Below are 907,247 nucleotides of genomic sequence, written 5' to 3'. Positions count from 1 at the left end.
GTGACGTGTCTTTTTGAAAGGTTTTAATGACCAACGTTAATCACAGGACAGTGGGCTTTCCCAGCTTCTTCAGGGCTGTCACGGCGATGTGCCACTCATACGCAACGGCAGCCCCTGATCACCAATAAGGTTCTTGAACATTCGGTGATGCTGCCTTCCTAGCGACCAGGTGATGCCGGCTCCGATCAGATTCAAAAACCTGTTTGGTTCAGGTCCCTTGAGATCGTTGACGTGTCAGATCAAGGGGTCTGGAACTCCAACGTTCTCCCGGGGATGGATGCTGATCCTTGCGGCTGGATCTCTGCTCGGAGTGATGTCGATCATTCAGATCATCCACTCAGAGCGAACGATTCACAGCAGACGCGATGCGGAGCTCGCAACCTGCAAGCAACGGGTGCGCCAGTTGATGGCAGGTGGTCGCACGGAGGAATCAATCCAGCGGTTGACCCGTTGTTTGCAGATTCATGGTGAGAAGAGGCCGAACGATTCGGAACCATGACCGGTCTCAAGAGCCGTGCCAAGGGAATGTCCGGAGCCTCTGCACAACCAGCGCCAGACAAGCAGCTGCAGGCCGCATTCGAAAAATGTCACTGTTGGTACGTCAGGTCGAAAAGATGTTGTGCCAAACCAGAATCAGTGACGCACCAGGATCCATGTCGTTCAAAGTGCAATGTCAAGGTCCAACCGATTCAATCTGGTGTACCGAAGCTGAGATCGAGAACGAATTCCCTGCTTATGCCATGGCTCGCAGCAAATCAATGGGTCGCGGTGTGACGTGCCGACTCGTCACCGATGATGGACAAGTGGTCAGCCAGGTCAGTCCGGCCATTTATGCGCGCAGGCTTCAGTGAAACAAATACTCTTCTGGGCTGCCTGCAGTTGTTAATGACTTCTGCAATGTTGTTGAGTTCAGAATCGTGTGCACTTTGTTGCCGAGAAATCATCGGTCTCTGAGAATGAAAAACTCGAAATGATCTCAGGTATTAATGATCAGATACTGCAGCATGGCGGCAGATCTGATGACGGTTTTGCGGACTTTTGATGACGCTTTAATGTGGATGACTTGATCGTTAATCGATCGACCAAGTCCGATCGAATGACTAATCCATTAGTGCTGAGAGGGCTGGATGGAGATACGGATCAGCTCTTCCGTGAAGAGCTCCAAATTTGCTTCGAATAGGGAATCACCCTTTGCAAGCGTTGATGTTTATCACGTTTAAGAGGCCTTTTGTTGTTGTCGCCTTCAAGTCAGGCTGGGTTAATGAATCAACTTCTGATTTGTCATTGCTTGTTGACATCGCAGAGATTTCGCTTCACTTTCGTCGAACGACAAGCAAAACGCCTGCACATCGCTGATCCCGAGGCCGATGGTTGTCAGATACTCAGCTGCAATGCTTTGTCTGAAATAGATGAGCTGTACAAGTCTTGAGAAGACGGCAGCCTCCGTTTGACGTCTTGCGAGTAGTTGCTTGGACTCGACGCGTCTTCCCATAGCAGATTCTCATATGACTGCCACTTCAACAGATGAGGAGCCGTTATAGGTTGTGTAGCAGGAAAGCCTCACAAAACTTCTCAAACGCTGAGAAGGTGTCTCTCATCACCCAGCGCCGTGAGATCTCAGCTGGAAAATTTATTCCTGAGTGTTTTCAATCTCGAAAATTTCAACTAGAAATTCAATGGTTGAGTCGTAATAGAAGGAGTGCTCTGCTGACAGTTCGCAATTGAATAATGCGCTGTTCATCGTTGTTATCAGCGTTAATTCGAGAACTTTGGCTAAGTAACTTAAGCCGCCCTCATCGATTGCGTGAAAAAAATCTTTGAGTTTGCTTAAATCTTTCCGGTGATTTTCAATAAAATTGTTGGATTCAGTGCTGAAACGGGAGGAGAACTTTTCCAATGCACAGTTCACGAATGTAGTGATAATTGCTTCTGAACCCCTTGCAAAATTCTGAGCATCTTTTTTGCCCTCTTTGTCTAGTGGCTTGAACGTTTCGAGAATCGCAGCCTCTACAGGGGGTGACTGCATCACCCAAAGCATCTGCTGTTTCAAGTTTTCCTTTTTATACTTTCCAACTCTGTATTGACTCTGGGACCATAAGTTTGCAACTGTTAATGCTATGAAACCTGATGTTCTTGCGCCCATGATTCCATATTGACACAAGTGGTCTATCGCAGGAGAAAGTAATTTTTCTTTGCTGTTTATTTCATCAATTCTAGCGGACTCTTCAGATCCAAGACAGTGTTGATTGACCCACTCGATGATTGATGCCGCCATCATCACGACTGCTTTTTCAAAATTTTCTCGGGATGGCTCAGAATCTCTCCCTGGCGCTTCGAGCATCGAATGACTGGCGACTCTTGGAACTTAGCACTTGTCGATTGTTCTTCAACCGTTTCACCTGATTGAAATATTGTTTTGCAGAAGGTATTTTTTCGTGCTCCATGACCCCTAATGCTGGCTGCCGGAGAAGGTATTGGTTCATGCCTTAAACACTATCCTTGTCACTAAAATAGAGAAACAACTCCATAAATGGCCAGTTAATACGACGATGGATACCAAGGGACTTCATTCGGACATTCCAGGTTCAAACTGGTTCGCGGTAGGACTGTTGGATGGGACGTGGTCGGGCGGAAAAGTTACAGTCGCTGTAAGCATCACATTGCCCCTGCCCAGTATTCACCTTGTTCATATTTTGGCGGAACGGATTTCTAAAGAAAACGACTATAGAGTGGTTGATGCATGTTTTGCATATAGCCCTGATCTTGACCTGTTTCTCCCTTTCGCAAGTTCAGCGGCAGCTGCTAATTATGTTCAGGATTTATTCGACAGGAACAAAAAAGTGATTATCCAAGAGGCAATTGAGTTGATTAATAATACTGATTCTTAGCCTTCATTTTTGAGTAGTATGGTTTCGTGGATGGACCTGTCTGGGTTTTCATTGATCTAATGTCTTCCCTGATCAGAACATCTTCTTCTGGCAGTACCCTCATTGAGATTAGAGACTCAAGGCATTGATCTTATGGGAGAAATATTGCGGCATCAGTCTTGGCTTGTTGAAGCGTCTACCGTTGGTTGCTGACTTTCTCGTCGAGCTTTGAAATCAGGGATTCAAGTTTCAGTAAGTGCTGCTCGATCGAGTCGATCTTGTCAATTATTTTAAGCAATTGTTGTGAATCATCATTTGTCTCATAGTCAGATTGTCCATGGGTCATTTCGATAAATTGATCTTTCGATATCACGCCATTATCCAGAAAAGCTTTGGCTTGCATCAGTCTATCCGGAGTCAGTTTTTTCTTGTCAGTCATGCTGGATGGTGGTTGATGTTGCGTGGTGACAAACAGCGTCTCTGAAGCGGACCGTTTGAGGTCATCAACAACTTAAGACTAGCGGCAGCAACCATGACAGTCTTTGCTCCGCAGATCTTGGCCACTCAAGAGTACCGCTGAATTGCCTTGAAGGCATCGGCGCGGGAATCAAGTCGATTGCGTGAGAGTTGAGCTTTTTGCGCTTTTTCTCTGAGCCAGCCTTGGCTTAGATTGCAGCCTTATGTCCAGTCGCCTGTCACAACCTTTACCTGGATTGGAATCTTTGACTGCACCTCAATCGGCGATTTGAGCAGCTGTTGTGTTGACGAATCGTTCAGTGCGTTATCAATCAACTGATGTGCCCTATCCAGCTGATGCTGTTCAGCCTCGTCGTTTGTCGCTTTCCGAGCAGCCTGAAGAGCCCGAAGCACCGTATCCCAGTTTTCTTTGGGTAGCTCGAGTTTCAACTCGATGTGGTTGTTCACGTTCATGAGCAAAGACGTTGAATGGGTTGCTTCTTCACCAAGAAGGGATGCTGCTCAGTGATGCCCTCGGCGAAGTGCTGATGAATCCAGCTGTCTGGGCAAGCCTCGTCTAGCAGTTGTGGAGGGAGCCCACAGTTGGCTGACTCATCACATGCCTACGAAGCAGTTGTCTGGGTTGTAACCAAGTAGCAGCATCGTTGCGACGCCAAAGATCCATCCCATCAGCAATGCTCCCCAGATCAACTGGTCTGTCGTGATGGAGCTGTTTTTCATGGTTAGCTCTTGAAACGGGTCTTGATGGGTTACGTAATCAGATCGATTATTGTGCTTGTTGACTTGAATTTTCTGTATACAACGCCGCGCTTTCGGGATTGTGAGGTAAGCCGTTTTATGCAAAATTTTCAGTTCTACTGGAGAAGTCTTAATTCAAGTATTGATACTGTGAACGTTTCCGGCATGCCTTTCGCTGAAAGGTTTTTCCTCAGGCAACCTCGGTGAAACAACACGCCTCAATGGCGCTGAGCAGTGCTCGTGCCCCGCTCGAAGCGTTGTTGTCACCCGTTGATCGCGAGGGTCCTGAGCATCCGGCATCTGTCTGGCTGAATTGGGTTGTCCTGAGATCGCCAATGAGACAACTGCAAAGGGTCTCGCGTTGCATGGGAAGTCGCTTGTTCTGGTTGGATCAAGCTCATCTGCCGTAGATGAGAGCCCACCCAACACCACTGCATCGTTTGTTCAAACCCGTCTCCAAGACAGATCTTGCGTCGGGGTGACAGCAAGAGCACCTGTCTTTTCAGCTGTTGATGTCCGGTCAACACATTGGTCTTTGCCGTGCAAGGCGTCTCTCTCTTGAATTGTCTGCAATCCGACGATCAGGCGCTCAGGGTGGCTCCCCGATCTCTGGAGTCGTGCCAGTGGAGCGCATCAGACGTTCCAGTTCAGCGTCCAGTTCCGACATGAGTGTCTGAACAGCCCGGCGACGATCGCGCCGGTAGTCATCGCGGCGTTGATCGACGGGGATCGCTTCGCCGACACTGAGCTCCACCCGTTGGGGACCGAAGCAGGGTGATCCGCTCCAGGGCCTGTCTTCGATCCAGCCGATGGCCTCCTCCACGAGCTGCACCATCTCGGCGAAGCGATCGAACTCCGGCTGATCGGTGATGTAGTGACCGCTCACGCTGGTGAAATGCTCCACCAGCCGCATGCGAGTGAGCTGAAGATCGGCCTCGCGAGCTTCCCAGTCCACCAGGCTGCGTTCGAGGGGCGGCAACTGCTCGAGATTCTCGCGATAGATCCGATCCCAGGCCGCCTGCTCGATCCGGCGGCAGCGTTCCTGAAGTGTGCCACTGGCACGAAGGCCGAAGTGACTTTCTGCCTTCTGCAAGCCATGCAGGCGGTAGTTCTCAATTCGATCGGCCAGAGGTTGTTCGGGATTGGCCTTGAGGCGTTCAAGCTGTTCAAGCGCCGTGATCAACGCTGCGCCGATGCAGAGGAGCCGTTCGCGGCGATCCTCCGGGACGACGGCCTGAACCCCGAGGTGCTGCTCGAGCGCTTGGAGCCGGGCATCGAGAACCGTCCAATTCGGACGTCGCCAGCTGTAACGAATCCCCACGGGGATGACATGCAGCGATCGCGGGTCCTGGTTCCTGGCCATGTCCTCAGCGGCCCAGAAGGCGAGCTGGGCCACACCCGGTTCCAGGGGCGCCATCTCCCCAGAGAGGTTGTTGGTGGCTCCTTCCGGTGCAACCACCAGGGCCTGGCGTCCCTGCGCCAGGGCTTCCCGTGCCTGGTTCAGGGCCGGTCGGTCCAATCGACCTCGGTGGATGGCGATGCCGCCGCTGCGCTGCAGTAACCAGCCGATCACCGGTCCTGCCCACAGGGGGATTCCACGGTCGTAAAGAAACCGAAGCGACACCCTGCGTGGCAAGGGATGACCAAGCCGTCCGGCCATCCGGGGAACGCAACTCCAGAACAGATCGGCGAGCACCAGTGGATCGCGAGGACTGGGATGGCGAAAGGCAATCAGCAGATTGCGTTCGCCGTTCTGCTGTGCAAGAAACTCCGCTACCAGCCGTTGCGCTGCTGTGCTGTTCTGCAGCTGCAGCCGCTGACCAAGGAACACCAGCGGTAAGAGCTGCTGCAGCACTGCCTGTACCACGCGACTGGGGCGGGTGGGCAGCCGCCGCAAGGCGGGACGGGCGGTCTGGATCGAGGCGCGCGGCATGGTCGCTGATCCTGTTCCAATCGATGATTGAGCCCTTAAGGATGCACGGAGTCCCCTGGCTTAACCACGGATTGTTTGTCCAGGGTATGGTCTGCGGTTCCGGGAGATTCGGCCGCGACATGTATCTGAAAACCGTTGCGATTGTTGCCTTGGGACTGGTCTCTGGCGGCGTTTTGGCGACAGGTTCTTATTGGTATGCAAGCCCCTATCTGGCAGTGAATTCCATCCGGGAGGCCATCGCACAGAAGGATGGTTCTCGATTCAATCAATACGTCGACTATCCACAGGTTCGTGAGGACCTGAAGGCCTATGTCATTACCAGACTGACCGAGGCGGCCACTGAAGAATCGCTGGACGATCCAGACGGGGGTCTGGCGGCTCTGGGCACGGCTCTGGTGATACCGATTGCCAACACCCTGATCGATTCCTATCTCACCGCTGAGGTTGTGAAAGGCCTGATCGAGTCTTCGTCAAGCGGTGCACCAAAGCCACAGAAAACATCAGCCAATCCCTTCTCAGTTCCAGATATTCAGGCTGAAATCGCCAAAGGAATGGAGCAGTTTGAGAGGCAGATCAAACAGATGTCAGGTGTTGAGATGGCCTATGTGGGCATGAATCAGTTTCTGGTTTCAGGCCGTCTTGAGCCCGGCGTGAAGCTCGGATTTGAGATGACTCGCCAGGGGCTTGGCAACTGGACAATCGCAGGTTTGATCCTGCCGGACGTTCAACAGCTGCAAGCCCTTGCCCTTGAGGATGATGCTCTTGCGGAGGAGGAGCTGGCGATTCAACCCAGCCCGGAATCTCTTGATGGTGATCGCGATGAACCCCAGGATTCCCCTTTCGACACGTCCGAAACTGATGAGATCGAGTCCGATGGCCTTGCGCTCGCGAATGCCGACGATCAACGCAGGACGGGGCAATCACGCGGTGTGAATGCCACGTCTCCGGATTCGTCCACGTGCTGGTTCCAGATGCGACGCGGTGGCGAGGAGTTCACAGGCTTTCAGTGCACCGTTTCATCGAGAGTGAATGCCAACGGGAACCTGGTGTACGACGTGATTGAGCCCAGTGGGGTGAAGCGCGCGATTGTTCTCTGGGACGACTCGTCTGTGGAGGTTTTCCTTCGCGGTCAGCGTTACGAGGGTTTCTGGGAAGTGAATGCTGAACGGGATGTCCAGATTCAGCTGCCTCAGGGGGCCATGGCGTTCCGCAGGCCTGGGTGATGCGACCGCTCAACTGTCAGCATTGACTCCGGCTTCACCGTTCTGCTGATGTCCTGGATGTTGGAACCCCTCAGTCAACCATGGATGCTCAGGGCTTTCCTCGTCAGTGCGGTTGTTGGCGGCGTCTGTGGGTTGTTGTCCTGCTACATGACCCTCAAGGGTTGGGCCCTGATGGGGGACGCCGTCTCCCACGCGGTCCTGCCCGGAGTGGTGCTGGCCTACGCCCTTGGTTTTCCTCTCTCCGTGGGTGCTTTGGTGTTCGGCATCGGTTCAGTCGCGGCGATTGGATTCGTCGAGCAGAAATCACGGGTCAGGGAAGACACGGTGATCGGGCTTGTGTTCACAGGCTTCTTTGCCCTCGGATTGGTTTTGCGATCAAAAACAGTCAGCCACATTCATCTCGACCACATCCTGTTTGGACATGTGCTCGGAATTCCTCTGGATGATCTTTGGCAAACCCTGGGGATCTGCCTGTTCGTGTTGGTCGTGCTGTTGCTGCGGCGGCGGGATCTGATGCTGTTCTGTTTTGATCCCACCCATGCGCGATCGATTGGGATCAACACCGGCCAGTTGCACTACACCCTGCTCGGTCTGCTGTCTCTGGCGGCTGTGGCCTGCCTGCAAACCGTTGGAATCATTCTGGTGGTCGCCATGTTGGTGACCCCTGGTGCCACGGCCTATCTGCTGACGGATCGTTTTGACCGGATGACGCTGCTGGCCGTCTCCAGTGGTGTGTTGTCGAGTGTGTTGGGCTTGTTCATCTGTTATTGGACAGACAGTGATCCCGCCGGTTGCATCGTTCTGGTCCAGACCGCCCAGTTTCTGCTCGCGTTCCTGCTGGCCCCTCGCCACGGGGTGCTGCGGCGTCACGGCAATCTGAGCTCTTAAGCAGGTCTTGCCAACGCTGCGCAGGCTTTCTGCCATGACCATCCTGTCGGCAGGAGTGTGTTCTCTGCTTGGTCAGCTTCACTGACCTGATGCCTGGCTTGACGGCCCTGCATCGCTATCGCTTTCGAACCGATGTCAGTCATGACCTTTTCGCCGGCCTGTCCGTGGCAGCGGTCGCCCTACCGGTTTCGATTGCCTACGCCGAATTGGCGGGACTGAGTCCTGCGGTGGGACTGGACGCCAAAGTGAGTTTCTCAACCGCTTGCAGCGGATGGGTGAAACCATCACATCCGTGAGCGACCTGACCTATCCGACCCTGCGTCAGGCGGTGAAGGCCTACAAAGCCCAGTGAGTGAGATTCAATGGATGCACTCGCCGCCAGTCGATGACTGAAACAAACATGACTGAAACCACCGTTCTTGATTTCCGGCTCAGCAGGTCTTTCGAGGCCTACCGCGAGCACATGAACGCACCGGAGCAGCAGGCGATGTTCGCCGAGATGGGCGTTCGCACGTTTTACATCGGCGTCTGTCAGAACGATCCCGAACGAGCAACCGTGATGTTTCAGGGGCCGGAGAACGTTCTCTATGAGGTGTTCACCAACCCTCAGACCAAGCCGATTGTCGAAGCTTCCGGCCACGTCTATGACGGCACCGTGATCACCCGTTGGCTGGCCTGACAGCCGTTCCACCTCCAAAATCAGCGCGGCAGAACCTGCCGGTAGCCGTTGGCCTCAACCACCTGGAGGTCGGTGTCGAACAGCTTGCTCAACCGCTCGGTTGTCAACATCTCCTCCGGCGCGCCGTCTCCGACGACGGCTCCAGCGTTCAGACAGAGCACCCGCTGCATCTCCGGAACGATGGTGTCGATGCGATGGGTCACCTGCACCAGCGAACTGGCTTCGCAGTGTTTTCATTCGCCCTGAACCTTTGCGGTGAGCTTATTCTTGGGGATTGCTTCGGGTGGCTGAATCCAGTGCGTTGACAAAGCGTTGACAACTATCTGGGAATTCGGCCCGCGTTGACAACGTTTCGGCGTCCATCCGATCCAGCACCATTGCCCCCAGCAGTCGCTTGCTGTTCCAGGTCATGTGCGCCAGCAGCAGGCGCATCGTGGTTGCCGTCACCTCGGGGTCACCGGTGACCATGCCATCAAGCCATGGACCCTCCAACTGTTCAAGATCCGCCAGACCCTGAAGACACGTCAGCTCAACGTGAGTCATGTTGGCCTCTGGCATGGGCCCTTGGTCGCAAAGGTTCAGTTTGACCAAGACCACAGCATCCAGACAGGTCTGAGATCCAGGTCATTGTTGAGCTGAGATCGATAAGCCGGAGTGAATCGCTAAGCCCACAGTCGTGCTGGTCTTCGTCATCTCACAAGCGGAGAACAGCGTTCCCACCATGTTTTCAGCATCGCCTCCCAGGCCTCGATGGCGTTATGGCTCAACATCCGTCTGACCACCGACTAAAAATTATCATTACCCAATAGCGGTCTCGTTTCTACGACGACTCGTGTCCAGAGATGTTATGTCGTCATTGAAGACAAGGCACTATCTGAGAAGTTTTTTGCCGTATTGAACACGCTATCAGCTCGGTCATTCAGGGCCCCAGATTCTCTGAAGTACGGCAATATCGTAAGCAGTGAAAAAACGAGGCGGTCTACCTGGCCTAGGTTTATACGCCATCACCGTCATCCCTGCGTGTGCAGAAGCATTTGAAAAGGGCTGATTGTCATAAAGACAATCCCCATCTTCATCTGAAAAGGGATGTTCAAGGCCAAGGGCATGGCCAAACTCATGCAGAAATAACCATACGGGATCTTCTTGCCCTGTAGCTATTCCTCGACACCCATTCAAGATCATGAAGTATTGGGTCCCTTGAGCGTTCTGAGCAACAGCTCCCTCTTTTTGGTCGTTCTTATCGCAGTATCCAATAATGACTAAGTCTGCATCTTCGGCACGCTGAACTTCCCTGAAATCAAGACTGATCAACCGATCAGTGGCTCTGATCAGCTTGATGCCTAAGTTTTTTTCTTTTTTATAGAAGGGATCCGACTTGATGATTTGCCATTGGGAGCCGGGGATGATTTCTCCTTTTGCATTTCCGAACACCACTTGATAGGGACGTCGTCCCATTTCAAAGTAGTAGCGAATCGTTGTGCGTCCTCCAAGGAACTCCTGGTCGGCAGCATTCCATGGGGCAATAAGAGCCCGAGCTGTGGGTTGGTTGTCGCAGTACTTAGCGCGAGCTGGCAGTAGGGCGATAGAAACCGCAGTCCCCAGCAGTCCGACGAAGAGGCGGCGGAGCATGGATCAGGAGTCAATCCTTACATCATGCTGAGCTTTGCCTGGATGCGCTTGCTGGCGCTACTGACCGTCTCTATTTGGGTTGGCCACGCTTCCACTCGCCTGATTTCAGCTTCATCTCCAATTCCCCGATGGCGTTATGTCGCAGCATCCGTCGCCGGGTCTGCGGGATTGGGTAATCAGGAGGTCGCCAGTGAAACGTCCTCAGGATCACCCATTCCGCATGAGCCGTTGGCGTATCGGGTTTGAACTGAACAACTTTGTTCTGATCGGAATTCACAAGCCAACCCTTACCCCCTGCACTCACAGGTTGATCGTTGGGATTGGGTCGGTACCGGGGCATCGGTGAAGTCTGGACAGCCATCTCGGATGGCATCGGTAGGGGTTCCCCGCACAGGAATGAATCGATCTGTCGGTTGGCGCCGCTATGGGGACGCTCAGCTAGTTCTCACCTTGATTCCCCCGAATGGGGGATTTGTTTTGAGCTAATCCTGAGGATTGTGAATGTGTCCGTGGCGAGAGTCCAACAAAATAAAAAAAGAAAATGACTGGAGCAATTACTCACGGCGTCAAGCCTGCGAAACAAAAAGAAGTTGCCGTTCTTTGCTGGGCAGCTATTTTCTTTGGGGCAGCAGGTATTCAGCGGCTATATGTAGGAAAGGTTGGATCTGGATTGCTGTACCTGTTCACATTTGGGGTATTTGGGATTGGTCAACTCGTAGATCTATTTCTGATTTCAGAGATGGTCGACGAATACAACAGAAACCGTGGGTACAACCTGCCAGGTGCCTACTCTTCTCCATTGGCCCAGCAACAAGTTGTAGTCAATGTAGGCGAGAGTATCAAGTCAGCCATTTCAGAAATAAAAGGCCCCCAAGCTGACGATGCGGCTTCAAAAAGTGATGAACAAGCAATTCTCAAGGCTTGTGTTGACAAGCCTATTACAGTTGCATTGATCTCAGTAAAAACAAGCATCGATCCGAAGCGCGTTAAAAGCTTGGTAGAACACCTGGAGGCCGAGGGAATGTTGAGCACAACTATTACTGAATCTGGTCAAATCAAGTATTGGATTAATTGATTTGATATTGATTTGTCGGGAAGCCTGATGCCTACAGGCTGAAAGCAATACAAGACCCTTTGGGGAAAAGCAGGGAGCGCTGATGTTGTCGCTATCCATCTCCCGACAAAACCTCACACACACCACCCCGTCAGCAATGGCGGGGTTTTTCTGTTCGCAGATCAGATACAGACAGGGATCGTCAATAAGGGCTAGAGATGGACTAGCCATGCAGCCCTCAGGATGCCTCGCGTTACAACTGCCTTTGCTGCGGCCTTGGCCTTGTTCTTGCCGATAGGACACCCCTTGCTGGTAGGGCTGACTCCTGTTGCTGGAATTGGAGCAGGGTTGCTCTCGACGCAGGCAGCCTATGCACAAAGTGCTCAAGACTGGTTTGATTCAGGGATCGAAAAAGCAATGAGTGGAGATTATCAAGGAGCAATTGCTGATTACACGAAGGCAATTGAAATTAATCCTCAGTATGCGGATGCCTATATAAATCGAGGGATTGCCAAGCACCACTTAAAGGATTACAAAGGAGCAATTGCTGATTACACGAAGGCAATTGAAATTAACCCTCAGTATGCGGATGCCTATCACGGTCGTGGGTTGAGGAGATATGAATTAGGCGATTTAAGTGGGGCCATTTCTGATTACACAAAAGCAATTAAGTACAACCCTGATTCTGCTCATGCCTACATCAGTCGTGGCATTGCTAAGAGTAAATTAAAGGATTACCAAGGAGCTATTGTTGATTACGCTAAGGCAATAGAAATCGACCCTAATGATCCAGTCACCCACTTCAATAGTGGTATTGACTAGGGCAATTAAGGGATTATCAAGGAGCTATTGCTGATTACACAAAAGCAACTGAAGTAAACCCCAGATTTTATATGGCTTACACTAACCGCGGCATTATTTTAGAAATAAAAGGTGATCTTAAAGGTGCCTGTAGAGACTGGAAAAAAGCAGTCGACCTTGGGGATACAAAGCCGATTGAATGGGTAAGAAATCAGTGCTGAAATCTGACGCTATCTGATTGAAACGTTTTCAACGCTTTTCCCGTCAGTAATGGCGGGGTTTTTCATTCCGAGGTACTCTGTGCCACATGGAACATCACCTGTCCACTGATACTGCTATCAACAGCACATACAACCTCCATCACCGATGTCAGAAGAGCAACTGAAAGCCTTCCTGGAGAAGCTCAAAGCAGACACCAGTCTTCAGGAGAAGCTCAATACAACAGCCTCAGCTGAAGCTGCTATTGAAATTGCCAAAGAAGCTGGGTTTTCAATTAACGCAGAAGATATTCAATCAATGCAATCTGGAACGGTAGAATTGTCAGATCATGAACTTGAACAAGTGGCGGGAGGATGCCAAGTAAATTCAGCGAAACTCAGCTTTCCTCCCTATTGCGAGTTCCCTCATGTCGAATAATTTGAATCAACATCTACCTAAACCCATATGGGTATCAGATGGATTGGACTTGATTAAGTATCAATCACCCCAAAAAGCCCATAAATCAGCCTTCAATACCTGGCAAGATTCACACTTATCCCCGTCAGCAATGGCGGGGTTTTCTGTATTTGCAGATCAGATACAGACAAAGATCGTCAATAAGGGCTAGAGATGGGCTAGTCATGCAGCTCTCAGGATGCCTCGCGTTACAACTGCCTATGCTGCGGCCTTGGCCTTGTTCTTGCCGATAGGACGCCCGTTGCTGGTAGGGCTGACTCCTGTTGCTGGAATTGGAGCAGGGTTGCTGTCAACGCAGACAGCCTATGCACAAAGTGCTCAGGACTGGTTCAATTCAGGGATCGCAAAAACGAATCGTGGAGATTATCAAGGGGCAATTGCTGATTTCACAAAAGCGATCGAGATGTATCCTCGATCTGCAGCTGCCTATTACAATCGCGGGGTTGCAAAAGACAATTTAAAAGATTATCGAGGCGCAATTGCTGATTACACAAAAGCGATAGAGTACAACCCTAACTATGCGTACGCCTATAGCAATCGTGGCACTATCAAGAGCGAATTGAAAGATCATCTAGGAGCTATTAATGACTTTACAAAGGCAATAGAAATCGATCCTGATGATGCAGAGTATTACATCAACCGCGGCATTTCTTTGGAAAATGCAGGTAATCTAAAAGGCGCCTGCCGAGATTGGAAAAAGGCAGTCGACCTTGGGGATACCAGGCCGATTGAATGGGTAAGAAATCAGTGCTGACGTCTGATGCTATCTGATTGAAATGTTTTCAACGCTTTTCCCGTCAGTAATGGCGGCGTTTTTATTGCGAGGTGATCTGTGCCACATGGAACATCACCTGTCCACTGATCCTGCCATCAACAGCACATACGCCGTCCATCACTAATGTCAGAAGAGCAACTCAAAACCTTTCTAGAAAAGGTCAAAAGCGACACCAGCCTTCAGGAGAAGCTCAAGGCAGCAACGTCCCCTGAAGCTGCTGTTGAAATCGCCAAAGATGCAGGGTTTTCAATTACCGCAGAAGATATTCAATCAATGCAATTGGAATCGGTAGAATTGTCAGACGAGGAGCTGGAAAGCGCAGCTGGCGGTGGCCGAAATCCAGGTACAAACACCATTATTTGCACACAGTACGGTCAAAGAGGCTGTGGGTTTTGATATGTCAGTGTTTTGGTGGTTGATCTGGACAAACAGCAATATAAGACCTCAAAGCCCCTGCACTGACAGGGGATTTTTATTGCTTCAATAGTCTGACTACAACCCCATAAATCAGCCTTCAAGCCCTGGTGAGGTTCGGATTGATGAGCGGAAGCCTTGTTCCCAAACGGCTCCAGCAGAGGTCCTAGGCATGGGTCACTTCTAACAGTCTCGTTGACAACACCTTGACAAAAGTGCCTCTGATGTCAATGCAGGTCTATGCAGATCCAGGTAAGGCTTGACGGAAGCCGTTCTTTTCAACTACTTCTAACGGCGTTTTGAACAGCTCGCTCAGTTCTTTAGATCTCAATAATTCAGTTGTGGAGCCGCTTTTCGCGATTGTGCCGCCATCCATGAACACAACCCGCTGCATCTCCGGAACGATGGTGTCGATGCGATGGGTCACCTGCACCAGCGTGGTGCCGCCTCGGCACAGCTCCCGCAGCGTTCTCAGCAGTTGGTGGCACGCCTTCAGATCAAGGGCTCGACTGGGTTCATCAAGCACCAACACCTCGGGAGTGTGGACGAGGGCGCGAGCAATCATCAGCCGGCGTCGCTGGCCATCGGAGAGCTTTCCGAAGGGTTGATCCGCGATCGCGCTGAGATCCAGTCGTGCCAGCAGCGCCTGGGTTGCGGCGATCTGCCCGGCCTCAGGTGATTGATCACGACCCAGTCGCATTGATCCGAACAGGCCACTGAGCACCACCTCCAGGGAACTGATTCCAGGCGGAAAGCGGGTTTCCAGTTCACTGTTCACCACGCCGAGCCTGCGGCGCAGGTGCCAGAGGTTCACCGTGCTGCTGCCGAACAACCGGAGGTGGGATTGCGGCGTCACGATCGGATACAGGCTGCGCTCGATCAGCTTCACCAGAGTGCTTTTGCCCGCCCCGTTCGGCCCCAGGACGGTTGTCGACTCACCCAGCCGGAGCTGCAGGCTGAGGTCGCTGATCACAGGACGTCCGCTCAGCCTGGCCTCGACCCGTTGGGCATCGAACCAGATCTCAGCCATCGCCGTCCGAGATCAAGCGCTCGATCACGATCTGCAGCCCGGGAGCAATCGGTCGGTGTTCTCCGCAGTGATCACTCCACACCTGCCCGCGCTGCATTTGCTCGAGGCTGACGAGTTTGAGGTCCTGACCTTCGAGCAGTTGCAACTGAACCAGGGGGACATCAAGGCATCCACGGAAAACATGGGTGATCCGGATGCCGTTGTCGTGACTGAACCAAAGCTCCAGTGGCATCCGCGGCGTCCAATCGATCTCCTCCCGGAGCTCCCGCATCACGGCGTCGGTGGCTGTTTCGCCGGGATCAAGGTGTCCTCCGAACAATCCCCAATGGCCTGGGTAGATGATGGTGTCGATGTCGTCGCGCAGCTGCAGCAACCACTGGCCATCACGCTCAAGCATGGCCAGGGCCACGGCGTAGGTCATTGCGAAGGCAACGCTGATTTCATCCATAGCGCCAGCCCGCCGCCTCGACCGCGTGCCGTGAGCCATTGCCCGTCAGCTGTTGTGGCGATCAAGGCGAAAAAGGGCTGGCGTTGGCGTGGTGGTTCCGGAATCGAGCGGTTGAGCAGGGTGATGCCGCCGAGCATCAGCTTCACCGTGTGGAAATGGAAGACCAGCAGGGGGCGCGAACCGCTGAGTCTTGCTGGCCCTTCGAATCGCAATTGCAGGGCTCCCAGCACCACCTGGTTGACGATCTCCCAGCCATCGTCGCTGCTTGAAAGGCTGAACTGGGCCCCGAGGCTGCGTAACAGGGGATCGGTACCGGGTGATGGTCGATTCCCGTCCCGTGTCCAGGTCTGTTTCAGCCGCCAAACGCCAACGAGAGAGGTCGGTTGGATCTCACTGCCCTGGCTGCGGGCGCTCTGCTCGAGCGCGAGGATGGTCTCGGCATTGAACATGGCCCGGCGTTTTAGTCATCCTCGTTGTTTGAGCGATCAGGCGTCCTGTTTTTCAACGTAGAAATAGGTCAGGCTGAGGTTGGCTCGCAGGTTGCGCTCCTCGCGTTCGCTGATGACGGCACCTTCTTCGATGTCGTGTTCGCCGCAGACGTAGCCAGCCGTGCTCGTGAACAGCGGTCGGCAATCCCGCCGGAAACGTTCCTCCTTGATGATCACATTCACCTTCTCAACATTGGTGGTGGGGATGGAATCCGTGGACTTGGTTGAGAAGAATTTGTCCAGGCAGGCCTTGTGCTCATCTGCGCTTTCGATCGTTTCCAGCATCTTCAGGCATTTCTCCCGTTCACCAGCTTCGATTTCAAGCATGGCGTTGGTGTCATCGTCCACCTCAGATGGGTCCCTTGGCACGTCCAGGAGTTGTGATCGACGCAACCGAACCGTGTAGATCCCGCCATCCTTGATCCAGTTTTTGGCTGCCTGACTCGCTTCTTCCTGGCTCTCAAAGGTTTGATTACGCCCGCTGCCTTCGGCGTAGTGGTGCAGGCCGCAACCTCCCGTCAGGGACAGGAGGGCAACTCCGAGAAGCATGCAATTTTGTGCTTTCCTCGGAGCCATTACTCCCCTTTTTCTCCATTTTGACTAGCAGAATTAGCCCAGGAGGTATCAAAACGATCAATTTTCTTTCTTTCGAAGAATTTTTCGTTGCCACGTTGAGACTCCTCGGCGTTGAGAGCCTGAGAGACTGTTCAGCTCGCACCATTCGGTTGTTCTGTCGATGGAGTCTGAACCGCGACGCACGCCACCGCTGACTGATCTGCTGCTCAGAGGACTTCGGATCGGAGCCAGCACCATTGCGATCGTGGAGCTGTTGCGCAGTGACTGGTTTGGTGGCAGTCTGGCCAGCCTGGCCTGGTTGATCTTCGTGCAGGTGGAGAGGCGCCGGGCGTCGCTCGATCAAAGTGACACCTGATCGGGTTGATCAGGCTGAATGAGTCCTGTGATCAGCGTTGATCCCAGATGTTTTCGCAGCGTGCTTTTTTGTACTGGCGTTTGGCCAGCCTGTAGTCCTTGGTCTGTTGCGACAGGAGCTCGCTGGCTTTGGTCTCCATGTCTTCATCCAATCCGGAGGCGATCAACGCCCGGTTGATGCTCATTTCACGCCCCAGTTTGTTCATGGTGCGTTTGATGAATTCGCACTCCGTCATGGACAAGGACGGGGTTGAGAGTCCCATTCCTGCTCCGATCAACAACAGGATTGCGACGAGTGGTCTTGCGTTCATTCAGAGGTAAGCATCCAGGAAGCTCAAGGGTCGGCCCATCGTTTCTGAGAATCCGAGAATGCCCTTATCGCGGTGAACATAGAGAAGTGTGTTGTCGCTCTCAAGCAGGAAGGTGCCACCTCTTTGGGCCATGTAGCGGTCGTCCGGCACGTACTGCTTCCAGTGTCCCAGCGCTTCCACCATGTTGTTGAGTCGCACGGTGGCGAGCTCGAACGGCCGCTGAAAGCCATCTCCTCCGGCAAAGCGAAACAGAGAGTTGTCAAAGCGCTGTGGTGCATTTCGATCGCCCCGGTACCCCCGAAACACTTCTGCCAGGGTTCCTGGAGATCCGATTCCCGTACACATCAGCAGCAGGTCTGGCCAGGCTCCCGCACCACTGTTCAGTCCTTCGTACAGCCCGCAGGCACGATGCAGGTCCGCATTTCCCTCCGTCTGTAATTGCTCTCGTGGAAAACCTGTGAACTCGCAGAAACGATCGCCCCCTTGCTCGTCGCCAATGGCAAAAGCCTGAACGGTGATGCCGGCGCGGTGAATGGCCGGCAGTGCCGGCACAAGGGCCTGGGCGTACTCCGTGGAATCGAAATCGCCGAGTTGTGTGAACAGCAGAACCAGCCGTCTTTTGCCCTGCTCCATCCCGGTGATGCCAGTGATCCGTTGCAGCAGGGCGCTTGGTGTTTCCACAGTGTTCGATCTTGGCGCTGAGGGAGTTGGGGCATCCTGGCCGACATTCTTCGGCAGGGCTCAGAGCGGGGGCAACAGCACGGCGACAGCCAAGTCGTTACCGGATTGGACGGCCGTTGCCCATTGGTGTGCATGCATAGCAAGGCGTCTAGGCGCCGTCTTCATGGGCGCAGACCCCCAGATAGTCCGGGCAAGGTCCTTCCCCTTTGGCAACGTTGATTCCGTTGTCCAGGGAGCAAATGAGTCCCTGGCCCGTGTCGGTCACGTTGTTGGCAGGGCCTGGGGCTTTGAGCTGCGCCATGGCAGGGGTGGCCGTGAACAGCAGCAAACCAATGGAAATGTTGACCATTGTTCTCTTGTGAAGAGCGAAACGTGGCATTTCAGTGTTGTTGCTTTGCTTGCAATCTCGGGCCGTTGAGACGATTCTTGTTGCGCCCGCAGGGGTCGCGATTTAAGTGAAGGCCCTGAAAAACTGACTGAATCATTGCCATGCACGGAAGACCTACGCCATCAAAGCCATGACATTGGCATCGACAGTTCAGAGACAATTGGGTTTTCCAATCGCCATCTCGACGTTGTTTGCGATTGTCAATCCGGATGCAAGTGTGGCAGATGCGTCATTTCGCTACTGCGTACCGGGCACACGCTGCGTTGAGTATTCAGTTTGCTTTATCAATAACGCGCAATAACCTTGCGCCTATGGGAGTGGTGGTGCCATTTATGGCGGAATTAACTTCGACCATGGTTACTTTTCTGTTGAGTGGTTGAGCGATCAGTCGGCAGCATTTACCTATGGAAAGAACCAAGAATTCAAAGCCGATGCTGTGATTTCTGTTGAGGACGGTTTCCGAGTGTTTCTGTTGAATGATGGAACGACGGTCCGCTATCCGGCCAGCGGTGGACGGCGCAATGCTCTCAATGGCACTGCACCCACCCATCGTCCAGTGGTTCATTAGGAACGCACATCTTCTGAGAACGTGATGGGCGCTGGCTGCGGCCGGATCATCTCATCCAGCAGTCCTATTGAATGGCTCAAAAGGTTGTAAAAATTCAATTTTTTGAGGGCTATCGTTCAACGTCTGTTCAGTGGTTTTGCGCCGTGAAAACATTGGTTTTGCTGTTTGGTTTTTTGTTGTCTGCACCAATCCATCCTGTCCAGGCGCAACAGGTCCCACCAAGTGACGAGGAGATCACTGAATTCAACAAAACCTGGCTTGAGGCCGTTGATCGGTACTCGAACAACAGGGAACTCAGCGAGGTGATTGGCACCTTGCAGAGTGTTGAGATGACCAATCACCATTGCTCCTTGATTGAGGAGGGGATTGTCGGACCCGACAAAATAGATGCGCTCCTGGAGACGTATTACCTGAAGGTTTTTGATCACCCGAAGCGCGACATGGTGATTCATATGACATCGGCACTCCTGCAGGATTTCATTCTTTTTCCTGAAGAGGTGGTGAGGCTTTGCGACCCGATTCGTAATCTGCCCAGATTCTCGGGGCTTCCGACGAGCCCACCTCGGTAACGCGTCCTGCGGGTGGAATGTTGCTTTAAACGCTATCGCGTCTCAGGGCAATAGGTCCTGGGGCCTTCACGCGTCTGCTTGTGCCACCCTGCTGTCGAAGAATTCCTCGAGATTGAGGTCGTCGCGTCGCAGCAACGCGAAGGTGGTGCCGGCATTGCCGCGGCAGATGCGCAGTTGCCGGTCCAGCACGGTGATGTCCAGCCAGGCCGGGAAGCTTTGCTGCACCTCACGAAGCAGTTGAAGGCGGTTCCCACCCGGTAGCTGGGGCCCCACCCAGCCGCCGCGACGGAAGAGCACCTCCACCCGTTGCTTGTCCAGCTGGCGGATGTCGGCCTGCACGCTGATGCCGGCCATGGCTGCCAGGGGCCCGCGCAGCCTCAACAGGTTGCAACCACGCCCCCGCTCCGGATCGAGCACCTGGAGATTGTCCAGCCAGGGTGCCTGCTTCAGCCAGGGCTGCGTTGAGCTGCTCCAGCGCAACTCCCAGACCCCTGCAAGCAGAGCGATGTCCTGATTGAGATCCGCTGCCTGTTCCGCTTCAATGGCCCCAACGAGGCCGGGGATGTCCGCATCCTTCGGTTGGTGTTGCAGCTTGTCGATCAGCTGATCACGGGTCTGTGGCACGGTCATCCCTGTTCCCTTACATCCATGCTCATGGGTTTGATGGCCATCCGGCGTTGTTTGTCTGTTGTTGCCGTTGTTCCCTGGCTGGTTGTGGGACCAGCTCTGGCCAAATGGTCCCCCTCTGCGGAGCCTGCGGCCTGGCGCTCTATTCGTCAGGACCTTGAGGCGTCAGAACGTCTGGAACCGAATGGCTGGATCTTCATCGATGCCATGACCAATCCCAAAGCAGAGGCAGCGGAATATCTGCGCGACCTCGAGCGGCGCGACAACACAGTGCTTTTTCTCGCTGCCCTGTTGCTTCGGCGTCAGGATGAGCCGACCTGGACCGTGCGTCTGATCCGGATGCGGGCCCTCTGTGACCAAGGCGCTCTGGAACGCCGTGATGCCTCTGATGCCTGGACGACTTATCCCGGTCGCGCCGGAACTGCCGGTAGGGTTCGCTGGATCTGTTCTCAGGCATGACTCAGCCCCAGTTCAAATACGAGGCACCGGAGCGCTTTGGTGAGTCGCTCACCACGGCACGTCCCTGGAACAGCACGGCCCTGGAAGCGGTGGAACGGCTCAACGGCAGAGCCGCGATGGTGGGGTTTATCGCTGCGCTGATCGGCGAGCTGATCAGCGGACGGGGAATTGCCGGTCAGCTTGCTGGCATGGTGCGCTGGTATCTCGATCTCGGCTGAGCAATGGCGGTCGTCCGGGTTCTTGAAGACTCCCAGCGTTACAAGCTGGATGGCAGCGACGATGCGCTGTTCTACAGCGAACCGCGCTTTGTGCATCATCTCGATGCCGGTTTCCGCGAGCGGCTCACGGATCTGTATCGCCAGCGGATTCCTCCTTGCGCAGTGGTTCTTGATCTGATGAGCAGCTGGGTGAGCCATCTACCTGAAGATGTCGACTATCAGAGCGTCGTTGGCCATGGACTCAATCAGGAGGAACTGGCTGCCAATCCACGCCTCGATCGTCATTGGGTGCAGAACCTCAACAAAGATCAGCGTCTGCCGCTCGACGATGCCAGTGTCGATGCCACCTTGATCGTGGCTGGCTGGCAGTACCTTCAGCAGCCGGAAACCGTTGCATCGGAGCTGCTTCGCATCACACGTGCGAACGGCACCCTGATCGTGGCGTTCAGCAATCGGATGTTTTTCACCAAAGCGCCCCAGGTGTGGACTGATGGGGACGACCGCGAACACCTCACCTATGTGGCCCAGGTGCTGATGGCCCAGGGTTGGCCGAAACCTGAGATCGTGGCCGAGCAGACCCGTTCTGCAGGCGTTATGGGCCTGCTGGGTGGCAATGGCGATCCCTTCTTTGCGGTTGTGGCGCGCAAGCCTCTCGGTTGACCTGGCCTGCCCTGAACTGAACTGATTGGATCAGATGAGTTCAGGGTGATCGGGATCGCCTTTGAACGGTCCTTCCACTCTGCTGGTGATCCAGCCTCCGTAGAAACCGCCTTGCTGGGGCGTCACCAGCTCGTCATTCACCCAGCAGCCATCCATTCTCTGTGGATAGAGCGCAAACCATCCGGCCATATCCCGGAAGCGTTCCGACGGGCTGAGGTAGGTCCACACCGCCCGCTCGAGCGTCCTGTCCCCGACAACAACATTGAAATAGCTCGCCACACCTTTCCACTCACAGAAGGAGGGGCGTCCACCCACCGCTTTCAACATCTCTCGGCACATCGCGTCCGGTGGCAGGTAATAGGTGGGCGGATGAAAGGTTTCCAGAACACGCAGACTTCTGTTTGTTTCCACAAGGGTCTTTCCAAGAGCAACGACGCGAATGTGCTCGTCACTGGGCTCGAGGCGGGGCGGACGCGGGTAGTCGCAGACGCGTTCTGGTGCCATCAAAATCCTTTCGCTGACCTGCCGAAGATGCTGGCAGAAAGCAATGCATTGATGTGCTGATTTTCATCCTGAAGGGATGCTGAACAATCAGCGCAGCACTTAACTCAATTCACCCTTTTGGGGGATGGACGTGGGATGTGTTTAAGGCATGGTTGAGGCATTCGCATCCCTGTATGACGTTTACATTGCCCGGTGTTTTGCCCTGGACGTTTCGTATTGTCCTGATCGGTCAGCAGATCGTGCTGGAGGCCACCTCTGATGGTCAGAGACTCAGCAAGATTCTTGATCCAGCCTCCAGTCGCATCCGAAGCGGCTACGACCTGATCGAAACGCCACAGTGCGCTCTGATCAATGCTCCGTCCGTGATTTGACGGCTTGCAGCGCCAGACCTCCTGGCCCGGGGCATGCGATCAGGCATTCTGGGCCACTCCCGAGGATCGATCTGTGGCAGACAAAGTAGGGTTTGGAGGCTCCGGCAGAGGTTTTGCAGGTGCTGCCTCAGGTGGTGCAAAACGCGGCAGCAAAGGCAGGCGCAAGCCTGGAACATCCAACCATCGCCGTGAAAAGTGCCCGATGGGCCGTGATCCTGATCTCAAGGCGATCAAGGCTCGCCAGGCCCTTGATCTGCCGCTGACCGGACGTTTGAGTGAACAGCAGGTGAAGCGGGCCCATAAGCAGCTGGCCGTGCAACACCATCCGGACAAGGGCGGTGATCCAGAGACGATGACGCGATTCAACAACGCCCGTGATGTTCTGCTGCAGCCAAAGATGGAGGCCATCGCGGGTTGAATCAGCGGGATTGGCTTCGACCCAGAACCAGCCAGCAGATCAAGGCCAGGCCGCTCAGGCTCACCACGGTGTAAATCCAGTCGGCATAAGGGGTCCAGAACATCACGTTGTGGCTTGGCAGCTCAGATCACCCAGTACCCATACCAATCCGGTGTGTCTGGGCTGGAACTTGATGCATTGTCGGGCGTGAGCACCACCTGCCAGGCCCCGTTGCCGTCGATTGGCAATAGATCGTCGATCCCTGTGTTCGGATCGAGCGGGTGGAGATCATCCTTGTGAATCTGCTCCATCCCATCAAGCCACTGCTTTTTGGCCCTGGCTTTGGCGGCCTGGGATGAGCGTGCTGCCACAACCCCGAAGCGGTGTTGCTCCGCCATCTCTGCAGGGCTGTAAGCACCGAGATTGACGAACCACAACTTCATGGCCTGTTCCGTGGGAGCAGCATTGTTCCTGCTGATCGAGACCTGATAACCGTCGACTGCTCGGATCCTGCGATAGCTGTCGATATGCAGGCCGCGGCGTGTACCAAACCACTGGCGTTTGAGCTCTGGGATGGTGTCTTCAATGCTGTCGCCGACCACCCAGCGAACGTCGTGCAACTCCACATGGCAGCCTTTGATGCGCCCCCCCAGAACGACGAGAAACAGGTCCACCTACCTCAACCATCCATACAGAACGCCAATCAGCAGTGTGATGCCGATGAGCGGTAGCGATTTCATTCTGTCGCTGATGCTCAGACCCAAGGCCGCGACGAAGAGCGGAAGCTGCACCAGAGGTGCTCCTGTCTGCAGCGCGGTCAGCGTCAATGGCAAGGCAGCGCCGCCTACGGCCCCGGGAACACCGGCCGTTAACCCGGCGAGGAAGGTCTGGACCGGGGGCTGCTGTCGCAATCGTCGAAGAATCGGTGTGCCCACAAGGATGAACAGAAAGCTCGGTAAGAAGATGCCAAGCGTTGCGGCGGTTGCACCGAGCAACGCTGATGGGAGATCTCCTTCAGCCCAGCCGGCTTGGTAACCCACAAAGCTGCACGTGAGAACGACCGGTCCAGGTGAGATCTGACCGATGGCCACCCCATCAAGAAAGCCCGAGGCATTGAGCCAGCCCCGCTCCACCACCTGCCGTTCCAGGAGCGGGATGATCACCAGGCCGCCTCCGAACACCAGCAGCCCGGCTTTGAAAAACACGCTGAACAGACTGGCCATCAGGCCGGTTGCTTGGGCACTGGCCTTATTCGTCAGCCCGGATAGCCATGGCAGCTGCAGCGCCAGGAGAAGTGGCGGCAGGATCATCCTGGCTTCATGGTTTTCATCCGATCGAGTGCGCTGGGTTGTGACCAAACGGCTCAGGCCAGCAAGCAGCAGCAGCTGGCCGACCGGCAACGGTACGGCTGCGAACAGACTCAGGAGCATGCCTGCCATCACCAGAACCGCTGTCGCGATCTGCCAGGGAGCGTTGCGTTGGCTGACCAGCTTCCAGGCAAACGACCAGATGATGGCGGCGATGACCGGTTGCAGGATCTGCAGGGTCGAGGTGAAGCTCGGCATGGTTTGACCTTTGCGCCAAAGCTCACTCAGCACCAGCACGGACAGAAGCCCTGGCAGCAGAAAGCAGGTACCACCGACGATGCCGCCGACCCAGCCGCGATGCAGCCAGCCCAGGTAAATCGCCATCTGGCTGGATATCGGGCCAGGCAGGGCTTCACAGAGCCCAAGCCCTTCATCGAATTGCTCTGGATCCAGCCATTGTTTGTTCTCCACGATTTCGTCGCGCAACAGCGCAACATGGGCCTGGGGGCCTCCGAAACCGAGGGCCCCGATGCGCAGGAAAAGGCCGGCAAATGCCGGCCAAGAGCTGACCGCTGAAGAGCTCATGCAGCGTGCTCAGAGATCAGGATGGTGGCATCAAGCGCCTGTTGACTAAAAAGTATCAACAACCGAAAGGAATGAGAGCGGGTCGCTCTGCTATTCGCTGCTTAATTCTTCCGAGAGTCGAGGAGTTGGAAAAACAACATTTTTCTTGCCTTGATTAACAACGTCACCTTTGCTTAGTGAGACATCTTTGACGACCGCCATCTCTTTCCCTTTGTATTTGGGGATTGTGTCACCGTTAACAGTTGACACCTTAAGGTTTTTGTAGATTTTCTCCTTGACGACAATTTTGTCGCCATTTTCATAATCAGTGATCACGCTGTGACCGGGGTTTCCGTCTTCGAGCTGGAAAAAGAATTTATCCTTTCCAGTACCACCTGTGAGAGTGTTTTTGCCATGATCTCCGGCCAAGTGGTCATTACCGGATCCTCCAATGAGGGTGTCGTTACCGTCATCCCCAGCAATGGCATCATTGGCGCCAAGGCCATCGATTTTGTTTGCTTTGCTGTTGCCAACGATGAATTCACCCTTGTCTGTCCCTTTGCAAGATTTTGATTTGCAAACTTGATCCGGAATAAATTTCAGAGCTTCGTCTGGCACATGTTGCTGCCAGTCGTAACTCATGGTGATAGGTGTTTTTGTGAACAACTAAGCTATAGCTACCCCAACACCATTTGGCAGGTCGTTTGAATCACATCCAGGCAATCGCGAACGATCCGAATCATCGTGCCGGCTGCTCCACCACCTTCTTCTGAGCACTCTTGTATTTTTCCAGCACGCGGTTGGGAATGGCAGGCTCTTCCGGGTGGTCGACTAGCAGGTAGTTGAGTAGAGCCGCGGCACCACCGGGGTTGGTGGCCATCGGCACCTGATACACATCGCAGAGACGACCTAATGCTTCAATATCCGCATGGTGGGGATGGGCAGAAAGAGGATCGCGAAAAAAGATCAGCCCTTTGATGTTGTTTTCCGAGATCATTTTCCCAATCGCTTGGTCACCGCCAAGCGGGCCCGATGCCAATTTCTTGGAGATCATCAGTCCTACTTCTTTATACAATTTGATTCCAGTGGTGCCAGTCGCTACCAGATGAAAGCGTTTGAGTTTCTCTGCATGGGCCTTGGCAAACTCCATCAGGCTTTCCTTCATCTCGTTGTGCGCCACGAGGCCGAGGTAGCTGCGGTGATCCACAAAGCCCAGCCCCTGCTTTTCGTGCATTTCCTGGATGTAGATGTCTGAGAAATATTGCTTGAATTTCCGCGAGGCCACCGGCGCCGCTACCACCAGTAATCCGTAATGTTCGATCGACAGACGCCCGATCACCACTGGTTCTGTGGCCACGGCATTGGCATAGTGGCTGCCTTCATCGGTGAGCATGCTTTTGCCGAGGAATTCACCGGCATGGAGCAGATCGAGTTCCACATCGCCAAGCATGCGACGCACCTCCCCTGAAATCAGCAGCATCAGGCTGCAGGCAGGTGTGCCCTCCCGCATCAATGTCTCACCAGCCGGGTGCTCTTCAATTTGGAGCTGACCGGCCAAGGAGGAAATTTCTTCCCTTGAAAAGCTTTTGGGAAGCTCGCTCTTGGCCATCATGAAGTCGGTGAGTTCGTCGATCCCCATGGCCAATGTGCTGCGTTGGTCTCAATTCCAACGTAGTCATGCCTGCAGGGGTTGGCCGAACAGGTGGTGCTCTCTGGCTGGAGACACGATGTCGAGCGAGCGCATCAACAGTGCTTGTGTATCAAGAGTAACGGCAGACTGTGTCTTACTCAATGCAGGCCATTCCTCAGCACAGCTTCAATCAATTGCATTCAAATCCATGAATCAATGCTTAAGAAAGCTGTATGCATTGCTGCTCTTGCGCTGATGGCGGCATGTTCGTCTGAATCGGTGAGTGATCCATCTGGAATGGAGTCAACGGACTCGGCAATGCAGGACCAGCCTGTTGCTCAAGCATCCGGTGTTGAAGACTATGAGGTCAACGAAACTACCATGACCGGCGAACAGAGAAATGCTGATTTCGTCAACAAACTCGAAGATGAGCAGCTGGCGGGCAATTTGCGTGATGGTGGGTATGTGATTTATGTAAGACATGCCAAAACAGATAAAGACTGGGGCGATCAGGTCAGCTCTGATCTTGATCTTTCGGACTGCAGTACTCAGCGACGATTGAGTGTCGTTGGTAAGGCAGATGCAAAGCTGATTGGCGAAGGAATTAAAACCGCAGGTATTCCGGTTGGAGACGTGATCTCAAGTGAGTATTGCCGTGCATATAATACGGCCGAATTGGCATTCGGAAGGCACACAAAAAATCCAGATCTGAACTTCCTTCCCTGCGTTGAATGCACGCCCGAGGATTATCAAAAATACTCTGACCGGCTCTCACCTTTACTCTCGCAAATTCCGGAGGATGGTACCAACACGTTTCTCGTTGGTCACGACGATCCCTTTCAAGGCGTGACGATGGCCGTTGAGCCTCCCAACGGGATCTATCCTGCACCGATGGGGGTTGCCTATGTCGTGCAACCAATGGGTGATGGACAATTTGAATTGATAGCCAAGATCCTGCCTACAGAGTGGCAACAATTGGCCGAACGTTGATCTTCGCTCCGAATGCTGAACAAGCTGGTCATCACAGGGCCAGCTTGTTGGTGTGATGCATGGCTTCTGTTCAATCAAATTCAGCTGTACGACAGCTCTTCCGTTCAAAAGTGGCAGTCTCTCCGTTCTCCAATGGAACGATATCTGGCATTCTGGAGTGAGTTCAATCTGATTGACCGATGAACGAAGACCAACTGGCAGAGTTGAAACGCCTGCGCAGCGTGCTTGATGTGGCAAAGCGAAACGGTAATCAGCTGTTTATTGAAAATATAGAGCGTGAAATCGCTGCTGTTGTGCGTGGGGAATGTTCTCCTTTGATTGAGGAGTATCTCACTGAAGAAGACCGATCCTTTAAGGATTCTTTGTGAATTCTTGTTCATTCGTCTGGCCATTATCTGGCGATCTGTTTGCTAGCTTTTGCGCTAATAGTGTATCACGTTGATGTCTCCATAAAGATGAGTAGAGTGCATTTTTGATCGACGTGTGATGGCCAATATGGACGTATTGGCCTTGAGGCTTGGTTGTTCTTTTTGCCTCATCTGCGCAGGCTGCCACTTACCCTTGCCTTTGGAACGTCTCGTCTTTCATGCGCTGAACCCGCTCAAGCACCGATTCTTTGCTCATCCGATTGTTGAGCCGATCCATCCCAAATGCCACGTAATAAGACTGTCCTTCTCGTCTTAAGTCAGAAACAGTGAAAAGCGGGTTTAAAGGTCATGGGTCAGAGGTGACTGCCTGAAGTATTCCTCGCTCTGCTCAGGTCATAAAAACCCGCCATTGCTAACGGGGGTATGCCTTGAAAGCGTTAAAATCAGAAAGCGTCATAAATCAGCACTGACTTCTTACCCATTCAATCGGCTTTGTATCCCCAAGGTCGACTGCTTTTTTCCAGTCCTTACAGGCGCCTCTCAGATTACCTGCTTTTTCTAAAGTAATGCCGCGGTTGGTGTAAGCCTTATAATAAGTAGGATTGAGTTCAATCGCCTTTGTGTAATCATCAATAGCTCCTTGATAATCATTTAATTCATCCTTGGAAGTTCCACGATTGAAATACGCTCTTGCATACATAGGCTTGATTTCAATTGCCTTTGTGTAATCAGAAATTGCTCCCTGATGATCCTTTAATCTCTCCTTGGCAGTTCCACGGTTGTTATAGGCCGAAGCATAGTTCGGGTCGTACTCAATTGCTTTTGTGTAATCAGCAATGGCACCCCTTAAATCGCCTAATTCATGTTTCGCAACCCCACGATTGAAATAGGCAATTCCATATCGAGGATACATCTCGATTGCCTTCGTCCAATCAGCAATAGCCCCTTTTAGATTTCCACTTTTTGCTTTATCAAGCCCTGAATTCAACAGATCAGTAGCACTCTGTGCATAAGCTGTCTGCATTGACAGCAACCCTGCACCAATTCCAACGGCAGGTGTCAGACCAACCAGCAACGGGCGTCCTGTTGGCAAGAACAGTGCTAAGGCAGCAGCAAAGGCACTTGTAACGCGAGTCATTCTGAGGGCTGCGTGGCTACTCCATTTCTACCCTTCATCAACGATCTCAGTCCATGTCTGATCTGCAAATAGAAAAACACCACCATTGCTCCAGGAGGGAGTTTGTCCGTGTTAAGATGAATTTTTAAACAAAATGTCTAAAAAGCTTTATAAGAATCTGCGCAAAAATAACAAAATTATAGAAAAAGATTTATTTGCCAGTAGTTCAGACATTGTGTTTGAGAACTCTGCCGATGAAAATACAAGCTATTTCAATTCTTACGATGATATAACTGGGGCAATTACGACAGGTTCTTACGAATACGACAAGAAGGGCCGTGTAGATAGTTATAGCCTACGTATAACCCTTGACGATTCATCGATCTTTCATGGATTTGAGATTAAAAATAGCAAAAGCTTTAAAAAACATGCGTCACATTTGAGCTATATATTAAATTATGACACCACCTATGGTTCGCTTCTAAGCGATGCAGTTGCCAGTGGGGATTGCCAGATTCTTACTAATTACTTAGATCAACTCGACGGTATCGGTAAAGGTGTTTCTTCAACATCTTCAAGCATCAATGGAGGGATAATGTGCTTTGCCTAATCGTTCCCAGCATTGAATCTTGGGCGTCTGTCGGATGAAGGCATTGATTTGAATTCGCTATCCCATTCTGGCAAAAAACAAAAACCCGCCGTTGCTGACGCGGGGGCTGAGAACAAATATTAATAGGTTAATGTTAAGGGGTATTTTTGAAATTGATTGGCGGAGTTGGAAATTGTTGATTTCTATTTTTAAAGGTGCATGAAATCAGGAGGTAAACAACTCCAACGGAAGCGATGGTAGTGATGAAGAGGTAAAAAGCCATAATGAACTATAGACGATAGAGTCAAGCAAGGAGCAGTATCTGCAAAGGATCACGCCAAATAAGCACGCTATGTGTGGCTTTGCTAACAAAATGCAACGCTACATATCGCATTGCTTACTATGTTTAGTTAGTTAGTCTAAGGTTTATCCCTCCGGACACTTTCACCACTGCTGTTCTGCCTTCAGGTCACATTACCTAAGGAAGGATATTTCTTTTTTCCCTATCCCCATAAGAACTGAGGGGCATGTTGATGGATCCGGATTGATTCGACGATAACTTGCATGGAGCCATGGAGTTTTTCTTACATCAGAAGCACCCAAGGCAGTCTTGCCATATTGGAAAGCTTGGTTGTACGAAGCCAAGCTTTGCAACCATGTCGCCATCACTATTCGTGAAATCCATACAAGGGGTCACACCAAAACCTACAGAATCAAACTCCGTTATTTTGCGTTTCAGCCCCAACTTGACTTTGCCAACTTCAAATGCATCCAGGGGATTATCTGATCCCCTAAAACCCTTCATAACTCTACCCCTTGCAATAAGCTGATCATTTTTATCAAACCTGCCATCACCATTGGTGTCTTCAAAGACTTTCATCTTTCCCTTAGGCCCGTGCTTGGTGAAACCTCTAATGATCTCGTCGCCCAATTTGGCCTTGAATTCGCCTAGATCACTCGTAACAGGTTCGTGGTCCTCTAACAGGGCGCGCCATTGTTTCCTCTTCATGGGTTTAAAAGCGACTTTCATGATTTTGGATATTTGAGTGGAATCGACCTGATTAATTGTCGATGATTGAATCATATTTTGTTCGTCTTGAAGACCCTGTGACTGCAAACATTGGGTTATGTGATTCTGATCACGTCATCCGTTCGGGTTGGTCTTACGTGTTTTTGACATCCCCAACCCAAAGCTCGATTCATTCAGGTGAGGGGAACCCCTGCCGATACCGCCCCAAAGCCAACGATCACCCTGTGAGTTCAGGTGCTGAAGGTTGGCTGGTAAATCATGAGCAGCAGCAGAAGCTTTGTTACGACAAGCCGGATGCTGCGGGGTGGCGAAAGTCACCATTGTTGACGTTGAAATACTTCTCCTTATTCTGATGGTGTGAATGATCTTTCTGGAGCCCTATGAAGCAAGTCGCATTGACTTTTCTTATGCTCTTGGCGTTGCCTTTAAGTCCGCTAGAAGTCAATGCTGATGACGGTCATGGGGCTGAGAATCTTGGTGTCACGATTAAAGAGTTAGTGAATTCAACGCAAGAATGGGACGGACAATCTCTTCCTCCTTATCCAGCTGGCCCACCGGAAATCAAAGTATTGCGGATCAAGATTCCTGCTGGTGTGACACTGCCATGGCACTTTCACCCTGTGATAAACGCGGCAGTCATCCTCAAAGGCCGGTTAGAGCTTTACTCAAAGGATGGGATGACGAAGGCTTTCGGGCCGGGTGAGGCTCTGATCGAAGTTGTTAATACAGTCCACGCAGGGAAGGCTTTGGGATCTGAAGATGTTGTGCTCATTGTGTTTTATGCAGGTAGCCAAGGGCAGCCGACATCCGTTTTGTCCAAATGACATTCATGCTTTGAGCGCTCCTCCGCGCCCCTAGGTCCGCACATCCACAGGCGAATACTGCGGCAAATGTCATGAGGCATGGGAGACGATTCTGAAAACAGGTTGGGAACGTTCTTCACCGCCTCAGAGGTGACAAAAGACCAGCACGATTGAGGTTGTTGAGGTTCAGGACGACAGATCGATCTCAGCAATTCAACTGGACAGGCTTGATGAAGGGTGCAAGCTGCAGCAGCAGGCTCGTCCCGGCCATTGCAACAGCAACAACGCTCAGGGGTTCGCTGGGGATGCTCCATGCCCGGTTCAGTTCCTTGCCTGCGGCCTGCAGGTTGCGGACGGTGCCGCTGGGCAGCTCATGCTCAGGGAACTGCTCAACGGTCTGGATGACGGTTTTGATGTCTGCCCCGAGGTGATCTCGGAGGTTGCGGGAAGGTCTCCGGCAAATGGTTTTCTTGATGGTCTGGATGTGAGTTGGAATCAACTCACCCTTCCCTGCGGAAGGCCTCATCTTTCATGCGCTGAACTCTCTCGAGAACAGATTCATTGCTCATCCGGTTGTTGAGCCGTTCCACCAGCAAAGGGAATGCCAACGGGCCAGGTCTTGGGGTTTCAACATGGAGAAACTCCTGGGCCTTTGCACGCTCGAGGGCCGCCTGCAGCCTTGAAATCTCAAGTTGCTCGTCGAGGACTTCGCGGCGTGCCTGTTCCAACAGCAGATTGCCCGATTCATGACGCTCGAAGACGTCAAACAGCAGTGAGGCACTGATCTGGAGTTGTCCGGTGCTTTTGCTGGAGCCAGGAAAGCCGCGGTTCATCAGCCCAGCAATCTGAGCAATGGCTCTGAACCGCCGACGTCGCAGTTCCGAGAGGTTGAGGGCATGTTCCAGGTCCCGTTCAAGATTGTCGGCATTCAGGAGGTCGTCGTGGTGATCCTCGAGCAGTTCGGCCATTGGGTAGCCCTTGGGAGCCAACAGCTCAAACCCGTAGTCGTTCACCGAGACGGTGATCGTGCCACGTTCCAGCTGGGTGAGCCTTGCGGCCCAGAGGAAGCCAATGCCCTCGTGAACGAAACGGCCTTCGAAGGGGTAGGCGTAGAGATGGCTCCCCTCCTTCGTGGTGCAGGTTTCCACCAGAAGTTGATCAGCCCTTGGCACCACAGACAGATCCTGTTGTCGAACCAGCAGAGGTTCGAGGGCCTTCAGCTCCGGCGTGTCGAGTTCTCCGCGACCGGCTCGGTCCACTTCGGCTCGTAGATGGTGCGTCAGCAGGTCTGAGAGGGCCATCTGGCCGCCGGCCCAGGCCGGCACGGTGCGGCTTTTTTTGGTGCTTACCTTCACGAAGGCCGTCATGTCCCGTAGCCGTACGAATTCGAGTTGTCGGCCGGAGAAGAAGAACACATCCTTCGGCTTCAGCTGTCCGATGAAGGTTTCCTCCACATGGCCCAGGACGGCCCCGCGCACGAAGCGCACCGTGATCGCCGGTGCTGCCGTGATTGTGCCGATGTTGAGCCGATGCAGCCTGGCAATGGCGGCCTCGCGGATGCAGAAGCGCCTCTTCTCCCCATCCCATTCCAGCTTCCTGTAGCGGGGGTAGGCCGCCAGACATTCACCACCGTCTTTCAGGAAGCGCAGACACCATTGCCACTGTTCATCGCTCAGCCCTTCGAAAGCGGCGGCACTGCGGATGGTCTGGAGGGTGTCATCAGGGTTGAAGCCTGATCCGCAGGCCAGTCCGGTGAGGTGCTGCAGCAGCACGTCCAACGGTGCGATTGGTGGCTTGCGTTGTTCCACCAGACCCTGTTCGAGTCCACGCCGGACGGCACTCAGTTCCAGGAGCTCCAGGGCATTGGTGGGCATGAACAACACCTGGGAGGTACCACCGGGAAGATGGGCCGAGCGACCCGCCCGCTGCAGCAGGCGCGCCAGATTCTTTGGGCTGCCGATCTGCACCACCTGCTCCACGGGCTGGAAGTCCACACCCAGATCCAGCGAGCTGGTGCACACCACCCAGCGGATGTCCCCCGCTTTCACCGAGGCTTCGATCGCTTCCCGTTCGCTGCGGTCGATGGCGCTGTGGTGCAGTGCCAGGGCGCCGTCCATCTCAGGACAGGCAAAGCGCAGGCACTGAAACCATCGTTCCGACTGGTTGCGTGTGTTGGTGAACAGCAGCGTGCTGATGCCAGGGTTCATCGCGCCCACGAGCTGTTCATACATGCGCAGCCCCAGGTGTCCTGCCCAGGGAAATCCATCGATGGAATCCGGAAGCAGGCTGCGGATTTCAGTGACGCGAGCTGGTGCGCCGGTGATGATCACCGGCTCGCCGTGAACGCCGAGGGCATGGCGCGCCGCCTGTTCGAGGTTGCCGATCGTGGCGCTGATCGCCCAGGTCTGCAGTTGCGGGCGTCGTTGCCGCAGCCAGCTGAGACAAAGCTCTGTCTGACTGCCGCGCTTGCTTCCCATCAACTCATGCCATTCATCGAGCACCACGGTGTCGAGGGACTCAAACAAAGCCTCCCCCTTTGGATTGCTCAGCAGCAGGGTCAGGGATTCCGGTGTCGTCACCAGGATCTGCGGTGGCGAACGGAGCTGTTTGCTGCGTTCACTGCTGGAGCTGTCGCCATTGCGGGTACCGACCCGTAATGGCCATTGCATCGCCTGGATCGGCTCCTGGATTGCCAGGGTCAAATCACGACTGAGGGCCCGCAGGGGGGTGATGTACAACAGCCGAATCCCTTTGCGTTCGGGTTCATCAGCGAGCATTCGGGCGATCGGCCCCATCACGGCAGCGAGCGTTTTGCCTGAGCCTGTGGGCACCTGGATCAGTCCGCTGGACCCCTCGAGGTAGGCATGCCACGTGTCTCGCTGAAACGGTAGTGGTGTCCAGCCCTGTCGATCGAACCAGGCGTGGATCGGCTCAAGAGAGATCGACTCGATCGTTGTTGCTGACCTTGATTGCTGATCCAGCGCTTGAACCATTGTTGATGTCTTCAGGACAACAGTCTGGAAGCCAGCGCCGTTCAGGACGGTCTTTGCGGCTCGCCGTTGCCAGTATGCGAGAAGTACAGACGTGGTTGACGTGCCGACTCTCTCTTCCAATCTCGTATCAGATCTGAAGCATCACCTGTTTGATTCACCGGTCGACTTTCGATCAGAAGTGATCTACTTCCTGATTGTTGATCGTTTTCATGATGGTCATGATGCCGCTGGAGATGTCGAGGGGTCAGAACAAGAGGATGACAAGGGATTGTTTGATCGATCACGACAGGACTGGGGTAAGTACTGGGGCGGCAACCTGCAGGGGGTCATCAACAAAATTGATTATCTGAAAGAGCTGGGAGTCACGGCTCTTTGGTTGTCACCCTTGTTTGAACAAGTGAGTGATCTTCAGTTCAGTCGTGCGCCCATGCATGGTTACTGGACGCGGGATTTCAAACGGATCAATCCACGATTCGTCAAGGTCGGTGAATCAAACAGTATTTCTGAATCGCCAACGCTGAAGCGCCTCGTGGATGCCTGTCATGCTTCGGGTATCAAAGTGGTTTTGGATATTGTCTGTAACCACAGTTCCCCTGAGATCAACGGAAGCAAGGGAGTTGTTCTCGATGATGGGCAGCCACTGGCCGATTTTAACAATGATCAAAATGGCTTCTACTATCATGAAGGTGAGATCACAGACTGGGAAGATGAGTATCAATTGATCCATCTGGAAATGATGGGATTGGCAACGTTCAATGAGAAAAATGTTCATTACCGTAATTACATCAAATCTGCGATTCAGATGTGGCTGGATGCGGGAATTGATGCCTTAAGGGTGGATACGCTCAAGCATATGCCGATTTGGTTCTGGCAGGAATTCACCACGGCGATGAAGGCCCATAAGCCTGGCCTGTTTATGTTTGGCGAGTATGGATTCAGTAAGCCCTGGGAGCAGCGTTCGGTCGACTATGTCAACAATATCGGGATGTCGATTCTCGATTTTGGTTTGTGCGATGGCATTCGCTTCTGCTTCTCAGGACAGGAGCCTGGAGGTTTTCATCAAGTTGAGCGCGTGCTGTTTTACGACCGTGTTTATCACCGTGCCAATGAGTTGGTGACGTTCATCGATAACCACGACATGCCGCGGTTCCTGTCGATTGTTCCCGACTCACGCAAACTTGATCTTGCCCTTGTGATGTTGATGACGCTCCGAGGCGTCCCATGCCTGTTCTATGGCACTGAGCAATATCTCAACAACGGCACAAATGGAGGCCAGGATCCCTATAACCGCCCCATGATGGAGTCCTGGGATACCAACAGTCATTCCTACAAGTTGGTGCAAACCCTGCTCAAGCTTCGCAATCAAAACCAGGCGTTGGCCATGGGGGCTCATCACACCGCCTGGATCAATGATGACTTCTTTTTATACACGCGAAACTTCCGTGATTCTGCCGTCATGGTGATGGTGAACAAAAGTGATCAAGAGCACGTTGTTAATGCCGAAAACATTCAAATGCCGAATGGCACGTACAACTGTCTGATCACCGGTTATCCGGTCACAATCACCGATGGCCGCTTGCAGGGTTACAGCGTTCATGGCAATTCAGCCATGGTGATCAGTGCTGAAGGGGTGCCCGTCAAGGCTCCGCTTGTCGCTGTCTTCCAGATCAATGGGTTTGAAACGCAACCTGGCCAATCTCTCGCCATCATCGGCGACTGTGATGAATTGGGCGATTGGGACCATGCCAGGGCCTACGGCATGGAGTACGTCAACGACAACACCTGGACCGCCACCGTCGGCTTTGATCGGCCTGAGGCATCGATTCTCAACTTCAAGTTCATTGTTCGCCAGGCCAATGGTGAACCGATCGTGGAATATCTGATCAATCGCAAGACGGTGCTTCCCCAGAACGGCCGGATCGCAATCAATTGTTTCTGGAACACACCCAACTGATTGGCTTTTTTGTTGATCTGTCCTGGCCATCGGCCATTGGGCCAATCGCTGATGGTCTGCCTACCCGTGGACCATGGCAAGCGGTGTTTGGTTCGACGTGGTGGCGATCGATCTTCGAAGATGATGATCGGTAGTGGTGACGGGTTGTCAGTGATGGATCGTCAGTGATGGATCGTCAGTGGTGGATTGTTCAGAGACGGATTTTCTGAGATGAGTTATCGGTGATCAATCAGGTTCTGCGCTGTAATGAGACGGTCGGCTTCTGCTGCTGGTTTATCGCGTCTCCAGCGCAGAATCCTCGGGAAACGAACAGCCAACCCCGATTTGTGGCGTTTCGAGGGATGAATGCCTTCGAATCCGATCTCAAAGACCAGTTCTGTTTTCACAGATCTCGCTGGTCCGAAGCGCTGCAGGGTGTTGCGCCGAATCCAGCGATCCAGCTCCAGGATCTCTGCGTCATTGAGGCCTGAATAGGCCTTGGCGAACGTCACCAGTTGCGGTTCCTCGCTTTCACTCCACAGTCCGAAGGTGTAGTCGGTGAAGAGATTGGCGCGACGTCCACTGCCTGCCTGGGCGTACAGCAGCACCGCATCCAGGGTCATCGGCTCAAGCTTGTGCTTCCACCAGTGACCCCGTTTGCGGCCGGCGAGGTAAGGGGAGTCGATCTGTTTGAGCATCAGACCTTCGGCTCGCCGCAGGCGCGCGCACTCACGCTCCTGATCGAGGCCCTGCCAGCTGGCTAGTGGCCAGCAGGGACTGGCCGCCAGCCGCCACTGCTCTGGGTGATCGATTTGTTTGAGCAGAATGTCGAGCCGTTGACGACGTTGCTGCAATGGTTCCGATCGAAGGTCCCTGCCCTGATGCTCCAGCAGGTCGTAGGCGATGAAGCGCATCGGGCATTCACGGCGCAACGTCGCTCCCACCTGCTTGCGACCGAGACGTCGTTGCAGCACATCAAATCCCAGCGGTGCATCGTCCTGTTCAGCCCAGCAGATGATCTCACCGTCGAGCACGGAACCGTCGGGCAGGGCCGCTCCAACCTCGACCAGTTCCGGAAAGCTGTCGTTGACCAGCTCTTCCCCGCGACTCCACAGATAGACCCCAGTTCCGCGGTGGATCAGCTGACCACGGATGCCATCCCATTTCCATTCCAGTTGCCAGTGTTCGGGCGGCTCTTCACGCAGCCGATCCGGCTCCAGCGGACTGGCCAGATAGAAGGGATAGGGCGCGCCACTGTTGCGTTGTTCCTGCGCATCGGCGAGGGCGGTGAGACGACGAAACGCCTCGCCCGTCGGGTCAAAGCCGCCCATCAGGCGCTGGACAATCAGGCTTTCCTCCAGCTCGAAGGCCTGGGCCACGCTTCGGCTGATCAATCCTGTGGAGACGCCGACGCGGAAGCCACCGGTGAGCAGCTTGTTGACGATGAAGTGCTGGCCCTCCGGCAGGCGTTGCCACAGAGCCAGCACCGCGTCGGCCTGGTCGTCTCCCTGAAGGTTGCTGATGTGGGGCAGCAATGTGGTCATCCACCAATGCAGCGGCTGGTCGGTTATCGCGCTCGGTAGATCGCTCTCGATCGGCGTCAGGCGGTCCCGGACCTCCGGCCAGAGCAGACAGAGTGTTTCGGCGGAATCGCCAACCTGCCCGTGACAGTCGGCGATCAACCACTCGGGCAGGCCGGTGCGTTCCCGCAGCACCTCTCGCAGGCGGCGCCCCGTGATCAACCGTCGCCGACGTTTGCCGAGCAGCAGGGTCAGGGCCCAGGCGGCATCGTCCGCCGGGACCGAGCGGAAATGCTCTGCGAGCGCGGTCACCTTGGCGTTGGTGCCCGTCAGCTGGTCCAGCCGGTCGAACAGGGCCTGAAACGCTTGCATGCACCGTCACAGAACAACGTCATCCTGACGAGGCGTGCCGTTTTTCGTTGCCATGGGATATCTGCTCTCGAAGCTGTTGCCGCTTCTGGTGCTTCCCCTGGGTCTCAGCCTGATCTGCCTGGTGCTGGCCTTGCTGTTCCGTTGGCGATGGCCGCTGATGGCTGCCATCGGGCTGCTCTGGGTGTTCGGCACCGGTGTCGTGTCCCAGGCGTTGTGGCGTGGGGTTGAAGGGGCTCAGATCAGACGGAGCGCGGCGTCAGCCCCCCGTGCCGATGCCATCGTTGTTCTCAGTGGCGGACGCCATGCAGCGCCCGGTGATGCGCGGATCATCGAATGGCACGATCCCGATCGCTTTCTCGCCGGCGTCGATCTTTTTATGGTGGGCCGTGCCCCCCGTTTGTTGTTCACCGGCGGCCAGAGCCCGTTTCATCCTGGCCTTCCCCCCGAGGGACGTCTGTATCTGAACGAAGCCGAGTGTCTGGGTATTCCGGCGTCCGCGATGGCATCAACAGGTCCTGTGGTGAACACCGCTGAAGAAGCGGTTGCCATTCGAGGGTTGTTGCCTCGACCACAGAACCGGGTGTTGCTGGTGACCAGCGCATATCACATGCAGCGTGCCAGGCGGTTGTTTGAGCGCCAGGGCTTTGAGGTTCTGGCCTTCCCAGTGGATTTCAAGACCCGCGGCTCCTGGTCTGGTGGCATCTGGCGAGACCCCATGCAGTGGTTCCCGAGTGCTGCCAATCTTCAGGACAGCTCGGTGGCGTTGCGGGAATGTCTCGGTCGCCTCGTCTACCGCGCCTGGTGAGTTGGAACCTGGAGTCTGGAGCTGGAGCCTGGAGCCTGAAACTCTGAACCCGATCATCCGCAGAGGCGAATCGGGATCAATCACTTTCTCCTTCGAACAGGGTGTCCAGTGGCTCAGCGTCGATCCCCTCCGTCTCGCGGAGATATCTCGCCAGAACGTCGCTCTGGCCGTGGGTGACGTACACCTTGCGAGCTCCGCTCTGTTTCACCGTGCGAATCAGGCCTGGCCAGTCGGCATGATCGCTCAACACAAATCCACGTTCGTATCCCCGCCGTCTGCGAGCCCCACGCACGGCCATCCAGCCGGAGGCGAAGGCGGTTTGGGGACGTTTGAAACGGCGCATCCAACTTGATCGATGCGCCGATGGCGGTGCCAGCACCAGCCGTCCAGCCAGGGACTCGTTGCGTGGAATGTCACTGACGGGACGACTCGGCGTCATCGCCACGTCGGCATTGCGGTAGTGACGGGTGATCGTCTCGACGGCGCCATGGAGCAAAACTTCGTCGTCGACGCCGATCGCCCTGAGTTCGGCCAGCAGGCGTTGGGCCTTGCCGAACGCGTAGCAGAACAGCAGTGATGGTCGGCTCTGATCTCCCTGCCACCAGTCGCGTATCTGGCGAGCCACCTCAGCGCCGCTCTGCCATCGGTAGATCGGCATGCCGAACGTGGCCTCTGTGATCAGCACATCGCACGCCACGGGTTCGAAGGGCGTACAGCTGGGATCGTCATCGCGTTTGTAGTCGCCGCTCACCACCCAGATCTCCCCCTCAGCTTCAAGGCGGATCTGCGCGGAGCCGAGCACGTGGCCGGCACTGTGGAACGACACCCTGCACTGATTCAGCCAGACCGTTTCGCCGTAGGACACCGGATGCAGCGTGATCTCCTGACCGAGCCGCTGTCGCAGGACGCCTTCGCTTGTGGCAACAGCCCAATACTCTCCACAGCCAGAACGGGCATGGTCGGCGTGGGCATGGGTGATCAGTGCCCGCGGCACCGGACGCCACGGGTCGACCCAGGCGTCGGCGGCACGGCAATACAACCCTTCAGCTGTGCGCTCGATCAAGCGGAAACCTGGAGACGGCCATCAGTCTGTTGGTTTCAACGTTCTTTCGTTCAGAGCTTGAAGCGACAGGGATTGCTGGGGAAGGCCTGATTGAACTGGAGGACTTCCAGATTGAATCCTTGCTTGAAATAACTCATCTTGACGGTCTTCTGTTGTGCGATCCACTTTTTGTAGTTGGACAGAATTTGATTCCCTGCCGATTGGCTGAGATTTTGTTTCAGCGATTCGAAGCACATGTAATTAGCGACGCCAGCTCCATAGCCCAGTGAAAAAACCTCAACGTTTTTTGAGGGAGAATTGATCAGGGTTTTTGGGATCGGCTGCACAATCTGGGCTGAGGCGATGCCACAGAAGGGAAGGCACGCAACCGCAACGACTAAAAAACTTCTTTTTGTATTGTTTGCCAGGCGATTTGATGCCATGAAGGTTGTTTCATTTCGGGCAAACTAGCTCGATTTCGCAAGCTTTTCCAGCTGACGTATCCATCTCTGCTTTTCCTACAGATCATCACTCATGGAGTGCTCGAACGCTCTCCTCAGCACCACATGGTATTGCTTCTGTCGGGGCTCATTGACCCGCTGGTGATGACGATTGATTCAGATCGAGCGATCTCCGTTGTTGATTCTGGGTTTTTATGATTGTTGAGCAGCCTGTTTTGTGAGCAATGTTTTTGACGTTTCGAGGTCGTCGCTTTCATCGCCCATTTCGATACTGTGAACTTCCTTGAGGGTTGTCAGATAGGTGAGCACGTGTTGTCTGATCTCCATCAGCTCTGCATAGACACCCTTGTCTGCAGCGTCAATCCTGAGATCGTGATCGGGCTTGATCACTGATTCTGTGAACAGATCGAGTGCTAATTGATACCGAACGGCTGGCTGTGCCATGGCTCATTTGAGTTTGCCCTAAGTTGCGTCATCTGTGATCTGCAGTTGGTTCCATCCACTACATTTTGATTGGATTGAATTAATGTGCTTTCAAAGGAATAATCTACCCCTGGTTGTTGATTCATTTTTTTAGACTGCTCTTGTGTTAGTGCAAGCGGCTTACTGAGAATGTTGCTAGTGATGAGTGCGATGCTCTCGGAGGCCATCTCTGCGCATGCAACTGCAACATTGTTGGCCTCGCCTGTGCGCCCGATCAGCGGACGATGCGTCCATCAGGAGTTAAAGCTCCCTGAATGCAATCCCGCGTTAAGGATGCCATCACAAAACTCTGACCTGACGATCCTCGTTGAACAATCGAAGCCCAAGATCTCCCTTGTGGATCGTTGCGGTAACCCACAACTTCAACTTGTGTTCCATTCAATAAGGTGCCCTGATATTGTCCGTTGGGCGTGGTTCGAACGTTGACGGATGTATCAGATGGATCCCAGATGACGCAGACTTTTGCCTGTGCTGCGGCCGACAATAATGACAGACAGGATAGCGCCAAAATTATTTTTTGAATTTGTTGAACGTACATTGGCTTGAACATCTTTCTGTGACTGTACAGCTCAATTGGCTGTTGATCGTTTGTCTTGAATCTGTCTGATTATCGGCTTGGTGCGATGACGATGTTTGTTCCAGCCAGCTGTTTTTTCAGCCCTGGCTTCAGACGTTATCGAGCGTGGACGGTTGGGATCTGATCGAGTCGTGTTGTGCTGTTTGTCCCAAGCCGCTCGCGTTTCATCAGCCAGGGCTGTGACAGGCCACAAGCGGCGTACTGCAGCGCATGTCGACCGTATTTGTGATTGATGTGGTCGATGGTTTGCATCAGTCGTTCGCGCTTGATCTGCTCTGCCTCGCTCATGGGAACAAGCAGATGGGATTGCAAGGTGTTGTCGCCCTGCAGGTGTTGCATCAGGACGCCGGCTTTGGCCAATTGTCGATGCGGCCGGAAAATATGGTTCACCAGTGGCAGGGCTGCCTGGAGCAGTGCAGCGGTGTCATTGCTGGGTAAATCCAGTCTGGTGCTGGCGGCCTGGCTGTAAAAGGCTGGAATGAACGGACTGGTGCGTGTGTACACCGTGAGGGCCGCCGCTCGTTGGCGTTGCTTCCGCAGTTTCTCAGCAGCTCGCACCACGTAGGTCGCCACAGCCTCGCGAAGTTCCTCCAGGCTGGTGATCGGTCGGCTGAAACTTCGACTCACGCAGGTCTCCTGCTTGGGGGACGGCGCCAGCTCGAGCGGCAGACAGGCATGACCGCGCAGTTCCCGTTGCAGACGAAGTCCCACCACGCCGCACTTGGCACGCAGTTCACCGCTTGGCATGTCCCGCAGAAGTCGGGCATTGGTGATCCCGCGCAGTCGACACCAGCGGGCGAGCTTGCGACCGATGCCCCACACATCTTCGATGTCGACCGTTTCCAGCCAGCCGTCCGCGTTGTCACAACGGATCAGATCGAAAATTCCGGCATGCCCCGGGACTCGTTTGGCCAGTCGGTTCGCCAGTTTTGCCTGCCCTTTGCTCGCCCCCAGGCCAATCGCAATCGGTAATCCCAGATCGCGTCGCACGTGTGCACGCAGGCTGCGTGCCCATCTCTGCAGATCGCCATCGCGCGGCCGACTCAAACGCCCGAACGCTTCATCGATCGAATAGATCTCCAGCTCTTCACAGTGGGCTTCGAGCACGGCCATCATCCGTTGGCTCATGTCGGCATAGAGGGCGTAGTTGGAGCTGCGCACCACGACGTTTTGCCTCTGCAGCTCACGGCGCGCCTTGAAGTACGGCGTGCCCATGGCGATGCCCAGGGCGCGTGCCTCGGCGCTGCGGGCCACGATGCAGCCATCGTTGTTGGAGAGCACCACGACGGGCCGGCCGATCAGGCTTGGGTCCAGGCTCTGTTCACAGGCGGCATAGAAATTGTTGCCGTCGATCAGGGCTGTGGCCTGGGGCATGGGTCGGCGTGTCCGAAGCGGAGGGTCAGAGCGGGTGGATCACATGAATGGCCACACCCCAGATCTGCACCTCCCCGCAGCGATGCAGTTCCAGGGCTGGGTAGTCGGGATTGGCTGCTTCCAACCGCAGCCGACCGCGGTGGCGGGCAAGACGCTTGAGGGTGAAGGCTCCGTCGAGGACGGCCACCACCACACGCCCCGGCCGTGGTTCGAGGCTGCGATCCACCACCAGCAGATCGCCGTCATGAATGCCGGCACCGATCATCGAATCACCGCTAACGCGCAGAAAGAACGTGCTGGTGGGGTGGCGGATGAGCTGGTCATTCAGGTCAATCCCCACCTCCACGTAGTCATCGGCGGGGGAAGGAAAACCTGCTGCAACCCGCTCACCAGCCAGGGGCAGGAACCGTTGAGCTCGCCTCGGCTGCAACGGCAGCAGTGGATTGCGCTGCCTGTCCTCCACACCCCATCACTGAATAGTACATATGAACTATAAGCTGTCTTTGGCGTTCCTGCCTGGTGGCTGTTGTCTCACTGGCTGTTGTCTCACTGGCTGTTGTCGCGGGTCTGGCAGCACATCTGATTGTTTGTTGCTAGCAAGGCATTGATTACAAAGATTCGACAAGCGCTATGGCAGAAAGTCAAACATTCCCGTCCACTGGCGAGTTGAACAATGATCCGGACATTTATCACATTCTCAGCAGTTCAACAGCTGGTGCTAACGGCCACGGATATAAGCAGGTTTGGTTGACATCCGGCGGCAACAACCCTTCCTATCCCTATGCGGGAGGAGACAATCCTGTCCCTGAAAACGATTGGGAAAGTTTTGTTCCGGATCCTGGCTTTGAAAAAATCGATCTCAAAAATGCTTTTTTTGATACATCAATCAAAACCTTTGGTGCGAGTCCGAATCAACCTGAGGGGACTGATGATTCCTTTATGTTCATGAAAGACAACCAGGGTTATACCTGGTTTTACGGAACAATTTTTCAGCAAGCCATGATTCCCGATGGCCTGTTCCCAGGCGAGGATCCGTTTGTTGCTGCGACGAATGAATCATTGCAGGAAGGCCAGATGAGCATGCTGGTGAATGATAAAAATCAGTACGAGGCGTTTCCTGCTGAGAATGAACAAGGTGAGAAAATCACTTACTACTTTATTGAGGATCCCTGGGGAAATGAATACATCGCTCAGGGTACCAATACCAGTGATGTGAATTCAGCTGAGCCCGGCTCTGCAGAAGCTCTTGCGGCTTTGTTTAGTGCATCGGTTTTGCCAGAGGGGTGGTCGAAGTCTTCACGCGAGCTAGAGGAAGATTTTGTTCTCCAGCCAGCAACGGGGGATGAAAACTCAATACCGGAACTCAAATATAATTCTGTTTCGGATCATCAGAGCATCCTCTATTACCAAACGGATTGGTCGTCCTCAGGCAAGCTGCCAGCAATGTTGATTGAAGGCATGCCGGCCTGGAACAACGACGAGGATGGAACGCTGATTGGCAGCAAAATCAGTGACGACTTGCATGGCGCAGAAGGCAAAGACCTCCTCAAGGGCAAAAAGGGCAAGGACTTTCTTTACGGCAATAAGGGTGCCGATACGCTGATCGGTGGACATGGTGACGATGTTTTGACCGGTGGTTCCGGGGCTGATGTTCTTAATGGAGGGAGTGGTCAGAATTCTTTTGGTGATGAGCAGGATGGCAAGAAAGACGTTCTTAAGGTGAAGCAGGACAAAAGTCCCGATCGAATTATTGGCCTTGATCAAAAAGATGTCATCGAAATCAAGGCAAATGGAAGCGACAGCGATGGTGTTTCTGTCACGGTAACCAGCGAAAACCTCGCTGCAGTGGGAGAATCATTGTTGATTTCCTTGGATGGAGATGCCATTGCCTATTACACAGGCAACAACCTTTCAGCGAATGATTTGGTTGCGATGGTTCAGATCACATAAACAAGACAACCGATCGCTTCAGGCTTCAAGCCTTTAATCGATCAAGCACGGGGTGATTCTCCCCATGCATTGGGTTCTTTGCTGCCCATTTTGTGAGAGACGATCGGAAGCATGTAACAGCTCTTCAGGCCCATGCCGAGGTCGTGAAGACGGCGAACACACAACGAGGCATAGGCGAATGGAAGGCCCACGTAATAAACAACTAAGGGAAGTGAAAGGATGATCAGAATGATATTCTTGACATTTGGTGGCAAGAGATTGAGGATTGGAGAAGTAAGTGTGATTAAAATAAGGTTGAAGATAACGAATACAATTTGGAAGTAGATAAAAAGAAAGTATTCCTCTCTTGAAGCTCGTCCTTCGTAGACAAATGATTTCTTCAGGCTTTTGTTATTGCTAATCAGGGAGTCTTTCAGGCGGAGCATCGATAATGTGCAATCTTTCGGCAAGATACTCGGTTGTGTTGAAAGTGGAGTATTTATGTAGACGTAGTTATTTCAACCATGGCCGACAGCCCCTATCTCGTTGCGTTGGCACTGATGGAGCAGGGGGGGAAGCGGGCACTCCCCCTGGCCGGTCGATCTCAAAAGCAGGTGGCTGAGCCAGGAGACGTACCCAGGGACCTGGGTCATGCTCTGGCGTTGGAGTTGTTGCTTCGCGTTTGGCAGCGCAGTGATGACGGTGCGCTTTGTCGCGCTGCAGCTGCTGAGAGTTTGTTGTTGGTGGAACTGGCCATGGAGCGGCTGCCCGAGGACCTGCCGGTTCTGAAGGCCGCCTGGTTGACATCCGGGGATCTCGGGGCGTTCAAGGCTGGATTACGCAAGATCAGCGAGCGGGCCTGGACCATCTCCGTGGCGAAGTTTCAACCGATTTCGTTGATGCCGCTTTGGTAAGCCCGAGGCGCTCATTCGCCCAGTTGGCGACCAAAGCGGACAGAAGGGCGTCGCGATGCCCGAAGACGCGAATCAAAGTCTCTTGTTGCGAACTCCTCGCAAGTCAACAGGAGTTGATGGAGAAATGCAAGTGATTCTCAATTGCGTTCATGAATGGGTTGCTGGCTCCTCCGCTTTGAGGTGGACCTCCATGCAGCGCGTCATGCAGCTGCCGTCATTCAGGTCGCATTCGGAGATGCAGACCAGGTAGCTGTCGACGGAGGCCCAGCGACCATCGGCGTTGGACTGGCGTTGATCGGCCTTGTGTTCTGGCATGGCTGTGAGGTATCGGGTGATTGCTATTTATCACCGGCAATGAGAAATCCAAACTGAAACGTAAAGGCATAAAAAGTACCTAGGATGAATTACTTATTCGCCGTCAATCAATTTGTTATTGATCGTTGTCTGCCCTTGCTGCTCGTCATACTTATTTGCGAAATAATAAGTTCACAGGGCTTTTTCGTTCCTGTGTATTAATTTGCTCCCATTCACTTCTGGAGATGGGAATGAGTGTCCAAAAACAAGCTTCAGCCTGCCATCTGAGCTGGACTGTTACCCGCGTTTCTTCGCGCCTTTACGCGGTTGCTGCTACGTCAAATGGGGCTGACTACGACTTTGTTGGCAACTATCGTTCCTTGTCTGATGCGCATCGGGCTGGGCGGATGTATGCGCACCAAACCATGCACCAGACCCATGCAGCAAGCCGCGCAGTGGTTTCTGCGGCCTGAGGCGGATGGCGTGGTTCAGGGGCTGTCTTGTCTGAGGGCTTGTCCCCACACATTCACGGCCAAGGAATAACGCTCGCCTTCAAATGGGTTGATGCGGTGCAACACGCCTGCTGAAAAAATCACCAGTCGATTCACGATCGGTGGGACTGAAATCACCGATCGGAATGGGGGGAGTCCGACTGGGCTGCCCGCTTGGGCGGGTTGGCTGTCGGCGATCAGCAGCTCTCCGCCAGCGCAGCGGCTGTGGGGATAGAACACCGTGGACAGCATCGGGAGCTGGTAGCTGCCGGACTCGACCGCCAATGCCTCATCTTTGTCGATATGCCAGTCGAGGTCGTTGTTGGTGTTGCACCACCACTCCACGCCAACGGCATTTGGGGCAAACCGTTGCATCAGCGGCCCAAGAGCGCGGTCCAGATACGTCGCCATCAGGGCCTGATGTTCAGCGCTGTGGGGGGACCGTGCTGGCGGACTGCCCTGCGCCATCGGGATCCAGCTGAACAGGTTGTCGCTATCCAGCCGTTGTCTCAGCTCTCCGTGGACCTCGCAGAGTTCCTTCAGGGCTTGCATGTCCTGCTCTGGAAGGAACTGGTCGACGATGTGCAGCATTGGCTCAGGCGCGGTGGTATGGGCTTCCCTGCAGGATGGACTGGGCCCGGAACAGCTGTTCGATCAGGATCAGTCTGGCCAGTTCGTGGGGGAAGGTCATCGGGGACAAACTCAGTGTCCAGCGCGCTTCAGCCTTGAAGGCATCGGTGAGGCCGTTAGCGCCTCCGATCACGAAGGCGATGCGGTCATGACTCGCTTGCTCAAGCCATTCGGCGAAAGGCACCGATCCAAACGTCTCTCCTTCCTCCGTCAGCACCACCAGTTGTTCATCGGGGCGCTGGGCGGCACGAAGGGCATCGGCTTCCTTCTCGCGCGTGCTGTCGCGCAGTTCCTGGATCTGGAGGCCAGGCAGGCGCTTCCGGTAGAGATCAATCCCTTCCTGGATCCAACGACGGCGCACCTTGCCCACCGCCAGGATTCGGAGGCGGGAGGAATTCAATCGCTCTCCTCGTCGTCCTCGAGGAGTAGCTGTCCAAACGCCACATAGAGACGTTCTTCCTCACTCCCTGGAGCCACGTTCGGACGACTGGGAGGGGTGTTTTTACCGCGGCCTTGATTGCTGACAGGGGGAGGAGCAGGGAGGTTGGACGCGCTGATCGAGTCCTGGTTCGCCGGTCGGCCGGTCGTCTGGCGTTGCGCTTCCAGTTGCTTCAGGCGGGACATCAGGTGATCAGGGACGGTGCCGTCGTCGCTGGCGCTCATCAGCTCCCTGAACAGGGCCTCCGGATCCTGCTCCGTTTCAACTTTGTGGAGTTGCGGCCCTCGATGGTTTCCGCTGTTCTGGCGTCCTTTGCTGCCGCTCGACTTGCTCGAAGCTGGCTCTGGATCCGGCAGCTTCTGGGGGAGCTGTCGTCCCAGCTCTCGAAGTCGATCAAGACTGCGTTGATCAAAACTCATGGCTCTGCGTTCAGCTGCAGCCGAGGCTGGTGCGGGTGTCGCGGCCGGTGGTTGGATTTGTTCCGCTGGCCACGGCGCAAAGACTTTTCAGTTGATCGCCCCTCATCGGCACGTCGGTGAAATCGGCGCCGCTGATGTTGACGTCCTTGAAGCGGGTGTTGAAGGCGAAGGCGCCTTCCAGCACTACATCGCTCAGGTCAGTTCCGGTGAGCACAGCCGAATCCAAGGTGGCCTCGCGCAGATCGGAACCGCTGAGATCGGCATCCTGAAGCTTGGCTCCATAGAGGCTCGCACCCCTCAGATCGGAGCCGGAGAAGTTCGCCTCGCGCAAGTTGCTGAGATTGAAGGTGGCCCCGCGTAAATCCCGGTTCGAGTAGTCCGCTCCGATCAACACCTGTTTGGCCACGTCCATGGCGGCGCTGGCAGGTGTCCCGGCACCAAGGATCACGGGGATCATCAACGCCACAGCGGTGAAAAGAGACAGAACGAGGCGGCCCATTGGTGTAACCGGGGTGACTCGACCCTAGGCGGCCTAGATCGTTGCTTTCGGCAGACCGCAGGCCATGCGGGCCCCACCGCCACCCAGGGGAGGCTCATCGCTGTAAGTGTCGCCACCGCTGTGGAGGATCAAGGCATGCCCCTGCAGATCGGCGAGCTTGAGGCGTGGCGCCACAACCGGTTCCGTGGTTCCCCCATCGGCGGAGACGATCAGGCGGCTGAGATCGCCGCGATGGCCATCGCCGAAGGGCCCGAGATGGCGGCCGGTGTTGTCGGGATCCCAGTGGCCTCCAGCGGCCAGACCTGCAACGGACACCCCGTTCTGCACGGCGGGCTGGCAGCTGCCGTTTTCATGCAGATGGAATCCGTATTCACCGGGTTGGAGTCCTGTCAGGTTCGCTTCGATCACCAGGCCGTCATCGCTGTCGAGGGCTGTCATTGTGCCGATGCTCTGGCCAACTCCTTCGGAACTGATGCGGTGGAGGCTGATCTCCTCGGCCAGTACGGGAGCGGCGTATCCCGTGATCGTGAGAGCCAGGGCGAAAAGAATGGCCAGTAATCCCTTCATGACTCTCGATCGAATGAGAGATTCATTTTGGAGCAGATCGACAGCTCTCTGTGTTCAGTGACGAACGTCAGCAGACACCTCGGCAGAGCTTTTTAATCAGTGTCAGGTTTCTCCTGAACGGGCCAGATCCGCACCACAGCCAGAGCGACCAGGATGCCAAGGGCCACATCCACAAAGCGCGTGGCAGCTGTCATCCAGACCGCACTTTTGTCCGGTGATGTGACCACCACTGTCAGTGCGATGGCTCCAAAGCGGAAGGCGCTGGGATGCAGGCGCACCAGTTTGCAGACCAGGCCAAAAATGGCGATGGCCAGGGCGTAACTGATCAGCCCGTGGGGTGTCAGGGAAATCTGTAGCGCGGCGAGCGTGACCCCGAAGAAGGTGCCCAGCAAGCGGCGTCGGGCGACGACAGCAGCGCCGTCAAAAGCGTCCAGGGAACAGACGATGGCTGAGATCGGTGCCCAGAAGGCTTCCGGCAGCTGCAAAAGCCTGGCTAAGGTGAGCGAAAGCACGGCCGCCACGGCGGTCTGCAGTGGTGCGTTGATCCAGGTGGGCAGTGTTCGTCGAGCCATCCAACAGATATGGCTAACAACACGATGGCGAGCTTCCACAACACAGGGGAACGCTGTCGTCCAGTTGCCCTTGCTTTGTGCGATGACCCACACCGATCAGCGTGGCCAGCAGGCGGAACGGCATGCAGCTGCGCTGCTGCATCAGCGGGGCTGGATGGTTCTGAATCACAACTGGCGCTGGCGCTAATCCGCTTATAAATTCAACTTGTTCACAAGGGCAGCCCCTCCACCCAAGAAAGGCCTGACAGCAATGAAAGTTGGCTATCTGAGGATCTCGGATAAGGGGCAAACCGACAACGTCACCGTCGACGTCCAGCGCGCTGCATTGCTGAAAGCAGGTGCTGAGAAAGTTTTCGAGGACCTCGGCGTCAGCGCTTACAAGGAAAATGTCGAGCGACCAGGGTTTGAAGAGCTCATCGAATGGGTTGAGCGGGGCCAGGTCTCTGTCCTCATCGTCAACAGCCTTGACCGCCTGAGCCGCAGCGAGTGGAACACCGCACGGATCAACCGTTCACTAAGGCAGGTCGGAGCCAAGATCCTCAATCTCCAGGTGGGATGTGAGGAGGAGCCTGGAGAACTCGGGCAGGATCTCTTCGCAGCAGTCGCGAGAGACGAGAGTCGTAGGAAGTCAAGGCGAATCAAGCAGACATACCAGTCGTTCAAGGACGCTGGCCTGTCGCATTCGGCCCGTGCTCCATGGGCCATCCGGATTCCGACAAGAGCCAGCATCCGCCGTGGTGATGACCCGGCTGATTCGGAAGAGCGGGTGCCGATCCGTGACGAGACGCATTACCCAAAGGCCCGTGCCCTGGTGGAGCACTACCTCAGCAATGGTTGCACCCATGCTGAGCTGTTTCGCTTCTGCCAGGCCGAGGAAATACCACTTCACAGCGCCTCGAGCTGTCGCAAATGGCTGACTCATCCGATGGTCGTTCGCCTGATACTCCACGCAGGGGAGCCAGCCCAGATCGCGAAGGTCGCGGCTCGTCATGCCCATGGGTGGAAGCGACCCACAGCGGCACCAGTTGAGAGCCACCCATTGAGGGGTCTTGTTTTCTGTGACCGGTGTGGCCGGCAAATGGCGTCTGCAAATCAGAGGTCCGCGCTTAAGTGCGCGAGGCAGACCTGCCCGAACACGAAGCAGGTACGAGGTGAGCTGATCAGCTGGGCCATCTCAGCAGCGCTGGCTAAGGCGACGGAGACGGCTACCAGAAGACTCCTAGATGCAACGCAAGGCAGACAAGCAACGTCCAAGGAGATCGAGCTGCAAAGCCAACAGCAGGCCCTTGAAAAAGCCATCAAGAGCGCCCCGGCGTTGGAGGCAACCCTGAGACCACAGATCGACGGCTTAGCCCGTCAGCTAGCGGCGCTACAGAGCACAGACCTGACTCAGTGGCAGACCTTGGCTCAGGACTGGCTCAAAGGTCATGGGACGTGGAGCTGGTACCAAATTCCTGGGAAGCTGAAGCCACGTATTTACAGGGCTTTAGTCCGATCAGTTCACTGCGACGAGGGCCGGCCTCTGCGTGTCGTCTTAGCGGATGGGACTGTCGGCGAAACACCCAACGACTGGCCCGAGATCACCAACGCCGGCGTCACCTACGGGATTGAAGTTTTTCCCAACGGCAAGACAAGACGCGCCCCACTACGGGACGAAGGACCAGACCTCCTCGGCTGGCATCGCCTGCTGCTCACGGGGCAGGCCCTAGAAGACTTCGCCGAAGTGAACCATGACAAGTGGCAAGAGCATCACGACGCTGAACGCAGAAGAAGGGCGGCGCAGGAATTGTCTGAAGAGGAGATGGCTCGGATCATTGAAAGAGGGCCGCCAGAAGGCGGCTTTGTCACAGCCGAGTTGGAGCTCTAAGGCAGTCGATAGCAACTTCAGCACCTAGCTGACGTTCCTGAGAGCAGACTCTGCTTCTTCAGTAAAAAACCCCGCCATTGCTGACGGGGTCCGATCAGAGGGTTGATTTAGTTAACAACCTTGCCGACTTCTACCCTCCTGCTCACCACCTTGGGAGAACAGTGCTTCCATGGCTGCTGCATCTAATTCAATATCAGTAAAAGCTCCGCCTTTATCCATCTCTTCCAGCTCTTCTGCTAGTTCATCGCGATCAAACACATACCCTTCTTTCTTGCCATCCTTGATCACACGCTTGAGTGCTTTCTTGGGCTCCAGGTTGAAGTCAACTAACAGATCAGCTTCTTCTGAATCCGTCAGTGTTTCTCGGTAAGAGGCAATCTGCTCTTTGGTGTCACCACCGTGCTCGTGGCCATGGTCGTGCTCATGATCATGGTCGCCCGTAACAGCATCAAATGCCTCCATCCCCTCAAACTGCTCAGCACTCAACTCAGGCTTGCCTTTGAACTTGGCGATCAATCCACCAACCTTCTTGGCACCCCAGCCTTTAGCAGTGCCGTTCTCGTTGAGGTACAGCTTTCCTTTCTTCTCGTCATAGACCACAGCAGCATCAGACTTCATCAGCTGCTTCAGCTCTTTCTTGCTGGATGCGATGGCAAAGCTGCCGCCCGCGGTGCCCTCAACGCTGTAGCTGGCATCAGGATCAACGGCTTTGACCTTGCTGACCTTCTTGGCGTTGAAGTCAGGCATGGGGTGCAGCAACTAAAAGAGTGCTGCTCTTTTTAGCCCGATATCAGGGTTTGAATGCCTCGACTGGGCAGCTGTGAGTCCTGTACAGGCAAATAAAAAACCCCGCCAAGCGAGCGTGGGCAGTGCATTTCATTTAAGATCCACCTCTACCGTTACCCTCCTGTTGGCCACCCATCCCCATCAGTGTTGTAAGGGCTGAAGCATCTATTTCCACGTTGCTGAATGCACCTGCATCATTCATTTCATCAAGGGCTTCTCCAAGTTCAGCCTTATCGAACTTGTAACCCTCTTTCTTGCCTGCCTTCACGATGCTCTTGAGACCCTTTTTGGGGTCAATCAACGTCTCGCCATAAAGCTCAGACACCTCGGATTCACTTAAGCCTCCGCGGAGAGAAGTGATCTGTTCCTTGATGTCACCACCATTGCTTCCAACACCACCGGTGATGGCATCACCCTTATGAGCTGAAAGACCTTCGAAGTGATCAGCGGTGAGGTCAGGCTTGCCTTTGAAGGTGGCAAGCAAACCACCCACCTTCTTCTTTCCCCAACCTTTGGCAGTGCCGTTGTCGTTGAGGTAGAGCTTGCCTTTCTTCTCGTCGTAGACCACATCGGCATCAGACTTCATCAGTGCCTTGAGTTCCTTCTTGCTGGAGGCAACTGCAAAGGATCCATCCTCGATGCCATCAACATGGATCAGGGCATCAGGATCAAGGGATTTGAGCTTGCTGGGTTTCTTGGCTGAGAACTCCAGCACCTCCTCGCCATGGTCGTGGTCATGACCGTGATGGTCGTGGTATGCCATGACGATCAATGCGGAGTGTGCCTTTCTAGCTGAGTTCCAGTGATCAAGCCTGAAGACAGTGACGCTTTAGCTGTTGCTCGTTGATCAGCGCATCAAAAACCCCGCCATTGCTGACGGGGTGGTGTGTGTGAGGTCTGTCGGGAGATCGATCAACATACTCAAGCTTCTCTATGAGTTTGATTATGTAATCAGCGAAAAGACTCATAACTTGCGTAAATTCATTCCGGGAAATGATTTGGCATCCATTATTCAGAATTATGCCGGCATTGGTTAAGATTAATATTTGGGAGAAATGTAGAACGGCTGTGATTGCAGTTCATTTCTTAAGTCTTGAAGGCTGTCGCCCTGATCATAGATTTCAATCGCCGAATAGATTGGCAATAGCTTGCGGCCTGATTCATCCTGTTTAAAGTCCTTTGAAAAACTAGACTTGCTGTCGGGCATTGATCTGTATTTAACTGCCTGAGTATTCCGACTCCTCTATTTGTGGCATCAGTCTTCGTTCCCCGTGCCTAAATCATTCATGCCTGGCACGGCCTGAACAATGAGTCGACGGACGCCGTCCTAATCGGTCTGGTGCTCCTCCTCGGAATCGGTGCGACGTTCGCCCTGGGCGAGCGGCTCTCCACCACCCAGAAGACCCAGCTCAGCGCAGGTGCCGTCGGTGCTGCGGTTGGTCTCGCTGTTGGTTATGGCATTGGCAGGTTTCGGCCGTAGTCATCTGGTGGGAATAGCTCCTTGAAGAGGGGGCCTTTCGACGGGTGTTGATCATTCGAAGGGCGACCTTTAAGCAAATCGCTCTTAGGAAAGTTCTGCTTAAACGTCACCCCTATCCCGAAGGCAGCTCACCTTTCACCTTTGATCGGCCTTTGCCGCATCCATACCAGACACCTCCGAGCTGTCTCACGACAGTCCCGACTGCTTTTACGGCGTTAGAGGCCTTGTCGGTTGCCTTGGATTGGCTGGCCCGAATTTCCAAGGCATTCGACTGCTTCAGCAGCGTTACCGCTTCGGGTGATTGCAACAACAAGCCGCAGTTGATGATGTCTGGGTCGTCCTTAGCTCTCGGTGTCCCGTCGCAGAGCAGTTGAAGTCCAGAGCGCCGTAATAGCTCCACCACCTTGACTGCATTGGCACCGACGAGATCAACCAAACCACCAGCATTGGCCCGCCGTTCGATGACAGCTACCTCTTCAATGCTCAGGGTCCCCATCAGCCCCTTCAGGATGAGCTGTACGGGCTGTGATTGGTCCTCCATTAGCAGTGGAACCACGCAGTCCTTAGCAGCCTTGCGGGCCTGTTTCTGTTGCTTCTGAGCGTGCTCCGGATCAGGCATTGCCTCGAGGGTCCAGCCGTCTTGATGTAGGTAAGCCAGGGCGTAATCGGTGAACAGCGCAAGCTCAGTTATTGACCGCTTGAAATAAGTCAACGTCGTAGCGATCATGAGTTCCTCGACGGGGTCAAGGTTGTCGATATCGCGCCCATGTTCGAACATTGATTCGAGGACGATCCGAGCGTTCTCCTCACGGTCTGAGGTGAAGAACGGGCAGCTCCTGTCGATCTCGGTCCTCGGCAAGTAGCCGTAGCAGGTCTTGAGTGTCCTTTCGCGGCGTGCTCCCTGGCTTACGCAGTTCGGCGGCAGTGTCAGGCCACCGGCAGCCCAAATATCAACTTCGATGCATCTTCATCTTGAAGAATGGCTATACATCGTTGTCTCTCATTTTTGTAGAGGCTCGAATGATTGCTTGTGCCTTTCTCAAACTAATTGGTTTGCCCCAGACAAATTCAACGAGTGCTTTCCTGCCTGCTTCACGCCTGTGCGGACTTCCAAGCACGCGTTCATTAGGATCAGGGCTAGTACGGATTCCATATTCACCAACCATCCATAAAAGTGCACATAGCTGGTCTGGAGAGAGATCGGCAGCCCAAGAAGTGTATTTACCTATTCGAAGCTGTTCACGGTCAAGAATAAGTTGGTTTTCCATAACAAAAATGAAATAGCGGGCTAAGGGAGTTCTGTCGATCTAAGTATATATTATTTTTTCTAAGGTGGCGACTCACAAAATCCTGCAAATTTAATACCTGATGTTAAGCGCATGATGGAGTTAATATTTATGTTCCATCGTCGCACCTAAAACTGGAGATTTACTCCCTCATCTGATGTATTCGTTTGACAGTTTTATCCCTCAGCTGAGGGATGAGCATTACTACGACGTCCTTAGCCGCTCCAATTTCAGCAGGCATTTTCTTACGGGCCAAGACCAACTGGCCCTACGTTCGATCCCAGTGGCAGGTTCGGTGTAGTGGTGATGGACTCAATTGAACCTCCTGTAACCCTCCGCCAGCTTCTCCTTGTAAAAGTCACGAGCAGCATCGACGTCCGTCTCAGTCATGTGTTCGCCGTTGTGGGTGATTACCACCAATCTGGGAGCAAACGGATCAGGAGTGAACACAAATCGATCTTCACCTTTAACAAGGGCAAACCGATTGATCACCCGAGGCGCATCTGGGTCGAAGCGTTCATGCCGCACGACTTTCCGCCGAATGCCATCAGGCCCGTCCTCATACCGATCAACAAAGCTTCTTCTGTATTCCATAGTCAAATGATCCACGCCGTGACTGGTGAACGCATCCCCCATCTGGGGGATTTTTTGGTCAATATCAGTTCCTCGTCATTACTGGATTAAAGCAATACAAGACCCTACGGAGTAAGACAGGGGCGTAAGCGAAGTCGAAGTGTCACCATTTTTGTTGTGGTCTGTATTGGTCTTTAGACCCCACTACATTTTTGGTGACACCTCCATGGCGTCCAGGTTGTAGAGGTAGGACCGCGTCCCCTTAGAGCGAACTAGTTTCCTCTCAACGGTGAACCCAGCCACCTTGAGCAGCGCCTTAGCGAAAGTCGCTTTCACCTCGTCATCTGGCCCTGGAACCTCAGTGCGACCACCGAGGACATCACGCAGTTCCCGGGCTTCGTGCTTGTTGAGACTCTGTACTTCCGCCGCCATGGCGAGGAATTCAGGACTGTTAGTGGTGAAAGAACCGGCAGAAATCAGGTCATGCATCCTGACCCGCTGCAGCCACTGATAGGCATGACTGGGGTCAACTGATGCCAGGTCCACCCAGGTGCCGTTCTTGGTCTCCCTGTTCGCCTCTGAGCTGGCCTGACCAATGGTCTTCTGACCAGTCATGACCTCATGGAGAAGCTGTGTTCTACGGTTCAGCTCGGCCTGCTTGGTCTGCTTGTCCCGCTGGGCCTTCGGGATGACAACGGCGTTGTCGCTGACTAGCTCATCGAACGACCGGAGCGTGTAGCCCTGATCGATTAGACGGCAACGCAGGACGTGTTCGTTGTTTATTGCCTCGTAATTGGTCCGAGCTTCCAGGGCCACTGAGTAAAAAACAGTTGTTCGATTTACACCTTTTAGGTGCTCCCGGTACAGCTCCTGCATCTCAGGGTCTATCAGGACAAACCTGGCGCGGCTGACATCTTTTGTTGACGTCCGACCGGTGCCGGTCTTTGCCATCGGTGTTGAAACAGGCGACAGCATGATCCGACACTCTGCTTTGCGTGCCCTGGCGACGGCCTGCATGGCGTCTTGTGGGCCCATTGCGAACTGCTGAACACAGGCTGCGATGCCAACGGTTGAGGCCTCATAAGAGATGCCTGAGACGACGGACGGGCTGTAGCCAACTAAGGGGTACTGAGCCGCGACGGCGTTGGTGTCGGCCATCAATGCAGCGACCTCTTCAGTTTTGGAGTTCTCGCCGTGGATCAAGAAGCTGCCAGGAAAAGGAGCGCTGAACGATTCAAGGGCCGTTTTCTTTCCCATCGAGATCCAGACCTGCCGGCCTTGATCACTGGTCTGCCCGCAAAGCTGTTGGAGCTTGTCGATGTTGTCTGCGGAGGCTGCGCCATAGAAAAGGTCAGACCTCCTGCGAAAGGTCGTGTTGATGACCTGTGGCTGGACGCCAGACAGGGCCTGCAGCCATTCCAGTTCGATGTCGCCAATACCAGCTTCAGCAGCGATAACGGTGACTTCGGGATTCCGGATCAACCGTTCGAGCGCCTTAATGGCTTCTCGTCTGATCTTGGGCATGGCATCCGTGCCATCCAAAAGAAGATGCAGTGCTGCCTGGGTGACTTCATCGAGGAACAGGACTGCCGGCCTGGGGTTCTCTTCCAGCTCGTGACTCCACCTCCATAGGTCCCATTCGCCGCTCTCCTTTTTGATCGATTCGCAGCAGCAGAAAAGACCGTCCCGGAGCCCCCCCTCTTCGCGCTCAAACGTGCCGAGAGGTGAACTGAGATCCCTGACGCCGTACTCGGCTGCGCCTTTATGAACAAGCGAGGCCCGGTGATAGAGACCAAGCACGATGACCTTGTGTCTGAAGGCCTCCTCCATTAGGTCGATAGCACCAACTGAGGCTTTCGTCTTGCCAGTGCCTGTGGGCCCCTCCAGGGCGATCACTCGGCTTTGCTTTTGGGCTTGGATAATGTCCATCGGTTCGAATTCCCGGTCGATGGTGGTTGTCCTCCAGTCGCCTTTGATCCGTGAGTAATGCCCCTTCTCGACCTCGTTCAGATTGAAGCTGTCGGTTTGATCAGCTGAGCGGTCGAACGTCTCAGCGACCAGCGCCTTTCCTTTCGCAGCGAAATAGTCGTCTGTTTTGCCAATGATTGGATCTGTCCAGGTGAACCAGTTGGCATAAGCTCCGGCTCGATTCAGTTGCCCTGTCAGACGTTGTGCCGTGCGTTCTGAGCGACTGCCGTTGTCGAATCGGACCACCATCCGACGGCCGCTCTTGGCGAGCATCCTTAGGGGCACACGGAGGCGATCTGAGCGGGTCTTCTGTCCACCTGAGTTGATGCCGTTAATGCCAACAGCGAGCTGACCGTGAGAGGTCGAAGACAACGCCTTTAGAGCTGACTCCTCGACCCAAATGGGGACTGCAGGGTTGCTGAAAATGAACTTCCAAGCCTTCTCAGGCGTGTAGTCCTCCCGGGTGCAAATGAATCCGTGATGGTCCAGTCGATGCATGGCGTACTCCCAGTTCAGTGGCGGCAGATAGACCTTCACTTGGGTGCCCGTGCAGTCGAATCGCACCTCTCCCTTTTCTCCGGTCCGAATGCTGGGGTGTTTCCGCTGGCCTGCTAGTTGCAGCCCTGACTTGAGCACGCCTTTGTCGGTCACCCAAACGCTGTAGAGATTCCAGTTCTGTGGAGGAGTTGACCGGAATTTGTAATCCGTCTTCCGGGTGATAGATCTCTCTCGGTTGGCAACCTCGTTGTTTTTCAGATCAGGGTTGTCCCTAGCTGCATTGATCTTTTCCCGTGCTTTGCGGTCGAGAGCATCACGCCAGCCGTCGTCGGCCCCAAGGGTGAACGTTCCGCTGACGTAATCGTCTGGATCGATTAAGTGATTTAAGACCAACTCGTTTCTGAGTTGCTCAATCTCGCTGGGCTTGTTGCCCTCAAATGTTTTCTTCATTGCACTGGTGGAAAGTGGAAAGTCCGGACCCACCAACCGCGCTCCACCAGGGGCAATGAAACCCTCTGACGCAGTTGGCTATCCGGTTCGGGAGATCAAGCCCGAAGTTGTTTGGCGAAAGCGTCTTAACTGCTCTCGCCGGCAGTTTTCCGAAGGCTTTAAGCTTTATCTCGAAAAAAGGCGACCCATCAAGCTACCCATCGTTTCACTTGTTCTCCAGCGCAGAGACTCCTGGAGCTATCACCCACTGTTAAGTGGCTAGAGAAACGCTTTCCTCGATAAGGCACTCCATCACAATCCGGTTAACATCTTTTCGCGTAAATAGACTTGGAAACAGAGGATGCTTGCTACGTTGTGAATCTTTCCAGGGTAGCTAGTTAGCGCGAACCCAAGATCCCAATTATCAGGAAGACATAGACCTCATAAATGAATCTCAATGAAGCTGAATGGAGCCCATCGGAAACCTTAGGGAAAGCATATTTATCGATGGCCTCCTTTTCCCAGCTTCCCGGCGAGCCCGCAGATGCCTTCGAGCAGCTCTTATTACACCGAGACTTTGGTCCTAGTCGTCAGTTCAGTCAGACAGCGGATGTCGTGGGCTGCTCTGAATCGACGCTGCGCCGACGAGCTGAACAGTGGAACTGGGTCGAGCGTCTGGCTGACTACGACTCGGGGATGCTTCAGCAAGCATCAGAGGCACGAACCAACGAGGATCTTGAGCGCTACAAACACCAGCTTGAGACCTTCCGTCAGAAACAACTCTCTAGAGCGCAACGAGTTGGGTGTCTTGCTGAGGAGCTATCAGCCTTAGTCGGGCGCAGTCTCAGGCACCATCTCGAAGCCGGCACCGTCCTCCAAGGGCGAGAGCTTCCTTCAGTGATGGCCGCGGCCTGCAAAGCCTTGGAGGGTGCCATGAACATTGAGGCGACGGCTCTTGGGGTGGCTCAGCTCTTGGATGAGTTTCGGTGCTGATGTAGTGGCTAATGAGCAAAGAAATTGATTTTGCTTTTATTTATTTCAGAAATTTTGGTGTTTGTGTATCCGCTGATCTCGTGATTTTGCCAGGGTTAATGATCGATCTAAGACAAGATTCCTTCCCCGGTGATCCTGGTTAAGAACGAGGCAAGCTGCGCTGCATCTTTAAGCTTTCGAGTCTGGCCGCAGCCAATGTGCGGACACCTTAGATAGTAATAGTCGAGGACATTCCCCTCCTCTGCAGTTTGCTTCTCCTGCAATACAAGGGGAAGGCCGTGAATAGGGCAATTCACGTCAATATCCTGAGCTCCTATGGCCTGGCTCATTCGCCTTTCGATGACTTTGAGAGCCGGCTTCTGGGATGTGATGAGCGTGAAGTGATCGCGATTAATCTCCAGCTCGGGAATGCCTGCCTTGTGCAGAAGGCCAAAATCTTGGTCGCTGAAGGGGAGGGTTCCTTTACAGCGGCCAGGGGTGCCCTCGGGGATGTAGAAGTTTGTGCACGCCCAGAAATAGTCCTTAATTGTAAATATGGCGTTTTGCGGCTGATTGCGCCTGTTGAGATGCATGGGAGCTCTGCACTTCGGGCAGGGCTTCATGCGGACTGCTGGTCCGCGTGACCAGTCAAGAATGTGGAGGTAATCCTGTGATAACGAGGTCGCGGATGCTTCGGTTTTTTCCTGAAGAATCTCAGACGTGGTCTCTTCTGAGCGGGCTTGTTGATGTTCTTCGGCCAGATCCATGGCCTGTCGCCTGAGCTCCTCAAGCTCCTCCTTGTTGCTTCTGTTGAGTTGGCCGTCTCGCCTGAGCTTTTTTTCGAGATCGGTGATTTCTCCGTCGATCTCTTCGATGTCATGCCGAATTTCTTCGGAAGGGCGAGATGTGCCTCTCTGCGATGACGTCGCCTTTGCCCAGTCGTCTCGCAGCGACTGAACAAGGGATGCGACGCCTCGCTGTACGGCCCGCACGGCGGTTTTGATGATGGCTCCCGAGCCTGGGAGGATCGAGTCCAGAAATTTCAAAAACATTCTTTAGTCAGGAGTGTGAGGGCTCAGGGCTGTGCCAGGTGTTGCCTTCGCGTAGCTGCAGATGAAGCCATAAGCGAAGCGGTAGCCAATGATCCCGGCTGCAATCGCTGGATTGGCCATGCAGAGCGTCACCGTTGCCATCGTTCCGAGGGTTCTGGGCGTGACATCGCGAAACGCTTCTTCCGGTGTTTGCTGTCCATTGAGGATTGCGCCGAAGCAGCGCACCATGTCAACTCCAACTACTCCGGCACCGGCTGCAACGGGATTAGCTCCCAGCAGTGCCTGCGTTGCGGCAATCACGCCAGCACGTCCAAAGCTCCTCAGGGCGCCGTCCTTGGTGCGTTCCGGAATAGATCTAAGGATTGTTTCGGAGCGAGTGCTATCCCCGCGTGCAATGGCTCCTAGGCATTCGGCAAATCCCCCTGCGGCGCTCATTCCTACACCTGCTATCGCGCCTGTCGTCAGGGTCTGAGCTGCAGCAGCGATTTTCTCGCCAACCACTTGTTGTTGAACATATGCTCGATGGTCGTCGACATACCCCTGAGGGTCCCGCGCGATCTGGTGAGCTTCCTGTTGAGAGAAACTCACTTGAACGCGCTGATCCGGTGATGTGTAAGCGCTGCTTCCCCCGTCCACCGAGCCTGCTTCTAGGTTGTGCAGCTTGTGCATGTCGCCGTAGCGGCCGTTGCTGATCGAGCTGCTGAGGTATTGATGGCTGCCTGATTTCACCTGTATCTCGTCGACAACATCACCTGTCCGTAGGTCGACGATCTGGATATCAGGCGAGTTCTGCGACGTGCTCCCACCAAAGGATTCTGTGCTGACAGCGCGATAGGGGCTTTCCGCGGCCGCGGCCTGGGCATTGAAGGTGTTTATCACCTTGTGCTCGGCAGCAAAGCCCTGGGAGTTGGGGTTGCTACTGAGTGCACCCTGATTGGTGATTAAGCCATTGCCGGGTGATGCAGTGGCTTGAAGCGACTGGTTCCAGCTTGGGTCTTTTTGAGTACGTTCAGCTGCGATCGACCGCTCGGCTGCAGCTGCGCCGGCTTGGTAAGACAATCCCGCAGCTACGCCTCGTTCCAAACTCTGCAGTTGATCATCGAGCACTTCCAGTTCATCTTCATCCACTTCCTTAACGCTGTAGACACGTTCTTTAATGCAGGCTTTCTGAAAGTGCAGCGCTATTTCAATGCTGCTCTTACAGATCTGACGGAGTTCTTCTGTCAAAGATGGAGGGACTGAAACATCGCTGCGAACCAGCGCCGAGGTCATGCAGGTGTTCTCTGGCGAAAAACGAACGCAGAATCCTTGGTTCGTTCTGACCCAGAGCTTCTTTTTGTCCAGGAAGGCATGTCCGCTGAATTGATCCAGGTCGGCGTGGGTACTGGCCAGCTGCAGGATTCCAGTGGCGACTGCGTTTTCAAAACAGTCCTGAGTTGCTTCCAGAAAGTCTTTGCCTACCAGGTAGGCCATTTTTATGGCAAGGGCATACCTAATCGAATTTTAAGCCAGCTCTGACTGGGTGCCCCCTCAGCCCTATCGAGCGCCCCTCACCATCCACGAGTCACTTGCGTAAAAATTTGCGTGCAATCAACCTCGAGGCGCTGCGCCAGGCCCCTATGGTCCAGTTCTCTGACAAATAAAACTGGCCCTTCCAGGCCCCATGAGTCACTTGGGAGAAACAGCTGTTCTTAAGCGCCTCACTAAAGAAGTCTCTGTCGCAGTAGTTGATTCGTTGCGCACGAAGGTTTGATCCTCGCGTCGCTTGAGGCAAAGCATTCAGGATTTGGACGGCGTTGTTACAGGTTCAACCACCGTAGACTCGTGGAACAAGAGGTTGGATTCTTGTTCTCTTTGTCTGATCGCCCTCTGAGTCCTGTTCGTTGGCTCGCTTACTACCGGGTCAGTACAGATCGCCAGGGAAGCTCTGGGCTGGGTCTCGATGCGCAGCGGGCCAAGGTTGAAGCCATGGCCTCCGAGAGGGGGGCTGTGATCGCGGCTGAATTTGTTGAGGTCGAAAGCGGTCGCAAGAACGATCGACCTCAATTGGCCGCGGCCCTGGCGCAGGCCCGTGCGGAGAAGGCCGTCATTGCTGTAGCCAAGATCGATCGTTTGGCTCGTGATGCCGGCTTCGTCTTGAAGCTCGCCAACGAGGCAGAGAAGAACGTGATGGGGGGCTTTGTTTTTTGTGACCTGCCGGATATTGATGCCACCACCAGTGCTGGTCGGATGGTGCTCACGATGATGGCCAGCGTTGCTGAGTTCGAAGCGCGCCGGATCAGTGAACGCACAAAGGAAGCGTTGGCTGAGGCCAAGGCCCGAGGCGTTCGTCTTGGGGGATATAGGGAAGGCGCGGCTGAGAGGGCGTCGGAGCGTAAGCAGAAGGCCATTGCTGATGCAGAGGGGTTGCGTGGAGTTCTTGAACCAATGGTTCGTGCTGGCTTGAGTTACAGGGCCATGGCTGATGCGCTTGCAGGGGTTGGCAAGCTCAGCAGTACGGGAAGGCCACTAGCGCCGGCGCAGATTGGTCGGATCCTCCAGCGCTTGGGCTTGTCAGGAAAGCTCCTTAGCAGTGACCAGGCTTGGGTTGCTGCCTGAAAGATCAAAAGAGCTGCGCTGAACAAAGAGATCTCAGCCCATACAAAACGAATTTCCTCAGATCCAATTAATAAGACGCCCTGCGCTGCCGTTGGGGCGAGTTGGATCTGGTGCTCCTCAAAGGCTCCAGGCTGTTGGTGGTGGAGGTGAAGGGCCGTTCCGCCAGTGATCGAGACAGGGGGGGACTGGACGCTTTTGGCGCGTGCAAACGTCGCAAACTGGCTCGCGCCATCAGTTGCTGGCGTGCCGATCATCCCGAGCACGCGCATCGGATGCTGCAGGTGGCGCTTGCCCTCGTCCCCCTTGATCGGCCCATGGTTCCGGTCCGTTGGCTTGCGGTGGATCACCTCGGCTGAACAGCATCGCTGGGGCTGGGGCTGGTGATTCGGAATTCTTTGCCAAAGTCACAACACCGGAGCCGTGGACGGATCGTTGCTTCGGAGAGTTGACGCTCTTTTACCGTTCATGTTTCGACTGACGGTGAATCAATACCAAGGCTGGTTTTTCTCTGAGGTGCATTGATGAAGCTGAAAGACGTTCAGTTTTACGGGCGCATGGCTGACGATGTTGTTCAGATGTTTGGTCTGAGTGCTGATCTTCAGGACTTTCAGGGTCGCAGGGTGCTGGACTGTCCTGGTGGCCCCAGTTCGTTCACTGCGACGCTGGCTGCCGCAGGGATTGATGCGGTCGCCTGTGATCCGCTTTATGCCCTGTCTAATGCGCAGCTTCGCGACAAGCATGCAAGTTCTCAGACTCTTATAAGGCGTCTCCGTAAGACTTCAGAGCCTGAGGATTGGCTTGATCAGAACCATCTGGATCAACAATCTGCGTTTGAAATTTTTTTGGCAGATCGTGATGCTTTCCCGCAGCGTTACCTGGCTGCAGCCCTTCCCTTTTTACCGTTCCCGACTAATCACTTCGACATGGTTCTCAGTGGGCATCTGTTGTTCAGCTATGCCCCTGTTGAGGCAGGCGGACTGATGGCAAGCGGCGGATTCAATTTGGATTGGCATCATGCTTCCCTCCTGGAGCTCTGCAGAGTGAGCAAAACGGAGGTGCGGATCTACCCTGCACATACCTATTCATTGATCGCTGAGCGCCACGGCTATGCCCAGTGGCTGCTCAAGCATCTTCCGCCCGGTTGGTGTGGTGAATTCACCACACCTCGTTACTTTCAGGGCTTGATCGGCTGCACCGATGGCTTGCATCTCTGGAGTGATCGTTAATCCACACCCAAGAGGTGGATGCAATCCCAGGTCAGCCAACACACAATGATTGCAAATGGTCTTGGTGAAGGATGCATCAGCTCACCAAGTTGACCCTGTGGGGTTGTGCTGACTGCAGCGAACCAAGGTCGGCACAATGGTTGGTCAAGCGTTATGTCTGGTTCTTCTCGATTGATGTAGAGGCGTGACAAGGTTGGCTGGGTTGATTCGAATGGCGTGAGTGCTGCAGATGCAAGGCGGATGACGTGGTGATTCTCGAGACGTCGACGATATGAGCAACGTGTATTTGTAAGGTTGATCGAGACCATTGAGGCTCGCTCACAAGGCGGTGTGTGCCTCGCCGAACATCAGCTGACGGGGGGCATCGCTAACAAGAGTGCAGACATCCTTCATCCATGTCAGACGAGCAACTCAAAGCGTTCTGGGACGCCATTCAGTCAGATTCAGCGCTTCAGCAAAAGCTGCAAGGGGTCACCGATCCTGGTGCCATTGTGGACATTGGCAAGGAGGCAGGCTTTGTGGTTTCTATCGATGAGGTGCAAAAAGCTCAGGCCGAGCTTTCGAACGTCGAGCTCTCGGATGAGGATCTGGATAACGTTGCTGGTGGATTCCATGCTTGTGCATGCATTTAGCTGTCTAGCTCAGGTCCTTCCAACGCATTAAAAAGCTCCTGCAGCCACAGGGGTTTCTTTTTTCAATCACACCTAAAAAATCCTTCAAATACAAGAAGCATCTGCAGAGCAAGATGAGAAAACTTGCTACAGAAACTTAGTAGGGCATTGCAAATAACCTCCTAAGTATTAAAAATTTCAGGCACAGCCTGGGGTTTTTTAGAGATCTCCAAGGGATCTCAAACTCTGATGCTCCGAGATGGTATTTCTCTCTGAAAACTGTACCTGAGATGAATTGTCCAAGTACGGCTACCTTGCGCAGACGATGTTGAAGGGTTGGCGACACTGATGAGTGCCAAGCAGTCATGGCCTTCCTTGCATCAACTGCTGCAAGCGGAGAGCGGTCCAGCGAACGACTCAGCTGTCAGCTGCAGTGACCTCAATGATGTTCAGCAAGGGCTTGGTCAAGCTTGGCTCGATGCAATCGCGCCTCAAGAAGATGGCAAGTTCTCCCGTCGCTTTGCTTGGTCAGGACTTGATGCGGGCACGTTGCGACGCGTCCTGGCGCGTGCATCAGAGCCGGAAGAAGCAGCAGTGTCTGGACCCTGGTGGGATGAACTGAAGGCGTTGCAGAACGCATTGAGATCCGACCCTGATCGTGCCCTGCATCCCTACGTCGCTGAGGCTTCGGAAGCGAAGCAGCTTCCGTTTCAAGACCTTTGGCTGCCTGTTGTCGACGATGCTGTGGCAAGGCTGCGCGCCAGCCTCTTCGATTTGCAGACGCGATCCTTCAACGACGGCGTCTTCCAGGCTCTGGGTCAATCGCTCTTGAGCCGACTCTGCAGCGTCTCTGAGCAGGTGCTGTTTGAGCAGTTCAATCTGTTGCGACCTCCTGGTGTGATGCTGCTGGCCCACCTCGGTGCGGGAGGCGATGGTCAGGGGCCACCGGTGCGTGAGTGCTACCAGCGCTTCGTTCGCCAGCATCGCGCTGATGGACTGGAGGGCTTGCTGGAGAACTTCCCAGTGCTGGGCAGGTATCTCGGTCTGGTGTGCCTGTACTGGCGCCAGTCCAACGAAGGGATGCTGCGCAGGATTGATGCGGATGTCGACGCCTTGCAGCAGACCTTTGGCATTCCCCCATCTGCTGCGCTGATCGATATCAAGCAGGGCTTGAGTGACCCCCATAACGGAGGGCAGGCGGTTAGTGTTCTGACCTTGGCCACCCCGGATGGCGACGACACATCACGTTTGGTCTACAAACCCAAGGACATGGGGGTTGACCTGGCGTATCAACAGGCCCTTGACCATCTCAATGGCAACAGTGCCTTGACTCCTCTGAGGAGCCTGAGCATTCACTGCGGTGACGGCTACGGCTACATGGAGTTTGTCGAGCATCGTCTCTGTACTGGAGACGATGAGCTCAAGCTCTTCTATCGCAATGCGGGTCGTCTGACGGCCGTCTTGAATCTCTTCGGTTGTACCGATTGTCACCACGAGAACCTGATCGCCTGTGGGGATCAGCTGTTGTTGATTGACACGGAGACTCTCCTGGAGGCCGATCTACCGGATCACATCGGTGATGCATCCGATCATCAGACCGCTCTGAATCAGTCGGATCTTCAGAAACGCTTTGAGAATTCCGTTCTCCGCTCCGGTCTGCTGCCTACATGGTTGTTTGTTGGTCAGGCTCGGGCTGCGGTGGACGTCAGTGCACTTGGCATCGCCCCGCCTGCCTCCACCACCATGAAGAGCTCCGGTTGGTTGGGTCTCAACAGCGATGGAATGATGGCCGCTCGCATCACGATCCCTGCTGAGGTGCCCACAAGTCTTCCAGTGGGGTGTGGTGAAACCAACGGGCTCAACAGGCATCTCGAGGTGTTCTGTGAAGGTTTTCGTGACCAGTGCCTTGTCTTTGAACAAACCCGCGATCACTGGATCGGTGCCGATGGTGTGCTGGAACGCTTTCGTGGTCTTCCGCGGCGCATCGTGCTGAGGGCAACCCGCGTTTATTTCGCACTGCAGCGTCAACAACTGCAACCAGCAGCACTGCGTTCGCCGTTGAGCCAGGGATTGGTGCTGGAGAAGCTCAGTCGCAGTTTTCTGATGGCGACTGATCAGCCCAAGCATTGGCCGGTGTTCGATGAGGAAGTCCGCCAGATGGAACGGCTTGATATCCCGTTCTTCGTTCACAGTATCGATGGTCATGACCTGCCGCTCGGTGATGGATTCGCTGCTGTTGAGAACTTCATCGAAACCAGTGGCCTTGACTCCAGCCGCCAGCGGATTGAGACGTTGGATGCCGCAGCGGTGCAGTTTCAGGAGCAGCTGATTCGTGGCACCAGTCGTGCGCGTGTCACCAGCGAGGACGGTTGGCAGGACGTGTCACCCGCTGTCGAGGAGCTGGACATTTCCGCCTTGACGCCTGAGCAGTTGCGGTTGGAAGCAGGTCGCCTGGTTGATGTTTTGGCAGAGATCGCTATTCGAGATGCCGACGGCTTGGTCGATTGGTTGGGGATGGATCTCGGCAGTGATGGCGAAAAATTCTCCTTTGGCCCCGTCGGCAATTCGCTCTATGGCGGGACGGCCGGAGTGGCCCTGCTGGCGGCCCATTTCCCTGAAGACGCGGCCCGGTCTGACCTGTTGAAGGCCTTAATGCCTCCCCTTCTGCAGATGGGGGAGCCCAATCGTGATGGCATGCGATTGCGTTGGTGGCGCGATCAGGCCCTGGGGTTGAGCGGCTGTGGAGGCACGTTGCTTTCTCTTCAGCAGCTGGCAGCCTCCAGCGAAAACGACCTTCGCGAGTCGCTTCAAGAGCTGGAGTCGTCGTTGATTTCAGCTCTGCTGCCGGACCACATCCGGGCTGATCTCGCCCTTGATGTGATCGGAGGCGTCGCCGGTTTGATCGGTCCACTTCTGCAGAACGGTTCGGCGCGAGCCTTGGAGTGTGCGGTGCTCTGTGGTGATCAGCTGCTGCAGCATCAGACGGAGGAAGGGGGATGGTCGACGGGTGAGGTTGTTCGTCATCCTTTGCTCGGGTTCTCCCATGGCACCGCCGGATATGCCGCTGCGCTGGTCAAGCTTGGACAGTGTGTGGATGAACCCCGTTTCATCGAGGCGGCGTCGCGTGCCTTGGCCTACGAGCGTGAGCGTTTTGATGCCGACCAAGGCAATTGGCCCGACTATCGCAACTACAACCCTGACCAACCCTCCCAGTTCATGACCTTTTGGTGCCACGGCGCACCCGGCATTGCTCTGGGTCGTGCCTGTCTGTTTGGAACGCCTCTCTGGGATGCGTTCTGTTTGGACGAGATGGCCACGGCTCTGAAAACCTTGATCGCTTTTCCCTTGCCCACGACGGACCACATCTGTTGCGGATCGATGGGCAATGCCTCTGTTCTGCGGATTGTGGCCGACGGGCCGTGGTCTGATGCGTTACCCGCGACATTGCGCTCCGCGGCCAGCGAGCGCTCGTCGCAGCTGGTGAATCAGTCCATTGCCAGGGCAAGACTTTCAGGTGGATCGTTCCGATGCTTCGGCACCACCGACAGCAACCTGTTGCTTCCGGGGTGCTTCAGCGGTCTCTCCGGAATCGGCCTGGCACTGTTGGATCAGGTGAACCGTGATGATCGTTTGCAGTCCGTGTTGTCGATAGGACTGCTCTCACCATCTGGGGCGGTGGTGAACGCCTGATTGGTTAGCCATACCAACAAGGACCAAGCCACCAAACCCCCGCTGGAGAAGCCGGGTGGTGAGGGTTGGCTGTTGAGTCCTGAACAGCCACTGCTTTGTCAGTTCAAAGTCGACTCAGCAACGGTCCATGCGCAGGCGGATGGTCCAGCACAACGCCATCGAGGCGGGGACAAGATGCTTTAAACAGGACGGTGACGATGCTCACCGTCGGCGAGTTGATAACAACTTACGGGTCATTCGCAACACCAGTTTCGACATCGTTCGCGGAATCTCTGCTGCCCGATGGTGCCGACGTTCGCTTGGGTTCATCGGGGAGAGCCAGCACCTCTGCTGGGCGGCAGAAGAAGGCTTGAGGCAGGGCCTGCAAATGCTTGGTGTTACTCGGTGGCTATGAGAGTGGCTCAACAACAGAACTTGCTGATAGGTGTGCCTTGACGAACATCACCTGAAGACTGATATTGCTATCAACAGTACGGACACCTTCCATCATCAATGTCAGAAGAACAACTCAAAGCGTTTATAGAAAAGGTCAAAGCTGACACCAGCCTTCAGGAAAAGCTAAAAGCAGCGGCCTCCCCAGAAGCTGCTCTGGACATTGCTAAAGCAGCAGGCTTTTCAATTACCCCAGAAGATATTCAATCAATGAAATCATCAACGGTACAATTGTCAGACGAGGAGCTGGAAGGTGCAGCTGGCGGTTTTTGTGGTAGGGCCTCGTGTTCGCGAGATACGATCTATGAGTGTATGTAGTTGGGCATCTAGTGTTAGTCTACGTCCTAAGAGCCCCTGAATTGACAGGGGCTTTTTATTGCGTCAATAGTCTGACTAACCCCGCAAATCAGCTTTCAATACCCGCCACGATTTACACATAGCTCTTTCATCAAACGTCAGATTTTTGTTGCCAGATGTTCTATGCATAATGCATAATCACCAAATGCCGATGTTGCTACCATTAGATCAAATGTCTTTTACTAATCTCATTGAACAAATGCATATATCAAAAAATTAAATCGATAGCGTAGAGCAAACCACGTTGTGGGCTGCAGGGGCACCTCCGTTCAACTGTTGAAATCGGTAAGCAGCAGGCTTATCAATTGCCGCTGAGGGCATCCAATCAATGTAATCAGTATCCGTAGAATTATCAGAGCACCATCAGCCTGATATCAACAGGGGGCATTGTTGGATAAGTAGCCTAAGGTTGCTTATCCTTAAGAGCTGGATTAGTTCCTCTGCTTCGATAATCCGAGATTAAAGTTTGCTGTCAATTCATTGTCCGTGGGCCCCAAACTATCAATGCAGAAATTTGGAAACTAGCTGTAAAAGCTTATCGCAGAAACCTCCAACTCCACATCGCTTTTTCCTGAAAAAGTGTCAAAATTAAACTAGAATACAAACCACGATGAACAAGTCTGGTCTGACTTTTTTTATAATATTGATTGTTCTTGTGTTCACTCTTTTCGGGAGAAGTCGGGTCATATGGCAATACTACTTATGCTGTGCTATTGGGTAATGGTCAGATATTAATTAAGATTTAGACGCGCTTATTTATTTGCTTAAGCCGCTAAGCGTGAAACTCTTGAGTAATGTATGCATATGATTTGATTTTGCATGCTTTCTCCGGTTCTATACAAATTTTGTAGTGACTTAGTGTAGCCCTCTTGTCAATCCTGTTATTATCTCTCTTTTGCGGCTGAGTGGACATTTTTTGAATTAACATTGCAGCAAGAGGATCAGTTTTCTTTCCAATCGGCAAGTGTTGATGCGTTGTACGCACATGAACGATATCTTGCGGATTGAGGTCGCAAATCAAAGCAATTTTTTCTAATACTTTCCAGTTTCTGGTTTCGGCAAATCGCTTGACTGGAAACACTTCAAAGCAAACTCTGGGATTGATTGTATTTGTTAGTAAATCTATGTCTAAACAAGGTCTTATGTTTGCATCTTTTATTTTCACGAGATCACTAACAACAGCATTCAGTTGACTTAAATATTTAAAGTCTCCCTGAAACATGCACTCAGACTCTAATATTTTTTTCGTGTTAGCAGCGGACTCGATGTTGCCAAATATAAGCTTGAGATTGTGCGATCGCCCTACCATGATGCCGATGTAGACCGGATCATTTAAGCCGTCAACGAGGCGATTAATCATTGCTTGTGCTTTGGCTTTGTTCTCAAACAATACATTGTCAGCAATTTTTTGTATTACCAAGATTACATCAAAAGTAGAAGAAAAAAAAGGTTTTTCTTTGTCTAAAATCTTTTTAGTTGTTTTGACAAATATTCCTGCCGTGCGTGGGTGATCATCTCTAATCTCGCACTCAACGAATTGATCATCTATTAATTGAAGTACGCTTTTGTTTGTACTAGCTTGATCACCACTTGAATCTTTTTTAGACGCAATGCTCATAAAGGGGTTACCGACGGGATCGTTGTCTAATTCCGGATAGCTAATGCAGAGATCTTCAATCTCGCCCCACCAAGAAGGAAAAATATCTTTTTTGAAAACTTCACTCCAATTCTTGCCAAAAAAAGAAATATCTATCATGTCAGACCCGTCGTGATGAAACTCAAGAAGGGTGACAATTTTATCAGATCGACCAAACTCTCTGCCAATAAGAATTTGATCAATAATAGGCAAACACTGAGCCTCAATTAATTCTAAAATTTCCGGATATGCAAAACTTGCTACATCACATAAAGAGTTTGAGATAATCGAATTCTTATATGGGTTCATGCCAGCAAATTCGCCAATTGCTCTAGTGGCCAAATCATATAGGCTTCTCTAGATCTAGATACTAAAATGACTTGATTAGTGTTAACATCGAGATATTATCGATTTCCATCCAGTTTCATCCGAGCACAATATATATCCTGCCAGATCGATGAAATCGTTGCTAAGCCAAACCCAAATATCACTATCAAAATCATCGAATAGTCCTCAAAAGTTATGCCTAGAGCAATGAACTGAATCTTACGTGTTCTGGATAGCATCGTTCGATCGAAGCTGTCGACATTTTTTGCTCGAAGAATCGAAATGCTGATCACACCTTGAGGACTTTCCTAGATCTTTCTTCACCACTCGCAGCGAAACCCATATCCGCAGGTTTACGAGCGTGGCTGCAAGCGTCTCAGGAATTGGTCTAAGACAAGCACATTTGCTGAACCTAAAACGAACCTAAAGGATTCTCTCACCAGATTCCTCTTCAAAGCAACGATTTGGAATGAAAATAGACAAGTCTGTCGTATCGATCTCCTGATTGATGACAAAGCGAGACGGATGCGTATGGCACTGGCCAGCACCGCTGGGTTTTTGTTGCGACCTGACTTTGAACAAGTTGATTGCACCAGGAGTGCTGATGTTCCAATACCCAGTTGGACATACGGTTGGCAGCCTGTCTCTCACAGTTAATTAAACACTCATCAAGATGCATGCCCCGTTGCTTGGCGGGCTTTTGCGTTGCCGCGTTCTCTGTGCCTCATAAAACATCACCTGACCACTGATACTGCTATCAAGAGCACGAACACCGTCCATCACCAATGTCAGAAGAACAACTCAAAGCCTTTGTAGAGAAGGTCAAAGCTGACACCAGCCTTCAGGAAAAGCTCAAAGCAGCAGGCTCGAATGAAGCCGCGATTGAAATTGCTAAAGCAGCTGGGTTTGCAATTACCGCAGAAGATATTCAATCAACGCTAGCCGCAAATGTTGAATTGTTAGATGAGGAGCTGGAAGGTGCAGCTGGAGGGTGTAGGGGCTGTCAACCTTGGGAGCAGGTAGGCTCCATGTGATTGTGGCTGAGCAGGCCTCGTGCTGTGGGGGGCAGCCTTTTCTATGTAACCCTCCGACTCTAGCTGGCCGCCTCGGAAATCAGTTCGATCGGTAAAAGCCTAAATATCCTCTCATCAAAGCCCCTGCATTGACAGGGGCTTTTTATTGCTTCAATAGTCTGACTAACCCCATTAATCAGCCGTCAATACCTGGCACTAAATATTGTTCAAATCTGCTCATCAAGCTAATTGTGCTCTCTGGAACATCACCTGACCACTGATACTGCTACCAACAGCAAGTACAACGTTCATCCACAATGTCAGAAGAGCAGCTCAAGGCGTTCTGGGACGCCATACAGGCAGATGCAGCGCTTCAACAAAAATTGCAAGGTGTCACCGACCCTGGTGCCATTGTGGACATTGCTAAAGAGGCGGGATTTACGATTTCTGCGGAGGAGCTGAAGACAGCTCAAGAAGAGCTTTCGGACGAACAGCTGGATGGTGCCGCTGGCGGCGGAGGTTTCGTGAGCTCTGTGTTGAGTGTTTGATGCGGGTTTAGGTGGATGATTACTCGATATTTTGTTAATACCTCTGCAGTCAAAGAAGCATTTTATTCAAATTAATAAGCTCATCATCTGGTTGCGGTGAGATTTTTGAATTGGAATTTTTCTCAAATTAGATTTCTAGGTTTCATTCCTTTCAGTTAGTGGGTCCTGAAATCCTCAATGTTTCAGCTCACGTGTTTCATCACGCCTAAGTTGCAAATTCAATAGCAATGGCCTTAATGGCTGTGCTTCGTTATCCACGCCTCCAGCCGCACTTCGTCCCTTTAATCAGCCCTGGAGAGGGCGTCTTGCTGCTGAATGAAAAGGTGGCGCGTGTACTGCGTGGCGATCTCTATGAGCGTTTGATCCCCTTGCTCGATGGGACCCGCTCCGCCGATCAGCTGGTCCAGGCGCTGACCCCGGAGTTTTCCGCGGCGCAGGTGTACTTCACGCTCATATCGCTTCAATCTCGGAACTATCTCTGTCAAGCCCTCACGACCCTGTCTCCGGCGGCGGCGGCGTACTGGGCTGATCTTGGTCTTGATCCAGAGCAGGCTGTTGGTCTGATCCAGGCGTCGCGCGTGGCACTGCAGTCCGTAGGTTTGCCGAACGATCATTCCTCCCTGGAGCAGATGGGCCAGGCCTTGGTCAGCCTGGGACTGGCCGTGGTGGATGTTGATGCGGAGGCTGATCTCACCGTGGTGGTGTGTGAGAACTACCTGCATCCGGATCTGGATGCTCTGAATCAGAGCTATCGCCGGCAGGGGCGACGCTGGCTGCTGGTCAAACCCCACGGACGTGAGCTCTGGTTGGGCCCGTTCTTCGACCCCAAGCAACCGGGGTGTTGGGCTTGCCTGCAGCGCTTGCTCGTGCGCCAACGCCAAGTGGAGCGGTTTGCTGCTGCTGTCAAGAAGACGTCATTGGATCAGATCTCTAGGCCTATGCAGGCCCCCGGTGGTGCTGTGGTGGCTTGTCACTGGTCGGCGCTCGAGGTGGCTCGGATCCTGGCGGGTGTTTCGCCGCAAACCACCAACCATGTCGTCAGCTTCAATCTGGTCGACTACAGCAGTGGGCGGCATGCCCTGGTGGTGGATCCCCATTGCCCAGCCTGTGGATGCCCTGTTGAGCCTCGCAGTGAACCGATCGCGTTGCAGCCTTGCAAGGTTCGCTTCGACCACGACGGAGGTCATCGCCATGTCTCGGCCGCAGAGACATTGGAACGTTTTGGCGGCTTGATCAGTCCCATCACTGGGATCGTGAAGGAGTTGCGGTCTGTTCCCAGCTCCTTGACGTCCGCACACGTGGTCGTGGCCGGCCAAAACCCGGCGCAGATGCTGGAGAGCTTGAACGATCTACGCCGCAACCTCCGCAGTTCCGCGTCGGGGAAAGGGGCGTCCCTGGAGCAGGCCAGGGCCAGTGCGTTGGGAGAAGCGCTTGAGCGCTTCTGCGCTGAGGATCACCCTGGTGTTCCGCGTGAGCGGGGCAGTGTGCGCGAGATGCAGCGGCGTTACGGCGGTGCCGTGATTGTCCCCAATGACGTGATGCACTTCAGTGAACAGCAGTTCGCTGAACGTGATCACTGGAATGCCAAAGGCAGTCGGTTCAACCGTGTGCCCATGCCGCTGGATCATGACCAGGAGATCGACTGGACACCGATCTGGTCGATCAGTCGACAACGCCGCTGCTTCCTGCCCACGCAGTTGTTGATGATGGTTCGGGGACGGAATCGTGACGTCAAAGGCGAGAACGCCGACCCCTGGATCGCGATGGGCTGTTCCAATGGCAATGCTGCCGGTAACACCCTGGAAGAAGCGGTGTTGCAGGGGTTCCTGGAGTTGGTTGAACGCGACTCGGTGGCGATCTGGTGGTACAACCGCCTGAAGCGTCCTGGGATTGATCTCGCCAGCTGCGGAGATGCATGGATCACGCGCCTGATTCACGACTACATCACCATCGGCCGCGACGTGTGGGCCCTGGATCTCACCACTGACCTAGGCATCACCAGCGTGGTGGCCCTCTCCCGTGATCGTGATGGGGATGATGAGCGCATCCTGATGGGGTTGGGCTGTCATCTCGACCCCCGCATCGCCGTGCAGCGGGCCTTGGCTGAAATGAATCAGATGCTCGGTGTTGCTGACGCCGATCTCGAGGGTCCTGCAGACGCTCTCGATGACTGGGAGACGCTCGAATGGCTCAAGACGGCCACCGTGCTGAATCAGCCCTATCTGCTGCCGGATTCGGATGCTCCACTGCGCCGTGTCGACGCGCTTGCCGATCACCACAGTGGTGATTTGCTGCACGACATCCAGCACTGTTGCGCCTGTGTGGAAGCCCAGGGTCTGGAGGTGCTGGTGCTGGATCAAACCCGTGAGCTGGTGGGGTTGCCGGTGGTGAAGGTGGTGGTCCCGGGCCTGCGCCATTTCTGGGCCCGATACGGCTCTGGTCGTCTCTACGACGTGCCTGTGCGGATGGGACAGCTACCCCAACCCCTCACGGAAGAGCAACTCAATCCGATTCCGATCTTTTTCTGACGTGGCGCTGCAGTTTCGTTTTAAGCACGGCCTGGAGCGGCGCCAGGAGGGTGAGGATCTGCTGCTGGCTGATCAGCGGGGACGCGTCCTTCGGCTCACAGCCCCTTCGCAGTCCTTACTCACCATCCTGCGGCGCTTGGATGAGGGGGGCGGCACGCTTCCGTCTTTGATGCAGGGGGCGTCCTCACTCGCTCCATTCATCACGCTGCAGCAGTTGGAACAGCGAGGTTGGCTCGCACTGGAACTGGTAAGCGGGGAGCAATCGCTCGTCACGTTGGAGCCGCAGTCGACGGCGCTCAAGCGCTTGCATCCCCCTGCTGGAGACGTGTGTGTCCGCTTGTCGCGCTTGATTCAGATCACGCCCGAGGCCGATGGCGTGCTGTTGGAGGGGCCGCTTCAAGGGTCCCGGCTGTTGGTGCAGAACGCCGGTCTGTTGCCTTTGATCTGGGAGCTGGCCAATCCAAGCGACTGGACCACCGCACTGCGGGCCTTGCCGCAGGCCGTTCAAGAGCAAGGGGATGAACTGTTGATGCTGTTGCTCACCGCCGGCGTGGCGGGGATGGTGGAGGCTGATGCCACGCCAGGCTGCGATCGTCAGGCGAATCTGCAGCGTTGGTCACGGGAGGATCTGAGCCTCCACCATCGTTCCCGAGCCGGGTGGACTGGGCGGAATCTGGGGGCCACGTTTCCAGGTGCTGTGCGCGGCGGCCCCGCTCCTCCTCTTCTCCATCAGGACACAGGTCTGGATGCTGTTCGCCTGCCTCGACCGGAACCGGATGCTCCCGAACCCGGTTTCTTCAGCGTTCTCGAACAACGCCGTTCGCATCGTCGTCCTGGCCGGCAGCCGCTGACCCTGCAGCAGCTCGGCCGACTGCTTTGGGCATCCCTGCGCATTCGAGAGGTCGTTCCTGCCAATCCAGGGGCGGCCCACTCCTATGAACTGGCCTCACGACCGGTGGCCTGCGGTGGTGGCATGCAGGAAATTGATACGTATCTGGTGATTCAACGCTGCGATGGAGTGGCGTCCGGGGTGTATCGCTATGACCCTCAGGAGCATCAATTGCTGCGCCTCGATGCGCTGAATGGTGCTTGTGAGCAGCTTCTCCAGAATGCTCGTCACTTCTCAGGTGCTGAGCAGCAACCCGATGTTCTGTTTCAGTTCGCTGCTCGTTACGGACGTTTGAGCTGGAAATATGAGGGGGTCGTTTATGCCCTGATCCTCAAGCATGTGGGGGTGATCATGCAGCAGCTTTACCTGGTTGCCACGGCACTGAATCTTGCTCCTTGCAGCCTTGGGTCTGGTGATTCGGAACTGTTTGCCCGTGCCACATCTCTGGATCCGTGGACGGATGTTTGCGTCGGCGAATTGATGCTCTCGTCTCGTTCAGAAGGTGATTGAGAAGAAGGCAACACCAGGATTGGCTTTTGACGGTGAAGGGGAGCTGATCCACTGTTGGATGACCGTGGCGGGTTTGCTCATTCAGGGGCTGAAGAGGGCTGACATCCAATCCAAAGAAACCAGAGGCCACCAATCAATGGAACCAACAAAATAAAGATCCATTGCCATTGGCGACCGGTGTCGCGAATGCGCCTGACGTTCATTGCAAGGCCAGGGCAAATGGATGCAACCGCGAAAATATAATAAAGAGCATCAGGGAATAGCTTGAGAAGAATTGCTCCTAACACAAGATTGACAAGAAAAATCTTCCAATAATCAATCCGCTTTGTGCGCCCCTTAAAGTCAAAAGCTTTTGTCCAAAATTGAGGATAAAAGTCGAGCATCAAAGCTTGGGGGAAACACTTTAACTCTGTCTCACTTTTTGCTTTTGGCAATCATCAATCGCATAATTCAACAATCAACCCCTGAGCACGCGCGGCGATGGTTCTGGTTCCAGTCCGTTGGCTTGCGGTGGATCACCTCGGCTGAGCAGCACGGTTGAGGTCTGAAACGGTTGGAGCCTGAGGCTGATGCACAGTTGAGGCATGAGCTTCTCAGGCCACACCGCCCGCAAGCGTTTCGGTCAGCATTGGCTGCGGGATACAGCGGTGCTCGATCGCATCCTCGATGCGGCGGACCTGCAGCCCCTGGATCGGGTGCTGGAGGTGGGCCCCGGGCGCGGAGCGCTGACCGCGCGGCTGCTGCGCTCGCAGGCGGCAGCGGTGCATGCCGTTGAGCTTGATCGAGATCTCGTGGCCGGCCTGCGAGAGCAGTTCGCAGACGATCCTCGGTTCTCCCTGACCCAGGGGGATGTGCTCAAGCAGTCTCTGGATCTGCCGGATCAGCGCCCTGCCGACAAGGTTGTCGCCAACATCCCGTACAACATCACAGGCCCACTGCTGGAGCGCTTGGTCGGGCGTCTCGACCGGCCAGCGGTTCAGACCTATCAGCGCCTGGTGCTGTTGCTGCAGAAAGAGGTGGCGGAACGCATTCGCGCCCGGCCCGGACAGAGTTGCTTCAGCGCTTTATCGGTTCGCATGCAGCTGCTGGCGACCTGTCGCAGCATCTGCCCCGTTCCCCCCCGTTGCTTTCAGCCGCCTCCACAGGTGCAGTCTGAGGTGATCGCTATCGATCCACTGACGGCGGACCAGCGGCTTGCACCCCCTCTGGCGCAGCGGGTGGAGTCCTTGCTGAAGATGGCCTTTCTCAGCCGTCGCAAGATGTTGCGCAACAGCCTGGCGTCGCTGGCGGAGCCGCTGAAACTGGAGACCTTGGCCGCCGAAGCGGGGATTGCTCTGCAACAGCGGCCCCAGGAGGTGGCTCCCCAGGCCTGGGTGGCGTTGGCGAAGGGTTTGAATCACAGCGATGCAGCGGCGGCACCGGGAGCATGAGCACGATCACGGTGACGGCTCCAGCCAAGGTGAATCTGCATCTGGAGGTTCTGGGCCTGCGCTCCGATGGCTTTCACGAGCTGGCCATGGTGATGCAGAGCATCGACCTGGCCGACCGTCTTCGGTTTCAGAACACGGCCGATGCCCGGATCAGCCTGCGTTGCGACGAACCCAGCCTCAGCATCGGCGACGACAACCTGGTGCTGCGAGCCGCTCTCCTGCTCCGTGAGCGCTCCGGTTTCAATGAACTCGGGGCCTCGATCCATCTGGAGAAAAACGTCCCCATCGGCGCGGGCCTGGCCGGGGGCTCGAGCGACGGTGCTGCCGCACTCGTCGGGCTCAATCAGCTCTGGGGACTGGGGCGCAGCCATGCCGAACTGGAGGGGCTGGCGGCGGAGCTCGGTTCCGACATGCCCTTCTGCATCCGCGGTGGCAGTCAGCTCTGCTTCGGCCGTGGGGAGGTGCTGGAGGCCTTGCCTGCCCTGAGGGATCCGCTGGCGGTGCTGTTGTTGAAGGACCCTCAGGTGAGCGTCTCGACCCCCTGGGCTTATCAGCGCTGCCGCGACCTTCATGGCGAGAGCTACCTGCAGGGGGAGAGCGCCTTTGAAGAGCGACGCATGGCGCTGAGAGAAGCGGCCTGGACCAAGCCGATCCGGACGGAACTGCCTCCTCCCCTGCGCAACGATCTGCAAACGGTGGTGGAGCCGCAGACGCCGGCGGTGCAGAAGGCGTTGCAGCTGTTGCGCTCCCTGCCCGGGACCCTGGCGGTGGCGATGAGCGGTTCGGGCCCAAGCTGTTTTGCCCTGTTCCCCGACCTGGCTGCCAGTGAGCAGGCCAGGGATTTGTTGCAGACAGATCTGGAGAGTGCCGGACTCAGCGCCTGGTGCTGCCCGCTGCGGCTGTCCGGGGTGAGGATCGAACCATGACCCCAGACGACGCCAAGATCACCCCTGAACCTGAGGATCCACGCAAAGGTCCCCTCAGCTATCTGTCAGGAGCGCTCACCGCCGGACTGATCTCCTGGCTGGTCTTCGGTTTCAGCAAGCGCATGGTGGTGTACTTCGCGCAGCATCAGCCTCACTTCAGCTCACCGATCGCGCAGAACATCGCCGTCACCCTGAAGACCCTGCTGGTGGGCCTGACGTTCCTTGCCACCTTCAGCAGTGGCTTCGTCGCTCTTGGTTTGACGTTGCTGTTTCTTCGCAGTCTCTTCACAAGGCGAGCTGAAGATCCTGCCTAGCGTCAGCTCGTGGACGGACGCCCTCTCTATGACTCCCCACGACCTCGGACAGCTGGCCCTGCTTCTTTCCCCGGCAATGCTGCTGTCGGTTCTGCTGCTGTTCACCTTTGCGGCTGGCGGTTGAGTTTGCAGCGACTGAGATAGCTTGGCCGCTCACCCCGGGCTGGCCGGGATCGCAGCGACGCCGTGGCAGGAACACTTCTCTTCAACGCCCTGCGGGAAGCCATCGATGAGGAGATGGCCCGCGACCCCCATGTCTGTGTGATGGGGGAGGACGTCGGTCAGTACGGCGGCAGCTACAAGGTGACCAAGGATCTGTACGACAAGTACGGCGAACTCAGGGTGCTGGATACGCCGATCGCTGAGAACGCCTTTACGGGAATGGCTGTTGGTGCGGCGATGACCGGTCTGAGACCGATCGTTGAGGGCATGAACATGGGCTTTCTGCTGCTCGCCTTCAATCAGATCTCCAACAACATGGGGATGCTTCGCTACACGAGCGGCGGCAACTTCACGATTCCCACCGTGGTGCGTGGCCCCGGTGGTGTCGGCCGTCAGCTCGGGGCTGAGCACAGCCAGAGGCTTGAGGCTTACTTCCATGCCGTGCCAGGTATCAAGATCGTGGCCTGCAGCACACCCACCAACGCCAAGGGTCTGATGAAGGCCGCCATCCGGGATAACAACCCGGTGCTGTTCTTTGAGCACGTGCTGCTCTACAACCTTAGTGAGGAGCTGCCAGGCGGGGACTACACCTGCGCCCTCGATCAAGCGGATCTCGTCCAGGAGGGCCGTGACGTGACGATCCTCACCTACTCCCGCATGCGCCATCACTGCCTCAAGGCCGTTGAGCAGCTGGAGAGTGAGGGCATCAGCGTGGAGCTGATCGATCTGATCAGCCTCAAACCCTTCGACATGGAGACCATCGCCCGCTCGATTCGCAAGACCCACCGGGTGATCGTGGTGGAGGAGTGCATGAAGACCGGCGGCATCGGCGCCGAACTCATCGCCCTGATCACTGAGCAGTGTTTCGACGATCTCGATGCCAGGCCCGTTCGCCTGTCCAGCCAGGACATCCCGACGCCCTACAACGGCAAACTCGAAAACCTGACGATCATTCAGCCCCATCAGATCGTTGAGGCGGCTCAGCAGATCGTGACCAAGGGGCTCTGAAGCAATGGCTCGTCAGCAGGGCTGGTTTGCCCTTGTCCTTGCGCTCGCCATCGCGGCGGCAGCGCTGCTGTTCACCTCGCCCCTCCAGCTCGGTCTGGATCTGCGAGGCGGAAGCCAGATCACGGTGGAAGTCCAACCAGCGGGGGAGATCAAGCGGGTCGGCCCCGAGCAGATGGAAGCGGTGAAGCTGGTTCTGGACAGGCGTGTGAATGGTCTCGGCGTGGCGGAATCGACGCTGCAGACGGTTGGCGAGAACCAACTGGTGCTGCAGCTCCCTGGGGAACAGGATCCAAGTCGCGCCGCTCGCATTCTCGGAAGCACGGCGTTGCTGGAATTCCGTGCCCTGAAGCCCGGCGCTGAACAGGATTTCCAGAGTCTTCGCGAACTGCGGTCCCAGACACAGGCGATCCTGCGGCTACGTGAAGATCAAGCCAAACGGGGCGAGCTCTCCGATCAGTCAGGTCTGGATCTCGAGGAGCTTGCGGAAGCGCAGAAGCTGTTTGGCCTGGAGGGAGCGTCCGGCACGGAAACTGAGCAGCTGGAGCAGTTGCTCGCGAAAGTCAACGATTCGATCGTCGAGCTCTATGAACCAGCGGCACTCACCGGGAAGGATCTGGTGACGGCGGGTCGTCAGCCCCTGCAGAGCAATCCCAACAGCTGGGAGGTGACGTTGGGCTTCAACAACGCTGGTGCGGAGGCTTTCGCCGAGCTCACGAAATCGATCGCCGGCACTGGAAGGCTCCTGGGGATCGTTCTCGATGGTCGCTCGATCAGCGAGGCCACTGTTGGGCCTCAGTTCAAAACCGCTGGTATTTCGGGTGGCTCCGCCAGCATCAGCGGCAATTTCACGGCTGAGGAGGCTCGGGAGCTGGAGGTGCAGCTCCGGGGTGGATCCTTGCCCCTGCCGGTGAAGGTGCTCGAGGTTCGCACCATCGGACCCACCCTCGGTGCTGAAAACATTCGCCGCAGCCTGGTGGCCGCCCTGTCCGGCCTGGCTCTGGTTGCGGTGTTCATGGTGGTGGCCTATCGGCTCCCAGGGGTTGTAGCTGTGCTGGCTCTGAGCCTATATGCCCTGTTCAATCTCGCTGTTTATGCCCTGATTCCGGTGACGCTGACCCTGCCGGGCATTGCTGGGTTCATCCTCAGCATCGGCATGGCCGTGGACGCCAATGTGTTGATCTTTGAGCGCATCAAGGATGAGCTGAGGAGTGGCAACACCCTGATTCGATCCATTGATACGGGCTTCTCGGAAGCCTTTTCCTCGATCGTTGACGGTCATCTCACCACTTTGATCAGTTGTTCCGCCCTCTTTTTTCTCGGAACCGGTCTGGTGAAGGGTTTTGCAGCCACCCTCGGCATCGGCGTTCTGCTCAGCCTGTTCACGGCGCTGACCTGCACCCGCACCCTGTTGCGCTTCCTGATGAGCTACGCCGCTCTGCGCAAACCGCTCAATTTCCTGCCATTGCGGCAGCTCCCATCCCCATCCGTCTGAATTGATGGTCGCTTCTTCGTCCGCCAGCGCAACGCCATCGGGTCTGATTCCCGCCTGGCCTTTGAGCAGCATGCGCGTGCGGGTCTGGATCGTGTCTGGTGTTGTTGTCCTCCTCAGCCTGATCGGGCTTGGGTTGAGCTGGGCTGATGCCTCGATCGGTGCGCCCCTGCGTCCCGGTCTCGATTTCACCGGTGGTACCCAGATTCAGTTGGAGCGCCAGTGCGGTGAGACCTGCGGCGAGCTGCGAGCGCTCGAGGTGTCGGAGCAGTTGCGCGGTCTGGAGCTGCCGGAAGAGCCTGGCGAGCTGCTGCCCAATCTCAGTTCACCGCGGGTGCAATTGCTCGATGGCGGCACCTCGCTGCTGCTGCGTCTGCCGACGCTGTCGGCGGCCCAGGGGCAGGCGGTGATTGAAGGTGTGACGTCGGTTGCAGGGCCTTTCATCGCTGGGGGACAGTCGGTTGAAACCATCGGCCCCAGCCTCGGTGGGCAGCTCCTGCGCAGCAGCCTGATCTCCCTGCTGGTGGCCTTCGGTGGAATCGCCACTTACATCACGATCCGCTACGACCGCCGTTACGCCTTTCTGGCGCTGGTTGCTCTTGCCCATGACGTGCTGATCGTCTGCGGCGTGTTCGCCTGGCTGGGGCTCCTGGTCCAGCTTGAGGTGGACAGCCTGTTCGCTGTTGCCTTGCTCACCATCGCCGGGTACTCGGTGAACGACACGGTGGTGGTGTTTGACCGGATCCGAGAGCGCAGTCGTCAGAACGCTGAGCTGTCCCTCAGCCAACAGGTTGACCTGGCTGTGTCCGCCACTCTCACCCGCACGCTCTACACCAGTGGAACAACCTTGATGCCGCTGTTGGCCTTGATCTTCTTCGGTGGATCCACGCTGTACTGGTTCGCGATTGCCCTGGCCCTCGGTGTGATCGTCGGCAGCTGGTCCAGCATTGCCCTGGCGCCATCGCTGCTCACGCTTTGGGAGCCCAGCCGTGACTGAGTCTTCATCGTCTTCGTCGTCACGACGATCGGCACGTTGGTTTCCGCTTCTGCTGGTGCTTCTGGCCCTCTGGGACCTCAGAACCGACCTGGCTCTGCTGATCGATCACTTCACCTTCACCAGCCTCAGCTTTGCCATGCGCTACCACCTCCTGGCGGTGATGGTGCTGCTGGGTTCGGCTTCGTTGTGGCGCCGCTACCGCTGATCATCAGGGTTTTGATCATCAGGGCCTTAGGCCGTCTGACTGTTGCCTGAACGATTCATGTCGATGAACGTTTCAATAACTTCATCAGTCTTGCCTGCATTCTGTTGCGTTGGGCCCGTTCCTTTTCGATCTGGTCCGTCCTCCTGAAGCTGTACCAGAACACGGTGAATGTTGCTGCGAATCCTGTTGAAAGGAGCAGGATATTGAGTGATCCGGGCGTCTCCATCTGCAGTCTCACCAACCTGTCTGTGATTGTCCTGTGAGGTTATCCCGGCCAGTCGAAGGCCAACGTCGTTGGACAGTGCCTTTGAGCGCTTTTCTTGATGGATTGATTGAGAATGTCACTGTGATTGTTGGAATTCCACGGACGATGGTGATCTGCTGAATGATGCCCTTGATCGTCATATATGTCCATTCATGTCCATGTTTGTTGGCAGTCAAGATTGCTATTGCGTGTCCAAGAGTGTCGACGTTGACGGGTCAGAGACTTGGTGTGAATCGACCTTTCAGGTCTGAGATTGCAGTGCCTTTTTGATGCATGCACCCTTGAATCGGATGTTGAGATCGTCCTGCGTGGAGATCGGCATGTTCACATTTAATTTTATCTGAAAGGTTTGTTGTAATTGGAACGTGAGAGTTGTTGTGTTCACTTCAAGATCGCCGCTGACGGCAATGTGCGCCAGCTTGCTGAGGCCTTCCAGGGTTGCATCGCCGTTGGATGGAATCAACGGCTGCATGTATCCAATGCGATAGGTGATGCGTCCACCATCCCGCTGCGGTTTCTCGTTGATCTGATGAATGATCTGATCGGACTCCTCAGCAAGATTGGTGGGGAGGATCGCGACAGGTTCATCGTTGGCATCCAGCTGCAGGCTGAATTGCGCATCCTTCTGGGATATCTCAGCCTCAGCCTTGCCGTTCACGATCGTTTGCGTGTGATCCGGCCTGCACACCAGTTCATAGGCCGGTGTCAGGGCGATGTCAGCGAACAGCAGCATGGTGTCGGCAGGGATGGGCGGGTTTCAGGAACAGGAACGCAGCAGTCCTCGTTTCAATTGCGCAAGCGCTCCAACGGTCGTTTTTCCCCATGCCGCGTGGACCAGAAGTGGACCAGAATTTGAGATCGAGAACCCGTTTCCTCCTCGTGGCTTTGGCTGGGAGGCATGGCATCCATGGGTCAAAACACTATCGGGCCAGTGACCCGAATTCACTCGTCAGGGCCTGCCAAGCGCGTTGTTTGCTTTCTTCTGTGAGTGCCGTTGAGGGAGGTTGAGACTCCCACCAGGAATCAAATAAATCTATGGCTTCGTCGTAAAGGAGTTCAGCATCAATATTTTCCTGAAGCAGCTGGATCACAGCCTGTCGAAGCTCCTCGTAGCGCGAGAAGTTGAAGATCACTTCCATGGGTGAATCGTCCTGCCCTCAACCAGCACCACCGTATTGGAGCACCGGCTCATGCCTCTGGCTTCGCGCTTCGGCGTCAGCGGCTGGTTGTCAGCTCCATTGATCCATCAATTGCTGAACAACCACTTTCTGCATCAGAACCTGAAGCACCACCACCAGTGGCAGAGCCAGAAGGACCCCCGGCAGTCCCAGCAGGGCGCCAAGACTCAACTGGGACATGAGCGCCACCGTCGGCAACAGGTTCACCGTTTTTCTCAGCAGCAGGGGGGTGAGCAGGAAGGCTTCCAGGTTCTGCAGCACAAGACGGAAGATCAGCACGCTGACCATCAATTGCGGTGATTGCAACAGGGCGAGTCCTGTTGGAAGCAGGGTCGCAGCGGTCGGCCCGATGGTTGGGACAAAGGTGAGCAGACCGCACACCAGGGCACTGAGCAGAGCCAGTGGAGCCTTGAGCAGTGCCAATCCTGCCCAGGTGAGCAGAAACACACTGAGGGCTGAAAGGGTCATCCCGCTCAACCAGCCGCCCAGCGCCTCGCGGCAGTCATCCAGAAGACTGGCCACCCGCTCCCTGGCAGGGCGAGGTGAGACTGCAATCAACATGTCTCTGTGGGCCTGAGGATCAAGCGCCAGCAGCACGGCGAGAAGGGCCATCAGAAACGCCTGCACCAGCGAATTCGCCGCACCGCCAGCGACGCCCAGCAGCTGGGCTCCGATCGGCTGAAGCTTGCTGAAATTGACGTCGCCGCTGAGGTTGTCTTCCAGCTGGGATAAACGAGGATCGGCACTCAGCAGGGAGGTCAGTTTCTCAACCAGTTGAGGCAGGTCCTTGCCAAGCTGCTGAATCTGCACCACCAGCTCCGGCAGAAGCAGCGTGGCCACCACGGTTCCCGCTAAGGCCAAGCCCAGCAACACCAGGATCAGGGCCTGAGGTCGATTCAACCGGCTGCGCTTCTGCAGTTGATGGATGAGCACATCCATCGCCACAGCGAGAACCACCGCACCGAACAGCACCAGCAGAACCCAGCGCAGATGCCAGATCAAAAGACCCAGAACCACACAGCTCAGTGCAGCCAGCAGCATCCGTCCGTTCATGTGGTCAGTCTCTTGCTCTTCCAGCGGTCCAGCACGTCGTGGACCAGCACTTCACGAATCAGAACCTGGAACACCACCGCCAGCGGCAGCGCCATCAGCAATCCGATCGGTCCGAACACCACGGTGAAAACGAACTGGGCGGCCAGGGTCAGACCAGGGAGCAATTTCACCTGGTGGTGCATCACGGAAGGGGTGATCAGGTAGCTCTCCAGGTTCTGGATCAGGATGTAGGAACCGAGGACGGCAGCCGATTTCCAGGGAGCGTCAAGGATGGCGACTGCCATGGGAAACACCGTGCTGATCGTTGGTCCGACATTCGGGATCACGTTCAACAGCCCTGCCAGCAGAGCATTGGCCAGGACAAGCTTGACCCCCAGCAGGGACAGGGCCAGACCGCAGAGAACGGAGACGGCCAGGGAGCTGATCAGCACACCCACCATCCAGCTGCTCAGCGCTTCGCCGCACTGAAGCAGGATCTGATGGGCCCGGCGTCTGTAGAACGACGGCACCAGTTGGATGCAGGCATCCTTGTAGGCATGAGGTTGCACGCTCACCATCAGGGCGACCGCCACGGTGAACAGCAGTCGCAGGGCGGCATTGCCCACATTGCCGGCCAATCCCAGCAATCCGATCAGCCCAGTGCTGACGCCATTGGCAAGGGTTGAGCCATCAGGGATCAGCGACTGATTGTCGGGAATCAGCTGCTGCAGATCCGGCAGGGCGTCGTCGCCGTAAATGGAATCACTGATCCAGTCGAGGCTGCCAAGGGCCATGGACACCAGGGTGCGTGCTGCTTCAGGCAACTTCCGAAGCAACACGCTGAATTCCTCGATGAACGGAGGCACCACAACAGCCGAGCCGAGGGAGATCAGCGCAATCAGGCCAAGCAGACAGATCAGCAGTGCCGTCGGCCTCGGCATCGCACGCCGTTCACGCAGGATGCCGACGAGTGTGCAGATGGCCATCGCCAGAACGACTCCGGCGAACATCAGCAGAACGACCTGGCGAAGGCTCCAGAGCAGAGCTGTGGCAGCAACCAGTGCTGCCAGCGAGAGCCAGTTCGGCAGGGTCAAGCGTCTGCTTCAGAAGCCTCGCCAGTCTGATCCTGATTTTGATTCTGGGAATAGCCAAGACCGTTGGCGGCGGCATAGCGCTGGGCGAAGCGCATGAATCGCTCGAAGTCGTCTTCGCTCTTCCATGTGTAGGTGGCCTCGAGGGCGCTGGGCTTGCCGTTCACGAACTTGCCGTTCACCTCACGGGTCACCATCTCCCCCTCCTCGTCCACCATCCACATGCCACCGATGTCTCCGAGGGTTTCCGGAGCCAGGGCCTGAGGCTGTTGGAACACGAACGTGGCCTGACCGGTCCGTCCGTCACGGCTTCGGGTGAGTCGGATGTCGGGAACAACGGGCTCATCGATGCCCCGGAAGAACTGGATGGAGGCAACGCCGGATGAGTCGCTCATCAGCCTCGAGCAGGAAGCGGGATCTTAAGCACAGAGTTCTGCAAGTCGGCTACTGATCATCCGGTCTGCCGCCTGTTCGGCGCTGAGCCCGCTGATGTCCAGGGACCGGCGCTCCGGCGAGCGCTCCAGTTCACGGTCGTAACAACGGTCGTAGTACTCGAGGGTCGCTCGGCAGGCAGTGGCCCAGTCCTCTTCGGCGATCGCCCTGAGGGCTTGATCGGTTCGCTGGGGACCAAGCCGTCGGCTGATTCTCCGGGTAGCTTCGGCCAGGGCTTCCCCGCCCTGTGTTCCGTAGACCGCGACCAGTTGCTCAACCCGCTCCTCCAGCGACCGACGGATTTCAAGGACGGGAGCCAGTTTCATCTGGCGGAACAGGCTCGGTGGGATGCGGCAGCAACCCACCTGCACGCTTTCGGCTTCAAGCCAGATCGCTTGTGCACCTTGCAGCTGCATGTTGTGGAGAGCTTCCGCCAACAGATTTTCGTAGTGCTCCGTGCTCGGCTGGGGCGGTTGTCCCAGCCCGCCGAAACTGCTGCCGCGGTGATTGGCGAGCCCTTCGAGGTCCACGACGCCGATGCCTCGGTCCCGAAGCGCCAGGAGCAGATCGGTTTTGCCGGTCCCGGTTCGGCCGCCCAGCAGTCTGATCGGCCAGTTCAGGTCGAACTGTGCGAGGGCCCAGCGGCGATAGGCCTTGTATCCACCCTCAAGAATCACCGGCTCGAGATCCAGAAGCTGGGCCAGCCAGGCGATGCTGGCCGAGCGCATGCCGCCGCGCCAGCAGTAGATCCTTGCCGGCCCGCTGTTGCGGTGCACTTCCAGCGCTGACGCCAGGCTGCTCAGCTTCGGTCCTGTCAGGGCCAGTCCAAGGTGGATGGCGCGTTCCCGTCCCTTCTGTTTGAAAGTTGTGCCGACCTCGGCACGCTCTGCATCACTGAACAGAGGAAGGTTGATCGAGCCAGGCCAGTGCCCTCTCGCGTATTCCGATGGGCTTCTGACATCGAGGACCACCCCAGGCTGGTCCCGCAGCTGCTCGATCGGTCGGCGGATCACGTCTCCCATGCCTGACATAGTGGGCGAACGCCGTGCCAGCCAGGGCCGGTTGCGATTCATGCTTTCCGGTTCCTCACCCTCCTCCGTTCTCAGTACCGAGCAGCTCCTTGACCGGTTCGCCAGCGGCACTGCCCGTCAGCGTCGCGGTTTGATCTCCACGGTGGAAAAGCGTGCAGCGGAGTTGGCAGCCCTCGGGGGGGCTCTGCTGGAACGGTTCGACCGCCAGGGGGATGACTGGGCTGTCGGTTGGATTCTTCAGGTGTTGCAGCGGCACCAGCCAGGGGAGCTGTCGGATCTGCTGGCGGCCTGGCCCGATGGCTGGTTCCAGACCGAATCCGCCGTAGGCGTTGATTACGCCCCTCTGCAGAGGGATCTTCTCCAGGAGAACTTCGAAGCCGCCGACCGTTTCACAAGTGCCGTGCTGAGGCAGCTTGCAGGCCCTCAGGCTGAGCAGCGCGGCTACGTGTATTTCAGCGAGGTTCCGGCCATGGCAGGGCTCGATCTCACCAGCCTTGACCGGCTTTGGTGCGCCTACTCGCAGGGTCGATTCGGGTTCACGACCCAGGCCCGAATGCTGGAGGCTCTGGATGGCCGTTACGAGCAGCTCTGGCCTCGTATCGGCTGGAAGCAGGATGGGGTCTGGACCCGCTACCCAGGGGCCTTCACCTGGTCCATCAAAGCCCCGGAAGGACACATGCCCCTCGTCAATCAACTGCGTGGTGTGCGCTTGATGGATGCTTTGCTCCAGCATCCGGCGCTGCTGGCACGCCGGAGGCAACCTTGATATCAACGCTGTCTGTGCAGATCCGACAGACCCGTTAAGTTCGGAAAAGGTCCCGGTTGCACCGGATGGTTTCTGTCCCCCAGATCGCCAGATTCCGTTGGGCAGATTTCATCCTTCCCTCCACCCTGCAGCTGTCGCCCCTACTCGAGATCCTGATCGAGCCTGTGGGTTGCCTGACCACCTGCCAGAGGGTTCAGCTCGGCCTGCACGAAGCCCTGGTGAATGCGGTACGCCACGGCAACAGTGAAAACCCTGAGAAGCGGTTGCGCGTGCGGCGCATCCTCACACCGAACTGGTTGATCTGGCAGGTTCAGGACGAGGGCTCGGGTCTTCCTCACGAGGCGCGTCAACCGGCACTACCGGAGCAGATGGATGCGCTCAGTGGTCGCGGTCTTTTTCTGATTCATCAATGCTTCGATGATGTGCGATGGAGCCGTCGCGGCAATCGCCTGCAGCTGGCCTGTCGCCGTCCGATCAGTGACGTGGACAGCCAGGGTCTTTGAGTTCTCCATCGATCCAGCCGAGCGCCTGACGGGTCAGCTGCTCCACATCCGCCCCAACGCCGTTGCTGATCAGTTGGGTCAGGGCGGCGGCCAGGAGCTCCGCAGCTCGGCGATCACGGTTGCTTTTCAACTGATGCCATTGCCGGTCCCCGATGCAGAGGCTCTGATGCAACTCTCTTGAAAGCCTTTGAGACTCTTCAGGCCACTGCGTTGGGCGCACAGTCATTCCATGGGCTCGATTCACTTCTAGTTTCGGTTCAACCGTCCGATGCAGGAATGAACCGCCATGGAAACCGGGTTCGCCGACCGCTGAAGTGGCTGCATGGCGTGTCCCATCTGGTTCAACAGGGCCAATGTCAGAAACAGGGTCTGAAGAGTGATTCCGGCGTTGCTTCAAGACGTTGGGCTCAACGTCGAAAAACAGGAAGCAGGTTGATGGAGATGGAGCCAGAAGGCTGGGATCGTCCCGATGTGAAAGGAGCTCGGTTCTGGCGGATGCTGCGTTGGGGTGGAGCTGGGTTCGTTTTGGCCTGGTGGTTGTTCAGGCTTTGAATCCAAGCCGATCAGACAGGCTTGGATTACTCAACAACGACAAGGGAAACGGGCCGCTCTGAGCTGGCTTCACTCAGCGGTGGATAGGAGCGCTCGGCAGCCCGGGGAAGCTTCTGGCCGCGAAGCCAGGCGTGGTGAAGTGCACGTCGACGTCGGTCTTCGGCCAGTACAAGTCGGTCGGCTGCAGCTCGCGGGCTTTCGCCGGGAAGAACAGCGGTTCTCAGGCAGATGCCGAAACCATGGGCTTCGACCTGGACGTGACCTTCCATGAAAACAATCTGGAAGAGCCAACCTTGCAGCCACCGAACCCGGAAGGGATTGGTCATGAAGCCCTTCTTGGAACGCGCTCACCCTATGGCGCCAAGGGAAGGGTGCAAGCCGTGCTGTCAGGGAATCCCGTTCAGAGCTCCTGAGGAAGTGGTTTCCTGGCCGTCCAGATCCGGGTCATGAAGTGCGATTCAGCCTGGACCCCGTCAAAACCGGCCTCGCGCAGTCTGGCGTTGATGTCATCGCCGATGTAATCGCGGTAGTAGGGCTCATGGAAGACACGGCGGAAATTGTCCAGTGCCGTATCGAACTGAGGGGAATCGGCCAACTGTACCGAATCGGCAAGAACCATCACACCGCCAGGCTCCAACACCCGACAGCACTCATTCAGAACGTTCTGTCGCGCGTCGGCAGGCAACTCATGCAGCAGGAACACGCAGGTCACACCCTGTAAGCCGCCGTCGGCGAAAGGCAGGGATTCAGCGTTGCCCCGCAACAGCTGGATCAGGGTCTCGTTGCCGTTGTTGAGCCAGCGATTCGCCTGGCGCAGATAGGCCGTGGACAGATCGAGACCGATCAGCTCGGCATGGGGCAAGGCACGGTGGATCTGCTGCAGCGTGCGGCCCGTTCCCGTTGCTACATCAAGGATGCGAAGGGAGGAGGGGGATCGATCTGAGAAATGACGCAGGCCCCGCTTCAGCGGTGCCAGCACGCGCCTGCGCATGGCATCGGCCGACCCGTTGAACAGGATCTCCACCTGAAGGTCATACAGAGCCGCTGAGTGGTCGCTCAAGTAGCCGTCGGTCTGGTGGTGAAAGTTCTGTAGGTAGTAGTCCGGGTAGAGCGATGGATCGGTCGTGTCAGGAAGGTCTCGAACATTCCGCTCCCGCCGTCGATCCCAGGTCGATGGCAGATCAAGCCAGACCAGCGGGTATCGACTGGCCCAGTCCACCCAGGGGGCTTCAAACAACAGCTCTGTGGGGTAAACGCCTTGCTGGGCGTCCTCCCAGTCCCGCTCCTGGAGCGATGCCATTGACTGCCTCAGAGCGTTCAGCATCGCGGCGGAGACCTTCTCAGTCTTGGGGACGGTTTCAGGAGCCATCAGCTCCATCACCTTGGTGCTGAGCTCCTTGTGAGCGAGTCCTGCAATGCTCTTTCCCTGCTGAAGGGTCTGATAAGCGAGCTTGCCCAGGGAATTCGCCATGGCCGAGAAAAACCAAGGTCTATTTCATCAAAAAAGCCCGCTCTCCGGAGGGAAAGCGGGCCGGTTCAATCATAAACGGTTCGATTTCGACGCGATCAGGCGTCGTAATACATCGTGAATTCGTGGGGGTGGGGACGCTGACGCAGCTGCTGAACCTCTTCGTATTTGAGATCGATCCAGTTGTCGATGAAGTCATCGCTGAACACACCGCCTTCGGTGAGGAACTGACGGTCCTGATCGAGGGCTTCCAGGGCTCCGTTGAGGGATGGAGGCACGGTGGCGATGGATTTCAGCTCTTCCGCCGGCAGTTCGAACAGGTCCTTGTCAAATCCGTCGCCGGGGTCGATCTGGTTCTTGATGCCGTCGATGCCGGCCATCATCATCGCGCTGAAGGCCAGGTATGGGTTGGCGAGGGCATCGCCGGAGCGGAACTCGAGACGCTTGGCTTTCGGACTGGGGCCTGTCAGTGGAATCCGCACTGCGGCTGAGCGGTTGCCCTCGGAATACACCAGGTTCACAGGTGCTTCGAATCCAGGCACCAGACGCTTGTAGCTGTTGGTGGTCGGATTGGTGAAGGCAAGGAAGGCAGGGGCGTGGCGCAGGATGCCGCCGATGTACCAGCGAGCGGTCTGCGAAAGATTGGCGTAGGTGCCTTCCCCGAAGAACAGCGGTTGACCACCCTTCCAGAGGGACTGGTGGACGTGCATGCCGGTGCCGTTGTCGTTGAAGACAGGCTTCGGCATGAAGGTTGCCGTCTTGCCGTACTTCTTGGCGACGTTGCGCACGACGTATTTGTAAGTCATGACGTTGTCGGCGGCCTGGATCAGCTGAGCGAACTTCATGCCGAGTTCGTGCTGTCCGGCGCCGGCCACCTCGTGGTGGTGCTTCTCGATGGGAACCCCAAGGGCGCCCATGGTGCTCAGCATTTCCGAGCGGATGTCCTGGGCGGTGTCGTTCGGGGCAACGGGGAAATAGCCCTCTTTCAGCTGGATTTTGTAAGCGAGGTTGCCGCCTTCTTCGATGCGGCCGGTGTTCCAGGAGGCTTCGATCGTGTCGACGCTGTAAAAAGCACCGCCCTCGCTGGAGTTATAACGGACGTCATCAAACAGAAAGAACTCAGGCTCTGGTCCGAAGAAGGCGGAGTCCGCCAGGCCGGTTGCGTTCAGATAGTCGAGGGCGCGCTGTGCCAGGGAGCGGGGGCAGCGGTCGTAGGGCTCGCCGCTTCGGGGTTCCCCGATTGAGCAGATCATGCTCAGGGTCTTGTGGCGATAGAAGGGATCAACCCAGGCCGAATCCGGATCGGGGATCATCGCCATGTCTGAGGCGTTGATGGCCTTCCAGCCCCGGATCGAGGATCCGTCAAAAGCCAGTCCCTCGGTGAAGGACTCCTCCTCGATCATGTCCGTGCACACGGTCAGGTGTTGCCATTTGCCGTGCAGGTCGGCGAATTTCAGATCAACGAACTCGATGCCATCGTCCTTGATCTGACGAAGGACGTCCTGAGGTGTTTTTGACATGGAGAAGCTTGCGCCGAGGGGGCGTGTTTATCGGGACGGTAAAGATCCCAATGCCCCCATTTTGTATCACTAGGCACCCTTCCAGTCCGTCACTCACCTGGTTTGATTCGTTCCCGTTTCATCCGTAACCGTTTCTGTCAAATTCGCTGAATCTCAGCCGCACTGTGGCTTTTCGCTGGTTCTGCGGTGTTACCTTCCGCGGAGGGAGTGTCTGGAGACCCCAGCGAATGCGTGATGCCATCACCGGGCTGATCGGTCGTTATGACCAGCTCGGTCGCTATCTCGACCGGCAGGCGCTCGACAGCATCGAGACCTATCTCGATGAGTCCACCGTTCGCATCGCTGCGGTCGAGCTGATCAACCGCGAGGCTGCGGAGATCGTGCGAGAGGCCAGTCAACGTCTTTTTCAGGACGAACCAGAGCTCCTGCTGCCTGGCGGCAATGCCTACACAACCCGACGACTGGCGGCCTGTCTGCGGGATATGGACTACTTCCTGCGCTACGCGAGCTATGCCCTGATTGCGGGGGACAGCACGATCCTCAATGAGCGCGTTCTGAACGGTCTCGATGACACCTACAAGAGTCTCGGTGTCCCGACTGGTCCGACCGTTCGCAGCATCGCGCTCCTGGGTGAAGTGCTGATCGAGCGCCTGCTGTCCGGTGGCATCAGCTCCGATCGTCTTGGTGCCGTTCGTCAGCCGTTTGATCACATGGTTCGTGGTCTGGCTGAGACCAACGTGCGGAAGCGTTGATGCAGATTCGCTGGATCGGAGCGTTTCAAAGGCGCCTTGATCTCCTCCCAACGGCGATGCGACTGCGTAGGCTCATCGCCCAGATGTCTCGTTCCTGGTCTTGGTGACGAACGCTTCCTTCTCTGTCGACAACCGTCACCGGGAGGCCCTTGCGCCGATCGCCACGCCCGACCGGCTGCTCCTGGGTCCCGGCCCGTCCAATGCCCACCCCACGGTGCTGGATGCCCTGGCCCGCACGCCGATCGGCCACCTGGATCCCCTTTACGTCGAGCTGATGAGTGAGGTGCAGGAGCTCCTGCGCTACGCCTGGCAGACCGATCACCGCCTCACGCTTCCCATGAGCGGCACCGGCAGTGCTGCGATGGAAGCCACGATCGCCAACACCGTCGAACCGGGCGACACGGTTCTGGTGGCGATCAAGGGATACTTCGGCCTGCGCCTCGCTGACATGGCCGGTCGCTATCGCGCCGATGTCAGAACCATCGAGAAGCCATGGGGCGAATGGTTCACTCTCGAGGATCTGGAGGCGGCCCTGATTGAGCACCGGCCAACCATCCTGGCGATGGTGCATGCCGAAACATCAACGGGTGTCTGCCAGCCGATGGAGGGAGTCGGGGATCTCTGTCGTCAACACGGCTGCCTGCTTCTGCTCGACACGGTCACGTCACTGGGCGGCGTTCCCCTCTACATCGATGAGTGGAAGGTGGATCTGGCCTACAGCTGCAGTCAGAAGGGCCTCAGCTGCCCACCAGGACTTGGGCCCTTCACCATGGGACCTCGGGCCGAGGAGAAGATGAGTGCCCGCAAGGACAAGGTTCCAAACTGGTATCTGGACGTCTCGCTGCTCAACAAGTACTGGGGAAGTGACCGCGTCTATCACCACACGGCCCCGGTGAACATGAACTTCGGCATGCGCGAGGCACTGCGTCTCCTGGCGGAAGAAGGTCTGGACAATTCCTGGGCGAGGCATCGGCGCAATGCCGAGAGACTCTGGTCTGGACTGGAGGAGCTTGGCTTATCGATGCTTGTTCCGACAGACCGCCGTCTTCCCACGCTCACGACGGTGCGGATCCCAGACGGAGTGGATGGCAAGGCCTTCAGCCTGCATCTGCTGAATCAGCACGGCATAGAAGTTGGCGGTGGACTCGGTGTGCTGGCCGGCAAGATCTGGAGGATTGGTCTGATGGGATACAACTCAACCCCGGAGAATGTTGATCGCCTTCTGAACCTGTTCGAAACGGAACTGCCGCGCTTCAGCGGCTCCCTCGCCGCCGCCGCCTGAACCAATCCTCAAGGAGCAGCCGGGCCTCTCGTTCCAGGACGCCCCCGATCACCGTCATCCGATGGTGAGCACTTTGATGCGCCGCCAGGTTGATTGTTCCGCCCAGGGCTCCTCTCTTGGGGTCATGGGCAGCGAAAATCACTGTGCCCATGCGGGCCTGGATCAGGGCGCCGGCGCACATCGGACAAGGTTCCAGCGTGACCAGCAAGGTGCAGCTGTTGAACCGCCAGTCCCCCTGCAGCACAGATGCCTGACGCAGGGCGACCAGTTCGGCATGTCCCAGAGGGTCGTTGTGGTGTTCGCGGCGATTGCGACCATGGCCGATGCATCGCCCATCAGCATCGAGGATCACGGCGCTGATCGGGATTTCACCGGACTGACCGACCTCCCTGGCCCTCTCCAGCAGGATCTGCATCCAGCGTTGTCGCTCAGAACCGTTCATTGCCAGATGGCTTCACCTCCCGTTCCATTTCACACGTGAGCACGGTTCCAGACAGCGGCACGACCCCTTTCAACCGTTCGGTCCCACGGGACGCAAGGATTGGTTCAGTCCGGCCCAGGTTGTTGCACACCGGTTCGCCGCTGCTGCCCTTGTCTCACGAGCTGGATTCGTTTGCCTCCCCGGAGGCGTTCGATCCTGGGCTCCAGGATTTTCTGCATCAGGCCAGTGACCTGCTTTGTCACTGGCTCGCAGGTGCGTCCGGGCGCCCGCCTCTGCCATCGGTGCGCCGACAGCCCGACATTGCGCCTGGTCCGATCGGTGCCGACAGTCGTCAGCTGCTGACCGATCTGCAACAGGTGATGGAGGGGGCCTTTCAGCCGTCGCACCCAGGTGCCCTGGCCCATCTCGATCCACCGCCGCTCACCGCATCGATTGCAGCGGAGCTGATCTGTGCCGGCATGAACAACAATCTGCTGGCCGAGGAACTGTCGCCGGGCCTCAGTGATCTCGAGCGGCAGCTGTGCCGCTGGTTCGCGCTGCGGCTTGGACTTCCTGATTCAGGCGGCGGTGTCCTGGCGTCCGGAGGCACTCTCAGCAACCTGATGGGCCTGTTGGTGGCCCGTGATCGCTTGCCTGAGCAGCAGCGTCAGGAGGGTGTGGTGATCTGCAGCGCTGATGCCCACGTGTCCCTGCTGAAAGCCACGCGGGTGATGGGGCTTCGCGGCGATGGACTGCAGCGACTGCCCGTTGACGACGACGGTTGCATGGCGCCCGAGGCGCTGGAGCAGGCCCTGCGGGATCTGCAGGAGCAGGGCCGATCCTGCATCGCTGTTGTGGCCACGGCAGGAACCACGGTGCGTGGGGCTGTGGATCCGCTCACTGCCATGGCGGCGATCTGCAGGGGTCACAACGTCTGGTTGCATGTCGATGCCGCCATCGGTGGCGTCTTTGCCCTTGCAGGGACCACAACCGCCCTGATGGATGGAATCGCCCTGGCCGACTCCATCACGCTGAATCCTCAGAAGTTGCTTGGCATCACCAAGGCATCGTCCCTGTTGCTGCTGCGTGATCCGTCCCTGCTGCGAGCCACCTTCTCCACGGGACTGCCCTACATGGACACGGCCGTTGGCGATCACCACGGCGGCGAGGCGGGTCTTCAGGGCACTCGGCCGGCTGAAATTCTCAAGCTCTGGCTTGGCCTGCGTCAGCTTGGTGAGGCAGGGATTGAGCAGCTGCTGCAGGCTGCCCTCGATCGTCGCAACAGCGTCTGCCGGCGTCTTGATGCCGAGAGGTTGGATGTGCTGAGCGGGACCCTGCATCTCCTGGCCTTCCGTCCCCGCGGGATCCACGGATCGGAGGCTGATCTCTGGTGCGAGACAACGCGCCGAGCCTTGTTGCAGCAAGGCTTCATGCTCTCGCGACCGCATCACGGCCAGGGCCGCTGTCTCAAGGCGGTGTTCGGCAACCCCCATACCAGTGAGGAGCATCTCGCCAGGCTCTCCACCCTGATCAACGCCTTGGTGGATCGATGAGCGAGTCGCAGCGCCCCAGATTGATCGCCATCGTCACAGGGGTGATTTCGATCCTGATCGGTGTGGTCTACCTCCTGCTGATCACGATCCTCGATGCTCGCGGCCCCATGCGTCCTCCGCCTCCCGAGGCCCTGGCCGAGGTGGGAGCTGTCGCTCCTTCGGTCGCTGAAGCGGCTCCACCACCTGACGCATCGCCATCTCCAGAAAACGTTTGAGGGAGGCGTCCCGGCGGTTCAGATCGAACTGCTGCTGAACCACGTCACGCATGCCGCCATCGCCCCAGTCCTGGTCCTGCTCGAAAAACTGGATGAAACTCCGCCCAGCCACGCGGGTGAGCCAGGCGGCGGTCACCGCCTGAATCGCCCGGCCCACGAGAAGGGTCGGAACACTGAGGCTGAGGGCTGTGCCGACGACACTCATGGCACCCTTCAGCAGTCCCAGGCCCGCCAGGGTCCGTCCGAGGGACACGGCCAGTTCCCGTGCCCGTTGCTTCGACAGCTCGATGCTGTAGACACCGGCCAACTCCAGCACCATCTGGGCATTGACGGCCGCCGTGCCGAGCAGGTCGACACCCGGTAAGGGATTGGCGGCCACAACACCCGCGCCGATCCAGGAATAACGGTCGATGCAGGCCTCAGCCTGGAGGCGACGTTGCTGATTGAGCAGCTGTCTGCCTCGCTCATCGAGATGGCGGCACTGCAACAGGATGTTGTCCGCAATCAGCTCTTCGCCTTCCGAATGCAGAACGATCGCCATCCGCTGCAGCAGATCGCCCACATCCGGTTCCGGTTGAAAGGGCTTCATTCCAGGTCTTGGGACCGATTGGGGTGCGGCGCTGCAGGCCACCACGTCATCCGCTGTGATCAGTCCCTGACACCGTGAACGCAACAGCTTGAGCAGACGACGTTCCTCCTCCACGCCGCGGAGATCGCGTTTGTTGAGGACCAGCAGAAGCCGTTTGCCGAGATCGGCGATCGATCGGATCACGCTGAGTTCCGAGGCGCGCAGATCGCCATCCACCAACACCACCAGCAGATCCGCCCGGATAGCACGCCGACGAGCGGCCTCCTCGCGGCTCAGCCCTTCGCGGCCTGCCTCCAGGATCCCTGGGGTGTCCACCAGCTGGAGGCTGCGGTTGAGACCCTGCAGCCGGAGTCGATAGCTCTGACTGCTCCGGGTGGTTCCCATGGCAGCCCCCGTCTCACCCACCATCTCCTTGAGCAGGGCGCGGATGAGTGAGGTTTTGCCGCTGGATCCTGTGCCGAAGACCACCACCACCAGGTCCCCTCGGTTGAGTTCCTCCTCGACTTTTTCCCGCTCCTGGCGGAGTCCCTCGCGGCTCACCTCATCGGAGAGTCGCTGCAGGAGCTGATCGATGTTCTCAAGACTGCGACTGGCCGCCTGGCGACGGTCTTTGGGTTGCTCCACCTCATTGCCGACGGAGAACCGTTTCTGCTCGCGTTGCCGTCTCAAGGCGCGCCACCAGGGCCAGCCCACCTGATACGCGAAGACTGCAATCAGGGCGAGGCCGAGGAGCAGCACCGGCGTCAGCAGCCAGGTCGGCAGGAAGTAGCTGAGATCCCAGAGCAGGGTTCGAATGGCCTGCATCACACCGCCGATCACCACCAACGCCAGGAGAGCTCCTGCGAGGCCGATCAGCAGCCGGGTGCGAGGCTTCAAGAGGCTTCGACGCTGCCGCGACCAGCTGCGCGGATGATGTCGCCCCACAGAGCAGCCGCCAAAGCACTCGAGCTGGCGGTGGCGCTGTTGTCGTCATTGCCGAGCCAGATTCCCATTACCCAGTGACGGGATGGCTCATAGCCGATGAACAGCAGGTCACGTCCGTCGTTGGTGGTTCCGGTCTTGCCGCCTTCCTGGCCGCCGAGGAAGGCTCCCCGTCCCGTGCCGCTGCGCACCACCGTGCGCATCAGCGACTGCATCGCTTTGGCGGTTTCCGGCTTGACCGCACGCCGGGCTGCATTGAAGCTGTTGCTCCCTTTCGCCGTCAGGCTGCGGCAGTTGCTGGCCTGGTCCCGGTTGCAGGTTTCCGCGTCCACCAGCCGCCGGATCGTGGTGGGAGGGTGCCAGAGCCCGTCGTTGGCCACCGCTGCGTAGGCGCTGGTGAGTTCAATCAGTCGCACTTCACTCTGGCCGAGTGCCAGCCCAGGCACGGGGTCCAGTGGCGTGGTGATGCCCAGGGCTCTGGCCTGTCGGACCACCTGTTCCAAACCGACGCGCTGGGCCAGGCGCAGGGCGGCCGTGTTGTTGCTGAAGGCGAAGGCACTGAGGAGACTCAGTTGCCCTTGGCAATCGCTCTCAAAGCGTTGACCACCCCATTCCAGCCGTTCGCAGTTCAGCATGGCCGCTGGGCTGATGCCCCGCTCGAGGGCTGCCAGGTAAACCATCAGCTTGAAGGTGCTGCCCGGTTGGCGCAGGGCCATGGTTGCCCGGTTGAATTGACTGAAGCGGTAGTCCCGTCCACCGCTGATGGCCAGAACGCCACCATTGCGGCTGTCGAGCACCACAGCGGCGCCTTCGGTGACCCCCAGGCCTGCACTTGATTTGATCAGATCCCGGAGCTGGCGTTCCACAATCGCCTGCAGCATTGGATCGAGATAGGTCTCAATCAGGAAGTTCCCTTCCTTGGCCACCTCTGGTCCTACCAGCTCATTGAGATCCCGTCTCACCTGATCGCTGTAATAGGGAGCGCTTCCACGGCTCATCCGGCTGCAGGCCTTGGCTTCGAGCTGGATCGGACGTCTGCGGGCCTGGCGGGCTTCATCAAGGCTGAGCCGTCCTTTATCAGCAATCTTGTTGAGCACAAGATTGCGAGCTTCCAGGGCGCGCTGCGGGAATCGGCAGGGGTCGTGGCCGTTGGGCGACGGCAGCAGGCCGACGAGGAGAGCCGACTGTTCCACAGTCAGCTCGGCGGCCGAGGTGTTGAAGTAAAAACGAGCAGCATCCTCAAACCCGAATCCCACGCCGAGGTAAACCCGGTTGAGGTAGCTCAGCAGCAACTCCGATTTGCTGAAGCGGCTTTCGAGCTGCAGGGCCACCAGGAGTTCGCGCCACTTGCGATCGAGCGTGTCGCCCTGACCCACCAGCTCGGGGTACAGGCTTCTGGCCAGCTGCTGGGTCAGGCTGCTGCCTCCTTCCAGAACCTCTCCACCGGAGATGTTGGTGAACAGGGCACGCAGGGTGCCGATGGCGTCGATTCCGGGATGCCACCAGAAACGGTTGTCCTCGCTGGCCAGCAGGGCGTTGATCAGGGTCGGTGAAAAATCCTTGAGCGTCGCCAGTTCCCGGTGGCGTTGGGAGTCGACGGATTTGATCGGTTGATTCTTCCTGTCGTAAATGGCAATCGGTCCCTGCACCGTGGCCAGACGTCCACGGACCGGCACGCTCACATTCGCCAGCACCAGCAGGATTCCGCCTGCGGTGAGCGCTGTCGCCAGCAGGCTGCCCGCAGCGATCGCCAGACGCCTGGATCGGCGCAGCCTTGGGTCAAGGAATTCCAGGGTTGGGGCGCCAGGCTCGGAAGCGGGCGCCAGCGCGATCCGATCACCGTCCTGCAGCTCAAGTTCCCGGATCCGTCGACCACGCCACCAGAGCCCGTTGGTCGATCCCTGATCGATCAGCATCCACCTCCGGCCGCGCCGCTGCAGGACGGCGTGCAAGCGACTGATCGCTCGATGCACCAGTGGTATCTCAAGCTGCTCATCGCGCCCCAGCCGGTAGCCCTCTCCATGGAGTGACAAGGACCGGTCGTCATGATCCAGCTGGTGGATGACCAGCCGCGGCACCCTGGCTTCGGATCGACGGGCAGCAGCAGTGTCAACCACGACGGGTGCTCTCCCTGGCAGTCAGGAGGTCGAAGGCGAAACAGATCACGGCCAGGTTGATGGCGACGTCGGCCGCGTTGAAAACCGGAAAGTCAATTGGAACAAGGGCCAGAAAGTCGACGACATAGCCCAGACGCCAGCGGTCCAAGCCGTTACCGATGGTGCCGCCGAGCAGAAAGGCCACGGCCAGTCCCTGCCACAGGGTCAGGCGCCGCTGTTTCCACAACCAGGCCACGACAACAACCGCCACCGTGAGGCTCAGCAGGCCGAGCAGCAGGGTTGATCCAGTCAGCACGCTGAAGGCGGCTCCGGTGTTGAACACCAGCTTGAAATCGAGAAGCCCAGGGACAGCCTGGATCGTGCGTCCATCGGCCAGTGCTGAGGACATCCAGTGTTTGCTGATCTGATCCACAAGAACAACAATCGCTGCCAGGGCAAGCACCCCGGGACGTCCCAACGATCGATCGCTCATCCTTCGATCAGGAGCAGACGTCGGATCAGAACGGCCAGCAGTCCGATCGTGATGCAAAGCAGCACCTGGGCTGGCAGCGGTCCCAGCGAGTACTCCATCACGAGCTGGTGAAGAGGCATGCTCCATCGGCCAAGCAGCTGCCCAACCCCAAGATTCAACAGTCCACAGACCTGCAGGATCAGCAGACCGGCGAGGGCTGCGCCGGTCTGTGCCGGGAGATCGCCCATGCCGGGTTGTTGACTGAGGCGACCCGTCAGCCAGGCCGCAGGAACGAATCCAGCGAGATACCCGAAGCCTGGGTCAGTCAGGTAGTGAAGGCCTCCGCCGTCATGGAAGACCTGCAGGTCCGTCAGACCAAGGCTGAGGTAAGCCACCGAGGCGATGACTCCCGCCCTCGGGCCACATACCAGAGCGCAGAGCAGGAGCGCGGGAACCTGCCAGGTGGCTGGCAGCGAAATGAGATGGGGAGGGAGGGGGACGACGATGGCGGCAGGCAGCAGGCCTCCCAGCAGGATCAGCAATAACCCAGCCAGTGCACCGCTCCAGGTGGCGAGAGCCCGCACCGATCCTGATCAACTGGGACCATCCTGCTCGAGAATGCAATCTCTGCAAAGGCTCCATGGCGGCAATTGGTGACAAGCTGCGACTGACCCAGCCGCAGGCCTACCTGAAAACGGCGGATCCGATGCCGATGCTGCGTCCGCCGGACCTGATCGGCCCTGGTGAGATCGGCGAGGTTGTGGCCTTGCATCCCCTGGATGTGGTGGCGATTCGGTTTCGGCGCGGCACCTTTCTGATCGCTGCCGATCGTCTTGAGCCTGCGGTTCAGGCGGACTCCCCCTGATGGCTTTGCCATTGGCGTTCGAGATCCGCAAGCGTTGAAGCGGGTCCGCAGAGGCTGAGGCGGGGTTGGTTGAGCCGGGTTGCAGCCACGCGCTGGAGCTCTGCCCCATCAAGCTCCCCCAGCCTCTCCAGGCATCGCTGATCATGGTCGTCCGGCAAGCCAAGACCGCGCAGCACGACCCGTCGTTCGGCCAGTTGTGCACTGGTTTGTCGAGCGTGGGCCATCTGTCCCCTGAACTTGGCGCGCGCCAGATTGAGATCCTCCTGGCTCAAAGGGGATGAAGCCAGTTCCCACCAGCTCTCCGCCAGCAGTTCGAGCGTGAGTGCTGCCCGGTCGGCCCCCGTCGAGGCATGCATCACAAAAGGACTGTTGCCACGACGGTCCGGGTGGTGGAGGCCAACGTCGTAGGCCACGCCATGCTCTTCCCTCAGGCGTCGGAACAACAGGCTGGACATGCCCATCCCCAGATGGCATCTCAAAAGCCTCAGTGCCAGATCGTCGGGATGACCATGGGGCAGGGTGGCTTGGCCGAGCATCAGCACAACCTGCTCGGTTTCCGTCGGCTGGCTGTAGGCCGTGACCCCGTGATGCGCAACCGACTGGGATGCCGCTGATGGCTGTTCATCTGAAGGCTGTTCGTCTGATGGCGGCTCGTGATGGTGAGACCAGTCGCGAAAACCTGGCCAGCTGGCGATGCCCTGCTCCAACCCGGCCGGCCAGACACCAGCGATGGCGAGGGTCGCCGGCATGCGTCGGGTCAACTGGCTGAGAGGCCTCAGTTGTGTTGCATCAAGGCGGACAAGGTCATCCGCCAGGCCGAGGGGGTCATGGCCATAGCCGTGGTCGCCGTACACCAGCTGTCGCCAACCATCGAAGGCGACTTGGGAGGGATCCTCACGCTGGCGCTGAAGTGCCTGCACGCTGAGGTTTCGCTCCAACATCACCTGATCTGGCTTGAGGTGAGGATCCATCACCATCCAGGCCAGCAGCGGCATCAGATCAGCAGCATCGCCGCTGGCGCAGCGGAGGCTGATCAGGAGTCCGTCCTCGTGGGCCTCACAGCGCAGTCCGGCGCCGCGACCCTCAACCAGATCCGCCAGGGCGAGATGGTCGAGGGGACCACAGCCCCGGCTCATCACCGATGCCAGCAGCTGGTGTGCCCCTCGCTGACCCAGCGGGTCCAGGCTGCTTCCCCCTGGCAGCCAGAGCTTGGCTGCCAGCACATCGGGGCTGCGCCTTGGTTCCAGCAGCAGAGTTAGTGCCGTCATCCCTGCGATGTCCCGGGTCGGGCGATCAGGGTGCAGGCCTCCTCAGGCTGAAGCCTGGGGAACAGTTCAGCTCGCAGCTCGTCCGTCGTCCAGCGTTCGAGTTGCTGCAGCGGCTCCAGCAACGACTGCTGGCGTCCCCAGAGGGTCTGGCTGGCGGCCATCGCGGCCACCTGCCCAGTGGACTCCAAGGCAAATCGCAGACCATTTCCCACCAGGTTCAGTGCTCTCTCGAGCTCCCAGGCCTCCACGGGATCGGTGTCCAGCCTGTGCAGCTGCTCGTGCACAGCGCTCTCCACGGCATGCAACTGCTGCTCCGCACAACACACTTCCAGGGTCACCAGGCTTCCCTGCTCCAGAACCGTCAGATCCATGTCCACGGTTTCAGCAATCTTCAGCTGCTCACGCAGTCGTTCCACCATGCGGCTGCGCCGGCCCTCCCCCAGCAGGCTGGTGAGCAGGTCAGCCCCCATCACCAGAGAAAGCTGATCCGCTGCAGCCATGGGCCAGAGCATCAGAAACCGGGCGGATTCCAGCCGCGGAACGCTGATCTCATGTCGTCCGTTCCGATGGCTGAGAGCCGCTTGGGACTGGATCTCGCTGGTGGATGGCAGGTCCGCGAGTGCTGATTCAGCAATGCTCCTCCGCAGTGTGGCCTCGATCGGCCCTGCGATGGCCAGACAACAGTGATTGCCGCGATAACGACGGCGGTGGAAGCGTCTCATCGCATCGGGTGTCATCGCCAGAAGCTGCTCCGCTGCCCCCAGGATCGGGCGTCCATAGGGATGGTCCGGACAGCCTTGAGAGAGCAATGCCTGAATCACCCGTTCGTCGGGTTGATCCGCGTACTGGGCGATCTCTTCGAGCACCACCTCCCGTTCCGTCCCGAAATCCTCCGTTGCAAGAGCGGGATGCAGCACCAGCTCCAGAAGCAACTGAAGGGCACGTGGCGCCTGTTCAGACGGGATCATCACGTGAAAGTGCACGTCGTCGAATCCCGTGGCGGCATTGCTGCTTCCCCCCAGTGCTTCGATCTGGCGGTCAAAGGCGCCAGCTGGCAGCTCCTGACTCCCCTTGAACACCATGTGTTCGAGGAAGTGGGCCATCCCTTCCTCCCGGGGCTGTTCCGAACTGCTTCCTGCCTGACACCAGAGATCAAGACACGTCAGCGGAGCATCCGGCATCGCCGCTTCAACGATGCGGACCCCGTTGGGCAGGGTCCAGTGATCCAGCTGAGGACTGGTGAGCAGGGAGTTCAGAACTGCGTGTCAAAGTTCCATTCTGTGTCTGCCAGCGTGCATGCAGCCCTCGATCACGGACGGTTCCGAGGGATTGCACCCATTGGTGCATGCTCTGGCGGACTGCATCCGTGCCAGCTGGGCAGATCTGCCGGACTTGCAGACCTTTGCGGTGGCGGCGGATCTGGAGTCCATCAGTGGACTCCTGGATGGAGAGACGCTGTTCATTCGCAATGAGCTGCGCAGCTGTCGAGGCTTGCGGAAACTCCATCTCGAGATTGCGCGTCTTGGGATGGGTCTGCAGATCCTTCACTGCGTCTGGTTTCCAGATCCTCGCTTTGATCTGCCGATCTTCGGGGCTGATGTCGTCGCCGGACCGGCAGGGATCTCCGCCGCCATTGTCGATCTCTCTCCCGTTGGCCCTGCATTGCCGCAGCGCGTCAGCTCAGGTCTGCTGGCTCTGGAGCGGCCCCGTTTCCGGCAGGAACGGGCCTTGCCCGGCTGGGGAACCATCTTTTCCCCCCACGTCTGCTTCATCCGTCCCGATGGGGAGGAGGAGGAGAGCATGTTTCTTGATCTGGTCGGCGCCTATCTGAAGGTGCTGCGTTCAGCTGTCCAAACAGCAGAGCCTGACCCTGCGGACGGAATCCCTACGATCGCGAGGTTTGAAGGTCAGCGTCAGTACTGCCTTCAGCAACGACGCAACGACAAAACCCGGCGCGTCCTTGAAAAGGCCTTCACCACCACCTGGGCGGATCGCTACATCAGTGAACTGCTGTTCGATGACCCACTGAGACCATCCTGATGCGTTCCCGACAGATCCTAGCCCTCGTCGTCGTCAGCCTTGCAGCGGGTGGGTCTCTCTGGTGGATCTCCCAGAAATCGTCGCTGCCGGAGCCATCAGCGATGGCTGAGACACCCCAACGCCAACCTGAAGAAGCAGTGGCGGCGCTTGGTCAGCTTGAGCCTGCGGGCGAGGTCCGGCGGCTGGCCGCCCCCAGAGCAGGCGTGGCAGGGGCACCGCGCCTGGCCAAGGTGTTGGTGGAGGAGGGTGATCCGATCAGCATCGGCCAGGTGTTGGCGGAATTCGAAAACCGGGCCGACCTGCTGGCGGACCTTGAAGAGATCGATGCCCAGCTGGCGAGTCTGCGTGACCAGATCGTGCTGCAGGAGCGCGAGCTGGCTCGCTACAGAAACCCAGCGGCATCCGGAGCTGTGTCGGTCGTCAAGGTGGAGGAGGAGCAGGAGACCCTGATCCGGCTCCAGGGTCAGCAACGGCAGGCGATGGCTCAACGCAAGGGCCTGCTGGTGGATCTGGACAAAACCCAGCTCCGTTCTCCGATCGATGGCCTCGTGCTCAAGCTTCACGCCAGGGTCGGTGAACGTCCCGGAACGGACGGCGTGATGGAGGTGGGGGACAGCCAGAACATGCAGGCGCGCATCGAGGTGTACGAATCCGACATCGCCCGGATCCGTCTGCAGCAGCCCGTCGTTCTCACCAGCGAGAACGGCGGTTTTCAGGGGCAACTCAAGGGGGAAGTGTTTCGCATCAGTCCGCAGGTTGAACAGCGCAGCGTGCTGTCCACCGATCCGACCGGCGATGCCGATGCCCGGATTGTTGAGGTCCAGGTGCGTTTGGACCCAGCCGATGCCGGTCGGGTGAGCCGCCTCTCGGGGCTCAAGTTGATCGCCCGCTTCGAGCCATGAGGTGTCCCTGGCAGGGACGGCGCATACCTCTGTCCTGGTTGCTGCTGTCGCGCCAGCCCGTGCGTTTGCTGGTGGCCCTGGCCGGCATCAGTTTCGCTGGAATCCTGATGTTCATGCAGCTGGGATTCCGTGATGGATTGTTTGACGCCAGCGTCACGGTGCACCGCAAATTTGATGCCGATCTGGTCCTGATCAGTCCGCGTTCGGCCAGTTCGGTACGGATGGCCGGGTTCCCTCGTCGTCGACTGGTCCAGACCCTGGCTGACCCCGCCGTGAGCGGCATCAGTCCGGTGCACTGGGGACTGATGCTCTGGAGGAACCCGGAATCCCGTCGCAACCGAGCCATTCTTGTGCTGGGTTTCGAGCCGGAGGATCCCTTTTTCGTGGATCCGGAGCTCTCGGCCAAAACCGATGTGCTGAAGCAGAAGGGCCGAATCCTGTTTGATCAGCTCTCACGCCCGGAGTTCGGTCCGATTGCCGAGTGGTACCGCGACGGGCGAACGGTGGAAACAGAGATCGCCGGCAATCGCGTGCGGGTGGAAGGCCTGGTGAGCCTTGGGACCAGCTTCGGTGCGGACGGCAACCTGCTCACCAGCACGGAAACCTTTCTGGATCTGATGCCTCAGAAGGCTCCCGGATCCATTGAAGTCGGTTTGATTCGCCTGCAGCCGGAGGCTGATCCTGAAACCGTTCTCAAGCGTTTGCAGGACAGGTTGCCTGACGACGTGATGGTTCTCACGAAACAGGGGTTCATCGACTTTGAACAGAACTACTGGAAGAGCAGCACGGCCATCGGCTTCATCTTCACCCTCGGAGCAGCGATGGGTTTCGTGGTCGGTTGCGTGATCGTCTATCAGGTGCTGTACACCGATGTCAGCGACCACCTGCCCGAATACGCCACCTTGATGGCGATGGGCTACCGACTCAGTCATCTTCTCGGTGTGGTGCTGCGCGAGGGTCTGTACCTGGCAGCTCTGGGCTATCTCCCCGCCTACCTGGCCGGAGAGGGTCTGTACTGGTTTGTGCGCGACGCGACGCGCCTGCCGGTTGGGATGGATGTCACCCGTGCCCTCACGGTGCTGGCCATGATTCTGGTGATGTGCCTGATGTCAGCCCTGCTGGCCATGCGCCGGCTTGTGGATGCGGATCCTGCCGAGATCTTCTGATGGCTGCCGTTCAGATCGATCAGCTCCACCATGCCTACGGCCGCGGCTCGATGCGTCGTGAGGTTCTGCAGGGGATCAGCCTCGAGATCCAAGCCGGAGAGGTGGTGCTGCTGACAGGTCCATCCGGGTGCGGCAAAACAACGCTGCTCACCCTCATCGGTGCTCTTCGAACGGTGCAGTCAGGTCGCGTCAGCGTTCTTGGCCAGCAACTGGATGGGGCTGGGCGCCGCAGGCGTCAGCAGATTCGCCGCCGCATCGGGATGATCTTTCAGGGGCACAACCTGCTTCGCTGCCTCACCGCCGAACAGAACGTTCAGATGGGTTCGGATCTCCTCAGCGGTCTGAGCTACCGGTCCCGACGCGACGAAGCCCGACGCTGGCTGCGCTGTGTGGGCCTCGAGGACCAGATGGGCAAGCTTCCCCAAGACCTCTCCGGAGGCCAGAAGCAGCGTGTGGCGATCGCCAGGGCGCTGGCTGCCCATCCCCAACTGCTTCTGGCGGATGAACCAACCGCCGCCCTCGATGGCGCCACGGGTCGGGAGGTGGTGGAGCTGCTGCGCCAGCTGGCACGGGACCAGTCCTGTGCTGTGTTGATGGTGACCCATGACCCACGCATCCTCGATGTGGCGGATCGTCTGCTGCGCATGGAGGACGGCTGCCTTCTGCCGCCGGTTGAGTAATCTTGATTCAGGTACACCGGTTGCATGGCCAAACGCAGAAATCTCAAGAAGGAGAAACAGGAGCGGAATCGCGCCTACGCCCGCAAATTCAAGAAGCGCAAGCTGCGCAATGACGGCCGCGGCGAGGGAGCCGGCAATGGCGTCACCGGCACGGCCAACAACGGCGGAGCCGCCGACTGATCAGGGCCTGGTCAACGCACGGTTAAGGGCGGGGGGCATCAGGCCCCCTTTCTGCTGTCCGTAGGCTTGCACTGAAGGATTGAAAGGAGGTCAGCGGGATGTTCGTCAGTGTCGTGATACCGACCTACAACCGCAGGCCGATTCTTGAAAAGTGTCTCGATGCCCTCGAGCAGCAGCAACTCAACGGCGCTCTCGACCGGTACGAGGTTGTGGTGGTGGATGACGGCTCCACCGACGGCACCCCGGAATGGCTGCGGCGGGAACAGGCCCGCTTCTCCCATGTGCGGCTGATCCAACAGGAGCATGGGGGACCAGCGGCCGGCCGCAATCGCGGAGTGAGCCATGCCAGAGGAAATGTGATTGTTTTCATCGACAGCGATCTGGTGGTGACAGCGTCCTTTCTCGCCTGTCATGCCAAAGCGCTCCAGCGGTATTGGACGTCATCAGGGAACCGTCTGGCCTTCACCTATGGGGCGGTCGTCAACACGGCGAATTTCGACAACCCCACCGAGGAGCGTCACAAGCTGCGGGATCTGTCCTGGGCCTATTTCGCCACCGGCAATGTGGCGATTGATCGCAACGTCCTTGAGACCTCAGGTCTGTTCGATCAGGGCTTCCGGCTGTATGGCTGGGAGGACCTGGAACTTGGCGAGAGGCTGCGTCGGATGAACGTGAAGCTGATTCAGTGTCCTGAAGCTGTCGGTTATCACTGGCATCCCGCCCTCAGCCTGGAGCAGATTCCGCGTTTGATCGAAGTGGAGGGGGAACGTGCCCGGATGGGGCTTGTGTTCTACCGCAAGCACCCGACACGACGGGTGCGATTCATCATTCAGTACACCTGGCTCCACCGCATTCTCTGGGAGCTCCTGACCCTCGGCGGTTTGCTCAATGAACGCACCCTTCGCCCGCTGCTCCGCTGGTTGATTCGTCGGGGCTATCCAGGCACCGCCATGGAGCTGCTGCGACTGCCTCTGAACCGCATCGGCGTGCGCGCTCTCTTCCGCGAAGCCAGTGCTGCTGGGGTGCCGTGCCCCTTGCTTTGATAACGTCGACAGGTCCTTTAAACCCCGCACACCTGCCCGTTTCGGGTGAATGTGATCTCGGAGAACGCCCCCAGGCGCTGCCCTGATCCGTCCCTGGCAGGTGGAGGCGAACCCGAAACCTCGAACCATGGCTGTTGTCACTCTCGCCGAAATGATGGAGGCGGGTGCCCACTTTGGGCACCAGACCCGTCGTTGGAATCCCAAGATGTCGCGCTACATCTACTGCGCGCGCAATGGGGTCCACATCATCGACCTCGTCCAGACTGCGGTCTGCATGAACAACGCGTACAAGTGGACGCGCTCCGCAGCTCGAAGCGGCAAGCGTTTTCTGTTTGTGGGCACCAAGAAACAGGCCTCCGAGGTGGTTGCCCTTGAGGCGGCCCGCTGCGGTGCCGCCTATGTGAATCAACGATGGCTGGGCGGCATGCTCACCAACTGGACCACGATGAAGGCCCGGATCGACCGTCTGAAGGATCTCGAGCGGATGGAATCCAGTGGAGCCATCGCCATGCGCCCCAAGAAGGAGGGTGCAGTGCTGCGTCGGGAGCTGGAACGGCTTCAGAAATATCTGGGCGGACTGAAAACGATGCGTCGTCTGCCCGACGTTGTGGTTCTGGTGGACCAGCGCCGCGAATCCAATGCGGTGCTGGAAGCACGCAAACTCGATATTCCCCTGGTGTCGATGCTCGACACCAATTGCGATCCGGATCTCTGCGAGGTTCCCATCCCCTGCAACGACGACGCCGTGCGCTCCGTTCAGCTGGTGCTGGGACGCTTGGCAGATGCGATCAACGAAGGCCGTCACGGACATCACGACCAGCGCGGCGGCGACGACGCTGACGGCTGAGTCCCACTGAACCGCTAAGTTCACGCCGCCGTTCTGCCTCTGCGGGCCGGCGGCTCTTCATCTTTCACCTTTCTCTACGACGTTCGATGGCTGCCGTATCCGCCAAGCTTGTCAAAGACCTGCGCGACAAGACCGGCGCGGGAATGATGGATTGCAAGAAGGCCCTCGCGGCAACCGATGGGGATTCCACCAAGGCCATAGAGTGGCTTCGCCAGAAAGGCATCGCCAGCGCAGAGAAGAAATCGGGCCGAACGGCGGCTGAAGGAGCAGTTGGTAGTTACATCCACACCGGTGCGCGGGTTGGCGTGCTGCTCGAGGTGAACTGTGAAACCGATTTCGTCGCCCGTGGCCAGATGTTCCAGGAGTTGGTTCGTGATGTGGCGATGCAGGTGGCGGCCTGCCCCAACGTGGAATACGTCTCCACCGATCAGATCCCTCAGGAGATCGTCGATCGTGAAAAGACGATCGAAATGGGTCGGGACGATCTTGAGGGCAAGCCGGACAAGATGAAGGAGAAGATCGTCGAGGGTCGCATCGGCAAACGTCTTAAGGAACTCGCGCTGCTCGAGCAGCCCTTCATCAAGGACACCGCGATCACCGTGGCTGAATTGGTGAAGCAAACCGCCGGCAAGATCGGCGAAAACGTTCAGGTGCGGCGCTTCACCCGGTACACCCTTGGTGAAGGCATTGAGGTGGAGGAAGCCGACTTTGCCGCCGAAGTGGCCTCGATGCAGAAGGCCGGCTGATTTCGGTGCCCGAAGCAGAGGGCCGATCCGGCCGTGACCCTTCCGAACAGCTCGCGCGGCTCCAACGCGTGTGTCGCCAGCGTTCGGTTGAGGTGTATCGGGATCAGGCCCTTTACCTGCAGATTCTTCGGGAGGAGCTCCGGGACAGCACCCGACAGGCGCTGTTTCGTCTGATCAGCGATGTGGATCCAGGTCGTTTTTCGGCATTGCCGGAGTCATCCCGGCGTCGTTTCCATGCGGCCGTGGATGGCCTGATCCAACGCTGTTCGGTTCTTCTCACGGTTGAACAGCTGATGCATCTGATGGTGCAGATAGACGAGGAGTTCCGTCGTCGTCAGGCGCGGTTGAGTCGCGACATGTTGCGTGGTCTGGCTGAGCAGCAGCAGCAACAGCAGCAATCAAGCGCCACGCCTCCGCCCGCCCGCGAGGGGCTGCCCCAGGAACCCTCCGGATCCGTTCATCTGAGTTTTGATCTTCCGGTGAACGATCCACAGGTCTATTCCGCTCTGCAGCCACCATCGGGCCAGACACCGTCAGCCCCGACACCGCCTGCCCAGAAACCCCCCGGCCAGCCACCAACCAGCCAGCCGCCTGTCAGTCAGCCAGTCCCCCAGCCTGAGAGCGCGGAAGCCGGAACTGACATGGATGTTCTGCGCTCTCTGTTCCAGCTCGCCGGCGATGCCCTGGAGCACTCCACATCCAGTCTCGAAGAGGAAATCGCCGAGTTCAGCGGAGCGAGCTACGAGGTCGGCGATCAAGGCTTGCTGCCGGATATGCCGGATGCGCTGCTTCAGTGGATGGATGGTCTGGATCAGGCCCTGTCCAGACGCCTGCGCAATCTCTCCCATGCGGTGAACGTGCAGATGCTGCGCTGTGGACTGGCGGGGACTCTGCTGCCGGTGAATCTGCTGGAAGCTGTTCTGCGGGGGCAGGTGGAAACCCAGTCCACGGCCACCAATCTGCTGCGACTGCGGTTGCCGATGGCCATGGGTGACGTGGAGCAGGGGGTCGATGTTCTCTGCCTTCTCCTGAGAACAAGTGAACTTGAATTTGACAGTCATCGCTTGAGGCGCATTCGCAGACGCCTTCACGCCCATCAGCGCGATCTGCTCACAATGGTTCGTCAACAACGGCATTGGCAGCGCCGACGTCTTGATCTTGAGGCCCGTTCCCATTGGCAGAGCCCAACCGGTCCGAAATCACATCCGCTGACCGGGGACTGACCGGTGTCCAACTCCAGGCCCTTCTGGCCTGGATGAGGCCGTTGCAGCAGGCTCTGCGGGTCGAGATGGAGCGTGACTGTCCTGATGTGCAGGGACGTCAGCAGCGTTTTCATCAGTTTCTTCAGCAGCAGCTCAGTGAGGCTCCGGCGGTGCCTCTGCCGGTTGGCAGTCGCGAACGACTTCAGAGGCTGTGTGATCAGTTTGCGGACTACTCCTCTCTGACGGCTCCGGCCCGTCGTCGCCTGGTGACGGACACGCGCCAGTGGCTGCATGAGCTGCGCTGTCGGCTCGAGCCCTCGGCTCCGATGGCCCCGCCCCGGCTGCGTCTCCAGTCCAGAGACTCAGCATCAACAGCCTCATCTCCAACATCGGCGCAGGCGTCTCTGTCCCTGGACAGTCCGCTGACTGCCGTGCGTGGCGTCGGACCGAAGTTCGCCGCCCGTCTGGCCTCCATGGGCCTTTTCGTGATTCAGGATCTGCTGCGTCACTACCCGCGGGACCACGTCGACTATTCCGCCCGTCGCCGCATTGAGGCGCTCGTCGCTGGAGAAACCGCAACGATCGTGGCGACGGTCCGCCGCTGCGGCGGGTTCGTCAGCCCCCGCAATCCCAACCTGGCGATTTTGGAGCTGCATCTTCAGGATCCCACCGGGCGACTTCGGGTCAGTCGCTTTCTCGCTGGTAAACGCTTCAGCTCTCAGGCCTATCTCAAGGGGCAGCAGCGGCTCTATCCGACAGGGTGTACCGTGGCGGTGAGTGGTCTGGTGAAGGACGCTGGCTATGGGCTCACCTTTCAGGATCCGTTGATCGAGGTGCTTGAGAGCTCCAATGCGCCGGTGAAGTCCCGCAGCATCGGACGACTCCTGGCCGTTTATCCCCTGACGGAGGGCGTTGGTGCCGATCGTTTCCGTGCCTTGATCGAGCAGGTCCTGCCCCTGGCCACGACATCTCCAGACCCGCTTTCGGATCAGGAGCGGTCCGCTCATCAACTCCTGCCGCTTGGAGAGGCTCTGCGGGCTCTGCATTGCCCCAAGGATCGTGAGGAACTCGACCAGGCGCGCCGCCGGCTTGTGTTCGATGAATTTCTGCTGTTGCAACTCGGTCTGCTGCGGCGCCGCGGAGAACTCCGTTCCAGGCCGGCACCACAGCTTGATCTCTCCGTGATGACAGAGGGTCTTGTGGGGCGCTTTCTCGCGCTGCTGCCGTTCGATTTCACGGACGCTCAGCGACGGGTTTCGACGGAGATCGCGGCTGATCTGCAGCGGTCTGAGCCGATGGCACGCCTGGTTCAGGGGGATGTGGGATCCGGCAAGACGGTTGTTGCGATTGCAGCCCTGCTCAGCACGATCGAGGCTGGCTGGCAGGGTGCCCTGATGGCTCCGACCGAGGTTCTCGCGGAGCAGCACTACCGCAATCTCTGCCATTGGCTGCCCCAGCTGAATGTGACCGTCGAGCTGTTGACCGGTTCAACCCCGCGGCCGCGGCGACGACAGCTCCTCGATGATCTCGCCAACGGATCCCTCAACGTTCTCGTCGGCACCCATGCCCTGCTTGAGGATCCCGTGGTGTTTTCGCGACTGGGGCTTGTGGTGGTCGATGAACAGCACCGCTTCGGGGTGCATCAACGGGACCGGCTGCTGAACAAAGGGCTTCAGCCCCATCTGCTAACGATGACGGCGACACCGATCCCCCGGACGCTGGCGTTGTCCGTGCATGGCGATCTGGATGTCAGTCAGATCGATGAGCTTCCGCCAGGTCGGACCCCGATCCGAACCACCATGCTCGGGTCGGCTCGCCGCGAGAAAGCCTTTGAGCTGATCCGATCGGAAGTGGAGAAAGGGCAGCGCGCCTATGTCGTTCTGCCGTTGGTGGAGGAATCCGAAAAGCTTGAGTTGCGATCCGCCGTTGATGTCCATGCCGAACTGGCCTCCGAGGTGTTCCCCGACCTGACGGTCGGACTGCTGCATGGTCGGCTCAGCAGTGCTGACAAGCAGTCGGTGCTGCGGGATTTTGCGAGCGGCAACAGCCAGGTTCTCGTCTCCACCACAGTGGTTGAAGTGGGTGTGGATGTCCCGGAAGCAAGCGTGATGGTGATTGATCATGCAGACCGCTTCGGGTTGGCGCAGCTCCATCAGTTGCGGGGTAGGGTTGGCCGTGGAGCGGCGGCGTCCCACTGCGTTCTGATCAACGGCAGTTCCAACGCGCAGGCCCGCCAACGCCTCGATGTGCTGGTGCGATCCACCGATGGCTTCGAAATCGCTGAAATGGATCTGCGGCTGCGCGGTCCCGGTCAGGTTCTGGGAACCCGTCAGTCGGGACTGCCTGATCTGGCCCTGGCCAGCCTCGCGGACGATGCCGCTGTGCTGGAGGATGCTCGGGCCGGGGCCAAGTCGATCCTGAAACAGGATCCTGCACTGGAGGCTCATCCGTTGCTGGCTCGCCTGCTCGATCGTCAGCAGCAGCAGCTCAGTGGTGCCGCGCCGCTGAACTGAACAGGCTGCGACCGCGCGGGTATGGAAAGATCAGATCGTTGCCTCCTGCCAGTGCGACCCTGGAATGACCGGCCGATCGTGGACTGTCGGGAGCCGCTCCAACCACTGCCGCCGTCCTTGCTGAGGCTGCAGCCCCACCCCTATGTCCAGGCTGGTGCTCCCTATGGACCGGGGTCGGATCCCTTTCGGCTGCGCAGCGGCGTCATCAAGCGGCTTCTGATGGTGCAACAGCGGCTTCAGCAACAACACCCCGACCTGCAGCTGGCGATTTTCGATGCCTGGCGGCCGATCGCCGTTCAGCGCTACATGGTCGCCTACGCCATCAGCGAGGAGTGTGAGCGTCGTGGTCTGAACCGGGCGGATCCGGCTCAGGCGACAGCGGTGCAGGCCGTGGTGGACGACGTGGGGCGCTTCTGGGCTCCCCCCAATTCAGATCCAACCATGCCCCCGCCGCACAGCACTGGTGCTGCAGTGGATCTGACCCTGGCCAACCGCACTCCCGGCCAGCCCCTCGAGATGGGTGGGGCGATCGACGCGATTGGTGAGATTTCCCATCCCGATCACTACGGTGAAGCAGCAAAGCAACACCCCGACTCCGAGCAGGCTGTCTGGCATGAACGCAGGGAGTTGCTCCGACAGGTGATGCATGCAGCTGGATTTGAACAACACCCCAACGAGTGGTGGCACTTCAGCCATGGTGATCAGCTGTGGGCCTGGCGGTGCGGAGCTGAACGGGCGATTTACGCCGGTGCTCCCAGCAGCGCGGAGACCGCCTGATCCCCAAGCTTGTGCACATGGTCGCCGAGGCTGCGGCGGCCGCCGGCTTGCTTCCAGCTGAGCAGAAGCGGCTCAAGCGTTGTCTCGAGATCGTCGAGGGGCATCCGCTGGATGAACGGCTGCGCCAGGCGCTGAAGGTTGGGGGTGCCACCCAGCCACAGCTGGTATTGATTCACGCCGCTGCCCACCAGGCCGATTTCGGCCATGTAGGGCCTGGCACAACCGTTGGGGCAGCCCGTCATCCTGATCAGCACGGGCTTTTCGATGTCCAGCCGTTCCAGCTGTTGCTCGAGACGGTTCAGCACAGAGGGGAGTGCACGTTCCGCTTCCGTGATCGCCAATCCACAGGTTGGTAACGCTGGACAGGCGATGGCGTGCCTAGCCAGGGGAGCCGGTGCATCGGGGACCTCGAAGCCGATGGCAGCGAGGTCCTCACGGATGCCGGCGCGCTGGGCTGTACCGATGTTGCAGAGCAGCAGGTCCTGATTGGCTGTCAGACGAATTTCGAGTTGATAGGTCTCGACGATGCGACGGAGTCCCGCCTTCATCTCCCCCTCGAGCCGTCCGCAGGTCAGATGAAGACCAACGAACCAGTGGCCGGCTTTTTGGCGATGCCATCCGAGGTAGTCCATCAACTTGGCCTTGGGCTCGTTGCGCAGACCCTTGAGCTTTCCCTTGAAGTAGTGCTCCTTGAGCGTCTGCTTGAACCAGGCCATGCCCCGGTTGTGCATCAGATATTTGAGCCTGGCGTGCTTACGCACCTCCCGATCGCCGAAGTCGCGTTGCACCGCCATGATCGACTGGAGAAGATCGAACAGCTCTGAAGCCTCGACGTATCCCAGTGGTTCGGCGAGGCGCGCGAAGGTGTCGTCCTGGTTGTGGGTACGACCCATGCCCCCGCCGACGTAGACGTTGCAGCCGCGCAGTTCGCCGGAAGGATCCGTGAACACCACAAGGCCGATGTCCTGGGTCAGCAGGTCAACGGAGTTGTCCCCCGGCACCGTCACGGCCACCTTGAATTTGCGCGGGAGGTAGGTGTCTCCGTAAAGCGGTTCGGCTGTGCTGTTGGAGAACACACCCTTGTCGCTTTGCCGTAGACGAGCTTTGCGGACGGGGCGTGTCGGTTTGAAGCGGTAGCTGAGATCGCCATCCACCCAGAGATCGAGGTAGGACCCTTCCGCAGCTTCGGGACTCAGCAGGTCGGCGATCTCGTCGGCCAGCTGGCGTGCGACGGGGTAGCCACCCTTTTCGAACGGTGCGGGTGGGGCCATCACATTGCGGTTGATGTCACCGCAGGCGGCCAGGGTCGATCCCAGATTTTCAACAATCGTCCCGATCACCTGCTTGAGGTTGGCCTTCGGGATGCCATGCATCTGAAACGCCTGGCGCGTTGTAGTTCTCAGCGTTCCGTCGCCGATCTCGTTGGAGAGATCATCGAGTGCCATGAACAGCTGGGCAGGAACGCGTCCACCCGGGTTGCGCAGTCGCAGCATCATCTGCCAGCAGCGCACCTTGTCGGTCTTGCGCAGCTCGCGGTGGTTCTGCTGGTAGCTGCCATGGAACTTCAGCAGCTGAACAGCATCCTCGCTGAAACGGATTTCGTTGTTGTGGAGCTCTGTCAGGAGGGGTTCCCTGAGGTGCCCGCTCAACAGCTTGCGCCGTTCCGCTTTCGAGAGCGCGGTATCGATGGATTCGGTCGCCGGCGATGGACCGTCAAGGTCTGCCACAGAGGAAGCCTTGCCGATAGCCGTGACTTCAATCTGACCGGTGCTCACTGAATCGATCGTTGTGTCATTTGAAACTAGCTAAGCGGCTTCCAATACAGTCGCCAACGGCTCTGTTGATGGTGTGACTTCAACCTTTCTTCTGGAGATTGGAACCGAGGAACTGCCGGCAGATTTCGCCCGTCTGGCTCTGTCGCAACTGGAGGATCTTGTTCTCCGGGATCTGAGGGAGAACCGTCTTGACCACAGCAGCCTTGTGGTGACGGGAACACCAAGACGTCTGGTCGTACAGGTCGAGTCGCTGCAGGAACGCCAGGCGGATCTCACGGAGGAGCGCAAGGGGCCACCGCTGGCACAGGCCTTCAAGGACGGACAGCCCGGCCCGGCTGCCGTTGGTTTCGCCAGGCGCTGTGGCGTTGATCCAGCCAAACTGGAGGTTCGCGAGACACCGAAGGGCCCCTGCGTGTTCGCCACGGTGATGACGCCCGGGCAGACCAGTCGTTCCCTGCTTCAGGAGCTGATCCCGCGTTGGATCAGTGCCTTGCAGGGCAGGCGCTTCATGCGTTGGGGCGCGGGAACGCAACGGTTCAGCCGGCCGATCCGTTGGCTGCTGGCCTTGCAGGGCAGCGAACTGATTCCGGTGGAGCTGCCGGATGGAGATCCTGCGATTCGCAGCGATCGGTTCACCCGGGGGCATCGCCTGCGGAGCGGGACCCCTCTCGAGGTTTCGGATGCTGACCTGTACACCAGCGTCCTGAATGCTGCCGGTGTTGTAGTTGATCGCCATCAGCGCTCCGTGGCGATTCGTACGGCCATTGAGACCGAAGCCGCTGCGATCCAGGGCATTCCCAACTGCCCGGAGTCCTTGTTTGAGGAGCTTGTCGACCTTGTTGAGGATCCACAGGTCCTGCGCGGTCGCATTGCGGATCGTTTTCTTCAGCTCCCGCCGGAAGTGATCAGCACCGTGATGCAGGCCCATCAGCGCTACGTGCCTCTCGATGTGCCCTCCGTGGCGCCGGATCCGCTGCGCCTGAAGGCTGATGAGGTGCTGCGCCCGGAGTTTCTGCTGGTCGGTAACGGATTATCGACATCCGCTGAGTCGATCACCCGCGGAAACGAACGCGTGCTGGGCGCGCGGTTGGCGGATGCTGAATTCTTCCTGGCGGTGGATCGTCGACAGCCCAGTCAGGAGCGTCGTGAAGCCCTGGCGCGGGTCACATTCGCTGAAGGACTGGGAAGCCTGCTGGACCGAAGTGTTCGGATTGAGACGCTCGCCGAGCAACTTCTGGCAACGCTGGAGCTTCCCGAGGAAACCGCTGCGGCCGCCTTGCGGGCCGCCCATCTCTGCAAGCACGATCTGGTCAGTCAGATGGTGGGCGAGTTCCCCGAGCTGCAGGGGCTGATGGGCGGTAAATATCTCCTTGAGGAGGGGGAATCCCGTGCGGTGTCCCTCGCTGTTGTGGAGCACTATCTGCCCAAGGGGGCGGGTGATGCCCTGCCCAGCACCGATGCCGGCGCCGTGGTCGCTCTCGCCGAGCGTCTCGAATTGCTGCTCAGTATCTATGCCAAGGGAGAGCGCCCCAGTGGCTCCTCCGATCCCTATGCCCTGCGTCGCGCCGGTAATGGTGTCCTGCTGATTCTCTGGGAGAGAGGCTGGCGACTGGATCTACGGGCGTTGTTGCAGCAGGCTGCCAGCCGCTGGGCTGAGCTTTTCCCGGCCTTTGAGGTCAACCCCGATGCGTTGCGAGACGATCTGTCCCTGCTGCTGCGGCAGCGGATCGTCTCCCAGCTCGAAGAGGACGGTCAGTCTCCGGATCTGGTTCAGGCTGTTGCGGGGCCGGCCGTGGCCGATCAACGCCTGCTCGCAGACCCGATTGATGTACAGGACCGGATCAAACGTCTCCAGGCCCTGCGTGATGACGGTCGTCTGGCGGCTGTCCAGGCCGTGGTGCAGCGGGCATCGCGGCTGGCAGAGAAAGGGGATATGGGGAACGGTCAACTCACAGCTGAGGGTGTGGTTGATCCAGCCTTGTTCGAATCTCCCAGTGAACAGGGCATGGCTGAAGTGCTTCAGCGCCTGCAACCCCTGGCGGTGTCTCGCTCCTATGCGGCACTGGCCGATGCCCTTGTTGAGGCCACACCGGCGCTCGAGGCTTTTTTCGATGGAGAGCAGAGCGTCATGGTGATGGCCGAGGACGCGGCGTTACGTCAGAACCGGCTGAATCTCCTGGCTGTGCTGCGCAACCAGGCCTCGGTTCTGGCTCAGTTTGAACTGATCCAGGCCTGAGCCCTCCGTCGGATCCGTTGGCAAAAGCGCGGCCTCCAGCTAACGAAAGAATGCATCAACCAACACCGTTATGGCCGACGACTCGAAGCAACAACTGCAACCGGTCGTGATCCGCCAGGGCGGCAACGGCATTGGATTGGTCCTGGCTGCCTTGATCGTCGCGGGGGCTGCGATCTATGCCATCAACGTCTGGTCGACAACCAAAAAGGAAACGGCCCCAGGCAAAACCCTGCAGGAAGGTGTCGAACGGATCAAGGAAGGCGTTGGCAAAGCGATCGAGCAACGCCAGTAGTGATCTGCTTTTAGCGAACGTCCGCTGTTTCTTTCCCTTTGGCCTGGGCCTTCACGGCCTGGGCCGCTTCATCAGCCAGGAAATCGCCGTCGGAACGACCAACCGCTGATGGCACTGGGCTGTAGTTCGACGGAGCCAGAGCTTCACCCCTGAGCAGGCTTCCCAGGGTTCGCAGGGTCAGCTTGATCTGCTGCCATGGGTTCATCATCACCACCCGTTTGTACAAATAGCTGTCGAAGGTCAGTTTCTGGACGTCCTTGTCGTCGCACATTTCGACGAAGGCTTCCCTGGCCGCGTCATTGCGGTAGAAGATTCTCTGCAGGATGTCGAGCACCGCGTAGGTCGCTCCGTACTTGCGATCCCAACGCTTGAGGTAAGTGGATTTGATCTGCCTCTCGGTGGGGATCAGGGAGCCGTTCTTTGAAACTTCCACAATGGCTTCAGCGCACATGCGGCCGCTCTTCGCAGCGAAGTAGATCCCTTCGCCTGAACTCTTGGTGACGTAGCCGGCAGCATCTCCAACGAGGGCCATCCGACCCACGACCCGGCGTGGGCGGGGATGTTCAGGAATGGGGTGTGCTTCGACCTTGATCACTTCGCCTTTGAAGAGGCGTTTGTTGGCCCGTTCCCGAATTCCCTTCTGCAGACCTTTGATCAGGCTCTGGTTCTGTTGCATCGTGCCGGTGCCGACGGCGACATGGTCGTACTTGGGAAAGACCCAGGCATAGAAGTCTGGAGAGACGTCGGTGCCGACGTACATCTCAGCCAGATCCTCGTAGTGGGTCATCTCCTCGGCGGGAAGCTTGATCCTTTCCTGGAACGCGATGGCGACGTTGTAATCGCCGGCATCCATTGCCTTGGCGACACGGGAGTTGGCACCATCGGCTCCGATGATCAGATCCACATCCAGAGTTTTCTGCTCTCCGGTGGGGCCACCACCGCTGTAGTCGGCGTAATGAAGGGTGTAAGGCCCCTGACGGTTCACGCCGGTGTCAATCTTCTGGACAAGACCGTTCACAAGGGTGGTACCGAGATCGGCGGCCCTGTTGCGGAGAAAGGCGTCGAACACCTCACGTCGACACATGCCGATGAAGGCGTTGTCGTCGTACCCGAGGGGATCCAGACGGATGTCCACCTCGCGATTGGAGGGTGAAATCATCTTCATGTTGCGGACCTTGCGGTCGATGATTTCGTCTGGAAGGTCGAATTCCTCAACCATGCAGAGCGGAATGGCACCTCCGCATGGCTTGGCGTTATCCAGCTTGCGTTCAAACAGCCAGGTCTGAATGCCAGCTTTGGCGAGCACTTCAGCGGCACAGGATCCACTGGGACCGCCGCCAATCACCGCAACACGCAACATCTCAGCCATTCTCCGCTGGATTGTTTTTTGAAACTACCACTGCGGTCCTGAATTTCGTTGGTCCCACTGGCACCCGCCCTTACGATCGAAACAACACGCATCAGCCCCCTTGGTCCGGGCCGCCTCTGCACGCCGCCCCGTCAGGGACGACATTCCTGTGGCCCGTCGGTCCACCCCGGTACCGCGTCGTTCCGGCGGCGGGCTCGGATTGTTTCTGGCCTGCGTCGTTGTCTGCGGTGGAAGTGTGGGTGCGGTGTTGTTCGGCCCTCAGCTGATGGCACGTCTCAATCCCCCTGAGCCGGAAGAGATCGAGGTATTTCGGGAGCGACCGGATGCCGATGGCCGATTACTGGGTCACTTTCCCTATCTCGAAGCCACGGGATCCTCACTGATCGCCGTTGAACCCGGCATCGAACTCCATGCCGATGCTGCCGATGCGTTTGAGGCCATGCGTCAGGCGGCCGCTTCCGATGGGGTCGATCTGAGGCTGCTCAGCGGTTACCGCTCCATCAATCTCCAGGAAGAGATCTTCTTTGATGTGGCGTCGGAACGTAATCAAACGGCTGAAGAACGGGCGAGGGTGTCAGCGCCCCCTGGCTACTCGGAACACAGCACGGGCTATGCCGTTGACCTTGGCGATGGAGAGGCCCCTGAAACCCACCTGTCACCGGATTTCGAGCAGACCCTGGCCTTTCGCTGGCTGCAGGATCACGCGCCCAGGTACCACTTCATTCTCTCGTTCCCAGTCGGTAACCCCCAGGGAGTGAATTACGAACCCTGGCACTGGCGATACGAGGGCACGGCCGATGCCCTGCGTCTGTTTGAACCGGCGCGTCGTCTCGCCCAGCGGACCTCCTGATGCGGCCGGAGCTGCTGGCTCCCGCCGGAGATTGGCAGGCGTTGCGTTCGGCTGTCGCGGCCGGTGCGGATGCGGTCTACTTCGGTGTTCAGGCCTTCAACGCACGTCAGCGGGCTGAAAACTTCCGCATCGAGGAACTGCCTGAGCTGATGGACTGGCTCCACAGCCGACAGGTTCGCGGTTTCCTCACCTTCAACGTGCTGGTGTTCAGCGATGAGCTGAAGCGGGCCGCGGATCTGTTGATCGCCGCCGAACGGTCGGGGGTGGATGCCGTGATCGTTCAGGACGTCGGTCTGTGCAGCCTGGCCAGGAGGCTTGTGCCCTCCCTTGCACTGCACGGGTCCACCCAGATGTCGATCACCAGTGCCGCCGGTGTGGCCCAGGCCGCCGCCCTGGGATGTCAGCGCGTCGTGCTCGCACGTGAACTGGCGTTGCGGGACCTTGAGCGCTTGCAGCGGCAGTTGCGTGACCGTCATCTGGACATTCCGCTGGAAGTGTTCGTGCATGGCGCCCTGTGTGTGGCCTATTCCGGGCAGTGCCTCACGAGTGAATCGCTGGGGCAACGCAGTGCCAACCGGGGGGAGTGCGCTCAGGCCTGTCGGCTTCCCTATGAACTGATCGTCGATGGGGTTGCCCATCCCCTTGCTGATCAGCGCTATTTGCTCTCACCACAGGATCTGGCGGCCTGGGAGCTGCTGCCGGAACTGCAACGCCTCGGGATTGCCAGTCTCAAGATCGAGGGCCGGCTCAAGGATGCCCGTTACGTCGCCGCGGTGACCGACGCCTACCGCCAGCGGATGGAGTCCAGGCCGGACCTCAGCCCAGACGACACCCGTCGTCAGCTGGAGCTGGCCTTCTCCCGCGGGTTGTCGACCGGCTGGATGGAGGGCATCAACCATCGATCGCTCGTGCATGGTCGCTGGAGCAAGAAGCGAGGCCCCCTGGTGGGACAGCTTCTGCAGACCGATCGCGCCGGCTGGCTGCAGATCCGCTGCCGCGAGCTGCTTCGTCCCGGTCAGGGACTTGTGCTGGAGCGCCTCTCTGACGATCCGCTCCAGCCTCCCGAGGAGGTCGGCGGCAGGGTCATGGTGGTGGAGCGGCTCGGCAGCGAGCGCCTGCGACTGCGGCTTGGCCCTGGCCGGGTCGATACCAGGGGGATTGCTGCTGGGGCCTCCGTCTGGTTGACCAATGACCCGGACTGGGACCGCCAGTGGCAGCGGGCCGCCGTTCGCCCGACGCCCGCGGTCGAGCAGCCGCTCAATCTCGTTGTGAGCGGACGGCTTGGGCAGCCGCTGCAGCTTGCCTGCCCGGACGTCGCGATTCAGGTTCACAGCGGGATCCCATTGCAGGCTGCATCGCAGCGGCCTCTCGATCGCAGCTGTCTGGCATCCCAGCTCGGGCGCCTTGGAGGCAGTGGTTGGAGTCTTGGCTCTCTGGAGGTGGATCTGGAGGATCAGCTCTTCCTGCCTGTGGCGGAACTGAACAGGATGCGGCGGGATCTGCTGCAGAGGCTCGAGCTTGCCCGCTCTCTCTCCGATCCCATCCCTCCGGAATCGTCTGCGTCCTCACCGGATCTGAACGAGGTGCTCCAGGACCTGCTGCCCCGGCCAGCCGAGCCCCGGCAGATCTCTGCAGGGCTGGTTGTTCTGGCCAGAAGCCTGGATCAGTTGAAGGCCCTGATCGCGTTGCCACGACACTCCGTGCCGATCGGATCGGTCGTGATGGATCTCGATCAGCCCCGTGACCTACGGGACGCTGTGGCGCTCGGTCGTGATCAGTGGCCTGGAGGGATCTGGCTGGCCGGTGCCCGGATCACGCGGCCCAATGAACGCTGGACACTGGAGCCATTGATCCGGGCGCGGCCCGACGGCTACCTCGTACGGAATGCCGATCAGCTCGAGGCTCTCACCCCCCTGGCTCCCTGCATTGGAGACTTCTCCTTAAATACAGCAAACCCCCTCACCTTGAAGTGGTACCAGGACCACTGGGGGTTGTTGCGACTGACCGCGAGTTACGACCTCAATCTGCAACAGCTGCTTGACCTGGCTGCGGCCGTGGATCCAGCGCTGTTGGAGGTGACGCTTCACCAGCACATGCCTCTGTTTCATATGGAGCACTGCCTGTTCTGCGCGTTTCTTTCGGATGGCCACGACCACACCGACTGCGGCAGGCCTTGTGAACACCATTCCGTTTCCCTGCGGGACCGCAGTGGTGTGGACCATCCGCTGCGGGCCGATCTCGGCTGCCGCAACACGTTGTTCAACGGCACCGCTCAAACCGGCGTGGAGGGGCTGCCAGCTCTGCTGCGGGCCGGGGTCCGCAATCTGAGGGTTGAACTGCTCGATGAGACGGGTGCTGAGACGCAACGCCGGTTGCATCTTTACGCCGATGCCTTGGCTGGACGCCTGCGCTCACAGGAGGTCTGGAGACAGGAACGGGTGCATCACCAGCTCGGGGTGACGCGCGGCAGCCTGGGTGTGAAGGGTCCGGAGCGGACCAGCCAAATCTCATGTTGAGATATCCTGTCGCCCTGCGCCTTTGGGCGTTCTTCACAATTCCTAACGGTCTGCCCGTATGAGCGCCCAGCAAAAGGCGATTCGCAATATCGCGATCATCGCCCACGTCGACCACGGCAAGACGACCCTGGTCGACGCGTTGCTGACGCAATCCGGGATCTTCCGCGACAACGAAGCTGTGCCCACCTGCGTCATGGACTCCAATGATCTGGAGCGTGAGCGGGGCATCACCATCCTCTCCAAGAACACCGCGGTCACGTACAACGACACGCGGATCAACATCGTCGACACCCCCGGTCACGCTGATTTCGGGGGTGAGGTGGAGCGGGTGCTGGGCATGGTGGATGGCTGCCTGCTGATCGTGGACGCCAATGAGGGTCCGATGCCCCAGACCCGCTTCGTGCTCAAAAAGGCCCTTGAGCAGGGCCTGCGTCCGATCGTGTTCGTCAACAAGATCGATCGAGCCCGCGTTGATCCGGAAACAGCGGTCGACAAGGTGCTGGATCTGTTCATCGAGCTGGGAGCTGACGATGATCAGTGCGATTTCCCCTATCTCTTCGGAAGCGGCCTGGGTGGATTCGCCAAGCCGGACATGGCCACGGACAGCGACAACATGCGGCCGCTGTTTGACGCGATCCTGCGCCACGTACCGCCCCCGGTCGGCGACGCGGACAAACCGCTGCAGCTTCAGATCACGACCCTCGACTATTCCGACTTCCTTGGCCGAATCATCATCGGCCGCGTGCACAACGGCGTGATCAAGCAGGGGCAGAGCGCCTCCCTGATCAAGGATGACGGCACGATCAAGAAGGGCCGGATCAGCAAACTGCTCGGTTTTGAAGGTCTCCAGCGCATCGAGATCAGCGAGGCCTTCGCCGGCGACCTTGTGGCTGTGGCTGGCTTTGACGACGTGAACATCGGGGAAACGATCGCCTGCCCGGATGAACCCACGGCGCTCCCCCTGATCAAGGTGGATGAACCCACCCTGCAGATGACCTTCGTGGTCAATGACTCTCCCTTCGCCGGCAAGGAGGGCAAGTTCGTCACCAGCCGCCAGGTTCGCGATCGCTTGCAGCGTGAGTTGCTGACCAACGTGGCCCTGCGCGTGGAAGACACGGATTCACCGGACCGCTTTGCCGTGAGTGGCCGCGGTGAACTTCACCTGGGCATCCTGATCGAAACGATGCGCCGCGAAGGCTATGAGTTCCAGGTGTCTCAGCCTCAGGTGATCTTCCGCACCATCGATGGCACCCCCTGTGAGCCGGTGGAAACCCTGGTGATGGATGTTCCCGAGGCAGCGGTCGGAAGCTGCATCGAGAAGCTGGGCACCCGCAAGGGCGAGATGCAGAACATGGAAACCAGTGCCGATGGACGCACCCAGCTGGAGTTCATCGTTCCATCCCGCGGCCTGATCGGTTTCCGGGGCGAATTCATCAGGGCCACCCGCGGCGAAGGAATCATGAGCCACTCGTTTTATGAATACCGGCCGATGCTGGGTGATTTCGATACCCGTCGGAATGGTGTCCTGATCGCCTTCGAAGAGGGTACCGCCACCTTCTATGCCCTCAAGAACGCCGAGGATCGTGGTCAGTTCTTCATCAGCCCTGGCACCAAGGTTTACAAGGGAATGATCATCGGTGAGTACAACCGGCCCCAGGACCTGGAGATCAACGTCTGCAAGACCAAGCAGCTCACCAACATGCGTTCCGCCGGAGCTGACGAACTGGACACGCTGCAGGCCCCGATCCAGATGACCCTGGAGCGGGCTCTTGAATACATCGGACCCGATGAGATGCTCGAAGTCACCCCGGAGTCGATCCGCCTGCGCAAGCTTCCCGGTAAGAAGCCGGCCAAGGCCAAGCGCTGATGCCTGAGGAGGATCCGCGCTTTGGCCAGGCGGTTGCTCTCTTCAACACGCAGGAGTGGTATGCAGCTCATGATTTGTTCGAGGAGATCTGGCATGAGACAGCTGAGCCGGATCGCCGTTCTCTTCAGGGCATTCTTCAGGTGGCTGTGGCGCAACTGCATCTGCAGCGCGGCAACCGTCGTGGGGCCACGATTCTCTACGGAGAGGCCCTGGGTCGTCTGAGACGGCCGGGGACCCCTGATCTCGGTCTCGATCTGGAGGCCCTCTGCTGCGTTGTCGAACAACGTCTGCATCAGCTTCAACATGATGCAGACCCCGAGTCATGCACTGTCCCTCAACTGCAACCTCTGCCATGAGGGAGGGGTAGGGTCCCGAAATCTGGCGCCCTTCGCCTTCGTGGTTAAGACCATGCTGAGCAGAATTCGAGCACTCTCCTGTCTGTTCTCCGTCAGCGCCGCACTGCTGGTTGGACCGAACGTCGCCGCTGCCCAGGAATCAGCGGATCAGGGTTTGATCACCATCGAATCCGATCAGCAGGCCGCCGACAGCGTCACGGGCGTCATCACTGCCAGCGGCAACGTGCGGCTGGTCCATGATCAGCGCGGTGTGGTGGCAACCAGTCGTCAGGCGCAGTACTTCACCAAGGAATCAAGGATCGTGCTGAGTGGCGACGTGGATGTGGTTCAGACCGACGGCAATCTGTTGCGGGCTGAACGTGTCACCTATCTGCTGGATGAGGAACGGGCCATCGCGACACCGTCGGAGGGGGCACAGGTGTTCAGTCGCTGGACCCTGAAATCATCGGAACGGAAGACGGAACCGCTTCGTCCATGAGTCTTTCTCTGGAGCAGGTCTCCATCAGCCTTGGTGGTAGGCAATTGGTGAAAAGTGTGTCCCTCACGCTTTCGCCAGGGGAGGTAGTCGGTCTGCTCGGACCAAACGGGGCTGGCAAGACAACAACGTTCAATCTCGTCATCGGACTGTTACGACCGGATCATGGCCAGGTGAATCTCGATGGGCGGGAGGTGGCGACGTTGTCCATGCCCCATCGAGCCCGCCTGGGGATCGGCTACCTCCCACAGGAACCGAGTGTGTTTCGCCAGCTCACGGTTCGCCAGAACCTGGCCGTTGCGCTGGAGCAAACGGATCTGACGCCAGCCCAGCGGCGGGATCGTCGTGATCAGTTGATTGAGGATTTTCACCTCACAGCGTTCATTGATCGCCGTGGATTTCAACTCTCCGGTGGCGAACGCCGTCGCTGCGAGGTGGCCCGTGCTCTTGCCGTTGGTGTGGACGGGCCGAGTTATCTCCTGCTGGATGAACCCTTCGCCGGAGTCGACCCCCTCGCCGTGGCTGATCTGCAGTCGCTGATTCAATCCCTCCGCAGTCGCGGCATGGGGATTCTGATCACGGATCACAACGTGCGTGAAACGCTGGCCATCACCGACCGCTCCTACATCGTCAACGACGGAGCGATCCTGGCGTCGGGTCGATCAGATCAGGTTGCCGCCGATCCACAGGTGCGCCGCTACTACCTGGGGGAGGACTTTCAGCTTTGAGGCCGTTGTTCCTTCGTGGTCCATGGCAGCGACTCAGCTTGCTTGACCGCTGGTTGCTGATCGAGCTGCTTGGCCCGCTGTTGTTCTTTGTGGCGCTGTTCACCCTGCTGCTGCTGACAGGCGGTGTGATGTTCGAGCTGGTTCGCCAGATGGTGGACAAGAACCTGCCGATCACGATTGCCACTCAGGTGCTTCTGTTCAGCACGCCGCGCTGGCTGGCATTTTCCGTTCCGATGGGAACGCTGATGGCGTCGCTGTTCGTATACACGCGCCTGTCCACCAACAGTGAACTCACCGCTCTGCGAAGTCTTGGGGTGACCACGGCACGGATGATCGCTCCCGCCATGGTGGTGGCTGTGCTGATGACAGGGCTCACCTTCGTTCTCAACGATGTGGTGGTGCCTGGCAGTAACAGGTATGCGGAGGTCACCCTGCAACGGGCGCTCGGACGCTCTCTGGCAACGGAGAAGGGTCAGGACATCATTTATCCACGCTTCGGTCCGCGGACAAGGGCAGTGGATGACGCCTCTTCAGAACGCGGTCTGACCCAGCTGTTCTTCGCCCGACGCTTCAGAGACGGGGAAATGCAGGACGTCACGGTGCTGGATTTTTCACGGGTTGGTTTCACCCAGATGCTGGTGGCGAAGAAGGCCGTCTGGAATCAGCAGAAGGCGTCCTGGGATTTTCTTGATGGCCAGATCCTGACGCTGAACAGCAGTGGCAGTTCCTCCCAGGCTGACTTTGATCGCTACGTGTACCCACTTGGATCTGGCCCCTTGCGCCTGGCCAAAATTCAGAAGGACGCGGTCAACATGACTGTGGCGGAGGCCATGCAGGCTGAGCGGTTGTATGTGGAGTCAGGCAACAACAAGGACGCTCGCAAGATTCGTGTGCGGATCCAGGAGAAATTCACGTTCCCGATGGCCTGCATCGTCTTCGGTCTGTTTGGTGCCACGCTCGGCGCACAACCCAGTTACCGCACCAGTCGCAGCTTCGCGTTTGTTCTGACGCTGGGCATCATCGTTGTGTACTACGTGATCAGTTTCAGTTTCAGTTCCCTTGGGGTGAAAGGAACGCTTTCTCCTCTGGCAGCTGCCTGGCTGCCGGTTTTGATCTCTCTTGGAGCTGGTGGACTGTTACTGCGTCAGGCCAGTCGTTGATCTAGCCCGGCAGAATCGGATCAGCAGGTTTCCATCGTTTGTTCGCTGCTTCATTCGACGCGGTTACAACCCTGGGCTTCGCGGCCTTCGTGCTGTTGCTTCTGGCACTGCCGGTGTCCTTCTGGGCCGCTTCAAGCCAGACTTCGTCCACGAGCGTGCGCATGCTGGTCGCGATTTCAAATCTCCTGCTGACGGCCCAGCTTGTGTTGCGCTGGTGGCAGTCCGGCCATTTCCCGATCAGCAATCTCTACGAGTCGCTCTGTTTCCTGGCCTGGGCCTGCACACTGACCCAGCTGCTTGTTGAGCGCAGTTGGCCATCGCCGATCGTTCCGGCGGCTGCAACGCCGATGGGACTTGGGTGTATTGCGTTTGCAAGCTTCGCCCTGCCGGATCAGCTTCAGACATCAGCACCTCTGGTGCCGGCCCTGCGCTCGAGCTGGCTGGTGATGCACGTCAGCGTGATCATGGTGAGTTACGCCGCACTGCTGGTGGGATCTTTGCTGTCATTTGCGGTGTTGATCACTGACCGCGGTGAGGCCCTGGAACTGCGCAGCAGCTCGATCGGCAGTGGTGGATTTCGTCAGGCCGCTGCCGTGGGGGACAACGGCGTTCTCCAGTTGCGTTCAGTTCAGCTCACCACCAATGAACAACTCGACAGCCTCAGCTATCGCACAATCACTGTTGGGTTTTTACTGCTGACCGTCGGCATCATCAGCGGTGCTGTCTGGGCCAATGAAGCCTGGGGCAGTTACTGGAGCTGGGATCCGAAGGAAACCTGGGCATTGATTTGCTGGCTTGTTTATGCCGCCTATCTCCACACGCGACTGAGTCGCGGTTGGCAGGGTCGTCGTCCGGCCTTGGTGGCTGTTGTTGGCTTGGCTGTGATCGGAATCTGTTACATCGGTGTGAACTTGTTAGGCATTGGTTTGCACAGCTATGGCTGGTTTCTTGGAACTTAGTGTTGGCGATGGTTTTTCATCTGTTAACCCCCTGGGAACAACTGGACTCGACCTCCAAACCCGACTAAATGCATTTGGTTTCGGGGAGGGTTGAACGACGGGAGCCGATGGGTGAGTGGCTGGTATGGATGCCCAGCTCGACTTGGTGGAGTGAGTATCGAGAACTTTGACTATGTTCCCTGCCGTGTGCCTGAGTGGCGAGTGGCTTGGAAAGAACCTGAGGATATGAAGGTAGGTCCAGAGATTCCAGAGGATGCTCAATGGAAGCTGTTCCCGGTTGATTGAGATGCGACACTTTGCTCCTGCAGGCTGTTTCTTATGAAACTCTTTCCATTCATCGGAGCACTCCTTGTTTCAACAGCACCTGCCGATTCTGTTGCTACACCTGACAAATCAGCAGATGATGAAAGAAACAAAGGCTTCTACTACGGCTATGTCTATGGAATAGGGAATACCTTGTGCGGATTGGCAGCCGACAAACTAATCACAAAAGAATATGCCCAAAAGCTATTTATAGAAATACCTGATATGGTTAAGAAAGATCCTGATGCCAAAGACTATGCTTCCAATATAGACATCGCCTATAGAGACATAATCCAAGATGTAGCTTGTAAAGAGGTTTTTCAATGAAACTCTTCCCACTCATCGGTGCACTCTTTCTTTCAACAGCACCAGTCCATGCAGGCAGTCCTTTCGATGACGGAGATCCTTACGACAACTACACGCCTTATGAAATTTGTAAGGCCTACATGAATGGTGATCCTGATAACAAAGATGATCTGCCGACTGAAGACTTCAGCCAATGCTCTGCGTATCGTTGGTGAGTGTCGTTCGATGGCAATCACTGCTGATTTGGAGGATATGAAAGTGGGTCCAGAGATTCCAGAGGATGCTCAATGGAAGCTGTTCCCGGTTGATTGAGATGCGACACTTTGCTCCTGCAGATTGTCTCTTATGAAACTCCTTCCACTCATCGGTGCACTGCTTCTTTTAACAGCACCAGTTCAGGCAAATGAGGAGTTCGATGAGGTCTGCATAACGTCAGATGTAGCACTTAAATTATGCGTAGGAATGCTTTGTAAATTAAACGAAAAAGGCTTAATAACACCAGAGGAATTTGACGCTGAATATCATGAAATAAAGCTTCGAATTAAGTATGCCGAGCCCGGTTGGAAAGTTTATTTACTGGGCTTATGGAATAACGGGATAGAATTAGCATTAGGATACTATCCGAATTGCCCAATAATACCTTGAAATTATTCTACCCATCATGAAACGCCTTCCACTCATTGGTGCACTGCTTCTTTTGGCAGGTCCAGTTCAGGCTTTTGAGACAATTGAGGAGTTTGATAAAGCTTGTTCGGCTTCAGAAGAAACCATCATTCTATGCCAGGCAGCAATTCAATATTCTGCTTTTACATACATACCTGGAATACTTTGCAGATTAGAGGACGATGGTCTGCTTACAGCAGAGCAATTGACTGAGTGGTGGAAACAGAATGGTTTCAATTATCAACAATTGAATGCTTTCTTGAAAGACGGAATAAATCTAGGATTAGTACCTTATCCAAGCTGCTCCATTAAACCTGTTCCCTAGTCCCTTGTTGTATCCAATACCAATAAGACGTTGAACGATGCTCTCGTCTAATGCTACGGCAATAATCCAAAGATTCATCTAGTTGACTCACTATCTTCTCAGTGGGTAAACCCACGAAATCAGCATCACGATACTCTTTCTCTTCCAGCAATCAGTCTTCATCCCCAGGGCTGTCTTCCTGTAATGCGCCTGTGTCGTTGAGCAGCCCATCAGAGAAGCGATGTCTTTCACGCTCCGTTTACCATCGAACAAGTCATTACCAATAGTCTTTTTATCGAAAATATCACGTCGACTTAGACGAGGACTCATAGGGACTCCAGCCCTTCTAACGATTCCGTATATCGCCATATCGCTATTTCGCTTTTATACCCATATTTGCGACGGAAGTTCTCAAACCTGATACTAGCCATGTTATCAAGGACGACCTTGTCCCGGCATGCCTCGTTCTCGATGAAGTCCTCGCCACGCATGTCACGGTGAAAGATTTGCTCCAATACAGCAGTCCTCGCTACGACTGATGCAATCAACTTGAATTGTGAAGTTACGAAGGTCATAATCACAATCGAAGAAAACGATTTCCCAATATGCCACGACTACTCGGACAGGGCTTTTTGGATATCAATCCATATAAACGATGGCACCTTTGAGTTGGTTCATTCGAGCACGAGCAGGAATGCGATTTTTGACAGCATCATTGGTGGGCAAGTTGAGTACGATGCCAAGGATTACGATGACACTTGTATCTGCCATTTTTTGCAAAGGTGACAATAGAAGAAAAGTCAACTAAAATATTGTCGTTCAAAAATAAGTATTTGGTCTCTCTCTGCCGAGGTTGAGTTCTAGTGGGAAATATCATCCAAGGCTGTTCATTACGGTTTCGATGCAACACATACAGGAGTATGTCTTGATAGGGAGTCAATGCGAGGGTTCTCACTCCTTCTAATGGAGTGAGGCATTTCATCTCCAGCGACTGCGTACCGCATCGTTCCATCAGGTCGGCTTTACTCGCTAGGGTCTTCGAGTTGATACGCGACTCAATGACTCCAGAGCCATACGAACTGTTCGACATCAATAAAGGGGCAGACAAGCTTTTCCTGATCGGGACCTCGTGGGTCGTGCTCTTCTTGTTCTTGCTGTGAGGCTGCCCTGATTTGCCTCGCCGTGCGACGAATGAGTGAGTCCTCTGAAGTTGTCAGTCGACCTGGGTTTCCGTGTTCGGCGAAAAACGCTGCAGCTGGCTTTCAGGCGGTGCTGTTGCAACGATACGTGTCGTCTGGATTGTTGTCTGTTCCGTCACCGGTCCATTGCAGGTCCCATGAACGATCGATGGATCTGTTGATGACAATCTGACATCCATTGGGATATTGCCTGTCTTGATCGGTTGAGTCTTTAATCTTTGAAATCCCATCAACAATGCCCCCACCTCGTAGCAGGGCATTGTTGTGATTGTCTTTCCGATTCAACAGGAAAGCTCTTGTTGGACCAAAACAGCCTTTGTCGGACCAGGACGTCCTTTGTCAGACCAGAACAGCCTGTTTGCTGCTGCTGGCGCGGATTCCCTTGATGGCTTCGGCGTAGTCGGGCTGATTGAACACCCCGGAGCCGGAGACGATGGCGTTTGCTCCCGCCTCAATCACCTTCCAGGCGTTCCCGGCCTTGATGCCGCCGTCCACTTCGATCCAGGGATCGAGACCGCGCTCATCGCACATTCGGCGCAGGTCGCGAATTTTCTGAACCTGATTCTCAATGAAGCTCTGGCCGCCGAAACCGGGGTTCACGCTCATGATCAGAACCAGATCGCACAGCTCCAGGCAGTACTCAAGGGTGTCGAGGGGAGTGCCAGGGTTCAACACCGCTCCCGCCTTCTTGCCGAGATCCTTGATCTGAGCCAGGTTGCGATGCAGGTGTGGGCACGCTTCGACCTGGACCGAAATGATGTCGGCGCCGGCCTTGGCGAAATCCGGAACGTATTTCTCCGGTTCCACGATCATCAGGTGAACGTCCAGCGGTTTCTGGGTCACCGGACGCAGGGCCTCAACGATCAGGGGCCCGATGGTGATGTTCGGGACGAAGCGACCGTCCATCACATCAACGTGGATCCAGTCAGCGCCTGCCTCATCCACGGCTTTCACCTCGGCGCCCAGACGTGAAAAGTCTGCTGAAAGGATGGATGGCGAGATCACCAGGGGCTTGGTGCTCATGGCAGGGACTGCAAAACTGCGGGGCGATTTTAGAGACCTTTGAGGCCACTGATACAGTGAGCCGCGCTTCGTCGCCGAGATCCCTTGCGGCAAGGGGAAACTGACCTTCCTGAAGGCTGTCCTTACCCGCATTCTCGATCCGCACCCCCATCACCCCATCACCGGAGTCCCGTGGACCAGACCCTGATTCAGGAAATTCTCGAGGTCGTCGAGCAGGCCGCCATCGCCTCCGCAAAGCTTTCCGGCAAGGGCCTCAAGAACGAGGCTGACGCTGCTGCCGTCGAAGCCATGCGCAAGCGCATGGGCCAGATCCAGATGCAGGGCCGCATCGTGATCGGCGAAGGCGAGCGGGATGAAGCCCCGATGCTTTACATCGGCGAAGAGGTTGGCAGCGGGACCGGTCCAGGTGTTGATTTCGCTGTCGACCCCTGCGAGGGAACCAACCTCTGCGCCTTCAGTCAGCGCGGCTCCATGGCGGTGCTCGCGGCCTCTGATCGTGGCGGTCTGTTCAATGCCCCCGACTTCTACATGAAGAAGCTGGCTGCTCCGCCGGCCGCCAAGGGCAAGGTGGACATCGGCAAGTCCGCCACCGAGAACATCAAGATCCTCAGTGATTGTCTGGGACTGGCAGCCGATGAACTCACGATCGTCGTGATGGATCGTGCGCGTCACAAGGATCTGATGGCCGAGATTCGCGCCACCGGTGCTCGCATCCAGCCGATTTCCGATGGTGATGTTCAGGCTGCCATCGCCTGTGGTTTTGCAGGGACAGGGACCCACTGCCTGATGGGCATCGGCGCCGCTCCTGAAGGTGTCATCTCCGCAGCGGCCATGCGCGCTCTCGGAGGACATTTCCAGGGCCAACTCGTGTATGACCCCGCAGTGGCTCAGACCAAGGAATGGGCTGACCTCACGAAGGAAGGCAATCTGGCTCGCCTGGCGGAGATGGGCATCGCCGATCCCGACAAGGTCTACGAAGCCGAGGAACTGGCCTGCGGTGAGCATGTGGTCTTCGCCGGCAGTGGCATCACCGATGGACTGCTCTTCCATGGCGTTAAGTTCGAATGTGACTGCACACGCACCAGCAGCCTGGTGATCAGCAACCTGGACAACACCTGTCGCTTCACCAACACCGTTCACATCAAGGACGGCGCTCAAAGCATCGCTCTGAGCTGAACGTTGATCACCGGTTGAGAGGAACGTCTCCATGCACATTGCCGTCGTCGGCCTCAGTCATCGAACGGCACCGGTGGAGATCCGGGAACGGCTCAGCATTCCTGAGCAGACCATGGAGACGTCTCTTCAGTCCCTGAAAGGCAATGAGCAGGTGATCGAGGCCTCGATCCTGAGCACCTGCAACCGTCTCGAGATCTACACCCTGGTTCGCAATCCCGAGCTTGGGGTGTCGGCGGTGAGCGAATTCCTCAGCGGACATTCAGGTCTTGCGACGGGAGATCTTTCACCACACTTATTCAGCTACCACCATGAAGATGCCGTCGATCACCTGATGCGCGTCGCGTCCGGTCTCGATAGCCTTGTCCTGGGAGAGGGGCAGATCCTGTCTCAGGTGAAGAAAATGATGCGGTTGGGGCAGGAGCACAAGTCCCTCGGCCCCATCCTGAACCGCCTGCTCACCCAGGCCGTTAGCACTGGCAAGCGAGTACGCAGTGAAACCAACCTTGGAACGGGCGCGGTGTCGATCAGCTCGGCGGCCGTCGAGCTGGCTCAGCTCAAGCTCGGACAATCGCGCGGACTCGATCAGCTCGTCCCCCTGGAATCCGAGCAAATCGCCGTGGTTGGCGCTGGCCGGATGAGTCGGCTGCTGCTGCAGCACCTGCAGGCCAAAGGTGCTGCCGGGGTCGTTCTTCTCAACAGGACTGTCGAGCGCGCCGAGCAGCTCTCAAAGGATTTTCCGGATCTTCCGGTGCGGTGCCGTCCGATCACGGACCTTGATCAGTACCTCAGCACCTGCTCACTGGTGTTCACCAGCACGGCAGCTGAGGATCCGATCATCGATGCGGCTCGTCTGCAACCGCTCAACCGTCGCAGCCGCCTGCGCTTGATTGATATCGGTGTTCCCCGCAACATTGCCGCGGATGCCGCCGACGTCGCCGGCGTGGAATCCCATGACGTGGATGATCTCCAGGAGGTGGTGGCCCGCAATCAGGAGGCCAGGCAGGCGATCGCCCGCGAGGCGGAGCAGCTGCTTCAGAAGGAGGCTCAGCAGTTCCTGGAGTGGTGGGACAGCCTGGAGGCCGTTCCCACCATCAACCGCCTGCGGGGATCGATGGAAACGATTCGAAGCGAGGAGCTGCAGAAAGCCCTGAGTCGGATGGGGCCGGATTTCTCCGCCCGCGAGCGCAAGGTTGTGGAGGCTCTGAGCAAAGGCATCATCAACAAGATCCTGCATACTCCGGTTACCCAGTTGCGCGCTCCCCAGAGCCGTCAGGAGCGTCAGCAATCCCTGCGCACGGTGGAGCGACTGTTTGATCTGGAGCCTCAGGTTGAGAGCTGAAGAAAGGCTCCTCTGGCCTCAGTCCCGAACTGATTCCCAGCAATCTCGTCGGATCTTGGCGGATTCCGCTGGTGAGAGGGAAAAGTCCGGTAAGTTCTTGCGGCAACGGCGACACCGATAGCGGCATGAAGCGGGTCCTGGCCATCATTCTCGGCGGCGGAGCCGGCACGAGGCTCTACCCGCTTACCAAGATGCGAGCCAAGCCAGCCGTTCCTGTGGCAGGCAAATACCGTTTGATTGATATTCCGATCAGCAATTGCATCAACTCAAACATCAACAAGATGTATGTGATGACGCAATTCAACAGTGCGTCCCTGAATCGTCACCTCAGTCAGACCTTCAACCTCAGCGCATCGTTCGGACAAGGCTTTGTTGAGGTCCTTGCCGCTCAGCAGACGCCAGACAGCCCCTCATGGTTTGAAGGCACGGCAGATGCTGTTCGTAAATATCAATGGCTGTTTCAGGAATGGGATGTTGATGAATATCTGATCCTCTCCGGCGATCAGCTGTATCGGATGGATTACAGCCAGTTCATTGAGCATCACCGAAGCACGGGTGCTGACTTGACGGTTGCAGCCCTGCCGGTTGACCCCAAGCAGGCCGAGGCCTTCGGACTGATGCGCACTGATGGAAACGGCAAGATTCTCGAGTTCCGTGAGAAGCCCAAGGGTGATTCCCTGCTTGAAATGGCCGTCGATACGTTACGGTTCGGGCTGAGTGTTGACTCCGCCAAAGAACGGCCCTACCTGGCCTCCATGGGAATTTATGTGTTCAGCAGGGAAACACTGTTTGACCTGCTCGACACCAAGCCTTCCCACAAGGATTTTGGAAAGGAGGTGATTCCTGAATCCCTCGCTCGTGGTGACAAACTTCAGAGTTATGTGTTTGATGATTACTGGGAAGATATCGGCACGATTGGTGCTTTCTATGAGGCCAATCTGGCGTTGACCATGCAACCCAAACCGCCGTTCAGTTTCTACGACGAGAAATTCCCCATTTACACACGTCCTCGCTACCTGCCACCCAGCAAGCTGGTGGATGCTCAGATCACCAACTCCATCATTGGTGAGGGTTCCATCCTGAAGTCATGCAGTATTCATCACTGTGTTCTTGGTGTTCGCAGTCGTGTTGAAAGCGATGTGGTGTTGCAGGACACCCTCGTGATGGGTGCTGACTTCTTCGAGTCGAGTGATGAACGTGCCTTGCTGCGTGAGCGCGGCGGCATCGCTGTCGGCGTCGGTCAGGGCACGACGGTGAAGGGAGCCATTCTTGATAAGAACACCCGAATCGGTAACAACGTCACGATCGTCAACAAGGATCATGTTGAAGAGGCCGACAGGGCAGATCAAGGTTTTTATATCCGTAATGGCATCGTTGTTGTCGTTAAGAATGCAACGATTCCTGATGGAATGGTGATCTGACCGAAAGATATCCAATCGGATATCAATGCAAGGGATGAGACGTCCCTGATCAAACAAACGACGTCTCGATGCATCATTCCTGACACATGTCGTTTGATTTGCGGCCGGATCCGGATGGCGTGCTCACACTGACGTCAGTTGTCAGTGGTCCCTCCGACCATGTCCAAGTCTCACTTCGGTCTGATCGGTCTCGGTGTCATGGGCGAGAACCTCGTCCTCAACGCCGAACGTAATGGTTTTTCAAGCGTTGTCTACAACCGTACCTATGCCAAAACCGAAGAGTTCCTGAATGGTCGTGGCCAGGGCAAAAACATTCAGGGTGCCTCAGATCTGCAGGATTTCGTCGGCAAGCTTGAGCGTCCACGCCGCATCCTGATGATGGTCAAGGCTGGTCCTGCCGTGGATGCAGTGGTTGATCAGATCTCTCCTTATCTCGAGGAAGGTGATCTGTTGATTGATGGCGGCAACTCCGACTATCACGACACTGAGCGCCGCGTGAAGCAGCTCGAAAGCAAGAGCTTCGGCTTCATCGGAATGGGTGTATCCGGTGGGGCCAAAGGAGCCCTCGAGGGCCCGAGCATGATGCCGGGGGGAACCAAATCCTCCTACGACGCAATTGAAAGCCTGGTGAACAAAATGGCCGCCCAGGTTGAGGATGGCCCCTGCGTCACGTACATCGGTCCGGGTGGATCCGGTCATCTTGTGAAGACCGTCCACAACGGCATCGAGTACGGCATCGAGCAGATCCTCGCTGAGGGTTACGACCTGATGAAGCGGGTCAAGGGAATGAATGGCGATCAGATGGCCGACGTTCTGGCCCAGTGGAATGCCACGGAGGAACTGTCCTCCTATCTGGTGGAGATCACCGAGGTTTGTCTTCGCACCAAGGATCCAGAGGACGGCCAGGATCTTGTTGAGAAAATCATGGATCAGGCTGGGCAGAAAGGAACAGGTCTCTGGACCGTGGTGACTGCCCTCCAGATGGGCGCATCGGTTCCCACCATTTATGCCTCCCTGAATGGACGGGTGATGAGCTCCATGAAGGAGCAGCGTGTCAAGGCCGAGGACGTCCTGAAGGGACCGGCCATCAAGGATTTCGACCTTGGGACTCCCGCCGATGCCATGTCCCCGTTGATGGACGCCACGGTGCTCAGCTGCATTGCTAGCTATGCCCAGGGCATGGAGCTGTTGCGGATCGCCTCGAACGATCTGGACTACGACCTCCACATGCCCTCCATCGCTCAGATCTGGAAGGGGGGCTGCATCATCCGTGCCCGACTCCTCAAGCGGATTCAGGATGCCTACAACGCCAATCCCCAGCTGCCCAATCTGATGCTGGATCCATGGTTCGCCGAGCAGGTAAACCGTCGTCTTCCCGGTCTGGCGAAGGTGGTGGCCGGCGCTGCTGAGTCCGGCATTCCGGTCCCCTGCTTCAGCAGCACGCTGGATTACATCAACAGCTACCGCACCGGACGTCTCCCTCAGAACCTTGTGCAGGCGATGCGTGATTGCTTCGGCTCCCACACCTACAAGCGCATCGACAAGGAAGGCACCTTCCACACCGAATGGCTGGCCTGAGCTGATCAGACATGGCCGTTTATCGCATCGAGCGGGCGAGCGATCCTCAGGACCTCGCTCGCCGGGCGTCCGAGCTGATCGCTGCCCAGATCAGCCTGGCCCTCGATCAGCGTGATCGCTGTCAAATCGCTCTTTCCGGCGGAACGACTCCCGCCCGGGCCTACAGCCTGCTCGGACAGGAACGGCTCCCCTGGGATCGCGTGGATGTGTTCCTCGGAGATGAGCGCTGGGTTGCTGCCGATGATGAATCCAGCAATGCCCGCATGCTTCGCAACACCCTTCTGGCGGAAGGACCAGGCTCGAAGGCCACGTTCCATGCCGTTCCGACTGTGGAGCTGGCCAATGCGGATGCCAGTGCCGAGGCCTTCGGAGCTCTGGTCTCTCGCCAGTGTTCCGGAGATCCACCCGTCTTTGATGTCATGCTTCTCGGCCTGGGTGATGACGGACACACCGCGTCATTGTTCCCCGGCACCGAGGCCCCAACGGTCACCACCAGCTGGTCCACCGTTGGCCGTGGCAAGGGTCTGGATCGCATCACATTGACCGCCCCTGTGCTCAGTGCGTCGCGCCAGGTGATCTTTCTGGTGAGTGGGGCGGGCAAACAGGAGGCGCTGAAGCGCCTGATCGACCCTGATGAATCACCAGAGCGCACTCCCGCCAAGTTGGTGCAACCGGAATCGGAGGTTGTGATCCTGGCGGATCAGGACGCCGCTGCAGCTCTTTGAAAGCTGCGCACCACCCCTGCGACGGTGTAGGGGTGGAGTCAGGAAGCCCATCGCTTCCGCTGCTTCTGCACTTGATTCCATGACTGCGTCCTCAGACGACACGGCTGGTTTTCAGCGTCAACATCCCAGCGAGGGGATGCAGGCACTTGAAAAGGAACGTCAGCTGCCGCTGACCGGTTGGCAAACGGAGGTGGACCGGGCCCGCGAATTCGGGCTTGATGCTGCGGCAAGCATCGTGGACCGGCGGATTTCCACCTTCTCGCGCGGTGAACTGCCTCACTATGCCGGCATCAACACCTTCATGAAGGCTCCCTACCTGGAGGATGTGAATCAGGTCGGCAACTATGACGTTGCCGTGCTGGGCGTTCCCCACGACAGCGGCACCACCTATCGACCTGGCACGCGGTTCGGTCCTCAGGGCATCCGCCGCATCTCGGCGCTGTACACCCCGTACAACTACGAGATGGGCGTCGATCTCCGCGAGCAGATTCGCCTGTGCGATGTCGGAGACATCTTCACGATTCCCGCCAACAACGAGAAGAGTTTCGATCAGATCTCCAAAGGGGTGGCCCACGTGTTTGCCAGCGGCGCCTTCCCGATCATCCTGGGCGGCGACCATTCGATCGGCTTCCCAACGGTGCGAGGGGTCTGCAGGCATCTCGGCGATCGCAAGGTCGGCATCATCCATTTCGACCGGCATGTCGATACCCAGGAGACCGATCTGGATGAACGGATGCATACCTGCCCCTGGTTCCATGCCACGAACATGGCCAATGCCCCTGCGGCGAATCTCGTGCAGTTGGGCATCGGCGGCTGGCAGGTTCCCCGGGAGGGCGTGAAGGTCTGCCGCGAGCGCGGCACCAATGTGCTCACGGTCACGGACATCACCGAAATGGGGCTGGAGGCGGCGGCCCAGTTCGCGATTGAACGGGCCACCGATGGCACCGACTGCGTCTACATCTCCTTCGACATCGACTGCATTGATGCCGGCTTCGTTCCTGGCACCGGCTGGCCGGAGCCAGGTGGTCTGTTGCCCAGGGAAGCGCTCAAGCTGCTCGAACTGATCGTCCGCCAGGTGCCTGTCTGTGGCCTTGAACTCGTGGAGGTCTCTCCTCCCTACGACATCAGCGACATGACCTCGCTGATGGCGACCCGGGTGATCTGCGACACCATGGCCCACCTCGTGGTGAGCGGTCAACTCCCCCGACGCGAAACGCCGAGCTGGCTTGATCCCAACTGCAACATGCAGGTCGATCAGGCCTGGCGCTGACGGTCATGCATGAAGTCGACATGACCCGTTGCCTGCTCCTCTCGCTTGCGGAATGGCGGGATTCCCAGCCATCCGCTCCAATGGAGGTCAGGACCGTGCATCTGGATGTTGGTGAATTCACCTGCGTCGAACCCGACGCGCTGGTCACCACCTATGCGGCCGCCGTGGGTGGAACCTGGCTCGAGCGATCCAGCCTCCAGATCAACAGCATTCCCCTGGTTGGTCGTTGTCCCCGCTGTGAATCGACCTACACCCCAACGGTGACGGAGCAATACCGCTCTCCATGCTGTTCTGCACCGCTTGAGGACATCCTCAGCGGCCGTGAACTCAGGATCCGCCGGATCGAATCGGCACCCACCTGACGCTATCCAAGAGCCATGCACATGCCCATCGGCGACAACCTGGAGATCAATCTTCTGGCCGCCAACCAGCACCAGGCTGATCACAACCGAGAGGCCTTCGATGCCTGGCGGTTGCTGTCGTTGAACGTGATGAGCAGTCCGGGGGCAGGCAAGACGGCCCTGCTCGAGAGGTCCCTGCCGCAGCTGTGCCGCACATTCCGGATGGCGGTGCTTGAGGGGGACATGACCACCCAGCTGGATGCTCAGCGGTTGGAGGCTGTGGGCGTTCCCGTGGTTCCGATCACCACAGGGAGGGCCTGCCATCTCGATGCCTCCATGGTGCAGGGCGGTCTGCGCCTGCTGCAGCAGAGGCTCGACCCATCCACGTTGGATCTGCTCTGGATCGAGAACGTCGGCAACCTGGTCTGCCCAGCGGAGTTCGCTGTGGGGGAGCATCTCGGGGTCGCCCTGCTGAGCGTCACCGAAGGAGATGACAAGCCTCTGAAATACCCGGTGATGTTCCGTCGAGCCGATGTGGTGATCATCACCAAGACAGACCTGCTGCCCCATCTGCCTGTGGATGTGCAGACCATCCGCGACAACATCCGCAGCATCAATCCGAATGCTGTGATTTTTGAACTGTCAGCAACCTCGGGAGAGGGCTTCAGTGCCTGGCATCACTGGCTTGGGGAGTCCCTGGACCAGCATCGGGTCGCGGCGGAGTCTCAAATAAGATCCCTTTGCTGAATTGGGGTTGCGGTCAATGGCAGGAGTTGCGTGGGCCATCTCCCCTGGTCCGATCGACCCCAGCGACCAGCCGGATCCGTTCGTTGAGTTCCTTGAAAACTGGATCCCCTGAATCGGTGAGTGCACGGAGCTGCACGACCATCTCCATGATCATTTTCAGCTCGACTTCAGCGTCAACAGTGAGGCAAGGCTTCTGGGCTTTCAGCTCGGCCACCATCTCGGAACAAACTTCCTGCACGTCGTCATCTTTTCGGTGTTGACCACCACGATCTACCCCAGCCACTACCGGAATTCCTGGCGGGATGTCGGGGATTTCTACCGTTCGTACCTCCTGGGTCGCGACTGGCAATTGGTGTCGTACTGGTTCATCCCACCGGCGATTCTCCGACAGCTGAGCTGAGGCACTGAAGGGGATGCTCTCGATCTCCTGGTAAAGCCTGCTAGGGATGGCATGTTTCATGCTGTTCAGAATGCAGTCGCCCGCCGCAGACCAGGTGCTTGTACAGGGTCAGCAGTTCGCTGACTGGGCCAGTCTCAACGACACGATCATGGGCGGCAGCTCCCGTGCCGGATGCCGCGTGGTGGAGGACGGTCTCCTCTTGGAAGGCGAGCTGGTCGAGCGCGGCGGTGGCTTCGTCAGCTGCCGTTCACCACGTCTGCAGCCGCCACTGGATCTGACGCCCTTCTCGGCGCTGCAGATCGATGTGGATGGTGAGGGCCGCACCCTCAAGATCGCCCTTGGCTGCCGGGATGGAGCGTTGGGGCTGACTGAACTGATTCCCGGTGGTTTGCGTTGGGTGATCGACGTCCCCACCAACTCCAGCGGGACAACCCGTGTGGTGGTGCCGTTTGCGGATCTGCGCCCCACCGTGCGCGCCAAACCCGTGGGCCTGCCGTTGCGCTTTGATCGCGGCGGTGTCACCCGCATCCAGGTGCTGCATTCCAAGTTCGGCGATGCCGGCGACCTCAACCCTGGCTTTCGACCCGGTTCGATTCGGTTGTTGATCCGTTCGATCAGCGCGCTGCCTTGATTCCATGGATTTGCTGGTGCTGATCGCCAAGGCCGCCGATGTCTGCCTAAAGCCCTGGAGTCACGCCGTTGTGCCGATCGATCCTTCCGCTGCAGTTGAGCTGGACGACCTGAATGTGCGAATCGAATGCCGCGATGCTGATGGACAACGTCATCCCGACCGTGATCTCGAACTGGAGATCTATCGCAGTGGCGATGAGGTCAACCTGATGCTCAGCTGGTTGGATCAGCCCGATCTCCCGATGCTGTGGCATGGCCGCCATCCGGTGTGGATGGATGCTGAATCAGGCCAGCGTTGCAGTGCTCCTCAGGATGCTGCACCACTGGAAGCGCTGGGCCGGAGGCTGCGTTCGCTGGTGCAACCGGCGGCTGATCAATTGGCGTGATCCGTCGTTGCGCCTCGGCTGGATGTTGAAACCAGCCGGGCGTACTTGCCCAGGATTCCGGTGCGGTAGCGGGGGGTCGGCTTGCTCCAGCTGGCCCGCCTCTGTTCCAGTTCGGCGTCATCAACGTTCAGCTGGAGCAGCAGCTGATCGGCATCAACGGTGATGCTGTCGCCCTCCTGCACCAGACCGATCGTGCCGCCAACAGCGGCTTCCGGGGCCACATGCCCCACCACCAGGCCGTAGGTGCCGCCGCTGAAGCGACCATCGGTGATCAGCGCCACCTTGTCGCCCAGCCCCTGACCAACAATCGCGGAGGTGGGAGCCAGCATCTCGCGCATGCCGGGGCCACCGACCGGTCCCTCGTTGCGGACGACCACCACATCCCCGGCCTTGATCTGCTTGTCGAGGATCGCGGCAAGGCAGTCCTCTTCGCTTTCGAACACCCGAGCCGGGCCGGTTAGCACAGGCGTCTTGACGCCACTGATCTTGGCCACGCTGCCCTCGCTGGCCAGGTTTCCCTTGAGGATGGCCAGATGGCCCTTAGCATAGAGCGGGTTGCTGAGCGGACGAATCACGTCCTGCCCCGCCGGTGGCTGAGAGGGCACAGCCGCAATCACGTCCCTGAGCGTTTTCCCTTCAACCGTGCGGCAATCCCCGTGCAGCAGGCCCGCATCCAGCAGCAGCTTCATCACCTGGGGAATGCCGCCGGCATTGTGTAGATCCACCGTCACGTAACGGCCGCTGGGCTTGAGATCGCAGATCACCGGCACGCGCTGGCGAATGCGTTCGAAATCATCAATGTTGAGATCCACCCCTGCGGTGCGGGCGATCGCCAGCAGATGCAGCACAGCATTGGTGGAGCCGCCCACCGCCATGATCACGCTGATGGCGTTCTCAAAAGCTGCTTTCGTCAGCAGGTCGAGGGGACGGATGTTGGCGTTCACCGCCTCCACAAGCACTTCGGCAGAGCGGGCAGCGCTCTCGGCTTTCTCCTCATCCTCCGCCGCCATCGTGGAGCTGTAGGGAAGGCTCAATCCCATCGTCTCGATGGCGGCACTCATCGTGTTGGCGGTGAACATGCCGCCACAGCTGCCAGCGCCGGGGCAGGCGTTTTTCTCAACCGCTGTCAGCTGCGCTTCATCAATTTTTCCGCTGGTGAGCTGGCCGACGGCCTCGAAGGCGCTCACCACCGTGAGATCACAGCCTCCGAGTTTGCCGGGTTTGATCGTGCCGCCGTACACGAAGACGGAGGGAATGTTCATCCGTGCAATGGCGAGCATGGCGCCTGGCATGTTCTTGTCACATCCGCCGACTGCCAGCACACCATCCATGCTCTGGCCGTTGCAGGCGGTTTCGATGGCGTCAGCGATCACCTCACGACTGACGAGGGAGTACTTCATCCCTTCGGTGCCCATCGAAATGCCATCGCTGACGGTGATGGTTCCGAACATCTGCGGCATGCCACCGGCCTGACGTGCCGACTCCTCGGCGCGGCGTGCCAGATCATCGAGCCCGACATTGCACGGGGTGATGGTGCTGAAACCGTTGGCGATGCCGATGATCGGCTTGCCGAAATCCTCGTCTCCGAAGCCGACGGCCCGCAGCATGGCCCTGTTGGGAGACCGCTGGATGCCCTGAGTGACAGCGTCGGAGCGAAGCATGGTGTAACTGGCCTCGGACGGATCAGGACAACCTACCGATCGCTCAGTCGCCCTTCCCCAGGCCCTCGAGCTGTCGGCGAACATCGGCAATGGCTGCGTTCAGGCGTTCAACGCGCTCCTCCAAGGCCTGGTTGCGTTTGTGGCCGTTGCTGACGGGATCAAGCACCTCTGATCCGTCCTGCATCCGCGGGGCGTAGAGCATCGCCTGCTGATGTCCGAGGCGTCGACGTCGATCGGCCTCATTCAGCAACCACCAGGCAAGACTCCCCGCTCCGATGACGGCTCCTGTGATCAGGGTGACCAGGGTGGCTGGAGCGGCTTCGTGATGCTGACCCATGGCTGTCGTCGGCTCGACTGACCTAGGACAATGTTAGGCACGGGCCGCTGCTCTAAGATTCAGCCGTTGCACCGGGTCACCAATACCTGGACTGATCAGCCCGTTCTCGCGGAGATCGGGATCAATGCAGGCGGTGTGGATGGTGAGTTCCGGAACGGCTTCACCCAGAAGCTTCAAGCCGGCATTGGCTGAGAGGGCTGTGATCACCCGAATCCGAGGGCCTGTCACGCCTTGCTCCTGCAACTGGACCAGGACGTCCAGAAGCGTCCTGCCATCGGTGATCTGGTCGACGAACAAAATCAAACCCGCATTCGCTTCGATGCCGTCGGGAACACCGTTGAGACAGAGGGCCGCATTGGGCAGCACGTTGCGGGCGCCATGCCAGAGCTCCAGTCCTGCGGGCAGCAGTGGCATGGCCAGAAGCGGGACGTTCGCTTCGCAGACGGTTCCTTCCGTTGTCCCGGTTTCGGTTGGCACGGTGTCCCGTCGATGCGGCAGCCAGTCGCGCAGCGCTTCATAGGTGAGCCAGCGACCCAGCTCCTGCATGGCTGTTCCGTAGACCGGTGCCGGGGTCTCGCGATGTCTGAGCATCGTGAGCCAGTGCCCGATCAAGGGATGGGGTGGCACGACCACCCGCAGGGTCATCGCCATGGGCCTCGCTTCACTGGCTCCTGCCATAACGTGAGCGCACAAATTACCGGCTGGAGTGATTGGACCTGATGCCTGCCCTTTCACGCTTGGGATCGTTGGCACTGGCCATGGTTTGTGCCTTTCTGATCCAGTGCCTTGCGCCAACGACGGCTGCAGCGATCACGGCGCCTGAGCTGCGGGGGCAACGGGCTGTTCAGGAGATCACTCCTGACATGCACGGACTCGATCTGAAGGAGAAGGAGTTTCTCAAGGCCGATCTCAGGGATGTTGATCTCAGTGGCAGCGACCTGCGGGGCGCTGTGATCAACACGTCTCAGCTCCAGGGAGCTGACCTGCGCGATGCCGATCTTTCCGATGTGGTGGGGTTTGCCAGCCGTTTCGATGGCGCTGACCTGAGGGGGGCGTTGTTCACCAACGCCATGCTGATGCAGAGCCGCTTTGCGGACTCCCGCATCGAAGGAGCCGACTTCACAGACGCCGTGCTGGATCTGCCCCAGCAGCGATCTCTGTGTTCCCGCGCGAACGGCGTCAATCCTCGGACTGGGATTGCAACCCGTGAGAGCCTGAACTGCCGCCCCTGACGCAAAGGATGCCAAAACGCTTGCCGGTGACTGTGATCACCGGATTTCTGGGGGCAGGCAAAACGACCGTGTTGCGACATCTGCTCGTCAACAGCGGTCAGAGACTGGCCGTCATGGTCAATGAATTCGGAAGTGTCGGCCTCGATGGCGATCTGATTCGCAGCTGCGGCTTCTGTCCTGAAGAGGAGCTGGATGGTCGTCTTGTTGAGCTCAACAACGGTTGTCTCTGCTGCACGGTTCAGGACGATTTCCTGCCGACCATCGAGCGTCTGCTGGAACGCGCTGACCAGTTGGACGGCATTGTTGTGGAAACAAGCGGTCTGGCACTGCCGGACCCGTTGCTGCAGGCCCTCAACTGGCCAGCGATTCGCAGCCGGGTTCACGTCAATGGCGTGGTGACTCTCACCGATGGTGCGGCCCTGGCCGCGGGCAGTCCCGTCGGTGATCCGGAAGCCCTCGAGCAGCAGCGCCGTGACGATCCCAGCCTGGATCACCTCACAGCGATCGAGGATTTGTTCAAGGATCAACTGGATGCTGCCGATCTTGTGTTGATCAGCCGTGCCGATCGCCTCTCAGAGGCTGGAATGCAACGCGTTCTTGATGGTCTTCGTTCTCAGGTTCGTCAGGGAACTCCCCTGCTTCCGATTCAGGGCGGCCGCATCGATCCCGCAGTCGTGCTGGGTCTCGACCACCATCCCGATCCCAGCCATGGCAACGGGCACAGCCATGACCATGAGCAGAGCCATGACCATGAGCACAGCCATGACCATGAGCACAGCCATGGCCAAGGGCACAGCCATGGCCATGGGCACAGCCATGGCCATGATCATTCCCACGTTGAGATCGTGGGTGGCTCAGTCCGTCTGGAGGGGAGCTGGGATCGATCTATTCTGGAATCTACTCTTCCGGAACTCGCTCAAAAGCTTCAGATCGTCCGGCTGAAAGGCCGGGTCTGGCTGCCGGGCAAGGCGTTGCCGCTGCAGATTCAGATGGTGGGTCCCCGGCTGGACAGCTGGTTTGAAGCCGCACCGGAACAGGTCTGGTCTCCTGCTGTCGGTTGTGGTGTTGATCTGGTGGTGTTGTCCTTCCAGGCCAACGCTGCTGAAGCGGTCCGTCTTCAGCTTCAAAGAGTGGTGAAGGCCACGCCGGCCACGGCCAGCAGCGCAGCCCCGATCCCACGGGGCTGAAGCGAATCGCCTTCGAAACGTGCGGCCACGAGGGCCATCACAGGGGCCGTGCTCATCAGAGTGACACCAGGGCCAACCGGCAGCTGTTGGAACACCACCTGCTGCAGGCCGATGCCGAGATTGGTTCCCAGGACGGTTGCGATCACGAGCCGTGCGTTGATGGCGGCCGGTTGGCTTGGCAGTTTGCTCCACGCCCCAGCAGAGAAGGGCAGCAGCACCAAAGCACCACCGAGCAGTCGGATGGCCGCACTCTGCAGGGCTGACAGATCACCTCCCACCAGCACCTGGCGTGCCAGAAAGGCGCCGCTCAGTCCACAGATCACCGCCATCAAGGAGCAAAGCAGTCCGGCGCCATTGAACGAATTTTGGCTCTCTGAACCGTCTGGCCAGGCGATCAGCAACACCGCTGTGGTGACCAATGCCGCCCCTATCCAGGCTTGTGATGTCAGGGACTCTCTCGCCAGGGTGACCGTGCCGAGACTGGCGAGAACCGGGCCGATGGCTTCCACGGTCAGGGTTCGCCTGGTGCCGAGCCGTCGCAGGGCCGCCAGGTAAAAACTGTCGCCGAGCGCAATGCCGATGATGCCGCTGGCCAGCAGCAGGAGGCTGTCGATCGGAAACCTGCTCCAGGGCAGGAGGAGCAGGATCGGCAGAAACAGGACCGTCGCGAGACTGTTTTTGAGGCAGTTCAGCTGCACTGCTGGCCCGACCCGGGTCAAGGAGCGCCAGAGGGCACTGGCTGATGTCCAGGCCAAAGCGGCTCCCAGCGCTGCGACCACCCCTGTCATGGCCGGCAGGTCTGCATGATCAGCCGTTCACTCAACTGCCAGAGCTGCTCCGCTTTGGCAGCGTCGTTTCCTTCTGGGCTCGTGTCCATTGGCTCGAATTGATGCCGTCCTGGGCCGACCAGGTGATTGCTGAAGTAGGCGAAGCCCGGCTGAGCGAATCGTCCCTGCGTTGCCAGGGCCGACAGCAGCTCTCCAGCTGTGGCTGACGATTCCGTGAGGCGAAGCAGGTCCCGCGCCACGACGCTGAACAGTGCCAGGCCCAATGGGTTTGCCTGGCGGCTTGTGCGGAAAAATCCCTCAGCTGTCCTCGGGATCACCAACCCTGGACTCCAGGAGATCACCGGCATCACCCGACCCTGCCCTTGCAACTGTCGGGCCAGTTCACGACCCATCAACACATTGCAGAGTTTGCTGTCCTTGTAGGCCTTGTCGGCATCAAACCGACCGCTGCCATCGACCATTGCAAATCCGGCTCCCTGTTTCAGTCCCTCCATGTCGCCGAGGCCTGCCGGTTTGCCGACGCGTCCCCCGCCGGTTCCGGGGTTGTGCACATCGGAGGCGGTGATCACGATCCTTGATGGGGTGTTGTTCCGCAGTAAGGGCAGCAGGCGCATCGCCATCCATTGATGGGAGAGATGGTTAACGGCGAAGGTCAACTCAATGCCCTGGTTGCTGAACGCCGGTTGTTTGGTTCCAGCCCGTTGCAATCCAGCATTGAGAACGAGTGCATCGATCGGGTCCCCCTTGGAGAGCCAGGTCTGGCAACCCTGTTCAACGCTGTCCAGATCCGCCAGATCAACCACAGGGAGATCAAGTTGTTCGGGATCTGCTCCGGCCTGCAACAACTTCCTGCGGGTCTGCTCGCAGCGTTTGTTTGATCGGCATGGGAGCGTGAGCCGATGGCCCTCACGCGCGAGCGCTTTCGCAGCCTCATAACCAATCCCCGAGCTGGCGCCGGTGATCAGTAGGTGCAATGGATCGAGTCTCTTCATCGAAGCAGCGAATGGTGCAGCTGTTTGTGATCGGTGTTGAGATCAGCTTCGGTTTGGGAGCGCATTCCTTTTTGGAGCGGCATCAGCGATCGACGGGATAGAGGAGATGGATCAGGGATTCGATGACAGCCAATTGGTTCAGCATGGCATCGAGATTGTCGTTGAATGTCCTGGGGCTTGATTTACAGGTTGCCGATATCCACCCCGCCAATTGTTTTGCAGTTGGTTCTTAAATCCTGCCAGGCTCTGTTAACGATTGCTTCTGGCAGAACTGCTTTGATCTCCTTAAAGACTTTTTTGGAATCTTTATGGAATTTTACCTTGTCGATTCCCACCTTCTCTCAGCAGGCGAGTTCGGTTGCATCGACGTCTCGGCCCAGTAAAAACATGTTGTATTCCCGCTTGTTAATCAGATTTGCATGCGCCTGCATTTGAATCAGGAGTAGAAGCGCACTCAGCGAGAAAGGTTTCATTTGCGGATGGCGATCTTAACGTAATTTTTAATTGTGGTTTTTTTCTGATCGGAAAGCGACGCCAAAGCAGTTGTTTTCGATGTTTCAAGCCGATGGCATGGCTTAAGATCGATTGTCCCAAGAGGTTTGTCAGGACTGATCCCCGTGAAAATTTTCGTTCTGCTTGTTTCTCTTTGCCTTGTTGCCCCTGCAGCGTCCGCGCAAGATGTTTACCAGGAATTCATGGATACTTTGAAAGAGCAGAATCAAAAGGGCTGTGATACGTCCTACGACGGCGGCTACGTGTCCCTGTATCAAGCTTTAACCTTGCTGTGCGATTTGAGAAAGGACATTGCAATTACTTCGGATCATTTCAACCAATACGCGAGTGACGTCATTAAAGTATTGGCTTCGAGTGATGCATCAAACATTCAGGCAGCCCTGAAGTATGCAGAAGAGACTTGCGGAAAAAAGAATGTCAATTTGCCCTTGGCTGATCGGTAACAGCCCGTGCGACGGCAGTCAAGCTGCGCGACTCAGCGCAGAATGGTTGATGCAGACAGTCCCCTCTGTTGAGTGGTGAGCGTACGACCGACGTCGATCAACGATGGCCTGTATCAAACATCGCTAAAGGCGTCTACCAGTGATTGATTCCAAGGGGTAATGAATTGTTCATTGACCACTGTGTTTTTGCTTTGACGACACTGTCATGATTCCGCTTGGTCTGACTTTTTTAGTCAGGTTCTCAAGTCCACGGATTATTTCTTTTCTTGAATTTCGTAGGTGTAAAGGTGTCCGTCTCGTTCACCCACCACGTACAAACGTTTCCTTTCTGGATCGATCGCCACCCCTTCTGATTTGCGAACGCGTTTCTGCTTTCCATCGTTGTTGATGGTTAACTCCAGCCTCTGCAGGACGCGATCATTGTTCCAGTCGTAATGGAACAGACACTGACCTTTGTCGCTGGTGATCCAGATCGTGTCCCGGCTGCTGTCATAGCTGAGGCCCGAGAAATCAAGCTTCTCAGGCTCAACTTTGGGATGTTTGAAACCATTCTCTGTCGATAGCAGGCGTGAGTTCAGGATTTTGTCCTGGTCTGCTGAAACCTCGATCAGGACTCCGGGTTTGCCTTCCTTCACCACAAACACATGATTGTTGCGTGTATTCACCGTGATGCCTTCCAGTCCCTTGTTGTCTGGTAATTCGGGAAAGTAATGGCGAATACTGTCGTAGTTCTGCATGCCTGCCAGTGGCCGTCTGCTCAGCTCACGGCGGCTGTCCAGATCCACGGTGACGATGGAATTGGTTTCCTCCTGAACCATCAGCACCTTGTTGCCGTCTGCGGATAGGGCGATGCCTTCGAGATCATCAACACCAACGAAGAAGGAACCGCTGATGCTCAAGCGACCCTTCAGATCAAGTTTGAAGACCGCTTTGGTGTCGTCGCTGACGGTGTAAAGGGCTGAGCCGTCGGCATTGAGCGTGAGTCCTGAGGGCTCATTGAGGCCGGCTGCTTCGTCCAGAATCCTGTGCTCATCGATCAGCTTCAGAATGAGTTCTGCGCTGTCAGTCATGCCGTGGTTCAGGTTGGAGCTCCACTGCAGTCCTACCGAGGGATCGTTGAGCGCGGAGCCTCAACGATCCTGAAGGAGGATCGTCACTCACGGGTTTGAGTTGTGCGTCATCTCTGCATCTATTGCGGCTCGCGGAGTGGCAATGACACTTGTTTTCAACGTGCGGCTGAAGCGATGGCGGTGGCGATGCTCCGCCTCGACGTTGGCTTGATCTACGGCGGCGCAAAGATCGGCTTGATGGGTGTTGTTGCCGATGCAGTGCTTGCAGGCGGCGGGGAAGTGATCGGCGTGATTCCAGAGTCTCTGAGACAGGATGAGGTAGCCCATCAGGGCCTGACATCACTGGAGGTCGTGCCATCGATGCATCAGCGCAAAGCACGGATGATTGAGCTTGCGGACGCCATGGTTGCCCTGCCCGGTGGATTGGGAACTCTGGAGGAAATGTTTGAAGCGCTCAGTTGGGCGCAGCTTCGTTTGCACAGCAAAGCCTGTGGTCTGCTGAATGTGCAGGGTTACTTCGATTCCCTGGTGAGCTTTCTCGACAATGCCGTGGAGCACGGGTTCATGACCAGCGAGCATCGAGATCTGGCCGTGGTCGATGAGGATCCCGATCGCTTGCTTTCCGCGCTGCTGAGGTTGCCTTGATCAAACGCACCGTGATGATCAGCGGCGCCAGCCGCGGCATCGGCTGCGCGATTGCCGAACGACTGCTGAACGATGGCCACAACATCAGCCTCGGTGTACGGGATCCGGACCGATTGCGGCATGACCGCCCGGATCTTGTTGATGTCGGGGAAGACAGGGTGCTTGTGCATCCCTACCACGCCTGCGATCCAGCGTCAGCTGAGGATTGGGTGGCCGCCACAACGCACTGGCGTGATGAGCTCACGGCCCTGGTTCATTGCGCGGGCATTCTGCGTCGCACGGGCTTGCTGTTTTCAGATGGCGAGGAGGCCGATCTCGATGATCTTTGGCGGGTGAATGTGATGGGACCCTGGTGGTTGACGCGGGCGGCCTGGTCATCGCTGAGTGCCAGTGGTGAGGGGAGGATTCAGGTGCTGGTTTCGATGAGCGGCAAGCGCTCCAAGGGGCGGATGGCCGGCTACCCAGTCAGCAAGTTCGCCTTGATGGCGCTGTGCCAAACGATGCGCAACGAAGGCTGGGATGCAGGGATTCGGGTGACAGCGTTTTGCCCCAGTTGGGTCAACACGGAGATGGCCACCTCCATCAGCCGGGTGGCCCCTGAGGCGATGACGCAGCCTCAGGACCTTGCTTCTCTTTCCAGCACGCTTTTGCAGTTACCAAATGCTGCAGTTCCCTTCGAGTTGATGATCAACTGCAGCCTGGAAACCTGATTCCAGGGTTCATCGAGTTACATCGTTAAAGGATTCAGGGATGTTGCTCATCGTTTCGAACATAAGTAACCACGACACATCGTCGATCAAGGTCTCTGATTGACAGATGCAAGACAGGGTCTTTGATTGTTGGAATTGGCAATCATTATGTTCTAGTTTTGAATGTTGAGCCGCAGATCAGATTGAAAATCCTTGTCATTCTGTTGTCTCCAAGGCGCCCGAATTCTTCCCAATCGGCCTCTGGATGCTGCCATTCCTCGGATCCGAACATCTCCTTCTGGAGCCATTTCCCTGAGCGTGAGTAGTAATACTGATTTGAATAATCCTGACCATGCCTCTCAACAACATACATCCCCTTGTTGCAATCGACCCAGTTGCCTTTTCCCAGGTCGTTTCTGGTCAGTGCGTAATGATTTGGGTCGGCGTACGTGTCCCACTGCAGGAAAGCCAGATCAAAATCCCATCTGGATCCAGTTGTGTTCCTGATGCTGTCTTTGTTGATCAGAGTCATTTCATATTGTTTGGTTTGAATTGGACTTTGATATTTGTTGACGATGATCCAGTTCTCTGAGTTGTATTGATCGGGCAGGGGCGTATGGCTGCCTGTGGGTTGCGCCTTGCTGGGGGTGCTGTTCACGTAAATAAGGCTCATCAGTATTAGAAATAGCCCTTTGATTGTAATGAGCCGATGATTCGTTCCTTCCATCATGCTTTGGCTGATGTTGGCTGTTGCATGCTGATTGCTTCCTGTCTTGGGATCGCGTTCTGCCCAGCCAGTGGCATTTTGTATTGAACGCTGTGATTCAAAGCTCGTCCTGATCGAAGGGTCCGTCCAGGCCCGGATCATCGTCATTGCGCGTCTGTGATGCCAGAGAGGATCTCCAGGACGCCCCTCCCGTGCGCTGACTCCGGAGATGGCGTGCACGGCGCAGCCAGGCCGCCACTGTTTGATCGCGATCGGCGCAGATCTGCAGGTTGATGATCTCCGGCAAACTCACGCCATAACCAGCAGCAAGCCGACGCAGGGCGGCTTTCAGTCGCAGTCGGGTCTGGGTGCTGAGCAACGGGCTGATGACCTCTGAATCTCTGGTAGTGCTTTCAGCGTCACCTCGCCACCGGCTGGCGGACTTTTTTGCAGGTTGCATTCCCAGCGCCGTGTCGGCACGGTTTCGCATCTTTCGCTACCAAAAGGGGAATGTCAGGATCGTGTCCATGTGTTTTTTGGCTGCCCTCGGACTGCTGGCACCGCGCTTGATTCTGGTGCTGATGTGGTTGTTCAACAGCAGTTTTGTTCTGCAGCCCTTTGCGGGGATGGCTGTTCCTAACCCTGTGATCCCCGTTCTGGGTTTGATCCTGCTTCCGACAACAACGCTTGGTTATTGCTGGGCGTCCTCATCGTTTGGGGGGGTCTCCAATTTCAGCGGAATCCTGGTTGTGGCGATCGGCGTGATCATCGATCTGGGATTGATCGGAAACGGGCGCGGTCTTGCCAAACGCTGATCGTCATGGCCATTCGTCACTTTCGATCGCGGTGATCTCCATACCCTTTCGAGGAGGGTGAGCATCAGCGCAATCCAGAGCACAAGGGCCACGGCGAAGCTGCCGTGCACGATCCAGTCCGGCAGGAGGAGGCGTAAGCCCCAGCTGAGTTGCCGGACAATCCCCGACATCAGCACCGGAATCACGGTGCCAAACCAGCCGATGCAGACACTGATCAGGAAGCGCCACATGATGCAGGAAATTGTCGGCGAGCCAATCGTTGTGTCCTGTTCATGATGCCTGGGATCAGAGATACTGCCTCGCCATCAGAGGCTGGGGGCGCTCAATGTCCCATCTGTCGAATTCATTCCGATGACGGCCTGATCGAGCGCTATGAGATTCAGCGCGACGCTCTCTGGGTCCTGCGTCACCATGCCGATCCAGCGCCGTTGCCCGGCTGGTTGCTCCTCGACAGTGTTCGGCGCGTTTCGGGCCCGATTGATTTCAACGACGAGGAGTCCGCTGACTGGGGGCGAGCTGTTCGCCACGCCAGTGCGCTTGTGACGACGCTCACCGGATGTGATCGGGTCTATGCGATGGCCTTCGGTGAAGGTGCCCAGCACTTGCACCTGCATCTGATTCCCCGATTCATCCAGGATGCGAGAACATCCGCATGGTCCGTTGCCGATCACTATCGGGCTGTTGAACAGGGTGTATGTGCTGCTGCCTCGCCTGAATCTGTCCAGCTTCTGGTGAAGCAGGCCCGGCAGATCCAGGCTCAGTGGTCGTCCGGTTGATGGCTGAAACGTTGGTTGTGCCTTTTTTTTCGGAACGTCAGTGATTTGAGATCACCAATCGGCCAGCCCAGATGATTCAGATGCCGAATCAGGCTGGAATCAGCTGCAAAACAGTGACTGTTGTATGTGGGTTTGAGGCCGATCTCCTGCAGGGTCATCAGCAGAAGTCGTTCCTCGCGGCGAGTTCCCCTGCGCGCTTCGACCAGAACAAAGTCGCGTTGCTGAATGTCCTTGCGTGTTGACGAAAACGCTTCTGAGTAGCCGATCAGGATGGTCTCGTCGATCCTGCGCAGGAAGGTGAAGACCATCGCCTCCGGCTTGATTTCAAGATCCTGAAACCGCTCCGTCAACGCGATCACCGCGTCCATCGTCGGTGCTTGCAGCGCTTTCTCGATCTGATCAAACAGCATGGTCACAGGCCTCCGATCGCAAGACGGTCATCACAAGCCGCTTCGTAGTTGCGAACCGCAGCTGCTGGGATGGAGCCGTTGCTTTTCATTTGTCGAACGGACAGTTCCACGCACTGCAGAACAACGCTGGTGAGCTCACGCCCCTCGCAAACCGCCCAGCTGCGCAGCAAGACATGCAGGCTTGGTGGCACGGAGACCGTGAGCTTCACCTGGTTTTCACGGGTGGTGGCCTTGATCACGGGTGTGATCGTACGAGTTACTTCAGAGTATCTTGCAAGTTGCTTGTGAGCAACCTTGGGGTTACTTCACGGTGATTCCAGCTGGTTGGCGATCGTTGATGGAGTTTGCATGGGCGACCAGGAGATGCATCCGCTCTCTCGTTCGGCGTCTGTTTTGGCATCCCTGGTTCGTTCTCTTCACAATGGGGTTTTGGAATCGGTGGGCATGCGCTGCCTGGCTGTCGCTGCACTGTGCATCCCTCTCACCAGTGGACCTGTTCGTGCCGTCGTCGATGACGCCTGGGATTGGTACTCGGCCATGAGTCCTTATGAGCAGTGCATCGACTACCTGGCCGGTGATCCGGACATCGAGCAGGTCCTCGCTAAGGATCTGTCGTATTGCCATGGTCTCTGGGGATCTCCCGAATCAAAATGAGCGTCCCGTGTCGACAGACGATGGTCCGGCTGATCCCTTCATGGGCCGGGGTTGCTCTGATGGCGTTCATCAGCCTGACGCCCTGCTCGGTTCTGGCTCAGACGATTGAATACAACCAGCACGGCACGTTGATCACCTACCCCAACGGCGATGTCATCTCCGTGGGTCGATCAGGCGATGCCCGCATGGATTTTCCGCGTGGGCGGTCCGAATACGGCACCTGGAAATGGGTGAATGGGGTGCTCACCGTGTTCCTTTCCAACCGCACCATCAGCCTTCCGATGCTGACCCGACGCTCCGCTGAGAAGGTTTCGGGCTACTGCATTCTTCGGGGCAAGGTCGTCCCGGATCGATACTGCTACTGAGGCTCCAAACCCCAACCATCACAGAAGATCCAGGGCCTTCATCACCGCGACACGGATTCCCCCCAGCTTCGACCAGGCCTCAACGGCTTCTTGCTGGGATCGGTACGGACGCCAGTCATTCTCAGCGATTCGGCGTTGAAACTGTGCTGCCACGCGTTGAGCAACGGCCCGATCGCTCGGGGCAGACAAAGGCACCACACGTCCATTGAGCTGAAAGTTCTGCGTCATGGCTTGGCCTTGTCGTTGTTGTTCTGTTGTTGCTTCCACCGTTCGAACAGGACAGCGACGCCGATGGAGATGGAGATCGCCATGCTGGCTCCGATGGCCACAATCCCGAGTTCGAGTGGAATAGCTCCCAGCAGCGGGGTGGCTCCCATGGCCGGTCTTGATGACATCCCTTCCATGATGGTGTGCTGCAGCTGATCTGGAGTTCCAATCGCTTGCCGACTGAGCTGCTGGCTCTTAAACCAGAGAAGTACTTGAGGAGCCGTGATGATTGGTTTGGTCAGGTTCTACTGCTATCGCTCCGAGGAGTTTCTGCTGGTTGATGCTGTTGAAGATGAAGCTGAGGATCAATCGAACGAGCTGACCCAGGAAGGTTGGGATATTGAAGCAACCATTCCGATCTGAGCTGGTCGATGCTCACGGCTGGTCATGCTGCAATCAACCTGGCGTTGATGGTGGCTTCGTTGTTCGCGATCAGTCTGCTCAGATATCGCCTTTTGAACACTGACTAGAGCTTGTGGTGAAATCTCTATTTGCGGCTTAGATCGTGTCGATTGCCACGGCATCCCCGGCGGTTGCCCAGAGTGCCTGGGTTGAGGTCGGTCGTTATCAAAATGTTCGAGACACGCGATACAGCACCACGTTCTTGGCGCGTTTGATGAGCTCGGAATGGGATCCTTTGCGTGAAAGCAAAGTGGTGATTTTCCAGATCAATCTTCAAGGGAAAGATGTTGGTGTGATGGAGTTTGATGCGCTGTGCCGTACTGGATATTTCACATGGGAGCGCCAGATTATGGTGCCAACGTCTGGTGCTCGTTACCTCTCAACTGGAGCAGAATCATTTTTTAAAAAGACAAAAAAGGGTGCTCGCGATATATTCTGCGCCCGTTAACTGCTTGTTCTGAAGACTTCTTTGTCATCGTTCGGTTGATCTGTTCTGGTTCTGCCAGCACCGCAACCATCAAGACCAACGTCTGTTGTTCTGGTGCCTGAGCTAATTGGAAGGCATCCGTTCATTGCTTCGGAAGGTGTGATTGAACAGACGAGATAAGTCATCCATCGACGCGATCAATGGTGCTGGTCCGGTCTGCGATGGCTGTCATCACTCGATGGTTCGATCCTCGATGAGTTCAAGGGAAAAACCCTCCTGGCTAACCCTTGTCAATTCCTTCCAAAACCATCACGTGATGTGTGTCACACAAAGAGCAATCCTTGTGGTGGTCTTAGGGCGTCCTTATTCGGACGGCAGTGTGGGGTCCATCAGCTGGATGGCAGTGCCGAGCACAGACAATCACCGAAGAATTTTAGATCTGATCAGTCGAATGAATGACAAAAACCATTGCTTGCAGCCGTTAAAAATCGTTGGAGAAAGCTGACGCTGGCAAGTCGTGTCTGTAATCAGTTTAATATAAATCATCGTCGACCAGCGCAATCAGACTGCCCTCCCTATCCCTCGCGAATTTTGTATAACTTGCAGCTGGCTCCTCATTCAGCATTGGGCTTCCCGACATATCGGTTTTACCACGTCGTCTCAAACAGCTTCGAGTAGAGTTGAAATGTGAAATCGTTGTCGAGTCCGGCGATTGCCAAAGAAGTTACTCCTAGTTTCTGATTGCATTCAATTTGGATTGTTGTGTATTCATTTTTGTGAGCTCCATAAATGAAAGCAATGCGATTATCTTGTTTGTATTCGATTTGAATATCTTCGATCTCATTATTCTTGAGAACTGCCTCTGCTCCTTTCAGGCATTGTTCGTTAGTGCCGCTATACGCAAAAGTATTAGAGTAGATAAATGGCTTTGCGTTTGCTGATGTAATATGTAACAACGGACTGCCGGCAATAACAGCTATTGCAGCGATTGAAGTAAAGAATTTCATTTATAGGTTGTGAGTGTGAGGGTTATCCCCTTGGGTATAACAACTTTAGTCGTTCTGCCTTCAGATCACATCACCCGTTCGGGTGGTCTTGTTCGCTGCTCGTTCCCCCGCAGGAACGAACAGCTCACCGCCAGGTACCAAGCAATCTGCCTGTCTTTCTCCTCTTCATTCAAAAAAGGGGCAAGCCAGTTCAGGAACAGCTACTACACAGCTGGCTTACAAATCCTCTACTCCGACACGTAGCCAACGCTTAAAGGTGTCATGGATCAGCTGTGAATACCTGAAGTGTTCCCCGCTGTTCCAAAGTAATAAAAAACCCAAGCGAGGAGTCCAGGGCGCTTGGGTTCAGTTGTATGTGCCCTTTGCAGCGCCAGTTAAGAGCCCTTCGTCAGTTTTGTTCTGAGGCTTGGCTGAGAGTTTCGCTGCCCCTGAGCCCAGCAGCCTCTGCCGCAATGTCGGCCTGATCGATCCAGCGGTGGTAGGTCCGATGGTGAACGGCAGTCGTGGCCCATGCACTTGGCCGCTAGCGATGCGTCGATGCGTCCTGCTGCAACGGCTTCGGCGAAAGGACCGCGAAGGAAGAGACGACCCATGGTCACCTCGATCGGATCATTGATTCGACGTCTCTTCAGCCCTTCATCAACGGCACCTCATCAACGGCATTGAGCGCTTTACGGTTTGCAGAATCGTTGCCGATTGTCTTGCGGGAACGTCGCTGAAATTTCGCGAATTCCGCGAGAGGCGCAACAGCGGGCAGGGTGGCCATGCACTAAAAAAGCCCAGTCAGGGACTGAGCTTCTCTGTGATTAGAGCGGAGAGGGTCGGATTCGAACCGACGGTGGGCTTGCACCCACGCTGGTTTTCAAGACCAGAGCCATAAACCACTCGACCACCTCTCCAGGGAGGTCAGCACGAGCCGTGCAGGTGCTGACGGGAGTTTAGGTCAACCGGATGTCTCAGCCCTTGGGCTGGGACAGAGGTAACAGGCACTTGTCGGAATCACAGCCAGCAGGGCCGGCTTCCTTGAGTTCGCCCTGGTCGTACCGCTGCAGCGCTTCAAAGAAATCACTGCTGACGCGCCTCTGGATGACCTGCGATTGCAGCTGTTCATAGGTCTCCGCATCGATGGGCTCGAACGGCAGGCGAGGGAACGTGGCATTGGCGTCGAAGCGAGCCAGCAGCGCCGCCGAGATGTATCCCTCGCCCTGCTCCATCGCCTGATGAAGGGCATCGGCGAGGGGCTCGATCTCGAGCTCGCGGAATTCGATCGTGGCAGAGGTGTTGTGCGCCGTGTAATGGCGCTGAACCTGCATGTAGAAATCGAACTGGGCCATTGCTGAAAAGCCGTTGATGTCCACGGCGTCAGCACCCGGCAGGTTGGCCCAGCTCACTTCAGTGGGGATTTCCACCAGCCATTCGGTGCAACGGGGATCAAAGGGATCGTCGAGCAGTCGACCCTGTTCGTCCTTGTCCGATTGCGATGGAACGATCGTGTAGCCGTAGTCCATGCAGGCCATGGCGACCGGATCGTTCTTGCGGAACGTGATGCGGCGGATGAATCGCTGGGCCTTGGGGGGATGCCAGCCAGGCGCAGCTCCTGTGAGCAGACTCTTGGTTCCGGCGGGTTGCACGGTGGTGCAACGGTTGGGACGACGCAGACCATGGCGATCGCAGTAGTCCCACACCGTGTCGTTCACCACCTGTTTCCAGCGGCTGAGATACCTGGCTTCTTCAGCTTTGAAGGCGCGTCCAGCTTCGGTGTCGGGGCGTCCGGCCTCCCACCAGCGCAGCCAGTCACTGCCGAAGGCATGCACAAAGAAGTCGAACAGGCCGGTGAAGCTGACGCCCACGATCGGGTCCCAGGCACGGCTTTGGCGGTAGCGCTCCACTTCAAAGCGGTGGTTGAGCAGGCAGGCCACTGACAGAGCTGCCGCCCGGAAGGCATCGGCCTGACCCTCTTCATCACTGGGGTCGATCTGATTGAGATGGATCTCCGCCAGGTTGCAGTGGAAATCCGCTCCCAGAATCTCTCCACAGGGGTTGAGGCCGTAGCGACTCAGCCTGTGATCCAGCTCGGGATCAGAGATCGGGCCGTGGTTCAGCCGCAACCACCTGCCCGCTTCCTCGCGACCCTGATCGCAGTAGATCTCAATGAATTCCGCACGCAGTTCCGGTGTGCTGAGCAGGTCGGCATTCGATCGCGCAATCGCCTCGGGTGCGAACTGAATGGCTCCCTCACCGGAGTGGAACTGCTTGGTGACCGCTGCCAGCACCACCTCTTTGCTGGGGCGCGTGTGATACACCCTGGTGTGATTGGCCATGCGCAGGGCATCACGCTCGGGATCGATGCGCCAGTTGCCCTGATCGTCCTGCTGCCAGAGGTTGTCCTTGGATGAAGCCGCTGCTGCGTCGTCGGCAGCGAACTGGCGCATGCCTGCACTGCGGCGGATGTTGCCGGCCACGATGGTGACGGCTGCCTCATCGATCAGCAGGCAGCATTCCACCGATGTGAGTCGGCGGCCAACCGCTTTGTTCAACAGGCGAGCAATGCGGTGATAGAGGTCCTTGAGCTTCACCGGATTGGCCATGCCGCCGAAGCCCTTGAGGGTTTCGCCGACCGGACGCACATCGGACAAGTCCACGTTGATGTCGACCTGGCCTGACTCGAAGCGTGGATCACTGCTGAGCTCCAGCAGCAGCTGATAGCTGTCCACCCAACCGCGACGGGTGTCTCCCACCTTGATGCTGACCTTGTTGCCCTCGATCCTGTGGGTGCAGGCGTCCTGACGTTCGCCGGCTGGGGTGATGCCGATGTCGCTGACGGACAGCACGGTGAGGGTGTTGCGCACCTCCGGTAGCCGTTCGATCAGGTGCGGCTCGATGATCGCGCCGGTGCCGCAACCCATCATCGCCAGGTCCATCATCAGACCGAAGGCATCCCAATCCACAAGATTGGTTGAGGTGCAGTTGTAGGCACCTGAAAAATTCTGTTGTTCCTCGATCCAGGGTGTTCCGCCGATCCAGAGCCAACGTCCGGAGGGCAGCGCTTTCTTTTCGGCCTGCATCCGGGCAAGCAGCGCCACTTCGTCGTCGTTGAGGTCGCCCAGCTTGCGCAGACCGCTAAGGTTGCGATCTCCCACCTGGGACCAGCTTTCGCGACCGCCGGGTGTGCGACGGCTGTAGGTGCGATAGAAGACAGGGTTGGCGGCGGGGGCGGTGGCTGGAAAGTCGCTGAAGCAGGCGCTTTCGCCTGCGGCGACCTCGGCGCGGCTCGGTGTCAGGGTCACGTGCAGCGTTGCACAGGGAGTCCCCGAACCCTAACGCCACTGATGGGGGCAGCAAGGGTTCTTCACCACCATCTGCAGTGGACCGATCATGCTGGAGTGCCAAACGGCAGTATTCGATGCAGCGCCAGCCAGAGCCGGAGCTGATGGAGGGGGCGCAGCAGGTTCAGGTGTACGCCGATGCCGACTTCGGCGCTGGCGATGCCCACACCCTGAGCCTGCTCAACGGCTTGCTCGAGCGAACAGGTGCACTGCCGCCGACGCCAAGCCTGGTGGACCTTGGCTGTGGTCCAGGCAACATCACCCTGCGGCTGGCACAGGCGTTTCCGGAGGCTCGAGTGATTGGGGTGGATGGTTCCGCAGCCATGCTGGCCATCGCCAGACGTCGGGCCAGCGAGCTTGATCTGAACGTTGAATTCCGATGCTGTGACCTGCGCTGCCTCAACGATCTGGGCGCTGATCTGGTGACGAGCAACAGCCTTCTGCACCATCTGCATCAACCGGATCTGCTGTGGCGGACAACCATTGCGATTGCAGCTCCGGGGTGTCGGGTCTTGCATCGGGATCTGCGCCGACCAGCCAGCATCGAAGCCCTCGATCAGCTCCAGCAACGCCATCTAGGCGAGGCTCCAGCCCTGCTTGTTCGTGATTTCAGGGCCTCGTTAGTGGCAGCATTTGAAATCCAGGAGGTGAACGATCAGCTGCTTGAGGCCGGACTGGGAAGCTGGAGCGTTGAACCGGAGGATGACCGTTATCTGGTGGTGTCAGGCTTGGTGAACTGAGAGCGAGCGATGAGCGGAACGACTGCAGCGACGGATCATGAACTCGCCGAAGAACTGGCCTCGGCCGTGGACCGGCGTCGCAATTTTGCAATCATCTCCCACCCGGATGCGGGAAAAACAACGCTCACTGAAAAGCTTCTGCTCTACGGCGGTGCGATTCAGCAGGCGGGGGCTGTGAAGGCGAGGGGTGAGCAGCGCAAGGTGACCTCCGACTGGATGGAACTGGAGAAACAGAGGGGGATCTCGATCACCTCCACCGTGCTGCAGTTCGATTACGACACCACAACCATCAATCTTCTCGACACTCCTGGCCACCAGGATTTCTCTGAAGACACCTACAGGACCCTGGCGGCCGCGGACAACGCCGTGATGTTGGAAGACGCCGCCAAGGGGCTTGAGCCTCAGACCCGCAAGCTCTTCGAGGTCTGTCGCATGCGAAAGATCCCGATCTTCACCTTCATCAACAAGATGGACCGGCCAGGCCGGGAACCCCTCACGCTGCTCGATGAAATCGAGGCCGAGCTCGGGCTCACCCCCTGGGCGGTGAACTGGCCGATCGGCAGTGGCGAGCAGTTCCGCGGTGTGATCGATCGGCGCAGCCGTGAGGTGGTCCTGTTCAGTCGGGCGGAACGGGGCAAGCAGGCCAGTGAGCAGCGGTTGTCCATCGATGATCCCCTGTTGCGACAGCAGGTGGAGGAGGAGCTGCTCGATCTCGCCGTTGAAGAGATGGAGCTCCTCGACGTTGCCGGTGCAGAGCTGGATATCGAGGCGGTTCACGCCGGAGAGCTGACGCCGGTGTTCTTCGGCTCGGCCATGACCAACTTCGGCGTGCGCCCGTTCCTGGATGCCTTTCTGGAGATGGCGCAACGACCGATTGCCCGCTCCAGCAGTGATGGGATGGTGGATCCCCTGCGAGCCGGCTTCAGCGGTTTCGTCTTCAAGCTGCAGGCCAACATGGACCCCCGACATCGCGATCGCGTTGCCTTCGTGCGGGTCTGCAGTGGGCGGTTTGAAAAAGACATGACCGTCAAACACGCGCGCACGGGTAAAGCCATCCGCCTTTCACGTCCTCAGAAGTTGTTCGGACAGGATCGGGCCGTTGTGGACGATGCCTACCCGGGTGATGTGATCGGCCTGAACAACCCTGGAATGTTTGCCATCGGCGACACTTTGTATGTAGGCGCGAAAGTTGAATTCGAGGGAATCCCCTGTTTCAGTCCGGAGATCTTCAGCTGGTTGAGAAATCCCAATCCCTCCGCGTTCAAGAATTTCCGCAAGGGGGTCAATGAACTCCGGGAAGAGGGGGCAGTGCAGATCCTTTACGACACCGACGAAAGCAAACGCGATCCAATCCTTGCCGCTGTTGGACAACTGCAACTGGAGGTGGTTCAGCATCGACTCGAGAATGAATATGGCGTCGAGTCGCGGCTTGAACCGCTTGGGTTCCAGGTTGCTCGTTGGGTGACCGGTGGCTGGTCAGCGCTGGAGCAGGTCGGCAGAATTTTCAACTGCAAAACCGTTCGTGATGCCTGGAACCGGCCGGTACTTCTGTTCAAGAACGAATGGAATCTCAATCAGCTCAGAAACGATCATCCCGATCTTGAGCTCAGCAATGTGGCTCCGGTGGTGAGTGGGGTGGAGCCCATCAACCTCTGACTGCCCGTCGTCTCAGACAGCCCGTCGTCTCAGACACCCCGAAGTCACTGATGGGACGTGGTGAAGTGAATGGCCTGAGGACTTCCCCACAGCTGTTGGCGGACTTCCTCGGCGCGCTTGATGCAGCGCTGCGCCTCCGAGCGTGAAACGCAAAGACGCGCCTGGTCTTCGATCTCGATCAGCTCAAGCAGCTGTTGGAGAGTCTTCATTGTTTGTCGACCGATAACCCAGCCTTAACCCTGGCTTAAACCTCGTCAAGTTTGTGTTTGCGCTGTATTGCGCTGTTTCAGCCACGCCGGCGCTGTGAACTCGTCAAACTGGAATGAAGAAATGATTCGACTGTTGGACACGCTCTGGCTACTTCGCACGGGTGCGGATGGCGGCACGGAGTACGTCTGTTTCCGCGGCAATGCCGACCCGATTGAAATGATCGAGGCCTACCACCTGCCTCCTCAGATGCCTCTATTGAAAAAACGACGCTGGCTGAACCAGTCCGAGGCGCTCAATTGCCGTCGTCGCCTTGAGGCGTCTGAGGGCTTCCGTCACGGAACTCCCCTCTTCTGAGCAAGGGTCGATACGCTCTAGTGATGTTTGTGGATGAGCCGCGATGGCTGCGGTGAGCGACCCTGGCTCAAATCCGAATGCAGGCGACCCCTACGGACGCCTGGGATTATCCGCTGGAGCCAGTTTCGAGGCTGTTCAGAGCGCCCGCCAGCGTTGTCTAAATGAGGCGGGAGATGATCCTCAGGAGAGGGCCCGTGTCGAGGCTGCTTACGACGCAGTACTCATGGCAAGGCTCCGTGACCGACAGGATGGTCAGGTCAGTCAGGCAGCCGTCAACGCTTCGGCAAGGGAACAGGTGAAAGGTGTGGAATCTCCTGCGGCTTCATTGCCGGGCGTCGGTGTGTTGCAACGGTTCCGTTCCAACCTCCCGGATCCGTCCCAGTCCCTGAGCGGATTGGCGCCCCAGTGGAGTCTCGTTGAGGGACAGGGCCTCATCGTTCGCCTGGTTGCCGGCTCGCTGGCGCTCCTGTTTCTGTTGTTCAGTCCCAGCAGCAGCCAGTTGGTCCTCTCCCTTGCTGTGATTGGAAGCTTCCTCAGTCACGTTCGTCGAGGTCGTCGAGCGTTGCCGGCCCTGGGCTGGGCGTTGATGACACTCCTGGCCGGTCTGTTACTTGGAACGTTGCTCACGGCATTGTTGCCAGCCGACGTGGGCCTTCCGTTGGCCGTTCAGCAGGATCAGCTCCAGGCCCTACCGGCTGTCCTACTGCTCTGGTTGGGCGCCCTCTTCCTCGCCTAGTGCATCGGGGAGGGTTGCCGGTCAAGCCGCGGAAGGTAGCTCTTCGATCAGGGCTTCAAGTTCCTGAGCCGTGATCTGATATTTGGTGTTGCAGAAATGGCAGGTGAGCTCTGCGCCACCGTCCTCCTCCAGCATCTCAACCAATTCCTGGCGGCCCAGAAGAATCAGGGCCTTGATGCTTCGCGTTCTTGAGCACGGGCAGTGGAACCGCACGGGTTGGCTGGCATCAGCATCCTCAAGAGGTTGAGGATCCAGGTCCGGGAAGACATCAGTGAGCAACTGTTCGAGGTTGTCGCCGCAATGCGCCAGACGATTGCTGAAATCATCAATCTCCCGACAGCGCTGGTCAATCAGCTCCACTAGAGCCGGTTCCTCCGCCGCCTTCGGCAGGATCTGAACCAGAAGCCCACCGCAGCACTGCAGGGCCTGACTGCTGATCCTTTCGCCGACGAACACCCCTGATGGGGTCTGTTCCGAATGCATCAGGTAGGAGGCGATGTCATCCCCGATCCCACCACTGACCAGTTCAACGGTGCTGCTGAACGGTTCTCCGCGGCCGTCATCCCGCATCACATGCAGATAACCCGTGCCCGCCGCCGCTGTGAAATCAAAGCTGTAGTGGCCACTGGGATCAGCGATCGGATCAAGTTCAAGGTCCGCTCGCCCGACATAACCGCGAACAGTTCCGTCCCTGCCGGCGTCCACCATCAGGCCGCGGATCGGCCCATCGGAGCCCAGCCGCAGATTCACCCGCCCATGCCGCACCTTCATGGAGCTGGCGAGCATCAGGCCAGCACTGATGGAACGGCCGAGCATCACCGTGGTGATGTACGACAGGCCGTGGCGCTCCCTCGCCTCAATCACCGTGTCCGTGGTGGATACAGCCACGAGCCGAATTCCTCCTCCGGCCGCCGTTGCCCGCACCAGACGGTCGGCCATCGTCAACTCTCCGCTCGAGGCAATGTAGTCAGCGGACTGAGCTGTCCGTTCCGCAACCGATGGCGGTCGCATTGCCAGTTCCGGAACAACTCTGGCTCGTGGGTCACAACGATCAGCACCCGTTCCTTGGACAGATCCGCCAGCAGATCCAGCACGTCGTCCCGGACCGACCAGTCCAGGCCGGCCGTCGGTTCATCAAGCAGCAGAACCTGGGCACCCCGCAGCAACTGGACGGCGAGGGAGAGACGTCGTTGCTGCCCTCCACTCAATCGTTCCGGCGCCATCGAACGATCGATCGATCCCAACCCCACCTGCTGCAGGACCTGCTCGAGCCGCTCTCCAGGCAGACGTCGATGCCCCAGTTTCAGCTCCTGCTGGACGGTGAGACCGAGAAAGTGGCGTTCCGGGAATTGAAAAACAATGCCGCACAGCGATCGTCGTTGCCGTTGCGTCAGCGCATCGCTCTGCCAGCGGATGGTTCCGGTTCGGCATGCGGCAAGACCGCTGATGACCTCTAGAAGACTCGTTTTCCCGGATCCGCTGGCACCTGCGATCAACACCGGTCGACCGGCGGACGCCCTCAGCTGGATGCCGTTCAGGATCGGGTCGACGGATGTCGCCGGTGCGTAGTGGAGCTGCTCCAGTTCAAGCATGGTTCACAGCTTGACCCATGATGCGAAAAGCTCGTTGGACCCATGGACGTCCGTTTTCGCGAGGTTGATCCTTTTAATTGCTGGCTGTGGCTTCGATTTGCCGAAGTCCCCAGCCAGGGAGAGCGCAATTACGTCGACGGAATCTTCGACAGCTGGTACGTGATCGGACGCCTGGGTGGGTTCAATGCGGAGAACCTCCAGGTGCATGAAGAGGGTGCTGATCTCAGTTGGATGGGCTACGACAACGACGATGCTGAGTCGGCGATGCCGGCCCTGATGCACAACATGGGCCAGCTGGAGTACCAGCAGGAATGGGCGCGTTGCTGGGTTGATATGGGTACAAGCGATGGCGTGGCGATTGATGTTCTGATCAATGCGTTGCGCCAGCTAGACACTGATGTCGTCCAGATCGAGGAGCTGGTGATCGGCGGTGTCAACGAAGACTGGCCGGTGGAAGACCATCCGGACAGTGTTTTTCCTGCCGGTGGCTGAACTTCGTCGCCTGCTAGTTGATCCGGCTCGTCTGGATCGGCTGGCTGATGGGGACCGGCAACTTCCACTTCTGCCGGATGAAACGCATTACCTGCGGCGTGTGCTGCGACTTCGCTCCGGGGATCCTGTGGCTGTTGTCGATGGCGTCGGCGGACTCTGGACGGCGTCGCTGCTGGGTGCAGACCATCTTGAGATTCCCGCCGAACAGGATCTGAACCATCGCCAGGCGCCGCCGCGGCCCGCTCTAGGACTTGCCGTTGTGTTGATGCGCCGCGGTACGGAGGAATGGCTGAGGATGGGTTGTGAACTGGGCCTTGATCGATTTCAGCCCCTGACCAGTGAGCGTCGCGTCGCCCAGGCCGACCATCGCCCACAGCGTTGGGCGGTGATTCTGCGTGAGGCCGTTGAACAGTCTGAGCGGCTCTGGTCTCCGGAGCTGGCCGATCTGAAATCCCTGGACGACTGGTGTCCCGATCCTGAGGCGCGTGTGGCCTTTGCTGTGACCCGTGAACCCAGTGCTCCGCACGCTGAGGAGTGGTTGGAGCGTGCTGCTGATCACTCCCGACCCATCTGGATCGTGATCGGTCCTGAGGGTGGATGGACCGATCGCGAGCGCCAGCTGGCTGATCAGCGCGGCTGGCAACTGGTGAGTTTCGGAGCGTCGATTCTGCGCTCCTCAACAGCTGCGGTTCATGCCGCGGTCACGCTGTCAAGCTGGCGCTCACGTCGAATCAGCTTTTCCTGAAAGGCTGATTCGATAACGGTTGATCAGGCCTTGAACAGGTCGCCGGCGAGGACGCGGAATCCCTTCATGGCGGCTCCGGGACGGCGCCGGCTCTGCCGCAGTGCGCTGCCTGGCATCAGGTTGTCTGGAGCAAACGTTGTAAGGGGAACGGGAGGACGGGCAGCCTCGGCCGCTGCCAGTTCGGCGGCGATCGCTTCGGCTGTCGTTTGAACCTGTTTTGTCTGAGCCCCTGTTGTTGGAGCGACCTTTGTTTGGGAGGCTGTTTTGGCGGTTAAAGCTGTTTTGGCGGTTAAAGCTGTTGTGGCGGGTGCGGTTGTTGCAGCAACTGTGGCAACGGCTTCGGCAGCAGAATTCTCAGCAGCTGGAGCAACGGGGCCCGGCTCCGACGCCGCTGGCGAGCCTGGCTTCAGAACCACACCGGCGCTTGGGCTGTCGTTGTCCTCGAGAGTGAGAAAGAAGCCGGCGTTACCGGATCTGTTGAACACCATGCCGATGGACTCCGAACAGGCGCCCATCTTCCCCTCAGCCCCTGCGGAACAGGGTCTTTCGCGAAAGAGGTGACACATTATTTACCGCTTCGATCACAACGACCGCCAACAGGGACCGACGCAATCGCCGTAATCTCCAGAGCGTCTTGATCGCTGTGATGGCCTGGTTGACGGCACTGCTGATCAATGCGGTGTTGATCTCCTTCGCGCAGACAACATCTCTGCTCACCAGAGCCGGCTGGGTCCATGCCGGCATCCTCGGCACGGTTCTCTGGGGAGGAATCGGCTGGACCGCTTGGCTGTCGGTGGTGGCCTATCTCGGGCTGGGAAGTCTGGTGACGAAGCTGGGTTGGCAGAACAAACAGCAACGCGGTCTGGAGGAAGCCAGAGGAGGCCGACGGGGACCTGAAAATGTCTGGGGTTCCGCGGCCACCGGTGCTGCTCTGGCTCTGCTGATCGGAGCTGGTGCTGAGCCGCGCTCACTTCTCCTGATTGGCTTCGCCGCCAGTTTCGCGGCCAAGCTGGCGGACACCTTCGGCAGTGAGATCGGCAAGCGCTGGGGCCGCACCACCGTGCTGATCACCACCTTTCAGCCTGTTGCGCCTGGAACTGAAGGGGCGATCAGTCTTGAGGGAACCCTGGCCAGTGCCGTTGGCAGCGTCTTGATGACTGCAGTGATGGCTGGTCTGGGTCTTCTCCCCGACTGGTCCTGCTGGATATTGGTAGCTGGTGTGGGGCTCAAGGCCACCCTCGCGGAGAGTGTCCTGGGCGCTGTCGCCCAGGACCGGTTCAGCTGGCTCAGCAATGAGCTCGTCAATGCCCTGCAAACCCTGTTGGCCGCAGCACTTGCCATGGTTCTGGCAGCAGTTCTCCATCTCGCCTAGCCCAGCGCTGCAGCTGTTGAACGGCGTCCTGGATCCCGGATTTGATCCTGGCTCGACTGACGCCGAAGCAGCGGCTCATGCTCACCAGGCTCATGCGCTCGATGTAGTAGCCACGCAGCCATTGCTGGTGGTTCGGCTCAAGATCGCCGAACACCGTCAGCAGCCAGTCCCTTTGATGATCCTGATCAGCTTCAGGTTGTTCGAGCTGTTCAAGCTGGCAGCATGCCTTCGGGCCCTCAGGGTCATCGCTTCCCTGGTCGAGACGCCCCAGGCGCGCCATCCGAACAGCCTCAAGGGCCTGTTGCAGGCGTCCCAGGCTGACGCCGAGCCTGTTGGCCAGCTCCTGGTCAGTGAGCCGCGGTTTGCCGATCGTCTCGTTCTGCTGCTGGATCCGTGCGGCGTTCACGGCCAGATCGCGCAGGCGCCAGGGAATCCGAAAGCATTGCGCACGATCGCGGCGGTAATGCAGGATCTGGCCTGTGGCGCGGCTGATCAAGTAGCTGCTCGGCTGAAAGCCGCGGCTGGGATCAAAGCGTTCGATGGCGCTCAGAACGCCGATGCTGGATTCCTGAAAAAGATCGTCGTAGTCCTCGCTTCCTTTGCTGGCCTGACGCCGTGCGGCGAGATGGGCGAGCCCCAGATGCTCAAGCAGCGACTGGTTGCGTTGGCTGATGGCCGGATCGAGGCCGCGATGGGCTTCGCGGCGTTGACAAATGCGTTTGCGGATGGATCGGTTCATGGGAGAACGTCAGTCCCCCACAGCCTTTCCAAGGCAGGCACCGCAGGCTGCCCACCCAGGTGTATGGATTCAGCACTCAGGTGCGAGTCGGTACGCGCCCCAGCTCAACGTCGCTGCGTTCCTCTCCGGAGACGGATTCAATCGCTAGCGGACAGACACGTTGCTGACGGTTTCCAGCTGGGCCCAGGCCAGCAGCGCCCTCCAGCCCTGAACCTGATCATGGATCCAGGCATGGCCATCGGCATTGAGGTGGATCCCATCAGGTTCGATCCAGCGCAGCCAGGACGGATCTGATCGCATCGATTGATGCAATGGCAGAAATGGCACGTCAGCGTCATGGCAGACCTCGCCGAGAGCCGCCTCGTAGCGTTCGATGTCGCGATTGCTGTACCAGAGGCAATCAGCAAAAGGCATCACGTGCTCATCAACCGGCGTCAGTCCGAGCACCAGAACGCTGCAGTTCTGACGCATCTCCTTCAGCAGCCGAGCCATGCCAAAACCGAAGCCTTCCAGGCTGAGTTGGGGGCGGCCGTCAACTCGCCCCACCCGTGCCGTGTCGTTCAAACCGACACTCAGCAAAACGCCATCGGGGACATGGCGACGCAGCTCACCCCGACAGGACCACTCCGATCGCCAGCGAGCCGCCACACGCTCCAACCCGTCGCCGCGCACTCCCAGGCCATAGACCACCGGCGTCTTAGGCAGGGCCATCCACTGCAGCCGGAGCCTTTGGCACCAGCCACCGCCCTCGCGGTCCCCCCAGCCGTGCACGCCACTGTCACCCAGCACCACGAGTTGTCGCGGGGCAAGCGCCATCACCTGATCAGGTGTTCACAGCCCGCCAGCTTCGCAGGCCCAGTGATTTTGCACTCGCTCACTCACCATCTCTCCGGCAGCAGTGAGCAGGGCGTAGGCCAGAACAAGCCAGATCACCAGGGCCCAGTGAAAGGACGCCAGGGATTCCCGCAGCTGCCAGCCCAGTCCAGCGCCACCGACCAGGGCCACCACGGCTGTGTCGCGCAAAATCACATCCGCGCGGTACGCGGCATAGGCGAGGTAGCTGCGACTGGCGCCCGCGAGGTCTCCGTACAGCCAGGAGAGCCGCTTGGAAGCACCGCTGCACTGCATGGCCGTTCTGATGGCGTGACTGCGGCCGTCGAGTTCATCCTGCAACACGCGTCCCATCACCCCGAGGTGATGCAGCCCAAGGGCGATGGCAGCCAGACCCACGCTTGGTTTGGCAAGCAGCAGGAGAAGCAGTGCTGTGAGGGGAGGGGGAAAGAGGCGCATCAATCCCCAACTGACACGTTGCACAAGAACCCCGGTTCGTCCTGGCCAGAGCAACAGGCCTAGCGGAGGTCCACCAATGGCGACAGCAGCCGCCAGCGCCGTGAGCCAGATCGTTGATCCAATCAGGGCGAGCCAGGGTGCTGTGGGCAGGGCTTCGAAGGCGGCGTTCAGAGCTCCCCTGGCGGAGACATTCGTCAGGGGAAGCATCAGCTGTGGCATCGAGAAATCCAGATCAAGCAGCCGCCCCCAGCCGATGCCGATTCCCGGCGCCAACAGGATCAGGGTTGCGACGAGCTTCACGCCCAGGCGCTGGCTGAGGACTTCAAGCAACCCCATCGCCAAGGCCAGGAGCCAGAGACCGCTCCACAGCTCGTTGAACTGCAGCGACTGCATGCTGAGGGCCAGGTCGGTGCCCAGCCCTCCGAGTCCGAACACGCCGAGCAGGAGTGCGGATCGCAGAGCGCACTCCAGCCTGTGGGCCATGTGCTGGCTGAGACTTTCAGCAAAGGACGGCAGCAGTGCGGTGATCAGCGTGGAGACCGTTCCAGCTCCATTGCAGTGCAATGCCTTTATGGCTGGAATCTCACGACTGTCGATCTGTTCAGCCACCACCCGTGCCATCAAGGCGGCATAGGGCAACGCGATGGCCATGACGGCCACCCAGCTGCTCAGTCCAAAGACCTGCAGCAGCAGCAGGCCCCAGATCAGTTCATGCAGGGAGCGCAGGGGGGAGAGCAGGCGGCTGATCCAGCGGGATGCTGCCGCGCTGCCGCACACCAGATTCCAGATGCTGCGTGAGCTGATCAGTCCAAGAACGATGCCCAGGATGCAGCTGAGACTCCAGGAGAGCAAAGCCGTGATCACCGTGATCTGGAGCCCTGTCAGCTGGGCGGAGATCACGGTCGGATCCAGAGATGGCTGGCAGGCGGCAACCATGAACTGGATCAGGAGGGTCATGCCGCCGCCGTGCAGATCCCGCACCAGCTGTACAAGGAGTGGCAGAAACACCACGGCCGGCAGCAGCGGTAGCAACGGCAGCGCTGGCTTCAGACGTCCTGATACAGCCATTGCAGGTCCTCGGGATACAGATCGTCGCTGGCCTGATCCATCACCAGATGGCCGTCGCGCAAGCCAAGTACACGGTCGAAATGACGAACCAGGTCGGGACGGTGCAGGCTCACCACACAACCAGGCATCGTCAGCAGCTGCCCGAGAACCTGCTCAGAGAGTCGCGGGTCCAGCGCTGAGAGAGGTTCATCCGCAAGCACCAGAGATGGCTGCTGACGCAGCAGCCTGGCCAGGGCAACGCGTTGACGCTGCCCACCGGAGAGCTGGGCCACGGGCGTCTCAAGCCATTCAGGTTCCAGTCCCACCTGCTGCATCACGGCGAGACAGTCCCCATGGGCCAGTGGGGTCAGCAGGTTGCGCAGCGCCCACAGCAGGGAATGGCGTCCGAGAGCCCCTGCGTTGATGTTGCGAGCCACGTTCAACTCGTCCACCAGCAGAAGGTCCTGCCAGAGCGTGCCGATCGCACGTCGCTGCTGCCGGGACAACCGATGGATGGCTGTCCCGTCCCAGTGAACGGCTCCCTGATCAGGTCGAAGGCTGCCGTTGGCGAGGCTCAGCAGGGTGCTCTTGCCGGCGCCGCTACGACCAAGCAGGCAGACCCGTTCTCCGAGGTTGATCCGAAGACTGAACGGTTTCAGGCGTCCATGGACGCCGACTCGCGTCAGCTCCAACACAGCGTTCAGCGGATTTTGCCGAGCTGCCGTCCGACCTTTTCGATCGCCACATAGTCGGACGCCTTGGCGGGGATGAAGCGCTTGGCTCCGAACAGTTCAAGCACCTTACGGCGACGGGACGTATCCGGTTTCAGGCCGATCAGGGTGGTGCGGATGCGTTCGGTGAACCCGCTGCCGAACCGCTGATCGAGACCTGGACGTGCGACCCAGTGGTAATCCGGGTACGTCGGCGTCCTCCAGATCACGCGGACTTTGTTTGGGTCAACCTTGCCGGCGTTCACATTGCTGAACCAGACCTGCTCGTTCAGGGCTCCAGCCTGGTAAGCACCGCTTTGCACCATGGCGATGGTGGCGTCATGGCTTCCACTGAAACCGGCTCGCCCTCCAGCGAAGTCAGCAGGGGTGACCCCCGCCTGCTTCATGAAGTACTGCGGCATCAAACGACCGGACGTGGAGCTTTCCGATCCGAATGTGAACCGTTTGCCCTTCAGCTGCTTCAGCTGGTCCTGACTGCTGATCGGTCGCAGGCCGCTGCTGCCGTTGGCGATGAACACGCTGGTGAAACGGGCATCGATGTCCCGTTGCGCCAGAACCTTGGCACCGGGGGTCTGGAGGCGAGCCTGAACGCCAGTCAGGCCCCCGAACCAGACCAGGTCGAGGCTGCCGGTGCGGAAGGCACTCACGGCGGCGGCGTAGTTGCTGACCGGCACGTAGCGGACCGGAACATTCAGCCTGTCGCTGAGTTCCTTCGCCAGAGATCCGTACAGACGATTCAATTTCTCCGGATTCTGATCTGGAATGGCGCCGACTTTGAGGGGTTGGCCAGCGGACGTCCTCGAGGCCGTGATCCCGAAGCTGAGGACCAGTCCGGTGAGAACCACGGCCCGACGTTCTCGAGAGGGCATTGTGTTGGTGGCTTGGTTGGGTCGGTTCAGGCGCTGTTGAGCAAGGTTCGAAGTCGCCTCAGACCGTCCTCGATCGTCTCATGCGATACAGCGCAGGACATGCGGATGCAGGAGTCATCTCCGAAGGCGGCACCTGGAACCATGGCGAGCCCCTGGTCCTCCAGCGCCCGGCGACAGAAGTCAACCGAATTCCCGCTTCCGTGCGGCAGCTGGGGAAAGGCGTAAAAGGCTCCCTGGGGATCAGACAGGGTGATGCCATTGATGGTCTGCAGTCCTTCGCTCAGCAGCCGCCGCCGGCGGTTGTAGCTGGCGGCCATGGTTTCAACGCATTGCCTTGACCCCTGCAAGGCCGCCAGGGCGCCGCGTTGGGCGAAGCTGCAGACATTGCTTGTGCTCTGGCTCTGGAGGGCGGTCGCCGCTCGAATCACCGATTCAGCGCCTGCCAGGTAGCCCAACCGCCAGCCTGTCATCGCCCAGCCTTTGGCGAACCCATTCACGGTGAAACAGCGATCGGCCAGGCTTTCGTCGAGGGAGCCGAAGCTGCAGTGCGTCTGGCCTTCGGCCAGGAGATATTCGTAGATCTCATCGCTCATCACACACAGCTGGGGATGGCGATGCATCAGGTTCACGATGGCCTCCAGCTCGGAACGATCCATCACACGCCCTGTTGGATTCCCTGGGCTGTTGAGCACCAGCACCTTGCTTCTGGGTGTGATGGCCTGCTCGAGTTGATCGAGATCAAGCCGGAATCCCTCCTTGGCCTGAGATGGAATCAACCGTGATTCAGCACCGGCCAGAGATGCGATTGCGGGGTAGCTCAGCCAGAACGGAGCGGGAATCAGAACCTCATCTCCTGGATCCAGCAAGACCTGGAAAAGGTTGTAGATGGCTTGTTTGCCGCCATTGGTGATCAGCACCTGCGCCGATGTCGTGGGAATGCCGTTCTCGTTGGTCAGCTTCTCTGCGACGGCGGCCCTCAGATCCGGATCCCCGGCTGCAGGGCCGTAACGCGTGATGCCATCGCGCAGTGCTTTCTGGGTTGCTTCCAGGATGAAATCAGGGGTGTCGAAATCCGGTTCGCCTGCACTGAGGCTGCAGATGTCCTGTCCCTCACTCCGCAGCGCCTTCGCCCGTGCCGAGATCTCCAGGGTGAGGGAGGGTCTGAGGGACTTGGCTCGATCGGAGAGAGCTAGCGGACTGGGCATCGGCAACGCACCACCCCCGGTGCGCTTCAAAATCTCATCCTGCCTCACCTGGTGTCGCAGATCACCCTCGCCACGGTCTCAGCCATGAATCCAAAGCAGATCAGCTGGGTGCTGGCCTCCCACGATCCCGGTCGTCTTCGCCTGTTCTATGAATCTCTGCTGAATCGTCAGGCCAGTCAGGGCTTGTCGCCGCAGCACTGGACGCTTCCGCTGGCTGAGGGGCTGGATCTGGAGCTCTACCGTCCCTCGCGCTCGCGTCCATTCCCGGAGCGAGGCCGCTGCCTTTCGCTCTGTCTCCGGTTGGAGGCCAGCCAGGATCCGCTTGTCACACTCACCAGCCTCCTGCCAGATCTTCAGGGAGCTGGAGCAGCCATCCTGGAGCCCCCGCGTCGGGAAAGCTTCGGTGCGGAATGCTGGTTACGGGATCCTGAAGGCAACAGCTGCTTGATTGTGGTGCCCTTTGACCGTGGTGCCAGTGATCCTGATGCACCTGATCCTGGTGCCCCTGATGTCAGCCGTGATGGCCGATGACGGCTGAGCTGCTCCAGGGCTGCTCGACCTGCACGGCCTGCGCGCTGGCTTACACGCGCCAGATGGTGGTGATTGCCCGCGGAAACCCAAACGCCGAGCTGATGTTGATCGGTGAAGCGCCAGGCGCCCGTGAAGACGCCACCGGTCTGCCGTTCGTGGGCCGGTCTGGTCAGGCCCTGGACCGACTGCTCAGCGACGTGGGATTTGATCTCGAGCGTGACCTTTACGTCTGCAACGCGGTGAAATGCCGGCCGCCCAACAATCGACGGCCGAAGCGCGCTGAGCTGGCGGCCTGTCGACCCTGGCTCGATCGTCAGCTGGAGCTGGTCGATCCCGACGTGATCGTTCTTGCCGGTGCAACAGCTGTTGAGGCGATTCTTGGGATCAAAGGCGGCATGAGCCAGCTGCGGGGGCGCTGGCAACACTGGAATCAGCGAGCCGTGATGCCGGTCTTCCATCCCTCCTATCTGCTTCGCAACCCCTCCGACGCGCCTGGTGCCCCGCTCGACCTCACCCGGGGTGATCTCAGCGCGGTCCGGCGTCGCCTGTGCGAACGTTGACCTGCATGCGGCAACATCCGCCATGACTGCCACCTTGCCGACCACAGCGGCCGTTGTGGATCGTCGCTACGACACGCAGATCCACCGCCGGGTCACCCGTACCGTGATGGTCGGTGATGTGCCCATCGGCAGCGAGCACCCCGTTGTGGTGCAGTCGATGATCAACGAGGACACCCTTGATATCGAGGCGGCCGTGGCCGGCATCCTGCGGCTGGCGGAGGCTGGTAGTGAGATCGTTCGTGTGACCACCCCCTCCATGGCCCACGCCAAGGCCATGGGTGAGATCCGCGCTTCCCTGCGTGCCCAAGGCTGCACGGTGCCCCTGGTTGCCGATGTGCATCACAACGGCTTGAAGATCGCCCTCGAGGTTGCTCAGCATGTCGACAAAGTCCGGATCAATCCGGGTCTGTTCGTCTTCGACAAGCCAGATCCCAACCGTCAGGATTTTTCAGACGAAGAGTTCGCTGCCATCGGAGCCAGGATCCGCGAGACCTTCGAACCCCTGGTCACCCTGCTGCGAGATCAGAACAAGGCCTTGCGCATCGGTGTGAATCACGGATCGCTGGCAGAGCGGATGCTGTTCACCTACGGAGACACCCCCAAGGGAATGGTGGAGTCGGCGATGGAGTTCGTCAGGATCTGCGATGACCTCGACTTTCACAACATCGTCATTTCGATGAAGGCATCGCGTGCCCCGGTGATGCTGGCGGCTTACCGTCTGATGGCGGACACGCTGGATCAGGCGGGGTTCAACTACCCCCTTCATCTCGGTGTCACGGAAGCTGGAGATGGGGACTACGGCCGGATCAAGAGCACGGCGGGCATTGCCACCCTGCTGGCTGATGGTCTGGGCGACACGGTCCGCGTTTCGCTGACTGAGGCACCTGAGCGCGAGATTCCCGTCTGCTACTCGATTCTTCAGGCTCTTGGACTGCGCAAGACGATGGTGGAATACGTGGCTTGCCCGAGCTGCGGCCGCACCTTGTTCAACCTCGAGGACGTTTTGAAGCAGGTCCGTGAGGCCACCGATCACCTCACAGGCCTGGACATTGCCGTGATGGGTTGCATCGTCAACGGTCCAGGAGAGATGGCCGATGCCGACTACGGCTATGTCGGAAAGACGCCTGGTGTGATTTCGCTCTACCGGGGCCGCGATGAGATCCGCAAAGTTCCGGAGGCCGATGGTGTGAAAGCCCTGATCCAGTTGATCAAGGAGGATGGCCGTTGGGTGGATCCAGGCTGAAGTCGTTAACGTAAAGAATCGATTACGAGGGCGCATGCCCAGTCCGGTCCGTCTGGGTTCGCTTCTTCGGTCAGGTCCACTGCTTGTGGCCCTCGGTCTTGCTGGTGTGGCAACGGCAGTGACGGTGGCGCAGCCGAGCCTCAGCCTGCCGAGCGCCTCGGGTGGATCGATCACCGACAGCCCCAAAGAGGTGATCGACCAGGTGTGGCAGATCGTGTATCGCGATTTCCTCGATTCGAGTGGTTCCTATTCACCGGATCGCTGGAAACAACTGCGTCGTGATCTCCTGGCCCAGTCCTATTCGGGCACGGGCGAGTCCTATGAAGCGATCCGAGGCATGCTCGCCAGCCTCAAGGATCCTTACACGCGCTTCCTGGATCCGAAGGAATTCAAGGAGATGCAGATCGACACGTCCGGGGAACTCCTGGGCGTTGGCATTCAGCTCTCTCTGGACAAGGACACCAAGGAGCTCACAGTGGTGTCTCCGATCGAGGGCACCCCCGCCGCCAAGGCTGGCGTTCAGCCAAAGGATGTGATCGTCACCATTGATGGCAAATCCACCAATGGCATGAGCACGGCTGACGCCGTGAAGCTGATTCGTGGACCGGAAGGATCGAAGGTTGTGCTCGGGCTTCGCCGCAAGGGCCAGGTCCTGAACGTGCCTCTGGTGAGGGCCCGGATTGAAATCAATTCCGTTGACAGCTCCCTCAACACAGCCCCGAACGGCAGCAAGGTCGGCTACATCCGGCTGAAACAGTTCAACGCCAATGCCTCGCGCGAGATGCGAGACGCGATCCGTGAACTGGAATCACAAGGTGCTCAGGGCTACGTGCTGGATCTCAGGAGCAATCCCGGCGGCCTTCTCGAGGCCAGCGTCGACATTGCCCGTCAGTGGCTCAATGAGGGGACCATCGTGAGCACGCGGACCCGGGAGGGAATCCGTGATGTCCGTCGTGCGACGGGTTCAGCCATCACCGATAAACCGATGGTGGTCCTCGTCAACGAGGGGTCGGCCAGTGCCAGCGAGATTCTCTCGGGAGCACTGCAGGACAACGACCGCGCTCAGCTGGTGGGGATGAAGACCTTCGGCAAGGGTCTGGTGCAGTCGGTGCGTGGTTTGGCTGATGGCTCGGGGATGACCGTGACCATCGCGAAGTACCTCACACCCAGTGGCCGAGACATCCACAAAAACGGCATCGAGCCAGATGTCCAGGCCACGATGACGGAGGAGGAGATCCGTTCGATCACCGCCGAGGATCTCGGCACAGGACGTGACAGTCAGTACATAGTCGCTGAAACGACTCTGATCAGAGTTCTTGGACAAGCCAGCGCCGGACAGACCTACAACCCGTCCAGCGCCAACCTTCAATCAGCGCTTCAGCGATAGGGATACAACCCGAAACCCTCCTGCTGGCTGCGGCTCCCCAGTCCGCCGCCGGCCACCTGGGTTGCCCCAGATCGTTGCCCGTTTCTGATGCCGGCCAGCAGGGCCCGACACCCTCCGGCACCGGCAATGGTTCGATCAACGACGTTGACCGGAATCGAACGTCCCCAACCTGGAGCCCATCCCATCCTCTGGCCCTGTTGATCCAGCATGGTCATGGCCTGCTGGCGGCTCAGCTCTCCGTTTCTGAGCAGACAGGTGGTTGCGGCCAAGGTGCTGGCCTGCATGGCCGGACCCTGGGTTTGGATTGGAGCCGGAGCGGGCCTCATCACAGGGCCCTGGGGGTAGGCGATCGGCCGGGGACGCGCTGGCATTCCGTAACCGCCGCTGAAGGGAACTCCCATGCCACCTCCGCCAAATCCACCACCCCCGAAGCCGCCACCACCAAATCCCCCGCCCCCAAACTGGGACAAGGCGGCCATGGCCAATTGCATTAACAGTGATTCCATTGCGTAAAGATACGTGTCCGCTTGATATGACAGTTCCAGAGTGGCACTCCTGGATGGCCTGGATGCTCGCCAGATGCAACAGAGCTGTGACCAGATCCAACTGCCCTCGAATGCGTCGACGACGTCGGATCCCAACCGATTGAATGCATGCATTGATCCATCTGATCAGCTTGGTTGTCCCTGCGATCGGCAACCGATGTTGCCGAGACGATTGTCCGTGCCTTGACGTTGAGAGCATCAACAACCACCGAGCGCGTTTCGGCAGCGAATGAACTGTTGTCACACACAAATCAGCCAGGCTCTTGATGAAGAGTCTTCAGCCTTTCGTTGATGGTCCACGAGCCCTGTTGCGCTGTCGCTGGATGTGAGATGCATAACGATTCCTGATTGCGGATCAAGGCGAAAGGTTGAGTTGAACCCAGCAGCGGTGGTGCAACTCAACGTCAGGATTTGCTTTGCAAGTAATCCCCTGAAAGAGCAGGGTATTTACAGCGACTATCGGTAGCCTTGTGAGGAGTTTCGTGCGGCAGTCGAGGTTTGCAAAGGTTTAGCATGCATCAATGATTTGGTATTAATCATCTTTTTGCAGCGATTATATTGACTCATCTCATGGCAATTTTCCGACTTGAATGTTCGGTGTAGTTCGATTGGTTGAAAGCAATTGTGTGGGTTACAGCATACTGCTCACTTCCGGCAACTGTTTGCTCCAAAATGGTTTTTATTGAATATTCATTTTGTCTCCCTCGAAAAGGACCTGAGTTGTATCTGGAGGGGACACAATGGTTCAATGGGAAGACACCCTTCGAAGTTTCCTTGGACCTTATCCAGGTGCCCTGATTTCCTTGAATCTGCTGGCGGCGCTGTTTAGTCATGCCCATTCCGATGCATCGATGCGAATTCTCCACGGATATACCTCGATCGGATTGATGACTGGTGTTGTGGCCTGCGTCGCTGCAGTCCGCATACAGGTGTCAGCTCTCCATCGGTGGCGTGCTGTCGCCATTGGTCTCTGGACACTCCTGAATGCGTCGTTCCTTGTTGTGAATACTTGGATAGCTTTTCAGGGGATGGGTATTTCCAATGGCAATTTATTTCATCTGGCAATCGCCGGTGTTTTAACCGCGAATTTACAATTGGCTCAAGCTATCTATCGAGAAAAGATTGACGTTTCCTCTTTAAGTGGAGACGCGATCTGGCAATCCAAGTAATGAGTCAAGTGAACACAGTCGTCATTTTCGAGAAGATGTTTGATATCCAATTTTTAAACGGAGTGAGATGGAGAATTGAGTTGTCTTGATTGGTGATGGACTGACCGACTCCACCGCTGCCGTGCACTCGTTTTGAAAACCCAACTGTTCTGTATCCCTGGCCTTGAGGACTTGAACAATACCGGTCAAACAGTTGCATCACCTGCTGGGGTGGCAACTTTGCTGTATATCTTGCTTCGATTTCAATGCGATGTTGAGAGCGAGGGTATGCTCGCAGCGATGCAATGTCCTGGGGTGAATAGCGAGACAATGTATTGACCATGGCTTGCAGATGCTCGGGACGCGAGATCAGTCCTCCCGCGCAATCCTGCATCCGATGGGCCGCTTCGTGGGCCAGAGTGTTCCAAACCTGAGCTGGCGTTCGATGCGCCCGGCAGACAATTAAAAAATTTCGTCTTGAGTCGTAGGCACCTTGGAGACCGCGTTTGCAGTCGCGCTGTGTCACCCGAACTCCATTGTTTTCGAGGCGCAGCCGCAGAGCATCCACATCAGACCAGCGTGTGGCAGAGGCTTCAGAGGTTGTCAGCCCGACCCCTGCAGAAGCGACAGCAACGGAAAGAACCAATGAATTGACTCGCTTCATCGCCTGATCCCAGTGATGACATCAGCTTGTTGCCATCACTCTGAAGAGTGGTCACTGAAGTGTTGAGTAAATGCGATCAAACATGACTCGATCGCAACCGCTGACCTGTTCAGATCGAATCCTGAGTTGAAAAGATCCTGCTCAGGAAATTGGCTGCATCAATCCGCCACCACCGCCGCCGTTGGAATCGTCGTCGTCGCTCGGACCCGTCTGGAAGATGGCAAAAAGACCCAGAGCACTCAGGCAGAACAGTCCACTGATGAGCCCGATGGGACCGGAGGTTGTACCTAATTCAATGAACTCGCCCATCTCACCACCGCTGGTTTTGACCAATGTAACGAAGATTTGCGAGCTTGTGGAGTTTTTCTCAGAAATCGGACTACGCCGTCACACCCTCAACACCTGGTCGTTCCGGCGTTTCTGTTCGGCCTCCATCTCGCTGGCAGTTCGTCCATTGACGTCGGGGATCTGAGCCGCCATCTGTTTCAGCCATTCCATCAATTGCTCCAACTGCTTCTCCATCGGCAGCACCCCAAGACCACGGGCCAGGACCTTGTGCTGGATGCCGCTGCCGGACTGGTAGATCAGACGACCGTGGAGATGCTGCGGAAGCCCTTGTCGCAGCATCCGGAATGCTGGCTCCTCCATGGGTGTTTCCAGAGCGATGTTTGGTTTTTCCGGTCGAATTCTTGAGAAACCACAGCGCTTGGCCAGCAGTTTGAGGTCCATGAGCTGCAGGAGGGACTGCACAGCTCCTGGCAAAGCGCCATAGCGATCAGCCCAGCCAGCAGCCAGTTCCACCAGGGCTTCTGAGCTGGTGCAGTCGGCTGCTGCTCGATAGGCCGAAATCTTCTCGTCGGGATCGGTGATCCAGTCCGCTGGCACGAAGGCGGTGACCTGGAGGTCCACCTGGGTGTCTTCGACACTCGGTATGTCCTGCCCCTGGATCTCGGCCAGGGATTCCTGAAGCATTTCCATGTAGAGGTCGAATCCGATTGTTTCCATCTGGCCGCTCTGCTCCACCCCCAGCAGATTGCCGACACCACGGATCTCCATATCCCGCATCGCCAACTGGTAACCGCTGCCCAGCTGGGCAAATTCCTGGATCGCACGCAGTCGTTGACGAGCGTTGTCGCTCAGCGATGCATTGCCTGGATAAAACAGCCAGGCATGGGCCTGGATTCCGCTGCGACCGACACGACCACGCAACTGGTAAAGCTGGGCTAGACCGAATCGATGGGCATCCTCAATCAGGATCGTGTTCACCCGGGGGATATCAAGACCGCTCTCCACGATCGTGGTGCAGAGCATCACGTCGGCCTCGCCGGCGTTGAACGCCACCATGGCGCTCTCCAGCTCACCTTCTGCCATCTGGCCGTGAGCCACCAGGAGCTTCAGGCCGGGAAGCATCCCGCGCAGCCCCGCAGCGACATCCTCAATCCCCTCCACCCGAGGGACCACGTAAAACACCTGGCCGCCTCGATCCAGTTCCTGACGAATGGCACTGCGGACCGCTTCCGGGTCTAGGGCCGCAAGGTGGGTTTTGATCGGGCGTCGTAATGGCGGTGGGGTGGTGATCAGGCTCATCTCCCGCACGCCTGAAAGACTCATGTACAGCGTTCGAGGAATCGGAGTCGCCGAGAGCGTCAGGACGTCGACGTCCTTGCGCAGCACCTTGATCTTCTCTTTCTGATTCACACCGAAGCGCTGTTCCTCATCCACCACAAGCAGTCCCAGCTGGTTGAACGCGGCGCCTTTGCCAAGCAGCTGGTGCGTTCCCACAACGGCATCCACCGTGCCGGCTTTGAGGCCATCAAGGATGCCTTTTCGTTCCGAGGCCGTCCGAAAACGGTTCAACAGGGCCACTTTGATTGGATAAGGCGCGAAGCGTTCGCTCAGGGTGCGCCAGTGCTGCTGCGCCAGAACGGTTGTTGGAGCCAGCATGGCCACCTGCTTCCCGGCCGTGATCGCCTTGAAGATGGCGCGGATTGCGACCTCTGTTTTTCCGAAACCGACATCGCCACAGACAAGACGGTCCATCGGTTCCGGTTTCTCCATGTCGCGTTTCACATCGGCGGTGGCTTTGAGTTGATCGGGAGTCGGTTCAAACGGAAACGACTCCTCGAGCTCGATCTGCCATGGCCCATCGACGGGAAAGGCGTAGCCATTGGCCTGATGACGCTCTGCGTAGAGCTTCACCAGGTCCATCGCGACCTTGCGAACGGCTTTCTTGGCGCGTTCCTTGGCCTTGTTCCAGGCCGATCCACCCATGCGGCTGAGCTGGGGAGGTGTCTCGCTCGTAGCCCTGTATCGACCGAGGCTTCCCAGCTGATCAGCAGCGACCCGGAGTGTGCCGTCCGCGTACTGGACGACCAGATAATCGCGAATGTCGCCCGAGACAGCGAGTTTTTCCATCGTTTTGAAGCGTCCGATGCCGTGGTTGCGATGCACAACGAAGTCGCCGGGACGCATCTTGTTGGGGTCGACCGTTCGACTGGCTGCCTTGCGTCGGCGACGGACATATCCGCTGGAGGTCAGGGTCTGCTGGCCGAAGAATTCCCGATCGGTCACAAGGGCAACCCGCCAGGGCGGTAATTGCACGCCTTCCAGCTCGGCACTGCCGCGAGTCTTGAGGGCAACAGGTGTGTTCTGTTGAATCAGCCGTTCGATCGCCGGTGCATCACCGCTGTTCGGAACGAAACGACTGATGCAATCGTGTTCCTCGAGCAACGCCACGGCTCGGCTCGGCTGTGCCGACACCAGCCAGACGGCGGTTTTGTCCTTCTGATAGCCCTTGATCAGTTCGCCGAGTTTGCCGAACTGATTGGGGTAGGCCGGCACCGGTCGGCTGGCCAGGTCGAAGCTGTTGGGATGGGCGTCCTCCTCGAGCAGTTCCGCCAGATCAAACCCATCAAAGGCTTCCGCTGTCTGATAGGCCTCGGAGATGTCCCGATGCAACACGCCAGGCCAGAGGCGGTCGCGTTCGTCCTCGCTGAACCCCAGCTCAGCGGCCATCTCCTGATGATGATCCGCCGCATGATCCAACCACTGCTGTCCATGGGCGAGTCCGTGGCGTCGCTCATCGATGAGGACGCAGCATCGCTCCGGCAAGTAGTCGAGTAGCGAGGCTGGCTGATTCCATGCCAGTCCCATTAGGCGCCGCATTCCCTCAGGGGTGCCTCCTTCCAGCAGGGCCTCAGTCGCCTCGTCTCCCAGAAGCCGTTCAATCCCTTCGGGCATCTCATCCCGGAGACGGTCTGCGATGAGCGGGCTGAAGCCGGTCGGCGTCAGGCGCAATTGCTCGATGGCATCCAGGGAACGCTGGCTGGCGGGGTCGAACTCACGCAGTTTGTCGAGTTCCTCTCCAAAGAACTCCAGACGCACGGGCAGTTCGCTGCTCACCGGGAAGATGTCGACGATGTCCCCCCGTCGGCTCCAGGTCCCTTCCTGGTCAATGGAGGAGACCCGTTCGTATCCGAGATGGGCCAGATGCTCGCCAAGTTGCTCGAGGTCGAGTTCGTCCCCCCGTTTCAAACTGCGGCATTGATCCGCGAGCGCTTGTGGCGGTGGCAGATGGGGCTGCAGACATCGTTCGGTGGCCACCATCGCTTTGTTGGTGCCATCGGGATCGCCAAGCAGGTCGCTGAGCACCTGCAGTTGTCCCCAGATGATTTCGCTGGTGGGATCGAACGGTTCGTAAGGAGAACCTTCACTCGTTGGATACAAGCTCACACTGTCCCAACCCATCAGGTCGAGCAGAGCCGTCCAACGTCCCGCCTCCTCCAATGTCGGCACGACGATCAGCAGGGGGCGTTGATCTCTTCGGGCTAGAGCACTGGCAACCAGGGCTCGGCTGCATCGCCCGGCTCCACGCATCAGCAGGCGGTCCGTCCGTCTGGAACGGTCCAGCAGTTCTCCACTGAGAGCGGAGTCCTGCAGCTGTCTGACCAGAGATCTCAGCGGCATGCATGCAGTGATTCCAGCTTCCGATCTTTGCAGCGCGGGGACGGCGGTGTGGGGGAATGGGCCGGCTTGAGTCCGCTCGTTCCACGATCTGAATAGGTTGGAAGCGAGACAAGTCATCGCCACCGAAACCACCGACGTGATCCCTGCTCGTTTAAGAACTGCTCTGCTGGTGCTGCTGCTTTCGGTCGTGATTGTCAGCCCGGCGTGGGCTGCCGACCTGAAACTCTCCGGCGTGAGTCTGGATCCCTGCGGCCTCGACGATCCAGGCAATCAACCGGATTTCGCCCGGCCGATGGGTGCCAGTTGCTTTGTGCTGAGTGGCATGGTCGACAACCCCGCCCGCCGTGCTGTGGTGGACACCGACGTGTTTGCCCGAATCCTCGATGCCAGCGGTGAGCCCGTTCTGCAGAACCGGACAAGGGTGGGATCAATCGGTGATGTGGAGCCCGGAATCCACCCCTTTGCTCTGCGACTCGCCGTTCCTGCCGGCACACCTGGACCGTTTGATGTGCGCAATGCCAGGGCCAGGGGATTCACCGCTCCTGTGCGCAGTCGAGCAGGTGTTGAGGATGAACTCCTGCCGCTCGAGCAATCGATTCAATAGGCCCCTTTTCAGGCCTGAACATTGGGCCTTGTGACTCAGGAGGCTCATCACAGAACCCTTGTGGCTGATCAGAGCTCTGCGCAAATTTCCTGTTTCCAGATCCTGAAGGTCGAACAGCCCAAAATCTCGAGCAGCCTGAAACGTTGAACAGCCTGATCGCTCAAACTGCTGATCCTCCCAACAGCTTGCGTCAGTACGGCAAAGCACCCCTGAAGAAGTCTGAACTGGCTCCCAACAGCAGCTGCTGCATCAGATTCAGGGCGACGAAGGCCAGGATCGCCGAAAGATCAATGCCCCCCAACGGCGGGATCAGCCCTCTGAAGGCATTGAGATAGGGATCGGTGATCGAACTCACCGTGGAGAGAACAGGGTTTCCCCAATCCAGATTCGGGAACCAGCTGAGCAACACCCGCACAATCAGGATCAGCGAATAGATCTGCAGGGTCTGGGCAAGCACCTGAAACAGGCCCGCTAGAAGCTCCATGGAATCGTTGGGGATTTACCTGACTTTATGCAGCTTCGGAGATGGCGGCGGTGGAAAGGTCTGGCAACACAGAAAAGGTTCGATGAAACTTCTCGGACAGCGTCAGCCAGTAGGAACGCCCTTCGCTCTGGCGACGGCGCTCAATGAAATCCTGCGCCAACAGTTCCTTGATGTGGTCGTAGGCACCCGAGCCACGGAGATCCACGAGTTCTGACTGAAGGATTCTTTTCTTCAACGCAATGGTGGCCAGGGTCCGCAACGTGGCGGTTGAAAGGTTCACTGGCAGCAGGTTCTGCACCAGATCTCCCAGACCAGGACGCAACTGAAGGCAATAACGCCCCTTCAGTTCCACAATTTCCAGGGCTGTGTCCCGCTGGGCGTAACCGGTTGTCAGCACCAGCAGGGCCTGCTCCACCTCACTGCGTTCGGACTGCGACAGTTCACTGAGCTCGGCAACGCTGATCGGACGTCCCTTCAGATAAAGGATGGCTTCCAGCCGCGCAGCCAAGGACGGGACACCAGGCATCACAACCCTCGTGATGCATCAAGGTACCGCCTCAATCCCTAGAGGAACAGGTGGTACGCGGGATTGGCCGTTTCGTCCCAACTCGGATATCCCAGGTCATCGAGGAAGCGGGTCCATTCCGGTCGCCCTGCCTCCGGAACCAGAACTCCCACCACGATTCGGCCCGTATCGGAGCCGTGATTGCGGTAGTGAAAGATGCTGATGCTCCAGTCGGGATGCAGAGCACTGACGAAGGTCATCAGAGCTCCAGGTCGTTCTGGGAATTCGAAGCGATACAGCAGTTCGCGGCAATCGGCTGATCGGGTTTCGCGTGCTGATGCCGGCAGGCGGCCGCCGACCATGTGGCGCAGATGCACAACGGCAAATTCGTTGTCGCTGAGGTCCTGGCAGGGAAATCCCCGACGGGTGAGGGTCTGCACGAGTTCAACTCTGTCCTGCTCGTCACGGATCTGCACGCCGATGAAGATCTGGGCTGTTGCGGCCTCGGTCATCCGGTAGCTGAATTCCGTGAGGCTGCGTTCTCGCAGCTCCTCGCACAGATCTCTGAGACTTCCCGGCCGCTCCGGAATCTCAACCGCGAGCATCGCTTCCCGTTCCTCGCCGAGTTCAGCCCGTTCGGAAATGAACCGCAGACGGTCGAAGTTCATGTTGGCGCCACAGGCCACGGCCACGAGGTGCTGATCAAGGAGGCTGCGTTCCGCCACATCGCTCTTCAGGCCAGCAACGGCCAGGGCACCGGCTGGTTCAAGGATGGATCGCGTGTCTTCAAACACGTCCTTGATCGCAGCGCAGATGGCGTCGGTGTCGACGGTGATCATCCGATCGACGTAACGCTGAGCCAGGGCAAAGGTTTCAACACCAACTTTTCGCACCGCCACCCCATCGGCGAACAACCCCACCTTGTTGAGTTCAATGCGCTCCCCTGCTTCCAACGAGCGCGTCATTGCCGCGGCATCCTCCGGTTCCACGCCGATCAGTTCCACATCGGGCCAGAGGCTCTTCACATAGGAGGCCACACCACTGATCAGGCCTCCGCCCCCCACCGCCAGGTAGATCGCACGGGGTGGTTGATCACACTGCCGCATGATTTCCAGGCCGATGGTCCCCTGGCCGGCAATCACCTCGGGATCATCAAAGGGATGGATGTAGGTGAGTCCTTCCTCGCGGCAGCGCCGCTCCGCTTCTGCGGACGACTCGTCATAGGTCTCGCCGTGCAGGACGACGTCTCCATCGAGGGCGCGCACGGCCCTCACCTTGACCTCAGGCGTTGTCGCAGGCATCACAATCACGGCACGACAGCCAAGGCGCTTGGCACTGAGGGCCACTCCCTGGGCGTGATTACCTGCGCTTGAGGCGATCACACCCCGAGCCAGCTCGTCCGCCGAGAGTTTGCTCATGCGGTTGTAGGCACCGCGGAGCTTGAAGGAAAAGACCGGCTGCAGATCCTCTCGCTTCAACCAGATGCTGTTGTTCAGCCTCCGACTCAAGTTGGGGGCGAAGTCGAGTGGCGTCTCCCGGGCCACGTCGTAGACACGGGCACGCAGGACTCTCTGCAGATAATCGGTCATCCCTCCATTCTCTTCATGGCAATGCGCCATCTGGTGTAGGGATGGACCCCGTAGATTGCATGGATTGGAGCGGGTTGTTCATGCATCTCGGAGATCTGACCCATCCGAATCAATTGCATGGTCTCAGCACCGCGGAACTGGAGGACATTGCACGTCAGATCAGGGAGCGTCACCTAGAGGTTGTCTCCACCAGCGGCGGCCATCTCGGGCCTGGTCTCGGTGTGGTGGAACTCACCCTGGCGCTGTATCAAACCCTTGACCTGGACAAGGATCGTGTGGTTTGGGACGTGGGTCACCAGGCCTACCCGCACAAATTGATCACCGGTCGTTTCGGCAGGTTCAACACCCTCCGGCAACAAAACGGCGTGGCGGGCTACCTCAAGCGCAGCGAAAGCCCTTTTGATCATTTCGGTGCCGGCCATGCCAGCACCTCGATCTCGGCGGCTCTTGGGATGGCAATGGCCAGGGACCAGCGTGGAGAGGATTTCCGCTGCGTTGCGGTGATCGGCGACGGCGCTCTCACCGGCGGCATGGCGCTTGAAGCGATCAATCACGCCGGACATCTGCCGCAGACACCGCTGGTGGTGGTGTTGAACGACAACGACATGTCGATCTCCCCCCCTGTCGGCGCCTTGTCGAACCATCTCAATCGGATGCGGCTCAGCCCCCCGATGCAGTTTCTGTCCGGCAGCGTTGAGGAGAGTGTGCGTCATCTGCCCTTCATGGGCGGAGAGTTGCCGGCTGAGCTGAACCGCCTCAAAGACAGCATGCGTCGTCTGGCTGTTCCCAAAGTCGGTGCGGTGTTTGAAGAGCTCGGCTTCACCTACATGGGGCCGATCGATGGTCACGACATCGCCGAGATGAAGCGCACGTTTGAAGCGGCCCATCGCGATGGTGGCCCGGTGCTGGTGCACGTGGTCACGACCAAGGGAAAGGGGTATCCCTACGCCGAGGCTGATCAGGTTGGATACCACGCCCAGTCGGCCTTCGACCTGAACACGGGTAAGGCGATTCCCTCCAAAACCCCCAAACCACCCAGTTACAGCAAAGTCTTCGGCCAGACCCTGGTGAAGCTCTGCGAGCAGGACAACCGTGTTGTTGGGATCACAGCGGCGATGGCCACCGGGACCGGTTTGGATCTGCTGCAGAAAGCCATCCCTGATCAATATGTAGATGTGGGGATCGCCGAGCAGCATGCGGTGACGCTGGCGGCTGGCATGGCCTGTGAGGGACTGCGTCCCGTTGTGGCGATTTACAGCACGTTCCTGCAGCGGGCCTACGACCAGCTGATTCACGATGTGGGAATTCAAAAGCTGCCGGTGACCTTCGTTCTGGACCGGGCAGGAATCGTCGGGGCTGATGGTCCAACCCATCAAGGTCAGTACGACATCAGCTACATGCGTGCCATTCCCAACTTCACCGTGATGGCTCCCAAGGACGAGGCAGAACTGCAGCGCATGTTGGTGACCTGTCTGAACCATGACGGCCCGGCTGCCCTTCGGATCCCACGTGGATCCGGAATCGGTGCGCCGTTGATGGAAGAGGGCTGGGAATCGCTGCCGATTGGACGCGGTGAGTTGCTGCGGGAAGGGGATGACCTGGTGCTGATCGCCTATGGCGCCATGGTTCATCCGGCCCTGGCAACGGCCACCCTGCTGGAGGAGGCCGGACTGTCAGCCACAGTCATCAATGCTCGATTCCTGCGTCCACTGGATCAGGCTCTGATTCATCCTCTGGCCCGACGCATCGGCAGGGTCGTGACCATGGAGGAGGGTGCTCTGCCAGGCGGATTTGGTTCTGCTGTTCTTGAATCTCTTTCGGACGAGGCGATCCCTGTGCAGATGCAGCGGATCGGAATCCCAGATCAGCTGGTCGACCATGCCACACCTCAGCAGAGCAAGGACGACCTTGGACTGACTCCACCTCAGATGGCGGATCGCATCCTGGAGCACTTTGATCTGCGTTCGCCTCTGGAGCTCGGTCAGAAACAGGTCGGTTTGGTCTGAATCCAAGTTGACCTGACGTTTCGGTTCAGGCACGGGATGGCCGAAGGCAGATGTCTGCGGAGCTGCACAGGTGAGTAGCCAACCGGCGGATGCCACACGGAAATTTTTCCGTTTAAAAAACAACGGCCATCAGGTTGTTGGTACTTGTGGAGAAAAAATTATCTGGAGGCGATCATTTCTGCTGCAATGTTGCGAGCAGCGGTGAATCCACGACGTTTTTTCTAAACGTCATGGTGTCAGTGGCATGGTGTCAATCCAAACGTCACTCACATCCGTCGTTGAAGAGCGGCGATATTCTCAATCACTTGGATTCGTGCCGAAACGATGAAGCTGCAGCTTGCTTGTTCAAGAGAACGACTCAAAAGGAGAGCGCTGCATCGATCGGTGATTGACCGGCCAAGTGTTTGATCGGGAGGCCGCAAGGACTAACGCCAGGACCTCCCTTTTCGAGATTGTTCTCAGAGAATTCCGCGTGCAGCCAGGCCCTGGATGGCGCCGATGCCGATGATGTGGCCAAGGCTCGTGGTGCCGAGCAGGGCAGCGTGGCCCATGCCACCAAAGAAAGCGGGATTGGGCAGTTGCGCGCCTTCGCTGGGATGCTTAATCGTTGCCTTGCCGATGCCGATGGCGATCACGTTGCACACGATCATCACCAGGGCGACTTTGGGAGACCAGGAGAGCGTTGCGGGAGCAATGGCAAAGAGAGGGGTCAGCATGCAGGCCATGGAGCGACGCCTCATCATCCGGGGTCAGCGTGGCTCTGCCCGCCTCTCTTAAGAGTTGTTCACCTCTTCGGGTGTTTGTCGCAGCAGGCCCCACACCAGAACCGCATTGCCGAGGGTCAGAAATGCTTCCGCTCCTCCATGCAGAGCATCGATGTCCACGAGTTCTGCATCGCAGCATCGCAGAGCGATCACAGCGGCGGCGATGGTCACCACCACAAACAGCAGCGTCAGTTGAAACCCCAGCAGAGCTGTCTTTGAGATGCTCCTGCACTGACCAGCCCAGTGAAGAAAGAACAGATAAGGAACCAGCGACAGCGCAAACAATGGCGCCGGATCGATTGCGGCCAGATCAAATTCCATCTCAACCCGCCTCCTGACGTTTCAACTGCAGGGCTGCTATAGCCAGGGTTGTGTTGCCGACCAGGGTGAAGCCGGCTTGAAGCACCACAAGCCCGCGCAAGGCCTCGCTGTTGTCGAACAGATGCCAGGTGCAGGCCGCCATCGCGCTGACAAGGGCCGGAAGCATGGCAAGCGCCATTCCCCTCAGCCCCCGTTGTTCCAGCAGCACGATCGCCAGGCACCACTCGATCACGGAGGCGATGTGGATCCACCAGGTGCCCAGCGACAGGACGTGCATGCAGACCTTGACTGCAAGGATCAGCCTAGGAACGCGGGACGACTGATCATGACGTCAGCGCAATGAGGGCTATGGGCGTCGGCACAACGAGAGCGCCCGATGTGTTGCTCTGCGGTTACTACGGAGAGGACAACCTTGGTGATGACGCCCTGCTGCAGGTGCTGCTGCGGGAGCTGCCGGAAGGCGTCAAACCGCTGATCACGGCCCGTGATGCCTCGGCGGTTCGACGCCTGGCCCCCACGGCGTCGATCGTGAACCGTCGCTCCCTCCGGTCCGTGCTGGGGAGCATCGGAACCGTGCGTGCCCTCGTTCTGGGCGGGGGAAGTTTGCTGCAGGACAGCACCAGTGTCCGCAGCCTCGTGTACTACCTGGTGCTGATCGTGGTGGCGCGTCTTCGGGGCCGCGTTGTGATCCTCTGGGGACAGGGTCTTGGGCCGTTGCGGCGGCCCCTCAGTCGCCTGATGGTGAGGCTGGTCCTGCCCTTCTGCAGCGGGGCGTCGTGGCGGGATGCCCGCTCGCTGGAGCAGGCACGGCACTGGGCTCCCACGCTGCCGATGCAGATGGCTCCTGATCCTGTCTGGCAGCTGCCGCGTCATCCCTGGATTGGTGGCCGGGCTCTGGTCCTGAGCTGGCGCCCCACGTCTCTTTTGAACGACGACGATTGGCGGGAGCTGCTCCAGGCCCTGGCGATCCTGGCCCGTGAGCTGGATGCACCCGTCCGCTGGCTTGCCTTCCACCAGCATCAAGATGCGTCCCTGCTGGATTCCCTGGTGCAGCACGGGGTGGTTCCCGCCGATCTTCTGGCCCGAAGCTGCACCGTTGTTCCCGATGGCGTGCAGGCCGTGGTGGATACCGTTCAGGACGCTCGTCTGGTGCTGCCGATGCGGCTGCATGCCCTCATCCTGGCCAGGCTGGTGTGCTGTCCCATGGCTGCCCTGAGTTACGACCCCAAGGTTGAGGCGGCCGCTGACATGGCCGCTGTGCCCTGCATCTCCCTGCGTAACCGTCCCGATCAGGACACCTTGCTGCAGCAGTGGAGGCAGGCGGTGGATCAGCCGGCCGATCCTCAGGCGATCGAGCGGATCCGCAGCCGTGCTTCAGCCCATGCCGAACTGCTACGGCGGCTGCTCTGACCGTCAGAGGCGGCGTCCGTCGATGGCACTGAAGTGGTGCTCGCGCTGCTTCGGCCAGCTGACACGCAGGGAGTCTCCGAGCATCTCCGTTCCGTCGCAGACCATCCGCAGGGTGCCGTGCTGGCTCTCCAGCAACAGTTGCTGGCTGGCTCCATGCCACTCGCGATTCAGCACTCGGCACTGCATTCCACGGTCGTCGATCTGGAGGTGTTCCGGCCTCACACCCACGGTTCTGTTGCTCTCTTCGGCGATCAGATTCATCGGCGGTCGTCCAATGAACTGAGCGACGTAGGTCGTGAACGGCGTGTCGTAGAGCTCTTGGGGAGTTCCGATCTGCTCGATCCGGCCGTGTCGCATCACGGCGACCCGATCGGCCAGCGCCATGGCCTCGACCTGGTCATGGGTCACGTAGAGGACCGGTTGTGGGCCGTCCAGAATCAACCGTTTCAATTCAGGCCTGAGTTCGTCGCGAAGCTGGGCATCAAGGTTGCTCATCGGTTCATCGAGCAGAAACACCCGCGGGTCCCTAAGCAACGCTCTCGCCAGAGCCACACGCTGTCGCTGGCCGCCGGACAGCTGGGCCGGACGTTGGTCCGCCAGCTCACGCAGCTGCACCACATCCAACATGGCTTCGATCCGTTGCTGCCTGTCCTGAGCCGCTCCGCCGCGCAGCCGAAGCCCGAGATCAAGGTTTCCCCGAACCGTGAGATGGGGGAACAGGGCATAGCTCTGAAACACCATGCCGATGCGTCTCTGTCGTGCCGGAACGCGATCCATCGGTTCCCCTTCGATCAGCAGATCCCCGCAGTCGGGTTGATCCAGACCCGCAATCAGGCGCAGCGCCGTGCTTTTGCCGCAGCCACTCGCCCCGAGCAAGGCAACGCATTCCCCCTTCTCAACCTTCAGGTCGAGTTGCTGCAGGATCCAGCGCTCGCCAAACCGTCGCCCTATGCCTCGCAGCTCAACGGTCATCCCTTGATCGCTCCATTGGTCAGACCGGAGACGATCTGTTTCTGGAAGATCAGAACAAGCATCAGCAGTGGAATGGACCCCAGCACTGTGGCAGCGGCGTAGGCCCCGTAAGGAATGGAGTAGATCGATGAGCCGGCAATCCTGGCGACAGCGACCGGCAGGGTGAGCAGGTTCGCGTCGCTGATCCAGGTAAGAGCGATTGGATATTCGTTCCAGGCGAACAGGAACACCAGGATGGCGGTGCTCGCGGACGCCGGAGCGATCAGGGGAATCAGAACCCAGCGCAGACGCTGCATCAGCGTCAGGCCCTCCAGTTGTGCCGCATCCTCCAGATCCTTGGGCAACCCTTCAAAGGCCGCGCTCAGCAACAACAGGGCCAGAGGCATCGACAGGGCTGCATAGGGCAGAGCAAGGGCCAGGAGATTGTTGCCGAGCTGAAAGGCCCTGGCGATTTCCAGCAGAGCCAGGAAGAGAAGCACGTAGGGAAACAGAGCAGCGGCCGTGATCAGCAACCGGCTGGCGCGCCGCCATCCGGCCGGCAAACGGGCGAGGGTGTAGGCGGCCGGCAACGCCAGCAACAGGGTGAGCAACGTTGTTTCCGTCGCCACGACCGTGCTGTTGAGCAGGTACGTCCAGAACGGAGGGTCGCTCAGAAACAGTTCCCGGTAGTGCTGCAATGTCCAGCGCTGTTGAACTGAGACGCCAGCTGAGATCAGAGCTTCATCACTGCTGAAGGAGCTGATCAGCTGCCAGAGCATGGGGGACAGGGACCATGCCAGCAGGAGCACGATCCAGATGCGACGTTGCGTCATGGTTCAGCCGGGTTGATCACGCGCGTGGCCCTGAGGATCAGACCGGCCAGCACGATGAACAGCGTGAGCAGCAGGAAGCCTCCAAGCATCACGGTGGCGGCGTACCCGAAATCGAGAAAACGCATGGCATTCAGATAGGCATAGAGGGCCAGGCTTTCGGTGCTGCCTGCCGGCCCGCCGCCGGTGAGCACCTGGATCAGATCGAATACTCCGAAGGCCTGGGCCAGCCGAAACAGCAGGCTGAGCAGGATGTAGGGCACCAGCAATGGAAGGGTGATGGTCCGGAGAGCCTGCAAGGGTCGTCCCCCCTCCAGGCGGAAGGCCTCGAAGAGATCAGCGGGGATCGTTTGCAGTCCGGCCAGCAGGATCAGCGTGATGAACGGGGTTGTTTTCCACACATCGGCCATGACGGTCGCCAGCCAGGCCCAGCCAGGGTCTGCGAGCAGATTGAGGGCCGGCAGCCCAAGAGCCTTGGCGAGCTGTTCAAGCGGTCCGTAGGGGGTATTGAAAATCCAGCGCCAGCCCAGCGCCATCATCGTTGTGGGCAGGGCCCATGGCAGCAGGGTGAGGGCACGGACGGCGGCTCGCCCTCGCCAGCGTTGATCGAGCAGCAGAGCGATGGCCAGAGCCAGAAGCAATTCGAGGCCAACGGAGATCAGCGCAAAGCGCCCCGTCTGCAGCGTGTCCTGCCAGAACCGTGCGTCCGCAAGGAGTCGCTGCCAGTTGGCGCCTCCGTTCGGCACAGGGATCAGGCCGGTGAGGACGGAATCGGCATGAAAGCTCAACCATCCGTAACGGAGCATCGGATAGCCGAAGACGATGGCAATGAGCAGCAGTGCCGGAACGATCAGCAGTGCGTTCATGCCTTCCCTCCAGCGGATTGCAAGATCACTCGACTGTTGCGCTGGGCCGCCTCCATGGCCTGCTCAGCGGATTGTTCCCCGGTCAGCACAGCACTGAGGGATCTCTGCACCACATCGCTGAGCTGGGCGTAAAGCGGAGACGGAGGTCGAGGGACGGCCACTGAGAGGGCGCGAGCGATGTCCGGCAGCACCGGCGAGACAGCCACCAGTTCAGGGTCGTTGAACAACACGGCTGACGTTGGCGTGTAGCCCTGGTTGAGGAAGCGCTCCCGCTGGGCGGCGTCGGAGGTGAGATAGCGGATCGCCTCCACGGCGGATGTCTTGTGGGAGGAGTCACTGAGCACCGACAGGCCCCAACTGCCGAGGGTTGCAGTCGGCTGTTCGCCGTTCTCTGCCACCATCGTCGTCACTGCCACATGACCTCGAACCGCACTGTCGGACTTCTGGAGTTCGGCATAGGCGTAGGGCCAGTTGCGCATGAAGGCGGCATCACCAGCCTTGAAGGCCTGGAGGCTTTCCGGTTCAGCGAAATTCGTCACCGCCTTTGGGCTGATTCCACTGTTGATCAACGATTCGAGCCATGTTGCTGCGGCGATCGACTCGTTGCTGTCGAGCCTTGGTTCACCGCTGGAAGGATCCAGCCACTCTCCTCCGAAACCCTCCAGCACTTCCAGGAAATCGCAGCTGAGCCCTTCGTATTGGCGCCCCTGCCAGACAAAGCCGTACTTGGTCTGATCGACAGCCTGGAGAGCACGACCGATACGAACCAGGTCCTCCGGGGTTTGCGGCGGTGACGTCATCAGATCGGTCCGCCAGTAGAGCATCCCCACATCGGCGACAAGCGGCCAGCGGTAGAGCGTTCCCTCGTAGCTGTTGCCGAGACGTGCACCGTCCTGGAGGGCATTGAGTTCCGTGTCACCAAACCAGGGATCCAGTGGTTCCAGCCAGCCTGCTTCGGCATATTTCGGCAGCCAGGTGACGTCCATCAACAGGGCGTCGTAAAGCGGCTTGCCAAGCAGCAGGCTGCTGATCGCCAGATCGGAGATCGATTCGGTGTCCCTCGGGCCCCGCGTGATGGAAAGCCGGATCCTGCCGCGATTCTCCTGATTGAATCGCTCCACCAGCGGTGCTGTGGCATCGGCGAACGGGGCGGCCATCAGGATTGAAACCACCTCCGGGGCCCGGAACTGGGACCAGGCAAAACCTGCTGAGATCAGGAACAGAGCCAGAAGGCCGCCGAGCAGACGTCGGCCCAGGGTCATGGAGCCACTGGCTGAGGGAAGCCGGCGAGCTGCTCATCCGCCCAGTCCTTCACCGTGTAGCGCTCGACAGCGTCGGTCATCCATCCCATCCGTTCCCTCTGTTCCTCCTCGGACATCGAAAGCGCTGACTCGATGGCGTCATCCATACGCCGATTGGAATAGGGATTGGTCAAGACGGCACCTTCAAGGACAACCGAGGCGCCCGTGAATTCCGACAGCACCAGCACCCCACCTCGGTGCTTGCGAGCCGCTGCGTATTCCTTGGCGACAAGGTTGAGACCATCCCGAAGGGGGGTGATCCAGCAGACGTCCGCGTGGCTGAACCAGGCGATCATCTCCTCATAGGGGATGCGTCGGGTCGAGAAGCGGATGGGCACCCAGTCGATCTGACTGAAACGACCATTGATTCGGCCGGCGATTTCTTCAATCGACCTCTGGGTGTCCTCATAGATTTTCATGCCGCTCGCGGCGGCAACACAGGCGAGCATCAGCACCACCTCCCCATGCAGGTCACTGCGCCGCTCGAGGAGCCGTTCGAACGCCAGCAGCAGTTCTTCGTTGCCTTTGGTGTAGTCCACCCGGCTTGCGGACAGGATCAGCTTGCGCCCCTTTTTTGTGTCCTGAACAATCAATTCACCGTAGTTTTCGACAGATGCGCTCCAGCTGAGCTGCTGAATCACATCGGGTGACGTCCCCACCGGTGAGCTGAGCAGCTGGATCCGACGACCGTTGTGCTGCAACCAGTCCGTGACCGTGGCTTCCGAGAGAGCCGTGCCAACAGTGATGAACTTGCTGTCGACGGGGCGTTTCGGTCCGCGCTCACAACCGATCAGTGTGCTGGCCGCACGTGCAAAGTTTTCGGTGTATCTCGGGATGTGAAAACCAACGATGTCGCAACAGAGAAGACTCTCAAGGATCTGTTCACGCCAGGGAAGGATGGCGAAAACATCGTTGCTTGGAAATGGTGTGTGGTGGAAGAAAGCGATTTTGAGATCCGGGCGTTGGGCACGGATGAAACCTGGAGCCAGCCAGAGGTTGTAGTCATGAACCCAAACGATGGCGCCGTGGGAGGCTTCGCGGCAGGCGGCATCAGCGAAGCGTTGATTGACTTCCTCAAAAATCGCCCAATCAGCGTTGTTAACGTTGAAATGGGTTGGAAATGTATGAAGAATTGGCCAGAAAGATTCTTTCGATGTGACGTGATAAAAGCTTGATATCTGTTTGTCGTGAAGAGGAATCCGCCTCAGTGTGAAGTGGGACGGATTGTCCATTGTGATGCGTTCGTCCTCAACTTGTTCCGGGTGATCAACACGTCGCCAAGCAATCCAGGTGCCATCTGTACTTCCCCGAAATAAGTTTCTGAGGGTTGGGATAATCCCATTAGGACTTTTTTGATCGATCCAAATACGTTCGCCTGATTCGTTCTTACCCTCGTCAAACGGTGTGCGGTGATAAAGAATGATGAATGAACTGCCACCTTCAATTTCCGCCATCTCTACCACTCCTTTTCGTTGGTCCACCCTTCTTCAATAGGGCGCATTTGTCAAACAGCCGTCTTGTTCTGGAGATTCACCAGCGAATCCAGAACTTCCCTGGCGTGACCGGTCGGTCGAACCGCGACCCAGCGCTCTCTTAAAACACCGTCGGGGTCGATCAGAAACGTGTGGCGAAGCGAATAGGGAGCCATCCAGGATCCATACGCTTTGCTGACGGTTCCATCGGGATCGGAGAGCAGCGGGAAGCTGAGGTCTTCACTGGCACAGAAGGACTCGTGATCATCCACGCTGTCGGCACTGATGCCGACGATCTCAGCATTGGCAGCCTGGTACTCATCATGCAGGGCCTCGAAGCCGCGAGCTTCCAGGGTGCAACCGCCTGTGAAATCTCTGGGATAGAAGTACAACGCGAGCCAGCGTCCCTTGAAACCGGTCAGGGACCACTCGTTTCGGTCCGGCTCAGACTGACTTGAGCCTGGAAGGACAAAATCAGGAACGGCTTCTCCACTGTTCAGAACCACGCCACCCAGAGCCCGAGTTTTCCCGGGCTGGATGGTGAGCGCGGCCAGCAACAATGCAGCGCGGTTCAACAGGTCGCGTCTGCGCATGCTGCTTGGATCAGAGTTTGGCCAGGTTGATTCCGAGGGACTTGGCATAGGCGCCCAGCCCCTTCTTCTGAATTGTTTTCAGGGCTCGGGTGGTCACGCGGAGGTTCACCCATCGCTTGGCTTCAGCCCACCACAGGCGTCGCTGCTGCAGGTTGGCCTGCTGCAGCTTTTTGGTCCGTATGTGGGAATGGCTCACAGCCATGCCGTTGTTGGCTCGTGTACCTGTGAGCTGACACACCCGCGACATGGCGCTGACCCTTGAACTGTGGTTAATCAGGCTTTAAAAAGCCCCTATTTAACACTTTACCAAAGCAAATCCCTAGACAGACCGCTGCATCAGGGCTCCCATCAGCTCAGCGCTGCGGGTCTGGAATCCAGCCAGCTCATTGGGTTCAAGTCCGCCAACCCCAAGTCGTGCCATGTCGTAAAGATGACGGCCGAGATCTCTGGCAAGCTGTTCGCTCGGCGATGTCTCGCCGCTGCCCACGAGCACTGAACCGGACTTCAGTTTCAGCAGTCCTTCCACCAGGGGGTGGCGGCGATTCACCAGCAGCACGTGATGGTCAGGCAGGCCAGGCAACCGTTGCTCCATCAGCGCACCCATGTCGTTGAGCCGACGCATCTGCTCCGGCAGCAGAATCATCGTGGGCGGGGCGTTGTCGGCTTTGAGGGACTGAACCTGGATGGTCACCTTGTCATTGGCGAGAGCGTCCTTCAGCAGCGTGCGCAGGGTTTCCGACTGGGTGGTGCCGTCCTGATCAGACAACTCGGTCTGATCGTCCTGGAAACTGTCGTCCAGCTCGGCATCAACCCTCTGGAACTTGAGATCGTCGTGACGACTCTCGAGCCAGGGAATGAACTGGGTGTCGATCACCGTTTCAAGCTTCAGCACCTCTGCCCCCTGTGATGTCCAGAGATTCAACGCACTGGCCTGAGCCAGATCGTCTGTGCTGTACAGGATGCGATTGCTGTGGTCGGACGAGAGCCTTGCCCGGTAGCCAGCCAGGGTTGTGAAGGACTTCTCGCCGGCGCCGATCGGATCGGGATCATCGCCCTCCCCGGCGGTGGCGGTGGTGCCGAACAGAATCAATTCGGCGATCTGATCAGCGAACTTTTCATCCTCCATCGCTCCGATCTTCACGAATGGCGCCAGAGCTTCCCAGGCATCGGCGTAGGCCGCAGGGTCGTCCTGTTTGAGGTTGCGCAGGCGGTCGGCCACTTTTTTGGCGACGAAGTTGCCGATTGACCTCACCCGCCGATCGGTCTGCAGAGCACTGCGGCTGACATTCAGGGGGATGTCGGGGGAATCGATGACACCACGCAGGGGCAGCAGGTAGCGCGGAACCACCTCCTTGATCGAGTCGCTGACAAACACCTGGTTGCAATACAGCTTGATTTCACCTTTTTCCCAGTCGGCGCGACCGCTTTGCCTGGGGAAAAAGAGGATGCCCTGAAGGTTGTAGGGGTAATCGGTATTCAGGTGAACCCAGAGCAAAGGGTCTCCCTGGAAGGGGTAGAGGTAGCGATAGAGATCGATGTAATCCTGATCCTTCAGATCTCGGGAACTTTTCCGCCAGGGAGCATCGCGTTTGTTGACTGTTTCCCCTTCCAGTTGCACCGGAACTGCCATGAAGTCGCAGTAGGTATTGATCAACGTGCGCAGTCGAGTCGGCTCGAGATATTCGAGTTCGTCCTCCATCAGATGCAATACAACATCCGTTCCGGCGTCGTCGCGTTCAGCGGCGGTCAGGCTGAAATTGGGGGAACCATCGCAGCTCCAACGCACGGCTTCACTGTCTGGCCGGGCTGATCGCGTCAGCAGTTCGACGCGATCAGCGACCATGAAACTGGAATAGAAACCAAGGCCAAAGTGACCAATGATGGCGTCGCTTTCCTGTTTGTATTTTTCGAGAAAATCTTCGGCGCTTGAGAAGGCCACCTGATTGATGTAGCGCTTCACCTCATCGGCGGTCATGCCGATGCCGTTGTCAGAAATCGTGACCGTCTTCGCTTCCCGATCGATGCGGATCTGGATGGCTCCCTCATCGCCTTCACTGCAGTCGCCGCCCATGGCAGCCATCCGGCGCTTGTTGATGGCGTCAACACCGTTGCTGACGAGTTCCCGCAGGAACACCTCATGACCGGAATAGACGGCCTTCTTGATGATCGGGAAGATGTTCTCGGTGTGGATCTGAATCTGACCCTGCTCGTCCATCACCGGCATGGCTACAGCGCGAAAATCCGACCTTAGGAATCAGTGCTGCAGCCCCTCAAGCGTCCCCGGGGGTGAGGTCTCCGTACCTTCCGTTCAGCCCGCCTTCTGAAGGTCGGGTCGTTCCTCCGCCAGGATCGCCCCATCCACCGGGCAGACCTGCAGGCAGATTCCACAGTCGATGCAGGTATTAAAGTTGATCCAGTAGAAGTCCGTCCCCTTGCTGTTCTTGCCGTTGCCTTGATCGATACAGGCCACGGGACAGGCATCAACGCAATCAGCCACTCCTTCGCACACATCCGTGACAATGGTGTGGGGCATGACGGATCGGTGAAAAAGGCGACTTTAGGAATCGATCCAGTCCAGCTGATCGGCCCGGCGCACCGTGGCCATCTCCTCTGCCGCCTGGCGATTGGCGACGGGGGCGAGTTCAACGAAGGCGCGACACCCCTTCTGGTGCCATTGACTCTGATGCCGGAGAGCCGATTCCAGTGAGCTTTCGGGCGAAAAAGCCACCAAAACGATGGCGTCGCGCTGCGCATGTCTGGGGGTCTCGCCGAGAAGCTCCCGAATGGGGTCGATGGCAAAGCTGAAGCCGACCCCGGCCGCGTGTTCGCCTCTGGCACCGCAGCGATAAACCAGGTCGTCATACCGCCCACCACGGGCGATCACGACCGGGGATGCTTTGCCCTGACAGACCAGCTGAAACACCAAACCTGTGTAGAGCTGGAACGCAGGTTGAAAGGTGGTGTCCAGCTGCAACCCCAATCCCAGAGCGCCCGCCGCTGGTTCCAGCAACTGGCTGAGCCTCATCAACTCCTGAAACACGGGCTGATGTCCGAACAGGTTGCTCAGATGCTGCAGCTGCTGCTGAGGTTCACCGCGGCTGTCGAGCAGGAGCAGCAGCATCTCGCGTTGGTCTAGCTGGAGATCCATGGCCTCGATGGCGAGACGGTCGAAACGCACCAGTGCTGATCGGATGGCGTTTCGCCTGTCACCCTCGTAGGGCTTCAGGACCAGATCCATCAGGGCGGTGTGCCCGAACAGCAGCTGCGGCCGTTGAACGTCCGGCAGATCCAGGGTCTTCACTGCGGCGATGAGCAGCGAGAGCAGTTCCATCTCGGCTTCAATGCCTTTCACGCCGAAGAGCTCCACGCCGCTGTGGAGGTTTTCTTCAATGAACTGACCACCTTCATCAGCGGCGCGACTCTGGAACACGGTTCCGGAGGCCCACAAACGCAGGGGGCGCGAGCGTGAGGCCAGGCGCGTGCAAGCTGCCCTTGCGATTGAGGCGGTCATCTCCGGCCGCAGGCCCAGCGGATCATCCGCAACGAGTCTGACGACATCGTTGATGGCAATGGCATCACCAGCCATCAGCGTGTCGAGGCGTTCAACCCGAGGCGGGGAGACTTCGTCGTACCCCCAGAGGCGATACACCGCCGCAAGCCTCTCGCTGAGCACGCGATTGCCTTCGACCTGAAGAGGATTGAGATCCCGTGCGCCGGCGGCGGGTTGCAGCGCCATGGGTCAACTGTTCAGTCTGAACCTCTGCGAACAGTAACACTTCAGTTCTGACAAGGGTTTTCAGCCTCTCGCCCGGCGCAGCGTCATCACAACAAGGGCCTCCGCAACGGGCCTGAAGATGGATCAGGAATGCTGCCCCGAACTGTCAATTTCTGGCGTTATTTCGGCCGGTTTCGATCGGACAATTCGACATCATTATAACCGCAAGAGTTAGTCCTGATTCGATATCTTTTTTCGACAATCCTTGCTCTTTTGACTGAGACATCAGGATATCGACTTTCGCTTCCTCAAATGTTTAAGCTGTGATTTGCCTGGGTCATCGCATTCAACAGCGCATGGCGAGAGTCGAGATCGTTGAACAGAACCTTGTTGCATCATCGAACGTCGTCGTCCATGCTTTCCAGTTCTATTATTGGCTTCTCAGATCCTGGTGATCTCAACTGGATACTCGAAAACCTGAACTGGAGATGCTGTAGCGAATAGAACGCCGATGAGTGTCAAAGACTTCACGGCATGCACATTCTCGGATTGTGAACTCCAGGGATGCTCCTGAACGGTTCAGGCTCAGGGTGTCACGACAGTGACATCGTGGCTTGATCCATGTTGAGACCTGAAAAACTGAACTTTATACGGCAGAATTACCGCCCTGGCAGGCCTGCTTGAGCACTTGAGCTTGTAGCGCTTGGTTGATTGCAGGTTTGATTCCGTTGCCTGTAGTATTGGTGTTATTGATCTCAGGCAATACTTTACTTTAGCAACATTTAGACACCATCTAATGTTGCAGGCCTGATGTTGGTGATGGTTTCGATTGCACCAATGATTGTCTAATCAAGTGTTTTCTCCTCCGGGTGCAGCGTTGCTCTGCCCCCTGACGTCTGACGGAGACGGAGAGCTTGGCCTGACTGTTGAGGGGTCACGGTCCCAGGCCCAGGATCAAGCTCCCATGGTCTGAATCTCAGGGGCTCCGTAACTGGTTCCGTCCAGAGGCGTCACCTCGGCGAGGCCCTCAACCATCTGTTGATGAAGGTCGGGACCACAGGCCAGGATCCGACCTGTGTTGATATCAAACGGCTCGCCTTTGTATCCACTCACGATGCCGCCGGCCAGCTCAACCAAGGCGACGCCAGCCGCCAGATCCCATGGAGCGAGTCCTCGTTCCCAGTAACCGTCCTGCCGCCCGGTGGCGACAAACGCGAGATCAACCGCCGCCGCTCCCCCTCGACGGACTCCGTGGGTGCGATGGGTGAACCAGCAGAACTCGGCGTAGTTGTTGTCCAGGCGGGTATGCCGGTCGTAGGCGAAACCGGTCACAAGCAAGGCATCGTCCAGTTGACGGCAGGCACTGACTCGAATGCTCTGGTCGTTGCAGAAGGCCCCGATCCCGGGGGCTGCCCAGTAGGTCTCGTTGAGAAAAGGAACGGCGATGGCCCCGAGAATCGGCTGCTGTTTCCAGGTGAGCCCGATGGACGTGGCAAAGAAGGGATAACCGTGGGCGAAGTTGGTGGTGCCATCGAGAGGATCCACACACCAACGAAGACCATCCTGTTCGCCTTGCGCGCCACTTTCCTCGGCCAGCACAGCGATCTCAGGTGTTGTGGCTTCGAGTGCCTGAAGCACGATGCGTTCGGCAGCAAGATCGGCGTTGGTCACCAGGTCGCCCAGGCGTCCCTTGTTTTCAACGCTGGAGAGCTTCCCGTAATGGCGCATCAATTCCTGGCCGCCTCGATCGGCCGTGGTGCGGGCCACCTCAGCCAGTCGTTTCAGTTGGATGTCATCTAGCCCAGCAGCAACGGCTGAATCCCTGCAGATCGAACGGGACATCGACTCAATCCTTCCAGGTTTCCAGTTCCTCAAGGGGGATCTCCCGCTGAACCGTCCCCCTGCCGAAATGACGGCCGAACTGCAGGTCGTAGACCTCATCTTCGTCCTGGGTTTCTGCTTCTAGGGGGCCCGTTGCCCTGGCAACACAGAGCAAGCCGTAACCCTGGGCCCGCAACTCCTTTGATAAGCCCATCGCTTCGCGTTGATCAAGGGAGCCCGACAGGACCCGAACGGCGCAGCTGGTGCAGCAACCGTTGCGACAGGAGAAGGGCAAGGGATCGCCTTGAAGTTCGAAACTGCGCAGGATGTAGTCCCCTTCAGGAACCTCATGGGTGATGGAGCGATTTTCCTGGCGCCAGTGAACAGTGATCCTGTGCCTGGGTCGCATGCCAATCTGCTGGGAGTGTCCTGCTACATTCGCATCTGCCCCACATAAGCCGGTGGAGAGCTGGCCGAGTGGTCGAAGGCGCAGCACTGGAAATGCTGTATAGGGGCAACTCTATCGAGGGTTCGAATCCCTCGCTCTCCGCTTTACCGGTCCCAAGGGGCCGGTTTTTTATTGCCACGAATTGCTCAGAATCAATGCAATCGTGCGTTAAGGATTAACCAAAACGCCCCGACACGTAGTCCTGGGTGGCTTGCTGTTGAGGCGAATTGAAGATTTTTTCTGTGTCATTGAATTCAACCAAGTAGCCCACCTTGCCACTGCCACCTTCAACAGCTTCTGCATTGAAAAAGGCCGTCATATCACTCACGCGAACGGCTTGCTGCATGTTGTGGGTGACGATCACGATGGTGAAGCTTTTCTTGAGCTCATGCATCGTTTCCTCGATTTTCAATGTTGAAATTGGATCCAGTGCTGAACAGGGTTCATCCATCAGGATCACCTCAGGTTGGATGGCAATTGTGCGCGCGATGCACAATCGTTGTTGTTGACCACCGGAGAGTGAACAGCCACTTTCGTCCAGAATGTCTTTGCATTCATCCCAAACAGCTGCCTGTCGAAGTGACCGTTCAACCAATTCATCCATATTGCCCGTGAATCCATTGATCCGGGCACCGAATGCAATGTTTTCATAAATGCTTTTAGGGAAGGGATTGGGTTGCTGGAACACCATGCCAATCCGGCGTCTCACTTCCACTGGATCAATGTTGCTTCCATATAAATCAACACCATCAAACAAGACGCGTCCCTTCAATGAACAGCCCTCAATCAAGTCGTTCATGCGATTGAGCGAACGCAGAACAGTTGATTTACCGCAGCCTGAAGGCCCGATGAAGGCTGTGACCTTGCCGCGTGGAATCTCGCAAAAAACGTTTCGAACAGCTTCGTACTGGCCGTAGCTGATGGTGACGTTCTGGAGGGATATCGCAGTCTCACTCGCCTGTTGGTGCTGCTCGGTCTGTTGGGTTGTTGCGGTCATGACGCAGAACGGGGGCTCAGGAGGACAGGAGCAGCATTGGATTGTCGATCACCTTGAGGCGAATCGAGCCAGCCAGCGGGAGAAAAGATTGAGGATCAGGACCAGTGCCACCAGAACAAAGGAAGCGGCCCAGGCCAGTTCAATCTGCGCGTCGTAGGGCATGTTTGCAAAGTTGTAGATCAGTACGGAGAGCGTGGCGATTGGGTTGAACAGACTGTCTGGCCAGAACTGTGAGAACAGGGCCGTGAAGATCAGCGGTGCTGTTTCTCCAGCGGCCCTGGCAATCGCGAGCACGATGCCAGTGGCAATGGGTGTAAAGGCTGAGGGGAGCGTGACACGAATGATGGTCATGAAGCGTGATGCTCCAACACCAAGTGAGGCTCGCCGCAAATCATTGGGAACGAGTTTCAGTCCCTCGTCGGTTGTTTTGATCACTGTCGGTAACATCAAAATCGCCAGTGCCATGCCTCCGGCAAGTGCGCTGTAGGCATTGCCAAAGACAATCCGGCTGGTCACGATCGTCCCGTAGATGAATACACCGGCGATGATTGATGGGATGCCGGAGAGAACATTGGTCCCAAATCTTATGAATTGAGCGAAGGGTCCACTGCGGGAGTATTCGGCCAGATAAATGCCACCACCAACCCCGATTGGAATGGCAACCAATGCAGCAACTGCCGTAACGACAAACGTTCCAACCAAGGCGTTTCCGATGCCGCCGCCATCCAGGCCGGGTGGAGGGGGCAGTTCGGTTAACAGTGTGAGGCTGATCTTGGATGCGCCTTTGAGAAGAACATAACCAAGCACCAGGATCAGTGGTAAAACGGAAACCGTTGAAAAAAGTCCGGCCAGGATGGTGAGAATGCGACTGATAATATTACGCTTGATATCTGGCTTGTAAGTCAGATCTGTGCGCTTGTTGATCGATTGAGTCTGGGAGATAGTAACCATTGGATCAATATTTAAGACTGAGTCTTCTCACCATCCATTGCGCAATGATATTGACGGCCAACGTCATAACGATCAACACGAAAGCTGCATACATCAGTGATGACACCTGAGAACCGTCAGCTTCACCAAACTGATTGGCAAGCATGGATGCAATCGTGTTCCCAGGTGCCAACAACGAGAGATTGAAATTGTTGGAGTTTCCAATAATCATTGTGACTGCCATGGTTTCTCCCATCGCTCGTCCCAGCGCCAGCATCACACCACCAACAATTCCAGATATCGCGGCCGGAAGAATCACATTCAAGATGGCCCCCCATCGCGTCGTTCCGATGCCATAGGCAGCCTGCCTCAGCTTTGTCGGGACCTGATTCAGGGAGTCCCTTGAGATCGCTGTGATGATCGGCAGAATCATCACAACCAGAATCAGAACGGCCGGCATTGTTCCAGGACCCATGGGCGGTGTGCTGAAGAAGGGCAGCCACCACAGCAGGGTGTGAAGCAAGTCAAGGGCGGGGCGAATAAACGGTTCCATCACGAAGATCGCCCAGAGGCCCAGAACCACCGAAGGAATCGCAGCGAGGAGTTCCACCATCACTCCAATGACCTGTCTGATTGCACGCGGGATAATATTTTCTGTGATGAAAATTGCAGTGCCTACGCCGAGAGGAACGGCAATTAATAGAGACAAAAAGGATGTAACAAGGGTTCCGTAAATCGCTGCGGCTGCTCCGTATTCATCATCAACCGGATTCCAGTTTGAAGTTGTTAAGAATGACCATCCGTAGCGACCCATCGATTCAAGGCCACCAAGGAAGACAACAAGCAGGATTGCAAAAAGAATCAAGGCCACCATTGAGGCCAGAATCACAACGACATTTTTGAAGCCAATATCCACCAGTCTCTCTGATGGCGGACGGTGTCGAAGTCGGTAGAGCTGGTCTGCACCGCTGGACATCCGTTTGCATCAAGCACCCGGCCAAACTATCTGCCAACGTGCTTTGGGTCACTAAGAACGCTTTAACAGAGCGGTTTTTCAAGCTTGCAGACTGGATGATGTCGGTAGCGTGGGGGTTCCAAGCGCGCAGTCATGGGGCGGATCGTCGGGATTGACCTGGGGACGACAAACTCTGTCGTTGCAGTGCTGGAAGCCGGCCGTCCCCAGGTGATCGCTAATGCCGAGGGCGGTCGAACCACACCGTCTGTCGTCGGATACAGCAAGGATCAGGAGCTGCTGGTCGGTCAGCTGGCCCGACGTCAGCTGGTGTTGAGCCCCCGCAACACCTTTTCGAATCTCAAGCGTTTTGTCGGGCGTGAATGGGATGAACTTGACGACAGCAGCCTCACCGTTCCCTACACGGTTCGAGCCAATGACAGAGGTCAGGTCCGTATCCCCTGTCCCCTCACTGAGCGGGAGTACGCCCCTGAAGAACTCGTTGCGAGCATCATTCGGAAGCTTGTGGATGATGCTTCCACCTACCTGGGGGAAACGGTCGAAGCCGCTGTGATCACGGTGCCGGCCTATTTCAACGATGCGCAGCGTCAGGCGACCCGTGATGCCGGTCGACTCGCTGGGATTTCAGTCGAGCGAATCCTGAACGAGCCCACCTCGGCAGCCCTGGCCTACGGCTTTGACCGCAGTGCGGTGCGTCGGGTCCTGGTTTTCGATCTTGGCGGCGGAACGTTTGATGTGTCCCTGCTGCGGATCGCAAACGGGGTCTTCGACGTCAAGTCCACCAACGGGGATACCCAACTGGGAGGCAACGACTTTGATCAACGGATCGTGAACTGGATGGCGGATGCCTTCCTGAAGGAGCATGAGATCGATCTGCGGCGTGATCGTCAGGCCTTGCAGCGGCTGACCGAGGCGGCAGAAAAGGCCAAGCAGGAACTGTCCGGCGTTCTCAGCACTCCCATCTCGCTGCCGTTCATCGCCACCGGACCCGAGGGACCGCTGCACATCGAGACCTCCCTCGATCGCTCCACCTTCGAATCCCTCTGTCCAGACCTGCTCGATCGCCTCCTGAGTCCGGTTCAGGCGGCCTTGCGGGATTCCGGCTGGGCTGCTGACGATGTGGATGATGTGGTTCTGGTTGGTGGCGCGACGCGGATGCCCATGGTTCAACAGCTGGTCCGAACCTTGGTGCCACTCGATCCCTGTCAGTCCGTCAATCCCGATGAGGTGGTGGCCATCGGTGCAGCGGTTCAGGCCGGCATCCTCACGGGTGAACTGAGGGATCTGCTGCTCAACGATGTGACACCGCTGTCCCTCGGCCTCGAGACCGTCGGTGGACTGATGAAGGTTCTGATTCCCCGGAACACACCCATCCCCGTCCGTCAGTCCGATGTCTTCAGCACCTCGGAAGCCAATCAGTCCTCCGTTGAAATCCATGTCTGGCAGGGGGAACGTCAGATGGCTTCCGACAACAAATCCCTTGGTCGCTTCCGCTTGTCCGGGATTCCTCCAGCTCCGAGGGGCGTGCCGCAGGTGCAGGTTGCCTTCGACATCGACGCCAACGGCCTGCTGCAGGTGAGCGCAACCGATCGAACCACCGGACGCAAGCAGTCGGTTTCGATTCAAGGTGGCTCGAATCTCAATGAGGATGAGGTTCAGGCCCTGCTGGCGGAGGCTGAAGCCCGTGCAGATGAGGATCGCCGAGTCCGCAAGCAGGTCGAACGGCGCAACCGATCGCAGACCCTGGTGGCCCAGGCTGAACGCCGTTTACGGGATGCAGCACTGGAATTCGGGCCGTACGGAGCCGAGCGTCAGCAGCGAGCGGTGGAGATGGCGATGCGCGATGTTCAGGACTGTCTGGATCAGGAGAATCTGCAGGATCTCGATCTCGCCACCAGTGGCCTGGAAGAGGCTCTGTTCGGCCTCAACCGTCGCTTGTCGGCGGAACGACAGGTCGACAGCAATCCCCTGCAAGGCATCCGCAACACCCTTGGTTCCCTGAAAGATGAGTTGTTTTCGGATGACGACTGGGAGGATGACCCGTGGGCGAATTCCGGGCGTCCTCCCGCACGCAGTCGCGGCATGAGCCGGCGAGATCTTGATCCCTGGGACGATGACTTCCGTCGCTGAACCGGATTACTGGTCCTTACTGGGACTGCCGCCAGACAGTGATGCCAAGCAGCTGAAGCGGGCGTTCCGTCGTGAGGCCAGGCGTTGGCATCCGGATCTCAACGGCAATGACCCCGTTGCTGAAGAGCGCTTCAAACTCGTCAACGAGGCCTATGCGGTTCTCAGTGATCCACGGCGGCGCCAGGCCTGGGAGACCGGCGCTGTTCCGGGTGGCGCCAGCGACGACCCGTTCGCCAGTGGATTTCCCGATTTCGAGGATTATCTCGACGTGGTTCTGGGTCGAGCCAGCACCTCTGTCGAGCCTGAACCGGTCGCGACCCCCCGCCCCGAGGGCGCGCCATCGGCTCGGACGGAGCCCCCGGTCACGAGTCCCCCCAGTCCACCGCCGGTCAGGGCGAGCGAAGATCTTGAATCCCTTGTGGAGCTCACTCCCGAACAGGCGTTGTACGGCACCACCGTCGAGCTGACCTTGGACGGTGGCATGGTCGTGGAGCTGGACACTCCGCCGTTGGCCGGCGATGGCTGGCGTTTGCGTCTGGAGGGTGTCGCGGCCGGTGGCTGTGACCACTTTCTTCAACTGAGGGTTGTGACGCCAGAGGGCCTGAGAATTGATGGCCTGAGAGTCCACTACAGACTCGAGCTGTTCCCTCCGGACGCTGCCCTCGGCTGCGCCGTTGATGTTCCCACCCTGGATGGTCCTGTGACCCTCCAGGTCCCACCTGGCTCCTCCAGCGGCCGCTTGCTGCGTCTGCGGGATCGAGGTCTGGAAATGGACGATCGTCGTGGTGATCAGCTCGTTGAAATTGTGATCGTGATCCCAGCCGATCTTGGCGATGCAGAGCGCGCTCTCTACCGCCGACTGCAGGAACTGGCCCTCGAGGCTGATGGTCTCTGAGATCTGCATCAGCCTCGAGGAGCAGCCGATTCATGAGCAGCCACAAATGATCAGTGACAGACTCCCGGTCTGCTCAGCGATGCCATGAGAGTGCACGTTCTCCTGTTCGACGCCGGCAGTGACAGCGAAGGCATTCATTCCCTCGAGGTCGGCGGACGGACCGTGGTGCTTCTGTTCGAGAACCTTGATGACGCTGAGCGTTACGCGGGACTTCTCGAGGCTCAGGACTTCCCTGTACCGACCGTTGAGGGTCTGGATCGAGAGGAGGTTGAGCTGTTCTGCAGCGATGCCGGCTACGAGGCGCGCTTCATCGAAGCCGGCTTTGTTCCCAGCACTGACGAGGAGCGGCTGTTCATGGCCCCTCCGGAAGCCAACAAGGATGTCAGCAACTGGCAGGACCAGGACGGGTCAGCACCGGTGACAGTCCAGGACGATGAGTCCCAGGTCGATTCAAACCCTGAGCTGGATGCCTTGCGTCAACGTCTGGAGGGGTTGCTCTGAACCATGGCCAACGTCCATAAGGATCTGAAGCCTTCCGAAGATCGAGGTCACCTGCTCACGGAGCAGGCCAATCCCCTGAGCATCAACCTCGATCAGCTGGAGACGCCCTCTCTGGTGAACCTGTTCATCGAGGAGGATCTGCGTCCTCAACAGGCCGTGGCGGGGGCTGCTCCAGCACTCTCAGAGGCTGTTGATGCCATCGCTGAACGGCTCCGTTGCGGTGGTCGCCTCTACTACCTCGGGGCTGGCACCTCAGGTCGTCTGGGTGTCCTGGATGCGGCGGAGTGCCCGCCGACCTTCTGCAGTGATCCCGAGATGGTGCAGGGCGTGCTGGCCGGTGGATCGGAGGCGCTGCTGCGCAGTTCCGAGGGCCTCGAAGACCAGGAGATGGCAGGCCGCGCGGATCTTGATGCGCGGTCGTTCTGTGCCGAGGACTGCCTGGTGGGTATCGCCGCAGGTGGCACCACGCCCTACGTGCGGGGAGGGCTCGCCTACGCCAAAGCGATCGGTGCGCTGGCGATTGCCATGGCCTGCGTTCCCACGGAACAGGCACCACTTCCCTGCGACATCGACATCCGTCTTCTGACGGGGCCGGAACTGCTGACGGGGTCCACCCGTCTGAAAGCCGGAACGGCAACGAAGATGGCCCTCAACATCCTCTCCACGGCGGTGATGGTCCGCCTTGGAAAGGTGTACGGCAACCGCATGGTTGACGTTGCTGCCAGCAACAGCAAGCTTGTCGACCGTTCCCTGCGCATTCTGCGGGATCTCGCGGGTGTGGATCGTGAGCGAGGTCTGCGATTGCTGGATCAGACCGACGGCTCCGTGAAGCTTGCCCTGTTGATGGCAGCCGCTGATCTGGATCGCCATGAGGCTGAACTGCGTCTGGTCGATCACAACCAGCAGTTGCGTTCCGCGCTGACTGCCCTCGGCGGGTCGCTTCAGATCTGATCGCAGCTCCCCCAGTAGGGAGATGTCAGCAGGTCGAGTCGACGTCGTGTCTCGATCGGAACGACATCCCTGGGCGTCACCAGGGCATGGGCGAGAGCGGTATGGGCTGACGATGCCGGTCGTCTCTCTCCGATCCGCTGCATCAGGCCATCCAGAATCGGACCGGTGGCCGCTGCGTTGGCCTGCAGGTTGTCAATCACCAGTTCAACGCTCACGGCATCGTGCTCGTGATGCCAGCAGTCGAAGTCGGTCACCATGCTCAGGGAGGCATACGCGATCTCCGCCTCCCTGGCCAGGCGCGCTTCGGTGTGATTGGTCATGCCGATCACCGAACAACCCCAGCTGCGGTAGAGCTTGCTTTCAGCCCTTGTGGAAAAGGCCGGCCCTTCCATGCACAGATAGGTTCCGCCACGGTGCAGCTGATGGCCTTGAGGCATGGCGGCATCGGCTGCCTTCGCCAGCAGCTCGCTCAGGATCGGACAGCAGGGATCGGCGAGGCTCACGTGGGCGACGCAACCATCCCCGAAAAATGTCTGCGGTCGTTGATAGCTGCGATCAATGAACTGGTCGGGCACCACCATGTCGCGCGGGCGCAGATGCTCCTGCAACGAGCCGACGGCTGAGACGGAGATCAGCCAGCGCACACCGAGCTTGCGCATCGCCCAGAGATTGGCGGGATAGGGAACCTCCCGGGGAAGCCGTTGGTGATGGCGTCCGTGCCGCGCCAGAAAGACGACCTCCATTCCCTTCAGACGCCCAAGTCGAAACGCATCCGATGGCTCGCCGAACGGGGTTTGCACCGTCAGCTCACGCACGTCTTCAAGCCCTGGCATCGCGTAAAGGCCGCTGCCGCCGATCACCCCAACGCGAGCCTGGCTGAGATCGGGTGACACTGTCATCAGGGGATCCATCCCTACACTCCAGTTTTGCTCGCGCCACCATGACCAAGGCCCTGATGGACACCGACGCAGGCCTGATCGAGCTCGAGCTTTTCGATACCGACGCCCCGAACACCGTTGCCAATTTTGTGAAGCTGGTGAACGAAGGCTTCTACGACGGTCTGGCGTTTCACCGCGTGATCCCAGGCTTCATGGCCCAGGGTGGCTGTCCCAACACCCGCGCGGGCGCCAAGGGGATGCCTGGAACCGGAGGCCCCGGTTATCAGATCAACTGTGAAATCAATGGCCAGAAGCATCAGGCGGGCACGTTGGCCATGGCCCATGCCGGCAAGAACACCGGTGGATCGCAGTTCTACATCTGCTACGAAGCCCAGCCCCACCTCGATGGTGTTCACACCGTTTTCGGGTTGACCGGATCGATGGATGTGGTGATGAAGCTGAGCAACGGTTCCAGGATCAACAAGGTGACCATTCAGGGCTGAATCAGCGGCTGATCCGCCAGTGAATCAGGCAGGGCTCGTTGAACGTTCCGATCCGGGCGTTCTCGAGCCTGAGATCGTCGAGTGAACAATCCAGCCGTTCGAGGGTCTGGGGTGGATGCAGGGCCGTCTGTTCGCTGGCGACGCGCATCAGACCGAGCCTGCTGGTTTCAGGCCAGAGGGCCATCGCCTTGAGCAACGGCCCTGGATCGTCGGTTCCAGGCAGCAATTTCCAGACGAACTGAGGCCGTTCCCAAAGAGCCAGAAGACGCGAGGCATGCAGGGGCTCAAGGGTCAGGCCCTGCGCTCTGGCCAGTGCTTCAGCGCGCAAGCGAAGATCGGGCCAGAGGCTGCTGTCACCGCTGACGGCGAGGGCCAGAACCGTGCATGGACTGCCATCGATGAAGAGATGGCCAAGTTTGTCTCGCTTGGTGGCCAGGTAATCGGCGTTGTGCCGGCCGGCATCCATCACCAGTGGGACGCGCTCCTCGACTTGCAACCCGTAACCACCGAGCCCGGCGATTTTGCGTGGGTTGTTGGTGAGCAGGCGTAAACGGTGTATGCCGAGATCCGAGAGAATCTGCGCCCCCACCCCGTAATTGCGCAGATCAGCTGGAAAGCCGAGGCGCTCATTCGCTTCCACGGTGTCGAGACCACCGTCCTGAAGGCTGTAAGCCTTCAGTTTGTTGATCAGGCCGATTCCACGTCCCTCCTGCCGCAGATACACCACGACGCCCGCCCCTTCCTGTTCGATTCGTTGCAGGGCGGCTTCGAGCTGTGGGCGGCAATCGCAACGAAGCGACCCGAACGCATCACCGGTGAGACATTCGGAGTGCATGCGCACGAGCACCGGTTCCTGCAGCGATGCCGGGTCCCCTTTGACCAGTGCGACGTGTTCTGAGTTATCCAGAACATTGCGGTAACCGATGGCCTGAAACGATCCGAACTGACTCGGCAGCACCGCATGGGCCTGTCGCTGGACGAAGCGTTCGTTGGCCAGCCGGTAACTGATCAGGTCGGCGATGCTGATCAGCTTCAAACCCCACTGACGCGCGTACTGGCGCAGCTCCGCGAGGCGTGCCATGGATCCATCGGGGTTCTGGATCTCACAGATCACGCCGGCTGCGGTGAGACCTGCCATCTGGGCCAGATCAACAGCGGCCTCCGTGTGTCCAGCGCGCTTCAGAACACCTCCCTTGCGCGCTCTCAACGGAAAAATGTGGCCGGGGCGCCTCAGATCCTGAGGTCGGGTGTCCGGTTGCAGAGCGACCTGAATCGTGCGGGCGCGATCCTCAGCTGAAATGCCTGTGCTGACGCCATGTTCCCGGCCAGCGTCAATGCTCACCGTGAAGGCGGTTTCATTGGCATCGGTGTTGCGGTCCACCATCAGGGGGAGGTCCAGCTCATCGAGCCTCGTCCCCTCCATGGCAAGGCAGATCAGTCCGCGTGCCTCCGTGGCCATGAAATTGATCGCCTCCGGCGTCGCGAACTGCGCCGCGCAGATCAGATCACCTTCATTTTCCCGCTGTTCGTCATCGACCACCACCACGCAGGCACCGTTGCGGATGGCGGCAAGGGCATCGGGAATCGAATCGAGAGCCAGGAGCCTGATGTGGAGGATTCAATTGTCATTATCGATACCTGTACGATCAGGCGCGGTTATGGCCGCCCATGGACAGCAGCAATCCATCTGTGCTGACTGGCATGGCGTCGTCGCGGACGGCTCGCGTCGCTGTCATCGGTGCCTCTGGCTACGGAGGGCTCCAGACCGTGCGTTTGCTGCAGGGCCACCCTGGTTTGGTCGTCAGCTACCTCGGGGGAGAACGCAGCGCTGGACAGCACTGGAGTGCGATTTGCCCCTTTCTCCCCTTACCCGATGATCCGACGGTTCAGACGGTCGATCCGGAGCGGATTGCCGAAGCCGCTGATTTCGCAGTTCTCAGCCTCCCCAATGGTCTGTCGAGTCAGCTGACCCCTCAGTTGTTGCAACGGGGTGTGCGCGTTGTCGATCTCTCGGCTGACTTTCGTTACCGATCACTGGATCGTTGGAGTCAGGTGTATGTCCAGGAAGCACAGGATCTGAACCGCCAGGACGTTGACCTGTGCAGTCAGGCTATCTACGGCCTGCCGGAGTGGCATGGACCGGCCATTGCCGAGGCTGCGCTGGTGGCGGCCCCTGGCTGCTTTCCAACCGCCAGCCTGCTGCCGTTGCTCCCCTTCCTGAAGCAGGGACTGATCGAAACCGGCGGAATCATCGTCGACGCCAAGACAGGAACCTCTGGCGGCGGAAGGGTTCCCAAGCAATCGATGCTGCTCGCTGAGGCATCGGAGGCCATTGCTCCCTACGGAGTAGTGGGTCACCGCCACACCTCTGAAATCGAACAGATGGCGGAAGAGGTTGCGGGGCAAACCGTGCAGCTTCAATTCACGCCGCATCTCGTGCCGATGGTGCGTGGTTTGTTGTCCACCGTCTATGCGCGTCTCCGCGATCCAGGCCTGACCGCCGAGGATTGCACCACCGTGCTTCAGGCGGTCTATCGCCATCACCCCTGCATCGAGGTGCTCCCGGTGGGCACCTATCCCGCCACGAAATGGGTGCGCCACACCAACAAGGCCATGCTGTCGGTGCAGGTGGACACCCGTACAGGCCAGCTGGTGCTGATGAGTGTGATCGACAATCTGGTGAAAGGTCAGGCCGGCCAGGGGGTGCAGTGCCTGAACCTGATGGCGGGATTGAATGCTGAGACAGGTCTTCCGCTTCAGGCGTTCTATCCCTGACGCCAGCGCTGACCGAGCTGCATCAGCGCCGCTGGCAGCAGACGATGTTCCTGTTGGCGAATACGTGTGGCAAGCGATGCATGGTCGTCGGTTGGAAGAACACGAACGGCGGCCTGGGCCACGATCGGCCCGGCGTCGAGGTCTTTCGTGACCAGATGGACCGTGCAACCACTGATGCGAACGCCGGCGTTCAGGGCCTGGCCGATGCCGTCCATCCCGCGAAAACTGGGTAGCAGTGAGGGATGCAGATTGACAAGGCGATCGGGGAAGGCATCTATCAGTTCGCTGGTCACGATTCGCATCCAGCCGGCCATCACGACCGCTTCAACATCGGCTTCCCGGAACTGTCGAATCAGTTCACGATCGAGTTCCTGGCGGTCACGAATCACGCGGTGATCCACAACGGCACATGGGATCCCAAGGCGTTCAGCCCGATGGCGAGCTCCACAGTCGGGATTGTTGACAAGCAGCAGCCGAATGCAGGCCGAGAGGAAACCTTGATCAATCGCCTGCACCAGTGCTTCGAAGTTGCTGCCATTCCCGGATGCCATCACGCCGAGCTGGAGTGGCGGTACCAACACCTCGTTGTTACGGCTTGGCTCAGGATGCAGAAGAGCCTGTTCGTTGCTGAAGTGATGGCTAGTGTCTGTCAAAGCGGGCATTCAGCTCATGTCCCATCTCTCCATCCTGCCGACCGTCTTCACTCGGTTGGACCGGCTAGAGCAATCCCTTGTTGATGAGGGTTTCACGGTGGGCAGGGATGCATCCCTGCCCGTTTTCGGCAGGGATCCGCAGGTTGTTGATCTGCTCGCAAGCATCGATTCTTCTCATCCGCTGGCCTGGGTTCGGCGTCATGACGGGTCCATCACGATGGTTGGGGATCTGCAACGGATCAGCCTCCACACCGGATTGAGTGGTCGACTGCAACGGGTGACCCGTCGTTACGCCCTGCTTGAAGCGATGGACCAGATTCAGCGTCTCGATCCGGCCACCGCACAGGTCAGCCTCTCCTCGCCCTGAGGTGTCCAGTCCTGTCGTCAGGCTTGATCTCGACCTTCGTCAACCGTCCGCTCAGACCATTCAGGTTCGTCAGACGTGCTGGCCGGAATCTTTACGGGTTGTTGTTCAGTTACCGGTCTGGACGCCAGGCTCCTACACCGTCCGGGATCACGCTCAGCACCTCCACGGTCTTGTGGCCCATTGCGGGGATGAAGCCATCACCGCCAGGCGGATTGGCCCATCGCGCTGGCAGATTCAGATGCCGACGCGAGATGAACTGAGGCTCGACTACGCCATCGAGGCTCGCGATCTGACGGTCCGCACCTGTCACCTTGATCCCGATTTCGCATCCCTGAGCCTGGCTGCCGTTGCCATGGACGTCGAAGGTTGTCGTTGGCATGAGCATCGCCTCACGGCGAAGGTTCCTGAGTCCTGGAGGGTTCACGTTCCTCTGCCTACTGTTGATGACGCATGGATCGCCGAGGATTTCGATGCCCTGGTCGACAGCCCGGTGCATGCCGGTCCCTTCGACGTCGAACGATTTGACGTCGATGGCCATGACCATGAGCTTCTTCTGATCGGCTCTCCTCCAGACGGCTGGCCCCCCTCCCTGACGCAGGACATCACATCGGTGTGTCGCGCCACATGCCGGTTGATGGACACGCCGCCGCCGGCAGGGGACCGTTATCAACTTGTGATTCAAATGCTGGAGAACGGCTACGGCGGTTTGGAGCATGACCACAGCGCCGTTCTCCAGTTCAACTGGCCGGCTCTGGCACGCCCCGGGGGAATGCGGCAGTTGCTTCAACTGGTCGGTCATGAATACCTGCACCAATGGAACGTTCGGCGTCTGCGACCCGCCGACTACCGGCCCTATGACTACGGCCGGTCGGTGGTCAGTGAGGGATTGTGGTTCGCCGAGGGAATCACCAGTTACTTCGATCTCTCCACGACTTTGCTGGCCGGTTTCAGCGCTCGCACACACTTTCTCCAGGACCTGGGAGATGAGCTGTCCCGTGTGCTGATGACCCCGGGAAGAACCGTGCAAAGCCTTGCGGACAGCGCACGCGAAGCCTGGGTCAAGCTGTACAAGGCAACGCCATCCTCGAGGGATACCCAGGTCAGCTACTACCGCTACGGGGCCGCTGCGGCCTTCTGTCTGGACGTGAGACTGAGGCAGGTTGGCAGCTCACTCTCTGCCGTTCTGCGGAGACTGTGGGCGAGCCATGGCATCTGCGGACGGGGATATTGCCGGCAGGACATTCTTTCGGCCATCGCTGAACGGGATGGGTCGCTGGCCGAACAACTCGATGGCTGGCTGGATCAACCGGATTCCCTGCCGCTTGAGCCGCTGATCGCTGCCTTGGGCTTGCGGCTGGATCCGATTCAATCCTCTGAACCGAATCACGGTATGAGCCTTGAGGATCAGGCGTCTGGTGTTGTTGTCAAACGTGTCGATCCCCAGGGTCCGGCGGCGGAAGCCGGCCTGGTGGTGGGCGATGAACTCATCGCCATCGCCGGTCGCCGCCTGCGTCGCATGGCAGATCTGCCAACGCTGCTGAAGGGCCAGAGCTCCGTCTCGGTCGTTTGGTCGCGTCGAGGGTTGATGAAGGAGAGTCTCTTGATTCCTGACGAATGTGTGGACCGTTGGTCACTCCACTGGGACCCTGGAGCTACAGCTGAACAACTGGCGCTGCGCGATCGATGGTTCCAGATCCTGTGAAGCAGCGACTGACATCGGCCTGGTCGACATTGATTCGACAACCACTGGTCCTGGTGGCGGTGTTCAGCGGCAGTTCCCTGATGCTGTTGTTTATCGGCTGGCAGGCTGCGGATCAGCGTGATCTCTCCCACGCCGGTTCACGGCCTTCTCTGCTTGAACTGCTCGATCAGGTGAGCAATGAAAAAGGGAGATACATCGAGGAGGATCCATCCAGCACTCCGCCGGGTCCACCGCGGGCCCGCTCGTGGACCTCGCCGCTCGCACGTCAGTGCTCAGGAATTGATCCCAATGTTCGCAGTCGGCTGGAGGCGCTGGAACGCAATCGATCGGCATGGCGCAAGGACCTGCCGATCGATCCGACGAATTATGGGGAGCGCCACAAGCGGGATGCGTTTGGACAGGCCCTTGATGTCACGCCGCGTCTGGTGGTGATGCATGAGACGGTGTATTCGATAACCTCGGCGATCAATACGTTCCTCACCCCCCATCCACGCGATGAAGATCAGGTGAGTTACCACACCCTGATCGGCCTTGATGGCAAGGTTGTTGATCTGGTTGATCCGATCAATCGGGCCTATGGCGCAGGCTATTCGTCGTTCCTGGGCGAATGGGCGATCACCAACAAGCGTTTCAAGGGAAGCGTCAACAACTTCGCGTTGCACGTCAGCCTGGAAACCCCCGAGAACGGCGCCAACAATGCGTCTCGCCACAGCGGTTACACCGACGCTCAATACGACGCCCTTGCCCTGGTGCTTTCGGGATGGATCAACAGTTTCAACCTGGCGCCGGCTGCTATCACCACCCATCGCCATGTGGATATCGGTGGAGAACGCAGTGACCCGCGCAGTTTCGACTGGTCTGCTCTGCAGGTTCGACTGGCCTCGCTCGGTGATCTCTGTGTGTCCTGATCCAGCGTGACAGCTTCACCCACCTCGCCATCCTGGTTTATGCGCAGCGATGTGGACGGATTTCTGGGACTCGCCCTGGACAATCTGATCCAGATCCTGTTGATCGTCGGTCTTTGTCGTTCCGTTCTCGGCTACCCCGACAGTCTGCTGTTCGGAACAATTCTTCCGGCCACCGGCCTGAGTGTGTTGTTCGGCAATCTTTTTTACGCCTGGCAGGCCATGAGTCTGGCCAGGGCTGAGGGTCGCGACGATCGAACAGCCCTTCCCTACGGCATCAACACCGTCAGCCTTTTCGCCTACGTGTTTCTGGTGATGTTGCCGGTGAAGCTCGTCGCTCTCGGCAACGGCATGAGTGAAGAGCAGGCGATCTCCATGTCCTGGCATGCCGGCATGGTGGCGTGTCTCGGCTCCGGTCTGATCGAGGCGGTCGGAGCCTGGGTGACTGAATGGCTACGGCGCTGGTTACCACGGGCTGCTCTCCTATCAACGCTTGCAGGCATTGCGCTTGGCTACATCGCACTGGGCTTTCTGTTGAGAACCTATGCCCAGCCGGTTGTCGGTCTCACGGTGCTGGCCCTGATCCTGACGACGTACTACGGCAAGCTTCGGTTGCCGATTCCAGGGGGACTGCTCGCCGTTGTCGTTGGCATTGTCCTGGCTGCGATGACGGGCCTCCTGGATACGGATGTGTCGGTCTGGAATCGTCAGCTTGATCTTGTGGGTTGGCATCCGCCGACGGTTCAACTCGCCGAGTTATGGCAAGCCCGCCAACAACTTCTGCCCTGGCTGGGAGTCATCATTCCGATGGGTCTGTTCAATGTTCTGGGCTCGCTTCAGAACATTGACAGTGCCGAAGCGGCAGGTGATCGCTACCCCGTGAGGAGTTCTTTGCTGTGCAATGGCGTCGGCACGGTGGTGGCAGCCGTTTTCGGGTCCTGCTTTCCAACCACGATCTACATCGGCCATCCCGCCTGGAAGGCCATGGGCGCCAGGATCGGCTATTCATGGTTGGACGGCATCGTCGTTGCCGTTTGCTGCTTTCTCGGGCTGTTCGGGCTGATCGGTCAGCTGATTCCGATCGAAGCCGGCATGGCGATTGTTCTGTACATCGGCCTTGTGATGGCGGCTCAGTCCTTCCAGGCCACTCCAAGATCACATGCTCCTGCGGTTGCTCTCGGTCTGATGCCGGGATTGGCTGGCTGGGGTTCTCAATTGATCAAAGCCGGATTGCGCAGTGGGGGTGCCGGCCAGGAGGGCCAGCCGTTTGGACCGGAACTGCTGCTGAATCTTCAACAGACTGATGTCTGGGCTGCAGGTGCTTTTGCCCTGGAGCAGGGTCAGATCATCACGGCGATGTTGCTGTCAGCGATGTTGGTTTATGTCATCGAACAGCGATTCCTGGCGGCATGTTTGATGACCTTTGTCGCCTCTATCGGCTCCTGGTTCGGTGTGATTCATGCCTGGCGGTTCACCCAGGCTGACGCAGTTCTCGAGCTCGGCTGGGGAGTGGGTTCCCAGTGGGCTCTTGGCTATTTGCTGATGAGTGTTGTGTTTCTGTTTGCCTGGTTGTTGTCGCGACGGTCAACGCTTCAGTCCGAACCTCAGCAATGAAAGCAAGAGACCTAGAAATCCAAAAAATTTTCAAAGTAAAATTATCGTCGACAGGTCGGTATGGACTTGAACGTTACTAGCTGTTACAACAAAAAAAGTTAATATACGAAGAGTACTGTTGAAAGAGTTGACTAAGAATATTGCTGCGATCAAAATATCTTAATGAAAATCTATGCCGCTTTCTGCTGATATTGACTGGATTCGCGACAGAAAAGCGATAACGGCTGATTGGACTGGGATGAGTCCTCATTCAGAAGCTTTTGGGCTTGATCAACGAAGTATTGATACGTTTCACGGTCATGGGCCTGATTGGCAAGGTTCATCAGCCTTAAATAGTGCTCACTGAGAGACATAAAAACTCCATTGTCTAATTTATTTTAGGTTGTTGATCTGAGTATTCTGTAGCGACGATGGCGATATGAATGATTGGTTGGCCGCGGTCATTCACGAATCGAGGGTGAATTCATCGAACAAAGCCTTGCACTCCTGCTCGAGCCCCTCTCCAGAGAGAAAGACAAGCTGCTGACGGAGCCAGATCAAACAATCCGTATCAATCGGCTTGCGTGGAGGGGATGTCCATCCATCGTTGCGGTGATAGGACTTGTCCACGACAGCGCTTGGAAGGACTTCATTAAATTAACGATGCCATCGAAGACGTCAATCAATCTTTTGTGACGGATGTTGCATTTACGTTTTTGTCCCTGATTCTCCGTGAACGATCCATTGGTTGTCTTGATCGTCCGGCCCCTGATCAGCGACTTGATTCATCTCCGAGTTGATCATTGGCTTCAAGCAGGCTGTGGTTGTCCTGTTCTCGCAGGTAGTCGGTCAGATGCTGAAAAATGTCCCATTCATCGATGTCGTCTCTTGTTCGAAGCACTTCGATGGCCAGAGACATCAGATGAGCCTTTTTTGCAGCCGTTTCTCTTGGGGGTAAATGTGCCATCGTTCGGTATATTCTCGCACAAAATAAAATATTGATATCGAGCCGTCGTTCAGAAGATTACAGAACACCTCAATGCAAAACCTTTCTTTACCTAATGTTTTTTTGCTTCACACAGGAGGCACTTGTTCGAGACGTCTGAGTTCATCAGAACCTTTCAATCCAGGTGAACCTCAGTCACAAGGGTCCTGGTCTCGGAAAGGCATGTCCTGTTGGTTGATCTTGAACTCATTGAACACCGCTTCAGCTTCCGCATACTCCTTGCGTTCCCGCAGGTAAAACACCTGGGCCTTCCACCAGTCCCAGGTTTCGATTTGGATCAACTCATCCAGAATTTTTTCGCGCACGGGGACAGTCACATTTTTCAGAAAATAGATTCATGTCTGCCATTGTCAATTGGTTGTCACAATTCGAGGGGGCTTTTTGTAACAGGCACAACAAGAGTTTGTGGCTGGTGAGAGATGACAACGGCCTCAGTCGCCTGAACATCAAAGAATCGATGGGATCGTCGCGCGACCGATCTGTTCAACTGAATCCCATGAGCAATTTAGAAAGCAGAAGGTAGGAGGGGGGCAAATGAAGCACCGGGATCACTTGAATGAACCAGCCGATCTCGCCATGGATGAGTCGGAGCCGCTGCCGGAGGAACCCATACCCCTTCTTGAAGAATGGGAGGGGCAGACCATCACGATGGCTTCAGGGGACTACGAAGTCGATTGGACATTGGCATCTGTACGAAAAGGAAAGTACAAGGGCTGCCGGATCCGAACCTATCGATTGGACTTCGCCAGTGATAATCCCGAACCGTTCGACGGCATCACTGAGGAAATGACGGTTCATAGCCGTCGCTCTAAAAGCAGTCTACGTTCGACAATTGATTTGAAGGTTGATGCAAATGGCGATGGAAAGTATTCAAAAAAAGAAAACATGCTGTCATCAAGCCTGGAAGGTTACAAGGTAAAAGATCAAATCACTGATTATGTCTCCTATGACTTTGAAGTTGCCTTGTCTTTAAGGAAGCTGGAACCAACAGGAAAAATTAGATTTGAATGGGGTGAATATCAGTATGGTGCTCCGAAGATTGAGTTTGACAGTCAAGGAGATGGCAAACAAAATAGTTTCAATGCATACTTCTCTGATCCGCATGCAGAGGAATTGATTGTTTGCTGACATTTGTCAGCATGTTTGGCCGAACAAGCAGTGATGTCTGCTTTAAAAGAATATGATGCGCATTCCTGGGTTGGTTGTCTTCATTTGGTGCATTTAAAGTGGAATTTGGTTGGGCTGCGGTGAGTCGTGCATCTGTGATCTGCATGCATGCTTGCTCGCGACCTCATAGAACAACATGATTGGGCGAGTCTGATGAAACGGCGACCGAATCCCTGCAGGGGATCCAGGAAACGTCCCTTACCAAAGCTTGATCCCAGGCCCTCACGATCGCAGTGCTTAGCGGTCTTGCCTGCTTGATGGTCGCTGCTTTGGTAGCGCTCGCCTCGCTTTAGAACAACATTGCGCCAACCCCATGAATCCACACCATTAACGATGATGCCTTCTTTTGTTCCTGCCGTGTGGTAGGCCAGCGGCTCAGTTCAAATCGTCTGATTCAACAAATGTACGGAGTTAAACCGTGATATCAGGATGGCTGATCTGGCTGCCGTATATCAAGGCATGCAGTGCTGGATCCTGCATATATCTCAGGATTCGGGCTGGATAATCAAGTTTGCCGTTGTGTAAATAAGCGAGTGTGGCGATCGCCTTCGCATCAAAATTGGATCTGTTGGCTTCGAGAATCGACTCTTTTGGTAACCCCAAATCCCGCTTGAGCCGATTCATTTTTCCAGCCAATAGACGAACGTTGGCCGCGGGATCCAGCAGCAGTTCACGTGCCCAGACGATGTCGTCCTGGCTTGGGTTGGCGGGCAGCAGGTTCTGGTGAATCAGCTCGGAAATTCCAAGCTGGCCAGGGCCATGGGTTTTCACCAATCCGGAATGCGCAATGAAAGGCAGGTCTTCACCCGGTTTGGAGTGTTGGATCTCATCAAACAGAACGGCCGCCACGAGCATCGGATTGACGCTCAGCCGGGAGCATTCTCGCAGGATCACAGGTTTGAGGTTGTTCAACCTGTCCAGGGTCTGCGCACGTAGCGGTTGCAGTTGATCAACCCCGCTGGTGAACAGTTGCGCCAGAGGCGGTTGAGGCCCATGAACGCCAAATCGGCGCTGCAGCAGCTGCAACTCGTCTGCTGTGAAATCGGTCGGATCCGATTGCGTCGTGTCACGTTTCGCCCACATGTCTGAGGCGCCGAGAACCATGGCAATGGTCACTCCGGTCAGAGCGATGGCTTTCCAGCTTTGACGCAGCATCCGGACAGCTGAAACAGAAGCTGGCTCAGAATGTAGCCGGGGTGTCGCAGACAATGGGCAACCCTTAAGAACGTGGATAGTTTCGGCGTTAGAGCCCCTTCGATCAACGATGAGCTTCCCGGATTTCAACGGCAGCGATGCTCAGGTTCAATGGCAGCGCTTCTGCGATCTCCTCTGGTACCACGACGATCTTGGGATCTGGCTGGACATCAGCCGAATGCATGTCAACACAACGCATCTGGATGCGATGCAATCCAGTTTTGAGAAAGCGTTTGCTGCGATGCAGGAGCTTGAGTCCGGCGCCATCGCCAACGCCGATGAACAGCGTCAGGTGGGTCATTACTGGTTGCGAAACCCGCAGATGGCCCCCAGCGATGAGGTGCGGACGCATATCGCCCGTGATATCGATCTGATTGAACAGTTCGGTCGGGATGTCATTGCTGGAGTCGTTAAAGCTCCCAATGGCGAGCCTTTCACAGATGTCCTCTGGATTGGAATCGGTGGCAGTGGTTTAGGGCCACTGTTGATGATCAAGGCTCTGCAAACCAACGGTCAGGGGCTTCCGTTCCACTTTTTCGACAATGTCGATCCGAACGGCATGAGCGCTGTGCTGGCGGCGCTGGGAGACAAACTCAAGACCACGTTGGTCGTTACGGTGAGCAAATCCGGTGGCACGCCGGAACCCCATCTCGGGATGGAACAGGCTCGTCATCGACTTGAGGCCCATGGTGGAACCTGGGCGGGACAGGCTGTTGCGGTCACGATGCTGGACAGCAAACTTGACCAACAGGCCAGGGAAGAAAGCTGGTTGCAGCGGTTCGACATGTTCGACTGGGTGGGGGGACGCACCAGCATCACCAGCGCGGTTGGACTCCTGCCTGGCGCGTTGATCGGTTGCGATATCCGGGAGTTTCTCGCTGGTGCTGCTCAGATGGACGAAGCAACACGCGTTGCTGACCTTCGCCGCAACCCGGCAGCACTGATGGCGGCATCCTGGTACGTGGCTGGCGATGGCAAGGGCAGGCGCGACATGGTTGTGCTTCCCTATCGCGACCGCCTCGAGGTGTTCAGCCGTTATCTCCAGCAGTTGGTGATGGAATCGCTCGGCAAACGATTGGATCGTGATGGCAATGAGGTTCACCAGGGCATTGCCGTTTATGGGAACAAGGGATCGACCGATCAGCATGCCTATGTGCAACAGCTCAGAGACGGGGTCGACAACTTTTTCGCCACCTTTATTGAATGTCTGCAGGATGTTGACGACATCCCTGTGATCAAGGACGAACGACCTGGAGACTTCTTGGATGGTTTCCTGCAAGGGACGCGTTCGGCCTTAACCGAGGGCGGGCGCCAAACCATCAGCATCACCATGCGTCGCTTCGATGCCTACCGACTCGGTGCATTGATCGGCCTTTTCGAAAGAGCCGTCGGTTTTTATGGAGAGTTGGTGAACATCAACGCGTATCACCAGCCCGGTGTGGAAGCCGGCAAAAAGGCCGCAGCCGCTGTCCTCAATCTTCAAAGCCGCGTCGAAGCGGTGTTGAACGATGGTGCGTCTCGATCTGTTTCAGAGATCTGTCAGGCACTTGGGGACGGAACTGATGAGTCTGTGTTCTGGATCATGCGTCATCTCACGGGGAATCAACGCGGCTACATGGCAGAGGGGGACTGGGCCAGCCCGGCCACGATGCGATTCAGCAAGAGTTGATATTCAACTGAGGGCCTATGTTTGCTGAACGTTTTCAGATCGAGATAGTCTTTTAGCCATCAGTGATTGATGCATCGCCTGCGGGATTGTCAGTGAATGCAGCACATGGCACTCAGTGCTTGTGTTTTGGATGCCGATCGATGCTGCGATACCTCGGAGCCTTGGTTTTGATCAGGTGAATCATTGGCTTGAACAACCCACGTTGATCGAAGAACGTTGATCAACCTGTTTTGTTCAAACAGCTGTGTTCAGACGGCTGTTGTCAAACCAAGGCTCAACGTGGTTGGCGAGCCCTCTCAGGGAACAAGATTGACCAACTTTCCTGGTACAACAATCACCCTTCGGGGCGGAGCGCCGTCCAGCCACTTCTGGGCAATCTCGCTGGCAAGGGCCAATTGTTCGAGAGTCGCTTTGTCGGCGTTCGCTGGGACATCGATGCTGCCGCGAACTTTTCCCTTCACCTGGATCACCAGCTCCACCGTGTCGCGCACCAGCGCTGATGGATCCAGGTTGGGCCACTGCTGCTGATGCACGCTCGACTGGCCTCCGATCTGGAGCCAGAACTCCTCGGCTAAGTGGGGGGCAAAAGGTGCAAGAAGACGAACCAACACGGAGATCGCTTCATCAAGCACTGAACTCCTCACGGCATCAAGATCCAGGCCGTTGATTGCATTGGTGAGTTTCATGAGTTCAGCAATGGCCGTATTCAGCTGAATGTCATTGCTGAGGTCGTCGCTGATGTCCTGAATCGCTGTGTGAACTGCACGTCGTAACACCATCTCCTCTTTGGAGAGATCCGCAGGCAGTGGTTGGTCGTCGCTCTGATCACTGAGTCGTGGCGCTGTTGATTCCAGCAATCGCCAGAGTCGCTGCAGAAATCGGTATTGACCTTCCACATCGGCATCGTCCCATTCGAGGTCTTTTTCAGGAGGTGCTTTGAAGAGAATGAACATCCGAGCGGTGTCAGCCCCATAGCGATCGATCACCGATGCGGGATCAACACCGTTGTATTTGGACTTCGACATTTTTTCGAACAACACATCCAATGGTTCCCCAGTGGATGGGTCTGTGGGTTTGTCAGGATCAGAAACATCGGAGGGTGCGATGTACTTCCCGCTGACTGGATTTCGGTAAGTGATTCCTTGCACCATGCCTTGCGTCAGCAAGCGATCGAATGGCTCGGCGACATCAATCAAACCGCGATCCTTGAGGGCTTTGGTGAAAAAGCGCGAATAGAGCAGATGGAGAATGGCGTGCTCAATGCCACCCACGTATTGCTGCACTGGAAGCCAGCGGTTGATGGCGTCTTTGCTGAAAGGCCGTTCTGTGTTGTGTGGATCGGCAAAACGCAAGTAGTACCAGGAGGAGCACATGAAGGTGTCCATCGTGTCCGTTTCCCGTTTGGAAGGTTTGCCGCAGGAGGGACAAGGCACGTTCACCCAGTCCTCGTGTTGCGCCAGTGGCGAACCTCCCCTGCCGGAGAGATCGATGTCGCGAGGTAACTCCACGGGAAGCTCGTCGCGGGGAACGGCAACGGCACCGCAATCCGGACAATGGACGATCGGGATTGGACATCCCCAGTAGCGCTGACGGGAAATCAACCAGTCCCGCAGTCGATAGGTCACCTTGGCCTGCGCCCAACCTGATGCACTGCCGTGTTGGGTGATCGCTTGTTTGGCTTCTCTGGAGTCGAGTCCGTCGAATTGGCCTGAATGGATCAACCGGCCTGCCTGTGTCCAGGCCAGGCCGGAGGCAATGGCTGCGGCTGCACCGTCAGCCTCGATCACCTGCTGGATCGGCAGGCCACTGCTTTTTGCGAAGGCGATATCGCGTTGATCATGGGCTGGAACACCCATCACCGCCCCGGTTCCGTACTCAGCCAGCACATAGTCGGCAATCCAGACGGGCAGCTCCTTGCTGGTGAGCGGGTTGGTGACCGAAGCACCAATGGGTACACCTCGTTTCGGTCTGTCATCACTGGTGCGTTCCAGGGTGCTCAGTCGCGCGACGTCCTTCTGAAACGTTCGAACAGCCTCCTCGTGCTCCGGATTCATCAGCTCATCGACCAGGGGGTGCTCTGGTGCAAGAACCAGATAACTCGCTCCAGCCAGGGTGTCCGGTCTTGTGGTGAACACCGTGATCGATGTGGTCTCGTGTCCAGAAACCGCAAAGCTGATTTCGGCCCCCTCTGATCGTCCGATCCAGTTGGCCTGCATGGTGCGAACCCGATCGGGCCAACCTCCGAGCTGATCAAGATCCTTGAGAAGTGCTTCGGCGTAGTCGGTGATGCGCAGGAACCACTGATTCAGCTTGCGTTGCTCCACCAGGGCACCTGAGCGCCACGATTTGCCGTCGGCGTCCACCTGTTCATTGGCCAGTACGGTCTGATCAATGGGATCCCAGTTGACCGTGGCGTCCTTGCGGTAGGCCAGGCCACCATCAAACAGCTCCAGAAACAACCACTGGGTCCAGCGGTAGTAGTCGCTGTGGCAGGTGGCCTGTTCACGATCCCAGTCGATTGACAGCCCCAGACGATCGAGCTGAGCACGCATCTGCGCGATGTTCTGATCCGTCCATTCGCCAGGGTCCACCTGGCGTTCAATCGCAGCATTTTCGGCAGGTAGCCCGAAGGCATCCCAGCCCATGGGATGGAGAACTGCAAAACCCTGCATTCGCCGCACCCGGGCGATGACATCGGTGATCACGTAGTTGCGCACATGACCCATGTGCAGGCTTCCCGATGGATACGGGAACATCGAGAGGGCATAAAAGCGTTGATCGGCAGCACCGTGGGGAGTGCGATCGATCTGCTTCTCGTTCCAGAGGGTCTGCCAGCGCTTCTCCAATGCGGAGGGGTCGTAGCGACTGTTCACGTGTGACCGACGGGTGGTGAGAGAGCGATCGTGCCACAGCACATCCTCATCCCAATGGACGGATCACCGCAATCTGGTGACGACTGACAAGAAACAACTGTCCGCCGCGGGCTGGCTCAACGGCCAGAAATTCAGGGTCTTGCCAGACCAGGCGGCCTTCGATGCGATCGAGCCCCACCACATCCAAACTCAATGTGACCTGATCACGAATCCAGCTCTGCAGCAAACGGATGCCAGGCAGACTTGGATCAAGAGGTTGTTGGCTCATGGAGCACTGCAACTATTGCGCATAACTAAACACTAGTTCGATCATTCTTAAAGAGCTCGCTGGAATCTCTGATGGCATGAGTTGAAATCATGACTCTCTATAACGTTGGATTGTACTGAAACTTAAAAGCTATTAATTGATGTTGTCGTTAATGATGGATTAAATTTCGGATCGATTGGTTGTACTTGCTCAATGCCTAGCCTTGTGACAGAGAATGTAAGATTTAAAACAATAAAAGCCAATAGAAGTATAAAATATTGCGTAAATTAGGTTAATGTGTAGCATTTAATACCCTTTGGGGGAAAGTCAGGTCTAACTTTAGATGTCTTTATAATCGAGTGAATGACCGTTTTTATAAGGTATGAGACTGGCCATGCTTATCGTTTTGTCAACACAAGTGTTAGAAGAAAAGACGCTAGAAATTCTGCTCGTAATGAGGGAGATAAACCGAGAACGGGATACCTAGCTGCCATTAACGATAGAGCTGAAAACAATTACTTGGCAGACCGTAATGATCGACTCAGATGGCTCGGTGGATGGGAGCGAGAAAATACGCGTTATGACCCTAATTCACGATGGTACTGGGAGTATAATGGCCTCAACGGAAGAAAAGATGGACCTCTCTTTAGAGAAAATGGCAGAAATATACTCTTTAACAACTGGAAAAGAGGAGAACCGAATAATTGGCCAAATGGTGAACGCGCGGAACAAGCTCTGGTCATGGATAGTCGTGGGCGTTGGCTTGATAACCGTCACACTGATAGAAGGGGTTATATTGTTGAATATGGACGGCCGGGTGCGGAAGTACACTTAAATTCACTTGATAGTGACCAAACTGATTGGTATACTGCCAAATTTAGTTTCAAATTAGATCAAGCAGTCCCAAACTCACTACGTGACCAGACTGAGATCGCAGGAATCAATCCGGGATTAAGTTCGCCAACATTAAAAAACGTTGGTGTACCCGTACCCACACAAAATCTAGTCATACCAAACACAAACTCTCTTAAAAGTAAAAGAATCCGTTTGAATGGAGCTGATAAGTCAGCAAACTTCACAATCAGAACCGAAGGAGACGCAACATATAAAACGGACACAACACAGCCTTTTCATGCTGTCAGTTTAAACATCGAATACCTGTCTTCTGACGATGAAATTCCTTTTTCAACATCTAATATTGCCAATCGTAGCAAACTCGTATATTTAGCAGACCAAAGACCTCAGCTATCAACCGGTCAAGGCGCAAAGCAAACCATTACCCAATTTGCAGGTAAGAGAATTACTCAAGATGTAGATAAGAAACAGAAAGATAAAGAGAAAGTGTCCGAAGTGGTTTATTTTGATACCGATGGAATCCATGAAAGTAGTACAAACGGCTTGCGGTCCATGTTGGGCCTCGAATCTTTCAACGGCCTACATAGCAAATGGAAGACATATGTTCGCATTCCATCAGATGGTGTGTATGAATTCAGTGTCAATTCTAAAGACGCAACTCTCATAACAGAATATGAACAATCAAGTACAATAAAAGATGATGCCATAAATGACAATAATAGCCCTGCGATAAGCACTAAAAATCAACACATTTTCCATCTGAAACAAGGTGATGTTGTTAAAGTGAAGTTGAACTATAAGACAAATGAAGTCCCGAATGTTGCACTTAAATGGAAGAAAATTGAAACAGACGACTCAGTTCTCAATGACCAAGACATTCTGACCAAGCTAAATGCTGTTAGCTCATCAATTGTTCCAGGAGCTGATCTATTTCTATCGGAGAGGGCGGCACGAAATCCAATTATTCGTGAAGACGATTCAGTGGGAACTCCAATCGAAATATATTCAACACAACCAGTAAGCAATGATATCGAGATCCGATCGAAAACCTCTCATAACGTAAAGAGGCAGGCACATACACCATTTGCTACACGCCAATTAAGAGACAACTCAATTAATGGCGATGATTTTCGCCTTCAAACCACTGATCAGTCAGAAGATAATACAATAGGGGTCAGCTCTGCTCCGCCAAGCGTTGGTATCCCATCAAACAATAGCGAGGCAAGAAGGGATCTGAAATTCAAACAAAAAAATGGCTTGTGGACTGATTCGAGTCTGTATATCTATCCGTTGAAGGATAAATTTGCCGAAGACACAGAAAAAATTGGATACACTATTATCAAGGATAAAGAGCAATATCGTGTTGACAACGCATCAGGGACGTTTAATTACGAACTAGCAGATTCTGGTACCTTAGAGCTGTCCCTAAAGGATGTGATTCACACCGTTGAGGGGCAAGGAAATACACCGGGTTGCTTTATTGTTCAGCCACAAGCACAGACAAATAATACTTCAGATGAAAATTCTAACAATTCCACCTTGCGTTTCAAATATAGTATTGATGGAAGTCGTGCTAGTTCGGCAAAATTAAATCGTGATTATCTAGCCCCTCTAATGATAGAAACATTGGGTGAAGGCTCATCAAGCCCCAGTCCAATCGTTGATGCATCCAATCAGAATCAGAATACTTGCATTTTTATCACACCATTGAAGGAATCGATTGATGACGATACAGCGTATAAAACTGTGGATGTAAAAATTGAGCAGAACGTTATAACTGATAATACGGGTTTTAAGTTTCGATGGTTCAACATAAAAGCTAGTCAAGATACGGCCCAGATGAAAATCTACAACGATCAACAGGATGGCAAACAGCTTCTACTTTTAAATCCACTGACGGGGTTGCTGCAAAATCATCAAGCTATTAACGCCATCATTGATGATCAAACCGGGAATGCCAAATTAGATTTTGTTCTGATGTTAGCAAGGAAGCCTAAAAAGAACCAAACTGTGAATGTCAATCTAACGTTAGATGGCAAATCCAAAGACCTTGTCTTCAACAGTCAAAACTGGGATCAATTTCAACCTGTTGTCTTTGGAAATGTTAACTCTGAGGAGATCAGCAAACTCAACATATTAACAAGCACCTCCAGGTCAACAAATACTGGCCGTACAGGTGCGTTGTTAAGGCCCATGGATGACGAAACTACGGCAGGCACGTCCGAGACAGATCAGTCATCAGTTCTCGACGCGTCGGATCAAGCAAGCACAAGTACTGCAGACGATGGAGGAGATGACGATCGTCCAACAACAAGTCTCACCGTTAAAAACGGATTCAACGGATTAGGACTCAGCATTGATGTGATTCCTGTGCATGAGGTCCCGCCGATTGTTATCACACAAAACAGAAGCGGTAAACGCCATCTCGATGTAGTTCGTGGAACACTCGATGCTCGTGGTAATCAATCTGCGAGTTTTGATGTACGTCTTGGCGAAAAACCCATTAACGATGTCAATATTGAGGTCTTCAAAATCACCGCTGATGACAACCCGGAGACTGCTACTCTTGTAAAAACAATCACTGTACCCAAGCAAGATTGGAATAAAAATAAACGGATCACCATTGAAAGCATTGAGTCCGGCCATTTAAACGATTTCCAACTGGTGATCGAAGGAAGTGATGAACAACAATTGTTGTCAGTAGCGCCCTACGACTTTGAAGGTTATATCGACATCAATATTAAAGAGGGCGCAGATGCTCAAGAAAAACTTCCTACGCTCAGATTGTCTTCACAGGATGGTAAGCCAGGTAGTAATTCTCGAGCTGGATTTGAGTTTAAATTAAGCAAATTAGCAACAAAGGATATTGTTGTTCCGGTCAGTCTCACAGACGTCAACAATAGCGGATCTAACAACTTTCCATCTGAAGTAACTGTCTTTGCAGGCACATCGTCCGCATTTCTACCCGTTGAAGTCGATACTGATGATCAGATTTCTGGTGTACGAAGATTTGATCTGGAAGTCCATCGTAACGAAACGAGTGACTTCTCAATTCGGCGTTCACGCCGCAAATCGTCTTTGAGAATTGAGCAGAACCTTGAGCCATCAATTTTAATCGCAGTCGACAATCAATCCGGCGGTGTTAAGCAACAACCAATTGGCAATTTCAATATAGCGGTCGAAGACGTACTTGTGCGGGAGGGTAGTACAACTGAATTTGAAATCACGCTCAATTCAAGGCCAAGTGATGATGTCACAGTCCAACTTAATGTTGATCAAATCGCATCCGACGGTCGACTACGCTTTGATCGCAAAAACGTTGTTATTACACCGGATAATTATGATCAGTGGAAAAAAATCTCCGTTGCTGGAGAAGTCGATGGAATATTCAGAGAAGATCGTACAATCAATGCTGATCTTATCGCTACAAGCAATGATCAAAAATATAATAATTTAACTCGCCAATTAAATTTTAAGCATATCAACGTCGATCCTAGTGTTGATGAGCCTGTCAATGATGGTGCTGTTGTCGAAGAATCTCGGAATGACGATACGCCATTAGTTTTTATTCAGGGCGGACGCTCAACCATTGTTGAAGGTGGACAACCTCGCCAATATAAAGTCCGACTGACCGAAAAGGCCCATGACGATGTGTTGGTAAGAATTGATATTGTTGCTGATGATCAATCAACATTTCGTCAGGACGATTTCATATTTAGTTCCGCTACCCAACAACTTGGCCTAACGCGAAGTATTAGGAAGCAGAATGGTATAGAGCAGAAGGACACCATCAATGATTTTTCAGAGCTTTTTAGGGATATTGACAAAAACGATTCAATTGAAGTTGATGGTTTTGTAGAGATACCAACGAGTGGATCTTACACATTTAAGCTAGAAAATTTTGGCAATAATTTTAACTTACAGATTGATGGACAGTCTGTAGAGATGCTGGGAAGTGGGGCAGCCAATTCAAGCTTGGGGCATTTTTCAGCACCAATTCAATTAAGACAGGGACTCCTTCCGATTGCTTTTACAAGTACTCAACAACGAGGCGTTAAGCAAGCAACAACAAAACTATCTTGGAATAACGAAGACCAACAAGTGGTTGGCAGCACACCGACGTTTGGAGAGTTTACGCCTGAGCAGATTCTTCAGTATCCCTTTAATCACGTTGTGATTCCAAAGGGAGATGATAAGGCAACGTTTTCGCTTGCTCCACGCACTGATGATGAGACAGTCCAAGCAGATCAACGTTTTTCTCTCTTCCCGACGGTTACCGATAGTAATATCGAGGAAATTTTCTTTAAGTTTGTAGAAGTTAATGCTGACGATAATTTATTTGATGTGTCTGTTGTAGGACGTAGAAATCAAAATATCTCAAGACTTTTCAATGAGGGTGATCAAATGACCCTTTTTGATGACGACAATCCTGTTTATAGTTTTGAATTTTTAGATGACGTCAATATCAGCAATTCTTCAGGTGTTGCAAGGGCAAGAGGTGAGTTATCTCGTTTTGATGACGACGATCGTTCTGAGATCTCAGCCTCAGAATTCAATCGTTTACCTGAACTGTTGGGTCAAGAGACCAGTACTGAGATACAGGCGGAAGATCGAGAGGTAGGACTTACCTTAAATACGTTAACGCCAGACCGTTCCAGTTCAGTTCGATTGGCGCGAGAAAAGAACGATGACGAATTTTTCAGGACTGAAATTACGCTGAATCGGACAAATATTCGGCGCGGCGTTTTCCTTGAAAAAGGAACCCGGTTGGATTTTCAACTTGATGAAGACGGTCAACCCTTTCAGCTGGCCCTCGATGAGGATATACGTCTTCGCTCTGGCCAAACGCGCACCGTCCGGACAAGGCTCGTTCGTGGACTACAGGATATTGATTTAGAAGATATTCAATGTGCCAATAATTTAGTATATAATTTTGAACCAAGACCTGCGAATCGAATTACAATTAAAGACAATCAGAAAGCCCAGATTAACTACAACAATAGTACGGAGAACAATCGCCAATCGAAGGCTTTATCCGATCAGGGAGATCGCAAAGCTGCTAAAGATCTTAAGGGGCAGACAGCAATTAATGTAGTTGAAGGAGACTCAACCAATGGTTTTGATATCACTTTAGATACCAAGCCGTCGGCGAACGTTTATATGAGTTTTGAGGCCGCTTGCTCAGACCTGACCATCAGCAGTGTTACCGATGATGATATCGATGAATTTACAACACTTGTTTTCACACCAGATAATTGGGATCAACCACAGAGCCTTTTAATCGAAGCCTTAGACGATGACATTGTGAATGGAGATCGGGTTTGCAATGTGTTTAGCCGAATTGTTAGCAATGACCCCGTTTATGACGAACGTGGAGAGAATACATCAACAGCCCGAAACATACCCTATCAATCATACAAAATAATAGACAACGACAATCCTGTTATCAATATAGAATTATCTCAAATAAGTCTTGGACTTAACGCTAATGAATTTATTGATATCAGTCTTGATGCTCAACCGGAAAATGATGTTGACATTACATTCAATTCCAGCGACCAATTGTATTTAAATGGAAATCCAGTTGGTGTCGGCCAAACATTAACATTTACGCCTGAGAATTACGATGTTTCTCAAATTCTTGAAGTCAAAGCCTTTGACGATGCACTCTATGAAGGAGACTCCACAGAATTTATTGATATACAAACAAGTTCAGATGATGCAGATTTTGATGGCTTAAATGTGGAGTCGATTGAGGTCAATTTAATTGATGACGACGAGCCTACAGCCTCTATAGAGGCTGTGCTCGATGCCACCGAGCACCAGGAACCAGGTGTCTTCGCCATCACTCTTGATGCTCCTCTACCGAATAAGCCTGGGGACCAGGATCTTGCGGTGAACTATCAAGTTTCAAGTGTCAGGATTGATCCGTCCACTCAGGAATTGCTGGGACCAAATCTCACTGATGCAGATTTACGGCAACTCATTGCACAATCACCGACAACAACTACCCAGAGCCTGAAGATTGGACGTGGCGATTCAAAATCTACAAGTTTTGCTGTACCCATCGACAATCTGATTGATCAGGAACAAGATAATTTAATTGTGATTCAGCTTCTTGATGGTGATGGATATCAAGTTGATCAAAACCATCAACAAGCAACTGTCAAATTTATTGATAACGATGAGGCCGGAATCGTTGTCATGACATCCGGCACCCCCAGGGTTCAGGAAAATGGAGGTCAGTCGGAGTTTCTTCTTGCCCTTGCGACCCAGCCAACGTCAGACGTTACTGTTGATTTGCTTGAGGCGCCAATAGCCAATCGATTCCAATTAGGACGTGGACGTGGTGATGTACTTCATTCGGTAACGTTTACACCTTCAGATTGGAATACTGCACAAGTACTTAAGTTTAGTGCCCGTAACGATAAACTCATAGAGGATAATTTAAATTCAAATTCAAAACGGAATGACCCCACTGAATTTGTCATTCTTGATGATGATGGTAATCCTCGAAGTTCAACTGATCCAAGTCGCACGCTTGATCGTTCGGATCTGGCTTTTACAGGCATCCACCCAGCCAATCTGAAATTCAACTTTAGAAGTGACGATTCAAATTACAATTCTGGTAGCCAAAATCAGCTTGATGATTCAAATCATTTTGTATTTACTGAACAAGCTGTCGAAGTTGTTGATTTTATGCTGCCACGTGAAACAGCAGATGTGTTTCATTCCTCATTTGATACGCTTCAAGAATCCCTTGATAACCTTTCGTTCCCAATCTTCGGCAGTCTTGCTGGTCGTATCAATAATCCGATGCAACAGTTTGGTGAAAGACTGCTGCGATCAATTAAAGATGAATTGATTTTAACTCCTTTGAGGGTTGAAAAAATCGTTCAAGATGAAATCAGATCTCTAATCGTATCTGGGATGGGAGATGCTCAATCATTGCTTGGCGATGTAGATATCCCGATTACTGTCGTACAAGAAAATGATGATATTCGCATTGACGTAGGTTTTGGTGATGATTACTCGCTACTGAGTGTTCCATTACCTCTCGACTTCGGCATTCCTGGTTTCAATTTTCAAAGTCGAGGCTCTGTTGACGCGAGCTTTGATTACGAGAGCCAGTTGTCGATTGTTTTCCCCAGTTCAGCCGGACCATACATTGATACCACTCCAGACAAGACCAGTGTCAATGCAACGCTAACAACACAGTTGAGTCAGGAATCAGATTCGTCAGAGGCATTCAAGTTAACTGGAGGCCTTGGATTTATGCAGTTGGACGCAGTGAATCAGCCCACTGTGAATCCCAATGTGACGATCGGCGATTCGATGGTTGATGGTACTCAACTTACGGCCAGTTTTGATTTGGATCTTAACCATCAGAATGGAATGGGAAATGATGGTCAACTGTCGTTAAATGAGATGATTCGAGGTGATCAGCCTCTTGTTGATGCTTTTCAATATCAGTTTTCAGGTGATGCTGCCATGTCCTTTGGCGTCACAACAAGTGTCAATGGTTCAGCTGCTATTCCATCTTTAAAATTTGATCTGAGTTCTGGTTTTGAGATCTTTAACTATAACAACTTAGATGACAGCAGCGATTCGGACGATGATGAGAGTAAGGAGACAGATATCTACTTTGACAATATTCGGCTTGATCTTGGAACGTTTATCACCAATATGGCACGCCCAATCGTTAACCAGGTTGATGAACTATTAAAACCAATCTATCCCGTAAATGACGCTTTAAATGGTGATACTTTCATTTTCGGGCGTATGGGTCTGACTGACCAATTTGATAGGAATAGTGATGGGCAGGTATCGCCAATCGAGCTTGCAGTTGTCTTCGCCGATTTCATGAGTCAATCGTCTCCCAATAATCGGAGGGCGCGAAATCTTCTACGTGGCCTTGAAGCCACTGAACTATTCCTCAATACGATGAATTCGGTGATAGGTTTGGTTCGTGATCTTCGTAGCGTGAGTGAATCAGAGAATTTTTATGTAGATTTTGGAGATTATAAACTTAGCGATTTTCGTGCGGACGACGCAGATGCTGTCATACCAGATGCGAAAGATAGTCCGTCAGATGACATCAATTTAAACACTGACACGCAAGAGCAGGCGCAACGTGGCGGTACTCCAGACGATCAGAATGATTCGTCGGACTCAGAACCGGATTCAGGTAGTTCGACGTTCGGCAATATCATGAATCGATTGGATCAACTTGGCTTCAATATTCCCTTGCTGGACGACCCATTTACTGCGGTCAATCTTTTACTCGATCGACCTGTTGATTTATTCACCTGGACGATGCCCGATATGGCGATGGAGGCAGGAGTTGAACAGAGCTTTCCGATCTGGGGCCCTCTTCAGGGGCTGATCCGTGGCGGGCTCACTGCTGATGCAGCCTTTGGATTTGGATATGACACCCACGGACTGCGTGAATGGGCGAATTCATCATTTGATCTGAATCAGGCGCACCGAGCATTTGACGGCTTCTATGTTTCCGATCGCAACAGTGACGATCAGGATATTGATGAATTTGGTTTGACAGCCAATATGAACATAGGACCGATGTTAAGTACGTTCGTTGCTGATGTCGCTGTCACTGGTGGGTTAGAAGCAGGCGCATCTCTTGACTTGTTGGATGTCGGTGAAATTGCTGGCACTGATGATGGACGAATAAGGACTCATGAAATTCAGGAACGTATTCATAACCCTTTGGAGTTGTTTGAGTTCACCGGCGGTTTGTCTGCCACTGTGGATTTCCTGGTCAGGGTCTTCACGGCAACAGTGTATGAATCACGATTAGCAACTGTTCCATTGTTCGAATTTGCAATCGGTGGCTCCAGTGGCGTTAGTGCCCAAGTTCTCAATGGTCCACCTACAGATAGTTCCAATGGCATTACATATTTGGATCAAGATGGTGATTATCAGTATGAAGATGATGTGGACAAGAAATTTAATGATTTATACCTTTCAACAAGTGATGGTGCGGATTTTCGCGACGTTTACAGTAACGAAAATGCAGAACTTACAGCTGTCGCTCTCGGTTACAAATTTGCCGATGGACGCCAGAAATTCCCCTTCATTGCTGAGTTTAAACCTGATCATTTAGACGAGCCTCTAACCATTTCGCCTCTATCAACGTTTTCTGCGTTTTTCCATGCCATGCCAGCAATCTTTGGCATTGATAAAAAGATTGACATTACTCAGCGTAATTATATTGACCAATTAAAGCTCAAACCGTCAAGTCTTGATGATCAACGTCTTGTTGCCAGCAATGCATTCCTGACACAGCTCGGCGGTGAAATGATCAATCTTTTGGATCGTCGTGTCGATGGATTCTTTGGAGATAATTTTAACAAGCAGCGCATTGAGGTTATCGAACTACTCGGACGTGCTCTAAAAGCTCATTATCAATCCAATCCTGGCACGTTTTCCTCATCTGATTTCCGTAAAGCCATCGCAGCGATGTCTGTTGAGGATCTTGAATCCATCACCGACGCCGAGATTAAATTCACTGTCGGCGAAGAGACGATTGATCAATTGTCAGACTTTGCAGCTGATCAGCACGCTGCATATCGTTCATTCCTTGAGAACACAGGCAAATCTTCCTCCTTCAAGGATTTAAAAACTGAATACTTCAAAGCGTTTAACAAGGAGATGATCTCAAAATTGTCTACTGCCGCATCGAAACAGTCTGACAACAACGTGTCAGACGCTCAGATGCGGGCCCTCGAACAGTTCGGTGTTGACGAGGATTCTCTCGCCGCATTCAGTGACTATGTCAATGATTTGGGGCAGGACGCCAAGACATCACGTTCCAAACAAGGCCCTGCTGATGAGGGTCGCCCTACTCATTCACAGCGTCCATCCTCTCAAACGGTGGATCGCGATCTTTTCAATTCCCGAGCCAACACGGCAGCAACTGCTTCGTTCCCAGAGTCGATCACATTAAGCGCGTCTGGTCCTGGTCGTTCTCAAACGACAACCAATGCCAAGAGAATTTTGAATGATTTTGATGTCACTGACAGTCGAGAGCATTATCCGACGATACGCCGCTTCTTTAATTCTCTTGATCCCGATTCGAACGTTTATGTGCAGTCTCTGAATTTCTCAGGCGTCAAAGATGATGATGCTTTGATCAATATCGATCTGTCCAGCGATGACCCGGAGACCACTGTCTCCGCACTGTTGATCGACACAGGTTCTGTGGATAACGAACGTCCTCGCTTGGTCGGAGACCATATTGATCTTCTCCTCATTGACGGCACAACTCGTTTCCGTGCCTCAGACCAGAACAATCGAATCTCCGGCGATGGCTTTGAGCAGCGGATTGTTGCCGGCAAAGGTGACGATCACGTTCTTGCTGGCTCCGGTGCCGATCGTGTTCGTGGAAACCAGGGTAATGACATCCTTCATGGCAATGGCGGCTCTGATCGTTTGATGGGTGGCCGTCAAGCCGATTTCCTTCGCGGCGGTCGTGCCTCCGACCGGCTCCATGGAGGTCGGCAAAATGATCAACTCCAGGGCGACGGGGGTTCCGACAGGCTTTTCGGGAACAGTGGTGACGACCGTCTCACAGGTGGTCGTCAGGAGGACCGGTTGTTTGGAGGTGGAGGCGTTGACCGTTTGTTTGGCGGCCCCGACAATGATTATCTGGACGGTGGCCGTCGGCATGATCAACTGTCGGGGGGGACCGGGAGCGATGTGTTTGCTTTGTCGAGAGGGCGGGATGTGATCACCGACTTCGACCTGTCTCAAGGAGACACGTTGGTTTTGGATCCAATTCGCTTCAAGGAATCCCTTGAACTGGAGCAAATCTGTCAAGACCTATTGCTGCGCACTGACGATGGGTTGAACACGTTGATTGCCGATATGAATCTCAACACATTCAAGGAGTTCTATCCTGTTTATCAGACTGATTGATATTTATATTGTTTTTGTTGACAATTGATCGATTATTTTATGAGTTGACCTTTGGATTGCATTGCAACCATTGAGCAAAGGTTTATTGTAGATGTATATTCAGACTGTCATGTTGATAGATTTATAAAACTGTCAATGGAATGGCATTTTTGTTGTCACAAACTTGAGTGAACTGATGATCACTCCTCCAACACTGAGCTCGGCGGTTTCATTGGGTCAATGTGCATTTGAAGTATTATTTAGTAATGCATACTTGATGTATCTATGGGTATTGTCCATGCTTATTCTTTCAGTAACAGATTTTTGGTTGTCCAGTTTTATCAGTTGATACAATTTGCCGGCCAGATGGACATCACCAAATTCCAACTGGACCATTCAATGACGTCTCTCTCTCATTTGATCGTCTTCATCATCTCTTGAACTGATTGAAGCGTTATCTTTGAGATATCTTTTACACATTGATCATGCGATTTGTTCAATTATTGTCTGCACTGACCAGACAGCACAGTCATCAACATGGGTTCTTGCTGTTGTAGCTGTTCGGCCGACGTTGAGTTTGATCACTGAACATCGAGAGAATGTTCTTTGGAGTTGCTTGTCTCACTAATGGGCCGTCAAAAGTCTTGCATCAGCCTTGTCCGCTTGTGTGCCCGCTGTCCATTGATGCTAAGTTCAGTTGATTAAAAATTCCTCATGGCTTTTACCCCAAAAAAATTGTCGCAAAAGTGACTGGCGGTGATCCTGGTGGCTTTAATCCGATGAACTCTCAGTTTGTGATGAGTTCTTTCAAGTTAAAAGGGAAGAAATTTAAATCATTTCCAAAAGGATTTTTAGCGATTCAACCGGAAGAAAATATGATCTATGCCGGTTTCGACTACAACCTTGATGGAGTGATCAATGCAATCAATGAATCCTTCACTCAATTCCAGGTTCAGCTCAATCCATTCGACGCAATATCAGTCACGGAAAAACTTGCCGATAAATATTCAAATTCTAAAGCCAAAGGTAAGCTTATCTTCAAGCCTTTCAATTTCAAGACTGTAGATAGAGAGAACACTTTTGAAGCCTTCCTTGATAAGAATACTTTGAATCCGAGGTATCAGATGTCGGAAGGCTTTTCATTGACGAACTATTTACATATAAAGAGTTAATTGATACTTTAATAGACGCATAGACCTTTAAACGTAAATCGTAAATCATTAGTCATCACTGTCTAAAGATCTGGATATTTATTTGGCGCGCTCTCTTGCTGCTCGTTTGCAATTTGATAGCTGAAGCAGTTAGTCTTTTGTCTGCGAAAAATAAATCTGTACCAACTTGGTGTCGAGATGACTGTTGCTTCAATGAGTTGTTACCAATTTAAATGTTTTCCGTCGTGAGCAGTCAACCCGGGGTATTGATTGACGCGTAGTGAGTGATTGAGACAGGCGATCAACCACTTTACATTTGCCATTATTCAATAACCTATGGGGGGCTGATAGTACCGATGCTCTCAATCTCTCGAATCTTGAGTTTCGAAATTGATTGAAGTGTATGGCCATGCTTCATGGCTACGCAAAGCCGATCGTCGACTGTTTTGTTGATTCCCGTCGGCAATGTCTCACAGGATCAATCCACGATATCGCTGGTTGTATTTTGGCTTCGATGCTTCCTCAACTATCATTTCCTCAACTATCATTGTCATAACGAAGTTTTTTAAAATTGTTGCAGTTCAGCAAATATCAGGGCCTGGGTAATGACTTTCTGATCCTGGAGGGTCGATCTGGTCAACTTTCGCCGTTGATCACTGATCCAGACCCTGCTTGGGTTCGCCTGCTCTGCGACCGTCGCTTCGGGGTTGGTGCGGATGGTCTGATTCTGGCCTTACCAGCTGATGGCGACGCCGATCTGCGGATGCGGATTCTGAATGCCGATGGAACAGAGGCTGAGATGTGCGGCAACGGCGTTCGTTGCCTGGCTCGTTTCCTTGCTGACAGTGATGGCAATTCCCCTGGAACCATCTGGTCGATCGACACGTTGGCGGGTGTGATCAGACCTCAGCTGCAAAGCGACGGTCAGCTCTGTGTGGACATGGGCCCACCCTTCCTCAGGTCCGAGGACATTCCCACAACACTGGAGACCGGTCCCTGCGGATGTCCCCAGGGTGTTGCTGTCGTCGGCGACGACGAACTCGAAGTTGTTGCCGTCGGCATGGGCAATCCCCACGTGGTTGTCCCCGTGAGTGATCTGCAGGCCATCCCCTTTGATCGCTGGGGTCACGCTCTTGAGCGGCACCCATTGTTTCCGGCCAAAACCAACGTTCACTTCCTCCAGGTGCACGGTCCGCGTTCGTTGGAAATTCGTGTGTGGGAACGTGGGGCGGGGCCAACGCTGGCGTGTGGAACAGGCGCCTGCGCAACGCTGGTTGCAGCCTCGTTGCTTGGTCTTTGCGAGGACAGCGCCGAGGTGATTCTTCCCGGAGGACCGCTGCAGATCAGCTGGCGCGATCAACAGGGCCCTGTGTTGATGACTGGGCCTGCAAAGGCTGTGTTTGATGGTGTTCTCAGCCCTGATCTGATGTCGGCTGATGCCGCCATCACCTCCCCTGCCACTGTTGAACCGATCCATCCTCAATCGTCCGAGGCGAGCTTCGACTGCGCCAGCGACTGTGTTGACACCTGCCGGCAGCCGGATAATTGCCTGCGGGATGAGGCGCAGCAGAAGGTGATGGACTTTCTCCAGAACACCTCACTGGATTCGATGTTGAACCTGGCGAGTGAATCGCTTGAGCAACGAACACGGGCCCGCTTTGAACGTGACAGCCGCTGACATCTACCTGGATGCGGCAGCGACCACTCCACCGCTTCCAGGTGTCATCGAGGCGATTCAGAGGGTTCAGCAGACGGCTTGGGGGAACCCAAGCAGCCTGCATCACAGCGGGCTCCTCGCCGCTGAAGCACTGGAGCGCTCCCGATTGTCCATTGCCCAACATCTCGGGGCGACGCCAACCGATCTGATCTGCACGTCTGGGGCGACGGAATCGGTGCACCTTGCGCTGCTTGGTTGCCTGAACAAACAACCTCCTGGAAGGCTGGTGATCTCAGCTGTCGAGCACACAGCTGTGACCGCTGCGGCTGGACAGCTGAATGCCCTGGGATGGCAGGTGGAGTGTTGGCCTGTTGACCATCAGGGAATGGTTCGCCTGGATCAGCTTGAACGTCTGCTTGCCCCACCAACGCAGATGGTTTCGGTGATCTGGGGGCAGAGCGAGGTTGGGGCGATCCAACCGGTGATGGCGATTGGGAGGGCTTGCCGCGACAGCGGAATCCTGTTTCACACCGATGCCACACAGCTTCTGCCCCATGGCCGGATCAGTTGGAATCAACTGCCGATTGATCTGCTCAGCATGTCGGCCCACAAGCTGCAGGGTCCGCGAGGCATCGGTCTGCTGCTGAAAAAGAAGCATGTGGAGATCACCCCTCTTCAGGGTGGAGGAGGCCAGGAACAGGGGCTACGCGCTGGAACCGAGCCCGTCGCCTTGATGACGGGGCTTGCTGCGGCACTCCAGACGTTGCCAAGCTTCGAACCATGCTCGAAGTCGGTTCCTCCAGGGGCATGCCCGCGCATTCGCGGACAAAGGGATCGACTGCTCAGCCAATTGCTTGGGCTTCCGGGGGTGGACCTGTGTGGTCCCAGTGCTGACCATCGCCTCCCGAATCACATCTCCTTGCTGCTGACAGGCAGGCAAGGGCAACCCCTTTCAGGACGACAAATGGTGCGCGAGCTTGCCAGGCGCGGCGTTGCCGTGAGCAGCGGAAGTGCCTGCAGTTCCGGGCGACGGACCGACAGTCCTGTCCTGGCAGCGATGGACGTCGCACCGGATCGGCGTCAGTCGGGACTCCGTCTGAGCCTGGGTGGATGGATCGACGATGATCAACTGGCAGTTGTCCCGCAGCGCTTTGCTGAAGCGATGGTGGCTGCCGAAACCTCCGTCTGAGACGTGTCCATGACATCAGCATCGGCTCCCTTGCTGCCCCTTCCCCACGATCTGGCGGCTGCTGAATCACTGATGCGCGACTCCGTGGTGGAAGCCCTGGCGTCGAGGCTCGGCAAGCGTTGGGGGGCCTCGCTTCGCTTTGAAAACCTGCGGCTGCTGCCGGTGGCGTTTCGATTGGCCCAGTCACTTATCGATGCAGGACAGACCGTGACGATGCTGTGGCCTGATGCCGGAGCGGCAGCTCTGGCGAGACGTGATGGGCCGGAGATGGCGGAGAACATCCTCGATTTCCGCCAATGGACGACTCGCAGTGCCGACGGCGCCCAGGACAGTCTGCTGCTTGCGGTGATGCCTCAACCCGCAGACTACGACGACTTCCTGAAGGTCTGCGAATCTCACAGCGGTTCGATCGTCATGCTCAACGGTCGTCTCGAGGACGCCGCCGTGGGCATCGGCAGCGTCGCGCGTGAACGTCGTCGTGGTTTCGTCGCGTCATGGCGACAGGCGTTCTGGTTGCAACCGCTTGAGGGTGGTGCGTTGATGCGCTGCTTCCCTGGCGACTGGCACATCTACCGATCCGATCCAGATGGCTACCGACAGGTGAGCATCCAGGAGAGTCGGCCGGACCCTGAGACCATCGCTGCCACGCTGGCGGGAGATGAATCCGATGGTCTCAAGCAACAGCTCGACACTGTTGATCGCTTTCTCGATGGCTTGCGCAACTGACGATGGCGTCTTGATCCGAGATCGAACACTCCGTAAGGTTCGTGTCCCCGGTTTTGATTCATGCAGCGTCCGCCCTGGCTGCAGCAACCCACAGTTGTTGACGCTGTCGCTGGCTTGATCGCCTTGACGGCGCTGGCTGGGGTGATCTGGTCGCCAAAACTCACCAATGCCGTCGCCCGGGCGACGGGATCCATCGAGCCTGTTCAGATCAGCGTTGATGTCCGAAACCTGTCGGTCGCTGATCCGGAGGGCTTTCTGCAATCAATCCGTGACGATGGCCGCCTCAGTTTCGTGATCCGCAATCAACCAGCTGGAAGTGTCCGCGTACTCAATGCGACGAACATCAGTCCGAAAGTTGTGTCGGTGATGCCCGACGGCAGTGTGATTCAGGCCGACAATCCCAACGTTTCGTCGCCCCTTTATGCCCGCTTTGATCTTGAAGCTGACGCTGAAAAAGTGGGGTCCGGGGTGGTGATCGCAGGGACCAAGCTCAAAATCGGTGTGCCCATTGAACTCGAGGGAACCCTCTATCGCGTCAATGGCGTCGTCAGCGGAGTTGGTCAATCATGAGTCTCCGCAACGCTCTTTTGGCCTGTGGCCTGTGCCTCTCAACACCGTCGTTGGCTGCGGAACAACCATTGCTCAGCCCTCCTCCTCCGCTGCAACAGCAGGGTCTGCCCACACTGAAACTTGGACGGACCTGCCCTGAGCTTCAAACAGCGATCCGTTCAGCCGTTGGCGGACAGGCGTCCGCCTGGAGCATCAGTGTTCTCGATCCAGGCGGTCAGCTTCTTGCGGATGTGAACGGGTCGATACCCCGAATTCCGGCGTCGAATCAGAAGCTGATCAGCAGCGCTTTTGCTCTCGATCAGCTCGGGCCTGATTTTCGTTTGAAGACTCAGCTGCTCCGTCATGCGGACGGCTCTCTCGAGATTGTCGGAGAAGGGGACCCTGATCTCAGCATCGCCGAGATGCAGAAATTCGCCATGGTCGCTCTTGGCCAGGGAGGTTCGCGCAGCGGCCAGCCCAGCACGGGGCCGATTCGCCTGATGGTTCGTGAAGAGCCCCCTCAGCGCTGGTGGCCGAGCGATTGGCATCCTGCAGACCGCAGCTACGCCTACGGCGCACCGATCACTCGGCTGGCCCTTACCAGCAACGCTCTGCACATGGCGGTGCAGAACCCCGCTGCCAGGTTGCAACGGGTGCTCGACACCAGTGCGCGCAACCAGGGGGGCTCCCTTCAGATGGTGGTGGTGAATCCCGAGCAACGGGAACAGGCAACGTCACGGGCACCCGAGGACCCCGTTGTGCTGCACAGCGAGGACTCAGCCCCGATGCATGCGCTGCTGAGTTTGGCGAACACCGAAAGCCACAATTTCACCGCTGAAGTGCTGTTGCGCGAAGCGGCGGACGACTGGGATGTGGGCCGGGCGTCCCTGGCCAACATCCAGTGGATGCAGAAGCAGGCGTTGCCGATTCAAGGGATGCGGATCCGTGATGGCAGTGGTCTTTCACGCGGCAACCGCGTCACCAGCCGCACCATTGCAGCGTTGTTGCTGCGCATGGGCCGCCACCCGCTGGCCCCGTACTACCAGGCCTCCATGGCGATTGCCGGCCAGAGAGGGACTCTCAGATACCTCTACAGCGGCACACCGTTGCAAGGTCGATTCTGGGGAAAAACCGGGACGCTCAGCGGCGTTCGAGCAATCTCTGGAATTCTGGACACCCCGACTGGGACCCGCTACGTCAGCATGATCAGCAACGGAGGATCAGCCCCGAACAGCGTGATGGGACGCGTGCTCAGGGCCACGCAGAGCCTCAGCCGGTGCCCTTCATGGAACGCAGACGTGTCGCAGCCCGCCGTGCCCGGCTGATCGGCACGGTCTTGCCCTCAGTTTCGGTCTGGGCGTCATTCATCGGACGGATGGTCTGGATCTTCACCAGTTCCTGACGTCCTGCCATGACGACCTGGGCCATCTCCTTCAGACGGACTTCGAGTTCACCGAGGGTCTGCTCGGCGTAACGGTTGGCACCGTCCTGGACCAAGGCAGCCTCCTGGCGGCTTCGCTGGATCAGGGATTCGCACTGCTGCTGGGTCTGCTGACGGAACTGCAGTGCGTCGTTGTGAAGACGCTCCGCTTCATCACGGGCCTCTTTCTGAAGACGCAGCCCCTCCCTGCGAATGGCTTCCACCTCCTGGAGGCCCTGCTGTCGGTTGGCTTCGTGCTTTTCCAGGTGCTGTCGCTTGAGTTCGACGGCCTCCTGTTCCAGCTGTTGACGGCGCTGCAGAGCTTCCTGCTCAAGCTGGGAGCGCCGCGCCGCAAACTGCTGTTCCTGCTTGACGATCTTGGCCTGAATCTCCTGTTCCAGGGCAGCGTTCTGCTGGCGCGTGGTCTGCAAGAGCTTTTCGCATTGCTGGCGGGTCTGTTCACGCAGTTCGTTCACCTGGCGCTCCGCTTCCTGTCGGATCGCTGCATTGTTCACAAGTTGCTCACGCTGGCGTTGAGCCTGCTGAACGATCTCCTCAGCCTGCTGCCGGGCCGAGTTGATGAATTCATCACGCTTCAGCAGCAGCTGCTCCGCACGCTCCAGCTCTTTGGGAAGCACCTCACGGACGGCATCAAGAACATCAACGGCCTCCCCTTCATTCACCAGACGTCCACCCGTAAACGGAACTCGGCTGCCTTCCAGGACTATCTCTTCCAGCTGGTCCAGTTGATCGAGCACGGTGAGCCGAGCGTCGCTCATGACTGCTAGGGCGATAAAGCCGAATTGAAGAGCCTGTTGAGGTCCTTCGCAACCTCTGAGGGGACCATGTGGTCGACCGGCCCACCGAAACGTGCGACTTCCTTGACAACCGAACTGCTCAGAAAACTGTGTCGTGCCGACGTGGCCAGAAAAACGGTTTCGAGACGGTCCGCCAGGGAGCGATTGGTGTGGGCGATCTGCAGCTCGTATTCAAAATCGCTCATCGCCCGCAGTCCCCGCAGGATGAGGTCGGCGCGATGGGTTTCAGCGCAATGGACGGTCAGGCCATCGAAACTGATCACCTCGATGCCGCTGAGATGAGCGGTGGCTGTGCGGATCTGGCTGAGGCGATCATCGATGCTGAAGGCCGGGCGCTTGCTCGGGTTGCTGAGCACGGCCACCACCACCTCACCGAACAGGGAGGAGGCCCTCTCAATCAGATCCATGTGTCCGTTCGTGAGTGGATCGAAGCTTCCGGGATAAAGCGCCCGCATGGCCGATGAGGCAGTGGCGAAATCCTATGCAGCGAGGCTCTGCCTAGATTTCATGCAGCTGTTTTCCACTCTGATGAGCCTGGATCTGGACGCCAAGAAAACCCTGCTGCGCAAGATCCCCCATGGTCTGTTCATCTGTGGAGTCCGCGACGGCGATGAGGTGAATGGATTCACCGCCTCCTGGGTCACCCAGGGATCCTTCGAGCCGCCACTGGTTGTGATGGGTGTGCGGGCAGACAGCACCAGCCACGGGATCATCGAACGCACAGGCTGTTTCTCACTGAATGTTCTCCGGGCTGATCAGAAGGATCTCGCCGCCGTGTTCTTCAAGCCTCAGAAGGCGATGGGAGGACGTTTCGAGGCAGCGCCCTTTCAGGAGGGCGAACTGGGCCTCCCCCTGCTTGAGGACGCCATCGGTGGGGTCGAATGCAGCGTGATCGGCCAGCTGAAGCACGGTGATCACACCGTGTTTGTCGGCGAGGTGAAATCCGCCCGCCTGCTGGCGGACGGAGAGGCTCTGAACCTGGCCAGCACCGGCTGGAACTACGGCGGCTGAACGAGCATTGGCACCCCCTGGATCGACGACGGCGCTGCTGATGCGGCCGGATCGTCTCGAGCAGCGATTGAAGGAGATCCCTGCTGAGCCGGGTTGCTATCTCATGCGCGATGGAGAGGATCGGATTCTCTACGTCGGCAAGTCCAAAAGTCTGCGCAGTCGCGTTCGCAGCTATTTCCGCAGCCGACATGATCTCTCCCCCCGCATCCGCCTGATGACCCGGCAGGTGTGTGAGATCGAATTCATCGTCACCGACAGCGAAGCGGAGGCCCTGGCTCTTGAGTCGAACCTGATCAAGAACCATCAGCCTCACTTCAACGTTCTGCTCAAGGACGACAAGAAATACCCCTATCTCTGCATCACCTGGAGCGAGGCCTACCCGCGCATTTTCATCACTCGCCGCCGCCGCTTCCGCAGTCCCCTGGACCGTTTCTACGGGCCCTATGTCGATGTTGGCCTGCTGCGACGGACCCTGTTTCTGGTCAAACGGGTGTTTCCACTCCGGCAACGCCCTCGTCCGATGTATCCCGATCGGACCTGCCTCAACTACAGCATTGGACGTTGCCCTGGGGTGTGTCAGCAGAAGATCAGTTCCGAGGAGTACCACCGCACGCTCCGCAAGGTGGCGATGGTGTTTCAAGGCCGCAGCGACGAGTTGCAGACCCTTCTCGAGGAGCAGATGGGCCGCTATGCCGAGCGGCTGGATTTTGAATCGGCTGCCCGCATCCGTGATCAGCTGCAGGGCCTGGATCAGCTGACAGCTGATCAGAAGATGAGTCTTCCCGATTCCTCGGTGAGTCGGGATGTCCTGGCCCTGGCCTGCAATGAGCGGCTCGCCGCTGTGCAGTTGTTTCAGATGCGTGCTGGAAAGCTCGTTGGCCGGCTTGGCTATGCCGCCGATGCCTGCGACATGGAGCCGGGGTTGATCCTGCAGCGTGTGATCGAAGAGCACTACAGCCAGGTGGATGCCGTGGAGATTCCACCGGAACTGCTGGTGCAACATGCGCTGCCACAGCAGGAGCTTCTTGAGGACTGGCTGTCGGAGCAGCGGGAACGCAAGGTGCACATCCACTGCCCCAAGCAGCGGCAGAAGGCCGATCTGATCGAACTGGTGCAACGAAACGCTGAATTCGAACTGCTGCGCGCCAAGCAGGGACAGGAGCAACAGGCCCTGGCCACGGAGGATTTGGCGCAGTTGCTGGACTTGCCCACGCCGCCGAGACGGATCGAGGGGTACGACATCAGTCACATCCAGGGCAGTGACGCTGTTGCCTCCCAGGTGGTGTTCATCGATGGCCTGCCCGCCAAGCAGCATTACCGCAAATACAAAATCCGCAGCAGCAGCATTCAGGCCGGCCACAGCGACGACTTCATGGCCATGGCGGAGATCATGCGACGTCGTTTCCGGCGTTGGGCGAGGGTCAAGGCGGAAGGAGCCGATCTCGCCTCCCTGCGGCAGCGCGGTGGCAGTGCCCTGCAGACCGATGGTCTGAACGACTGGCCTGATGTGGTGATGATTGACGGTGGCAAGGGGCAGTTGTCGGCGGTGATGGAGGCCCTTCGTGAACTCGATCTTCACGAGGAACTGAATGTCTGCTCACTGGCCAAGCAGCGGGAGGAGGTGTTCCTGCCAGGGGAGCGCCAACCCCTCGACAGCGAACCCGATCAACTCGGCGTTGCGCTGCTGCGCCGTCTGCGGGACGAAGCCCATCGTTTCGCCGTGAGTTTCCATCGCCAGCAACGCGGGGAGCGGATGAAACGGTCTCGTCTGTCCGATATTCCAGGCCTCGGGCCCAAGCGGGTGCGTGATCTGCTCGCCCATTTTCATGCCATCGATGCGATTCAACTGGCCACCGTCGAACAACTGGCTGCGGCACCGGGGGTGGGTCCCTCCTTGGCCGAACAGATCCATGCCTTTTTTCATCCTGAGGACGACAGTCCGGAGGACAGGCCCGACAGCAGCTCACTCGATCAGAGCCCAACCACCCTGTCCACGGATCAGCGTTGATCTGACCAGAGTGGTGTGACCGATTGATTCGCGGTGTGTTCCGCCTACTGCTGGCCATAGTGATGCTGTGCTCGATCGTCCTGAGCCAACCGGCACTTGCTGCCCCCGGTCTCTGTACTGGTCCTGTGTGCGCCGACGGCATCACCCGCAGCGCCAAGAATCACTGGCAGCTGGTGTTGCGCCTCAACGATCAACAGGGGCATCGAGAAAAGGTTGTGATGGATTGCAGGGCTGGGGTGCTCAGTCCCCGCGCCGGCCTGATTGATCGGGGGTACGCCACGGCTCTCGGGCAACGGGCCTGTCGCCTGGCCGGAGAAAACACCTGAACGTATGGAGATCACCCTCGTTTATCCGCACCAGCTGTTTGCGGAGCATCCCTCCATCCAGTCGGGACGACCTGTGGCCCTGATTGAAGATCCGCTGTTTTTTGGAACGGATCACGAGTGGCCACAACTGGTGCATCGCCAGAAGTTATTGCTGCACAGGGCCTCAATGCAGGCCTATGCGGAAACCCTGCGATCGAAGGGGTTTGACGTCGTCCTGCAGCACCACCACCTGGCCCGGGATACAGCAACCCATCTGCAGCTGTTGCTTGAGCAGGGATACCGAATCTTCCACCTCGCCAACCCGGTGGATGATCTGTTGGAACGGCGACTGCATGCGGCGCTCAAGCCATTTGGTGGCAGCGCGGTGATCGCTCCCACCCCGATGCTGCTGACGCCCCAGGCGGTGATCGATGAGCACTTCAGCAGTGGCAAGAAGCCTTTCATGGCTCGCTTCTATGAGATGCAGCGGCGGCGACTCAACCTGTTGCTTGAGCCCGACGGTGGACCCCTCGGCGGGCGCTGGAGTTTTGATGCCGAGAACCGTAAAAAGCTGCCGAAGGGGATTGTTGTGCCGCCGGAACCTGAAGATTCCCTCCCGGCAACACTTCAGACCCAGGCCGAGCAGATCGGCGCCGAATCGCTTCCGGGCATCGGATCCTGCGATGGTTTTGCCTACCCCGTCACCCACGCCGCTGCCGAAGCCTGGCTGGATCAGTTTCTTGAGCAGCGCCTGAGCCAGTTCGGGGCCTATGAGGATGCCATCAGCAGCCAGCACCGTGTGATGTGGCACGGCGTGCTGACACCAATGCTGAACTGCGGACTGCTGACGCCACAGCAGATCCTCGACCGCACCCTTGCACGGGCCGAATCGGGTGATGTTCCCCTCAACTCACTGGAGGGATTCGTGCGTCAGATCGTGGGATGGCGTGAGTTCATGGCCGCGATGTACAGACGCCATGGCGTGGAGATGCGCAACGGCAATTTCTGGGATTTCGAAGACCGTCCGATTCCGCAGGCCTTCTACACCGCATCAACGGGGCTGCCCCCCATCGATGACGCCATCCGCCATGCCCTCGAGACCGGCTACTGCCACCACATCGAACGGTTGATGCTCCTTGGCAACCTGATGCTCCTCTGCGGATTCCATCCGACACGCATCTACACCTGGTTCATGGAGCTGTTTGTTGATGCCTACGACTGGGTGATGGTGCCCAATGTCTACGGCATGAGTCAGTTCGCCGATGGTGGGATCTTCACCACCAAGCCCTACCTGTCAGGGTCGAACTACGTTCGAAAAATGTCGGACTACCGCAAGGGCGATTGGTGCGACATCTGGGACGGCCTGTTCTGGAGCTTCATCAAGCAGCACGAATCGTTCTTTCGAGGTCAGTACCGGCTGGCGATGATGGCCAGAAATCTCGATCGGATGGCTCCGGACATCCTGCTCAGCCATCAACGCCGCGCGCAGCAGTTTCTTGACGTGATGGGTTGAACGCTTCGTAGGGTCAAAGCATCAGGCTTTACTCCATGACCCTGCCCCCTGAGGCTTACCTCTGGTTCAAGACGCTTCACATCGTTGGTGTGGTGGTCTGGTTCGCCGGTTTGTTCTATCTGGTGCGCCTGTTCATCTATCACGTTGAAACCGCAGAACTGGATCCGGCGTTGCAGGGGCCATTCAAGGAGCAGTACGCCCTGATGGAGAGGCGTCTGGCCAACATCATCACCACTCCAGGCATGCTGGTGGCCGTGAGCATGGCCGTCGGGCTCCTGGTCTGCCAGCCGGGCTGGCTTCAGCAAAGCTGGATGCACGTCAAACTCGCCGTGGTGGTTGCCTTGCTGGGATACCACTGGCTCTGCTATCGACTGATGGGACAGCTGCAATCGGGGGAGTGCAACTGGAGCGGCCGACAGCTGCGCGCCCTCAACGAACTTCCCACCCTGATGCTGGTGCTTGTGGTGATGCTGGTGGTGTTCAAGAATCAGTTCCCAACCAGCGCCGCCACCTGGTTCCTGGTCGCACTGGTGATCTTCATGGCTGCCTCGATTCAGCTTTATGCCCGCTGGAGACGTCTTCGCAAGGAAGCCACTGCCGGAGCCTGAGATGCCCACCGTTGATCACCCCCTGCGAGAGGTCCTCGACCGTGTCGGCCCGGACAGCTGTCCCGGACAGCTGAATTTCCACTGCCACACCGTCTGCAGTGACGGCAGCCTTGAACCGGAGGCCCTGATCGAACAGGCCACGCGTCTCGGCCTGCAGCATCTCGCCGTGACGGATCACCACAGCAGTCGCGCCCATCCACCGATGCAGGCCTGGCTGCGGCAGCGACGCGAAGCTGGGGAGCAGGTGCCCACACTCTGGAGTGGCATGGAGATCAGCTGCCTGTTGCGGGGATGCCTTGTGCATGTCCTCGCTCTTGGCTTCGAGCTCGATCACCCAGCCCTGCAGCCCTACAACCGCGGTGATGCTGTCGTCGGTGAACCGCTGCGAGCTGAAGCCGTGGTGAAGGCGATTCATGCTGCCGGAGGGCTTGCGGTTCTGGCCCATCCCGCCCGCTACCGGCTCGGGCATGCCGAACTGATTGATACGGCCGCCAGCATTGGCATGGATGGTGGTGAAGCCTGGTACGACTACGACATGCAGCCCCGTTGGCAACCCAGCCCGTTGGTCTGTGAAGCGATCGATCGTCAGCTGTCGAATCTTGGCCTTTTGCGTACGTGTGGGACCGACAGCCATGGAATAGACCTGAGTGGCCGCTAAGTTCGTCTCACTTCAGGTCCGGTCGGCATGGGCTTCTTTGATCGTCTGCTGAGCAACGTCACGAAGGGGTCCGACGAGGCCAAACCGATCCAGCCCCGCGCCCCGAAGAAGGAGCAACCCGAGGCCTACTTCCTGGATGCGGACTCCTCGTCCTCGCTCGGAAATGTTGATTACATGCGCGAATCCAAGACGATTCGCCGCACCTTCCCGGGCACCGCTGATTCGCCGGGCAGCAAAGAGCGTGTGATTGAAGTGGCTGCCGAAACCGAGCAGCTCACCAAGCGCACCGAAGGCCTTGGCGGCGCGGTGAAGCAGGAGGAGAGCACCACTCTCACCACGGGGATTCCGAAGCTGGTGAAGAAGACCTTCGCGGAGCAGGTGAGCAGCGCGGAAATGAAACAGAGGCTTCGGGGGACAGCCGTCACCGGAGTCAATGCACCGATGCCAGCCAATGCGGCACCGGTGGCTCGAAAGGAGGACCTCAAACCCAAGGAGGTTGAGGAGTCGACCACCAGCGTCGCCCCGTCCGCAAAACCGGGATCCATCGACCCGTTTCGTCAGATGGTGCGTGATCTCAACAAGTGAGGTCTCCCCTTTCGATGCGGGCTTCACTGCTGATGACCAGGTCTCTTAACCGATCCAGTTGATCCCGTCGTGGCTGTTCCCAGAGCCCACGATTCGACGCCTCCAAAAGCCGTTCCGCCATGTCCCTCAGGACCCAGGGATTGCGTTGGCTGAGAAAGGAGAGTGTGTCGTCGTCGGCCAGCCACTGATCGCAGAGAGCGCCATAACACCAGTCGGGAACACGGTCGGTTGCGGCGTCGTAGGCGAACAGATAATCCAGGCTCGCCCCCATTTCAAAAGCGCCTTTGTAACCGTGCTGCTTCATGCCATTGATCCAGCGTGGATTGAGCAGTCGGCTGCGCACGACCTTGTCCAGTTCCTTTTCAAGTCGGTGAAGCCGCGGACGTTCGTGTCGGGAGTGATCACCAAACCACAGCTGTGGACGCTGGCCTGACGACGTTTCCACCGCTGCGGACAGACCACCATGGAACTGGTAGTAGTCATCCGAGTCGAGCAGATCGTGTTCGCGGTTGTCCTGGTTGTGCAGCACCACCTGGACCCGCTGAAGTGCCTGCTCAAGTCCACTGCGGTCGGCCACAACAACGTCGCTGCCGTCGTAACGCCAACGACTCCACTGGAGGAAGGCCTCTCCAAGGTCTGATCGGTTCTCCCAGCTGCCGTGATCGATCAATGCCTGCAGGCCAGCTCCATAGGCCCCAGGTGCCGAACCGAAAATCCTGCTCTGGGGCCCCTCATGTCTCACCAGTGCTGCCAGGGGATTGATGCTGTCGTCCTCCGTCAGGGACGCAATGCGCTGGTGGGCCCGGTCGACCCAGCCCACAAGGTGCGGAAACGCATCTCGAAACAGACCGGAGATTCTCAGCACCACGTCCACCCTTGATCGCCCCAGCAGTGAGGCGGGGATCACCTCAAGATCCACCATTCGTCGCGTGGGGCCGTCCCAGACGGGACGAACGCCCATCAAGGCCAGCAGCTGAGCGATGTCCTCACCCCCGTTTCGCATCGTTGCGGTGCCCCAGACCGAGAGCGCGAGGTGCCGCAGCGGTTCCCCCTGCTCGAGCAGATGCAGATCCAGCAGTCGCTCGGCCGAGCGTCTGCCCAGATCCCAGGCGGCTTCCGTCGGCAGACCGCGAAGGTCCACGGAATAGAAATTACGCCCTGTCGGGAGCACATCCGGCCGACCGCGGCTGGGCGCACCGGACGGTCCGGCCGCGATCCGTTGTCCGGATGCTCCTCTGAGGAACCCGTCCCGTTCCGAGGGCGCGCACTGAACGAGACGGGGCCAGAGCGTGTCCCGAACCCTCGAAAGAACGCCATCGCCTGGGATCTGATCAAGCCACCGAGCCAGCAAGGGATGCAAGGTCCCAACTTCGGCGTTGCCTTCGGTCAGGGTTTCAAGCAGCAGCAATCCCTGCGTCTCCAACCAGGCGGTTCCATCGCCAACGCGCTGGGCCCTGGGACTGCCGAGTTCCGCCAGCCGTTGTTGATCTGATGGCGACAACAGATCGCCATCCTCCTGTTGCCAGGGGTCGAAGCCGAGTCCGAGCTCGATGGCCATCGCCTGCGTCAACCCCGGTTGACCTGACGATGGAGCCCGAGCAATGGCCATCAGCAACTCACGTTCGATCGAGGCGGCAGGTCGCTCACCCAGTCGATGCAGACCGATGCGGATCTGGGACTCCTTGAGCTCGCACAGGTAGGTCTCCACCGCATCGAGATGGCGTTCCAGATCCGCATCTGGTTGACCAGCTCCAGGCGGCGCGCTGATCCCTGGCCAGTCCATCGCCTTCAGGGTCTCCAGAATCGACCTCTGCAGCAGCGCAACGCGCTCCGAGCCGAGCTCACGAGCCTCGACCAGTTCATCCAGCAGGTTCTCCAGTGTCTGGAGCGGCCCATACAGTCCTGCACGGCCAAGGGGTGGCGTGAGGTGATCCAGGATCACGGCGTGACCACGACGTTTCGCCTGTGAACCCTCGCCGGGGTCGTTGACGATGAAGGGGTAGAGATGGGGAATGGCACCAAGAGCGAGATGAGGCCCGCAGCGGTCGCTGAGACCGACGGCTTTACCGGGGAGCCATTCAGCGCTGCCGTGCTTGCCCACATGCACCATCAGCTGACTGCGATGGATCTGTTTCAGCCAGAGGTACTGCGCCAGGTAGCGATGGGGCGGTGGCAGGTCAGGTGAATGCAGATCAGCGATCTGATCCGGGTCGTAGCCACGATCGGGTTGGATCAGCACAACGATCCGACCGAATCGCAGCCCATGGATGGGAAAGCCGGCAGGTTCCTGATCACAGGCACTCAAGGGATGGCCCCAGCGCCTGGCGATCGGCTGACTCGCGTCCGCAGGTAGCTGGTTCCACCAAGCAAGGTAGATGTCGTGCGGAAGGTGAGCGAGCGGCGGTCGCACCCTGCTCTCGGGAGCATTGGTGCGTCCGCTGAGCAGCAAGCGCATCAATGCATCGCCATCCTCAGGCAGAGGACCGTCGCCGAGGTCGTAGCCAGCCTCTGCCAGCCAACGAAGAATCGAGACGCAGCTGCTGGGCGTGTCCAGCCCGACACCATTCGCCAGACGACCATCGCGCACGGGATAGTTGGCGAGTACAAGGGCGACCTGGCGCTTCTGCGCTGGGGTCCGTCTCAGCTCGATCCAGCGGACCGTGTGCTCAACCAGCCACTGGATGCCGATAGCATCCGGGATCAGGCTTGGCAGTGCCGTCGCCAAACCACCCTGATCCATGGTCAGCTGGCGAAACCCACAGGGCCGTGTGGTCACCCGTCCATCCAGCTCAGGCATGACCACCTGCAGCGAGAGATCGAGGGGATCCAGCCCCCGGCTGCTGGCGTTCCAGGCCTCTCGGGGGCGGGAGCCCGTGAGCAGCTGCAGCACGGGACAATCCAGTTGATCCCAGATCGGACTGCCCAGGCCAGCGTCCTCCGAGCGCACAGATGCGAAGGCGGTTCCCGTGATCACAAGTTCAACCCCCTCGGAGGAGAGAAGGTCCACAACGCCGGCCTGAACGGCCGCATCCCTGAGACTGCTCACCCACAGCAGTCGGGGACAGAGTCCGGCTTCACGCAGCGTCCGGTTGAGCTGTCTGGCGAGGTCAAGATCGTCCGCCTGCAGCAGCGAGCGATAGAGAACAACGCCGACCCTGGCTCCGCTCTCCGTTCCCCACTCCCAGGGCAAGGGATCAGGCAACGGCAGAATGGTGACGGAGTCCGGCTTGGGCTCCAGACCACTCAGGACCCGATCGAGAACCTTTAGGAGCTCGCCCATGTTGCGACTCCCGCCCTCGCGCAGAAGCGTCGCCAGACGATCGGCAAGACCGGTTGCGATCGAGCCGAGAGGATGCAGAACCGCCTGTTGATCCTGGGTGCCTGAGAGCACCACAAGCTGCCGTCCCTGTACGGACTGCTGCCAAAGCTGCAGTTGTTCCAGCCCGTAGCTCCAGTGCCCGCGACCGCCGAGAAGACGCAGCACCACAACCCTGGCGTTGTCCGCCGTGCTGCGCAGGTAGTGATCCACCTGGGCGGGATGCTGCAGCTGACTCAGATCGAGGGCCCGGATCCGCTCCCGCCAGCAGGCCAGGTCTGACTCTTCAAGGCAGCTGGCCAGGGTGCTGAGGTCGGTACCAGCGCTGCTGAGCAGCAGAACATCGGCCGGCGGCTGCTCCACCAGCACCACGTCCTCTGGAGGGTCGAGCCCAGGACAACTGGCCAGGCGATGCATCTCGCCATTCTCCAGCCCGGTTGGTCATGAACGGGTGAGAAGATTCTGCGATCGGGCTTCGTCTGCGATGCATCAGTTCCTGCCCTATGCCTGGTTCCAGGGCAAATGTGTGCCCTTCGAGGAGGCCAGGATCTCGATCGCCACCCATGCCCTTCACTACGGCACCGGTGCGTTCGGGGGCATGCGGGCCATTCCAGCCCCCGACAGCGCCAACACAATGCTGCTGTTCCGCGCCGACCGGCATGCCCGCCGACTCAGCCAGAGTGCGCGCCTGCTGCTGACAGACCTTCCGGAGGACGAGATCCTGGCGGCCCTGACAGCGATGCTGCAAGCCAACAAACCCGACCAGCCGATCTATCTGAGACCGTTCGTCTACACGAGCGATCTCGGGATTGCCCCCCGCCTCCATGAGATTGAAACCGACTTCTTGATCTACGGCCTGCCGCTGGGTGACTACCTGTCACCGGAGGGTGTCAGTTGTCGCATCAGCAGCTGGACGCGTCAGGAGGATCGCTCACTTCCCCTGAGAGGAAAGATCAGCGGCGCCTACATCACAAGCTCCCTGGCCAAGACAGAGGCGGTGAAGAGCGGCTTCGATGAGGCATTGCTGCTGAACAGCCGCGGCAAGATCAGTGAAGCCAGCGGCATGAATCTGTTCCTGGTTCGGGACGGTGCCCTGGTCACCCCAGGCGTCGACCAGGACATCCTTGAGGGGATCACCCGCGCCAGCGTGATTGAGCTGGCAACAAGCATGGGAATGCGGGTGATTGAACGGCCTGTGGACAAGACGGAGCTGTTCATCGCTGACGAAGTCTTCCTGACGGGAACGGCCGCCAAGATCACACCGATTCGTCAGATCGAGTCCACCCCCCTGAACACCCACAGACCCGTGATGGATGAACTGAAGCTGCGGCTCGTGGCGATCACAGAAGGCAGGGACCCTGAATTCGAGCACTGGGTCACCCGTGTGACGGTCTGACGCAGGGGAGAAGAGCTGCAGACAGTTTTCTTAGGATCCAACGATCAAGATCAGGTTCATGGCTGCCAGCACGACAACCAAAGCTGCCGTGACATCCCGTTTTCTCCGTCGTCTGCACAGCCCTGAACGGCCGGTGCTGGTTTTTGACGGAGCCACGGGCACCAGCCTTCAGCAGATGGATCTCACCCTGGAGGATTTTGGTGGGGCCGATCTGGAAGGCTGCAACGAGAACCTTGTTGTGACAAGGCCTGATGCGGTTCAGGCCGTTCATCAGCAGTTTCTGGAAGCTGGCTGCGATGTGATCGAAACAGACACATTCGGTGCTGCCTCAATCGTGCTCGCTGAATACGGATTGGAGGATCAGGCCTTCGCGCTGAACAAAAAAGCAGCTGAACTGGCCCGTGAAATGGCTGATCGTTACAGCACTGACGAGAAGCCTCGTTTCGTGGCCGGCTCGATGGGACCCACCACGAAGCTGCCCACGCTCGGACACATCGACTTCGATTCGATGTCCGCGTCCTTTCGAGAACAGGCGGAAGGTCTTCTGGCAGGAGACGTTGATCTGTTCATCGTCGAAACCTGTCAGGACGTTCTTCAGATCAAGGCAGCCCTGCAGGGCATCGAGGAGGCCTTCGAGCGCACGGGACAACGACGTCCATTGATGGTGTCCGTGACCATGGAGACGACGGGAACGATGTTGGTGGGATCCGATATCGCTGCTGTCGTGTCCATCCTGGAACCCTTCCCCATCGACATTCTTGGCCTGAATTGCGCCACCGGCCCGGAACAGATGAAGGAGCACATCCGCTACCTCTCCGAGCATTCGCCATTTGCGGTGAGCTGCATTCCCAATGCCGGACTACCGGAGAACATCGGCGGTGTTGCCCATTACCGACTGACGCCGACGGAACTGAAGATGCAGCTGATGCATTTCGTCGAGGATCTCGGGGTCCAGGTCATCGGCGGTTGTTGTGGCACCACGCCAGCGCACATCGGAGCCCTGTCGGAACTGTCGGCCCAGCTGAAGCCCGCCGAGCGGAGCCTCGCCAGGGTGGAACCGGCAGCGTCGTCGATCTACGGCATCACGCCGTACCACCAGGACAATTCCTTCCTGATCATCGGAGAACGTCTCAACGCCAGTGGCAGCCGCAAGGTCCGCGAACTTCTGGCTGACGAGGACTGGGATGGCCTCGTCTCCGTCGCCCGCGGCCAGGTGAAGGAGAACGCCCATGTTCTCGACGTCAATGTCGACTATGTGGGGCGCGATGGCGAACGCGATATGCACGAGCTGGTGAGTCGGCTTGTCACGAACGTCAATTTGCCCCTGATGCTCGACTCCACCGAGTGGCAGAAGATGGAAGCCGGCCTCAAGGTGGCAGGCGGCAAATGCATCCTCAATTCCACCAACTACGAGGATGGTGATGAGCGCTTCTTCAAGGTGCTCGAGCTGGCCAGGCGTTACGGAGCTGGAGTTGTCGTTGGCACCATCGACGAGGATGGAATGGCGCGGACAGCTGAGAAAAAATTCAGCATCGCCCAGCGGGCCTACCGGGATGCCCTCGAATTCGGTCTGCCGGCCCATGAAATCTTCTATGACCCCCTCGCCCTGCCGATTTCAACCGGCATCGAAGAAGATCGTCTGAATGGCAAGGCAACGGTTGATGCCATCCGACTGATCCGCGACAACCTTCCCGGCGTTCATGTTGTCCTCGGGGTGAGCAATGTCAGTTTCGGTTTGTCTCCTGCGGCGCGCATCACCCTCAACTCCGTCTTCCTGCACGATTGCTGCGAAGCCGGTATGGATGCGGCCATTGTCAGCCCGGCGAAGATCCTGCCGCTGATCAAGATCAACGGCGACCATCAGACGATCTGCCGCGATCTGATCAATGACAACCGGACATTCGACAACGGAATCTGCACCTACGACCCGCTGACCGAACTCACGAAACTGTTCGAGGGCGTCAGCACCAAGGAGGCCCGGGCCTCCGGTCCCTCCCTCGCGGACTTGCCTGTTGAGGAACGCCTCAAACAGCACATCATCGACGGTGAACGGATCGGTCTCGAGCCGGCACTTGATGAAGGTCTCAAGACCTACAAACCACTGGAAATCGTCAACACCTACCTGCTGGATGGCATGAAGGTGGTGGGTGAATTGTTCGGCAGCGGGCAGATGCAGCTGCCTTTCGTGCTCCAGAGCGCTGAAACGATGAAGTCAGCCGTGGCTTACCTGGAACCCCACATGGAGAAAACCGAGGGGGAAAGCAGCAGCAAAGGGAAGTTCCTGATCGCCACCGTGAAGGGAGACGTTCATGACATCGGTAAAAATCTGGTCGACATCATCCTCACCAACAATGGCTACGAGGTGGTCAACCTCGGGATCAAGCAGAGCTGTGAAGCCATTATCGAGGCCCAGCTGGAACATAAGGCGGATTGCATCGCCATGAGCGGGCTGCTTGTGAAGTCGACGGCCTTCATGAAAGACAACCTCAGTGCTTTCAACGAAGCAGGGATTGATGTTCCGGTGATCCTCGGTGGTGCCGCACTCACCCCCCGTTTCGTTCAGAAGGATTGCCGGGATGTCTACAACGGCAAGGTGATTTACGGCCGCGACGCCTTCGCTGATCTGCGCTTCATGGATGCGCTGATGGATGCCAAGGTCAAGGACACCTGGAGCAACAGCCAGGGATTTCTCGATGGCGCACCACAGGGTGTCGGCCTTGATGACAACGATGAGGTCGAGGCCCCCGCCGTCGCCAAGAACAACGACAGCACCGAAGACGTGCCCTCAACGCCTGCGGTGGTCAGCAGGGAACGCTCTGAGACCGTACCCGCCGAAGCCGCGGTGACACCACCCTTTCACGGTGCAGCGATCCTCACGGAGCAGGACATTCCCCTGGATGACGTCTTCCGGTATCTGGACCGCAATGCCCTGTTCGCCGGCCAGTGGCAGATCCGTAAAACCCAGCAGCAGAGCCGCGAGGACTACGACGCGATGCTGGCCGAAAAAGCGGAACCTGTGTTGCTGCAGTGGATTGATCGCTGCCTGGATGAACGGCTGCTGACGCCTCGTGTGGCCTACGGCTACTTCCCAGTCGGCAGGGACGGAAATTCCCTGCGGGTGTTCGATGCCAGTGGAGATCAGGAACTCGGACGTTTTGACCTGCCTCGTCAACGGTCAGGCAATCGCTACTGCATTGCAGATTTCTTCCGGGACCTTCAAACCGATGGCCGCCCCAGCGATGTCTTGCCGATGCAGGCGGTCACCATGGGCGACAAGGCCAGTGAGGTGGCCAAGGAGCTGTTCCAGGGCGATCACTACAGCGATTATCTGTACTTCCACGGCCTTGCCGTCCAGATGGCTGAGGCCCTGGCGGAGTGGGTGCACGCACGCATCCGCGACGAGCTCGGTTTCCCCGATCCCGACAGCATGCCGCTGCGGGATGTTCTTGCTCAGCGCTATCGAGGCAGCCGCTATTCCTTCGGCTACCCGGCCTGTCCGAACGTGGCCGATTCGAGGCAACAGCTCGACTGGCTCGACGCCAACCGTATCGGCTTGAGCATGGATGCCAGTGATCAGCTGGAACCAGAACAGAGCACCACGGCTCTGGTGGCGATTCACAGCAAGGCCCGTTACTTCAGTGCGTAATCTGAGCCGCTTCTGCATGCAGATCAACCATGGCGATAGCTGGACCGGATGGCGTTGATACAGCGATTCAGGCGGGTGTTGACCTCGATGGGACGCCGATCCCTGAATCCATGCTCTCCCTCTATCGGGAGGTGATGGATCTCGAAAGCAGACGGGCGCGCAGTGGAGTCCTCAAGTCGATGCGCAACCGCGTGGTGAAGACCGGTGCCAAACACTTCGATCAAGAGTCCCTGAACTCACGCCTGATCGCAGCAGGATGGGATGGTCTCAAAGACAAGGAGATTGCCTTCTTTTTCAGCTGAGCTGACGACGCAGGCTGATGTCGGCAACCCGCGCGGTCAATTCAGTCCTGGCAGAGCTTTTCCATCGTGTCGATCACATCCTGCTGGAACGCGTCGAGGGCATTCGACTCACTCAGATCAAGCCCCTCGCCAGCCGCGTTCTGCGCCAGATCCTGGAAATGAAAGGCCCCTTCACCATTGGCCAGAAATTCCATGGCCGAACTTTCACCGCTTTCGCGGAAGGCATCGCAGAGTGCGAGAAAGGCAGCGTCTTCGGTGAACTCCCAATCCATCGAGGGGACATGACTGTCTGACCTTTAACGCGTTCCCCTAGGGGTCCGTCAACCATCTGTCGTCAAAATGTGCCACTCCTTCGTCAGACTCCTCGCATCGAAAGCCTCAGGATGACCGCCAGCACTCCGGCCAGATCCAACTCCCGAAACGTGCTCGGGGCACCTCTGAAAGTCTGTGGCTGTCAGCCGATGACGGGTTGGTACCGGAACGGCTTCTGTGAAACCGACCCGTCCGACCAAGGTCAGCACAGCATCTGCTGCGTGATGACGGAATCCTTTCTTCGCTACAGCAAGGCTCAGGGGAATGATCTCTCCACACCGGTGCCGGCCTTTCAGTTCCCCGGTCTGAAGCCTGGCGATCACTGGTGTGTCTGTGCGCCCCGTTGGAAGCAGGCCTACGAGGATGGAATGGCTCCGAAGGTCTGTCTGGAATCCACCGAAGACACGGCTCTGCAAGTGGTTTCACTGGAGCAGCTCAAGGAGCATGCTCACCAGACGATTTCCTGACCATCCCAGGCCAGGAAGCGACCTGTCGTTTCAGGGGTCTGCCGGACCAGAACATCAATCAGATGTCCGGCCGCACGCTGGGGTGAAAAAAGCTTTTCAGCGGGCACGAACGACTGAAACGGTTTTGACAACTCCGTGTCCGTCGTCCCCGGATGCAGCAACGTGACAGTGGTCTGAGGCCAACGGCGGGACCACTCCAGACTGAGGCAGCGGAGCAACTGGTTCTGGGCTGCTTTGGCCGCTCGATAGCCGTACCAGCCTCCGCTCCTGTTGTCCCCGATGCTTCCGACCCGCGCACTGAGGCTGGCGAAATGGAAGGGTTGATCGCGTTTCAGCAGCGGTTCCACGGCCCGCGCCAGCAGAACAGGAGCGATGGCGTTGATCGCGAACTGTTGCTCCAGTTGCCGCCGATTCACCTGCTTGAGGCGTTTTTCCGGTTGAAGCTCGGGTCCATGCAATCGACCGCTGCAGTTGAACAGAAGCCGCAGACGATCTCCACGGGCCTGGAGCGCACCGGTGAAGTGATCCAGAGATGCATCGTCTTCGAGATCAATCTTAAGGTCCTGGTCGGGGGGACCCTGGCGTCCACAGGTCAGCACTGTCAGCTCCGGGAAGCGTTGGCTGAGCTCCAGGGCGACAGCGGAGCCGATGCCGCCTGCGCCTACCACCAGGGCTGTGCCCGTCCAGGATTGATCAGAAACGCCTGCGGAACTCACGACAGCTGGGCGTCATGGTCACCATCTCTCCGCTGAAGTCGGCCATGATTCCGCCTGTTCTGAGCGGAATCGTGCGTGGCCCCACTCTCTCGTGTGGCTCTGGTGGTGCTTCTAACGCTGGTCGTGGCGGCCATCGGTTTTGTTGGATCGAGTCGATCGATCAGCGAACAGTTTCAGCCAAATCAGTCTGGCGCTGATCAAGGGGAAGCGTCGTTGCTGGAGCTTCTCGAAGACCCCCGGGCTGCAGATCGCGCCAGCTCGAGCACAGCCTTGTCACGAGCCAGCTCGCCAAGCTCCTCACCAGCAGCGGGACCAGCCGGCGGTGTGGCTCCCCTGGTGCCTGATGTCCCCCCTCTGGGCGAGTCGGTCAGCCTGCCGATTCGTGTAGCCCTGACGAGTCGCTCGCCGATCAGAAGCCTCCAGACAAGTCAGGGGATGGTCTGCCGCGTCCAAGGCTCCGGACCACGTCTCAAGGACCGTGATCTTCTTTCGATCCTCCGCAGCGATCGTGCTGGTTCTGTTCGCTGCAGCGGAGGCACGATCCTAATCAATCAGGTTCCCTATCGACACAACCTTGAATTCCTTCGCCGCGATCAGGGCTGGATCGCGGTGAACGAGCTTGATCTCGAGCAGTACGTGGCGTCCGTGGTCGGTGCTGAAATGCCGAGTGGCTGGAATCTTGAAGCACTCAAGGCCCAGGCCGTTGCCGCTCGCTCCTACGCCCTGGCCCATCTGGCCAGACCGGCGTCCCGGGATTTCAACCTCGGAGACACAACCCGTTGGCAGGTTTACGGGGGCGAAGCAACGAGAAGCCAGCGAAGCCGGGACGCCACAGCCAGTACCCGTGGCATCGTCCTCAGCTACAAGGGTGGGATTGTTGAGAGTCTCTATGCGGCGACCAGCTCGATCAGTGCTGAGGCCCACGGCCATCTGGGTGCCAGCATGAGCCAGCAGGGGGCGCAGCAACTGGCTCTGGACGGTCTTCAGTTCAACGAGATCCTCGGTCACTACTACCGAGGCGCATCACTGGCTCGTCTGCAGCGCGATGGCGGCTGATACCTACTGGCACAAAGCTCTGCGGTGCAGTGATGCAGCCCTGTCCAGCAAGGCGCTTGTTCCCCTGTCGACCGAGCTTGGGCACATCAGCGGTGAGGCCGGCATCACCTATGAGATTCGCCATCTCACAGGCCTGCCTCCCCGTCATCTGCGTGCATCGGGGCCGAAACCGAATCCATTCCGCCCCTGGAATGAACAGCTTCAGGTGTCGCTGGTGCTCAACCGGCATGTGCTGATCCTGAACAAATATCCAGTTCAGAACGGCCACATGCTCCTGATCACTCGCGATTGGGCTGCACAGGATGGCTGGCTGAGCCTGGAGGATTGGCAATCCGTTGTGCATGTCGATCGCGACACGACTGGATTGTGGTTTTTCAACAGTGGGCCGTCGGCTGGTGCCAGCCAACCGCATCGTCATCTGCAGTTGCTTCCACGCCACCAGGGCGAACGGCTCTGTCCTCGCGAAGCATGGTTTGACGCGCATGATCTGAACTCACAACCTGGGACAGCTGACGCTGGGGACAGGCTGCTGGCTCTTCATTGTTTTATCCGGCATTTCCCTGATCAACTTCCCGAGCCGGTCGAGCTCTGTGATCACTACGAACAACTCTGCGATCGTGCCGGCCTGGGTTCACCCTCCGACCGTGAAAAGCCGAGCCAGCCTTACAACCTTCTGCTGAGCCGACGATGGCTGGCTTTGATTCGACGGCACTGCGAGGGCGTGAGGGGCTTCAGTGTGAATGCGCTCGGATTTGCCGGCTATCTGCTGAGCACGGAGGCCTCCGATCGACGCTGGCTGCGGAGCGCTGGCCCTGAATCTCTGCTGAGAGACGTTCTGCCACCAGGTCCGTGATCACACGGATGACGTGAGGGATCCAGCCGTGCATCGCTTGGAACAGACCGATCTCAAGGAACGAACCGATCTGCTCCATGACCCAACGACCCATCAACGGCCGCAACGTGATCGTTGAACAGCATCTACAGCTGGTGACACCCATCGCCCGTCATTACGCCAGTCGCACCAGCGAGGACCTCGATGACCTCGTCCAGGTCGGCAGGCTTGGTCTGATCCGGGCGTCGCACCAATTCAGCGAACAGCGATCAACACACTTCAACGCCTTCGCACGACCCCACATTCGGGGAGCGATCCTGCATTACCTCAGGGACAGCAGCGGCATCGTCAGGTTGCCGCGGAGCGTTGAGGAGAGGGCTCAACGGTTGATGCGATGCCGAGACGACAGCCTGTCGGCACAGGATCATCAGACCCTGATGCTGTATCTCAGCAAAGGTCGATGGTCGACACTTCGGGACGACCAGTGGGTCGCAGACGCTCAAGACCTCGAGGCAACAGAGCAAAGCGAACGGCAACGCGAGCTGATGAAGGCTCTGAACAAACTCCCGAAGGTTGAAATCATGGCCATCAAAGCTGTGGTTCTTGATGGGATGAGCCTGCGACAGGCGGGTCGCAAGCTCAGTCTTTCAGCGATGACGGTGCATCGCAGGGTCAAACGGGGACTGTCAAGGCTGGCAGGAGCCGTGAAGACACCTCAGCCGTTGCTTTGAGCATCCCGCTCGATCTGTTGCTCCAGGGTGCCGATCGCCGCATTGATGGCCGACAGCTGTCGCTCAAGACCATCACGCCAGAAGGTCAGCATCGCCATTTTTCGTTGCTGGTGATGGCGACGACGGGAGTCGTAATCGGAGGTGTCGCTACAGCAGAAGGGAGGAAGCATGTTGAACTCCAGCATTAGTCAGATCCTGGCGAAATCAAACGTCCAATGGCGGATTTGTGCTTGGCGCAGAACGATCCTCGGATTAGGTTGTGGCCTCGCCGAGGCACCCCGTTCTGGTCGCCTGGCAACGGATCAACAATCCCTCATGATGCTCAGACGAGTCCCAATTCTGGTCGTGAGCGTTGTCTCCATTGCGACCCTTGAGATTGGGCTTCCGTCGATGGCTTCGGCCTATGTGGCGCTCATGGCAGGCCAACGGGCTCGCGGCCTCAATGGCACGTTCAACAACGTGCCTGTTCTCCACTCGAATCAGCCGGAGATCGTGACGGGGCCTGGAATTCTTGTGAACACGGCGAAAGGGTCCGCCATTGCTGCAGAGACCAATCGGCCCCTACGCAATCCGGCATACACCTTCAACGGTGAGTTCGGTGTTCACATGCACCACAAGTACTACCCGGACGACAAGAGAAAGATGGGCGGCCGCCGTGACCGTGGTCTTCTCACCCTGGCCTTGATCGCAAGCAATCCAGGCAGGCAACCCGTCACGCTCCGTTTCGACAAGGGATCGGTCAAAAACAGCTTCGAAGCTCCCTACCTGCCCAACAACCTGATGGGTGTCAAACCCCTCGGTAAGCGTCCCTGGAACACCGGCCCGGGCGATGCGACGGCCGTTCAGATGCTCCGTCAGGAACTGGATCGCAAACTGAAGCCTTCGATCACCATTCCTGCCGGTGGCAAGGCCATCGTCGTCAGCACGGTGCTGCCTGCCCGTGGCATCGCCAACGGCCTGCTGCATGGCCGCAGTGACGGACCATTCACCATGGCGGTCGTTGCCGCGGAGGAAACCAACGACCCTAGACGGTTGATCTCTGTTCTCAACTCCGGGAGACTCGCTCCCGGTCGGATTTACCTGAATCGCATTCGCGACATCCAGCTGGGGCGTGTCTTTTCCCGCGTGGCTGGTGTGGCCCTTGGGGACACCTACAACGCCAGCATCCAGCACGACCTTCGCCAGGGTCCCCTGCATGTTCCGCTCACCAGCACCGCCCGACACAATTTCGGCACGCGGGACGTGCAGGTGAATCCTCTTTCAACCCGGATGGCTGATTCAGCCCTGAACAATGTCGGGACCTACGGCGTTCGTTACGACGTCACCCTCAACCTCAGTGGATCGGGGGCGCATCAGCTGGTGATGAGTCATCCAGTGGTCTCCGGAAAAAAACAGTTCACGGCCTTCCGTGGCTCACTCAGAATCGAAACGATGGAGGGTTACCGGGAAATTCACGTCGGTCTTCGCTCCGGAGAAAGCCTGGCCCTGGCTGATCTGAATCTGATTCCTGGCCAGACCAATCCCGTCAAGTTGAGTCTTGTCTATCCCGCAGATGCCACTCCTGGGCATTTGCTCAGCGTCGTCCCCGTCCAGCAGCTGGCGATGCTCCGACGCCGGGAGATTCAACTGGAGGAGGCCCGCAAACGCCTGGACAGCAAGAAAGACCGCACTGTCTCTCCGAATGCCCTTCCCCCGGTCATTCAGGCCCAGCCGCAAACGTTCAATCCACCAACCCTGCCCAGGATCGAGCCAACCGTGCAGATGGCACCACTGAGGAGTCCCATCATGTCTCCCGTCACGACTCCGCGATATCAGGAAGCGATCCAGAACCAGCAGGAGTGGTTGCTTGAGATGCAAGGTCGATAACCTTCGCCAAGGGAGGTCGAACCTGTGTCAGAGGAGGGAGCCAGAAAGCGTTCAACATCATTCGTGCTGTCGGATGCGCTGATCAACGCTCTCGACAATCTGAAACCTGTCTACGGAGTGAGGTCTCGGGGAGCCGTCGTTGAACAGCTGCTGGAGTACCTCCTGCATCAGGACGAAGAGGAGATCAACGACGCTGAAACGTCTCAGCCTTCTCAGCCGATCCAGGAAGCCAGCAGTCTGGTCCTGATCCGACGCCAGGATCAGAACGAGGTTGAGACTCCTCAGGAGGCCTTGGCTCCCCCATCCGACACTCCTGAGTCAGCCGCTTCTGAGTCAGCAGGTCCTGAATCGGGTGGCATCGACTTGCCCGGCTTTGTCCGAAAACGTGGTCGTCAGCTCAAGCAGACCCTGCGTGCCCCATCGATCAAGGCTCAGACCACCGAAGCAGATCCTGTCGTGGCGGCTGTTTGCCACGGCGATCTTCTGGCTGCCATGGGTGCTGCCGATGATCACTGGACGTCTCTGTACGGACAGCCACCGGGTGCAACCGTTGTGGAAGCGGCCATCACTTGGCTCTCCAGAGATCTCTGGAACAGTGTGGATGCCAGTGACGGCAGGCCGTTCACCTGGACCGGAGCCAATGCTGCGGTTCAGGAGTTGTGCCAGCAGTGGACGACGGAATCACCGACGCTCGGACGGGTGATGGTGGTGGCTGGGACCCTGGAAGATCCCTTCGCAACAGCCAATCTTGCGGAGCGGATGCCGACGATGATTCGTCGCTTTGTCAATCGCTTCAGGCGCAGTCACAGGGCGACGTCGTTCGAGACCCTGGAATCGACCATGACCGTGCATGGGGCGCTGAAGCTGTTGGGCCTTTCAACCCAGCCGGGAGCCGAAGTGACGCTGTCATCGATCAAGGAGGCCTATCGCACCAGCGCCAGGAACGCTCATCCGGATACGGGAGGCTCTCCTGAATCGATGCGTCGCGTGTCCGAGGCTTACCAGCTGCTCAGCGGCGTCTACCGACGCTGACTTGACCGTCCCAACTGACTCCAGAATCAAGACTCAGGATGAGACACAATTGGCTTCACTGGGACGCCATGGGTCCTTGTCGCCGCCGGAGGCATTCAGGCGCCGACATGTTTTCACTCCTCCTGGGCAGCCAGAATTGTTCGACACGTCGGCAGGCACTGGTCCGCCAATCAAAGGCGCATTGTTCTCAGGTGCATCGCAGACCAAGACTCATAAAGGTTCTTGCATGAGACGATTGCTAAATATCAACAACTTATTTTCTGACAATCTTATTTGCAGCACCTTTATGCTTTGCCTATGCCATTTAGGGCTGACAATTGGCTTTGAGTGCGTCTTGTCATAGGCCTGACTTTGTTGATGGCTCTGTGATTGCTGTTGGGTCAATCAATGCATCGCTTTGCGTGTATCTGCTGTCTGTCCGCCCCATGGCCTCAACGCAAACCCAAGCCCATCAGACCTGCCGGAGGCCTGAGGAAGCGGCCAGGCCCTTGTCGGCCGGGACACTCATTCCGGACACTCGTTCCCTGCGTCCATGTCCAGTCCAGGGCCGATTCAAGTTTCTTGAACCTCAGTTATGCACTTGCATCTGACTCATGCGTACCTGTGTTAAAGACAGGTACGCAAGCTGAATTGGCTTGGAAGCTTGCCGCGGACGCTGCAGAAAGCAGGACGAACAACCTCTGATTTGATTCTCATAATGTCCATCCTTGACGCATAACAAGAGTTGCAATGAGCCCAAAATGAGACCAGTGATCCATATTGATTAGTGATGCCGACCCGTTGATACTTCGGCGACCAGACGAAACGAACTGTTTCAGATGTAAGCGAACTGTTTCAGGCACAGATGATGTGATGAAAGGAATGTGACCGAAAGGTGGCCACTCAATCATTCGCTCGGTAAGGGTTGATCGTCCGCTCAAAAAGCGAACTTGATTGATCGCATTGCCAATCGCGATTAAGACTCATCATGCGTCTCATTCAGCAACACTTAAGAGACGGGTAAGAACAACTGCTGATCACCGGTCTCGTTCAAGAATCTGATCCGTACCTGGTGATAGTCCCGGATGAGACCTGTGAGCCTGAGTTCGGTCAGGTCGACGTCTGCATTCCCTGAATCAGGAAGTCGAAGTAGGGAGCAGCAATCTTGACCTGCTGATCGGACAGCAAGGCGATGGAAGCGTCTTTCATGGTTTTCATCGCTTCCACCATCCCCGGCATGGGGACACCAAGGCTGTTGTACATCTCACGGGCACCGATCAGGCCGATGTCCTGAATCATCTCGGTGCTGCCGGCAAGAACGCCATAGGTCACCAGGCGGAGATACCAGCTGTAGTCGCGCAGGCACTGGGCACGTTGCCGCTGGCCATAGGCATTGCCGCCTGGAGCGACGTAATCCGGTTTGCGGGCGAACAGTTGTCTGGCCGACTCGTCCACGATCTTTTTCTCGTTGTCCGTGAGCACACGGACGACACTCACCCTGATAGCCCCCTGGTCGAGGAAATCGACCATCGTGCGCAGTTCACCACTGGTGGGATACCGCAGATCATCATCGGCCTGGAGGATGAGATCCCGGACGACACTCATAGAACTGAACAGGCTTGCTGGATTTTAGTGGTCACAAGCCCTTGAGCCGTCGGCGACCAGCTCGCGTGTTACGCCTTTGCAATGCCGAGAGACGATGCACCACGCCCCGGTCTGACCCTTGAGGTTGAGGCGACCGACCTTGATCGCGACGGATGTGGTCTGGCGCGGTGGCAAGGATGGGTCATCGTCGTGCCCGATCTTCTGCCTGGCGAAGTGGCCAGGATCCAGCTGCTCCAGCGCCAGCGATCACGTTGGAGAAGCCGCCGACTCGAACTGATCCACGCCTCGTCTGAACGACGACGCCCACCCTGCATCCTTGCTTCCGACTGCGGCGGCTGCACGCTTCAACACCTCGGGGCCACCGGTCAGCAGCAGTGGAAGGAACATCAGCTCACCGAGACCCTGAGTCGACTGGGAGGCATCAATCAGCCGGTCAGCTCATCCCGGTTCAACCACCAGCGGTCACTCGGTTACCGCAATCGCGCCCTGATCCCGCTCAAACGCGCGCCGAATGGATCTCTGCGTCTCGGCTACTACAAGCGGGGCAGCCACCGGATCATCAATCTCAACCACTGTCCGGTTCTGGATCCACGCCTTGATGCGCTGATCGAGCCTCTCAAACAGGATCTTGATCAGACCGGCTGGCCTGCTGATCACGATCTCAGCGAAGCCAAGGGGTTGCGCCACCTCGGGCTCCGCATCGGCCACCATTCGGGTGATCTCCTGATCACGCTCGTCTCCAGTCATGACCGGCTGGATGGTGTTCATGAGCTGGCAAGGCGATGGATGGATCGCTGGCCCAGCCTTCGTGGCGTCACCCTCAATCTCCAACCAGTTCGCAGCAATCTGATCCTCGGGAGAGAAACGCGTGTCATCGCCGGACAGGACAGTCTTCAGGAGAGCATCTGCGGCCTTGCACTCGTCCTCGATACGAGCACCTTCTTTCAGGTCAACACTCCACAGGCTGAATCTATCATCACGGTGATCTGCGATTGGATGATTTCCGTCCTCGGCCGTGGGCGCATCCTTGATGCTTACTGCGGGATCGGCACCATCAGCCTGCCGCTGGCAGCGCGGGGTTTTGAGGTGATCGGCATAGAACGTCATCCCTCCTCGATCACCCAGGCGATCGAAAACGCTGAACGCAACGGGCTGGCCAGCCGTTGTCATTTTCTTCAGGGTGATGTCGATGGCCTCATGTCAACGGAACTCTCCGGTTGTGACGCAATCGTTGTGGATCCACCACGCCGTGGACTCGATCAATCCGTTCTGAACACCCTGCTTGCCTGTCCTCCGGCTTACCTCGCCTATCTCAGCTGTGACCCCGCCACCCAGGCCAGGGATCTCAAACAACTCGCGCATCCGCAGGGTCCGTACGCGATTGATGGCCTGCATCCTGTGGATTTCTTTCCGCAGACCAGCCACCTGGAATCCCTGGTGCTGCTCCGTCGAGTCAGCTGCGAAGTTCAGCGCTGAAGCGTTGTTCCAGTGCCTGACGGACCTTGTCATGCACGGGTTGGACGTCGTTCTCCTTGAGAGTGGTTTTGCCGCGATAGCGCAAACGAAAGGCCTGACTGGCCTTGTTGTCCCCCAGTTGATCGGCTTCGAAGCGATCGATCAGTTCAACGGTCTCCAGGAGGGGTTTTCCTGCCTTGCGGATGGTCTGAATCAACTCAGCGGCAGGACAGTCGCGATCCACCACAACGGCAAGATCCCGTTCGCTGAATGGAACCGTGGGAAAACCCTTGAATCCAGGGACCCAACGGTTGCTGCGGGTTGCGGCATCCAACAGGCGATCCAGATCCAGTTCAAACAGGTAGGTGGCATCCGGTAGTCCGTGCCGCTCCGTCAGAACTGGATGGAGCTGTCCAAAGCAGCCGAGGGGCCGGCCCTCCAGCACCAGCGTGGCCGCCCGGCCGGGGTGCAGTCGTTCATCAGACGTGAGGCGCTGATCCAGGAGTTCAAGATGCAGGGCCTGCATCACTTCAGTCAGCCTTCCCCGCGCGTCGTGATACGTCGGCATCACCGGTTTTCCACTGCTGGTCCAGCGTTCCAGCCGACGTTCCCCGCAGATCATTCCGGCAAGCAGACCTCGCTGTTCGACAGCCTCAGCTGATCCGCCGAAGACGTTGCCGATCTCGAACACCCAGCATCCAGGCTGAGGTGTCTTGAGATTGCGCACGCAGACCTGCAGCAGTTCCTCCCAGAGATTGGTGCGCAGAAAACTCGTTTCCGTCAACAATGGATTGCTGATGGCGATGCGGTCTGGTTCCTGCTCGGATGCACCGACCAGGGAAAGGGTTGTGATCTCCTGCAGGCCTGCAGCTGAGATCAGTTGACGGATGCGTCGCTCAGCCTGCTGTCTTGCACTCAGGGCTCCGGGAACAAGTGGGTCCGGCAGGTGAGCTTCGAAACGATCAAATCCCGTGAGTCTTGCGACCTCTTCGATGAGATCCACCTCACGATGCAGATCCTGACGGCGTGACGGTGGAGCCACCACCTGCCAGCCTGCATCAGTCGCGGTCAGGGAACAGCCGAGAGCCGTGAGGCAACGCTCGATTGAAGCGTCATCGAGCTCAGCAGACCCCTCCTGCGTCTGCAGTGGACCAAGCAATTTCTGCAACGCCTCACGACGCAGCAGGACGGATTGTCCAACCGCTGGCAGGTCACCACTGACCCAACGCCCGCGCTCCACCAGATCGAACAGCTGGGACAGCATCTCGACCGCTCTGACCGAACAGGCGAGTGTGAGATCAACCGGAAGACCCTTCTCAAAACGACTGCTCGCATCGGTGCGCAGTCCCACGGATCGCGCCGTTGCGCGCACCGCGGCAGGAGAGAACATGGCCGATTCAAGCCAGATTCGCTTTGTCGAAGCGCTCACGCCGCTGTCCCTGCTTCCCATCACACCGGCGAGGGCAATCGGCAGGTCGTGACAGGTGACCACCTGAGCCTTCGCATCCAGGATCAGATCCCGATCATCAAGACCCGTGAAAGGTTCTCCCGGGCGTGCCTGGCGCAGTCCAAAGCTGCCTGCAACGACGGGTTTTCCCGTCAGCTCCTCGAGGGCATCGGCATCGAAGGCATGCAGGGGTTGCCCCTGCTCCACCATCACGTGGTTGGTCACATCGACGATGGCGTTGACACTGTTGATGCCAGCCCGCTCAAGGCGCTGTTTGAGCCAGCTCGCCGATGGGCGGGAGCCATCCATACCCTCGATCAAGGTGAGGCTGTAAAGGCCACCCTTCTGAAACGCCACAGCACTCTCCTGATCACAGTCGAGAACCTGATGCGAGGGCTGAAGCTCCAGTGAGGGCAACGAGAGCTGGGCTCCCGTGAGCGCAGCCACCTCCCGTGCAATCCCCACCATGGACAGCCCATCAGGGCGGTTGGCCGTGATCGCCAGATCCAGAACGGTGTCATCCAGTCCCAGCAGGGCCGCCACGGGCGTTCCCGTTGTCGGAACTGCAACCGTGAGGCGATCCAGCTCGGCAATCCCATCAAGATCGCTGTCGAGACCGAGTTCTGCCAGCGAACAGATCATGCCTTCACTGGTCACACCCCGCAGCTCCCCGGCCTTGATCGTGAGTCCTACGGCCGGAAGAACAGCCCCCACCATGGCGACAGGGACGGGCAGTTCGGCACGTACATTCGGCGCTCCGCAGACGATCTGCAGGGGTTGGTCGGTGCCGACATCGACCTGGCAGACGCTGAGCTTGTCTGCATTGGGATGCTTTTCACAACGCTGCACATAGCCCACCACCACGCCCTGGGCCCTGGCCCTGAGATCGTCGATGTCCTCGACCTCGAAGCCGGCCATCGAGAGACGTTCAGCCAGGTCCTCGACCCCTTCATCGACCTGAACCAACTGGTTCAGCCAGGAGAGGGACACCCGCATGGATCGAGCTGAATCAGGCGCGTGATCTTAGGAACCGCCCCCCATCTGGGGTTGGCAGCCTGAGCGGGTAGGATCTTTGTTTGTCAGTTCGCTTAGCACCTGCGGCGCTACGTCCTTTATGGCTAAGAACAAGGGCGTCCGGATCGTTGTCACCCTCGAGTGCACCGAATGCCGGTCCGTTCCCGCTTCCGAAAAGCGCTCCCCCGGCGTGTCCCGTTACACGACCGAGAAGAACCGCCGGAACACAACTGAAAGGCTTGAGCTGATGAAGTTCTGCCCTCAGCTCAACAAGATGACGCTCCACAAGGAGATCAAGTGAGCCCGCTGCTCACACCGCCTTTCAACTGTTCCTGATTCATGTCCAGCTCCTTCTTCAAGAAGCGTCTTTCTCCGATCAAGCCAGGCGATCCCATCGATTACAAGGATGTGGATCTGCTCAAGAAGTTCATCACTGAGCGCGGCAAGATTCTTCCCCGTCGTCTGACCGGGTTGACAGCGAAGCAGCAACGCGATCTCACCAATGCTGTGAAACGCGCCCGCATCGTGGCCCTGCTTCCCTTTGTGAACCCCGAAGGCTGATCGCCGGACAACGTAAACCTGAGATCAAGCCCGAGTCCATCGTTGGCGTGCTCCACAAAGGGCAACCTTTGATCGGACGGGTGAAAGCCGTGAAGGGAACGCGTGCGGTAGTCGCCCTCGCACCTCCACGCCAGGATCTTGACCTTCCGAATCGGGAGATCACCTGCCTTCAAGGGCTAACCGAATCGCAGACCCGGGCTCCCTTGCCAGACCGGGACACGACGACGTCGGTCGTGCCGACAGCTCGGGACAGTGCAGCGGCCTGGTGGCTGCTGATGTCTGACGAGCCTGATTGCACGGACTCCGACCGCCTCCCTCGCCTTTCCGTCGCGGAGCTTGCTGAACTGCTTTTCGCCGACGTTGGGCTGATCGAACTCGGCTCTGTCTGGCACTGGCTGCATGGACCGCAGCCCTGGTTCAGGCTTCGGCGGGACCGCGATCTGCAGACCCGCAGTCGCGATGAGATCCGTCGTCAACGACAAGCCAGACATCGCGACCGACAGCAGGCCAGGATTGAGCAACAGGGCCTTGAACGGCTGCTTCGCGCCTCACCACTGTCAGATCAGGAGCGATCAGCCCTGTCCAAACGCTGGACCGAACGGCTGGACCAACTGCTTGATTTTGCCTGTGACAACACGATGTCGCTGGCATCAGTGCCCGGGCTGGAGGACACCCTCCGGCTGCTGAAGATCGCTTCAGAGCGATCGGACATCCGCAGCTGGCTTTACACGCGCCAGCTGCTGGATCCTGATCGACCCCTTGGCCTGCGAGGCAGTGCCTGGTCCGGCGGCTTCTCACAGGATCAGATCGAGGCGGCAGAACAACTGATCGCGAAAGCCGAAGAACCCTGTCCCGGTGACGAACACCGTGCAGACCTCACAGCTCTGACGACATACACCGTTGATGACATCACCACCCGTGAAATTGATGACGCAGTGTCACTTGAGCCAGGGGCGGACGGTGACTGGATCTGGATTCACATCGCGGATCCGGCGCGACTGATCGCTCCGGGGTCTCCCCTGGATCAGGAGGCTCGCCGCCGGGCGACCAGTCTCTACCTGGCAGATGGCTGCCAGCCGATGCTGCCACTGCCATTGGCGGCCGATGTGTTGAGTCTGCGCTCGGGCAAGCGTTGTGCAGCGTTGAGCGTTGGCGTCTTGCTCAACCCTGATGGGTCGATCGCACAACACCGGCTCACCCGAAGCTGGGTTCAGCCCCGCTATCGCCTGAATTATGAGGATGCCGACGAACTGATCGAACTGGCTCCTCCTGGAGATGAGGGTTTGGCGCGGATGGCGACCCTGCTCCAGCAACGTTCACATTGGCGTCATGGGCAAGGTGCCGTGGGTTTCGATCGGCCGGAAGGACGCTTCCGGCGTCATGACGGTCAGCTGGAGCTGCAGGTGATCGACTCCTCCGCTTCACGGCGGATGGTGAGTGAGGCCATGCTGCTGATGGGAGCTGTGGTCGCCAGCATCGGCAAGGCTGAGCAGGTTCCGCTGCCATTCCGCAGTCAGGCCAGGGCAGAGCTGCCCGTCAAGACGGAGCTTGAGCGGATCCCCGATGGACCGGCCCGTGATGCGGCCGTGCAGCGCTGCCTCAGCCGTGGCGTGCAAGGCACGACTCCCCTGCCCCACTTCAGCCTTGGGCTTGAGGCCTACGTCCAGGCCACATCACCGATCCGTCGCTATTCAGATCTGTTGGTCCACCGACAGCTGATCGCCAGTCTTGAAGATCAGACACCGCTTACCAACGACCAACTCGCTGATGCCATCAATGAGCTCGAGCAGCCGATGCGCCAGGCCGTTCAGATCAGCCGTGAGGATCAGCGACACTGGCAGCGGATTTGGTTCGCCTCCCATGCCGGTCAGAGATGGGGCCTGCAATTCCTCCGCTGGTTGAGGCAACAGGACCATCTGGCGTTGGTGCATGTCAACGATCTGGCCATGGGCATCGTCGGGCGCCTTGAGGTTGAGGACCCGGTGCCGGGTCAATCGATGTCCCTTGAAATCATCGTTCCTGAAGACAGCGAAAGCGCGATGCTGATCAGATGATCGTGGCCCTGAGAACTCTCAACCAGGGGCCCCAGGGGTTCTCAGCAGCAACGACGGAAACCTGAGTGCCGTTGTTGCACTGGGTGAGGAGGTTCCGGACACCCGGCTCGAGAGTCATCAGCTGTCGAGGCCTCTGCGAGGTCTGCAGCTGCCAGTCGGATTCCGAGTTCGCCAGAAAGGTCCCCTGGACCTGAATGGCTGATTCCTGCAGCGGTGCTGCGTCGGAGGCTGGAACCGCCTGCATGGAAGCCGTTTCCATGCTGGTGGGATCGTGCAGGGCCTCGTGTTGTGAACTCCTCCACGCGTCGTGCCAGACGGGGATGGTCCAGATCGGCATCACAGCAGCCGGTGCGATGGGGTCGTTCAGAAGGGCGCTCTGCAGGTCCTGGACCGGCAGTTCAAGGGGAGAGCACTGGTGCTGGAGCGACAGTGCCGCCGCCATACCGGCGGCTTGCCCGATGTTGAGGATCAAAGGCTGCAGCCTGGTGGCGCCATTGGCCATGTGGCTGACGCTGAACGCTTTATCAGCCATCAGCAGGTTGGACACGGATTCCCCCAGCAGAGCGCCGTAGGGAATGCAGAAGGGTGTTCCGGTCCAGCGGCCTCCCCAGGGGATGCTCTTCGGAGCCAGTGGCCAGTCCTCTCCAGGGTAGTGATGGTCGTTGGCATAGGTCCCCACAGCGATGCTGGTGCAACGACCATGGACATCCATCGGTAGAGGGCCATGGGACTGGTTGGGCCCCACCGGAAGGAGATCGTTTTCCGTGACGACGTTGCGGCCGACCAGTCGACGCCCTTCACGCCAGTAGGGCATCAGCGCCAGGCAGGGATCCCGGCCCGGGAAGGCGTGCCCCGCCTGAAGCCATCCGTCGCTGCTGACACAAAGGGTCTGAAGGAAGCGAAGACTGTGAGCCTGCATCTCAGCGGCCAGATCCTGCCGTTCACGTCGATCGCTGCTGATGCAGCGATCGAGACCCTGATGCCAGTCGTTCCCATGGAGAGGCCAGTTCAGCATCACCAGTCCCCCTGGAAGTCGTCCGTAGGTGAGCGTGCGCCGCAGACCACAGGACTCCAGGCAGCGTTGAAAGGGGGGCTCGGGAGGCACAAGCGGCGTGTCTGGCCCAGGGCCCGCCGCGAGTTGGCCCATCACCACCCAGGTTGGGGATTGAATCGGCTGCTCTCGGAAGAACGGCTCCCGCGCGAGACGTTCCGAACTTGGAGCACTCGGTTCCGACCAGAGCGTGTCCGGTTCCCAGCCGAAACGGAAGGGGGCGTCGGCAGCCGCCATCAAATCGCCGAGATCGCTCCCGTCGATCACAATCCTGGGCACCAGTCGGGTGGATTCATCCCGATGCGGAACAGTCCGACGCGCGACAGTGAGCGAAACAATGCGATCGGCACGGCGCTCCAGCTCCAGCAGGTCAACATCAGACCACCAATGGAGACGCGACTCCTCCGACACCCATCGCTGCAGAATCGCCTCCGCCTGTGATGGGCGGAACCCGAAGCAGCTCACCCAGTTGTGGTCCAGCCCCTCTGCAAGGCTGCCTTCGAGATCTCTCAAGAGAGCTCCCCAGAAGCCTGTCTGCCAGCAGGACAATTCATGGCCATCCGGAGCACTGACGCCAGCGGCACTCAGCATCCCTCCAAGCCAGCCGGCTGGTGTCAACAACAGAGTCCTGACGCCAGCGCGGGCGGCCTGGACGGCGGCAGCCACACCACCGGTTCCACCACCCCAGACCACAACATCCCAGTCCTTGCAGCTCTTCGGCCTCATTGGTGTCTCTCCGCCTGTTCAGGATCGCCATCAACGATCGGGTGTCGAACCTCCACACGCGACAAAGCGCTCACCCCGGGCCCATCGCCATCGTTGGACCGACGCAAGACCTCGAAACGGGGGGTTGCCGTGCAGGCACCAAGACAGCTGCCAGGGTCCATCGATCGGGCTGAAAGGTGGTCGTTAGGATCCAGCGTCGCAGCGAAGCCGCGGAGTTCCTGCCCTTCAAGATGAACTACACCCTCACAACTCCGCTCTATTACGTCAACGATCGTCCTCACCTCGGCAGCACGTACACCACGATTGCCTGTGACGCGCTGGCACGGTTCCAGAGGCATCAGGACAATGGCGTTCTGTTCGTCACAGGGGTGGATGAGCATGGTCAGAAAATTCAACGGACGGCCGAAGCACGGGGGGTCAGTCCCCAGCTGCACTGCGACGAAATCAGTGCTCGTTACCGGGACCTCTGGCAACGCTGGGACATCTCCCAGGATCGTTTCATCCGCACGACAGCTCCGCGGCATCTGCAGCTGGTGGAGCAGTTCTACGGGCGTGTCAAAGCCTCTGGAGATGTGATCACCGGCAGGCAGACCGGCTGGTACTGCGTTGGCTGTGAGGAATACAAAGACGATCCCGCCGACGCGATGGAACCCCACTGCCCCATTCATCAGCGCCCGCTGGAATGGAGAGATGAGGAGAACCTGTTCTTCCGTCTTTCCCGTTATCAGGAGCAGATCGAAGAACTCGTCGCCAGAGACGATTTCATTGCCCCCGCCAGCCGTCGCCAGGAGGTCAGGAATTTTGTTCAGCAGGGTCTGCGGGATTTTTCGATCTCGCGTTCAAACGTCTCGTGGGGTCTTCCGGTTCCAGGCCAGCCCGGCCATACCTTCTACGTGTGGTTCGACGCCCTGCTCGGTTACCTGAGCGCTCTGCTGGATGACGGCCACAGCATTGACCTCAACCGGCTGAATCAAGCGGGCTGGCCGGCGTCCGTCCATGTGATCGGCAAGGACATTCTTCGTTTTCATGCCGTTTACTGGCCCGCGATGCTCATGTCAGCCGGGCTTCCTTTGCCGGATCGTGTTTTCGGCCATGGCTTTCTGACCCGGGAGGGTCAGAAAATGGGGAAGTCTCTCGGCAATGTTCTGGATCCTGAAGTGCTGCTGGAACGATGCGGGACGGACGCCGTTCGTTGGTATCTGCTGCGCGATATTCAGTTCGGCGATGACGGTGATTTTCAGCAGCAACGGTTCGTTGATCTGGTCAATAATGACCTGGCCAACACCATCGGCAACCTGCTGAACCGAACCTCGTCGATGGCTCGAAAGTGGTTTGACGATGCTGTCCCACCGGCAGGGTCAGATGCAGGCCCGGAGCATCCCCTCGCCCAGCAGGCCAGCCGTACGGTCAGCATTGTGCTCAGCAGAATGCCGGAACTGTCGTTCAAAGCCGGCGCCGAAGCCATCCTCCAGCTCGCGATCGCGGCCAATGGCCATCTCAACGACACGGCGCCCTGGAGCCGGATGAAACAACCCGGACAGGACGATGTCGTCGCCAACGATCTTTATGTGGTTCTCGAAGCTGCCCGCGTTGTTGGTGTCCTTCTCAGTCCGCTTCTGCCGGAACTCAGCGCCAGGATCCTTGCCCAGCTGGGCATCGATGCCGTGAACGGCCCATGGAAGGATCAGCTGCGCTGGGGTGGTCTCACATCAGGCAGCGTGCTTCCCAAACCGAATCCGGTGATGCAACGCCTCGAACTGGAGGAACCGCTCTGAGCCATCTACCGCCTCCAATGCGCTGCGTCCTGGCATGGACCACATCAGCCATCGCGGCGATATCCCTGCTCGGTTGTCGACAACCGCTTGCGATTGTGACGGAGGAATCGCGACCCTTCGTCTTCCGTTCACTGAATCTCAATCAGCGCCGCCCGGATGGAACGAAAGACTGGGATCTGACCAGCCCGGAGGCCCGGTACGACCTCAGCAGTCGCACGGTTCGCGCCCTCGGTCCAAGCGGCATTCTTTACAGAAACAACAAACCCTCATACCGCATCAGCGCTGAACTTGCGACTGTTCTCAACGATGGCGATCTGGTGGTTCTGGAAGGTCAGGTCCGTCTTCAGCAGCTCGATCAACGCAAGCTGTTGATCAGCGGAGATCGGTTGAAGTGGAGGCCATCTCAGTCGAGAATGGTGATCGACCAGCGTCCCAGAGCGGAGGATGCTGAATCACGGCTGACAGTGCGTCAGATCGTGTTCCAACAGGATCGCGACACCCTGCGGTTCCAGGGACCAACAACCCTGCAGCGTTGGGATCGACAGCGCAGCGAGTACGAACAGCCACAGACCGTTGTGACCACAGCCGAGGGAACCTGGAACCTCAGTGATGGAACCTTGGTGGCAGCAGGTCCCGTCCGTGCGGAACAGACCGAGGGACGGACACTCACGGCTGCCCGCCTGGTAGGAAACACGCAGGATCAATACATCGACCTGATCGCTCCGGTCACGCTCAAGATTCCGAACGGCAAGGGTGAGGTGAACGCTGGAGCCACACGCTGGAACTACCAGTCCAAGCAACTCAAAAGCAGTGAACCCTTCCAGGCTGTTTTCGAGAAAGGGTCAGCGACCGGCTCCGGTTTTGTCGTGGATGAACGCAGCAACACAGTGATCATTCCTGCCAACTGTCGTCTTCAGCAGCCTGAACAAGGGTTATCCGCGCGACGCTGCAGTTGGAACTGGCGGACCGATGTGGTCATTGCGGATGGAGCCGTGGAATTGAAACGAGACAAGCTCGAACAGACCACAACAGCTGAACGCCTTGAAGGCCAACTTGGTGACGGTGGATCGGTGCGTTTTGGTCGAGATGGTGAACGGGTGAAGTCCACAATCAAGTTGGATCAGGATTCGAATTCAGGCTCGGACGATCAGAAACGTTCGTCTGATTCATCGTCTCCAGCAGTGAGCTTTTGAGTCGTTGCGCCCATCCCTGTAACCAACGTTCATCGGACTGACTGAAACAACGCACGGACCATCCACCCAAAATGACGACACCATTGCCTCCCAGCGGGCAAACGATGACAGCGGGTAACTTCTCCAGGACAGGATCAAACTCCGTGCGACCAGGAAACAGTGTTGTGTTCACAAGTGAGACGACAGTCTCCCGTTCCATCGCCCTGCGACTGATGGTCCCGGGTTGAAAATCACCCGAACCCAGAAGGCCTCGCCTCAGAATCACAGACCCATTCCAATGCACAAGCAGCGTTGAAGCAGGAGTTGCCGTCAGCAGCATCTGACTCCCCCAGGCCAGTTCCTGACGTTGTGGCTCAGTCAGGTCGTCAGACAGCACCAGACCCTGTTCGCCTGGAAGAACCACTCGTTCGGCAGTTTTTGGATCCGCTCGAGTCCACAGGGCTGCCACGAGCATCAGTGCAACAGCCGCAAATCCGTTGAGAACTTCAGCCCGTTGCAGTTCGGGGGAAACGGTTGTTGCCAGGGCAGCATTCAGCAACCCAAGCAAAAGAAAGATCAGGCCAAGAGCAAGAACTGAACGGGCTGGTCCGGGCATCCGAAGCTGGTTGGATCAGAACGTCACGATCAAGAATAATGTTGTCATGCACCTCGAGGTTCGCACGAGAAAAGAAATCCAGTTATGGCCTTCCAGACCATCTCCTGATCCAATCGCGATCAAGTGTTCACATCAGTGGATCATTCAACGATGATGTGCCCTACGTATTGACGATGTGTTTTTTTGAATGCATCATTAGATAGTTGTTTTTAAGCAAAAATCATGCTGACCGGTTCAGACCTGCTGGACAAAGTGAAGGAGCTTGGTGATGTCTCCAAATCAGACCTTGTGAAGGCTTGCGGCTACGTCTCCAGCAAGAAAGACGGTGGCGAGCGCTTAAACTTCACTGCCTTTTACGAAGCTCTCCTTGAAGCCAAGGGTGTGAGTCTCGCCACCGGTGGTACAGCAGGTGTTGGCAAAGGCGGACGCAAGCTGAGCTATGTGGCAACTGTCCAGGGAAATGGAAACCTGCTGATCGGCAAGGCTTACACCGCCATGCTGGACCTCAAGCCTGGCGACAATTTCCAGATCAAGCTGGGTAAAAAAGCCATCCGCTTGATCCCTGAAGGAGCTTCCGAAGACGCAGACGATTGATTGTCGTTGTCTTAACAGACTTGCGCGGCTGATGTCTCATCAGTCGCTTTTTTATGTCTCGTCTTGGAACACGGCACGGCACGCTGACCCCCTGCTGCAGAAGACGAACTCGATGGCTTGTCGAGTTCCCCGGAACTTGAATCAAGAGAGGGTCTCAAGCAAACACTCTGGTCAGCGTCATGTCCGAACATCACAGCGACTGTCAGATGCAAGGTTGCAGCCGGATTCTCATTCCCACCTGATGCCGTCCTGCCTGCAGCTCCCGTCACCCAGGCAATGGTCTCCACCGCAAGCGCGGCCCCGATTGAGCAGACCTACTGATGCCATCATCCGCTTAGCGGACTAGAACAGCTGTACTGCCGCACGAAGCGAAATGGCCAGGTGCTTGCCGTTTTTGAGTTTCAAACCTGGTGATCTGGTGCTCGTTCAACCTGATTCAGAGAAGCCAGGCGTCTCGGAACCGGAGTGGTGGATGGGTTGGGTTGTGTTCTGTGAAGGCAATGCGAGAGACCCCATAGCACTATCTCTGTTTCAGGTGGCCGATTGTGATGACGGCTGCATCCGCTGGGTGAATGCCGATGAGGCCACGCGACTGGTGCTCAGTGGACTTCAGACGAGCAAGGTGTTGCCGCTTTGAATGAGAGCTCTTCAGTGCATCAACGACTGAGGAAACAATGACCAACGTTCCTCAAAACAGGGATCTGACAAGTAATCCCATGCCTGCTCAAATAACGACAGGGACGCTGAGACCATGACTGACCGAGAAGCTTTTGCAGCTGTTGCGCTGGCTGCTGTGGCCTGTGATGGAACCCTGGGTCGTGATGAGGCCCATGCCCTGCGCCGTCAACTCGAATATCGATCCCTCTACTGCAACAGCAGCGAGGCGGAGATGGGCAAGCTGTTTGACCAGCTGCTGACAATCATGCGGGAGCACGGCGTTGATGGCCTGATCGATCGGGCCTTGCCATTGCTCAACGTCGTGCAGAAGGAGTCAGCTCTTGCGGTTGCCGCCCATCTCGTCCATGCCGACAGAACCGTCACGGAAGACGAAAAGACGTTTTTGCAGCGTTTGGCGGCATCTCTCGACCTACCCAACGGTGAAGCCAGCATGATCGTGCGAGCGATCGAGGCACTCAACCGCGACAGTCTTGGCGACTAGCGGCAGACTGGAGCCATAGATCGTTCCGAACCGGATGAAGCGGAGAACCCTCGAAGCAATTCTGACCTGCTTTGCGGTCGTTGTTCTTGTGTTTGGTGTCCCCTCCCTTCCGGCCTTTGCCATTTCGCCTGCAGACTTTCCACTCGATCGACCTGTTGACCACGTTCTCGATGATGCCGATGTGCTGAGCCGTGCAAGTCGTTCCGAACTTGAGAAACGCCTGGAGGAATTCGGCAGTGATCGTGTTGATGCCCGTCTGATCACGTTGAGACGACTGGATTACGGCATCACACTGGATGGCTTGGGGCGGGATCTGATCTCTCGTTGGACCAGTGATACCAAACCGTCAAACCCCCTTCTGCTGCTCATGATCGAGACCCAGAACAAGAGGGCAGCGGTGCTTGCTGATGAAACCTTGCAGCCTCAGTTACCGGAGACCCTGCTCACCAGCACAGGACGAACCACCATGGCGATTCCGCTGCGAGAAGGCGATCGATACCGCCAGGCGTCAATCGATGGATTGACGAGACTGTCCGTCGTGCTCAATGGCGGAGAGGATCCAGGTCCGCCAGAAGAGATCGTTCGGACCACGCTGCCTACCAATATTCCAACCCAGGAGGAAACGGAAAGCAGCAACGCCACAACCTGGATTGTTGTGTTGCTCGTTTTGGGCACCATCATCCCCATGGCCACCTGGTGGGTCTTCTCTCGCTGACCCATTCACCACGATGAGCCGTCGTAACTGGATCGGATTCTTCGCACGCAGTCAGGCATTTGACCTCACCAACGACCTAGAGCGTGGTTACGAGTCGGCGCTGCTGATCCAGAGTCTCGAGCTCGAGTACTACGGCGATCGCCCGATCCGACCGGAACTTGAACTTTCGGTTCCCCGCTCGGTGCAAGCCACGGTGTTGCGACGCTTTCGAACGGCGTTGTCCATCTGTCGCTCGTCACGCGAGACCCTCAGCGGCAATCGCGGACAGCTTGATACCCAGGAATTGCGCCAACTGCAACTGATCGAAGCGGTGGTCGATCGCTACGCCAATGGTCGAAGTTCCAGCCGCACCAGCATCAGTCGCAGCCCTGATCCGCTCCCCCGATCGCTTCTCGGAGTCTTTGATTCTGTTCGCCGTCAGCTGGATCCAACCTCTGAAGAAACGCTTGTTGCTGGTTTTCGTCGGCGACGTGATTCAACGCTGATCTCTCTGAGAGTTCTGCTGCTGCTGATCCTGGTTCCACTGCTAGTTCAGCAGGTTTCAAGGACGTATCTGATTTCGCCGGCAGTGGACCACTTCTCTCCAAAGTTAGGCGTGATCAGTTACTCAAAAGATGCTCTTCAGGATGAGGCTGTTAAACAACTAACTATCTACAAGCAGGAACTGGAATTCCAAGCATTATTGCGTGGCAATGACCCACCTACGACCCAGGAGCTGCGTGATGAATTAAGTCAAAAAGCTGATGATCTCAATCGACAAGCTGAAGAAGAGAGCTTGCATGCGATGAAGAATGTCCTTGCAGACTTATCGGCTCTACTGGCCTTCATTATTGTCTGTATTTTCAGTCGGGATGAGTTACGCGTTCTGCGCGGATTTCTCGATGAAGCGATTTATGGGCTGAGCGACTCAGCCAAAGCCTTTGCCATCATTTTATTCACTGACATTTTTGTTGGGTATCACAGCCCTGAAGGTTGGACGGTGTTGTTAGACGGAATTGCCCATCATTTCGGTGTGCCAGCGCAGGAGAATTTCATCCTCTTGTTCATCGCCACCTTCCCAGTGATTTTGGCGACGATTTTCAAATACTGGATTTTCCGTTATCTCAACCGCGTTTCTCCGTCGTCCGTTGCCACGCTGAAGGGGATGAATGGGGGAGGTTGAAACGTCCAATCCCAGTTCTCCTCTGATCCTGGTCTGTGGTCCAAGTCGTGGGGGCAAGAGTCGCTGGGCGGAATCTCTTCTCTGCAACGACGCTCACGTGACCTATGTGGCCACGTCTGCACAACGACCCGACGACAACGCCTGGCAACAACGATTGGCCCTGCATCGGCAACGTCGACCGAAGCACTGGCAGCTGATCGAATCCGGCGCTGATCTCTGTGGAGCCCTGGCAACAATCGGTCCGGAACAATCGGTTCTGATTGATGCCTTGGGTGGCTTCGTCGCCTGGCATCTCGATCAAACCGACCAGCAGTGGCATGGACAGGCACATGCTTTTCTCAAACAGTTGCTGTCGATGCCGCAGCGCCGTGTCCTGGTCGCGGAGGAAACCGGCTGGGGTGTTGTACCGCCCACCAAAGTCGGCGGCATGTTTCGCGATCGTCTTGGTCAACTTTCCGAGAGAATCCAGCGCCATTCCGACAAGAGCTGGCTGGTGATCCAGGGCCGGGCCATCGATCTTCAAGCCCTTGGATGCCCTGTTCCATGAACCAAACCCTGGCAGCTGCGGCTCTGCGCGTCGCCTTGTTTGAGCCGAGGATTCCACCGAACACCGGCAATGTGGCGAGAACCTGTGCTGCCTTCAGGACACCACTGTCCCTGATCGAACCACTCGGTTTCAGCCTTGATGATCGTCAACTCAAGCGGGCCGGCCTCGATTACTGGCCCCATGTTGACGTGACTGTGCATCGGAATTTTGATCAACTGAACCTTCAGCTTCCCGAGCAACGACGACTGATCGGCTGCAGTCGTTATGGAGGTCTGTCGCTTCAGGAGTTCCAGTTCGAGGAGGGAGACGTGCTGCTGTTCGGTCGGGAGGATACGGGTCTTCCAGATCCGATCCGATCGCGTTGCGACGCGATTGTGACCATTCCCATGCCTGGATCGGCCAACGCAGAAGGCCAGGGGGGCGTCCGCAGCCTCAATCTTTCCGTGGCCTGCGCGCTTGTTCTCTACACGGCAGGTGTGCGGTTGTCGTTGTGGTAATCGCCTGACTGCAACAAGAAAGCTTGCGGAGGGATGTTCCGCTCGTTACCTTCTGTACGATTGAGTCCTTTGACAGAACGTAATCGCAATATTCGTCTTTTATGAAGTCTCTCCCGACCCTGGTTTTTGCAACGACTCCGCTGCTTGCAGCAGCTCTGTGGTCGGCGCTTCCCGGTCAAGCAGACAGTCGCTCATTCGAGATTTCTGAACTTCCTCCACTCCCCGAGGCAACCACCAAGGAAGAATCAACAGCATCCGAATGGTTCTGGTTGAAAGCGACTCAACCCACAAAACTCGCCACCCTCGCCGAACAGCTCGAGATTTCAATCCGCACGCTTGCTGAAGCCAATCATACCCTCACCAACCATACGTTCAAGACAGGTGAATGGATCCGTCTTCCGGTGGCTGTTACAGACGCTGTCCTGAACATTGCAGGTCTCGATGCCGACACGCTGACCTCGTCTGCCCCTCTCACGCCGCCACCACCGGTCTCCGATACGGCAGCGTTCAAACGCGGAGACTCACTTGCGTCATTTCTCAAACGGCATGGTCTGACCTCTGATCAGCTGAAGCTGTACAACCCTGGCCTCGATTTCACGCGATTGAGTGTGGGTCGTGAAGTTCGTGTCGCCAAAGCTGTTGGCGGTCAGAAGCTGCTGGCCATCCGTCCTTCCGTCAGTGGTGGAGCCAGTTGGCCGGAGCTGCCCTCGTTCCCTGTGAAGGAGCCACACAAGGTCATAGGCCCTTCCTACATCTGGCCCACCAAGGGGGTGTTTACTTCAGGCTTTGGATGGCGATGGGGGCGTATGCACAAAGGAATCGACATCGCCAACAACACGGGGACCTCAATCCATGCCTCACGGGCAGGGATTGTGACCTACGCCGGTTGGAGCAGTGGTTACGGCTATCTCGTTGAAATCATCCATGAGGACGGCGAATCAACCCGTTATGCCCACAACAGTCAGCTGCTGGTCAAGAAAGGACAGATGGTTCATCAGGGCGCGCGCATCTCCAATATGGGCAGCACTGGCCGCAGTACAGGACCTCACCTTCATTTCGAAATCCGTCGTGCCGGCGGTGGTGCCGTCAATCCCTTGGGCAAGCTTCCTGCGCGTGCCTGACGATTCGACCATCGTCTAGGATCACCTCCACGGCTCGGTAGCTCAGCTGGTTAGAGCGTGGGATTCATAACCCCAAGGTCGGGAGTTCAAGTCTCCCCCGAGCCATTGATGTGCCTTCACTCCGATGTCATCACGTCGTTGTCGAGTGTGTTCATTCAGCGCATATCGATGGCATTGAGACGTTCGCGAAAAGTGCTGGGTGCATGTTGCTGTGCTGTCGAAGAGTCTTCACGTTGTGCCGGTCTGAGAGGGGTGGTCTCCGCGACGGTGGGGAGGCTACGGGTGGTGGATTGGCGCGAATAGCGTGCAGAGCCAGGCATCTTCAACGTGCCACTGGCGGCATCGCGATCGAGCGGACGTTTGCGCAGATCGCTCCGCAGCTGATTGAGAAGTCTGAAATGACCAGTGGAACTGAACTTGCGTAACAGAGCTGGGGCCCAGTCCATAAGCGATCACATCTGCATTGAGTGTATGAGCAGGCGGGAGGCCAATCGTGATAAATTGACAGACGGAACTGGAAGTCGGTACGACTACGTATAAGTCGTTCACCGGTTCCGGTGACTTACCACCGCATTCAGAACATGCCCGAAAACGGTTGCCTTCGCGTGGGCCAGATGGCCCCGGATTTCACTGCCACCGGCGTGGTGGATCAGGAATTCAAGGAGATCAGCCTGTCCCAGTACAGGGGCAAATATGTTGTCCTCTTCTTCTATCCGTTGGATTTCACATTTGTCTGTCCGACGGAGATTACGGCGTTCAGCGATCGATACGCCGATTTCAGTTCAAAAAACACAGAAGTCCTCGCTGTTTCGGTGGACAGCAAGTACAGCCACCTTGCCTGGATCCAGACTCCTCGCAACCAGGGCGGAATTGGAGACATCGCCTATCCCCTCATCGCCGATCTGAAGAAAGAGATCTGTGCGGCCTACAACGTTCTCAACGACGACGGAGAAGCAGATCGCGGCCTTTTCATCATCAACCCCAAGGGGATGGTCATGCACATGACGGTCAACAAGGCTCCTGTTGGACGCAACGTTGATGAGACGCTTCGTGTTCTTCAGGCCTACCAGTACGTTGAAGCCAATCCTGATGAAGTGTGTCCTGCCAACTGGACACCTGGTGATAAAACAATGTTGGAAGATCCCAAGGGAAGCAAGGAGTATTTCTCCGCGATCGGCTGATTCTGAACGCTCAACAAAATCCACCTACTCCGCCGATGAAACCATCGGCGGAGTTTTTTGTTGAAGTTCAGCAATGGCTACATCAAGTGTTTTGGCCATGGCAATCTCTTTGCCATCGCTGACAACAATGCGAGCCAATGACGGTAAACCACCTTGACTCGCTTTCAGATAAACCGGTTCAACGTAGAGCAGTGCATCTCCAACAGGCACAACCAGCAGATTTCCCTGAAGCACCTCAGATCCGCCACGATCCCATAATCCGAATTGCTTACTGATTTCAGGCTCCTGGTTGATCAAAGCCTGCACTTGTTCAGGACCAAGGATGGGTGAGGTGCGAGGAAAATCAATCAGCAGGAGTTGACCGTAATGCTCATTGTCGTTCCGGGCAGCAAGCCAGGCGTTGAGATTTGGACGGGCGAGAGGTGTCAGTGGCTGAAGAAGCAAAAACTCTGAGGCACTGTTTGTCCCAACCTGGGCCGTGATGTGGTATGGCCTCACGGGAACCTGATCACGTCCATAGGTTTCAAGCGGAACCTGCCAAACATCGTCACTGCTGTAGAACTTCCGAGGGTCTGTGACGTGATATCGCTGCAACTGTTGAACCTGCACGCTGAACAGGTCTTCCGGCACTCGTAGATGATCTTTCAACTGCTGAGGCATCGCCTCAAGAGGTTCCAACAAGCCAGGAAAAACGCGCGACCAACCTTGGATCAGGGGGTCATCAGGTTCACTCACATACAGATGCACTGTTCCGTTGTAAGCATCTACAACGGCTTTGACTGAATTCCGCAGATAGCGATCGGGATCCTTCGTACTGACCGCGGAGCTGTAGGGATATGTGACGGAATCGGTGTAACCCTCCACAATCCAAAACTGATGCTGTTTTGGAGAAAAGGCTTGATTGGATTCCTCCAAAGGAACCGAAACAAGATAAGGAGCACCGCGAAGCTGCAGAAATGGTGCCAGTGCCCGGACCCGTTCACGAACATCGCGACGCATCATCAAACGGGTGTCCGGATTGATCGATGGCGAAAACATCAGCCGCGGCTCGGCGAGATAGAGGGAAGCAGCCAATCGTTGAGGCAGCGTCCCAATCGGGATCCCTCCGGATCCCACGTAGCTTGTGTAAACGTTGACGTCGCCTTCGGGATAGTCGATTTCATCAACCTCGGTCGGAGCAACGGCATAGGTGGCAGGAACGGTGCCGAAGTACAGACCTCCCTGGTCAACAGGCACTTCCTGACGAACAACCTCCCGGCTGATGCCCAGATCTTCGTTGCCCTTGATCTGTGTGGAAGCGCCTAGATCACTGATGAAGTAATCCGGCAACCCGTCGTTACTGAAGGTGTTCACGGGACTGAGCGTGAAGCCGTAGCCATGGGTGAACACGAAATGTTTATTGAGCCAGGATCTTGAGCGCGGCGGGAGTTCCGACTGGTCCAGTTCCCTCGGAGAAAGGATCACCTGCTGAGAGGTGTCCTGATCGGTGAGCAGCGGATAACGATCAACAGCGGCACCGGAAAAGCGGTAGTAAACCCGCAATTCCTGGAGTTGGCTGTTGGTTTGCAGCAGAGGCTGAGTATCCCAGAGCCGGACGTTATCGAGGGTGCTTCGCCCTTCAGCGATATCGTCTGCGGTCAGCTTGGGAGAGGGAATCTTGATGCTTCGAACAATCTGGTCAAGCTGAAAAGCATGTCGCGTTGATCGGATCGCCTCCTCGATGTACGGGGTCTGAAGAACCAATTCCCGGGGGCGAAGCCAGAGCCAGCCCACAAGTGGGGTGATCAGAAGTTCAGTGAACAAAAGAACAGCCACCAGAACGATTGACAGCTGTTGGATCCTTCGAAAACGGACATCAACATATCCAGCCAGCAAGGCCAGGGAGGCCAGAAGCAGCAGTCCAGCGATGCCGGTGCGAAGAGGCAACAGCCAATGGTCCTGAAGCCAGCCAGCTCCTGCTACAACGCCGGTGCGTGTCCAGAGCAACTGATATCTCGACAGCCAAACAAGGGCGGACAACACCGCGAACAGCGCTGCTGTCCAGCTCTGCAGTCCACGCCGGAAGCTCGGCTCAAAGCGAGCAACCGCCCAGTCAGACAGTGAGGGTGCACGGGTAAGGCGCAGCCAGAGAGCTGCCGAAAGATGAAAGATCAGCAGCAGCAAGACCAGTTCCAGGCCGAAGCGCCACGCCCCAAAGCGACCCAGTGCAAAACTTGAATCGGTGTTCAGCAGGGCATCACGGAATCCGGAATCGGGAATCCGAAACGCCAGAATCCACAGCCCCCAGGCTCGTCCGACGACGAAGATGAGGCACCCGGAGACACCTAAGGTCATCCATCCGAGCCAACGTCGTCGCAACGCCGCCGCAAGAGCGAGCATCAGAATCACGGTGATCAGTACGGTCGAGGGAGGGCTCAGCTGAGCCAACGCCTCGGGCCAGTGGGAGAGCGCGAAGGGTTGCGTGAACGCCAGGACTGCAAGTCCCCCTGCCAGCGTTGTGCTGGCGATGAGGGTCAGAAGACACAACAACAGGGCCGCGCTGTATCCGAAGCCGCTCAACCAGGACGGTTCGGTGGGATTGGGGTCCTGACAGTGATCGAGGGATCGACGCCAGCGCGACAGGCAAACCACGACAAGGGCCGCTGCAGCTGCAGACACCAGGGCATACACCCAGCGTTGCTGCAGAACGCTCTCGAGGTTGAATTGCGCGAACCAGAGCCACTCCATCGACATCCGCGCCGCCAGAACAACGAGCAGCGCAGGAAGCAGGAGCAGCAGGATCATGTGAGTCCGGCCAGAACCATGAAACGATCACCCTGAAGGGTCTCTTCCTCAATCAGAGCGTCAACCAGGCGATCCATTTCAATTCGACGTGGCTCCAGCAACTCAACCGCACGCTGGAGCGAGCGACGTGCAAGCTCCTGAACCTGCTGATCGATCTCTCGACCGGTGGTCTCGGCATAACCGGGGCGCTGACTGAACCAGTCCCGCCCGAGAAAAACCTCCGTGCCAGCTCCCTCAAGCGCCACTGGGCCCAGGGATGAAAAGCCGAAACGGGTCACCATCTCACGGGCCAGCTGGGCCACCATCTGCAGATCTCCGCTGGCGCCCTGGGTCACCTCCTCGCGACCGAAAACGACCAGTTCCGCGGCCCGGCCTCCCAACGCCACAACCAGCCGTGCCATCAGACTTGAGCGTGTCATCAGGCCGGAATCAAGGACCTCCTCGTCTGGCCAGAGGCGGGTAAACCCCCCGACCCCACCACTGCGGGGAAGAAGCGTGACCTTGTCCACCCGGTCCGCCTCCGGCAGCAGTGCCGCCACCAGTGCATGGCCAATTTCGTGGTAAGCGATCAGTCGCTTCTTGGCACTGTCCTGAAGTGGCGCTGCCGCAAGGCCCATCGTGATGCGTTCCAGAGCGGCCTCGAGATCGGAGTCAGCGATGGCCGCCGCCCGACGGCGGGCCGTGAGGATCGCCGCTTCATTCAGAAGATTGGCCAGGTCCGCCCCTGAAAACCCTGGGGTGCGTCTGGCCCAGTTCTCAAGGCAGACGCTCGGATCCAGGGGACGGGTCCTGGCATGAACGGAAAGGATCTCCCCACGACCGAGTCGATCGGGGAGCCCCACATCGATTCGCCGGTCAAAACGGCCCGGCCTTGTCAGCGCGGCATCCAGAACATCGACACGGTTCGTGGCGGCCAGAAGAATCACACCGGCGTTGTCCGCGAAGCCGTCCATCTCGGTGAGCAGCTGATTCAGCGTCTGTTCACGCTCGTCATTTCCTCCCCCGATGCCGGCACCACGCTGACGGCCAACAGCATCAATTTCATCGATGAACACGATGCAGGGAGCTTTCTCCTTGGCTTTTTTGAACAGATCTCGAACCCGGCTCGCGCCAACCCCGACGAACAGCTCGACGAATTCCGACGCTGCCATCGAAAAAAACGGAACCTCGGCCTCGCCGGCAATGGCTCGGGCCAGCAGGGTTTTGCCGGTTCCGGGTGGCCCGACCAGGAGAACGCCCCTTGGAATCTTGGCGCCGAGACGAATGAAGCTTTCCGGTTGCTTCAGGAACGTGACGACCTCCTGAAGCTCCTGCTTGGCCTGGTTGATTCCGGCGACATCCTCAAAGCGAACCTGGAGATCGTCCTGCGGTTTGATCCGCGGTTGGCTGCGCCCGAAACCGAGCGCACGATTGGCGACCTGGGCAGAGCGTCGCAACAGAAAGGAAAGACCGACGATGATCAGAAGAATCAGCGCGAGATTGCCGACCAATCCCGCCATGGCCTGTTCCTGACGGGTGTCGAGGACCTCCAGGGGGACTCCGGAGTCCTCCGCGGTTCGCAGGATCTGTTGATCATTGGCGAACACCGGAACGCTGACCTCGCGTCCATCGGAGTAGACCGCCTTCACCTCGCGTCGTGATGGCACAAGCTCAAGAGACTTGACCTTGCCCTGCTGAATCTCCTTCAGCAGATCCGAGTAGCTGGGCGGCTCCGGCCGGCCCTTTCCGAACAGCGTCAGTGACGTCGGATCCGTGGTTCCTGCGGACTCCTTTGAGCCGTTCGAATCTGAACTCACGGCAGATCAGCACTGCGCAGACATTAGCGATTTGACGCGAAGCCTCATCAAACGGGACAATCAGCGTTTGGCGATGTCTGAGCCGCAATGGCTGTACCGAAGAAGAAAACCTCCAAGGCCAAGCGCAACCAGCGCCACGCCATCTGGAAAGCCAAAGCAGCCGTGGCTGCGGAGAAGGCCATGTCGATCGGCAAATCGGTGCTGAGCGGCCGGGCTCAGGGATTTGTGTATCCCATCAGCGAAACGGACGAGAGCGAGTCCTGAATCAGTCTCGGAGCTGCAGGGATCGAAGATTCCGCTGCGCATCCGCTGAGAAAACCACATCGGCATCAGCGAGATCGAAGCTGATCGATGGGATGGCTGAGCTGACCATCCGAATGAAGTTCCTCAGTTCATCATCCGGAAGTCCCGCTCCCCGCAGGCGCTGCTGGGAGTCGTTCTGCTGGCGTTTCCACAGAGACGGAGCGTTCAGATCCGGTGCCTTGATCTGCCAGAGGTGGTCCAGTTGCTGCCAGATCGGTCGATACGCCTTCAGCGAAGCCTGGACGGCTGACCGATAGCGGAGCTCTGCCTCCTGAAGGGGAGGGTCGAGATGATCCGACCCGATGTCAATCGCGTCGGTCTCAGCCAGCGGTTCACAACCAACGAACCACCCTTCAAGAAGCACCACCGAGGCATCACAGATTCGCCAACCGCTGCGATCTCCGCGCCCCTCGCGAAGGGCCTTGTCGAAACAGGGGAACTGCACCTGCCCTCCAGACTTCCACGCATCCAGTGCGAGTGCCATCAGCTGCAGCTCATGGCTCCCGGGTATCGCCCTTGGAACACCCCAGGGGTTGCCCTGCATGGATTGGTCCAGCGCCGGACTGGACAGGTAGAAGTCGTCGATGGACACCACCTGAAAGGACAGGCCGATCGCTGCAGCGGCAACCTCCAGCCAGGCGCCGAGCGTGGTCTTCCCGCATCCAGGCAGAGCACTGAGTCCGATCAGGCTCCGATGCATCCCGGCCCTTCGCTCAGCCAGCGTCAACAGCGGGAGGGCCAGGCACCAGAGCCAGTCAGCTGAGGTACCGGGCGCCCACAGGTCTCGGCCAACCGTTTGGATATCGCGATCCAGCCAGCTCTGTTTCCAGTCCTGCCGATTCATCACCCCAATCGAGGCCAGCAGCCGATCGAGATCGCGGGCCGGGATCTTAAGGGGGCGATCAGGATCCAACCTTGAAGGCCTCCAGAGCCAGGGCGTACGTGAAACCGATCCTGAGGTTATCGATCACCTGCCAGGTCAGGGAGATTGGAGAACCGGCAAATCTGAATCGCAGACGGATCAGGATCTCCACCATCACCATGAAGATGAAGGCCGCGACCGATCGCAGCGCAAGCGCAATGCTTTCTCCGATGTACTCCGTGACGTTGCTTCCCAGAAAAAACCCGACGAGGACGGCAAGCAGCACAAGACTGACGCGCAACCAAGGCCCCCTGAAGCCGAGCAACAGGCGATCGCCAACACGACCCTGAACCCGTGACAAGCGTGTGTCCTGCACTGTGCTCATCGGGGCGTGCCGAAGATCAGATCCTGCAGGTACTCCAGCGTCACCAACCCCTCCGAGCAAGGGGGGCCATGCAGATGGGTGGCTGGATTTGAAGGATCACCGAGATGATTCACCGCTGCGACTGCCCGGGAGAGGAGAGAAACCAGACCCGTGTCCCAGGGCGAGGGAGTGAGCAGACAGGCCAGCCCTGCAGCACGCGCTGCTTCCAGGCCAACGGCGGAATCCTCCACAGCAAGGCCCTCTGCAGCAGGGCAACCGCTCCGCTGCAAGGCAAGCCTGTATCCCGCCGGTGAGGGTTTGCCTTCGCTCACATCATCGGATGTGATGATTCCCGCAAATCGAGGCAGGTCCTCGCCACCAGCCTCAAGCAGGGCCATGACCGAGGGGTAACCACTCGAGGTGACGATCCATTGGGGAACATCGGCCTTGTCGAGGGCATGCAGAAGACGACGCACACCGGGTCGCCAGCCGACATGCCCTTGCTGGATGCGGCCCAGGTAGTGGCGTCGTTTGATCTCTCTCAGATCCAGAAGCGTCTCATCGCTCACCGACAGATCCCGCTCTGAGAGATAGATCCGGACCCGGCGCAGACCTCCCGGAATCGCCAGCAGCCTGGAGTAGAGCTCGGGGTCCCAGTGGATCGGCAGACCGAGTTCGTCGAAAGCCGCATTGAAGGCCGGACGATGGCCGTCCATCTCCGTATCCGCCAGGGTGCCATCGACATCCCAGAAGACAGCGCGAAGCTGGGTCATGCAGGCCAGACCGTTGATTGCAGAGCACAATGCTGTCCGACAGGGCCGCTCCTTGCCCCAAACGTTGTCTGAAACCAAGCATTCCTGGATCTGGTCCCTTCCCGCAGTCATCGAGCCGGATCCCCTGTCGGGATGCGACTTGTCGTTACCTCTGCGTTGTCTCTTGATGCGGCGAGGCATCAAGACCGTACAGGAGGCCTTCGATCTGCTCGATCCACCGGCACTTCCGGATCCGAGCACGCAGTTCCCTGATCTCAGAGCAGCGGTCGAGCGCATCAGCCGTGCTTGCAGAGAACAGGAGGCTCTGGCGATCTGTGGTGATTACGACGCCGATGGCATGACGAGCAGTGCCCTTCTGCTGCAGGCACTGACCCCGTTGGGGGCCAGACCGACCGTGGCGATTCCATCGCGGAGTGATGACGGCTACGGGCTGAATCCACGCATGGTTCAGGAGCTGCATGACTCCGGCATCAGGGTTCTGATCACCGTCGACAACGGCGTTTCAGCGCGGAAGGCACTCGAACTGGCCAGCGAGCTCGCCATGGAGGTGATCGTCACGGACCACCACACCATCCCTGAGGAACGCCCGCCGATGGCGGCGCTGATTCATCCGGCCACGACACCCCAAACCTCGCCCTATCGGGGTCTGGCCGGCGTGGGACTTGCCTATGTGCTGGCATTGGCGGTCGCAGAGGATCTGCAACGACCAGAAGCGATCCGCTCAGCAAGGGATCTGTTCTGCATCGGCACAGTGGCCGACATGGCCCCGTTGCAGGGGGCGAATCGACGCTGGCTGCATGAGGGACTGAGACATCTGCACCGCACGGACTGTGCTGGGCTCAAAGCCCTTCAGCGACTGGCTGGACTGGACGATCGGCCCTTGCGCAGCGACGACATCGGTTTTCAGATCGCCCCTCGGATCAATGCGGTCGGGCGTCTCGGGGAGCCCAGTCTGGTGGTGGATCTTCTGACATCCGTGGATGCGGATGTCGCCATGGGGCTGGCACGACGCTGCGATGACTACAACCGTCAGCGACGGGACCTTTGCGATGCGATCGAAGCCGAGGCCGTTGCTCTCATCGAAGCGGACACGGGGGGGCTGCCTCCCTTTCTGCTGCTTGCCCAGTCCCACTGGCATCACGGCGTCATCGGCATTGTCGCGGCACGTCTTGTTGAGCGGTACCACCGGCCTGCGGCCCTACTCGCCGGTGAAGGGAACGGCATGTTGAGGGCATCGGTGCGAGCACCGAAGGGCTTTGCCGTTGATGCTGCTCTCAAGGCTTGCCACACGCTCCTGGACCGCTACGGAGGGCATCCCGCTGCCGGTGGTTTCACCGTGGTCGCTGCCCATGTCAGTGCACTGCATGCGCAGCTGAATGACCTGGCGCAGCACTGGTTGTCCGGCGCCGGAGAGGGGCTCCCAGTTCAGCCGGAAGCCCTCCTACGTCTCTCACAGATCGACTGGGAACTCTGGAGCGAGCTGCAGAAGCTTGAACCCTTTGGTGTCGGCAACGAAGCGCCCCTGTTCTGGGCGAGAGATTGCGCAGTTTTGAACTCGCGCCTTCTCAGTGGTGGCCATCTCTCTCTCACACTCAGTCAGGACGATGTTCAACGACGCGCCATCGCCTGGCGCTGGCGCAGCGAGGAGGCGTTGCCGGAACGCTGTGATGTTGCGTTCACCATCGGAATGAACCGCTGGAAGGGTGAAACCCGTGTGCAACTTGAGCTGAAAGCGCTCAGGCAGCACAGTGAATGCATTGATCTGGTGCGCGGCGATCACCGCTACAACGCCCGTCGCGTCTCAGAAACAGGGCTTGCTGTTCGTAATGATGAAGGTCAGGAGATCTGCGCGGAGATCAAACCGGGATCAACCCTGATTAGCAACGACCCTCTCGCTCGCCACCCGATGGTGCTTCAACTTCTTGAGGAGGCCTCTCTCGGTCTTGGACTGAGACCTTGAATCAGGCCTTCAGAGCGCACCGCGGCGGTAGAAGAGAATGAAGATCACGGCTGGGCCAGCCAGGGTGATCAAGGCAAGGGCGCCGAAATTGGCAATCAGGTGGAAATCGATGCCCATGAAAAAATGGCGCTGTCACTCAGTGGATTCCAGCACAGTCTGCCGAGTCTTGTCACAACGACAGCAATGAACAGTCGCGGAGAACGATGGCAGTGCATTCGACACTGTGGCGCCTGCTGTTATCTGTCTCCGGATGAACGGCAGGAGGCGTTGGCTGCCCTGTCTGACGAGCAGCGCAATCGATATCTGGCGATGGTGGGAAACGACGGTTGGTGCATTCACTACGACAGCGGCGGACGACGTTGCCGCATCTACTCCGAAAGGCCTGATTTCTGCAGGGTCAGTCAGCTTGGCGAACTCTTCGAGGTTGAGTCGGATTCGCTGGACGCCTTTGCAATGCAATGCTGCCGTCAGCAGATTCGCTCACGGTATGGAGGAAGAAGCGCTGTGATGCGTAGGTTCAACCGTGCCCAGCGAGCTCCCAACTGATGCAATCCGGCTCGAATGAACGACCGGCTTTTCTGACAGTGCTCGTCAGCACCTTCACAACGGTGTTCGTTGCGGAGCTGGGTGACAAGACACAGCTCGCCACCCTGCTTCTGTCCGCTCAGTCCGGAGCTCCCTGGTTGGTCTTTCTCGGCGCAGCAACAGCGTTGATCGCCTCCAGCCTTGTCGGCGTGCTCGTGGGTCGCTGGTTGGCGCAGGTTCTGCCACCGGAACGGCTGCAATTGATGGCCGGCGTTCTGATGATCGGACTTGGCCTCTGGCTGGGAGCCCAGGCAGGCCGCTCTCTTTTTCTTGCTTCATCCGCAGCTTGAACAATGGATCTCACCTTGCTTCTGTCCACGTTCGTCGCTGTTTTCCTGGCGGAACTGGGCGACAAGACCCAGCTGGCCACGGTGGCGCTCAGTGGCACCTCCGATCGTCCGCTGGCGGTGTTTCTGGGTTCGTCATCGGCTCTGGTGGTGGCCAGCCTGATTGGTGCCCTGGCAGGCGGATCGATTGCCTCCGTGATTCCAACGGATCTGCTGCAACTGGCTGCAGGAATCGGATTTTTGGTGATCGGCATCCGGCTGCTCTGGCCCGATCGCGAACAACCCGACTCTTAGGATCACGTGTGGGAATGGAGTTCTCTGCACGCTTCGCATCGCTTGATGCGATTCCCTCCATCGGCCACCCGTCTCCCGGTCTTGACGATCGGTTCCGCCATCAGCCTCGATGAAATTCACGGTCGCCGACGTCCTGGATCAGCTGTCTGTTGAGACACCGACGTCACCAGCTGTTCTGGCGAAAAGCCTCAAACTCACCAACAAAAACGACAAGCTCTCGCTGGAGACGGCTCTCTCGGCTCTGGGTCGTTTGGGGGTGATCGAGTCCCGCGACAGTGACGGGTTGCTGCGTGGGGATAACCCAGACCTGATCGAAGCCCGACTGCGATGCAGCAGCAAAGGCTTCTGCTTCGCGATCCGTGACGATGGCGGCGAAGACATCTATATCCGTGATCATCAGCTGAATCACGCCTGGAACGGAGACAGGGTTCTGGTGCGAATTCTCCGGGAGGGGGGTCGCCGTCGCTCGCCTGAAGGAGGTGTCCAGTGCATTCTCGAGCGGGCGACCACAACGCTGCTCGGCCAGGTGGAGCAGCAGGACGACCAGCTGGTTGCTGTACCCCTCGATGATCGGCTGCTGACCAGCATTCAGCTGCCCGGAGAGGACGCTGAGCACCTACAACAAGATCCTCCAACCTCGGTGGTCGAGATCCATGTGGATCGCTACCCCGTGGCCCAGTGCCCGGCCGAGGGCCATGTGGCACGCTCTCTCCCCCTCAGCGGCGGGGCAGCCTCAGACCGTGATCTTCTGCTCACGAAAGCAGGACTACAGGCCCGTCCCGCGGCTCCGAGAGTGTCGCCTAAATCACCAGCCACCAAGGGGAGAACCGACCTCACTGATCAACCCGCTCTGTTGCTGCGCAGCTGGAACCACGATGAGGCACCGTTCCTGCCTGCCGTCCATGTCGAGCCCCATTCCGGTGGATCGCGGTTGTGGGTCCACGTGCCGTCCGTGGCCGAGCGGGTCGGCTGCGGGAACAGTCTCGATCTCTGGTTGAGGGAGCGCTCAGAGGCGATCTGTCTCGGGGAGGTCTGGCAGCCTCTGCTCAACGAACCGCTCAGCAAAGCCAGCCAGTTCAACGTCGATGAAACCGCTGAGGCCATCAGCGTTCGCCTTGATGTCACCGCGAATGGAGAGCTCAGCGACTGGTCCTTCACGCTCAGTTCAATCCGTCCGATCGCAACCATCGGACCGGCGCAGTTGAAGGCCTTAGCCGCTCGCAAACCGAAGGCACGCACCATTCCTGCGGCCCTGAAGTCCATCAAGGATCAACTCGGGCAACTTGAAACGCTGCTCTTCTGCGCCCGCTGTTTGCTTGAGAGCGAGCAGCGCCGGGGTGCGATTCAGCTGGAGCTTCACACTCCGGAGATCGATGCGCTGGGTGATTTGATCTGGGTCGACCCCACCGGACTGCGTCATCGCTGGTTTGATGCCCTTGATGCAACGGATCCCCAGTCGTTACTCCAACCGCTGCTGAGAGCGGCCAACCGAGCCTGGGGTCGTCACGCCACCGCATTGCGGCTGCCTGGTATTCAGTTGCACAGCGGTCAAGCCGACGACACTGCGCTCACGGATGTTGCCAAAACGGCCCTCGCCCTGGACCTGCCCCTGGAACTGAATGACGAGGGCAGCCCTTCGGCCTCTGAATTGATGGCTTTGATCGAAAAGGCTCCGCAACGCAGGGTGCTCGAGCAACAGCTCAGTCACGCCTTGCAGGACGGATTTTTCGGATCACTCAATGGCAGGACGGAACCTCAGGACGGGGGAGAGACGACCGTGACCCTGCCCGACACGGAGCCAGCTGTCGAACCATCCAGCTCAGAGCCCTTGGTGCCCTGGTGCTGCCCAGGTCAGATGTATGTGGATCTGGCGAACCAGCAGGTCATCGTGACCCTTCTCAGTGACGGCAAGGACCGGCCAACCGTCAGGCATAAGCAACGTCTCACCCTGGGCAACCGCGACTGCGCCGGTCAGGTGTCCTGGCCGTTGTTCGCCGGATCGATCGAGGACAAGCTTCAGCAGCTCTGCACGGATCGTCTGATCCAGAAACTGAACGGGAGACGCCGCCAGATTCTCGAGTTGGAAAGGGACCTGGTCGCCATGGTCCTGGCCAGGACGGCAGAACCGATGTTGAACAAGGATCTTGATGGCCGGATCAGCGGTGTTCAGAGCTATGGATTTTTTGTTGAGGTTGGACCCACTGCCGTTGAAGGTCTGGTTCATGTCAGCTCCCTGAATGACGACTGGTACGAATACCGATCCAGACAGAGCCGATTGGTCGGACGAAAGAACAGACGCACCTATCAGCTGGGAGATCCCGTTCGCGTGAAGGTGATCAAGGTGGATGTTCTCAGAAACCAGATCGACCTCGAAGTGGCATCAGAGCCGGTTGTTGATCCCTCCGCCGAGCAAGAACCGGCTGCCGTTCCTGTCACCCTCAGCGACGGCTGACGATGCTGCCCTACGTCCTCGGGGTGACGGGTGCCTCCGCTCAGCCTCTCGCTGAGCGTGCCTTGCAGTTGTTGCTGCAGCGTGAACGCACCATCCATCTCGTGCTGAGTCGCGGCGCCCACGAGGTGTTCCGCGCAGAGCAGGGCCTGTCGATTCCTGTGGAGCCGCAGAGGCAGGAGGCCTTCTGGAGAGAGCACCTCAAGGTTTCAACCGGCGAGCTGATCTGCCATCGATGGAACGACCAGAGCGCCGCTATCGCCAGCGGCAGTTTCCGCTCAAAAGCGATGGTGATTCTTCCCTGCAGCATGGGAACAGTGGGGCGCATCAGTGCCGGGGTGGCCTCTGATCTGATCGAACGGTGCGCCGATGTTCATCTCAAGGAATCACGCCCTCTGCTGATCGTCCCTCGGGAGATGCCGTTCAATCTCATTCATCTTCGCAACCTCACGGCACTGGCTGAAGCAGGAGCCCGCATCGCTGCGCCGATTCCGGCCTGGTACACAAGGCCCACCAGCCTCGCTGAGATGGTCGATTTTCTGGTGATCCGCATCTTTGATGGGATCGATGAGGATCTTGCCCCACTGGATCGCTGGAAAGGACCACGCCAATGACGCTGATCCGGCGGGTTCTGCTGCTTCCCTGCCTGCTGCCGGTTGTTGCCGTCCTTGTGCTGTCGGCCATGAACCGGAGCGGCACAACTCAGCTTCAGGTGCTGATCTGGCGATCGCCACCGTTGCCCCTCGGCGCCTGGACCGCCATTGCCGCCGCGACGGGTGCATCCCTCAGTGGAGTGGCAGCTCTGCTTCTCATTCCAGGGCGCGCGCCGCTCCGTCGCACGCTCCACCAGCCGATGGGTCGACCTGCAGCTCCCGATCCTGTGATCTTTGAACCCACTGCTTCAGCACCCGTGGCACCGCCACCCCCGGTGATGCCAGAACGCGATGTCCGCGATCCGGCACCAACCGTGGCTGTGCCCTATCGGGTGATTCAACGCCCGCAGACATCCCCTGCAGAAGACCGGTCTCAGGAATCCCGTTCAGGCGGCACTTCCACAGGGCAAGAGGCTCGGAACAGCCATCGGGAGACGGACGACTGGGACCAGGATCCGGATCGCGATTGGTGAGCGAGCATCCGGTCTGCTTACAGTTCCAGCAGTGAGGATCGAACGGTGAGCGAAACCCCTGCCGAGGCCCCCAAGCAGGCGAAACCAGAGGGTGAGGCCAAGCCCAAACCCAAGCCGAAGGCAAAGCCCCCGAAGCCTGAGGACAAACCCTTTGAGATCTTCATGGCTGAGGAATTTCTGCCCGAGATCTCTTCACAGCTGAAGCGTTACGACCTTGTTCCAGAAAGGCTCGAGCTGGTGGACGGAGAGCGACCGGTCGTCGGAGGGGCCTGTCCGATGGTGGTCGGTGAACTGCCTGGAGGACGACGCTTCTGGCTGTGTTTTGGAAGCAGTGACATCACCAGCAGCAAAACCATCACACTCGCGGACCCCGGCAGCGAGCCGACCTTGCTGGAATCCTTCCTGATCGATGAGAAACGCATGTCCCTGGCGCTGCTGGTCTCCCGCCTGATGCAACGCCTCAATGGACAGAAGTGGCTCGGAGGTAACTGATCCACCAGGATCTGGCGAGTCCCCTCTACATTGGGTTGCACCGCGAGATCGGAGCTGATGGTCCCCCCCACCGCCGTTGCGCAGCAGGCCGAAGCCAACGCAGTTGCAACCAAGGATCCGGTCAAGGACACAATCCTCACCCCCCGTTTCTACACAACGGATTTCGAGGCGATGGCCTCCATGGATCTTCGACCCAACGAGGCAGAACTCGAAGCGATCTGCGAAGAATTCCGTAAGGACTACAACCGGCATCACTTTGTCCGCAACGAGGAATTTGAAGGTGCCGCTGACAAGCTCGACCCGGAAACCCGCAAGGTCTTCATCGAGTTTCTGGAGCAAAGCTGCACGTCTGAATTCTCAGGCTTTCTCCTTTACAAGGAGCTCAGCCGTCGCATCAAGCAGAAAAATCCCTTGCTCGCTGAATGTTTTGCTCACATGGCACGGGATGAAGCCCGTCATGCCGGATTTCTGAACAAATCCATGAGTGATTTCGGAGTCCAGCTTGATCTCGGCTTCCTAACAGCGAACAAGAAGTACACGTTCTTCAAGCCAAAGTTTATTTTTTACGCCACGTACCTCTCCGAAAAAATCGGCTACTGGCGCTATATCGCCATTTATCGCCACCTGGAAAAGAATCCCGATAGCAAGATCTTCCCAATTTTCAATTTCTTCGAAAACTGGTGTCAAGACGAAAACCGTCATGGGGATTTCTTTGATGCCCTGATGAAGGCTCAGCCAGACACCGTGCGCGGGCCGATTGCCAAACTCTGGTGTCGATTCTTCCTGCTGGCCGTGTTCGCAACCATGTACGTGCGGGATGTCGCCAGGAAGGAGTTTTATGAATCACTCGGCCTTGACGCCCGCGATTACGACCGCATGGTGATCGACAAGACCAACGAAACCTCGGCACGGGTGTTTCCTGTTGTCCTCGATGTTCGAAATCAGAAGTTCTGGGATCGACTTGAAGGTCTAGTCAGCCATAACGCCGCTCTCAGCGCAGCCGACGCGAGCGATGCTCCCGCTCCTCTCCGGCTGGCCAAAAAGCTCCCCCACTGGCTTGCAAACGTGTCATTGATGGCGAAGCTGTTCCTGATGGCCCCGATCCCGAGCGAGCGCTTCCAGCCAGCTGTGCGCTGAATTCATTACTCCCCCAAGGTTTCTTGACTGCTTCGTTTTCGTCTGGCTGGAAGGATCTTCTCCAGGATCTTCTCCATCGCGGGACTTCATCCGGTGCTGACCTGGTTGAGGTTTTTATGGAGAGAACCGATCATCTCGGTCTCCTCGCCGAACAAGACACGATCACAAGTGTGAATCCGTCCTTCTCGCGAGGGGCCGGATTGCGCGTCTTTCTGAATGGACGTGATGGATTTGTCAGCACGAATGATCTCAGCCGCGAGGGTCTGACCCGTTCCCTCGATCAGGCACTGGCGATGCTTGGTCTCGTGGCAGGTTCCCCGGCTGCGGTTCCATCGTTTCAGGGTCTGAACGATCTCACCGATCACGGCACGACGAAGCAGGACTGGCTGGCCCGCTGTCCGGACCTGACCATGGCCAGCGGCCGACTCCTTCAGGGGACGGTCCACCTCCAGCGCTTCGGTCAACATCTCCAGGTGCGTCGAGGCAGCTACTCCCGCGACTGGCAGGAGGTTCTGGTCGCAGCCTCTGACGGCACCTTCGCCCGCGACATTCGTCTCCATCAATCCACCGGACTCTCGGTTCTTGCCGCCGATGGTGAACACCGTTCCAGTGTTGGTCGTCGCTACGGCAGCACGGACAGACCTGACGATCTCAAGAACTGGGATTGCGAGTCGAGCGCTGCTGAAGTGTGTGAAAGCGCCGGCAAGATGCTGCGAGCGGAGTATGTGGATGCAGGGCAGATGCCGGCGGTTCTGGCCAATCGATTCGGCGGCGTCATCTTCCATGAAGCCTGTGGGCACCTTCTGGAAACGACGCAGATCGAACGGGGTACGACTCCCTTCGCCGAGAGCGTCGGGACTCAGATCGCCCATCCCGCCGTCACGGCAATCGACGAAGGACTGAGCGGCGGTGCCTTCGGCTCCATGTCCATGGACGATGAAGGGATGGCCCCCCAGCGGACCGTTCTGATCAAGGACGGCATCCTGCAACGCTTCATCAGTGATCGAGCCGGTGAACTGCGCACGGGTCACCGGCGCACCGGTAGTGGCCGCCGCCAAAGCCACGCCTTCGCGGCAGCCAGTCGGATGCGCAACACCTTCATCGATGCCGGGCCGCACTCACCCGATGAACTGATCGCGTCGGTGGATAGTGGGCTTTACTGCAAGGCGATGGGCGGCGGAAGTGTCGGCCCGACAGGCCAGTTCAACTTCGCTGTCGAAGAGGGCTACCTGATTGAGAACGGCAACCTCACCAAACCTGTCAAAGGGGCCACCTTGATCGGTGATGCCAAGGAGGTCATGCCACGCATTTCCATGTGTGCCAACGACCTCGAGCTGGCGGCAGGTTTCTGCGGCTCCGTGAGTGGGAGCATTTTCGTCACCGTCGGTCAGCCCCACATCAAGGTTGATTCGATCACGGTGGGGGGCCGCTGACCATGACCTCCACCGATCAGTCCTCCGACAACCGTTTGAACGCGGGGGCCCTTCAGGACCAGCTCCATCGCCTGGCCAGTCAGTCCGGAATCCGTCAGTGGGATCTGGGGGCTGCCTGCAGCGATGACTGCTCTGTCCAGGTCGACCGCGGTGAAGCCAAGCAGCTGAAGGCCGCTCAGCGCAGCTCCATCACGGTGCGCGTCTGGAACTCCGATGGACTCATCGGAATCACCAGCACCACAGATCTCAGCCCCGAAGGCCTTGAACAGGCTCTCCTCGGTGCTCATCAAGCCAGCCGCCTCGGCAACCCGGACGACGTCCCTGCCTTTTCGCCCCTGGCGACAGCACCGTTGCCGGAACTGGACCGTCCCCTGAAGGAGCGACAGGGGATCCTGCCGCTTCTCGATACCCTGCGCCAGGCAGAGGCCGATCTTCTGGGTCGCCATCCAGCCATTCAGACCGTTCCCTACAACGGCCTGGCGGAATCCCTCTCACAAAGCCTGTATCTCAACAGTGACGGTGCCCTGCGTCAGATGGAGAGGACGCAAGCCAGCCTGTATCTGTACGCAAGAGCTGAGGAATCAGGTCGCAAACCGCGCAGTTCCGGAGCGGTTCGCCTGGCACTCGGCAGCGACGATCTGGACATCTCGGGATGCATTCAAGAGGCGGCGGATCGCACGGTCAGTCATCTCGCCTACCAACCGATCGAAACCGGGAGCTACCGGATCTGCTTCACACCCGAGGCCTTTCTGTCGTTGATCGGTGCCTTCAGCAGCATGCTGAATGCTCGCGCCGTCCTGGACGGCGTCAGCCTCAGTCAACGGGACGATCTCGGCAGCCGCATCGCTGTTCCGTTTCTTTCTCTGCATGATGACGGTCTTCACCCGGAGAACATCGGGGCGGCTCCGTTTGATGGCGAAGGAACTCCGACGCAACGCCTCAGCCTGATTGAAGGTGGCGTTTTGAAAAGCTTTCTGCATTCAGAAGCCACGGCACGGGCGTTCGGTGTCCAGCCGACCGGCCATGCCGGTCTCGGCGCCAAGGTCTCCGTTGGACCTGACTGGTTCGTTGTGAGTTCCTCAGATGGCTGCGACAGCGGACGCTCCTTGGATCACCGCAGTGAGTCCAATCCCTTTGTGCTGATTGAAGATCTCAGTGCTCTCCATGCCGGCGTCAAAGCCAGCCAGGGATCATTTTCACTTCCTTTCGATGGCTGGCTTGTGAAGGGTGGTGAACGCATCTCCGTGGAAGCGGCCACCGTTGCCGGTGACATTCGTCAGTTGCTGAACAACATCATTCATCTCGAGCCTGAATCCGAGGTCACAACCCGAGGCGTCTCTCCCCACGTCTGGGTCGACGGTCTATCCATCACCGGCGAAGCCTGAATTGATGTCCGGACGGGATCTGCTGGGACTGCCGCTGGCGGCCCTGGCTGTGTTCACTAGTGCGAAATCCTTTCGAGACAATCCAGTTCTGGGCAATCGCTGGCTCAACCAGCGTGGGCTGCATGTCTTGCGGCTGAAACTCGCCGCAGGGCTGGCGGCACGACGGCGGCGGCGCATCAGCAGACGCATCCCCGCGTCCCTGCTCCATCAGTTCGAGCAGAACGGTTTCATCTGCATCGAAAACTTTCTGCCGCAGGCTGAGTTCAGATCACTCCAGAAGGAAGTCCTGAACCAGCCCTGGGATCGTTATGACATGACGCAGGGCACAACCACGACCCGACGCGTTTTTCTCGACGGTGTCGAACTCAAGCGCCTGTCACCTGCCCTGCACAACCTGATCAGCCGACGGGACCTGAAGGATCTGATCCGATACGTCGCCGGAACTCTCGCCGAACCGGTGTTTTCACTGCAGGCAATCTTCTCGGGAGGGACAGGAAAGCACCCGGATCCACAGGCCAGCGTCCATTCCGACACGTTTCACTCCACGGCCAAGGCCTGGCTCTTTCTCGAGGATGTTCAGGACGAAGCCGGGCCTCTCTCCTATGTTCCAGGGTCCCACCGCCTGACCAGCCAACGCCTGGCCTGGGAGAAAATCCAGAGCCTCACAGCCGCAGAATCAGCGATCACTTACCACGCGAGGGGCTCCTTCCGCGCCGCCATGAAGGATCTGAACGCGATGAATCTGCCTTGCCCACATCGCTTCGCTGTTCCCGGCAACACACTGGTGATCGCCGATACCCATGGATTTCACTGCCGATCCGCGACCAGGATCCAGACAACTCGGGTGGAGGTTTATGCCTCCCTGCGTCGCAACCCATTCGTACCGTTCGGCGGCCTGGACATTCTGAGTTGGCCCTGGTGTCGCGAACGAAGCGGCAGCCTTTACCTGAAGGCGATGGAGTTCGGACGGCGCTTCGGATCAATCCGGATGCCCTGGAAACAGGTGGGGCATGGTCTTCTCAAACAGTCTTGAGCGAATGAAAGCGGAACCTGTGCAATGAACATTCTGTTCTGGGGCACGCCGAACTACGCCGTTCCGACCCTGGAGGCCTTGATCAATGCAGGCCACACCATTGTTGGCGTGGTGACGCAGCCGGATCGTCGCCGTGGACGTGGGAAGCAGCTGATTCCATCACCCGTGAAAGCAAGAGCTCTGGATCTTGATTGTGCTGTGTTCACGCCTCAGCGGATTCGCAAGGACACTGAGGTTCAGCAACAACTGGCGCAACTGAACGCAGATGTTTCCGTGGTGGTGGCCTTTGGCCAGATCCTTCCAAAGACCGTGCTGGACCTCCCGCCGCTGGGATGCTGGAACGGCCATGGTTCACTGCTGCCGCGATGGCGAGGTGCAGGACCGATTCAATGGAGCCTGCTGGAAGGAGATCCCGAAACCGGCGTCGGCATCATGGCCATGGAGGAAGGTCTTGACACCGGTCCGGTTCTGATTGAACAGCCTCTGCCGATTGGACTGCTGGATAACGCCGAGCAGCTCGCCCAAAAACTGAGCCAACTCACCGCAGAACTGATGGTTGCTGCGATGACTCGCATCGAAGCTGCAGGACCGGGAACGGAAACGGACCGTCTCATGCGACTTGGCGTCACAGCCCAGGACGCGAAGAACGGAACAGTGAGCTACGCCCGCATGTTGAACAAGGAGGATTTCATGATCGACTGGAAGCGTTCTGCCCTGTCTCTTCACCGACAGGTGATGGCGCTCTATCCGAATGCCTACACCTGTTGGCAGGGAAAACGGCTGAAGTTGCTCAGCACCGAACCGCTGATTGAACGGCTTCGCGATCAGCTGTCAGAGGAAGCGCAGGCGTTGATCGGGCGTTGGCCAACGACCAGCGACCCGACAAGCGACCAGCCGTCGGGAACCGTGCTGTGTTGTGCTGCGCATCTCGGCCTTGTGGTGAGTACGCAAGGCTGCCCACTGCTCATCCGTTCTGCACAACTGGAGGGCAAAGGACGCAGTGAAGGATCAACCCTGTTGCAACAACTCAAAGCCTCAGAAGGGATGACACTGGGTTGATCCCATCGATCTCCCCGTTGGATCCTGCATGCGATTGGCTGGATTGAATCGGCGTCCATCCCATCATTCAGACAGGGAGAACGTGCGGAACAAACATCCTCACCAACCGGAGATGGCATGACAAGCGAAATCCTTGATAGAGAATGGCAGACAAGCAGTAAATCTCGAGCAAATTAACTATAAAAGACTGCACATTGATCTTTGTATTTAATACATTCAGGAAGACATTAATGGCCCCTGCTTGAAACCAACCTGATCATGCGACCAATTTGTTACTTTCAACCGGGAAATGTCTCAATCCTCAGTGTACAGAGATTTCGCCTGTGACCAGATCTGATCCAGGTCCTGATCTCCAAGATCAAGGGCTTCTGGATAACAAGCGCCCAACCATTCACGGCGATGGTTGCCCTCGGTGTTTTGGAAAAACAGGCCTTGTGAAGCAAGGACACGGAATTTCAGAAACTCCAGCAGTCGCGCTCTCAATCGCGCCGTGTTGATCACCCGGATCCGATCCGCAGGATCGCGGATCGATAAGGATCCACCTGTGACAACCCCTGGCAATGAAGGTGCAAGCAACTCCAGCATGGAATCTGGCTGCCAGTGGCGTTGTTTGGTTTCCGGATGGGGCCGATAGATCCAACCGTCAATGGCTGGCCCGTCATCAAGACAAATCTCGATCCGCCAGAAAGAAAAGGTCTCAGGCGAATGAAGTTCTGTCCAGAAAAGATCAGGAAAGCAATGATCAGCGCTGTGCAGCCTCACCTCGAGCGGAGCAAAACTGAGATTGATCGTTCCGGGCCAGCAATTATGCAGATCAAAGCCCCGCAAAGCGAAGTGGGGGGTCTGCAGGGCGATTGTCCCAGCTGGATAGGGGGAGTCGTCCGATCGTCCTGAAGCAACCCCATGGCCGGATACCACCGTGCCGCCGTACCAGATGCCTTTCGAGGTCATCGCGGTTCGCGATGGGTACAGCGATCGCAAGGGCCTTCAGGCCAGACAGCACACCTCAGCAGAGGACTGCGGGCATTGAAACGGCACTCCGCATCACCGATGACCCATCCATGTCGCCAGGCCACAGCATCCTTGGGCCGCTGCTGCGGCTTCACCATCAACGCGATGCAGCCGATTTCATAACGACCGTTGTGGAGCCGATAGCGATGCCGCCGCTGCAGAACGAGATAGGACGTCTGATCCAGAGAGAACCAGCGACCCGGCTGCGGTGGATCATCCATCTCGACGAGATGGAGCAACACATCGCTGTCCGCCTGACGCAGCTCAACCAGCATGATCAGATCCAGGGGCAGAGATGAGCTGTCGGCGGGAGAGCCCCCAGCTGAACAGAGCCGTCACCACCACCAAGGTGAACCAATCCGGCTGATGCAATTCCGGGCGAAGCACATGAATGAACAATCTCAGGGACACGAAGCCAACGGCAAGAAACCCTGCGGTTTCAAGCCTTGGATACATCGCGATCCAGCGAATGAACAGGGCAGACGTGAAGCGAAGCGCCACAATCCCGATCACGGCGCCTGTGATCACCAGGAGAAATTGATCACTGATGGCAACAGCTGCTGCAACACTGTCGATTGAAAAGGCCAGGTCTGTGAAGGCCAGCAGGAAAATCACCCGAGCCAGGGATGCAGGAGCGGAATCCTCCGCAGAAGCGTCATCAGACGTTTCCTGGTCCGGGGATTGCGACCGGAGATGGTCGATGAACAGCCAGAGAAGGTAGGTCGCTGCCAGCAGCTGCACCACAGGGTTCTGCAGAACCCACTGAGCCACCAGAATCAATCCGATGCGAAGCGCCAGGGCCAGGGCAATACCGGTGTTGAGGGCCACCCGTTCTCGTTCCTGTCCGCGACAACGTCGTGCGATTGCCGCAAGTGCGACAGCGTTGTCGGCGGAGAGGACGAGCTCCAGAACGACGAGGACGGGGAGCAGCGCGAGAACCTCCCGCCATTGGTCAACTCCGTCAAACCAGTCACTGATTGACGGCAGAGTCGTGACATCCATGACGGCAGCCTAGAAAGTGCAGAGCTTCGACAAGGCCATGCAGATCCGCGCTGAGCTTTGTCATGTGGACACGCTCCGCTGCATCGTGCGGATCGAGGCCTGGCAGGGCAATCAGCTCCTGGGGAGCGCCCTCGGCGAGGCCCAGACCTCGGAGGAAGCGGAAACGCGGGGACTGGAACGACTGATGCGCCGCATCGCACCATCCCAACCCGAGGCTGTTCCTGCAAAGGCTGTTCCTGCAGAGGCTGTTTCCCAAGAAGCTGTTTCCCAAGAAGCTTCAGCAGATTCAACGGAACAGCCGACGACATCCCCGGAGCGAGCGGCAGCATCCGAAAAACCTCACAAGCCATCCAAGCCAGAACCGCTCGCAGCGACAGGAGAGGTGCAACAACCACCAACAGCAGATCCACCATCCGAAGCCCCCACCGATCCAGAGGACTGGAGCGAAGAATTGGCAGCGATTGATCTGGAGGTCCAGCGAATTGGTTGGGACCGTGATCGGGAAAGGATCTATCTGGAGCGGGCCTTTGGGCATGCCAGTCGCCATCGGCTGACGCGGTACAGCGATCTGGTGGGTTTCCTCAGGCAGTTGCGCGCAATGCAACCAGGCGAGAGCCCGGAAACGGCGGCTGTGCCGCTTCGCCGCAGCGACTTGCTCAGCCAGGGGGACGAGATGATTCGAACGATGGGGTGGTCGTCTGCTCAGGCCAGAGATTGCCTTCAAAAGGAACTGGGGGCGACAAGCCGACAACAACTCAGTGATCAACAGCTCATGCAGTTCAACATGATTTTGGAGAACCTCATGACGAGGACTGATGAACAACAAATAACAGCTGAATAGGGGGTCGTTTGCAAAAATCCAATTGCATGCAGGCAGGTCTTGGTTCAACGTGGTGGTTCAAAATGGCTTGATGTCCTCTTCTTTCAGCAGTGAAAGCCGCTGCTGACCGATCAGCAATGGGACGAGATGGTTGATCGACGAAAGAAGGCGTCGTTTTCTCTCACGGCAGGCTCACACTGATTGTCGTGGAGCGATGAGACCTGTTTGACGTGGTCCCGCCATCCGCCATCCGTGCACAACGAAAACACCGATGCGAAAAGACGTCATCTGAAAAGAAAACTGACTGCGTCGACCGAGTCGTACAGCAATTGAATCAAGTGTCAGGCTATTGGCAACATCACTTGATACACATTTGGCAAGGCCCTGCCCTCCTTGCCATTAAATCAAAAGTCTGTTGCCTGAAAAATGTATTGGCACTTTCATCAATACGACGTTGATTCGTTGACCGCCGAAGGCATATGATGTATGATAAATTAATAATAATCATTATTTTACTGCAAATGGGATCTCACAATTCTACTATTAAAGGAAAAATAGGTACAGGAGCCAAGACCCGTACAATCAAGGCCGACGATGTAGCAAACAATTCTGACTTTGAATTCAACAAATCCATTAATCCTCATGGGAGCCCAGATGCGAGCATGGTCGTATCAAAAACAAGGAAGGGCCATGCACGCGTTGAGCTCTATCAGGATCTGAACAACGATGGCATCATCAAGGGGAACGAAAGGATCTACAAAGGCAAGTGTCTGGATCGTCAGTCAGGGGACAAACTGCTGAACTTCTATGGTGACATAAAGTTGAGCAAAACGATGCATCAATGCGATTGGTTGGCACAAAAGAATCCCGACAAACTTGCCGGTTGTACAATGGAATTGATTCCAACATCCTTTACTCTCACTCTCACAGACGAGAGTGGCGATGTTTTTGATTTTCAAGCACTTGGACCTTACAAAACTGATGGAATTGTCGTAATCGAGAAGTTGAATACTCCCGTTTGATTCCCTGGCATTCTTCGGGGAACCCTTCAACGTCTTGATCAAACGATCGATTTGACCTTGTTTTGATGAAATTCATATCACCCGGCTGAAATCATGCGATCGTGATTCGCTTGAAAGCGAGATCCATTTTTTTTGGAACATGGATTCAGGCGTGACTGGTCAAGGCATTCATTGTTCGTCCTGTCCATGTAATAAAAAAACCTGCCATTGCTGACGGGATCGATCGGCCGAGAATTCTGTCGGGGGTTACATCAGGAACACACATCCTGCCCTGCCTTTCACAAAACTGAGTCTTGTATGGCTTTCAGTTCAATTTTGAACCTCAGGCTCCCCAACATGATTGCGTCATTCAATCATCAGCATCGGCGCATGAATCTTGCTCAGATCGCAAAGTTGTCCCGTATCCATTGCCTCTCTCCAGTCAGCTGCTCCGTATGCACGAATTTAGCTCCATCCCAATGTCCATTATTATCGATCACCTCCATCCCACCAGCATTCCATCCAATGGTCACACCATTTTCAGTAGGCCCTTCAATAAAAAATAGGGTTTCACCACGATCATTTTTAACTTCCGTTGATTGATAGTAATCACCAAACGTTCTGGCATCACGATGCGGTCTTTGAGCATTACCATTCCAGAGTGTTGTCTCAACCCTGCTGATGCCCCCAGCCTGGCCCATAAACTGCTCAGTTAGGAATACTCGATCGCCAAAATCTACAAAGTCCCAGACTTCATCTGGATTTTGAGTGTCGTAATCGAAAAGTGCAATTGCATCAACACCGCGACCTCCATCGTGGACATTTTTTCCCAATCCATTGGCGATTAAAATATCGTTGTCACCGCCACCATTTAAATAGTCGTTTCCATGTCCTGAGAGAAGACGGTCACGACCCGATTGTCCATACATGGTGTCATGGCCATTGCCACCATTCAACGTATCGTTATCCAACGATCGTCCCCGATGTCGAGATGCATGTTGTCCATCTCTTCCATCAGCTTCAGACCCGCCATAAATAGTGTTGTTGCGATCATCACGACAAGGTGATCACTGCCTTTCAAGCCCCAGAGGTTTCCATCAAATGTTTCCTCAGCGCTCATATAATCAGCTTCGTTAGTGCCGATACTCTTCAAAGCTATTGCACTGGCGGTTTCGATGAATTCTTGGTTTCTGACTTTGACATCTTGATACTCAAATTCTTTTTTCTGTTTGAACGTTGAAAACACATTGGGTTTTTGAAATGCTTTGAAAGCCATCGATTTGCCTGGTGTGTGGTTTGTGTCTTTGGGGTGTCCCCCTCCGATGCACACACCATCTCCAACTTCACGGCTCAACATGATGAGCTGAGTCAGAGCAACCTGTGATGTTGATCACTGGTGCAAAGCACAGGTTGCCGGAGACAAGCGTGAGTGGAAACGAACGAGATAAACACTGGCCTGATCGTTAATCCGCACGGGAAACGTTTTGTCTGCCACAGAAGACGACGTCGACGCTCTAGCGGTTGACCTTCTCGTATCCAGTGACGTCTGGGACTGCGTCGATCCTGCCGTCAACGTCATCAGGAGCGTGATTGCCACGCAATGTGGGACTACGTCGAAGCGGAGATGAGGTTGTGTGGTTCATGCACCCTTGATCGCGTTGTTCACGCTGAAGCACGATTCTTCCCAGGCAACGCAATAGCGTTCATCGCCTGCCCTCGTGATTCCTGTTCATGGATGGTTCAGGAGGGATTCTTGACCCATAACGTCTTCGTCACTGACGACCACATGATCAATCGTTTGGCCTGACATGATTCGTCCCCATCATTGTCAGACAGTCTCGTCCTGTCGTCGATCGGGACCTGGATCAGGAATCAATGGGGGAGATGGTGATGGGTTGAACAGCATCGGGAATGATGAAAGCACCAGCACCGTGCCCACCGACACCAGCACAAGCAGCGGCAGTGGTTTGACGAGGGGCTGCTTTTCAAGCGGTGTTCGGCAACGCGAACAGATCGGAATCGCACCCTTGGGTGGGTGAAGAACGATTGCCGGGCCGCAGCAACAGGAGGGACAGCGATAACGGGGCATCGGACTCAGCGCTGATCGCCGCTGCCGGCAATCCGACCTCTTGAAGCGCGGCTGGCAAGTTTGTCGAGGTTGGCCGTTGCAATCTCATCAAGATCAAATCCCAGCTCACTGCCCAGCAGAGCGACGTACCAGAGCACATCACCGAGTTCGAGCTTGATCGCTTCACACACCTCACGATCGAAATCACCGCCACGATCACGCAGGACCTTCTTGACCTTGTCGGCCACCTCGCCTGCTTCTCCACTGAGGCCGAGGGTGGGGTAGATGGGATTGGACCCCACATCGGGATAGGCCGCTGTGCTGCGCGCTGCGTGCTGATACGCGTTGAGGTCCATGCACCAACCCCTTGATAAGAGGGCCTCTGAGATGCATGGATGGTAGTTTCCGCACGGCTTTACGGTCCGGACATGGCTCAGTTCGATCAGGCCCGAAGAACCAAGATCGTCGCCACCATCGGGCCTGCCACCGAGAGCGCCGAGAGGATCCGGGAGCTTGTTCTGGCTGGAGCCACAACCTTTCGACTCAACTTCTCCCACGGCGACCACAGCGAGCACGCGAAAAGAATCGCCACCATTCGTCAGGTCTCCACAGAACTCGGCCAGCACATCGGGATCCTTCAGGACCTGCAGGGGCCCAAGATCCGTTTGGGTCGCTTCGCCGATGGTCCCATCACCCTGAGTAAAGGAGATCCTTTTGCGCTCACCTCACGGCCTGTGAGCTGCAACAAGACCATCGCCACGGTCACCTACGACAAGCTGGCGGAGGAAGTGACCGCCGGAAGTCGCATCCTTCTCGATGACGGGCGCGTTGAGATGAAGGTTGAGGAGGTTGACCAGATTGATCAGACCCTGCACTGCAGCGTCACCGTAGGAGGGGTTCTGTCTAACAACAAGGGGGTCAACTTCCCTGACGTCCAGCTCTCGGTTCGCGCTCTCACCGACAAGGACCGGGAGGATCTGGTGTTCGGTCTCCAGCAGGGTGTCGATTGGGTTGCCCTCAGCTTCGTGCGCAATCCCTCCGACATGCAGGAGATCCGTGAGCTGATCCGCCATCACGGACACAGCACACCGGTGGTGGCCAAGATCGAGAAGTTCGAGGCCATCGACCAGATCGACGCGATTATGCCGCTCTGCGATGGCGTGATGGTTGCCCGGGGGGATCTAGGCGTCGAGATGCCAGCAGAGGAAGTCCCTCTGCTTCAGAAGGAATTGATCCGCCGGGCCAACAGCCTGGGGATTCCGATCATCACAGCCACCCAGATGCTGGATTCAATGGCCTCCAGTCCGCGTCCCACGCGCGCTGAGGTCAGTGATGTGGCCAATGCCATCCTCGACGGCACCGACGCTGTGATGCTCTCCAACGAGACAGCGGTGGGGGATTTCCCCGTGGAAGCGGTTCAGACCATGGCCACCATTGCCCGCAGGATCGAAAAGGACTATCCGCGCCGCACGATGGATAGCCACCTGCAATCCACCATTCCGAATGCGATCAGCGGAGCTGTCAGCACGATCGCCAGCCAGCTCAACGCCTCAGCGATCCTCCCGCTCACCAAAAGTGGAGCAACGGCCCACAACGTCAGCAAGTTCAGGCCTGCGGCGCCGATCCTGGCGATCACCAGCGAGGTTCAGGTCGCTCGCAAGCTTCAGCTGGTCTGGGGAGTCACGCCACTGGTGGTTCCTCAGCAGAAGAGCACCTCCGGAACCTTCACGGTGGCGATGGGCGCTGCCCAGGACATGGGACTGCTCAAGGAGGGGGATCTTGTGATCCAAACCGCTGGAACCCTCACCGGCATCTCCGGATCCACCGATCTCGTCAAGGTTGGGATCGTCAGTGCCGTTCTGGCGAAGGGCAGCGGAATCGGAAATGGAACCGTCAGCGGCAAGGTGAGACTCGCTCTCACCCCCGGGGACTCCAGCAAGATCGAATCCGGAGAAATCCTAGTGATGCAGGACACGACGGCCGACGATCTGGATGCGATCCGCCACGCCGCCGGAATCGTGACGGAAGCCCCGGCCGAAACATCTCACGCGGCCGTGATCGCGCAGCGCCTGGGAATCCCCACCATTTCAGGAGTCGCCAACGCCACACGCGACCTTCGACATGGTGAGGTGGTCACGCTGCAGGTCCGTGATGGTCTGGTCCATCGAGGCACCGGCCTCGATGCAGGCGGCAAGCTGGACACAATGCTCTGAGAAGCGCACGAGGGCCTGACATGAGCAGACGGATGCCTCCGATGGAGACGGTGAGGATGGCTCTGACCACCCTCAGGAGCAACCGGCTGCGCAGTCTTCTCACGATGGTGGGAATTGTGATCGGCAATGCGTCGGTGATCACCCTGGTGGGTGTCGGTCGGGGTGCTCAGGGACTGGCCGAAGAGCAGTTGAGCAACCTTGGAGCGAACGTTCTGTTTGTCGTTCCCGGTAACAACGACACGCGACGACGCGGGGTCGCCTTCCCGAGAACGCTTGTGCTGGAAGACGCTGAGGCCATCGCTGAGCAGGTTCCCAGCGTCAAACGCGTGGCTCCTCAGATCTCAAGCAGTCAGGTGGTCCAGCTGGGAGCCCGAAGTTCAACCAGCTCGATTTCCGGCATCACGCCTGAGTTTCTGCCGGTGCGCAGTTTCGAGGTGTCCCAGGGACGGTTCATCACGGACGAGGACGTCAAAGCGGCAAGAAATGTGGCCGTGATCGGTCCGGATCTGGAGTCGAAACTCGTTCCGACGGGATCAGCGGTCGGACAACAGCTGCGCATCGGCAACCAGTCCTTTCAGGTTGTCGGTGTGATGGCTCCAAAGGGAGCCGTGTTCGGAAGCAATCAGGACGGCAACACCTACATCCCGCTCAGCACCATGGTCACCCGTCTCACAGGTCGGGATCCCACCTACGGCGTAAGCCTCAGCTTCATTAGTGTCGAAGCCAAGGACGAGAGCAGCACAGGTGCAGCCAAATTCCAGATCACCAATCTGCTGCGGCAGCGTCACAAGATTCTTCGCGACGACGATTTCGCGGTGCGATCTCAGAAAGACGCCCTAAGCATCGTCGGAACGATCACGGGGGGACTCACCCTCATGCTGGGAGCGATCGGCGGGATTTCCCTGCTTGTCGGCGGTATAGGAATCATGAACATCATGCTGGTGTCGGTCAGCGAGCGCACCCAGGAGATCGGACTGAGAAAAGCTCTCGGAGCCCGCAGTAGCGATGTGCTGCAGCAGTTTCTCGTTGAGTCACTGGTCCTGGCGAGCCTGGGTGGAGCCATCGGAACGGCAGCCGGGCTTGGAACCATCGCTCTTGTTGCCGCAGTGACGCCGCTTCCAGCGAGCATTGGAACCAGCACGGTCCTGATGACGGTGGGACTGTCGGGCTCCATCGGTTTGTTTTTCGGCGTTGTGCCGGCAAGGCGTGCCGCGAAACTGGACCCGATCGTGGCTCTCAGAAGCCTTTGACGAACAACACGGCAGTCGCTGCAACTGCTTTACACTCTTTAATTATTTCCTCAGCTTCATGAATCAGCGCTGGCGTCTTCTTGCTCTCTGGCTGCTTCCGATCGGAGTTGTTCTGTTGATCGGCTGGCAGGTCCTGAACAGCGGAGGCCTCAGTGGCCTGGGTTCCAACGGACCGACGGTGGCACCGAGGAATGCTGCTGTTGCCCGGATGAGCTACGGCCGTTTCCTGGACTACGTCGAAGCCGGACGGGTCACCGCCGTCGACATCTACGACGGTGGTCGTAATGCGGTCGTCGAAGCCGTTGATCCGGATCTCGACAACCGCGTCCAGCGTCTGCGTGTCGATCTTCCAGGTCTGGCCCCCGAATTGATCAACACGTTGAAGAACGAGGGGATCAGTTTTGACATTCATCCGCCCCGTTCCGCCCCTCCGGCCCTTGGTCTGCTGGGCAATCTGTTGTTCCCGCTGCTGCTGATCGGATCCCTAATCTTCCTGGCCCGTCGCAACAGCGGCATGCCTGGAGGTCCCGGCCAGGCCATGCAGTTCGGGAAAAGCAAGGCCCGTTTCATGATGGAAGCTGAAACCGGTGTCAAATTCGATGATGTCGCCGGCGTCACCGAGGCGAAGCAGGAACTAGAAGAAGTCGTCACGTTCCTGAAACAGCCGGAACGTTTCACATCTGTCGGCGCCCAGATTCCCCGTGGAATGCTGCTGGTTGGACCACCGGGAACCGGTAAAACCCTGCTTGCCAAGGCGATCGCGGGCGAAGCAGGTGTTCCGTTCTTCTCCCTTTCAGGATCTGAATTCGTGGAGATGTTCGTCGGAGTTGGCGCGAGCCGGGTTCGTGATCTCTTCAAAAAGGCCAAGGAAAACAGCCCATGCCTGATCTTCATTGACGAAATCGATGCCGTCGGACGTCAACGTGGTGCAGGAATCGGAGGTGGCAACGATGAACGTGAGCAGACACTCAACCAGTTGCTCACAGAAATGGATGGTTTTGAAGGCAACAGCGGCATCATCATCATCGCCGCCACCAACCGTCCCGATGTCCTTGATTCAGCATTGATGCGTCCAGGTCGATTCGACCGTCAGGTCACGGTTGATGCCCCCGACATCAAGGGCCGTCTCTCCATCCTTGAAGTTCACTGCAGAAACAAAACTCTCGAGGCTGAGTTGTCTCTGGAAAGCATTGCCCGGCGCACCCCAGGATTCACAGGCGCTGATCTGGCAAACCTGATGAATGAGGCTGCCATCCTCACGGCACGGCGTCGCAAAGAAGCGATTGGTTTGAGCGAGATCGACGATGCCGTCGATCGGATCATCGCCGGCATGGAAGGTCGTCCACTGACGGATGGTCGCAGCAAGCGATTGATCGCTTATCACGAAGTCGGCCACGCCCTGATCGGCACTTTGGTGAAGGACCATGATCCCGTGCAGAAGGTGACTCTGATCCCAAGAGGCCAGGCTCAGGGATTGACATGGTTCTCCCCCGATGAAGAGCAGACCCTTGTCACCAGATCACAGCTGAAGGCGCGCATCATGGGTGCCCTGGGTGGTCGTGCGGCTGAGGATGTTGTCTTTGGCCATCAGGAAGTGACCACGGGAGCCGGTGGCGACATTCAACAAGTCGCTTCGATGGCACGGCAGATGGTGACACGTTTTGGAATGAGCGATCTGGGGCCTGTCTCTCTTGAGGGTGGCAGTCAGGAAGTGTTTCTAGGGCGCGATCTGATGACCCGTAGTGATGTTTCAGATTCGATTGCCCGTCAGATTGACGAGCAAGTCCGCACCATGGTGAAACACTGCTACAAGGAGACGGTCGCCATCGTTTCTGATCACCGTGAAGTGATGGATCGCCTGGTTGAGCTTTTGATCGAAAGGGAAACCATGGATGGCGATGAATTCCGTGCCGTTGTTTCTGAATTCACCGATGTTCCTGAAAAGGAGCGTTCCATTCCATCCCTCAGTTGAATTCAGCTCAATTCAATCCAGTTCAATTCTGCAGAGTTTTTGAACCACACTTACCAAGTAAGTGTGGTTTTTTATTGATTCTCGTTTACGTTCAATACGCATTCGCACGGGTCCCTACCGGGAGCACATACATGCCAGAGACATGGCTCTGACATTATCTGCAGCACTGTTAAAGGCAGGACATCATTCGATGTCAGCAAGTAAGACTGACGAACAAGCGTTGACGGGCAACGGCCTGACATTGAATCAGATTAAATATTCGAGTTCTTTGTGCTGTTTTTTCGCCGACGGCAGCGTTCCGAGCAATAAACAACATCATCCCAGCAATTTTTCCAGGCCTTTCTCCACTGGAAAGGCCTTTCGCAGACGGGACAGATTTTGCTGGGGAGACCTGATTTCAATCGACAGAATGGACCGGGCGCTTGTCGATCACCTGGTCGATCAGGCCGTAACTGGCAGCTTCCGTTGGTGACATGAAGAAGTCACGGTCGGTGTCCTGTTGGATTCTGTCGAGAGGTTGGCCTGTCCTGTCCGCCAGCTCCTGATTCAGTCGATCCTTGAGGAAAAGAATTTCATCGGCCTGAATTCTGATGTCACTGGCCTGGCCCCTGGCACCGCCGAGAGGCTGATGGATCATGATCCGTGAATGCTGAAGGCTGCTGCGCTTTCCTTTCGCGCCGGCACAAAGTAAAAATGCGCCCATACTCGCTGCCAGTCCAACGCAGACAGTCTGCACATCAGGGCGAATATGTTGCATCGTATCGAAAATCCCCAGGCCGTCATACACAGAGCCTCCAGGGGAATTGATGTACAGATAGATATCCTTTTCGGGATCCTCTGCCTCAAGAAACAGCATCTGGGCAACGATTCTGTTCGCCGAATCACTGGTAACAGCTTCGCCGAGAAAAATGATGCGCTCTCGAAGCAGCCTCGAGTAGATATCAAATGCCCTCTCGCCCCGTCCGGACTCCTCAATCACGATCGGGATCATCTGGCCTCTGCACGAATGGTTTGATCCTAACGGCGACATCTTCGGCGCTATGGTCATCACCATTGATTCGGGATCAAGAGTTGGGCGACCGTCAGACCATCGCTGACAGCAAGCGCGATTTTCATCAGCAGTTCCCTTACGTCATTGCTCCCCTGTACCGCAGGCTTGCTGACGAGCTCCTTGTTGAGCTGCACCTGTTGAGCCATCAGAAACAGTTCGAGAGCAATGCCTTGTTTGCGGTTGGCCTGGACACTGTCTTTCGCTCCTTCACTCAGGGGTACCGGCCTGAAGAGCACCCTCCACTGTTGTTCAAAGCTCTCTGCAGCAGCAACGGCTTTGAGGCCGAACAACTCAGAAAGGAGGCTGGAACCACACTCGAGCAAGCCGGCAACCAGTCAGAAGCTGTTTTCGATGACTGGATCAAACAATTTCGGCGTCCGGAAGACACCCATTACTCCAGGCTGATGGCGATTGGACTATTCAGCCTCCTGGAGGTCTCCAAGGGCATGGCAGACAAGGCGACCGATGTTGGACAAGTAAAGACGAAAGCCTCTGAGCTCTCGGAGTCCCTGAATCTTGTCCCTGCAAGGGTGGACAAGGACATCAACCTGTTTCTGACGAGTCGTGAACGGATGGCTCAAGCCGTTGAGCTGATGGAGGAAACCCTCGCCAGCGAGCGCAAAAAGCGCGAGCAACGCCTGGCGGAATCAACTCAAGGCACTGCCAGCTGACCGCGCATCCAGTTCCAGTCTTCGTGGCTGGTGGCAGATCCGGCCAGAGGTTGCAGAACCAGATTCAGCTGGCTGGCCAGTTTCACGGGCCTGGGCCAATTTGAACCGAGCAGGCCAAGCTTCTCAATGTCCCTTGGCTGCATCGCGGCGCTGAGACGAACGGGCGGCTTCGGAAGTGATTCAAAGCCAGCCACTTGCGCCCCCTCCAGATTCGGGGATGTGGCCAGCGTGAGCCGCAGGCTTGGAGGACCTTTCTTGACCGCATCAGCTCTTTTCAAGGTCCAACCGCCCAGCAATCGCTCTTCCTGGTCATCCGTTTCGAACCAAAGAACGGAATGACCAGCAGGACGTCCAGCTGAACCGTTCAAAGCCTGTTCACGACGCTCCAGTCCACCCTGCTTCAACCGCTCACCAGCACGCTTGAGTGCAGAAACCACCCCTTTGGTCTTCGCTGGCAACTGCAGATCCAGCTGAACACCAGCAAGGAAGGGGCCCTGATCGACAGGAATCACCCTCAGAACAATCGGAGCATCAAGCAGCTCAAGCTGCAGGGTTGGCGGAAGGCCATAGTCCTCCTCAAGGCCATCACGAATCAGAGGACGACTCAACATGGCACCAAGCAGCGATCGGGACGACCAGCTGGACAGTTCCAGCAACGGTGCCGCGGAAGGTTGGTTGGTCGACGACTGGATTGTCGAGGACTGAGTTGTTGAAGACGGTGTTTTGGAAGATGGTGTTGTGGAAGATGATGCTTTGGAAGCGGAGTCCTTGTCGGACTTGGGAGACCTTGAAGCCAACGAAGGGAGATCAGCAGGCTGATCGGGAGGAGCAAGACGTTTCGTGGCCTGTCGCAGCGGTCGTGATCCGACGACACCACTCCAGGAGAGCACCTTGCCCTTCAGCTCCAGAGAGAAGCAACCATGGGATGCGTTCTGAAGAAGAGGCAGCAACGGTCCAGCGATCGAGGCAAGGGCAGCTGGCGTCCAGAGAACAGCGGGGCCGCTGTTGAGGGATTGGAAGCACCGCGCTTCCAGAGGCGAGGGAAGAATGCGGGCCGACGGCGTCTGCTGATCAAATGTGACGGCATTCAGCAGGTCTGCGAAAACGAGAACGAATCCATTCTTTTGACGCCTCAATGGTGCTGTTGCACTTGGTAGAACAACATTCGTCTCAGGAAGAATGAGAAGAGGGTCTCCGTCCTGGGGCCAGGCTTGGTACCAGATCCGCTCATCAAGCTGCTGCCAAAGCTCTGAAGCGGTTTTTGAATCAAGGAGCTTGATCCATATCGCCGGGACTGGCTTTGCTGCATCCGCTCGGAAACTCTGCAACATCCGCATGCCCTCGCTCACCTGAAGCAAAGGGTCTGGAGCGATGGCTGAATCCTGTTTGGGGCCGTCTTGTTGGTCGCTCAGCCAGAGATTGCCGATGGGCAGCAGCACCAGAACAGCGATGACCAAGCTGCTGAAGGGATGGGCTTTCAGCCTCTTGAGGACGTCAACAACGTGCAGGTTCAACGATCCCGTCGGCGTCGATCCCGCCATTCAACGGTGGAAAGGTAGATGACACTGACGCTCACGAAAACAAGCAGAATCGCTGCCAGCACAGCCAGAGACTGGCTCAGCAAGGGCACTTCAGGGTTCGACAAGGAAGCCTGACGACGTCAGAAATTCAAGGTTCCGTCGCCGTTGCGACCCCAGACCACCATCGCGATCGAGAAGCTGAAGGTTGCTGCCAGTGCCGCCCAGGCGAGGGTGAACAGCATGTACTTGACCACTAGGTTCTTGAGATCCTACCTAGGGTCCTGGAACTGAAAAACAAAATCACGACAATTGTCATGACCATCTCCAGCCCGGGATCAACGTCGCTGCTGGAGCGGGAGAGAACGACTCAGCGTTATCCACAGGCACGGGTGATTGTGCTGGACGATGACGTCAACACCTTCCAGCACGTCGTGGATTGCCTACGCAGGATCATTCCTGGCATGAGCGAAGACAAAGCCTGGGATCTGGCCAATCGAGTCGACAGTCAGGGGGCCGCTGAAGTGTGGTCTGGTCCCCTAGAGCAGGCTGAGCTTTATCACCAGCAGCTCTCCGGGGAGGGTCTCACCATGGCGCCTCTGGAACGCTGCTGACTCAGGCAGCAGGCTTTCGTGTTGCTTTGGTCAGCTTGAGGACGTCAACGGTTCGAAAGCGTTTGCGACGACTGTCAAAGACGTAGCGGAACACGCGTCCGGGACAGATCGCCAGGCCACGGACCTCAGCACCATGCAGCTCCACCGTCAATGTACGGGCGCTGGGACCGCATCGATCCTCGAGAGGACCGGAAACGGCCTGTCGCAATGCATCGATGGATCGGAGCATCACCAGGGCCCGGTGCTCTCTTCGGCATAGCCATGGCCGCTAGCTTCGACCAGATCTCGGGATTTGATACCGATTTGGGCCGCGTTGTCATCACACACAGCACCTATGTGGAAGGGTTGATTCCCTGGCTCAAGGCCATCGCTCGCCTTCCCAGCATCCAGACGATCACCCCTGCGGTGATTTCAAAGGTCAGGGGAAGGTGCCAGACCCTGCAACTGAGGGTTTCTGTCCCGATCCGCGGTGGCTTCAAGCTTGTGGCGCGGAAGGGCAGCAGCGCCCAGGAGGTTTTCGTGGTCACCAACCTCGACCGTGAAACTCTCCAGACGACCGTGGACCAGCTGCGGCCTTGATCAGGGTTGAGCCGCCTCAATGGCCTGATCACAGGCTTCTGGGTGACCACTCCGGATGTCGGGCTCCTTCAGACAGAGATCAGCCCAATCCCGTTGTTTGAAACAGGCTGGGAGAATGGCCCGACAGGCCACCTGGGCGTCATCCGGGAGAAACCTGATGGTCCCCTGGGCTGAGGAATCTGTATAGGCAAGAAGAATCGACAACGCCAACGGAATCACCAGGGGATCTCCTTCGTTCAATCGTGGAGAACCACTTTGCCCGCGCCGTGCGTGCAGCAGTGATCGATCGGATTGTCCTTGAGCGGCTCAGAGGTGGATGCGGCCGGCCTGACGTTTCAGTGGACGTTGATGGGTGAGTCCCCCACCGCCACTCACCACAAGGAACAACGTCTGATCTGGTCTGCCCGATCCCGGACAGAAAGGAGCGGGACCGGCCGTTGGCGGACAACTGGACCGATCTGAAACCTCTGGAAACGATTCGTCTGTCCAAAAATCCCCCATTTGGGGGAAGCGATATCAGCAAAGTTCGCTCAGAGTTGAGGTGTCAGTTGGGTTTGATTCATTTCCCAATTGACTACCCGGATTTAGTGTGCCGGGTATGTATTGGTTGAGAGAGGATCGGCGTACACCGATCCTCTTTTTTTATGGGGACGTCAGTCTGACCTGTCCCGGCGCGCGACAAAATCCCCCATTTAGGGGATGCGGAAATTCCCGAATCAGATGACACTTGCTATGTCAGAGAGGTTCATGATTTGTCCTGACTGACAACCGGGAATGAACGCCCGGACACTATGGTGCAGAACGAGGATCAGCGTATACTGGTCCTCATTTTTTTGGCTGATCACGTCTAAGCGCTGTCGTCATTGGACATCAGCAAGGTTTTCAACGAACTGGCGTCATTCAAACCAGATGTTCATTCGATGCAGGCACCTCCACGATCATCGCCACACCCTCAAGCGGGCTGATCATTTCAGGCACATCCGTTTCAGTCAACATCGGATCACGGTTGAATCCCGGTGCCTTGTCAGATGAAAACATTGGTTAGAACGCGTCACTCCATACGCCCAGGACGACGCATCACTGAATGTCAATATCGCTGGTGCTCCCGAATGACGACAACCAGGATCAAGCAGCGCTTTTAATCAGCTTCATCTGACCAGATCTGCCCAAAGACTCCCAAGCCTCAAAAGCAAGATCAAACACATCAGCCTATTTTTTCCAATTGTTATATCGACGACACAGGTTCTGCTTGTCCGCACGGCACATGTTGGCGTAAGCCAGTGGATCAATCCCCATCTCGCCAGCCATTCGAATCACATCGATCCGGATCGAGGAATCACAACGAAGCAAGGAAGCATCACGAATTCCGGCCTGGTAACGCATGAAATAAGCCGCACGCATTCCTGCATCGCCAATCGCCATCCACTCATCTGGGGTCAGGTCGCAGGCAGCTGCTTTGCGTTGTGCTCTGCCAAGACTGATTGATGAGCGGGTGGACTTGGAAACGATACGACCTGTATTTGAATCAGCTGCCTTTGCTTGAGAGGCAGGGCTTTTGATCGACGTCGTCAATGACCTTCTCCTCCATTGGATCGGCACTATCCAATATCGCTGTAATCAGCTCAGCGTTCATCCCCCAAATGAGGGATTTATTCGTCAGGCCAAATCCCCCTAAACAGAAGACGCCTAAACGTTCATACATAAATACTGCCATGGCCATCCAGATATGTGGTGGATGTGAACTCTACTTTCAATTCAATGAGGCAATCCTCTCATCAACCATGACTCGTAGACAAAGAACAAAAGAAAAAAGGCGACGATGCCAACGACCAAAATTTTTCCGTTCATTTTCAGCCCTTCAACGATTTCCAGCATTGATACCACTCTATCGAGTCCATTCACCAATGCCATGACGTTCCCGGCTGGGTCTCCACTTGCCTATCCCATGAAGGTCTGAACTGTGGGTGTCACGGAATTTTCAACAGCCCAGTCATCATCATCTTCATCCAATGAATGGTCCGTGCCTAGATGATGTCCCAGCTCAAGAACAAAGATCTGTTTCCATTGTCGTCAGTGATCCATTGGCATCAAGCATCGTTGTCTTTGTCGGAGACGATTCAGTGGGTAGAACACAACTCTGGTCGATCTCTCAGCACCATGGCCAACTTTCCGAATGGTGAATCCCGGACAGGCTGAAGAGCACCTTCTGAAACCGGCCTTCTGGATCTGCCACGGTCGCCGGCCAGCCCAACACGTTCTCAACCAGCATGAAGCTCAGTCATCAGCGGCTCGACGGTGCGTTCCGTTGGTCAGTTCAGCAACGTGTATCAACAAACGGTCCGGCCATCAGAAACCCAGACAAGGGTCAACTCCCAGGAATGCCAGTTCGGAACAGTTTTTTAAATGGGTGAACCACCATGCCGTGCGAGCCCCAGTGTTCGACCTGGAAGAACCAGAAGGGGTGACAAAGTGGGGCTTCGTTTCCGGCTGCATGGCCGGTCTACGGCACCGTCACGACAGTCTCCCCAAGTCGAAAGAGAGTCAGATCAGAGCACTAGAAAAAGGCCGTCACCAACACAGCAGTTCGTTTGAACTTTAATCGGCTTCTGAATCCTGCAACGGCCAGATTCGACGAATCTCATGCAGCGCTGCCAAGGCTTCGTCCCGTCGCTTCGCCGCTGTCTGCTCCTTCAGCAAAACCGTGACATGGCCAAGCTTTCGTCCCGGCGTTTCGCTCGGTTTTTGATACCAGTGCAGATGGCTGTCCGGGAGACTCCGCAAGCAGCTGAGACGTTCCTCAAGAGGAGCTGCATGATCAGGATCCAACCCGAGAAGATTCACCATCAGAGCACCATGGCTGACGAGCTGGGGCGATGGCACCGGCAGCCCGGCCACGATGCAGAGCTGCTGATCAAATTGACTGCTGCTGCAGGCATCGATTGAGAAGTGCCCTGAATTGTGGGTGCGAGGAGCGATTTCATTGACCTGCAGCCCCAGGGGTCCATGGAAGAACTCAAGCGCCATCACACCGACGTAGTTCAGCTTCGTGAGCAATGAGGCCGCCACGTTGTAGGCGAGCGCTTCGATGGATTGCTCAACCGCTGCTGGGGCAAGAACCCAGTCGCAGACCTGACTGGATTGATGGGTCTCGACGAGAGGGAAACTTCTCACGCGTCCCTGACCATCACGACTCACCACCAGAGCCAGTTCCCGCTTGTAGTGCACCCAGACTTCAAGAAGCCACTCACTCGCCGTGACGCGGCGCAACAACTGGGCCAGCTCATCCACGGACTTGATGATCAGCGTTCCCTTGCCGTCGTACCCGCCGCGCGCTGCCTTGGCCATCACAGGAAAGCTCCATCCGGTGGGCAAAGCCGGCTGCGACGGGGAGATGCGACTGAGCGGAATCCAGGGGGGACAGGCAATCGAAAGATCCGTCAGCAGTTGACGCTGCAGCAGCTTGTCCACCAGGGGGGAGAGGGCCGCCAGGGCAGGACGGAAACGAACTCCCTGCTGCTCCAGCGGAATCAACGCATCGATGTTCACCCACTCGTTTTCGAAGGTGATGCCGTTGCACCCCTCAACGAGCCGCCGCGTTCCAGCCACATCACGGGGGTCCGCGCTGATCAGACGTGATGCACCATCAACGGCGGGATCATCAGCGGCCCCTGTCTGAACAGACACGTCAATCTGTCGCTTCGCAGCAGCCTGAACAAGCATCCGTGCCAGTTGGCCACCTCCGACAACTCCGATCATGGCGGCCGAGCTGGTCATGACCGAAAGGGCAGCGACAGACCCTCGCAGCTTGCCATCGCCGTGGCTTTTCAGCCGCTTAGATCAGCGAGCGATCGCTGCTGAACGCCAGCCGAAGAGCCGTGAACAACATCACCAGCAGAAACAGGGCGAGGCCGAGTGTGCAGGCATAGCTGATCTCCAGTTCAGCGAAAGCCTGGTCGTAGACGTAATACACAATGGTTCGGGTGGCATCTGCAGGTCCTCCCTGGGTCATCAGAAACACCTCTTCGAACACCTTGGTGGCAGCGATCGAGGACACCACCGCCACCAGCGTGATGTAGGGACGCAGGAGGGGAAGGGTGATGTCCAGATGCTGACGCCAGCCCTCGCTGCCATCGAGCTCTGCAGCCTCATAGAGCTCGCCGGGAATTCCCTGAAGCCCTGCGAGGAAGATCACCATGTAGTAACCGAGGCCCTTCCACAGGGTGACGAACATGACCGCAGGCAGTGCCAGCTGGGGGGATGTGAGAAAACCGATCGGCGTGAACGAATCACCCAGGGCAGCCGACAGCCAGCCATTGATCAACCCGTTTTCGGAATACAGCCAGCGGAAGGCAATCGCGGCCACGACGATCGACACGAGCACCGGGGTGTAAAAAGCGCCCCTCAGAAGATGCATGCCCGGCAGGCTGCGATTCACCAGCACGGCCAGGGCCAGGGATCCGAGCACGATCGGAGGCACCACTCCGAACAGATACAGAAAGGTGGTGATCAGAACCTGGCGCGCCATGGGGTCCGAGATCAGGCGGCGGAAATTGGCCAGTCCGATGAATCGGAGGGGCTCACTGACATCTAGGCCCGTGGAACTGAAACTCATCACCAGTGCCATCACAGCCGGAATCAGCACGGACAGACTGATCAGAACCAACGCCGGCAACAGAAATCCCCAGGCGGTGAGGGAACTGCGCCAGTGTCCCGATGCCGCCATGGGAACGAAACAGGTGGTGGAGAGACCCTACGGCCCCTGAGGATGGTTTGCCCGGCAGAGTAGGACCGAAGCCGCTTCACTCCGATGACCGCTGCTCCGCCCCTGCCGCATCGCCGGATCGCTGTCGCCCTCGATCGAGATCCCTACGAGGTGGTGATCGGAGAAGGCTCTCTCAAGGACATCGGTGAAGCACTGCTTCAGGCTGGTGTCCTGGAGGGGCGTCAGGTTCTGGTGGTCAGTAACCCGGACGTGGCGGACCGGTACGGAGAGGTCTGCATCAAATCCCTGAAACGACATGGCTTCAAGGCGGAGCTGGTGCTGATCGCAGCCGGTGAACAGTACAAAACACCCTCGACGGTCGCGCTGATTCATGACGCCGCCTTTGAACACAGGCTTGAACGCAGCTCCTTGATGCTCGCCCTAGGTGGTGGTGTTGTGGGAGACATGACCGGTTTTGCAGCGGCAACCTGGCTTCGGGGCATTGGTGTTATCCAGGTTCCGACCACGCTTCTGGCGATGGTCGATGCATCCATCGGCGGCAAGACCGGTGTGAATCACCCGGGCGGCAAGAATCTGATCGGGGCGTTCCATCAGCCCCGCCTTGTGCTGATCGACCCAGCCACCCTGGCCAGCCTGCCGGTTCGTGAATTCCGAGCCGGAATGGCGGAAGTCATCAAGTACGGAGTTCTCGGAGATCCGACGCTGTTTGAACTGCTGGAACGTTGCGCCGAGCCCAGCCACCCCGCAGGCCTCGGCAACGAGCTGCTGGAAACGCTGCTCGAACGCTCCTGCTCGGAAAAAGCCCGGATTGTGGCCGCTGATGAACGGGAAGGGGGCTTGCGGGCCATCCTCAATTACGGGCACACTTTCGGCCATGTCGTCGAAGCCCTCTGTGGTTACGGCACCTGGCTTCATGGGGAGGCTGTCGCGATCGGAATGGTCGCTGTGGGGGAACTGGCCGTGCAACGGGGCAGCTGGAGCAGGGAACTCGCCGAACGACAGCGCCAGCTGATCGAACGCTCGGGGCTGCCGACCCGATGGCCCTCACTCGACGATGAAGCGGTTCTGACAACCCTTCAAGGAGACAAGAAGGTCCGTGATGGCAGGCTCCGTTTTGTTCTGCCTAGGAGGATCGGTGATGTGGAGATCAGGGACGACATCAGCCGGGACGAGATTCTGCGTTGTCTTGAGGCACTGAGAAGCTGAAACGGCTTGGCTCCAGCCCTGCGCCGTAAAGCAACCATCGGAACTCACCCAGCCCAGCTGGATCGACAAGACGCAACATCGCCTCCCGGCGACTGAGAGCTTCAGGCAAGCGAGCCGGGGGAAGCGACTGAAGTGCATGCAACCGTTGGGCCATACCGAGTCCCAGCAGGATCTCGCCCTGACGCCCCTCCGCCAGCAACTGCCAATCGGCCAGCTCTGCAGCGGCATGCAGGGTTTCAAGGCAGAGATGGGCCGTCAGGTCCTGTTGCCCGACCATCGACAGGGGATCGCCATGGGCCTGCTGATGACGGAAGCCGAGCAGGGTGCCATCGATCCGACGACTGCTGTAGTAACGCCTGGCCTCCATGGCGTAGTCGATCACGAGCAGCAGTCCCTGCCGCAGCCCCGCGCGCATGGACTGAAGCCAGGAGAACTGGTCGGAGTGCCACTCGCTGGTCCAGCCCTCTGGTGAACCAGATGGTGGAAGATCAACGCCGGCACGGGAGCTGATCTCTGCAATCTGCTGCAACAGGGCAGGTTGGAGCGGCAGCAGAACCGACTCGAGAGTGCCACGGGTGCTCAAGGCAACGCCCTGGAGCTGAAGGCTGCCCTCCTGCCAGGTGAGGCGATCGACGGGGAGTGCATCCAGCAACTCATGCGCCAGGACGACGCCACTGACCGGCGCAGCCTGGAGCTCCTGGAGTGAGCACCAGCGAATCGGGAGATCTCGGACCCCTGCCAATCGTTGGCGCTGGCGCTCCCGCATGCCCTGGTTGCGTTCGACCAGGACCAGCTCCATCCGACCCAGTTGATCCGGAATCAACGTTGCCAGCGAGGCAATCAGATCAGCGGCCATGTCACCTTCCCCGGGACCCACCTCCACGAGGGACAGCTGGCCATCAGCAGGGACCTCCTGCAACCAGAGGGAGAGCTGATGCGCCAGCAGAACAGCGAAGTCGGATCCCAGCGACGGGGAGGTCACATAGTCGCCCCTTACACCGATTCGCCCCTGACCACAGCCGTAGTAGCCGTTCTCAGGGTCATTGAGAGCAAGATCCATGAAGTGGCGGAACGTTACGACGCCACCGGCTTGTTGAAGATGAGAGGCAAGCCAGGCCGGACAGGACGCAGGAGCGGGTTCCATTGGTGAGAATGCCGTTCGCTGCTGCAGGTCCATGGCAACACATCGCGTCGGAGGACTGTGGACTGCAATGTGGGCCGGACTGTTGGTTCTGCTGAGCGTGTTCAGTCCTGCAAGCCCCTGCCTGGCATACGACAACCCTGATCTGCTGCCGGACCATCCCACACCAGTGATCGACCTGGCGCGCGCCTTCAGCGACAACCAGCGCGCCGGACTCGAGCAATCCCTTGATCAGTTCGAAGCGAACACCGGCTGGAAACTTCGGGTTCTGACCCAGTACGAGCGGACACCTGGCCTTGCCATTCGTGAGTTCTGGGGGCTGGATGAGCGAAGCCTGCTGTTGGTTGCAGACCCCCGTGGCGGAAATCTGCTCAACTTCAACGTCGGAGATGCCTTCTTCGCCCTGATGCCTCGCACCTACTGGGTGGAGCTGCAAACACGATTCGGCAACCAGTACTACGTCAAGGATCACGGCGAGGATGGTGCGATCCTCGATGCACTGAACGCCGTTGAAATCTGCCTCGAACGCGGTGGCTGCCAGGTTGTGCCGGGACTCCCCCTCGAACAGTGGCTCTGGACCCTGACGACCTCCGTCCTCGGCGGCGTGATCGCGGGCTTCGCGGCCTATCCCCGCAAGGAGGGTGACGTCGTGGCCTGGTCGTGGCTGCTGCTTCTCTCACCACTCTGGGTGATGTTGTTCGGGGTCTTCGGCATTGCTCCTGTGATCACCAGAACCTCAGATGTTCTGCCATTGCTGCGCAACAGCCTGGGATTCATCGGTGGAGCCGTGCTGGCCTACCTGATCGCGCAATCCACGGTTGGACGGAAGCTCAGCTCTGATCCCGATCAGAGCTGAGTGGCACAGGCGATTCGGGACCCAGTGCAGACCTTGGACTTGCTGAGATCGAGGCGCCTCTGATCACGCAAACGACGCAGTTCTACGAGATTGACATTGTAAAAGGATTTCAGTCGGGAGTATTTCATCACCGGCTGACCGTAAAAGCTGCGGCCGGCCAGAGTGGGGAACGAGGCCCATTCCGGCGCAAGCAGAGCCGTCAGGTTCGGGGTGAGGTTGCCGGCATCCGTGAGCGGCAGTGCCTTTCGCCGCTCAATCAGAAAGAGAGCGCCCTGATCCTGAGCTGCCGGTCCAAACCCCCTCACGCCAATGCTGCGCTGCACCAGGTTCCAGGTGAACGGCATGAACTGGTAGGCCCCTGCCGCAGCGCTGGCGTAACGGGAGCTGTAGATCACGCGGTCAGGGTGGCGATCCATGTTCGGCATCAGACCACCACCGAACATCACCCGATAACCCACATCAAGGCCACCACGCCAGGTGCCTTCCGCAAAACGAATGGTGTTGAGCATGGCCCGACGTTCGGGCGTGATGATGTAAGGGATCGCCATCGTTGGAACAGCGTCCGGAGCGCTCAGAAGCTGAGAGCGTGAGGCAGGAGGCAGAAGACTTGCTGATGCAGGAGCAGCGGCAAACGAACAGGGGAGTACACCGGCGAAGACTGTCGTACAGATCACAGCACGACCAATCGATGCAGGGGTAGCCATAAAAAGCATTCGGGGGACTAGACCTCAGGACGAGGCAAAGGGAATCGTCAGAAGCGGATGACGAAAATTGTTTGCAAAGCAAACAACATTCCTTGCCAGAGACTTTGTCGAACAGAACAACCAAATCAATCGGTAAATATGCCAGTCAACTAATCGGCCACGACATCAACAAATCGCGCAAAATCTGTGAGTCTCATTCATTTATGCAGTCAAGTTACGACTTGAAACGATTAACAAATCAAGTCTGAGCCTGGATCGACCTCCCAACGGCGTTCGGCGCAGAGCACGATCTGCTCAGCAGCCTGCAGTGCACCGTTGGCGGGAAGGGGGGATCCGGTCGCTGCCTGCAACGGCTGGTCGAGTAGCCAGTCACCCGCAGCAAACGCCTGCTTCGAGAGCATGCGGTGATCAGCATGTCGGCGAAGGCCGCTCAGGAGCGCGGACACTTCAGCGAAATCGCTTCTTTCGACGACATGAAGCCCCACACGCTGGGACATCGCTTCACAGAAGGTGCTGAAGCCAGGCTTGCCGAGGTGTCGTTGGCAATACGGGAAGACATCCAGAGGCCTGATTCCTGCCGGGAGCACGGTGACGTTGGAACACGGCGGATCAGAACCTGACGGCGCCAAAAGGAAGTGATGCCGTGGCCAACGCAGGAACAACCCGTGATCGATTGACAAGCCGAGTCCCCCGAATCCCACCATCACAAGGGGCTGCTCGATCGCGGTGATTCGATCCTGCAACCCTTGAGGAAGCGCTCGAGGTGACGCACACACCAGGCCGAGGGACACCTCGGGCAGTCCCCAGCTCATGGACAGATCAAACGGACAGCGCAACAGGAGATCCCCTCGTTGATAGGCCTGTTTCGCTTGTTCACCCTTCCGCTTCAACACACCCCCGAACGGGGCATAGATCTCATCCCAGCCAAAATTGCTCAGCCAGACCAGCGGAGCATCCAGCCGCATGGCAAGCTCGGCCGCCGCCGGAGGGATATCAGCCAGAACGAGGACAGGTTCACCCTGATCCTTGATCCAGCTCGCCTCCTGATCCAGCTGCGATGGAAGCTGCTTCTCCAGCGCTTCGATCGCTTCAACCGTGCCGAGGGGATCACTGGCCAGTGCATCCCGCTGAACCATGCCCACATCCCAGCGACACCGGCGCATCGCCACACCATCCATGGCGAGCAGACATCTGAGCACAGAGTCCTGAACCACGGAACTGAAGGCCAGACGCCAGTGGGGACGTAGGTTGCGGATCCACTGCAGGACCGCCGCATCGCGGGCGGCATGTCCAAAACCATGGCTGCTGCTGCAGAGGTAGATCAGCACGCCACAGCATCCTGCAGGGGCAGCGATTCCTGATGCACCAACACAGCCTCCGGCGTGTACCAGCGATGACTCACGTGGGTGAGTCGCCGGCCGTCAAATTCAGCCCAGGACAGGTGCAGAACAGGCTGATCCTTGCCATCCAGACCGCAGCGAGGAACACAGGCCGCATTCACGAATGCCGTGCCACCACGATCCTGGAGAAGGCTGCGCCGCAGACCATGGCCGCGTTTGAGCTGATGATGCATATGTCCAAAAACGACCAGATCCGGTCTGCGCTGGCTGGCCATCGAATCAAGGGCGAGGGCCAGATCACGGTCTCCCCAGTCGATGGCTGGACGTTTCCAGTCCCGTCCGCAGGGACTGGACGCGTCCGATCCAAGCCCCGTCGGACCGCTGTGCGCCAGAACGATCAAAGGCTGATCCTCTGGGACCTGTTGCGCGGCGGCGACGATGCGTGAAGCCGATTCCTCAAGAGTGATCGGACCGAACACCGCTTCCACGGCTTTGGAGAGATGAAATCCGCCGCCGGCGCTGCAGGGGCGTGCCCCCACAATCGAAAGCGCCGGATGGGTCCAGGACAGCCGCGTCCAGCCGCAGTTGCAGCCTCCGAGCAGGGCAAGCTGCTGTCTTAGAAGGTCTCCACTGCAATCCCCTCCCCGATCATGGTTCCCGAGAATCACCGCCAGTGGGAAGGGCAAGGCGGTGATCCGACGTGTCAGCCGGAGGTCGCCATCACTGAGATCTCCCACGAACAACACCGCATCGGGCTGCAGAGCATTCAGGAGCTGCTCATCGGCATCACTCCATGAACCATGAAGATCTCCGGCAATCGCGAGGCGAAGAACCGTCAGAGCAGATACCTAGGCTGATTCCATCCTGCCCCGCTCCAGCACCCGATGACCGCTGACCACGCTCTTGCAGGGTCGATCGAGCAGCTGAAACGGGAACGCAATGCCGTGATCCTGGCGCACTACTACCAGGAACCGGAGATCCAGGACATCGCTGATTTCATTGGCGACTCCCTGGAGCTGTCACGCAAGGCCGCCAGCACATCCGCCGATGTGATCGTGTTCTGTGGCGTCCATTTCATGGCTGAGACAGCCAAGATCCTGAGTCCCCAGAAAACTGTGCTGCTGCCGGATCTCGATGCCGGCTGCTCCCTGGCGGATGATTGCCCAGCCGACGAGTTCGCCGCTTTCCGCTCCAAACATCCCGACCATTTCGTCGTCAGTTACATCAACTGCACGGCAGCCGTGAAAGCGCAGAGCGACCTGATCTGCACCAGCAGCAATGCCGTTGATCTGGTGAAACAACTTCCGGAGGACCGTCCGGTGCTGTTTGCACCGGACCAGAACCTGGGCCGCTGGGTTCAACGGCAGAGCGGCCGTGAACTCACCCTCTGGCCGGGACGCTGCATTGTTCATGAAACCTTCAACGAGGAGGCCGTGCTCCGGCTGCAGCTGGAGCATCCCGATGCTGAGGTGATCGCCCATCCGGAGTGTCAGCAACACCTCTTGGATCTCGCCGATTTCATCGGGTCGACCAGCAAGCTGCTGCGGTACACCGAAACCAGCAGTTCCAACACATTCATCGTTCTCACGGAACCTGGGATTCTTCACCAGATGAAGCAACGGGTCCCCCAAAAGACCCTGATCGATGTTCCCGGTGTGGACGGATGCAGCTGCAATGCCTGTCCCTACATGCGTCTAAACACCCTTGAGAAGCTGCATCACTGCCTGAAGACGATGCACCCCGCCATTGAGATGGAGGAAAGCCTGAGGCGACGGGCCCTGGAACCGATCCAAAAAATGCTGGAACTCAGTCTTTAGTGAGCTCGACATCAAAACATTCAGAAGCTTCAGGCTCCCGGAAGCAGGAACCGAGGGTTGCATGACCAATCGTCGATCAATGCACTTTCTTCACACATGACGTGAAGAATGACTGACTGAAGACAACAGCATGAATCACAAGCCAAGTGGACGTAACGACCGTTTCAAGAACTTTTTCCTAAACCCGATCCCATGGACCGTCGCCAAGACCAGATAGAGGCGTCCGAGACGTGAGCACAGATCCATGTCCAGGAGATGTTTGAACTCAGCCAGAACTCAGACACGTTTAAACAGATGCCAAGACAGGCTTAGAGACAAGCCCCAACCATGAGTGCACAGCTCGTGATGCAACTGCCACCACAATGAAAAAAGGACTATCGAGAACAGCTCTAGCCGCGACGAGCCTGGCAGGAGTGCTCTCTTGGACCTCTGATTCTCCATTGATGGCCAGAGAACTTTGCACCACAAGCTCCAACGAAAGTTCCATTAACCGAATAGAAAATGTGCAGATCGATATCTGCTGCCTGAATGGCATCTGCACTGTCAGGCCACCGAAATCTTTCCAAACCAGCAAGATCATCAAGACGAATTGATTGAAACAGACGTCATTTCACGTCATCAACCCGGATGCATGCATCCATGCACCGTTCGTTCACTGCGCATCAGAACATCCAGTTCGATCGTGTCCTCTGAAGCCAAGGGGCATCTGAGCGATTGCTTCTGAGTCGTCACAGCTCCTGCAATAACTGCACTTCCTGACTGCGCGAGCTCAGGATCAGGACCATGCGTTCTCCGTGGCTGTTCAGGCCTGTCTGTTCTCTGACGAGATCCGTGCTCGCCAAAGCCAGACCACAGGTCTCCGTGAACAATACGGGCAGGGTGCCCTCGTGACCACGCATCCTCTGCAAATCCAATGCCTGGCGGATCGCCTGCTGTGAGCGTTCACGACCCAAGCGCTCCACGAGAGCGGGCCAGAGATGATTCACAGGTGTGAACGGGGTGAGATCGAAGTCGCTCGCACGCATCAACTTGGCAGCAGGGCGATTGCTTCAATGATCATCTGGGGCGTCACCGCAATCGTTTCCCTGGGGTCGGCATTGTCGAGGTAGGCCTCGAAGGAGGCAAAGCGCTCGATCACCGGATCCGCACCATCGGCGGCACAGGCCTCAAGCCAGTCTCCGTCCTCCGGCTTCACGGCAGCAAAAGCCTGCAGAGCCTCCTCAAGATCGCTGCCATCGCCTACGCCTTCACCGTGCCAGATCGCCTCGAAAAATTCCGACATCTAAAACAGAACAACGTTGATGGTGGCGATTCCCGGTCAAGACAAGCGTCCACATCACTGGAACCTCCACCGGTACACCCACCACCGTGGCCAGTGCAGCTCCGGAATTCAAGCCGTCAGAGCTCATGGCAACCATCACAAGAGTTATTCGGAGGCACAGCTGGCACGTGAACAATCCGACCGTCGGGATGGAAGGCGCAGGTCCCTCGCCATGGTCAGGCCGAAAGGACGTTTGGATCGCCGAATCCGCGACAACGCTGTTGGTCGAGGTAGCTGATGTGCTTTCGCTCGGAGTAGTAAAGCTCCTGATAACGAAGGGCATCGCGATTGAGCTCATCGAACAGACTCTGGATGCGCTGTTCCATATCCATCGGGGCATCACCGGGAGGCTGATCGATCAGGGCGGCGATACAGGTTTCCAGGGTCTGCAGGCGTTGCCCACCCCAGGCTTCAAGAAGATGGCGGCACCGTTTCAGACTTTTCTGACGTTCGAGCACGGCTGTGGTGCCTCGCAGTTGCTCAAGCGGTTCCGAAAGGGAGAGTTTTTCAAGCTCGCCAGGCGCCAACAAGGGCGTCAGCCTCGACATCAGAGCGCTGTTCTCCAGTAGCAACTGGTCGGTGAGCAGGTTCGGGAGATCGAGATCAGCAAGCTCCGCTCCGGCATCCTCACCCCGGGTGATCGCCTCAAGCCGTCCACTGCCGAGGTTGGACTCCTCCAGTTCCGTGATCGATGCCCAGAGCAGACGATGGGGCTGCAGGGCGAAATCCTCCAATTCCCGCTGCCTGAGCTGTTGACGAATGGTGCTGCGATGGCGGGGGCAGTGGAGGTAAAGCCGCAGCAGATCGGCTTCGCAGCGTTCCCTCTGACTGGCTTCGGCCGGCTGTTCGTGACGACTGGAGCGCCCATGCCAGCGTTGACCTTTCACCTGCTGACGTAAATCCTCCTCCAGCTGCAGGGCCAGCCTTGCCTGCCCTCCGCTGAGTCGTTCCGCCACACGCTGGAGATAGTGTGTTCTGACGGCGCTCTGGGGCAATTTGCCCAGCAGGCCCACCAGTTCGCTCACGGCTTGCTGAAACTGATCGGAGCGACTGAGATCGCGATCCTCGAGAACCTGCTCGATCTGCCAGTCAAGCCAGAGCGGTGCTTGATCGAGAAGCGCCCTGTACTCACCGGAGCCATGCTCCTTCAGAAACTCGTCGGGGTCCTTGCCGGAGGGGAGATGCAGAACCCTCAGGTCCAGCTGTCCCTGCATTGCCAGCTGTTCCACCTCGCCAATCGCACGATTGGCCGCCCGAACGCCAGCACCGTCGGCATCAAAATTGAGCACGATCCGCTTGCCGTCGCTGACGCGGGAGAGCTGCGTGATCTGTTGATGACTGAGGGCTGTCCCGAGGGCGGCGACGGCGTTGGTGATGCCAGCCGCGTGAAGAGCGATGACATCGAAATAGCCCTCAACCACCACAGCACGGTCGTCTTTGCGGATCGCTCCCGCTGCTTTGTCCAGGCCGAAGAGATGTTTGCCCTTTTCAAAGAGCTCCGTCTCCGGTGAATTCAGGTATTTGGGTTCGGCACCATCCAGGCTGCGACCTCCAAACCCGATCACCCGTCCCTGCCGATCATGAATCGGCACCATCAGGCGATGGCGAAAGCGGTCGTAGAAGCCACGTCCACCTTTGCGCGGCACCACGAGCCCTGCCGCCTCCAACAGCTCCGGAGACAGTCCCTCCACCTGCTGAAGATGGGTCAGAAGACCATCCCACCGATCCGGTGCGTAGCCGAGTTGAAACGTGTCCTGGGTCGCAGGACTGAGCCCCCGTTTCTCACTGAGATAGGAGCGAGCCTGCTCGCCGCCCTCACCCAGAAGCTGGCTGCGGAACCAGCCAGCCGCCAGAGCCGTGGCACGTTGAAGTTTTTCCCGACGTGACAGCTGCTGGCGGAGTCGCTCCTGCTGAGGACCATCAACGGTCTCGACAGGTAACTGGTATTTCCGTGCCAGCTCCAGAACCACATCGCTGAAGCTCTGTCTCTGGAACTCCATCAGAAACTTGATGGAATTGCCCCCGGCGCCACAGGAGAAGCAGTAATAGAACTGCTTGGCCGGGGACACCGTCATGGACGGCTTGCTGTCGTCATGGAACGGACAGATGCCGACGAACTCTCGGCCCTTTTTCTTAAGGACAACGTGATCTCCGACGACATCAACGATGTCGGCCCGTTCCTTGACGGCCTCGATCGTGCGGGGATGGAGGCGGGCATTCAGCATGCGGTCATTCTGCGAACTCACGCCCCTCCGTCCAGTGACTGATGCGTCCGGACAAGAAACAGCTCATGGGGTTCGATCCCTGATTCTCAGTTCCCTGGCGTTCAGCCTGATGACTGTTTGCGTCAAGCAGCTGGACGGTCGCCTGCCAGTGCCGGAAATCGTGATGAGCCGAGCGCTCATCAGCATTGGCCTGACCGCCCTTGGCCTGGTTCGAGCCGGTATCTCTCCCTGGGGAACCCATCTGGGCTGGTTGCTGGCCAGAGGCATCTGCGGAAGTCTCGCGCTGCTCTTCTTTTTCGAGGCCATCACAACCCTGCCACTGGCATCGGCAACGGTTCTTCAGTACACCTACCCAACGTTTACGGCTATCGCAGCCGCCCTTGTGCTGGGAGAACAGCTGCGACGGAGCATTGCCGTTGCCGTTCTGCTCGGTTGGATCGGAATCACGCTTGTGGCCCAGCCTGAGTGGTTGAGCGGTGGCATCGAAGAGCTTCCCGCAACGGCTGTTCTGATCGCTCTGGGGGGAGCCCTGTTCACAGCCTTGGCTTACGTCTGCGTCCGTCACCTTTCCAGCCGCGAACATCCCCTGGTGATCATTTTGTATTTCCCGATCCTGTCGCTCCCGCTCACCTTGCCGATGGTGATTCGCGATGGTGTGATGCCGCAGGGAGTGGAGTGGCTCTGGCTGCTGTGCGTCGGTGTGCTGACTCAGCTCGGACAGATCTGGGTCACCCACGGACTGAGCTTGATGCCTGCGGCACAGGCCACATCGATCAATTACATCCAGGTGGTGTTTGCCGCTCTCTGGGGATATCTCTGGTTTTCAGAGGGACTCACGTCATGGGTCGTGATCGGCGGAGTCATGGTGTTGGCCTCCACGCTGGTCAGTCTTCAGGCGCGCAATCCAAGCTGACGTCGTAAATGGTGGCGCAATTCAGCAAGCTCTTAACCGACCAACTCCCAACGACTGGCAGGGAATGGCTCATCAGGCAAACCACTCTACTCGCTTCAAGATCAGGTGAATCGTGGAGGCCGTCATCGGTCCTGAAGTCATCGGGCAGGAACGGCCAATTAGTGGCCTAAAAAAGGGCGTTGCAAAGGTTCGAATCAGAGAACACTGCTGGGCAAGGCGAGAGAGATGGCCAATGGGTCATGAAAAAATCAGCCGCGATGATCGTCATCCTGGCCTCGCGGTCAGGATTGCACCGCAGGATTCAGTCAGTCCAAGCCATCACATTCAAGGCAAGCTGAACAGCATCCGTCGACATCAGACCAGATCAAAAAGGTCAAACAGGCTGGTCCTGGGCGAAGCCACTCATCACGATCTGCTTGATCAACCGATCAACACAGACGATTCAGAGCGATTTCAATCAGCTCAGCGGCAGAGGGAACGTCAGCCAATCCTGGCTGATGCCATCCTCGCTCCCGCCAGGACGGGCCAGGCGCCAGCTTTCACCTCGTTCGCCACGCTCCATATAAATCTCGAACGGACTATCCACTTGCATACGATCACCCGAAAGTTGCCAGTCAAATCGACCAGACACTTTCACACCGTGGTGTTCTCCGATATGAATCACGTTCTGATCTTCGATGCGAACACGGCTGACCGTCGGCGTACTCCCCACATCTGGTAGCTCCAGAGAACGAGAGATGGCGGCCTGCGTGAGCTGGATCTGCAGGCTGAGGGCCTGAAGCAGCTGCTGGCGAGGTGGTTCGTTGGCTGTCCCACAGGCGCTGAGAGTCAGCAGAAGAACCACGACACAGACGCTGCTGAACAGGAACCTCCTGAGACGTGAGCGCACGTCAGGCAGCATGGTGAAGACGCTGGAAAACTCCATGATCGGATGGATGCGAGGACGTCCCATGGAGAGCTGGACCCAGGGGAACCGCAGCGGGATTCTGCTCGCCTGTGGCGACGTTGGCTATGAGGTGCAGGTCATCACACGTCATCTGCAACACCTGGGAGCTGGCTCCAGTGTGGAACTCTGGATCCATCAGGTGCAACGCGAAGATGCAACAAATCTGTATGGATTCGTCAATCGAATTGAACGAGATTTGTTTCGCCAATTGATTGGTGTCAACGGAGTGGGGCCCCAGGCGGGCATGGCCCTCCTGCAGGAGTGCACAAGCCATGAACTGATTGAAGCGATTCGTGGTGGTGATCTCCGCAGACTTTGTCGTGCTCAGGGAATCGGCAAACGGACCGCAGAGCGGCTGGCGGTGGAATTGCGAACAAGCGTTGAAGGGATGGAAGAGGTTGACGTGAAGCCTTCACTGGTGGATGGCGGAGACAACCGAATGACGTCAACGGTGATGAAGGAACTCGAAGAAACGCTGCTCACCCTCGGCTACGAGGATCTAGAAATCCGACGGGCGGTGAAAGCATTGAGCGAAGGGCTCAACCCACCGGACGACCAAGACAATGAAGGTTGGATCAAAGCCTGCCTGCAGTGGCTCAACAAGCCGTGAATGAACAGTCAAAGGTCAATGACCATTGAGAGTTCCTGCAATCAGACCTCAACCAGCGATTCATAGGACTGTTGATTGCAGGTATGTTCCGGGTCGCGGTCAGATGAGATCACCGTCACGGCCATGGCAAGAACGCCAGTCGTTGCAGCTCGAGGAAGTGTCAAAATCGGATCAACGGCAAGCAAGAGAACGAGAATGGGCGGAATGGGCAACTGAAAACTTGTCAGGGCCAAACCGATGGTTGGGACAACAGCCACCCCGTTCAAACCAGCAGCGGAAATACCAGTCACGATTCCAAGAACAAGAATCTGCAGAAGAATGGCTGGGGAAAATTTGACTTCAAAAAGATTCAGTGCAAATACAATAGCAATAATGTTGTAAATGATATTCCCCATTCTTGAAATCAGAAGGCTCAATGATGCGGCCGCTTCAGTGTGAGAACAATTACGCCCCATCTTTTCCATCGCGCGCATGATGGTTGGATAACAAGCCAGGCTGCTGCCTGTGGAGAGCCCGAGCAGGAAAACTGAATCTGCAGGGTTGACCTCCGAGGTTGCTCGCTCTGCCGATGTCGTAAAGCGTTTGACAATCAAACGACTGATGCCAAGGGACGCCAAGGACGCAAGAAGCATACAAATCGTTAAAGTCAACAGAGACACAATGATCTCTGAATTAATGGTGGAAAATGCACCTGCGATCAAACAAATAACAACAAGCGGTGCAATCAACAAGAGTTCATCTAGAACCTTCACCGAAACGTCGTAGATTCCCCTGATGATGGTGAGCAGTGGAGCTGATTTATCTCTGGGCAAAAGTGATAAACCCCAGCCAAGCAGGACCGATCCACTTATCACCTTGAGAGTCTGTCCACGGGATGCATCGCCCACAATGTTATTTGGCAGAATTTTTTTCGCCCACTCAAAAGGATCTACAGCGTCTGAAGCTGCTGAAGACAAGGTCAACCTGATATCGGTGACGTCAAGCATATATGTGCCAATCGAGAGTCTTCCTTCCGGAGATAATTCCCCAGGCTTTTGATAAAGAGACAGCAGAAGAGCAAAGACAGAAATGAAGAGTATTAATGCGAGAAGTGATAAAAAGAGCCGACGCGTGAACTTAAATTCCTGCTCAGCTGAATCAGACAGAGAAAAAATTGAATAGGTTGATACGACGACGGCCGTCAGGACAAGTGGTATTGCAGGAAAAGAAATCAGCTGAATCAGTGTCAATCCAAATGAATTGAGCGTATCCGCTGCATCTGGAAGAAATAAACCAAGAACAAGAGCGACCGGCAGAATGAAGAAAACAAAAGCTTTGACCGAACGAAGCTTCCGAAGCGAACTTCGAAAACCTTGCCAGTTAAGCGCAATCTTTTTGAAGCTGAAGGGAAGAATCGTCATGACAAGCAAAGACCTCTTTTAAGATGATTGAGTAGAAAGCTCTTTATTGGGTTTGTAAAATTCAGGAAACTCTTCAATGATTTCCGTGTCATCTTTGATGGTTACTTCCTTGGCAAGATAATAGTTGAGGATTGATGCCATATCAATATCCGCTTCAGTGGACAAATAAATTGATTTTTGGTCAACAATATCCTCGAACAGAACTGGAACAAAATCCAGAGATAGGGTAGGCTCTTGATAAACAATTTTCTTGATCTCGGTTGCATCTCTGTAGATACCATCCACCTCTCCTGCAAAAAGTGCTTCCTTACATTTCGTCCAATCGTCGTAGCCAATTTTATTAGCATTTGGGAAAAGTGAATTCGCATATGTGTCATAAGCTGATCGTCCAATAAAACCTAGGGAAATATTTGAATCGAGGAGAACTCGAGCAAATTGGCTGTCGGGGGTATTGCCTTGTAGATTGGCGATCGCTTTACGATTTGCAAGAATTGCATGCCTGAAGTTCATGTATTCATGGGGATGAGCATCAGACATGCGCTTGTAAGTTGTTCCAAGTTTCCCGATTGCCATATCAAAATCGTTGGCGCCTGAACGCCTCACAAGATCATTAAAACTCTTGGAGTCGCGATCAAACTGAACATCAACTCCAAGAAAATCGGCAAAGTTTTTAACAATTTCAACATCATAACCTGCTAGGTCACCGTTGTCTTCATTGAAGTAAAAAGGAGGTGTTGTATAGGGTGGTAGCCCAATTTTTAAATATCCACGCTCTAGAATTTTGTCAATATATTTGATTTCTGCCGCAAACGCCATGTCAACGAACATGTATGGCGTGACAAACAACAACACCCCTAACAATATGCTGAAAATTTGGCGTTGTGGTATGGGAAACCTCATGAACATTAAAAAGACGAATTAGCTTGTGCGTAATGCTTGAATTCAACAAAGTTTCCGGATGGATCTTTTAAAATAAAAGTCATATGTTCATCGGGTCGACCGGAAAAGCGTGACGTGAGTTCAGAATAAACGAAGCAGCCGTGGTGAGCAACCACAGACTCATAAAAATGGTGATAATCAGTGCTGCTAACAAACGTGATTCCAAAGTGACGAGGGTAAAAGCTGCTACTCGGCTGCGTGTCATCTGGACTGGTTAGATGACACACGAGCTGAAGATTGTGAAGTCCAAAGGTGATTCGGTCGTCCATGACACGAAAAGGAGTGGCACCCAACACATCGCGATAGAAGGTCAAACTTTGATCAAGCTCATAGGACGGGATCGCTACATGGATCAAAAGACCCGTCGATATCGTTGGATGAAAATTGAACGTCATGCGGACATTAAAGATGTCAGCAAAGTATCGGAGCGCAAACGCCGACGCAAAGCTTGAAGAGGAAGAATGCTTTGAAGGTTTATATTGCCAAGATTCACGTCTGTACCAAAGAGATTAATAAGATGAGCCTGCATCGATTTAACTGGAGCTTCAAATAAAATTGAATCCAGACCAAGTGTGCTGGCGAGATGCGTTAAAAGTGGTGTCTTGATCATCCCGTCTTGATCAACAATTCCTGCAGTACCAGATTCTCGAGCTTCAAGGATAACCATCTCTGCTCCAGCATCCAACGACAGCTGACAACTACGAATCCAATCTGATGGACTCATTTGATCGGAAAGTTCTGGTGATTTAAAACCAACCTCACTAAAAACCTTAAAGTCAGTTGAAAATTGAGAGATCAAGTTGAAATACTCATTATCGGAAATTGAAACCGTGCCGCGGCTTAATTCAACAGCTTTAAAATTTAAATTCCTGAGAAGCTCACGAAATGACTCTAAGTCATTTTTCTGGTAAAAGTATTCAAACAGAGTGCCACCAGGTGTCGATTCAATATTATGCTCATCCAATAAAACCTTTTTTTCCTTAAGTTCTGGATCGATCAGCAAACTTCCCCAACCAAACTTAAGCAAACCGACATACTCTGAGTAAGAATCTATATAAGCTTTAAAAATTGAATAAGGCGTTGATGCATCGATAATATGATTGAGTGATTTCATAATCATCCAAAGCATGACTAAATTTACATCGAATCAGGCTCGCATGTGAGGATGTTAGCCGATCAACACTTTTAAACATCTCGCTATTGGCCTGAAGATTGTTCATCATACCTTGCATTAAGGTCAATAATATTGGCTGTCAATATCGCAATGCAAACAATACCAAAAAGCGCAAATGTTGAGGTTAAGATGCGGCCAAGAAATGAAACTGGTGTTACGTCTCCATAGCCAATGGTTGTCGCGCTTACAAATGAAAACCAAAGAGACTTCAATATTGACCCAAAATGCTCTGGATCAACTTTTCCTTCGACAAGATACATGACAACAGCAAGTGAATAGGTAACAATTGCCAGCAATGTCAGTGGAAAAAATGTCTTAGCCGGTTGACTGAATACAATGTATCTAACTCTTAGAATGATATCCCTCAGATCTGAAAAATAAAATAGAATCAAGACCTTTGTTAGATATAATGAAATCACTGGCAACGAAGAATTTGGCAAAAAGTCAGTAATCAAAAGCAATAATGTCGACAGATCAATGACTGCTCTAATTTTCAGGATAGAGGTCAACAAATAAATCGGCTTATAGCCATAGAGCGACCATGTATTGGCAACTTTTCCAATATAGTCAGCAATAAAAAACACTTCGATCAACTCATAGGTATAAGGGATGTAAAGGTTATAAACAATCGGCTGAAGTCCAACTTCCGTCGAGAGAGCAATTGCAAATAGCAATAATGCAATAGCAAGATAGACAATGTAGTTATAGTTAGCACCAGAAAAACCACCCAAATAATCTCCGAAGTACCAGAGATCTTGGCCGATACCCCTACTGTCTTTCACACCTAAATAATCCCGCGTTTTGTGATAAATAATCGAATCACTGACCAGGCACCAATCGTAACCTTTAAACCAGCAACAACATTAAGAACAGGAATATAGATATTCTGTGGAACAAAGGAAAATGGACTCTCAGGAATGATGACAGATGTAAAACTCGTCATTGCAATCAAAATAAAAACGACAACGGCAAACTTTTCAACGACTGCTGCGTTGTATCGACTGTAGAAATCCTCGATCCGCTGGAGACGTCCGCTAACCATTAACAAACTAATGGATGTGGCCCCGGCGACTCCAGCTGCAAAGCCTCCACCGGGGCTTAGGTGCCCACGGATTGCGAGTTCGAAGGCCAAAAAGCCGATAAGAAGGGCAACAAAATCCAATAAATTGATAATCACTGGATCCTGAACGCCGATCAATCGCGTTTCAGCATCCTCGGAGTGAAGAAGTATTTTAACGCCAAGCCCAGCAATCGTAAAAACAATCACCTCGCCGATGGTATCGAAAAGACGTGATCCAAGGATGACAGCAGTGACTGAGTTGGGAATGTCGGCTGTTCTGACCAGGTAATCGACGATAGCGTTTGTATTTCTTTGAGTGGATTCTGGAATGATCAACAAACCACTGATAAATACAAAGGAAATCGCCAGCAGATAAAACGACGACTTGAAAAAGTCTGTAGTGAATTTTATTTGTTTCATGAGGGTCTTTCTGAGGTCAAACCGAGTTGGCATTCAGGGCAGTACATCATGTCTAAAAAAGGATTGGCTGTGTAATAATCAGTTTCCATTAGCTCTTCCAAAAGTATCGGTGATTCAATGCAAAGTTCATTTCCATCTAAGATGGCATGCGGTGATCCTGCAAGTGTCTTGAGAGTGAAAAGATTGTCATAATCTTCTTTGCTATGGGAAAGTTTAGTCGGTTGCAATACGATATTCATTCGCAACTCACTAAACATCGATTTTAAGTGCTCCATCATCGCCTGAGGCACTTCGACTTCATCAGAAACGACGATTACAGCGCTGTAGCAAGCACGAATTGTAATAATGTACAGGATAGACGACAACAACGTCCCAACTAGAACCTCTGTAAGCGCTACATCAGGGGCTCCAAAAATTGCATAAATAAGAGCTGCAAGGGATCCAAGAAAAGACCTGTAAATGAGGCCACGAATAGGAGATTGCGTGCGAATCAGCAGGATTCCAAGAATCGGAAGGACAAGCTCGACAGGCAGGAGAAAAAGAGTACGGGTAGGCATCTATCGATTTGCCAGAACAGCGAAGAGATACGAAAAAATGGTGTTCCATAAGACAAATGAAACTGTCACTACAAACAATATGGGCCACTGATTGGGTGCAAAAACGAGAAGACCTGAGACAATCAAAACAGATCCAACAGTATCCGAAACAGTTAACATGTGTAATTTGTAGAACAAATTATGTGATTTGTTCAACAGTGGAGTTGTTCCCCAGAACCAAAGAATCAAGCCTATTGATATTAAGAGGTGAGAACTGAGAAGTTGGAGGTTCATTGTGTATTACTCCTTTAGTTCTGTAAGAGCCAGAATAAGCATCCCAGCATCTCCTGCAATAAAAATAACAGCTCCAACGCTTCCAATCATCCAATCATTTCGAAAAATTCCAAATGACAATATAACCAGAGCCATTTTATTACTAAAACTGCCAGCAACCGCAATGCGCTCACTCAACGATGAAGAACGTGCGACAGCCGCGATGGACAATGAACTTGCCAATAACATCAGCAAAATAAACGCAAAATGAATAGGCAGCAATAAAATGGGTTCAATCATGGTTGATTTCTTTTATCCCCCACCAGATGGACTATCCAATTTTCATCGTCACTTTTTCCTGCAACAATTGACATCGGAGTTGAAGTGATCGCAATCACCTGGATAAATTGGGCAAATTTTGATCCACGAAGCGTGTATGGGCACATATGTTGAACTTTAAATAGATCGACTGGTCGTCGAATTCGTATGATTTGCCAGGTTTCAGTAATTAAACTAGGAATGATTTTTACAATATTCAAGAGAGACGGGATAAGTGCTCTTAACCGCAGTGATTTATAAGAGCCCAGTGGTATTAGTACTGAGAGGAAGAAACCAAGCAAGAAGTTAATAGTTGTAAAGTTTGATGTGATTAAAATCCAACAACTCGTTCGAAACAACAAAACCAGAACCAATCGAAAGAGATTTTTCATGATTGTTGGTTAAATTTTGAAGTAGAGAAGATTGGCAAGTAACAATGCCGCCACAACAAATGGAGCTCCAACCAGATCAAGAGTTCGAGTGACTGGCTTGACAATTTTGACAGTCTGTAATCCAACAACTGATGCATAGAGGATAATTCCTAAACCCGTCGCCGTCAAAGCGTTAACAATATTGTCGTAGGTTAATACTGATCGGTCAGTGATGCTGAACGAAATAATGGCAATCGAGGAAATGATCAAGAAGATTTGATTTGTATAAAACGAGGAGGTTTTATTGTGATATTTCTTGGCCATGATTTCTCGTCTAAATCCAAGGAACACTTGAATCCTTGACCAGATCAAGCGGACGTAGACAGTCGTTGTTAGCAACGTGGATGTTGAAACAATGATTTTCGCATTTGTTGGAATATCGCCTTTGAGCAAGCTTTTTGTGATGAAACCAGAAGTCAACGGAAATGCCATCACTGAAAGGCTTGCCGTTACGAAAACAATTAATGATGCATAATTCTGGAAAGTTGAAACGTTTGATGGAGTTTCCTGGTCTGCCGAGTGATGATTTGATTGTTCATGATGTGCAGGTGGATCCTCGGGAGTTAACGTCGAAAACAAAAGAGCCTTGCAAACACCATGCTGCATCGCATAGATGCAGGCATAGGTTGGAGACAAAATGGCCAAACCCAGCTGCGAAACAGAACTCCAACCAAGGGCACGTCCATCATCTCGTTCAAAAACGGCGTAGAGAGCTGCAACAACAGCACTTAAAACACCGATAACAACCATTGAATTGGCGATCGGCACCAGGTCTCCACTCATTCTGGCGATTGGTGCAATTCCTGCACAAGTGACGCAACCAGCAAGGATGGCAGAGGATTGCGGTGAGGCGTGCGAATAAATATTTGGGACCCACAAGCCACAGATAAAAATGCCAGCCTTCGTCATTAATCCTGCAATGATCAAGCATAAGGCGATAGGTGTTGCATACGAGAGATCTCGAATCAGGAACGTTGCCGAAAATTGAAACGCGCCAATGACACCAATTAAATAGATCAACATTGCCAAGCCGCCGCCAATTAAATACTGGAACGACAAAAAGAGAGATTTATTATCATTCCGATCCGCAATCAGCAAAAATGCACAGAATCCTGTTAGTTCAAGTGCAATGTAAATACTGATCAGATCGACGGCTGAGAAGGCAACCGTCAAGGCGGTTAGAAGTACAAACGAGATTTGGTAAAAGTAATGACTTAGTTGCTTTCTGAACAACAATAAAGATGTAAACAATGAAAAGCTTGTTCCAAAAAGAAGGGGATAGGTGAATTGGTCAAAGCTAAATTGTATTCCCCCAATCCACATCAAGGTATAACTTGCCTCCCATGCATTAAATATTCCAGCGATAGAAAAGGCGGACAGACCGACTAAATAAGCAAGGCAAATCGGAAAAAAAATACGATGAAAAACGCAGCCGAGAAAGCCTACTGTTGCAGGCAAAAAAGTTAATATTGCGTAAAAAATAGGTGAGTCAATCATTTCTCTAAATCTTTGTATCGCAACAGGGGTGTCGAACGGCTCAGCCGCAGTGCAATCGCACAAAGCAACGCTTGAGTCGCAAATCCAATCACAATTGCCGTGAGGATAATGGCCTGAGGGTAAGGATCTGAATAGTTGGCGTAGCGAGGCCCGTCTGAGATAATTGGTGTCTGGGAGCCGGAATAAGCTGCGATCAGAACAAAAATACTGATTGTGGCAGTATCAATAACGTCGAGGGAAAAGAGAGAACTAATAATAGATTTTGAGTTGAGGATCCCAAAACAACCAACAATCAGCAAGGCAACTAGCGGAATTGAAAGAATTAGACCGACTTGCATCGCATAAATTTCTATACCCTTAATTTAATTGCTCGTAATCTGAGATGTCAAGTTCATTTCAGCACGGCCGCAGACTTTGTCATCATTAGCCCTCATTTGAGCCCACATTGTTGCAAAATTATTCTGATATAGCAGCGGTTGAGAACCGTCGCCATCTCCCCCCTCCAAGCCATGAATGTATAGTGTTGAATTGGAGTCTTACGGCGCGGTATGTCGCTTGACACGAGCGAAAAGCAGCAACTGATCAACTCACACCAGACCCACGGGACAGACACCGGGTCCCCCGAGGTTCAGGTGGCGATGCTCACGGAACGCATCAGTCGATTGAGCAGCCACCTGCAGAAGAACAACCACGACTTTTCGTCCAGACAAGGACTGCTCAAGATGATTGGTCGCCGAAAGCGGCTCCTGAGCTACATGCGTGGCAAAAGCGAGCAGCGCTACTCAGATCTGATCAGCAAACTTGGCATTCGCGGTTAAGACGTCTCTGCATCAAGCTGACCTGACTCGGGGTCCCGCACCTTATGGGCAATCAACGCAGGGGGCTGCCCTTCGAACCAGACAGGGGTAAGGCCGGGTCGACACCATCGGCTGGAAACGCCAAGGCGACACAGGCCATCCCGAAGTCAGTCGCCAACCGCATGGCACGGCGTGTTGCCGTGTTCACCGGGCTTCCAACACTGGCGGGCATGGGAGTGTTTGTGGGCAGTTATGTCCTCATCACCCGTGACATTGCTGACATCGCACCGGGGACAACTCTTGCGGCATCAGGCTTCTGCTTCCTCCTTGGCCTTGGGGGCCTGAGCTACGGAGTTTTGTCGGCCAGTTGGGAAGCCAACGATGGAAGCCTTCTTGGTTTGGAAAATCTTCGAACCAACCTGGATCGAATGCGCAGCTCCATTCGAGCTCAAAAACAAAATCGTTCCAACTAACCGACCACCAGCTGCCCACTGCAACGCGCCGAGAACTGCTCAGTCTGCAGATCCCGACTGGCAGCCAAGGGGTCGCGCACACAGAACTGGGATCCAAGACGCACATAACGAACCGAATCACCGAGCCGGACTTCGGCAATCACGGGAACCTTGATCCCAAGCTCCTCTCGATCCGGCATGTGCTGCTGCAGGCACTCACGGAGTTTGTGCTGCACGGCGATGTCGCTGGCTTGCTCACCAGATAATTCAACGAGCAGCAACTGAACATCGTCGATGGCACGGCAGTCGTCAATGATCAGTTGCACCCGTTCATCACGTCGGTCGACGCCTGCCCAGACAAGCAGTCTTGTTTCTGCAATCAGATGATCAGAGAGGCGGGCATAGCTCTTGGGGAACACCACTGCCTCGCAGCTGCCGGTGAGATCCTCCAGCTGCAGGATGGCCATTCGATCGCCCTTGCGCGTCGTGACCTGACGGAGTTCGCTGATCATCGCAATCGCGCTCACCTTGGTTTTATCGGGTTGCTCCTCAAGGGAGCCCAGACCGATCGGCGCAAGAAGCTTGGCCGGGGCCGTGAGTTGTTTCAGAGGATGATCCGAAAGGTAGAAGCCAACGAGCTCCTTCTCGAGACGCAGCTTTTCTGCAGGGGGATAGTCGGCAACAGGGGAGGCCTTGGGCGCCAGGCTCAGGTCTGCCGGCGCGTCAGCATCCTGAGCTGAGGCCATGAGATCGAAGAGATTTCCCTGGCCACTGTCCCTGTCCTTCGCCCTCGATGAAGCCCATTCCAGCAACAGATCCAGATCAGCCATCAGTTGGGCGCGATTGCCACTGTCATCGAGGGCATCAAGGGCACCGCAGTGAATCAAGGCTTCAAGACCGCGTCTGTTGAGCGCCGAGGATGGCAATCGATCGCAGAGATCAGCCAGTGAACGGAAGGGTCCTGCGTGCTCCCGCTCTGAAATCAATTGACGGATGGCCCCGTCCCCCAGATTTCGAACAGCTGAGAGTCCAAACAGGATGCGATCACCAGTCGGCGTGAAATCGGTTCTCGACGCATTGACATCAGGGGGCAGCACTTCAATGCCCATGGCGTTGCAGTTCGAGATGTATCGCTGAACCTTGTCTGCAGCACCGGCATTCACCGTGAGCAAAGCCGCCATGTAGGCAACGGGGTAGTGAGCCTTCAGATAGGCCGTCTGATACGTCACAGCTCCATAAGCTGTCGAATGACTTTTGTTGAAGCAGTACTCAGCGAACAGCACCATCTGATCGAACAACTCATCGGCTACCGATTCAGCCACCCCACGATCGGCGGCTCCTTTGACAAAAATTCCTCGATGTTTCTGCATTTCCGAGACCTTTTTCTTGCCCATGGCTCGGCGCAGCAGGTCAGCCTGGCCCAGTGAGTAACCAGCAAGATCCTGGGCGATTCGCATGATCTGCTCCTGGTAGACCATGATCCCGTAGGTCTCACTGAGGATCGGCTCGAGAGTGGCATGGGCGAAGTCGATCGCTTCACGTCCGTGTTTGCGGTTGATGAACTTGGGAATCAGCCCCGCATCCAGTGGACCCGGACGATACAAAGCGAGGATCGACGAAATGTCCTCGAGGGATGAAGGCTTGAGATCGCGGACGATCTGACGCATGCCACTGGACTCGAGCTGGAAAATACCCTCGAGGTCACCTCGTGCAAGCAGGGCATAGGTCTCTGGGTCCTGGGGGGGCAACCGATCCGGGTTCACCCGCTCTCCACTGCTCACCTCAACGAGCTCCAGGGTTTTATCGATCATCGTGAGGTTTTTGAGCCCCAGAAAATCCATTTTCAGAAGACCCATCGACTCCACGTCCTCCATGAAGTACTGGGTGATCACCTGACCATCGTTGTTGCGCTGAAGAGGCACCAGTTGATCAAGAGGATCGGCTGCAATCACCACTCCGGCGGCATGAACACCAAACGTCTTGTTGGTTCCCTCGATCCGCATCGCCATATCAACCCAACGCTTCACCATCGGATCAGAGTCGTACTTGTCGCGAAACTCAGGATTCGGTGACTCAGGCCCGATCATTGCCTTGAGATTGGCTGGTTTGCCGCGCACCACAGGAATCAATTTGGCCAGCCTGTCGGCATCGCCGTAGGGAATATCCAGCACACGGGCGACATCCTTGAGTACAGCCTTGGACGTCATCCGGTTGAACGTGATGATCTGCGCGACCTTGTCGTCGCCATAGCGTTCGGTGACGTAGTCAATCACCTCGCCACGGCGCTCGATGCAGAAATCGGTGTCGATATCTGGCATCGACTTGCGTTCCGGATTCAGAAATCGTTCAAACAGAAGGCCATTGCTCACCGGGTCGATGTTGGTGATTCCGAGGGCGTAGGCAACCAGTGACCCTGCAGCGGATCCCCGGCCAGGACCCACCGGGATGTTCTGCTCTCGTGCGAAGCGGATGTAATCCCACACCACCAGGAAATACGTGGGGAATCCCATCTGCTCCATGATCTTCAACTCATGGATCATGCGGTCGGCGTAGAGCGGATCGATCTCCGACTCAGCCTTCAGCTCCAGGCGATCTCTGAGCCCCTGTTCAGTCACCTCTCGGAGATAGGTCTCAGCTGTGTGTCCCTCTGGAATTGGGAACCTTGGCATCTGGTAGTGACCAAGAATGTCGTAAGCCTCGACTTTCTCGGCAACCTTCACGGTGTTGGCGATCGCTTCCTGCACAACCGCTGGTTCGAGGTGATCGGCGAAGAGACGTCGCATCTCTTCTTCACTTTTGATGTATTCGGTCCCGGTGTAGCGAAGTCGCTTCTCATCACTGATCAGCTTGCCTGTGAGAACGCAGAGCAGGGCGTCGTGGGCCTCAACGTCCTGCTTACTGAGGTAATGGGCATCGTTTGTCGCGACCAGCTCAATCCCGAGTTCACGCGCGATCCTGACGATCTCGACATTGACGATGCGATCTTCGGGAGAGCCGTGATCCTGGATCTCCAGATAGAAATCCTCACCAAAGATCTCCTGATACCAACGCGCCACGTCGCGAGCGACCTCTGGCCTGCCGCGAAGAATCGCCTGGGGAATCTCACCCCCCAGACAGGCGGTCGCCACGATCAAGCCTTCGCTGTATTGCTTGAGGAGATGCTTGTCGATGCAGGCACGGGAAAAAATTCCGCGGCCACGCATGCCACGTAGATGGCTGATGCTCGTGAGCTTCACCAGATTTCGGTAGCCCGTGGCGTTCTTGGCAAGAACGACAAGGTGGTAGCGCTTCTCCTTTTTTTGCTGCGGATCGTCGATCGATCCATTGATCACATACATCTCGTTGCCGATGATCGGCTTGAGATTCGTGCCCTTGCACAACTTCAGCAGCTCGATCGCGCCATACATGACGCCATGATCTGTGAGTGCAATGGCCGGCATTCCCAGCTGTTGCGCCCGCTCCACCATTCCAGGAAGCTGCGAAGCTCCATCCAGGAGGCTGTAGTCGCTGTGGTTGTGGAGCGGAACAAAAGCCATGTCCACAGCCTAGGACCCAACGCAAGATCAAGCGTGGCAACAAGCCGTCAGCACCACATGTGGTGCTGACTATGGAATCAAAGACGCCGACGGGCGTTGTGCATCGATGTCTGCAACTTGTTCGTACTGGTGAGCCACCTGAAGAATCCGAGCCTCCTCGAGCACGTTGCCGATGAGTTGTACGCCGATCGGGAGACCTGCATTGCTGAACCCGCAGGGGACACTGATGGCAGGCAGACCGGCGAGATTGACCGGAATCGTCAGCAGATCCGCCAGATACATGGACAGGGGGTCGTCGGCGTGGGCACCCGCACGGAAGGCTGTGGAGGGAGCCGTTGGAGTCAGCAGAACATCCACGCTCTGAAATGCCGCATCAAAGTCACGTCGGATCAACGTCCGCACCTGCTGAGCTTTCTTGTAGTAAGCATCGACGTAGCCCGCCGAGAGGGCATAGGTGCCGATCAGAATCCGACGCTGCACCTCGGCGCCGAACCCTTCAGCACGACTGCGCGCCGTCATCGCTGCCAGGGACTCCGCATCCTCCGCTCGATAACCGTATTTCACGCCGTCGTAGCGGGCGAGGTTCGCCGACGCCTCGGAAGGCGCGATCACGTAGTAGGTCGCAATTCCATCGGTGAAGCGGGGACAACTCAACTCCACAAGCTCAGCGCCGAGAGCCTCCAGCTGGGAGGCAGCCGTCATGACCGACTGCTTCACCTCAGGATCAAGGCCGTCGGCTTCAAAGCATTCTCTGATCAGGCCAACCTTCAGTCCCCGAATGTTTTGATTCAATCCGGAGAGGTAATTCGGTACTGGAGCCTTCAGGCAGGTGGAATCACGGGGATCAGGACCAGCCATCACCTGAAGCAGCTCCGCCGCATCCGCAACGCAGGACGAGAACGGGCCAACCTGGTCTAGGGAACTGGCAAACGCAACAAGACCCCAGCGACTGACTCGGCCGTAGGTGGGTTTGAGACCCACCACACCGCAGAACGATGCAGGCTGACGAATCGACCCTCCCGTGTCCGAGCCAAGGGCCGCCATGCACTCACCGGCAGCCACGGCAGCCGCACTGCCTCCAGAACTACCACCCGGTACGTGGGCTGTGTTCCAGGGATTGGCGGTGGGTCCGAAAGCAGAGGTCTCCGTGGAGCCCCCCATCGCGAACTCGTCCAGATTGGTCTTCCCAATCAACACGGCGCCTGAGGACCAAAGCCGCTCGGTCACCGTGGATTCATAGGGAGGCACGAAGGTCTCCAGCATCCGACTCGAACAGGTGGTGCGAACGCCACGGGTGCAGAGGTTGTCTTTGATTGCAAGGGGAACCCCAGCCAAAGCACCGAGCTCATCGCCTGCCGCCCGGGCAGCATCGATTCGATCGGCATCGGCCCGAGCACGATCCGCGGTGAGCTCCACAAAGGCATGGATCTGAGGGTCAACGGTTTGGATGCGCTCCAGTTGCTGGTCCACCAGCTCCCGCGACGACACCTCGCCATTCAGCAATTGCTGACGCCACGCGCTTATGGTCATCTCCGGCAAACGGACGCTGCGGCGACGCTATCAGTCGTTGGTTCAGCCCTCGGCTGCGATGGTGAGGGGTTCTCCGCGCCGGGTCCGCAACACGGTGTGGTTCATCGACGACGGCTGTTCTGAGCCGATGTCCTCAAGGAATTTGCCGAGCTCTCTCTCAAGACCACGACGCGTGACGAAGGGGCCGAACCAGTACGTGACGTCTGGCCCTTCGGTTTCCACCCTGGCCCACCAGGCCATGCCGAGTCCGTTGGCGAGACTGCGCAACGGCTGGATCAGAGGACTCATGCAACCGAGAAATCGCCCCAGCATTTTGCACTCCTCGGGGCGAATGTGCTGTCAAATCAGGACGATAATTGGATGCTCTGATCAAACCGGATCGAAGCGCCCTGCGGCGATTGACTGAGATCCAGCGCAACTTCCGTCAACGGAGTGTCTGAACCATCCTTGGGCGATGACGGTTGTTGTTTCTGATCGGGTTGTTGTGACGTCGCTGTCTGTTCTGAAGTCGCTGGCTGTTCTGACCTAGGCGGCTGTTCTGATTGGAAGGCTGGCCCTGATGACGTTTGCGGTTCTGGCGACACGGCCTGGGCTGATTCGAAGACCTGCTCAGTGGAAACAGCCTGCTCAGTGGAAACAGCCTGCTCAGTCGCGACAGCCACATCAGTGGAGGGCGAGTCCTGAACAGGTGCGGTTTTCGGCCTGGTCATCGGTGGGGATGGAGCCTGGCCGTGGATGTCTTTCATCCAGCCTCGACGAGCCACTTCATAGACGCAGAGAGCCGTGGCCACCGAGGCATTCAGGCTGGGGGTCACGCCACGCAGTGGAATCCGGACGAGGTGATCACAATGGCGCCGGGTCAGCAGAGACAGTCCCTGGCTCTCGGAACCGGTCACCAGAACAAGAGGTCCGTCCAGATCCACATCCAGCAGCGTCGTGTCGCCCTCGGCAGCGAGACCGATGACGCGGTAACCAGCATCCTTGAGTGTCTCGAGTGATCGATTGAGATTGACAACGCGGGCCACCGGCATATGCTCCAGCGCGCCGGCCGCCACCTTGGCGACGGAACCGGTGAGTCCAGCACTGCGCCGCTGCGGCAGAACCACACCGTGGGCTCCCATCGCTTCGGCGGACCGGACCACAGCCCCGAGATTGTGGGGATCGGTGACGCCATCAAGGGCCAGCAGAAGTGGCGCCTCACCCAGCTCCTTGCAGCCGTTGATCAGGGCATCGAGGTCAAGGGTGTCTGCAGCGGCCGTCTGCAGCGCGATGCCCTGATGCACCGAGCCTCCGGTGACCTGACCGAGGCGAGCCCAGGTGACCTCCTCGACAAGGACGCCGGAACTCTTGGCATCTCGAAGAAGCTGCAGGAACTTGGCTGCGCTCCGCATTTCAGGCGTACACCAGATTCTGTGAATCGGACGCCCGGATTCCAAGGCCGCAAGACTGGCGTGTCGCCCCCAGATCAGGTCATCGGGCGGTGGTGAGGCTGCGAACGCTTCCGGCTCCAGTTCGCGCTGGGGACCCATCCGCGATGGTGGTCGACGGTCCTGCATCGAGCGCGGCATCCGTTCTTGGCGGGAATCACGCGGTCCATTGCGAAGGCCAGCGCGCGGGCCAGCTCCCCATTCCGGACGTGATCCTGACCGAGACGTGCCAGAACGGGATGAACCGGCACGAGCCGGAGAACGCGATGGACCGCTGCGGGTCGGGCCGGAACGCGTCGGACCATTTCGGGATGGGCCCGAACGGGATGGACCGCTGCGGGATGGGCCAGGTCGGGATCGATCAAAACGTTCCGATCCCATTTCATCGTCCCGGCGTCGCATCGGTCGCTCGCCACGAGGCTGGTCAGGGGTGGGATTCCAGTCGCGTCGCCATTCGCGACGTCCACGGCTGTCCGATTCGGATCGCGAACTTCCACCTGTGCGGCGTCTGCCATCCCTCAGGGGACGGCCATCACGGCTGGATCGTGGATCGCGTGGCGGACCACCGGAACGACGTTCAAAACGAGGACTCATGGGGTTTCGAAGCGTTGTTTCGACGGTTGTCCGGTGCTTTCCAGCTGATCCAGTAGCTGCGCGAGGCGGTCTGGATTGTGCAAAAACAGCCAGCCAACCATTGTCTCAAATCCAGTGGCCTGGCCATAGGTCGCAGCATCAGCTGATCGGGGTCCGCGGCCGGCGCGGTTGCGACCTCGGCGAACCAGAGCCTTTTCCTCGTCCTCGAGCCAGGGTTCAAGCCGTTGCAAAGCAATGGCTTGAGCATCGGCTCTCACTTCGGCCACGACGGCACGATGAAGATCGTCTGAACGACCGGGTTGTCGGCAATGGCGCAGGCGTTGATGAAGTTCCCAGACGGCATCGCCAAGCCAGGCGAGCTGCAGCACGCCCAGATCAGAAGAACCCGGTGAATGCGGATGGCCTCGGATCCAGTCGCTCAAGCGGTCATCCGACTGAGCGCTGTAGGCAGATCATTCACCAAATTCAGAAACTCCTCAAGGCGTACAAGTTTCACTGTCTGAGTGACTCTGGAGTTGCCCACAACTGCAAATGATCGTTTGGCGTCCTTGCACCTCTTGGAGACCTGAACAAGCGCTCCAAGGCCTGAGGAGTCGAGGAAATCAATCTTGCTCAGATCAATTACTGAAGGCAGTTTGCTGGCTTTGAGGACATCGCCCACGTAGTCCATGAACTGCTTCTCGGAATAGGCATCCAACTGACCGGTGAAGTGAAACACCAGGCAGCCATCCTTCTGATCAAAGCCGCCGCGGAGCGAAACGGTCAGTCGCTGCAATTCGCTGATGGGACCAACCCCTCCGGGCATTCACGCACGGAGTGTAGGGATCCTGGCGACTGTCAACCACGCCCTGAGCGGCGTTCCCCCATCAACGCCGCAAATCGGGCGAAGTGATGATCGGCATCATGCGGTCCTGGACTGGCCTCAGGGTGATATTGCACTCCGAAGACAGGTTGATAACGATGGGCAAAGGCGGCCACGGTGCGGTCGTTGAGGTTCCAGTGGGTGACATCCACGACGTCCTTTGGCAACGACGTCGCATCCAATGCGAAGCCATGGTTCTGGCTGGTGATCTCAACCTGTCCTGTGGTGCCACATGGATGGTTCAGGCCGCGATGGCCATACGCCAGCTTGAACGTGCTTCCTCCGAGGGCTAAACCCAGAATCTGATGGCCAAGACAGATCCCGAACAAGGGGAGATCGGCCTGCTCAAGGAGTTGCCTGGCCAACGTGATTCCCCCGACGACGGCGGACGGATCACCGGGACCGTTGGAGAGGAACACGCCGTCCGGTGAATCCTGCAGCACAGTGTTCAAATTCGTGTCTGCGGGAAACACGGTCACATCGCAGCCATGGGCCACAAGACGATCGAGAATGGCCCGTTTGATCCCGAAATCGATCGCTGCAACGCGGTAGGGGTGCTCCAGCCGCGACTTGAGGCGCTGATCGAACCCGACACGAGAGGGAGTCGAGCGTGAGTAAGGCGTTTTGGTGCTCACCTGATCAGCCAGGTTGAGGCCTTCCATCGATGGAGCGGAGCGGAGCTCGGCCAACAGCTCGGTCTGGGAGCGTCCATCGCTGCTGATCACCCCGTTCATGGCACCGCCCTCCCGCAGATGACGAACGAGCGCTCGGGTATCGATGCCGCAGATCCCGACGACATCGTGTTCAGCCATCCACGTGTCGAGAGGCTGCTGACAGCGCCAGTTGCTCGGCCTCGGAGCCAGCTGGCGGGCAATCACTCCACGGGCATGGGGACGCTCTGCCTCCTGGTCCTCGGGATTCACCCCGGTGTTTCCCAACTCCGGATAGGTGAATGTGACCAGCTGACCCGCATAACTCGGATCCGTGATCACTTCCTGATATCCAGTCATTCCTGTGTTGAACACCACCTCCCCGACAACGGAGCCCCGATGACCGAATGAGCGGCCCCGGAGGACGGTGCCATCCGCAAGGATGAGATGAGCATCAGCGGACGATGAATCAGTCATCAGCGCTGTCCGATGCGAAGCGATCTGTCTTCATTCTCCATTTCGATCGGCCAAAGCCATACGCAGTCCCTCGAGGCGCTGCCAGGGCAGCCCACGTTCCATCACATCCAGGGACTGCTGCACAGCCCGTGCGAGATCCTGCTCCTGGCCGGCGGCCCAGAGCACCAGTGCCGTGTTGAAGGCCACGACATCCATCTGAGCGCGGCTGCCCCGTCCTTGCAGCACCGAACGCAAGATCTCCTGATTGGCGGACAGATCACCACCCTTGAGTGCCTCCAGCGGAGCCTGGATCAGGCCGACATCCTCGGGGGCGATGGTCTGCGGCGTGATGGTGCCGGCTTCAATCATCTGCAACTGATTGGGACCGGCAAGGGACGCTTCATCCAGTCCTCCAGCACCATGAACAACGATGGATCGCTGGACTCCAAGATCCCGCAAGGCCCCTGCCATCGGCAGCAGAAGTTGCTCGCGAGCCACCCCCAGCACCTGGGCCTGGGGTCGGAGGGGGTTCACCAACGGTCCAAGCAGGTTGAACACCGTGCGAACACCAAGGCTGCGTCGCAGAGGCGCCAGGTTCACGAGAGCCGGATGCCATGCCGGAGCGAAGAGAAAGGTGACACCAGCCGTTGAAAGGGCCTTCACCACCGTTGCCAGTGGTGCCTTGAGCTGCAGACCGAGACCCTCCAGAACATCGGCAGAGCCCACCTTGCCGCTGGCACTGCGGTTGCCGTGCTTGGCCACCGACACGCCACAGGCCGCCGCAGTGAAAGCAACAGCTGTCGAGATGTTGAAGGTGTCGGCACCATCACCACCGGTGCCACAGGTGTCGACCATCAGGAGTTCGGGCCGTTCACAGGGAAGGGGGCATGCCTCACGCAGAACAGCCGCCATCGCCGCCAGTTCCTCGGACACCAGTCCTTTGGCACGCAAGGCGATGAGGAAGCCACCGGTCTGAACCGGCGTGAGCTCCTCGGCCAGCCAGGCCCGCATCAGGGCAGTGGACTGCTCGTCGCTGAGATGGTGCCCTTCGATGACGCTGTCGAGAAGTGCTGGCCAGGACGGACGTTCAAAGGACATGGCGACGGACCAGTGACAGAAAAAAACCCGGGTGCAACGCACTCCGGGCCGGGTGATGGGGACATCTCCACTATCCCCCAAAAAGCGCTTTCGTGACCAGCATTCGCTCAGCTGCCCTCGGCCTCGCTGGTATCAAATCCCGATCCAACCGCCTCATCACCGGCTGGGCCGGGGCGATACCCCGCAGTCCAGAGACCTCTCACCCGCTGGTTGAGCTCATCACGGCTGAGTTTCCAGATCGACAGAAGCCGCTGCATATCCCTCTGGAGATCATCAGCCCCCGGAAAGCCGTCGTAACGAATCAGCAGGCGCGCCAGGTCGGCCAGATCACCATCCTGCGGCGACTCCCTCGCCAGCATGCGGTCCAGGTGGTCTCGATCGCTTGCCTCCAGGGGATGGCTCTGGCTGGAGGCATCCGTGGACTCCGGTTCTGACATGGGCTGAGCGGTGCTTCTGACAGCTTGATGCAGTTGCCTGATTAGGTTGGCGCTCCTCATGGTTGACGCCGTGGCCGCCCTGCGCCTGGATCTGATCGGCCGCTATCTGCGCCCCCACCGGCGCACCGTGCTGCTCGGGGCGATCGCCCTTGTCATCGTCAACCTTCTGGGAGTGACGATCCCGAGGGAAGTCCGCAGTGCTGTCGATGAGCTCCAGGGGGGATTCGATTACGGAAGCGTCTTGCAGCAGGCCGGCTGGATCGCCCTGCTGGCAAGTGTGATGGCCGTGGTCCGACTCTTCTCCCGACAGCTGGTCTTCGGCGTCGGGCGTCAGGTTGAAGTCGAGCTGCGGCAACGAGTGTTTGATCACATGCTCAGGCAGGAGCCTGCCTGGGTTCAGAGCACCGGCAGCGGCGAGGTGATCGCTCGCGCCACAAGTGATGTTGAGAACATCCGCCGGCTGCTGGGATTTTCAATCCTGAGCCTGACCAACACCGCCTTGGTGTACAGCCTCACGCTGCCCGCCATGCTGGCGATCGACCCCGTGCTCACCCTTGTCGCGGTCGGGCCCTATCCGGTGATGCTGGCCTGTGTGCGGCTTTTCGGCAGTCGCATGATGCATCAGCAGCGCCGTCAGCAGGAAAATCTGGCCGATCTGAGTGACCTGATCCAGGAGGACCTCTCCGGGATCGGCGCCATCAAGATCTACAGCCAGGAGTCATCGGAACTGGCGGCGTTCAGCGAGCGCAATCACAACTATCGAGACAGCCAGATCCGCCTCTCCCGAACACGCAGCACCCTGTTTCCGCTGCTGGAGGGGATTTCCTCCATCTCACTGCTGCTGCTGCTGTCGCTGGGAAGCGGGAAGCTTGAAGCTGGCACTGTCAGCACCGGTGATCTGGTTGCCCTGATCCTGTACGTCGGACAGCTGGTCTTCCCGACGGCGTTACTGGGGTTCACGCTCAACACCTTCCAGATCGGCCAGGTCAGCCTCGAACGTGTGGAGGAACTGCTTCAGCGCGTGCCGCTGATTCGCGATCAGCAGCCCACCTCTGCACCGCTGACAGCCAACCCTGTGACTGAGCGCCTGAGAGGAACACTGGAGGCCAGGGGCCTCAGGATCCGGTACGAGGGTGCCCAGCAGGACACCCTGCACGGCGTCGACTTCAGCATCAAGGAAGGCGAACTTGTCTCCGTTGTAGGGCCGGTTGGCTGCGGGAAGACAACGCTGGCCAAAGCATTCGGTCGCATGGTGCCGGTGGAGCCCGGGCAACTGTTCCTTGACGGCGTGGACGTCACCTGCCTGCCGCTGGACACCCTCCGCCGATCCGTGGCCATGGTGCCCCAGGAAGGCTTTTTGTTCACCAGCACCCTGGCGGACAACCTGCGCTACGGAGATCCCGAGGCCAGCGATGCGCAGGTGCGCCACTCAGCGGAACAGGCCCGCATCGCCGATGATGTCCGCGGATTTCCCGATGGCTTCCAGACCGTGGTTGGAGAGAGGGGAATCACCCTCAGCGGCGGCCAGCGGCAGCGGACCGCCCTGGGGAGGGCACTGCTGGTGTCGTCCCCTGTGCTCGTTCTCGACGACGCGCTCGCCAGTGTCGACAACAACACCGCTGCAGCGGTTCTTGAGTCGATTCGCGGCCAGGATGACCGCACCATCGTGATGATCAGTCATCAACTGTCCGCTGCCGCAGCCTGCGATCGGATTCTGGTCATGGAAGCAGGCAGAATCGTCCAGCAAGGTCATCACAACGATCTGATCCGTACCCATGGCACCTATCAGCGACTCTGGGAACGCCAGCAGGCTGCTGAACAACTGGATGCGATGGCGTCCTGAAAGAGTTTTGAACATTGCCGGACAAACCAAGCCTGTCCGCCTTAGCTGAACAAACGTCCTCCCAGGTCATGACCAGCAGCAACCCTTTTTCCGTCCGCTGCACACTCACCTTCGGTGATATCTACGGCCAGGTGCTGGCGTGGATGGCGGTGATCTTCGTGAGCCTGGCCGCCGGACTGGCACTGATGGGTTCCTCCCGACCTCTATTCGCGCTGGTCGGCGTTGGCTTGATCCTTGTGCTGAGCCTGCCTTTCCTGCTGTTCGCTTTTGTGACCACCCTGATCAATCACATTCAGGTTGAGCCGACTCAGGAACCAGCGTCGCAAGCTGATTGATCGCGCGCGTGGTAATGGCGCCTCGGGGTCTCAACAGGTCTGTTTAGGCTCTGGAGACCAGTCGCTTCAGCATGTTTCCCTCCTGGCTTTCATCCTCCAGAGGCACGGTCGACTCCAGCGAGGAACGCCATGCCGTGCTGGGTTCGCCCCTGAGAGCCCCATTGATGACGGACCAGGAGGAAGCGATCTTCGCCTGTGGATGTTTCTGGGGAGCCGAGAAAGGCTTCTGGAGACTTCCTGGTGTGGTGACGACCGCCGTGGGATACGCGGGGGGGGAGATGACTGATCCCACGTATCAACAGGTCTGTTCAGGCCGCACAGGCCATACGGAGGGGGTTCGCGTTGTCTGGAGCACGCCCGCCATCGATTTCTCCGATCTGCTGAAGCTGTTCTGGGAATGCCACGATCCGACGCAGGGTGACCGACAGGGCAACGACAGCGGCAGCCAGTACCGATCAGCGATCTACACCACCACAGAACGGCAGATGGCCCTGGCGCTCGCCAGCCGCGACGCCTACCAGGAGCAGCTCAACTCCCGTGGATACGGTGCGATCACCACGGAGATCAAGGCCGATCAAACCTTCTACTTCGCAGAGCCCTACCACCAGCAGTACCTGGCAAAACCAGGCAGTCGTCCGTACTGTTCGGCAATGCCGACCCAGACATCACTCGGAGACTTCAAGGGTGCTGGGTATCGATTGCCATCAACGATCTGGGCCCAGTACGACTGGTCCATCAGCCACTGTGTGCTGCGCAGTGACAACTCACCCATCGCTCTGAGCTGATGCCTGAGCTGTCGGATCGGATGGTGATCCTGGCCATGCTGCTCACCCTGTTTCTGGTGTTCGGATTGGTCTTCACGACACGAGTTCCAGATCGGACAGGCCCCTCGCAGCTGCTCTGGCGAGATCAGGCACCAACACAGCAACCTGCCCCAGAATCCTCAGGAACATTGCGGATCTGACCACCTGCAACGGGCGACCTGACGCAGAGATGGCATCGTGATGGGACCTGAGCGGTGGGCTCCCCCGCGTGAACGCACCGGAGAAGCGAGAGTCGCGACATCAATTGCATCCACTGCCGCGGGGGGTGGTGGAGCTGTATGGATTGATCGCTGTTCTCGTGGTGTTGATCCCCGAGTGGCTGGCCGAGGGAACCCTCACCCTTGGCAGCGCTGCAACGACGGATCCCCTGCCCATGAGTTCTCGGGCCTGGAGGACACTCCCCGAATTACGGCTGGCCTCCATGACGCTTCTGGAGCTTCGACGCCTGGCCAGACAACGCCGGGTTTACGGCTATGCCTCAGAGAGCAGAGACCGTCTCACAGCCCGCCTCCTGAACCGTGCCAGACGCCGCAATTCTCTGTGATAGCTTGAATCTGACGGGGCGTAGCGCAGCTTGGTAGCGCACCACTTTGGGGTAGTGGGGGTCGTGGGTTCAAATCCCGCCGCTCCGATTCAACCGTCCATTCGCTCCCCGATTCACCCGATCAGGAGCCAGCCGGCGTCACTCGCCGGTTTTTTTTGCCAGCCAAAAAATCGTAAGTGGTGAGGCTGTCGATGATGAGGATGCCGATGGTGAGGCTCTCGCGCTGAAGCTGTTGTTAAGGCTGTCAGCGGTGAGGCAGATGGGAGATCACCAGAAAACGCTGAGAATCCGTCTAGAGCCAACCTTCGTCGCGCAGAAGAACAAGCACGCGAGTGACCGTGACACGTGTGGTGCTGAGCGCACTCGCAATCTCCTGGTGCGTCAGACGCAGGTTGAGTCTCAGGCCATCCTCACAGGGCTGGCCGTAATCCTGTGCCAGCAACTCGAGAAACCCACGCAGACGATCTTCAACGCGGCGAAGTCCAAGCAGGGCCAACAGCGATTCAGCCTGCCGATAGCGGGCAGCGATCGCGTCCATCATCGCGAGGGCCAACTCTGGTGTTTGCTGGACATCTGTCATCGATAAACACAGGAGATCGCAGTCCGACAGAACGACCGCGTCGTAGGCCTCCACGTTGCTGAGGTGTTCAGCAAAAGGTTCACCTGGTCCGACAAGTCCCAGAAGAAGTTCATCGCCGTGAACGGTGACCGCACCCAGTTTCACCATGCCACGCACAACAAGCCAGATGTTGTTCTTCAAAAGAGGGACAACACTGTCTGATGTGAGATGAACAAGGTTGCGTCGTTGATAATTACTTTCTAGAAGTTCTCTAAAACATCTCGTCGGTGAGAATGTTCTCGGGAAGGGACCGCAACCACGAAGTCATCCTCTGAGTCAGACAGAATGTATGAAGAAGGAGAGGACAACAAGGCAAAAAAATGATGTTCAACTGGTTAAATCTTGACTAAGCGTGGTTCAAGAAATCACCAGATCCGTCGACTTATGTCTTGACAAAAAAAGGGGGGAGCACAAGCTCCCCCTACGACCAGGCTGACCAACAACATGAATCAGCAACGATTCATTTGCCGATTTTCTTCACAGCAGCCTTGGACTTGGCCAGGATGTCGCCCTTCAGCGGGACAAAACCAAGGCTGGGTGCCTGCTGCTGAGCCTTCGAGCTCAGCATGTAGTTGAAGGCCTTTTGCACCGCGGCAGCATTGGCACCGTTGCCCTTCTTGTAAGCAAGAACCCAGGTGAGGGTTGCAATTGGGTAAGCACCTTTGGCGGAAGGGTTGGGGTTCTTGCCAGCGAGATCGGAATCAAGCTTGATGCCATTCAGGGCCTTGGCGCCAGAGGACACGGAAGGCTTGAGGAACTCGCCGGACTTGTTCTGAAGGGCAGCGGCAACAACTTTTCCCTTGATGTACGACTGGTTCACATAACCGATGGCACCCACGCGGTTCTGGATCACTGCAGCGACGCCGGAATTCCCTTTCGCACCAACTCCTGCTGGCCACTTCACAGACTTTCCGGTTCCCAACGTCCATTTAGAGGAGAACGCCTGAATGGAATTGGTGAAAGCCTTGGTCGTTCCGGAGCCATCGGAACGGTGTACCCAGACGAGCGTTCCGGGCGCGCAGCCAAGATCCTTCCAGTTCTTGATCTTGCCCATGGCAACCAAGACAGCCTTCTTCTGGGTCAGCTTCAGGTTGCAGCCAGGCTTGTTGTATCCGAATGCAATGGTTCCACCAACCATTGTAATCTAAACCACACCGCGCTTCACCTTGGCCATATCCGTCTTCTTCATCGGGTCATCCGATGCACCGAAGTTGACCGTTTGATCAATGAACGCCTTGCGCCCTGAACCGGAACCGACAGCCTGGTAATTAACCCTGGGCCCACCGGACTTAGCCAGTTCAGCAAACCAACGCTGATAAATCTTGGCGGGAAACGTTGCGCCAGCACCGTTCAGCTTTCCAGCGGCCGAGGCGGACATGCCAGCCCCGAGGACGAGAACAGAAGACAAGAGAAGAGCCTTCTTTGCGAAGCTCATGGGAGACCTTTCGGTGAAAATCTGCGCCCCAGAAGTAGCCTGGATCAACAATCTTCGTCGTTAGGATTCGTTTAAAATTGGGTAATCAATTGGTTGACATCTATTTCACTCAAGCTCCAAACATTCAGCCAGCTTGTTGTTGAGCAAAAACTGCTGTTCAACAAAAACTGGTATTCAGCAAGCATTGTCATCTCTCTGCGAACTGGGAACACGGTGCAAGCGTGTTGCCACGGAGTAGGAATCCAGCCAGCGGTTTACACGGCGCCGGTGCGTCGCGGGAACTTCCTCGATCAGCTGCGACAGCTCAACGGCCCCCAGCCGTCGAAGCGCTCGGACATCGACATGCCACAGGGCTTCAGCTTCACGGATCAGACGAGCCCAGGTGCGCACCTGCTGCCAGTGACGCAGACGTGAGCGAAGTGGACGTTGCTGATGGTGAATGAAGGCCGCCATGACAACAGCCTGCTGACAATGCAGCGGAATTCGGAAAAACAACGCAGTGGCTTCGGAGAGATGAAGCAAAAGGAACGACCGCGCTGCTCAGGCTGCCTGATGCTCCGGCAGTGGCTCAACAGCATCAACGGAGAAGGCAAGCTCTGAAGCCTCTCGCTCGCTCAGGCGCCGTGTCCAGGCGCCCTTGATCGGATCATTCCAGCGGAATCCCGCATCTTTGGCGAGATGGCGATTGTCGTAGGAGACCTGGGCCCGCATCAACTGGCGCGGCTCAAGTCCCCTGATCAACAGACCCTCGAGATCCTCGCAGCGACGAAACACTTCGGCGATGTAAGTGCAGTCGCTCAGGGCACGATGGGCAGCCCAGACCGGGATCTCGTAGGCCAAGGCGAGATCACGGACGGAAGGGCGACTGCGCAGTTGCCGCTCCGCTGGCCATCGGATGTCCTCCATCGTGCAAAGCCAGGGTCGTTGGACAGCGGGAAGCGAACCATGGCCGAACCACTGACGATCGAAAGCCGCGTTGTGGGCCACCAGAACATCAGCGGCATCAATCAGTGCTGAGAAGTAATCCAGAGCCTGCCTCCACGGTTGAGGCAGACGGGTCACAGAGGCTGGAATGCGGTTGATCGGTTCTGCCGCGTTGCTGGACACCGGAAGCAGGAACGATTGCTGGGCGAGAACCACCCGATCGGCCACGGAGAACAAAATCGATCCCACTTCAAGACAGTGATCCTGCTCGGGATCGAGACCGCTGGTTTCGGTGTCAATGATCAGCAGGCTGTTGGGCACAGGCAGGCTGTCGGGAACGACCATTGGCCCTGATGCCGTGGTGGGCTCCGAGGCAGACACCTGAGGCTCTCCACTCAGCAGATTCAGTTGCTCACCCATGCCGAACGATCCTCCCTGCGCTGATTGTCCCGCGCCAGGCAAGGCCGACGATCCCTAGGCTCAACCCTCTCTCATGCGCTGTGATGGCACTCAGGGCCGGTGATCGTCTCCCTTCCTTCAACCTTCTCGACCAGGACGGCGAACAGCGATCAAGTGATGATCTCGCCGGTCGCCCCCTGGTGTTGTTCTTCTACCCCAAGGACGACACGCCGGGCTGCACGATTGAAGCCTGCAGTTTCCGGGACAACCACAAGGCTCTGACCGAACTCGGAGCAGTGGTGTGGGGCGTCAGTGCTGACGACGCGGTCAGCCATCGACGCTTCGCCAATCGCCACAGCTTGGCTTATCCATTGCTGTGCGACACCAACAATGCTCTGCGCAAACGCCTCGGTGTGCCCAGAGCGATGGGATTGCTGCCCGGTCGCGTCACCTATGTGGTGGATGGTGATGGAATCATCCGGCACATCATCGAGAATCTCCTCGACGGCCCCGCCCACGTTCGGGAGTCTCTGCGCGTGATCAGGAGCCTCGCCTCAACTCCGGCGGCATGAACAGCTGGCGACAGCAGGGAAATCTCTGGCAGCTCCGCCCGAACCGGCCTCAGGCCCTGGTGGAATTCATTGGTGGGAGCTATCTCGCCGCAACACCTCAGCTGAGCTACCGCAGGCTGCTGGAGGACCTCGCCCAGTTGAACATCGCCGTTCACGCTTGGGCATATGTTCCAGGATTCGACCATCAGGCTTTGGCTCGTGAGGCCTGGAGCGAATTGCGAGAGGCTCGGCGGCGACTCATCGAACGCAGTGGGTCACTTCCCCCGTCGTTGCGACTGGGTCACAGCCTCGGCTGCAAACTCCTGCTTCTGGCTCCCGACGGAGGACGAGGCAGCAACAGCCTTGTGGCCCTGAGTTTCAACAACTTCGCAGCGGATCGCTCGATTCCCCTGCTGGGCGACCTGGCACCGCGTCTTGGAGTAGAGACGGAATTCAGTCCAAGCCCTGCAGAAACCCTGCGATTGATCAGCCGGCATTATCTGCAACCCCGCAATCTTGTTGTGCGTTTCGGACGTGACGAACTTGACCAGAGTGATGACCTGATCGCGGCTCTTCGTCAGCGCCCTGAGGATGCCAGCGAGGTTCTGCACCTCCCAGGTAACCATCTGACCCCCGCCAGTGCAGGGTTGCGCCGCAGCGTTCTGGGGGACTGGGCGGATGATCCGAAGCGGGTGGCGGTGACGCGACGCCTCACCACCACCATCAGAGATCAGGCGATGCTTTAAACCAAAACCATCAGGCCCGCAGCCGATCGAGCACGGAGCGATCCTCCAAGGTGCTGGTATCGCCGGTTACCTCTTCTCCCGCAGCCAGTGCCCGAAGAATCCGGCGCATGATCTTGCCGCTGCGGGTTTTGGGCAGGGCATCACTGCAGCGGATCTCGTCCGGTCTGGCAATCGGACCGATCTCCTTGCCCACATGTGCGCGTAATTCCGCGACAAGCGCTGACTCAGGCACACGACCAGCCTCCAGGGTCACGAAGGCCACAATCCCCTCTCCCTTGAGATCATCCGGTCGGCCGACCACAGCCGCTTCAGCAACAGCAGCGTGACTCACGAGAGCCGATTCAATCTCCATCGTTCCAAGCCGATGACCTGACACGTTGATCACATCGTCAACGCGACCCATTACCCAGAAGTAGCCGTCAGCGTCACGGCGAGCACCATCGCCCGCGAAATAGAGGTATGAGCCATCGGCTGGTCGGATGTGCTCCCAGTAACTTTCGCGGAACCGCTGGGGATTCCCGTGCACCGTGCGCATCATTCCCGGCCATGGAGCGCGTACTGCCAGATAACCGCCTTCGTCAGCTCCGCAGCTGTTGCCTTCCGCATCAACAATGTCGGCCTGGATCCCTGGCAATGGGAGCGTGGCCGAACCAGGCTTGGTGGGCGTGGCCCCTGGAAGCGGGCTGATCATCACTCCGCCGGTTTCGGTCTGCCACCAGGTGTCGACGATGGGACAGCGATTGCCACCAATCACATCGCGATACCACATCCAGGCTTCCGGGTTGATCGGTTCCCCGACGGTTCCCAGCAGGCGCAGGCTGCCCATGTCGTACTGATCCGGGACCTCTCGGCCGCTTTTCATGAAGGCACGAATCGCCGTAGGTGCCGTGTAGAAGATCGTGATGCCATGCTTCTGCACGAGTTCCCAGAACGCACCGGGTTTGGACGGGCGAGGGGCACCCTCGAACATCACGGTGGTGGCGCCGTTGGACAACGGTCCGTAGACGATGTAGCTGTGGCCGGTGATCCAGCCCACATCGGCCGTGCACCAGTAGACATCATCGTCCCGGATGTCGAAGATCCACTGGAAGGTGAGATGGGCCCAGAGGTTGTAGCCAGCCGTGGTGTGCACCACACCCTTGGGTTTACCGGTAGAGCCTGAGGTGTACAGCACGAACAAGCGATCCTCACTGGCCATCGGCTCAGCGGGGCAGTCGTCGCTCTGACCATCCACCAGCGCATGCCACCACTGGTCGCGACCCTCCACCATCGTGATGTCCTGCTTGGTGCGCTGCACCACCAGCACCGATTGAACGGATGGACAGGCACCGTCGGCCAGGGCTGCGTCCACAGCCGGCTTCAGGGAGACGGGTTTGTCCTTGCGAAAACCGCCGTCGGCCGTGATCACCGTCTTGACATCACCATCGATGAGACGGTCTCGGAGGGCCTCCGCGGAAAATCCGCCAAACACCACCGAATGAGGCGCACCGATTCGCGCACAGGCCAGCATGGCGATCGCTGCCTCAGGAATCATGGGCATGTAGAGAGCCACCAGGTCTCCCTTGCCAACGCCGATCGCCTTCAAGGCATTGGCGGCCTTGCAGACCTCGGCATGCAACTTGCGGTAGGTGAACCGACGAACATCTCCCGGTTCGCCCTCCCAGATCAGGGCTGTTTTATTGGCCGTAGGCCCGGTGAGATGGCGATCAAGGCAATTGAAGGACAGATTGGTGGTCCCACCTTCAAACCAACGCGCGAAGGGCGCATCACTCCAGTCGAGAACAGTGTGAAACGGCTCAAACCAATGAAGTTCGCGACAGGCCGCTTCGCCCCAAAACGCGTCGGGATCAAGCCTGGCAGCATCAGCAAGCTGCCGGTAGGCATCCAGACTGCCGATCCGAGCCTGGGACGCCATGGCAGCCGGCGGATCGAAGACCCGACCTTCCTGCAGCACGCTCTCGATCGTCGTCTTGGTGTCAGTCACGGCAGGCGCTTGTCTCCCAGCTCGCTGGCCAGGGTAGGAAGGGCGGGGCCAGCCACCCCGGACTCGTTGCAATCCGTCGGCAAGGCCAGAGGGACTTGACTGGAAACCATGAGCATCCGCATCCGTCCCGCCGCGTGTCTGTTCGATCTCGATGGCCTCCTGCTCAACACCGAGCCCCTGCATGGGCGGGCCTGGGCAGAAGCTGCTGCCCATTTCGGCGGACACCTCAGTGACGACGAGCTGCTGCAACTGAGAGGCCGTCGCCGTCAGGACTGTGCCCAACACGTCAGTGAAAGGCTGCCGGAACCGGTGGGGACTGAGGCCCTGCTGGCGGTTCAGCAACCGATTGTGAAAAAGCTGTTGGTCAAGGCAAACGCCATGCCTGCGGCGAACGATCTGATCCGCTTCTGCCATCGAGAGAAGATTCCCATGGCCTTGGTCACCAGCAGCAGTGAGGAGTCCGTCCGCTTCAAAAGCGGACCCCACCCCTGGCTTGGATTGATCGAGGTCCGGATCTATGGCGATGATCCCGAATTGATCGCTGGAAAACCTGATCCGGCACCGTTCCTGTTGGCGGCCCGACGACTGCGGGTCAGTCCAAAGCAATGCTGGGCACTGGAGGATTCAAGAGCAGGAACCGCAGCAGCCAAGGCCGCCGGATGTCGGGTTTGGGTCCTGGATCGAGAGACGGGATGCGACTCACTGGAGGTTGACCCGTGTCACATCAGCAGTCTGTCGACGGTCCTGGACTGTCTGATCAATACAGACGGCTGAGAACGAAATCAGGGAGCTCCATCAGAGCCCGTTTGGAGGGGGAGTCGGGCAACCATGCGATCGCTTCCCTCGACTCACGGGCAAAGGTTTCGGCCAGCTCCCGTGTTCTCGGGATCGCCTTCGAGGAACGCACCATCGCCAGCGCTCGATCGAGATCCTCAGCTCCACTGAACTGGCGGTCAATCAGAGCAGTCAGCTCAGGATGTTCCTCCATGGCATAAAAACAGGGTGCTGTGAGGTAACCACTGGCCAGATCGCTGGCCGCCGGCTTACCAAGCTGCTGCTCGCTGCCGGTGAAATCAAGGATGTCATCGACAACCTGGAAGGCCAGCCCGAGTTGGCGGCCGAATTGATACAAGCCGTCGAGTTGGGGCTCGGTGCATGAACTGAGAACACCCGCTGCCCGGGAGCTGTTGGCAATCAGAGAGGCGGTTTTGCAGTAACTCTTCTCGAGGTACGTCTCAAAACTCTGTCCGGTTTCATAGCGAAACAACCCCTGTTTCACTTCGCCGTCAGCCAGATCCATGATGACGCGGCTGAGCAGCTTGACCACATCCAGATCATCCAGATTGGCGAGATGCCAACTGGCCTGGGCAAAGAGAAAATCACCGGCCAGAACAGCAACCCGTGCGTCAAAGCGGCTGTGAACCGTTTCAACGCCACGCCGGGTGGACGCTTCGTCGACCACATCATCGTGAACGAGCGAGGCCGTGTGGATCATCTCGGTGATCTCAGCCAGGCGACGGTGACGGGCCGACAACTCGCCATCCCTGGCCAGGGCACGGGAGATCAACAGGACGATGCCTGGGCGGATACGCTTGCCACCGGCGCTAAATAAATGTTCAGCGGCAGCCTGGAGAATTGGATGTCCCGCGCCGATCAGGCTGCGCAGATCACTTAGCAGGGTCTCGAGGTCGTTTTCAACCGGTGCCAGCAGCTCGGTGACGGTGATCATGAGTCCCTTTCGCGCAGCGATCCTAGTGGCCTTCTGTTCAGGACTGCAGCTGCACCAATTCAACCTGCGGGCGCTGGCCCAGCCATGGCGTGGCGCGATCCTGAAACCCCTCGGAATCGGCTGTCACGCAGAGACGGCAATGCTCCAGTGCCACAGCGCCTGCATGGCTTGTTTTGGGTGGCCCCAACAAGGCATCCAGTTGCTGCGTCACCCCCAGAGCTGGATCGATCAGACGCACCCCCTCAGGAAGGAACTCGCGCAGCAGCGGCACCAGCAGCGGGTAGTGACTGCAGCCGAGCACGACCGACTGCACGGATCGCACCTTCAACGGCTTGAGATAGGTCTCAACGGCACGACGCAGTTGATTGCACTGCAAATCGCCCTGTTCAATCAAAGGCACAAAGTCCGGGCAGGCCTGTTCGAAAACCTGAGCACCGGGATTCAGTGCCTCGATGCTGGTGCGGTAAGCACCCGATGCCACCGTGGCCGCAGTCGCCAAAACACCGACGCGCTGCTCTCGCACCATCGCTGAGGCCGCACCAATCAATCCGATCACCGGGACGCCGGCCTGACCCTCGGCAACATCCCTTGCCAAGGCGTTGGTGGTGTTGCAGGCCATCACCACTGTGGTCACCCCTTGCTGACGCAGCCAACGCACCACCTCCACGGCAATGGAGCGGATCTCCTCCGGGGATCGGCAGCCGTAGGGCACTCTGGCTGTATCCCCCAGATAGATGCAACGGACGGGGCCATGACGCTCCAATACGCGGCGCAGCACGGTGAGGCCACCAACCCCACTGTCAAACAGGCCAAGAACTGAGCTCACTTCACTTCGAATTTGAGGTAGTTGAGGATGCCGGCGGCGATGGCCAGGGCAAGACGTCGTCGGTGGTCCGCTCGTGCCAGGCGAGGAGCGTCGATCTCACCCGTCACGAACCCCATCTCCACCAACGCCGACGGCATTGCGGAGCGGCGAATCACAAAAAAACGGCCCCGCCTGACGCCTCGGTTGGGAGTGCCGGGAGACACCGCCATCATCTGTTGCTGCAGATAGGACGCCAGGCGACCGGAACGGGGGTCGGAGAAGAAGAAGGTCTCGATGCCATTCACATCCGGCCGGCTCATGCTTAGGGCATTCGCATGGATGCTCACGAAGGCCGTGGCACCGGAACGGTTGGCCAGATTGACGCGGGGGGGAAGATCAACATCGATTTCCGATGTCCGCGTCATCCGAACATCGACGCCGCGAGCGCGCAGCAGAGCGGCCACCTGCAGGGAGACGTCAAGCACCACATCGGTCTCACGCAAACCGCCAATGCCCACGGCACCGGGGTCAGGCCCTCCGTGGCCAGGGTCGATCACCACGCGATAGCGACCCCGTTTGACGGTCGGCAGCCCTGCCGGATTGACAGGGGCCTGACTGGGAACAATGCGACTGGGTGGTCTCCAGGCGGTGCTGCGACCGGTGAGATCCCCCTCTCCGAAATCATCCAGCCCACGGGTTGGCAGTCCCTGGAATCGCAATTCCCAGCGATCGGGGGAGGTGCCGCGCAACTTCAGCTGGGACGGCTCCAGCTCAACTCCTGGCTGGAATTCCACCACCAGTCGGGTCGCTCCAGGCCGTGGTTTCCCCAGGCGGATCTCCTTGATCGCGCCACGGCCAACCAACTTGCGCGGGAACCTCAACTCTCCAGGGAAATCAATCCAGACGCGGGTTCCCCGCCCATCACTGGGCTGCTGATAAAACGCCTCAAGCCGTGCATTACGGCTGGTACGAAGCTGCAACACTCCCTGTTCGGTGAACGCCCAGGCCGCGAGGGCACTGGCAGCACGTGCGGGAAGCGCGACCATCAGCAGATGAACCTGCAGGGCCGCTCCCGCAGCCAGCGTCCATCCGCGGGACCATGACGCCAACATCCTCTTCAGAACAAAGCCGGTTGCCGATGTCGCAGGCTCGGCATCTGCTCCCGGACACGGCCGACGTGCGAGACGTTGACCGGCGCGATGGCAGCTCCCTGCTGAACGCCGGCATCGGCGAGAACCGTGCCCCAGGGATCGATCACCATGGCGTGGCCATGGCTCTGGCGCCGTCCGTAATGAAGGCCGGTTTGGGCAGGTGCCAGCACGTAGGCCGTGTTCTCGATGGCACGGGCCTGAAGCAGCACTTGCCAGTGATCCTTGCCCGTGAAGGCCGTGAACGCGGCAGGAATCATCAGCAGATCGGCCCCGGCACCAACGAGATGGCGATAGAGCTCAGGGAAGCGCACGTCGTAACAGATGGACACCCCCAGTCGACACAAGCCCGGAACGTCCACCACGGGAGGCAGGTTGTCGCCTGGGGTCACCGTTGCCGACTCCCGGTAGGTGTTGCCGTCCGGCAGATCAACATCGAACAGATGAATCTTGTCGTAACGAGCAAGGCACTGCCCATCGCGATCGACGAGCTCAGCACGATTGAGAGTGCGTGATCCATCGCCAACCGGAACGGGGAAACCGCCTCCGAGCAGAACAACCTGGTACCGACGGGCCATCGTGACCAGGAAGCGGCTGCATTGATCAGCAAGGCTTGGCGCCAGCTCCAGCCGGCGGGCGTCATCCCCCATGAAGGCGAAGTTCTCCGGCAAACCCACCAGTTCGGCACCGCGCCGGGCCGCCAGGTCGATCTGTTCCTCAGCCGCCGTGAAATTCCTCTCCGGATCCTGACCGCTGGTGAGTTGAAGAGCAGCCGCGAGGAAATCGGTCACGACATCGATTCGTTGAGCGGGACTTTAGAGGTGCTCAGGCTGCCTTCAGAACGCCCGGCTCCACCTGGGTCGGCACCACATTCAGCTGGTCAAGACCGGCACAGCAGCGGAAATCAGCGTCGTGATCGCCGAGACGAATCAGGCGCTGGCCATGGCTGGCCGCACGCAAACATCCCTCTGGATTCTGCTTCCACTGATCCCAGAGGGCGATCGCAGCCATGAGCTCATCGTTAGCGATCACGACCCCCTCAGGATCGAGCTCCTTCAGCCTGGCACCGAGGGCTCCGGCCGCGAGGGAGTCTTCAAGGGAATAGGCCCCTTCCCACCCACTGCCGACGATGGCGAGCATCGCCGGCTGTTTGCTCTGCAGGCGCTGGGCAACCGCCTCCCGATTGGGCAGGGCAGCGGTCAACAGCAGGGGAACGTCCCGCACGCGATCCAGGGCGCGGGTGCCGTTCGTGGTGCTCATGAACAAGCGTTTTCCGCCCACGATTTCAGGCACCACGGCCACAGGGGAATTGCCGAGGTCAAAGCCAGCCAACATCTGTCCGCCGCGTTCGCCCAGGAGCAACCGGGGGCTGCCAGTCCAGGCTTCAGCCGATGCGTTGAGACGCTGCAGGTCGGCAAACGCTTCCACTGCTTCAGCGCCGTTGTAAAGGGCCCAGGCGATGGTGGTCGTCGCCCGCAGAACATCGATCACCACAGCCGCCTCGGGCTTGCAATCCGCTGGCATCTCAGCGGGCACATCGAAATAGAAGACCTGCATGGCCACGCTCCGGATCAGCGTGCGACACAGTACCGAGGCCAATCGTCAGACCTTTGTCGTCGCCATGGCCCTGTTCGGATCGGGATCGGCCACCCGCGACCTGCGCGGCTTCCTGGATCTCCTGGATCAAAAAGGTCAACTGCGACGGATCACGGCTCCGGTCGACCCTGATCTGGAACTGGCGGCTATCGCTGACAGGGTCCTCACGATGGGGGGTCCAGCACTGCTGTTTGAAAACGTGATCGGCTCCTCCATGCCGGTGGCCGTGAACACGCTTGGCACCGTCGAGCGCGTGGTGTGGAGCATGGGGCTGGAGCGAGCCGAGCAGCTTGAAGAGCTCGGCAGCCGTCTCGCCCTCTTGCAACAGCCACGCCCACCCAAGGGCCTGGGGGAGACCAAGCAGTTTGCGCGGGTGTTCTGGGATCTGATCAAGGCCAGGCCGGATCGAGATCTCACGCCGCCCTGCCGGCAGCAGATCCTTCAAGGCGATGACGTCAATCTCAACAACATTCCACTGATCCGTCCATGGCCGGGAGATGCCGGTGGTGTGATCACCCTCGGGCTGGTGATCACGAAGGATCCCGAAACCGGCGTCCCCAACGTTGGTGTCTATCGACTGCAACGCCAATCCATCAACACCATGACGGTGCACTGGCTGAGTGTGCGCGGCGGAGCCCGCCACCTCCGCAAGGCGGCAGCCCTTGGCCAGAAGCTTGAGGTTGCTGTGGCCATCGGCGTGCATCCGCTGCTTGTGATGGCTGCAGCCACTCCCATTCCGGTTCAGCTGAGCGAATGGTTGTTTGCAGGCATCTACGCAGGCGAAGGCGTGCGGCTCACACCCTGCAAAACCCTGGATCTGCAGGTGCCGAGCCACAGCGAGGTGGTTCTGGAGGGGACGATCACGCCGGGCGAGGTGCTTCCGGATGGGCCGTTTGGTGATCACATGGGCTTCTACGGCGGCGTGGAGGACTCACCACTGGTGCGCTTCCACTGCATGACGCAGCGCCGTGACCCAGTGTTTTTGACCACGTTCAGCGGTCGCCCCCCCAAAGAGGAAGCGATGCTGGCCATTGCCCTGAATCGCATCTACACCCCGATCCTGCGGCAGCAGATCCCCGAGATCACCGATTTCTTCCTGCCGATGGAGGCCCTCAGTTACAAACTGGCCGTGATTTCCATCGACAAGGCCTATCCCGGCCAGGCCAAGCGCGCGGCCATGGCCTTCTGGAGTGCCCTGCCCCAGTTCACGTACACCAAGTTTGTGGTTGTGGTCGACAAGCAGATCAACGTCCGTGACCCCCGCCAGGTGGTTTGGGCGATCGCAGCCCAGGTTGATCCCCAGAGAGATCTGTTCACCCTGGCGGACACTCCCTTTGACAGCCTGGACTTTGCCAGTGAGCAGCTTGGCCTCGGTGGACGTCTCGCCATCGATGCCACCACAAAGGTGGGGCCCGAGAAAAACCATGACTGGGGCGAACCCCTGAGTCGGCCAGCGGACCTGGAGCAGCGCATCAGCCAACGCTGGAGCGAGCTCGGCCTTGATGACCTCGGCAGCGACGAACCGGATCCCAGCCTGTTCGGCTACGCCCTCGATCGCTTGATCCAGGCCATCAACACCGCCCCATAGGATCGACCGTTGACGAGCCCCAGGCTTTGAGCGCGACCGCAGGCACCACTTCTCCTCGCGAGCTGAAGGCCGGCGGCAGCCTCAGCGGTCGCGTCAAGGTCCCTGGAGATAAATCAATATCCCATCGCTCGCTGCTCTTCGGAGCGATTGCCGAGGGCACAACAACCATCCAGGGCCTGCTGCCCGCCGAAGACCCCCTGAGCACGGCATCATGTCTGAGGGCGATGGGCGTCAGCATCAGCCCGATCGAGAAAAACGGCATCGTCACCGTTGAAGGGGTGGGACTCGATGGTCTGAAGGAACCGGCAGAGATCCTCAACTGCGGCAATTCCGGGACAACGATGCGCCTGATGCTGGGGCTGCTGGCGGGACGTGAAGGGCGCCATTTCGTCCTGGATGGCGATGCCTCACTGCGGCGACGACCGATGGGACGGGTTGGTCAGCCCCTGGCCTCGATGGGTGCCGAGGTTCGCGGCCGTGAGGGCGGCAACCTGGCGCCCCTGGCCGTGCAGGGATGCCGGCTCAGGGGAGTGGTGATCGGAACGCCGGTGGCCAGCGCCCAGGTGAAATCAGCGTTGCTGCTGGCTGCCCTCACGGCTGAAGGTGTTACGAACGTGATCGAGCCGGCGCGCTCCCGCGATCACAGCGAACGGATGCTGCGCGCCTTTGGCGCCGACCTTGAGGTGGATGGTGAGATGGGACGACACATCACCGTCCGCCCTGGAGCGAGCCTGCATGGTCAGGACGTGGTGGTTCCTGGCGACATCAGTTCCGCTGCCTTCTGGCTGGTGGCCGGAGCACTCGTGCCCGGGGCGGATCTCACCATCGAGAATGTCGGGCTCAACCCCACTCGCACCGGAATTCTCGAGGTGCTGGAGCAGATGGAGGCCCGCATCGAGGTGCTCAACCGCCGTGATGTGGCCGGAGAACCGGTGGGGGACCTGCGCATCACCCATGGGCCACTGAAACCGTTTGCCTTCGGCGAAGAGATCACGCCCCGCCTCGTGGATGAGGTCCCGATCCTCAGCGTCGCCGCCTGTTTCTGCGATGGCGAAAGCCGGATCAGCGGTGCGTCCGAACTGCGGGTGAAGGAAACGGACCGGCTGGCGGTGATGGCAAGTCAACTCAAGGCCATGGGGGCCGATATCGAAGAACACGACGACGGATTGACCATCCGCGGCGGACGCCCCCTCAAGGGTGCAGAGCTCGACAGCGAAACCGACCATCGGGTCGCAATGAGCCTGGCGGTGGCCGCGATGCTGGCCGAAGGGGACTCCACGCTGCTTCGCAGTGAAGCGGCGGCTGTGTCCTATCCCGCCTTCTGGGATGAGCTTGAACGCCTTCGCTGCTGATCCGGGGAAGCTCTCGGCCTATCCCACCGCGGATGGCAGCTTCAGCCTGGAGAGCGAACGGTTTGGCGAGGCATTTCACAACTCCGCCGGAGCGCTGAACGAGGCCCTGGCCAAATTCGCCAAACCAGCAGAGCTCTCGCGCTTTGTTGCGGGACAACGTCTCGCGATTCTCGATGTGTGCCTGGGACTCGGCTACAACACCGCAGTGATCCTGACGGCTTTGGCGGAGCCGCCGCCTGCTCTGCAGTGGTGGGGTCTGGAGCTGGACCGTCGACCGCTGCAACTGGCGCTTGCCGATCATGGATTCTGCACCCAATGGCCTCAAGCTGTGCTGCAACGGCTGCAGGCGATCCAGGCCAGCGACGGCTGGACAGACGAGGGCATCAACGGAAACAGCCGTCATGATGCGATGAGCCGAGGAACGCAGCTGTGGGGGGATGCGCGCGTGATGCTGCAACACATCCCTGCACTCCAGAGCTTTGATCTGATCCTGCAGGACGCCTTCTCTCCCCAGCGCTGTCCGGAGCTGTGGACCGAGGAGTTTCTGAGTGCCCTGGCCGCACGTTTGGCACCAGGGGGCCGGTTGCTCACCTACAGCCGATCAGCTGCGGTCCGAGCCAGCCTCCAACGGGCTGGATTGTCGCTGTATTCGCTGCTGCCAGCCCCTGGGGAACGCCCGGGATGGAGCAGCGGCACGATGGCCGTGAAGCCAGGGGGCCTCTGCTCGGAAACCGGTCCAGGCTGGCGTCCACTGAGTGTGATGGAGCGGGAACATCTGCTCACCCGAGCCGCGATTCCCTTCCGTGACCCAACATCGACTGGCAACGCCGCGGAGATCCTGCAGCGGCGCCAGGTGGAACAGAATCACTGTGCGCTGGAAGCGACCAATGCCTGGCAGCGGAGGTGGAAAGACCAGGGTTGAACATGGCTGGGTTCACCAGTTCAAAAAAGCTCACGTTCAATGAGTTAGTGAGTCAGGTTGGCACGTGCGTTCGCAGACAATCCAACCATTGAGGCGCAACGGATCAATCAATCGATCAATATCATCAACAGACGCAATATCACCCAAGCAATTTCTTCAATTGCCTGACGCAGCATCCAACTGAAATCAGGACGCCAGAGGATGCCATTTGATCACATTTCGAGATTCAACAATGATGCAATCACCTCACTGAACCAAACCATCAACACGTCGCCAAACGTCAACGACGGCGAAGCACAGTCGAAGGAAGAATCAGCAATCAGCTAAATCCTGCAGGCTCAACAAGCAAACAATGAGGACGACATAAAGCCTATCTCCAGAACTCAACAAGACCCTCGATCTGAAGTGTGAAATCCTTCCATTTGTTGATAATAATTGGATTCGTATTCAGGATTGTATAAGGACGAGCGACTTTCGTGGGGAATTTAAGAGAATATCCGTTGGCAGCGAACACCTCGGAAGATCCGTCTTTGTATGTGATCACCTCGCAGTCGTAGCGATCAACACGAATTTTGGGCCTGTATCAAATCAGCGTACATTTCACTGTCCTTGGATGAAGCTTACGAGGGGCAGCCTCCAGCACCGGTGTGGCCAGGAGGATCAGGGTAAAGAAAGCAGCAAAATGCGTCAAACTCAATACCTTTACAACTAAACTATTTTAATGCTGGCTCTTAGACGACGAACGCTTCGATCATAAACTTTTAGTTTTAAAAGACGGAGGTCACAGCGTGGCGTGGGCGAAACCAGATGCAAAATGACCGAGATGAGACCGTGCATTGACCATCGATCGATCGCACGGACTGAACAGCAGACAACATAAAAACAGACGTAAAGTTGATGGGTGAATTGGACCAAGCAGTCATGTTGAAGCTCTTTCCACTACTCGGCGCAATCTTCCTTTCAGTGACATCAGTTCAGGCAAGTGAAATGTCTCAGGTGAAAGCTCCTGAAGATTGGCTGATTTTCGCTTGTGCCAAGTCTGAAGGAAACAAGACATTATGCTCTCTACTAAAATATTATTACATGGCGTACTATCAAATTGGCTTGCTTTGCAGAATGCGAAGCCAGGAAAAAATCAAACCAAACTTATTCGAAACATACGTATTATCAATAGTTGAAGCGATGACGACATCAAGCAACAAATTTGAAGCAGAATTATTTGAGCTTGGATATCGGGATGCAATCATGACAACCCCTCCATGTTCAAAATACCTTTGGGATTTTCTTTGATCAATTTTTACTTAAGAATCGTGCTGATATCCCAGCGTCTGCTACGTGCAGGCCGAATAAGTCCTATCAAACTGTAACCAGCCGCTCGATCATTGGTTGACATACAGACATTCATCCTTAGCGCATCTCATGATGACCTTTAAAGATTTTTTGCTGCAATCCAGGACATTGTGCTTAGCAAAAGTTGTCCACGAATGGCGTTAAAGCCATCGAGTGTCAACGCTGTAAATGGTATGCACTACAACATTTCAACGGAATGAGTAGCCAACAAAACAGTTTTCTGGCCTTCGATGCAGAAAACTAATCAATCAAAAAGAAGAGGATAAAAGCAAGCAATTATTTGCTGGCATTGCACTTAGCGTAACCAACACAGTTTTGTGGTTTTGTAAGCATTTCGAGAATTTGCAGACACCTAAAACATTCTCACTACGATTTACTGAGAAGATTTCCTTCTGATGCTGACCACGAAAACAAGACTTTTACTCCAAGATATTCTTACTCGTTTGTCTAGAAACGAACATGTAAGTTTGGATGAAAGAATTCTTGTTCAGAAACATGCAGACAGAAACTCAACGGTCTGGCATTGGCTCCGTAAAGCCAGATCCATTCAAGCCAAAGGTCATCTCGGTCAGGATTCTGTTAATGGATTCATGCAACAAATGAACCTACCCGGGCAAACCAGTGAAGATCATTTCAAGGGCTCGCGTGATGATTTGGGTGATTGGTTCCAGGGCTCACCCCAATGGGTAAGAAGGAGTTGAACGGCGAGCGCTTGCTTTAGAGGTGAAAGCAATAACCAAACATTGGTGTAGACCGACCAGATGACATGACAATTCTGGAGGTGTGTCCACATGGCCTTCAACGGCACAGCACCTGAATTGGTGTAGGACCCGGAAAGGGCAGAAGAGCAAAACTATCTGCCGGTGGCGGTTGACTCTATTGCTGGGCAAGCTACGGTCTGCTCAGTACGCCATATATGGTGGCACTACACCGACAATTCACTGTACATCTGCTTATTGACACCAGCTGTGGATTCCCTCTGGTTTTAGGTAGCCATGCCGATGAAAGTTTTATCAAAACAAGTCTAGAACAGCTGTACTAGCATTTTCATCATGAGTTCCGACCATGGTTTGGCAATCCATCTCGAAACCAGGCCCGTCTTCCTTGACCTAAAACCCGGTGACATCGTCATCGTCTGGGACCACCCAGAGATTGTTGGATCTGATGAGACTGCCTGGTGGATGGGACAGGTGATTGTTCTCGAAGGCTCAGCCCGAAACCCGAAAGCACCAAGCTTGGTCCAAGTGGCTGACGTTGATACAGGCGTCATTCGCTGGGTCAACGCCGACTGCATCGAACAAATCCTCATGCCCTTCGCAAGTGACTTCGCACACGTATGACCAGGATTTTGATTTTGATTACCGCAGTGCTGGCTTGCCTTACTGGGCATCAGCCCGAGTTCAGTCCACATGCAGGAGCTTCCGTTGGGCAGTCTCTGGAATCTCTGGAGATTTCTTCAAATCCTTAAGCTTCTTCAAGGAACAGGTTTAAGTGAACATTCAGGGAAGCTCTCTAGCATATTTTCTGCTCCTGCATTCCACATAGGGCTCGCATTATTCTCAGTCATTATCGTATTCACTTTATCCCAAGATAAAAATATTTCCTCCGTTGTAAGTATACCTTTTTCTTCTGAATCACAAAGCAAATAAGCCACCATCGATGAAGAAACATAATCACCAGCACCCTCGCACAAATTAGTATTTTCTTCTGTAGCTAGGCAAGCTTTATCTAGCTCCTCATATGTTTCAAACCCCTGAACTGGAGCTGTTGAAAGAAGCAGTGCGCCAAGTAGCGGAAAGAGTTTCATAGGACTAGCCTGAAAGAACTGTTATAACAACTAGGGTATAGGTTTAATTGAACATTCTGAGTAATCTTTTAATGTCTCCTCTACTGCTTCATTCAACAGTGGGCTCCCACCCTGATTAAAGTTCCATTCATCCAAAGTCAAAACTAAATTCTCTTTTGTAATCCTGCCTTTTGCTTCTAAGTAACAAAGCATAGTCACCATCATCATTAAAGCACCGGGTTTTGCAGCAACTACGCACAAATTACTGTTTTCTTCTGAACCATCACAAGCTTTTTCTACTTCCTCATATGTTTCAAAGGCCTGAACTGGAGCAGCTGAGATGAGGAGTGCACCAATGAGTGGAGGGAGGTTCATAGGACTAGCCTGAAAGAATTGATGACGGAATGCATGTGATTATTCAGTTAAATCCATCTATTTAAGGTCACCGATATTGATTTGTTTATACGCACAAGCTCTCTTTACATCTGCCCACATTGCCTCAAGCAGACCATTAGCTATATACTCGTAATTAAGGCTGAACGTATCCTTCGCTCCAGACAACGCTTCCTCAAATTCTTGTTGACTAATTTTTTCTTGCTGCTTCATTATGCATGAGTAATTGTGAGCCCCTGAGACGTATCCAATGGAATAAACTTCGAGCATCTTTCCTAACTCTTCATTATTTAAATCCTCAGATGCCTCAATAGCCTGAACTGGTGCGGTTGAAAGGAGGAGTGCACCAATGAGTAGAAGGAGTTTCATAAGAGACAACCTGCAGGGTCTAATAATCGCATCTCTTCAAGTTTAGTTCTGCCTTACTTTAATCACATCTCAATCCACAGGGAAAAGCTTCTATTGGGCGTCCTCTGGAATCTCTGGAGATTTCTTCAAATCCATAGGCTCTATCCAAGCCACTCGCCACTCAGGCACACGGCAAGGCACATAGTCAAAGTGCTCGATTCGCACACCACCAAGTCGGGCTTCACTTCCATACCAACCGCCTACCCAGCGGCTGCCGTCATTTAGCCCCCCTCGAAACCAAACCCAACACTTCTCTTTACCGACCAAGGGGAGCCTTCACATGAGCATCCAGTCTGGGAGGTCCCTGCGATAAAGCAGAGATTGCTCCTAAACTGATGCTTTCAAATCACTATTCGCCTTCCTCGTCGCCACAGACTGGGACGAGACGAATGGATTTCTTACTGAGCTTGATGGTGAACTCATCGCCGGGATTCAGATCCAGCATGGCGGTATATGCCTTACCCACAAGCAGGTTTCCATAGCCTTGCACAGTGGTGATAAAGCTGAGTTTGCGGCCAGCCTTGCCAACCCCAGCAGTGCCACCAACGGCAACATTCACTCCTTTTGCCTCAAGGAGTGCTTCGTAAAAAGCTGTGAAATTCAGTCGCTCACCTCCGTCCTTCTTGGTGGAGACATAAACACAAGCCCTGACAAGATCAGACTTGGAGACATCGCTAAGATCTTTGACTTTGGAAAGAAGATCAGACCTGTGAGCATTGACGTATCGAAAACCTTTGGATGTTCTCGCAACATACACGATCGACAACTTCACTCAGCGCGAATGCCTCACACTGGCCGATAGATTAGCAAACCAAATTCAAAAGAATCGAATTGATTAGAAGGAGTATGACTTTTCGACAAGGGTGCTGACATCGCTCCTCCAGAAAACTGAGAATCAACTCAAAGGGGAAGACCTTTCAGAGCCCCTTTCACCGAGTCTTTTATAGAAGAATAAAAATAAGGAATGAGCCTGGAGGTTTTCATCCTTTACCGACATGATCGATCAAAAGATTATGGACAAAGCATGCCTGGCAGTTCAACAATACGCAGGTGTAACGTCATGCATCACGGCAATGACAAGGATAAAAATCAAAAATGCTTCAACGATCGATCAAAAGAATCATTGTTTTAATCAATCAACGGGAGGCAAAACTACGACGAAACAGCAACAGAGGACGAAACGGTAGGGGCAGCGTCGGTAGGACGACTTGATGCAAGCGTTGGTGGAAGGGGGACATGGGTGGCCACTGCCGAGACCACCCAATGCCCGACGCAGCAGGCTTCTCCCGTTGTCGCCTGCGTTTTTATTTTGTATCACAGTTATACATTCATCATCGGCGTAAATGCTTAAAGAAAAAGAGCAGGATCCCATCCCTGCTCTGATCTCTGTCTTCTTCCCACTCACGAGTGACGCTCAAAAGAGAGAAGCAGCAGCCATCAAGACTCCTTTATATTATTTAACGAATCATTGGCTCAGACGTTGCCCGCTGACCAGAACCCTTGTGGTGACGTTTGTTTTGCGAAACAACTGACCTGCCAGGCTATCTGATCCGATGTCCTGATCCACCATGCGGTTCCGCATCTGACGTTGAGCGTCCCCTGCGGCATCAATGAAACCCTGGACGCGGGATCCCTGAGCAGATCCAGATAGATTCCGCCCGTTCCAACTCTCCAACTCGATGCTCGCTGTTGCCGTACTGGCCGCTGGAAAGGGAACACGGATGAAAAGTGCCCTTCCGAAGGTGCTGCAACCACTGGCTGGCGCCACCTTGGTGGAGCGCGTGTTGGCCAGCGCAGGCAATCTACAGCCGGAGCGACGGATTCTGATCGTTGGTCACCAAGCCGAACGGGTGGAGCAGACCCTGAACGCCCTGGAAGGCCTGGAATTCGTTCTGCAACAACCTCAGAACGGGACGGGGCACGCCGTCCAGCAGCTGCTGCCCGTTCTTCCGGACTTTGAAGGTGAACTGTTGGTTCTCAATGGAGATGTGCCCCTGTTGCGGCCGGAAACCATTGAGGCCCTCGTACATGGTCACCGCAGCAGCGGCGCTGATGTCACCCTGCTCACGGCGCGTCTGAGCGATCCAACCGGCTACGGCAGGGTTTTTGTTGATCAACAGGGACAGGTGACCGCAATCGTTGAACATCGCGATTGCAGCAACGAACAACGTCGCAACAACCTCACAAACGCCGGGATCTACTGCTTCAACTGGCTTGCGCTGGCCAAGGTTCTGCCCAAACTCAGCAGGGACAATGACCAGGGCGAGCTCTACCTCACAGACACGGTCGCCATGCTGCCCAGAGCCATGCATGTGGAGGTGGCCGACCCGGACGAAGTGAACGGAATCAACAATCGAAAACAGCTGGCTCAATGCGAAACGCTCCTGCAGGAACGTCTGCGCGATCATTGGATGGCAGAGGGAGTCACCTTTGTTGACCCTGCCAGCTGCACGCTCAGCGAGGCATGCCAATTCGGAAACGATGTGGTGATTGAACCGCAGACCCATCTTCGTGGGGCATGCAGTATCGGTGACAATTGTCGCATCGGCCCGGGCAGCCTGCTCGAGAATGCACGTCTCGGCAGCAACGTGTCTGTGCTCCATTCCGTGGTGCGCGAGGCCACTGTCGGCAATGGCGTTGCCATCGGTCCATTCGCCCACCTGAGGCCTGGAGCGGAGATCGGCGACAACTGCCGCATCGGCAATTTCGTCGAAGTGAAAAAAAGTCAGCTCGGCCAGGGGAGCAAGGTCAATCACCTCAGCTACATCGGAGATGCCCTGCTCGGCAGCGACGTCAACATCGGCGCAGGAACGATCACGGCCAATTACGACGGCGTTCAAAAACACCGCACCATGATTGGCGATCACAGCAAAACCGGTGCCAATTCAGTTCTGGTGGCCCCAGTGCGAGTGGGCTCGCAGGTCACGATCGCAGCGGGGTCCACGATCACCAAGGACGTTGCGGATGGAGAGCTGGCGATTGGACGATCGCGACAGGCGAACAAACCTGGTTGGGCAGGCCGGACAGGCTGACGGATTGCTGCTAAGCAATGGCAAAACGGCCAACGGTGGAGTCGGTGCATCGATGAAACGACAAACCCTCTCCCTGCTGGCATTCCTGGCCATCGCCACGGGTCCTGTCGGTGCCGTGAAGGCTCAGCAAACAGCTGAACTGCTCAACAACGCCTTGAGGAGCCGTGAAAACGGCGATTTCGTCAGTGCAGAACGCGATTTCGAGCAGGCCGTCCGGATTGATCCTGAGAACGCCAGTCTCTGGAACTACCTCTGTTCAACCAGAATCCTGGCGTCGAAATACAAGACCGCCGTCGATGCCTGCGACCAGGCCCTGAAACTGTCGACAAAATACGTCTTCGCTCTCGGGAACCGAGCCGATGCCTGGACTTACCTCGGGGAGTACGACAAGGCCATGATCGACATCAACCGGGCCCTGGCACTGAACCCCTCTTACCTGTTTGGTTATCAACTCAGAGGCTGGCTGAACATTTACAAGCAGGACGGCGACATGGTTCAGAGTTCCAAGGACTTTCAACAGGTCCTCAGGATGTCGCCGGACAGTTCCACTGCCATGACGGGCCTGGGAATCGTTCAGATGGACCTCAAAGATGCGTTTGGCGCGATTCGCTGGTTCGACAAGGCCATCGCCATCTCCCCCAAATACGCTTATGCCTACCGCAGCCGCGGCATTGCTCGCGAAATGATGGGAGACATGACAGGGGCCTGCAAGGACTGGCGACAAGCCAAGAGTTACGGCAATGAACAGGTTGTGTCCTGGATCGAAAAACAATGTCGCTGAGCGTCAGAAACGCGGCAGCATCGGTATCAATCGCTCCAGGGCGACACCACGACTCCCCTTCAGCAGCACAACATCGCCTTGTCTGAGCCAATGGGACAGAGGCTCAGCGGCTGCCTCCGGTGCAGACACCACAGCCAGACGCTCGATGGCGGCAGCAGCTTTCGCCATCGCGGCTGCTTCAGGCTCTGAGGCGACAACCACCAGGCCATCCAGTTTCAAGGCAGCCGCTCGGGCGGCGATGGATGCGTGAAGCTCCACACTGCGATCACCGAGCTCAAGCATCGTGCCAAGAACGGCAAAGCGACGACCTGGTTGTGTTGCCAGGAGATCCAGCGCGGCAAGCACAGCCTCCGGTGAGGCGTTGTAGGTCTCATCCAGGATGATCAGGCCGTCCTTGTCCAATCGGCGATTGCGCCCGCCTGGAACGTCAACCCTGAGATCGGTGAGACTGGCCGGTGGAACTCCCAATTCCCTCGCCACCGCCAGAGCAAGCAGAAAATTACGCGCGTTGTGACGGCCATCGAGGGGAAGGTTGAGGCATTGGCCATCCACAACGATCTGATCACCCTCAAGGTTGCCGATCAGGTCGGCATCGACGTCTACATCGTCGTCAAGTCGAACGCGAATTACTCTGCCTGACCAGACTCTGGACAGGGACGCCTCCAGCAGCGAATCACCGGCTGGGATCACGACCGCGCCGTCCCGGCTGAGGTGTGTCGCAATTTCACATTTGGCAGCGGCGATGGCCTCGCGACTTCCGAGCCGACCGATGTGTGCCGTGCCAATGTTGGTGATCACGGCGAGATCCGGTTCCGTGCAACACGAAAGCCGGGCGATCTCACCCGGTCCGCGCATCCCCATCTCCACAACAAGGGCTCGATGGCTGCTGTCTGCCTGCAGCAGCGTCAACGGCACACCAATGTCGTTGTTGTTGTTTCCACTGCTGGCCTGAACCGGTCCCAGCGGCATCAGAACCGATCGGATCAATTCACGCGTGGTTGTCTTGCCGGCGGAGCCTGTGACGGCAATGACGGGCTGCTGCAAATCACGACGATGAAGCAGACCTAACTGCTGGTAGGCCTCAAGGGTGTCATCGACTCGCCAATGCAGAAGATCAGGCGGAACCGCTTGTCGCCAGGCACGCGACACCACGGCTGCCTGGGCGGCATGGTTCGGCAGGTTGTCCAGGAAGGTATGACCGTCAAAACGTTCACCAACCAGCGGCACGAAAAAATCTCCCGGGTTCAGCCGCCGACTGTCGGTGCAGACCGATCCAAGTGGCGCGTCCGGCAAAAACACGCCAGCCGCTGGTGGCCCCCACAGATCAATCAACTGCTGGATCACCAGGGTCATCAGGACACCTCGACATCGAACAGGATCATGCCGTCACCCACCCGCGCCGAGCGACCCAAGGAACAATCCTCGTCATCAAGCAACGTGAGGGATCCATAACCGAGATCCTCGGCGATGGACTGCCAGGTCTCAGCCTGCTCCTGACGGCTACCAGCCTGGAGCGCTCGCCAACCCGATCGCGACACCCTCAACACAAGGCGATTGGCGCGCAGATCCGGTTCCGCAGACTCCAGCAGATTGTCAGGCGTATCGCCATCGATCATCAGGTTGAGAAGGGGATCAATCTGGAGTGCAGGCGGGGCTGGCGGAACGGATGGAGGCGGAATGGATTGTTCAGCTGAGGAGCCGATGCTTGAAGACGGCGCAGCGTCATCGCGATTGCTCCCCAAATTGTCTCCTGGCAACGCAGGGGTCGCGAGCTCGTCTGCGTCGGTTGCCTGAAGGCTCTGACTGGTTGATGTCGATGGACCATCACCAAGCTGCTCAACTGGGGCTTCAACGGAATGGGACAGGCTCAACCAGCGCAAGCCCGCTGCGGGCAACGCAAGAACGAGGGCGAGCAGCAGAGGCCAGAAGAACGGTGCCCAGGCAGGGGGCCAGAAGGCTGGGACCGAGAGATCACCTTCACGGTTGCGTCGCGACAGTTCTCTGATGCGCAGACCGAGATCGGCCAGCACAGCTCGGAGATTGCGACCGAATTCCCGCCAGGGGCTGGTGTATGGCGCCGGCAGATTGGGCAAGGTCAGCCGTTACGTCGTCCGAACAATCTGTTGAGGGGATTGCGACGGCTGGCACTCGCCGGGGCAGGGATGGGCTCGGGGACTGATTCAACCTGGGCGTCGTCAGGCCGTGAAGGATCGGCCTCCTGACCGCGTGAGAACTGTTCCACAGCTGCAGCGTCGGGGGTGGGCTCCTTCAGTCCGCAGACATCGCGATACATCAGGTCGTAATCCGCAGCGGATCGGTTCCAGCTGTAATCCTGAGTCATGCCCCGTTTCTGCAGGGCCATCCAGCTGGTCTGATGGCGGAAGGCCTCCCATGCCCTCACAAGAGAGGTGTAAAAATCAACCGGTTCAAAGCGATCAAAGCAGAAGCCGGTGCCGATCTCCTCCGCCGGAACATGGGGAGGCACCGTGTCGACAAGACCACCCACCTTGCGTACCACGGGGACTGAGCCGTAGCGCATGGCATACAGCTGACTGATGCCGCAGGGCTCAAAACGACTCGGCATCAGGAACGCATCGCTACCGGCGTAAATCAACCGCGACAGGTCGTCGTCGTAGGTGAGAAACACAGCGCAGCGACCCGGGTGGCGGGATGCCAGCTGCCAGAGACCCGACTCCAGTCCGCGATCACCGGTGCCGAGTACGACGATCTGGGTGTCGGTGTAGGCGAACAGGCGGTCGGCAACCTGCAGCAGCAGGTCGACACCCTTCTGATCAACAAGCCGGCTCACCATGCCGAGCACAAAGGCATCCTCCCGGACCGCCAGACCCATCCGCTCCTGCAGAACACGCTTGCAGGTGGCCTTGCCGGAAAGGTCCTCCACACTGAAGCGGGCCGGCAGGGAGGTATCCGTTGACGGATCCCAGGCCTCGAGATCGATCCCATTGAGGATGCCTCGGAGTTTTCCTGAAACGAAGTTGAGAAGACCCTCCAGCTTTTCGCCGTATTCCGTCGTTCGGATCTCCTGGGCGTAGGTGGGAGACACGGCATTGACCCGGTCGGCGTAGAGCAGGGCAGCTGCCATCGTGTGATCTCCCTGCATGTACCAGGGGCACCAGGTGATGCGGTCCAATTTCCAGCGCCAGGGTCCCTGGTACTTGAGGTTGTGGATCGTGAACACGGTGCTGATATCCGGGTCCTGATGCATCCACACGGGAATCATTCCGGTGTGCCAATCGTGGCAGTGCAGCACCTGAGGTTTCCAGACGTTCCAGGCAAATTCAGCGGCTGCCAGGGCAAAGAAGGTGAAACGCCAGTCCTCGTCTTCTCCGCCGTAGATCCGCTCAGGATCAAACACGGGATGACCCACCAGATAGATCGTCAGGCCGCTGACGGGATGCTTGGTCTCGAAAACGGCGAATTCGGTGCCCATCGCCTGAGCTCGCCAGATCGGCTCATCAGGGATCTGCAGCTTGCTCCAGAGCTTTCCATAGCCCGGCATGATCAGCCGAACATCGTGGCCGAGTTTGGAAAGGGCCGGTGGCAGCGAGCCCACCACATCCCCCATCCCGCCGACCTTGATCATCGGAGCGCATTCGGCGGCAGCAAAGAGAATGCGCATCAAACAGCCTCTGGATCGGCGCGACTTTAGAGGCAATTCCCCCGGTCGCTCACTGCGGAGACGCTCAGGGCAGAACAGTGACAGCCATGCCGAGCTTGACCTGCCGGTACAGGGATTTCACATCCTCGTTGTAAAGACGGACGCAGCCGTGGGAAATCGCGCGACCCACCGTCCAGCGATGGGGTGTGCCGTGAAAACCTGTCGTGGTGCAGCCCTTGATCGTGACCCAGGACTGCCCGTCGTGGGCATCGCGGCCGAGGCAGTCGTGATGAAAAGCGATCCAGTGACTGCCGAGGGGATTGTCCGGTCCCTGGTCCTCCACCCGTTCACCGGTCACGGGATGCACCCAGATCGGCTGATTGATCTTTTCGATCACGCGGAACGTCCCTGTGGGGGTCTCCCAACCAGGCATCCCAACGGCCACGGGGAAGGCGCTTCTGAGGCTGCCGCCCTCCAGCAACAGCAGCCGGCGTCGCCCACGCAGCATCACGATGTGGCGCTCCGGCATCTGCCGCAGCTCCTCCGGAACGGAGGCCAGCGCCATCATCAGGGAATCAACCGCCCCCGCCTGAATCAGTGGAGCCGGTTCAGGCAGGGTGAGAGGAAGCATGGCATCAAGGTAACCAGCCCGTTGAGGAAAAATCAGGGGGGCGTTTGTCCAGGAAGGCATCACGGCCTTCCAACGCCTCATCGGTTCTGTAGAAGAGATGGGTGGCCTGGCCGGCCAACTCCTGCAGACCAGCCAAGCCATCGGTTTCGGCATTGAAGCTGGCCTTGAGGCAGCGAATCGCCGTCGGGCTGTGCTGCAGCACCTCCTTCGCCCAGCGCACCCCCTCAGCCTCCAGCTCCTCCAGCGGAACCACCGCATTCACCAGACCCATCCGGAGCGCCTGCTCGGCTCCGTAGCGGCGGCAGAGAAACCAGATCTCGCGCGCTTTGCGCTGGCCCACCACCCGCGCCAGAAAACCGGCCCCAAAGCCGCCGTCGAAGCTTCCGACCTTCGGTCCGGTCTGACCGAACACGGCATTGTCCGCCGCCAGGCTGAGATCACAGAGCAGATGCAACACCTGACCACCCCCGATGGCGTAACCAGCCACGAGTGCGATCACCACCTTGGGAAGACTGCGGATGATGCGCTGCAGATCCAGCACATTCAGCCGCGGCAGGCCGTCCTCACCCACATAGCCGCCGTCGCCACGCACGCTCTGATCGCCACCTGAGCAGAAGGCATAGCCACCGTCCTTGGCGGGACCCACCCCGGTGAACAGCACCACGCCGATCTGGCGGTCATCACGGATGCGGGTGAAGGCATCGCAGAGCTCAACGACGGTCTGCGGACGAAAGGCATTGCGCTTGCCCGGGCGGTTGATCGCCACCCGGGCAATGCCCTCCGGACATCTATCCAGAAGGATGTCGGAGTAGTCGCCCCAGGACTGCCATGCCACGGCGACTGGACCGGGAAGAACCTGCCGTGGCTGAGACATCGACTTAAGGCGTCAACAGTTCATTCTGAGCAGCGGCGCGCAGACGCTGACGCAAGCCAGCATCGTGGAGACGGTTCGTGCTCACCCGCAACAGGGCCGGACCCTGAACCATCAAGCCCCATTCCAGAGCATCCGGCAGATCCTCCAGGCAGGCCAGCTGCCTTGTTGGAATGCCGTGGGCTGAGGCCAGAGCCAATGGATCAACACCCTGGGGCATCGCAAACAGCTGGTCGAATTGCTCCGGCGAGCCAGTCTCAATCGACAGCTGCCCAAAGATGCCGCCGCCGGCGTTATCGATCAGAACAACCAGCAAAGCCGGATCGCAGTTGCGGGCATGCAGCCAGCCATTGCTGTCGTGGAGGAGAGCGAGATCTCCCGTGATCAGAACCGTCCGGCCTTGCACCATCGCCAGACCCATCGCCAGCGACAGCGTTCCATCAATGCCTGAGGCACCGCGAAAGCTGAAACAGCGTCGGTGACTGCCGCCGGAGCCGCTCCAGACCATCCAGTCGCGCACAGGGGAACTGGCGGCGAGCATCACCGGAACCGTCTCAGGCAGCAGCCGTGCCAGGGCACGTGCCAGAGCCGGTTCATTGGCCACGCCGCCACAGGGAATCTGAGAGTCAAGAAGAACCCCCACCCTCTCATCGAGTTGCTCCAGAGCGCTCGAAGGGGCGAGAGAACCATCAGGTTGCTGGGCCAGCCAGGCCTGCATACCCCCAGGCCACTGGCTTGCGCGGCCGAGTGGATCAAGACAGCGTGGATCCCCTTCGCTGATCAGCAGCTGAGGACCGTTCAACACCGACAGCCACTGTTCAAGCCTGCGGCTGGCAGGCATGGGACCGAGCCGCAGCACCTGCAGGGACTCAGCGACGGGCACGGCATCCAACAACAGCTCCCAGTGGTGCAGTCGCCCCGGCAGATCCACTGGCAAGGCGGATAACGGATCCGCCAACAGAGGCCAACCACTGCGCTGCAGCCATCCACGAACGGATTTCTGATACGGGCCCAGACCAGACGCAAGGCCTCTCCAGGGACCGGCCACCACCACACCGGGCAGGGAAGGATCCAACGACTGGGGGGCGTTTAACGGAAGCGGAGTCGCCGAATCGATCGCAACCGGATCGGCCTGGCTGCTGATCAGGGCTGCAAGGCCGTCCTCCTGTTCTGCAACGGAGGCATGCAGCGGTTCCTCAAAGGGAAGGTTGAGATGAACGGGCCCGGCAGCGGCAGTGACGCTGCCATGGGCCTGCTTCCAGCTGCTAGAGGCGAGGCGATCAAGCTCATCCAGCGCTGCAAAGTGCAATCCTTCCAGCGGCCCGGTACCTGCCCAACGACAGGCCGGCTGCAGAAACTCTTCCTGATTGACGGTTTGATTCGCCCCGCAGTTTTTGAGCCTGGCTGGACGATCAGCCGTCAGGAGCAACAAAGGTTGGCAGGAGCGATCCGCCTCCACAGCAGCCGGCAAGAGATTGGCGACCGCCGTGCCGGAGCTGGTGACCACGGCCACGGCTCTGCCGGACGCTGTTGCCATCCCCAGCGCCAGAAATGCAGCAGACCGCTCATCGATGGCGGTCGTCAGCCATAGATCACCCCGCCGTGCCAGCAGCCCAGCGGCGCTGGCCAACGCCCCGGAGCGGCTGCCAGGGCAGAGCACCAGTCGCTCAAGACCACAGCGCCTGAAGGACAGCAGCAAGCCGAGAGCAACCCGGATATTCTCGGCAGCAACCGAAAGCAATAGCCAAATGCTTTTTTGAATTTTGCTGCAGCAGCTGGCTAACAGCGATTTGTTGCCGGGATGGTCTCGTGCTCGATCAACCTCGCCGACCATCACGATCGACCATTCATTTCTAAGCAGCGGTGAGCTCGAGCAACTCTGCAGAACGATCGGCTATCGGTGTCGCATCACGCAGATCACCCCTGGTCCGTTGATCGGGCGCATACGCGTGTCGAAAACTCTGGGGTTTCCAGTCGTCAGGATTGATTCCAGCCAAGGATTGAACTTCCAGGGTGATCGCAATCCAGCCGTGATGCAGATCGCCATTGAACTGAATCAAGACCTGGAACTTCATCTGGTGAAGGGAGAGCGACTTCCTCCCCATGCCTTTTCAGGTTTCCAAGGGAGTTCGTCGGAGATTTTCTTTTCGATCTCCCCTGGAGCCAGCATGTGCGTCGGCTCAATGCCAAAAGACCATGTGCGCTCACTGGCCGGTGAAATCTACGGCGACCCTGTTCTTGAGCGACTGCATCACCAGAACATCTGCCAGGTGAAACCTGCACACTTCGCTCGGATGGCTCAGACCCTTGTCCGGGGCGCCAGCAACAACGTGCCATCTCAAACCTGCGCTGCAGACGCTGACGACGCCGTCCTCTCTTTTCTTGAAGGAATTGATCAGTCAGATCAGCAAAACGCCCCTTCGCGCGCTTACAGGAACGTTGATCTCGTTCGCGACTTCGTGGCTCTCACGCACGAGAGTTGCTCCGACACTGCGCTCACCATGTCTGATCTCACCCAAAGGTTGTTCATCAGCAAAACCGTGCTTTCGGTTGCAATCCGCCAGGCAACGGGCCTGAGTCCATTGACGTTGATGCGCAATGTGCGTCTTGAACAGGTCCGCAAGGCATTGCTCAGCGGACTGCACTCAGGAAGCGTTGGAGATGTCGCCCTCCGCTATGGCTTTCCAAGCCGTGGTCATTTCAGCCGCGACTACTGCGATCTGTTCGGAGAATGACCCCGTGAGACGCTCATGAAACGCTGAGGATTTCGAAGCCGTTGACCAATCCCTCCGCACCGCCCAACGACAAGCCGGCCGGCCATTTTTGGCGCAATTTGATTCTCTGGGGCCTGTTGGCAATCCTGGTGCGTTGGATTGTGATTGAGCCCCGCTGGATCCCATCTGGATCGATGCTGCCCACCCTGCAACTGCAGGACCGAATCCTTGTCGAGAAGATCCGCCCGCGCATCAGCCGGCGGCAAGGGACACCGCTACCGCTGGACAGCATTGTGGTGTTTGCTGCTCCACCGCAGCTGGTCGAGGCCGGGTACGACCCCTCAGCCGCCCTGATCAAACGGGTTGTGGGACGGCCGGGAGATCAGTTGGAAGTCCGTGATGGCATCTTGATCCGCAATGGAGAAAGCCTGGAGGAACCCTGGCTGGCGGAATCGATCGATTACTCGATGAAGCCGGTGACCATTGCTCCAAATCAACTCTGGGTGATGGGCGACAACCGAAACACCAGCCTGGACTCCCACCTCTGGGGAGCACTTCCGCAGGACAAGGTGATCGGGACAGCGGTCTGGCGCTACTGGCCGCCAGTGCGATTCGGTCCGATTCGGATCTCCGCCGACAATCAGGACGGTGCAAATCCGGAGCCTGCGTTAAGGTCGGGGCCGTGACGCAGATCACACAGGATGTTTAATCCCGAGTTTTTGACCACGGAACACAACGACGGTCAAGCGGGGAACAGCCTGATCCAGTACCTGCAGGAACAATCTCCGGACACGCTCCAGCGTGTCGCCCGCTCAGCCAGCGGCGAAATCCAGGACATCATTCGCCACAACGTTCAGGGGTTGCTGGGCATGCTTCCTGGCGAGCACTTCGAAGTGAAGGTCACCGCCAACCGCGACAACCTGGCCAACATGCTCGCCTCCGCGATGATGACGGGCTACTTCCTCCGCCAGATGGAGCAGCGCAAGGAGCTGGAGGAAAACCTCTTTGCTGACGATGAAATGGCGATCGAACCAGACGACCAGCTCAATCTCTAGGTGACCGGATGTCTGGGAACCACTCCTAGATCCAGTAAACGCTGATCAATCGAGCCGAGAAAAGCCCAGCTGGCCTCACTGGACGCCCAGCTTTTCTCAGAGAGTTGAGTCTTAAAGGCTGTGCTCTGCTCAGTCCCGAATTGGAGCGGCGCACTGTAATGAGCTGGCACGAGCCAAGCCATGTCACTGAACTGGGAGACGGCCTCGAGCCACTGCATCAGTGTTGAGAGCGCGCGCGGCAGCACCAGCCGTTCGACAACCGGCGCCACCTGGAGCCGAGGCTCTGTGTCGCCCATCAATCCAGCGGCCAGCTCCTGCCAACCAGGCGTCCAGCGGAAGGGATAGATGCCGAAATGGGCCTTAGACGAGCGCAGCCCTGGACGGAAGGCATCGCGCAACAACTCCGGCAGCGCTGGCACCTGCAGCGGCTCCGGCCGAAGGTATGAGGCGAAGAGCACCAGACGGGCCCAACCGCGACGGCGTGCCTCGGGAGAATCCGTAAGTGGCTCATCGCCCCGCTCGCGGGCATGGAACAACAGCGGCGTTGGATCGAGGTCGAACAGGGCCGGTGGCTCGGCACTGATGCCCACAAGGGCGTCGGTCACCAACAGAGCGCCTGACGGACGATGGAAACAGGACACCTCCTGAAAACGACCGACACCAAGATCGAGGGGTCCCAGCGACAACCACTCACAAACCTCGTCATGGGGCACACCATCGTCGAGCAGGATTCGCGTTCGACCTTGAGGGATGCCGAGCCAGGAGGAGGGAAGGGAGATGGGAAAACTCCACTGACCAGGGCACAGCCAGAGGTCTGCCTGCGGGAAGGCCCGGGCCAGGGGAGGCAGTGGCAACTTGTGCTCGAGCCCGGAGGCGGTGGGCAGAACGATCGAGCGCACCGGCCCATGCTGCTGCTCGAGTTCGGCAATCGCCTGGCGCAGCTCACGGGTCGGCGGCAAGGGATTCACCAGCATCAAGCCACCGGGCACCTTGGCGACAGTGAGGCGAACAGGAACCGCCACGTAGTACACCCCCTGGAGCTGCTCAAGACTCCAGAGCTGCCCAGGAATCAGCTCACTGAACACCGTGCGGCGGCGGCCATAGGGATACAACGGCAGCAGTGGCCACCTGGGCCAGCGCTGATCAGCAGGTTGGACGCCGGCAGCAACCACGCAGTTCAGGTTACGTACCTTCGATTCTGCCCAGGGGCGAGATCAGGCAGCGACCTTTTGAAACTGGGCCAACGGCCAGTGGCCGGAACCAACCACGGGACCTCCTGAACACCTGACACCGAACCAGAACTGCGGCGACATCCAATAGCGTCTGATTCGGATCAAAAACCATTGCAAATACAAGGGCAGAGCAATTAAAAGGGTTCCAAGAACCAATGCTCTGTTGGCTGCGCTCCAACTCCTCACCAGCACAGACAGCGCGGCGGGCGAGTCCCGCAGAGCATTGACCGCAGCGATCCACGCCGTGGATCAACGGCTCAGGCGTTGGCAATCAAGACCAAAGGCCTGGCAACAATTGCTGCACCAGGTTTTTGGCCGTTCGGCTCCCGTTGCCCTCAGTGGCATCAGCGTCGAGATTCTCGACGGCCACACCATGGCCGGGCTGCATGGCGCTTACACCCATGCAGATCCCAAGGGAGAGGAACGGATCTATCTCAATGCCGATTGGCTCGCATCAGCCAACGCGGCGGCCGTGGAAGCAGTGCTGCTGGAAGAACTCGGACACGCTCTTGATTGGCGGATCAATGGCAGCAACGACACAGCCGGTGATGAAGGAGCGATCTTTTCGGCGCTGATCCGCGCTGTTGCGGTCCCATTCGTTGAAACCAGCCAGAACGACCATCACACCCTGATCGTCAACGGCCAGCGCATTGCCGTGGAAGCCGCTGCTCCAACGCTCACAGCATCGGCCAGCCCACAATTCAGCGCCATTGCCATCAACGCCGGAGTTCCATCCGGTGCTGTCGGCACCCTTGTTTCAGCCCTGATTGATTCAGGCGGAAGCCTCAATAACTTCAGCGATAGCGATGGTGATTCACCGGCCATTGCCATCATCGGCACCAACTTGAATGGTGGAACGCTCTACTACTCCACCAACAACGGCACGTCTTGGAGTGATGTCGGCACGGTTTCAGAGACATCAGCGCGGGTTCTCTATGCCGACAGCAACACCCGATTGGCCTTCGCGCCTGCGACCGACTACAGCGGCACGATCAGTGACCTGATCACCTTCAAAGCCTGGGATCGCACCGGAGCGGAATCGATCAGCGGCGCCCCAACACTCACCGGTACCTACGACACTTCGGGCACTGCCTGGACTGTCACCCTCTCAGCCGACGGCAACACCGCATACGTCGGGGATGCGAATGCAGGTTTACAGATCATTGACGTCAGCAACCCCGCCAGCCCCTCGCTGACAGCCACCCTTGACACCTCCGGAAATGCCTATGGAGTCGCTCTTTCGGCCGACGGCAACACCGCCTTCGTGGCGGATGGCGGCAGCGGTTTGCAGATCATTGATGTCAGCAACCCCGCCAGCCCATCCCTGACTGCCACCCTCAACACCTCGGGCAGTGCATTCCGCGTCGACCTGTCGGCCGATGGCAACACCGCCTTCGTCGCCGACTTGCACAGCGGGCTGCAAATCATTGATGTCAGCAATCTCGCCAGCCCGTCGCTCACAGCCACCTACAACACCCCGGGCAGTGCTTATGACGTCACTCTTTCCGCCGATGGTGACACCGCCTTCGTGGCGGATGGCTCCCACCGTCTTCTGATCATTGATGTCAGCAACCTCGCGAGCCCATCCCTCACTGGCGAATATTACAAAGCTTGGCACGGCTTTAATTACCTCACTCTTTCGGCTGATGGCAACACTGCCTTCGTCTCAGGGGGACTTTCAGGCCTAAGCATCTTCAACGTCAGCAACCCTGCTAGCCCCTCCCTTACCGCCACCCTTGATACCTCGAGCAGTGCCCGTGTCGTCACCCTCTCGGCCGATGGCAACACCGCCTTCGTAGCCGATAACGCAGACGGCCTTGACATCATCAACGTCAGCGACCCCGCCAGCCCCTCCCTCACAGCCACCCTCGACACCTCCGGAAATGCCTATGGAGTCGCTCTCTCGGCCGACGGCAACACCGCCTTCGTGGCCGATAGCAGCGGGGGGGGATTGCAGATCATTGATGTTGTCGATCCAGCGGCCAATGGCGCTGCTTCGATCGCGACCGCACCTTCGCTGACCGGCACCTACAACACCTCGGGCTCTGCTAGAGACGTCACCCTCTCGGCCGATGGCAACACAGCCTTCGTCGCCGATTATCAGGACGGCTTGGACATCATCAATGTCAGCGACCCCGCCAGCCCAACCTTAAGCGGCAATTTCAACACCTCGAGCAGTGCCCTTGGCGTCGCCCTGTCGGCCGATGGCAACACAGCCTTCGTCGCCGATTATCAGGACGGCTTGGACATCATCAATGTCAGCGACCCCACCAACCCAACCCTCAGGGGCAGGCGACAAACCTCGGCCCAGGCCAATGGCCTCGCCCTATCAGCCGATGGCAACACCGTCTACGTGGCCGTTCAGTTGGACGGCTTGGACATCATCGACGTCAGCGACCCCACCAACCCAATCGTCAGTGGCAACTTCAACACCTCGCGCTTTGCCTATGAGGTCGTCCTCTCAGCTGATGGCAACACCGCCTTCGTCGCCGACTATGACAACCTGGCCATCATTAATGTCAGCAACCCTGCTAGCCCCTCCCTTACTGCCACCCTTGAAATCCCAGCCGAAGACGGTGATTCGGTCAGTACCAATGGCGTCACCCTTTCCGCCGATGGCAACACCGCCTTCGTCGCGAGTAGCAACGACGGCCTCCACATCATTGATATCAGCGACCTCGCCAGCCCATCACTGACCGCCACCCTTGACACCTCGGGCAGTGCCCGTGGAGTCACCCTCTCCGCCGATGGCAACACAGCCTTCGTGGCGGATTACAACAGCGGTTTGCAGATCATTGATATCGGCCATCCCCAGCATTTTTCAACGGCGAGTGATACCGCAAGTATTGAAATTTCAGGCCCAACACTCACATCCGCCACCTACAACGCCTCCTCTGGTGCCCTCGCCGTCACCGGCGCCAATCTCACCGCCAATTCAGGCGCCGATAACGACATCGACGTCTCCAAACTCACCATCACCGGAGAAGGCAGCAACACCTACACCCTCACCACCGGCGACGTTGAACTCACCTCAGCCACCGCCTTCTCCATCACCCTCAACGCCGCCGATCAACTCCAGCTCGCCGGCCTGCTGAATAAAAACGGCACTGCCTCCGGCGGCGGCACCACCTACAACATCGCCGCTGCTCTGAACTGGAATCCAGGCGCCAGTTCCGCTCCAGCCGACAGCACCGGCAATGCCGTCACCGTCTCCAATGTCACCGCGCCAAGCCTCGGCTCCGCCACCTACGACGATTCCAGCGGGGTTCTCGCTCTCACCGGCAGCAACCTGCCCGCCTACTCCGGCGCAAGCAACGACATCGATGTCTCCAGGCTCACCATCACCGGTGGCTCTGGCAGCACCTACACCCTCACCTCCAGCGACGTTGAGCTGACATCGGCGACGGCCGCCAGCATCACCCTCAACAGCACCGATCAGAGCAACCTCGATTCCCTGCTCAACAAGAACGGCACCGCCTCAACCCAAGGCACCACCTACAACATCGCCGCTGCTGATGACTGGGCACCAGGCGCTGACAGCAGCACCGACATTGCCGATCTAACCGGCAACGCCATCACCGTCTCCAATGTTCCGGCGCCATCGCCATCGCCGGGGCCGTCACCCTCTCCCAGCCCCTCGCCATCTCCGGCTTCATCACCATCGCCGGAACCATCACCGGTGCCCTTCGAGCTGGCAGCTCCTGACACCACACAGCTCACCCCAACTCCCACGCCAGAGTCCCAAAAAGCAGCAACGTCCCCTGATGGGATGCCTCCACTGGTGATGGAAATTGTCCCGTTAATGGTGAAAAAACGACGCTCGTCGTATCGCATCAAGCGACAGACCGAACGGGGTACTGAGCTGCTGGATATCAACAACGCCGCAACAGGAAATGAACTGGATCACAGGGGAGATCCAATCACATACTCAATCACAGCTGGCAACAACAACAATCTTTTCAGCGTCAATCAACATGGGATCATATCTTTCACGAAAGACAAACAGTATCAGCGAGAATTGGATTCTGTGCACTCTCTCACGATTCAGGGCGCCAGCAAAAACTATATCAATCCCTCCATCATTGAAGCCGTTATTGTTTTCAAAAAACGACAAAAGTTATCTTGCGATAATAAAAGTCGATCGAATTCCCTCAAGAGCGATCAATTGATCGGCAGTCGCTGCAGCGACTCTTTGGAAGGAGACACAGATGCAAACGTGTTACGCGGCAAACAAGGAGATGATCGAATCAAGCCCAAAGCTGGTGATGATCTTGTCAAAGCCAATCCTGGAGAAGACACGGTCCGAGCAGGGCGAGGGGACGACACCTGTGGAGGAGGACAAGGCTCTGATCGTCTGCGAGGCAATCAAGGGCAAGATCTTCTCCGGGGCAAACGTGATGATGATCAACTCCTCGGCGGCAAGGGGAACGACACCCTGCGTGGAGGCTCAGGCGATGACAAGCTCAATGGCAACACAGGCAAGGATCGCCTCGAGGGCAAGCGCGGAGACGACAACCTCCACGGCGGTGATGACGACGACACCCTGATCGGTGGATCCGGTGCTGATCGTTTCGTTCTCTCAACCGGCAATGACACCATCACGGATTTCAACCCAAATCAAGGTGATCAACTCGTCATCGGCCCGGACCTCACTCTCTCCTTTCAACAGGACGGCGATCATCTACTCCTGCTCGACGACGCCAATTCCATCCAAACCACCCTGCGCAACACCACACTCGATCAACTGCTCATTGCTCATCCCGAGCTCGCTTGATTGAGACATCAACCATGGGCGCTGGGCTCAGACCAGTTGCACACCATCCAGCCCAGTTGCACAAAATTCCAGGGACAACTCAGGGACAATACCCTTAGACCAGTTCCGACAACTAGGAGCCAAGCGGCAGCAGCGGCCACCAAGGCCATCTCTGGTCCTGCGCCGAGATGCCCTCAGTTGCACTCAGATTTCCTGCCATCACTCAAATCAGCTGTTCCATGGTCTCTTTTCATGCATGTGGGCACACTCATAGTCATAGCGACCAAGAGTTATCAAGACGACTTCTTGATTCCAGAGAAATTCACCCCGTGGAGCGAGTGGATTGATCTTGCAGAGATGAATACCCCCTTGCAGAAGTCCTTGACGAAACATGTTTCCAAGAGTACTTCGATGGACTGCGAGATAAGAAGCCAATTCACGAGTGCGCATCCAGGCAGCAGGGATGTCTGACATCTGAGTCAAGTCACTTCATCAACCAACCGGGGTGTCAATTCAATTCTGAGAGAGCCTTTGAGCTATGGGATTAGCAATGACCTCATCCACGAGAGTCATCCTCATGGAGAGCTGCCAACCCTGGTGCCGAGGCTTCGATATTCATGACTCCTTCCAAGGCCTTGCAGAGTGTGGCCATTACTGAAGGAAGCTCTCGTCCCTGAAGGACAGCGCTGGCTTCTAGGTGATGCCTCAAACTGCATTCGACCATCGCCAGCAGTTCCTTGGCGCAATCTCCAACAATTCGAGCTGTTGTTATCGGAACGTCTCTAGCTGCTGTTGGGAGCGCTCAGTTGTCTCCCTAAGATGAATGCTTAGCCCAAAATCTTTGCTAAAGTTAAAACATCTTTTTAAACTTAAGTGGTGAATCAGATCAAGCCTGCTTTTTGTCTTGCGACTATCATCGCAGCAACCTTGGCGATGAGTGACAACACTCCCGGTTTTGCTAGCAGCAGGCCATCAGAGTGTGACGACATCAAGCCTGCACTTAAAAAAGAAAGCTCAACGACGAAAGCTATCGTCAATGCAGAAAACTACGCTTTTGCTGAGACGGAAATAATTCTTGGTGATTATGTTCAAAAAATTGCCAAGGCGACCTGTTCAGACGGGATGGGTGTGTTCATGCATTTCCGAAAGGCAATGGATCCAAAAGATAAAACTATATTGAGGCCAAACTTCGATACATTGTACTCATCAGCTGTTGTCGACTTGAAAAGTCCAGCGACAATTACCTTGCCAGCCTCCGATCGGTTGCAAATCCTGGAAGTCGTTAGCGCTTATCACTGGATTCCATTGGTCACAAGCAACCCCGGCGTCTACGAGATAACAGAAGAAATGGTGGGTAGTCGCTTCGCATTCATCATCATTCGCACCCAGGTAAACATGCAGGATCCCGCTGATCTTGAGCGGGTGGGCGAAATTCAAGATAAAATAACAATTCGCCAAAAGAATCGCGGCAAATTCGTGCAAACCAAAGATTGGGATAGGAGTCAAATGCTTTCGATGCGATCTGACTATCAAAAAGAAAAAGATGTGAAAGGTATTAGCAGTGAAGAAATCTTTGGCGATAAGGGTGAAATCAGTTCAGAGATGAGAAATATTGGGGTTGCCTTCGGGTGGGGGGCTCTGACAAAAGAGGGAGCTGTTTATCCTTCCATTGCCATTCCCGGCTCTGACGAGGAATTTACACTCGTACTCAAAGATGTCCCTATGGCAGGCAATGCTTTTTGGTCGGTAACTATTTACGACAAAGACGGATTCGCCCAAGGAGAGAATTACAATATAAATAGCTCCTTTGCAATGCAGAATAAAGATGGCAGCTATGTGCTTAATTTCGGAAAGAATTCAGCCAAAGAAAATTTCTTAGAAATTTACCCAGGCTCAAATGCAACACTTCGCATCTACTCTCCGCAAAAGCCCTATTTTGATGGAAGTTGGAAAGTTCCCGAAATGCAATCCGCTGCTAGTCGTCAGTAAATATGTTGAGCAAGCCTGCATTAGTCGGCTTGCTGCAAATATCCCCCTTGTAGGGATTAAAACCGCGTTCCCCTTCAGAATTTCTGAGATGTCTCACCGCCTTCGTCGTTTCCTCTGTCTCCTGCCTCTGCTGACTCTGAGTCCAATGGCAGCAGCACAGGAAACTGTCGAGTCCTACTTGAGGGAGTTTCCGAATCAGGAACAGGTCAAGATGATGAACACTTGGCTGGAGAAGAACGAAAAGGGAAGCTTCCAGTTCACCGGTTTGGTGGATCCCAGCGACACCACTGTGGTCACACCACAAGCCACTGTCGACTATGGCTACAACTGGTTCTCGATCTCAGACGGCCCGGCGATCCTGACAACGCCGACTTACGACAAATTCCTGTCGGTGTCCGTCTTCGATATGAAGCACAATGCGCCGGCTGTCATTACCAACCCAACAAAGCCGATCCTGCTCAAACGACCTGGCCAAGCGATGCCCGAGGGCGACTTTGAGGTGGTTGAGCTTGAAACGGATCAAGGTCTTGTGCTGACCAGGATGGTCGTTGTCAACAACCTGGTCGCAGTCGTCGCCTCCCGCAGCCAATTCCAGATGCAGGGCGGTAAGGGAAACATGCAGCGTGAGGTCCAGCACTTCAGCCCAGTAACGGAAAAGAACGCTCAGGCCGTGATCGACACTGTGATCACCTATCTCAACCCCGATGACGCCTTCGGTCGGGTCAGCGGTGACGTGAGCTTCCTCGACCTCGCAGCCGGGGTGAAGTTGGGCCAGCTAGGAACGCCTTCAGACACGGTCCGTTACGGGACCATCATGGTCGACAACACCGGCGCACCTTTGCGCGGTGATGCGACGTATGTCGTAACTGTGCCGGCAGGGCTCTACAACCCGGGCGGCTACTTCTCGGTAACCCTCTATGGAACCGACAACAAACTGCTGATCCCGAACGATCTGAAGATCTACGACCGGACCACATTCTCTTCAGAGCCGAACCAAGACGGAACAACAACCATCACACTCAGTCCGAATGGGAGCGGAAAAAACGGCATTCCCACTGGCAAAGACTTCTATGGGATCCTTCGTGCATACGTGCCAGCACCCGGTGCAATCATGAAAGTGAAGGTCGAGCGGCGATAGCGAAAAGCGATGCTTGGGTAGCAGCTTCTTCAGAAATAACTGGTCGAGCAGCACAATCACGCGATACGAAAACTGGATGCAGTTGCTGGATCCAGCAGTTGCCCACATTCACGACCAGTCGCACAAAAAACCAGAGACAACTCAGGGACAAGCCACTCAGGCCTGCTCCTACAACAAAGAGCTCAGTGGCAGCAGCGGCCAGAAACTCCAACGTTGAATCACAGCCACGCTCTGAGTCAATGCAGTGATTCTGCAGAGGAATGGGTCAGGCCCGGCCAAACAACGTCGCGTAGTGCCGATACCAGTCGCTCTGAAACCGGCAGTCGGGGTCATGCATCAGCTTCGCGTCGAGGAACTCCGAAAATCGCGGGTAGCACGTCTCGACCTGTTCCCTCGTCGCCCACGGGTGATAAGTGAGATAGAACCGCCCCCCAAGCTCGATCACCCGGTCGATGATCCGACGAAAATCGGCCTGGGCTTTCTTGATGCCTTCCGGCGTGTGCATGACATGCAGGTTGCAGACGATGCAAACGCTTCTCCGGGTCGCCCACGGGAGAAAGCTCTCCTCGTCGGGCTCGATGAACCGGATGGTTCCATAGGTCATGTCGACTCCATGGCGAATGAAGTCCTGACGCACCTCGATCAGAAACGGGAGCAGTGAGTCCCGGTCGACGTAGACCTCCGTGATCATCTCGGTCCCCTGATCGGTGGAGACCACGGCGTCATAGCCTTCGAACACCGTTGAAAGCTGGTGGGCATCCGACCAGTAGACCTGGCCCGAAGTTCCTAGATAGAACTGCTTGTAGGTCGCAAAGGCCTTTTGCTTGTTGGTTCGCGCGAGTCGATAGAGATCGGCCCAGTCGGACGCCGCCATCTGGCGGGTCTCTTCGGGAACGGGAGTGTCGTCGGGCACCGGCCGGTAGCACGAGAAGACTCCGGGATGGAACTCCTCGCCGCTATGCAGGTCGATCGAGTACTGACAGTCACCGAAAACGAAACCATCCTCGATCGCCACATCGATCCGGGGCATGAGATCCCTGACCGCGATGACCTCCACCAACCTCTTCACCTTGAACCGAGGCACCAGTCGAATCGTGACCCGGGTCACCACGCCGAAGAGTCCATACCCGCCGATCGCGAGGGCGAAGAGCTCACGATTCTCGGTTCGACTGCACACCTTCAGGCGTCCATCGGCATCGATGATCCGGAAAGACTCGATGTCTGAAACGAACGGCGGAAATCGAAGTCCCCGACCATGGATATTGGAGGAGAGCGAACCCGCGATGGAGACCTGATCGATTCCGGTCTGCTTCTGCCGCACCGCCCAGATCGTTTCACTCCCGTCCTGATCGGCGTGGAGGTAACCGATCAATTCCGGCCACATGATTCCACCCTCAACGTCGATCAGACCGTTCCGACGATCGAAGTCAACGATCCGATCCATCCCACGTAGATCGAGATGCACGGTTCCAGTCCCGAACTGCTGCCCCCCCATCGAATGCCGGCCGCCGGCCATGGAGATCGAATCGCCCGCCTCGGCCGCAGTGAGGATCGCCTTCCGAACCTCCTCCTCCGAACGCGGCGAGAGGATGGTCTTCACATGGGTGGGATTCAGGCGGGATTGAGCATCATTAACTTCAGGCATAAGAAGAGGCTTCTTCGATCAACGTGGTCATGGATGAGACGGTCATTCATTCGGAAGTGTCCAACACGATGGCCTCGCCATGAGCGTGTCTGCCCCCGGGTCTTCTCGTCGAGCAATTCGAATCGCAGATTCTCGGTGGCCGCGTCACCATCCCAGGGCCCGACGACGAAATGAGGACGTTGTATCAGATCAGCCGGCAACGTCCAACACAAGCGCGATGTCGATCCGATTGGTGACTGCTCTCCAAGGCTCGGGCATGCCACAACGCATCAGTTTCTTTGCAAATATTTCAGGTGCTGAAGTTATTTCGTTCGACCTTATCCAAGGATTAAATCAATGGGGGAGGGGGCAAGAAACCTGATGCAGATCAAGGGCTGTACTTGCAAGATTCACTCGACATGCAGATCAGATTTACAACCGTGTCCATCACTTAACCGGAAGCGACTTTGCAGCCACGAATAGACCTGGTGTTTCGTATCCGAGTGGAACAACACCGTCATCAGGACGATGCTGGAGGACAAGTTCTATCAACAGGAAAAGATTTACAATATCCATTCCCGATATTTTTGATTAGCAAATCTAAATTTTAATCGGATACAGGACAAAATAAGAGTTTTATTTGATCGATTATTTTGATGCCTGGAATCTCGATAATGCCTCGTTCAAATTGTTTTCTGCCAGCTTAACGTCGGCGACTTATGATTCATCAAGAGCAACCTTAGTCTCCACCTACATCAATGTCCCCCACCATTTCAGTTGCCATCAATGATGGTGGTGATGGACGCCTCAACGCAGCAGAAGACTCCTCCGTCACCATCTCTGGCACCACCTCCGGCGCAGAAGATGGACAAACCGTTTCCATCAACATCTCCTCCTCTGCTGGCGGCACTCCCATCAACACCACCGCCACCGTCAACAGCAACGGCTAAACCGTCACTGGTCTTGATCTCTCCTCCCTTAACGACGGATCCCTCACCATCACCGCCGATGTCGATGATCTGGCCGGCAATTCAGCAACGCAAGCCTCCGATTCCACAACCAAAGACACAGCAGCTCCAACCATTTCTGTTGCCATCAACGATGGTGGTGATGGACGTCTCAACGCAACAGAAGACTCCTCCGTCACCATCTCTGGCACCACCTCCGGCGCAGTAGATGGACAAACCGTTTCCATCAACATCTCCTCCTCTGCTGGTGGCACACACATCAACACCACCGCCACCGTCAACAGCAACAGCTATTCCGTCACTGGTCTTGATCTCTCCTCCCTTGACGACGGTACCCTCACCATCACCGCCGATGTCGATGATCTGGCCGGCAATTCAGCAACGCAAGCCTCCGATTCCACAACCAAAGACACCACTCTTTCTCCGAGCCCATCTCCAAGCCCTAGCCCCAGCCCATCTCCAAGCCCTGGCACCAGCCCATCTCAAGCTGCCACTCCAACCCCCAAGCCAACTCCGTCGCCAACGCCAACTCCACTCCCAAAAGAGACCAGCAAACAACTCGATCAAGATCCATCCACGCCCTGTGATTTATCCAGCGGTAAAGATCTCCGCGGCCATTCCGGCGCTGACACCCTAAAAGGCGCTGGCGGTAATGACACCCTGATCGCACAAGCCTGCTCTGACCTCATCATCGCCCGCGGCTGCCATGACATCGCCTACGGCGGCAGCCATCGCGACACCCTTAAAGGCGGTGCCGGCGATGACACACTCCTTGGCAGGCGCGGCAAGGACACACTCCTCGGCGGTAGTGGCAACGATCGGCTCATCGGTGGCCATCAGAACGATCAACTCAAGGCCAAGTCGGCGACGACAGCCTCAAAGGCGGAGCCGGCAAGGATGCACTCAAAGGCGGGCGTGGCAAGGACACCCTGCGTGGCGGTGATGGCGACGACACCCTGATCGGTGGATCCGGTGCTGATCGTTTTGTTTTCTCAACCGGCAACGACACCATCACGGATTTCAAATACAAACAGGGCGATCAGCTTGCCATCGACCCGGACCTCAATCTTTCCGTCCAACAGGACGGCGATCATCTACTCCTGCTCGACGACGCCAATTCCATCAACACCACCCTGCGCAACACCTCACGCGATCATCTGCTCACTGCTCATCCCGAGTTGGCTTGATCAATCCATAGACCCTTGGCCCAGGTCTTATCCCACGTGCACAAACTCATACAAACTCAGGCCCGGTGCACCATGTTGGATCACTCCAAGTGACTCGTGCGCTCGTCGTGCTGCAACACCATCACCGGCTGGAATGTTGATTTCCTGGCAACACTGGACAAGTGCTTGACGTCGCATTTAGAACCGAGATGTAGTCACCACTACATATCGTTCACCTCGCTACCGCGGGGCGCAGCTCGATCCAAGCCATGGAACGGGGGCTTGGGCTTTGCCAGGAGCTGTAATGACGTCGTTGTACTGGAACGGTTCAGCCTTTGCGCCTGTGAACAAGGCCAAAGCACAAAGAGAGGCTGCTGCTCTTCGTCTCGAATCTGCATTCATGGCAGCGGATGCCATTCCTTCAGACAGATACCGCGGCATTCGGTATCTGCGCCAAAATGGATTTGCCGCAATTCGCTGATCGTTTTGGTTGGCGTTGATCAAGCATTGGGGTCAGATGATGGTTGCTTCCGGGTGACATCCACCTGGCGTAGCCGCAAACTGACGCCTCCTTACTGACGATCTGTGAGCCTTTTCTATGGGCCTCTAGCCGAGTGCGTTGCCGCAAGATGATGGCGCCGGTGCTGATCGTTTTGTTCTCTCAACCGGCAACGACAACATCACCGTTTCAAGCCCAGTCAGGGTGATCTGGTCGCTATCGACCAGGCCCCCACTCTCTCTTTTCAGCAAAACATCGATCATCCTCTCCTGCGCAACGACAGCAACAGCTTCCAGACAATCCTGCGCAACACCAGCCTCGTTCAACGTCTCGCTGCTCATCCCGAGCGGACTGGAACAACTGACACACCATGGCCGCAGGTCTCATCCCAATGGAACAAATTCAGACCCAGTGGGACAAAAACTAGCGATCTCACAGGGGCAAAACCCTTTGACCAGTTCCGACAACTTGGAGTTAAGTGGCCTCATCGGCCGCCAGGTTCAGGGTTGATCCCAGGTTGGATGGCGGAAGCAGTCGAGCAGCAGAGCTTTTGAAACAGCACGCAGACCAGTGGCAACATCAAGTGCTTGTAAGCCGATTTTGCACCGCTCCAGACGAAACCCCTGAAAAACTCTGACAACAACAGAATGAGGCCTTAAAATTTATAAAAGCTTGAAAAATCAACCATAAACTTGCACAAATTGGAATAACTTACGAGATCATCAAAACGAATCAATACTGAATAGGAGGTAACACTTATTAGCAAATAGCTAAACTCAGTCGCATAGGGGAGGATACCAATAGATGGCCGGCCTGGTTGAAGAAGCCTGGCACAAAAACTACTATTCATGTAATCACACAATTTAAAATGGACATTACATTGATCGAGTAGAATGGAGTTAGGAACGATCAAGTTAAAGACATCATGGCCCGTCCTACTCTCAATCCGTCTTTCACTCCAAGATTCGCTGGGATCCGGGCCGACACAGCAAAACCCTCAGGAGTGACAGGCACACCCGTTTCGGACTTGATCAGATCAGGCGGAAGCGAGAACAACTTCAAAGATCCCGACGGAGATCCTCCTGCCATCGCCATTATCGGGACGAATCTTCACGGTGGAACCCTCTATTACTCCACTGACAACGGCAGCTCATGGACAGATGTCGGTCCCGTTGGTGTGAATTCAGCCCGTGTCCTCTACAGCGACAACAAGACGCGGCTTGCTTATAGACCCGTTGGCAATTTCACTGGCACGATCGACGACCTGATCAGCTTCAAAGCCTGGGATCGCCGCGGTGGCATCGCCAATGGGGCGGGATCGATTGCGACAACCCCGTCTCTGATCAGCACAACCAAATACGAGATGTGCAGTGGCAGAGGTGTCAGCATATCTGCCGATGACAATTACGCATTCGTGAGCTGCGGATGGGAAGGCCTACAAATTTTCAATATCAAAAATAATGACGACCTTACATTCACGGCCGCCCTCGAAAACAATAATAAATTTCAAGTTGGCGTTGTCCTATCAGCCGACGGCAAGTCAGCCTATCTCACGAACAGATACGGAGATCTACAAATTGTAGACGTCAGTGACCCTAAAAACCCAACAAAGACCGGCACAATTAATACGAGGGTGGGCTACCAAAGCGGCACCCTGTCGGCTGATGGCAAAACAATCTTTATCGGCAGCAACTCTCCTGAAGAACTCAAAGCAGTCGACGTCAGTAACACCTACAACCCAGAGCTGATATCAACCTTCAGCCTCAATGGTAATGACGTCAATGGCATCACATTATCCGCCGATGGCAGCACTGCCTTCATTGCCAATGGCTACAGTGGATTGAGTATCGTTGATGTCAGCAACCCAGCCACTCCAGAACTCACAGGGAGCCTCGACTTTTCGGACTCCACAGATAGCTATGCCTATGACGTGAGCCTTAGCGCTGACGGCAAGACTGCTTTTCTAGCCGATGGAGCTGGCCTGCAAATAGTCAATGTCAGTGAGCCTGCCAAGCCGACGCTCACAGCCAGCTTCGACACACCTGGTGATGCTCAAGACGTCAACCTGTCGACGGACGGCAACACCGCCTTTATCGCGGATGGCAGCAGCGGATTGCAGATCATCGATGTCAATGATCGTGCCAATCCAACACTGATAGAGAGCTTCGGTCGACCCCTGAATGGAGAGGGTTTTCTTGCTGTTAGGCAGGTAGCCCTTTCATCTGACAACAACACTGCTTATTTAATCAGAGGACAGGAGGGTCTACAAAGTATTGATATAAGCTCCCTGCAACTTTTTTCCAGAGCTCAAGATACTGCAGAGATCGTTATTGGCTCCATAAAGCCAGCAAATTTTCTAGCTGCTAAGACGATTTTGACCGGTCGCAAAATCCTTCTCACATACGACAAAAAACTTTCAAACCTGACAGCTTCCGAGTCAGACTTTTCAATCATATCTGATGGAGTTTCCAAACAGCTGACAAACGTTTCAGTTAAAAACAACACTGTCAAACTTACACTCGCTTCACCAATTCGAAAGGGGCAGAGCGTGACAATTGCCTACAGCGATCCGAGCCCTGCAGATGATGCCAACGCCATTCAAGACAGGGATGGCAATGACGTTGCATCTCTCAGCGACATCGTAGTAACCAACAATTCATCAATCGATGGAGTAGCACCAACATTCAGATCAGCCTCAACCAATGCTGCTGGCAGTAAAGTGTTACTCACTTATGATGAGAAACTCTCAGCAAAAACAGCTCGGAACAATGATTTCAGCGTTCGATCCAATGGCACTTCAAACAATGTGACCGCTGTCACTGTTAAGGATGCAACGATCAAGCTAACCCTCGCCGCAACTGTCAATCGAGGACAGTCCGTCACCATTGCCTATACCGATCCAAGCCCTGCAGATGATGTCGATGCCATTCAAGACAGGAATGGCAATGACGTTGCCTCTCTCAGCGAAATCGCAGTAACCAACAATTCAATAGGCGATGGAACAGCGCCAACATTCAGATCAGCCTCCACCAATGTTGCTGGCAATAAAGTATTACTCAACTTCGATGAGAAGCTTTCTGCAAAAACAGCGCAAAACAATGACTTCAGCGTTCGATCCAATGGCACTTCAAACAATGTGACCACTGTCACCGTTAATGATGCCACGATCAAGCTCACCCTTGCATCACCAATTGAAAAGGAACAGGCCGTCACCGTTGCCTACACCGATCCAAGCCCTGCAGATGATGCCGATGCCATACAAGATCGGAAAGGCAATGACGTTGCATCCCTTGGTGAAACGGCCGTGACCAACAACTCCATGACAATCACTGAACCAACGATACTCAAAACAACGTTTGCTGACATGTCACGCAGGCAAGTCAAACAACTCACACTCAAGGAGATTAAACGAGTCTCAAAGTCTGATCTGTCTGATCTCAAACCAAATGCAGTCAAAGGATTATCGGCAAAACAAATAGCCCGCTTATCCGGCCATGTCGTCTCAGGAATGAACCTAAAACAACTGAGCAAGCTGACAAAGGATGCCATAACAGGCTTCAAAAAAGGCCACCTCAAAACATTCAACGGCGAAGAACTGTCCATATTCAAGCCAAATGTTCTCAAAAAGCTTGATGCTGATAACATTACTGGCTTGAAGTCTTCGTCACTGGACGCATTGAGTAAGCGTCAGGCCAGGGCGTTCAAACAAAGCCAGCTCAAGGAACTGAGCAAAAAGCAGATCAATAAGGCAAATGACTTCATTGACAACCTGACCAAAAAACAGAGGTCTGTTTTGCCTTTCACAGACAATAGGCAAGCAAAGCTGATGGCTGACCCGTTTAATGCTCTTGATGATGAAATGGCATTAATAACAGTAGAAAATACCATTCCCTAAATCCTCGCAATCTGAGACCTCTGAGTAAAACAGCAGCAGGGACGCCGTACAGGAGTTGAAATCACGATTCTGCCCGGTGGTGCTGCCTCTCTGCAGACCGTTTGAAACAGGCCCAGAGCCAATGGCATCGACCGGACCACAGCAGAAACAGCCGTCAATCACGTGTCAATCAAGGTTCTGTTGCCTCGGTATGACGGATGAGCTGAGCTGTTACGTCGATCCTTCCCGATGAACAAGATCAAACAGAGCAACTTCCGCGCTCAATCCAGGGCCGAACGCGAGGGCGAGGCAAGGCCCTGCTGACGACCGTCGACGTAGGCGCTCAAGGATGAACAGGATCGTCGCCGACGACATGTTGCCATGCTCTTCAAGAACGCCTCTGGATTCGATCAGAAGCTTCGGATCCAGCGACAAAACCTCTGAACAGGTCGAGAGAATTCTCGGACCACCTGGATGCACAGCCCAGCTGGTCACCGCATCAAGGTCGATGGCCTGACCCTTCAGCCAGCCACGCAACCAAGGCAACAAAGCTGCCCCCACCACGTCGGGAACCCGTGGAGACAGACCCATTGCAAATCCGTGATCTCCGATCTCCCAGTGCATCAGATCGGCACTGTCAGGAATCACCGTCGAGCCACTGGCTCGCAACACCAGGGTCGGATCGGAGCAGGACGGTTTGGCGGAGGCGACGACGGCAGCAGCACCATCGGCAAACAAACCATTGGCGACAACCTTCTCCGGGTGCCATCCATACGCCATATGAAGACTGCAGAGCTCGACGGCGCAGAGGAGGACCACCGCTTTGGGATCCATCTCGGCAAAGGCATGGGCCACACGCATGCCATTCAGTGCGCCGTGGCAACCCATGAATCCGATGTGTGTGCGCTGAACACTCGGAGCCAGCTCAAGCTTGTCGATCAGGAACAGATCAACGCCGGGTGATTGAAAACCGGTGCAACTGACCGTCACAAGGTGGGTGATCGCCCCTGGGGAGATCATGCTGTCGCTGAGCGCTTTCGACGCGGCCTCCAGCGCCAGCGGACCGGCATGGGCCTCAAAAGCCTGCATCCGCTGGGCTGTTCCAGGACTTTCGGAGCCGTAGAAGCTGAGCCGCTCCTGGATCGCGCCGCGATCGGCATCCTTATCGAGCAGCACACTCCCTCGGCTCAGAACCTTGGTTTTCTGGTAGATGCGAGACATCAGCCTTTTCTGTTCGGGGCTCTCGGCATTGATCCGATGCGCCACTTGCACCGCCTCTGTCTGACTCAGTTGCTGGGGTGGAACCGCCGTGCCGATGCCATGAAGTGTGAGAGGCATGGATCAGTGGCTCGCCAGCAGGGGGGAGACCTGATTGAGGCTGCTGATGATGCGCTGCGGTATGGCAGGCCATTGGCTTCCCGCCCTGAACAACGCATGTATCGCAAGAGGATGTCGCAACAACGTCGACAACAAACCGCAGAGACGCTGCCGACGGATCGTCAGTGTCTCCAGCCTCCTCTGCCAGCGATGCTCGAGATCCGTTGTCCACTCGCCCTGGGCTTCCTGCACGAAAGGAGCCACAGCCGCCCCTGCGGCGAGAGCCCAGGCCATTCCCTCTCCAGTGAAGGGTTCCACATAGCCGGTGGAATCGCCCAGCAACAGGAAGCGATCGCCTGAGAAGACGTCAGCACGACGGGTCAACGCAGAAGTCAACTGCCAACGGGATGTCTCCAGTGAATGAGGCAAAGGGAAGCCGGCTTGCCGGAGAACCAGTTCTGCCGCGTGAGTGACACCTCCAGACGATTGAACAGCAGTGCGGTCGAAGGCGGCTGCAAGGTTGAGAGCACCATCCTCACGGCGTACCAAACCGACGTATCCACTCCGGCCGATGGCCATATGAATGGCCCCGGACTCGAAAAGACCATCCTCATCACTGATCAGACAGCCCGCCCCAATCCTCGACCCAGGTGTGCTGTCAGCGCTGGCTGGGTGCGACGTTGCCAAGACCTGATGCTGCAAGCCGGCTGCGACGAGCACCACACGGGCCTGGATCCGCTCAGCTGAAGCGCCGCCAGCCGGTCTTAGCCGCACCATGCGACCCAGTGCAGACATCTCCTCCAGAACAGCGCCGGTTTGGAATCGCACGGTCGCACCTGCCGCCTGGGCCGCGTTGACCAGAGCCTGATCAAAGCGCTCCCGCGAGAGTGCCCAACCGCCTGGCAACGCCAGGTTGAGCGTTCTGCCACCCCAGCCAAGACGAAGCTGATCAAGGGGAACTGCACCCTGATCAGAAAACAGATTCGGAAGTCCTGCGGCTGTCAGTGCAGCCATGGCGTTGGCATTGAAGCAACAGCCACAGACCTTCCATCGCGGAAACGAGCGTTTCTCCACGAGCAGAACCCGCAAACCACGACGTGCGCAATCAAAGGCCGCAAGACCACCGGCAACCCCTGCCCCGATCACGATCACATCCCAACTGTTTGGCATCTCAGCGGGGTCTCCAGCTCAGCAGATAACGCTCTGGCCAGGTTTGCTCCAGGACAGGAGCGTTCAAACCAGCCTGAGACGCGAACTGGAGGATCTCCCCGGGAGTGAAGGCTGCCTGGACAGACAAGGGGCCATCGTGGTGAACGACCCAGGAGCGGCTGAGTAAACGCGTGCCCATCCAGGCCAAGGAGTAACCGAGACGACTTCTGATCAGGTCGTCGACAAGGACCAGACGCCTTGCCCTGGCGGCCATCCCTGTCAGAAGTCGGACCACTTCGGGAGGATCGAGATGATGGGCAAACAGCGTGCAATACACCACATCGAATTGTTCGGATCCAGGCGGATCAAGAGCATCCGCAACGAACACATCAACATCGCTCTGCGATCGGGCCACATTGCGCCGTGCGATCCGCACCGCTTCGGGATTGAGGTCGCAGGCATGAATCGTGATGCCCACATGGCGTCTTCGTGCCAGCTCAGCCAGCTCAATCGCCGTATCACCTCCTCCACAAGCCAGCTCAAGCACGCTCAGCTGAGCCGATGGGGTTTCACGCGTAAGCGTCTCGACGTGACGGAACAGACCCGGCACGCAACGACTGATGGCATTGATCCGTCGCAACCCCTGAAGAGCTTGATCGTGGGCGACTGGATCAAGACCAGGTTGATCCATCACCTCCGGCTGCCGATCACGCTGCATGGGGGCCAGGCCCAAGAACATCCGTGGATGCGAATAGGCAGCTCACCATAGGCAGGACGCATCAGGAACCACTGAACAGAAGAGTATGGTCGCGAATAAATTCAGCCTGAATATCAGGACGACTCAGCCAGGGATGCCAACAACATCCAAGTAAAACTTATTGATTCGATGTTGGAACCTTCAAGACAACTTGAGGTGCATGAAAGAAAAAGATATGAGAGGAAAAGACGAGGATCAGAAAAGTGCAGCATCGTTATGACGTCGTTGTCGTCGGCGGGGGAACGACAGGAGCAGCAGCTGCGTACCACCTCAGCGAAGCAGGGGTGAACAACATGCTCTGCCTCGAAATGGGGCGACCAGGGGAAGGGCGAACACAGCCTGAACAGGTTCCAGACGAAACGCCACTGGTCGCCAGCGATGAATCCGTTTACGTACCAAATTTCAGCGGCTCAAGGGTGTTTGAAGGCGGGCCAAAAGGGCCAAGAACGATCAAAATGATTGCGACTCTGCCTCCATACGTAATGTTGGATGGCTTCGCAGACTTATTTGGATGGGATGGAGTAAAAACTTTTCTGGATCTTTCTCAACATGGCCTAAAGCTACAAGTTGACTTAGCCAATCGGTACCTACCAGATCCGCAGCAACAGATCAAACAGGATGGTTCATTAATGGTCTGCGAGGCCGACCAAGCCAGCCGACTGAAGCAGGAGTTTGAGTTTCTTCAGAAGTTGGATTGCCCCTGCGAATGGTGGTATGAAGAACAAGTGATTGAGGTCCAGGGCTCCGCCGCTGGCTATGTGGCAGGAATCTGGTTCCCTCAGCATGCACGAATTGATTCCGTCACCTATGCCAAGGTTCTGTTGGATGCCGCGGTCCAGTCTGGTTCACTCACACTCAAGCAGGAATGCTCCCCAGTCGTTGATGTAAAAGATTCAGAGGCAGGCGATCATGTTGTGATCCAATTGGCTGATGGCGAATTGATTCAAGCCAGCCAGGCAATCGTCGCGACAGGCGGAATGTATATGGATAAATTGCTAGCCGGAATATTAACACCTCGATACAGCTATCTCGCTGCACTTCCGCACAGAGATCCAGGACCGATGGGTGGAATGCAGGCACCCAATTCAGCGAATTTTTTCACACTAGGTTTTTCACATGATTGGTGCGTTACAGACAATTTCGTTCGAATCAGCGGCGAAGATCATTACAGCGGCTTGAAAAGCCCACGAGCCAAACAACGTTGTGGACGGCTTGCCCAATGGGGTTGGGAAAAGTATCCCTACCTTGAATTTGGAGCTGACTACCCATCCACCTACGGGATTTACTCAGAAACACCAGATTACATGCCACTTGTTGGAAAGCCAGACTCCAGCAGCAGGGTTTGCTACATGGTTGGCTGCAACGCCTGGGGACAGGCCTCACTTTCAGCCGCCGCCGCTCTGGCACCGGCCTTACTCGGGTACCGCGAGATGTCTGAGCTCGAGCAATCCACCGCCGATTTGTTTTCGATCCGCCGCTTTTCGGCACGCTCAACCTCTCCGAGCTTGTAGAAGAGGAGCCTGATTTAATTAAAACGTAATACATATATTATGGTTGATTTGCGTTATCTACAATGCCTAAGATATTGCTCTAAAACTCATCTGACCTGATCATAGACGCAAGCGACGGTGAGTCCTTCAACTCCACCAAATGACGAGTGCGTTGGGTTAAATATCTGGTCTGATCTGACATGGCAGCCAATTAGAGGGTGCACCCTCAGTCAATGCATCAGTGCTCGGGATTGGCAACCAGGAGATAGCTGCTTGGCAGCCATCGATGCGGATGGAGGCATTCGTGCGTGGAATTTTTAAAGCCAGTTGATCAATTGATCTCCAGATAAGTGGCAGCAATCGAAAAGAGGCTTGCCGTGCGAAGAACAAACAAACAACAGCCTGTTCGACTCGATGATGACAAAAAAGTGGCAACCGATACATCCGTCATGACTGTGCCCAAATGAATCGAAGGAATCTGGAAGAAATTCCTATAGTGGCAGGGTCTGAATCTTCAGCCTCAGTCGTCACAACCATCCAACAAGCCATGGCTTCCTTCACCTGGGACGAGTCCACTCTCTCCGCAGACTGTCCGACGCTTGCATCCATGGCGCAACGATTCGAAGATGCAGCGGCCCTGATGCGACAGCTCGATCGAAGTGGTTTTGAACTGGAGCTGCGCCAGGGCAATCGAATCATCAAGCATCAAAACGAACAGATTTTCTCAAGTTTCGGATTTGTTCTTGAGAAAAGCGAAACGGTTTGAATCAAGATCCTTGTGTGATTTCCTGACGCAAAAATTTTTCCTGACGAATTTAAGACATTACGTTGACTTTAGTATTAATTCATCATCTGCATGAATCAATGATGCCAATCATTACATTGCAGTTTCACAATATCATTAGCTAGGGTTTTGGAGTGATAGTCGCTATTGTGCATCTAATCATCGCAGCAAAACATTCAACACAATGACACCGAGTAAAGACAGTCTTTCCAGGCATTCTCAAAGCCAGGGACTGTGTAAGATGGAAAGCGGTTCCGAACAAACAATGCTTGATTGTCGTTAAGCGGTTTCGACCGTCCGGCAGGTTGTGGACGCAAAAATAAAGTATGGTTCCAACCTTCTCCTGAACAAATGGTATTTAAACCAATAAACAAAAGTTTTTTGCACTCCAACACCGTCTCCCTTCTCTCTGCAGCAATGACAACTCTCAAACGACTCGAACAAATTGCTGTCCTAACAGGTCTGGGAGTGCTCACACTGCTTCCACCGCCGGCATTCCCCCATGGGAAGGGTATTTACGATACAAAAGCTGAAGCGGAAAAGCGGGCCCGAGAGATCGGATGCGAGGGTGTGCATGAAAACAACGGCCGCTGGATGCCATGCCTCGACGAAGCCGATCTGCACAAGGCCTTGCGCCGGCAATAGGTCACAACATTGAGGCCGGACCGTCGTTTTCTACGATCGAGCCATCGCCCTCATGCTGGACTCCTCAGCAACCAACCTCGAGGCAATTCTTGCTTGGGAAATGACTCGATTGGGACCATCGTTAAACCATCCTTCTGAGGTGTTGTGCTCGCAAGCTGACACTCATCATTCCAAAACTGAAATCATTGAGTTAAATCCGCAAATTCTTCAGTTCTCTTATCAAGACTATCGAAGTCATAACGTTTGAGATGTTCAAGTCTTTTATTCAGCTGTCCCTCGTCGCTGCAGCGTCCCTGTCATCCGTCGCCATTCATAGTGCGGCTGCTGATGCGAAGCCTGCCGTGATGGCAGACAACATCAGCGTCACAGAAGTGAAAGCGGCTCAGGAAGGTTGGTGCGAAGCCCTCCTGGCGATCAGCAAAGCTCACAACGATGGGGGAATCGCCAAATCCAAGCCGTTGGCAGGAGAGATCATCGACGCGGCCTACGGTTACCAGTTTGGTCCTGTGGCCTTCAAACCAACCTGGGCCAAAGGCGACACCACATTTCGTGAAACACGCAGCGGTGCCTTGTCGTATTTCATTGGCGAAGACCCAGCCTTTGATGATTCCGGATTCGCGATCGGCACCCCTGGGGACAACCGCAGCCCCTGGGTGAAGTGTGTGCCCGAAATCTTCGTCATCCAGAGCTTCGGTAACACCGCCAATGCCATGGGTTGGGTGCACCTCGAAGCCGCCGATGGAACCATGAGCAAGGTGGACAAAACCTTCGGGTATCTACGAGATGACAACGGCGCGCTTCGCATCGTTGTGCATCACTCCTCCACACCCTTCGCGGGTTACTGAGTCAAGATGTGGACCGAGGTTCAAGGTTCACCCCTTGGTCCTCTTCTGCCAACGATGCAAAGAGAGTCCTGTCCTCCCAAGCCTCACAAGTGAGGCGAGGGAGTGGACAAGCAGGGACAAAGACCAACAGAATGAGAATGATTCCCACTTTTGGGACGTCACTTCCTCGTCCTCAGCAGACAGACGGCCATGGGCACAACCTGGTTGATCGCGGGACCACCTGGCTGCGGCAAAACCACCTGGATCCGCAACAAGTTGAAAAGCCACAAAGGAAGCTGCGGATATCTGCGACTGGAGGTTCCTTCGCAACATGGACTGGAGCAGGGGCGTGATCACTGCATCGACCGGACCTGGTTACGCGATCAGATCCCAGATCTGCAGGATTTATCGGATCAGACCGGCAAGGCCGCCGGCGCTGCAAGCAATGCCCTGAACCTCATCGAAGTGCAGCAATTTCAGGCGCCAGCTGCATCCAATCTTGAATCTCTTGATCCAGCGATCCTTCAGCAACTGGATGCCTATCGGCTGCGGCCAGACCGTGTGCTGCACTTCGGCCTGGATCCTGAGCTGATCAACCAGGACACCTTGGCCTTCAACAGGCTGGAGGCCTGGACGCTCGGCCTTCATGACAGCGTCTGGGACCCCGGCAGCCTGAGCAGTTTTTGGTTTGAGTTGGTCAACGGGGCTTACGGCGATGTCTACCGCGCCAAAGCACTGTTCAACCTGCCTGATGGTCGTGGCTTGTTCTGCAACTGGATCGTGAGCCAGCAGGGATCTCAATTTCTGCCACTGGACTCGGTTGAACGTCCGAACGGCCGCCCAAAACGTCAATCAGAGCTGGTGGTGCAAGGCAAAGCGCTCAACGGAATCGGCATCCAGACCACCATCGACGACTGCTTGGTCAGTGATCACGTGTTGGAGATGCATCAGGCGCCGATTCGCGATCAACAACCCCAAGCTGCTCTCAACTAAGTCCAATGGCTCACGCTGTGATCTCCTGCCTGCACGCCAACCTCGCCGCTGTTGAGGCCGTCCTTGACGATATCGACCTCCAGGGGATTGAAACGATGACCTGTCTCGGTGATCTGGTGGGCTATGGACCTCAACCCAATGAAGTGGTGGAGCTGGTGCGCGACCGTGCCATACCCACCTGTCAGGGCTGCTGGGATGAAGACATCATTGATGGCCTCAATGCCTGCGAATGCAGCTACCCATCCCAGCTGGCAGAACGACGCGGTCATCGGGCGCATCACTGGACTGCAGAACGGATGACAGACGACAACAAGGCGTTCCTGGCCAGCCTGCCCATGACCCTGCGGCGTGACCGATTGTTGTTCGTTCATGGCAGCCCCAACAGTCAGCACGAATATCTGCTTCCAGACATGAGTGCCTTTGCTGCGCTTGAGCGGGTCGAGACAGCCGGTGCGGAGACTCTGTTCTGCGGCCATACCCACCAGCCCTACGTCCGGGAACTGAGCAGTGGATCCATTCGAGTCAAAGTTGAACAAGCCGGCAGCAAGGATTGCTCAGAGCACGAGCTCACATTGCCGATGCGTCGCATCGTGAATGCCGGATCTGTGGGAGAGCCGCGCCATGGCAATACGAAGGCGACGTATGTCGTTCACGACGACCGCACTGGAGAGATCACGATCCGGGAAGTGGGATACGACGTCGCCAAAACATGTCAAGCCATCATCGACGTTGGACTGCCTGAAGTCTTTGCCTGGCGGCTGAGCCACGGGTTTGAATACGCCGAGAGGGCTGATGATGCCAGCCACGTGTGTGAGCGATGATGAAACGCTGGGCCCTGGTGAGTGGACTACAGGGAGATCTCAAGCTCTATGAGCAGATCCAACAGCACCTATCGGCACAACGTGGGGTCGATAGCCTGTTTGTATTGGGCGACTTCATCGGCCCTGAGCGCAACTGCAATGCGTTGCTGGATCGACTCCGAAACCCCAGGCGAGGTGATCTCAAACCTGATTGCATCTACGGCTGGTGGGAGGAGCAGCTGCTGGCCGAGCGAGGTTATCGGGGAGATCGCAATGCGCAGGCACTTCGCAAGATCCATGGCGAGAGCGCTGTTCAGTGCTTGTTAAGCAGGGTTGAGGAGAGACATCTTGATTGGATCAACTCCCTGCAATTCGGCTTCATTGAACTGGATTGCGGCCTGATTCATGGCAGCTCTGCTGACATCGGCGACAACCTGACCAGCACGACATCGCCGCTGATCCTGCTGGATCGTCTCACCCGACTGGACGTCAACCGCCTGTTCACAGCACGCAGCGGCCAGCAGTTTCGTCTGGAGCTCACGGGTGGCAGCATTCAGTCAAAGATCAAAGACCATGCGGGCACGAACAGTCAGGACGTCACCGTTCCAAAGCGCAGCGTGATCGGTATTGGTTCAGGGGCGGCCTATACGATCTACAGCCCAGCCCATGATCAAATTGAATTTCACACTGTTGAACGCCAACATATTGTGCGCGGATTTGGCTTGCGCCGCTAAAAGCCAATTGATTGATTCACTCATCAATGGAGCGTTGACACAATGTGATCGATGAGAAAGGGATCACCCATTCCATTCAACGATCGACACCATAAAATTTGCCGTCGGCTGCCGAGAACAATCACCACGATCAATGAATGACCCGAGGGAAATGATTCGAGCCCATGCCCTGTCTGCCCTCGCCGCCCTAAGCAGTCTGAGTTTGATGGTGATCGCACTCTTGCAGATCCCGCAGGCTGTGAAGACGCACCGCTACAACCGCTGCATCGATCGACAGATCGCCATGCGTGCTGAAATCAATCCTCAGGGTGGCCATGTTCCTGGAATGCTCAACTATCTCAAGGCTGTTGAACACTGCGAGGGTTCGTAAAAAGCTGAAGCACAAAAAACCTGGTCAAGAAGACCAGGTTTTGGCAAATATCAACTTAAAAATAATTTAAAGCTTAGTCCCAAATAATCATCTTGTTGGTCAATTTTGTAACTCCATTAAGCTGGGCGACAAATTCGTCATCAAGGCGAATCTCCAAGTTCCCGTTGACAACCTTTGTATCAAAATCATCGAAAAACTTATAATCATCATCAATCTCAAGCTTATCTTTTTTACCGTTGAAATCGTTGATTATTACAAACCCATCGTCATCATCATCAATGACAAAAACATCCTTACCTTTCCCACCCGTGAAGCTATTGTTGCCATCGTCATCTTCGAAATAATCTTTACCCGCACCGCCGATCAAGGTGTCATTGCCATCGTCGCCGTAGAGCTTGTCATTGCCCTGACCACCGTCGAGTTGATCATTTCCCTTATGACCCTGCAAGGTGTCGTTACCATCAAAGCCAGCAACTTTGTCGTTGCCGTCCTTCCCTTCAAGTTTGTCGTCCTTATTGGCACCGTTGAGCGTGTCGTTACCGCCCTGGCCAACAAGCAGAGATGTTTTACCACTCTTGGCAGAGTGCTTTTCAGCCTTGGATGAACCTTCCCAGAAGTAGTCGAAATAGCTTGCAGCGTTGGAGAGACTCATTTAAAAAAAATGACCTATCAAGTTGTAGACACAAACAACACACCGCAGACGCGTTAGATCAAAAAAGCGAACAATCCGTATCAACAGTCGCTCCGAACAACCAAGGCCTAAGCAAATCAAAAATTTTTGACCTGACTTGCCGCCCATTTCCGCACTTATGCACCCAAAGCCAGGACACTCGTCAAGGCCGTATCCACTCTCAAAATGCGAGGACCCAGATGGACGGTTTCGGCGACAACACGCTGCGCCAGTTCAATCTCGAAGGGAACAAAACCACCCTCCGGGCCGATCATCACGACCGCTGGTGCTGAAGCCGCGTCGCCCAGAGGCCTCCTTGCCCCGATTGCCGCAATCCAGCAAGGTCGATCGGCGCAAATCTCCCTGAGCACGTCTTCAACAAAAGGGCGAAACAACAGGTGCTGATGCACCACAGGAGCCACGGTGTCGCGCGAACGCTCCATCCCCGCCTGCAACGCCTCCGCCACCTTGGCCGGTTTCAGCAAAGGGCTTTGCCAGTAACTTTTTTCAACACGAGCGCTGTTGATCAAGTGCAGGTTGGCCACACCAAATTCAGCGACCGTGCGAAAAATCCGGCGCAACATTTTGGGTCGCGGAAGCGCCAGCACGATGTCGAAGCGATGACGAACGGGCGGTGATTGGTGGAGCTGAACGTGAAGTCGCACTGCGCTGTCGCCAATCTCTTCAATCCGCCCCTCCCCTTGTGCACCACCAAGTAAACCAACGCGAATGGTGTCGCCAACAGATGCTCTGAGCACCGCACAGATGTGCTGGCACCGGCGATCCCTGATCATCACGGTGTTGTGATCCAGCCAGAGATCATCCCGATGCAAATGGATGATGTTCATCGCCCAATGACGGGCATCGTTGGTTCGCCTTCATGCAGAAGGCCGTCGGTAGACCCATGGGCTATCTGTTGAAGGTTGTCTGTCGGGAGACGTCGGGTGGATGAAATGGTTTGGGCCGGGGTCATCTTTGCCATTGGAGCTGCGGTGACCTTGGCAACTGCCGCGATGATTCTGAGCGGTCACCAACGGCATCGCCGCAGCCACCGTCGCGAGGTGGGCTGATTCGATGATCCTGCTCACCGCGACGCCATTTCTTGCTCCAGGAATCGCCTGGTTTCTGGTGGTGGCCTTCTCCGTCCTGTGGATTGCCCTCGGCATGGCCTGGGGGCGTCAGGGCCGGGGAGATGCCGACGACTACATGCTCGCTGGCCGCAACATTGGCCTCTCCCTCAGCACCGCAACCCTGATGGCCTCGTGGGTCACGGGAAACACCACCCTTCTGGCACCGGAATTCGGCTACAAAACCGGGCTCTGGGGCATGTTCAGCTATGCCCTGGCAGGACTCGGCCTGATCCTGTTCGCCCCCCTTGCCCTGCGCATCAAGGAGCTGATGCCGAAGGGACGCACCAGTGGGGATTTCATCCGTCTGCGCTATGGCCGGATCACCTGGGTGGTCTTCATGGTGATCACAGCCATCTACACCCTGGGCTTTCTGATGACCCAGGCCATGGGCGCGGGCATTCTTCTCGAGGCACTGTCGGGATTCGACTACCGCCTCGGAATGCTGGTGGTGATCGGGGTGTCCACGATCTACACCCTCTACGGCGGCATGCGAGCCGTGATTGGAACCGATTTCATCCAATCGCTGCTGATCATGGGCTTGCTGGTGCTCGTGGCCGTGCTGGCCTTCCGGCAGTTTCCGATCCCTGAGGTCCACGCCGAGCTCAGCAGCAACCATCCCGGTCATCTCAACCTGCTGTTGCCTGCGGGACTGTTGATCGCTTGGAACTCCGCCCTGTTTTCGATGGGGGAGGTGTTCCACAACAACATCTGGTGGTCGCGGGTGTTCGCCAGCCGCCGGTCCGTGGTGATGCCGTCCTTCCTGCTGGGGGGACTGGCCTGGATGAGCGTGCCCCTTGTCACAGGATCGATCGGGCTCGTCGCCCTGGCCCGCAACCTGGACCTGCCCCAGGTGAACATGGTGTTTCCCGTGATGGCCGCTGATCTTCTGGGAGCTGGAGGAGCGGCCTTGGTGTTTGTGGTGGTGTTCGCGTCCCTCACCTCCACCTTGGATTCCCTGCTGGCCTCCACGGCCGATTTGCTGGCTGAGGATGTGTTTCTGCACCTGTTGCGGCCCCAGGCCAGCGACGCCCAGCTGAAATTGGCGACCCGCTGGATCGTGGTCGGCCTCGCCGTGGCCACCCTGGCCCTGTCCTGGCCAAGGCTCGATTCCCTGGCCAGCGTCCTGTTCTTCACCGGAGCCCTCGTGGCGTCCACCATCTGGCCGGTGGCCTGCGGCCTGTACTGGACGAGTGCCAACCGCCATGGAGCGATCCTGGCCATGGTGGCGGGGAGCGTCGTGGGTCTGCTGGCCTACAACCTGATCGCTCCGTACTGCGCCGCCGTCTTTTCAGCCGCTGTCTCTGCGGCTGTGATGGCTGGCTGGAGTGCTTGTCAACCGGAATCGTTCCAGTGGAGTCAACTCAACGCAGGAGATGAGGTATGAGAACACTGATGACAACCTGGATCGCAGATGAGTCCCTGTTCCAGTGGATCGTGGCTGGCAGTCAGGTGATCCTGGCCCTGTCGGTGCTGACGCTGCTGTTGATCTGGTGGATTGAATTCCGTAACGGCAAGGTCTGGTGACCAGGGCATCGAAAGCAGCCGATGGGCAATGAAGCGAATGAACATTGCAGCGGATAAGTAGTGCAGCGGATAAACAGTGCAGCGGATGAACAGCGACCTAAAACGTTCGCCAAGAACACTATGTGCGAAAAGGTTGCTGTATCGCTACAGAATCTGGATTGATTCGGTAAAGAAGGGCACAAAAGCTGGACGTTGGTCCCCCTCTCTGATTAACGGTGAATGAAGACACTTCATCCGCTTGGACGATGCGCCTGATCCGCGCGTCGTTTCGACGGAATGCTTATGAGCCACGTCCATGCCTGTGTGCTCGAGCGGGACACCTCCCCGATTCGATTTGCACCACTAGGACCAGATGTGTTCGGCCGCACCCAGCCGCAGGTTCTGCTCGGCACCATCGAAGAGAAAGGTGAAGCGCTCCTCGATCTGATCGACCAGCACGTGGTCTCGATCATGCCGTTCGAGCCCGAAACCCTGCTGCAGCTGTTCAGGCTGGCCGCGAAATACGAGAGCAACCCTGATCGCTACATCCGCCACAACACGCCGCTGACGGGCAAGATCCTGATCAACGCGTTCTACGAACCGAGTACACGAACCCGATTGTCGTTCGACAGCGCCTGGCATCGTCTCGGTGGCGATTCGATCAACATCACCGATCGCAGCACCACGGGCATCGCCAAGGGCGAATCGCTGGAGGACGTAGCCCACATGTTCAACAACTACGGCGATTGCGTTGTGCTTCGGGACAGCGATCCCACAGCCATCTACAAGATGACGGGCTCCCTGCGGATACCGATCATCAATGCCGGCAATGGCATCGATGAGCATCCAACCCAGGCGATGGCGGACCTGTTCACCATCCTCAAATGGCGTCCCCGCCTTGCCTTGCCGGATGTGGACCCCGCCGACAGGATCCGCATCGGCGTCGTCGGCGTTCCCTCCAAGATGCGCACGGTGCGCTCACTGCTGAGGATCCTCTCGAAATTTCCGGGAATCCTGGAGGAGATCGTGGTCATCCATGACGATCAGGCCGATCCGGTGGACACCTTGTTCGAGCCTGGCGAGCTGGAGCTTCTTGAAGCCGCAGGCCTCAACATCCGCATCAGCGGAGACTTGCAGGTGGAGATCCCCCATTTGGATGTCACCTACATCAACGCCATCGCCTGGGTGGGGGATGGCTACAAAGTTCATGGCAATCGCTTCCGCCTGACCAGCGATCTGCCGTTCAAGGAGGGAGCCATCGTGCTCCACCCCCTGGCGAGGGGGCCTGAACTCAGCACCTGCCTGGACGACACACCCCACAACTGGTACTTCAGTCAGGCGCGGGGTGCTGTCTTCCTGCGCATGGCTCTGCTCACCTGCATGGTGGACAGAGCCGACAGGGTGATGGACGTGATCTGAGGAACGAACCATGTGTGGAATCGGGGGCGTTCTCAGCGCACAACCAGATCAGCGGGTCGATCCGCAGCTGCTGGTGAACATGGCAGCGATCCAGGTCCACAGGGGACCGGATGGATTCGGGGTGGAAACCCTCGACGACGCCGGTGTTGGCTTCTGCCATGCCCGTTTGTCGATCATCGATCTCGACGAGAACCGTGCTCGCCAGCCGTTTCTCACCGATGACGGCCAGGTTCTGATGGCTCACAACGGCGAGTTCTACGACTTTCAGCGCATCCGCGCCGATCTCACCGCCCGCGGCGTTCGCTTCCAGACCAAAAGCGATTCCGAGATCCTCCTGCGTCTGTATCAACAGCAAGGGCTGGAAAAAACGCTTCCCTTGCTGCGCGGTGAGTTTGCATTCGCGCTGTTTGATCGGACCGAGGACTGCCTGTATCTCGTCCGTGATCGCTTCGGCATCAAACCGCAGTACTGGAGCCTCACGCCTCAGGGACTGGTGTTCGGCTCGGAGCTGAAGGTGCTGTTTGCCCACCCCGCCGTGGAACGGCGATTCACGTCCGCCGGTCTGTTTCACCAGCTGATGCAGACGATGGTGCCGGGGTCGACGGCCTTCGACGGCGTTCATCAGGTGAAGCCCGGTCATGTGGTGAAGATCCAGCGTTCCGCCAGCGGGCTTGACGTCTCGGAGTGGAAGTACTGGGACATCGACTTTCCCAGACAGGAGGAGCGCGATCGCAGTCTTGACGAAGCCCACCATGTCGCTGCCATTCGCCGCGCATTGTTGGAGGCGGTTGAGTTGCGCATGGTCGCCGACGTGCCTGTTGGCTGTTACCTCTCAGGCGGAATCGACAGCTGTTCGATTCTCGGTCTCGCCTCGGCTGTCAGCCAGAACCCGGTGAAGGCGTTCACCATCGGATTCGATGACAACCGCTACGACGAATCGCCGATCGCCCAGGAGATGGCGGAGTCAACGGGGGCGCAGCAGGATGTGATGCGCCTTTCGGGCAAGGAGCTCTACGGCCACATGGAGCGCACGCTCTGGCACACCGAGCGGACGATCTACAACACCCTGGCCGTGGCCAAATACCTGATGAGTCGCCATGTCAATGCGGTCGACTACAAGGTGGTGATGACCGGTGAGGGATCAGACGAACTGTTCGGCGGCTACCCAGCCTTCCGCCGGGACATGTTCCTGCACGGGCTTGATGCGCTTCCAGACCAGGAGAAAACCGCCTGGGAGGAACTGCTTCAGCAGTCCAATGCTCTTGTGCAGGGAGCGATGCTTTCAGCTGATCAGGTTGATGATCCGGACATCGCTTCGGTGGTGGGCTTCACCCCGAGCTGCCTGCAGCCATGGCTCGCCTGTGCTCCCCATGTCCCGGCACTGCTGGCGAAAGAGCACCGCGACGCTCTCACGGATTATTCACCCGGTCGTGCGATCGCCGACCAACTTGATCCAGAGCAGCTCGAAGGCCGCCACGCCCTCGACAAAGCTCAGTACGTCTGGATCAAAACTATGTTGGAGGGCCAGATCCTCACCTGGGGTGGCGATCGGGTCGATATGGCCAACTCCATGGAAGCCCGGCCAGCTTTTCTCGATCACCACCTCGCGGCAGCGGCGGTTCAGGTTCCACCGGAGTTGCGTATCAAGGGCAAAACGGAGAAATACGTTCTCCGGGAGGCGATGGCCGGACTGCTGCCAGAGGTTCTCTACAGACGCGAGAAATTTGCTTTCATGGCCCCTCCAGCCCATACGGAACCCGAAAAGTGGGAACAGATGCTGAGGCTGGCGGATGACTATCTGAGTGAGGAAGCGATTGAAGCCTCAGGAGTTCTGGATGCCGAGGGGGTTCGCGTGCTGTTTGAGCGCCATCAGGATCCTCTGACGACGGACGCGGAACGGGTGCAGATGGATGCCCTGATCAACCATCTGCTGGGTGTGCAGATGCTGCATCGCATGTTCGTGGCCGCCGATGTACCGGCTCAGGCGCGCGAGATGGCCGATGAACTTGGCTGGAGAGTGCCCGTTCCGGCTTGAATTCAGCCTCTGCGGTCCCTTTCAGCAGTCTTCAGGGTTCCCTAAGGGATAAATCATCTGTCGAAGCGAAAACCGTCACTCCTGCTACAGGGAGGATTTGGTTTTACAGCGACTCTTAAGAGTGACTTCTTTGAAGTACTTCATTGTCGCCTCAGCTTTCTGTTTCCCGCCCAGCTGACCTGCGTCAGTCCCTTGAAACAGAGCTGCTGCGGATCGATGCAGACCGCCTCAATGCAGGTCTTGATCGCATGGCTGCGATCGGCACCAACAGCGATGGAAGCGTCTGCCGCAGAGGCTTCTCGGAGCAGGATGTTGAAGCGAGAATTCTCCTCTCCGGCTGGATGAAGGATGCCGGTCTTGACGTCCGGATCGACAGCGCCGGCAACCTGATCGGTCGACTTGAAGGCTCCGTCGCTGGTTTGCCCGCCCTGGTGACCGGATCCCACATCGATACGGTCCCGACGGGTGGCCGATACGACGGCGTTCTCGGTGTCCTGGCCGGACTTGAAATCGCCCGCACCCTCCAGAGCAGCGGCCGTTCACTCCAGCACCCCCTAGAGGTGATCGCCTTTGCCGATGAGGAGTCCACGATGGTGGGCTGCAAGGGAATGAGTGGGACGGCTTCGGACAATCCCGACAGCTTCGTGACCAGCAACGGCAAGCCGATCGAGGACAACCTTCTGGCGATCGGAGGCGACTGGAACAACCTTGCCTCTGCCCGTCGTTCTGACGACGCGATCGCGGCCTTCGTCGAACTGCACGTTGAACAGGGCGGTGTCCTGGAACAACGGGGTGACGTGATCGGTACGGTCGATGGTGTCGTAGGCCAAAAGCGGTTCACGGTTGTGATCGACGGACAGGCCAATCATGCGGGCACAACGCCGATGAACCAGCGGCGAGATGCTCTCGCCACCGCTGCCCATGTGGTTCTGGCCGTGGAACAAATGGCCGTGGAGCATCCCGGCGATCCTGTGGCAACCGTCGGGCGACTCGAGGTGTGGCCCAATGCCGCCAATGTCGTCCCTGGTTCGGTTCAGCTCACCGTGGATCTCAGAGATCTTGATCCTTCCGTTCTTGACCAGCTCTCCAACGCATTGATGAACGCGCTGGAGCGGATCGGCGAACGCAGCGGCTGTGCGATCCGTCTTGACCCCCAGTTCGAGGTTGCTCCAACACCGGCCGATCAAACTGTCAAACAGGCCATCGCTGCGTCCGCCGCAACATTGGGGCTTAAGACCTCCTCCTTGCCCAGTCGCGCCAGCCACGACGCTCAGGAAATCGGTCGCCGTTGGCCGATGGGAATGATCTTTGTCCCTAGTCGTTATGGCTTGAGCCATTCAGCGGGCGAGTTCACTGAACCATCTCACTGCGAGGCGGGCACGCAGGTTCTGCTGGACACTCTTCTTCGGCTCGATCGAAGTCTGTGACCTTTTCGATCATCGCCAGAGACCCAAGCAACGGCCGCTTCGGTGTGGCGGTGGCGAGTGTTCACCTTGCCGTCGGCTCGACTGTCCCTCACATCCGTTCCGGAATCGGAGCTGTAGCGACCCAGGCACACACCAACCCCTATCTCGGCATTTGTGGTCTTGAGCGCCTGGAGCAGGGTGAGGATGCTCAATCCGTTCTCGAAAGCTTGTTGATCGACGACCCTGACCGTGATCTTCGTCAGTTCCATGTGATTGATGCCGCAGGCGCCACGTCGGGCTGGACCGGTGAACGCTGCATGGGCGCTGCAGCTCACCTCTGCGAGCAGGATCTCTCCATTGCCGGGAATTGTCTGGTGAACAGCGACATCCTTCTTTGCATGAAGCAGGCCTTTCTCAACTGCGACCCCGATTGGAAGCTCGGCCGTCGCTTGATCCATGCTCTGCAAGCGGGTGAGGATGCAGGTGGTGATCACCGCTCCGAGCAAGCCACCTCCGCAGCGGTCCAGGTGAGCGGTACCTCGGCGTTTCCGCTGCTTGATCTCCGCATCGACTACCAGGAGAAAGCCGTCAACGCACTCCAGGACCTATACCAACGAAGCCAGGACCAGTGGGTGCAGGAATGGCGTGATGAGCTGGCCGATCTGAAGACCCTCAAGCGTTTTGCAGCTTGATTCACAACCAAACCCTGATCACAGCCGGGCGATGTCTCCTTCTCAAGCACCGATGTTCAAATCTGGGGTGATCAGATCATTGTTATTGGCCTGTCTGGGTGTGTTGATCGTTGCAACCAACGCCTGGTCCCATGGCAACCACCATGGTGGCTCGTCGTCGCTCGACCCAGCACTGAAGGGTTCGGGGCCTGATGTTCATCTGTATCGAGACGCGAGCTGCCGTTGCTGCACCAAGTGGGGCAATGCTCTGGCAACCGAGGGGTTCAACGTGATTGATCACATCTCAAATGATCTGGAGGCAATGAAACGCGACGAAGGGGTGCCAGCGGACCTGGCCTCCTGCCACACCGCCTTCGTGGAGGGATACGTCCTTGAGGGTCATGTCCCTGTGCCGTCGATTCAACGCCTCCTGCGCGAGATGCCGGAGATCACAGGCCTTGCCGTACCCGGCATGCCCATCGGGTCTCCAGGGATGGAGGTTGCCGGCAGGACTGGGGATCGCTATCAGGTGATCGCACTGCAAGACCTGGGTCGTCAAACGATCTACGACTCCTATCAAGGGCCCAATCTGCAGAAGGCCTCAGCTCGTTAAAATTGAAATATTGAGGTGTCACCGCCAGAACTCTGGTGATGTCCATGGCGCCTGGAGACGTTCATGAAGGCACGACAAGTGCATCGACTGATTGTTCCAGTCGCGGCGGCACCACTGCTGCTGACAGCCCTGACGGGTTCGCTGTACAGCCTGCTTCTCGAGTTGGACATTGATGCGTTCTGGCTGCTGAAGATTCACACCGGTCGTTTCGGCCCCATCAACCTGCAGCCGATCTATTCCATCCTTCTCGGCATCCTCTCCTGCCTGCTGATCGCCTCAGGAATAGCCCTGTGGCGACCACGACGAAGTTCCGCCAGATAACGCCCATCAGCCTCCCGCATCACGGTTCGGTCGTCGTGGAACCAGCAGCCGTACATCAGGTTCATCACCCGATCGAGATCGAGATGACGTTCCGCCACGTCCTGCCAGAGGCGGTCGCAGAGCTGCTCGTCGGCCAAGCAGAAGTGGGCCTCCGCCAGGCTGCGGGCCGCTGAGAAATAACTGTCCTGTTCACGGCTCGCAGCAGATTGGTAGTTGAGCACCGTGGTCTGGATCGTCTCCGGTAGCGTCATCCCCACATGGCGTCTATTTTCAGAATGGAGATCTGTCGAGACCGAATCAATCAGCCTTAATGCTGATCGCGCCGTCGAGTCCTGACGCCTCTAGATCGTGATCAGCGAGCGAATGGCCACAGCCTGGGCCATCTTTCAGGGCTTGCTGCTGGAATCCTTGCCATTCCTGCTGCTTGGGGTTTTGATCGCCGGACTGGCCCGCTGGTTGGTGCCTCAGGGAACCTGGATCGAGCGATTACCGAAGAACCCGGTGTTGGCTCCGATCACCGGGGCGCTGATGGGGTTTGCTTTGCCGGCCTGTGAATGTGGCAACGTCCCCGTCGCACGGCGTCTCCTGGCCAGTGGAGCGCCTCTGGGGACCGCCTTCGGCTTTCTGTTCGCAGCCCCTGTTCTCAATCCGATTGTGTTGGCCAGTACCTGGGCAGCCTTTCCCGATCAGCGCTGGCTGTTGATCGCCAGACCTCTCGGTGCCTTTCTGCTGGCCGTGCTGCTGAGCTTGCTCCTGACCCGGCTTTCGGAAACCCAGCTGCTGGAACGAGCCTTGCTCAGTGAACGGCGGATGAGCCAGCCGCTCAGCAATCTGGGCCTGCTGGAACGATCGAGTGGCCTGATCGGAGCACCCCTCGACACCAAAGCCCCGGCAACACCCAAACGGGTCTCCCTTGGCATGGTTCTGGATCAGAGCAGTCGGGAATTTCTGGATCTGCTGGCCCTCCTGGTGCTGGGTTGTGTGATCGCGGCCCTTGTGCAGACCTGGCTTCCCCGCAGCTGGTTGCTGGCGGTGGGCAGTGCGCCGACGCTCTCGATCCTGGCGCTGATGGTGCTGGCCATTGTGGTGTCGGTCTGCTCCAGCGTGGACGCCTTCCTGGCTCTTGGATTTGCTGCCCAGGTCACTCCAGGGGCGCTGCTGGCCTTTCTGCTGCTGGGCCCCGTTGTGGATCTGAAACTGGCCGGTCTGTTCACTGTGTTGCTCACCCCAAAAGCGATCGCAATCACCGCCACCGCAGCCAGCCTGGGGGTCTTGTTGATTGGCCAGTGGGTGAATCTGTGGCAGCTGTAAACGGGAGATGGGGATGAATCGCGGCGTGCTGCTGCTGCTCTGGGGCTGGATCGTGATCTGGAGCATTTACTCCGGACGACTGGATCTGCTGCTGCGCGGCGCCTTTCACAGCCTTGTCGGGGCGTCGGGGGTGGCGCTGATCCTCGCTGGAATCGTCATGTTCCACCGCAGCATCGGGCGCCGGGAACGCACACCATGGACCTGGTTTGCAGGGGCTGTCATGGCCCTGCTGGTGCTGGCGATCCCGCCGAACCCATCCTTCAGCGACCTGGCATCAACCCGACCGGAGGGGTTGCCGGAACCACCGGATCTCGCCTTCGTGCTCCCCCCGGAGCAACGCACTCTCACCGAATGGGTGCGCCTGTTGCGCGCTCAACCAGATCCGGATCTGGTGGAGGGCAATCCCGTGAACATCAGTGGCTTTGTCCTGAAGCGTGAAGGGCAACCCCCTCAGATCGCCCGGCTCACCGTGCGTTGTTGCCTCGCCGATGCCACACCGGCAGGCCTGCCAGTGGCCTGGCCTGATGACGCCAACCCGACGACCAATGCCTGGCTTTCCATCCAGGGGCACATGGCCGTGGAGACGCGCCAGGGCATTCGCAGGGCGGTGGTCGTACCAACGACGATCACGGACATCCCACGGCCCGAACGACCGCTGGAGCCATGACCCGTTTGCTCTGGATCCTGCTGACGTCTGCCGTCGCCATCGTCGTGGGTCAGCAACAGCTGATGTTGCGGCGACCACCGCGATTGATCCAGCATCGTCCCCAGCCGATCCATTCCGGCAGTGCTGCGCTGGACCTCAGCTTCAGCCGACCGATGGAGCGGAAAAGCGTGCGTCTTACCAGTCGTCTGCTTCCGCCGCTGAATCACCGCTGGCTGGGAGAAACGAATCCACTGCGTCTGGTCGTGGACCCAGACACGCCGATCACCACGCCGCTTGAGCTGCAGATCAGCGGGGAGGATCAGCGCGGACAGTTGCTGCCACCCCGCCAGCTGTGGTGGGAGCCGAGACCATGGCTGCTCGTCAACCGCATCGTTGAGGGAGGCGAACAACTGCAGCTGTTAGACCGCAGTGAGCAATGGCGACCCATCAGCCCGGTGTGGGAGGGAATTCAGAGCCTTGTTCCTCTGGGTGACGGCGAGGGCATCGCCATGGTCACCAGGACGAACGAAGGGCAGGAGCGGATCTGGTTGCAACGGCTCATCACGTCCTCAGTTGCAAAGCAGCAGAACGGCTTGCTCGCTCCGCGGGCCAAGGAGCCTCAACCGCTGCTGGACAAGGATCTGCTGTTCGCACACCTCAGCAGCAATCTGGTTGGTGACCTTCTCGTTCAGACTGGTGGCTTCACACCTGGCAGCGAACGGATTGAACTGATCCGCTCGGATGGCAGCCGCCGGGATCTGGACATCCTGGCGTCCGGTCCCCTTCGACTACTGCCGGCAGGAGGCGGCGTGGTGGTGCCGGCTTACGACGGCCTGGCTCTGCAGCCCCTTGTGGATACGGGGCAGCCTGCTCAGATGCTGCCTGGCAGCCGCGAACTGGGAGCGTTCTGCGCCGCCTCAGGACGCGCTGTTCTGATTCGTCACTGGCCCGACTATCGGCGCTCGATCGAACTGGTGATTCCCGGTCTTGCGCCACAGGAGTTATTGCTGGGTGAGCAGGCGGTGCTGGCGGTGGCGTGCAACGGCAGCGGAAAGCGCGTCTGGGCCGTGCTGGGACGCTGGCAGGGGGACAAGGGAGAGCACGAAATCGTGCTGCTTGATGGTGATGGCAACATTCTCAAGCGAAAACCGCTGACGCCCTGGACGTTGAAGTCGGGCACACCGATGCAGTTCGATCCCGTGAGTCATCAACTGTTGGTCACCTTGACCCATCCAGCCATGAACGATGGCCGGGTTGGACTGCTCAACGCGGAAACGCTCGATTTGAACCAGGTCCACCCGATTGCCGTCCAGGAAGCGCAGTGGCTGATGGCGGGATGACGTTCGTCACCCCGCAACTGCTGCCGATCTGAAACTGCTGCCGATCTGAAACGGATGTCGATCAGAAACTGAAGGTCATCCCCGTACCCACGTGGTGTTGCCAGCCCACACCCCAACCCGGAGCATCCGTGCCGGAGTAGGTCGGCTGCCAGTGCACAAACAACGTCACGTCGCCGATGGGGACTGACAATTCAACTTCGCCCGCAAAGTCAGTTCGCTGATCCAATCCGGAGTAACTCCCGGGAACGTAGAAACGAGGACCGGCGTCCATGGTGACGTTCAACTCATTGATGTTGAAGCCAAGGCCAATGCGGGGATCAGTGTAGTTACCGATGTAGACCCCATCCGACTCCCAGCCCTGACGGTGTCTGACGAGCAGGAACAATCCATCAACGACATCCTCCAGCCCGTCACCGAGAGCGAAGTCAACATCTCCATCACCGAGAGCCCAGAGGACTTCGCCACCTACTTCGTTCTTTAAGCCCTCGATGTCTTCACCCTGATCACGGGTGACGTAATAGGGAGCCCAATCGACGGTGAAACTGAGCCGATCATTGGGGGCATAACGAACGCTCAGGTATCCGCGTACGTCCGTTCGTTTGAATTCAGCCGGACCGTGTCCATGGTCCTCATGGCCGTGGTCGTCATGATCGTCGTGATCATCGTGGTCGTCGTGATCATCGTGGTCGTCGTGGTCGTCGTGATCATCTTCATGACCGTGATCGTCGTGATCATGGTCATGGTCATGGTCATGGTCGTGATCATGATCATGGTCGTCATGGTCGTCATGCTCCTCGTCGCCATGATCCTCATGGTCATCCTCGTGAGCATGCTCGTCATGGCCATGCTCATCGTGGTCGCCATGAGCATGGACCTTGCCGTAGAAGTGCTCCGCCTCGCCCCACACCAGAGCTGGACCGACGGCCGCCTCGATCGTGAGACTGCCGCCATTGCTCAGGCCCCACTCGAACGCCCCGCCAAGCAGTCCATCCAGGGCGTCATGTCTCGGTTTGTCCTCGAGATTGTTATCAAATCCGCCATGCCACTCGACTGTGACAATCGGTGTGAAATCGAATTCACCTTCTTCAAGAGTTTCTGATCCACCTCCGCCATGGCTGCCATGGGCAAAGGCAGCCGGGGCATGGACCAGAGGGAGCAAAAACAAAGCCAGAAGCAGGCTTCGGGAACGGAACATGGGACGAAACACGGAACGGAACGAAAAAAGAGACATGCGCCGGATCAATGACGACTTAAATCGCTTTCCAACGAGCGGCGAGCTTTGCGGCGGCGGCCTTGTCACACCGCCCACCCTGTCCGGTCACCATCGTGCAGATGTTGGCTGTCGCCGTCGAGACGGCAGTTCCACCTGGCGAGACGCCTTCTCCGTAAATCGGGGTTTTTGAAATGGGCAGCCCCGTGCTTTTGCTGATTCGTCGGAGAGTCTTGTTCGGAGGCAACGAGGGGGTGAAAATGATCATGGCCCCGGATGCCTTCACGGCGTTGGAAATACGGTTGAGACTTGACGGCCGCAACACACCTCCGGTGGTGTAGCTGTCCAGCATGGAAATCTCATTGATGCCGTAACGCTTGGCCAGATGGCTGTAGGTCTGATGGTCGGTGACCAGAACACGCCGAGCCTTCGGCAATGTTGAGAACTGGGCGGATCCCCAGCTGCCAAGGGCGTTCATGACGGCCTTGGCCTTGGAGGCCCGCACCCCCAGAGCCGCCCGTTCTCCGGCAGGCAGAAGCGGGGCGAGATTGTTGGCCACCACCGTCACGATCGCAGCGGTGTTGGCCGGATCGTGCCAAACGTGAGGATCGTTGCCTCGATAGGAGGGGAGAGCGACTTCACCGACAGCCACCACTTTTCCGGGACTGGAGATTTTTTTCGCCGCCGGCGTGAGGCCGAAGCCGATGTGCACCACCAACGAAGCATTGGACAAAGCCTTGCGATCACTGGGCTTGAGGCGATAGCCATGGGGATCGCCACCCGGAGGGATCAGGCAGGTGACCCGGGCTGAAGAGCCAGCCAGGGTGCGGGTGATATCGCAAAGGGTGCCATCAACAGCTACCACCGTGGGGGGAGCGGCAAGCACGGGAGGAACGGCACCAACACCGATCACGACTATCGAGGCCAGCCCAGCGAACCGGAACCATCCCGAAAATGACATGGACTACACAGTGAGAATCATTATCAATTCTCCCTAACAATGGGGCTGCATCAACCCCTTTTTGACCGCAAGATGAATTGAACCATCGGCCCCTGTGACAGCAACAACTTCGACCACCAGCACGGGACTGCAAGCGCAGGATCTCTGTTTCGGCTATCAGGGCCGCGCAGTGATCGACAGCGTCAGCCTGGAGCTTCAACCGGGAACGCTTACGGCGCTGGTCGGACCCAATGGCGCTGGCAAGTCGACCCTGCTCCATCTGCTACAGGGTCGACTGAAAGCCAGCAGCGGCGCTGTGCATTGCCTCACCAGCATCGCCCTGATGCCCCAGCGTGCCGCCATCGACTGGAGCTTTCCGATCACGGTGCTGGAGATGGTGAAACTGGGCCGCCCCTTCAGACAACGGATGCGTGGGACCGAGGACGTCGATCAGCTTTTGGAGCGCGTCGGCATGACCTCCATGCGCAACCGCCGCCTCAGCCGGCTCTCCGGTGGCCAGCAGCAACGGGTGCTTCTGGCACGGGCACTGATGCAGCAAAGCGGAGTTCTGCTGCTGGATGAGCCCTGCAGCGCCATCGACCCACCCACCCGTGAACATCTGCTGAATGTGATGCGTCAGCAGGCGGATTCCGGACAGACGCTGCTGGTGAGCAGCCATGACTGGGGAAGCGCTCTGAACAGCTACGACAGGGTTGTCGTTCTCGACGGCAAAGTGCTCGCCTGCGGCACACCCGCTGAAGTGAGGGAACGCCTCAGCGACATCACTTGCATGATGGGGAGCCAGTGTTGTGATTGAAACCGAGCTCTGGTGGCTGGCTCCAGGAATCCTGGCCTTGATCATCGGCCTGATCTGCCCCGCAACCGGATCGCTGCTGATCACCCAACGGCGGATTCTGCTGGCCAATCTGATGGCGCACTCTGTTCTGCCCGGGCTGGTCCTCGCCCTCGCCCTGGAGCTGGATCCCACCATCGGCGGTCTGATCAGCGGCCTGCTGGGAGCCTTGCTGGCTGAACGGCTCAATCAGGGCTTTCAAGGACGCGAAGAAGGAGCCATGAACACGGTTCTGGCGGGATTCACAGCCCTCGGTGTTCTGCTCGTGCCATTGCTTCAGGCGCGCGTTGATCTTGAGACGGTTCTGTTCGGCGATCCCCTGGCGGCAAGTGGTACCGATCTGATCCGCACCGGGATCGCCGCCGGGGCCTTGGTTCTGCTTCTGATCAATTTCTACAGCGATCTGGTGTTCCTCGGCGTTGATCCCGAAGGAGCCATTGCCGCAAAGCGACCCGTCACCCGAATCCGCTTCATCACCATCGTCGCCACCGCTCTGGTGGTGATCAGCGCGATTACAGCCGTCGGCATCGTGCTGGTGATCGGTCTTCTCTGCGCACCAGTGCTGGTGCATTTGGAGCATAGTCTCAGCCTGCGTCAGTTGATGGTGCGTTCGGCGGTCACGGGCTTGCTGCTCTGCAGCGGCGGCATGGTCGTGGCGATCTGGGCTGACCTGCCACCGGGACCGATCATCGGAGTGCTTTGCATGGTGGTGCTCAGCCTGAAGCAACTCGTAGGTCGTCGAAACCGTTAATCGCACAGGGCCTGACCTTCTCTGCCCAATCCCCCAGACCCGATGGCCGGGTCTGTCGCGCCCGGTGCGCACTGCGCAGTCGGACGTCAGCAGGCTGGGCAAATCAGATCGTCACTCAATCTGTGGTGCCCAGTTTCCTGAACGCGTTGTACCGGGCGCGTCTCGAGGCAACGGGGACATGTTTCCCCCATAAGCCCTCCCAGTAGCAAAAGTTATTTCAGTCACAGCATGGTTTCTGATAGTAATGAGATGCGGGACACTCAAGCAAGAGGCGTTATAATGCCAAGAGGACCCTCACCAGGCAATGGCGGGACGAGGCAAGCAAACCCAGAAAGTGGAGACGCCCTTCCCAAGCGTCCATCTTGTCCAGTTTGAAAACAGTCCCTACTGGTGGATTCGTTTCTGGAAGAAGGAGAGGCGTCAGTCGTTCTTCAGATCCACAGAGACGGTGGATCAGGCAAGGGCGATGGCACTGCTGCCAGAGATTTATCAGGAGTTCCTGAAGAACCCAGACGCCAACAGCAAGACAGAGAACGCGACAGTGTCAGAAATGATTGATGCGTTCCTTGCCTTTCACGAGCAAAGGGTGAAGAGAAAGGAAATCAAGCAGAGCACCTTTGAAGTGAAGCAGTGTTCCCTTCGTTCAGGGATGTTGAAGTATCTCCTGGAGTTTGGATTCTTCAGAGTGAAAGAGTTGAACTTCAAGAGACACTTCAAGGACTACTGTTCCTGGCGAAAAGGACTGGGTTATAAGCACTCGACCGTGAAGGCAGAGGTGAAAATCATCAAGGAGTTCGCCAACTGGTTGTTCAAGAATGGATTGATAAAGGATGCAACATGTAATATCCCCATCCCTCGTCAGACACACGAGGCACGAGAAGAAGAACAAGGTGAGAAAGCATTCACAGAGGAGCAAGTGAAGGCAATAAGAGGTGAGTTGGAGAGACGGATAGAAGAATCAGAAGGTGTGGAGGTATGGAAGTGGAAGCAGATGCTGTATTTCTTTGAACTTCAACTGGAGGGTGGGTTCAGAACTGATGAGTTATTCAATATTCAGTTCGGCGACATCAAATACAAGAGCAATGGAGAGACTTTAGTTGATGTGCGAGTGAGTAAGACTGGTAGAAGGAACACAATATTCTTATCCCAGACTGTTCCAAAGGTTATTGCCCTCTTCAAGAGCAAAAAGGTTGATCCAAAATCCACAACCTCACTATGGATGGACTTCGGAACGAGGAAACAGTGGTCTAGTCAGTTCTTTTCGCGACGGTTTAGAGAAATATTGACTGCGGTAGGACTGGGACTGGAGTATCGAATGTATTGCTGTAGGGCAACTCACATAACCAGAAGGATTCACAAGGGCGTATCCACCTATTTGCTGGCGAAGAACCTTGGAACGATCGAAATGATGATTCACAAGCATTATGAGGATGTGATAATCGAGAACGAGAACCGAGTACTGCTAGGAATGACTGATAAGAAGATGGATGTGGTGCTGAAGAAGAGTGAGAAGGTGGTCTTTGTACCTTTAGTGTAATAAGACAAACGAAACCCCCTGTCACAACAATGGCAGTGTGACAAGGGTATTCGCCGAGGATAAGGACACAAGGAGAAATCAGTAAACCTTATGTCAGTGAAGGAGGAACTCCTTAACTGTAGTTATTTAGAGGGTATCTAAACTGGTAGATAAGGTGTCCCAGTTGTCCCAGTTATGACTTAACTATAATGGTTAATATTGGATAAATCATATAGAATATTATAGTCTCCTCGTTTCTGGGACAACTGGGACACCCCTGTGTAAAGTAATAATAATAAGGGTTTATAAGTCGTCTAAATAAGAGTGAAGGGTACAAAAAGGAACTCCTCCCAGTTTCCTGAAAGGGGTTCCTTTATTACCTGAATGAGAGATACCACCCTCTCACTTTTAATCCACGACCCCCGATAAAGTCATGAATGTGTATCTCACACTATCCAGAGAAGATAGAATGAAATCTGATACAGTTATTTATAACACATCTCCCAATAAACCTTCCACTCACTTTGGTTGGAATTTGGAAGACAATGGTTATACCAATGAAGGTTTCTTCACCAAGAAGAGAGGAGACCTTACCCTCCACGACCTTTGTTGTCAGACTAATTATCCAGACTTTTATCAGTGGGTGTCTCCCTCCATCAACCAGGAGAGATGGAACTCACCAGGAACCTGGAGTCCTTATGACTATGGAAAGTTGGTTGGAAGGTTTATCCCTCACTTCTTCTTCATCTATAACGATGGTGGAGTGATCAAACAACTTCATGTTCCATCCATCAAGAAGGGAACTATGAAATACAGGGAACTCACCATCCCTGAAGTCACATCCTTCATCAATGACCAGTTATGGAGAGTGAAGAACATCCTGAACCCCGACCCAGAGTCAGTCCTTGGAAAGGTGTTCAACACTGAATGGTTGGACGGTTCTCACGGGAATATCTTTCCCATCTCCATCTCCAAGATGGACATCGAACACTTCCTTCATCGTCTTCACTTTATTGATGGGAGTTATGTCATCCCTCTTCCCACTCCCGTTGAGGTGAAACAAAAGTTCCGAGACTCCATTTGGAGAACTAAAATCCAGATGGTTCAGTTGGAATACACATTGATTCCTTCCACTGAAGAGAATGTTATCTCTCACTTCTCCCAAAGAGTTGGTGAGGTTTATACATCAGAGGAACTTCACCAAGAACTGGACTTCTTGAACTTCTGTCTGGACTCTGGAGACGGACGAACCAGACAACTAAACAACCTTCTGAACCCAGAAGGAATGAAGTTGGAGAAGGTAAGGAAGAGAGTGAAGGGAACAAGAGTCACCCTTTATCAGGTGAAATAAGTTCAACTCACACCCACCCTTTGTCAAGAGTTTGATTACACTCAAGTCGTGAAAGCGACTTAATTTATCAACCTTGAACTGCTATAATAAGTTATATCGAATAGATTATAAATGCCATACGAAGTTACAAATGAAGCGCAACGAATTCAAGAAGGTGATGCGTTCTGTTTTCACAAACTTCAACGCCACCAAACCTCATACAGAGAAAGGCACCTGGGCAGCGAACCAGAGGGCGATGCTTCAGGAGTGGAACTGGTTGAAGGTAGAGGAGAACGAACACCAGATGCTTTATATGAGTGATGTCCTCAATGCCAGACACTAACTACAACCCTCCGCCTGGTTCAGGTTTTGCTTTCTCTTTCCTCTCACCAAATAAAGGTTTCCTGCGTTCCTTGTGTTCTGTGAGATTGAGTATTCTTTTAAGTCTATTGGTATCCATCTCACTCAAACTCCATGAGAGAACGAGATGATTCTTTTAGTCTCCTGTTCAGGCGATGAGTACAAACGATGTCGTATAACGCTTCGTCATAGGTGAAGTTGTGCTCTTCCGCCCAGTTCGTTATGTAATTGACTGTGTCTGTTGCTAGCAAATCCGCTAACTCTACTGTTTCTTTGTCCATGTTTCTCCTATCAAAATAGTAGGGTATTAGTATTTATTTGCTTGAAATAACTCAGTTATTATAACGATTATTAGCTCAATATTTCAGCAATGTCTTCCTTACTCGCTTGGTATGTTCCCAGCATCCAACTGTCAATGACTTACAGATATTCATTGCTTGTTCCCAGCGCTCTTCACCTCTATCCTTATACATCTCAATTGCATAATCAGTTGTAGTTTCCATTACGGCATCAAGCAGATGAGTCATCCAGTAGATTTTCACGATGTCATTCTCTTCCTGTCTTAAACATTCGCAAATGTATCCCAACACTCCGTGAGTTGCCTCATACTTTCCTTCTGCACCTGCAACATCAATGGGGTTTTCATAGATTTCGTTTGCAATAAGGTTCCACATTCCGTGCATGGTTTTTGCTTCTTCTTCAAACCCCTCGTATTCGTTGAGGAAGTGGTAGAGACGAATTGCCAGAAATGCCCAGACGGTATGTGCCCTGATGATTCCGTTGGTGTTGAGATAGGGGATTCCTACTGGATCGCCTTCTGGAGTTTGATTCAGGAATGTTGTCCTTTGAAGGATGAGGCACATGTGCTCTATTGATTCCTGTGTCAGGAGGTCTTCGGTGACAGGAGCAGTGGCGGTCATGAGTTGGTTTCCTTTGGATGTATTCAATATGTCTCTGCCTTCCTGATTCCGAATCCTCCCAAAGGATGATTGTTCAGTCCTTTGCTCATCCCTTGGGTATGAGCAAAGGGTTCAGTCCTTCGCTCATCCCTTGGGTATGGGCAATCCCATCTTCATTCTTTTCGCTATCACCATCTCATAAACCTTTACTTTGTCTTGTCCGCAACCACACCAAACTCTCTTTCCTTTTATACAGAAACTGCCTTCCCAATGTCATCTTCGATACAGAACCCACTTATATCCACTCTTGTTCTTGTTGGGTTGAAGGAATGGGCGTTTGTTCTTCTGCTGGGTAGAAGGTGATGCCCAACGAATGTTTCTTGGTTCGTAGTGTCCATCTGGATTGATTCTGTCCAGGGTGTATCCATCTGGACGCTCACCACATAAGTCCTCCACGCAGTTGAGGAACTGCCTGAATCCTGGACTCCACATCCCACGGCACGCTTCAGGCGAACCTCTCTCCCATCGTTCTGTCCAAAGTGGATAAACCCTGATTCCACGGTGATAATAAATCTTGTTTGGGTCGCTTTTAGGGTCAGTGCATCGCCTTACCATTCCTCTCCAAGTTTCAAAGAGAGGATGTTCTGTGCTCGGTCCTGTTCTTACATCCAGGATGTGCTTCTTCTGACTACCGTTGTTCATTGCTCGCAGTGGGTCGTCCCACCTGGGCGATGGTGATGTCTTTGAAGTCAGGGAGGGTGCTTTCTTCAAAGAACATCAGTCCGTTTGCTTTGCTTTTCCACTCTTTGGTGGATGAAAGTGACTTCTGGATGCCGTTTGTCCTCTTTCTGTTCCCATAAACCATCTCTGCTGCATCAGCAACACAATCAAAGGAGTGAATCGCTCCTTTCAAGTCGTATGCCTTGAGTTTCCTCTTGCTCCAGTAGCGACTTCTGTTGGTTTTAGGACGCTTTCTCCACTTCTCGTTCGCATAAAGGATGCAATAACCCTGTGTTTGGTAGAAACGACCGTGAAGAGCACCAATTGCGTTGCCTTTGTTCAGTCCAAGGCAGTGAACAGCATCACCAATGGACTTGAAACGCCCAACTTTCTCCTTATTCACCTTATAAACATCAACTGGAACCTTTTTGGAGTGACTTCTCTCTCGCAATGACTTGGGTGAGTGCTTGATGGAGTTGCGAAGAGTGCCATGTCCCTCCGTGGCGTCTTTCAAACCCAGTTCGTAGGTGAGTCTGTCCAGTTTCTCCAAGATTTCTCTCTCATCTTTGCTGATAAACAGAGTTTTGATGCGACTTCTGTCGCTTGGAGGTTGAACTCTAGATGCAGGACGCTTGGCGTAGGGAGAATTGGAACCCATACGACACTTGGAGACATAGTAGGGTTCAGAGTTCTCGTCTAACCAACAATAAATCTGCCATTCAATTTCGTATTCTTCAGAGAAGTAGGAATCCATAAAGATAAGGTGTGTTGCTGCCTTTATTTAGACATTCACTAAACCTTCCCACTAGAAACAGTGACTAAACAGGAGTATCTAACTAATACCTTATAAATAATCGTGGTTATTCATTGAATGCATCCAATGAACCTCCAACAACATCGCTTATCTTCGTTTTCTCACCTTCTGGCAGAGTATTGCTCTGTGAATGGTGTGTTCTGCGATGAATGTGAGTCAATGGTAGATAAATGGACGGAATCAGTAGAGAAATCGTACCGTCCCACCACTGCTGGAGTGATTATGAACGCCAAACGCCTCCGTTGGGGGACTGAAATCCTCCTTTGAGTTGTGTATAATGAATACACCCAAAAAGGGTAAAACTCATCATTAAGAATAAGAAATGGAACCAAGAGAACTTAATTACTCCCTCTCCAGGGCAAGCAGAGAGGTTTTAGATGACTTTCATCTCAAAGGACTGCTGTTGAAGAAGGTGTCTGCTGATATTCAGGAACATCTGGATGGTGTGCTGTCTGGGTTGGTGGCAGAGACACACGAAGACGAGAGTGTCACTGTGTATTCACTGGACATTGAAGAGAAGGGAGACTTCATCCGTCCGTTGCTGAAATGGGATGACGGAGAGGTGAAAATGATGTCCAAGAAGGGAAGAAGAGCGTCTGCTTCTTATGTGGTGCCAGAAGGCAAAGGACTTGGAGTGTATTTGGATAAGAACGACAGAGTGTTTGTCCCTCTTCGCGCCTAATCTAAATACTGTGAATGGAGTCGTACTATTCTCCATTGTCATCTTGTAGCAGGAGTGTTTAGAGTTTCCCTCCTTTTTCCTTCCATAATTATTGGGTTACTAAACCTTCCTTCAATACAAATAAACAGAACTAGTATCTGTTCTTTCTTCTATACCAAATAAGATAACAGATAGCAAACAATAAGAAATAGATTATTACTTCCATACCAGTACCAGTTGTCAAGGACAATCCGAACACCACAATGATAAGAAGTTTCCCTCTCTGTTTGTATCACCAAATCTCACCTTTGTGTGGTTCATGTGAGTGTCAGGAGAGTGCTCTCTTCACCTCACAACAGGAACAACACCATCCAACCCCACAGAGGAAAGGAGAACCCACACAGAGCGAGGACTTCAGGAACACCAATGACCTACCTTGGAGACATCCACCTCATTTCTTGGGTGCCTTGTATCCAGTGTTCTTTGCCATCTCATAACGAATCATCTGGGCGAGACTGATCTGTCTGTCCTTGGCGACACTCTTGAGATGCTGATGGAACTCTGCATCCATCTTCACCATCACATTGTTTCTTGGTGATTCACGCTCCAACCACTCCAAAGGTTTATCACCTTTGCGAACGGCGTCTCTGCTTAGCGAACGGTATGCCATTTGTATAACCGTATAAACAATCTTATGTGGGTATGTATCATCCCACCTGGGAGTATTTAGAAATAAGAGACTTTATAACGACGAAATAAACTCATTTATTGGTTGTTGTGCGTGATAAAGAGTGGGAATAGATGTTTATGTCTAGGTGTTCAGCAGTCCTGGCATACTTCTTATCGTGAGTCAAGAAGTTGCCACATAAGTTTTCACAAACTCAAACCCAGTTTCAGTTCATCTACCACGAACCTGAACCGAAGAACCAGAACCACCAAACCAGAACCCAGTCCAGGTTCCTCCGAATCCCCTCTCTGGTTATGGTTTCAGAGTTCATCTGAACCTCCTCTGCCATCCCTTATTCTGCGAGACACTGGCAAGACACGCAGGATCAGTTGTTGTTAGATTGACAAGAACTAATCTTGAGAACCCAGTTTTGCAAAGGCATCTCGGCGAATCTCTCGATACCTCTGTGGGACATGTTTGCCCCATAACCCTTCCCAGTAGAAAAAGATCACTCCGTGGCCCCGTTGGCGCGCAAGACGGACCTTCTCATTGAGATCCCGCATCATCGTGGTGCGTTTGCCGAACCCGGCGAGAATCCCGATCTGGGTGGGAATGCCCCAATCCCGCGCTTTACGCAGGGCGGGCTGGTCAAGATCGCGGGCAAAGCCCTTGACGGAGTAAGCGTAATTCTGAACCACCAGCTCATCGATCATTTCTCCCATCGCCCAGAGTTCCCAGTCCTGGAGCCAGAGGTTGTAGGCCTGCCGAAACGGTCCGGGAGAGAGACTGATCCGGCTCGGCAAACCCTCCTGCTCCAACGTGCTGCGAAGCTCCCGCAACAAGCTGGTGAGCTGCTTCCTCCGCCAGGTCATCCAGGTGCGATTGGTGTGATCTCTTGGCGGGGGTGTTCCCGTCTGCTGTTCATAGAGCGCCGTGGTGAAGCGGTCGTAGCCGAACTGCACCGGCCAGGCGAAATGGTCGTCCAGCTGCAAACCATGCATCGGACAGCGTTTGAGTGTTTCAACCACCAGCCCGATGAAACGCTTCCGGACCTCGGGGTGGGCTGGATTCAACCAGGCCATGCGATGGCTGCCGTGCATGGTCATGAACGTCTGCCCGTTCGCCTTGGCCAGCACCCACTCCGGGTGACGTTTCACCACCTCGGCGTTCGCCGGCTCCATCAGGCCGTATTCAAACCAGGGCATCACCTTGATGCCTCGCTTGCGTCCCTCCTCGGCCAGGGTGCAGATCGGATCAAGGGCCACACCGGCTTTCTTCAGCGGAGGCTCCACAGGCGCGAAAGCACTCCTGTGGAAGGTCGTGCCGCGACTCCAAACATTCGGCACCACGCGATCGAACCCGGCCTCCTGCAACTGCTCCATGGCCAGGCGGATCCGCTGCCGGTCGTAGTACAGCGGACTTGGACTGTTCGTCAGCCAAACCCCCATGGGGCGACGTGGCGCCAGCAAACGATCCAGGCGGGACTGAGCCTGCACCGGGGATGCCAGAACCAGAACAGACAGCAGACCGAGGGAAGACTTCAACCAGGACGCCGTCAACACGCTGGACCACTCTCTGCGAACAGGTTCGCTCGGGTGATGCCCCCCTGCCTTAACGACCGGCCCGCTCCATAAAGAGTCTATGCTAAGGGGCACGGTTTGAAGTCGGAGTCTCAACAGCGCTGATTCAGCGGAACATCGAACTGACGGAACTTTCCTCGTGAATGCGCCAGATCGCTTCGCCCAGCATGTTCGCCACCGAAAGCACCTTGAGCTGGGGGAAGGTGCGGTCCTGCGGAATCGGAATGCTGTTGGTGACAACAACCTGCTCAAACAGGCCTTCGGCGGACAGACGCTCAGCGGCAGGCGGAGAAAACACCGCATGGGTGGCACAGGCGATCACCCGTTGGGCGCCCTGCTCCCGCAGCAGGCGGGCGCCGGCGCAGATCGTGCCGCCGGTATCGATCATGTCGTCGATCAGCACCGCCGTCCGGCCGGACACATCACCGATCACGGTGAGACTTTCGGCCATGTTGTGGCCCGTCCGCCGCTTGTCGATGATCGCCAGTGGCGCGTCATTCATCTGTTTGGCAAAGGCCCTGGCCCTGGCCACGCCACCCACATCCGGAGACACCACCACGACGTCCCCGAGGTTCTGCGTCGAGAGGTAATCCACCAGAACCGGCGAGCCATAGATGTGATCGCAGGGGATATCGAAATACCCCTGGATCTGTGCGGAGTGGAGATCCATGGCCAGCACCCGGTCGACACCGGACTTCACCAGCAGATTGGCGGTGAGCTTGGCCGTGATCGATTCGCGACCTGCGGTCTTGCGGTCGGCGCGGGCATAGCCGTAATAAGGCACAACGGCGGTGACCTGGCGAGCTGAGGCCCGGCGGCAGGCATCCACCATGATCAGCAGCTCCATCAGGTGGTCATTCACCGGAGCGCAGGTGGGCTGGATCAGAAAGACATCACAGCCGCGGATCGATTCCTGAATCTGCACATAAAGCTCGCCATCGGCGAAGCGCTTGCACACCCGCGGACCGTCTGGGACGCCGAGATAAGCCGCGATCTCCCTGGCCAGTCCTGGATTGGACGTTCCGCTGAACAGTCGCAACCGACGGCTGTCGGGGATCAGATGCTCCTGTTCGGCGCGGACTGCGGTCAGGAAACTGGTCACGGCGCCCGCGGGACAGATTCTGCTGTAATCCGATGGTAGTGCTGTGTTGGCGATTCATGTCCAAAGGTTGTCTGGTGTTGGTCGGCACCGGCCCCTTGCCAGACCTCCGCATGCATCAGGTGGCCTCGGCGCTCTCCCAGGCGACGGGTCGTCCGCTGATCAGCCACGCCATTGGCGAATCGCCGGATGCTGTCCTCATCAACTGTGCTGAAGCAGCCAGCCTGCTGCGACTCAACGGCGATGCAGCACGCTTCCATCCCTGCGGTGGCAGCTGGTTGTCAGCACTGGCTGACTGGCGCCTTCCGGTGTTGTTGCTCACACCTGGTGAATCCGATGGCGGGGTACAGGGGGCTGCGGCCGCCTGGGTGGCCCTCTGCCATCAGCTTGGCGTGCCCCTGCTTGGCATCACCCAGCTGGGTGGGTCCTGGCACCGGCAGGCGCGACGTCGCGATGGACTCCCCTGGTGCGGCTGGATTCCAGAGGCCCAGCACCCTGAGCATCAGGACGGTGTGACGGCACTGGCCAGTCGAATCCTTAACGGCCAGCTCAGGGCGTCGTCCAGAGCGGCAGCTGAAGCCCTGGCTTGAGCTGGCGCAGCGTCTGTTCACCCACGGGCGGTGCCAGGGGAAGCTTGCTGAACTCCATCGGCGGCGGACTGGCGATCAAGGCGGCCGCCAGGCTGAGCATTTCACTGTTGCTGAGGTTGGTGTCCAGCTGACCACCCACCTCATCCAGCAGTGCGCGGATGGCGACGATGCCGCTGGGAGCCTGCAACTGATCGACCACCGATCGCATCAGCATCTGCTGCCTCAGGCGACGGTTCTCATAATCACGGTCTCCCTGACGCAATCGGGCCAGCTGTTCCGCCTGAGCTCCGTTCAGGCTCTGGCGACCGGCCTGCAGATCAACCTCGTAACCCAGAGTTTTGTCGGTTCGCTTGTAGGACTGGCTGAGGATCACATCCACTTCACCCAGACCATCCACAAGGTTGCGCAGGGTCTGACGGGGGACCACCACATAGCGCTGCAGTTCCGACTCAGGCATGCCAATGATTTCACGGACGGCATCGGCCATCAGTGAGGCCCCTCCGGAGCGCCAGAGGCCGCCGAGGGCCATGGGCTGATCGCTGCCGGGAAGCTGCACCGCCAGCTCCGTTGGCACCTGCAGCACCTGGAGTGGTGTCTTGGCATCGATGCGCACCAGCAACAGGGCATCCGCATTGGCCGGACCCTTCGGCGAGGCCTGATTGGTGGGATCGGCGAGGTTGTCCGTATCGACACCGATCACCAGCACTGTGATCGGCATCGCGGGAAAGATGGCCAGGCTGGTGGGATCGGCAACGCTTGGTGGTGCCCCCCCGGCAACCCGATCCGGCTCGGGCCACAGAATCGAGATCAGCCAGCCGGAAAGACCAACCCCAAAAAAGGCTGCAAGGATGCGCAGCATGGTCCTCAGCGGGCGACGACCGAGCCACCGCTTCTGCCGCTGTTGCTCAGATGCTGCCATCACTCCCGAATGCAGGCGCTGATCAGTTTCGCCCAAGTCCCCGGTCCGTAGTTTTGGGGAGATTGATTCACCGCCGCGATGCCCCTGCGACACGACTTCCGCAGCCGCCCTCCGGAGCAGGTGCGTGTGGTGGTGTTCGGAGCAACGGGGTACATCGGCCGCTTCGTGACCCGGGAGCTGATCCAACGCGGCTATCAGGTGGTGGCCTTCAGCCGCGATCGCAGCGGCGTCGGCGGACGCAATCGGCGCGAGCAGGTCGTTGCGGATCTCGCTGGGGCTGACGTCCGCTTCGGCGACGTCACCGATGCCGCATCTATTGCAGACAACGCGTTTGATCAACCCGCGGATGTGGTGGTGTCCTGCCTGGCCTCACGCAGCGGCGGCCGCCGGGATTCCTGGGCCATCGACCACGACGCCACCCTCAACACTTACCGGGAAGGTCGTCGGGCCGGGGCCGCCCATTTCGTGCTGCTCTCCGCCATCTGCGTCCAGAAACCGCTGCTGGAATTCCAGAAAGCCAAGCTCGCCTTTGAGTCGGTGCTGCAGCAGGACAGCGACATGACCCACTCGATCGTGCGCCCCACCGCCTTCTTCAAAAGCCTTGCCGGCCAGGTGGAAAGCTGCCGCAAAGGGGGGCCCTATGTGATGTTCGGCGGCGGCAGACTGGCGAGCTGCAAACCGATCAGCGAAGCCGACCTCGCCCGGTTCATGGCGGATTGCCTCACGGATGAGGACAAGATCAATCGGGTGTTGCCGATCGGCGGTCCGGGGCCGGCCATGAGCGCCCGCGAGCAGGGGGAGCTCCTGTTTCGCGCCCTCAAGCGCAAGCCTCGCCTGCTCTCGGTGCCGATTGCCTTGATGGACGGCCCGATCGCACTGCTTGAGGGGCTGTCCCAGCTCTTCCCGACGCTTCAGGACACGGCGGAATTCGGAAAGATCGGCCGCTACTACGCCAGCGAATCGATGCTGGTGTGGGATTCGGAGCACGGTTGCTACGACGCCGACGCCACCCCATCCACAGGGGAGGACACCCTGGAACAGTTCTTCGAGCGAGTGGTGCGGGAGGGACTGGCCGGCCAGGAACTGGGGGATGCGGCCCTGTTCTGAAAAAAAAGCCATCCTGAGATTGAAGTGGAGTGCTCCATGGATCAGCAGACGCCGCCAAGGGCACGCACAACCGGGGTTCTCCTGCACCCCACAGCCTTGCCCGGCAGTCCCGTCTGCGGCACGTTCGGGGAACCCTGTCGCCGCTGGCTGCATCAACTGGCGGCCAGTGGGATCGGGGTCTGGCAGCTCCTGCCCCTGGCGCCACCGGATCCCACCGGCTCGCCGTACAGCTCTCCCTCCTGCTTCGCGATCAATCCCTGGTTTCTCGATGCTGCTGATCTGAGCAGCGAGGGATACATCAGTGCGGAGGCGATGGCAGCCTTGCCGGGAGCGGAAGCTCCGCTCGACGGCGTTGGCCCTTTGGATTTCGCGTTGGCAAGGCAACGCAGCGAAGCGCTAGCGGATGCACTGGTCGAACACTGGCCAGGCCAGGACAACAGCCGCAAAGACGCCTTCCAGAGCTGGTGCGCGAGCCAGGCCTGGCTCGCGGATCATGTTCACTTCATGGTGTTGCATCAACAGCATCACGGCCCCTGGTGGAGCTGGCCAGCGGACCTGGCCCGCCACCAGTCCAAGGCGCTGCAGGACTGGGGGAGCCAGCAAGGCGATGCCCTGCTGCGCGAGCAGCTGCTGCAATGGCACCTCGATCGACAGTGGCAGGCGATCCATGCCCTCGCGAAGGAGCTGGGCATCCAGCTGTTTGGGGATGTGCCCTTCTACGTGAGTTCCGACAGCGCCGATGTCTGGAGCCATCGCCATCTGTTCACCATCGAGGCCGATGGACGCCTCACCACCCAGAGCGGCGTTCCGCCCGACTATTTCTCCGAAACCGGCCAGCTCTGGGGATCACCGGTGTACCGCTGGGCCCGCCATCGCCTCAGCCGCTTCCGTTGGTGGAGATTGCGGATCGGTCGGCAGCTGCAGCTGGTGGATCTTCTGCGCCTGGATCACTTCCGGGCCCTGGCCGGATTCTGGGCCGTTCCCGGTGCTGACAGCACCGCTGAGAACGGCCGCTGGGAGCAGTCGCCGGGTCGGTCGCTGCTGGCCAAGTTGCAGCACGACTGCGGTGGCGTGCTGCCGTTGATCGCCGAGGACCTCGGCGTGATCACGCCGGATGTGGAATCGCTCCGGGATGATTTCGAGCTGCCGGGCATGAAAGTGCTGCAGTTCGCCTTTGACGGCGAGGTCGACAACCCATACCTGCCGGAAAACATCTGCGGAGATCGCTGGGTGGTTTACACCGGTACCCACGACAACGCCACCACACTCGGTTGGTGGCAGCAACTCGATGGGGAGGGTCGCCATCGGATCACACGCCGCGCCCCCGGCGCCGTTGAAGCGCCGGCCTGGGCGCTGTTCGACATGGCCTTCGCCACGACGGCACGGCTCGTGGTGGCACCTCTGCAGGATCTGATGCATCTCGACGATCAGGCCCGTTTCAACACCCCCGGGACAAGTGACGGCAACTGGAGCTGGCGGCTGCCCTGCTTTGATCACGCCCTGGATGGCGCCCTCAAGGGTTACGGAGAGCGCGGTGCCGTCTGGGGACGCTCACTGGCCGGTGCCTCCGCACTGCTCGGCGGAACCTCAACCCGGTAAAGCCCCTTCCGCTTGGCATCCGGCTGTTGCGGTGTGCCATTCCAGAGCACTTTGTCCTGCTCGGACGGTGGCGGCTCGATCACCAGTTCCACGGGCGGCAGCAACTGCAGCGTGAGCGTGCCGGAACCGCCCTTGAGGTTGAGACGATCCCCACCATCACTGGAGATCTGCAGCTGTCGTGGTGTCGTGAGGATCACCTGCAGAACCCCACTGGAGCGGTTGGCCGCTCCGGCATTAGAAGCGAGCCAGTCAAGAAGCTCGCGACGTTCAGCCTGCTCAAGCGGACGCAGGGAGGCCACATCCGGGTCGTCACGGTTCGGGCCGCCGCCCTTGGCAAGGTCGCGAAGATCGGCCCTGACCGGTTCGAACGACTCGGTGTTGCGCCGCGCCAGATCCTGCTGCTGACGGTTGAGGGCCAGCAGGCTCAGGACGATGACGACGGCGTAGACGACACTGCCCTGCCAGGTTGTGAAAACGTCGATGCTTCCAGGCGTGAAACGCCTGAGACCACCGGAACGCATCTGACGCACAGCGGCACGGGGAGGCAGCACCGGTTCCAGGCACCCCGCAGGCAGATCGAGGCGGCGTTCCAGCTGCGGCAGCATGGAGGCCAGATAAGCGCGCTCCGGCAGACGATCCTTCCAACCGCGCTCAAGGGCCTCGATCACCGGCGTGGTGATCCGGGTTTCATTGGCAAGATCCCGCAGGCTGAGGCCCAGCTCCTCCCGTCGCCGCCGCAGCATCGCTCCGATCTCAGCCTGTGGCTGAAGACCCTCCGCAGGAGTGGTTGGTGCACCGGTCTCGTCGGTGACGGTCTTCCACCAGGAAGGACGGGGGAGCTTCAGTCGCATGAACCTGGCCGCAGCGCTCCCCCTTTCAGCAGGCCCTGCCATTCTCCCTCGCAAAGTTCACGCCAGCTGCCTTCAGACAGATCCCCGAGCTGAATGTGGGCGATCGCCGTGCGCTGCAGATCAACAACAGGATGGCCCAAACCATCGGCCACACGCCGGACCTGACGGTTGCGACCCTCTTGCAACACCACCTCAAGCAGGGTTTCCTGCCGTTCACAACGCAGCACGCGGACCCAAGCCGGACGGGTGGTGCGTCCATCCAGGGGAACCCCACTGCGCCAGCGTTGCAGCGTCGACCCACTGGGTTGGCCCTCCACCCAGACGCGGTAGGTCTTGTGGTGGTCGTAGCGGGGATGGGTCAGCCGCAGCGTCAGCTCTCCGACATCCGAGAGCAGCAACGCACCGCGACTGTCCGCATCGAGGCGTCCAATCGGATACAGACCCCTGCGCTGCTCGGATGGCACCAGGTCCAGAACCGTGGGACGCCCCTGGGGATCGCGGCAGCTGCTGATCACCCCGACGGGTTTGTTGATCAACAGCACCCGCCTGCGCAGGCGGGTCGGCAGAGGCTGGCCATCCACGCAGATGAGCTGATGCTCGGGATCGGCCTGATCGCCCAGACCAGCTTGCTGCTGATCAACGGTGACCCGACCCTGTTGCAGCCAGACCTCCGCCTTGCGCCGGGAGCAGAGACCGGCAGCTGCGATCAGTTTCTGCAGGCGCTGCCGGGTCATGGGGCAGGCATGCTCTTGGGTAGCAGCAGTTCCATGCAGGTGCCGCCGGCGGGATGGTTGCGCGCGTCAACCCGGCCGCCATGGTTCACGGCGATCTGTTGCACGATTGCCAGCCCCAGGCCGCTGCCGCTCCGCGCCGAGCGCGCCCGGGAGGGATCGCCCCGGTAGAAACGCTGGAACATGCTGCCCAGGTCCGATTCGCTCAGACCGGGCCCGTGATCCCGGATCATCAGCATCCACCAGCCACCGCTTGAGACCACCGCCACCTCGACGCTGGAACCGTCAGGGCTGTAGCGCAGGGCGTTGTCGAGAAGATTGAGCACCGCACGATGCAGGCGCCGCTGATCCCCCATCAACGGGCCGGGTTCGGAGCGGTCCAGCGTGAGTTGCACCTCACGTTGCTCCGCCAGAGGTCTGACGCTGCTCCAGGCGCTGTCGACAAGATCCTCCAGCGTGATGGCGCTGTAACCGGCACTGTCCTGAGGCAGGCAATTCTCCAGCCTGGAGAGCTCCAGCAGATCCTCAACCATCAACTGCAGCCGCTGCAGCTCTCGCTGAAGGCGCTGCACCAGCACGGTGTCGTCCCCGTCGACCGCCATCTCGAGACGATCGCTCACCAGCATCAGAGCTGTGAGCGGAGTTTTGAGCTCATGGGCCACGTCACTCACCCAGCGTTCCTGTTGCTGCTGCTGGGCCTCAAGCGACTGTCGACTCTGAATCAGAACCAGCAGCCATTCATCGGAGCCTGGAAGCACCAGTGCTTCGAGAGGCTCCCCCAGCTGCTCCCATTCACTGCGTTGCGGCCGTTGCTGATGGCGTGTGCTGGTGATCGCCTCATCGAGCTGGGGAATCGACAGCACCTCATCGAGATGCAGACCGCGAACCAGCAGATTGCGGGAGATGTGGAGAAAACGCTCGGCACGCGCGTTGATGTACGCGATCGTGAGATCGGGCGCCAGGATCATCCATCCCTGGGTGGCGGCATCGATCCAGGCCAACAGCTGGGGCGTGTTGACCGAGCCGGGTGGAAACCCCGGGCAACCGTCGTCTGCGACCGGCTCGCGTCGAAGACGACCACGACGGCGTTGGACAGCCAGGGTTGCCGCCACACCGATCAGCAGGCCGCAGATGGCAGACAGAACCACAGAACGTTCAGCCGAAGCGGTAGCCGAAACCGCGAACGGTGCGGATCAGTTCAGGAGCCGAGGGATTGTCCTCGATCTTTTCCCGCAGCCAGCGGATGTGGACGTCCACCGTTTTGGTGTCGCCGACAAAGTCCAATCCCCAGATCTTCTCGAGCAACTGATCACGGCTCCAGACCCGTTTGGGATTCCGGATCAACAACTCGAGAATCTTGTATTCCTTTGGCGACAGGTTCAGGTCCTCACCATCCCGGGTGACTCTGCACTCACTCACATACAGGCAGAGATTGGCGTGCCGATGGATTTCCGCGGGCGCGTTCGGCAGCTGGCGGGAGCGCCTAAGCAGAGCGCGGCAGCGTGCCACAAGTTCCCGTAATCCAAACGGTTTCACCAGGTAGTCGTCGGCCCCCACCTCCAAACCGAGCACCCGGTCGGTCTCACTGTCTCGCGCACTGATCACAAGGATTGGTGTGTTGTTGTTGAAGCGTCGCAGCTCCCGACAGAGATCCAGACCACAGAGGCCTGGAAGCATCAGATCCAGAACCAGCAGGTCGACGGGCTGAGCCGACGCATCCGTCAGAAGGGAGAGTGCCTCCTTGCCGTTCGCGGACGACAGCACCTCGTAACCCTCGGCCTTCAGGGCTTCTCCGACGGTGTCGCGGATGCTGTCATCGTCCTCAACGATCAGAAGCCGTCCTGTGGCGACGGCACCAACGGGCAGGGTTGTCACCACCACATGTCCAACCGACATCGTCAGTTTGCCCTGGGACCGCTCTGCGAGCCTTAAAACAACATTTTTTGATCAAAAGAATTCGTCGAAATTATCGAAATCGACGGCCTTGAAGTTGCCACGCTCCACCTGTTGCATTAGGCGCTCAAGCTGAGCGAACAAAGCGCCCCCCGTCAGGAGCGACAGAACGAAGGCCACCAGCAGGGCAGCCCCGGCGGAGAACCCGAAGATCTGCAGGCAGCAACCGATGAACAACGTGGTGCCGATCAGGGTGCCGGCAAAGCTGATCGTGATCTCAGCAGTGGCCAGAGGCAGCAGGGGCAGACGATCCTGCTTCCAGCCATCGAGTTTGTCCTGCACCTGGCGGCCAAAGGTCAGGCCGCAGAGCACGCCGATCATCAGGCCGACACCGGCCATGAGATAGGGAGGCTGGGGCAGCATCACCATCTGAAGCAGCTGCTCCAGCTGTTCGGCGGTCAACTCATCGGTCATGTCGACCTCGGCGGTGAAGCGGCGACCTTAGCGATCTCGCATCAAGGTTCCCAGTTCTGGGAGCCCAGGAAGGTCAGTTCAACGAAATCACTGGCCTGGTGATCCTCCCGGCCCATGTCTAGGGAAAAGCCACCGAGATCGACATCCTTGATCGACTCGAGCGCCGAAACGAGATCCTGGCGCGAGGGATCCTTGCCGGCTCGGTCCAGGGCCGTGGTGATCAGACGCGCAGCCAGAAATCCCTCGAGGCTCGTGAAGCCGAAATCAGGATCGTCGCTGCTCGCACGCATCAGTGTCTGGTACTCGGCCACGATTGGGATCCAGCGGTTCCAAGGGAAGGGAACAACCTGGGCGACACCGATGCCGTTCGCTTCACCCACCGGCATGGCCTGTTGCAACGCCTTGGTGCCGACGAAGGACACGTTCATGATCTGGGCCCAACTTCCCCGATCCCTCAACTGGGCGGCCAGGGAGGCTGAACTCACGTAGGCGGACACCACGATCACGCCGTTGGGATTCACCGCCAACAGCTCCCGAAGCGCCTGACCGACCTTGGCGGAGTTGCGCTGCACGGTGGCGGTGGCCACCGGTGTCAGGTCGTGACGCGCGAGAGCCTCAATCGCTGCCTTGAGACCGTTCTGTCCAAAGGCATCGTCCTGATACACCACAGCGATTCGGTGATTGGCATCGCGCACCAGTTCATCCACCATCGCCTCGATCTCCAGGCGATAGCTCGAGCGCAGATTGAACACCATCCTCAGCTCAGGGCGTCGCAGCAGACTGGCCCCGGTCATCGGCGCGACCAACGGCACCGAGGCCTGCTCAATCAACGGCAGGGCAACCTTAGTGGTGGGCGTTCCGACGTAGCCAAACAGCGCCAGCAGATCCTGGCGCTGCAACAGTTGGCGGGTGTTCTCCAGCGTTTTGCTGGGCTCGTATTGGTCATCCAGGCTGACGAGGCGAATCGGACGTCCGTGGATGCCGCCGCGGCGGTTCACCTCCTCGAACCAGGCCATGGCCCCGCGTTGGTAGTCGAGACCGAGCTGGGCCGATGGTCCCGTCAGGGGCAGGGACTGACCCAGCACGACTGCGTCGCTGCTGGCCGGCGAATCTCCCGCGGGCGGGCGGGAGTCTGCAAACAGACGCTGCAGGGGAACCAGTGCCAGGCCACCCAGCAGCAGCCCACAGGCCAGAGTGCGAACAGAGGCGAGCCGCTGATGGCCCCGAGGAAACAGAAGCACTGGAACATCCTCGCCGCGATCTCAATTCTGCTTGCTGCCGTTCTGGCGGTCTCAGGAATCAGCGAGCTCGATGTCGGTCGTGTGCCGAGCCGGGACGCCCTGCGTCTGGCCTCGTCATCCCGGGCTCTGACGACCGATACCCGCCGTCTGCCAGCGGATGGCTGGACCTCCCTGCGAGGGCAGCTGATGTCGGATCGGGAAACCACAACGGACCAGGAGGCGCTGGAGAACGCCAGGTTCCACATCCAGGCCGGCGTCTATGCCACCAGCACCTATGACCTCGATCTGAGTATTCCGAGCTACTCGGCCAACGGTTACGTCTGGCTGCATTGGGATGACGCACTGCAGCAGTACCTCGAAGAGCAAAACCAGTCGATCAACGAACGGATCACGTTGGTGAACGGCCTGCTCTCCGATGCGGAGCCGGTGTTGACACCCTTGGGCCCACAGCCGGTGCAACAGGCCGATGGCAGTTATTACCAGTTGTTCACCTACCTGGGTCGCTTCTACATCGACAAGGCGAGCTTCCGTCACTTCCCCTTTGTCACCGTGAGCCTGCCCCTTGTCTTGGAGATGGAGGACGTCGAAGGAAGCTTCGATTACTCCAATCTCAGGTTTGAGGCGGATGTTCAGAACAGCGGCATGGGACTGTTCGCCGGCATCATCGGCTGGCTCAACCGCGGCTGGTCGATTGCTGAATACCGGCACAACTACGCCACCAACTTCGGGCTGGGAGGCAGCGCCGACGACTACAGCCTGATTGTTTACGACATCTCGTTTGGAACCTCGGCCTGGTCGGCCTTCTGGCGCCTGATGCTGCCGCTGCTGGTGGTGATGGCGATGGTGCTGCTGGTGTTCAAGGTGAGAGCGGACGAACAGGATGCCCGCGCCGGGATCCCCGTCACCGTGCTGCTCACCCTTGTGTTTCTGCAGCAGACCTACCGGGATGAACTTCCCGATCTGCCGTTTCTCACCTTTCTCGACCAGGTGTATGTCGTTGCCTATGTGGTGACGTTGCTGGCCTTTGTGCTGGTGATCTACATCGGCCGTCGTTACGGGGAGATGGAACACATGCCGGAGGGACCGAAACGGGAGCAGATGGAGCAGCGTCTGCATCGACTCGATGAGATCTGGCCGCTGACGGTGGTGATCTTCAGCTCCGTCAGCATTGTTCTCTGCTGGTTCACACTGCCGCCAGGGGGTTGAGCTGCTGCAGCAGCCCTCCGGCGATGCGTCCAGGTCCGAAGGTCCGCCCGATCAGTCCGGCCAGGGCTCGGACATCATCGGTATGAATCCGATCGTCGCGGATCAGGTTGAGCAGCAGACGTTTGCGCAGATCAGCACCATCCCGACTGAACAACAGACGCAGACCGGCTCCGGCCACAGGGATCAACTCCTTGCCTGGAGCTGGCGCATCCTGTCCCACCACGGCCAGGAGGCTTTCGAGACGATCGAGACGAAGACGGCCTTCCGTGTCGAAGATCACCTCAAGCAACTTGTCGCGCATCTCACTGGTGTCGCCAGCGAGAAGGCGACGGGCAACGTAGGGGTAGGCCACCGCAATGATCCGAAACTGGGGATCCAGGCGCAGGGCCAGGCCCTCCTGGCTCACCACAGCCCGGATGATCAGGGCGAAACGCGCTGGCACCCGGAAGGGGTAATCGAACATCAACTCTGAGAAACGATCGGTGATCGCCTTGAAATTGAAGGATCCGACCGAATCACCGAGACTGCCTCCGAGCACTTCTTCCAGAGCAGGAATGATCGGCTGCAGGTCGGCTGTGGGGCTCAGAAAACCCAGGGTCTGAAAATCCTTCGCCAGAGCCTCGAAATCCTTGTTGATCAGGTGAACCACGGCGCCCGTCAGGGTGAGGCGATCGCTGTTGCTAATCGAATCCATCATCCCGAAATCCACGTAGCCGATGTGGCCCAGATCACCACTGCGTCCATGACGGGCGAACAGGTTGCCAGGGTGGGGATCCGCGTGGAAGTAGCCGAACTCGAGAAGCTGCTGCAGGCCGCTGATCACCCCTGTCCGGATCAGGGCGGTTGGATCCATGCGCAGATCCAGCAGTTCTCTGCTGTCGCGCATCTTGGCGCCATCCACCCACGCCGTCGTCAGCACACGACGGGAACTGAGCATCCGTTCAACCCTCGGGACATACACAGCCGGGTTGTCGGCAAACATGGCAGCGAAGCGCTCGGCATTGGCGGCTTCCTGCTCGTAGTCAATCTCTTCAAAGAGGCTGCGGCCGAATTCATCGATGATGTCGCCAAGGCCAAAACCGAGGTTGAGGGGCAACAACGGCGCGGTGATGACACCCAGCAGGCGGATCAAGACGAGGTCGCGGCGGAGGATGAACTGCAATCCCGGCCGCTGAACCTTCACCGCCACCCAGGCATCGCCCTGGAGCCTGGCTTTGTACACCTGACCGAGACTGGCAGCCGCAATCGGATGATCGGGAAACTCCTCGAACAACTCATCGGCAGGAGCACCGAGCTCCTCCTCGATCCGCTTCAGGGCGATGGCATGGGGGAAGGCGGGAAGATCGTCCTGCAGCCTGGTCAGTTCCTCCAACCAGTCGCGACGCACGAGATCGGGGCGCGTTGACAGGGCCTGCCCCACCTTGATGAAACAGGGACCAAGGCCGGTGAGGGTGTTGAGGATGCTGCGTGCAACCCCCTGCTGAACCTTGGCGTCTGCGCTGCTCCCTCGTACAAGCAACACCAGAACCAAGCCGGTGAACGACCAGAGCACCTGAATCAGTCGCGGCACAGCCACCCAGGGCCTAAGCAACAACCAGAGAAGATCCCGTCCGGGGTCGTAAGCCATCAAGCGAGGACGGTACGTCTTACTTATTTAAGTGGAAAAATCTTCATCCCAAGGGTGGATCAGGCCAGTGGCTTACTTGCGACGTTGGTTTCAACGGACTGATTTCAAAGAACTGATTTCAAAAGACTGATTTCCACGAGCTGGTTGCCATGAATGGTGCGGCAGCGGCCTGGGCAATGTTGGAACCCGGAAAGGCCTGAGGGGATGGCTCGAACCGGGCGCAACCAGCAGGGAAAACTGCCTATGGTCTCAAACCAGTCTCACGAAGCGCATGCTGCAAACGATTCTTTCAGTGGTTCTTGCAGCTGTGATGTGGGTCCAGGTTCCCCAATGGCAGCCTGATTGGTCCCGATGTTCAGTGGAGACGCCGGACGTTGATTGCCATTGGTATGTCGTGGCACCCGACACCACCTTCGGGGAAGGCTTCAGCTGGGAGACTGCACCCTGGTTCAGCGTCGAGGGTCTTCAGGACGTCGCCCAGCTGTCATCCACGATGAACAGGATCCATGAGCAGGCCTCTGCAGAAGCCTGAGCAGCAACCGTACTGCGCCACCAGATGACCACGTCATCAGCTCCGCTCACAAGTGCCGAGCAACGCACAGAATTTGTGGGCGATTGAGCAGCAAACAATCTGATCAATCGCGAATGAGCCAACAAAGCGAACTGAGCACATCAGCGCATGTCGCTCACGTGAGCCGAGGGCACACTGAAAGAGCGGGTAAACGCTGATACCTGCGGCGACGGGCGTGGGTGGACCTTGAGGGAGATGGTCCACCCTTGCTCACTACGCCACGGAGTCATCACCCCAGGCAGGCGAGGTCTGCACCCAGCCGCTTGAGCGAAGCGCCTTCCAGAGCGCGGTGGCATCCGACTGCCTCAGATAGCGCCTGCTCTTGAGCAGAGCAGGTTCACCGGCCGGCATCTCTCTGCCGTAGTCGACGAAGACCCTGGGGTCGCGTTGCCAGGACCGCTCATCTCTGTGAAACCGGGCGACCCAATAGCGCTCACGATCGGTGAGCCAACCCTCTGCCATGCCAAACAAAATAGTACGCCTGTATTATTAGCAAAATCAGGGTGCAACGTCCAAGGCCTGCCAACCGACCATTCCATTCACCCCGTTCCATCCACCCCATGCCATTCACATCGTCGACTATGCCATCGACGATGCAGGATCAACGCCTACTCACTTGAGCCGAAGGAGCAGCGTTGAGACCCGGCCCTGGCGCCAGGGCATGAGGCGACGACAGAATGGCCCTGACCATCCGCGCAGGCCGAAACAGCAGGGACGCCGAAATGTATTCATCACTACAAAATCTTGGCGCCTAGCGCAGGAAACACTGACATACAAAAAATTAGATTGCCGACCGGTTTTCAGTCCATACGATGCGGATATTGAAGCTCGTTCATGTCGTCGATATTCAGCCAGGAGGCCCTCAGAAAGCGACGAATTCCAGGAGACCTGGCAGGCCCCATCACTCTGTTAACGCCCCCACTCAGGGCAACAATCGCGATGGGTTTTGTGCTGGTCGCCGCTGGGGTTGGGTGGTCTGCCATGGCCCGAATCCCGATCACAGTGAACGCCGTTGGGGCACTTCTACCAGTCAGCACAATCAATACGATTCCGAGCAGAGCCGAAGGCAAAGCCATCTGGACGTTCAAACAAGCGTCCAGAGAGTGGCATCAATCGGCCTTTAGATTTTCCTTAAGACCAGAAGAGTTCAACGCCGAACAAGTTGTCAAGCTTGCCGAAGACCTGCTCAACGATTCAGACGTCACACCGTCGGGCGAAGGCATCGACGCACAAAACAACTCAACGGAATTCGTCGAAAAACAAAAGTCGTTGCTTGGCACGCAACTACCAAAAGGGCGCCTGATTCTCTGGATTCAGTCAAATTCAATCGAACAACGCCTGACCGTCGCGCTGATGCAGTGGAGATCCCTGCAGGATTCCACCACAAAGAAAACAGATAATCTCAAAACAGAAATCAAGACCCTGAAAACTGAATTGGTCTCCAGGAATCAGATGCTCGCAAAAATGCGAGGGGTAGGAACAGATGTTTTTTCAGCCGATACACTCCTGGATGAACAATCCAATGTTGACAGCCTGAAGGCACAGATCCTTAATGTCGAAAGTCAAATACTCGCCTTGGATCAAGAAAAAACGAATGGATACCTGAACTTGAAGAATATCCTCTCCGATGTCGTGGATGGTGAGTTGATCTTTGCAGAAGAGCCCTTATATCTCTATCAGGTCATCCCCAACGACTCTGAAGAAGTATCAGCTGGAGAAATCGTCCTGAAAGTGAGCCCAGATCTGGTGAAATCACCATCGCTCGTCCCTGTCTTTGTTGACAACACAGACAAAGGATCAGTCTCGGCAGGAATGTCCGCTCTGGTGACGCCGGTCGGATTCAATCGCACGGAATATGGTGGAATCAAAGGCGAAGTCGCATCTGTCGCTCCGGTTCCGAGCACAGTCGATGGGATGGAAGCAAGGGTCGGTGTTACATCAATTGCCAGATCGATTGAAGCAAGGATGGTTGCGCCAACATTGGTGATCCTCAAGCTTGAAAAATCCAACGGCCAGGATGTTGTCAACAGTGGCGGTTATCAATGGAGTACATCAACGGACTTGCCATTTCAACCTCGAGAAGGGTCCAAAATCAACGTGGAAATAACAACACGATATGTTTCGCCGATATCACTTGTCTTGCCAACAGTGAAGAAGTTTTTTGGATTCTCGCCACCTGACTCATTGAACTCAGAACCAACAGCGACAGAGCCCTGATGAGAACGTTATTGTCCAGAAGGACGAAAACCAAAACACGTCTGCAATACGAGGCCCTGGAATGCGGGGCAGCATCGTTAGCAACAATTCTCGATTACTTCGGACGCTATGAAGACCTCAGCGATTTGAGAGCTGCCTGCGGCGTCAACCGGGATGGTTCAAGTGCAGGGCAGATTCTTAAAGCGGCAAGAACCTATGGAATGTCCGCCAAGGGATTCCGAATGGATGCAAAAAATCTGAAGGAAGGCGGCAAATACCCGTGCATTGTTTTTTGGGGATTCAATCATTTCCTTGTCGTTGAAGGGTTTCAGGGAGACACGGTATACCTCAGTGACCCTGCCCAAGGGCGCTACAAAGTTGATTTTGAAGAATTTTCGACGAACTACACGGGCATTGTCCTACAAATAGAGCCAAACGAGTTATTTAAACCAGATCGCTCCAAAAGGAAAGGTCCAATACTTTTTACATTTATCCCACAACTACTGCCCTACACAAAACATTTTTTGCTCTTAATGGCACTTGGCTGCGGCCAAGCCTTTTGCACATTATTTGTGGCGGGCCTGTCGTCAACGTACATTGACAGCTTTTTAATGAATAAAAGGCTTTATTTTGGCGTTCCAACTGTGTGGTTGTTATTTCTCAGTGCAACGACGTGGCTATTGCTACTGGCGATACAGTTTCTGCTGCTTCGAAGAATAGAACTATCATTATCAAAAAGAATTACAGCAAATCTTTTCAGGAAACTATTCCAAAATCCATACTCTTTTTTCGAATCCAGGTTCCAGGGCGAACTGGCATCCAGGCTGATCTTAGGAATGGAAACAACACAAGTGATTATCGCTCAGATTGTCCGATTTGTTATTCAAACATGGGCTTCTATATTGGTTTTGATATTTGCTTTTGTCATTTCACCTCAGCTTTCAGCTATTTTCCTGGCAATCGCAATCGGCAACACATTATTAAATTGGGCACTAACAGAAATGAGATCAGACGCAAACCGGAAATTATCAATTGACACCGGAAAGTCGTTTGGGAAAAGCCTGGCAGGTATCAACAATATGGAGGGGCTCAAGGCGTCTGGACTGGAACTGGAATATCTCAGTCAGTGGCAGGCCAGCTTTGGAAATGTCGTCGTCCAAAGGCAAACTCTGGGACAACAAATGGCATGGTCCAATGTTTCAGCGTCAACAAGTTCGTTTCTAATCAGTATCTTAGTGATTGCCATCGGTGGATTACTGATTATCGATGGGAAAATGACCCTCGGCGCCCTCGTCGCATTTCAATTTCTCCAGTCTGAACTTGTCGGTCCAATCGATCAGTTGCCAGGCATTACCAAGTTGTTCCAAAATTTAGTTGGCGACGTCGGAAGGATCGAAGACATCAAAAACAATGACGATGATCCCTTGGTCGCGAGCTTTAAATCCGGCAAGCAGGGGTTTGAAGTAGCCAAGTATATCAAACTTAAAGGGGATGTACAAATCAAGAATCTAAGCTTCAGTTTTGACGCAGGCAAAACGTATTATATGAAAAATCTTGATCTTCATATCCCCCCAGGGCAACAGATCTCCCTTGTAGGAGGAAGTGGATCGGGAAAAAGTACCTTAATGAAACTCATTGGTGGCTTGGTCAGGCCAACAGATGGAGAGATATTGTTTGATAATCAATCAATGTTTGATCAAGGAGTTCAGGTTATCCGCAATAACATGTCTCTTGTACCACAAAAAGTATTTATTTTCAACGGAACCGTCCGAGAAAATCTTGTTCTGTGGGACGACTCAATTGAAGACGAAGACATATTCAAAGCAGCAGAAGATGCCCAGATACTCTCTCTCATACTCAGTCACAAGGATGGATTCAACAGGGTTCTCAAAGACAATGGCAGTGACCTCAGTGGTGGAGAACGTCAACGCCTGGAACTTTGCCGAGCGTTAATACGAAAACCGAACATCCTTTTGCTTGATGAAGCAACCAGCGCCCTCGACAATATGACCCAGTCAAAGTTTCTCAAAGCGCTTAGACAAAGAGAGATTACGGTGATCTCGATTGATCACCGCCTTGAGGCATCACTTACAAGTGATGTTGTGGTGGTCATGGAACAAGGTGCAATCGTCGAATCAGGAGCACCAAATGATTTGTTATCAAGCGATGGACATTTTTCGAAATTACATGCCATCTCTAAGAATGAGGAGGCCTCATCATGAGTCGTCAACAGAACCTCTTTGACAATATCAATCAGCTGGAATCGCAGCTGTTTCTACCAACGGATGTTGAAAGCAATCAACTGCCTGAATTGCGTCTCATAGATTTTTGTTTAAAGAAACTGGGCGTCAAAAAACCAAATCTTGAATATTTGCCAAATTCGTTATTGGTCAACACGATCGACCATAACGATATTCCTTACCGACTTGTTGATACTCCTCGCGATCTGGTCAACAACGCATACTCGATTTTGATTGTTTTTGATTTGAGCACGACTCTGCCAGCTGTTCTTTTTCGTCATGGATCATCCAATTGGCTGTTTAATCCATACACAGAGGAGAAGAGACCTGTTAATCAGTCTGATCAATTTGAAGATCGGTCCATTGAAATTTATGCATCGCTGCCTGAAAAAATCCTTAATATTTTTACCATTTTAAAGTTTGCGTTTTCAGAGGAACTTATATCCATATTACTTCTTTTCATCGCCGCGGCAGTGGCGATGTTATTCAATCTATCGATACCGATGTTGACCAACTATCTGGTTGGCAGCATCCTGCCTCAAAGTGACAGTCAACTTTTAATTGAAACCACGACGGTTGTCTTGCTGATCATCCTTGGATCCTCAATTGTTCAATACCTCAAGACACTGATGACGCTTCGTTTGGAGAGCGTGACAGATCATCGTTTGCAAACTGCCGTGATGGACCGATTGGTGAGATTGCCAATGACCTTCATCTCTAAATTCACAACAGCAGATCTGGCATCACGCGTCAACTCCATCAGTCAGATCAGGCAAGCGTTAGGAACTGGAGTCATCACCACTCTTATATCAAGCTTATTTTCGCTGACATACTTTGCGCTGATGTTCCAATATGACCCTGAATTAGCGATCTACGCAGTCATTTTAACAGTGTTTTCAACAAGCTTGATTTTAATACTTACCTGGAGATCAATTCTCTTAGAAAAACCTCTTCTGGAAAAAAGCGCTGAAGTTACAAACTTCTCGATGCAAGCCATTATGGGTTTACCTCAGATCAGAACTTCAGGAAAAGAACCCTATGTCTTGATGAGATGGTTGAAAACAGTGAATCAGCAAGCATCATTGCGCCTGAAAAACAACTTTTACAATGATGCGAAGCAACAATATGCAGTTTTAGCAATACCCATTTCCTCCGTTGTTATATTCGCTATTTTGACAGCACGCTTATTGAACAGCGGTGGAGATATTCAATTTGATGCAACAACTGCTTCTTTCATTGCTTTCAATTCTGCATACGCAAGTTTTAATGGTTCCTTCGCCAGCGCGGTGGATATCATCGCCGATGTATCGGGTCGTGTTTCCGTCCTCTGGGGGCGGGTGGAACCGATCCTGGTCACTGATGTTGAAACAGGATTTAAAAACTCAGCCGTGCGCAAAGAAATTTCAGGTTTCTTTGAAGTGTCAAAATTGTCCTATGCATTTCCTGAGAGTCAATCGCTGCTGTTTGATCAATTGAGTCTTTCAATACCCGCTGGAAAATACACAGCCATTACGGGACCTAGCGGTTGTGGAAAATCTACACTGATAAAATTCATATTAGGATTTTTAAAACCAACGTCAGGAGAAATCTTTGTTGATGGTGAATCCCTTGAAAATCTTTCCATACGATCCTACAGAAAGCAATTTGGTGTTGTGATGCAATCTGCATCGTTCAATCCTGGTTCTATTTACGACATCGTTTGTGGAGGCTTGCATCGATCAGAAGATGATGTCTGGGAGGCACTCAGAAAAGCTGCTGTCGATGATGAGATACGTCAATTACCAATGGGCTTGGAGACTCTTTTAACGGACTCTGGAACGAGCCTTTCAGGTGGTCAGATGCAAAGAGTATCCATCGCGAGAGCGCTGATGAATAACCCTTCTGTCTTGATCCTTGATGAAGCGACAAGTGCTCTTGACAATGCATCCCAGAAAATCATTTCAGATATGATTGATCAGATGAAGATCACGCGAATCGCGATTGCCCACCGATTGTCGACGATACGCCATGCAGACCAGATCATTGTTTTACAAAAAGGGAAGCCCGTTGAAATCGGAACATGGGACGAGCACATCGAAGCTGGCGGATATTTGTCCAAAATCACTCGTCTGAATTAGTTTACCTCGTTTTATTATTTAAGAACCGTTGGGGTCTAGTGATCCACTGAATAGCAACGTCGAAGGGTCATGAAGCATCACAACCTTTCAGTGGTTGTTCGAGAGGTCGTGATAGTGAATGTTGTGTGGCCGACGGCGGTGCACCGCCGGAGCGATTCGACCACATCTGGAGACTGACGAGTCGAGAGCAACGAAGCGAAACACCACCGAATTTCTTGCTAGGAACGAACTTGACCACACCCTGAGGATGCGGCCAGGTCTTCACCCGCCGGGCATCGCTCTACCCGGCTTTCAGGTCTGTTAGCGACCTGACGACATGATCTTGGTACGAAAAAAGCTTTCTTGTCGGAAAAAAACCGGCTTTTTTCGACATCCACAAAAGTCAGCCAAGACGCAGGTCGAGAAGAGCAGCACGGCCGAAGCGACTGCTTGATCAGGAACGATGATTGACCTGCAATCAACATGATTCGATCCTGCGATGATCGGACCCACTGCAAGGCCACGTGAAGCAACCTGTCGAAACACCACGCAAACCAGGTTATTGACCTGAGAAGAGCACTCAAACAAGGATACAGCTCACCACCGGTGAGACTGTTCGTTGACGCCTCGTTCAACAGATCGCATCGTACCCATCCAATAATCGGGCGGCGTTGATCAAACGATACCAATGCAACCAATCGACAATTGCTGACAGCACAATCAGAGTGATCGATTAGACCGATCAACCAGAGCGATCAACCCCAGCGAACCGACAATTTCAGTCAAAACGTCATCTAAATACAGACAAGTCATATATAAAATCACTGCCAATCTCCATTGAATTTCTTACATTCAATCCTCGCAAAGCCATGCCTTCAGCAATGGCAACAGTGATGGCTGAGTGGGTTGTCAACTGAAGAACCGTGAACAACACGCCCAGGACTCAACAACGTCTGTCCTTTAGCGTTGCTTGAGATCCACTGAAGGGATGACGCTGCCGTCCCTGCTGCAGCGTCGACTGGGTACGGCCCTTTGTCTGCCGTCCCATGGCCGTGGTCTGGCCCTGCCGGCGAGCGTCAAGCGTCTGCTGCGCCAGCGGCCTGGCCTGTGGGATCTGCCGGAACTGCCCAGCATCGGCGGCCCACTGATCAGCGAGGGAGCCGTCGCCGACAGTCAGAGACAAGCCGCCGCGGCCATCGGGGTCCAGCGCGCCTGGTATGGCGTCAACGGCGCCACCGGCATGCTCCAGGCCGCGCTGTTGGCCCTTGCCGCACCCGGCCAAGCCGTGTTGCTGCCGCGCAACAGCCACCGCAGTCTTCTGCAGGCCTGTCTGCTGGGCGATCTCACCCCTCTGCTGTTCGATCTGCCCTTCCAGAGTGATCGCGGTCAACCGGCCCCCGCCGATCACGCCTGGATGCAGCGCGTGCTGGCCGAACTGCCGGGAGATGCCCCACCGGTTGCCGCCGCTGTGCTGGTGCACCCCACGTATCAGGGCTACGCCAACGATCCAACCGCCGTGATCCAGTTGTTGCAGCAACAGGGTTGGCCCGTGCTCGTGGATGAAGCCCACGGCAGCCACCTGGCGCTGGGGCACGATGCTGAGCTGCCGCCGTCCGCCCTTCACGGGGGAGCGGATCTGGTGGTGCATTCCCTGCAGAAGTCATCGTCCGGGCTGGCTCAGACCGCGGTGCTCTGGCTGCAGGGACAACGCGTTGACCCCGAGGCTGTTGCGCGCAGTCTCGGCTGGTTGCAAACCACCAGTCCCAGCGCCCTGCTGCTGGCCTCTTGTGAAACGGCTGTGATGGCCTGGTGTGATCAGGGAGGACGTCAACAATTCATGCGACGTTTGCAGGAGGCACGCCAACTGCGTGAACGGCTCAGCGGCAATGGGTTGCCGTTGCTGCCCAATCAAGACCCACTGAGGCTGGTTCTGCACACGGGGGCCGTTGGCATCAGTGGACCTGAAGCCGATGCCTGGCTGCTGCCGCGGGGCCTGGTGGCGGAACTTCCGGAACCGGCGACACTCACCTTCTGCCTGGGTCTGGCGAAACGCCGGGGCCTGACATCCCTGATCACCCGCCATTGGAGACAACTGCTCAAGGCCCACCCCGATCGCCAGCCGCAAGCAGCCTTCAGCCGCCCACCTCTGCCCCTGGTCTCGACACTCTCGATGCCCCTGGGCCAGGCCTGGCGAGCTGCAGCGCGCTGCGTGCCATTGACTGAAGCGGAAGGGGGCATCGCCGCCGAACCGATCTGTCCCTACCCGCCAGGGATTCCCTTGCTGGTTCCGGGGGAACGGTTGGATGGCCCGCGTTGGCGCTGGCTGCTCGAGCAGCAGCAGTGCTGGGGCGATCAGATCCCTCAGACAGTGCGTCTTGTGGATGGGGAGCGCAATCCAGATCGGATCGCTTGAATGCGCTCAGACCGATGACTGCGGTGCTGCTTCGTGTTTTGCTGCTGATGTCGCTGTCGACGGCACCGCTGGCCGCCCAGTCCAGGTTGATGCAGGTTGTGAACGGCCAGGCGAGCTGGTACGGCCCTGGCTTCTATGGACGTCGCACAGCCAGTGGCGAAACATTGCGACGCGGCACGTTCACCGCAGCCCACCGCACCCTGCCGTTCGGAACCCTTGTGCGCGTGACCAATCTCAGCAACGGTCGTTCGGTTGTCGTTCGGATCAACGATCGCGGGCCGCATCGTCGCCACCGGATCATCGATCTCGCCCATGGCGCCGCCAGCGAACTTCGGATGATGCAGGCCGGCGAGGTTCCCGTGCGCCTGGAGATCGTTGAATAACCGGCGCCGGCAGAGCGCCATGGATCAAATCACATATCAATTCGCTGTTGAGTCACTACGTTGACAACAGTGATCGAGATGCTCTGCCATGAGCGCGACGGCAGGACTCAAACCTCTGTCGACGAGGCTGAAACGTGCCTCAGCCGGCCTGAACCTCTGCCACGAGAACGCTGTGACCTTGTTCCAGCAGCGCCCGGATCTGGACTGCATCCAGATCAATCCGGAACATCTGATGCAGGAGGCCGGTGGCACCTACCGGGACCAGCTCGATGAGCTGCGCCGGGAATACAGCGTTGTCCTGCATGGCTACGGACTGTCGCTGGGGTCCTCCGGACCCCTCGACAAGCAGTATCTGCTGCTCGTGCGTCAACTGCTCCGGGAGCATCCGGAGGCCGTCTTCTCCGATCACCTCTCCTGGAGTTCCCTGTCCCAGCATCATTTCCACATTCTGCTTCCCCTGATTCAGAACGAAGAAACCGTGGATTACCTGGCGGACAGGATCGAGGAGGCGCAGGACGTGATCGGCTCCCCAATTCTGGTGGAGAACATCAGCAGCTACATGCGTTTCAAGGATTCCGACATGTCGGAGATCGAGTTCATCAATGCCATCACGGAACGCTCTGGCTGTTCTGTGCGCCTGAACATCAACAGCATCTTGATCAATGCCAGGAATTTCCAGGAGGATCCCTGGACAACGCTGTCACAGCTCAACGTCAACAGCGTGCGGGGGTTTCACCTGACGGGCAGCTCCACGGAAGCCGCTGGAGCTGGTGTGCTCCACATCGACAACCGCAAGGAGACGATCCAAGACGACGTCTGGGACCTGTACCAGCAATCGCTGGCTCACTTCGGTGCCTGGCCCACCATCGTCGACTTGGACAGCGCCGAACCATCACTGGAGCGAGCTCTCAATCAGGTTCAGCACGTCAACCAGTTCCTGCGTCCTTACGCCCTCGAGAACGCCCAATGAGATCACCACAGATCGTGCGGCTGCAACAGCAGTTCCTGGCAAGCCTGCACAGCGAACCGCGCCAGTGGCTTCTGGATCAGATCATTCCCGCGCCAGCCTTCAAGGACAGCCGTGAAGTGCTGAGGATCTATCTGGATCGGGCCATGGCGCGCACGGTGGATCCACTCAACCAGGTGTTCCGTTCGGTGCGCTGGATGATGGGCGCCGAACACTTTGAACAGCTGATCGAGCGCTTCTACGCCGATTCCCTCGGCGAACCCTTGAACGCAGAGGCGTTATCGATGGAATTCGTGAGCTACCTGGGATCCCTCGAAGAAGAGGACTGGGTTCGCATGTCCGATCGCGTGAAGCTCAACAGCGTCTGCGGTTTCACGGCATCGATGGCACTGGTGGCTGCCGCCCTGCTCGATTGGCGCTGCCACTGGGTCTCCCTGATCGCGCACCGCTCCTATGAATCCACGGAGCTTCTCCAGAAGAAGCTGCATCACCGTTCATCGATCTGGCAGCGACCGACCCTCAATCCAACCTCCAAGTTGTGCATCAGCGGTGTTGACCTCGTCAGCCTGAGCCAACGGGTCAAGGACGGCACTAACCCGAAGGAGGTGCCGTTCTGCGCGGACGGTCCCAGCACGTTCCTGATCTATGCCGATCAGGATCACAAACCCCGTGTGCGTTTGTTGAATGCCGATGAAGCCCTCCTGGTCAATCACTGCGATGGAACACACACGATCGCCTCTCTCTGCCACGAGGCTGAATACTTCGGCCGCAGCCACAAACAGACACGGGAGCTGATCAGCGCCCTGATCAACGACGGTGTGATTCGAGCACTCAAGGATGGATTGAGCTAGGTGGTCTGAGCTAAGTGGTCTGAGCTAAGTGGCCTGAGCTGTTCGACATCCGCTCTGGTACTGCATTGTCCACACTGGTTTCAGAAAACCTGGAACAGAAAGAAAGCATCAGGACTCCCGAGAAGCCATGGCTAGCTTTCTGGGATCCTGTGAATAAGGACGCTTCACGGCAACGAATTATGTGGTGGGAAGTCTTTCCCCCCGGTAGCCTGATGGAATCCCCAATGTTGTTTATTCGTCTGATCTGAAGATCAAAGGATCAGGCAATAATGTCACCATTAAATCCAAAAATAAGTCCGGAAAAATCAAAAAAATGTACTAGAAGCAGATCTGGAGATCACAACTCATCCGGATCGGATTCCTGGAGTCAATAACTTCCTGAGCAAATGGTTCATACCGCAGATCACATCGGTTTTCACGGATGATCCCGACTCCGAAGTTGAGGAAGACGATGCCTCTCTTGAAGAGATCGGTGTTGAGGCGGACTATGCAACCAGTGGTCCAGACACCGAAGAAACCGTTAACAATGTGGCGCCCGGCGGCGGCGGCGGCGGCGGCGGACGCGTGCGCGGTACCGGCGGTGGCGGTGGTGGTTGCGGAGGAGGTGGTGGTGGAGACACCAGCGACTACGGCATCGACCCCTACATCGACATCAGCTCGATCTTTGGAGGCGTGGTGTCGCGCGATGACCACGTTTCCATTTGCTCACACCATGGTGTTCAAACCACGGCTCCCGACGTTGATCTCAGCGTGATCACCTGAGGCGATTGGTACGCTGCTCGGGAGGGATCCCAGAACCTCCCATCGGAAACTTGTGATCAGCGAGGTCACCGCCGCAACGCCGAACCTGACACCAAGACCCGGTTCTCTTCGCAAACGCTTGACCAGTGGTGCAGCAGCGGGGGGGTTCGGCCTGATTGTGGTGGCCCTGGGTGGTTGGTGGTTCACGATCGCCGTGGGCGTGATCGTGCACCTCGGCCTGCTGGAGTTCTTCCGCATGGCCCAGTTCAAGGGCATCCGTCCAGCCACCAAAACCACCCTGGTGGTCTGTCAGCTGCTGCTGCTCAGCACCCAGTGGGCCATCCAGGGGGGCCTGCCGGATGTCATCCCCCAGGCGGTTCTTCCCCTGTCAGGGGCGACCATCTGCGCCTGGTTGCTGCTGCAGCCGGTCACCGGTTCGATTGCAGATGTCGCCGCCTCGATCTTTGGACTCTTCTATCTGGGTTTTCTGCCGAGCCACTGGTTGCAGTTGCGCAACCTGAGTGCACCGCAACTGGCCCCGAGCCTGGCGTCCCTGCCTGAGGCATGGGGCTGGCTCGACAGTGGCCTGGCGATCACCCTGTCGGCCTGCCTGATGATCGTCGCCAGTGATATCGGCTCCTGGGCCTTCGGCATGTGCTGCGGCCGCCGTCCGCTCTCGCCGATCTCGCCGGGGAAAACCGTGGAGGGGGCCATCGGCGGATTTGCCTGCGCCATGGCCGTCGGACTGATCAGCGGTTGGATGCTGGGCTGGCCCCTGGCTGGGTTGCCGGGTTTGCTGCTGGGAGCGCTGGTGGCCTTGATCAGCCTGGTGGGGGATCTCACGGAATCGATGATGAAACGCGATGCCGGCCTGAAGGATTCCGGAGATGTGCTGCCGGGCCATGGCGGCATCCTGGATCGCATCGACAGCTACCTGTTCACTCCCGCTGTGATCTATTACGCGATCACCCTTGCCCTGCCGTTGCTGCCTAAGGGGTGACGCGGGCGCGACCCTGCAGGTGCAGGATCCCAGCCTGCAGCTGAGCCTGCTCGATCTGGATGCCCTCATCCATCGGCAAGAGCGTCGTGCGGTCGTCGTCAATGGGCTGGATCGCCACGGTGCCTTGAGCGGCACGCAACCTAAACCGGCGTCGTGCCGGATCCTTGTGCGCGGCCACGGGAGCCTTGAGCTCCATCTGGTCGTTGTCGATCAACAGACCACCAAGGGGAGTCAGCCCCATCAACTGCTCGGCCAACCAGTCGCCGAGCCATCGCCAGGGCTCTGACAGCAACGCCTCATTCAGGGCACGACCGGTGATCGTCACCTCACCTTGAACATCAAAAAACTGCTGCAGCACCACGCCCCCGGTGGTCAGAGTCACCTGAATCTGACCACTGCGCAGGTCCGCCAGCTGCAGCGGCAGTCCGCGAAAACACACGTCGCGGGCGGTGAGGGTGACGCCATCAAGCTTGCCCTGCAGCAGGCCAAGGCCTGACCCCTGCAGCTCCAGCTGCAGATCGCCGATGCTCTCGCAGGAGCTGCGAATCCACAGCTTCAAACCACTGGCGATCAGCTGCAGCACCGGTCCACTGCGAGGTGAGGGGAAAACACTCATGGGCGCAACAGACGGAGCGCGCGATCTACCACCTGCTGCGGATGGTCGAGATGCGGCAGATGGCCGCAGGCTTCAAAGGTCTCCACCGGTTGCTCCAGGAGATCCAGCACGGCCTGTTTCAACGGAGGCCGCAGAATACGATCCTCCGCACCCCAGATCACATGCAAGGGCTGGCTTGGCAGGGGTGAGCCGCAACTGGCGAAACCGCCGCTGCGAGCGAAGGCGGCCAGGGCATCGGCCCAGCCAGGAACCTGCAGGTGCAGCGAAGCGATCTGCTCCTCAGGCGGACCGACGGACGCCGCTGGATCAGCGAACGCCTGCTTGCACAACCCCCGACGAACGCCTGGCCTGGAGAGAAACCAGACGCCAAGGCGATCGAGCAGGGGTGGCAAGGGCATCGGCCGGCCCGTCAGACCGGCGGGGGCCAGGAGCAACAATGAGCCGACATGGTTGGGATGGCGCCGGGCCAGTTCCACCGCCACCGCACCGCCCATTGAGGCACCGACAACTGCAACGGTTTGATCAGAGTCCTCTTGGCAAGAGCCTCGGTCAGAACAGCCTTGCTCAGAACTGTCTTTGTCAGAACTGGCCTGTCCAGAACCCTCCTGACCGGAGGAGCCTTGTTCCGCCTTCAGACGCGATAACAGGGCATCGAGATGGCGCAGCACCGATTCGGGGCCATAGGCAACGCCCTTCGGGCGAGGCGTGAACCCAAAACCAAACAGATCGGGAATGAACAGCTGAACGTGCGGCGCCAGCAGGGGCGCAATGCGACGGAACTCCAGAAAGCTGCTGTCGAAGCCGTGCAGCAACAGCAAAGGCGGTCCTTGCCCGAGCACAGCCACTGGAAAGGGATCGGAGCTTCCCAGGCCCGGGAGATCCCACCACTGCACTGCATCCGCCAGAGCCCGTGCCTGAGGATCCAGCAGCTCAGGGCCGAGCTGCTCCAGCAGTGTGGTCAAGAGGGCACGGGGATCGGTTCAGCCGCCCCGACCAACGCCTCGAGCAAGGCGCCAGGGGTGACGGGAAAGGGCAGATGATGCAGATCGGAGCCCTTGCGACAGGCGAAATCACACACCGCCTGGAGGTCGCTGAGGCTGGCCTCCGCCAGACCGAGATCCGCCAGGCTCACCGGCAGTTCCAGTTGTTGAAGCAAGGGCAACAGCTGACGATGGGCCTGGGCTGCGAGACGGTTCTCACCAAGACGGTCCTCAAGCCGCAGCTGCACCAGGACACCGAAGCCGACCTTCTCGCCGTGGAGCGAACCATGGGCCGCCGCAAGCTGGGTGAGACCGTTGTGCACGGCATGGGCCGCCACAGTGCGACAGCGGGCGCCACCCAGGCCGCCCATCACACCGGCGGTGAGCCCGCAGGCTTCGGCGACACGCACCCAGGCCTCTCCTGAGGGATCGCGCATCGCCTCGACGCTGTCGATCAGGAGCTGATCCCGCAACACCCGGGCCATCTGCACCGCTTGCTGCACCAGCCCATCCTCACTGCAGGCACTGCTCACCGACGACTCGTACCACTTGGCCAGGGCATCGGCGATCCCACTGGCAAGGGTTCGAGGGGGTGCCTGCCGGATGAGGGCGTGATCGAACACCAGCAGATCCGGACAACGCGGCAACACGACATCCGACTGGAAGGCACCTTGCGGCGAATAAAGGTTGGCCAGGGACGTCCAGCCGGCACAGGTGGCGGCACTCAAGGGAACCGTGATGCAAGGGAGGTTGAAGCGACTGGCCAGCAGTTTCCCTGCATCGAGAACCTTGCCACCGCCGGCGGCGATCACAGCATCACAAGGGTGATCGCCATGGGCGGTCAGGTCGCGCCCGAGTCGCTGCAGATCGTCCTCGCAGCAATCGAACTGAAGCTGGGCAGGGTGCGGAGACAGGCCTGCATGCTGCAGGTCGGCAAGCAGTCGACCACGAATCGCAGCCGTGGCGCTGCTGCGGCCGAGCAGCAACGGCGTGTTGCTGAGGGCAGCAATCTGCGGCAGGGCCTGCGCCCAAGCACCCTCTCCCCTCAGCATCGCGGTAGGCGCGATGGCGTGGGCAGAGATGGGTGCGGACATCAGACGCTGGCGCCGGCGAGCTGGGGAGTGGCCTCCGCGCGACCTTTATGGCGCACGACAACCTTCTTGTTCTCGTCTACATCCACTTCGGCATGATCGCCATCCTTGACGCGACCGGAGAGAACTTCCTCGGCCAGGGAATCCTCGAGCAGACGCATCACAGCACGACGCAATGGACGGGCTCCATAGGCGGGGTTGTAACCCTCCTCGACCAGACGTTCCTTGAAGGCGCTGGACACTGTGAGGGTGATGCCCTTGTCGCCCATGCGGCTGAACACCTCCTTGAGCATGATCTCGGCAATCTCCTTAACCTCATCACGGCTCAGCTGACGGAACACGATGATTTCGTCGAGACGGTTGAGGAATTCCGGACGGAAATACTGCTTGAGCTCCTCGTTCACCAGCGAGCGAATGCGAGTGTATTGAGAGTCTTCAGCGCTCTCTCCTGAGAACTCAAAGCCAAGACCACCACCACCTTTCTCGATCACCTTCGAACCGATGTTCGAGGTCATGATCACGAGGGTGTTCTTGAAGTCGACCGTGCGGCCCTTGGAGTCGGTGAGGCGCCCATCTTCAAGCAACTGCAGCAACAGGTTGAAGACGTCGGGATGGGCCTTCTCGATCTCGTCGAAGAGGACCACGGTGTAAGGACGACGACGCACGGCTTCGGTAAGCTGCCCACCCTCGTTGAATCCCACATACCCCGGAGGTGAACCGATCAGCTTGCTGACCGTGTGGCGCTCCATGAATTCAGACATGTCGAGGCGGATCATTGCCTCTTCGCTGCCGAAGAAATAAGCCGCCAGCGCCTTGGTGAGTTCGGTCTTACCGACACCGGTCGGGCCGGAGAAGATGAAGCTGGCGATCGGACGGTTGGGATTCTTGAGACCGACGCGAGCACGACGCAGGGCCTTGGAGACGGCCTTCACCGCTTCGTCCTGACCGATCAAACGCTGGTGGAGGGTTTCCTCCATGTTGAGCAGCTTCACCGACTCGCTTTCGGTGAGCTTCTGAACGGGAACCCCTGTCCAGGAGGCGACGATCTGGGCGATGTCCTCCTCATTCACCATCGGTGTGGATTCACCGCCGTCAGCCAGTGCAGCCGGGGTTGACTCAGCTGTCGACGACATCTCTGCTGAGAGATCGGCCTCCGCTGAGGAAACGTCCGTTGCCGGCTCGAGAGGGGTCTGACTGCGGCTGTTCTGCAACAGGGTGCGGATCTGCTCACGCAATTCCACTTCTTTCTCGCGGAGTTCACCGGCCTTGGTGAAATCCTGATCGCGAACCGCAGTTTCCTTTTGCTTTTGCACCGCCCGCAGCTCCCTGTCCACCTCCTTGGCAGCGGGGGGCAGCTTGGAGTTGAGCAGGCGCACCCGGGAACCTGCCTCATCGATCAGGTCGATGGCTTTATCAGGCAGGAAGCGGTCGGAGATGTAGCGATCGCCGAGGGTGGCCGCTGCCACGAGGGCATCGTCCGTGATCTTGAGGCGGTGGTGCTGCTCGTAGCGCTCTCGCAGTCCCTTGAGAATCTCAATGGTGTCGTCGATGGAGGGTTCACCGACGTTCACCGGCTGGAAGCGACGTTCGAGGGCCGCATCCCGCTCGATGTGCTTGCGGTATTCGTCGAGGGTCGTGGCACCGATGCACTGGAGCTCACCACGGGCCAGGGCAGGTTTGAGGATATTGGCAGCATCAATGGCCCCCTCGGCAGCACCGGCTCCGATCAGGGTGTGCACCTCGTCGATGACCAGGATCACGTTCCCGGCGGACTTGATCTCCTCCATGATCTTCTTGAGGCGTTCCTCGAATTCACCCCGGTATTTGGTGCCGGCGACAAGCAGACCGATATCAAGGGTGAGAACACGCTTGTCCTCGAGGATGTCTGGAATTTCACCCTGCTGAATGCGCTGGGCCAGACCCTCGGCGATGGCGGTCTTGCCGACGCCCGGCTCACCGATCAACACCGGATTGTTCTTGGTACGACGACCAAGGATCTGAATCACGCGATCAATCTCGTTGTGACGACCGACGACCGGATCCAGCTTGGCCTCGCTGGCCAGCTGGGTGAGGTTGCTGCCGAATTCATCGAGTGTGGGGGTTTTGGTGGACCCCTTGGAGCCGCCGCCGCCGCCGCCACCGGCGGTCACCTCCGCGGTTTCACCCAGCATGCGAATCACCTGGGTGCGCACCTTGGCCAGGTCGACGCCGAGGTTTTCGAGCACACGGGCGGCAACTCCTTCACCCTCACGGATCAGACCGAGGAGAAGATGCTCCGTACCGATGTAGTTGTGGCCGAGCTGGCGAGCCTCTTCAAGGGACAACTCCAGCACGCGCTTGGCCCGTGGGGTGAACGGAATCTCAACCGCCACGAAGCCGGAACCTCGGCCGATGATCTTTTCCACCTCAACACGGGCGTCCTTGAGGTTGACCCCCATGGACTTGAGCACCTTGGCTGCAACACCTGTGCCTTCACCGATCAATCCGAGCAGGATCTGCTCGGTTCCCACGAAGTTGTGACCAAGACGCCGTGCCTCTTCCTGGGCAAGCATGATCACCTTGATGGCCTTCTCGGTAAACCGTTCGAACATCGTTGAGGCCGATGTGGAGTCAAACCAAGCTATCAGGGGTTGGCGCCTCGTGCGACTGTTCGGTCGGTTCGGTCACTTTCCAGTGACAGTCTGGCCTGGAACGGCCCTTAGTTAACAACGAACACACCAAAATGTGACCTCGTTTCTATTGACGGTGGAGAGAAAACCGAACCCCTGAACATCCACACCGTCCCTTATTAGGACGGCAGCTCCAACCATTGGATCAGGGCATCACGACCGTCGCTGTAGTAACGGCTGCGGCGGCCAGTGGTCGTGAAGCCTTCAGCGGCGTACAAGGCCAGAGCAGCGGCGTTGTCCGCTGCTACCTCCAAGGTGGCCTGACGCGCTCCCTGCTGGTGGGCCTGCTGCAGCAACGCCCGCAACAACCTGCCACCGCAACCGAACTGCCGATGCTGGGGATCCACGGCCAACGCTGTGATGTGCAATTCATCGATCACCAACCAGCCGCAGGCGAACCCGAGCAGCTCGGCTCCATTCACCAAACCCACACAGAGCCGACCCGGTTCCGTCAATTCCCGCTGCCATTGGGCTTCACTCCAGAAGCCATCTAGGGCTCGCCGGTCCAGGGCCATGCAGGCCGCCAGCCAGGACGGATCAAGACGCAACAGCCGCAAGCTTGAGCCGTTCACGACCGGGACCGGGCATCCAAAGGCTGAATTCTTAGATTGCATCAAGTCCGCCGGTCCGTCTTGACCCAGACCATCACGAGCCAGAGGCCGTTCGAGGCCGGCCGGGATCCCATCAGTCCCAACCGCAACCTGGCGCCACTCACCACAACACTGGACGATCAGGACCGCCTGGTGGTGGGTGGCTGCCGCCTGAGCGAGCTGGCCCAGCGCTACGGCACACCGTTGTATGTGCTGGATGAGGCAACCCTGCGGGCCGCCTGTCGCGCCTACCGCGATGCCCTGGAACGCCACTACGCCGGGCCGTCGTTACCGATCTATGCCTCCAAAGCCAACAGTTCCCTGTTGATGAGCAGCCTGGTGGCCTCCGAGCAGTTCGGCCTTGATGCCGTGTCGGCCTGTGAGCTGCTCACCGCCCTGCAAGGCGGCATGCCCGGTGAACGGATGGTGTTGCACGGCAACAACAAATCCGATGATGAGCTGCTGCTCGCGTACAGAAACAACGTCACGATCGTTGTCGACAACCAGCACGACCTGGATCGTCTGGCGGAGCTGATCCCAGCGGACGCTGATCCGGCACGGCTGATGCTGCGGTTCACACCCGGCATTGAATGCCACACGCATGAATACATCCGCACCGGCCACCTGGACAGCAAATTCGGATTCGATCCCGTTCAGCTGGAGCCGGTACTGAAGCAGCTGGTCAACCAACCGTGGGCCAGGGTCACCGGACTTCACGCCCACATCGGCTCTCAGATCTTTGAACTGGAGCCCCATCGGGACCTCGCCGCAGTGATGGCCGATGCGCTGCAACTGGCCCTGGGCCTCGGCCATCCAGTGAGCGACCTGAACGTTGGCGGCGGCCTGGGGATTCGTTATGTGGAGTCGGATGATCCCCCGACGATCGAGCAGTGGGTGACGGTCGTCGCTGAGGCCGTGACGGCAGCCTGCCGCGAGCGGAACCTGGAGTTGCCGCGGCTGATGTGCGAACCGGGGCGCTCCCTGGTCGCCACCGCCGGAGTGACGCTGTACTCGGTGGGATCCCGCAAAACCATCCCCGGAGTGCGCACCTACGTCGCCATTGACGGCGGCATGAGCGACAACCCCCGGCCGATCACCTACCAATCGCTCTACACAGCGCGCTTGGCTGATCGCCCCCTGGCCAGCAATGACGAAACGGTGAATCTCGTCGGCAAGCATTGCGAATCAGGGGACGTGTTGCTGAAGGATCTGCCGATGCCCAGCAGCTGCAGCGGCGATGTGGTGGTGGTGTTCGGCACCGGCGCCTACAACGCCTCGATGAGCTCGAACTACAACCGCATTCCGAGACCTGCTGCCGTGCTGGTGCAGGGAGGCCAGTCGGAACTGGTGCAAAGGCGGGAGCAGCCGGATGATCTGCTGCGCTACGACGTTTTGCCAGAACGCTTCCGGGCGGTACGTTAAAACCAGCGGTGAAGCCGACGGAGTGAACGTGCTGGCGGGCGTTGACCCGCGCCTGGTTCTCGACGTTCTGTTTGCCTCCGCAATCGGCTTCCTGTTGTTTTCTCGGGTCAATGAGGCCCGAACCCTTTGGCTGCTGAGGGGCTATCTGTTTCTCGTGGCGATGGCCTGGTTTGTGCAGCGTTTTGCCAACCTGCCTCTCACCAGCAAGCTGGTGGATGCCCTGGTGATGGCTTGCTCCCTGTCGCTGGCCATCCTCTGGCAGGGAGAACTGAGGCGTCTGATGGAACTGCTCGGCACCGGCCGACTGGCGGTGTTGCTGGGAAATCCCCAGAACGAATTTCGCGCCGCCGCCGGCACCGTCAGCCAGATCACCGAAGCGGCCGGTCGACTGTCGCAGTTGCGTCGTGGTGCCTTGATCGTGGTGGATCTCGGCAGCGATCTGCGGCCGGAAGATTTCCTCAACCCCGGCGTCTCCATTGACGCGCAGCTGAGCCGTGAGCTGCTGCTCAACCTGTTCGCCGTCGACACCCCGTTGCACGACGGTGCGGTGCTGGTGCGCGGCAACCGCATCGAAGCTGCCGGTGTGATCCTGCCCCTGTCCCGCCACAGCGTCAGTCGCTACGGCACCCGCCACCTCGCCGCCCTCGGCATCACCGAGCGCTTCGATCGCTGCATCAGCATCGTGGTGTCCGAGGAAACCGGAACCCTGTCCCTGGCCAACCAGGGGCGCCTGGAACGGCCGATCACCAGCAGCCGCCTGCAGGAATTGCTGAAGGAGTTGTTCCTCCAGGCCGAACCTGCGCCACCAGGGCGGCGTAGCGTGGGAAGTTCACCGTCCGAAACGCTGTCTTGAGCCGACCGCCGGCCACCAGCACCGACGCCCAACCCTGTTCCGCCTGCCCGCCGGAGCTCGATCCGTTGCGGCTGCCGGCCCATGTGGCGGTGATCATGGATGGCAACGGCCGCTGGGCTCAGTCCCGCGGCTTCCCGAGGGTGATGGGCCACAGGGCTGGTGTGGAAGCGCTCAAATCCACCCTGAGGCTGTGCAACGACTGGGGCATCGAAGCCCTCACCGCCTACGCCTTCTCGACGGAGAATTGGGCCCGGCCCGGGGACGAGGTGAACTTTCTGATGACCCTGTTTGAACGGGTGCTGCAGAAGGAACTGCAGACCCTTGAGGATGAGAAGGTGCGCATCCGCTTCCTCGGAGACCTCGAAGCCCTGCCGCAGAAACTTCAGGACCTGATCGGCGATGCGATGGAACGCACCGCCGGCAACAACGGCATTCACTTCAACGTGTGCACCAACTACGGCGGACGCCGCGAGCTGGTGCGGGCGGCCCAGCGCCTGGCGATGCGGGCGGCAACTGGAGAGCTGGATCCCCAGAGCATCGACGAAAACAGCCTGGCCGCCGAGCTGTTCACCAGTGGGGAACAGGATCCAGATCTGCTGATCCGCACCAGTGGTGAGCACCGGATCAGCAATTTTCTGCTGTGGCAGCTGGCCTACGCGGAAATCCACGTCACCGACGTGTTCTGGCCGGACTTCGACGCCGATGCCCTGAAGCGGGCCTTGCTCGATTACCAAAGCCGCCAGCGTCGCTTCGGCGGGCTGGAGCCCATCACGCCATGACCCTCAGCATTCGCCACGACTGGAGCATTGAGGAGATCCAGGGACTGCTGGAACTGCCCTTGATGGAGCTGCTCTGGCAGGCCCAGAACGTGCATCGAGAGGCCAACCCCGGCTACCGGGTGCAGCTGGCCTCGCTGCTGAGCGTCAAGACCGGCGGCTGTGAGGAGGACTGCGCCTATTGCTCGCAGTCGATTCACAACAGCAGCGATGTGTCGGCCTTTGAGGCCCAGATGCAGGTGGAGCCCATCCTGCAGCGGGCAAAGGCAGCCAAAGACGCCGGCGCCGATCGCTTCTGCATGGGCTGGGCCTGGCGCGAGATCCGCGATGGCGCTCCCTTTGAGGCGATGCTGGAGATGGTGCGTGGCGTGCGTGCCATGGGCATGGAGGCCTGTGTCACGGCGGGAATGCTGAGCGATCACCAGGCGCAACGGCTCGCCGCAGCCGGGCTCACCGCTTACAACCACAACCTCGACACCAGCCCGGAGCACTACGACCGGATCATCAGCACGCGCACGTATCAAGAGCGGTTGGAAACGTTGCAACGGGTGCGCCAGGCCGGGGTGACGCTCTGCTGCGGCGGCATCATCGGCATGGGTGAAACCCTGCGGGATCGTGCCTCCATGCTGCAGGTGCTGGCGGGGATGGATCCCCATCCCGAAAGCGTGCCGGTGAATGGACTCGTGGCGGTGGAAGGCACACCGCTGGAAGGTCAGGCGCCCTTCGAGCCCCTCGACCTCGTGCGGATGGTGGCCACCGCCAGGATCCTGATGCCCCGCTCCCGGGTACGGCTCAGTGCAGGACGGGAATCGATGAACCGGGAAGCACAGATTCTTTGTCTCCAGGCTGGAGCAGACTCGATCTTCTACGGCGATACCTTGCTCACCACCGGCAACCCTGATGTGGATGCTGACCGCCAGCTTCTCAATGATGCCGGTGTGCAGGCGGCATGGACCGAAAAGACTGCGCTGGCCACGGCACCATCCAACTAGATCATCTCAACCAAATCGGTAGTGAATTGTGAGCCATTGAACTGCGATGAATTCCTGATCGCAGCAACCACCCCTCCAAGATCGCCCAATCCAGGCTCGTCACCGTTCTGGTTAAAGAGAATGTAACCATCCTTTCTGTTCGCTCTGTAAATAAAGTCTGTATCACGTCTCTGGAGATCCCTGAACATCTTCCTGTTTTTGGAAATCCCTATCTCAGCCCCATCGACAAGGCCAAAATCCTCGGCCCGAATCACCAATCGATCGGAACTTGGATCAAAATCCTTGATGATCTGAGCACTTTTCTTTTTGTAAGTCTCACGAGCCACCAAACGGATACTCTGGCCAGTCACGACATCAGATCCTGATGATTGATCTGCGGGATCTGATGCATCAGAAGCACTGCCGTCGCCACCCGAGGAAGAGCCTGCAGACTCAGCATCCTCGGAAGAGCTGTTATCACCAACATTTTTAAACGTCACATTAACTTTCCTCTGAGATGCATTGCCAAAAACATCCTCTGCTTGCACATAAAATGTCAACTTAGAGTTGTTGTCGTAGGCGACGCCATCTTTCAAGGCAATAAGGCCAGTGGTCTCATCCAAAAGAACAAAGCTTTGGGAATCGGCTTTTTGATCAACAAGAGAGAATGTAACTGCAGAATCATCATTGGCAGATGCCTTGTAAATACTTTGCCTGCTCTCTAATCGACTCTTAACTTTTACCCTGCCACCGGACGTAAACTTCGGCGGAATATCATCGACATTGTTGACTTCAAATCGAACATTGTGCTCAGAAGTGTTACCAGCCTGATCCTGGGCCGTGATCACAAAAGACCGTGGCTGCTCTTGATCAGGATTCTCATAATCAGGATTCAAGAGGAATCTCACATCGCCTGAAAGAGAATCGATGGAAAAATTCTCAGTGTCATCAATCGAATACGACACTGACGTTTCATCATCAGCCGTGGCCGTATAAATCAGCTGGTTATCTCCACTGTTTTCATCCAACGCCGGTGCCAGATCGGGCGAGGTGAAGCGAGGTGCACGCGTATCCACTGTGAACACAAGTGCTTCCGACTCAATGGACTGATTGCCAGCTTGATCAGTCGCACGAACCGTCAGCTGATGCGCACCATCCTCCAGTTTTCGCGGGTTGTCCTTGAAACTCCATTGCCCCGAAGAATCAGCACGCACAGTCCCAATCTGATCGCCATCCAGAAAAAGATCAACAGTAGAGTTGATTTCGGCCGTGCCCTTGAAATCAGGTGATGGATGATTGATTAATTGCTTGAAAGACGGTGTTTCAGCATTATCACGACTCATCAGTTCAGGAATCGCGGGTTGAACAGGTGGATTCGTGTCTGGCTTCACCTTGATGGTGTATGGAACGGGAAGGGTTTGTGAATCACCCTTGGAATCTTCAACACGGAAAACAACGGAATGCTTACCGAGTGCATCGGCATTCGGAGTGCCCTCCAGAAGTCCACTCTCCGAAACACTCAACCAGTCAGGACCATCCAGCATCGAAAAGCTGAGAGGGTCTCCATCAGCATCAAAGGCAAGATCAGCAATCGAGGATGCATAGGGCTCCTGCACGAAAGCATCATCCAGTTCCCAAGCAATTGATTTCCAGACAGGAGGCTGATTGTCGGTACGCTTTCGAACAACGCGGAATCCCCAATCAGGGCCTTGATCAGACGCTGCCCTGGGCTTACCAGGGGACAGCGAACTCATGGAGTTGCGATTCACAGGATGGAGGAAACTGCCGCCTTTGCGAAGGCGGGCTGGTAATTTACTTTGTTCAAACTCAGAAAGATCATCAAGCCATTCCCAGGCATTACCAGCCTGGTCGTACGTGCCATGGGGGCTGGGATGGTCGAAGCTGCCGACTGGAGCAAGGCCTGAAAAGGAAGAACCTTCGATATTGGCCTGTTCAACGTCGATGGAATCACTCTGGGTTGGGAAGGCATACAGCGTTGGATCCAACGCAGACGAATACAAACCAGCCTTGAGCCATTCCGCATGGGAAGGAAGCGCAAAGGCACCATCATCAAACGCATCCTGATTGCGTTGAATTGGCTCATTCTTATTGTCTTCCTGCTTGGGCATCATCGTGTAAACACCTTTCTCCGTACTGCCAGTCGACAGCCAGTTCACATAGCGAGCAGCATCCCAGAAACTGACATACGTAACGGGGTAATTAGCCAATTCAGGGACAACCGAATAGGAATAATCGCCTGATTCACCGTCTCGCGTAATTCCACCTAAGCCTTGATCAAGATCCGTCGCACCCATTTTTTTATCGTAGAGATAGTAATCATCAACGGACGCCACCGAATTGAGGAATTGCGCATATTGTGCATTCGTCACTTCATAGGTTCCCATGTAAAAGTCGTAATCGGGCAAAGGCGACTTAGACACAGGATCAACCGGCAGTGAATCCCCAGACAGAGCACGAACCAGAACGCTCGGCATCACAGAGCGAGCTTCAGCCACCTGAAACGACCAAAGATCGCCTTTAACAATGGAGCCATCCGTTTGTTCTGTATCAACACGCCAGTAATAGGTACGGCTTGGAATCAGCTCTTCTGGTGGCGTAAAAATATTATTAGCTTGCGAACTGGCTAATGTGAGATTACTTGAATCCTCACCAAAGTAGACATGATTCAGCGCAACATTCTTACCTTCAAGCCACATCAAATCAGCGTCGGGCTTGACAGTCGTTGAACCATTTGGGGCAATTGGGGTTCTGGCTTTGTTTGTACGGTGTCCTGGAATCCAATAGGAATCAGCTCCAAATTCATAAGCGCCACTGTCGGGGGCCTCTCCCTGATATCCATCAGTCACACCATGAACATGCATGCCAATGTCGATCAGAGGCGATCCTTCCCTTGGGCGGAAATCAAAATTTTCCGGGTCCCGTAGCTCTTCCTTAACCAACGTTGTGCGTCGATTATCTTGTCCGTGATCGCTTACATAGGAATTACCAATGGCATGATTCGGTGAACCAACGCCAAAGGGATCAGGCATCCGATCAAAAGCGTTGTTATGAATCGTTGAATTGAAATGGCCCAGACGCCGATTCGGGTCCTTCCCATATTTTGATGGTATGTATCGACACTCCCACTCCAAACAACCAGGAGTGGAGTCCAAGTAACCATAAAATTTGCCACGGTCTGCACTGATATCGTAGGAAAAATTAGAAACCAAAGTATTATTCATGATCTTGTGCTGATCACCTTTGATTCTCATTCCACGGCGCGTTTGCCTTGAAACATTGTGGTGTGCGGCACCGCGAATACCAGCGGGGCTCCCATCAAATCGAATGCCATTCCGGCCTGGGGCATCGTGAATCCAGTTGTAGGCGACCAAAGATCCTTCTTGAGATGAGGCAGGAACCTGTATCCCTGAAATGTCTCCATCACCATGGAAGGCGTAAATATGGTTGTAGCGCCAAACAGAAGAATCACCAATTTTTCCACCACCACCAAAGCCAAAGGTGTGAAAAGTATTTCTCTCAACATTCATCCCTGGTGCCGCCGCGACCCTCAGGGCTCCTCGATCGCGAACATTGTGCAAATAACTGTTCTTCAATTCCAATCCAGGGCCCGCAGCACGCAGGAGACCACTGATGCCGTTGGCAAATTCAGAGTTACTGAAACTGATATTGGAATCGGGAACATTCTCCAATTCCGGACGACCTTTCAAGCTGACTGGTTGAATTCGATTGTTATAAAGAGGGCGTTGTCCATCCTTCAACATCCGACCGTCATAGGTTGGATAAAGAAAGCGCATCTGATCAAAATTTAAATGAGTCGCTTCATTCAGTTCAAAAACTCCAGTATGTAAGGTGATCCCTTTGAAATCTAGGAATGATGAATCCTTGATCTCCAGCAACGAGTGATAATCAGCATCTGGATATTGGTCAGGATCAGCGATATAGGAGGTTGAACGATCCCAGGCACGTGCCTGCAAGTCACTGAGATTGGGATCCTGATCATCAGGCAGCCAGACGTAGAGATCTCCAGATGCCTTGTCGTAATGCCATTCCTGAGGGCGATCCAGCAATCCCAAGTGGCCCTCGAGATGATAGTGAAACTGTTTTGTTCCCTGGACAGGTCCGTTTTTGAGAGGCCAGAGATCAGCAGTCTCCACGGACCCGTCGTTGCCACTGGTCCAATTGAAATTCTTCAGGGACTTCTGTCCAGGGCTGCGGAGCCACAATTCAAAGTTTGGGTCAATGTCAAAGGATGATTCACCAGCCTTGTGATTGATAATCTCGCCAGAATGAGTCAGTCCAAAGCTCTTGTGAGGCACCAGCATGGCCCCATCAACACTGAAGCCGAGATCAGCCAATCGTTGTTGACTTTCATAATTGGTATACACATCTGGCAACTCAGAATCAACCAGAGCGAGAGCTCGCGTTCCTTCAATATCCCAGTAACTATCTGGTGTTGCATTTCGGCGATCGGAATCATCAAGCCGATCCCATTCCTTTGTGATGTTCGGCCAACGGGCCGCCGTTAACATCTGGCCGTCGAGATAAAGCTGAGAAACATCAAAATTCAGGTTCGTCTTCCAGATGTTGTCGTCATGCGGCTCCCAGTCGGTCGTGATCGGCTCAGCTCCGGTCAGAACAACATCCTCGTTCTGATAATTTTCAAAGGTGATTGGCGCGTCTTTCCGGCCATTCAAATTCTCAATTCTGAGACGCTCTCGATACGTTCCGCCACGGATTGAAATCACATCACCGGCTTCAGCATTATCGATCGCGTGTTGAATGGTTCTGAACGGTGCCAGCAAGCTGCCGGGGTTGGTATCACTTCCATCATTGGAGACAAACAAAACACCGTCTGTCGGCGGGAACGCATCAGCAGACAGGGTCAATGTGGCTGACGCGGACGCGGCTGAGGTGAATTCAGGAGCCAGAGTATCCACCACAAGATCAAGAGTTCCTGTCGTCGAACGTTCCTCTCCATCGGCATTCAGCTCCTGGGCGCTGATGGAATAGCGGCCATCAATCAATGCTGTCTCATCAGAGAGCGTCAACTGCCATTCAACGTCGTCACCGACGGGTGTGGCGCCGAGGTACGTCGACTCTGCAGTGGAGTCCTCAGACGACTCTGCGAACAATTCAATTCTCGAGCCAGGAGTCGCCACACCGAAAAATCGAGGGGTTCGTTCGTAAGTGACAGCATCACCATCCGAGCGGCCTGTGTCCGATGCCGCATCGAGGCGAAGCGCTGACGTCAGCTCCGGGGCCGGGATCTCCGGTGTCTCGGGCTCCTTATCGACAACGGGCAACGCATCGCCATCAGTCGACGTCGGATCCGACTCGGAAATCAGACCATCCGCTTCTGGATCCTCGTCCGCAGGCTCCGTTTCTGGCTGTTCCTGATCAACTGAAGTGGATGAGTCGTTAATGGGGGAGTCATCAGGATCGTCATTGGTCGAATCCTCATCGACAACGGTGTTGCCATCCGATTGTTCATCGGCGTTGGACGACGCCCCATCACTCGCCTCGCTTCCGGAACCATCCATCGATGGCACATCAAGGCTTAACATGCTCAACTGCGCTCCATCCCCTGACGCCGAAGCATCCCCATCTGGAACAAGGCCGTCCTCTGAAACGTCACCGTCATCTGGGAGGTCAACCGGCTCTGGTGATTCAACGGTCAGTGCCACGACAACATCGAGGGAACTGCTGTTACCTGCAAGATCTGTCGCAACAACCTTGAACTGCAGCCGCTCAGGTATGGCGATCAACGCCTCTGTGGACAGACGAACCTCTCCGAGAGCGGAGTCGATCGACAAGCCATCCAGGGAGGAACCATCAAACGGCTCCAGGCTGTAGACAACCTCCGACAGATCCGTCGCCGTCGCCGTGTAGATCAGATGACTGATGGGAGGCTGTTCATCAACGGAAGCCGCCGTGATGCCACCACCGCTGCTGCTGTCCGCAAGAATTGCCGACTGAAAACGCGCATCCCAACCGGCGAACAGGGCTTTGGCTGAATTCCTCCAACCTGTTTTACTCAATACCGTCCCATCGGGATTCACATCAAGACGCTGAAACAAGCTTCCTTTGCGGCCTGATTTGCGGAGCAGAACCTGAAACCCTTCCTCAACATCAACAGCCTGAATCGCATCCCATCGTTTTGAACTCTGATCGCTTAGCGCCTTGCCAGCCGCGTTCTTCAACGTGACGGGTCCGTCCGAAGACGGCATCAGATATTCCACTCCACCATCGAGAAACCCATCCCCATCCGCATCCTTCTCCACACCGACAATGCCATCGGCTTGGATGACATCTCCAAAACGGTCCTCCCAACCCTTCTTCAGAGCCCAATTGAGAGGACGCCATTTCGTACGTCCATTGATACGACCCGCCGAATTAACATTTAAAACCCGAAACAGGCCATTTCTGCGCTCCTTCCCCTCAACCAGGACCTTAAATCCGTCCGAAACAGAAATGGCATGAATTGGCGAACGGGATTTCGTTGATTGATCTGAATACAGTTGCCCACTCGAATTAAATAATGGCAGTCCTCCATCATCCGACGCCAAGGCGAGGGGCTTTTGTTTGTCGACAAAACCGTCAGCATTTTGATCAAGTCCAGAACCGCTTTTGTTGTCGCCGGATGGCATTGCTCGATCGATTTATCGTTACCTAATTTTGGCAGAAAAAGAATGAATTGTCATGCAGTCCACATCGCCTCAGGACGTTATGGATTAAAAGATGCAGAAGCCGTAGGGCCTTAGAAATCATTCATAAAAAAACAACAATCATCAACATTAAACATGATGCTTCGCATCAACGTCGAATTATCATCATCTCAACTATTTCATTCCTATGTCATATCAACAATCTCAGATGTCAAAACAGGATTTCCTTCAAGCACAGCGAACAAACCGCCAGCGCCCCATCCTTTATTAGAACCATTGGGATTGAAATAGAGTTTACCAAAACGTTGACGGTAGACAAAATCAGCATCAAGCTTTGCTGCTGCCTTCCATCTTTTAGCCCTACTGATTGCAAAGCTCGCGTCAGACTCAGCCCCGAAGGATTGAACATCGATTTCCAGACGTTGTGACGATGGATCAAAGTCTGTAATCAAATCGGCATTGTTCGGTCCAAAAAGACCATTACCGATCATCTTGATCGTATCAATGATCGGATCAGTGACAGGGTCCGTAACTGGTCCGGTGACTGGATCCGCGACCGGGTCAGTGACAGGATCCGTGACTAAATCGGTGACTGGGTCCGTGACCGGGTCAGTGACTGAATCTGTGTCTAAATCGGTGACTGGGTCCGTGACCGAGTCAGTGACAGGATCCGTAACTAAATCGGTGACTGGGTCCGTGACCGGGTCAGTGACAGGATCCGTAACTAAATCGGTGACAGGATCCGCGACCGGGTCAGTGACAGGATCCGTATCATCTCCCGAGAGGGTTACATTTAGCTTGACTGGAAATTCTGTATCGCTGTATTCACCATCAGGGTCAGTCACACGCAGCATGACTTCATTTAAGCCAAGATCTGTTGATGCAGGCCGACCATTGATATTCCCTTCACTATCAATCGAAAGCCACGCCGGCCCACTCAATAGAGTAAAGGTCAGATCATTGAGATCATTATCTGCATCAAATACTTCCTCAGAAAGGGGGCTGGAGAATAAACTACCTACGACTGCATCGCCCAACGACCACTGCGCAGCAATCCAAGATGGTCGTTGATTCTTTAACCCATCGGGCTCCGAGGTAATGGGGTATAAACTGACAACTCTGAAGCCAGTATAAATATTATCACTCTTGCGTTTTATACCTATTCCATTATCATTTGAGGATGCTGTGAAAAAACTTTTGCTTTTCGCTGAGTAGAACCCACCACGAGCTCTTGTATTAGCGCCTTCGAAAGAATTGTCAGCCTCAAGCCATTCGCGCAAACTTCCGGCTTGGTCGTAAGTGCCGTAATACGACGGACTGTCGTGGCTTCCTACCGCGTATGGCGGTCCATCGGAATATTGACCTGTTGGCCATCTTGAAAGGTCGCCATCCTGAATCGCATTTGAAAAGTATCCTTGATCTCCTTTTGGAAGAGTACTGGATTGATAAGGCTTGAGCTCAAGTCCCTCAAAGTCTTCGCCAAAATATTCATTATCTTGCTCATCACTGACAAGGATGTTATCGATAGCCCAAAAATTAGCATCGTTTTCGTAGCTCCATGTGACAACAGCTGATTGTGCTCCTTCAGGGTTGTTGAGGTTAACCGTCTTTCTTGCATTAATTCCCCACTTATTTTGTGGTGATGCTTTGCCTGGAAATACTGGGACGGGATCAGCATCGTCGTAGGAAATAAAAACTGAAGCATAATCAGCAGTATGCTTCGGCCATGATGAATCAAAACTAAGTTTTAACTGGCCAGCTGCTGCATCAGAAATATCAATACGCGGCGTTGACATTTCAGACTGGGTTGTTACCCCATCTGCTTTTGACGCGAATTCATAGGGGTCGATAACTGCGATAGTCCCCTCGCCACGACCAAAATGACTCCGAATTCGTTTGTGGGAGCGATTACGACTCCAGGATTTTATTTTGTGGAAAGTCCAGCCATTGAATTCTTCTGTTTTTTCAGCATTTTGTGATTCTTCTGAAAGAGGTTTCCCGTGCTTATCCCCGTTGCTGACTGACCAACCACTAGGAGCTTGATTGGTCCAATCCCCAGGCGCTGGTTGACCAGAAAAGTATGCAGCTTTGTACCATTCGTCCTCTGTCGGCAATGCAACTGCGCCAATTTCCATTTCATTCCAATTGCGCTTGTTGATTCCGTTGTTGCTTCCCCAAATACTGTTGTAAGTACCTCGTTTGATATTACCGCTAGTTAGCCAATTGCAGAAACGTAAAGCACTTCTAAAGTCAACATAATTGACTGGATGTTGTTCGTAGCCATTTTCAACTGTATAGACGAACTCATCATTAATTTTTTGCCTATCAATTCTCATCGATTCATGGTATCGGTCGGTCAGACCATCCTGTGAGCTGACTTTTGCTGTTTCATTCAAAAAAGTCGCGTATTGCTCGTTTGTGATTTCGTACTTACTGATGTAATACTCATATGGCACGTTCCCGTAACCATCAAAGTTGGCCTGATTCCCTGCATCCCCCACATGCACCATTTCAATGGGGATTGCTTTAGCCTGTCCTAATGGAATCGAAAATTCCCAAACATCGCCCGTGACGACTTCTCCATCTTCTTTAACTGAATCAACGCGCCAATAGTAAATTTCACCAGGCACAAATGGGTTATTAGGTGTATAGATATTATTTGTTTGTTCAGACTTCAATTCAAGGTTATTTGGATCATTGCCTAAATAAATACGATGTTGAATGGCATCGATCCCTCCAAGCCACATGAGATCACTGGTAGGTCTTGCCCTCGGTGACGAGTCCGCAGGGATGGGAGTTCGTGCCTTTTGCGTACGGTGACCAGGAATCCAATAGTTCAGATCTCCGAATTCATAGGCTCCAATATCAGGTGCATAACCTAAAAAGCCATCAGTTGTTTTAGAATGTTTTACACCTGCGTCAATTAATTGAGAGTCACTTTTTAAGCGGAAGTCAAAATTTTCAGGATCACGTAGCTCAGATTGAAGAACATTAGATCTGCTTCGAGTCGTTGAATTGGCCTGATAAATACCAGGTGTTTTGTATTCCGGCGGATAAAAATCCTGATTGCCCGCGTTATTCACTGCAATGGAGTGTTTATTCCCTTGTTTTTCCGCAGAACCTCGACGTCCCTCAGCTCGAAATTCGTAAACGTTGAAGTAATTATTCTCAGCTGTTGGGCGGATGATTCCGTCAACTGCTGGATCATATCCTTCTGTAAAACCATAGAATTTATCATGTGAAACATTGATGTCGATATGAGAATTCCCGAAGGCGGTATTGTTAACTACTGTGTGCAGATCGCCTTTCAACCGAGTACCACGTTTGGAACCAGTCAAGACATTATTTTGTACAGTTCCTCCCATCCCAGCAGCATCGCCATCAAAGCGAATGCCATTCCTTCCTGGCATATCGTGGATCCAGTTGTTTCGCAATGTCGTTCCCATGACATTGCCGCGGTTCACCTGGATTCCAGAGTCATCACCATGAAAGAAAAAGTTATAAACTCGGTTGAATTCAGCTAATGATTGTCCTCCTTGCTGTGCTTTTCTATTCCCAAATTTACCCAAACCACCCCATCCGCCCGTGTGAAATGTTGAGTGGCGGACGACATTTCCATCATTCACTCCAGCGCTCCACAACATGCCTCCACCGTGGGGCTTGTTGTGGAAATAGCTATCTTCCACAAGATAATTTGAACCACCACGCCCGTGATAAAGCAAAAGTGAATAGGAATTCGCAAATTCGCTCCTACGCCAGGTCAAACTGGCGTCGCCATTTCGATCCTGTAATCCAGCCGGTCCACCCGTCTCATTGCCATTAACGTTGACATAGTTTTCATAATCACCCTCTGCCTTATTAATATCCGCGCCAAGCATTTGCTTGTGGTGACCTGAATACAAAAACTTACTGTTTTCAAAGGTCAGGTTGTGAGAACCTTGCAAGTGAAACGAACCTGTTTGAAGTGTGATTCCGTCAAATTTGATATGAGACGAATCATATACTTTTAGAATCCGATCAGAGTCTGTCTGGTGTTCTTGCTCGGTATAACCACGTGCCTTGATCGATGCTTCATTGGGATTGGCGTTGTTTTCAAGCCAAACATATAATTCCTTCGTTTCCTTATCATAAAACCATTCACGCTCTGAATCAAGTAGATCAAGATCGGCAGTGATGTAGTAGTTCTCCAAGAGAGTCCTATCTTCGGCCCCAGATGAGATTTCAAATGTTGATTCACCAGCGGTGTGGGCTGTTATATCAAGAACTTTTGGTCCAACTCCATGAACGACAACGACACCACCTTCAACACTGACATTCAGATCAGATAGGCTATGACTTTCGTCTTGATTTTTAAAGCGATTTTTCAGTGCTCCTTCTTCTACAATTCGATCCGCATGAGAACGTGTTCCTAAATCCCAGTAGCTGCCTGGAGTCGGATTGTCACCATCAGACTCATCGTATTCATCCCAGTGCTTGTTGATATTTGGCCAGCGTGCTCCAATGAGCATCGCGTCATCAAGGAATAACTGAGTGATATCAAAATCAACTGTTGTTTTCCAGATGTTACCTTCGAAAGGTACCCATTCAGCTGTTATATCTTTTGCGCCTTCAATTACTACCTTTTCATCGTCATAGTTGCTAATCGTTATTGGCTCCTCTTCTGTGCCATGGATGTTATCAATATTTACTCTTTCTTTATATATACCTCCACGTAGCTTGATATGATCACCTGGCTGAACGAGGGTGGATGCATGCGTAATTGTTGCTAAGGGGAGCTCAATCGTGCCCGGATTTGTGTTATCGCCATCCTTCGCAACAAAGTATGTGTTGCTGAAATCTGTCTTCAGTCCCTCGGTGATCACTCCGTCAATTTTAATCCGATCTCCATAGACCTCTTCCCAGCCTTGATTGAGCGCATGCTCTTCGGAAATCCATAAATCTTCAACAGATTCGTTGGAGGCAAGAAGATGCCCATCCGAATCAGTTGACCACTCACCAAATAGGCCTTTGTTGCTCGTGCCTGTTCCCTTCAGTAAAAGCCTGTAGGCACCTTCTTGCTCAGCATCTGGATTCGGAACAGCGCTGATGACGTCATAACCCAACATGGGGTCGTCAGTTGAACCCTCGAAAATCTGCCCCTTTTTCTGCAACTTTATTTGAATAATCTTGTTCCCATCGACAATCTTGGATCCGTTACTTCCATCCAGCAGACCATCGCCATCTGCATCCACCTGAGCCGACGTCAGCTCAATCGTGGCATCAGCTTCCGGCTCGGAGGTGAACTCCGGCACCGTCTGATCAATGGTGAGGGTCGATGTTTCAGAGCTGGATGGATCCCCGCCATCGGTTGTCAGCTCCCGCGCCGCAAAGACGTACGTTCCATCGGCAAGTGCTGCATCGTCAGCAACAGCAAGACGCCATGCCCCTTGCTCATCGGCCACCGCCGTTCCCAGCACAACCTCACCGGACAGCACTTCAACGGTGGCGCCTGCCGTTGCCTCACCTGAAAACACAGGAGTACTGTCGTTTGTGACCCCGTCCGATTCACTGTCGACAGCGACGGTCAGTGTGGGGACACTGTCGTCCTCGAAAGGAGTCTGAGGCTCAAGGACCGGAATTTCAGAATCATCAACCGGAATCTCATCGGATACAGGGACGAAGTCATCCTCTGTTTCGGGTCCGTCGGTGCCTGAATCATCGCCATCGGCATCATCGGCGTCATCAGATGTTGATCCTTCAGACACCGCGCCCTGTTCAGAGCCTGATTCAGTCGGGTCTTGCACACCGACACCGACCACACCGTCATCCTCGACACTGTCATCCTGCGGCGTGTCCTCGACACTGAGAGCGTTGACGTCACCCTCGCTCTCTGTCGATGCCTCGCCAGGATCGACGATGGTCTGAGACAGCGACACCTGCACGTCCAAACGGTTGCTGTTTCCTGCCAGGTCTGTTGCCACAACAGCGAAGCCGATGCTGTCCGGCAGAGGAATCAGTGCAGAAGGGTCGAGACGAACCTCTCCGCTGGCAGCATCGATCGACAGACCAGCCAGGGGCAGCTCATTGAGGGACTCCAGCGTGAAGGTCACCGCTGAGGCATCCTCTGCGGATGCTGTGTAAATCAGCTGGCCGACCGGGGCGTCGTCCTCCACCGACGCCGCTGTGATGCCGCCGCCACTGCTCCCCTTCGTCAGGATCGCCTCCCGGAATCGGGAATCCCAGCCAGCCAGCAGAGCCTCGACCGATGGCAACCAGGAGGTTTTGCCAGTGATGACACCATCCGAGTTGACATCAAGGAGCTGGAACGCAGTTTTGCTGCGCTTTCCCTTCTGCAGCAGAACCTGAAACCCATTTTCGACGACCACCGCCTGAATGGCATCCCAGCGCTTGGAGCTGGCACTGGAAAGCGGATCTCCCCCTTTGGACTGGAGTGTGATCGGGTTTGATTCGGTGAGGATCTTGTAGGCCTTGCTCTGGCCGCGATCGAGTAATCCGTCGCCATCGGCATCACGTCGCGGGTCGTGGCCGATGAAGCCATCCTTCCGGATCTCATCACCGAAGACGCTCTCCAGGCCCCTCTTGAGTGCCTTGTCGATCGATTGCCATTTGGAGGAGCTGTTGATCACTCCAGAGGCATTCGCCTCGAGCACCTTGACCAGGCCTTCCTTCGAGCCTTGCCCTCTCAGCAGGACCTTGAAACCGGAGCCGTCAGCAACCGCCCGCTCGGCGTCCCACCGCTGAGAAGTCTTGTCCGAATACGTTCTCCCCTTCCAGTTGCTGAGCGGAAGGGATCCCTCCCCGGTCGTCAGTTTGTAGCGTTTAGAACCATCTATAAAACCATTCGCATCCAAGTCGCGTTCGACACTTGACTTCTGACCGTCCGAGGACATCTAAGGCTATGCAACATAGAAATGTTGGCATGGGCCGAAGAGCTCGTCAGCGTTTGGTTGCGCCCATGCGTACGTCATGGACAGGCGCCAATGCGCGAGAAAACCGTTTCAGCCCGGCAGGATCGTGATGACAGACCAAAAACCTAATGCCATTGCAGCCTGTATTTTTAACAAATTCATTCAAGATTTCTTACTCGATGAAACAACCCCGAAGTCGAATCATGTGCCTTGAGTGATTGGCGAGAGATGAACTGAGCTGGAATCATCAACGATCAGTGATTCGGCTTTGTGCAGCTGTCGGAAGAACCATCAGCATCAGCAGCGCTGAGACCCCTGACGGAGAGCAGCCGGCAGCCATGGCAGGCAGGCAATCAAGCCTTTGGATCCGTCGAATCATCCACGCTCTCATCAACAGACCAGGCCCTCTCCAGCGCTTTGATCGTCGCCGTACGCTCGGGTGTTTCCACGATCACATTCACCTGACGCATGGCGAGAAAGCGGCGATACAGCAGCCGCAGCAACCAGAACGCAGTGAAGACGACGCTGCCGAAATACAGAATCCGCAACATCGCCAGAACACTGGAAACAGGATCATGTTCTACAAACCTTCAGCGGCCACTGCTGTGATCGATCCAGACCGATGAACACGACAGAGCGGCAGGCCAACACGAGCAAAACGCTGGTGGCGGCGTTCTATGCCTTTTGCCCGCTCGACGACAATCAACGGGAGGCCTTGTTGGCTGACTTGCCAACCCTGGCAGCTGATGGCGGTGTGGTTGGCTCCGTGCTGATCGCCATAGAAGGCGTGAACGGCACAATCAGCGGCCCCAAAATCGACGTGGACCAACTTCTGGCACGGATTCAGGAGGCACTGAACTCAGCCGAAAAACCGGAGGAGCCACTGGAGGTGAAGCGCAGCTGGGCCGAGAAGCCGGTGTTCCGTCGCTTCAAGGCCCGGCGTAAAAAGGAAATTGTGACCATGGGGGTGGAGAGCGTTGACCCGCGCAGCAGCGCAGGCACCTACGTGGATCCAGACGATTGGAACGCTCTGGTGGATGATCCCGACACACTCATAATCGATACACGCAACAGCTACGAAACCGCCATCGGCTCCTTTGAGGGAGCCATTGATCCTGGAACCGAGAGTTTCCGCGATTTTCCTGCCTGGGCTGACACCGGGCTGCGCGCGTTGGTGCAAGAAAGAGCCCCCAAGCGCATTGCCATGTTCTGCACCGGTGGGATTCGCTGCGAGAAGGCCAGTAGCTATCTGCAAGACAACGGCTTCGGGGAGGTGCACCACCTGCGCGGCGGCGTTCTCAAGTATCTGGAGACGGTGCCGGAAGCCGACAGTCGCTGGCATGGGGAATGTTTTGTGTTCGATCAACGGGTGGCCTTGAACCACCGGCTTGAACCCGGCGAACACAGCATCTGCCATGCCTGCGGGTTGCCGCTGTCACCGGAGCAGCGTGACCATCCCACCACCATCAAAGGGGTGCAATGTGTGCATTGCGTTGATCGCTTCAGCGATGCCGATCGTGAGCGGTTTGCGATGCGGCAACGGCAGATGGAGCAGCAGAAACAAGACGAGGGAACGGATTGATACGGCAGCTCAGGGTTGTAAGGCGAACCAAAACGCCCTCCGCTGATACGAAAAAGCCGCCAAATCCAGACTCCCCCAACTGAGGGATGACAAACGACTGAGCGAAGTTCAGGATGAAAGGATATGTTCAATACGGGCCAGATGCGTTCTCCTAAGGCAACTGTTGCTCAACGCTGGGGTACATGGGACGAGAGCTTGATCACAGGGCGCCGCAAGAGAGGTGCACTGCTGCGGGATGAGGAGATCGGCGGGACGGCTGCAGCGGATGTGATCGACGCCGGAGACGGAGACGATTTGGTGGAGAGCGGTGAGGGAGATGATGATGTTGATGGAGACGCAGGAAACGACAGCATCGAGGCCGGCGCCGGCGACGACAGCGTGGATGGCGGCAAAGGGAACGACACAGTTGATGGAGGGAGTGGCGACGACAGCCTCAACGGCGGAAGCGGTGATGACCTGATTACCGCCGATATCGGCGACGATCAACTGGAGGGCGGCAAGGGCGACGACACCCTCGAAGGAGGCAAGGGACGCGACATTCTTGATGGAGGCCTGGGCAATGACATCCTGAATGGGGGAAAAGGAGCCGATGATTTCATCCTTTCAGAAGGGATGGACAAGATCAGTGATTTCAATCCAAAGCAAGGTGATCGAATCATTCATCGACCATCAACATTTCCAATCGACGAAGAGCCAGAAATCAAACAAAAAGGCAAAGATGTTTTAATCAAAATTGGAGATTTTGTAACAACCGTCAAAAATTCAAAAGCCAAAGAAGTCACAATTGACTCCCCGGAGCTGCTAGTACCACTATTTTCAGACGAAACAAATACGAACGGAGAGAGCGCCGAACTAGGCATGGTTTATGCAGGAACGTTAGATAAAATCACTGTTTCGACTTCAGGCACTTCAAATCCTAAATACTTAATCCAGTATTCAAATAAAGAAATAGGCAGCAATGAATCGCAAACAAATGCTAGCAATGAAGACAAAGAAATTAACGAAATTTACTTCAAATCTATTGAGACAGATGCAATATATGATTTCATTGGAGGAGACAAACTTCCAGAGCGTTGGGATTTCTCCGAAAAAGGCGGAAAATCAGATTTAAGCACATCTATCAATACAAGAGGTGGCGAGAATCATGTGATTGGAAGCAGCGGAGGAGACTTTGTAATTGATCACTCCATTTCATCTGAAAGTGCGAATAAAAATTCAAGTTATACATTTTCTCCTGGAGCAGATATATTCGAAAGCAAGAATGAAGATGGATTCAACAGCTCGGAAGACTTTCCGTATGAATTGATTTTACCTGAGTATTTAACTGTGACCGAAATCGCGAAGGCAGGCGATGATAGTATAGACATATATTTAAAGGATCAAGATGATGATGAACATCGTACAACTTTCGAAAAAACTGGGCTGTCCGTCAAACAAGTAGGAGAACTGCTCGGGCAAAGCGAAGATGATTTTCATTACTTTCGATCGAGCAGGCGTATTAGCGAGCAAGAATTGCCGACAAAGAGATTACTCTCTGATCTTCAGACTATTGGAGAAGGAAAAGGTGGCAGTTATTACGACTACCGGGCAATTTTTGACTGGGACAATAGTTCTTACTATGACTACAATAAGGGTAATTTTAGGGGCAAAAAAATCTGGAATGGCTCGTCGGTATTCAACAAATTGGATCAAGGAGTACAACAAAAGACGATTTCAATGAGGCAGATATCGATAAAAAGCTAACTGAATCTGGCAGAATTAAAAATCAGCTGGCATCTGGACAACACGCTTTTAGAGGGGCAAACATATCATCAGAAAACGAAGCTATTGAATCACTTGATACCAGTAATCTCGAAGACTTTACTGGAATATTTGGAGAAACAGATGGATTCAAAAGCAATCTATCTGACTGGAAAGTCGGCAATGTTGACTCTTTGTCAGCAGCTTTTGAGTACAGCAAAGATTTCACCGCCAATATTTCGACATGGAATACTGAAAATGTAAAAAGTATGTACGATATGATAGCAGGAGCCGAAAATTTCTCTGCTGATATATCTCAATGGAACGTTAGCAACGTAGAAAATATGATGTATGTTTTCAGAGATTCTATTAACAACAACGTAGATATTTCGAAATGGGATGTTGGGGAGGTAGATAAAATGACTGGCATGTTTGAGGACTCAACGTTCCAGGATGAAATTAATATTTCTAATTGGAATGTTTCCAAGGTAGAAAAAATGGATTATATGTTCGAAGATGCCAAGGATTTCAATAGTGATCTTTCAAAATGGAATGTTTCCAGGGTGGAAGACATGGGTTCCATGTTCTACGGTGCAATCAAGTTTGAAAGTGACATTTCCGAGTGGGACGTCTCAAACGTAGAGACTATGATAAGAATGTTCTCCGGTGCAGAGAATTTCAATAGCAATCTATCAAATTGGGACGTGTCTAATGTTCATGACATGGAGGAAATGTTCAAGGGCGCCAAAGAATTTAATCAAGATATTTCGAAATGGGATGTGCATTATGTTGATGACATGCGAAAAATGTTTAAGAATGCCGAGTCATTTAATCAAGACCTGAGTGGTTGGTGTGTTGAAGGAATAGATGAAGAACCCGATGCATTTGGAGAAGGATCAAAATTAAGCGATGAGCACATGCCCAAATGGGGAGAATGCCCAACAGCAATTTATGGCTTTGACACTTTCGATGAAGGTGTAACCGGTGATGATGGCCCCAGCTCTAAGGCCAAGACACCAAAAGGAGTGACGTTCAAGGGAAGAAATGATAACGACGATACACTTTTTGGATTGAGTGGTGACGATACTCTGAAAGGTAAGTCAGGTAATGATGCGCTCTATGGAGGTGACGATGATGATCTAATAATAACAGGAACCAAAGAGAAAGACGATGGCATCAACTTTGCAGACGGAGGAAATGGAGACGACGAAATTTACAGCAACAATCATGATTATGACGAAAAAGATATAATTGGTTTAAAATCAAGTAAATTAAAGCCGGGCAAATATAAACCCGAAGAGATAAAATTCAACGAGAAGCTTGCTGATACCCTTATTGGTGGCAATGGCAAAGATTTATACATTTCACAAGGTGGAATGTCAATCATTGAAGACTATGAAGGTGATTTCAGCGAAGCAGTTACGGAACTTGATGCAGAGGTTGACGATTCAGCCAACCATGAGGCTGTAATTATTACAAATGAGGATAGTGGTCTGAGAATGGGTGTTCTTATAGAAAGCCCTGTAGATCAGGAAAATCGTGAGATTTGGATTTTCAAGCCAAGAAAGGAGGGAAAGAGAAGCGAATACATTATAGACGAAACAAATCTAGAATTCAGCGAAGTGAACGAGAAATATATTCAAAATTCAGATTACTCTTTAAAAGGTCGCATTCTGATCAAGTCAAAAGTTGACGATGACGAGAATCCAAGCGAACCAATTCAAGATGGAGGTGGCAACAGTGGTGGTGGCGGTGACGATGATGACAATGGCGGCGGCTCCGGATCAGGAGGAGGCATCGACTTCCCCGGAGATTCCACGCAAGACACCGGCAATGATTCAAAGATTGATGGTGAGTCGATCGGGATCGCTGGTGATGGTGGAAGTGCTGGAGAGAACAATCAGCTTCGTGTTGTCACCATTGAAAAGCAACCGTCCAAAGACAACTTTGATGTCATCACACGCGGCACAAGAGAGGATGAAAAATACAAGGGCAATAAGGCAGTCGACAAACAACGAGGACGGGCTGGCGACGATACTCTCATCGGAGCCGGGGGAGATGATTATCAGTACGGGGGTAAAGGGGCCGACAAACTTCGCGGCAACAAGGGTTCTGACGTTCTGTTAGCCGACAGTGGGAAAGATCTTCTCAAAGCTGGAAAGGGCGACGACGTCGCTTATGGCGGCAAGGGCAACGACACACTCACTGGCGGCAAGGGTGAGGACGTCTTTGTTCTCTCTTCAGGGAAGGATGTGGTGACTGACTTCAATGTCAATCAAGATGGAATTGGTGTCGTGTATGCCATCGACCTTCAGTTCAACCAGAAGGGTGATGACCTACAGATCAAAGGGAACGACGGCGTTAATACCCTGCTCTTGAACACCGATAAAGAGGAGTTTCTGGCGAATTATCCAAACAACCTGGAGGTTATTCCAGTCGTGGAAGTGGATGTCATTTAAGCCAACGCTTGCCGGGCCAGAACTGGCCCAATGTTCTCTGATTGGTTGAATGAAACCAGCAAGCTCAATCGCCAGAACAGTATCAATCGATACTGTCCTGTTTTGTCGTCGTCGCCACATTTAATTTGTTACGGATAACTCTTAGTGTTTTCAACTGAGTCTGCCCAAGCAGCGATCGTCGACTGCGTTGATCCCCTCTCTAATAGCCTCAAGCGGTCCCATAATGAATCATCGTTAGAAACACAAACGCTTCCTTTTCAAAACAACATCACCAGACGAGAAGTTCGCAATGCCTTCAATGGCTGGACGGATGCTTTGGTGGACATCAGCCAGACCTATAAAAACGACGGCTTCGAAGCGGCAAAAGAACTGACCGAAGCTGTCATCGATGGAGGTTATGCCTATCAGATCGGTCCCGTCGCTTTCAAACCCACCTGGGCGAATGGAGACCAGACCTTCAGGACCACCCGAAAAGGTGCTGTGTCCTACTTCGTCGGCGGAGATGAGGACTACGACGACCTTGGTTTCGCCATCGGCTCTGCTCCCGATCCTGTGACGGGTGAGAGAAGTGCCTGGAAAGATTCCTGGTTTGATCTCTCCGTCAGACGGTTCGATGGCGAAACGGCCATTGTTCAAGGTCTGCTTTACACCGAATCAGAGGACGGCACGGTTGGTTACGTCGATAAAACCTGGGGCTTTCAGAAAGACGATCTAGGCAACGTGCGGATCGTTCTGCACCACTCCTCCAGTCCCTATGAGACGGTTGATGAACCCAAAAAGATCAAGAATCACACGGTCAACAACAGAAGCTTCGATATCGACAACCTGATCACCAAGAAAGAGGTGCTGGCTGCCCAGGAGGGTTGGACCGATGCCCTGGTCGCCATCAGCCAGACCTACAAGGACGAAGGCTTTGATGCGGCTGAGGAACTAGCCGGGGCAGTGATCGACGCGGCCTATGGCTACCAGGAGGGTGCAGTGGCCTTCAAGCCCACCTGGGCCTACGGAGACAACACCTTCAGGCCCACCCGCGAGGGCGCCGTCTCCTACTTCGTCGGTGGTAGTGACAAGTACGACGACCTTGGCTTCGCCATTGGCAGTACTCCTGATGAAAACGGCGACCGCTCGTCCTGGGCGAATGCCTGGACCGAGAATGCTGTGATTCGCATCGATGGCGACACCGCCACCACGATGGGTTGGATGTACACCGAGGACGAAGCAGGCAACGTTGGTTACGTCGACAAAACCTGGACGTTCCAGAAAGGCGATGACGGTGTGCTGCGCGTTGTGGTCCACCATTCCTCCAAGCCCTACGAGTGATGGCAAGCCGGCGCTGAAACGCGCATGAGCCGCGCGTTCCTCATCGGCTTCACCGCCATGGGGAACGCATCATCAACTCAGGTTGGTTTGAACGAGCCAGGATGAGCGTGTGCCGCTCATCCACTCCCACGTGCAGCCGACCCTTTACAGCTTTCGACGCTGCCCTTACGCGATGCGGGCGCGATGGGCTCTGTTGCAGGCCGGGCTTCTGGTGCAGTGGCGAGAGATTGCCCTGAAGGCCAAGCCGCAGGAGATGCTGGATGCCTCTCCCAAGGGCACGGTTCCCGTGCTGGTATTAGGCGATGGCAGCGTGATCGATGAAAGCCTTGAACTGATGCGATGGGCCTTCGCTCAGGCCAATCCCCGCCATCTGGTTCTGAACGGCGCGAGCACTGCCTTGATCGCAGAGAACGATGGCGCGTTCAAATTCCATCTTGATCGCTTCAAGTACACCGATCGCTACCCGGGTGAGTCCAGGCAGAACCATCAGCAGGCGGGGCTCGGCATCCTGCGCGTCTGGAGCGATCGCGTCGCCGCTGATGGCTGGCTGACAGGGCCGCAGATGAGCCTCGCCGACGGCGCCCTCTGGCCATTCGTGCGTCAGTGGCGCATCGCCGATCCGGATGGCTTTGACGACGATGCGAGGTTGACGCCCCTGCGGCAATGGCTCCAACACTTCCTGGACAGTCCGGATTTTGAACGCCTGATGCAACGGGCCGATCCCTGGAGTCCCGGTGGCCACCAACCCGTGTTCCCGGCAGACGCCATCCCCGTGCCCCTCGATCAACCGCTGTTTCACCTGGCGTTGGCCAGCGATTGGCGAGCCGCTCAAACCAGCGGCGGCTACAGCGTCTCCACCCGTGGACTGACCCTTGCCCAGGCAGGCTTCATCCACTGCTCCTGGGAGCACCAGGTTCAGGGCACCTTTCAGCGCTTCTACCGCGACGCCGGTGAGGTGCTGCTGCTTCAGATCAACCCCGCCGATGTTGCAGCGCCGTTACGGGCGGATGCCTCCCCCTGCGGTGAACTTTTTCCCCATCTCTATGGAGCCCTGCCATTGCTGGCTGTTTCCGCCGCAAAGCGCTACCCGCAAGAAACAGCATGAGAACGGCAAGAATTCCTAGGCCAGTTCAGGGGTTGCACAATGCCGTAGGCGCCCTATGACGGGTTTGCCGCAAGAGAATGATGGTCTCGCGTCCTTCACCGTCACGTCAGGATCTACCCACTCCGGAATGGTCGACCCACCAGCTGAAACAGCTGCTGGAGAAATCACCGAACCGCGACTCGGCCCTGACCTCAGCCCTGATGGAAGCACATGACATCCGCATGTGCCGCCGATCCTCGCCTCGATGACCTGGAACGGCAGGCGCGTGATGCAGGCCTGCTGTTGCGCCTCAAGGTGGGACGGCCCCTCGGGTTATGGAGTCTGCAACTGGTGGTGGCACAGGCGGCCGATGATCGCGGCTACCGCTTGCTGGGGGAGATGAAAGCCTGGGCCTATCCGGCCAGCTCAGGCCTGCAGCTCGACACGATGCGGGTGACGCCATCAGCGCCTGCTGGTGTTGGGGATCTGATCTGGAGCGCCACGATGGCCTGGACGCTGGAAATGACGCCCTGCCGGACGGCCCGGCTGCTGGCCATCCGTGATGACGAACGGCAACACCAACGCCTGCTGCGCTACTTCCGCTGTTTTGGTTTCGAAGCTGTCCGCTCGGTGGATGCAGCGCTTTGGGATTTGCCGCTGCGCCTGGTCTGGGGAGGGGCCGGGATGCTGATGACAGGTAATTGCGCCAGGGTGCAAACGATCAGCCAGCGGCGCTGGCGTCAATCGGCTGCGTGATAGCTGCTGCGCACCAGCGGACCACTGCGCACCTGAGCGAAACCAAGGTCCCTAGCAACCACAGCCAGGGCATCAAACTCCTCTGGCGTCCAGTAGCGGGCTACTGGGATGTGAGCCAGTGATGGGCGCAGGTACTGACCCAGGGTGAGGCGTTGGCAATCAGCCGCACGCAGATCCCGCATCGCCGCAATCACTTCCTCGTGGGTTTCCCCAAGCCCAAGCATCAAGCCAGACTTGGTTGGAATCGAGGGCGCCAGCTCCCTGGCGGAAGCAAGCAAGCCCAGAGATCGTTGATACGTCGCCCCACGGCGCACCTCACCCTGAAGACGCTGGACGGTTTCCAGGTTGTGGTTGAAGCAGGCAGGCTGGGCTGACAGCACCGTTGACAAACGTTCTCGTTGTGCCCGCACCGCTCGTTGCTCATCAGCGAATCCACCCCAGAAGTCCGGCGTGAGCACCTCGATGCCAATCAGCGGATTGCGCTGGCGAATGGACGCCATCGTGGAGGTGAACAGCGCAGCGCCATGATCCGCCAGGTCATCGCGGGCAACGGCGGTGAGCACCACATAACGCAGACCGAGCGACGCCACGGCATCAGCAACCCGCTCAGCCTCTGCTTGATCCAGCGGCATCGGAGCCCTGCCCTTCTCCACTTGGCAGAAGGCACAGCTACGGGTGCAAATCGAGCCGCCCAACAGGAAGGTCGCCGTGCCCGCGGCGTAACACTCACCGCGATTCGGGCAGCGGCCCTCTTCGCAGATCGTGTGCAAACGGTTCTGCTTCACCTGGGCCTGAACCGCCTCCAGGTCTGAAGCCTTACCGATCGGACGCCTCAACCATTCCGGCAGACGCTCCGCTGGAGCGATGGCGCTGTATTTGCTCATGGTTCACGCCGCTTCCTGCTCCGATTCTGATCAACGGAGCAGCTGTTAGTGAGTGCCGGCAGCCTGGGAGGGCGAACCCGCTCGGAGCGATGCCGCCGGCTTGGCCATCATCGACCACAACGCCAGTAAATGTGTCTTTCGATACAAAAACTTCGGTTTTGCGACACTTCAGCACAGCAGCCGATCAGCGCAACAGCCAATCAGCTCACCAGCTGCCTGCGAATGCCCTCCACAGCGCAGGCTGTGCGGTTCCGGGCATTCATCTTGCGGATAATCGAATGAACGTGATCGCGGGCGGTGGTTTCAGCGATGTGAAGGGACAAGCCGATTTCACGATTCGAAAGACCATCGCAGATCAAACGAAGCACGTCGTTTTCACGGTTCGTCAGCGGAGTCACGATTGTGGTGGTGGTAATTGAGGGGATCTCTCCCTCCCGTACCTTCTCGCGGTTGCACCAGCAGCACTGAAGGACTTCTGAAGGATTCCCTGAGAGAACTCTGAGTTCGCGGCTCAGGGATCCCTCATCCCGAAAGAAACACGACCCTGTTCAGCAAAAACCCACACCGGCTTACGTCCGGCGTGGGTTAGATCGAGCAACATCGTGTGAGCGACTGAATCGAAGCCTCAGACCAGGGCGATTTGTTCTGCCCTGAGCTCTGGAGAACCTTTCAGTGCGGCCAGAAGTCCGCCCTCACCGAAACCACGACTATCACCATTCTCGTTGTAATAGAGCCCACCCTTAGGCTGGTAGTAAATGAAGTCGCAATCACCTCTGTTACGGAGTTGCTGAAACTCACGACGGCTGTCGGCAACACTGACAACACCATCACCCTTAAAGGCACCACTATCGAGCAGGATTCGATCACCCTGATCAGCATCAAAGTCGCGAATCACATCGGCATGACGTCGACCACATCCACCATCTGCCTGATCAAACAGAAAGTCGTCAGCGCCACCACGACCGAAAAGACGATCACGGCCTAAACCCGCCGCAATCAGATCATCGTCCCGCGTCCCGCGCACTGACTCGCGCCCACGGGAACGCTCACCGCTGATCACATTCTCAAACGAGACCACCGTGCGGTTCACCTCAAACGTGTTGACGTTGTTGACACTATTATCGATGACAGAATTGTAGGAATCATTAACGCTATTATTTGAGTTGTCAATTATATTATTGATGCTATTATCAACGTTGATCGTATTGACGCTGTTATCAGTGTTGTCAATATAAGTATTCGTCGTGTTCGTTGTCTCGCTATTGATAATTGTATTGAAATACATTTCAAAGAGCTTCTGCACCTGGGACACCGTCAACGAGTTGGAGCCGGAGGTGATATCAGAAACAGCTTCATGATCGATGTCATTGAACACCTCAGCGACATCATCGGGATCAAGTTCAAATTCATCACCGGCATAATCGCTAACTGCTTCTGCGATCTCATCTGTTGTGTCCAAGACGTCGCCCTCATCATCCAGAGCATCAACAACCTCGAACTCTTCAACAACAGGTTCTAACTCGTCAACGACCTCATCAGTAACATCAACCTCCTCGAACACGGAATCAGGCTCTGAATAGCCATACCCCCCACCGCCATAACCGCGTCCACCATGACCGCGTCCACCATGACCGCGGCCCCATCCACCGCGTCCGCGACCACTAAGTCCGCGACCAGCACGTCCACGCATCGGCTGAAAACCAAATCCTCCGACCATCGCCAAAACATCACCGGCAATATCAGTGGGCAGACCTTCGGCGATCAATTCGTTGGACATTGATTCAACAATGTTCTGCTGCTCGATCGAGATGTCTGTTGTGCTGCTGGATTCTGCTTTTTCATAGCTGCTTTGTGATAGCAGATCAAAGAAAGAAGGCATGAGATGAATGGAAGATGCGGCGTGTAAACCACCACCTGGCTTCACAAGACTCACAGCAAAGTCTCAGCTGCACATCCTCCGATTGACGGGGAAACATTGAATAACCGTCAGATGAAGGGGAGCTGCCTTACGAGACGATGAAGGGCCGGCTCAGACAGTGCACCCGATAAGGATTTGCAGGTTCATTGGTACCAGTGTTTCGCTCCACTGTTTAGCTCCACTTTTTCGCTTAACTGTTTTGCTTCAACACAAACAAACCCACGCCGATTTCTCACCAGCGCGGGTTCGTTCGAACAACGGGTTTCAGACCAGGGCGATCTGCTCGGCGGTGAGTTCCGGAGCACCTTTGATCGCGGCAAGTAGGCCTCCTTCACCAAAGCCGCTCTCCTCTCCATTCTCGTTGTAGTAGAGGCCGCCCCGGGGCTGGTAGTAGATGAAATCGCAATCGCCACTGTTACGGAGCTGCTGGAAGTCGCGGCGGCTCTCAGCAACACTGACGACGCCATCCCCTTCAAAGGCAGCGCTGTCTAGCAGGATGCGATCGCCTTGCTCGCTGTCGAAGTCGCTGATCACATCCGCCTGACGCCGACCACAGCCGCCTTCAGCTTCGTTAAACAGGAAGTTGTCGGCGCCGGCACGTCCCGACAGGCGATCACGACCGCGTCCAGCGGCAATCAGATCATCATCACCCGTGCCATTGACAAGTTCGCGTCCACGCACACGCACGCCGCTGATGACATCGTCGAGGGGAACATCAGCACGAGCAACCTCAAACGTATCCGTGAGTTCAGTACCGCTCTCATCAACAAGGTTGCCATCCATAATGCTCTGATCGATCACAGATTCAGAGGCATCGTCCACACTGTTTTCAGACGGTTCACTGACGATTTCGGGCTCTGGATTCACCACTGAAGGTGTACTTCCGCCGGTTTCGCTGTCTTCTGATCGATCACAACCTCCGCCCAGACCACGGCGCCCACCACGCCCTCCACGACGGCGACCACCTCCTCGAAAACCGCCACGACGCGGCTCAAAGCTGAAGTCTCCGGATGGCTCCTCCAGCACAAAATCGCCCTCGTCTGAGAGATCGACGGCCATCAGTTCGCCTGGGGTTGAATCAACCACATCCACTGGCCCAGATAGCATCTCACTGATCGAACCGAAATAGGTTTCGAACAGCTCCTGCACCTGAGCCAGGGTGAGGGTGTCGGTGACAGAGGCGAGATCAGACACGCCTGATTCATCAATCTCAGCAACCACATCAGCAAGATCATCAGCATCAATCTCAGCGACTTCGTCAGTCACTTCAGTGATCACCTCAGCGATGTCTTCGGTGGTGGATGGAATGGTGTCGACCACCTCTGCGATATCAGCAAGTGATGGAAGATTGTCAGTGACAGCAGCTGCGCTGCTATCTGAATCGATGGCATCAGACAGCAGATCGGAAAATGTCGACATGGGATTAACTGGGGTAACGACGGACTTGAACCGCCGGGCCCCACAAGACTCACAGCACCCCGCCTTCAGCACATCCTGAGATTGACGGGGGTGCTGCGAGGTACCGACAAATGTAGGAACGCTGCTAAATCACATCATCAGGGCTGAATCGGGCACCAAAAGTTCATCGGGAGCAGCAGAATCTGAGTCATTCAATGCATCGAATTCAGCAGCAATCTCTGATTCAAGAGGTTCGACCGGAGAGGCCAGATCCATCGCCTCTGCAGGCTGAGCATTGCGGCGTTGATTGCGACGTTCGCGTCGTTCACTTCGTCTGGGACGCCTGGGACGACGGGGGCTGGGCAACGTTGTTCCGTCCTCCGCCGTGAACAGGGCTTCCGTTGCGCTCCACACCTGAGCCGCCACCTGCTGCCCCATCTCGCGGGCGCGAAGGTCGCCATCCTGGATATGGATACCGCCGTACAGCCTGGAGCGACCGGCCTCGGCGGCGGCATCCCAGACCGTGCCCCACTGCAGGGTGATCGGATCGCCGTCATAGGCCTCAAAGGCGAGCTCATCGGTGGTGTAGCGGCCGATCAGATCGGGCTCACCGTCGCCATCGAGGTCCTGAACGCCGGTGCTGACGCCGTCATAGAGCACATCACTGCCGGTGAAGGCCTCCAGAACCGTGGCGGCGGCATAGGAAAAACCGGAATGGCCGGAGGTGTATTCCGGAAACGCCGGCGTTACGAAGGTGACGTCCTGATAGGGCTGCCAGCTGCTGCCCGGAATCAGCTGGGTGCCCTGGTTGGGACCACCCCAGGCTTCGATCTCCTGGTCCTCGAAGAGATAGCGGATCGCCGTCTGCGGACGCACGAAATCATGGCTGTACTTGGCATCCCAGATGGCGATTCCCGTGTCGAACAGGGCGTTGTTGAGGGCAAAGAAGAATTTGGCGTCCTGGCCGAGATCGTGCTCCTCCCGCAAGGCAATGTCGTGGGCGAATTCATTCCAGTGCCCGGGCGGCGTGCTGCTCTTTGGGCCATCGGCCCAGTACTCGGCGATCACCTTCTGCTGCGGCGTCAGCGCTGCACTCAGCTCCGCCACCTCCGTGAACTGCTGGCGGTAGGCCGCATCGTTCGTAGTCACCACACCGTTGGCGTCGGTGTAGGGGCTGAAATCGCCGAACATGGGAGGGGCCACGGGGCGGAACGCCGCACCGCTGTCGATGGCAAACGGGGTGACACCACCCCAGTGGGGCGTCAACGGCGACTGAATGTCGTAGCTGGATGGGTCGTCGGTGGCGATGGGTGTGCCGTTGTCATCGACGGCACGGCCATTGGGCACCTTCAACGGGGTCCAGTAATTGGGATCGAGATCCTCGGCGTCCGGCGCATTCCGGGCCTGGTAACCTGTGGTGTCGGCGTAGCCGCCTGAAGCGTTTGCACCGTCATTGGCGCGGGAACGCAACACGGCACGGCTGACGCGGGCCCCCAGACGGGCCGCAGGGTGCTGGGCATCATCGAGGCCGAGATCCCTCAGCAGCTGATCAAAGCTGTCGCGGTGATTCGGAAACAGTTCCGACAGGGTGTTGTGGGCCGCCATGCTGACGGCCCTCTCCAGCTTCATGCGCTCCGCAGATCGCCGACCGAGTTGACGCGTCTGGCGGGGGTTGAAGTAAGCACCTGCCGCGTCTGCATCAAACGCTGCCCAGGCGTCGTACATCGCTGCATGGGCCAGATGCAGCGAACGCGTGATCACCGTCGGGACCGGTTTGTCCTCCCGGATGGCCTGCAAGGCCAGTTCGTTCCACTTCACCACCAACGTTGATCCGTGACTGGCCCCCTCACTGGGCTCCTGAGTCGGTTCAGGGATCAGCTCGTCATCGACATTCGTGAGCTCCTCATCAACAACCGGAAGTTCCTCATCAACATCCGGGAGCTCGTCACTAACGTCCGGAAGCTCCTCATCAACATCCGGGAGCTCGTCACTAACGTCCGGAAGCTCCTCATCCACATCCGGAAGCTCGTCATCAACGTCCGGGATCTCCTCGTCAACATCCGGGAGTTCCTCCTCAACAACCGGAAGCTCCTGATCCACATCCTGAAGCTCGTCATCAACGTCCGGGATCTCCTCGTCAACATCCGGGAGCTCCTCATCAACATCCGGAATCAGCCCAGACACATGTTGGATCGACGTCTCAACGTCTGGAATCAACGCTTCCACATCTGCGACAAAACCTTTTACATCTCCAAAAACTTCATCAACCTCCGGAATCAGCTCCGCAACCTCCGGAATCGCCTCATCGAGGGTCGGAAGGACCGTCTCGCTCTCGCGCGTCAAGGCTTGCTCATCGACGGCCAGCACTTCAGGCACTTGCCCTGGCTTTGTCTCTGAGATGACCTGTTCTGGAGCGATCTGCTCAGCAGCGGCCTGAGCGAGCAACGCCTGCTCTTTAAGCCATAACAGCTTTGGCCTTGGCTTGGGTCGCCTTGCACCTCCCCGACGGGGCTTACGACCAAAACGGGGCCTACGGCTTGAGAATGACAGCGCGAAGGGCATCCATTCGGTGAATTCCCTAGAAGTCTGAATCGACCCCCAGCGATTTCACACCGTCATCTGTCGGGTTTCTCAGGGAGCTCTCAGACATGTCTCAGCGGCTGCTCAAACAATCCCTCAGTCAGGCTCAATCAACGGGTCGGCGTCCTTCCAAAGCACGACTCAAGGTGACCTCATCGGCGTATTCCAGTTCACTGCCCATCGGCAGGCCGTAGGCAATGCGGCTCACTTCACAAAAGGGTTTGATCAACCGGGCCAGGTAGAGGCTGGTGGTGTCTCCCTCCACACTCGGCGTGAGCGCCAGGATCACCTCCGTGATCGCCTCTGAATCCAGCCGTTTCACCAGGGAGGTGATGTGCAGCAACTCAGGGCCCACACCATCCATCGGTGAAATCAAGCCACCGAGAACGTGATAACTGCCCTGAAATTCACGGGTACGCTCCATCGCCAGAAGATCGCGAGACTCCGCCACCACACAGATCAGACCGTTGCTGCGTTCGGGGTTGCGACAGATCTCACAGAGCGGATCAGCGGATAGGTGAAAACAGCGTTGGCACTGGCCCACCTGGCTGCGGGCCGCCAACAACGCATCGGCAAATTGCTGGATCTGCTCCTCCGGTTGATTGAGCAGATGCAATGCCAGACGCTGGGCGGTGCGAGGGCCAATGCCTGGCAGACGTTCGAACTGATCGATCAGCCGGGCCAACGGTCTGGTGAAGCCGCTCAGGAGTCTGCCGCCGATGGGTCGAACTCTAGGCAGAATGCTGCGATTCACTCTGAGGTTGATGCAGCCGTTCCGATCACTTGTCCGCCTGCTCTCCTGCCTGGCCCTGGTGGTCGTTCTGGGAGCCTGTGCAGCCGGACCGACCGCAGGCCTGCAGTCGTACCAGAGCCCCGACGGTCGATTTGCCTTCCTCTACCCGACCGGTTGGACCCAGGTGCAGGTAAGCAATGGCCCCCGGGTGGTGTTCCACGACCTGATCCACAGCGATGAAACCGTGAGCCTGATGGTGAACAAGGTCGATGAGCAGAACGATCTCAGCGCCCTCGGCAGTGCTGTGGCTGTGGGTGAGCGGCTGCGCCGGGAAGTGATTGCCACCGTTGGCAGCGGCCGTACCGCTGAACTGATTGAAGCCGGTGAACGGGAGATGAACGGCCATACCTTCTATGACCTCGAATACGCCGTGCACCTTCCCGATCGCGACCGCCACGAACTGGCGACGGTTGTGGTGGATCGCGGCCGGCTCTACACCCTCGCCACCAGCGTCAATGAAGATCGCTGGGAGAAAGTACAGGACCTCTGCGGACGGGTTGTCCGCTCGCTGAATCTGTTGATCTGAATTGTTGGATCGCCGTTGGCATGCATCGTTGTTCTCAACTTTGGTCTACCAATACATCGTTTGATCAACTCCGCTGAAATCGAAAGCAAGACGCAGGAAACCTGGAAAAGTAAGAGGGAGAATCTTCCATTTCAAGATGGTTGAAGCGTTCTCCGCAAATTAAAGAGCAGCCATATCGCATTTTTTGAAAAACAACTATCGATGAATAATCAATGAGCAAATCACTCTTTGAGACAACCATTCAAAAATCAAACGGTGACTCAGGCCCCGCCGAATGGGATGCGATCGAGCGATTTGGAAGCACAGAACTTTTAAACAACACTAAAAAAGCATTCATCGAATTCGGCAGATCAGACACAAGCTTTCTCACCGACAGCAAGGGAAAAAAATTAACCATCAAACAAGTAGCATATACCTGCATTGCTGCAGACCAGAATCAAAAAGAAAACAAGCTCGCCTTGAGGCATAAAAACGATAAAAAGATACAAATCTGGGATTTCGACAAGTCGTTGCAATTAATCAAGAAAAACAAGCCTTTCAAGACATCATCCAAACAACTGGCCGAATACGAGGCGTTCTTCTCACAAAGCCTTCTTCCACAGTCCTCACTGATTGAAACTGAACCCATCGATGAAGACACGGGTTTTTCCTGGGCGGCCAATGAACCTCTTTGCAAACACCAACATGGATTATTCAACAGAGGCACTTACAAAGGCGCCAAAGAAGGAGCCGATATCGGTGCCGATGATTACTTCAAAACCATCTCAGAGCCGCTTCAGTACATCAGTCAAGATGCAGGTGGCCGTGGAACAATTGCCGTGATTGACACGGGCGTGAACCTCACCCACGAAGATCTCAAAGACACCATCAAACTGAATGGAGCCGAAAGCATCAATGGACTTGACGATGATGGAAATGGATTGATTGATGACTTGATGGGTTATGACTTTGTGAACGACGACAATGATCCCAACGACGACAATGGCCATGGCAGCCATGTTGCAGGTATCGCCGCTGCCAAAGCCAACGAAGTCGGGCTGCTGGGTGTGAATCCCGAAGCAAGAGTTTTAGCGATCAAGGTGATGGATCAACACGGCAATGGCAACACAAGTGATGTCATTCGAGGTGTTGACTATGCCGTGAGTCGCAATGCCAAAGTTATCAATCTCAGTTTAGCAACAAATTACAATGATCCATCTCTGCAGCTCGCCATGGAGATCGCAGATAGCAAAGGTTTCATCCAGGTTGTTGCAGCAGGAAACGAAGGTAAAAATATCGATCAAGAACCTGTTTATCCAGCCTCATACGATTTAGAAGGCATTATCTCTGTTGGGGCGTCAGACATTGATGACAGCATTGCTCCTTCTCGAATCGAGGAGCTCAATCCGTCGACGTGTTAGCTCCAGGTAGCAGCATCTTCAGCAGCTGGATTGGAGACGTCTCGAGCGTTCTCAGTTCCAACGGCACCTCCATGGCCGCACCGTTTGTCCCTGGAGCAATCACCTCATTCTGGAGTCGCAATCCCAATCTCACAGCTCCGCAGGTCAAACAGAAACTCCTCAGCACGGTGGACAACTTAGGGGTTCAAGACCAAATCCTCAGTGGCGGACGCATGAACATGGCCGCTTTACAGGCTTCTGCCAACACCAAAACAGCATCAATCGCCTCTGATCAAACGTCGGCACCGACAAGCCCATTAAAGGAGGTTGATTTAGATGATGAACTGAGTGAGATCACCGACGAAGTGATCCTATTTTTAAAAGGACGCAAATCAGCGAGAATACGCGCAGCAAGAAAGCTGATCAGTTTTGTCAGCTCAGATACAGGTCTCTTCGATGTTGTTGACGACGTCGATGTATTGACAGCCCTACGTTCAAGGATTGCGATTGTTGATTTTCAAGACCTGCTGCAGAGCGACAGGAAAGTGGCGCTAATCAAAGAACTATTCGACAGGGATTTGGTCAGCGGCTTCCAATTTGACCAGCCCATCAATCTCGTGTGAAAACAGACATCGCAATCAAGTCGCTCAAAACAAAAATTGCGAGCGGCGGCTGCTCGCTTCACTGGCTTCCACGCCGCTGCTGTCTTTCGCTGGCCATTCCGTATCGAGATAGCTCACACCGCCACGGCTGAACGGGGTTGCCTTCAACCGCTTCGTGTCCAGATCAGTGCTACCGATCGCTGTGACCAATCCGCCCAGCTCAACCGGCCCAAGATCGGTCTGCAGTTCGTTGCCGGCCGCTGCAATCAAGGCCGGTAGCCGGATCAGATTCTGCGGCTGCTTGATCCGTTCAAACAACGCCTTCAACGCCAGTTGCTGGCGTTCCAGCCGGCCGAAATCGCCGCGGCCGTCGTTGCGCCAGCGCAGGAAGCCCTCCAGCTCCTTGCCTTTCAGAAGTTGCTTGCCCGGCTGCAGATCGATCACCAATCCCTGGCTGCGGTCGACGTAATACAGCCGCTTGGGCACATCCACCTCGATGCCACCCACCAGATCAGCCAGGGTGCTGATCGCATCCAGTTTCACCACGATGTGGTGGCGGATCGGTCGATCCATCAGCCGCGTGAGTTCCCGCTCCACCGCCTCCGGTCCACCAGCGGCCAGCAGGCCATTGATCTTCATCGCCCCGAAGCCGTCGGCATTCACGTAACTGTCCCTAGGGATCTGGGTGATCACGGTGCGACCACCCTCCACCCGCAGCGTGAAGATCGTGTCGGTGTTGCTGCCGGAGGCATCACGGCCGAGCACGACCACGTCCTGAACCCCGAAGCCAGCCCAGCTTCCAAACGGATTGCTCAACGTCTGCGGTGCTGCCGGGGTCTGATCGCCCTGCAGGCTGCGGGTCTGCGGTGCTGCCGGGGTCTGATCGCCCTGCAGGCTGCGGGTCAGCGGCACCGAAAGCATCAGGCCACCGGCAAGTCCTACAACCGCAGCGATCCATACCGCCCGATCCCGGGGAGGCTGAGCAGGGGAGGACGGCGTGGCCATGGCTCACCTAAGCACGCTTAAACCAACGGATCGCTGATCACCATCGCGGCGCAGGGCAACTGGCTGATCAATTTGCTCGTGCGATCACTGCCGGGAATCGGCAGGCCGGCCACCCGCCGCCGCTGGGTGCGCAGGATCACCAGATCATGTTCCCGGCTGAGGCGATGGATCGAGCCATCGATGCCCGGTCCGCGCACGATCACCATGTGGAAGCGCTCAGCCGGAATGGCTGCCGGTCGCCAACGGATGAGCTGATCTTCCATCCACTGACGGTCCTGACGGCTGAAGCGCGGATCATGCACATGCAGCAGGGTAATCCGGGTGCGTTGGTCCTGCGGGGCACTGTTGAGCACCCGCAAGGCCAGCTCAAACTGCTCCCGGGCACTGGCGGAGAGATCCTTGATCGGCACCAGAATCCGGTTGAGTCCCGCATCGCGCTGGCGGCCAAGATCCACCACCACCACCGGGCAATGGGCGGTGCGGCAGACCCCATCCACCACATCCCCCAGCAGCCAGGCCCGCAGCTGATCGGGGCGTCCGGCACCGATCAACAGCAGATCCGCCGCCTGCTCCAGTGCCGTGCGGCTCATGCCACCGGCGATGTCCTCATCCAGCCGCAACAGGGTGCGGGTGGGAACCTGCAGGGCATGGCCGATCTGCTCGGCCTGGCTGAGGCGACTGCGGGCTGAGGCCACCGCCCGGTTCAGACCACCGCGCACCTCCTCCAGGCTCGGGTTCACCATCGCCAGCGGCAGCAGCAGGCCTTCGCCCCCCGCCGATCCCCCGACCAGGCGGGAGGCGATGCTCAACAGCCCCTGCTCATTGCCCGGGTTGGCGACCGGCACCACGATGCGCAGCGGCCGCTGCACCACCTCGCTGATGCCATCGATCTGTTCCTGTTCCTCACCGAAGCTCACGGGCACCATCCCCTGCTGCGACTCGGTGAGCCGGGTCACGGAGCGTTCGGTGAGGATCGGCCCCAGCGTCGCCGTCACCACCATCACCGCCAGGACGGCATTCAGCACCATCTGGTTGAGCAGGCCCGCCTGGAAACCGATGAAGGCGGTGGCCAGGGTTGCCGCCACCTTCGGCATGGTGAGCGACCACATCATCAGAATCTGCGGCCGCCGGTAGCCGAACAGTGCGCCGCTGATCCAGGAGGCCAGGCCCTTGCCGCCGATCGCCCCCAACAGCATCAGGGCGGTGAACTGAAACTTCGAGAGGCTCCGGCCGAGGCTGCCCACATCCAGCAGCAGGCCGAGATCAATAAAGAAGATCGGGATGAACAGCACACCCCCAACAAAGATCACCTGCTCCTTCACCCGGCCCTCAGGCAGCACCGAATTCACCGCCAGCCCCGCCAGGAAGGCACCCACGATCTTTTCCACCCCCGCCAGTTCCGCTCCCAAGGACGCCAGGAACAGGGCCACCAGCACCGCCAGCACCATGCGGTTCTCGTCGTTGATACCGCGCATCACCAGCCGCTTGCCCAGCCAGCGGATGCCCACCACCACCACCACAGCGAAAAGGGCGATCTTGAGCAGCAACCAGGTGATGCCGAAACCGCTGAGATCGCCTTTGCCAAGGCCCAGACCCACCGCCAGGAGCAGCAGGGCGACGATGTCGGTGAAGATCGTGCTGCCCACGCTCACCACCACCGATTCATCCTTCTGGGCGCCGTAACTGCGCACGATCGGATACCCCAGCGGCGTGTGGGTGGCCATCAGGGCACCCAGCAACAGGCACGAAACGGAGGCAAACCCCGCCATCCAGCCGATGCTGACGCCGGTGGCCACACCGATCACCAGGATCAGCAGGCCATAGATCAGGGAGCGGCGTTTGACCCGGTTGAACTCCTCCAGGTCGATCTCCAGCCCCATCGTGAACAGCAGATAAACGGCCCCCAGATCAGAGAGCAGCCGCACCGTTTCGCTGTCGGTTTCAACCCACTGCAACGCATGGGGACCGATCAGCACCCCCGCCAGCAGCAGGCCCACCAGATCCGGCAGACCGATCCGGCGAACCAGGGGCGGCACTGCCGCACTGATCCCCACCAGCAGGGCGAACACCCCCAGCGGGTGGTGGGTGAGATCGTTCAGAGAGGCCTCCATCGCCATGGCTGGATGGCACTGCCGCTCGAACAGCACCCAGCATGCTCGGGCGAGCCATGGCGGACAACGCCTTGTTCAGGAAGCGAAAGAGCGCTCTCCCGCCTGCACCTGCCAGAGATTCGTGTAAACGCCATTGAGCCGTAACAGCTCATCGTGGCGGCCCTGCTCGACGATCCGGCCCCGTTCCATCACGACAATCCGATCGGCATGGCGCACCGTGCTCAGGCGATGGGCGATCACCAGGGTGGTGCGGTCACGGGTAATCCGTTCCAGTGATCGCTGAATCGCCGCCTCCGTGTCGTTGTCCACCGCTGCCGTGGCCTCATCGAGCACCAGGATCGGGGCGTCTTTGAGGATCGCTCGCGCCAGGGCGATGCGCTGACGCTGGCCGCCGGAGAGGCGCTGGCCTCGCTCACCCACCAAGGTGTCGTAGCGCTCGGGAAGGTCCTCGATGAAGCCGGCAGCCTCCGCCAGCTGCGCAGCCCGTTCAAGTGCAGCCTGATCGCTGGAATCGCTGCCGTAGGCGATGTTCTCCGCCACCGTGCCATGGAAGAGATACACGTCCTGACTCACCAAAGCGATGGCCCGCCGCAGCTGCTGGAGCTGCAGGGCTTCGATCGGTCGGTCATCCAGCAGAATCCAGCCGCCGTCGCGCTCATACAGGCGCAACAGCAGCTTCACCACGGTGCTCTTTCCGGATCCGGTCGAGCCCACGATGCCGATGGTGCTGCTGGCCGGGATCACCAGGTCAAACCCCTGCAGCAACGCTGGACGGCCCTCATAGGCGAAGTCCACCGCTTCAAAACGCAGCTCCCCGCGAACCATCCTCCGATCAAGCATCTGCGGGCCGCCCTTGATGCCGATCGGTGTGTCGATCAGGTCCAGCACACGCCGGGTGGAGGCCATTGAACGCTGGTATTCATCGAGGGTTCGGCCTAGAGCCGTCAGCGGCCAGAGCAGGCGCTGGGTGATGAACACCAGCACGCTGTAGGTGCTCACCTCCAGCTGACCGGAGAGGGTTCGAAAGCCGCCGATCAGCAGGATCGCCATGAAGGCGAACAGGATCGCGAAGCGGATCAGGGGAATGAACGCGGCCGAGAGCTTGATCGCCCGGGCATTGCTCTCCAGATAGGCCTGGCTTTCTCCCGTCAGTCGCTCCAGTTCCAGGGCTTCAGCGGTGAAGCTCTTGATCGTGAGCATGCCGCCGAGGTTGTTGGCCAGGCGGGACGCCAGATCACCGGCCCGGGCACGCACCTCGCGGTAGCGCGGGGCCAGGCGGTTCTGAAAACGCAGCGAGCCCCAGAGGATCACGGGGATCGGCAGATAGGCGAACAAGGCCACCTCCGGCGCCACCACGGCCATGCCGATGCCAACCACCAGAACCGTTGTGATCAGCTGCAGGATCTGATTGGCACCCCGATCGAGGAAGCGCTCAAGCTGATTGATGTCGTCATTGAGCACCGCCATCAGGCGGCCGCTGCTGTCCTGCTCAAAGAACGCCAGCTCGAGCTGCTGCAGATGGTCGTAAGCCTCGAGACGCAACCGGTGCTGGGTGGTCTGGGCCAGGTTGCGCCAGAGCACGTCGTAGAGATATTCGAACAGCGATTCGGCAGCCCAGATCAGAAAGGTGAGCAGCGCCAGCAACCAGAGCTGATGAAACGGGCTTGAGATTCCGAAGCTCGCCAGGATCGAATCCCGTTTGCGCACCACCACATCGACGGCAAGGCCGATCAGCAGCGGCGGGGCGAGATCGAAGAGCTTGTTCAGCAGCGAGCAGCAGACTGCCGCGGCCACCAGCCGTCGCTGGGGAGCCAGATGGGTCAGCAGACGCCGCAGGGGCGGTCGTTCTGAAACGTTGCTGAAGCTTGATGTCATCTTTGTTTCTGCCGCATCAGCAGCAGTAGAACAACAACACAACCGAAAGGAGGTGCAATGAGCCGTTCAAGGTCGTTCAACCGCTTTCACCGTTACCTGGCCCGGCAGAAGCGCCGTGGGCTCAGGGCTGCGCTGCCACGATTCAGGGAGGAACTGGAGGTGATCGGCGCTCCGGTCAACCACAGCCGCAACATCCTGAGGCGACTGTGGGGACGAGAAGACCTGCTGGAGCTTCAGGACAGCGAGGCCTGAGCGTTATTCAGTTGCGGTAACCGCCGCCACCACCCCGGGGGCCGCCGGAGCGCTCGCGGGGGGTGGCTTTGCTGACGCGAATCATGCGGCCCATCCACTCCACATCCTGGAGGTCGTCGATCGCTTTCTGTTCGTCCTCAGCACTGACCATTTCCACGAAGGCGAAACCGCGTTTGCGGCCGGTTTCACGGTCGAGCGGCAGGCTGCAGTTCTTGACCTCGCCGTACTCGCTGAACAGATCGAACAGGTGCTCCTGTTCCGCCTGGAACGAGAGATTGCCGATGTAGATGGTCATGAACGTGGAGCTTTGGATGCGCTCAGTCGCGTGGGCCGGTTCCGGGTGATGGGAAACGAGCCGATGGGACGGATCTGTGCACAGTGACGTTACAGGGCGGACCCACGTTTCAACACAAAAATCGGAAGGGAAACAGAAGGTCCGGACCGTTTTCGCCGAGTTCGTCTCATTGTCAGCAAATTCTGACGCGAGAGGGATCCATGAATTCGCTCCATCTGCAGGCTCTGCACTGGGCCAACGACGGTGATCTGATCGCGAGCGACCGCTTCACGCTGCTCAACACCCTTGTGCAGCAGAGCCTTCCGGAGGTGCAACTGGAACTGATCCGATGCATGGAGTGCATGGTCAGCGAGGAAGCCTCCCTGACCAATCAGGTCAGCAGCAGCTGACCTGACCCATCACATCGGGAACTTCTTCACCGCTTCCTGTTTGCAGATGTCCTTGGCCGAATCGATTCCCGATCCGTTTTCCACCTGCTGGATGAAGCAGCGACAGGTGTAATCACCCATGCCCTCTGGAGGCGTCTTGCCGGCATCAGCCATGGCGGAATCGAAGGCAGCCATGCACATGGTGCGAATCAGCTGGTGATTGCCCGCTGACTGGGCTGGTGGAATCGCCAGCACCAGCAGCATCGGCAGAACAAGACCCATCAACTGGCCTGACTGATCTGGAGCTCACGGTTCATCACCCGCAAGCGCCGCAGGTTGTTGAAAACATCCTCAGGCATCCCTTTCGGCAGATCGACGAGGCTGTGATTGTCGAAGATCTGGATGCGGCCGATCATGCGCCCCTGCAGGCCCGTCTCTCCGGCGATCGCTCCGACGAGATTGCCGGGCTTCACCCGATCGCGGTGGCCAACCTCCACCCGATACCTCTGCATGTGATCCTCCGGCGGACGGCTGGGACGATCCGAACGACGTCGATCGCGATCGCCACGCTCCCCCCGCTCACGGCGGCGCAGGCCACCGGCCATGGCCTGCTGAATCCACTCCTCATCCCCCTGGCAAAGCAGCGGCGCCGGACCGATGGCCAGCCCGAGGGCTGCCAGAGCCAGCTGGTCGGGCGTCATCTCCAGCTCGGTGCCGATGCGCTGGATCAGCTCCTTCAACAGCGCGGTTTCCTCCTCGCTGGGACGGCCATTGCGGGCCGCTTCGCTGAGACGCAGGCGCAGGCGATCGAGGCGTCCCTGGTTGATCGCCGCATTTCCCGGGATCTCCATCGGCTCGATCGGCTGACCGGTGGCCCGTTCGAGGTTGCTGATGAAGCGTCGCTCCCGGGGGGAGACGAACAGCACCGCTTCCCCGGTCCGGCCTGCCCGTCCCGTCCGGCCGATGCGGTGCACGTAGGCCTCGCTGTCGAACGGCATGTCGTAGTTGATCACCAGTCCGATGCGATCGACATCAAGGCCGCGTGCCGCCACATCCGTGGCCACGAGGATGTCGACGGTGCCGCCGCGCAGGCGCTCCACCGTTCGTTCGCGCTGGGACTGGGGCACATCACCATTGAGCACCGCCACCTGATGGCCGGCCACCTCCAGGGCCTCGGCCACCGTGAGGGTGATCGCCTTGGTGCGGGCAAAGATGATCACACCTTCGCTGCCGCAGGCATCGAGCACACGGCGGAGGCTTTCGAGCTTGTGGCTCATCGGCACCGTGATCGAGCGCTGCCGGATCCGTTTGCCTTCCTGATCCTTGGTGCGGATCGTCACCTCCGCAGGGTCCTTCAGGTAACGCTTCGACAACCGCCGGATCTCGGGCGGCATCGTCGCGGAGAACAGCACCACCTGCCGCTCCTCGGGCAACTGCTCGAGAATCCACTCGACGTCGTCGATGAAGCCCATCCGCAGCATCTCGTCGGCTTCATCGAGCACAAGACTGCGCAGACCGCTGGTGTCGAGCGTTCCCTGACGCATGTGATCCATCACCCGACCGGGTGTCCCCACCACGACATCGACGCCCCGGCGCAGGGCCTGGATCTGGGAGCGGAAATCGGAACCGCCGTACACCGCGAGAACCTTGAGCTGGGGATGGCCTGCGGCATAGGCCTTGAATGAGTCGGCCACCTGCATCGCCAGTTCGCGGGTGGGTGCCAACACCAGGGCCTGGGGCCGTTTGGAGCCCTCCTGGAGCCGCTCCAGCAGGGGCAGGGCAAAGGCCGCCGTCTTGCCGGTGCCGGTCTGGGCCTGACCGACCAGATCCCGGCCCAGCATCAGCTCGGGAAAGGCTGCCCGCTGGATCGGGGACGGTTCGCTGTAGCCCTTGGCGGCAAGGGTGTCGAGCAAGGCTTGACTGAACCCAAAGCCATCAAATCCGGATGACGCTGCCTCTGCAGTTGAAGACGGTTCACTGTCAGTGGATGCAACCACTGATGTAAGTGAATCATCGGCCTGCTTCTCAGGTATCACCGGAGAGGTCTGGTCAACGGCGCACACGTTCTGCCCGTGAGGGTTCTGTGCAGTCATGGTGGTAGGCCCTGGCCTGATTAATCCTTGAAATCAGGCTCACAACCGCCCTGTGATCACCGATCACGTCCTGGTTGTGTTGCCTACGCTTCAAAGGTAGACCCCTAACTTATCACTCTCCCGTAATCATCCTGCAGACGCTCGATGTCGTCCTCGCTGAGCAAGCTGCCGTGCTGAACCTCGAGAATCATCAGATCCTGCTCGCCACCCCGGGCTCGATGCACAGCACCGCAGGGGATGGTGAGCATCAGACCCGGGTTGGCGTTGTGCCATTGGTCGTCACAGAACAGGCCGCCATCACCGGACACCACAGTCCAGCTTTCACTGCGGTGATGGTGCCGCTGCAGGGAAAACTGACAGCCACGACGGACCATCAGGCGCTTCACCTTGTACCCAGGTGCCTCCAGAAGATCCTCGTACCAACCCCAGGGACGCTCCACCCGCATCAGGTCGACGTGGATAAGAACAGATCCAGGCTGACACGGGCCCGTGTGATCGCGGTGTAGAGCAGGCAGCTGTCGTAGGCGCTGTCCTGGCCATCCCCCTGGGGCCACAGCACACCCACGGTGTCCGCCTCACTGCCCTGAGCACGGTGGATCGTGAGCGCCAGGGCCGGCTCCAACGCTTTCAGACGGGCCGGATGCAGACGCCGGACCTGCTGCTCTCCGTCCGGGCCGATCACACGGAACAGCACACGCCCCTGCTCGCCGGCACCCAGCTTCACGCCGAGATCCCCATTGGCCAGCCCCAGCTCCGGCTGATTGCCACCGCAGATCACCGGCACCCCTTCGCCCCAGGCCATCGGATCATTCCAGGCGGCGGCGCCCAGCAACGTTCGATGCACGTCGTTGAGGCTCCAGGGGCCCTGTCGACGCGGGCAGAGCAGCAGGTCCCGCTCCAGCTCCCGCAGCAGCGGTTCAGCGGCCTGCTGCAGCTCATGCTCCGGTCGATCGACCAGCCCCTCGGCCAGGGTCGCCAGGCGCCGATGGCGCGTCTGCCAGCGCTCGCGCACCAGTGGCGGCAACCGCTGCAGCCTGGCCTCAACCACGGTCACGTTGGCCTGGCTCGGCAAACGGTCCAGCTGCTCACGAAACGCAGGCAAACCGCCCTCACGAAGGGCCCTCGCCAGGTCCGCCAGGGCGCCGCGGTTGCGATAGGTGCGTTGCAGATGAATGGCGGCCGATCCGAACTGTGAGCGGATGGCCGGGTCCTGCAGGCGGTGCCAGACGGCGCCGCTGCCAATCGGCGGCAGCTGGGCCGGATCACCCACCAACACCAACCGACAGGACGCCGGCAGGGCCTCCAGCAACGCCGTCATCAAGGCCAGATCCACCATCGACATTTCATCGATCACCAGCAGATCCAGCTCCAGCGGACGCTTGCGGTGGCGACGGAAACCATCACCGGAGGCCTCCAGCCAGCGATGCAGGGTGAAGCAGGGAACGTCCTGCAACCGTGGCCGAACCGCATCGGCCAGACGCCTTGCCGCCTTGCCGGTGGGCGCTGCCAGACCGGGGCGCAATTCGGGATGACGAGACGTCGCACGCTGCAGAAGTTCCACGACAGTGCTGGTCTTTCCCGTCCCAGGTCCACCGCTGAGCAGCACCACCGGCGCCTCATCCAGCGCCATCACAGCGGCCTGCTGTTCCGGGTTGAGCGTGTCCGCAGAGGACGTCACCGGCCGGGCTGGCGGCAACAGCGGCTGGGTCCTGACCAGGAGCTGCTCCACCACGGCCTGCATCGACTCCAACCAGCGACGCCAACCGATCCGTTGCCCCTGCAGCAACAACGGGGAGGCTTCGCCATCGAGCCAACCGCTCCGGGCAGCGGCTGTCCGCCGTTCCAGCGTGAGCGGCAGATCCAGCTCACCGCGTTCGAGGGCCTCGATCAGCTCCAGGCTGAGCCGTTCGAGCTCCGCCCCATCAGCCTCAGGTGGCAGACGGCGCCGCAGGGCGGCATGCACCGCGCCGGCAAACGCTGCGGGCCAGCTGCTGCTCATGGCTCAACCTCCTGCAGCATCCGATCAAGAGCAAGCACCCGTTGCAGGGGAGCCGGTTCAACGATGCGACCCGGACCCTGGGCCCCCTGCTCGAACCCCTCGGCCCCGGGCATCCCGCGCAGAAACACATAGACGTAGCCGCCGAGATGACGCTCCGGTGCATAACCGGGCAGCCGCCAGCGAAGGTGGCGATGCAGGGCCACAAGGTAGAGATGGGCCTGCAGCGGGTAGTGATGATCAAGCATCTGCGCCTGCATCGCTGCATCGTGATAGTGGCGGGGACCGCAACGGCAGTTCTCACCGGCCAGTGCCCTCTCGCCGATCCAGTTGCTCTTCCAGTCGGCCACCCACCAGCGGGCCTGATGAGGGTCAGGGGCATCACTGAAGACCAGATCGATCGAGCCCGTCAGGAAGCCGCGACTGTTCACCTGCAGGGTCCGCAGCTGGGGGATGTAATCGCTGCCGAAGCGCGCCTCCGGATCCAGGCGGAAGGCGTCCACCAGATCCAGGGTGCGGGCCTGCTGCACCGGGAGATCGAAACTGAGCTCATGGAGACGCCGATCGGGTGAGAGTGTCTGCAGGCTGATGTCTCCCAAAGGGCCGCCCAGGGGCGTGCTGAGCACCTGTTCGAGTCCCAGCTGCACCGCCGAACTCCAGCCCGGATCCAGGCCGGCCCGCTGCAGCTCCTGTTCAATCAACTCATTCTCGAGAGACCCCTGCCGCCGCGAGGACGGTTGAAAGGGCAGCTCCTCAAGGATGCGATGCAGGCAGTCTCCGGCGGCCGCGCCCCGGGGGAAGTCCGCCAACGGCCCCCGCTCGGGCCAGCGCTCCTGGCCTGCGTCGAGTGCATCCACCGCTGCCGGGTCCTGATCCCGGCCCTGCTCGATCAGGGGGTCGGCCGCCGGTGAGGCGATCCAGGCGGAATAACTGGAGCGGCCCCAGCGGCGATCGATCCTCGCCGGCACGGCTCCCAGGGCGAGCGGATCCTGGGGCTGCGGCGGACTCCAGCGTTGAAGACCCGGCTCCTCCGGCAGCGGCTCCACCGTGAACGGCAAGACGCGCATCCGGTCCTGCTCGGGATCGCCGTCAAACAGCCAGTCCTGCAGCACCGTCCGCTGGCCACTGCAGCGAGCCCACACCAGCAGCAGCTGGGAACGGGCCCGCGTCACAGCCACATAGGCCAGCCGTTCAGCCTCCGCCACCTCATCGGCATGGCTCTGCTGCCACAGCCTCCAGCCGGCACCCCAGTCGCGGCTCAGGGCAATCCGCCAGCCCGCGTCACCCCGGTCACGCCAGAGCGGTCCGAACAGGTATCGCGCCTCCTTGGCCCCACGCCACAGATAGGGACAGATCACCACGGGGAATTCCAGGCCCTTGCTGCGATGGACCGTGACGACGGCCACGGCGCTTTCGGCCAGATCACTGTGGGGTTCACGGGCGTCCGGCACGGGAACCGGAGGATGCAGGCGCTGCCGACGCAACCATTGCGCAGCGCTGGAGACGTCCAGACCCTGACGGTGCATTTCCTCCTGCACCAGACGGCCCGCCTGCTGCAGGTCGGCCAGCAGGCGACCGCGTTCGGAAAGATCCGCCATCCGATCGGCCTCCAGCAGGTCCGCAAGACAACCGAGCAGACCCACACGGGGCAATTGATCGGCCCAGAGACGCAGACGCTGAGCCAGCTGATCGAGCTGGTCATCCTCAACCGCCCGCCTCAGCGCCTCGGGACGCCAGCCGAGCAGCGGAGATGCCGCCAGCAGCCGCAGACAGCGATCGTCTCCAGGGGCTGCCAGGGCATCCATCAGCCGCTGCAACACCCCCGCTGCTTCGCTCTCGAAGACGTCGCCCTGAGCCACCAGTCGGGTGGGAACTCCCCGCTCGGCCAAGGCGCGACGGAGATCCGCAGCCTGGTCGTGCCGGCTCACCAGGATGCACAGCTGTGACGGGACGAGCCGCGGCCGATCGCTCAGCAGGCGGATCACCACCTCCGCAAGCTGCGCTGGCAGCAACTCCTCCACAGCCGTTCGGCTGGTCTCTGCGTGTCTCTCGTGGATCAGCACTTTCAGGGGCCATTCGCCCTCCGGAAGCTCCGCCGGCTCCCGGTCGCTGCAGGCCCTCACCAACGGCACGTCAAGGCCTGAGCAGGGCAGGCCGGGTTGCATCAGGGCATTCAGCCCAGCCATCAGGGGCTCCGTCGTCCGGAAGTTGTCGAGCAGATCGTCGATCCGATCCACCTGGTCCCGGGCGCGGCGGTAGGTGTCCAGATCACCCCCCCGGAAGCGGTAGATCGCCTGCTTCGGGTCTCCAACCAGCAACAGGAATCGCGAGCGATCGGCAAAAGCGCTCTGAAGCAGACGCCACTGGGTGGGATCGGTGTCCTGAAACTCGTCCACCATCACCGCTCGGTACCGCTGACGCAGTGGTTCCAGCCAGGCCGCCTCGCCAGCTCCGGGATCCATCTCAGCCAGGAGACCGGCGAAGCTGATCACGCCGCTGCGCCGGCGACGGTCCTCCAGAGCCTGAAGGCCGCGGCGCAGGGCATATCGCCAGACGCGCTCGATCGGGCCATCCCAGAGATCCGCAATGGCTCGCTGCAGCTCCGCTGCCGCCAGCGACGGGTCCTGTTCACCGCATTTCCGTGCCGTTCGGCACCAGACGCCGGGATGGAAGTAGTCGTGAAGCGGCTTCTCCAGGCCGCGGATGGTCATCAGATCCGGGGTGCCTTGCTGCGCCGCGATCCATTGATCGACCTGGGCAACGCGGTCGGTACGGGGTGAGGCGCTGTAGGGCGTGGTTTTGAACGTGAGGGCCTTCCACTGGGTTGCCGCGGCTCGGAAGGCCTGCTCGAGAGCAGCGCCATCCCGCATCCAGAGCGTGAGGAACAGCTGCCAATCCGTCTCGATCGAGTGCTGCAGCTGGTCGGCCAGGGGCTGGTCGGGAGACAGATCCTCCGCATCGACGGCAAGCCGAGCCTGGGGGTCCCCATCCAGTCCGCCCAGGGCAGCGCAGAGGCCTTCAAAGGAGAAGCCGGCCTGCTCCAGTCCCGCCAGCTGGCCAAGCGGCAGCGAGAGCAGTTGTTGCTGCCAGATCTCCTGAACCACCTCCTGCACCAGGGCCGTGGAGTCGGTCTCGAGTTGCAGTTGCATCGCTGCGCCGCTGCTGATCGCCTGGCGCCGAAGGCTGCGGCGAGAGAAGCCGTGAATCGTGGTGATGTCTGCCGCATCCAACTGCTCCAGAGCCAGAAGCAGACGACTGATCCAGTCGCGGCGGTTGCGGTCGTCGGGGCTGTCGCGCCACCAATCCTTCAGGACTTGATCCGCTTCCGGTAGGGGCTGCCGCCGCTCGAGGGCCTCGAGCCCCAGCAGGGCATCCTGCAGCCGCCGGCCGATTCTGGATCGCAACTCCGCCGCGGCCGCATCGGTGAAGGTGACCACCAGAAGGCTGTCGAGCGGCATGGCCGCTTCCGTGATCAGCCGCAGGCTGAGATGGGCAAGCGCAAACGTCTTGCCGGTGCCGGCGCTGGCCTCGAGCAATCGAACGCCAGCATCGAGCGGGTAGGTGTTGGCGTCGAAGCGCTGGGTCATGCCTTTGGACGATGGCCCGATTCTGATCAGCCCGTCATGCAGAGCCTGGCCGTCAGCTCTCCAGCTGGTCGTTGATGGCTCCCCAGGTCAGGCGCAGAGGGCCGCCAACATCGGCCGGTAGAGAACCTCACAGGCCTCATCAAAGCCCGGTGACTCGAGCAGCAGATCCGCTTCAGCTCCAAGGCCGAAACAGAGCTGTTGGGCAGGACTGTCTCGTTCCTTTCGCCAGCGTTCGGTGAAGGCCCTGATCCCGCTGCCGGGTTTGCTGTGCTCCCTGGCCATCCGCACCCAGCCACTGTCAGGGGGCACGGGCCAACAGCGAAGCTGCCCCTGCCGTGCCAACCGCTGCAAGGACGTCAGTTCGGCTGCCGCCTGTTCCGGATCAAGCCGGTCCCATTGCACCTGGACACTCGCGCCGTCCCCCCGGTCGGCTCGCGTGATCACGGCAGTCCCTTGAAACGCCGATGGGGAGAGGGCAGCACCGCCCGCTGACAGCTGCAGATGCTGCAGCCAGGCCGTCATCAACGGCTTGGCACTGAAACGACTCGGTTTCGCGACGACATGGATCGGTCCGGCAAACAGCTGGCTGCCCTGCCGACGCGTGGGCCCAAAGCCACGCAAACAAACCAGCAGCGCCTCAAGACGCTGCCGCAGCACGCCAGCCTCCAGGGCAGCACCGGAGCCCGGCGGCAACACGCCCTGACCGACCAGGGCCGTTGGCCAGTCCGGAACAACCCCCGCCAACAGGTGATCCTCGAGATCCTGGTCCAGGAGCTGGAATTGCTGCAGAGCGCTGAGCTCCAGAGCTTCAAGATCAGCAACGGGATCTGAGCGCTCGTTGCCGTTCAGACCCAGCTGACGCAACCAGCTGGCCTGGGGGTCGAGCAGCCACTGCAGCAGAACCTCATCGGTAAGAGCGGGCTGTTCATCCCTCTCGTCCGGAGGCTGCCAGGCCAGGGGCAGGGCCAGGCCCGGCGCGCCGGCAAGTGGCTGCTGATCAATGGACTGCTGATCGATCAGGCGGCGGGCCTGCAGATGGCGGCGATCGCAGCTGAGCGGAGCAACGGCATCGGCGACCCTGAAATTGCTGCGGTCCAGAGGGTTGGGGTCGGGCTGAATGCAGAGCCCCGCACTGGCCTGATCGCCAAGCTGGAGCGTCAGGTCGTGGAGCCACTGTTCCACCGGTGCGGCAGGCGGACGGGGCTCACCGGTGTGCTCGTTGCGGCCGCACCAACTGATCATCAGGTGATCCCGCACCGACATCAACGCCTCAAGCAGCACATATCGGTCCTGGTCGGCAGCGCGGGGATCACCGAGCCAGCGTTTCTGCTCCAGCAGATGAAAGCCAGGCCGTTGATCGGTACGGGGAAAGTCACTGCCATCGAGACCCATCAAGACGATCACCCGGTGAGGGATCGCCCGCATCGGTTCAAGGGCACTCACGGTGAGGGAGCCGCTGCGATGCCCGAAACGGCCGCTGTCGACGGAGAGGGCTTCGGTCAGCACCTCCCGCGCCACACCAACCTCGAGATCGTCCGTGAAGGCGCCGGCCCGCTGCTGCCAGTCGGCCAGGGCAGCGCACCAACACTGATGCTCGTAGCTCCAGTCCCCACCGTCGCCAAACAGGTCCTCAAGCAGCTGCCGCAGCAGATCTGCCCAAGAGGCACAGGAGCGCGATTGCCGCAGCCGCTGCATCCAGCTCAGCAGTCGATCCAGCACGCTCCACCAACGCACCAGCCGCTGCGGCTCGAGATCCTGATGGAAGGGAGCGGCCCCACCGGCCGCCAGACCATCCCGCTGGGGCAGAACCAGACCCAGCAACCAGCGATCCAGGCACCAGCGCAGGCTGTGGGTTTCATCACCACTGCGCTCCTGAGCATCCAGCCCCCAGCGGAAGCCTGTCTGCTGAAGAATCCGCGTCATTGCACCGGCCTCGTCAGCATCGAGATCCTGCTGACGCTGCAGAGCTGGATTGGCCAGCAGTCGCTCAAGTCCGCTGGCGGTGAGGCGACCCGCCGCCAGCTCCAGCAGCTCCAGCATGGCCATGGTCAGTCCAGGGCTGCTCTGCTGGCTGCGATCGGTGAGCCGCCAGGGAAGATCGAGCCCGATGGCATCACGATCGTTGAAGACCGAGCTGAGCCAGGGGGCATAGCGGTCGATCTGGGGTGTCATCACCAGAACATCCCGTGGTTCAAGCGACGGATCAGCCGCCAACCACTGCAGAACGCGATCGCGGATCAGCTGCACCTCGCGCCATGGGCCTGGAGCCGACTGGAACAGCAGGGAATCGTCCGCAGGACGTCGCGTCAACGGTTCGGCTTGATCCGGCTCAACCAGCTGCTGCTGAAGCTGTTCCAGCAGCGACGGGGAACGGCCTGCCGAGCGGGCCATCGTGACGGGATCGGCGAACAGATCGCCCTCCCGCAGCTCTCCCAACTGGCTCTCGCCGCTGCCCTCGAGAAGCTGCTGAAATTCAGCCCCCATGCGGCCGAGGGTCGCCTCGAGCCTCGGCGCCTGCTGCAGCCAAAGGCCATCAGGAGGAACGGTCCAGGCATCGCCGAGCTGCTGGCGACGGGTCCCGCAGCGCTGCCAGAGGTCGCGGCACGGGGTCAGCAGATACACCTGAACATCAACGCTGCCGGACAGGGCCTGGATCAGCTGCACCTGGACCGGTGCCAGGGAGCTGATGCCGAACATGCGCAGCACAGGCGGCAACACCGAGGCATCCACCGCTCCGCTCCGCAACCGCTCAACGGCGGCCTGAACCTGCCAACCAAAGGGCTGACGTGGCAGCGCATCAGCCAGCTGTCGTGCCAACAGGGGCTGCCAGTCGCCATTCCCATCTGCGGCCTCGACCCATCGCTGCAGAGTTTCCGGCCGATAGAGGGCGTAATCGTCAAAGGCATCGGCGATGGCGCGTGCCAGTTGCCAGCGATCACGGGTCAGACCCGACGCCGCGCCCGATCGTTGCTGCAGCCAGTCCCTCAACGGCGCCGCAGCGGGCTGTTCGAGCAACTCCGGCAACAGGTCAAGGACGGTCCAGACCAGCGTCGTGGCGCGCCAGGGATCGTCCTCACGATCAGGCAGATCCAAGAGCGAGCGAACCAGTTGGCGGAAGCGACTGCCGGGAAAAGGGAATCGCACCAGCGAACTGATGCCATTGGCAACGGCCAGCTGCTCACCCAACCAGCGACTGGTCGGCCAGGTGTTGACCAGCACCTCCACGGTCTCGAAGGGACCCGGGCGCTCTTCAACCAGTTGACGGGCCAGCAACGTGGCCAGGAATTCCGCTCGGTTGCTCCGGTAGAGCGTCAGCAACGACCCGGATCTCCAGCCACCAACGCCGGACGACGGGGTCCAGCCTTGCTTCGCGTCAGCGGGGCTGCCGAACGGGCTCCAGGAACCTGAACGATGGCGTCGGTCTCCGGGCAGAAGGCGGTCAGAAGGCCGCCATAAACAGCACCGGTATCGATCAACACGATGCGGCCGTAACGCTCAACCTGGGGCCGTGGGGTGTGGCCGACCACCACCAGACCGAAACGGCCGTCGTACGACTCCCAGAAGGGGTCCCGAATCGAGAGGTCTGGCTCACCGCTGCTGTTGAAACCTGCATGGGTGGCACTCCAGCCATCAGCCCGAAAAACGAACGGAAGCTGACGGAGACGCTGCAGCCACTGCTGGGCACGCTCTTCACCCAGCTGCCTGTAGGTATCCAGCTTGAGCAGCTGCTGGGTCTCGTCCTGACCAGAGGACTCCAGGGCATCGATCAGCCTCTGCTCGTGATTGCCTCGCAACCAGGTGGCGCGGCGCTGGGTCACCAGGTTCCAAACCAGGTCCATCGTGGCCTCGATGGCGGCACCGCGACTGATCACATCGCCGAGAAAGACAAGGTGATCCCCGCTCGGAAGAACAGCCAGAAGATCGAGCAACGACTGGTGGCAGCCGTGCACATCACCGATCACCCAGTTGCGCGTGCTGGAGGCCCTCACAACAGACGACTGACTTAACAGATTCTGAACCGGCAGGGTTGGGCTGTCAGCCGCGGGTCGCCCCGAACAAAGCAACCAGCTGCGGCATCAGAACAGACCGAGGAAGCGCTTTCTTTCCGGCGCTGCCTGCTGAGGGGCTTCGTTGCTGGAGTCCTTGGCCTTGTCCTGGCGGTAGCGCGGCATGGCATCCCCCACCGTCACCAGTGGATCGTTGTTCTTGAACCAGATCCAGTCGCGGATCGGTGGTGTTTCCGTGAGATCACGTCGCGTCAGACCCAGACCAAGCTTGGCTGAAGCACCGAGCAGAATCTCCACCATCTCGTCTCCATCAGCGCAGGTGGCCAGGGCCTTGTTGGTCTTGACGGCACCATCGAGGGCCTCCACCAGAAGCCCGATCCGCCGGCTGACTGGAAGCGTTCTGAGGTCCACGACTGATTGAATCAGGAGCGGCAGGTTAGATGAAAAACCGACACAACGTCCTGAAGCAAACAATCATCAATTTGGCATTCGTCGGCTAAACGAAATCAGCCGTTCGAATTGATTTCTCCAGCACCGAATCCCGAAGGCCGAGGTCAGCTGGGATTTTCGCGATCAATTCATCCGATCGATCCATCACATCGTTCTGATTGGAGTCGTAAACAATCCCTTGCCAACCTTGCCGGTTGTTCTGGTGAGTATCGATGAAATAATCACCAGCACCCCCGTGCAATTGCATGGAATCCTGCCTGGGGTTGAAATCAGTGATCACCGCATAATCCTTCCTGCCGTTTTTGTTTTTCTTGCCATCGTCATATAAAACACCATCCTCGGTTCCCAGAACAAACACATCTTTGTCCTGACCGCCTGTCATTTCGTCAACCTCCTTCCTCCCTCCACCCATCTCTGGTGCTGCTCCGATGATTTTATCTTTACCGCCACCTCCATCGAGAGTGTCATCGCCGTATGCACCAATCATGGTTTCGCTTTTCTTCGAACCCTTCAATCTGTCTGAAGCACCCGAACCCAACTCAAGATCCTTTCGCTTGTTGAACTTTTTTGCCAAGGCCTTGTAGTCCTTTTTATCCAATTCACTGAATTCAATTTTCTCAAACTCAATATCCGCTTTTTGATCAACCTCGGTCCACTTCACTTCACCCCAATCAATATCTTTGTAATCAGCATCTTTGCCATCCCGATCCAGTTCATCCCATTCCACTGAGGACCATTGAATTTTTTTGGCATCGGATGTCTTGCCTGTCCAGTCCAGCTCCTGCCATTGCACCTCGCCCCAGTCGAAGGACTCCTCGACGGCGCTGTCATCCCAGTTCACAGAGTCCCAGCTGTAATCGCCCCAGTCCTGGTCATCGGCAATCGGGGGGATGGGCCCATCATTGGGAGGCAGAAATGCATTGCCTGTTTCTGGATCGACCGCTGGGGGGTAGCTGCCAGCCGGCACGTCATCGACCGGGCCATATCCATCCTCCGGGGGCTTGGGTGCCATCCCTGTTTCCGGGTCAATGGCTGGGGGGGTAGCTGCCAGCCGGCACGTCATCGACCGGGCCATATCCACCCTCCGGGGGCTTGGGCGCCACACCTGTTGCTGGATCGATGGCCGGAACGTCGGGAGACGTCGAAGGACTCACCGTCAGAGAAACCGTTGGACTGACCATGGGCCCCGGGGTTGGGTAATCCATGGGATCCGGGTAACCCGGATCGGGTGAAGGTTCCGGACTTGGAGCCGGAGAAGGCTCCGGTGAAGGAGACGGCGAGGGATCAGGCGAAGGGGACGGCGTGACGTCCTACATCCCTTCGTGTGGCATGACGCGGATCGGCTCTATCGAAAATTTACTGACAACCCACAGCCGCGACTGACGTCCGGATGATCAAACAAACGACGACATCAAACCGTCAGACATTGCTGGCAAGGGGTTCCTGAATCTCAGCGGATGGCGCCTCGAATTGCCCGGTCACCACGTATTCCAGTCGCAGCTTCAGGAAGGTGATGAAGCTGGCATCCGAGGAAACGACCGCCGCTGCAGGCTGGGGAATGCGCTGATTGAGATCCGCGAGCTGGGGCGCTGATAGAAACGCCGGCTGGCGCACCAGCCAGAAATCAATCTCCTTTCCGTTTTCGGCGTAGTTACGCCGGCGCTCCCTGAGCACTTCGTCGAGCGGTTCCTCCTCGGTGAGAAACCGCTCGCTGGCGGCGACGAAGTGAAACTGCGTCATCCAGGTGCCTGCCCGAACAGAGGATCGAAACGGGGATTCTGAATCAGCGCCTTCATCTCCCGGACAGCTTGTTGCAGACCCACCGCAAGGGCCCGCGCCACGATCGAGTGGCCGATGTTGAGCTCTTCCATCCCCTCGATCGCCGCCACCGGTTCAACGTTCTGATACGTGAGGCCATGGCCGGAGTTAACCCGCAGGCCGAATTGTCTGGCGATGCTGCTGCCCTCCGTGATCCGGGCCAGTTCGAGGGGTTGTTGCGACCAACTGGCCTCGGCATAGGCCCCCGTATGCAGCTCCACCCAGCGAGCGCCACTGCTTCGGCAGGCTTCGAGCTGGCGCTCATCGGGATCGACGAACAGGCTCACGGGAATTCCTGACTCCTGGAGACGGTTCACGGCGTCCGTCATCGTTTCGAGCTGAGAGACCACATCCAGGCCACCCTCCGTAGTGACCTCCTCGCGACGCTCCGGAACCAGCGTCACCATGTCGGGGCCGAGCTTCAGTGCAATCGAGAGCATCTCTTCCGTGGCGGCCATCTCGAGGTTGAGGCGGCTGCGAACGGTCTCCCGGAGCAACCTCACATCCCGGTCCTGGATATGACGGCGGTCCTCGCGCAGGTGAACCGTGATGCCATCCGCCCCACCCAGCTCGGCGAGCATGGCGAACGGCACGGGGTCAGGTTCCACTGTCCGCCTGGCCTGACGCACGTTGGCGATGTGATCGATGTTGACGCCCAGACTGGCCATGGGGACGGCTGTTCAATCGGGATCCTATGCAGTGCCGCTTGAGCGCCGTAGGTTCTCAACGCCAAAAACCGCATCACGGTGCCTGCGGCCCTCGCCAACCGCGAATCCGCCCTTCAGGTGGGCATCGACCCGTTCTGGGCTCCCCTGGCCATGCTGGTCACGCAGGACCTAGCGCTGCGCCTGCAGTTCCGAGAACGAATCGTGCTGCAGCACGATAACCTGCCCCGTTCAGGCCCCGTCCTGCTGGCACCCACCCATCGAGCTCGCTGGGATGCCCTGATGCTGCCGATGGCCGCAGGTCGGCGGGTCACTGGTCGGGACTGCCGCTTCATGGTGACCACCACGGAAATGGGCGGCCTGCAGGGCTGGTTCCTACAGCGCCTCGGTTGCTTCCCTGTGGATCAGGGGCGACCGTCCATGACCACGCTGCGACTGGCCATCGATCTGTTGGCCGATGGCCAGCAGCTGGTGGTGTTTCCGGAGGGACGGATTCAACGGCAGGATCGAGCGATCCAGCTCCACCAGGGACTGGTTCGACTGGCGCAGCTGGCGCAACGACGGGGCGTTCAGGTTCCTGTGATCCCAGTGGGGATTGGCTACGGGCAGGCGCCGCCTCGTCCACTCAGTCGAGCAGCCATCTGTTTCGGAGCACCGATGATGCTGTCTGACGATGGCAGCCGCGAGGCGGGACAACGCTTCACCAAGGCACTGGCGACGAGCATGCATGCAGCTGAACAAGCGGCCCGTGAGGCGGTGGGCCGCCCCTTGCATTGCTTTTAAAGTCCGCGAATTCTTAATGGACCTAACCCGATGGGTTGTCGTTCCTTACTGACGGCTGCAGCACTCCTGGCTGCCTTGGGGTTCACACCAGCGCAGGTGTTGGCTCAAGGAGCTAGTAGCGGTCGGGTTCTGGCGCAGACCACGGGTGGTTTCAACCCCTCATCTGTCCAGTCCCTGATTGACAAGGGCGACGCCGCTGCTGCATCCGGAGATCTCACCACCGCTCGCAAGGCCTACGACGATGCCCGCAAGGCCGCCAAACAGCTGCTGGCGTTCTACCGGGATCTCAGTGGTGCCTTCCGAGGCCTTGATGCCCGCATCCCGCGCGAAATGGACGACAAGGGACGTCAATCCCTGGCCCTGCTGGCGGAAGCCAACCTTCGCCTGGCTGCCCTGTTCCGCCGTCAGAACCAACCGGAAGTGGCCGTTCCCGTGCTTGTAGAGGTGGTGAGGCTGATGACCCCCTCCCAACCGCAGGGACAAAAGGCCTACCAGAGCCTGGTAGAGCTCGGATTCGTCGATACGGAATTCAAAGGTGCCGCCCCCGCTGGCTCCAACTGATCTGTCAACATCAAATAGAGGGAGTTTCCTGCTCATGGTTCAGCCGTCTGCGGTCGAGGCCGCCATTCAGCGCGCCATTCCGGATGCTTCGGTGACGGTGGAGGACCTCACTGGAGGTGGGGATCATCTGCAGGTGAGCGTCGTCTCCACAGCTTTTGTTGGTTTGTCCCGAATCAAGCAGCATCAGCTGGTCTACGGGGCACTTCAAGCCGAACTGGCCAGTGAGGCCATTCATGCCCTGGCGCTCAACACCACGGTTCCCGACGGCTCAACCCCAGACACCACCACTTCCAACTGAAATTCGAATTCATGGACGCTTCCACCCGCAGCCGCATCGAAGAGCTGGTTCAATCCAGCCCGATCTTCGTGTTCATGAAGGGATCAAAATTGATGCCCCAGTGCGGCTTCTCGAACAACGTCGTCCAGATTCTCCACTCGCTTGGCGTCAGCTTTGAGACCTTCGACGTCCTCTCCGACCCTGAGATTCGTCAGGGAATCAAAGAATTTTCGAGTTGGCCAACGATTCCTCAGGTGTACGTGAAAGGTGAATTCATCGGCGGCTCCGACATCCTGATCGAGATGTACAACGCCGGTGAGCTCAAGGAGAAGCTGGAAATCGCCCTGGCAAGCTGACGTGCTGAATTCCTGTTGGCCGCAAGGATCATTGGCCCTTTGATTGCTGTAGGAAATCGCGTTTCAGCTCTTCATAGTTGGTTCATCGGTCGAGGGTCTTCGCAAATATCTGTATTAGATGCTGTAACTAATTCGCCTGAATAATCATCCGTCAATGCCCATCCTGTTGTTGATTTTCCAGCAATATTCAGGCGCTTCATTGAAATGTATGTTCAGCCCATAACCCTGTGGTGCCAATAATTTCTGGAGCCCAGGAGATTCAGAAACAGCCGAAGCGACGGTGAACGTGATCAGAACGCCTCGGGGCGACGCATGTACAGCGTGCTGACATCTCCATCGGGACCGATAAAGCTGGACGGATCAAGAATCCAACGATCGATCAGCTGTTCCAATCGATGCAGGACTCTGGGGTCGAGGGTGGCCGATCGACGCAATGCATGCAGATACCCATCCGCGTAGATACGCAGTTCGGAGGGAGAGTGATAGCGGTCGGTCAGCTCCTGGCAGGCATCACAAATCGACTGGAAATGACGGATAGCCTCAGGATCATCAAGTGCCGTCATCGGAGAGACCGCTGCCTCTGTTACCAGCGTGCCAGGAATTTCGTCTTAGCGTAAGCGCGCCTTAGTCAGTGCCGTGACCTCCACCCCTCGCGACATCACGGCGGAAGCCAGCGATATCAGCATGGCAACCATGTCCTTGCCGAATTCCGGAACAGGGCAGGAACCGTCAAGAGTTCTGGTTGTGGAGCCACACCCCACACTGCGCACCGTGCTGGTCCAGCGCCTGCGCCAGGACGGCCACCTCACTGCAGCTGTGGGCAGGGTCTCTGAGGCTCTGGAGGTGTGCCAGGAGCAGTCCCCTGACCTTCTCGTCAGTGCCGAGCTGCTGGAGCACAGCTCCGCTCTGCGGCTCGCAGAACAGCTGCGCTGCCCGGTCATCGTTCTCACGGCCCGCAGCGGTGCAGACCCCGTGGTGGGACTGCTTGACGACGGTGCTGACGACGTGCTGCGCAAGCCATTCGGCCTCGAAGAACTGGCCGCCCGCTGCCGCACGTTGCTGAAACGGGGACACAGCGGTTTGCAGGAGCGCGTCACTGTCGGACCTCTCGAGGTCCATCTGCTGCTGCGCCAGGTGACCCTGCGTGATCAGCCGGTGGAACTTAGCCCGCGCGAATTCGCCCTGCTCTGCGCACTGCTCATGCCCCCTGGCTTGGTTCGCAGCCGCCAGGAACTGCTGAGAATGGCCTGGCCCCCATTCAGCGGCGGGCCCAGGTCAGTCGACACCCAGGTGCTCACCCTGCGACGCAAGCTCGAACAGGCCGGCCTTGGAGAAGGCGGTGGCATCACCACCGTCCGCCAGCGCGGATACCGGTTCAGCCTCGACAACTTGCCAGCCAGTTGAACTGCCCGCCAGCTGAAGGCCTGGAAGCTCAGGAGCTGCCGGGCTCGATCGGCATCACCGCGACAGGTCTTCGAAGACCTCTTCGAGTTCCTTCTGCATCAGGCCCTGAATCTGAGGCTGAAAATCCAGGCCGATCTGGCTCGCCGCGGGAATCATTTTCAGATCAGCGTCCAGAAGCCTTCGATAAACCGGGTCCGAGCACAACCGCCTCAGACCTTCAAGGTCAGCAGTTGTGTAATAACGCTGAAACAGCGCGATGAACCGCGATTCCACATTCCGCCAGGAGAACACCTGATCGGCCACCCGTTGGAAGCGCTCGAAGATGTCCTGCTTCATGGCTTCGGGCAGCATTGATGCAGATGCGGTGGAGTTGAAACCTGCCTTGAAGCCGGCATCACGGCCAATGGTGAAACGCTCCTCCGCGCGGGTACACGCAAGCGCCTCCCGCACAAGTGCTTCTGAGGGTGGTTGAGCCAGACCGGGATCACCGCTCACGAGCAACAGCCCCAGAACACCGAGTTGCATTGGGATCAACGTCAAACCGATCCGAGCCTGCACGGCACCTCCTTCAGCGTTGTTCAGCCCATCGTTGCTGACACTCGCCAGATCGCCGTCAAAACCTCGGTAATCAGCATCAAGCCGGAGAGAACCGCCAGCACCTGATAGGTCCACGGAGGGGTGAGCCGACCGATTCCAGCAGTGCTGACATCACTGTTGTTCTGAAGCAGCTGCAGAAAACGGTCAAACCGTTCGATCCGTTGGGGCAGGAGTTGATGACGCAGATCCTTGGCTTTGAGGTAGTAGACGGTCCCTCCCTGGCTGGTGCCGACGGGCACGAGGGCTCGGATGTCCGACCAGGGCATCGACCAGCCACGGCGCAGCAACCAGCGAATCCAGACGGGGTAGCGCACCTGGATCCCCGTCATATCCGTCTCCACCTGCTCACTGAGCAGCCCCACCACCAGCACAAGCCCCAGGACAAGCCCCGCCGCCATCGGAAGACGAAGTGATGGGGGTGCCAGAAGCGGCAGAGGCAGGACCAGCGCCAGGTACAGGCTGAGCAGCGTGAAGCGAATCAACGGTGAAAGGCCGAATCGTTCCATCTGTTCAACGATCCTCCGCAGAACCTGGGAGCGGCTCGATCAGCTCGGATGGCTGGAACATGCCACCGAACACTTCAGATTCGCGGCCCTCCCAGAAGCGCCCCAGTCGCATCAGATCCTGATGGGCATCTCGGATCTTCTCGAGATAAGCCTCCGGCGTGAGAGACCCCTTCTCCTCCTTGAGTTTCTGCAGGCGCAGCATCTGTAGATTCCAGGGTTTGCTGAGATCACCGCGCTGCTCGAGATAACGGGCCAGCTCTGCAGCAGAGGGTTCAGGCTGGGAGGTCATTAAGGCTGTGCAGCACTGCGACCCTAATCAGATTCAGGCCGGCAATGCCCACGGATTCAGGCCCAGATCAACGCCAACGCGGTGGGCACAGGCAAAGCCGCTGAAGGCCACGGCGTTCAGCCCCTGTCCTGGAAAACATGAATCACCCACGCAGTACAGGTGGCGCACCCCGGTGCGGTTGAAGGGCATCGGCAGCAGCCCCGGGAGTTGCATCGCTGGGATTGGACCGTAACTGCCCTGGAATCGCCCCAGAAAACGCCGATGACTGCGAGGTGTTCCAATCTCCTGGTGGGTGATGGCACCAGAGAGGCCCGGAAGAATTGCCTCGAGCCGATGGATCAGTCGAGCCGCATCGGTCTCTTTCTTCTGGCTGTACTCCGAAGGGCTTAGCCCCTGCCAGGCCTGCATCGATGACGGCGTGAAGGTGTGAACGATGTGGTGTCCTTCGGGAGCGAGATCCGGATCCAGCAGCGAAGGCATCGAAACGAAGATCACGCCTTGCTCGTCCTCCATCCGCTCCCAATCCTCGAGAAGCAGATGGTGGCAGTGGGTTCCCTCGGGGATCAACGCCGCCCGCACCCCGAGATGGAGCGACAGAAAGGACGGAGAGGGAACGTAACGGCGACGCCAGACCTGTTCCTTGGCTGGTGTGTGGACCGCATCCACCAAAGCCTGACCTTCGGGTTTGGACTCAGCGACATCACCGGAAAACGTGTCCCAGCGGGTGGCATTGGAAATCACCCGCCTGGCTCGAATCGTCTCCCCATCAGCAAGGGTCACGCCCACGGCCTGACCGTTCTCCACCACCACATCGGTCACCCTGGCCTTGTAGCGAATGGCCCCGCCATAACGCTTCAAGCCGTTCACGAGCTTCTCGGCGATCACGCCAACGCCGCCTCTGGGGTAGTTGATGCCCCCGGCATGACGATCGGAGAACACCATGCCGGCATTGATCATTGGCGTGCGATCCGCCGGCATCACCGACCAGCAGAAGCATTCGATGTCGATGAACTTCAGAAGCTGTTCATCGCTGATGTGCTGACGCGCCACCGCACCAACGTTGAACGGCAGCCAGCGGGCGAGGCCCAGACAGGCCAGCGGTGCCTTGAAAAACACCTTGGCGAGGTAGGCCGGATCCTCCAGCGACAGCAGCGGCATGGCGTCCAGACAGTTGAACACCTGCCAACAGGTGTCGTAGAAGCGGCGGATGCCGATGGCCTCGTGGGGGAAGCGGGCCGAGAGGTCAGCAATGAACTGCTCGTAGTTGCGATCCACAGCGATCTGCAGACCGCCTGGCATGTGGTACTCAAGCTGGGAGGGATCGGGGATGGTGTCACAGCGCTCCCCAACATCGGCCAGGGCTCGAGTCAGCAGGTTGGTGTGTCCCTTCTCACCGAAGCCGAAGATCATCGAGGCCCCCACATCAAAGGTGTAGCCCTTGCGCTGAAACGCTCCACCGCTGCCACCTGGAATCAGATAACGCTCCAGAACCAGCACACGTGCACCCTTGGCAGCCAGCTGGCTGGCGGTCACCAACCCGCCGATTCCGGCGCCGATCACAACGGCATCCCACTGCTGCTGGTCGGTCATGCGTGGAGCGGCTGAGACGAACGATTGCGGACAGACTCGAGATCTGTCAGAGCACGATCCCGGTAGGCACCGTAACGGGCGCGTTTGTCGCGGATGCGTTCGGGCAGATCCGGCAACAGGCCGAAGTTGGGTGGCATCGGTTGGAATCTGGCTGTCGGGGCTTCACTCACGAAATGGGTGAGTGCCCCCGCCATGGTCGTGGCGGGGAGATCAATCGGAGCAAGGCCCCGCACCAGCCGTGCTGCATTGGTGCCCGCCAACCAGCCACCGGCCACAGCAGCGGCATACCCCTCGGTGCCGGTGATCTGACCTGCTGCAAACAGGGAAGGGCGATGCCGGAACTGCAGGGTGGGCGTAAGCAACTGGGGCGACTCAAGAAAGGTGTTTCGATGCATCACCCCGAAACGGACGAATTCGGCAGCTGCCAGGCCGGGAATCATCTGGAGGACGCGCTTCTGCTCACCCCATTTGAGATTCGTCTGAAAACCCACCAGATTCCACAAGCGTCCATCGCGGTCCTCCTGACGCAGTTGCACCACCGCATAGGCGCGGCGGGCACGACGCACATCGCGATCGTTCACATCGCCCCAGCGGGGATCCCAGAGACCGATCGGCTTGAGCGGTCCGTAGCGCATGGTGTCTTCACCACGGCGGGCGAGCTCTTCAATCGGCAGACAGCCCTCGAAGAAACTGGCCTGCTCCTGATCGAAATCCTTCAGATCAGCCTGTTCAGCGGTCAGCAGTGCGTCGCGGAACGCGAGGTACTGCTCCCGGTCCATCGGACAGTTGATGTAGTCCGCATCTCCCTTGTCGTAACGACTGGCGCGGAAGGCGATCGCGTTGTCGATGCTGTCGCCGTGCACGATCGGACTGGCGGCATCGAAAAAGTGACAGTCTGCGCGTCCGGTGAAACGGCGGAGATCCTCTGCCAGCGGCTCACTGGTGAGGGGCCCTGTGGCCAGGACGGTGATCCGGTCCGGCGCGGGCAGCTCCTGCTGCTCGCGACGTTCAATCGACACCAGCGGATGTTGATCAAGGGCCTCCGTGAGGGCGGCGCTGTAGCGACCACGATCGACTGCCAGAGCTCCTCCGGCAGGCACGGCATGGCGATCGGCCATGGAGATGACCAGCGATCCGAGCCGTCGCATCTCCTCCTGGAGCAGACCTGCGGCTCGATCACTGCTCAGGGACCCAAAGCTGTTGCTGCAGACCAGCTCGGCGAAATCACTGCTGTGATGCGCCGGAGAGCGCCGAACCGGTCGCATCTCCACAAGCCGCACCGGTATTCCGGCTCGTGCGACCTGCCAGGTGGCCTCGGTACCGGCCAGACCGGCTCCGAGAACAGTGACCCCTGCAGGCTGAGTGGACAAACGGCTGTGGTCCGACAGCCTTCACCCTAAAGATCAGGCGCGGCTGCGTTTGAGCAACATCTGCAGCTGGCCGATTGCTGCTCGACCGATGTTGAATGCCGCCCAGCTCACAGCAGCCAGAACAGGAGCCATCACGAGGAAAAGACGTGCATCGATCCCGAGGACCTGACCGGTTGTGATCACGCTGAAGGCGGAATAACCGACAACCGCGAGGATCAGGACCAGGCCGATCGCGACTCGGACGAAGCTCATGGATGGAACTTGAAGTTCGGCGATCTTACGGACCATCACAAGGAAGCGGGCGCCTGGGTCGAGAAGCTGATCAAATTCGCAGCAATCATTGACGGTTCAAGGCATGGCGCTCCGCCAGTTCGGCGTAACGGCGAGCGTGCTGCCGTTGCTGCTCCACAACCTGTTCGCTGAGGTCACGCTTGGCCTGAGCCGGTATGCCGACCACCATCGTCCCGGGCGGCACATCCTTCGTCACCACAGAGCCGGCGGCGACCAGGGCCCCGGCCCCAACCGTGACACCGTTCAGCACAACAGCGCCGATGCCAACAAGGCAGCCGTCGTTCAACGTGGCGCCATGGATCACAGCCCTGTGCCCAACAGTGACCTCACGCCCGATCGTGACGGGCTGACCGGGATCTCCGTGCAGCACCGACCCATCCTGAACATTGCTGAAGGCGCCGATCCGGATCGCCTCCAGATCACCTCTCGCCACCGCCGTCGGCCAGAGGCTGCTTCCCTCATCCATCACCACATCTCCGATCACCACAGCCGATTCAGCCACCCAGGCAGCGGCATCAATCTGCGGAGTCGGCCAGGGCTCAGCACCGTTCATCGGAGGCTTGTGACAGCCCCCAGTCTCCAGGGCAACTGAGTGATAGTGTCCATGAGTGTCTGTTATGGCACCCCCAAGAGGGGCGGGTCGCTAGCTCAGCGGTAGAGCATCCGGCTTTTAACCGGCTGGTCCTGAGTTCGAATCTCAGGCGACCCATTCATCTCCGCATGTGACACGCCTGCGCAGGCGTTCAAGGTCCCTCGAGCCCGGTCTCCTGAGCTCGAACCATGGCCCTCGAATGAACCCATCAACGCCTGTCCTCAGACAGATCGGATCGCAGGAACGTTGCAGTTGATGTTGCAGTCCACGGATCCGCTGTTATGACAAACAGAATTTCTACCTATATCGGGGTCGCCTGTTGGCTTACTTCATTTTTTTCGCGGTGACCTTGCTGCTTGCCTTGTTTGGGGGACTGATCTCCCGCGTCGCCGCTGAGGAGTACTGGATGTGAGGTCAGCGCAGATCAAATCGATCAAGCTCCATCACCTTCACCCAGGCCGCTAAGAAGTCCTTCAGAAAGGCCTCCTCACCATCCTTCTGGGCATACACCTCGGCAACAGCGCGAAGCTGGGCATTCGAGCCGAACACCAGATCAGCGCGTGTCGCCGTCCATCGCTGATCACCGGATCCGCGACCGCGGCCCGCATACAGCTGGCTGACACCCTCAACGACGCTCCACTCGGTCTCCATATCGAGAAGATTCACGAAATAGTCGTTGCTGAGCTGACCCACACGATCGGTCAACACACCCCGATCGGATCCATCTGAATTGGTGCCAAGCACCCGCAATCCCCCCACCAGAACGGTCATTTCAGGGGCGCTGAGGCTGAGGAGCTGGGCACGATCCACTAGCAACTGTTCCGCCGGCACCTCAAGTCCGGAGCGCATCCAGTTGCGAAAACCATCGGCGATCGGTCGCAGCACCGAGAAGGAGGCTGCATCCGTCTCAGCCTCGCTGGCGTCCATCCGGCCAGGGTGGAACGGAACCACAAGCGTGTGCCCGGCTGCTGCTGCCGCCTGCTCCACGCCGACACCCCCGGCGAGCACGATGAGATCCGCTAGGGACACGCGCTTGCCATCACTGCGGCTGGCATTGAACGACTGCTGAAGCCCTTGCAACACGCCGAGAACCTTGTCGAGCTGGGCGGGGCGATTCACCTCCCAGCTGCGCTGTGGTGCCAGGCGCAGGCGGGCCCCATTCGCTCCACCACGCTTATCGGATCCACGGAAACTGGAGGCTGAAGCCCAGGCCGTGCTGACCAACTCAGAAACGCAAAGACCACTGGCCCGCAGCTGTTGCTTGAGATCGTCGATTTCAGGGCCCTCGATGAGGGGGTGATCAACGGGGGGGATCGGGTCCTGCCAGGTCAACACCTGCTCGGGAACCTCGGGGCCCAGATACAACGATCGTGGGCCTAGATCTCTGTGGGTGAGCTTGAACCAGGCACGAGCGAAGGCATCAGCAAAGGCGTCCTGGTCATCACGGAAACGCCGAGCAATCGGTTCATAGGTGGGATCAAAACGCAGGGAAAGATCCGCTGTCGTCATCATCGGCGGTGACGATTTCGTGGGGTCGTGAGCATCAGGGATCAGATGCTCGTCTCGCACGTTTTTGGGATGCCACTGCCAGGCGCCAGCGGGACTTTTGCCGAGTTCCCAGTCGTAGGTGAACATCATTTCGAAGTAGCCACCATCCCAACGGGTGGGATGGGGTTTCCAGGCACCCTCGATCCCGCTGGAGATGGTGTGCACTCCCTTGCCGCTTTCGTAACTGCTGTGCCAACCCAGACCCTGCTGTTCGAGGCTGCCGCCCTCGGGCTCAGCGCCCACATGGTCAGCGACGGCCGCACCATGGGCCTTCCCAAAGGTGTGACCGCCAGCCACCAGAGCCACGGTTTCCTCGTTGTTCATGCCCATACGAGCAAAGGTGTCACGCACCTCCCGGCCTGAGGCCAAGGGATCCGGGTTCCCCTCGGGGCCCTCCGGATTGACATAGATCAATCCCATCTCCGTCGCGGAGAGAGGCTGCTCCAGCTCGCCCTTGGCATTATGGCGCTGATCGGTCAGCCAGGCGGTTTCCGTTCCCCAGAACACATCGATCTCCGGCGCCCAGATGTCCTCCCGCCCGCCGGCGAAACCGAAGGTTTTGAATCCCATCGACTCCAGGGCACAGTTGCCCGCCAGGATCATCAGATCCCCCCAGGAGATGCTGTTGCCATACTTCTGCTTGATCGGCCAGAGCAACCGACGGGCCTTATCGATGTTGATGTTGTCTGGCCAGCTGTTCAGGGGTGCGAATCGCTGATTTCCATGACCGGCTCCGCCACGGCCATCAGCACTGCGATAGGTGCCTGCGCTGTGCCAGGCCATGCGAATGAACAACGCTCCGTAATGACCCCAGTCCGAAGGCCACCAGTCCTGGGAATCACCCATCAAGGCATAAAGATCCTGTTTCAGGGCCTCGTAATCAAGCTTTTTGAATTCCTCGGCGTAATTGAAGGAGTCGCCCAGGGGATTGGAGGCTGGATGCTGTTGATGAAGGATCGAAAGATCAAGCTGTTTCGGCCACCAATTGCGGTTCGTCGTGCCGGAATCCGGAGTCACGGCACCGGCATGGCCGGAAAAGGGGCACTTGCTCATCAAAACTCCCAAAAAGGGCCTCTGATCTCCACCGTGCACAAAGCGGCTTCGAGAACCTTTTTCTCCCCTGAATCTCTATCTTTTCGCCAGATTTTCAGAGCCAATGAAGCTGGTTGATCTCGCTGTGATCGGTGCTGGACTCGCCGGATGCAGCGTGCTGGCACGTCTCAATCAGCTGGGATTTCACGGCTCGCAGGCACTGGTGGAAGCTGGACGCGGCCCCGGGGGACGGACGGCGACTCGCCGAAGGCGAGGCCATCAAACCTGGAGGCTCGACCATGGAGCACCAGGATTCAATCTCTCCACCCCAGGCAATCCATCCCTGACATCGGTGCTGGCTCCGCTGCGATCCAGCGGAATTCTGAGGCGCGAGTGGGGTGTCTTCGTGGGCCTCGACCATCGGGGCCAATTCGTCGAGGTGCCCAATGAAGAGCAGCTGGGAGGAGAATGGCTGCGCGGCCACCCCGCCATGGCCAGTGTCTGCGAGGGACTGCTGCAGCAAGCCGCTCCGCACCTTCAGCAGGTCTATGGATGTCGCATCCGCTGGCTGGGAAAAACCAGCGAGGGCTGGGAACTCAAAGACGAGGAGGGCGCCGTTGTGCTGAAGACAAAGCGGCTGGTCCTGAGCGGGACCCTGCTCGCCCACCCCCGGTCCCTGGCGATGTTGGCCTGGCCGGACATACCGCTGAGAGAAGCCGTTCCGGCAGGCGTCGATCCCCTGTTTGACGAGGTTTTGAGCGTGCTGAGCAACAGCACTGCATCCGTTCGCTGGAACCTGATGCTGGAGATCAAAAGCCAGGGCAAAGAGGATTTTCCACGTCAGATCTGGCTGACAGCCAAAGCCAGGGAGCGCTGGGGGATTGAACGTCTTGCGTTCCAGAAGCAAGCAGCCTCAGGCTGGGGTCTTGTGATCCACGGACTGGATGACGGACAGGCGATCACACCTGAACGCCAGCCAGGATTAATCGATGCTCAGGAGAAGCGACTTCGCCTGCTGTTGCCGGAACTGATCCAAGCCATTCCTGGACTCCAATCGATGTCCAGCGATGTCAACCGACCTGAGCCCCTGGGAATGATGCGCTGGGGAGCCGCTCAGCCGTTGAATTGGCCGTTACCAAGGAGACTTCAATGGTGCCCTGCCAGCAACATTGGTTTCTGCGGGGATTGGATTGAAGGGCCTGGCTTTGGTCGGGCAGAAGGGGCCCTGGACAGTGGCGTCCAACTTGCCGAACAACTGATCGGCGAATGCCGGACCTGACGATTTCAGGGGAGGGCGGTAGCCCAACGAACTATCGGCAGTAGCGACGAAAGGCGATGGCATTCATCGAATCTTCCGTGATGACGTACCACTGGTCACCCCCACTCCAACCAACCAATCCCTTGGCGCAATCAAACCAACCTTGCAATTCATCGCCGTATTTGCCTTCCTTGTGAACAATGGTGAGGTGACCATCGGAGTCGATTATTCCTTTTTGGTAGTAGTGATTGACACCCTCAAAGTCTATACCCATATCATCCCACCCGTAGTTTTTTCATAAGCGAATGCTGATGATTGCAGCATGCCGGATGAGATCAAAACGAAGAATGCAAACAGAAGTTTCATCGTCGTCAGCAATCACAAAAATTCAGAACTCAGACCGATCGGACAAGCAGATTCTCCGAGGAGCAGCTATCCGATCATCCATCGAATTTAACCCAAGGTTTATGCCTCAGGAGCCGATCTCTTAACAGCGGCATTCAAAACAAGGAAAAACGAACATCCGTATCGATACCTACAAAAAACAAACCACAACAACGCCCACGGACTCAGACGTCTCATCACCTTGGTGCGATAGAGACCCAGGGATTTCTGACGCAAGTGCTTGATCAACCGGGCTGGGAGGTCAACAGCACCTCGAAACCCTGTCATTCGAAATCGCACGAAACGATTCAGCGTTGGTTGGAAACAAAAGCACGTGGTGCTCACGCAGCACACAGAACACAGCCATCACCGTGCGTCTTGAGCCCTCAATCAGAAAAACTGACAGGCATTTTTTGGCGTCTTCCACCCAGGCCCCTGCTTTGATCGGCGTCCTAGGGCTCCATGCATTCCTGAAAGAAGGCGGAAGCGTGATTGATATTGTCTGCACTGAAACTGATTCTCGAAGGCTTTTACATCCCAGGGATTCCAATCAAAATCGGTTATTACCCAATCATTTTTTTTAGCGAAACATCCTTTTGCATGTTCTTTTTGATTCGACAATAAGTCAGTATTTCGGCATCAAAACCAGCAAAAAGCAACCCGGATTCAAGTGTGGTGCTGTCACCCATTCTCCATGGTGATCTGCAAGCAACCTTGAAGGAGTTATCAACCCTTTCATGACAAAAGACAGGCGCCATCAAGGACCGATCAGACGGTGCAATGGCCATCTCGGTTTGCTCATTGATCAACGTTTGTAAGTGCTTTGCGGTCGAGCCAGAATCGCCATCGGAGCAAGGCGGGGCATCGGTTCCGGTCACAACGCATGAGAACCCTTCCATTTGCAGTTAAGGCCGTCCAAGCCAGTCAACGACTGGGCAAAGCACGAGATTGAGTCGGAATCAATGGCAAAGCTGGGGTTTGGCCAGACCACCGTGAAGACCTACTATGAGGTTGCGTCGGGGAGTGGCGCAGTTTGGTAGCGCGCTTGCTTTGGGAGCAAGATGCCGCAGGTTCGAATCCTGTCTCCCCGATGTGCAAGAACCCTATCCCAGAGGGCAATCTCAGCCGCCTGCAGAGGCGGCTTTTTATTGCTCTCGCGCGAGTGTGTTGTCAGCGTGTGGTGATCGACCACTGGGGGGCGGTTATTGCTGCTGCTGGGCTTGCTGCAATGACCTGCGCACCGCTTCACGCACGAAGCGCGTGCCGTCCTTGCCCATGGCTTGCAGCGCTTCTTCAGGTACTGCCGCTGTTGCAGCTGCTTCTGTATGAGCTTTCACCTCACCATCGTGTGGAAGTGCGTGTCTAGCTGGTCAAGGTCATGGGTCATGGGTCAGACCTGACTTTCTGAAGTGTTCCCCGCTGTCGCTGTAACTGGAATCTCGGTTCCGCCAAAACAGACCGGCCATGAGCTTCGGTCCAGCCGAAAACATGCTTCGTGGCTTTGACAATTTCCAGGCCTGCCCGTTTTGTTACAGCCGTACCCATTGGCATGCTCTTAATGCACAGCTCCACTATCTCAGGCGACTTATTGCCATCAGCGCTGTTAAGCAAAAATTGCGCTGGGTGTTGTTGTAGTCGATCGTGCGCAGCACCAGTTTTCGCATCCAAACCGCATCGCAACATTCTCAGGAGCGTCCCGTCCACGTGTTCATCACCTCCGCGATCATCTCCTTCGATCGGTCGATACTTAATACACACTTGCCGCCCAGTCTCAACAGGTGCAAGGTGATGCAATCCATCTTGCTTCGATTGCTGTTGTGCTGCTGCACCGTCGCCAAATGTTGCAGCTGCTGCTTGGAACCGGCCTCGGTGCTGCAGCCATGCCAGCGCTCGCCAAACCGCAGGCTCCACTGCGTATCGGACTGATCAGCGACCTCAACAGCGGCTATGGATCAACGAGCTATATCCCCGCCGTCCATCAGGGGTTGCATCAGCTCATCGCTCTTCAACCAAACCTCGTTGTCTGTGCCGGAGACATGGTTGCTGGCCAGAAACACGGCCTCACACGTCAACAGCTTGATGCGATGTGGAGCAGCTTCGAAGCCACTGTGCTTCACCCGCTGCGAATTGCTGGCATCCCTTTGCTTCCCACCATCGGCAATCACGATGGCTCACCGGGATTCAAGGCTGATCGGGACGCTGTACGTCGATTTTGGATGCCAATCCGCTCACAAATAGGCCTTGACTTCATTGATGCCTCCCAATTCCCATTTCATTACACCGTGTCACAACAAGGGCTGTTTTGGCTGATCTGGGATGCCAGCTCCGCCCACATCCCAGACAACCAGTTGATCTGGGCAAAACATCAATTGGCCTCGTCGGCATCAACACGTGCTGCGGCACGTTTTGTCGTGGGCCATTTGCCATTGGTCGGCGTTGGGCAAAACAAAGATCGTGCTGGTGAAATCTTGAACCAAGAGCACGTTCTCCAGAACCTGATGGAGACCGCCAACGTAAACGCGTACATAAGTGGTCATCACCACGCCTGGTTTTCAGGACGCCGTGGCCAACTCGATCTCATTCAACTTGGAGCGCTTGGTAGTGGACCTCGGCGTTTACTGCAAGGAGGCTCTGCACCACAACAAACGTTCACGCTGCTCGAAATCAACGGACCCGGCAACAGAATCACTGAGACCACCTACTCGGTGGCCACAGGACGGCCTCTGCCATGGTCGTCACTTCCATCAACTCTCAAGACACGTCGAGGACGGCTCCTGCGCAACCGTTCTCAGAGGCCATTGAACGGTTGATTTTGATTGTGAGCAAATCCACCCACCCAAATTCAGCATCAACAAAGCCAAGTACCAGATCCCGTTGGTTGTGACGGGGGACGCCCTGAAAGAGTCGAAATCAGACAGCGTCAGATGTCAGCACTGATTTCTAATCAATTGAGCAGCATCTTCATCCCCAAGCTCTGCTGCTTTTCTCCAATCGGTGCAAGCACCTTTGAGATCACCTAATTCTCTCTTTGAATTGCCACGATTGTAGTAGTAGTTTGCATCATTGGGGTCAATCTTAATTGACTTTGTATGGTCAGAAATTGCTCCCTGATAATCCTTTAAACTATGTTTAGAATTACCGCGATTGTTATAGGCCCTAACATAATTGGGGTTGATTTTAATTGCTTTTGTGTAATCGACAATGGCGCCCTTGAAATCGCCTAATTTATCTCTCGCAAGCCCACGATTGTAATAGGCAAGGGCATATTTAGGATAGATCTCGATTGCCTTAGTCCAATCCGCAATAGCTCCTTTTAGATTTCCACTTTTTGCTTTATCAAGCCCTGAATTCAACAGATCGGTAGCATTCTGTGCATAAGCTGTTTGCGTTGACAGCAACCCTGCTCCAATTCCAACAGCAGAAGTAAGCCCTACCAGTAACGGGCGTCCTCTTGGCAAGAACAGAGCAAAGGCAGCAGCAAAGGCAGTTGTAACGCGAGGTATCTTAAGAGCTGCATGGCTAGACCATCTCTAGCCCTTATTGACGATCCCTGTCTGTATCTGATCTGCAAATACAGAAACCCCGCCATTGCTGACGGGGTGATGTGTGTGAGGTTTTATCGGGAGATCGATCAGCACAATCAAACTGCCCTGTCTTTCCCAACGATTGGTTTTGTATGGCTTTCAGTTTTGAGAGGAGATCTTTTTCTCAAACATCAGGCTCCCCAGCAGCATGGTCAGGCAATCACCTCACCTTGAACAGTGAGATCTGCAGCATCCACGCCATAGACAACAGCAACCCTATTATGGCCGTTGTTGTTGAAAATATGCGCATTTCCATTAGCACCAGGGCGCACAATGACGTTGTCGAAACCGTCGATGGCCCTGATTTCGATCTTGTCTTCTCCATCATGGAAATCCATAATGTGGTCAATACCGTGTCCAGTGCTGAGACGGAACGTATCAGCTCCTATGCCTCCACGAAGCCGGTCATAGCCTTCTCCACCAATTAACAAATCATCATTCAAACCAGCGTCGATGTAATCGTCTCCGGCTCCTCCTGAGAGGGTGTCATCGCCACCTTTGCCGCGTATCGTGTCGTTACCTCCCATGGCTTGAACATAATCATCGCCTGTGCCAGGTTGGATCTGGTTGGAAACTTCAGTGCCTGTAATATTCATTTCCGCGTCCGAATGTCTTGCAGAAAAGTCCTCCATTCCATTGATTCGCATGTAGTTTTTCCTCCTATTTGCAACCTCAAGAAAGCGGCCTGTCAGCATATTGAAGCTGTAGGAATCAGCCTCAATTGGATTGTCATGTTGGATGGTTAAAGAGTCTTTCAGCGGAGTCGTTCTGTAGTTGCGATTGAGACCATCATTTGTGCGGATATCATCAGCATCGTATGCAGGATTCCTGTTACCAAACATGCGTTGCAGGAGAAGTGAGAATTTCACCTGTTTCAGAGAGTGTGAGTAAGTCATTGTTTTTGATTGAGATGTTGATGTCGTTGGGGTCGTTCCCCTCCGATGCACACACCATCTCCGGAATCACCGGACCAGTTGATGACCTACGTCAGATCTGCCTGTGAGGTTGGTCACAGGGGGCCAGAAGCACTGCGATACCAGGGATTCAGAGGCTCACGCCCAAGTGCCAAGCAATCAGCCTGTCCTTCTCGTCTAGTCAGAAATGGGGCAAGCCAGTCCAGAAGCAGCTCCTTCACCGCAGGCTTACCTAAGTCCTGCACCCCGCCACAAAGGCACCGCTTGAAGCTGTCAGGGCCATTGGCTCTGAGTGCTGAGACGAGTTCATTCAGCAGGAACAGAGCAATGTGGGTTCCGAGGGTCATGGTTCAGGCGTGACTGCCTTGAGTGTTTCCTGCTGGTTAGGTCTTTTGGAATCTCAGTTCCGTTAATTCAGACAGTGGCGAGTCCTCGCCGCAGAGTGGTGCGGTTGATACCCAGGTGGTCGGCAGCCTTTACTTTGGTCCGGACCAGAGTGATTGCAGCAGCGGATCATTTGGTTGATGCAATCGATGCATCCGAACGGCACTGAACGCCTGATAGATGTGATGTTGTCTATGGAGGGTCCCCAGACACCTCCATCCAATGGCTTCTTTTGTGAACATTGGGCGCTGGGAGATCACTGGCTCTCTCTTGAGAAGCATGGGAGTCAGCCCAGCGTTATATGAAGCTTTTCAGTGCGCGGTTTGTCCATCTCTAGCCTTCATCTTTGAGCCCTGTCTATGCCTGGTCTGCAAACAGAAAAACCCCGCCATTGCTGACGGGGGAATGCCTTGAAAGAGTTGAAATCAGTCAGCTTCAGATCTCAGCTCAGCGATCAAATGCGGCCATTGACAGGATTTAGCAGGTAGTGGAAGCCGTACGTATAAATACTCATCAGCCTGGTTAGACCGTTGTCATGAGAACGACGATGCCCTGGCCTGGTGAGCTGGGGCTTTTCTCTGGTCGGGGATTCGCAACTGTTGAAGGACGGCCAGATCCAGCTCGCAGGAAGAGGGATCCTCAAGCTTCGTCATCAGGTATCCGATCAGCTTCATCCGCCAGGCGTAGCTGACGTTTTTGTCAGCGGCGATTTCGACAGCGCGCTGCTGGAAACGCTCGCAGCTCATGTGCCACCCGTAAGGATCAGAGTCGTTGTGATGGACGAAGCTGAAAGGGACAAGCGCAAGGCTCGCCAGTGTTGTCAGGAGAACCATGAGTCCGATCGGCTAGCTGGCGAAGGGTTCCCAAGTACGGCCCCCTCTCCATTGTCCAATGGCGCTGTTGCGCTGTCGGCCATGCCTGTACTAGTACTGGTGTACTTGTCAGATAGCCGTGGAGGAGTGGGACTTTGTTGACGATCGCGAGCTGGAGGGGTGGAAGGGTGCCTGCATCTGCATGACGTGCCAGCACTTCAGTTACGGCGTAGACCGCCACTGCCACACGCTTCTTGGCTGCAACCTCAGGCAGAAGCAATTGGCGCAAGGCGATCACCTCACTAAGAAGTGCAAGCTCTGGGCTCCTACCTGGCAGAAGGAGATGGGTTGGGCTGCTGAAGCTGGGTAATCACACTCATCAATAACCAACCGCTGCAATCGCATGTAGAAGCACCTAAGAACTGCCAACGCTGCTCATTGAGACAACTGCTCTCGGATCAAGACAGCTAAGACTGATGAGTAGACGCCCCTGCTGTCTTTCCTGCTCAATTTTCTAGTGATGCAGAGCATGTACCAGACCTGACTTTCAAGCTTGTTAAAGACCAACGGCTTGACCAGTTCATGTGGCAGCGGGTGGCTTGGCTTCTAATGGAAGACAAAGAGGAGGAAGCCGACGCTTTACTTCATGAGATTGAATTAACGCTCCCTTGGGAAGACTCACTGAGTTGATCACAGTCATCTCCTGCGTCTTCGCTGGCTTTGTTGGCGCAACCGGCTAAGCATTACCAGGTCGAAATGAGCTGGAGCCAGAATTTGGATGTGAGACGTAGCTCACATCGAAAGCCCAGATCGCCCTCTCACCTGAAGCACTAGAGACTCACCCCCCAAGTGCCAACCAATCAGCCTGTCCCTCTCATCTTTAGTCAAGAAAGGGGCTAGCCAGTCCCAAAGCAACTCTTCCACTGCAGGCTTTCCGAGGTCCTCTAGCCCGCCACGTAGCCACCCTTTGAAGGGGTCAGGGTCATCAGCCATTATCGCTGAGACGAGTTCATTCAGTAGGAACAGGACAATGCGGGATTCGAGGGGATTTGAACGACGGGAGTCGATGGGTGAGTGGTTGGTATGGATACCCCACCCGACTTGGTGGTCTGCGTATCGAGAACTTCGACTACGTGACTTGCCGCGTTCCCGAGTGGCGAGGGCTTTGGAAGAGCCTAAGGATTTGAAGAAATCTCTAGAGATTCCAGACAACGCTCAATGGAAGCTGATCCCGGTGGATTAGATGCCATCTTTAGCATCTGCAGGCTTGCTCTTAAGAAACTCCTTACACTCATCGGTGCACTCTTACTTTCAACAGCACTAGTTCAGGTTTTTAAAAACTTCTGAGGAGTTAGATAAAGTTTGTGATGATACAAGATATTGAACATTCGCATCAGCCAATTGGTCGGCCTAAGCCGATACAGGGATTTTCGCATCTAGGGCCCATCCAGCATGCGTAAAAGACTCTGAGCGGGGATACCATCCTGCATTGGTTAACTGGTCAGTAGGCTGATCGCTGTTTTTACGATTCAAGAGCGCAAGCCGCCACTCCAACTCATGCTTAAGACTGTTTGAAAGTTCAGCAAGTTGGACTTGCCCCCGCAATCGAAAGTATTCAGAACGTAATTCCTCCCACTTGATTGCATACTCAAAATCATGGGGTGTTGAAAGCTTTGGTCGTTTCATATTTTGTTGAGATAGACACTAACAAATTAGAGACGCCAAGAAAGACCAAATTGATTGCAGTAACTTTCCTTTATCGTAATTACCGTACCTGCACTTTGCTTAATATTTTGCTTAAATTGTATATTTGCACAAGCATTGATATGGACAGTTAGTGAAATGAAAGTATCCAATCAATTGTCAATGCCTTTCTGGGACTATGGGACAACACATTCCATCTCCATGCTGCTTGAAGCTTACGCTCGCAGGCGAATCTCTTGATCAGCGCGTCGGTTCACAGTCCTCAGGGAAGAGACGCGAAACATCGGGATATTGCGCCCAAAGCCCCCTGAGATTCCCTCCCCTTCCAATCCTGTAAGACACAATCCCATGTTGATTAGGACCAGGGGACCAACTCGAGGCCAAAACATTGCCAGTTCGAATCGCAATGCCATGGTGAACTGCGCCGCCGATCGTCCAAGTCAACCGATACCCTTCGCCTGAACGTTCAATAACGATGCTCGCCTGATATTGGCCGCTGTTGGGATTGCTACCGACGCAACGGTACCGACCGACAAGGTTTGCAGCTTCTGCTGGAGCAGTCATGAGTGCGGTCATGGCTATCAGCCTTATTAAGAACAAACGATTCAAACATCGCAGCATCGCAGTCATCTTCGTAAGAGCAAAAGCTCAACTTAACGTGATGCCTTCAGATCACATCATCCTTGCGGGTGGTCATGCTTGATGTTCATTCATTCAAGCGAGTATCGATTCATTCCTATGTGGGGAACCCCTAAATATGCCATCAGAGATGGCTGGCCAGACTTCATAAAACACCTGCTTAGTGAAGTGTGGTCTCTGTTCAGCTCAGCGAGGGAAGTTAGGGGAGATCAAGCGATTCCAATCATCGGAGCAAGCCATTCAGCATGAAGCGTTGAAAGCACTGACATGTCAAACGTGTGTACGGCTGGATTGGTTTTATCAGCAATCCACAAGAGCCCAAAGGGAGCATTGAGCGCAAGCTGCAGACGCCAGCGCCATGTAGCGAGTCTCCAAATCTTTTGGATTAGAGGATGCTTGATCAAGACTGAGATTCTTTTTTTTGATCAGTCGTTTCAGCTGCTTTGTCCTGGCTGTACTGGCATCCACCGGAGCCTGCGAAGGCTGGAGCAGAGAGCAGGATAGTGGCACAAAGGGCTGCTGAAATACGAAGCATGGTGTGTCTAAGGTTTGTTCGATTATGGCGGGAATTTCACCTGACCGTGAAAACCTTACGCTCAAACCGAAAATGCTCATATGCGGGATCGGCTTATTTTCTTTTTATCAGCTGTTTGGAGCGGGACGAAAGCACAACCACGCTGGGCTGACTCCCTAGAGCAGAGAGAGTCAGGTGCATCCCAACGCCCGAGGACACCCACTGTCCATCGGAGCAAAGAGGCACCCGTCAAGAAAGCCCCTCTTGGAACACCATGGCTCTTTGGCAGAAAATGACAGTAGACCAATGACACCAAGCAGCGCATCATTTCACCTGAGGCGACTCATCAACTGACTCAAGAGCACGAGCAACTCCTGCAACCGAAGCTGAACAGGATCACCAAGAGAAGCAACCTCGGGATTCCGCTTCAGTACTTCAGGTAGGTCAGCGGCACATTCAGGCTTTTCTGCCACGACAGCGGACAAACAGCACCTTCTTAGCGGTCATCGACTCGCGAGAAGGGGGCTACAGGACCGCGAAAAGAACTGCGTTCTTCCCGAGCGATGCGATCTCTGTATATGCACGTTTGCCGCGATACAGAAATCCTTGGCAAACGCACCAAATTTCTACTGATTTGTTGTCACAGAACACTGTCTCCCGCGATCGCTCACGCAGGAAACAGGGGTTCTGCCAGCCATCGGGTCGCTCTCCCGAAGCCGTCGCGTGTGGAAGAACTCCCCATATCCGCGTGGATCAAATATGGGTCGATGCACGGCGATCCGCAACGGATCATTTGGTCATTTGATGAATCCCAGAAAACTCTCGTAACGCCTTATGACTTTGGTAAGAAAGCGCACTGACAGCATGGACAGTGCCAACCAGTTCGCAGTCCACAACTGTCTTCTGGAGCCCTCAGATCACGGCAGCACCTCTCTGCGCTGCACCATCAAATCCGCCAATGAAGGGCGTTGTCTACCCAGTGATCGTCGTGCCATTTCTGCAGCTGCCTGTTGTCGCTTTGCAGTCGATCAACCGGCATCACGATCCGAGGCTTCAGCTCTTCAAGACGCGGGCGCGGCAGGGAGGCCACCATCTCCTCCAGCAGCTCATCCCATCGAGTTCTGACGGCACTTGCATCTCCTCCCAGCCCTCCAACCGCATATAGCTGACGCGCTCGTCGGCCTCGAAATCACGCTGGTCACATCGCCACGACGCCGCTGCAGAGACGTTCCCGCGGATTTCGCAGCGTTGGGCCAGGACTCCCAGACTGCGATTCCTTTCCCGTGGGAAGCCCACTTGTGATGACTGAACCACTGTTGCTGATTCATCCAGTTGGCGTTGGTTTGTCGTCGAGGTTTTGGGAGCGCTTCCGCCGGAGCTGGCGGGACCGAGACGAATCCCGGCTGCTGCTGGCCCCCGACCTGCTTGGTTGTGGCGAAGCGCCGATGCAAAAACGGGCGATTACTGTCGAGGACTGGGTTGCTCCACTGGAACAGCAGCTGCGGGCGCTAGATGACGGACCGGTGGTACTCGTGAGCCAGGGCGCCTCACTGCCGATCGCCCTGTCGCTGATCGAGCGGGCACCGGATCTTGTGAGCCGGTTGGTGACGATCAGTCCCCCCGGCTGGAGGGTACTCAGCGAGCCGTTTTCTCTGCAGCGGGCCCAGCAGCTCTGGGGCGTGCTGTTCAGCGGGCCGATCGGTAGCCTGTTCTATCGCTACGCCAGGCGACGAGCGTTTCTGCGTTCCTTCTCTGAGAAAAACCTGTTCGCTGAACCAGAGTCCGTCGATGAGGAATGGCTGTCCACCTTGGAGCAGGGATCGGCACCCATGGCCAGCCGCTGGGCAGTGTTCTCCTTCCTGGCGGGGTTCTGGCGAGGCAACTGGGAGCCCCAGCTGTGCAGCCTGTCGATTCCTGTGCTGGTGGTGTTTGGGCGAGATGCCACCGGCATCGGTCGTTCCAGGCGTTGGGATGACGCGGACGAGCGGATCGCCACGTTCAAAAGCAAACTGCCGCGGGCTGAGATCCGAACGATCTCCGGCCGCAATGTACTCCCGTTCGAATCAGCTGAAGCCTGTGTGGAGACTTTGCAGAGCTGGCTTTGTTAAGTATCCAGTGTGAACCGTTGTCGAGGCCGTTGTTGCTTTGGCAGGTTGAAGTCATGAAACACCGCTCTTTTCTGCAGCGCTTCGGTTCCTACATCTTCGGCCTAGTGGATATCTACTGGGCCATTCGCAGACCTTGGCAGTACGGCATGAATCAGCCGCAGTGCGCTCTGAGCTGTGATGGCAATCACTGCGAGCCGGTGGACTGACCCGCGGGGTTTTGTCCACTGCCCGACCTAGTTAACGGGACACTGCTATGTACTTAATTGCTTAGGCGCTGATCGTTCGGGTGCAGGGAATCCCTAACGATGGCCTTCGAGATGGCTGGCCAGATTTCACCGATGCCCCGGTACCGACCCGATCCCAACGATCAACCTGTGAGTGCAGGTGGTGAGGGTTGGCTTGTGAACGCCGATCAGCACAAGGTTGTTCAGTTCAAACCCGATTCGCCTTCGACTCGTGCGGAGTGGGTGATCCTGCGGACGTTTCACTGGCGGCCACCCGACTACCCAATCCCGCAGACCCGGCGACGGATGCTGCGCCACAACGCCATCGAAGCCTGGGAGACGATGCTGAAAACAGGTTGGGAGCGATGCCATCCACCAATCCGCTGACCCCAAACGTATGGGGCGCAGAGCACCCAGCAACAAATACCCTGCTATTGCTGACGTCAATTTCTCATAGGTATTGTTATTAGATATCCTTAAAAGAGGAAACTCCTGACTACTAACGCACCTAAACAATGCGATGGGAGCCATGATCATGATCAGAGTCATCATGATGATCTGAATGATCATGTCCTGAATGGTCCTCTTCAATGTCACTCCCCGCTGGAATCGTCATGTCTGCCATGTTACTACAAACCATCCAAGCGTCTCCATGTTTATGAGCACCCTTACAGCCAAAATCTTTTGCTGCCGCTTTAGCAGCCGACTTGCTTGAAAACATTGTTTGCATGGATGTCTCATCAACATCATGATCATGGTCCCCAGACAGCGGATCGGCCGAGAAGGATTCCAGTCCCTCAAATTGGTCTGCGGTTAACTCAGGTTTACTTTTAAATGTGGCAATCAAACCACCAAATTTTTTCTTACCCCAGCCATTCTCCTCACCGTTGGCATTCATATACAGCTTCCCTCTCTTCTCGTTGTAAATCACATCAGCATCGGACTTCATCAACTTCTTAAGTTGCTTTTTGCCCGAGGCAATCGCGAAGGTTCCCTCTTCGAGGCCATCCACATGGATCTGGGCGTCATCGTCCAGGAATTTCACCTTGGCAGCTTTCTTCGGTGATAACTCCAGAACCTCTTCGTCATGTCCATGACCATGGTCGTGACCGTGGTCGTGGTCGTGGTCGTGGTCGTGGTCGTGGTCGTGGTCGTGGTCGCTAGGCATCGCAAATACCGAGGATGGAAATCATTCTTAGCAACGGCATGAGCACTTAGCCGTCCGACCAGGCACATCTTCATTTGGGACAAGACGGCGGATGCTGCGCCACAACGACATCGAAGCCTGGCAGGCGATGCTCAAGACGGGTTGGGAATGCTGTTCACCGCCTGTGCGCTGAAGCCTCTAAAGACGGCCCATGAAATTGGCTGCCTCCCTAGGCAGCACCTTCCTTGCGGTCTGACGACTCGCGAGAAGGGGGCTACAGGACCGCGAGAAGAACGCTGTTCTTCCCGAGCGATGCGGCCCTGTAGTTGCACGTTTGCCGCGATACAGAAATCCTCGCCAAACACACCAAATTTCTACTGATTTGTTGTCACAGAACACTGTCTCCCGCGATCGCTCACGCAGGAGACAGGGGTTCTGCCAGCCATCGGGTCGCTCTCCCGAAGCCGTCGCGTGTGGAAGAACTCCCCATATCCGCGTGGATTAAATATGGGTCGATGAACGGCGATCCGCAACGGATCATTTGGTCATTTGATGAATCCCAGAAAACTCTCGTAACGCCTTATGACTTTGGTAGAAAAACGCACTGACAGCATGGACAGTGCCAATCAGTTCGCAGTCCACAACTGACTTCTGGAGCCCTCAGATCACGGCAGCACCTCTCTGCGCTGCACCATCAAATCCGCCAATGAAGGGTGTTGTCTACCCAGTGATCGTCGTGCCATTTCTGCAGCTGCCTGTTGTCGCTTTGCAGTCGATCAACCAGCATCACGATCCGAGGCTTCAGCTTGTCCCGACGAGTGCGCGGCAGGTCGGCCACGCCGAGCGATGACCTAAACGGAGATAATGAACAGCGGGATGCAGCGTTAGTGATGTCTAAAAAAGCTAAAGAAGAAGGTTGTCTTTGGTTTATAAGGCGGTCGATACTTATTTTCATTGTTGCTCCTGGGATCACCTTGGCTGTTGTAATTCCAATTGCTGAGTATGTAGAAGACAAATGGGGCCAATGTGTAAATGTGCGAATTGCTGCATGGATGAATAGCGTGACTGTGGCAAGGAGGGGTGGGGAAGAATGGCCAGTTAGCGAGGAATGTAAAAATGCGGTTATGCCGTGGGAGTAAGACTCGTTCGCGGCTCGGGACAGCTCTGCATCGCCGAGGCGAAGCATCGCCTCATGCAGTTGGTGGCGGCGTAATGCCGCTCCTCTCTGCCTGCAACGGACGCTGATCGCTGTTGCTGCTGCGCCAGGTCAACGCAGGAGGGTGCTCACAAGGTCGCCGAATCGCGCTGATCGTAGAGAGCGCTTGCTATGCGAGCAAGATGCCGCAGGTTCGAATCCTGTCTCCCCGACTGCGATCTCGGCAAATCCCCAAATCGCCTGTGAGTAAAACGTGCGTAAGAACAGGATTCACCTCTTGTTTTTACGCACGACTTCCTGAGCTCTTCAAAGCCGTTGACAGGTTTACGCGTCAGTAACAGCATTGAACGACCGAGGGATGCACGCTTAAAGAACTGCTCCGGCAATTCCACCAATGTGCACCAGCAGGATTCCCTGTTCCCTGCCTCATCACCAACCATGTGATCGGCGCGTTGGAGGTGACGCGGACTTCGCTTTAGGAGTTGCTCAAGCAGACAGGGCGCCATGCGTGTGTCGAAGTTCATAGATCAGACGTGACTGTCTCAAGTGTTCCCCGCTGTTGTGCTGTTGAGCCACGGACAACAAAAACCCCGCCATTGCTGACGAGGACTGCATTGAAAAAGTTGAAATCAGACAGCCTCAGATGTCAGCACTGGTTTCTTACCCATTCAATCGGCAAGGTATCCCCTAGTGCTTCTGCTGTTTTCCAGTCCTTACAGGCACCTTTGAGATCACCTACTATTTCTAAAACAATTCCACGGTTGGTGTAAGCCTGGTAGTAATTAGGATTAAGTTCAATTGCTTTTGAATAATCAGAAATAGCCCCTTCATAATCATCTAAGTGTCTTTTCGCTTTCCCACGATTGTAATAAGCAAATGCATATTGAGGATACATATCGATTGCCTTGGTCCAATCAGCAATAGCACCTTTGAGGTTTCCGCTTTCTGCTTTGTGAAACCCTGAATTTAACAAATCGGTAGCAGTTTGTGCATAAGCTGCCTGCGTCGTCAGCAACCCTGCACCAATTCCAATGGCAGGCGTCAGCCCAACCAGCAACGGGCGTCCTACTGGCATGAACAGGGCCAAGGCCGCAGCAAAGGCAGTTGTGACACGAGGCATCCTTGCAGCGCATAGCTAGTCCATCTTTAGCCCTGATTAACCAGCCCTGTCTGTATCTGATGTTCAAACACATAAACCCCGCCATTTGCTGACGAGGAGGTGTGTGTGGTTCTGTCGGGAGATCGATAGCGACAATCACAACGCCCCGGCCAGACACACGGCCAGACCTTGTCAGTGGTTCACTGCCTTTGCATCGTTTTTCCTTCAAATTCGCAATAGAACTGGCTATCAATACGGGCGCCGAACCCCTTGACTGCTGATCTCGTTTTTGAGTCAGCGAAGGGATGGATTTCGAACTGAGCTTCTAATCAGAATTTGTTTGCCCTTAACCAACCAATTGCACCTTCTTGGGCATTGCCAGATGCTTTTTGAGTAGATTGATTGTGCACGATACGTACCTCATACCAAAGACCTTGTTGCCCTGAAAGAGTTCGGTTAACTCCCTGTAGAACAGTGACTGTTGATCCGATGCCAACCAAGCCTTGCTGCACATTCAGGCAATCTGAATTGATTGAGGCAACTGATGCCGGCGTTTGCCCAGCGCAGTCGCGAAGAAAACCCACTGAGCGTGTTGTTTGATGCAAATGGGGTTCATCGCATGCATAAGCAGTACCCAGGGCAGTCGCGACCAAGCAACCGATTGCTCCAAGACGAAGGCCTTGCTTTAAAACAAACTTTGCAGCGATCAATGGACGTTTATGTGCATACATGCCATCACGGCTCTGCACTTGGCTTTCAGTGTTTTGGGAGTCAGTCATGACGTCTGGTGCGTGTGGTAAGGGACATCAGGAGCGTCCGCTCCGATGCACCCACCATCTCCACAATCAACGACCCGTGTGATGACCCTAGTCATCTGCAGCTGTGATCTTGGTCACACGTCCAAATAGGCAACGAAAAACCCCGCCAGTGCTGACGGGGTCAATCTGCATCACAGCAACGACATTGGAGGCTTCACATGACGTCCATCAAATGACCAACCTCGAGACCAGGAGCGCTCCCAGGCAATACAACACTAAGGAAGTCAACTTTTTCAGAGCCACTCGGGTTAATGGACAGCAGATTGAATGGCATTCGCCGACATGGAGTGCAATCGTCGTAATCCCATTGGATCTTGCCTGACGATTCTTCAAGTCGATCGTGAAGACCATCCCCTTCAACCGATCCTTTAAAAATCAGTTCATCTTTGGAGAAACGACCGTTACCATCTAGATCGGAAAAAAGCTTGGCAATCACTGCGTCCCCACCTTTTCTACTTTTTAGGCGAAGCTTCCCAGCACTGCTTTTGTAGGGTTCATCGCCACGCTTAAAGACAAATTCTCCATCGTCGTATGTACCTCGTCCCTTTTTATTTAGGTCGAGATCGAAATTCAATTCGGGTAGAGTCTGCCCAGAATGTTCAGCCATGGGTGCGTTAAAGATTGGGGAAATTAAATGTCAACATTTCAATACTGACTTGCCTGCTGATATGGCCCTGTGATTCAGATCACAGAGCATGATGATGATGGACAAGCCCTGTCAGGGCAAACAGAAAGCTGCCATTGTCATCGCTCTGTGATGTGTATGGAGGTTTGGTCGGGAGATCGATCAGCACAATCAAACTGCCCTGTCTTTCCCTTGCGGGTTTTGTATAACTTTCAGCCGCCGGAGTCTGCAGCATCAGGCGTCCCGACCTGGTATCAGTAACGGACGCATCCGCTGCGACCGTAGTAACCGCGCGCGCAGGCTCCATTAGGACCTGCAACAGCACCTCGTCCTCCGTAGTGGCGAGCCCGAACGTTGTAATAACCAGGACGAGGGTCGTAGTAGTAACCACGATTGACAACGATGCCACCGCCATTGTTGTTCCAGTAAAGAGTCCCAGCTTCTGCCTTGGGGCTGGTGGTCACAGCGACGCCCAGAGCAGCGATGGTTCCGAGGATGCCTGCAAAGAATGGTTTTGTGAGGTTTTTCATGATGATTTTTATTGTTTGGTTGATGGGCTCTTGCCGTGAACTCACCATCACTGTTCCGCCTTCAGATCACATCACCCAAGCGAGGGATCTTGCTCGATTCGGTCTGACCCAGTTTGGGACGCGGTCCGTTGTTCAATCACACTGGTGATCGTGCAAGGTGAAGAACAATGGATGCTCACATTGAACCTGGCGCTGAAAGCTTTCTCAGATTGATGAATGCCATGACGTCACCGGAAACACAATCATTCATCCAAAAATATTGTTGCTTGACATCTGATCATCCTGTGAGTTCTTAAAAGCCACGAATTTCCACGTCAGGTGAACGTTGGTTCGCTGCTCCAGATCGCCATGTCAGTAGCGCCTGTGACCATCGGATGCAGTGATCAACCTGATAGTCATCAAGGTTGCTGATCGGCTCGAATGCATGGCGAGCTGGTGGGACACGTCAAACGTCTCTGGCGTTACCCGATCAAGTCGATGCTTGGAGAGAGTCCAGGCCGATTGACCATTGGGCCGAGCGGCGTCGTGGGAGACCGCGGATACGCACTCTGGGATCGATCAACAGCTCGCGTTGCAAGTGCCAAGAACCCCAGGTTCTGGAAGCAGCTTCTGGCGTTTACCGCTGAATACACCTGCGAACCTGTCGACGGACACCCCTTGCCCACCGTTGCCGTGACGGGCCCGTTGGCGGGTGTGGATGAACCAGCGCAGACACGATGCAGTGATGATCCATCGTTGGTGGCTCTGCTGTCGAAGACATTTGGCCGGGACATCAGTCTTCTGGATTTCGCTCCCCCGGGAGCCAGCCTGGACCAGTACTGGCCCGATGTACCCGAGCGGGATTTTCAGAACGTGACCACTGAGCTGAAGATGCCGGAGGGCACGTTCTTCGATGCCTGCTCGATCCATGCGATCAGCACCGCAACCCTTGAAGCCCTGAAGCAGCGAGAACCGGATCTTGATTTTGCGGTGGAGCGCTTCCGCCCCAACCTGTTGATTGAACCGACTCCGGGAAAGGAGGGGTTTGTCGAGGAAGGATGGGTGGGAGGGCTGCTCACAATTGGAGAGCAACTACAGCTGCGTGTTGACGGGGGCTGCCCTCGCTGTGTGGTCACAACTCTTGCTCAGGGAAAATTTCCGGAGGAGATGGGAATCCTCCGGGCCACAGCTCGCCACAACAAGGTCACGGCAGGCATCCGTCTCAGTGTGGTGACGTCTGGACCCATGGCGATTGATGATCCGGTGCGCCTGAGTATCAATCAGTGATGCAATACATGACTGCACAGGCGTCACTCGTTGTTCAAGTGGCAGCCAATCAACTGACACCGAATACATCCATCAGGTTTGAATGCTGAGTCAACAATCAGTGCAACTGAGTTGACTGTTCATCAAACACAAACAAGCCAAGACACCGTGTCTGTGCCTTGGGTCCGACGCATCCACGCGTGAGACATGTCATCTTCAGACTTGAACTGCCATCCCGGTAAGACATGCGTGCACTCATTGCTGGTCTGCTCTCAGTGGCAGCACTCGTGATTGTGCTGACAACAGCAGTCAACAGCTCAAACAGCTACACAACACACATCGGCTCAAGAATTCCCCCTGTCGATGCAGGCTGCATCAAAGACGGCGAGTTCAGAACGGATGAGGGCAAGCTGCTCAGGATCTTTCGCTGTCCTGTCTGACGATGTCCGCCGGTCTTGATTCGCCTGATGGGGTCGTCGAGAACCAGCCCAGCGGATGCAGCAACACTGCCAGCGCCCCGTGATAAGACCTGCCGTTGGCTGAGATGATGTCTCTCCTGTACGCCTTGACGCATCATGTCCAACGTGATTCATCCCCTCAGAAAACAATCGATGACGTTCTGGGCATCCTTCCTGTTGTGATCAATCAGGTCTCCCAGACAACCTCTGATCTGCCGTTGTTGCCTCTGTAGAGATCTCAATGGTGACCACCTGCATCCTGTTGAAAACGTCGTCAACTCAGCATCCAGCTACATCATGATTACCGGACAGATGGATTCATCAGATTCAATACATTGGGCGCACTGAACATCGCATAACAAACCATCAGCAGAGCAAGAATCGAGCCGCTTCCAGCCAGATTCAAGCGCTGTGATTGTGTTACCAGCCATCCCCTGTAGACCCTGGCCAGTCGCGGAACGAAAAGCCACCCCGTTAAGGCCACGGTGATTGCAGTACTTGCCAACACGTTCAGGGCCGACGGCAACCTTCCCAAGCTGTCAACGCTGATTAAGCTGAGCAGCATCACCGACGGGTAAAGCGCCAGCCAAACCAACAGATTCATTTTCCAGATTGGTGGTGGATCTGGTAGTTGCGACGTCAACCAGAGGTCAAACGAAGGTTCGTGAATTCCGGATCGGAACTGAAGAACAAACCTGGATTCCGCTTGATGAAGATAACGTCTACGAATGGGACTATCAATCCATGCGAGGCATGATTGAATATCACTAAACCGTAGTCTCACATTATACTCAATGAAACCATCTTCAAGCTGCCGATAGAATGTTTCCTGACCCAGATAACCTTTTGAATGCAAAGCAGCTTGTTGGAGAGAATCCTGCAATCTTTTGCACGCAATAAGATCAGCTTGACGTACTTGAGCCTGAATCAAGTAATCAAATTGTTCGGATGGTTGGCTGCCAGTCATTCACCTGCCGCAACCGCCAAATCATGCCCTCTTGCCCTTGTCTTTGCAGAACAGCTTGTCGTTGAAGAACGGTTTGTCACTGCGGAATAGCCACGTCTGGGCGTCGCTCAACGGACACCTCAAAACTGGGTGGCTGATCAGCCTGGTCTTGCCTGGAGCCCACTGACCCATGGCTGTGAGGCTCAGACCTTTCGGAAGCTGGTTGCGTAAGGAAACCGGTATCCATGCTCCATCTCCTCCAGTTGCTCTTCAGCCAGGTAAAGGCTGCGGGCAGAGGAGCACACGTTCTCGCTGTCGCACACCACAAATTTTCCATCGTCAAGTCTTTGGATGGTTGAACCTCGCGGTGTCTGAACGATCAGGCCTTCTGTAGCCATTGCATGTGCTGAGAAATCTCTCTTGTCATGGCTGTGGTCGTCGAAACAGGGGCGTTACAAAGCTCACACTTTGAGGATTACCCCGCCTCGGGAGCCCAACCCACTTGCTTCTGCCAGGTCGGCGCCCAGAGCTTGCAGCTCTTGGTGAGGTGATCGCCTTGCACGAGTTGCCTCTGGCGCATGTTGCATGCCAAGAAGTGTGTGGCAGTGCTGGTCAACGCCGTAGCTGAAGTGCTCACACGTCACGCAGCTGCAGGCTCCTTTCCGGCTCTGCAGCCCGCGATCATCCATGAAGTCCCAATCGCCAACAACGCTCCTTAGCGAATACATGCGTACTAATGCAAGCAGGGGGCCGGGCGCAATGGGTGATCCCGCTCAACTCAGACTGCAGAACAGCATTGTTCCGAAACATCAGCGGATCAGTGGATAACAAATCGTTCAGGGTTTTAGACATAGACATCATCAATAATCCAGACTATTGTCGTGAAGGATGTTATTAAAATTGGTGATCTAAGTCAGAACGAGATAAGCAGAATGGAAGCCATTTCTGCTGGCAGCCTCTACATTGCGATGAGCACTTGATGACGGTGTTATGAGACTGCTTGTGCGTTACCTGATGGGCGTCGCCGTGGGACTCCTTCTCAGCCTGGCAACTGTTGTTGATGTTCACCCAGGTGAGATGCCTGTTGTCCTCAACGCACCAAACGAGAACGTCACGATTGCTCTGGAGGAGCAACCCTTTTACGACGATCTCCTGATCTATTCGGCAAACTGGGATCAGTCCTATCTGGGTAAGGTCACCGGATTGACACCACAACAAACGTTATTGCGTTTTTATGCCGTGATGGCTCGGGTTGGCGAGATCATTCGGGATGTCAGTCAGCAAACGGACCAACATCCAGGCCTGATCTGGGGTCAAGAGGCTCAGGACGAGATCCGAGAGGCAGAGGTTCTTTTCAGAACGGCCAAGCGCACCCTGGACGACTCCTCCATTCCTGAAAGTATTCGCAAGGACACGCAGGAAGAATCGGTTCTGAAACTGAAGGAAATCCTCGACTACGCATTTGCCAATTCACGCGAACCCATCGAGATTCCCAACGACAAGGAAAAGACGGATTGGACGATGCCCGGCACGGCAATTACCCTGACCCGTTCGGTTAAAAATGATTCGGGTAATCAAGACTATTTTTTCTCTCAGGAGACCCTCGAAAATATCAATCGGATGTACGGCTTCGTCCGGGACACATACGGTCGATCAACCACTGAGGAGATCATTGCCAACAATCCACTGGCATCTCCAAGGATTTTTGAAGACTTTTCATACTCGCCAGGATATCTAGTACCGCCGAAATGGTATGTGAGCCTGCCAGAAAGTGCCAAACGTTATCTACAGACTCCTTTTGGCGAGCAGAGCCTCCTCCAGTATCTGATGACAGCGCTGCTGCTACTGATCTATATCCCTGTGGTGTTGGTTTGCGCGGTCAAGTTGCTCAACACTTATCGCTATAATCGTGATCGCTCAGGGCGACTCCTGAATCGCTTTGCCAAACGTCAAGTCGACATATCCTGGCGCCGTTTCTTTCTGGCTTTACCAATTGCTCCACTTTCTGTAATTGCCAAAATCTCAATCGCTAATCGCATCAATTTTACAGGCGAGGCCTTAAAAAATTCGAATTCCTTCTTTGATATTGTCGCGTATATATCATTAGGCGTCACAATTGTTTTATTTTTTGAGGCCATCGCCAATTCCAGTGCTGTTTGGATCCTGAAATTCAGAGGCAGCCAATCCGAATTGGAGAAGCGTCGCCTCCGGAATCTGATCCTTCCCTTTTCAAGGTTTTTAGGTGCGATTGGAGCCGTGATCTTGATCTACCAACTGATGCTGCGACTGGGAATGCCGCCCAATGCCGTCATCGCATTTTCAGCGGTTCCCGGACTTGCCGTAGGCCTTGGAGGATCCCGTCTGCTCGGCAATCTGTTTGCAGGAATCGCCATCCAATCCGATCGGCCGGTGCGTGTCGGTGAGTTCTGCAAAATCGGCAGCGAAATGGGTTTTGTCTCCAGGATTGGACTGCGTTCCATTGATATGATCACATTATCGGGACGAATCACAATCCCCAATAACAAAGTCGAAGACGAAATTATTAAAAATTACTCCGACCGTCAGCACCAGTTGGGGCAACCGGAAAATAGCTTGAGCCAGGGGATTGAATTGGTGATGGATCTCCCTGCAAATTTGGGTGTTGGACAGCTCAATGGCATTGTTGAGCGCATCACAGCGTATATCGAGGAGAACGATCAGCTTGACTCACCTGTGGTCAGTTTCAGTGAGGATGGTTCCAGTGGCGAGCTTCTGACTGTTTTCGCCAAAGCATGCTCAGACAATTGGAAGGATTATCTGCAACTCAAACAGGATCTGAGCGCAGAATCCAAAACTGTCATTGCAATCGTCAATAATCTAAAGCACTCAATAAGTATTGCCTACGACACGCCGAGTCATAAACGCCAGCATATTCCTTCAATTATTCGCGATGTTGTTGAATCCGATAAGCAGCTGAAACTTGGACCATGTCGCCTGTCAGCCTTGTCTGATTACAGCCTGGATTTTACCTTCTTTATCGAATCGACGTACGATGATACAGGTGCATTTTTCGATGCCATTGCAAGGATCAAAGAAGGACTATTGCAGGCGTTCGAAGCCAACGAGATTGAAATTCCATTACCGACTTCGATTGAAATTCACAAATCAGTCCCGATACTCTCTCCGCCGGGGAGTTGAGTCGACTTTGCAATGCTGGTGTGGAGGCGTCCTTTCAGGCGTCCGAAAGAGTGATGACAACGATTTCGGTGATCGGCAGCGATTCCCTCGTTTTGATCCCAGGCCTGAATCAGGAGCTCAGCCCGCCTCAGCCCGAATCTCACCAGCATGCCTCATGACCAGCACACTGACCTCTTGAAAGCGGATCACGGTCGTTTGAGCGCCTGACATACGGACATAAAAAATGAAGGGCTGAAGAGTGCAGAACGCCCCCCCTTTTTCATCAAGACCGTCATGCCCAGTGTTTAACGTGCCTTACATTCATCAACACGGATACATATTGGCTGATGGCACAGAGTCATTTAAGAATCGATGTTGCGAGCGAGGCTAAATTGATCGTATCAATTCATCTGAAATGACATTCAAGCGTTTCCACTCCATCGGAATCGGTACTTGGTCTTTTTTATTTGGCACGGCAATCCTGCATTCACCTTCATCTGCCTATGCCAAGCAAAAAATTGTTGTACGGGATTCATTTTTATACAACTGTCAGGAAAAGTTATGGAGCAGCCAATTATTGCGAGCAAATATATATCCAGGCGACTGGATGACTCTGGGAGAACTGGAAGCAAGATCAGGCAATATTAATGCAGAATTAAAACGTGATATCAAATCTTCGTGCTCAAGCAACAGGAATGTTCGCTATGTAGGTGGAGGGCTTCTATCAAAACGACTGTTCAATCAAGACTGCCAGGACACCAGCCATCAAGCCAACAAACCATTCCCATGGAAGCTTGATTACCTGAGCGAATTCAAAACGAAAAAGAAAAACTTTCTATTATTTACAATACGAGCAAACGATGGCAGTCGGGTACTCTGCCTGGCCGATGAACAATTGACCTATACCCCCGTGCAGATTCCTGAAAGTGGATATATTCGCAATATTGAAAGGCTTTATACAGATCATCCGGTCTGGCAATATGAATCCCACCCCGGGAACGGATGGGGATACACCGTCACCAAGTATCAACTGAATATGAAAAATTCCAAACAGCCCCGCTTCAGTATTGTCGACACCTGGACCCAGCAGCAATGAACACGTTGCTCATTCCCCATGAGCACCGATGACAATCCAACATGGGAGATGCACCGCACCCCCTGAAGACGGCCTCTGCAAGGCAAGAGTGTGCTGGATGAAGGCTACAGAATTGTAGCCGTGACAAAATTGCATCAGGAATCATACAATCCTGATTCATTGAGCCAACATCATCGCTGACAGGAACTCAATGATAGTACGATTAATCTGCATTGTTTCAGTAGCGATCATGGCTGTCTTGGCCAATGCTGATGTAGCTTCTGCCAACAATGGTGCAGGAAGTTGTTGTGAGTACAACGACAAACGAATTGCGGACTGCCATTTTCACATGTCTAAGAATGAATTAATGATTGAATGGTCAGACGGTGTGAGTGAGTCCTACAAATTGATATCTGAAGAACGCCATGGAACCCAAAAGACTTATGTTGATAAGCGTGGAGGAATCTGGGAATTCATCCTTTATCCTCAGGGAAATGTTTCATTGACCAATGTGAAAAATGGAAACCGAATTTTCAAGCCCCTGAGAGGATGTAACGCGATCTGATCCTTCATGGGCATCCAAAAAGACAACCGGCCTTTCACCATGCAAACAGCAACGTCATTGATTGGTTGTTCGCTTTCTGGATGAAAACACCATCACAGGTGGCCGTGAACGATCAACTATCGGCATCCACGACTGAGTGTCTGTTGCAGCCGACAAGGAACCCAATAACAGTTTCAGCATCTCGACCGCCTCATGGCTTGCTCTCCTTGATGCCAGCCCAACGTCAATGCCGGGAAAACCTTGCCTGTTGAGCCCATCACGAAGCTCCAGTGATCCGTGAGTCAGAGTGTCAACCAGCAAAAACTGGAATCGCCAGGGCGCCATGCCGGAACCTTCCATTTCTCTTTGTTTTTCAGGAAATCTTTAGCCCATAAATGTTGAGTTCGGCTAGCCGCGTTCATGGTGAGCGTCTTCAATGGATCAAACATCAGAAGGTCTTTTTCTTGGACCAGTCTCCTCGTCAACGTTTGAATTCTCTCATCGCAAAGCGATGGAGCGATATCGGGGAACCATCGCTGCTGCATCAACATAAATATGCTGTTCTGCTTCGATCAATCCGCAGAGAAAAACAACTGGTTGCTGTTCAGCTTATTGACCTGATGCTTCAGGATGCGTCGTCAAAACTCATCGCTTCAGCACCTCTGGGTCAGTAACCGAGCGCTTTATTCGGAAGAGGGCATCCATCAAAGTAACCGATTTCAAACAATTCCGATTCAGACGCCTCCAAATAAGCAGCCATTGCTTTTGGCCCTGCTTCCAACAGATTCATCAATGTTAAAAAGGTTCGCTGCCCTTCAGGATTCTGCTGATCCGTCGCCAAGTCTTGATAGAGAACTCTGTAGGCCTCAGGCAATTGGTTTTCAGAGATCAGGCCCTTCTTATACAGAGCACAGGCTGAATCCAGCCTTGGCAACCAAACCATCGAAGCAAACGCGACACCCAGCTTGTCCAGAGCCTCCTGGTCAGGAGTGGGCTCCGCCAACGCTCGTGGAGAACATGTCCAGAGCGCAGACACAGCAAGAACCCCTGACAGGGCAGACGCAACAGAAAACGGTTTGATCATGCGATTTGGATTGTTGATTTGTGCAGATGGTAATTGCCTGCCATTCTAGAAATCTTAATCAGACACTGAGGCAGATCAACACTCAACATCATTCCACCCAGGAATATGGACCGGTGTTAGTGCGGCAACAATCTCAGACTCAGAAAATCCACGCATGGAGACCAATCAAACCATGAATGTAATCCGACATGATTCGCCCTGATGTCTAAATCGAGCAATTAAAGATTGTCGGAATCGCGGTGGCGATTAAAGAGAGATCATCCATCCAACAATCAACACAGTCGCCATCAACCATGGGATGAGATGGATGGGCGGTTTCAAGGGTTCTGAAATGCCGACCGATCAGTCACTGATTCAGCATGCTGATGCTGAAACCGGCATGGCATCCACCGACTCCCAGCACATCGTGCATTCGTGATCCCACAAAGGCTCAAGAGGCATCGAATGTCACAACACCGGCAGCGTCGTGCGCCAGAGATGAACCAAACAAATCGGAGCGAGCTGTCTGGTTGCAACAGATTTGACATTGATCGTCTAATATTCGACAACGTTGAGCTCGGGTTCCGAGCTGCAGTCAGAAATCAGTCAGGCAACGGGGACTGATTCGCTGTAGAGGATCGCCATGTCCCCTCTCGTCCAAGTCCAGCGCGCTCTTCAAAAGCAACAACGGCTCCAGGCTGCGCGCTTTCTGATGGCCCGATCGGAAGGCTCTGTTGATCGCAGGTTCAGCAATTCCCTTCCTGCTTTGGCTGCACGTCATGACGTTTCACACCAAGCGATGCGAGACAACTGGCTGTAGCTAGCGGCAACCGGATCGGTTCCATACAGGAACTACGACGCCTTTCTGTTCTGCAGAAGGGCTTTTTGATGTGATCTCAATCGCCGAAGGTTGACCGAGACCGCCCCTGGTCGCATTGAGGGTTCTGCCCCTGATCAGACGTCGCGAATTCCGACCTCGCGTTCGCGGATGTACTCCTCTGCTTCCCAGAGCCCTGATATCTCTCGGCAGTTCTTGTCCCGGTCACAAACCCAGTAGTGACCGTTGTCCATCACATCAATTGTGTGACCCAGCGGCGTGTGAGCAATCCTTGAAGTCATGGTTGTCACTCCTAATCATCATTGAAGTGTCCGAAAGATTGCGAACCTGCTTCTGAGGCTTTTAATACCCTCTAAGAAATAAAATTCCGCAGCTCTGCAATCACCCTTTTCACCCTAAAGGAGAGGCACTTGATTCAGAGCGGTCAGGCACCCCTGGCACGGTGTTCATGGAGCGATCACCCCTTCTATGGGACGTCCGGTGTGATCAGGTTTGGCGCCAGCAGGACATTGGTCCGCAGGTCTGGTGTCAGCAGATGGGCAGCCACCAGGTCTGGTGTTGACCAAAACATGCAGAATGGAGATGTCCCCATCACCAGGCCCTGTGCACCGCACGGGGTTTTTTTGTGCCCCAGATATGGAGTGGACAGATCAATCGGCGACACCCCAGAGCCTTGGTCGACGATTGACTCACCTGTCTGCCCTGTCTACGGTTCAACGACTTTCCAGCGCAAGATGCGTTCGTTCCTGGCTGCCCTGCTTCTGCTGGGACAAGCCTCCGACCCGGTAGCCGCAGCCATCTTCACCGTTCAACCCGGCACCATCTTCTATTCGGAACCAAAACAATCAGAGCAGTTCCAGCTCAAGCTGCCTGAAGTGAGGGTGGAGGTACCACCGATGCGGGATGCCATGGGGTTCTGCCGCTTCAAGCTGGTTTACAAGATCGCTGATCGAGACAATCCGGAGCTTCCGAAAACCGCATGGGCCCGCTGCGTTGCGACCGACCGCTTTATTTCGAAATGAAACGCTGTCCCGTGATGATTGGCTTGCTGATCAGCGTCGCGATGCAGACCTGCCTCGCCGTTGAAAGCCGAGCCGAGGACACCACCACCTGCCTGTTCAATGGCCAGGAGCGGCGTTGCCTGGCGGAGATATCCGGCGACGATCTCACCTTGCGCCTAGAGGACAACCGCACGATCGATGTTCAACGACGTGGACGCTGCACGGACAGGCAGCAGGAGGGCGTCACAACGCGAAGCTGCAATGTTCGCATTGGATTACCCGATGATTTCGTTTACGGACTGGTCGTCCGCAGCAGTCAGGACGGCACAACGATCAGCTCGCCCCGACTAGAGATCAAGCTGCCCCAACTCAAGTTGTGATCCGCACTGGTCACAAATAGACACGGTCTTTCGAAACCTGGACACCCTGGCAGGCCGATGACAAGTCAGAATGAACGCAGGGGCTTGAGACACCCCTCACACACGGACGTAAGGCTCTCGACCCTGTCGGGGGCCTTTTTTCTGCCTGTCCCACAGAGTGGGAGCGACGGACGAGACCCACCGTGAGATAGTTAATCAATTCTTAAGCGCCGTGATGGGGCCTTTGAAAACCTCCCTTGATCAGCAACAGATCCAGCACGGTTATTCCCTGCTGAAACTGATGGAACACCTCGACCATGAGATGGCTGTTCTGAATCAGCAACGGCTCAAGGAAGGACTGGAAGAACAGGAGCGCAACAGGCTGACACGTGTCAAGCGCAGTCACCTCAGAAAGATTCAGGACTGCATCTCCGAGCTGGAGACCAGCGGCTTTAACCAATGGCTGTTGGAGCGGCGTCTCGCCTGAGCAACACCTGATCAGCCCTCGTCCTTGGGAAAACGTTTATCCCAAACGACAAGAAGCGTCAGGAACACGGCGCCAAACACAAGAAATGGAGCGCCAATCGTGAGGATGGATTGTGTATCCATTCGTTAACTAATAACGATTGACATTACAGTCGAATGGCAAAAATATTCTGAGCCAATCAACAAAATTTAACGAATAATATTGGCCTTGAAAAAACCAGTTCCCAGACCGAAAGAAGACTGCTGATCACAATGCAATGTGATGGAGACATCAAAATCCATCAACTGAAACTGTTCAATTTCCTCGCGCGTGAATCTCGGCTGCTCTCCATCCAGGTAGCGAGCCATGATTCCTTCCTTGTTGCTTTGTAAATAAGCAACGACTTCCTGCAACAGGAAATCACGCCAGGCCTCTTTATTTTTTTGATTGAATGATTGACTTCCCACAAAATCCCTCGAACGATCGGTGACTCCAGTGTCGCAGATCTGTTCCGATTCTGCGGGCCGCGAAAAGTCGTTGGGGAGCGATCCTTGACCACAACAGAGAAGCAAGACCTGATTCTGAACGTCAAAGCGACCTAGGAATCAATCACATCTGGAGAATCACCATGCAATTGATTGAACATGACAGAGCGACTCCAGTCAAGTCGAGGACGTTTTCATACAAGGAAAAAAGCTTGAGCGCCAGAACATACCCAGGATGCCAATCTGAACGATCGACTACGGAAGACAAACAACAAGCCTGAAATTGGTTATGTCAGATCTGTGACGGTGGCCATTTAAAAAGTCATACTTTTAAACGTCTCAATTTCTCCTTGGCTGATTTTAAGGGCCTAATACAAACCTGAGTAATCGAAGCGGTACTCATTCCAACGCGTCTCGTCGATCATCTTCAGTGGACGAACAGGACGGGGCTTGAGCTTAGGTACTGGCTTGGGCTCAGCTGGAGCCGATTCGACCAGCGATGGCTGCTTGATTTGACGCGGTAAATCGAGCTGAAGGGACATCGATCTTCTGCATATCATGCTTTTTTATCGTCTGCGGCCGGGAACAACTGAAACCAACACTACGGTTTGGACAAGATGAGTAATCATGCCGAGTCGTGAGGACGACGCCTGGGCGTCAAGAATGAGATTCAAATTTGTTGATTTTCATCGCGTCATCCCACATCGACCGAAGAATTGTGACCATGAATGTCGACCCGATACAAACCGTCAGCACAAGCTTGATTACCTCGTGGGTCATCCCATCAGACGCATTCGCTGGTTCATCTCAAACTGAGTCATCGGGATTTGCTGTTGTGTTGGTCACGTTCTTCAGCACCCGGTCACGCGGTTTCGGGGGAACAGGTTCCTAACGTCCTGATTCCATCGCCGATGCTCCTGTGTTCTCAGGACGCCGGAATCAGTTGCACCGTGTCGATCCCGGTCGTCTATCACCCGCTCTACTCCGCTCCACTGCCGTCCAGTCATCGTTTTCCGATGGCCAAATTCCGTTTGTTGCAGCAACTGTTGCTGAGCAGGGACCTGATCAGGGAACACCAAATTCATCAACCACTGAGTGTGTCCCGGCGGGATCTTGAACGCATTCACCGACGTGATTACCACCAGGCCTTCAGCTCAGACCAACTCACACGTCCGGAGCAGCGACGGATCGGTCTTCCCGCAACCAAACCGCTGGTTCAGCGCACCTGGCTCGCCGTTGGCGGAACGTTGCTCACAACACGACTGGCCCTGCAACACGGGCTTGCGTCCCACCTGGCCGGAGGAACCCACCACGCTCATCCGGGATTTGGCAGTGGATTCTGCATCTTCAACGATTGCGCTGTCGCCGCCAGAGTGCTGCTGGACGAGGGCGATGTGAAGCAACTGATGCTGGTGGACCTGGATGTTCATCAAGGCGATGGCTCTGCCGCCTGCTTTGCGGATGAACCCAGGGTCTTCACCCTGTCGGTGCACGCCGCCAGCAACTTTCCCCTCCGCAAAGTGAGCAGCGACGTGGACATCCCCCTCGCGGACGGAACAAGCGACGAGGACTATCTCCAAACCATCGGCGACCGACTGCCAGAGCTTCTCGACACCATTCAGCCTGGTTTGGTGATCTACAACGCCGGTGTTGACCCCCATCGCGACGATCGACTCGGACGCTTGTCGCTCACTGATCAGGGTTTGCTGATGCGTGATCACCTCGTTCTTGATGCCTGTCTTAGACGGAACATCCCGGTTGCAACAGTGATTGGTGGTGGATACGACGAACTGTCACCCCTGGTGATGCGACACGCTCTGATTGTGAGAGCCGCCTTGGAACAAGCTCGATTACACGGTCTCTAGAGTTGTTCTGAACGGCGAATTAACCACATGCGCTTCGCCCCATTGATGATCCTCGGAGGATGCCTCATCGCACTTTTGCTGAAGCCGATTCTGATCGGCGTTGAAGAATCGCTGCGTGAGAGCACGATTCAATCAGGATCAGGATCGACCAACTTCAAACGCGACTGATTGCACTCAGACCTGGCAGGTGAGATTCAGACAAGCGGTGAGCTGCTGATTGCGATGGTCCATCAAAGTTGCCAGCCAACGAGCTGCCTCCACCGGTGCGATCGTGCGATCACGCAGGGCTTCACAGATGACGCGGTGAAGAGGTTTGTCGCGGTGATCGACGGCCATTCGTTCATCAAGTGCAACGAGATCGGCGCGGCTGCGGCAGGCCCGCAAATCATCAATCACGCGATCTTTGAGTTCGACAGCCATAACTCGGTGATGTCGTCATGGGTCCCATGCTGACAGTCCGTATTTTCCTACGGCCATGACAATTCCAGCCTGGCGACAGCTCCTGCGGGGCGCACGCCAACGGGAGGGACGTTCAGCTTCCGCCCGGTGGGTTCAACTGGCGACGGTCTCTGCGGGTGGAGAACCGCGCGTGCGAACCCTTGTTTTTCGCGGTTGGGCTGGAGATGAAAAACTCGACCTGTACAGCGACAGCCGCAGCAGCAAAGCCGACGAGCTGAACGTTCAGCCGAGTGTTGAAGTCTGCTGGTTACTGCCGAAAGCACGTCACCAATACCGGCTCCGAGGCGTCATTGAAACGCTTTCGGTGGATGAGGCTCCCGAGCAGACCCGGCACGCCTGGAACTCACTCACAGACACAGGTCGCTGCCTGTGGCACTGGCCACATCCTGGCCAGCCCTTCGAAGCGGACGCCCCTTTTCCCCAGACGGTTGATGGGGCGCAGCCGCCACCGCCCCACTTTCTTGTGTTGCGCCTAAACCTTCACCGCGTGGAGTTGCTGGATCTCAGCCACCACCCTCATCGTCGAACCCTCTGGTGCCGCGAGGACGCATGGCGATCTCAACGCCTCAATCCGTGATCACCACCAACGGTCCACGCGTCCCACCGAGGGGCGCCCCGGTTCGGAAGGAACGGTGACCACCGAAAGACGCTGTTGGTTGCGCTGGTAATCGAAACGGCAGTAACCGACTCCCGTCCCGGCACAGGACGAGAGGCTTGGCAGCGACACGGAAGCCCACTGACGCTCCTGTACCGAAGGAGTTTGCTGAGGAGCGGGAATCCAACCGTCTGCGAGCAGGTGTCGGTCGGCTTCCAGAATCGTTTGGCGCGGTGTCAACTGCAGCTGTTCGCCGGCATGAACGGCGGCAACCACCATAGTGAGCAATGGAGCAGCAGCCATTGCAGCAACAAGATGTCCCATAACTGGACTTGGCTATCTCAGCCTTAGCCACGAACCCGGGTTCAGGCCACGCTCAGCTCAGCTGATCCGTCCCTGGGCGGCATGGGCATCGACGTGACGCAGAAGATCCTCGGCGTAACTGATCGTGAAGCCCATCTGACCATCCCAGGCAACGGCATAACACCAATGCCCCTCACTCTGCTCACCGGAGGCGAGGCAAGAGGGCGGAACCCAACGCGGCGGTTGATCACTGATCAGGCCGCAACGCGTCCCGCTGTTGTTCATCACACTGTCGCCTTCACGAAAGCTGGGTTCCGGCCGTGTCCTGTTGCTCGAGGTCATGGTCGACGCGGTGTTCGAGGCCTGCGTCTCAGCTCCGCCGTCGACCTGATCGGAGATCAGCTGGAGGCTGGTCGTCTCCTCATGATCAGAACCGCCTGCTGAACCGTTGCCAGCCAGGAGATCCGGGCTGGTGGGCAGCCAACTCGGATCAGGCAGGGCGCCTTTCAGCAGGTGACCAATCGCCCGCCCACGTCCGATTCCGTAGAAGGCGCAGTAGGCATCAAGGCGTTGCAGCACATCTGGCTTGAGCCAAACCTGCACAGGTCTGGCCTTGGGGTCTCCACTGGAAAGGAAACGACCACCCGCGTCACGGGGATGAGGAGTTGAACTGGACAGCGTTGAAACAGAACGTCAGATCGTTCGCCGGAGTGAAGCAGGGCGGCCAGATCAGCTTACTCAAGCCTTGAACGAAGACTATCTCCTCGTTTGTGAGGCCGGGCGGTTCAGCTGGCGACGAGCAGGGGCTGAATGCCAAGGGCGATGAGCAAACTCACCACAACACCGATGAACGCCTTCCAGAGATCCGTGCCGATCACCTTTCCGAGGCTTCCGCTCTCACGGTTTGTGAACACGTATTCAAATTCCTGCTCCTTGATCCGCAGGGCAATCTCACGGCCACCCAGCAATCCCAGAAACACCCACGTCGTGCTGAGCGGGAACGTGGAGAGAAACGCCTTGTAAAGCAGACAAAGACCGAAAAAGAAATCGATCACCGTGGCCGAGCGCAGATCGGCGGTGTTGGTCTTGGAACGCAGCACCGCCTGAATCGGACCACCACCGCTGGCGACGAGGAAGCAGAGCCCGATACAAAGCACCAGAGTGCAGATCGCCATCGGAAAGACATCCAGCTGACGGGGCAGGAACACAAAGATGTTGGCCAGGTCCTGCACCAGCCACATGCTCCAGAGGAAACCGGTGGAGAACCACTGCAGGCCGTACCAGACCTTGTTGAAGTCCTTGCCGTCCTGGGTGCTGCGGAACACCCAGCGCTCCAACAGCCACATTCCCAGGCCGTACCCGGCCAATCCAAGGACAAAGGCAAGGAAATAGCCGCTCAGGGAGCTACCCAGAAGCTTGCCGATGTTGGCGGGCTTGAACGATGAGAGCACCAGGAAGGAGGTGCTCACCGGAGCCCCCCACTGGGTGAGGGCCAGCACCGCGATCGGCGGGATGACGTAAACCCAGCCAAAGGGCTCCGGCAGCTCGAACGTCTCCAGACGGCCCCAGGCGGGGTCACCGTCATTGAGGAGGAAACCCAGCATCAGCACAACAATGGTGATGGTGCAGATGAACACCATCTGCACCACCTTCGGGGTGCGGGTTTTGTTCGATGAGATGTATGTGCCCAACGTCTGCAGCGAGTCGTTGGCCACCACGGAGAACGCCGCCAGCAGAAAGCCGGCGATCATCCAGATATTCACATCTCCCATGAAGCCGACGTCGATGGTGGACCCGCCTTGTTTTAGGAATGGTTTTTAATCCTGCCGGTCATCCGGAGCACCGCGGACAAGTCCAAAGCGTCTCAGTTCACAACCAAGAGGGTCTGAAGATTGGCCTGACGCACCCAGGCCGCCAACGCATCAATCTCGGCACGGCTGGGGATGCAGATGCAGCCGGTGCCGGGATAGCAGTGATGGATGCCCAAAGCACTGCGGCTGGTTTCAAAGCGGGGCTGCAGATCTAACCAGAGATCCTCTCCCCAGGGCTCCGGCTGCCCCAGGCTGTAGCGCCCGGCTGGCAATGGGGCCGCATTGCCAGGGCTCCAGAGACGATCCGCATCCTGCCGCTGGGCGATGCCGCTCACCGCCATCCAACGGGCCAGAAGCCTGGTGCCGCTATGCAGCTCCACCGACCACTGTCGATTGCCATCGGGCAAGATCCGCTCGGTACGACGGGTCGTCAGACGCAGGTCCCCCGCTTCAAGCAACTCGGATGTCGGACCGTCCTGTCCGGGCAACCGAGGCTGTGGCAAGGCTGAAGCGGATGTCGCAACGGTCTGGACCGTCCCCTGGGATGGCCCCTGCTCCTGACGCTCAGTCTGGGTCTGGTTCAGGTTCTGAACCGAAGCAGACACTGCAGCATCCAAACCAAACCGCGGTTGCTCAAGCCCACAACCGCTGAGCAGCAGGATCAATCCGAGCCAGGTTGTCCGTGTCATGGCTGATCGCAGCGGACGACAGCATCACTCTGGCGCTGGCACGATGCTTTGCAGCCCTGGCATGGACGCTTGGAAGTCCTCGACCTCTTTCCCCGATCAATCCTGAAAGGCGAACTGCCAGCTGAACTGCTGAGCAAGCTGCTTCAGCTCTCTGAAACGGTGTTGCACGACCCAAACCAGCACCCTGATGCCTCGGCCAAACTCGCCGGCCAGCTGAGTCAGCAGCGGGAACTGCTGCCCCATCAACCCGGCGTGCAGGAGCTCTGCTCAGGCCACCTCATCCCGGCCTGTGAGCGCTGGATCCGTCACGTTGTGGACCGACAGCCACCGCAGGGCCGGGGCCCCTGGGTCCCCGGTCGCTATCGCCTCCAGATGATCGATCTCTGGCTCAACTGCCAACGAGCTGGCGATTACAACCCGATGCACACTCACGGGGGCAGTTTTTCAGGCGTGATCTTCCTCAGGGTTCCTCCGCAGATCACCGCAGCAAGCTTCGATGGTCAGCTCTGCTTCCACGGACCTGAGGAATGGCAGATGCAATCGTTCCGAACCGGCATGGCGGAGTACGTGCTGCCGGTTCCCGGACAATTTTTCGTGTTCCCGGCCTGGCAACCCCATTCCGTGATGCCGTTCCGGGGTGATGGTGAACGCTGGTCGCTGGCCTTCAATGTGGTGGCCGTGCCCGGCCAGCCAAAGGCCACCAGCCCTGTGCAACCGGGAACGCTGCAAGTGGGCGCCGGCCAGGCCGGTGTGGCGCCATCCGGGAACGTCTCCCTTTCCTCGCAACGAAAGACGGCGAAAGGGTTTTAGGCGCCGCGACCGGATTGGCCTGGCAGAGTTGACCCTGCCAGCACCCTGCTCAGCTGATGGATCCCAGCGATCTCCTTCAACAGGCCAGCGGCATCGCGGCAGCGATCGAACGGGCCTCCGACCAACTCACCCCTGAGGTGATCCGGGCGGCACGCAGGACGGAGGCGGGACGACGGGACCTGGATCGGATGGAATACGCCCTCGGAACCATCGGCAAGGCTCTCATCCTGACCGATTACACCATCGATGAGGAGAAGGATATGGACAAGCTGAAAGCGTTCCGGGAATCCCAAGCCAAGGAGCGCTGAACTCAGGGGTTGGACCAGCGCAGCACCCGCTGCTCAAGGGCTCCAAGGGCGTTGATCTCCAGCAAACGCCCGCCTGGATCCGTTGCCCGCTTGATCGGACAGGGCTGCACGTGTTGCATGCTTTTCAGGGTGGAGGGGCAGCCGAGCAGAGGAAGATTCGGTCGATCCGGCCAATGGCCCTGCCAGTGCTGGTGGATATGGCCGAACACCACGGCTTTCAAAGGCTGGACAGGGGTCAACACGGTGCGCAAGGTCTCGTGATCAACAAGGCTCATCGTGTCGAGCACGGGATGCCCGATCGCCATCGGCGGGTGATGCAGTGCAACCACCAGTGGCGTTGGATCTGCAGCGATGGCCTGCAGGCGCTGCTGCAGCCAGGCCAGCTGATGCGGCCCCAGCCGGCCGGCGGAATGCCCACACCAGTGGCTGTTCAGAATGATCAGCCGCCCGTCCCTCAGCATCAGTTCGCCCGGTGCCGTGACATGGCGACGGCCAAGAACAGCCTCGAGCAGGCAAGGGCGGTCATGGTTTCCCGGCAACAGGGCCACGGGACACCGCACGTGGCGGTCCAGGGAATCCCGAAGACGCTTGTAAGCACCCCAGCTTTCGTCCTGGGCGAGATCGCCGGTGATCACGAGAGCATAGGGTTCGAGCAGTGCCGCCTGCTCGAGGGCGCGGTTCCAGAGCGCGAGGGCTGGCCGCTCACGCACGAGGGCCGCATCCGAGGCCACGAGGTGCGGATCACTCAGCTGCAGCAGACGCATCGCTCTCCGGAATCTGTTGCCAGCCGCTCTCCCACAGTGACGCGTTGTTGAGCTCGGTCCAGGCCACACGCCTGCGCCGCCCCGGCGCCAGAACAGGTGCCAGCTCCACCCATCGCTCAGCACCGCGTCCGCCTTGCATCACCAGCTGGAAATGTCGATATCCATCCACTGACCTGCGGCTGGTCCAGGCATTGGCAGGGCGCCAGGTCATCAAGACAGCCTCAACTTGACGGGATCAGCTGGCCGCCATGGCGAATGGCCATGATCGCTGCCTGGGTGCGGTCGCGAACGCCGAGCTTGCCAATGATGGCGCTGACATGACTTTTGACGGTTTCCGAGGACACAACCAGGTGTTCGGCGATTTCACGGTTGGACAGGCCGGTCGTCAACGCTTTGAGCACGTCCAGTTCTCGTTCTGAAAGATCCTGCAGCAGCTTCTGCGTTGCGGCGTCCTGCGGGCTGCTCTCCCGGGCCATCTCCCTCACCACCTCGGGGTAATAGACACCGCCATCGCGGGTGCACTCCAGGGCCTTGAGAAAGTCACCGCGCGCCTGTCCGATCGAGGAGACGAACATCACCCCATCCGCTCCGGCCTCGAGAGCCTCGTTCACCACCAGAGGGTTCTCACGTCTCAGAAAGATCAGGGTTCGCGTGGGGGGATGGAGGCGCTCCACCGCCTGGACCAGGGCGATGCCGTAACCCTGCTCGAGATCTTCCGTTGCAATCAGAAGATCGGGGTTGTGCTCGCGCACCCGCTCCAAAGCCTCCTCGGCGGTGGTGACGGCGGCCCGCAGATGGCTCCAGATCGGAACGGCCATGCCGAAACTGGCGAGGGTGAGTCGATCCCCCATGCAGGCAACGATCGAGGAACCTGCCAACAACGCCTCCACCTCCTTGAGACGGCCACGATCTCCACGGGGTTGAAGGTTGAGATCCAAGGTCGGAAGGGTTGTTGATCGGATGGTATCGACAGTGGCGATGAACGCTGTGCACAGCTCTCATTAGTGGGTACTGTTGAGAAGATTGGTTTTCAACCGGTGACGCTCCCTCCCGCCACAGTCACCGAGAACGGTGTCCTTCAGAAGGGTCTTCATCAGGACGGACGTCGTCTGACGCCTCAGCGCAAGCGAGTTCTCGAATTGTTCGAGCGACTGGGCACCGGCAATCACCTCAGCGCTGAAGACGTGCATCAGCAGCTGGCACAACTGCAGATGAAGGTGTCGCTGGCCACGGTGTACCGAACATTGCGGCTGCTGGCAGACATGGGGTTTCTGCAGGAGCTGGAGCTCAGTGAGGGAGGTCGACGCTTTGAACTGGCGGCTGACGACCACAGGGACCATCACCATGTGGTGTGCATCCGCTGCGGCCGTACCGAAGAGTTCGAAAGCGAACCGGTGCTGGCCGCCGGTGAGATGGCTGCCAGAGGTTTCGGGTTCAAGCTGATCGAATCCACCTTGAACGTCCGGGCCATCTGCCCTGATTGCCAGGGCTGAGACGAAACCAGCTCACTGCGGGTGTTCCTTGCATGGCATCCAGTAGGTCTCACCCATGCGGTGCACACCACTGCAGCCAATCTTCTCGGCCTGCTCCTCCGCCTGCTCCTTTGAGGGGTATGCGAGATAGCGGGGATTGGTGGTGGAACGGATCTGGATCAGGCCCATGCTCATCGGGCCGGCCGTGATCACACCCATCGTGTTGACGCCGACAGCCAGGAGCCCCATGCCGACGATGGCGATGTTGATCACACCCATCGCCACGACGCCAATCGACACCACGCCCATCGGCACCACACCGATGCAGATCACGCCCATCGGCACAATCCCGATCGAAATCGTGGCCAGAGGAGCCACACCAATTGCAATGCGCTTCGGCTTGCTGCCGCAGTGTCCGCCGGATTCACCCATTCTCAGTGCTGTCCATGGTCTGTTTTGGAATCACCGTGCTGCTCGCAGACCATCCACATTTCCCCCATTTTGTGTGCGCCCTCGCAGCCGAAGCCCTCGGCTGCCGCCTCAGCCTCCTCACGGGTTGAAAACATGGCCTGCTTGGGCTGTGGTTCGCCTGTTCCAGAACCAGCGTTGGAGCACGTCGCCGACAGTCCGATCAGAACCAACGCCGCGATAGCCGTGCGCTTGACCATTCCGGATGACGCAAATCCCTCCATCATGGCCACATGGAAAGCATGCTCCAGGACGGCTGGCACGACGTGATCGTGTTCACCCCTCAGCGCTTTGATGAGGCGTTCGAGGTCGTTCTGGCAGTGCGTGAGCAGCAAACCGTGCTGCTGAATCTCACGCGCATGCCACCCGATCTGGCCCAGCGAACCGCCGATTTTGTCTGTGGAGGTGTGCACGCCCTCGATGGGCAGCAGCAGCGAGTGGGCGAGAACGTTCTGCTGTTTGCACCGGCCACCGTGCGACTTCAACGGCTGCAGCCGGACGACGACAGCAGCGGCAGTCAGGCCTGAAGGGCGCCACCACAACTGGACCCAGCGCCTGCCGTACATCCGAAACAGTGCCTGTCAGTTCGGATGGGCAGACCCTCCGGACTGGGCTGACCCGTGGCCAGATCCTGGAGATGGCGCAGCGGACCCTGCAACGCCATCCCCAGCTGTTGATTGAAATCGCAGTCGTAGAGATAGCCCTGCCAGTCCACGCTGATCAGATCCCGGCACATCACGGCAGACAGATTGTCGGGATTGTGTGCCGCCTCCAGCAGCGCCTCGTAGCGATCCAGCTCACCCTGCCGCTCGAGCTCTCTGGCAAAGCGCTGAATCGGCATGTTGGCCAGGGTCAGCAAACTGCTGAAGCGAAGCCCCAGCTTGGCCAGCTCCCTTCTGTAATCCGCCTCTAATTCCATCTGAGGCGGAGGAAGCACCGCACGTTGCGGGTTGTAAACGAGATGCAACAGCAGCGGCTCAGCGCCATAGCCGAGAGCGTTGAGCTGACGCAGGCCATCCACGCTGCGTGTGAACACGCCATCGCCTCTCTGACGATCCACATTCTCAGCGCTGTAGCAAGGCAACGAGGCGATCACCGTGACACCCTCACCGGCCAGGAAATCGGCCAGATCCTCCTGGCCGGGTTCCGACAAGATCGTGAGGTTGCAGCGATCAATCACCTCAACGTCGAGACGTCTGAGCGCTCGGACGAGGTCACGAAAACCGGAATGCAGCTCTGGAGCCCCGCCGGTGAGGTCCACGCAGCTGATGCCGTGGCGCTGAACCACGGTGGGAATCAGTGCCAGCAACGACTCATCCATCCGCTCCGTCCGACCTGGCCCGGCATTGACGTGGCAGTGGGAGCAGCTCTGATTGCAGCGATAGCCAAGATTCAGCTGCAAGGTACGCAGGCGCTTGCGCTGCAAGGGCGGAAATGCAACAGCAGAAACCACCAAAGCGATGGGTGAGGCAGGAGATCCCGATTTTTTCAGATCGAGTCCTCACATCCAAGGTTGGTTGATACCAAATCTGCGAACACCAACAATCAGCCAGGCCGTAACCACGAACCCATGCAATTGATCAATCTCAAACATCATTCTTTTGATGACATCCAACGATCAAAGTAGGAAAGAAGCTGGTCCGATCTGGACGTCCAATGGTCAGAGACACCTCGACCAAGAATTCAAAAATGAAGGATCTTTTGCATTGGCAATGTTTCTGCCAATTCGCCCAAGCAGAGAATGGCTGAGACTTTCTGAGGCAGCGATTGCCACAACGAAAGACTCTCTGGCTCAGGCTTTATGGAGCCTTATCCCCCTGAAAGACGCCATCAGATCAGCACCCTGAATGTGGCCTATCGAACAGACAATTGCAGGGATTTGATCTCCAGGCCAGCGAAATCCTGGAGTTGCTTTGATTCTCTTAACGATTCAGACTGACGCTGTTCGACGGTTCAGCCTCCACCCCCTCGTGCGTCCCCTGCCCCTGGTGTTGCTGTGCTGCGCCTCAGGGTTGCTTGGCATCCTGGCTGCTGCTCTGCAGCATCCCCAGGGAGGTCTCGATCAAGGGGTCCCGCCGGTGATCAGCGAGTTGCTCCCGGAACCGGAACCCCCACCGCCACCACCGCCGACACGGGACGAACTGGTGGTCTTCAAGGAAAATCAGACCCTGGAGCTGCTGCGCACAGACGGAACGACGGTTGATATCGGTTATCACAGCGCCGTGGTCGATCCGCAATGGATCTCGATCGACTTCTTCGGTGGCTGGAACCGGGAAATGGAAGCCAATGAGGATGCGCAGGCACTGCTGTTCACCTCAGGACCCACCTTCGCGCGCGGGCAGGGGAACGGCGAGCTTGGAATGGTTCTGCATGGCGACCTGATGCTGGGCAATGGAACGTGGCGTGCCGGCAACCTCACGGCCGCACGCGAACGGGCCTGGATGGGCATCACCAAGGATGGAAGGCTGGAATTCGGCTACGGCCCCCTCACTCCCAGGCTTGAGGAGGAGCTTCAGGTCTTCATCGGCGGGCTGCATGCCTTCAGCAACAGCACACGTGAACCTCCTGCCTCCTACGAGGGCGTTTATGGCGAGATGAAGCTGGCCGATGTTCGCATCATCTATGGCCTGCGTCCGGATGGAAAGCTGGAGCTGGTGGAAACGGCAGATGGGGTCTACTTCCCAGACCTTGAGCAGTTTGTGAAACAGAAGGGTTTCCTGGCGGCTTATCTGCCAGACCACGCCTCAAAATCACGACTGATCATTCCAGGCACGCGTCTCTGGAGCGACGAACAAGCGGTCTGGGTGAGTGGCGGCAAACCATCCATCACCCAGATGCCGTTCCTGCTGCGCGTGACGCCATCTCCGGAGTGGATCATGCAGCAACCTTTTCAGACCGACGTTCCGCCAGATGCCGGAACCAATTGATGTAGCCCTCCGGGCCAGCAGGCATCAGCAGATCAAGATGCAGTGGGTCCTCCGGGTCGCTGATCCCCTTCAGTGATCCGTCCGCCAGCCCTGGTCGGTCCACCTCGCCATGGCTGCTGTCCACAAGAATCACGCGATTCTCCTGACCGCACCAGCGTCCGAGATCCTTCAGCAGTGTGAGGAAGCCGCGGTCGCTGCCCCCGCGAAGCCATCCCTGTCCGTCGGGGGCGGGTGTGGACGTCACCGTGTCACCCACCCCCACCAGACGAGGCATCCACTCAGGCCGAATGGTACTGCAGGCCAGTTCCATCAGCCCCTGATGGGTGCGTGGCGCTGTTCGCACATTGAAATCGTCGCCTAGAGGTGCCTCGCCCCAGCGCGCTGCGATGTGGCGATTGATCAGCACAAGCAACCCGGCTTCCTTGAGGGAGCCTGTGAGCATGAACTGGATATCCGTGGTGCCGACATCACCGGCCACCGATGGTTTGATCCGCTCGCGACCAGTGGCGTCCCAGCCGAGATTCGGGGCCGCGTGCAGGAAGAATGAACCCTGCAAACCTTGCTGGTCCGCCTCCTGAAGCAACTGCTCCATCAGATCGTCCAGCAACAACTGAAGTTGTTGCTGACGCTCGAGATCATTGGGGATCAGCCCGAACAAACCGTTGAGATTCACCGTCGGAGACACCTGGGTGTCCAGCACGGCCTGATGCGCCAACTGGGTCAGTCGTGCTCGATCCACTTCAGGCAGCAGAGCGGGCAACCGTTCGAGCAGAAGGTCCTCCATGCGCCTGGGAGCTGCAGCGAGGAAATCCATTTCGGCAGGACTCACGCCGGGATGACTCAGACGTCCGAAACGATCCTGGTACTGAACACCTCCTGCCGCCAGTCCTGGAAGGTACAGACCCTTTTTTGCAGGACGATCCTCGCTTCCCAGGGCCGTTTCCACCAATCGATTGACCCCTCGGCGCCGCTCATGTTCTCCATTGGTGAGCACCATGAAGCTGCCCCGTAAGCGAGCGGCCGCTTCGACGTACCTGGGGTTCATTCGCCGAGTCAATGGATCCTTGACCAGCTGCATGCAGACGCCGTCGAGATCCTGCACGATCAGAAGGTCTTCAACATCAACCAATTCGCTGAGCAGCTGCTCTGGAGAGAGTCTTTCCATTGAGATAATATAACCAACGTCCAATAAAGTATTAAAAATATTCTGTCAACATCGCTTCATGGCGAAGCACACAAACAAACGATATTGCTTCTATCGAATCAGATCAGGTGTCTCCCAGAGGGCATGACTGCATCTGATCAATCCGAACAGACGCAAGATCAATCACACCATCAGAAGCAAGGCCAGAAGCAAGGTCTGAATTATGCTCGGATCTGAAATCATCGGCATCGAAAGCAACCTCGATCGTCATCCGATCGTCATCAAAGGATGTCCTCTTTAACCGCCCATCAAGGATCAAAAAACGTTCGTCTTCAGCTGGCCCTCTCAACTCAAAACTGAACAAGGCCGAAGGACCGGTACCGCCATCAGAAACCAGATCTCGAGCTGACCAAGCTTTGGATGACGACAGCCCCGTAAGACGATCCTGTACGCCAGCATCAAACTGACCCGCGTCACGATCATTCAAATCAAAGCTCAAAGCAGCTCTGCCTTTTTCACCCACCTCAAGCGTCGCCCGCTTCACAAAAAGATGGGACAAACAAACCTCAGGCTCCCCTGAATCATGATCATGGGCCTTGTGGCCAGGCAATTCTTTTTTCGATGGCGAAATGGTCGCATCTGGCAACGTGTTGTAGACAAATCCCACAAACTGACGGCCCGTGATTAAATCACCTTGCCCCCACTTCTTATCGTATTTTTTCGTTAAATTGAGATCCCTAATCGATTCAAGATCAAGCCCAAGATTTTTGTGATATTGAACATCATCGGTGACATTCACCAGCATGTTCTGGTATTGAACAAGCTCCTTTCGACCTGCCAGGTCCCCATGCCCAGGAATGATGACCGTGTCTCGATCCGAACGTCGAACCAATCTGTTGACCGACCTGATCAGACCCAATATCGTTCCGCCGCTGTTGCTATCAATCAAAGGATAATCTCTGCTCATAAAAACATCTCCGGTATGAAGAAGATTCATTTCCGGAACCCACACTGCTAAATCGCCATCGGTATGACCTGGTGCAAGGCTGAGCAAACGCATGCGCTGCTTACCTGCGTAGAGCGTCATACGGCGCCTGAATGTGAGGATGGGTAAACCAGACTCCCCTGGCAAGCCATAGCGCACCATGTGCTGACGAGCATTGCGGTGCGCCAAAACCATGGCACCCTCTCCAGCCATTTCAACATTGGCGCCTGTGTGATCGGGATGCGCATGGGTATTCACCAGAAAAAACGGTGCGTAATCCTTATTGGCAACCTTTTTAACCAGCTTTTCATAATTTCTTGCACAACCACTATCAATCAGGACAATCTTCTTCCCACGCTTGAGAATTGCAATATTCCCAGCCTGAAACCTCTCAGGATTCATAAGAATCAGCTTCCATTTTCCAAATTGGTCCAGTTCAACAACATCCTCATTCCATTGCACAGAATCATTCAGAAGGACACAGGGAAAGCCTTTCGGCAAGGCATCAGGATTCCCAACGGCTGCATGATCATCTGGATGCTCATTGTTAACTGAATGCGAATGAATAGCAGACACTAAAATTAATTATCTTTTCAATCATCATAATCTCCTGTCAAGATTAGTTTTTCAGTGCGCCCAGGTTTTTTGCTGGTGACGGATAGCAGGGAACACTGGGGCCTTCAACGTCATTTCGTTTGAAGCATCTGTGTTCCCAGACCCAGACCGCCTCTCATCGAAGCGCGGCGGCCGATGACGGAATACACGCCTGGGAAGACATCTGAATTCAGCCAATGGCAGGGACAGGCTCAAGTCGATCCATCGGACATTTCGCGATCATGGCCCTCACCCTTTTGAGGACGTCATGCATCCCACCTGGACCGAGCAGTGGTGGCCCGTGTCCTACCTGCAGGATCTCGATCCAGCACAACCGAGTCGCTTCACCTTGCTGGATCGAGATCTCGTGATCTGGTGGGACGCTCCTGGAGAGAGCTGGAGGGTGTTTCCTGATGTCTGCCCGCATCGGCTGGTGCCACTCAGCGAAGGCCGGATCAACGCCGAAGGACAACTGGAATGTCCTTATCACGGCTGGAGTTTTGACGGCGAAGGGCATTGCAAAACCATTCCTCAAGCGGAGGAGGGAACCAAATCAGAGGGCCGTCGATCACGCTGCGCCAGTTTGCCGTCCGCGTGCGGACAGGGATTGTTGTTTGTTTGGATGGGGGCGCCGGATGCGGCCGATCCAACGGCGTTGCCATTGGTGCCGGTTCTCGACGAACGTCCGGAGAGCTGGACGGTCCAGGACACCTTTCGGGATCTCCCGATGGATGCCGTGACCCTGTTGGAAAACGTTCTGGATGTGAGCCACGTCCCCTTCACGCACCACAAAACCGTTGGGAAACGCGAGAACGCAGCTCCTGTTCTGGCCGCGATCACCCGTGAGGATGAGCATGGATTCGAGGCTTTCTGGGACGAGGGGCCGCGTCGCGGAACACTCGGTTCACAAGCCACCCAGTTCATGGCACCCCAGCTGATGTGGCATGACCTCACGGCCAAGGGGTTCGCTCGCATTCTCACCGTTGTCTATGCCGTCCCGATCCGCCGCGGTGAGTGTCGTCTGTTTGCGCGTTTCCCGTTTCAGTTTCAGGCCGCCGCTCCGAAATTACTGATCAGCCTGCGTCCCCGCTGGCTGCAGCACATCGGAAACCACAAGGTTCTGGAGGACGACCAGGTTTTCCTGCATTGGCAGGAGCGTGTTCTTGAGCGGAATGGTGGCAGTGCAGCCAGCGAACGCGCCTTCTTTCTGCCCACAAGTGCCGACGTCTACGTCGCCGCTCTGCATCGCTGGATCAACGGCAATGGTGGAGAGCCATTCGCAGGTCAGCCTCTGCCTCCACGTCAGGCCACGGAAGCCCTGATGGATCGCTACCACAGTCACACGGTGAACTGCCGCAGCTGTTCCACCGCCCTGCGACGAATCCAAGCGATCCGACCATGGCTGTGGGGAGGCTTGTGGACGTCTGCAGCGCTGATCAGCTGGGATGGTTGGCTCTGGCCAGCACTGGCCATGGCGGCACTGATGGCTGTTCTGCTGAGGCAAACAGCCCGATGGCAGAAAGGTCTCACCGTCGGTGATGGTCAGGCACCGAGGAACAAAACGACGTAAGCCATCAGAATCCGATCCGGGTCCCTACCTTGCCGTCGATTCCCACAGCGCCGGACACGTCAACGTCTCCGTTGACGTCCACCGCTCCGTCAACGACGACAGGTTCTTCAACCGTGACGCCTCCTTTCACCTGCAGGGGCTCTTCAGTTGTGACGGCAACGGGTGACTTGAGTCCGATCGGGCTTTCAATCGAGCCGACGTTGGTCTGCACCGTGCCCTTCAGGCTCGCTCCGACATCGCCTTGGATGGCCACAGGAGCGGCGATCCGCTCAACACGCACAGGCCCGGTGATCTTGATGGGCTGATCACCATCCCGTCGGCTGTCGCCATCGACCGTGACACCGGCATTCACCGGTAGGGGACCATCCGTCCGAATCGTGACGGTGGATGGCATCACGAGCCGATCAACATTGAGTCCACCACCGTCGATGCGGATCGGAATGGGCTGACTGAGAATCCGCAGCAGCGCACCAGCCAGGATCAAACTGGAGATCACCACAGCCAGTGGCCAGCGATACGCGAACAACCACTGCGACCGGGTGGAGGGTCGATAAGCGATCACAGGACCAGGGCTCTGTTGCTGCTGCTTCGAACCGGTCATCACATCTGCGGCAGAAGACTCTTATTTTTCCTTGATTCCAAGGCTGAGACGCCCGAGATGGGACGGTCAGTCCTTTGTCGGTCAAGGAAAAAGCTTGGGGCGCACTTCAGCGCCGACCTTGCCTTTGATCTGAACAACACCGTCCACCGAGACATCACCCTCAACCTTCAGTGGGTCAGGACTGGAGACCTGCACGGGACCGTCAACGCTCGCCTTGGCCCTCACCTGCAGCGGGGTCTGGATCTCGCGCACCGTGACAGAACCACCGATTGCCAGGGGGGCATCATCGGCGATGCGAACCTCATCGTTGACGTCCACCACGCCCACCACCGGTAAGGGCTGTTTCGCCTCAATCGTGAGGCTGGCCGGCATCACAAGTCGATCGACATCCAAACCGCCCTCGATCCGAATCGGAATCGGTTGACTGAGAAACCGCATCGCCAGCCATGCGATGAACAAAGCAGCACTCGCCAGAACGATGCTGGAGGCAAGCAACGCCGCGGGCCAGCGGTAGGCCATCAGCAACTCTGAGCGATCGCGAGTCATCGAATCGATGCGTTGACCGCATTACACCGCGCCCGTCAGGCCATGCCCATCACCTTGCGATAGGCGGGGCGTTGGCGGGTCTGATCGATCCGCTGCTGAATCGCGGGGTAAGGAGAGAGATCCTCCTGCGGGAAGAAGATCGGCAGGTAGGCGAGGTAGGCCGTCACAGCACAGTCCGCAGCACCCCAGGACGCACCCACCAGCGGCCTGCCGGATGCCAGCTGACAGTTGAGTTCCTGCATGAGGCGGGGAAATTCCCGTTCCCGATTGCTGGGAACAAACAAAGCAATGGCCAGGGTGGCATTGGCAAACAGCAGCCATTGGGTTGTGAGCGATCGCTCCACGGCAGACCTCGGCTCGCCGCTGTAATGATCCTCAAGATGCTGGAGGATCGCTCCTGATTCGAACAGCGAGAGCGGCTGACCATCGGCCCCTGCCATACCGGAATCAACCAGGGCGGGCAGCTTGCCGAAGGGATTGATCGCCAGATAGTCCGGCTGACGGTGTTCTTGTCCTGCAAGATCCAGCATCACCAGCTCGTAGGGGATGCCCTTCTCCTCCAGATACCAGCGCGGCATCGACACCCTGGTCTGCGGGGCGCCGTAAAGGGTGAGGGTCATCGTGAAACGGGAGCGCTGGACCAGTCTCTCCAACAGGGCCCTCGTAGGCTCCCCGAATGCGGAATTCCTTCTTCGATCGCAGCCTGGACGCCCGTTCGATTCGGGAACGGGTCCTGGAATTGGACAACGCGAAGGTGGGTTTCTACAGCGTTGGGCTCTACCCGGCGTCCTTGGCTTACAACTGCGCCATGCAGAACGAGGCCGGAAGACTGCTTCTGGCGGTGAGACCAGGGCGAGAACTGCTGGGAGCCTTTTCCCAGGACGCCACCGACAGCATGGATTCTGGCCATGTCGAGACGATGCTCGACATGGGGAGCCATCGCGTCAACGGCCAACGCACCCCCAACACGTTGGCGGACCTGATTCAGCGCTGCGACCTGGTGGTGCTGAGCGCGAACAGCAGCTACGTCGAAGAAGACCTGCTGGAGGCCTGTCGGCTGCGGGAGGAATTGGGACGCGAGCAGGTTGTTCTGGCCTGCCTGGCAGGATCCTTCAACCACGATCCGATCAGCAACAGCGCCTATGTGCTGTGTGAGAAACAGCCCAACCTGGCTTTTTTCTCAGGGTTCCACCGGCATGGAGCCCTGCGGAATCCCTTCGACAGCTTCACGGCCAACTTCTGCCACCCCAATGCCCTGACCGCGATGCTCGGGGCGCAGCTGCTGGACCGCCTCTCCCCCAATATCCAGGTTTCTCCTGGAGTGCACAACGTTGAAGGGCAGTACATCAAAGCAGCCAAGAACATGGCTTCGGTGTTCGCAGGATTTGGATATGGGTTTCATCAGGACAATCCAGGTGTGCTGCCAACGCTGCTCACCCTGTTGCTGGATCAATGCCTCGACCAGGCCGCCACGGTGTCGATGGCACGAAGCGATCGGCAACGGCTCTATCACCGGCAGCCGATCCCGCTCACGGAACTCGGATACGCCGTGCCACGCATCGAGGCAACCCTGGTGCGCGACGGGGATTTCGAGAAAGTGCGCGACCACACCTTCACCCAGCTGACAGCGATGGTGGCCGATGTGCGCGGCAGCATGATGCTGCCGGTATCCGGCCAACCCACCCGGAATTTCCAGGCGGGGCAGATCATGGCCCAGCAGATGCGGGAACAGGGGCGCTGTCCTGCCTCGATGGAGGAGCTGGAGAGTTGGTGTGAGGCTGCCGGGCTGCGTCGAGGCGCACTCGAAGGACTGAAGTCGTTGCGCTTCTGGCCTCAGATCGCCCGTCGTTATGCCATCCCCGTCAACGACTGCTCCATGGTGAACCTGCTGTACATGGCGATCTACGGACGCCCTGTTGTCAAGGAAACGGCCTTTCAGGTGATGACGGAAAGCCGCGAGCTCTCGAACTATTGCCAGGAATCAGTACGACCGATTCACAGCCGTCGTTATGCGGAAGCCCTGCAGAACCTGGAGGTTCCTGAAGCTCTTGATCTTGTGGTGAATGCCGTAATTGCCGACAATGCCCGAAGTGCGATGCGACGAGATGTGGATCTTGATGACGCCGACAACACGGGAATCCCCGCGTATCTCAAATTGATGGATGTGATCGAAAGTCAATTAGATCAGTAGTAGCAATAGGTTTGACTGCCTAGGTTGCCTTTAGTCCAAGGGTCTATCTAAGTTCTGGGTGTCTTGTGGATCCACTCCATTCCTGTGCTCATACATTGCAGCGCATGAGTTGATGAAATGCTGGAACATCTGCTGATGCTCTGGGATCCTATGACCCTTTTCAGAACACATGATCCTTGCGAAATCATCCCCAGCACACTCAATCAGTTCGTGCAGGACTTCCTCTTTGAAATACTTAGAAACGGTTGTATTTGAGAAGCCGCCTATGGTCTTAGCCAAAGCTACTGCCTTCTTTACCCTCTCTCGTCCAGCCTTGGCGCAGTCGCCTTCATGCTGTTCCTGCAGGTGGGCTAAAGCCTCAAGGACATAATCACTTTTCATTCGCTCTATGAGTTCACAAAATTGTCGGACATAATTAATCACTTAGGGTTTATATCTGAATAGAAAAGGTCCGCTCAGAGGCGGAGTCGTTTCTTTTATGCGTCCAGGAGTTGCTGGTGGGAAGAGATAGAAGCGCCCACAGATGCAGGCTCTGATTCGTCCGGTAAACGTCAGCCGGTTATCAAAAATTCAGTCTTCGCCTGGGAAGTCGGCGGTTCATTCATTGCCCCGGAGGGCAACGGCTCAGTCATTGCCCGGAGGCAACGGATAGGAAGCGCACTAACAAGCCTGCGGCGCAAATGCGGCCATTGACAGGATTTAGCAGGTAGGGGAAGCCGTACGTATAAATACTCATCAGCCTGGTTAGACCGTTGTCATGAGAACGACGATGCCCTGGCCTGGTGAGCTGGGGCTTTTCTCTGGTCGGGGATTCGCAACTGTTGAAGGACGGCCAGATCCAGCTCGCAGGAAGAGGGATCCTCAAGCTTCGTCATCAGGTATCCGATCAGCTTCATCCGCCAGGCGTAGCTGACGTTTTTGTCAGCGGCGATTTCGACAGCGCGCTGCTGGAAACGCTCGCAGCTCATGTGCCACCCGTAAGGATCAGAGTCGTTGTGATGGACGAAGCTGAAAGGGACAAGCGCAAGGCTCGCCAGTGTTGTCAGGAGAACCATGAGTCCGATCGGCTAGCTGGCGAAGGGTTCCCAAGTACGGCCCCCTCTCCATTGTCCAATGGCGCTGTTGCGCTGTCGGCCATGCCTGTACTAGTACTGGTGTACTTGTCAGATAGCCGTGGAGGAGTGGGACTTTGTTGACGATCGCGAGCTGGAGGGGTGGAAGGGTGCCTGCATCTGCATGACGTGCCAGCACTTCAGTTACGGCGTAGACCGCCACTGCCACACGCTTCTTGGCTGCAACCTCAGGCAGAAGCAATTGGCGCAAGGCGATCACCTCACTAAGAAGTGCAAGCTCTGGGCTCCTACCTGGCAGAAAACAATGGGGTGGGCACCGGAAGCTGGTTAACGACGTAACCGTTGAATGTTCTGCTCAAGCTCAATCAGGATCAGAGACCCTTTACCTGAGAACACAAGCAAGCAGGCACCTCCTGCAAGACAAATGAAAGCAATGACCCCAAGCGCTATCCCGGCTGTTCCGATGTAAAGGTCCCGCTGGCATGCTTCAAAGTCTGGGCATGGCTCGCAGGTAGGCAAAACAGCCTTTGGTCCCTCCTGTGCTCCAGGACCAGCACCTCCGTAAGCCATCAGTCAGTCTCAGCGAGCTTCAGTCAGTGGTTGTCACCACCTAAAGAAATTGTGCAAGCTCTGGGCCCCCACCTGGCAGAAGCAGATGGGGTGGGCTCCTGAGGCTGGTTGAAGCCAGACTGTTGGCATGGCTAAAGACCAGATCCAAGTCACCATTGCTGTCTCTGACTACTCAAAGCTGAGAGCAGCCCTTTGCAGGGTCTGTTGCGGGAATGCACCTGACAAGGAAGAGGCAGCTTTGTTGCATGAACTGGTGAAAAAGTTAGATGTCAGTCGTGGACAGCTTCTAAGTGGAAGCCTCATGGATGAGCTGGGCTCCTGAAGTGGATGATCACAATCATCAATAACCAACCCGCTGCAATCGCATGTAAAAGCACTAAAGGCTCATCCCCAGGTTCCAAGCAATCAGCCTGTCCTTTTCCGCTTCAGTCATAAATGGGGCAAGCCAGTCAATAAGCAGCTCTTCCACTGCAGGCTTTCCAAGGTCCTCTACCCCGCCACGTAGCCAACGCTTGAAGGGGTCAGGGTCATGGGTCAGACGTGACTGCCTGAAGTGTTCCCTTCTCTGCTCGGGCAAAGAAAAACCTCGCCATAACTAGCGGGGACGTGAGAATAAGGAACTGAAGCAAATAGCTACGGCAAGAGAGGCGATGGACCCAGAGGACAAGCCGGGTGTAGATCCTTCCCGAGCTTCCCGGCGAAGTCCCAACCCCAGTTGAAGGCTTTTTTCATCGACGAAATATCATTTGAATTTATAGATTTAAAGCTTTCAAGGTTGACACGAATAACAAGATCGGCAGCCTTCTCAGCTTGCTCAGGGGTAATGATCTTCTCAGCAATCATTTGACACAGCAGTCCGTGCTGCCCTATAGCAGTCGAAACCGCTAATCGCTCTTGAAGCGTTGGCTCGGCATTGGCAGGGTTTGGAAAAGAACAACTAATCCAAGAAATTGTCAACGGCAGGAGAAGCAAAAATCGATTCATAGTCATTTACATATATACCGATACTAAACGATAAAAACCTGAATGACTTCCTCCGAACTGACAACACATTAATATAAGGATTAATTGTGGCCGAGGTCAGCTTCAAGTGATGTTCGATTCGAAACACTCCGCTTTGAAACAAAGACCCCGCAATTGCTGACGACATTGATCACTCAGAAATGTATTCTAAAATATTCGTCCATTGCCATTGATTTAAGACGGCATACTACGATCTCTTGATTTCATTTGCTAAGATCGTTGATGGCACGAATAAATTTCTTGGAGGGCTTGAAATAAATAGAAAGACCACAAATATCGTTAGCCCTAGCATCCTTTAATCCCATATTTACAAATTTGTTTGACCTCAACCACCATCCATCGATAACTATGCTTCCATAATAAATGCCGTTGTCGTCTTTCTCGACATTTCTACTTTTAACCGTCGTTATAAAAGACTTCCTGGATTCATTGTCCTTATATTGTGGATGAAAAATGAGTGCTTGATTGGGATTATCGGAAAGCTTGCATTGAATACGCTTTCTGATTTCAATGTCTTCACTTGCAATAAGGTACGAAAGGGAGATCACACTAGCGTCCTCAGATAGATAAGCAAAACAGGCGTATAAATCAAGGCCATCAATTAAAGGACCACTGATCTTGCAATTCTGCTGCTTAAAATCAACAATAGTATATTTACCGTTGTCATCTTCCTTGTGAGTCACCAAACCTTTTTCAGGCCAGGCCTGTGCCGGTGCAGGGCTGACGATGATAGACATAAGAGTTGCAGAGGCAACAAACCATTTTGTTCGCCATGCAGACTGGAAATCAAACTCGTTAGCAACCTGCTTTTGAACGCATAATGCTGCTAATTTGACCTTGCAATTCACATAATTTTTAATGATTCCCCATATTTGACTCCATGATTTAAGTTTTTTCAGAGGACTGATTGACGGCGGTTTTGAATTCAAGTCAACTAAGAACATCTTCTGTGCCTAAAGAACCTCTTCATTCTTAAGCGGAAATCCAGGTGTTGTCTACATTGACAAGCAAATCAGCTCAAACTGACGACAAATTGACATTTGGATAAAAATCGCCATGGATGGGTTGATCGGTTTGAATTCAGGGTACTCAATACTCCAGATTGGCTCGAGGATCAGCCCAGGTGCCATTCCACAAGCCTGTCCCGCTCTTTTTCAGTTAGAAATGAGGCAAGCCAATTCAGAAGCAGCTCTTCCACTGCAGGCGTTCCTAGGTCTTCTACCCCGCCACAAAGCCAACGCTTGAAGGTGTCAGGGTCGTTAGCCCTTAGTGCTGAGACGAGTTCATTCAGCAGGAACAGAGCAAGAAGGGATTCTTCTGTCAAGAATTATTGTCATTAGATCACCCCATCCGCAAGCGTGAAGCGAAAGTGGATCTTTTGGTATCTTACCCAACAGATTTGAAACAACTCGTCGAGGAAGGGAATTCCTTCACGGGGGCTAGAATTTAAACCCACTCTTGAATTCTGTGCCAAGAATCTTCTATCAATTCAATGGATTATTTCTCATTTTAGGTTGTTTTGGAATCCAGCTAGGCCACCACGTCCAAGCTGCACCAAAAAGGGGCACTACAGTGGTAGAATGTGTGTTTGTTGATGGTTTTTTCAAGGGCAATGGCTACATCTACGAAATAAATAAAAGCCAAACAAAAGTTCGGTTATTGAAAGCATTTGAAACATCAGAAAGTGGCATCAGAAGCGGCTTCGATGAAAACGCGGATATGTTCTTAGTGTCCAGCGAAAGTGGGGTGCTCACTTTTGTCGATACACGCCTTGAGGATGAGCAAGGTATCGTCTATGAGGAGACACTTGATTTAAATGCGTTGACATCAACTACGCTGACCATCGAAATGGTTGAGGGTTCAGGTAAAATCGTTGAAACGCATTCATCGAAATGTAGAAATATATAATCGTGACTAGTCGAATTGATTGGTTTCAGGGGCGTGATCATAAATGCTGTCTATAGCCGATTAGGCGGCTCATTTAGCAATAGCTAAACACTTAGTTGAAGGTCATTGTTTATACGCGACTGTCTGAAGCGTTCCCCTATTTGCTTAGGTAAAGAGAAACCCCGCCAATGCTGACGGGGTGGTGTGTGAGGTTTTGTAGGGAGATCGATCAGCACAATCAAACTGCCCTGTCTTTCCCTTGCGGGTTTTGTATGACTTTCAGTCCAGTGATTGAACGTCAGGCTCCCCGACAATTGCATCAAATTAGTTGCCCACCCCCTGTGCTTGTTCCACCGTGGGATCCAAGGAATCCTGAAAAGTCGAGCTGATCCAACCGAAGAGATCCTTGTTCCTGGAATGCGCCAGTACTTGTGCCGCCATGGAAAAATCCCATGCTTTGAATAACCCCAACGTCCTCAATTATTCTTTGGTACCCATTGCCAGCATTCTCTTCGCTGGGATCCTTAGTGGGGTTATAATTTTTGAGAACCTCCATTCTCAGGTCATAGTCACGATTTCCTTCTAGAAAATTCTCTCCGGTAAGATGTTCATTCAATGGATTCTCGGTGTAAAAACCATTTGATTTGTGTTGCGAAATCGCGCTAGAGGAGTCTTCAGCTTGTGGGTTATATTTTGAGTATGTTTTAACAATGACGTTAGCAGACTCAAGTCTCTTGCTTTCTAGACCCCTGCCTGCACGGCAACCCTCTTCAATCGCAATGCTTCCCACCGTGTAGAGAGTGTTCATGGTTGCTGGGCCACCAGGCATGCCCAAAACACCACCAAATAATCCGCCTGCGATGCCGCCCAACTTACATGTAGCGCCCTCCTTGTCTCCTGTAATTACATCCGCTATGAGACTCCCTACATCAGTGAATATCTTCCCGAATAGAGCCTTGGCGAGCACATCATTTTTGTTAGAATCTTCCGCACCATTTCGTGCATGATTTTCAAGGTAACTGCCATGTGGAGCCTCTTCAACAAGTCCAAATTCCTTCTCTACATTTATGGGCCCTGATGCAACTCCATCAAGAAGGTTTTGCATTCCTCGGGCTCCTAATTGCTCTAGCTCTCCTTGGATAAGAGTGTGCCCAACACTCACAAGATCCTCACGAGTCGATGCCGTTGCGGCTGCCTGTGCCAAAACTGCAAGTCTCTCGGGTGACACTCCAATCAATTCGTCGTTGTTATCAATAAATTGCGCTCTTGTAGCTTCTTGCAGTGCCTCTTGATCAATAACTGGTCGTGACGCAAAAGTGAAGGTCATTTTTCTGTTAAGTGTGTGGTTTGTCTCTTTGGGGTGTCCCCCGCCGATGCACACACCATCTCCGGAATCGCCGGACCACTTGTTGACCTGAGTCAGCCCTGCCTGTGAGGTTGGTCACTGGGGGCCAGAAGCACTGCGATACCTGGGATTCAGAGGCTCACCCCCAGGTGCCAAGCAATCAGCCTGTCATTCTCTGCTTCGCTCAAGAACGGGGCATGCCAGTCCCAAAGCAGCTCTTCCACTGCAGGCTTCCCAAGGTCTTGCACGCCAGCAATTAGCCAGCGTTTGAAGAGGTCAGGGTCGTTGGCCCTGAGTGCTGCGGCCGATGCCACCACTACGGACCAAAGCCTGCTGGAGAAGGGTGGAAACAGGATCCACGAACGGTGGACGCCATAAGCAATCAAGTCCAAGTATCAGACGTTGAACTGGCTGATCTGCAGCGCCAGCGGACGGCGGCGGCTGAAGGTGAACCCACGGTGTCAAGACCTGATTCGAAATCTGCGGTTCATGGTTTATGAGGAGGGCACCGACCAGCCGGAGAAAAGCGATCCGGAGCGGAGCCACCACAGCGACGCGCTTGGTTACTGCGCAATCGGGGCCATGCGGTCGCTGCTGCCCTGGAAGCTGAAGGTGCGATCCATCAGGACGGTCTCTGTCTGGTGAATGTCCCCATTAGTGGGGACATTCACCAGACAGAATATAAATACTGATGTTTATGTCGCCTTAGCGGGAGGGAAGCCTTTTATGCACTTGAAATTTTCGTGGTTGGTCCCGCTGGTGCTTTTGGTGGCCGCAGCGTACTTTTACATCACTGATAAAGGAAAATTTCCAACAAGTGAGCCGAGTATTACGCCAGAAACCAATCGTTTTGACGCCAGCTTTCCAAAGCCTTCAAGCACTCAGGGCAAGAAGCTAGATCAGGATTGTCTGCAACGTTCGACAGCGATCTACGACGAGGAGATCACCGCATATGAAGCAATCGAGAGGAAGGTAGGATACGGAAGATTGCGAGATGATGGTTATGGAAAGGGCCTCAACACGATTACAAAAGAAAAATTAGTCCGAGAGAGTCAATGCTCGTGATGAAATTTGATCTCACGACCCCTGCAAGAACAGCTCCCAAGTCGAGCACCATCTAGCTCCGTTGATGTCCCCGGTAGTGGGGACATCAACGTGGATTCAGGAACTTCGGTGGTTTACGGGATACTCCTTCTGACAATAAAAAACCCCGCCATTGATGATGGGGGAATGCTTTGAAAGGAATTGAAATCAGACAGCGTCAGATGTCAGCACCTTGCTTCAACCCAATTAGCTGCTTCCTCATCCCCAAGTTCTGCCGCTTTTCTCCAATCAGAACAAGCGCCTTCCAAATCCCCGATTACATATTTTCTAGCAAGGCCACGAGTGAAAATAGCCATGGCATACTTCGGGTTGATTTCAATTGCCTTTGTATAATCTTCAATGGCTCCTTGGTAATTCTTTAATTCATACTTAGCTTTAGCGCGAACTAAGTAAATGGCAGCATAATTAGGGTCAATTTCAATTGCCTTTGTGTAATCAGCAATCGCACCTTGAAGATCATCATTAATGTATTTTAGATTCCCAGAAACAATCCAATCCTCCGCTGTCATGGCATAAGCTTGCTGCGTTGACAGCAACCCTGCTCCAATTCCAACAGCAGGTGTCAGCCCAACCAGCAACGGGCGTCCTATTGGCAAGAACAGGGCTAAGGCAGCAGCAAAGGCAGTTGTAACGCGAGTCATCCTTATGGCTGCATGGTTGATCCATCTCTAGCTCTCATTAATGAGTCCTGTCCATGTCTGATCTGCAAACACAGAAACCCCGCCATACAAATTTGAGACCTGCCAATCAAAGCCTGAGACTAAAAAGGGGGATAGGTGGTTGCATTCCCATTATTTGATTCGATATATGCCCCTCTCCCACTACCTGAATAATTTCCATGAGACACCCTGCCGTTGTCTTCAATGATTTTGACCTTACATCTAGTTGATCCGAAAGGTTCATAACAATTATAATACTGATAAGTAACAACCTTGTTGTCTGAAAGCCACCGAATAACAGTTGTATCGTTGTTTGGTCTTGACAGATAACAGCTCTCACTTATGCCATTGAATGTACATTGATGTGGATTCGCCTCAGCAGAAGGGGCGGCGATCAGTGAATTACCAAATACGGCAGCGGCGGAAGCAACAGCAATGAGTAGTTTCATTTGATTGGTGGAAGTCTCCAGGATGAGTCTTCAGAATTCATAACTTAGTCACTTGAAACAGCCGCCAGAAACCTTCCTTGGAATTTCATCGTATTGCAATATTCAGCAAATGATCTGAAATAGGTTTTCTTCGGGCCAAATACACATGGACGTGAAGGATCGGGAACATAGCTGGTCATAGATGCCGCCCTTTGTTCCGAGTCATAGTGCCTCGGCTCTTCCATGGCTTGTGAAGAACCACTCATGAGGGAGAGGATTGCAAACAAGAGAGCCACCGAACACCTCTTTTATCGGTAACAATAATATTTCTGCCTACGGTGCATACCTCCCGCAAGCCATCTTTCCAGGTAATTTTCAAGAATCCCATGCTACTACCAACTGTGCAAGGCTTGCGAATTTCATTATTGAAATTACAACTTGCTTGATATGTTCTTGCTTCGGCAGGGCTAACGGAAACAAATGATGTCCCGATAACCGCAGCAGCGTCAGCGATTGAAGTAAACAGTTTCGTTTGAAAGTTGTGAATTGTGAGAGTCATCCCCTCGGACACATTCACCATCGCCGGTCTGCCTTCAGATCACATCACCCGATTGGGTGATCTTGATTGCTGATCATTCACCTGAAAGAGGGATCGATTCATTCAGGTGCAGGAAACCCCTACCGATGCCATCCGAGATGGCTGGCCAGACTTCACCGATGCCTCGGTTCCGCCCCGATCACAACGATCAACCTGTGAGGTCAGGTGGCGAGGGTTGGCTTGTGAACGCTGATCAGCACAAGGTTGTTCAGTTCAAATCCGATACGCCAACGGCTCATGCGGAGTGGTTGATCTTGCGGACGTTTCAATGGCGACCACCGGACTACCCAATCCCGCAGACCCGGCGACGGATGCTGAGCCACAACGCCATCGAGGCCTGGGAGACGATGGCAGTTCAACTCTTCCTTATTTACAAACAAAAAATAGTGCGGCAGGGGTCCGCTCGGCATCTAGAAAATGCCCACTACTCGTATAAGTTTTTCTAGCAGTATTAAATACAAAAAAGTTCATCGCATTCGTCGAATCTTTGTACGCAAAGATAAATTCATTTTGTTTTCCTATTATGTTTAAATTCTCGTTGACATTGAAAATTTTTCCTCTGCCGGGAATGTACGATGAAACGTGGTACACAGATGCTTTGGGCAGCGTCTTTACTCGCCAAACAGTCGTGAAGTTGTTATTGGATTCATTAACGCAGGCCCATTCTTGACTCCAAGCGGGAGAGGCTGAAGTAGCTATTGACGCCGTACTCGCTAATGCAAATAAAAGTGGCCTAATTTTCATTAGAAAGCTTGTCAGTCGTTGCACATTACAATAGCGACGAATAGGGACACCTCAAATAATTCTGTCCTGAGTTCATAAAATCAAAACTAGGTGAGCAATACTTCCGTCACCTGACTTCTGGGGCTCTCAGAACAAGGCAGCAACTTCTCACACCAGTTCATAGCTGGAAGTCTGCAGTATCACAGCTTCTGCAACAACATAGCTACCCTAACTACAAAGCTCTCAAGCCTTGGCTCCAATCAATCCATATAGGACTAAGAGGTTGATGGTGAACTTGCCTTTGGAAGTGGCAGAGGCAGTCAAAAAGCTGGCTGAGAAAGACAGAAGGCCAATGAGCAATTGGATCTTGCTGGCTGTTGAAGAAAAGCTCCACAGGGACAGCAATAGCTGAAAGTCCAATTCCTGTCCAAGGGCTTGTCTAAGCCCTTGGACAGTCCCAGACCCCAGACACTGGCCATACTCCTGCATGCGATCGAGAGCCAGTTGAACGCCTAAATCCGTTGCAGCCTCTGAGTCGGCTGCTGTTGTGCACACCAAACCCTGGTCGCCCCCTGGAATAACGCGATGGTTGCTTGTTGAGACCATTGCGACCAAGGATGACCGAGGCCCTGGAAGCCATTGCCGACCGCTTCCATCCGCGCGAACGGATCACTGAGATTCGCGCCCTTGGCTCCGGCAATGTGAACGAAACCTTCCTGGTGACCTATGAGGGTTCTTATCAGGGTGGGCAGAACGGCGCTTTCGTGATGCAACGCCTGAACACCAACGTGTTCGAGCGGCCGGACCTGGTGATGCGCAACCTGGTGGCTCTCGGCGAGCACGTCCAGAGGCGACTGGCAGCACCGCCTCCGGAATTGCAGGGACGACGCTGGGAGGTTCCCAGGGTCGTGCCCTGTCGCCAGCAGTCCCACTGGGTGGAACACAACGGTCAGTTCTGGCGTTCGATTTCCTACATCGGCGCGGCCACCACCACCGATGTGATCCGAGGCTGTGATCACGCCCATGAAGTCGGCTATGGCCTTGGCATGTTCCACAGCCTGATCAGCGACCTCCCGGCGAGCAATCTGGCCGACACTCTTGCGAACTTTCATGTAACGCCAGCGTATCTGGAGCGTTACGATTTCGTGCTGACCTCACAGCGCATCAACCCAGGCAACGCGTTGTTAAATCAGGCCTGCTCCTTCATCGAAGCCCGTCGACTCGGAATTGACGTTCTGGAAAGCGCGCTGGCCCGCGGTGAACTGCAGCATCGACCGATTCATGGAGACCCGAAGATCAACAACGTGATGATCGATGAATCCACCGGTCAGGCTGTGGGCTTGATCGATCTGGATACGGTGAAGCCAGGCCTTGTTCACTACGACATCGGAGATTGTCTGCGCTCCTGTTGCAATCCAGTGGGAGAAGAGGCGGACAACCCAGAGGATGCACGTTTCGACCTCTCTCTCTGTGAGGCGATCCTGGCGGGATATCTCAGCGTGGCTCGAGGTTTTCTCAGCGATTGGGATCTGCACTATCTGCCGGACTGCATCCGTCTGATTCCCCTCGAGCTGGGTATGCGTTTTCTCACCGATCACCTGGAGGGTGACGTCTACTTTCATACCGACTACCCGGGTCACAACCTTCACAGAGCCGCCGTGCAATTTCAGCTCACCGAAAGCATCGAAACCCAGCTACCAGCGATCCGCAGCCTGGTGAACAAGCTGGCAAAGCCTGAAGCCGGTCCTCTCTGAGATGGCCCGACCAGCCGTGATGCTGCGCCAAGCGTCAAGCCTCGTGGCTTTTGAAGAGCAGCTGCCCGAGGGCGTGCGCCTCAGCGCTGAACTGATCTGGAGCTCCGATGGATGGCTTGAGCTCAGCTACGGCATTCTGATGCCTGGCTCAGGAGGCATCAGCGACCTCGTCCTACCCGAAGGCCTGATTGACGGTGAGCAGTCTGCGGGGCAGCGACGGGATCATCTCTGGGAGTCCACCTGCTGCGAAGCCTTTCTGGCGATTCCTGGAGAAGAGCGTTACTGGGAGATCAACCTCTCTCCCAATGGCGACTGGGCTGTCTATCGCTTCGATCGCTATCGAGATGGACAACACAATCAAGCGCTCAACAGTCCACCTGTGATCCGACTGAAGCGCCGTCACCATCAACTCAGACTCGATGCCCGGCTGCCCTTGAGCTCCTGGTGGTCGCCTGGTGTGTGCCCGGAGTTATCCCTCACCACTGTTCTTGAGGACAAGACCATGGGGCTGAGCCACTGGGCGCTGCGGCACGACGAGGGCAAAGCAGATTTCCATCGCCGCAGCACCTTTCTTAAGCCCTGAGCCGCTTTAAGTTCAGACGTCGTGCAGCAGCTGCCATGCGGATCCGTCCGATCGTGCTGATCCCAGGCCTCGTCACCGTTCTGGGGATTTCGCTGGGTGTGCTGCACAGCCAGCAGCGGAGCGCCACAGCAATCGAGTCCCTGGGCGCTGCTCCGACCGGGTCGGCCTCTCCCTCCCCGCCAGCTCAACCGGTTCAAGCCGATCCGGAACAACGGCGTTACCCCGCTGTTCCCGCTGACCCGATCGCCACGGCAACCCTGCTGGCGGAGGTCGAAACGGCTTTACGCGATCCGACCACTCGACCGCAGCAACTTCCGGACCTTGGCCACCAACAACAGGTCATCTATCGGGTGCTGTCCGCCGATGTCCCGCGCTCACAGCAGGTCCTTGCTGCACTGCCCCAGCGCTGGCGCAGTGTTGCTGAACGGCACCTGGCGGCACGTCGAGAGTTCCTGCGCATGAGCCGGGGACGCCGACCCTCGATGCTGCCGGCCTGGCGAATCATCCAACCGGAACCCGCCGAACAGCTGATCGCGTATTACAAGAAAGCGGAAGCTGCCACCGGCATCGAGTGGGAAGTGCTGGCTGCGGTGAATCTCGTGGAAACAGGCATGGGACGGATCGATGGTGTCTCGGTGGCGAATGCCCAGGGGCCCATGCAGTTCCTGCCCACCACCTGGGCTGAAGCCGGTATCGGGAAGGGGGACATCCGTGATCCCCACGATGCAATCCAGGCAGCTGCCCGTTATCTGGTGCGACGCGGTGGACTTCAGGACATCCGCCGCGGCCTCTGGGGGTACAACAACAGCGACTACTACGGCAAAGCAGTGATGCTCTACGCCTCACTGATCAAGGAGGATCCGAGCGCCTACACCGGTTTGTATCACTGGGAGATTCACTTCAATGCCGATGCTGGTGATCTCTGGCTACCTGTTGGATACGTCCAACGTGCACCGATCAGCGTGCAGGAGTACCTCCGCCGTAACCCATCCAGCAGGGCCCCGGAGTGAGACCACCGAGTGAGCTCACCGTATGAGCGTCTCTTGTGAGCTCCAGAAGGCTGCCTTCTACGCTGAGACCTGGCGTGATTGATCCAACGGGTGCCGAAGGAAACCTCCCATCGCGGTGATGAGCTGAAAGCCCTCGGTTGGGGCGAGCCGGATGTGAACCGCTACGTCGAACTCTGGGAGTACCGGCAGCGCTGGGGTGCCATGAACCTCGAAAGGGAGGATCGTCTGTTTCTGCGCAAGGCTGAAAACGCACTGCCTGCGATCGTCAAGGGACGGGGCTCCACCAAGAAGTCGACCCAGGACAAGACCTATTACCGATGGCTGGTCTTTCACCTTGAAGCCATGCAGGCCGCCGAGGCAGCGATGGAAACAGCTGAGGGAGAGCAGGGAGCCTGGCCGATTCTGCTGAGCGTGGAGCTTCAGTTGCTGGATCACTATCAACCGGTGCTCGGCCTTCCTGACACCCTGAAGGCCAAGGCCCTGAGCCCGGTGCGCGAAACCCTGGCCAGTCGGGCAGCCGCACTGGGATCCACACGCACCTACGACTTTCAGGCCGCACTCAATGCCTTGAAAGAACAAGAATCGAGCCGTTGGCGCCATCTGCGTGACGACGAGGGGAGCGATCAGGTCTACCCGCTGCTGACCGCCGCCGCAGCAGCAGATTTCCGCGCCAACGCCCTGCGCGACATTCAGGCTGTGATGCGCAGCCAGTTCCCGTCTCTTGCAGAGACGGACAAGGAGGAACTCACTGAGGTCTAGAGACCTCGTCGACGTTTAGAACGGAGAGAGAAGCCATCGTCACGGCCTGATGTCCCCGCGTTTCGAAACTCTTCAACTCCACGCCGGCCAATCCCCTGATCCCGCCACCAATTCCCGGGCGGTTCCGATCTACCAAACCAGCTCCTATGTGTTCAACAACGCTGAACACGGAGCCAATCTGTTTGGCCTGAAGGAGTTCGGGAACATCTACACCCGCCTGATGAACCCGACGACCGATGTCTTCGAGAAACGGGTCGCCGCCCTGGAGGGCGGCATGGCGGCGGTGGCGACGGCCTCCGGACAATCGGCGCAGTTCCTGGCGATCACCAACTGCATGCAGGCTGGCGACAACTTTGTTTCCACCTCATTTCTCTACGGCGGCACCTACAACCAGTTCAAGGTGCAGTTTCCGCGCCTCGGCATCGACGTTCGCTTCGCCGATGGCGATGAGGTGGAGAGCTTTGCCGACAAGATCGACGACAACACCAAGGGGATCTACGTCGAGGCGATGGGCAACCCCCGTTTCAACATCCCTGATTTCGAAGGCCTCTCGTCACTGGCGATGGAGCGAGGCATCCCGCTGATCGTGGACAACACCCTGGGGGCCTGCGGCGCCCTGATGAAGCCGATTGACCACGGCGCCGATGTGGTGGTGGAGAGTGCCACAAAATGGATCGGGGGTCATGGAACCAGCCTGGGCGGTGTGATCGTCGATGCCGGCACCTTCAATTGGGGCAACGGCAAATTTCCGCTGATGAGCCAGCCGAGTCCGGCTTATCACGGGCTTGTCCACTGGGATGCCTTCGGATTCGGCAGCGAGATCTGCAAGATGCTGGGCGTTCCCGACAACCGCAACGTCGCCTTCGCTCTGCGTGCTCGCGTGGAGAGTCTTCGGGACTGGGGCCCGGCCCTGAGTCCGTTCAACAGCTTTTTGCTGCTTCAGGGACTGGAGACGTTGAGTCTTCGGGTGGAACGTCACACTGAGAACGCCATGGCCCTTGCAAGCTGGCTGCAGGAGCATCCGAAGGTGGGCCATGTCAGCTACCCGGGGCTGCCGGACGATCCCTACAACGGACGCGCCAGGCAGTACCTCACCGGACGTGGCATGGGCTGCATGCTGATGTTCTCCCTCACCGGTGGCTATGACGATGCCGTGCGGTTCATTGACAGTCTTGAGCTGGCGAGCCATCTGGCCAATGTTGGCGATGCCAAAACCCTTGTGATCCATCCCGCCTCCACCACCCACCAACAGCTCAGTGAGGAGGAGCAGGCCTCGGCAGGGGTGACTCCGACGATGGTGAGGGTGTCCGTGGGACTGGAGCACATCGACGACATCAAGGCCGATTTCGAGCAAGCCCTCGCTGTTCTGACCTAACGCCAAGCCAGCCGTCATGGCGCTGATCCTCCCCCGCAGTTACCACAAGATCGAGTCGGTTGAACGCAACCGCATCTCCTGGATTGAGCCTGCACAGGCGGAACGCCAGGACATCCGGGCGCTGCGGATCGGCATCCTCAACATCATGCCCCTGGGCAAGCAGTACGAATTCAATCTGCTGCACCCCCTCGGCCTGTCGGTGCTTCAGATCGAACCGATCTGGATCCGCCTCAGTTCCCATGCCTATAAAAGCTGGGATCAGGGCCATCTCGCTGAGCTCTACATCAGCTGGGAGGAGGCGATGGCCCGCGGCCCGCTGGATGGCTTGATCATCACAGGGGCTCCTGTGGAACATCTCCCCTTTGAACAGGTGAGCTACTGGCGGGAGCTGGTGGAACTGATCGAGGAAGCCCGCCGCAGTTGCGCAAGCACCCTGGGGCTTTGCTGGGCTGGATTTGCCCTTGCCTATCTGGCTGGTGTGGACAAGATTCCGTTCGATCGCAAGCTGTTTGGGGTGTATCCCCTGCGCAGCCTGGTGCCCGGCCATTCCCTGATGGGGACCCAGGACGACCACTTCCTCTGCCCGCAGAGCCGTCACGCCGGTCTTGAGGACGCCGCCATGGAATCGGCGCAGCGTCAGGGACGCCTGCGCTTGCTTGCCCATGGCGAGCGGGTTGGATACACCATCTTCGAGACCCCGGACCAGCGGCAACTGATGCATCTCGGGCACCCCGAGTACAACGTCGGGCGGCTGCTGAATGAAATGGAGCGTGACAAGGCACGGGGTGACGTGCCACCTCCCGAGAACTTCAACCCGGATCAAGCTCAGACGCTGTGGCGATCACACAGGAATCTGCTGTTCCAGCAATGGCTCTGGTTCTGCTACCAGCGAGTGAGTCTGAGTGGCTGACGGCGAGGAGCCAGTGACCACGCCGCGATCGACGGACTTGCGGTTGAGTTCGCGCTCCAGTGAGGCGATGCGACGCTCTCGCAGGCAATGGCGACAGCCGCCGAGCGTTTGCAGATGCTTTTCAGGAGTGATCGAGATCACCTGCACTGGGTGGTTCCGACATCGAATCTTCACCGGGCTTTTGAAACTGCGCCAGCGAATGGCGGAGTAGTCGTACTGATCGCCGAAGCGTTGCTTCGCGCGCTTGAGAAACTCAGCTTTTGTGATTCGTGCGCCCATTGCAGAACTCTATGAGGCTTCTCACCGCAACCCACCACACGCTTCACTGGTCGTCATGGAGCGTTGGTGATTCATGCATCGAATCCAAAGCTCTGCAACTGCTCAGCGGCAAGTGGAACGGCAAGTGTCGCGAATCGCTTGCTTGTGCGACTGTTCGGATGCTCATCATCCAAAAAAACGGGATTGTCCAACTGCGTCCAAAGGGAGCGGCCATCGAGCAAGGCCACGTCCGGGCGTGAATCAAAGGCTTTGCCGAGCCGTCGTTGAAGATCAAGACTGATGGCGTCGAGCAGTTCAAGAACATCCTCCTGTCGTGCGCCTTTCACTTTTGAAGCACGTCTGCGGGCCCGCGGTGTCTCGCTGATTGGCAGCGTACCAATCACAACCATCTCATCAACGAGTCCTGTGATGTCATCAACGGCACGGATGATGTTGCGGCTGATGGGACGACTAATGGAACGCATGAAACGTCTGTCGTCATTGTTTTTCTCTGTTGATAAAACCCGTTCAAAAGGTTTCAGGTCACCAAGGGTGTTGAGGAGATCATTGCCGCCGGCGGAGATCAAAACATCCACATCATCATGCGATTGATAGAAGTCAGCACGTTGCTGCATGGACTGAACTTGAGCGGTCAAACCAATCCCCACACGGAGACCAAACAACGATTGACTGGGTTCTCCATCAGACTGAGCTCCACCATGGGCGTAGTTGTGAACATCGACGGATTGCGCAGGCTCAATCGAGAGCACATCAAACAGCTGACGATTCATCGGGTCGCCACCCATACGCCGCACGACATGCTCACCCAGCACAGGGCCGTCGGAGGCGCGAACGTTTCCCCCTTTGTCATAGATCGAGTCAACAAAAGGCTCGCGTCCGATCACGGGGGCCAGACCAGCAATATTGCCGGCATCCATAAGGCTCGCCCCAAGAATCACGAGAGTGGACGTCACAGCAGATCGATTGCGTCGTGACACAGTCTGCTCAATCAGGGGGTCAACCATGGACCCTTCAGATGTCGTGGTTGCCAGCCGATGAAGCCAGATGGTGGCGGATCCGATTGATGGAACAGATCGACTGGCAGCAACCGATCGTGACGCTGTACGGGCGACGACACCCAGTCCCGCGAATGACATCGTTCCTGGCGGCCGATGGACTGAGCTACCGCTACAGCGGCACGGTGCATCAGGGCACGGGTTGGCCAGAGTGGTTCATCCCTCTGCTGTTGAAGGTGAGCGCAGCCAGCGGGACCAGGTTCAACGGATGCCTTCTCAACCTGTATCGCAGCGGTGACGACCGCATGGGTTGGCATGCCGACGACGAGCCCGAGATCAACCAGGCGGAACCGATCGCCTCACTTTCACTTGGCGCCAGCAGGGATTTTTGCCTACGCCTCAAACAAGAAGCAAAAGAAAAACACACGTTGCCTTTGAACGATGGTGATCTTCTGATCATGCATCCAGGGTGTCAGCAGGCCTGGATGCATGGCGTACCGACCCGTCGAAAAATTTCAACATCACGCATCAACCTCACCTTCAGACGTTTTCTGATAAACGCAAGCAATGCCGGAAATAAATGATCAACTCATCAGCCCATAGGTCAGAATACAGAATATTTGGGTAATTTAATTATTGGCGGCATGCGCGGGAATAAGATTGTTGCCTGGGCAACGGAACCAACAAATTGCACTATTGTAGCGTCAAAAAATGTTCCACAATTCGAATCCCATCAATTATTTGCTTGCTAGACAACGCTGTGAGCCTCAAAAATGAAGAAGTCGGTTTCACCGTCAGCGGTCAAATTCATCTCAGAACCATATAAATTATTTCAACCGCATACCTGTCGAAGCTTCGGGCAGTCTCCCCAAGCTGATGTTGTTGTACAGGACTGATCTTGATAACATTAACGAACAACAGATGAACCAGAAATGACTAAGCATTTTACAAATATTGAGATGATTCATTCCAAGACGGCCCACCAGTGTGCAGGCCTTCTATCACCGCTACTACGCAATTATCTGGACCAACTTGCCCCAGGGCCGACATACACCGAAGGGGATGTGATCGGCTGGTCTCTCAATCTTCAAAGAAAAGGTAACCAAAGGACTTCGAGCGATGGCGGAGTACTACTTGCAAAAATAATCACATCCTGGAGCCCTGAAGGAAAAAAAAGAACTCTTCTTAGTATTTTATGCATCTCGATTAGCAGTGAATACAATAAATATGAAATTGGTTTGATTTTTTTGAAACATATAACCAATTTCAGCAAAACCATGTCATGGGATGGTTTTCATATTGGGTGTCCAAATTCAGGTTCGTATAGTCAATTCATTCGTTTGCTAACAGGAAATACAGGTCATTGGATGAAGTACCCCGGGAAAATTGTTGTTACGCTTTCAAACCTCAAGAGAGTAGGCCCTCTGTTAAAAAGACTGGAAAGATCTACAGAACGAATGCTTCAGCCAGTGAAATGGACAATCGAACCTTACAGCATGAACGAATTTGATCAATGGGAAGAACGAATTAAATATTCTAAGCAGAACGATTACGGTATACCGTGGAATCCAGCAGACGATTCTATAAATTGGAAACCGTCTATAAAATACAGCAGAGTTCTAAAATCAAATGGGCAAATTGTTGGATGGTTAATATGCCACTACATATCAAAGGATATGCTGCGCTACGGAAAACTATGGGTTGACCCTGGCTGGGAATCAACGGGCGCACCATTAGCGCTTCTTTGTGATGTAATGCGGTCAGCTCACTTTAAACACTATGACGAATCATCCAACATCCATCAAACTGGTTCACCAGTAAAAGCAGGTTGCTTCATCTCTCATCCCACAAATCAACGTCTACATCGTTTGATGACCCAAAAATTCAAGCCAGTTTGCGATAGTTGGATTGAATTGGAGAATTACTTCCAGTATTTTGATCAAGTTTGATCCAAGGGCTGCAACTAAACGCATTAGTAATTGGACAACATTGGCGAACAAGGTGATTATCGTGCTAAAAAGAGTATCTCTCTTTTAGTTGCTGCACCTCATGCCTGACTTCAACGCCAAGAAGGTCAGCAAGGTCAAAGCCGTTGATCCTGATGCCAGCTACAGCGTTGAGGGCACCGAGGGCGGCAGCTTTGCCATCGCATCAAGCAAGAAAGATCTCAAAGCATTGATGAAGTCTGATGCGGATGTGGTCTATGACGAGAAGAAAGGCAAGCTTTACCTCAACGAGAACGGCACGGCTAAAGGCTGGGGTGCCAAGAAGATTGGTGGCTTGATCGCCAAGTTCAAAGGCAAGCCCGAACTCAGCGTTGATTTCTTCGATGGGCTTTCAGCTCACGGCGATGCCGTCACTAGTGGCGGTGGAAACAAAGGCCAAGGGGACACCAAGGATCAGATTGCTTCCTACAGGGAAACACTGAGCGATTCAGAAGAAGCAGCCCTTTTGGTGGACTTCACACTGGAGCCCAGCAAAACACTCAAGCGTGTGATCAAGGATGGCAAGAAAGAAGGTTATGTTTTTGATCGCGACGAACTCGCAGAAGAGTTGGACGAGATGAATAAAGGCGGAGCATTTGATGATATTGAATTAGATTCTGTAGCGATGCAATCGTTGTTCTCCCAAGGTGGGAAGATGCAAGGTGGTGGAACCTACGCAGGAGGCGACAGCTGATGTCCTTGTGGGATCTTTCGACCTAACCTAACCCCAAACAACCTAACCACCCAAGGCCCCTCGCAGCAGGAGGGTTTTATTTCTTTAATCTGGCCAACAATCCCCCAAATCAGCTTTCAATACCTGGCACCACTGCCAACAAAATAGGCATAGCTGTCACCCGCTCAGTCGCCTAATCCATCCACAAAAAAGCAAGGCAGAGCAAATAAAGCCTCCGCATTCTTTAACCCTACATCGACTCATATCTCCTCAACGCAACTGCCAAATACCTCGTTCTCTATCACCATCACGGATACCATTCGCACGTCTAAATCTCACCGCAACTTGATGCCACTCCTCTGGGATTTGATTGAGCCGAACATCAAATGCAAAAGGTAATTTCTGCTGACCTGGTGATATTCGATTTCTCTTATTTCTGCTGCTACTACTGCTCTGAACCAATCGCTTCAGCATCCTTGAGCCCCAATGGCACCTAGAGCCACCTTTACTTTTATGCCGGTAGTGCTGGCAAAACCGTGCATATCGCCTGGAACATCCCTTCAGGCTTGATGCCAGTTGCAGAAAGCTTGGGTGCCACTCACTGATGCCATCACACTCCAATCTTCCGTAATGCCCGTAATTGGAGTAGGGATCATAAAAACCTTTTCTGATTCCAGCTGCTTTGGGATTGGCGTGGATGTAGCGCAACGTATTCAGCACGCGCCTGTGGTCTTTAGGCGCAATCGCAGTGGCGTAATACCTAGTAGCCTCCCAGAAGTGCCCGCAACGACCAGAAAGGCGATTCAAAGCCATCGCTGAATACCAGCCAATCCAATGCATCAGCTTTGGCAATTCACTTGCATCATCAGGACGTAGAAGCAAATGCAGGTGATTTGCCATCAAGCACACGGCATATAACCTATGGGGCACCTTGGCTTGTGCCTTGGCGAGCACTGCTAGCAGCACATCCCGCCTCAATCCCTTGGCAATCAAAAACTGACGGCTATTGCACCTCAAGGTGATGTGAAACGAATAGCCCTGCGGAAGCTGGCGTGGTGAGCGTGACATTGCGGCTGCTCAGGCTGACACTTTCAACTTGATGCTCTGCCCTTAGCGGTCTTAGCGTTTCACTAACCTGCAACCCACTAATTCAGGTCCCACCACCGCCGCTGGATGGCAGAAGAAAGAGTGAGGCAGGGCTGGGGAATGCTTGGTGATGGACTTGGTGGCTGTGAAAGTGGCTCAACAACAGAACTTGCTGACTGGTGTTACGGCAGGAACATCACCTGACGACTGATATTGCTACTTACAGCATATACACCCTCCATCAACATTGACAGAAGAACAACCACAAGCCTTTCTAGAGAAGGTCAAAGATGACACTGAATTACAGGAGAAATTCAATGGCGCAGCAGATACCGATGCAGTTCTTGCAATTACGAAAGAGGCTGAGTTTAGTATCTCCACTGCCGACTTTGAGAAGGCTCAATCAAAACTTTGGTTTAGTATCTCTACTGCCGACTTGGAGTGTGGAACGAATTTGTTGAAAACTCCTGGCGTTGACCCTAAACGCTACAAATCAAATCAAATACTGGAATTCCTGGCGAACCTAGAACGCGGTTGGTAATCATGTATGCCGTGACTGAAATATCATAACAAAGGCTGAATATAATATTAGAAACCTGAATCCCCTGCCACCACAGTGGATTCTTATTGCTTAAATAGCCTGACTAATCCCACAAATTAGCCTTCAATACCCGGCACTATTTTGCATTCAGACTCGCTCTTTAGGCGGGTTTTTTGATGCGCTGATCAACGAGAAACAGCAAAAGCGTCACTGTCTTCAGGCTGGATCACTGAAACTCAGCTAGAAAAACTCACCGCGCATTGATCGTCATGGCTAACGGGCACGACCACGACCATGGCGAAGTGGTTGTTGAGTTCTCGGCCAAGAGACCGGCCAAACTCAAAACCCTCGATGCTGATGCCCTGATCCTTGTCGATGGCGTCGAGGACGGATCCTTCGCAGTTGCTTCCAGCAAGAAGGAACTGAAGCAGCTGATGAAGAGCGATGCGGATGTGGTCTACGACGAGAAGAAAGGCAAGCTCTACCTCAATGCCAACGGTGAGGAGAAGGGCTGGGGCAAGAAAAAGGTGGGTGGCTTGATCGCCCGGTTCAAAGGCAAGCCTGAATTGAGTGCTGAGCAGTTTGAGGGGATGGAGGCATTTGATGCTGTTAAGGCGACCATGATCATGAGCACGGCCATGATCACGAGCACGGTGTTGACACCAAAGAGCAGATTGTTGCTTATCACAAAACACTGACGGAATCAGAGGAAGCTGATCTGTTGTTTGACTTCACATTGGAGCCCAGCAAAACCCTCAAGCGTGTGATCAAGGATGGCAAAAAAGAAGGTTATGTTTTTGATCGCGACGAATTAGCAGAAGAGTTGGACGAGATGAACAACGGTGGGGCATTTGATGATATTGAATTGGATGCTGTAGCGATGCAATCGTTGTTCTCCCAAGGTGGGAAGATGGAGTGCGATCCCAGGGCAGGCGACCAGTGCAGCTGATGCCCTTGTGGGATCTTTCGACCTAACCTAACCCCTAACAACCTAACCACCCAAGGCCCTTGCAGCAGGGGGGTTTTATTTCTTTAATCTGGCCAATAATCCTCCAAATCAGCTTTCAATACCTGGCACCACTGCCAACAAAATAGGCATAACTGTCACCCGCTCAGTCGCCTAATCCATCCACAAAAAAAGCAAGGCAGAGCAAATAAAGCCTCCGCATTCTTTAACCCTACACCGACTCATATCTCCTCAAAGCAACTGCCAAATACCTCGTTCTCTATCACCATCACGGATACCATTCGCACGTCTAAATCTCACCGCAACTTGATGCCACTCCTCTGGGATTTGATTGAGCCGAACATCAAATGCAAAAGGTAATTTCTGCTGACCTGGTGATATTCGATTTCTCTTATTTCTGCTGCTACTACTGCTCTGAACCAATCGCTTCAGCATCCTTGAGCCCCAATGGCACTTAGCTCCTCGCTTGGCGTAATGGCAATACTTCTGGCAAAACCGCTCATATCGCCTGGAGCATCCCTTCAAGTTTGATGCCAATTTCAGAAAGCTTGGGTGCCACTCACTGATGCCATCACATTCCAACCTTCCGTAATGCCCGGAATTGGAATAGGGGTCATAAAACCCTTTCCTGATTCCTGCTGCCTTTGGATTGGCGTGGATGTAGCGCAACGTATTCAGCACGCGCCTGTGGTCTTTAGGCGAAATCGCAGTGGCGAAATACCGAGCCTCCCAGAAGTGCCCGCAACGACCAGAAAGGCGATTCAAAGCCATCGCTGAATACCAGCCAATCCAATGCATCAGCTTTGGCAATTCACTTGCATCATCAGGACGTAGAAGCAAATGCAGGTGATTTGCCATCAAGCACACGGCATACAACCTATGGGGCACCTTGGCTTGTGCCTTGGCGAGCACTGCTAGCAGCACATCCCGCCTCAATCCTTTGGCAATCAAAAACTGACGGCTATTGCACCTCAAGGTGATGTGAAACGAATAGCCCTGCGGAAGCTGGCGTGGTGAGCGTGACATTGCGGCTGCTCAGGCTGACACTTTCAACTTGATGCTCTGCCCTTAGCGGTCTTAGCGTTTCACTAACCTGCAACCCACTAATTCAGGTCCCACCACCGCCGCTGGATGGCAGAAGAAAGAGTGAGGCAGGGCTGGGGAATGCTTGGTGATGGACTTGGTGGCTGTGAAAGTGGCTCAACAACAGAACTTGCTGACTGGTGTTATGGCAGGAACATCACCTGACGACTGATATTGCTACTTACAGCATATACACCCTCCATCAACATTGACAGATGAACAACTACAAGCCTTTCTAGAGAAGGTCAAAGATGACACTGAATTACAGGAGAAATTCAATGGCGCAGCAGATACCGATGCAGTTCTTGCAATTACGAAAGAGGCTGGGTTTAGTATCTCCACTGCCGACTTTGAGAAGGCTCAATCAAAACTTTGGTTTAGTATCTCTACTGCCGACTTGGAGTGTGGAACGAATTTGTTGAAAACTCCTGGCGTTGACCCTAAACGCTACAAATCAAATCAAATACTGGAATTCCTGGCGATGATCCTAGAACGCGGTTGGTAATCATGTATGCCGTGACTGAAATATCATAACAAAGGCTGAATATAATATTAGAAACCTGAATCCCCTGCCGCCACAGTGGATTCTTATTGCTTAAATAGCCTGACTAATCCCACAAATTAGCCTTCAATACCCGGCACTATTTTGCATTCAGACTCGCTCTTTAGGCGGGTTTTTTGATGCGCTGATCAACGAGAAACAGCAAAAGCGTCACTGTCTTCAGGCTGGATCACTGAAACTCAGCTAGAAAAACTCACCGCGCATTGATCGTCATGACTAACGGGCACGACCACGACCATGGCGAAGTGGTTGTTGAGTTCTCGGCCAAGAGACCGGCCAAACTCAAAACCCTCGATGCTGATGCCCTGATCCTTGTCGATGGCGTCGAGGACGGATCCTTCGCAGTTGCTTCCAGCAAGAAGGAACTGAAGCAGCTGATGAAGAGCGATGCGGATGTGGTCTACGACGAGAAGAAAGGCAAGCTCTACCTCAATGCCAACGGTGAGGAGAAGGGCTGGGGCAAGAAAAAGGTGGGTGGCTTGATCGCCCGGTTCAAAGGCAAGCCTGAATTGAGTGCTGAGCAGTTTGAGGGGATGGAGGCATTTGATGCTGTTAAGGCGACCATGATCACGAGCACGGTGTTGACACCAAAGAGCAGATTGTTGCTTATCACAAAACACTGACGGAATCAGAGGAAGCTGATCTGTTGTTTGACTTCACATTGGAGCCCAGCAAAACCCTCAAGCGTGTGATCAGGTCCGATTCGGCATCGTCTACGACGAAAGCAAAGGCAAGCTGCATCTGAATGGCCACGGCGCAGCCAAGGGCTGGATTACCAAGATGATGAGCGGCTTGTTCACCAAGTTATAAAGGCAAGCCTGAGTTGAGTATTGAGTACCTTGAAGTGGGTTCAGAGCACAACAATGCAGCCTCTACTGATGGCAGCAAAGGAGATGACATCAAGGATCAGATTGCATCCTTGCGCGAGGGCTTGAGTGGTGCGAAGTTCTCAGAACTATGTGGCGAGACATTGATTGCCCCCAAGAAGGGGCTCAAGAGCATCGCTAAGGCTGAAAAACAAGAGGGCAAAAAGTTTGATAAAGTTTAACTGGGTGCTGCAGTTGATGAGATGAATGATGCGACCGATTGCTTCGTTATAGACTTGCACGATTCAGCCTTAAAATCTCCGATGGAATTGGTGGAGTTGTTGGACAAGCTGGTGGTGGCTCTTGAATTCAGTGCACTTCTCTCAGCTCTCCGACTCTAGTCTTAGTCTCTGATCCACATTGTTGTCTTCTCGTCATATCCGCTCGTTTTTGGCTTTTAGTATTTTGATTCGATCGACCACGCTTCTCTTGCGGCATATTCGATCTTACTGTGGTATTGATCATGCGAGATATAATCGTAAACAAGGTTTTCCATATTTCTTTTGTAGGCATTATCAAAAAGACTTTTTACTGAATTTGAATGATTAGCAATTTTTAAGCGTGCTGCAAAAGATCGCATATTCTGCAGTAGAAGTGAATATAGATAATTTGTATTTAGATGGCTGTCAGCATGCTGCCATCGAGTAGCGATCCCTACGGATGTGCTCGATAAATTTTCCACAGAGTGGTACCACCATTGTGGGACCAAAAGCACGTCTCCAGGGCCTAACGTTGCTGAATATCGTGGGCAATGAAATGCAAGCGGAAACTGTTCATAGTGCTCATCAGCAAGAGGAAATGGCACTGCACTGCCTTGGAATTCATTCATACTTGTTAGGGCAGGGTAGACAAGATGTGTGTAATTGGGATGAATTAGGGTCCATCTCTTTTCCCCTTCGATCTGGTAAAAAACATTGCATGATGGTGCGCAATGCAAGGGTGAACCACTGCCCTGAAATGCCCCTAGAAAAAGATTAAAAACTTCTCTGCATCTCCAGGATTCTAGAGTGTCTTTCATTAAAGCGAGATTTAATCCAGTTTCGAAGTCTTCATGGTGCAATATTCTAGCGCAGTTGTGGACGTATAAGTTTAATCTTTCGCTTCTGATTCTACCCAGTAGGCTCAAAGGAGCTTTAAAATTTTCACCGGAAGAATCTGTAAAGATTATTTTACGATCTCCATGTAACTTGATGAAGTAATCGAGATTCCATTGCGAGGCTGCGTGAGGAAAGTTTTTAATTATTACAGGCCTCTCTTTGCAAAGAAAATTATCTCTCAACTCCTTGATTGTACTAGAATTATAATCCCATTGTGGCAACGGCTCGGGGTTTTTCCTCGAGAAATTTTCCAGGGTATAGACAGTTAGCCGATTCAAGCTCTTTGCCGCTAGAGATCGCAAAAGTTTATTATTGTGCGTGATTCCCCTGACCAGCAGTATAAAATTAAGGGACCTTATCGAGCTTGCTGGAAGGCTGATCTCAAATGGACTTGCAGGAAAATCACTAAGATGTGTTTTTAGTACAACGTTTAGTCCGAAGCAGCTTTTGAGCCAGGTACAGGCAAATTTCTTTGTGATGTAATAAGAGCTTATAAATTTGAATATTTTTATTGCGAACCAAGCTTTAATTCTCTTCATGCTTGATTTTTCAGATTTTATCCAGCAGTTTACTCGAAAAAGCATGGTCAAGCAAATGGGTTACATAATTGCTAGTGCGTGTTGTCTTTTCGGAGCTTTCTAGTTTTGTGGTGGGCTGGTTTATGGATCATGGCTGCTAATACTTTAAATATAAGCGTGTGTTGTGCGATATGTCGTCATCGAATTCAAGTTCTTTGGATACATCGGTTCGCTTTGGTCAAGGGAAGATGAATTAGTTGGATTTGGCTTTAAAAAGAACCAGTTCACGATGGTCTCGACCAATTAGTAGTGAGCATTATCTAACTCCTCCGTTATAGATGTTATGCCCCATTGTAAAGCGGTGTTTTTACAGGATCACTTAACCTGAGCTTCTGGCACTGGAGACAATCAAGAATCGAATCATATATCGGCATTGCCTTATACCGCCAGCGATGAGATTGCAGCTAGAAAGAATTCTCTTGCATTGATCGTCATGGCAAACGAGCACGAACACGACCATCACGGACATGACCACGGAAACGACCATGCTGAGGAGGTGCTGGAGTTCTCAGCCAAGAGACCGGCCAAACTCAAAACCCTCGATGCTGATGCCCTGATCCTTGTCGATGGCGTCGAGGACGGATCCTTCGCAGTTGCTTCCAGCAAGAAGGAACTGAAGCAGCTGATGAAGAGCGATGCGGATGTGGTCTACGACGAGAAGAAAGGCAAGCTCTACCTCAATGCCAACGGTGAGGAGAAGGGCTGGGGCAAGAAAAAGGTGGGTGGCTTGATCGCCCGGTTCAAAGGCAAGCCTGAATTGAGTGCTGAGCAGTTTGAGGGGATGGAGGCATTTGATGCTGTTAAGGCGACCATGATCATGAGCACGGCCATGATCACGAGCACGGTGTTGACACCAAAGAGCAGATTGTTGCTTATCACAAAACACTGACGGAATCAGAGGAAGCTGATCTGTTGTTTGACTTCACATTGGAGCCCAGCAAAACCCTCAAGCGTGTGATCAAGGATGGCAAAAAAGAAGGTTATGTTTTTGATCGCGACGAATTAGCAGAAGAGTTGGACGAGATGAACAACGGTGGGGCATTTGATGATATTGAATTGGATGCTGTAGCGATGCAATCGCTGTTCTCCCAAGGTGGTGAGCAAGAATCAAGACGACAGGGTGATTGTTGCCAGGAGGAGGCACATGACGAGCCATGGGGACGTTGCCCAGGAATGAGACCAATGCGTAAATGGTTGTTTAGCAATCACAACCAAAATGGATAAGCTGAAACAGTTTAAATTACTTTCAACACAGCTGTCGAAAAGCCAAAAAATTAAACTCTATAAACAATTCGTTGAAAGTCCAGAGGTTGGCATGGAAAGTATCGTGCAACTTGCATCTAAATATGGCCTTGTAATATCAAAACAAGAGATATCTGATTTCATCAGAATAATAGATCTTGAAGCCTTAGGCAGTTGATGTCAAATAAATCAGCCGCTTGATCAGTCCCGTAAGCAATGGCGGTTTTTTTATGCTGATTAATAGCGAGCGTTACGATGAACAGTTCACTGGACATAGTGAATCAACTAACTCGACTGCACCTGAAGACGCAGCTGATAGGTTCGTGCTCTAAGCCGATGTAACTTTGAAGTTGGTTGCATGATTAAGTGAGTTCAAGAGTCCCCATGTTTTTATTAGCTGACTAATAGGTATATTAGTTGAGAATCGATCAAGTCTTGATGTATTTATAGCAGGGATCTGAGCTAACAAACACCGAGAAAGACCAACACCTAGACCAACGGTTACTAACAGCCCTCATCTCAAAACAGATGGCAAGAGACCTTCCCAACCATTCTGGGACGGGAATATTGCGCCTTCAAAGCTACGATCAGAAGTAGAAAGCGGGATACGTAAGTCGTATCTTGCTGATATGTAGAGTGAGCTCAAACATCCTTTTGGTTTTACTAGGACATATGCATAGACTGATGAGCCTATCCATTAGAACGCTATCTAGGGCCTCTGTAAGCCTCTACAGAAAGCCCTAATGTGTTGTAGTTGCCTGGCATGGATGACTGCAAAAGTCCCTCCCATAGTTTCTGACGAAGGAAAGAATGGAAGGAGAGCCTAGAGTGGACAAAATATCAAATCAAAGAATAGTTGCCTGCGAAAAACCACTACTTGTCATCGCAGCAGTCGCTGGATTTAGTGGAGTTGGGGGAGCCACATAGAAATTCATATAGCACGCGGATGTAACAAAAGGGCTATCTTTAGTTTGCCAAGCATTTTTCAATTCAATTCCATCGAATTACCAAAGATTTGAAATTACAAACAGCTGTAGATTTAGGAGACGGTACTGAAAGCCTAAGCGATGCATCAACTCTATGGTCATTCAGCACAAACTCGTCCCAAGGGCGATGCAGACCTCGATTACCTTAAAGAACAAGACAGCCAAGGCTTATTAGTCAAGTCACCCGACTCCAAAGCAACCTTCGATCTATCCTTGGCGGACGACCTGGACTATTACTATCTTGATGATAATATATTAAAAATTTTTATCGATAAAAAAGCTACAATAGGTACCAAGAAAATCAACAAGAAAGAGCTTAAGCACATTAATAAGCAATTAAAATCTCTCGAAGATTTAGTTGAATTCGATATCAAAGTTGTCAAGACCCCTGCCAAGGCTGATATCGGTATGGCCAAGTTCAATAACATGCTCGATGATCTCGGTGAAGACAGTGTTGGGGCCTGGGATCCTGCTGACAACTTCGATCTCGGCCTTCCATCGATCTGTTGGGAAAACACCATTATCAAAAATGATAAGAAGCTCGCCAAGTTCGATACCAAGTCCACAATCTCTCACGAAATTGGACACATATTTGGACTTGAACACCCCTTGACCGACTTCTTCGACGATCATCCAAATACGATTATGGGTGGCGACGAACTCATTGAACAGGACGGACCCTTCTTGACGAAGCAAGATCTCAATCTGATTGCCCAAGGCTGGGATGTCTACGAATCGAATCCCAACATCTATGGCTGATGTTGACTTTCAAATCAGTCGTTTACCCCGAAGACATGGCGTTTTTAAGGATAGATGACCTTAGCTTGTGGCCCTGGAGAAGTGATTAGCAGGCGATAGAACTGGTACCTTCTTTGCCCTCACGAATCAATAGAGGTTAGAAGAATGGAGGCATTTGCTGCTCTTACACGGGACCATGATCACTAGCACGGCGGCGACACCAAAAAGCAGATTGCTACTTATCGAGAAACACTGTCTGATTCAGAAGAAGCTGACGTGTTGGTGGACATCACGCTGAAGCCCAGCAAAGCACTCAAGCGTGTGATCAGTGATGGCAAAAGGGCGGTTATGGTTTCGATCGCATTGAACGAGCAGACGAGCTGGACGAGATGAACAACGGTAGGGCATTCACAGATATTGAACTAGATGAAGCAGCGTTGGAAGTATTGTTCGTCCAGGGTGGTGAACAGGAGTAAAGGGGAAGGCGAGTTGCTGATTCTGCGCTACATATCTTATTCAGAGAAAGACACTCCAGGCATGATTTATAGCATCAAAATCACTGCTTGTTATGCCAAAGTTGTCCGCAATCTCGTTTGATAGTGGCCAAGCTGCGATTGAATCCTCAAATGAATAAATACCTTTTGACTTCTCTGGCAAATAAGATACTCCTAGTGCCGTAGCAATTTCAAGGGCCGCATTGTAATGATTACGTAGTTTATCTATTGGCTTAGAGCTAAAATCAAAACCCACGGAAAGACCCCAGGACATCTCATTAATGCCAACAAATTGAGATTTTTTACTGGCTCCAATCACAAGATCTGCCTTAGCATGTGATGAACCATCAAACTTCAAAATTGTATTTTGATCCAACAACTTTAATGTGCTGTCAATATATTCAAGCAGGCCGCGATCCATAGACGCATTATTTTCATGCAATCCTTTGTGATCAACAAAATAGTTTATCTTAAAATCTCTACCTGATTTATTGAATAAATACTTTGCAAAATTTGTATCACCGACATGCTGATCCAATGGTATCGTTCGATTAGGGCTCGAGCTGATAGAACTGCTCTTTCTACTAGTTACCAACGAAATCATACTTTCACTCAGATTTGGTTTATCTACAATATTCACCAATAAGCTACTCTCTTTACTGCTATCAGTCCAACCTTTGCCTTCTTTATTTTGATTATAGTAAAGATTACCCGTACTTCGATCGTAAACAAAGTCAGAGTCTGTCTCAGACTGTTTTTGAAGACTTTTCTTGTTATTAGCCAGATCAAACGAGAAAGTATCCGAAGTGAAGCCTGGCAATATTTTTCGATGAATTAATATTTTATCGCCATGATTAGAGTTGAATTGGATTAAAGACGGAAAATCACCTGATTCGGAATAATTATGTTTATTCACTTCAAACAGATCTCCGGTGGCGGTGCCGTAGAGAAAGTTATATCTAAATTGCTGATTATCTGTAGTAGAACTATCTTTCATTTTAGAATTATATTTGCCTGCAATTTTGACTGCCAGGTCAACTGCTAAATACCCAGATGATTTAACAAATCTCTTGAGCGACTGATCCTTCGTAGAAGTTTCATCCAAAATCCATAAGATATCTTCGGGGAGTAGTTTTTTGTTCTTCTCTAACATTAGTGCTACTGCTCCAGACACAATTGGAGCTGCCATACTTGTTCCCGGCATTCCGCCATATAAACCTTTATCGCGTGGCAAGGTACTGATTATCTTTGTCTTATTGCTAATGGAGGATCCTCCAGGGGCAGCAACTGAAACTTGACTGCCAAAATTAGAATAATCTGCAATGCTTCCTTCATCAGTTATCGCCGCAACAGATATAAAACCAGGTACCTCCGTTGCAAAAGCCGCTGGCAAGCTTAAACTATTGAGATCATCAGAATTATCATTGCCAGCTGAAGTTATCAGAGTAACCCCACGATCAACAGCATAATTCAATGCATCAATATATCCTCGATACAAATCAGGAGACAGTTGCTTGAATCTCTCAAGAGTAGCAAATGGAACCGTATATCCAATTGACATATTGATAACATCTGCACTATTGTCTACCGCATAATGAATCGCATCAAAAAGATCTTCACTGTCATATTTGGTTTTATCCCCAAAAATATCAAGTGACATCATATTGACATCCCAAGTAAGACCAGAGACGCCAATATTATTGTTTCCTTCTGCACCAATAATACCTGCCACATGCGTACCATGTTCGCTTGGAATGACTGAAGGAGTATTCTCCACAAAATTCCAGCCATTTATATCATCTATAAATCCATTCTTATCGTCATCAATCCCGTTTTCAGGAATTTCATTTTGGTTTGACCAGATATTGTTAACCAAATCCGGGTGCTCCACATCTATGCCGCCATCAATCACTGCTACTGTGATATTCGGGCTAGCTGATTGTCTTTTCCAAGCCTCAGGCGCACGAATATCAAGATCTAATAAGCCTAAGCTTTGACCGGTGTTTAGTAGGTGCCATTGAGAATCAAATAGTGGATCATTTGGAAGTTTCATTGTTTTAGCTATATATTTTGCGTCAAAACTCACTTTGTATTTTGAAGGCAGCTCTTCTCTGATGAATGAATTTTTGTACTTAAGCTCCAGCAAATACTCGCCTGAAGGCAATAAAGCAAAGATATATTCATCCGTATTTCCACTATTTACAGACTCAGAAATATAGCTCCAGTTATTTTTTTTATTGTTGAATTTCCATAGGCTTATGTCGATATTGTCCTGCATGTTCCATACATCAAAGGCAATAGGCACCCGAGCGCCATCCTTTATACTAAAAATATATTCGTGTATCTTGTTCGGGGACAGCGTGTCCTTGAATTGGATATATTCTCCCGACGGTATTAGCTTGAGATTTTTTGTGAGAGAAGTAGAAATTTCTTTTGCCAATCTTTTAATGCGATTTTCTATGCTTAGTGTAGCCAGTCATCGTCTGCATGCAAACTCAGCATCGGATACATTTTGGCCTCTTATTCGCTTCCGAGATAATATACACTCATATGCAAGATGTAATTCTTCAACTGTTCTAGATGCAGCACAAAAACCTTAAGCAATAGAGTTGCCCACATTATTGCCCATTTCGGAATCAACGTGATACTTATTTGCCTCAAATGAACACTCCAACTCAGGATTTTTGGGTAAAACCAAACTAGATTACTTGACACTCAATATCTATGAATGAGAACTCTAGCCTGTCATTAAGGGGGCTGGATAATCAGAATGGTGCTTGAGTCGTCGTTGCTTGTTCTCCTCTAGAGACGCTTGTCGGCATGCGTCGCTGTTTACTTTATCTCTGAAGTTGTGCCTATTAAGCCAACTTGCCGGCTACTATGACCACTTGGCGACTGAAGGGACTTTACTCATAAGGGGCCTTGACTGCTAATCATCTGACAACAGAAGTAATTGATTCAAGCAACGGCACACATACCCTTTAAGAGTTTCTCAATGATCGAATGCTTATTCCAATATGTACCAACCGCTTACGAATGAATGTCTTACTCGATCCACCTGCAACATGTCCGGACAATGGTGTAAATCCGGGCGCCGTTCTTGTATAGACATAAAGCACAAAGACAAAGCCATATGCAATAATTAAAACTGAAGACTAAATCCTCAACCAGAACTTATCCCACTTGTAGGCCAACTGCAACACCTGCTGAATGCAAAAGAGCAGCGCATAAAGGGTGATCGAGAGCTCGGCAGCAACTTTGAGCCTCACCAACGTCAAAGCATTAATGACAAAATTTGCAATCGCTGCATATGCAATGATAGAACCTATTTGGAAAAGAACTGATATGAGTCGTTGACGCCTGAACTCTTTCTTGGCATCCTAATCTGATAGATCAAGACCGTTCATGTAATTTAGCAAGTTATTCAAAGCCTAGCGCTTAAAACACAAATTTCTAACAACTGCTGACAGCCCCTGTAGAGATGAAGCCTGAGTACACAGAAGATCTATACATGGAACAAGTGCGCCACCAAGACAATCAAATTGGCAACCCAACAAATCTCATTGATTCGTTGAAGAAATGTATCGAGTTCAGTGACATTAAAACTGAAAAGATGCAGAGAATGAGTCCGGTGATGTTGAACCACGTCGGTAGAACAACCCTGAACAAGGCCATCAAGCGGTTAAAACGACTCAAACACTTGATCAAGACCGGAGAAGGCTGACTTATCGACAAGATCAAAGGAATGCTTGGCCGGAATGCTCGTCCTGCAGTGTTGAGGCAACGAATGGCAGTCTGTTCGTGAGCTTCGAGAGGCAATCGATTCTATGCTCTGAACACTTCGAGAGCATCAAGGCATTTCCAAAAACTCTAATTTAAGCAGACATTAAACTTGCGCCGTACTCATTCCAGACGGTACCGAACAGCATGCCTAGTGGTTACATCAACCAGAATCACAAAATCTCTTCAGTAGTAAAGCAACAACGGCAACTGGAAAACCCACGTTATTGATGACGATGAGCTGTCAAAACATCGATGAGAGAAACAATGGCTCCCTAAATCTCAGCGATTTACTGGAGAAGTTCGAACTTCTTGAAACAGAGCCGACCATCACAACACTGCTAAATCACATGATTGATTCGATATCCCAGAACAGTCAATGCCGAAATCAACAACAACAGCCCTAAAGAACCAGCTACATCGACCTGTCCCATGGTCACCTCCCTTTACATATCTCCAATGTAACGACAGCTGAATCAGCGTTACAAGGCGGAATCCCGACCGATCTAAGGCTTCTTAATAAAAGTTATTCAGTTAATTCATTGTTGGATCATTGGCTGAGCGCTGGTGATGATCAGACCACATCATTTAGCCCCCCTGGAACAACACAACCAAGCCATATCCCCACAAGGGTGAACTCAAGAGGGCCAACAGCGTGCTCCACAGCACGAGGCCGGCTGCAATCGCCTGGTCGCGACCAACAGCTTCCGCGATCAACAGCACTGAAATGGCTGTCGGTGCCGCTCCCTGAAGCGTGATCGCCTGAATCATCACCGGATCCAGCCCGAGCACGAGCCCGACCAACAGCAACAACAGCGGGAAGAGAACGAGTTTCCCCACAAGGGCAGGCAGGAGCAAAGGGAGTCGGGTGTCGGACTGGTTCGTGGACAGCGAGAGCGATCCAAGCCGCATGCCCACAACGATGAGGGCAAGAAGAATGACCGCGCGAGATGGCCACCACAACACGGTTGCGACCCGGTCAACCCATGGCGTGAGCTGCACCAGCAAGGCACCAATCAAGCCAGGCACAGCCGGGCTACCTCGCAGCGCCTTCAGCAATCGGCTCCATAGACCGCTGCCATCACTGCTCTCCCCGGCAATCAGCAAAGGGCCAACGGACCAGGCCAGCAACGTGGCGCCGAGGTCGTAGCCGATGGTGATTGGCAGCGCAGACGCTGGGAGCAGCGCCAAGGCCGCAGGGACACCGAAGTAAGCCGTGTTGCCGACGCAGCAGCCGAGCTGTCCGCAGGGACCATGCAGGAGATGGCGGAGCGGGGCGATCCATCGAGCGAGCAGGAGAACGCTGCCGATCACACCCGCCGCAAGGACAGCGGCCAGCAGAACGCGAGGCCCCAGCCCCCCCTTGAGAAGCAGCCCCATCACACTGAGCGGCACCCCATAACGCACAAGCGGGGTTGCCAGGACGCCGGAACGTCCCGGGTAGCGCCTCCCAAGCCAGAAGCCGATCAGTAGACAAGGCAGAAGGTCCTTGAGGAATTCGAGCAAAGGCGCGCAGACGACGAGAGCTGTGTGCCAGGCTTGTTACCGTCCATGGCAATCAACTGGATGTTGGCACGCTCCGTTCAAGGTCTGCTTTCTCTGCAACGTCGTCGCGGATTGCTGGAACGGCTTGAGCAATTGCAGGTCCTTCTCTCGGAACAAGTTCAAAGCCTCCCCGATGGCAACGAAAGCTGGCTTGATACCGAACGGGAGCTCATGGCTGTGGAACAGGCTCTTGAGCGCATCCCCGCCATTGAGGCCTGATCACAAGCCCACAAGGCAGGCCAGCTTCCGGCTGCAACGGGACGATGGCGGCGAGGACGCGATGACGCGACGGCGCTTCAGCAGCTACGACGAGGCCTATGATGCGCTTGAGCAGTACTGCGGGGCGTTCTGCTGTTCTGACGACGATCAGATCGAGTACTCAATCAAAGCCAACGAAACCAACCCTGAGCCCTCCGCTAACTGAGCAGCATTTTGGTTTTTGATTGCGAGAGCTCAGCTCAAATCACACCTCGTTCACAGGAATGATTGCGGCGTCAGCAGGATCAGGGGACGACTCTGTTGATGGCGTGGAATCCACTCCAGCATCAATAAGTTCGTCAATCGACTCAGCTTTTTCGTCAAGGTAGGAAAAATCATCTTCTTCAAGCTCTGGCTTTCCTTGCAGCTTGAGAATCTGTCCGCCAGCATTACCAAATCCTTTCTTGTCGCCATTGGCATCATAAAATAATTTACCTTTTCCTTGATCATAAATAATTGAGGCGTCGTCTTTGGCGGCGCTCTTCAACTCTTTCTTTGAATCAGTAACCGCAACTTCAATGTCATCTCCGATCGCATCATAGGCTTGATCATCCAAAACAATTTGATCACCACCCCTGAAGTCCTTAATCACATCAATGCTTTTCTTTTTGACATCTTCATCTACAGATCCGACAACAAAATAATCATCTCCGCGACCTCCAATCAACGTATCTTTACCAGGACCTGCAGCAATAATATCGTCGCGAGATGTTCCTTCGACAACGTCCGACCTACGACCCGGCTCGTAAATCGCCTTATTCATATTAAGGTTGATGGTCCCGATCGTAAAAGTAATATACGTATTTCCTTGATTAATATCTCCCGTCGTTATATTGCCAGAACCTGTATTTGTGTTGTTAACGATATTGATAGTAATCGGCTGATTTCCAGAATCACCGATGGAACCCAGCTGATCCAACAGCCCCTGCACGTCACTCGTATCAGGCTTATTGGGCGAGGACGTCGACGTGTTTCCTGATCCTGGAGTCAGGCCAACAGAGGTTCCAGGAGTCTCGTCGCTGTTCAATCCTTTACGTCCAGTCGAGCCGTCTCCATTGATATCAAACTCATGCAATTCTTCTAAACGGCTTAACCCAGAGGAATTGAGCGGCTCTGGAAACCCAATTGCTCTCGATGGCCCATGGAAGTCGTCTCCATAGAATTCAAATGTCTGCAACCAATATTGATCACCATATCCATTTCTATCTCCGTTTGAATAAACGACCCTGAATCCTTCGGCTGAATCATATCCATTCGTGCCCTTTCGCCAGCCCGCCAAAGCAATCCAATAATCAGTTAAAAACTCAGGCTCATAATCGCTACTAACCTCGCCCAAAATCTGAAGATCCTGATCAGCGAGGCTCACTCCCGGCCGCGCCGCGGCCAACAAAACTGTATTGTCAGTTAATTTATAAAGTCCAAGGTAATCACTCCTACTCCAGCCCCAATCAGAATCCTGGCCGTAGTAGAGAATTTCATCAAGGCTGACTTCTCCGACCGTCCCTGAATCATCAAGACTACTCAGAAAATCGTCGTACCCAGACATAATGAAAGCACCTGAGTGTTCATCATCGACTGGGCCCATACAAATGTCAATTCTGTAGCCGTCAATACAAGATTACTTTCTTGCGTTCAAAGCTCCTGGCAAGGCTCAGATCGCTGATTCACGCGCTCATCTGACTCAGAAAACGACGACTGCGCTCTTCACGGGCGTTGCTGAAAAACGTCGCCGGATCCGACGTCTCAACCACCCGGCCCTGGTCCATGAACATCACCCGATCCGCCACCTCACGAGCAAAACCGAGCTCATGGGTGACCACAACCATCGTCATGCCACCCCTGGCCAGCTGACGCATGGCGTCGAGCACCTCCTTCACCCGTTCCGGATCCAGAGCGCTGGTGGGTTCATCGAAGAGCATCACCTCAGGATCAAGGGCCAGGGCCCTGGCAATCGCGACCCGCTGCTGCTGGCCGCCGCTCAACTGGCCTGGAAACTTCCTCGCCTGGTCGCTGATTCCCATTTGATCCAACAACTCAATCGCCCGCTCTTCGGCCTCCAACACGCTGCGTTGTTGCACCTTCACTGGCGCAAGAGTGATGTTCTCCACCACGGAGAGATGGGGGAAGAGATTGAACTGTTGAAACACCATGCCAACGCGTCGGCGGATCTCTCTTACCTGCCGTGGATCGTGGCTGGCATCCAAGGGAATGCCCAGCACATCCAGCTGCCCGCCGTTCAGGCTTTCCAAGCCATTGAAGGTTCGAATCAGGGTGCTCTTACCGGAGCCCGATGGCCCCATCACCACCAGCACCTCCCCCGCCCTCACCTCCAGGCACACACCATCGAGAGCGCGCTGGCCTGGTGAAAAGCTCTTCACCAGATCGGTGGCACGAATCGCAACGGTCATCAATCAGCGAGAAGAGCGAACAGGGTCGAGCTGGAGCTCAAGATGGCGTGCCAGCAGTGCCATGGCGGTGCAGACCAGCCAGTACACCCCGGCAAGCCACACATACACCTCCAGATAACGGCCAATGAAGGCGGGATTGGCCAGCAGGCTGCGACTGATGCCAAGCAGCTCCACAAGACCAAGAATCGCCAGCAGGCTTGTGTTCTGCAGCAGACCCACCGCCTGATTGGTAAGGGCCGGCAACGCAATTCTCAGTGCCTGGGGCAGCACAACCAGCTGCATGCTCTGCCGTGGCGACAGGCCGAGCACCGCAGCCGCCTCGACCTGGGTTGCTGGAATCGCCTGCAGACCGCCGCGCACATCCTCCGCGATGTAAGCCGCTGCAAACACCGCAAAGGCAATCACAGCCCGCAGCACCCGGTTGAGCTCCAGCCCAACGGGCAGGAACAACGGGATCAGCAGCTGCCCAAAAAACAACACGGCAATCAGGGGCACAGCCCGCATCGTTTCGATGTACGCCGCACTGGCATAACGCAGGACCGGCAGGGTGCTTTGCCGCCCAAGCGCCAGCATCACCCCGAATGGCAGCGCCAGAACACCGCTTCCAACCGTGAGCAGCAGGGTCAGGCCGAGGCCCCCCCAATCCCTCGATGGCACGGGCAGCAGCCCCAAACCACCCGCCAGCAGAACGACCCCAAGAGGCACCATCGCCATCCACGAAGCGGGCAGTGCGCGTCGCAGCAAGCCGGAACGGGGCCCCAGCAGGGTGAGCAGCGTCAACAGCAGCAAGAGCACCATCCACAGCAGCGGCCGCCAGCGCTCGTTCTCCGGATAACTGCCCACGGCATACAACGGCAGGTTGGTGCTCACCACAGCCCAGGCCGCTCCAGTGGCCAGCCAATGAAGAAGCGATGCACCAGCCCAGCCGACCAGAGCGAGCACGACAACACTGATCAGGCGATCCAGCCAGCGATTCATCAGCGACCTCTCCTCACACGACCCAGGACGACGGAATTCAGAGCGGCCATCCCAACGCTGATCAGCAAGTTGAACAGCAGGAAGCTGATCAACAGCAGAAGAAAGCCTTCGATCGCACGGCCTGTCTGCGTGATCGAGGTGTCGCTCACCGCATAAAGGTCGGCATAACCCACAGCGATCGCCAGGGTGCTGTTCTTGGCAAGATTTAAATACTGACTGGTCAGCGCGGGAAGAATCGCCGGAAGAGCCTGGGGAAGAACGATGCGGCGCATGCCGAGACCATCGCTCAATCCGAGACTGCGGTAGGCCTCCCATTGACCTCTCGGCACGGAGTTGATCCCACCGCGCACCACCTCCGCGATCGAGGCGCCCGTGAACACGGTCAGGCCCGTCAGCACAGCGCAGAACTCCACACTCAGCATCAGGCCAAGCAACTGGATGCCCTGGTTGGACCATTCGATCAGGACGCCCACCGGGTTTTCAGGCAACCCGAGGAAGGCCACGAAATACCAGAACAACAGCTGCAGCATCAGTGGAACCTGACGAATCAAAGCCACATAACCGGATGCGAGCTGGCGCAACAGCCTGTTGCTGCTGCTGCGGGCCGCTCCGGCCAACACGCCCAGGAACGTGGCCAGCACCAGCCCTGACAGGATCACCTTAAGGCTGTTGAACCAGCCCACCGTGAGTGCCCAGGCGTAGGAATCGGAGGGGCTGTAGGGGAGCGCACTCTCCCCCAGTGCAAAGCCCGCCGGCCGTGACAACCAGCTGAAACTGAGCCCCAGCCCCGTTCGAATCAGGTTGACGGTGAGATTGTTCACCAGCAGGGCCAGCACGGCGAACAGAACAAGCACCAGGAGCAACTGGATCCAGAGTCCCCGTCTGCTGAAGAACAGCCGCATCAGGTGAAGGGTGGCGAAACCATCAGGCCACCGTCCTCCGCAAGACGATTGCTTCCGCGTGGAATCACCACCGCACTGTCAGCCCCGAGATGGCGCTCATAGATCTCGCCGTAATTACCTGTGGAGCGAATGATCTGGACCACGAAATCATCGGGAAGACCAAGTTTGCTGCCCAGCCCGCCATCCACGCCCAGAAAACGCCGAAGCGCGGCCTGGGTGGGATCAGCCTCAGCCTCGGCCAGAACCTTGTCGAGATTCTCCTGGGTGATGCCCCGTTCCTCCGCTTCAATCAGGGCATACACCACCCAGCGCATGGCATCGGCCATGGACTGATCGCCCCCCACGACAGCCGGGGCCAGAGGCTCCTTGCTGAGACTGTCTTCGAGGATGACATGTTGGTCAGGATCCGGCAGCCCCGAACGCGCCGAAGCCAGCTGGGAACGATCCGAGGTCATAGCAGCACAACGCCCCTGGGCATACCCCCCCACCACCTGGTTGAGATCCTGATATTTGATGGGGGTGTAGGGCAGCTTGCGTGCCTCGAAGGCGTCGTTGAGATTCTGCTCTGTGGTCGTGCCTGAACCGACACAGATCGCCTGACCACTGAGGTCGTCCAGAGAGTTGAACCCACTTCCCTTCTTCACCATCAGGGCCTGACCGTCGTGGAAGACGACGGGGCCGAAGCTGACACCGTTGCCACCGACAGAATCGCGACTCAGGTTTTGGGTGGTGTTGCGGGACAGCAGGTCGATCTCGCCGGAGCGAAGCGCCGTGAAGCGTTCCGGAGCTGTGAGGGGACGGTACTGAACCTTGTCGGCATCACCCAGGAATGCAGCCGCCATAGCCCTGCAGACATCGACATCAAGACCCTCGTAGCCACCATCGGTTTTCAGGAAGCTGAACCCTGGAATCTTGCCGCTGACACCGCAAATCAATTCACCACGCTGTTTGACGAGATCAAGCCTGGAACGATCACCAGCATCGAGGCTGGCGCAGCCAGCAACCAGTGAACTCAGCGCTGCGACGGCACCGACCAGGGCGATTGGTCCTCGACAGTTCATGAAACTGGTACGGATCGGATGGGATTTTCCCAGATGCCGTGGCTTGTGCGACAACTGCATCTACCTTTGCGCCATGTTGAAGCCACGCCGATGAAACCAGCCGCATGGCTTGCGGGACTTGTCGTGGCTTTGTCCCCGTTGGAGCCTGCGATGGCCTGGCAGGAAGGTGATCGACAGGCATACAACAACAAGATGGCGCTGCTCAAGGTGCTGGTTGACGGTGCGAAAGACCGCGCCACAGGCAGTGGCGATCTCGAAACGCTGTGCCTCCTGATGAGTATCGGCAACGACGTCACGCTTCGCTACGTGCAGCTCAATCCCAAGGACGATCAGATCCGGAAGCGATTGGTGGGCATGAGGGATGACCTGACGGTCTGTCTCGCTTTGCTTTACAACTCCCAGGCCAGGCGCTGAATCGCCATGATTCCGTTGTGAACGACGGCGCTCATGGACAGTGATCTCCTCCTTCCTTTGATCGCCGGAGGCTTTCTGATTCTCGTGATCGTGGCCGGAACGGTTGTGATCGTCCTGCGTCCGAGCGACACCCCAGGCCCCTGACCTCAGGCATGGGCGGATTCCTGACCTCCAATCCGCTCAAACAAATCCTGACTCTCCTCATTGAGGCCGACGAGATTCACCTCCGAGCCGCCGATCCGGAACTTGCGCATCACCTGGTCGAGGGCCGCCACACCGCTCTGATCCCAGATGTGGGCTGAAGCCATGTCGATGGTGATTCGCTGGGGATGGTCGTGCAGGTCGAAGCCCTGGATGAAATAAATCTTGCTGACGAAAAACAGCTGCCCCTTCACCTTGTACAGCCTCTCCTCGTCGTTGAGATCAATGGCCTCCACCTGAATCACCTTGGCCACTTTGCGGCTGAAGAGGATGCCGGCCAGGGCAACACCTGCGACCACGCCGAGAGCCAGATTGTGGGGTGTTGTGAGCATGGTGACGGCGAAGGTCATCAACATCACCGACGTGTCGCTCTTGGGGATACGGCGAAGATTCCGCAACCCATTGAGATCGGCGGTGCTCACTGCAATGCTGATCATCACAGCCACCAGGGCCGCCATCGGGATCTGCTTGAGCCAGGCGCCGGCCAGCAAAATCATGGCCAGCAGACTGACCCCTGAAAACAAGGTCGACAGCCTGGTGCGCCCACCGTTGTCGACATTCATCACGGATTGCCCAACCAAGGCGCAGCCAGCCATCCCGCCGAACAAGGACGCCACGATGTTGGCCACACCCTGTCCACGGGCCTCGACATTTTTGTCGGTGGTGATGTCGGTCTTGTCATCGAGGATGTCCTGGGTGAGGAACGTCTCCATCAGACCCACCAGAGAAATCGCCAGGGCGGTGGGGAGGACCAGGCCAAGCGTCTCGAGATTGAACGGAACCCCACCTTCACCGAAGGGAATCGAAAAGGACGGCAGCCCTTCGGGCAGCTTGCCCAGGCTTTCAACGCTGGGAAGATCCAAATTCAGGCCAACGCTGATGAGGGTGAGCACCACGATGGCCACCAGCTGGGACGGTATGACGCGGGTGAGTCGAGGCAAGCCGTAAATGATCAGAAGTCCGAGAGCCACGAGGCCCCAGACCACAGGAATCTGGCCACCGTGAGGCAGTGCGGCGGACGCGTCGCTGTGATGCAGGTCCAATCCCAGCTGCGGCAACTGGGCCTGGAAAATCAGCAGCGCCAGAGCGTTGACAAAACCGCTCAGCACCCCCTGAGGCACAAAACGCATCTGATAGGCCAACCTCAAATAGCCCCAAAGGATCTGCAGCAGTCCTGTCACCAGACCAGCCACCATCAGGTACTGAACACCGAGTCCTGGGCCGATTGCATTGCCCGAGCTCACCAGGCCCGTCATGAGAAGGGCGGTTGAGCCCGTTGCGGAGGTGATCATTGCCCGGCGTCCGCCGACAACGGCAATGGTCAGAGAGAGGCAAAAAGCCCCGAACAAACCAACCTGAGGGTCAACGCCGGCAATTCCGGAAAAAGCAATCGCCTCAGGAATCATGGCGAAAGCGACCACCAGGCCCGACAGCAGGTCCTTGCTGGGGTTATCGAACCATTCACTCACCAGCGTGGAACTGGATCGTTGAACCATGACGGCGCGCCGAAGGCAGCGGCGACCGTAGATCAGAGAGCCGGAAGATTGCCATTCGGATCGAGGCGGGCCTTCAGATCACGCAACTCCTCGAGTCGATCGCCGAAGGCCAGCCTCAGCTCCCTGCGATGCCAGAGAAGGTGGTGATGCAGCTGGGCTAGATGCACGCCGGGGCAGATCGGTTCCAGCACAGCCCAGAGCTGTTCAAGCCAGGCCAGGCTTCGCTTCCGAAGAATGGCATCGCCGGCGGGCCACATGGCCGTGATCCATGGTTTCCAGACGGCATCTCGATGCACAAACGCGGTCGCCTGGGGTGGCACGCGTGCCGTAGCACCGCCGAGTTGCTGAGCCGACAACGTGCAGCCGGGGTGAGGGCGGAGGCGCATCAGTCGCGTCAGGGTCGGCATCACCTCACTCCAGGCCGTCGCTGCAGCGGGACCAAGCAAACCGATCACCTCACCATGCAACCTGCCGCTGCCTGAGAAAGCCCCAGCCAGTGATGGCAACTGATGCAGGCCCTCAATCCGCACGGCGGACGACGAGGGTTGCTGGGCCACAGCAAGCCACCGCACCTGCTCATCGTCTGCCCAGTGCCACTGCAACGACTCAGCTTCAGGAGCGCGCTCTGCCAAGGCCATCCGCTGCGGCAGATCAGCGGCTGGCATCAAGCCCTGATCAATCCAGAGCGGACACAGCGGTGACGTCGCCAGGCTGACCTCGGTCACAACCGCCAGAAACGGGGCGGCACCGCACAAGGCTCGCCAGCAGCGGTCATCGGATCGCTCGAGAACAAAGGGATCGCCACTGCCCCAGACGCCGCGAATCTGGAGCAACCGATCCACGGCAAGCCCCTGGGTCCGCGCCAAAGGTCCAATCCCTCCGGTGAGGACGTAGCCAAGTCCAGGCCAACCTGAGAGGCCTCCTGGAACTGTGAGCCGATGGGAGGCGAGGTGATCCAACACCTCACCCATCCGACAGCCCGCCCCGATCCGAATCGAGGACATCGCCGGGTCCACCGTCTTCGCGTCGAACCCGGGTCTGAGGTCGAGGGTCCAAAGCCCCGTTGCTGCACAACGGGATGTGGTGCCTCCACCGCAGACCAGCAGAGGCTTCTCACCCCCCCAGCCGCGAAGCAGCTTGGAGAGGTCCTCGGGACCGGGTGACAGGACACCGGCCACCGATGCGTCAGCTGCCTGGTGATTGAACAGATCAGCCATCAACGTCCCCCTCAGGGCTTGCCGAATAGGGTCATTCCATTCGATCAGCGGACGCGACGCCTTGGCTGAATCCAGCACCGAACGATCCCAGGACCGCCTCGGTGTTCTGATCTGCGGCCATGGGAGCCGCAACAGGCTCGCCGTCGAGGAGTTCGCAGACATGGTGGCCGCCCTGCGTCCAGGCCTGGCGCCGATGCCGGTGGAACACGGCTACCTGGAATTTGCCAGGCCGATCCTGAGAGATGGGCTCGAATCCCTCAGGGAGAAGGGTGTCACAAGGATCCTGGCGATCCCGGCGATGCTGTTTGCCGCAGGGCATGCCAAGAACGACATTCCATCCGTTCTCAACACCTACAGCGCGGAAACAGGGCTACCGGTCGATTACGGCCGGGAACTGGGCGTTGACCGACTGATGATTGCCGCAGCCGGGGCCAGGGTCCGGCAAACACTCGAGGCCGCTTCGGATCAGGTCCCTCTCTCGGAAACGCTGCTGGTGGTCGTGGGGAGGGGGTCCTCCGATCCGGATGCCAACTCAAACGTCGCCAAAGTGACGCGAATGTTGGTGGAAGGCTTCGGATTCGGATGGGGAGAAACCGTCTATTCAGGCGTCACCTTCCCGTTGGTGGAACCCGGACTGCGCCACGTCGTGAAACTGGGATTTCGACGGATCATCGTGGCTCCCTACTTCCTGTTCTCCGGCGTTCTGGTGAGCCGGATCCGACAGCACACCGAACGGGTTGCCCTGGACCATCCCGAGGTGGAATTTCTGTCCTCCGGCTACCTGGGAGATCACCCTCTCGTTGTGGACACCTTCCGCGAACGCGTGGATGAAGTGCTGCGCGGGGATACGTCGATGAATTGCTCACTCTGCAAGTACCGCGCCCAGGTTCTGGGCTTTGAGCAAGACGTCGGGCGAGCCCAGGAGAGTCATCACCACCACGTGGAGGGAATTGAAGAAAGCTGCACCCTCTGCGAGCGCGAGTGCACCGGAGCCTGCCAACCGGATGGACATCCGATTCCTCCCAGCCATTCGCATCACCACAGCCACTCCCAAGACGACAGCCACTCGCATGAGCACAGCCATACGCATCCGCGCTATCCCCATGCGGACCATCCCCTGGGGCCGACGACCCTGAGATCTACCGATTCGTCACAGAACCCTTAAGAGAAGCAGGTGGTCCCGGGACAGCTCCGACAGGGTTCTCGCAAGGGACGACTTGGACATTTTCTCGAATAAAAAAATCTAATCAATCGGACAAGCCCCCGGTTTTCCAGGAGTTCTCCACAGGCTCTGGGAGCTATTCCACAGGCCATCCCTCTGCAGCGGCCTGAGGCGGCGATCTTGTGAAGATCGGAGCAGGTTCCACCAGTCGCTTGACAGGGCCTGATCAAGCCTTATGCCGCAGAACACAAAGCCAGTTGCGTTACTGAGAATGGCTGCGGCGCAAGCTGTCTCAGTCTGTCTCAGGCCCCTGTGTTCGGTCTGAACCTGTTTTGACGAGAGGCCACCTTCTATGGCTTCCTTGGTCCTGATGACACGAGCGAGTCAGAGCTGAATGGATCGAAATCACCTGGAGCGCTGCCACGACATGGGGGCAGCGATGAATGCAACGCAGACGTCATCGGCCTATGTGAGTTTGGAAGCTGAAATACCGGAAGTGCTGTACCTCGGCATGAAGCAGTTCATTGGTGCCCATCCAAGCTGGGACCAGTACCGCGTGATGAGCTCCGCTCTGGCCCATTTCCTGTTCCAGAACGGCTGTGAAGAACGCTCTGTGATTGAGCGCTATCTCGACGATCTCTTCACTCGCCCCGAGAACTGAGAGCCAGCAGACAGGCGCGGCGGCTCAAAGCCATCATTGTCAACGTTGGACTCTGCCAGGCGGAGGACGGCCAACAGGCACCATCGACGACCAGCACGTTGGGAACTCGCCACAGCCGGTTTCTGGGGTCCAGCACACTCAGGCGCTGATCCGATCCCATCGGTGCTCCTCCCACTTCGTGGATGTAATACCCGGGAGGCGTTGCTCGATCTGAGGCCGCAACGGCGTTACGCAACTGGGGCTCGATCAGCGGCAGGCGGAACAGATCAGTGATGGGGAGCGCCTGACCGCCGCCAGCCTCGATGCAGTGCGCCATGGTCCTCCGCATGTGAGCCACCATCGCCATCTCGTTGTCACCCCATTGACAGTCGATGAACGGCACCGGGACTCCCCAGCGATCAGTCTGGTGACTGAGGCGAATCTGATTGTCGGCCCTTGGAAGCACTTCGCCATGTCCGATCAGGAAACCCGTTGTGGTGCGCGGATTCCGCATCAGCCAGCGCGGCGGATCAAAGCGACCGATCCCTCCCCACAGTCCGTAGCCTCCCTGGAAGTCGGCATCCTGCAGGTCGCGGCCGAAGGGAAGAAAAAAACTGCCAGCACCGCTCAGGGCAGGTTGAGGCCCCCGGCTGAAACCGGGAAAACTGAAGAACTGGCTTGTGGACACATGGTCCATCAGACGGGTGCCCAGCCGCCCGGAAGGATCGGCAAACCCGCCGGACACCTGCTGCTCATGGGAGCGAAGCAGCAGCGAGACCGTCTGAATCGTGGACGCAGCCAGCACGATCAAATCAGCCTGAAAGCGATGGCGTTGGCCGTTGCGCTGCTCGATGGCGACCACAGCCGTCGCCTTGGAACCCTCAGGACTGAACACCAGTCGCTCCACCATGTGATCAGCGAGCAAGCGCACCCGTCCAGTTGCCACAGCTCGCGGCAAACTGCTGCCGCGACTGCTTGAGCGTGGCCAGCCCTCCTCGAGATCCTCAGCCGGCGGGCCGAAACCGCGCGAGTGGATGACGGCATGGCCGCATCGTTGGCGCACGGCCTCCGCAAAACCCTGCTCAGCCGCTGTGAACGGCAGAGGCGACATCAGCTCTCCATCGGGCAATCCAGGAATTGCATCCCGCGAGCCATGCACGTTCAACCAACGCTCGAGGTAGCCGTAGTGCTCGGAGAGATCCGACGTACGGAGAGGCCAGCTGATGCGCTCACCGTCCACATCGACGCCAACCAGGTCACGATCCGAGAGCCTCAGAGTGATCCCGCCCCAGGTGAGACTGCGGCCACCCACCTGCAAGCCACGGGTCCATAGGAACGGGCGATCCGGCGGAACGTCGTACGGATGCAGACGTTCATCGGCATAGAGGGCTGGGTTGGCCTTCCAGTAACCAGGGTGCTGGCTCTGGGCGCGATGACGACCACTGCTGATGCCTGCGACACGTCGCGCTGCGTTGCTGAGGGCACTGCCGAACGCAACCCTTGCACTGAGATCCGGGCCGGCATCGATCACCAACACACGGACTCCCCCTTCCGCCAGCGTCATGGCAGCCACACCACCACTCGCACCGGAGCCAACGACAATCGCGTCCCAGGCTCCATCAAGAGGCTCAGATGCGCTGCTCATGAAGGGGACATCAGTCGGAATGAATCACAAACCTTGCACGATGGAAATCAAGTATCAATTCAACAAGGGACAACATCGTGGTGAATTTGATGACTTAACAACAACGATCAGGACTGCATGCCTAATTTCAATCGGGCATAGGATTTGGCCTTCATGATGCCATGTCGTGCGGCAAGAACGGCAAGCAACCAATTCAAGAGCAGCAACACGAATCCAAAGGCAACAATCAACCATGGGTTGACCGCCGAGAGCGCACTATCGGGCAGCCATCCTCCGAGCAATCCAACCAGCAGGTAAACCAACCCATTCGATAACACCACAACAATCACTCGAATGATGATGTCCCACAGAAAAGGGGTGATCGTCCGCCGTGTGAAGGCGTAGTAAAAACTCACTAGCGGCAGGGTTGCATGCAGCACCGCCCAAAGCCAGACACGATCCTGCACGCGCAATGTCATCGCAGAGGTGCGTGAACCGCCTGTCTCTGAACGATGCGCAGATGCAAACTGGCGGTTTTGTTCGAGGTCGTTGAAGGATGACTTTGAGGTTTCAGCAATGACACCAGCACCGAGAAGAAAAACCCCAAATTGAAGAATTGGGTCCAGTCTCCAACCTTGAAAAAACAAGATTCCGGCCGCGAATGGCAAACAGAACGCCCTGCCGCAGAACGTCACCGCAAAAACGACCCATTCAGTCGCCTTTTGTGTGCGTTCAACCTCACGCCTTGCCAACCAATCAACATGGATCAGAGAAATCAAATACGAAGGAATCCAAAACAGAATCAAACCCAATCCCAAGATTGAAGACCAATTCAGAGACGCATTCACCATTAAGCTTTCAGATCTGACTCAAACCTGTCAGAACACTACCACCATCTCTAAACACACCGAAGACAACCACTCCCTTAAAAGCCTTTGTATCGCTCGACATTCATGAACTAACCATCACACAGGACTCGGCAATATTTTTGCGAATCAATTGACGTTGAAAAATAGTCGCGAAAGATCAGCAATCACAACTCATTCACCATCGTCTTCAGCGTGCTGAATTGACAAAAAAAGACCAACATTACGTTGGTCTTTTGAAACAAAGATTTGGTGGCGGGGGGGAGATTTGAACTCCCGACCTTCGGGTTATGAGCCCGACGAGCTACCAGACTGCTCTACCCCGCGTCGTCCTTCAAAATCATACACATCGGTGTCGCGTGACACCAAAAACTTCAGCTTTCCTGAAAACGAAGCGCACCGCTCACCTCGAGGTTCACCCCCGGATTGATGACGAGGACCTGCTCCTCCAACTCCTGCAAGCCCATCGGGGTGAGCCACTCCAGCTGCCGCAGCAGATGCAACGCCACGGCCTGCTTCGCCCGTTTCGAGCCGTCCTCCACTTTGATGGCAACCCCCAACCCTTCTCCGATCCGACTCAGACACTGGATCCCCTCAGCCCCTCCCTTGCTGAGCACCTGGCCGTGACTGCGTCGCATCAGTTCCGTGTCGAACCGACCATCCCCTGCCACCAGCTCCGGGTGCGCCAGCATGGCCCTTGAGATCTGTTCAAACTCGGCCTGCCGCGATGCACCGAGGTGGGCATAAAGAAGAGCCATCTGGGCAAGCTGAAGCCGGAGCGTCGGCGCGCCGCAGTCGTCTCTTGCCGCCACCAGTTCCTCAGCCGGCAATCCGAGCAATTCAGCGACCCGCCGGTTCACCTCCACCTGCAGTGGATGGTCGCTCTGGAGATAGTTCTCCAGTGGCCAGGACATTTTTCGGCTTGTAGCCAGAAAGGCCGCATGCTTGCCCGAACAATTGTGCTGGAGAGGACTATCCGCACCGGCTGGAATCGGACACTGAAGTTGCGAGGCCTCCAGATCCGCTTTCCAGAGCAGCTTGAACGCCTCGCGGGCATGGGTATTGGTGCCGGCATGGGAGGCACAACTGATCGCGACGCCACGATCGCCCACCTCCATCTGCTCAACGGCTCCGCTGCTGAGAAAGGGGAGGGCCTGGAAAGGCTTCAAGGCGGAGCGGATGAACGTCTCGAAGCCCGGATCCCCCGCGCACATCAGCACCCGGCCACGGCCATCGCAAACCACAGCGTGAACACGGTGCTGCGATTCACTGATGCACCCCCGTCTCAGCGTGACCTCCAGAGGAGGGGTTCCCGAACGCTTTCCAGCGCTGAACCCTGGGGTGAGGGGCATGCTCAACAGCGACCTTGCTTCAGAGAGCCTGACAGAGGCTTGCACCACCAAGTATCAAGCCCGTGGCAAGGGCCATGGCACGACTGAGACGGCCCAGAATCGGTCGAACCTCGTAACGGGCGACCAGAAGATCCCGTTCTCTCCAGGACAGAGGTTTCTCCCAGATCTGACCGTCGTACCAGCCGGACTCCTCGTAATCGACCGTTTCAGCAAGCAGGCGTTTCATCACATAGGTCCACCCCAGCCACTGACGCATCAACAGGAGCAAGGGAAGCACCAGGGCCGCGACGGCACCGGCTGCAACGAGCCGGGCAGGGTCGTTTCTCAGCGTCCAGCTGCCACTGGCCACCAACGTGCTGAGGGGCAGAAGCATCAGCCAGCTGATCAGCAGAGCGCGCCGCAGATGAGGGAACTCACCGGCAGGCCAGGAAAAAAACCAGGATCGACTGAGTTGTTCAAATTCCTCGAGAGGTCTCTGCTCAGGAGGGACTGGGCAGGCGACGGCTTCAGCCATTCAGGAACCGTGATTATTTCGAACTTAGAAACGTTCGGGTTTCCCCGTGACTCCAGAACGATTCGAGGTCGTAATAACCACGCTCGCCCGGCTGCAACACATGAACGATCAACTCGCCGTAATCGAGCAGGGCCCAGCGCCCCTCGCTGATGCCCTCCTTACGGAGCGGGAGGCGTTCCGCCTCCGCTTCGAGGCGATCTTCAACGGAGCCCGCAATCGCTCGAACCTGCACATCGGACTGACCACCGGCAATCACCATCCAATCCGCCAAGCTCGAGACCTCATCAACGCGGATCAAACGGATATCAGTGGCTTTTCGATCGTCACAGGCATCGGCAGCGAGTTCGGCCAGCTGGACACTATCCATAGACATTTTCGCTGGTGACGGAGCTCCGGGACCCTTCCTGTTGCGCCATCTCAGCCCGAGCCTTGCTGGCACTCTTGCGCAGGGCCTCGAGGCGGTCCTCGTAGAAGCCGCGCCTGCGCTTTTTGCGGGTCTGTTCCACCAGCTCCTTGAGAGCACCGCCAAGGCTGCGATAGGCGTTGGGGACGCTGTATCCGAAACGACAGGCCAGATCGATGGCGCGTTCATCAGCGCTAATCGCATCCTGAAGGCGTTTCTCAGAATTGTTCTTTAGATAGAGCCGGTATCCGGCAAAACCGGAGAGCCCAAGGGCCATCAGCAACAACAGGCCGTCCTGCACCCAGAGCTCTCCGATGGCTCCGCCCAGTCCAATGGCCAGCGCCGCCATTTCCCAGCCGTCACGCGGGATCGTGTCGTTCTGGATTCGGCCCACTTCATGCCAGAACAGCAGATTGCGGTGGTCGAGAGCCAACTTGTCCCAGGGTTCCAGATCAACCTGAATTTCCACCTCGTCGCGACCGATCTCCTCGAGGGTGATCAGGGGCGGATCAACCGCAGCTGCGGTCTCCACGAACACCCAGCTCTGCATCTCTGGGGGCAGCAGCCCCTTGAGGCGCTGGAGCTCACTCATCGTGATCGTGATCTCAACGTCCCTTCAAAGGTAGCGAGGCTCCGGCGTCAAAACGCCCCGACCCGGCTGCCCGCGCTGCTGCGTGGGAAGCTGAATGGGTTAGGCCGTTCCTCCAAGCCCATGCCCCGGCGGACCGATCTGCGTCGCATTCTTCTGCTGGGATCAGGTCCGATCGTGATCGGCCAGGCCTGCGAATTCGACTATTCAGGGACCCAGGCCTGCAAGGCCCTGAGATCCGAAGGGTTCGAAGTGATTCTCGTCAACTCGAATCCGGCGTCGATCATGACCGACCCCGGCATGGCCGACCGCACCTACATCGAACCGCTCACACCCGATGTGGTCACTCGGGTGATCGAGATCGAGCGACCCGATGCCCTGTTGCCCACGATGGGTGGTCAGACCGCCCTGAACCTGGCGGTGACACTGGCGGAGAACGGCACTCTGGAACGCTTCGGTGTGGAGCTGATCGGAGCCGATCTGCAGGCGATTCGGAAGGCGGAGGATCGCCTGCTGTTCAAGCAGGCGATGGAACGGATCGGGGTTCGGGTCTGCCCGTCCGGAATCGCTTCAACCCTCGAAGAAGCAGAGGCGGTCGGCGCCGCGATCGGCAGCTTTCCCCGCATCATTCGCCCGGCCTTCACCCTCGGCGGCAGCGGCGGTGGCATCGCCTACAACCCGGAGGAGTATGCCGCCATCTGCAAGAGCGGCCTTGAGGCGAGTCCGGTCTCGCAGATTCTGATCGAGCAGTCCCTTCTGGGCTGGAAGGAATTTGAGCTGGAGGTGATGCGCGATCTCGCAGACAACGTGGTGATCGTCTGCAGCATTGAAAACCTGGACCCGATGGGAGTGCACACGGGTGACTCGATTACCGTGGCACCGGCTCAGACGCTCACCGATCGCGAATATCAGCGCCTGCGTGATCAGTCGATCGCGATCATCCGTGAAATCGGCGTCGCCACTGGCGGCAGCAACATTCAGTTCGCCATCAACCCAGCGGACGGCGACGTGGTGGTGATCGAAATGAACCCGAGGGTGAGTCGATCATCCGCTCTCGCCAGCAAGGCCACCGGCTTCCCCATCGCCAAGATCGCCGCCCGTCTCGCCGTCGGCTACACCCTCGACGAAATCATCAACGACATCACAGGCAAGACACCGGCATGCTTCGAGCCGACCATCGATTACGTGGTCACGAAGATTCCACGCTTCGCCTTCGAGAAGTTCCGCGGAAGTCCAGCGGTCCTCACCACCTCCATGAAATCCGTGGGGGAGGCGATGGCCATCGGTCGTTGCTTCGAGGAGTCATTCCAGAAAGCTCTGCGTTCCCTCGAGACCGGCCTCTCAGGCTGGGGAGCGGATCGGCAGGAACCTGATTTCAGCGACAGCGAGATCGATCGACGCCTGCGCACCGCTTCACCGGAGCGCATCCTTACCGTGCGGACAGCGATGGTGCGTGGCCGAAGCGACAGCACCATCCACCATCTGAGCGGTATCGACCCCTGGTTCCTGGCCAAACTGCGAGGGTTGATCACTGTTGAACAGGATCTGCTGCACAACAGCAGCCTTGAGGATCTCGACGTCGAGGCACTCTTCACCCTCAAACAGCTTGGTTACTCCGATCGCCAGATCGGCTGGGCCACTAACAGCGATGAACTCGATGTGCGGCGTCACCGGCACGGACTCGGCGTCCGAGCGGTGTTCAAAACCGTTGACACCTGTGCGGCCGAATTCGCCTCGACAACGCCCTATCACTACTCAACCTACGAACGTCCGCTGCAGCGCCTCGACGCTAATGGAGGTCTCATCGACCTTGCTCTCTCCAACGAGGTCGCACCCCCCCAGGAGGGACAGAAGATGATGATCCTCGGAGGCGGCCCGAATCGCATCGGTCAGGGCATCGAGTTCGATTACTGCTGCTGCCATGCATCCTTCGCAGCGCAGGAGCAGGGCATCACCACGGTGATGGTGAACAGCAATCCCGAAACGGTCTCCACCGACTACGACACCAGCGACACCCTTTACTTCGAACCGCTCACCCTTGAGGACGTTCTCAACGTCGTGGAAGCGGAGCAACCGGATGGTCTCCTGGTGCAGTTCGGCGGGCAGACACCCCTGAAACTCGCCATCCCGCTGATGCGCTGGCTGGACAGTGAAGATGGCAAAGCCACCGGAAGCAGCATCTGGGGAACCTCTCCGGAATCCATCGATCGCGCCGAGGACCGCGAACAGTTCGAAGCCATTCTCAGCGAACTCGACATCCGTCAGCCCCGCCATGGACTGGCCCGAAGCGAAGAGGAAGCTCGCCGGGTCGCCGAAGGCGTGGGCTATCCGGTGGTGGTGCGCCCCTCCTACGTCCTGGGAGGTCGGGCCATGGAAGTGGTTTTTGATCAGGACGAGCTAAATCGCTACATGCAGGAAGCGGTTCAGGTGGAGCCTGATCACCCGGTGTTGATCGACCAGTACCTGGAGAACGCCACGGAAGTGGATGTCGATGCTCTCTGTGATGTCAACGGTGAGGTCGTGATCGGCGGATTGATGGAGCACATCGAGCCTGCCGGCATTCATTCGGGAGACTCGGCCTGTTGTCTTCCCTCTGTCTCCCTTGGGGAGGAGGCCCTCAGCACAATCCGCAGCTGGAGCCGGGGTCTCGCCCTGGCACTCCAGGTGAGGGGACTGATCAACTTGCAGTTCGCCGTTCAACGGGATGGCGAAGGCAAGGAGGTTGTTTACATCATCGAAGCGAATCCCCGCGCTTCCCGTACCGTTCCCTTTGTTGCCAAGGCGACCGGTCGACCGCTGGCGCGGATCGCCACTCGCCTGATGGCAGGAGAGACCCTCAGCGAGGTCGGCCTCACCGAGGAGCCAAAGCCTCCCTGGCAGACCATCAAAGAAGCTGTTCTGCCCTTCCGGCGCTTTCCGGGATCAGACACGGTGCTGGGGCCCGAGATGCGCTCCACAGGCGAAGTGATGGGTTCGGCCAGCAGTTTCGGGATGGCCTATGCCAAAGCGGAACTGGGGGCTGGAGAGGCCCTGCCCACGGAGGGCACGGTGTTCCTCTCCACCCATGACCGCGACAAACAGGCCCTGGTGCCGGTCGCTGCACGGCTGATCGAGCTGGGCTTCAAGCTGATCGCCACCAGTGGAACGTCCCAGGCGCTCCATCAGGCGGGGCTGGCTGTTCAGCCAGTGCTCAAAGTCCATGAAGGGCGCCCCAACATCGAAGATATGATCCGCTCCAACCAGGTGCAGCTGGTGATCAACACACCCATCGGCCGACAGGCAGCCCACGACGACAAGTACCTGCGACGGGCCGCTCTTGATTACGCGGTCCCGACCGTGACCACCCTGGCTGGCGCGCGGGCAGCTGTCGAAGCCATCACGGCACTGCAGGATCAACCAAGCCTCAGCATCAACGCCCTCCAGGACATTCATGCCGCATCCAGGTAACAGCTGACTCGACTGAATCTGTAGTGTGATTCTTTCGGCCGGAACCTAGTGACCGTCTCCGCTTCCGCTCCAGTCACCCCCGGCAGTGACTGCCGCGATTCCTTCCGCAGGGCCTACGAGAACCGCTACACCTGGGCACCGGGTTTCGGTGGCTACCGCGGGCGCTGCATCTGGGAGCAGGGGGACCGCCGCGAAGAGGGAACGTTCCAGGTCGGAGCGGATCTGAAGGCGTCGGTTGAGGGCATTGACGATGCAGAGGTTCTCAAAGCGATGAACTCCCAGCTTTGGGAGGTCGCGATTCATCGTGTTCGCCGCAGCTTCGAGCAGACCCACGGTGAGAACACGTTCATTGCCGGCGATACGGATTCGGTGGGTACCGAAATCATTGTTGGCGGCAAGGGAGAGGGGGACCGCTACCGCATCAAGGATGACGTGGTGACCATGGTCCACCGTCACATCCATGGCACGGTCGTGACGATTTACACCACCGATGTCACCGACACGGGCGCGGGCTACCTCAGCCACACCTACACAAGTCAATACGCCGACCCCGCGACGGGCGACGCCCGGGGTGGCCGCAACAGCTTCAGGGACACCTTCGCTCCTCTGCCTGGGGATGGTCCCTGGGTGCTGAGCGAGCGGGTCGTGACCACCGAAGCCCACGGCCACACCCCCGCCGGCAGCCAAACCTTCCGCTTCGAAAATCTCGAAGCCCTTTGATTTGGATTGCCCTTGATCGATGCCTGTGACACCATCTCCAAACGTTTTTGATTTTGGGGATGGAGGGCTTCGACAGCGCGGTCAGTGAGATCAACGGGCCGATCAACAGCCTGGTGTGGGGGTGGCCCACGGTCGGCCTGATCGCCATCACGGGCGTGGTTCTGATGCTTGGGCTGCGTTTCATGCCGATTCAACGGCTGCCGTACGGCGTGCGGATGCTGCTGGAGCCAACGGATGGCCGCAACGAGGGCGAGATCTCTCCGTTCCAGGCCCTGATGACATCACTGTCAGCGACCATCGGCACCGGCAACATCGCCGGTGTTGCCGGTGCGATCGCTGTCGGCGGCCCCGGTGCCGTGTTCTGGATGTGGGTGATCGCCATTTTCGGCATCGCCACCAAATACGCCGAAGCTCTGCTGGCTGTTCATTTCCGCGAAACCGACGACCAGGGCAACCATGTGGGAGGCCCGATGTATTACATCCGGAACGGTCTCGGTCAGGGCTGGAGCTGGCTGGCTGGTCTGTTCGCCGTTTTCGGCATGCTCGCGGGCTTTGGCATCGGCAACGGCGTTCAGGTGTTTGAAGTGTCCTCAGCCCTCGAGACCGCCGGTGTTCCAAGGGTGATCACAGGCGTGGTTCTCGGCGTTCTGGTCTTCGCCGTCATCATCGGCGGCATCAAGCGGATTGCCCTGGCCGCCTCCGCGATCGTGCCGTTGATGTCGCTGCTCTACGTGGCGGCATGCATCGTGGTGCTTCTCATCAACATCACCAGCGTTCCGGACGCCATCGGAATGATCTTCGGCAATGCCTTCAGTGGGGAAGCCGCAGCGGGTGGAGCGTTCGGTCAGGTGGTGCTGATGGGGTTCAAACGGGGCATCTTCTCCAATGAGGCCGGCCTGGGCAGCGCGCCCATCGCCCACGCTGCCGCCAACACCCACGATCCCGTTCGTCAGGGCACCGTGGCGATGCTGGGCACCTTCATCGACACCCTGATCATCTGCACGATGACCGCCCTGGTGATCATCACCACCACGGGCGATGCCCTGATCAACGGCACTAATGAGCTGAGCGGCTCAAACCTCTCGATAGCAGCCTTCAACAGCGGCCTTCCAGGCAGTGGAATCGTGGTGACGATCGGCCTCGTGGTCTTCGCCTTCACAACCGTTCTCGGCTGGAGTTTCTACGGAGAACGCTGCACCGCCTACCTGTTCGGCACCGGGGCCATCCTGCCGTTCCGGCTCCTCTGGGTCGCCATGGTGGTCTTCGCATCGATCGCCGGAACCAGTGGCTCTGTCTGGGGAGTGGCTGACACCCTCAATGGTCTGATGGCCCTTCCGAATCTGGTGGCCTTGCTGCTCCTTTCAGGAACGGTGTTCCGCCTCTCCAGGGAGTACCGCTTCAAGAGCGCAGGAGAGGCGGACCCGAATTAGTTCAATCAGGCCTGGCCGTCTGGAATCGGAGCCACGGACTGCAGCTTTTCGTTCAGCTGCATCGCCATGCTCTGACGACCGACGGCCAGCACCTTGAGAGTGTCCTCATGCATGCGCAGCTGAGCATCAGCCACCTGCATGCCACGCACCAACTCCTTGAGCTCATCGGGGAGCGTGTTGAGGTCGTACCGCTTGCCTTCGAAGGTCAACACGGGATTTGGATTGTTGGCTGCGGAGTCAGTCATCGTTCGTCGCCGGGGATGGATCGAGACCGGCGCGCTGATCGTAGTGGCGCTCAGCGATTCTGCAGATCCCTGATGAATTGCCTTTCGCAAAGCTCCCTGTAGCGGCCGCCGCGTTGCATCAAGGCGTCATGACTGCCTCGATCCACAATGGCCCCCTTTTCGAGAACCACAATCTGATCGGCTTCCTGAACGGTGGCCAGACGATGGGCGATCACGAGCACGGTGCGTCCTGACATGGCCTGCCTGAGGCCGAGCTGCACCGCAGCCTCGGCCTCAGCATCGAGAGCACTGGTGGCTTCATCGAGCAGTAGCAGCGCCGGGTTACCGAGGACCGCCCTGGCAATGGCGATTCGCTGGAGTTGCCCTCCGGAGACGTTGCTTCCCCGTTCTTCCAAGAGGGTGTCGTAGCCGCGGGGGAGGCTCTGAATGAACCCATCAGCATTGGCCAAGCGGGCCGCCTCCATCACATCGGCGTCGCTGGCGCGACGACCGAAACGGATGGCCTCAGCGATGCTGCCGGAAAAGACTGTGGTGCGCTGGGGCACAAGAGCCACCTTTCGGCGCAGATCCCGTGCCCGCAGGACGCTCAGATCGTTTCCATCGAGGAGGATCCGACCCTGCTGAGCGGTGTTGAAGCGCAACAGCAGCGAAAAAAGGGTGCTCTTACCGGCACCGGATGGACCGACCAATGCCAGAACCTGACCGGCTTTCACCTCGAGATTGAGATGTTGCAGCACGGGTTGCGCGGGGTCATAGCCGAAGCAGACATCCTCGAGAACCAAATCACCTCGTACGACGCCGAGCGCAACGGCATCAGCTGGATCAGCAGGTTCCTGGGGCTCCCGTTCGATCTGGCGGAGCCGTTTCAGGGACGCTTGTCCCTGCTGGAACTCGTTGAAGTTGTTGGTCACATGGGCAATGGGATCGATCAACACCACCAGACCGGTGAGGTAACTGCTCAGACCGGCAATGGACAGATCACCGCTCTCGATCCGCCAGGCCGCCAGCGCCAGCACCGAGAACAGTCCAACCACTTCGATCATCCCGACGACAGGATGCTGAAGAGCAACCAGGTTGTAGGTGCGGTGTCGCGCCTGACGGTGCTGATCGATTTCCCGTTCGAACCGATGCTGGAGCCAGGGCTCTGCCGCGAAGGCCCGCACGAGAGGGAGACCTTCGATCGCCTCACCGAGAAGTCCGGCGAGCTCGCTCACCTTTTTCTGACTTCGCTCCGTGGCCGCCATGACACGGGCCCCGAACAGACCGACCAGCCAGACGATCAGGGGGGCGAGAAGCACGATGCTCGCCGTGAGCTTCCAGTCAAGCCAGAGCATGTAACCCAGCACAGCGAGAAGCTGCAGGGCGCTCGGCACCGTGTCGTGAATGCTCTTGTACAGCACTTCGCTGACACGGTCGGCATCCTCGGTCAGTCGATAGGTGAGATCTCCAGCGGAGAGTTTTTCCAACGCCCCGAGTTCTACGGTCTGAAGCGTGCGGAAAAGATCACTGCGCAGCGTCTGACTCACCTGCAGAGCCGGTCCGGCCAGAAGTGAATCCTGGCCGAACTGGGCCAGCTTCTGAACTGCGAAGATCACGACCCCCTGACCGATCAGTAGCAACACCCTGGGCAGGTCCCTGGACGACAGGGACGGGAACAGCTCACCGGCCAGATTGAGCAGAAGCAGGAAGCTGCCGACATACAGCAACATGCAGGCCAGGCCTGCGATCAGCTGTCGCAGATGGGGACGCAACAGCGGCAGCAGACGCCGGAAGCCAGCCTGTGAGGGAGAAAGCATCCCGGCACAGTATCAATGGGATCCCGGTGCTCCACAGCGATGAAGCTCGATCAATTCCTCAAATGGTTGGGCTGGGTCGCCACCGGCGGCGAAGCCAAACACCACATTCAGTCCGGGGCCGTCAGCGTCAATGGCGTTGTCGAGACACGCCGCGGCCGACAGCTCCAGCCCGGCGATCGGGTCAACCTCGCCGGGGAGGAAGCGATCGTCGAGGACGGCACTTCGGCAACCCCTTAAGTTGGCCGGCAGTTCTGCTGAGGTTTGAGGCGTGCGCAGACGGGTGATCGCCGGCAACTGGAAGATGCACATGACCTGCTCCCAGGCCAGGGACTACATGTCTGCGTTCCTACCTCTGGTCGCCGACACACCGGACGATCGGGAGATCGTTCTGGCGCCTCCCTTCACCGCCATCTCGACGATGGCGGATCTGGCGTCTGGCAGTTCGGTGGAACTCTCCAGTCAGAACGTCCATTGGCAGGATCACGGAGCCTTCACGGCGGAGATCTCAGCCGAGATGCTGCTGGAGCACAAGGTCAAGTACACGATTGTTGGGCACAGCGAACCTCGCAAATACTTTTCAGAGAGCGACGAACAGATCAACCACCGTGCCAGAGCTGCCCAGTCCCATGGCCTGATTCCGATCGTCTGCGTTGGGGAAAGCGATGAACAGCGCGAACGCGGCGAGGCCGAACGGGTGATCCGGCGTCAGATCGAACAGGGTCTGGAGGGTCTGGATCCCAACAAACTGGTCGTTGCCTATGAACCGATCTGGGCCATCGGCACCGGCAAAACATGTGAATCACCTGAAGCCAATCGCATCTGTGGTTTGGTCCGCAGTTGGGTGGGTGCCACCGATCTGGTGATCCAGTACGGCGGCTCCGTGAAACCGGGGAACATCGATGAACTGATGTCGATGAGTGACATCGATGGGGTGCTTGTGGGAGGGGCATCGCTCAAGCCGGACGGCTTTGCCCGCATTGCCAACTATCAGGAGGTCTGACGCGATGCGCTGGCCAGAGGGCTGGCGTCAGCGCACCGCCGTGATGGGTGTGATCAACATCACGCCGGACTCCTTCAGCGATGGTGGTCGCTTCCTGCGGCGAGATCGCGCCGTCGCGGAGGCCGCCTTGCAGCTTCAGCTCGGCGCCGATGTTCTCGATCTGGGAGCCCAGAGCACCAGACCCGGTGCAGACGAGGTGGGAGCCGAGGAGGAGTTGAAGCGACTCATGCCTCCACTTCGTGAGATCCGGAGTCGGTTTCCAGCAGCGTTGATCTCCGTCGACACCTTCCTCGCCCCGGTGGCGGAGGCCGCTCTCGCCGCCGGGGCCGACTGGGTGAACGATGTCAGTGGCGGACGTCGTGACCCAGCCATGCTCCCGTTGGTGGCCTCAGCCGGATGTCCTGTCGTGCTGATGCACAGCCGTGGCAACAGCCGCACCATGGATCAGCTCACGGATTACGACGATGTCGTTGAGCAGGTGCGCCATGGCCTGATGGAACGCACGGAGGTGGCTCTGGCAGCAGGGGTTCCAGCCAAAGCCATCATCTGGGATCCAGGCCTGGGCTTCGCCAAGACCCATGAGCAGAACCTGGCCTTGTTGAAAGGTCTTGAGCAGCTCAACCAGGAGGGATTCCCTCTGCTGATCGGCCCATCCCGGAAGCGCTTCATCGGTGCTGTCCTTGATGAACCAAGACCACGCGCCAGGGTCTGGGGGACCGCCGCGGTGGCCTGTCGTTGTGCCCAGGCGGGAGCAGCTGTGCTGCGGGTTCACGATGTCGGGCCGATCCGCCAGACCCTCTCCATGGCAGCTGTTCTGTGGTGAGGCCGTCGATCTTCATTCAGATCGCGGCCTATCGCGATCCGGATCTACCGGCAACGCTCGAGAATCTGCTCACGATGGCGAAGGATCCCGATCGGCTGAATATCGGCCTTTGCCTGCAACTGGACGACACGGATCCCCCGCACTGGGATCCGTCGGCCTTCCCCGATCATCAGCAGCTTTCAATGGTCCGCTTCGCGGCCCAGGAGAGCCAGGGGGCCTGCTGGGCCCGACACCAGGCTCAGCAGTTCTTCGCGAATGAAACCTTTCTGCTCCAGATCGACAGTCATATGCGCGCGGTTCGCAACTGGGACGAGCTGTTGATCCAAACCTGGAGGGAATGCCAGGACCCGATGGCCGTGCTCAGCGTGTACCCGAACGGGTTCCAACCACCGTGCACGCTGCACTGCGAGAGCCTTCCGGTGATGGCTGCCCAACAGTTTGATGACTACGGCATCCTCAAATTTCAGGGCATCAGCCGTTACCGCCTGCCTCAACAGCAACCTGAACAACCCATCCCCAATGCCTTTGTGGCTGGAGGCTTTTTGTTTGGGCCTGGGGGAATCGTCAACCTGGTGCCCTACGACCCCAAACTTTATTTCTACGGTGAAGAGATTTCACTGTCGGCGCGGCTCTGGACCCACGGCTTCAACATCTACTGTCCCCATCGCCTTCTCCTGTTTCACCTCTACAAATCAAACAGTGGAGACGGTGATCGATCAGCGCAACACTGGGCAGACAACGACGGCTGGTTCAAGCTGAACCGTCGGTCCCTCGTGCGGGTGCATGCTCTGCTCGGCAGCATTGATCAGTCACCCCTGGATCGACTCAATCCCTCCATGGAAGACGTGGACGATCTGCATCACTACTGGCTTGGTGCAGAACGAAGTCTGGACGAGTACCAGCAATGGGCCGGGGTGAATTTCAAAGACCGAACGATCAGCGATCACGCCCTGGACGGCCGGTTCTGACCCATCAGCCGGTGGTGACCCCCTCAATGCGATCTTCCACCTCCTGATAGAGCTCCTGGAGTTGCTGGATGTTGTCGTCTGACGTTTCCCAATAACCCCGTCCGTTGACCTCAAGAAGCGTGCCGACGATGCGCCGGAAGCTGTGGGGGTTGAGATCCATCAGACGCTTGCGCATCTCAGGGTCGTTGATGAACGTCTCGTTCGCCTCCTCATAGACGAAGTTGTCGACGGCACCACTGGTGGCGCTCCAACCGAGGGTGAAGTTGAGGCGTTTGGCAACCTCTCTCACACCCTCATAGCCGGAATCCAGCATGCCTTCGTACCACTTGGGATTCAACAGCTTGGTGCGGGAATCGAGGCGAATGGTTTCACTCAGAGAGCGAACCTGGGCATTGGCCGTTGTGGTGTCCGCAATGAAGCTGGTGGGTTCCTTGCCGTCATCACGAAGACCCTTGATCAACTTAGTGGGATCGGAGTCGAAGTAATGACTGACATCCGTAAGTGAAATCTCGGCGGAATCGAGATTCTGGAAGGTGACATCTGCCGTTTTCATGACATTTTCGAACACCTCCCGCTTTTGATTCATCTCGCCGGGATTGTCAGCATTGAAGGCGAAGGTCTTCCGTGAGAGATACATCTCCTGAAGTTCTCCTTCCTCCTCCCAACTGCTGTTTTCCACCGCAAGATTCACATTTGAGCTGTAGCTGCCGCTGGCATTGGAAAACACCCGGCAGGCGGCGTCCCGCAGATTGGTGCCCTCTTTTGCTGCCTGTTCGAGCGCATGTCGGCGCACGAAGTTCTCCTCGAGTGGCTCTTCGGCCTCGGCCGCCATCTTCACAGCCTGGTCAATCAGTGCCATCTGATTGATGAACAGATCACGGAAGACTCCCGAACAGTTCACCACCACATCGATCCGGGGACGCCCAAGCTCCTCAAGAGGAATCAGCTCGAGCTTGTTCACGCGGCCGACGGAATCCGGCATGGGTTTCACACCCACAAACCAGAGAATCTGCGCCAGGGATTCACCGTAGGTTTTGATGTTGTCGGTACCCCAGAGAACGCAGGCGATGGTTTCAGGCCAGGTGCCCTGTTCCTCACGCTGACGTTCGATCAGTTTGTCCACCACGCCCTTGGCCGCGGCCACGGCAGCGCGGGTCGGAATCGCCTGCGGGTCAAGGGCATGTATGTTCTTTCCGCTGGGTAAGACGCCGGGATTGCGAATCGGATCGCCACCCGGGCCCGGCAGCACGTATTCACCATCGAGAGCTCTCAACAGGCTCTCCATCTCCATGTCTGCGCAGACCTGCTCGAGACAGAAGCGCAGATAGACGAACAATTTATCGAGCTCAACGGAGTCGATCTGGGTAAAGCCTGCAGAGCAGCAGGCGCGCAACCAAGGGGAAGGCAGCTGCAGGCCGAAGCGGCTCAGCAGGTCGTAGAGCCAGCCAAAACTGTTGCGGAGAGTGACTCTTCCGTCGCGTCCCGTCAAAGAGCGCACCATGGCTCCGATGGCTGCACGGGATGTCTCTGTGATGGTGCGATTCAGCTCCACATCGGCAAGAACACCTGAGTCGTTGCCCTGGTAAACATCGTCGATGGTGCGACCCATCGCCTCGGCCAACAGTCCAGGAAGGGAGCGCAATCCATCCTCGTCTCTTTCGAGAGCGGCGATGCTCACAAGGGTGGCGATGGCTTCTTCAGCCGTCGGCGGCTTGCCGATCGTGTGAAGACCGCAGGGGAGAAGACGGCTTTCGATCTCCATCAACTGGCGGTACACCGCGCCAACGAGGGCATCACGACCGTCAAGGTCCATGCCTGCGGCGTCCTGCTCCGGCAGATTCACGTCTTTGTCGAGATTGCACTGTCGCGCGGTTTCCACAATCGAGTTGACGATCTGCACGCCCCTGCCGCCTTCGCGTAGCTGCTGGTAGGAGCCCACCAACTCACCGAGTTCCTTCAGACCCTTGTAGAGACCGGAATTTTCTGCTGGTGGGGTGAGGTAGCTGATGGTGGAGGCGTAGCCACGACGTTTGGCGATGGTGGCTTCGGAAGGGTTATTGGCGGCGTAGTAGTAGAGGTTGGGAAGACCACCAATCAGGCTGTCGGGGTAGCAGGTCTCGCTCATGCCCATCTGCTTGCCAGGCATGAATTCCAACGAGCCATGGGTGCCGAAGTGGAGCACCGCATCGGCACCCCAGATCTTCTCGAGGTAGGTGTAATAGGCCGCAAAACCATGATGGGGACTGGCGCTGCGGGAGTACAGCAGACGCATCGGATCACCTTCGTAGCCGAAGGTGGGCTGAACACCAACAAACAGGTTGCCGAAGTGACGGCCAAAGACGAGAAGATTCTGACCATCGCTATTAAGGTTGCCCGGAGGCTTGCCCCAGTTCTCCTCGAGTCGTACGGAATAAGGGGTCAGACGCTCATATTCTTCAACGCTCATGCGATGGGCGATTGAGAGTTCCGGGGCACCCTGAAGTGCTTCGGGATCATTGATCACCGCATCCATCAGAGCCTTTGGCGTGCTGGGCAGATCCCTGATGTCGTAACCCTTGGCCTTCATCTCCTCCATCACTCGATGGATGGAGCCGAAGACATCGAGATAGGCAGCCGTTCCGACATTGCCTTTGTCCGGCGGAAAGCTGAACACCGTGATCGCCAGCTTTTTCTCCGCGCGGGGCTTGATTCGCAGCGACGACCAGCGGATGGCACGTTCAGCGATCGCATCCACCCGGTCCTGCAGGGTGTGAGCTTTTCCAGTGGCATCGTCGCGTCCGGAAAGAACGATCGGCTCGATCGCCCCATCCAGCTCGGGAATGGCAATCTGCAGGGCCACCTGGACGGGATGCAGACCCAGGTCGCTGTCCTCCCATTCCTGGGTGGTCTGAAACACCAGGGGCAGCGCCACCATGTAGGGGCGGTTGAGTTTCTTGAGGGACTCAATCGCCTTGGGGTGATCCTGGCGAGCGGGTCCTCCCACCAGGGCAAACCCGGTGAGGGAAACAATTCCATCGACCAGGGGCTGCTCGGGATTGATGGGGTCGTAGAAAAATGCATTCACCGGCTTGGAGAAATCCAGGCCGCCACAGAAAACGGGAATCACCCGCGCACCGCGGAACTCCAGTTCCTGAATCGTTGCCACGTAGTGGGCGTCATCGCCGGTCACGATGTGGCTGCGCTGCAGCACCAGCCCGATGACAGGGCCGCTGAGAGCCTTCTCGCTCAAATCGTGTCGACTGGCGGTCCAGTTCAGGTACTCCTTGAGGTCCTCGAACATCGATGGAGCCAGGGGGTGCCAGATCCCGAGATCCGGAAACACCTCAGGATCCGCCACATCCAGTGCCGGGCGCGCTGAACCCTCGGCAGCTGGGAAGACGTATTTGTCCGCCAGCATCAGCAGGAAGTTGCGGAGGTTATCCGGCGTGCCTCCCAGCCAGTACTGGAAGCTGAGCATGAAGCTGCGAGCATCCTGCGCCTTCTCCACGGGCAGATACTTGAGAACCGTCGGCAGCGTGTTCAGGAGCTTGAGCATGGCGTCCTGGAAGCCAGCCCCACCCGCCTCCTTTCGCTTCTTCATGAAGCCGGCGATCGCGCTCTTGCTCTGACCCAACTGGGCCATCGAAAAACTGCCGAGCTTGTTGAGGCGCATCACCTCCGGCATGGACGGGAAGACCACGGCGGCTTTGAGCTGATCGCGATGCGGCGCAACGGCATCCACGACCTTCTGAGCCAGATCTTCGATGAAGATCAACGAAGCAACGAAGACATCAGCCTGAGCGACATCCGCGCAGAAATCGGCGTAATTGCTGTCGTCGCGAAGTTCCTCGATCAAGTACCCGCTCAGCTCGATCCCGAGATCGCCACCGGCAGCGTTGAGAGCGGTAGCCGCCTGGGTCAACGCGTTTTGGTACTGCGGCTCAAGAACCACGTAAACCGCTTTCATCACGGAACGATGGTTTTGACCCTCAGCAGGAGCAACTCGGCGATCGGCGGAGCGGACCTGCGTGAACATCGGCGCGTTTTGAGCAATGTGAAGAACCATACGGTCAGGTCAGGACCCTGGCGACGATTTCCATACGGGCGTTACACGAACAGCCCCATAGGCTTTGGGGCGTTCGCGGCACTTCAATGAGCTCTTCCGTTCCTGTCGTCGTGGCTGGTGCCCTCGGCCGAATGGGTGCTGAAGTGATAAAGGCGGTGATCGGTGCCGACGACTGCACCCTGGCGGGAGCGATCGACAACACCCCCGGCAAAGAAGGGTCTGATGTGGGCCTGGAGCTGGGTTTAGGTGAGCTTGAGATCGCCGTCACCGCAGACTTTGAAGGCTGTCTCTGCGCCGTCAGCCAGTCTGTGCGGGACAACGATGGCGGGGCGGTCCTGGTGGATTTCACCCACCCTTCGGTGGTCTATGACCACACCCGGGCGGCCATCGCCTATGGCATCCATCCGGTGATCGGAACCACGGGCCTCACACCGGCCCAGATCAACGACCTGCAGGAATTTTCGGCCAAGGCTTCGATTGGCGGCGCTGTCATTCCCAATTTCTCCGTCGGGATGGTGTTGCTCCAGCAGGCTGCAGCGGCGGCAGCACGGTTCTATGACCATGCCGAACTGACGGAGCTTCACCACAACCGCAAAGCGGATGCCCCCAGCGGCACCTGCATCAAGACGGCTGAACTGATGGAGGAGCTGGGCAAAGGCTTCAATCCTCCCGAGTTGGAAGAGCATGAGTCCCTGCCTGGCTGCCGGGGCGGACTCAGAGAGAGCGGTCTGCGCCTTCACTCGATTCGGCTGCCGGGTTTGGTGGCGCACCAGGAAGTGATGTTCGGGGCACCGGGAGAGAGCTACACCCTCCGACACGACACGATCGATCGCTCCGCCTACATGCCCGGGGTCCTGCTCACGGTTCGAAAGGTGCGCTCTCTTTCAGCCCTGGTTTACGGCCTTGAGCGACTGATCTGAGGGTTGTTTCTGTGCTTATCCCCCTGCGACCAGGAGAACTGCAACGGCTGATTCCTGCCGTGGCCACCGGCAATCAGTTCCGGGTGTCCCTGGGCTCCCCGCGGGACATTCTTCAGCGCGTGATGATTGCAGCGATCGGTGGCGTGATCACGCTGCTGATCAGTCAGAGCCAGATGACCAGTCGCTGGGGTCCGTTCTGGCTTGTGACAGGCGTGGTGTTTCTGCTTTATGTGCTCTGGGGACCGATCCTGCAGGCCAGTCAGCGCAACACCGGTCTGCGCCGCTACCCATCGGCTGCGCTGTTTGAAGGAGAAGTCGCTGACGTGAGCACACGTGAGCGTGTTGAGGGAAGCCGGGAGCAAGCCAACCAGCGTGGCGAGCTGGAGCTTGTGGAGAACCGTCGCACCTGGATGCTGCTGGAGCTGGTGGATGAGGATGGCTACCTGGGTCGCTTGGCATTCCCGATGGAAAAGCGCCATCAGGTGATTCGGGAAGGCAGCGTCATCCGTTGCCTGGTGCTCAGCGAGCGCAAGGATTTCTCCAGGATTGGAGCTCTCAGTGATGCCTGGTTACCGGGATTGCGGATCTGGGTTGGCGACTATCCGTACCTGTTGCGTCCAGCCTTTGAAGAGCTCTGCCAGCTGCGCCTGGCCCGACGCTGACCACTCAGGACACATTTCTTAATCCTGGTTTACAGTTCTTTGTAAACCAATCGAGTCCGCGTCATGACCCAATCGTCCTCAGCTCCTGTGATCCGCGGCGCCACAGTCACCACAGAAGATGGTGGACGGCTGAACGCCTTCGCCGCGGAACCTCGCATGGAAGTCGTTGAAGCGGAACGCGGCTGGGGTTTCCACGACCGTGCCGAAAAGCTCAATGGCCGTATGGCGATGCTTGGCTTCATCGCTCTGCTGGCCACCGAATTCGCAATGGGTGGTGAAGCCTTCACCCATGGCCTGCTCGGCCTGGGCTGACATCGCACTCAGGGCTGGAGGTCCGTCACACTCCGTGCATGGCCTCCAGCATTCCATCCAGTTTTCACATTCTTGGTGCCGGCCCCAGCGGAGCCTTGATGGCGCTGGCGCTCTCCCAGCTTGGGCACTCTGTTGATCTTGCAGATCCCAAATCTGATGCAGAGCTGAAAGCTCGGAGCCGGGCCTATGCCATCACCCATTCGAGTAGGCGGTTGCTCGAGAAGCTCAACGTCTGGACTGAACTTCTCCCTGCCCTTGTTCCGTTTCGGGAGCTCGATCTCAGTGACGCAGCCGTCGAGCGTCGTGTTCTGTTCTCTCTTCAGGATCTTGATCCGTCCTCTCGGGCCCACGGTGCCATCGGCTGGATCCTTGACCACCGCCCGCTGATGGAGGTCTTGCTCCACCGCCTGCGCTCTGAGCGCAAGGTTCAGCTCCATCTGGGTTCGCCGCCCCCAGGCCCTGATGACAATGCCCTTGTCATCGCTGCAGATGGTCCTGCATCCCCGGCACGACAGGCCTGGGGGATCAGGACATGGCTGCACCGATACCGGCAAGGCTGCCTCACCGCCAAGGTCGCACTTCGCGGTGTCGCCTCAGGGAAGGCCTATGAGCTGTTTCGTCCGGAGGGACCACTTGCCGTCCTGCCACTCTCGAATGGCTGTTTTCAGGTGGTTTGGAGCGCACCCATGGAGCTTTGTCAGCAGCGTGCCGCTTTGTCAAATGCTGCCTTTCTGGACCAGCTCGCAGGGGTGTTGCCGGATGGCATCGAACCAGACCTGCTGCTTGATCAACCCGCAGCCTTTCCGCAGCAACTCATGCTGGCTCGCCGCCTGTCATCGGGACGGGGTGTGTTGCTAGGAGAAGCTGCTCACCGCTGCCACCCGGTCGGTGGACAGGGGCTCAACCTCTGTTGGCGAGACGTTGAAACGCTTGCAGCGCTGGCGAGACAATCGGAGTCCGCCCGGAGCAAGGCCCGTCGTTATGCCAGCCGGCGTCTGGTTGATGTCGTTCTCGTCAGCCTGGCAACGGATCTGCTGGTGAGGCTGTTCTCAAACCGCCAACCGACGTTGTTGCCACTTCGTAGCGCAGCCCTGCTGCTGCTGGAGAAACTGGCGCTGTTCAGGCGGCTGAGCCTTCGGGCAATGACCAACGGGCCACTGCGGATTCTCAGTCCGTTGCCAAACTGATCATGACCACAGCCGGGATCGATGGTCGTTTGCAGTCATCCCCAGCCCATGCCCTCGGAGGCGCTGCAGCAGTTTCTGCAGCGACGTCTCGGCCTGAGCACGAATGCCCTGAATCTGGGGATGCGACAGGCTGAACTCGAACAGGCACCTCTACCGATCGTGCTCTGGAGTTTCGGACTGCTCAGCCTTGAGCAACTCCAACAGGTCCTCGACTGGCAAAACACTCAGGAATAGCCAAACAGCGCCTGACAGGGCACATCGGCGGGAAGCGCCTTGCGCCCCTGCAGACCAGTCAATTCGATCAGAAAAGAAAATCCAGCCAGCCGTCCTCCAGCACGCTTCACCAGTTCACCTGTCGCTGCTGCGGTGCCACCAGTGGCGAGGAGGTCGTCAACGATCAGAACCGAGGGTTGCTCAGCCAATGCGTCGTTCTGGATTTCGAGGCGATCCGATCCGTACTCAAGGGCGTAATCGATTCCGATCACGTCGCCTGGAAGTTTGCCGGGTTTTCGCACGGGTACGAATCCCAGACCTTGCGCCTGGGCAAGAGCAGCTCCGACCAGAAAGCCTCGCGCCTCAATTCCCACGATCAGATCCGGCTGCAGGTCAGTGCAGATCGCCCCGAGTCGACGCAGGGCCTCGGCAAACGCGTCCGGAGACTTGAGCAGGGGTGAAATGTCACGGAACAGGATTCCCGGCTTGGGAAAATCAGGAATCGCTCGGATATGAGACTCGAGGTCCAAAGCTTGATGACGCAGATGCACGACCCCTGGCATCATCGCAGCCATGACTGAAGCTCCATCGCAAAGCGGCTCCCGGCTCAGCCGCCGGGGGGTTGAGCGCCTCGACCTGCTCCTGCTGACCATCGAAGCCCTTGATCTCAATGGCGGGGAGGCCATGCTCTGGACCAGCCAGCAGATGGGGTTGAAGGAACGATTCCCGAACCGCGTTGAATTGTGGAAGCGGCGTTGTCACAACCCTCTGAGACGCTCTACCCGCCGGGAACCGATGGATCCAATCGACGCTGAGTCGTTGATCTGTCTGGTCTGTGCTATGGCAGAAAGGCTTTACCCGATGCTGCATCAGCTGCTCTCGGCACGGGAACCGGAACAGCTCACACAACAGCGTTGGGCCCTGCTGGATGAACGTCTGAGGGATCTGATCGAGGAACGGATGAACCCTCGCCGAGGGGCTGTGGTTCGCTTGCTGGATCCACTGCAGAGCGGGGCTCTCCAGCGGCAGATGGTCAACACCCTGGCCCTGGTCGCTGGGCCTGGGGGGATCGATCGTCTACGGGCAACCCTGCTGGATCCGACACCCTGAACCCGAGACCATGTTGAAGAACTCCTACCGATACGAACAGACTGCAGCCCGCCTGGTGGTTGAGGGTTATCCCGATCTGTCAGCCGATCAGGGCAACGACAGCATCGGCATCCTGTCCGGATGGCAGCTTCAGCTCGTTGCAGCTCCGGAACTGGAAGGCACACGCGAGCATCTTGAAGCCCTGATGGCGGTTGTGATGCCCTACGCCCGTCATCAGCTGTCCGGCGTCGGCCGTCGCTTCGAAACCGATCAGGGCTTCGTCGTCATCTCTCCGGAAGGAGACCGTCATCAACTGGAGCTGCGCAGCAGCCGCGATGGCGTGGAGCCGTTGAAACTGAGAATCGACGATGCCGAACTCAGCGACCTTGTGCGTGTTCTGGATCGGCTCAGGCTTGATCAACGGGTTCAACTGGCCTGGCAGCTACCAGCCGATCAACCGCTGGCCCGCCACGAGCTGGTCGAGCGGATTCCCCTGCAGCGACGTTTCGGAGCCCCTCTTCTCGGCGGTCTTGCCCTGGCCGTCAGTGCACTGGTTGCCATGGTGATCCCCTTGCCGACCATCGAGACTCCTCAGCCTGCGGTTGAATCAGCTGCAGACTCAACCGAAACCAGATCGGAATCGACGGGCAGCAGCGACTCGAACGGCAAAAACGACTGAACGAGCGTCAGCCAGGAGAAGAGCAGCAGCCAGGCGTTGACTCTGCAGACGTGTTGACCAGAATGAAGGTTCCGGGCACACGCGGAACTCAGCTTCATGGTGGCCACCTGGTCTGATCTAAGACGACGGGTTGCCAGGATTGGAGCCTCACTCGATGTTGTCGTCCGCAGCGATCCTGAAGTCTGTGGACTCAGCGGCTCCGGGTATCACCTGACCCTGCATCACAGTGGCTACGGCGACTGCACCGTCGGCCAGCTCACCCTGATCGACTGCCCAAATGAGCTGGTGCTGATCGAATTTGAACGCTGGATGCGTGGCGCTGGCCACCAGTTTGTGCCATGACCTCAATGAGGCGCCCAAACCATCCCGTTCCGAAGCCGCGACGGGTCTTCCAAAGACGCCGCAGAGTCCCAGCGGGTGTGGTGTTCCGGCAGCTGTCGGCGGTGGTGCTGATGCTGGCCGGGAGCTGCGGCATCATCATCGGGCTGCAACGACTACCCGAGCAGGTCGACGTTGTTTTGCTGGTGAGCGAAGCGGTTGCCGATCTCATCCGGGGGGTGCAGCAACTGCTGGAGGCATTTCTGGGACTTGCCGCCGTTGTTCTGATCGCGGCACTCGTGATCCTGGCCACGGTTCTGATGCTGGGCGGACTCTGGCGGTTGCTGCGATTGATCCTGATGCTCACAGGACGGCCGTCTCAGGGTCGACGCTGAGGAGGAGCCAAGGAGCGCTGGCTGTCCCAGAGTTCCTGCAGCGTGATGCTGCCATCACCGTTTCGGTCAAACCCATTGAACTGACGGGCCAGCCAGGGAATCGAGCTGGCTTCACGGCGACTCAGTTTCTGATCATTGTTTTGGTCGGCCTTGCGGAAACGGCGTTTCAAACGGCGGCCACTGGGAGCGTCCGGGGTTGGCCCGAAATCATCGATCACGAGATAGCTGCGGTTCTTCTGACGCTTCAACCGGCGCTTGAGGGCGCGATGACCGTCCAGTTCACCGGCGTCGAGACGACCGTCTCGATTGACATCGAGTCGGATAAACATCTCTTCCATCCTGTTGTTGTACACACGCATGACCTGTCCGCTCGGACCAGCCAGGGCTGGACCTGACAAGACCAGGATGAGGAACAGCCATCGAACCCCGGATCGCTTCAGAACAGTCATGGCCACAGCCTATGGACGCTGCCAAGGGCTGACGATGACTGAACCATGACCGTCGGCCTGCAGCTGTGACAGGGTCCGTCTGGTCCGCGACAGCGATGCGGGCACTGCATACGATCGGCAGACCACCGTTCTGACTCGTCAGCATGTCCCGAACATCGATGGTCTGGGTCGTTGACGATGACCCGGAACTCCGAAAGATGGTCGGGACTTACCTGCTTGACCAGGGTTATGACGTGCGCTGCCTCTGTGACGTCAAGCAGCTCGAGGCTCGCCTTGAGATTCAACGCCCGGATCTGCTTGTCCTCGATCTGATGATGCCGGGTGACGATGGACTCACAGCCCTCCGGCGACTGAGGGATGCCGGTGATGACCTTCCGGTGGTGATGCTGACGGCTCGGGGCGAGGCCGTTGACCGGATCATCGGCCTTGAACAAGGTGCCGACGACTACCTGGGCAAGCCATTTCTGCCGAGGGAACTCACGGCCCGTATTGAAGCCGTGCTGCGACGTCGCAGCGCCATGCCCGCAGGCACTCCGGTGGCAGAGGGCGGCCAGGTGAACTTCGGAGAGAACGTGCTCGATTTGTCGGCACGCACGTTGTTCAAGGATGGCGTGCCGGTGGTGATCACCAGTGGCGAATTCAGTCTGCTCGCCTCATTCGTGCAACACCCCCATCGGCCGCTCTCCCGGGACCGGCTGATCGAACTTGCCCGCGGCCCAGGCTGCGACACCGACAGCCGCAGCATGGACGTGCAGATATCGCGGGTACGCAAGCTCGTGGAACCGGATCCGACGCGCCCTCGCTACATCCAGACGGTTTGGGGGTACGGCTACGTCTTTGTGCCTGATGGCGAGCCTCGTTCCAGAAAGTAAGTCTGAGACGGGGCTGGTTGCTGGGTCTGACCACAGAACCAGCCCCAGTGCAACCAGAACCAGACGTTGAGAATGGCCCCTGCCCTCGAACTTCGGCGGAGGTATTGGCGTCAGGGACGATGGCGTCGATGCGGAATCCACGCAGACTCAAGAACTCATTCAGCAGCCAAGCAGGATGAAGAAGCCAGGGACTCCCGCCGGCAACGCAACTGCCTCAGCATTTTGCTGTTGAGATGGCAGGAACAAGGCTGATCCCTCAGCTTGTCGCAGGATGGTGATTGATGACAGCTGTGAAAAGCCTCGGCATCGTTCCGGGTGAAACGAGCGCGTTTCCTGCGCGAATCGTCAGGGCTATCAAACCAATGCCAATGCTTTTAAAGGACATACAAATGGATCATTTTACGCCGCAAACCTGATCAATTGCGCTTCATGATCTTGTTATCGCGGCAGACTGAAAATAAATGGCTCTATCAAATGATTGATCCGCAGATTTTGACGGCCAGATCGATGGCAAAGCTCATAACATCAAAAAGATTCACATCAATTTGTTTTGCTTTTCTGGCAACAAGTGCCTTGCTGCAGTCTTTCATCAACAGCGACGATCCCACAAGCGCTTTTGTTGCAGTCCTACCAGCACTCGCCGTCATCAGCATGGCCTGGTTGACAGCCATTCGCCTTGTTCTCCCGAAGCCTGACAATGCTTGAAAACAATCATGACCTTCCCAAAGGATTCAGAGCACTCGGCTTTATGTTTTTCATGTGTGGAGGATTCTTTCATTGCATCGATTTTCTGGGAGTCGAAAAAACCCTGGAATGGGGGACAGGGATGGGATTCCTACTGACATTGGCTCTCACGATTTATTTTTGGGGTAGCTACATCGCAAGAAACAAATCCTGGAGATCGATCTTCTGAAACAACCAACGCAGTGCAGGAGCCTAACGCACGACAACACATGATGAGAATTCCTTACTTTTAGCAGAACAAAGGATTATCGCAATTATGAAGCCGAAACAAGACTGTTTCAATCTCGAATACACGTTTTTAGAGACAAACTTCCGAAGCTTTACAGCCGGAAAAGCAAAATCCCGGGCCACGCATGAAGGCCATTCTGATGCGCGACAACTTTTGGTTCAGACATTGAAAAGCATTCCCTTACGGGGGAACAAACCTAACCTTGGTTGAATCAAAACAGAGGATCAACTTCACCTGCCAAAACAATTATTCCGTTGAATCAATCAGCTTTACGAAGACAATCAGTCGGTAATCCGCCACAGATCGAAACGATCAATGGCGTGACCACCATGGCGACAACCAACAATCCCGTCGGCTGAGGAATTGACTGTCGCGACGAAAGCACTAAAACTCCTGCGCAAATCATGATATAGATGATTAAAAAAAACATAGACCTGAAGGAAACTTTCATCTGTCACTCGTGTTTTTCTTGAAATCAAGCAGGGCTAGCTGAATCTGTCCCAATGCTGCACGACCGATATTGTAACCAGCCCAGGAGAGTGCCAGAAGTATTGGGAAAACGACAGCGATAATTCGAAAATCCATACACGAAATGGAAAGCCAAAAAGGTTTAATCAGCTTATAAAATTTAAATCAGACCGATGAACGAGCAGTGTCAATTAGAACAAAAACGCTGTAAAGTTAATTCAGCAGCGGTTATCATTTTATAGCCACATATTTAACTGGCTCAAATAAGTCCGCTTACTTGATATTGTAAAATCCGATTTGCTCGCCAAAAATCATTACTAGACTACCAAGAGATCTTGAACATCTGACAAGATGATCGAGCCCAATTGGGATTATTTCTGCAACGCACCTTTGGATCAAGGCGTCATTCGTTTTGAAACCAAAACCGAAAGAGCCCTTCATGCCAAAGTCGTGGCAACTGAAGCCAACTGGATGGAATATCAGAGCCATGAACGCCTCACGAAATTGTGGGAAGCCAAAAAGGATTTAGAGGCTTTTCAACAAGGCCGTGGAGTCAGGCGAAACATGGGCAAGACTTGAACAATCACAGATCAATATCTAAATCAACATACAAAGCGGCGATTGCACCAATTGCAATTCCTGTATAAACAATATAACACCAAAAATTGATCCATATCAATAGATCACGAAACACTCCTCGAGAAAGCCATGATTGAACCTCAATTGACTCATTAATCTCTTATTCGCAATGACTTGGATGCAACAATGCTGCAGCCAAGCAGTTACAAGTGGACGAATAATTTGAACCATCCAACAAGATAAAATTGAAACAATAGTATATAGCAACCAGATATAAAGTATAGAAAATTTCAATGACGTGAACCAAGATTATACTGCTATCGCACTTCTTCTCCTAACTGCGATACCTCTCGCAGCTGTTGCCATTACGGCTTTTTTCTATGTGCGTACCAACAGTCGTAAAACTCCACTCAGAAGAGAAGATTTCTACCGCTAATTGTACTGATATAGTCATCTCATGCTCAAGACGATTTGCCGGAGCATGGTGTCGGTTGACTGTTGAAAGCTCAGGAAGTTGACGGTCTGTAGCTTCAGACATGATTCCCAAGAGGACGTGCTCAATGGACATTGCCGGGACATTGCTCGACACGCCATCGAAGCCTGAGAAACGATGCAGACATCAGGGCATTCCAAACTGTGCCCTCCGGATTGGCGACGTTGACTCGTACGGGGGGATCAAAAAAACCAAAACCAGAGCCAGTCAATGGCAACGAACAGGTCTGCAGACACCGCGCAAAAGCCTGTTCGCGTCCATTCGGTTCAGCGCATGAAGCGAGAGGAGATCAAGGTCTGCGAAGTCAAGCATTTGGAAGATTCTGCAGATCTGCTGCGAACCACACTCGAAATTCGACTCAACTCGCATTTAACGGCCAAGACGTTCAACAGGCTTTATGGGCTTGGGCGCGCTCGGTCACCAGATCAACCACTGCAGACTATTCAACGTCAATGAGATCAAGAAACGTCAACACTGAGACCGTTTCACTTCTGCCCGTACAACCTCATGAATCGCTCTCTTTGTTTTTGGTGAAAGAGCTTCTCAGGATCCAGCACATGACAATGCTGCAGTAGCTTCACTTGCCTGAACATTCTTGACAACTCATAACTTGCGCCAAACTCTCTCATTCGCGAAACAGATTCAAAGCACTATTGTAGCAACAAAGTGGCGTATCGCGTTCGTGCCTTGTTACTTGAGGAACTCATTTCTGGCCCCCTAAGCTTTTGAGTGAAGAACAATAATGGTGATGAATTCTGTTCAAGGTGATTTCCACGTAGAATAGAAACAGAGCAAAGAATCGAAGCAAAATCAATACCTACATGTTTTATCGAAATGTGAATTGTAGGGCTATTTTTAATTTATAGATCTCTCAAACCTGAGACGTGATTTGGGCAACCCATTGCGAGAGTCTTCCTTCTGTTTTTTCAGATTCATTATCTTCATCAATTGGCAGACCGCAGAACAATCCATCGATATTACTCTTTGAAAAATCAAAAATATAATCATCGATTGGGACCTGTCCAATCATTGTTGCCCCGGCCTTCACAAAGGCTGTGTACAACTCTTCCATTGCATCGCAGAAGTACTTGCCGAACGCAGCTGAATCGCCAAGTCCAACAATGGCTACAACAGTGTTTGAAAAATCAAGGCCTCGAATATTCTCCAGATGTTGATCCCAGGAAGTACCTGATCTTTTTTCAAGAGCACCGGTATTCCAGGTGGGAATGCAGCAGATCAATGCTTCGGCTGCTGTTAAATTCTTTGTTTGGTCGATATAGTCAAGATCTTTTAATTCAGAGCATGGAATAAGTTGATGCAATCTTTCAGCGATATTTTCACTGTGGCCAGTGGCCGTGGCATAGACAATCGTGAAATTCATTCTGGTGAGATGTTTGTGGTATAAAAATAAAAATCCAACCGAGGCTATTGAATAGACTCCTGCGGAGAAAGTCTGCGATTAACCTTTAATTCAGTAAAGCTGATCTTCTACATCACTCTCGATCACCAAATCCGAGCTTGGATAACAAACACACAACAGAGCAAATCCAGCTTCGAGTTGGTCGTCATCCAGGAAACTCTGATCACTTTGATCAACTGTGCCTTCGAGTATTCTTCCTACACATGTAGAGCAGGCACCCGCTCTGCATGAATATGGAAGATCGATACCACTCTCCTCTGCAGCATCGAGAATGTATTGATCTTCAGAACACTTAAACGATTGACTCTTGTCATCAAGCTTGATGGTGATTTGATGCATCAACATTTCGCGAATCAGAAGTCACAATTTAATTGTGATCATATTTTCAATAAATGGCCAGGGAGCAAGCTCAATATTTTGAATCTGTCATTAACATTGATATGTTTCAAATGTACATGACAACGCCTTGGCGATTGAATAAATTTATTATTTATTACACGTTTATTGTTGATCGAATGTGCTTTTAATTACATTACCCAGTAAAAAATATCTTACAGTATTACGGCTACGAACATATCCAGACGAGCATTCAAGCGTCATGACTGGATGATTACAATTTTTGCCTGAAATTAAAATAATAGTTACAAATTTCCCCCGTGAATGAGGGGAGGATGTGGTTATTGCTCGTTGGATTGTTAAATTTGCAACATCAGGTTATCACCATTTCTTTTTCGTGCTGCTGTCAGCGTTGTTAAGTATAAAGATGCAGCCAAATAACATTGGAAACAAAATCTAGCTACAGGATTCTTGAATCTGGAGTGATTGTTCTGGTTCGATTATCGATATCAACCTTGATGATCCATCACGGGCTTGAAAAACTATCCGATCCCCAAGGATTCACAACATTTATAATAGATAAGTATTTTGACTATCTCCCATTAAATCATCTGTACTGGACATATTTAGCCGCCTACACACAATTAATAGCGTCAGGACTAGTCATCTTTGGATTTTTTTTCAGGCCCGCACTAATTAGCTTGTCAATTACAATGGTATTTGCTCTTGTTTTTCATTTTCTTGATAGCGGTTTGCAAGGTGCTCCATTTGCAATCGTAGAAGCCCACAACTATGAGTATGAGACATCTTCTTTATATCTGATTGCGTATCTTACTTTAATGGTTTCAGATGCAGGGCAATTTAGTGTCAAGCATTCGCTTTCCAGGTACATTCCAGAAAACATTAGGTGGTTGGCATAGCATTAATTATGTCAAATAAAAACTGCCTTTACTTGTTTCTTTACTTGTATGTCTTCACGAGTTCACTAATATCTGTATTCATTTTTGATCAAATGAAAATTATGATGATGCCATCTTGATAGACACATTTAATTCCAAGCCATATTTTATCACTATTTCGTGTAAAAAAAGTTATGGCTCAAAATCTAGTATGAAAAGCCCAGTGTGGCAAATGTTCCCTTGCCTAAAATAATCAGGACTGCCGTAGATGTGAATATAGTGAGGCTGACATTGACCAAATCAAAAATAACTGGACTTTTAACGCTCGGGATGTCCAAGTCTTCAGATTGATTGATCTCATCCCAGTAACCAAAGACAAAGCCCTTCTTTAATTTAAGATTTCTGGAACCTGAGATTGCGCTGTATCCATATTTTTGAATCATTATATTCTGGTTTTTGATTTTCGATGATTCCTGGAGAAATACTCGCTGGGTCCATTCTGCATGGGTCACGATTCCGATGGCGACCCAAAGGATGGAAGAAAGCCCAATAATCGCGCTGAGGTAAGTCATTTTTATTTTATTTTATCCACGCTTGATTCTCATGCAGAACTTATTATCATCACGAGTGATACATAATTACCATACAGGCATATCATTTATTATCCGCGCAAGTTAATTACGATTAAAACATGGGCTGTCTTTGTCAGTATTGGAATTAAAATATTTCTTGAGCAGGAACTTTTGTTACGCGTTTCTAGATCAAAAGTTCTCTTGAACAATCAGGTTTTTGTCATAAATGGATCAGGGGTAAACCTTCGAAAATAATGAACAACAATCCAAGACTCCCAAAAAGTCTTGTCCAGCCGGTTCAGGACCCATGCGTCGGTGATCTTGTTACACCAGTGAACAGCAGCTTTCTGATCAAGTCTCTGATCAATCAGTTGCCGGTGTACCGACAAGGCCTTTCGCCTTTCACAAGAGGGGCCCAGCTGGGTGCATCCTTCGGCTACATCCTGTATGGGCCCTTCACACTCCTGGGACCAATGCGATCAAGTGAATTTGGAACACTGATCGGTCTGTTTTCTACGGTTGGTGCCATTCACATTCTCACTGCCTTGTTTTTTCTCTACGGCCAAGCCGGTGGGTCATTTTATAGCCCTCTTCCCGGCCCAACTGTTACCCAACCACCCCTTGAACTGTTCAATCGATCAAGCTGGGGGAAATTCACGAACGGTTTTTGGTTAGGAGGCTGTGGCGGAGCAGTATTCGCTTGGTTCGTTTACACCAACGCTTTTGTTCGAGAGATCTACAGCGTCTTCTTTGAATGACATCCTTTAACTCATTGTAATTTCAAACAACCATTTCCAATAAAGCTTTATCCATAAAATTGAATCGTTAGTAATCGAGAAACGAATCATGCCAGATCCCCCACCGCTATTAATAAACCATCTGTTTATTCATTTATTTTGGTGAAACAAAATCTCAGCTCAAACGGGAAAATTTCAGATCGATCATCAAGATTATAAGTTTTTAAGTTCAAATTCTCTCTTTGTTATGTGCTGGAACTCCAAGTTACAAAAATCAGAAAACCCCTGTACTGAATGACCTCATTAAAGTATGCTAAGCACACAAATAAATTATGACCCTCCTGAGATCAATGACTGATTTCGCATTCAGCTACGGCAATCTCGAGATGAGCAATCTCAGTGCTTTTGCAATTGCTTTGACAGGAGTGGTTTCTATTATTTTTTTCGTGGTGGCTACGCTCAACACAGATACTCAGGGTCTGATCGAATCAGCCGTTGAAAAGCTTGATAATCAGTAAAAAATTTCAATCACCTTTTGATTAAGTTATTAAATTGGAAAAGTTTTTATGGTTTTTGAATCAGAGCTGGTGGACCATCATTGAGTAGACGGACGCAGAGTACATCTGACTTTCTTGCGAGTGCCTTAGGCCATTTAATCCAATTTGAACTGTTATAGCAGCTAATCGTGATGCCCTATCCATTTCTATATACGTTTCAATCAATCACAAAAATAAATTCTGATTTTTGGAGTTCAGAAAACTTTTCGCAAATAATTTGTGAATGACAGAATCACAACCAAGAGGAATAATATTAATGTTTTACGTTATGAGACTTTTTTTACGAGATCATGCAGTTTGCGAATAAGACAACCTTTTTCAATCTTCAGCTGAATCCATCTAGATGGTCAATTCAATTGAAGATTCCAAATACCTGTTGAATAATTCCCTGGCCTGTAATCCATTCAGTGATTAACCCAATGGACAGCCCAAGCATTGCGAGTCTGCCATTCAGTTTTTCGTTGAAGACCTTGGTCGGATCGGGTGTGGGTGCCATAAAAGACCTAGAGAGCAACGCAATTGTAAAGAGATGTAAACCGGTCTTGGTGTGACATTTTTTACAGGCTCTGAATCACATTTCGGCCTCCGCTAGTTCAACTCAGCGCGCAAGGCCAGCGGGCACCTGTGGATTGAATCAAAAAAAATAACGTCGTTTTCCAGCTGTCTTTGGATTTTTTGTACGGATCCAGGACCTCGTTGCGGCAACTTATGAGTAACGCGCTCACGGATGATTGGCTTTCCAGTTCTTTAGACCGGGCGCACGCTTCTCTCCCGCTGACCATTGAAATGAACCGGGCCATCCCCTGGTGGCGGCTGATCCTCAGGCTCAGCCTCTGGAGCGGATTGCTGCTGGGCAGCTGGATGCTGTGCCTGCTGCTGCTGCAGGCGCTGTTCGGCCGTCAACTTGAACGACTTCAGACCGTTCAACTCGGTCGGGAGCTGGCCTTGAGCATCCGCCTCACTGAGCTGACTCTCGAGCGTTACCCGCCGATCCTGATCAATGAACTGACTGGTCTTCAGCTGGCGGTGATCATCCGACCGCCTCGGCCGACAAGGACCCGAGGGGAACGCGATTCGCGAATCACCGGCTTGCAACGAGAACTGTGCGCCCGCCTGTCCCACTGCCCATTGCTGGTGCCAGCACGCCGATCAGGTACGAGCGACCAGGTGTGGATCGAATTGATCTCACCACTGGAGCCGGTCTGGCTTCGGGCTGAACTGCCCACGGTGCGCGCCTGGCCACCTGAACCGACCTTGCTGATGGTTGGGCTGGCCGGTGCCGTGATCATCACCGGCGTTGTTTACCTGCTTGTGGAAGTGGAGCGGCCGCTGCGAGGTCTTGAACGAGCCCTGTCTCGCGTGGGCGAGGGCTCCGATCCACCCGCTGTTCCCGCACGTGGAGCCCCTGAGGTGCAGCGGATCACCTCCCGCTTCAATGCCATGGTGGTGCGTCTGGCCGCCAATCGCCGCGAACGGGCCACGATGCTGGCGGGCATTGCCCACGACCTCAGGGCACCGATCACCAGGCTGCAGTTCCGGCTTTCGATGCCGTCTCTTGATGCCAGCGAAAAGGAACGTTGCAGCAGAGATCTTGACGCTCTGGAAAGGATTACGGACCAGTTTTTGTTGTATGCCGAAGGGGGAGAAAACGAAGCACTGGTCACCTGTCCACTCGATCAATGGCTGGCGGAGGTGGTGGCCGGCTACTCCCCCGACCAACTTGAGCTCAACCTGGAGCCGGTCAACGCACCCGTCCGGCCGGTCGCGCTTGGCCGCGCCGTATCAAACCTGATCAACAACGCTTTCACTTACGGCACGCCACCCATCGTTGTTCGCCTGAGGAAGGACGGGGTGCAGCTTCGGATTGAGGTCTGGGATCAAGGCAAGGGCATGTCTGCCGATCAGTGGGACCGGGCCCTTCAACCCTTTCAGCGACTCGATGAAGCCCGTGGCGAACAGGGTCACTGCGGCCTGGGACTGGCCATCGTCAACCATGTGGTCGAGCGCCATGGCGGCACGCTCCAATTCCAACAAGCCGACGGATCGGTGGGGCCATCCCCCGGTCGCTTTTGTGCTGCTTTATGCATTCCCCTCGACAGTTCGGGACGGGGAATGTTCAAAAAATCTAAGCATCAATGACTTCTTAACCTATCGCTGGCATGAAGGGGGCGGATTTCACCTCTTCCTTGATGAGCAAGCACAAGCACCACAAAAAGGATATGGACGCCGTGCTCGATGCTTTGGATCACAGCGATAATGACGTTGACCACCCGCAGGAACTGCTTGTGGAGCTCCAAGAAGGTTTCTCCAGCGACCACAAGCGCCTAGAGAAGAAAAAATACGAAAAAGACCTGGCCAAGCTTCAATCGGAGCTGGTCAAGATGCAGTACTGGGTCAGAGCGACCGGCTACCGCATGATCATCCTGTTCGAGGGACGGGATGCAGCTGGGAAAGGTGGTGCGATCAAACGCCTGACTGAACCGATGAATCCCCGAGGTTGCAGGGTGGTTGCACTGGGAACGCCATCGGATCAACAAAAAACCCAGTGGTATTTCCAGCGCTACGTGGAACATTTTCCAAGCGCAGGTGAGATCGTGATCTTTGATCGCAGCTGGTACAACAGGGCGGGCGTTGAACGCGTCATGGGCTTCGCCACCCCGGAACAGGTGGAGCAGTTCTATGTCACCTGTCCTCAATTCGAACGCATGATCGTTCAGGACGGAATCCTGCTCCTGAAGTACTGGTTTTCAGTCAACGACGAGGAACAGGAAAAACGCTTCAAAGCACGTATTGAGAATGAGGAAACCCGCTGGAAACTCAGCCCCATGGATATTGAATCCCGCAATCGCTGGGTTGAGTACTCCAGGGCGAAAGACGTGATGTTCTCCAAAACACATATCCCAGAAGCCCCATGGTTCACCGTGGAGGCCAACGACAAGCGTCGTGCACGTCTGAACTGTCTCAGCCATGTTCTGAACAAAGTGCCCTACGAGGACATGACCCCGGAACCGATCGAGATGCCTGAACGTCCTCCCCAGGGCGACTACATACGCCCCCCATTCAACGAGCAGTTCTTCGTTCCGAACAACTACCCGTACAAGGACTGACGTTCTGGGTCAGAGTGGCTCAATCCAGTCCACTCTGACCTGGGCGTGCTCGATCGCTCGAGCGGGGATGCGGCACCCAAGATTGACCTGACCTTCATCCATCAAACGACCGAGGCGCAGGGCCGTGGCAACTTCAGCACGGCTGAAATCATCCTGATGGGATGCCATCCAGTCCACTTCACCTGGGGTGATGACACCGCTGTTGAGCGATTCAAGGAACACCTCACCAACTGTCATGAGAAGTTTGTAACGAATTCGTTACATTATGCCGAAGATGCCCCTTGAGCTGTGGCTCCATCACCCTTAAGGTGCTGACCTTTCTCTACCAGGAGAATTTGAGCGGGTCGTGGCAGGTCTTGATGCGATGCGTGGCCAGTGGGTTGTTCCTGCTGGCTCATGGCCTGCTGGTGCTTGAACACATCGCTGTCGGCACCGCTCTGCATGGGGTCGCCGAACTCTTTCTCGCCCCCTGGGCCGTTCGACACCGTGCCTGGGATCTGATCGTGATTGGGTTGATTTTCTGCGTTTTCGACCTTTGGGGAACCGTCCGTCTGACAGGTCTTGGATTGGCCTGACTCAGCCGCCGAGACGCTCAAACCAAAATCCCGCCAGCTGCCAGGTCGACCAGAGGAACATCACCAGGAACAGCCAGTTCAGCCAGCCGGGACGTCGGTCGTTTTCGAACACCAGTCGGAAGAGCGGAAGGACACGCCGGCGCCGCCAGCACGCTTGAGATCATGCATCCCTTCCAGCTGGTTGTACACCGAGAGCAACTGGCGACGGATGTGATCGGTGTGGGGCAGACCGTCCAGCACCCGCAGCACATCTTCTAATGATCGCTTCGCCTCGATCACCAGTCGGCAATCAGGGCTCCCGGGTTCGTCAATCATTGATCGGTGAGCAGCCCTTCCATTCACGCCATGCCGACGAAAGTGAGCTGTATGCATCCATACCACGACGGCAAGTTTCAGACTCCACTCAGGAACTCAGGCCGCTGAAGCGGCGGCAACCGCAAACTGCTGATCCAGGCCAGCAGCACCAGCAGCGATGAACACCACAGACAGGCCTGCATTCCCACGGCCGCTGTCTGCCCCAGCATGAAAACAGCACCGGACAGCAGGGTCCCGATCAGGCGGCCTGCAGCATTGGCCATGTAATAGAAGCCCACATTGAGGCTGACTCTCTCGGCATCGGTGTAGGCCAGCACCAGGTACGAATGAATGGAGGAGTTCATTGCAAACACGACACCGAAGGCTGCAAGCCCTGCCGTGATCGCCACAGCCACATCGGCCTCCCTCCAGAGAGAGACGCCGATCAACGCTGGGATCGCTGTCAAAACAGCACTCCAGAATTGGACAGCTGACGCTCCAGGCGTGCCTGTTTGCCCCCAGAGACGACGCAGACCTGGGGCCGTGCCCTGCACAATCCCGTAACCGATCACCCAGATGCCCATAAAGGCACCAACCTGCTTGAACCCCAAGCCCAGGGACATCTCCAAAAAAACAGGGAGGGCCACCACAAACCACACAACCCTGGCTCCAAAGAGAAAGAAGCGAGCCAGCGACAGCACATTGATGCCTTCGGATTTCGAGAAGATCGCCGTGAACGATGGCTTTGTTGTCATCCTGCCGAGATCCCGAGGAAGCACCAGCGTGATGAGAAAAGCCATGGCCAGCCCGGTGGCCATCCAGGCAACAGCAGCGTTGAACCCAAGCACGCTGAGCAGAACGGCGCTGAGAAAAAAGCCCAGGCCCTTCAGGGCGTTCTTGGAGCCCGTGAGAATCGCGACCCACCTGAACAACTGCTTCTGAGCCAGCTGCTCATTGTCCGGAGTGTCCGGCATTACCGTCTTGATGGCGCTCTTGGCGCTCATCTTGTTGAGGTCCTTGGCGATGCCGCTGATGGCCTGAGCCACCATCACGTAGAAGACGCTGATCAGCCTGGGCCAGGTGGCGGCCACTGGAATCAACATCACCAACGAGAGAATCTGCAGGAGAGTGCCCACCCAGAGGGTGAGCCGCAACCCGTATCTGGCACCGATCCAACCGCCGTAGAGGTTGGTGATGACGCCGAACAATTCGTAGAAGAGGAACAGAAAGCAGAAAGGCGATCTCGAGCGTGCTGTAGCCCAGCTGGTGGAAATGGAAGACCACCAGCATCCGCAATGCGCCGTCTGTGAGTGTGAAGGCCCAGTAATTCAGCGTGACAATGCCGTATTGCTGCAGTGCTGTGAGCGTCACACATCCAGCTCCACCACACGGCAGGTGAGGTCCGCCATTCGAGAGCTGTAACCCCATTCGTTGTCGTACCAGGCGAACACTTTCACCTGGGTGCCATTGACCACCATTGTCGAGAGGGCATCAACGATCGCGCTGCGTGAGTCGTTGGTGTAATCGCAGGACACGAGCGCGCGCTCCTCGTATCCCAGGATTCCCCGGAGAGATCCGTTCGCTGCATCCTTGAAAGCAGCATTGATCTGCTCACTGGTCACAGGCTGATCAAGCTCGAACACCGCATCCGTGAGCGAACCATTCAGCAGAGGCACTCGCACCGCATGGCCATTGAGCTTGCCCTTCAACTCAGGGAAGATCATTGAAATCGCCTTGGCGGAGCTGGTCGTCGTTGGAATCAACGAGGTGAGACCTCAGCGAGCCCGACGCAGATCACTCTTGAAGGAATCGATCGGGACCTGGGTGTTGGTGATGTCGTGAATCGTGGTGATCATTCCGTGTCGAATGCCGAAGCCTTCATGCACCACCTTCACGACGGGCGCCAGGCAATTGGTGGTGCAGGACGCGGCCGTCAACAAGCGATAACGACCAGGGTCATAGAGGTGATCATTGATGCCGTACACGATGTTGAGGGCTTGTTCACCAGCCACTTCACCCTTGACCGGGCAACCCACGATCACCCGCCTCAACCCAACGTCGTCGTAGTACGGGGTGAGGGCCTCTGGGGTCTTGATCACCCCGCTGGCTTCAAGAACCATCTCCACACCGCAGGCCTTCCAGGGCACAGCCGTGATGTCTTGCTGCCGAGACCAAGACAGCATGGAACCATTCACCGAGAAGCCATTGGAGCTGGCGCTGATGTCGCCCCCCCCAGCGACCATGAACCGAATCGAATTCGAGCAGATGTGCTGCGGTGGCGGCATCTCCGCCAGGATCATTCACGTGCACAAGCTCGATCCCCGCTCGTCCCCACAAGGCACGAAAGACGAGCCTTCCGATGCGACCAAACCCGTTGATTCCAATTCGCACCGGACTGCTCGGACACGTGGGGCAGTCCTACCAATCAATTTATTTTGATGCAACAACCAACGGCGATTCCTGCCTCCTCTGGGCCGCTACAAAATCAGCAGGCGACCTTGCTGCTCAAGGCCTTGGCGGATCCACACCGGCAGCGCATCCTGCTCTGTCTCGCCTCCGGCGAACGTTGCGTCTGCGAACTGACCGGTGCCCTGAACCTTGCCCAGTCGAAGTTGTCCTTTCACCTCAGGGTGCTGAAAGAGTCCGGCCTCCTGGCCGATCGTCAAAGCGGGCGATGGATTTATTACCGGCTCCAACCCGATGCCATCGAGGCTCTGCAGCACTGGCTGGGCGAGCTCCGTGAACAGTGCGGTACAGCGGCCAAGCCCTGCCAGGACTGATCAGATGGTCGACGATGACGCGCGCCTTGTTTTCCCCGCCACGGCTCGCAACCGTGAACCGATCGCCAACGTTCTCTCTGACTGGCTCCCGGCATCCGGGGCCGTGCTGGAAATCGCGAGCGGCAGCGGCGAACATGCCATCGCGTTTCAGACGCGCTTTCCAGGAATCCGCTGGCAAGCCAGCGACCCGGATCCGCAGCACCGGCGCAGCATCGATGCCTGGATCGCATCGTCTGGGCTGAGCGCCCGGATGCCGACCGCGCTGGATCTCGATGTGCTGAAACAACCCTGGGACCTTCCCGAGTCAGTCGTGACTGATCTGGCAGCTCTGGTCTGCATCAATCTTCTCCACATCAGTCCTGCCGACTGCACACGTTCCTTGCTCGAACAGGCGGAACGACTCCTGCCTCAGGCAGCACCTCTGATCATCTACGGCCCCTTCAAACGAGGGGGATGCCACACCAGCGAAAGCAACGCCGACTTTGACCAATCCCTGAAAGAGCGCAATCCGTGCTGGGGCGTGCGTGACCTGGAATGGGTCCTTGAGCTGGCAACCGAACAGAACGCGTTTGAACTCGAAGCATGCATCAGCATGCCGGCCAACAACCTGTCCATCGTGCTGAGTCGCAACCAATCATTGCCCTGAAGGCATTTTCACAGCATGATGATTAACAGATCACGAATCTAAAGGAGCATGATTAAAATTGGAATAGACCTATTAATAGGCGTCGGAATTACATTTGCAGCCTCACTGATTTTCAGTCAGGTACTGCCTCGACTCACAAAGAGAACAAAAACCAGTTTCGACGATTTCATTGTCAGTTCACTGGGGCAATCAATCATACCGCTGGGCATTGTTCTGACCTTATATTTAATCAAGGCAGACCTTGGACTCAGCGCAGAATTCCAGCAGGGTTACGAGATTGTTCTCAGGGTGATGCTGACCCTGGTGTTCGTCCGATTTGCCAATCGCTTTACGGCCAGATTCCTGAAAGGCCTGGCCAGACGAACAGGCGACGACGAATTGACGCTCCTGGCAGAGGCATTAATGCCCCTGATCCAAGCCATCATTTGGGGAGTCGGACTTCTCATCTTTCTCCAGAGCTTGGGCGTCAGCATGGGAGTCATCTGGGGCCTGCTGAGTGCAGGCGGCATCGGAATCGGCCTCGCCCTGAAGGAACCAGCCCAGGAATTGTTCGCCTATCTGATGATCCTTTTGGACAAACCTTTCACCGTTGGACAGTTCATCAATATCGGCGATGTTTGGGCTTCGATTGAACATATTGGAGTTCGATCAACTCGGCTGCGCAATTTGCGCGGAGAAATCATTGTGATGAACAACTCAACACTGATCAGCGGCATCATTTACAACTTCGCCGACATGGCCCAGCGCAGGATGATTTACAAAATCGGAGTGGCCTACGACACGTCGCCCGATCTCATGGAAAAAATACCAACCCTAATTGAGGGCATCGTAACCGCCGTTGAACATACGGATTTCAACCGTTGTCACTTCACTGAATTTGCCGATTCAAGTCTCAACTTCGAACTCGTCTATTACATCGATACACGGGATTACACGATTGCGCTCAACGCTCAGCAGCAGATCAACCTCGACATCCTCAAAGCGTTTGCAGAGCGTGGGATTGAAATTGCATTCCCAACCCAAACGATTTACTTGGAAGGAGACGCTGTTCTCGGCAAAGCGTCCTGATCGTTCGGCGGCCCGGCAAGGTCCCTGCGAATCCACAGTCCAACAACAATCAACGCCACGCTCACGACGACCACCATCAGGGGGATCCAACGCCGCCGCTCTCCCGCCACACCGAGTTGATCGGATGAGGCGATTCCATCCGCACGGGATTCCCGGAAGTTCGCTTGACGGCAGGCGGAGCACAATGTGGTGCTGATCCCCGTGTTCTTGAGCTTGAAGCCGTAACGACCGGGAATCTCAACGGGAGCACCGCAGTCGCGGCAGGTCAGCGCGAACACAGCCATTCCGTCAGGACTCGGTCCACACTGGCAGAGACCCGTGTTTCGCTCCAAACAGGCTCAATCCAGTGGGATTGGCCCTCGAGCACAGACTGATCCCCAGCAGAGATTGCGCCCGCTGGTCCAGCGGGGTTCCACAACGACCCAGGACGCATCGTCGCCTATGCGCATGCGGACCCGACCGCTGCCATCGTGGCGGAACTCAATGCGCTCCCTGTTCATCTCAAGGAACCAGTGTTCCCCTGGAGACGGCTGACGCATGCGACAGGCGGTCCACTGTTGATCGCCATGGCGGCACTGCAGGTCATCCGCAGCGGCATGAACGGCTTCGGCAATGCTGCTGACAGCGAGGCTGCTGACAGCGAGCATCACAAGCCCAAGCAGCCTGCGGACCAGGCGTGGATCTGGAGAGACGTGGAACACGGAAGGGCGACACCGCCATCGTCAACATGCGTCCATGAAGCCGAGCAGAACCAGCGAGCCGATGAATGTTTTAAAGGTTCGGTGTCTGTCAGGATTCCTCCAGCACCCTTGAACCCCGTGCCGCGTTTCAAAGCTCGCGTTCTGGTGCACCTGCGGCCCTCCGTGCTGGACCCCGCTGGAGAAGCCACGCGCTCTGCAGCCGCCAGACTGGGAATCGAAGGACTGCAACGCCTTCGCATTGGTAAGGCCGTCGAGATGGAACTCGAAGCGCCTGATGAGCAGGAAGCCCGCCGACGCCTGGAGCTGCTGAGCGACCGCCTGCTGGCGAATCCTGTGATCGAGGACTGGTCCCTCGAGCTGGACAAACCATGAGCATCGGCATCGTTGTCTTCCCAGGGTCCAACTGCGATCGGGATGTGCGCTGGGCAGTGGAAGGCTGTCTCGGCATGTCCAGCCGTCGCCTCTGGCATGAGGAAACGGATCTGGCTGGACTGGATGCCGTGGTGTTGCCGGGAGGATTCAGTTATGGCGACTACCTGCGCTGCGGAGCGATCGCCCGATTCGCGCCGGTTCTGCAATCGCTTGTGGACTTTGCTGCAAAGGGTGGCCGCGTCCTCGGCATCTGCAACGGCTTTCAGGTGCTCACCGAGCTGGGATTGCTCCCAGGAGCTCTGACTCGCAACCAGGAGCTGCATTTCATCTGCGAGAACGCACCCCTCGAAATCATGAGTGCGCGCAGTCCCTGGTTGCAGTCATACAACAAGCGCGATCGCCTGGTTCTTCCAATCGCCCATGGTGAAGGGCGCTTCCAGTGCAGTGAAGAAACCCTCAAACAACTGCAGGATAAAGATGCCATCGCTCTCCGCTATCTGAACAACCCCAATGGATCGGTTGCCGATATCGCTGGAATTACCAATTCGGCCGGCAATGTTCTGGGGCTGATGCCCCACCCCGAACGTGCCTGTGATCCAGCCACCGGCGGCCTCGACGGACGCGCCTTGCTGCAGGCCCTGTTGAGCTGATGTTCGGCCGCCGCCGGCTCCTGATCTCGGGGATGACCGCAATCACGGCGTCCCTGCTGTCCCGTCCCGGGGCCAGCATCACCCGGTTCCAGGGTCATCGAAAAGCACCGCCGCCACTGCGACGGGGATCAAAACTTCGGGCGGTGAATCCAGGCACATGGATGGATCCTGAGACGGACTTCTCCGCCCTGCAGCAGCGCTGTGAAGCACGTGGCTGGCAGCTGGAGATTCCAGAGGCCGTCCGCCAGCAGTGGCGCTATTTCTCCGGAACCGATGCAGACCGCGTTCGGGAGCTGGAGGCGGCCTGGAATGATCCCTCGATTGAGGGGGTGCTCTACGTCGGCGGAGGCTGGGGTGGGGCCCGGGTTCTGGAGGCGGGTTTCCGCTTTCCTCAACGCGCCATCTGGACTGTGGGATTCTCCGACTCCAGTTCCCTGCTGCTGGCCCAGTGGGCCGCGGGGTTGGCAGGCGCGATCCACGGATCCAGTGGTGGACCGGACGAACGTTGGCAGCGCACTGCAGCGTTGCTCGGCGGAGAACCGGTTCCGGCGCTGATCGGGAGCCCGGTGCGCTCAGGAGTGGGCATCGGACCGCTCATCGTGACCAATCTCACCGTGGCGACCCATCTGATCGGAACGCCTTGGTTACCCAAGCTCACAGGGGCCATTCTGGTTCTGGAGGATGTAGGCGAAGCTCCCTATCGCGTTGACCGCATGCTCACGCACTGGCGCAGCGCCGGTCTGCTGCGCGATCTGGCGGGAGTGGCCTGTGGACGCTTCAGCTGGAAAAAAGACGACATCCTGCCCGGAGATTTCACGATGGATGAAATCCTTGAACAGCGGCTCGGGGACCTTGGCATACCCCTGGTGATGAATCTCCCCCTCGGTCATGGACGCCCCAACATGGCCTTGCCGATTGGGCAGGAAGCACGTCTTGATGGGGGGCGGGGAGAACTGAACCTGCTGAACTGACATCAAAAAAGGGGCCTGACGGCCCCTTCTGGTTCATCTCTCGAACGAAGTGATTAGGCGGCAACAGCAGCCTTGGGATCGAGAGCGCCCTTGGCATAGAGACCGGCGTAGTAGGTGATGCTCTGCTGCTGGATCTTGCTGGCGTTGCCGGCAGCCCAGAACTGCTGATAACGATCCAGACACACCTGCTTCATGTATTTGCGAGCTGGCTTGTTGAAGTGGCGTGGGTCGAAGTTGGCTGGATCAGCCATGGCCGCTTCGCGCACTGCAGCGGTGAAAGCCAGACGGTTGTCAGTGTCGATGTTGACCTTGCGAACACCGTTGCGGATACCTTCCTGAATCTCCTCGACAGGAACGCCATAGGTTTCCGGGATGGCGCCACCGTGCTTGTTGATCATCTCCAGCCATTCCTGGGGAACAGAGGAGGAACCATGCATCACCAGGTGGGTGTTGGGGATGGCCTTGTGGATTTCAGCGATACGGCTGATGGCCAGCACTTCACCGGTGGGCTTGCGGGTGAACTTGTAAGCGCCGTGGCTGGTGCCGATGGCGATGGCCAGAGCATCGCACTTGGTCTTGGCGACGAAGTCAGCAGCTTCCGCAGGATCGGTCAGCAGCATGTCCTTGGACAGCTCACCCTCAAATCCATGGCCGTCCTCGGCCTCACCCTTGCCTGTCTCCAGTGAGCCGAGGCAACCAAGCTCGCCTTCGACGCTCACGCCGACGGCATGGGCGAAGTCGACGACCTTCTTGGTCACATCAACGTTGTACTCGTAGCTGGCTGGAGTCTTGGCGTCAGCCTCAAGAGAACCGTCCATCATCACGGAGGTGAAGCCGTTGATGGCAGCTGAGTAGCAGGTGTCAGGGGCGTTGCCGTGGTCCTGATGCATCACCACGGGAATGTGGGGATAGGTCTCGGTGGCGGCCAGGATCAGGTGACGCAGGAAGATTTCTCCGGCATAGCTGCGTGCACCACGCGACGCCTGCAGGATCACGGGGCTGTCGGTCTCATCAGCCGCTTCCATGATGGACTGCACCTGCTCAAGATTGTTCACATTGAACGCAGGAATGCCGTAGCCGTTTTCGGCGGCGTGATCAAGCAGAAGCCGAAGCGGAACGAGCGCCATAAAGAATGTCCAATGAAGAGCCTTAGCGGACGCAAAGTCCGTAGGGCAGCGACTTTACCCATGAGACCTTCAAAATGTCACGTTGAAGAGTCTCTTAATCCGCATCGGCTTCTCACCTGAGAGACGTCAGTAGGTGTAACCGGCAACAAACAACTGCTCATCCGATGACGGCTGAGAACCCGCCACGTAGCGACCGAGGGACGCCTCCGAGTTGGCCTGGGCCCGTGCAAGCAATGCTTTCTGACCCGCTTCAACATTCGAGCCCGCCCAGCTTTTGAGGCAGGAATGCTGCAGGGCTCGCCCGTAGGAGAAACCAAGGTTCCACTTGGCCTTGCGCTCAATGGTGTTCATGGAGTTGAGATAGACCGAGGCAGCTTCCTCGCTGAGTCCCCCTGAGAGGAAAACGATGCCAGGGACACTGGCGGGAACGCTTCGCTCCAGCGTGCGAACGGTGGTGGCAGCAACCTGGGCGGGATCGGCTTTTTGCGTGCAATCGGCACCCTGCACCGTCATCGAGGGCTTCAGCAGGGATCCTTCCAGAAGCACACCATTGGCGTGGCAGGCGTGATACACCTCCTGAATCACGTGCTCCTGGATGCGTGCCGTGGTTTCAATCGTGTGTTGCCCATCCATCAGGATTTCCGGCTCGACGATGGGAACCAGGCCCGACTCCTGAACTGAACGTGCGTACCGGGCCAGGCCCCAGGCGTTTTCTCTGACAGAGAGGGCGGATGGGCAGCCATCTGCCGTGATCTGAAGTACCGCACGCCATTTGGCGAAACGGGCTCCCTGGGCGTAGTAATCGGCAGCACGTTCAACCAGGCCATCCAAACCCGTACACAGGGTTTCGACAGATCCGGCCCCGGCCAGGGGCCTCAGGCCCTTGTCAACCTTGATGCCCGGGATGATGCCGAGCTGATTGAGCTTTCTGACCATCGATTCACCATCGGCATGGTTCTGAAAAAGGGTCTCTTCGTAAAGAATGGCGCCGCTGATGAACTCTCCAAGACCTGATGTTGTGAACAACATCCCCCGGTAAGCCTGACGGTTGGCTTCAGTGTTTTCGACACCGATTGAACCCAGTCGTTTACCAATCGTCTTGGTGGATTCATCGACAGCAAGGATTCCTTTGCCGGGACTCGCAAGCGACTGAGCCGTTGCGATGAGCTCCGACTGATAATCAGACAATGCCATTTGAAAATTTTGCAGAGGAAAATTTTCGTGGCTGCTTGAAGCTCCCTCCATTCCGTCTTTACCAATGCATGTGCGATTTGCTGCACAACAAATGCATCAATTGTCCGTTCCGCTCAAACGTTCAACACGTTGCAATCCAGCAACTCAATGCCAGGACGTTGATAGGGATCACGCAAGAGCGCGGTCGCAAACCTGTTGGCTGACCAGTCCCTCGGCAAGACCCGGCACCATTGGATGGCCACTGATGATGCTGTCGGCCCACCAGCTCTGCAGGCGCGCCACAGGAGCCACACGCCCGTCGCTCCAGGTGGTGGGAAAACGAAGATCATCATCGGCCTGAATGCTGCGCGCTGACTCACCATCGCGATGCAAGGTGAGTGAAAAGCCATGGACGTAATCCTTCTGGTTCCCACTGCCGAGGACCAGGCTTCCTTCTGATCCGTAGATCTCAAGCCAGCAGCCTCTCCCGTGGCGTGCCACCGATGCCAGCGCGATCTGAGCTGACACCAACACGCCCTGATCGGTGGCGAGCTCTGCGTTGATCAAGGCGATGTCGTCGGCGTCAACGGGCTGCTGTCGACCATCAGCACCAGGACGTTCCGCGATCGCCGTCCGAGTCATGGACTGAAGCTGTTGAACAGGGCCCACAAGCCAGGCCAGGGTGTCGAAGGCGTGGGTCCCCAGCGCTCCAATGACGCCACCACCTTGATCCGCCTGTGAATACCAGCTCCAGGCTCGATTCGGGTTGGCGCGGCTGCTCATCAGCCAGTCCATCTTCACCAGCCAGAGATCTCCCACAGCCCGGCTCTGCAGAAGGCGAGCAGCCTGTTGAAAAAGAGGAACAGCCCTGTATTCGAAATCGACCGCCACGCTGAGACGTCGACTGATGGCCTCCCGTTGCAGGTTCGCCACCTGCTGGGCATCGAGAGCAACGGGCTTCTCCAGCAGCAGATGCTTGCCGGCCTGAAGCGCCCGCAGAGCCAGGTTATGGCGTGGCGCCGGAGGGGTCGCGATGATCACCGCATCCACCGACTCATCGGCCAGAAGAGCATCCCAGTCCGTGTATCCCTTCAGTCCTGACTCGGAACTGACCTGATCCAGACGTTCCTGACGTGGATGCCACAGAGCGACAGCCTCAAGACCGGAATTGGCGGCGAGGGCAGGTCGATGAACCGCATCCCCGAAACCCAACCCGGCAATCGCCACTCCGATCGGACGCGTCGCTGTCATCTCAGCTCGATAAGGGGACATCACAGACAGCATTGATCACCGAAACGATCAGGTCGTCGGATCCTGCCGCCTGCCAATCCGCCCGAAAACGCGGAATGCCGTTGACCTGTTTGTCGCGATACAGCTGCTGAGCACAATCGATCTGCATCACATACAGCGAGCCCTGACGGGCTGACTCCCCGTCCACAACCGCCGGGGTGAAACGACTCAACACAGTGCGCATCCCCGTACCGTCGGCCCGCACACTGCCGCGATCCCACCATTGCTGGCCGGCCTCACTGGGCGGAACCTCAACCCACTCAACGGGTCCCGCCCATACGGGTCCCGCCCAGGCAAGGACCAGGGCAGCGAACAGGACGATCAAGCGGCGTGTCATGCGCTGGCCAGCTCCAGGGCCCGGCAACCATGCAATCGCAACAGTCGAGCCAGAGTGCTGCGCAGCTGGACGCGCGGCACAATCGCGTCAACAAAACCGTGATCCTGGAGATATTCAGCCGTCTGGAAATTGTCGGGAAGTTTCTCGCGCAGGGTCTGCTCAATCACACGACGCCCGGCGAAACCGATCAACGCCTTCGGCTCAGCCAGGATCAAATCTCCGAGCATGGCGAAACTCGCCGTCACACCGCCCGTTGTCGGATGGGTGAGCAAGGGCATGTACAGGAGTTCTGCCTCTCTGTGACGCTCGAGTGCCCCAGAAATCTTGGCCATCTGCATCAGGCTGAGCATGCCCTCCTGCATGCGGGCACCTCCGGAGGCGCAAACGATCAAGAGGGGAAGGTGACGCTCGGTGGCCTGTTCCACCAGGCGTGTGATCTTCTCCCCCACCACGGATCCCATGGAGCCACCCATGAAGCGAAAATCCATCACCGCCAGTGCCATGGCGATACCCTCAACCCGACAAAGCCCTGTGACGACGGCATCGTTCAGCCCCGTTCCCGCCTGGCTTTCGCGCAACCTATCGGCATAGGCACGCCGGTCTTTGAACAACAGCGGATCGGTGGGAATCAGTTCTTCGTTGAGCGCCTCAAAACTTCCCGGATCGGCAATCACCGCGATGCGCTCCTGACTGTCAATGCGGTGGTGGTACCCACAGTTGGTGCAAACGCTGGCGTTGGCCTTGAGATCCTTCATGTAGACCACCTGGCCACACTCAGGACATTTGCTCCAAAGCCCATCCCCCTCGTCGGACTCCTGATTCACCTTGCCGACGAACTGACCTTTGCGGCGATCCGCAAACCAGTCGAAGAGTGACATCAGCTCAAGCTCCCTTGGTAACGACTGGGATGTGGTCAGAACCGGGCGTTGCTAACCAGCCCTGACAGCAGGAACAGAGCCATCTCTGGATCTGATCCTTCAACAGAAGACAGCTCGACAACGCTGGAAAGGCCGTCGCCAATGGTACCTGGCGTTACGCAGTCCCAGAGCCCATGAAACACAGACCAATGCACGCAAGTTGGCCGACTGAAACCGTGCTTTGAATCATCAACCGTGCTTTGGATCATCAATTCACGGGGAGAGTGAAGTCAGTTCGCACACTTGAGGTGAAACCGAATTTTGCCAATCCCAATCGCAAGCCCAATACTGATCCAGTCCGAAGCGTTATTTCAGGCAGGGATTGAAACACATACGAACCATCATGGACAACAAACAGAAAACACAAAATGCACCACCAAAACCATCAAAGAAGCCATTTCACCTCATCCAGCCCATCAGAAGCACAGCAGCACGAGATATGGATTCGCAAACTAATTCAAATTGAACTGCATTGATCGATCAAGGACTTGAGCTACAGGCAAAATCGATAAACCACAGAACAGTGATCAAACAGAGTCGCCTGATTCAGTCAACAATGCGAACCAAATAACATCAAAATCTCGAAATACTCACCCCCCCTTACTAGAAGAATTGCGCCTGAACCAGTCGAACTCGATTGAACGGCGCGACTGGTCCGACAACAATTGATCAGAATGTGAAGGTCGTCTTGACCAGACCGCCCAATTGCTGAAAGGTCTTGTCAGACGGCGTGTTTTCTCCGAGAGGACGTGAAAGGTAAAAAAGTGCAGGAGTAATGCTGATGTTGTCTGTCACCTGGAACTGATACCACCACTCCCAGATGAACTGCCCATCAGCAGCGCTACCACCCCCACGCAAGCTGGTGGCAAAAACCGGTTGGCCAACGGCCATGCCAGCGTTGTTTCCCAGCAAGAAAACATCATTCCATTCAAGGCCAACACTCCAGGACTGACTGGTTTCCGCCTGTCCACGTTTGTCGGTGTTCATGCTGTTGTAGCCCCAACCTGCGGACACGGAGGGAATCCAGCCGCTGTCTTCAGGGGACCATGAACCAGCCAGGCCAAAGGCACTGGTTGTTCCCTTCCCGTAAGAATGATCATCAACAAAAGGAGTGATGTAAGGGATCAGATCATGACCGTTTTGAATTTTTGAATAGATCGCGGCAATATTCCAGTTCTCAGCCTCCCAACCCAGCTGAACAGTCGCGGAGCTTCCAGACTGATCGGTGGCGATACCACCTTCATCACTGTTACCTAATGCTCCATTTGCGGAAACATAATTTGCCGACATTCTGAAACCATTCTCAAGCTCCCAGCTGATCCCCGCACCTGCACCAAGATTTTCGTTGTAAGCAGCAGGGGCACCATTCATCGTCATCACTTCAAGAATCGGATCAGTGGGGTAAGTGCTCGGCCACAATGCGAGCATGTCCTCCTGACCGACAAGTGGACCGACAGTGAGTGTGAGGGAATCACCGATTGGAAAGGAGTAATAAATTTTTTCAATCGCCACTCGGTTGGGTTCATCTCCTTCCTGGAAGGCTGTTTCCAGGGTTGCGAGTCCTGAGGGGCCACCACTCCCAAAAGGACTGCCGTCTTCATCAAAATTTCCTGAGCGCAGCACGGTTGTCAACATGTCCTTACCGGTGAAGGAAGTCTCGAGATTGAGCTGCAGGTCATAGTTGAAAACGGTGGCGCCGTATCTGCCGTTGTTCTCATCTCCAAGCCGACCAGCAGACCCTTTAAAGCGATTCGCACCCACCACAAATGTGGCCAGTCCATCCAGTTTCGTGGTGGTGGTGAACTGGGTTGCTTTCAGTTCGCCGACGCGGGCCTCGAGGCCATCGACGCGGCCGCGGATGATGGCGAGTTCTTTTTCGAATTCCTTGATCAGACGACGCAGTTCGTCGGTGACCTCAGTGATGCGGTCGAGACAGGCGTTGAGAAGGGCAGCTGCCTCGTAACGGGTCATGGCCCGGTTGCCGCGGAAGGTGCCGTTTGGGTAACCGGCGATACAGCCGTAGCGCTCGATCAAGCTGGCGAGAGCCTGGTAAGCCCAGTCGGTCGGGTAGACGTCAGAGAACTGGGTGATGCTGGTGACCTGGTCTCGAGCCGATGCCTTGCCAGAAACATAACGATTGACCGACTCAAGATCGACAATTTCAGCGGATACTGGCTGACTCAATCCGCAGGTTCCTGCAACAGCAAGCGCCATCCCCCCAAACAAAGACGTGCAACACTTGAAACTTCGGGAACCAGGATGCAGCTGAGGCTGATTGATATCGGAAAAAGAGTTTAAGAAAGGGCGCATAAGGCAGGTGCGCGAAAAGACATAACGAAATAACTGTAGTGACGACAACAAAAACAACTCGCACACGACCGCACGAATTGCTCAAAATCTCGACCGTGAACAGGTTTCCACGGAGACTTTTTCGCCAAAAGCCTTACAACGAAAGAGATCTCGAAGACGATACAGATCGCAGTAAAAAATAAAAAAAGACCTACCTTTCGAGGGAATAAAAAACAGAGGACAGAAAAGCACTCTTTGAAATATCAAATTTTACAGCAGGAGTGATTTTATTGCCGCCTTAACATTTAATTTGGAATGATTTTCACTGCCCATGCCTATAAAAAGATTGGATATACCGAAAAATGACGTCACACACAGCTGCGATCAACGATCATCTAGCTCTTGAATTTCAAGCTAGTCATGCATATCTGGCCATGTCAATCTGGCTTCGCGAGAAAGATCTAATCGGGTTCTCTGATTATATGCTTGAAAAGAGTATTGAAGAACGTGGACATGCCTCAAGGATGATTGCTTATCTCGTCGACAGTGAGCGCAAAGTACAACTACCAACCATTCAATCTCCAGAGCGAGAGTTTCAAACAGTTAAGCATCTATTTGAAACAGTTTATACAATGGAGAAACAAGTCACGGAATCAATTAACAACATTTATACATTGTCAGAGCAAGAAGGTGATCGTGCCGCAACCGCAATGCTCGACTGGTTCATTGAGGAGCAGGTAAAAGAGGAATCTGAAGCACGTTTTGTATTAAAAAGATTACGACTAGCTGACTCTAATACGGCAGCACTAATACTGCTTGATCAACAATTTTTAGATGGAACATTGCTTGCCAATGTCAAAGCTGGTGGAGCATTTAGTGCAGGATCCACAGCAACTGGCAATGGGACTGGGGCGGCTTGAAATCTAAAAGTATGCAACACAATCTTTATCCACAATGAAATCAAGATCATGGTTCTTAGACATTTCTCATCAGTTCCGGAAGATTTCAGAGTCGTCGAATTCGACCTGGACAGCAATAGTTCACCACTGACTCTGGACAAGCTTCAGATCGGTGAAATCGGTATCATTCACCAAATTTCAAGCAATAATTCAACGGTCGAAGATGGCCTGCGAACACGACTGATTGCAATGGGACTCATTGAAAATAAAACAATCCTTGTCATGAAAAAGGCATTCATGGGCGGCCCCATTGCAATCAGAGTTGGTAGCACCACAGAGCTAGCCATCAGACGTTCAGAAGCAAAAAATGTAATCTTGAAACCACAAATTTATTCACAAGCAAACTAAAGCATCTAATTTTTTGGTCATTTTCAGAAATGCTCTATGACAATTACAGCTCCGCCGAATCAATTCCAAAACGATAGTCCACGAGAACCGAAAAACAAACCAAAACGCGTTGCTTTCATCGGTCAACCAAACACGGGAAAATCAACTCTTTTCAACAAAATCACAAAGGCCGGCGCAGGTGTAGCGAATTGGCCTGGTCTGACGGTTGATTTGATGCGAGCCGAATTAAATCTGAATGATCAAGTAGTTGAGTTCGTTGATCTTCCTGGCATCTATGATCTTGATGGATTTACAGACGATGAAAAAGTTGTCCAAACATTCTTAGAAACCAATTCTGTCGACCTCGTGGTGGTGGTTTTAAACGCTGTTCAGGTTGATCGACAGATCAGGATCCCCCTTCAACTAAAAGCATTGGGATTGCCGATCATCGTCATTCTGAATATGGCCGATGAGGCTAAGAGATTCAATGTGGGAATTGATCTTGTTAAACTTCAAAAAAATCTAAACGTTCCTACGCACGCAATAAGCGCAAAATATGGAACTGGCTGCGATAAGGCTTATGAATCAATTTTATCTTCTCTTGAGACAGTTGATCAAAGCGTCACCATTGACAGCGTCGTTGAATATTTCAAGGAACATCCAACCCAGCAGGCCGAGCTTGATCAGGTGATCGAGGGATCGATCAACATGCCCGCCGTCAACATCACGACGTTGACCAATCGTATTGATCGATGGCTGCTGCATCCTGGTTTTGGGTTGCCGATCTTTTTTGCAACCATGTTCCTCGTGTTTTGGTTCATCTGGTCCATCGGTATTCCAACAGCCGATCCTGTCGACGAACTAACTGGATGGTTTCAGGAATCTCTGCTCGAACCAGCCTTAAGCCCCTTCCCCTCAATTGTTCAGGACTTCGTTGTGGAGGGACCCTTTTCAGGGATTGCAACCGTTTTTTCATTTGTACCGCTTGTTGCTCTTTTCTTTGTTGTGATGACGGCTTTGGAAGACAGTGGATATCTGTCCAGAGCTGCCTACTTGATTGATGTTCTGATGGAAAAATGCGGGCTGGATGGAAGAGCATTTGTTCTGCAATTAATGGGTTTTGGCTGCAATGTTCCTGCCGTCATGGGAACACGTGTGATGCGATCCAGAGCAATGAGACTGCTTTCGATGTTAATAATTCCCTTCTCATTATGTTCAGCAAGGCTACAAGTTTTTGTCTTTATTTTAGCTGTTATCTTGCCTGGCCCTTCAGGCGCGATGGCCTTGTTCGGTCTTTACATAATGAGCTTTGTCGTTGCTTATCTGATCGCGACAATCTTCAACTTTACAGGCCAATTCAAGAATGAAGAGCCCTTTGTGGTTGAGTTACCACCTTACAGAATACCGACGGCAAAACAGGTTTTTTTCAATGTCTGGAATGAAATGAAATCATTCATGACCAAAGTCATGATGTTCATGATTCTGGGTACAACCATAACTTGGTTTCTGACAAATTTCCCTGAAGGTTCAGCAGAAGGTATTGACTCTTACGCCGGTCAACTCGGAAGTTTCTTCGCGCCGGTGATGAATCCAATTGGAATCAGTCCTTTCCTGACCGTTTCACTGATCATCGGTTTTGTTGCCAAGGAAGTCCAGCTTGCAGCTCTTGCGACTGTCTATGGGTTGTCGAATGATGCACTTCAAGCCCAGCTGGCAATGGATCTCACACTCGCTCAAGGATTCAGCTATCTCCTATTCAGCCTTCTTTATATTCCCTGCCTTACAACTCTTGGAACAATCTTTGGGGAATCAAAATCGATCAAGTTTACAGTGTTCTCAGCCACACTCTCCTTGTGCGTTGCTTGGGTCATAAGTTTCTCATTTTACAACATTTTTAACCTCATTTTTTAATCCTCATGAACTTCAAAACCAGCAAAACGTTCATCGGCCTGGGGTTCATCGCACTTGCTGTTTGTGGATTCACCTGGCAGCAACATGCCAGCCACAACAACCATTCAGGCCATATCTTCCGCCACGATCCATCAGAGAAGTACTTGAAACTCAAAGAGCTTCTCGAAAACAACCAATGGAAAGATGCCAACACCGCCATCGCAGAGATTGCTCTGGATGTCACGGGTCGCAACAACGAAGGGTGGATTGATGCCAATGCAGCTTCGCGTTTTCCCTGCCCGGATTTGCATTATATCGATAATCTGATGATGGTGCATTCAAATGGTCAATTTGGCCTGTCTGCGCAGCGGGAGGTTTATCAGCAACTACAGGAAGCAACGACGGAAACAGATCAATCCGTCAGATTTCAGGATTTTGCAGAACGGGTTGGCTGGTTCAGGAATGGGCAGTTTGTTGCTTATCAAAATCTGGTATTTGAGCCCCGGCTTGCCCCAAGGGGACAATTGCCGGTGAAGATTCCGGATTCCGCTGTCCGCATACCTTTCAAGTCCAGAGACAGTACGCCGGATCGCCCCCGCAGCTTTGATGCTCTGATTCAACGTCTGGATCAATGCACGCCGAAGCGAACTTGAACAACAGGTTCCTTTGTTCAGAACCTGAACATCGCCAGCCACTGATCCCACCACCAGATCGGCCCGGCAAGCCAGACAAGCCAGATGCCGAGCGCGATGAAGGGGCCGAAGGGAAAAGCCTGCCTTGCCTGTAACCGCCCCGTCAGTCTGGCGATGCTGCCGATGACGGCCCCGGTGATCACCGCAACGGCCATGGCAGCAGCAATACCGGGGAGCCCCAGCCAGGCACCACCCAGCGCAGCAAGCTTGGCATCACCGAGGCCGAGGGCTGGTTGGCCCAGAAGTCGCTCCCCCAGTGCGCTGAGTCCCTCCAGTGACAGCAGCGCCAGCGAGGCAGCGATGAGATGGTCTGCCAACAGGGGCACCCCCGCTGCCGAACTGAACATAAGCCCGATCACCAAACCCCAGCGGCAGAGGGGCTCGGGCAACCACAGATGATCCAGATCGATCAGGACGAGGGGGAGCAGCAACGCCACCAGCACAACCCCAGCCCATGGCTGGAGCCAGATCGGCAGACCCCCTCCCGCTGCAGGACCCACCAGCAATGAGCTGAGCCAGAGCAAGGCACTCAGGGCTTCAACCGCCGGATAGCGCCAACTGATCGGGGTCCGGCAGTCGCGGCAGCGACCCGCGAGGAACAGCCATCCCAGCACCGGGAGATTGTCATGCCAGCGAATGGCGTGACCACAGCGGGGACAGTGGCTGCCTGGGTGGACCACGGATTCATCCCGGGGCAGGCGCCAGGCCACCACATTGGTGAAACTGCCCACACAGGCTCCGGTCAAGCCCAGCCAGAGCGGCAGCATCAGCCCTTGCATCGGCTCCTGTGGCGGGAGCTTCGCTGGCGAATCAGATCAAAACCGATGTAGTCCTCGTTCGGCAGCAGAACAGGGGACTCGAAGACAACGCGGCCATCGGCGCGGCCCTGGTCAACCACAACACCGATCGGGTCAGGGGCAGATGGTGTGTTCGAGAGATAGTTGAAATACACCGACCGAGCCAGTTGAATCAGCTCCCGACTGTTCACACGATCCCAACGTGGTGCGTTGGACGGAGCACCTGCACCGTTGATCACAAAGGAGGGCAAAGGAACAGAAATAAACCCACCTGATCACTCAGATGGGTGAATTGTAGAGACGAATTGAAGCCTTGATCCAACTCAACCGATGTTTTTCTTCTCTTCAATCATGCGGTGAATGATTGGCGTGAGAATCAGTTCCATCGCAAAGCCCATTTTTCCGCCGTTGACCACAATGCTGGTAGGGCTGGACATGAATGAATCGTGAATCATGCTCAGCAGATAACCAAAATCAATGCCCCACTTCTCACGAGCTCCCTTGCGGAAGTGAATGATCACGAAGCTTTCGTCAGGCGAGGGAATGTTGCGACAGATGAAAGGATTGGACGTATCAACGGTGGGAACCCGTTGGAAATTGATATCCGTTTCACTGAATTGAGGACAGATGTGGTTGATGTAATCAGGCATGCGTCGCAGGATCGTGTCCACGATGGCCTCAGCGGAGTAGCCCCGTTCGGCATTGTCACGGTGGATCTTCTGAATCCACTCCAGGTTTGTGATCGGCACGACACCCACCAGCAGGTCGGCGAGGGCCGCCACGTCATAGCCATCGCTTTTGACGCCGCCGTGCAACCCCTCATAGAAGAGAAGGTCTGTTCCTGACGGAATGTCCTCCCAAGGGGTGAACTGACCAGGCCCCAGATCAACTCCCAGGCGAGCGTTGTGCTCCTTCGCCTCCTCAGGGCTGTGGAGGTAGTAACGCTTCTGCCCGCCACCGGTTTCGCCGTAGGTGCGGAACAGTTCCTCCAGTTTGTTGAAGAGGTTGGCTTCCGGTCCGAAGTGGGAGAAGTTCTCGCCGCGGGCCAGGGCATCCGCCATGGCCTCCTTCATCGGTGTCCGCTCGTAACGGTGGTAGCTATCGCCTTCAACGACAGCCGGCGTGATGCCTTCCCTGGCAAAGATGTGCTCGAAGGCGCGCTTGACGGTGCTGGTCCCAGCTCCGGAAGAACCCGTAACAGCAACAACCGGGTGACGCTTCGACATCGACACTGGGAAACAAGGTTCGGCGAGTTTGCCAGATCAGGGCCCTAAATCACCAATGCCGGTCTCAAAGCGCCTTGAGCAGGTGATCGCCCATGGCGCTGCAGCCCACAGCCGTACACCCCTCAGAGAGCAGGTCACCCGTGCGGTATCCCTCTGCGAGCACTCGATCCACGGCCTGCTCCAACGCCTCAGCCGCCTCAGCCTGCTTAAGACCGATGCGCAGCATCATCGCTGCAGACAAGACCATCGCCATGGGATTCGCCTTGTCCTGTCCAGCGATATCCGGCGCTGAGCCGTGCACCGGCTCAAACAACCCCGGCCCATCGCTGCCCAGAGATGCCGATGGGAGCATGCCGATCGAACCAGTCAGCATCGCAGCCTCATCGCTGAGGATGTCACCGAAGAGATTGCCGGTGAGTAGGACATCGAACTGACGGGGATCGCGCACCAGCTGCATCGCCGCGTTGTCCACATACATGTGGCTCACATCGACACTGGCGTAAGCGAGGGCCATGGCATCCACACGGTCACGCCAGAGCTGGCTCACGTCGAGAACGTTCGCTTTGTCCACCGAGCACAACCGTCCACGCCGCTCCTGGGCGATCTCGAAGGCCACCTTGGCGATGCGATCCACTTCGCTGCCTGAATAGGTCATGGTGTTGAAGCCACGGATATCACCATCCGCTTCGATCCGGCCCTTGGGCTGCCCGAAATAAATCCCTCCCGTCAGTTCACGCACCACCATCAGATCGACACCCTCGATCACCTCAGGCCGAAGCGTGCTGGCCTCCATCAGGGCAGGAACGATCTTGACGGGACGCAGATTGGCGAACAGCTTCAGCCCTGAGCGCAGGGCCAGCAGACCGGATTCAGGACGTTTGCCCCGCGGGAGGCTGTCGAATCGAGGGCTGCCGATCGCCGCCAGCAACACGGCATCGGCAGCTCGACATGCCTCGAGAGTGGTAGCGGGCAATGGTTCCCCGGTGCCATCGATGGCAGCACCACCGATCAGCTGCTCATCAAACGTGAGGCTGAAACCATGCCGTTCGCTCACGGCCTCGAGAAGCCTGCGGGCAACAGCCGTGATCTCAGGGCCGATGCCATCACCAGACAGGAGAACGACACGGTGTTGAACCATGGAGAGGACCAACCGGACAGCCGCTGAGGCTACTGAGCGGTGCTGCGCTTCAACTCCCGAAGCAGCTTCGCCATCTCCGGAAGCTTGCTGAAGGCCGCTGAACAACGCAACCAGAGCCGATTGGGAATCGCTGGATAACCGCTGACGACCTCTCCAGCAGCGACTTCGCCATGGATCCCACTCTTGGAGCTGGCAATCGCACGATCACCGATCACCGCCCGATTGGCGACGCCAACCTGCCCCGCAAGGATCACTCCATGACCAAGCCTGGCCCCTCCGGCGATGCCCACCTGGGAGGCGAGGGCGCATCCACGGCCCATGGTCACGCCATGGCCAACCTGCACAAGATTGTCGATCTTGCTGCCGGCACCAATTCTGGTTTCCCCGACTGAAGGACGGTCGATGGTGCTGCCACAGCCCACCTCAACACCGTCTTCAAGAACCACCAGACCGGTCTGCGGCATCTTTCGCCAACCCTGGGCGGTTGGCACGAACCCGAATCCTTCCGACCCGACGACCGCATTGGAATGAACCACGCAGGCTCTGCCAAGCCTCGAGCCAGGGTGCAGAACAGCGTTGGCATGCAGTTCACAGTTCTCACCGACGATCACATCGTCGTAAATCACCACGCCGGGGTGGAGCACGCTGCCGGCGCCGATCCGACTGTCAGCCCCGACGCAGACACGAGGGCCAATGGACACCCCAGGCTCGATCACCGCGCGCTCATCCAGCACGGCACTGGCGTGAACCCCGGCCTGGGGACGACGACGTGGGTGCAACAGCTCCAGCGACTCGGCAAAAGCGAGACGGGGATCGGCAAGAACCGCGAAAGCCTGACCACGCTCCAGGGCGATGGCAATCAGGTCCTCCTGATCCGGCAACAACACGGCACCGACCGAACTGTTGCCGAGAGCAACGGTGAGAGCGTTGCCTTTCTCCAGAAAGCTGAGCTGATCAGAGCAGGCCTGATCGAGAGCAGCAGCGCTTGCGAGCCATGGATCTCCGGCCGCTTCAGCACGTTTGAGACCAGCCTGGCCCTGCTGCAGAGCCGTGATCAGTGTGCTGAAACGCATGGGATGGCGGAGTGGCGGCCGGATCGTAGAGGCGATGCAGGATCACGACCGATACTGATCACTCAGGACGAGTACATCGCGATGCACCACGACGGGTGACGCACCGTCCCTGACGGAAGCCTGCAGGGCCTGCTGCAGCTCATGGCTGGTCCGGGAGCAGAGGCCACGACCCAGCTCATTGCCCTCCGGATCACGAAGCGTGACCGGCTGGTTCGCTTCGAACTCCCCCCGGATACCGGTCAGGCCCACCTGCAGCAACGAGGCGCCCCGGTCACGGATCGCCCGGCAGGCTCCGTCATCAAGATGCAGTTCACCCACGGGCTGCAGCACATGGGCCAACCAGCTGCGCCGATTGCCAAGGGGGTGGCCGCTGGGATGGAAGACAGTGCCACCCCGCCCACCTTTGAGCAGCTGATCAAGACGTGACGCGTCACGTCCATCGGCCAAATGCACCGTGATTCCGCTCGCCGTGGCGATTCGTGCAGCCGCCAACTTGGTGGTCATCCCTCCGGTTCCCCAACGCCCCCCTTCGCCGGCAACAGCCTCAAGCTCCTGCAGTTCCCGGGGATGGCGAACATCCGGAATCGGTTGTGCGTGGGCATCCGTCCGAGGATCCGCCGAGTACAGACGATCCACATCGGTCAGCAGGATCAGCTGATCAGCGGTCACGGCTGCGGCCACCAGAGCCGAAAGGGTGTCGTTGTCCCCGAAGCGGAGTTCCGCCGGTGACAGCGCATCGTTCTCGTTGATGACGGGCATCACCCCCCACTCGAGCAACTGCATAAGCGTGCTTGACGCATTGGTGTAGCGGCGACGATCGGCAAGATCGGAACGGGTCAGCAACACCTGGGCCACGGAGATGCCGTGGCGGGCCATCGCCTGGTCGTAAAGGGCCATCAGGTGCCCCTGACCGATCGCTGCGGCTGCCTGCAGAGCAACCACCCGATCAGGACGCTGATCCAGCTGCAATTGCTGACAACCGAGACCGACGGCCCCACTGGTCACCAGGACAACCCGATCACCACGTTCGATGGCCGACGCAATGCAGTCGCAGTAGCCCTCAATAGCGGATGCAGCATCTCCCCGCAGCAGGCTTGTCCCCAGCTTCAACACCCACAGCGTCATGCCGCAGGCGCCCCCATCCAGCGGGCGAGCCGTCGTTCCAACCGCTGCACACCATCGTGATGGCACGGCGAGCCATCCTCACTGACGGGGCGCACCAGCACGGTGTAGAGACCAAGTCGATTGCCACACAGGACATCCGTGAACAATCGATCACCCACCATCGCCACCTGACGTGGATCCAGCGCAAGCTCAGCCATCACCCGGCGAAGGGCTCCCCGTCGGGGCTTGCCCGCACCACAGGTGAAGCTGAGCCCCAGCTGGTCAGCCACCGCTGAGATCCGGGCCCTTGATGGGTTGTTGCTGAACAGGTGCAGCGCCAGGCTGCTGCCGGCGTGCTGCATCCAGGCTCGAACACTGTCGGGGAGCCTCACATCACGACCGGGCAACAGGGTTCGATCGACGTCCACGACAGCAGCGCGGATGTCGCAGCCGATCAGATGCGACAACGGCAGATGGGCGATCGTGAGCCCCGGTTCCCAATCGGGATGCAGCCAGTGCTGGGGACTCAATCCGGCCATTCGCGTTCATCCAGTTCCGCCTCGATGCGGGGCTGAATCCGATCAAAATCCTCACCCTCCACCAGCTCCGCCTGTCCATCGACCATGCGAGCCACAACGAAGAAGGGATCGAGAGGGATGTAAAGACCGTATTCCCCCTTCTCCACCATGAAACTCACCAGCAACTCGTAGGTCTCCGATTCCTCGTCCGCCTCATCCTCTTCCTCATCCTCCAGATCCTCCGGATCGGGTTCATCCAGCTCTCCGCTCACCGTCAGCGTCACCGCCGAACGCACCAGGGTGAGGTCATGTTCCTGCAGCACCACATCCGCCACCGAAAGGATCGGTTCACTGCTGGTGATGGTGGTGATCGGTTCCGGCTCATCACCATCCTTGAGGCGGAACAGGGACACCGGCGTGTCCACGGGGGTCAGCAGGGCGTAGTCGCTGCCATCGAGAGGAATGAGCTGCTCAAGGAAACAGAGCAGATCACGGCCTTCCGCATCACGGACCAGCACGGTCGGAACGTCGCCACTGCCACTGGGCCCTGAATCGCGCATGGGACCAAATCCTCGGTCGCTTCAGGATCCACCATGATCGAATTCCACGCCCGGGGTAGGGGCCGCCGAATCGACCGGTTTGAGGGAAGGGCCTTCGCGTAGCCACTGTTCCAGCAGAAGGGCGGCAGCAGCACTGTCGAGGCGGCCGCTGCGATCACCTGACAATCCATGGCGTTCCCCTGCTGCCCAGGTGCTGCTGTGCTCGTTCACCCAGGCCAGGGGCAGCTTCAACGCTGCAGCGAGCCGAAGTCCATAACGGCGACAGTGAACGGCCTGAGCCGTCGGAGCTCCAGCGGCATCAAGGGGAAGCCCAACCACCAGACCCCGCACCAGTCGGTTCGTGCAATGGGCCACCAGCACTTCAAAATCCTCCTGGAAGCGGCCGCGATGCAACGGCGGCAACGGCGTCACCGTGATTCCAAGCGGATCGCATCCGGCCAAGCCAATCCTGCGACGGCCAACATCGAGGCTGAGAACGGAACAAGGAGCCTGCAAAGCCGTCAGCGCCGACCCAGGCTTGGGGTCGGGAGGGGAGCCTGCCCAGGGCGAAGCCGGCTGAACACCTGACCGAGCGGCCGTACAAGCTGCAGATTGCGGGGACTGGTCTGCCGCCTCCACATGCTGCGGCCCAGAAGCAACTGCTCGTCGCCTCGTTGCCAGCCCTCGGCCAGCAGCACGTCGGAGAGAGGCTCGTCCTCCAGTGCAGTGATCAACATCGAGGGGCTGGCGTCCCGCTGAATACGTTTCAGCAAGGCGGGAAGCGCCTCTTCCAAACGCGGATCCCAGGCCAGGTCGCGCAACAGCTCGAGTTGATCCCCACGACCGCCCTCTCCCAGCTGCAGGCAGCCGGCCAGAACAGCATCCTCAGCCAGAAGCACCCCACAACCTGGGCCGGTGCGATCGAGCAGATCAAGCCAGTGACGATCAGTGATCTGACGAAGGTGACTGAAACTGCCCCCCAGCTCGATCGGCCAGAGCAACTGGGCCGTGCGGCGGTTGATCGCCTGCCAACTCAGACCCTCGGGCAGGTCGGGATCCGCAACGGCTGCTGAGCAGGAATCGGGGGGATGCCAGGCCTGAAGGGAACGCAGCGGCTGAAATCCGAGTTCGCGCATCAATGCAACGCGATCGGCATCGGCGACAGGGCAACGGACAACCCAGCTGCGCACGAGCGGGCTTCCCAGCTGAAGAGCCTGCTGAAGCAGGTTGAGCTGGATGTTACGAACACTGCAGGTCGTTGACGAGGACAGGACTTCCGGCACCTGCACCGACCAGCAGCTACCGCGCCGGTTGTAGGGCCGCACCACGACAGCGGCGACCAGATGCATGTCCTCGAGAGCGACAAGACAGCGAGGTGAGCGACTGGGCAACAGATCCGGAAAACGCTGTTCAATCCGAGCAAGCCAATCGCCCAGCAGCGCCGCCTGCAGCCGTGACAGCTGACCGGCCTCGGACGACATCTGCAGTTGCTGCAGGTGACGAATCGCAAGCGGTTCGATTTTCAGGGTCGGAGGAGCGTTCAGATCCAGATCACCCTCCATCGCAATGGGTTCAATGTATCGCTCAGGCAATGCCGGGGCGGACGAGCACAAGAGGGGTTCGTTCATTGGCATTGCCGGCTGGATTCGGACGCAGTGCACGCTGCAGAAGCTCCTCATCGCAACCGCGGCTGGAGGCCAGCACCTTGACGCGACCGAGATCGTTGACGTCAACAATCGCAACGGCAACCCCAAGCTCCATCGCCGCTCTGTAACAGAGAGCCTCCGGCTCATCCGGGCCGAGAACGATCGTCTGGTCGTAGGGAGGCGTGGTGCCGGTGATGTCGTCGATGAGACGGGCCTGATCTCCCGCCAGCCGGTAGAAGCCCCCGGGAATCCCCACCAACTTGAGCAACAGGCCAGCGATCCAGGCAACGAGAACGCGGGTGGGGCCAACAAGGTCGATCAGGGTTTGCAAGCCGCAGGCCGTGGCGAGGCTGCTGGTGGGATGAAACACCCGACAGAGAAGGCGCGCCACCATTCCCGGCTGCACTTCGCTCGGGTGGCGGTAACGGCTCTGAATCACAGCCACCGGCGTCTCACCGATCGTGAGGACATCTCCAGGCTGGAGAAGATCGGAGGCGTAGGTCCGAAGAACGTCGATCGGATCATCAAGGGAGCCGAGCAGATGGGTACGCAGGGGCAGAACCCGACATCCGTCACCGACGCGGAACTCGGCGTTTGCGGCTGACAGCGGCTGCGGCCGTTTGAGCGAAACGAGAAGCCCCTGACGACGCGCGAGACGTCCGAACGGCCCGTAATTGATCCAGTGCACATCAGCCCAGAGGCTGTCGAATCGATCCAGTGGATTCGTCCCAGATGGATCACGAAGGGTGATGGTGACTCTGGCGCGGGTCGACTTGCGACCTTTCACGATGTAGGCAGCCCAGTAACCATCTGCCCTGCTGTCCTCATCGGGGTGGTCTGCCTCGATGGATGTCGTCACCTGAAGCTGGCTTGGAGCCGCCTTGCCCAACAAAACAGGATCCACCCGCAGTTCCGGCACGAACACCTCCATACGGCGATGGGGATTGCTGATCTCCAGCACACCCAAGACGCGCACCTCGCTGCCGAGGGGCACCACCGTCCAGTCGAACGCGCGCATGGTGAGGGGCGAAGCGGGCCGCAGGCGATGGCGCAGCTCAATCCAGGCCACGGCAAGGCCGAGCAGGAGCAGGAGGATCAGCACAACCACAGGAGCGTTCGGCCAACAGCCGTCAAAACCGGCGGCAGCGTAGGCGGCTCAGCCAGGGACCACCTCCACCTCAATGTTCACTTCGTTGAAGTTGCCACCTGGATTGACAGCTTGCAGCTCTGGGGCAGGCAACCCTGTGGCTTGGCTGATGGCCTCATTGATGACGTCGAGAGGCACCTGCCCAGCCCGGTCGAGCAGGACGTATCCATCCGGTCCGATCACCACCACCTGCGGAATTTCTCCCTTCCAATAGGTGGCGGGATCCTGCGGGCCATTCGGGCGACGCCCCTGTAGGGGGTCAATCGTCAAAGGCAACAACTCGATGTTGCGGAGCCACAGCCGCTGCAACTCAGACACCACTGGGGCAAAGCGTTTGCAGTCGGCACTGTCATCCAGATAAAACACCAGCACACTGGTCCGTCCGGCCTCGAGTGCATCAGCGAGGGTCCCAGCCGGTGGAACCAGCGATCCATTGCCCGCGTACAACGCGTAGATATTGCCGTCGTAACTGTTGCTGTCCCGAGCAGCGCCAACCGGAGAGGCCAGCAGCAACAGGGACAGACAAACACTGATCAGTGCAGAGACCAGAAAGGCCATGGGAGGTTGCTGCAAGCGACCATCCTGACTGCTGGCAGTTCAGCCGCGTCCCAGGCTGCGTCCCATTCCTTGGGCGATTCCACGGCCGATCAGACCGATGGCTCGGCCGACCACCTGCGTCAGCAGCACCACCATTAGATCGCCGAAACGCCTGACCAAGGCCTGAACCTGGGGCGCGAGGGCATCGCGGGTCTCCACGAGCAACGCCACCTGTCGCGGCCACCAGCCCAGTTGATTCAGTTCCTGATCACGGGGCTCCGTGAGTTGCAATGGCTCGATCTGTCCATGCCGGAGCTGGAACAAGGTGCGACGGCTTTCGTAGAGCTGAATCGGCCGCTCGATCCAATCAGCAATGCGTAGCTGGGTGTTCAGCCTGTTCCGCAGTCGCTCCAGCTCCCTGGTGGACACCAGGGCATCCCGCAACATGTAACGACGCAACTCCGGCCAGTTTCCGCAGGCATCAAGGAGCTCAGCGCCGATCAATTCAGCGGTTCTCACCAGCCAGTTGCTCACCAGGGTTTCCAGCTGCAGCAGTGCCCGGGGGTCATCAGCGGGCAGGAGCTGGCCATTGACGAGCACCGGCTGATTCACCAGCAAAGGCGTCAACATGCTGCTGGCATCAGGCAGTTCATCGTCTGTTCCGTTGAGATCGGCCTGTGCGAGCAGCTGATCGGCGACCGGCAACAGCTCATCACCCTGGGGCAGCTGCACGTAGCGACCGGCCACACATGTCAGGGCCTGACGACGAAGTTCCGGCTGCAGGGAGATCCAGGCCTGAGCAAACAACCGTGAGTCGTCGCCACAGCGGAGTTCGTCGAGCACCTGATCGAGTTGCTGCAGAAGAGCCAACAGAAGATCGCGACGACGCTCCGGGTTGAGCCCGTCGATGGCCAGCAAGCGGCCGGTGGCATTGGTCAGGCCGCTCTGAACGGACGTATCCAAACGCTCCCGGATGGCGGTCCAGACAGCCACTGCGCTGCGTTCCTGCAAGGTGATCGCTGTCGAATCGTCGACACCATCGGCGGGGTCGGGCACGGACTGCAGCGACACGGGATCGTCGAATCCCAGCTGAAGCGGCCCCCACAGCCAGAGCAGAAACGATCGGGCGCAGCGAAGCTCGCGGCAACGACCTTCCAGCATCAGCCGCAACAGCGGATGCTCCGGCGGGGGCGTCAGCATGCTGGTCATGACCCGCAGATCGTCGCTGATCTGTTGCAGGCCGTTGATCAGCAGCCACTGGCCGAACCCCATGGCCGCGGGCGTCTCGGTGCGTCCGGTTTCTCCCGAGTGAATCTCCACAACGCGGCCACCACCGATCAGGGTTTTGATCGCCGCTTGAAGCGTGGCCACCGAGCTGTTCTGCAGAAGGCCTGACGCCGGCACGGTCAGGAGATCATCACGACTGACTGGAACCTTGGGAGGCAACAGCAACAGAAGCGGAGAGGGAGTCCAGCGCTCCTGAAGCAGTAACGCTTCGCGTCGGATGGCACTGAAACTCGCGATTGCATCGATCGACCAGATCACAAGGGCTGGATGTCCCCTGAGTTGATCGGCCTGCAGAAACACCTCGAGCTCCTCATCGGCTGCAGTGAGCTGCAACGCAAGCGATTCACCCAGTAGGACCGGTGCCAGAAGAAGAATCCTCACCGGTTTGGAGGCAGCCAAGGGGCAGTCCGAGCAGGTCAGACCGTCAAGGTAACGAGCCTCTGCTCAATCCTCCAGGGTGTTACGTCTCCAGAGTGCGGCGTCCGTTGAGTTGAAGGGTGTAGGACTCGATATGAAAACCGGTGCGTCGTTCGATCTGCTCCAGGAGATCCGGCGGCAACTCCACATCGATGTCTTCGATCAAGCCACTGTCCAGACAGGTGAGATGACTGTGGGGGTCGCTGCGGTAGCCGTAGAGCCGTCCATTGGCGCGATCGAGACACTCGATCACTCCTGCGGACTGGAGCGCTTCAAGGTTCTGGTAGACGGAGGTGTGTCCAATGCTGCGGCCACGGGCGTTCAGTTTTTCGAAAATGTCGCGTGCGCTCAGATGACTACGTTCACTCCAGAGCAGATCAAGCACCATGCGGCGCTGACGACTCAATCGCATTCCAAGGGTTCGGCAACGCTCGAACACCTCCATCAACCCCTGATTGAGAGCTGCCGATGCTGATGTTGAGGTCTGACGCGATACCACAGAGGGGATCTCGATGACATCACCTTAAAACGTTTCGCCAATGGAAGCTTCAGGCCAGGTCAGCCCACTGGCCCGTGACATCCTGCAGGCGATCCTCGGCGAGGGCACGAATCGCCTCGGACAGATCGACGCGACCGTCATACAGCGCTCGTCCGACGATCACTCCGGACACCCCAAGGGGCTCGAGGGCCAGAAGCGACAGCAGATCGGCCATGCAGCCGATCCCACCCGAAGCGATCACAGGAACATGGCTGGCTTCGGCCATCTCGCGAAGGGCCGTCAGATTCGGACCCGCAAGGGTGCCATCGGTGGCGATGTCCGTGCTGACGATCGCAGCCAGGTTTTCACTGCTGAACAGGCGAGCCAGATCGGTAGCCAACACATCGCTTTGCTCAAGCCAGCCGCGGGTCGCGACCCGACCATTGTTGGCATCGATCCCGACCACAATCCTGCCTGGATGGAGCGCTGACAACTCACGCACCAAATCGGGCTGTTCAATGGCCACGGTGCCGAGAATCACGCGATCGAGGCCGCAGGCAAGCAACTCCTGAGCTCGCTGCCGTGAACGCACGCCTCCGCCGAGCTGCACGGGGATGTCGAGAGCCGCTGTGATGGCGCGAACGGCTGCATCGTTCACAGGCTCACCCCGCTTGGCACCGTCGAGATCAACCAGGTGAAGTCGCGAGGCACCCTGCTGCTGCCATCGCATGGCCTGGTCGACGGGATCATCACTGAAGCGAGTCACCTGCTCGTAATCCCCCTGATGAAGGCGGACACAAGCACCATCGAGCAGGTCGATGGCAGGGATGATCTCCATAACCGGCTTACAGGAGAGCATCCATCCTGCAGGGCCATGCTTCAAGCGACCGGATTGGCTTCGGTCGAGCATGACGAACACGGTGAGGGGAACCAAGGCAGCCAGGCCATGCGTTTCATTCAACTGAGCAGATCAATGGCAATCAGCAGGTCAAGATCAAGACTGTTCCTTCGGGATTAAGCGTGTTGGACAGAGGCAACTAAGTCACCGTTATCTGTCAGCGGAGAAACCGTCAGTTGAAAATCCGTCGTAAGACAATCCGTTCGGGATGGTTCATGTAATCTAGTTGCAGGCAGCACGTGACGAACAAAAAAGATCCATGAACGATGTCATCAAAACAACATTTCTCTTATCGCTTGGAGTAGTGACGTTCAGTCATTGCATGATCAATCCACATCGTGCTTTGGCTTACCCAGGCGATCGCCCCCTTGACGGTTCAGTCGACGCACTATGTCAATACGGAGGGGAGCGTCCAAACTATTGCAAAGTCAAAGTCGATCGACAAAGCAATGCCTTTCATCTCTGGTCGCCACCAGGCGTAGAGGGGGCCTTGCTACGCACATTTACGACAACCTGTTTTCGCAAAGGCTGTTCAATCGTCGGACCAGACTTTGGATATGTTCAAGGCCCGGAAAAATACCGTATCCTTGAGTTTAATGACCGAAAAATAAGGTTCATTTCGAATGGTAATGGGCAAAATCCTCCGATTGAGCAAGACATCAAAATTCTTGACCGATGACAATCTAATTGATCGCCTCAACACGCAATCCATCCAGACACAGGCCGATCGTTTCACGAAAGATCCACAATCAGACCATCACTGTGGTCATGATGAATATCACTCCTTCCATCGTGACCTTGCAATCTGATCGATCCATGACGGACCATGCGCTCAACCAGTTGCTGCAAGTGCTGGCGCCAGGCCAGGCTCAACAAACCGCTGCCATGGCCGGCGATCCTGGCGCACGACTGACCCGGTGTATGGAGCTGTTGAAAGCGCATGTATCAGAAGCAGCCTCGTTGATCGCAGATTGCGTGCCGCATGGTCGACAAATGCTGACCGAGTCGCAAAACAAACTGGAATGCCTCGAAAGCCTGAAGCAATTGGAGATTGCTGTGCTGACTTCGCAGAGCACGGCAGACAAGCTGCTTGAAAATACCTAGATTGTTTTCACCATAATGTTCACCATCGCCGAACCTGTTAAGAGCCAACCGAACAAACTCTAATCGATAGACTAAATCAATAGATTACAAGACAGACCAGATAGATGAGAAGCGACACACCGAAGACAGAAATTCCGACGGACGTTTTTATTCTCATCCATTTTTTATCCCATTTATAAGGAGCCATCACCAGGATGGAAAAGAGTGTTGACGCTGCATACAACACCAAGGTGTGTTTCGGTTGCTCCCTTGCCATCAAAAGAACAATGCCATGCCATAAAAATATCAACATCGATGTGTACGAAGAGATGGCACCAATGTTGTAAAGCAGTTCTTTCCTTTTTATCAGCTGCTTGGACAGAGTCTCAGAGATCGCCACCCTGGGTACAGCGTTGATTAATGCATCATACTCAGAAAACCGCGATTATCAATGATCTGAACAGCTAACGGACTGTTTCGTGACATGTTTCCAAGAGATAACAGCAGAATCAGAATGATGACTCCGTCGATTGGTTTGCAACAAAGCTATGCCCATTGAGGACCCTGACCATCTTGAGGTCGAGGTCGAGACTCTCAAACGCAAGCACTGTCACTCCGCTGCAACTGCAACAGCTGCATGAACGCACTCCACTCACCGAACGCTGGAGGTGGTTCTTGATCGACAAGCTTCACCGGGGAAGCCAACGCTGAAGACCAATCACGTCCAACCAACCCAGCAGTTACTTCTGTCCCCAGTCAAAACCAAAACGTTTTGCCGCGGAAGCTTCCATCTCCTTGCGAATCTGCTGCATTGCCTCACGAGCAAATGCTTTCTCATTCTCCTGAGCGGTAATAATCTGCTTTGTGAGCGCTCGTAGTTTTTCAATATCCTCGCAGTAATCAATCTCCCTGAATGCAGCTTCCAGATGGAAGCGTTGTTCCATTGACAAACGATGCTTGGTCATCAGTTAAAAGGGATAGAAAACAGCCCAGGAATTAGACCTGGGCTAATGATTGTGCAACGATCAGGCTGCGGAAATACTGAACGGTGCAGCGGGGAAACTTGTCGGCATTGGATCAGCTTCCCCTGAAGCAAGGGCTTTGGCGCGACGATACATGTCACTGTTGGTTGCACCCTGTGCTTCCATCGCCGCAGCGACGACAGCCCAATTGCGGATCTCAGTTGTCATGCGCTTATGAAGAAATGACTGTTTAACTTTCGCGAGACCAACGGCTGACTGCGAGGTGGGAAGCCGCCCGCAAACCGAACAACAATTGCAATCAAAGACTGGTAAAGCTACCTGATGGCCAACTATCACAGGCCCGACGGCGCCTGTGATGGCAAAGGTTGTCTTGATTGATGATCTGTGCCTCGCGGATGGATACCGCCGTGACTACAGAGGTCGATGATTTTAGACGTTATTCAATTGATGCCTTTAAAAGCGGCAGAAGATCAGCAAGGATTCGATCTTGCCACCGACAGGAAAACTCAGGCAACGGTGGATGCGGATTGTTCGTCGCGATTGCAAGTGAAGTGGAACAAGTGATGATGGATAGCCCCCAAAACCTTTACTCGCTGTTCCTTGATTCTTCAATCAAGGATCACAAGGCCATCCTTTCACCAGCACATCTCCATTCCCAGCGGGGAGCTTGGCAACAGTTGTTGAACAAAGGGCAACAGGGCGTCCTGTCGATCCGTCAGACAATCGTTCATGAATGGCTTTCAGCCAGCGAACTGCATCCCCAAGGAGGGTGGAAAGGCCGGGTGCCCAAGGAATCGAAGGCGTTGTGAGAGAGATCACAGTCCGGGGTGAGAGAGATCGAGCCCCTCTCAACTGACTTCAGCGACCGTTGAAATCAGTTGATCGTGATCCCCATGACCATTCGACCTCTCGCTTTCCTAGCCGTGTTCTGCTCCACCACCCTGGTGTCAGGCTGTGTGGGATCCATGGCTTACGAAGACAATCACGTGCTGCCCTGCGACGGCGAATCCGTCCAGACGGTGAGCCAGTGCGTGGGCGCAATCTCAGCCTTGAAATATTCCACAGAGAGGTACCGGACCATCGCCAAATGACGGCCGCTCCAACTCAGTTCAGCACGAGCTGCCAATGCCCTGGCAGCTTCAAGCCCTGGATCTACAGGATCATGCCAAAACGGCAGGTGGTGTGTTCACGGGAGAGATCCAAAAGCTCCCCCGGAGTCGACGGCTGCTCTCATCGAACACTCAGGAAACACTTGCCTGGTGCCAGTGCTTGCAAATCGACAACGTGTGATCGTTGGATCGCGGTGCGAGAGCCTCACAATCCACGCACACGATGGACACTCGTTCCACAAAGAGGAAACATTTTAAAAAGTCCGATTTCTCACAAATGAAGGCAGACATCAAGAAGCCTTCGATCCCTATCAGTCATCAATCGGTTCGGGAAGCCTGATGCCTAAAACACAAGGCTGAAAGCAATACAAGACCCTACGGGGAAAAGCAGGGGGCGTTGATTGTCGCTGTCCATCTCCCGACAAAACCTCACACACACGACCCCGCCAGCTATGGCGGGGCTTTTCATGCAATTCAGATGTTTCTCCCTCAATGCAGGTTCCGCGGGAGATCATGCACGCCATTGAGTGATGCCATTCCTCGAGTCACTCAATTGACTTTGTGATCGACATGATTCACTCAGATCTCAGGCAGATGTCACCCATCTCGAGAGGCAAGACTGTGAATGTCTGGCGAGACTGGTCCTATGACATACCAACAAATCAGCACCCATAAACGAGTGCTTTTCTTTGATCAGATCAAGGCGTTTATGGTCGCGCTCGTCATCATCGTGCATGTCCCAGCAGCATTCAGCGGGATGGGCTGGCATGGTGTCCGTATCCCGATTGAGTCTGCAGATCCATTCTTTCCAGTTGCAGGTGGTTTGTTGTTCAGTTTCTGCAACTCGTTCTTCATGTGTATGTTATTTCTGCTCTCGGGATATTTCGTCCCGCGTTCAGTCCATAACAAGGGCATCAAGCGTTACCTCAAAGCTCGCATCCTGCGTTTAGGCGTTCCCTTCATCATTGGCCTGCTGCTGATCAACAACACCTCGGTGCTGTTTGGAAGCCTTTCCCCTGAAAGCCCTCTGGCGCCATTGCCCTGGGACGACATCCCATTCAATCGGGTGGGGGTGCTGTGGTTTCTGGTTGTTCTTTTTAGCTTCGATTTGCTCTATTGCGCATGGATTGCTCTGCGAGGGAATCACTTCTCTGTCGACACAACTGTGCCCACTCCCCAGCTGCGCTCATGGCTGGCCAGCGCCATCGTCCTCGGGATTCTTGAGGTCTTGATGGCGACGCAGACTGAGCTCTGGGCTGCTCTGATCCGTTCGCCGCTTAATGGCCTTGGCTACCAGGGCATACACATTTTCTCTTATACCTTCTTGTTCTTTCTGGGGTGCAAGGCATCACATCATCACTGGCTGGAGCAACTCAACGCCCATTTGGTTGTTCGGTGGTTTCGGTTCTCCGTCGCATTGGTTTTATGCATGGCAACCATCACGTTGGTGCTGATCTTCAACGGCAGCATCGCCACTGAGGGCAACAAACTCTATGGCCTAACCGCACTGCTGTACCCCACAGTCGGTTGGGGAATGATCAGCTATCTGTTGTTATGGTTCCAGCGGAATGAACATCGCTGCGGCCGGTGGTTAGCCACCGCAGGAGTCGACAGCTACGGGGCCTACATCATTCATCCACTGGTGCTCGTGATGGTGCTCTGGGCCATTGGTTTCTTTGGCCTCAATCACTGGCTGGTTGCACTGGCAACATCAGCACTGGGAGTCATCATCTCATTCGGAATCACCAATCAGACCAGGCGAATTCCAACGGTCGCCAGGATCCTCTAGGTCACAAATCGGCTGCCTTCCGCCCATCATTTGCAGACAATCAACGTGAATCCACCAACGCTGATGTCATGGCCGGCTTGGCCTTGTTGGACATTTTGATGGTGATGCCCCTGCCTGGATGAATTTCCCGCATGGCGTTTCGACCACCAAAAGGAATCATGAATTCAACATGTTGACTGCGATCAGAGGCTTCAGATACTCCTTTATGGATCTGCTCTGAGCAAGAATCATAACAGGACTGGGAGGACTTGGTGGGTGGATTGTGGCCGAAAGAAATCCTGTCGCATGCCCAGAATCTCTCACACGCGCGCGTCTTCAATCGAACGCATTTGCCAAACAAGACGGTCATCTGAAGATGCCAAGAATTGGACGCAAGGTTCTTGAACTTTTCAGTCCGCCATCGATCCATCTAGACATCAACCTCATACACCTTTCAAAATGAAGGTCCATTCAAAACATGGGCTGCAATCCGGTATTGATGACAGACATTATGTCCGGCTATTGCATTTTGCATGGCTTGCAAAGGTGTCAATGAAAGCCATGAAAAGTACTCAGCCAATATGTTCAAATGCAACGTTGATCACGGTGCAATCAATTCGAGATTGTCATCGCTCTGGCGATCAATGCATTATCCGGGTCGGCAGACGATGAGCCAACCTGGCCCTGCTGTCGCTGCACCTGCGCAGGTCGTTCTCGAGGCTTGATTCATGAAGATTCTGGTGATGGGCGGAACCCGTTTTGTGGGCAAGCCCCTGGTGGCGCGTCTGCAGGCTCAGGGCCATCAGCTCACCCTGTTCACCCGCGGAACAAACGCCGTCCCGGAGGGTGTGGAGCACCTCTGCGGTGACCGCAGCAGCGATGACGATCTGGCAGCACTGCAGGGACAGCGTTACGACGTCATCGTCGACAGTTCCGGGCGCAAACTCGACGACAGTCGCCGCGTGCTGGCGATCACCGGCGCACCCAACCACCGTTTCGTCTACGTGAGCTCCGCTGGGGTCTACGCCACCTCAGAGCTCTGGCCCCTGACGGAAGCCAGCCCCACCGACCCCCAGAGCCGCCATGCCGGCAAGGCGGAAACGGAAACCTGGCTTCGCTCCGAAGGGATTCCCTTCACGAGCTTCCGTCCCACCTACATCTTTGGACCTGGGAATTACAACCCGATCGAGCGCTGGTTTTTCGATCGAATCGTGAACGACCGACCTGTTCCACTGCCGGGAGATGGCAGCACCATCACCCAGCTCGGTCATGTGGAGGATCTTGCGGAAGCCATGGCCCGCTGCCTCGATGTCGAGACGTCGGCCAATCGCATCTACAACTGCTCCGGGAGCCAGGGCGTCAGCTTCAAAGGGCTGATCCAAGCGGCAGCCGTGGCCTGTGGCAAACATCCGGATGCGATTCAAATGCGGTCGTTCGACCCCTCTGACCTTGATCCGAAGGCTCGCAAGGCGTTTCCGCTGCGTCTCAGCCATTTCCTCACCGACATCACCCGCGTCCAACGCGAACTGGCCTGGCAGCCCAGCTTTGATCTGGCGTCAGGGTTGGCGGACAGCTACCGGAATGATTACGCCCTCAACCCAACCAAAGACCCTGATTTCAGTTCGGACGCGAAGCTGATCGGGGCTTGAGGTAAGCCACGGCTGAGGTCATCGCCAACAGCAGCGATGGCCAGAACAACCACCAGCCCACGGTCACGAGCACGGCGTGCCCAATCCAGAGCGGAGGCCAGAGCAGCAGCAGCAAGGACACGAACTGCAGAATCGTCTTGGCCTTCCCAACGAGTGAGGCAGGAGCACCGTCCTTGGCCTGGGAACGCCATCCGGAGATCAGAAGTTCGCGTGCCAGCAGCAACCAGATCGCCCAGAGCGGCAAGGCTCCTGTTGAAGCCAGCCACACGAGGGGCGCCGCAATCAGCACCTTGTCCGTGAGTGGGTCAAGACGAGCTCCCCAGCTGGAGCCTCCACCGGCTCGGCGCGCCAGCCAGCCATCGGCGGCATCGCTCATGCCAGCCAGCAACAGCAGCCACCAGGCCAATCCAGACCAGCCCGCCTGGAACGCCAGGATCAATGGCAAGCCGACCAACGCCCTCGCCACGGTGAGGCCATTGGCTGTCGAGCGAAGCAGGGATGCCAACAGCGCAGAATGCGGAAAGACGTATCCAGATCATGGTCCTGCAGCTGACGGTCGCTGATGTGATGACTCAGCCGGTGCTCAGCGTTCAAGCAGAGACCTCACTGCAGGATGCTGTGCAGCTGATCAGCGATCACCACATCAGTGGTCTGCCTGTTGTGGATGGCAGTGGAGCCTTGATCGGGGAGCTGACCGAACAGGACCTGATGGTGCGGGAGAGCAGCGTGGATGCTGGTCCCTACGTAATGCTGCTGGACAGCGTGATCTACCTGCGCAATCCCCTGAACTGGGACCGCCAGGTCCACCAGGTCCTTGGGACCAGCGTGGCAGATCTGATGCGCCGTGACACCCACAGCTGTCTTGGCAGCATGCCTCTCCCGAAAGCTGCATCACAGCTGCACGACAAGAGCACGCAGCGCCTGTTCGTGTTGGATGAGGAACGCCGACCGGTCGGGGTGCTGACCAGGGGCGATGTGGTTCGCGCACTGGCCTCGCACAAGGAGTGAGGCGTCAGCCGCCTTTGCGGATGGCAATCGCGATAGGTTTGATCATGCGGAACTCCACGTAATCCCCAACAGTCAAAGTTGTCGTTGGATCACCTTTGATCCCATCGCGAACATCAAGATTGTGAACACCACCGAACGGACCTCGAAGACTCACCTCATGGTCGGAGGCTGAGACTTTCACCACTTCAGCCGTCCCGGTCGCCATGGCGACCCTGGCGCCTTGCCGCACGGGTCCGAAGTCCTCGGAAAGAATCATATCCTGACGTTGAAAGCTCAGGCGTTTGACAGGACTGCGACGCATGTCCACCACCAGACCATCCAGCAGATCGATCGTCACGGTGTCACCAATCCTGAGACCAGAGGATGAAAGATCCACCCCACTGGTGATCAGCATGGAGTGGCCGTAAGGACTCTGGATTTCCAGCACGCGATCAGCCGGCGAAAGACGCATCACCTTCCCTTTCACCTTGGTGATTTCGAATGACTGGAGCAGTTCGGCCTTGAGCGTTGCATCGCTGTTGACGATCCGTGCCACCAATGGCTGCACATCGGTCGTGCCTGGGATTCCATCGGCAACAGCGATGCGATCAACACCGACGGCCACGGGCTGGATCAGACGGAAGTCCACCAGATCGCCGATCGTCAACGTCGGGAAGAGATCGTCACTGGCATCAGCGACAACATCCAGGTTGTGAATGCCGCCGAGGGGGCCCATCAGGCTGATGCTGCGATCCGTGCCAGAGAGCTTGACCACCCGTGCGGTGCCTGAGGCAAGGGCCACCCTCATGCCCTGTTTCAGCGGACCCATATCGGTCGGCATGATGATGTCTTCACGGTTGAAGCTCAGCTCATCGGAGGAGCTTCGCGTGAGATCCACCACCAGGCCGTCGAGAACAGAAACGTCGACTCCGTCACCCGCTTCAATTGCCAGCGGAGCCATGTCGATGCCGACGGTGATGATCTCCTTGTGGCCTTCGGGATCCACAATTTCCAGAACCTTCTGATCCGGAAGCACGGTTGTGACGGTGCCGCGGATATGCGTCACCTCGAAACCGGCCAGCTGCTCTGGCGAAAACCCCGCCCGTGCCGGCGCACCTGCAACCAGAGCAGACAAGACGGCCACGCCGCTGGCGAGCAAAGCGCGACGGAATCCGGAAGACAGGACCATGGGTCGGAGACAGTCATTTCGACGGCCTGACGCTAGCTCCTTTCAAATAGGTCAAAATGCTGACGGTTGACCGTCGCAGACGTCCATGAGCATCCGTCCGATTCTGCTGGCCTCCCTGCTCAGCTCAGCCGTCGGTGTTGCCGCAGCGGCTCCGGCTCAGGCGGAGACGTCCGTCCAGATCAGCCTGAAAAACCGCTATCTCACCCTTCTCGATGACGGCAAGGTGATCGGAAAGTATCCGATCGCCATCGGTGCGCCGGAATCGCCGACACCCCCCGGCAGTTATGCGATCACAAAGATGGACCCTGCCCCGACATACCACAAAAAGGGAAAGATCATCGCCCCGGGGCCGAAGAACCCGGTCGGTGTTCGTTACATGGCCTATGTGCAGATTGGGACCGGTGAGTATGCAATCCATGGCACCGCCTGGCCCAACTGGGTCAAACTTCGCTCTGCAGTGAGCCTTGGCTGCATCCGCATGCTTAACAACGACGTGATTCAGGTCTTCAATCGCGTCAAGGTCGGCACACCGGTGGTCGTCACCACGAACTGAATTCTCCTTGCATCCCAAAACCATGTTCCGTGCCCTGCTGATCGCCCTCGTGACCGCCGCGGTTCCGATTGCGACGCTCGCCAGCCCCACCCAGGAAACCAAGGAGAATGATTTTCTGGATCTGGTGGACGGTGAGGGAAACGTTCTTGTTCAGGGGATGGGGATTGACGGTGTGAATGCCAAAGCGCGTGCCCAGGGTCTTCAATTTCCCGCTCTTGGCTACTGGTCCCCTGAAGGCCATTGCTTCCAGAAACCCGCTGCAGGGGAATGCAACGGTGTCTTCAAGAAATAGTCTCAGCAACGGCCATCTCAGACATCGAATGGACGTTCGGTTCGAGTGAGTCCTGAGAATCCCTGATCCAACACCCGACGACCTGAGACCCGGGTTCACCTAAACAACGCTGGTCAGTCAAGGGGAGCTGGCGTCAGCGGCATGGGATTCACCGGCGGCAGAGGCGGTAACTCCGGAGGGGGTGGTGCTCCGATGAGCTCGTCCTCAACAGATGCCTGCGTGTCGTCCGGTTGTTGCTGAGTTTCCTGAACAGGAGGTTTTTCGTTGACCGACTCCTCAAGGGGTTCAGGCGGTTGAGGCTGATCCAGAGCGTCTTCGAGCAGAATCGGAGGAGGAAGATCCGGTGGCAGGGGAAGACTGTCATCTCCAGCATCCCAATCGTCATCCATCACAGCGGGCTGATCACGCAGCACCAGGGGATCGGCCGTGATCGGAGGTTCCCGCAACGGTGAGCGGTCGGGATCCTGCTGAGGCTGATCCTTCTGGTCCTCCCGTGGCTTGGGAGTCGGTGAAGGAGCCCAGATCATGCGGGCCAGGGGCTCGACCCCTTGCTCCATCACCCGATTCAGCCCGGCCAGAGCGCGATCGGTGAGGTGGGCCCCAAAAGCCTGAACGCAATCGAGTGGCCCCTCACACTGGTTTTCTCCAGGCAATTTGGGCGTCAAACCATCCAACAAACTGCCCCGCAACGGTGTCGTTCGGCGACTCATCCGCAGCATGTAGGGCACGTGGACAAAGCTGGTGGCCCCGCCACTGATCCAGTTGGCATCCTCCTCGGTGAATCCCTTCATCCCGGGAATGATGAAGCGGCTCTTGGAGGCATGGTCAGGCATGTAGGACGCGAGATAACCACGCCTGCGGGACAGGTCCTTGGTTTGCTCTAGGGTGAGTCCGTCCCGACTCATCAACACCTCAAGCTTTCCATCATCGCGGAGACCCATGACCATGCGGATCCGCGGCAGGTAGTAGCGGATCCTCTGCCCCATGCTCTTGCTGTAGGCACCCTGGTAGGACGCCGGAGGCTCTTCAAGATCGTTGTAAAGACTGTGCAGCCCACCGATGAAGGTGTCATAGGTCTGACTGCGCTCCTCTGTGAGCTCTCCATACCCGAAATCAACACTGCCGTCGTGGCGGATTCCGACAAAGGCACGCTGCCTGGACGCCGTGCGATTACGCCCTTTCCAGACCCTGGCACCGAACTTCAGATCACCGAGAGGAACGGTGATTTCCTGGCCGGCGCTATCGATGTGGCGCTCGTACATGGGCCCTGAGACATAAGCCAGGGCGGCGAGATCTTCGTAGGCGTCCTGTTCCCGATCCCAACCCTCAAGCAGATCAAAACGAACCTTGCGAGGATCCAGCTCAAGGGCGTAAACCTCGTCGTCAGGGATGTAGTCGAAGGGCTCTCCACGATCGGGACGCGTCGCGGATGACTCCGTGGACTCACCGTCCCGGCGTTCCGGAGTCCCAGGGGCCAATGCCACCAGTCCGGCAAAGACAACCAAGGGCAAGGTCAGCACAAGCCAACGCTTCCGCAAGCGACGCCGCCGCGGTCGACGGGGTTGCGGTGGGGGGTTGGGTCGGGATGTCACGCCGACCGTCGCCCTTGTGTTTGGGGTTGGGGACTGAACCAAGGAACGATGGCCTCATCAGCCACCAGCCATTGGCGGTAACGCTCGCCGCAGTCATGGCCTCCCGTCAACTCTCCAAAGGCGGGAATCACTAGACGAGGACCATTCGGGTCGAAGGCGAAACATGGAAGCCTGAGCCGATCCGCACTCCCATGGAGCCTCGTCATGGGGTGCAGATGACCGCAGACATTGAGCTGATCAGGTTGTGGCGACGTCTCTGGAGCATGACTGAGCCAGAGCTGGCCCAGGGCCAATGAGGGTTGCTGAGGCAGGCCTTCGAACCAGCTGTGGCGGTCATGATTCCCTCCGATCAGGGTGACCTCGGCCCCACTGAGATCCGGCAGGGCACGCAAGGTATCCCGCAGCCTGGGCGTCAGACCGACACGGGCGTGAATCAGATCACCGAGCACAAGAACCCGACGTGGTTGCCAACGATGGCAAAGCTCCAGCAGCGGATTCAGAGTGCCACTGTCGGCATCGCTTGGGATTGGAATGCCATGAGCCTGAAAGGCTTCTGCCTTGCCCAGATGCAGATCTGCAAGCAGCAACTCGCGTCCCTGAGGACGCCAGATGGCCCGTTGCGGCAGGAATACAAGCTCCTCTGAGCACCACGTCCAGACCAGTTCTCCCATCAACCGGCCCCGGCAGCAGGATCCAACGCTGACTGAATCGGAAGGCAAGCTCCGTCCATCAAGCTCAACCGCTGTCGGGAGCCACAGTTTGACGTGCTCCCTGGATCCGAACCACCGTTCAAGTGAAACGCAGCAGTTGCGGGTGGACGATGGCAACCTGGACCAATCAGCGACCCTCTGATCCGTTCATGACCGTTGCCCTCCTGATCGCCCTGGCTGGCTCCCTGGCGGCGATGGCCGTGATTGTCCGGCGCCTCGAGAAACGATGAGCCGGTCCTCGAGTCGCCCTCCGCTCCGGCCAGGGATCCAGGCTGATCAAGGCACCTTTTTGTCGCCTGGAATGTATGGCACTGTTCGCTGAGAGTCCGACGCGCGGATGATCCGGCCCAGGCATCTGATCAGCGGTTTCTCGGCCGTGATTGTGGTGTTGATCGGGAGTGGGACACCTCTGCTGGCCAAACCGCTGAGGGTTGGCGTCACAGGAACGCCACCGTTCGTCACCCAAGCTGAGTCGGGATTCAGCGGGATCAGCGTTGATGTCTGGCGCGCGGTCGCAGAGGAAAACAAGCTCAACTACGAGCTGATTCCGCAGGAGTCACCGGATGAGGGCATTGAGGCGGTCGACCGTGAAACCATTGATCTGCTGATTGGCCCGATCAGCATCACGCCAAGGCGTCTGGCCATGCCGGACGTCAATTTCACACAGCCATACTTCTTCGCCAAAGCAGGGGTCCTGGTTCCGATCAGTCCGCCAACGCTGTTCAGCCGCATCAAGGTGTTTTTCGGCACAGCCGTGATCTCATCGGTCTTCGTCCTGATCGGTGTTCTCGCCGTCGTCGGAACCCTGGTCTGGCTTGCTGAACGGCACCGCAATGAGGACGCATTCCCGAAGCCCGCCCTGGCGGGAATCAGCAGTGGGATGTGGTTTGCCCTGGTCACACTGACCACGGTTGGCTACGGCGATAAGGCTCCAGTGACACGCCTGGGACGCACGATCACGTCTGTCTGGATGGTGATGTCGTTGATCGCTGTCTCATCTCTCACCGCCAGCCTTGCATCGGCTTTCACCCTCTTCCTCTCCGGTGCCGCAGACAATCCGATCACCTCAGCCAAGGATCTGGCCCAACGGCGGGTCGCTGTGATCCAGGGCACCAGCGGCATCAGGCTCGCCGAAAGCGGCAACATGGAACAGGTCATGGCAAGGGATCTGGAGTCCGCCGTCAGGCTGGTGAACGAGGGAGACGTGGACGCCATGATTTTCGATCGGCCGGCGATCCGTTATTACCTGAAAAAGAATCCTGAGTTGAAGGTCAAGCTCGCTCCCTTCACCCTGGCCGAGGAAACCTACGGCTTTGCGTTCAAGACGGGCAGCAAGCTGAACATGCCACTGGATGTTTCGATCCTGAAACTGCAGCGGAACGGGACCGTCGAGACGCTCACGAATCAGGAACTCGACTGATCAGTGCATGGCGGCGCAGACCGTCTTCGATCAGGAAGGACGCCAAATTGCCACAGCTTCGTCCCTCATGCAGGGCATGACGCTTGAGATCATCCATGACCCCGCGCGGCAGGGTGACGTTGATCCGCTCGGAGCTGGCGGCATCCGCCACCTCTCCCGTGCTGAGGGGGGGAGTTCCCTGCTCGAACCGCTGCTGCAGCTCAAGCCCCAGCTGCTGGAGAAGTGACACCATAACGTGCAGATTATTGCCTCATTCAGTAACGATATCGTGCCATCATTGGCCTTACCTGGTTTTCATGGTCCTGCGCGTAATCTTGCCAGTCATTTCTTCGATGCCATGCTTTCATTGCCGCTGAATCTGGCTCCCGGCAGTGATCTGCGCCTCAGCATCGAACAACTGGCCGCAGAACAGCAGATCTCAGGCTTCGTGCTCGGCGTCGTCGGAAACCTCTCCCAGGCCTCGTTTCAGTGCCCTGGCCAGGCAGAGCCAAGAGTTCTCAAAGGTGATCTTGAGGTCATCACTCTGAACGGCAACTTCTCGCCCAAGGGGGTTCATCTCCACCTCAGCCTCTCGGACGGGGCTTGTCAGGTTTGGGGGGGACATCTCGAGCCAGGAACCCTTGTCCAGAAAGGGGTTGATCTGCTGCTGGGCATCACGGATCAGAGCGAATCCCAACCGCCCAAGGCCCCTGATGCCATGACGAACCCACGGCTGGAGATCGCTGTCTTGCCCGGCTGCCCATGGTGTGCCCGCGCCCTGCGGCTGCTGAGAACCCTGGACCTCCCTCATCAGGTGGACACCGTGAATGGAGATGCCGATTTCAAGCGTTGGCAGAGCCGCAGCGGCATGAGCACCTTCCCCCAGGTGTTTGTGGATGGACAGCTGATCGGTGGCTACGACGACCTCACGACCCTGCATGCATCCGGTGAGCTCGAAGCCCTCCGTTGAGTCGACGACAACAGAGCAACCCCGCTTCTGGTCGATGAAGCCCTGGTGGTGTCAGCCCTGGAGCATTCTGCTCACCGGCATTGCAGTGGTGAGCGGCTCATGGTGGTGGCCGCAACGCATCTGGATCACGCTGCCGCTCGGGCTCGCCGTTGTCGCCTGGTGGACGCTGTTTCTGGTGCTGGTGCCGGCGGCCTATCGCCATGGGAACCTCCCCGAGGCCGAATGACCAAACCCCAGCCACTGCAGCGCCTGGATCAGGGTCTCTTCGATCGCGTTGCGCAACGGCACTACAAGCATCCAGGCTGCGCATGAACCACAACCTGCACCAGGCCGAGGATCTCGTTCAGCTCTTCATCAATATGCTGCAACCCGGAACCTATGTGCGTCCCCACCGTCATGTACGCAGCGGCAAGGGGAGTGGATTCGAATGCTTCGTGGTGCTCCAGGGAGCCGTGGGACTTCTGTTGATGAACCAGGAGGGCGAGATCACCCAGAAGGAATGCCTCGATGCAGGCGGCCCACTGCGGGGTATCGAACTGGCCGAGAACCAGGTTCACACCCTGGTAGCTCTGGAGGATGACACCGTCATTTTCGAGCTGAAGCAGGGCCCTTATCAACCAGCCAGCGATAAGGATTTTTTGCCAGGTTTCCCTGTTGAACTCACACCCGAGGCCCGGGACCAGGAACGACGCTGGCGTGATCTGTTTCGGCCCTCAGGAGACAACTGAACGGGACGCCTCCCTGTACCGGTGTTTCTCATCCAACAGCTCGTTTTCGAGCTGTTCGATCAATCGGGACACCAGAGCCTGAAATTCCGGTTGACAACCGCGGAAGGCAGCCTTGTGGCGAATCGGTTCGTTGCGCGTGCGCAGATCGGTGAGCATCAGCTCAAGAGCATCAATCTTGGCGTTGCTGTTCATGCCTGGCAGGCGACCGGAAGGGAGGATATGACACAACTCATGGTCCAACACACCGTGCCGTGCATTGACCTTCAGGGTCGAGCAATGAAATCAACACGACCTCTGATCAAGGGACCTTGTCCCAAGGCAGCACGAATCTGATCCATCAAGCGACGTTTGGGGCAGATCGTCAGATCCCGAGGTCGCGCAACAGTTCAGCCTGAGCCTGACGGCCGAGAATGGCGTGGGCAGCCAACGCTCCGCTCGCTGCGACAGGTGGAATGCCAATTCCGGGGAAGGTGCTGGCTCCACACATCCAGAAGCGTGACAACGGCGTTGTCACGCCGGGGAACAGCCCCTTTGCCGCCGACAGGGCAGGTCCGTAACTTCCCTGATCGACATTCAAAAAATGACCGTGACTGAGGGGCGACCCTTCCATCACCACCTGGCAGCGATCGCGAATGTCTGGAATCTGCTGTTCCAGCACCCTCCAGAACACCTGACAACGGTCACGCTTCAGAGCGTTGTAGGCCTTCGTGCCTCGCTTCAGATCTCGCCAGAGCTGCCATGGCTCGTTGGCCGGTGTGTACCCATGCAGCACATGCTGACCTGACGGTGCCATGCCGGGGTCCAGCACCGATGGGACGGACAGAACCACGGCATTGCGTTCTGCCGTGATCCCACGCTGCCAATCGCCAACCCAGACGGTGTGAATCGGAAGATCCTCGAGGCCATCGGCGGCAAAACCGAGATGCAGATGCAGAAAGGACTGACAGTGCGGTGTGCCTGCTCTCTGGCGCTGCCAGCTTCTGGCGACATCCTCCGGCAACAGGGAGAGCGTGCTCCAGATGTCAGCGTTGCTGACCACAGCATCAGCCTGGATCAGCTCACCGCTGCTCAGGGTCACGCCAGTGACGCGATCAGCATCGACCTGAAGCGCAGCGACGCGGCTGCCGCAGCGCAGGGCCCCTCCATGCCGCTCGAGACCTTCAACGAGAGCCGCTGCGACCGCAGCACTTCCACCGACGGGGTAATCCAGATGGGCATCAGGCTGAAACCACTCTCCGAACAAGGTGGCCATCGCAGCGGCATTGGTATCCGCCGTCGGCATGCCGCTGATCAAAAAGCAGAGGAGGTCCACCCAGTTGCGCAGAAACGGATCCTGGAGATGGCGATCCACCAGTGGACCAAAACTTCCTGCCAGATGACGCATGGCAGGGAGATGGGGCAGCAACTGACGGCCCCTGCTCCACATCTGCTGCAACACCTCAGCGCCGGGACGAAGGGTGAGCAGGGGCAGAGCGGAAGCAGCAGCGGCAATCGGCTGAAGCACCTCACCAAACGTCCTCCACTCGTCGACGGCCTCCGGTCCACGGAGATCTCGGACCACGGCCTCGAAGTCGTGGCTGCCAACACCGACCCGTAGCTGTCCCTCAGGAAGCAGAACATCCCAGTCGCTGTAACGAATCACAGGCAGGGGCTGATCCAGAGCTCTGAGGATCTGTGCCAGTGGATTTGTGGTGGGCCAGCCACTGAGACCACTCCAGAGCGACGGGCCGGACTCGAACTGGTATCCATTGCGCTCAAAACCATGGGCTGCGCCGCCGGGCTGGCTGTGGGCCTCCAGCACCAGAACCTCTTTGCCGGCACGGGCACAGAGGCCGGCACAGCAGAGACCTCCGATGCCACTGCCGATCACCACCACGTCGACTTTGCCGCTCACCCGCCGACCAGTGCTTTCGTCATCATTGTGTCGATTGCCTCGCGATGGTGCCGTCACGTTTCTGGTTACCAGTGGTTCTGCTAGGCCTGGCCTGGTGCCAGGAACTTATCGATCAACTCCTGTTCGCTGGCCAATGGAACCTGCCGATGGGACCTGGGCTGCCGATCTGGGGCGTTGTCACGGCTCCCTTCAGCCATTCCGGCTTCGCCCATCTGATCTCCAACAGTGTTGTTTTCCTGCCCCTGAGCTGGCTGGTGCTGACCCGTGGGATCAGGGACTACCTGGCGGTCTGGGCGGCGGTGATCACCGTCAGCATTCCCGTCGCCCTGGCCTGGCCCTCAGCCAGTCATGGGCTGTCTGGAGTGGTCTATGGACTGCTCGGCTATCTGCTGTTGATCGGCTGGCTTGAACGGAAGATCCTTCCAATCCTGTTGGGTGGGCTGGCGTTCTGGCTGTACGGCTCCGCCTTGATTGCCCTGATTCCTGGGGTCTCACCAGCCGGAGTGAGCTGGATCGGCCACGCAGCTGGGTTCATCGGAGGCGTGCTGGCTGCTCTGGCGACCTATCGGGATCCGGGTATGACGGGATCCATGAATGACGACTCCCTGCACTGAGCATCCGATGCCGGACTCAAGCCGCGTCGGCTAAACCGCATTGACGATGTCAGCTGGATTCATCTCTTCTGCGGAGCGGTACGCATATCCCCCGTAGCTAGTTTCGTTGGATGGCGTTTGTGCGGTTTGTTGCACTCCAGATTCTTCAGTTGGCGAAATGGATGTCGAGTCAGTTCCAGCTTTCGACGAATCAGAGCTTGATGATTGAACACGGCCGGATTTGATCAGGAAGTCGCCAAACATGGATTCATGGGATGTGCAGTAAAACACCAATTTTCCCGAATCTGCAAAATCCGAACGGTATTTCTTACGGATACTGAGCTGGAATGATTCTTCACCCGTAATGCCATCATTGAACGAACCATCACCTTTTAGTTGGATAGCTTTGGTACTTTTTTGATTGAATCCCTTATCGCTGACGAAGAAGGGATGAGACTCAGCCATCTTCTCGCGGCTGAAGACATATGTTTTCTTGGGATTGATTTTCAGATTCTTGATGGTCTTTCCCTTGGAATTTTTAAAGATGTAAAAGGGTTCTTGATCCAAGGTTCCGGCACTGACTGAAATCTCAATCGGCAGTTTTTTGGCCGAACGCTTGGACGCTGAAAAGGTATCGATCGTTTCCAGAGAACAGCCGGCCATGGTGTTTTAAAGAATCAGCGATAAGTTAGCGATCAGGTCTGAACGCCCACGACGATCCTTGTCTCCAGCTGTCTGCCAGAACTGCGGCAGCCGCTCCTTCCGGGCCGATCGCTCTCTGGGCGGTCGGCTGATCTGCCAGACCTGCGGGACTCCCGCCGGATCACGCCCGGCACGTTCAGCGCGAGCGAGACCAAGCCGGACTGACCGACATCGGCGACGGCTCTGGCTGGTGCTGTTGGCAATCGTCCTTGTGATGGTGGTAGTGCTGTCGGCTCTCTGACCCTGAGGTCAGGCCAGCAACATGCTCACAACCTCGCGGGTGTTCGTTGAGAGCTCGAAAGACGCCAGAGCTTCGATCGCTGCCTGCATCTCCTGCTGCCGCTGCTGGCCGTAGCTGCGCCAGCGGCTGAACACTTTGGCCATTCGCGAAGCCGTCACCGGATTGCGCTGATCCACAGCTGCGATCTGCTCGGCCATGAAGCGATAGCCCTCGCCTCCTTCGGCATGGAAGACCAGAACGTTGGCGGCAAATCCACCAAGGACTGCCCGCAATGAGTTTGGAGCGAGCGGGTCGAAACGCGGGTGCTGCATCAGAGCTTGCACCCTGTCCAGGCCATCGGGTCTCGGCATCGAAGCTTCCTGGGCGAACCATGAATCGAGAATCACCGGCTTGTTCTGCCAGCGATTGAAGAAGACAGCCGATGCCTGGTCACGTTCGTGGCAGGCGATCGGGTGCAACGCCCTGAGAGCAGCACGGGCGAGTGTCATCGACGAACCGGACACCGCCTCCAATGCCTGCTGGCGCGCCTCCTGATGGCCAGCGGCCACGAGCCAACTCCAGGCCACCGCCGTGAGCTGACGTTCACCCTGTCCGTCTGGCCAGGAACGATCCCAGCCTGATCGGCAGCGCTTGAGCAGAGCCTGCATCGGTTCCTGGAGACGGGCGCCCAGGGCAGCGCGAAGATCAAGTGATGCTTGAAACAGTGCTGGAGGGTCGACCGGGGACTGAAGTGCCTCCAATTCCGCCAGGCCGGGCAGGCTGAGCAGCGTTGCCAGCTCGGACCCTTCAGACAGATCCGGGTTCATGAGTCGTTGGTTGATCGACGTCGTGAGTGCCTCTTCAACCTCGGACTCGATTGATCCGGTGGACCGAGCCAACAGAACCTGACGGAAGAGTCGCTGGCCGGCATCCCAGCGGCTGAAGGGGTCGTCATCCGCCGCAAGGATCTGCAGAGTTTCCGCCAGTGGCATCTCCATGGTGAGATTCACCGGCGCTGAAAAGCCACGCAGCACTGACAGCGCCGGAGGCTGCGGCTGGGGTGGCGCCTGGATGGAAAGGCTGGCTTCCTCTGTTTCCATCACGAACAGCTGCTCCTCAGTCAAAGGTCCGTCAGGACCGATCAGCGCCAGAACCAGAGGCAGAACAAGAGGTTGTTTTTGCTTCTGGCCAGGAGTCGCAGGCGTGGTCTGGCGGAAATGCAGTGTCAGCTGTCCAGCGTCGGAATCCCATCGACGCTCAACCTGGAGCACCGGTGTTCCAGCCTGGTGATACCAACGACGAAACCGCTCAGGGTCGAAACCCAGAGGCTTGCCATCCTCACAGGCACCATCGATGACCGCCGTCGCAAAATCCTCTGTGGTGGCAGCTGTCCCGTCGAATCGACTCACATAGGTCGCCATTCCCCTCATGAATCGCTCCTCGCCAAGCAGTGTGCGCAACATGCGGATCAGCTCCGCACCCTTTTCGTAGATCGTCGTTGTGTAGAAATTGTCGATTGCCTGGTACTCGCTCGGCTTCACCGGATGAGCGGTCGGGCCGGCATCCTCCCGGAACTGAGTGTTGCGAAGCATCGAGACATCCTCGATCCGTTTCACGGCCGGGGAATGAAGATCAGCGGTGAAGCACTGATCGCGGTACACAGTGAGCCCCTCCTTCAGAGAGAGCTGGAACCAGTCTCGACAGGTGATGCGATTGCCGGTCCAGTTGTGGAAGTATTCGTGGGCGATCACGCTTTCGATTCGCTCAAGCTCTCCGTCCGTGGCGGTTTCGGAATCAGCCAGCACCAGCTTTGAATTGAAGATGTTGAGGCTTTTGTTCTCCATCGCGCCCATGTTGAAGTGGCGTACGGCGACGATGTTGTACTCATCGAGGTCGTACGCCAGTCCGTAGACCTTTTCATCCCATGCCATCGCCCGCTTCAGGGAAGCCATCGCATGGGCTGTGTAGGGCTCATCACCCCGCTCAACATGCAAACGGAGCGTGACCTGGCGCCCCTCGGATGTGACGTAGTGATCGCGGATCTCCTCAAGATCTCCGGCAACGAGAGCGAACAGATACGAGGGTTTGGGATGGGGGTCCTCCCAGATCACGGCGTGACGATTGCCTGGAAGATCCTCCGTTTCGGCCGCATCGCCGTTGCTGAGCAACACCGGAAAACCGGCGCGATCCGCTTCGATCCGAACCTTCCAGCGACTCAGGACGTCGGGCCGATCCGGGTGGTAGGTGATCCGACGGAACCCCTCAGCCTCACACTGACTGGTGAGCATGCCGCCACTGGCGTAAAGGCCTTCCAGTGACGTGTTGCGATACGGATCGATACGGCAGCGAAGGTTGAGAACGAACGGCAGCGCTGGCGGTTCAGGGATGGTGAGACGGTCATCTGTCTGTTGCCAGCACTGACTCTCCAGAGCCTCTCCATCGATTGCAATCGACTCGATCAACAGCTCCATGCCATGGAGCTCCAGAGGTGCTCCTGCCTGCAGTGGCTCCAACAGCAGGCGACTGGTCACAAGCACATGATCGGACCTGAGATCCACATCGAGGTGGATCTCAGGGAGTGCGAAGGGCCAGGGGGTGTAATCCACCAGGCGGATCGGAGCAGCAACGTCCATCGCGACGCCTGAACGCAAAGTGGTTTGATCCTGGCGGATCAATCACCACGGCAGAGGTCCGCGACCGGCACCGGTATTACAACCCATCTGGGAACCGAGCAAAGCACCAAGCGGAACAGCCCAGCTCCGTCCGTCATCTCGGGACGCTGCGTAACCAAGACTGCCTCCGATGATGCCTCCGATGAGTCGACCGCGGTTGCAACGCCGCTGAGCCTCCTGGTAAGGATCTGGATAGGCCGTATTGGCGTAGGGATTCCCGGAATAGGGCGTGGCGTAAGGCCTCGGCACTGCTGGGGCCACCGGATAGATCTGAACGGGAGCTGCAGCGGACCAAGGCTGAGCCCTGGCAGGGTGAGCCGCGGCCAACAACGCTCCACCAATGGCGAGGGCCATGAAGGGGACGAACCTGTTCATTGATCAATCGTCTGAGGGCTGTGAGCCCGGACCATGTCCGGACCACTCAACAAAAGCTCGTCCCAACGACTGAGATGCGTCCAGACCTTCAGACAACTGCTTCAGAATGCAACTGCTCGTCCCAGGCGAGGCTCTTGGTTTGAGTTCATCAATTCAGATAGCAGTCCCATTCAACGCTTCAGACAAATCCAGAGACCCCAAACAAACTCCGGCCAATGGTGACAGATGCAAATGCAAAGACATAATCATTGAATGTCAACCTCACTTCTACAGATCAATTCCATCCATCAACCACCAACCTTGAACGGGCATTAACAACGTAGAAACCTGAATAGAGACCGAAAAAACGGCAGCCGATAAGCACAACAACTTGATTTGTCTACAAAATCCCAGCAATCGACCTGGCAGACGATCAAGAATCAGAGCCACCTGAAGGCCATTACGAAAGCCTCAAGCCGGCCAAGAAGACACTGAGGGATTGCAATCGAGCCAGTGCGAGACGCTCGATGCGTAACCAATGAATCGAAACATCCGGTGAAGAAGGTCTCAGCCTCCAGACTTCTTCGCCTCTTCAAGGAATTTATTGAACTCCTCTTTCTGCTTCGCCGGAACCTGCTTTGGACATCCTCTCAGGGCTCCACTGACGACGTTCAAGGCGGTGTTACTTGCAAATTGCTGCTCAGTGAGGGGCTTTGGATTGCCAGCAACGACCCCGCCATGCTTGGAGAAAATGACATTTCCAACGCCAGCGAGTGCAACTTGCATTGATTTTCGAAAATCCAAACCGCTCGTGCGGGCAACGCAGAAGGTGACAGCCGATATCTGCAAATACGTATTCAATTCTACATTGGTCGCCGGTTTGGTTTTAGCAGGCTGGGCCTGGGCATTGACCACTGGCTGAGACATTCCAGCAAAGAGCAATGAAAATGCGGCGCAAGTCAGTGACTTTTTGATGGAACCGAACATGACGGCTTAATATTTCCAATACATTAACCCAACCGAACTGATTGACTTCGAGGATGGGCTCGCTTTTTAAACTGGGCTATGGCTTAGGAGCTCAATGAAATTGATACTGAAACAAGAAATCCGTTGGCGTACAACTAGAGAAACCATTGATCAGCCATATTTAATTGATCAAGGGCAAATCTGATTCCATACGAATTTCGTGATGATGTTCAACGACGGCTAATTCCCCATTTTCCCAACTGTAAATCGCTCTATAGCGATAACGGTCCTGGTCAACCAGTCGGATGTGTTCAAGGATGTCCCATTGCTGGTAATGAGACTCAAGAATGGTCTCATGCTCATCCACCTGACGGAGTCGGGTTCGGACGGGATCAGCGTTCAGGTAGCCACGACTGCGTTGCAGCTGATGCCCCCAGAGGGTGGCTTCCATCACCCCTTCGCGTTCGTACCAGGGCTTACGCGCAAAGAATTCATCCGACTGGCCAGCCTCGGGCCACCAGCTGAATCTGTAGCGGGTCTCTCCCGCCTGCGGCTCTGCAAAAGCCTCCATTTTCAGATTCATGTCCAGGTGCATCACCTGGTCGTCACTGAACAGGTACTGACGACGTGAACGCCAGACGCCGAGATTGCGTGCGAACCACCGTCGCAAATTGCTGTCCACCTGAATCGATGGAGAATCCGTGACATGGCCTGAGGCCGTGAGTGACACCCGGTTGTTCGCAGAGAAAAGCGACATGGCCGGCGCTCAATACGCACTGAAACCTTCCTAGTTGTCTTAGCCCAGATGCCGTCTGAGTCAAAAACCCATAAGGTGAGCCTCCGATTTCCAGACCGGATACCGCGTGAATGAGGCCGGTCCCAAGGGTCGCCAGCAGCTTCAGCTGCTGCTGGTGGCAGCGCGCCATCATCTCTCTGGAAATAATCTGCGCTCCCTGGTTCACTATCTGGAACGGGAGGACGTTGGTTTCGAAGTCACGCTGCAGCTGGCTGATCCAATGCAACAGCCTGAGTTGCTCGAACTGCACCGATTGGTGGTGACACCGGCTTTGATCAAGCTCTCCCCATCCCCAAAACAGGTCTTCGCTGGCAGCAACATCCTTCAGCAACTGAAGGGCTGGGTCCCACGTTGGCAGCAGGACGGCGTCGTCAGCGGCTTGGGATTGAGCCTTCGACCGACTGAACTCGACGGCAGCAGAACCCAGAAGGAACTGCAGCTGGAAGATCAGTTGTTGGTCCTGCGTCAGGAAAACGAAACCCTGATCGATCGCATCCACGCCCAGGAACGGCTGCTGCGCATGGTGGCCCACGAACTTCGCACTCCTCTGACAGCCGCTGCATTGGCTTTGCAGAGTCAACGGCTGGGTCAGATCGACATGGATCGTTTCCAGGATGTGATCACCCGGCGGCTGGAGGAGATGGAGGCCCTCTCCAAGGATCTGCTCGAGGTTGGAACCACACGCTGGGAAACGCTGTTCAACCCCCAGCGACTGGATCTCGCCAGCGTGTCTGCCGAAGTGATCCTTGAACTGGAGAAGCTGTGGCTTGGCCGCAATGTGGAGATCCGCACGGATATTCCCATTGATTTACCCAAGGTGTTCGCCGATCAACGGCGGATGCGGCAGGTGCTGCTCAACCTGCTTGAAAATGCTCTGAAATACACCGGAAACGGTGGCCACATCACACTGACGATGCTTCATCGCACCAGCCAGTGGGTTGAAGTGAGCGTCTGTGACAGCGGACCCGGCATTCCCTCGGAAGAGCAGCAAAGAATTTTTCTGGATCGGGTTCGGCTTCCCCAGACGTCCAACCGCACCACCGGCTTCGGCGTCGGACTGTCGGTCTGCCGCCGGATCGTGGAAGTTCACGGCGGACGCATCTGGGTGGTGTCGGAACCGGATGAAGGAGCCTGCTTCTACTTCACGGTTCCGATCTGGCAGGGCCAGGGGCAGGAATGGGGGCAGGCTGTCTTGACGGAGGGTGAGGCGGACCCGTAGCTTTTGGACGTGATAAGGAACACAGAAGGTTCACGGATCACGGCCTCGCCCCCATCGTCTAGAGGCCTAGGACACCTCCCTTTCACGGAGGCGACAGGGGTTCGAATCCCCTTGGGGGTATGACTTCAGTCGCCCTGACAGCGGCGGTAGCCTTCGCGCTCGACCGCTGACAGATTGCTGGAAAGATCGTCCTGAAGGCGTTCTTCAATCAGACCGATCGGCATGCCGAGACATCCCTGAACGGTGAGTTCGTACACCAGTGACGAACCTCCGGGAAGACTGCGAACTCTCCATGATCCCTCAAAACGTCTGAAATCACCCTTGAGCATCCGGAATTGGAGCAAGCCTTCGGGCCTGTATTCGGTGAGCTCGAGCAGAACCTGGGCAGAGAAGCGCAGGCCGATGAATTGCTGACTGCCGACCTGCTGCAGTCGCACGGTTTGACCATCCTTGTAGACAAGTCGACTGCTGACCAGGTTGGGAATGAACGTCTCGAGCCGTTCATAGTCCGTGAGAACCTCCCAGAGCACATCCACCGGGATCGACGTGCGCAGCTGAACAGCAAGACGCCGGACCCCTTGCGGCATCCGCTCCATCGTCTGCTGAATGCTGTCCTCCCTTGGACCGGAGGCATCCCTGAGGGTGTTGCGGAAGAGTGCCTGGTGGGGGACCAATGCTGAAGTTGCCTAGATGAGACGATTCACCTACCGATCTTAAGGAAGTCAACCGAAAAATATTGCAGAAGATCCGGAAACAATCCAAACAGTGATGAATCCGAGGCCATGCCTATAGTCTCGCCACTCAAGTTCAGAACTGACATGCAGGTGCCGAATGCCACGGCTGGTGGGACGTCGACGTCTCTTTTCACCATTGTTGCCAGCGGCATCCAGGCCGGTTCAGGAAGCTCGGTGACGCGGACGTATCGCGTTGCTATGGAAAATCTCAACACCCTTTACAAGCGTCTGAGTGCTTCCGGCGCCAAAATCCTAAGTGTGTCGCCTGCTGTTGAGGACATTCCCACAGCGCCGGCGGCCGCCTCCAGTGCACCTGCCCCGAAAGCCGTGACAACGACGCCTGCCTCCGCACCGGCTCCGAAAAAGCCGCATGCCAACGTTCCCGTCAACACCTACAAACCGAAAACGCCCTTCATGGGCACAGTCACCGAGAACTACGCCTTAGTGAAGGACGGTGGAATTGGCCGTGTCCAGCACATCACCTTTGACCTCTCCGGCGGTGACCCTCAGCTGGAGTATGTCGAGGGTCAGAGCATCGGCATCATTCCTGAGGGCGAAGACGCCAAGGGCAAGCCGCACAAACTGCGCCTGTACTCGATTGCCAGCACTCGCCATGGCGACGATCTCAAGGACAACACCGTGTCTCTCTGCGTTCGCCAGCTGGAGTACAAAAACGAGGATGGTGAAAAGATCTACGGGGTCTGCTCCACGTACCTCTGCGACATCGAACCTGGCACCAAGGTGAAGATCACCGGCCCGGTCGGCAAGGAAATGCTTCTACCCGAGGACGAGGACGCCAACATCATCATGTTGGCCACCGGTACCGGGATTGCTCCGATGCGCACCTACCTGCGTCGCATGTTCGAAACTCGCGAGCGGGACGCCAATGGCTGGACATTCCGCGGCAAGGCGTGGTTGTTCATGGGCGCACCCAAAACCCCGAACCTGCTTTACGACGCCGACTTCGAGCATTACGAGCGCGAATTCCCTGACAACTTCCGCTACACAAAAGCCATCAGCCGGGAACAACAGAACACCAAGGGTGGTCGGATGTACATCCAGGACAGGGTTCTCGAGCATGCCGATGAGATCTTCTCAATGATCGAAAACCCCAAGACCCACGTCTACATGTGCGGTCTCAGGGGCATGGAGCCCGGAATCGATGAAGCGATGACCGCAGCCGCCGCCGCCAAGGGGCTCGACTGGTCAGAACTTCGGCCACAACTGAAAAAGGCTGATCGCTGGCACGTGGAGACGTACTGAATCCAGCCACACGGTCTCGGGATCAACGATGAGCCCGATGTCCATGCGCCCACCCTCCCGGGTGGGCTTTTTTTTGGGGTTGGACACAAAAAAACGTCAATTCATGGCGGGATGTCATGGAGCACTGTGCATTTCCGCTTCCGTGCCTAAACCGACGGCAGAAGCCGATGCTCCATGACCGCCACGATCACCAATCCGTTGCGGGTTGGACTTCGTCAGGAACGCGTCATCTCGCCGCAGTGTCTGGTGATCTTTGGAGCAAGCGGTGACCTGACGCATCGAAAACTTGTTCCAGCCCTGTTTGAACTGTTCAAACAACGGCGCCTGCCCAGTGAATTCGCCCTGCTCGGCTGTGCTCGTCGCCCCTGGAGTGATGAGGAGTTCAGAGGCAAGATGACAGAAGCTCTGGCCTCAAAAATTGAGGAGAATCCCAAGGCCTGGGAACAATTTTCCGCGAAGCTTTTCTACGAACCCGTAGATCTGCAGCAGCCGCAGGATGTGGTTCGCCTGGGTGGTCGCCTCGAGACAATCGACCAGCAGTGCGCCACGCGCGGAAACCGAACCTTCTATCTCTCGGTGTCACCAAAGTTCTACGGAAGTGGCTGCCGGGCCCTCGCCGACGCCGGCCTGCTGAAGGATCCCAAGCGAAGCCGGGTGGTGATTGAGAAACCCTTCGGTCGTGATTACGGCAGCGCCCAGGCCCTCAACCAGGTGGTTCAGAGCTGCGGCCAGGAAAATCAGATTTTCAGGATCGACCACTACCTCGGCAAGGAAACAGTCCAGAACATCCTGGTGCTGCGATTCGCCAACACGATTTTCGAGCCGATCTGGAACCGCAATTACATCTCAAGTGTCCAGATCACCGCCGCAGAAACGGTGGGAGTTGAGGAACGCGCCGGCTACTACGAATCATCGGGTGCCCTCAGAGACATGGTGCAGAACCACCTCACCCAGATGCTGGCCATCACGGCCATGGAAGCTCCGGGACGGTTCGATCAGGAGGCGATCCGCAATGAAAAAGCCAAGGTCCTTCAGGCGGCTCGCCTGGCCGATGAGCTGGAGCCTTGGAATTGCTGCATCCGCGGTCAGTACGGCCCCGGCGGCACCCAAAATTCCCCTCTGGCCGGTTACCGCCAGGAACCGGGTGTTGATCACAACAGCACGACGGAGACTTACGTCGCTCTGAAACTGTTCATCGATAACTGGCGTTGGCAGGGTGTTCCCTTCTATGTCCGAACCGGCAAACGCCTAGCCAAGCGTCTCAGCGAAGTCGTGCTCACCTTCCGTGAGGCTCCGGTGCATCTTTTTGATGCCGCAACCGGTGGGCCAACGGCCAATCAGCTGATCCTGAGGATTCAGCCCGATGAAGGAGCCGAATTCCGCTTCGAGGTGAAATCTCCGGGGTCAGGCATGCGCAGTCGCCCGATAGACATGGAATTCTCCTACGACGAATCCTTCGGCGAACCCTCCGATGAGGGCTATGTGCGCCTGCTGGCCGACGCGATGCTCAGCGATCCGACCCTGTTCACTCGGAGTGACGAAGTGGAGGCGGCCTGGCGGCTCTACACGCCGCTGCTGGAACTGATTGAAGACAGCCCCTGGCAGCTGCCGATCTATCCCTATGAATCACGCACCTGGGGACCAGCCGCCGCCGATGCCCTGATGGCCCGTGACGGACTGCTCTGGCGCCGTCCCTGAGATCACCTGACACCCGACCAACTCTGCGCCCGCACCCTCAGCCATGTCCCCCCAGCTCACCCTTCAGACCCCTCTGGAACTCGCCCCTGCCGAGGTTCCCACCTACCTCGAGCAGCTTTGGTCCCCTGAGCAGCAAGGCAGCACAGGAACGGGGGCCAACACGTTCTGCCTGCTGATCTGGCAACCCGCCTGGGCCGAGCAGCAGCTTGTGAGAAGTGGCCGTCTCAAAGGGCCGATCACTGGGCAGCAGTCCAAGCAGTTGATCGCGGCAGGCCGGCAGGCCATTGCCGATGCCGATCTGCCTCTGAGCACCCCGCCCCTGGACATCGCTGTGATCAGGGCATGCGCCGCGTTCGAGGGGAGTGAAGCCAGCGACGACCTGCGGGGGCAGTACATCGATCCAGCTCTCAGTGCCCTGCAACCGCGACGTCTAATCACGCTGGCACCCACCATCGACGACGGCAAGCCACTGGAAACCCTCGTGGCGGCCTACTGCCCACTGCCGGAAGAAGGTGGCGGCACCGCAGCCTGTGGCGATGTTGTGGTGCTGCGAGGCGGCCATGACGCGCTCCAGGACGGGATGAACATCCTTCAACCTCTGCTTCCGCCATCCATGCCGTCCTGGGTGTGGTGGAACGGTTTCCTCGATGAAGCGTCAGGGCTCCTGGAGCAGCTGGCCAGCTCTCCAAGACGCCTCATCATCGACACCGCCAACGGCACTCCCCGCCATTGCCTTGACCTGCTGCGCGATCGAGTGGAGTCAGGACAGGCTGTCAACGATCTGAACTGGCTGCGACTGCGCAGCTGGCACGAGACGCTGGCGATGGTCTTTGACCCTCCCCATCGTCGTGATGCCCTCAGCCATATCGTGCAGTTCGACATCGATGTCGAAGGCCACCATCCAGCCCAGGGGCTCCTGCTGGCAGGCTGGGTTGCCGATCGACTGGGCTGGCAGCTGGAGCACACCGAAGCCACGGAGGACGGCATCGCTTCCCGCTTCAGACGCGGCGACGGGGTTGAGGTGAACTTCCATCTGATGTCCGTGCCCATGGGCCAGCCCAGTGTCCATGCAGGACAGATGGTCGGCCTGCGTCTCGTCAGCCAGCCGGACAATGCCAAAGGGGTCTGCGTGATTCTTTGCGCCGAATCCGGTGGCTGCATGCGTTTGGAAGGTGGCGGCATGGCCAGCATGGAACTGTTGGAGGAGCTGGTTCCCACCCAGCACGCCTCTCCGGAGATGGATGTCGCCCGTCTGCTCAGTGGTGGGCACGACACCACCAATCCCCTGCTGGCCGCCGCGGCACCCCTGGCTGCCAGGCTGCTGGCCTAGCAACCACTCCACCCCATGGCCGTTGTCATCGCGGCGCCAGCCAGCGGCAGCGGCAAGACCCTTCTCAGCCTGGCTCTCCTGAGCTGGGCGCGATCCACTGGGCGCGTTATTCAGCCTTACAAGGTTGGGCCGGACTACCTCGATCCCCAGCTTCTGAGCACGGCTGCCGGGCGCTCCTGCCGCAACCTCGACAGCAACCTCTGTGGTGAGAGCTGGGTTGTGAGGGCTTTTCACGGCTACAGCCGCTCAGCCCAGCTTGCTCTTGTCGAGGGCGTCATGGGGTTGTTCGACGGCCTGGGCAGCAGTGAGCAAGGCAGCACTGCTGCAACGGCAAAGCTGCTCAATCTGCCGGTGGTGCTCGTTGTGGACGCCGGCGGGCAGGCCGCTTCGCTTAGAGCCCTGGTCCGTGGTTTTCGTGATCACGACCCGACGCTGCAGCTGGCCGGTGTTGTGTTGAACCGTGTCAGCAGTGCACGGCACCGGGACCTCCTGGCGGATGTGCTGACCGGCATCGACGTGCCGCTGCTGGGCTGCCTGCCGCGAACCGACGATCTGGCACTCCCCTGCAGGCATCTCGGTCTTGCCCCTGCCCATGAACTGGACAACCGCAATCAACGCCTGAAGCGCTGGGCATACCTGGCAAAGACCCATCTCAACCTCCAACGGCTCGAGCCACTTCTGGCCGCCCCAAGGGTTGGAGACGATCCAGTGGCCAACCTCCCGCAGCCGACAGGCGAGTCGTTGCCGGTGGCCGTGGCCTCCGATGAGGCCTTTCACTTCCGATACCAGGAAACAGGAGAGCTTCTTGAACACATGGCAATGCCGCTCCTGCCCTGGAGTCCCCTGGCCGATGAACCACTGCCTGCCCAAGCACGCGGACTGATCCTGCCCGGCGGGTTCCCGGAGCAGCATGCCGAGCAGCTCAGCCACTGCAAGCGCAGTCTCAGCAGTCTGCGCCAGGCTTCAGGGCGGCTGCCGATCTACGCCGAATGCGGCGGCATGCTGCTGCTGGGACGAACCCTGACCGATCTTGACGGCACCGGACGGGCCATGGCGGGACTCCTTCCGTTTGCAGCCAGCAGGGGACGACTTCAGGTTGGATATCGCACCCTTCGACCCAGGCGCAATGGTCTCCTGACGCGTCAGAACGAGCAGCTGCAGGGGCATGAGTTCCATCGCTGGTCCCTCGACACGCGCCCGTCCGACATGGCGCTGTGGGAAATTGAGGGGTGGCGTCTTGAACAGGTGAGGGAAGGATGGGGAGATCAAAGACTTCACGCCAGCTGGGTTCACCTGCACTGGGCCAGCTCTACGACGATCTGTTCCCGGTGGCGCGACGCTCTCGCAGCCGCGCCGAATCTCTGGAGCGACGCTTTGTAAGTCGCGCACAAGCACGTCTGCATCCCTTCCTCGAGCGTTGGCAACTGCTGATCCACGGTCGCGTGCAGGGGGTTGGGTTCCGCAGCAGCTGCTGCCGACGCGCTCAGGACCTCGGCATCACTGGCTGGGTCCGCAACCGGCATGACGGCAGCGTGGAAGTGCAGGCTGAAGGTTCACCCCATGCCATTGCCGAACTGAGGGCCTGGTGCGAACAGGGACCGCCTGGAGCCAGGGTGCTGCAGGTGCTGCCTGTGAGGCTGCCTGCCACAGGGGAGGACTGGTTTGAAGTGCGCTACTGAATCAGCCCAATCAGATCAGTCCCATAAAGAGATTGGGAACAGGGCGGCCCTGACACGTTCTCCATGGCTAGGTCGACGTCATGGGTGTGCCCAGGCCAGACCATGTTCCGTTTCAGCATCATTTTCACCATCACCGTGGTGCACTTGATCGGAATGGATGTGGTGAGTGCCAAGCGCCAACCTGCCCAGCGGATGTACGCCAGCACGGAGGACGCGCAGCTCGCCTGTCATCGCTGGAGGCAAGGTGAGGGGACCTTCAAGGTGCGCATTCCAGAGGCGCGCTTGGGCGGCGGTTCCGCAACGGTTGACACCTTCATCCGCGGCTGCGAAGCCGACCTGGATCAGCCTGTCGTGCTCGGATATCGCTACAGCGTGGTCGCTGATGCGCACTACGACGCCTCGCTTTCAACGCTGCACCACAAGGTGTTTCGACGCTTCCCCTTTCCGGCACCTCCTGCCGAGACTGAGCCGACCATCAGCGTCGTTCCATGAATCAGGACTTTTTCAATCCACGCAGCACGGCCTTCTGGCGCGCGCTGCTCGGCATTGTGAGTTTGGTTGTGGGGATCGGACTGGGAGCTCTGATCCTGACCATGTGACGGATCGATCCAGCCCTGGTCATCCTGAACAGGTTGCCCCTGCCTGAGCATTCCATGTCCGACTCGCAACGTCAGCTCTGGCTTCTGCGCCATGGAGCCACGGAATGGGCCTTGAACGGCCGGCATACCGGCAGCACCGACCTTCCACTGCTGCCCGAGGGAGAACAGGAGGCGGCAGCCCTGGCCCCCATTCTTGCGAAGCAGGCCTTCGCCGCCGTGTTCAGCTCACCGCTGCAACGTGCCCGCAGAACCTGCGAACTGGCTGGACTCGGAGCTCAGATGCAACTGCAGAGGGACATCCTTGAGTGGGACTACGGCGATTACGAAGGGATCACAACGCCGCAGATCCGCGAGACCATCGCTGACTGGACGGTCTGGACCCATGGCTGCCCCAACGGCGAAAACGCTGAGCAGGTTCAGGCTCGATGCGAAACAGCGATTGGAAAAGCTCTGGCGGCTCCAGGAGAGGGGGATGTTGCTCTGTTCGCCCACGGTCACATCCTCAGGGCGCTCACGGGCACCTGGCTGGGGCTTGGCGCCTCCGGTGGCAGTTTGTTCAAACTCGGCACAGCATCGGTGAGCGTTCTCGGCTGGGAACGCGGCAAGAGAGCGATCTCTCGCTGGAATGCTCCAACGCAACCGCTTGAACGCTTCTGAACCGAACAGCAAAGGCTGGTCGGCGACCGCTCTGACATGCCTCGAGCACGGTCGCTAACATCAAGACGTGATCGATTACATCTAATCGACTACATCTGATCGGCTACATCTGATCGACTACATGTGCTGGACGACGTCTGGACGTGTGATGAACGACAGCCATGGTTCGACGACAGCCATGCTTTGACGAAGCCATGCTTCGACACTCTTCAGGGTGATTCACTCGGGGGCGAGGGCGGGCCTGCCCCTTTCAAGCGACCAACCCGAACGCGACGATCAGAACAGAGATTGCCAGGACGAACGTCCCCCGGACTGAACGGGCAGGACAAGGCCAATCGCTGCAGACCCTCGACTGAGGAACCTGATCAGTGACAGGTCCCATGCCTGTCGTCTGCGAACGGTCCTGCAGCGAAGGATGCCGCTGGGTTGGCATTCTGAGAGCGGGTGAAAGTCCCCGGAACCGCTAGCGAAAGCCCAACGCCATGACTGGAGTTTCTCTCTGGAGTGATCTGACCGCTTTCGGCATCGGCTTGGCGATCTCTCCACTGCACATCGCCGTTCTCCTACTTCTGCTGCTCGGTCCTTCGCCCCTACGACGCGGTGGCCTGTTTCTGGCGGCCTGGGTTGTCACCAGCTTGCTGACCTTGGTCGCTTTGCTGACCCTCGGACATGGTCTGGTCCTCGACATGACGCACGGCTCCCATCCAAGGACCGGGCTGGATCTGATCGGTGGCGGCGCCCTGCTCACGCTTGGTGGCAGAGAGTGCCTGAATGCCATCACCAACAGTGATGGACCGCCGGGCTGGACCCGCACGGTGGATCGCCTCACAGCGATGCCCATGCCTTTGCTGATCGCTCTCAGCTCTCTGGTTCAGGTGATCACGCCAGACGACTTGCTGCTGTTCGCCAAGTCGGCCTCCGTAATCCTGGCCGCAGGACTACCACTTGATAAGGAGCTGGTCGGCGGTGTCCTGTTCACCCTTGCGGCCAGCATTCTGATGCTGTTGCCGTTTGCAGCGGTGTTGATCAGGCGAGAACGGGTCCTCCCGGTTCTGCAGCATTGCAAGCAACTTCTGTTCGCCCACGGAGAGTTGGTTGTGGCTGGCGTCAGTCTTGTCCTGGGTGGCTATCTGGGCTGGCAGGGACTGTCGGGGCTGACTCGGATCTGAGCCGATCCAGCCAGATGGCACGCTCCTCGGCAGCGTCTCCCTGACCCACAAGCCAGACACCGGTTCGAGCCCGACTGACCGCCACGTAGACCAACTGACGACGCAGGGTCAGGTCCTGCGGCCAGAACACGTCAGGGGCAACGAACACGTCTCCGAAGGTGCTCCCCTGACTGCGATGGACCGTTAAGACCGCTGCCGGTCCGAGGGATGCAAACGCATCTCTGATCAGGAAGTAACGGCGCCAGAAGGGCCGTCCTCCTTTTTTGCCAGCGTCCCTTGCCTGCTGTCGCAGCCGCTGCATGGCTTCATCCAGCAACGAGCGCGCGGCGGACCCCGCCGGAGGCTGAAGGCGAAGGGTCAGGTCCAACTCGCCGGCACGAACGGTTGCAGAGAGTGTCTTGATCACCGGCACCGGACCATCGCTGGGGGAACAGCCAAAGTCCGCCAGATCACAGGCTTCAGGGGCCACATCAAGGACCAGCACCTCTCGATTGGAGCCCAGCACCATGTCCGGCTCCTCCCCGGCTTCCGCACCATCACGGGAGGCCGGCGCCATCACAGCCGAGCGGCTGATCAGCACCTCGCCGGGCAGAACCGGCATCTGATCAGCCATCTCTCCATGAATCGCCCGTCTGGCATGGGGAACCAGCCTCTCAAGGGTGCGATTCGTGTAGCAGAGAACCCTTGCAGCATCGGGATTGTCCTGGAGCGATGCCTGGCGCAGGGCTGTGCGGGCCTGGTCAAGCCAGCTCTGTTTGTCGGTGCAGATCACCTGGCCACGGGCATCGTGGATGGCCGGCAGCAACGGAGGATTGCGACAGGGGAGGCCTCCATCGCGCAGCCGGCTTGCCAGCTGCAGCACCGGGCCCTGATGCCGCACCACCTCGCTGAGTGAGGCGCAGCAGGCACGGCGCATTGCGAAAACAGGACTCTCGGGCTCGCCAACCGGCGGAAGCTGGGCTGGATCACCGACGAACACCAGTCGCGTCTTGAAGGGATGAGCGCACTGCAGCGCGATGCCCAGGAGTGTGCTGTCGACCATCGAGGCCTCGTCCACCAGCACGAGCCCGAGGTGCTCGAGGGCCATCGCCGTCTGCTCTGTGGGTTCACAGGCTTCCGCATCTCCCTGCCGCTTGAGCTTGAGACGCAACAACCGATGAATCGTGGAGGGATACCAGGTGGGGGACAGCCCCTCCAGATCAAGCGCTTGTCGCAACACTCCGACGGCCTTGTGCGTCGGCGCCACAACGGTCCAGCACAGTCCACTGTCTTCAACCTGACGCAGCAGACGCATCGACAGGAAGGTCTTGCCGCTGCCGGCGTATCCGCTCAGGACGAATGGCAGGCCATCCGCGGGCCGATTCAGCCACTCCAAAAAGGCTTCCGACGCTCGCTTCTGATCAGCAGTGAGCTCCGCTGCAGGTCTCACCCCGACCCCGCTCCGATGATGCTGATCAGATGCAGTGGCGAACCAAGAAAGACCAAACCTGGCAAGGCGACAGCAGGACCGATCAGACTGCCGATAAGCACTTGCAGACGGCTGTGACCAAGACTTTCCTTGAGGGGTTTCTCGAGGGTCTCAGGCCAGAGTTCATCGGGCAGAGCATTGACCCGTTCCGCTGTGAACCCTGCTGCACGCCGAATCCCGCTGGCGTCGTACATCACGATGAACGCAACGGTGGCCGCCAAGGCGAAGAGAGGATGGTCAAAGCCCATCGTCCAGCCCAGACCGGCAGCTGTACCTGTCACCAGAGCCGAATGGCTTGACGGCATGCCTCCGGTTTCGACCAGGACAGCGGGCCGCCAGCGTCGGTGAAGAACGAGTTCGATGAACAACTTGGAAAGCTGGGCCAGGCCGCAGGCCGCCAATCCCCAGGCGAGTGAGGCGTTATCGATCAGCTCATGCACCACGGCATGGGTTGGGGCCGTCTCGATCATCGGTCGCGGCTGGTGATGAAATCTGCCAGGGCCAGTAACGGCATCGCGCGTTGCTGCCATGGCCCGAGAACATCCTTGGCCTCCCCGACCAGGGCATCTGCTCGCCGGCGGGACTCTTCAAGTCCCAGCAGCTTCGGGTAGGTGGTTTTGTCGGCGACCAGATCCTTGCCAGCTGTCTTGCCCAACACCTCGCTGCTGGCCGTGATGTCCAGAATGTCATCGATGATCTGAAACGCGAGCCCGATGCCACGGGCATACACACGCAGTGCGGAGATCAGTGCTTCATCGGCACCGCCGACTATGGCTCCGGTGATCACGCAGGCGCTGAGCAGGGCGCCCGTCTTGTGGAGATGGATGTATTCCAGGGTGTCGAGATCAACGTCCTTGCCTTCGCTCTCAAGATCCACCACCTGGCCACCGACAAGCCCGGGAGCACCGGCGACAAGCGAAAGCTCTCCCACCACTTTGAGCAGACGATCCGGCGGCACGCCTGGACTGCGGAGCGACACCATTTCAAACGCTCGTGTGAGCAGGGCATCGCCGGCCAGGATCGCCACGGCCTCCCCGTACACCTTGTGATTGGTCGGCCTTCCACGACGAAGGTCATCGTCATCCATAGCTGGCAGATCGTCGTGGATCAACGACATGGTGTGGATCATCTCCAGGGCCACAGCTGTCGGCATCGCCAGCTCAGCCTCGCCACCAGCGAGTTCACAGGCCGCCAGGCAGAGAATGGGTCGCAGTCTCTTGCCGCCGGCCAGAAGCGAGTAACGCATCGCTTCTCGCAGGGACTCAGGCCGCTCAGGAGCCAGAGAACCATCAAGGGCAGCCTCCACCCGTTCCCTGGCCTGGTTCAGATAGGCCTTGAAATCAAAGCCGTCGGTCATGGAGAGGCCTGAACTGGCGGGATTCTCTCAGGCAGAGCGATTGCGGTGACACTGGACCTCCTGTTCAACCCTGGAGGTCAGGTGCTCGCCCCTATTGAGAACCCTGCGAAGCGACGGGATCGCATCGAAGAGGCCTGCTCAGGAGTTGTTCCCGATCACTGGATCAGCCTTCGTCACGGTCCAACGCAGTTGCCGACGGTCCATCTGGACCAGGAGCTTCTCGTCTACCGCGTCGACAACGGCCGCCTGCTGGCTGCTCTGCAGGAACAGTTCTCGCAGCATCCCGCCGAACTGAATCGCTTGTATCAGCAAGAGGCCAAAGCGGACACGCAGGTGCTCCTGCATCGTCTGCTGCTGGAGAAGGCCGCCGATGAGCGGGGGCCGATTCTGCGGGAGTTGCGGCGACTGAAGGTCCAGACCGAGCCATTGCTTGTCGATGCAACGGGTGTGGTGATCAACGGCAACCGCCGTTTGTCAGCCATGCGGCAACTCCTCAGCGAAAACCCAGAGATCTACCAGCGATTCAGTCAGCCCCTCGTCGCCGTTCTGCCGGCCAGTGTGTCTCGCAGCGAGGTTGAGTACATCGAAACCGCCCTGCAGCTTGCACCGGAAACCAAGCTGCCCTACGGCTGGGTCGATCGCCGCCTCAAACTCCGACAGCAGATCGAGGTCCTCGGGCTCGATCCGGACTGGGTGAAAGAGGCGTATCAACTGGATTCCAGAGAGACGCTTGACCAGGAGCTCGAACAACTCTCGCTGGTCGAGACCTACCTCGGCAGCCTCTGCAAGGCGCCGCATCAGTACTCGCTGGTGTCAGCCTGCGAACCGTTGTTCCAGAAGCTGCAGCAACAGCTGCAAGCACTCTCGGATGATCTCCGTGAACCCTGGCAGGCCATCGGGTTGCTGCTGATCCAGCAGCGCCGTGATCTCGCACCCACCTTCGATCGACAGTTCCCGTTTGAAGCACCGATCCACCGCTCAATGCCAGCACTGGTCCTGCAACGTCTGATCGAGGAGGGACATCTGCAGCCAAGCCTGCGAAACAAGTCAACACGGCTGAAACGTCGCCATCGCCGCAGACTCGTCGCAGAGGTTCTTGAGAATCAGGACCCGAAACGACTGGCGCGAGCCATTGAATCGGCGGTGGACGAGACCCGTCAGCAGCTTCGACAGGAACGGGTTCCCAGTCGGGTTTTGCATCATCTGCAGGCCTCCAAACGCCTGCTTGAAAAGCTGACCCCCGAAACACTCAATTCACGTGAGCGCTTTGAATTGCAAGCTGAAGCCGAGGCCATTCGAGGGCGTCTGAGATTGCTGCTGGCGGACAACCGGTCGGCATCCGGCACCTCCATGGCTCAGAGGTTGTGGCGACTGCAACGACGATTGCAGCGACTGTTGTCCCGGCCTAAGAACTGAACATCGTCAGAGGCACCCAGTCCATCGGATGGGGCATCCGCATCTCCTTGCCTTGCCCTGAGGCTGTCGTAATCGCCAGGTCGTAGGACACGGAGTAACGAGGACTCTGCCCTTCATATGGCATCACTCGGTGTCGCAAATCGGACGGGAACAGCAACAGGCGGTTGGGCTCGGGAGAAAACATGCCTCCTGAAACAGCAGCATCGCGATAGGGAATCGCCATGACATGGCTGAAGTAGTCGTCAGGTGCCTGAAACTCGATCTCGCCGCTGCTGTTGCCGGCTTCCGTACGCACGTAAAAAACCGCGCTCAGCTGCGCATTGCGATGGGTGTGCAGCTCGATTGAGCCCCCGTCCTGGGAACAAACCACGGGCCAGGCCTTCTGAATATGGACTTCAAGGCCATGCTTGGGCCCCAGAAGTCCCTCCAGATAGAGGCTGGTCTGCTCCGCGAGGCGCTGATTGAGCCATTGAAAAGCATCCATGCGATGCAACTGATCCAGGCCGGCATGACCGAGAAGATCACCGGTCAGGTTGTTGCGATCACTGAACTCAGGGTGGAGGAAGACGTTGCGATCAAACGACTCCATTTCAACGTTCATGGCCGCAACGGTCTCGGCATCAGGCTCAAGGTCAACCTGAAGCACCGGTGTGGGGAAGAGCCATTGAAGCGACATTGATGAATTCAGCTGATCAGGTCATCCAGGCCATGAGCAATCCCGTGTCGATGGCACCAAGCCAGAACTGTATTCACGAGCAGCATCGTGACCGTCATGGGCCCCACACCCCCGGGGACGGGAGTAAGGGCAGCGGCAACACCGGCCACCTCATCGGCGCGTACATCTCCGCAGAGTCCACCTTCCGGTTTGCGATGGATGCCGACATCCACCACAACCGCACCGGGGCTGACCTGTTCAGCACCGATCATCCCCGGTCGGCCGGCGGCCACCACAAGAATCTCTGCTGCCTTGGTCAGAGTGGCGAGATCACTTGTGCGTGAGTGAGCCACACTCACCGTGGCGTTGGCCGACTGAAGCATCAGAGCCATCGGCTGACCGACCAGGATGCTCCGGCCGACCACGACAGCTCGCTTGCCGGCCGGATCAATGCCATTGCTGCGCAGGAGTGCCATCACACCGGCCGGAGTGCAACTGCGTGGTCCTGGTTCGCCTTTGAGCAGCCGTCCAAGATTCAGCGTGTGGAGACCATCGGCGTCCTTGTCGGGATCGATCGCCGTCAACAAGGGACCCTCATCCAGGCCATCCGGCAGAGGAAGCTGCAACAGAATTCCATCAACAAGTGGGTCCCTGTTGAAGCGCTGAAGTTCATGGAGCACGTCACCAGCCGCGCTCTCTGCGCTGAGATGCACCCCTGTACTCGTCACCCCAACCCGGGCACAGGCTTTCTCCTTGTTGGCCACGTAAACGCCACTGGCCGGATCATCCCCAACGCGCAGAAGAGCCAGTCCAGGGGGCCGACCGGCCTGGTCGTGATGATCGGCGATCAGCGCACTCAGACGCTGTTCCAGATGTGCGGACAAAGCTTTGCCATCAAGCCGCAGGGCCATGTGATCAAGCTTCCATTCCACACCCAGCATGCCCTGACAGGAGAGCTAGCGTGATCATGTCAACCCGAACCTCCTGGTTCGCCTCCCTGGTGTGAGCATGCTTCGGGCGAGCCTTCTTTGGCGGGGCTGGCTGCAACATCAGGCCCCCAGCCGCAGATTGCTGCGCTGGACCCGTCTTCAGACAGTGGTGTTGCTGCTGGTTTGTATCGCAGTGGCTCTTCTCTCCAGTATTCCCTGGCTGCTGAAGCCCGATCTGCAACCCGGTTCCCTGGCACCGTTCGACGCCGTTGCCCCCAAAGATGCCCTGGTGAAGGACAGCACGGCCCTTGAGCAACGACGCTCGAGCCTCGTTGCCCGTTCGGTTGTTCAGGTCATCGACGACGACGAGACCCTTCAGCTCAGGCAGCGGCTGAACCAACAGCTCGATCAGCTGCAGCAGGTGACGGACAGCGGTTCCGCCGCTCGGATTGGCCCGGTGAATCTTTCGCCCCAGGAACAGCGTTGGCTCAAGAAGCGCAGCGAAGCCGAGCACCTCGCCTGGGACAACGCCGTGCGCCGCGCTGCTGATCGAATGCTCAGCCAGGGGCTTGTGAGCAGCCTTGCGACGGAGGAGCTGCGTCGCGCAGCTGGTATCCAGATGCGGGATCTGCCGCTGGAGGTCGACGATCCGGCAGCACGAACCCTGGCCAGCAAGCTGCTGGTGAGCACGCTCCAGGGAAGCAGCAACCTCCGCACGGACCCGACGCTCAGCAAACAGCTCATTGAGGAGCAGCTCACCAAACAGGGAATCCCAACAATTGAGGTCCGCAAGGGAGACCTGATCACACGCAAAGGTGAATCGATCAGCCCCCAGGCCTACGACGTCCTCGACTACTTCGGGAAGGTTCGGCGCGAGCCTCAGCCGGTGATCTGGCTGGGACGCTTCATTGAGGCCCTGGCGGGCTGCGGCGTGATGCTGCTGGTGATGCGCCGTGAACGCCCCACCCTCGAGGTGCGTCATGCCTTGCTGGCCCTTGGATTTCTGCTGTTGGTCCAGGCGGCGAAGCTCTGGTTCGGGGCGAATGTGATTCCTCTGGCGCTGCTGGTGCCGCCCACATTGGTGCTGACCGAGGGGCTGGGTCCCGGCTGCGGACTGGCGTGGCTGGCGATCGCGAGCCTGCTCTGGCCGGAACAGGTGAACGGCCTGGGTGATGGACGACTGCTGATGGCGGCCTCGGTCGCCGCGGCGGGGGCTCTCCTGGCTGGTCGTCAACGGAGTCGAGGGCAGCTGCTTCAGATGGCGGTGATGCTTCCGCTCGGCGCTTTTCTCGGTCAGTGGCTTCTGCTCCAGCTCCAGCCCTACACAGGCTGGCGCCCCTGGGTGAGTGTCTCCGGCGGACTGGATGAGCTGGCGACAGAGGCCTTGGTGCTGGGCTTGCTGCTGATGACGGCTCTTCTGCTGATCCCGATCCTGGAGGGATCATTCGGCCTGCTGACACGCGCTCGGATGCTGGAGCTGGCGGATCAGGAGCGACCCCTGCTGCGACGTCTCTCCTCCGAAGCCCCTGGCACCTTCGAGCACACGCTGATGATCTGCGGTCTGGCCGAGGAAGGGGCCCGAGCCATCGGAGCGGATGTGGACCTGATCCGAACAGGTTCCCTTTATCACGACGTCGGCAAGCTGCATGCACCCGACTGGTTCATCGAGAATCAGAAGAGCGGTCCGAATCCCCACGACGAACTGGACGATCCTTTCGCCAGCGCTGCCGTCCTGCAGGCCCATGTGGATGAGGGGCTGAAACTGGCACGCCGTCACCGACTGCCGCGGCCAGTCGCCGATTTCATCCCTGAACACCAGGGCACTTTGAAGATGGGGTACTTCCTCCACAAGGCAAGGGAGCAAAATCCCGCGGTGGATGAAGAGCGCTTTCGTTACAACGGTCCGGCCCCCCGGTCCCGGGAAACGGCCGTGTTGATGCTGGCGGACGGTTGTGAAGCAGCGCTGCGTTCCCTGCCTCCTGACACCTCCGAGCGACAGGCGGTCGAGACAGTGCGTTCGATCGTGGAGGCCCGACTTCGCGATGGCCAGCTCCGCAAGAGCTCCCTGAGTCGTGCAGAGATGGAACTGGTGGTGAAGGCCTTTGTACGGGTATGGCGGAGGATGCGCCATCGCCGGATCCCATACCCGATTCCTGCCCGTCAGAGTTTCCGCGGCTGATCCGCCAGCTTGCGCTGCAGGACAACAGCTGCAGGCAGCAAGGTAATCACATTGGCAGCGATCACTGGACCATCACCGGCCATCACGCCATAGATGGTCCACAAGGTCACACCACAGGTGAAAAGGGTGTACATGCCAAGGGAAATCGCCCGGGTGTCCCCGCTTCGCAGGGTCTTGACGGCCTGGGGGAAGAAGCTCGCCGTCGTTAACGCCGCAGCGCCGTAGCCGATCAGTTCTGCTGGAATGGACATGGCATCTGATTCCTGGAAAGAACTCGAAATCTCTGGGCTGTGAAGGGATGTCGGAAGGCAAGTGCGACGGCATGAAGATACAGACGAGACGAGCCTCCATCGCCGTAGATCGGATCCCCCACGATCGGGTGTCCGCGCTCAGCCAGATGGGAGCGCAGCTGATGGGAACGACCGGTGAACGGGACCAGCCACAAACGGGTTGAATTCCATTGTGGCCGCCGCACCCTCCAGCGCGTCCGGGCAGAACGCCCCGCCGGATGAGCCGTAACGAGGCGGATGGCGCTGCAGCCGTGCCAATGGCGCATGAATCACTCCGCTGCCCCGCATGACTCCCATCACATCCGCAACGTACAGCTTGTGAACATCCCGTCTGGCGAACAGGGCATTGCAGCGTCGTAAGGCGTCCTGGCCACGGGCCAGGAGCAACACTCCCGACGTATCGCGATCAAGTCGATGGGCAAGCTGCAGATCAGGGTCGTTCCGCTGCAGGCGGGTGATCACCGAATCCTGCTGATGCATCCCAAGCCCTGGCTGACTCAGCAGCCCAGCGGGCTTCTCCACCGCCAAGAGCCAGTCATCGCGATGCAGTTCCGCAAGGCCTTCAGCGCTCAAGCCGATTGCCGCAATGGCGATAGAACAAGGCCTCCACCTCGTCTGGAGGCAACGCCTGCACCAGACGCGCCTCGACTTCCACATGGTGCTGACTCACGTGGTAAAGCCTCAACTCATGGAAGGCGTCGGGGCTTGTCCGACGGGCTCGATCCATCTCCTGGGTGAGCAAGGCGGCAGGCATCAACGGACCACCGTTGCAAAACTGCATGACATGGGCGGATTCATGGGCAAGCACCATCCAGACATATTCAGGGTCATCCGGAAGGTTGTTGCCGCACATCAGCAGCACCTGCCGTCCCTCATGAAAGGCTCCGAGCAGGCCCTCTGGACAATCCTTCGCCACCAAGGACTCAACACCAGCGCGCCGCATCAGGCGGACATACCCACCGATTCGCTCCCAGGTGGCAGCCCGAGCGGGAGCTGCTGCACCAAGACCGGCGAACAGAAGCAACAGCAGAGCGAATGGCAAGCGGCGGCGACGCACAGATGCGACTCAAAGCTGTACTCATTGGTCTCAACTTTTGACTCGAGGGAGTCGTTTCCCCCATAACTTCTCAAGATTCTCAGACCTTGAGACAGCGTTCCACCGCGTTCACCTTGTCCTCGAAAGACTGTTCACGATCGGTGCGTGTGTTGATCTTCAGCGTTGTGTAGATCCTTGGCGCCCCCATTCGATGCAGTTCCTGATGGCAGGCATGGACGCAGGCCATCACCTCATCCCAGGGGCCTTCAATGGCCGTGCCGTTCGGGCCCAACTGAGACTTGAGTCCAGATTGAGCGATCTGCCGTTGACATGCCGCGATGAACGGAGACAACGAGACGCCGACGCCGATCGGAACGACACAGAGATCAATGCTGACCCACGTCATCAGCCAGGATTCTGCGACGGCGTAATAAGACAGCTCCTGGGGTAATCGATGGTTCTCCAGGAGCCAGTCCCGGTACGAACCTGGACAGCAATGCCCCGTTGTGCCGGAGCGCATGAGGCACCCTGACCTGAACACCAGTTCTGCGCTTCCGTCAAAGCGGATTCCAGACTGTCGTAGGTGGTGTCCAACACAGGGTGGGGCTGACCATCAAGTCCAGCCAGACGATATCGGGAGCGATGCGACCTCATCACTGGACAGTCCCGTCATTGTCTTCATCATTCCATGCAGGATGTTCCGACCATGCTCGGCATGACGCAGACGCTGCAAAATGCTTACAACGCCTTGATGGCCAGGGCCCCTGGAGCCGCCTTTCCAAAGGCCAGACGGCTTTATCTGAACAAATACCAGCTCCCTCAATCGGACGACAGCGCAGGGCTGCGCCTGTTCGTCAGCGAGGAATCACTCGATGAATCCCAGCAACCAGCGGAGGATGGTGAGCCCCATCACCGCATCGTGACGCTGACATCAACACCCCGTCAGCTGGCGGTTGTTCATTGGCAGCAGCCGCAAGCACCAGACCGGGACAGCCTGCATCGCTGGCTGAAAACCGCGTGGAACCTGGAGGCCGGTGAATTGACCCTGACACCGTGGCCTGAACCATGGTTTCGGGATGGTGGCCATCAGTTGCGATTCCAGGCACCGACTGGTCTGATCTGGCAACAACGGAGCCGATTAACGCTGCTGGAATAAAACAGGAGAGATTCCGCACAATGAGTCTCAGCTGTCTCAATATCGCTATGGGTTCAGTGAAAGCCTTCAAGGGCCATGTTCTCCAACTACGCCGAGCGCTATGTGCTGCGGTCCCTTCCAGCGGGCCGCTATCTAGGTGTGAACTCCCAGAGCCAGGTGATTGAGACGCTGGAATCGCCTGCCGATGCCTGGATCTTCCATACCCACGACGGTGCCGTCCGGCATGCCCGCTGGATCGGTGAAGTGCATGGAGCGACCCCTGATGTCGTTCGTCTTGAGGACTGAGCCAACGTCTGCCGCGTTGGAGGGTTGGGGCTCCTCAGCGCTCTCCAAACAAATCACTCCAGCTGAGGAACGCTGAGTCCTCCGCTGGTGCAAGCGCAGAAGGTTCCCGACGCCGACGGGGTTTCAAATCCTTTGAATTGAGATCTCCAGGAGTCCAATACGGTCGTGTCTGGCTCTCCTGTTGCGCGGACATCGATCATTCAATCCAGCCCTCACGTTCCCTCAAAGCCCGGGCTTTGTCGGTGATCCGTGGCACGTGAACGTGTGCTGGACACGCCACGGCGAGCTATCCCTGGATGAACGTTCGCAAGCGGCGAGACTCATCGGCCTGCTGGCGTTGCAGTTCCTCGGCGGAGCGCTGCGAGTCTTCCCGCTGCTGAGCTGCAAAGACATCGGCTTCGGTCACGGAGCAACCGAATTCAGACGCCAGCGCCAGAAATGCCTCGAGATCAAGTGGCTGACGCAGACGGGCAGCCAAGGCTGGATCCTGCTGACGCAAGGCCATCAGACGGTCGAGATCCTGAAGCGACACAATCATGAGCAGCGGAGGTCTTGTTCTAAGTCAGCCCTTCACGGCATCACCACTGGCGCTGGGAAGAATGAAGCGCTGTAGCAACACGAACAGGATGAGCACGGGGAGAATCGAGACGACAGATCCAGCTGCCACGATCCGCCAGTCGAGGCCGAAGCTGCTGGAGAGCTGCTGCAGACCCAGGGGCAAGGTGTAGAGACTGGGATCATCAAGTATGACGAGGGGCCAGAGGAAATCACTCCAGGTGCCGATGAAGACGAACATCGCCAGGGTGATCAGGTCGGCGCGGGCGGCAGGAATCATCACGTTCCACCATTCACCCAGCCTGCTGCAGCCATCAATGCGAGCCGCCTCCTCGAGTTCAACGGGAACACCAAGGAAGCTCTGACGAAGGAGATACAGACCGAACGCTGTTGCCGCTTGCGGAATCACCAGTGCCACCAGAGTGTTGCGTAACCCCAGCTGCACCATCAGGAGGTACAGGGGGATCATCACCACCTGGAAGGGAATCAGGATCGTGGCGACAACAAGCCCAAGGACCAGGCCGCGGCCGGCGAACCGCATCCTGGCCAATGGGTAAGCCGCCATCGAGCAGAACAGAAGATTCGCGATCACGGCCAGAGCACTGACCACGGTGCTGTTGAACATATAGGTGGTGAGGGGGTTGTCCTGAAACAGCCGCACGTAAGCCTGAAGACTGGGCGCCGACGGCAGAAAGGCAGGAGGACTGCTGAAGATGTCCTCGGTCGGTCCCTTCAGAGAAGTGCTGACCAGCCAAAGCAGCGGCACGAGCACCAGCAAGGCCAGCAACAGCAGCACCAGCAGCTGCAGCACCGAAACAAGAACTCGGCGACTCATCCCCGATCAGAGGCTCGGCCGGGGTTCCGCGACCACCACATCCTTCTGGGGATGAAGCGGCGGTTTCTCCATTCCAGCGACCAGACGGTTCAAGGCATTGATGAACGCCTGCGCAGCAGCAACGACCACATCGGTATCGGCGGAATGACCGGAAAACAGGGATCCGTCCCGTCTCAGCCGGATGGTGACTTCACCCATGGCATCAATCCCTTCGGTGACGGACTTGACCGAGAACTCCACCAGCTCGTTGGGAACCCCGGCCAGATCATTCAGAGCTCGACACACCGCGTCCACCGGTCCGGTCCCAACGGCTGATCCGGTGCGTTCGCCTCCCTCTTCGTCCGCAAGTGTGACCGTGGCTGTTGGTCGCAGACTGCTGCCGCAACTCACCTGGACCAGCCCCAGCACGAAGCGTGCATCCGGTTGCTGAACCTGTTCGCTGACTATCGCCTCGAGATCCCTGTCGGTGATTTCCCGTTTGCGATCCGCCAGGTCCTTGAAGCGGGCGAACGCTTCATCGAGATCCTCACGGGTGAGGTCGTATCCCAGTTCCTCGAGTCGTGCCCGAACCGCACTGCGGCCACTGAGTTTGCCCAGTGAAATCCTGTTGTCACTCAGGCCAACGGTCCGGGCATCGATGATCTCGTAGGTGAGGCGGTTTTTCAGGACCCCGTCCTGGTGAATGCCCGATTCATGGGCGAAAGCATTGGCGCCCACAATGGCCTTGTTGGGCTGGACCACCATGCCGGTGAGGTTGGACACCAGACGAGACGTCTTGGTGATTTCTTCCGTGCGCACACCGGTCAGTGGAGTCGGACTGTCAGCCTCTCGCCCGAAGTAGGGGTTGTAGTAACGACGTCGCACATGCAGTGCCATCACTAGCTCCTCAAGGGAGGCATTACCGGCACGTTCCCCGATGCCGTTGATCGTGCACTCAAGCTGTCGGGCACCGTTCTTGACGGCCTCAAGAAAATTCGCGACGGCCAATCCCAGATCGTTGTGGCCATGCACGGAAATGATGGCCTCCTCGATGTTCGGGACATGGTCGTTGATGCCTTCGATCAATGACCCGAATTCCGTTGGTGTGGTGTAACCGACGGTGTCAGGAATGTTGATCGTGGTGGCACCGGCTGCGATCGCAGCCTCGATCACCTGATAAAGGAACTCCGGATCGCTGCGGCCGGCATCTTCACAGGAAAACTCAACGTCCTCAACCAACGACCGGGCATAGGCCACCATCTCCGGGACGATCTGCAGCACGTCAGCGCGGCTCTTGCGCAGCTTGTGCTCGAGATGAATGTCGCTGGTGGCGATGAACGTGTGGATGCGCCGGCATGGAGCCGGTGCCACGGCGCCGGCACAGGCCTTGATGTCGGCTTTGGATGCCCGGGCGAGGCCGCAGATGACAGGGCCCTGTTCGCCTCCCACCTGCTGGGCGATCCTCTGCACCGCCGAGAAATCTCCGGCACTGGCAAACGGGAACCCTGCTTCGATCACATCCACCCCAAGCCGCGCCAGTTGCTGGGCGATCGCCAGCTTTTCCTCAAGATTGAGACTGGCTCCAGGGGATTGCTCACCATCCCGAAGGGTGGTGTCAAAAATCAGAACGCGACCAGGATCCTTGGCCATGGCGACTCTCCAGGAGCAGGCATTAGTCGGAATGACTATGAGTTACGTGACTTTAGGGGAGACCCTCAACCCGTTCTAAATTCGACCACCTTTCTGGTGGTTCCGTGACCAAAGGCGCTCTCGCCCTGGTTCTTCACGCCCACTTGCCGTACGTCCGTTCCACTGAGCCTGGCTCGCTCGAAGAGGATTGGTTTTTCCAGGCTTTGATCGAGTGTTACCTCCCCCTTCTGGAGGTTCTTGAGCAGGCCGTCCAGAACCCGGAGGCCCAGCCCAGAATCACCATCGGCCTGTCTCCAACACTGCTCTCGCTCCTCAGCGATGGAGAACTGAAGCAGCGCTTTGCGCAATGGCTGGATGACAGGCTCAGGCTGTTGCCTCGGGCCGCCGACGCCCTCAGGCCGGCAGCGCAGCATCTTGCGGCCACCATCAAGCGCCACCGGCAGGGCTGGCTGGACTGCGACGGAGACCTGATCGGACGCTTCGCGAGCCTCCAGAAGCAGGGCATTGCTGACCTGCTCACCTGCGGAGCCACCCATGGATATCTCCCCTTGCTCCGCCAGAACCCTGAAGCGATCAGAGGTCAGCTGCGGACAGCGGTACGGGAGCACCAACGACTGATCGGAGAGCGTCCCCTCGGGATCTGGCTGCCCGAATGCGCTTATTACGAGGGTCTTGATCTCTGGATGCGCGATGCCGGGCTGCGCTACGCCGTTCTTGACGGTCATGGCCTGCTGCATGGCAAACCCCGACCCCGTTTCGGTGTTTATGCCCCGATCTGCAGCCGCAGTGGCGTTGCATTCTTCGGCCGGGACAGTGAAGCCACTTTGCCGGTCTGGTCAGCCAAAGACGGTTACCCCGGAGATCCCCACTACCGGGAGTTCCATCGCGACCTGGGATGGGATCTTCCCATCGAGGCACTCTCTTCTCTGGGCCTGGATCAACCGCGTCCCCTCGGCCTCAAGCTGCACAGGGTGACCGATCATCAGCTGCCGCTGGACCAGAAACAGCCCTATCAGCCGGCAATCGCCGAGCAGCAGGTTCGCCAACACGCCCGTCATTACCTGCAAGGACGCCGACGGCAACTGGATCGACTCAGCCACTCGATGGACATCAGCCCTCTTCTGGTCGCTCCATTTGACGCTGAACTGTTCGGACACTGGTGGTTCGAGGGTCCCCACTTCCTCTCGGAACTGTTCCGTCAGGGTCCCAGCGAGGGCGTGGTGTTCACCCGCCTGAGAGATGTGCTGAGCGCAGCAGGTCAGCTGCAGTTGTGCGACCCCTGTCCGTCGAGTTGGGGACAGGGTGGTTACCACAACTACTGGCTCAATGACACGAACGCCTGGGTCGTGGCCGAGTGGGGGCGTGCCGGTGATGCCATGGTGCGTCGCTGCAGCCGCGGAGTGGCACGGGAAACCGATCTGCTTCTGCTGCAACAGGCCGCGCGGGAACTGCTGCTGGCCCAGTCATCCGACTGGAGCTTCATCCTGAGAGCCGGGACCACAACAGGGCTGGCGAAGGAACGGATCCAACGACACCTGGACCGCTTCTGGACCCTGATGAGCGCCATGGACGGGCAGGAACCGCTTCCGGATGGCTGGTTCGAAGCTGTTCGTTCAGACGATCGTCTGTTCCCTCTGATTCAGCCACTGGACTGGGCAAACGTGGGGCTCTGAGGCCCGGGAGCTCCCAGCACCAAGCCGCGACGAAGCTCCCATGGAGCCATCGCGAACAGTTGCAGCATCACGGTCATCAGTCGTGGCAGCGGCAACGTGTTGGTGAGAAATCCAAACCACTCCTCACGCGGCAGCGAAAAGAACGTGGCGAAGTGGGTGCGCAGCAACCCTTCGTTGAAGCCCATCAACCGACTCAGCCCAAATTGATACAGCTGATGGCGCAGCACCAATTCGATCGGCCAGAGCGCCTGCCAGCCCCGTTTTGCCAAGGCCACTGATCCCATGGCTGGATTGGAGAGGGCATCGGCAATCGCCAGAGCCAGATCAGGTCCCCGCCGCAGCAATGACCCCACCATGTAGCCCGAGGCTGGATGCACCATGCTCGCCGCACCACCGAAGGCCAGCACCGGCTGACGGCGATCCGGCAACGGCAGGTTCATGGGGAAGAGGCAGAACTCCTCATCGATCACTTCGGTGATCTCCACATCCCGCTGATCCAGGCGCTGCTGCAAGCGCTGCTTGAGCACGTCGTAGGGAACGCCCGGTGCCAGGGCGAGCGAGGTTTCCTCCACGAAGAACACCCCATCGCCCAGATCCATCGCATACAGGAACGTTGGAGGTTCCTCGCGCTGCGCTCCGCTGAGGTGATCACAGCGGTAGTCCATCAACACAAAGCGACCCGGCTCAATCGGCGGTTGGGAGAAGCGCCCCACCACGCCGTAGGCCGCCTGGCCCGCCACCGGACCCTGATCAGGGCGGCGAATGTGGGGTGTGCGCGAGCCGGAGGCATCGATCACAAGGCGAGCCTGCAACGTGGTTCCTGATGCACAGCTGACACTGGTGGTTGAACCGTTCACCGCCACCCGTTCGGCCGTGTCCTGATGCCAAACCACGCCGTCGGCCCGCTCCAGCCACCACCGCTGCAGGGCAGCCCGATCGAATAAGCCGTAGTCGATCCCATGGGCATGACACCGATCCTGAGCCGTTGATCCGCCTTCACCGAAATAACTGACGGTGTCGCTCCAGCGGTGCTCAAGCAACGGCTCGAGCCCCACCATTTTCAGTTCATCGGCCCAGATGCCGTAGGTGTTCGGCCAGGGAGCATCAACCGGATCGGGGGCAACGCCAGCAACACGCACGCCCCGTTGGTTCAGCTCCGAAGCGATGCAGAGAGCAGCAGGACCGCCCCCCAGCACCAGCACATCCACCGGCTCAGCCAAGGTCAGCTGTCCTGCTCGTCTGTTGCGGTGTCGTCTGAAGAGGTGTCGTCAGCGGAGTCGTCTTCGGCCTCCGGCGGCACAAGCACCACCTTGAGCAGCCGATCGCCCTTGTCAAGCTTCTGCAGACGCACCCCCGTGGCAGCACGGGATTGCTGGGGAATCGCATCGGCGCTGGTGCGCACGATCACCCCCTTCTCGCTCACCAGCAGCAATTCCTCACCGGCACCGAGCACACTCAGCCCCACCAGCTCATCGGCTTCGGTGCGGAACTTCATCGCCCGCAGGCCCATGCCGGCCCGCTTCTGCAATCGGAATTGCGTCACCGGTACGCGCTTGCCCAGGCCCGAGGCCGAAGCCACAAGCACCCAGGGACCTTCACTCACGGCATCCTCTTCGTCGTCTGCGCTGGCGGCCACCTGATCGGCCAGTTCCACCGGAAGCACATCCATACTCACCAAGGCATCGCCATCGCGCAGGTTCATCGAACGGACGCCTCGGGCGGTGCGTCCCAGGGGCCTCAACTCCTCATCACTGAGCCGGAAGTGGATGGTCATTCCGGCTTTGGAGCCGATCAAGACGCTGTCGCCTGGGACCGCGAGGCGCACCCAGGTGAGGGCATCGCCTTCCTCCAGATTGATGGCGATCAGGCCATTGGAGCGGATGTTGCTGAAGGCCGAGAGGCGGGTGCGCTTGATGAAGCCCCCTGTGGTGAGCATCAGCAAATCAGTGTCGTCGTTGAACTCCGAGACCGGAATCAACGAAGTGATCGCCTCCTCCCTGGGAATCGGCAGCAACTGAACCACGGGCGTGCCCTTGGCCGCACGGCTGCACTGGGGTACACGGTAGGCAGGCAGGGCATAGGACACCCCGCGGTCGCTGAACAACACCAACGTGTCGTGGTCGTTGCAGCTGATGAACAGCTTCACCGCATCTTCACCCTGGCTGCGGGTTCCGGCTTTGCCGCGCGTCCCGCGGCTGGTCGCTTCGAACTCACTGACAGGCATCCGCTTGAGATAGCCGGTCTCGGTCAGCAGAACCACCGAGCGTTCATTGGCGATCAGGTCGATATCGGAGAGCCCGCCACCGAGATCAAGGATTTCGGTGCGGCGAGGCGTCGGGTAACGATCACGCAGTTGCCCAAGCTCAGCCTGGATGATTCCGAAGACCCGTTCACGCCGGCCAAGAATGTCCTTGTAGTCAGCGATCTTGGTGACCAGATCCTCATGTTCAAGTCGAATCTTGTCGGCCTCTAAAGCGGTCAGACGTCGCAACTGCATCTGCAGAATCGCGTCCGCCTGAACATCTGTTAGCCCGTGGCGCTCTTGGAGTTGAGCCCGGGCAGTTGCTGTATCGGACGCTGCGCGGATCAGGGCAATGATCGGATCGAGCTGGTCAAGGGCCAGCAGCAGGCCCAGCAGGATGTGATCCCGTTCCTCAGCCTTGCGCAGCAGGTAGCGGGTACGCCGCTCGATCGTCTCGACTCGGAAGTCGAGGAAGACCTCCAGCATGCGGCGCAAGGTGAGAAGGATCGGCTCCCCTTTCACCAGCGCCAGCATGTAGGCGCTGAAATTGCTTTGCAGCGGTGTGAGTTTGAACAGATTGTTCAACACGACCTGCGGGTAGGCATCCCTGCGCAGTTCAACGACGATCCGCATGCCATCGCGATCGCTTTCATCGCGGATGTCGGAGATGCCCTCCAGCTTCTTGTCATTGACCAATTCGGCGATCCGTTCGATCAACGCGGCTTTGTTGGTCTGGTAGGGAAGCTCCGTGATGATCACCGCATCACGGTCTGGGCGCCCGGGCGCTTCAATCGTTTCGATGCCGGCCACCCCGCGCATCGTCACCGATCCGCGGCCACCGAGATAGGTCTCACGGATGCCGTCACGGCCGAGGATCTGGCCTCCGGTTGGGAAATCCGGCCCTGGAATCAGGCGGATCAGATCCTGATCCGAGATTTCGGGATTCTCAATCAGGGCCAGCAGACCATCAATGAGTTCATTCAGGTTGTGCGGCGGGATGTTGGTCGCCATCCCAACGGCAATGCCGGCTGAACCGTTGAGGAGCAACTGTGGAATCCGGGCCGGCAATACCGTCGGCTCCTGTTGAGACCCATCGAAGTTGTCAGCGAAATCAACCGTCTCGGCCTCGATGTCCTCCAGCAGGCTGTCGGTGGTGAGTGCCTGCAGCCGCGATTCGGTGTATCGCATCGCAGCTGGTGGATCGTTGTCCACCGAACCGAAATTGCCGTGCCCATCAATCAGGGGCATCGACATCGAAAAATCCTGGGCCATGCGCACCAGGGCGTCATAGACCGCCGTGTCTCCATGGGGGTGGTACTTACCAAGGACCTCACCCACCACACGGGCGCACTTTCGATACGGCCGGTCGCTGGTGAGCCCTAGCTCGTACATCGCGTAGAGAATCCGCCGATGCACCGGCTTGAGTCCGTCGCGGGCATCGGGCAGCGCCCGTCCCACGATCACACTCATCGCGTATTCCAAATATGACCGCGACATTTCGTTGCGCAGATCCGTCTGGATGATCCGGTCATCGGAATCACCGGGACCGCCACCGCCGGGCCCCACAGAATCCGCCATACAAGGGTCAATCCGCCGCCCTTCAGTCTATCTCCAGACGGCATCCGAACTGGAAAGCTCGGATAAAATCTCAGTTAGCTCGCAAAGCTTGTATGGGGTCGACCGAGGAGACGCAACAGCCAGGACCGACACCAACCCCTTCCCCGGAGTCAACGCCTCTGTCAACTCCAGTGCCGAGTCCAGTTCCATCTTCAGCACAGACCCCGGAGCCCAAGCCTGCCGCAACACTCGATCCCACCTTCTCCAGCAGCGTTGAGATTCCTGCGCAAGAGGGCGCGGAAGGTGGTGAATGGGATCTGCTGAAGGACAAGCTTCGCCAGTGGTTCAACGGCCAGGACCTCGAGGGTCTCTGGAAACAATGGAGCACGCCGATCAAGCTCGGCCTCGGCCTGATCGTTTTGATCATCGTGCTGAACATCTACAGCGGGATTGTCAGCACGATCGACAACCTGCCACTGATCTCCGGACTTCTCGAACTCACAGGCCTGATCTGGCTGATCAATTTTCTTCTGCGCAACATGATTCGCAGCGCCGACCGCAAGAACGTGATCAGTGACCTGCGATCCCGCTGGTCGAGCATCACAGGCCGCTGAGGCCGGCTGACAGGCTGCTGGTTGGTAACTTGTCCGGATCTGAACAAATCCTGCGGTGGACATTCAGCTCGGACGCTCAAAGGTCGTTCGCCGCGCCTACGGAATTGATGAGATCGCACTCGTCCCTGGAGGGCGCACAGTCGATCCGGAAGTCACAGATACGACCTGGACGCTCGGTGGCATCGAACGATCGATCCCGATCATTGCCAGTGCCATGGACGGCGTGGTCGATGTGGACATGGCGGTTCGACTGTCCCAGCTGGGCGCCCTCGGTGTTCTGAATCTGGAGGGGGTTCAAACCCGTTACGAGGACCCCAATCCTGTTCTCGATCGCATTGCAGCGGTCGGCAAGGATGCGTTTGTGCCCCTGATGCAGGAGCTCTACAGCCAACCCGTTCAGGAACAGCTGATCCGGCAGCGCATCAAGCAGATCAAGCAGAACGGGGGAATTGCGGCCGTCAGCGGCACCCCGGTTGCAGCCCTGAAGTACAAAAACGCCATCGCTGAAGCCGGTGCGGACCTCTTCTTTGTTCAGGCCACTGTGGTGTCCACGGAACACATCGGGCCTGAAGGGCGGGACAAGCTCGATCTGGAATCGCTCTGTCGAGACATGGGTGTGCCTGTCGTCATCGGGAACTGCGTCACCTACGACGTGGCCATGCAGCTCATGCGCGCCGGCGCGGCAGGGGTCCTCGTCGGAATCGGACCCGGAGCCGCCTGCACCTCCCGGGGCGTTCTTGGCGTCGGCATCCCCCAGGCCACTGCAGTCGCGGATTGTTCTGCCGCTCGTCACGACTATCTGCAGGAGTCGGGCCGATACGTTCCCATCGTTGCGGATGGAGGCATCGTCACCGGAGGGGACATCTGCAAGTGCATCGCCTGCGGAGCTGACGCCGTCATGATCGGGTCCCCCATCGCCCGCGCTGAAGAGGCCCCTGGACGAGGTTTCCACTGGGGCATGGCGACCCCCAGCCCGGTACTCCCCCGGGGAACGAGGATCAATGTGGGCAGCACGGGCAGCCTGGAACGGATTCTGCGAGGTCCTGCACTCCTGGACGACGGAACCCACAATTTGCTTGGCGCACTGAAAACCTCGATGGGCACCCTCGGTGCCAGAACCCTTGCGGAGATGCAGCAGGTTGAGGTTGTAGTGGCACCGTCACTGCTGACTGAGGGCAAGGTGTACCAGAAAGCTCAACAACTGGGGATGGGCAAGTAAGCCAGGGCTAGTGTGAGATGTGTGCGAGCTGACGCTCTCACACTCCTCACACCCCCCGGCCCGGCGCGTTCGGGCTTTCACTCTTCCTCCTGTTCACCATCACAGTTCCCTGCATGCAACGTCAGACCAGGAATCTGGTTCTGGACTGTTGCTAAGTTCTGGGCACTTTCTTCAGGACATATGTCCAGCGCCGCAGCTGTTACCGACGCCTCCTTCGAACAGGACGTGTTGCAGAGTGACGTGCCGGTGCTGGTGGACTTCTGGGCCCCCTGGTGTGGTCCCTGCCGGATGGTGGCCCCGATCGTTGAGGAGATCGCCAAGGAATTCGACGGTCAGATCAAGGTGTTCAAGCTCAACACCGACGAGAACCCCAACGTCGCCAGCCAGTACGGAATCCGCAGCATTCCGACTCTGATGGTGTTCAAAGGCGGCCAGAAAGTTGACACCGTCGTCGGTGCCGTTCCCAAGGCAACGCTCAGCGGCACCATCTCGAAATACCTCTGAAACCATACGGGTTGGGGCGTCAAACTCTGACGATCGGTTTGATCGATTACGGAATGGGGAACCTCCATTCCGTCAGACGATCTCTGGAACGGCTGGGATGTGGCGTGATGGAAATCCGCTCCGAAGCAGATCTGACGTCTCCGAACGCCCTGATTCTTCCGGGAGTCGGAGCCTTCGACCCTGCGATGGACAACCTGGAATCCACCGGGCTGGTTCCCCATCTGAAGACCTGGGTTAGGGATGGCGGACCCCTTCTTGGAATCTGCCTTGGGCTTCAACTGCTGTTCGAAAGCAGCGAGGAAGGTGTCCGTCAGGGATTGGGGTTGCTGCCAGGTCGCGTTGAGCGTCTTCCGGATGATCCACGCGAGCGCATTCCCCACATGGGCTGGGCCCCTCTCAATCCCGTCATGGATTGCCCTCTGCTACGACGGGGGGATCCAACGGCCTGGGTGTATTTCGTGCATTCCTACGCCGCTGTTCCCAGCGCCGACGAGGACATCCTGGCTGCCACTGCTCCCTTCGGAGACAGGTCAGTCACTGCCATGGTCTGGCACAACCGTGTGGGAGCCTGTCAATTCCATCCCGAGAAATCGGCGGACTGTGGCTCTCTGATGCTGAAACGCTGGCTGAGCTGGCTCAGGACGATTCAGCCTGAAGGAAGCACCCGAGATCAGCCCTGAAATGCAGGGGCAGCTCCGGCTGACGGGTGGCCGCAAACTTCTGAGTCCCCGCGGTTCCGGGACACGGCCAACCACATCGAGGGTTCGGGAAGCTGTCATGAACATCCTTTCGCCGCGTTTGTTTGGCTGCCGTTGGCTTGACCTCTGCAGCGGCAGTGGAGTGATGGGCTGCGAGGCACTCCAACGCGGAGCTGTGATGGTGGTTGCCGTGGAATCAAACCCAAAAACAGCCCGCATCTGCGAGCAGAATCTCGTCTCAACACAGCAGGGGGCTTCAAACGGATCGAGTATGAATGTGATCCGCAGCGACGTGATCAGCTGGCTCAGCCATGACTGGGACAAGCCCGGTTTTGATCTGGTCTATCTCGATCCGCCCTACGAAAAGGGCCTTTACCAGCCCGTTCTCAGCAAGCTACGAAGCGGCTCATGGCTGAATCCCGACAGTCTCGTGGTCTGTGAACATTCCGCTGACCATCCGCTCAACGCAGGTGATGACTGGTCGGTGATCGACCGACGTCGCTACGGGAGCACAGGATTGTTGATGCTCAGCCCCCGAGAGCACTGTCGCCCCGTCGATACTGATTCCAGGCCGCCACAAACAGACCCATCAGTGTGACAGGGATCAATCCCAGAACAATTCCACACAGAAGAGGTTCGATCATCGATCACACAATGGCGCAGGATTGACCACAATTCTTTCACGTACTTCCATCGCCGTGTCGGAGCCGACATCAACTGCTGTAAGTCAGGACGATGACGCCCAAGTCGACGGTGGTCGTGGATTGATCGCCGCCCTGGTCGTTCTTGCAGCTGCAGCCTGCGTGGTGCTGCTTCTTTGGGTGCTGGGCAATGCCCGTCAGGATCCCTACCTGAGGGCCACCCTTGAACTTCAGGGTTCCGTCGACCATGGCGGCCAGCTGTTCCGGATCAACTGCGCTGGCTGCCATGGCCTGGCAGGGCAGGGATTGCTTGGTCCAAGCCTGGTGGGGATCAGTCAACGAAGCTCGGATCCGCGAGTGGTTCACCAGATCGTGAGTGGAGAAACACCGCCCATGCCGAGCTTTCAGATGGAGCCGTCATCGATGGCTGATCTACTCGCCTATCTGCGAACGCTGCGTTGACATCGTCAGCTCCGCATCCTCCACGGGTGGTCGTTCTGGTTGAGCCGGCCGGTCCACTCAACGTGGGGAGTGTGGCCAGACTCTGCGCCAACTTCGGCGTGCAGTCCCTGCGGCTTGTGAATCCTCAATGTGATCATCAGAGCGAAGACGCCCGACGCATGGCCGTTCACGGTTGCGACTTGCTGGATCACGCAACAGTCCATCACTCACTGCTGAATGCCTTGTCGGGCTGCCGCAGGGCGGTGGCCACCTGCGGACGGATCGACCATGGAGAGATCCCCCTGCTGACATCTGATCAAGCCCTGGCCTGGTTGCTCAGCAGCGGAGATGGTCCGACCGGTGAAACCCAGCCGGTCGCCGTCGTCTTCGGCCGTGAAGACCGTGGACTGAGCAACAGTGAACTGCGGCTGTGCCAGAGAGTTCTCAGCCTGCACAGCGATGCGACGTATCCATCGCTGAACCTGTCCCATGCCGTGGCTGTGGTGCTTCATGAGATGAATCGGCTGCAGCGCCACTCGATGGTCAGCCAACCGGAAGGACCGGATCCTGCTCCGGCAGCTGTGATGAGCGACTTCCTCAAGGATGCCGAAAGCCTTCTGCTGGAGGTGGGGTATCTCCTGCCTCACACCGCCTCGGCACGCATGGCGAAAGTGAATGATCTGCTGCAGCGAGCCACGACAGGCCGTGAGGAGGTTGCTTTGCTGCGAGGGATGGTTCGTCAGCTGCGATGGGCCGTTCGGGCCAGACGCCCCTAACCTCAGCCGATAACGGAACGCACCCGGGTTGACGACTAGCCGACCATCCAAGCGAGCCGCGGGATGGGGACGACCCATGCGGCTGGTTCTGCGTCTGATCCTGATGGGCATCGGGCTGGGGGTGCTGACGGGCTCTGCCCTGAAAGTGCTGGCGCCACAGGTCCGCAATCAGCAGATATCACTGCCCGAATGGATCAGTTCTCAGGCCTGGTTGTCCGGGTTGACGCCTGACGAGGACAATCCCGGAACCTCATCTGCAGAACCCCTTCGCAGCCGCGATGGTGACGCGGGACTGCCTCTTGGACGCTTCGAGCCGAAACAGGAAATCACAGCCCTTTCGGAGAAATGGAAACAGCTGGCGGCTCAGCAGAAGGATCTCAAGACCAGCGCTTACATGCTGATCCTGGATGATGGTCGGTTTGCCCAACTCGAGGCTGAGCGGCCGATGCCGGCGGCAAGTTCGATCAAGACCCCGATTCTGCTGGCATCCCTTGAACTGGTTGACAGCGGCGATCTGCAGTGGAATGAACCGTTGACCCTGACCAAGGAACTGATTGGTGGTGGGGCCGGTTGGATGGCCTCAAAGCCGGTCGGAAGCCGCTTTCCAACATTTGAGGTGGCGACGGAAATGATTCGTGTCAGTGATAACTCCGCCACGAATCTGTTGATTGAACGGGTGGGGGGTCAAGCGGCCATCAACGCCCGCTTCCAGGCCCTCGGACTGCCTGCGACAGAGGTCAACAACTGGCTGCCAGACCTCGATGGCACCAATACCACCAGCGCCCGCGATCTCAGTCGCTCCATCGCGCTGGTGGACAGCGGCGAAACCCTCAGCCCCAGGAGCCGGGATCTCTTTCGCGAAGTGATGTCGACGTCGGTGACGGACACGCTCCTACCCACAGGCCTGCTGCAGGGGGTTGGTGGCGCCCAGGGTTCGCCGAATGAAAGCCTGGCTCGCAAGGGCTATCACGTTTACAACAAAACCGGTGACATCGGGATTGCCTACGCCGACGCAGGGCTGATCGAACTACCGGACGGACGCCGTGCCGTTGCAGGCTTCCTGGTCCAGGGGCCCTTCAACGACCCACGTTCCACCAACATGATTCGCGCACTGGCTAAAGCCATGGCTCCTCATCTCAAACCCCTGCCGGCACCCCCCCGTCCGACCCCCGAAACCTCGCCATGAGACTGCCAGCCCTGCTTTCGGCAACATTGATCTGTCTGTCTGGAGGGTTGACGGAAGCATCCTTCGCAGCCGACGACACACTGCGCCGCCAGGAGGTGAGGCCATTACCAGGACGGCTGGATTCGGTCCTGATGGTCAATGACAACAACCCCGAGCTGATCAAGGACGATGGCATTCTTCTCTCCACCTTTCCAAGCACCGATGGGGCAGGTCTGGATGTTGAACTGAATGGACGATTTGACCTGTTCAGCCATCACGTCTACGCAGGCGATGACGACAGCCTGGAATCAACGTTGTGGCTGGCGGTTCTGGCAGCCCCACTCGGTGAACATCCCGTCGATCTGAAACTGCTTGAGGGCAGCACCTCTCTTTCCCAGGCAACGCAACCAGGTCAGACCGCTGCCCCTTTTCTGCCTCTGCCAACCCTGATCCGGGAGACCAGCGACGTGATCGCCGCCGGACCAGGCAGTCGGGTTGCCGGTGACCTCCTGAAGCGTCGCCGGGCAACCGAGCTCTCCACGGGCAGCTGGCGGCTCCAGCCCGGGGCACCAACAACATTGCTGGTTCTCCCAATTCCAGTCGCAGGACTGGACCCGCTGCTCAATGGCCGCAACCTTCAGCTGCGCCTGCACAGCTCAGGGCCTGTCGCTCTGGCCACCCTGGCCGCCAGGGGACCCAACAAGACTCCCCCACCGGCGGAGCGCTGGACTGAATTGCTGAGCAGCGGACGGCTCAGCCCCAAGGAACACAGCCCGACAGAGCGTGGAGCCAAGGGCAAGATGATTTATTCCAGAGTCAGCGGCGTTCAGATTGGCAGCGGCTGGCGCAGCAGGATCACAGACCCTGGCAGCCCTCTTCTGGAGGTTCCCTCAGAGCCACTGTCATGGCCGATCAGCAGCCTTGAGCGAGGGTCTCTGGGAACCCAGCAGGTGCAGACGGCCGAGCTCAAAGGTCTTTACCCGCAAACAGCATGGGCTGCTCACGGGAACTACGGCGTCGACTACGACCTGACACTCCCCCTGAAAAACACCCAGAACCGAGCAGTGACGCTTGAAATCGCTCTGGAATCTCCGCTCAAGACCGATCGCCCTGTCGGTGGCCTGACGTTTCGCAAGACCAACAGCGGACCGGTCATGTTTCGCGGACCACTCGAAGTGTCGGGGCTTCACGACCGTGATGGACAGTCCCTGGGAGTGCAGACCATCCACCTCGTTCTGCGTCAGGGTCAGCAAGGGCCTGCCCTGGGACGCATCACCTTGGGGCCTGGTGAACAACGGGACGTCAGCGTGCGACTCATTTATCCCGCTGACGCCACTCCGCCTCAGGTGCTCACCATCCAGCCTGTGAAACAATCCACTTCGTCTTCAGTTCAGATCCCGTGAGTGCACCCCGGAAGCGCAGGGTCTTCCCTTTCACGGCCGTGATCGGTCAGGAGGAGATGAAACTGGCGCTTCTCCTCAACGTGATCGATCCGCGCATCGGCGGCGTGATGATCATGGGTGACCGGGGTACCGGGAAGTCAACCACCATCCGTGCTTTGGCAGATCTGTTGCCTGATATTGATGTCGTGGCTGGTGATCCCTACAACAGCTCTCCCAGCGATCCGGATCTGCAGAGCAGCGAAATCCGTCAACAACTGCAGGAGGGGCAAACCCTGTCAACGGAACCGCGCCAGGTTCCAATGGTGGATCTCCCGCTTGGGGCAACGGAAGATCGACTCTGCGGAACGATTGATATCGAAAAGGCGCTCAGTGAAGGAGTGCGTGCCTTCGAGCCGGGATTGCTGGCCAAAGCCAACCGAGGTTTGCTGTACGTCGACGAAGTGAACCTTCTCGACGACCATCTGGTCGACGTTCTCCTGGATTCGGCAGCATCAGGTTGGAACACGGTCGAACGTGAAGGCGTTTCGGTGCGACACCCCGCCCGTTTTGTGCTGATCGGCTCCGGGAACCCCGAAGAGGGTGAACTGCGTCCTCAGCTGCTCGACCGTTTCGGCATGAGCGTTGAAGTCCGCACAGTCCGCGATCCCGAACTGCGCGTTCAGGTGGTGGATCAACGCACCGCTTTTGATCGTGATCCCGACGGCTTCAACTCCGCAGTGGAAGGGAATCAGAAAGCTCTTCAGGATCGTGTGGTGGAGGCCCAGCAGCGGCTCGACACCGTGACCATTGATGAGGATCTGCGCTTGCGAATCTCAGCGGTCTGCGGCGAGCTGAATGTTGATGGCTTGCGAGGGGACATCGTGACCAATCGAGCCGCCAGGGCCCTGGCGGCCTTTGAAGGTCGCGTTGAGGTGAGTGAAGACGATGTGGCACGGGTCGCCTCCTGCTGTCTTCGCCATCGCTTGCGAAAGGATCCCCTGGAACAGGTGGATTCAGGTGAGCGGGTTGTGAAGGTGTTCTGCAAGGTGTTCGAGCGCAGTGAAAGCAGCGATCGCGCCGACTTTGAACTGGCCATCGCCGCCTGATCCATCTTGCGAATCCTGGGCATCGACCCCGGTCTGGCCCGGGTGGGCTACGGGGTCATCGACGTGACGGAGAGTCGGCGACAGATGCTCGACTGCGGAATCATCCGAACCGAACCGGGATGTTCGGATGGGGAAAGGATGGTGGAAATCGCCCGTGATCTGCGTGTGCTGATCCGCCGTTGGGGGCCGCAACAAGCTGCTGTCGAAAAATTCTTTTTCTACCGCTCAAGCAACACCATCAATGTGGTGCAGGCGAGAGGAGTGATCATGATGACCCTGGCACGATTCAAGCTGCCGGTTGTTGAATTCCCACCGATGCAGATCAAGTTGGCCCTGGCCGGCTTCGGACATGCTGATAAAGACGAAGTGCTCGACGCAGTGATGCGAGAACTCAACCTGTCGGAACCTCCACGACCCGATGATGCCGCCGATGCCCTGGCGGTGGCACTCACCGGTTGGTTTCAGCGGTAAAGCGATTGACTTGCAGCATGAGGATCCAGTCGTTGACTTTGGTTCGAGCGAATTAAGGCTGACGACGCCCATTGGTCCGTTCCGTTTTTGGGCCCTCTGTTAGGCCTGGATCCTGACACCAAACGCTGAACACGCCAGCACGTCTGCCACCTCCGCTTAGCCCTGAGCGGGTCTGGTCAGCTTGTAGAGATTCAGAGCAAAGAGGGCCATTCCAAAGCTGCCGAACAGAACGAGGAGGTCTTGGGTGGTGAAGGCCATGGCTCCCGTTACAGAACTTTGTTGAGTAATGTAACGGCGGCACAGCGATGCGTCATCAATGCGTTCCTAGGGGAATGTTCCCGGGGGCTGCATGAGCCCTCTTTTTTTATGACCTACCCCTTCGGTGCCACGAAAACAGATCTTGAGAAAACTTTCCGCCTTCCAGACACCCTGGTCATTGCGGAATCTCAGGAGCAGGAATGCATTGAGCTGACTGAGTCAGACCTTGCGACTGTGATGCTTGAGCACCCTGGCATCTGATCCATGACTCCACAACACTGCTCCATGCGCGCTGAACAGCCGCCTGCAGCCACGCGTCATTTGTTGACCCATAGCTGCTTTTAATGCAAGACGTACGGATACAAGAATGAATGGCACGATCAATACGAAAATCTATTAAATATGCTTTTAAGCCGTACCTTTCTATCCATTACTTATATTGCAGCAAAGATTATCCTTTCAAGATCTTTTGTCTTCGCCGCAGAATTCAAACGCCAATGCTCGCAAGTGTTCAGTCTCCGCCTTTAAACCCTTTCTCTTTTTCGCGTTACAGACGTAGAAATCCTCAAAAGTAACTTGTCTACAGTCGACTTCCCTTCCCCTGTAGGCCAATACCTAAATCCATTGTTTGACACGACATTGTCGTCAACGGCAATCAGGAACGACAAAGTGATTTGTCCTGTTTTCACATCAGCAACTCGCCAGGTAAGTCGCGCTCCGCTCTCCATCATCCCCCAGCCGGAATTCCAAGTGGTGCCCTTACCCTCTTCCACTGCCTCTTCAACCGCAAGCGACGGCGAGGCCAGCAGCAGCAATGAGGCCAATCCAGAGAGCAGACACTTCATCGGGGCACGACGCGCTTCCCTCGGTAAAGACAAAAAATATGCGCTTGCATCCTGAGACTTATACACTCACTGAATGCAAGCGATAAGAGCAGTGATTGACATCCGTCATTAAATTGTTAGCCTCTTCTTATCTCCTCGTAACACGTTCACAATGGACTTTCCAAAGTGGTTCGCAAACATCCTGAACCGAAATGCTCGTCCAGATCAAGAGACCCAGACGGACATCATTCCTGAACCACCGGCTTTGAAAATCGTTCAGGAAGCTACAGCCATGACGATTGATACTTCCACGGTCTTCACTGGCCCAAAGGGAGGCAAGTACCGACTCAATTCAAAAGGGAAGAAGGTTTACTTGAGCGCCTAAGACTAGCACTCAATGAACTGCAAGATGCAAAGACTTGAAATAAAAATGAAGCGTCTTCCTGATAGCTATTCAGTGCAAGGCATCCAAGATTGACGAATTCATTAGCAAGAAAGCCCGCCCACCCAAGAGACGGACATTGTGGCGATTACGGCAATGGTGTTTTTACGTGGAGTTGTCCCTTGAATTCGCAACTTGCAGATCAAACACTCAGCTGTGCCTCAGGGTGGATCTAACGAGTGGCTTTTAACTTTCACGGCACAGGCCATCAACAACTGACCCCGGAAGCAATGTCCTCCTCGCCTGGGTTTTTAATGACCTGAGAACATCCGGGAACACGTCCTGCTCGTCCAAAGATGGGCGTCGAGTTCGTGTAACCCAAGAAATCACTGGTGTGATTGCTTGGAGGAACGAGCGTCAGCGCCCCGAACTGCTGATTCTTGAGCAGCGTTCATTGCCTGACGGCATCGTCGAGGCGCTTGGCGATGAAGACTTCGGCATAAACGACGACGGCAATGCCAAATTCCCGCTGAAGGTTTATCGCCGAGGTACTGGGCTTGAAACCAGCTAGAGCATGCTTCCCAAAGACTCGTCACCGAGCTTGGTTTAAGTGGCTGACGTCGATACAGGAGTCATCCGCTGGGTCAACGCCGACTGCATCGAGCAAATCCTTATGCCCATCACAAGTGAGTTTGCACGCGTATGACCAAAAGAATAGTTTATTGATTAGATATCAAGGTTATTATGGAGCACTATCGCAATCATCCCTGATGCTTGTTGAAGCGATTGCTGTCGTGCCTATTGTGACAGCCCTGAGCTGAGATATTCGGTCGGATAAATTATTTTTAGACAACTCTGATCAGACCTTCCTTCCGGCACCCGATGAAGTTAATTTGGTAGCGCAAAAGATTAGCGATGAGATTCATAATCGTTGTGTAAACGCCAAGGACTATTCGGGTTGCATTCAGTTAAATAGCCCCGAATCATCTGATTCCTCAAAAAAAGCTTTCGGCTCTGGAGACAATTCAGACGGCGAGAAATGTTATTCAGATGGTTTCTGTGTGGCGAAAGCTGGGGTGGATCAGCTCGGGCTTCCAAAAGTAGTTGGCTGGGTATATAAGTATTATGCAACAAGTAATGAGGTTTTGTATATGCTCCCCCAAATGTTTCGTGTTCCCCATCAAGGGCAGCCTGATCGATACGCGGCCAGGGAGCATGTTATTCATTATTATCAACAGCCTGTAGCAGGCACATCAGGCTATTACAGAGACGCGACTCCTGCAAAAACAATATGTAGACCGAATACAACCTATACGGGTCCTGGCCCTGCGTTCAAGTGGGTCGATGGAGTACTTCATCAAAGAACAGATGGAGGTCAAACATGTACGACGACTAATCCAACAAAAGAGTTTGTGCCCGGCACCCCGGCAACTCCTGGAGGTCCACGTAAAGCTGTAGCGATTCAGGTCGTTGACTGCAAAGACAAAACCTATGCGTGGTATAAAAATGGCAAGGCAACTGATAAATGGAAAAAATGGATAGGAGAAACTAAAATCATCTGTGACGGCAGATCAGATTATAAAGTTTTGAACATACCTTTATAGACATTTTCTATACATATTTGATTTTGATTGCTTCAGTTACGTTTCATGTTAACGCAGTGATTCTACGGTCTAAGGTTAATTTCGCAATAGATTGTGAATGGTAAATCCCAATCCAAACAGTCTCGGTGGGCTTCATAGACATCAAATAACGCATGGTAGATAATGTGATTCTCTTATTCTTTGGCGAGAAGCTTCCCATCCCAGTCATCTCTCGGTTCATTGTGCCTGTACAAATATTCAGCTCCTTCAGATATACCTTTTGGCGTCAGCCAGCCGTTAGATTTTTCCTTGCAGTACTGTTCAAATTCGTACCAAATCTGAGATTTAATATTTATATACCGAACTAATGCCTCACACACTTGCTCATTGGACCAACAATGTTCCTCAAGAGCTTCCCGAGTAATCTCAGCCTTAGTAGGTTCAGCTAAAACCATGACTTGAGTCACTGAAACGAGTAGCGAACCGATCAGTGGTAGGAGTTTCATAAGAGACAACCTGCAGGGTCTAATAATCACATCTCAATCCACTGGAAACAATTTCCATTAAGCATCCTCTGGAATCTCTGGAGATTTCTTCAAATCCTTAGGTTAATTCAAGAAACAGTTTTAATTGGGCAATATTTGATGATATACTTCATCAACTTCACTCAATTCTGTAATGATTAAAAGGTATTTGCTTCTTTCACTTATTTCGGCTGGTTTGCCATTCGCTCCTGCAATCTCGCACCCTGTTACAAGCCAGGAGTACAAGTATGAAATTAATTTCGCTGAAGCCAAGACAGCGATGAGCACAATTTGCATGTATCAATTACTCGGATTTCATCATGCTGAGCGATCACAGGAATTCACAACACCATACCTAACAAATAGAGTGAACTATGGAGACCTGAAGCCAGGTGATCCTCTTCGTATCTATCAGTGGCTCAACACCCCTGACGAAACCGGACACCGGAAGCTGCCAGGTTGCCCTGGCGTTATCGATGTAGGTATTCTTGAGAAACTTTAATCACATCTCAATCCACTGGAAACAGCTTCCATTGAGCATCCTCTGGAATCTCTGGACCTGCCTTCAAATCTGCAGTGATTGCCATCGAACGACACTCACCAACGATACGCAGAGCATTGGCTGAAGTCTTCTGTCGGCAGATCATCTTTGATATCAGGATCACCATTCATGTAGGCCTTACAAATTTCATAAGGTGTGTAGTTGTCGTAAGGATCTCCGTCATCGAAAGGACTGCCTGCATGGACTGGTGCTGTTGAAAGAAGGAGTGCACCGATGATTGGGAGGAATTTCATTGTCTCAAAGCCTCGTCAAACACTGAAGCATCAATTTCTTCGCAAGAACCCTCCTCATAGCTGTAATTCCGGGTTACATTCTTGGATTTTAATATTATAGTTTCACTGCCAGACCAAGAATATGGTGGCATCAACTCTATTTTGTCTACACCGTTCAATATCGTTTCGTCATCGTCAATCCTCTATATAATAGTCATCGTTTTATTTTGAAGCGTATAGCCAAGGCTTCAGAGCGAGAATCAAGAACTGTTTTCTGCTTAAAACCAATTTTAAGGAGTGCAATATCATCAATCGTTCTATCATCTAATATTTTCTACGATTTTGATTCGGTAGTCACAATATCAGCTGAACACTTACACCTCAAATATAGATAGTCACCAGCGGCGGCCGGGGACGCCGAAAGGAGCAGTGCACCGATGAGTGAAAGGAGTTACATAAGAAACAGCCTGCGGGAACTAATGATGTCATCTCAATCCACTGGAAACAGCTTCCATTGAGCATCCTCTGGAATCTCTGGACCTGCCTTCAAATCTTCAGGCTCTTTCCAAGCCACTCGCCATTCGGGAACCCGGCAAGCCACATAGTCAAAGTGCTCGATACGAACTCCGCCGAGTCTGGCGGGGCTTCCATACCAACCACTTACCCAGCGGCTGCCGTCATTTAGACCCCCTCGAAACCAAACCCAACACGTCTCTTTACCGACCAAAGGGAGCCTTCACATGAGCACTCAGTCTGGGAGGTCCCTGCGAAAAAAGCAGGGTCACTCCCACAACGAGATTCCTTAGATCACTCCTCTCCGTCGTCTGAAGCACCACCCTCAGGAATCAGACGGATGGCTTTTTTGCCAAGCTTGATCTCAAAGTTGTCGCCTGGCTTGAGGTCCAGCATCGCCGTGTAGGCCTTGCCGATCAGCAGATTTCCATTGCCCTGAACGGTCGCCACATAGCTGAGCTTGCGACCACCTTTACCAATACCAGCAGTGCCACCTGTCGCCAGACTCACACCCTTTGCTTCCAGGAGAGCCTCATAGAAGGCTGTGAAATTCAAGCGCTCACCGCCGTCCTTCTTTGTAGAGACATAGCCACAGGCTTTAACAAGGTCAGACTTGGGGACATCACCTAAGTCTTTGACTTTGGCAAGAAGTTCGGAACCTGTAAGCATGAAAAGTAGGTAGGTCTCCTTTAATCGTGCCATACAAATTTGAAACCTGCCAATCGAAGCCTGAAACTACAGGAAAGGGGGATAGGTGGTTACATTCCCATCATTTGATTTGATATACGCCCCTTGCCCACCACTTTCGTAATGACCATAAGACACCATACCGTTGTCTTCGGTGATTTTGAAATCACAGACAGCACTGCCAGGATTGTGTTGGCAGTTAGATTTTTGATAACTGAAATTTTATGATCTGAATGCAACCTCATAACGGTTGTATCATTTTTAGGACGTTTTAGGTAACAACTCTTACTAATCTCATCTAAACATTCGTATCCAGCTCCTGCATGGCCTGACTGCAGATCGATCCGTACTGAATCCATCTGCCCATCCAGGACAATGCGTAGGTTCTGTGATGACCTGGTTTCAGCGGTGAAGAACCTCTTGAACAATCTGCTGCAGTTCAGTCTTCCAGCACGATTGTCCTGCACCCCAAATGCTGTTGAATTCACCAAACTCTCAGGCCGATCACAAGATCATCACACCCATCGAAGCATCTGGTCCAGTATTGATTAGAAGCAAAGACTGCAATCACGAAAGCAACCAGTGAAAGCAACTATCACCAAGAAGGCAGAAGACTTTGTTGCCATTGAAGGCATCAGCATGCGAATAGAGACTTTTTTATCGCACATGTGGAACTTAGGCTTTGACCCCTTGGTGGCTCAGAAAAATCTTGCACTGTTAAATACAGGGGGACAGTGGGAACTCCGCATCAATGATAAGCAGCTTAAATATCTATATCAAATGCTTAAACCCACAGGTTGGTGACAGGTCCACAGACCTTAAACCAGCCAAAAAGCGCCAAAGAGATCAAGGATTTGCCTGAACAATACGCAAAGCTCTCGGCTAGACCAATGCGTTGATTGAATCAACAAAGCCAAGACAGTTTTTCCAACAGACAAGCTGATCCGGAGCCCTCTGATGTTGATGAGCTGATCATTCACAGGGATTTCGTTGCCAATCTTTCTGCAGGATCACAACAAACCTGACTGATGAGGACGCTCGCTGAATCCTGAATCAAACCAAAGAACTTGGCATCAGAATTTTGACAAGATGGCGCACTCAGTCTTTTGACCCAGGCTTGAGCAAAGGCTTGACGTCTTCAGATCTGGCGGCCGAGGCCTCATTCATGGGGCCGAAGCGGCTGTCGAGCCAGCGGGAGAAGATATAAATAGCGACAAACATCGGTGTATAGATCAACCACATATTGCCGTATTCAAGCCCACTGTTGTTAACCAGAACCAGCGCAAGATAACTTAGAATTACATAAATCAGGATACGTCGTGCTGCCGGAATTTTTTTGAACATCACATTCTGAATCTCACCATTAAATTAGCACGACTTTTGATCATGGCATTGCAACCAGTCACCATCCGGCTTGATTCGTCTGAAGAGACGCCTGATCAAACAATCCGGTTTTTCAATCCTGATGACACACGTTCAATGTGATTTGCTTGATTGTCATTGCATCAAGAAGCTCACGACAGCAACACCTCGACAGACGTCACCACGATCTTGACCACAGGCTGCAGTAGCTGAACGGGCGAAGATGAGCAGCAATGAGATGTTTCAACCACGATGCACGGTCAGATTGATCAGAGGATCAGTTTCAACTGATTCATACGATTCAGGCTTGGCTCCTTCAATGAGTTTGTCGTTGTGTCGGGCAAACAGCCTGCATCCAGCCTGATGCGTCATCGTCCCTGGTCGTCAGTCGGCAGACGATGGTCTACCGCGGGGATGCCCTCCATGGGCTGCGGATCCTCCCTGTGAAGTCGCACCTGATGCTTCATTCCGCTCCACGTCTGGGCGTCTCGATCTTCAAACCAGAGCCTGAGGCATTGTCTTTGCGACTGTGCTGCCTCAAACGGGAGTCAAGAATTTAAACTGTTGACCTGAGTGAACATTCGAGGGCCATGAATTACCCACTGCTCATCACAAGTCTGATCATTCAATCTGTACTTGTCATCGCTTCTCCACGAGCCGTACATTCACAATCGTATTGCATTGATGAAGCAAACGAACGAATGAAGTGCACAATTACACCGATTACTGATGCTATCTTTGCAGTTACATACCCAGATCGTGAGAACCAAAATCACTACGCAGAAATCATCAACGAGGCGCCGGATGGAAGCTGCAACGTCACCTTTATCGACAATGAAACTTATGAGAGCTTCCATTATCAAACAGACCAAATGAAGTGCTCAAGAAAGGGGAGTCAATACATCACGGATATCGACGGCGTACGATTCATCTACGTTTTCCGATAACCACCGTTTCCAATCCTGTAGAACAGGAGTTTCCCTCAATCGATCTTCAAACCATCTCTCAGAAACACCTTCCCAGGAACCCTCAGCCCCGTAGAGGCTTGTTTGGCGGGCATGCACTGTCGACAGCATCTCAACGTTCGCAATCAGCTGACTCGACAACATCCAGTAAAAAGGGTTGAACATCAATCGTCTAACGAATCAATCACTGCAGCGATAAGCAGCTGAAACCTCGACCACTGCTATCGATCCATTGTCTTCTCCATTAACCGAACAGATGTGCTAGCCGATCATTCAACTAGGTGCTTACAGTGAAGAAAATCATTCGGCTTCGGCTGGGATCGTCTGGTTTCAGTGATGAGCGGCAGACCTCGCCACGGTTGGTTCGAGGCTGTCGCGGATTCATATCGAAGCTGCCGCCCTGGCTATCCCCGTGCCCTGTTCCGTTGGCTGGCGGATCAGGCTCCAGGCCGTAAGTGCTGCTGGGACGCAGCCTGTGGAAGCGGCCAGGCAAGCGTTGGCCTCGCCGCTGAATTTGACCGGGTGGTGGCAACCGACCTCAGTCCAGCCCAGATCGCTGCGGCACCTGCCCACAGCCGCATTCACTACCGGGTGGCACCCGCTGAACACAGTGGCCTCCAGACCTCGAGTCTTGAAGCCGTGGTGGTGGCTGCGGCAATCCACTGGATCGATGTTCCGCGCTTCAACAAGGAGGTGATCCGGGTGCTGAAGCCTGGCGGAGTGCTGGCATGGCTGGGCTACGACCCGCTGCAGGGGGCACCCGAGCCTTTGCAGCACTGGCTGGATGCGCTGTATTACGAGCGTCTGCAGGGGTTATGGCCAGCCGAACGCGTCCACGTGGACAAGCGTTATGCCGATCTGCCCTTTCCAGGGTCAAGCCAAAAGGTTCCCGATGACCTGCGCATTGAGCTGAACTGGACAGCGAAACAACTGCTGGGTTTCATCAGGACCTGGTCGGCTCTGCGCAGCAACGACCATCAATGCCAGGACCTGATGGCCACTTTCCAGCAGGAGCTCGAAGCGCTCTGGCCACCGGATCAGAAGCAGCTGCCGCTGCATCTGCCTTTGATGGGGCGCTGGGGCCTGCTGGAGTGAACGAAGACCCTTTCCAGAAACGGATCCTGCGGCGCCATTTCCGCACTCTCCGCCAGCAGCGGAATGACGAGACCATTCGCGCGGAGCTGCTGAATTGGCTGCTTCCATCCAGGGGCAACGGACGATTACGCACGGGAGCTGGCCTTCTTGGTCTCTACTGGCCGCTGCCCGGCGAACCGGATCTGATACCCCTCCTGCCGAAACTGCGGGCATTGGACTTGGCGTTGCCCTGCAGCGATGGACAGGGGGGACTGAGCTATCGCCCCTGGGACGGCAGGCCACTGGAGGGGCGCGACGGTTGCGGCATCCCTGCACCTGTCGACGAACCCCCACTGAAGCCCGAACAACTTCAACTGCTGATCGTTCCAGCCCTGGCTGTGGACAAGACTGGGATTCGCCTCGGCTATGGCGGTGGCTACTACGACCGCCTGCGCTCCAGACAGGACTGGACGAATGTGCCGGCCTGGGTCGTCTTGCCCAAAACCTGCGTCAGCCAGGAGCTGCTGCCGCGGGACCCATGGGATATCCCGTTCAACGGCTGGATCAGCGAACAGGGGCCTGGCCTGATCGGGTCTTCATCCGCATCATGAGCCTCCAGGCCTCCAACTGATGCGTCTCTTCCTTGCCGCGGTTCTGCTCACGGTCGCTGCAGCACCACCGCTTCGGGCCCATCAGATCGAAAGCGCACTCCACTATCTCGATGGTGATCTTGAACTGAGCAGCCGGTTTTCCAACGGAGAGCCTGCGGCCGGGGCTGTCATTCGTCTTCTGCAAGCGGACGGGACACCTGGTGAGGAGCTCGGCAGAACCGATGCGGCCGGTCAGATCAGGCTTGATCTCGATGGCGTGAAAGATGGTCGCTACGACCTTCAGGTGGATGGCGGCCCTGGCCATCGCGACTACCTCGAGGTCCCGATCCAGGCCGGCAGGGTGAACCTGGATGAGGTTGTCCAGAGTCCTCTTGTGCTGGTCCTCGTCGGGCTGCTGGTTAGCGTGCAGCGCCGAAGGAACCACCCCAAGGCATGACCCCCGGCACCGGCAGTGAGGCCCTCGATCGCATGGTGGAGCGTCTCGGCGGAACGGCGGATCCCAAACGCCGCTACGAGTACGTCCTCTGGCTCGCCAAGAAACTCGATCCGCTGCCGCAGGATCAACAGACCGACGACATCAAGGTGCGTGGCTGTGTCTCACAGGTGTTTGTGCGGGGAGATCTGAGCAACGGCGTGATGCATTGGAAAGGTGATTCCGATGCCCTGATCACCAAGGGACTCCTGGCTCTTTTGATCCAGGGGCTCAACGGGCTGACACCCCGAGAGGTGCAGGCGATTGATCCTGCCTTCATCGCAGCAACCGGGCTTCAGGCCAGCCTCACCCCCTCTCGTGCCAATGGCTTTCTGAACATCCTGAAAACCATGCAGAACCAGGCCAGAACGCTGGAGGCCGAACCAACGGCCGATTCATAGAGTCGGACGGTTGTTGTGTGTTGACGGAACTGCAGGAATGGGTTCGAGGATCGGCGTAGGGCTGCTTGGCCTGGGCACGGTGGGTGGTGGCGTGGCATCGATCCTGCTGTCCCCCGCTGAACGGCATCCGCTGGTCTCAGACCTCGATCTGGTTCGCGTGGCCGTCCGCGACCTCGAGCGACCAAGGCCGGTTGACCTGCCAGCAGATCTGCTCACGACAGATCCTCAGGCCGTCGTGAATGATCCCAGTGTGGATGTGGTCGTGGAGGTCATCGGAGGGATCGAACCGGCGCGCAGCCTGATCCTGCAAGCCATCGGCAACGGCAAATCCATCGTCACGGCCAACAAGGCGGTGATCGCACGTCACGGTCGCGAAATTGCCGATGCCGCAGCAGCTGCCGGCGTGTATGTGCTGATTGAGGCCGCTGTCGGGGGCGGCATCCCGATCATCGAACCGTTGAAACAGTCCCTTGGGGGGAACCGGATCAACCGCGTCAGCGGAATCATCAACGGCACCACCAACTACATCCTCACGCGGATGGCCAATGAGGGTGTGGCCTATGCCGAGGTGCTGGCTGAGGCTCAGCGTCTCGGTTACGCCGAAGCCGATCCTGCAGCCGATGTGGACGGTCTTGATGCTGCCGACAAGATCGCGATCCTGGCTGCTCTGGCCTTTGGGGGCGCCATCGATCGAAGTGGCGTTCCCACCGAGGGAATCAGCCGGCTGCAGGGTCGCGATGTGGAGTACGCCTCCAAATTGGGATATGGCGTCAAGCTCCTGGCAGTGGCGGAACGGATGTCCGGCGATGACGCCTCCGACGTCCTGCCCCTGTCCCTTCGGGTTCAACCCACCCTGGTGCCAACCGACCATCCTCTGGCTGGAGTCAATGGTGTGAACAACGCCATCCTTGTGGAAGGGGACCCCATCGGTCGTGTGATGTTCTATGGCCCGGGTGCGGGGACAGGTCCGACCGCGTCCGCCGTGGTGGCGGACATCCTCAACATTGCTGGGGTTCGCCAAGCCAGTGAATCCGCTGGCCGCCTGGACCCGCTGCTGGCCGCAGACAGCTGGCGTCAATGCAGGCTTGTCGATCCTGGAGAGGTGCGTCAGAAGCACTATGTCCGATTCCACACAAGCGATACTCCCGGTGTCATCGGAAGGATCGGCAGCTGCTTCGGTGACCGCGTTGTTTCAATTCAATCAATCATTCAGTTCAACGCGACCGAAGCAGGCGCGGAAATCGTGGTGATCACTCATGAGGTGAGCCAGAAACAAATGGACGATGCCTTGCAGGAAATTCAATCCATGCCTGAAATTTCCGGCCTTGCGGCCCATCTGGGCTGCCTCTGAACAGCGAAAACAAGCCAATCAACACCTGCAGGGGCTGGCAAACACCCCAGTGGATGCTTCAGAGTGTCAAGATCTTCCTCAAATTCAGAACGGTTTTTCCGTTCTGTGCTCGGAACGTTCATGTCGAACGCCATCACAACCGAAGCCAGCCAAGGCTGCAGTCTTTCGGACCATCCGCACACCATGACTGTGAACCAGGGTGACCGTGTCAACCTGCTGGGTGATGATCAGAAGAGCGTGGACAACGACACTTACCAGGTGATCGGCGTCGATGAAGAGCACGATCGCTGCTGGGTGCGTCGCTGGCCGCTGGAGGCGAAGGGATCACCCGTGTTTGAGATCTCCTTCAACCAGATCTCGACGATCGGCTGTTAAATAGCTGCCGAGCGGATCGGACGACTGGCGTGCTGCATCGGACCGGGATCCACCTCCTGACCGTCATTGGCCTCTGCATCAGCCAGGCCGCCTGCATGGCCCCGCGCTGGGACAGCCGCCTGACTGTTGCGTCCGCCGGCCGCATCAGCTCACTCGATCCATCCCAGGCCAACGGCGGCAGCACCATCCAGTTGCTCAGCGCTCTGGGTGATCCTCTCTACGCACTGGATTCCAACGGTCAACTTGAACCACGACTGGCGTCGACATTGCCCCGGATCAGTGCTGATGGACGCACCGTCACGATTCCGCTGCGCCGGGACGTTCTGTTCCACGACGGCACCCGTTTCAATGCAGAGGCGATGGCCTTCAGCCTGCGCCGATTCCTGAGCATTGGAACCCTCAGCTATGTCGTTGGCGACAGGATCGCTTCGATCGAGGTGGAGGATCCCTACACCCTGCGCCTCAACCTCAACCGACGCTCCACGTCCCTGGAAGGTCTGCTGACCTCACTGAACCTGACGCCGATTTCACCGACGGCTTACAGCGAGCATCAGGACCGATTCCTGCATGACCGGTTCGTCGGCACCGGTCCATACCGCCTCACCAGTTTCAGTGAACACCAGCAACGGCTGGAACCCTTTGATCGCTACTGGGGACAGCCTCCGAGCAACGACGGACTCGACCTGATCACGCTGAGTAACTCCACAGCCCTCTATGGAGCCCTGCGCAGTGGCGAGGTGGATGTTCTTCTGTCCGCCTCGATTGACGAAGACCAGCGTCACGCCCTCCATGAAATGGCTAAGACCGGTGCCTTGCATGAGGGGATCGGCCCTGCCACCGGCATCGGCTACATCACCCTGCTCAGCAACGCCGAGCCCTTGAAGGACCAACGCCTGCGCCGCGCTCTGGCCCTCAGCCTCAACCGGGAGGAAATCAGCACACGCGTGAGTTACGGACTGAGAACACCACTAAGGTCCCTCGTTCCCCCAGGCCTGCCTGGCGGCGATCAGCCCAGCTGGCCAAGCCACGATCCACAAGCTGCCAGACGGCTGCTGAGCCAGGCGGGATACTGCGGCGACAAGTTGCTCACGATCCCGCTGACCTTCCGCTCCAACGTTCCCGCCGACAAACTTCTGGCTCTGACATGGCAGGCCCAGGTCCAGCGCGACCTCGACGACTGTCTCGTGCTCAACCTTGATGGGGTGGAATCAACCACCATCTACCGACAGCTCGACAAAGGTGCCTACAAGTCGGTCATCCTCGACTGGAGCGGCCAGTATCCCGACCCTGAGGCCTATCTCACACCGTTGCTGAGCTGCGTCTCCTCGGAAGGGAACATCTGTCAGGACGGCGAAGCCGCCATCAGTGGCAGCTTCTGGTCGGCGCCAGGGCTGGAACAGTCACTGAAGGCCAGCGATGCCTTGCGGGGTCCGGCACGCCTGGAACCGTTGCAAACGGTGGAGGAGATGACGGCAAAAGGATCTGCCTACATCCCGGTCTGGCTTGAAGCACCACGAGCGTGGGGGCAAACCAACCTGAGCACGCCTGAATTTGATGGCAGCGGCAGAGTTCTTCTGCACCAGCTCAGAAGAGACGGCTGATGGGACGCGCTCGCGAGCTTCTCCGCTACAGCGCCACGCGGCTCGGGCTCGCTCCCGTGATGCTCTGGCTGATCGCCACGCTGGTGTTTCTGCTTCTGAGAGTGGCCCCGGGTGATCCCGTGGATGCCGTGCTGGGCAGCCGGGCTCCGGCAGCGGCCAAGGCTGCCATGCGGGCCCGACTGGGCCTGGATCAGTCTTTGCTGGATCAGTACCTCGGCTATCTCCGGGGTCTCCTCCATGGAGATCTTGGCCAGGCTCTGATCAACCAAGAGCCGGTGCAAACAATCATCGGGCGCACCTTGCCAGCCAGCCTGGAACTGAGTGTGATCGCGTTGATCGCAGCCGCAGTGATCGGCCTGAGCATCGGCTTCAGCGGAATCGCCCGCCCGGAAGGGAAGCTGGATCTCTCAGGCCGCCTATACGGACTCGGAACCTACGCCTTGCCACCGTTCTGGGTTGCCATGCTGGTTCAGCTCCTGTTCGCAGTCAGCCTTGGATGGTTGCCGGTGGGAGGTCGATTCCCTCCCAGCCTGTTACCACCGGAAGGAAGCGGGTTCTATCTCTTCGACAGCATCCGCAGCGCCGACTGGCTGGCCCTGCGAGGCGCCATTCGCCATCTGATCCTTCCGGCCGGAACACTCGCCCTGCTGCTGAGTGGAACCTTCACCACGGCTCTGCGACTGAACCTGCGACGAACCCTGAGGAGTGACTACGTCGAGGCAGCACGCAGCCGTGGCCTGAGCGAGCGACTGGTGGTGCTCCGTCACGGTCTTCCCAATGCCTTGCTGCCGGTCCTCACCATCGCTGGCATCACAGTGGCGTCTTTGATTGGCGGCGCCCTGCTGATCGAAGTGACCTTCTCCTGGCCGGGCATTGCCCTGCGCCTGCAGGAAGCGATCAACCAGCGTGACTACCCCGTTGTTCAGGGGATCGTCGTGGTGATCGCAGCGCTGGTGGTGCTGGTCAGCGTTGCTGTGGATCTGCTGGTGGCCGCACTCGATCCAAGAATCCGCTACTGACTCTGCTGAACAAACCCCCTGGCGTCGTCGCGGTTCAGGCGATGCCATCGAATTGAATCGGCCTGGAGATGCTCTGACGCTCCCATGGGTTCAGACCTCTCCACCTGCCTGAGGAAGGTGATCAGTTCCCTGATCATCAACTGCTGAACCAGCAGGGGCTGGACGCCGACCAGTTCCTCACTCAGCTTGAACAGGTCATTGGCGTTGGCCGCCCCTTGTTGTCCCTCCACCCGTATGGGAGAGAAGTGACTGGCGCCCTCCACAATCACGGCCCGACTGGCTGGATGAGATCCCAGTGCATCCAGAAGGTCGAGCTGCTCATTGAGCGGCGGCGTGATGAGATCGAGCGTGCCGCCGATCAGAAGCAACGGCTGCCTCATGGAGATCGCGCGAGATGACGGCCAGATCAGGCTGCCGAAACTGTTGAGGCCCACGATCGCCTGCACGGATGGGATCGGAGGCGGGGGCTTCAAGACGCCTGCTGCCGCCAACTCACACTGCAGCAGCAACGAGAGGTTGGTCAGCGGCAGGTCCCCCAGCGCCTCGCTGCAGCGGTCGGACAACCCATCCGCTGGGGAAATCCCTGTGGCCAGAAGCGCCGTGAGTGCGCCCAGGGAATGACCGATCAAGACCACCCTTTGACCGGGGATGGCCAAAGCACCGGAGCGCTGAGAGCGGATCACCACGTTCATGTCCTGCACTCTCTGACGGAGCGCCTCGGCCCCCCTGAACGGTTGACGTCCCTCCAGAAGCGCTTGAACTGCGGCGGCATCACTACCGGGATGCTCCAGGACAGCCACAGGCCAGCCCTGCTCAACAAGGGCTCTGGCCAACCAGTGAAAATGCTCGGGGTCCCCTCCCAGGCCAGGCATCAGCAGCACCCAGACACCATCGGATGTTTCAGGGCGTTTCGTGGGCATCAAGCGCTGAACCCTGAGTCCCCCGGGCCGGTGGGCAGCAGGCAACCGCAGGGTGCTCATGGTGCTTCCGGAGGCCGTCTCGGTCTCCCGATCAAGCGGCCACTTGATCGACGACGAGCTCGCCAGATTGGAGGTCAGTCGCTGATGTCGCTCCATCTGCCGGCGCCAGCGGGAAGCCGCCAACACCAGAGCGTCGAGATCCAGCCGCAACCGTTCACTGGGCAGGGCCTCAAGCAGATCCAACGTTGAAACAATCTTCTGGCGACGCAGCAACGCCTCGAGCGTGGCCAGCACTTCTTCACTGCTGACCGGGCGGCTCCCCTCCACGCGAATCAACTCACGCAAAGCATCGAGCAATGGCCCAGCGGCCCAGCTGCGGAGGATCTGCTGACCAAGACTGCGTTGGGTGAGAACCGGTGCCTCCAGAAGGCGCATCAGACCAGCCCTGCTGTCCTCATCCAGCAGCTTCAGCCAGGTGTTCAACTCGGACCGGCTTCTCCCTCCAGATCGAACCCAGGCGCCAAGCTCGCTCACCTTCACAGGAAGCACCACAGCATCGATCTCAACTTCCAGGCGCTCAGCTGCCCTGGACGGCCACGATCCTGCGTTCAGGACCAGCAGACTGCTCAGCAGCCCCATTGCCAGTTGTCGTCCTGCTGAGCGTCCGCGCAAGAATTCCCGAGCCTCTGCGGTGGTGGAACCAGTTTCCACCAGGCCTGAGGAATGTGACACGGCTCCGGTTGCTGGCCTCAATCGGTGCCGGAGGCGTGGTGTTCATGACGCCCATGGTCTTCCACGCCATCGACTTCTCTGCCAGCCAGGTCGGCAGTGGCCTGGCTCTCTCCGCCCTTGTCGGCACGGTTGTGCGGCTGCTGAGCGGAGCCCTTCTCGATCGCGGCTTGTCCTGTTCCTGGCCGATCAGATTCACGACCATCCTGGCCGTGCTGGCCGACATCACCCTCTTCAGGGCTGACAGTTACGGCGGTTTTGTCGCTGGTGAGATTCTGCTGGGATCAGCAGCCGGTCTGTACTGGCCCGCGATTGAACTGGCGGTGCCGCTCAGCTGTGGGGCGGTGCCATCCGGAAGGGGATACGCCCTGGTGAGAAGTTCTGATGCTCTCGGTTTCGGGATTGGCGCCCTGATCGGCTCACTCTGCGCCTGGCTGGGAACGCTGCGACTGATCTACGGGGTCGAAGCGATCTGCATGATTGCAGTCCTGGTGTTGATCAGCCTGAACCCTCTGCTGGATGAGCGCAGCAGCACTGCGGAAGCGCGACAGAGACAGACCCCGGAACCGCGCCTCAAGCCAACGTGGTTGCTGCCACTTCTTCCGGTGCTTGCGATCAGCATCATGGCGACTGGAATCCTCTCCCTCGAACAGAGCGCCTTACCGATCGATCTTGTGCGTGGCGGACTCGAACGACCTGGCCTGAGTGAAACGTCCAGCGGCGGGCTCATCGCCCTCCAGCTGTCATTGCTGGTGATCCTGCAGTGGCCAGTCGGACGCTGGCTGGCAGAGCGCAGCGTCGGTTTCGGCCTCGGCCTCAGCCTGTCCAGCTTCAGTCTGGCCTGCCTCTTGCTTGGTGTCTCGGCGCTGACGTCCTCTGGAACCACCTTGGTCGTGCTGGCCTTGCTGCCGATGGCTCTTGCTCAGGCCGCTTTTCTGCCGACAGCGACGGAAGCGGTGATCGAGGAAACCCCTCCCCAGCATCGAGGCTTTGCCATGGCGTTGTTTTCCCAGTGCTTCGCCATCAGCGCCGTGGTTGCTCCCCTGCTGGGCGGAGCACTTCTGGACCAACAGGGTCACGGCCTCCTGCTCTGGCTGGGCATGGCGGTGGCCTGTCTGGCCATGCTCCCAACGGCGTACCAACTCAGGCCGCGCTTTGACAGTTCAGGGAGCCGGGAACATCTTGTCGATGCTGTGGCAGGGAATCCAGGCCCGCTCGGGGGATAGAGGCTTGCCCTGACGATCGAACAGGTTGTAGAGGCAGAACGTGTCCTTTTGCTCGAGAGCCGGGCCCTCCACGATCGTCTCGATCGCTTCAATCGAGAGACGATCGGCCGCCTTGTAGCTGGGCTTGCTGGCAAACACCGTTCCGGGACGGACCGTGAACATCAGAGCCTCGGCAACGGGAGGCAGAAGCAAGCCCATCGATACTGAACCGATGGCGCACCAGATCACCTGATTCCAGCGAACCATCTCTGTTCGACCCATCGATCGGCCGACCTTACCTGTGACGCCACCAGTGCGAGCAAAACAACAGTGAGCAGAAGGACAGCCTCCGGGACGAACTGAATGAGAAGCACCGAGGCAGCGTGCTAAACAAATCGCTTCAACAAACCAGACCAGCACCGGATTGATGGCAGCGAGACTCGTCATTCACGCCGGCACGCATAAAACAGCCTCCACGTATATCCAGGATCGTCTTTTTCAGAATCAAACCAAACTCAACGAGCAAGGGTTTATCTATGACTATCCAAAGGGGTCAAAGACGTTCAAAGTGCTCGCCCGTGACCTTTGCAATGGCAACTGGAATCCGCTTAAAGTACACCTCAATTCACACAAAGATAAAGGCAAGAATTTACTGATCAGCGCCGAGCAATTTGCGGTTCCCTTAAACGATCCGAAGACACTCAAAACCCTTCAGCGACTTGCTCAAAAGAAGGGCTTCGAACTCGAGATTGTCATTTTCATTCGCACACAACTTGATTACATCAACTCAAGATACACATACTCACTCAGACGTTTTTATCACAGCCAGACATTTGAAGATTTTCTGGAAGCAGCCATCATCGGACGCCTGCCAGGAGAAAGCCATGAGCGCGGAGAGATTGAGAAACGAGGTGATTTATTCGATTTCTGGAGCCATTTCCAACCACTTCTGAATGCCAGAAAAAAGGGGTTGAAGCTTCAATTCATTCCCTTCAGGCAGAACAATCAGGATCCTTTTGATCAATTTCTAGAGGAACTCGGCCTCCCCACCAACAAATCCTGGAAACGTGGGAGCCAACGCTCTTACAACCGCAGCCCGGGAATTCGCGGCGTCTGGCTGTCGCGCTTGCTGAGCCAAAAGCTCCAGGGGCAGGGCATCAGTCACCGCCGTATCGAAGGCTCCTCCAAGATCATCCTCAAGGAGGAAGCCTGGAGAGGCTGGAGCGATCCCTCGTTCTGGGGATTTAACCGACCGCTGGCCCGCTCCACCTATGCGCACTTCCAGGCCCACAACCAGCGCTTCGCCAAGGAGGTCTGGGGGTGCCGCTGGGACAAGGCCTTCCCAAACGACAAGCAGCTCCTGGAACGCAAGCGATGCCGCTACCGACCGACGTCCCTGAACGAAGAACTCAGGATGCACGCCATCGCCGATCATCTCGTTCGCATGATTGAGCATCGTTGCCACCCTCAGCCCTGGCATCTGATCAGCGACTCCGTCGAAAGGATGCTGTCAAGAATTCAGCCGACACTGGTTGGCTGAAGGACATTCATGCCCATCCCCCGGCTAGACGTTGAACAGGAACTCCATCACATCCCCCTCTTCGACGAGGTAGTCCTTCCCTTCGCTGCGCAACCAGCCCTTGTTTCGAGCCTCTGAAAGTGAGCCGGCATTGAGGAGTTTCTCCCAGCCGATGGTTTGGGCACGTATGAAGCCCCGTTCGAAATCGGTGTGAATCACCCCGGCGGCCTGGGGTGCCGTCATGCCGGCCTTGAAGGTCCAGGCACGGGTCTCCTTCTCACCGGTCGTGAAATAGGTGCGCAGACCAAGCAAGCGATACGTCGCCTGGATCAGGCTCTGCAGCCCGCCTTCACTGACTCCGAGACCTTCGAGGTAATCGCTGCGCTCGTCGTCCCCCAGCTCAATCAGCTCCGCTTCCACCTGCGCTGAGATCCGCACTGTCTCAGCCGCTTCCTTGGCTGCCAGATCGCTCACCTCCTCGCAGTAGCCGTTGCCCTCGGCGAGCTCTTCCTCGCTGACATTGGTGGCGTAAATGATCGGCTTGGCCGTCAACAACCCGAGGGGGCGAAGCATCGCTGCCTCCTCGGGGCTGAGATCAACGCTGCGCGCAGCTCCGCCCTGCTCGAGGACCTGCAGAATCCTCTCAAGAGCTGCATCTTCTACCTGGGCCTCCTTGCTGGTGCGCATCTGTTTCTTCAGCCGCTCCCGTCGTTTTTCGATCTGGGCCAGATCAGCCAGGCCCAGCTCAAGATTGATCACCTCGGCATCGCGGGTCGGGCCGATGGAGCCTGAGACATGGATCACATCGTCATCATCGAAACAACGAATCACATGGACGATGGCGTCCACCTCACGGATGTTGGCGAGAAACTTGTTGCCAAGGCCTTCCCCCTGGCTCGCACCCTTCACAAGGCCTGCGATATCCACGAACTCCATCCGCGTGGGAATCGTGTTCTGACTGTTGCTGAGCCTGGTGAGCTGATCGAGGCGCTCATCCGGTACCGCCACCGTCCCCACGTTGGGTTCAATCGTGCAAAAGGGGAAATTTGCAGCCTGCGCCTGGGCATTGGCGACAAGCGCGTTGAACAAGGTGGACTTGCCGACGTTGGGCAGCCCGACAATTCCAGCTTTGAGCATGGGCCGGAATCTACCGGCAGGGCGCAACAATGTTGTGAACTTTTGTGGCCCAATGGTGCGGATCGAGCAACGACCCACGTCTCCGCCCATGGAGGAGCCCCTGCTGGGATTGCCCCAGCCCAGTGCCAAACGCAGCAACCGTCGCGCGGGACTGATTGTTCTGCTTGTGGCGGTGCTCGCCGGTGGTGGCCTGTTCTGGCGGTTCGGCCCCTTACGCAACCGCTCCCGCGATCTGACCCCTTTCACCGTGGAAGCCACACGTGGGTCGCTCTCGGGGGTGGTGACTGCAAGCGGAGAGCTGAGAGCCATCCGACGCGTCAATGTGAGTCCTCGCAATCGCGGGTTGCTGGACCAGCTGCTGGTGGATGAGGGGGATGAGGTTGCAGCCGATCAGGTTCTCGCGGTCATGGATGGCGCAGACATCGTCGACCGCCTCGATGAACGACGGGCTCTGCTGCGCCAGGCTGACGCCAATTTCCGTGCCAAGCAGGACGACTTCAAACGCCGGGAGTCCCTCTTTCGCGACGGGGTTCTGAGTGCTGATGACTTCAACACCGTCCGCAGCGACATGATTGCCGCTGAAGCCCAGGTGATCGCAGCCCGGGAGCGGGTCGAGCAACTCGAAGAGGAAAGCCGTCAGCTTCTGATCCGGGCTCCGTTCCCTGGAAAGATCACGGCGCGCTACGCCGATCCAGGGGCGTTCGTCACGCCGACCACCACGGCATCCACCAACGCTGGAGCCACCAGTTCCTCCGTTGTGGAACTGTCCCAGGGGCTTGAAGCCGTGGCCCGGGTACCTGAAAGCGACATCGGACGCATCGTGATCGGGCAGGAGGCCGAGGTTCGCGTTGAAGCCTTCCCGGATGAACGTTTCAGAGCCCGCGTCTTGGAAATCGCTCCACGGGCTCAGAAGCAGGACAACGTCACGTCGTTTGAAGTCGATCTCGAGCTGATCGATCCACCCACAAAGCTCCTGATCGGGATGACCGCCGACGTCGATTTCCAGACCGGTCGCAGCCCGGCACGCACCCTGGTGCCAACCGTGGCCATCGTGACTGAGAACGGCACTCCCGGTGTGCTGCTGGTCGGAGACGACCAGCAGCCACGTTTCCAGAGCGTGGACCTGGGCAGCAGCAGTGGTGATCAGACCGCCATTCTGAAAGGCTTGCAACCCGGCACCCGCGTGTTCATCGACCTGCCCCCCTGGGCAAAGCAAGACCGCGACTGAGCCCCACCGCCTAGACCTGAAACATGCCCGAGGCGTCCCCCAAGCCCCTGCTGCTGCTCGTTGATGGCCATTCACTGGCCTTCCGCAGTTTCTATGCCTTCAGCAAGGGTGGAGAAGGGGGGCTCGCCACCAAGGACGGACGACCCACCAGCGTCACCTACGGCTTTCTCAAGTCATTGCTGGATACGGGCAAGAGTCTCAACCCCCAGGGGGTGTGCATCGCCTTCGACACCGCGGAACCCACCTTCCGCCATGAGGCCGATGCGAACTACAAGGCCCACCGGGATGTGGCCCCGGAGGTGTTCTTCCAGGACCTCGACCAACTGCAGCTGATTCTGCGGGAGCAACTGCAGTTACCCCTCTGCATGGCCCCGGGTTACGAGGCTGACGACGTGCTGGGGACGCTTGCACAGCGCGGTGCGACGGAAGGCTGGAGCGTGCGGATCCTCTCCGGGGATCGCGACCTGTTCCAGCTGGTGGACGACAAGCGCGACATCGCCGTCCTCTACATGGGTGGTGGTCCCTATGCCAAAAACAGTGGCCCGACCCTGATCGACGAGAAGGGGGTACTGGGCAAGCTTGGGGTGATGCCTGAGAAGGTTGTTGACCTCAAGGCCCTCACCGGAGACAGCTCCGACAACATCCCCGGTGTGCGGGGGGTGGGTCCCAAAACGGCGATCAATCTGCTCAAGGAAAACGGCGATCTCGATGCCGTTTACGTGGCGCTCTCCGAGGTGGAGGCAGAGGGTCCCAAAGCCAGCCGCGGCGCGATCAAAGGCGCCCTGAAGGGCAAGCTGCGCAACGATCACGACAACGCCTATCTCTCCCGAAAGCTGGCGGAAATTCTGGTGGACATTCCCCTGCCGGACGATCCACACCTGGGCCTGGCTGCGGTGGACGCCAATGCCCTCAGCACGAGCCTGAAGGATCTGGAACTCAACAGCCTGCTGCGGCAGGTGGAGGGATTCGTTGCCGCGTTCTCTGTGGGTGGATACTCCGCCAACCACAAGCCAGCGGCAACCCAGGACACAACCGCCGGTCCTGCTGTGACCGCCGAAGAGCCTGCTGAAACCAGTTCAACGCCGGCACTGCAGCCGCAGCTGATCACAACAGCGGCAGCCCTTGCCGAACTGGTGAAGCGGCTGATGGCCTGCACCGAAGCCAGCGCGCCAGTGGCCCTCGACACGGAAACCACAGACCTCAATCCCTTCAAGGCAGAGCTTGTGGGAATCGGCCTGTGCTGGGGAGATGCCCTCGACGCAATGGCATACATCCCCATTGGTCATCAGCCTTCAGGCGATCTCACAACAGAGCAGCCCCAGCAGTTGCCGCTCGAGAGCGTGCTCACCGCCATCGCTCCCTGGCTGGCCAGCCCGGACCATCCCAAAGCGCTCCAGAACGCCAAATACGACCGCCTGATCCTGCTGCGCCATGGCCTGGCTCTTGAAGGCGTGGTGATGGACACGCTGCTGGCGGACTACCTGCGCGATGCCGCGGCGAAGCATGGTCTGGAGGTGATGGCGGAGCGGGAGTTCGGTTTTTCACCGACCGCTTACGGCGATCTCGTCGGCAAGAAGCAGACCTTCGCCGATGTAGCCATCGGTCCAGCCAGCCTGTATTGCGGGATGGACGTGCATGTGACCCGTCGACTCGCCCTGCTGCTGCGTCAGCAACTGGAAGCGATGGGTGCGCCGCTGATCCAGTTGCTTGAGCAGGTGGAGCAGCCCCTCGAGCCGGTGTTGGCCCTGATGGAATCCACCGGCATCCGGATTGATGTGCCCTACCTGAAGGACCTTTCCGAGGAAATGGGCAGCACCCTGCAGCGGCTGGAGAGCGAAGCCAAGGAAGCCGCAGGGGTGGACTTCAACCTGGCCTCCCCGAAGCAGCTCGGCGAATTGCTGTTCGACACCCTGGGGCTGGACCGGAAAAAATCGCGACGCACCAAAACGGGCTACAGCACGGACGCCACGGTGCTCGAGAAGCTCGGCAACGATCACCCTGTCGTGCCGCTGGTTCTTGAGCACCGGGTGCTCAGCAAACTCAAGAGCACATACGTCGATGCCCTGCCGCAGCTGGTGGAGGCGGAAACCGGACGGGTGCACACCGATTTCAACCAGGCGGTGACGGCGACCGGGCGGCTCAGCAGCAGCAACCCGAACCTTCAAAACATTCCTGTCCGCACCGAGTACAGCCGCCGGATCCGCAAGGCGTTCCTGCCCCAGGAGGGCTGGACCCTGCTCAGCGCGGACTACTCCCAGATCGAGCTGCGCATCCTCACCCACCTCTCCGGCGAAGAGGTTCTGCAGGAGGCCTATCGCAGTGGCGACGACGTGCACGCCCTGACGGCGCGCCTGTTGCTGGACAAGGACGAGGTGAGCGCTGATGAACGACGCCTTGGCAAGACCATCAACTTCGGTGTGATCTACGGCATGGGAGCCCAGCGCTTCGCGCGGGAGACCGGCGTCAGCCAGATGGACGCCAAGGAGTTCCTGGCCAAATACAAACAGCGCTACCCGAAGGTGTTCGCCTTCCTTGAACTGCAGGAACGACTGGCGTTGAGCCGCGGCTACGTGGAAACCATCCTCGGCCGCCGGCGCCCGTTCCATTTCGACCGCAACGGCCTGGGGCGTCTGCTGGGCAAGGACCCGCTGGAGATCGAGCTGGATGTGGCCCGCCGCGGCGGCATGGAGGCCCAACAGCTTCGGGCCGCTGCCAACGCTCCCATTCAGGGATCGAGCGCTGACATCATCAAAGTGGCGATGGTGCAGCTGCAGGCAGCCCTGCAGAGCCAAGGACTTCCGGCCCAACTGCTGCTCCAGGTGCACGATGAACTGGTGCTGGAAGTGGCACCGGATGCCTTCGAGACCACCCGAGAGCTTGTGGTGCAAACGATGGAGAGCGCCATCCAGCTCAGTGTTCCTCTGGTGGCAGAAACGGGAGCCGGAGCGAACTGGATGGAAGCGAAATAGGGCTTTTCCACATCAAAAAAGGAGCCCTGCAGGACTCCCTTCTGTTGATTCAAGAGGGGTAGTTAACTGTATAACCAAACCACCATCATCTTCCCTTGGAGAAGATGATGTCTCCAGTATCACAAATTCTCCAAGCCATTAAGCTGGGAGGCAGAAAGATCATCTTCAAGAAGATTGAAAATCCCTCTCGGCATTGCGTCTAGACATTCTGGTTTAATCGACTGAATTTGATCACGATCAAAATTACTAGCCACAACTTTATTCATCTTTTCAGCCTGCTCAGGGGTCATTCCCTTGATCGCCTTGGGCCGGAAAGACTCGATTAAACTCCCATCCATCTTTTTAAAGAGAGCTGGCTTGAAAGAAGACAACTGGTCTGGACTGATCGTTCCAATCAATTCATCAGGGAGCGCATTGATCTTCCCAGGCGAGAACCCAGAAAAAGCATCAGGATTGATTTCTGAAAACAAGTCAGAATCCATTCCAGCCAACAGCTTTGTTTTGATTTTCTTGATCTGACTGGACTGGAAACCAGCAAAGGCATCCGGGGAAAGACTGTCGAACTGGCCAGCGGTCATCGACTTCATCACCTTGGCAGACAGTTCAGAGAACTGACCTGCATCGAATGCACCCAATGCCTCTGAGGACAACGCCGAAAATGCTTTCGCTTTCAAACCAGAAATCGCATCAGCTGGCAATTCAGCAAACATGTCTGCCGTCATCTCCTGGACAAGATCCATGGGAAGGCTCTTGAGCTGATTGGCCTGAAAACCGCCAAAAGCGTCTGGCGAAAGAGCCATAAATTGATCAACATCCATCGATTTCATCACGCCATTCGCAAGCTCTGAGAATTGTTCTGCACTGATTGATTTGATCAGCTTTGAAGACAATTCCCCGAACTGCCCGGGATCAAACTCAGCAAATACGTCTGTGGGCAGAGAAGCGAAGGCCTTGGCTTTAAAACCTGCAATGGCATCTTCAGGCAACTCTGCAAACATCTCAGGAGTGAATTCCCCGGCCAACTTCGCAGGCAGGCTGCTGAGCTGATCGGCCTGAAAGCCAGCGAAAGCACTGGGATCCAATGCAGTGAATTGATTCGGGTCAAAACCCTTGATCAAATCCGGTGACAGCTCTGCAAACTGATCAGGGCTGAAATCACCGATCATGTCAGGCGTGAAATCAGCAAATTGCTCCGGATTCAGTTCACCGATCTGACTGGGCAAATAACTTGAAAGATCAGGCGGCATACCTGACGGATCAGGCTGACCTGACGGATCAGGAATGGAACCACCACTGCCACTGATTAAATCAGAAAGGCCCGGAATATCAGTATTAATATTAGGAATTGGACCGGCATCTAGGCCAGCTGGGATACCTTCTGGAATGGACGTATCTGGAATGCCGGACGTAGACGTATCTGGAATGCCGGACGTAGACGTATCTGGAATGCCGGACGTAGACGTATCTGGAATGCCGGACGTAGACGTATCTGGAATGCCGGACGTATCGGGAATGCTGGACGTATCGGGAACTGAGTCTGGGATCCCTGCTGGTGGGCCATAAAACTGGACCGACGACCCACTCACAAGGCCTTCCAACAAAGCTTTGGCGGTAAAGATCATGATGTAAAGACTCTTTCAATTCAAGATAGCAGCTGCATTCATCAATGCATTAAAGAAACGTCCTGCCCAGAAAAACAATCAGCAAGTGGGCCGCTGCTTGACTAGCAACGACCCTCAAGAGGGGCCAGAAGATTCATAAAACGCAAAGCCAAAATATGTGCTGATTTGCCCCCCTGTCCGATGGCACCCAAACAATCCGCAACAACCAACGAAAACCCTTCAAACATTCATCACTTCGCAGACAACCGCGACAACGCTGCCTGATCAGGCTTGGGCTCGCTTGCAGGGACAAGGCCGCTGATCCTGATCTCATGCACGCCGTAACCTCAGCCTGTTCTGCCGATCTGCCGTGCCCCTGCGCTTCACCAACAGCCTGACGAGCCGTACGGAAGCGTTCGAGCCCCTCGAAGCCGGCAAAGCAACGATTTACTGCTGCGGTGTCACGGTCTATGACCTCTGCCACCTTGGCCATGCCCGCAGCTACATCAACTGGGATGTGCTGCGCCGTTATCTGATCTGGAGCGGCTACGACGTCACCTACGTCCAGAACTACACCGACATCGACGACAAGATTCTCAACCGGGCCAATGAAGAAGGCAGCTCGATGCAAGCGGTGAGCGAACGCAACATCGAAGCCTTTGAAATCGATATGGGCCGCCTGAACATCCTGCCGGCCGATCGCATGCCGCGGGCCACGTGCTGCATCGATGGCATCCAGCAACTCATTCGCGAACTCGAAGCCAAAGGCGCGGCCTACAGCGCTGATGGCGATGTTTACTTCGCCGTTGCCAAGGCCAACAACTACGGCAAGCTCAGCGGCCGCGATCCCAATGAGCAGCAACAGGGAGCGAGCGGTCGCACCGCTGATGGGGAGGAGAGCCGTAAACGCCACCCCTTCGACTTCGCGCTTTGGAAAGGAGCTAAAGCAGGTGAACCCAGCTGGGAGTCTCCGTGGGGACCAGGTCGTCCGGGCTGGCACATCGAATGCTCCGCCATGGTGCGTCAGGAACTCGGCCTCACGATCGACATCCATCTCGGCGGTGGCGATTTGGTGTTCCCGCACCATGAAAACGAAATCGCCCAATCCGAAACCGCCAACGGCACGACCCTGGCGAAGTTGTGGATGCACAACGGCATGGTCAACGTCGGCGGCACCAAAATGTCGAAATCGCTGGGCAACTTCACCACGATCCGGGCACTGCTCGACAGCGGTGTCTCGCCAATGACGCTGCGCCTGTTTGTGCTGCAGGCCCATTACCGCAAGCCACTCGACTTCACCGCTGAAGCCCTCGACGCCGCGGCGGCGGGATGGAAGGGATTGAATGCAGCCCTCGGCCTTGGCGACCGTCATGGCATTCCACTGGGCTGGGGAGAAGCCCCTGCTCTCGCAGAAGGGGCGATCCAGGGCCAGGTCAGTCCTGATGGAGATGGACTTCTGGCGATGCACGGGCGCTTCATCGCCGCCATGGATGACGACCTCAACACCTCAGGAGCGCTGGCTGTTCTCTTTGATCTGGCCAAACCACTGCGCGCCTTGGCCAACCGCCTGGATCGCGGCGACAACAGTGATCTTCCGGCTGAAGAACTACAGGACCTGCGTCCTCGCTGGCATCTGTTACGCGAACTGGCCGCCGCTCTGGGCCTGCGATGGGAGCAGGAACCGATCCGGTCTGACGCCGATGACGATGCCGAGATTGAGACTGCCGTTGAAGCGCGGCGGGCAGCCAAGGCCTCGAAAAACTATTCCGAAGCGGACCGCATTCGCAACGAACTGATTGCCCGGGGCATTGAACTGATTGATCGTCCCGGTGGCGTCACCGACTGGATTCGACGTTGATCAGGAACCCGGACCTTTGTTGAAGAAGAGAGGATGCTGTGGGTTGAAATCCGACGACGGATACACCGTGGTGGAGGGGAAAGCAAAATCGGCTCCAGCCATGCGCACGATCTCGGCAATGCGTAAAAACACATCCTGCTGAACATCAAGCCACTCGGCCCAGACAGTCGTTTTTGTGAAGGCATAAATCAACACGTTGATGGATGAATCTCCCCATTGGTTGAAATTCACAAGGATTGTCTGCTCCTGATCAATGGCCGGATGCTGCTGCAGCATGGTTTTCACCTCCCGAACAACATCTGCGATCTGGCCGATGTCTTCATAGCGCAGACCGATCTCTTCTTTGATTCGGCGGTTGTACATTCGACCAGGATTCTCGATGGGCGTGGTCGCAAATAATGAATTCGGAATAAACAATGGCCTGCGATCAAAGGTTCGAATCTGTGTGTGATACCAGCCAATGCGTTCAACCGTTCCTTCGAATGTTGAGACATTGATCCAATCGCCCTCCGCAAATGGACGATTGAAAAACAACATCAGGCCCGACAGGAAATTCTGAGAAATCTGCTGCGTCCCAAAACCGATGCCAATTCCAGCACCTCCCAGAACGGCACCAACGGCCGTTGGGGAAATACCGAAGGCGATCATAATAGCACCAAATGTTATAAAGAAAACCAAAATCGTATACACGCGATCCAGTAAAGAAATCATCATGTCTCGCTCTCGCTGCTCCTCGATTTCACGGTTCAGCCAACGATTGAAAACCTTGGAATGCAGAAATTTAAGACCAGCAACATTCACAGCTCGACCAAACACAAGCAGGACGATCGAGGTCGTCAATTGAGCAACATTTCGATCACTCAAGATCTCTACATTCTTTGCCAGCAAGCCAAACAGCCATCCTGTGTAAAGAGCGACACCGAAACCAAACACAAGAGGACGGCGTACCGAACGGGTGACGACGGCCCAGGAGGGTTTCTGCACCGCCTCCAACACCCTCAGCAACACCCAGAAGAGCAACAGCACCAAGGTGCCAATCAGCAATCCCTCAGGTGTCTGAAAAAACTGAGCATCCTTGAACAGATCAGAGCGGTTGATGGCAAACATCCGCAATTAGGGTCCGAGCATGACGTCTGCTTAGGACAGATGACGACTCAGGACAAACGTCGGCGCAGAGCCAGTTCTGATTGCTCCCGATCGTCGAAATGCACCTTCTCCGTCCCGAGAATCTGATAGTCCTCATGCCCTTTACCGGCGACCAGCACGAGATCCCGGGGAGAAGCCTCTGCAATGGCAGCCGCAATGGCCAGAGCCCGATTGCCCTCAACGATGTGGTCGGTGCCCTCAGGCAGCCCGGCCTGAACGTCAGCAAGAATCCGCTGGGGGTCCTCCGTTCTCGGGTTGTCGGAGGTGATCACCACCCGATCGGCGAGGCGTGCAGCGATCGCAGCCATTTGAGGACGCTTGCCACGGTCGCGATCCCCACCACAGCCGAAGACACACACCAAACGACCGTCTGTGAAGGGTCTGGACGCCGTCAGAGCACTATCAAGTCCGTCGGGAGTGTGGGCGTAATCCACCAGCACCGTTGGCAATGAGGCAGCATCCACCCCCGGCACCAGCACACGCTCCATGCGCCCTGGAACGCCGCCGAAGCTGCTGATCGCCTCCAGCAGCGCGTCCAGGGGCAGATTTTGCTGAAGCAAAGCACCCACCGCCTGAAGCAGATTCATCAGGTTGAATCGGCCCAGCAGAGGTGAGCGGAACCGCCCCTCACCGCCAGGACTGATGAGGCGTCCTTCAACGCCGCGGCCGGTCATCTCCAGATCCACCATGGCCAGCTCAGCGGACGAATCGATGAGCGAACTGCGCCAGCAACGACCAGCCAATCGTTCCGCCAGCCGAACGCCCCAGGGGTCATCAACATTCACAACGGCTCTCGGGACATCGGTGTCGAGCAGCGGAGGAGCAAACAGGCTTGCCTTCGCTTCGAAATAGGCATCCATCGACGTGTGGTAGTCGAGATGGTCCTGGGTGAGGTTCGTGAACACGGCGCCGGCGAAACGACATCCGGCCACACGCTGTTGAGCCAGAGCGTGGGAGCTCACCTCCATGGCGGCCAGCCTGCAACCCGCGGCCACAGCTTTCGCCAGCTGCGACTGCAGACGGTCTGCAAATGCCGTGGTGTGCTGGGCCGTGACGCTGTGCCCCGGCCAACGATTCACCAACGTGCCGAACAAACCCGTGGGTTGTCCCACCACCCCGGCGAGGTGTTCGATCAGGTGCGTTGTGGTGGTCTTGCCGTTGGTCCCGGTCACGCCGATCAGGGCCATCTGACGGCTCGGCTGGTTCCAGAAGGCTGCTGAAACCTCTCCAATCAACGGCGCCACAGGCTCGGGAACCACCAGAACCGGATCGCCATCGCCGGGCGGGGCGGCTTCTGCGGCTGCGGGGCTGATCAGAGCAGCAGCCGCTCCTGCATCGAGGGCCTGGCTCCAGAAGCGACCACCATCGACCCGTTCGCCTGGCAGGCCGAGGAAAAGACTTCCCGTCCGGACGCTCCTGGAATCGCTGGTGATGTCCGTCAGCGTTGGATTGATCAACCCTCTGGGAATGGTCAGACCGACCTCCTGCAGCACGGTGTGCAGCGCCTGGCTCATCCCGCGTTCCTCGCGTCAGGTATGTCGGCTTGTTTTAAGTCGCTCCTGAGCCCTTGGACAGCGCACGATGCAACCAGTTGAACAGGCCCTCCCCGCCCAGGCGAGGTGAAACCCGTGGCAGGTCCCGCCCGTCAAAGCTGAGCACCGGCACCTCGAGGTCGTAACGCGCTTTCAGGGCAGTGGACGTCTCCTCGGCATCGATATCAATCACCGTGAGTTCAAGGCCCAGAGCCCTGAGATTCAACTGTCTCAGGCGGCCTTCCAGCCCTTCACAGAGACAACACCCCCTGCGGCTGTAAAGCGTCAGCTCAACACCTGGCTGATCAGCCATGGCTCAATCAGGCACTGGATCGCACCCACACGGTGTGAGAGGAGTGCAACGCAGCAATCGCCTGAACGTGAGCCAGCTGCCGCGCCAGGGACCATGCCTTTGGATCGCCTCGAGGCCATAGGCACTGCAGGTTGGGATAAAACGACAGCGCGGACCGATCAAAGGCGAGATGAAGCGGCGGTAGAAACCGATCAAAGCCAGCAACACCTGAGCCAAAGCAGCATTCAGGACTCTGGCCGTTCTGGCGAGAAGGCTTGCAGATACAGTGGTTGATTCGTGCATGGAGAGATGCGCGGAACCTTCTCTGGTTCCAGCATGCCTGCCATCTGGCACGAATGGTCCCAACAACTTCCTTTTTATGTCTCGATACCGCGGCCCTCGCCTGAGGATCACGCGGCGCTTGGGAGATCTACCTGGTCTCACCCGGAAGGCCGCAAAGCGGTCCTATCCCCCCGGTCAGCACGGCCAAGCCCGTCGCAAGCGCTCGGAATACGCGATCCGACTCGAAGAAAAACAGAAACTGCGCTTCAACTACGGAATTTCTGAGCGTCAGCTTGTTCGCTACGTGAAGAAAGCCCGTGCACAGGATGGTTCGACTGGAACGAACCTGCTCAAACTTCTTGAAAACAGACTCGACAATGTCTGTTTCCGGATGGGCTTCGGCCCCACGGTCCCGGGTGCCCGTCAACTGGTGAACCACGGTCACGTGACCGTGAATGGCCGGGTCACCGACATTGCCAGCTACCAGTGCAAGGTGGGTGATGTGATCGCCATCCGGGAACGCAAAGCCAGCAAGAGGCTGGCCGAAGGCAACCTGGAATTTCCAGGTCTGGCCAACATCCCGCCCCATCTGGATCTGGACAAGACCAAATTGTCCGCCAAGGTCACCGGCCGTTGCGAACGCGAATGGGTCGCCCTTGAAATCAACGAACTGCTGGTGGTGGAGTACTACTCCAGAAAAGTCTGATCCGACCGTTCAGTTCAACCCCCGATGCGCAGCACTGGACTCAGGGCTGCGCTTTTGATTGGATCCAACCAAGCAGTGGACTGTCGGGCGCCACATGGCCGGGCGCCGCTCAGTTCTCGGTGTACAGACCACTGCGTGCCAGCAACTCCTCCGCCGGACTGAAATGGGGCGGCTCGAGCTCGAGTGATGGGTTGTAGCGGTAGTTGTCGTGCAGGAAACGCGATTCCAGAACCGCCTCTTCAACCCCGCCAATGGCGCTGACCGCGCGGCTGCGAATGGTCTGCTGCTGTTGCAGATCATCGGCATGGAGCGATTCCTGGAGCTCATCCCGCAGAACCGACAGATGGGCAGCGCTCTTCACAACCCCGTAGATCCGCTGCACCCGATCGCGTGCGATCAGGTCCACACCGAGGGTGTGGGCTCGCTCCAGCTCCGAATCCAGGCTGGGCCAGTAACGCGAGGTGTAATAGGCACCGGAATCCTTGTGATACCAGGCCTCACTCCTGGCAATCGACGACGACACCGTGTTGTGCAGCTTCCAGAGGAACAGACGAAGGGAGTCGCCATCATTGACCCGCTCAAGCTTGTCCTGAAGGGACACTTCAAGGGTGCTGCTGGCCTTGTCTGATCCCAGAAAGAGATATTCGATCGGGTACATCGACACCTCACGGTTGCGAACCACGTAGCGATTGAGGTGGAAGCGGCAGTAAGGGCACGGATACATCGTGGCCAAGGCCGCAAAGAAGGTCTTGAAAGCCTCCACTGAGCGCGGCTGTTGCGGCGCTGGCTGATCTGCAATCAGCTCCGCGCTGGTGTGCATGAAACGCCAGGTTGCCGGACCGACGTAGTAAGGGAAACTGACCCGCATCTGGCTGGCTTCCACATCGTGGCGGCCGACATGGAGATCGAGGAAGGCGACGTACTGGCAAAGAAAGCCGTCCTCGCGGCCGAACTCTTCCCGCTCACGGCGCTTCTGCACCCCGTTGAGGTAGTGACGGGTCAGCTCCCAGGCACGCCGCAGCTCCTTCTTGACCGTGAGTGGACGGGATTGGAAGGCTTCTTCCGTGGCATGCCCGTACATCCGGAATTCACCTTTGGCATGCCGTTCTGAGAACCAGGCATTCAGATCCGCGTCGTCGGCGTCATCCCAAGCGCGGATATCAGCCTGCGTCAGCACTGAACTTGCCCGCAACAGCAGGGGCATGAACTCGTCATACCAATAGGCGGTTGGCATGATCGACCCCGCATAGCGCTGGTCGTCAGGGTCAACGATCACCCGTTGCCAGGTGTCGTGATACGGCCGCTGGGCTTCGGGCTTGTCCGGATCCAGCTCAGCGGTCACCTCATGATGGTCATCGAGCTGGCGCAAACGATTCAGCTCATGGCGCTGCAGATCCTCATGGGTGACCGTTTGCGGATCATGTCCGTGCAGGGCTGCGGTCAACAGCACTTCCAGCACCACCGCAACGATCTGGTGGTGATGATCCAACTCCTGCAGCTCCTGCTCGAGGCGTCCCTCCGCGTCCAGCATCGCGTCGGTCTTGGGAATCGAATCCCAGTCGGCCATCCGCTCGCGTAGGGCTGCCTCAGCGCCGTTGACTGAGGCCTTCAGGCTCTCAAAGGGTTCCTCGGCTCCTGGCTCGACAATGCCCAGGGAGAGGTAGAGGTCCACCGCCGCGTTCACGAAACGCACGAAATCAGGGATGGTGTAAGGCAGGTCGTAGGCGCGCAGATGCGTTTCGGAATTGGCGGAATAGCTCTCACGAAAGCTGCGGTAAGCGGCTCCCTGAATGAGACGAAACCAGCCAATCTGCATCTGCAGAGGTGACGTTCCCTGATGGGAGGCCGAATCCTGCTTCGGCTGATCGGCAGTGCGATTCAGATCTCGGCTCACAGCACTGCTGATGGTCTCGGCCGAGCGGTGCCCACCTCTGTAGGCGCGGGGATGGGCCGTGAAATGCTCGGGCAGGAACGCCAACAACCGCTCGAGATCGATGGACTCGGAGCCATCGCGAGCCATTTCAATGGTGATGGCTTCGGCGGTGTCCTCTGACACCTCAAACAACCGAATCAGGCGCTTCAGCGCCGCAAGATCCACCTGTCCATCGTTGTCCTGATCGAGCAGCTGGAAGGCTTCCTTCGCCTTCACCCGCGCATCACCAACCTGAAGTGCGAGCAGCTGACGCCAGCCAGCCAGGACCACGTCGTCGGCGTTGAGTCGGTGCGTTCTGAGGGACGTCTCGAAATCCTCCAGCGCCACATCAGCACCGGCGGCCCTGGCACGATCAGCCAGAAGTTGCGTGGTGATCGACACATCCGAGGGGAGGTCAAACACCCGTTCAAAGGAGGCCGTTGAAAGGAGGGGCACTGTCGCTGCTTTTCTATGCCCTGACCGTAGAAACAACTCGGCCGTCTGCCCGTCTGAGCCCGTTGAACCACGTTCCGAAACCAGGCATGGCCATTGCTCACCTCATCCGAGCGGTTCAACCCTGTTCGGCACCGAACATGTCTGCAGCTGCCATCGCCTGAACCTCAAGACCATCCGATTGTCGAACGCCCGCTTGATGCAGCGCCGCCAGGGCACGCCGCTGAAACTCCCGTTCAGTGGCCCACTGTTCGCCGGTTTGGGTGAACAGCAGCACCTGCATGTGGACACCCAGAGCTGTGGAACGTTTAACGCCACGCAGCATCGGTTTTCGGATCAAACGATCCCTCCAAAGGGGATCAACCGAAAACCCTGCAATCACCTCGGAGAGAACCTCAAAAACCAACTCGAGATTGCGTTGCTGATGTGAAATCAGAAAGGTCACCAGGCTGCCGGAGCGCAGCTTCGTGTGGTTGCGCAACTGCAGGATCTGGGAATTGTCGATGATGTTCATCCGTTGATCCAGACATCGGATCTGGGTACTGAAAAGACCGACGTCCACCACTTCACCGGCGATCCCATTCACTTCAATCCAGTCGCCGATGACATATCGATCTTCAAGCAGCATCACCAGCCCCGCGAAAAAATCACGCAGAAAAGCCTGGAAGACCAGGGCCAATGCGCCGAGCAAAGCACCACCGGCCAGGATCAGTGAGGTGGACGCCGATCGAACACCTGGGATATCCAGCAGCACCCAGATGCCAACAAGGGCCAGACCACCCACGTCAATCAGGCGATGGGTCACCCGTTCCAGGCTCCGATACCGCTGCTGACGCCGCTCCAATTCCTGTTCGGACACGCCGAGATCAACAGCCCACTGGCTGAGCAGAAACGTGGTGAGACTGCGCAGCAGAAACGTCAGCAGCGTTACCAGAAGGAATTTCACAATGGCGAAAAGGGGCTGCAGCAGCAGCTCGATTCCGAGCGACACCAACCCCGGCAGGACCATCACGCCGATGCCGAACATCAGCACAACGATCGAGAAAATCAGCAGGAGGGCCATGATCGTGGCCGTTTGTTCGGCATAGAGCCGAATCTCAACCCGTCGGCCCCGGCGAGCACGCTTCTGGCGCTGCTCCCGCTCCAGCCGGGTGGTGCGCTGACGCAGACGGTTCCAGAGCAGCACTGATCCAGCCAGCAGCCCGGACAGCAGCAACTCAATGACCAGAATCAGACGGGCCCGTCTCGCCATTTGCGGCGGCGAGTACACCTGACGCGCATGGTTCACCCGTTTCTCCAACCTCTCGCGCCACATCTGAGCCAGAGCCAGTGTTTTGGCTCCGTTGATCTCGGCATCAGCTCGCGTTACCGTAAGCGTAAAGGGTTTTCCCGTCCCGGCAGGCGCGCCGCGATTTCGTAGGAACCATTCCCCTCTCGTCGCACCAGGAGTCTGATCGGATTGCCACTGCGGCTGAGTCCATAGCGTTGCCCGGACGAGCAGACCGCAGCATCGAGATCCAGCAACTGATCTGAAAACCATTCGCTGACGCGTTCACTGAAGCTGCAGATCTGATTTGGGTCGTACAGGGCTCGCAGGTTTCCTTCAATCACCTGGGCCCGGACAGACGCCCCAATCACCTCGGACGACGACTCATCAATCGGGCTGGCAACCGTGATCGCCGGCACTCCAAGAACCTTGACCTTGGCCAGCTTGCAACTCCCCTCAAGGGTGAAGTCGCTGCCCTGATCAAGGAGCCCCTGGGGCGAGGCGGGCGTGAGTTGTCGAGAACCTGGGACGAAATCAAGCCAGCCGACGGCGCCAACAGGGAGCGAGCCTCCGCTTAATCCTGCAATCAGCAGAGCGATCAAGAGCGAGGGAACCAGCAGGGCGCGCAACCGTCGCGTCAGGGCTGACAACGCTCCAATCACCTGCAGAGACCTCACTTTGCTTGCATCCGCGGCAAACGTCAGCACTCAAAGCCAGGACAATTGCCGGCGCAGCCAGGGAAGACTCAAGCCGATGACATTGGAATAACAACCCTCCAAGGACTCGATGCAGAGGCCGCCCCGCCCCTCCAGTGCAAAGCCCCCCGCACAATTCAGAGGTTCCCCTGTGGCGACATAGGCCTGGATTTCAGCATCGCTCAGTGCCGCAAAGCGGATCGTGGTGCTCACGCAGGCGAGTCGAATCTCCGGAACGGCGTCCTGAGCGGCAGGCCCACGCACCAGCGCATGCCCACTGAGGAGAACACCCGTGCCTGAGGCCATGCGGCGCCAGCGCGTGATCGCCTCCTCCGCATCAAGGGGCTTGCCGAAGACCTCACCTTCAAACACAAACAGGGAATCGCACCCCAGAACCGCCCTGATATCAACGTCGTGCTCCAGGTCCAACACGGCCTTCACGGCATCAGCCTTGGCATGGGCCAGGCGCTGCACCAGTTGCTCAGGATCGGAATCCCGAATCAACGTCTCATCGACTCCGCTCACCTGCACACGGTGCGGAATCGCCGCCTGCTCCAGCAAGCGGCGGCGGGCAGGTGACGCCGAAGCGAGCAACAACACGACAGCCAACCATCAGGGACTGGTCCGTAGGCTGCCACTGCCGACAAGGGCTGCCATCACCGATCCCCTGTTCACCAGCGACCTGCTCAGTCAACGCAGCCTGGATCGGGCCATTCGCTCGATGCGCTGCTTGCCGTTTTCAGACTCCCTCTATCGGGATCTGCAACAACAGGGACTGGATGCCGCCAACCTCTGGCACAACCAAGACCGGTATCGGCGCAACCAGCGCTGGCCCCGCAATCCGGAAGCCCTGGAGAACGATCTCCGCTGGTTGATCACGGTGGGGGTGCTGCGACGGGAAGTGGATGGGCAGGGACTAACCAGCCGCTTCCGACTGACGCCTCTGGGGCGCGCCCTGCTCGATGGGGATCCTGACCTTCTGAACAAGTCGGTGGGATTCCACCAAACCGTTCTGCATCAATTGAGGCGGCTGATCAGTTAATCCGGCGAGTGATCATGATCACAGCTTGATTTGTCGCAGGTCATGGGAGTTTCAGTCGCACTGAATAAACCTATGGATGTCGAAAGAAAATCTTCTTTCACCCACAACATCCTACGCAATTCAAGACAATGTCTAAATTCATGTCGATCATGGGTGAGCTGAAAGCAGTTCAATCCGCCACCGACCTGCGCATCAATGCCTTCAACAAAAAAGGCAAGAAACTTGATTCTTTCACCTTCATCGAGGGCGATGATTTCGAGCTTGACTTCAAAACGAACAAAGCTCTCAAGAGAGCAAAAAGAGGCAAAGTAAGGCTTCAGGTTGAGGATCTCAACGGCGACGAAAGCAACTTCACACTCGAGAGCGGCGAACAGGCCGACTTCGAGCCAGACTCCTTCATCAAAACGTTCAAAATCAAGCGGAAAAAGCCATTCCTGAACAAGGACCTGCGCTTGCCCTACACAGTGATAGAAAACCAGGGTTCAGAGGAACAAGGCAACAATCCAGAGCCGAAGCCAAATCCTGACCCCAAACCAACACCTGACGATGACAATTCTGACGCAGGTGATGATCCATCACCGTCTGATAACGAGCCTCAAGGCCCGAACAACCTCAGGCTGACAGACCGAACCAACATCTTCACCAGTACACTTGCCCAGGAGATCTTGGCCAACAACACTCGCGACACCATTGGTAACCCACTGAGCGAGAGACAGGACATCCTCAAGGCTGATGCAGGAAGTCTGGGCCAGAACGACGCGATTCGTGATGATCATTCTGGAGACAGCGATGAACTGCACCTGAGCACCAACTCGTCCCAATCAACCAGCCTGCAAGAAGCCTTGTCGTCCATGCAAGCGCTTGAGGGAATCGAGTCGATGACCGTGAAAATGAACAATGACGACGGGGGCAACTTCGTCAACGACGAAGTTTGGTTCGACCGCGTTAAAGGAATGGAATCCCTTGTTGTGGAGGGGACTTCAAAGGTCGACATTGTTCTTCGAGATCACTTGGACGCAGGAATTCGGATGTTTGACTTCCGAAATCTGACATTTGAAGACAACTCACAACAAGGTGTTGTTTTCAACAACGATGCCGGGGCTCAGAACAACAAGGTGAGCAACGCGGAGCATGCCAACACCACAGACACGATCGTCTTCTACGGGTCCAAGGGCTACGACAGCGTTGAAGCAACAGGCGGCACAATGGTTGCCAAGCTTGGCAGCGGCGACGATGAGATCGTTGGCGGCTTCAACACCAAACTGGATGTCACCGGTGGACGAGGATACGATTACATTGGTCTGGTCCAAAATAACGAGCAGGACATTGTTCGTTTCAGGAATATTACGAATGGATCTGATTACGAGGAGATCACACAATTTGAAACAGCGCTCTTCAGACAGCCAGGCCAGTATGACATCCTCAGTTTCGAGGATGACACCTACACCAACTATGAAGAAGGGCGGAATGTCAAATTCGTGACAGCTGAATCGGCCTCGCTTCAAACAGGAGCACAGCTGAAGAATTCCATCCTGGTGGATGAAATCAATAACATCGAAACCATTAACACCAAGACCAACAAAGGCACCTTGGCAATTGATGCTGACGATGGCTACATCCTTTACAGCCCGGATGGAAACTTCCAGGATTCCTATGAGGAGATTGGACAAGTCAACAATGGGGACATCCTGGGATTGACAGCAGCCAACATTCAGATTCACTGACTGCCAGTTCAATGGGCGAACCAACCCATTGGCGAGAATCTGCATCAACCCTCCTGGCCTTGCGGCAAGGAGGGTTTTTTCACGCCGCGGCCTGATCAGGAATCAGGATCTGAACCTCTTAGCGATCTGAACCTGTCAACAATTTTGCGGTATGTCTTGATCTACATTTTTTGAAAAGTTTGCCCTGATGATTGCTTTGTGGACATCGCCGCACCGCCGATGAGGCGGTTGCCATCTCTCATGGTGCTGGGCACCTCCAGTGGTGCTGGGAAATCACTGATGAATGCGGCCTTGTGCCGTGCCCTGCAGCGAAGGGGAGAACAGCCCTTGCCCTTCAAGGGGCAGAACATGAGCAACAACGCCTGGGTCGATCTCGACGGCCGGGAAATGGCCTACTCCCAGGCCATGCAGGCCTGGGCCGCCAAGCTTGATCCCTGTTGTGCGATGAATCCGGTGCTGCTCAAACCACGGGGTGACAGCACCAGTGAGGTGATTCATCTCGGTGAAAGCGTCGGCACAGCACGCGCCGAGCATTACTACCGCGATTGGTTCCGGCCCGGCTGGCGGGCGATCCGCCGCGGCCTCGAAAACCTGACCCTCCAGCGGCCAGAGGGTCGCTTGGTACTCGAAGGCGCCGGCAGCCCCGTGGAGGTGAACCTGCAGCGGCGTGATCTCACCAATCTGCGTCTGGCCCAGTTTCTGCGTGCCCGCTGCCTGCTTGTCGCGGACATCGAACGTGGAGGGGTGTTCGCCCAGGTGGTTGGAACCCTGGCCTTGCTCAGGCCGATTGAACGTCCGTTGATCCGCGGGATTTTGATCAATCGCTTCCGCGGTCGCCGCGAGTTGTTCGATGAGGGCCGCGCCTGGCTGGAGCGTGAAACAGGGATTCCGGTGGTCGGGGTGATGCCCTGGCTCAACGAACTGTTCCCTCCGGAGGACTCTCTCGATCTGCTGGAACGCCGCCCCTCCAGAGGTCCGGTGGATCTGGAGATCGCGGTCCTGCGGCTTCCGTCCCTCAGCAATTTCTCAGACCTTGACCCGCTGGAAGCTGAAGCCAGCGTTCGGCTGCGCTGGGTCTCCCCCGGCGAGCGTCTGGGACACCCCGATGCCGTCATCCTGCCCGGCAGCAAACAGACCCTGAACGACCTTGCTCTGCTGAGAGAGGGAGGTCTGGCCGAGCAACTCAGGCTGTATGCCCACTCAGGCGGAAATCTTCTCGGTCTGTGTGGAGGGCTGCAGATGCTGGGCCAAGAGCTGCATGATCCTGAACAGCTTGAGGGTGGACCCAGCAGCTGCGAGGGACTCGGACTGCTGCCGATCCAGACCCGTTTCAGCCGGGAGAAAACCCTGCGACAACGGGATCTGATCAGTCGATGGCCCGCTGCCACCGAGGTGCGGGGCTTTGAACTGCACCACGGCCGCACCATGGCTGAGGCCGATCTAATGCCACGGGGTCTGATGCCACTGATGGAGGAGCCCAACCTGGGTTGGTGGACGAAAGGAGTCGATGGAGGCGTCATCGCCGGGAGTTATCTCCATGGCCTGCTCGACAACGGTCCCTGGCGCCGACACTGGCTCAATCACCTCCGCAGCGGGAAGGGAATGTCCGCTCTGTCCATCGATCGCCCTCATCACGCCTCGCACCGTGATCAGTTGCTGGATCGGCTCGCCGATGCCTTCGAGCAGCATGTGGATGTCTCACCGTTGCTGGGGACATGACACAGATCTCCGTTCGCTGGCCTGATGGCCACACCAGTTCCGAGACCGTCGGAAGCGACTGGTTGGCTTGTGCCGCACGCGCTGGATTTCGGATTCCAACCGGCTGCCTGGGAGGCAGCTGCGGAGCCTGTGAGATCGAGGTTAACGGCCGAGTGGTCCGGGCCTGCATCAGCACGGTTCCTGCTTCAAAATCAGGCCAGCTCATCGTGGATCAAGCCTGCGATCCGCACTGGTGACATCGTGACAACGCGACCGCACATCCAGGTCTCTCCTGAGATACGTCTAGGCCTGATGGCGCTGGTAACCGGTGCCTTGAGCGGTGCCTTCTCCGCAGTGATGCTCGGTCTGATCGGCGGCATCGGAAAACAATTCTGGGGGGAGACGACCGAAGAAGGGCTGATCAAATCCATTCCTTTGCTGTGGTCCCTCACGGTCTGTGGCGGCGTCGGCGTCATCCTGGCGCTGGTGGAGCGTGGAGACGATCGCAACCTTCTCCCGGAACTACCTGAAACACTTGAGGATCTGCGGGATCCAGACCATGCACCGCAACGCCATGAATTTCGCTCGATCCTGGCGGCCGCCCTGGCGCAGATCGGTGGTGCTCCTGTTGGACCGGAGGCTCTGCTCACCCGGTTGGTGACCGTTGCAAGCCGGGCCATCTGGCGCGGTCGCGACAACACGCTGTCCCATGCCGCCATTGCCGGAAGCATGGGACTGTTCGAAGCGCCTCTGCTGGGAGGCGTTGTGGTCAACCAGCATCGCGTCAACCTTCAAAGCCGCTGGATTCCAGGCACCATCGGCGGTCTTGCCGGCTTCGCCGTCTTCGGTGGAATTCTGGAGTTGAGCGGCGGAAGCATGGCCCGGGTCCCTTACATCTGGCCCACTACATTTCGCGAAGATCTGGGCAGCGTCAGCGTGGGCCTGCTGGCTGGCCTGGTTGGCAGCGCGCTTGGTTTTGGATTGCGTCAGTGGCGTTCTGCACTGCAACGTCGCCAACTTCTGAAGCACTGGCGTTGGTGGCCGGTTCTCACCGGCCTGCTCCTGGGCGTGCTGCTGCACTGGGTCCCGATGGTGGGCTTCGCAGGAGAGCACCAGGTGATCCCACTCCTGGATGGGGCCAACAAGGACAGCGTTCCTCTTCTTCTGAGCGTTGGGGCGCTGAAACTCCTGATGCTGGGCCTGTGCCTTGAGACGGGATGGCGCGGAGGGATCTTCTTCCCGGGTTTCATTCTGTCCTGTGCCTTCGGCGGCGGCCTGCATGAGCTGTTGCCGCAACTGGGGAGCCTCAGCAGTTGGTGCGCCGGAATCACCAGCGGCTTTTTCGTGCTGATGCTTGGCCGCCCCCTGGTGGTGTTAGTGCTGTCCATTTGCCTGATGCAGGGCCATGGCACCGCCAGTGGCCTGATCGGGGTCGGTGTTGCTGTACTGATCAGCCGACGTCTTGATGGCGGGAATGATGTCCCTCCACCTCGCCCTGAAACACACGGCTCGCCCGAATGTCCTGAGCCTCAAGCGTGATCAGATCCTCACGGTTCAAGCGGTCACCCATGCGATCAAACAAACGATTCGCCTGACGCAGTCGGGCACGATCCAGTGCATTACGGATCGAGCGGGCATTGGCGAAGAAGGGGAGCTGGCGGCGTCGGGAGATGTATTCGCTGAAGGCCTGAACGGCCTCGCCACTGAATCGATAGTGCTGTTCCTCAAGCAGTAACGCTGCGATCTGCATAAGTTCCTCATTGCTGTAATCGGGAAACTCGAGATGGTGGGCGACGCGCGACGACAGACCTGGATTGGAGCGGTAGAACGCTTCCATGCGGTCTCCATAGCCAGCGAAGATCACCACAAAATCCTTGCGCTGGCGTTCCATCTCCTGCAACAGGATCTCAATCGCCTCGGCCCCGTAATCGCGTTCGTTGCCCGGTTTGTAGAGGTAATAGGCCTCGTCAATGAACAGCACGCCGCCCTGCGCCCGCTTGATCATCTCCTTGGTTTTCGGAGCGGTATGGCCGACGTACTGGCCAACGAGATCGTCGCGGGTCACCGTGACCACATGACCTTTGCGGAGGTAGCCCAGACGGTGGAGGATCTGCGACATCCTCTCCGCCACGGTTGTTTTGCCGGTGCCAGGCCGACCGGTGAACGACATATGCAGGCTGGGAGCCGTACTGGGCAACTGCAACTGCTGGCGGGCCTGATCCACCAGAAGAAGAGCTGCGATCTCACGGATGCGCGTTTTGACTGGCATCAGACCAATCAGCTCGCGATCCAGCTGTTCGAGCACGTCGGCCACACCCGAGTCGGCATAAGCCGAAGCGAGATCAACCGAGGAGTCCATCAATCTCATCAGCGAAGCGCCGATCGGCCGCACTGAGTGCGGGGGCATCGCCGTCCTGCTCCGGCCGCAGCGTGATGTTTACATAAGTGCGTCCGAAACTGATGTCGGGAAATCGCTGGGTCGCTTCACTGTGCTCCCCGAGTCGATCGAGGAAATCCCTGGTTGAGCTGTAACTGTCGAACTCAAACCGTTTCTCCAGACAGACCGGTCGCTTGCGTTCCTGCCACTGATCCATAACCGGCTGAGCACTTCAAGGAAGGTAAGTGAGCAGGTAAGCAACGAGCCAGGCAGGTGGGCTGGGAGGACCGGCTCGCGTGCATGACATCGTCACTGAAACACATACCTGACGACCTATCTCTTGACCGTGGCAGGGGACTCAGAAAGCAACTGACAACGTCATGAGCCCTGGCTAGACATTTCTCAAGTGAGACCGCTGAACACACAATGAAGTTCACTGCAAAACTGAAAGGCTTTGAGAGCTACACCGACCTCGAAGCGAAGCGCACCAACTGAAAAGGCAAAAAAATAATCGGTTCAGTTTCAGAAGAGGAAGAATGCAACGGCAATTTTGTCTTTGAATTTGACAAGGAAGATCTTCCAGGCAAGAAGAAAAAAAGCCGGCTCAAGTTAATCATCGAAAGCCTTAACACGGCCAAAGAGACCAATCTCATCTCTGAAGATATTGATTTCACATTTGCCCCAACCAAGCAATCTGAAAAGTTCAAGATCTCTAGGAGCAAGAGAAAATCATACAAGTCCATCGCAGTGACAGGGAATGTGATTACTGAGCCAATCGATCCCGACACCACTCCGCCTGCTTTCACATCTCCTAGCAAGGTTGATTCCGTCAAGGAAGGCTCACCTCAAGGAACGGTGATCTATACCGCTACCTCAACAGACGATTCTCCGCCAGTCACCTACTCCCTGTCGGGCAGTGACGCCAATGCCTTTTCGATTGACTCCGAAACTGGGGTTGTCACAACAAAATCCGACCTGAATCACTCAGCAAAAAGCGGCTACAACTTCGATGTTGTGGCGACAGACAGAGTTGGCAATTCCAAGTCTCTGAGTCTCGAGCTGGCGATCCTCCCTGGAGGCGTTTCTGCACAAAAAGTCAACGGAATAGACCTGCTCCCTGGAAATCCACTGAAAGATTTTAACGACACAATCGGTTGCTCTATTGGAAGCTTAACCAGCCAAAGCATCATTCAAGACGGAAGCACAAAGGACAACGACGTTGTCATCATCAACAGTGACATCAGAGCGAGCTTACGACATAATATGCAGCTCACATTATTCACCAATATTGAGGAGTTCAGGATCAACGCCAATTCAGACGAAAGTACAGAAATCTCCCTGCGATCCATTGTCAATGCAGACTCTTTGAAATTCGTAGAAGGAAGTACATTTTTAGCCGCTGCAAAATTCACCAATTGGCATGAATCTGGCATCACTGATTTCGACTTTTCAGGAATAACCAGCAAATTCGGGATCGATCTTCTGAATGCCGATTCTGGTGCACCTGATAGCAAATCAACCCTACGCCTTGTTGGATCTGACGGAGGAGACACCATTGAAGGCCTCGCTGGGGATGTTCAGATTTTCGGCAACCTCGGAGTTGACATCCTCACGGGTTCAACTGGAGGAAAATCAACCATCACAGGCTGAGCAGGTCTGGACATCATCAGTTTCCCTAAAACCAATGTTCAGAACACAATCAATCTCACGCGTCAGACCACATCAGACAGCCTGGACACTGTGACCGGATTCATCGGCGCGAATAACGTCACAAAGGCCAACGGCACATTCGATGTGATTCAGGTGAACGATGGCAGCTTCCCGAATTATGAAGCAGGGGCTCTTATCAAACAGAAAACTGTGACCGAAGCAGGAGCCATGACAAGCCTGGAAAATACGGTCATCGTGGACACTGAGGCCAACATCAAGGCTCAGATCTTCCCCAACGAAACCGAAGGTCTCCTTGCTTTTGCCACAGACACCAGAACTCTGCAATTCGCACCGACAGGAAACTTCCCTGCCAACACTCAAGATCTTCTTCAAATCGATACGAACGTCTTCTCAGCCAGCGATCGAATTCAAGTGATCAGCGATAATGCCGCTTGAGTCTGACGAGCGCAACATCGACGCTGTTACAGAAGAGCTTCACGACGACAACCCATCAGGCGACCAGCCCATGATTCCGCATAGGCACGGTTGGCCGCCTGCTCACCTGGATCATTAGTGTCCAAGGGATGCGGCATCGTTCCTGCGATGGCCCCGTTGGTGACACAGAACATCGACTTCTGGAAGCTGACGCAGATCTGAACATGAACATCAACCTGCCCGCGGGCATGATCGTCGTACCAACGGTTGAGTTCATCCGGCAGATGCCGGTACATATCCTGCATGCAGAGACTGGGCGGAATCCCAGCTCCCATGCTTGGAATTGGATCGGCGTACAGCGCTCCGTATTTGAAATCACTGATGTCCGGTGAGATCTGACGGGCCTGGGCGTTGTACGACACCGTGCCGAGGAAGGGCATACCGCGAAAAAACACCGCTTCCACATACGGCACAGCGACATCAACCAGAAAGGTGAGGCCAGCGTCCGGTGGAAGAACCCAGATCTCTTCCCCAGCAATCACAACCTTGTAGGTGATCGGACTGCCGGCAGCCGCAACAAGACCGTCGCGGATGTGATGCACCACATCCTTCACGCAGGCCACCTCGCCGATGCGATAGCGACGAGCCAGATCAACAAACAAATCGCTCATCACGCGCCAGAACAGGCCCAGGCAGTAAATCGTGGTGAGCGAACGAATCGATTCCGGTGCGAAACCTGGATACAAACGGTTGGTGATGCCGATCAACGGATCCCGCGATGCCTTGCGACTGATTATGCGCTGACAGGCCTCCTGAAACTCAGCACTGTCGAGATAGGCATCCAGTCCGCCCGTTCCATGCCAGAACATGGCCTTCTGGCAGTACTCGGCGTATTCGAAATTGATGCGGTCCCCCAGCAGATGATCCCAGAGGCGCTTGGGCGTGATCCCCTCATGGAAGAAGCGCATCACAGGGAACGGGTTCAGCAGCTGCTTCTCCCCTTGATCCACCAGATTTTTGCTGTATGCGTCCAGAACGATTCCATAGCTTTCCAGCACATTCACCACCTGGAGGAGGTGATCCGGGGTGTCCTTCAGCAGTGGGGTGTCGCTGAGCAGACGCCGGACCAGCTCCTCCTGGTCCGGCAGAACAGGGGCCTGGAGGGGGCGGGTGGTGGTTGCCGTCATGACAGGGCCTCACTCAACTGGCTCAAGCCGGTGGTGGCTGATTCACTGAGTCCGGACAGCAGTTCAGGCACCAATCCAAGCGCCAGTACGCCAAGGGTGAGTGCGATGGCCGGCACCTGCTCCCGAAGTGGAACGTTCTGAAGAATACGGGGATTCACCACGTCGCCGGCGGCAATCGCCAGCCGCCCGAAGAAGGCACGGTTCACCATCAGAAGGAAATACACCGCTGTGAGTCCAGAGCCCACCATGGAGAGCAAGGTGGCCAGGGGGAACGGCTGCAGACTGCCGCGGAAAATCAGAAACTCGGAGATGAAGCCAGCCATCCCGGGAATGCCGGCACTGGCCATCACACCGATGATCATCAACGACCCCGTGAGAGGAAGTCCGCGCTGGGGATTGAGCAGTCCACGCAGAACATTGAGATCTCTTGTGCCGGTGCGGGCATACACCACTCCCACAACGAGGAACAGCACCCCTGAGATCAGGCCATGGCTGACCATCTGGAAGAGAGCCCCCATCAGCCCGAGCGGAGTGGCAGCAGCAGCGGCCAGCAGCACATAGCCCATGTGGCCCACGGAGCTGTAGGCCACCATCCGCTTCATATCCGTCTGAGCGATGGCAGCGAGAGACCCGTACAGCACAGAGATCGCCGCCCACCCGGCCAGCCATGGTGAGGCGAGATGCCACGCCTCTGGGAACAGGCCCAGGCAGAAACGCAGCAATCCGTAGGTGCCCAGCTTGAGGAGAACACCTGCCAGCAGGACCGACACGGGCGTGGAAGCCTCGGTGTGGGCATCGGGCAGCCAGGTGTGAAAAGGAAACAGCGGGATCTTGATGCCGAAGCCAATCAGCAGAGCCCCCATCAGGATCAACTGGGCCGTCATTCCCAGTTCACCGGCAAGGATCGGCCGCAGACTGAAATCCATCGTTCCAGTCACGAAGGCCAGGCCGAGGAAGGCGGCAAGGATCAAGACCCCCGAAACCGCTGTCACGATCAGAAACTTGGTGGCCGCATAGGCCCTGTTGCTGCCGCCCCAGACCGCAATCAGCAGCCAGAGAGGAATCAGCTCAAGCTCATAGAACAGGAAGAACAGCAGCAGGTTCTGCGCCAGGAATGCACCATTCACAGAACCACTGATCACCAACAACAGGGCGTAATAGATGCGAGGACGGTTCTCGATCGAACGGGACGCGATCGCTGCCACCAGACAGAGAACCCCGTTCATCAGAACCAAAGGCAGGGACAATCCATCCACGGCAAGTGCGTAATCAAGACCGATGGAATGGACCCAACGGGCCTGTTCGATCAATTGCAGCCCTGACTCCGCCGGATCAAAACAGAACAGCAACGCAAAGCTGGCCAGGCACTGAATCGCCAGAATCACAATTGCGCCAAGTCGCAAACGGCAATGGGTCATCTCGCCGGGCCAGAGGATTAACGCCAGGGCGCCGGCAAAGGGAATCAGAAGCAGGAGAGAGAGCAGCATCAGATCGGTCAGGTGAGGAACCAGCTCACTGATGTGAGAAAGATGACGATGGCCATAAGAACCGTGAGCACATAGGACTGGCTCTGACCACTCACGCTGAGCTTGAGGCTGTCGGCACTGGAGAGTGAAAAGCGGGCCACACCGTGGAGCACGCCATCGACGACGTTGCGATCAAACCAGGACGCCAGTCTCGAAAACCCTGCCACCACATTGACGATGGTGATCCGGTAGAAACGCTCGGTGTAGAAGTCGTAGGCCAGGAGATCCTGAACAGCGCGCAGCAGAGGATTGAGAGAGCGCGACCAGGCTTTGCTGAGGGGCACAAGGGCTCCGGCCATCAGTCCGCCCAGACCGCTGCCGACAACCAGACCGGCCGCCCAGAGGGGAAAGGCCAGAAGGCCATCGAGGGATTCCAGACGCACGAGCAGGACTGGGGTGAGCAGCACCACCACGCTGAGGGCGACCATGGGCAGCGCCATCTGCCAGTTCACCTCTGCAGCACGTCTCGATTTGATCAGAGAATCTCCCATGAACACATGGCGGAAGACTCGGACCAGATTGAGGGCCGTGAGGGCATTGGTGATCAGAAACACCGCCATGAAAGGAATCGAGCGAACGCTGAGCAGCTCGATGCCCTGGGCCATGGCAAGAAATCCGCCCAGAGGAAGAAAGCCCACCAAACCAGCTGCACCAACCAGATAGGACGTGGTGGTGGCGGGCATGCGGCTGCCCAGTCCGCCGAGCTCAGTGATGTCCTGGCAGTTGGTGGAGGCGATGACCCCGCCAACGCTCATTGAGAGAAGCGCTTTGGAGACGGCATGGGTGTAAAGCAGCAGCAGGGCCAGAACAGGGATCTGCAGAGCGATGGCGATGAAGACCAGCCCGAGGTGGGCCGTCGTTGAATACGACAGGGTTCGCTTGATGTCGACCTGGGCGATCGCCACCAGCGAACCACCAATGGCACTGATGGTTCCGATCACCAAAAGCACCACCAAGGTCACCGGTGAGTACTGAAGGATCGGCATCACCTTCAGCAGCACGATGGCTCCACAGGTGACCACCACGGAATTACGAAGGATCGAGGCGGGATTGGGGCCCTCCATGGCCTCATCAAGCCAGAGGTGCATCGGAAACTGAGCACACTTGCCGGTTGGGCCCGCAATCAGGCCAAGTCCCAGCAAGGTGGCAGCCAACGGCGTGAGGGAGTCTCGAGCCGCCCAGGCATAAAGATCGGTGAATCCCATCACACCTGAAAAGCTGCACAGGGCCACAACACCCATCAGCAGCAGAACGTCGCCGACGCGCTTGGTGAGGAAGGCATCCCTTGCAGCGGTGACAACCAGGGGTTGGGCGTACCAGAAACCAACCAGCAGGTACGTCGAGAGGGTGAGCATCTCGAGCAGGAAGTAGCTCTGAAACAACGAATCACTCAGAACCACTCCAGACATCGCTCCTTCAAAGAAGCCAAGCAAGGCAAAAAATCGCGCCAGAGCCCACTCCTTATCCATGTATCCCAGGGAATACACCTGAGAGAACAGACTCAGACCCGTGATCAACTCAAGAGCCACCAGGTTGTTCAAGGTGAGGCTGAAACTGATATCGAGCTCAAGATCAGCAACCGTGAGCCATGGAAAGGCCAGATCGACCGGACCGCTCTGAAAGACCACCTGCAGGATCAAACTGCCGTGGATGAAAGCCAGCAGGGTCAGAAGAATGTTCAGATACGCGGCCGTCCGGTGGGCTTGGCGGCGGAACCATCCGGAAGCCCAGGGCAGTGAAACGACCATGCCGGCGAACCCGTAGATCGGGATCAACCAGGCGGTCTGAAGCGGCAGTGAAAGCTCCGAGATCAAAACGGCGAGCGGGATCTGGATCGGGCTGGTCGTTGACTGGGCGGCGAATCTAAGCGCCAGTCATGGGATTGGGGGGTCTTTGTGAACGTCCGTCAGGAACGGCGTTGACGATCAGCTGCGCCGCAGAGCGCCGCTGCCACTCAGAGCCGGTTCCACCTCCTGATGAGGGCGGGCAATGATGTGGGCCGCCACGAGTCCATCACCGACCCGTTCACAGGCATCAGCACCGGCACGCACAGCAGCATTCACAGCACCGGTTTCACCGCGAACCATCACCGTCACGTAACCGCCACCGACATATTCACGGCAAACCAGAGTGACCTCCGCCGCCTTGGTCATGGCATCTGCCGCTTCGATGGCCGGGACCATGCCACGGGTTTCAATCATGCCGAGGGCGATTCCCTGCACCGCAGCGGAGCCGGAGGAACCGGCCGGGGTTGGCTGACTGACAGCTCCACCGCCACCTGAAACGCTGGATCCACTCCCGCGAGTCGTTGTTGAAGAGCGACTGGATGTCGGCGAGGGGGAGGGAGTGGTAGACCGGCGAGACGACGACGTTGCACTGGCCTTGGAGGTGCTGCTCACGGGCGTCACATCAACCGTTTTGGACGCAGCCGTTGATCGTGTGGTGCGGCGGCGAGGAGACGGGGAAGGAGTAGCCATGGAAAAGATGAAGTGGAAGCGGAGCGGAAGCGGAGGACTGCAGGGAGACGTCCCTATCCGTCCGGAGTCCAGTGGTCGATGATGCCGCCGATGGTGAGATCGGTCTGAATCTGAGGATCAGGACAGGCGAACCGGGCAGCGGAGCCGCTGGCGGTGAACACCCAGTTGCCTTCGCGAGCTCCGACAGGGTCCACGGCAACCATTCGCTTGCCTTTGGAATTGCGAAGCACGCGCAGGTGCATATGGCTCAGTCCTGCCACCCGGTAGGTGCACACCATGGTTCCCATCACCTGCATGATCTCCATCAGGCCTTGGCACCCCCGGGCGGTTTGATCGAAGGTCCTGCGGCGGCGGTGTTCGGAGTGGCTGACGTCGTTTTTGGAGGATCCGGCTCCCAGTGGTCGATGATCCCCACAATGGTGAGATCGCTGGGGTAGGACTTGCTTCCAGCCGCTTCACGGGCCGCGGAACTGCTGACACAGATCACCCAGTCCCCAGGCTTGGCTCCGACGGCATCCACAGCCACCTTTTTGGTGCTGCCGTCAAGCACCACCTGGAGGTGCTTGTGCTCAAAGTCCGGAATCCTGTTGGTGGAGACGAGCGGTTTGATGACCTTGACGATGAGCATGATTCAGTGAGCCTCCGGAAGTTGCGGGTCAAGCGTGGAACCGACGACCTCGGCCGGAGCCGTCTGGTTGCGGTCGCGAATGGTGAGACAAGTGTGGAGCAGCCCCTCCTTGACCAGATCGTCGTAACGAACGGCGATGGCCTGATCCACCCGTTGGCAATCGGCGATGGCCCGTTCACGGGCACCGGGCACACGACCTGAATAGTCGAAACGCACCACGATCGGGATCGGCAGATCCCGGGCCACGTTGAGGCCCGTGAAAATCTTGATGCCGACATCAAGGTCAGGGGCCCCCTCTTCAACGGTGTCGAGATGGGCGAAGTAGGTGAGGTTGCGCAGATGCACCTCCTTGAAGCCGATGCCAACGCCGATGAAACGCTCCGCATGGCCTGCATCGGGATAGGGACCGGCGTGCTGGTCCTGGACGTAGTCGATCTGGGAGATGTTGTTGGCGATCAACCGGGTCAAAAAGGCAACCATTCCAGCGTCCATGGGAGCTGGCGCGGAGCTTTCAACCGCTTCGGCGATCTGGGCCATCGCCTGATCGGCTGTCATGGATGCCGTGGCTGCATGCAATTCCCTGGCGCAGAGCCAGCGGTCGAGCACCATCTCGCTGTCACGGCCCGGGGGATGCACACGGATCGCATCGGTATCGGTGTCGAGGCCGATCAAAAGAAGATCAACGGAAGCGCCGCAACAGAAGCTGTTTTCAACCGACTCGCGGAAATCCAGAAGACGTTGGTGTCCCGCCGCAGCAGCCAGTTCATCGTTGCTGCCGTGGGCGGCACAACCCTGATGGGAAGGATCGAGGGAGCTGAAGTGGTAGGTGACCACCTTCAGATAACGCGTGGGGTCCGTGGAGGGATTCGGAGTCCCTTCGCGGTAGCGGCGATGCTCTGTTTTGATCCAGCGGTTGACCGTGTTCTCCACATCGAACATCGCCCCGGCGTGGGAACGGCGACGCACAGCGCTGAAGGGAATGCGCAGGGCATAGGCCACGGTGTGCGCAAGGCGGCCGTCAGCACAGGGGGTCAGATCGAGCAGATGGATCCCGCAATCGAGCAGGAACTGCTCGAACTCCCTTGACGCCGCACTGCCGGAGGCTGCCTCTAGGGGGTCGTCCTGAAAGAAGCGATCGCTGAACAGACGATGACTCTCAAACACACACCAGGCGAACAGGGCGCGCATGTCAAGGGGACGTACCCAGGCCCGCTGGAGGATGTGATCCGGCAGGTCGAAGCCAAGTTCCGTCCGGCATAGCCGTTGGGCCTGCGGGATGAAATCGGTTTCATGCTGAAGGGAGGAAACCCGCTGAAGCAAGGGAACGATCCGATCAAAACGGCCCTTGATCTCCTGCTCGTAGGACTGGAGACGCCCGTTCGCCGCTGCATCCGTGAGCGGATGTCGCCGGTGGGTGATCGGCAGCGAGGTGCGACTCAGATTGAAGGGAACGGCCCGGGTGGCAGCTTTCTCACGACGCACCCAGCCGGGCTGGGACGGGGCAGGGCGCTGGGCATCGCTGCTGGAGCGAATCCGACCACCAGCAACGGAGCCGCGATCAAGCTGCGCCGCCTTGCCCGACGTCGTCAAAGCACGACGCCGCTCGAGTGCCGCACTCCGCGTTGACGTCTCCTGATCCGACGTCGTCTGTGCGTGATCGGCGCTGTTGGCGAGCTGCTGAAGCTGGCGACGGGTTGGCGCCGAGGGGGCCTGAGGTCGCCCGCCGCGGAGAGGCTTGGAGCGAACCATCAATCGATTAACCCCTAGCGCCGCCAGAGACGGTGATCAGGGAACCCTTCTCGGTGTTGCCGCTGGAACCGGTGACCCTGCTGACTGGCCAGTCGTCCTCCTCGTTGCGTTTGCGCTCGAAGGGAGACATCGCGCTCATCGGGCCCGGGCGGCTGGGGTTGCGACGGCGTGCCGAGGCGCCCTCGGTGCCGGTGACGTGCTCACCACGATCCCAGTCGTCACCTGTGATCTTGGCGGAAGAACCCTCACCGGTCACGCGGGAGGCAGGCTTGTCAGCCGGCTCACTCATGACGGCCACGGTGGGCTGAAACTGGCGGCGTTGGAAGTCGCGGTTGTCGAAGCGAAATTGCTCGGTCCCGGTGACCTTGCCGCCGGCCATGTCGAAGGGACCGGTGATGCGGTTGCCCTGTTCATAGGCGGTGCCGGTGACCGCACCCTGGGAATCTCGCTGCTGCTGGGCTGCACGTGCAGGAGACATCACGCTGAAGCGTGTCCAGGGTGCGCCCTCCTGGGCCTGGCCATGGCTGTCGCTGCCGACCGGGGCATCACTGCCGCAGGCGGCAGTCAATTGATCGGCTCCGACATAGGGAGTACCGGTCACAGGTTCACAGGCTCCTCGCTCAGCACCGGTCATCAACCCGTTGATGCCGGGCTGCAGGCCGGTCATCGGCGCTGCGGGCGTACCGGGACGAACGGGAGTGCGCTGACGAATGGCCTGCACTGCCGATGTACCGCAGTTGTTTCCGGCATCTTCCAGACCCGCATAGGGAGTTCCAGTCACGGCCTTGCATGTTCCAGGCTCATCGCCGGTGACCTTGTCGGAGCGCCCCGTGCGCGTGCCACTCACCACCTGATTGCGGTTGGTGACGCTGAAGCCGACCTTGGCGGCCTCAGGATCGGGCTTGCTGCTGCAGAAGGCATTCACCTGCTCAGCGCTGATGTATTGATCACCGGTGACCCGATGGCAGGACCCGAATTCATTGCCGGTGACCTGGGACGAGCGACCCACCATGGTGCCGGTCAAGCCAGTGCCTGAGAGGGTTGCTGACTGACCGACCTTGCCGGCTGGACGTCCGTCGGGGAGGGGATCGGAGCCGAGGTACTGATCACCGGTGAGACTGCGGTTGGCGCCGGCTTCATCACCGGTGACGCTGGCGGAGCGACCCACCATGACGCCGCTGACAGGACGTCCCTGCAGGGTGAGGCTGTGGCCCACTTTGCGAGGGGATGCGCCGCCACCACCGCAATAGGACGCCGCCTGGTTGGCGGAGATGTACTCCGTACCGGTCACGCTTTTGCAGGTACCGGGCTCATCGCCGGTGACTTTGTCGGAACGGCCGACTTCATTACCGGTGACGCGGTTGCCGTGGCTGGTGGCTGTGACGCGAACCTTGGCTGGCGTGGTGGGCTCGGGAGCGGTCTGACAGAAGGTCTGGAAGACTTCAGCTCCGAGATATTCAGTTCCTGTGATCGAGCGGCAGGTGCTGGCCTCGTTCCCTGTTGTCTTGACGGAACGATTGGCCTGGGTGCCTGTGACCGTTTGTCCGGAGCTTGTGGTGCTCTGGCCGACTTTCCAGTGAGCATCCGCTGCCGCAGCCTGCTTGGCACCATTGCGATTGGGGCCGGTTGGTCGGGTCACTCCTGCGCCTTGCTTGTTGCGGGCGCCGGCCTTGGCGCGCAGCTCGCGCACCTGCTGTGCCAGCTCGCGACTGGTGAGATCAGGATTGGCCTGGCGGGCAACGGCCGCAGCACTCGTGGGTTGCTTGCCTGCTGTTTTGCCATGTTTCGACATGGCTTCGCGGCGCGCCAAGACGAGAGCGCGGCTGGGATTCTCAATCGCGCGACGCTTCGGCACTGTTGGACGACGAACGTGTCTGGAGCTCAGTCGCGGAGCAGGTGTCGGTGCAGTGGCGACCACTGGGGTCTCGAAGACGGCCGGGGCTGCTGCAACGACCGGCTTGCTGTGGCGCGCGACGTCAGCACGATTGCGATCTTTGCTGGTATCCGCCTTCTTGCCACGGCGTGAGAGGGCATCCCGGCGAGCCAGGACGAGATCACGGCTGGGATTGCGCTGGGGTTTCACCTGCGCGCGGGGCGCTGCAGAGGCAGTGAAACGCGATGTCGCTGCAGACGCTGCAGGACTTGCAACCGCCACCACTGGCGCTGCAGCGACAGGATCAGAGGCATTGGCCAGGGTCCGGGTCTGGCGGGCATCCGACGCGGTCCGCACTCGGTTGTCACTGGAACCGGCGACGACGGACGCCTTCTTGCCGGCTGTTGTCAGCGCCTTGCGGCGCTCGAGTGCAAGTTCACGACTGGAAAGTCTGGCCATGTCCGCCCGAAGGTGTGGTCGATGAATGGAGGGGGCAATCCCCCGAAAAATGCTTGAGCCCTGATGAGGTCAGGGCTCGGAACCGTTCAGAGAGAGGGATCAGCGCCCTTCGAAGACCACGAAGCAGGCACCCTGGCTTTGGGTGTAAGCGTCGTAACCAACGATGCGGACGTGGTGGTCGGGGTAAGCGCGATGGCAGGCCTCGAGCTCACTGACAATCAGGTTGAGGTCCTTCTCACCGAAGAAGGGCAGCTTCCAATAGGACCAGTAGGAGGCCATGGAATTGCTGGGGTGGACGTGCTCGATGAGCGGGCTCCAGCCCTGGGCAATGATGTAGGCGATCTGGTCGTAGATCTCTTCCTGGGTCATCGGCGGGAGGAAGCCGAAAGTCTCCAGGGTGGCGACTGTTTGGTAGTCACCCACGGTGCTCTGGAAAGGCATGGGGATCCTGGGTTGAAGAAATGGATAGGGCCGGCTGAGTTAGCAACCGGCCGGGGTGTCGATCACTGCTGAACGTCGAGCTTGTCGACGGTGTCGAATTCGAACTTGATTTCCTTCCAGGTCTCGAGAGCAATCGCCAGCTCGGGGCTGTGCTTCGCGGCCTCGGTGAGGATGTCGCGGCTCTCTTTCTCGAGATGGCGACCGGCGTTGCGTGCCTTGACGCAGGCCTCGAGGGCCACACGGTTGGCAGCAGCACCTGCAGCTGAGCCCCAGGGGTGACCGTGGGTACCACCACCGAACTGAAGAACGGAGTCGTCGCCGAAGATCGTGACCAGGGCCGGCATGTGCCAGACGTGAATACCGCCGGATGCAACGGCGAACACACCAGGCATGGAACCCCAGTCCTGATCGAAGAAGTTGCCGCGGCTGCGATCTTCGGGAACGAAGGATTCACGCAGTTGATCGATATAACCGAGGGTGGTCTGACGATCACCTTCCAGTTTTCCGACCACAGTGCCGGTGTGAAGCTGGTCACCGCCGGAGAGACGCAGACACTTGGCGAGGACGCGGAAGTGGATGCCGTGCTTGGGGTGACGGTCGATCACCGCGTGCATGGCGCGGTGGATGTGCAGCAGCATGCCGTTCTTGCGGCACCACCTCGACAGACCGGTGTTGGCCGTGAAGCCACCGGTAATGAAGTCGTGCATGATGATCGGCATTCCGAGTTCCTTGGCGAACTCAGCGCGCTCATACATCTCTTCAGGCGTGTTGGCGGTCACGTTGAGATAGTGACCCTTCTTCTCGCCTGTTTCCTGCTCTGAAAGCTTGATGGCTTCCGCGACGAATTCGAAGCGGTTCTGCCAACGCTGGAAGGGCTGGGAGTTGATGTTCTCGTCGTCCTTGGTGAAGTCGAGACCACCACGCAGGCACTCATAGACAACACGGCCGTAGTTCTTACCGCTCAGGCCGAGCTTCGGCTTGATGGTGCAACCCAGCAGTGGACGTCCGTACTTGTTCATCCGGTCACGCTCGACCTGGATGCCATTCGGCGGGCCATAGCAGGTCTTGATGAAGGCGAGCGGGAAGCGCAGGTCTTCGAGGCGTAGGTGGCGCAGGGCCTTGAAGCCGAAGACGTTGCCGACCAAGGAGGTCAGAACGTTGGTGATCGAACCCTCTTCGAACAGATCGAGGGGGTAGGCGATGAAGGCGTAGAAGGACTCCTTGTCGCCAGGAACATCTTCGATGCGGTAGCAACGGCCCTTGTAGAAGTCGAGGTCGGTGAGGAGCTCGGACCAGACAGTGGACCAGGTACCGGTGGAGGATTCAGCAGCCACAGCAGCGGCAACCTCTTCTTTGGGAACACCTTCCTGGCCGGTGCACTTGAAGCAGGCCAGCAGGTCGGTGTCGAGGGGGACGTAATCAGGAGTCCAGTAGGTATCCCTGTACTCCTTGACCCCAGCGTCGTACTTCTTGCTCATGGGAAAACTCCGTTAGGTCGTTAGGGGGGGTGAGACGTTCGTGTGCCTCGTCAGAGGCTCAGCGGAAGATCTCAGTCCTTCTGACCGAGGAAGTTGCCGTTACCCAGGGCAGGTTCCACTTCGCGGTGAGGGCGGGCAATGATGTGAGCAGCAACAAGGCCGTCACCGACGCGCTCGCAAGCATCAGCGCCAGCACGCACAGCGGCGTTGACGGCACCTGTTTCGCCGCGAACCAGAACGGTGACGTAACCGCCGCCGACGAACTCACGACCGATCAGGCGCACTTCTGCAGCCTTGGTCATCGCATCAGCTGCCTCAATGGCGGGGACCAGGCCGCGGGTCTCGATCATGCCGAGAGCGATGCCCATGGTTTCGTTAGCCATGCCTACCGGGAGAATGGGTGGATTGTTCGCCCGAGAGACTGCTCTGCTGACAGCACTCCCGTCAAGCAATTCGGTGGCATACCGCAATCACTGTCCATAGTGAACGAAATAAGCCGGGCTTATCACCCTGTCCCTGACTGTTCCGAACTGCTGTGGGAATTCCTGTGCTGGCCTGCAGACAGAAGGTTGTCGACCTGGCCTGAGCTGAATATTTTCTTGCCGTGAAACGGTCCCAAGGCTCTGCTGAGGGGTGGAATGTTCAACCCGTACCGTTTCACTCAACCCGCCGTTGTCAGATCCCTACCCCTAATCCACGTCAGGCCAGCACAATGGTGACCGATTTGCGGTCTCCCTTGAAGCCCAGGCTGATCCTTGCGACCAGCAATCCAACCAAGATTGCTGAAATCGAAGCCATGCTTGCGCCGCTGGATCTCGTTGTTGATCGCCAACCAAGCGATTTGGACGTTGAGGAGACAGGACACACGTATCGCGAAAATGCCGCACTGAAGGCGTCGGCAGCGGCCAGGCGCACTGGGCACTGGTCCCTCGCTGATGATTCAGGCCTTGAGGTTGATGCTCTCTCCGGTGCTCCGGGCCTGTTTTCAGCCCGTTACGCCGAAACGGATGCCTTGAAGCTTGAGAAATTGCTCAGTGCTGTCGGTCCGACCCCTTATCGGAGTGCCTGCTTTCGAAGCACCATGGTGATCAGCGATCCAACAGGAACCTGCGTCGCTGCCGCCGAGGGGATCTGCTGGGGTGAACTGCTCAGCGCTCCTGCCTATCCAGGTGGTTGCTACGAGTCGTTGCTCTGGATCCGTGAGGCCCGCTGCACCTATGGCGAACTCAATCACGCCCAGCTGATCCGACTCGGCAGTCGCGGCAAAGCTGCACGAGCTCTTGCACCGGATTTACGTCAACTGCTTCAGCTCAGCTGAGTGCAGCGATCAGTGCAATCGCAATCAGCGAAGCCGTGAATTGCTGTTGACATGGTCGATGGCACGCATCGCCGCTGCCGCCGCTTCCTCGACATCACCCTCTCGCCCTGCCAGGGTTAAACGTCCGAAGGCGCCCACCGCCTTCACATCCACCAGGGTGATGTTGGACGCTTTTTCGGCTTCGTTGGCGGCGATCAGCACATATCCCGCCGGCTCCGTCTCAAGAATGAACATGCTCATGCCGGCTTCAATCATCGAGCCGCGTCGGTTCTGACGGTTGATCAACACGGCATGGTCCGGGGTGATCGCTCGGATGACTTCGGTCCAGCTCACATCCGCAGGAGACCGCTGATCGATGGTGCTGCCGATCGCTTCCAGCACCACATCCCCGGAATGGAGAACCGTGCTCTGATCGCGGTGGTACAAGGCCATCGAACCGAACGCCCGTTCCACGACCATCTGGCCGAGACGAACATTGCTGGCCTTGAGAGCAATATCGGTCACGCGGTGAACCGCCATTCCCGGCGACACCTCCATCCAAAGGCAGGCGTCTCCGGGAATGGGCAGAAATCCCTGGCTCACCGATCCCATGTAGGCCGCCAGTTGCGGCTGCAGCGAGTCGATGAACACGTGGGTACGCAATTCGATCGACTGCACATGGCTGTTCTGACGAAGCAGCCGGGGCGACTCTGAATCCGTTGTCACAACACAGCTCGCGCCCCCCTGCTGGGGGGTCACCTCAGTGCCGGTGACGAGAGCACTACCGCCGCGTCGCCGCTCCCGAGCATCGAAGCTGGCAAAACGGGTCATGGCCGGGAGTGTAACGGACGCTTTCGGTCCTGTTGGTGCCTCATTAGGCCAGTGATTGACACTCTTGCGTCCTGAAGCGGAGCCGATACCGTCCGCGAAACACCCCTGAAGACCATGGCGCTTCCGGATCAGTCCCAGTCACCCATGCCGATGAATGCCGATCAGGCACTCGGCATGGTGAGCTTTGGATTGATGCAGCGCCTAGCCCAGGATGGCCAGGTTGAGTTGCCCTGGCTGGAAACCGACAGCAGCGATGCCGAAAGGATCCGGCAGCTGCGTCAGCGACTGGAGCTCACAGCTCTGGCAATCGATACCGGAGCACCGCTCACAACATCTGAGGTGAGCTTCCTGATGGGTGCCAAACCAGGCGGCGAACGGGTAGAACGTGGCGGTCTTGTGGCCAGGAAAGTCAGCCGCAATGTTTGGCGGATCAGCCGAGTGGAGTCCAACGATCACAATTTCCGAAATGATGGATTCCGCCGACGCCTTTGAATGATTTAAAAGTTGTAGAGGCTCGATTCAAACTAAACGCTTGATTTGCTCGCTCAATTAAGACTTTAGCCATAAATATAAGCCTTTTCAAGATTGTGACGGCCATTGAATTCGGCTATGTCATTTCCACTCTTTCGATCGTAAATATAGGTTTTATTGCCATCATATTCCCAATCCCAATTCCAATATGTTTTGTTGCCGTTCACAATCCAGAACTCGTCTTCTCTCAATTTGAAGTCATTAATTGTCTGATATCCCTTTAAGTCAATAACGAACCGATCCTGCCCAGAACCTCCCCGGAGCCAATTGTTACCGAGACCACCGTCGAGAATATCATCACCGTTTCCCCCATAAAGATCATCATTTCCGGCATCACCAAAAAGGATATCGTCACCTGAACGGCCTTGAAGCTCGTCATTTCCACCGTAGCCAAAAACATCATCATCTCCGTTCTTTGCAGTGATATCGTCGCTTCGCCTGGTACCAAAAAATTCCTTGATTTTGCCACCAGATTGTTTGTCCTGATCACTTGGCTTCACAGACCCATCGCGGGATCCTCAGATCATTTCAAGCGCTTGGAGATCGGAAGTAGAAAATTTTGTATCCCAACCATTTGGCCCGTCGTTGTAAGACATCACCGTGTCGGATGAGTCCCACTTCTTGCTATGTGGCTTCTCCTTCGGGTGAGAGAGGCCTAATGCATGGCCGATTTCATGGATGATTGTAAACAAATCACTATCATTTTGCGATCTTTTTCCATCCGTATCGCGCCACAAAACATCCCACCATGATCCAGCGCGACGCTTGTGCTCCTGATCAGCGACTTCACCTAAATCATCTTTTCCCAATCACTGGAATCAATCACGCTGTAAATATCGATATCGGATCCTTTTGTTGTTGGGGATCGTTCAAAATCGATGGCCAACAAGGTGTCCAGCCCATCAAAGATCCCCTCAATGAAGCGGACCTCTTCAGTCGTGTGAGGCAGGGTTGTGATGGTTCGACCATCCGCCAGAGATTGGGTTCCATCGGAGTCGTCGATGTAATAAGTCAGAACAACATCGTCATCGAGGTCAAGCGCTGCTTTGGTATGCCTCGAAAAATCCTTGCTGATCAGAAATTTTGGATTGACGCCAGCCATAGCTCTTCATTGAACTGCTGTTGACGTTTGACTTAGCAAGGCTTTGCATCGACGACACGAACACATCCCCGTTCTGGACATGTCTTGATTCCTGTACTGATCCCAAAGAGTTTGCGCAGGCTCTGGCGTGTGGGGCCCGTGATCTTGCAAGTTGAAGGGAGATCCTCTATCCGGAGCGGCCGATGGCCGGGCCCACCCTGTTGAAGGAGAGCGGACCGCGTGAGGTGTTCTGCGGTCTCACCTCCATCGTCTGGCTGCATCGGCGCATGCCAGATGCCTTTTTCCTGGTGGTGGGGTCTCGCACCTGCGCCCATCTAATTCAGAGCGCTGCCGGAGTGATGATCTTTGCCGAGCCGCGCTTCGGCACAGCCATCCTCGGCGAGCGAGACCTGGCAGGCCTCGCGGATGCCCATGACGAACTTGACCGGGTCTGCCGCGAACTTCTGCAGCGGCGCCCTGAAATCCGAACCTTGTTTCTGGTGGGCTCCTGCCCCAGCGAGGTGATCAAGCTGGATCTGGCCCGTGCTGCGGAACGTCTGAACGACGACATGCAAGGCCGAGTTCGGGTGGTGAATTATTCCGGCAGCGGCATCGAAACCACTTTCACCCAGGGAGAAGACGGTGCCCTGGCCGCCCTCGTTCCGATGCTGCCACGCAGCGACGAGCGCCAGCTGTTGCTGGTAGGCACCCTGGCTGACGCTGTCGAGGATCGACTGATCCACCTCTTCGGACGCCTTGGGATCTCAACCATCCGCAGCCTGCCGCCGCGTCAATCGACGGAGCTTCCTCCCGTGGGCGCCGGCACAACGGTGTTGCTGACCCAACCGTTCCTGACGGAGACAGCCCGGTTGTTGAAGGATCGTGGCGCCACGGTGCTCACCGCTCCCTTTCCACTTGGTTCGGAAGGCAGCCGCCGTTGGATGGAAGCGGCGGCTCAAGACTTCGACATCCCCGCTGAGCGCGTAGCCGGCGTCCTGGATCCTCTGGTCGAGCGGGCGAGCAAGGCCCTCGAACCCCACCGGCAGATTCTCCAGGGCAAGCGCATTTTTCTGTTGCCGGAATCCCAGTTGGAGCTGCCGTTGGCCCGATTCCTGCAACGGGAGTGCGGCATGGAGCTGATCGAAGTCGGCACGCCTTATCTGAATCGGGAGCAGATGGCCGAAGAGCTGGCCCTCCTTCCCGAGGGAACCCCAGTCATGGAGGGCCAACACGTCGAGCAACAGCTGGATCGTGTGCGCAACAGCTCCCCCGATCTGGTGGTCTGCGGAATGGGACTGGCCAATCCCCTGGAAGCCGAGGGAATCGCCACCAAATGGTCGATTGAACTGGTGTTCAGTCCAATTCACGGCATCGACCAGGCCGGTGATCTCGCGGAGCTGTTCTCCAGGCCGCTGCGCCGTCGCCAGCTGATCCATCCAGGACTTCAACCGATGAACGCTGACCACCCTGTGCACGCCTGAACCATGCAACTGACGCTCTGGACCTACGAAGGACCTCCCCACGTGGGCGCCATGCGCATCGCGGCATCGATGCAAGGCTTGCACTACGTGCTCCACGCTCCACAGGGGGACACCTACGCCGATCTGCTGTTCACGATGATCGAGCGGCGGGGCCAGCGGCCACCCGTCACCTACACAACGTTCCAGGCCCGCGACCTGGGTGGCGACACCGCCGAGCTGGTCAAACGACATGTGCGTGAGGCCGTCGACCGTTTCCAGCCCGATGCCCTGTTGGTCGGTGAGAGCTGCACCGCTGAACTGATCCAGGATCAACCCGGGGCCCTCGCTCAGGGGATGGGCCTCGACATGCCTGTCGTGACCTTGGAGTTGCCCGCTTACAGCAAGAAGGAGAACTGGGGAGCCGCGGAAACCTTCTATCAGCTGGTGCGCAGCCTGCTGAAAGCGCAGGTGCCAACGCAGCCCAACCACAGTCCACTGGCCTGGCAGCAGGAGGGACGGCGACCGCGGGTCAACCTGCTTGGCCCCTCATTGCTCGGGTTCCGCTGCCGCGATGATGTTCTCGAAGTGCAACGACTGCTCACACTCCATGGCATCGATGTGGGTGTCGTGGCTCCCCTGGGTGCCGGCGTCAACGATGTGCAGCGTTTGCCCCAGGCCGATCTCAACGTCTGCCTGTACCCCGAGGTCGCTGAATCGACCTGCAGCTGGCTGGAGCGCAACTTCGGCATTCCCTTTTCCCGCACCGTTCCGATCGGGATCGGTGCCACCCACGATTTCCTCTGTGAAGTGCACGGGCTGCTGGGCATGGATCCCCCAGACCGCCGTGAGGCACATCAGCGATCACGCCTGCCCTGGTATTCCGAGTCGGTGGACTCCACCTACCTCACGGGGAAGAGGGTGTTCATCTTCGGAGACGGCACCCATGCACTGGCAGCGGCCAGGATCTGCGGGGAGGAACTGGGCTTCAAGGTTGTCGGCCTCGGGACCTACAGCCGCGAGATGGCCAGACCTGTCAGGGCAGCTGCCAAAGCCATGGGCCTGGAGGCGCTGATCTGTGACGACTACCTCGCCGTCGAGGCGGCCATGGCTGAAGCAGCTCCGGAACTGGTGCTCGGCACGCAGATGGAACGTCACAGCGCCAAGCGACTGGGGATCCCATGCGCCGTGATCAGCACACCCATGCATGTGCAGGACGTTCCTGCCAGGACAAGCCCGCAGATGGGCTGGGAAGGGGCGAATGTGATTTTCGACGACTGGGTGCACCCATTGATGATGGGTCTGGAGGAACACCTGATCGGCATGTTCCGCCACGACTTTGAATTTGTGGACGGACATCAGAGCCACCTCGGTCATGCCGGCGGTTCCGGTGCTGCGTCCGATTCAACAGAACCCAGTGATGTTCCAGACCTGGACGATGACGCTCTGATCTGGACCTTCGATGGTGAAGCGGAGCTCAGGAAGATCCCCTTCTTTGTTCGTGGCAAGGTCCGGCGCAATGCTGAGGCCTACGCCCGGGAGGTGGGCTGCCGGGAGATCAGCAGCGAAACGCTGTACGACGCCAAAGCCCATTACAAGGCCTGATCACATGGGGGCAGATGTTGTCCTCAATCAGAGATGGATTGATCAGGCAACACTCTGGAATCGATCCAGAGTCGTTCCGGAACAAGCCTGAGACGTCGAAGAGGTCTGCCAATCCCTCCGCACCCTTTCGGCTCAACAACAACCTGAATCGGGCACGCTGCGGCACCAGGCGGCGATGCATCCTGCGCTGCAGAGACGACAGCTCTGGCTAAAAAGACGACAAGTCATCTCGCCCGCGGTGTCCCTTTCACGTCGTGAACTCATGGCCGGCGCCGGACTGGCGGGGCTCAGCAGCCTGGCTCTTCAACGCACTGGCCAGGCATCCCAGACAACGCCACCTGCCGAGGTTGATGTGGTCGTCGTCGGCGCAGGCTTGTCGGGCCTGGTTGCCGCTCGCCAACTGCGAAAGCAGGGGCTGCGTGTTCAGATCCTGGAAGCACGCAACCGTACGGGTGGGCGGATGATCCGTCAGACCACCCGCACGGGAGCCGTCATCGATCTGGGCGGCCAATGGGGCGGTGACACCCATCACCGATTTGAGGGCCTGGTGAATGAGCTCGGGATCGAACGATTCCCCAGCTACCACGACGGTTAGGGTGTCTTTATGTGGGATGGCCGAAGGGTTGTGGCCGATCTCGCCAAAACACCATCCAACAGCGTGCTGTTGTTCGACGGGGATCAAATCCAGCAACCACCAGAGGAGGTGGCGAAGGCCAAAGCGGCCCTGAAGGTTTTCGTTCCCTCGCCGCATCCGTTGATTCGGCCAAGCCATGGACAGCACCGAATGCCAGCGAACTCGATCGCACCTCGATACGTGCCTGGTGCGAGAACAACAGCCGCTCAAGGCTCAGCGACTTCGAGCTGGAGTGGCTGTCGGTCGTCGGCGGTTCCGGAGGCTTTGACCCCTGGGACGCCTCCATCCTTCACCTGGCCTGGACGCAATCGGTCGCCCCTCAGGACGAAGCACCCGAATCCTGGTTGCTGAAAGGGGCGGCCGGTCAGGTGGCCGAGCGGCTCAATGCTGAACTCAATTCCTTCATCAGCCTGAATTCACCGGTCCATGCCATCGAACAACAGGGCAATGGCGTTGCCCTCGGGTTCGGAACAGGCCAACGGATCAAGGCGAAAAGTGCCATCGTCGCCATTCCACCACCGTTGCGTCAGCGCATCACCTTCAGCCCCGACCTGCCGGCAGAGACCCGCTCATTCCTGCAGCGGAGCCCGATGGGATCCATGATCAAGGTGTTCGCGATCTACACGTCGGCCTTCTGGCGCGACAAGGGGCTCAACGGCTTCGGCGTTGGCAATCTCAAGACTCTGGAACTCACAGCAGACAGTTCCTTGCCGAGCGGCACACCGGGAATCCTTGCCAGTTTTGTGACAGCCAGTGCCGCTGTTGATTTCCAGAGAATGAGCGGACAACAACAACGTCGCGCTGTTCTGGATGACCTGATCGCTTACTGGGGGCCTGAAGCAGGTGAACCACAGGAATTGATTCTGCAGAACTGGAATCAGGAGGACTGGTCCTCAGGAGCCTTCACAAGCTTTGTGACCCCCGGAGCTTGGACCACTTATGGCCAGGGCTGGCAGCAATCCCATGGACGAGTGCATTGGGCCGGGACCGAAGCCTCCAGCCGCTGGCCCGGGTACTTCGAAGGCGCCATTGAAGCCGGCATTCAGTCATCGATCAAAGCGATGGCACAGGCATGACCCTGAATGATGTCAATCAGGCTGAAATCATGACGAGACATTCACCCATACCGCTCTTAAAGAAGGAACCATGAAAGCAATGCCGAAGATTTTTATGATCAATGCCCACGAACCAGAATTCGGCTCATATTCTCCTGGCAAACTGAACCAATCTCTCTTTGAAATCGCAGCAAGCCAATTCCTGAGCAGAGGTTTCGAAATCAAACAAACCTGGACCGCTCGAGCCTGGGATGTTGAAACGGAAGTCAACAATCATCTTTGGTGTGACTATCTGATTGTGCAGTCACCGGTGAATTGGATGAGCTTTCCCTGGAGCTTCAAGAAATACATCGACCAGATCTACACAACGCCCGGCCATGGGAAACTCTGGCTTGGAACCGGGCGTTCGCGCCAGGCGCCGGAAAAGAACTACGGCACCAAAGGTGGTTTAACAGGTAAAAAATATATGTTCTCTCTAACATTCGACGCCCCTCTTGGAGCCTTCACTGATCCAAACGAATATTTGATGCAGGGCAGAAGTGTTGACGATTTATTTTTCCCTATGCACGTGAATTACAGATATCTTGCCATGACGCAGTTGCCTACGTTCTCAATGCACGACGTCATTGTCAACCCAAACATTGATGCTGACTTTGCTCGGTTCAAAGACCACATCAACCAGCACATCGATTAACAACCAATGAGGCTGTGGTGACTCGAACGGCTCCATCACGCCAGAACGGCATTCAGGCGCTTGACCGCGGCAAGTCCAGCCTCAATCGCACCCTCGAAATAGCCAGGCCAACGTGTTGATTGTTCCGTTCCAGCCCAGAACACCTTTCCGTGGTCATCCTGCCAACCTGATCCGAATGCAGTCCAGGCGCCGGTGCTTCGCGTAACGCCATAACCACCCCCGATCCAGGCATCTTCGGTCCAACGCACGATCACCAATTCGATCGGCTCTTTGGCCTGCGGTCCCCAGTAGGCAGCGAGATCTTTCAGAACAAGGGCCCTCTGCTCCTGATGACTCAGCTGGCTGAAACCGCCGATTTTGTTCCCAGAAACGAAACTGGCGATGATGCCTGGGTTTCCCTCAGGTGGGCAGGCATCAGCGGTCTGCTCAAGAACGTCCAAATTCCCTGAGCCAGCCGCGCAGTAACCCTGATCTCGCCAAAAGGCTGTGGGGTAAACAGCAAGCACCTTCCATTTCGACGGCATGGGGGTGCGCCGCATCAACTGCACAAACCGAGGAGGAAGTGGCGGATTGAATTGAATGTTGAGCCGCAATGGTGGCGGGATAGCAACGACGGCCGTTTTGGCTCTGACTGTTTTGCAATCACCGTAAATAACAGTTAAACCACTTGAATCCTGGTCAATTTTGAACACAGGCGCATTCAGGATGATGCGACTTCCCAGCTCATTCGCAATGATTTTGGCAACTTCACCTGCACCTTTGTAGAACAGCCAATCTTCAGCCGTTTCATTCGGTGGTGCCACTGCCATACTCCAGGCCAGATGGAGCATCGAAGATTCATAGGGTTCAAACACCTGAGCACCATTACCTCGACAGATCCAGCCGAACATCCACTGTGCCAAGGGAGCAGCATTACGTTCTAAAAGCCACTGAGAGACAGGAGTCGCGTCCAACACCTGCGCATTTGGAGAGGTCCAGGGCTGTTCAACCGATATGGATTTAGAGATCTCAAACAACTCGTTCCAAAGCTGCAGTGCAGCTTCTTTTTCCTTCTCTGGAAGATCAATATCATCCGGGTTCGAAAATCCAATTGACCGCCAAAAATCATTGAACAAGTCAGTTGTGTATGACTTGCCATTCCAAATAAAGACACCCTTTCCTTCGTAATAAGACGGGTAACGCTTCAGTTTCAATTCCTCAGAGAGGGCCTCGAGCCGGTAATGGGTTTTTCCTCCCCATTGGCCGCCAAGGTCAATCACCCCACCACCGGCCACTTTTTGATTGACCATGCGGCCTCCGATCGTGCTTTTGGCTTCCAGCAATGTCACGGTTTTCCCTTGTTTCACCAGTTCACGGGCAGCAATCAAACCCGACAGTCCTCCTCCAATCACCACGGCATCAACAGCAGCACCCGATCGAGCTCCCTCGGCCTTAGCGCTGCGTCCAACGACGGCAGCACCAGCCAGTCCGGCGGTGCCGGTGAGGAGAGACCGTCGAGACAGACGCATCGCTTGTCGAGAGAAGGAGCGAGATCATGATGGAAAGCTCGACGCTCGAGTGCAAGGCAGTGGGCGGAACCGTTTAGGAGCAGATACAAAGACCCGCTTCAGAAATGAAGAGGACTGCATGTCAGAAACCTGCTCAAAAAACCTGAGTAACTTCACTCATTTTCAGCCCCTCAGCATTGCAAAAGGGGCCTCCAGACCACTCCTCTGAGCCCAGATCTTTCATTTCTTGGTGAAACCCAGCCAGCGCACATGTGCTGCTGTTGAATGAAACCAACTCCTCTAGTGAAGGTCGCTGCATGACCACGACCCTGACGCGGCCGGCAGACGGTGAAGGCAGTGTGCAGGTCCATCAGGACCCAGCCCTGAACATCCAGGAGGAAACCCTGGTGATCGCCGTCTATGGCAAGGGTGGGATCGGCAAATCCACCACATCGTCCAACCTGTCTGCCGCCTTTTCGAAACTGGGCAAGCGGGTGCTCCAGATCGGCTGCGATCCCAAACACGACAGCACCTTCACCCTCACCCACAAGATGGTGCCGACCGTGATCGACATACTGGAGGAGGTTGACTTCCACAGCGAAGAGCTGCGTCCGGAGGATTTCGTGTTCACCGGTTTCAACGGTGTGCAGTGCGTTGAAAGTGGCGGCCCACCAGCTGGAACAGGCTGTGGGGGCTACGTCACCGGGCAGACGGTGAAGCTGCTCAAGGAGCACCACCTGCTGGAAGACACCGACGTGGTGATCTTCGATGTTCTCGGCGATGTGGTGTGCGGCGGCTTCGCGGCTCCCCTGCAGCACGCGAACTACTGCCTGATCGTGACGGCCAACGATTTTGACTCGATCTTCGCGATGAATCGAATCGTGCAGGCGATTCAGGCCAAGGCCAAGAACTACAAAGTGCGTCTCGGTGGGGTCGTCGCCAATCGCTCAGCGGACACCGACCAGATCGACAAGTTCAACGCCCGCACGGGGCTGCGCACTATGGCCCACTTCAAGGATGTGGATGCAATCCGGCGCTCACGCCTGAAGAAATGCACCATCTTCGAAATGGACGACGACGATGAAGCCGTGCAAGCGGTGCGCCAGGAGTACCTGCGGCTTGCCCAGAACATGCTGGACAAGGTTGAACCCCTCGAGGCCACCTCTCTCAAGGACCGAGAGATCTTCGACCTGCTGGGCTTTGATTGATCAGAGCCCTACAAGACGAAGCGAGAGGTCCCACACCCGTTGGGCCGTCTCGCGATCTGTGGCTTTCTCTGACAGTTCCTGGCTGAATTGCTGACCGTCCTTGGTCTGGCGATTGCCCCAGCTCCAGTGGACTCCGGACTCCGCGAAATCCGGATCCGCAACCACCTGGGCAACGCGTTCACCAGCCAGGGACTGAGAGACGTAGCCACCTGTGATGTTCTTCTGGAACCAGGGGAAGATGGTTTGAAACGCTTTTGGCGTATTTCGGAAGAGCGGGGTATCGGCAACACATCCGGGGTAGAGAGAGGTGAAGGTGATCCCCGTCTCTGTGTTCAGACGCCTGTGCAGTTCCTGGGTGGTGATCATGTTGCACAGCTTGCTGTCTTTGTACGCCTTGCCGGGCTTGAACGGCTTGCCGCTGGCCATGCTGATCGGATCCTGGAAGCCGGCTTCGAATCCAGAGAGATCTCCGAGATCAGCGGGGGCAGGGATCGGGATCTTGCCACCCAGCTCCTTGGAATTGGCCGTCACCGTGCCGAGGATCACAACACGCCTGGACGGATGATTGGAGCTCCGGATCCGATCCATGAGCAAGTGAATCAGCAGGAAATGACCGAGGTGATTGGTCGCCATCGAGATCTCGTACCCCTGCGGTGAACGCTCCGGCTGCTTCAACTTCGGCTTGTAGACAGCGGCATTGCAGACCAATGCGTCCAGCGTGGCTGGCAGACCGGCAACAGCGGCACGCACACTGTCGAGATCACCGAGATCCATCAACACATGGTTCAGACGCTGCTTGGGGAGATCCAGCGCATCAGCGGCAGCGGCAGCACGCTGTGGACTTCTGTTGGCCGTGATCACCGTCCACCCCTGGTTCACGAGGGCACGGGTGGCATTGAGCCCAACCCCTGACGTTGTACCGGTGATCAAAACTGTGCCGGGGGTCCCCATCTGGACAGGCGATTGAACGAGGTCAGTCTGCTGTTCCGCAACACAAAGCTCCGCTGGCGGTTATGAATCTCAGCGCCAGATGATTCGTACGCGATTCGGCGCGATCCATTGGTCCTGCTCTCCGAGCAATCGTTTTTCGCCGCCGATGCTGAACAACCGGTCGAACCGCTGTTGAAGCGATTGCAGCTTGGCCGTCTCCACGGTGACGACAGCGTCGATTTCACTGTGGCGGTCGAGCCGCTCCTGGTAGGCACCCGAAAGTCGCACGATGCTGACGCACCCCAAAACCACCAGCCCAAGCTTCACGGCAAGAGCCATCACGCTGCAGTGCAGCTCCCTTTGGTCGGTCTGCTTCTGAATGGATGCCGCCAGGGTGGCGGCATCCACGGCTGACGAAGGGGGTCGTGGCGCAGTTGACGAAGCCAACAGCTGAACACAGAGTCCCGCTTCTAACGCAGCGGATCCTTGCTGCCAAGGCTTTGATTCACCCTTTGGAAGATCAGGCTTCGTACAAGCTGATCGAAAGCCTGAGCGCCAGCACTGCAGCGTGGGCAGCGACCACAAGGGCAATGAAAATTTCAGCCGAGGTGAGGGCGGTGTCCATGGAAGCGCTTGCTGGAAACGACCTCATTGTTCTGCACAGACACCACGGCACGCCATCATTCGCAAAGGCCTGTCACACCAGAGCATGGATCCGGTTCTGATCAACGCCGCGGCCATCCGCCAACTGGACCTCAGCCCGTTGGCCGTCAGCATGGATCTGCCCCTGACCGAGCTGCTTGATCGGGGCCCAGTGGTGGAGCTGAGGTTTGATTGGCCCCGTGATCCGGAGGATCCGCGCGAGCTGGCGGAATGTCCAGAGCCGCGTCTCTGGGCCCTGCGGGCGGATGCCCGATTCCCATGGTTGCCACTGTTGCTTGAGCGTGACCACGGCAGCCTGATCCGCCACGTGGCGATGGTCGTCCCCCACGAGTTCAGCCGAACGGAAGGACTGCGTTTCGAGCCACAGGCTCTGGAGCTTTGGATCACCCACCGGCTAATGCAGCTCGATGATCTCTGCCGTAACCATGGCCGCTCAATGCGAGGCAATCTGTCCCAGATGGCTGCCGCCCTGGGTTATGAGCTCGACGACAGCTTCTGGTCGCTGTTGATCTGAACCCTCAGCCCAGCCAGAGCTGCAGGGCCCGTCGACTGCTGTCGATGGCCAGCACGATCGCGAGTCCCCTCAGAAGGCGCACCAGAAACTCTGAATCGAATTGATCAAGGCGACTGGACGTCCATCGGGCCGCCAGGGCAGCCACCCCACCGAGAAGGAGTCCTGTCAAAGGCTCACCCGTCCCCTCATGCAGGAACTGAAGGGACGCCGCCGTTGCCGAACAGAACACTGCCAGCGTGCTGAGCCGAACAGCGGCATGGATGGGCACACCCATCAGCCCATTCATCAAAGGGACCATCACCAAACCGCCGCCAAGACCCAACATCCCAGCGGTCCAGCCCGCAATGCAGCCCGCTCCTGCCAGAAACGGCGCCTTCTTCTCCAATTCCTCAGTTTCTTCGTCGCTTGTCACCTCCTGTTCCGGACGCACGCGCACGGCAAACGCCAGGACGACGTAGATCAGCGTCTGCAGTGCCACGAGCAGCCAACCGGAAACCCCTCCTGCCAAACCACCGAAAAGCAGAGCAGCCCCGAACGCGGCCAGACCAATCGCCAGGCCTGATCGCTGCGGAATCGTGCCGCTGCGCAGGTGCGTCAAAGCTCCCGAGAGGGCTGTCGGAACAATGGCGAAACTGCTGGTAGCCAGTGCCTGGTGAGGCGGAAGGTCCAGCAGGAGAAGCAACGGCGCAAAAATCAGTCCGCCACCGATTCCCAGAAGACCTGCCAACCCGCCAGCGAACAGCCCCAAGGCGATCAGAACAGGAATGTCCCACCATGGCAGCTCAAGCACAGGGTCATGTCGATCACGACCTCCAGCATGACGAGTCGAGGATCAGCGGGACGGTGGCTGCCGATGCTGTGCGCCGATGGCCATGGGCAGATGGCTCTCGACACGCTGTTACTGGAGCGAAGCCTGACGACACCAGTGCTTCGCTTCTATCGCTGGGACGGCCCCTGGCTGTCGCTGGGACGGAACCAGAGCCAGTGGCCCAGTCACTGGAATGAGCTGGCCAACAGCGGACGCTTGTCTATGGTCCGCCGGCCCAGTGGTGGCCGGGCTGTGCTGCATTGCGGTGGCCTCACCTATGCCCTGATCTGGCCGCAAGCACCGCGACAACGTCACCAGGCCTACCGGCGAGCCTGCCAGTGGTTGATCCATGGCTTCCAACAGCTCGGAGAGTCGCTCCGCTTCGGTGATGAGCCAGCCCAGGACGAAGGCAGCCATTGTTTTGCACGCTCGACGGCTGCCGATCTGGTTGACGCCCGAGGGGTGAAGCGCATTGGCAGTGCCCAGCGCTGGCTGCACGGGCGGCTTTTGCAGCATGGTGAGATCCTGCTCGACCCTCCTGAAACTCTCTGGCAAGACGTCTTCGGAGAAGCAGCTCCTGCCAGAGCCCCCGTCTCGATTCCCCGCCATGGCCTGGATCAGCATCTCTTGCAGTCGCTGCAGCGCGCCTGGCCGACACTGACTTGGCAGGAGCAGCCGCTGGACGATCAGGAACGTCAGGCGCTGTCTCGGGCCAGATCGGCCTCGGAGGCCTGCATGGTCTCCACCACCTGAGGGAGCATCACCAAACCCAGCGGATAGGCATTTTGCTTGCGAGCTTCATCGAGAATCGGGGCAGGCAGGCGGACGCCAAGTTTCTGCAGCACCGCTTCTCCCACATCCATGCGATCGATCGTCCCTGAGGGGAGACCTGCAGGACTGAACACCAGCAGCCTTCCATCTGGAGCCTGTTCCAGAGACTTCACGGCTTGCCAGAGAGGGGCTTGATCAGCGATGGACGGCAAGTCCTCCAGGGGTTTGAGGTGATCCTCAAGACGCTGACGATCCCATTGCTGAACGGGCAGATCACGCAAAGGCTGATCATCCACCCATCCGATCCAGCGACCGGCGCGGCAGACCAGAACCCAATCAGAGCCTCGCTGACCTTCGGCGTCCTGAAGCCGCATCTGACTCAATCGACGAAGCGGTTGATCCGATTCAAGGACTCGGAAGCGACGGCTGGTTGCCTCCGCCACGGAGACGTCCTGAAGGACTTTCTGAAGCACCAGCATCTGGGTCTGGCCTCGATTGGCGCCCAGGCCAAACCACCCCAGCAGCATCAACCAGAGACCACCGCCACTTTTGGCGACGAGGAACAGATAAAGGCCGAGAACAATCGCCGTCAGGGCGAGCGCCCGCCCTGACGCTGTGGCGACCTGCACACCACGGCTGCGGCTGCCGGTGAACTGCCAGACCAGGGATTTCAGGATCAAGCCCCCATCCAATGGCAGGCCTGGCAACAGGTTGAACAACGCCAGAACCAGATTCAGCCCCCCCAGCTGGCTGCACAGATTGGCCAACAGAGGATTGACCGGCTGGATCGAAGGAGCTGAAAGCAGCAGCACTCCCGCCAGGATCAAACTCACCAAAGGGCCGGCGGCAGCCACACGCAGGGAGCCCATCGCGGTGCTGCATTCCTTTTCGACCCGGGCCACACCACCCATCAGAAACAGGGTGATGCTGCGCACTTTCACTCCCTCATGGAGAGCCACGAGCGAATGCCCGAGTTCATGGAGGAGGACGGAGACGAACATCAACAGCGCGGTCAGCAGCCCGAGTCCCCACGTCACAGCAACGGCCAGACCTGCGCCAACACCTGCCGCCAACTGGGCCTGGAACATCACCGTGGTCAGGGCCAGGATGACAAACCAACTGGGGTGAACCCGCAGAGGGATGCCGCGAATCTTCAGTAGCTCCCAGCCCTCTCCCACGTCAGTATCCGTTGATGTCGCCTCAGCGACGATTGTCACCCGATCCTAGGGAGGGCACACGTTGATCTCCTTGCGCGAAAACCGATCCAAGCCCGCCGTGAAAATCTGCGGCCTCACGGATCCCGAGCAAGCCCTCTCTATCGCAACGATCGGCGCCGATGCCATCGGAGTGATCGGTGTCCCAGGAACCCCGCGGTTCGTTGCAGAACCACTGCGTCGGAACCTGTTCAAAACATTGGAACAGAACGCAGACGACGTAAAGAGGGTCTGGGTCGTGGCCGATCTGGCTGACGATTCGCTCGACGCTGCCCTCGGCGGCGATGGAACGCCCACGGTGGTTCAGCTCCACGGAGGGGAATCACCGGAGCGGTGCCTGGCACTGAAGCAGCGTTACCCGCAGGTGGATTGGTGGAAAGCCTTACGGCTTCGGTCATCCAAGGATCTGCACAGCCTGGAGCGTTACGCGCAATCCGTGGATGCACTGCTCCTGGACGCCTGGAGCCCTGATCAACTCGGAGGAACGGGACACCGGCTGTCTCTTGATGGTCTGGGTGCGATCAGGCTGGACCTGCCCTGGTGGCTTGCCGGAGGAATCAGCGCCGAATGGATTCCGGAACTGCTCAGTCGAGTCAACCCTGATGGACTTGATGCCTCCAGCCGGTTGGAAGACTCTCCAGGCAGGAAAAATCTTCAGAAAGTGAAGGATTTGATCGATGCTGTTCAACTGAATCGTTGATGTTGATTCAGCCGTTGTGAATCAACATCAGATCAAACCAGGAACATTCAGAAACGATCAATCCATCAAGTACTCAAAAGAGCTTCCTGTTGACGCACCAGCTCAAAGAATTCCTGTTTGAGGCTGGGATCGTGACGAAAATCTCCTCGAACCACCGAATTGACCATGCTGGTCTGGGGCTCTCGGACACCCCTCCATTTCATGCAGTAGTGCTGAGCCTTGATGATGATTCCGAGGCCTTGTGGTTCGCAGAGTTTTTCAATTTCGTCGGCCAGAATCATGACCGCTTCCTCTTGAATATGGGGCCTTGAAAACACCCAATCCGCCACACGAGTAAACTTGGAGAGACCAATCACGCGGGATCCGGGTTTGATGCCGATCCAGCAGTTCCCCATGATGGGAACCAAGTGGTGGGAACAGGCTGAACGCACCGTAATTGGGCCAACGGTGTAAATCTCATCCAACCGCTTCACGTTGGGGAAGCTGGCAACTTTGGGTTGAGCGTGGTAGCGGCCCTTGAACACCTCATGGAGATACATGCGAGCAACACGCTCAGCCGTCTCATGGGTGTTGTGGTCGTTATCGATATCGATCACCAAGCTACGCAGCAGTTCGCGAACCCGGTCCGCCACCTCCACTTCCAGCTGCGCGAGCTCTCCTGGCTCGATATGAGCGGAAACGTTGTCGTTCGCCAGGAACGAAACCCCAGCCTCCTTGAGGCGCTCACGGATACGGACTGAGATGGCTGTCTTCAGGTCGGATTCGCGGCCGTTCGCAGCGCTCTGAGCATGGCCGTTGCCGTTGCCGTTGCCGTTGCCGTTGCGGGCAGCGCCATTGGAGACGAAGGGGACAGTAGAAGTCATTAGGAGTCTTCAGAAGGCGCCGATAGACGGCATCAGAGTGAGGTCTTCGATGACCTGATTGGTGGGTTGCAGAGCCAGATGCACCAGGGCATCGGCTGCTTGATCGACGGTGAGCATGGCACGACGATCGAAATCACTTTGTACGGTTTCTTCGTCCCAAAGGGATGAATCCACAGCACCGAGAGTGAGCGTGCAGGCACGAATGCCGTGGGTTCGCTCCTCGGCTGACAGGCAGCGGGTGAAACGAACCAGGGCAGCTTTGCTGACGCTGTACGCCCCCCATTGCGGGAATGCGTTGTGAGCAGCGTGACTGCTGACGTTGATCACCAGTCCACCCTGGGAGCGCATGGACGGAACCACCGCGGCACACACCTGCATGACGCTGGTGAGGTTGAGCTGGAGCATCCACTGCCAGCGATCCAGCGGCATGGCCAGCAGATCACCTGTGTAGGCAGCGCCGGCGTTGTTGATGAGGACTGAGGGTATGTGACCCTCGCTCAGCAGTTGGGACATTGCCGGAGCAATGGCTGCCGGATCCGTGAGATCAGCGGGCACACAATGAATCGACCCAGAAACCCCCTTGAGTTCGCCCCTGAGGGTCTCAAGCTGCTCTCCGCTGCGTGCGGTGAGCAACAGGTTCCAGCCCTCGGAGGCCAGGAGTTCGGCCGTGCGTCGCCCGATGCCACGACTTGATCCAGTAATCAGGGCCGTCGGCAAACTTGGTCAGCAAACGCTCACACCTTAAGCAGCCAGTTTGGTCGTGTGTGACTCATTTTCAACAAAACGCCCCATTGCGCGGAATTTGCGATAACGGGCTTCCCTGAGCTGTTGATCCGACAATCGGAGCAGCTCACCAAGGTGCCTCTCAAGGGCGGCTCTGAGAGTCTGGCCAGCCTCGAGTGGCGCCCAGTTATTGCCGCCAGAGGGTTCAGGCAGAACTTCATCCACCACCCCGAGGTCCAGCAGATCCGAGCCTGTGATTCGCAGCGCTTCCGCGGCCTCCGGAGCCTTGGCAGCATCGCGCCAGAGGATCGATGCGCAGGCCTCCGGACTGGCAACGGTGTACACGCTGTGTTCAAACATCAGCAGCCGATCAGCGACTCCGATCCCGAGGGCACCACCCGAACCTCCCTCGCCGATCACTGTCGCAATCACCGGCACCCTGAGCCGGAACATTTCGCGGAGGTTCACCGCGATGGCCTCACCCTGTCCTTGCTCCTCCGCCTGCAGACCGGCGTAGGCGCCTGGTGTATCAATGAAGCTCAGGATCGGCAACCGGAATCGGTTGGCGTGATCCATCAGCCGAAGAGCCTTGCGGTAGCCACCCGGGGTGGCCATGCCGAAATTCCTCGCCACGTTTTCTTTCGTGTCTCGCCCCTTCTGGTGCCCAATCAGCAGCACGGGCTGATCACCCAGCCGGCCCACACCGCCAACGAGCGCCTGGTCATCATTCCCGCGGCGATCACCGTGCAACTCAATCCAGTCGTCACAGAACATCTGGATGAAATCCAGGGTGCTTGGCCGATGGGGGTGTCGAGCCACCTGAATTTTCTGGGCCGGTGTGAGTCCCTGGAAGATCTCCTGGCGCCGTCGCTCGGCCAACGTCTCAAGCTGCAGCAATTGCTGACTGACGTCCACTTCGGAATCACGAGCCAGCTGACGGATCTGATCAATCTGCTGCTCCAGCTCCACCAGAGGCTTTTCAAACTCGAGAAGGGGGCGTCGGGGCATGGCGGCGGGATCAGGCGGCGGCGGCGTGGAGCTTGGACTGCAGATTCAGGGTTGAAAAACCATGACGTACAGATGCCGCTCCGATGAAATCCATTTTCTCGAGAGTGATGTTGTTCCTCCCCCAGCTGAAGTTTGTGTGGCACTGCTCGAATTCAAGCAGCATGGCCTCTGCAAAGCAGGCAAACATCTGCCTCTGGGGCTTCTCCATTTCGGCGATTTCCATCATCGACCAGCCGATATCCCGACAGAACTCGACGATGCCGCCCTTGAGAACATGGATATCGCCGCCGGCGACCTTGGCATCCAGATTCTTTGGATAGCCCCCATCAATCATCAGACAGGGCTTGCGCAGGCTGTCTTGGTCGATCTGCAACGTGCGCGGCATGCTGGCCACCCACACCACCACATCAGCCTCCGGCAGAGCCTCGTCCAGACTGAGGACACGCCCGCCCCCGAGTTCCTGCTGAAGGTCGACCAGGGGTTGTTGCTGGCGAGCGACGAGAAGCAGCTCGCCCACACCGGTCCGAGCCGTCAGCCAGCGACAAACCGCACTTCCGATGTCGCCTGTGGCACCGACAACCGCCACCTTGGCCTTGGTCAGGTCGATTCCCAGCGATGGCGCATTGTTTTCAACCTGGCGACAGATCACCCAGGCGGTATGGGTGTTGCCTGTGGTGAAACGCTCCCACTCCAGGGTCGTGCTCCGCACGGTCTTGTGTTGAAGCAGATTGAAGTTCTCAAAAATGATTGAGGTGAATCCGCCGAGAGCCGTGATGTTGATGCCTTTTTTCTGGGAGAGCTCCATGGCGTTCAACACCTTGCGCCGAGCTGTTTTGAAGCGACTCAGCATCTCCGGCACGAAGCATGAATCGATATAGGCACCCTTGATGCGGGTTCCCACCGGACTCGTGACCTCGACGTGTTCGACCAACTGCGGAGGGGCACTGCACCAAACGTCCAGATCACCGTCTGCGATGTGGTCGAACCCGAGTTCCAGCGCCTTGCGGCGGGCTGCCTCGAAACTCGTGGAGTGTCCGATCAGACCAAACATGCCGCGCGGTGAAATTCCATGGGAGCAGTCCCGACCGCCCATGCTCCCACGGCGAGAGGTTGGGGACGTACGTGCCCCTTGGGGAACCGGCTTGACACCGGGACCTGTCGATCAGATCGACAAGGCTGCAGCAGCCATGCGAGCAATCTCGCGGGAGCTGAATCCAATTTCAGACAGCGCTTCCTGGTAGGCGATCAGGAAGTCCTCGATCAGATCCTCTTTTTCCATGTGCAGGACTGCTGCATCAGCGGCCACCTCTTCCAGCATCGAGCGGATCAACGGAAGGTTGGCTTTGTTGGCCTCGAACAGCTCGTCCTTGCTGGCCTCGAAATTAGCCTTCAGCCATTCCTGGCCGTAATTTAGATGGGTGTATTCGTCCTTTACCACCCCCTCAGTGATCTTGCGGGCGAAAGGATCGGCGACAGGGATGTAAATGTGATACGCCGAGATGGCAAAAGCCTCAATCAGGAGTGCCTGAATCAGCAGGCAGGTCACCACCTTGCCCTCCGTCATCGCTGCCTGGAAATTGCCATGAAGGGGCTCGAAAAAGGTTTTTGCAAACGCCATGTCCGCCTCAACGCCGAGGTTTCGTCCACATGAGGTGAAGCCCTTCATGTGCTTCATCTCCATGCGAGCCAATCGGGTGAGTTCCTCAGCCTGATCGGGAATCAGTGTTCCCAGAGAGATGTAGTTGTCATGAGCTTCCTGCTCCCCCTCAATCACGATGGCGTTGATGCGGCTGTATGCGTCCTTGTAGGCAGCGGTTGTGAAGTCCGGCAGTGCATCCTGGCCCTCCATCACAGCAGCCGTAGGTGCATTGAGGGTCGTCATAGAACGGAGCTCACCACGTTTTGTGGATCTGAGAATAACCAGCATTCCCAAACTCTTGGACCTCAGGGTTCTCAGTTCAGGACGCGTCGAGTCTTTTCTTCGGTGGCCAATCGGAGTTCAGCAGCGACTCCAGAAGTGTCTGCCAGTGGTCCACAAGTCGATTTTCGAGGGCTTCACCAAGGGCTGCTGAGGATTCGCGGCTATCGCCGATCACCCCTGTCTCACTGAGATCCGACGTCAGCCAGGCACAGGGTGCTGCCCCTTCCAGGGACCATCCGTGCGGAGGCTGAGAGACCTGCCCGGAACGGTGGAGACCGTCCACAGGGCGATCGGTACCCACGAGATCCGGGGCGAGATGCAGCATCAGGCTGGTCTCAGCCAGGCCGGCATGGAGCCCCTGTTCCAGTTCCTCCCTGGGTATCAGGGTGTCGAGACCATCGACTCCGCTCCAGAGGAAACAGGGAAGGACGGCCATCGAAGCGGCTCGTCGGCGGAGCTGGCGGGCAGCCACCTGAAGCAGGGCAATCTGTCCTCCATGGGCGTTGAACAACACCAGCCGCTGGAACCCCATGGCTGCCAGTTGCGAGCCGACGCTCTCAAGCAGATCAATCAGCAGGTCTGCAGGCAGGCTGAGGGTGCCTGGGAAATCGCCATGCTCAGGAGAAAAACCAATGGACTGCGCTGGTAATCGCCAGATCGGAAAGTCCGCTGGCAGGCGTTTCAAAACCGCATCAAGAATGCGATTCGCGAACAGGGCATCGGTGTTCAGAGGCAGCTGAGGCCCGTGCTGTTCAAGGGCTCCCATCGGCCAGACAATGGTTGAACCAGGACGCTGGGCTGCAGCCAACGCTTCGGGCTGTCGCAGGTGTTCGAAGCGGCGATCAGGCAGGCCCATCTACGCATCGAAGGAGTAGGCATTCTCGCCCTGACTGTCAGACTGATCGATCGATGACCCCGATGGTCCATGGCGTCAGCCGGCAGTCCGCAGCCCAACAGGCCCAAGGCAGCGAAACCGGCTGCCGATACAACCCGCAAGCCGCTGCAGGTGATGCAGATCAATCGGCGGCAGGAAGAACAGGAACGCCTGGAGCGCGAGGCCGCCGAGGCCAGGAAGGTTGCCGAAGCCGCTGCTGAAAAAGCCCGCCAACTCGAAAAGGCTGCCGGGCTCTCGGCACCGACGCGACCCTTCGACGCTGCACCGGCGGACTCACTGGCTGACGACGAGCGCTTCGACATGGGCGCCATGGATGGCATGACCATGGCTGATCTGCTCGGCGCGCCGGATCAGAACGCTTCCCGTCGGCAGCAGGACGCAGGAGGCCCACGCAGTGTTGATGATTTCGACTTCGATGAGGATGCGTTTCTCGCAGCCCTCGACGAGAACGAACCGGTTGGCACCACAGGAGAGGTGGTCAAAGGCAAGGTGATCGGCCTGGAGAGTGATGGCGTCTACGTGGATATCGGAGGCAAGGCACCTGGTTTCATGCCCAAAAGCGAAGCCGGCCTTGGTGTGATCACCAACTTCCGCGAGCGGTTTCCAAAGGGACTCGAAGTGGAGGTCCTGGTCACACGCGAGCAGAACGCCGATGGCATGGTCACCATCAGTTGCCGGGCTCTGGCACTTCGCAAGAGCTGGGACAAGGTGAAGGAGATGGAGAAGCAGGGCCTTGTCGTGCAGGTGATCGTCAACGGCTTCAACCGTGGCGGTGTCACCTGCGATCTCGAAGGACTACGGGGCTTCATCCCCCGCTCCCAGCTCCAAAACGGTGAGAACCATCAGGAGCTTGTCGGCAAGACCCTTGGAGTTGCCTTTCTTGAGGTGAACTCGGAAACCCGCAAACTTGTTTTGTCTGAAAAGCGAGCCGCCCTGGCTGCCCGTTTCCAGGAGTTGAAAGTCGGCGAGCTGGTGGAGGGTCAGGTTGCCGCTGTCAAGCCTTATGGGTTGTTCATCGACCTGGGCGGTGTCAGCGGTCTGCTGCATCAGTCCGTCATCACCAATGGCAGCCTTCGCTCCATCCGAGAGGTCTTCGATCAGGGGGACCGGGTGAAGGCGATGATCACCGAACTGGATCCGGGCCGTGGCCGAATCGGTCTGAACACTGCTCTTCTGGAGGGTCCTCCGGGGGAACTGCTGGTGGAGAGAGACAAGGTGATGGCTGAGGCCGAAGACCGTGCCGCCCGTGCCCAGAGCGTGCTTCAACAACAGGACCAGCCAGCTGAATGACAGCCCCTGCCAAGACAGGATCGGACTGGGAGCTCGACTTCTATTCCCGTCCGATCCTTGAGGAGGACGGGCGCAAGCGCTGGGAACTGCTGATCACGACAACGCCACCGGCGTTCGGCAGTGAAGGCAGCTTCCAGTTCGTGCGGAGCTGTCCGTCCGGCGAGGTCAATTCCCTGTGGCTGGCGGCGGCCCTGAAGGACGCCATCGCTGATGCTGAGACCGGGGGATGGGGCCGCCCTCTTCGCCTGCGTTGCTGGCGCAGCTCCATGCGCACCATGGTGCAACGGGCCGCCGCAGAGCTGGATCTGGAGATGATTGCCAGCCGGCGCACCTATGCCCTGCTCGATTGGCTGACGGAACGCGAGCAACTGGTCTATCCCCAGGAGAAGGGATTCATGGCTGGCCCACTGGCCCCGCCTCCCGCCACGGTTCCAGCCCCACCGGTGCCGCTCCCAGAAGCCGCCCAGGGGGACGCCTGGAGCTGGGCGGCCCTGCCGGCGGGATTGCTGCGGGAAGCCAACACATGGCCGATGGATTTCAGCGGCCTGATCCCCGTACCGGAGGGGATTGACGATGAGGCATCCGTTCCAGGCCTGCGCCTGTTTAGCCAGTCCCGGGCCTTGGCGGTTGCGGGATGGCTGGGAGGTCTGGAACCGGTGAGGCTGATGCTGGACCGACGGCAACTTGTGCTGGAGGCCGGTCAGGACGACCGATGGCTGGTGAGCGATCTCGAGGCTCAGGCCGCCGACGAGATCGACACGGCGTTCAACAGCGCCAGGGAGCAGGTGAAAGGGCTCCAATTCATCGCCATCCAGACCACTCCTGAGCAGCAGTCGTTTGCCGGTTTCTGGATGATGCGTGATGTGCCCATGCCCTGAGGACCTTGACCTGCAGCGATCCGTTCCAGCAACCCGACAGCAGCTTCAACACCCTTGAGGGCTGGACATGGGTGGGCTGTTACGGCGGCTATTACCTGCAGTCCAATCTGCTAACGGACGAAGGGTTCGAGCATGGCTTTTTCACCCGCCGCTGGCATGGCCGAGGGCCGGACGAGCTGGTGGGCTACGTCAGCGCTGGGGTGAGTGTGCACAGGCCTCAGCAGATCCACAGCGGAATCGTGCTGAACGCCAGCGTGGCGGCCCGGGCGCCCTGGCCGGAAGCAGACGGATTGGTCAGCGATGCTGGCGGCCAAAGCCTCTGGGTTTGCGGGGCCGATTGCACACCGGTGCTGATCGCCGATCCAGGCAGCGGGCACGCAGCGGCCTGCCATGCCGGCTGGCGAGGCGTGGCCGCGAAGATCCTGCCGGCGGCCATTCAGCGTCTGGAATCCCTGGGTGCCAACCGTGAGGCGTTGTTGGTAGCCCTGGGACCCGCCGTGAGCGGGGAGCGGTATCAGGTGGGAACGGAGGTGGTCGAGGCCATCTCCGCCGCGATTCCAGGCGATGCTGACCGTCTTAAAAGTGAAGCCATCCTGCGGGATCAGCATCCGGGGAGGCATCGCCTGGACATCCGAGTCGCCGCCAGGTTGCAACTCCAGAGTGCGGGAATCGCCAGCGAACGCATCGCCCACTGCCCGCTCTGCACCGTTGGTGAGCCCGACCTGTTCCACTCCTGGCGACGGGATCAGGTGAAAGCAGTGCAATGGAGCGGAATCGTGAGTCAGGCGGCTGATTGAGGAGCTGTCTGAACAAGTTGTCGAGCCACCGCTTCCGCGGCCCTGATGCCATCGATTCCAGCCGAAAGAATCCCTCCGGCGTAGCCGGCTCCCTCACCGGCAGGGATCAGCCCACGGGTATTCAGAGATTCCATGTCCTGATCCCGTGGAATGCGGACCGGTGAAGACGTGCGCGTTTCAACTCCTGTCAGGACAGCATCGGGATGGTCGTAACCCGGCAAACGTTTGGCGAAGACCGGCAAAGCCTCCCGCAACGCAGCAATCAATGCTTCCGGCAAGGCCTGCGCCAGATCAGCAGGGGCAACCCCTGGCTGATACGACGCCTCAATCTCGCCGAGATGGATGGAAGGCCGCTGCGCCAGAAAATCCTCCAGGCGCTGGGCCGGCGCCGCATACGTTGCCCCGCCCAGCTGAAAAGCGCGTCGTTCCAGATCCCTTTGCAGGGCAACCCCTGCCAAGGGATCTCCGGAGAAGCGTTCATAGGGGGCAAGATCCTCAGGCTCCAGATTCACCACCAACCCACTGTTGGCATTGCGTTCGTTGCGGGAGTGTTGACTCATTCCATTGGTCACGACCCGGCCCTCTTCCGAGGTGGCGCCCACCACAAATCCGCCGGGGCACATGCAGAAGCTGTAGACACACCGCCCATTGCTGGCGTGGTGCACCAGCTTGTACTCAGCCGCGCCAAGGCGGGGATGCCCGGCCATGTCCCCCCAGCGCGCCTGATCAATCAAGGGCTGGGGATGCTCGATGCGAACCCCCACGGAAAACGGCTTGGGCTCCAGTTGCACGCCAACCTCCTCCAGCATGGCGAAGCAGTCACGGGCTGAGTGCCCCGGCGCCAACACCACATGACGGCAACCAAGCTCCTCCCCATTGGCCAGTCGTACCCCAGCGATCTGCTTCGGTTTGCCGGCCGCACTGCCGCACAGCAAAAATCGGTCAACACGGCAGCCGAATCGCACTTCACCGCCTAAGGCCTCGATTCGCGCACGCAGCCCTCTGACGACCGTCGCCAACTTGAACGTGCCGATGTGGGGGCGATGGACCGTGAGGATGTCTGGGTTGGCACCACTGGCGACCAGCTCCTCCAGCACCTTGCGGCCGTAATGCTCAGGATCACTCACCTGGCTGTAGAGCTTGCCATCGGAGAAAGTGCCGGCACCCCCCTCGCCGAACTGAGCATTCGACTCTGGATCAAACCGCAAACGGCCCTGCCAGAACCCGAAGGTTTGCTGCGTGCGTTGCTTCACCGGCTGGCCGCGCTCCAGCAGCAGAGGACGAAGGCCCATCTGGGCCAGAAGCAGTGCCGCGAAATAGCCGCATGGTCCGGCACCGACCACAACGGGGCGATCATCAGGAACCGCAGGGAACCCCTCCGATGCGGATCCCAAAAGGCGATAGCGCTTGTCTGGAGCAGGGCGCAAGCGCGCCTGTTTGCCTCTGCGCCGCAGCAGAGACGCCTCCCCTTTGACACGCACATCAACGCTGTAGATCAACTCGATCCGATCCCTGCGGCGTGCATCGACACTGCGCTTCACCAATCTGTGCCCAATCAGCCGTTCAGGCGGGATACGCAGACGCCGCAGCAACGCCGACTCAAGATCCTGCGGCTGGTGGTCGAGTGGGAGCCGCAACTCGCTGAGGCGAAGCATCGCGATGCAGCAAGACCTTCCAAATCAACGTAGGTGGGTATCGGGTTGAACTCAACATCCGGAGGAACGCAAGATCCGGTTGAACGCAACATCCAGTTGATCCCAACAACGGAAACCCGCCGCAGGCATCACCGAACCGATGACACTGACGGCGGGTTGGTTCAACACTCCGTTGAGGAATCCATCACGCATCAGATCACCGGCAACTCGAAACTGGTGGAGAGCTGGCTTTGCAGCCCAGGGGCAACATCTGAGAGCGCAACGGTCTTGCTGATATCCACCAACTCAATTTCATTGGACGCGATGGACCATGGACCACCTTCCCAGAGAGGACCGACATTCCAGTTCTTCTTGATACCCCATTTGTTGACGCGAACACTGGCCGCAAGCAATTCAGCTTCAGCATTCACATCGGTGTTGATCGAAGCGGATGCACTGGCAGCGATGATCGGGTCGGCTTCAACAGTGACTGAAATCTTTCCATCGTTGTTTGCATCACGGAACTGGTTGTTGGAGAGCAAGTCGTCGTCGAAAATATCGTGCTTGCGGGTGCTGCCTTCAACGATGGCGTAAACGTTCGGTTTCAGCGCGACGTTGGCATCGTAATCAATACCCGCTTCAATCCCCACGGTGGCATCGAGCAGAGTTCCCGATGCACGCAAGGCCCCACCCCACACCGACTTGTTAAATGTCAGTGGGATCCCGAAATAACTTGCAACCTGACCCAGTGACATGTCCAGATCGACCAAATTGGACGATCCACTGACGCCGTAGGCGACACCATCGCCAAAACCCTGACTCCAATCCTGATCACTGCTAATGGAGCCAGGAACAGATGCCAGAACAGAGGCATCGCTAATCCTTGGCAGACGAGCTGTTGCGGAGAGGGCTCCAATATTGAAATTCTTGGAATAACCGCTACCGGTGATGTCACGCGTATCGAGATCAACCAAAGACCGCTTCACATTCACATTGGTCTTCAGTGACGACAGCAGATTGCCCGTTTGACCGGAGGCAAGCCAGACGTCGTACCAGAGTTTCAAGCTGGGATTCAACTTGACCTGGCCTACAGCATCGAGATTCAGATAGGCATAGGGCAATTCCAGATTGATTGATGGGTCAAAGGTGGTGGCGCTGAAGGACAAACCATCGGCATCAAGGCTCACCTCAGCATTCAAACTGCCTTCAATTGAAAATGAACCCAAACCATAACCGGCCTGCAGATCCAAACCTGCCTTTAATTTGTTATTGCCTGTTTTAAATTTCAAACCCGCAACACCAGCACTGGGGTTGAAATTCACATTGGACAGGTTTTTATCAACACCAAGAAATTTACTGTAACTCTTCTCGTTCGCCACACCTAGGAAGCTGCCAATATTCCAGGTCCTATCAATTCCAACATTAAAGGAGCGAGTCATGGCTCCAAGTTGAGTTGCCGCACCAAGATTCGTTGACTGCAGCACACCAGTATTCAAAACTGTTTGTGGCAGATTCAGCGATGCTGCTGAATTCACAGGCAGTGCATTAACGACCTCAGCAGCAGCGGCAGGCTGGGAGGAAGAAACGGTTTGACGTGGCATCGTGAATCCAGGGGAAGCCTGGATGGTTGTGGCAGGATTTGCAAGGTTGCGGCGAGGAATGAAGGTCATGATTGTGGTGGTTTAGGAAGATTTAAACGGTCAGAAACCTGTTGTTTTTGTAGGTTTCTCTCCGACAAACACACCATCGCAAGATCAATCGCTGTGCTCATTGATCTCCTTCAAGCAAACCTGTGATCTTGCTCACAGGGCTCGATTCATGCCCCAGGCACGCACATCAATGCTCTGCTTGAGCGACACAACCCGCCCGAAGCCGCGGTCCAGAGGCAGGGGACGTTGGCTTAGTCACAGCCGTCGCCACCACCCCCAACAGATCCCTGGATCAGACAGTCATCCCCTGAGCAATCCAGCCGACGCTGAACCCGAGGGGGCCTGAGCTGGCATCAGGCGGAAATCACTCGCCGCTGCTGGAATTCGAAGCGACTTGCTCTGCTGACGCAACTGGAAGCCTTCACAGAGAGGAACGGGTTTGGCATCTGGATCCACCCAGCCCATGGCATCCGGTGTTCCCTCACTGGACAAGGGCGGTGGTGCCGTCCCAGCGAGGGCCAGCACGCGAGCCGTGTCGTAGCCGGAGGCCTCAAGCAACGTGGGCTGATCTCCCCAGCGCGTTTCGAAGGCTTTGGCAAAGGACGACCAGCCCTCACCGCGAGCTGCATGCATCAGACCGAGTTGTTGCCAAGGCTGTTCAGACACCTCGGCCAGCACGGTGCTGCCGCTGATCCACACCCAGTTGGGGACCGCAGGGAGTTCAAGGCCGAATTCAGCCTTGCGCTGGGCATCCCGAAGTTTCTGGGCCAGCTCACCGTTGGGGTCCGCAGCAACCACCATGGTCGGAACACGGGACCAGAGCATGTCCTCGGAGAATCTCTGGAACGCCGCTTCATCCTCCGGGTCAACCGACTGGATATCGCTGCTCGTGTAGGACTTCACGCCCCCACCGGCATCAAAAAAGAGGTCAACGAAGGTCTCGACTTCCGACGATTCCAGGGAATCAGGATCGCGAACAACCATCGCCCAGTCCCAGCCTTTACCCAGGGAAGCCGCAGCAATGGCCTCGAGATCCTTCCTGCGCGATGGAACCAAAGGCCAGAGGCGGTCGCTGCCTTCCAGTCCAGCCAGGCGTCCCAGCGATGAACCGCGCTGAAACGGCAGTAGGACACTGAGGTCCCTGGCTTTCGCCAACCTGCCAAACGCCCGCAGGTCAGCCCCTGGCGGTGCCACAAGCAGTTGCTGGTTGGCAGCCTCCGGAAGGACGTCAGACGGGGATGTGTCAGGGGGGAGACCGATCCAGGAGGACGACGGCGGCGTCACAGAACAGGCTTTGACACTGTCCTCACCGACCGTGAAGCCACGCAGGAATTGTCGACGCAGCTGCTCATCTCCAGGACCGAATGGCAACATCACGGCGATCCGTGGTTGATTCAGGCCGCTGGTCACCAGGGATTGACAGCTGATCAAGCTGGAAGCAATGCACGTCCAGCTCAGCAGTGGCCATCGCTTCAGCCGTCGTGCTCCACTCCCGATCAGCTCCTGCAGAGCACCAATCCTTGAAGCCAACACCGAGCGTTTGGGTGACATGCTGGAGACGTCGTTGCCCCGATGATCCTCATGCTGTTCTTGAGCGGCACTAGCCTGCTTAGGCGTCATGGAAGCGGGCGGGGGAAAGCGAAAGCGAACCAACCCAGATGAGTGTCGTCTGACTCGTCCTGGTTTGTGACCGGACTTTGAAACCGCAATTGAGATATCAACCATCAAATCCGTGCAGAAATCGAAGCAATTCAGGCGTCTCAAGCAAGACGATGCATATCTTGACAAGGCTTACGCGTCAGATATCAAGCATGAAATGAGCTGTACTCTTGCTGATGGACCTGGCCACATACAAACAGACTTTGTTTACCATGCTTGATGCGACTCAAGAGCATTTAAGACAATCCAAGCGTCCACGAAATCACAGCATGGTCGACACAAACAGGCGACCAAAGAGACCCTGCGAACAAAGTAAAAACAGTCTCAACGTGACGATTCTGGGGTAACCCAATTATATGAGCACACTTTGCTCATTGGTCTGAGTTTGGAGTGTCGGATGGGTTTTGAGTATCAGCCTCGGAGCCCAGTTGGGATAGCCCCCCCGCCAGACACAAACCAAGTCCGATGGCCACCGCCAGCCAGCGATTATCTGCCGCAGGACCCTGGCCCCAGGCTGCCGTGGCAAGAAACGCACCCCCGAGCAGCAGACACGGCACCAGAACAATGCCCCTAGCAATCCGGTTGTCCGCCACTCAGGCCATCTCCCCGGAACAGCTGTCGGAGGCAAGACCGGCGCTAATTAAACCGGTGCTGAGATCAATGTCGGAACCGATCGGGATCACCCTCGCGAGGAGCTGACCATCACTGGACCCCACAGGCCGGAGGTTCACGCGTTGACGGCGCGGCAGCTGCTGCCTGAGCCAATCCACAGCTTCGGCCTTTCTGTTCTCCGGGACCGAAATGCAAGGCAAGGCCACGGTGTAGGTGCGGTTGTGATCCCCCACCTGCAGGAGTGAAGGCGTTCGGACCTGCAACACCTCGGCTGCGCAGACCGGGGATGCCCCAAGCAGCACAACAAGCAGGGCGAGCAGAAGCTGACGGATCACAGCGATGCGCCGCACTGGGGACAAAAGCGATGCTCGTGAGCCGTGATGGCCCCGCAGGCTGCACAGTTGCGCGTCGTGTCCATGGCCAGCTCGGGATGGGCTGGCAGACCAACCATCTGAGCGTTGCTCTTGCCAGGGGGAACCATCGGATAACAGTTCTCACCCCGTCGCACATGGACATCAATGATCATGGGACCAGGCGCTGACAGAGCACGCCCCAGATCAGGGTGCAAGGCATCACGGGAGCTGATCTTCACGCCATCAACGCCGAAAGCTCGGGCCAGCGCGATGAAATCAGGCATGCCATTCAGCATGTCGGAGGCGGAATAGCGCTCGTTGTAGAAGCTCTCCTGCCACTGACGCACCATGCCCTGCCAGTGGTTGTTCACGATCACCACTTTCACCGGGAGCCCGTAGGCCGCCAATGTTCCCAGCTCCTGAATGTTCATCAGGATGCTGGCATCACCGGCAATGCAAACAACCTGCTGGTCAGGGCAAGCCACCTGGGCCCCCATCGCCGCCGGCATCCCAAAACCCATCGTGCCGAGACCGGCGCTGCTGATCCAGCCACGGGGTCCGTTGCGCAGGTACTGAGCAGCCCACATCTGATGCTGCCCCACATCAGTGGTGACAATTGCATCAGGGGCGAGATCCCGTACTGCCAGCAACACCTCCTGGGGATAGACCTCACCCTCTTTGGGTGGGATGGTGAGCGGATAGCGCTGCTTCCAGGCCTCAATCCGCTGCAGCCAGGCCGACGTCCGTGTCTCGACTGCTCGCTGCAGACTCAGCTCAACCATCCTGGCCAGGCTGAGGCGCAGGTCACCGAGCACGGCGACATCGGCTTGGCGGTTTTTGCCGATTTCCGCCGGATCGATCTCGAAGTGGATGATCCTGGCGCGGGGGGCAAAGGTATCGAGCTTCCCTGTGACGCGATCATCGAAGCGAGCTCCGACAGCGATCAGAAGATCACACTCCGTCACCGCGAAGTTGGCATAGGCCGTGCCGTGCATGCCGAGCATGCCGACCGAGAGAGGATCATTCTCATCGAAGGCACCTTTGCCCATCAGGGTTGTGGTGACCGGCAACTGGAAGCGCTCACTCAACAGCTTGAGGCTGTCGTGGGCGCCTGCGGAGATCGCTCCGCCACCGACGTACAACAACGGCCGGTGGGCTTGCTCGATCAGGTCGAGTGCCGCTGTGATCGCAACATCATCCGGAGGAACCGGTTGTCGGAAGCCCTGCGGGATCACGGACCCTGGCTCCACAGGCACGTAATCGAACAGTTCCTGGCCCACGTCCTTGGGCACATCGATCAGCACGGGGCCGGGACGACCTGAAGCAGCGATCAGGAATGCCTGGGCAACAATCATCCCGAGATCCGCCGGGTCCCTCACCACCCAGGAATGCTTCACGATCGGCAGGGTGATGCCGAAGATGTCTGTTTCCTGGAACGCATCGGTCCCGATGGCAGGACGGGGAACCTGACCGGTGATCACCACCATCGGTACCGAATCCATCTGAGCGGTGGCGATCCCGGTGACGAGATTGGTGGCGCCTGGTCCAGACGTCCCGAAGCAGACTCCCACCTTGCCGGTGGCACGGGCGTAGGCGTCGGCGGCATGGGTGCCGGCCTGCTCATGACGGACAAGGATGTGCTTCACCCAGCCCTGGCTTTCCGCAATGTGGAGAGCGTCGTAAATTGGCAGGATGGCTCCGCCTGGGTAGCCGAAAATCGTGTTGACCCCATGCCGGCGCAGCGCATCCATCAGAGCCTCTGCTCCGCTGATATGAACCGACTTTCCAGCGGCGTAAGCGCCGGCAACCGAGGGTGAGGAGATGAGGGTCACAGCTCACCTGGGGGATGGATCCCTCAGGTTAGGGGCTGATGGAGGAGGAGCCAGCTCTTCAGAGAAGACCCAGTGCATGCAAGGGGCCTTGTCCACTGATCAGCTCAAGCAGGAAGGCTGAGAATCCCAACATGGCGAGCCGGCCGTTCCACACCTCAGAACTGTTGTTCCATCCCCATTCCCATTTCTCCTGGGGATAGAGCTTGACCTTGGTGGGTAGCTCGGCCGCTGCATCCAGGGTCACCTCCGGACCTTCCAGGCTTGTGGTGACGAGATCCGCGAGGCCTTCGATGAAGGGCGGGTAGGTATCGAGGGCACGAACGCGTCGGAAATTCACAACACCCGCCTCCGTGGCGAGCTCTCGGTATTCGATGTCAATTTCTTCAAGGGTTTCGATGTGCTCACTCACGAAACTGATCGGCACCACCACGAGATCCCGGGTTTTGGCCTCACCAAGTTCCTCGAGTGCTTCCTCGGTGTAGGGCTTGAGCCACTCCACAGGGCCAACCCGACTCTGGTAGGCCAGGGTGTGTGGATTGCTGTGCCCAAGCAGTTTTTCGAGCTGATTCATGATCAGCGCGGTGCAGGACTCGATCTCTTTCTGGTAAGGATCTCCGGCTTCCTCCACATAGCTTTTGGGAACACCATGGGCACTGAAGAAGATGTGCGCCTGCTCCGGACCGTCACTGCCGCGGACCTCCTCAGCGATGAGCTGGGCCATCGCCCCCACATAACCGGGGTGATCAAACCAGCTCCGGATGCAACGGATCGGCAGTTTCTCAAAGGCGGAATCCGACTGACGCAAACGCTGCAGCTCGCGAAAGCTCGATCCACTGGTGCTGATCGAGAAGTGGGGATACAGAGGCAGAACGACGACTTCGTCAATTCCGTCCGCCTTGATATCGCCAACCGCGGATTCCGTGAATGGATGCCAGTAACGCATCGCGACATAGCTCGTGGCATCAACCCCACGCTGACGCAGCAGACTCTGGAGATCCCGGGCCTGCTGTTCCGTGATCCGTCTGAGTGGTGAACCGCCTCCGATCGAGCGATAGGCCTCCTGCGACTTGCTGCTGCGCAGGGTGCTAATCAGCCAGGCGAGGGGTTTCTGCAGCGCCGGAATGGGAAGACGAATGATCTCCGGATCGGCGAAAAGGTTGTAAAGAAATGGACCGACGTCCTGTATGCGCTCCGGCCCTCCCAAATTGAGCAAGAGGACGCCGACGCGGGCCATGCAGGGAACAGTCTGATCAAGGGCTTGAGCGTAACCCCCGTGCACGTCATGGTGGTCAGCGAGGACGGCTGTATGAACCTGCGCAACGAGCTCGTGTCATTGAACACACGGCTGGAGGTCGAAGGATGCCGTTTACGCATCGAGCAACGCGGCCAACGCCTGAACCTGCGCGGTCCACTCCCCCGGCGCGATGGGCAGCCGGGCTTCAGCATGCAGCGCATCAGCCTTGGTCTCAAGGCTGATGCGACGGGCCTTCAGGACGCAGAGCAGACGCTGCGGCTCATCCAGCGGCAGCTCGAGCGTCAGCGGTTTGCGTGGTCCGACTGGGTGGAGCACAGGACCCAAGGGGTCACCACCGCGTCCACGGAGATCGCCATCCAGGGATTTCAAGAGGCGTTCTTCGCGGATCCCCAACGCCGCCGATCGAGCTCCGGCAGCCGGACGACCTGGACGGCGGCCTATCTGCCGTACCTGCGTCGGCTCAAGGCTCTGGCGAACGACGGGCCCATTCACGCTCAGCTGCTGCAGGACACTTTGGCCAGCTATGCGGACGGCAGCCGCAGTCGTCAGCAGTGTTCCACAGCACTCTCAGCTCTGGCGAGGCATCTGGACATCGAACTGCCGGAGGACTGGCGACGGGAATCCGGTGGTTACGGACTGCACCGGGCACGATTTCGACGCCTGCCAAGTGACAGTCAGATCCTGGAAGCCGTTCTCAGCATCCCAAACCCCGGCTGGCGTCTGGCCTATGGACTGATGGCCACCTATGGACTGCGCAACCATGAAGTCTTCTTCTGTGACCTCAACGCCCTGACTGATGGTGGAGATCAGGTGATTCGCGTCCTGCCGACCACCAAAACCGGAGAGCATCAGGTTTGGCCATTCCAACCGCAGTGGGTGGAGCGCTTCGAGCTGCCTTCACTGGGCAAGCATCCCGACAGGCTTCCGCCGATCTGCACCGATCTCAGGCGAACCACGCTGCAGCAGGTCGGCCGACGGGTGAGCGAGCAGTTTCGCCGTTACAAGTTGCCGATCACCCCCTACGACCTGAGGCACGCCTGGGCGGTGCGGACCATTCACATCGGCCTTCCAGACACCGTGGCCGCCAGAATGATGGGCCATTCCGTCGCCATTCACACCCGCACCTACCACCACTGGATCACCCGCCGGGATCAGCAACAGGCGGTGGACACAGCCCTGGCTCGACAACGTGCCTGATGAGTTCATTCCTTCGACCCCTCGCCTACCGCCATCGCTGGATCTACGACACGGTCACGGCCGTGTCGTCCCTGAGCGTCGGAGGTGTGGCCCGACTTCGCAGGCTCGGCCTGGATGCCGTTCAGCATCGACTCCGTGCCGGAGCTCCGGTGCTGGATCTATGTTGTGGCAGCGGTGAAGCCGCGGCCCCGTGGCTGGAGGAGGGCTTCCAGGTCACAGGTCTGGACATCGCTCCTCGCGCCCTCGATCTGGCAGCGAAGCGCCATCCCCAGCTGCAGCTTGTGGAAGGCCTGGCCGAGGACCCCCCATTGCCGGACGGCCAGTTCGCCGCCATCCAGCTGAGCGTGGCGCTGCACGAATTTCCGCGCAGTGACCGAGTCCAGCTCCTGCGCAGCTGCCTCCGCCTTCTCGAACCCGAGGGCTGGCTGGTGCTCGTGGACCTTCATCCAGCAGGCCCACTGCTGAGCCTTCCGCAACAACTCTTCTGCGCTCTGTTCGAGACCGATACAGCCATTTCAATGATGGAAGACGACCTTCCCGCCGAGCTCAGGGAGATTGGATTCAGGTCCATCGATCAGCAGCTCCTGGCTGGTCAGGCTCTGCAAAGGATCACCGCGCAACGGCCAAGCACCGAATCCCCATGAGCAAGTCCGATCTTGATCGCCAGGCCACCGACCTCGGCATGGGGGGCCACCTCGCCCCTGAAGCCGATGATGCCGGCTACCGCCGCCGCATGGAACGTCGGCAGCAGGTGCAGAAGCAACGGGTCGGGGAGCGCAACAAGGAAAAGGGTCTGGTGCTGGTCTTCACCGGCCATGGCAAGGGCAAAACGACGGCCGCCCTGGGGTTGGTTCTACGCACCCTTGGCCATGGTGAACGGGTCGCCATCGTTCAGTTTATCAAGGGGGGTTGGGAACCGGGTGAAGCCAGAGCTCTGCGAACCTTCGGCGACCAGGTGCACTGGCATGCCCTTGGCGAAGGGTTCACCTGGGAGACCCAGGATCGGGCCCGCGATCAGCAGTTGGTGGAACAGGCCTGGCAGACGTCGCTGACCTATCTGCGAGATGCCGCCATCCACCTGGTCGTGCTCGATGAGATCAACGTGGCTATGAAACTGGGATACATCGAGGCGGCCACGGTGATCGCCGGGCTGGAGGAGCGACCTTCGCTCACCCACGTCGCCCTCACCGGACGTGGAGCACCCGAGCTGCTGATCAACAGGGCGGATCTCGTGACGGAGATGACGCTGATTCACCACCCGTTCCGCGAACAAGGGGTGAAAGCACAGGCGGGGATTGAGTTCTGAAACCCTGCACAACATGATTGTTCTGAACGGTCTGTTCCGGATGATCAGTTCAAACGTTGAGCTTTCACTCTTAGATCAGAGCCGTCTGCATTGGACAAACAGACCTTGACCATCGAAAGCAATTCGAAGGCCAGTCAGCCCACCGATGGGCTGTCATCACCACTGATGTTCTCTCGAGGCATCGTCTCGAGATCGTGCTGAAGCCGCCGCATAGATTCCGTCAGCACGGACAGACCACTGACCAGAAGGGCCCGATGCACGGTGGGCTCCCGCCAGCAGGAAGGATCACGACTGGCACGCTCCAGAGCTGACATGGTCAGACGAGCCATGACGGCACTGTGACTAACGTCAAGTTCAGGCATGACAGCGTTGCGCTGGGACCATCCAAGCGGCCCGGGACTCGATTGACCAGTGCTTGCTACTGTCGGCAGGATCAAGACACTTGATGGCGTACACGCGGGTTCTGCTGAAACTCAGCGGCGAAGCCCTGATGGGGTCCCAGGGATACGGCATTGACCCCGCCATCGTTCAGTCGATCGCCGAGGACGTGGCGGCAGTCGTGGCCGGTGGCACCGAACTGGCGATCGTGGTCGGCGGCGGCAACATCTTCCGGGGTCTGAAAGGATCAGCGGCCGGAATGGAACGAGCAACGGCGGACTACGTCGGCATGCTGGCCACGGTGATGAATGCGATCACCCTCCAGGACGGCCTCGAGAGGGCGGGGGTTCCCACCCGCGTGCAGACCGCCATCGCCATGCAGGAAGTGGCGGAGCCCTACATCCGCCGCAAGGCGATCCGTCATCTTGAAAAGGGCCGTGTTGTGGTTTTCGGGGCCGGTTGCGGCAACCCCTTCTTCACCACAGACACAACAGCAGCCCTGCGGGCTGCCGAGATCAATGCGGATGTGGTCTTCAAGGCAACCAAGGTGGATGGGGTCTACGACAAGGACCCCGCCAAACACCCCGATGCGGTGAAGCATGCACAGCTCAGCTATCAGGATGTGCTCAGCGGAGAACTGGGCGTGATGGACAGCACCGCCATCGCCCTCTGCAAGGACAACAACATCCCGATTGTTGTTTTCAACCTGTTCGAGCCTGGCAACATCGGCAGAGCCGTGGCCGGGGAACCGATCGGGTCCCGCATCGGCGACCCCGCCTGACAACCCACCGCACGCACGCCTTCCTTCTCCCTCTGCAACCATGTCGACCCAGGACCTCGAAGCCAGCATGCGCAAGTCGGTGGAGGCCACCCAGCGCAACTTCAACACCATCCGCACGGGCCGCGCCAATTCCTCGCTGTTGGATCGCGTCAGCGTTGAGTACTACGGAGCCGACACGCCGTTGAAGTCCCTGGCGACCCTGACCACCCCGGATTCGCAGACGATCCAGATCCAACCCTTTGATCTCAGTTCCCTGGCAGCGATCGAAAAGGCGATCGCCATGAGCGAGCTGGGGTTCACACCCAACAACGACGGGAAGATCATCAGGATCAATGTCCCACCCCTCACCGAGGAACGCCGCAAGGAGTTCTGCAAGCTGGCGTCCAAATACGCGGAGGAGGGGAAAGTGGCCCTGCGCAACCTTCGCCGCGACGCCATCGACAAGGTGAAAAAGCTTGAAAAGGAGGGGGAGTGTTCTGAGGATCAAAGTCGCGACGAGCAGGGCACGATTCAGAAGATCCTCGATCGATTCATTGCGGAGCTCGAGAAAAACCTCGCTGACAAGGAAGCCGACATCCTCAAGGTGTGAGCGACAACGCTGACCCGATCCACGACGTCCTGGTCATTGGATCCGGAGCCGCTGGTGGTGCTGCTGCTGTGCATCTCTCAGCAGCACATCACGATGTCTGTCTCCTGGAGCGTTCCGATGGCAAGAGCCTGAAGCCCTGTGGCGGCGGCATGGCCGCAGCGGTTCAGCACTGGTTCCCCTTCTCTCTCGAACCAGCTGTCGAACAGGTGGTTCGAAGAGTGGACTTCAGCTGGTGCCTGCAGGACCCGGTGGTGGCTGAACTACCAGGAGATGCTCCGTTCTGGATTGTGCGACGGGAGCGACTGGATCAGCTGTTGGCCGAGGAGGCGACAAACCATGGTGCCGTGCACCAGACCGGCGTTGATGTGACCCACGTCGAACGTCATGGGGCTGACTGGCAGGTCACGGCGAAGGATGGTCGTCAATGGCGGGCGCGCGCGCTCGTGATTGCCGATGGTTCGGGGTCGCCATGGCCGCAACGGCTCGGGATCGGGCCACGCGGCGTGAACCATGCCAGCACCGTTTCCGTGCGCCTTGAGGGCCAGGGATCACTGGATGACGGCTCGGCCCGCTTTGAATTCGGCCTCGTGCCCCAGGGCTTCGCCTGGGCCTTCCCTTTGGCGGGTGGTGTGAATGTCGGCGTCGGCAGCTTCATCGGCCGCGATGAACTGGACAGCAACGCTGTGCTTCGACAGCTGCTGCCGGACCTTGGCTTTGCCGAGGATGCCGGCGAGCGACAGCATCGTCGTCTGCGCATCTGGAATGGCCATCACTGTCTTCATGGCGATGGTGTTCTCGTCGTCGGGGATGCCGCTTCGCTGTGCGACCCGTTCCTGGCGGAGGGTCTCAGGCCAGCCCTGATGAGTGGCTGCGAGGCAGCGGTGCATCTGAGCCGATGGCTGCGCGGGGAGCAGACCAGTCTCAGGAGCTACAGCAGTGCCATGCGCGAACGCTGGGGGGAGTCGATGGCCTGGGGACGGCGAATCGCCCAGGTGTTCTACCGCTTCCCAGGTGTTGGTTATCAGCTTGGCATCAAACGACCGACAGCTCCAAGACGGATTGCCCAGATCCTCTCTGGAGAAATGGGCTATGGGGATATTGCTCAACGGGTGATCAAACGCCTGCTGCTGCAACGGGGCTAGAGATCGAACACAAGCTGCGTCGCGCCACCGTCATCCAAGCGAGGACGTCGACGTCGTCTTGTCGCTGTGGGCTTGAGCCCCGCTTTGCGTGATCCATGCTTGTGTTGAATCGCATCGGCGTGACGATCAAATCCCGCTGAACGTCGAATCGCCCAGATCCGGTCTCTCGCCTGCCGTGCCGCCTCTGCACAATCGACGATCGGCCGTGGATGATCGTCGATCACTCGCCAGGGCTCATGGATCTGATCCGCTGTCAGATGTGCCAGTTCGGGGCACCAACGGCGAATGAATGTTCCATCGGCATCGTGGTCGATTCCCTGTTTGATCGGGTTGTAGATGCGAATCGTGTTGATCGACGTGCTTCCCGACTGCATCTGACACTGGCTCCAGTGGATGCCCGGCTCATAGTCGACAAAAAGCCTGGCCAGATGGAGACCACTGTCACGCCATGGCAACCAGAGGTGATAGCTGGCGAAGGACATCAGCATCGCCCGCATTCGGAAGTTGATCCAGCCATGGGCGCGCAGGGCCCGCATGCAGGCATCGACAAACGGCACACCGGTGCACCCCTGTGCCCATGCCTCCAGTCGATCGCGATTCAGATCGCGGATGCCTCGCATGAACGGATGAAAATCACTGAATTCAATGGCAGGCTCGCTTTCGAGCTTCTGAATGAAATGGCAGTGCCAGTGCAACCGCGACTCGAAGCTGCTGACTCCCCGGCTTTTGAAGCGACGACTGTTCTGGATCACCTCACGCATCGACAGGCATCCCCAGGTGAGATAGGCCGAGAGACGTGAACAGCCGCTGAAGGCGGTGTTTGGACTGGAGATCGAGCGGGAATAATTCGTCGAACGATGTTCCAGAAAGTGCTTCAGCTCGAGCAGGCCCTCGGAACGGCCTCCCTGCTGCCGCATGGGGCATGGATCTGCCGCCAGAGAGGTGCACGGTTTTTCGGGAATGACGCCGGGATCGACATCGTCAAGACGATGCAGCCCGGTTGGCACGTCACTGACAGGCTCCGCCATCTGGGCTTCCCAGTGCTTGGCCCAGCCGTATCGCGAACGCATCCGGCGGATCACACCGAACTGGGGAATGTCTCTCCAGGCAATGCCGTGTTGCTGCGCCCATGCCTCAACACGCTTGTCACGTTGGTAAGTCCAGCCATTCCCTGTTTCCTGGTGGCTCCAGAGAGCAGCGACACCGAACTGGCTGCGCGCGCGTTCGAACACCTCCACCACATCACCCGATCTCACCACCAGGGGCTGACCCAGTTCGGCCAGTGCCGCTCGCAGCTCGCAGAGCGACTCTCGACAGAACAGCCACTGCCGCTCGGAGGCGTCGGCCTGCTGCCATAACGCGGGCTCCACCACGTACAGCGGCAGAACAGGTCCCCGTGCACTGGCCTCCAGCAGGGGCCGGTGGTCGACAACCCGCAGATCCCGCTTGTACCAGACGAGCTGAAAGGGTGTCATCAGCGACGACGTGGCAGTTGTTTCTAGTGGATCCGTCGCCGGGATGAGGGATGGTTGCGATACACCGGTGGACGCTGATGATCAAGGCCATCGTTCAGACCGGATTGTTCTGACCGGAACGTTCTGACCGGAACGAAGCAACCATGACGACGTCGCGGAACGGTCCCATCCCTTCAGTCTGAAATCGCCTGCATCACCTCACTGAAGTTGACCTTCATCCGACGTCGGAAATCCTGGACATCCAGACAATTCAGCAGGAGAGCTGCTGTCAGAAACAGAATGATCCGAAGAATGAAAACGCCGCCGTAGGACAGCATGGCATCTCAACGCGTCATGGTCTGAAACAGCGTCAACAGACTGCCGCCGCTGATCGTGGCCAAACCGCGGGAGTAGGCATAACCCACTCCCCATAAACCCATGAGGACGGCATTCAGGCCTGGCTGCACGAAGTTGAACATCAGGTTCAAACAGGAGTGAATGCAGATCCCCAGGGCCAGGCCGAACAACGCGATGGCACTGCGGAACATGAGCTGCCATTGCTCCGGGGACGCCATCAGCATCACGGCAAGGGCTGATGAGGCCATCACCGCGCCGAGCTGACAGCCCCGCACCATGCCCATTGCTGGAACCACCTGAAAACCGCTCAGCAGCAAACCCGACAGGAAGCCAACGGCGAGCAAGGCATTCAGAGCGGTTGTCGCGCAGATGTTCATCCCGAAGAGGGCTGCCCCATAGGGTTCGAGGACAGCGTCATTGAGAAACATGGCGAAGGTGAACAAACACATCACGGCCATGAAGCGTTTGACCTGAGGCACGGCGAACATCGTGCTGAGCAACTGCGGCAGTGGAAGTGGCAGTGGCAGCTGCAACGTTGATGCGCCGTTGGCATCAGAGGTTGCGGGACGGCGTGGTTCAACGCCGATCACGGCCAGCACCCCGAGCACCAGAAGGATTGGAGGTGCCGCAACCATCAGCTGTTGCAGGCCTTGAATCACATCGGCACGACTCGCTCCCGCCTCGCAGGCCTGACCAAACAGGCGATTCACCAAACCCGTTGCGAGCAGCACCCCCACCAATCGCAATGACCACAAAACGGACAACAGGCGCGTTCGCTCCCGTTCTGAGGTGAGATCCACAATCAATGCTGAAAACGCCGTTCCCCCGGCAGAGACGGCTGTTCCAATCCCGATGAAGATCAGCGTCAGCAGGACCATCCAGAGCGTGTCCTGCGAAGCATTGAATGCTCTGGATTCAGCGAGCTGAAGCACCACCCAGATCGCTGCGCCGAAGAGCACAGACACCCCCAGGGAACTGCCGAGCAGAAAAGGCGTTCGTCGCAGCATCCCAACCGGCATGCGATCGGACCGATGCCCGAACCATGCCCGTGAAAAACCCATCAGCTCCTGGATGCCGATCGCCAGTGACACCACGGCCGCAGACATCCCAAAATCCTGGATCAGCAGACGATTCAGCAGGCCCAGGGTCAAGACGCTGAGACTTCCGAGGCTGAGCTGAAACAGCCCGAGCCGCAGACCCATTCGTACAGGACGAATCAACCAGAAACGTTGGCTACCGCGAGCATTATTCCAAGTTGATCCCGATCCGACGAGATGTCAGCTCAACTCGACGCCAATTTGATGTCACGTAGCCGTTCATCAACGGACGCCAGCAGCTCGACGGCGAACATCGGGGCTTCCTGCATCGCAAACAAAAATTTTTCGCGATTCATCTCGATCAAGCGGCTGTCTTCAGCTGCTGTGGCGGTCCCGAGTCGCTGATGGTTGTCCATCACCAAGGCTCCTGCTCCAAAGACATTCCCTGCCTTGATGTCCTCATGACCTTCCTTGCCATCTTTGGCTGTCCAGGTGAGCCGGATGGTTCCCTCCAGGATTCCGTACATCGACTCGCCCATCTCCCCGGAGCGAAACAGAACATCTCCGGATCTGAGTGTCACCACCTCACCTTTGCTGGCAAGGGCACGCATGGTGTCGAGAAGGTTCACGACGACGATGAAGGACCTTGGAAGAACAATCAGGCGGGTTGAAGGCGAGCCGATGACCCGCCTTCACAGCAGGACCGCAATCAGAGATCAGACCGTGGTCAGTGCCAGTGCCGCTCCAAAGCCCATGCGCACATCGGCCTGGGAGATCAGGCCGTCATGGTCCTGATCGAGAGCATCGAACACGGCATCACTGCCCAGCCATTCATCGCGTGTGATCGAGCCATCACCATTCATGTCGTTGAGCATGAAGATCTCCTGAACGGCGTGCCCGAAGGCGGAGCCACCCTCGAGTTCGGCAAGACGATGGGCCAGTTGATGCTCCAGGGTTTCAATGGCTTTGCTGAAGCCCTTGATGCCTTCCCCGAGCTTGTCGGTTGCCATCCGGTCGTCCTTCATCATCGCGTCGAACCGTTCACGGTCCACATGAATCTGTTCCTCACTGCTCGTGGGATTGGAACCATCCAGCTTCTGGGTGAGCGTGGCGTTGCTTTCACGCAGCTGGTCCAACAACTTGGGTGAAATGGTGAGCAGATCGCAGCCGGCCAGTTCGGTGATTTCATCAAGATTGCGGAAACTGGCCCCCATCACCTCGGTGTTGTAGCCGTAGGTCTTGTAATAGTTGAAGATCCGTGTCACTGAGATTACTCCGGGGTCTTCGGGGCCGGGGTAAGCGTCACGCCCGGTATCCGCTTTGTACCAATCGAGGATGCGCCCCACAAACGGCGAGATCAAGGTGACACCGGCTTCAGCGCAGGCAACGGCCTGGCCGAAACCAAACAGAAGCGTGAGGTTGCAGTGGATGCCCTCCTTCTCCAGAACTTCAGCGGCCTTGATCCCCTCCCAGGTTGAGGCGATCTTGATCAGAACCCGGTCATTGCTGATGCCTGCATCGTTGTAGAGGCGAATCAACTTCCGACCTTTTTCAATCGTGGCGTCCGTGTCGTAGCTCAGGCGGGCATCCACTTCCGTCGACACACGACGAGGAACGATCTTGAGGATCTCCTTGCCGAAAATCACACTGATTTCGTCCAGTGCTTCACGAACGACGTCTTCAACGGGTGCATTCGGCCCGATCAGCTTCCGAGACGATCTCAGAGCTTCGTCAATCAAACTTTGATATGCGGGAATCTGGGCAGCCGCGAGAATCAGGGATGGATTCGTGGTGGCGTCGCGGGGGGTGAACTTGCGAATCGCTTCAAGATCACCGGTATCCGCCACAACCACGGTCATGGACGAGAGCTGCTCGAGCAAGCTGGCCATAGCTAGAGATTCGGAGCCTTCGCTCGTAACGTAGCGACGTTTTTCAGCGCGTCAGCTCTTCGCGGCCTTGTTCAATTCTGCAGGTTTGGACGGGGGGATTTTCTCCACCACCAGCAGGGCATCAATCACCTGTTTGGCGACGGGGACAGCCACCGTCGATCCGTAGGCGTTCTCACCCTGGGGTTCGTCGACGACAACCAAAACGATGTAACGCGGCTTCTCGATCGGCAGTGCAGCCACGAAACTGCAGATTTTCGCCCCAGGCAGGTAGATGCCGTTGAGAGCCTTCTGAGCCGTGCCGGTCTTGCCACCGATGCGATATCCCGGAGTTTTCACACCCTTGCCGCTGCCTTTTTCAACCACAGACTCCATCCAGCTCATCAAGGTCTTGGTCACCTCCGGCTTCAGCAGCTGCTGACCGTTCGGAGCCGTTGCCGGTGCAAGGGCACTGCCGGAACGGAAGCCACGGGTGATGTGGGGGCTGACAAGACGGCCGCCGTTGGCCAGAAGACCATGCAACTGCGCCAGCTTGAGCGGAGTGAGGGAGAACCCTTGTCCGAAAGCAGTGGTTGCCGGCTCAATCGGCTGGGTGGTGAACTGCTCCTTGGTCTTGAGCTGGCCGGCGACCGCTCCCGGCAGATCGGTATCCGGCCTGGCGTCGATGCCCAGACGCTTCATCCAGTCCCAGTACACGTCGTTCTTGAGTCGGCGCATGGCCTGCACCATGCCGACATTGCTCGAGACCTGAAGAACCGTAGGGAAATCAACGAGTCCGTTGGCCCGCTTGTCGTGGTTGTTGATCGGCCATCCACCGATCTGGAGACGGCCGACATCGTGCACGCGATCGCCGGGCTGAATCGCACCCTCCTGCAGGGCGAGGGCGAGATTGATCGGCTTGAACGTCGAGCCGGGTTCATAGAGGTCCTGGACAGACCATTCACGAAAACGACCCGGATGGAACTGCCAGAACCGATTGGGGTCATAGGTCGGCGTGGAGGCCAGGACCAGCAATTCACCGTTGCTGGCATCCATCACAATCACGGCGCCCTTTTTCGCGTTCCACTTCTTCACCTGAGCTGTCAGGGCTTTGGCGGAGAGTTCCTGAAGCCGTGAATCAAGGGTTAACTGAAGGCGCAGGTCATCACCGAAGAACACACCCGGCGCCAGGTCATCCGGAAGAGGGGTGCCGTCCGCTCCCCGGCGAAGACTGCGAGCCTGTTCGTGACGCAGCAGCTCATCATCACGACTCTGTTCCAGCCCGGCCTGCGCAACCCGTTCATCGTTGAGGAAGCCAACGACATTGGCGAAGAGATCACCCTGGGGGTAGATGCGCTGGGGATAGGCCTCCAGATCAAGGCCACTGATCCCCATGGCTCGAATCCTGGAGGCCGTCTCAGGATCAATGCCGCTGTGAAGCTTGATCCCCGACTCCTGTGTCCCCATCTCGCGGAGCAGCTTGTCCTTGGGGATCGACAACACGGCAGCGAGGCGCTCAGCCACGTCCTCCGGTGATCGGACCATGTCGAGGGGATCCCCAGGGAAATTGAAGTAGCGGGGATGGGCCCAGAGACGGAAGCGTTCCTCGTCCATGGCGACAAGACGGCCATGGCGATCAACGATTGGACGGCGTTGCCCCAGTGGCTGGCTCTGCTGGGTTTGAAGCTGGCGTGCTCTAGACTCCAGTTCATTGGTCTGCACCAGCTGCAGCCAGGCCATCCGACCCATCAACCCCAGCAACCCAGCGCTGAGGATAAGAAACACCCACCAGAGTCGTTGCGCGGGAACCTTCTGAAGGGGAATGACACGGGTACGGGCGCGGTTCGCCGACGACCGTCTTGGGGTGGACAACCGGGAGCTCATCAATAGCCGGGCCGAATGCGCTTGACGATCAGCTCATCCAGGGAGGGCAGCATTGCCGCTGTTTCAACGGGCTCAACCGACGCCGATGGGCGCTTGAGATAAACAAGGTTCTCCACCTTGGTGGGAACCAATTGGCTGGGGCGCTGACTCACCCGCAACAGGTGACGTTCCATCAGGGCCGTGGATTCCGTCAGGCGATGGGAGAGGGACCGGGTCCCCTCAAGACGGTTGAAGGACAACGTCCAGCGATGTTGCCAATGAAGGGTCAGCCCTGCCAGAACCGCGACAGCTGCCAGAACCCCGAGCATCGTTCCATCCATGACGCGATGCAGGCCGCCGAGCAACGGCGAACGACGGGCCACACGTCCGGCCGACATCGAGCCTTGGATCAGCTCCAGGGTGGTTGCGGAAGGACGAGGCTCCGGTGCGGCAACCACCGTATGCAGGCGAATGTGCCAGTGAACCACCCGCGTTGGCCCTCGGCAAGGCTGCCTCTGGAGGCGTTTACAGCAAAAGAAGATTGACGAACGTGATCGCGTTCCAGAGCGCGTGCATCAAGACGCAGGGGAACAGGCGTCCACTGCTGAGCCGGACCAGCGCCAGTCCCATCCCCAGGACTGTGAGAGGAGCCAGTTCGCCGATGCTGATGTGCGCCAGACCGAACAGCAGAGCACTGAGCACCACTGCCGGCAGGGCTCCGAGACGAGTCGCCAGAACCGGCAAGAGCGCACCTCGGAAAATCAATTCCTCGAACAGGGGGGCCAGCACCACAGCCGTGAAGGCCAGCAACGCCAGAGCCAGCGGGTCACGACTGCCGAGCACCAGTTCCAGCAGGGGGTTGCTGCCACCGGGATCCCCGACGAGCTTCACCAACAGCCAGCCCGTCAGCATGACGACCGGTGTGACCATCAGCCATCCCGCAACCGCCGAACCCATGGCAGAGCGAACCGGTTGCCACTGCCACTGCAACCAGCCGTCTGCAGGCCGTTGATCGGTCGGCAGCGCGCGAAGCTGTCGTCTCAGGATCAACACGCCCGGCAAGGCCATGACGCCGTACTGAATCACCACACCGAGGGCTTCTCTCCTGGGACTCGCCAGGCTCGAGGTCAGTGATTGAACCAGTGGTACTGCCACAACCGGTACTCCAACAGCGCTGATCACGACGAATCCACCAGCGACAAGCAACACCATGTCGACCAGGGTCAGTGCAGGACCCCGCAACGGCGGCCATGGGGACTGACGTTTCAAGACGAACAGCCACCCCTGGCGAAGCAGCAGGACGCAGCCGCCAATAACACTCAGAAGGGGGAACGCGATGCTGAGGCCAAGGCGCAGGGCAGCGGCCCTGGAGACGCGGGGGTCGTTGCAGACCATCACATCGCCTCCGGCAGCCTCACAGCGCAAACGCACCAGAAGGGGGTCGTTCTGGAACATCGGCTCCAGCTCAGGGGACTCAGCTGGCTGTGTCGACAGAAGTGACAACAACACCTGCTGACGCTGATTGAGCCGCTCCGTTGAGCCTTGCAAAGCCTGCAGCAGCACGTCGCGGGGATCGCCTCCGACAAGCACCCCCTGCAGGGTTTCCGGAACGGATGGTTGGGCAAGAAGACTGAGCTCCTGCTGCTGAACCTGCAGGGACGGGGCCACTGACGGGCGCGTGAGACTGTCAATCAGCCCGACCAACCAGATCACCGTGGCCAACAGCAGGGCTACGACGGCAAGTGGAATCTTCCAAGCCGGATTGGTTGGTCGTGAAGAGCTGGGCTGCACCACGTCAACGCCATGTCACCCGATTGTCCCCCCTGCGAACACGTTCCCTTTGAACACCGCCCCATACGATGGCCGCGCCACGTCGCCGAACGGTGCCTCTCCGTCTTCTTCTGGTCCGCCACGGCCTGAGCAGCTTCAACAAGGAACGTCGCATTCAGGGCCGCGACGACCTCTCCAATCTGAGCGAAGAAGGACACGAGCAGGCTCGCCGGCTCGGCCGGTCCCTCGCGGAGGTCCCGCTTGATGCGATCTACAGCTCACCGCTGAGACGGGCGGCGTCGACCACCACAAGCCTGCTCGAAGGCCGCAACGCCGCTGCCCCGAAACCCGTGTTCGATGACGGGCTGCTGGAAGTGGACCTCAATCCCTGGAGCGGCCTGCTGATCGACGAATTGAAACAACGTTTTCCAGAGCCCTACGACACCTGGAAACGCCGGCCGATGGAGCTTGAACTGACCCACAGCGATGGCCGCAGCTACAGCCCCCTCGGGGAGCTGATGCAACAGGCCAGGTCCTTCCTCGAGACGTTGCTTCAACTGCATGCGCTGACTGGAAACGACACCGTGCTTGTGGTGGCGCACAACGCGATCCTGCGTTGCCTGATGCTCGTGATGCTGGGGGAACCGGACCACGGCTTCAGACGCCTCCGCGTCGACAACACCTCCCTGTCGATTTTCAACCTTCGATCGGGCGAGCGGGAGCCCCAGGTTCAGATCGAATGTCTCAACAGCACCACCCACCTCGCACCGCTGCCGCCGAAAACAGATGGACCCCGCCTGATTCTGGTCCGGCACGGGGAGACCGACTGGAATCGGGCAGGCCGCTTTCAGGGGCAGATTGATATCCCCCTGAACGATCACGGACGACAGCAGGCTGCAGCGGCCGAGGAATTTCTCAAGGACATCCCCATCAACAAAGCCTGGAGCAGTTCCCTCTCCCGGCCCACGGAGACCGCCGAGATCATTCTCAGGAGCCATCCATCCGTCCATCTCAGCCAGACCGACGGCCTGGTTGAAATCGGTCACGGAGCCTGGGAAGGGAAGCTCGAATCGGAGATCCGCGACGACTGGTCTGAGCTGCTGGACACCTGGAAACGAGCCCCGGAGACCGTGCAGATGCCCGATGGTGAAACGATTCAGGATGTCTGGGCACGCTCGGTCCGCAGCTGGAAGGAGATTGCTGCGCAGCTGACCAACGAGGACACTGCTCTGGTCGTTGCCCATGACGCGGTCAACAAGACGATTCTCTGCGATCTGCTCGGCCTGACACCAGCCGACATCTGGATGGTGAAACAGGGCAACGGTGGCGTCACCGTTGTCGACATCCCGACGGATTCAGGCCAGCCTGCAGTGGTGACCTGCCTGAATCTCACCTCGCACTTCGGCAGCGTGATCGATCGGACTGCTGCAGGCGCCCTCTGAAGACCATGCAAAACACCCTGCTGCTGGACCCAGTCCGGATCCTGCACGGACCTGGCCAGGACGAGCAGCAGGGGGCGGTCTTCATCGAGACCGGTGTCCTGCGCGGATTCGATGAAACCGCCAGATCGCTCGCAGCCAGCCAGGGCCTGAGGCCAACCGACGCGGGAGACAAGCTGATCGCACCCTGCCTGGTGGATCCCCATTCAGTCCTGGAGGACCCGATCAACGGTCGAGCTGAAACACTGCAAAGCCTGGCCCGTTGCGCCACCGCCGGGGGCTACGGATCCGTTGCCCTGCTGCCGCGCAGTCGCACCTGGCGTGACCGGCCGGAGCGGCTGGCGTTGCCGGATCCCGATCAACCATCACGGCTGACGATCCATCTCTGGGGCGGCTTCAGCACAGGCGGCCAGGGAGACCATCTCTCCTGCCATGGAGACCTGCTTGACCATGGCGCCATCGGCCTTGCTGACGACGATGCCATGGTTCCGCAGGCCCTACTCGAACGCGGCCTGCTCCTGGCTGAAATGCAGTCAGCACCTGTTCTGCTGGCTCCCCGTGATCCAGACCTGCAGGCGGATGGTCTGGCACGTGAGGGTGTGGAAACGCTGCGGGCGGGCTGGGCACCGGACCCAGCCAGCAGTGAAGTTCTGCCATTGACCCAGCTACTGGCTCTGCAGAGACAACACCCTCAGCGAAACCTGAGGCTGATGAATGTCTCCACCGCAAAAGCGGTGTCCCAGCTTCGCAGCGAAGCCAGGCCTCCCATGGCCAGTGTCAGCTGGTGGCATCTCATCGCTGACAGCGGCAGCATGCAGAACGATCACCCCGGCTGGTGTGTTCGGCCATCGATCGGCTCACCGGCCGATCGGCTCGCTCTTCAGCAGGCTGTGCTGGACGGATTGATCACAGCCGTTGCGGTGCATGCCGTCCCCCTCGATGAGGAGGACATGCTTCTGCCAGCGGATCAACGGCCACCTGGCCTGAGTGGCCATCACCTGGTGTTGCCGCTTCTCTGGGAGGCCTTGGTTCGAGATTCTGGTTGGTCCGTTCCCCAGCTCTGGCAGGCGCTTAGCTTTGGCCCATCGTCCTTGCTCAACATACCGGCCGAACAGCTGTCCGTCGACAGCGATCGCTGGCTGATCTTTGATCCAGAGCATCGCTGGACCGTAAGCCGCAGTGATTCGGCCGCACCACTGGCTGCCAACATTCCCTGTGCCGGCAGAGAAATCACAGGACGCGTCCTGGCCTGTGGCCTCAGTTGCTCAGAGGTCCGATGCGGTTGACGGGCCAGAAGCGCACGAACGCCCGTCCCAGGATTTCCTTCTCAGGGAGGTAGGGACTGCTTGGCCAGAAGCGTCCATCCCAGCTGTTGCTTCGGTTGTCACCCAAAACGAGCACCGACCCTTGCGGCACCGTTCCACTGAGGGTTCGACAGGGGCTCATCCCCTGCTCATCGACACTGCAGTATTCCTGGACGTAGGGCTCCTTGAGTTCCTCTCCGTTGAGCGTGACTTCTCCTCGGGGATTGACCGAAACCCTGTCGCCGGAAATCGCGATCACCCGTTTGATGTAGGCGTCGCAGGCCGGATTGCCAAGCCCAGGGATCAGGCCGATCAACGGCAGATTCACGAGCATGCAGCGCAGCGGTGAGGGCCGCTTGGAGGAACTCAGGGCCGGATCGAAGGCATAGGGCGAGTTGAACACCACAATTTCGCCACGTTTCGGGGACCGCGGCAGATAGGTGACCTTCTCGACCAGGAGCCTGTCCTGGATCTGCAATCCAGGAAGCATCGAGCCTGAGGGAATGTATCGCGCTTCAACAACGAACTGACGTATCCCGAAATAGAGCGCGAAAGTGAAAAGAACTGGACCCCAGAAATCCCAGAACGGGTGAAGTCTTGAGCGATTCTGTTGCTCGACTGCCAACGGGCCCGAGGCGGCAAAGATGCCTCACCATAGAGGCAGGCTGACGTCGGTCCCTGACCAGCACGCCCATGATCCGTCCACGCTGGCAAGGCCTGAACCCATCTGTCGGTGCCCGTGGCTGGAGGCGCTGGGATCAGCTGATCGCCGTGATCGCAGCTGCCAATTTCGGCTGGGTGATTTTTGACATCAGTTACATCCCGCTGAGGAACTTCTGGCTGCAGCGAAATCTCTACCCCATCCCTTCCTTCGCTCTGGTGATTCCGCTGCCGTGGCTTCCGGATCTCACCCCCGTTTACGACCCAGTGAAAGGGATCGTTCCCCATCGTGATACGCAGAACTACCTCGATCAGTTCCATGCGATGGATCAGCTGATCGTCGAAAACGGCCTCTCCACTGCCGAGGCGACGGAGAAGCTGATCAACCAGCAGAGGCTGACGGTCGAGCTGATCGAAACCAATCCATTTCTCAGCTCTGGCAATGCCGGAGCCCTGGAGAAGCTCAAAAACAGACTGCGGTCCAGGGCAAACACGGACTCAGCGCGGGAGGCTGCGGTTCAGCTGCTGAGCAAGCCCCATCTGCAAGCGAGCGGCTGGGACGCTGAACGGCAGTTCTGGCTGCAGCAGATCCTTCCCCTTGTGGAGATCAATTACTGGAGAGGGATCGATGAGAGTGGTCAACCCACGGATCTCAGCTGGAGGATCGACACCCCATTCCAGCTGTTGTTTCTCCTGGACATCGGCCTGCGCACCTGGCGGCTCAAGCGCCGTTATCCAGCAATCCGCTGGCGCGATGCCCTGCTGAGACGCTGGATCGACCTCCCCTTGCTGCTGCCCGTAGCCCGTTGGCTGCGGGTGATTCCAGTGACGGAACGTCTCTCGCGAGCTGGGCTGATTCAGCTGGAGCCGTTGAGAGCTGTGATCAGCCGCGGTGTTGTCGCATTGCTGGCGATGGAGCTGTTTGAAGTGATCACCGTTCGCGTTGTGGACGCACTGCAGCAACTGATCCGCTCGCCGCGGCTGCCGCAACGCATCCGCGGTTTCTGCAGCTATCAGGGAACGGACCAGAACGAGGACCGAGAGCTTGTTGAGCTGCTGCGGCTCTGGATGCCCCTGCTTCTCAGCCAGGTGGGGCCCAACATGCGTCCACAGCTCACGGCCCTCGGGGAACACCTGCTGTTTCAGAGCCTGAATCAAACGGTGATTCCCGAGCCACTGCGTGGGGTGGCCGGCATTCAGCAGGCTGAATCGGCACTGAGTCGCCAGCTGGCCGAAAATCTGGTGGACTCCCTCCTTGGACTCTCGAAAGGAGCCGGCAATCAGCTGGAACGCCGTGATCCCGCCCTTGAACTTCTCAGCAACGAGGCGTTCAACCGGTTCTGGGAAGAGCTGGCCCGGTCCCTGGAACAGGGCCCGGTGCTGGAAAGAAGCCAGGAACTTCTGGCCTCATTTCTGGAGGATCTCAAACGTTCGAGTTTCCAGCAGTTAAGAGCCCAGGGTGACGTGGATGAACTGATTAGGGAACTCGATGGCCTGAGTTTCAGCCCACCAACTGGTCAACCCAAGCGTCAGGCTTGAAGCCAACCAGAACATGTCCACTGGGCAGGATCACAAACGGTCGCTTGATCAGCTTTCCGTCAGCCGCCAGAGCATCCAGAACCTGGTCATCCGTCATGGCTTTGACGACGCTTGAGCCCAGTGCTCGGTAGCTGAGTCCACTGGTGTTGAAGAGCGGCTTGCGATCACCGAAATGAAGGAGAGCGGCCGCAAGCTGTTGCCGGCTTGGTGAAGTCTCCGTGATGTCGATGAGGTCGTGATCGACGTCATGGTTCTTCAACCACTGAATCGCTTTGCGGCAGGTGCTGCAACGGCTGTAGCTGAAAACCTGCGTGGGCTCCGGCAAGATCTAGCGTCCGAACAGCGATTTGACGGCACCGACGAGGCTGTTGGAACCCTTGCCAGCTCCATCGTCTGGACGGGTTCGGACGGTGACATCACCGTTCACGGTGGTCCTGCAGCTCAGGCGGTAGTTGGCAGGGCGATCAGCGAGGTAAACCTCCTCCACATCACTACGCGGAGAAAGATTGTTCAAACCTTCGACAACCTCCATCACGCAGGTGCCGCACTGACCAACCCCACCGCAGTTGTTGAGATTGTTGAGCCCTTTGTAGGGATTGAGACCCGAATCGAGCGTGGCGCGACGCAGGTTGGCCCCTTCGATGCAACCCACCTGCTGGCCTTCCTGTTCGTATCGGATGGTGGGCACGGGACGCTCTGGATTTCAGGTGCGCACCAACCTACAAGCAACTGGCCGCTGCAACGCGGCTCTGCAAAGGATCATCTTCCTGCAGCAATGCAGGACTCAAGCAAAGGGGACACAGCATCAACGTCTCGCCAGCCACCGATGGTGATGACGCGACCCTCAAAACTTTTGTAAGTCCTGAAGAACTCGGAAACCTCCTCGAGCTGACTGGACGCAATCTGACGAATGCTGCTGATTCCAGCTTGCCGCGGGTCTGCATCGGGAACGCAGAGAAGCTTTGGATCAAAGCAATCATCTTCCTCGAGCTCGAGCAACCCGATGGGGCGGGCCCTGATCAGGCATCCGGCGAAGGTGGGCTCCTCCATGATGACCATGGCATCGAGGGGGGAGCCATCGTCGGCCCTGGTATTGGGGATGAATCCGTAATCGAAGGGGTACCGGATGGCAGCGTGGAAGACGCGGTCGAGAACCATCACCCCCGACTCAGGGGAGTATTCGTATTTATTTCGACTTCCAGCTGGAATCTCGACCAACAGGTTGACCAACCCTTGTGAGGGTGACGGTGCCAGAGGGCGTAGATCCATGACTCTCCAATGCTGTCGGTGACAAGCCTGGTGTTGGTAGGGCGCGCTCCGCGACAACGGCGATCACAGGAACGGACATGCTTAGGAGGGCGATGGCCAATCCCGACAAGGCCGTTGAGGGCGCACTCAAACTGAAGGGTTCATCAGCGTCCGGGGGACTCTGGGAATCGTCGCCTGAAGAGAAGGGAACAGGATCTGTTGGCATGAAGTGGAGACTGATCAACTCAGTCCCGCGTCTCAGTGAAAGATCGATGTTTTAATTCTGACACCAACAGGAACAGCCTGCATCAGGATCAGGCGGCAGGACGCTCCTGACGGTCCCGACGTGCAGCACCCAGATCGGAAGGCGCGACGTCTGTGGCTTCGAGGTGGGAGCGGATCTGCTTCAGCTCCTCAAGGATTGCTCCAAGCATCTGCTGGGTTGCCGTGGAGGGAGAGTTGAGCACTTCAACGGTGACCTCCTTGATCCTCAGAACATCCTTGGCGAAACGAGCAACCTCATTGGGATGGAATAGAAGAGGATCCTTCTGATCACTCCGGTATTCAGGATTGAGCTTGCGAGGGTTAAACGGTGGGTTGAGATTGCGAGGATCGGTATTGGTGTAGCGGTAAACAGAGGCCCTCGAACGATTCAGAGACTTCTGAACATCATCAATACCAACCAGCGCTTCAGATTGTGACGATGTCACAACCGGATCAACTGAAAATTCGGCCGATTGGTGAACTTGACCACCGCCAGATTCGATCGACCGAGGAAACATGAGATGCGCTTAGGACTTCCTGGACTCACGAGACGCTAGCAGCTGAGACTCAGGGCGCACAGAGGTTTCCTAGCTGATCAGACACTTCAGTGATCGGCACCGCAAATTGTCGGTGATAACTTTCCAAATCTTCTCCTGAGAGCACCATGCGCGTCTCCTGCCTGATGCTGGTGACGCTTCGGGATGTTCCTGCTGATGCAGAAATCCCATCGCATCAACTTCTTCTCAGAGGTGGATACATCCGTCGTGTCGGAGCGGGCATCTACGCCTATCTGCCGCTGATGTGGAGAGTGCTGCAGCGGATCACGGCCATCGTTCGCGAAGAGATGAACAAAGCCGGTGCTCTGGAAACGCTGCTGCCCCAGCTGCATCCCTCGGAGCTCTGGCAACGCAGCGGCCGCTGGCAGGGCTACACCGCTGGCGAGGGAATCATGTTCCACCTCGAAGACCGCCAGGGGCGTGAACTCGGACTCGGTCCCACCCACGAAGAGGTGATCACCAGCCTGGCTGGCGAGCTGCTTCGGTCCTACCGGCAATTGCCGGTGAACCTCTACCAGATCCAGACCAAATTTCGAGACGAAATCAGGCCTCGCTTCGGGCTGATGCGAGGACGGGAATTCATCATGAAAGATGCCTATTCCTTCCATGCCGACGAGAACGACCTGCGTTCCACCTATGCGGTGATGGATCAGGCCTACCGGGCGATTTTCGAACGCTGCGGTCTTGAGGCGGTCCCGGTCGATGCTGACAGCGGCGCCATCGGTGGCGCCGCGTCGCAGGAATTCATGGTCACCGCTGAAGCCGGGGAGGATCTGATCCTGATCAGCGAAGACGGCCTTTACGCAGCCAACCAGGAAAAGGCCGTTTCAGAACCCTCCGAGGCGATTGCCCTCGATGACGGCATCAGCGGACTGCTAGCGACTCCCGGGCTGTCGAGCATCAGGGGGCTCTGCGAAGCCCACAACTGGAGTCCAAGCCAGATCGTCAAGGTTCTGTTGCTTCTGGCGCGCCTCGAGGATGGCAGCGAGCAACCGGTGTTGGTGAGCCTGAGGGGTGATCAGGAGCTCAACGAGGTGAAACTGATCAACGCGCTCAGCACGCGCTGCGAACAGGCCGTTCTTGACTGCTCTGCCTTGGGGGCGGAGGAGCTCAGCCGTCAGGGATTGGCCGATCTGCCCTTCGGTTTCATCGGGCCTGATCTCAAGGATGCATGTCTTGAGGGAGCCCGCAGCTGGACTCCCCACTTCCTGCGACTTGCCGACCGCACAGCCAGGGATCTGGGCCGGTTCATCTGTGGCGCCAACCGTCCCGACCAGCATCGCGTTGTCGACAGCTGGGACGACCTTGCTAACGCACCGGACGGCATCGATCTGCGCAACGCCTGCGCCGGAGATCGCTGCATCCACAACCCGGAGGTCCGTCTGACGGAAAAGCGCGGCATTGAGGTTGGCCATATCTTCCAGCTCGGCCGCAAGTACTCCGAGGCTCTCGACTGCTGCTTCACGAACGATGCCGGAAAAAGCGAAGCCTTCTGGATGGGCTGCTACGGCATCGGTATTTCACGCCTGGCTCAGGCTGCCGTGGAACAACACCACGACGATGCGGGAATCTGCTGGCCCGCCAGCATTGCACCCTTTGAAGCGGTGGTGGTGGTGGCCAACATCAAGGACGCCAGCCAGGCCTCCCTCGCTGAATCCCTGTACAGAGGCCTGATCGACCAGGGAATCGATGCCCTGCTGGATGACCGCAGTGAACGGGCCGGTGTGAAATTCAAGGACGCCGATCTGATCGGGATTCCGTGGAGACTTGTGGTCGGCCGCGATGCCTCGGACGGCATCGTTGAACTCGTGCGTCGGACCGGCCGGGAGGTCCGCAAGATTCCTCATTCCGAGGCGATGACGACCCTGCTGAGGGAGCTTCGCCCCTAAAGTCCTCCCCAATTTCGACGGATCCATGCTCTCCGCCCTGGCCCACCTGCTGAAATCACTGTCCAGGGCAGCCATTGCTTGCGGGCTAGGCCTCTGCCTGCTGCTTACGTCCTGCAGCGGCGATGCTGAAGCGCGCCTCAGCGGTGATTACGTCGAGGACACCGTCGCGGTTGCCCGCAGTCTTCGGGAGGTGATCGACCAGCCGCAGGATGCCGAAGGTCACGCCCAGGCTGAAACCGACGCTCGCGCGCTGATCAACGACTACATGTCCCGCTACCGGCCCAAGCCCCGGGTCAATGGTCTGACGTCCTTCACCACGATGCAGACCGCCCTGAACTCCCTGGCCGGTCACTACGCCAGTTACGCCAACCGCCCCATTCCGGAAACCCTGCACGATCGCATCGAGAAGGAGTTGATCAAGGCGGAGCGCACGGCCGTGCGCGGCAGCTGATCAATCCCCAGGGTCTATCCCCAACGTCAAGCCCCCACTGATTTTTTGACGAAGAGACACAAGGTCTGAGAGACTCCCGGATTGTGCAGATTCGCGGCTTCGGGCCGCAGTGTCCTTGGCCAATGTTGTCGTCATCGGAGCTCAGTGGGGTGACGAAGGGAAAGGCAAGATCACGGATCTGCTGAGTCGTTCCGCAGATGTCGTCGTTCGCTACCAGGGCGGCGTGAATGCCGGCCACACGATCGTGGTGGATCAGCGGGTGCTCAAGCTGCACCTGATTCCCTCCGGCATCCTGTACCCGGACACGATCTGTCTGATCGGATCCGGAACAGTGGTGGATCCCAAGGTGATGCTCGGGGAGCTCGACATGCTGATCGAGAACGACATCGACATCGCCGGTCTCCAGCTGGCGTCGACGGCCCACGTGACCATGCCGTACCACCGCCTGCTGGATCAGGCGATGGAGAAGCAACGCGGTTTACGACGCATCGGCACCACCGGGCGGGGCATCGGGCCCACCTACGCCGACAAATCGCAGCGCAGTGGCATCCGCGTGATTGATCTCCTGGATGAAGGGCGCCTGCGGGAGCGGCTGGAGGGGCCGCTGGCGGAAAAAAACCAGTTGCTGAAGACCATTTACGACGTCGAGCCGCTTGATCCCGATGCCGTGATCAGCGAATACCTCGGCTATGGCCAACGCCTCGCTCCCCACGTGGTCGACTGCACCAGGGCCATCCATGAGGCAGCCAAGGCTCGCAAGAACATCCTGTTCGAGGGGGCGCAGGGGACCCTGCTGGACCTCGACCACGGCACCTATCCCTACGTCACCTCCTCCAATCCAGTGTCAGGGGGAGCGTGCATCGGTGCCGGGGTTGGACCAACCCTGATCGATCGGGTGATCGGGGTCGCCAAGGCCTACACCACCAGGGTGGGGGAAGGCCCCTTCCCAACCGAGCTCAGCGGCCAGCTCAATGATCAGCTCACGGAGCGGGGCGGGGAGTTCGGAACCACCACCGGTCGGCGCCGCCGCTGTGGCTGGTTCGACAGCGTCATCGGACGTTATTCCGTCCAGGTGAATGGCCTCGACTGTCTGGCCGTCACCAAGCTGGATGTGCTCGACGAACTGGAGGAGATTCAGGTGTGCGTCGCCTACGAACTCGACGGCGAACGCATCGATTATTTCCCCAGCAGTGCCGATGATTTCGCCCGCTGCCGTCCCATCTTCGAGGTGCTGCCGGGTTGGCAGTGTTCCACCGAGGAGTGCCGTCAGCTTGAGGATCTTCCCGAGGCCGCGATGGCCTACCTGCGCTTCCTGGCGGATCTGATGGAGGTTCCGATCGCGATCGTGTCCCTTGGAGCCAGCCGCGATCAGACGATCGTTGTGGAGGACCCCATCCATGGTCCGAAACGGGCGTTGCTGAGCGCCTGATCCATTCCGGAGGCGATACTGCGGAGCTTTGATTCCCAGCCGATGACCAGCGAGCCGCGTTTCCAGAGCTCAACCAGCCTCGACGTGGTGGGCATCGGCAATGCCATCGTCGATGTGCTGGTGCAGACGGACGACAGCTTTCTGCAGACCCATGGCCTGCAGAAAGGAGGCATGGCTCTGATCGATGAGACCCAGGCTGAACGCCTGTACAAGGCCAGCGGGCCTGGGCTGGAAACCTCAGGCGGATCCGTGGCCAACACGATGGTGGGCATTGCCCAGCTGGGGGGTAAGGCCGGGTTCATCGGACGGGTCCGCGATGACCAGCTTGGGGAGATCTTCAGCCACGACATCCGGGCCGTCGGAGCCCGGTTCGATACACCGGCAGCCACCAGTGGAGCCACCACAGCCCGGTGCCTGATTTACGTCACACCGGATGCGGAACGCACCATGTGCACGTTCCTGGGCGCATCCACCCAACTCGAGCCGGAGGATCTCGATCTCTCCATGGTGCGTGAGGCGAAGGTGCTGTATCTCGAGGGCTATCTCTGGGATAGTCCCGCCGCTAAACGCGCCTTCATCGCCGCAGCAGAGGCATGCCGCGACTCAGGCGGCCAGGTGGCGCTCTCACTCTCCGATGGTTTCTGTGTGGATCGCCACCGTGAGAGTTTTCTCGATCTGGTGAACGGCCACGTGGACGTGTTGTTCGCAAACGACGTGGAGATCATGTCGCTCTACGAAACAGACGATTTCGACACGGCCGTGAAGCACGTCAGCGGATGCTGCAGAGTCGCGTCGCTGACCCGAGGGGCCAAGGGTTCCGTGGTGCTCAGTGGGGACCAACGCTGGGACATCGGGATCGTTTCACTGGGTGATCTCCTGGACACCACTGGAGCTGGAGACCTCTACGCCGGAGGCTTCCTGCACGGCTACACCCAGGGGGAAAGCCTGGAACGGTGCGGGCAGCTCGGCGCTCTCTGCGCCGGGCAGATCGTGACCCAGCTCGGGGCACGCCCTCAGGTTTCGCTGAAGCAACTGGCGGCGACCCAGTTGCCGTAGGCAACGGAGGACTGGGCAGGCCAGGTCAGCCACTCGGGGGTGTCGTAGCTGTGGCGCTCCATCACGAGCCGGTGCAAAGCATCGAGTTGCGCCTTGGTGGATTTGATCAGGAGCTGCACCTCGCTTTCCCGATGCAGCTCGCCCTGCCAGCGATAGCGAGACAGCACCGGGGTGAGGCTGACGCAGGCCGCAAGCCCGCGCTCCAGAAGCAGATCAGCGAGGGATCCGGCCTTGCCCTCATCCGCTTCCGTGGTCAGCACCAGAATCACCGAGGTTGTCTCCGTCATGTTGCAGGCGTTCATGTTGCAGGCGTTGCAGCAGCGCTTGTACACCCACCACAGTCTCGATTCGAAGCGGCGGCTGCGGTCGTCGCAGCAGCCAAAGCTTCAGATCCTGCTCACTGCTCACGGTCCTCCAGAGCGTTTCGGTCTCGCCACCGGACTGTCGGCAGAGCACATCGCTGATGGTCCAGCGGCGGCACAAGGCCCGTTCTAACGCTCCGGGGGATGGCCCATGCAGGGGTCTGACGACCGCCAGTCGATCCGCGGGCAGGCCGACGGCAAGGGCCAATCGAAGACTGTCGGTCGATGGCAGCACTCTAGCGAACACCTCAGCCCCGGCAGCCTGGCCAGCGGCCACAGCCGCGGCCAGATGCCTTGCACCCAGAGCAATCAGAAGACGTCGGCCGCGCAGGGCGTGGGGTCTCAGCCCATCGGGATGGTCGAGCAGCTCGGCAGCACCGTTGCTGGGCTGGGGCCGCTCCAGCCGCAGCAGCGGTTGGCCGACGCGGGCACAGACCTCTGACAAGTCCCTGGTGATACGGGTGGCGAAAGGGTGCGTTGCATCGACAACCCAGCGGAACGGTCCGTCCTCCTGCAGCACCGCCGCCATCGCCGCCTGCCCGTCGAGGGCTCCGATCCGGATCTGATCAACCGGAAGTCCCCCGTAGGCGAGGGCCGCCGCTTCCGTCACAACGCTGACCTGAACCTGCCATCCCCTCGCCAGAAGGCTGCGGGTCAGGGGAGGACCTTCCCCAGTCCCACTGAAGATCCAGATCCGGTGCTGGTCATCACCGCTCGCTTGCATCAGGATGGCCGCACCTGAGGCGACGGGACATGAATCACTGCGTGCTGGAAGTGGAGGTCAGCGAGGCCCCCACCATCCGCTACACCCAGGACAATCAGACACCGATCGCCGAGATGACCGTCAGGTTCGACGGCCTGCGCCAGGACGATGCGCCCGGGGAACTGAAGGTGGTCGGCTGGGGGAATCTTGCCCAGGATCTCCAGAACCGCGTGCAGGTGGGTCAGAAACTGATGCTGGAGGGACGCCTTCGCATGAACACCGTTCCCCGGCAGGACGGCACGAAGGAGAAACGGGCTGAATTCACCCTCTCCAGGCTGCATCCCATCGGCGCCGGCCCTCAGTCGACCGGCTCGCAATCCACCGGCTCGAAACCCGCTGGCTCGCAAGGGCCGCCGGCCAAGGCAGCCCCCGCCGCGCAGGCTCAACCGGAAACCGCCAGCTGGAACGCGGCACCTCTGGTACCGGACACGGACGAGATCCCCTTCTGATCTCACCCCTGACCAGTCTCTTCCTGCAAATCAGATGCACGACTCAGCATCTGGCCGAGCTCCCTTTCGAGAGCAGCCAGGTCGAGCCGCAGGTCCGGCCAGCGGCCACGATCAATCTGCTCGAGCAGCCAGGCACGGTCTTGATCCAGCTGCTGAAGCAGGGGCTGCAGGTCATCCGATGGAGTCGCGGGCAAGGCTGGCAGGACGGATCACCAACCCATCCTGATGGCTGGCGGGTCACAATGACGTCCAATCCAAGGCGTTCATGAACGACCTCTTTTCTCCAGGCAGCCTGGTGACGGTCGCCGGAGGTGCGCTCACCGTGGTTGGCGCCATCGCCTATGCCACCGGCAGCGCCAATCTGAGCCTTCCGACGATTTTCTACGGCATCCCGATCCTTCTGGGTGGGTTGGCCCTGAAGTCATCGGAGTTGCCCCCCGCCCGGCGGATCACCCCGAAGGAGGCTCTCAAGCAGGAACGCGAACAGGCTCCGCCGGAGCTGGGCAAGCTGCTTGGTGATGTCACCCGCTGGCGCTACGGCCAGAAAGCCCATCTGGAAACCTCACTGGAGGCCCTCAAGCTCTGGGATGAGGACAATCCCCCGCAATTGCTCGAGATCGAGGAACTGAACGAATCCGATGGCTACGGACTGCGGCTCCGCTTCGCGCTCAACGCGGTTGGACAGGACCGATGGAACGACAAACAGGATCGACTCGGACGCTTTTTCGCCAAAGGGATGCAAGCGAAGCTGATCCCCCTGGACGAGGAGCACCTCGACCTTCTCCTGATTCCAGCGGACCATGGCTGACCCCAGCCAGTCCGGTGACGATGCCCTGAGGGTTTCCGTCCTGAGTGAGGCGCTGCCCTACATCCAGCGCTTCGCCGGCCGGCGCATCGTGATCAAGTACGGCGGAGCGGCGATGGTCCATGCCGGGTTGCGTGATGCGGTCTTCCGCGACCTGGCACTGCTGGCCTGCGTTGGGGTGCAGCCGGTTGTGGTGCATGGCGGTGGCCCTGAAATCAACCAATGGCTGAAACGGCTGGAAATCCCCGCTGAATTTCGCGATGGCCTGCGCGTCACCGACGCCGACACCATGGATGTGGTGGAAATGGTGCTGGTCGGACGCGTCAACAAACAGATCGTGAATGGCCTGAATCAGCTCGGAGCCCGGGCGGTGGGGCTGAGTGGCAGCGACGGACGCCTGGTGGAGGCCAGGCCATGGGGAGAGGGCAGCCACGGCCTGGTTGGTGACGTTGCCCGGGTCAACCCCGACCTGCTTGAACCCCTGCTGAAGCAGGGCTATCTGCCGGTGATCTCAAGCGTCGCCGCAACCCCGGACGGGCAATCCCACAACATCAATGCCGACACGGTGGCCGGTGAGCTGGCGGCAGCGATGGAGGCGGAGAAGCTCATCCTGCTCACCGATACCCCTGGAATCCTTGAGGACAAGGACGATCCCGCTTCACTGATCCGCAAACTGAAGCTGCCCGAGGCACGTCAACTGATTCAGGACGGCATCGTGGCCGGCGGCATGACCCCCAAGACGGAGTGCTGCATCCGTGCTCTGGCCCAGGGTGTGGCGGCCGCTCACATCATTGATGGCCGCGTTCCCCATGCGCTGCTGCTGGAGGTGTTCACCGATGCCGGCATCGGCACTATGGTGATGGGACGCAGCTGATGGGACGCAGCTGAGCCGTGGATGATCAACCGGCGCCGCTGGATCTGCGTGCCGCGGAAGCGGCCCTGGAGCGAGGCGACTACGGCCAGTGCCTTGCCTTTTTGACGCCCCTTGCAGAACGCCATCCGCTGCCGGATCCGGAAGGGGCACGCGTGCGCTTTCTGATGATCACAGCCTGGATGGGGCTCGGCGATGACGAGAAAGCCATCAACACCTGCCGCGTGCTGAGTCGCAGCCGAAAACCGGATCTGCGTCAGCAGGCCAAACAGCTGTTGGCGATCCTCGAATCACCAAGCCTCGCCAGACCGGAACGGTGGTCGATGCGCCTCCCCGATCTGGAGATGAGCGCCACAGGCAGTGCCTCTCCGGTTGCCGCATCGCGACGACGATCGCGCCGACCAGAGCCGCCACCGCCGCCGCCGACAGGACCGACCCGGCCACCGGCCATCGGCTTCGCCGTCCTGGTGACCGCCGTTCTGCTGGGACTGACGCTGCTCCTGAGTGGCTGCATGAGGGTGGAGGCGGACCTGAGCAGCCATGGTGCCGATCGCCTGCAACTCACCTGGCAGATTCACAACGACTCCGGCCAACTGCTGCCCTGGCAGCAACGCTTCGAGTCGCAGCTGAAACGGCAGCAACCGGTGTGGAGCATCCAGCATCCCCGCCCCGGCAGCGAGCTGATCAGCAGTGGGATCCTTTCCGCCGAGGACCTGCAGCACGCCATCCATGGGCTGATCTCGATCGCGTCGGAGACCACTGGATTGACGCTTCCCGTTCCAAGCATCGATCTGAAGGAACAGAACTGGCTGATCGGCATTCGCCAGGACCTGATCGTGAGCCTCAATCGCGATGCGGCCCTCGAGATCCCAGGCCTAAGCCTCAGCCTCTCCATGGACCACGGTCAGTCCAAAGCCCTGCTCGAGAGCGGTGAGAGCAGCAGGCTGGAGCTGCACCACTGGCGCTGGAGTCGTCTGGGACTGGGAGGCCTGGCTGTTCTGTCGCTGCTGCTGCTGAGCGCTGCACTGCAGAGCAAACGCCGGCAGCTGGGATTTGGATTTCCCGAACTTCCCTCCTGATCAGAGCTCAAGCGGATCGGGATCAACAGAGAGGGAGACGCCCCGCGGCAGCGCATCCCACAGCTGCTGGCCGGCGGGCAACGGCAGCGCCGACCCAGCGGGGCCATGCAGCAACAGCTGCCAGCGGCTGCGTCCCGCCACCCGGGCCACCGGCGCTGGCGCCGGGCCAACCAGCCACCACATCCGTTGCTGACAGAGGGGCCGGATCCGTTCCGCCAGAACGGCTGCAGCGGTGGCCGTGGCTGTGGCGGACTCCCCAGAAAGCCGCAACAGGCAGGCCCTGCTGAAGGGCACCAGGCCGGCCTCGCGCCTCACCTGGGTCTCTGCGACTAGAAAATCCTCATAGCGGCCATCCACCAGATGGCGGATCACCGGATGATCAGGTGAATAGGTCTGCACCAACACCTGGCCAGGCCGCTCGCCTCGGCCGGCCCGGCCGGCCAGCTGCATCAGCAGCTGCAGCGCTTGCTCTTCAGCGCGCAGATCCGGACGATGCAGCAAGCCATCCGCCGCCAGCACCGCCGCCAGGGTGACCTTCGGCAGATCCATCCCCTTGGCCAGCATCTGTGTACCGATCAGGACATCCGCCTCCCCTGAGGCAAAACGCTCCAGTAAACGCCTGTGCCCGTCTCGTCCGCCGGTGGAATCACGGTCAAAACGCAGCAGACGCAGACCTTCGAGCTCCTCGGCAAGCAGCTCCAGAACCCGCTGCGTCCCCGCCCCGAAGGGCTTGAAGGCTGTGGAACCGCAGTGACTGCAACGGGTCCCGACCTCGGCGCGATGATCACACCAATGGCAGCGCAGCCACTGGCGCCCCCCTGCCCCACGGTGCACGGTCAGGGCCACATCGCAGTGCGGGCACTGAACGACCTCACCACAGCTGCGGCAGCCCAGAAACGGGCTGTATCCACGCCGGGGCACCAGGATCACCGCCTGTTCGCCCTGGTCGGGCAAGGCCGCCAGCCGCTCCATCAGCGGACGGCTGATCACCCGGCGATGGCCATCGGAGAGCTCCTGACGCATGTCCACCACGTGCACCGGCGGCAGAGCCTGTTCGGAAATGCGTCGACGCAGTCGTGCCAGGCGGATCGGCCCCTGCGGAACGAGCTGACTCCAGCTCTCGAGAGACGGCGTGGCGCTGCCCAGAAGCAATCGCCCTCCGCAGCGACGGACCCGGTCCACGGCAAGATCCCTGGCGTGATAACAGGGCATCGGTGACTCCTGCTTGTACGACCTGTCGTGTTCCTCATCGAGCACGATCAGCCCGATCGAGCGGAGGGGAACAAACACCGCGGATCGCGTGCCGACTACCAGCAAGGGCTGATCCGGCTCAAGACAGCGTCTCCAGACCTGCAGCCGTTCCCGATCCCGACAACCGCTGTGGTACTCGAGCACCTGCTGACCGAAGCGACGGCGGCAACGATCCACCAGCTGGGGAATCAATCCGATTTCGGGGGTGAGCAGCAGCACATGCCGTCCGGCTTGCAGTTCCGCGGCAGCCAGCTGCAGATACACCTCCGTTTTGCCGGAGCCGGTGATGCCCCAGAGCAGCAGGCCTTCACCGGGTTGGAGGTCGCCATAGGTCTCAACCGCCTGCCGTTGTTCTTCGGTGAGCTGGCGCGGCGCTTCGCGGTCCAGAACCACGCTGGCATCCACCATCTCTCGTCGGCGCTGTTCCCGACGCAACCAACCATTGGCCGCAAGCCGCCGAATCGTGTCGACACTGAACCCGGAGGCGGTGAGATCTCCCTGCCATAGGCCACCCTTGTGCTGGTTGAGCAGCGCGATCAGATCCTGCTGCCTGGATGTGAGCCCAGCGGATAAGGCCGCACCATCGGAGCAGGGCTGAACCCACCACTGGAGGCGTCCGGAGGACAGGCTGTTCGATCTGGCCTGCCCCAGCCAGCCCGCCGGCAGGGCTGCTTTCAGCATGCGGAAAGGGCTGAGATAGCAGCGCTCAGCGGCCGCTTCAATCCAGGCACGCCAGTCGGGATCGACGGCGGCACGCTGGACAACAGCCTCAACCTGCTGCAACGACGCTAGTCCGGCGAGGGAGTCCGGAGGATCTGGCTGTTGCTGAACCACCAGGCCATGGATCGGTCGCCCACGCAGGCGGACCCGCACGAGATCTCCGGGCAGGGGCGCAAGATCCGCATCAGCCTCGTAGGTAAAGGTCTGGCCGTCACGACCAGCGTCCAGCCACACGTCAACCCGCACAGCGGCCTTCAACTCAGGACTTGCAGTGATCAAAAAAGATCATTAAAATGTGATGGTTGGCAAAGAATTGCCAACTTCTGAGCCCGTTCCAGCGGAAGACGCGCAGATCGAAGCCAGGTTCTCCTGATCCCTTCGACCGGTCTGAGATCACCCCGGACAGCACAGAATCCAGTCCTTCAGGACACCCACCACCAGATTCAAGTCCGTCTCGGCGACCCCATCTCATCAGATTTTTTCAGCTCTACGCCTCCAGCTTCGCTGCTGAAGTCGCTTAATGCCTTTTTCATGCCGTTTTCGGCACGTTGAGCTGATTCGTTTTTCCTCCTGATGGCCTTGCCTGTCGCTTCGTCTCTGCCCAGCCGCCTCACGTTGCACCATGAGCCCAGCCGCCACGAAAGCAGCCCAGCCCGACATCATCCTGCTCTCCAGTGCAGGCTCAACCAGCAAGGATCTGAAGGGGGACG

The 907,247-nt window shown here is 57.1% G+C and carries 962 protein-coding genes, 8 tRNA genes, 1 other RNA gene and 8 pseudogenes (1 of these 979 running past the window's edge); 482 read left to right on the top strand and 497 right to left on the bottom strand.

Annotation, left to right across the window (positions count from 1 at the left end; genetic code table 11):
• Positions 1–226 precede the first annotated feature (226 nt).
• Positions 227–499 carry a hypothetical protein gene (locus KR100_RS09460; RefSeq protein ID WP_156098014.1) on the top strand — a complete coding sequence of 91 codons (273 nt, stop codon included), beginning with the start codon at positions 227–229 and terminating at the stop codon, positions 497–499.
• 1,131 nt (positions 500–1,630) lie between these two features.
• Here KR100_RS09460 and KR100_RS09445 read toward each other — a convergent pair.
• Positions 1,631–2,341: a hypothetical protein gene (locus KR100_RS09445; RefSeq protein WP_156098013.1), complete on the bottom strand. Its 711-nt coding sequence runs from the start codon at positions 2,339–2,341 to the stop codon at positions 1,631–1,633.
• A 208-nt stretch (positions 2,342–2,549) separates the two neighbouring features.
• On the opposite strand from KR100_RS09445, the gene KR100_RS09440 reads away from it, so the two are divergent.
• Entirely contained in the window at positions 2,550–2,888 is a 339-nt protein-coding gene (locus tag KR100_RS09440; protein WP_156098012.1) for a hypothetical protein, read from the top strand.
• Positions 2,889–3,063: 175 nt separating this feature from the next.
• Here KR100_RS09440 and KR100_RS09435 read toward each other — a convergent pair whose 3' ends face one another.
• From KR100_RS09435 to KR100_RS09420, 4 genes are all read right to left on the bottom strand, one after another.
• Positions 3,064–3,306, bottom strand: a complete 243-nt coding sequence (locus KR100_RS09435; protein ID WP_038545148.1) for a hypothetical protein — start codon at positions 3,304–3,306, stop codon at positions 3,064–3,066.
• 239 nt (positions 3,307–3,545) lie between these two features.
• Positions 3,546–3,797, bottom strand: coding sequence for a hypothetical protein (locus KR100_RS09430; protein WP_038545145.1), 252 nt, complete (start codon positions 3,795–3,797; stop codon positions 3,546–3,548).
• A gap of 141 nt (positions 3,798–3,938) precedes the next feature.
• Positions 3,939–4,064, bottom strand: coding sequence for a hypothetical protein (locus KR100_RS16940; protein ID WP_255347476.1), 126 nt, complete (start codon positions 4,062–4,064; stop codon positions 3,939–3,941).
• A 607-nt stretch (positions 4,065–4,671) separates the two neighbouring features.
• Positions 4,672–6,015 carry a lysophospholipid acyltransferase family protein gene (locus KR100_RS09420; protein ID WP_038545139.1) on the bottom strand — a complete coding sequence of 448 codons (1,344 nt, stop codon included), beginning with the start codon at positions 6,013–6,015 and terminating at the stop codon, positions 4,672–4,674.
• Between the two features lie 41 nt (positions 6,016–6,056).
• Between KR100_RS09420 and KR100_RS14490 the strand changes: the two genes are divergently transcribed.
• The 4 genes from KR100_RS14490 (at position 6,057) to KR100_RS09400 (ending at position 8,805) form a co-directional block, all read left to right on the top strand.
• Positions 6,057–7,238, top strand: a complete 1,182-nt coding sequence (locus tag KR100_RS14490) for a DUF2939 domain-containing protein (protein ID WP_162176510.1) — start codon at positions 6,057–6,059, stop codon at positions 7,236–7,238.
• 48 nt (positions 7,239–7,286) lie between these two features.
• The gene (locus tag KR100_RS09410; protein WP_038545135.1) at positions 7,287–8,126 is read left to right on the top strand and encodes a metal ABC transporter permease; all 840 of its coding nucleotides are present in this window, start codon (positions 7,287–7,289) and stop codon (positions 8,124–8,126) included.
• A 68-nt stretch (positions 8,127–8,194) separates the two neighbouring features.
• Entirely contained in the window at positions 8,195–8,422 is a 228-nt protein-coding gene (locus KR100_RS09405; RefSeq protein WP_038545132.1) for a SulP family inorganic anion transporter, read from the top strand.
• A gap of 104 nt (positions 8,423–8,526) precedes the next feature.
• Complete coding sequence (locus KR100_RS09400; RefSeq protein ID WP_038545130.1) at positions 8,527–8,805, top strand: DUF3764 family protein; 279 nt, start codon at positions 8,527–8,529, stop codon at positions 8,803–8,805.
• Between the two features lie 20 nt (positions 8,806–8,825).
• Here the strand turns inward: KR100_RS09400 and KR100_RS09395 are convergent, their stop codons facing one another.
• The 4 genes from KR100_RS09395 to KR100_RS09380 form a co-directional block, all read right to left on the bottom strand.
• Positions 8,826–9,014: a hypothetical protein gene (locus tag KR100_RS09395; RefSeq protein WP_038545127.1), complete on the bottom strand. Its 189-nt coding sequence runs from the start codon at positions 9,012–9,014 to the stop codon at positions 8,826–8,828.
• Between the two features lie 52 nt (positions 9,015–9,066).
• Positions 9,067–9,348, bottom strand: coding sequence for a hypothetical protein (locus KR100_RS09390; RefSeq protein WP_156098011.1), 282 nt, complete (start codon positions 9,346–9,348; stop codon positions 9,067–9,069).
• Between the two features lie 372 nt (positions 9,349–9,720).
• Positions 9,721–10,434 carry a reprolysin-like metallopeptidase gene (locus KR100_RS09385; protein ID WP_038545120.1) on the bottom strand — a complete coding sequence of 238 codons (714 nt, stop codon included), beginning with the start codon at positions 10,432–10,434 and terminating at the stop codon, positions 9,721–9,723.
• A 70-nt stretch (positions 10,435–10,504) separates the two neighbouring features.
• Positions 10,505–10,795: a DUF1651 domain-containing protein gene (locus KR100_RS09380; protein WP_239420304.1), complete on the bottom strand. Its 291-nt coding sequence runs from the start codon at positions 10,793–10,795 to the stop codon at positions 10,505–10,507.
• Positions 10,796–10,975: 180 nt separating this feature from the next.
• Between KR100_RS09380 and KR100_RS14485 the strand changes: the two genes are divergently transcribed.
• The 6 genes from KR100_RS14485 to KR100_RS09355 all read left to right on the top strand — a co-directional run bounded on the left by KR100_RS14485 (position 10,976) and on the right by KR100_RS09355 (position 14,135).
• Positions 10,976–11,509 (top strand): TM2 domain-containing protein, encoded by a 534-nt coding sequence (locus KR100_RS14485; protein WP_051847445.1) that lies wholly within the window; start codon positions 10,976–10,978, stop codon positions 11,507–11,509.
• A 222-nt stretch (positions 11,510–11,731) separates the two neighbouring features.
• Positions 11,732–12,310, top strand: coding sequence for a tetratricopeptide repeat protein (locus KR100_RS09370; RefSeq protein WP_051847444.1), 579 nt, complete (start codon positions 11,732–11,734; stop codon positions 12,308–12,310).
• Positions 12,311–12,381: 71 nt separating this feature from the next.
• Positions 12,382–12,510 (top strand): hypothetical protein, encoded by a 129-nt coding sequence (locus tag KR100_RS17045; RefSeq protein ID WP_369793789.1) that lies wholly within the window; start codon positions 12,382–12,384, stop codon positions 12,508–12,510.
• A 145-nt stretch (positions 12,511–12,655) separates the two neighbouring features.
• A complete protein-coding gene (locus tag KR100_RS09365) occupies positions 12,656–12,925 on the top strand; it encodes a Nif11-like leader peptide family natural product precursor (RefSeq protein ID WP_051847441.1) in 270 nt (89 codons plus the stop codon).
• A 217-nt stretch (positions 12,926–13,142) separates the two neighbouring features.
• Positions 13,143–13,718 carry a tetratricopeptide repeat protein gene (locus KR100_RS09360; protein WP_038545116.1) on the top strand — a complete coding sequence of 192 codons (576 nt, stop codon included), beginning with the start codon at positions 13,143–13,145 and terminating at the stop codon, positions 13,716–13,718.
• A gap of 144 nt (positions 13,719–13,862) precedes the next feature.
• Positions 13,863–14,135, top strand: coding sequence for a Nif11-like leader peptide family natural product precursor (locus KR100_RS09355; protein WP_038545113.1), 273 nt, complete (start codon positions 13,863–13,865; stop codon positions 14,133–14,135).
• 256 nt (positions 14,136–14,391) lie between these two features.
• Here the strand turns inward: KR100_RS09355 and KR100_RS09350 are convergent, their stop codons facing one another.
• The 4 genes from KR100_RS09350 to KR100_RS09335 are packed head-to-tail and all read right to left on the bottom strand — an operon-like array spanning position 14,392 to position 16,668.
• Entirely contained in the window at positions 14,392–15,183 is a 792-nt protein-coding gene (locus tag KR100_RS09350) for an ABC transporter ATP-binding protein (RefSeq protein ID WP_038545111.1), read from the bottom strand.
• Positions 15,176–15,604 carry an NUDIX hydrolase gene (locus KR100_RS09345; protein WP_038545108.1) on the bottom strand — a complete coding sequence of 143 codons (429 nt, stop codon included), beginning with the start codon at positions 15,602–15,604 and terminating at the stop codon, positions 15,176–15,178. The genes KR100_RS09350 and KR100_RS09345 overlap by 8 nt, the downstream gene beginning before the upstream one ends.
• Complete coding sequence (locus KR100_RS09340) at positions 15,601–16,080, bottom strand: hypothetical protein (RefSeq protein WP_038545106.1); 480 nt, start codon at positions 16,078–16,080, stop codon at positions 15,601–15,603. Before KR100_RS09340 ends, KR100_RS09345 begins: the two co-directional genes overlap by 4 nt.
• A 36-nt stretch (positions 16,081–16,116) precedes the next feature.
• On the bottom strand, positions 16,117–16,668 hold the full coding sequence (locus tag KR100_RS09335) for a hypothetical protein (protein ID WP_038545103.1): 552 nt from the start codon (positions 16,666–16,668) through the stop codon (positions 16,117–16,119).
• Between the two features lie 187 nt (positions 16,669–16,855).
• Between KR100_RS09335 and KR100_RS09330 the strand changes: the two genes are divergently transcribed.
• Positions 16,856–17,050, top strand: coding sequence for a hypothetical protein (locus tag KR100_RS09330; protein ID WP_038545101.1), 195 nt, complete (start codon positions 16,856–16,858; stop codon positions 17,048–17,050).
• Between the two features lie 31 nt (positions 17,051–17,081).
• Here KR100_RS09330 and KR100_RS09325 read toward each other — a convergent pair whose 3' ends face one another.
• From KR100_RS09325 to KR100_RS09315, 3 genes are all read right to left on the bottom strand, one after another.
• Positions 17,082–17,360, bottom strand: a complete 279-nt coding sequence (locus KR100_RS09325; protein WP_038545100.1) for a hypothetical protein — start codon at positions 17,358–17,360, stop codon at positions 17,082–17,084.
• Positions 17,361–18,041 carry a peroxiredoxin-like family protein gene (locus KR100_RS09320; RefSeq protein ID WP_038545099.1) on the bottom strand — a complete coding sequence of 227 codons (681 nt, stop codon included), beginning with the start codon at positions 18,039–18,041 and terminating at the stop codon, positions 17,361–17,363. It lies immediately after the preceding gene.
• A gap of 148 nt (positions 18,042–18,189) precedes the next feature.
• Complete coding sequence (locus KR100_RS09315; RefSeq protein ID WP_038545098.1) at positions 18,190–18,420, bottom strand: hypothetical protein; 231 nt, start codon at positions 18,418–18,420, stop codon at positions 18,190–18,192.
• Positions 18,421–18,805: 385 nt separating this feature from the next.
• Between KR100_RS09315 and KR100_RS09310 the strand changes: the two genes are divergently transcribed.
• Both KR100_RS09310 and KR100_RS09305 read left to right on the top strand, forming a co-directional pair.
• Positions 18,806–18,997, top strand: coding sequence for a hypothetical protein (locus KR100_RS09310; RefSeq protein WP_038545097.1), 192 nt, complete (start codon positions 18,806–18,808; stop codon positions 18,995–18,997).
• Between the two features lie 71 nt (positions 18,998–19,068).
• Entirely contained in the window at positions 19,069–19,566 is a 498-nt protein-coding gene (locus KR100_RS09305) for a hypothetical protein (RefSeq protein ID WP_038545096.1), read from the top strand.
• 66 nt (positions 19,567–19,632) lie between these two features.
• On the opposite strand, the gene KR100_RS09300 is transcribed toward KR100_RS09305, so the two are convergent.
• Complete coding sequence (locus KR100_RS09300) at positions 19,633–20,196, bottom strand: PAP/fibrillin family protein (protein WP_038545095.1); 564 nt, start codon at positions 20,194–20,196, stop codon at positions 19,633–19,635.
• 18 nt (positions 20,197–20,214) lie between these two features.
• On the opposite strand from KR100_RS09300, the gene KR100_RS09295 reads away from it, so the two are divergent.
• The 3 genes from KR100_RS09295 to KR100_RS09285 are packed head-to-tail and all read left to right on the top strand — an operon-like array spanning position 20,215 to position 21,530.
• Positions 20,215–20,652 carry a hypothetical protein gene (locus KR100_RS09295; protein WP_081858897.1) on the top strand — a complete coding sequence of 146 codons (438 nt, stop codon included), beginning with the start codon at positions 20,215–20,217 and terminating at the stop codon, positions 20,650–20,652.
• A complete protein-coding gene (locus KR100_RS09290) occupies positions 20,649–20,870 on the top strand; it encodes a chlorophyll a/b-binding protein (protein WP_037990714.1) in 222 nt (73 codons plus the stop codon). The genes KR100_RS09295 and KR100_RS09290 overlap by 4 nt, the downstream gene beginning before the upstream one ends.
• Before the next feature lie 3 nt (positions 20,871–20,873).
• Positions 20,874–21,530 carry a class I SAM-dependent methyltransferase gene (locus KR100_RS09285; protein ID WP_038545094.1) on the top strand — a complete coding sequence of 219 codons (657 nt, stop codon included), beginning with the start codon at positions 20,874–20,876 and terminating at the stop codon, positions 21,528–21,530.
• A 30-nt stretch (positions 21,531–21,560) separates the two neighbouring features.
• Here the strand turns inward: KR100_RS09285 and KR100_RS09280 are convergent, their stop codons facing one another.
• Entirely contained in the window at positions 21,561–22,034 is a 474-nt protein-coding gene (locus KR100_RS09280) for a DUF427 domain-containing protein (protein WP_038545093.1), read from the bottom strand.
• 185 nt (positions 22,035–22,219) lie between these two features.
• On the opposite strand from KR100_RS09280, the gene KR100_RS09275 reads away from it, so the two are divergent.
• Together KR100_RS09275 and KR100_RS09270 are read left to right on the top strand one after the other, a co-directional pair.
• Positions 22,220–22,405 (top strand): hypothetical protein, encoded by a 186-nt coding sequence (locus KR100_RS09275; RefSeq protein WP_239420303.1) that lies wholly within the window; start codon positions 22,220–22,222, stop codon positions 22,403–22,405.
• Positions 22,406–22,409: 4 nt separating this feature from the next.
• Entirely contained in the window at positions 22,410–22,823 is a 414-nt protein-coding gene (locus KR100_RS09270; protein ID WP_369793788.1) for a molecular chaperone DnaJ, read from the top strand.
• Position 22,824: 1 nt separating this feature from the next.
• Here KR100_RS09270 and KR100_RS09265 read toward each other — a convergent pair whose 3' ends face one another.
• From KR100_RS09265 to KR100_RS15015, 5 genes are all read right to left on the bottom strand, one after another.
• The gene (locus KR100_RS09265) at positions 22,825–22,926 is read right to left on the bottom strand and encodes a hypothetical protein (protein WP_038545089.1); all 102 of its coding nucleotides are present in this window, start codon (positions 22,924–22,926) and stop codon (positions 22,825–22,827) included.
• A 19-nt stretch (positions 22,927–22,945) separates the two neighbouring features.
• Positions 22,946–23,476, bottom strand: coding sequence for a DUF1543 domain-containing protein (locus tag KR100_RS09260; protein WP_038545088.1), 531 nt, complete (start codon positions 23,474–23,476; stop codon positions 22,946–22,948).
• Positions 23,477–24,694, bottom strand: a complete 1,218-nt coding sequence (gene chrA, locus KR100_RS09255) for a chromate efflux transporter (protein WP_051847439.1) — start codon at positions 24,692–24,694, stop codon at positions 23,477–23,479.
• A gap of 90 nt (positions 24,695–24,784) precedes the next feature.
• Positions 24,785–25,315 carry a hypothetical protein gene (locus KR100_RS14480; RefSeq protein ID WP_051847436.1) on the bottom strand — a complete coding sequence of 177 codons (531 nt, stop codon included), beginning with the start codon at positions 25,313–25,315 and terminating at the stop codon, positions 24,785–24,787.
• Positions 25,316–25,412: 97 nt separating this feature from the next.
• On the bottom strand, positions 25,413–26,312 hold the full coding sequence (locus KR100_RS15015; protein WP_071839881.1) for a methylglyoxal synthase: 900 nt from the start codon (positions 26,310–26,312) through the stop codon (positions 25,413–25,415).
• Positions 26,313–26,519: 207 nt separating this feature from the next.
• Between KR100_RS15015 and KR100_RS09240 the strand changes: the two genes are divergently transcribed.
• Both KR100_RS09240 and KR100_RS09235 read left to right on the top strand, forming a co-directional pair.
• Complete coding sequence (locus KR100_RS09240; RefSeq protein ID WP_038545087.1) at positions 26,520–27,293, top strand: hypothetical protein; 774 nt, start codon at positions 26,520–26,522, stop codon at positions 27,291–27,293.
• A gap of 179 nt (positions 27,294–27,472) precedes the next feature.
• On the top strand, positions 27,473–27,661 hold the full coding sequence (locus KR100_RS09235; protein WP_038545086.1) for a hypothetical protein: 189 nt from the start codon (positions 27,473–27,475) through the stop codon (positions 27,659–27,661).
• 460 nt (positions 27,662–28,121) lie between these two features.
• Here the strand turns inward: KR100_RS09235 and KR100_RS09230 are convergent, their stop codons facing one another.
• Complete coding sequence (locus KR100_RS09230; protein WP_051847432.1) at positions 28,122–28,799, bottom strand: tetratricopeptide repeat protein; 678 nt, start codon at positions 28,797–28,799, stop codon at positions 28,122–28,124.
• 133 nt (positions 28,800–28,932) lie between these two features.
• Between KR100_RS09230 and KR100_RS09225 the strand changes: the two genes are divergently transcribed.
• Positions 28,933–29,388, top strand: coding sequence for a hypothetical protein (locus KR100_RS09225; RefSeq protein WP_038545085.1), 456 nt, complete (start codon positions 28,933–28,935; stop codon positions 29,386–29,388).
• 568 nt (positions 29,389–29,956) lie between these two features.
• Here the strand turns inward: KR100_RS09225 and KR100_RS09220 are convergent.
• Complete coding sequence (locus KR100_RS09220; RefSeq protein ID WP_156098010.1) at positions 29,957–30,397, bottom strand: hypothetical protein; 441 nt, start codon at positions 30,395–30,397, stop codon at positions 29,957–29,959.
• A 35-nt stretch (positions 30,398–30,432) separates the two neighbouring features.
• Here KR100_RS09220 and KR100_RS16565 point away from each other — a divergent pair, with 35 nt between their 5' ends.
• Together KR100_RS16565 and KR100_RS09215 are read left to right on the top strand one after the other, a co-directional pair.
• Positions 30,433–30,750 carry a hypothetical protein gene (locus KR100_RS16565; RefSeq protein WP_156098009.1) on the top strand — a complete coding sequence of 106 codons (318 nt, stop codon included), beginning with the start codon at positions 30,433–30,435 and terminating at the stop codon, positions 30,748–30,750.
• A gap of 27 nt (positions 30,751–30,777) precedes the next feature.
• Entirely contained in the window at positions 30,778–31,221 is a 444-nt protein-coding gene (locus KR100_RS09215; RefSeq protein ID WP_038545083.1) for a cupin domain-containing protein, read from the top strand.
• A 184-nt stretch (positions 31,222–31,405) separates the two neighbouring features.
• On the opposite strand, the gene KR100_RS09210 is transcribed toward KR100_RS09215, so the two are convergent.
• A complete protein-coding gene (locus KR100_RS09210; RefSeq protein ID WP_204207671.1) occupies positions 31,406–31,726 on the bottom strand; it encodes a hypothetical protein in 321 nt (106 codons plus the stop codon).
• Positions 31,701–34,193, bottom strand: coding sequence for a ligase-associated DNA damage response DEXH box helicase (locus KR100_RS09205; RefSeq protein WP_051847431.1), 2,493 nt, complete (start codon positions 34,191–34,193; stop codon positions 31,701–31,703). Before KR100_RS09205 ends, KR100_RS09210 begins: the two co-directional genes overlap by 26 nt.
• A 91-nt stretch (positions 34,194–34,284) precedes the next feature.
• On the opposite strand from KR100_RS09205, the gene KR100_RS09200 reads away from it, so the two are divergent.
• Complete coding sequence (locus KR100_RS09200; RefSeq protein WP_051847430.1) at positions 34,285–36,147, top strand: alpha-amylase family glycosyl hydrolase; 1,863 nt, start codon at positions 34,285–34,287, stop codon at positions 36,145–36,147.
• A 215-nt stretch (positions 36,148–36,362) separates the two neighbouring features.
• Here KR100_RS09200 and KR100_RS09195 read toward each other — a convergent pair whose 3' ends face one another.
• Positions 36,363–38,018 carry an ATP-dependent DNA ligase gene (locus tag KR100_RS09195; RefSeq protein WP_038545081.1) on the bottom strand — a complete coding sequence of 552 codons (1,656 nt, stop codon included), beginning with the start codon at positions 38,016–38,018 and terminating at the stop codon, positions 36,363–36,365.
• A gap of 34 nt (positions 38,019–38,052) precedes the next feature.
• Between KR100_RS09195 and KR100_RS09190 the strand changes: the two genes are divergently transcribed.
• Positions 38,053–38,823 carry a YdcF family protein gene (locus KR100_RS09190; RefSeq protein WP_239420302.1) on the top strand — a complete coding sequence of 257 codons (771 nt, stop codon included), beginning with the start codon at positions 38,053–38,055 and terminating at the stop codon, positions 38,821–38,823.
• A 76-nt stretch (positions 38,824–38,899) separates the two neighbouring features.
• Here the strand turns inward: KR100_RS09190 and KR100_RS09185 are convergent, their stop codons facing one another.
• The 6 genes from KR100_RS09185 to KR100_RS09165 all read right to left on the bottom strand — a co-directional run bounded on the left by KR100_RS09185 (position 38,900) and on the right by KR100_RS09165 (position 43,223).
• Positions 38,900–39,886 (bottom strand): ligase-associated DNA damage response exonuclease, encoded by a 987-nt coding sequence (locus KR100_RS09185; RefSeq protein ID WP_038545077.1) that lies wholly within the window; start codon positions 39,884–39,886, stop codon positions 38,900–38,902.
• Between the two features lie 50 nt (positions 39,887–39,936).
• Entirely contained in the window at positions 39,937–40,308 is a 372-nt protein-coding gene (locus tag KR100_RS09180; RefSeq protein WP_156098008.1) for a hypothetical protein, read from the bottom strand.
• A 210-nt stretch (positions 40,309–40,518) separates the two neighbouring features.
• Positions 40,519–40,770 carry a hypothetical protein gene (locus KR100_RS09175; RefSeq protein ID WP_038545075.1) on the bottom strand — a complete coding sequence of 84 codons (252 nt, stop codon included), beginning with the start codon at positions 40,768–40,770 and terminating at the stop codon, positions 40,519–40,521.
• A gap of 253 nt (positions 40,771–41,023) precedes the next feature.
• On the bottom strand, positions 41,024–41,347 hold the full coding sequence (locus tag KR100_RS15930) for an SH3 domain-containing protein (RefSeq protein WP_162176507.1): 324 nt from the start codon (positions 41,345–41,347) through the stop codon (positions 41,024–41,026).
• Between the two features lie 135 nt (positions 41,348–41,482).
• On the bottom strand, positions 41,483–42,760 hold the full coding sequence (locus KR100_RS09170) for a Y-family DNA polymerase (protein WP_038545074.1): 1,278 nt from the start codon (positions 42,758–42,760) through the stop codon (positions 41,483–41,485).
• Between the two features lie 25 nt (positions 42,761–42,785).
• Positions 42,786–43,223 carry a LexA family transcriptional regulator gene (locus tag KR100_RS09165; protein WP_038545073.1) on the bottom strand — a complete coding sequence of 146 codons (438 nt, stop codon included), beginning with the start codon at positions 43,221–43,223 and terminating at the stop codon, positions 42,786–42,788.
• 203 nt (positions 43,224–43,426) lie between these two features.
• Between KR100_RS09165 and KR100_RS09160 the strand changes: the two genes are divergently transcribed.
• Positions 43,427–44,710, top strand: a complete 1,284-nt coding sequence (locus KR100_RS09160) for a hypothetical protein (RefSeq protein ID WP_038545072.1) — start codon at positions 43,427–43,429, stop codon at positions 44,708–44,710.
• Between the two features lie 41 nt (positions 44,711–44,751).
• Here the strand turns inward: KR100_RS09160 and KR100_RS09155 are convergent, their stop codons facing one another.
• Positions 44,752–45,135, bottom strand: a complete 384-nt coding sequence (locus KR100_RS09155; RefSeq protein WP_038545071.1) for a DUF805 domain-containing protein — start codon at positions 45,133–45,135, stop codon at positions 44,752–44,754.
• Positions 45,136–45,213: 78 nt separating this feature from the next.
• On the opposite strand from KR100_RS09155, the gene KR100_RS09150 reads away from it, so the two are divergent.
• Entirely contained in the window at positions 45,214–45,603 is a 390-nt protein-coding gene (locus tag KR100_RS09150; protein ID WP_038545070.1) for a hypothetical protein, read from the top strand.
• Between the two features lie 147 nt (positions 45,604–45,750).
• Here the strand turns inward: KR100_RS09150 and KR100_RS16560 are convergent, their stop codons facing one another.
• The 7 genes from KR100_RS16560 to KR100_RS09120 all read right to left on the bottom strand — a co-directional run bounded on the left by KR100_RS16560 (position 45,751) and on the right by KR100_RS09120 (position 49,514).
• Entirely contained in the window at positions 45,751–45,918 is a 168-nt protein-coding gene (locus KR100_RS16560) for a hypothetical protein (RefSeq protein ID WP_204207670.1), read from the bottom strand.
• Positions 45,919–46,385: 467 nt separating this feature from the next.
• On the bottom strand, positions 46,386–46,979 hold the full coding sequence (locus KR100_RS09145) for a 2OG-Fe(II) oxygenase (protein WP_038545069.1): 594 nt from the start codon (positions 46,977–46,979) through the stop codon (positions 46,386–46,388).
• Positions 46,980–46,983: 4 nt separating this feature from the next.
• A complete protein-coding gene (locus KR100_RS09140) occupies positions 46,984–47,418 on the bottom strand; it encodes a 23S rRNA (pseudouridine(1915)-N(3))-methyltransferase RlmH (protein WP_038545068.1) in 435 nt (144 codons plus the stop codon).
• Complete coding sequence (locus tag KR100_RS09135) at positions 47,415–47,876, bottom strand: hypothetical protein (RefSeq protein ID WP_038545067.1); 462 nt, start codon at positions 47,874–47,876, stop codon at positions 47,415–47,417. The genes KR100_RS09140 and KR100_RS09135 overlap by 4 nt, the downstream gene beginning before the upstream one ends.
• 10 nt (positions 47,877–47,886) lie before the next feature.
• Positions 47,887–48,375 carry a pentapeptide repeat-containing protein gene (locus tag KR100_RS09130; protein ID WP_038545064.1) on the bottom strand — a complete coding sequence of 163 codons (489 nt, stop codon included), beginning with the start codon at positions 48,373–48,375 and terminating at the stop codon, positions 47,887–47,889.
• Between the two features lie 33 nt (positions 48,376–48,408).
• Positions 48,409–48,942, bottom strand: a complete 534-nt coding sequence (gene sodC / locus KR100_RS09125; protein WP_038545063.1) for a superoxide dismutase family protein — start codon at positions 48,940–48,942, stop codon at positions 48,409–48,411.
• Positions 48,943–49,034: 92 nt separating this feature from the next.
• Entirely contained in the window at positions 49,035–49,514 is a 480-nt protein-coding gene (locus KR100_RS09120; RefSeq protein ID WP_051847429.1) for an aromatic acid exporter family protein, read from the bottom strand.
• A gap of 250 nt (positions 49,515–49,764) precedes the next feature.
• On the opposite strand from KR100_RS09120, the gene KR100_RS14475 reads away from it, so the two are divergent.
• On the top strand, positions 49,765–51,381 hold the full coding sequence (locus KR100_RS14475; protein ID WP_051847425.1) for a recombinase family protein: 1,617 nt from the start codon (positions 49,765–49,767) through the stop codon (positions 51,379–51,381).
• A 111-nt stretch (positions 51,382–51,492) separates the two neighbouring features.
• On the opposite strand, the gene KR100_RS09110 is transcribed toward KR100_RS14475, so the two are convergent.
• Both KR100_RS09110 and KR100_RS09105 read right to left on the bottom strand, forming a co-directional pair.
• Entirely contained in the window at positions 51,493–52,128 is a 636-nt protein-coding gene (locus KR100_RS09110) for a hypothetical protein (RefSeq protein ID WP_038545062.1), read from the bottom strand.
• Between the two features lie 133 nt (positions 52,129–52,261).
• On the bottom strand, positions 52,262–52,930 hold the full coding sequence (locus KR100_RS09105; protein ID WP_038545061.1) for a hypothetical protein: 669 nt from the start codon (positions 52,928–52,930) through the stop codon (positions 52,262–52,264).
• A 73-nt stretch (positions 52,931–53,003) separates the two neighbouring features.
• On the opposite strand from KR100_RS09105, the gene KR100_RS09100 reads away from it, so the two are divergent.
• On the top strand, positions 53,004–53,204 hold the full coding sequence (locus KR100_RS09100) for a hypothetical protein (protein ID WP_038545060.1): 201 nt from the start codon (positions 53,004–53,006) through the stop codon (positions 53,202–53,204).
• Positions 53,205–53,506: 302 nt separating this feature from the next.
• Positions 53,507–53,647, top strand: a complete 141-nt coding sequence (locus KR100_RS15925; RefSeq protein WP_156098006.1) for a hypothetical protein — start codon at positions 53,507–53,509, stop codon at positions 53,645–53,647.
• A 112-nt stretch (positions 53,648–53,759) separates the two neighbouring features.
• Here KR100_RS15925 and KR100_RS09095 read toward each other — a convergent pair whose 3' ends face one another.
• The 4 genes from KR100_RS09095 to KR100_RS09085 form a co-directional block, all read right to left on the bottom strand.
• The gene (locus KR100_RS09095) at positions 53,760–54,506 is read right to left on the bottom strand and encodes a hypothetical protein (RefSeq protein ID WP_038545059.1); all 747 of its coding nucleotides are present in this window, start codon (positions 54,504–54,506) and stop codon (positions 53,760–53,762) included.
• Between the two features lie 124 nt (positions 54,507–54,630).
• Positions 54,631–54,915 carry a hypothetical protein gene (locus tag KR100_RS16365; RefSeq protein WP_162176505.1) on the bottom strand — a complete coding sequence of 95 codons (285 nt, stop codon included), beginning with the start codon at positions 54,913–54,915 and terminating at the stop codon, positions 54,631–54,633.
• A 330-nt stretch (positions 54,916–55,245) separates the two neighbouring features.
• Entirely contained in the window at positions 55,246–55,569 is a 324-nt protein-coding gene (locus tag KR100_RS09090) for a hypothetical protein (RefSeq protein ID WP_038545058.1), read from the bottom strand.
• Positions 55,570–55,710: 141 nt separating this feature from the next.
• On the bottom strand, positions 55,711–58,422 hold the full coding sequence (locus KR100_RS09085) for a DUF3854 domain-containing protein (RefSeq protein WP_038545057.1): 2,712 nt from the start codon (positions 58,420–58,422) through the stop codon (positions 55,711–55,713).
• Between the two features lie 486 nt (positions 58,423–58,908).
• On the opposite strand from KR100_RS09085, the gene KR100_RS09080 reads away from it, so the two are divergent.
• Positions 58,909–59,394 carry a hypothetical protein gene (locus KR100_RS09080; RefSeq protein ID WP_038548467.1) on the top strand — a complete coding sequence of 162 codons (486 nt, stop codon included), beginning with the start codon at positions 58,909–58,911 and terminating at the stop codon, positions 59,392–59,394.
• A gap of 107 nt (positions 59,395–59,501) precedes the next feature.
• On the opposite strand, the gene KR100_RS09075 is transcribed toward KR100_RS09080, so the two are convergent.
• Both KR100_RS09075 and KR100_RS09070 read right to left on the bottom strand, forming a co-directional pair.
• Complete coding sequence (locus KR100_RS09075; RefSeq protein ID WP_162176503.1) at positions 59,502–60,419, bottom strand: hypothetical protein; 918 nt, start codon at positions 60,417–60,419, stop codon at positions 59,502–59,504.
• A gap of 9 nt (positions 60,420–60,428) precedes the next feature.
• A complete protein-coding gene (locus KR100_RS09070; RefSeq protein WP_038545055.1) occupies positions 60,429–61,898 on the bottom strand; it encodes a hypothetical protein in 1,470 nt (489 codons plus the stop codon).
• Positions 61,899–62,279: 381 nt separating this feature from the next.
• On the opposite strand from KR100_RS09070, the gene KR100_RS09065 reads away from it, so the two are divergent.
• From KR100_RS09065 to KR100_RS09035, 7 genes are all read left to right on the top strand, one after another.
• A complete protein-coding gene (locus KR100_RS09065; RefSeq protein ID WP_239420301.1) occupies positions 62,280–63,023 on the top strand; it encodes a recombinase family protein in 744 nt (247 codons plus the stop codon).
• 80 nt (positions 63,024–63,103) lie between these two features.
• A complete protein-coding gene (locus KR100_RS09060) occupies positions 63,104–63,379 on the top strand; it encodes a YraN family protein (RefSeq protein ID WP_081858896.1) in 276 nt (91 codons plus the stop codon).
• A gap of 165 nt (positions 63,380–63,544) precedes the next feature.
• Positions 63,545–64,249 carry a hypothetical protein gene (locus KR100_RS09055; RefSeq protein WP_051847419.1) on the top strand — a complete coding sequence of 235 codons (705 nt, stop codon included), beginning with the start codon at positions 63,545–63,547 and terminating at the stop codon, positions 64,247–64,249.
• A 395-nt stretch (positions 64,250–64,644) separates the two neighbouring features.
• Positions 64,645–64,881, top strand: a complete 237-nt coding sequence (locus KR100_RS09050) for a Nif11-like leader peptide family natural product precursor (RefSeq protein WP_038545054.1) — start codon at positions 64,645–64,647, stop codon at positions 64,879–64,881.
• 327 nt (positions 64,882–65,208) lie between these two features.
• Complete coding sequence (locus tag KR100_RS09045; RefSeq protein WP_051847417.1) at positions 65,209–68,550, top strand: type 2 lanthipeptide synthetase LanM family protein; 3,342 nt, start codon at positions 65,209–65,211, stop codon at positions 68,548–68,550.
• Positions 68,551–68,733 (top strand): hypothetical protein, encoded by a 183-nt coding sequence (locus KR100_RS09040; RefSeq protein WP_038545052.1) that lies wholly within the window; start codon positions 68,551–68,553, stop codon positions 68,731–68,733. It begins immediately after the preceding gene.
• A 309-nt stretch (positions 68,734–69,042) separates the two neighbouring features.
• Complete coding sequence (locus KR100_RS09035; RefSeq protein WP_051847415.1) at positions 69,043–69,300, top strand: Nif11-like leader peptide family natural product precursor; 258 nt, start codon at positions 69,043–69,045, stop codon at positions 69,298–69,300.
• Between the two features lie 811 nt (positions 69,301–70,111).
• On the opposite strand, the gene KR100_RS09030 is transcribed toward KR100_RS09035, so the two are convergent.
• Entirely contained in the window at positions 70,112–71,317 is a 1,206-nt protein-coding gene (locus tag KR100_RS09030) for a hypothetical protein (RefSeq protein WP_156098002.1), read from the bottom strand.
• 770 nt (positions 71,318–72,087) lie between these two features.
• Between KR100_RS09030 and KR100_RS09020 the strand changes: the two genes are divergently transcribed.
• The 4 genes from KR100_RS09020 to KR100_RS14470 all read left to right on the top strand — a co-directional run bounded on the left by KR100_RS09020 (position 72,088) and on the right by KR100_RS14470 (position 76,790).
• Positions 72,088–72,336, top strand: a complete 249-nt coding sequence (locus KR100_RS09020; RefSeq protein WP_038545044.1) for a Nif11-like leader peptide family natural product precursor — start codon at positions 72,088–72,090, stop codon at positions 72,334–72,336.
• 296 nt (positions 72,337–72,632) lie between these two features.
• Positions 72,633–72,863: a Nif11-like leader peptide family natural product precursor gene (locus KR100_RS09015; protein ID WP_038545040.1), complete on the top strand. Its 231-nt coding sequence runs from the start codon at positions 72,633–72,635 to the stop codon at positions 72,861–72,863.
• Between the two features lie 236 nt (positions 72,864–73,099).
• Complete coding sequence (locus tag KR100_RS09010) at positions 73,100–75,391, top strand: TOMM precursor leader peptide-binding protein (RefSeq protein WP_038545038.1); 2,292 nt, start codon at positions 73,100–73,102, stop codon at positions 75,389–75,391.
• Position 75,392: 1 nt separating this feature from the next.
• Complete coding sequence (locus KR100_RS14470) at positions 75,393–76,790, top strand: SagB family peptide dehydrogenase (protein ID WP_051847413.1); 1,398 nt, start codon at positions 75,393–75,395, stop codon at positions 76,788–76,790.
• Between the two features lie 77 nt (positions 76,791–76,867).
• Here the strand turns inward: KR100_RS14470 and KR100_RS09000 are convergent, their stop codons facing one another.
• Together KR100_RS09000 and KR100_RS16935 are read right to left on the bottom strand one after the other, a co-directional pair.
• The gene (locus KR100_RS09000; protein ID WP_239420300.1) at positions 76,868–77,224 is read right to left on the bottom strand and encodes a DUF805 domain-containing protein; all 357 of its coding nucleotides are present in this window, start codon (positions 77,222–77,224) and stop codon (positions 76,868–76,870) included.
• 23 nt (positions 77,225–77,247) lie between these two features.
• Positions 77,248–77,376: a hypothetical protein gene (locus KR100_RS16935; RefSeq protein WP_255347475.1), complete on the bottom strand. Its 129-nt coding sequence runs from the start codon at positions 77,374–77,376 to the stop codon at positions 77,248–77,250.
• Here KR100_RS16935 and rsmA point away from each other — a divergent pair.
• The 7 genes from rsmA to KR100_RS08965 all read left to right on the top strand — a co-directional run bounded on the left by rsmA (position 77,375) and on the right by KR100_RS08965 (position 83,321).
• Entirely contained in the window at positions 77,375–78,220 is an 846-nt protein-coding gene (gene rsmA / locus KR100_RS08995) for a 16S rRNA (adenine(1518)-N(6)/adenine(1519)-N(6))-dimethyltransferase RsmA (RefSeq protein ID WP_038545033.1), read from the top strand. The genes KR100_RS16935 and rsmA overlap by 2 nt on opposite strands.
• The gene (ispE, locus tag KR100_RS08990; RefSeq protein ID WP_038545031.1) at positions 78,217–79,146 is read left to right on the top strand and encodes a 4-(cytidine 5'-diphospho)-2-C-methyl-D-erythritol kinase; all 930 of its coding nucleotides are present in this window, start codon (positions 78,217–78,219) and stop codon (positions 79,144–79,146) included. Before rsmA ends, ispE begins: the two co-directional genes overlap by 4 nt.
• Positions 79,143–79,460 (top strand): DUF3082 domain-containing protein, encoded by a 318-nt coding sequence (locus tag KR100_RS08985; RefSeq protein ID WP_038545029.1) that lies wholly within the window; start codon positions 79,143–79,145, stop codon positions 79,458–79,460. The genes ispE and KR100_RS08985 overlap by 4 nt, the downstream gene beginning before the upstream one ends.
• Positions 79,461–79,646: 186 nt before the next feature.
• Positions 79,647–80,630 (top strand): pyruvate dehydrogenase complex E1 component subunit beta, encoded by a 984-nt coding sequence (locus KR100_RS08980; RefSeq protein WP_038545026.1) that lies wholly within the window; start codon positions 79,647–79,649, stop codon positions 80,628–80,630.
• 4 nt (positions 80,631–80,634) lie between these two features.
• On the top strand, positions 80,635–82,122 hold the full coding sequence (gene secD / locus KR100_RS08975; RefSeq protein ID WP_038545024.1) for a protein translocase subunit SecD: 1,488 nt from the start codon (positions 80,635–80,637) through the stop codon (positions 82,120–82,122).
• A gap of 4 nt (positions 82,123–82,126) precedes the next feature.
• Positions 82,127–83,116 (top strand): protein translocase subunit SecF, encoded by a 990-nt coding sequence (secF, locus tag KR100_RS08970; protein WP_204207669.1) that lies wholly within the window; start codon positions 82,127–82,129, stop codon positions 83,114–83,116.
• Positions 83,109–83,321 carry a hypothetical protein gene (locus tag KR100_RS08965; protein ID WP_038545019.1) on the top strand — a complete coding sequence of 71 codons (213 nt, stop codon included), beginning with the start codon at positions 83,109–83,111 and terminating at the stop codon, positions 83,319–83,321. The genes secF and KR100_RS08965 overlap by 8 nt, the downstream gene beginning before the upstream one ends.
• Before the next feature lie 506 nt (positions 83,322–83,827).
• Here the strand turns inward: KR100_RS08965 and KR100_RS08960 are convergent.
• From KR100_RS08960 to mnmH, 6 genes are all read right to left on the bottom strand, one after another.
• Positions 83,828–84,319, bottom strand: coding sequence for a hypothetical protein (locus KR100_RS08960; protein WP_038545017.1), 492 nt, complete (start codon positions 84,317–84,319; stop codon positions 83,828–83,830).
• A 187-nt stretch (positions 84,320–84,506) separates the two neighbouring features.
• Positions 84,507–84,725 carry a hypothetical protein gene (locus tag KR100_RS08950; protein WP_038545013.1) on the bottom strand — a complete coding sequence of 73 codons (219 nt, stop codon included), beginning with the start codon at positions 84,723–84,725 and terminating at the stop codon, positions 84,507–84,509.
• Between the two features lie 90 nt (positions 84,726–84,815).
• Positions 84,816–85,817, bottom strand: a complete 1,002-nt coding sequence (locus KR100_RS08945) for an AI-2E family transporter (RefSeq protein WP_038545010.1) — start codon at positions 85,815–85,817, stop codon at positions 84,816–84,818.
• Complete coding sequence (locus tag KR100_RS08940; RefSeq protein ID WP_038545007.1) at positions 85,814–86,890, bottom strand: AI-2E family transporter; 1,077 nt, start codon at positions 86,888–86,890, stop codon at positions 85,814–85,816. The genes KR100_RS08945 and KR100_RS08940 overlap by 4 nt, the downstream gene beginning before the upstream one ends.
• Positions 86,887–87,282, bottom strand: coding sequence for a photosystem II reaction center protein Psb28 (gene psb28, locus KR100_RS08935; RefSeq protein ID WP_038545006.1), 396 nt, complete (start codon positions 87,280–87,282; stop codon positions 86,887–86,889). Before psb28 ends, KR100_RS08940 begins: the two co-directional genes overlap by 4 nt.
• 24 nt (positions 87,283–87,306) lie before the next feature.
• Positions 87,307–88,350, bottom strand: a complete 1,044-nt coding sequence (gene mnmH / locus KR100_RS08930) for a tRNA 2-selenouridine(34) synthase MnmH (protein ID WP_038545004.1) — start codon at positions 88,348–88,350, stop codon at positions 87,307–87,309.
• Between the two features lie 40 nt (positions 88,351–88,390).
• Between mnmH and KR100_RS08925 the strand changes: the two genes are divergently transcribed.
• Both KR100_RS08925 and KR100_RS08920 read left to right on the top strand, forming a co-directional pair.
• Positions 88,391–89,116 (top strand): GUN4 domain-containing protein, encoded by a 726-nt coding sequence (locus KR100_RS08925; protein WP_038548445.1) that lies wholly within the window; start codon positions 88,391–88,393, stop codon positions 89,114–89,116.
• A 65-nt stretch (positions 89,117–89,181) separates the two neighbouring features.
• Positions 89,182–89,619, top strand: a complete 438-nt coding sequence (locus KR100_RS08920; protein ID WP_038545002.1) for an ATP-binding protein — start codon at positions 89,182–89,184, stop codon at positions 89,617–89,619.
• Here the strand turns inward: KR100_RS08920 and KR100_RS08915 are convergent.
• Positions 89,591–89,845 (bottom strand): DUF6439 family protein, encoded by a 255-nt coding sequence (locus KR100_RS08915; RefSeq protein WP_071839880.1) that lies wholly within the window; start codon positions 89,843–89,845, stop codon positions 89,591–89,593. The genes KR100_RS08920 and KR100_RS08915 overlap by 29 nt on opposite strands.
• Positions 89,846–89,895: 50 nt before the next feature.
• Here KR100_RS08915 and KR100_RS08910 point away from each other — a divergent pair, with 50 nt between their 5' ends.
• Complete coding sequence (locus tag KR100_RS08910) at positions 89,896–90,171, top strand: hypothetical protein (RefSeq protein WP_038544996.1); 276 nt, start codon at positions 89,896–89,898, stop codon at positions 90,169–90,171.
• A 26-nt stretch (positions 90,172–90,197) separates the two neighbouring features.
• Here KR100_RS08910 and KR100_RS08905 read toward each other — a convergent pair whose 3' ends face one another.
• The 3 genes from KR100_RS08905 to glnA all read right to left on the bottom strand — a co-directional run bounded on the left by KR100_RS08905 (position 90,198) and on the right by glnA (position 93,159).
• Positions 90,198–90,497 carry a hypothetical protein gene (locus KR100_RS08905; RefSeq protein WP_038544993.1) on the bottom strand — a complete coding sequence of 100 codons (300 nt, stop codon included), beginning with the start codon at positions 90,495–90,497 and terminating at the stop codon, positions 90,198–90,200.
• Positions 90,498–90,571: 74 nt separating this feature from the next.
• Positions 90,572–91,642 carry a class I SAM-dependent methyltransferase gene (locus tag KR100_RS08900; RefSeq protein WP_038544990.1) on the bottom strand — a complete coding sequence of 357 codons (1,071 nt, stop codon included), beginning with the start codon at positions 91,640–91,642 and terminating at the stop codon, positions 90,572–90,574.
• 95 nt (positions 91,643–91,737) lie between these two features.
• On the bottom strand, positions 91,738–93,159 hold the full coding sequence (gene glnA / locus KR100_RS08895) for a type I glutamate--ammonia ligase (RefSeq protein ID WP_038544987.1): 1,422 nt from the start codon (positions 93,157–93,159) through the stop codon (positions 91,738–91,740).
• Between the two features lie 227 nt (positions 93,160–93,386).
• Between glnA and KR100_RS08890 the strand changes: the two genes are divergently transcribed.
• The gene (locus KR100_RS08890; protein WP_038544984.1) at positions 93,387–93,911 is read left to right on the top strand and encodes an allophycocyanin subunit beta; all 525 of its coding nucleotides are present in this window, start codon (positions 93,387–93,389) and stop codon (positions 93,909–93,911) included.
• Positions 93,912–94,014: 103 nt separating this feature from the next.
• Positions 94,015–95,193 (top strand): alanine--glyoxylate aminotransferase family protein, encoded by a 1,179-nt coding sequence (locus KR100_RS08885; protein WP_081858976.1) that lies wholly within the window; start codon positions 94,015–94,017, stop codon positions 95,191–95,193.
• Here the strand turns inward: KR100_RS08885 and KR100_RS08880 are convergent.
• Positions 95,165–95,635: a nucleoside deaminase gene (locus KR100_RS08880; protein WP_038544978.1), complete on the bottom strand. Its 471-nt coding sequence runs from the start codon at positions 95,633–95,635 to the stop codon at positions 95,165–95,167. The two genes, KR100_RS08885 and KR100_RS08880, sit on opposite strands and share 29 nt — an antisense overlap.
• 122 nt (positions 95,636–95,757) lie before the next feature.
• Here KR100_RS08880 and KR100_RS08875 point away from each other — a divergent pair, with 122 nt between their 5' ends.
• Positions 95,758–97,167: an aminotransferase class V-fold PLP-dependent enzyme gene (locus KR100_RS08875; RefSeq protein WP_038548442.1), complete on the top strand. Its 1,410-nt coding sequence runs from the start codon at positions 95,758–95,760 to the stop codon at positions 97,165–97,167.
• 81 nt (positions 97,168–97,248) lie between these two features.
• Here KR100_RS08875 and KR100_RS08870 read toward each other — a convergent pair whose 3' ends face one another.
• From KR100_RS08870 to KR100_RS08855, 4 genes are read right to left on the bottom strand one after another with little or no spacing between them, the layout of a single operon-like run.
• Positions 97,249–98,847: a YcjF family protein gene (locus KR100_RS08870; protein ID WP_038544975.1), complete on the bottom strand. Its 1,599-nt coding sequence runs from the start codon at positions 98,845–98,847 to the stop codon at positions 97,249–97,251.
• On the bottom strand, positions 98,844–101,009 hold the full coding sequence (locus KR100_RS08865) for a transglycosylase domain-containing protein (protein WP_239420299.1): 2,166 nt from the start codon (positions 101,007–101,009) through the stop codon (positions 98,844–98,846). Before KR100_RS08865 ends, KR100_RS08870 begins: the two co-directional genes overlap by 4 nt.
• Entirely contained in the window at positions 101,002–101,481 is a 480-nt protein-coding gene (gene lspA / locus KR100_RS08860; RefSeq protein WP_038544972.1) for a signal peptidase II, read from the bottom strand. Before lspA ends, KR100_RS08865 begins: the two co-directional genes overlap by 8 nt.
• Positions 101,478–102,044, bottom strand: a complete 567-nt coding sequence (locus KR100_RS08855; RefSeq protein ID WP_038544970.1) for a biotin transporter BioY — start codon at positions 102,042–102,044, stop codon at positions 101,478–101,480. Before KR100_RS08855 ends, lspA begins: the two co-directional genes overlap by 4 nt.
• A gap of 56 nt (positions 102,045–102,100) precedes the next feature.
• Between KR100_RS08855 and KR100_RS08850 the strand changes: the two genes are divergently transcribed.
• Positions 102,101–102,325 carry an NAD(P)H dehydrogenase assembly family protein gene (locus tag KR100_RS08850; protein WP_038544968.1) on the top strand — a complete coding sequence of 75 codons (225 nt, stop codon included), beginning with the start codon at positions 102,101–102,103 and terminating at the stop codon, positions 102,323–102,325.
• Here the strand turns inward: KR100_RS08850 and KR100_RS08845 are convergent.
• Both KR100_RS08845 and KR100_RS08840 read right to left on the bottom strand, forming a co-directional pair.
• On the bottom strand, positions 102,307–103,593 hold the full coding sequence (locus KR100_RS08845) for a pitrilysin family protein (protein ID WP_038544965.1): 1,287 nt from the start codon (positions 103,591–103,593) through the stop codon (positions 102,307–102,309). The two genes, KR100_RS08850 and KR100_RS08845, sit on opposite strands and share 19 nt — an antisense overlap.
• Positions 103,590–104,774, bottom strand: a complete 1,185-nt coding sequence (locus KR100_RS08840) for a pitrilysin family protein (protein ID WP_038544962.1) — start codon at positions 104,772–104,774, stop codon at positions 103,590–103,592. Before KR100_RS08840 ends, KR100_RS08845 begins: the two co-directional genes overlap by 4 nt.
• Positions 104,775–104,889: 115 nt before the next feature.
• On the opposite strand from KR100_RS08840, the gene KR100_RS08835 reads away from it, so the two are divergent.
• From KR100_RS08835 to KR100_RS08790, 11 genes are all read left to right on the top strand, one after another.
• Entirely contained in the window at positions 104,890–105,633 is a 744-nt protein-coding gene (locus tag KR100_RS08835; protein WP_038544959.1) for a phycocyanobilin:ferredoxin oxidoreductase, read from the top strand.
• Complete coding sequence (locus tag KR100_RS08830; RefSeq protein ID WP_038544956.1) at positions 105,633–106,535, top strand: HlyD family efflux transporter periplasmic adaptor subunit; 903 nt, start codon at positions 105,633–105,635, stop codon at positions 106,533–106,535. Before KR100_RS08835 ends, KR100_RS08830 begins: the two co-directional genes overlap by 1 nt.
• On the top strand, positions 106,532–107,701 hold the full coding sequence (gene devC, locus KR100_RS08825; protein ID WP_038544953.1) for an ABC transporter permease DevC: 1,170 nt from the start codon (positions 106,532–106,534) through the stop codon (positions 107,699–107,701). Before KR100_RS08830 ends, devC begins: the two co-directional genes overlap by 4 nt.
• Positions 107,701–108,381 carry an ATP-binding cassette domain-containing protein gene (locus KR100_RS08820; RefSeq protein WP_038544948.1) on the top strand — a complete coding sequence of 227 codons (681 nt, stop codon included), beginning with the start codon at positions 107,701–107,703 and terminating at the stop codon, positions 108,379–108,381. Before devC ends, KR100_RS08820 begins: the two co-directional genes overlap by 1 nt.
• Positions 108,382–108,405: 24 nt before the next feature.
• The gene (locus tag KR100_RS16555; RefSeq protein ID WP_006171625.1) at positions 108,406–108,561 is read left to right on the top strand and encodes a hypothetical protein; all 156 of its coding nucleotides are present in this window, start codon (positions 108,406–108,408) and stop codon (positions 108,559–108,561) included.
• Between the two features lie 98 nt (positions 108,562–108,659).
• Complete coding sequence (locus KR100_RS08815; RefSeq protein WP_038544946.1) at positions 108,660–109,604, top strand: glycosyltransferase family 2 protein; 945 nt, start codon at positions 108,660–108,662, stop codon at positions 109,602–109,604.
• A gap of 127 nt (positions 109,605–109,731) precedes the next feature.
• Positions 109,732–110,451, top strand: a complete 720-nt coding sequence (gene rpsB, locus KR100_RS08810) for a 30S ribosomal protein S2 (protein WP_038548435.1) — start codon at positions 109,732–109,734, stop codon at positions 110,449–110,451.
• An 86-nt stretch (positions 110,452–110,537) separates the two neighbouring features.
• Complete coding sequence (gene tsf / locus KR100_RS08805; RefSeq protein ID WP_038544943.1) at positions 110,538–111,197, top strand: translation elongation factor Ts; 660 nt, start codon at positions 110,538–110,540, stop codon at positions 111,195–111,197.
• 5 nt (positions 111,198–111,202) lie between these two features.
• Positions 111,203–112,420, top strand: a complete 1,218-nt coding sequence (locus KR100_RS08800) for a hypothetical protein (RefSeq protein WP_038544941.1) — start codon at positions 111,203–111,205, stop codon at positions 112,418–112,420.
• Between the two features lie 32 nt (positions 112,421–112,452).
• Entirely contained in the window at positions 112,453–114,912 is a 2,460-nt protein-coding gene (gene recG / locus KR100_RS08795; protein ID WP_081858974.1) for an ATP-dependent DNA helicase RecG, read from the top strand.
• 51 nt (positions 114,913–114,963) lie between these two features.
• Entirely contained in the window at positions 114,964–115,689 is a 726-nt protein-coding gene (locus KR100_RS08790) for a M15 family metallopeptidase (protein ID WP_038548432.1), read from the top strand.
• Here KR100_RS08790 and KR100_RS08785 read toward each other — a convergent pair.
• Positions 115,653–117,416: an NADPH-dependent assimilatory sulfite reductase hemoprotein subunit gene (locus tag KR100_RS08785; protein WP_051847646.1), complete on the bottom strand. Its 1,764-nt coding sequence runs from the start codon at positions 117,414–117,416 to the stop codon at positions 115,653–115,655. The genes KR100_RS08790 and KR100_RS08785 overlap by 37 nt on opposite strands.
• Positions 117,417–117,537: 121 nt before the next feature.
• Between KR100_RS08785 and glyS the strand changes: the two genes are divergently transcribed.
• Both glyS and KR100_RS08775 read left to right on the top strand, forming a co-directional pair.
• Positions 117,538–119,700: a glycine--tRNA ligase subunit beta gene (glyS, locus tag KR100_RS08780; RefSeq protein WP_038544936.1), complete on the top strand. Its 2,163-nt coding sequence runs from the start codon at positions 117,538–117,540 to the stop codon at positions 119,698–119,700.
• Positions 119,701–119,770: 70 nt separating this feature from the next.
• The gene (locus tag KR100_RS08775; protein ID WP_038544933.1) at positions 119,771–119,992 is read left to right on the top strand and encodes a hypothetical protein; all 222 of its coding nucleotides are present in this window, start codon (positions 119,771–119,773) and stop codon (positions 119,990–119,992) included.
• Positions 119,993–120,002: 10 nt separating this feature from the next.
• On the opposite strand, the gene chlP is transcribed toward KR100_RS08775, so the two are convergent.
• Entirely contained in the window at positions 120,003–121,352 is a 1,350-nt protein-coding gene (gene chlP, locus KR100_RS08770; protein WP_038548426.1) for a geranylgeranyl reductase, read from the bottom strand.
• A gap of 109 nt (positions 121,353–121,461) precedes the next feature.
• Here chlP and KR100_RS08765 point away from each other — a divergent pair, with 109 nt between their 5' ends.
• The 12 genes from KR100_RS08765 to KR100_RS15900 all read left to right on the top strand — a co-directional run bounded on the left by KR100_RS08765 (position 121,462) and on the right by KR100_RS15900 (position 131,869).
• Positions 121,462–122,211, top strand: coding sequence for a M15 family metallopeptidase (locus KR100_RS08765; RefSeq protein ID WP_038544931.1), 750 nt, complete (start codon positions 121,462–121,464; stop codon positions 122,209–122,211).
• Positions 122,211–124,727, top strand: coding sequence for a U32 family peptidase (locus tag KR100_RS08760; protein WP_038544928.1), 2,517 nt, complete (start codon positions 122,211–122,213; stop codon positions 124,725–124,727). Before KR100_RS08765 ends, KR100_RS08760 begins: the two co-directional genes overlap by 1 nt.
• 58 nt (positions 124,728–124,785) lie before the next feature.
• The gene (typA, locus tag KR100_RS08755; protein ID WP_038544926.1) at positions 124,786–126,594 is read left to right on the top strand and encodes a translational GTPase TypA; all 1,809 of its coding nucleotides are present in this window, start codon (positions 124,786–124,788) and stop codon (positions 126,592–126,594) included.
• Entirely contained in the window at positions 126,594–126,950 is a 357-nt protein-coding gene (locus tag KR100_RS08750) for a DUF309 domain-containing protein (RefSeq protein ID WP_038544923.1), read from the top strand. The genes typA and KR100_RS08750 overlap by 1 nt, the downstream gene beginning before the upstream one ends.
• A gap of 40 nt (positions 126,951–126,990) precedes the next feature.
• Entirely contained in the window at positions 126,991–127,428 is a 438-nt protein-coding gene (locus tag KR100_RS08745) for an LptA/OstA family protein (protein WP_239420298.1), read from the top strand.
• Entirely contained in the window at positions 127,425–128,153 is a 729-nt protein-coding gene (gene lptB / locus KR100_RS08740) for an LPS export ABC transporter ATP-binding protein (protein ID WP_038544918.1), read from the top strand. The genes KR100_RS08745 and lptB overlap by 4 nt, the downstream gene beginning before the upstream one ends.
• A 5-nt stretch (positions 128,154–128,158) precedes the next feature.
• Entirely contained in the window at positions 128,159–129,313 is a 1,155-nt protein-coding gene (locus KR100_RS08735; protein WP_038544916.1) for an LptF/LptG family permease, read from the top strand.
• A 38-nt stretch (positions 129,314–129,351) separates the two neighbouring features.
• Positions 129,352–130,272: a c-type cytochrome biogenesis protein CcsB gene (ccsB, locus tag KR100_RS08730; RefSeq protein ID WP_038544912.1), complete on the top strand. Its 921-nt coding sequence runs from the start codon at positions 129,352–129,354 to the stop codon at positions 130,270–130,272.
• 318 nt (positions 130,273–130,590) lie between these two features.
• Positions 130,591–130,902 (top strand): hypothetical protein, encoded by a 312-nt coding sequence (locus tag KR100_RS08725; protein ID WP_038544910.1) that lies wholly within the window; start codon positions 130,591–130,593, stop codon positions 130,900–130,902.
• Positions 130,899–131,096 carry a hypothetical protein gene (locus tag KR100_RS15910; RefSeq protein ID WP_156098000.1) on the top strand — a complete coding sequence of 66 codons (198 nt, stop codon included), beginning with the start codon at positions 130,899–130,901 and terminating at the stop codon, positions 131,094–131,096. The genes KR100_RS08725 and KR100_RS15910 overlap by 4 nt, the downstream gene beginning before the upstream one ends.
• Positions 131,097–131,226: 130 nt before the next feature.
• Entirely contained in the window at positions 131,227–131,526 is a 300-nt protein-coding gene (locus KR100_RS15905) for a hypothetical protein (RefSeq protein WP_156097999.1), read from the top strand.
• Between the two features lie 16 nt (positions 131,527–131,542).
• Positions 131,543–131,869: a hypothetical protein gene (locus KR100_RS15900; RefSeq protein WP_156097998.1), complete on the top strand. Its 327-nt coding sequence runs from the start codon at positions 131,543–131,545 to the stop codon at positions 131,867–131,869.
• Between the two features lie 1,192 nt (positions 131,870–133,061).
• Here the strand turns inward: KR100_RS15900 and KR100_RS15895 are convergent.
• Together KR100_RS15895 and rpe are read right to left on the bottom strand one after the other, a co-directional pair.
• The gene (locus KR100_RS15895) at positions 133,062–133,307 is read right to left on the bottom strand and encodes a hypothetical protein (protein ID WP_156097997.1); all 246 of its coding nucleotides are present in this window, start codon (positions 133,305–133,307) and stop codon (positions 133,062–133,064) included.
• A 79-nt stretch (positions 133,308–133,386) separates the two neighbouring features.
• Positions 133,387–134,070, bottom strand: a complete 684-nt coding sequence (gene rpe, locus KR100_RS08705; protein WP_038544899.1) for a ribulose-phosphate 3-epimerase — start codon at positions 134,068–134,070, stop codon at positions 133,387–133,389.
• Positions 134,071–134,241: 171 nt separating this feature from the next.
• On the opposite strand from rpe, the gene glpX reads away from it, so the two are divergent.
• The 8 genes from glpX (at position 134,242) to hypB (ending at position 142,667) form a co-directional block, all read left to right on the top strand.
• Positions 134,242–135,246: a class II fructose-bisphosphatase gene (glpX, locus tag KR100_RS08700; protein WP_038544896.1), complete on the top strand. Its 1,005-nt coding sequence runs from the start codon at positions 134,242–134,244 to the stop codon at positions 135,244–135,246.
• A 31-nt stretch (positions 135,247–135,277) separates the two neighbouring features.
• On the top strand, positions 135,278–136,585 hold the full coding sequence (locus KR100_RS08695; protein ID WP_038544894.1) for a glutamyl-tRNA reductase: 1,308 nt from the start codon (positions 135,278–135,280) through the stop codon (positions 136,583–136,585).
• Positions 136,586–136,710: 125 nt separating this feature from the next.
• A complete protein-coding gene (locus KR100_RS08690; protein ID WP_038544890.1) occupies positions 136,711–138,006 on the top strand; it encodes a glucose-1-phosphate adenylyltransferase in 1,296 nt (431 codons plus the stop codon).
• Positions 138,007–138,165: 159 nt separating this feature from the next.
• On the top strand, positions 138,166–139,584 hold the full coding sequence (gndA, locus tag KR100_RS08685; protein ID WP_038544887.1) for an NADP-dependent phosphogluconate dehydrogenase: 1,419 nt from the start codon (positions 138,166–138,168) through the stop codon (positions 139,582–139,584).
• Positions 139,585–139,595: 11 nt separating this feature from the next.
• Entirely contained in the window at positions 139,596–140,309 is a 714-nt protein-coding gene (gene pgl, locus KR100_RS08680) for a 6-phosphogluconolactonase (protein WP_038544884.1), read from the top strand.
• 79 nt (positions 140,310–140,388) lie between these two features.
• On the top strand, positions 140,389–141,579 hold the full coding sequence (gene speB / locus KR100_RS08675; RefSeq protein ID WP_038544881.1) for an agmatinase: 1,191 nt from the start codon (positions 140,389–140,391) through the stop codon (positions 141,577–141,579).
• 5 nt (positions 141,580–141,584) lie between these two features.
• Positions 141,585–141,941 (top strand): hydrogenase maturation nickel metallochaperone HypA, encoded by a 357-nt coding sequence (locus KR100_RS08670; protein WP_038544878.1) that lies wholly within the window; start codon positions 141,585–141,587, stop codon positions 141,939–141,941.
• Positions 141,942–141,956: 15 nt separating this feature from the next.
• Positions 141,957–142,667, top strand: coding sequence for a hydrogenase nickel incorporation protein HypB (gene hypB, locus KR100_RS08665; RefSeq protein WP_051847411.1), 711 nt, complete (start codon positions 141,957–141,959; stop codon positions 142,665–142,667).
• Between the two features lie 13 nt (positions 142,668–142,680).
• Here hypB and KR100_RS16795 read toward each other — a convergent pair whose 3' ends face one another.
• Positions 142,681–142,884: a hypothetical protein gene (locus KR100_RS16795; RefSeq protein ID WP_239420297.1), complete on the bottom strand. Its 204-nt coding sequence runs from the start codon at positions 142,882–142,884 to the stop codon at positions 142,681–142,683.
• A 39-nt stretch (positions 142,885–142,923) separates the two neighbouring features.
• On the opposite strand from KR100_RS16795, the gene KR100_RS16790 reads away from it, so the two are divergent.
• The 3 genes from KR100_RS16790 (at position 142,924) to KR100_RS08650 (ending at position 144,083) form a co-directional block, all read left to right on the top strand.
• Positions 142,924–143,067, top strand: a complete 144-nt coding sequence (locus KR100_RS16790) for a hypothetical protein (RefSeq protein WP_239420296.1) — start codon at positions 142,924–142,926, stop codon at positions 143,065–143,067.
• A 70-nt stretch (positions 143,068–143,137) separates the two neighbouring features.
• Complete coding sequence (locus KR100_RS08655; protein WP_038544873.1) at positions 143,138–143,698, top strand: CIA30 family protein; 561 nt, start codon at positions 143,138–143,140, stop codon at positions 143,696–143,698.
• Positions 143,699–143,702: 4 nt separating this feature from the next.
• Positions 143,703–144,083 carry a hypothetical protein gene (locus KR100_RS08650; RefSeq protein WP_038544869.1) on the top strand — a complete coding sequence of 127 codons (381 nt, stop codon included), beginning with the start codon at positions 143,703–143,705 and terminating at the stop codon, positions 144,081–144,083.
• Here the strand turns inward: KR100_RS08650 and ilvD are convergent.
• From ilvD to KR100_RS08635, 3 genes are read right to left on the bottom strand one after another with little or no spacing between them, the layout of a single operon-like run.
• Positions 144,071–145,744, bottom strand: a complete 1,674-nt coding sequence (gene ilvD, locus KR100_RS08645; RefSeq protein WP_038544866.1) for a dihydroxy-acid dehydratase — start codon at positions 145,742–145,744, stop codon at positions 144,071–144,073. The genes KR100_RS08650 and ilvD overlap by 13 nt on opposite strands.
• A gap of 43 nt (positions 145,745–145,787) precedes the next feature.
• Positions 145,788–146,081 carry a hypothetical protein gene (locus tag KR100_RS08640; RefSeq protein WP_038544863.1) on the bottom strand — a complete coding sequence of 98 codons (294 nt, stop codon included), beginning with the start codon at positions 146,079–146,081 and terminating at the stop codon, positions 145,788–145,790.
• 33 nt (positions 146,082–146,114) lie between these two features.
• Positions 146,115–146,732 carry a uracil phosphoribosyltransferase gene (locus KR100_RS08635; protein WP_038544860.1) on the bottom strand — a complete coding sequence of 206 codons (618 nt, stop codon included), beginning with the start codon at positions 146,730–146,732 and terminating at the stop codon, positions 146,115–146,117.
• Between the two features lie 107 nt (positions 146,733–146,839).
• Here KR100_RS08635 and KR100_RS08630 point away from each other — a divergent pair, with 107 nt between their 5' ends.
• Together KR100_RS08630 and KR100_RS08625 are read left to right on the top strand one after the other, a co-directional pair.
• Positions 146,840–147,313, top strand: a complete 474-nt coding sequence (locus tag KR100_RS08630) for a pentapeptide repeat-containing protein (RefSeq protein WP_051847644.1) — start codon at positions 146,840–146,842, stop codon at positions 147,311–147,313.
• Between the two features lie 8 nt (positions 147,314–147,321).
• Positions 147,322–148,500, top strand: coding sequence for a GTP-binding protein (locus KR100_RS08625; protein WP_038544858.1), 1,179 nt, complete (start codon positions 147,322–147,324; stop codon positions 148,498–148,500).
• On the opposite strand, the gene KR100_RS08620 is transcribed toward KR100_RS08625, so the two are convergent.
• The 3 genes from KR100_RS08620 to KR100_RS16550 all read right to left on the bottom strand — a co-directional run bounded on the left by KR100_RS08620 (position 148,437) and on the right by KR100_RS16550 (position 150,615).
• On the bottom strand, positions 148,437–149,288 hold the full coding sequence (locus KR100_RS08620) for an EamA family transporter (RefSeq protein WP_038544855.1): 852 nt from the start codon (positions 149,286–149,288) through the stop codon (positions 148,437–148,439). The two genes, KR100_RS08625 and KR100_RS08620, sit on opposite strands and share 64 nt — an antisense overlap.
• Positions 149,285–150,280 (bottom strand): SDR family NAD(P)-dependent oxidoreductase, encoded by a 996-nt coding sequence (locus tag KR100_RS08615; protein WP_038544852.1) that lies wholly within the window; start codon positions 150,278–150,280, stop codon positions 149,285–149,287. Before KR100_RS08615 ends, KR100_RS08620 begins: the two co-directional genes overlap by 4 nt.
• A 182-nt stretch (positions 150,281–150,462) precedes the next feature.
• Entirely contained in the window at positions 150,463–150,615 is a 153-nt protein-coding gene (locus tag KR100_RS16550; RefSeq protein ID WP_156097996.1) for a hypothetical protein, read from the bottom strand.
• Between the two features lie 282 nt (positions 150,616–150,897).
• On the opposite strand from KR100_RS16550, the gene KR100_RS08610 reads away from it, so the two are divergent.
• Positions 150,898–151,236, top strand: a complete 339-nt coding sequence (locus tag KR100_RS08610; RefSeq protein WP_038544849.1) for a hypothetical protein — start codon at positions 150,898–150,900, stop codon at positions 151,234–151,236.
• A 254-nt stretch (positions 151,237–151,490) separates the two neighbouring features.
• Here the strand turns inward: KR100_RS08610 and KR100_RS08605 are convergent, their stop codons facing one another.
• Positions 151,491–152,306 (bottom strand): SdiA-regulated domain-containing protein, encoded by an 816-nt coding sequence (locus KR100_RS08605; protein ID WP_038544846.1) that lies wholly within the window; start codon positions 152,304–152,306, stop codon positions 151,491–151,493.
• Between the two features lie 102 nt (positions 152,307–152,408).
• On the opposite strand from KR100_RS08605, the gene KR100_RS08600 reads away from it, so the two are divergent.
• On the top strand, positions 152,409–152,951 hold the full coding sequence (locus KR100_RS08600; RefSeq protein ID WP_038544841.1) for a TIGR00730 family Rossman fold protein: 543 nt from the start codon (positions 152,409–152,411) through the stop codon (positions 152,949–152,951).
• Positions 152,951–153,661: an SDR family NAD(P)-dependent oxidoreductase gene (locus KR100_RS08595; protein WP_038548418.1), complete on the top strand. Its 711-nt coding sequence runs from the start codon at positions 152,951–152,953 to the stop codon at positions 153,659–153,661. Before KR100_RS08600 ends, KR100_RS08595 begins: the two co-directional genes overlap by 1 nt.
• Positions 153,662–153,806: 145 nt before the next feature.
• Here the strand turns inward: KR100_RS08595 and KR100_RS08590 are convergent, their stop codons facing one another.
• Positions 153,807–154,508 carry a hypothetical protein gene (locus tag KR100_RS08590; protein WP_204207665.1) on the bottom strand — a complete coding sequence of 234 codons (702 nt, stop codon included), beginning with the start codon at positions 154,506–154,508 and terminating at the stop codon, positions 153,807–153,809.
• Positions 154,465–154,836: a hypothetical protein gene (locus KR100_RS08585; protein ID WP_038544835.1), complete on the bottom strand. Its 372-nt coding sequence runs from the start codon at positions 154,834–154,836 to the stop codon at positions 154,465–154,467. The genes KR100_RS08590 and KR100_RS08585 overlap by 44 nt, the downstream gene beginning before the upstream one ends.
• Positions 154,837–154,873: 37 nt before the next feature.
• Between KR100_RS08585 and KR100_RS08580 the strand changes: the two genes are divergently transcribed.
• Together KR100_RS08580 and KR100_RS08575 are read left to right on the top strand one after the other, a co-directional pair.
• Entirely contained in the window at positions 154,874–155,161 is a 288-nt protein-coding gene (locus KR100_RS08580) for a hypothetical protein (RefSeq protein WP_038544833.1), read from the top strand.
• Between the two features lie 272 nt (positions 155,162–155,433).
• Positions 155,434–155,937, top strand: a complete 504-nt coding sequence (locus tag KR100_RS08575; RefSeq protein ID WP_051847642.1) for an HIT family protein — start codon at positions 155,434–155,436, stop codon at positions 155,935–155,937.
• On the opposite strand, the gene KR100_RS08570 is transcribed toward KR100_RS08575, so the two are convergent.
• Positions 155,919–156,347, bottom strand: coding sequence for a hypothetical protein (locus tag KR100_RS08570; protein ID WP_038544829.1), 429 nt, complete (start codon positions 156,345–156,347; stop codon positions 155,919–155,921). The two genes, KR100_RS08575 and KR100_RS08570, sit on opposite strands and share 19 nt — an antisense overlap.
• 2 nt (positions 156,348–156,349) lie before the next feature.
• Positions 156,350–156,586, bottom strand: a complete 237-nt coding sequence (locus KR100_RS08565; protein ID WP_038544827.1) for a hypothetical protein — start codon at positions 156,584–156,586, stop codon at positions 156,350–156,352.
• A gap of 55 nt (positions 156,587–156,641) precedes the next feature.
• Between KR100_RS08565 and KR100_RS08560 the strand changes: the two genes are divergently transcribed.
• Positions 156,642–157,001: a hypothetical protein gene (locus KR100_RS08560; protein WP_038544826.1), complete on the top strand. Its 360-nt coding sequence runs from the start codon at positions 156,642–156,644 to the stop codon at positions 156,999–157,001.
• A gap of 20 nt (positions 157,002–157,021) precedes the next feature.
• Positions 157,022–157,366, top strand: a complete 345-nt coding sequence (locus KR100_RS08555) for a hypothetical protein (RefSeq protein ID WP_038544824.1) — start codon at positions 157,022–157,024, stop codon at positions 157,364–157,366.
• An 18-nt stretch (positions 157,367–157,384) separates the two neighbouring features.
• Here KR100_RS08555 and KR100_RS08550 read toward each other — a convergent pair whose 3' ends face one another.
• Complete coding sequence (locus KR100_RS08550; protein ID WP_038544822.1) at positions 157,385–157,594, bottom strand: hypothetical protein; 210 nt, start codon at positions 157,592–157,594, stop codon at positions 157,385–157,387.
• A complete protein-coding gene (locus tag KR100_RS15885; RefSeq protein WP_156097992.1) occupies positions 157,591–157,761 on the bottom strand; it encodes a hypothetical protein in 171 nt (56 codons plus the stop codon). Before KR100_RS15885 ends, KR100_RS08550 begins: the two co-directional genes overlap by 4 nt.
• Positions 157,762–157,855: 94 nt before the next feature.
• On the opposite strand from KR100_RS15885, the gene KR100_RS16360 reads away from it, so the two are divergent.
• Both KR100_RS16360 and KR100_RS15880 read left to right on the top strand, forming a co-directional pair.
• Positions 157,856–157,996 carry a hypothetical protein gene (locus KR100_RS16360; protein WP_162176438.1) on the top strand — a complete coding sequence of 47 codons (141 nt, stop codon included), beginning with the start codon at positions 157,856–157,858 and terminating at the stop codon, positions 157,994–157,996.
• Positions 157,997–158,138: 142 nt separating this feature from the next.
• Positions 158,139–158,483, top strand: a complete 345-nt coding sequence (locus tag KR100_RS15880) for a hypothetical protein (protein WP_156097991.1) — start codon at positions 158,139–158,141, stop codon at positions 158,481–158,483.
• A gap of 626 nt (positions 158,484–159,109) precedes the next feature.
• On the opposite strand, the gene KR100_RS08545 is transcribed toward KR100_RS15880, so the two are convergent.
• Positions 159,110–159,469 carry a hypothetical protein gene (locus tag KR100_RS08545; RefSeq protein WP_038544819.1) on the bottom strand — a complete coding sequence of 120 codons (360 nt, stop codon included), beginning with the start codon at positions 159,467–159,469 and terminating at the stop codon, positions 159,110–159,112.
• Between the two features lie 406 nt (positions 159,470–159,875).
• Here KR100_RS08545 and KR100_RS15875 point away from each other — a divergent pair, with 406 nt between their 5' ends.
• Positions 159,876–160,085 carry a hypothetical protein gene (locus KR100_RS15875; protein ID WP_156097990.1) on the top strand — a complete coding sequence of 70 codons (210 nt, stop codon included), beginning with the start codon at positions 159,876–159,878 and terminating at the stop codon, positions 160,083–160,085.
• A gap of 12 nt (positions 160,086–160,097) precedes the next feature.
• Here the strand turns inward: KR100_RS15875 and KR100_RS15870 are convergent, their stop codons facing one another.
• From KR100_RS15870 to nrdJ, 3 genes are all read right to left on the bottom strand, one after another.
• Positions 160,098–160,235 carry a hypothetical protein gene (locus KR100_RS15870; protein WP_156097989.1) on the bottom strand — a complete coding sequence of 46 codons (138 nt, stop codon included), beginning with the start codon at positions 160,233–160,235 and terminating at the stop codon, positions 160,098–160,100.
• Between the two features lie 46 nt (positions 160,236–160,281).
• Positions 160,282–160,368: transfer RNA gene (locus KR100_RS08540), tRNA-Ser, on the bottom strand.
• A 57-nt stretch (positions 160,369–160,425) separates the two neighbouring features.
• Entirely contained in the window at positions 160,426–162,756 is a 2,331-nt protein-coding gene (gene nrdJ, locus KR100_RS08535; RefSeq protein WP_038544817.1) for a ribonucleoside-triphosphate reductase, adenosylcobalamin-dependent, read from the bottom strand.
• A gap of 116 nt (positions 162,757–162,872) precedes the next feature.
• On the opposite strand from nrdJ, the gene KR100_RS08530 reads away from it, so the two are divergent.
• Together KR100_RS08530 and KR100_RS08525 are read left to right on the top strand one after the other, a co-directional pair.
• Positions 162,873–163,535, top strand: coding sequence for a trans-aconitate 2-methyltransferase (locus KR100_RS08530; protein ID WP_038544816.1), 663 nt, complete (start codon positions 162,873–162,875; stop codon positions 163,533–163,535).
• A gap of 9 nt (positions 163,536–163,544) precedes the next feature.
• Entirely contained in the window at positions 163,545–165,191 is a 1,647-nt protein-coding gene (locus KR100_RS08525) for a peptide chain release factor 3 (protein ID WP_038544814.1), read from the top strand.
• Positions 165,192–165,235: 44 nt separating this feature from the next.
• Here the strand turns inward: KR100_RS08525 and KR100_RS16545 are convergent, their stop codons facing one another.
• Positions 165,236–165,400 carry a hypothetical protein gene (locus KR100_RS16545; RefSeq protein ID WP_204207663.1) on the bottom strand — a complete coding sequence of 55 codons (165 nt, stop codon included), beginning with the start codon at positions 165,398–165,400 and terminating at the stop codon, positions 165,236–165,238.
• Between the two features lie 121 nt (positions 165,401–165,521).
• Between KR100_RS16545 and KR100_RS08520 the strand changes: the two genes are divergently transcribed.
• Together KR100_RS08520 and KR100_RS08515 are read left to right on the top strand one after the other, a co-directional pair.
• Positions 165,522–165,755: a hypothetical protein gene (locus tag KR100_RS08520; RefSeq protein ID WP_038548412.1), complete on the top strand. Its 234-nt coding sequence runs from the start codon at positions 165,522–165,524 to the stop codon at positions 165,753–165,755.
• A gap of 43 nt (positions 165,756–165,798) precedes the next feature.
• Positions 165,799–166,491: a CPP1-like family protein gene (locus KR100_RS08515; RefSeq protein ID WP_038544811.1), complete on the top strand. Its 693-nt coding sequence runs from the start codon at positions 165,799–165,801 to the stop codon at positions 166,489–166,491.
• 21 nt (positions 166,492–166,512) lie between these two features.
• Here the strand turns inward: KR100_RS08515 and hslO are convergent, their stop codons facing one another.
• Together hslO and KR100_RS08505 are read right to left on the bottom strand one after the other, a co-directional pair.
• Positions 166,513–167,430, bottom strand: coding sequence for an Hsp33 family molecular chaperone HslO (hslO, locus tag KR100_RS08510; RefSeq protein WP_038544809.1), 918 nt, complete (start codon positions 167,428–167,430; stop codon positions 166,513–166,515).
• Positions 167,431–167,432: 2 nt separating this feature from the next.
• Positions 167,433–168,083, bottom strand: coding sequence for an ABC transporter ATP-binding protein (locus KR100_RS08505; protein ID WP_038544807.1), 651 nt, complete (start codon positions 168,081–168,083; stop codon positions 167,433–167,435).
• Positions 168,084–168,125: 42 nt separating this feature from the next.
• Between KR100_RS08505 and KR100_RS08500 the strand changes: the two genes are divergently transcribed.
• Entirely contained in the window at positions 168,126–168,575 is a 450-nt protein-coding gene (locus KR100_RS08500) for a DUF3531 family protein (protein ID WP_038544805.1), read from the top strand.
• On the top strand, positions 168,568–169,320 hold the full coding sequence (locus KR100_RS08495) for a 16S rRNA (uracil(1498)-N(3))-methyltransferase (RefSeq protein ID WP_038548409.1): 753 nt from the start codon (positions 168,568–168,570) through the stop codon (positions 169,318–169,320). The genes KR100_RS08500 and KR100_RS08495 overlap by 8 nt, the downstream gene beginning before the upstream one ends.
• Before the next feature lie 23 nt (positions 169,321–169,343).
• Here the strand turns inward: KR100_RS08495 and KR100_RS08490 are convergent, their stop codons facing one another.
• On the bottom strand, positions 169,344–169,835 hold the full coding sequence (locus KR100_RS08490) for a hypothetical protein (RefSeq protein ID WP_051847408.1): 492 nt from the start codon (positions 169,833–169,835) through the stop codon (positions 169,344–169,346).
• 131 nt (positions 169,836–169,966) lie between these two features.
• Between KR100_RS08490 and KR100_RS08485 the strand changes: the two genes are divergently transcribed.
• Positions 169,967–170,692: a DUF92 domain-containing protein gene (locus KR100_RS08485; protein WP_038544803.1), complete on the top strand. Its 726-nt coding sequence runs from the start codon at positions 169,967–169,969 to the stop codon at positions 170,690–170,692.
• Here the strand turns inward: KR100_RS08485 and KR100_RS14465 are convergent.
• From KR100_RS14465 to KR100_RS08455, 6 genes are all read right to left on the bottom strand, one after another.
• On the bottom strand, positions 170,622–171,431 hold the full coding sequence (locus KR100_RS14465; protein ID WP_051847406.1) for a sigma-70 family RNA polymerase sigma factor: 810 nt from the start codon (positions 171,429–171,431) through the stop codon (positions 170,622–170,624). The two genes, KR100_RS08485 and KR100_RS14465, sit on opposite strands and share 71 nt — an antisense overlap.
• 144 nt (positions 171,432–171,575) lie before the next feature.
• Positions 171,576–172,247, bottom strand: a complete 672-nt coding sequence (locus KR100_RS08475) for a GDSL-type esterase/lipase family protein (protein WP_038544802.1) — start codon at positions 172,245–172,247, stop codon at positions 171,576–171,578.
• A gap of 15 nt (positions 172,248–172,262) precedes the next feature.
• Positions 172,263–173,789, bottom strand: a complete 1,527-nt coding sequence (locus tag KR100_RS08470; protein WP_038544800.1) for an ABC transporter permease subunit — start codon at positions 173,787–173,789, stop codon at positions 172,263–172,265.
• Entirely contained in the window at positions 173,768–174,472 is a 705-nt protein-coding gene (locus KR100_RS08465; RefSeq protein ID WP_038544797.1) for an ATP-binding cassette domain-containing protein, read from the bottom strand. Before KR100_RS08465 ends, KR100_RS08470 begins: the two co-directional genes overlap by 22 nt.
• Positions 174,469–175,368, bottom strand: coding sequence for a putative selenate ABC transporter substrate-binding protein (locus KR100_RS08460; protein ID WP_038544795.1), 900 nt, complete (start codon positions 175,366–175,368; stop codon positions 174,469–174,471). Before KR100_RS08460 ends, KR100_RS08465 begins: the two co-directional genes overlap by 4 nt.
• A gap of 26 nt (positions 175,369–175,394) precedes the next feature.
• Complete coding sequence (locus KR100_RS08455) at positions 175,395–176,573, bottom strand: pyridoxal phosphate-dependent aminotransferase (RefSeq protein WP_038548401.1); 1,179 nt, start codon at positions 176,571–176,573, stop codon at positions 175,395–175,397.
• 51 nt (positions 176,574–176,624) lie between these two features.
• On the opposite strand from KR100_RS08455, the gene KR100_RS08450 reads away from it, so the two are divergent.
• From KR100_RS08450 to KR100_RS08435, 4 genes are read left to right on the top strand one after another with little or no spacing between them, the layout of a single operon-like run.
• Complete coding sequence (locus KR100_RS08450) at positions 176,625–177,104, top strand: VOC family protein (RefSeq protein WP_071839878.1); 480 nt, start codon at positions 176,625–176,627, stop codon at positions 177,102–177,104.
• Entirely contained in the window at positions 177,101–177,664 is a 564-nt protein-coding gene (locus tag KR100_RS08445; RefSeq protein ID WP_038544793.1) for a uracil-DNA glycosylase, read from the top strand. The genes KR100_RS08450 and KR100_RS08445 overlap by 4 nt, the downstream gene beginning before the upstream one ends.
• A 22-nt stretch (positions 177,665–177,686) precedes the next feature.
• On the top strand, positions 177,687–178,907 hold the full coding sequence (gene ispG, locus KR100_RS08440) for a (E)-4-hydroxy-3-methylbut-2-enyl-diphosphate synthase (RefSeq protein ID WP_038544792.1): 1,221 nt from the start codon (positions 177,687–177,689) through the stop codon (positions 178,905–178,907).
• 34 nt (positions 178,908–178,941) lie between these two features.
• The gene (locus KR100_RS08435; protein ID WP_038544790.1) at positions 178,942–180,294 is read left to right on the top strand and encodes a S41 family peptidase; all 1,353 of its coding nucleotides are present in this window, start codon (positions 178,942–178,944) and stop codon (positions 180,292–180,294) included.
• On the opposite strand, the gene KR100_RS08430 is transcribed toward KR100_RS08435, so the two are convergent.
• On the bottom strand, positions 180,285–180,773 hold the full coding sequence (locus tag KR100_RS08430) for a hypothetical protein (RefSeq protein ID WP_239420295.1): 489 nt from the start codon (positions 180,771–180,773) through the stop codon (positions 180,285–180,287). The genes KR100_RS08435 and KR100_RS08430 overlap by 10 nt on opposite strands.
• Before the next feature lie 869 nt (positions 180,774–181,642).
• On the opposite strand from KR100_RS08430, the gene KR100_RS08425 reads away from it, so the two are divergent.
• Positions 181,643–182,008 carry a hypothetical protein gene (locus KR100_RS08425; RefSeq protein ID WP_156097988.1) on the top strand — a complete coding sequence of 122 codons (366 nt, stop codon included), beginning with the start codon at positions 181,643–181,645 and terminating at the stop codon, positions 182,006–182,008.
• Positions 182,009–182,012: 4 nt separating this feature from the next.
• On the opposite strand, the gene KR100_RS15375 is transcribed toward KR100_RS08425, so the two are convergent.
• The 3 genes from KR100_RS15375 to mfd all read right to left on the bottom strand — a co-directional run bounded on the left by KR100_RS15375 (position 182,013) and on the right by mfd (position 186,617).
• Positions 182,013–182,651, bottom strand: coding sequence for a hypothetical protein (locus KR100_RS15375; RefSeq protein WP_204207662.1), 639 nt, complete (start codon positions 182,649–182,651; stop codon positions 182,013–182,015).
• Between the two features lie 141 nt (positions 182,652–182,792).
• On the bottom strand, positions 182,793–182,960 hold the full coding sequence (locus KR100_RS16540) for a hypothetical protein (RefSeq protein WP_204207661.1): 168 nt from the start codon (positions 182,958–182,960) through the stop codon (positions 182,793–182,795).
• A 78-nt stretch (positions 182,961–183,038) separates the two neighbouring features.
• Positions 183,039–186,617 (bottom strand): transcription-repair coupling factor, encoded by a 3,579-nt coding sequence (gene mfd / locus KR100_RS08415; protein WP_038544784.1) that lies wholly within the window; start codon positions 186,615–186,617, stop codon positions 183,039–183,041.
• 139 nt (positions 186,618–186,756) lie between these two features.
• Here mfd and KR100_RS08410 point away from each other — a divergent pair, with 139 nt between their 5' ends.
• Positions 186,757–187,221 (top strand): hypothetical protein, encoded by a 465-nt coding sequence (locus tag KR100_RS08410; protein WP_038548391.1) that lies wholly within the window; start codon positions 186,757–186,759, stop codon positions 187,219–187,221.
• Positions 187,222–187,411: 190 nt separating this feature from the next.
• Here KR100_RS08410 and KR100_RS08405 read toward each other — a convergent pair whose 3' ends face one another.
• Genes KR100_RS08405 through ilvA form a run of 3 tightly spaced genes read right to left on the bottom strand, consistent with a single transcriptional unit; the run spans position 187,412 to position 189,799 of the window.
• Positions 187,412–187,705, bottom strand: a complete 294-nt coding sequence (locus KR100_RS08405; RefSeq protein ID WP_038544782.1) for a YggT family protein — start codon at positions 187,703–187,705, stop codon at positions 187,412–187,414.
• Positions 187,706–187,730: 25 nt separating this feature from the next.
• The gene (scpB, locus tag KR100_RS08400; protein ID WP_038544781.1) at positions 187,731–188,231 is read right to left on the bottom strand and encodes an SMC-Scp complex subunit ScpB; all 501 of its coding nucleotides are present in this window, start codon (positions 188,229–188,231) and stop codon (positions 187,731–187,733) included.
• A gap of 38 nt (positions 188,232–188,269) precedes the next feature.
• The gene (gene ilvA / locus KR100_RS08395) at positions 188,270–189,799 is read right to left on the bottom strand and encodes a threonine ammonia-lyase, biosynthetic (protein ID WP_038544777.1); all 1,530 of its coding nucleotides are present in this window, start codon (positions 189,797–189,799) and stop codon (positions 188,270–188,272) included.
• 80 nt (positions 189,800–189,879) lie between these two features.
• On the opposite strand from ilvA, the gene dxs reads away from it, so the two are divergent.
• Positions 189,880–191,805: a 1-deoxy-D-xylulose-5-phosphate synthase gene (dxs, locus tag KR100_RS08390; RefSeq protein WP_038548388.1), complete on the top strand. Its 1,926-nt coding sequence runs from the start codon at positions 189,880–189,882 to the stop codon at positions 191,803–191,805.
• A 458-nt stretch (positions 191,806–192,263) separates the two neighbouring features.
• Here the strand turns inward: dxs and psaK are convergent, their stop codons facing one another.
• The 3 genes from psaK to KR100_RS08375 are packed head-to-tail and all read right to left on the bottom strand — an operon-like array spanning position 192,264 to position 193,167.
• Positions 192,264–192,521 (bottom strand): photosystem I reaction center subunit PsaK, encoded by a 258-nt coding sequence (gene psaK, locus KR100_RS08385; protein ID WP_038548385.1) that lies wholly within the window; start codon positions 192,519–192,521, stop codon positions 192,264–192,266.
• A gap of 57 nt (positions 192,522–192,578) precedes the next feature.
• Positions 192,579–192,890 carry a DUF3593 domain-containing protein gene (locus KR100_RS08380; protein ID WP_038544775.1) on the bottom strand — a complete coding sequence of 104 codons (312 nt, stop codon included), beginning with the start codon at positions 192,888–192,890 and terminating at the stop codon, positions 192,579–192,581.
• A gap of 1 nt (position 192,891) precedes the next feature.
• Complete coding sequence (locus KR100_RS08375; RefSeq protein ID WP_038544772.1) at positions 192,892–193,167, bottom strand: DUF2499 domain-containing protein; 276 nt, start codon at positions 193,165–193,167, stop codon at positions 192,892–192,894.
• Between the two features lie 71 nt (positions 193,168–193,238).
• On the opposite strand from KR100_RS08375, the gene csaB reads away from it, so the two are divergent.
• Positions 193,239–194,300 (top strand): polysaccharide pyruvyl transferase CsaB, encoded by a 1,062-nt coding sequence (gene csaB, locus KR100_RS08370; RefSeq protein WP_038544770.1) that lies wholly within the window; start codon positions 193,239–193,241, stop codon positions 194,298–194,300.
• A gap of 3 nt (positions 194,301–194,303) precedes the next feature.
• On the opposite strand, the gene KR100_RS08365 is transcribed toward csaB, so the two are convergent.
• The 12 genes from KR100_RS08365 to KR100_RS08310 all read right to left on the bottom strand — a co-directional run bounded on the left by KR100_RS08365 (position 194,304) and on the right by KR100_RS08310 (position 206,258).
• Positions 194,304–195,272 (bottom strand): ABC transporter ATP-binding protein, encoded by a 969-nt coding sequence (locus KR100_RS08365; RefSeq protein WP_038544768.1) that lies wholly within the window; start codon positions 195,270–195,272, stop codon positions 194,304–194,306.
• Positions 195,269–196,084: a carbohydrate ABC transporter permease gene (locus tag KR100_RS08360; RefSeq protein WP_038544766.1), complete on the bottom strand. Its 816-nt coding sequence runs from the start codon at positions 196,082–196,084 to the stop codon at positions 195,269–195,271. Before KR100_RS08360 ends, KR100_RS08365 begins: the two co-directional genes overlap by 4 nt.
• Complete coding sequence (locus KR100_RS08355; protein WP_038544764.1) at positions 196,081–196,947, bottom strand: carbohydrate ABC transporter permease; 867 nt, start codon at positions 196,945–196,947, stop codon at positions 196,081–196,083. The genes KR100_RS08360 and KR100_RS08355 overlap by 4 nt, the downstream gene beginning before the upstream one ends.
• Positions 196,944–198,209: an ABC transporter substrate-binding protein gene (locus tag KR100_RS08350; protein WP_038544762.1), complete on the bottom strand. Its 1,266-nt coding sequence runs from the start codon at positions 198,207–198,209 to the stop codon at positions 196,944–196,946. Before KR100_RS08350 ends, KR100_RS08355 begins: the two co-directional genes overlap by 4 nt.
• Entirely contained in the window at positions 198,206–199,702 is a 1,497-nt protein-coding gene (ggpS, locus tag KR100_RS08345; protein ID WP_038544760.1) for a glucosylglycerol-phosphate synthase, read from the bottom strand. Before ggpS ends, KR100_RS08350 begins: the two co-directional genes overlap by 4 nt.
• 50 nt (positions 199,703–199,752) lie before the next feature.
• Positions 199,753–200,313: a peroxiredoxin gene (locus KR100_RS08340; RefSeq protein WP_038544759.1), complete on the bottom strand. Its 561-nt coding sequence runs from the start codon at positions 200,311–200,313 to the stop codon at positions 199,753–199,755.
• A gap of 10 nt (positions 200,314–200,323) precedes the next feature.
• Positions 200,324–200,560, bottom strand: a complete 237-nt coding sequence (rpmB, locus tag KR100_RS08335; RefSeq protein WP_038544757.1) for a 50S ribosomal protein L28 — start codon at positions 200,558–200,560, stop codon at positions 200,324–200,326.
• A 72-nt stretch (positions 200,561–200,632) separates the two neighbouring features.
• A complete protein-coding gene (gene htpG / locus KR100_RS08330; protein WP_038544755.1) occupies positions 200,633–202,537 on the bottom strand; it encodes a molecular chaperone HtpG in 1,905 nt (634 codons plus the stop codon).
• Between the two features lie 84 nt (positions 202,538–202,621).
• Positions 202,622–202,846, bottom strand: a complete 225-nt coding sequence (locus KR100_RS08325) for a ferredoxin family protein (protein WP_038544753.1) — start codon at positions 202,844–202,846, stop codon at positions 202,622–202,624.
• Between the two features lie 24 nt (positions 202,847–202,870).
• Complete coding sequence (locus tag KR100_RS08320; protein ID WP_038544751.1) at positions 202,871–204,049, bottom strand: ATP phosphoribosyltransferase regulatory subunit; 1,179 nt, start codon at positions 204,047–204,049, stop codon at positions 202,871–202,873.
• A gap of 933 nt (positions 204,050–204,982) precedes the next feature.
• Positions 204,983–205,870 (bottom strand): inositol monophosphatase family protein, encoded by an 888-nt coding sequence (locus KR100_RS08315; protein ID WP_038544749.1) that lies wholly within the window; start codon positions 205,868–205,870, stop codon positions 204,983–204,985.
• Positions 205,871–205,874: 4 nt separating this feature from the next.
• Positions 205,875–206,258 carry a 2Fe-2S iron-sulfur cluster-binding protein gene (locus KR100_RS08310; protein WP_038544747.1) on the bottom strand — a complete coding sequence of 128 codons (384 nt, stop codon included), beginning with the start codon at positions 206,256–206,258 and terminating at the stop codon, positions 205,875–205,877.
• A 54-nt stretch (positions 206,259–206,312) separates the two neighbouring features.
• Between KR100_RS08310 and KR100_RS08305 the strand changes: the two genes are divergently transcribed.
• Positions 206,313–206,399 (top strand) — tRNA-Ser (locus KR100_RS08305).
• A gap of 73 nt (positions 206,400–206,472) precedes the next feature.
• Here KR100_RS08305 and pstB read toward each other — a convergent pair.
• Genes pstB through pstC form a run of 3 tightly spaced genes read right to left on the bottom strand, consistent with a single transcriptional unit; the run spans position 206,473 to position 209,200 of the window.
• The gene (gene pstB / locus KR100_RS08300) at positions 206,473–207,294 is read right to left on the bottom strand and encodes a phosphate ABC transporter ATP-binding protein PstB (RefSeq protein WP_038544746.1); all 822 of its coding nucleotides are present in this window, start codon (positions 207,292–207,294) and stop codon (positions 206,473–206,475) included.
• A gap of 48 nt (positions 207,295–207,342) precedes the next feature.
• Positions 207,343–208,245, bottom strand: coding sequence for a phosphate ABC transporter permease PstA (pstA, locus tag KR100_RS08295; RefSeq protein WP_038544744.1), 903 nt, complete (start codon positions 208,243–208,245; stop codon positions 207,343–207,345).
• Positions 208,246–208,249: 4 nt separating this feature from the next.
• Positions 208,250–209,200, bottom strand: coding sequence for a phosphate ABC transporter permease subunit PstC (pstC, locus tag KR100_RS08290; RefSeq protein WP_038544741.1), 951 nt, complete (start codon positions 209,198–209,200; stop codon positions 208,250–208,252).
• Positions 209,201–209,332: 132 nt separating this feature from the next.
• Here pstC and dnaK point away from each other — a divergent pair, with 132 nt between their 5' ends.
• The 4 genes from dnaK (at position 209,333) to murQ (ending at position 213,674) form a co-directional block, all read left to right on the top strand.
• A complete protein-coding gene (gene dnaK / locus KR100_RS08285) occupies positions 209,333–211,327 on the top strand; it encodes a molecular chaperone DnaK (protein ID WP_038544739.1) in 1,995 nt (664 codons plus the stop codon).
• Entirely contained in the window at positions 211,311–212,222 is a 912-nt protein-coding gene (locus KR100_RS08280) for a DnaJ domain-containing protein (RefSeq protein WP_038544737.1), read from the top strand. Before dnaK ends, KR100_RS08280 begins: the two co-directional genes overlap by 17 nt.
• Positions 212,223–212,306: 84 nt before the next feature.
• On the top strand, positions 212,307–212,723 hold the full coding sequence (locus KR100_RS08275) for a DUF3110 domain-containing protein (RefSeq protein ID WP_038544735.1): 417 nt from the start codon (positions 212,307–212,309) through the stop codon (positions 212,721–212,723).
• Positions 212,724–212,726: 3 nt separating this feature from the next.
• Positions 212,727–213,674 carry an N-acetylmuramic acid 6-phosphate etherase gene (gene murQ, locus KR100_RS08270; RefSeq protein WP_038544733.1) on the top strand — a complete coding sequence of 316 codons (948 nt, stop codon included), beginning with the start codon at positions 212,727–212,729 and terminating at the stop codon, positions 213,672–213,674.
• Here the strand turns inward: murQ and mtnP are convergent.
• Entirely contained in the window at positions 213,665–214,573 is a 909-nt protein-coding gene (mtnP, locus tag KR100_RS08265) for an S-methyl-5'-thioadenosine phosphorylase (RefSeq protein ID WP_038548382.1), read from the bottom strand. The genes murQ and mtnP overlap by 10 nt on opposite strands.
• A gap of 41 nt (positions 214,574–214,614) precedes the next feature.
• On the opposite strand from mtnP, the gene KR100_RS08260 reads away from it, so the two are divergent.
• Positions 214,615–215,055, top strand: a complete 441-nt coding sequence (locus tag KR100_RS08260) for a peptidylprolyl isomerase (RefSeq protein WP_038544731.1) — start codon at positions 214,615–214,617, stop codon at positions 215,053–215,055.
• 1 nt (position 215,056) lies between these two features.
• On the opposite strand, the gene ribBA is transcribed toward KR100_RS08260, so the two are convergent.
• Positions 215,057–216,595: a bifunctional 3,4-dihydroxy-2-butanone-4-phosphate synthase/GTP cyclohydrolase II gene (gene ribBA / locus KR100_RS08255; protein WP_038548379.1), complete on the bottom strand. Its 1,539-nt coding sequence runs from the start codon at positions 216,593–216,595 to the stop codon at positions 215,057–215,059.
• Between the two features lie 128 nt (positions 216,596–216,723).
• Between ribBA and argC the strand changes: the two genes are divergently transcribed.
• Positions 216,724–217,830 (top strand): N-acetyl-gamma-glutamyl-phosphate reductase, encoded by a 1,107-nt coding sequence (gene argC / locus KR100_RS08250; RefSeq protein WP_369793787.1) that lies wholly within the window; start codon positions 216,724–216,726, stop codon positions 217,828–217,830.
• Here argC and purN read toward each other — a convergent pair.
• Positions 217,821–218,492 (bottom strand): phosphoribosylglycinamide formyltransferase, encoded by a 672-nt coding sequence (purN, locus tag KR100_RS08245; protein WP_038544729.1) that lies wholly within the window; start codon positions 218,490–218,492, stop codon positions 217,821–217,823. The genes argC and purN overlap by 10 nt on opposite strands.
• Before the next feature lie 7 nt (positions 218,493–218,499).
• On the opposite strand from purN, the gene KR100_RS08240 reads away from it, so the two are divergent.
• From KR100_RS08240 to KR100_RS08225, 4 genes are read left to right on the top strand one after another with little or no spacing between them, the layout of a single operon-like run.
• Positions 218,500–218,850 carry a hypothetical protein gene (locus KR100_RS08240; RefSeq protein WP_038548373.1) on the top strand — a complete coding sequence of 117 codons (351 nt, stop codon included), beginning with the start codon at positions 218,500–218,502 and terminating at the stop codon, positions 218,848–218,850.
• A gap of 1 nt (position 218,851) precedes the next feature.
• Positions 218,852–220,552: a M61 family metallopeptidase gene (locus KR100_RS08235; RefSeq protein ID WP_038544726.1), complete on the top strand. Its 1,701-nt coding sequence runs from the start codon at positions 218,852–218,854 to the stop codon at positions 220,550–220,552.
• Positions 220,534–221,460, top strand: a complete 927-nt coding sequence (locus tag KR100_RS08230; RefSeq protein WP_038544724.1) for an N-acetylmuramoyl-L-alanine amidase — start codon at positions 220,534–220,536, stop codon at positions 221,458–221,460. The genes KR100_RS08235 and KR100_RS08230 overlap by 19 nt, the downstream gene beginning before the upstream one ends.
• A gap of 39 nt (positions 221,461–221,499) precedes the next feature.
• Positions 221,500–223,071: a permease gene (locus tag KR100_RS08225; protein ID WP_051847404.1), complete on the top strand. Its 1,572-nt coding sequence runs from the start codon at positions 221,500–221,502 to the stop codon at positions 223,069–223,071.
• A gap of 444 nt (positions 223,072–223,515) precedes the next feature.
• Here the strand turns inward: KR100_RS08225 and KR100_RS15865 are convergent, their stop codons facing one another.
• From KR100_RS15865 to KR100_RS15855, 3 genes are all read right to left on the bottom strand, one after another.
• Positions 223,516–223,680: a hypothetical protein gene (locus KR100_RS15865; protein WP_156097986.1), complete on the bottom strand. Its 165-nt coding sequence runs from the start codon at positions 223,678–223,680 to the stop codon at positions 223,516–223,518.
• A gap of 142 nt (positions 223,681–223,822) precedes the next feature.
• The gene (locus KR100_RS15860) at positions 223,823–223,969 is read right to left on the bottom strand and encodes a hypothetical protein (protein WP_156097985.1); all 147 of its coding nucleotides are present in this window, start codon (positions 223,967–223,969) and stop codon (positions 223,823–223,825) included.
• Between the two features lie 218 nt (positions 223,970–224,187).
• Positions 224,188–224,373, bottom strand: a complete 186-nt coding sequence (locus KR100_RS15855; protein WP_156097984.1) for a hypothetical protein — start codon at positions 224,371–224,373, stop codon at positions 224,188–224,190.
• 235 nt (positions 224,374–224,608) lie between these two features.
• Between KR100_RS15855 and KR100_RS08220 the strand changes: the two genes are divergently transcribed.
• A complete protein-coding gene (locus KR100_RS08220; protein ID WP_156097983.1) occupies positions 224,609–225,184 on the top strand; it encodes a hypothetical protein in 576 nt (191 codons plus the stop codon).
• A 450-nt stretch (positions 225,185–225,634) separates the two neighbouring features.
• On the opposite strand, the gene KR100_RS08215 is transcribed toward KR100_RS08220, so the two are convergent.
• The gene (locus KR100_RS08215; protein WP_239420452.1) at positions 225,635–226,327 is read right to left on the bottom strand and encodes a helicase DnaB; all 693 of its coding nucleotides are present in this window, start codon (positions 226,325–226,327) and stop codon (positions 225,635–225,637) included.
• Positions 226,328–226,487: 160 nt separating this feature from the next.
• Here KR100_RS08215 and KR100_RS08210 point away from each other — a divergent pair, with 160 nt between their 5' ends.
• Complete coding sequence (locus KR100_RS08210; RefSeq protein ID WP_038544717.1) at positions 226,488–228,086, top strand: glucose-6-phosphate isomerase; 1,599 nt, start codon at positions 226,488–226,490, stop codon at positions 228,084–228,086.
• A gap of 296 nt (positions 228,087–228,382) precedes the next feature.
• Here KR100_RS08210 and leuS read toward each other — a convergent pair whose 3' ends face one another.
• Together leuS and KR100_RS08200 are read right to left on the bottom strand one after the other, a co-directional pair.
• Positions 228,383–230,998, bottom strand: coding sequence for a leucine--tRNA ligase (gene leuS, locus KR100_RS08205; RefSeq protein ID WP_038548367.1), 2,616 nt, complete (start codon positions 230,996–230,998; stop codon positions 228,383–228,385).
• Positions 230,999–231,005: 7 nt separating this feature from the next.
• Positions 231,006–231,227, bottom strand: a complete 222-nt coding sequence (locus KR100_RS08200) for a hypothetical protein (protein WP_038544715.1) — start codon at positions 231,225–231,227, stop codon at positions 231,006–231,008.
• Between the two features lie 342 nt (positions 231,228–231,569).
• Between KR100_RS08200 and KR100_RS08190 the strand changes: the two genes are divergently transcribed.
• The 7 genes from KR100_RS08190 to dacB all read left to right on the top strand — a co-directional run bounded on the left by KR100_RS08190 (position 231,570) and on the right by dacB (position 249,575).
• Positions 231,570–242,999 (top strand): hypothetical protein, encoded by an 11,430-nt coding sequence (locus KR100_RS08190; RefSeq protein WP_162176502.1) that lies wholly within the window; start codon positions 231,570–231,572, stop codon positions 242,997–242,999.
• Positions 243,000–243,724: 725 nt separating this feature from the next.
• Positions 243,725–244,150 carry a hypothetical protein gene (locus KR100_RS08185; protein ID WP_156097981.1) on the top strand — a complete coding sequence of 142 codons (426 nt, stop codon included), beginning with the start codon at positions 243,725–243,727 and terminating at the stop codon, positions 244,148–244,150.
• 550 nt (positions 244,151–244,700) lie between these two features.
• Positions 244,701–245,807 (top strand): diaminopimelate epimerase, encoded by a 1,107-nt coding sequence (gene dapF / locus KR100_RS08180; protein ID WP_038544708.1) that lies wholly within the window; start codon positions 244,701–244,703, stop codon positions 245,805–245,807.
• Positions 245,794–246,975 (top strand): cysteine desulfurase family protein, encoded by a 1,182-nt coding sequence (locus KR100_RS08175; protein WP_081858891.1) that lies wholly within the window; start codon positions 245,794–245,796, stop codon positions 246,973–246,975. Before dapF ends, KR100_RS08175 begins: the two co-directional genes overlap by 14 nt.
• A 9-nt stretch (positions 246,976–246,984) precedes the next feature.
• Positions 246,985–247,701, top strand: coding sequence for a DUF1995 family protein (locus KR100_RS08170; RefSeq protein WP_038544704.1), 717 nt, complete (start codon positions 246,985–246,987; stop codon positions 247,699–247,701).
• A 60-nt stretch (positions 247,702–247,761) separates the two neighbouring features.
• A complete protein-coding gene (locus tag KR100_RS08165) occupies positions 247,762–248,271 on the top strand; it encodes a DUF4330 domain-containing protein (RefSeq protein ID WP_038544701.1) in 510 nt (169 codons plus the stop codon).
• Complete coding sequence (gene dacB, locus KR100_RS08160; protein ID WP_038544699.1) at positions 248,268–249,575, top strand: D-alanyl-D-alanine carboxypeptidase/D-alanyl-D-alanine-endopeptidase; 1,308 nt, start codon at positions 248,268–248,270, stop codon at positions 249,573–249,575. Before KR100_RS08165 ends, dacB begins: the two co-directional genes overlap by 4 nt.
• Here the strand turns inward: dacB and KR100_RS08155 are convergent.
• Both KR100_RS08155 and coaD read right to left on the bottom strand, forming a co-directional pair.
• A complete protein-coding gene (locus KR100_RS08155) occupies positions 249,520–250,449 on the bottom strand; it encodes a hypothetical protein (RefSeq protein WP_038544697.1) in 930 nt (309 codons plus the stop codon). The two genes, dacB and KR100_RS08155, sit on opposite strands and share 56 nt — an antisense overlap.
• Before the next feature lie 5 nt (positions 250,450–250,454).
• Positions 250,455–250,943, bottom strand: a complete 489-nt coding sequence (gene coaD / locus KR100_RS08150) for a pantetheine-phosphate adenylyltransferase (RefSeq protein ID WP_038544695.1) — start codon at positions 250,941–250,943, stop codon at positions 250,455–250,457.
• 73 nt (positions 250,944–251,016) lie between these two features.
• On the opposite strand from coaD, the gene KR100_RS08145 reads away from it, so the two are divergent.
• The 7 genes from KR100_RS08145 (at position 251,017) to KR100_RS08115 (ending at position 257,176) form a co-directional block, all read left to right on the top strand.
• Positions 251,017–251,499, top strand: coding sequence for a flavin reductase family protein (locus KR100_RS08145; RefSeq protein WP_038548364.1), 483 nt, complete (start codon positions 251,017–251,019; stop codon positions 251,497–251,499).
• Positions 251,500–251,539: 40 nt separating this feature from the next.
• On the top strand, positions 251,540–253,507 hold the full coding sequence (gene uvrC / locus KR100_RS08140; RefSeq protein ID WP_038548361.1) for an excinuclease ABC subunit UvrC: 1,968 nt from the start codon (positions 251,540–251,542) through the stop codon (positions 253,505–253,507).
• A gap of 62 nt (positions 253,508–253,569) precedes the next feature.
• Positions 253,570–253,833, top strand: a complete 264-nt coding sequence (locus KR100_RS08135; protein WP_156097980.1) for a hypothetical protein — start codon at positions 253,570–253,572, stop codon at positions 253,831–253,833.
• Positions 253,834–253,837: 4 nt separating this feature from the next.
• The gene (locus KR100_RS08130) at positions 253,838–255,325 is read left to right on the top strand and encodes a cryptochrome/photolyase family protein (protein ID WP_038544691.1); all 1,488 of its coding nucleotides are present in this window, start codon (positions 253,838–253,840) and stop codon (positions 255,323–255,325) included.
• Positions 255,326–255,360: 35 nt separating this feature from the next.
• The gene (hemJ, locus tag KR100_RS08125) at positions 255,361–255,933 is read left to right on the top strand and encodes a protoporphyrinogen oxidase HemJ (RefSeq protein ID WP_038544689.1); all 573 of its coding nucleotides are present in this window, start codon (positions 255,361–255,363) and stop codon (positions 255,931–255,933) included.
• Between the two features lies 1 nt (position 255,934).
• Positions 255,935–256,591: a PHP domain-containing protein gene (locus tag KR100_RS08120; RefSeq protein ID WP_038544688.1), complete on the top strand. Its 657-nt coding sequence runs from the start codon at positions 255,935–255,937 to the stop codon at positions 256,589–256,591.
• Positions 256,592–256,618: 27 nt separating this feature from the next.
• A complete protein-coding gene (locus tag KR100_RS08115) occupies positions 256,619–257,176 on the top strand; it encodes a hypothetical protein (RefSeq protein WP_038544686.1) in 558 nt (185 codons plus the stop codon).
• Here KR100_RS08115 and cobN read toward each other — a convergent pair.
• Positions 257,166–260,909, bottom strand: coding sequence for a cobaltochelatase subunit CobN (cobN, locus tag KR100_RS08110; protein WP_038544684.1), 3,744 nt, complete (start codon positions 260,907–260,909; stop codon positions 257,166–257,168). The genes KR100_RS08115 and cobN overlap by 11 nt on opposite strands.
• A gap of 67 nt (positions 260,910–260,976) precedes the next feature.
• Here cobN and KR100_RS08105 point away from each other — a divergent pair, with 67 nt between their 5' ends.
• From KR100_RS08105 to KR100_RS08095, 3 genes are read left to right on the top strand one after another with little or no spacing between them, the layout of a single operon-like run.
• A complete protein-coding gene (locus KR100_RS08105) occupies positions 260,977–261,888 on the top strand; it encodes a branched-chain amino acid transaminase (protein ID WP_038544682.1) in 912 nt (303 codons plus the stop codon).
• A 58-nt stretch (positions 261,889–261,946) separates the two neighbouring features.
• Positions 261,947–265,534: a methionine synthase gene (gene metH, locus KR100_RS08100; protein WP_038544680.1), complete on the top strand. Its 3,588-nt coding sequence runs from the start codon at positions 261,947–261,949 to the stop codon at positions 265,532–265,534.
• A 29-nt stretch (positions 265,535–265,563) separates the two neighbouring features.
• Positions 265,564–265,836: a DUF4090 family protein gene (locus tag KR100_RS08095; protein ID WP_038544678.1), complete on the top strand. Its 273-nt coding sequence runs from the start codon at positions 265,564–265,566 to the stop codon at positions 265,834–265,836.
• A 41-nt stretch (positions 265,837–265,877) separates the two neighbouring features.
• Here KR100_RS08095 and KR100_RS08090 read toward each other — a convergent pair whose 3' ends face one another.
• Positions 265,878–266,108 (bottom strand): hypothetical protein, encoded by a 231-nt coding sequence (locus tag KR100_RS08090; RefSeq protein WP_038544676.1) that lies wholly within the window; start codon positions 266,106–266,108, stop codon positions 265,878–265,880.
• A gap of 111 nt (positions 266,109–266,219) precedes the next feature.
• Here KR100_RS08090 and KR100_RS08085 point away from each other — a divergent pair, with 111 nt between their 5' ends.
• A complete protein-coding gene (locus KR100_RS08085) occupies positions 266,220–266,615 on the top strand; it encodes a DUF2237 family protein (protein WP_038548357.1) in 396 nt (131 codons plus the stop codon).
• On the opposite strand, the gene KR100_RS08080 is transcribed toward KR100_RS08085, so the two are convergent.
• On the bottom strand, positions 266,597–267,331 hold the full coding sequence (locus KR100_RS08080) for an SDR family NAD(P)-dependent oxidoreductase (RefSeq protein WP_038544674.1): 735 nt from the start codon (positions 267,329–267,331) through the stop codon (positions 266,597–266,599). The two genes, KR100_RS08085 and KR100_RS08080, sit on opposite strands and share 19 nt — an antisense overlap.
• Positions 267,332–267,406: 75 nt before the next feature.
• Here KR100_RS08080 and KR100_RS16785 point away from each other — a divergent pair, with 75 nt between their 5' ends.
• The 3 genes from KR100_RS16785 (at position 267,407) to KR100_RS08065 (ending at position 269,950) form a co-directional block, all read left to right on the top strand.
• Complete coding sequence (locus tag KR100_RS16785; protein WP_239420294.1) at positions 267,407–268,387, top strand: SpoIID/LytB domain-containing protein; 981 nt, start codon at positions 267,407–267,409, stop codon at positions 268,385–268,387.
• Positions 268,377–269,240 (top strand): ATP adenylyltransferase, encoded by an 864-nt coding sequence (locus KR100_RS08070; RefSeq protein WP_038544672.1) that lies wholly within the window; start codon positions 268,377–268,379, stop codon positions 269,238–269,240. Before KR100_RS16785 ends, KR100_RS08070 begins: the two co-directional genes overlap by 11 nt.
• 77 nt (positions 269,241–269,317) lie before the next feature.
• Positions 269,318–269,950, top strand: a complete 633-nt coding sequence (locus KR100_RS08065; protein ID WP_051847402.1) for a sigma-70 family RNA polymerase sigma factor — start codon at positions 269,318–269,320, stop codon at positions 269,948–269,950.
• On the opposite strand, the gene KR100_RS08060 is transcribed toward KR100_RS08065, so the two are convergent.
• Positions 269,935–270,120, bottom strand: coding sequence for a hypothetical protein (locus KR100_RS08060; protein WP_038548351.1), 186 nt, complete (start codon positions 270,118–270,120; stop codon positions 269,935–269,937). The genes KR100_RS08065 and KR100_RS08060 overlap by 16 nt on opposite strands.
• Positions 270,121–270,265: 145 nt before the next feature.
• On the opposite strand from KR100_RS08060, the gene KR100_RS08055 reads away from it, so the two are divergent.
• Positions 270,266–271,816: a DUF3370 family protein gene (locus KR100_RS08055; RefSeq protein ID WP_038544667.1), complete on the top strand. Its 1,551-nt coding sequence runs from the start codon at positions 270,266–270,268 to the stop codon at positions 271,814–271,816.
• A gap of 63 nt (positions 271,817–271,879) precedes the next feature.
• Positions 271,880–272,848 carry a molecular chaperone DnaJ gene (locus KR100_RS08050; protein WP_239420293.1) on the top strand — a complete coding sequence of 323 codons (969 nt, stop codon included), beginning with the start codon at positions 271,880–271,882 and terminating at the stop codon, positions 272,846–272,848.
• Between the two features lie 1,089 nt (positions 272,849–273,937).
• On the opposite strand, the gene KR100_RS08045 is transcribed toward KR100_RS08050, so the two are convergent.
• Positions 273,938–274,432: an allophycocyanin subunit alpha-B gene (locus KR100_RS08045; protein WP_038544663.1), complete on the bottom strand. Its 495-nt coding sequence runs from the start codon at positions 274,430–274,432 to the stop codon at positions 273,938–273,940.
• Between the two features lie 81 nt (positions 274,433–274,513).
• On the opposite strand from KR100_RS08045, the gene rlmD reads away from it, so the two are divergent.
• Entirely contained in the window at positions 274,514–275,908 is a 1,395-nt protein-coding gene (rlmD, locus tag KR100_RS08040) for a 23S rRNA (uracil(1939)-C(5))-methyltransferase RlmD (RefSeq protein ID WP_038544661.1), read from the top strand.
• Here the strand turns inward: rlmD and pheT are convergent.
• Positions 275,886–278,330: a phenylalanine--tRNA ligase subunit beta gene (gene pheT, locus KR100_RS08035; protein WP_038544659.1), complete on the bottom strand. Its 2,445-nt coding sequence runs from the start codon at positions 278,328–278,330 to the stop codon at positions 275,886–275,888. The genes rlmD and pheT overlap by 23 nt on opposite strands.
• A 118-nt stretch (positions 278,331–278,448) precedes the next feature.
• Here pheT and rpmG point away from each other — a divergent pair, with 118 nt between their 5' ends.
• Genes rpmG through KR100_RS08020 form a run of 3 tightly spaced genes read left to right on the top strand, consistent with a single transcriptional unit; the run spans position 278,449 to position 280,963 of the window.
• Complete coding sequence (gene rpmG, locus KR100_RS08030) at positions 278,449–278,649, top strand: 50S ribosomal protein L33 (protein WP_028952014.1); 201 nt, start codon at positions 278,449–278,451, stop codon at positions 278,647–278,649.
• Between the two features lie 38 nt (positions 278,650–278,687).
• Positions 278,688–278,909, top strand: coding sequence for a 30S ribosomal protein S18 (gene rpsR / locus KR100_RS08025; RefSeq protein WP_006041316.1), 222 nt, complete (start codon positions 278,688–278,690; stop codon positions 278,907–278,909).
• A 47-nt stretch (positions 278,910–278,956) separates the two neighbouring features.
• Positions 278,957–280,963: a ribonuclease catalytic domain-containing protein gene (locus KR100_RS08020; RefSeq protein ID WP_239420292.1), complete on the top strand. Its 2,007-nt coding sequence runs from the start codon at positions 278,957–278,959 to the stop codon at positions 280,961–280,963.
• On the opposite strand, the gene KR100_RS08015 is transcribed toward KR100_RS08020, so the two are convergent.
• Positions 280,956–282,740, bottom strand: coding sequence for an FAD-dependent oxidoreductase (locus KR100_RS08015; RefSeq protein ID WP_038544655.1), 1,785 nt, complete (start codon positions 282,738–282,740; stop codon positions 280,956–280,958). The genes KR100_RS08020 and KR100_RS08015 overlap by 8 nt on opposite strands.
• Entirely contained in the window at positions 282,737–282,901 is a 165-nt protein-coding gene (locus KR100_RS15850) for a hypothetical protein (RefSeq protein ID WP_156097979.1), read from the bottom strand. The genes KR100_RS08015 and KR100_RS15850 overlap by 4 nt, the downstream gene beginning before the upstream one ends.
• 69 nt (positions 282,902–282,970) lie before the next feature.
• Between KR100_RS15850 and metG the strand changes: the two genes are divergently transcribed.
• Together metG and lptC are read left to right on the top strand one after the other, a co-directional pair.
• Positions 282,971–284,515 (top strand): methionine--tRNA ligase, encoded by a 1,545-nt coding sequence (metG, locus tag KR100_RS08010; RefSeq protein WP_038548346.1) that lies wholly within the window; start codon positions 282,971–282,973, stop codon positions 284,513–284,515.
• Positions 284,516–284,532: 17 nt separating this feature from the next.
• Complete coding sequence (gene lptC / locus KR100_RS08005; RefSeq protein WP_038544653.1) at positions 284,533–285,708, top strand: LPS export ABC transporter periplasmic protein LptC; 1,176 nt, start codon at positions 284,533–284,535, stop codon at positions 285,706–285,708.
• Here the strand turns inward: lptC and KR100_RS15000 are convergent.
• Positions 285,626–286,303 carry a cofactor assembly of complex C subunit B gene (locus KR100_RS15000; protein ID WP_038544651.1) on the bottom strand — a complete coding sequence of 226 codons (678 nt, stop codon included), beginning with the start codon at positions 286,301–286,303 and terminating at the stop codon, positions 285,626–285,628. The genes lptC and KR100_RS15000 overlap by 83 nt on opposite strands.
• 222 nt (positions 286,304–286,525) lie before the next feature.
• On the opposite strand from KR100_RS15000, the gene KR100_RS07995 reads away from it, so the two are divergent.
• From KR100_RS07995 to KR100_RS07955, 9 genes are all read left to right on the top strand, one after another.
• Positions 286,526–286,897 carry an AbrB family transcriptional regulator gene (locus tag KR100_RS07995; RefSeq protein WP_038544649.1) on the top strand — a complete coding sequence of 124 codons (372 nt, stop codon included), beginning with the start codon at positions 286,526–286,528 and terminating at the stop codon, positions 286,895–286,897.
• Positions 286,898–287,270: 373 nt separating this feature from the next.
• Positions 287,271–287,534 carry a DUF3104 domain-containing protein gene (locus tag KR100_RS07990; protein WP_038544647.1) on the top strand — a complete coding sequence of 88 codons (264 nt, stop codon included), beginning with the start codon at positions 287,271–287,273 and terminating at the stop codon, positions 287,532–287,534.
• 114 nt (positions 287,535–287,648) lie between these two features.
• A complete protein-coding gene (locus KR100_RS07985; RefSeq protein ID WP_038544645.1) occupies positions 287,649–288,056 on the top strand; it encodes a tellurite resistance TerB family protein in 408 nt (135 codons plus the stop codon).
• 34 nt (positions 288,057–288,090) lie between these two features.
• Entirely contained in the window at positions 288,091–288,771 is a 681-nt protein-coding gene (gene psb32 / locus KR100_RS07980) for a photosystem II repair protein Psb32 (protein ID WP_038544642.1), read from the top strand.
• 13 nt (positions 288,772–288,784) lie between these two features.
• A complete protein-coding gene (gene pxcA, locus KR100_RS07975; protein WP_038544640.1) occupies positions 288,785–289,933 on the top strand; it encodes a proton extrusion protein PcxA in 1,149 nt (382 codons plus the stop codon).
• On the top strand, positions 289,920–290,480 hold the full coding sequence (locus KR100_RS07970) for a bifunctional adenosylcobinamide kinase/adenosylcobinamide-phosphate guanylyltransferase (RefSeq protein ID WP_038544638.1): 561 nt from the start codon (positions 289,920–289,922) through the stop codon (positions 290,478–290,480). The genes pxcA and KR100_RS07970 overlap by 14 nt, the downstream gene beginning before the upstream one ends.
• Positions 290,477–290,977 carry a tRNA (cytidine(34)-2'-O)-methyltransferase gene (locus tag KR100_RS07965; RefSeq protein ID WP_038544636.1) on the top strand — a complete coding sequence of 167 codons (501 nt, stop codon included), beginning with the start codon at positions 290,477–290,479 and terminating at the stop codon, positions 290,975–290,977. The genes KR100_RS07970 and KR100_RS07965 overlap by 4 nt, the downstream gene beginning before the upstream one ends.
• A gap of 101 nt (positions 290,978–291,078) precedes the next feature.
• Complete coding sequence (locus KR100_RS07960) at positions 291,079–292,098, top strand: M23 family metallopeptidase (RefSeq protein ID WP_038544634.1); 1,020 nt, start codon at positions 291,079–291,081, stop codon at positions 292,096–292,098.
• A gap of 31 nt (positions 292,099–292,129) precedes the next feature.
• Positions 292,130–292,203: transfer RNA gene (locus KR100_RS07955), tRNA-Met, on the top strand.
• Between the two features lie 50 nt (positions 292,204–292,253).
• Here the strand turns inward: KR100_RS07955 and KR100_RS07950 are convergent.
• Positions 292,254–292,544 (bottom strand): hypothetical protein, encoded by a 291-nt coding sequence (locus KR100_RS07950; protein WP_038544632.1) that lies wholly within the window; start codon positions 292,542–292,544, stop codon positions 292,254–292,256.
• A gap of 135 nt (positions 292,545–292,679) precedes the next feature.
• On the opposite strand from KR100_RS07950, the gene KR100_RS07945 reads away from it, so the two are divergent.
• Entirely contained in the window at positions 292,680–293,279 is a 600-nt protein-coding gene (locus tag KR100_RS07945; protein WP_038544628.1) for a peroxiredoxin, read from the top strand.
• 24 nt (positions 293,280–293,303) lie between these two features.
• On the opposite strand, the gene KR100_RS07940 is transcribed toward KR100_RS07945, so the two are convergent.
• Together KR100_RS07940 and ftsH (KR100_RS07935) are read right to left on the bottom strand one after the other, a co-directional pair.
• Positions 293,304–296,063 carry a UPF0182 family protein gene (locus KR100_RS07940; RefSeq protein ID WP_071839875.1) on the bottom strand — a complete coding sequence of 920 codons (2,760 nt, stop codon included), beginning with the start codon at positions 296,061–296,063 and terminating at the stop codon, positions 293,304–293,306.
• On the bottom strand, positions 296,060–297,802 hold the full coding sequence (ftsH, locus tag KR100_RS07935) for an ATP-dependent zinc metalloprotease FtsH (protein ID WP_239420451.1): 1,743 nt from the start codon (positions 297,800–297,802) through the stop codon (positions 296,060–296,062). The genes KR100_RS07940 and ftsH (KR100_RS07935) overlap by 4 nt, the downstream gene beginning before the upstream one ends.
• A 144-nt stretch (positions 297,803–297,946) precedes the next feature.
• Between ftsH (KR100_RS07935) and rpmF the strand changes: the two genes are divergently transcribed.
• On the top strand, positions 297,947–298,123 hold the full coding sequence (gene rpmF, locus KR100_RS07930) for a 50S ribosomal protein L32 (protein ID WP_038544624.1): 177 nt from the start codon (positions 297,947–297,949) through the stop codon (positions 298,121–298,123).
• Position 298,124: 1 nt separating this feature from the next.
• Here rpmF and KR100_RS07925 read toward each other — a convergent pair whose 3' ends face one another.
• From KR100_RS07925 to KR100_RS07915, 3 genes are read right to left on the bottom strand one after another with little or no spacing between them, the layout of a single operon-like run.
• Positions 298,125–299,075, bottom strand: coding sequence for a phosphoribulokinase (locus KR100_RS07925; RefSeq protein WP_051847399.1), 951 nt, complete (start codon positions 299,073–299,075; stop codon positions 298,125–298,127).
• Entirely contained in the window at positions 299,065–299,409 is a 345-nt protein-coding gene (locus KR100_RS07920; RefSeq protein WP_038544622.1) for a DUF565 domain-containing protein, read from the bottom strand. The genes KR100_RS07925 and KR100_RS07920 overlap by 11 nt, the downstream gene beginning before the upstream one ends.
• Positions 299,406–300,161: an HAD-IA family hydrolase gene (locus KR100_RS07915; RefSeq protein WP_038544620.1), complete on the bottom strand. Its 756-nt coding sequence runs from the start codon at positions 300,159–300,161 to the stop codon at positions 299,406–299,408. The genes KR100_RS07920 and KR100_RS07915 overlap by 4 nt, the downstream gene beginning before the upstream one ends.
• 64 nt (positions 300,162–300,225) lie before the next feature.
• Between KR100_RS07915 and recJ the strand changes: the two genes are divergently transcribed.
• Positions 300,226–302,121 (top strand): single-stranded-DNA-specific exonuclease RecJ, encoded by a 1,896-nt coding sequence (gene recJ / locus KR100_RS07910; RefSeq protein ID WP_038548340.1) that lies wholly within the window; start codon positions 300,226–300,228, stop codon positions 302,119–302,121.
• Positions 302,122–302,130: 9 nt separating this feature from the next.
• Here the strand turns inward: recJ and psb30 are convergent, their stop codons facing one another.
• A complete protein-coding gene (gene psb30, locus KR100_RS07905) occupies positions 302,131–302,238 on the bottom strand; it encodes a photosystem II reaction center protein Ycf12/Psb30 (protein ID WP_006041509.1) in 108 nt (35 codons plus the stop codon).
• A gap of 66 nt (positions 302,239–302,304) precedes the next feature.
• Between psb30 and KR100_RS07900 the strand changes: the two genes are divergently transcribed.
• The 12 genes from KR100_RS07900 to fmt all read left to right on the top strand — a co-directional run bounded on the left by KR100_RS07900 (position 302,305) and on the right by fmt (position 313,401).
• Complete coding sequence (locus tag KR100_RS07900) at positions 302,305–302,667, top strand: YkgJ family cysteine cluster protein (RefSeq protein ID WP_038548337.1); 363 nt, start codon at positions 302,305–302,307, stop codon at positions 302,665–302,667.
• Positions 302,667–302,996 (top strand): TMEM165/GDT1 family protein, encoded by a 330-nt coding sequence (locus KR100_RS07895; protein ID WP_204207660.1) that lies wholly within the window; start codon positions 302,667–302,669, stop codon positions 302,994–302,996. Before KR100_RS07900 ends, KR100_RS07895 begins: the two co-directional genes overlap by 1 nt.
• A gap of 3 nt (positions 302,997–302,999) precedes the next feature.
• Positions 303,000–303,287 carry a TMEM165/GDT1 family protein gene (locus KR100_RS07890; RefSeq protein ID WP_038544616.1) on the top strand — a complete coding sequence of 96 codons (288 nt, stop codon included), beginning with the start codon at positions 303,000–303,002 and terminating at the stop codon, positions 303,285–303,287.
• Between the two features lie 109 nt (positions 303,288–303,396).
• Entirely contained in the window at positions 303,397–305,739 is a 2,343-nt protein-coding gene (locus KR100_RS07885; protein WP_038544615.1) for an RNB domain-containing ribonuclease, read from the top strand.
• A gap of 2 nt (positions 305,740–305,741) precedes the next feature.
• Complete coding sequence (locus KR100_RS07880) at positions 305,742–306,350, top strand: flavin prenyltransferase UbiX (protein WP_038544613.1); 609 nt, start codon at positions 305,742–305,744, stop codon at positions 306,348–306,350.
• The gene (locus KR100_RS07875; RefSeq protein ID WP_038544611.1) at positions 306,347–306,862 is read left to right on the top strand and encodes a hypothetical protein; all 516 of its coding nucleotides are present in this window, start codon (positions 306,347–306,349) and stop codon (positions 306,860–306,862) included. The genes KR100_RS07880 and KR100_RS07875 overlap by 4 nt, the downstream gene beginning before the upstream one ends.
• 45 nt (positions 306,863–306,907) lie before the next feature.
• A complete protein-coding gene (locus tag KR100_RS07870) occupies positions 306,908–307,354 on the top strand; it encodes a DUF2996 domain-containing protein (RefSeq protein WP_038544609.1) in 447 nt (148 codons plus the stop codon).
• 57 nt (positions 307,355–307,411) lie between these two features.
• Positions 307,412–308,491 (top strand): magnesium-protoporphyrin IX monomethyl ester (oxidative) cyclase, encoded by a 1,080-nt coding sequence (gene acsF / locus KR100_RS07865; RefSeq protein ID WP_038548335.1) that lies wholly within the window; start codon positions 307,412–307,414, stop codon positions 308,489–308,491.
• A 23-nt stretch (positions 308,492–308,514) separates the two neighbouring features.
• Positions 308,515–309,924, top strand: a complete 1,410-nt coding sequence (locus KR100_RS07860) for a TldD/PmbA family protein (protein WP_038544607.1) — start codon at positions 308,515–308,517, stop codon at positions 309,922–309,924.
• Positions 309,925–309,926: 2 nt separating this feature from the next.
• Positions 309,927–311,309 carry a TldD/PmbA family protein gene (locus KR100_RS07855; RefSeq protein ID WP_038544604.1) on the top strand — a complete coding sequence of 461 codons (1,383 nt, stop codon included), beginning with the start codon at positions 309,927–309,929 and terminating at the stop codon, positions 311,307–311,309.
• A gap of 4 nt (positions 311,310–311,313) precedes the next feature.
• Positions 311,314–312,342 (top strand): phytanoyl-CoA dioxygenase family protein, encoded by a 1,029-nt coding sequence (locus KR100_RS07850; RefSeq protein WP_038544601.1) that lies wholly within the window; start codon positions 311,314–311,316, stop codon positions 312,340–312,342.
• Positions 312,343–312,366: 24 nt separating this feature from the next.
• Positions 312,367–313,401 carry a methionyl-tRNA formyltransferase gene (gene fmt / locus KR100_RS07845; protein ID WP_038544600.1) on the top strand — a complete coding sequence of 345 codons (1,035 nt, stop codon included), beginning with the start codon at positions 312,367–312,369 and terminating at the stop codon, positions 313,399–313,401.
• 294 nt (positions 313,402–313,695) lie between these two features.
• Here fmt and KR100_RS07840 read toward each other — a convergent pair whose 3' ends face one another.
• The 3 genes from KR100_RS07840 to KR100_RS07830 are packed head-to-tail and all read right to left on the bottom strand — an operon-like array spanning position 313,696 to position 315,414.
• Positions 313,696–314,352, bottom strand: coding sequence for a hypothetical protein (locus tag KR100_RS07840; RefSeq protein WP_038544598.1), 657 nt, complete (start codon positions 314,350–314,352; stop codon positions 313,696–313,698).
• Positions 314,349–314,687, bottom strand: coding sequence for a DUF6464 family protein (locus KR100_RS07835; protein WP_038544596.1), 339 nt, complete (start codon positions 314,685–314,687; stop codon positions 314,349–314,351). The genes KR100_RS07840 and KR100_RS07835 overlap by 4 nt, the downstream gene beginning before the upstream one ends.
• On the bottom strand, positions 314,677–315,414 hold the full coding sequence (locus tag KR100_RS07830) for a DUF475 domain-containing protein (protein ID WP_038544594.1): 738 nt from the start codon (positions 315,412–315,414) through the stop codon (positions 314,677–314,679). Before KR100_RS07830 ends, KR100_RS07835 begins: the two co-directional genes overlap by 11 nt.
• 16 nt (positions 315,415–315,430) lie before the next feature.
• Here KR100_RS07830 and KR100_RS07825 point away from each other — a divergent pair, with 16 nt between their 5' ends.
• Both KR100_RS07825 and KR100_RS07820 read left to right on the top strand, forming a co-directional pair.
• Positions 315,431–316,255, top strand: a complete 825-nt coding sequence (locus KR100_RS07825; RefSeq protein WP_369793786.1) for a hypothetical protein — start codon at positions 315,431–315,433, stop codon at positions 316,253–316,255.
• 458 nt (positions 316,256–316,713) lie between these two features.
• A complete protein-coding gene (locus tag KR100_RS07820) occupies positions 316,714–317,256 on the top strand; it encodes a hypothetical protein (RefSeq protein WP_038544592.1) in 543 nt (180 codons plus the stop codon).
• A gap of 380 nt (positions 317,257–317,636) precedes the next feature.
• On the opposite strand, the gene KR100_RS07815 is transcribed toward KR100_RS07820, so the two are convergent.
• The 4 genes from KR100_RS07815 to KR100_RS07795 all read right to left on the bottom strand — a co-directional run bounded on the left by KR100_RS07815 (position 317,637) and on the right by KR100_RS07795 (position 319,659).
• Positions 317,637–318,206 carry a hypothetical protein gene (locus KR100_RS07815; protein ID WP_156097978.1) on the bottom strand — a complete coding sequence of 190 codons (570 nt, stop codon included), beginning with the start codon at positions 318,204–318,206 and terminating at the stop codon, positions 317,637–317,639.
• Positions 318,188–318,592, bottom strand: coding sequence for a hypothetical protein (locus tag KR100_RS07810; protein ID WP_038544588.1), 405 nt, complete (start codon positions 318,590–318,592; stop codon positions 318,188–318,190). Before KR100_RS07810 ends, KR100_RS07815 begins: the two co-directional genes overlap by 19 nt.
• Positions 318,593–319,063: 471 nt before the next feature.
• Positions 319,064–319,324: a hypothetical protein gene (locus KR100_RS07800; protein ID WP_051847397.1), complete on the bottom strand. Its 261-nt coding sequence runs from the start codon at positions 319,322–319,324 to the stop codon at positions 319,064–319,066.
• A gap of 5 nt (positions 319,325–319,329) precedes the next feature.
• Positions 319,330–319,659: a nucleoside triphosphate pyrophosphohydrolase family protein gene (locus tag KR100_RS07795; protein ID WP_038544584.1), complete on the bottom strand. Its 330-nt coding sequence runs from the start codon at positions 319,657–319,659 to the stop codon at positions 319,330–319,332.
• 72 nt (positions 319,660–319,731) lie between these two features.
• Between KR100_RS07795 and pyk the strand changes: the two genes are divergently transcribed.
• Genes pyk through ftsH (KR100_RS07780) form a run of 3 tightly spaced genes read left to right on the top strand, consistent with a single transcriptional unit; the run spans position 319,732 to position 324,738 of the window.
• Positions 319,732–321,516, top strand: a complete 1,785-nt coding sequence (gene pyk, locus KR100_RS07790; protein ID WP_038544582.1) for a pyruvate kinase — start codon at positions 319,732–319,734, stop codon at positions 321,514–321,516.
• Between the two features lie 20 nt (positions 321,517–321,536).
• Positions 321,537–322,766, top strand: a complete 1,230-nt coding sequence (locus KR100_RS07785) for an ABC transporter permease (RefSeq protein WP_038544580.1) — start codon at positions 321,537–321,539, stop codon at positions 322,764–322,766.
• Positions 322,767–322,824: 58 nt separating this feature from the next.
• Complete coding sequence (ftsH, locus tag KR100_RS07780) at positions 322,825–324,738, top strand: ATP-dependent zinc metalloprotease FtsH (RefSeq protein ID WP_038544578.1); 1,914 nt, start codon at positions 322,825–322,827, stop codon at positions 324,736–324,738.
• Positions 324,739–324,989: 251 nt separating this feature from the next.
• Here ftsH (KR100_RS07780) and KR100_RS14995 read toward each other — a convergent pair whose 3' ends face one another.
• Together KR100_RS14995 and clpP are read right to left on the bottom strand one after the other, a co-directional pair.
• Positions 324,990–325,139 (bottom strand): DUF2256 domain-containing protein, encoded by a 150-nt coding sequence (locus KR100_RS14995; RefSeq protein ID WP_071839874.1) that lies wholly within the window; start codon positions 325,137–325,139, stop codon positions 324,990–324,992.
• A complete protein-coding gene (gene clpP / locus KR100_RS07775; protein WP_038544576.1) occupies positions 325,136–325,729 on the bottom strand; it encodes an ATP-dependent Clp endopeptidase proteolytic subunit ClpP in 594 nt (197 codons plus the stop codon). Before clpP ends, KR100_RS14995 begins: the two co-directional genes overlap by 4 nt.
• 80 nt (positions 325,730–325,809) lie before the next feature.
• Between clpP and psb29 the strand changes: the two genes are divergently transcribed.
• Complete coding sequence (gene psb29 / locus KR100_RS07770) at positions 325,810–326,460, top strand: photosystem II biogenesis protein Psp29 (RefSeq protein ID WP_038548330.1); 651 nt, start codon at positions 325,810–325,812, stop codon at positions 326,458–326,460.
• On the opposite strand, the gene KR100_RS07765 is transcribed toward psb29, so the two are convergent.
• The 3 genes from KR100_RS07765 to petN are packed head-to-tail and all read right to left on the bottom strand — an operon-like array spanning position 326,442 to position 328,222.
• Positions 326,442–327,974 (bottom strand): hypothetical protein, encoded by a 1,533-nt coding sequence (locus tag KR100_RS07765; protein WP_038544574.1) that lies wholly within the window; start codon positions 327,972–327,974, stop codon positions 326,442–326,444. The genes psb29 and KR100_RS07765 overlap by 19 nt on opposite strands.
• Positions 327,971–328,105, bottom strand: a complete 135-nt coding sequence (locus KR100_RS16930) for a hypothetical protein (protein ID WP_255347472.1) — start codon at positions 328,103–328,105, stop codon at positions 327,971–327,973. Before KR100_RS16930 ends, KR100_RS07765 begins: the two co-directional genes overlap by 4 nt.
• 15 nt (positions 328,106–328,120) lie before the next feature.
• A complete protein-coding gene (gene petN / locus KR100_RS07760; RefSeq protein WP_028951966.1) occupies positions 328,121–328,222 on the bottom strand; it encodes a cytochrome b6-f complex subunit PetN in 102 nt (33 codons plus the stop codon).
• Between the two features lie 72 nt (positions 328,223–328,294).
• Here petN and clpS point away from each other — a divergent pair, with 72 nt between their 5' ends.
• Positions 328,295–328,591: an ATP-dependent Clp protease adapter ClpS gene (clpS, locus tag KR100_RS07755; protein WP_038544571.1), complete on the top strand. Its 297-nt coding sequence runs from the start codon at positions 328,295–328,297 to the stop codon at positions 328,589–328,591.
• Position 328,592: 1 nt separating this feature from the next.
• Here clpS and KR100_RS07750 read toward each other — a convergent pair whose 3' ends face one another.
• The gene (locus KR100_RS07750; RefSeq protein WP_038544570.1) at positions 328,593–328,820 is read right to left on the bottom strand and encodes a hypothetical protein; all 228 of its coding nucleotides are present in this window, start codon (positions 328,818–328,820) and stop codon (positions 328,593–328,595) included.
• A 74-nt stretch (positions 328,821–328,894) separates the two neighbouring features.
• Here KR100_RS07750 and KR100_RS07745 point away from each other — a divergent pair, with 74 nt between their 5' ends.
• Positions 328,895–329,170: a DUF2103 domain-containing protein gene (locus tag KR100_RS07745; protein ID WP_038548328.1), complete on the top strand. Its 276-nt coding sequence runs from the start codon at positions 328,895–328,897 to the stop codon at positions 329,168–329,170.
• On the opposite strand, the gene KR100_RS07740 is transcribed toward KR100_RS07745, so the two are convergent.
• Positions 329,171–329,410, bottom strand: coding sequence for a hypothetical protein (locus KR100_RS07740; protein ID WP_038544568.1), 240 nt, complete (start codon positions 329,408–329,410; stop codon positions 329,171–329,173).
• A 57-nt stretch (positions 329,411–329,467) separates the two neighbouring features.
• Between KR100_RS07740 and KR100_RS15845 the strand changes: the two genes are divergently transcribed.
• Positions 329,468–329,632 carry a hypothetical protein gene (locus KR100_RS15845; protein ID WP_156097977.1) on the top strand — a complete coding sequence of 55 codons (165 nt, stop codon included), beginning with the start codon at positions 329,468–329,470 and terminating at the stop codon, positions 329,630–329,632.
• A gap of 747 nt (positions 329,633–330,379) precedes the next feature.
• On the opposite strand, the gene KR100_RS15840 is transcribed toward KR100_RS15845, so the two are convergent.
• From KR100_RS15840 to KR100_RS07710, 6 genes are all read right to left on the bottom strand, one after another.
• Positions 330,380–330,742 (bottom strand): hypothetical protein, encoded by a 363-nt coding sequence (locus KR100_RS15840; RefSeq protein ID WP_156097976.1) that lies wholly within the window; start codon positions 330,740–330,742, stop codon positions 330,380–330,382.
• Complete coding sequence (locus tag KR100_RS16350) at positions 330,696–330,890, bottom strand: hypothetical protein (protein WP_038544562.1); 195 nt, start codon at positions 330,888–330,890, stop codon at positions 330,696–330,698. Before KR100_RS16350 ends, KR100_RS15840 begins: the two co-directional genes overlap by 47 nt.
• A gap of 35 nt (positions 330,891–330,925) precedes the next feature.
• Positions 330,926–331,081 carry a hypothetical protein gene (locus tag KR100_RS16345; RefSeq protein ID WP_162176500.1) on the bottom strand — a complete coding sequence of 52 codons (156 nt, stop codon included), beginning with the start codon at positions 331,079–331,081 and terminating at the stop codon, positions 330,926–330,928.
• 494 nt (positions 331,082–331,575) lie between these two features.
• Positions 331,576–331,759, bottom strand: a non-coding RNA gene (gene ssrS / locus KR100_RS14990) — 6S RNA.
• 6 nt (positions 331,760–331,765) lie between these two features.
• The gene (locus tag KR100_RS07715; RefSeq protein ID WP_239420291.1) at positions 331,766–332,944 is read right to left on the bottom strand and encodes a 5-(carboxyamino)imidazole ribonucleotide synthase; all 1,179 of its coding nucleotides are present in this window, start codon (positions 332,942–332,944) and stop codon (positions 331,766–331,768) included.
• Between the two features lie 58 nt (positions 332,945–333,002).
• On the bottom strand, positions 333,003–333,893 hold the full coding sequence (locus KR100_RS07710; protein ID WP_038544560.1) for a carbohydrate ABC transporter permease: 891 nt from the start codon (positions 333,891–333,893) through the stop codon (positions 333,003–333,005).
• Positions 333,894–333,977: 84 nt separating this feature from the next.
• On the opposite strand from KR100_RS07710, the gene aroB reads away from it, so the two are divergent.
• Positions 333,978–335,099: a 3-dehydroquinate synthase gene (aroB, locus tag KR100_RS07705; RefSeq protein WP_038544558.1), complete on the top strand. Its 1,122-nt coding sequence runs from the start codon at positions 333,978–333,980 to the stop codon at positions 335,097–335,099.
• Here aroB and KR100_RS07700 read toward each other — a convergent pair.
• Positions 335,053–336,276 (bottom strand): class I SAM-dependent methyltransferase, encoded by a 1,224-nt coding sequence (locus tag KR100_RS07700; RefSeq protein WP_081858889.1) that lies wholly within the window; start codon positions 336,274–336,276, stop codon positions 335,053–335,055. The two genes, aroB and KR100_RS07700, sit on opposite strands and share 47 nt — an antisense overlap.
• Between KR100_RS07700 and KR100_RS07695 the strand changes: the two genes are divergently transcribed.
• A complete protein-coding gene (locus KR100_RS07695) occupies positions 336,275–337,096 on the top strand; it encodes a TPM domain-containing protein (RefSeq protein ID WP_038544557.1) in 822 nt (273 codons plus the stop codon). The two genes, KR100_RS07700 and KR100_RS07695, sit on opposite strands and share 2 nt — an antisense overlap.
• Here the strand turns inward: KR100_RS07695 and KR100_RS07690 are convergent.
• From KR100_RS07690 to KR100_RS07680, 3 genes are all read right to left on the bottom strand, one after another.
• Positions 337,087–337,800: a glycoside hydrolase family 104 protein gene (locus KR100_RS07690; protein ID WP_239420290.1), complete on the bottom strand. Its 714-nt coding sequence runs from the start codon at positions 337,798–337,800 to the stop codon at positions 337,087–337,089. The genes KR100_RS07695 and KR100_RS07690 overlap by 10 nt on opposite strands.
• Positions 337,801–338,030: 230 nt before the next feature.
• Complete coding sequence (locus KR100_RS07685) at positions 338,031–339,128, bottom strand: hypothetical protein (protein ID WP_051847394.1); 1,098 nt, start codon at positions 339,126–339,128, stop codon at positions 338,031–338,033.
• Positions 339,122–339,910: a TIGR04168 family protein gene (locus tag KR100_RS07680; protein WP_051847393.1), complete on the bottom strand. Its 789-nt coding sequence runs from the start codon at positions 339,908–339,910 to the stop codon at positions 339,122–339,124. The genes KR100_RS07685 and KR100_RS07680 overlap by 7 nt, the downstream gene beginning before the upstream one ends.
• A gap of 114 nt (positions 339,911–340,024) precedes the next feature.
• Between KR100_RS07680 and nadA the strand changes: the two genes are divergently transcribed.
• A complete protein-coding gene (gene nadA, locus KR100_RS07675) occupies positions 340,025–340,957 on the top strand; it encodes a quinolinate synthase NadA (RefSeq protein ID WP_038544551.1) in 933 nt (310 codons plus the stop codon).
• A 728-nt stretch (positions 340,958–341,685) separates the two neighbouring features.
• Here nadA and KR100_RS07665 read toward each other — a convergent pair.
• From KR100_RS07665 to dnaG, 4 genes are all read right to left on the bottom strand, one after another.
• Positions 341,686–341,982 carry a hypothetical protein gene (locus KR100_RS07665; protein WP_038544548.1) on the bottom strand — a complete coding sequence of 99 codons (297 nt, stop codon included), beginning with the start codon at positions 341,980–341,982 and terminating at the stop codon, positions 341,686–341,688.
• Positions 341,982–342,239, bottom strand: coding sequence for a hypothetical protein (locus tag KR100_RS07660; RefSeq protein ID WP_038544546.1), 258 nt, complete (start codon positions 342,237–342,239; stop codon positions 341,982–341,984). Before KR100_RS07660 ends, KR100_RS07665 begins: the two co-directional genes overlap by 1 nt.
• The gene (locus tag KR100_RS16340) at positions 342,205–342,366 is read right to left on the bottom strand and encodes a hypothetical protein (RefSeq protein WP_162176437.1); all 162 of its coding nucleotides are present in this window, start codon (positions 342,364–342,366) and stop codon (positions 342,205–342,207) included. Before KR100_RS16340 ends, KR100_RS07660 begins: the two co-directional genes overlap by 35 nt.
• A gap of 88 nt (positions 342,367–342,454) precedes the next feature.
• Positions 342,455–344,503: a DNA primase gene (dnaG, locus tag KR100_RS07655; RefSeq protein WP_038544544.1), complete on the bottom strand. Its 2,049-nt coding sequence runs from the start codon at positions 344,501–344,503 to the stop codon at positions 342,455–342,457.
• A gap of 34 nt (positions 344,504–344,537) precedes the next feature.
• On the opposite strand from dnaG, the gene KR100_RS07650 reads away from it, so the two are divergent.
• Entirely contained in the window at positions 344,538–345,416 is an 879-nt protein-coding gene (locus KR100_RS07650) for a DMT family transporter (RefSeq protein WP_038548314.1), read from the top strand.
• A gap of 457 nt (positions 345,417–345,873) precedes the next feature.
• Here KR100_RS07650 and KR100_RS07645 read toward each other — a convergent pair whose 3' ends face one another.
• Positions 345,874–346,368, bottom strand: coding sequence for a hypothetical protein (locus KR100_RS07645; RefSeq protein ID WP_071839986.1), 495 nt, complete (start codon positions 346,366–346,368; stop codon positions 345,874–345,876).
• On the opposite strand from KR100_RS07645, the gene ruvA reads away from it, so the two are divergent.
• Positions 346,340–346,972 (top strand): Holliday junction branch migration protein RuvA, encoded by a 633-nt coding sequence (ruvA, locus tag KR100_RS07640; protein ID WP_038548312.1) that lies wholly within the window; start codon positions 346,340–346,342, stop codon positions 346,970–346,972. The two genes, KR100_RS07645 and ruvA, sit on opposite strands and share 29 nt — an antisense overlap.
• 41 nt (positions 346,973–347,013) lie before the next feature.
• Here the strand turns inward: ruvA and KR100_RS07635 are convergent, their stop codons facing one another.
• The 12 genes from KR100_RS07635 to KR100_RS07595 all read right to left on the bottom strand — a co-directional run bounded on the left by KR100_RS07635 (position 347,014) and on the right by KR100_RS07595 (position 355,358).
• Positions 347,014–348,372: a dicarboxylate/amino acid:cation symporter gene (locus KR100_RS07635; protein WP_038544539.1), complete on the bottom strand. Its 1,359-nt coding sequence runs from the start codon at positions 348,370–348,372 to the stop codon at positions 347,014–347,016.
• 18 nt (positions 348,373–348,390) lie between these two features.
• The gene (locus KR100_RS07630) at positions 348,391–349,188 is read right to left on the bottom strand and encodes an ABC transporter substrate-binding protein (RefSeq protein WP_162176499.1); all 798 of its coding nucleotides are present in this window, start codon (positions 349,186–349,188) and stop codon (positions 348,391–348,393) included.
• An 89-nt stretch (positions 349,189–349,277) separates the two neighbouring features.
• The gene (locus tag KR100_RS17040) at positions 349,278–349,706 is read right to left on the bottom strand and encodes a VOC family protein (RefSeq protein ID WP_071839870.1); all 429 of its coding nucleotides are present in this window, start codon (positions 349,704–349,706) and stop codon (positions 349,278–349,280) included.
• Positions 349,703–350,425 carry a phosphosulfolactate synthase gene (locus KR100_RS07625; RefSeq protein ID WP_162176498.1) on the bottom strand — a complete coding sequence of 241 codons (723 nt, stop codon included), beginning with the start codon at positions 350,423–350,425 and terminating at the stop codon, positions 349,703–349,705. The genes KR100_RS17040 and KR100_RS07625 overlap by 4 nt, the downstream gene beginning before the upstream one ends.
• A gap of 83 nt (positions 350,426–350,508) precedes the next feature.
• Positions 350,509–351,216: a potassium channel family protein gene (locus KR100_RS07620; protein WP_162176497.1), complete on the bottom strand. Its 708-nt coding sequence runs from the start codon at positions 351,214–351,216 to the stop codon at positions 350,509–350,511.
• Positions 351,217–351,269: 53 nt separating this feature from the next.
• Positions 351,270–351,965: an MnhB domain-containing protein gene (locus KR100_RS07615; protein ID WP_051847389.1), complete on the bottom strand. Its 696-nt coding sequence runs from the start codon at positions 351,963–351,965 to the stop codon at positions 351,270–351,272.
• Complete coding sequence (locus KR100_RS14455) at positions 351,962–352,522, bottom strand: hydrogenase subunit MbhD domain-containing protein (protein WP_051847387.1); 561 nt, start codon at positions 352,520–352,522, stop codon at positions 351,962–351,964. The genes KR100_RS07615 and KR100_RS14455 overlap by 4 nt, the downstream gene beginning before the upstream one ends.
• A complete protein-coding gene (locus KR100_RS14980) occupies positions 352,523–352,795 on the bottom strand; it encodes a monovalent cation/H(+) antiporter subunit G (RefSeq protein WP_071839868.1) in 273 nt (90 codons plus the stop codon). It lies immediately after the preceding gene.
• Positions 352,796–352,801: 6 nt separating this feature from the next.
• Positions 352,802–353,074, bottom strand: coding sequence for a hypothetical protein (locus KR100_RS07605; protein WP_051847385.1), 273 nt, complete (start codon positions 353,072–353,074; stop codon positions 352,802–352,804).
• Positions 353,071–353,394 (bottom strand): hypothetical protein, encoded by a 324-nt coding sequence (locus KR100_RS15835; RefSeq protein WP_204207658.1) that lies wholly within the window; start codon positions 353,392–353,394, stop codon positions 353,071–353,073. The genes KR100_RS07605 and KR100_RS15835 overlap by 4 nt, the downstream gene beginning before the upstream one ends.
• 99 nt (positions 353,395–353,493) lie before the next feature.
• Entirely contained in the window at positions 353,494–354,981 is a 1,488-nt protein-coding gene (locus tag KR100_RS07600; RefSeq protein ID WP_162176496.1) for a proton-conducting transporter membrane subunit, read from the bottom strand.
• Positions 354,982–355,016: 35 nt separating this feature from the next.
• Positions 355,017–355,358: a cation:proton antiporter subunit C gene (locus tag KR100_RS07595; protein ID WP_051847384.1), complete on the bottom strand. Its 342-nt coding sequence runs from the start codon at positions 355,356–355,358 to the stop codon at positions 355,017–355,019.
• Between the two features lie 210 nt (positions 355,359–355,568).
• Between KR100_RS07595 and rpsO the strand changes: the two genes are divergently transcribed.
• Together rpsO and KR100_RS07585 are read left to right on the top strand one after the other, a co-directional pair.
• Complete coding sequence (rpsO, locus tag KR100_RS07590) at positions 355,569–355,838, top strand: 30S ribosomal protein S15 (RefSeq protein WP_038544529.1); 270 nt, start codon at positions 355,569–355,571, stop codon at positions 355,836–355,838.
• Between the two features lie 44 nt (positions 355,839–355,882).
• Complete coding sequence (locus tag KR100_RS07585; RefSeq protein ID WP_038544527.1) at positions 355,883–356,290, top strand: PAM68 family protein; 408 nt, start codon at positions 355,883–355,885, stop codon at positions 356,288–356,290.
• Here the strand turns inward: KR100_RS07585 and KR100_RS07580 are convergent.
• The 9 genes from KR100_RS07580 to KR100_RS07540 form a co-directional block, all read right to left on the bottom strand.
• Positions 356,287–359,805, bottom strand: a complete 3,519-nt coding sequence (locus KR100_RS07580; RefSeq protein ID WP_038544525.1) for a DNA polymerase III subunit alpha — start codon at positions 359,803–359,805, stop codon at positions 356,287–356,289. The genes KR100_RS07585 and KR100_RS07580 overlap by 4 nt on opposite strands.
• Before the next feature lie 69 nt (positions 359,806–359,874).
• Positions 359,875–361,335 (bottom strand): Asp-tRNA(Asn)/Glu-tRNA(Gln) amidotransferase subunit GatA, encoded by a 1,461-nt coding sequence (gene gatA / locus KR100_RS07575; RefSeq protein WP_038548300.1) that lies wholly within the window; start codon positions 361,333–361,335, stop codon positions 359,875–359,877.
• Between the two features lie 42 nt (positions 361,336–361,377).
• Positions 361,378–361,623 carry a DUF1816 domain-containing protein gene (locus KR100_RS07570; RefSeq protein ID WP_038548298.1) on the bottom strand — a complete coding sequence of 82 codons (246 nt, stop codon included), beginning with the start codon at positions 361,621–361,623 and terminating at the stop codon, positions 361,378–361,380.
• A gap of 56 nt (positions 361,624–361,679) precedes the next feature.
• On the bottom strand, positions 361,680–363,356 hold the full coding sequence (rlmB, locus tag KR100_RS07565; RefSeq protein ID WP_038544523.1) for a 23S rRNA (guanosine(2251)-2'-O)-methyltransferase RlmB: 1,677 nt from the start codon (positions 363,354–363,356) through the stop codon (positions 361,680–361,682).
• Positions 363,353–363,778 carry a ribonuclease III domain-containing protein gene (locus tag KR100_RS07560; RefSeq protein WP_051847383.1) on the bottom strand — a complete coding sequence of 142 codons (426 nt, stop codon included), beginning with the start codon at positions 363,776–363,778 and terminating at the stop codon, positions 363,353–363,355. The genes rlmB and KR100_RS07560 overlap by 4 nt, the downstream gene beginning before the upstream one ends.
• Positions 363,775–364,161 (bottom strand): STAS domain-containing protein, encoded by a 387-nt coding sequence (locus tag KR100_RS07555; protein ID WP_038544521.1) that lies wholly within the window; start codon positions 364,159–364,161, stop codon positions 363,775–363,777. The genes KR100_RS07560 and KR100_RS07555 overlap by 4 nt, the downstream gene beginning before the upstream one ends.
• Positions 364,162–364,193: 32 nt before the next feature.
• Positions 364,194–365,345 carry a glutamine-hydrolyzing carbamoyl-phosphate synthase small subunit gene (carA, locus tag KR100_RS07550; RefSeq protein WP_038544520.1) on the bottom strand — a complete coding sequence of 384 codons (1,152 nt, stop codon included), beginning with the start codon at positions 365,343–365,345 and terminating at the stop codon, positions 364,194–364,196.
• 30 nt (positions 365,346–365,375) lie between these two features.
• Entirely contained in the window at positions 365,376–366,422 is a 1,047-nt protein-coding gene (trpD, locus tag KR100_RS07545; protein ID WP_038544518.1) for an anthranilate phosphoribosyltransferase, read from the bottom strand.
• A gap of 107 nt (positions 366,423–366,529) precedes the next feature.
• Positions 366,530–366,859 carry a DUF3288 family protein gene (locus KR100_RS07540; protein WP_038548293.1) on the bottom strand — a complete coding sequence of 110 codons (330 nt, stop codon included), beginning with the start codon at positions 366,857–366,859 and terminating at the stop codon, positions 366,530–366,532.
• Between the two features lie 70 nt (positions 366,860–366,929).
• On the opposite strand from KR100_RS07540, the gene KR100_RS07535 reads away from it, so the two are divergent.
• From KR100_RS07535 to KR100_RS07510, 6 genes are all read left to right on the top strand, one after another.
• On the top strand, positions 366,930–368,702 hold the full coding sequence (locus tag KR100_RS07535; RefSeq protein ID WP_038548292.1) for an ABC transporter ATP-binding protein: 1,773 nt from the start codon (positions 366,930–366,932) through the stop codon (positions 368,700–368,702).
• Positions 368,703–368,770: 68 nt separating this feature from the next.
• Positions 368,771–369,037: a hypothetical protein gene (locus KR100_RS07530; protein ID WP_038548289.1), complete on the top strand. Its 267-nt coding sequence runs from the start codon at positions 368,771–368,773 to the stop codon at positions 369,035–369,037.
• Positions 369,038–369,108: 71 nt separating this feature from the next.
• On the top strand, positions 369,109–369,822 hold the full coding sequence (gene msrA / locus KR100_RS07525; protein ID WP_038544515.1) for a peptide-methionine (S)-S-oxide reductase MsrA: 714 nt from the start codon (positions 369,109–369,111) through the stop codon (positions 369,820–369,822).
• On the top strand, positions 369,822–370,001 hold the full coding sequence (locus tag KR100_RS07520) for a hypothetical protein (RefSeq protein WP_038544513.1): 180 nt from the start codon (positions 369,822–369,824) through the stop codon (positions 369,999–370,001). The genes msrA and KR100_RS07520 overlap by 1 nt, the downstream gene beginning before the upstream one ends.
• A gap of 68 nt (positions 370,002–370,069) precedes the next feature.
• Entirely contained in the window at positions 370,070–370,405 is a 336-nt protein-coding gene (locus KR100_RS07515) for a hypothetical protein (RefSeq protein WP_038544511.1), read from the top strand.
• A gap of 14 nt (positions 370,406–370,419) precedes the next feature.
• Positions 370,420–370,493, top strand: a tRNA-Pro gene (locus KR100_RS07510).
• 204 nt (positions 370,494–370,697) lie between these two features.
• Here KR100_RS07510 and KR100_RS07505 read toward each other — a convergent pair.
• The 4 genes and pseudogenes from KR100_RS07505 to KR100_RS07490 all read right to left on the bottom strand — a co-directional run bounded on the left by KR100_RS07505 (position 370,698) and on the right by KR100_RS07490 (position 373,803).
• Positions 370,698–371,165 (bottom strand): Crp/Fnr family transcriptional regulator, encoded by a 468-nt coding sequence (locus KR100_RS07505; RefSeq protein ID WP_156097973.1) that lies wholly within the window; start codon positions 371,163–371,165, stop codon positions 370,698–370,700.
• A 319-nt stretch (positions 371,166–371,484) separates the two neighbouring features.
• A pseudogene (gene pstS, locus KR100_RS07500) lies at positions 371,485–372,459 on the bottom strand (phosphate ABC transporter substrate-binding protein PstS).
• A gap of 174 nt (positions 372,460–372,633) precedes the next feature.
• The gene (locus KR100_RS07495) at positions 372,634–372,912 is read right to left on the bottom strand and encodes a hypothetical protein (RefSeq protein ID WP_038548285.1); all 279 of its coding nucleotides are present in this window, start codon (positions 372,910–372,912) and stop codon (positions 372,634–372,636) included.
• A gap of 87 nt (positions 372,913–372,999) precedes the next feature.
• Positions 373,000–373,803 carry a 3'-5' exonuclease gene (locus KR100_RS07490; protein WP_038544509.1) on the bottom strand — a complete coding sequence of 268 codons (804 nt, stop codon included), beginning with the start codon at positions 373,801–373,803 and terminating at the stop codon, positions 373,000–373,002.
• Positions 373,804–373,886: 83 nt separating this feature from the next.
• On the opposite strand from KR100_RS07490, the gene KR100_RS07485 reads away from it, so the two are divergent.
• Together KR100_RS07485 and KR100_RS07480 are read left to right on the top strand one after the other, a co-directional pair.
• On the top strand, positions 373,887–374,354 hold the full coding sequence (locus KR100_RS07485) for a peroxiredoxin (RefSeq protein WP_038544507.1): 468 nt from the start codon (positions 373,887–373,889) through the stop codon (positions 374,352–374,354).
• A complete protein-coding gene (locus KR100_RS07480) occupies positions 374,351–375,079 on the top strand; it encodes a DUF1350 family protein (protein ID WP_038544504.1) in 729 nt (242 codons plus the stop codon). Before KR100_RS07485 ends, KR100_RS07480 begins: the two co-directional genes overlap by 4 nt.
• A 10-nt stretch (positions 375,080–375,089) precedes the next feature.
• Here the strand turns inward: KR100_RS07480 and acs are convergent, their stop codons facing one another.
• Positions 375,090–377,063, bottom strand: coding sequence for an acetate--CoA ligase (acs, locus tag KR100_RS07475; protein ID WP_038544502.1), 1,974 nt, complete (start codon positions 377,061–377,063; stop codon positions 375,090–375,092).
• Between the two features lie 108 nt (positions 377,064–377,171).
• Between acs and KR100_RS07470 the strand changes: the two genes are divergently transcribed.
• Positions 377,172–377,837, top strand: coding sequence for an HAD family phosphatase (locus tag KR100_RS07470; RefSeq protein WP_038544500.1), 666 nt, complete (start codon positions 377,172–377,174; stop codon positions 377,835–377,837).
• On the opposite strand, the gene sds is transcribed toward KR100_RS07470, so the two are convergent.
• The 5 genes from sds to KR100_RS07445 are packed head-to-tail and all read right to left on the bottom strand — an operon-like array spanning position 377,821 to position 382,302.
• Positions 377,821–378,792 carry a solanesyl diphosphate synthase gene (gene sds, locus KR100_RS07465; RefSeq protein ID WP_038544497.1) on the bottom strand — a complete coding sequence of 324 codons (972 nt, stop codon included), beginning with the start codon at positions 378,790–378,792 and terminating at the stop codon, positions 377,821–377,823. The genes KR100_RS07470 and sds overlap by 17 nt on opposite strands.
• A gap of 37 nt (positions 378,793–378,829) precedes the next feature.
• On the bottom strand, positions 378,830–379,618 hold the full coding sequence (gene murI, locus KR100_RS07460) for a glutamate racemase (protein WP_038544496.1): 789 nt from the start codon (positions 379,616–379,618) through the stop codon (positions 378,830–378,832).
• Positions 379,615–380,709, bottom strand: a complete 1,095-nt coding sequence (locus KR100_RS07455; protein WP_038544493.1) for an N-acetylmuramoyl-L-alanine amidase — start codon at positions 380,707–380,709, stop codon at positions 379,615–379,617. Before KR100_RS07455 ends, murI begins: the two co-directional genes overlap by 4 nt.
• Positions 380,710–380,714: 5 nt before the next feature.
• Complete coding sequence (locus KR100_RS07450; RefSeq protein WP_038544491.1) at positions 380,715–381,536, bottom strand: carbon-nitrogen hydrolase family protein; 822 nt, start codon at positions 381,534–381,536, stop codon at positions 380,715–380,717.
• 34 nt (positions 381,537–381,570) lie between these two features.
• On the bottom strand, positions 381,571–382,302 hold the full coding sequence (locus tag KR100_RS07445; protein ID WP_038544490.1) for a 2-phosphosulfolactate phosphatase family protein: 732 nt from the start codon (positions 382,300–382,302) through the stop codon (positions 381,571–381,573).
• Between the two features lie 64 nt (positions 382,303–382,366).
• Here KR100_RS07445 and KR100_RS07440 point away from each other — a divergent pair, with 64 nt between their 5' ends.
• The 6 genes from KR100_RS07440 to KR100_RS07420 all read left to right on the top strand — a co-directional run bounded on the left by KR100_RS07440 (position 382,367) and on the right by KR100_RS07420 (position 388,893).
• Positions 382,367–383,929: a UbiD family decarboxylase gene (locus KR100_RS07440; RefSeq protein WP_038548282.1), complete on the top strand. Its 1,563-nt coding sequence runs from the start codon at positions 382,367–382,369 to the stop codon at positions 383,927–383,929.
• Between the two features lie 26 nt (positions 383,930–383,955).
• Positions 383,956–385,281: a 3-phosphoshikimate 1-carboxyvinyltransferase gene (gene aroA / locus KR100_RS07435; protein ID WP_038544488.1), complete on the top strand. Its 1,326-nt coding sequence runs from the start codon at positions 383,956–383,958 to the stop codon at positions 385,279–385,281.
• Positions 385,256–386,203, top strand: a complete 948-nt coding sequence (locus KR100_RS07430) for a tRNA (5-methylaminomethyl-2-thiouridine)(34)-methyltransferase MnmD (RefSeq protein ID WP_038544486.1) — start codon at positions 385,256–385,258, stop codon at positions 386,201–386,203. Before aroA ends, KR100_RS07430 begins: the two co-directional genes overlap by 26 nt.
• An 897-nt stretch (positions 386,204–387,100) precedes the next feature.
• Positions 387,101–387,493 (top strand): hypothetical protein, encoded by a 393-nt coding sequence (locus KR100_RS07425; protein ID WP_038544484.1) that lies wholly within the window; start codon positions 387,101–387,103, stop codon positions 387,491–387,493.
• Positions 387,494–387,948: 455 nt separating this feature from the next.
• Positions 387,949–388,254, top strand: a complete 306-nt coding sequence (locus KR100_RS14970) for a hypothetical protein (RefSeq protein WP_071839865.1) — start codon at positions 387,949–387,951, stop codon at positions 388,252–388,254.
• Between the two features lie 351 nt (positions 388,255–388,605).
• A complete protein-coding gene (locus KR100_RS07420; RefSeq protein ID WP_038544482.1) occupies positions 388,606–388,893 on the top strand; it encodes a DUF3104 domain-containing protein in 288 nt (95 codons plus the stop codon).
• Positions 388,894–389,027: 134 nt separating this feature from the next.
• Here the strand turns inward: KR100_RS07420 and KR100_RS15825 are convergent, their stop codons facing one another.
• From KR100_RS15825 to KR100_RS07405, 4 genes are all read right to left on the bottom strand, one after another.
• Positions 389,028–389,360, bottom strand: a complete 333-nt coding sequence (locus tag KR100_RS15825; protein WP_156097972.1) for a hypothetical protein — start codon at positions 389,358–389,360, stop codon at positions 389,028–389,030.
• Positions 389,361–389,390: 30 nt separating this feature from the next.
• Entirely contained in the window at positions 389,391–389,714 is a 324-nt protein-coding gene (locus KR100_RS07415; protein ID WP_038544480.1) for a hypothetical protein, read from the bottom strand.
• A gap of 57 nt (positions 389,715–389,771) precedes the next feature.
• Entirely contained in the window at positions 389,772–390,101 is a 330-nt protein-coding gene (locus KR100_RS07410; protein ID WP_038544478.1) for a hypothetical protein, read from the bottom strand.
• A gap of 388 nt (positions 390,102–390,489) precedes the next feature.
• Entirely contained in the window at positions 390,490–390,906 is a 417-nt protein-coding gene (locus KR100_RS07405) for an AbrB family transcriptional regulator (protein WP_239420449.1), read from the bottom strand.
• A 913-nt stretch (positions 390,907–391,819) separates the two neighbouring features.
• On the opposite strand from KR100_RS07405, the gene glmU reads away from it, so the two are divergent.
• Entirely contained in the window at positions 391,820–393,172 is a 1,353-nt protein-coding gene (gene glmU, locus KR100_RS07400) for a bifunctional UDP-N-acetylglucosamine diphosphorylase/glucosamine-1-phosphate N-acetyltransferase GlmU (RefSeq protein ID WP_038544476.1), read from the top strand.
• Positions 393,105–393,953, top strand: coding sequence for a tetratricopeptide repeat protein (locus KR100_RS07395; protein ID WP_038544473.1), 849 nt, complete (start codon positions 393,105–393,107; stop codon positions 393,951–393,953). Before glmU ends, KR100_RS07395 begins: the two co-directional genes overlap by 68 nt.
• Positions 393,954–393,956: 3 nt before the next feature.
• Here the strand turns inward: KR100_RS07395 and murF are convergent, their stop codons facing one another.
• The 6 genes from murF to menD form a co-directional block, all read right to left on the bottom strand.
• A complete protein-coding gene (gene murF / locus KR100_RS07390) occupies positions 393,957–395,306 on the bottom strand; it encodes a UDP-N-acetylmuramoyl-tripeptide--D-alanyl-D-alanine ligase (protein WP_038544471.1) in 1,350 nt (449 codons plus the stop codon).
• Positions 395,306–396,046, bottom strand: coding sequence for a hypothetical protein (locus KR100_RS07385; protein ID WP_051847382.1), 741 nt, complete (start codon positions 396,044–396,046; stop codon positions 395,306–395,308). The genes murF and KR100_RS07385 overlap by 1 nt, the downstream gene beginning before the upstream one ends.
• 2 nt (positions 396,047–396,048) lie before the next feature.
• Complete coding sequence (glgA, locus tag KR100_RS07380; RefSeq protein ID WP_038544466.1) at positions 396,049–397,593, bottom strand: glycogen synthase GlgA; 1,545 nt, start codon at positions 397,591–397,593, stop codon at positions 396,049–396,051.
• A gap of 64 nt (positions 397,594–397,657) precedes the next feature.
• On the bottom strand, positions 397,658–398,203 hold the full coding sequence (locus KR100_RS07375; RefSeq protein WP_038544464.1) for a L,D-transpeptidase: 546 nt from the start codon (positions 398,201–398,203) through the stop codon (positions 397,658–397,660).
• Positions 398,204–398,207: 4 nt separating this feature from the next.
• Positions 398,208–399,077: a 1,4-dihydroxy-2-naphthoyl-CoA synthase gene (menB, locus tag KR100_RS07370; protein ID WP_038544462.1), complete on the bottom strand. Its 870-nt coding sequence runs from the start codon at positions 399,075–399,077 to the stop codon at positions 398,208–398,210.
• Between the two features lie 4 nt (positions 399,078–399,081).
• On the bottom strand, positions 399,082–400,773 hold the full coding sequence (menD, locus tag KR100_RS07365; protein WP_038548277.1) for a 2-succinyl-5-enolpyruvyl-6-hydroxy-3-cyclohexene-1-carboxylic-acid synthase: 1,692 nt from the start codon (positions 400,771–400,773) through the stop codon (positions 399,082–399,084).
• 94 nt (positions 400,774–400,867) lie between these two features.
• Here menD and KR100_RS07360 point away from each other — a divergent pair, with 94 nt between their 5' ends.
• From KR100_RS07360 to KR100_RS07350, 3 genes are read left to right on the top strand one after another with little or no spacing between them, the layout of a single operon-like run.
• Positions 400,868–401,809, top strand: a complete 942-nt coding sequence (locus KR100_RS07360) for a helix-turn-helix transcriptional regulator (RefSeq protein ID WP_081858886.1) — start codon at positions 400,868–400,870, stop codon at positions 401,807–401,809.
• Between the two features lie 41 nt (positions 401,810–401,850).
• Positions 401,851–402,474: a signal peptidase I gene (lepB, locus tag KR100_RS07355; protein WP_038544457.1), complete on the top strand. Its 624-nt coding sequence runs from the start codon at positions 401,851–401,853 to the stop codon at positions 402,472–402,474.
• A 15-nt stretch (positions 402,475–402,489) separates the two neighbouring features.
• Positions 402,490–402,843 carry a DUF760 domain-containing protein gene (locus KR100_RS07350; protein WP_038544455.1) on the top strand — a complete coding sequence of 118 codons (354 nt, stop codon included), beginning with the start codon at positions 402,490–402,492 and terminating at the stop codon, positions 402,841–402,843.
• Here the strand turns inward: KR100_RS07350 and KR100_RS07345 are convergent.
• Entirely contained in the window at positions 402,840–404,015 is a 1,176-nt protein-coding gene (locus tag KR100_RS07345) for a DUF4336 domain-containing protein (protein ID WP_038544452.1), read from the bottom strand. The two genes, KR100_RS07350 and KR100_RS07345, sit on opposite strands and share 4 nt — an antisense overlap.
• Positions 404,016–404,238: 223 nt before the next feature.
• Between KR100_RS07345 and KR100_RS16335 the strand changes: the two genes are divergently transcribed.
• From KR100_RS16335 to KR100_RS07325, 3 genes are all read left to right on the top strand, one after another.
• Complete coding sequence (locus KR100_RS16335; RefSeq protein ID WP_051847378.1) at positions 404,239–408,849, top strand: hypothetical protein; 4,611 nt, start codon at positions 404,239–404,241, stop codon at positions 408,847–408,849.
• Positions 408,850–409,701: 852 nt separating this feature from the next.
• The gene (locus KR100_RS07330) at positions 409,702–410,817 is read left to right on the top strand and encodes a DUF1254 domain-containing protein (RefSeq protein ID WP_239420289.1); all 1,116 of its coding nucleotides are present in this window, start codon (positions 409,702–409,704) and stop codon (positions 410,815–410,817) included.
• Positions 410,818–410,962: 145 nt separating this feature from the next.
• A complete protein-coding gene (locus tag KR100_RS07325) occupies positions 410,963–411,955 on the top strand; it encodes a DUF1214 domain-containing protein (RefSeq protein ID WP_038548265.1) in 993 nt (330 codons plus the stop codon).
• 265 nt (positions 411,956–412,220) lie between these two features.
• Here the strand turns inward: KR100_RS07325 and KR100_RS07320 are convergent, their stop codons facing one another.
• Positions 412,221–413,600, bottom strand: coding sequence for an FAD-binding oxidoreductase (locus KR100_RS07320; protein WP_038544450.1), 1,380 nt, complete (start codon positions 413,598–413,600; stop codon positions 412,221–412,223).
• 737 nt (positions 413,601–414,337) lie between these two features.
• Here KR100_RS07320 and KR100_RS16535 point away from each other — a divergent pair.
• From KR100_RS16535 to KR100_RS15770, 5 genes and pseudogenes are all read left to right on the top strand, one after another.
• Positions 414,338–414,529 carry a hypothetical protein gene (locus KR100_RS16535; protein WP_038544448.1) on the top strand — a complete coding sequence of 64 codons (192 nt, stop codon included), beginning with the start codon at positions 414,338–414,340 and terminating at the stop codon, positions 414,527–414,529.
• Positions 414,530–414,587: 58 nt separating this feature from the next.
• Positions 414,588–414,755, top strand: coding sequence for a hypothetical protein (locus tag KR100_RS16530; RefSeq protein ID WP_204207656.1), 168 nt, complete (start codon positions 414,588–414,590; stop codon positions 414,753–414,755).
• Positions 414,728–415,363: pseudogene (locus tag KR100_RS17035) on the top strand (hypothetical protein); the annotation flags it as partial. The gene KR100_RS16530 and the pseudogene KR100_RS17035, both read left to right, overlap by 28 nt.
• 50 nt (positions 415,364–415,413) lie before the next feature.
• Positions 415,414–415,512 (top strand): annotated as a pseudogene (locus KR100_RS17030) (hypothetical protein); the annotation flags it as partial.
• Positions 415,513–416,026: 514 nt separating this feature from the next.
• A complete protein-coding gene (locus KR100_RS15770; protein ID WP_156097970.1) occupies positions 416,027–416,194 on the top strand; it encodes a hypothetical protein in 168 nt (55 codons plus the stop codon).
• A 125-nt stretch (positions 416,195–416,319) separates the two neighbouring features.
• Here KR100_RS15770 and KR100_RS07305 read toward each other — a convergent pair whose 3' ends face one another.
• The gene (locus KR100_RS07305) at positions 416,320–416,553 is read right to left on the bottom strand and encodes a hypothetical protein (protein ID WP_038544444.1); all 234 of its coding nucleotides are present in this window, start codon (positions 416,551–416,553) and stop codon (positions 416,320–416,322) included.
• 584 nt (positions 416,554–417,137) lie between these two features.
• Between KR100_RS07305 and KR100_RS07300 the strand changes: the two genes are divergently transcribed.
• Entirely contained in the window at positions 417,138–420,107 is a 2,970-nt protein-coding gene (locus KR100_RS07300; RefSeq protein WP_081858885.1) for a SwmB domain-containing protein, read from the top strand.
• Between the two features lie 210 nt (positions 420,108–420,317).
• On the opposite strand, the gene KR100_RS07295 is transcribed toward KR100_RS07300, so the two are convergent.
• The 3 genes from KR100_RS07295 to KR100_RS07285 are packed head-to-tail and all read right to left on the bottom strand — an operon-like array spanning position 420,318 to position 423,291.
• On the bottom strand, positions 420,318–421,424 hold the full coding sequence (locus tag KR100_RS07295) for a type III polyketide synthase (RefSeq protein ID WP_038544440.1): 1,107 nt from the start codon (positions 421,422–421,424) through the stop codon (positions 420,318–420,320).
• Between the two features lie 3 nt (positions 421,425–421,427).
• Complete coding sequence (locus tag KR100_RS07290) at positions 421,428–422,573, bottom strand: NAD(P)/FAD-dependent oxidoreductase (RefSeq protein WP_038544438.1); 1,146 nt, start codon at positions 422,571–422,573, stop codon at positions 421,428–421,430.
• 1 nt (position 422,574) lies between these two features.
• Entirely contained in the window at positions 422,575–423,291 is a 717-nt protein-coding gene (locus KR100_RS07285; RefSeq protein WP_038544436.1) for a class I SAM-dependent methyltransferase, read from the bottom strand.
• 221 nt (positions 423,292–423,512) lie between these two features.
• Between KR100_RS07285 and KR100_RS07280 the strand changes: the two genes are divergently transcribed.
• The 8 genes from KR100_RS07280 (at position 423,513) to KR100_RS07245 (ending at position 429,949) form a co-directional block, all read left to right on the top strand.
• Positions 423,513–424,820, top strand: a complete 1,308-nt coding sequence (locus KR100_RS07280; protein ID WP_038544433.1) for an FAD-binding oxidoreductase — start codon at positions 423,513–423,515, stop codon at positions 424,818–424,820.
• A 526-nt stretch (positions 424,821–425,346) separates the two neighbouring features.
• Positions 425,347–425,565: a hypothetical protein gene (locus tag KR100_RS07275; protein ID WP_038544431.1), complete on the top strand. Its 219-nt coding sequence runs from the start codon at positions 425,347–425,349 to the stop codon at positions 425,563–425,565.
• A 291-nt stretch (positions 425,566–425,856) separates the two neighbouring features.
• Complete coding sequence (locus KR100_RS17025; protein WP_369793785.1) at positions 425,857–426,228, top strand: DUF3721 domain-containing protein; 372 nt, start codon at positions 425,857–425,859, stop codon at positions 426,226–426,228.
• A 248-nt stretch (positions 426,229–426,476) separates the two neighbouring features.
• Positions 426,477–427,073 (top strand): hypothetical protein, encoded by a 597-nt coding sequence (locus KR100_RS07265; RefSeq protein ID WP_038544429.1) that lies wholly within the window; start codon positions 426,477–426,479, stop codon positions 427,071–427,073.
• Positions 427,074–427,262: 189 nt separating this feature from the next.
• Positions 427,263–428,045, top strand: a complete 783-nt coding sequence (locus tag KR100_RS07260) for an ATPase (RefSeq protein ID WP_038544427.1) — start codon at positions 427,263–427,265, stop codon at positions 428,043–428,045.
• A gap of 5 nt (positions 428,046–428,050) precedes the next feature.
• A complete protein-coding gene (locus tag KR100_RS07255; RefSeq protein ID WP_038544425.1) occupies positions 428,051–428,866 on the top strand; it encodes a metallophosphoesterase in 816 nt (271 codons plus the stop codon).
• A complete protein-coding gene (locus KR100_RS07250; protein WP_038544423.1) occupies positions 428,866–429,579 on the top strand; it encodes a hypothetical protein in 714 nt (237 codons plus the stop codon). The genes KR100_RS07255 and KR100_RS07250 overlap by 1 nt, the downstream gene beginning before the upstream one ends.
• Before the next feature lie 151 nt (positions 429,580–429,730).
• Positions 429,731–429,949 carry a hypothetical protein gene (locus KR100_RS07245; protein ID WP_204207654.1) on the top strand — a complete coding sequence of 73 codons (219 nt, stop codon included), beginning with the start codon at positions 429,731–429,733 and terminating at the stop codon, positions 429,947–429,949.
• Positions 429,950–430,022: 73 nt separating this feature from the next.
• On the opposite strand, the gene KR100_RS16985 is transcribed toward KR100_RS07245, so the two are convergent.
• Together KR100_RS16985 and KR100_RS07235 are read right to left on the bottom strand one after the other, a co-directional pair.
• Positions 430,023–430,601 carry a calcium-binding protein gene (locus KR100_RS16985; RefSeq protein ID WP_051847376.1) on the bottom strand — a complete coding sequence of 193 codons (579 nt, stop codon included), beginning with the start codon at positions 430,599–430,601 and terminating at the stop codon, positions 430,023–430,025.
• 155 nt (positions 430,602–430,756) lie between these two features.
• Positions 430,757–431,467, bottom strand: coding sequence for a 16S rRNA (uracil(1498)-N(3))-methyltransferase (locus KR100_RS07235; protein ID WP_038544419.1), 711 nt, complete (start codon positions 431,465–431,467; stop codon positions 430,757–430,759).
• Between the two features lie 75 nt (positions 431,468–431,542).
• On the opposite strand from KR100_RS07235, the gene KR100_RS16315 reads away from it, so the two are divergent.
• From KR100_RS16315 to KR100_RS16765, 9 genes are all read left to right on the top strand, one after another.
• Positions 431,543–431,689, top strand: a complete 147-nt coding sequence (locus KR100_RS16315; protein ID WP_162176436.1) for a hypothetical protein — start codon at positions 431,543–431,545, stop codon at positions 431,687–431,689.
• 4 nt (positions 431,690–431,693) lie between these two features.
• Complete coding sequence (locus tag KR100_RS07230) at positions 431,694–433,133, top strand: sodium:solute symporter family protein (RefSeq protein WP_038544418.1); 1,440 nt, start codon at positions 431,694–431,696, stop codon at positions 433,131–433,133.
• Positions 433,134–433,141: 8 nt separating this feature from the next.
• A complete protein-coding gene (locus KR100_RS16925; protein ID WP_255347471.1) occupies positions 433,142–433,273 on the top strand; it encodes a hypothetical protein in 132 nt (43 codons plus the stop codon).
• Between the two features lie 282 nt (positions 433,274–433,555).
• Positions 433,556–434,671, top strand: coding sequence for an aspartate carbamoyltransferase (locus KR100_RS07225; protein ID WP_038544416.1), 1,116 nt, complete (start codon positions 433,556–433,558; stop codon positions 434,669–434,671).
• Between the two features lie 10 nt (positions 434,672–434,681).
• The gene (gene asnB, locus KR100_RS07220) at positions 434,682–436,706 is read left to right on the top strand and encodes an asparagine synthase (glutamine-hydrolyzing) (RefSeq protein WP_038544414.1); all 2,025 of its coding nucleotides are present in this window, start codon (positions 434,682–434,684) and stop codon (positions 436,704–436,706) included.
• A gap of 179 nt (positions 436,707–436,885) precedes the next feature.
• Positions 436,886–438,133, top strand: a complete 1,248-nt coding sequence (locus KR100_RS07215; RefSeq protein ID WP_051847633.1) for a Zn-dependent hydrolase — start codon at positions 436,886–436,888, stop codon at positions 438,131–438,133.
• Positions 438,130–438,804 (top strand): DUF1028 domain-containing protein, encoded by a 675-nt coding sequence (locus tag KR100_RS07210; RefSeq protein WP_038544412.1) that lies wholly within the window; start codon positions 438,130–438,132, stop codon positions 438,802–438,804. The genes KR100_RS07215 and KR100_RS07210 overlap by 4 nt, the downstream gene beginning before the upstream one ends.
• Positions 438,805–438,883: 79 nt before the next feature.
• On the top strand, positions 438,884–439,396 hold the full coding sequence (locus KR100_RS07205) for a DUF411 domain-containing protein (protein WP_239420288.1): 513 nt from the start codon (positions 438,884–438,886) through the stop codon (positions 439,394–439,396).
• A gap of 63 nt (positions 439,397–439,459) precedes the next feature.
• Positions 439,460–439,717, top strand: a complete 258-nt coding sequence (locus KR100_RS16765) for a hypothetical protein (protein ID WP_071839861.1) — start codon at positions 439,460–439,462, stop codon at positions 439,715–439,717.
• Here KR100_RS16765 and KR100_RS07195 read toward each other — a convergent pair.
• Entirely contained in the window at positions 439,630–439,968 is a 339-nt protein-coding gene (locus KR100_RS07195) for a hypothetical protein (RefSeq protein ID WP_051847375.1), read from the bottom strand. The genes KR100_RS16765 and KR100_RS07195 overlap by 88 nt on opposite strands.
• Before the next feature lie 112 nt (positions 439,969–440,080).
• On the opposite strand from KR100_RS07195, the gene KR100_RS07190 reads away from it, so the two are divergent.
• Genes KR100_RS07190 through KR100_RS07180 form a run of 3 tightly spaced genes read left to right on the top strand, consistent with a single transcriptional unit; the run spans position 440,081 to position 443,014 of the window.
• Positions 440,081–441,028 carry a permease gene (locus KR100_RS07190; RefSeq protein ID WP_038548248.1) on the top strand — a complete coding sequence of 316 codons (948 nt, stop codon included), beginning with the start codon at positions 440,081–440,083 and terminating at the stop codon, positions 441,026–441,028.
• Positions 441,029–441,041: 13 nt separating this feature from the next.
• Complete coding sequence (locus KR100_RS07185; RefSeq protein WP_038548245.1) at positions 441,042–441,695, top strand: TIGR03943 family protein; 654 nt, start codon at positions 441,042–441,044, stop codon at positions 441,693–441,695.
• The gene (locus KR100_RS07180) at positions 441,692–443,014 is read left to right on the top strand and encodes a hypothetical protein (protein ID WP_038544408.1); all 1,323 of its coding nucleotides are present in this window, start codon (positions 441,692–441,694) and stop codon (positions 443,012–443,014) included. The genes KR100_RS07185 and KR100_RS07180 overlap by 4 nt, the downstream gene beginning before the upstream one ends.
• Positions 443,015–443,075: 61 nt before the next feature.
• On the opposite strand, the gene KR100_RS07175 is transcribed toward KR100_RS07180, so the two are convergent.
• Both KR100_RS07175 and KR100_RS07170 read right to left on the bottom strand, forming a co-directional pair.
• Positions 443,076–444,209, bottom strand: coding sequence for a hypothetical protein (locus KR100_RS07175; RefSeq protein ID WP_038548242.1), 1,134 nt, complete (start codon positions 444,207–444,209; stop codon positions 443,076–443,078).
• A 55-nt stretch (positions 444,210–444,264) separates the two neighbouring features.
• The gene (locus tag KR100_RS07170; RefSeq protein ID WP_038544405.1) at positions 444,265–445,185 is read right to left on the bottom strand and encodes a metal ABC transporter substrate-binding protein; all 921 of its coding nucleotides are present in this window, start codon (positions 445,183–445,185) and stop codon (positions 444,265–444,267) included.
• Between the two features lie 94 nt (positions 445,186–445,279).
• On the opposite strand from KR100_RS07170, the gene KR100_RS07165 reads away from it, so the two are divergent.
• From KR100_RS07165 to KR100_RS16310, 5 genes are all read left to right on the top strand, one after another.
• A complete protein-coding gene (locus KR100_RS07165; protein WP_038544403.1) occupies positions 445,280–445,981 on the top strand; it encodes a metal ABC transporter ATP-binding protein in 702 nt (233 codons plus the stop codon).
• On the top strand, positions 445,974–446,768 hold the full coding sequence (locus KR100_RS07160) for a metal ABC transporter permease (protein ID WP_038544401.1): 795 nt from the start codon (positions 445,974–445,976) through the stop codon (positions 446,766–446,768). Before KR100_RS07165 ends, KR100_RS07160 begins: the two co-directional genes overlap by 8 nt.
• A 304-nt stretch (positions 446,769–447,072) precedes the next feature.
• Entirely contained in the window at positions 447,073–448,305 is a 1,233-nt protein-coding gene (locus KR100_RS07155) for a tyrosine-type recombinase/integrase (RefSeq protein WP_038544400.1), read from the top strand.
• 514 nt (positions 448,306–448,819) lie between these two features.
• Entirely contained in the window at positions 448,820–449,635 is an 816-nt protein-coding gene (locus tag KR100_RS07150) for a hypothetical protein (RefSeq protein ID WP_204207651.1), read from the top strand.
• Positions 449,636–449,765: 130 nt separating this feature from the next.
• Positions 449,766–449,957 carry a hypothetical protein gene (locus tag KR100_RS16310; RefSeq protein WP_162176493.1) on the top strand — a complete coding sequence of 64 codons (192 nt, stop codon included), beginning with the start codon at positions 449,766–449,768 and terminating at the stop codon, positions 449,955–449,957.
• A gap of 373 nt (positions 449,958–450,330) precedes the next feature.
• Here KR100_RS16310 and KR100_RS07135 read toward each other — a convergent pair whose 3' ends face one another.
• A complete protein-coding gene (locus KR100_RS07135; protein ID WP_038544390.1) occupies positions 450,331–450,894 on the bottom strand; it encodes a hypothetical protein in 564 nt (187 codons plus the stop codon).
• 667 nt (positions 450,895–451,561) lie between these two features.
• A complete protein-coding gene (locus tag KR100_RS07125) occupies positions 451,562–452,347 on the bottom strand; it encodes a hypothetical protein (RefSeq protein ID WP_038544386.1) in 786 nt (261 codons plus the stop codon).
• 382 nt (positions 452,348–452,729) lie between these two features.
• On the opposite strand from KR100_RS07125, the gene KR100_RS07120 reads away from it, so the two are divergent.
• Positions 452,730–453,089, top strand: coding sequence for a hypothetical protein (locus KR100_RS07120; protein ID WP_038544384.1), 360 nt, complete (start codon positions 452,730–452,732; stop codon positions 453,087–453,089).
• A gap of 430 nt (positions 453,090–453,519) precedes the next feature.
• Here the strand turns inward: KR100_RS07120 and KR100_RS15760 are convergent, their stop codons facing one another.
• From KR100_RS15760 to KR100_RS07110, 3 genes are all read right to left on the bottom strand, one after another.
• Positions 453,520–453,738 (bottom strand): hypothetical protein, encoded by a 219-nt coding sequence (locus tag KR100_RS15760; protein WP_156097969.1) that lies wholly within the window; start codon positions 453,736–453,738, stop codon positions 453,520–453,522.
• A gap of 407 nt (positions 453,739–454,145) precedes the next feature.
• Positions 454,146–455,183, bottom strand: a complete 1,038-nt coding sequence (locus KR100_RS07115) for a glycoside hydrolase family 10 protein (RefSeq protein ID WP_081858965.1) — start codon at positions 455,181–455,183, stop codon at positions 454,146–454,148.
• Positions 455,184–455,421: 238 nt separating this feature from the next.
• Positions 455,422–456,417, bottom strand: a complete 996-nt coding sequence (locus tag KR100_RS07110; RefSeq protein ID WP_038544381.1) for a ribose-phosphate pyrophosphokinase — start codon at positions 456,415–456,417, stop codon at positions 455,422–455,424.
• 56 nt (positions 456,418–456,473) lie between these two features.
• Between KR100_RS07110 and KR100_RS07105 the strand changes: the two genes are divergently transcribed.
• Positions 456,474–457,004 carry a hypothetical protein gene (locus tag KR100_RS07105; RefSeq protein WP_038544379.1) on the top strand — a complete coding sequence of 177 codons (531 nt, stop codon included), beginning with the start codon at positions 456,474–456,476 and terminating at the stop codon, positions 457,002–457,004.
• On the opposite strand, the gene KR100_RS07100 is transcribed toward KR100_RS07105, so the two are convergent.
• Positions 456,964–457,923 carry an LCP family protein gene (locus tag KR100_RS07100; protein WP_038548235.1) on the bottom strand — a complete coding sequence of 320 codons (960 nt, stop codon included), beginning with the start codon at positions 457,921–457,923 and terminating at the stop codon, positions 456,964–456,966. The genes KR100_RS07105 and KR100_RS07100 overlap by 41 nt on opposite strands.
• Positions 457,924–458,001: 78 nt before the next feature.
• On the opposite strand from KR100_RS07100, the gene KR100_RS07095 reads away from it, so the two are divergent.
• Complete coding sequence (locus KR100_RS07095) at positions 458,002–459,030, top strand: NAD(P)-dependent oxidoreductase (RefSeq protein WP_038544377.1); 1,029 nt, start codon at positions 458,002–458,004, stop codon at positions 459,028–459,030.
• A 36-nt stretch (positions 459,031–459,066) separates the two neighbouring features.
• Entirely contained in the window at positions 459,067–460,629 is a 1,563-nt protein-coding gene (gene malQ, locus KR100_RS07090) for a 4-alpha-glucanotransferase (protein WP_038544375.1), read from the top strand.
• Here malQ and KR100_RS07085 read toward each other — a convergent pair.
• Genes KR100_RS07085 through KR100_RS07060 form a run of 6 tightly spaced genes read right to left on the bottom strand, consistent with a single transcriptional unit; the run spans position 460,551 to position 465,819 of the window.
• Positions 460,551–461,480 carry a RodZ family helix-turn-helix domain-containing protein gene (locus tag KR100_RS07085; RefSeq protein WP_038544373.1) on the bottom strand — a complete coding sequence of 310 codons (930 nt, stop codon included), beginning with the start codon at positions 461,478–461,480 and terminating at the stop codon, positions 460,551–460,553. The two genes, malQ and KR100_RS07085, sit on opposite strands and share 79 nt — an antisense overlap.
• Positions 461,471–462,214: a pseudouridine synthase gene (locus tag KR100_RS07080; RefSeq protein WP_038544371.1), complete on the bottom strand. Its 744-nt coding sequence runs from the start codon at positions 462,212–462,214 to the stop codon at positions 461,471–461,473. The genes KR100_RS07085 and KR100_RS07080 overlap by 10 nt, the downstream gene beginning before the upstream one ends.
• A complete protein-coding gene (locus KR100_RS07075; protein ID WP_038544369.1) occupies positions 462,211–463,359 on the bottom strand; it encodes a cell wall metabolism sensor histidine kinase WalK in 1,149 nt (382 codons plus the stop codon). Before KR100_RS07075 ends, KR100_RS07080 begins: the two co-directional genes overlap by 4 nt.
• 7 nt (positions 463,360–463,366) lie before the next feature.
• Positions 463,367–464,107, bottom strand: a complete 741-nt coding sequence (locus tag KR100_RS07070) for a response regulator transcription factor (protein ID WP_051847373.1) — start codon at positions 464,105–464,107, stop codon at positions 463,367–463,369.
• 51 nt (positions 464,108–464,158) lie between these two features.
• The gene (locus KR100_RS07065) at positions 464,159–464,578 is read right to left on the bottom strand and encodes a hypothetical protein (RefSeq protein ID WP_038544366.1); all 420 of its coding nucleotides are present in this window, start codon (positions 464,576–464,578) and stop codon (positions 464,159–464,161) included.
• A 41-nt stretch (positions 464,579–464,619) separates the two neighbouring features.
• Complete coding sequence (locus tag KR100_RS07060) at positions 464,620–465,819, bottom strand: ABC transporter substrate-binding protein (RefSeq protein WP_081858883.1); 1,200 nt, start codon at positions 465,817–465,819, stop codon at positions 464,620–464,622.
• Here KR100_RS07060 and KR100_RS07055 point away from each other — a divergent pair.
• Positions 465,796–467,025 carry a hypothetical protein gene (locus tag KR100_RS07055; RefSeq protein ID WP_038544364.1) on the top strand — a complete coding sequence of 410 codons (1,230 nt, stop codon included), beginning with the start codon at positions 465,796–465,798 and terminating at the stop codon, positions 467,023–467,025. The two genes, KR100_RS07060 and KR100_RS07055, sit on opposite strands and share 24 nt — an antisense overlap.
• Here KR100_RS07055 and KR100_RS07050 read toward each other — a convergent pair.
• A complete protein-coding gene (locus tag KR100_RS07050; protein WP_038544363.1) occupies positions 467,003–468,652 on the bottom strand; it encodes an AarF/ABC1/UbiB kinase family protein in 1,650 nt (549 codons plus the stop codon). The genes KR100_RS07055 and KR100_RS07050 overlap by 23 nt on opposite strands.
• A gap of 271 nt (positions 468,653–468,923) precedes the next feature.
• Here KR100_RS07050 and KR100_RS07045 point away from each other — a divergent pair, with 271 nt between their 5' ends.
• The gene (locus KR100_RS07045; protein ID WP_038544361.1) at positions 468,924–469,184 is read left to right on the top strand and encodes a hypothetical protein; all 261 of its coding nucleotides are present in this window, start codon (positions 468,924–468,926) and stop codon (positions 469,182–469,184) included.
• 252 nt (positions 469,185–469,436) lie between these two features.
• Here the strand turns inward: KR100_RS07045 and KR100_RS07040 are convergent, their stop codons facing one another.
• Positions 469,437–469,685 (bottom strand): DUF1651 domain-containing protein, encoded by a 249-nt coding sequence (locus tag KR100_RS07040; RefSeq protein ID WP_038544359.1) that lies wholly within the window; start codon positions 469,683–469,685, stop codon positions 469,437–469,439.
• A gap of 372 nt (positions 469,686–470,057) precedes the next feature.
• Here KR100_RS07040 and KR100_RS07035 point away from each other — a divergent pair, with 372 nt between their 5' ends.
• The 9 genes from KR100_RS07035 (at position 470,058) to KR100_RS06995 (ending at position 482,110) form a co-directional block, all read left to right on the top strand.
• Positions 470,058–471,440 (top strand): hypothetical protein, encoded by a 1,383-nt coding sequence (locus tag KR100_RS07035; protein ID WP_051847371.1) that lies wholly within the window; start codon positions 470,058–470,060, stop codon positions 471,438–471,440.
• A complete protein-coding gene (locus KR100_RS07030) occupies positions 471,440–473,641 on the top strand; it encodes a cysteine peptidase family C39 domain-containing protein (RefSeq protein ID WP_038544356.1) in 2,202 nt (733 codons plus the stop codon). Before KR100_RS07035 ends, KR100_RS07030 begins: the two co-directional genes overlap by 1 nt.
• Positions 473,638–475,776, top strand: coding sequence for an ATP-binding cassette domain-containing protein (locus KR100_RS07025; protein WP_051847369.1), 2,139 nt, complete (start codon positions 473,638–473,640; stop codon positions 475,774–475,776). The genes KR100_RS07030 and KR100_RS07025 overlap by 4 nt, the downstream gene beginning before the upstream one ends.
• 967 nt (positions 475,777–476,743) lie before the next feature.
• Positions 476,744–478,168 (top strand): lysine decarboxylase, encoded by a 1,425-nt coding sequence (locus KR100_RS07020; protein ID WP_051847368.1) that lies wholly within the window; start codon positions 476,744–476,746, stop codon positions 478,166–478,168.
• Complete coding sequence (locus KR100_RS14935) at positions 478,069–478,551, top strand: septal ring lytic transglycosylase RlpA family protein (protein WP_038544354.1); 483 nt, start codon at positions 478,069–478,071, stop codon at positions 478,549–478,551. Before KR100_RS07020 ends, KR100_RS14935 begins: the two co-directional genes overlap by 100 nt.
• Before the next feature lie 88 nt (positions 478,552–478,639).
• Positions 478,640–479,521, top strand: a complete 882-nt coding sequence (locus KR100_RS07010; RefSeq protein ID WP_038544352.1) for a DUF692 domain-containing protein — start codon at positions 478,640–478,642, stop codon at positions 479,519–479,521.
• A complete protein-coding gene (locus KR100_RS07005; RefSeq protein ID WP_038544350.1) occupies positions 479,518–480,369 on the top strand; it encodes a DNA-binding domain-containing protein in 852 nt (283 codons plus the stop codon). Before KR100_RS07010 ends, KR100_RS07005 begins: the two co-directional genes overlap by 4 nt.
• Positions 480,370–480,897: 528 nt before the next feature.
• Positions 480,898–481,131 carry a hypothetical protein gene (locus KR100_RS16525; RefSeq protein ID WP_038544348.1) on the top strand — a complete coding sequence of 78 codons (234 nt, stop codon included), beginning with the start codon at positions 480,898–480,900 and terminating at the stop codon, positions 481,129–481,131.
• Positions 481,132–481,183: 52 nt separating this feature from the next.
• Entirely contained in the window at positions 481,184–482,110 is a 927-nt protein-coding gene (locus tag KR100_RS06995) for a phosphatidate cytidylyltransferase (protein WP_051847367.1), read from the top strand.
• Here the strand turns inward: KR100_RS06995 and KR100_RS06990 are convergent.
• The 5 genes from KR100_RS06990 to rimI form a co-directional block, all read right to left on the bottom strand.
• Positions 482,100–482,726 carry a DUF2993 domain-containing protein gene (locus KR100_RS06990; RefSeq protein WP_038544347.1) on the bottom strand — a complete coding sequence of 209 codons (627 nt, stop codon included), beginning with the start codon at positions 482,724–482,726 and terminating at the stop codon, positions 482,100–482,102. The two genes, KR100_RS06995 and KR100_RS06990, sit on opposite strands and share 11 nt — an antisense overlap.
• Entirely contained in the window at positions 482,723–483,688 is a 966-nt protein-coding gene (locus KR100_RS06985; protein ID WP_038544343.1) for an alpha/beta fold hydrolase, read from the bottom strand. The genes KR100_RS06990 and KR100_RS06985 overlap by 4 nt, the downstream gene beginning before the upstream one ends.
• On the bottom strand, positions 483,685–484,800 hold the full coding sequence (locus tag KR100_RS06980) for an iron-containing alcohol dehydrogenase family protein (protein WP_038544342.1): 1,116 nt from the start codon (positions 484,798–484,800) through the stop codon (positions 483,685–483,687). Before KR100_RS06980 ends, KR100_RS06985 begins: the two co-directional genes overlap by 4 nt.
• Positions 484,800–487,388: an ATP-dependent Clp protease ATP-binding subunit gene (locus tag KR100_RS06975; protein ID WP_038544339.1), complete on the bottom strand. Its 2,589-nt coding sequence runs from the start codon at positions 487,386–487,388 to the stop codon at positions 484,800–484,802. The genes KR100_RS06980 and KR100_RS06975 overlap by 1 nt, the downstream gene beginning before the upstream one ends.
• A gap of 197 nt (positions 487,389–487,585) precedes the next feature.
• On the bottom strand, positions 487,586–487,981 hold the full coding sequence (gene rimI / locus KR100_RS06970) for a ribosomal protein S18-alanine N-acetyltransferase (RefSeq protein WP_239420447.1): 396 nt from the start codon (positions 487,979–487,981) through the stop codon (positions 487,586–487,588).
• Between the two features lie 117 nt (positions 487,982–488,098).
• On the opposite strand from rimI, the gene lysA reads away from it, so the two are divergent.
• Genes lysA through bioB form a run of 4 tightly spaced genes read left to right on the top strand, consistent with a single transcriptional unit; the run spans position 488,099 to position 492,099 of the window.
• Entirely contained in the window at positions 488,099–489,478 is a 1,380-nt protein-coding gene (lysA, locus tag KR100_RS06965) for a diaminopimelate decarboxylase (protein ID WP_038544335.1), read from the top strand.
• A 22-nt stretch (positions 489,479–489,500) separates the two neighbouring features.
• On the top strand, positions 489,501–490,331 hold the full coding sequence (gene cdaA / locus KR100_RS06960; RefSeq protein ID WP_038544333.1) for a diadenylate cyclase CdaA: 831 nt from the start codon (positions 489,501–489,503) through the stop codon (positions 490,329–490,331).
• Positions 490,328–491,110 carry an isoprenyl transferase gene (locus KR100_RS06955; RefSeq protein WP_038544331.1) on the top strand — a complete coding sequence of 261 codons (783 nt, stop codon included), beginning with the start codon at positions 490,328–490,330 and terminating at the stop codon, positions 491,108–491,110. The genes cdaA and KR100_RS06955 overlap by 4 nt, the downstream gene beginning before the upstream one ends.
• Entirely contained in the window at positions 491,107–492,099 is a 993-nt protein-coding gene (gene bioB, locus KR100_RS06950; RefSeq protein ID WP_038544329.1) for a biotin synthase BioB, read from the top strand. Before KR100_RS06955 ends, bioB begins: the two co-directional genes overlap by 4 nt.
• Here the strand turns inward: bioB and KR100_RS14435 are convergent.
• The 3 genes from KR100_RS14435 to KR100_RS06935 form a co-directional block, all read right to left on the bottom strand.
• Positions 492,096–498,746 carry an Ig-like domain-containing protein gene (locus KR100_RS14435; protein ID WP_081858881.1) on the bottom strand — a complete coding sequence of 2,217 codons (6,651 nt, stop codon included), beginning with the start codon at positions 498,744–498,746 and terminating at the stop codon, positions 492,096–492,098. The two genes, bioB and KR100_RS14435, sit on opposite strands and share 4 nt — an antisense overlap.
• A gap of 203 nt (positions 498,747–498,949) precedes the next feature.
• Positions 498,950–505,654, bottom strand: a complete 6,705-nt coding sequence (locus KR100_RS06940; protein ID WP_038544327.1) for an SUMF1/EgtB/PvdO family nonheme iron enzyme — start codon at positions 505,652–505,654, stop codon at positions 498,950–498,952.
• Between the two features lie 371 nt (positions 505,655–506,025).
• Positions 506,026–506,223 (bottom strand): hypothetical protein, encoded by a 198-nt coding sequence (locus KR100_RS06935; protein ID WP_038544324.1) that lies wholly within the window; start codon positions 506,221–506,223, stop codon positions 506,026–506,028.
• A gap of 71 nt (positions 506,224–506,294) precedes the next feature.
• Here KR100_RS06935 and KR100_RS06930 point away from each other — a divergent pair, with 71 nt between their 5' ends.
• From KR100_RS06930 to KR100_RS06905, 6 genes are all read left to right on the top strand, one after another.
• On the top strand, positions 506,295–507,254 hold the full coding sequence (locus KR100_RS06930) for a rhodanese-related sulfurtransferase (protein ID WP_038544322.1): 960 nt from the start codon (positions 506,295–506,297) through the stop codon (positions 507,252–507,254).
• Positions 507,255–507,395: 141 nt separating this feature from the next.
• Positions 507,396–508,997 carry a calcium-binding protein gene (locus KR100_RS14430; protein ID WP_162176492.1) on the top strand — a complete coding sequence of 534 codons (1,602 nt, stop codon included), beginning with the start codon at positions 507,396–507,398 and terminating at the stop codon, positions 508,995–508,997.
• Positions 508,910–511,453 (top strand): BspA family leucine-rich repeat surface protein, encoded by a 2,544-nt coding sequence (locus KR100_RS14425; RefSeq protein WP_369793841.1) that lies wholly within the window; start codon positions 508,910–508,912, stop codon positions 511,451–511,453. The genes KR100_RS14430 and KR100_RS14425 overlap by 88 nt, the downstream gene beginning before the upstream one ends.
• Before the next feature lie 318 nt (positions 511,454–511,771).
• Positions 511,772–512,773 carry a hypothetical protein gene (locus KR100_RS14420; RefSeq protein ID WP_156097967.1) on the top strand — a complete coding sequence of 334 codons (1,002 nt, stop codon included), beginning with the start codon at positions 511,772–511,774 and terminating at the stop codon, positions 512,771–512,773.
• Between the two features lie 130 nt (positions 512,774–512,903).
• Positions 512,904–513,878, top strand: coding sequence for a DUF952 domain-containing protein (locus KR100_RS06910; protein ID WP_038548201.1), 975 nt, complete (start codon positions 512,904–512,906; stop codon positions 513,876–513,878).
• Between the two features lie 210 nt (positions 513,879–514,088).
• Complete coding sequence (locus tag KR100_RS06905; protein ID WP_038544320.1) at positions 514,089–514,613, top strand: hypothetical protein; 525 nt, start codon at positions 514,089–514,091, stop codon at positions 514,611–514,613.
• Here KR100_RS06905 and lipA read toward each other — a convergent pair.
• From lipA to recR, 6 genes are all read right to left on the bottom strand, one after another.
• Positions 514,598–515,497: a lipoyl synthase gene (gene lipA, locus KR100_RS06900; protein WP_038544318.1), complete on the bottom strand. Its 900-nt coding sequence runs from the start codon at positions 515,495–515,497 to the stop codon at positions 514,598–514,600. The genes KR100_RS06905 and lipA overlap by 16 nt on opposite strands.
• A 200-nt stretch (positions 515,498–515,697) precedes the next feature.
• The gene (locus tag KR100_RS14930; protein ID WP_239420433.1) at positions 515,698–515,895 is read right to left on the bottom strand and encodes a LuxR C-terminal-related transcriptional regulator; all 198 of its coding nucleotides are present in this window, start codon (positions 515,893–515,895) and stop codon (positions 515,698–515,700) included.
• A 227-nt stretch (positions 515,896–516,122) separates the two neighbouring features.
• The gene (locus tag KR100_RS06890; protein WP_156097966.1) at positions 516,123–517,430 is read right to left on the bottom strand and encodes a calcium-binding protein; all 1,308 of its coding nucleotides are present in this window, start codon (positions 517,428–517,430) and stop codon (positions 516,123–516,125) included.
• Positions 517,431–517,679: 249 nt separating this feature from the next.
• The gene (locus tag KR100_RS06885) at positions 517,680–518,834 is read right to left on the bottom strand and encodes a calcium-binding protein (protein WP_038544312.1); all 1,155 of its coding nucleotides are present in this window, start codon (positions 518,832–518,834) and stop codon (positions 517,680–517,682) included.
• A gap of 129 nt (positions 518,835–518,963) precedes the next feature.
• Positions 518,964–521,258: a vanadium-dependent haloperoxidase gene (locus KR100_RS14415; protein WP_051847361.1), complete on the bottom strand. Its 2,295-nt coding sequence runs from the start codon at positions 521,256–521,258 to the stop codon at positions 518,964–518,966.
• Positions 521,259–521,499: 241 nt separating this feature from the next.
• Entirely contained in the window at positions 521,500–522,078 is a 579-nt protein-coding gene (recR, locus tag KR100_RS06870; RefSeq protein WP_038548192.1) for a recombination mediator RecR, read from the bottom strand.
• Positions 522,079–522,157: 79 nt separating this feature from the next.
• Between recR and psbP the strand changes: the two genes are divergently transcribed.
• Positions 522,158–522,712 (top strand): photosystem II reaction center PsbP, encoded by a 555-nt coding sequence (psbP, locus tag KR100_RS06865; RefSeq protein WP_369793832.1) that lies wholly within the window; start codon positions 522,158–522,160, stop codon positions 522,710–522,712.
• A 212-nt stretch (positions 522,713–522,924) separates the two neighbouring features.
• Positions 522,925–524,714, top strand: a pseudogene (locus KR100_RS14410) (S8 family peptidase).
• Between the two features lie 24 nt (positions 524,715–524,738).
• Here the strand turns inward: KR100_RS14410 and KR100_RS06855 are convergent.
• From KR100_RS06855 to KR100_RS06845, 3 genes are all read right to left on the bottom strand, one after another.
• Positions 524,739–525,698, bottom strand: a complete 960-nt coding sequence (locus KR100_RS06855) for an LCP family protein (protein WP_038544308.1) — start codon at positions 525,696–525,698, stop codon at positions 524,739–524,741.
• A 17-nt stretch (positions 525,699–525,715) separates the two neighbouring features.
• The gene (locus KR100_RS06850; RefSeq protein WP_038548189.1) at positions 525,716–527,815 is read right to left on the bottom strand and encodes a cation:proton antiporter; all 2,100 of its coding nucleotides are present in this window, start codon (positions 527,813–527,815) and stop codon (positions 525,716–525,718) included.
• A 69-nt stretch (positions 527,816–527,884) separates the two neighbouring features.
• Positions 527,885–529,684 (bottom strand): ABC transporter ATP-binding protein, encoded by a 1,800-nt coding sequence (locus KR100_RS06845; protein ID WP_038544306.1) that lies wholly within the window; start codon positions 529,682–529,684, stop codon positions 527,885–527,887.
• Between the two features lie 57 nt (positions 529,685–529,741).
• Here KR100_RS06845 and KR100_RS06840 point away from each other — a divergent pair, with 57 nt between their 5' ends.
• Entirely contained in the window at positions 529,742–529,936 is a 195-nt protein-coding gene (locus KR100_RS06840) for a hypothetical protein (protein ID WP_038544304.1), read from the top strand.
• A gap of 7 nt (positions 529,937–529,943) precedes the next feature.
• Here the strand turns inward: KR100_RS06840 and KR100_RS06835 are convergent, their stop codons facing one another.
• Positions 529,944–530,231, bottom strand: coding sequence for an RNA-binding protein (locus KR100_RS06835; protein ID WP_038544302.1), 288 nt, complete (start codon positions 530,229–530,231; stop codon positions 529,944–529,946).
• Between the two features lie 200 nt (positions 530,232–530,431).
• Here KR100_RS06835 and KR100_RS06830 point away from each other — a divergent pair, with 200 nt between their 5' ends.
• Positions 530,432–530,620 carry a hypothetical protein gene (locus tag KR100_RS06830; protein WP_038544300.1) on the top strand — a complete coding sequence of 63 codons (189 nt, stop codon included), beginning with the start codon at positions 530,432–530,434 and terminating at the stop codon, positions 530,618–530,620.
• A gap of 9 nt (positions 530,621–530,629) precedes the next feature.
• On the opposite strand, the gene KR100_RS06825 is transcribed toward KR100_RS06830, so the two are convergent.
• From KR100_RS06825 to KR100_RS06770, 12 genes are all read right to left on the bottom strand, one after another.
• On the bottom strand, positions 530,630–530,881 hold the full coding sequence (locus KR100_RS06825) for a hypothetical protein (protein WP_038544298.1): 252 nt from the start codon (positions 530,879–530,881) through the stop codon (positions 530,630–530,632).
• Positions 530,881–532,692 (bottom strand): DEAD/DEAH box helicase, encoded by a 1,812-nt coding sequence (locus tag KR100_RS06820; RefSeq protein ID WP_038544296.1) that lies wholly within the window; start codon positions 532,690–532,692, stop codon positions 530,881–530,883. The genes KR100_RS06825 and KR100_RS06820 overlap by 1 nt, the downstream gene beginning before the upstream one ends.
• Before the next feature lie 104 nt (positions 532,693–532,796).
• Complete coding sequence (locus KR100_RS06815; RefSeq protein WP_038544294.1) at positions 532,797–533,138, bottom strand: phosphomannose isomerase type II C-terminal cupin domain; 342 nt, start codon at positions 533,136–533,138, stop codon at positions 532,797–532,799.
• Positions 533,138–534,691 carry an ATP-dependent RecD-like DNA helicase gene (locus tag KR100_RS06810; protein WP_038544292.1) on the bottom strand — a complete coding sequence of 518 codons (1,554 nt, stop codon included), beginning with the start codon at positions 534,689–534,691 and terminating at the stop codon, positions 533,138–533,140. Before KR100_RS06810 ends, KR100_RS06815 begins: the two co-directional genes overlap by 1 nt.
• Positions 534,688–538,275, bottom strand: coding sequence for a UvrD-helicase domain-containing protein (locus KR100_RS06805; RefSeq protein WP_038544290.1), 3,588 nt, complete (start codon positions 538,273–538,275; stop codon positions 534,688–534,690). Before KR100_RS06805 ends, KR100_RS06810 begins: the two co-directional genes overlap by 4 nt.
• Positions 538,276–538,362: 87 nt before the next feature.
• Entirely contained in the window at positions 538,363–541,593 is a 3,231-nt protein-coding gene (locus KR100_RS06800) for an exodeoxyribonuclease V subunit gamma (protein ID WP_038544289.1), read from the bottom strand.
• Positions 541,587–542,264 carry a metallophosphoesterase gene (locus KR100_RS06795; RefSeq protein WP_038544287.1) on the bottom strand — a complete coding sequence of 226 codons (678 nt, stop codon included), beginning with the start codon at positions 542,262–542,264 and terminating at the stop codon, positions 541,587–541,589. Before KR100_RS06795 ends, KR100_RS06800 begins: the two co-directional genes overlap by 7 nt.
• 87 nt (positions 542,265–542,351) lie before the next feature.
• Positions 542,352–542,693: a hypothetical protein gene (locus KR100_RS06790; protein WP_038544286.1), complete on the bottom strand. Its 342-nt coding sequence runs from the start codon at positions 542,691–542,693 to the stop codon at positions 542,352–542,354.
• Positions 542,694–542,778: 85 nt separating this feature from the next.
• On the bottom strand, positions 542,779–543,744 hold the full coding sequence (locus KR100_RS06785; protein WP_038544284.1) for a hypothetical protein: 966 nt from the start codon (positions 543,742–543,744) through the stop codon (positions 542,779–542,781).
• Between the two features lie 13 nt (positions 543,745–543,757).
• Positions 543,758–543,937 (bottom strand): hypothetical protein, encoded by a 180-nt coding sequence (locus KR100_RS06780; RefSeq protein WP_038544282.1) that lies wholly within the window; start codon positions 543,935–543,937, stop codon positions 543,758–543,760.
• A 214-nt stretch (positions 543,938–544,151) separates the two neighbouring features.
• Positions 544,152–544,472, bottom strand: coding sequence for an MgPME-cyclase complex family protein (locus KR100_RS06775; RefSeq protein WP_038544280.1), 321 nt, complete (start codon positions 544,470–544,472; stop codon positions 544,152–544,154).
• Entirely contained in the window at positions 544,469–545,218 is a 750-nt protein-coding gene (locus KR100_RS06770) for a pyridoxine 5'-phosphate synthase (RefSeq protein WP_038544278.1), read from the bottom strand. Before KR100_RS06770 ends, KR100_RS06775 begins: the two co-directional genes overlap by 4 nt.
• Positions 545,219–545,296: 78 nt before the next feature.
• Between KR100_RS06770 and KR100_RS06765 the strand changes: the two genes are divergently transcribed.
• The 4 genes from KR100_RS06765 to grxD are packed head-to-tail and all read left to right on the top strand — an operon-like array spanning position 545,297 to position 547,192.
• On the top strand, positions 545,297–545,998 hold the full coding sequence (locus KR100_RS06765) for a 1-acyl-sn-glycerol-3-phosphate acyltransferase (RefSeq protein ID WP_081858880.1): 702 nt from the start codon (positions 545,297–545,299) through the stop codon (positions 545,996–545,998).
• Positions 545,999–546,028: 30 nt separating this feature from the next.
• Positions 546,029–546,559 (top strand): hypothetical protein, encoded by a 531-nt coding sequence (locus tag KR100_RS06760; protein ID WP_038544276.1) that lies wholly within the window; start codon positions 546,029–546,031, stop codon positions 546,557–546,559.
• A 34-nt stretch (positions 546,560–546,593) separates the two neighbouring features.
• A complete protein-coding gene (locus KR100_RS06755) occupies positions 546,594–546,857 on the top strand; it encodes a BolA family protein (RefSeq protein ID WP_038544274.1) in 264 nt (87 codons plus the stop codon).
• A gap of 11 nt (positions 546,858–546,868) precedes the next feature.
• Positions 546,869–547,192 carry a Grx4 family monothiol glutaredoxin gene (gene grxD / locus KR100_RS06750; protein WP_038544272.1) on the top strand — a complete coding sequence of 108 codons (324 nt, stop codon included), beginning with the start codon at positions 546,869–546,871 and terminating at the stop codon, positions 547,190–547,192.
• Positions 547,193–547,263: 71 nt separating this feature from the next.
• Here grxD and KR100_RS16920 read toward each other — a convergent pair whose 3' ends face one another.
• Both KR100_RS16920 and KR100_RS06745 read right to left on the bottom strand, forming a co-directional pair.
• Entirely contained in the window at positions 547,264–547,392 is a 129-nt protein-coding gene (locus tag KR100_RS16920) for a hypothetical protein (RefSeq protein WP_255347497.1), read from the bottom strand.
• A 90-nt stretch (positions 547,393–547,482) separates the two neighbouring features.
• Complete coding sequence (locus KR100_RS06745) at positions 547,483–547,755, bottom strand: DUF6761 family protein (protein ID WP_038544270.1); 273 nt, start codon at positions 547,753–547,755, stop codon at positions 547,483–547,485.
• A 121-nt stretch (positions 547,756–547,876) separates the two neighbouring features.
• On the opposite strand from KR100_RS06745, the gene KR100_RS06740 reads away from it, so the two are divergent.
• Positions 547,877–548,596 carry a response regulator transcription factor gene (locus KR100_RS06740; protein ID WP_369793840.1) on the top strand — a complete coding sequence of 240 codons (720 nt, stop codon included), beginning with the start codon at positions 547,877–547,879 and terminating at the stop codon, positions 548,594–548,596.
• A gap of 54 nt (positions 548,597–548,650) precedes the next feature.
• On the opposite strand, the gene KR100_RS06735 is transcribed toward KR100_RS06740, so the two are convergent.
• The 7 genes from KR100_RS06735 to KR100_RS06705 all read right to left on the bottom strand — a co-directional run bounded on the left by KR100_RS06735 (position 548,651) and on the right by KR100_RS06705 (position 553,792).
• Entirely contained in the window at positions 548,651–549,268 is a 618-nt protein-coding gene (locus KR100_RS06735) for a hypothetical protein (RefSeq protein ID WP_156097965.1), read from the bottom strand.
• Complete coding sequence (locus KR100_RS06730; protein WP_038544264.1) at positions 549,175–549,699, bottom strand: hypothetical protein; 525 nt, start codon at positions 549,697–549,699, stop codon at positions 549,175–549,177. The genes KR100_RS06735 and KR100_RS06730 overlap by 94 nt, the downstream gene beginning before the upstream one ends.
• 4 nt (positions 549,700–549,703) lie before the next feature.
• Complete coding sequence (locus KR100_RS06725) at positions 549,704–549,988, bottom strand: hypothetical protein (protein ID WP_038544261.1); 285 nt, start codon at positions 549,986–549,988, stop codon at positions 549,704–549,706.
• Between the two features lie 33 nt (positions 549,989–550,021).
• Positions 550,022–551,578: a carotenoid isomerase gene (crtH, locus tag KR100_RS06720; protein ID WP_038544259.1), complete on the bottom strand. Its 1,557-nt coding sequence runs from the start codon at positions 551,576–551,578 to the stop codon at positions 550,022–550,024.
• Positions 551,575–552,948 carry an FADH(2)-oxidizing methylenetetrahydrofolate--tRNA-(uracil(54)-C(5))-methyltransferase TrmFO gene (trmFO, locus tag KR100_RS06715; protein ID WP_038544258.1) on the bottom strand — a complete coding sequence of 458 codons (1,374 nt, stop codon included), beginning with the start codon at positions 552,946–552,948 and terminating at the stop codon, positions 551,575–551,577. Before trmFO ends, crtH begins: the two co-directional genes overlap by 4 nt.
• A gap of 33 nt (positions 552,949–552,981) precedes the next feature.
• Complete coding sequence (locus KR100_RS16520; protein ID WP_038548183.1) at positions 552,982–553,104, bottom strand: photosystem II protein Y; 123 nt, start codon at positions 553,102–553,104, stop codon at positions 552,982–552,984.
• A gap of 181 nt (positions 553,105–553,285) precedes the next feature.
• Positions 553,286–553,792: a gamma carbonic anhydrase family protein gene (locus tag KR100_RS06705; RefSeq protein ID WP_038544256.1), complete on the bottom strand. Its 507-nt coding sequence runs from the start codon at positions 553,790–553,792 to the stop codon at positions 553,286–553,288.
• Between the two features lie 84 nt (positions 553,793–553,876).
• On the opposite strand from KR100_RS06705, the gene KR100_RS06700 reads away from it, so the two are divergent.
• Positions 553,877–553,948, top strand: a tRNA-Lys gene (locus tag KR100_RS06700).
• A gap of 297 nt (positions 553,949–554,245) precedes the next feature.
• Here KR100_RS06700 and katG read toward each other — a convergent pair.
• A complete protein-coding gene (gene katG / locus KR100_RS06695) occupies positions 554,246–556,432 on the bottom strand; it encodes a catalase/peroxidase HPI (protein ID WP_038544254.1) in 2,187 nt (728 codons plus the stop codon).
• Positions 556,433–556,535: 103 nt separating this feature from the next.
• On the opposite strand from katG, the gene KR100_RS06690 reads away from it, so the two are divergent.
• Positions 556,536–557,690 (top strand): NAD(P)-binding protein, encoded by a 1,155-nt coding sequence (locus KR100_RS06690; protein WP_038544252.1) that lies wholly within the window; start codon positions 556,536–556,538, stop codon positions 557,688–557,690.
• 31 nt (positions 557,691–557,721) lie between these two features.
• Here the strand turns inward: KR100_RS06690 and KR100_RS06685 are convergent, their stop codons facing one another.
• Complete coding sequence (locus KR100_RS06685; protein WP_038544250.1) at positions 557,722–557,943, bottom strand: hypothetical protein; 222 nt, start codon at positions 557,941–557,943, stop codon at positions 557,722–557,724.
• Positions 557,944–558,616: 673 nt separating this feature from the next.
• Positions 558,617–558,931 (bottom strand): hypothetical protein, encoded by a 315-nt coding sequence (locus KR100_RS14925; RefSeq protein ID WP_156097964.1) that lies wholly within the window; start codon positions 558,929–558,931, stop codon positions 558,617–558,619.
• A 139-nt stretch (positions 558,932–559,070) separates the two neighbouring features.
• On the opposite strand from KR100_RS14925, the gene KR100_RS06680 reads away from it, so the two are divergent.
• A tRNA-Pro gene (locus tag KR100_RS06680) sits at positions 559,071–559,144 on the top strand.
• A gap of 111 nt (positions 559,145–559,255) precedes the next feature.
• Here the strand turns inward: KR100_RS06680 and KR100_RS16915 are convergent.
• A complete protein-coding gene (locus KR100_RS16915) occupies positions 559,256–559,390 on the bottom strand; it encodes a hypothetical protein (protein WP_255347496.1) in 135 nt (44 codons plus the stop codon).
• A gap of 441 nt (positions 559,391–559,831) precedes the next feature.
• Between KR100_RS16915 and KR100_RS06670 the strand changes: the two genes are divergently transcribed.
• Positions 559,832–560,863, top strand: coding sequence for a metallophosphoesterase (locus tag KR100_RS06670; protein ID WP_239420432.1), 1,032 nt, complete (start codon positions 559,832–559,834; stop codon positions 560,861–560,863).
• Between the two features lie 117 nt (positions 560,864–560,980).
• Here the strand turns inward: KR100_RS06670 and KR100_RS06665 are convergent, their stop codons facing one another.
• From KR100_RS06665 to KR100_RS06650, 5 genes are all read right to left on the bottom strand, one after another.
• On the bottom strand, positions 560,981–561,511 hold the full coding sequence (locus tag KR100_RS06665) for a tetratricopeptide repeat protein (protein WP_239420431.1): 531 nt from the start codon (positions 561,509–561,511) through the stop codon (positions 560,981–560,983).
• A gap of 278 nt (positions 561,512–561,789) precedes the next feature.
• Positions 561,790–562,506, bottom strand: a complete 717-nt coding sequence (locus KR100_RS14400) for a hypothetical protein (RefSeq protein ID WP_156097963.1) — start codon at positions 562,504–562,506, stop codon at positions 561,790–561,792.
• A 140-nt stretch (positions 562,507–562,646) separates the two neighbouring features.
• Entirely contained in the window at positions 562,647–562,898 is a 252-nt protein-coding gene (locus tag KR100_RS06655; protein ID WP_239420430.1) for a hypothetical protein, read from the bottom strand.
• Positions 562,899–562,965: 67 nt separating this feature from the next.
• Entirely contained in the window at positions 562,966–563,046 is an 81-nt protein-coding gene (locus tag KR100_RS17020; protein WP_369793839.1) for a helix-turn-helix domain-containing protein, read from the bottom strand.
• 422 nt (positions 563,047–563,468) lie between these two features.
• Positions 563,469–563,768, bottom strand: a complete 300-nt coding sequence (locus KR100_RS06650) for a hypothetical protein (RefSeq protein ID WP_051847349.1) — start codon at positions 563,766–563,768, stop codon at positions 563,469–563,471.
• Between the two features lie 118 nt (positions 563,769–563,886).
• Between KR100_RS06650 and KR100_RS16760 the strand changes: the two genes are divergently transcribed.
• On the top strand, positions 563,887–564,117 hold the full coding sequence (locus tag KR100_RS16760; protein ID WP_038544245.1) for a hypothetical protein: 231 nt from the start codon (positions 563,887–563,889) through the stop codon (positions 564,115–564,117).
• Between the two features lie 1,896 nt (positions 564,118–566,013).
• A complete protein-coding gene (locus KR100_RS15745) occupies positions 566,014–566,154 on the top strand; it encodes a hypothetical protein (protein ID WP_156097962.1) in 141 nt (46 codons plus the stop codon).
• A 1,396-nt stretch (positions 566,155–567,550) separates the two neighbouring features.
• Here KR100_RS15745 and KR100_RS15740 read toward each other — a convergent pair.
• On the bottom strand, positions 567,551–567,697 hold the full coding sequence (locus tag KR100_RS15740; protein ID WP_156097961.1) for a hypothetical protein: 147 nt from the start codon (positions 567,695–567,697) through the stop codon (positions 567,551–567,553).
• Between the two features lie 208 nt (positions 567,698–567,905).
• On the opposite strand from KR100_RS15740, the gene KR100_RS06635 reads away from it, so the two are divergent.
• The 3 genes from KR100_RS06635 (at position 567,906) to KR100_RS06630 (ending at position 569,323) form a co-directional block, all read left to right on the top strand.
• Positions 567,906–568,712: an alpha/beta fold hydrolase gene (locus tag KR100_RS06635; RefSeq protein ID WP_038544242.1), complete on the top strand. Its 807-nt coding sequence runs from the start codon at positions 567,906–567,908 to the stop codon at positions 568,710–568,712.
• Positions 568,713–568,765: 53 nt separating this feature from the next.
• Positions 568,766–568,918: a hypothetical protein gene (locus KR100_RS16515; protein ID WP_204207795.1), complete on the top strand. Its 153-nt coding sequence runs from the start codon at positions 568,766–568,768 to the stop codon at positions 568,916–568,918.
• Between the two features lie 132 nt (positions 568,919–569,050).
• The gene (locus KR100_RS06630; RefSeq protein WP_038548169.1) at positions 569,051–569,323 is read left to right on the top strand and encodes a DUF1651 domain-containing protein; all 273 of its coding nucleotides are present in this window, start codon (positions 569,051–569,053) and stop codon (positions 569,321–569,323) included.
• A 121-nt stretch (positions 569,324–569,444) separates the two neighbouring features.
• Here the strand turns inward: KR100_RS06630 and KR100_RS06625 are convergent, their stop codons facing one another.
• Positions 569,445–570,104, bottom strand: coding sequence for a hypothetical protein (locus KR100_RS06625; RefSeq protein ID WP_038544241.1), 660 nt, complete (start codon positions 570,102–570,104; stop codon positions 569,445–569,447).
• A gap of 82 nt (positions 570,105–570,186) precedes the next feature.
• Between KR100_RS06625 and KR100_RS16910 the strand changes: the two are divergent.
• A pseudogene (locus tag KR100_RS16910) lies at positions 570,187–570,276 on the top strand (DUF1651 domain-containing protein); the annotation flags it as partial.
• 501 nt (positions 570,277–570,777) lie between these two features.
• Here the strand turns inward: KR100_RS16910 and KR100_RS16305 are convergent.
• The 6 genes from KR100_RS16305 to KR100_RS06605 form a co-directional block, all read right to left on the bottom strand.
• Complete coding sequence (locus KR100_RS16305) at positions 570,778–571,269, bottom strand: hypothetical protein (RefSeq protein WP_162176491.1); 492 nt, start codon at positions 571,267–571,269, stop codon at positions 570,778–570,780.
• Between the two features lie 616 nt (positions 571,270–571,885).
• Positions 571,886–572,359, bottom strand: coding sequence for a tetratricopeptide repeat protein (locus KR100_RS06615; RefSeq protein ID WP_051847355.1), 474 nt, complete (start codon positions 572,357–572,359; stop codon positions 571,886–571,888).
• A gap of 308 nt (positions 572,360–572,667) precedes the next feature.
• Complete coding sequence (locus tag KR100_RS15725; protein ID WP_156097958.1) at positions 572,668–573,117, bottom strand: hypothetical protein; 450 nt, start codon at positions 573,115–573,117, stop codon at positions 572,668–572,670.
• A gap of 193 nt (positions 573,118–573,310) precedes the next feature.
• Entirely contained in the window at positions 573,311–573,763 is a 453-nt protein-coding gene (locus KR100_RS06610; protein ID WP_156097957.1) for a hypothetical protein, read from the bottom strand.
• A gap of 79 nt (positions 573,764–573,842) precedes the next feature.
• On the bottom strand, positions 573,843–574,016 hold the full coding sequence (locus KR100_RS15720; protein ID WP_156097956.1) for a hypothetical protein: 174 nt from the start codon (positions 574,014–574,016) through the stop codon (positions 573,843–573,845).
• Positions 574,017–574,035: 19 nt separating this feature from the next.
• Complete coding sequence (locus KR100_RS06605) at positions 574,036–574,311, bottom strand: hypothetical protein (RefSeq protein WP_038544235.1); 276 nt, start codon at positions 574,309–574,311, stop codon at positions 574,036–574,038.
• 420 nt (positions 574,312–574,731) lie between these two features.
• Here KR100_RS06605 and KR100_RS06600 point away from each other — a divergent pair, with 420 nt between their 5' ends.
• Both KR100_RS06600 and KR100_RS06595 read left to right on the top strand, forming a co-directional pair.
• Positions 574,732–575,577, top strand: coding sequence for an MOSC domain-containing protein (locus tag KR100_RS06600; protein WP_038544233.1), 846 nt, complete (start codon positions 574,732–574,734; stop codon positions 575,575–575,577).
• A 224-nt stretch (positions 575,578–575,801) separates the two neighbouring features.
• Entirely contained in the window at positions 575,802–575,996 is a 195-nt protein-coding gene (locus tag KR100_RS06595) for a hypothetical protein (protein ID WP_038544231.1), read from the top strand.
• Between the two features lie 319 nt (positions 575,997–576,315).
• Here KR100_RS06595 and KR100_RS15715 read toward each other — a convergent pair whose 3' ends face one another.
• Both KR100_RS15715 and KR100_RS16300 read right to left on the bottom strand, forming a co-directional pair.
• Positions 576,316–576,981: a hypothetical protein gene (locus KR100_RS15715; RefSeq protein WP_038544229.1), complete on the bottom strand. Its 666-nt coding sequence runs from the start codon at positions 576,979–576,981 to the stop codon at positions 576,316–576,318.
• Positions 576,982–577,163: 182 nt separating this feature from the next.
• Entirely contained in the window at positions 577,164–577,358 is a 195-nt protein-coding gene (locus tag KR100_RS16300) for a hypothetical protein (RefSeq protein ID WP_038544227.1), read from the bottom strand.
• A gap of 592 nt (positions 577,359–577,950) precedes the next feature.
• On the opposite strand from KR100_RS16300, the gene KR100_RS06575 reads away from it, so the two are divergent.
• From KR100_RS06575 to KR100_RS15710, 3 genes are all read left to right on the top strand, one after another.
• Positions 577,951–580,137 (top strand): mechanosensitive ion channel family protein, encoded by a 2,187-nt coding sequence (locus KR100_RS06575; RefSeq protein WP_038544225.1) that lies wholly within the window; start codon positions 577,951–577,953, stop codon positions 580,135–580,137.
• Between the two features lie 394 nt (positions 580,138–580,531).
• The gene (locus KR100_RS06570; protein WP_038544223.1) at positions 580,532–581,212 is read left to right on the top strand and encodes a hypothetical protein; all 681 of its coding nucleotides are present in this window, start codon (positions 580,532–580,534) and stop codon (positions 581,210–581,212) included.
• Positions 581,213–581,441: 229 nt separating this feature from the next.
• Entirely contained in the window at positions 581,442–581,756 is a 315-nt protein-coding gene (locus tag KR100_RS15710; RefSeq protein ID WP_156097955.1) for a hypothetical protein, read from the top strand.
• 281 nt (positions 581,757–582,037) lie between these two features.
• Here the strand turns inward: KR100_RS15710 and KR100_RS16510 are convergent, their stop codons facing one another.
• The 3 genes from KR100_RS16510 to KR100_RS16505 form a co-directional block, all read right to left on the bottom strand.
• Positions 582,038–582,280: a hypothetical protein gene (locus KR100_RS16510; protein ID WP_156097954.1), complete on the bottom strand. Its 243-nt coding sequence runs from the start codon at positions 582,278–582,280 to the stop codon at positions 582,038–582,040.
• 122 nt (positions 582,281–582,402) lie between these two features.
• Entirely contained in the window at positions 582,403–582,738 is a 336-nt protein-coding gene (locus tag KR100_RS06555) for a hypothetical protein (protein ID WP_162176490.1), read from the bottom strand.
• Between the two features lie 1,014 nt (positions 582,739–583,752).
• The gene (locus KR100_RS16505; RefSeq protein ID WP_204207794.1) at positions 583,753–583,917 is read right to left on the bottom strand and encodes a hypothetical protein; all 165 of its coding nucleotides are present in this window, start codon (positions 583,915–583,917) and stop codon (positions 583,753–583,755) included.
• 453 nt (positions 583,918–584,370) lie between these two features.
• Between KR100_RS16505 and KR100_RS06550 the strand changes: the two genes are divergently transcribed.
• From KR100_RS06550 to KR100_RS06540, 3 genes are all read left to right on the top strand, one after another.
• Positions 584,371–584,658 carry a hypothetical protein gene (locus KR100_RS06550; protein WP_038544214.1) on the top strand — a complete coding sequence of 96 codons (288 nt, stop codon included), beginning with the start codon at positions 584,371–584,373 and terminating at the stop codon, positions 584,656–584,658.
• Positions 584,655–585,017 carry a hypothetical protein gene (locus tag KR100_RS06545; RefSeq protein WP_038544212.1) on the top strand — a complete coding sequence of 121 codons (363 nt, stop codon included), beginning with the start codon at positions 584,655–584,657 and terminating at the stop codon, positions 585,015–585,017. The genes KR100_RS06550 and KR100_RS06545 overlap by 4 nt, the downstream gene beginning before the upstream one ends.
• A gap of 214 nt (positions 585,018–585,231) precedes the next feature.
• Positions 585,232–585,483 (top strand): hypothetical protein, encoded by a 252-nt coding sequence (locus KR100_RS06540; RefSeq protein WP_038544210.1) that lies wholly within the window; start codon positions 585,232–585,234, stop codon positions 585,481–585,483.
• Between the two features lie 188 nt (positions 585,484–585,671).
• Here the strand turns inward: KR100_RS06540 and KR100_RS06535 are convergent, their stop codons facing one another.
• A complete protein-coding gene (locus KR100_RS06535; protein WP_239420428.1) occupies positions 585,672–586,034 on the bottom strand; it encodes a hypothetical protein in 363 nt (120 codons plus the stop codon).
• An 824-nt stretch (positions 586,035–586,858) separates the two neighbouring features.
• Between KR100_RS06535 and KR100_RS06530 the strand changes: the two genes are divergently transcribed.
• Positions 586,859–587,812: a histone deacetylase gene (locus KR100_RS06530; RefSeq protein WP_051847353.1), complete on the top strand. Its 954-nt coding sequence runs from the start codon at positions 586,859–586,861 to the stop codon at positions 587,810–587,812.
• A gap of 174 nt (positions 587,813–587,986) precedes the next feature.
• Here the strand turns inward: KR100_RS06530 and KR100_RS06525 are convergent, their stop codons facing one another.
• Positions 587,987–588,232 carry a hypothetical protein gene (locus tag KR100_RS06525; RefSeq protein WP_038544205.1) on the bottom strand — a complete coding sequence of 82 codons (246 nt, stop codon included), beginning with the start codon at positions 588,230–588,232 and terminating at the stop codon, positions 587,987–587,989.
• Positions 588,233–588,287: 55 nt separating this feature from the next.
• Here KR100_RS06525 and KR100_RS06520 point away from each other — a divergent pair, with 55 nt between their 5' ends.
• The gene (locus tag KR100_RS06520) at positions 588,288–588,848 is read left to right on the top strand and encodes a pyridoxamine 5'-phosphate oxidase family protein (protein ID WP_038544203.1); all 561 of its coding nucleotides are present in this window, start codon (positions 588,288–588,290) and stop codon (positions 588,846–588,848) included.
• Here KR100_RS06520 and KR100_RS06515 read toward each other — a convergent pair whose 3' ends face one another.
• From KR100_RS06515 to KR100_RS06500, 4 genes are all read right to left on the bottom strand, one after another.
• The gene (locus KR100_RS06515; RefSeq protein WP_038548160.1) at positions 588,849–589,169 is read right to left on the bottom strand and encodes a hypothetical protein; all 321 of its coding nucleotides are present in this window, start codon (positions 589,167–589,169) and stop codon (positions 588,849–588,851) included.
• A 78-nt stretch (positions 589,170–589,247) separates the two neighbouring features.
• Positions 589,248–589,772: a hypothetical protein gene (locus KR100_RS06510; protein ID WP_038544201.1), complete on the bottom strand. Its 525-nt coding sequence runs from the start codon at positions 589,770–589,772 to the stop codon at positions 589,248–589,250.
• A gap of 182 nt (positions 589,773–589,954) precedes the next feature.
• Entirely contained in the window at positions 589,955–590,920 is a 966-nt protein-coding gene (locus KR100_RS06505; protein ID WP_239420427.1) for a hypothetical protein, read from the bottom strand.
• A 113-nt stretch (positions 590,921–591,033) separates the two neighbouring features.
• Positions 591,034–591,669 carry a hypothetical protein gene (locus tag KR100_RS06500; protein WP_239420426.1) on the bottom strand — a complete coding sequence of 212 codons (636 nt, stop codon included), beginning with the start codon at positions 591,667–591,669 and terminating at the stop codon, positions 591,034–591,036.
• Between the two features lie 69 nt (positions 591,670–591,738).
• Here KR100_RS06500 and KR100_RS06495 point away from each other — a divergent pair, with 69 nt between their 5' ends.
• Both KR100_RS06495 and KR100_RS06490 read left to right on the top strand, forming a co-directional pair.
• On the top strand, positions 591,739–592,479 hold the full coding sequence (locus KR100_RS06495) for a putative 2OG-Fe(II) oxygenase (protein WP_038548153.1): 741 nt from the start codon (positions 591,739–591,741) through the stop codon (positions 592,477–592,479).
• A gap of 56 nt (positions 592,480–592,535) precedes the next feature.
• Complete coding sequence (locus KR100_RS06490; protein WP_038544198.1) at positions 592,536–592,787, top strand: hypothetical protein; 252 nt, start codon at positions 592,536–592,538, stop codon at positions 592,785–592,787.
• A 2-nt stretch (positions 592,788–592,789) separates the two neighbouring features.
• Here KR100_RS06490 and KR100_RS06485 read toward each other — a convergent pair whose 3' ends face one another.
• The 3 genes from KR100_RS06485 to KR100_RS06475 are packed head-to-tail and all read right to left on the bottom strand — an operon-like array spanning position 592,790 to position 594,489.
• Positions 592,790–593,551, bottom strand: a complete 762-nt coding sequence (locus KR100_RS06485) for a metallophosphoesterase (RefSeq protein ID WP_038548151.1) — start codon at positions 593,549–593,551, stop codon at positions 592,790–592,792.
• On the bottom strand, positions 593,529–593,762 hold the full coding sequence (locus tag KR100_RS06480) for a TIGR02450 family Trp-rich protein (protein ID WP_038544195.1): 234 nt from the start codon (positions 593,760–593,762) through the stop codon (positions 593,529–593,531). Before KR100_RS06480 ends, KR100_RS06485 begins: the two co-directional genes overlap by 23 nt.
• Positions 593,763–593,772: 10 nt before the next feature.
• Complete coding sequence (locus KR100_RS06475; RefSeq protein WP_038544193.1) at positions 593,773–594,489, bottom strand: response regulator transcription factor; 717 nt, start codon at positions 594,487–594,489, stop codon at positions 593,773–593,775.
• A 99-nt stretch (positions 594,490–594,588) separates the two neighbouring features.
• Between KR100_RS06475 and KR100_RS06470 the strand changes: the two genes are divergently transcribed.
• Positions 594,589–595,044 (top strand): Fur family transcriptional regulator, encoded by a 456-nt coding sequence (locus tag KR100_RS06470; RefSeq protein WP_038548148.1) that lies wholly within the window; start codon positions 594,589–594,591, stop codon positions 595,042–595,044.
• Positions 595,045–595,056: 12 nt separating this feature from the next.
• On the opposite strand, the gene KR100_RS06465 is transcribed toward KR100_RS06470, so the two are convergent.
• Together KR100_RS06465 and KR100_RS06460 are read right to left on the bottom strand one after the other, a co-directional pair.
• Positions 595,057–595,455 carry a GLTT repeat protein gene (locus tag KR100_RS06465; protein WP_038544191.1) on the bottom strand — a complete coding sequence of 133 codons (399 nt, stop codon included), beginning with the start codon at positions 595,453–595,455 and terminating at the stop codon, positions 595,057–595,059.
• A 2-nt stretch (positions 595,456–595,457) separates the two neighbouring features.
• Complete coding sequence (locus KR100_RS06460) at positions 595,458–595,691, bottom strand: hypothetical protein (protein WP_051847625.1); 234 nt, start codon at positions 595,689–595,691, stop codon at positions 595,458–595,460.
• A 33-nt stretch (positions 595,692–595,724) separates the two neighbouring features.
• On the opposite strand from KR100_RS06460, the gene KR100_RS06455 reads away from it, so the two are divergent.
• Positions 595,725–596,018: a cell division protein SepF gene (locus KR100_RS06455; RefSeq protein ID WP_051847352.1), complete on the top strand. Its 294-nt coding sequence runs from the start codon at positions 595,725–595,727 to the stop codon at positions 596,016–596,018.
• On the opposite strand, the gene arsS is transcribed toward KR100_RS06455, so the two are convergent.
• Positions 596,009–596,917, bottom strand: a complete 909-nt coding sequence (gene arsS / locus KR100_RS06450) for an arsenosugar biosynthesis radical SAM (seleno)protein ArsS (protein WP_239420425.1) — start codon at positions 596,915–596,917, stop codon at positions 596,009–596,011. The genes KR100_RS06455 and arsS overlap by 10 nt on opposite strands.
• 544 nt (positions 596,918–597,461) lie before the next feature.
• Between arsS and KR100_RS06445 the strand changes: the two genes are divergently transcribed.
• Complete coding sequence (locus KR100_RS06445; RefSeq protein ID WP_038544187.1) at positions 597,462–598,418, top strand: hypothetical protein; 957 nt, start codon at positions 597,462–597,464, stop codon at positions 598,416–598,418.
• Here KR100_RS06445 and stpA read toward each other — a convergent pair.
• Both stpA and KR100_RS06435 read right to left on the bottom strand, forming a co-directional pair.
• Positions 598,366–599,583, bottom strand: a complete 1,218-nt coding sequence (gene stpA / locus KR100_RS06440; protein WP_038544185.1) for a glucosylglycerol 3-phosphatase — start codon at positions 599,581–599,583, stop codon at positions 598,366–598,368. The two genes, KR100_RS06445 and stpA, sit on opposite strands and share 53 nt — an antisense overlap.
• A 103-nt stretch (positions 599,584–599,686) precedes the next feature.
• Positions 599,687–601,123 carry an MBL fold metallo-hydrolase gene (locus KR100_RS06435; RefSeq protein WP_156097953.1) on the bottom strand — a complete coding sequence of 479 codons (1,437 nt, stop codon included), beginning with the start codon at positions 601,121–601,123 and terminating at the stop codon, positions 599,687–599,689.
• A 286-nt stretch (positions 601,124–601,409) separates the two neighbouring features.
• Here KR100_RS06435 and KR100_RS06430 point away from each other — a divergent pair, with 286 nt between their 5' ends.
• Positions 601,410–602,711 (top strand): Rieske 2Fe-2S domain-containing protein, encoded by a 1,302-nt coding sequence (locus tag KR100_RS06430; RefSeq protein ID WP_038544181.1) that lies wholly within the window; start codon positions 601,410–601,412, stop codon positions 602,709–602,711.
• A gap of 4 nt (positions 602,712–602,715) precedes the next feature.
• Here KR100_RS06430 and KR100_RS06425 read toward each other — a convergent pair whose 3' ends face one another.
• From KR100_RS06425 to KR100_RS06415, 3 genes are all read right to left on the bottom strand, one after another.
• Complete coding sequence (locus tag KR100_RS06425) at positions 602,716–603,312, bottom strand: hypothetical protein (protein WP_051847350.1); 597 nt, start codon at positions 603,310–603,312, stop codon at positions 602,716–602,718.
• Between the two features lie 81 nt (positions 603,313–603,393).
• Positions 603,394–603,858: a hypothetical protein gene (locus KR100_RS06420; protein WP_038544179.1), complete on the bottom strand. Its 465-nt coding sequence runs from the start codon at positions 603,856–603,858 to the stop codon at positions 603,394–603,396.
• A gap of 35 nt (positions 603,859–603,893) precedes the next feature.
• On the bottom strand, positions 603,894–604,478 hold the full coding sequence (locus KR100_RS06415) for a glutathione S-transferase family protein (RefSeq protein ID WP_038548136.1): 585 nt from the start codon (positions 604,476–604,478) through the stop codon (positions 603,894–603,896).
• Between the two features lie 56 nt (positions 604,479–604,534).
• Between KR100_RS06415 and KR100_RS06410 the strand changes: the two genes are divergently transcribed.
• Positions 604,535–606,049 carry a hypothetical protein gene (locus KR100_RS06410; RefSeq protein WP_038544177.1) on the top strand — a complete coding sequence of 505 codons (1,515 nt, stop codon included), beginning with the start codon at positions 604,535–604,537 and terminating at the stop codon, positions 606,047–606,049.
• Between the two features lie 30 nt (positions 606,050–606,079).
• Here the strand turns inward: KR100_RS06410 and KR100_RS06405 are convergent, their stop codons facing one another.
• On the bottom strand, positions 606,080–606,430 hold the full coding sequence (locus KR100_RS06405) for a hypothetical protein (protein WP_038544175.1): 351 nt from the start codon (positions 606,428–606,430) through the stop codon (positions 606,080–606,082).
• Between the two features lie 374 nt (positions 606,431–606,804).
• On the bottom strand, positions 606,805–607,104 hold the full coding sequence (locus KR100_RS06400) for a hypothetical protein (protein WP_051847349.1): 300 nt from the start codon (positions 607,102–607,104) through the stop codon (positions 606,805–606,807).
• 118 nt (positions 607,105–607,222) lie between these two features.
• Between KR100_RS06400 and KR100_RS16750 the strand changes: the two genes are divergently transcribed.
• Both KR100_RS16750 and KR100_RS06390 read left to right on the top strand, forming a co-directional pair.
• Positions 607,223–607,453: a hypothetical protein gene (locus tag KR100_RS16750; protein ID WP_038544172.1), complete on the top strand. Its 231-nt coding sequence runs from the start codon at positions 607,223–607,225 to the stop codon at positions 607,451–607,453.
• 366 nt (positions 607,454–607,819) lie between these two features.
• Entirely contained in the window at positions 607,820–608,014 is a 195-nt protein-coding gene (locus KR100_RS06390) for a hypothetical protein (protein ID WP_038544170.1), read from the top strand.
• Positions 608,015–608,325: 311 nt separating this feature from the next.
• Here the strand turns inward: KR100_RS06390 and KR100_RS06380 are convergent, their stop codons facing one another.
• The 3 genes from KR100_RS06380 to KR100_RS06370 all read right to left on the bottom strand — a co-directional run bounded on the left by KR100_RS06380 (position 608,326) and on the right by KR100_RS06370 (position 610,039).
• Positions 608,326–608,664 carry a hypothetical protein gene (locus KR100_RS06380; protein WP_156097951.1) on the bottom strand — a complete coding sequence of 113 codons (339 nt, stop codon included), beginning with the start codon at positions 608,662–608,664 and terminating at the stop codon, positions 608,326–608,328.
• A gap of 254 nt (positions 608,665–608,918) precedes the next feature.
• Positions 608,919–609,659: a hypothetical protein gene (locus KR100_RS06375; RefSeq protein ID WP_038544163.1), complete on the bottom strand. Its 741-nt coding sequence runs from the start codon at positions 609,657–609,659 to the stop codon at positions 608,919–608,921.
• Between the two features lie 170 nt (positions 609,660–609,829).
• The gene (locus KR100_RS06370; RefSeq protein ID WP_038544161.1) at positions 609,830–610,039 is read right to left on the bottom strand and encodes a hypothetical protein; all 210 of its coding nucleotides are present in this window, start codon (positions 610,037–610,039) and stop codon (positions 609,830–609,832) included.
• 134 nt (positions 610,040–610,173) lie between these two features.
• On the opposite strand from KR100_RS06370, the gene KR100_RS06365 reads away from it, so the two are divergent.
• Positions 610,174–610,623: a hypothetical protein gene (locus tag KR100_RS06365; protein ID WP_162176489.1), complete on the top strand. Its 450-nt coding sequence runs from the start codon at positions 610,174–610,176 to the stop codon at positions 610,621–610,623.
• A gap of 298 nt (positions 610,624–610,921) precedes the next feature.
• Here the strand turns inward: KR100_RS06365 and KR100_RS06360 are convergent, their stop codons facing one another.
• Complete coding sequence (locus tag KR100_RS06360; RefSeq protein ID WP_156097949.1) at positions 610,922–611,929, bottom strand: hypothetical protein; 1,008 nt, start codon at positions 611,927–611,929, stop codon at positions 610,922–610,924.
• A 420-nt stretch (positions 611,930–612,349) separates the two neighbouring features.
• Here KR100_RS06360 and KR100_RS06350 point away from each other — a divergent pair, with 420 nt between their 5' ends.
• Complete coding sequence (locus tag KR100_RS06350) at positions 612,350–612,592, top strand: hypothetical protein (protein ID WP_038544155.1); 243 nt, start codon at positions 612,350–612,352, stop codon at positions 612,590–612,592.
• 102 nt (positions 612,593–612,694) lie between these two features.
• Entirely contained in the window at positions 612,695–613,012 is a 318-nt protein-coding gene (locus tag KR100_RS06345) for a hypothetical protein (RefSeq protein ID WP_204207793.1), read from the top strand.
• Positions 613,013–613,215: 203 nt separating this feature from the next.
• On the opposite strand, the gene KR100_RS06340 is transcribed toward KR100_RS06345, so the two are convergent.
• On the bottom strand, positions 613,216–613,692 hold the full coding sequence (locus tag KR100_RS06340; protein WP_051847348.1) for a tetratricopeptide repeat protein: 477 nt from the start codon (positions 613,690–613,692) through the stop codon (positions 613,216–613,218).
• 1,130 nt (positions 613,693–614,822) lie between these two features.
• On the opposite strand from KR100_RS06340, the gene KR100_RS06335 reads away from it, so the two are divergent.
• The 7 genes from KR100_RS06335 (at position 614,823) to KR100_RS06300 (ending at position 621,850) form a co-directional block, all read left to right on the top strand.
• Positions 614,823–615,182, top strand: a complete 360-nt coding sequence (locus tag KR100_RS06335) for a DUF1651 domain-containing protein (protein ID WP_369793830.1) — start codon at positions 614,823–614,825, stop codon at positions 615,180–615,182.
• Between the two features lie 894 nt (positions 615,183–616,076).
• Positions 616,077–617,213 (top strand): phosphotransferase enzyme family protein, encoded by a 1,137-nt coding sequence (locus KR100_RS06325; RefSeq protein ID WP_038544149.1) that lies wholly within the window; start codon positions 616,077–616,079, stop codon positions 617,211–617,213.
• A gap of 1 nt (position 617,214) precedes the next feature.
• On the top strand, positions 617,215–617,796 hold the full coding sequence (locus tag KR100_RS06320; protein ID WP_038544146.1) for a DOMON-like domain-containing protein: 582 nt from the start codon (positions 617,215–617,217) through the stop codon (positions 617,794–617,796).
• Positions 617,797–617,831: 35 nt separating this feature from the next.
• A complete protein-coding gene (locus KR100_RS06315; protein ID WP_038544144.1) occupies positions 617,832–618,806 on the top strand; it encodes a transglycosylase SLT domain-containing protein in 975 nt (324 codons plus the stop codon).
• 90 nt (positions 618,807–618,896) lie between these two features.
• Entirely contained in the window at positions 618,897–619,565 is a 669-nt protein-coding gene (locus KR100_RS06310) for a hypothetical protein (RefSeq protein ID WP_038544142.1), read from the top strand.
• Positions 619,566–619,614: 49 nt separating this feature from the next.
• The gene (locus KR100_RS06305; RefSeq protein WP_038544140.1) at positions 619,615–620,940 is read left to right on the top strand and encodes an O-acetylhomoserine aminocarboxypropyltransferase/cysteine synthase family protein; all 1,326 of its coding nucleotides are present in this window, start codon (positions 619,615–619,617) and stop codon (positions 620,938–620,940) included.
• Between the two features lie 16 nt (positions 620,941–620,956).
• Entirely contained in the window at positions 620,957–621,850 is an 894-nt protein-coding gene (locus KR100_RS06300) for a homoserine O-succinyltransferase (protein WP_038544138.1), read from the top strand.
• On the opposite strand, the gene KR100_RS06295 is transcribed toward KR100_RS06300, so the two are convergent.
• The gene (locus KR100_RS06295) at positions 621,782–622,129 is read right to left on the bottom strand and encodes a hypothetical protein (RefSeq protein WP_038544135.1); all 348 of its coding nucleotides are present in this window, start codon (positions 622,127–622,129) and stop codon (positions 621,782–621,784) included. The two genes, KR100_RS06300 and KR100_RS06295, sit on opposite strands and share 69 nt — an antisense overlap.
• A 71-nt stretch (positions 622,130–622,200) precedes the next feature.
• Positions 622,201–623,133, bottom strand: coding sequence for an SGNH/GDSL hydrolase family protein (locus KR100_RS06290; RefSeq protein WP_051847347.1), 933 nt, complete (start codon positions 623,131–623,133; stop codon positions 622,201–622,203).
• 11 nt (positions 623,134–623,144) lie between these two features.
• Here KR100_RS06290 and KR100_RS06285 point away from each other — a divergent pair, with 11 nt between their 5' ends.
• The 3 genes from KR100_RS06285 to KR100_RS06280 all read left to right on the top strand — a co-directional run bounded on the left by KR100_RS06285 (position 623,145) and on the right by KR100_RS06280 (position 625,803).
• On the top strand, positions 623,145–623,708 hold the full coding sequence (locus tag KR100_RS06285; RefSeq protein ID WP_051847346.1) for an alpha-ketoglutarate-dependent dioxygenase AlkB: 564 nt from the start codon (positions 623,145–623,147) through the stop codon (positions 623,706–623,708).
• A 348-nt stretch (positions 623,709–624,056) separates the two neighbouring features.
• Positions 624,057–625,073: a hypothetical protein gene (locus KR100_RS15695; protein WP_156097946.1), complete on the top strand. Its 1,017-nt coding sequence runs from the start codon at positions 624,057–624,059 to the stop codon at positions 625,071–625,073.
• A gap of 100 nt (positions 625,074–625,173) precedes the next feature.
• Positions 625,174–625,803, top strand: coding sequence for a hypothetical protein (locus KR100_RS06280; protein ID WP_156097945.1), 630 nt, complete (start codon positions 625,174–625,176; stop codon positions 625,801–625,803).
• Between the two features lie 249 nt (positions 625,804–626,052).
• On the opposite strand, the gene KR100_RS14900 is transcribed toward KR100_RS06280, so the two are convergent.
• A complete protein-coding gene (locus KR100_RS14900) occupies positions 626,053–626,850 on the bottom strand; it encodes a transposase (protein ID WP_071839855.1) in 798 nt (265 codons plus the stop codon).
• 265 nt (positions 626,851–627,115) lie between these two features.
• On the opposite strand from KR100_RS14900, the gene KR100_RS06275 reads away from it, so the two are divergent.
• The 3 genes from KR100_RS06275 (at position 627,116) to KR100_RS06265 (ending at position 628,358) form a co-directional block, all read left to right on the top strand.
• Positions 627,116–627,409 carry a Nif11-like leader peptide family RiPP precursor gene (locus tag KR100_RS06275; RefSeq protein WP_051847345.1) on the top strand — a complete coding sequence of 98 codons (294 nt, stop codon included), beginning with the start codon at positions 627,116–627,118 and terminating at the stop codon, positions 627,407–627,409.
• A 269-nt stretch (positions 627,410–627,678) separates the two neighbouring features.
• Positions 627,679–628,107, top strand: a complete 429-nt coding sequence (locus tag KR100_RS06270; protein ID WP_038544127.1) for a hypothetical protein — start codon at positions 627,679–627,681, stop codon at positions 628,105–628,107.
• Positions 628,108–628,130: 23 nt separating this feature from the next.
• A complete protein-coding gene (locus KR100_RS06265; protein WP_038544124.1) occupies positions 628,131–628,358 on the top strand; it encodes a hypothetical protein in 228 nt (75 codons plus the stop codon).
• A 249-nt stretch (positions 628,359–628,607) separates the two neighbouring features.
• Here the strand turns inward: KR100_RS06265 and KR100_RS14895 are convergent, their stop codons facing one another.
• Complete coding sequence (locus KR100_RS14895) at positions 628,608–629,402, bottom strand: transposase (protein WP_071839854.1); 795 nt, start codon at positions 629,400–629,402, stop codon at positions 628,608–628,610.
• Between the two features lie 265 nt (positions 629,403–629,667).
• On the opposite strand from KR100_RS14895, the gene KR100_RS15340 reads away from it, so the two are divergent.
• The 3 genes from KR100_RS15340 to KR100_RS06250 all read left to right on the top strand — a co-directional run bounded on the left by KR100_RS15340 (position 629,668) and on the right by KR100_RS06250 (position 631,069).
• On the top strand, positions 629,668–629,964 hold the full coding sequence (locus tag KR100_RS15340) for a Nif11-like leader peptide family natural product precursor (protein ID WP_051847344.1): 297 nt from the start codon (positions 629,668–629,670) through the stop codon (positions 629,962–629,964).
• Between the two features lie 269 nt (positions 629,965–630,233).
• The gene (locus KR100_RS06255; RefSeq protein WP_156097944.1) at positions 630,234–630,644 is read left to right on the top strand and encodes a hypothetical protein; all 411 of its coding nucleotides are present in this window, start codon (positions 630,234–630,236) and stop codon (positions 630,642–630,644) included.
• A 200-nt stretch (positions 630,645–630,844) separates the two neighbouring features.
• The gene (locus tag KR100_RS06250) at positions 630,845–631,069 is read left to right on the top strand and encodes a hypothetical protein (RefSeq protein ID WP_038544120.1); all 225 of its coding nucleotides are present in this window, start codon (positions 630,845–630,847) and stop codon (positions 631,067–631,069) included.
• A gap of 215 nt (positions 631,070–631,284) precedes the next feature.
• Here the strand turns inward: KR100_RS06250 and KR100_RS14885 are convergent, their stop codons facing one another.
• Entirely contained in the window at positions 631,285–632,568 is a 1,284-nt protein-coding gene (locus KR100_RS14885; RefSeq protein WP_081858877.1) for a cupin-like domain-containing protein, read from the bottom strand.
• Positions 632,569–632,995: 427 nt separating this feature from the next.
• Between KR100_RS14885 and KR100_RS06245 the strand changes: the two genes are divergently transcribed.
• From KR100_RS06245 to KR100_RS06230, 4 genes are all read left to right on the top strand, one after another.
• Positions 632,996–633,451 (top strand): hypothetical protein, encoded by a 456-nt coding sequence (locus KR100_RS06245; protein WP_038544118.1) that lies wholly within the window; start codon positions 632,996–632,998, stop codon positions 633,449–633,451.
• A gap of 23 nt (positions 633,452–633,474) precedes the next feature.
• Positions 633,475–633,786 carry a hypothetical protein gene (locus KR100_RS06240; protein WP_038544117.1) on the top strand — a complete coding sequence of 104 codons (312 nt, stop codon included), beginning with the start codon at positions 633,475–633,477 and terminating at the stop codon, positions 633,784–633,786.
• On the top strand, positions 633,779–633,982 hold the full coding sequence (locus KR100_RS06235; protein ID WP_038544115.1) for a hypothetical protein: 204 nt from the start codon (positions 633,779–633,781) through the stop codon (positions 633,980–633,982). The genes KR100_RS06240 and KR100_RS06235 overlap by 8 nt, the downstream gene beginning before the upstream one ends.
• An 889-nt stretch (positions 633,983–634,871) precedes the next feature.
• Positions 634,872–635,549, top strand: coding sequence for a hypothetical protein (locus tag KR100_RS06230; RefSeq protein ID WP_038544113.1), 678 nt, complete (start codon positions 634,872–634,874; stop codon positions 635,547–635,549).
• Between the two features lie 495 nt (positions 635,550–636,044).
• Here the strand turns inward: KR100_RS06230 and KR100_RS14390 are convergent, their stop codons facing one another.
• Complete coding sequence (locus tag KR100_RS14390) at positions 636,045–638,327, bottom strand: S8 family peptidase (RefSeq protein WP_156097942.1); 2,283 nt, start codon at positions 638,325–638,327, stop codon at positions 636,045–636,047.
• 1,176 nt (positions 638,328–639,503) lie between these two features.
• Between KR100_RS14390 and KR100_RS06220 the strand changes: the two genes are divergently transcribed.
• The gene (locus KR100_RS06220; protein ID WP_038544110.1) at positions 639,504–639,746 is read left to right on the top strand and encodes a hypothetical protein; all 243 of its coding nucleotides are present in this window, start codon (positions 639,504–639,506) and stop codon (positions 639,744–639,746) included.
• Positions 639,747–640,390: 644 nt separating this feature from the next.
• Here the strand turns inward: KR100_RS06220 and KR100_RS06215 are convergent.
• Positions 640,391–641,308, bottom strand: coding sequence for an AEC family transporter (locus tag KR100_RS06215; protein ID WP_038544108.1), 918 nt, complete (start codon positions 641,306–641,308; stop codon positions 640,391–640,393).
• A gap of 45 nt (positions 641,309–641,353) precedes the next feature.
• On the opposite strand from KR100_RS06215, the gene KR100_RS06210 reads away from it, so the two are divergent.
• Together KR100_RS06210 and KR100_RS06205 are read left to right on the top strand one after the other, a co-directional pair.
• The gene (locus KR100_RS06210; protein WP_037990601.1) at positions 641,354–641,566 is read left to right on the top strand and encodes a hypothetical protein; all 213 of its coding nucleotides are present in this window, start codon (positions 641,354–641,356) and stop codon (positions 641,564–641,566) included.
• On the top strand, positions 641,556–641,771 hold the full coding sequence (locus KR100_RS06205) for a hypothetical protein (protein WP_038544105.1): 216 nt from the start codon (positions 641,556–641,558) through the stop codon (positions 641,769–641,771). Before KR100_RS06210 ends, KR100_RS06205 begins: the two co-directional genes overlap by 11 nt.
• 39 nt (positions 641,772–641,810) lie before the next feature.
• On the opposite strand, the gene KR100_RS06200 is transcribed toward KR100_RS06205, so the two are convergent.
• From KR100_RS06200 to KR100_RS06180, 5 genes are all read right to left on the bottom strand, one after another.
• A complete protein-coding gene (locus KR100_RS06200) occupies positions 641,811–643,190 on the bottom strand; it encodes a calcium-binding protein (RefSeq protein ID WP_156097940.1) in 1,380 nt (459 codons plus the stop codon).
• 79 nt (positions 643,191–643,269) lie between these two features.
• A complete protein-coding gene (locus KR100_RS06195) occupies positions 643,270–644,013 on the bottom strand; it encodes an amino acid ABC transporter ATP-binding protein (protein WP_038548112.1) in 744 nt (247 codons plus the stop codon).
• A 3-nt stretch (positions 644,014–644,016) separates the two neighbouring features.
• Positions 644,017–644,991: an amino acid ABC transporter permease gene (locus KR100_RS06190; RefSeq protein ID WP_038544101.1), complete on the bottom strand. Its 975-nt coding sequence runs from the start codon at positions 644,989–644,991 to the stop codon at positions 644,017–644,019.
• Complete coding sequence (locus tag KR100_RS06185) at positions 644,991–645,893, bottom strand: ABC transporter permease subunit (protein WP_038544099.1); 903 nt, start codon at positions 645,891–645,893, stop codon at positions 644,991–644,993. Before KR100_RS06185 ends, KR100_RS06190 begins: the two co-directional genes overlap by 1 nt.
• The gene (locus KR100_RS06180) at positions 645,893–646,954 is read right to left on the bottom strand and encodes an amino acid ABC transporter substrate-binding protein (RefSeq protein ID WP_038548109.1); all 1,062 of its coding nucleotides are present in this window, start codon (positions 646,952–646,954) and stop codon (positions 645,893–645,895) included. Before KR100_RS06180 ends, KR100_RS06185 begins: the two co-directional genes overlap by 1 nt.
• 18 nt (positions 646,955–646,972) lie before the next feature.
• Here KR100_RS06180 and KR100_RS06175 point away from each other — a divergent pair, with 18 nt between their 5' ends.
• The gene (locus KR100_RS06175; protein ID WP_239420424.1) at positions 646,973–647,368 is read left to right on the top strand and encodes a hypothetical protein; all 396 of its coding nucleotides are present in this window, start codon (positions 646,973–646,975) and stop codon (positions 647,366–647,368) included.
• A gap of 146 nt (positions 647,369–647,514) precedes the next feature.
• Here the strand turns inward: KR100_RS06175 and KR100_RS06170 are convergent, their stop codons facing one another.
• Positions 647,515–649,065 (bottom strand): SulP family inorganic anion transporter, encoded by a 1,551-nt coding sequence (locus KR100_RS06170; RefSeq protein ID WP_038544094.1) that lies wholly within the window; start codon positions 649,063–649,065, stop codon positions 647,515–647,517.
• Positions 649,066–649,097: 32 nt separating this feature from the next.
• Entirely contained in the window at positions 649,098–650,282 is a 1,185-nt protein-coding gene (locus tag KR100_RS06165) for an FAD-binding oxidoreductase (RefSeq protein ID WP_038544093.1), read from the bottom strand.
• A 61-nt stretch (positions 650,283–650,343) separates the two neighbouring features.
• On the opposite strand from KR100_RS06165, the gene KR100_RS06160 reads away from it, so the two are divergent.
• Both KR100_RS06160 and KR100_RS06155 read left to right on the top strand, forming a co-directional pair.
• A complete protein-coding gene (locus KR100_RS06160; protein WP_038544091.1) occupies positions 650,344–651,447 on the top strand; it encodes a sirohydrochlorin chelatase in 1,104 nt (367 codons plus the stop codon).
• Positions 651,448–651,838: 391 nt separating this feature from the next.
• Positions 651,839–652,105, top strand: coding sequence for a DUF2811 domain-containing protein (locus KR100_RS06155; RefSeq protein WP_038544089.1), 267 nt, complete (start codon positions 651,839–651,841; stop codon positions 652,103–652,105).
• Here the strand turns inward: KR100_RS06155 and KR100_RS06150 are convergent.
• The 7 genes from KR100_RS06150 to KR100_RS06120 all read right to left on the bottom strand — a co-directional run bounded on the left by KR100_RS06150 (position 652,086) and on the right by KR100_RS06120 (position 657,435).
• On the bottom strand, positions 652,086–653,729 hold the full coding sequence (locus tag KR100_RS06150) for a GMC oxidoreductase (protein WP_038544087.1): 1,644 nt from the start codon (positions 653,727–653,729) through the stop codon (positions 652,086–652,088). The genes KR100_RS06155 and KR100_RS06150 overlap by 20 nt on opposite strands.
• A gap of 107 nt (positions 653,730–653,836) precedes the next feature.
• The gene (locus KR100_RS06145; RefSeq protein ID WP_156097939.1) at positions 653,837–654,559 is read right to left on the bottom strand and encodes a hypothetical protein; all 723 of its coding nucleotides are present in this window, start codon (positions 654,557–654,559) and stop codon (positions 653,837–653,839) included.
• 265 nt (positions 654,560–654,824) lie between these two features.
• A tRNA-Met gene (locus KR100_RS06140) sits at positions 654,825–654,901 on the bottom strand.
• Positions 654,902–654,948: 47 nt separating this feature from the next.
• Entirely contained in the window at positions 654,949–655,926 is a 978-nt protein-coding gene (locus KR100_RS06135) for an asparaginase (RefSeq protein WP_038544082.1), read from the bottom strand.
• Between the two features lie 19 nt (positions 655,927–655,945).
• Positions 655,946–656,440, bottom strand: a complete 495-nt coding sequence (locus tag KR100_RS06130; RefSeq protein ID WP_038544080.1) for a CGLD27 family protein — start codon at positions 656,438–656,440, stop codon at positions 655,946–655,948.
• Positions 656,441–656,453: 13 nt separating this feature from the next.
• Complete coding sequence (rsfS, locus tag KR100_RS06125; RefSeq protein ID WP_038544078.1) at positions 656,454–656,807, bottom strand: ribosome silencing factor; 354 nt, start codon at positions 656,805–656,807, stop codon at positions 656,454–656,456.
• Positions 656,800–657,435 carry a DUF3318 domain-containing protein gene (locus tag KR100_RS06120; protein ID WP_038544076.1) on the bottom strand — a complete coding sequence of 212 codons (636 nt, stop codon included), beginning with the start codon at positions 657,433–657,435 and terminating at the stop codon, positions 656,800–656,802. The genes rsfS and KR100_RS06120 overlap by 8 nt, the downstream gene beginning before the upstream one ends.
• Before the next feature lie 120 nt (positions 657,436–657,555).
• Here KR100_RS06120 and carB point away from each other — a divergent pair, with 120 nt between their 5' ends.
• The 3 genes from carB to KR100_RS06105 are packed head-to-tail and all read left to right on the top strand — an operon-like array spanning position 657,556 to position 663,029.
• On the top strand, positions 657,556–660,879 hold the full coding sequence (gene carB / locus KR100_RS06115) for a carbamoyl-phosphate synthase large subunit (protein ID WP_038544074.1): 3,324 nt from the start codon (positions 657,556–657,558) through the stop codon (positions 660,877–660,879).
• Between the two features lie 48 nt (positions 660,880–660,927).
• Positions 660,928–661,599, top strand: a complete 672-nt coding sequence (locus KR100_RS06110; RefSeq protein ID WP_038544072.1) for a DUF3386 domain-containing protein — start codon at positions 660,928–660,930, stop codon at positions 661,597–661,599.
• Positions 661,600–661,658: 59 nt separating this feature from the next.
• A complete protein-coding gene (locus KR100_RS06105) occupies positions 661,659–663,029 on the top strand; it encodes a sodium:alanine symporter family protein (RefSeq protein ID WP_038548106.1) in 1,371 nt (456 codons plus the stop codon).
• Between the two features lie 5 nt (positions 663,030–663,034).
• Here the strand turns inward: KR100_RS06105 and KR100_RS06100 are convergent, their stop codons facing one another.
• Entirely contained in the window at positions 663,035–663,274 is a 240-nt protein-coding gene (locus KR100_RS06100; protein WP_038544070.1) for a DUF6447 family protein, read from the bottom strand.
• Positions 663,275–663,324: 50 nt separating this feature from the next.
• The gene (locus KR100_RS06095) at positions 663,325–665,070 is read right to left on the bottom strand and encodes an ABC transporter ATP-binding protein (protein ID WP_038544068.1); all 1,746 of its coding nucleotides are present in this window, start codon (positions 665,068–665,070) and stop codon (positions 663,325–663,327) included.
• A gap of 39 nt (positions 665,071–665,109) precedes the next feature.
• On the opposite strand from KR100_RS06095, the gene KR100_RS06090 reads away from it, so the two are divergent.
• The 4 genes from KR100_RS06090 to KR100_RS06075 are packed head-to-tail and all read left to right on the top strand — an operon-like array spanning position 665,110 to position 667,861.
• Positions 665,110–665,307, top strand: a complete 198-nt coding sequence (locus KR100_RS06090; RefSeq protein ID WP_038544066.1) for an RNA-binding S4 domain-containing protein — start codon at positions 665,110–665,112, stop codon at positions 665,305–665,307.
• Between the two features lie 31 nt (positions 665,308–665,338).
• Positions 665,339–666,070: a triose-phosphate isomerase gene (tpiA, locus tag KR100_RS06085; protein ID WP_038544065.1), complete on the top strand. Its 732-nt coding sequence runs from the start codon at positions 665,339–665,341 to the stop codon at positions 666,068–666,070.
• Positions 666,071–666,074: 4 nt separating this feature from the next.
• Complete coding sequence (gene folP, locus KR100_RS06080; RefSeq protein WP_156097938.1) at positions 666,075–666,893, top strand: dihydropteroate synthase; 819 nt, start codon at positions 666,075–666,077, stop codon at positions 666,891–666,893.
• Complete coding sequence (locus KR100_RS06075; RefSeq protein ID WP_038544063.1) at positions 666,890–667,861, top strand: GlcNAc-transferase family protein; 972 nt, start codon at positions 666,890–666,892, stop codon at positions 667,859–667,861. Before folP ends, KR100_RS06075 begins: the two co-directional genes overlap by 4 nt.
• A 4-nt stretch (positions 667,862–667,865) precedes the next feature.
• On the opposite strand, the gene KR100_RS06070 is transcribed toward KR100_RS06075, so the two are convergent.
• Complete coding sequence (locus tag KR100_RS06070) at positions 667,866–671,876, bottom strand: magnesium chelatase subunit H (protein ID WP_038548100.1); 4,011 nt, start codon at positions 671,874–671,876, stop codon at positions 667,866–667,868.
• A 116-nt stretch (positions 671,877–671,992) separates the two neighbouring features.
• On the opposite strand from KR100_RS06070, the gene dapB reads away from it, so the two are divergent.
• The 5 genes from dapB to KR100_RS06045 all read left to right on the top strand — a co-directional run bounded on the left by dapB (position 671,993) and on the right by KR100_RS06045 (position 675,221).
• The gene (gene dapB / locus KR100_RS06065; protein WP_038544061.1) at positions 671,993–672,826 is read left to right on the top strand and encodes a 4-hydroxy-tetrahydrodipicolinate reductase; all 834 of its coding nucleotides are present in this window, start codon (positions 671,993–671,995) and stop codon (positions 672,824–672,826) included.
• Between the two features lie 11 nt (positions 672,827–672,837).
• Entirely contained in the window at positions 672,838–673,488 is a 651-nt protein-coding gene (locus KR100_RS06060) for a hypothetical protein (protein WP_038544059.1), read from the top strand.
• A gap of 63 nt (positions 673,489–673,551) precedes the next feature.
• A complete protein-coding gene (locus KR100_RS06055) occupies positions 673,552–673,800 on the top strand; it encodes a hypothetical protein (protein ID WP_038544057.1) in 249 nt (82 codons plus the stop codon).
• Between the two features lie 38 nt (positions 673,801–673,838).
• Entirely contained in the window at positions 673,839–674,987 is a 1,149-nt protein-coding gene (locus KR100_RS06050) for an FAD-dependent monooxygenase (protein ID WP_038544055.1), read from the top strand.
• Between the two features lie 21 nt (positions 674,988–675,008).
• Positions 675,009–675,221, top strand: coding sequence for a DUF2949 domain-containing protein (locus KR100_RS06045; RefSeq protein WP_038544053.1), 213 nt, complete (start codon positions 675,009–675,011; stop codon positions 675,219–675,221).
• Here KR100_RS06045 and KR100_RS06040 read toward each other — a convergent pair.
• A complete protein-coding gene (locus KR100_RS06040) occupies positions 675,212–675,775 on the bottom strand; it encodes an adenine phosphoribosyltransferase (RefSeq protein ID WP_204207792.1) in 564 nt (187 codons plus the stop codon). The genes KR100_RS06045 and KR100_RS06040 overlap by 10 nt on opposite strands.
• On the opposite strand from KR100_RS06040, the gene KR100_RS06035 reads away from it, so the two are divergent.
• The 4 genes from KR100_RS06035 (at position 675,774) to KR100_RS06020 (ending at position 677,681) form a co-directional block, all read left to right on the top strand.
• The gene (locus tag KR100_RS06035; RefSeq protein ID WP_038544051.1) at positions 675,774–676,310 is read left to right on the top strand and encodes a DUF3038 domain-containing protein; all 537 of its coding nucleotides are present in this window, start codon (positions 675,774–675,776) and stop codon (positions 676,308–676,310) included. The two genes, KR100_RS06040 and KR100_RS06035, sit on opposite strands and share 2 nt — an antisense overlap.
• Positions 676,311–676,320: 10 nt before the next feature.
• A complete protein-coding gene (locus KR100_RS06030) occupies positions 676,321–676,968 on the top strand; it encodes a DUF4335 domain-containing protein (RefSeq protein WP_038544049.1) in 648 nt (215 codons plus the stop codon).
• 96 nt (positions 676,969–677,064) lie between these two features.
• Positions 677,065–677,310: a hypothetical protein gene (locus KR100_RS06025; protein ID WP_038544048.1), complete on the top strand. Its 246-nt coding sequence runs from the start codon at positions 677,065–677,067 to the stop codon at positions 677,308–677,310.
• Positions 677,307–677,681 carry a hypothetical protein gene (locus KR100_RS06020; RefSeq protein WP_038544046.1) on the top strand — a complete coding sequence of 125 codons (375 nt, stop codon included), beginning with the start codon at positions 677,307–677,309 and terminating at the stop codon, positions 677,679–677,681. Before KR100_RS06025 ends, KR100_RS06020 begins: the two co-directional genes overlap by 4 nt.
• Here KR100_RS06020 and KR100_RS06015 read toward each other — a convergent pair.
• Positions 677,666–678,130: a hypothetical protein gene (locus KR100_RS06015; RefSeq protein WP_038544044.1), complete on the bottom strand. Its 465-nt coding sequence runs from the start codon at positions 678,128–678,130 to the stop codon at positions 677,666–677,668. The genes KR100_RS06020 and KR100_RS06015 overlap by 16 nt on opposite strands.
• A gap of 143 nt (positions 678,131–678,273) precedes the next feature.
• On the opposite strand from KR100_RS06015, the gene KR100_RS06010 reads away from it, so the two are divergent.
• Complete coding sequence (locus KR100_RS06010) at positions 678,274–679,002, top strand: response regulator (RefSeq protein ID WP_204207791.1); 729 nt, start codon at positions 678,274–678,276, stop codon at positions 679,000–679,002.
• Between the two features lie 470 nt (positions 679,003–679,472).
• Here KR100_RS06010 and KR100_RS06005 read toward each other — a convergent pair whose 3' ends face one another.
• Positions 679,473–679,673 carry a hypothetical protein gene (locus KR100_RS06005; protein WP_038544039.1) on the bottom strand — a complete coding sequence of 67 codons (201 nt, stop codon included), beginning with the start codon at positions 679,671–679,673 and terminating at the stop codon, positions 679,473–679,475.
• Between the two features lie 749 nt (positions 679,674–680,422).
• Complete coding sequence (locus tag KR100_RS14880; RefSeq protein WP_071839851.1) at positions 680,423–680,560, bottom strand: photosystem II protein Y; 138 nt, start codon at positions 680,558–680,560, stop codon at positions 680,423–680,425.
• A gap of 234 nt (positions 680,561–680,794) precedes the next feature.
• Between KR100_RS14880 and KR100_RS05995 the strand changes: the two genes are divergently transcribed.
• Positions 680,795–681,022, top strand: coding sequence for a hypothetical protein (locus KR100_RS05995; protein WP_038544036.1), 228 nt, complete (start codon positions 680,795–680,797; stop codon positions 681,020–681,022).
• A gap of 1,364 nt (positions 681,023–682,386) precedes the next feature.
• Here the strand turns inward: KR100_RS05995 and fldA are convergent.
• A complete protein-coding gene (gene fldA, locus KR100_RS05985; protein ID WP_038544032.1) occupies positions 682,387–682,896 on the bottom strand; it encodes a flavodoxin FldA in 510 nt (169 codons plus the stop codon).
• A 90-nt stretch (positions 682,897–682,986) separates the two neighbouring features.
• Positions 682,987–683,280 (bottom strand): 2Fe-2S iron-sulfur cluster-binding protein, encoded by a 294-nt coding sequence (locus KR100_RS05980; RefSeq protein ID WP_038544030.1) that lies wholly within the window; start codon positions 683,278–683,280, stop codon positions 682,987–682,989.
• Between the two features lie 473 nt (positions 683,281–683,753).
• On the opposite strand from KR100_RS05980, the gene KR100_RS17015 reads away from it, so the two are divergent.
• On the top strand, positions 683,754–684,191 hold the full coding sequence (locus tag KR100_RS17015) for a DoxX family protein (RefSeq protein WP_156097937.1): 438 nt from the start codon (positions 683,754–683,756) through the stop codon (positions 684,189–684,191).
• 185 nt (positions 684,192–684,376) lie between these two features.
• Here the strand turns inward: KR100_RS17015 and KR100_RS05970 are convergent, their stop codons facing one another.
• The gene (locus KR100_RS05970) at positions 684,377–684,742 is read right to left on the bottom strand and encodes a hypothetical protein (RefSeq protein ID WP_038544029.1); all 366 of its coding nucleotides are present in this window, start codon (positions 684,740–684,742) and stop codon (positions 684,377–684,379) included.
• A 254-nt stretch (positions 684,743–684,996) separates the two neighbouring features.
• Here KR100_RS05970 and KR100_RS05965 point away from each other — a divergent pair, with 254 nt between their 5' ends.
• Together KR100_RS05965 and KR100_RS05960 are read left to right on the top strand one after the other, a co-directional pair.
• Positions 684,997–685,500, top strand: a complete 504-nt coding sequence (locus KR100_RS05965; protein WP_038544026.1) for a photosystem I reaction center subunit XI — start codon at positions 684,997–684,999, stop codon at positions 685,498–685,500.
• A gap of 329 nt (positions 685,501–685,829) precedes the next feature.
• Positions 685,830–685,997, top strand: coding sequence for a hypothetical protein (locus KR100_RS05960; protein ID WP_156097936.1), 168 nt, complete (start codon positions 685,830–685,832; stop codon positions 685,995–685,997).
• 391 nt (positions 685,998–686,388) lie between these two features.
• Here the strand turns inward: KR100_RS05960 and KR100_RS15690 are convergent, their stop codons facing one another.
• Positions 686,389–686,532: a high light inducible protein gene (locus tag KR100_RS15690; RefSeq protein WP_156097935.1), complete on the bottom strand. Its 144-nt coding sequence runs from the start codon at positions 686,530–686,532 to the stop codon at positions 686,389–686,391.
• Between the two features lie 290 nt (positions 686,533–686,822).
• On the opposite strand from KR100_RS15690, the gene KR100_RS05955 reads away from it, so the two are divergent.
• Positions 686,823–688,175, top strand: a complete 1,353-nt coding sequence (locus KR100_RS05955; RefSeq protein WP_038544022.1) for an ATP-binding protein — start codon at positions 686,823–686,825, stop codon at positions 688,173–688,175.
• Between the two features lie 50 nt (positions 688,176–688,225).
• The gene (gene ppk2 / locus KR100_RS05950; RefSeq protein ID WP_038548090.1) at positions 688,226–689,143 is read left to right on the top strand and encodes a polyphosphate kinase 2; all 918 of its coding nucleotides are present in this window, start codon (positions 688,226–688,228) and stop codon (positions 689,141–689,143) included.
• A 9-nt stretch (positions 689,144–689,152) separates the two neighbouring features.
• Here ppk2 and KR100_RS05945 read toward each other — a convergent pair whose 3' ends face one another.
• Positions 689,153–689,380 carry a hypothetical protein gene (locus KR100_RS05945; protein WP_038544020.1) on the bottom strand — a complete coding sequence of 76 codons (228 nt, stop codon included), beginning with the start codon at positions 689,378–689,380 and terminating at the stop codon, positions 689,153–689,155.
• A gap of 98 nt (positions 689,381–689,478) precedes the next feature.
• Between KR100_RS05945 and KR100_RS05940 the strand changes: the two genes are divergently transcribed.
• Complete coding sequence (locus KR100_RS05940) at positions 689,479–689,718, top strand: hypothetical protein (RefSeq protein ID WP_081858958.1); 240 nt, start codon at positions 689,479–689,481, stop codon at positions 689,716–689,718.
• Positions 689,719–689,796: 78 nt separating this feature from the next.
• Here KR100_RS05940 and KR100_RS05935 read toward each other — a convergent pair whose 3' ends face one another.
• The 3 genes and pseudogenes from KR100_RS05935 to KR100_RS05925 all read right to left on the bottom strand — a co-directional run bounded on the left by KR100_RS05935 (position 689,797) and on the right by KR100_RS05925 (position 692,403).
• Entirely contained in the window at positions 689,797–690,033 is a 237-nt protein-coding gene (locus KR100_RS05935; RefSeq protein ID WP_038544018.1) for a hypothetical protein, read from the bottom strand.
• Between the two features lie 77 nt (positions 690,034–690,110).
• Positions 690,111–691,383 (bottom strand): annotated as a pseudogene (gene arsJ, locus KR100_RS05930) (organoarsenical effux MFS transporter ArsJ).
• Positions 691,380–692,403 (bottom strand): annotated as a pseudogene (locus KR100_RS05925) (ArsJ-associated glyceraldehyde-3-phosphate dehydrogenase). Before KR100_RS05925 ends, arsJ begins: the two co-directional pseudogenes overlap by 4 nt.
• A 47-nt stretch (positions 692,404–692,450) precedes the next feature.
• On the opposite strand from KR100_RS05925, the gene KR100_RS05920 reads away from it, so the two are divergent.
• Genes KR100_RS05920 through KR100_RS05910 form a run of 3 tightly spaced genes read left to right on the top strand, consistent with a single transcriptional unit; the run spans position 692,451 to position 694,506 of the window.
• Positions 692,451–692,792 carry a helix-turn-helix transcriptional regulator gene (locus KR100_RS05920; RefSeq protein WP_051847341.1) on the top strand — a complete coding sequence of 114 codons (342 nt, stop codon included), beginning with the start codon at positions 692,451–692,453 and terminating at the stop codon, positions 692,790–692,792.
• A gap of 4 nt (positions 692,793–692,796) precedes the next feature.
• Positions 692,797–693,438, top strand: coding sequence for a DUF938 domain-containing protein (locus KR100_RS05915; RefSeq protein WP_038544016.1), 642 nt, complete (start codon positions 692,797–692,799; stop codon positions 693,436–693,438).
• Between the two features lie 48 nt (positions 693,439–693,486).
• Positions 693,487–694,506 (top strand): mechanosensitive ion channel family protein, encoded by a 1,020-nt coding sequence (locus KR100_RS05910; protein WP_038544014.1) that lies wholly within the window; start codon positions 693,487–693,489, stop codon positions 694,504–694,506.
• Here KR100_RS05910 and KR100_RS05905 read toward each other — a convergent pair.
• Positions 694,467–694,790 (bottom strand): hypothetical protein, encoded by a 324-nt coding sequence (locus tag KR100_RS05905; protein WP_038544011.1) that lies wholly within the window; start codon positions 694,788–694,790, stop codon positions 694,467–694,469. The two genes, KR100_RS05910 and KR100_RS05905, sit on opposite strands and share 40 nt — an antisense overlap.
• 54 nt (positions 694,791–694,844) lie before the next feature.
• Positions 694,845–695,207: a hypothetical protein gene (locus KR100_RS05900; RefSeq protein WP_051847340.1), complete on the bottom strand. Its 363-nt coding sequence runs from the start codon at positions 695,205–695,207 to the stop codon at positions 694,845–694,847.
• Positions 695,208–695,324: 117 nt separating this feature from the next.
• Between KR100_RS05900 and purS the strand changes: the two genes are divergently transcribed.
• From purS to KR100_RS05885, 3 genes are read left to right on the top strand one after another with little or no spacing between them, the layout of a single operon-like run.
• The gene (gene purS, locus KR100_RS05895) at positions 695,325–695,579 is read left to right on the top strand and encodes a phosphoribosylformylglycinamidine synthase subunit PurS (protein WP_038544009.1); all 255 of its coding nucleotides are present in this window, start codon (positions 695,325–695,327) and stop codon (positions 695,577–695,579) included.
• Positions 695,576–696,229, top strand: a complete 654-nt coding sequence (purQ, locus tag KR100_RS05890; RefSeq protein ID WP_038544007.1) for a phosphoribosylformylglycinamidine synthase subunit PurQ — start codon at positions 695,576–695,578, stop codon at positions 696,227–696,229. The genes purS and purQ overlap by 4 nt, the downstream gene beginning before the upstream one ends.
• Positions 696,229–697,200, top strand: coding sequence for an LD-carboxypeptidase (locus KR100_RS05885; RefSeq protein ID WP_038544005.1), 972 nt, complete (start codon positions 696,229–696,231; stop codon positions 697,198–697,200). Before purQ ends, KR100_RS05885 begins: the two co-directional genes overlap by 1 nt.
• A gap of 53 nt (positions 697,201–697,253) precedes the next feature.
• Here the strand turns inward: KR100_RS05885 and fba are convergent, their stop codons facing one another.
• The 6 genes from fba to KR100_RS05855 form a co-directional block, all read right to left on the bottom strand.
• Positions 697,254–698,327, bottom strand: coding sequence for a class II fructose-bisphosphate aldolase (gene fba / locus KR100_RS05880; protein ID WP_038544004.1), 1,074 nt, complete (start codon positions 698,325–698,327; stop codon positions 697,254–697,256).
• Between the two features lie 126 nt (positions 698,328–698,453).
• Positions 698,454–699,521 (bottom strand): class I fructose-bisphosphate aldolase, encoded by a 1,068-nt coding sequence (locus KR100_RS05875; protein WP_038544002.1) that lies wholly within the window; start codon positions 699,519–699,521, stop codon positions 698,454–698,456.
• A gap of 168 nt (positions 699,522–699,689) precedes the next feature.
• On the bottom strand, positions 699,690–700,751 hold the full coding sequence (locus tag KR100_RS05870; RefSeq protein ID WP_156097934.1) for a Gfo/Idh/MocA family protein: 1,062 nt from the start codon (positions 700,749–700,751) through the stop codon (positions 699,690–699,692).
• A 1-nt stretch (position 700,752) separates the two neighbouring features.
• Positions 700,753–701,127, bottom strand: a complete 375-nt coding sequence (locus KR100_RS05865; protein ID WP_038543993.1) for a hypothetical protein — start codon at positions 701,125–701,127, stop codon at positions 700,753–700,755.
• The gene (accD, locus tag KR100_RS05860) at positions 701,124–702,005 is read right to left on the bottom strand and encodes an acetyl-CoA carboxylase, carboxyltransferase subunit beta (protein WP_038543990.1); all 882 of its coding nucleotides are present in this window, start codon (positions 702,003–702,005) and stop codon (positions 701,124–701,126) included. The genes KR100_RS05865 and accD overlap by 4 nt, the downstream gene beginning before the upstream one ends.
• A gap of 708 nt (positions 702,006–702,713) precedes the next feature.
• Positions 702,714–704,258 (bottom strand): iron uptake porin, encoded by a 1,545-nt coding sequence (locus tag KR100_RS05855; RefSeq protein WP_038543988.1) that lies wholly within the window; start codon positions 704,256–704,258, stop codon positions 702,714–702,716.
• 437 nt (positions 704,259–704,695) lie between these two features.
• Here KR100_RS05855 and KR100_RS05850 point away from each other — a divergent pair, with 437 nt between their 5' ends.
• From KR100_RS05850 to KR100_RS05835, 4 genes are read left to right on the top strand one after another with little or no spacing between them, the layout of a single operon-like run.
• Positions 704,696–705,253 (top strand): ferritin, encoded by a 558-nt coding sequence (locus KR100_RS05850; protein ID WP_038543986.1) that lies wholly within the window; start codon positions 704,696–704,698, stop codon positions 705,251–705,253.
• Positions 705,254–705,301: 48 nt separating this feature from the next.
• Entirely contained in the window at positions 705,302–705,640 is a 339-nt protein-coding gene (locus tag KR100_RS05845; protein ID WP_051847339.1) for a FeoA family protein, read from the top strand.
• 36 nt (positions 705,641–705,676) lie between these two features.
• Complete coding sequence (gene feoB, locus KR100_RS05840; protein ID WP_038543984.1) at positions 705,677–707,530, top strand: ferrous iron transport protein B; 1,854 nt, start codon at positions 705,677–705,679, stop codon at positions 707,528–707,530.
• Positions 707,531–707,535: 5 nt separating this feature from the next.
• Positions 707,536–708,162 (top strand): GUN4 domain-containing protein, encoded by a 627-nt coding sequence (locus KR100_RS05835; protein ID WP_038543981.1) that lies wholly within the window; start codon positions 707,536–707,538, stop codon positions 708,160–708,162.
• A 17-nt stretch (positions 708,163–708,179) separates the two neighbouring features.
• Here KR100_RS05835 and KR100_RS05830 read toward each other — a convergent pair whose 3' ends face one another.
• From KR100_RS05830 to leuB, 4 genes are all read right to left on the bottom strand, one after another.
• Positions 708,180–708,980 carry an A24 family peptidase gene (locus tag KR100_RS05830; protein ID WP_156097933.1) on the bottom strand — a complete coding sequence of 267 codons (801 nt, stop codon included), beginning with the start codon at positions 708,978–708,980 and terminating at the stop codon, positions 708,180–708,182.
• On the bottom strand, positions 708,968–709,249 hold the full coding sequence (locus KR100_RS05825) for a hypothetical protein (protein ID WP_038543979.1): 282 nt from the start codon (positions 709,247–709,249) through the stop codon (positions 708,968–708,970). Before KR100_RS05825 ends, KR100_RS05830 begins: the two co-directional genes overlap by 13 nt.
• A gap of 72 nt (positions 709,250–709,321) precedes the next feature.
• Entirely contained in the window at positions 709,322–710,224 is a 903-nt protein-coding gene (locus KR100_RS05820; protein ID WP_038543977.1) for a phosphoribulokinase, read from the bottom strand.
• A 64-nt stretch (positions 710,225–710,288) separates the two neighbouring features.
• The gene (gene leuB, locus KR100_RS05815) at positions 710,289–711,311 is read right to left on the bottom strand and encodes a 3-isopropylmalate dehydrogenase (protein WP_239420445.1); all 1,023 of its coding nucleotides are present in this window, start codon (positions 711,309–711,311) and stop codon (positions 710,289–710,291) included.
• Here leuB and KR100_RS16905 point away from each other — a divergent pair.
• Complete coding sequence (locus KR100_RS16905; RefSeq protein WP_255347509.1) at positions 711,264–711,389, top strand: hypothetical protein; 126 nt, start codon at positions 711,264–711,266, stop codon at positions 711,387–711,389. The genes leuB and KR100_RS16905 overlap by 48 nt on opposite strands.
• 2 nt (positions 711,390–711,391) lie before the next feature.
• On the opposite strand, the gene lpxD is transcribed toward KR100_RS16905, so the two are convergent.
• The 11 genes from lpxD to hisA all read right to left on the bottom strand — a co-directional run bounded on the left by lpxD (position 711,392) and on the right by hisA (position 720,946).
• Entirely contained in the window at positions 711,392–712,435 is a 1,044-nt protein-coding gene (lpxD, locus tag KR100_RS05810; protein ID WP_038543973.1) for a UDP-3-O-(3-hydroxymyristoyl)glucosamine N-acyltransferase, read from the bottom strand.
• 42 nt (positions 712,436–712,477) lie between these two features.
• Entirely contained in the window at positions 712,478–713,560 is a 1,083-nt protein-coding gene (gene proB, locus KR100_RS05805) for a glutamate 5-kinase (protein ID WP_038543970.1), read from the bottom strand.
• Positions 713,557–714,078, bottom strand: coding sequence for a YqeG family HAD IIIA-type phosphatase (locus tag KR100_RS05800; protein ID WP_038543968.1), 522 nt, complete (start codon positions 714,076–714,078; stop codon positions 713,557–713,559). Before KR100_RS05800 ends, proB begins: the two co-directional genes overlap by 4 nt.
• The gene (locus KR100_RS05795) at positions 714,066–714,617 is read right to left on the bottom strand and encodes a DUF3727 domain-containing protein (RefSeq protein ID WP_038543966.1); all 552 of its coding nucleotides are present in this window, start codon (positions 714,615–714,617) and stop codon (positions 714,066–714,068) included. The genes KR100_RS05800 and KR100_RS05795 overlap by 13 nt, the downstream gene beginning before the upstream one ends.
• A 21-nt stretch (positions 714,618–714,638) precedes the next feature.
• Entirely contained in the window at positions 714,639–715,112 is a 474-nt protein-coding gene (gene ruvX, locus KR100_RS05790) for a Holliday junction resolvase RuvX (protein ID WP_038543964.1), read from the bottom strand.
• Positions 715,113–715,117: 5 nt separating this feature from the next.
• Positions 715,118–716,224 (bottom strand): hypothetical protein, encoded by a 1,107-nt coding sequence (locus KR100_RS05785; protein WP_239420423.1) that lies wholly within the window; start codon positions 716,222–716,224, stop codon positions 715,118–715,120.
• Positions 716,181–717,341, bottom strand: a complete 1,161-nt coding sequence (locus KR100_RS05780) for a F420-0:Gamma-glutamyl ligase (protein ID WP_156098152.1) — start codon at positions 717,339–717,341, stop codon at positions 716,181–716,183. The genes KR100_RS05785 and KR100_RS05780 overlap by 44 nt, the downstream gene beginning before the upstream one ends.
• Positions 717,342–717,398: 57 nt before the next feature.
• Positions 717,399–717,947, bottom strand: coding sequence for a thylakoid membrane photosystem I accumulation factor (locus KR100_RS05775; RefSeq protein ID WP_038543960.1), 549 nt, complete (start codon positions 717,945–717,947; stop codon positions 717,399–717,401).
• Positions 717,948–717,986: 39 nt separating this feature from the next.
• A complete protein-coding gene (locus KR100_RS05770; protein ID WP_038543957.1) occupies positions 717,987–719,612 on the bottom strand; it encodes a DUF3685 domain-containing protein in 1,626 nt (541 codons plus the stop codon).
• 61 nt (positions 719,613–719,673) lie between these two features.
• Complete coding sequence (locus KR100_RS05765; protein WP_038543955.1) at positions 719,674–720,075, bottom strand: Fur family transcriptional regulator; 402 nt, start codon at positions 720,073–720,075, stop codon at positions 719,674–719,676.
• A gap of 103 nt (positions 720,076–720,178) precedes the next feature.
• Positions 720,179–720,946 (bottom strand): 1-(5-phosphoribosyl)-5-[(5-phosphoribosylamino)methylideneamino]imidazole-4-carboxamide isomerase, encoded by a 768-nt coding sequence (hisA, locus tag KR100_RS05760; protein WP_038548070.1) that lies wholly within the window; start codon positions 720,944–720,946, stop codon positions 720,179–720,181.
• Positions 720,947–721,232: 286 nt separating this feature from the next.
• On the opposite strand from hisA, the gene KR100_RS15685 reads away from it, so the two are divergent.
• Both KR100_RS15685 and KR100_RS16745 read left to right on the top strand, forming a co-directional pair.
• On the top strand, positions 721,233–721,685 hold the full coding sequence (locus KR100_RS15685) for a hypothetical protein (protein WP_162176487.1): 453 nt from the start codon (positions 721,233–721,235) through the stop codon (positions 721,683–721,685).
• Between the two features lie 8 nt (positions 721,686–721,693).
• Entirely contained in the window at positions 721,694–722,110 is a 417-nt protein-coding gene (locus tag KR100_RS16745; protein WP_239420422.1) for a hypothetical protein, read from the top strand.
• 76 nt (positions 722,111–722,186) lie between these two features.
• Here KR100_RS16745 and KR100_RS05750 read toward each other — a convergent pair whose 3' ends face one another.
• The 3 genes from KR100_RS05750 to KR100_RS16500 all read right to left on the bottom strand — a co-directional run bounded on the left by KR100_RS05750 (position 722,187) and on the right by KR100_RS16500 (position 723,279).
• Positions 722,187–722,489 (bottom strand): hypothetical protein, encoded by a 303-nt coding sequence (locus KR100_RS05750; protein WP_038543953.1) that lies wholly within the window; start codon positions 722,487–722,489, stop codon positions 722,187–722,189.
• A gap of 340 nt (positions 722,490–722,829) precedes the next feature.
• A complete protein-coding gene (locus tag KR100_RS05745; RefSeq protein ID WP_038543951.1) occupies positions 722,830–723,054 on the bottom strand; it encodes a hypothetical protein in 225 nt (74 codons plus the stop codon).
• 60 nt (positions 723,055–723,114) lie between these two features.
• Entirely contained in the window at positions 723,115–723,279 is a 165-nt protein-coding gene (locus KR100_RS16500; RefSeq protein ID WP_204207790.1) for a hypothetical protein, read from the bottom strand.
• A gap of 188 nt (positions 723,280–723,467) precedes the next feature.
• Between KR100_RS16500 and KR100_RS05740 the strand changes: the two genes are divergently transcribed.
• The 3 genes from KR100_RS05740 (at position 723,468) to KR100_RS05730 (ending at position 725,970) form a co-directional block, all read left to right on the top strand.
• The gene (locus KR100_RS05740; protein WP_156097931.1) at positions 723,468–723,881 is read left to right on the top strand and encodes a hypothetical protein; all 414 of its coding nucleotides are present in this window, start codon (positions 723,468–723,470) and stop codon (positions 723,879–723,881) included.
• An 84-nt stretch (positions 723,882–723,965) separates the two neighbouring features.
• Positions 723,966–724,163, top strand: a complete 198-nt coding sequence (locus tag KR100_RS05735) for a hypothetical protein (RefSeq protein ID WP_156097930.1) — start codon at positions 723,966–723,968, stop codon at positions 724,161–724,163.
• Between the two features lie 643 nt (positions 724,164–724,806).
• The gene (locus KR100_RS05730; RefSeq protein ID WP_239420421.1) at positions 724,807–725,970 is read left to right on the top strand and encodes an acyltransferase; all 1,164 of its coding nucleotides are present in this window, start codon (positions 724,807–724,809) and stop codon (positions 725,968–725,970) included.
• A gap of 40 nt (positions 725,971–726,010) precedes the next feature.
• Here KR100_RS05730 and KR100_RS15680 read toward each other — a convergent pair whose 3' ends face one another.
• Positions 726,011–726,379 carry a hypothetical protein gene (locus KR100_RS15680; RefSeq protein ID WP_156097929.1) on the bottom strand — a complete coding sequence of 123 codons (369 nt, stop codon included), beginning with the start codon at positions 726,377–726,379 and terminating at the stop codon, positions 726,011–726,013.
• Between the two features lie 298 nt (positions 726,380–726,677).
• Here KR100_RS15680 and KR100_RS05725 point away from each other — a divergent pair, with 298 nt between their 5' ends.
• Positions 726,678–727,598, top strand: coding sequence for an NAD-dependent epimerase/dehydratase family protein (locus KR100_RS05725; protein ID WP_038543943.1), 921 nt, complete (start codon positions 726,678–726,680; stop codon positions 727,596–727,598).
• Here the strand turns inward: KR100_RS05725 and KR100_RS05720 are convergent.
• Entirely contained in the window at positions 727,567–728,103 is a 537-nt protein-coding gene (locus KR100_RS05720; protein WP_038543941.1) for a CDP-alcohol phosphatidyltransferase family protein, read from the bottom strand. The two genes, KR100_RS05725 and KR100_RS05720, sit on opposite strands and share 32 nt — an antisense overlap.
• A gap of 32 nt (positions 728,104–728,135) precedes the next feature.
• On the opposite strand from KR100_RS05720, the gene KR100_RS05715 reads away from it, so the two are divergent.
• Positions 728,136–728,606: a CBS domain-containing protein gene (locus KR100_RS05715; protein ID WP_038543938.1), complete on the top strand. Its 471-nt coding sequence runs from the start codon at positions 728,136–728,138 to the stop codon at positions 728,604–728,606.
• 4 nt (positions 728,607–728,610) lie between these two features.
• On the opposite strand, the gene KR100_RS05710 is transcribed toward KR100_RS05715, so the two are convergent.
• On the bottom strand, positions 728,611–729,774 hold the full coding sequence (locus KR100_RS05710) for a hypothetical protein (protein WP_038543936.1): 1,164 nt from the start codon (positions 729,772–729,774) through the stop codon (positions 728,611–728,613).
• Between the two features lie 85 nt (positions 729,775–729,859).
• On the opposite strand from KR100_RS05710, the gene KR100_RS05705 reads away from it, so the two are divergent.
• Positions 729,860–730,327 (top strand): L,D-transpeptidase, encoded by a 468-nt coding sequence (locus tag KR100_RS05705; RefSeq protein ID WP_038543934.1) that lies wholly within the window; start codon positions 729,860–729,862, stop codon positions 730,325–730,327.
• A 7-nt stretch (positions 730,328–730,334) separates the two neighbouring features.
• On the top strand, positions 730,335–730,619 hold the full coding sequence (locus tag KR100_RS05700) for a hypothetical protein (protein ID WP_239420420.1): 285 nt from the start codon (positions 730,335–730,337) through the stop codon (positions 730,617–730,619).
• A 113-nt stretch (positions 730,620–730,732) separates the two neighbouring features.
• Here KR100_RS05700 and KR100_RS05695 read toward each other — a convergent pair whose 3' ends face one another.
• Both KR100_RS05695 and pdeM read right to left on the bottom strand, forming a co-directional pair.
• On the bottom strand, positions 730,733–732,211 hold the full coding sequence (locus KR100_RS05695; RefSeq protein WP_051847337.1) for a hypothetical protein: 1,479 nt from the start codon (positions 732,209–732,211) through the stop codon (positions 730,733–730,735).
• Positions 732,208–732,882, bottom strand: a complete 675-nt coding sequence (pdeM, locus tag KR100_RS05690) for a ligase-associated DNA damage response endonuclease PdeM (RefSeq protein ID WP_038548059.1) — start codon at positions 732,880–732,882, stop codon at positions 732,208–732,210. The genes KR100_RS05695 and pdeM overlap by 4 nt, the downstream gene beginning before the upstream one ends.
• 376 nt (positions 732,883–733,258) lie before the next feature.
• Here pdeM and KR100_RS05685 point away from each other — a divergent pair, with 376 nt between their 5' ends.
• Entirely contained in the window at positions 733,259–734,341 is a 1,083-nt protein-coding gene (locus tag KR100_RS05685) for a transporter substrate-binding domain-containing protein (protein WP_038543932.1), read from the top strand.
• On the opposite strand, the gene KR100_RS05680 is transcribed toward KR100_RS05685, so the two are convergent.
• Entirely contained in the window at positions 734,319–734,570 is a 252-nt protein-coding gene (locus KR100_RS05680; RefSeq protein WP_038548057.1) for a CopG family transcriptional regulator, read from the bottom strand. The two genes, KR100_RS05685 and KR100_RS05680, sit on opposite strands and share 23 nt — an antisense overlap.
• Before the next feature lie 108 nt (positions 734,571–734,678).
• On the opposite strand from KR100_RS05680, the gene KR100_RS05675 reads away from it, so the two are divergent.
• The 3 genes from KR100_RS05675 to KR100_RS05665 all read left to right on the top strand — a co-directional run bounded on the left by KR100_RS05675 (position 734,679) and on the right by KR100_RS05665 (position 736,018).
• Complete coding sequence (locus tag KR100_RS05675) at positions 734,679–735,290, top strand: PCC domain-containing protein (RefSeq protein WP_038548055.1); 612 nt, start codon at positions 734,679–734,681, stop codon at positions 735,288–735,290.
• Entirely contained in the window at positions 735,259–735,516 is a 258-nt protein-coding gene (locus tag KR100_RS05670; RefSeq protein WP_051847336.1) for a DUF6737 family protein, read from the top strand. The genes KR100_RS05675 and KR100_RS05670 overlap by 32 nt, the downstream gene beginning before the upstream one ends.
• An 82-nt stretch (positions 735,517–735,598) precedes the next feature.
• Complete coding sequence (locus tag KR100_RS05665; protein ID WP_204207789.1) at positions 735,599–736,018, top strand: WbuC family cupin fold metalloprotein; 420 nt, start codon at positions 735,599–735,601, stop codon at positions 736,016–736,018.
• On the opposite strand, the gene KR100_RS05660 is transcribed toward KR100_RS05665, so the two are convergent.
• Both KR100_RS05660 and KR100_RS05655 read right to left on the bottom strand, forming a co-directional pair.
• A complete protein-coding gene (locus KR100_RS05660; protein WP_038543929.1) occupies positions 736,004–736,210 on the bottom strand; it encodes a hypothetical protein in 207 nt (68 codons plus the stop codon). The genes KR100_RS05665 and KR100_RS05660 overlap by 15 nt on opposite strands.
• 169 nt (positions 736,211–736,379) lie before the next feature.
• Complete coding sequence (locus KR100_RS05655; RefSeq protein WP_038543926.1) at positions 736,380–737,912, bottom strand: NAD(P)/FAD-dependent oxidoreductase; 1,533 nt, start codon at positions 737,910–737,912, stop codon at positions 736,380–736,382.
• A 44-nt stretch (positions 737,913–737,956) separates the two neighbouring features.
• Here KR100_RS05655 and KR100_RS05650 point away from each other — a divergent pair, with 44 nt between their 5' ends.
• Positions 737,957–738,526, top strand: a complete 570-nt coding sequence (locus KR100_RS05650; protein WP_038543924.1) for a rhomboid family intramembrane serine protease — start codon at positions 737,957–737,959, stop codon at positions 738,524–738,526.
• A 30-nt stretch (positions 738,527–738,556) separates the two neighbouring features.
• Here KR100_RS05650 and KR100_RS05645 read toward each other — a convergent pair whose 3' ends face one another.
• On the bottom strand, positions 738,557–739,168 hold the full coding sequence (locus KR100_RS05645) for a hypothetical protein (protein WP_038543922.1): 612 nt from the start codon (positions 739,166–739,168) through the stop codon (positions 738,557–738,559).
• A 58-nt stretch (positions 739,169–739,226) separates the two neighbouring features.
• On the opposite strand from KR100_RS05645, the gene KR100_RS14875 reads away from it, so the two are divergent.
• Positions 739,227–739,448 (top strand): TFIIB-type zinc finger domain-containing protein, encoded by a 222-nt coding sequence (locus KR100_RS14875; RefSeq protein ID WP_071839850.1) that lies wholly within the window; start codon positions 739,227–739,229, stop codon positions 739,446–739,448.
• Positions 739,449–739,456: 8 nt separating this feature from the next.
• Here the strand turns inward: KR100_RS14875 and pepN are convergent, their stop codons facing one another.
• From pepN to KR100_RS05620, 4 genes are all read right to left on the bottom strand, one after another.
• A complete protein-coding gene (gene pepN, locus KR100_RS05635; protein ID WP_038543917.1) occupies positions 739,457–742,060 on the bottom strand; it encodes an aminopeptidase N in 2,604 nt (867 codons plus the stop codon).
• A gap of 42 nt (positions 742,061–742,102) precedes the next feature.
• Positions 742,103–742,474, bottom strand: a complete 372-nt coding sequence (locus tag KR100_RS05630; protein ID WP_038543916.1) for a glycine zipper 2TM domain-containing protein — start codon at positions 742,472–742,474, stop codon at positions 742,103–742,105.
• A gap of 546 nt (positions 742,475–743,020) precedes the next feature.
• Positions 743,021–743,440 carry a cAMP phosphodiesterase gene (locus tag KR100_RS05625; RefSeq protein ID WP_156097928.1) on the bottom strand — a complete coding sequence of 140 codons (420 nt, stop codon included), beginning with the start codon at positions 743,438–743,440 and terminating at the stop codon, positions 743,021–743,023.
• Between the two features lie 160 nt (positions 743,441–743,600).
• Entirely contained in the window at positions 743,601–744,176 is a 576-nt protein-coding gene (locus tag KR100_RS05620; RefSeq protein WP_051847334.1) for a hypothetical protein, read from the bottom strand.
• A gap of 106 nt (positions 744,177–744,282) precedes the next feature.
• On the opposite strand from KR100_RS05620, the gene KR100_RS05615 reads away from it, so the two are divergent.
• Together KR100_RS05615 and KR100_RS05610 are read left to right on the top strand one after the other, a co-directional pair.
• Positions 744,283–745,434, top strand: coding sequence for a histidine kinase (locus tag KR100_RS05615; protein ID WP_038543914.1), 1,152 nt, complete (start codon positions 744,283–744,285; stop codon positions 745,432–745,434).
• Positions 745,435–745,481: 47 nt separating this feature from the next.
• Positions 745,482–745,554 (top strand) — tRNA-Glu (locus KR100_RS05610).
• 5 nt (positions 745,555–745,559) lie between these two features.
• Here KR100_RS05610 and KR100_RS05605 read toward each other — a convergent pair.
• Complete coding sequence (locus tag KR100_RS05605; RefSeq protein WP_081858955.1) at positions 745,560–746,030, bottom strand: SRPBCC family protein; 471 nt, start codon at positions 746,028–746,030, stop codon at positions 745,560–745,562.
• A gap of 222 nt (positions 746,031–746,252) precedes the next feature.
• Here KR100_RS05605 and KR100_RS05600 point away from each other — a divergent pair, with 222 nt between their 5' ends.
• The 8 genes from KR100_RS05600 (at position 746,253) to KR100_RS05560 (ending at position 754,563) form a co-directional block, all read left to right on the top strand.
• On the top strand, positions 746,253–747,431 hold the full coding sequence (locus KR100_RS05600; RefSeq protein ID WP_038543910.1) for an FAD-binding oxidoreductase: 1,179 nt from the start codon (positions 746,253–746,255) through the stop codon (positions 747,429–747,431).
• Between the two features lie 174 nt (positions 747,432–747,605).
• Complete coding sequence (gene zwf / locus KR100_RS05595) at positions 747,606–749,129, top strand: glucose-6-phosphate dehydrogenase (protein WP_038543908.1); 1,524 nt, start codon at positions 747,606–747,608, stop codon at positions 749,127–749,129.
• A gap of 43 nt (positions 749,130–749,172) precedes the next feature.
• Positions 749,173–750,459 carry a glucose-6-phosphate dehydrogenase assembly protein OpcA gene (locus KR100_RS05590; protein WP_038543906.1) on the top strand — a complete coding sequence of 429 codons (1,287 nt, stop codon included), beginning with the start codon at positions 749,173–749,175 and terminating at the stop codon, positions 750,457–750,459.
• 15 nt (positions 750,460–750,474) lie between these two features.
• Complete coding sequence (locus tag KR100_RS05585; RefSeq protein ID WP_038543904.1) at positions 750,475–751,839, top strand: cobyrinate a,c-diamide synthase; 1,365 nt, start codon at positions 750,475–750,477, stop codon at positions 751,837–751,839.
• Positions 751,788–752,138, top strand: coding sequence for an acylphosphatase (locus KR100_RS05580; protein ID WP_038543902.1), 351 nt, complete (start codon positions 751,788–751,790; stop codon positions 752,136–752,138). The genes KR100_RS05585 and KR100_RS05580 overlap by 52 nt, the downstream gene beginning before the upstream one ends.
• A gap of 102 nt (positions 752,139–752,240) precedes the next feature.
• Entirely contained in the window at positions 752,241–752,630 is a 390-nt protein-coding gene (locus tag KR100_RS05575) for a hypothetical protein (protein ID WP_038543900.1), read from the top strand.
• A 161-nt stretch (positions 752,631–752,791) separates the two neighbouring features.
• Positions 752,792–753,394 (top strand): histidine phosphatase family protein, encoded by a 603-nt coding sequence (locus KR100_RS05570; protein ID WP_038543898.1) that lies wholly within the window; start codon positions 752,792–752,794, stop codon positions 753,392–753,394.
• 482 nt (positions 753,395–753,876) lie between these two features.
• Positions 753,877–754,563, top strand: a complete 687-nt coding sequence (locus KR100_RS05560) for a GAP family protein (protein WP_038543893.1) — start codon at positions 753,877–753,879, stop codon at positions 754,561–754,563.
• On the opposite strand, the gene KR100_RS05555 is transcribed toward KR100_RS05560, so the two are convergent.
• From KR100_RS05555 to crtE, 3 genes are read right to left on the bottom strand one after another with little or no spacing between them, the layout of a single operon-like run.
• Entirely contained in the window at positions 754,502–755,992 is a 1,491-nt protein-coding gene (locus tag KR100_RS05555; protein ID WP_051847333.1) for an ATP-dependent RecD-like DNA helicase, read from the bottom strand. The genes KR100_RS05560 and KR100_RS05555 overlap by 62 nt on opposite strands.
• The gene (locus KR100_RS05550; protein ID WP_038543891.1) at positions 755,989–756,501 is read right to left on the bottom strand and encodes a divergent PAP2 family protein; all 513 of its coding nucleotides are present in this window, start codon (positions 756,499–756,501) and stop codon (positions 755,989–755,991) included. Before KR100_RS05550 ends, KR100_RS05555 begins: the two co-directional genes overlap by 4 nt.
• Positions 756,498–757,388: a geranylgeranyl diphosphate synthase CrtE gene (gene crtE / locus KR100_RS05545; RefSeq protein WP_038543888.1), complete on the bottom strand. Its 891-nt coding sequence runs from the start codon at positions 757,386–757,388 to the stop codon at positions 756,498–756,500. The genes KR100_RS05550 and crtE overlap by 4 nt, the downstream gene beginning before the upstream one ends.
• A gap of 45 nt (positions 757,389–757,433) precedes the next feature.
• Here crtE and KR100_RS05540 point away from each other — a divergent pair, with 45 nt between their 5' ends.
• Entirely contained in the window at positions 757,434–758,804 is a 1,371-nt protein-coding gene (locus KR100_RS05540; RefSeq protein WP_038543886.1) for a hypothetical protein, read from the top strand.
• Here KR100_RS05540 and KR100_RS05535 read toward each other — a convergent pair.
• Positions 758,794–759,480 carry a TIGR02466 family protein gene (locus tag KR100_RS05535; RefSeq protein WP_038543883.1) on the bottom strand — a complete coding sequence of 229 codons (687 nt, stop codon included), beginning with the start codon at positions 759,478–759,480 and terminating at the stop codon, positions 758,794–758,796. The two genes, KR100_RS05540 and KR100_RS05535, sit on opposite strands and share 11 nt — an antisense overlap.
• A gap of 8 nt (positions 759,481–759,488) precedes the next feature.
• Entirely contained in the window at positions 759,489–760,370 is an 882-nt protein-coding gene (folD, locus tag KR100_RS05530; protein ID WP_038548046.1) for a bifunctional methylenetetrahydrofolate dehydrogenase/methenyltetrahydrofolate cyclohydrolase FolD, read from the bottom strand.
• Between the two features lie 97 nt (positions 760,371–760,467).
• Between folD and KR100_RS05525 the strand changes: the two genes are divergently transcribed.
• Positions 760,468–762,567, top strand: a complete 2,100-nt coding sequence (locus KR100_RS05525) for an HDIG domain-containing metalloprotein (RefSeq protein ID WP_038543880.1) — start codon at positions 760,468–760,470, stop codon at positions 762,565–762,567.
• Here the strand turns inward: KR100_RS05525 and KR100_RS05520 are convergent.
• The 4 genes from KR100_RS05520 to KR100_RS05505 form a co-directional block, all read right to left on the bottom strand.
• Positions 762,549–762,818 carry a SemiSWEET family sugar transporter gene (locus tag KR100_RS05520; protein WP_038543878.1) on the bottom strand — a complete coding sequence of 90 codons (270 nt, stop codon included), beginning with the start codon at positions 762,816–762,818 and terminating at the stop codon, positions 762,549–762,551. The genes KR100_RS05525 and KR100_RS05520 overlap by 19 nt on opposite strands.
• Before the next feature lie 138 nt (positions 762,819–762,956).
• Positions 762,957–763,430: a pseudouridine synthase gene (locus KR100_RS05515; protein WP_369793828.1), complete on the bottom strand. Its 474-nt coding sequence runs from the start codon at positions 763,428–763,430 to the stop codon at positions 762,957–762,959.
• Entirely contained in the window at positions 763,420–763,914 is a 495-nt protein-coding gene (locus KR100_RS05510) for a hypothetical protein (RefSeq protein ID WP_038543876.1), read from the bottom strand. Before KR100_RS05510 ends, KR100_RS05515 begins: the two co-directional genes overlap by 11 nt.
• A 79-nt stretch (positions 763,915–763,993) precedes the next feature.
• Positions 763,994–764,299, bottom strand: a complete 306-nt coding sequence (locus KR100_RS05505) for an MTH1187 family thiamine-binding protein (RefSeq protein ID WP_038548043.1) — start codon at positions 764,297–764,299, stop codon at positions 763,994–763,996.
• Positions 764,300–764,581: 282 nt separating this feature from the next.
• Here KR100_RS05505 and KR100_RS05500 point away from each other — a divergent pair, with 282 nt between their 5' ends.
• Positions 764,582–765,049, top strand: coding sequence for a hypothetical protein (locus tag KR100_RS05500; protein WP_239420419.1), 468 nt, complete (start codon positions 764,582–764,584; stop codon positions 765,047–765,049).
• Between the two features lie 75 nt (positions 765,050–765,124).
• A complete protein-coding gene (locus KR100_RS05495) occupies positions 765,125–765,334 on the top strand; it encodes a hypothetical protein (protein WP_038543874.1) in 210 nt (69 codons plus the stop codon).
• Positions 765,335–765,620: 286 nt separating this feature from the next.
• Here KR100_RS05495 and KR100_RS05490 read toward each other — a convergent pair whose 3' ends face one another.
• The 3 genes from KR100_RS05490 to KR100_RS05480 are packed head-to-tail and all read right to left on the bottom strand — an operon-like array spanning position 765,621 to position 768,353.
• Positions 765,621–765,872 carry a Nif11-like leader peptide family natural product precursor gene (locus tag KR100_RS05490; RefSeq protein ID WP_369793827.1) on the bottom strand — a complete coding sequence of 84 codons (252 nt, stop codon included), beginning with the start codon at positions 765,870–765,872 and terminating at the stop codon, positions 765,621–765,623.
• 24 nt (positions 765,873–765,896) lie between these two features.
• Entirely contained in the window at positions 765,897–766,724 is an 828-nt protein-coding gene (locus KR100_RS05485; protein ID WP_038543872.1) for a carbohydrate ABC transporter permease, read from the bottom strand.
• 6 nt (positions 766,725–766,730) lie between these two features.
• On the bottom strand, positions 766,731–768,353 hold the full coding sequence (locus tag KR100_RS05480) for a 2-isopropylmalate synthase (RefSeq protein WP_038543869.1): 1,623 nt from the start codon (positions 768,351–768,353) through the stop codon (positions 766,731–766,733).
• A gap of 104 nt (positions 768,354–768,457) precedes the next feature.
• On the opposite strand from KR100_RS05480, the gene KR100_RS05475 reads away from it, so the two are divergent.
• On the top strand, positions 768,458–770,026 hold the full coding sequence (locus KR100_RS05475; protein WP_038543867.1) for a glycoside hydrolase family 57 protein: 1,569 nt from the start codon (positions 768,458–768,460) through the stop codon (positions 770,024–770,026).
• Here the strand turns inward: KR100_RS05475 and crtL are convergent.
• Positions 769,993–771,246 carry a lycopene beta cyclase gene (crtL, locus tag KR100_RS05470; protein WP_038543864.1) on the bottom strand — a complete coding sequence of 418 codons (1,254 nt, stop codon included), beginning with the start codon at positions 771,244–771,246 and terminating at the stop codon, positions 769,993–769,995. The two genes, KR100_RS05475 and crtL, sit on opposite strands and share 34 nt — an antisense overlap.
• Positions 771,247–771,248: 2 nt before the next feature.
• Entirely contained in the window at positions 771,249–773,846 is a 2,598-nt protein-coding gene (gyrA, locus tag KR100_RS05465) for a DNA gyrase subunit A (RefSeq protein ID WP_038543862.1), read from the bottom strand.
• A 92-nt stretch (positions 773,847–773,938) separates the two neighbouring features.
• Between gyrA and KR100_RS05460 the strand changes: the two genes are divergently transcribed.
• The 5 genes and pseudogenes from KR100_RS05460 to rsmD all read left to right on the top strand — a co-directional run.
• Complete coding sequence (locus tag KR100_RS05460; protein ID WP_038543860.1) at positions 773,939–774,439, top strand: CAAD domain-containing protein; 501 nt, start codon at positions 773,939–773,941, stop codon at positions 774,437–774,439.
• Positions 774,440–774,494: 55 nt separating this feature from the next.
• Positions 774,495–775,658: a GuaB3 family IMP dehydrogenase-related protein gene (locus KR100_RS05455; RefSeq protein ID WP_038543857.1), complete on the top strand. Its 1,164-nt coding sequence runs from the start codon at positions 774,495–774,497 to the stop codon at positions 775,656–775,658.
• 180 nt (positions 775,659–775,838) lie between these two features.
• Positions 775,839–776,162, top strand: coding sequence for a thioredoxin (trxA, locus tag KR100_RS05450; protein WP_006851354.1), 324 nt, complete (start codon positions 775,839–775,841; stop codon positions 776,160–776,162).
• A gap of 11 nt (positions 776,163–776,173) precedes the next feature.
• Positions 776,174–776,842 carry an imidazole glycerol phosphate synthase subunit HisH gene (gene hisH / locus KR100_RS05445; RefSeq protein ID WP_255347495.1) on the top strand — a complete coding sequence of 223 codons (669 nt, stop codon included), beginning with the start codon at positions 776,174–776,176 and terminating at the stop codon, positions 776,840–776,842.
• 1 nt (position 776,843) lies between these two features.
• Positions 776,844–777,374 (top strand): annotated as a pseudogene (gene rsmD, locus KR100_RS05440) (16S rRNA (guanine(966)-N(2))-methyltransferase RsmD); the annotation flags it as partial.
• A gap of 13 nt (positions 777,375–777,387) precedes the next feature.
• Here rsmD and petG read toward each other — a convergent pair.
• A complete protein-coding gene (gene petG / locus KR100_RS16735; RefSeq protein WP_071839848.1) occupies positions 777,388–777,504 on the bottom strand; it encodes a cytochrome b6-f complex subunit V in 117 nt (38 codons plus the stop codon).
• Positions 777,505–777,558: 54 nt separating this feature from the next.
• Between petG and KR100_RS05435 the strand changes: the two genes are divergently transcribed.
• The 9 genes from KR100_RS05435 to KR100_RS15665 all read left to right on the top strand — a co-directional run bounded on the left by KR100_RS05435 (position 777,559) and on the right by KR100_RS15665 (position 785,910).
• On the top strand, positions 777,559–777,963 hold the full coding sequence (locus tag KR100_RS05435) for a cytochrome c (RefSeq protein ID WP_038543852.1): 405 nt from the start codon (positions 777,559–777,561) through the stop codon (positions 777,961–777,963).
• 26 nt (positions 777,964–777,989) lie between these two features.
• Complete coding sequence (locus tag KR100_RS05430) at positions 777,990–778,718, top strand: RNA methyltransferase (protein WP_204207788.1); 729 nt, start codon at positions 777,990–777,992, stop codon at positions 778,716–778,718.
• Positions 778,719–778,746: 28 nt separating this feature from the next.
• Positions 778,747–779,904 (top strand): serine hydrolase, encoded by a 1,158-nt coding sequence (locus KR100_RS05425; protein ID WP_038543848.1) that lies wholly within the window; start codon positions 778,747–778,749, stop codon positions 779,902–779,904.
• Positions 779,901–781,286 carry a DUF3370 domain-containing protein gene (locus KR100_RS05420; RefSeq protein WP_038543845.1) on the top strand — a complete coding sequence of 462 codons (1,386 nt, stop codon included), beginning with the start codon at positions 779,901–779,903 and terminating at the stop codon, positions 781,284–781,286. The genes KR100_RS05425 and KR100_RS05420 overlap by 4 nt, the downstream gene beginning before the upstream one ends.
• Entirely contained in the window at positions 781,283–782,371 is a 1,089-nt protein-coding gene (bchI, locus tag KR100_RS05415; RefSeq protein WP_038543842.1) for a magnesium chelatase ATPase subunit I, read from the top strand. The genes KR100_RS05420 and bchI overlap by 4 nt, the downstream gene beginning before the upstream one ends.
• A gap of 6 nt (positions 782,372–782,377) precedes the next feature.
• Positions 782,378–782,842, top strand: a complete 465-nt coding sequence (gene ruvC, locus KR100_RS05410; protein ID WP_038543840.1) for a crossover junction endodeoxyribonuclease RuvC — start codon at positions 782,378–782,380, stop codon at positions 782,840–782,842.
• A gap of 1,858 nt (positions 782,843–784,700) precedes the next feature.
• A complete protein-coding gene (locus KR100_RS16495; RefSeq protein WP_156097926.1) occupies positions 784,701–784,877 on the top strand; it encodes a hypothetical protein in 177 nt (58 codons plus the stop codon).
• A 39-nt stretch (positions 784,878–784,916) separates the two neighbouring features.
• On the top strand, positions 784,917–785,012 hold the full coding sequence (locus KR100_RS17010) for a DUF3104 domain-containing protein (protein WP_156097925.1): 96 nt from the start codon (positions 784,917–784,919) through the stop codon (positions 785,010–785,012).
• Positions 785,013–785,199: 187 nt separating this feature from the next.
• Positions 785,200–785,910 (top strand): hypothetical protein, encoded by a 711-nt coding sequence (locus KR100_RS15665; RefSeq protein WP_156097924.1) that lies wholly within the window; start codon positions 785,200–785,202, stop codon positions 785,908–785,910.
• Positions 785,911–786,083: 173 nt separating this feature from the next.
• Here the strand turns inward: KR100_RS15665 and KR100_RS05400 are convergent, their stop codons facing one another.
• From KR100_RS05400 to KR100_RS05390, 3 genes are all read right to left on the bottom strand, one after another.
• On the bottom strand, positions 786,084–786,395 hold the full coding sequence (locus KR100_RS05400) for a hypothetical protein (protein WP_038543835.1): 312 nt from the start codon (positions 786,393–786,395) through the stop codon (positions 786,084–786,086).
• Positions 786,396–787,010: 615 nt separating this feature from the next.
• The gene (locus KR100_RS15660; RefSeq protein WP_156097923.1) at positions 787,011–787,208 is read right to left on the bottom strand and encodes a hypothetical protein; all 198 of its coding nucleotides are present in this window, start codon (positions 787,206–787,208) and stop codon (positions 787,011–787,013) included.
• 786 nt (positions 787,209–787,994) lie between these two features.
• The gene (locus tag KR100_RS05390; protein WP_038548030.1) at positions 787,995–788,369 is read right to left on the bottom strand and encodes an AbrB family transcriptional regulator; all 375 of its coding nucleotides are present in this window, start codon (positions 788,367–788,369) and stop codon (positions 787,995–787,997) included.
• A 600-nt stretch (positions 788,370–788,969) separates the two neighbouring features.
• Here KR100_RS05390 and KR100_RS05385 point away from each other — a divergent pair.
• A complete protein-coding gene (locus tag KR100_RS05385) occupies positions 788,970–789,191 on the top strand; it encodes a hypothetical protein (protein ID WP_038543830.1) in 222 nt (73 codons plus the stop codon).
• 294 nt (positions 789,192–789,485) lie between these two features.
• Here KR100_RS05385 and KR100_RS05380 read toward each other — a convergent pair whose 3' ends face one another.
• Positions 789,486–789,731, bottom strand: a complete 246-nt coding sequence (locus tag KR100_RS05380; protein WP_038543826.1) for a hypothetical protein — start codon at positions 789,729–789,731, stop codon at positions 789,486–789,488.
• Positions 789,732–791,050: 1,319 nt separating this feature from the next.
• Here KR100_RS05380 and KR100_RS05370 point away from each other — a divergent pair.
• The 8 genes from KR100_RS05370 to KR100_RS05335 all read left to right on the top strand — a co-directional run bounded on the left by KR100_RS05370 (position 791,051) and on the right by KR100_RS05335 (position 797,618).
• On the top strand, positions 791,051–791,809 hold the full coding sequence (locus tag KR100_RS05370; RefSeq protein WP_038543821.1) for a class I SAM-dependent methyltransferase: 759 nt from the start codon (positions 791,051–791,053) through the stop codon (positions 791,807–791,809).
• Positions 791,806–792,399 carry a 5-formyltetrahydrofolate cyclo-ligase gene (locus KR100_RS05365; RefSeq protein WP_239420418.1) on the top strand — a complete coding sequence of 198 codons (594 nt, stop codon included), beginning with the start codon at positions 791,806–791,808 and terminating at the stop codon, positions 792,397–792,399. The genes KR100_RS05370 and KR100_RS05365 overlap by 4 nt, the downstream gene beginning before the upstream one ends.
• 19 nt (positions 792,400–792,418) lie before the next feature.
• Positions 792,419–792,835, top strand: a complete 417-nt coding sequence (locus KR100_RS05360; RefSeq protein ID WP_156097922.1) for a hypothetical protein — start codon at positions 792,419–792,421, stop codon at positions 792,833–792,835.
• Positions 792,832–793,272 carry a SufE family protein gene (locus KR100_RS05355; RefSeq protein WP_038543817.1) on the top strand — a complete coding sequence of 147 codons (441 nt, stop codon included), beginning with the start codon at positions 792,832–792,834 and terminating at the stop codon, positions 793,270–793,272. The genes KR100_RS05360 and KR100_RS05355 overlap by 4 nt, the downstream gene beginning before the upstream one ends.
• A gap of 37 nt (positions 793,273–793,309) precedes the next feature.
• Positions 793,310–794,623, top strand: a complete 1,314-nt coding sequence (locus KR100_RS05350) for a homoserine dehydrogenase (protein ID WP_038543816.1) — start codon at positions 793,310–793,312, stop codon at positions 794,621–794,623.
• A 120-nt stretch (positions 794,624–794,743) separates the two neighbouring features.
• Complete coding sequence (locus KR100_RS05345; protein WP_038548024.1) at positions 794,744–794,998, top strand: hypothetical protein; 255 nt, start codon at positions 794,744–794,746, stop codon at positions 794,996–794,998.
• A gap of 95 nt (positions 794,999–795,093) precedes the next feature.
• Positions 795,094–796,599, top strand: coding sequence for an ABC transporter substrate-binding protein (locus KR100_RS05340; protein WP_038548022.1), 1,506 nt, complete (start codon positions 795,094–795,096; stop codon positions 796,597–796,599).
• A complete protein-coding gene (locus tag KR100_RS05335; protein ID WP_038543814.1) occupies positions 796,599–797,618 on the top strand; it encodes an ABC transporter permease in 1,020 nt (339 codons plus the stop codon). The genes KR100_RS05340 and KR100_RS05335 overlap by 1 nt, the downstream gene beginning before the upstream one ends.
• Here KR100_RS05335 and KR100_RS05330 read toward each other — a convergent pair.
• Positions 797,612–799,270: an alpha/beta hydrolase gene (locus KR100_RS05330; protein WP_369793826.1), complete on the bottom strand. Its 1,659-nt coding sequence runs from the start codon at positions 799,268–799,270 to the stop codon at positions 797,612–797,614. The genes KR100_RS05335 and KR100_RS05330 overlap by 7 nt on opposite strands.
• Positions 799,271–799,314: 44 nt before the next feature.
• Between KR100_RS05330 and KR100_RS05325 the strand changes: the two genes are divergently transcribed.
• Positions 799,315–800,493 (top strand): MFS transporter, encoded by a 1,179-nt coding sequence (locus KR100_RS05325; RefSeq protein WP_239420444.1) that lies wholly within the window; start codon positions 799,315–799,317, stop codon positions 800,491–800,493.
• Here the strand turns inward: KR100_RS05325 and KR100_RS05320 are convergent.
• On the bottom strand, positions 800,431–800,739 hold the full coding sequence (locus KR100_RS05320) for a hypothetical protein (RefSeq protein ID WP_156097921.1): 309 nt from the start codon (positions 800,737–800,739) through the stop codon (positions 800,431–800,433). The genes KR100_RS05325 and KR100_RS05320 overlap by 63 nt on opposite strands.
• A gap of 160 nt (positions 800,740–800,899) precedes the next feature.
• Here KR100_RS05320 and KR100_RS05315 point away from each other — a divergent pair, with 160 nt between their 5' ends.
• The gene (locus tag KR100_RS05315) at positions 800,900–802,012 is read left to right on the top strand and encodes a hypothetical protein (RefSeq protein WP_038543808.1); all 1,113 of its coding nucleotides are present in this window, start codon (positions 800,900–800,902) and stop codon (positions 802,010–802,012) included.
• A gap of 24 nt (positions 802,013–802,036) precedes the next feature.
• Here KR100_RS05315 and ychF read toward each other — a convergent pair whose 3' ends face one another.
• Positions 802,037–803,128 (bottom strand): redox-regulated ATPase YchF, encoded by a 1,092-nt coding sequence (gene ychF, locus KR100_RS05310; RefSeq protein WP_038543806.1) that lies wholly within the window; start codon positions 803,126–803,128, stop codon positions 802,037–802,039.
• A gap of 52 nt (positions 803,129–803,180) precedes the next feature.
• Between ychF and KR100_RS05305 the strand changes: the two genes are divergently transcribed.
• Entirely contained in the window at positions 803,181–804,356 is a 1,176-nt protein-coding gene (locus KR100_RS05305; RefSeq protein WP_038543804.1) for an efflux RND transporter periplasmic adaptor subunit, read from the top strand.
• A 23-nt stretch (positions 804,357–804,379) separates the two neighbouring features.
• Positions 804,380–807,325 (top strand): DNA polymerase I, encoded by a 2,946-nt coding sequence (gene polA, locus KR100_RS05300; protein ID WP_038543800.1) that lies wholly within the window; start codon positions 804,380–804,382, stop codon positions 807,323–807,325.
• A 119-nt stretch (positions 807,326–807,444) separates the two neighbouring features.
• Here the strand turns inward: polA and KR100_RS05295 are convergent, their stop codons facing one another.
• The gene (locus tag KR100_RS05295) at positions 807,445–808,947 is read right to left on the bottom strand and encodes a hypothetical protein (RefSeq protein WP_156097920.1); all 1,503 of its coding nucleotides are present in this window, start codon (positions 808,945–808,947) and stop codon (positions 807,445–807,447) included.
• A 349-nt stretch (positions 808,948–809,296) separates the two neighbouring features.
• On the opposite strand from KR100_RS05295, the gene cysS reads away from it, so the two are divergent.
• A complete protein-coding gene (gene cysS / locus KR100_RS05290; RefSeq protein WP_038543796.1) occupies positions 809,297–810,784 on the top strand; it encodes a cysteine--tRNA ligase in 1,488 nt (495 codons plus the stop codon).
• Here cysS and KR100_RS05285 read toward each other — a convergent pair whose 3' ends face one another.
• Genes KR100_RS05285 through yidD form a run of 4 tightly spaced genes read right to left on the bottom strand, consistent with a single transcriptional unit; the run spans position 810,785 to position 814,057 of the window.
• Positions 810,785–811,891 (bottom strand): mechanosensitive ion channel family protein, encoded by a 1,107-nt coding sequence (locus tag KR100_RS05285; protein ID WP_051847330.1) that lies wholly within the window; start codon positions 811,889–811,891, stop codon positions 810,785–810,787.
• 47 nt (positions 811,892–811,938) lie between these two features.
• The gene (locus KR100_RS05280; protein ID WP_038543794.1) at positions 811,939–813,444 is read right to left on the bottom strand and encodes a UDP-N-acetylmuramoyl-L-alanyl-D-glutamate--2,6-diaminopimelate ligase; all 1,506 of its coding nucleotides are present in this window, start codon (positions 813,442–813,444) and stop codon (positions 811,939–811,941) included.
• Between the two features lie 34 nt (positions 813,445–813,478).
• Positions 813,479–813,775, bottom strand: a complete 297-nt coding sequence (locus tag KR100_RS05275; protein ID WP_038543792.1) for a glutaredoxin family protein — start codon at positions 813,773–813,775, stop codon at positions 813,479–813,481.
• A gap of 3 nt (positions 813,776–813,778) precedes the next feature.
• Positions 813,779–814,057, bottom strand: coding sequence for a membrane protein insertion efficiency factor YidD (gene yidD, locus KR100_RS05270; RefSeq protein ID WP_038548013.1), 279 nt, complete (start codon positions 814,055–814,057; stop codon positions 813,779–813,781).
• A gap of 76 nt (positions 814,058–814,133) precedes the next feature.
• Between yidD and rpsD the strand changes: the two genes are divergently transcribed.
• The gene (gene rpsD, locus KR100_RS05265) at positions 814,134–814,742 is read left to right on the top strand and encodes a 30S ribosomal protein S4 (protein WP_038543789.1); all 609 of its coding nucleotides are present in this window, start codon (positions 814,134–814,136) and stop codon (positions 814,740–814,742) included.
• Between the two features lie 109 nt (positions 814,743–814,851).
• Here the strand turns inward: rpsD and KR100_RS05260 are convergent, their stop codons facing one another.
• From KR100_RS05260 to KR100_RS05250, 4 genes are all read right to left on the bottom strand, one after another.
• Positions 814,852–817,110, bottom strand: coding sequence for an ERV1/ALR-related protein (locus KR100_RS05260; RefSeq protein WP_051847329.1), 2,259 nt, complete (start codon positions 817,108–817,110; stop codon positions 814,852–814,854).
• Between the two features lie 115 nt (positions 817,111–817,225).
• Positions 817,226–818,422: a mechanosensitive ion channel family protein gene (locus tag KR100_RS05255; protein ID WP_239420417.1), complete on the bottom strand. Its 1,197-nt coding sequence runs from the start codon at positions 818,420–818,422 to the stop codon at positions 817,226–817,228.
• Between the two features lie 50 nt (positions 818,423–818,472).
• A complete protein-coding gene (locus KR100_RS16725) occupies positions 818,473–819,051 on the bottom strand; it encodes a hypothetical protein (protein ID WP_239420416.1) in 579 nt (192 codons plus the stop codon).
• 30 nt (positions 819,052–819,081) lie between these two features.
• Positions 819,082–819,669, bottom strand: coding sequence for a nucleoside triphosphate pyrophosphatase (locus KR100_RS05250; protein ID WP_038548008.1), 588 nt, complete (start codon positions 819,667–819,669; stop codon positions 819,082–819,084).
• Positions 819,670–819,790: 121 nt separating this feature from the next.
• Here KR100_RS05250 and KR100_RS05245 point away from each other — a divergent pair, with 121 nt between their 5' ends.
• From KR100_RS05245 to KR100_RS05225, 5 genes are all read left to right on the top strand, one after another.
• Positions 819,791–820,111, top strand: a complete 321-nt coding sequence (locus KR100_RS05245; protein ID WP_038543787.1) for an Npun_F0494 family protein — start codon at positions 819,791–819,793, stop codon at positions 820,109–820,111.
• 149 nt (positions 820,112–820,260) lie between these two features.
• A complete protein-coding gene (locus KR100_RS05240; RefSeq protein ID WP_156097919.1) occupies positions 820,261–821,835 on the top strand; it encodes a hypothetical protein in 1,575 nt (524 codons plus the stop codon).
• Between the two features lie 240 nt (positions 821,836–822,075).
• On the top strand, positions 822,076–823,554 hold the full coding sequence (locus KR100_RS05235) for a cobyric acid synthase (RefSeq protein ID WP_038543783.1): 1,479 nt from the start codon (positions 822,076–822,078) through the stop codon (positions 823,552–823,554).
• A complete protein-coding gene (locus KR100_RS05230; protein WP_038543782.1) occupies positions 823,551–823,790 on the top strand; it encodes a 2Fe-2S iron-sulfur cluster-binding protein in 240 nt (79 codons plus the stop codon). Before KR100_RS05235 ends, KR100_RS05230 begins: the two co-directional genes overlap by 4 nt.
• Positions 823,791–823,794: 4 nt before the next feature.
• Complete coding sequence (locus tag KR100_RS05225) at positions 823,795–825,072, top strand: chloride channel protein (RefSeq protein WP_239420415.1); 1,278 nt, start codon at positions 823,795–823,797, stop codon at positions 825,070–825,072.
• Here the strand turns inward: KR100_RS05225 and cbbX are convergent.
• Together cbbX and KR100_RS05215 are read right to left on the bottom strand one after the other, a co-directional pair.
• The gene (gene cbbX, locus KR100_RS05220; RefSeq protein ID WP_038543780.1) at positions 824,984–825,892 is read right to left on the bottom strand and encodes a CbbX protein; all 909 of its coding nucleotides are present in this window, start codon (positions 825,890–825,892) and stop codon (positions 824,984–824,986) included. The genes KR100_RS05225 and cbbX overlap by 89 nt on opposite strands.
• On the bottom strand, positions 825,876–826,127 hold the full coding sequence (locus KR100_RS05215) for a 4a-hydroxytetrahydrobiopterin dehydratase (protein ID WP_038543778.1): 252 nt from the start codon (positions 826,125–826,127) through the stop codon (positions 825,876–825,878). Before KR100_RS05215 ends, cbbX begins: the two co-directional genes overlap by 17 nt.
• Positions 826,128–826,669: 542 nt before the next feature.
• Between KR100_RS05215 and KR100_RS05210 the strand changes: the two genes are divergently transcribed.
• Together KR100_RS05210 and KR100_RS05205 are read left to right on the top strand one after the other, a co-directional pair.
• Positions 826,670–827,560 carry a cadherin repeat domain-containing protein gene (locus KR100_RS05210; RefSeq protein WP_162176486.1) on the top strand — a complete coding sequence of 297 codons (891 nt, stop codon included), beginning with the start codon at positions 826,670–826,672 and terminating at the stop codon, positions 827,558–827,560.
• 90 nt (positions 827,561–827,650) lie between these two features.
• On the top strand, positions 827,651–828,016 hold the full coding sequence (locus KR100_RS05205) for a hypothetical protein (protein WP_038543773.1): 366 nt from the start codon (positions 827,651–827,653) through the stop codon (positions 828,014–828,016).
• A gap of 26 nt (positions 828,017–828,042) precedes the next feature.
• Here KR100_RS05205 and KR100_RS05200 read toward each other — a convergent pair whose 3' ends face one another.
• The 11 genes from KR100_RS05200 to KR100_RS05150 form a co-directional block, all read right to left on the bottom strand.
• Complete coding sequence (locus tag KR100_RS05200) at positions 828,043–829,182, bottom strand: CO2 hydration protein (RefSeq protein WP_038543771.1); 1,140 nt, start codon at positions 829,180–829,182, stop codon at positions 828,043–828,045.
• Positions 829,179–830,669, bottom strand: coding sequence for an NADH-quinone oxidoreductase subunit M (locus KR100_RS05195; protein ID WP_038543769.1), 1,491 nt, complete (start codon positions 830,667–830,669; stop codon positions 829,179–829,181). The genes KR100_RS05200 and KR100_RS05195 overlap by 4 nt, the downstream gene beginning before the upstream one ends.
• Positions 830,670–830,677: 8 nt before the next feature.
• Positions 830,678–832,522, bottom strand: coding sequence for an NAD(P)H-quinone oxidoreductase subunit F (locus KR100_RS05190; RefSeq protein ID WP_038543767.1), 1,845 nt, complete (start codon positions 832,520–832,522; stop codon positions 830,678–830,680).
• Between the two features lie 111 nt (positions 832,523–832,633).
• Entirely contained in the window at positions 832,634–833,185 is a 552-nt protein-coding gene (locus tag KR100_RS16980) for a BMC domain-containing protein (protein WP_038543765.1), read from the bottom strand.
• 53 nt (positions 833,186–833,238) lie between these two features.
• Complete coding sequence (locus KR100_RS05180; protein ID WP_038543762.1) at positions 833,239–833,490, bottom strand: carboxysome peptide B; 252 nt, start codon at positions 833,488–833,490, stop codon at positions 833,239–833,241.
• Positions 833,490–833,813 carry a carboxysome peptide A gene (locus KR100_RS05175; RefSeq protein ID WP_038543759.1) on the bottom strand — a complete coding sequence of 108 codons (324 nt, stop codon included), beginning with the start codon at positions 833,811–833,813 and terminating at the stop codon, positions 833,490–833,492. Before KR100_RS05175 ends, KR100_RS05180 begins: the two co-directional genes overlap by 1 nt.
• Positions 833,814–833,816: 3 nt before the next feature.
• Entirely contained in the window at positions 833,817–835,562 is a 1,746-nt protein-coding gene (locus KR100_RS05170; RefSeq protein ID WP_038543757.1) for a carboxysome shell carbonic anhydrase, read from the bottom strand.
• A 7-nt stretch (positions 835,563–835,569) separates the two neighbouring features.
• Positions 835,570–837,894 (bottom strand): CsoS2 family carboxysome shell protein, encoded by a 2,325-nt coding sequence (locus KR100_RS05165; RefSeq protein WP_038543753.1) that lies wholly within the window; start codon positions 837,892–837,894, stop codon positions 835,570–835,572.
• 99 nt (positions 837,895–837,993) lie between these two features.
• On the bottom strand, positions 837,994–838,335 hold the full coding sequence (locus KR100_RS05160; RefSeq protein WP_038543751.1) for a ribulose bisphosphate carboxylase small subunit: 342 nt from the start codon (positions 838,333–838,335) through the stop codon (positions 837,994–837,996).
• A gap of 62 nt (positions 838,336–838,397) precedes the next feature.
• Entirely contained in the window at positions 838,398–839,813 is a 1,416-nt protein-coding gene (locus KR100_RS05155; protein ID WP_038543749.1) for a form I ribulose bisphosphate carboxylase large subunit, read from the bottom strand.
• Between the two features lie 71 nt (positions 839,814–839,884).
• Positions 839,885–840,196, bottom strand: a complete 312-nt coding sequence (locus KR100_RS05150; RefSeq protein WP_006169870.1) for a BMC domain-containing protein — start codon at positions 840,194–840,196, stop codon at positions 839,885–839,887.
• A 353-nt stretch (positions 840,197–840,549) separates the two neighbouring features.
• Here KR100_RS05150 and KR100_RS05145 point away from each other — a divergent pair, with 353 nt between their 5' ends.
• Positions 840,550–841,131, top strand: a complete 582-nt coding sequence (locus KR100_RS05145) for a non-canonical purine NTP pyrophosphatase (protein WP_038548004.1) — start codon at positions 840,550–840,552, stop codon at positions 841,129–841,131.
• Positions 841,132–841,155: 24 nt separating this feature from the next.
• On the opposite strand, the gene KR100_RS05140 is transcribed toward KR100_RS05145, so the two are convergent.
• Positions 841,156–841,941, bottom strand: coding sequence for a BMC domain-containing protein (locus KR100_RS05140; RefSeq protein ID WP_038543746.1), 786 nt, complete (start codon positions 841,939–841,941; stop codon positions 841,156–841,158).
• A gap of 114 nt (positions 841,942–842,055) precedes the next feature.
• Here KR100_RS05140 and KR100_RS05135 point away from each other — a divergent pair, with 114 nt between their 5' ends.
• On the top strand, positions 842,056–842,433 hold the full coding sequence (locus tag KR100_RS05135) for a hypothetical protein (protein ID WP_038543742.1): 378 nt from the start codon (positions 842,056–842,058) through the stop codon (positions 842,431–842,433).
• Between the two features lie 65 nt (positions 842,434–842,498).
• Here KR100_RS05135 and KR100_RS14380 read toward each other — a convergent pair whose 3' ends face one another.
• The 3 genes from KR100_RS14380 to KR100_RS05125 are packed head-to-tail and all read right to left on the bottom strand — an operon-like array spanning position 842,499 to position 843,574.
• Positions 842,499–842,972 carry a calcium-binding protein gene (locus KR100_RS14380; RefSeq protein ID WP_051847324.1) on the bottom strand — a complete coding sequence of 158 codons (474 nt, stop codon included), beginning with the start codon at positions 842,970–842,972 and terminating at the stop codon, positions 842,499–842,501.
• 18 nt (positions 842,973–842,990) lie between these two features.
• Positions 842,991–843,281 carry a hypothetical protein gene (locus KR100_RS15655; protein ID WP_156097918.1) on the bottom strand — a complete coding sequence of 97 codons (291 nt, stop codon included), beginning with the start codon at positions 843,279–843,281 and terminating at the stop codon, positions 842,991–842,993.
• Positions 843,263–843,574 carry a hypothetical protein gene (locus tag KR100_RS05125; protein WP_038543740.1) on the bottom strand — a complete coding sequence of 104 codons (312 nt, stop codon included), beginning with the start codon at positions 843,572–843,574 and terminating at the stop codon, positions 843,263–843,265. The genes KR100_RS15655 and KR100_RS05125 overlap by 19 nt, the downstream gene beginning before the upstream one ends.
• Positions 843,575–843,756: 182 nt before the next feature.
• Between KR100_RS05125 and KR100_RS05120 the strand changes: the two genes are divergently transcribed.
• The 5 genes from KR100_RS05120 (at position 843,757) to KR100_RS05100 (ending at position 848,998) form a co-directional block, all read left to right on the top strand.
• A complete protein-coding gene (locus tag KR100_RS05120) occupies positions 843,757–845,034 on the top strand; it encodes a ferredoxin:protochlorophyllide reductase (ATP-dependent) subunit N (RefSeq protein WP_038543738.1) in 1,278 nt (425 codons plus the stop codon).
• Between the two features lie 3 nt (positions 845,035–845,037).
• On the top strand, positions 845,038–846,615 hold the full coding sequence (locus KR100_RS05115) for a ferredoxin:protochlorophyllide reductase (ATP-dependent) subunit B (RefSeq protein WP_038543735.1): 1,578 nt from the start codon (positions 845,038–845,040) through the stop codon (positions 846,613–846,615).
• A 262-nt stretch (positions 846,616–846,877) separates the two neighbouring features.
• On the top strand, positions 846,878–847,210 hold the full coding sequence (locus tag KR100_RS05110; protein ID WP_038543733.1) for an FAD-dependent oxidoreductase: 333 nt from the start codon (positions 846,878–846,880) through the stop codon (positions 847,208–847,210).
• An 11-nt stretch (positions 847,211–847,221) separates the two neighbouring features.
• On the top strand, positions 847,222–848,325 hold the full coding sequence (locus tag KR100_RS05105) for an FAD-dependent oxidoreductase (RefSeq protein ID WP_038543730.1): 1,104 nt from the start codon (positions 847,222–847,224) through the stop codon (positions 848,323–848,325).
• Positions 848,326–848,419: 94 nt separating this feature from the next.
• Positions 848,420–848,998 carry an NAD(P)H-dependent oxidoreductase gene (locus KR100_RS05100; RefSeq protein WP_204207786.1) on the top strand — a complete coding sequence of 193 codons (579 nt, stop codon included), beginning with the start codon at positions 848,420–848,422 and terminating at the stop codon, positions 848,996–848,998.
• A 35-nt stretch (positions 848,999–849,033) separates the two neighbouring features.
• Here KR100_RS05100 and KR100_RS05095 read toward each other — a convergent pair whose 3' ends face one another.
• Together KR100_RS05095 and KR100_RS16295 are read right to left on the bottom strand one after the other, a co-directional pair.
• Positions 849,034–850,392, bottom strand: coding sequence for an FAD-dependent oxidoreductase (locus KR100_RS05095; protein WP_162176485.1), 1,359 nt, complete (start codon positions 850,390–850,392; stop codon positions 849,034–849,036).
• On the bottom strand, positions 850,386–850,595 hold the full coding sequence (locus tag KR100_RS16295; protein ID WP_162176484.1) for a hypothetical protein: 210 nt from the start codon (positions 850,593–850,595) through the stop codon (positions 850,386–850,388). The genes KR100_RS05095 and KR100_RS16295 overlap by 7 nt, the downstream gene beginning before the upstream one ends.
• Positions 850,596–850,802: 207 nt before the next feature.
• On the opposite strand from KR100_RS16295, the gene bchL reads away from it, so the two are divergent.
• Positions 850,803–851,693 carry a ferredoxin:protochlorophyllide reductase (ATP-dependent) iron-sulfur ATP-binding protein gene (gene bchL, locus KR100_RS05090; protein ID WP_038543726.1) on the top strand — a complete coding sequence of 297 codons (891 nt, stop codon included), beginning with the start codon at positions 850,803–850,805 and terminating at the stop codon, positions 851,691–851,693.
• Here bchL and KR100_RS05085 read toward each other — a convergent pair whose 3' ends face one another.
• From KR100_RS05085 to psaM, 3 genes are all read right to left on the bottom strand, one after another.
• Positions 851,694–852,644, bottom strand: coding sequence for a protochlorophyllide reductase (locus tag KR100_RS05085; protein ID WP_038543723.1), 951 nt, complete (start codon positions 852,642–852,644; stop codon positions 851,694–851,696).
• 69 nt (positions 852,645–852,713) lie between these two features.
• A complete protein-coding gene (locus KR100_RS05080; protein WP_239420414.1) occupies positions 852,714–853,070 on the bottom strand; it encodes a hypothetical protein in 357 nt (118 codons plus the stop codon).
• 73 nt (positions 853,071–853,143) lie between these two features.
• The gene (gene psaM, locus KR100_RS05075; RefSeq protein ID WP_156097917.1) at positions 853,144–853,248 is read right to left on the bottom strand and encodes a photosystem I reaction center subunit XII; all 105 of its coding nucleotides are present in this window, start codon (positions 853,246–853,248) and stop codon (positions 853,144–853,146) included.
• Positions 853,249–853,332: 84 nt separating this feature from the next.
• Here psaM and KR100_RS05070 point away from each other — a divergent pair, with 84 nt between their 5' ends.
• On the top strand, positions 853,333–853,800 hold the full coding sequence (locus tag KR100_RS05070) for a CRR6 family NdhI maturation factor (protein WP_038543718.1): 468 nt from the start codon (positions 853,333–853,335) through the stop codon (positions 853,798–853,800).
• Between the two features lie 4 nt (positions 853,801–853,804).
• Here the strand turns inward: KR100_RS05070 and KR100_RS05065 are convergent, their stop codons facing one another.
• A complete protein-coding gene (locus KR100_RS05065) occupies positions 853,805–854,581 on the bottom strand; it encodes a sulfite exporter TauE/SafE family protein (protein ID WP_081858954.1) in 777 nt (258 codons plus the stop codon).
• Between the two features lie 36 nt (positions 854,582–854,617).
• Here KR100_RS05065 and KR100_RS05060 point away from each other — a divergent pair, with 36 nt between their 5' ends.
• Positions 854,618–855,361: a protein ligase gene (locus KR100_RS05060; protein ID WP_038547994.1), complete on the top strand. Its 744-nt coding sequence runs from the start codon at positions 854,618–854,620 to the stop codon at positions 855,359–855,361.
• Here KR100_RS05060 and KR100_RS05055 read toward each other — a convergent pair.
• Entirely contained in the window at positions 855,304–856,557 is a 1,254-nt protein-coding gene (locus tag KR100_RS05055; protein WP_038543714.1) for a site-2 protease family protein, read from the bottom strand. The two genes, KR100_RS05060 and KR100_RS05055, sit on opposite strands and share 58 nt — an antisense overlap.
• A 70-nt stretch (positions 856,558–856,627) precedes the next feature.
• Between KR100_RS05055 and KR100_RS05050 the strand changes: the two genes are divergently transcribed.
• Positions 856,628–857,293, top strand: a complete 666-nt coding sequence (locus KR100_RS05050; RefSeq protein WP_038547993.1) for a phosphoribosylanthranilate isomerase — start codon at positions 856,628–856,630, stop codon at positions 857,291–857,293.
• A gap of 65 nt (positions 857,294–857,358) precedes the next feature.
• Here the strand turns inward: KR100_RS05050 and folE are convergent, their stop codons facing one another.
• From folE to KR100_RS05020, 6 genes are all read right to left on the bottom strand, one after another.
• On the bottom strand, positions 857,359–858,156 hold the full coding sequence (gene folE, locus KR100_RS05045) for a GTP cyclohydrolase I (RefSeq protein WP_038543712.1): 798 nt from the start codon (positions 858,154–858,156) through the stop codon (positions 857,359–857,361).
• A 9-nt stretch (positions 858,157–858,165) separates the two neighbouring features.
• Positions 858,166–858,873: an SDR family oxidoreductase gene (locus KR100_RS05040; protein ID WP_038543710.1), complete on the bottom strand. Its 708-nt coding sequence runs from the start codon at positions 858,871–858,873 to the stop codon at positions 858,166–858,168.
• Positions 858,874–858,897: 24 nt separating this feature from the next.
• Positions 858,898–859,887, bottom strand: a complete 990-nt coding sequence (locus tag KR100_RS05035) for an acetyl-CoA carboxylase carboxyltransferase subunit alpha (RefSeq protein ID WP_038543708.1) — start codon at positions 859,885–859,887, stop codon at positions 858,898–858,900.
• 10 nt (positions 859,888–859,897) lie between these two features.
• A complete protein-coding gene (locus KR100_RS05030) occupies positions 859,898–860,938 on the bottom strand; it encodes a long-chain acyl-[acyl-carrier-protein] reductase (RefSeq protein WP_038543707.1) in 1,041 nt (346 codons plus the stop codon).
• 111 nt (positions 860,939–861,049) lie between these two features.
• Complete coding sequence (locus tag KR100_RS05025) at positions 861,050–861,769, bottom strand: aldehyde oxygenase (deformylating) (RefSeq protein WP_038543705.1); 720 nt, start codon at positions 861,767–861,769, stop codon at positions 861,050–861,052.
• A gap of 76 nt (positions 861,770–861,845) precedes the next feature.
• The gene (locus KR100_RS05020; protein WP_038543703.1) at positions 861,846–862,664 is read right to left on the bottom strand and encodes a creatininase family protein; all 819 of its coding nucleotides are present in this window, start codon (positions 862,662–862,664) and stop codon (positions 861,846–861,848) included.
• A gap of 69 nt (positions 862,665–862,733) precedes the next feature.
• Here KR100_RS05020 and KR100_RS05015 point away from each other — a divergent pair, with 69 nt between their 5' ends.
• Genes KR100_RS05015 through pgeF form a run of 3 tightly spaced genes read left to right on the top strand, consistent with a single transcriptional unit; the run spans position 862,734 to position 865,668 of the window.
• A complete protein-coding gene (locus tag KR100_RS05015) occupies positions 862,734–863,993 on the top strand; it encodes a S1 RNA-binding domain-containing protein (RefSeq protein WP_038543702.1) in 1,260 nt (419 codons plus the stop codon).
• Positions 863,990–864,871 (top strand): Tab2/Atab2 family RNA-binding protein, encoded by an 882-nt coding sequence (locus KR100_RS05010; RefSeq protein ID WP_038543700.1) that lies wholly within the window; start codon positions 863,990–863,992, stop codon positions 864,869–864,871. The genes KR100_RS05015 and KR100_RS05010 overlap by 4 nt, the downstream gene beginning before the upstream one ends.
• 5 nt (positions 864,872–864,876) lie before the next feature.
• Positions 864,877–865,668, top strand: coding sequence for a peptidoglycan editing factor PgeF (gene pgeF / locus KR100_RS05005; protein ID WP_038543698.1), 792 nt, complete (start codon positions 864,877–864,879; stop codon positions 865,666–865,668).
• On the opposite strand, the gene KR100_RS05000 is transcribed toward pgeF, so the two are convergent.
• The 8 genes from KR100_RS05000 to hemH form a co-directional block, all read right to left on the bottom strand.
• On the bottom strand, positions 865,653–867,323 hold the full coding sequence (locus KR100_RS05000) for an NAD(P)/FAD-dependent oxidoreductase (protein ID WP_038543696.1): 1,671 nt from the start codon (positions 867,321–867,323) through the stop codon (positions 865,653–865,655). The genes pgeF and KR100_RS05000 overlap by 16 nt on opposite strands.
• A 51-nt stretch (positions 867,324–867,374) precedes the next feature.
• A complete protein-coding gene (locus tag KR100_RS15650; RefSeq protein WP_156097916.1) occupies positions 867,375–867,515 on the bottom strand; it encodes a hypothetical protein in 141 nt (46 codons plus the stop codon).
• A complete protein-coding gene (locus KR100_RS04995) occupies positions 867,515–868,972 on the bottom strand; it encodes a hypothetical protein (protein ID WP_156097915.1) in 1,458 nt (485 codons plus the stop codon). The genes KR100_RS15650 and KR100_RS04995 overlap by 1 nt, the downstream gene beginning before the upstream one ends.
• Before the next feature lie 279 nt (positions 868,973–869,251).
• Entirely contained in the window at positions 869,252–870,502 is a 1,251-nt protein-coding gene (locus KR100_RS04990) for an amino acid ABC transporter substrate-binding protein (RefSeq protein WP_239420413.1), read from the bottom strand.
• A 479-nt stretch (positions 870,503–870,981) separates the two neighbouring features.
• A complete protein-coding gene (locus KR100_RS16715) occupies positions 870,982–871,203 on the bottom strand; it encodes a GIVxVP protein (protein ID WP_071839845.1) in 222 nt (73 codons plus the stop codon).
• Positions 871,204–871,572, bottom strand: coding sequence for a nuclease (locus KR100_RS04985; protein ID WP_239420412.1), 369 nt, complete (start codon positions 871,570–871,572; stop codon positions 871,204–871,206).
• Positions 871,554–873,407: a biosynthetic-type acetolactate synthase large subunit gene (ilvB, locus tag KR100_RS04980; protein ID WP_038543691.1), complete on the bottom strand. Its 1,854-nt coding sequence runs from the start codon at positions 873,405–873,407 to the stop codon at positions 871,554–871,556. The genes KR100_RS04985 and ilvB overlap by 19 nt, the downstream gene beginning before the upstream one ends.
• A 58-nt stretch (positions 873,408–873,465) precedes the next feature.
• A complete protein-coding gene (gene hemH, locus KR100_RS04975; RefSeq protein ID WP_038543688.1) occupies positions 873,466–874,641 on the bottom strand; it encodes a ferrochelatase in 1,176 nt (391 codons plus the stop codon).
• 72 nt (positions 874,642–874,713) lie between these two features.
• Here hemH and KR100_RS04970 point away from each other — a divergent pair, with 72 nt between their 5' ends.
• From KR100_RS04970 to cobO, 3 genes are read left to right on the top strand one after another with little or no spacing between them, the layout of a single operon-like run.
• Positions 874,714–875,859, top strand: a complete 1,146-nt coding sequence (locus tag KR100_RS04970) for a site-specific integrase (RefSeq protein ID WP_038547986.1) — start codon at positions 874,714–874,716, stop codon at positions 875,857–875,859.
• On the top strand, positions 875,859–876,503 hold the full coding sequence (locus tag KR100_RS04965) for a class I SAM-dependent methyltransferase (RefSeq protein ID WP_038543686.1): 645 nt from the start codon (positions 875,859–875,861) through the stop codon (positions 876,501–876,503). Before KR100_RS04970 ends, KR100_RS04965 begins: the two co-directional genes overlap by 1 nt.
• On the top strand, positions 876,500–877,165 hold the full coding sequence (gene cobO / locus KR100_RS04960) for a cob(I)yrinic acid a,c-diamide adenosyltransferase (RefSeq protein WP_038543683.1): 666 nt from the start codon (positions 876,500–876,502) through the stop codon (positions 877,163–877,165). The genes KR100_RS04965 and cobO overlap by 4 nt, the downstream gene beginning before the upstream one ends.
• Before the next feature lie 134 nt (positions 877,166–877,299).
• Here the strand turns inward: cobO and KR100_RS04955 are convergent, their stop codons facing one another.
• The gene (locus tag KR100_RS04955; protein ID WP_038543682.1) at positions 877,300–877,527 is read right to left on the bottom strand and encodes a hypothetical protein; all 228 of its coding nucleotides are present in this window, start codon (positions 877,525–877,527) and stop codon (positions 877,300–877,302) included.
• 83 nt (positions 877,528–877,610) lie between these two features.
• Between KR100_RS04955 and pyrH the strand changes: the two genes are divergently transcribed.
• The 3 genes from pyrH to KR100_RS04940 are packed head-to-tail and all read left to right on the top strand — an operon-like array spanning position 877,611 to position 880,055.
• Positions 877,611–878,324, top strand: coding sequence for a UMP kinase (pyrH, locus tag KR100_RS04950; protein ID WP_038543679.1), 714 nt, complete (start codon positions 877,611–877,613; stop codon positions 878,322–878,324).
• 40 nt (positions 878,325–878,364) lie between these two features.
• Complete coding sequence (gene frr, locus KR100_RS04945; protein WP_038543677.1) at positions 878,365–878,913, top strand: ribosome recycling factor; 549 nt, start codon at positions 878,365–878,367, stop codon at positions 878,911–878,913.
• The gene (locus tag KR100_RS04940; RefSeq protein ID WP_081858871.1) at positions 878,910–880,055 is read left to right on the top strand and encodes an NAD(P)/FAD-dependent oxidoreductase; all 1,146 of its coding nucleotides are present in this window, start codon (positions 878,910–878,912) and stop codon (positions 880,053–880,055) included. The genes frr and KR100_RS04940 overlap by 4 nt, the downstream gene beginning before the upstream one ends.
• On the opposite strand, the gene KR100_RS04935 is transcribed toward KR100_RS04940, so the two are convergent.
• The 8 genes from KR100_RS04935 to KR100_RS04905 form a co-directional block, all read right to left on the bottom strand.
• Entirely contained in the window at positions 880,052–881,530 is a 1,479-nt protein-coding gene (locus tag KR100_RS04935; protein ID WP_038543674.1) for a deoxyribodipyrimidine photo-lyase, read from the bottom strand. The two genes, KR100_RS04940 and KR100_RS04935, sit on opposite strands and share 4 nt — an antisense overlap.
• 173 nt (positions 881,531–881,703) lie before the next feature.
• Positions 881,704–881,847 carry a hypothetical protein gene (locus tag KR100_RS16710; RefSeq protein ID WP_239420411.1) on the bottom strand — a complete coding sequence of 48 codons (144 nt, stop codon included), beginning with the start codon at positions 881,845–881,847 and terminating at the stop codon, positions 881,704–881,706.
• 6 nt (positions 881,848–881,853) lie between these two features.
• Complete coding sequence (locus tag KR100_RS04930; protein WP_239420410.1) at positions 881,854–883,068, bottom strand: MFS transporter; 1,215 nt, start codon at positions 883,066–883,068, stop codon at positions 881,854–881,856.
• Positions 883,069–883,148: 80 nt separating this feature from the next.
• Positions 883,149–883,532: a Crp/Fnr family transcriptional regulator gene (locus KR100_RS04925; protein WP_038543672.1), complete on the bottom strand. Its 384-nt coding sequence runs from the start codon at positions 883,530–883,532 to the stop codon at positions 883,149–883,151.
• Positions 883,533–883,619: 87 nt separating this feature from the next.
• The gene (locus KR100_RS04920) at positions 883,620–884,792 is read right to left on the bottom strand and encodes a transaldolase (RefSeq protein ID WP_038543670.1); all 1,173 of its coding nucleotides are present in this window, start codon (positions 884,790–884,792) and stop codon (positions 883,620–883,622) included.
• A 51-nt stretch (positions 884,793–884,843) separates the two neighbouring features.
• Positions 884,844–886,652 carry a penicillin-binding protein 2 gene (locus KR100_RS04915; protein ID WP_038543667.1) on the bottom strand — a complete coding sequence of 603 codons (1,809 nt, stop codon included), beginning with the start codon at positions 886,650–886,652 and terminating at the stop codon, positions 884,844–884,846.
• A complete protein-coding gene (locus KR100_RS04910) occupies positions 886,652–887,089 on the bottom strand; it encodes a hypothetical protein (protein WP_038547977.1) in 438 nt (145 codons plus the stop codon). Before KR100_RS04910 ends, KR100_RS04915 begins: the two co-directional genes overlap by 1 nt.
• A gap of 67 nt (positions 887,090–887,156) precedes the next feature.
• A complete protein-coding gene (locus KR100_RS04905; RefSeq protein ID WP_038547975.1) occupies positions 887,157–888,422 on the bottom strand; it encodes a CPBP family intramembrane glutamic endopeptidase in 1,266 nt (421 codons plus the stop codon).
• Positions 888,423–888,514: 92 nt separating this feature from the next.
• Here KR100_RS04905 and KR100_RS04900 point away from each other — a divergent pair, with 92 nt between their 5' ends.
• Together KR100_RS04900 and KR100_RS04895 are read left to right on the top strand one after the other, a co-directional pair.
• On the top strand, positions 888,515–889,843 hold the full coding sequence (locus tag KR100_RS04900; protein ID WP_038547972.1) for a histidine phosphatase family protein: 1,329 nt from the start codon (positions 888,515–888,517) through the stop codon (positions 889,841–889,843).
• Between the two features lie 5 nt (positions 889,844–889,848).
• Positions 889,849–891,126, top strand: coding sequence for a dihydroorotase (locus tag KR100_RS04895; RefSeq protein ID WP_038543665.1), 1,278 nt, complete (start codon positions 889,849–889,851; stop codon positions 891,124–891,126).
• On the opposite strand, the gene lepB (KR100_RS04890) is transcribed toward KR100_RS04895, so the two are convergent.
• Positions 891,098–891,769 carry a signal peptidase I gene (lepB, locus tag KR100_RS04890; RefSeq protein ID WP_038543663.1) on the bottom strand — a complete coding sequence of 224 codons (672 nt, stop codon included), beginning with the start codon at positions 891,767–891,769 and terminating at the stop codon, positions 891,098–891,100. The two genes, KR100_RS04895 and lepB (KR100_RS04890), sit on opposite strands and share 29 nt — an antisense overlap.
• A gap of 68 nt (positions 891,770–891,837) precedes the next feature.
• Here lepB (KR100_RS04890) and KR100_RS04885 point away from each other — a divergent pair, with 68 nt between their 5' ends.
• A complete protein-coding gene (locus KR100_RS04885; RefSeq protein ID WP_038543661.1) occupies positions 891,838–893,343 on the top strand; it encodes a hypothetical protein in 1,506 nt (501 codons plus the stop codon).
• Here the strand turns inward: KR100_RS04885 and KR100_RS04880 are convergent.
• The 4 genes from KR100_RS04880 to KR100_RS04865 all read right to left on the bottom strand — a co-directional run bounded on the left by KR100_RS04880 (position 893,306) and on the right by KR100_RS04865 (position 895,373).
• Positions 893,306–893,668, bottom strand: coding sequence for an arsenate reductase family protein (locus KR100_RS04880; RefSeq protein ID WP_038543659.1), 363 nt, complete (start codon positions 893,666–893,668; stop codon positions 893,306–893,308). The two genes, KR100_RS04885 and KR100_RS04880, sit on opposite strands and share 38 nt — an antisense overlap.
• A 3-nt stretch (positions 893,669–893,671) precedes the next feature.
• Positions 893,672–894,031 (bottom strand): 2Fe-2S iron-sulfur cluster-binding protein, encoded by a 360-nt coding sequence (locus KR100_RS04875; protein WP_038543657.1) that lies wholly within the window; start codon positions 894,029–894,031, stop codon positions 893,672–893,674.
• A 71-nt stretch (positions 894,032–894,102) separates the two neighbouring features.
• Positions 894,103–894,612, bottom strand: coding sequence for an inorganic diphosphatase (locus KR100_RS04870; protein WP_038543655.1), 510 nt, complete (start codon positions 894,610–894,612; stop codon positions 894,103–894,105).
• Positions 894,613–894,905: 293 nt separating this feature from the next.
• Positions 894,906–895,373 carry a resolvase gene (locus KR100_RS04865; protein ID WP_038543653.1) on the bottom strand — a complete coding sequence of 156 codons (468 nt, stop codon included), beginning with the start codon at positions 895,371–895,373 and terminating at the stop codon, positions 894,906–894,908.
• Between the two features lie 146 nt (positions 895,374–895,519).
• Here KR100_RS04865 and KR100_RS04860 point away from each other — a divergent pair, with 146 nt between their 5' ends.
• The 4 genes from KR100_RS04860 (at position 895,520) to KR100_RS04845 (ending at position 900,237) form a co-directional block, all read left to right on the top strand.
• On the top strand, positions 895,520–897,301 hold the full coding sequence (locus KR100_RS04860) for a proline--tRNA ligase (RefSeq protein WP_038543651.1): 1,782 nt from the start codon (positions 895,520–895,522) through the stop codon (positions 897,299–897,301).
• A 25-nt stretch (positions 897,302–897,326) separates the two neighbouring features.
• Positions 897,327–897,752 carry a photosystem II protein Psb27 gene (psb27, locus tag KR100_RS04855; RefSeq protein ID WP_038543649.1) on the top strand — a complete coding sequence of 142 codons (426 nt, stop codon included), beginning with the start codon at positions 897,327–897,329 and terminating at the stop codon, positions 897,750–897,752.
• Between the two features lie 109 nt (positions 897,753–897,861).
• Complete coding sequence (locus tag KR100_RS04850; protein ID WP_204207785.1) at positions 897,862–899,181, top strand: adenylosuccinate synthase; 1,320 nt, start codon at positions 897,862–897,864, stop codon at positions 899,179–899,181.
• 42 nt (positions 899,182–899,223) lie between these two features.
• Entirely contained in the window at positions 899,224–900,237 is a 1,014-nt protein-coding gene (locus tag KR100_RS04845; RefSeq protein ID WP_038543646.1) for an adenosine kinase, read from the top strand.
• Here KR100_RS04845 and cutA read toward each other — a convergent pair.
• Positions 900,195–900,524: a divalent-cation tolerance protein CutA gene (cutA, locus tag KR100_RS04840; protein ID WP_038543644.1), complete on the bottom strand. Its 330-nt coding sequence runs from the start codon at positions 900,522–900,524 to the stop codon at positions 900,195–900,197. The two genes, KR100_RS04845 and cutA, sit on opposite strands and share 43 nt — an antisense overlap.
• On the bottom strand, positions 900,475–901,323 hold the full coding sequence (locus KR100_RS04835; protein WP_051847321.1) for a precorrin-6A/cobalt-precorrin-6A reductase: 849 nt from the start codon (positions 901,321–901,323) through the stop codon (positions 900,475–900,477). Before KR100_RS04835 ends, cutA begins: the two co-directional genes overlap by 50 nt.
• 29 nt (positions 901,324–901,352) lie before the next feature.
• Here KR100_RS04835 and KR100_RS04830 point away from each other — a divergent pair, with 29 nt between their 5' ends.
• Entirely contained in the window at positions 901,353–901,811 is a 459-nt protein-coding gene (locus KR100_RS04830; RefSeq protein ID WP_038543642.1) for a single-stranded DNA-binding protein, read from the top strand.
• A gap of 2 nt (positions 901,812–901,813) precedes the next feature.
• On the opposite strand, the gene KR100_RS04825 is transcribed toward KR100_RS04830, so the two are convergent.
• Positions 901,814–902,014, bottom strand: coding sequence for a hypothetical protein (locus KR100_RS04825; protein WP_369793838.1), 201 nt, complete (start codon positions 902,012–902,014; stop codon positions 901,814–901,816).
• A 62-nt stretch (positions 902,015–902,076) separates the two neighbouring features.
• Between KR100_RS04825 and KR100_RS04820 the strand changes: the two genes are divergently transcribed.
• Genes KR100_RS04820 through KR100_RS04810 form a run of 3 tightly spaced genes read left to right on the top strand, consistent with a single transcriptional unit; the run spans position 902,077 to position 904,566 of the window.
• Positions 902,077–902,619, top strand: coding sequence for a DUF2854 domain-containing protein (locus tag KR100_RS04820; protein WP_038543637.1), 543 nt, complete (start codon positions 902,077–902,079; stop codon positions 902,617–902,619).
• Positions 902,612–903,490, top strand: a complete 879-nt coding sequence (gene argB, locus KR100_RS04815) for an acetylglutamate kinase (protein ID WP_038543634.1) — start codon at positions 902,612–902,614, stop codon at positions 903,488–903,490. Before KR100_RS04820 ends, argB begins: the two co-directional genes overlap by 8 nt.
• 17 nt (positions 903,491–903,507) lie before the next feature.
• Positions 903,508–904,566, top strand: a complete 1,059-nt coding sequence (locus tag KR100_RS04810) for a DUF3153 domain-containing protein (protein WP_038543632.1) — start codon at positions 903,508–903,510, stop codon at positions 904,564–904,566.
• Here the strand turns inward: KR100_RS04810 and priA are convergent, their stop codons facing one another.
• Complete coding sequence (gene priA, locus KR100_RS04805) at positions 904,567–906,795, bottom strand: primosomal protein N' (RefSeq protein ID WP_239420409.1); 2,229 nt, start codon at positions 906,793–906,795, stop codon at positions 904,567–904,569.
• A 364-nt stretch (positions 906,796–907,159) separates the two neighbouring features.
• Here priA and rpoD point away from each other — a divergent pair, with 364 nt between their 5' ends.
• A protein-coding gene (gene rpoD, locus KR100_RS04795; protein WP_038543627.1) for an RNA polymerase sigma factor RpoD crosses the window boundary here: on the top strand, positions 907,160–907,247 show its 5' portion. The gene runs 1,217 nt beyond the window's last position; the window shows 88 of its 1,305 coding nt (coding positions 1–88); the start codon lies at positions 907,160–907,162; its stop codon lies off the right edge, out of view.

It is taken from the genome of Synechococcus sp. KORDI-100 (assembly GCF_000737535.1).
Lineage (GTDB): Bacteria > Cyanobacteriota > Cyanobacteriia > PCC-6307 > Cyanobiaceae > Parasynechococcus.
Note: the sequence above shows the minus strand (reverse complement) of the source record. Positions and strands in the feature narration are given on the sequence as shown.

Bases quoted from the DNA above. Each gene is read 5' to 3' on its own strand.
- KR100_RS07195 (WP_051847375.1), bottom strand. From the start codon at position 439,968: ATGACGCTACCGGAGACGATCCAGACCACGGTGCTCAACTACCAATCT.
- KR100_RS06070 (WP_038548100.1), bottom strand. From the start codon at position 671,876: ATGTTCACGCAGGTCCGCTCCGCCGATCGCCGAGTTGCTCCTGCTGAG.
- KR100_RS07135 (WP_038544390.1), bottom strand. From the start codon at position 450,894: ATGACCGCCACTGCTCCTGTCACCGAAGACCTCCTGACACAGGAATCA.
- KR100_RS07050 (WP_038544363.1), bottom strand. From the start codon at position 468,652: ATGGCTTACGACCCCGGACGGGATCTTCTCTGGTTGTTGCTTAGGCCC.
- KR100_RS07430 (WP_038544486.1), top strand. From the start codon at position 385,256: ATGAGCTTGAACGCCTTCGCTGCTGATCCGGGGAAGCTCTCGGCCTAT.
- KR100_RS09020 (WP_038545044.1), top strand. From the start codon at position 72,088: ATGTCAGAAGAACAACTCAAAGCCTTTGTAGAGAAGGTCAAAGCTGAC.
- KR100_RS15900 (WP_156097998.1), top strand. From the start codon at position 131,543: ATGAAACGCCTTCCACTCATTGGTGCACTGCTTCTTTTGGCAGGTCCA.
- KR100_RS16935 (WP_255347475.1), bottom strand. From the start codon at position 77,376: ATGCCTCAACTGTGCATCAGCCTCAGGCTCCAACCGTTTCAGACCTCA.
- KR100_RS06530 (WP_051847353.1), top strand. From the start codon at position 586,859: ATGCTCCTGTGTTCTCAGGACGCCGGAATCAGTTGCACCGTGTCGATC.
- acsF (WP_038548335.1), top strand. From the start codon at position 307,412: ATGGTCCCCCCCACCGCCGTTGCGCAGCAGGCCGAAGCCAACGCAGTT.
- carB (WP_038544074.1), top strand. From the start codon at position 657,556: ATGCCCCGGCGGACCGATCTGCGTCGCATTCTTCTGCTGGGATCAGGT.
- KR100_RS08455 (WP_038548401.1), bottom strand. From the start codon at position 176,573: ATGCCCAGTCCGCTAGCTCTCTCCGATCGAGCCAAGTCCCTCAGACCC.
- KR100_RS09085 (WP_038545057.1), bottom strand. From the start codon at position 58,422: ATGAAGAAAACATTTGAGGGCAACAAGCCCAGCGAGATTGAGCAACTC.
- KR100_RS05305 (WP_038543804.1), top strand. From the start codon at position 803,181: ATGGTGCGGATCGAGCAACGACCCACGTCTCCGCCCATGGAGGAGCCC.
- rpsD (WP_038543789.1), top strand. From the start codon at position 814,134: ATGTCTCGATACCGCGGCCCTCGCCTGAGGATCACGCGGCGCTTGGGA.
- KR100_RS14455 (WP_051847387.1), bottom strand. From the start codon at position 352,522: ATGCCTACCCGTACTCTTTTTCTCCTGCCTGTCGAGCTTGTCCTTCCG.
- KR100_RS07265 (WP_038544429.1), top strand. From the start codon at position 426,477: ATGTTCAAGTCTTTTATTCAGCTGTCCCTCGTCGCTGCAGCGTCCCTG.
- KR100_RS08490 (WP_051847408.1), bottom strand. From the start codon at position 169,835: ATGGGCGCCTGTTCGGAGTCCATCGGCATGGTGTTCAACAGATCCGGT.
- KR100_RS05820 (WP_038543977.1), bottom strand. From the start codon at position 710,224: ATGTCGAAGCGTCACCCGGTTGTTGCTGTTACGGGTTCTTCCGGAGCT.
- KR100_RS15910 (WP_156098000.1), top strand. From the start codon at position 130,899: ATGAAACTCTTCCCACTCATCGGTGCACTCTTTCTTTCAACAGCACCA.
- mnmH (WP_038545004.1), bottom strand. From the start codon at position 88,350: ATGTCAGGCATGGGAGACGTGATCCGCCGACCGATCGAGCAGCTGCGG.
- KR100_RS07850 (WP_038544601.1), top strand. From the start codon at position 311,314: ATGTCCGGACGGGATCTGCTGGGACTGCCGCTGGCGGCCCTGGCTGTG.
- KR100_RS07990 (WP_038544647.1), top strand. From the start codon at position 287,271: ATGGCCAGGTGCTTGCCGTTTTTGAGTTTCAAACCTGGTGATCTGGTG.
- KR100_RS04835 (WP_051847321.1), bottom strand. From the start codon at position 901,323: ATGCAAGCGAGCGGTGATGACCAGCACCGGATCTGGATCTTCAGTGGG.
- KR100_RS06410 (WP_038544177.1), top strand. From the start codon at position 604,535: ATGCGGAATTCCTTCTTCGATCGCAGCCTGGACGCCCGTTCGATTCGG.
- KR100_RS05035 (WP_038543708.1), bottom strand. From the start codon at position 859,887: ATGCCCCGACGCCCCCTTCTCGAGTTTGAAAAGCCTCTGGTGGAGCTG.
- KR100_RS09010 (WP_038545038.1), top strand. From the start codon at position 73,100: ATGGCTGTGCTTCGTTATCCACGCCTCCAGCCGCACTTCGTCCCTTTA.
- devC (WP_038544953.1), top strand. From the start codon at position 106,532: ATGAGGTGTCCCTGGCAGGGACGGCGCATACCTCTGTCCTGGTTGCTG.
- KR100_RS05030 (WP_038543707.1), bottom strand. From the start codon at position 860,938: ATGTTTGGTCTGATCGGACACTCCACGAGTTTCGAGGCAGCCCGCCGC.
- KR100_RS05585 (WP_038543904.1), top strand. From the start codon at position 750,475: ATGGCCGTTGTCATCGCGGCGCCAGCCAGCGGCAGCGGCAAGACCCTT.
- KR100_RS05400 (WP_038543835.1), bottom strand. From the start codon at position 786,395: ATGAAACTCCTACCACTGATCGGTTCGCTACTCGTTTCAGTGACTCAA.
- KR100_RS05140 (WP_038543746.1), bottom strand. From the start codon at position 841,941: ATGACCCGTTTTGCCAGCTTCGATGCTCGGGAGCGGCGACGCGGCGGT.
- psb30 (WP_006041509.1), bottom strand. From the start codon at position 302,238: ATGGGCATCGATTTCCACCTGATTGCCAATTTCGGCGCCCTTGCCTTG.
- KR100_RS07180 (WP_038544408.1), top strand. From the start codon at position 441,692: ATGACCCGTTTGCTCTGGATCCTGCTGACGTCTGCCGTCGCCATCGTC.
- KR100_RS05370 (WP_038543821.1), top strand. From the start codon at position 791,051: ATGAGCGGCAGACCTCGCCACGGTTGGTTCGAGGCTGTCGCGGATTCA.
- fmt (WP_038544600.1), top strand. From the start codon at position 312,367: ATGAACATTCTGTTCTGGGGCACGCCGAACTACGCCGTTCCGACCCTG.
- KR100_RS06975 (WP_038544339.1), bottom strand. From the start codon at position 487,388: ATGTTCGAACGGTTTACCGAGAAGGCCATCAAGGTGATCATGCTTGCC.
- KR100_RS05160 (WP_038543751.1), bottom strand. From the start codon at position 838,335: ATGCCTTTCCAGAGCACCGTGGGTGACTACCAAACAGTCGCCACCCTG.
- KR100_RS09050 (WP_038545054.1), top strand. From the start codon at position 64,645: ATGTCAGACGAGCAACTCAAAGCGTTCTGGGACGCCATTCAGTCAGAT.
- KR100_RS07155 (WP_038544400.1), top strand. From the start codon at position 447,073: ATGGCGGGACGAGGCAAGCAAACCCAGAAAGTGGAGACGCCCTTCCCA.
- KR100_RS08615 (WP_038544852.1), bottom strand. From the start codon at position 150,280: ATGAAGAGACTCGATCCATTGCACCTACTGATCACCGGCGCCAGCTCG.
- KR100_RS05320 (WP_156097921.1), bottom strand. From the start codon at position 800,739: ATGGTTCGCTGGAATCAGGTGATCTGGTGCGCCATCGGTTCAGTATCG.
- KR100_RS16365 (WP_162176505.1), bottom strand. From the start codon at position 54,915: ATGGAAAACCAACTTATTCTTGACCGTGAACAGCTTCGAATAGGTAAA.
- KR100_RS08620 (WP_038544855.1), bottom strand. From the start codon at position 149,288: ATGACAGGGGTGGTCGCAGCGCTGGGAGCCGCTTTGGCCTGGACATCA.
- KR100_RS07885 (WP_038544615.1), top strand. From the start codon at position 303,397: ATGAAATTCACGGTCGCCGACGTCCTGGATCAGCTGTCTGTTGAGACA.
- KR100_RS09130 (WP_038545064.1), bottom strand. From the start codon at position 48,375: ATGGGCCGCCTCGTTCTGTCTCTTTTCACCGCTGTGGCGTTGATGATC.
- KR100_RS09090 (WP_038545058.1), bottom strand. From the start codon at position 55,569: ATGGGGGATGCGTTCACCAGTCACGGCGTGGATCATTTGACTATGGAA.
- psaM (WP_156097917.1), bottom strand. From the start codon at position 853,248: ATGGACACCGCCCTCACCTCGGCTGAAATTTTCATTGCCCTTGTGGTC.
- KR100_RS05175 (WP_038543759.1), bottom strand. From the start codon at position 833,813: ATGCTCATCGTCAAGGTCATCAAACCGCTCGTCTCCACCAACAGGATT.
- secD (WP_038545024.1), top strand. From the start codon at position 80,635: ATGGCTCGTCAGCAGGGCTGGTTTGCCCTTGTCCTTGCGCTCGCCATC.
- KR100_RS08950 (WP_038545013.1), bottom strand. From the start codon at position 84,725: ATGGAAGTGATCTTCAACTTCTCGCGCTACGAGGAGCTTCGACAGGCT.
- KR100_RS16350 (WP_038544562.1), bottom strand. From the start codon at position 330,890: ATGGCCATGGCAGTATTTATGTATGAACGTTTAGGCGTCTTCTGTTTA.
- KR100_RS08820 (WP_038544948.1), top strand. From the start codon at position 107,701: ATGGCTGCCGTTCAGATCGATCAGCTCCACCATGCCTACGGCCGCGGC.
- KR100_RS07940 (WP_071839875.1), bottom strand. From the start codon at position 296,063: ATGATCCTGCTGCTCCTGCTTCCTGCGCTGCTCGTTGTTCTGGCGGCG.
- KR100_RS07395 (WP_038544473.1), top strand. From the start codon at position 393,105: ATGGAGAGCTGGCGATTGGACGATCGCGACAGGCGAACAAACCTGGTT.
- KR100_RS08215 (WP_239420452.1), bottom strand. From the start codon at position 226,327: ATGGTTCTCGGCGCCTCAGACATGTGGGCGAAACGTGACACGACGCAA.
- KR100_RS07830 (WP_038544594.1), bottom strand. From the start codon at position 315,414: ATGGATGTCACGACTCTGCCGTCAATCAGTGACTGGTTTGACGGAGTT.
- menB (WP_038544462.1), bottom strand. From the start codon at position 399,077: ATGTCTCAGCCACGGCAGGTTCTTCCCGGTCCAGTCGCCGTGGCATGG.
- KR100_RS06420 (WP_038544179.1), bottom strand. From the start codon at position 603,858: ATGACTCGCGATCGCTCAGAGTTGCTGATGGCCTACCGCTGGCCCGCG.
- KR100_RS08585 (WP_038544835.1), bottom strand. From the start codon at position 154,836: ATGCGAAACCGTGCCGACACGGCGCTGGGAATGCAACCTGCAAAAAAG.
- KR100_RS07285 (WP_038544436.1), bottom strand. From the start codon at position 423,291: ATGTTCTTGGGCCTGGCCCCCATGCAGCGTGATCGGCAGCCGGAGGTG.
- KR100_RS08405 (WP_038544782.1), bottom strand. From the start codon at position 187,705: ATGGAGCTTCTAGCGGGCCTGTTTCAGGTGCTTGCCCAGACCCTGCAG.
- KR100_RS04860 (WP_038543651.1), top strand. From the start codon at position 895,520: ATGCGCGTCTCCTGCCTGATGCTGGTGACGCTTCGGGATGTTCCTGCT.
- glgA (WP_038544466.1), bottom strand. From the start codon at position 397,593: ATGCGCATTCTCTTTGCTGCCGCCGAATGCGCTCCGATGATCAAGGTC.
- KR100_RS14980 (WP_071839868.1), bottom strand. From the start codon at position 352,795: ATGAACCTCCAACTTCTCAGTTCTCACCTCTTAATATCAATAGGCTTG.
- KR100_RS08575 (WP_051847642.1), top strand. From the start codon at position 155,434: ATGATGCCTGGGATCAGAGATACTGCCTCGCCATCAGAGGCTGGGGGC.
- KR100_RS07890 (WP_038544616.1), top strand. From the start codon at position 303,000: ATGGATCTCACCTTGCTTCTGTCCACGTTCGTCGCTGTTTTCCTGGCG.
- KR100_RS16710 (WP_239420411.1), bottom strand. From the start codon at position 881,847: ATGCTGTCCTACGGCGGCGTTTTCATTCTTCGGATCATTCTGTTTCTG.
- KR100_RS09220 (WP_156098010.1), bottom strand. From the start codon at position 30,397: ATGAAAGTCGCTTTTAAACCCATGAAGAGGAAACAATGGCGCGCCCTG.
- KR100_RS05865 (WP_038543993.1), bottom strand. From the start codon at position 701,127: ATGACACGCCGCTTGATCGTCCTGTTCGCTGCCCTGGTCCTTGCCTGG.
- KR100_RS09440 (WP_156098012.1), top strand. From the start codon at position 2,550: ATGGATACCAAGGGACTTCATTCGGACATTCCAGGTTCAAACTGGTTC.
- KR100_RS08640 (WP_038544863.1), bottom strand. From the start codon at position 146,081: ATGGGTCAGCATCACGAAGCCGCTCCAGCCACCCTGGTCACCCTGATC.
- KR100_RS06195 (WP_038548112.1), bottom strand. From the start codon at position 644,013: ATGACCGTTGCGATTCGTGCCACCGATCTGGTGAAGAGCTTTTCACCA.
- pgl (WP_038544884.1), top strand. From the start codon at position 139,596: ATGGCCGTTTATCGCATCGAGCGGGCGAGCGATCCTCAGGACCTCGCT.
- KR100_RS05285 (WP_051847330.1), bottom strand. From the start codon at position 811,891: ATGTTTGCCATCAACCGCTCTGATCTGTTCAAGGATGCTCAGTTTTTT.
- KR100_RS08630 (WP_051847644.1), top strand. From the start codon at position 146,840: ATGGTTTGTGCCTTTCTGATCCAGTGCCTTGCGCCAACGACGGCTGCA.
- KR100_RS05845 (WP_051847339.1), top strand. From the start codon at position 705,302: ATGGTTCTTAGACATTTCTCATCAGTTCCGGAAGATTTCAGAGTCGTC.
- recG (WP_081858974.1), top strand. From the start codon at position 112,453: ATGAGGCCGTTGCAGCAGGCTCTGCGGGTCGAGATGGAGCGTGACTGT.
- KR100_RS04865 (WP_038543653.1), bottom strand. From the start codon at position 895,373: ATGTTTCCTCGGTCGATCGAATCTGGCGGTGGTCAAGTTCACCAATCG.
- KR100_RS08635 (WP_038544860.1), bottom strand. From the start codon at position 146,732: ATGGCGATGACCCTGCGGGTGGTCGTGCCACCCCATCCCTTGATCGGG.
- lptC (WP_038544653.1), top strand. From the start codon at position 284,533: ATGCGCTGCGTCCTGGCATGGACCACATCAGCCATCGCGGCGATATCC.
- KR100_RS06290 (WP_051847347.1), bottom strand. From the start codon at position 623,133: ATGGTTGACCCCCTGATTGAGCAGACTGTGTCACGACGCAATCGATCT.
- KR100_RS05850 (WP_038543986.1), top strand. From the start codon at position 704,696: ATGACGTCACACACAGCTGCGATCAACGATCATCTAGCTCTTGAATTT.
- dxs (WP_038548388.1), top strand. From the start codon at position 189,880: ATGCATCTCGGAGATCTGACCCATCCGAATCAATTGCATGGTCTCAGC.
- KR100_RS06770 (WP_038544278.1), bottom strand. From the start codon at position 545,218: ATGGCCAGTCTGGGCGTCAACATCGATCACATCGCCAACGTGCGTCAG.
- KR100_RS16905 (WP_255347509.1), top strand. From the start codon at position 711,264: ATGCCGTTCGCTCACGGCCTCGAGAAGCCTGCGGGCAACAGCCGTGAT.
- speB (WP_038544881.1), top strand. From the start codon at position 140,389: ATGACTGCGTCCTCAGACGACACGGCTGGTTTTCAGCGTCAACATCCC.
- KR100_RS08310 (WP_038544747.1), bottom strand. From the start codon at position 206,258: ATGCGACCCAGGCACAGGATCACTGTTCACTGGCGCCAGGAAAATCGC.
- KR100_RS06180 (WP_038548109.1), bottom strand. From the start codon at position 646,954: ATGAACTGTCGAGGACCAATCGCCCTGGTCGGTGCCGTCGCAGCGCTG.
- KR100_RS06815 (WP_038544294.1), bottom strand. From the start codon at position 533,138: ATGCGGGTGGAGCGTCCCTGGGGTTGGTACGAGGATCTTCTGGAGGCA.
- coaD (WP_038544695.1), bottom strand. From the start codon at position 250,943: ATGCGGGCGCTTTATCCCGGAAGCTTCGATCCACTCACGAACGGACAC.
- KR100_RS06730 (WP_038544264.1), bottom strand. From the start codon at position 549,699: ATGGAACGATTCGGCCTTTCACCGTTGATTCGCTTCACGCTGCTCAGC.
- KR100_RS06190 (WP_038544101.1), bottom strand. From the start codon at position 644,991: ATGAATCGCTGGCTGGATCGCCTGATCAGTGTTGTCGTGCTCGCTCTG.
- KR100_RS09035 (WP_051847415.1), top strand. From the start codon at position 69,043: ATGTCAGAAGAACAACTCAAAGCGTTTATAGAAAAGGTCAAAGCTGAC.
- KR100_RS07025 (WP_051847369.1), top strand. From the start codon at position 473,638: ATGAGTCGTCAACAGAACCTCTTTGACAATATCAATCAGCTGGAATCG.
- KR100_RS05915 (WP_038544016.1), top strand. From the start codon at position 692,797: ATGGTCGACGATGACGCGCGCCTTGTTTTCCCCGCCACGGCTCGCAAC.
- KR100_RS09175 (WP_038545075.1), bottom strand. From the start codon at position 40,770: ATGGCACAGCCAGCCGTTCGGTATCAATTAGCACTCGATCTGTTCACA.
- KR100_RS05970 (WP_038544029.1), bottom strand. From the start codon at position 684,742: ATGACTTACCTCAGCGCGATTATTGGGCTTTCTTCCATCCTTTGGGTC.
- uvrC (WP_038548361.1), top strand. From the start codon at position 251,540: ATGCGGCCGGATCGTCTCGAGCAGCGATTGAAGGAGATCCCTGCTGAG.
- KR100_RS07485 (WP_038544507.1), top strand. From the start codon at position 373,887: ATGGCACTCAGGGCCGGTGATCGTCTCCCTTCCTTCAACCTTCTCGAC.
- KR100_RS05000 (WP_038543696.1), bottom strand. From the start codon at position 867,323: ATGCTTCGCCTCAGCGAGTTGCGGCTCCCACTCGACCACCAGCCGCAG.
- KR100_RS17045 (WP_369793789.1), top strand. From the start codon at position 12,382: ATGGCTTACACTAACCGCGGCATTATTTTAGAAATAAAAGGTGATCTT.
- KR100_RS06050 (WP_038544055.1), top strand. From the start codon at position 673,839: ATGGCCTCCAGCATTCCATCCAGTTTTCACATTCTTGGTGCCGGCCCC.
- rpmB (WP_038544757.1), bottom strand. From the start codon at position 200,560: ATGTCGCGGGTGTGTCAGCTCACAGGTACACGAGCCAACAACGGCATG.
- KR100_RS06610 (WP_156097957.1), bottom strand. From the start codon at position 573,763: ATGGCTGAACATTCTGGGCAGACTCTACCCGAATTGAATTTCGATCTC.
- KR100_RS07945 (WP_038544628.1), top strand. From the start codon at position 292,680: ATGCCCGAAAACGGTTGCCTTCGCGTGGGCCAGATGGCCCCGGATTTC.
- KR100_RS06035 (WP_038544051.1), top strand. From the start codon at position 675,774: ATGACTGAAGCTCCATCGCAAAGCGGCTCCCGGCTCAGCCGCCGGGGG.
- KR100_RS05605 (WP_081858955.1), bottom strand. From the start codon at position 746,030: ATGGAGCGGATGCCGCAAGGGGTCCGGCGTCTTGCTGTTCAGCTGCGC.
- KR100_RS06905 (WP_038544320.1), top strand. From the start codon at position 514,089: ATGACATCCGCATGTGCCGCCGATCCTCGCCTCGATGACCTGGAACGG.
- psb27 (WP_038543649.1), top strand. From the start codon at position 897,327: ATGCTCTCCGCCCTGGCCCACCTGCTGAAATCACTGTCCAGGGCAGCC.
- KR100_RS08670 (WP_038544878.1), top strand. From the start codon at position 141,585: ATGCATGAAGTCGACATGACCCGTTGCCTGCTCCTCTCGCTTGCGGAA.
- KR100_RS09325 (WP_038545100.1), bottom strand. From the start codon at position 17,360: ATGAACGCAAGACCACTCGTCGCAATCCTGTTGTTGATCGGAGCAGGA.
- KR100_RS07125 (WP_038544386.1), bottom strand. From the start codon at position 452,347: ATGGATTCCTACTTCTCTGAAGAATACGAAATTGAATGGCAGATTTAT.
- KR100_RS15375 (WP_204207662.1), bottom strand. From the start codon at position 182,651: ATGAAGCGAGTCAATTCATTGGTTCTTTCCGTTGCTGTCGCTTCTGCA.
- clpS (WP_038544571.1), top strand. From the start codon at position 328,295: ATGACCATCTCCAGCCCGGGATCAACGTCGCTGCTGGAGCGGGAGAGA.
- KR100_RS06025 (WP_038544048.1), top strand. From the start codon at position 677,065: ATGGTGGCCACCTGGTCTGATCTAAGACGACGGGTTGCCAGGATTGGA.
- KR100_RS07665 (WP_038544548.1), bottom strand. From the start codon at position 341,982: ATGCGTGCGAGCGACTTCGATCTCACCCCGTTCACACCTGTGAATCAT.
- KR100_RS06105 (WP_038548106.1), top strand. From the start codon at position 661,659: ATGGAGGGCTTCGACAGCGCGGTCAGTGAGATCAACGGGCCGATCAAC.
- KR100_RS06625 (WP_038544241.1), bottom strand. From the start codon at position 570,104: ATGCCTAGCGACCACGACCACGACCACGACCACGACCACGACCACGAC.
- KR100_RS06340 (WP_051847348.1), bottom strand. From the start codon at position 613,692: ATGACTCGCGTTACAACTGCCTTTGCTGCTGCCTTAGCCCTGTTCTTG.
- gndA (WP_038544887.1), top strand. From the start codon at position 138,166: ATGTCCAAGTCTCACTTCGGTCTGATCGGTCTCGGTGTCATGGGCGAG.
- KR100_RS05995 (WP_038544036.1), top strand. From the start codon at position 680,795: ATGATCGAGCCCAATTGGGATTATTTCTGCAACGCACCTTTGGATCAA.
- KR100_RS15720 (WP_156097956.1), bottom strand. From the start codon at position 574,016: ATGCTGCAGACTCCGGCGGCTGAAAGTTATACAAAACCCGCAAGGGAA.
- KR100_RS07605 (WP_051847385.1), bottom strand. From the start codon at position 353,074: ATGATTGAACCCATTTTATTGCTGCCTATTCATTTTGCGTTTATTTTG.
- KR100_RS09120 (WP_051847429.1), bottom strand. From the start codon at position 49,514: ATGGCTCGACGAACACTGCCCACCTGGATCAACGCACCACTGCAGACC.
- KR100_RS15930 (WP_162176507.1), bottom strand. From the start codon at position 41,347: ATGTACGTTCAACAAATTCAAAAAATAATTTTGGCGCTATCCTGTCTG.
- KR100_RS06300 (WP_038544138.1), top strand. From the start codon at position 620,957: ATGGCGCTGATCCTCCCCCGCAGTTACCACAAGATCGAGTCGGTTGAA.
- KR100_RS07440 (WP_038548282.1), top strand. From the start codon at position 382,367: ATGGCCCTGTTCGGATCGGGATCGGCCACCCGCGACCTGCGCGGCTTC.
- trxA (WP_006851354.1), top strand. From the start codon at position 775,839: ATGTCCAGCGCCGCAGCTGTTACCGACGCCTCCTTCGAACAGGACGTG.
- KR100_RS05490 (WP_369793827.1), bottom strand. From the start codon at position 765,872: ATGATTGTGTCGCTTCAGGATCTCGACCGTCTGATGGCCTTGCGTCAG.
- KR100_RS06820 (WP_038544296.1), bottom strand. From the start codon at position 532,692: ATGACTGCACAGAACCCTCACGGGCAGAACGTGTGCGCCGTTGACCAG.
- KR100_RS08910 (WP_038544996.1), top strand. From the start codon at position 89,896: ATGAACCGCCATGGAAACCGGGTTCGCCGACCGCTGAAGTGGCTGCAT.
- KR100_RS05485 (WP_038543872.1), bottom strand. From the start codon at position 766,724: ATGAGTCGCCGAGTTCTTGTTTCGGTGCTGCAGCTGCTGGTGCTGCTG.
- hemH (WP_038543688.1), bottom strand. From the start codon at position 874,641: ATGGCCCGCGTCGGCGTCCTCTTGCTCAATTTGGGAGGGCCGGAGCGC.
- KR100_RS07855 (WP_038544604.1), top strand. From the start codon at position 309,927: ATGACCTCCACCGATCAGTCCTCCGACAACCGTTTGAACGCGGGGGCC.
- KR100_RS08520 (WP_038548412.1), top strand. From the start codon at position 165,522: ATGATTCGACTGTTGGACACGCTCTGGCTACTTCGCACGGGTGCGGAT.
- KR100_RS06100 (WP_038544070.1), bottom strand. From the start codon at position 663,274: ATGACTGACTCCGCAGCCAACAATCCAAATCCCGTGTTGACCTTCGAA.
- malQ (WP_038544375.1), top strand. From the start codon at position 459,067: ATGGATCAGCAGACGCCGCCAAGGGCACGCACAACCGGGGTTCTCCTG.
- ispE (WP_038545031.1), top strand. From the start codon at position 78,217: ATGAGCACGATCACGGTGACGGCTCCAGCCAAGGTGAATCTGCATCTG.
- KR100_RS06120 (WP_038544076.1), bottom strand. From the start codon at position 657,435: ATGAGTGAGCTCCAGCGCCTCAAGGGGCTGCTGCCCCCAGAGATGCAG.
- KR100_RS05500 (WP_239420419.1), top strand. From the start codon at position 764,582: ATGCAGGATGTTCCGACCATGCTCGGCATGACGCAGACGCTGCAAAAT.
- KR100_RS06595 (WP_038544231.1), top strand. From the start codon at position 575,802: ATGCGTGCACTCATTGCTGGTCTGCTCTCAGTGGCAGCACTCGTGATT.
- purN (WP_038544729.1), bottom strand. From the start codon at position 218,492: ATGCCCGCTTTGACAGACACTAGCCATCACTTCAGCAACGAACAGGCT.
- KR100_RS07055 (WP_038544364.1), top strand. From the start codon at position 465,796: ATGGCCCCGAGGAAACAGAAGCACTGGAACATCCTCGCCGCGATCTCA.
- KR100_RS07530 (WP_038548289.1), top strand. From the start codon at position 368,771: ATGACCAGCAGCAACCCTTTTTCCGTCCGCTGCACACTCACCTTCGGT.
- KR100_RS05240 (WP_156097919.1), top strand. From the start codon at position 820,261: ATGGGTGAGCTGAAAGCAGTTCAATCCGCCACCGACCTGCGCATCAAT.
- typA (WP_038544926.1), top strand. From the start codon at position 124,786: ATGAGCGCCCAGCAAAAGGCGATTCGCAATATCGCGATCATCGCCCAC.
- lipA (WP_038544318.1), bottom strand. From the start codon at position 515,497: ATGAGCAAATACAGCGCCATCGCTCCAGCGGAGCGTCTGCCGGAATGG.
- rpmF (WP_038544624.1), top strand. From the start codon at position 297,947: ATGGCTGTACCGAAGAAGAAAACCTCCAAGGCCAAGCGCAACCAGCGC.
- grxD (WP_038544272.1), top strand. From the start codon at position 546,869: ATGGACGCTTCCACCCGCAGCCGCATCGAAGAGCTGGTTCAATCCAGC.
- KR100_RS06200 (WP_156097940.1), bottom strand. From the start codon at position 643,190: ATGGGCCCAGTCGATGATGAACACTCAGGTGCTTTCATTATGTCTGGG.
- KR100_RS06810 (WP_038544292.1), bottom strand. From the start codon at position 534,691: ATGAGCAGCAGCTGGCCCGCAGCGTTTGCCGGCGCGGTGCATGCCGCC.
- KR100_RS05785 (WP_239420423.1), bottom strand. From the start codon at position 716,224: ATGAACGAACCCCTCTTGTGCTCGTCCGCCCCGGCATTGCCTGAGCGA.
- KR100_RS14490 (WP_162176510.1), top strand. From the start codon at position 6,057: ATGCACGGAGTCCCCTGGCTTAACCACGGATTGTTTGTCCAGGGTATG.
- KR100_RS06150 (WP_038544087.1), bottom strand. From the start codon at position 653,729: ATGAGCAGCGCATCTGAGCCTCTTGATGGAGCCTGGGACGCGATTGTC.
- KR100_RS04995 (WP_156097915.1), bottom strand. From the start codon at position 868,972: ATGACCTTCATTCCTCGCCGCAACCTTGCAAATCCTGCCACAACCATC.
- KR100_RS09235 (WP_038545086.1), top strand. From the start codon at position 27,473: ATGAACGAAGACCAACTGGCAGAGTTGAAACGCCTGCGCAGCGTGCTT.
- KR100_RS05495 (WP_038543874.1), top strand. From the start codon at position 765,125: ATGTTCTCCAACTACGCCGAGCGCTATGTGCTGCGGTCCCTTCCAGCG.
- KR100_RS07785 (WP_038544580.1), top strand. From the start codon at position 321,537: ATGAGCAGACGGATGCCTCCGATGGAGACGGTGAGGATGGCTCTGACC.
- KR100_RS04970 (WP_038547986.1), top strand. From the start codon at position 874,714: ATGAACCTGCGCAACGAGCTCGTGTCATTGAACACACGGCTGGAGGTC.
- KR100_RS16510 (WP_156097954.1), bottom strand. From the start codon at position 582,280: ATGCAGCAGCGATGGTTCCCCGATATCGCTCCATCGCTTTGCGATGAG.
- KR100_RS16555 (WP_006171625.1), top strand. From the start codon at position 108,406: ATGGCCAAACGCAGAAATCTCAAGAAGGAGAAACAGGAGCGGAATCGC.
- KR100_RS06545 (WP_038544212.1), top strand. From the start codon at position 584,655: ATGAAACGCTGTCCCGTGATGATTGGCTTGCTGATCAGCGTCGCGATG.
- rpsR (WP_006041316.1), top strand. From the start codon at position 278,688: ATGTCCAGCTCCTTCTTCAAGAAGCGTCTTTCTCCGATCAAGCCAGGC.
- KR100_RS08570 (WP_038544829.1), bottom strand. From the start codon at position 156,347: ATGCTGTTTGATCAGATCGAGAAAGCGCTGCAAGCACCGACGATGGAC.
- KR100_RS06980 (WP_038544342.1), bottom strand. From the start codon at position 484,800: ATGTCCGCACCCATCTCTGCCCACGCCATCGCGCCTACCGCGATGCTG.
- KR100_RS08545 (WP_038544819.1), bottom strand. From the start codon at position 159,469: ATGAAATTCTTTACTTCAATCGCTGCAATAGCTGTTATTGCCGGCAGT.
- KR100_RS06135 (WP_038544082.1), bottom strand. From the start codon at position 655,926: ATGCCCCTCACCCCAGGGTTCAGCGCTGGAAAGCGTTCGGGAACCCCT.
- KR100_RS06845 (WP_038544306.1), bottom strand. From the start codon at position 529,684: ATGACATCAAGCTTCAGCAACGTTTCAGAACGACCGCCCCTGCGGCGT.
- KR100_RS06525 (WP_038544205.1), bottom strand. From the start codon at position 588,232: ATGGCTGTCGAACTCAAAGATCGCGTGATTGATGATTTGCGGGCCTGC.
- KR100_RS08625 (WP_038544858.1), top strand. From the start codon at position 147,322: ATGCCAAAACGCTTGCCGGTGACTGTGATCACCGGATTTCTGGGGGCA.
- KR100_RS07995 (WP_038544649.1), top strand. From the start codon at position 286,526: ATGCTGACCGGTTCAGACCTGCTGGACAAAGTGAAGGAGCTTGGTGAT.
- KR100_RS08060 (WP_038548351.1), bottom strand. From the start codon at position 270,120: ATGCTTCCTCCCTTCTGCTGTAGCGACACCTCCGATTACGACTCCCGT.
- KR100_RS05480 (WP_038543869.1), bottom strand. From the start codon at position 768,353: ATGGCCAAGGATCCTGGTCGCGTTCTGATTTTTGACACCACCCTTCGG.
- nadA (WP_038544551.1), top strand. From the start codon at position 340,025: ATGACCGCTGACCACGCTCTTGCAGGGTCGATCGAGCAGCTGAAACGG.
- KR100_RS08200 (WP_038544715.1), bottom strand. From the start codon at position 231,227: ATGAGCCAACAACCTCTTGATCCAAGTCTGCCTGGCATCCGTTTGCTG.
- polA (WP_038543800.1), top strand. From the start codon at position 804,380: ATGCCCGAGGCGTCCCCCAAGCCCCTGCTGCTGCTCGTTGATGGCCAT.
- KR100_RS16305 (WP_162176491.1), bottom strand. From the start codon at position 571,269: ATGCTTCGCCTCGGCGATGCAGAGCTGTCCCGAGCCGCGAACGAGTCT.
- KR100_RS06615 (WP_051847355.1), bottom strand. From the start codon at position 572,359: ATGCCTCGTGTCACAACTGCCTTTGCTGCGGCCTTGGCCCTGTTCATG.
- KR100_RS06835 (WP_038544302.1), bottom strand. From the start codon at position 530,231: ATGACCATCTACATCGGCAATCTCTCGTTCCAGGCGGAACAGGAGCAC.
- KR100_RS05675 (WP_038548055.1), top strand. From the start codon at position 734,679: ATGCTTTCATTGCCGCTGAATCTGGCTCCCGGCAGTGATCTGCGCCTC.
- KR100_RS08815 (WP_038544946.1), top strand. From the start codon at position 108,660: ATGTTCGTCAGTGTCGTGATACCGACCTACAACCGCAGGCCGATTCTT.
- KR100_RS06315 (WP_038544144.1), top strand. From the start codon at position 617,832: ATGCGGATCCGTCCGATCGTGCTGATCCCAGGCCTCGTCACCGTTCTG.
- KR100_RS08155 (WP_038544697.1), bottom strand. From the start codon at position 250,449: ATGAGCGACGCTCGGCTCACCGTGCTCGATCAACTGGACCAGCTGGAA.
- KR100_RS09045 (WP_051847417.1), top strand. From the start codon at position 65,209: ATGAGTGCCAAGCAGTCATGGCCTTCCTTGCATCAACTGCTGCAAGCG.
- KR100_RS06520 (WP_038544203.1), top strand. From the start codon at position 588,288: ATGACAATTCCAGCCTGGCGACAGCTCCTGCGGGGCGCACGCCAACGG.
- KR100_RS08580 (WP_038544833.1), top strand. From the start codon at position 154,874: ATGTGTTTTTTGGCTGCCCTCGGACTGCTGGCACCGCGCTTGATTCTG.
- petG (WP_071839848.1), bottom strand. From the start codon at position 777,504: ATGATCGAACCTCTTCTGTGTGGAATTGTTCTGGGATTGATCCCTGTC.
- KR100_RS06375 (WP_038544163.1), bottom strand. From the start codon at position 609,659: ATGTTCTTAGTTGACTTGAATTCAAAACCGCCGTCAATCAGTCCTCTG.
- KR100_RS06020 (WP_038544046.1), top strand. From the start codon at position 677,307: ATGACCTCAATGAGGCGCCCAAACCATCCCGTTCCGAAGCCGCGACGG.
- KR100_RS08900 (WP_038544990.1), bottom strand. From the start codon at position 91,642: ATGGCGAATTCCCTGGGCAAGCTCGCTTATCAGACCCTTCAGCAGGGA.
- hemJ (WP_038544689.1), top strand. From the start codon at position 255,361: ATGACCCTGCCCCCTGAGGCTTACCTCTGGTTCAAGACGCTTCACATC.
- KR100_RS07835 (WP_038544596.1), bottom strand. From the start codon at position 314,687: ATGCTGGTTGAGCTGCGTCAGGCGGACAGCGATGTGTTGCTCCATCTC.
- KR100_RS05295 (WP_156097920.1), bottom strand. From the start codon at position 808,947: ATGATCTTTACCGCCAAAGCTTTGTTGGAAGGCCTTGTGAGTGGGTCG.
- chlP (WP_038548426.1), bottom strand. From the start codon at position 121,352: ATGTTGCGTGTTGCGGTGATTGGCGGCGGTCCCAGTGGATCCTGTGCC.
- KR100_RS07625 (WP_162176498.1), bottom strand. From the start codon at position 350,425: ATGAAATCACTCAATCATATTATCGATGCATCAACGCCTTATTCAATT.
- KR100_RS05980 (WP_038544030.1), bottom strand. From the start codon at position 683,280: ATGTTGATGCATCAAATCACCATCAAGCTTGATGACAAGAGTCAATCG.
- KR100_RS06390 (WP_038544170.1), top strand. From the start codon at position 607,820: ATGGCTAAAGACCAGATCCAAGTCACCATTGCTGTCTCTGACTACTCA.
- KR100_RS08690 (WP_038544890.1), top strand. From the start codon at position 136,711: ATGAAGCGGGTCCTGGCCATCATTCTCGGCGGCGGAGCCGGCACGAGG.
- KR100_RS06940 (WP_038544327.1), bottom strand. From the start codon at position 505,654: ATGTCCTCGGACGGTCAGAAGTCAAGTGTCGAACGCGACTTGGATGCG.
- KR100_RS08065 (WP_051847402.1), top strand. From the start codon at position 269,318: ATGACCCAACGACCCATCAACGGCCGCAACGTGATCGTTGAACAGCAT.
- KR100_RS08380 (WP_038544775.1), bottom strand. From the start codon at position 192,890: ATGGAATTTGATCTGGCCGCAATCGATCCGGCGCCATTGTTTGCGCTG.
- KR100_RS06755 (WP_038544274.1), top strand. From the start codon at position 546,594: ATGGTTCAGCCGTCTGCGGTCGAGGCCGCCATTCAGCGCGCCATTCCG.
- KR100_RS07630 (WP_162176499.1), bottom strand. From the start codon at position 349,188: ATGGCGTTTGCGGCAGAAATCAAATATATTGACAAAATTCTAGAGCGT.
- folP (WP_156097938.1), top strand. From the start codon at position 666,075: ATGCGCTGGCCAGAGGGCTGGCGTCAGCGCACCGCCGTGATGGGTGTG.
- KR100_RS06540 (WP_038544210.1), top strand. From the start codon at position 585,232: ATGGGGCCTTTGAAAACCTCCCTTGATCAGCAACAGATCCAGCACGGT.
- KR100_RS09225 (WP_038545085.1), top strand. From the start codon at position 28,933: ATGTCTAAAAAGCTTTATAAGAATCTGCGCAAAAATAACAAAATTATA.
- KR100_RS05520 (WP_038543878.1), bottom strand. From the start codon at position 762,818: ATGTCCATTCCAGCAGAACTGATCGGCTACGGCGCTGCGGCGTTAACG.
- KR100_RS08115 (WP_038544686.1), top strand. From the start codon at position 256,619: ATGGGCTTCTTTGATCGTCTGCTGAGCAACGTCACGAAGGGGTCCGAC.
- purQ (WP_038544007.1), top strand. From the start codon at position 695,576: ATGAGCATCGGCATCGTTGTCTTCCCAGGGTCCAACTGCGATCGGGAT.
- KR100_RS09400 (WP_038545130.1), top strand. From the start codon at position 8,527: ATGACTGAAACCACCGTTCTTGATTTCCGGCTCAGCAGGTCTTTCGAG.
- KR100_RS08985 (WP_038545029.1), top strand. From the start codon at position 79,143: ATGACCCCAGACGACGCCAAGATCACCCCTGAACCTGAGGATCCACGC.
- KR100_RS05590 (WP_038543906.1), top strand. From the start codon at position 749,173: ATGTCCCCCCAGCTCACCCTTCAGACCCCTCTGGAACTCGCCCCTGCC.
- KR100_RS05195 (WP_038543769.1), bottom strand. From the start codon at position 830,669: ATGCTGCTCTCTCTCCTGCTTCTGATTCCCTTTGCCGGCGCCCTGGCG.
- KR100_RS09330 (WP_038545101.1), top strand. From the start codon at position 16,856: ATGGAGTCTGAACCGCGACGCACGCCACCGCTGACTGATCTGCTGCTC.
- KR100_RS07985 (WP_038544645.1), top strand. From the start codon at position 287,649: ATGACTGACCGAGAAGCTTTTGCAGCTGTTGCGCTGGCTGCTGTGGCC.
- KR100_RS06280 (WP_156097945.1), top strand. From the start codon at position 625,174: ATGCCTGACTTCAACGCCAAGAAGGTCAGCAAGGTCAAAGCCGTTGAT.
- KR100_RS08500 (WP_038544805.1), top strand. From the start codon at position 168,126: ATGGACGTCCGTTTTCGCGAGGTTGATCCTTTTAATTGCTGGCTGTGG.
- KR100_RS07540 (WP_038548293.1), bottom strand. From the start codon at position 366,859: ATGTCAGAACCGGAGTCCACGGATGCCTCCAGCCAGAGCCATCCCCTG.
- rlmD (WP_038544661.1), top strand. From the start codon at position 274,514: ATGCCGAGAGACGATGCACCACGCCCCGGTCTGACCCTTGAGGTTGAG.
- KR100_RS08485 (WP_038544803.1), top strand. From the start codon at position 169,967: ATGGCCTGGTTGACGGCACTGCTGATCAATGCGGTGTTGATCTCCTTC.
- KR100_RS16530 (WP_204207656.1), top strand. From the start codon at position 414,588: ATGTCGATGATCTGGCCGGCAATTCAGCAACGCAAGCCTCCGATTCCA.
- KR100_RS07445 (WP_038544490.1), bottom strand. From the start codon at position 382,302: ATGCAGGTCTTCTATTTCGATGTGCCCGCTGAGATGCCAGCGGATTGC.
- KR100_RS05725 (WP_038543943.1), top strand. From the start codon at position 726,678: ATGAAGATTCTGGTGATGGGCGGAACCCGTTTTGTGGGCAAGCCCCTG.
- KR100_RS06515 (WP_038548160.1), bottom strand. From the start codon at position 589,169: ATGGCTGCTGCTCCATTGCTCACTATGGTGGTTGCCGCCGTTCATGCC.
- KR100_RS09410 (WP_038545135.1), top strand. From the start codon at position 7,287: ATGTCCTGGATGTTGGAACCCCTCAGTCAACCATGGATGCTCAGGGCT.
- KR100_RS05575 (WP_038543900.1), top strand. From the start codon at position 752,241: ATGTTCCGTTTCAGCATCATTTTCACCATCACCGTGGTGCACTTGATC.
- KR100_RS06460 (WP_051847625.1), bottom strand. From the start codon at position 595,691: ATGGTCAAGCGCACGGCTATCGCGGCGTTGGTTCTGATCGGACTGTCG.
- KR100_RS09295 (WP_081858897.1), top strand. From the start codon at position 20,215: ATGCTCATGGGTTTGATGGCCATCCGGCGTTGTTTGTCTGTTGTTGCC.
- KR100_RS08515 (WP_038544811.1), top strand. From the start codon at position 165,799: ATGGCTGCGGTGAGCGACCCTGGCTCAAATCCGAATGCAGGCGACCCC.
- rpe (WP_038544899.1), bottom strand. From the start codon at position 134,070: ATGAGCACCAAGCCCCTGGTGATCTCGCCATCCATCCTTTCAGCAGAC.
- KR100_RS08890 (WP_038544984.1), top strand. From the start codon at position 93,387: ATGCGTGATGCCATCACCGGGCTGATCGGTCGTTATGACCAGCTCGGT.
- KR100_RS07880 (WP_038544613.1), top strand. From the start codon at position 305,742: ATGCTGCCCTACGTCCTCGGGGTGACGGGTGCCTCCGCTCAGCCTCTC.
- KR100_RS08070 (WP_038544672.1), top strand. From the start codon at position 268,377: ATGGCGGCTGATACCTACTGGCACAAAGCTCTGCGGTGCAGTGATGCA.
- dacB (WP_038544699.1), top strand. From the start codon at position 248,268: ATGAGTCTCCGCAACGCTCTTTTGGCCTGTGGCCTGTGCCTCTCAACA.
- KR100_RS16940 (WP_255347476.1), bottom strand. From the start codon at position 4,064: ATGAAAAACAGCTCCATCACGACAGACCAGTTGATCTGGGGAGCATTG.
- KR100_RS05135 (WP_038543742.1), top strand. From the start codon at position 842,056: ATGGCGCTTCCGGATCAGTCCCAGTCACCCATGCCGATGAATGCCGAT.
- KR100_RS09210 (WP_204207671.1), bottom strand. From the start codon at position 31,726: ATGAGGCCTTCCGCAGGGAAGGGTGAGTTGATTCCAACTCACATCCAG.
- KR100_RS07970 (WP_038544638.1), top strand. From the start codon at position 289,920: ATGGGGGAGGTTGAAACGTCCAATCCCAGTTCTCCTCTGATCCTGGTC.
- KR100_RS05525 (WP_038543880.1), top strand. From the start codon at position 760,468: ATGCTTCGGGCGAGCCTTCTTTGGCGGGGCTGGCTGCAACATCAGGCC.
- proB (WP_038543970.1), bottom strand. From the start codon at position 713,560: ATGACGCTGTGGGTGTTGAAGCTGGGGACAAGCCTGCTGCGGGGAGAT.
- KR100_RS07895 (WP_204207660.1), top strand. From the start codon at position 302,667: ATGCAATCCGGCTCGAATGAACGACCGGCTTTTCTGACAGTGCTCGTC.
- KR100_RS15850 (WP_156097979.1), bottom strand. From the start codon at position 282,901: ATGGACCCTGGCAGCTGTCTTGGTGCCTGCACGGCAACCCCCCGTTTC.
- KR100_RS06185 (WP_038544099.1), bottom strand. From the start codon at position 645,893: ATGCGGCTGTTCTTCAGCAGACGGGGACTCTGGATCCAGTTGCTCCTG.
- KR100_RS05650 (WP_038543924.1), top strand. From the start codon at position 737,957: ATGGTGCCGTCACGTTTCTGGTTACCAGTGGTTCTGCTAGGCCTGGCC.
- KR100_RS07185 (WP_038548245.1), top strand. From the start codon at position 441,042: ATGAATCGCGGCGTGCTGCTGCTGCTCTGGGGCTGGATCGTGATCTGG.
- KR100_RS15650 (WP_156097916.1), bottom strand. From the start codon at position 867,515: ATGCGTGATGGATTCCTCAACGGAGTGTTGAACCAACCCGCCGTCAGT.
- lspA (WP_038544972.1), bottom strand. From the start codon at position 101,481: ATGAGCGATCGATCGTTGGGACGTCCCGGGGTGCTTGCCCTGGCAGCG.
- ftsH (WP_038544578.1), top strand. From the start codon at position 322,825: ATGAATCAGCGCTGGCGTCTTCTTGCTCTCTGGCTGCTTCCGATCGGA.
- KR100_RS07595 (WP_051847384.1), bottom strand. From the start codon at position 355,358: ATGCAAGTCGGTCTAATTCTTTCAATTCCGCTAGTTGCCTTGCTGATT.
- cutA (WP_038543644.1), bottom strand. From the start codon at position 900,524: ATGACGGAGACAACCTCGGTGATTCTGGTGCTGACCACGGAAGCGGAT.
- KR100_RS07480 (WP_038544504.1), top strand. From the start codon at position 374,351: ATGAACAGCTGGCGACAGCAGGGAAATCTCTGGCAGCTCCGCCCGAAC.
- KR100_RS07095 (WP_038544377.1), top strand. From the start codon at position 458,002: ATGCCCCTGCGACACGACTTCCGCAGCCGCCCTCCGGAGCAGGTGCGT.
- KR100_RS09110 (WP_038545062.1), bottom strand. From the start codon at position 52,128: ATGCCTGACTTCAACGCCAAGAAGGTCAGCAAGGTCAAAGCCGTTGAT.
- murF (WP_038544471.1), bottom strand. From the start codon at position 395,306: ATGACCCTGGTGATCCAGCAGTTGATTGATCTGTGGGGGCCACCAGCG.
- KR100_RS08145 (WP_038548364.1), top strand. From the start codon at position 251,017: ATGAGCCTGGATCTGGACGCCAAGAAAACCCTGCTGCGCAAGATCCCC.
- KR100_RS09335 (WP_038545103.1), bottom strand. From the start codon at position 16,668: ATGCTTCTCGGAGTTGCCCTCCTGTCCCTGACGGGAGGTTGCGGCCTG.
- KR100_RS08550 (WP_038544822.1), bottom strand. From the start codon at position 157,594: ATGACGCAGAACTTTCAGCTCAATGGACGTGTGGTGCCTTTGTCTGCC.
- KR100_RS06305 (WP_038544140.1), top strand. From the start codon at position 619,615: ATGTCCCCGCGTTTCGAAACTCTTCAACTCCACGCCGGCCAATCCCCT.
- KR100_RS08085 (WP_038548357.1), top strand. From the start codon at position 266,220: ATGACCGCCAGCACTCCGGCCAGATCCAACTCCCGAAACGTGCTCGGG.
- folE (WP_038543712.1), bottom strand. From the start codon at position 858,156: ATGACTTCTACTGTCCCCTTCGTCTCCAATGGCGCTGCCCGCAACGGC.
- KR100_RS06220 (WP_038544110.1), top strand. From the start codon at position 639,504: ATGAAGCCTGAGTACACAGAAGATCTATACATGGAACAAGTGCGCCAC.
- KR100_RS08240 (WP_038548373.1), top strand. From the start codon at position 218,500: ATGTCCCATCTCTCCATCCTGCCGACCGTCTTCACTCGGTTGGACCGG.
- KR100_RS14430 (WP_162176492.1), top strand. From the start codon at position 507,396: ATGCGTTCTCCTAAGGCAACTGTTGCTCAACGCTGGGGTACATGGGAC.
- fldA (WP_038544032.1), bottom strand. From the start codon at position 682,896: ATGAATTTCACGATTGTCTATGCCACGGCCACTGGCCACAGTGAAAAT.
- KR100_RS05625 (WP_156097928.1), bottom strand. From the start codon at position 743,440: ATGTTCGGTTCCATCAAAAAGTCACTGACTTGCGCCGCATTTTCATTG.
- sds (WP_038544497.1), bottom strand. From the start codon at position 378,792: ATGATCACCGTCACCGAGCTGCTGGCACCGGTTGAAAACGACCTCGAG.
- KR100_RS06775 (WP_038544280.1), bottom strand. From the start codon at position 544,472: ATGACGCAGTTTCACTTCGTCGCCGCCAGCGAGCGGTTTCTCACCGAG.
- KR100_RS15660 (WP_156097923.1), bottom strand. From the start codon at position 787,208: ATGAAATTCCTCCCAATCATCGGTGCACTCCTTCTTTCAACAGCACCA.
- KR100_RS05835 (WP_038543981.1), top strand. From the start codon at position 707,536: ATGAACTTCAAAACCAGCAAAACGTTCATCGGCCTGGGGTTCATCGCA.
- KR100_RS15690 (WP_156097935.1), bottom strand. From the start codon at position 686,532: ATGGCACCCACACCCGATCCGACCAAGGTCTTCAACGAAAAACTGAAT.
- katG (WP_038544254.1), bottom strand. From the start codon at position 556,432: ATGAGCAAGTGCCCCTTTTCCGGCCATGCCGGTGCCGTGACTCCGGAT.
- KR100_RS07915 (WP_038544620.1), bottom strand. From the start codon at position 300,161: ATGACCCAGCTTCGCGCTGTCTTCTGGGATGTCGATGGCACCCTGGCG.
- KR100_RS04955 (WP_038543682.1), bottom strand. From the start codon at position 877,527: ATGCCTGAACTTGACGTTAGTCACAGTGCCGTCATGGCTCGTCTGACC.
- KR100_RS08845 (WP_038544965.1), bottom strand. From the start codon at position 103,593: ATGACGGCACTAACTCTGCTGCTGGAACCAAGGCGCAGCCCCGATGTG.
- KR100_RS09150 (WP_038545070.1), top strand. From the start codon at position 45,214: ATGGCCGACAGCCCCTATCTCGTTGCGTTGGCACTGATGGAGCAGGGG.
- htpG (WP_038544755.1), bottom strand. From the start codon at position 202,537: ATGCCGGTGATGGACGAGCAGGGTCAGATTCAGATCCACACCGAGAAC.
- KR100_RS07415 (WP_038544480.1), bottom strand. From the start codon at position 389,714: ATGAACCTCCCTCCACTCATTGGTGCACTCCTCATCTCAGCTGCTCCA.
- KR100_RS14475 (WP_051847425.1), top strand. From the start codon at position 49,765: ATGAAAGTTGGCTATCTGAGGATCTCGGATAAGGGGCAAACCGACAAC.
- KR100_RS09345 (WP_038545108.1), bottom strand. From the start codon at position 15,604: ATGACCTACGCCGTGGCCCTGGCCATGCTTGAGCGTGATGGCCAGTGG.
- KR100_RS05275 (WP_038543792.1), bottom strand. From the start codon at position 813,775: ATGGCTGATCAGCCAGGTGTTGAGCTGACGCTTTACAGCCGCAGGGGG.
- KR100_RS16500 (WP_204207790.1), bottom strand. From the start codon at position 723,279: ATGACAACTGAGATCCGCAATTGGGCTGTCGTCGCTGCGGCGATGGAA.
- KR100_RS06725 (WP_038544261.1), bottom strand. From the start codon at position 549,988: ATGACCTCCCAGCCTGAACCCTCTGCTGCAGAGCTGGCCCGTTATCTC.
- KR100_RS08835 (WP_038544959.1), top strand. From the start codon at position 104,890: ATGCAGCCCTCGATCACGGACGGTTCCGAGGGATTGCACCCATTGGTG.
- KR100_RS06130 (WP_038544080.1), bottom strand. From the start codon at position 656,440: ATGGCTGAAGCCGTCGCCTGCCCAGTCCCTCCTGAGCAGAGACCTCTC.
- KR100_RS14480 (WP_051847436.1), bottom strand. From the start codon at position 25,315: ATGAGTTACGACTGGCAGCAACATGTGCCAGACGAAGCTCTGAAATTT.
- KR100_RS07375 (WP_038544464.1), bottom strand. From the start codon at position 398,203: ATGCTTCCTCTCACCCTGCCTGAACCGGCTCCACTGATTCAGGCGGGG.
- tsf (WP_038544943.1), top strand. From the start codon at position 110,538: ATGGCTGCCGTATCCGCCAAGCTTGTCAAAGACCTGCGCGACAAGACC.
- KR100_RS05765 (WP_038543955.1), bottom strand. From the start codon at position 720,075: ATGGAGGTGTTCGAGCGTTGCCGAACCCTTGGAATGCGATTGAGTCGT.
- KR100_RS06430 (WP_038544181.1), top strand. From the start codon at position 601,410: ATGCATCCCACCTGGACCGAGCAGTGGTGGCCCGTGTCCTACCTGCAG.
- KR100_RS17040 (WP_071839870.1), bottom strand. From the start codon at position 349,706: ATGACGTTCAATTTTCATCCAACGATATCGACGGGTCTTTTGATCCAT.
- dnaK (WP_038544739.1), top strand. From the start codon at position 209,333: ATGGGGCGGATCGTCGGGATTGACCTGGGGACGACAAACTCTGTCGTT.
- KR100_RS08750 (WP_038544923.1), top strand. From the start codon at position 126,594: ATGCCTGAGGAGGATCCGCGCTTTGGCCAGGCGGTTGCTCTCTTCAAC.
- KR100_RS04965 (WP_038543686.1), top strand. From the start codon at position 875,859: ATGAGTTCATTCCTTCGACCCCTCGCCTACCGCCATCGCTGGATCTAC.
- gatA (WP_038548300.1), bottom strand. From the start codon at position 361,335: ATGACCATAAGCGCGTGGCGTCAGCAATTGCTGAATGGCGAGGTGTCG.
- KR100_RS05505 (WP_038548043.1), bottom strand. From the start codon at position 764,299: ATGACGTGGGTCAGCATTGATCTCTGTGTCGTTCCGATCGGCGTCGGC.
- KR100_RS06210 (WP_037990601.1), top strand. From the start codon at position 641,354: ATGGCAATCAACTGGATGTTGGCACGCTCCGTTCAAGGTCTGCTTTCT.
- KR100_RS06485 (WP_038548151.1), bottom strand. From the start codon at position 593,551: ATGCGTCTGCTGCAGCTGAGTGATCCGCACCTCGTGGCCTCGGATGCG.
- KR100_RS06465 (WP_038544191.1), bottom strand. From the start codon at position 595,455: ATGGGTGAATCCGGCGGACACTGCGGCAGCAAGCCGAAGCGCATTGCA.
- KR100_RS07290 (WP_038544438.1), bottom strand. From the start codon at position 422,573: ATGCCAAACAGTTGGGATGTGATCGTGATCGGGGCAGGGGTTGCCGGT.
- KR100_RS16535 (WP_038544448.1), top strand. From the start codon at position 414,338: ATGTCCCCCACCATTTCAGTTGCCATCAATGATGGTGGTGATGGACGC.
- KR100_RS05535 (WP_038543883.1), bottom strand. From the start codon at position 759,480: ATGTCGCTTCAATGGCTCTTCCCCACACCGGTGCTTCAGGTTGACCTT.
- KR100_RS07455 (WP_038544493.1), bottom strand. From the start codon at position 380,709: ATGTTGGCGTCATGGTCCCGCGGATGGACGCTGGCTGCGGGAGCGGCC.
- KR100_RS08230 (WP_038544724.1), top strand. From the start codon at position 220,534: ATGGTTCCAGATCCTGTGAAGCAGCGACTGACATCGGCCTGGTCGACA.
- glmU (WP_038544476.1), top strand. From the start codon at position 391,820: ATGCTCGCTGTTGCCGTACTGGCCGCTGGAAAGGGAACACGGATGAAA.
- KR100_RS07035 (WP_051847371.1), top strand. From the start codon at position 470,058: ATGTCGTCGATATTCAGCCAGGAGGCCCTCAGAAAGCGACGAATTCCA.
- KR100_RS07875 (WP_038544611.1), top strand. From the start codon at position 306,347: ATGACGCTGATCCGGCGGGTTCTGCTGCTTCCCTGCCTGCTGCCGGTT.
- dnaG (WP_038544544.1), bottom strand. From the start codon at position 344,503: ATGCTGAATGCCCGCCTCCATCCCCGCACGATCGAGGCCGTCAAGGAA.
- KR100_RS06170 (WP_038544094.1), bottom strand. From the start codon at position 649,065: ATGGTTCAACGATCCAGTTCCACGCTGGTGAGTGAATGGTTCGATAAC.
- KR100_RS04830 (WP_038543642.1), top strand. From the start codon at position 901,353: ATGAATCACTGCGTGCTGGAAGTGGAGGTCAGCGAGGCCCCCACCATC.
- KR100_RS08850 (WP_038544968.1), top strand. From the start codon at position 102,101: ATGGCGGCAATTGGTGACAAGCTGCGACTGACCCAGCCGCAGGCCTAC.
- KR100_RS06145 (WP_156097939.1), bottom strand. From the start codon at position 654,559: ATGGTGAATGCGTCTCTGAATTGGTCTTCAATCTTGGGATTGGGTTTG.
- KR100_RS07580 (WP_038544525.1), bottom strand. From the start codon at position 359,805: ATGGCTTTTGTTCCGCTCCACAACCACAGCGACTACAGCCTCCTGGAT.
- KR100_RS15710 (WP_156097955.1), top strand. From the start codon at position 581,442: ATGGCTGTCTTGGCCAATGCTGATGTAGCTTCTGCCAACAATGGTGCA.
- KR100_RS06605 (WP_038544235.1), bottom strand. From the start codon at position 574,311: ATGAAAAACCTCACAAAACCATTCTTTGCAGGCATCCTCGGAACCATC.
- KR100_RS06295 (WP_038544135.1), bottom strand. From the start codon at position 622,129: ATGGGCGCACGAATCACAAAAGCTGAGTTTCTCAAGCGCGCGAAGCAA.
- KR100_RS07275 (WP_038544431.1), top strand. From the start codon at position 425,347: ATGGCTTCCTTCACCTGGGACGAGTCCACTCTCTCCGCAGACTGTCCG.
- KR100_RS16980 (WP_038543765.1), bottom strand. From the start codon at position 833,185: ATGGCTACTCCTTCCCCGTCTCCTCGCCGCCGCACCACACGATCAACG.
- KR100_RS07170 (WP_038544405.1), bottom strand. From the start codon at position 445,185: ATGTCATTTTCGGGATGGTTCCGGTTCGCTGGGCTGGCCTCGATAGTC.
- dapB (WP_038544061.1), top strand. From the start codon at position 671,993: ATGAGCTCTTCCGTTCCTGTCGTCGTGGCTGGTGCCCTCGGCCGAATG.
- KR100_RS08925 (WP_038548445.1), top strand. From the start codon at position 88,391: ATGCTTTCCGGTTCCTCACCCTCCTCCGTTCTCAGTACCGAGCAGCTC.
- KR100_RS05715 (WP_038543938.1), top strand. From the start codon at position 728,136: ATGGTCCTGCAGCTGACGGTCGCTGATGTGATGACTCAGCCGGTGCTC.
- KR100_RS08655 (WP_038544873.1), top strand. From the start codon at position 143,138: ATGCAGTCGCCCGCCGCAGACCAGGTGCTTGTACAGGGTCAGCAGTTC.
- KR100_RS08445 (WP_038544793.1), top strand. From the start codon at position 177,101: ATGACGGCTGAGCTGCTCCAGGGCTGCTCGACCTGCACGGCCTGCGCG.
- KR100_RS06405 (WP_038544175.1), bottom strand. From the start codon at position 606,430: ATGAAAAGTGATTATGTCCTTGAGGCTTTAGCCCACCTGCAGGAACAG.
- KR100_RS05870 (WP_156097934.1), bottom strand. From the start codon at position 700,751: ATGACAGCGACGCGTCCGATCGGAGTGGCGATTGCCGGGTTGGGTTTC.
- KR100_RS07660 (WP_038544546.1), bottom strand. From the start codon at position 342,239: ATGTCGGAATTTTTCGAGGCGATCTGGCACGGTGAAGGCGTAGGCGAT.
- ispG (WP_038544792.1), top strand. From the start codon at position 177,687: ATGACTGCCACCTTGCCGACCACAGCGGCCGTTGTGGATCGTCGCTAC.
- KR100_RS08045 (WP_038544663.1), bottom strand. From the start codon at position 274,432: ATGAGTGTCGTCCGGGATCTCATCCTCCAGGCCGATGATGATCTGCGG.
- frr (WP_038543677.1), top strand. From the start codon at position 878,365: ATGTCGACCCAGGACCTCGAAGCCAGCATGCGCAAGTCGGTGGAGGCC.
- KR100_RS16795 (WP_239420297.1), bottom strand. From the start codon at position 142,884: ATGGTGGCCGAGCTGAAAGCCCAGAAGCCTTGCCTCACTGTTGACGCT.
- KR100_RS06885 (WP_038544312.1), bottom strand. From the start codon at position 518,834: ATGTCGACATTTTCCGATCTGCTGTCTGATGCCATCGATTCAGATAGC.
- KR100_RS16985 (WP_051847376.1), bottom strand. From the start codon at position 430,601: ATGAGTCTCTCCAACGCTGCAAGCTATTTCGACTACTTCTGGGAAGGT.
- KR100_RS05115 (WP_038543735.1), top strand. From the start codon at position 845,038: ATGCAACTGACGCTCTGGACCTACGAAGGACCTCCCCACGTGGGCGCC.
- KR100_RS05910 (WP_038544014.1), top strand. From the start codon at position 693,487: ATGATTAAAATTGGAATAGACCTATTAATAGGCGTCGGAATTACATTT.
- KR100_RS08350 (WP_038544762.1), bottom strand. From the start codon at position 198,209: ATGACCCTGGGCCGACGTCTGCTCGGCGGCCTTCTGGCTCTGTTCCTG.
- accD (WP_038543990.1), bottom strand. From the start codon at position 702,005: ATGTCACTCTTCGACTGGTTTGCGGATCGCCGCAAAGGTCAGTTCGTC.
- KR100_RS06255 (WP_156097944.1), top strand. From the start codon at position 630,234: ATGACTAACGGGCACGACCACGACCATGGCGAAGTGGTTGTTGAGTTC.
- KR100_RS05665 (WP_204207789.1), top strand. From the start codon at position 735,599: ATGAACCACAACCTGCACCAGGCCGAGGATCTCGTTCAGCTCTTCATC.
- KR100_RS16560 (WP_204207670.1), bottom strand. From the start codon at position 45,918: ATGCCAGAACACAAGGCCGATCAACGCCAGTCCAACGCCGATGGTCGC.
- KR100_RS05335 (WP_038543814.1), top strand. From the start codon at position 796,599: ATGGGACGCGCTCGCGAGCTTCTCCGCTACAGCGCCACGCGGCTCGGG.
- KR100_RS15885 (WP_156097992.1), bottom strand. From the start codon at position 157,761: ATGTCATCAAGACCGGCCATGGGAGCCACCCCGCTGCTGGGAGCTATT.
- KR100_RS08090 (WP_038544676.1), bottom strand. From the start codon at position 266,108: ATGGATTGGGAGTTCACCGAAGACGCTGCCTTTCTCGCACTCTGCGAT.
- KR100_RS07300 (WP_081858885.1), top strand. From the start codon at position 417,138: ATGGCCCGTCCTACTCTCAATCCGTCTTTCACTCCAAGATTCGCTGGG.
- KR100_RS15740 (WP_156097961.1), bottom strand. From the start codon at position 567,697: ATGGTGGCCTCCCTGCCGCGCCCGCGTCTTGAAGAGCTGAAGCCTCGG.
- KR100_RS14880 (WP_071839851.1), bottom strand. From the start codon at position 680,560: ATGGATTTTCGAATTATCGCTGTCGTTTTCCCAATACTTCTGGCACTC.
- KR100_RS06505 (WP_239420427.1), bottom strand. From the start codon at position 590,920: ATGATCGCCGGCTTTCTGCTGGCGGCGTTCTCCGTGGTGGCCAACGAC.
- KR100_RS07020 (WP_051847368.1), top strand. From the start codon at position 476,744: ATGACGCTGCCGTCCCTGCTGCAGCGTCGACTGGGTACGGCCCTTTGT.
- KR100_RS05100 (WP_204207786.1), top strand. From the start codon at position 848,420: ATGATCAATGCCCACGAACCAGAATTCGGCTCATATTCTCCTGGCAAA.
- KR100_RS07965 (WP_038544636.1), top strand. From the start codon at position 290,477: ATGAACCAAACCCTGGCAGCTGCGGCTCTGCGCGTCGCCTTGTTTGAG.
- KR100_RS06690 (WP_038544252.1), top strand. From the start codon at position 556,536: ATGAAGCTGGTTGATCTCGCTGTGATCGGTGCTGGACTCGCCGGATGC.
- KR100_RS16300 (WP_038544227.1), bottom strand. From the start codon at position 577,358: ATGGCTACAGAAGGCCTGATCGTTCAGACACCGCGAGGTTCAACCATC.
- KR100_RS08920 (WP_038545002.1), top strand. From the start codon at position 89,182: ATGGTTTCTGTCCCCCAGATCGCCAGATTCCGTTGGGCAGATTTCATC.
- KR100_RS06320 (WP_038544146.1), top strand. From the start codon at position 617,215: ATGGCCCGACCAGCCGTGATGCTGCGCCAAGCGTCAAGCCTCGTGGCT.
- KR100_RS08960 (WP_038545017.1), bottom strand. From the start codon at position 84,319: ATGCTGCTGTTCGCTGACATCGCCCTGACACCGGCCTATGAACTGGTG.
- KR100_RS08945 (WP_038545010.1), bottom strand. From the start codon at position 85,817: ATGAACGGACGGATGCTGCTGGCTGCACTGAGCTGTGTGGTTCTGGGT.
- lptB (WP_038544918.1), top strand. From the start codon at position 127,425: ATGAGTCTTTCTCTGGAGCAGGTCTCCATCAGCCTTGGTGGTAGGCAA.
- rsmA (WP_038545033.1), top strand. From the start codon at position 77,375: ATGAGCTTCTCAGGCCACACCGCCCGCAAGCGTTTCGGTCAGCATTGG.
- KR100_RS05150 (WP_006169870.1), bottom strand. From the start codon at position 840,196: ATGGCTAACGAAACCATGGGCATCGCTCTCGGCATGATCGAGACCCGC.
- KR100_RS05795 (WP_038543966.1), bottom strand. From the start codon at position 714,617: ATGCGCGATTCAGGGCCCAGTGGCAGTGGCGACGTTCCGACCGTGCTG.
- KR100_RS14465 (WP_051847406.1), bottom strand. From the start codon at position 171,431: ATGAACCGATCCATCCGCAAACGCATTTGTCAACGCCGCGAAGCCCAT.
- sodC (WP_038545063.1), bottom strand. From the start codon at position 48,942: ATGAAGGGATTACTGGCCATTCTTTTCGCCCTGGCTCTCACGATCACG.
- KR100_RS06600 (WP_038544233.1), top strand. From the start codon at position 574,732: ATGCATGGCGAGCTGGTGGGACACGTCAAACGTCTCTGGCGTTACCCG.
- KR100_RS05570 (WP_038543898.1), top strand. From the start codon at position 752,792: ATGTCCGACTCGCAACGTCAGCTCTGGCTTCTGCGCCATGGAGCCACG.
- KR100_RS07080 (WP_038544371.1), bottom strand. From the start codon at position 462,214: ATGACCCGGCAGCGCCTGCAGAAACTGATCGCAGCTGCCGGTCTCTGC.
- KR100_RS06990 (WP_038544347.1), bottom strand. From the start codon at position 482,726: ATGAGTGTTTTCCCCTCACCTCGCAGTGGACCGGTGCTGCAGCTGATC.
- KR100_RS06745 (WP_038544270.1), bottom strand. From the start codon at position 547,755: ATGACGGCACTTGATGATCCTGAGGCTATCCGTCATTTCCAGTCGATT.
- KR100_RS07585 (WP_038544527.1), top strand. From the start codon at position 355,883: ATGGGCAATCAACGCAGGGGGCTGCCCTTCGAACCAGACAGGGGTAAG.
- KR100_RS06230 (WP_038544113.1), top strand. From the start codon at position 634,872: ATGCATCAACTCTATGGTCATTCAGCACAAACTCGTCCCAAGGGCGAT.
- KR100_RS06550 (WP_038544214.1), top strand. From the start codon at position 584,371: ATGCGTTCGTTCCTGGCTGCCCTGCTTCTGCTGGGACAAGCCTCCGAC.
- crtH (WP_038544259.1), bottom strand. From the start codon at position 551,578: ATGACCGACCAGCAGCAGTGGGATGCCGTTGTGATCGGCGCCGGAATC.
- trpD (WP_038544518.1), bottom strand. From the start codon at position 366,422: ATGTCCTTTGAACGTCCGTCCTGGCCAGCACTTCTCGACAGCGTCATC.
- KR100_RS05645 (WP_038543922.1), bottom strand. From the start codon at position 739,168: ATGGCCGGCTGTTCTCTGGAAACGATCGATACCTTTTCAGCGTCCAAG.
- KR100_RS05420 (WP_038543845.1), top strand. From the start codon at position 779,901: ATGAGACTGCCAGCCCTGCTTTCGGCAACATTGATCTGTCTGTCTGGA.
- KR100_RS06490 (WP_038544198.1), top strand. From the start codon at position 592,536: ATGGATCCCAGCGATCTCCTTCAACAGGCCAGCGGCATCGCGGCAGCG.
- hslO (WP_038544809.1), bottom strand. From the start codon at position 167,430: ATGGCCGACCGTCTGGTGCGGGCAACGGCGGCCGGAGGAGGAATTCGG.
- KR100_RS06325 (WP_038544149.1), top strand. From the start codon at position 616,077: ATGACCGAGGCCCTGGAAGCCATTGCCGACCGCTTCCATCCGCGCGAA.
- KR100_RS08325 (WP_038544753.1), bottom strand. From the start codon at position 202,846: ATGCCCCACACCATTGTCACGGATGTGTGCGAAGGAGTGGCTGATTGC.
- ppk2 (WP_038548090.1), top strand. From the start codon at position 688,226: ATGAGCAAGCACAAGCACCACAAAAAGGATATGGACGCCGTGCTCGAT.
- KR100_RS05215 (WP_038543778.1), bottom strand. From the start codon at position 826,127: ATGGATCAGTGGCAGGAACGCAAGCGACCGGTCTGTCTGGAGAAACGG.
- KR100_RS06760 (WP_038544276.1), top strand. From the start codon at position 546,029: ATGGGTTGTCGTTCCTTACTGACGGCTGCAGCACTCCTGGCTGCCTTG.
- KR100_RS07810 (WP_038544588.1), bottom strand. From the start codon at position 318,592: ATGTTGAGCCGTGAAGTTGGAGATGGTGTGTGCATCGGAGGGGGACAC.
- KR100_RS05740 (WP_156097931.1), top strand. From the start codon at position 723,468: ATGGATACCGCCGTGACTACAGAGGTCGATGATTTTAGACGTTATTCA.
- yidD (WP_038548013.1), bottom strand. From the start codon at position 814,057: ATGCACGAATCAACCACTGTATCTGCAAGCCTTCTCGCCAGAACGGCC.
- rsfS (WP_038544078.1), bottom strand. From the start codon at position 656,807: ATGGATAGTGTCCAGCTGGCCGAACTCGCTGCCGATGCCTGTGACGAT.
- KR100_RS09180 (WP_156098008.1), bottom strand. From the start codon at position 40,308: ATGGCATCAAATCGCCTGGCAAACAATACAAAAAGAAGTTTTTTAGTC.
- KR100_RS07420 (WP_038544482.1), top strand. From the start codon at position 388,606: ATGAGTTCCGACCATGGTTTGGCAATCCATCTCGAAACCAGGCCCGTC.
- carA (WP_038544520.1), bottom strand. From the start codon at position 365,345: ATGACTGATTCATCGTCCGCTGATGCTCATCTCATCCTTGCGGATGGC.
- KR100_RS04930 (WP_239420410.1), bottom strand. From the start codon at position 883,068: ATGGGTCTGCGGCTCGGGCTGTTTCAGCTCAGCCTCGGAAGTCTCAGC.
- csaB (WP_038544770.1), top strand. From the start codon at position 193,239: ATGGGCGTCGGCACAACGAGAGCGCCCGATGTGTTGCTCTGCGGTTAC.
- KR100_RS07900 (WP_038548337.1), top strand. From the start codon at position 302,305: ATGAACAGTCGCGGAGAACGATGGCAGTGCATTCGACACTGTGGCGCC.
- KR100_RS08760 (WP_038544928.1), top strand. From the start codon at position 122,211: ATGCGGCCGGAGCTGCTGGCTCCCGCCGGAGATTGGCAGGCGTTGCGT.
- KR100_RS06780 (WP_038544282.1), bottom strand. From the start codon at position 543,937: ATGGATTACCCAACCCCGGGGCCCATGGTCAGTCCAACGGTTTCTCTG.
- KR100_RS08905 (WP_038544993.1), bottom strand. From the start codon at position 90,497: ATGACCAATCCCTTCCGGGTTCGGTGGCTGCAAGGTTGGCTCTTCCAG.
- KR100_RS15870 (WP_156097989.1), bottom strand. From the start codon at position 160,235: ATGGCCACCCTGCCCGCTGTTGCGCCTCTCGCGGAATTCGCGAAATTT.
- KR100_RS08210 (WP_038544717.1), top strand. From the start codon at position 226,488: ATGAGCTTCCCGGATTTCAACGGCAGCGATGCTCAGGTTCAATGGCAG.
- ggpS (WP_038544760.1), bottom strand. From the start codon at position 199,702: ATGGCGGAAATTGAAGGTGGCAGTTCATTCATCATTCTTTATCACCGC.
- KR100_RS09240 (WP_038545087.1), top strand. From the start codon at position 26,520: ATGCTTAAGAAAGCTGTATGCATTGCTGCTCTTGCGCTGATGGCGGCA.
- KR100_RS08375 (WP_038544772.1), bottom strand. From the start codon at position 193,167: ATGCACGTCCTGTCGCTGGGCACCTGGTGGATCCACATCGCCTCCGTG.
- KR100_RS07005 (WP_038544350.1), top strand. From the start codon at position 479,518: ATGAGATCACCACAGATCGTGCGGCTGCAACAGCAGTTCCTGGCAAGC.
- KR100_RS05620 (WP_051847334.1), bottom strand. From the start codon at position 744,176: ATGTCGCTTTTCTCTGCGAACAACCGGGTGTCACTCACGGCCTCAGGC.
- KR100_RS06575 (WP_038544225.1), top strand. From the start codon at position 577,951: ATGAGACTGCTTGTGCGTTACCTGATGGGCGTCGCCGTGGGACTCCTT.
- KR100_RS05800 (WP_038543968.1), bottom strand. From the start codon at position 714,078: ATGGCCGGATTGAGTCCCCAGCACTGGCTGCATCCCGATTGGGAACCG.
- KR100_RS04920 (WP_038543670.1), bottom strand. From the start codon at position 884,792: ATGGCCAGCTTGCTCGAGCAGCTCTCGTCCATGACCGTGGTTGTGGCG.
- KR100_RS06930 (WP_038544322.1), top strand. From the start codon at position 506,295: ATGAACACGACAGAGCGGCAGGCCAACACGAGCAAAACGCTGGTGGCG.
- murQ (WP_038544733.1), top strand. From the start codon at position 212,727: ATGGCCAACGTCCATAAGGATCTGAAGCCTTCCGAAGATCGAGGTCAC.
- pyrH (WP_038543679.1), top strand. From the start codon at position 877,611: ATGGCGTACACGCGGGTTCTGCTGAAACTCAGCGGCGAAGCCCTGATG.
- KR100_RS06650 (WP_051847349.1), bottom strand. From the start codon at position 563,768: ATGGTTCTCCTGACAACACTGGCGAGCCTTGCGCTTGTCCCTTTCAGC.
- KR100_RS06850 (WP_038548189.1), bottom strand. From the start codon at position 527,815: ATGGCGATGGAGGCCTCTCTGAACGATCTCACCCACCACCCGCTGGGG.
- KR100_RS15000 (WP_038544651.1), bottom strand. From the start codon at position 286,303: ATGCCCGGACCAGCCCGTTCAGTTCTTGCTCTTGGCCTGATCTTTCTT.
- KR100_RS05630 (WP_038543916.1), bottom strand. From the start codon at position 742,474: ATGAACAGGTTCGTCCCCTTCATGGCCCTCGCCATTGGTGGAGCGTTG.
- KR100_RS15860 (WP_156097985.1), bottom strand. From the start codon at position 223,969: ATGTCTCTGGCCATCGAAGTGCTTCGAACAAGAGACGACATCGATGAA.
- KR100_RS07175 (WP_038548242.1), bottom strand. From the start codon at position 444,209: ATGTTCCGTTCCCGAAGCCTGCTTCTGGCTTTGTTTTTGCTCCCTCTG.
- psbP (WP_369793832.1), top strand. From the start codon at position 522,158: ATGCAGCCGTTCCGATCACTTGTCCGCCTGCTCTCCTGCCTGGCCCTG.
- KR100_RS05920 (WP_051847341.1), top strand. From the start codon at position 692,451: ATGCAACAACCAACGGCGATTCCTGCCTCCTCTGGGCCGCTACAAAAT.
- KR100_RS06285 (WP_051847346.1), top strand. From the start codon at position 623,145: ATGTCGTGGTTGCCAGCCGATGAAGCCAGATGGTGGCGGATCCGATTG.
- KR100_RS08355 (WP_038544764.1), bottom strand. From the start codon at position 196,947: ATGAACGCACTGCTGATCGTTCCGGCACTGCTGCTCATTGCCATCGTC.
- KR100_RS06455 (WP_051847352.1), top strand. From the start codon at position 595,725: ATGGAAAGCATGCTCCAGGACGGCTGGCACGACGTGATCGTGTTCACC.
- KR100_RS08525 (WP_038544814.1), top strand. From the start codon at position 163,545: ATGAGCGGAACGACTGCAGCGACGGATCATGAACTCGCCGAAGAACTG.
- KR100_RS05965 (WP_038544026.1), top strand. From the start codon at position 684,997: ATGAACAACAATCCAAGACTCCCAAAAAGTCTTGTCCAGCCGGTTCAG.
- cbbX (WP_038543780.1), bottom strand. From the start codon at position 825,892: ATGGACTCCTCGGTTGATCTCGCTTCGGCTTATGCCGACTCGGGTGTG.
- argC (WP_369793787.1), top strand. From the start codon at position 216,724: ATGGACAGCAGCAATCCATCTGTGCTGACTGGCATGGCGTCGTCGCGG.
- KR100_RS05735 (WP_156097930.1), top strand. From the start codon at position 723,966: ATGACCATTCGACCTCTCGCTTTCCTAGCCGTGTTCTGCTCCACCACC.
- KR100_RS08695 (WP_038544894.1), top strand. From the start codon at position 135,278: ATGCACATTGCCGTCGTCGGCCTCAGTCATCGAACGGCACCGGTGGAG.
- rlmB (WP_038544523.1), bottom strand. From the start codon at position 363,356: ATGAGTCCTCGTTTTGAACGTCGTTCCGGTGGTCCGCCACGCGATCCA.
- KR100_RS08555 (WP_038544824.1), top strand. From the start codon at position 157,022: ATGGTCCGGCTGATCCCTTCATGGGCCGGGGTTGCTCTGATGGCGTTC.
- KR100_RS07700 (WP_081858889.1), bottom strand. From the start codon at position 336,276: ATGGACCTGCAGCAGCGAACGGCATTCTCACCAATGGAACCCGCTCCT.
- KR100_RS07555 (WP_038544521.1), bottom strand. From the start codon at position 364,161: ATGCCCGGAGGGGTTGGTCCCATCAGCGAATTGCAGCGACTGACCGTT.
- KR100_RS09205 (WP_051847431.1), bottom strand. From the start codon at position 34,193: ATGGTTCAAGCGCTGGATCAGCAATCAAGGTCAGCAACAACGATCGAG.
- KR100_RS05020 (WP_038543703.1), bottom strand. From the start codon at position 862,664: ATGGGCCTGCCTGATCGCCGCTTCGAACACCTGCGACAGCCCGAAGCG.
- KR100_RS08880 (WP_038544978.1), bottom strand. From the start codon at position 95,635: ATGAACGGTTCTGAGCGACAACGCTGGATGCAGATCCTGCTGGAGAGG.
- KR100_RS07305 (WP_038544444.1), bottom strand. From the start codon at position 416,553: ATGAGCAGCGAGACGTTGAACGAGGCTGGTGTTGCGCAGGATTGTCTG.
- KR100_RS06655 (WP_239420430.1), bottom strand. From the start codon at position 562,898: ATGACCCTCGGAACCCACATTGCTCTGTTCCTGCTGAATGAACTCGTC.
- KR100_RS06400 (WP_051847349.1), bottom strand. From the start codon at position 607,104: ATGGTTCTCCTGACAACACTGGCGAGCCTTGCGCTTGTCCCTTTCAGC.
- ilvD (WP_038544866.1), bottom strand. From the start codon at position 145,744: ATGCTTCGCTCCGACGCTGTCACTCAGGGCATCCAGCGGTCTCCCAAC.
- KR100_RS15680 (WP_156097929.1), bottom strand. From the start codon at position 726,379: ATGGATCGATGGCGGACTGAAAAGTTCAAGAACCTTGCGTCCAATTCT.
- KR100_RS05345 (WP_038548024.1), top strand. From the start codon at position 794,744: ATGTCGAACGCCATCACAACCGAAGCCAGCCAAGGCTGCAGTCTTTCG.
- pepN (WP_038543917.1), bottom strand. From the start codon at position 742,060: ATGGACGTTGCTGCTCCGATCCGCCTGGTGGATTACACCCCCTGGCCC.
- ruvA (WP_038548312.1), top strand. From the start codon at position 346,340: ATGATCGGATGGATGCGAGGACGTCCCATGGAGAGCTGGACCCAGGGG.
- KR100_RS06015 (WP_038544044.1), bottom strand. From the start codon at position 678,130: ATGACTGTTCTGAAGCGATCCGGGGTTCGATGGCTGTTCCTCATCCTG.
- KR100_RS08190 (WP_162176502.1), top strand. From the start codon at position 231,570: ATGACCGTTTTTATAAGGTATGAGACTGGCCATGCTTATCGTTTTGTC.
- KR100_RS09380 (WP_239420304.1), bottom strand. From the start codon at position 10,795: ATGGCTGTCCAGACTTCACCGATGCCCCGGTACCGACCCAATCCCAAC.
- KR100_RS05155 (WP_038543749.1), bottom strand. From the start codon at position 839,813: ATGAGCAAGAAGTACGACGCTGGGGTCAAGGAGTACAGGGATACCTAC.
- KR100_RS16345 (WP_162176500.1), bottom strand. From the start codon at position 331,081: ATGGCATTGGTGAATGGACTCGATAGAGTGGTATCAATGCTGGAAATC.
- KR100_RS08360 (WP_038544766.1), bottom strand. From the start codon at position 196,084: ATGACGCAACGTCGCATCTGGATCGTGCTCCTGCTGGCATGGTCCCTG.
- KR100_RS04915 (WP_038543667.1), bottom strand. From the start codon at position 886,652: ATGAGCTCCCGGTTGTCCACCCCAAGACGGTCGTCGGCGAACCGCGCC.
- KR100_RS04895 (WP_038543665.1), top strand. From the start codon at position 889,849: ATGCAAAACACCCTGCTGCTGGACCCAGTCCGGATCCTGCACGGACCT.
- KR100_RS05120 (WP_038543738.1), top strand. From the start codon at position 843,757: ATGGCCGGGCCCACCCTGTTGAAGGAGAGCGGACCGCGTGAGGTGTTC.
- KR100_RS05885 (WP_038544005.1), top strand. From the start codon at position 696,229: ATGTTCGGCCGCCGCCGGCTCCTGATCTCGGGGATGACCGCAATCACG.
- clpP (WP_038544576.1), bottom strand. From the start codon at position 325,729: ATGATCCCGATCGTGATTGAGGAGTCCGGACGGGGCGAGAGGGCATTT.
- asnB (WP_038544414.1), top strand. From the start codon at position 434,682: ATGTGTGGAATCGGGGGCGTTCTCAGCGCACAACCAGATCAGCGGGTC.
- KR100_RS06040 (WP_204207792.1), bottom strand. From the start codon at position 675,775: ATGGCTGCGATGATGCCAGGGGTCGTGCATCTGCGTCATCAAGCTTTG.
- KR100_RS05200 (WP_038543771.1), bottom strand. From the start codon at position 829,182: ATGACGGCAACCACCACCCGCCCCCTCCAGGCCCCTGTTCTGCCGGAC.
- KR100_RS07635 (WP_038544539.1), bottom strand. From the start codon at position 348,372: ATGACGATTCTTCCCTTCAGCTTCAAAAAGATTGCGCTTAACTGGCAA.
- KR100_RS09285 (WP_038545094.1), top strand. From the start codon at position 20,874: ATGGCGGTCGTCCGGGTTCTTGAAGACTCCCAGCGTTACAAGCTGGAT.
- KR100_RS05025 (WP_038543705.1), bottom strand. From the start codon at position 861,769: ATGACGACCCTCAATGCACCTACGGCTGCTGTGATGGAGGGCCAGGAT.
- pxcA (WP_038544640.1), top strand. From the start codon at position 288,785: ATGAGCCGTCGTAACTGGATCGGATTCTTCGCACGCAGTCAGGCATTT.
- KR100_RS08320 (WP_038544751.1), bottom strand. From the start codon at position 204,049: ATGGCGCTGCAACCCGCCGCCGGCGCACGGGATCTCAATCCTCTTCAG.
- KR100_RS06805 (WP_038544290.1), bottom strand. From the start codon at position 538,275: ATGACCCAGCGCTTCGACGCCAACACCTACCCGCTCGATGCTGGCGTT.
- KR100_RS04870 (WP_038543655.1), bottom strand. From the start codon at position 894,612: ATGGATCTACGCCCTCTGGCACCGTCACCCTCACAAGGGTTGGTCAAC.
- KR100_RS09445 (WP_156098013.1), bottom strand. From the start codon at position 2,341: ATGCTCGAAGCGCCAGGGAGAGATTCTGAGCCATCCCGAGAAAATTTT.
- KR100_RS08280 (WP_038544737.1), top strand. From the start codon at position 211,311: ATGACTTCCGTCGCTGAACCGGATTACTGGTCCTTACTGGGACTGCCG.
- KR100_RS08315 (WP_038544749.1), bottom strand. From the start codon at position 205,870: ATGTCCCGTTCGATCTGCAGGGATTCAGCCGTTGCTGCTGGGCTAGAT.
- KR100_RS08095 (WP_038544678.1), top strand. From the start codon at position 265,564: ATGGCGATAGCTGGACCGGATGGCGTTGATACAGCGATTCAGGCGGGT.
- KR100_RS05945 (WP_038544020.1), bottom strand. From the start codon at position 689,380: ATGACAGTTGGTGAGGTGTTCCTTGAATCGCTCAACAGCGGTGTCATC.
- KR100_RS08260 (WP_038544731.1), top strand. From the start codon at position 214,615: ATGACCAAGGCCCTGATGGACACCGACGCAGGCCTGATCGAGCTCGAG.
- KR100_RS06705 (WP_038544256.1), bottom strand. From the start codon at position 553,792: ATGAACGGTGCTGAGCCCTGGCCGACTCCGCAGATTGATGCCGCTGCC.
- gyrA (WP_038543862.1), bottom strand. From the start codon at position 773,846: ATGGCGGATTCTGTGGGGCCCGGCGGTGGCGGTCCCGGTGATTCCGAT.
- psb32 (WP_038544642.1), top strand. From the start codon at position 288,091: ATGAAGCGGAGAACCCTCGAAGCAATTCTGACCTGCTTTGCGGTCGTT.
- KR100_RS06830 (WP_038544300.1), top strand. From the start codon at position 530,432: ATGAATTCGCTCCATCTGCAGGCTCTGCACTGGGCCAACGACGGTGAT.
- KR100_RS08430 (WP_239420295.1), bottom strand. From the start codon at position 180,773: ATGGCCGCCTTGTCCCAGTTTGGGGGCGGGGGATTTGGTGGTGGCGGC.
- KR100_RS09145 (WP_038545069.1), bottom strand. From the start codon at position 46,979: ATGCTGCACATCGTCGACCAGTTCCTTCCAGAGCAGGACATGCAAGCC.
- KR100_RS06570 (WP_038544223.1), top strand. From the start codon at position 580,532: ATGACATTCAAGCGTTTCCACTCCATCGGAATCGGTACTTGGTCTTTT.
- KR100_RS09155 (WP_038545071.1), bottom strand. From the start codon at position 45,135: ATGCTCCGCCTGAAAGACTCCCTGATTAGCAATAACAAAAGCCTGAAG.
- KR100_RS07750 (WP_038544570.1), bottom strand. From the start codon at position 328,820: ATGCTCCGATCCATCGATGCATTGCGACAGGCCGTTTCCGGTCCTCTC.
- KR100_RS09015 (WP_038545040.1), top strand. From the start codon at position 72,633: ATGTCAGAAGAGCAGCTCAAGGCGTTCTGGGACGCCATACAGGCAGAT.
- feoB (WP_038543984.1), top strand. From the start codon at position 705,677: ATGACAATTACAGCTCCGCCGAATCAATTCCAAAACGATAGTCCACGA.
- KR100_RS05355 (WP_038543817.1), top strand. From the start codon at position 792,832: ATGACCCCCGGCACCGGCAGTGAGGCCCTCGATCGCATGGTGGAGCGT.
- KR100_RS05685 (WP_038543932.1), top strand. From the start codon at position 733,259: ATGATCCGGCCCAGGCATCTGATCAGCGGTTTCTCGGCCGTGATTGTG.
- KR100_RS07260 (WP_038544427.1), top strand. From the start codon at position 427,263: ATGGGCACAACCTGGTTGATCGCGGGACCACCTGGCTGCGGCAAAACC.
- pstA (WP_038544744.1), bottom strand. From the start codon at position 208,245: ATGGTTACTATCTCCCAGACTCAATCGATCAACAAGCGCACAGATCTG.
- KR100_RS06165 (WP_038544093.1), bottom strand. From the start codon at position 650,282: ATGGCTGATCTGTTCAATCACCAGGCAGCTGACGCATCGGTGGCCGGT.
- KR100_RS05745 (WP_038543951.1), bottom strand. From the start codon at position 723,054: ATGACCAAGCATCGTTTGTCAATGGAACAACGCTTCCATCTGGAAGCT.
- KR100_RS05935 (WP_038544018.1), bottom strand. From the start codon at position 690,033: ATGATTGACGAACCCGGGAGCCCTGATTGCCGACTGGTGATCGAGGCG.
- KR100_RS16310 (WP_162176493.1), top strand. From the start codon at position 449,766: ATGAAGCGCAACGAATTCAAGAAGGTGATGCGTTCTGTTTTCACAAAC.
- petN (WP_028951966.1), bottom strand. From the start codon at position 328,222: ATGCTGTTCACCCTCGCCTGGGCGGCACTGGCAGCAACCTTCAGCTTC.
- KR100_RS07800 (WP_051847397.1), bottom strand. From the start codon at position 319,324: ATGCCCCGTTATCGCTGTCCCTCCTGTTGCTGCGGCCCGGCAATCGTT.
- KR100_RS05905 (WP_038544011.1), bottom strand. From the start codon at position 694,790: ATGGCTGTGTTCGCGCTGACCTGCCGCGACTGCGGTGCTCCCGTTGAG.
- KR100_RS05070 (WP_038543718.1), top strand. From the start codon at position 853,333: ATGGATCCGGTTCTGATCAACGCCGCGGCCATCCGCCAACTGGACCTC.
- KR100_RS05360 (WP_156097922.1), top strand. From the start codon at position 792,419: ATGCGTCTCTTCCTTGCCGCGGTTCTGCTCACGGTCGCTGCAGCACCA.
- pheT (WP_038544659.1), bottom strand. From the start codon at position 278,330: ATGCGGGTGTCCCTCTCCTGGCTGAACCAGTTGGTTCAGGTCGATGAA.
- KR100_RS08015 (WP_038544655.1), bottom strand. From the start codon at position 282,740: ATGAGGCCGAAGAGCTGCAAGGACTGGGATGTTGTGGTCTGGGGTGGT.
- KR100_RS07040 (WP_038544359.1), bottom strand. From the start codon at position 469,685: ATGGCAGAGGGTTGGCTCACCGATCGTGAGCGCTATTGGGTCGCCCGG.
- KR100_RS07350 (WP_038544455.1), top strand. From the start codon at position 402,490: ATGTTTAATCCCGAGTTTTTGACCACGGAACACAACGACGGTCAAGCG.
- zwf (WP_038543908.1), top strand. From the start codon at position 747,606: ATGACCGCCACGATCACCAATCCGTTGCGGGTTGGACTTCGTCAGGAA.
- KR100_RS06425 (WP_051847350.1), bottom strand. From the start codon at position 603,312: ATGACCGGTTCGAAGCAGCAGCAACAGAGCCCTGGTCCTGTGATCGCT.
- KR100_RS15715 (WP_038544229.1), bottom strand. From the start codon at position 576,981: ATGACTGGCAGCCAACCATCCGAACAATTTGATTACTTGATTCAGGCT.
- ilvA (WP_038544777.1), bottom strand. From the start codon at position 189,799: ATGACCGATTATCTGCAGAGAGTCCTGCGTGCCCGTGTCTACGACGTG.
- KR100_RS15905 (WP_156097999.1), top strand. From the start codon at position 131,227: ATGAAACTCCTTCCACTCATCGGTGCACTGCTTCTTTTAACAGCACCA.
- KR100_RS07520 (WP_038544513.1), top strand. From the start codon at position 369,822: ATGCCTGAGCTGTCGGATCGGATGGTGATCCTGGCCATGCTGCTCACC.
- KR100_RS09315 (WP_038545098.1), bottom strand. From the start codon at position 18,420: ATGCCACGTTTCGCTCTTCACAAGAGAACAATGGTCAACATTTCCATT.
- KR100_RS14435 (WP_081858881.1), bottom strand. From the start codon at position 498,746: ATGCCATCCGGCGACAACAAAAGCGGTTCTGGACTTGATCAAAATGCT.
- folD (WP_038548046.1), bottom strand. From the start codon at position 760,370: ATGGCCCTGCGGCTTGATGGCAAAGCTTTGTCCGCACATCTGGAACAG.
- KR100_RS05180 (WP_038543762.1), bottom strand. From the start codon at position 833,490: ATGGAGATCATGCAGGTGATGGGAACCATGGTGTGCACCTACCGGGTG.
- KR100_RS08590 (WP_204207665.1), bottom strand. From the start codon at position 154,508: ATGATCCGGGCCTGGACGGACCCTTCGATCAGGACGAGCTTTGAATCA.
- KR100_RS15695 (WP_156097946.1), top strand. From the start codon at position 624,057: ATGACTAAGCATTTTACAAATATTGAGATGATTCATTCCAAGACGGCC.
- KR100_RS05170 (WP_038543757.1), bottom strand. From the start codon at position 835,562: ATGGTTCGCTCCAAGCCTCTCCGCGGCGGGCGACCTCAGGCCCCCTCG.
- scpB (WP_038544781.1), bottom strand. From the start codon at position 188,231: ATGCCTGGTGTCCCGTCCTTGGCTGCGCGGCTGGAAGCCATCCTTTAT.
- bioB (WP_038544329.1), top strand. From the start codon at position 491,107: ATGACCCTCAGCATTCGCCACGACTGGAGCATTGAGGAGATCCAGGGA.
- metH (WP_038544680.1), top strand. From the start codon at position 261,947: ATGGCTGCCAGCACGACAACCAAAGCTGCCGTGACATCCCGTTTTCTC.
- KR100_RS05245 (WP_038543787.1), top strand. From the start codon at position 819,791: ATGCGCTGCTTGCCGTTTTCAGACTCCCTCTATCGGGATCTGCAACAA.
- KR100_RS05830 (WP_156097933.1), bottom strand. From the start codon at position 708,980: ATGCAAGGGCTGATGCTGCCGCTCTGGCTGGGCTTGACCGGAGCCTGT.
- KR100_RS06855 (WP_038544308.1), bottom strand. From the start codon at position 525,698: ATGGCCACGCCGTCCTCCCCTGCTCAGCCTCCCCGGGATCGGGCGGTA.
- aroB (WP_038544558.1), top strand. From the start codon at position 333,978: ATGACCGCTGCTCCGCCCCTGCCGCATCGCCGGATCGCTGTCGCCCTC.
- KR100_RS06335 (WP_369793830.1), top strand. From the start codon at position 614,823: ATGCCATCCGAGATGGCTGGCCAGACTTCACCGATGCCTCGGTTCCGC.
- KR100_RS06415 (WP_038548136.1), bottom strand. From the start codon at position 604,478: ATGACCCTCACCCTTTACGGCGCCCCGCAGACCAGGGTGTCGATGCCG.
- mfd (WP_038544784.1), bottom strand. From the start codon at position 186,617: ATGCCGCTGAGATCTCTGGTCAGACAGCTGCAGGACTCCGCTCTCAGT.
- rpsB (WP_038548435.1), top strand. From the start codon at position 109,732: ATGGCTGTTGTCACTCTCGCCGAAATGATGGAGGCGGGTGCCCACTTT.
- KR100_RS08530 (WP_038544816.1), top strand. From the start codon at position 162,873: ATGCAGCGCCAGCCAGAGCCGGAGCTGATGGAGGGGGCGCAGCAGGTT.
- KR100_RS09265 (WP_038545089.1), bottom strand. From the start codon at position 22,926: ATGTTCTGGACCCCTTATGCCGACTGGATTTACACCGTGGTGAGCCTG.
- argB (WP_038543634.1), top strand. From the start codon at position 902,612: ATGGCTGACCCCAGCCAGTCCGGTGACGATGCCCTGAGGGTTTCCGTC.
- KR100_RS05670 (WP_051847336.1), top strand. From the start codon at position 735,259: ATGCATCCGGTGAGCTCGAAGCCCTCCGTTGAGTCGACGACAACAGAG.
- KR100_RS06055 (WP_038544057.1), top strand. From the start codon at position 673,552: ATGACCCAATCGTCCTCAGCTCCTGTGATCCGCGGCGCCACAGTCACC.
- KR100_RS08475 (WP_038544802.1), bottom strand. From the start codon at position 172,247: ATGGCGCTTGCCCCGCGACAACTCGTGGTGCTGGGTGACAGTGGCGTG.
- KR100_RS16540 (WP_204207661.1), bottom strand. From the start codon at position 182,960: ATGGGCGAGTTCATTGAATTAGGTACAACCTCCGGTCCCATCGGGCTC.
- KR100_RS09070 (WP_038545055.1), bottom strand. From the start codon at position 61,898: ATGGCCTACCTGGTAGGCAAAGACTTTCTGGAAGCAACTCAGGACTGT.
- KR100_RS05085 (WP_038543723.1), bottom strand. From the start codon at position 852,644: ATGGGGACCCCCGGCACAGTTTTGATCACCGGTACAACGTCAGGGGTT.
- secF (WP_204207669.1), top strand. From the start codon at position 82,127: ATGGTCGCTTCTTCGTCCGCCAGCGCAACGCCATCGGGTCTGATTCCC.
- rpsO (WP_038544529.1), top strand. From the start codon at position 355,569: ATGTCGCTTGACACGAGCGAAAAGCAGCAACTGATCAACTCACACCAG.
- KR100_RS05015 (WP_038543702.1), top strand. From the start codon at position 862,734: ATGGCGTCAGCCGGCAGTCCGCAGCCCAACAGGCCCAAGGCAGCGAAA.
- pstB (WP_038544746.1), bottom strand. From the start codon at position 207,294: ATGACCGCAACAACCCAACAGACCGAGCAGCACCAACAGGCGAGTGAG.
- KR100_RS05550 (WP_038543891.1), bottom strand. From the start codon at position 756,501: ATGATCGAGACGGCCCCAACCCATGCCGTGGTGCATGAGCTGATCGAT.
- KR100_RS07320 (WP_038544450.1), bottom strand. From the start codon at position 413,600: ATGCCTGAAGTTAATGATGCTCAATCCCGCCTGAATCCCACCCATGTG.
- KR100_RS07490 (WP_038544509.1), bottom strand. From the start codon at position 373,803: ATGGGTGAGCAACTGAATCTGCTGAGTGGAGAGCCTCAGGTGTCTGCC.
- metG (WP_038548346.1), top strand. From the start codon at position 282,971: ATGAACTACACCCTCACAACTCCGCTCTATTACGTCAACGATCGTCCT.
- KR100_RS08435 (WP_038544790.1), top strand. From the start codon at position 178,942: ATGCCCAGTCCGGTCCGTCTGGGTTCGCTTCTTCGGTCAGGTCCACTG.
- lpxD (WP_038543973.1), bottom strand. From the start codon at position 712,435: ATGCGTTTCAGCACACTGATCACGGCTCTGCAGCAGGGCCAGGCTGGT.
- KR100_RS09360 (WP_038545116.1), top strand. From the start codon at position 13,143: ATGCCTCGCGTTACAACTGCCTATGCTGCGGCCTTGGCCTTGTTCTTG.
- KR100_RS05600 (WP_038543910.1), top strand. From the start codon at position 746,253: ATGCAGGTGCCGAATGCCACGGCTGGTGGGACGTCGACGTCTCTTTTC.
- KR100_RS07715 (WP_239420291.1), bottom strand. From the start codon at position 332,944: ATGACCAGCTCGGCCGCCATGATCGGAGTTGTCGGAGGTGGCCAACTG.
- KR100_RS09055 (WP_051847419.1), top strand. From the start codon at position 63,545: ATGAAGCTGAAAGACGTTCAGTTTTACGGGCGCATGGCTGACGATGTT.
- KR100_RS09215 (WP_038545083.1), top strand. From the start codon at position 30,778: ATGAAGCAAGTCGCATTGACTTTTCTTATGCTCTTGGCGTTGCCTTTA.
- KR100_RS09385 (WP_038545120.1), bottom strand. From the start codon at position 10,434: ATGCTCCGCCGCCTCTTCGTCGGACTGCTGGGGACTGCGGTTTCTATC.
- KR100_RS08275 (WP_038544735.1), top strand. From the start codon at position 212,307: ATGAGAGTGCACGTTCTCCTGTTCGACGCCGGCAGTGACAGCGAAGGC.
- KR100_RS09435 (WP_038545148.1), bottom strand. From the start codon at position 3,306: ATGACTGACAAGAAAAAACTGACTCCGGATAGACTGATGCAAGCCAAA.
- KR100_RS05350 (WP_038543816.1), top strand. From the start codon at position 793,310: ATGGGTTCGAGGATCGGCGTAGGGCTGCTTGGCCTGGGCACGGTGGGT.
- KR100_RS07070 (WP_051847373.1), bottom strand. From the start codon at position 464,107: ATGTCGGTTGGACATGTGGTGGTGACAACCCTGCCCGTTGGTGCCGTC.
- KR100_RS16340 (WP_162176437.1), bottom strand. From the start codon at position 342,366: ATGAGCTCTGACGGCTTGAATTCCGGAGCTGCACTGGCCACGGTGGTG.
- KR100_RS14900 (WP_071839855.1), bottom strand. From the start codon at position 626,850: ATGTCACGCTCACCACGCCAGCTTCCGCAGGGCTATTCGTTTCACATC.
- KR100_RS05280 (WP_038543794.1), bottom strand. From the start codon at position 813,444: ATGAGCCAGGCGCTGCACACCGTGCTGCAGGAGGTCGGTCTGACCATT.
- KR100_RS07960 (WP_038544634.1), top strand. From the start codon at position 291,079: ATGAAGTCTCTCCCGACCCTGGTTTTTGCAACGACTCCGCTGCTTGCA.
- KR100_RS08340 (WP_038544759.1), bottom strand. From the start codon at position 200,313: ATGCGCAGACGCGACCTGTTGAACCGCGCTGCATTGTTGCTGGCCGCG.
- KR100_RS04845 (WP_038543646.1), top strand. From the start codon at position 899,224: ATGACCAGCGAGCCGCGTTTCCAGAGCTCAACCAGCCTCGACGTGGTG.
- KR100_RS04935 (WP_038543674.1), bottom strand. From the start codon at position 881,530: ATGACACCCTTTCAGCTCGTCTGGTACAAGCGGGATCTGCGGGTTGTC.
- KR100_RS14895 (WP_071839854.1), bottom strand. From the start codon at position 629,402: ATGTCACGCTCACCACGCCAGCTTCCGCAGGGCTATTCGTTTCACATC.
- KR100_RS06005 (WP_038544039.1), bottom strand. From the start codon at position 679,673: ATGGCTGTCAACCAGGCCATGCTGATGACGGCGAGTGCTGGTAGGACT.
- rimI (WP_239420447.1), bottom strand. From the start codon at position 487,981: ATGGCCCTGGACCGGCGAGCCCTAGATGGCTTCTGGAGTGAAGCCCAA.
- KR100_RS05390 (WP_038548030.1), bottom strand. From the start codon at position 788,369: ATGCTTACAGGTTCCGAACTTCTTGCCAAAGTCAAAGACTTAGGTGAT.
- KR100_RS09420 (WP_038545139.1), bottom strand. From the start codon at position 6,015: ATGCCGCGCGCCTCGATCCAGACCGCCCGTCCCGCCTTGCGGCGGCTG.
- KR100_RS06175 (WP_239420424.1), top strand. From the start codon at position 646,973: ATGGGATTTTCCCAGATGCCGTGGCTTGTGCGACAACTGCATCTACCT.
- KR100_RS05460 (WP_038543860.1), top strand. From the start codon at position 773,939: ATGGGGTCGACCGAGGAGACGCAACAGCCAGGACCGACACCAACCCCT.
- KR100_RS06030 (WP_038544049.1), top strand. From the start codon at position 676,321: ATGTTGAAGAACTCCTACCGATACGAACAGACTGCAGCCCGCCTGGTG.
- KR100_RS07615 (WP_051847389.1), bottom strand. From the start codon at position 351,965: ATGAAACAAATAAAATTCACTACAGACTTTTTCAAGTCGTCGTTTTAT.
- msrA (WP_038544515.1), top strand. From the start codon at position 369,109: ATGTTTCCCTCCTGGCTTTCATCCTCCAGAGGCACGGTCGACTCCAGC.
- KR100_RS09305 (WP_038545096.1), top strand. From the start codon at position 19,069: ATGGCTCAAAAGGTTGTAAAAATTCAATTTTTTGAGGGCTATCGTTCA.
- KR100_RS04820 (WP_038543637.1), top strand. From the start codon at position 902,077: ATGAACGACCTCTTTTCTCCAGGCAGCCTGGTGACGGTCGCCGGAGGT.
- KR100_RS07840 (WP_038544598.1), bottom strand. From the start codon at position 314,352: ATGACCTCGAAAGGCATCTGGTACGGCGGCACGGTGGTATCCGGCCAT.
- KR100_RS07230 (WP_038544418.1), top strand. From the start codon at position 431,694: ATGATCCTGCTCACCGCGACGCCATTTCTTGCTCCAGGAATCGCCTGG.
- KR100_RS16515 (WP_204207795.1), top strand. From the start codon at position 568,766: ATGAAACACCGCTCTTTTCTGCAGCGCTTCGGTTCCTACATCTTCGGC.
- KR100_RS08775 (WP_038544933.1), top strand. From the start codon at position 119,771: ATGGCCGACGACTCGAAGCAACAACTGCAACCGGTCGTGATCCGCCAG.
- hisA (WP_038548070.1), bottom strand. From the start codon at position 720,946: ATGGAGATCATCCCTGCCATCGACCTGCTCGATGGTGCTTGTGTCCGC.
- KR100_RS05660 (WP_038543929.1), bottom strand. From the start codon at position 736,210: ATGAACAGCAACGCCAAGATTGATGCTCTTGAGCTGATGCTCACCGAT.
- KR100_RS15745 (WP_156097962.1), top strand. From the start codon at position 566,014: ATGAGTGCGGTCATGGCTATCAGCCTTATTAAGAACAAACGATTCAAA.
- KR100_RS07820 (WP_038544592.1), top strand. From the start codon at position 316,714: ATGATGTATGATAAATTAATAATAATCATTATTTTACTGCAAATGGGA.
- KR100_RS06740 (WP_369793840.1), top strand. From the start codon at position 547,877: ATGGCAACCATGTCCTTGCCGAATTCCGGAACAGGGCAGGAACCGTCA.
- KR100_RS05730 (WP_239420421.1), top strand. From the start codon at position 724,807: ATGTCTGGCGAGACTGGTCCTATGACATACCAACAAATCAGCACCCAT.
- KR100_RS09105 (WP_038545061.1), bottom strand. From the start codon at position 52,930: ATGGCATACCACGACCATCACGGTCATGACCACGACCATGGCGAGGAG.
- KR100_RS16545 (WP_204207663.1), bottom strand. From the start codon at position 165,400: ATGAAGACTCTCCAACAGCTGCTTGAGCTGATCGAGATCGAAGACCAG.
- KR100_RS06840 (WP_038544304.1), top strand. From the start codon at position 529,742: ATGAGCCGTTCAAGGTCGTTCAACCGCTTTCACCGTTACCTGGCCCGG.
- KR100_RS06095 (WP_038544068.1), bottom strand. From the start codon at position 665,070: ATGCTTTCTCCCTCACAGGCTGGCTTCCGGCGTCTGCTGCCGCTGTTG.
- KR100_RS08725 (WP_038544910.1), top strand. From the start codon at position 130,591: ATGAAACTCTTTCCATTCATCGGAGCACTCCTTGTTTCAACAGCACCT.
- KR100_RS08915 (WP_071839880.1), bottom strand. From the start codon at position 89,845: ATGACTGTGCGCCCAACGCAGTGGCCTGAAGAGTCTCAAAGGCTTTCA.
- KR100_RS15015 (WP_071839881.1), bottom strand. From the start codon at position 26,312: ATGGGGATCGACGAACTCACCGACTTCATGATGGCCAAGAGCGAGCTT.
- KR100_RS08120 (WP_038544688.1), top strand. From the start codon at position 255,935: ATGCCCACCGTTGATCACCCCCTGCGAGAGGTCCTCGACCGTGTCGGC.
- KR100_RS08650 (WP_038544869.1), top strand. From the start codon at position 143,703: ATGGATTTGCTGGTGCTGATCGCCAAGGCCGCCGATGTCTGCCTAAAG.
- KR100_RS07645 (WP_071839986.1), bottom strand. From the start codon at position 346,368: ATGGGACGTCCTCGCATCCATCCGATCATGGAGTTTTCCAGCGTCTTC.
- mtnP (WP_038548382.1), bottom strand. From the start codon at position 214,573: ATGACAGTGTCACCCGATCTCAGCCAGGCTCGCGTTGGGGTGATCGGC.
- KR100_RS05235 (WP_038543783.1), top strand. From the start codon at position 822,076: ATGGTGCTGGGCACCTCCAGTGGTGCTGGGAAATCACTGATGAATGCG.
- KR100_RS05875 (WP_038544002.1), bottom strand. From the start codon at position 699,521: ATGGCATTGTCTGATTATCAGTCGGAGCTCATCGCAACGGCTCAGTCG.
- KR100_RS08225 (WP_051847404.1), top strand. From the start codon at position 221,500: ATGCGCAGCGATGTGGACGGATTTCTGGGACTCGCCCTGGACAATCTG.
- KR100_RS07325 (WP_038548265.1), top strand. From the start codon at position 410,963: ATGGCAGCAGCACAGGAAACTGTCGAGTCCTACTTGAGGGAGTTTCCG.
- pdeM (WP_038548059.1), bottom strand. From the start codon at position 732,882: ATGGGAGAACTGGTCTGGACGTGGTGCTCAGAGGAGCTTGTATTCCTG.
- KR100_RS09430 (WP_038545145.1), bottom strand. From the start codon at position 3,797: ATGAACGTGAACAACCACATCGAGTTGAAACTCGAGCTACCCAAAGAA.
- KR100_RS09355 (WP_038545113.1), top strand. From the start codon at position 13,863: ATGTCAGAAGAGCAACTCAAAACCTTTCTAGAAAAGGTCAAAAGCGAC.
- KR100_RS06155 (WP_038544089.1), top strand. From the start codon at position 651,839: ATGGATCGAAATCACCTGGAGCGCTGCCACGACATGGGGGCAGCGATG.
- KR100_RS09290 (WP_037990714.1), top strand. From the start codon at position 20,649: ATGACTCAGCCCCAGTTCAAATACGAGGCACCGGAGCGCTTTGGTGAG.
- KR100_RS16920 (WP_255347497.1), bottom strand. From the start codon at position 547,392: ATGAAGCGCCTGAATATTGCTGGAAAATCAACAACAGGATGGGCATTG.
- KR100_RS09280 (WP_038545093.1), bottom strand. From the start codon at position 22,034: ATGGCACCAGAACGCGTCTGCGACTACCCGCGTCCGCCCCGCCTCGAG.
- KR100_RS07710 (WP_038544560.1), bottom strand. From the start codon at position 333,893: ATGGCGGCATCGGGACACTGGCGCAGTTCCCTCACCGCCTGGGGATTT.
- KR100_RS05315 (WP_038543808.1), top strand. From the start codon at position 800,900: ATGGCAGCGAGACTCGTCATTCACGCCGGCACGCATAAAACAGCCTCC.
- KR100_RS04990 (WP_239420413.1), bottom strand. From the start codon at position 870,502: ATGTCACCCAAACGCTCGGTGTTGGCTTCAAGGATTGGTGCTCTGCAG.
- KR100_RS07570 (WP_038548298.1), bottom strand. From the start codon at position 361,623: ATGAGTCCTCTGATCCAGCCGTTGCGCAGTCTCGCCAACGGACTCGGC.
- KR100_RS05230 (WP_038543782.1), top strand. From the start codon at position 823,551: ATGACACAGATCTCCGTTCGCTGGCCTGATGGCCACACCAGTTCCGAG.
- KR100_RS06045 (WP_038544053.1), top strand. From the start codon at position 675,009: ATGGTCGTTTGCAGTCATCCCCAGCCCATGCCCTCGGAGGCGCTGCAG.
- KR100_RS07695 (WP_038544557.1), top strand. From the start codon at position 336,275: ATGGCAACACATCGCGTCGGAGGACTGTGGACTGCAATGTGGGCCGGA.
- KR100_RS06090 (WP_038544066.1), top strand. From the start codon at position 665,110: ATGAAGCTCGATCAATTCCTCAAATGGTTGGGCTGGGTCGCCACCGGC.
- KR100_RS09170 (WP_038545074.1), bottom strand. From the start codon at position 42,760: ATGCCCCAGGCCACAGCCCTGATCGACGGCAACAATTTCTATGCCGCC.
- KR100_RS08605 (WP_038544846.1), bottom strand. From the start codon at position 152,306: ATGACTGACAGCGCAGAACTCATTCTGAAGCTGATCGATGAGCACAGG.
- KR100_RS05125 (WP_038543740.1), bottom strand. From the start codon at position 843,574: ATGGCTGGCGTCAATCCAAAATTTCTGATCAGCAAGGATTTTTCGAGG.
- KR100_RS09230 (WP_051847432.1), bottom strand. From the start codon at position 28,799: ATGACTCGCGTTACAAGTGCCTTTGCTGCTGCCTTAGCACTGTTCTTG.
- KR100_RS07235 (WP_038544419.1), bottom strand. From the start codon at position 431,467: ATGAACATCATCCATTTGCATCGGGATGATCTCTGGCTGGATCACAAC.
- KR100_RS09135 (WP_038545067.1), bottom strand. From the start codon at position 47,876: ATGAGTTTTGATCAACGCAGTCTTGATCGACTTCGAGAGCTGGGACGA.
- KR100_RS16505 (WP_204207794.1), bottom strand. From the start codon at position 583,917: ATGACTTCAAGGATTGCTCACACGCCGCTGGGTCACACAATTGATGTG.
- KR100_RS05110 (WP_038543733.1), top strand. From the start codon at position 846,878: ATGGCCGGCGCCGGACTGGCGGGGCTCAGCAGCCTGGCTCTTCAACGC.
- KR100_RS07045 (WP_038544361.1), top strand. From the start codon at position 468,924: ATGCTGCAAACGATTCTTTCAGTGGTTCTTGCAGCTGTGATGTGGGTC.
- KR100_RS07030 (WP_038544356.1), top strand. From the start codon at position 471,440: ATGAGAACGTTATTGTCCAGAAGGACGAAAACCAAAACACGTCTGCAA.
- KR100_RS07100 (WP_038548235.1), bottom strand. From the start codon at position 457,923: ATGGCAGCATCTGAGCAACAGCGGCAGAAGCGGTGGCTCGGTCGTCGC.
- bchL (WP_038543726.1), top strand. From the start codon at position 850,803: ATGACCACGACCCTGACGCGGCCGGCAGACGGTGAAGGCAGTGTGCAG.
- KR100_RS05560 (WP_038543893.1), top strand. From the start codon at position 753,877: ATGACTGGAGTTTCTCTCTGGAGTGATCTGACCGCTTTCGGCATCGGC.
- cobO (WP_038543683.1), top strand. From the start codon at position 876,500: ATGAGCAAGTCCGATCTTGATCGCCAGGCCACCGACCTCGGCATGGGG.
- pyk (WP_038544582.1), top strand. From the start codon at position 319,732: ATGGCTCAGTTCGATCAGGCCCGAAGAACCAAGATCGTCGCCACCATC.
- KR100_RS09195 (WP_038545081.1), bottom strand. From the start codon at position 38,018: ATGCAAGCGTTTCAGGCCCTGTTCGACCGGCTGGACCAGCTGACGGGC.
- KR100_RS05340 (WP_038548022.1), top strand. From the start codon at position 795,094: ATGGCCCCGCGCTGGGACAGCCGCCTGACTGTTGCGTCCGCCGGCCGC.
- KR100_RS15825 (WP_156097972.1), bottom strand. From the start codon at position 389,360: ATGAAACTCTTTCCGCTACTTGGCGCACTGCTTCTTTCAACAGCTCCA.
- KR100_RS08130 (WP_038544691.1), top strand. From the start codon at position 253,838: ATGGAGATCACCCTCGTTTATCCGCACCAGCTGTTTGCGGAGCATCCC.
- KR100_RS06010 (WP_204207791.1), top strand. From the start codon at position 678,274: ATGTCCCGAACATCGATGGTCTGGGTCGTTGACGATGACCCGGAACTC.
- KR100_RS08830 (WP_038544956.1), top strand. From the start codon at position 105,633: ATGCGTTCCCGACAGATCCTAGCCCTCGTCGTCGTCAGCCTTGCAGCG.
- KR100_RS07295 (WP_038544440.1), bottom strand. From the start codon at position 421,424: ATGCCTCTCACACTTCATGGCATCGGCACGGCGGTTCCACCCCAGCAA.
- KR100_RS08365 (WP_038544768.1), bottom strand. From the start codon at position 195,272: ATGACCGTTGAGCTGCGAGGCATAGGGCGACGGTTTGGCGAGCGCTGG.
- KR100_RS06480 (WP_038544195.1), bottom strand. From the start codon at position 593,762: ATGACCTGGCGCCCTGCCAATGCCTGGACCAGCCGCAGGTCAGTGGAT.
- KR100_RS05705 (WP_038543934.1), top strand. From the start codon at position 729,860: ATGAGCATCCGTCCGATTCTGCTGGCCTCCCTGCTCAGCTCAGCCGTC.
- psb28 (WP_038545006.1), bottom strand. From the start codon at position 87,282: ATGAGCGACTCATCCGGCGTTGCCTCCATCCAGTTCTTCCGGGGCATC.
- KR100_RS05855 (WP_038543988.1), bottom strand. From the start codon at position 704,258: ATGGCGCTTGCTGTTGCAGGAACCTGCGGATTGAGTCAGCCAGTATCC.
- KR100_RS07495 (WP_038548285.1), bottom strand. From the start codon at position 372,912: ATGGCGGCCTTCATTCACCATCAGCAACGTCCACTTCGCTCACGTCTG.
- KR100_RS16925 (WP_255347471.1), top strand. From the start codon at position 433,142: ATGACAACCTGGATCGCAGATGAGTCCCTGTTCCAGTGGATCGTGGCT.
- KR100_RS06630 (WP_038548169.1), top strand. From the start codon at position 569,051: ATGCCCCGGTACCGACCCGATCCCAACGATCAACCTGTGAGTGCAGGT.
- KR100_RS09340 (WP_038545106.1), bottom strand. From the start codon at position 16,080: ATGTTCAATGCCGAGACCATCCTCGCGCTCGAGCAGAGCGCCCGCAGC.
- KR100_RS07120 (WP_038544384.1), top strand. From the start codon at position 452,730: ATGGAACCAAGAGAACTTAATTACTCCCTCTCCAGGGCAAGCAGAGAG.
- KR100_RS09390 (WP_156098011.1), bottom strand. From the start codon at position 9,348: ATGACTCACGTTGAGCTGACGTGTCTTCAGGGTCTGGCGGATCTTGAA.
- KR100_RS09365 (WP_051847441.1), top strand. From the start codon at position 12,656: ATGTCAGAAGAGCAACTGAAAGCCTTCCTGGAGAAGCTCAAAGCAGAC.
- KR100_RS07410 (WP_038544478.1), bottom strand. From the start codon at position 390,101: ATGAAACTCCTTCTACTCATTGGTGCACTCCTCCTTTCAACCGCACCA.
- KR100_RS07690 (WP_239420290.1), bottom strand. From the start codon at position 337,800: ATGGCTACCCCTGCATCGATTGGTCGTGCTGTGATCTGTACGACAGTC.
- KR100_RS06635 (WP_038544242.1), top strand. From the start codon at position 567,906: ATGACTGAACCACTGTTGCTGATTCATCCAGTTGGCGTTGGTTTGTCG.
- KR100_RS07250 (WP_038544423.1), top strand. From the start codon at position 428,866: ATGAAACGCTGGGCCCTGGTGAGTGGACTACAGGGAGATCTCAAGCTC.
- KR100_RS05775 (WP_038543960.1), bottom strand. From the start codon at position 717,947: ATGGCCTTTCTGGTCTCTGCACTGATCAGTGTTTGTCTGTCCCTGTTG.
- KR100_RS08055 (WP_038544667.1), top strand. From the start codon at position 270,266: ATGATGCTCAGACGAGTCCCAATTCTGGTCGTGAGCGTTGTCTCCATT.
- KR100_RS04885 (WP_038543661.1), top strand. From the start codon at position 891,838: ATGATCCGTCCACGCTGGCAAGGCCTGAACCCATCTGTCGGTGCCCGT.
- KR100_RS14970 (WP_071839865.1), top strand. From the start codon at position 387,949: ATGCTGACCACGAAAACAAGACTTTTACTCCAAGATATTCTTACTCGT.
- KR100_RS05960 (WP_156097936.1), top strand. From the start codon at position 685,830: ATGACTGATTTCGCATTCAGCTACGGCAATCTCGAGATGAGCAATCTC.
- KR100_RS07190 (WP_038548248.1), top strand. From the start codon at position 440,081: ATGGCCACAGCCTGGGCCATCTTTCAGGGCTTGCTGCTGGAATCCTTG.
- KR100_RS15725 (WP_156097958.1), bottom strand. From the start codon at position 573,117: ATGACTGACTCCCAAAACACTGAAAGCCAAGTGCAGAGCCGTGATGGC.
- KR100_RS06785 (WP_038544284.1), bottom strand. From the start codon at position 543,744: ATGGCACCCAAGCCCCCGGAGGATGGATATGGCCCGGTCGATGACGTG.
- KR100_RS09300 (WP_038545095.1), bottom strand. From the start codon at position 20,196: ATGACCGTGCCACAGACCCGTGATCAGCTGATCGACAAGCTGCAACAC.
- KR100_RS07795 (WP_038544584.1), bottom strand. From the start codon at position 319,659: ATGGACCTCAACGCGTATCAGCACGCAGCGCGCAGCACAGCGGCCTAT.
- KR100_RS07255 (WP_038544425.1), top strand. From the start codon at position 428,051: ATGGCTCACGCTGTGATCTCCTGCCTGCACGCCAACCTCGCCGCTGTT.
- KR100_RS07105 (WP_038544379.1), top strand. From the start codon at position 456,474: ATGTCCAAAGGTTGTCTGGTGTTGGTCGGCACCGGCCCCTTGCCAGAC.
- KR100_RS08470 (WP_038544800.1), bottom strand. From the start codon at position 173,789: ATGGCTGTATCAGGACGTCTGAAGCCAGCGCTGCCGTTGCTACCGCTG.
- KR100_RS06235 (WP_038544115.1), top strand. From the start codon at position 633,779: ATGGATAAGCTGAAACAGTTTAAATTACTTTCAACACAGCTGTCGAAA.
- KR100_RS08135 (WP_156097980.1), top strand. From the start codon at position 253,570: ATGCTGTGCTCGATCGTCCTGAGCCAACCGGCACTTGCTGCCCCCGGT.
- KR100_RS07245 (WP_204207654.1), top strand. From the start codon at position 429,731: ATGATTCGAGCCCATGCCCTGTCTGCCCTCGCCGCCCTAAGCAGTCTG.
- KR100_RS08505 (WP_038544807.1), bottom strand. From the start codon at position 168,083: ATGCTTGAACTGGAGCAGCTCCACTACGCACCGGCGACATCCGTCGAC.
- KR100_RS14885 (WP_081858877.1), bottom strand. From the start codon at position 632,568: ATGCTTTTTCGAGTAAACTGCTGGATAAAATCTGAAAAATCAAGCATG.
- stpA (WP_038544185.1), bottom strand. From the start codon at position 599,583: ATGGAAAGACTCTCTCCAGAGCAGCTGCTCAGCGAATTGGTTGATGTT.
- KR100_RS05165 (WP_038543753.1), bottom strand. From the start codon at position 837,894: ATGGCCAGACTTTCCAGTCGTGAACTTGCACTCGAGCGCCGCAAGGCG.
- KR100_RS08170 (WP_038544704.1), top strand. From the start codon at position 246,985: ATGACATCAGCATCGGCTCCCTTGCTGCCCCTTCCCCACGATCTGGCG.
- KR100_RS05010 (WP_038543700.1), top strand. From the start codon at position 863,990: ATGACAGCCCCTGCCAAGACAGGATCGGACTGGGAGCTCGACTTCTAT.
- KR100_RS08840 (WP_038544962.1), bottom strand. From the start codon at position 104,774: ATGCCGGATGCTCCGCTGACGTGTCTTGATCTCTGGTGTCAGGCAGGA.
- KR100_RS07115 (WP_081858965.1), bottom strand. From the start codon at position 455,183: ATGGGGGTTTGGCTGACGAACAGTCCAAGTCCGCTGTACTACGACCGG.
- rpmG (WP_028952014.1), top strand. From the start codon at position 278,449: ATGGCTAAGAACAAGGGCGTCCGGATCGTTGTCACCCTCGAGTGCACC.
- KR100_RS16765 (WP_071839861.1), top strand. From the start codon at position 439,460: ATGAAGGCACGACAAGTGCATCGACTGATTGTTCCAGTCGCGGCGGCA.
- pstC (WP_038544741.1), bottom strand. From the start codon at position 209,200: ATGTCCAGCGGTGCAGACCAGCTCTACCGACTTCGACACCGTCCGCCA.
- KR100_RS08105 (WP_038544682.1), top strand. From the start codon at position 260,977: ATGCATCAGTTCCTGCCCTATGCCTGGTTCCAGGGCAAATGTGTGCCC.
- KR100_RS07010 (WP_038544352.1), top strand. From the start codon at position 478,640: ATGAGCGCGACGGCAGGACTCAAACCTCTGTCGACGAGGCTGAAACGT.
- KR100_RS08460 (WP_038544795.1), bottom strand. From the start codon at position 175,368: ATGCCCTCTCGAGAACGTCGGGCCGTGGTTCTCACCGGACTGGTCCTC.
- hypB (WP_051847411.1), top strand. From the start codon at position 141,957: ATGCACATGCCCATCGGCGACAACCTGGAGATCAATCTTCTGGCCGCC.
- KR100_RS09350 (WP_038545111.1), bottom strand. From the start codon at position 15,183: ATGGCTGAGATCTGGTTCGATGCCCAACGGGTCGAGGCCAGGCTGAGC.
- KR100_RS06270 (WP_038544127.1), top strand. From the start codon at position 627,679: ATGGCTAACGGGCACGACCACGACCATGGCGAAGTGGTTGTTGAGTTC.
- KR100_RS06685 (WP_038544250.1), bottom strand. From the start codon at position 557,943: ATGGGTATAGACTTTGAGGGTGTCAATCACTACTACCAAAAAGGAATA.
- KR100_RS07085 (WP_038544373.1), bottom strand. From the start codon at position 461,480: ATGCGACTGAAGCTCCCCCGTCCTTCCTGGTGGAAGACCGTCACCGAC.
- KR100_RS06500 (WP_239420426.1), bottom strand. From the start codon at position 591,669: ATGACACGGACAACCTGGCTCGGATTGATCCTGCTGCTCAGCGGTTGT.
- KR100_RS08165 (WP_038544701.1), top strand. From the start codon at position 247,762: ATGCAGCGTCCGCCCTGGCTGCAGCAACCCACAGTTGTTGACGCTGTC.
- KR100_RS15895 (WP_156097997.1), bottom strand. From the start codon at position 133,307: ATGCCCTGCTACGAGGTGGGGGCATTGTTGATGGGATTTCAAAGATTA.
- KR100_RS14485 (WP_051847445.1), top strand. From the start codon at position 10,976: ATGACTGGAGCAATTACTCACGGCGTCAAGCCTGCGAAACAAAAAGAA.
- cobN (WP_038544684.1), bottom strand. From the start codon at position 260,909: ATGCATCGCCTGGCCAGTTGTCCTGGGCTCGACCCTCCAGAGGACGTG.
- KR100_RS05380 (WP_038543826.1), bottom strand. From the start codon at position 789,731: ATGTTCAAAAAAATTCCGGCAGCACGACGTATCCTGATTTATGTAATT.
- KR100_RS07225 (WP_038544416.1), top strand. From the start codon at position 433,556: ATGAGCCACGTCCATGCCTGTGTGCTCGAGCGGGACACCTCCCCGATT.
- KR100_RS09080 (WP_038548467.1), top strand. From the start codon at position 58,909: ATGGCCTCCTTTTCCCAGCTTCCCGGCGAGCCCGCAGATGCCTTCGAG.
- KR100_RS05060 (WP_038547994.1), top strand. From the start codon at position 854,618: ATGACGAGTCGAGGATCAGCGGGACGGTGGCTGCCGATGCTGTGCGCC.
- KR100_RS05255 (WP_239420417.1), bottom strand. From the start codon at position 818,422: ATGTGGCGCGAGAGGTTGGAGAAACGGGTGAACCATGCGCGTCAGGTG.
- psaK (WP_038548385.1), bottom strand. From the start codon at position 192,521: ATGCTGACCCCTCTCTTTGCCATTGCTCCCGCAACGCTCTCCTGGTCT.
- KR100_RS07065 (WP_038544366.1), bottom strand. From the start codon at position 464,578: ATGACCGATGAGTTGACCGCCGAACAGCTGGAGCAGCTGCTTCAGATG.
- KR100_RS07425 (WP_038544484.1), top strand. From the start codon at position 387,101: ATGGGTGAATTGGACCAAGCAGTCATGTTGAAGCTCTTTCCACTACTC.
- KR100_RS07920 (WP_038544622.1), bottom strand. From the start codon at position 299,409: ATGAGCACAGTGCAGGACACACGCTTGTCACGGGTTCAGGGTCGTGTT.
- chrA (WP_051847439.1), bottom strand. From the start codon at position 24,694: ATGAGCTCTTCAGCGGTCAGCTCTTGGCCGGCATTTGCCGGCCTTTTC.
- KR100_RS06935 (WP_038544324.1), bottom strand. From the start codon at position 506,223: ATGTTGCGGATTCTGTATTTCGGCAGCGTCGTCTTCACTGCGTTCTGG.
- KR100_RS05955 (WP_038544022.1), top strand. From the start codon at position 686,823: ATGAACCGGGCCATCCCCTGGTGGCGGCTGATCCTCAGGCTCAGCCTC.
- KR100_RS06825 (WP_038544298.1), bottom strand. From the start codon at position 530,881: ATGGGTCTTGTTCTGCCGATGCTGCTGGTGCTGGCGATTCCACCAGCC.
- ychF (WP_038543806.1), bottom strand. From the start codon at position 803,128: ATGCTCAAAGCTGGAATTGTCGGGCTGCCCAACGTCGGCAAGTCCACC.
- KR100_RS06360 (WP_156097949.1), bottom strand. From the start codon at position 611,929: ATGACCTTCACTTTTGCGTCACGACCAGTTATTGATCAAGAGGCACTG.
- KR100_RS06245 (WP_038544118.1), top strand. From the start codon at position 632,996: ATGGCAAACGAGCACGAACACGACCATCACGGACATGACCACGGAAAC.
- KR100_RS15760 (WP_156097969.1), bottom strand. From the start codon at position 453,738: ATGGCATACCGTTCGCTAAGCAGAGACGCCGTTCGCAAAGGTGATAAA.
- KR100_RS07470 (WP_038544500.1), top strand. From the start codon at position 377,172: ATGAGCATCCGCATCCGTCCCGCCGCGTGTCTGTTCGATCTCGATGGC.
- KR100_RS07950 (WP_038544632.1), bottom strand. From the start codon at position 292,544: ATGGACTGGGCCCCAGCTCTGTTACGCAAGTTCAGTTCCACTGGTCAT.
- glnA (WP_038544987.1), bottom strand. From the start codon at position 93,159: ATGTCAAAAACACCTCAGGACGTCCTTCGTCAGATCAAGGACGATGGC.
- KR100_RS05710 (WP_038543936.1), bottom strand. From the start codon at position 729,774: ATGGTCCTGTCTTCCGGATTCCGTCGCGCTTTGCTCGCCAGCGGCGTG.
- KR100_RS09370 (WP_051847444.1), top strand. From the start codon at position 11,732: ATGCCTCGCGTTACAACTGCCTTTGCTGCGGCCTTGGCCTTGTTCTTG.
- crtE (WP_038543888.1), bottom strand. From the start codon at position 757,388: ATGACCGACGGCTTTGATTTCAAGGCCTATCTGAACCAGGCCAGGGAA.
- fba (WP_038544004.1), bottom strand. From the start codon at position 698,327: ATGGCGCTCGTTCCGCTTCGGCTTCTGCTTGATCACGCCGCCGAAAAC.
- KR100_RS05325 (WP_239420444.1), top strand. From the start codon at position 799,315: ATGACGCCCATGGTCTTCCACGCCATCGACTTCTCTGCCAGCCAGGTC.